Below are 922,746 nucleotides of genomic sequence, written 5' to 3'. Positions count from 1 at the left end.
AAAGGCGCGAGGTGCGTACGGAACCGCCCCGAGGAGCCGGGCCGTGGGGGTGCGGTCAGACGGTGGTCTTCACCGGCTCCTGGTCTGTGTCTCCCCCGGCCGTGTCCTGGCCCGCATCGCGGGCACGGACGTAGGCGAGGAAGCTGTTGAGTTCGCGCTTGACGACGGGGGCGAGGAGGTAGAGGCCGATGATGTTGATGACGGCGAGCATGAACAGCACCGCGTCGGCCATGTCGATGAGGGTCTGGAGCGTGAGCAGTGAGCCGGCCACGGCGAAGAGCGTGTAGAGCACCTTGTAGGTGAGCTCGCTGGCCTTGCTGCGGCCGAAGAGGTACGACCAGGCCTTGAGGCAGTAGTAGCCCCAGGTCAGCACGGTGGAGATGGCGAACAGCAGGACCGCGACGGTGAGGATGTAGGGGAACCAGGGCAGGACCGTGCCGAAGGCGTCGGAGGTGATCGTCACGCCGCCGACGGCCTCGCCGGCGCGGGCCTCGGCCCAGCTGGCGGGGTTGGCGATCACGATCGTCAGAGCGGTCATGGTGCAGATGACGACGGTGTCGATGAACGGCTCCAGGAGGGCGACCAGGCCCTCGCTGGCGGGGTGCTTGGTCTTGACCGCGGAGTGCGCGATCGGTGCGGAGCCGAGGCCGGCCTCGTTGGAGAACGCGGCCCGCTTGAAGCCGATGATCAGCGCGCCGAGGACACCGCCGGCGACACCCTGGGGGTTGAACGCTCCTTCGATGATCGTGGAGATCGCGGACGGGACCGCGGAGGCGTTGACCGCGATCACGATCAGGCAGGCGCCGATGTAGATGCCGGCCATGGCGGGGACCATCTTGCCGGTGACCGAGGCGATGGAGCGGATGCCGCCGAGGAGCACGATGCCGACGAGCGCGGCGACGAGGATGCCGAAGAACAGGGCGCCGGCGGAGGAGCCCATGATGCCGCTCTCCCCGCCGGTGACGGAGACCAGCTGGGCATAGGACTGGTTGACCTGGAAGAGGTTGCCGCCGAAGAGTCCGAAGAAAAGGATCATCGCGGAGGCCAGGACGGCGAGGATCTTGCCGAGCTTCTTGCCGCGGGCGCCGAAGCGCTCGGCGAGACCCTTGGGCAGGTAGTGCATCGGGCCGCCGGAGACGGTGCCGTCGGCGTGCACCTCCCGGTACTTGACGCCCAAGGTGACCTCGACGAACTTGGTCGCCATGCCCAGCACGCCGCAGAGGATCATCCAGAACGTCGCGCCCGGTCCGCCGATGGAGACGGCAACGGCGACACCGGCGATGTTGCCCAGGCCCACGGTGCCGGAGACGGCCGCCGTCAGCGCCTGGAAGTGATTGACCTCGCCGGCCGACCCCTCTTCGTCGTACTTGCCGCGCACCACGTCCACGGCGAGCCGGAATTTACGTATCTGCACCAGGCCGAACCAGCCGGTGAACACCAGCCCGGCGACGACGAGCCAGGCGACGATCAGCGGAAGGTCGGTGCCGCCCACGGGGACGGAGTAGAAGATGACTTCGCCGAGCCATTTGGCTATGGGCTCGAAGAATCCGCTGACGGCTTCGTCGACGGAACGGGTGATGGAATCGAGTGACATCAGGCTTTACCTCGATGGCGCAGAACCGGCGCAGAGCGGTGCGCGGGTGTGAATGCGGGCTTTGAGCGAACGCCGTTGTCCGATCGGCAACCAGGGATCATGGTTCGCGGACTCGAACCGTGATCTCCCGGACCGTGCAGGCCGGTGAGTACCGGCACTCCTGTTCCGGCGAGGGGTGGTGCCGAAAGCGGAGTTGCGCATTCTTAGCACGCCCTTTACACATTCTTTAGTGACGCACATCACACTGGCAGGCCTTTTAGTGCATAAAACCAGCCAAGGTGACGTGATTGTTATCCCGGCCGAGCCGCCGTCGGCCCAGGAGGCCCGGGCGAGGTCTGCCGCGTGCCGCGCCGGGTGGCATGTGGATGTGGGAGGTCCACACCCAGCGGGCTGTGCCGTCTCAGGCGCGCGCGGATGGCGGCCGCCTGGTTCGGGTCGAAAGGGTTTGTCTCGGTCGTCTACGGCCTGTTGATCCTGCAGCCCGGCAATCCGCAGGGTAAAGAGGCACCGATGTGCCCGTGGCCCGCAAGTTCCGCGTCAACGCCCTGACCGGCGCCCCCGGCACCGATGACGCCGGGTCAAAGGCCGTACCGGAACACGAAGGAGCCCCCGCCCATGCGCGCACGTGACCTGGCCGTGGACTACCCGTCCGTCGACATCGACAGCGACGCACTGGAGGCGGCGCGGCTGATGGCCGAGCACAAGCTGCCTGCCCTGCTCGTCCTGGACACGGACGGGGCACCCGCAGCGATCTTGCCCGCCTCCCAGATGATCAAGACGCTCGTCCCCGCCTACGTCATCGAGGACCCGGCCCTGGCCGCGGTCGTCGACGAACAGCACGCCGACCAGCTGTGCCGCGCACTGGCCGGCCGGCGCGTACGCGACTGCCTCTCCAGCAGAGCCCTGCGCCCGCCTGTCGCCGCGCCCGACGACACCGCACTGGAAGTCGCCGCGCTCATGGCACAGGTCCGCAGCCCCCTGGTCGCCGTCGTCGGAGCCGGCACCACCGGGACCGGCCGGCAGCAGCAGGGCGGTGTACCGCGGCTGCTCGGCGTCATCGCAGCATCCCACCTCCTCGAGCGCCTCCTGGGAGAAATCGGAGACACATGAGCGACTGGCACAGCTGGGCAGCGATCGTCATCTTCACCGCCACCTACACTCTGATCATCAGCGAGAAGGTCCACCGCGTCGCCGCCGCTCTCGGCGGCGCCGCGCTGATGCTGGCGATCGGGGCGACCAACGACGTCTCGGCCTTCTACCTCCAGGACCGGGGCATCGACTGGAACGTCATCTTCCTGCTCATGGGCATGATGATGATCGTCGGTGTGCTGAAGAAGACCGGCATGTTCGAATACCTGGCCATCTGGTCCGTCAAGAAGGCCAAGGCCAGACCCTTCCGCGTGATGGCCATGCTCATCGTCATCACCGCCGCCGCCTCCGCACTCCTCGACAACGTCACCACCGTCCTCCTCGTCGTCCCGGTGACGCTGCTGGTGTGCGAACGCCTCGCCCTGCCGTCCGCGCCATTCCTGATCGCCGAAGTGCTGGCCTCGAACGTCGGCGGGATAGCGACACTGGTCGGCGACCCGCCCAACATCATCATCGCCAGCCGGGCCGGCCTGACCTTCAACGACTTCCTCTTGCACCTCGCCCCGCTGTCAGCCCTGCTGATCGTCGTACTGGTAGCCCTCTGCCGCTTCATGTTCCGCAGGACGTTCGTGTACGACGAGAAGCGGGCGACGGAGATCATGACGCTGGAGGAAAGGGAGGCCATCCGCAACCCCCGCCTCCTTGTCCAGGGCCTGATCGTGCTCGCCCTGGTCATCGCCGGCTTCGTCCTCCATCCCGTCCTGCACTACGAACCCAGCGTCGTCGCCCTCCTCGGCGCCGGCCTGCTCATCGCCGTCTCCACCGTGGAGACGGGTGAGGTCCTGGCCGAAGTCGAGTGGCCCACGCTCGCCTTTTTCGCCGGCCTGTTCATCATGATCGGCGGCCTCATCGACACCGGCGTCATCGGCGAAGTCTCCAAGACCCTCGCCGACGCCATGGGCGGCGCCGAACAGAGCGCCGCCATGCTGCTCCTGGGCGGCTCGGCCGCACTCTCCGGGGTCGTCGACAACATCCCCTACGTGGCCACCATGGCACCCGTCACCGAACAGCTCGTCAAAGATTTCGGCGGAGGCAGCGACCACGTCCTGTGGTGGTCCCTGGCCATCGGCGCGGGCCTCGGCGGCAATGCCACAGCCATCGGCGCCAGCGCCAACGTCGTCGTCCTCGGCATCGCCGAACGCAACCGCCGGCCCATCACCTTCTGGCAGTTCACCAAATACGGACTCGTCGTCACCGCCGTGACCATCGCCTTGTCCATGGGCTACGTCTGGCTGCGCTACTTCACCTTCTCCTCATAGCGGGAAAGGCTGGAAGGCGATCAGCTCAAGGCTCCGGACAAGAAGGCAGCGATAGCCGTTGATGCCATGTCAGGAAACGCCAAACACCCCCTGACCTGGGATTTCTCCCACATCAGAGGGTGTTTTGCACCGTCGGGACGACAGGATTTGAACCTGCGACCCCTTGACCCCCAGTCAAGTGCGCTACCAAGCTGCGCCACGTCCCGGTGCTCAACCGGCCCGGGCTTTCGCCCTCGCCGACCGCGCATGAGAACAATACCGCACTTCCGCCGGTGGTCGCGCACGGCTTTCGCGAGGCTCTGACCTCGGGCGGAGGCCGGTCCGGGGCTCCCCTCGGGCATGATCGGGACATGATCGGGACCGGCGGGCCGGCGGAGATGAGTAGCCGTACTCATGCGCCCGGGGTCAGGGCGCGGACACGCTACGCACATGAGCACTCCATCGATACAGCGGCCGACGACCACCGCCTTCTTCGTGCAGGCCGCGCTCTCCTTCGGGCTGTCCCTGGTCGCACTCGCCGTAGGGATCGCGAAGCTGCCCGTCGGGGCGTGGGAGCGGGCGTTCCTCGCGCTGGGGCTGATCTTCGTGGTGTCGTCCGCGTTCACGCTGGCCAAGTGCGTGCGGGACCGGCAGGAGGTCGAGGAGGTGACCAACCGGGTGGACAAGGCGCGGATCGACAAGCTGCTCATCGAGCAGGACGTCTTCAAGGCCGGGGGCATCTGAAGGGCCGCGCAGGCCGCGCAGCCGGACCGTCCCGCACCTCACACTCCCCCTTCCTCCGCCCCGCCGTACGCGTCGGCGACCGAGCGGGGCGCGGCCTGCCGCCAGGCGTCGAGGAGGATCGCGCGTAGTTCCGCGGTGTCCTCGATCGCGGCGAGACGGACCCGTAGCCAGTCGTAGTGGTCGTCGTGGCCGGGGCGGACGAAGAACTTCTCCGGCTCCGTCGCGATCAGCTCCGCCCGCTCCTCACGCGGACACTTCACGCCCATCGAGGCGTCGTCGTCCGCCAGCGCGGCGAAGATCTTCCCGGTCTTCTCAGTCTTGCCGGTCTTCCCGGCCTTGCCGGTCTTCCCCGCCGCACCGCCCACCCGGAACGTGGGCATCCCCCAGGCGAGCCTCTCCGCCGTCTCCGGCAGGGAGAGCGCGATCGCGCGTACGTCCTCGGCAGTGACCATGCGGCCTCCGTCGTCGATCCGGCGGCGTGACAACGACCGTAGCCCCCGGCACCGGCGCCCGCACCCGCACCCGCGACGGGGCTCGGAGCCGCGTGCGGTGTTGACCTTGGACCGGTGCGCCGTGCAAGTATCAAGCCTCTCGTTTTCAGCTCCCGCACCGCGCAACTCCCCCGCACCAGGAGGACAGTTGGACACCACCGGCCCGGCGGACGCTACCCCCTCCGCCCTCTCCCGGCGCAGATTCCTGCAGGCCACGGCCGGTACCGCCGCCGTGGCCGGCGCGGCCGTCGCGCTGCCCGTGGACGCGGTGGCCGCCGCGCCCGCCCTCACGTCCCGCGAGGCCGCCGCGCGCGCGGTCACGCTCTCCTTCACCGCCGCCACGAACGGCTCGGCGTCGCTGTCCCCCGCCGGTGACCGGCTGGTCGCCGAGGTGCAGAACGTCCTGTGGTCCGTTCCCCGAGCGGGGGGCGAGGCCGTGGCCATCACCCCGGCCGACCTCGAGCCCACCCGCCCGGTGCACTCCCCGGACGGCAAGCAGCTCGCGGTCTGCGCCTACCGGGGCGGCGGCTTCCACCTGTGGATCTGCCGCACCGACGGCTCCGGGCTCCGGCAGCTCACGGAGGGGCCCTGGGACGACCGCGGGCCGTCGTGGTCGCCGGACGGGACCCGGCTCGCCTTCGCCTCCGAGCGCGGCGGGGACCCGGTGGCGGGCAGCCCGTACCGCGTGTGGGTGATCGACGTGCGTACCGGTGCGCTCACCCGGGTCACCGGGCTGCCCGGCCAGGAAGGGCCCGCGCAGGACGGGGCCTGGGAGGACTTCGACCCCGTCTGGTCGCCGGACGGGACCCGGCTGTTCTTCGTCCGCGCCAAGGTCGCCGGGGCGGCGCTGGAGGCCCGGACGGTCGCCTCCGTGCCGTCCGACGGGCAGGGGCCGGTGCGGGCCGAGCACGTCGAGAGCGCCGCGGCGCAGGTCATGACGCCGGCCGTGTCACCGGCCGGGAAGCTGGCCTATCTGCGGACGACGGCCGCGCCCACCGCCTCCTGCACGCTCGTCGTGGACGGGGCCGTGGTGGCGGTGGACGGGGACGTGGAGCCGGTTCCGCCGCGGTGGGTCTCGCGCGACGAGCTGCTGCTGACGGTGAGCGGTCAGTTCCGGATCATCCGCCCCGCGCGGCCCGGGGCGGGACTCGAGGCCGACGCCGCCGAGACCATCGCCTTCACCGCTCCCCTGCCCGTCGACCGTCCCCGCTACCGCGGCAAGCGGTACGACTTCGAGGGCGGCGTCGTGCGCCGGGTGCGGGCGGTGCATCTGCCGGCGCTGTCGCCGGACGCCCGGCAGGTGGTGTTCGCCGCGCTCAACTCCCTCTGGGTCGCCGATGTCCTCGGCGGCCGGGCGCCGCGCCGCGTGGTGCGGACGGACCCCACGCGCTATCTGCTGGCCCCGACCTGGACCCACGACGGGCGGGCGCTGATCTACACCGACGACCGCGGCGGACTGCCGGCCGTGCGCCGCCACGACCTCGCCTCCGGCAAGGAGACCGTGCTGGCCGACGGCGGGCGCGCGTATCCGGCGCTCTCGCCGGACGGCGAGCGGCTGGCCTGCCTCGACCTCTCCGGCAACCTCCTCGTGCGCGACCTCGCCGCCGGTACGGAGCGGGTGCTGGCGGCCCCCATGGGCGGCGGCGGGCTGCCCGGGCGGCCCAGCTGGTCGCCCGACGGCCGCTACGTCGCCTTCTGCGACCGCAACCGCCTCAACCAGCGATTCCGGGAGGGCTACAACCTGATCCGGGTGGTCGACACCACCACCGGCGCCGCCCGGCTGCACCCCGTCGCCCCGCACACCTCCATCGCCGACCGCTACGACTCGGGCCCCGTCTGGTCGCCCGACGGGGCTCTGATGGCGGTGATCGTGGAGTCCGCGCTGTGGCTGCTGCCCGTACGTCCCGACGGGACCCCCGACGGCCAGGCCCGCCGGATCACCGACGAGGCCGCCGACCACCCCTCGTGGTCCGCGGACTCGCGCCGGCTGCTCTACCTCTCGGCCGGCCGGCTGCGGCTGCTCGACGTCACGGGCGGGAAGGTGAACGGCCCGGCGCGCACCGTTCCCGTCCGGCTCGACTACCGCCGTCCCACTCCGGCCGACACCGTCGTGCGGGCCGGGAAGTTCTGGGACGGCACGGGCAAGGCCGTCCGCGAGGACGTCGACATCGTCGTGCGGGGCGGGCGCATCGCCGCCGTCGAGCCGCACCGGGCGCGGCGGGCGGCGCTGCGCACCGTCGACGCGTCACGGCGGACGGTGATCCCGGGCCTGTGGGACACCCATACGCACCCCTACCAGAACACCTACGGCGGCCGGCAGACGGCGCTGCAGCTGGCCTACGGGATCACCACCGCGGTCTCCTTCGGTGGCTTCGCCTACGAGCAGGCCCGGATCCGGGAGGCGGTCGCCGCGGGCGAGCTCGCCGGTCCGCGGCTGCTGGCCACCGGCGAGCTGCTGGACGGGGCCCGGGTGGCGTACAGCATGGGGCGCGCGCACCGCACCGAGGAGGGCCTGCGCCGGTCGCTGACCCGCGCCGCCGCGCTGGACTGGGACTTCGTCAAGACGTATGTCCGGGCGCCGGGTTGGGTGATGCGGGAGGCGGCGCGGTTCGCGCACGAGCGGCTCGGTGTCCGGGCCGGCAGTCATCTGTGCTCGCCGGGCGTCCAGCTCGGGCAGGACCTGACGACGCACCTCCAGGCCACGCAGCGGCTGGAGTTCGGGCACGCCACGACCGCCGCCGGGCAGGCCTATCAGGACCTGACGGAGATCTACACCGCCACCGACTTCCATCTGGTCGCCACGATGTTCACGTCCGTTCCGCTGCTGGGCGACGACCCGGATCTGGCGAAGGACCCCCGGGTCACCCGCTTGATGCCGCCGTGGGATCTCGCGCTCGTGCGGCAGACGGCGGCGGCCCGGCCGACCGCCGACCAGCTGGCGACGCTGGAGCGGGAGATCGGGGTCTACCGGCGGGTGCTGGCCGGTGGCGGGATCGTGGCGCTGGGCACGGACGCCCCGCTGGTGCCGGTCGGACTCTCCTTGCATCTGGGGCTGCGGGCCCTGCACCGCTTCGGGCTGTCGGCGGCCCAGGCGCTGAGCACCGCGACGGTGCTGCCCGCGCGGGCTCTCGGCGCGGAGCGGGATCTGGGCACCCTGGAGGTCGGCAAGTTCGCCGACGTGACGGTGATCGACGGCGATCCGTTCACGGACTTCGACTCGCTCGTCCGCACGGAGTCGGTGCTGCGTGGCGGGGTGCCGTTCGAGCAGGCGCGGCTGGTCGGCGCGTACGAGCCGGCGGGCGTCCCGGCCCCTCGCGCGGGGGTGCGGCAGGAGGACTGGCTCGCGGTGGGGCGGCAGTTGCGCCGTGACTCCTGCTGCGACCTGGACGCGCTCTGACCCGGGGTGGGCCCGGGGGCCGCCCGCGCACCCTCGGCGGAGGGTGCGCGGGCGTGTACGGCTACTCCTTGATCTCGTAGGAGTCGCCGTAGACCTTCCACTTCAGCGGCGGCTTGAGGTCGAAGTTGCCGTTGTTGAGGAAGACGCGCTGTGCGGTGTCGACGCGGCTGGTGTCGCTGTGCGCCTCCTCGCTCTGCATGGCCTTCTTGCGGGCGTCGAGGAAGGCGCCCAGATAGGTCTTCTCGTCGCCGCCCTGCGCCGGGGGCTTGGCCTTGGCCAGTGCGGCCTTGCGGATGCCGCCGAAGCTGTCCTTGCTGCTGCCGGGGCCGTGCATGACGATCGCGTCGTAGTAGGCGAACTGGCCGAGCGCACGCAGGCCGTCGGCCTTGGCCTGCTTGACCGCCGGGTCGAAGTAGACACGGTCGCGCTCGGACTCCTGCGCGTCCTGGAAGGCCTTGTGCTGGGCGGCCTTCTTCCAGGCGTCCTCGAAGGGCTTGCCGAGGCCGGCGTGCGAGTCGCTGCCGTTGACCTTGCGCAGGGCGGGGAGGTACTTGGCGAGCGGGTTGTCGGGCTTCTGCTTCGTGTACCGCTCGACGAGGTCGAGCATGTCGCCGGTGCCGGAACAGAAGCCGATGATGCCGGCGGTGTAGCCGCGGCCGTCGCCTATGTCCTCGATGTAGGTGAACTGGGCGCGCCAGTCGAGCGAGGAGTTCTCCGCGCTCGACACCAGCCGCATGGCCATGTCCTTCTTGTACGGGTCGTTCAGGTCGGTGCCCGCCGCCAGGGTGCGGAGGGTCGCCCGGGGAGCGGGGGCGGCGTCAGGGGAGGTCGCGGTGGCGGATGCCTGGCCGCCCCCGCTGAGCATGAGGGCGGTGGGGATCGCGGCGGCCAGGCCCACGAGGGCGAGACGGCCGGACACAGGGATCCTCTTCGAGGTGCGCGCGGGCATGCGGAGCTCCGTTCCCGATCGGCTGTTAGGAAGCTTTCCTAACCATCGGCGCCATTGAAGCGGCCCTTCCGCGCACGCCACAAGAGGTTCGTACGCATCCTGGTGAAATACCGCCACGAAAGCCCGGCACCCGCCCGGGCGCCGCCGACCGGCCCGCTACGCCTGCAGAATGACCTCGGCGTCGTCCTCGGCACCGCTCGCGGCGTCGTCCCCGATGTCGGCCCAGCCGCCCGCCGGCCGCACCGCGACCGCACGCCACCACGGGTCGGCCCGGAGCCCGGCGGCAGGCTCGAACGGCTGCCCGGGACGGGGGGTGGCCACCGCCGCTCCGGCGCGGTGGGCCGCGGCGAGCGTCCCCTCGGCGGGCTCCTCCCAGGGGTGCGGGGCGAGGTTGAACGTCCCCCAGTGGATCGGCAGCATGATCCCGCGGGGCGCACCGCCCTGCAGGTCGAGATGGGCGCGCATGCCCTCCTCGGGGGTCATGTGGATGTCCGGCCAGAATTCGCTGTACGCACCGATCTGCACCATCGTGACGTCGAAGGGCCCGTACTGGGCGCCGATCTCCGCGAAGCCCGGGAAGTAACCGGTGTCACCACTGTGGAAGATCCGGTGCTCGGGGCCGGTGACCACCCAGGACGCCCACAGCGTGTGCTGGGTGTTGCGCAGCCCCCGACCGCAGAAGTGCCGGGCGGGGGTGGCGGTGAGCGTGAGGCCCTCGACGACCTGGGTCGACTCGTGCCAGTCGAGTTCGGTCACCCGGTCGGCCCGCACCCCCCAGTGTTCGAGGTGGGCGCCGACGCCGAGCGGTACGACGAAGCGCGTACCGGCCCGGGCCAGGGCCTTGACCGTCGGCAGGTCCAGGTGGTCGTAGTGGTCGTGGGAGATGATCACCGCGTCGACCGGCCCGACCTCGGCCAGCGGCACCGGCACCGGGTGCAGGCGCTTGGGCCCCGCGAAGTCGAACGGCGAGCAGCGCTCGCCCCACACCGGGTCGAACAGCAGTCGGCGGCCGTCGATCTCGGCGAGGACGCTGGAGTGGCCCATCCAGGTGATGCGCAGCCCGGAGGCGGCCGGGTCCGCGAGGTCGGCGATGGTCGTGGGGTGCACGGGCACCGGCCCGGCAGGCGCTCTGCGGACGCGCTCGTCCTTGCGGAAGTAGGTGGGCAGGAACTTCAGCATGGAGCCGGACGGCGTCCGGTCGGCCGCGACCGGATTGACGAACCGGCCGTCGGCGAAGTGCGGCGACCGCCGGATGCGCGCCATCCGCTCCCCGGACGGATCCGCCCCGAAGGCGGCCGGGCGCAGCGAGTCGAGCGGTGAGCTGTGCGGTCGGGAGCCGGTCACGGCACCTCCAGGGCGATGGGGGCGCCCCCGTGCCGTGCGGGCCACGGGGGAGGGCAGGTCCCCCCATTATCGGCCCGAGCGGCCGGAGCACACGGTGATCCATCCCACGCGCCGGGCCGCTGAGCTGCGCGTACACCTGGACGTCACCGCCCGGGCCCACCCCCGTTGACTTAGGGGCCCGGACGGCGGCGTCCAGGTCGGCCGGGAAACCACTGTGCAGGCTCGGCGCCCGGCGCGCACGTCAATTTTTCCGGCGGGCGCCGTGTGGAGGGCGTTCACAGTCCGCTGACGCGCAGGGTGATGTTGAGCCGGCCGGTCAGGCCCAGGCCGGGTGGCGCGGTGCCCGGCCTGGTGCGGGGGACGCCGTGGTAGGCGAGCCGGGAGGGGCCGCCGAAGACGAAGAGATCACCGCTGCGCAGCTCGACGTCGGTCCAGGGCCGGGTGCGGCCGCCGGGGTGCCCGAAGCGGAAGACGCAGGTGTCGCCGAGGCTAAGCGAGACGACCGGCGCGTCGGACTTCTCGTCGCTGTCCCGGTGCAGGCCCATGTGCGAACCCGCCTCGTAGAAGTTCACGAGCGCGATGTCGTACTCGGCTGTCGCCGCCTGCTGTCCGTAGGCGCGCGCCACCGCCGCCCGGGCCAGCTCGCCGAGCCGGTCCGGGAAGGGCTTGACGGGTGAGCCGTCGCCGTCGACGACGGTCCGGGCGTAGCCGTAGGGGAACCAGTGCCAGCCCAGGCAGACCGATCGTACGGACATCTCGCCGCCGCTCGGCATCCGTACGGTCCGCAGGCCCGCCGGGGGTTTCGCCCACTCCCGGCAGTCGGCCAGCAGACGGCGCTGCGCGGCCTCGTCCAGCCAGCCGGGGATGTGCACGGCGCCCGGGACGATCTCGGCGGCGGGGCGGGGGAACAGCTCGTCGTGCATGTCCCCCAGCGTAGGCGGGGGTCCACGGCGGGCCGGGAAAGGATTTCTCAGGTCTTCCCCGCCCGGATGTCACGAACGGGCACGGCCCGTCCGTCGTACGGGCAGAGGCGACCGCGGAAGCGGCCGCCACCGGACGACACCCGCGACGACACGCGCACGACCACCGGAGGTACCCGACATGGCCCGCATCTCCCTCACCCCGCCCCGCACCCCGCTGATCCGCCTGCTGGAGTGGTACTCCCGGCGCGCTTACGGGAAGGTCCTCGAACCGCTGATGGCCTACGGCCACCACCGCCGGGTGCTGATCGGCACGACCCGTTTCGAGCTGTCGGTGGGCCGCTGGAAGAAGCTCGACCCCGGTCTGAAGGCCCTCGCGGTGATGGCGTCGGCGTCGGCCATCGGCTGCTCGTGGTGCATGGACTTCGGCTACTGGGAGAACCGCAGGCACGGCATGACGCACGAGAAGCTGCACGACGTGCCCCGGTGGCGGGAGAGCGAGGTCTACACCCCGCTGGAGCGGGACGTCATGGAGTACGCCGAGGCGATGACCGCGACCCCGCCGACGGTCGAGGACGACCTGTCCGGGCGGCTGCGGCAGCACCTCGGCGACGAGGGTCTGGTCGAGCTGACCGCGATGGTCGCGGTCGAGAACCTCCGCTCGCGCGTCAACGCGGCGTTCGGGCTGACCGGCCAGGGGTTCAAGGACAGCTGCGACATCCCGGCGCGGGGCTCCCGCTAGGACAGGCCCTAGGCCTTGCGGCCGACTCCCCCGTAGAAAATGGTGTTGCTCAGCTCCTCGGCGCCCGGCACCGGCCCGTCCGGGCGCCACAGCGGTACCCGGACCAGTCCGGGGTCGAGGAGGGTGAACGCGCCGAAGAGCGGCGCGATCTCGGCGCGCCCGCGCAGGTTCAGGGTGGCGGTGGCGTTCTTGTAGACGTCGAGGACGCCGTCCCGGGCCACCTCGTCCGTGCGGCCCGCCTCGTACGCCTCGTAGGGTTCGCCGGTGGCGTGGGAGAGCACGAGGCAGCTGCCGGAGGGCAGCGCCTCGGCGAAGGCGGCGACGATGCCCGCGGGGTCCTCCTCGTCCTTGACGAAGTGCAGGACGGCGACGAGCAGCAGGGCCACCGGCCGGTCGAAGTCGATGAGGGTGCGGACCACGGGATCGGCGAGGATCGCCGCGGGGTCGCGGACGTCGCCGAGGGCAAATCCGGCGTCGCCCGCGTTCGTCAGCTTCGCCCCGGCGTGGGTGGCGACGATCGGGTCGTTGTCGACGTAGGCCACCTTCACGTCCGGCGCCACCTCCCGGGCCACCTCGTGGGTGTTGGGCGAGGTGGGTATGCCCGTGCCGACGTCGATGATCTGGCGGATGCCGCCGCCCACCACCTCGCGGACGGCCCGGCGCAGGAAGGCGCGGTTCGCGCGGGCGGAGAGGCGGACCTGGGGGTGGGCCTCGATGACGCGCTCGGCGGCCTGCCGGTCGACCTCGTAGTTGTCCCAGCCGTCGAGGTAGTAGTCGTACATCCGGGCCGGGTGGGGCCGGCTGGTGTCGATCTGGTCGACCGTGAATCCCTGCTCGCTCACGCAGTTGTTCCCTTCGGTACGCATGACCTTCGGTGCCCGTTGTGCCGGTGCCGCCCCGCCGCGTTCGCCGGCGGGGCCGCCTCACTCGCCGCTGACGCTCGGTCCGGCGAGCAGGAAGTCGGCCTCGCCGGCCTTCGCGCCGCGGATGAACGTTTCCATCTCGTGGTGCGTGTAGATCAGAGCGGGGCCCGCCGGGTCGGTGGACTGGCGGACGGCGACCCGGCCGTCCCCCAGACGCATGACCTCCACGCAGCTGCCTCCGTTGCCGCCGCTCCACGGCTTGCTCCACCCCTCGGTGCCGAGGTCGGTGGCCCGCATGCCGTTGTAGATGCGATCCATGGTTCAGATCTCCTTACGAATGCCACCCAGGAAGGCCTCGGTGGTCTGTGCCGGCGCGGCTTGCGCGCACATCCGGTCCAGCGCCTCCAGGAAGGCCGAGACATCGTCACGCTGGTCGAAGTAGGAGGCCCCGACGAGGTTTTCCGCGTAGGCGATGTCCGGCAGCTCGGGGAGCGGGAACCGGAAGATATGGAACGGTCCGTACATCGCCGGGTGCGGCCCGGCGGCGAACGGCATGATCTGCAGTCGTACGTTCGGCAGCGCGGTCGCCTCGGCGAGATGGGCGATCTGCTCGCGCATCACCCCGGGCCCGCCGATCGGGCGGCGCAGCACGGTCTCGTCCATCACGACCCACAGGAGCGGCGCCCGGTCCCGGGTGAGCAGGCTCTGGCGCTCGCGGCGGACGGCCACCGCGCGGTCGATGTCGGCGTCGGGCGCGTGGGGCATTCCGGCGCGGAGCACGGCGCGGGCGTACTGTTCCGTCTGCAACAGGCCCGGGACGTAGTGCGGTTCGTAGGCGCGGATGAGATTGGCCTCTCCCTCCAGGCTGACGAACGCGCTGAACCACTCGGGCAGGACGTCGCGGAAGCGGTGCCACCAGCCGGGGCGGTTGGCTTCCCGGGTGAGGGTGAGGAAGCCCTCGACCTCTGCCGGGTCGGTGACGCCGTAGACCCGCAGCAGCTTCTCGACGTACGGAATCTTCAGGCCGACCTCGGCCTTTTCCATTCTCCGGACGGTGGCGTGCGTGACGTCGAGGGCGCGGCCCGCCTCCTCGAAGGAGAGCCCGGCCTTCTCTCTGAGGTCCTGCAGCCGCTTGCCGAGCACGACCCGCAGGACAGTCGGGGCGCCTGCACCGCGCGCGTCCGCCACTGTCCACCCCCTCCAACTGCTGTCATATGCCAGCAGTGTGCCACGCGACCTGTGGAGCCGACAGACTGTCCTTGCGATTCTGCAATTTACAGATTGAACCTTGCCACACCCGAGCCGTATCGCACATAGTTGCGGAGTGGTCCCCTCCCATGACGCCCCCCTGCTCGGGCGCTGCGGCAGTTCCATCGCCGAGCGTCTGCAAGACGCCTTCCACTTCCCGGCCCTCAACACCTCGGTGGCGGAGGCGCGAAGACGAGTCCTCGCCCGGCTGCGGGAGTGGGGCATCGACGAAGTGGCCTGTGACGACGCCCAATTGGTGGTGTCGGAGCTCTTCACCAACGCCGTGCGGCACACCGACAGCGACAAGGTCAGCTGTCAACTGCGGATCAGCGGCGCCCGGCTGCGCATAGAGATCACCGATCAGGGGCACACGCCCACCGAGCCCCGGGCGCGGTGCAGCGGCGCGGACGAGGAGAGCGGACGCGGTCTCCTGCTGGTCGGCGCGGTGTCCGAGGCCTGGGGGGTGCGGCCCGACGACAGCGGCCGTGGCCGTGTCGTCTGGGCCGACCTGTCGCACCGTCGGATCCCCCACTGAGCCGTACGGACCTGTCTTTCCGTACGAGCCGTTCTTTCCCTACGAGTTTCCGTACGCGTTTTCCGTACGGGTCCCGCACCCCCGACCGCGACCTGAAGGCGCGGTGTTACAGCGGCAGCAAATCCGGCCGCTTGGGCTCCACATGGTCCCCCGAGGACTCCCCGCGCAGCCGTCGGCCGATCCACGGCACGAGGTGCTCGCGCGCCCAGTGGATGTTGTCCCGGCGCACCTCGGCGGGCGAGCGGTGCCCCTCTTCCGGCCAGGCCTGGTCGGGGTCGGCCGGCACCCGCAGCCCGAGGACCTGGGCGGCCCGCAGCGCGACGCGCGTGTGACCGTCCGCCGAGAGGTGCAGCCGGTCGTCGCTCCACGCCCGCCGGTCCTGGACCGAGCGCAGCGACCACAGGTCGAGGACCGGGCAGTCGTGCCGGTCGGCGATGGCCCGCACATGCGCGGTGTACGTCGCGATCTTGCCCCGCAGATGCCGCAGGACGGGGACGCCACGGGTGTCGAAGCCGGTGCACAGCAGCACCGTGCCGACGGAACCCGCCAGCTCGGCGACGGCCGCCTCGTAGCGCTCGGCCACGTCGTCGGGGTCGCTGCCCGGCCGCAGGATGTCGTTGCCCCCGGCGCAGAACGTGACGAGGTCCGGCGCCAGCTCCTTCGCCCGGGGGATCTGTTCTTCGACGATCTGGTCGAGAAGTCTGCCGCGGACCGCGAGGTTGGCGTATCTGAAGGAGTGCTCCGCCTGCTGGTCCGAGAGGAGTACGGCCAGTCGGTCGGCCCAGCCGATGAAGGTGTCGTCCGGCCCAGGGTCGCCGACGCCTTCGGTGAAACTGTCCCCGACGGCTGCGTACGACCCGATCGCGCCCTTGCTGAATGATTTCGAATCGTCTGCCACGTCAGCACATCTTTCACCTCACCGAGTGACTTACGCCACCGTAACCAAGGGTTGACGTGCCGTGATGTATCCCACCCCGACAAAGTCGGTGTATGCGGAATACGTCCGGACGGCTCCCGTACGGGCTGATCCCTCCGTGAAAAGGGTGTCGTAAGGTCGTTGGGCCGCTTCGTCGACGAGCAGCGTCGACGCCGGACCAGAGGAGAGCGCCCGTGACGCAGACGCCGCAGATCCCGTCGACCGAGCCGGAGCTGGCGGGGGTGCGCAACTTCCGTGATCTCGGCGGTCTGCCGGCCGCCGACGGGCGACGGGTCCGGCCCGGCGTGCTCTTCCGCAGCGGCCACCTCGCCCACGCGACCGAGGCGGACGCGCGCTTCCTGGACTCGCTGGGGCTGCACACCGTCTTCGACTTCCGCAACGCCGCCGACATCGCGCTGGAGGGGGAGGACGTCACCCTCACCGGGGTGCGGAACGTGAACATCCCGCTGACCGACCCGGCGGACGGCACCGAGTTCTGGCGGATGGTCCGCGACGGCGACCTGGAGCTGCTGCGGTCGATCCTGTCCGAGGGCCGGGCCGCCGGGCGGATGTCCGACACCTACCGCGAGATCATCACCACCCGCACCGCCGACCACAGCCGGGTGCTGCACGCCCTCGCCGAGGACAGCGTCCCCGCGCTCATGCACTGCGCCGCCGGCAAGGACCGGGCGGGGCTGTCCATCGCGGTGACCCTGCTCGCGGTCGGCGCCTCGCGCGAGACCATCGAGGCGGACTACCTGGAGTCCAACGCACCGCACCGCCGCTACCGGGTGCGCCGGGGCGAGGGCGCGCCCGGCGGTACGTCCCCCGAGGTCATGGAGCTGCTCTCGCCGCTGTTCGAGGCCCGCGCCGAGTACCTCGCCGCCGCCTTCACGGCCATCGAGGAGACCTGGGGGACGACCGAGCGCTACCTCGCCGAGGGTCTCGGGCTCGCGGCGGGTACGCGCGAGCGGCTGCGGGAGCGGCTGCTCACCGACTGACCCGGCCGACGGCCGCGGGGCTCCCCCGTTTCCCCCGCGGCCGTCAGCGGCCCGCGACCGCCTGCTTGACCAGGGTGCGGCCGAAGTCCCACATCAGCCCGCCGCCACCGTGGGCGTCGTCCATGACGGCCGTGAAGGCCTCCACGAACCGGTCCACCTCCCGCTCGCCGATGATCAGCGGCGGGATCAGCTTGATGACCTCCAGCCGGTCACCGGAGACCTGGGTCAGGACCCGGTGCCGCTGGAGCAGCGGCACCACCACCATCTGCGCGAACAGCCCCTTCCGTGCGGCCTGGAGCATGGTCCAACGGCTCCGCAGCCCGAGCGACTTGGGCCGGCCGAACTCGATGCCGATCATCAGGCCCCGGCCGCGCACCTCCTGCAGCAGCTCGTACTTCTCGACGAGCCCCGCCAGCCTGGTCCGCAGCAGATCGCCGGTCTGCCGGGCGTTGGCGACGACCTGTTCGTCCTCCATCACGGCGAGCACCGCGAGCCCGGCCGCCATGGCCTGCGCGTTCGCCCCGAAGCTCGCCGAGTGGACCAGCACCCGGTCCATGGAGGAGTAGACCTTCTTGAAGATCCAGTCCTTGCCGAGGGTCGCACCGACCGGCACGTAGCCGCCGGAGAGTGCCTTGGCCACGCACACCAGGTCCGGTTCGAGCCCGCTCTCGTGCTGGTAGGCGAAGAAGGCACCGGTCCGCCCCATGCCGGTCTGCACCTCGTCGGCGATCAGCAGGGCCTTGTGCCGGCGCAGCAGCTCCTGTGCGGCCCGCAGGTAACCGGCCGGCGGCTCCAGGACGCCCTTGCCCTGGATCGGCTCGACCACGAAGCCCGCCACATCGCCGCGCCGCAGCTCCCGCTCCAGGGCGCCGAGGTCGCCGAGCTCGACCGCCGTGTCCGGCAGCAGGGGGGCGAAGCCGTCGCGGAAGCCCCCCTCGCCGTTGACCGACAGGGAGCCGACGGTCAGCCCGTGGAAGGCGTGCGCGCAGTACAGGATCCTGGGCCTGCCGGTGGCGTAGCGGGCGAACTTCAGGGCCGTCTCGACGGCCTCGGTGCCGCTGTTGCCGAAGAAGACCCGGTCCAGGTGCGGTGCGTACGACAGCAGCTTCTCGGCGAGCAGGCCGGGAAGCGGCTGGCAGTCGAAGCGGGTGAGGTCGGCGAGGGAGGCGTCGAGGACGTCGTGCAGTGCCTTGCGCACGACGGGGTGGTGCCGGCCGAGGCCCATCACCCCGAAGCCCGCGAGCATGTCGAGGTAGTCCTGCCCGTCCGCGTCCCAGAAGTACGCGCCCTCGGCCCGTTCGTAGACCTTGTCGAAGCCGATGGTGCGCAGCATGCGCGGGAGCTGGTGGTTGAGGTACCGGGTATGCAGGTCGTACCGCTCGCCGCCGCGCTCCGCCAGGAGCCGGGCGAGGTCGAAGCCGGGGGTGTCGTCCGTCATGCGTCCCTCTCCTCGGTGACCGGGGCGGCCGCCCGGCGGACCAGCGCGGCGCTGATCCGGCCGGCGATCTCGGCGGGGGTGAGACCCAGGTCCGCCAACACCTCGCCGCGCTTGGCGTGCGGCAGGAACTGCTCGGGGATGCCGAAGGTCCGCACGGGCAGGTCGACGCCGGCGTCGCGCAGCGTCTGCGCGATGGCCGATCCGACGCCACCGGTGCGGCTGTTGTCCTCGACGACGGCGACGACGCGGTGGCGCGCGGCGAGCGCGGGCAGTGCCTCGTCGACCGGCTTGACCCAGCGGGGGTCGACGACGGTGCAGGCGGTGCCGCGCGCGGCGAGCAGGTCGGCGGCTTCGAGGGCGACGTGGGCCATGGCGCCGACCGCGACCAGCAGCACATCGGGGTGGGTGGTCTCCGGCGCGCTCAGCACGTCCATGCCGCCCACCCGGGCCAGGGCGGGGAGGGACGGGCCCACGGTCTCCTTGGGGAAGCGCACGACGGTCGGGGCGTCGTGGACGTCGACGGCCTCGCGCAGCTGGGCGCGGAGCTGGTCGGCATCGCGCGGGGCGGCGATCCGCAGCCCGGGGACGACCTGGAGGATCGACATGTCCCACATGCCGTTGTGCGAGGCACCGTCGGTGCCGGTGATCCCGGCCCGGTCCAGCACGAACGTCACTCCGCACTTGTGCAGGGCCACGTCCATCAGGACCTGGTCGAAGGCGCGGTTGAGGAAGGTGGCGTACACCGCGAAGACCGGGTGCAGCCCGCCCGTCGCCAGCCCGGCCGCCGAGGTCGCCGCGTGCTGCTCGGCGATCCCGACGTCCCAGACCCGGTCGGGGTAGGCGGCCGCGAACTTCGTCAGGCCCACGGGGTGCAGCATCGCCGCGGTGATCGCCACCACGTCCGGCCGCTCGGCCCCGATGCGCAGCATCTCGTCGCCGAACACCGAGGTCCAGGACCGGCCGCCGGCCGGGACCAGCGGCTCGCAGGTCAGCGGGTTCATCACGCCGACGGTGTGGAAACGGTCGGCCTCGTCCTCCAGGGCGGGCCGGTAGCCGCGCCCCTTCTCGGTGCGGCAGTGCACGAGCACGGGCCCGTGGAAGCGCTTCGCCCGGCGCAGCGCCTCCTCGACGGCCCCGATGTCGTGTCCGTCTATCGGCCCGACGTACTTCAGGCCGAGGTCCTCGAACATGCCCTGGGGGGCGAAGGCCTCCTTGAAGCCCTTCTTGGCGCCGTGCAGCGATTCGTAGAGCGGGGTGCCGAGCAGCGGCAGCCGCTGGACGATGTCCTTGCCCCAGGACAGGGCGCGTTCGTAGCCGTCGGTGGTGCGGAGCCCGGCGAGGTGGTGGGCGAGGCCGCCGATGGTGGGCGCGTAGGAGCGCGCGTTGTCGTTGACGACGATGATCAGCGGCCGGTCCTTGGCGGCGGCGATGTTGTTCAGCGCCTCCCAGGCCATGCCGCCGGTCAGCGCGCCGTCGCCGATGACGGCGACGACGTGGCGGTTCCAGCGCCCGAGCACCTGGTTGGCCTTGGCGAGCCCGTCGGCCCAGCCGAGGACGGTGGAGGCGTGGCTGTTCTCGATGACGTCGTGCTCGGACTCCTCGCGCGAGGGGTAGCCGGAGAGACCGCCCTTGCCGCGCAGCTTGGAGAAGTCCTGCCGCCCGGTGAGCAGTTTGTGCACGTAGCTCTGGTGCCCGGTGTCCCACAGGATGCGGTCGGCGGGCGAGTCGAAGGAGCGGTGCAGGGCTATGCAGAGCTCCACCACGCCGAGGTTCGGGCCCAGGTGGCCGCCGGTCCTGGCAACCGCGTGGATCAGGAAGTGCCGGATCTCCTCGGACAGTTCGGTCAGGTCCTCCGCGTCGAGCGTCTTCAGGTCGCGCGGACCGCGGATGTTCTCCAACAACGACACGCGGGCCCCTCCTCGTCTTTCGCTCTCGTCTCCGTACTCACCGGCCGGCCGGCGCCGGGGGTCCCGGCGCCGGGCCGGTGCGCGGGGGAGCCCCGGCGCTGTCCGTCGCGCGCCGGGGCCACGGGACTCAGCCCCGGTTGGAGGCGATCGTCTCCCGGGCGGCGCGCAGCGACTCCTTGAGGGAGCCCATGGTGGCCAGCACGGCCGTGGGTTCGTAGCCGCAGTGCGCCATGCAGTTGGCGCACCGCGGGTCCTTGCCCCGCCCGTACTTGTCCCAGTCGGTGTCCTCGATCAGCTCCCGGTACGTCGGCACGTAGCCGTCGCTCATCAGGTAGCAGGGGCGCTGCCAGCCGAAGAGGGAGTAGTTGGGGATGGCCCACGCGGTGCACGGGAAGTCCGCCTTGCCCTCGAGGAAGTCGAGGAAGAGCGGGCTGTGGTTGAGCCGCCAGCGGCCCCGGTTGCCGCCCGAGAAGGCCTTCTTGAACAGCTCGCGGGTCTGCTCGACGCCGAGGAAGTGCTCCTGGTCGGGTGCCTTCTCGTAGGCGTAGGCGGGCGAGATCATCATCTCGTCGACCTGGAGGTCGTCGTTGAGGTAGTTGAGCACCTCGATGATGGTCTGGGGGGTGTCGGTGTTGAAGAAGGTCGAATTGGTGGTGACCCGGAAGCCGCGCCGCTTCGCCTCCTTGATCGCCTCGACCGCCTCGTCGAAGACGCCTTCCTTCGCGACGGACTCGTCGTGCCGCTCGCGCAGCCCGTCGATGTGCACCGCGAAGGCGAAATAGGGCGAGGGCGTGAACTTCTCCATCTTCTTGCGCATCAGCATGGCGTTGGTGCAGAGGAAAACGTATTTCCTCCGCTCCACCAGCTGCCGCACGATCTCGTGGATCTGGGGGTGCATCAGGGGCTCGCCGCCCGCGATGGACACCATGGGCGCACCGGATTCCAGCACCGCGCCCACGGCCTGGGCGACGGGCATCCGCTGCTTGAGCACCCCGGCCGGGTGCTGGATCTTCCCGCAGCCCTCGCACTTGAGGTTGCAGGCGAAAAGCGGCTCGAGTTCCACGATCAGCGGAAACTTTTCCCGCTTGCGGAGCTTCTGTTCAAAAAGGTACGTCCCGACCCGGATGGTCTGGCGGAGCGGCATGGCCATCTAGCTCACCTCCTGGGGAGCAGCAAAGAACGGTGCCATTCGAAAAAGGCCGGAAGAACAGTGCGCAGTACGCGGAAAGCCGATATTCCACCCCGCAGGGTCCCAATTCGGACGAGTTCATGTTCTGGAGCGTCCACGACCACCCGGACGGCCGCAACCGGGCGCGGACCGGCCCGCACGGCGCTTCGGAGCGTGGCGGCGGACTCCATGTCCACCGCGAGCGCTCCCGCGGCGTGCAGGGCCGTCCGCTCCGCGCCGCGCACGATGTGGTCCGAGCCGACCAGCGGGCCGGTGTGGATGACGCGCCGGGGCGCGGCCCGGGCCAGCTCCTTGGCCAGCAGCTCCACGCCGACGCACTCGGTGCGCCCGGCGTCGTCGCGGGTCTCGTCGGCGACGACCAGGTCCCCGGGGTGCATCCCCGGGGCGAGGCCGGCGCAGAAGCCGGTGGCGATCACGGCGGCGTCGCACAGCGCCGGGTCGTCCCCGAGCGCGAGGGCCACGGCCCGGTCCGCGGCCTGCGGTCCCATGCCGGTGCGCAGTACGGTCACGGGCCCGGCGGCTCCGCCGAAGCCGCCTCCCAGGGCCAGCCGCTCGATGCCGAGCGCACAGGCGATCAGCAGCGGAGCGGAGCCGGGGGTGCCCGTGCCGGGGGTCATCAGCCCTCCCGCCCGTCGGGGGCGAAGGGCTCGCCGTGCAGATAGCGGCCGAGGGCCGTGAGGGGGAAGACCTGCCGGTACAGGTGGTAGTTGATGGAGAAGTCCCAGGGGAAGCCGGTCCCGGTGAAGTGCGGCTCGTCCCAGGAGCCGTCCGGGCGCTGGTGGTCCACCAGCCAGGCCACGCCGCGCTCGACGGCCTTGCTCTCCCGCTCCCCCGCGGCCAGCAGCGCCAGCAGCGCCCAGGCGGTCTGCGAGGGGGTGGTCGCGCCGCGCCCGATCCACTCGGGGTCGCGGTAGGAGCGCTGGTCCTCGCCCCAGCCGCCGTCGGCGTTCTGCACGCTCTCCAGCCAGGCCACGGCCCGGCGGACGGCCGGGTACGAGACGGGCAGCCCGGCGGCGACGAGGGCGGGCAGCACCGACCCGGTGCCGTAGACGTAGTTGGTGCCCCAGCGGCCGAACCAGGCGCCGGACGGCTCCTGCTCGGCGAGCAGCCAGTCGATGCCGCGCCGGGTGCGCGGGTCGTGCTGCCTGCCGAGGACCGCCAGCATCTCGACCACATGGGCGGTGACGTCGGCGGACGGCGGGTCGATGACCTCGCCGAAGTCGCAGAACGGCAGCCGGTTGGGGAAGGGGCTGGTGTTGTCGGCGTCGAAGGCCCCCCAGGCGCCGTTCCTGGACTGCATGCCCAGGTTCCAGCGGGTGGCCCGCCGGATGGCCGTCTCGACGCGCCCGGGATTGGGGTGGCGTACCCGCTTGAGGGCGAGGACGACCTCGGCGGTGTCGTCGATGTCGGGGTAGTTGTCGTTGTGGAACTCGAAGGCCCAGCCGCCCGGGGGCAGCTCGGGCCGGCGCACGGTCCAGTCGCCGGGCCGGGTGATCTGCTCGTCCAGCATCCAGTCGGCGGCCTTGACGAGGGCCGGGTGGTCGGCGGCGACGCCCGCGTCGGCGAGCGCGATGACGGCGAGGCAGGTGTCCCAGACGGGCGACTGGCACGCCTCGATCATCCGTGCGCCGTCCTCGCGCCAGACGGCGAAACGGTCCAGCGACTCGAGCCCGGCACGCAGCACCGGGTGCCCGAGGTCGTAGCCGAGGAGGTGCAGGGCGATGACGGAGTAGACGGCGGGGGGCTGGATGCCGCCCCAGCAGCCGTCGTTCTCCTGCCGCTCGATGATCCAGCGCTCGGCCGCTCTGAGCGCGGTGCGGCGCAGCGGGGCGAGCGCGAACCTGCGGTAGACGTGCAGTGCCTTGTCCAGGCGCTGGAAGAGGCCGTCCCAGCTCGCGGCCGGGGCCGCCGGGCGCGGGGGGTTGGGGCGCCGCGGGTCGGTGTGCAGCTCGTCGAGGGGGAACGGCGCGGGCCGTACCGGGCGCTTCGCGGAGACGACGGTCAGGGGCACGATGGTCTGCCGGGCCCAGCAGCCGAAGTCGTAGATGTTGAGCGGGAACCACTTCGGCAAGTACATGATTTCGGGCGGCAGTTCGGGGAGGTCGTCCCACTTCCACCAGCCGAAGAGGGCCAGCCAGATCCGGGTGAAGACCCGGGCGGCGGCGATGCCGCCCTGCTCGCGGATCCAGAGCGCGGCGGCGGCCATGTGCGGGGCTTCGGGGGCGTCCCCGGCGAGCCGCAGCGCGACATAGGCCTCGATGGTGGCGGAGAGTTCGGCGGGCCCGCCGTGGAAGGTGGACCAGGTGCCGTCCGGGCGCTGCTCGGTGCGGATGAAGAGGGCCGCCGCCCGGGTGGTTTTTTCGTCCTGGATGCCGAGGAACTGGCGGAGCATCAGGTCTTCGGCGTCCATGGTGACGTTGGTCTCCAGGTCGCCCTTCCACCATCCCGCCGCGTCCTGCCGGGCGAGCAGGTGCCGGGTCGCGCGGGCGGTGGCCCGCTCCGCGGCCGCGTGCGGCTGCTCCTGCCCGGCCGGGTCGGCGGTGGGCAGGACGGTGGTGCTCTCGGTGGCCGCGGCCGCAGGGGGCGAGCCCGCCCCGGTGCCTCCGTCGGTCGTCGCTGTCATGGCTTCCCCTTTTGCAGTGAGTTTCTTCTCTGCCGTACTGCCGTACTTGGGGGTTCCGTCGGCGGCGCCCCGAGCGAGGGGCGCCTGCCGGCGACTGCGAGGTCTAGATCGGGTGAATGGGAATCATCTCTTTCGTACGACGACGAAGTCGGCGAGCGCGACGAGCTGCGCTCGGACCTCTGCGGGCATGTCGACGCCGTCCAGCGCCTCGATCGCGGTGGTGTGCTGGCGGCGGGCCTCCTGGGAGGTCCACTCCCGGCCGCCCGCCTCCTCGATCAGCGCCGCGCGGCTGGCGAACTCTTCCTCGTCGAAGTCGGCGGCCGCCGCGTCGCTGAGCTTGGCGTCGGCGGCGAGGATCCGGGCGAGCCGCTCGGAGGCGGGGCCGCCGGCGGCGAGCGCGGCGACGACGGGCAGGGACTTCTTGCGCTGGCGCAGATCGCTCCAGGTCTGCTTGCCGGTGGCCTCCGGGTCGCCCCAGATGCCGAGCAGGTCGTCGACGGCCTGGAAGGCGAGGCCGAGGTGGTAGCCGTAGGCCTCCAGGGTGTCGGCCGTGCGGTCGTCGGCGCCGCCGAGGACCGCGCCGATGGAGACGGCGCAGGCGAGCAGGGCGCCCGTCTTGTTTCCCTCCATCTCCAGGCATTCCTCGACGGTCACGCGCTCGCGGTGCTCGTAGGAGATGTCCTGGGCCTGGCCGTCGATGAGCTTGCGGGTCGCGGTGGTCAGCCGCCGGGTGGCGCGGCCGGCCTCGACCGTGCCGAGCTCCAGCAGGACCTCGTTGGCGAGGGCGAAGAGGGCGTCGCCGACCAGGATGGCCTGGGCCGGGCCGTGCACCTTCCACACGGTGTCGCGGTGGCGGCGCTGCTCGTCGCCGTCCATCAGGTCGTCGTGGAGCAGCGAGAAGTTGTGCACGAGCTCCACGGCCACCGCGCCGGGGATGCCCACCTCGGGGGCGACCCCGGCCGCCTCGGCCGAGAGCAGGGCGAGGGCGGGGCGGATCGCCTTGCCGCTGTCGCCGTGCGAGGGGCGGCCCTCGGCGTCGATCCAGCCGAAGTGGTAGGCGGCGACGGTGTCCATGGGCGGCGCGAGCCGGGCCACGGCGGCACGCAGCACCGGCGTGGCAAGCGTCCGTCCGCGCTCCAGCAGGGCGGTGACGCCTGCGGTGTCGACAGCTGGGATCGCCGAAGTCACGGTCTCTCCTCTGGTGTTCATGCTCATGCGTCCCCCGTGCCGGGGGTGCACGCCTTGGGTGGCTCGCTCGTTCATGCCGGCTCCCGGAGGGGGCTCTGATGCGGACGCCCGAGCTCGGAGAGGGCCGCGCCGGCGGCGGACAGACCGCTGCGCACCGCGCCCTCCATGGTCGCGGGCCAGCCGGTGGCGGTCCACGCGCCGGCCAGGTACAGGCCGGGCGCGTTCGTGGGGGCGTGCGGCCGGAGCCGGCCGACGCCCGGGGTGGGGGCGAACGTCGCTGTCCGCTCCCGGGTCACGAAGAAGTCCCGGATACCGGCGCCGCGTGCCGCGGGCAGCAGCCGCTCCAGCTCGGGAAGATAGCGGTCGCGCAGCTCGGCGACCGGCAGGTCGATCTCGTCCTGCGCGGCCGACTGGGAGACGGCCAGGTACTGGCCGCCGCCGGCGAGGCCGGAGGAGTCGGTGCGGTCGAAGACCCACTGCACGGGGGAGCCGAGGGCCGCGAAGAACGGCTGTCGCAGGACCTTGCGGTCGTAGACGACGTGCACGTTGAGGATCGGGGCGGTGCCGATGCCGAGCAGCCGGTCGGCGTCGTCCAGGGCGCCCTCGGGCAGCAGGTCGTGGGTCTCGCGCTGCGGGACGGCGAGCACCACGGTGTCGGCGTCCAGCCGCTCGGCCGCACCCGGCCCGGACTCGGTGTCCACGTGCCAGATGCCGTCGTCGCCCCGGGTGAGACCGGTGGCGCGGGTGCGCAGGCAGGTGCGGACGCCCGCCTTGTCGAGGGCCGCGCGGGCGCGGACGTCGTGCAGCTCGCCCAGCGGGACGTGCGCCCAGCCGATGTCGGCGGCGCCGGGCTCGGAGAGCAGCCCGGTCTTGAAGACCATGGCGGCCAGGCCCAGGGAGGCCTGGTCGGCGGTGGCATTGAGGGTGGCGACGCCGACGAGGTCCCACAGCGCCTCGACCGCGCGGGAGGACTGGCCGTGGCGGTGCAGCCAGCCCGCGAAGTCCTCCCCGTCCAGTGCGGGGTCCATCGGGTCGAGGGCGCGCAGCGCCAGCGCGGCGCGGCCGACCTTGGCCCGCTCGGCGAGCGAGAGGTGCGGGTAGCCGGCGAGGCTGGCCGCCAGGTGCAGCGGCACGGGCAGCGCGGTGCGGCGCAGCCGGCCCAGGACCGGCCGCCCCGAGGGGTGGCCGACGTCGAGGACGGGGACGTCCAGCCGGCTCTGCAGCGGGGCGAGCGCCCGGGCGTCGACCCGGTCGAGGAACCACTGATAGGCGGTGCAGCAGCGCAAGTAGACGTGCTGGCCGTTGTCGACGGTCAGCTCGCCGCGGCGGAAGGAGAAGGCCAGCCCGCCCAGCCGGGGCCGCCCCTCGATCAGGGTCACGCGCAGCCCCGCGTCGGCGAGTTCGAGCGCCGCCGTGGTGCCGGCGAGGCCGCCCCCGATCACCACCGCGGCCGCCCCGACGGGGCGGCCTGCCTCCTGCGCGCGGTGCCCGTCGGGCCGGGTCGTCGTCCGTGCTGTCATGCGCCCTCTCCCTCGGCTGCTGTCAGGGACGCGTCCGCGGGGCGGAGGGTTGCACACCGGTCCTCGGTGTGAGCTCGGGCCATCAAGCGCGCCCCTTGACGGTCTGCCGGTGGACGCTGCGGGCGTCGAAGCCGGACAGGCCGCGCACGGCGACATAGGCCTTCTCGTGGCCGGGCAGGGAGACCCGGCCACGCAGCACGGCCCGGGGGTCCTGGGCGATGCGGTCCAGGAGTCTGCGGTAGATGCCGGACATGGCGGCGACACAGGCGCCGCTGCGCCGGTCCAGCATGGGCAGCAGCTTCATGCCCTCGGCGAACAGCGCGCGGGCGCGCCGGACCTCGTACTGCACGAGGCCGGTGAAGTCGGCGCCGGCCGGGGGCGTGGCGGAGTGGAAGCCCGCGGAGCAGCCGAACTTGGCGAGGTCCTCGGCGGGGAGGTACGTACGGCCGTTGGCCGCGTCCTCACGGACGTCGCGCAGGATGTTGGTGAGCTGCAGGGCGAGGCCGAGCGTATCGGCGTACTCCGAGGCGCGCTCGGTGTCCCGGGCGCCGGGGACGGTGCCGAACACGCCGAGCGAGAGCCTGCCGATGGCGCCCGCGACGCAGCGGCAGTACAGGGCGAGGTCGTCCCAGGTCTCGTAGGTCTCACCGCGCACGTCCATCTGGACGCCGTCGATGAGCTCGTCGAGCCCCCCGAGGGGGATGGGGAAGCGGCGCGCGGCATGCGTCAGCGCGACGGCCACCGGGTCGGTGTCGTCCTCGTCGACGGTGCCCTCCCGGATCCGGTCGAGCAGCGCGCGCGTCTCCTCCAGCCGCAGCGTCTTGGACGCCGCGTCCAAAGTGCCGTCGCCGATGTCGTCGACCCGCCGCGAGAAGGCGTACAACGCGGACATGGCCCGGCGCTTCGCGGTCGGGAGCAGTCTGATGCCGTAGCTGAAGTTACCTGCCTGCTGTGCGGTGACGGCCTCGCAGTAGCTGTACGCGGCGAGCACCGGCGCGGACGCGGTCGGCGTTCCGTTCACGGTCCCGCTCACCCCTCTCTTCGCAGTGTCGCCCCCACCTCGCGCAGCAGGCTGAGCTTGGTGGGCTTGGGCGGTCCGGGGAGTACGTCGTGGCCCGCGGCGGCGACCGCCTTGAGTGCGGCCTTCCCGCCGCCCACGAACCCCGCGAGCAACAGCTTCAGCCTGCCGTGGACGCTACCCACCAGGGGGGTGCCTTCATTCAGCAGGTCCCCGGCGCGTTCCGCCTCGTACGCGACCAGTGCGCGCACCGATGCGCCACTGGTCGCAAGGGCGAGATCGCTCCCGCTCACGCGGAAGCGTTTCATGTCCTCGGCGGGCAGGTAGATGCGGTCGCGCGCGAGGTCCTCGGCGACGTCCTGGAGATGTTCGATGATCTGCAGGGCCGTGCAGATCGCGTCCGAGCGGCGGATCCGCTCGGGGCTCAGTGTGCCGGTGATGCCGAGGACGAGACGGCCGACGGGGTTGGCGGACAGCTCGCAGTAGGCGAGCAGTTCCTCGTAGGTGGCGTAGCGGCGCACCCGCTGGTCCTGGCGGTTGGCCTCGATCAGTCCGAGGAAGGGCTCGGGGGTCAGGCCGCACCGGCGGACGGTCGGCCGGAGGCGGAGCAGCAGCGGGTGGCGCGGGCCGGTGCCGGTGCGGTCGAAGACCCGGCCCAGGTCGGCCTCGAAGGCGTCGAGCATGGCGAGCCGGTCGTCGGCCTGCTCGCGGTCGAGGCCGAGCAGCTCGGCGTCCCGGCCGCCGGGGGCCAGGTCACCGTCGCCGATGTCGTCGACGAGGCGGGCGTAGCCGTAGATGGCCATGAGGTCGGCGCGCCAGGAGCGGGGCACGAAGAAGGGAGCCACGGGGAAGTTCTCGTGCGCGGCCTTGTCGAGCACGGCGCGCGCGTGCGCGTCCGTCCCTGCGGTCATCGCGGGCTGCCAGGACCGGGGACGGCGTGCGCGCCGCGGAGCTGGAGAGTTCCCGTAGCCATTGCCGTCACATCTCCCGTTCTACACTGCAAACCCAGAACATCCTATTTCGGACACGCCGCAGGTCCCCCCACCCTTGACCCCTCTGTCCCGCCCCCGTCCCGCCCCCGCCGAGGCCGGGGATACCCGGGTATCGTCACGCTTCGGCACAAATCAGCACGGTACAGCGTACGCCGCACAAATGTCCGACGCGCGCCGGGGTATGTGCTTGATCCATACAATGCCACGCAGGGAGTGAATCAACCCTGTCAATAAGCGAGTTGATCGTTACAGGTCGGTCAAGTCCGCCCGCCGGAGCGCGGCGGGCGGACTTGACCGGTGACGGCTAGCGGGCCGTCTCCTTCTCGTACGCACGGACGACCTCGTCGGTCGGCCCGTCCATCAGCAGCTCGCCGCGCTCCAGCCACAGCACCCGGTCACAGGTGTCGCGGATGGACTTGTTGTTGTGGCTGACGAGGAAGACGGTGCCGGCTTCCTTGCGCAGCTCGCGGATGCGGGCCTCGGAGCGCTTCTGGAAGGAACGGTCGCCGGTGGCCAGCGCCTCGTCGATCATCAGCACGTCGTGGTCCTTGGCCGCGGCGATGGAGAAGCGCAGCCGGGCCGCCATGCCGGAGGAGTACGTCCGCATGGGCAGCGTGATGAAGTCGCCCTTCTCGTTGATGCCCGAGAAGTCGACGATGGACTGGTAGCGCTCGCGGATCTGCTCCCGGGTCATGCCCATCGCCAGCCCGCCGAGCATCACGTTCTTCTCGCCCGTGAGGTCGTTCATCAACGCCGCGTTGACACCCAGCAGCGAGGGCTGGCCGTCGGTGTAGACCTTGCCCCGCTCGGCGGGCAGCAGCCCGGCGATGGCCTTGAGCAGGGTGGACTTGCCGGAGCCGTTGGAGCCGATGAGGCCGATGGCCTGGCCCCGGTAGGCGGTGAAGCTGACGCCCTTGACGGCGTGCACCTCACGGACACCGGCGTCCGGCTTGCGCTTGATGATCCGGTTCAGGGCGGCGGTCGCGCTGCCCCGGCCGGTGCTGCCCCCGTAGACGCGGTAGACGATGTGGACGTCGTCCGCGATCACGGTGGGGACGCGGCTCGACGCCGCCGCCTTGTCGGCACTGTTCTGATCAGCCACGGCCGTACTGCTCCTCAGCCTTCCAGAAGTACACGAAGCCCCCGAGACCGAGCAGCAGTGCCCAGCCGAGCGCCAGCGCCCAGACGTGCGGCGGCAGCTTGTCCGCGCCGTAGCCGTCGATCAGCGCGAAGCGCATGAGGTCGATGTAGACGGCCGCGGGGTTGGCCCCGAGGACGTCGATCACCCACGCCGGGGCGTGGGCCTTCTCCAGCTGGGTCGTCATGCTGTACATCACGCCGGACGCGTACATCCACGTCCGGGTGATGAAGGGCAGCAGCTGCGCCAGGTCGGGGGTCTTGCTGCCCGCGCGGGCCATGACCAGCGCGAGACCGGTGTTGAAGACGAACTGCAGCACCAGCGTCGGGATGATCAGCGCCCACGACGGCTTCGGGAAGTGCCCGAAGCCGATCAGGATGAGGAACAGCACGCTCATGGAGAAGAGCAGCTGCTGGAGCTGTTGCAGCGCGAAGGAGATCGGCAGTGCCGCCCGGGGGAAGTGCAGGGCACGTACCAGGCCCAGGTTTCCCGCGATCGACCGGACGCCGGCCATCGCCGAGGTCTGGGTGAAGGTGAAGACGAAGACACCCGTGACCAGGAAGGGGATGTAGGTGTCCGTCCCCATGTCCCCGTGGGCACCCATCAGCACGCCGAAGATGAAGAAGTACACCAGGGCGTTGAGCAGGGGCGTGGCCACCTGCCAGACCTGTCCGAGCTTCGCCTTGCTGTACTGCGCCGTCAGCTTCGCCCGGGAGAACGCCACGATGAAGTGACGCCGGTCCCACAGCTGCCGCGCGTACTCCCCCAGCCCGGGCCGGGCACCGCTGACCGCCAGGCCGTACTTCTTGGCCAGCTCGGCGGCGGGGAGTCCGTCGTCGGGTGACGGTGGGGCACTCAGGGCGACCGCACTGTCGTGCGTTGTCTCGCTCACAGTTGACACTTTCGTCCTCAAGGTGCGCTGCCGGGGCGGTGCCCCGGGCAGCGCCCGATGCTCTCAGACACGAGCTTGTCAGATCACGGGAGGGCGACCCAGTCGGGTCAGGCGCCAAACGGTACGCCACTTCATGGGGCGCCGTGGACCGCAGGGCGTCGTCCACCCCTCCTTGAAGCCGCCCAGCCAGGCGCGCAGCGCGGGCGGCGACGGCCGCCGGGCCAGCGTCAGCAGCAGCCACACCCCGAGGTAGACCGGGACGAGGGGGGCCGGGAGATTGCGCCGGGCCAGCCAGACCCGGTTGCGGGCCACCATGCGGTGGTAGACCGCGTGCCGGCTGGGGGCCGTGGTCGGGTGGTGCAGCACCATGTCCGACCGGTAGTCGATCATCCAGCCCGCGTTCAGGGCCCGCCACGCGAGGTCGGTCTCCTCGTGCGCGTAGAAGAATTCGTCCGGCAGCCCGCCGACCTCGGCGAAGACCTTCGTGCGGACCGCGTTGGCGCCGCCGAGGAAGGTCGTCACCCGCGAGGACCGCATCGGGTCGGCCGCCCGCAGCCGCGGTACGTGGCGGCGCTGGGTGACCCCGGTGTCGGGGTCGGCGATCCGGAAGCTGATGATGCCCAGCTTCGGATCGGCGGCGAACGCCTCACGGCACAGCTCGGCGGTGTCCTGGCCGGGCAGGTGGCCGTCGTCGTCGAGGAAGAGCAGCACGTCGACCTCGCGGCCGCCGGGTCCGAACGCCTCGATGCCGACGTTGCGGCCCGCCGGGATGCCCACGTTCTCGGGCAGCTCGACGGTCCGTACGGTCAGCCCCGGCACGTTCAGCTCCGGCAGCGGCGAGCCGTTGCCGACGACGACGACCTCGATGGCCTCGCCCTGCTGCTTGGCGACGGAGTCGAGCAGCGCGCGCAGTTCCTCGGGGCGGTTGCCCATGGTCAGGACGACCGCGCCGAGCCTCGTCGGGGCACTCACTTGAGCCTGCTCGAAGCGAGGATGGACACGAGGTGGAGCAGCGTCTGCACGAGGGCGATGCCCGCGAGGACGGCCACGCCGAGGCGCGAGAAGAACAGGTCGCCCCTGACCGTGTCCAGGACCGCGAGGAAGAGGATCAGCAGCGACGCCTCGATCCCGAGGATGAGGCGGTGGAACTTCAGCGCGGCGGCGGCCTTGCGGGCCAGTGCCATGCCGGACGACCGCGGCTCGGACGCCGCCTCCTTGACCGGCGGGAGCCCGCCCTGGTGCCGGGCGACGCCGACGAGGTCGGTCTCGGCCTTGATCAGGATGGCGCCGAGCGCGGCGAGGGTCCCGAGGAAGGCCCACAGCCAGTCGATCCGGCCGGAGCCCCACAGGTCCGCGGCGCGCAGACCGAAGCCGACCAGCACCGCGGCGTCGCACAGATAGGCGCCGACCCGGTCCAGGTACACGCCGCCGAGGGAGAACTGCTTCTTCCAGCGGGCGACCTCGCCGTCGACGCAGTCCAGCAGCAGATAGAGCTGGACCATCAGCACGCCGAGCACGGCGCCCGCGATCCCCGGCACCAGCAGGGCCGGAGCGGCGAGGACGCCGAAGACGGTCATCAGGTAGGTGAGCTGGTTGGGCGTGATCCGGGTGTTCACCAGATGCCGGTCGCAGCGCAGCGAGATCTCTCGCATGTACAGGCGACCGGCCCAGTGCTCACCGCTGCGCCGGTCCTTGACCCCTGCGGGGTGGACGACCGGGCGGAGTTCAGCGACTGACGGTTTTTGCATAGTCGGCGTATGCGTCCCTGATCTGGTCGGTGGAGAGGTCGAGGTGTTCCAGGATCGTGTAGCGCCCGGGGCGGGTCTGCGGGGCGTACTCGACGGCCTGGACGAACTCCTCCGTGGTGAAGCCGATCTCCTGCGGTGTGACCGGCAGCCCGTGCCTGCGCAGCACCTGGACCATCAGCGCGGACTCCTCGCGGGCACCGCGCAGGTACATGGCGAAGGCCGCGCCGAGGCCGCACTGCTCGCCGTGGCTGGCGGCGCGCTTGGGGAAGAGCAGGTCGAAGGCGTGGTTGATCTCGTGGCAGGCACCGGAGGCCGGGCGGCTGTCGCCCGCGACCGACATCGAGATGCCGGTGAGCACGAGGCCCTCGGCGAGCACCTGGAGGAAGCCGTCGTCGCCGACGCCGCCGGGGTGGCGGAGCACGGCCTCGCCGGCCTGCCGGGCGATGGCGGCGGCCAGGCCGTCGATGTCCTCGCCGCGCTCGCGGTGGGCGAGCTCCCAGTCCGCGACGGCGGAGATGTTGGAGATCGCGTCGCCGATGCCGGAGCGCACGAAGCGGACCGGGGCCTCACGGATGACGTCGAGGTCGATCACGACGGCGATCGGGTTCGGCACACCGTAGGAGCCGCGGCCCGCGTCGTTGTCGAGGGTCGCGACGGGCGAGCAGAGACCGTCGTGCGAGAGGTTCGTCGCGACGGCGACCAGCGGCAGGCCGATCCGCGCCGCGGCGTACTTCGCGCAGTCGATGATCTTGCCGCCGCCGAGGCCCACGACCGCGTCGTAGCGCCCGGACTTCATCGCGTCGCCGAGCTTGATGGCGTCGTCGAGGGTGCCGCCGCCGACCTCGTACCAGGAGGCGCCGGGCAGCGCCGGGGCGAGCCGCTCGCGCAGCTTCGCCCCGGAGCCGCCGCTGATGGCGATGGCCAGCTTGCCGGAGCTGGAGATCCGCTGATCGGCGAGGATCTTCGCCAGATCGTCCAGCGCTCCGGCACGGATGTCGACGACGACCGGCGAGGGGATGAGCCTCGTCAGTACTGGCACGCGATCTCCCGGCCCTTGGCGAGGTCCTCGTGGTTGTCGATCTCGACCCACTTGACGTCGCCGATCGGCGCGATGTCGATCTTGAAGCCGCCGTTGACGAGCTCCTGGTAGCCGTCCTCGTAGTAGAGGTCCGGGTCGCGCTCGAAGGTGGTCTTCAGCGCGGCGGCGAGCTCGGCGCCCGCCTCGGCCTCGATGAGGGTGACACCGATGTACTCACCGGTGGCCTCGGCGGGCTCCATGAGCTTGGTGATCTTCTGGACGCCCTTGGCGGGGTCCACGACGACCTTCATCTCCTCGTCGGCGAGCTTCTTCACCGTGTCGAGGGCGAGGATGATCTTCTGGCCCTGGCCGCGGGCGGCGAGCAGGGTCTTCTCGACGGAGACGGGGTGGACGGTGTCGCCGTTGGCGAGGATCACACCGCGGCCCAGGACGTCACGCGCGCACCACAGGGAGTAGGCGTTGTTCCACTCCTCGGCCTTGTCGTTGTCGATCAGGGTGAGCTTGAGGTTGTACTTCGCCTCCAGCGCCTCCTTGCGCGCGTACACGGCCTCCTTGCGGTAGCCGACGACGATCGCGACCTCGGTCAGGCCGACCTCGGCGAAGTTGCCGAGCGTGAGGTCGAGGACGGTGATCGACTCCTCTTCCCCCTCGGGGCCGACCGGCACCAGAGCCTTGGGCAGGGTGTCGGTGTAGGGGCGCAGACGCCGTCCAGCGCCGGCTGCCAGCACGAGGCCGATCATGCGGGTTCTCCTGTTTCGTCGTGTACTGCGGGGGCCCCGGAGGACACCCAGAAGCGGATGCTCTCGCTGAGCACCGCGAGCGCGAGGGCGGCCGCGAGGACCGTCAGCGCGATGGTGAAACCTTGGTTGTGCCACAGGGCGGCGGCGATCGTGACCGCCAGGACGCGTCCTTCGTGGCCGCCGATCGCCCGCACCAGCCAGTGCGGGGGCGCGCCACTGCCGCCACGGATGCGGTACACCGTGTCGTAGTGATGGTAGGCGACCGCGGCCACGAGGCCGAAAGCCGCGGGCAGGGCACCGTCGATGCCGGACTTGGCGGCGAGGAGCAGGATGATCCCGTATTCGGACGCCCGGAAGAGCGGCGGTACGAGCCAGTCGAGGGGGCCCTTGAGGGGGCGGGCGACGGCGCAGCCGGCGAAGACGGCGTACACCCCGGCCTGCAGGACGGCCTGCCAGGTGCCGGCGGTGCCCGCGAAGAGCGGGCCGACGAACAGCGAGGCGGTGGCCAGCAGGGCCCACAGGGGGGCCGTGTAGGCGCCGGGGGGGAAGGTGGTGCCCACGGTGCGGCTCGCGAGCTCGGCGACCGGGCCGGAGTCGGCGAGGTCGGCCAGCGCCCGGGCCGCGCGGTCCGTGCGGTGCGCCTTGCGGGTCAGCGAGCGCAGCACCCGGCCGGCCGTGGTGTAGCAGGCGGCCAGCGCGCAGCCGGCGAGCAGCACGTAGAAGACGGTGCGGGGCGTGGTGAACGCGGTCAGGACCGCGATCAGGGCCCAGCGCTCGCCGATGGGCAGCACGATCATGCGGCGCGCCCAGACCGTCCAGCCGACGCTGTCGAGCTTGTCGGAGAGGGCGGCGGTGGGGCTGGTATTGGCCGTGGCGTCGTGGTTCGCCTCGTTGAAGGAGAAGTCGACGACGTGCCGGCAGGTCTGCAGGACCATGGCGCCGAGCGCGAGGGCCCAGACGTCGTCGTTGCCGCCGCCGTGGGCCGCGCCGATGGCGAGGCCCGCGTAGTAGGCGTATTCCTTGGCGCGGTCGAAGGTCGCGTCGAGCCAGGCGCCGAGCGTGGAGTACTGCAGGGAGTAGCGGGCGAGCTGGCCGTCGGTGCAGTCGAGCACGAACGAGAAGATCAGCAGCACGCCGGCGGCGACGAAGCCGGGCCGGGTGCCGGTCGCCGCGCAGCCGGCGGCGATGAGCGCGGTGAGCAGTGAGGCGGTCGTCACCTGATTGGGGGTGAATCCGCGCCGGGCGCACCAGCGGGCGAGGTAGCGGGAGTACGGGCTGACGCAGTAGGTGGTGAAGAACCCGTCGCGGGACTTCACGGCGGTGCGCAGCCGTACGGCCTCGTCGTCAACCGCGGCGACGTCCCCTTCGGCCTTCGCACGCACGTCGGCGTCGGCGGGGACGGTCGCGACGAGCACCCCGAGGTCGGGGCGGTGCACGCCGACGCCGTCGGCTTCCAGCCGGGGCGCGAGGGCGTCGGGCAGGTTCGCCCCCGGCTCCGCGTCCGTGACCGTGGCGAGCGCGCGGGTGAGCGCGCCGCGCGCCTCGGGCTGCGCGGTGAGCGCGCCCTCCACCGCCGCCGCGGGGAAGCGGGGGTCGGTCAGGGCCAGACGCAGGGCGTGGAGGTGGCCGACGAAGCGGGCATCGACGAGGGCGACCCGCTCGGCCGCCGGGACGGCGGCCAGCGCCGCCGCGGTGCCGGCGGCGTCGGCCGCCGCGCGCACATCGAAGCCCAGGGACCGCAGGTCGTCCTCGAGGGAGGAGCCGACGGGCGGCAAACCGGTGAGGATGGCGGTCGACAGACGAACTCACTCCTTGGAAACGGACGTGGCCGCTCTTCGCGTCCGCGGGGGCGGCCGAGCAGCGGTGTGGCGCGGCAGGGCCCCGTCGGGGGCGGCGTGCGGCACGTCGGCAGAGGCTATCGGATCACCGGAGGCGGTCGTTCACCGCCGTTCGCCCGGCCGGCGAACCCTGGACTGGCGGCGCGTTGTGCCGCCTGCGGCGGCGAGCGCCCTGCGGGCGCGTCCTCAAGCGCCGGACAGGCTTGATGGGGCTGGCCTCAGTCGCCGGCCCGGGCGGCGGATGTGGTCGGCCTCAGCCACAATCAGCCCGTCCGGCGCACGAGGACGACCGCCGCGCAGCGGTGGTGCGAAACGGCACCGGCCGCGAGGCCGGCTCGCACGACCCGCCGGACACGGCCTAGGGTGCCCGTCATGACGTGGCTGATCACAGGCGGAGCCGGATATATCGGGGCGCACGTTGCGCGGGCGATGGTGGAGGCCGGAGAGCGGGTGGCCGTGCTGGACGATCTGTCCAGCGGCGTGGCGACCCGGCTGCCGGAGGAGTGCACGCTGATCCGGGGGTCGGTCCTGGACCGCGCGGCGCTGGACCAGGCGTTCGGGGACCTGGACGTGACGGGGGTGGTGCACCTCGCGGCGAAGAAGCAGGTCGGGGAGTCCGTCGAGAAGCCGCTGCTGTACTACCGGGAGAACCTGCACGGCCTGACGCGGCTGCTGGAGGCCGCGGTCGACGCGCAGGTCGCCAGTTTCGTCTTCTCCTCCTCCGCGGCCGTCTACGGCATGCCGGACGTGGACCTCGTCACGGAGGAGACGCCCTGTCTGCCGATGAACCCGTACGGGGAGACGAAGCTGGCGGGCGAGTGGCTCGTCCGGGCCACCGGGGCGGCCCACGGGATCTCCACGGCCTGTCTGCGGTACTTCAACGTCGCGGGCGCGGCCGAGCCGGAGCTCGCCGACACGGGGATCTACAACATCATTCCGATGATGTTCGACCGGCTCACCCGGGGCGAGAGCCCCCGGATCTTCGGGGCCGACTACGACACCCCCGACGGCACGTGTGTCCGTGACTACATCCACATCGAGGACCTCGCCACCGCCCATCTGGCCGCGGCCCGCCGGCTCGCCGAGCGGCCGGGCGCGGGCGATCTGACGCTGAACGTCGGCACCGGGCGGGGGGTGTCGGTGCGGGAGATGGCCGATCTGATCGCCTCGGTGACCGGCTACACCGAGCCCGCGCCCGTCGTCGAGCCGCGCCGTCCGGGTGATCCGGCGCGTGTCGTGGCCTCGGGCGAGCGGATCGCGAAGGAGCTCGGCTGGAGCCCCGCGCACGACGTGCGCGCCATGGTCACCTCCGCCTGGGAAGGCTGGTGTCTGCACCACCCGGAGGCACGTCGTCGCTGATCAGCCGCTCGGAGCATCACCGCAGGTCAGAGGCAATGACAACGGTGTTCAGTGCCGCGTTGCCAATACCCCCCTCCCGTAGTTCACTGAAGCCTCGGCCGACGCCCGTCGGCCGTGCGTGCGACGGTTTCGGGAGGCGGCATTCATGGGCGCAGGGCACGACCACGGCCACTCGCACGGAGCACCGCCGCCGGGTACGAGCGGCACCGCGGCCGCCGCGTACCGGGGGCGGCTGCGGATCGCGCTCGGCATCACGCTCACGGTGCTGGTCGCGGAGATCATCGGGGCCGCGCTGACCGGTTCGCTGGCGCTGCTCGCGGACGCCGGGCACATGGCGACGGACGCGGTGGGGGTCTCGATGGCGCTGGTGGCGATCCACTTCGCCAACCGGCCGGCCAGCGCGCGGCGCACCTACGGCTACGCCCGCGCCGAGATCCTCGCGGCGCTGCTGAACTGTCTGCTGCTGCTGGGCGTGGGCGGCTACATCCTCTTCGAGGCCGTCGACCGGCTGATCAATCCGACGGACGTGCCGGGCGGCATGACGGTCGTCTTCGGTCTCATCGGCATGGTGGCCAACGTCATCTCGCTGGCCCTGCTGATGCGCGGCCAGAAGGAGAGCCTCAACGTCCGCGGGGCGTTCCTGGAGGTGCTCTCGGACGCCCTGGGCTCGCTGGCCGTGGTCGTCTCGGCCCTGGTGATCATGGCCACCGGCTGGACGCAGGCGGACCCCATCGCCTCGCTGGTGATCGGTCTGATGATCGTGCCGCGCACGCTCAAGCTGCTGCGCGAGGCGCTGGACATCCTGCTGGAGGCCGCGCCGAAGGACGTCGACATGGACGAGGTCCGGGCGCACATCATGGCGCTGCCGGGGGTGATGGACCTGCACGACCTGCATGTGTGGACGATCACATCCGGCATGCCGGTGCTCTCGGCGCACGTGGTGGTGGACCAGTCGGCGCTGGAGACCGGCGGTCACGAGAAGATGCTGCACGATCTGCAGGGCTGCCTGGGCGAGCACTTCGACGTGGAGCACTGCACGTTCCAGCTGGAGCCCAGCGGACATGCCGAGCACGAAGCCAAACTCTGTCACTGACCGCGGGGGCGCGTACGGCAGACTTGTGGACCGAAGACCGACAAAGAGGATGGTCAATGCCGATCACATCAGCCGAGGGCTCCGCCGACTCCGTATCCGCCGCTGAACCGATCATGCTGGAGCTGGTCGACGAGAACGGCAGAACCATCGGTACCGCCGAGAAGCTCTCCGCCCATGTCGCGCCGGGCAGACTGCACCGCGCGTTCTCGGTCTTCCTCTTCGACGACCGCGGCCGGCTGCTGCTGCAGCGCCGGGCGCTGGGGAAGTACCACTCCCCTGGTGTCTGGTCGAACACCTGCTGCGGCCATCCGTACCCCGACGAGCCCCCGTTCGTCGCCGCGGCCCGCCGCACCGGCGAGGAGCTGGGTCTGGCCCCCGCGCTGATGCGGGAGGCCGGCACCGTGCGCTACAACCACCCCGATCCGGCCTCGGGCCTGGTCGAGCAGGAGTACAACCACCTCTTCGTCGGGACCGTGACGGCCGAGCCGCACCCGGATCCGGAGGAGATCGGCGAGACGGCGTTCGTCACCCCGGCCGAGCTGGACGCGCTGATGGCGGAGTATCCCTTCTCCGCGTGGTTCATGACCGTGCTCGACGCCGCCCGGCCGGTGGTGCGGGAGATCACCGGGGACGCGGCGGGCTGGTAACCGTCGCGAGGAGCGGCAGGGCGGCCCAGACCACCTTGCCGCCGCTCGCGGTGTGCTCGACGTCGCACCGGCCGCCCGCCTCCTCCGAGATGGTCTTGACCAGCAGCAGTCCCCGGCCGCCGGTGCGGTGGTCGTCCGCCTCCAGGGGCTTGGGCCGGTAGGGGTGGTTGTCCTCGACGGCCACCCGCACCCAGTCCGGGCCGAGGGAGACCTCCACGGCCACCTCCGGGGAGAGCAGCGCCGCGTGCTGCACCGCGTTGGTGACCAGCTCGGAGACGATCAGCAGCAGCCCGTGCAGCAGATCACCCGGCAGCCGTACGCCCTGGTGCCGGAGCAGATCGCGGACCGCGTGCCTGGCCTGGGGCACGGAGGAGTCGAGCGCGGGGGCGGTGAACCGCCAGGTGCCGTCGAATTCCATCGGTCTCCGGAGCGGGGCGGCCTGCCCCGGTTCGGGCGGGACGCTCCCGAGGATTTCCATGTCCGATACCAACCCCTCACCGTGGCTGTGCCGCATCCACGAGTGTTGGGGAATGCAAAGGTCCACACCTGCGCACTGTGTAGAAATCGGCACTTATCGATGGCATTTGATCGAGCACGCGGCAATGGGGTGCCCGGGTGACCGATTCCGGTCGCCGTGTTCCGCGTTCCATGAACGATGCGGAATATCAGACTCCGAGTCAGCCCGGGGGCGTGCTGGCCGCCGGGCCCGCTCCCCCTCTGCCCCCGTGCCCCTTTTGCTGCCCCTCCTGCTCCACCAGGCTCACCACGCGGCGCCCGCCCACCCCGATCGCGATCAGCCCGAGGCCGTCGAACAGCAGCGCGAGGGAGAAGAAGGTGCCGATCACATAGAGGCTGCTGTGCGGCCAGTCGGCGAGCACCAGAACGCCCAGCAGCACCCCGAAGGCACCCTGCACCAGCGTCCAGCCGAACTGTGGGCCGCGCACCACCAGACCGCCCGCCAGCCGGAACACCCCGCCGGCCAGGAAGAGCAGCGCCGCGAACATCGTCAGGGCCTCGGCGGTGCCCTCGGGCTGCCGGATCACCACCACGCCCGCGGCGAGGTTCAGCGCGGCGACCACCACGGCCAGCCAGAAGAAGTTGCTCTGCCGCGACTGGAAGGCGTGCAGCAGTCCGACGAGACCGCCCACCAGCAGCAGCCAGCCGAAGAGGATCATGGTGGTGAGGGTCGCGAAGCCGACGTAGAGCAGACCCACCACTCCCGCGACGACGAGCACCGCGCCCAGCAGCGCGAGCCGGCCGAAGCTGCGGCTCAGTGCGCGGTGGGAGCCGGCCCGCCCGTCCTGTCGCCTGCGGGCTCTGGACATCAGCGCCTCCTCGTAGCGCCCCCTGTCCGGATCATAGGCCGGATCGCATGATCGCGCCCGGATAGCATCCGGCCATGGAGCCCGCACTGCATCTGGACACCGCCGACGGTGTCGCGACCGTCCGCATCGCCAACCCCGCCAAGCGGAATGCCATGACCACGGACATGTGGCGGGCGCTGCCCGGACTGCTCGCGGAGTGCGCGGCCGACCCGGCCGTCCGCGTCCTCGTCCTGACCGGCGAGGGGGACACCTTCTGCGCGGGCGCGGACATCGCCACCCTGACCGAGGGCGCCGAGGCGTCGCGGGATCTGGCGGTCGCGGCCGAGGAGGCCCTCGCCGCGTTCCCCAAGCCGACGGTCGCGGCCGTGCGGGGGCACTGCGTGGGCGGCGGCTGCCAGCTCGCGGCCGCCTGCGACCTGCGGTTCGCGGCGGAAGGGGCGTCCTTCGGCATCACCCCGGCGCGGCTGGGGATCGTCTACGCGGCGTCGTCCACCCGGCGGCTGGTGGAGCTGGTCGGCCCGGCGGCGGCGAAGTACCTGCTCTTCTCCGCCGAGCTGATCGACACCGACCGCGCGCTGCGGACGGGCCTGGTGGACGAGGTGTGGCCGCGGGACGCGCTGGACAAGCGGGTGGCGGAGTTCGCCCGGGTGCTGGCCTCGCGGTCGCAGCTGACCCAGGCGGCGGCGAAGGAGTTCGCGGCGGGGGCACGGCCCGGGGAGGAGCGGCTCGCGTACTGGGCGGAGCAGGCGCGCGGCAGCGGTGACACCGCCGAGGGGGTCACCGCCTTCCTGGAGCGCCGGGCGCCGCGCTTCGGGTGGACCGTGGGACGGCCGCGCTAGCCGGCGCCCCCGGGGGTCTCGCGGCGGGCCCGGGAGGGCCCACCCCGCCCTACCACCCTTACCAACTAGTAGGTAACGTGCGGGACATGACCACTCTGCCCGAGCGCGCCGGTCGGCGCTGCCACAACGTTGTCAACACCGTGCACTCCGCCCTGTACTTCTCGCCGGACCTGCGGGACGAGCTGGGCCGGCTCGGTCTCCAGGAGGGCGCCTACTTCGCCGGACGGGGCGCCGCCCTCGGCCGGGTCGGGGCGGGCACCATCACGGCGACCTTCTACAACTTCAAGCACGAGCTGGTGGCCGGGTTCATTCCGCGGCTGTGGGACGTCGCCTCGCCGCAGGACGTCCTCCAGGCCCGGCTGCGGGCCTGTGACAGCATGATGCGTCGGCTGCTCGGCGACGACGTCGTGGCCTCCCCGGAGATGGCCGAGGCGGCCGAACTCGCGCTGCGCGCCACGGAGGGCTGCAGCCGCTCCGCCCGCCCGCTGTACTCCGCGCACGCCGATCTGCCGGTGCCGGACGCCCCGCACCTCGCCTACTGGCACGCCGCCACGCTGCTGCGCGAGCACCGCGGCGACGGGCATCTGATGGCGCTGGCCGCGGCGGGCGTCGGGCCGGTGGAGGCGATCGTCGGCCACGCCGCGAGCGGCCAGGGCATGTCGGAGAAGTGGCTGCTGGCCACGCGCGGCTGGAGCGAGGAGGAGCTGGCCGCGGGGCGGGAGCGGCTGCGGGAGAGCGGACTGCTCGACGCGGAGGGGAAGTTGACGGAGGCGGGCGTCAAGCAGCGCGAGGACCTGGAGGACGAGACGGACCGGCTGGACGCGGGGCCGTACGAGCACCTGGGCGCGGCGGGCGTGGAGCGGCTCACCGAGCTGGGGACGGTCTTCGCGACGGCCGTCGTCAAGGCGGGCGCGTTCCCGCCGGACCTGCGCGGCTGAGGCCCCCTTCCCCGATCCGGGCCGCCCGCCGCCGCGTGGAGAGCAACGCGCGGCGGCGGGCGGCGCTGTCGGCGGTACCTGCCACAATGCAGATCGCAGCTCGAAGAGAAAGCGGAGCGTGATCGTGACGGCAGCTGGTGCGTCGACCGAAGGCAGGATCGCAGGCAGGATCGCCGAGGAGCTCGGCGTGCGGGAGCGGCAGGTGAAGGCGGCCGTCGACTTGCTCGACGGCGGGTCGACCGTGCCGTTCATCGCCCGTTACCGCAAGGAAGCGACCGAGATGCTCGACGACGCGCAGCTGCGCGCCCTCGAGGAGCGGCTGCGGTACCTGCGGGAGCTGGAGGACCGGCGGACGGCGGTCCTGGAGTCCGTGCGGTCGCAGGGCAAGCTGGACGAGGCGCTGGAGGCGCGGATCCGCGAGGCGGACTCCAAGGCGCGGCTGGAGGACATCTATCTGCCCTTCAAGCCCAAGCGGCGCACCAAGGCGCAGATCGCGCGGGAGGCCGGGCTGGAGCCGCTGGCGGACGGGCTGCTGCGGGACCCCGGCGTCGAACCCCTCGCCGCGGCAGCGGCCTTCGTGGACCCCGGCAAGGGCGTCGCCGACGCGGCCGCCGCGCTGGAGGGCGCGCGGGCCGTGCTGACCGAGCGGTTCGGGGAGGACGCGGACCTGATCGGGGAGCTGCGCGAGCGCATGTGGTCGCGCGGGCGCGTGGCGGCGAAGGTGCGGGCCGGCAAGGAGGAGGCGGGCGCGAAGTTCGCCGACTACTTCGACTTCGCCGAGCCCTTCACCGAGCTGCCCTCGCACCGGGTGCTGGCGATGCTCCGGGGCGAGAAGGAGGAAGTCCTCGACCTCACCCTGGAGCCGGAGGAGCCGCGCGAGGACGGCGGCCCGAGCAGTTACGAGCAGGCGATCTCCCGGCGGTTCGGCATCGCCGACCGGGGCCGGCCGGGTGACAAGTGGCTGGCCGACACCGTGCGCTGGGCCTGGCGCACCCGCGTCCTGGTCCACCTCGGCATCGATCTGCGGCTGCGGCTGCGGCAGGCCGCCGAGGACGAGGCGGTCCGGGTCTTCGCGGCCAACCTGCGGGACCTGCTGCTCGCCGCGCCCGCGGGCACCCGCGCCACGATGGGCCTCGACCCCGGCTTCCGTACGGGCGTGAAGGTCGCCGTCGTGGACGCCACGGGCAAGGTCGCCGCGACCGAGACGATCTACCCGCACGTCCCGCAGCAGAAGTGGGACGCGTCGCTGGCCACGCTGGCCCGCCTCGCCCGCGAGCACGACGTGGAGCTGATCGCGATCGGCAACGGCACGGCGTCGCGCGAGACGGACAAGCTCGCGACGGATCTCATCGCCCGGCAGCCGGAGTTGAAGCTGACGAAGGTGATGGTGTCGGAGGCGGGGGCGTCGGTGTACTCCGCGTCGGCCTTCGCCTCGCAGGAGCTGCCGGACCTGGACGTGTCGCTGCGCGGCGCGGTGTCGATCGCCCGGCGGCTCCAGGACCCGCTGGCCGAGCTGGTCAAGATCGACCCCAAGTCGATCGGCGTCGGGCAGTACCAGCACGATCTGTCCGAGGTGAAGCTCTCCCGCTCCCTCGACGCGGTCGTCGAGGACTGCGTCAACGGCGTGGGCGTCGACGTCAACACCGCTTCCGCGCCGCTGCTCTCGCGCGTCTCCGGCATCAGCGCGGGCCTCGCGGAGAACATTGTCGCCCACCGCGACTCCAACGGCCCCTTCCGGTCCCGCCGGGCGCTGAAGGACGTGGCCCGGCTCGGCCCGAAGGCCTACGAGCAGTGCGCGGGCTTCCTCCGCATCCGCGGCGGCGACGACCCGCTGGACGCGTCCAGCGTGCACCCCGAGGCGTACCCCGTGGTGCGCGCGATGATCAAGTCGACGGGCGGCGAGGTCGCCTCCCTCATCGGCAACACGACGACGCTGCGCTCGCTGCGCCCGGCGGACTTCGTGAACGACTCCTTCGGCCTGCCGACGGTCACGGACATCCTGCGGGAGCTGGAGAAGCCGGGCCGGGACCCGCGTCCGGCGTTCAAGACGGCGACGTTCAAGGACGGCGTCGAGAAGATCGGCGATCTGACGCCGGGGATGCTCCTGGAAGGAGTCGTCACCAACGTGGCCGCCTTCGGTGCCTTCGTGGACGTGGGTGTCCACCAGGACGGGCTGGTGCATGTGTCGGCCATGTCGAAGACGTTCGTGAAGGATCCGCGGGATGTGGTCAAGCCGGGCGACATCGTGCGGGTGAAGGTCATGGACGTCGACATTCCGCGCAAGCGGATTTCACTGACGCTCAGGTTGGACGACGAGTCGCCGTCCGGCGGCGGGGGTGCGGGCGGGCCTGCGGCCCGCGAGCCGCGCGGCCCCCGCGGTGGCGCCCGCGGCGCCGACCGAAGCGGCGACCGCCGCGCCGCCCCGCAGCAGCGCCGCGGCGGCACGACCCCCCGTGAGGCGGCTCCCCCGGCGAACGACGCGATGGCGGACGCCCTCCGCCGAGCGGGGCTGTTGAACCCGAAGCGGTAGCCCTGGCCGGACGCGCGGCCGCCGACGGCGTCCGGCCCCGGCGGTGGAGACCGGCGGTGACGGGCGGGCAACCGCATCAGGTGCTGGTCGCTCCTACGGGGCTGGAGCGGTCCGGCCGCTGGTCCGTACGGGGGTCGGCTGCCGCGGGGTGGGTGGCGAGGTGGTGCTGGAGGCGGGCGTGGCGGAACTGGTAGACGGGGCCGATCCGGCGGAGGATGCCGAGCTGGTGCGCGTCGGCGAGGAACGCCTGCGGTCGCCAGGGGAGCTTGCCGCGCGCGGCCAGGAGCAGACGGGCGATCGTGTAGTGGGGCCAGGAGTGAGCGGCCAGGGCGGTGGTGAGACCGATGATCGCGCAGTGGAAGAGACCGACGACGGCCGCGAACCCAGTGGTACGCAGCGGATCGGACGGGGCCCAGGGCCCGGCCCGCATGGCACCGTCGGGAATGTTGAAAACCACCGCGCAGGCCACTCCGCCGATGACCGAAACCAGGCGGTCCGCCTGAATGGAGGACATGGCCGTCGCCACGTCATCAGCGGTGGACGGGCCCCGGACCCAGTCCAGGGCGGCCAGGCCGATGCCCGCCACGGTGCCGATCGTCAGCCCCCATGGCATGGTCCCGGACGGAAGGACGTCTTCGTACCCGGCCATCGCGTAACTGAGGAACAGCGTCTCGGTGATGGCGGCGACGCCGACGACGAGTACGAGTGCCCGGACCAACTGTCTGCGCCAGCGTCGCCGCGCGGGGCGGCTCCGGCTCGGTGTTCGGGGAGGGGACGGCAGGCCGGCGCCCAGCATCACGAGCCACAGGGCGAAACAGAACAAGCCGATGGAGGCCACCATCAGCGCCGCGATCTCCGTCGCGGGAGCGCCGCGGTAGTAGTACCACGACGCGGGGGAATCACGAGACCGGCGGACAGCGCGACGAGGGCAGCCATGGCGGACGCACGGGTCAGGCTGCGTTCCCGCCGGGATATCAGGCCGCTGAGGCCCAGCATGGGCACGATGGCGAAGGATTCGAGCACCGACAGGGGGAACCACCGCAAAGCCTCCGGCCGTGACGGCACGTCCAGGACCGCCACCAGGAACGACGTGGTCAGCAGCAGTCCGGCGCACATGATCACGGCCCACGTCCCGGCGCGCCGCCATGGCCCGGCGAGGGCCGGAGTCCACTGGTACAGCCGCCACCACGCCAGATCGTAGGTGCCCTGGGCGTGCATCCCCGCCGCGAGACGGGCCAGGTAGTCATGGGCCTGCCGGGGGTCCCAGCTGCGCGCGGGGCACTGTCGCCGGGCACGGCGGAAGAGGGCCGGGACCAGCCCGCCGAGGAGGTGGCGCTCGATGTCGGCGGAAGTGGGGAAGCGTTCCGTGTCGGCGAGTTCCACGGGGTCGTTGTCGTGGTCGGCGTAGACGGACCGGGCCAGGGCCACCATCAGCGGGCTGGTGAGGGCCTGGGCGGCAGGGGCCTGCGGCCGGCGGTCGAGGTGCTCCGCCAGGGCGGTCCAGCCGTCCTGACGGCGGGAATCCGGCGGCGTGGCCAGCCTCAGCAGGTCGAGGGCGTCGCTGGTGCGTACGGGCGCGGGCTCCAGGACCGCCGCTCCGGTCAGGACGCCGCTCTCCGCCACCGCGCGCACGTAGTCGGCGGTGCGGCAGGTGAGAACGAGCGGGGTGTCGGACGGCAGGGTGTCGTTGAGGGAGGCCAGTGCTGCTGCCCGGCTTCGTTCGGGGAGTTCGTCGAGCCCGTCGAGTACGGGGATCAGGCGGTGCTCGGTGAGGAGGTCCTCGATGACACTGGCACCGTAGTTCTCGGCGTCGGCCATGGCCGGGTAGTCCGCGGCGATGCGGCGGCGCAGCCAGTTCCCGGCGCTCTCGCGCGCGGGGTCGAAGGAGGACAGCGAACAGAGCACCGGTACCGGGTCGCCGGTGGTGCGCGTGCGCAGCAGGGCGAGCATGAGCAGGACGGCGAAGGTCGTCTTCCCCGATCCTCCCGGTCCCAGAACCACCAGTCGGCGGCGTGCGAGTGACCCGAAGGCCGTGGCCAGTTCCTGCGGGTCGCCGGCCCGGCAGACCACTGCGGTGCCCACCAGCTGACGGTGGTCCGACACTCCTGGGTGGGAACAGTCGGACCAGACCAAAGGCAGCGGCGCCGGGTCGTACAGCTGCCGGAGAACCGCCTCTTCCTCCCACTGCCGGCGGACCGTACGGGCCAGCACCTCCGCGGCGTCCGCGACTTGCTCACTGCTGGAGTGCGCACGGCCCCTGCCGGCCCGCCAGGCCCACGCGGACAGCACTCCGAACAGGGCGATGACCGTGCCCAGCACCGCGGCGACGGCAGAGAGCCGGTCAGGGTCCCGCAGCGGCCACACCCATAACAGCCCACACGCGACCGCGGCGCACAGCGCCCAGGTCATCATCCATCGCCGGCCCATACGAGTGAAACGACGCGCGATCGGCCGCAGTTACAGGTGCGGCCTTCGGTCTTCCGTTCTCACGGGGGTGCTGTGGAGCTGCGCATGCGCGGCGCGTCAGCGCTCCGCGATGCGGCCCGCCGCTACTTCGATGCGGCGCGTCGTGTGGACCGCTTCGAGCATGCGACGGTCGTGGGTGACCAGGAGCAGCGTGCCGTTGTACGAGTCGAGTGCCGATTCCAGCTGCTCGATGGCCGGCAGGTCGAGGTGGTTGGTGGGCTCGTCGAGGACGAGGAGGTTGACTCCGCGGGCCTGGAGGAGTGCCAGCGCGGCGCGGGTGCGCTCGCCCGGGGAGAGCGTCGCGGCCGGGCGGAGCACATGCGCGGCCTTGAGGCCGAACTTGGCGAGCAGGGTACGGACGTCGGCCGGCTCCAGTTCCGGTACGGCCGCCTCGAACGCCGCCAGCAGGGCCTCGTCGCCGAAGAACAGGCCGCGCGCCTGGTCCACCTCGCCCACCACGACGCCCGGGCCCAGCGTCGCGCCGCCCGCGTCCAGCGGCAGCCGGCCGAGCAGTGCCGCGAGGAGCGTGGACTTGCCCGAGCCGTTGGCGCCGGTGATGGCGACCCGGTCCGCCCAGTCGATCTGGAGGTCGACGGGGCCGAAGGTGAAGGAGCCCCGGCGTACCTCGGCTCCGCGCAGGGTGGCCACGACCGCGCCCGAGCGGGGCGCGGCGGCGATCTCCATGCGCAGCTCCCACTCCTTGCGCGGCTCCTCGACCACGTCCAGCCGCTCGATGAGCCGCTCGGTCTGCCGGGCCTTGGCCGCCTGCTTCTCGGTCGACTCGGCGCGGAGCTTGCGCCCGATCTTGTCGTTGTCGGTGGACTTGCGACGGGCGTTGCGGACGCCCTTCTCCATCCAGTTCCGCTGGGTGCGGGCGCGGTCCTCCAGCCCGGCCCGGGTGTCGGCGTACTCCTCGTAGGCCTCGCGGGCGTGCCGACGGGCCGTTTCGCGCTCCTCCAGGTAGGCGGTGTAGCCGCCGCCGTAGAGGGTGACCTGCTGCTGGGCGAGGTCGAGTTCGAGGACCTTGTTCACCGTGCGGGCGAGGAACTCGCGGTCGTGGCTGACGAGGACCGTGCCGGCGCGCAGTCCGGTGACGAAGTTCTCCAGGCGGGCCAGGCCGTCCAGGTCGAGGTCGTTGGTGGGCTCGTCGAGGAGGAAGACGTCGTAGCGGCTGAGCAGCAGCGAGGCGAGCCCGGCGCGGGCGGCCTGGCCGCCGGAGAGGCTGGTCATGGGCCGGTCGAGGTCGACCGTGAGGCCGAGGGAGCCCGCGACCTCCGCCGCACGCTCGTCGAGGTCCGCGCCGCCGAGGTCGAGCCAGCGGTCGAGGCCCGTGGCGTACGCGTCGTCCGCGCCGGGCGTGCCGTCGACGAGCGCCTGGGTGGCGGCGTCGAGCGTGGCCTGGGCCTCGGCGACCCCGGTGCGGCGGGCGAGGAAGGCCCGCACGGTCTCGCCGTCGCGCCGGTCGGGCTCCTGCGGAAGGTGGCCGACGTTCGCGGTGGGCGGGCTGAGCCGGAGGCCGCCCGCCTCGGGGGTGTCGAGGCCCGCGAGCAGGCGCAGCAGTGTCGACTTCCCGGCGCCGTTGGCCCCGACGAGACCGATGACGTCACCGGGCGCGACGACGAGGTCGAGCCCGGAGAAGAGGGTGCGGTCGCCGTGTCCGGCGGCGAGGTCCTTGGCGACGAGAGTGGCACTCATAAGACCTTCGACTTTAGCCGCTGGGCCGGGCGCTCCCGAACCGGATTTCCCCCGGCCCGCCGCTCACCCGCCGACCCTGGCCACGCGAACGTCCCCGAAGGTGCGCGCCACCAGATACGCCCCGGCCTTCGCCCGCTTTCCCAGGCGTCCGTCGAGGGGCACCGTGTGCGGGCCCGGTTCCAGGCGGGCGTCGAGGAGGTCGTAGGCGCGGACCCGGTGCAGGCGGTCCAGCCGGTAGCCGGTCAGACGGACCCGGCAGGCGGCGGACACCTCGACGCGGGCGTCGGCCGTGGTGGCGGTGAGAGCGGTCAGCGGGCGCCGGTCGTCGGGGGTGCGCTGGAGGGCCTGCTCGATGCGGGCCACGAGGAGCGGGACGATGGGCGCGAGGGGTTCGACGAGGACGGCATCGGATCCCGCGGCCGCGAACGCGGCGCGGACGGCGGCCCGCTCGTCCTCACCGACCGCCGGGTCGAAGGCCACGGCCCCGTACGTCCGCAGTTCCTCCGCGGCCGCGCCCGCCGCGTCGCGGGTGATCTCGGCGCCGACGCCGATGGACCGCAGGGCCGCCGCGAGCCGGGCGAGCACGGCGGCGCGGCCGCCGACCAGCAGGACCCGGCGGGCGGCCGTGCGGTGGGCGCCGTCGGCGAGGAGCCGTTCCAGCGTGGCGCGGTACGCGTCGGCCCGGAAGCGGAAGGGGCCTATGCCGGGGTAGCCGTCGCGGGCGAGGTCGGGGCTCTCGTCGGTCTGCCAGGCGAAGTCCCGCCAGACGATGTCGGGGCCGTCCCGCTCGATCACGGCGGTGACCGCCCCGCACGCCAGGCCCTCGCACTCGGGGCAGCCGTAGAGCACGTACCGTCCGTCGGCGAGCGGGGGGTCGGCGTCCAGCAGCAGTCGGCGGACGTGTGCGGTGAAGATCGACGGGCCGAGGTCGGCGGCGAGCGGGGAGACCGCGTCGACGTCGGCGAGGCGGGCCAGCAGGGCCCGGCCGTCGACGATGAAGTCCAGGAAGTCCCGGTGCGCCTGGTACCCGCCGTCCGGCAGCACACCGCCGGCGCGCGTCGCCGGCGCCAGCCCGAAGGTCGCGTACTCCGCCATGCCCGCAGTATTCCCCCGCGTGTGCCGCTTCGAGCCCGCCGCCGGGGATTTCGCGGGTAGCGTCGCCGCATGGCGAGTGATGTGATCGTGATCGGTGCCGGGGTCATAGGTCTGACCAGCGCGGTCGTGCTGGCCGAGCGCGGGCGGCGGGTCGAGGTGTGGAGCCGGGAACCGTCCGTCGACACCACGTCGGCGCTGGCCGGGGGGCTGTGGTGGCCGTACCGCATCGAGCCGGAGGCCGCGGCCGGGGAATGGGCGCTGCGGTCGCTGCGGGAGATGACCGAGCTGGCCGGGCGGCCCGCGGAGACCGGGGTGCGCATGGTCGACGGCATCCAGGCGGAGGTCGGCCTGGGTGAGCTGGGCCCGTGGGCGGCGCGGGTGCCGGGGCTGCGGGCGGCCGCACCGGAGGAGTTGCCCGCGGGGTACGGGCACGGGCTGCGCGCCCGCACCCCGTTGCTGGACATGCCGGTCCATCTCGGCTATCTGCACCGGCGATTGGCCGCCGCCGGCGGCACGGTCACCGCCCGCACGGCCGGCTCCCTGGCGGAGGCGGGCCGCGCGGCGGCGACCGTCGTGAACTGCACCGGGCTCGGCGCCCGTGATCTGGTGCCCGACCCGGACGTGCACCCCGTGCGGGGGCAGATCGTCGTCGTCGACGCCCCGGGCGTGACCGAGTGGTTCGTGGCCGCCGCCCAGAACGCCGCCGACATCCTCTACGTACTCCCCCAGCCCTACGGTGTGGTGCTCGGTGGCACCGCCCTGGACCATGTCTGGGACCGTACGCCCACGCCCGTCACCGCCGAGGCGATCGTCGCCCGCTGTGCCCGGGTGTACCCCGCTCTCGCGCACGCGCCCGTCCTGGCGCACAAGGTGGGGCTGCGCCCGGCCCGGTCCCGGGTGCGGCTGGAGGCCGCCCGGCTGCCGGGCGGGGCGCGGCTGGTCCACAACTACGGTCACGGCGGGGCCGGGGTCACGGTCTCCTGGGGCTGCGCCCTGGCGGCGGCGGAGCTGGCCGAGGGCTGACCGTGCCGTTTGCTCCGCCGGTCCCCGGCCTACGGGCCGTCGTGCCGTTTACTCCGCCGGATCCCCGGCTGCCCGCCGTCTTGCCGCCTGCGGCGGCGGGCGCCCTGCGGGCGCGTCCTCAAACGCCGGACGGGCTTGGTTGTGCCACGCCTACGGCAAGTGGTCGAGGGCCGGGATGCCCAGGCCGCGCGCCGGGGCGACCGGCGTCGGCGGCCGGCCGTCGTGCGTCCCCGCCGTCGCCCGGGCGAAGGCCGCGTAGCCGCCGACGAGCGGGAGCCGGGCGGTGGTGCGGCGCAGGTCCACCGTCAGTCGCGGGGTGGTGGAGGCGGGTTGGAGCAGACCCCGGTCCGTGCCCGCGACGATCAGCGCCAAGCGGTGGCCCGCCGGGACGACATGGTCGCTCGCGGCCAGGTCGAGGGTGATGGTGTACGGCTTGCCGGGGGTCAGCGGGCGGCCCTGGGCGAGGTTCGCGTGATGCCCCAGGTCGGCCCAGCCCCGGCTGAAGACCGTGTGGCCGACCTGCGCCGTTTCGGCCTCCGTGCGCTTGTAACAGGCGCTGTCGCCCGCGCCGGTGCTGCCCCAGCAGGTGCGGTCGTCGAGGGTACGGATGCCCTCGCCGTAGGCCGCGTAGTCGCGGATGCCGGCCGGGCCGAGGTCGACGAGGACGGCCGAGAGGTGGGCGGAGGTGGTGGACGGGGTGACCGTGAGGCTCACCCGGGAGGAACCGGACAGCCGCAGATCACGGGTGAGCGGTTTCGTGACGAAGCCGGCCTTTTCGGGGGTGGCGGTGTCGATGCGGTCCGCCCAGTCGCGCTCGCTCTTCGCGGGGTCGTCGGTGAACACCTCGGTGGCGCCGCGCGGCGCGGGTGCGAGGCCGAGGGTGCCGACGCCCGGGGCGGTCCCGGGTGCGGGGCGCAGGGTGGTCGTGGCCGTGGCGCGGGGCGGCCAGACGCGGTCGGTGCGCCATTGGTCGGGGGCGTGTTCGATGTCGGCCATCGGCTCGCGCTCGACGCCGTTGTCGTAGCCGAGGAGGTAGTGGTCGAACCAGCGGTGCAGGGTGGAGACCCAGGCCTCGCGGCGGAAGTCGAACGGGTCGACGTGCCCGGTCTGGGAGAGCCAGAGCTTGCGTTCGACGCCGTTCTCGGCGAGGGCGTCCCACCACTGGCCGAAGTGCTTGGTGCGGACGTTGAGGTCCTGCATGCCGTGGACGGCGAGGACGCTGGCGCGGACCCGGTGCGCGTCGGGGACGTAGTCGCGCTCGCTCCACAGAGCGGTCCAGTCGCCGTTGCGCGGTGCGCCCTCGACGAGCCGGCGCTGTACGGACTGGCAGCGGCCGCGTGCCTCGGGGCTCTCGACGCGGTGCGCGAGCCCGTCGGGGCCGCTGCCGAAGAGCGCGGCACCCTTGGCGAAGTAGTAGTCGTACCAGGAGCTGATAGCCCCGATCGGGACGATCGTCTCCAGGCCCTCGACGCCGGTGGCGGCCACGCCGTTGGCGATCGTGCCGTCGTAGCTCTTGCCGATCATGCCGACGGCGCCGGTGGTCCAGTCGGCCGGGGCGGCGTCGGTGCCGGTGCGGGTGCGGTAGCCGTGCGCACGGCCGTTCAGCCAGTCGACGACGGCCTTGGCGGACTGGATGTCGGAGCGGCCGCCGACATCGGTACAGCCGTCGGAACGATTGGTTCCGGCGAGGTCGACGAGGGCGACGGCGTAGCCGCGCGGTACGAAGTAGTTGTCGTAGTACAGCGGGAAGCCGACGGGGGCGCCCTGCTCGTCGTAGGTCTTCTTCTGGCTCTCGTTGCCGCGTCCGCAGCAGGAGTAGTAGGGGCTGGCGTCCATGACGACCGGCACCCGGCGGCCGCGTTCGGCGGCTTCGCGGGGGCGGATGATGTCGACGGCGACCCGGTCGGTGCGGCCGTCCCCGTCGCCGTCGAGGGCGATGTCGACCCATACGGTCTCGCGCACGGCGCGGTCGTAGGAGTAGACGGGTCTGCTCTGCCCGCCCCGTGGTCCGCTGTCCGGGGCGGGCGCGGCGTGCGCGGCCGGCGGCAGCGGGACGAGTACGGCGACCAGGGCGGCCAGGGCCGCGACGACGAACGTTGTCACAGGTATGCGGGTGTCCCGCGCGCGTTTGGGCACGGCCGGACCGTAGCGTGAGTCAACTGCCGTACAGAAGGGGCGGGAGCACTCGGACCGGGACTCACGAGGTGGCCGGGATCGCACTGATGACAGCCGCGTGTCGATCACATGTCGGGATAAGCCATGGACATGGTGCCGTGCACAGTGAGTACATAGGGTGCGAGTGATTGATCGTTCTCCCGATCGTTCTCCCTTACGAGTTGGAGGATTCGTGCGTCACAGACTCATCGTTCCGAGTGCGGCCGCCGCCTGCCTGCTGCTGGCGATCCCGGCGTCGGCAGCCGACGCCACGCCGGGGGCACCGGGCGTCGGAGACTCCTACTATCCGGCCGCCGGCAACGGCGGGTACGACGTGTCCCACTACGACCTGCGGCTGAAGTACCAGCCGAAGACGGACAAGCTGGAGGGCACGGCGACGCTGATCGCCACCCCCACCCAGACGTTGTCCCGCTTCAACCTCGACTTCGCGCTCGATGTGAGCGAGGTGCTGGTCAATGGCAAGAAGGCGACGTTCGCCAAGTCCGGCTCCCACGAGGTGGAGGTCACCCCCGCCGCCCCGCTGGAGAAGGACAAGCAGATCAGCGTGGTCGTCCGCTACAGCGGCGTGCCGTCCCAGGTGAAGGTCGACGGATCCACGGCCTGGCTGCGCACGCCGGACGGCGCGGCCATCGCGGGCGAGCCGGAGGGCTCGATCTGGTGGTTCCCGAGCAACGACCACCCGACCGACAAGGCCACGTACGACATCTCCGTGTCGGTACCGGACGACGTCCAGGCGATCAGCAACGGCGTCCTGGCGTCGAAGAGTTCGAAGCTCGGATGGACGCGCTACAACTGGCGCGCCACCAAGCCGCAGGCCACGTATCTGACCACCCTCGCGGTCGGCAGGTTCGACATCACGACGGACACCACGACCAACGGTCTGCCGGTCGTGAACGCCTACAGCAAGGACCTGGGCGACAACGCGGCGTCGGCGAAGGCCAGCGTCGAGCGCACCACCGAGGTTCTCGACTGGGGCGGCAAGGTCTTCGGCCCGTACCCGTTCAACGCGGCCGGCGGCTATGTGCCGAACGTGCCGACGGGCTACGCGCTGGAGACCCAGACCCGTCCGTTCTACAGCCCCAAGGGCTTCGCGAACGGCGCGAACGTCTCGCTGGTCGTGCACGAGCTGGCGCACCAGTGGTTCGGTGACAGCGTCTCGGTGAAGAACTGGCGCGACATCTGGGTCAACGAGGGCTTCGCGACGTACTCGCAGTGGCTGTGGTCGGAGAAGGAGGGCGAGGGCACCGCCCAGGAGCTGGCCGACTACATCTACACCTCGATCCCGGCGGACAACGCCTTCTGGAAGGTCAAGCCGGGCGACCCGGGTGCGGAGAACCAGTTCCACACCGCCGTCTACAACCGTGGCGCGGTCGCCCTCCAGGCGCTGCGCAACACGGTGGGCGACAAGACGTTCTTCGCGATCCTCAAGGACTGGACGGCGGCGAACAAGTTCGGCAACGCCTCGGTCCAGGACTTCGTGAAGTTCGCGGAGAAGGCGTCGGGCAAGCCGCTCCAGAAACTCTTCGACACCTGGCTGTTCACCACGTCGAAGCCCTCGAAGGCGAGCGCGGCGAAGGCGGGCATCGGCAAGGCCGCCGCCACGGGCAAGGCGGGCAAGGGCGTGTCGGCCGACGGGTCCGGCAAGGTCGCCGAGCCCAAGTCGTGGAAGAAGATCCAGTCCGCGCAGAGCGCGCACAGGCACTGATCCCTCACTTCGTTGCCGCCCGGCGGCCCGGTACCCCGCGTGTGCGGGGTACCGGGCCGCCGTCGCGCTCACGGGGCGTACAACTCCTCGATCTCCGCGGCGTACTTCTCCCGTACGACCCGCCGCCGCAGCTTGAGCGAGGGCGTCAGCTCCCCCGTCGCCGGGCCCCACTCGCGGGTGAGCAGCCGGTACCGCTTGATCTGCTCGGTGCGGTTCAGCCGCGCGTTGGCCGCCGCCACGGCCCGGTCGATCTCCGCCCGCACAGCCGGGTGGTCCGCCAGGGCGTCCGGGGCGGCGTCGATGCCGTGCCGGGCGGCCCAGGGGCGGGTCAGCTCGGCATCGAGGACGAGCAGGGCGACGAGATAGGACCGCCCGTCGCCGTGGACGAACGCCTGGCCGACGAGCGGGTGTTCCTTGAGGGCGTTCTCGACGAGCGCGGGCGAGACGTTCTTGCCCGTCGAGGTCACGATGATCTCCTTCTTGCGGTCGACGACCCAGACGAAGCCGTCCTCGTCGATCCGCCCGATGTCACCGGTGGGAAACCAGCCCTCGGCGTTGGTCGCGCTCTCCACCGACCCGTCCGCCCGCAGATATCCGGCGCAGACGATCTCGCCGCGCACTTCGAGCTCGCCGTCGGCGGCCGTCCGCACCTCCACCCCGTCGAGCGGGCGGCCCACGGACCCGAGGCGGAAGTCGGCCGGCGCGTTCAGGGTCACCACGCCCGAGGTCTCGGTCAGCCCCCACCCGTCCATGATCACAATGCCGAACCCGGTCCAGAAGTCGACGACTTCCCGCGGCATCGGGGCGGTGGCGCTGCCGGCCCACATCAGCCTGTCCAGGCCCGCCAGGGCCAGCAACGGCACGAGCACCTGCTGCCGGGCCGCCTCGTACGCGGCCGCCAGCGCGGGCGGTGGCTCCTCGCCGCGGGCCCGGTGCGCCACGTGCGCGCGGGCCGTCTCGCCCGCGGCCTCGATCACCCGCCGCCGCTCCTCCGGCAGGGTCTCCAGCGCGGCCCGGACGGACGCGGTCAGCTTCTCCCACACCCGCGGCACCCCGAAGAACTCCGCCGGGCGCAGCTCGCGTGCCCGGGCCGCCACGGTGGCCGGGTCGTCACAGAGGTGGACGTGTGCGGCCCGCAGGACGGGGAGGTAGATGCCGAGCACCCGTTCCGCGATGTGCGCGAAGGGCAGATAGCACAGGTGCTCGACGTGCTCGGGGAGGTCGACGGCGCGGTCGATGCCGACGCAGTCGAGCAGCACGGCACGGTGGGTGATCACCACACCCTTGGGGTCGCCGGTGGTGCCCGAGGTGTAGACGACGGTCACCGGGTCGGCGGGGCGCACCTCCCGCCAGGCCTTGTCGAAGGCCGCGCCGTCGTGGGGTGCCGGCTGCCGCGCGGTGAGCGTCGCGTAGGGGGTGTGCCGTCCGGCCACCGCGGCGTCGACGACCAGGATCCTCTCCAGGGGAACCGTGGCGTCGTCGGTCAGCGGCTCCCAGCGGGCCAGCTCGCCCGCCCCTTCGAGCACGGCCAGCCGGGCCCGGCTGTGCCGGGCGATGTGGGCGATCTGCTCGGGCGAGGAGGTGCCGTAGACCGAGACGGGGACGGCGCCGAGGTGGACGAGGGCGAGGTCGCTGAGCCAGTGTTCGGGCCGGTTGCCCATCATCATCAGCACATGGTCACCGCGCGCGACGCCGAGCGCGGCGTAGCCCGCGGCGAGGCCCGCGACCTCGGCGCGGACCCGCGCCCAGCTGAGCGTGCGCGGTGCGGCGCCATCGGGGTCGCGCCAGGTCAGGGCGGGTAGTTCGGGGTATTCCTCGGCGTTGCGCAGCAGCAGCGCGGGGAGGGTGAGTTCGTCCGGTGCGGCGGGGAGTCGACGGCGCGGGGGCGTGGTCAATGCGGCCTCCAGGTGTTGGTGTCCGTGGGCCTTGGGCTGACGACCGGTCGAGAGGGAAGGTTTCACAGTGGTGGTGGCACAGCAATACTGTTGAACTCGATTGAGCCGGACGGACACCGCAACGGAGCCGACCGCAGCAGAGCCGGAAGAGAGAGCGAGGCGCCGCCGATGGCCACGGATTCCGGGGAACCCACCCTCACCGTCGACGAGTTGGCCGCCCGCGCGGGGGTCACCGTCCGGACGGTCCGTTTCTACAGCACCCGGGGGCTGCTGCCCCCGCCGGAGATCGGGCCGCGCCGGGTCGGACACTACGGCCCGGACCATCTGTCCCGGCTGGCGCTGATCGAGGAGTTGCAGCACCAGGGGCTGACGCTCGCCGCCATCGAACGCTATGTGCACCAGCTGCCGCCGGACCTCAGCGCGCACGACCTGGCCATCCACCGGGCCATGGTGGCGTCCTGGCTGCCGGACAAGGCGGAGGAGGCCACCCAGGCCCAGCTGGAGCGACGCGCCGGGCGGGCGCTGTCCGAGGAGGACATCGACCGGCTGACGGCGCTGAACGTCCTGGAGCGGATGGGCGAGCAGGAGGGTGCGAGCGGCGCCGGGGACGCGTTCCGGGTGGACCCGGGGCTGCTGCGGCTGGGGGTGCGGCTGCTGGACGTGCCGATCGCGCTGGAGACGATCCTCGCGGCCCGCACGGTGCTGCTGGAGCACGCCCGCTCCACGGCCCGGGAGCTGACGAGGCTCTTCGAGGGCGAGGTGGACACGGGGAACATCGAGGCGATGAAGTCGCTGTCGGCCCATATGCAGCCGCTGGTGGTGCAGGCCCTGGTGACGGCGTTCCAGCGGTCGCTGAAGCAGGAGCTGCGGGCGATGTACGCGGCCGGGGAGCCGTAGGCCTGGCCGGCCCGGCTTAGGGCGCGTCCTGCAGAACGTGCCGGTCTCCGCGCGGCGGCCGACTCCGGATGGCCGGATGTCGCCGCCGCGCGGCCGTTGCCGCCTACGGCGGCGAGCGCCCTGCGGGCGCGTCCTCAAACGCCGGACGGGCTGCTATCGGCTGGGCTCAGCCGCCAAGCCCGTCCGGCGATTGAGGACACCGCCGCGCAGCGGTGGTGCGCGCGCCCATGATCCGCCGGAACGGCCCTAGCGGAACGTGCCGCCCTGTTCCGCCTTCTCCACCAGCAGCGCGGGCGGCTCGAAGCGGTCGCCGTAGGCGGCCTGGAGCTCCCGGGCTCGGGCCACGAAGCCGGGCAGCCCGCCCTCGTAGCCGTTGATGAACTGGAGCACCCCGCCCGTCCAGCCGGGGAAGCCGATGCCCAGCAGGGAGCCGATGTTGGCGTCGGCGACGGAGGTCAGGACGTTCTCCTCCAGGCAGCGGACGGTGTCCAGCGCCTCGGAGAAGAGCATGCGGTCCTTCATGTCCGCGAAGGGCACGGGCGGGAGGGCCCCGTCCCGCCCGGTGTCCCGGCCGAAGTGCTCGCGCAGGCCCGGCCACAGACCGGTCCGCTTGCCGTCGGCGTAGTCGTAGAAGCCTGCGCCGCCGGAGCGGCCCGTGCGGCCGAACTCGTCCACCATCCGGTCGATGACGGCGTCGGCGGGGTGCGGTGCCCAGGTGCCGCCGGCGGCCTCGACCGCGCGCCGCGTCTCGTCGCGGATCCGGCGCGGCAGGGTGAGGGTCAGCTCGTCCATCAGGGAGAGCACCTTGGCGGGGTAGCCGGCCTGGGCGGCGGCCTGTTCGACGGAGGCGGGGTCGACGCCTTCGCCGATCATGGCCACGCCCTCGTTGATGAACCGGCCGATGACGCGTGAGGTGAAGAAGCCGCGCGAGTCGTTGACCACGATGGGCGTCTTGCGGATCTGCCGGACGAGGTCGAAGGCGCGGGCGAGGGCCTCGTCGCCGGTCCGCGCTCCCTTGATGATCTCCACCAGCGGCATCTTGTCGACGGGCGAGAAGAAGTGCAGGCCCACGAAGTCCGCCGGGCGCTCCACGCCTTCGGCCAGGACGGTGATGGGCAGGGTGGAGGTGTTGGAGCACAGCAGCGCGTCGGGCTCGACGATGTGCTGGATCTCCTGGAACACCTTGTGCTTGAGGGCCGGGTCCTCGAAGACCGCCTCGATGACGGCGTCACAGCCGGCGAGGTCCTGCGGGTCGGCGGTGGGGGTGATCCGGGCGAGCAGTTCGTCGCGCTTCGCCTCGGTGGTGCGGCCGCGGGAGAGCGCCTTGGCGAGCAGGCCCTCGGAGTAGGCCTTGCCCTTGGCCGCGGCCTCGGCCGTGACGTCCTTGAGGACCACCTCGATGCCGGCCCGGGCGCAGGAGTACGCGATGCCCGCGCCCATCATGCCGGCGCCGAGGACGGCGACCTTGCGGACCGTGCGGGGGGCGGTGCCCTGCGGGCGGCTGCGGCCCGCGTTGACGGCCTGGAGGTCGAAGAAGAAGGCCTGGATCATGTTCTTGGAGATCTGCCCGGTGACCAGCTCCGTGAAGTAGCGGGCCTCGATGACCTGGGCGGTCTCGAAGTCGACCTGGGAGCCCTCGACGGCGGCGGCCAGGATGTTGCGCGGGGCGGGGTAGGGGGCGCCCGCGAGCTGCTTCTTCAGGCTCGCCGGGAAGGCGGGCAGGTCGGCCGCGAAGCGGGGGTTGGACGGGGTACCGCCGGGGATCCTGTACCCCTTGACGTCCCAGGGCTGCCGGGACTCGGGGTGGGCGGCGACGAAGGCGCGGGCCTTGGCGAGCAGTTCGTCGCCGGTGGCCGCGGTCTCGTGGATCAGGCCCGCCTCCAGGGCGCGGCGCGGGTCGTACTGCTTGCCCTGGAGGAGGACCTTCAGCAGCGCGTCGGTGATGCCGAGCAGCCGGACCGTGCGGGTGACGCCACCGCCCGCCGGGAGCAGGCCGAGGGTGACCTCGGGCAGGCCGATCTTGGTGCCGGGGGCGTCGAGCGCGACGCGGTGGTGGCAGGCGAGGGCGATCTCGTAGCCGCCGCCGAGGGCGGCGCCGTTGATCGCGGCGACGACGGGCACTCCGAGGGTCTCGATGCGGCGCAGGTCGCGCTTGATGGCCATGCCCGCGTCGAAGGCCTGCTGGGCCTCGGCGGGCCCGATCCTGATCATGTCCTTGAGGTCGCCGCCCGCGAAGAAGGTCTTCTTCGCGGAGGTGACGATGACGCCGGTCACCGAGGCGCGCTCGGCCTCCAGGCGGTCGGCGACCGCCTGGAGGGACGTCCGGAACGCGTCGTTCATGGTGTTGGCCGACTGGTTCGGGTCGTCCAGGACGAGGGTGACGACGCCGTCGCCGCTCTGCTCCCAGCGGATGGTGGTGCTCTCGCTCATGTCGAAGTCTCCAGGGTGTTCCGGTAGCGGTGCGCCGGGCGCTGAGCCTGTCCGGGGGGTCTGCGCGGGATGGTGCTGGTCCTGTGCGGGCCGTACGAGGTTGTGGCTGGACTCGGCCGCCGAGCTCGTCGGGCGTTCGAGGCCACGGCACAGCAGCCCGTCCGGCGCTCGAGGACGCGCCCGCAGGGCGCTCGCCGCCGCAGGCGGCACGGACAGGCCACGGCCGGCGGGCTAGAGGCGCTCGACGACGGTCGCGCTGCCCATGCCGCCGCCGACGCAGAGGGTGATCAGGCCGTAGCGCTTGTCCTGGCGCTCCAGTTCGTCGACGACGGTGCCGAGCAGCATCGCGCCGGTCGCGCCGAGGGGGTGGCCGAGGGCGATGGCACCGCCGTTGACGTTGATCTTCTCCAGGCCGATGCCCATGTCGTGGGCGAAGCGCAGCACCACGGCGGCGAACGCCTCGTTGATCTCGATCAGATCGATGTCGTCGATGGTCAGGCCCGCCTTGGCGAGGGCCTTGCGGGTGGCGAGGGCGGGGCCGGTAAGCATAATGGTGGGGTCGGCGCCGGAGACGGCCGCGGAGACAATACGGGCGCGGGGCGCCATGCCGTAGCGCTCGCCGACCTCGCGGTTGCCGATGGCGACGAGGGCCGCGCCGTCCACGATGCCGGAGGAGTTGCCCGCGTGGTGGACGTGATCGATCTTCTCCACCCAGTGGTACTTCTGGAGCGCCACCGCGTCGAAGCCGCCCGCCTCGCCGATGCCCGCGAAGGAGGGCTTCAGGGCGCTCAGGGAGTCGGCGGTGGTGCCGGGGCGCAGGTGTTCGTCCCGGTCGAGGACGATCAGGCCGTTGCGGTCCCGTACGGGCACGACGGAGCGGTCGAAGCGGCCGGCCTTCCACGCCTCGGCGGCGCGCTCCTGGGAGCGGGCGGCGAAGGTGTCGACGTCGCGGCGGGTGAAGCCGCCGAGGGTGGCGATGAGGTCGGCGCCGATGCCCTGGGGAACGAAGTTGACGTCGAAGTTCGTCATGGGGTCCGCGAACCAGGCGCCCCCGTCGGAGGCCATGGGGACGCGGGACATCGACTCGACGCCGCCCGCGAGGACCAGGTCCTCCCAGCCGGAGCGCACCTTGGCGGCGGCGAGGTTGACGGCCTCCAGGCCCGAGGCACAGAAGCGGTTCTCCTGGACGCCGGCGACGGTGTCGGGGAGCCCGGCGGCGATGGCCGCGATCTTGGCGATGTCGGAGCCCTGGTCGCCGACGGGGCTGACGACGCCGAGCACGATGTCGTCGATGGCGGCCGGGTCCAGCTCCGGGAAACGACGGCGCATCTCGTGGATCAGGCCGACGACGAGATCGATCGGCTTGGTGCCGTGCAGCGACCCATTGGCCTTGCCGCGGCCGCGCGGGGTGCGGATCGCGTCGTACACAAACGCTTCGGTGCTCAAGGTCGGCAGCCTTTCGGGAAAAAGGGGAGATCGGGGACCCCTGTATCGGGGGAGAGCTGTGGGGCGCGCGGGCGGATCAGGAGAGCAGGGACCGGCCGATGATCTCCTTCATGATCTCGGTGGTCCCGCCGTAGATCGTCTGGATCCGGCCGTCGGTGAACGCCTTGGCGACCCGGTACTCGGTCATATAGCCATACCCCCCGTGCAGTTGCAGACAGCGGTCGGCGACCCGCTTCTGCAGCTCGGTCGCCCACCATTTGGCCATCGAGGCGTGCACGGCATCAAGTGCGCCCCGGGCGTGGTCCTCGATGCAGCGGTCCAGGAACGTGCGGGTGACGGCGCACTCGGTGGCCATCTCGGCGATCTCGAAGCGGATGTGCTGGAGCTTGGCCAGCGGACGGCCGAACGCCTCGCGCTCCTTGACGTACGCGGTGGTGATCTCCAGCAGGTGCTCGGCCGCCGCGATGCCGGCGACGGCGATGTTCATCCGCTCCTGGGCCAGATTGGTCATCAGGTGCCCGAACGCGCCGTGCAGCTCCCCGAGGAGGTTCTCCTTGGGGACGCGGACGTCGTGGAAGAACAGCTCGGCGGTGTCCTGGGCCTTCTGGCCGATCTTGTCGAGGTTGCGGCCGCGCTCGAAGCCCTCGGCCCCCCGCTCGACCACGAACAGGCTGAGGCCCTTGGCCCCGCCATCGGGCGTGGTCTTCGCGACGACGATGACGAGGTCGGCGAGGATGCCGTTGGAGATGAAGGTCTTGGAGCCGTTCAGCACCCAGTGGTCGCCCCGGTCCTCGGCGGCGGTGCGGATGCCCTGGAGGTCGGAGCCGGCCCCCGGCTCGGTCATGGCGATGGCCGTGACGGTCTCGCCCGTGCAGAAGCCGGGCAGCCAGCGGCGCTTCTGCTCGTCCGTGGCGAGCGAGGTCAGATACGGGCCGATGATGTCGTTGTGCAGCCCGATCGCCAGTCCCGAGACGCCGGCCCGGGTGAACTCCTCGGTGAGCACGGCGCTGTAGCGGAAGTCGGGCTCTCCCCCGCCGCCGTACTCCTCGGGCACCGCGAGGCCGAGCAGTCCCTGCCGCCCGGCCGCGAGCCAGGCGTCGCGGGAGACGACGCCATCCTCCTCCCACCGCGCGTAGTGCGGCGTCACCTCCTTGGCGAGGAACCTCCGCACGGTCTCGCGGAACGCCTCGTGGTCGGCGGTGAAGATCCGGCGCTGCATCGTCACGGGCCCTCCTGGGGCTTCTCGAGGCCGCGGACGCCCCAGTCGCGGGCGACCTCGGCGGTATCGGCGCCGGGCCGCGCGGGCGGCCTGCGGACGGAGCCGGGGGTGGCGGAGAAGCGCGGGGCGGGGGCCGGCTGAACGAGGCCGGCGTGCTCGACGAAGGTGCCGCGCGCGGCGAGGTGCGGATGCCCGGGGGCTTCGCGCAGCGACAGCACCGGCGCGACACAGGCGTCCGAGTCCTCGAAGACGGACGTCCACTCGGCGCGGGTGCGCTGCCGGAACCGGTCGGCGACGGCGGTGCGCAGCTCGCCCCAGCGGGCGAGGTCGTCGCGGGCGGGCGCGGTCTCCTCGACGCCGAGCAGGCGGATGAACTCGGCGTAGAAGCGGGGCTCCAGCGCCCCGACCGCCATGTGACCGCCGTCGGCCGTCTCGTACGTGCCGTAGAAGGGCGCGCCCCCGTCGAGGAGGTTGACCCCCCGCCGGTCCTGCCAGCCACCGGCCGCCAGCATGCCGTGGATCATGGCGGTGAGGTGAGCGGTGCCGTCGACGATGGCGGCGTCGACGACCTGTCCGGTGCCGGTGGTCCGGGCGTGCTGGAGGGCGGCGAGGACGCCGATGACGAGGTAGAGGGAGCCGCCCGCGTAGTCGCCGAGGAGGTTGGCGGGCGGGTACGGCGGGCCGTCGGCCGGGCCGGTCATGCCCAGGGCGCCGGTGACGGCGATGTAGCCGATGTCGTGCCCGGCGGTGTGCGCGAGCGGGCCCTCCTGGCCCCAGCCGGTCATCCGTCCGTAGACGAGCCGGGGATTGCGGGCGAGGCAGGTGTCGGGGCCGACACCGAGCCGCTCGGCGACGCCGGGGCGGTAGCCCTCCAGCAGCACGTCGGCCCGTTCGACGAGGTCGAGCACGGTGGCCGGGCCGTGCCCGTCCTTGAGGTCGACGACGACGGAGCGTTTGTTGCGGTTGGCGAGGTCGTGGTCGGGGTCGATGGCGAGCCCCGGACCGCCGGGGCGGTCGACGCGGACGACGTCGGCACCGAGGTCGGCGAGGAGCATGGCCGCGAACGGGCCCGGCCCGATGCCCGCGAGCTCGACGACGCGCACCCCGGTGAGCGGGCCGTTCCCTGACGCTGTCATCCAGACCCCAGTCCTGTGACGACCACTTGTGACACAACTGCTGTAACACTCGCGATGTTAAGAACGTGTTCCACTTTCCACAAGCCCCCGGGAGTGTTCCGTGGACGGCAAAATCCCGCTGCCGCCGCGGCACTTGGCCACGGCGTCGGCGGGATCGGGCGGGGGGCGGGGGTGGGGGGCTCAGCCCGTATCGAGCCGGTCGACCAGCCTCTTGGGGGCGATGGTCCGGTAGCTCTCCTCGACCCAGTCGCAGAGCAGGTCGACCGGCGTCCCGCCGGTCAGCGGCACGGACACCCAGCCCGACCGCCCGAGCCCGTACCCGCTGGGCGCGGCTCCGGGTACGGCGAGGGCGTGCCCGTGGGTTTCCTCGTCCTTGAGCTTGACGCCGATGCCGGGGCTCTCGGTGTTCCCCTCGGCCCCCAGGAAGACGAAGATCTTCTTGTTGACCTTGATGACGGCGTCGTCCTCCCACGGGAACTCCTCGACGGCTCCGGGAAGTCCGAGCGCGAAGTCGCGGACCTTCGCCCGTGCGGTGAGGGGGGCTGGGGATGCCGGCATGGGGTCCTCCGGTCGGGGCTGCTCCTACGTGACACGGCACGCGCCGCTGTCCGTCACACGCTAGTGCGCGGGCGGCGGCGCGGCACGTCGCGTCGCGTCGCGTCAGTAGCGCTTTCGGTGGTGCGTGTAGGTCCACCAGTCGGGGGCGTCGCTGTGGCGCTGGTCGGGGAGGACCCGGTCGAGGAACAGCGCGTCCAGCGGCGCGACCACCGCGCGCAGTTCCCGCGCGGCGCGTGGCGGAAGAGCGTGAAGGGCTTCCTCCAGGAGGATGCGCGCCTCGCGGCTCGTGGAGCAGCAGGGGTGGTCCGGGTCGTCGTTCCAGTCCCCTTCGGAGGCGTGACGTCGCATTCCGTGGACGGTCCGGGACCAGGAAGTGACGGCGTCGGCGAGGCCGCCGGGGCGGTCGTGGACGTTTTCATAGTCGGCCGTCTGCCGCTGGGCGGGGGCGGAGAGCCCGGGGACGACGCGACCGGGGCGGTCGTGACTGCGCGGCCTTCTGGGCAGCCCGGGACGGATCCGGGGGGGGCTTACGCGGCATGGGACTTTCGGTGAGTGATCACGTCGATGACGGTAGCGCGCGGGCCGGCGGGCGCCCAGCGAATTAACGCCGGGGAGGCGCCGGGGGCGTCGCGCTCACAGGAGGCCGCCCTCCTCCAGGTAGCGGCGTACGGACCGCACAGCGGAGTCGGGCAGCGGGGTCTGGGGGACGGCGGTGGCCGGGCAGTCGATGACGCCGAGCAGATGGAGGGCGGCCTTGAAGCCGCCGAGGGCGGAGGAGCTGCCGCCCATGACCGCCGGGTCGCCCGTCTCGGCGAGCGCGAACAACGCGGCCAGCCGGTCCTGTTCGGCGGCCGCTTCGGCCCAGCGGCCCGCGCGCGCGTGCCCGTACAGCCGTACGTAGCCGGCCGGGTCGACGTTGCCGAGCCCGGGGACGACGCCGTGGGCGCCCGCCAGCAGGGCGGCGTCGACGGTGAGTTCGGAGCCGGTCAGCACGGAGAAACCATCGGCGAGGCCACGGCCGCGCAGGGCGACCAGCAGCCGGCGCAGCGCTCCGCCGTCGCCGCTGCTGTCCTTGAGCCCGGCCAGGGTGCCGTCCTCGGCGAGCGCGAGGACGGTGGCGGCGGCGAGCTTGGTGTGGACGGCGGACGGGATGTCGTAGGCGAGGAGCGGCAGGTCCACCCCGTCGCGGATTCGGCGGAAGTGGGTGGCGGCCTCGGCCGGGTGGGGGTGCGAGTAGAAGGGCACGGTGGCGACGAGCCCGTCCGCGCCGAGCGCGGCGGCGGCGCGGGCCTGGTCGAGCACGCGGGCGGTGGTCATGTCGATGACCCCGGCCAGCACGGGGACCCGGCCGGCGACGGCGTCGACGGCGGCCCGCAGCGCGGTACGGCGCTGGGCGTCACTCAGGTAGGCGGTCTCCCCGCTGGAACCGAGGACGAAGACGGCGGTGGCGCCCGCGCTGAGGACGTGTTCGACGAGGGTGGCGAGGGAGCGGGTGTCGATGTCGCCCGATGGGGTGAGCGGCGTGCACAGCGGAGGGACGACACCGGAAAGGGGACTGGGCAGACGCATCGCGGAACCTGCCTTTGACGGGACTTCGACGGGACTTCGACGGGAGGGGAACGGGCGAGCGATCCGGACACGGCGGATCCGCTTCCGCGCCTGCGGCCGAATCTGTCCCAGCGGCCGGGAGGTGTCAAGACGGCGGGGCGGCCTCCCGACCGGGGGAGGGGATCCCACGCCGGGGAAGCCGTTGGGCTGCCGCCCGTAGCCGCACCCGCCACGCCCCCCGGGCCGACGACCGAAGCCGAACGCCCGCGCGCGGCGCCGCCCGCGCCCCCGACGAGACGGCCGAGCCCGCCCCCGCGGTGCGCGGGCCGGCGCGGGTTTCGCGGATCCGGCGGGCGCGCGCACGCGCACACGCGTCGCCGTCAGACGCCCGTACTCCGCCCCGGCTCCCCCACTCCCGACAGCGCCCTTCGGCAGAGGGAATCCGCCGCGCGGGTGGTTTCGGGGAGGCGGAAGTCGCGGGCCAGGCGCAGGGCGTGGGCGCAGGCGTGGTCGAGGCTCACCCGGTGGCCGACGGAGACGAAGACGGGCTTGACGCCGTCCTGGGTGCGCAGGGCGCGGCCGACCTCCTCGTCACCGTCCAGGAGCGCGGACGTGTCGCCGCGGCGCGGGCCGGGTGGGGCGTAGGTGAAGGTGAAGGGGTTCTTCGCGACGCCGATCGTGGGCAGGCCGGTGAGGACGCCCAAGTGGGCCGCGAGGCCGAAGCGGCGGGGGTGGGCGAGCCCGTAGCCGTCGCAGACGACCAGGCCGGGGGTGACGGTGAGCCGGTCGAGGGCCGCGAGCACGGTGGGGATCTCGCGGAAGGCCAGCAGGCCCGGCACGTAGGGGAAGGCCACGCGGCCGACCGCCGTGGCCTCCTCGACGACATCGAGCGTCTGCGCGTCGAGCGCGACGGCCGCCGCCGCGACGACGTCCCGTTCGTCGTCGTAGGCCACGTCCACACCGACGGCCACCAGCGGCTCCCCGGGCGGCGGCCCCGCCTCGTCCGTCACGACCCGGCCGCGCAACTCGTCCTGGACGGCGAGCGCTTCCGCCTCCGTCGTCGGCCAGTCGCCCGGCGGGTTCTCGCGGCCGTCGTGGTCAAGATGCGCAGTGGTCATAGTGCGGCTCACGTTAATCGAGGGGTGGGCGCGCCGGGCTTCCGGGGCGGGCCCCGGACGCCACGGGCGCGTAGCCTGTTGATCATGTTTGTACTGGAGCTGACCTACATCGCCCCCGTCGAGCGCGTCGAGGCCGCCCTCGCCGAGCACATCGCCTGGCTGGACGCGCACTACGCGTCCGGTGTCTTCATCGCCTCCGGCCGCAAGGTGCCGCGCGACGGCGGAGTCATCATCGCCCTCGGTGACGACCGGTCGAAGATCGAGGAGATCGTGGAGAGCGACCCGTTCACCGTGGCGGGGGTGTGCGAGTACTCGGTCACGGAGTTCATCGCGACGAAGACCGCCCCGCCGCTGGAGTCCTACCGGCAGGAACTGCCTTCCTGAGCCCCGCCGGTCCCGGTCACCGGCCCGGCCGGGCGAGGCGGGCGACCCGCCCCTTCTCCCCCGCCGCCCAGCAGCCGCGGTCCGGTGCGCAGTCGACCGTGTCGTACGAGCCGGAATCGAAGGCGCGCCAGGTGCGGCCCGCGTCCGTGCTGAACTCGCTGCCGGTGGGTCCGACGGCGAGGGCGGCGGACCGGCTGTGCGGCAGCCAGGCCACGCCGGAGCGATAGGCGGCCGGTGGCCGGCCCGAAGGTGCCCAGGTCGTGCCGCCGTCGCCACTGACGGCCGCGGCGCGGGCCGACGGCTGCCCGGCGCGGTAGTCGCCGCCGACGGCCAGCCCGTGCGCGCGGTCGCGGAAGGCGAGCCCGAAGACACCGCGCGCGGGGTCGCCGGCCGGCAGGGGCGTGTCGGTGACCGTCCAGGTGCGGCCGCGGTCGGCCGAGTGGAAGACGCGGGACGTCGCGCCGCCGCCGGTGGCGAACCACGCGTGGGTTCCGGCGCGCGCGTCCGCGCCGACCACGCACTGGCCGCTCGCGGCGAACGCCGCCTCGCCGGGCAGGGCGGCGGGCATGCCGGCCGAGGGCAGCACCCGCCAGCGGCGCCCGCCGTCGTCGGTCGCGAGGATCCGGAACTTCCCGTCCACGGGGTCGCCGAGCGCGATGCCGCGGCGGGTGTCGAAGAACGTGAGGCAGTCGTAGAAGGCCTTCGGGTCGGTGTTCCGGAAGCTCTCCGTCCAGGTGGTGCCGCCGTCGTCCGTGCGGAAGACGCGCGAGGCCTCGCCCTCGCCGATCGCCAGGACGACCGCGCGGCGCCCGTCGAAGGCCTCCACGTCCCGGAATTCCAGCCCGCCCGCGCCGGGCGGTGAGACATCGCGCCAGCGGCGTCCCCCGTCGCGGGTGAGCAGCACGGTCCCCTTGGTGCCCGCCACCCACGCGGTGCTGCGGCTCACGGCCGCGAGCCCGCGGAACCGTGCGTCGGATCCGCTGGTCCTCGTCTCCCACGCCGGCTGCCGCGGGCCACCGTCGCCTTGCGCGGCGGGTGCGGCGCCCCGGGCGGGCGCGGTGCCCACGACGGCGAGCGCCACCCCACAGATCCCGGCGAGTAATCCTCTTGTCGTCTTCCCCATCCGTCTCATGGGGCGGGAAGCTAGCCGACCGGCGGCGGCCCGTCGATGGTGCCGTTACCGGAGGCGGGGCCGTTACCGAAGGAAACAGTACAAGTTTCATCCTTTTGACCGATCGAGTGTGGCTGTACGGGTGATCCGGGGCCCGGCGGGCGCGCCTAGCGTGAAACGCATGACCCCCCTCCCCCTGCCGTCCTCCTTCGGCACTCCCCCCGGGCTCCCGCGTCGACGGCACCGATGGCCGGCGGCCGCGCTGTGCGGCCTGTGGCTGATCGAGGGCTGGTGGCTGAGCCGGGCGGCCGCGGACCAGCCGGGCGGGGGTCACGCGCACCTGGTGGTGTGGGTCGCGGGGCTGCTGGTCGCCCTGTGTGTGCTGCCGTGGGCCGGACTCCCCGTACGGGCCCTGGCGGCCGCCGGGGTGTCGTGGTCCGCGACCGGCTGTCTGCTGGCCTTCGGGGTGCACGTGCCGGTCTGGGGGGTCGCCGAGAGCGTGGCGCTGCTGACGCTGCTGGCACTCGTCGCCTGGCGCGTTCCGGTACGGGCCGCGCTGCCGCTGGGCGTCGCGCTGGCCGCCGGTGTGCTCGCCGCACCCGTGCGGGACGCGAACGCGATCGGCGCCGCCGTCGTCGCCTACGCCCTCGTCGTGGCCGGGGTCGCCGCGCTGGGCCTGTGTCTGCGCTACCGGGACACCGAGCGCGCCAAGGCGGTGGCCGCCGCGCGCGACGCCGAACGGCTGGAGCTGGCGGGCGAGTTGCACGACTTCGTCTCCCATCACGTCGCCGCGATGACCCTGCTGGCGCGCGCCACCGGCTCACTGGCGAAGGACGAGCGGGTCGCCGCGTCCCTGCGGGACATCGAGGAGGCCGGTGACGAGGCGATGACGTCGGCCCGGCGGCTGCTGCGCGTCCTGCATCAGGACCAGCCCCAGCGCGAGCCGCTGCCGGGGGTGGGCGGGCTCACGGACCTGGTCGACGGCTTCCACCGGACGCATCCGGGCGCCCCGCGGGTCACCCTGCACGTCGACCCCTGTTTCGACGCGGGCCTCGCCCCCGAACTGGCGGCGTCCGTGCACCGCATCGTCGGCGAGGCCCTGGCCAACGTGGCCCGGCACAGCCCCGGCGCCTCGGCCGTCCGCGTCACCCTCCGCCGGGCCGGCCACCGCCTCTTCGTGTCCGTGCACGACGACGGCGCCGCGCCGGGACGGCAGCCGCACCGCGCGCCCGAGGACAGCGGCGGCCTCGGCCTCGTCGGCCTCACCGAGCGGGCCGACGCGATCGGCGGCACGTTGACGGCGGGGCCGGTTCCGGGGGGTGGCTGGGAGGTCCTGGCGGCGCTGCCTGTCCGCCCGTAGGGCGGTTCGTCCTGCGGACTGCGGGCCGCCTTGCCGCCTGCGGGCCGTCTTGCCGCCTGCGGCGGCGGGCGCCCTGCGGGCGCGTCCTCAAACGCCGGACGGGCTTGGCGGCTGAGCTCAGCCGAATGAAGCCCGTCCGGCGATTGAGGACACCGCCGCGCAGCGGAGGTGTACCCGGCAGGGCCCGCACAGATGGCTCAGCCGTACCAGCAGATCGTCCAGCGCCCGGCGCCCCACTCCAGGCAGTGGCGGGTGGGCGAGGGCGACGGGTTCGGTGCCCGGGTGGGGCTCGGGATCGGCGGCGGGGTGGTCGACGGGACGACCGTCGGGGTCGGGGCGGGGGTCGGGGGCCGGGTGGGGGCCGCGGCCGTGGGCGCGGACGTGGGTGCGGACGTGGCCGTGGGGGACGGACCGGGCGGCCGGACGACCGGGGGCGCCGTCGGTGCGACCGTGCGCGGGGCAGCCGTGGCGGAGGGCGCGGGCACCCCCGGCGTCTGCCGTCCCGTCGCCCCGGGAGCCGATGAGGCAGGCCCTTCCGTCGGCCCCGCCGGCGCCGCCCCTTCCGGGCCCGTAGCCTCCGGGGAACCCGCAGGCCCCGGCGAACCGGTACGCGCCGGCGCCGTCACGCCCGGGGCTGCGGCCTCCTGCCGTGGCCCGGATCCGGTCCCGGCGGCCAGCGCGATACCCGCGGCGACCGCGCCCGCCACCGCCAGCACGCCCACACCGGTCACGCCCGCCGCGACGGGACCGGCCTGTCCCGTCCCGCCACGCAGCAACTGCCCCACGGACTTCAGCGCGCCCGACCCCGAACCGCCCGAACCGCCCTGCGCCGCACCGGCCGCACCCGCCGCACCCGCCACCGGGAGCAGGAACTTCCCCGCGCCCCCGGCGAACAGCACCAGCAGCGCCGGGCCGACGAGGGCGGGCAGCCGGTGGTTGGCCCGGGTCAGCAGGGCCAACCGGGCCCGGCAGTCGGGGCAATCGGCGACGTGCGCGTCGAGCCCGTCGGACTGCCGGGCCGGGGCCACGCCCCGGACACACGCCGGCATGCGCTCCCAGTGCTTCCCGCACGCCGCCCGTTCCGGGGTGCCCGGCAGAGTGCGCAGGAACGCCTGGCGCATACCCTCGCGGGCCCGGTGCAGCAGGACGGCCGTGGCGCCGCGCCCGGCGCCGATGCGCCGGCCGACCGTCTCCAGCGGCTGGCCTTCGGCCTCCGCCAGCCAGAGCGCGGTGACCCAGCGGCGGGGCAGCTGTCCGAGGACCTTCGCGAGCAGTTCGACGTAGGCGACGCGCTGGAAGGGGTCGGCGCCGGCCGTGGCCGGGACGTCCGGCCAGGCGGGCCCGTCCACCGGGTCCTGCGGGATCTCACGCGTCGCCCGTCCCACGGTGGTGGCGAGGTTCTTCACGGTGGTGGTGAGGTAGGCGGACACATTGTCGATGTCGTGCCCGTCCCGCAGCCGGCGCCAGACCCGGAAGTGGGCCTCGGCCACGAGGTCCTCGGCGGCCCAGGAGTCGGCGGTGAGGGTGCGCGCGTACGCCACGAGCCGTGGGTGTTCGCGCTCGTAGAGCCGCGTGTAGTCGGCCGCTCCCGGCGCTGTCGAACGGTCGGTCATCGTGGTGCGTACTCCTGTCGGGGCCTCGCCGCGGGCGGGCGGCTTCTCTGCAGGTCCGCCCGCCCTTGGAGGCATTACCTAGAGTTCGCAAGCGTAGATGGCAAATGTCTGCCCCATCCAAGGGCAGTGACGCAGCTCACGCTCGATTCATGTGCACGAGGGCGATCGATATCCCGTCTCTCCAGCCGAAGAGGCAAGGACCCGCACCACCCGGAATCAAGCGCAAGGGAGCAGGCGTTGTCCACTCTCATCGACCAGGCCGTCCAGGCCCGGCTCATCGTCTCGGCCCCGCCGGCCCGCGCCGTTCCCGCGCGGCTGCGCTACGAGCGCTCCGATCCCTTCGCCGTGCACATCGCGTTCCCGCCCGCCGCCTCCCTCGACGGCGCGGAGGTCGAGTGGACCTTCGCCCGCGAGCTGCTGGCGACGGGCCTCAACACCTCGACGGGCTGCGGGGACGTCCAGGTGTGGCCGTGCGGGACGGACCGTACGGTGCTGGAGTTCCACGCGCGGGAGGGGGTGGCCATGGTCCAGCTCGACACCGCCGAACTCCGCCTCTTCCTGGGGCGTTCCTACGAGCTGGTGCCCGCGGGCACCGAGGCGGGTCACCTCGACGTGGACAGTGACCTCGCCGCGCTGCTGCGGGAGGCCTGACCGGGCGGCCCCGGCGGCGCCCACGGGACGTACGCGATCCAGCCGGTGCCCGGCAGCGGCCGGGGCAGCCAGTCGCGGGCGTAGGACGGCAGATGACCGTCGCGGGGATCGAAGAGGACGGCCGTCGGCTCGCGACCCGAGGTGCGGACGATGTCGGCGGCGGTGGTCGAGCGGTTGTTGCCCGCGGTCTGGGCGGACACGCACCCCGCCGCGTAGGCGATGGGCTGGGCGCGCGGCCCGGTCACGAGGCAGGGCGGCTCGATGCCGAGGCGGCGCAGCGCCTCGGCCGCGCGACGGTAACGGACGGCGGTGTCACGGGCGTCGGCCGTGTTCACCCTCAACTCCTCCAGTTGCACCGAGAGATGGGCGACGAGGACCACGCCCAGCACGGCGGCCACGGCGTACCGCCGCCCGGTGGTGCGCATTGAGCGCACGGCCCGGGTGGCGAGACCGGCCACGGGCAGGGCGAGCAGCGCGTAGGCGGGGAGCAGGAAGCGGGGAGCGGAGTAGTCGAGGAGCAGCAGATACGGCAGGGCGAGGCCGAGCGCGCAGGCGACGGGCAGCAGGGTGACCGCCGCCCCCTCCTCCGCGCGCCGGCGGGCCCACAGCGCGAGGGCGCAGGCGGTGGCGACGACGGCGGGGAGCAGCAACCACCACAACGAGTGGCTGAGCGACGGCCCCTCGATCCGGCAGGGCCTGCACAGCTGCGGGCCGTTGAGGGCGCGGTAGGCGGCCCGGAACCCGGCGCCGAGGTGCGCGCCCATGCCCCCTTCGGTGTCGCTGGACAGTTCCAGCCGGTGCGCGATGCCGCCGAAGCGCACGTACGCCTCGACGGCCCACTGGGCACCGCCGAGCGCGAGCCCGCCGAGGACGGCGGCCACGGTGCCCGGTCGGCGCCAGGCCCGTACGGCCGCGCAGCCGGCCAGCAGGGGCAGGGCCAGCCAGACCCCGTCGTGGGCCCGGAAGAGGGTGGCGGCGGCGAGGGTGATGACGACACCGGCCAGGGCGGTGCCCCGGTCGGTGACGTCGTGGTGGGCGCGCAGGAACCAACCGACGGCGGCGACGGCCGCGAGCGCGACCCAGAGGTTCGGCATGACCTCCGGGCCGCTGAGCACGGTGATCCACAGTCCGGCGAGGAGCAGCGCCGCGAGCGCCGGCCGCCCCCGTCCGAGCAGCGGCTCCCACACCTTGAACGCCGCGTACAGGGCGGCCGAGGAGAGGAGCACCAGCACCAGGCGCAGGGCGAGGGTGGAGGAGGTGAAAACGAGGACGGGCGCGACGAGGAAGCTGACGCCGCGTGAGCGCGGGGCGCTGAAGTAGGCGGCCGGGTTGTGGGGGTCGACCTGTGAGAGGTAGACACTTTCGTCCCAGCCGAGCTCCATGTGCGCCACGGCGAAGCACAGTTGCAGCACCGCGTAGCCGAGCGCGACGGCCGCGAGACGCGGATCGCGGCGGACCGGCCGGGTGGGTGCGGGCTCGGTGACGCGCTCGGTGGTGGCCATGGTCCTCTTCTACCCCATCCACGCCCGGCGCGGGCCGTCGAACGGCGGGGCGGCGTCAGGGCCGTTCGGCCCGGAGCCGGGAGGCGGCGATCTCGGCCTCGGCGGCGGTGCGGTCGGCCCAGCAGGCGCCGTCGACGGACTTGCCGGGTTCGAGCTCTTTGTAGACCTCGAAGAAGTGCTGGATCTCCAGCCGGTCGAACTCCGGCAGATGCCGCAGGTCCCGCAGGTGCTCGTGCCGGGGGTCCTGGGCGGGCACGCACAGGACCTTGTCGTCCTCGCCCTGTTCGTCGCGCATCCGGAACATCCCGATGGCGCGACAGCGGACGACGATGCCGGGGAAGGTGGGCTCGCTCGCGAGGACGAGGGCGTCGAGCGGGTCGCCGTCGGCGCCGAGGGTGCCTTCGATGTATCCGTAGTCCGCGGGGTAACGGGTCGAGGTGAACAACAGCCGGTCCAGCCGGATGCGCCCCCGCTCGTGGTCCATCTCGTACTTGTTCCGGCTGCCTTGCGGGATCTCCACGATGACATCGAAGTCCACGGATGCTCCTCGGTAGGTGTCGGGCCACCATGGTGGCCCGACGGGCCACGCCCTGTCCGGGGTTCGGGGGCCGACAGAGCAGACGGCCCGGTCGTCGGTCGTCCTCGGCCGAAGGGCCTGACGCAGGCACCCGGCCCCGGGCCCCGGACAGGCGCAGACGACTCGGCCGTCGGTCTTCCTCGGGCCCGGCGGGAGGCCGGGCGTCCGCCCGGAGCCGACGCGACTCGGCGCGGACAGCCCTGACGCAGGCGCACCCGGGAACGAGCAGTAACCCGTCCACCCACGACGGGAGGCGCCGGGACGCGCAGGGCGGTCGCGGGACGTCGAGCGAAGCAGTCCCGTGACCGCCCGGAGCGGCCCGGGGCCGCGGGTGACCACGGCGCTCCACCCCGGACGGCAGCAGACGGCTAGTCGTCCCGCGACGGAACCAGGCAGCGGCCGTCCGGCCGCGCGGCGGAAGGCCGGGGCACGGGCGCCGGGGCGGGCTCGGACCCGGGCGCCGAAGCGGACGCGCCACGGCACGGCACGGGACCCGAACCGGCGGAGCCCTCCGCAGGAGAGCCCCGCAGTGTCAGCATGACCACCCCGGTCGCCGCCACCGCGCCCGCCACGACGGCCAGCACGCCGCCGGCGACCCCGTAGCGGAAGCCCTCGCCGAGGACCGTGATGCCGACCGCCGCGGCCACCACGGGGTTGACGACCGTCACCGTCGCGAGCGGTGCCGCGAGCCCCGCCCCGCGGTAGGCGGCTTGCGACAGCAGCAGGCCCGCCGTGGCGAGGACCGCGATGGCGCCGAGGGTGGGCAGCAGGGAGCCCGTCGCGCGGTCGGTCCAGTCCTCGGCCGCCGCCTTGGTGAAGACGGACGCGATACCGAAGGCGGCACCCGCCGCGGACGCCAGCGTCACGCCCCGGAGGACAGGCCGTCGCATCCGGTGCGCGGCGAGCACGAGCACGGCCACGGCGGCCAGGACGACCGCCGCGAGCACGGGCCGCTCGGCGCCGCCGAGGGTCTCGGGGTGCGGGGTGCCGGTCAGGGAGAGCAGGCCCGCGAGGCCGACGGTCGCGAGGACGGCCCCGCGCCACCCCGCGGCCCCGATCGGCCGGTGCACGAGCAGGGCGGCCATCGGCAGGGCGAACACCAAGGTCAGCGCGCCCAGCGGCTGCACGAGGCTGAGCGGTCCGAACGCCAGGGCGACCACGTGCAGCGCCGCGCCGACGCCGGTGAGCACGACGGCGCCCCACCAGCCGGGGCGGCGCAGGGGCGCGTAGGTGACACCGTCACTCGTGGCCGCGACGCGCTCCTGTGCGATGGCCGCGGCCGCGTACGCGGCGGCGGATATCAAGCACAGCAGCACCGACACCATGAGTGAACTCACGCCACGCCTCGCCTGTTCGTTCCCTCGTGTCCATCGCGGTCCATATCCCCAACAATGCCTCGCGCGGGGCGCCGCCGTCGTCGTACCTGAGTACGGACTCGGTCCTACTGCCGATGGAGGACCGGGGCGGTACGGAGGGTGGCACCGTCACTCCCGTCGGAGATGTCCGGCACGGGTGGTCACGAGGGCCAATTCTCCCCGTCCTCTCAACCGGAATATCCGGAATCGACGTCATACGTACGCCGTCTGCTCTCCATAAATTTTCCCTGTCGTGGGGGCGGCACCGGGTCCCAGGGTGTCCGGAAAACTCGTTGCGAATCCTCACCCCGGAGCTATGGACTCGACGCGAGCGCCCGCACGGGAATTGGTTGTACATCACGGGGGGAACCACCATGTGCAGCACTTCACCGATTTGGCATGCCCCTGGCCCCGGAGAGGCCGAGGGGCCAAAGGGCCGGGTCACCGTCATCGGCGCCGGGGTGGCCGGGCTGGTGGCGGCCTACGAGCTGGAACGGCTCGATTACCGGGTCCGGGTGCTGGAAGGCAACACCCGTATCGGCGGGCGCGTCCACACCCACCGGTTCGGTCCCGACCCGGGCGCACCGTCCGTGGAACTCGGCGCCATGCGCATTCCGGCCCATCACCGCCGCACCCTGAAATACATCGAACATTTGCGCCTCGGCGAAAATGTTCGGGAATTCAGGACCCTGTTGTCGGACGAGAACGCATTTCTGCACACGGCCGAGGGGTTCGTGCGCATCCGGGACGCCTCCGGTCCGCTGCACCGCGGTTTCCGGCGCGAGCTCGCGCGGGAGCGCCACCCCGCCTCGTACGACGACGCCACCGTCGCCTTCGGCGCCTGGCTCACCGCCGTCGTCGGGGCCATCGCCCCGCCGGACCTGCGGGACGCGCTGCGCGCGGACCTGCGCCGGCAGCTGCTCGACCTGGTCGCCCGCATCGACCCGTTCCCGTATCCGACCGGGGCGGCCGGGGGCCGGGTGGACCTCCACGCGCTCTTCGCCGCGCATCCGGGGATCCGGGCCGGTTGCAGCGGCCGGCTCAACAGCTTCCTCGACGACATCCTCACCGAGACCAGCCCCGCGCTGCTGCGGATCGAGGGCGGCATGGACCAGCTGCCCCGCCGGCTCGCCGAGCGGCTGCGCGGCCCGGTGTCGTGCGGCCGCACGGTGGTGGGCATCGCGGTGCGGGAGCACGATGTGCTGGTCCGCTCCAAGGCGGCCGGCCACACGGTCGTCGAGCCCAGCGACTTCGTCGTCTGCACGGTGCCCTTCCCCGCGCTGCGGCGCATGCGGCTGACCGGCCTGGACGCCGACAAGCTGGCCGTGCTGCGCGAGGTCGACTACTGCCCGGCCACCAAGGTGGCCTTCCACTGCCGGGAGCCCTTCTGGCAGGCGGACGGCATCGCCGGCGGGGCCTCGTTCACCGGTGGCAGCATCCGCCAGACGTACTACCCGCCCGTGGACGGCGGCCCGGGCCGGGGGGCGGCGCTGCTGGCCAGCTACACGATCGGCCGGGACGCCGGACGGCTGGGGCGGATGTCGCCCCGCCGCCGGCACCGGCTCGTCCTGGAGGAGCTGAGCGCGGTCCATCCCGAGCTGCTGCGGCCCGGCATGGTCCTGGACGCGGTGAGCACGGCGTGGGGGCACACCCCCTGGACCGTGGGCTGCGCGATGCGCTGGGGCAAGGACGCGGCCGAGGTCGAGCGGGAGCGCACCCGCGCGGCCCGCCCCGTGCACCGGCTGTTCTTCGCGGGCGAGCACACCTCGACGACCCCGGCGTGGATCGAGGGGGCCGTCGAATCGGCGCTGCGGGCCGTCGAGGAGATCGACGGGTACGCGCCGATACGCCGCCCCGCCGCCGCCCTCGGGATCCATGACCCCGCGGGAGCGTGCTGATGAGCGTCTTCGACCTGCCGAGGCTGCACTTCGCCGGAGTCGCGACGACGAAACTGCCGACCGGGCCGCGCTGCGGACGCGTCGACCTGTCCGCGAACCGAGTACTGACCGACGAGGGGCCCTTCCCCGCCGACCGGCCCGCGAGCGACTTCCACGCCTATCTCGACGAGCGCGGCCCGCGCTTCGACCGGGACGGGCGGCTCGCGCCGCACGGGGAGTTCAGCCTCGCCAAGGGCTGGAACTTCGACGGCAACGGCCACTTCCTGATGGACGCCCGTATCGTCGCTGCCGAGGGCCCGGACGGGGCGCTCGACGGCCACGACCCGGTGATCGGGCGCGCCGTGGACGTCTGGGGCCACTACAACGACTATCTGCGCACCACCGTCAACCGGGCCCGCGTCTTCGACCTGGACCCCGCGTCGCGGGGGACCACCGCCCTGATGGTGGGCCGGTTCGGCTTCGGCCGCGTCGGCCGCTCGCACGACCAGGGCTATCTGTTCACCGGCGGGGTGCGCGGTCTCCAGCCGCCGCGCTGGGTCGACTTCGACCACATCCTGGACGTCGGCGACCACGTGCTGGCACCGCAGCTGCGCTACTGCGCGGTGCACCAGTTCGTGGTGGCGGACGACGAGGACGCCGACTGGCTCCCCGACGCCGGGTCCTCCCCCGTGGTGGGCGCGCTGCGCGGGGCCCTGGACAGCGGGGCGGACGGTCTCGTCGTGCAGTTCGCGCTGGACGGCATGTCGTCGCCCGTGGCCCCGGACGCGCCGAGTCACTGGCGGGTCCGGGGGACGATCGCGCCGTGGCACCGTGCCGAGCTGCGCACCTACCCGGCGGGGCGGCTGCTCGTGCCCGGCCCGCCGCCCGTGGGCGGCAGCGCCCTGCACCACCTCACGGTCGGCCTCGCGGACGGGCGGGCCGCGTTCAACATGGTCTCCGCCGTCCCGCTCACCGGCCGGGCCGAGCAGGCGGGCCCCGGTCCGCTGCACCGGCTCGGCCCGCCGGTGGACCTCGGCGACCTGGAGCTGCGGAGCGCCGACTCCGGCCGGCTCGTCGCCCGGCTGCCGTCGGCGGCGTACCGCGACGGCCTCACCTCGGGCATCGTGACGGTGCCCGCCGAACCCGGCTGGGAGGCGGCCGGGGAGGCGGCGCTGTATCTGACCGGCGTCCTGCCCGGCGGGCGGCGGGCGACGCTGCTGACCGAGCGGGAGACGGTCGTCCAGAGCGACGAGGCGCTGACGGCCGTGCACCACCGCGACCTCGCCCACGGGCGCGACCACGCCGTGGCGGTGCCGCTGCGCGCCTACGTCCGTGGCCGCCCGGCGAGCGCGGGCCCGGTGACCGTGCTGCAGTACGCCAACCCCCGTGCGCTGCCCGGCCACCGGCCGGCCGGGTCGCCCACTGCCCGCTGCGGCGACGCGGTGATCCTGGGGCTGCGCGCGGGCCCGCCGGACGGGCCCGGCGCCTTTGCGCCCGAGTGCGTCGTGGACACGGACGAGCACGGCCACGGACTGCTCACCCTGCGCGGTGAACGGGCGGGCACCTGCCGGGTCCTGCTGTCCACCGGCCCCGGCGACCTGCCGGACACCGACCCCGACGCACCGGGATCGGCGTGGGCGGCCTACGACGACGAGGACAGGCTCGGCTTCTGGGCGGGGGCCGGGGCGCTGGCCGTACGGGTCCTGCCCGACGACTGGCACCTGGACGACGTGCCCCGCGAGGACGTCGACTTCGAGCTGCTGCACCGGGAGGTCTTCGCCTACTACGAGCAGATCTCCTCCTTCATGACCTCGGAGGTGTTCAGCCTCGCCGACCGCTGCAAGGTGGCGACGTACGCGGACCTGGCCTGGCAGATGTGCGACCCGGCCAACAGGGCCAAGACGTACTACATGCCGCCGACCCGCGATCTGACGGACCCGAAGGCGCGGCTGCTGCTGGCATATCTGCGCAACCAGCAGGCACGGGTGCGTCCGCCCGTCCCGGTGCCCGCCGTGCCCGGCACGGAGCCGGGCATCACCACGCGCGGCCACTTGTGGACCGCGCTGAAGCAGGCGGCCGCCCTGGAGCTGACGGTGATGCTGCAGTACCTCTACGCGGCCTTCTCGCTGCCGACCCACGGGGCCGGGCGCCAGTACGTCCGGCGCGGTCTGTGGACGCCCGCGCAGCTGGAACTCGCCTGCGGCCAGGGCGGTGCCACGGCGGACGACGGGATGCGCGGGGCGTTGCTGAACGTGGCCCGTGAGGAGATGATCCATTTCCTGGTGGTCAACAACATCATCATGGCGATCGGTGAACCGTTCCACGTCCCGGCCGTCGACTTCGCCACGATCAACTCCGTACTGCCGGTGCCGCTGGACTTCGCGCTGGAACCGTTGAGCGTCGGCAGCGTGCAGCGGTTCATCGCGATCGAACAGCCCGCCGGGCTCGTCCCGGAGATGCGACGGGAGGGCGCCGCGCGCCCGGAGACGGCCGACGGCCCGGAGCGGCGGCGGGCGTTCGCGTGGGGTTCGGTGAGCGAGCTGTACGCGGGGATCCGCGAGGGGCTCCAGCGGGTGCCCGATCTGTTCCTGGTGGAGAAGGGCCGGGGCGGCGGCGAGCACCACCTGTTCATGCGGGAGTCGCTCAACGTCACGCACCCCGACTACCAGTTGGAGGTCGACGACCTGTCGAGCGCGCTGTTCGCGGTGGACTTCATCACCGAACAGGGCGAGGGCGGGGCCCTGGGTCCCGGCCCCGGCCGGCCCTCGGACGAGTCGCACTTCCAGACGTTCCTGCGCATCGGCGAGGCGCTGACGACCGAGCGGGTCGAGGGCCCGTACGGGCGGCTGGCACCGTGGAGCCCCGCCTACCCGGCGCTGCGCAATCCGACGGTGGAGCCGGGCGACGGCGCGAAGGACCCGATCACGGACCCGGAAGCGCGCGCCGTGGCCCGGCTGTTCAACCGCTCCTACTACCTGATGCTCCACCTCATGGCGCAGCACTTCGGGGAGAGCCCCGACGCGAGTCTGCGCCGCTCGAAGCTGATGAACGCGTCCATCGACGTCATGACCGGCATGATGCGCCCGCTGGCGGAGCTGCTGGTCACCATGGAGTCGGGGCGGCACGGCCGGACGGCGGGACCGACGTTCGAACTCGATGTCGCGCCCGTCGCCAACCCCCGGCCCGACGTGGCGCGCCGCGCGCTCGCGCTGCGCTTCGAGCAACTGTCGGCGGCGGCCCTTTCGTGCCCGCCGGTGCCGGCGCAGGTCCCCGAAATGATGGCGTTCTACGCCGACTTCTTCCGCAGGACGCAGGGTAGGTCATGAGTCGAATTCTTCGTACGACGGACGTATTGATCGTCGGCGGCGGCCCGGTGGGCCTGGCGCTGGCACTGGACCTGAAGTACCGGGGTGTCCGCTTCATGGTGCTGGACTCCTCCGACGGCACGGTCACGCACCCGAAGGTGGGCACGGTCGGTCCCCGGTCGATGGAGCTGTTCCGGCGCTGGGGCGTCGCCGACCGGATCCGGGCCGCGGGCTGGCCCGGGGACCACCCCCTGGACATCGCCTGGGTGACCGCGGTCGGCGGCCACGAGATCCACCGCCTGGAGTTCGGCACGGCCGACAACCGTCCGCCGCTGGCCTACACCCCCGAGCCGGAGCAGGTGTGCCCGCAGCACTGGCTCGGCCCGCTGCTGGCGCGGGAAGTGGGTGTGCACCCCGACGGCCCGCTGCGGCGGCGCTGCCGCCTCGACCGCTTCACCCGCTACGACGACCACGTCGTCGCGACGGCCACCGACCTCGACGACGGCTCGCGGCTGACGGTCCGCGCGCGCTATCTCGTCGGCTGCGACGGGGCGTCGTCGCTCGTCCGCAAGGCCGCGGGCATCGCGGCCCCGGCCCGCTACGACACGCGGGTCTTCCGCAACATCCTCTTCCGCGCGCCGGGGCTGCGCGAACGGCTCGGTGCGCGCGGCGCCCTGGTGTATTTCCTGACCCAGCCGCCCACGTTGCGCTACCCCCTGCGGTCCATGGACGGCCGGGACCTGTACCGGCTGACGGTGAGCGGACCGGGCCCGGCCGGCCCCGAGCCGGAGGCTGCCGGGCAGGACGCCCTGACGATGATCCGCAACGCGATCCGGTACGACACCCCGGTGGAGGTCCTCTCCGAGAACGTCTGGCACCTGACCCACCGCGTCGCCGAGCGCTACCGCCACGGCCGTGTCCTGCTCGCGGGCGACGCCGCGCACACCCTCTCGCCGTCCGGGGGCTTCGGCATGAACACCGGTATCTGCGACGCCGCCGACCTGGGGTGGAAGCTCGCCGCCGAGCTGGCGGGCTGGGCCGGTCCGGGGCTGCTCGACTCCTACGACACCGAGCGCCGGCCGGTCGCCGAACGCAGTCTGGAGGAGGCCAACGCCCATCTGCTGCGCACGACGCGGCGCGAGCTTCCCAAGGAGATCCTGCTCGACTCCACCGAGGGCGCCCGCGCGCGGGCGAAGCTGTCGGAGGGCATGGAGCGGAGCGGGGTGCGGCGCGAATTCGACTCGCCCGACGTGCACTTCGGCTTCCGTTACGTGTCCCCCGTCGTGATCGGCGACGGCAGGAGGGAGCGGGACTGGCGCACCGACGCCCTGCCCGGGGCCCGTGCCCCGCACGCGTGGCTGGGTGCGGACACCTCGACGCTGGACCTGTTCGGCGACAGGTTCCGGCTGCTGTGTTTCGCCGACTCCGACCGGCTGGCCGCGTTCGAGGCGGCCTTCGCGCACCGGGGTGTCCCGTTGAAGGTGACGCGGTGCCACGACGCGTCGGTGGCGGGGCTCTACCGCAGCACGTTCGTCCTGGTGCGCCCGGACGGCCATGTCGCCTGGCGCGGCGCGGCCCTGCCGAGGGACGTGGTGCGGGTGGCGGACACCGTCCGGGGCGCGATATGAGCGGGGGTGGCCCGGGCCCGTTCCGCACGGCCGATGTCGACGTCGCGGACCCGTACCCCTGCTACCGCCGCTACCGGGAGGAGGACCCGGTCCACCGGGGTGAGGACGGGTGGTATCTCTTCCGGCACGCCGATGTGGCGCGGGTGCTGTCGAGCCGCCGGTACGGCCGGGGCGGACCGCCCGCCCGGCTCCCCGAGGACTGCCCCCATCTGCACAGGACCGTCGCGAACTGGATGGTCTTCATGGACCCGCCGCGCCACACCCGGGTGCGGGCGCTGGTGGCGAAGGCCCTCACCCCACGCATCGTGGAGGGGCTGCGTCCGCGCATCGGTGAGCTCGCGGGGGGCCTGGTCGCGGAGTTGGCCGCGCAGGGCGAGGCCGACCTCGTCGACGGCTTCGCGGCGCCCTTCCCGATTCTCGTCATCAGCGAGCTGCTGGGGGTGCCGAAGGAGGACCGGCCGTGGTTCCGCGCCCGCGCCGTGGACCTCCAGCAGGCGACCAGCGCGCGCGTCGCCCGGAGGCCGGACGCGTTCGCGGTGGCGGAGCGGGCGGCGCGGGAGTTCGGGGCGTACTTCCGCGCCGAGTTCGCCCGCCGTCGCGCGGAGGCGGCGGACGGCGGGACGGATCTGATCGCGGCGCTGCTGGCCGAGCAGGGGCGGAGCGGGATCGACGAGGACCTGCTGGCGGGCACCTGTGTGCATCTGCTGACAGCGGGCCACGAGACGACGACGAACCTGCTCGCCAAGGGCCTCCTCGCGCTGCTCGCCCACCCCGACCGGCTGGAGCGGCTCCGGGCACGCCCGGGGTCGCTGCCGGGCGCGGTCGAGGAGCTGGTCCGCTACGACTCCCCGGTGCAGATGATCAGCCGGTGGACCCACGAGGACGACCGGGTCGGCGGGCACATCGTCCGGCGGGGCGAGAAGGTCACCCTGGTCCTCGGCTCGGCCAACCGCGACCCCGCGCGCTTCCCCGACCCCGACCGCCTGGACCTCCACCGCGACGCGCGCCGCCACACCGGTTTCGGCCTCGGTATCCACTACTGCGTGGGCGCCCCACTGGCCCGGGCCGAGGCCGAGATCGGGCTCACCGCACTGCTGGCCGGCCTGCCGGGGCTCGCCCTGGCGGACGAGCCGGTGCGGTGGGCGGACGACCTGGTCTTCCACGGGCCGGCGCGGATGGTGGTGCGTGCGGGCGGACGGCCTACGGGCGGTCCTGTTCGCGGTCCTGCCCGCGAGGCGTGAACCACCGCCGGAGGTAGGCCTCCAGCTCCTCCACCGTGTCGGTGGAGATCCCGATGTGCCGGTCGGGCCGCACGAGGATCAGCGACCCGGCCCCGGCCAGCCGCCGCCGCGCGCTCCGCGCCGGGTACGGGCGGACGTGCTCGACCGGCATGGCGTAGCCGTCGGTGAGCCGCCGCAGCCGGTCGTCGTCGACCCGGGCGCCGGGGGCGGCCAGCAGCGTCCAGCGCTCGTAGGAGAGCAGCTCGTGGAGGCGGCGGCGACGCCCGTCGAGGAGGACGGGGAGGTCGGGCAGCCGGTCACCGGCGAGGAGGGAGCGGTACCGGCTCGGGTTGCTTTCGGAGAGGCGGCTCTCCCGATGATGCATCGTCAGGTCGCTGAGGACGGTCCGGATGCGCCCGGCGAACCACTCCCTGCGCATGAGGTGCGGCCCGGCGAGACGCATGCCGAGCAGGGTGAGCCGGGTGGGCGGCAGCTCCAGGACGTCGTGCCGCATCGCGCGCATCACCTTCCGGGCCGTGAGCCGCTGCTCGGTGGCGTACGTGTCGAGCAGCGCGTCGACCGCCCAGCCCCGGTGGACGGCCGCGAGCTTCCACCCGAGGTTGTGCGCGCCGCGCAGCCCGGTGTTGAGCCCGTGCCCGCCGATGGGCGCCCACAGGTGCGCGCTGTCCCCCGCGAGCAGCGCCCGCCCGACCCGTAGCGACCCCGCGAACCGGTCCTGGAAGCGCGCCCGGTTGGCCCACGGCGGATCGGTCGGCACGAGGGTGGTGCCGGGGTCGTGGGCGGCGTCCGCGACGAGCGCGCGCATCTCCTCGACGGTCGGCGCGCGTTCGATCGTGGGGTCGGGGTCGGTGCTGAAGCAGAAGAACCGGTAGCCGCCGCCGGGCCGGGGCGAGACCCCGAGGGAGGCGCCGCGCACCAGGAAGAAGTAGCTGCGGTCGGGGGCGTAGGGGTGCTTCCAGTCGGCCTCGGCGTTGATCTGTACGCACTGCAGATCCGGCCGCCGCGCGCCCTCGAACGGTATGCCGAGCGCCTTGCGCACCATGCTGTGCGCCCCCTCGCACCCGACGACCCAATGACACCGGACACTCGTTGCGAGCCCGTCGGCACCCCGCAGTTCGACGACGGCCCCGTCGTCGGAGGTCCGTACGCCGACCGCCTCCGTCGACCACCGGATCTCCCCGCCCACCTCCCGCAGCCGCTCGCCGAGCAACCGCTCCACGGCGTCCTGCTCGATCGACAACGGCCGCGGATACGCGGTCTCGCCGGCCCCGAGGTCGATCCCCCCGACCTCCCGCCCCTCGGCGAGCACCTCGACCCGCCGCAACGCCAGCCCCTCCGCCAAGAACGCTTCCACGCACCCCAGATCCCGCAGCACCTCGAGCGCCCGCTGCCACACCACCCCCGCCCGGGCCTCCCGCTTCCCCCGCGCCTCCTTCTCGACGACGACGACGTCGATCCCGTACTGCCGCAAGGCAATGGCGAGCGCGAGCCCGGTGGGCCCGGCTCCGACGACCACGACATCCCGGATTTCGCTCACTGACGTCTCCCCCTCGTCCCGCCCGTGGCGCGGCGGTCAGGCCGCTGTCCCCTCATCGTGGGGGAAGGGTCGCCGGGCCTCAACGGGGCGCAATCGGGGGCTGTCGTTCCGCCGGCACCGGTCCTTACTGGCGTACGTGTGAGCGAATCTTCACGCTATGCGGTGAACCAGATGGTATTCGCGGGTTGATGCGTAAAGGTCGGGCACGCGCAGAGTGCAGATTCCCGGGCGCGGAGTGCCCACGGCAGAGCGCCCGGCCGACATTCACCAACGCCGCGCTCTGCAAACGTGGCGCGGCTCCGACGAAAGGGGACGAGAACATGGCGACTGACGCTTCTACCGGGCTACAAGGGATCGACCCCGGCGTCTGGGAGCAACTGGCCCGGAACATCAACGACCTGAAGGCGGAAGGAGATCCCGGCACGACCGCCGAGGAGCTGAAGCGGGACTACATCGCGGAGGCTCAGGCCTTCGAGGACAAGGGCGTGGAAGCCCCCGAGGTCACCAAGCTCTTGTCCGGTGAGGCCGACAAGTGGGAGCCCTGGGAGATCAGGATCATTGGCCCCATCAGCGTCTACGGCGGCGCCGAGTTCTCGTTCGGCAAGGACTGGGTACTGCGCGCGGAGGTAGGCATCAAGCTGTCCGGCAAGGTGATCTGGAAGGAGGGCTTCAACCTCAACTCCAAGTTGAACAGCATCAGCTGGGAGAAGAGCCTCGGAGTGGTCTGGGGCAAGTTGAGCGTGGGGATCCACGGCGAGAAGAAGTGCCTTCAGGTGAGCGGCGAGGCCTGCTACTGGTGGGGTAAGTGGCACTGTGCGGGCTTCAACGAAACAGTTGGGTGCTTCGGCTGACGCCGTCCCGCGCGGCTGGTGAGGGCCGGGGGCGCGGCTCGCGTCCTGCCCAGGAAGCCGTGCAGCCTCCACCCGAACCCATCACCATATGCGCGCATGCACGAGCACCGAAGGGCTCCTACCCCCGCCGCGGACGGGGTAGGAGCCCTTCTCCTCGGGTGCGCGACGTGCCCGGTCGATCATGTTCGTAGCCGAATCGGCCGGACGTGCCTGAGCGGGACCGATGGCTTCGCCCCAAAGGTGGAATTCCGCTCACCGTGAGACGCACGATCAGGCGACGTCGGGAGGCGGAGACACCGGCGTTCGCCGGTCATCCGGCCCCGTCTGGCTTCGCGGTCCACTCCTGAGCAGCGAGACTCACCGAGTCGACCAATCCCCGGAGAGGGGTCCGCAGATGCGACCATGGGCCGCATGAGCATTCCACGTGTCTACTTCGACCTGTCCGCCGACAGCCAAAAGATCGGTCGGGTCGTCATGGAACTGCGTGAAGACGTTGTCCCCAGGACCGCGCGCAACTTCCTGGAGTTGTCGACCGGACAGAACGGATTCGGCTACAAGGGTTCGACCTTCCACCGAGTCATCCCCAACTTCATGGCCCAGGGCGGGGATTTCACCAACCACAACGGTACGGGTGGCAAGAGCATCTACGGAGAAAAGTTCGAGGACGAGAACTTCGTTCTGAAGCACACCGGCCCCGGAATCCTGAGTATGGCCAACGCGGGGCCGAACACAAACGGCTCGCAGTTCTTCATCTGCACTGCAACGACCTCCTGGCTGGACGGCAAGCATGTCGTATTCGGCAGTGTGGTCGAGGGCTACGAGCACATCCGCAAGGTCGAGGCCTACGGCTCCGATTCGGGCAGGACTTCGAAAAAGATCGTCATCGACGATTGTGGCGCACTCTGAACCCCAGGAGTTGGTCCGGACGCTCATGTTGACTGCCGGCCTTCCCGCCACAGGCCAACGTCCGTTGCTGACCGACAGGAACGGCCGCAGCCGTTCCCACGCGGCGTCCGTCAGGTCACCCCGCCCCAGGGGCTTCCGTTTGGATCAATCGCGGGAGCGGGATGACGCCAGGCATGGCTTGCAACGAACCCTCCAGCCGCCCGTCGGACGACACCGCGCATGGCGTGATCGCGTGTCCCTGTTGCTTCCAGCAGACCCTGGAAGAACGGGCCAACTTCGAGATCTGCCCGGAGTGCGGCTGGGAGGACGACGGGCAGGATGACGCAGACGCACACGTCGTCCGGGGCGGGCCCAACGGCCACCGGATCTCGGTCGTCGCTGGTCCTCGACGCGGCGGAGAAGATCCACTCCGCCCCGCACGGCGGAAGATCAGGACGTGCGATCCGACCCGGAAAAGCAAAGAACCCCACCGGAGTGGGGTCCCAGCTGGTGTCCGAGGGGGGACTTGAACCCCCACGCCCGATAAAGGGCACTAGCACCTCAAGCTAGCGCGTCTGCCATTCCGCCACCCGGACCAGGTGTTGTCTCCGCGAGGTGTTCCCCCGCAGCGGCACGGCCAACAATACCAAGGTTTCGGAGTGCCTTTCAGCAGGTCAGTGAGGCACGGCCGCCCCGGGGCGGGTGAGAACCCCGGGGCGGACCGACCGGTCTCAGTCCCGTGCCTCCGCCGACACCGGCTTCGGGATCAGGAACGATGCCGCGAGCGCGGCGCCCAGGATGGCGACGCCCGCGATCATGCCGGAGGTGTAGCCGGTGGACGAGGTCGCGTCCGTGGGAGCCGTGGCCGTCTTGACCGCGTAGAGGAGCGCGAAGCTGAGGCCCGCGCCGAGGTTGAAGGCGCCCGCGTTGAGGCCCGGGAGGAAGCCCGGGTTGTCCGTCGGGGAGTGGACGATGCCGAGGCCGTTGAGGACGATGTTCGCCACGCCCGCGTAGGTGATGCCCACGAGGATCGACGCCGCCAGCAGCATGACGCGCGAGTGGGCCGGGATCGTGAGGATCATCAGGACGACCGAGGCCGCGGCGCCGACGAGGCCGAGGCGCAGGACGCGGCCGTAGCCGAAGGTGGCGGCGAGGCGGCCGGCGAGGGGGCCCATGGCCAGGCCCGCGAGGGCGTAGGGCGTCAGGGTCCACCACGCGGACTGCTCGGCGGTCATACCGAGGCCCGCCTCGGCGTCCTGGGCGAACGCCGGGATCAGGCCGTTCATGACGGCGAACACGCCCGTCATGGTGAGCACGGTGGTCAGCAGGGTCGCCCAGGTGGCGCGCCGGCGCAGGTGACCGGTGGCGACCAGCGGGTGGGGCGTGCGGTCCTCGGTCCGCCAGAACAGGGCGAAGGCGACGGCGGCGACGGCCACGAGCCCGCCGACCAGGAGCCAGTTCGCGGCGGCGAGCTTGCCGGCCTCGTTCAGGGCGATGAGCAGCGAGCCGACGGAGACGACGAGGAGTGCGACGCCCCGCCAGTCCATGCGGCTCGCGGCGGGGACCTTGGACTCGGGGGTCAGGGTGGCGACGAGGACGGTGGCGACGACCGCCACGACGGCCATCGACCAGAAGACGGCCTCGAAGCCGTGGTTGTCGGCGAGGAAGCCGCCGGCCAGGGAGTCGACGCCGGCGATGCCGCCGTTGACCGCGGTGATCACGCCCAGCAGGGTGCCGTACCGCTTCGGCTCGGTGATCTCGACCCGCAGCATGATCAGGCAGAGCGGGACGGTCGGGCCGGAGACGCCCTGGATGACACGGCCGACGAAGAGCATCGGCACGCTCGTCGCCAGCGCGGCGACCACGCAGCCGACCGCCATGAGCACGAGCATTCCGGCCAGTACCTTCCGGCGGCCGATGACATCGCCGAGGCGCGGCAGGAAGAGCGAGAACAGGGCGGCGGAGGTGAAGAACGCCGTCTGCGTGAGGCCGATCTCCGCGGAGTCGGCACCGAGGCTGTCCTCGATGCTCTTCAGTGCGGGGCTGAGCATGCTCGCGTTGAGCTGGAAGGCGATGCAGGCGGTGAGGAGCGCGGTGACCAGTACGGCCACCCGGGTGGGGCGCCCGCCCGTCGAACCGGTGGGCTGATCGTCGGTCTTGCGGTCAGTGAGGGAAACGTTCATGCCTCGGGGATCTCTGGGAGCGCAGCACAGCGGCTGCTGCCGGGGCGGGGCCTTGGGCACCGCGTCCGGTCGAACGGCAATATCTCTGGGCTGCCGGCCGACCCTCGGGCACGCCTCGGGTCACACCGCCTCCCAAACACAGAAAAACCCCAGCAAAAGCTGGGGTCTCTACTGGTGTCCGAGGGGGGACTTGAACCCCCACGCCCGATAAAGGGCACTAGCACCTCAAGCTAGCGCGTCTGCCATTCCGCCACCCGGACCGGGTGTGCGTCCCGCAGGTGTTCCCCGCGGCGACATGGATAACAATACCAAGGTTTCGGAGTGCCTTTCACCTGGGTATTCCCCAGGGGGCATAAGGTCCTTTTATGGGCAAAGAGGGACACTTCGCCCCGCCGAGGAGCGCACCGCGGCGGCCGCGGGCCTTGTCGCCGTTGCGGGAGCACCTGCGGGACACGTTCTGGTTCACACCGACCGTGGGGCTGGTGGCGGCGGGGCTGCTGGCCGCCGGGGTGCTGGAGCTGGACCGGCTGCTGATCGAGGTGCTGCAGGAGGAGCAGGACTACGACACCGTCGAGTCGCTGATCGCCGTCGCCGACGACACCAAGACGATCGTCACGACCGTGGGCTCGGCGATGCTGACCTTCATCGGTGTCGTGTTCTCCATCTCACTCGTCGCGCTCCAGATGGCCAGTGGGCAGTTCTCACCGCGCGTCGTACGGCTCTACGTCCGCAGCAGGATCACCAAGAGCACGTTCGCGGTGTTCCTGGCGACGTTCCTGTTCGCGTTGCTGGTGCAGGCGTCGTACGAGGGCGAAACCGATCCCCGCGCGGTGGAGACGGTGCCGTTCGTCTCCAGCGTCGTCTGCGTGTGCATGGTGCTGGTGAGCCTGGTGCTCTTCATCGCGTATGTGAACTCCACCCTGCGGCTGATGCGGGTCGGCCATGTCGTCGATCGGATCACCTGGGAGTCCTTCCGGGTGCTGGCCCGGCTCGGGACGGTGCACAGCGGGGCCGTACCGCTGCCGGGGGCCACGGCCGAGATCGCGTATCCGGGGCGGGCGGGGGTGCTGCGGGATGTGAACATCGCCCGTCTGGTGCGGGTGGCGCGACGGCACGGGGTGGTGCTGCGGCTGATCCCCCGGATCGGGGACTTCGTGGTGCCGGGGACGCCCTTGCTGGCCGTGCACGGCGGGGGCGGGGTGCCGCCGCAGCGGATGCTGCGGTACACCGTCTCCGTCGGGGTCGAGCGGACCTTCCACCAGGATCTGGCGTTCGGGCTGCGGCAGCTGTCGGACATCGCGCTGCGGGCCCTGTCCCCCGCGGTCAACGACCCGACGACCGCCGTGCAGTGCCTGGACCGGATCACCCAGTTCCTGGCCGCGATGGCCGCCCGGCCGCTGGGGGCGCTGCACCACAGTGACGGGAAGGGCGTCGTACGGCTGGTGCAGGACCTGCCCGGGTGGACGGGCCTCGTCGACCTCGGCTTCACCGAGATCCGCGGCTGCGCGATCGGCAATCCGCAGGTCACCCGGCGATTGATGGCCTCGCTGGACGATCTGTGGCGGCTGGCCCCCGAGGACCGGCGGCCACCGCTCGAGCGGCACCGCGCGCTCCTGGAACGGGCCGTGGAGCGCACGGTGCCGGAGGCCGCCGACCGGGAGTTCTCGCTGCTGCCGGACCGTCAGGGCATCGGATGATCCCGGCCCGCCCACGAGCCCGGGCCGGCCCGGCTACCGCCTCGGCATCAGGTGGTATTCCGGGAAGTTCCCCGGCAGCCGCTCCTCCGCCGCGCGCGGGCCGTCCGTCACCGCCCGGACCAGCAGTTCCCCGCCCACGAACGCCCCGCGCCACGACGCCCCGAAGCCGCCGAACAGCTCGTCGCGGTCACCGCGCGAGCGCGGCTTGCCCCGGCCGACCTTGAAGGCGCGGATCTGTGGGGCCAGCCGCTCGTACGCCGCCTCGTCGTCCGTGGAGAGCGAGGCGACGAGGGCGCCGTTGCTGGCGTTCATGGCGGCGAGGAGCTCGGCCTCGGTGTCCACGAGGACGATCGTGTCGACCGGCCCGAACGGTTCGGCGTGGTGCAGCGGCGAGGACGGGGGCGGGTTGAGGAGGGCCACGGGGGCCACGTAGGCGGAGAGGTCCTGGCCGGGCAGGAAACGGCCGTCGGCCAGGTCGCCCCGGTGCAGGGGGATCGCGCCCCGGTCGATGGCCTCCGCCACCTGGTCGGTCAGCTCCTTGGCCTTGGCGGCGTTGATGAGGGGGCCGAAGTCCGGCTCCGGCAGGGCGTCCGCGGGGTCGGCGACCGCCAGCGGATGGCCGGGGGTGACCGACCGCACCGCCGGGAGGTAGACCGCGAGGAAGTCCGCGAACGCCGACCGCTGGACCACGAAGCGCGGGTACGCCGTGCAGCGCTGCTTGCCGTAGTCGAAGGTCTTGCGGATCTGCGGGGCCAGCGCGTCCCAGCCGGTGAAGTTCCACACGCCCCAGGTGTTGAGGCCCTCCTGTTCCAGGATGTGGCGCTTGCCCAGGTCCGCGAGCGCCGTGGCGACCCGCGCGCCGGTGTCGCGGCCGCCGACGAACGAGACGCAGCCGATCTCCGGGGAGCGCACCAGCGCCTCCGACAGCTCGGCGCCGCTGCCGCTGACCAGGGTCACCGGCAGCCCCTCGCGGGCCGCGAGGGCGCAGGCGAGGGTCAGGCAGGCCAGCCCGCCGTCGGTGGGGGTCTTCGCGATGACCGCGTTGCCCGCGAGGGCCTGGACGAGCATGGCGTGGACGAGCACGCTCATCGGGTAGTTCCAGCTGGCGATGTTGCTGACCGGGCCGGGCAGCGGCACCCGGCCGGCGATCATGGGGTCGATGCCCTCCACGTACCAGCGGACGCCGTCGATGGCCCGGTCCACGTCCGCACGGGCCGTCCGCCACGGCTTGCCGATCTCCCAGACGAGGAGGAGGGCGAGCAGGTCGCGGTGCTCGGTGAGCGCGTCGAGGGTGGCGGCCACCCGGGCCTTGCGTTCGGCGAGCGAGACCTCGCGCCAGGCGCGGTGCTGGTCGAGGGAGGCCCGTACGGCGTGCCGGGCGGTGGCCCTCTCCATGCGGGGCGGGCCGGCGATGGGGGTGCCGTCGACGGGGGTCGTGGCGGGCAGCGGCCGGCCGTCGGCCTGCCAGGTGCCGTTCCACAGGTTCAGGACGCGCTCACCCCGGAACGCCTCGGGGGCGAGCGCCAGGCAGCGCTGCCAGGCGGTGGCCCATTCGGTGCCGGGCTTGAGCAGGAGGGGGCCGGGGGTCCGGGGGGAGTTGCCAGAGATGACTGCCATCGGTGTCTCCGCTCTCGTGCACGGGGGCTCCCCTGCCGGAGGCAAGGGGAGCGCGGGGCGGGGAAGTGGCGCGGTCGTGCCGTACTACAGACGGTTCTCCTTGGGCATTACCGAACGGTAGCCACGTGGCGGGCCGCCCGCCGGGCCCCCGCGTCGGATGAGGCCCACGTCACTCCGCGGGCAACCTGCCGGGGCGCGGCCGACCGGGGGCGCGGCGCACGGGGACAATGAGCCGTCCACCGCCGCCACCAGCACCGGGACTGATCGACATGGGACGGGTCACCGCACAACGCCGCGTCATCCGCATTCGCGAGGGGGCCGTCAGCACCCGGCCCGACACCCTCGTGGCCGAGGAGCCGCTGGAGATCCGGCTGAACGGCAAGCCGCTCGCGATCACCATGCGCACCCCCGGCGACGACTTCGCGCTCGCGGCGGGCTTCCTGGTCAGCGAGGGCGTCCTCGGCAGCGCCGAGGAGCTGGCGAACATCGTCTACTGCGCGGGCGCGACGGAGGACGGTGCGAACACCTACAACGTCGTGGACGTCCGGCTCGCGCCCGGAGTGCCCGTACCGGACATCAGCCTGGAACGGAACGTCTACACCACGTCCTCCTGCGGCCTGTGCGGCAAGGCCAGCCTGGACGCCGTACGGACCACCGCGCGCTGGCCGATCACCGACGGGCCGACGCCGATGCGGCTGGAACCCGCCCTGCTCGCGGTTCTGCCCGACCGGCTTCGGGAGGCACAGCGGGTCTTCGACCGCACCGGCGGGCTGCACGCGGCGGCGCTCTTCTCGCGGGACGGCGAACTCCTGGACGTCCGTGAGGACGTGGGCCGGCACAACGCGGTCGACAAGCTCGTCGGCCGCGCCCTCCAGCAGGGGCTGCTGCCGCTCTCCGACGTGCTCCTCCTCGTCTCCGGCCGGGCCTCCTTCGAACTGGTCCAGAAGGCCGTCATGGCCGGAATCCCCGTTCTCGCCGCCGTGTCGGCGCCGTCCTCGCTCGCCGTCGACCTGGCGGCGGAGACCGGCATGACCCTGGTCGGCTTTCTGCGCGGCTCCTCGATGAATGTCTACGCCGGGGAGCAGCGCGTTGCCCTAGGGTGAAAGCCGCCTGACGCACGGGGCCGGAGTGGGGGGACGACACATGGCACCACGGCAGTTGCCGCCGTTACCGCAGTACCGCGTCGACGCGGTGACGCGTCGGATGTGCGCCACGACGCACATCGACGAGGACTTCACCGACGAGGTGCTGTTCGAGTTCACGGCGGACCGGCTCAAGGCCGTGGGGCTGCCGCTGGGCATCAATCTCGTCGCCCTCGTGCGGCACGCGCTGGCGGCCCGGGAGCGTGCCGTGGCCCGGGACCGCACGCTGTCGCTGCTGCTGGCCGGGGCGGTGGCCGCGGTCGTGGGGATCTCCGTCTCGCTGGGCAACGGCTCCCCGCCGGCCGCCGTGGGGTGCCTCCTCGTGCTGCTCGCGGTCGTGGTGGCCGCGTGGGTGGTGGCGTGCCGGGCCATGTTCCAGGCGCGCCGGGCAGCGTTGGAGGTGTATCGCGGCACCACCGAGCCCGAGAAGCTGGCGCCGCCCGCGCCGCGGGAGACGGAGGACTACCTCAAGGCGCTGCGCCGGGCCAACGTCGTGCCGTACGACACGGAGGCGGAGTCCGCCAACCCCTTCGTCGGCAGCGGGCAGAAGATCAAAGAGGTGGTGTGGGCGCCGATCGACGTGGGGCGGCCGGCCGAATCACCCTCCGGCGGGAAACTGGCCATCAAGCCGTTCGACGCCGTCAGTCTCCACACCTATGTGGCGAAGGAGATGGCGAACATCGTCGGCCTGGAGCGGTTGCGCGCGCAGAACCGGCTCTACATCCGGGGGTTGAACGTCCCGCACCTCGGCACCGATCTGCTGCCGGATCCCCTCAAGCGCCCCCTCCCCCGCATCCCTCCGCCGCTGGTGCAGTCCGCCGTGGTGCGGTCGGGGGCGGGGATGCGCGCGTATCTGAGCCTGGAGATGGTGGGCGAGGGCGGCAATGTGGTGGTGTCGATGCATCTGCGGGCACGGCTGCTGGATCCGAGGCTGTCGTGGGAGGTGGCCGCGTATGTGCTGGCGCCGACGAAGTCCCGGTTCCACGCGGTGGCTTATCTGCCGCTGGGCGGCTTCGAGCAGTGGTGGGCCGTCGTGCGGGAGCCGTCCTCCAACCCGCTGCGCGCCCTGTGGGGCGCCCCGGGCCGGGCACGGGACCGGCGGAGGGCCTCGCACCAGTACGAACGGGACCTGGAGAAGGTGCGCCGGCAGATCACCAAGTACCACGCCGCCTACGACTACGGGGCGTTGAACAGCCTGCGGGAGCGGGCGTCGGACTGGAACGCCATGGGTCACTCGGAGCGCACGGACGCGCAGGACATCTTCCAGCGGCTCCAGCAGGGTGTGCTGATCGCCACCGAGCGCTTCCTTCGCGACCACAACGTCGACACCGGTGACTTCGACCGCGCCCAGCAGGTCATCACCACCCAGACGTACAACATCTCGGGCGACATCACGGGCCCGAGCAATTTCGGCAACCACGGTCAGATCAACGCGTACGGGCAGCAGCAGGGCGCGGGCCAGCAGCAGGGCGGCGGCGCGCACCCGTGAGCGCGCCGGACGACCACCCCGCACAGCCACTCGGAGGGAATCGATGAGTACGTACAACTTCCACGGCAACATCTCGGGGCCGGGCAACTACGGCGACAACGGGAAGATCGAGATGCACTACGGCCAGTCGCCCGCCGATGCCCTGCGGCTGGCCGGTGAGTTGGTGCGGCAGTTGCGTGCCGAGAGCCCGGCGCTGGCCGGTGAGGCGGAACTGTTGCGGGGCGAGCTGGTGCGGGCGGACGAGGAGGGGCGGCCCGCCGACCGGGGGCGGCTGCGGGAGTGGCTGGAGCTGATCTCGGTGGGGGCCGCGGCCGGGAGCGGCTCGTTCGCCCTGGCCCAGGAGCTGGGGCGCGCCCTGGGCATGTGACCTTCGCCTGGTCGGCGGATCGTCGGCTGCGGGGCCGTTGTGCCGCCTGCGGCGGCGAGTGCCCTGCGGGCGCGTCCTCAAACGCCGGACGGGCTGGATGTGGCTGAGCTCAGCCGTTCAAGCCCGTCCTCAATCGCCCGGACGGGCTTGAAAAACCCTAATCCCCCCGGACGACCGCCTCCGCGCCCGCGAGGTTCACCGTGAGGCCGGAGCGCAGCGGCAGGGTCTGGCCCGGGGCGACCGTCTGTGAGGTGCCGTCGGTGCGGCGTGCGGTCCACGCCGCGTCCGAGCGGTTCGCCAGGCCGAACTTCCCCGGCTTCTTGGGGTGTTCGGTCAGCTCGGCCACCAGGGTGGCGTCGGTGTAGTCGTGCCGGGGCGGCTCGGCCCGCACATGGTGGGCGTGGAGCCGGGCGGCGTGGCCGAGGCGGACGTGCCGTTCGGTGCGCGGCGGCGGCGTGGTGATGACCAGCCGTGGCGGCAGCAGCAGGGTCCGTCCGCAGGACCAGCAGGCGCGGGCGGTGGCCGAGCGCGGCTCGGTCATGTTCTGACGGCCGCAGGACGCGCAGACGACGATCGTGTCGCGCACCTCGCTCAGGGCGTCCCGCCACTGGGACTCGCGGACCCGCCGGGAGGCGTCGCGCAGTCCCTCGGTGAAGTTCTGGATGAAGAGCTTCCGCAGGGCCGGGGGCGCGGCGGCCCAGGTGGCGAGGACGGTGCCCTGTTCGGTGGGGTCGGGGGCGTTGCGGTGGTCGTCGGGGTCGAAGATGAACAGCGGGCTCTTGCCGTAGAGCTTGCGTTCGGCGGCCTCGTCCAGGCAGCGGATGGCGAGTTCCGCCTTGCCCTTGAGCGGGTGGTGGTTCATCAGCAGCATGAAGAGCAGGACGGACAGGGAGTGCAGGTCCGTCTGGGTGCCGGGGATGGCGCCGCTGTCGCCGCGGACGAGTTCGGGGGCCATGAACTCCATCGTGCCGGAGATGCCGCTCGCCTCGCCCTCGACCACCGCGTTGTCGTTGTCGCAGACCAGGACGTCGCCGGTGGCGGGGTCGAAGAAGATGTTGCCCCAGGAGATGTCGCGGTAGGCGATGCCCCGGGAGTGCAGCGCCTGGTACGCCTCGACCATGTGCAGCCCGGCGGTGACGAGCGCCTGGGGGGTGGTGCGCAGCCGACGGCGGAACAGCGCGGGCAGGCCCTTGAAGCGGTCGGGGCGTACGTCCATGAGGTAGCCGAAGCCGTCGCCCCGGCCGGTGACGAACGACTGGGGCCACAGGAAGCGGTCGTCGTCGAAGTCCCGGCCGACGAGCTCCTCGACGATCTTGCGCTGTTCCGCCGTGGCGCAGGCCGGGTAGTACCACTTGAGCGCCTTCTCGCCCTGATCGGTCGAGACGCGGTAGACCTCGCCCTGGCCGCCGGCGCCCAGCATCCCGGTGACGACGGCTTCGTGGCCGTCGTCGATGGTGAGCCGGGCGCCGTTGTCGAGCATGCCGGACATCAATTCTCCGTTTCGTGAGGGTGTGGTGCGTCCTGCGGATGTGCGCTCTCCGGCGGTGCGGCGTGCGGGGGCGGCGGCTCCCGCCGGAGCCGCTCCCGCGGGTCCCCGTTCCCGGCGTTCTCATCCGCGTTCTCGTCCGTACTGTCCGCCGGTGGCCGCCAGGCGGCGACGACGGTGGTGTCGTCGCCCGAGTACCCTCCGGCGTGGGCGAGCCAGCCCGGCAGGGCCTCGCGGATCGCGTCGGCCCCCACGGTGTCCAGCCGTTCGCCCAGTTCGCGGACGAACTGGACGAACCCCTCCTGGGCCGCGAAGCTCTTCGACAGTCCGTCCGTGGAGAGCGTGACGCAGCGCGGCATCCGGTCGGGGTCCGCGACGGGCGCCCAGTGCACCCGCATCAGCTCCCACGCCCGGGGCGCGCACAGCGACTCCGTCTCGTCCCCGAGCTCCGGCTCGGCCGGGGCGAGCGGCGCGCCGACCGAGCCGTCGGCCTCGACGACCATGAGGTCGCCGTCCCCGAGCTGCCAGGCGGCGAAGAGGCCGGGCACGAGGACGGCGCCCAGCAGCGTCGTGCCGTACGGGCGGAAGGCCTTGCTGTCGTCGGTCGCGTCGGCCGGCGGGTGGTCGCGCAGATGCCGACGGACCTCTTCCTGCCAGTCGCGCACGATCTCCCGGGGCAGCCAGTGGCCGGCCGCGTGACGCAGCCGGCGGAGGTCCTCCGGCGCCCGCGCCCGCTCGGCGAACGCCCGGCCGCACCGGATGAAGACGTCGACGGCGAACCGCGCGCCGAGATGACTGCGGGTGTAGGCGGCCGAGCCGTGCCCGTCGGCGACGGCGAGGACGAGGGTGTCGTCAGCCGGGGCGTCGGTCTCGTACCAGTCCTGATTGCGGGCCTTGGCGGGGCCCTGGACGCTGCCCCGCAGGATTTCCCAGTGCGGCACGCTCACCACACGGCGTCGTCATCGTCGTCGTCGAGCGTGGGCGGCGCGAACGCGGGCCCGGGGGCCTTGGTGAGACCGCCGGCGACGGGCTGCGAGGCGGCCTTCACCGCGGCGGTCGAGGCCCAGCGGATCGCCGCCGCCAGCTGCTTGGGGCTGTTCGCGTCGAGAACGGGCAGCTCGGGGTTGCCGAGGAATTCCTGCAGCACGCCCCGGTCGGCGTCCTGGCCGATGGCGATGGCCACGCGTACGGCCTTCTTGCCCCAGGGCGTCGCGTCGATGGCCTTGAGGCCCGTCCGCCACTCGTCGAGGGGCTGGCCGTCCGACACCAGGGCCAGCACGGGCTTGAGCGCCCGCTGCGGCATGGGCGGCGTCTCCAGCTCGCGGGCGGCGAGGGCGAGCGCCGCGCCCAGGTTGGTTCCGCCGTCGACCTGGACGTCCTGCCAGGTGAAGTCGTCGATGGAGACGGGGACGGGCGTGTGCCACTGCGCCGTGGTGGAGAAGGTCATGACCCGCACCAGCAGTTGGGCCGCCGGGTTGTCGTGGGCGACCGACCGCATCTCCGGGATCGCTTCCCGGATCGCGTAGTTGAGCTGCCCGATCTTCTCCCCGGACATGGAGTACGAGCAGTCGAGGATCCAGATGAAGTGAACCGGGCGGTTCTCCATCGGGCCTCCGGGAATGTCGCTCACGTCGATATCACCCTCCGTTCAGCATGAGCAGGACGATGGCCACGGCCGCGCCACCCACCATGGCGGACGCGGCGACGAACAGGCCCAGGACGACGCGGCGTTGCCGCGCGGTATGGGTGGGCACCCCGGTGGGTGCGCGGGTGGATGCGGGTGTCACCTGGGGTGGTCTCCCTCGTCGTTCCAGACAGCGTCGACCCTAACCGGGTCTGTGGGGCCCGTCAGCGTTTTCCCGCCCCACGGGCCTCGGCGACCTCGGCCGCGAGCAACTTCCTTACGGGAAGTCCCGTTTGTGACAGCAGCCAGAGGACCGGCTCGGCCGCCCGGCGCTGTTCACCGCTCTGCGCGTCCGCTCCCGTGGCGGCGTGGGCGCTGACCGCCCAGTAGCGGGTGCGGCCGAAGCTGTGGTCGAGGCCGCGCACCAGATTGCCCAGCCCGATGCTCTCCAGCCAGGAGTCGATGCGCGGACCGGGCACGGGCAGGGAGACCAGCTGGTCGAGGACGTCCCGCTTGGTCACCACCGTGGCGACGGGGGTGCGCCGGCGCCGGCCGGTCAGTGCCTGCATCTCCCCCGCCAGCCGGTCGTACGTGGCGGTGGGGCCCTCCGGGGAGGGGCGGGCGGAGACCGCCCGTGGCGCGTCGTCGCCGCCCAGCCGGGCGCGCACCCCGGGCTCGGCCAGCGCGTCCACGACCATGACGACCCCGGTGGCGTGCGCGAGGTACTGCTGTTCGCGGACCGTCTTCGCGTCCCGCAGCGTCTCGCCCATCGGGTCGTACAGATACAGCAGCCGACGGCGCCGTCCGCGGGAGACCCGCAGCATGAAGGCCCGTGGCTGCCGGGCGGTGGTGGCGTAGGCGAAGCCGTCGCCGGCCAGCTGCCGGTCGAGCGCGTCGAGCTCCCGCGCGTCCTCGACGGTGGCGAACTCCACCTCCAGCGAACCGCGCCGGTCCCAGGAGCGCAGCCCGGCGACCATGGCCGCCAGCAGCATCGTCTTGCCCGACGACGTGCCGCCGACGATCGGCACGTGGACGATCCGCGCGGCGGCCAGCTTCCGGGGCAGCCGCTCGTCGCAGTGCGGGCAGTGCCCGGTCAGGGCGTCGCGGCCGGCCGGAAGGCTGGTGGCGAGCTTCCGGCCGCACGCGCAGATCCGCCACAGGGCGCCGAAGCGGCCCGGGCGCAGGCGGGCGTGGGAGGCACCGCAGTCCGGGCAGTGGTAGACCGGCAGGGCGATCGGCCGGTAGCAGCCGGGGTAGGGGCACTTCATACGGACGCCGCGGGCGAGCAGCCCGGCTCTTTCCACGGCCCGCGCGGCGAGGGCGGTCGCGGCGAGGGCCGCGCACACCACGGCGACCAGCAGGGCGAGCATCAGCAGTATGACCGCGAACAGTCCGGCGGTGCAGGCCGCGCCGAGGGCCGCGCCCACGGCGACGCCCAGGCCGGTCAGCCACAGGACGCAGCGGGTGAAGCCGTTCACCCCCCGGGAGCCGCCCGGGCGGCGGCCGTGCAGCAGATTGCGCGTGATCCGGCCGTACCACTCCTTGGTCAGGGTGTGTTCGACGGCGCGGGCTCCGCTGCGCGAGGCGGAGCCGATGTCCTTCCACACCTGGCGGAACCAGTACGAGAAGTGGGCCGGTTCGCCCGCCGTGCCGGGCCGCTCGAGGCGCGGGTCGGGGACGCCGGGCTGCCACGGCCCCAGGCAGCGGCCGGTCGTGCTGAGGGCGCGCCAGAGGAACTCCGGTGCGGTGCGCAGGAAGACGGCGAGGACGCAGAGTTGGAACGGTCCGCCCAGTAAGTAGGTCATCGGCCGTGCTCCTCACCGGGGCGTTCGATGTCTCCCGGCCCGTAGGCGGGTCCGGGGGCCCGGCCGCCGCGGCCGCGCCAGCGGCCGCCGAGCCTGCCGAGCACGCCGGGCCGGTGCCAGTCCCCGAACGCCTCGGCCCAGCCGCCTCCTCGTCGTCGCAGGCTCTCCAGGAGGGCGTCGACGTCCTCGGCGGGCATCCGGCGTACGACGGGCTTCAGCACGGAGGACAGCAGTTCGGTGCGGGTCCGCTCCCAGAGGGGGTCGGCTCCGGAGGCGGTGTGCCAGGCGACGAAGCAGGCGGCCGCGTACGACGGGGAGCGGCGCAGCGCGCTGCCGACGCCGTCACCGCGGGCCCGCTCGGTGTAGGTGCGCAGCAGCATCTCGTCGCCGGAGTGGATGAGGGCTCGCAGTTCGCCGGGGGGCTGTCGTTCGGCCAGCAGCCGGTCGGCGAGGGCCCTGCCGAGTCGTTCCTCGATGCCGGGTTCGAGGGGGGCCGCCTGGGGGCGTACGGCGAGCGCCCGTTCGGTGAACCCCGGCTGGGCTTCGCCGGTGGTCAGCTCGCCGGCCAGTTCGAGGAGGAGCAGCGCGGCCCGCTGCCGGGGGGCGAGGGCGCTCGCGCAGTGGACGAGCAGGGCTTTGGCGAGGTCGGGTGCCTCCCGGTCGTCGGGGGCGCTGTCCAGGGCGGCCTGGATGAACACCTCGTCGAGGCCCGCCGCGCGGTGCCAGGCCGCGGGGAGCTGGGCGAGCAGGGTGCCCGCCTCCACGGGGCGCAGCGGGCGGTCGCCCTGGACGAGGCGGAAGGCGGCGCGCAGGACGGACGGTTCGGCCTGGTGCTCGGCGCCGGCGGCCTTCATGAGCGCGTCGAGCAGGGCCGGCCGGTCGGGGCGCAGCCGGCCGTCGGCCGTCAGGACGCCGAACTCGCGGGCCGTCCTGAGGTGGGGGTGACCGGTGAGGTCGGCGTCGGGCAGTGCGGCGAGGGCGTGGGAGACACGGCCCGGGTCGTCGGTCGCGGCGTGCTGGTCGAGGGCGTCGAGCACGGTGGCGGTGAGGGTGCCGTGCGGGGCGAGGGCGGTGCGCACGGCTTGGCGGTCCTCGGCGGTGCCGTCCAGCAGGGCCGCGGTGAGGCGGGCGGTGAGGGCGGGCCCGGCGCCGCCGTAGGTGGCGCGGAGTGCGTCGGCGAGGCCGAGCAGGGCGAGGAGCGGGCCGAGGGGGCTGTCGGGGGCGGCCGCCGCCCGGTCGAGTGCGTCGTGCAGGTCGCCCCGGAGGGGAGCGGTGGCCGTGTCGTCGGCCAGTCGGGAGAATTCCTCGGCGAGCCCGGCGAGGGCCGTCCATTCCTCGGGGGTGCGGTCCGTGCCGCCGGCGGCGAGGGTGGTGAGCAGCGGCGGCCAGAGGGTGTCGTCGGACCCGGTGTGCTCGTGGGCGGCGCGGGCCGCGGCGGTGCGCCCGGTGGCGTCGAGGGTGATGCCGGCGCGGGCCGCGAGGACGGCCAGCAGCCCGGCGTCAGAGCCGGTGTCGTGGCCGGTCCGGGCCGCCTCGGCGAAGAGTTCGGGCCGGTCGGCCAGCCAGACGCGGGCGGCGACGGCCGCCCAGGGGTCCGGCTCCCGGCGGGCGGGGCTGGAGTGGCCTCCGGCGCAGTCGTGGACGCGGTAGCGGTGGTCGGCGGCGGCCCCGGCGAGGTCGAAGTCGGCGTCCGGGAGGGTGCCGACGATCTGCTGGCGGGCGAGCTGGGGCCGGCGGGTGTAGGTGGTGAAGGTGAGCCGGTCGGCCCGGTCGCGGGGCAGGACGGCGCTGGCGACGGCGATCCAGTGCGCGGTGTCGGCGCTGTCGCGTTCGACGACGAGGAGCTGCGGGGCGTCGGGGGTGTGCAGCAGGGCTCGTACGTCGGCGAGGAAGGGTTCGAGCCGGTCCGCGCGGGCGCGGCAGAAGCGGATCAGGCCGGCGCGGTCGACCCGCCGGGCGGGGGTCAGGGTCGTGAGCGGGCCGGGGTGGCGCTCGTCGGGGGTGCGGTCGGTCCACGACGGTGACTCCCACGCCTCGATGGGCAGCAGGCCGCCGGGCAGGGAGCCGTCCTCGGGCAGGCGGACGGCGTGGGCGTGGAAGTTGCCGTAGCGGCCGCTGTAGTCGGTGCCGGTGTAGACCGTCCGGCACAGCAGCCGGCTGCCGTCGGACAGCGCGTTGTGGCTGAAGGCGACGGGGAACACGGCGAGTTCGTCGCGGGTCGGGCGGCCGGGGGCGTCGCGCGGGGGTTCGTACCCCACCAGTTGCTCGACCTCCCCCAGCAGCGCGGTGGGCAGGGCGGCGCTGACGGCGGTGAAGCGGAAACCGGAGCCGTCCGGGCCGGGGGCGGCGGAGGTGTAGTGCAGCTGCGGCAGGTTCACGCGGCTCCCTTCTTGGCCTTGCGGACGGGCAGCAGGCCGCGGCGGGCCAGCAGCCACAGCAGGGGGTCCTCCACCCGGGTGGGCTGGGGGCCGGACTTGGGGGCGTCGGCGGGGGCGTCGGCCGGCGGCGGGGCGCCGAGCGCGGAGAGGCCGAAGAGGGCGACGTCGGAGAAGTCGCTGTCGAGCTGCCGGCACAGCGCCCCGCCGTCCCAGCCCTCCAGCAGCGAGCGCACCTCCTCGTGGACGACGGGGCGCTCGGCCTCGTCCAGGGCGCCGCCGTGGTGCGGGGCGTTGTGGTGCAGCGGCGACTGGGGGGAGAGCAGCGGGCGCAGCATGTCCGTCTTGGTGAGCGCCACGGCGATGGGGGTGGACAGGCGGCCGCGGGAGCCGGAGCGGCCGTGGCCGCGCAGTTGGGCGGCCACGTCGGCGGCGATCTGCTGGGGCGCGGTCTCCACCGGCGGCAGGGGCGGCCCGCCGGCGGAGCCCAGCTCTTCCCTGACGGGCGCCATCTGCAGCGGGTCGACCAGCAGGATGATGCCGTCGGCGGCGGCGAGGTAGGCGGTGTAGCGGTCCATGGCCTCGGCGTTGCGCAGGTCCTCGCCGGCGGCGTCGAAGAAGACGAGGGCGGTGTGCCGGCTGCCTTCGCCGAACCGGCCCCGGTGGGGCACGCTCAGCCGGTACAGCAGCGGGTCGTTGAAGCCCAGCGCGGCGGGCCGGGTGGCTTCGGGGAGCTGGAGCCGTTCGTAGAGTTCGGCGGCCATGTCCCGGTCGCGGCGCTGGGTGTCGCTGCCCATCGCGGCCAGCGACGCCCGGTAGGCGCCGCCGACGCGGTGTCTCAACTCGTTGACGAGCACGGCGACGTAGGTGCTCTTGCCGGTGGCCTTGGCGCCCACCAGGGCGATGATGCGGCTGTCCTGGTCGCAGTAGTCGCTGGGCAGGTCGCTGTGGCACTGCCGGCAGACCCGTACGGGGGTGGCGACGCCGCAGCCCGGGCAGTCGGCCCGCTTGGCGCCGATGCGGAAGGCGCGCGGCGGGTCGAAGACGGGGCCGCGCATCCGGGCCTGCGGGGCGACGGAGGCGCCTTTGAACTGGGCCCACACGTCGTCCCGTTCGGGGTCGCACTTGGTGCCGCCGCGGATGCCGGAGGCGGACATCAGACAGCGGTAGCCGAGCCGGCCGGACTGGCCACGGGTGAAGCAGTAGGGACAGATGACGGTCGTCATGTCAGCGCACCACCAGGTCCTTGTGCGGGGGTTCTTCGAGTCGTACGGCAGGGGCGTGCGGCCCGGTCAGGAAGGCTCGCAGGGTATACGGGCGGCGGACCCCCGCGTCGGCCACGGCGGCGTCGAGGTCGCACCGCACGGGCCCGGCGAGCAACTCCGCGCCGCTCAGGCGCAGTACGGGCGTGCCGTCCCGCTCGGTGCGCGGCGGGGCCGGTGCCTGGCGGGAGGTGCCTGCCGCGCGGGCGACCAGCACGAACCCGGGTAGTTCCGGGGCGGCTTCACCCGTTTCACCGGCCGGCCCGGCGGGTTCGGGGGTGTCGGCCTGGACGGTGACGCGGCGGCGTCGGGCGGTGAGGAAGCCGGGGCGGTCGAGCGCGTAGCCGATGGCCACGTCTGCGGGGAGGACGGTCTCGGCGCAGGCGGGCGGGAGGACGACGTCCGCGTCGGCGACCGCGAGGGGTTCGACGCGGAACCGCGCGGGCGCGCGGGTGAGGGCGAGGTGGAGGCCCTCGCGGAGGTAGGCGCTGCGGGTCAGCCGCCGCTCGTGGGCCTGGTCCGACTGCCACCAGCGGACGAGGACGCGGTCCGTGGCGCGCGGCCAGTCGAAGGTCAGCCGGGCGCGGGTGGGCTCGGTGCGGCGGGCCGTGAGCTCCGGCACGCCTTCGGGCACGTCGACGCGCACGCTGGGGCCCGCCACGACCCGGTCGCCGAGGACGGTGACGGCGGTGAGGCGGGTGGTGGCACCGGCCGGCGGGCGGTACGCGGCGCTCCCGGCCCGGGGCGCTCCGCACGGGGGCCAGGACAGCTCGGGCGGCAGGTCGGCGGCGGGCGTGCGCAGATCCTCGCCGGGCGGGGGCGGCGGGCCGGGCCAGTCGAGGAGCCGCACCTGTCCGCGGGCCCCACCGGTCCAGTCGACGTCCAGGACGCCGGGTTCCTCGCCCTGGCGTACGGTCAGGCCGGTCACAGGGTCGGGCCAGGGGTGGACGGTACGGTGGGCGGCCACCCCCGGGGAGCGGACCTCCCGGCCTGCGGCGGTGCGGTAGACGCAATGGATCCGGTAGCGGTGCTCGCCGGGCGGCAGGCCCCGGTCGGTGAATCCGTGCGGGCCGGCGGGCACGTCGGTGGCCGCGGGGTCCGGGCCGGTCCGTACGACGGTGACCCGGTGGGTGCCCGGCGGGGTCCGCCACTGGGCGTCGACGCGGGCCCGGCCGTCGGCCAGCGTCACGTCCGACACCTCGGGTGCGACGAGGACCTCGGCGCTGACGAGCGGTCTTCCCGCGATCCGGCCGCCGTCGAGCGGAAGGGCGGCGTAGCGGACGCGCTCGCCGAGCGGGGCGGCCCCGTCGACGATGTCGCCGCCGCCGCTGGTGGGCGTGGGGACGGTGAGTTCCGTCCACGCGTCGCGCCCCGCCGCGCCGCGCAGGAGCCGCCAGGTGCGGTGGTCCGGGGGCTGCTGGGGGTCGGCGGGCCGGCGCAGCCGGACGCCGTCCTGCCGGACCTCGGCGCGCAGGACGGTGGGGCGGCAGGTGCGCAGGAGGCCGTGGAGGGCGTCGGTGTCGTCCTCGGCGGTGAGCAGGGCGCGCAGGTAGTGGTCGGCCGCCGCATCCGTGGCGCCGCGGCGTTCCAGGGCGTGGGCTTCCCGGAGGAGGGCGTCGGTGCGGCGGGCCCGGGACGCGACGCGGGTCACCAGGTGGGCGAGACGCTGATCACCCGCCGGGGCGGGTGCCGTGGCGGGTACCTGCCGGGTGAGGGCGTGGGCCCGCCGGGTGTGTCCGGCCCGCCAGACGTCGAGCAGGGTCTCGGCCGCCGCGCGGGCGGCGGGCGTGGTCCGGGCCGCGCGGCGGGCGGCGTGGGCGAGGGCCGCGGCTTCGGCGGGGTCGACGCCGAGGGCCGTCGCCGCCTGGGCGCTGGGGCCGCGCGGGGTGTCGCGCAGCAGTTGGAGGAGTTGGTACAGGACGACCCGGCGCAGGCCCATGGGGTGCTCGGCGAGGGCGGCGTCGTAGTGGGCGAAGAGGGAGCGCACCGGCTCCGGCGCGCCCGCGCGCAGGGCCGCGTCGCGGGCCTCGGCCAGCAGGGCGCGGTCGACGTGTCTGCGGCGTCCGCCGCGGCCGGGGACGCGCAGCCCGTCCAGGATCTGGAAGTACGCGCCGGGGGCGCCGCCGGTGCTGCCGGGCGGCAGCAGCGCGTCGGCGGCGTGCCGGAATCCCGCGGCCCGTTCGGCGGCGCGGAGTTCGGCCCAGCCGGGCACGAGGGGGGAGAGCGGCATGTCCGGCAGGGCTTGTGGCAGCCCGAGGACATCCCCGAAGTCCCGACCCATTGCTCTCGCCCCCGTGCCCCGTGCCCCGTTCCGTGCGAAGTGACATCCCACCAGATCCGGGGGACTCTCGCCCGCGCTTTCGAAGAAAGGGCGGGCGGGGAAGGTCAGGCCTGGCCCGCGGCCTCCACGACCCGGGTCAGCAGGGCGAGGAACTGTTCCCGCTCGGCGGGGGTGAGCGGGGCGAGCAGTGCCTCGTTCGCCTCGTCGCCCAGTTTCGCGAGCCGGGTGAGACGTCTGCGTCCCTCGGGGGTGATGGTGATGGCGTTCTTACGGCGGTCGCCCGGGTCGGGAGTGCGGGTGACGAGGTCGTCGGCCTGGAGGTCATTGAGGATGCCGACCATGTCCTTGGGGTCGAAGCCGGTGGTGCGGCCGAGTTCGGCCTGGGCCACCGGCCCGAGGTCGGCGACGGCGGACAGCACCGCGTGGTGCGGCATGCGCATGCCTTCGCGGGCCAGCGCCTCGCCCACGAGGCGGCGGCCGCGTGCGGAGGCGCGGCCCAGCAGCCAGCTGGGCAGGGAGCGGATCCGGGTGAGGGCGGGCTCGTTCTCTGACATGGCGGCACCCTATCCACCGAATCGTTGGGCACCCCCACGAAAAACCATTGGCCTCACCCATGAATTCTCGTATCGTTGGAGCCACCAACGACATCGGTGGAGGTAGAGGTAACCCATGCGTCGCGTCCGGTATCACGAGAACGGCGGCCCCGAGGTCCTGCGCGTCGAGCAGACCGACGTACCGCGGCCGGGCCCCGGCGAACTGCTGCTGCGCACCGAGGCGATCGGCGTCACCCTGCCGGTGGTCCGCAAGGTCCGCGGCGGCGGTCTGCCGCTGCCCGCGAGCCTGGGCGGCGAGGTCGCCGGGAAGATCGTCGCCGTCGGCCCGGACGTGACCGGCTTCGCGGTCGGCGAGCGCGTCACGGGCCTGTGCTTCGGCGACGGCTACGCCGACCACTCCCTCCTCCACTCCGCCATGGCCTCATCCGTCCCCGAGGGCGCGAGCGCCACCGACGCGGTCGCGCTCGTGCGCTGCGGACTGGTCGCCCTCGGCGCCTACGAGGCCGCCCGCCCGGCCGAGGGCGAGTCGGTGCTGGTGACGGCGGCCGCGAGCGGCGCCGGGCACCTCGCCGTGCAGCTGGCGAAGGCGCGTGGCGCCGGGCGGGTCGTGGCCGCCGTCGGCTCGGCCGCGAAGGCGGACTTCGTACGGTCGCTGGGGGCGGACGAGGTCGTGAGCTACGACGAACTCCCCACCCGCGGCGGACCCGAAGCGGCCGCGATGCCCTTCGAACCCGTGGACATCGCCCTGGACGCGGTCGGCGGCGAGCTGCTCTCCCCCGCCGTCGCCTCGCTGGCACCGGGCGGCCGGCTGGTGGCGTACGGCTCGGGCGGCGGGACCATCGAGGCCTACGACCTGCTGGTGGGCGCCAAGTCCGCCATCGGCTTCCAGATGGCGCTCGTCGCCCGCCACCGCCCCGCGCTGATGGAGCGGTGGCGGCAGGAGCTGTGGGGACTGTTCACCGCCGGGCGGCTGCGGCCGCGCGTCCACGTCGAACTGCCGCTGGAGGAGGCGGCCACGGCGCACGCGATCATCGAGTCCCGCACCAACCGGGGGAAGGTGGTCCTGCGACCCGTGTGAGCGCATTCGGCTCATGGCGCTTGTGGGGTGAGGAGCCGCCACGTACGTTCGGCCCACCGGACATGGGTGGTGTGGGACGCCCGGTCCACCGTGTCACGACATGTCATGACGTGCCTCGACGCGAAAGGGACGGGCCATGGCGCCGCTTCCTCCGGCACAGCCCCCGCGCACCCTCAGACGCACCGCCGTACGGCGTGTCACCGGCGCCGTGCTCGCGGGCGCCGTACTCGCCCTTCTCCCCCAGCCACCGGCCACGGCACTGGAAGACCCCGCCGCGGACCCCTCCACCGTGGCCCGTACCGGTTTCGAGGAGCGCGTGCTGTTCAAGGCCGCGCAGGACCCCGGCTACGCCTGCTACCGCATTCCCGCGCTCGTCACCACCGTGCGCGGCACGCTCCTCGCCTTCGCCGAGGGCCGCAAGCACAACTGCGGCGACGCCACCGACATCGACGTCGTCCTCAAGCGGTCCACCGACGGCGGCCGCACCTGGGGCCCGCTGCGTGTCGTCGACGCCGGGCGCGGCGACACGCACGGCAACCCGGCGCCCGTCGTCGACCGGCGCACCGGCCGGATCGTGCTGGCCACCACGTACAACAAGGGCCGTCCGGACGCCGGGAACTGCGATACGCCCTGTGAGCGCACCCCCCATCTCCAGTACAGCGACGACGACGGTCTGACCTGGTCGCGGCCGCGCGACCTGAGCGCGACGCTCCGGCCGCGCGGCTGGAACTCCTGGTACGCGACCGGGCCGGGCCACGGCATCCAGCTCACGCGCGGGCGGCACCGGGGCCGGCTGATCGTCGGGGTCAACGCCGAGAGCCACGACGGCACGCGGCCCACGGCGAACCACGCGGCGCTCGCCTACAGCGACGACTCCGGTGCCCACTGGCGGCTCGGCGCGGTGGACACCCACCGGATCCGCCCCGACGGCACGTACCGGCAGAAGCCGTCCGAACTGACCCTCGCCGAGCGGACCGAGCCCGACGACCGCTCCGGCTCCGACTCCGACTCCGGCGGCACCGTGTACGTGGGCGGTCGGGAGCAGGACGGCACGGACCTCGGCAACCGCGACCACGCCGTCAGCCGTGACGGGGGCGGGCACTTCGCCGCGCCCTTCAGGGCCGTCCCCGACCTGTACACCCCCATGGTCCAGGGGACCGTCCTGCCGCTGCCGTCCGGCCGCTGGCTGTTCTCCGCGCCCGCCGACCCCGACCGCCGCCGCACGATGACCATCCGCTCCTCGTACGACCAGGGCCGCACCTGGGAAGGCGTCGACCGCGGCCGGGCGGTCACCGCCGACTGGTCCGGCTACTCCGACATGACGGTCGTCGGCCGCGCCACCACCGGGCTGCTCTACGAGGCCGGCAAGGCCGACGCCCGCGACGAGATGCGCTTCGCCCGCTTCACCGAGGACTGGCTCGGCCCGCGCCGTGGCCCCGGTCCCACGACCCCGGACCACGCGCCGGGCGCGCGGGGTGCCTACGTGCTCGGCGGGGCCCGGCCGGTCGGCGGCCGGTTCGGCGGAGCGCTCGCCTTCGACGGCAGGGACGACGCGGTGCGCCTCCCCCACCGGGCCTCCCTGCCGCTGGGCGACGGGGACTTCACGGCCTCGCTGTGGTTCCGCTACACCGCCGCCCGGGGCGAGCAGCCGCTGCTGTGGATGGGCGGGGTCGGCGGGGCCCCGCAGGTGGTGCTGCGCGGCGAGCCGGGTGCGCGGCGGATCACCGGACAGATCACCGGCATCGTGGGCCGGGGCCCGTCGCGGACCGCCACGGTGCGGGCGGCCGGCGCGTACCACGACGGGCAGTGGCACCACGCGGCGCTGCGCCGCGCGGACGGGCTCCTCACGCTCATCGTCGACGGCGCAAGCACGTCCGTACCCGATGTGCCGGGAACGGTCAGCCGCACGTCGACCTTCGGGGTGCATCTGGGGCAGAAGCCGGACAGCCGGTGGCATCTGACGGGGGAGCTGGACGAGGTACGGGTGTACCGGCGGGCGTTGTCGGACGGGGAGCTGGGGATGTTGCGGGAGTCGGGGGCGGCGATCGGTGACACCGTTTTGCGGCTGCCGCTGGACGTCGTGTAGTTCCCCGATCCCACCGTTGCCGCTGCGCGGAGCGTCCTCAATCGCCGGACGGGCTTGGGATACGGGCCTCCCGTGGGTGGGCGGGGAGAGACCCACTGTCGCGCGCGTATCTTCTCGCCAATACCGCGCAGACCATCAGCTGCATCTGGTGGAAGAGCATCAGCGGCAGGACCGCGAGGCTCGCGTGGGCGCCGAAGAGGACGCCGGCCATCGGGAGCCCGGCGGCGAGGCTCTTCTTCGAGCCGCAGAAGACGATCGCTGTCCGGTCCTCGCGGCCGAAGCCGAGCCACCGCGAGCCGTAGCCGGTGAGGGTGAGCATCACGGCCAGCAGCACGGCCTCCACCCCGACGAGCGCGAGCAGCCGCAGTGGGGTCACCTGGTGCCATACCCCCCTCACCATCCCCTCGCTGAACGCCGCGTAGACGACGAGGAGGATCGAACCCCGGTCGGCATAACCCAGCGCCTTGCCGTGGCGGATGAGGAAACCGCCGACCCGGCGCCTGAGCAGCTGGCCCGCCAGGAAGGGCAGGAGCAGCCGGCCCACGATCGACACCAGTGAGTGCGGCGGGAAGCCGCCGCTGCCGCCCAGCAGCAGGGCCGCCAGCAGCGGGGTGAGGACGATGCCCACGACGCTGGAGAACGAGCCCGCGCAGACCGCGGCCGCCACGTTGCCGCGGGCGAGGGAGGTGAAGGCGATCGAGGACTGGATGGTGGAGGGCACCAGGCACAGGAAGAGCAGCCCGGCCTGGAGTTCCGGCGTCAGGACGTACGGCACGAGCCCCCGGGAGGCGAGGCCGAGCAGTGGGAAGAGGAGGAAGGTGGCGGCCAGGACCGTGAGGTGCAGTCGCCAGTGCCGCATGCCGTCCATCGCCTCGCGGGTGGAGAGCCGGGCCCCGTAGAGGAAGAACAGCAGGGCGACCGCGCCCGTGGACGCGCCGTCGGCGACGCCCGCGGCCGGGCCCCGGGCGGGCAGCAGCGCGGCGAGCGCGACCGTGCCGAGCAGGGCCGCGATGTACGGGTCCACCGGGAGGCGGGAGAGGAAGGCGGGGCGTCGCATGACGTCCACCCTGCCTCTGGGACGATCCATCGGGAACCCCGTTCACTGCTCTGACTGTTATCACCATTGGCGATAGCCTCGGTCCATGTTCGATCCGACGCAGTTGCGCACCTTTCTGACCGTCGCCCAGACGCTGAGCTTCACGCAGGCCGCCCACCGCCTCGGTCTGCGGCAGTCGACGGTCAGCCAGCAGGTGCGCCGGCTGGAGGACGCGGCCGGGCGGCTGTTGTTCGTCCGTGACACGCACAGCGTGCGGCTGACCGAGGACGGCGAGGCGATGCTCGGCTTCGCGGGGACGATCCTGGAGGCGAACGAGCGGGCCGCGAGCTGGTTCGCGGGGACCCGGCTGCGCGGGCGGCTGCGGTTCGGGGCGTCGGAGGACTTCGTGTCGACCCGGCTGCCGGAGATCCTGGAGGGCTTCCGCCGCGAGCACCCCGAGGTCGATCTGGAGCTGACGGTGGAGCTGTCGGGCACGCTGCACGAGCACCTCGCGGCCGGACGGCTCGACCTGGTGCTCGCCAAGCGGCGCCCGGACGGGCCGCGGGGGCACCTGGTGTGGCGGGACAAGCTGGTGTGGATCGGGGCCGAGCGACTGCGTCTGGACGCCGGCCGGCCCCTGCCGCTGGTGGTCTACCCGCCGCCCGCGGTGACCCGGGCGCGGGCGCTTCAGGCGCTGGAGCGTGACGGCCGCGCCTGGCGGGTGACGTGTACGAGCGGCAGCCTCAACGGCCTGGTCGCGGCGGCGCGCGCCGGGCTGGGGGTAATGGCGCACGCGCGGGGCATGATCCCGCCGGGGCTGGTGCGGATCCCGGCCCGGGCGGGGCTGCCGGAGCTGGGCGCCGTCGACATGGTGCTGCTGCACGGCACCGCGCGGGGTGGCGCGGCACGGGAGCCCGCGGAGGCGCTCGCGGCGGCGATCCTCGCGGGCGGCGACCGGCTGCACGGCCCGGACGGCTTCGCCCCGGGCCCGGCGTGAGCTGTGGGATCCGTGAGCCGCGGGGGTCCCGTGAGCCGCGGGTCCCGGCCCTCGGGTGCCCTGGTCCAGGCCTGCCACCGGGTGTGGTCCAGGCCTGACGCGGGCAGAAGGAGTGCCGGTGCGCCCGGCGCGGAGATTCCGTGCGGATCCCTCCGGGCGCCGGGCATCAAGCGGTAGGAAAGGGGTTCGGGCCGGTCCCCGGCCGGGTACGGTCACGGCGCTGTGCGGAGCGTCACAAGGAGCGTCAGTTGCGCGAGTTCACCGTCCCACCGCTGGCGACGGCGCCCCACGTCGGAGGACTGGCGGACGTCGTGTTCTCCCACGCCGAGGAGGACCCGGAGCGGGTCGCCCTCGGCCGCAAGACGGACGGCCGGTGGCGGGACGTGACCGCGGCCGCGTTCCGCGACGAGGTCATGGCGCTGGCGAAGGGGCTGCTCGCGCGGGGGGTCCGGTTCGGCGACCGGGTCGCCATCATGTCCCGCACGCGGTACGAGTGGACGCTCTTCGACTTCGCGCTGTGGACGATCGGCGCGCAGCCCGTTCCGCTGTACGCCTCCTCCTCCGCCGAGCAGGTCTTCTGGATGCTGCACGACGCGGGCGTCACCGCGTGTGTCGTCGAGCACGAGGACCACGCGATGACCGTCGGCTCGGTCATCGACCGGCTTCCGCACCTCACCCGGCTGTGGCAGCTGGACACGGGGGCGGTCGACGAGCTCGGCGCGGCCGGGGAGCGGGTCGACGACGAGGTGGTGCACCGGCACCGCATGGCGCTCACCCCCTCCACACCGGCGACGGTCATCTACACCTCGGGCACCACCGGGCGGCCGAAGGGCTGTGTGCTCACCCACGCCAACTTCATGGCCGAGTCCGACAACATCGTCCGGCGCTACGAGCGGGTCTTCCACTCCCGGCCGGGCGACGAGGCGGCCACGCTGCTGTTCCTGCCGCTCGCCCATGTCTTCGGGCGGATGGTGCAGGTCGCGGCGGTGCGCGGCCGGGTCAAGCTGGGCCACCAGCCCCAGGCGACGGCCGCCGCGCTGCTGCCCGACCTGCGGGCCTTCCGCCCGACGTTCGTCCTCGCCGTCCCCCAGGTCTTCGAGAACGTCTTCGCCGCCGGTCGGCGGGCCGCGGAGAACGACGGCAAGGCCGGGCCGTTCGACAAGGCCGTCGATGTGGCGGTGCGCTACGCGGAGGCGCTGGAGCACAAGGCGTTCGGCACCGGGCCGGGGCCGTCCGCCGGGCTGCGGGTACAGCACCAGCTCTACGACCGGCTCGTCTACGCCAAGGTGCGCGAGGCGCTGGGCGGCAGGGTGCGGCACGCCATGTCGGGCGGCTCGGCCATGGAGCGGCGGCTGGGGCTGTTCTTCGCGGGCGCGGGGATCACGGTCTTCGAGGGGTACGGGCTGACCGAGACGACCGGGGCCGCGACCGCCAATCCGCCCGAGCGGACCCGGTTCGGGACCGTGGGGCAGCCCGTCCCGGGGACGACCGTGCACATCGCGGAGGACGGGGAGATCTGGCTGCGCGGCGGGCAGGTCTTCACCGGTTATCTGAGCGACCGGAAGGCCACCGACGCCGTGCTGCGCGGCGGCTGGCTCGCCACCGGTGACGTGGGCGAGCTGGACGCGGACGGCTATCTGACCATCACCGGGCGGAAGAAGGAGATCCTGGTGACGTCCAGCGGGCGGAGCGTGTCGCCGCTGCCGCTGGAGGAGCGGGTACGGTCGCACCCGCTGGTCGACCGGTGCGTGGTCGTCGGCAACAACCGCCCCTATCTCGCCGCGCTCGTCACCCTCGATCCGGAAGCGGTGGCGCACTGGCTGGCCATCCGGGGGAAGCCGGCGCCGCCGCCGGGTGACCTGGTGCGCGACCCGGAGCTGGAGGCCGAGGTCCGGCGGGCGGTGGTGGCCGCCAACACCCTCGTCTCGCAGTCCGAGTCCATCCGTACGTTCCGGATACTGGGGGCCCGGTTCACCGAGGAGCGCGGGCTGCTGACTCCGTCGCTGAAGCTGAAGCGGAAGGCCATCGAGAAGGCCTACGCACGGGAGGTGGAGGCGCTGTACCGCGCCGGATGACGCGTCCGAGGAAACGCCTGATGAAGAGGTGAACGAGATCGGTGTAATGGGAATGCGTTCGGGGCAGGTGCCGGTTGACCATGAGGTAAGCAGCCCCTGACGTAAGGATCGACTGCTCGTGAGCAAGGTCCCTTCCATCACCCTCAACAACGGCGTCGAGATGCCCCAGCTGGGCTTCGGCGTGTGGCAGGTACCGGACGACGAGGCCACCGCCGCCGTCTCCGAGGCCCTGGCCGCCGGGTACCGCAGCATCGACACCGCCGCGATCTACGAGAACGAGGTGGGTACGGGAAAGGCTCTCGCCGCCTCGGGCATCGCGCGTGACGAGCTCTTCGTCACGACCAAGCTGTGGAACAGCGCGTCCGAGACGTGGACGCGCGAGAGTGTTCTGCGCGAGTTCGACGCCTCCCTGGCGAAGCTCGGCCTGGACTACGTGGATCTGTATCTCATCCACTGGCCGCGGGCCGTACGCGACGACTACCTGACGATTCTCCGCACCTTCGCGGAGATCGCCGAGAGCGGGCGCGCGAAGGCCGTCGGCGTCTCGAACTTCCAGCCCGCGCACCTCGAGCGGGTGATCGCCGAGACGTCCGTCGTCCCCGCGGTCAACCAGATCGAGCTGCACCCCAACTTCCCGCAGGCCGAGCTGCGCGCCCTGCACGCCCGGCACGGCATCGCCACCGAGGCCTGGTCGCCGCTCGGCCAGGGCAAGGACCTCCTTGCCGACCCGGTCATCGGCCGGATCGCCGCCAAGCACGGCAGGACGGCCGCGCAGATCGTGCTGCGCTGGCACCTCCAACTCGGCAACGTGGCCATTCCGAAGTCGGTGACGCCCTCGCGCATCCGGGAGAACATCGACGTCTTCGGCTTCGAGCTGGACGACGAGGACCTCACCGCGATCGCCGGACTCGACAACGGCACGCGCCTCGGCCCGGACCCGGACGAGTTCGACTTCAACTGACCGGCCCGGCCCCGCGAGGGTCGTGACGGGCCCGCGCGCCCTGCCGGACGGCGGGCGCGCGGCGCTCACAATCGGGGGATGGACGTATCCATCGCCCTGTTCACCTCGGACCTGCGGCTGCGGGACCACCCCGTGCTCGCCGGCGCGCTGCGTGCGGCGCGCCGGGTGGTCCCGTTGTTCGTCGTCGACTCGCGCCTGGCGGCGGCGGGCTTCGCCGTGCCCAATCGGGCCGCCTTCCTGGCGGACTGTCTCGCCGATCTGGACGAGGCGCTGCGCGAGCGCGGCGGCCGGCTGGTGGTCCGCCGGGGTGACGCGGTGGAGGAGACCTGCCGGGTGGCGGCGGAGACGGGCGCCGGGGAGGTGCATCTCGCGGGGGGTGTCAGCGGCTTCGCGCTGCGCCGCGAGGAGCGGCTGCGGGCGGCGCTGGCGGCGGACGGGCGGGGCCTGCGGGTGCACGACGCGGTGGTCACGGCGGTGCCGCCGGGTGCGGTGCTGCCGACGGGCCGGGACCACTACGCGGTGTTCACCCCGTACTTCCGGCGCTGGTCGGCCGAGGCTCCGCGGCCCGTGATCGCCGCACCGCGCACGGTCCCGGTGCCGCCCGAGGTGCGCTCGGAGCCCCTCCCCCGGGCCGCGTCCCTCGCCCGGGGCGAGCCGTCCCCGGCGCTGCCGGAGGGCGGCGAGCGGGCGGGCCGCCGCCGGCTCGGCGCCTGGCTGCGCACGGGTGTGACGGGCTACGCCGACCGGCACGACGACCTGCCCGGGGACGCGACCTCCCGGCTCTCCCCCTATCTGCACTTCGGCTGTCTGTCACCGGTGGAGCTGGTCACGCGGGCCCGGCGGACGGCCGGCGCGGGCGCCGAGGCGTTCGTACGCCAGCTGGCCTGGCGGGACTTCCACCACCAGCTGCTCGCGGCCCGCCCCGACGCCGCCCGGCACGACTACCGCACCCGGCACGACCACTGGCGCGAGGACGCCGGGGAGCTGGCCGCGTGGCGGGAGGGCCGTACGGGGTACCCGGTGGTCGACGCGGCGATGCGGCAGCTCGCGCACGAGGGCTGGATGCACAACCGGGCCCGGCTGCTGTCGGCGAGCTTCCTCACCAAGACGCTGTACCTCGACTGGCGGGCCGGCGCCCGGCACTTCCTGGACCTGCTGGTGGACGGGGACGTCGCGAACAACCAGCTGAACTGGCAGTGGGTGGCGGGCACCGGCAGCGACACCCGCCCCAACCGGGTCCTCAACCCCCTGGCCCAAGCGAAACGCTTCGACCCGACCGGGGAGTACGTGCGCCGCTGGGTGCCGGAACTGGCGGAGCTGCCGGGCCCGGCGGTCCACCACCCCTGGCGCCTACGGGCCACGGAACGGAGCCGGTACGCCTACCCCGAGCCGATCGTCGACCTCGACGACGCCCTGGCCCGCTTTCGCGCGGCGCGCGGCATCGACTGACCGCCTCACATGGCCCCTCCGGGCTGTCCTTGCCCTTGGAAAGCCCGTCCGGCGATTGAGGACACCGCCGCGCAGCAGAGATACGACCCGGCACGGCCGGCAGCCGAAGAGGCCCAGGCGCACCGACCCCGCGTCAGCGGGCCCCGTGGCCCGGGGCCACCGCCTCGACGCGGCGGGCCAGTTCGACGTCGAGGCCGGTGACCTTGCCACCCGCGCTGTGCGTGTTCACCGTCAGGGAGACCGAGTTGTAGCCGAGCGTCAGGTCGGAGTGGTGGCCCAGCTCCTCCTGGATCTGGGCGATGTGGACGACCATCGCCGCCGCCGCGAAGTGCCCCTCGAAGGAGTATGTACGGCTGATCCGATCGCCGTCGGTGGTCCAGCCGGGCAGTTCCTGGAGGCGGTCCTCGACGTCCTTCTGCGAGAGCGGTTCGACTGCCATGGGCGCATCCCCTTCATCGCGAGTACCGGTGGTCCAAGCGTCCCACGGCGCGGGGGCGCTTTCGCGTCAATGTGCCAGGGGGCGCACGGCGAGTCGAATGCACCCTTCCGGGAAGAAGGTGGCGCTTCTATGCTCCTGCGCCGGACGGGACATGTTACCGGCGGTAGGGGTCATGGCATGGGCGGTACGGGCAGCACACGAAGAGGCTTCATCGGCGGGGCGGCGGCCGTCGCCGCGGGCGTCGGTCCGGCCGCGCTCGGCAGCCGCGCGGTGGCCGCCCCCCGGCGCGGGCCGGGGCGTGCGGCCGCGGGGCGGAGTGTCGCCGTGCTGGGCGGGGGCGTGGCCGGACTGACGGCCGCGCACGAACTCGCCGAGCGCGGCTTCCAGGTGACGGTGTACGAGAAGAAGGCACCGGGCGGCAAGGCGCGCAGCATGGACGTGCCGGGCAGCGCGAAGGGCGGCCGCAAGCCGCTGCCCGGGGAGCACGGCTTCCGGTTCTTTCCCGGCTTCTACCAGAACCTCCCCGACACCATGCGGCGCATTCCCTTCCCCGGCAACGCGAACGGCTGTCACGACAACCTCGTGGCCTCCAGCGAGGTGCTGCTGGCCCGGACCGGCCACGAGGACATCCGGCTCCCGTTCGGCATCATCGGCACCCCTCCCCCGCTGCTCACCCCGGACGCCCTGCGCCGCGCGCTGACCGGTTTCCTCGACGCCTTCGGGAACATCCCGCCGCAGGAGGTCCTGTACTTCGTCGGCCGGCTGCTGGTCTGGTTCACCAGCTGCGAGCGGCGGCGGGTCGGCGCCTGGGAGAAGGTGCCGTGGTGGGAGTTCATCCGGGCCGCCCGGATGTCGCCCAACTACCAGCGGCTGCTGGCCATCGGCATCACCCGCAACATCGTGGCCACGAAGGCGGAGGTGGCCAGCACCAAGACGGTCGCGACGTGCATCGAGGCGTTCATTTTCAACGCGCTGGGCCGCGGCGCGGACGGCCAGCCGGACCGGGTCCTCGACGCGCCGACCAATGAGGCGTGGATCGACCCGTGGGTGACGCATCTGCGGTCGCTGGGCGTGACGTTCCGCGTCGGCTGGTCGGTCCGGGACCTGCGCATCGGGGGCGGCAGGATCACCGGGGCCGTCGTCCAGGACCCGTCCGGCGCCCGGCAGTCGGTGACCGCCGACCACTTCGTCTCGGCGATGCCGGTCGAGCACGCCCGCACGACGTGGAACGCGGCGGTGCGGGCCGCCGACCCGAAGCTGGCGCGCTGCGACAAGCTCCAGACCGACTGGATGACGGGCATTCAGTTCTATCTGACCGAGCCGACGCCCGTCGTCCACGGGCACGTCAACCACATCGACTCCGCCTGGTCGATCACCTCCGTGGGGCAGGCGCAGTACTGGTCGGGGCGGGACTTCGGGGCCGACTACGGCGACGGCGCGGCCGTGGACTGTCTGTCAGTGGACGTCTCCGAGTGGGACAAGCCCGGCATCCTCTACGGCAAGACGGGCAAGCAGTGCACCCGCGAGGAGGTCGCGCGCGAGGTGTGGGCGCAGATGAAGGCGGGCCTCAACGACACCGGCCGCACGGTCCTGCGCGACGCGACGCTCCACTCGTGGTTCCTCGACCCGGCCGTGGAGATCGGCGGCCCCCGTCCGACCAACGACGAGCAGCTCCTCATCCACCCCACCGGCACCTGGTACAACCGCCCGGACGCCCGGACGGCGATCCCCAATCTCTTCCTCTGCGGCGACTACGTGGCCACCGACATCGACCTGGCGACCATGGAGGGGGCCAACGCCGCGGCCCGTGCCGCCGTCAACGCCCTGCTGGACGAGACGGGTTCGAAGGCCGAGCGGTGTTCGATCACACCGCTGTACCGGGCGCCGGAGCTGGAGCTCCTCAAGGCACAGGACGACGTGCGCTACCGGCTGGGGCTGCGCAACGCCCTCGACCTGGGGTAGCCGCCGGTGGGCGGCGGGCCACCGGTTACGGTCGGGCCATGACGACTGTCGCAGAGACCACGGGGGTGGGCGCGCTGCTGCGCGAGTGGCGGGACCGGCGGCGGATCAGCCAGCTGGATCTGGCGCTGCGCGCGGGCTCCTCGGCGCGCCACATCAGCTTCATCGAGACGGGCCGTGCCCGGCCGAGCCAGGAGATGGTGCTGCGCCTCGCGGACCATCTGGAGGTGCCCGTCCGGGAGCGGAACGCCCTGCTGATCGCGGCCGGTTACGCCCCGTACTACGCCGAACGGTCCCTGGACGACCCGGCGCTCGCGGGGCTGCGGGAGGGGATGGAACGGCTGCTGCGCTCGTACGAGCCGTTCCCGGCGCTGGTGGTGGACGGCACGTATCAGGTGCTGGCCGCCAACCGCGGCATCGCGATGCTGCTGGCGGGCGTCGCGGAGCCGCTGCTGGCCCCGCCGCTGAACGCCATGCGGATCACCATGCACCCGGACGGCCTGGCGCCCCGCATCCGCAACTACCGTGAGTGGCGCGGTCATCTGCTGCATCAGATGGAACGGCAGCTGGCCCTGATGCGGTCCGCGCCGCTGCGCGCCCTCTACGACGAGGTCAGCGGATATCCGCTGCCGGAGGGCGGCACCGAGCGCGCGGCGTCCGGGGAGGGCGGGGTGCCGTTCGCGCTGCCGATGGTGATCGAGCACGACGGCCGGGTGCTGTCGTTCATCTCGACGATCGCGACGTTCAACACCCCCATGGACGTGACCGTCTCCGAGCTGGCGATGGAGACGTTCCTGCCCGCCGACCGGGAGACGGCCGCGCACCTTCAGGAGCTGCACGGTCGACTGCCGTAGACGACGCCGGCCGCCCCTGTCTGCACGGGGGCGGCCGGCGTCGTCGCACCCGGAGGTCAGGTGTTCAGCAGGCGCAGCCCGGCCTCGGGGTAGCGGCCGCCGGACACCTCGGTGGCGGGCAGTGCCTCCTCCAGGGCGCGCAACTGGTCCTCGGTGAGGGCCAGGTCGGCGGCCTCGGCGTTCTCCTCCAGGTAGCTGACGCGCCGGGTGCCGGGGATCGGGGCGATGTGCTCGCCGCGGGAGAGCAGCCAGGCCAGGGCCAGTTGGACGGGGGTGCAGCCGATGCCGGTGGCGAGGGCGCGGACCCGCTCGACGAGGGCCAGGTTGCGGGTGAGGTTCTCGCCCTGGAAGCGGGGGTCGGTGGTGCGGCGGTAGTCGTCCTTGTCCAGTTGGTCGAGCGAGGTGAGGGCCCCGGTGAGGAAGCCCCGGCCGACCGGCGAGTAGGGGACGAGGCCGATGCCGAGCTCGGTGGCCGTGGGCGCGATGTCGTCCTCCAGGCCGCGCTCCCACAGCGAGTACTCGCTCTGCAGGGCCGCGATGGGGTGGACGGCGTGGGCGCGGCGCAGGGTGTCGGCGTTCACCTCGGAGAGTCCGAGGTGGCGGACCTTGCCCGCGGCGACGAGTTCGGCCATGGCGCCGATGGTCTCCTCGATGGGGACCTCGGGGTTGCGGCGGTGCATGTAGTACAGGTCGATGTGGTCGACGTCGAGGCGGGCGAGCGAGGCGTCGCAGGCCTCCCGGACGTACTCGGGGCGGGAGTCGATGGTCGCCCCGCCGGAGGTGCCCCCGGGCCCGACGCCCCGGATGCCGAACTTGGTGGCGAGGACGGCCTCGTCGCGGCGGCCCTTCAGGGCCCGGCCGACCAGCTCCTCGTTGTGGCCGTTGCCGTAGGCGTCGGCGGTGTCGAGGAAGTTCACGCCGATGTCGAGGGCGTGGTGGATGGTGGCGACGGAGGCCGCCTCGTCACTGGCGCCGTAATAGACCGACATTCCCATGCAGCCGAGGCCGATCGCGGAGACCTGCAGGCCGGAGGCGCCGAGGGTGCGCTGGTACATGAATTCCTGACTTCCTTGTCGATGCTGGTTCGGTGCGTGTCTGGGGGCGCCGGGGGCGGCGGGTGTCAGGCGTTCTCGGTGGTGCGGGTACCGCGTCCGGCGAGGACCAGGGTGAGCAGGGCGCAGGCGGCCAGGGCGGCGCCGATGGCCGTGACGGCGCGGGGGCCGGCGGAGGAGTCGACGATCAGGCCGCCGACGAGGGAACCGATGGCGATGGCGCCGTTGAAGGCCGCCACGTAGAGGGACGACGCGGCGTCGGACTCCTCCTTGGCCAGTTCCAGCACCCAGGTCTGGAGGCCGACCGGCAGGGCGGCGAAGGCGAGGCCCCACACGATGAGCAGGGTGACCGCCGCGGCCTTGCTGTCACCGAAGGCCCACAGCAGGACGAGGGAGGCGGTCATCACGGCGAGCGCGCCGAGCAGGGTGGCCCGCACGGAGCGGCCGACGACGGCTCCGGCGATGAAGTTCCCGACGAATCCGGCGAGGCCGAAGACGAGCAGCAGGACGCCGACCATGCCCTCGCTGATGCCGGTGATGTCCTCCAGGTAGGGGGCGATGTAGGTGAAGGCGAGGAAGTGGCCGATCATGACGAGCGCGGTGACGGCGACGGCGGTGCGCAGTCGGCCGTTGCGGAGCACGCGGGGCAGTGCGGCGAGGCTTCCGCTGCCCTGGGCGGGCAGGCCCGGCAGCAGGAACAGCACGGCGACCAGGACGATGAAGCCGACGGCGGCGACGGCGGCGAACGCGGTGTGCCAGCCGGAGTTCTGGCCGATCATCGTGCCCAGCGGGACGCCGAGCACCGAGGCGAGGGAGATGCCGCCGAGGACGATGGCGGTGGCCCGGACGGCGTGCCGCTCGGGGACGAGCCGGACGGCGATGGCCGCGGCGATGGACCAGAAGACACCGTGGGCGAGGGCGACCACGATTCGGGCGACGAGCAGCATGGCGTAGCTGGAGGCGACGGTGGCCAGCAGATTGCCGATGACGTAGGCGACGAGCAGCGCGGCCAGCAGCCACTTGCGGTCGACGCGTCCGCACAGGGTGGTCAGCGGTGCCGCGGTGATGGCGGCGACGGCGGCGAAGCCGGTGACGAGGAAGCCCGCGGTGCCGACGGAGACGTCGACGCCGGCGCCGATGGACGGCAGCAGGCCGATGGGCAGAGTCTCGGTGGTGACGAAGGAGAAGGTGCCGAGCGCCAGGGCGAAGACCGCCAGCCAGGCGCGCAGCGGCGAGTAGCCGACGGGGTCGGTGGCGACGGGCGCCCCGCGCTTGACGCCCGAGTCCGTTTCCGGTGCGTGCGTAAGGGTGGTCTGAGTCATGACTGGTGGTCTCCCATGGGCGGGACGGGGGTGGAGGCGACGGCCGTGGGGCGCTGGGCCCAGCCGTGCGGGCAAGGGGTGGTGTCCGGGGCGTCGAGCCCCATCGACCAGCAGGCGACGGCGCAGCCGGGGACCGCGCAGAGGTCGGCGGTCGCGGGGGCGGGCCGGCGGCGGGCGTACACCGGGTATCCGGGGTAGCCGTGGTCGAGGTGTTCTGTGGCGAGAGGGGCCGGGGCGGTCGCGAGTGCGGTCATCGGGCCACGCTCCCGGCGAGTTCCCGTGCCGCGTGCCGCGTGTGGTGGCAGGGCGGTTCGCTGTCCCAGCGGAGCAGGGCCGTGCCGACGCCCATGCCGCCGCCGAAGCCTGCGAGGAGCATCAGGTCGCCGTCCGCCAGGGCCCCGGCGCGGCGGGCGTGGTCGAGGGCGAGCGGTATGGAGGCGGCGCCGGTGTTGGCGTGCAGGTCGACGGGCAGGTGGGCGTGCGCGTTGGGCAGCCCGAGCCGGGGGATGACCTCGCCGACCATGACGCCGTTGGCCTGGTGCGGGATGAAGTGCTTGACGTGGGCGGGGTCGATGCCGTGGGCGTCGAGTACGCCCTGGACGGCGAGCGGCAGCCGCTCGTTGACGAAGTCGCGGACCTCCCGGCCCCGCATCTTGAAGAAGTGCTGCCCGTCGGCGAGGGTGCCGGCGGAGGCGGGGTGGCGGCTGCCGCCCGCCTGCACGCCGATCAGCCCGTGCAGGCTGCCGTCGGTGCTGGTGCCGGTGCCGAGGATGCCGTGGCCGGGGCGGGCCGGGCCGAGGACGACGGCTCCGGCGCCGTCGCCGAAGAGCACCGCGGTGCGGCGGTCGGTGTGGTCGAGGATGCGGGAGTAGACGTCCGCGCCGATGACGAGCGCGTATTTGGCCGTGGTCCGCTCGCCGACGCCGGCCAGCAGCTGGGCGCCGGTCTGGAGCGCGAAGACGAAGCCCGCGCAGACGGCGTTGATGTCGAAGGCCGCGGCCTGGGTGGCGCCGAGCCGGTCCTGCACCAGGCAGGCGGTGGCGGGCTGGGGGTGGTCGGGAGTGGAGGTCGCCACGATCACCCAGGCGATGTCCCGCTCGGTGATGCCGGCGTCGTCCATCGCGGCCCGGGCCGCGGCGTAGGCGAGGTCGGAGGTGGCTTCGTGGGGCGCGGCGTGGCGTCTTTCGTGGATGCCGGTCTTCTGGACGATCCAGTCCGCGGTGACGCCGGCCCGGTCGGCCACCACGGAGTTGGGCACGATCTCGGCGGGGAGGTACGAGCCGGTGCCGATGATTCCGGTGGCGGTGGTGGCGGGTGAGTAGACGGTCATCGCTGTGGCTCCAGGGGGGTGAAGAAGTACTGGTGGCTCATGCGGGCCCGGTCGTCGAGGTGGGCGTGGACGACGGGGTCGTCGCCGACCGCGACGGGGTGGCCGACGGCGTCGAGCATCGGCAGGTCGGACGGGTGGTCGCCGTACGCGTAGCAGTCGCGCGAGTCGATGTCCGGCCGGGTGGCGAGCAGGTCCCGCACGGCGTCCGCCTTGTGCGCGCCGATCATCGGCGTCCCGATCCGGCCGGTGTAGCGGCCCCGCTCGACGAGGGGGCGGGTGCAGAGCACATGGGCGGCGCCGACCACCCGGGCGATGGGGTCGAGGCACGCGGGGAACGACCCGGAGACCAGGACGATCTCGGCGCCCGCCGCGCGGTGTTCCGCCAGCTCCCGGCGGGTCTCCTCGATGAAGAGCCCGGCCGTGTCCCGCTCGGTGAACCAGCGCTCGCCCAGGGCGGCGATGGTGGCCGCCGAGTCGCCCTCGTAGGCCGCGTAGTAGGCGCGGTTGATGTCCTCGCGGGCGGCGCCCTCGCGGGCCGCCTGCTGGAACCCCTCGTGGAGCCGTCCGTAGTCGACGACACCGTCGGCGCCGTACCGGATGGTCAGTTGGTACCGCAAGAAGTCGAACATGCTCTTGCAGTTGATGAGGGTCTCGTCCACGTCGGCGAAGACGAGGTAGGGACGAGAGGCCATGGGGCTCTCCTTCCGGGTGGCGGTGAACGGCGGTGACGGCTGCGGGGGTGGGGGCGCCGGCGGGCCGGGGTGGTCGGGGCAGCGGGTCAGGCGGGCTGTCCGGCGGCCGTCCGGTAGACGTCGCGGACGGCGTTGAGGCCGTTGACCGCGGTCGGGACGCCCGCGTACACGGCCATCTGGAGGACCGTCTCGATGGCTTCCTGCTCGGTGCCGCCGGCCGCGAGCAGGGCACGCAGGTGCCTCTCCAGCGGCAGTCGCGAAGGGGTGCCCAGCGCGGTGCAGGCGGCGATGGAGACGATCTCCCGGGTGCGGGCGTCGAGGCCGCCGTCCCCGGAGATGCCGCCGAGGGCGAACTCGATGAGGCAGCGGGCGAGGTCGGTGACCGGGCCCTGGGAGCCGGCGGACTGCGTGGTGAGGCCGTCGAGGGCCTTCAGCAGGTGCAGACCCCGCTCGTAGCGGTCGTCGGTCGCGGCCGGTCCGGTGGGCTCGTCCCCGGCCGGCCGGGGTTCGGCTTCGAACACGGCGGTGACGACCTTCAGGGCTTCGACGGTCGCGGGGAGCCCGGCGTACGGGCAGAGGTGCATGACCGTCTCGACGATCTCCTGCCGGGTGCAGCCGACGTTGCGCGCCCCCCGTACGTGGAAGGAGAGCTGCGGGGCGGCGTTGCCCAGGGTCGTCAGCGCGGCGACGGTCACGAGCTGACGGGTGGGCGTCTCCAGGCCGGGCCGGGAGCAGATGTCGCCGAAGGCGTAGCCGACGATGATCTCGCCGAAGCCGGGGGCCACGTCGCTGAATCCGTCGAGGACTCCGGGCCGTTCGGCGCGCTCGATGCGGCGGATCGTCTCCAGGCCGCGCTCCATGCGGTCGTCTGCGGCGGTGCCTGCGGAGTTCGGGGACATGACGGTCAACTTTCGGTGTCGGGGTTCGGGGCTGCGGTGGGACGGGGTGAGGGGGCCGGGGCGGGGGCCGGGCACGTCGCCCGGCCCCGTGGCCCCGTTCACGTCCGCGGTCAGCCGGTGCGCCGGCTGAGCTTGGCGAATTCCGGGTTGGACCCGAGGACGCCGCCCTCGGACCAGCGCTCGCGCGGGACCTCCCGGACATAGACCGTGATCTTGTCGAGGGGGGCGCCGGTGATCCGGTGCACGGTCGCGGTCAGCTCCTCCATCAGCTCGCGGCACTGCTCGTCGTTGTCGGTCGGCCAGGTCGTCACGGAGACGATGGGCATGGTGATTCCTCTTTCGGACTGCCGGTTCTCGGTGGGGCGGTTGTCGGTAGGGCGCCGGTGATCACTCGGCGGTGGTGACGAATTCCATGAAGCTCGGCCCCTGGAGCTTGAGTTGGGCGTGGATGTCCCCGCCGAGGCCGAACCAGCCGATCGCTCCGCCGTAGTTCTGCTGGTAGCTCATCCAGAGCACGATGACGTTGACGATGCGGTTGCCGCCGGTGCCGGGCGCCGGGAAGGGGTCCGGCAGTACGGCCCGGTAGCGGCCCCTGCCGTCCTGGTCGGTGACGAAGGCGTTGGGCACGCCCAGCGGGCCGGGCCGGGTGGGCCCGTCGGGGTCGAGGTCGTGCTCCCGCAGGGACATCACCGTGTAGAGGCTGTTGGGCAGCATTCCGGAGAAGTCGCAGGCGAACTCCGCGGCCGTGCCGCCGTCCACCAGCCGCACCTCCAGCTCCCCGCGGGCCTCCGCCCACTTGCCGAGGGTGACCGGCTCGGTGACCTTGGGGCCGTCCTGGGCCCGCAGGTCCGGCACGGCGACCTGGTGGAAGGGGTAGCTGGGGCGGGTGACCAGGTGCGCGTCCGGGCACTGCTCGGGGGCGAACACCATGGGGTAGTTGTTGCACGGCAGCGGGAGCGGCAGCGTGTGCAGCACGATCTCGTTGTCCGCCGGGCTGAACTGCGCGGGGTGGTCGGGGAGTTCCCTCACGATCTCGTACGGCCGGTGCTCGCCGAACTTCGGCAGCGGGCTGCCCGCGGAGACGATCGCCGATCCCCAGGCCTGGGAGACCCCGCCCGCGCCGTTGTCGCGATTGATACGGCCGATGACGACGAAGTCACCGTTTCCGTCCATCACTTCACTGGGCGGGTAGGCCGGTCCCTGGGTGGTGAGACTCAGTTGGAAGGTGCGTGACTGGGTCACCGTCTTCTCCTTCTCGAAGGTTCCAGGAGAGGTGTCAGGAGACGCGGGCGTAGATCTCGGTGAAGAGACCGCGCTCGCCGCCCGCGATGTAGCGGTCGCCGGCCTGGCGGACGATCTCCTGGTAGCGGGGGGAGGTGAAGACCGCGTTGTACTCGGCGGGGTCGCAGCTGAAGCCGGAGACGAACATGACGCCGGGCTCGGTGCTCACGACGGAGTGGTAGGCGACGAACGCCTCGACCTCGTCGGAGGTGCGGACCACGTCGTAGATGGTCTCCTCGCGCCAGGCGCGGTAGGCGGTGTGGACGCCGGGCGGCACCTCGATGTGGCGCATCTGCACGTAGGGCGTCAGCGGCAGCGGGGTGTCGATGGGCTTGGGAGCGTCGACGAAGCCCAGCACCTGGCGGCGGAAGTCGCCCTCGGCCAGCGGGCCGACGGTGTCCCAGAGCTTCGCCCAGTCCTCACGCAGGGCGGGGAACTCCTCCCAGCCGGCGACCGGGGCGAGTTCGAGCAGCTTCGAGCCCTCCAGGCTGCGGAAGAGGGCGCGGCCGGTGAAGGACGAGGCGGCGTGGTGGGCCTTCCAGGCCTCGGCGGCGGCGTCGATGCGGTCGGGCTTGACGGACAGCTCGACGGCGGTGATCAGCGATGCGGACATGGTGGTGCTCCTCATGGTGAACAAAGGGGTGGATGAAAGAGAAAGGAGAAAGTCGAGGGGTGACGCGCGGGGCCGGACCGGCGGCCGGGGCGGTCAGACGCCGCTGAGGGCCGCCATCGGGGACCGGAGCATGTGCTCGACGGCCTGGCGCGCCCGGCGGTCTTCCTTGGCCTCGATGAGGTCGGCGTCGAAGGCGGTGAACGCCACCTGCGTGAGGGAGGCCCTGCGGCCCGCCTGGTGGATGGAGATGTCGGCGCCGAAGGACAGCCGCGCGGGGTCCTGCGTCTGCGCCTTGGTGACGCGGTATTCGATGGTGGAGCAGAGCGGGAAGAGGAAGTTCTCGAAGTCCGTGTTCATGGACTCGATGACGTAGTAGTAGCGGCGCTGCGGCCACTGGGCCGCGTAATAGCGCTCGGTGACGGCCAGGAACATCTGCCGGGACGCCTCGACGGCGACCATGCCCTGGACGTGCTGCCCGGTCTGGTGGTCGAGCAGCAGCTCGTTGTCGTTGTGCAGCCGCAGCCCGGCGCCGTAGAGCACGTCGCTGACCTGGTAGAGGTCCGCTATCAGGGCGTTGGCGACCACGCGTTTGTGCACCTCGCCCGCCCCGCTGAGGGTGGATGGCTGCAGTCTGATCTGCACCCGCTCCTGCAGGCCCTGGTGGCGCAGCTCCTCGACGATCATGACGACGTCCGACTCGGCCACACCCTGGGCACTCTCGATCAGGACCGGCGCGCCCTGGGGAGCGTAGAAGCCACCACGGATGCGGTCGAGTAACTGGGAGACGGTGAAGACGTTCTCCTGCACGGCGAAACCGATGAAACGGTCCCCTACCAGAACAACGCTGTGAAGGGTCTGGCTCATGACGAACTCCTCGGTGGGTACCGCCCTGAGGCATGGCTGCGCCACGGCGGTGACATGGAAGTGAGAGGTGCGCTAAGAGGTGCGAAAAGCGCGAAGAACGGCTACGGCGGCATAGGTCCGCGAAGGTCGCGGCACGCCCCCCGTGCTTCGTCGTGCGGTGTTTCTTCAGTGCTGCCGGCGGGTTGGCCGGGCCGATGTCGAAGACACTAGGACAAGTCCGGGGACCGCGCAACCATCCAGTTGGTTTTTCCTAACCATCTAGTTGGTTGCCGACAACTATACGGTTGGTTGGAGTTCCTCTAGAGTGGCTTCATGAGCAAGGAAACGACCCCCGACACACCTACTCGCCTCCTGGAAGCCGCCCGCTCGGAGTTCGCCCAGTACGGCATCTCCGGAGCCCGGGTGGACCGCATCGCCGAACAGGCGGCGGCCAACAAGCAGCGCATCTACGCCTACTTCGGCAACAAGGACCAACTCTTCGCCGCCGTGCTCGCCCAGGCCTACCGGGACCTGAGCGAGCAGGTGCCGGTGCCGACCACGAGGGAGGGAATCGAGGAGTACGTAGGCCACGTCTTCGACTACCACCGCCGCGACAACAGCCTCATCCGCCTGCTGGCCTGGGAGGGCCTGCACTACGGCAACAAGGAGATCCCCGGCGAGGCCGAGCGGGAGGCGTACTACACGCTCAAGAGCGAGATCCTGAGCGAAACACTCGAGATCGGCTCCGCACGGAAGGCCGGGACCCTGCTGATGACCCTCATCGGCATCGCGTCCTGGCCTTTCGTCGTGGAGCAGCAGCGCCGGCTGATGACCGGACTGGCCCCGGACGACGAGGAGGGCTGGGACAAGCTGCGGACGGTCCTGGTGGCCCACGGCCGCGCCGTGATCACCACCGCCGCCCCCGCGGTCAGTCTGGACGCCCTCTGAAGGTCCGGGCGGTCCGCGGTGCGCACGACACGGCGGCCCGGCGGGTACACGGCGTACCCGGCGGGCCGCCCCAAACTTTCTTGACTGATCGTTCTCGATTCCCCTAGGGTCACTCCCGTGGCCAGGACCAAGGAATTCGATCCGGACGCCGCCCTGCAGTCAGCCGTGGAGCTGTTCTGGCAGCGCGGCTACGAAGCGACGTCGATGGCGGACCTCGTGGCACACCTCGGCATCGCCCGGGCGAGCCTGTACGCCACCTTCGGCAGCAAGCGCGAGCTCTACGCGAAGGCCATGGACCGTTACGCGGAGCAGCACGGCCCCCGCATCCTGGAGGAGCTGTCCCAGCCGGGGCCGGCCCTGCCCGCCGTGCGGGAACTGATCGAACGCTTCGCGGAGGAAGCCGCCCACGACGAGTCGCGGCGCGGCTGTTTCGTCACCAATACGGCCGTGGAGCTCGCATCGCACGATCCGGACGCGGCCCGGCGGGTCGAGCAGAGCTGGCACAGCATGGAGGCCGCGCTGACGTCGGCGCTGATGCGGGCCAGGGCCCAGGGGGAGCTGCCCGCCGACCGGGACCCGGTCGCGCTCGCGCGGCTGCTGCTGGTCCTCATGCAGGGCATGCGGGTGGTCGGCAAGGTCGACGCCGGCGCCGGCCTGCTGCGGGACGCCGCCGACCAGGCACTGTCCCTGCTGGACTGAGCCCCTCCCCCGCACGCCGGGACACCGGACACCAGGAGCACCCGAAGGCGACACCGCCCGAGGGGCGCCTCGCCACACCCTGATTCAAGACCGATCGTTCTCTAATTTCTCATTTGAGGAGTCGTCGCCATGACCGCACGCTTCACCGGGAAGACCGCCCTCGTCACCGGAGGCGGTACGGGGATCGGCCGGGCCGTCGCCCTGGCCTTCGCCCGCGAGGGTGCCCGGGTCGTCGTCGCGGGCCGTCGGGCGGAGCCCCTGAAGGAGACCGTCTCCCTCATCGAGGCCGAGGGCGGCGAGGCCGCCGCGATCACCGCGGACGTGACCCGCTCCGAGGACGTCCAGGCCCTCGTCCGGCAGACCGTCGAGCGCTTCGGCGGCCTCGACGTGGCCGTCAACAACGTCGGGCTGTTCGTCCCGCCCGCCAAGCTCGCCGACATCCCCGAGGAGGACTGGCAGAGCATCATCGCCACCAACCTCACCGGCGTCTATCTGTCGATGAAGTACGAGGTGGACCACATGCGTGCCCACGGTGGCGGCGCCATCGTGAACATCTCGTCCAACCTCGGCGCCCATCTGCGCATAGCGGGCCTGGCCGCGTACGCGACCAGCAAGGCGGCCGTATCGGCGCTGACCCGCAACGCCGCCCTGGACCACATCGGCGACGGGGTCCGGATCAACGCGGTCAGCCCCGGCCCCATCGAGACCCCGATGTCCTCCCGACCGGGCGAGTCCGCGCCGGCCAAGGCCGAGCGGATGAGCCGCGAGGTGCCCGTCGGCCGGGCGGGCACCCCCGAGGAGGTTGCCGCCGCCGTGCTCCACCTGGCCGGTGCGGAGGCCGGGTACACGATCGGTGCGGAACTCGTCCTCGACGGTGGCATCACGGCGTAGTGCCGTTGCCGCCTGCGGCGACGAGCGCCCTGCGGGCGCGTCCTCAATCGCCGGACGGGCTGAAATGAGCCCGTCCGGCGATTGAGGACAAGGCACAGCAGCCCGTCCGGGCCGCTTACTGCTTCACAGCCGCGGAGGCGGCCACCGCATCCGGCTCGGACACAGCGACCGCGCCGGAGGCGTCCGGGCGGCGGGCCACGATCCACACGTAGACGAGGATGCCGACGAAGAGGAAGAGCACTCCCTGGTACACCGCGGCGTATCCGGCGCCCGCGACCAGCCAGAAGGAGAAGGCGAACGCGCCGAGGGCGAGCACCATGTCCCGGGTGAAGCGGGCCGGGCGGATCTTCTCGCGCTGCCCGGTCAGCAGGAAGTACACCTGCGCAGCGGCGGACAGCAGATACGGGACCGTCGCGGAGAAGGTCGTGATCAGCACCAGGATCTCGAAGACCCCGGCCACGCCCGACGTGTAGTTGATGACGGTCAGCAGCGAGGCCAGGACCGCGGCGGCCAGCACGCCCGCCGTGGGGACCCCGCGCCGCTTCTTCGCGAACACGGCGGGGAACAGCCCGTCCTTGGCCGCCGCGTAGGGTGCCTGGGCGCTCATCAGCGTCCAGCCGTTGAGCGCGCCGACGATGGAGATCACGGCGCAGGCCGCGATCACCGTGCCGCCCCACTCGCCGCCGAACATCGCGTTGACCGCGTCGGAGAACGGGGCGGTGGAGCCGACCAGCTTGTCGTGCGGGACGCTGCCGAAGACGGCGAGCGTGCCCAGCAGATAGACCACGGCGGCACCGATGGTGCCGAGGACGCTGGCGCGCCCCACGTTGCGCTCCGGGTCGCGGACCTCGCCCGCGCTCATCGCGGCCGACTCGACGCCGACGTAGCTGTAGAGCAGGATCGCGGCCGCCGCGGTGAGCCCGCCGGTCCAGTTGCCGTCGCCCGCGTTGAAGGAGCCGAGGTTGTCGGGGTCGAAGAAGAACATCCCGATGACGGCGACGAACAGCAGCGGCACGAACTTCAGCACCGTGGAGATCATTTGGACGGCGCCCACCCAGCGGGTGCCGGCGAGGTTCGCCAGCGCGGGCAGCCAGATCATGGCCAGCGCCAGTGCCAGGTCCCCGGCCTTGGAGCCGTCGTCACCGGTCAGCACGTGGACGTAGCCGACGCCCGCGACCGCCAGCGCGGCGTTGCTGACCCAGGTCATCGTCCAGTACGACCAGGCGGAGAGGAAGCCGGCGAAGTCGCCGAACGCCTCGCGGGCGTAGACGTAGGGGCCGCCGGTGCGGGGGAAGCGCTCGGTGAGCCGCCCGAAGACGAGGGCAAGCGCGATCGCGCCGACCGTGAGGACGCCGAAGGCGAGCAGGCTGACGGTCCCGAAGGGGGCGACCGAGGCGGGGAGCAGGAAGATGCCGCCGCCGATGATGTTCCCCATGACCAGAGCTGTGGCGGTGGGAAGGCCGAAACGGCGTGTCTTGCCGTCGGTTTCGTGCATGGGGTGGTGCGCCTCTCGTCCTGCTGGCGAAATCGCCGGTCGTGCGACAACACATGGTTCAACGAGGCGCGACACTCCGCCAAATCACTGAGTTTTGTCAAGCATTCCCGGGTCGCCGACCGCAAAAGGTGCAGGCAAATCGCCCATCGACAGCGATTCGTCCACCGCCCCCCGATGAATCGGAATCCGACCCACCGGTACCTGCGGCCCACTCGCCTCGTGCAGCCAGCGCCGCAGCACCCGGTGCACCGCCTCCGCGCCGACCAGCTCCTCGCCCTCGCTGACGGGCGCGCTCAGATCCTTCGGCCACAGCAGGAAGGGGCGGCCCTGCTCGCCGCCCAGCCCGCCGTGCGAGCCGATCTGTTCCTCGAAGGCGTGCACCTCGCCGGTCGCCGGGTCATAGGCGGAATTGACCATGATGTCCGCCGTGTGCGGGAAGCCGGCCGTGCGCCGCACGGCCTCCTCCGCGCCGGGGCCGAGCGCCCGCAGCGGGCTGTCCTCGGCGCCCTCGCCGGTGTCCAGCCGGTGCTCCGCCCCGCCGGGGCCGAGGACGACGGGCCCGTGCTCCTCGGACCGCACGAGCAGGAAGCCGATCCCCGGGTGATCGGCGAGCGTGCGCAGCAGCCCGGGGTGCCGCTCCTCGATCAGCTCCCGGCTCGCCCGGCCGGGCAGGTCGGGGAAGGAGACCAGGCCGAGGTTGCCCGACGCCAGCACGACCGGTTCCCGCCCGGGGCCCGGCGCGAGGCCGGCCCGCACCAGCTCCTCCAGGGTCAGCCCGTAGCGGGCCGCGAAGGTCTCGCCGGGGCTCTGCCCGTGATCGGAGAGGAGCACCAGGCGGTACGGGCGCGGGGCGTGCTCGGTGACCTTGGCGATCAGCGCGATGGCGCGGTCGAGACCGCGCAGCACCTGGTGGGTGTCACGGCCGCGGGGCCCGGAGTGATGGGCGACCTCGTCGTAGCCGACGAGGTCGGCGTAGACGGCGGTGCGCCCGGAGAGGATGTCGCCGATGACGGCGGCGACGACCACATCGCGCTCGACGACGGTCGCGAAGGCGCGGACGAAGGGGTAGAGGCCGCCGCGGCCGAGGCGCGGGTGCTCGCGGCGGAGCCTGGCGCCGATGGACTGGCCGATCTCCCGGAGGACTTCGGCGAGGTAGGAGACGGCGGTGCGGGTGGCGTTGGCGGGGTCGGAGAAGTAGGCGAAGTAGCCGGAGCGGGAGCGGTTGTGTCTGCCGCGGCGGGCGGCGACGGACAGCACGAGGGCGAGCTGGTCGGCGCCGCCGCTGAAGAGGTTGCCGCGACTGGCGCCGTCGGCGCTCAGCAGCCCGCCGTCCTGGGTGCGGGCCACCGCCCGGCGCTGGAGCTCGGCCGCGCCGGCGGGCCGCCCGCTGACCAGCACCTCGCCGGTCTCCTTCTCGTACCAGCGGAAGGCGGGCACGTCCTCGTTGGTGCCGTGCAGGATGCCGAGCTGGCTGGCGCCGGTCTGGCTGGACCAGTCGGTGCGCCACGGGGTGAGGCGGTGGCTGCCGGCCGCCCAGCCGGCGACGGTCTCCATCAGCGGCGGTCTGCGGCGGCCGCCCGCCCCGGTGCGCGGCCGCAGGGCCTCGCACAGCACGTCGTGACCGACCCCGTCGAGCTGGAGGAAGACCGTGCCGGGCGTGGTCCGGGGGCCGCCCTCGGCGCCCCGGCGGCGTCTTTTGCGGTCGGCGAGGCGGGCGAGGCGCCGCCGGTAGGCGCCGTCGTCGCGCACGGCGAGGAAGGTGCTGGTGGCGGACGAGGCCGCGGACATCGCGGCGGCGACCACGACGGCGGTCTCCGGCTCGGCCGCGCCGTTGCCGACGGGCACCAGACGCAGGGCTATCAGCAGCAGGGAGCCGTTGAGGAAGAACACCAGCAGCCCGAGCACGAAGGCGGGCACGAGCAGCAGGGCCCGCACGAGCAGGGGCCACACCAGCGCGCTGAGCAGGCCGAACGCCCCCGCCCCGAGGGCGGCGGTGATCGCGATGCGGGTGGTGCTCTCGCCGTCGGCGGACTGGAGCCGGAAGTCGGGCAGGGCACCCGCGAGGAGCAGCATCGTGAGGGTGCTGACCGCCCATACGGCGACGACCCTGATCAGGGCTCCGCCCACGGTCCGCCAACGGGGCCTGCGCAACGCGATTCACCTCACGATCGCCGCCCGCGCCGGGGGGGACCCGGACTTCGGCGCCTCGGGCGGGCTCTCCTCCAGCGTGGCACAGCGGTGGTCCGGACGGCCGGGCCGCGGGGCGGCCCGGGGCAGCGGTGTCACCCCCGTCCCTCTCAATCCCCTTGGTTCACAGATCATTCCCCTCTCACGTGGCTTCGGTCCTGTCGCTGGGCAGGATGGCGGCATGACCTCCCTTCGCACCCCCCGACTGACGCTGCGCCGCTGGCGCGAGGACGATCTCGACGCGATGGCCGCCATCAACGCCGACCCGGAGGTGATGCGCTGGATCGGGGACGGTTCGGTGCGGGACCGGGCCGAGACGGCCGACGCGATCGCCGCGTGGGAGCGGGAGTGGGAGGAGCTGGGTCTCGGGCTGTTTGCCGTCGAGGTGCGCCAGAGCCGTCAACTGGCCGGATTCGTGGGGCTGTCGGTGCCGCGCTTCCTGCCGGAGATCCTGCCGGCGGTGGAGTTGGGCTGGCGGCTCGGCCGCCCGTTCTGGGGCAGCGGTCTGGCCACCGAAGCGGCGCGCGCGGCCTTGCACTTCGCGCTGCGCGACCGCGGTCTGGCCCGCGTCGTCAGTGTCCACACCGTGGGCAACGACGCGTCCGAGCAGATCATGCGCAAGCTCGGCATGCGCCGCGAGCGGGAGACGACACACCCGGTGCACGGGCTCCCGCTGTGTGTCCACGTCATCGAGGCGCGCTCGTGAAGTCCCGCGCGGTCAGGCCGTAGGCTCGGGACGCGTACGTGCGTCACGGAAGTGGCGTGGGCAGCGATACGGGGAGGTGCCCGGGTGCCGGTGGAGATCACCTGGTGGGGGCATGCCACCGCGACGGTGGAGGACTCCGGGGTGCGGGTGCTGACCGACCCGCTCTTCGTCCGGCGGCTCGGGCATCTGCGCCGCCGCCGGGGCGCGCTGCCGCCCGCGGCGGCGGCCGTGGCGGACGTCGTGCTCGTCTCGCATCTGCACGCCGATCATCTGCACCTGGGCTCGCTGGCCCGGCTCGCCCCCGGCACCCGTCTGGTGGTGCCCCGGGGCGCGCCCGCCGCGGTGCCCGGGCTGCGCAAGGTGGCCACCGCCCGTGGCCTGCTGGTCAGCGAGGCCGCCCCGGGCGACGAGCTGGCCGTCGGGGCGGTGCGGGTGCGGGCGGTGCACGCCGAGCACGACGGGCGGCGGCGCCCGTACGGGCCGCACCGGGTCCCGGCGCTCGGCTATGTGATGCGCGGCGAGGCCACGACGTACTTCGCCGGGGACACGGGGCTGTTCCGGGCGATGGCCGACGAAGTGGGCCCGGTGGACGTGGCATTGCTGCCGGTCGGCGGCTGGGGACCGTTCCTCGGCCACGGGCATCTGGACGCCGGCCGCGCGGCGCGGGCGCTGGCCCTGCTCGACGCCGCGAGCGCGGTTCCGGTGCACTACGGCACGTACTGGCCGATCGGCATGGACGCCGTGCGGCCGCATGAATTCCACGCGCCCGGCGAGGAGTTCGCCCGCCTCGCGGCGCAGCTCGCGCCGAAGGCGACCGTGCACCGGCTGGCCCACGGCGAGTCGGTGCGGCCGACGGAGGCCGTGTGATCGGGTCGCTGGCCGAGACGGTGACGCGGGCCGTGCCGCCGGAGTCGACACAGCAGGCGGTCGGCTATCCGTCGCTGTTCCTGCTGGTGGTGCTGGGTGCGCTGGTGCCGGTGGTGCCGACGGGTGCGGTGGTGAGTTCGGCGGCGGTGGTGGCGTTCCACCAGAGTTCCCCGTTCTCCCTGCTGTGGGTCTTCCTGGTCGCGGCCGGCGCGGCCTTCCTCGGTGACCTGGCGCTGTACGGGCTCGGGCGGCGGGGCGTCGCCTCGCGGGGCGGCTCGCGCTGGCTGGCACGGCTGCGCGAGCGGGCGGCGCCCGAGCGGCTGGCGCAGGCGCGGGCGGGCCTGGAGGAGCACGGGGTGACCGTGCTCGTGCTGTCCCGGCTGATGCCGGCCGGGCGGATCCCGGTGATGCTGGCCTGTCTGCTCGCGCGCGTACCCGCCCGCCGGTTCGCCCGCGGCGCGCTCCCCGCGGCGCTGGCGTGGGCGGCCACGTACCAGGTCATCGGCGTCCTGGGCGGCTCGCTGTTCGCCCGGCCGTGGCAGGGCGTGGTCGCCGCCGTCGCCCTGACGGTGGCGGTCGGTGCGGCGCCGACGGTGTGGCGGCGGTTGCGGCGTGGCTCCGCCGGCTAGGAGTGTCGCCCGCGCCTCCGCTGCGCGGCGGTGTCCTCAAGCGCCGGACGGGCTTGGCGGCCGAGCTCAGCCGAATCCAGCCCGTCCGGCGCTTGAGGACGCGCCCGCAGGGCGCTCGCCGCCGCAGGCGGCACCGACAGCCCACCGCGGGAGGTCACCCGCCGGCGAGTTCGCCGAAGACCGAACCCAGGAGGCTCAAAGCCTCCCGCACCTCCGGCACTTCCAGCGGATCGCGGGCCTCGAAGGCCCGCTGCCGCTGTTCGTCGGTGGTGCCCAGCAGCGGCGGCGTGGACAGCCGGACCCGCAGGTCGTCGGGGCTGTCGCCGAAACGGTGGCCGCCGGGGACGGGCCGGGCGAGCCGCGCGCTGAGATGCGTTTCCAGGTCGACGGAGTCGGTGATGCCGCGGGCGGCCAGGGGCGCGCGCAGTTCGCCCAGGTCGGCGTAGAGATAGGGGCCGGTCTGCGGGGGACGGCAGAGCACCCCGGCGGCGGCGAGCCGCTCCCGGGCGGCGGCGGCGAGTGAGCCGTACAGGTGGGACAGGGCGGCGGTCCGGGCGCGGATGGGCTGGGGCTCGCCCAGCGCGTAGGCCGCGGCGGCGGCGATGGGGGGCGGCAGCTCGGCCCGTACGGCGGTGAGGGCGGAGGTGACCCTGGCCCGCAGAACCGGCCCGCGCCCCTGCGCGGGGAAGCGGGCCACGGCGGCGGGCCAGGCGGTGGGGGTGAGGGACCCCGCGAGGTCGGTGAGGACGACGACGTGACCGGGGATCATCTCCGCCGGTCCGACGAAAACGGTGCCGTGCGGGTCGTGCCGGGTGTCGCGCCACGTCTCGTCGCTGATGACGGTCAGCTCCTCCGCGACAGCGGCCTCGCAGACCTCGTGCAGGATCTCGGGCGGCGCGACGGTGCCGGTGGGGTCGTCGGCGACGGACAGCAGCAGCACCCGCGGCCTGCCGCCCTCGGCACGGATCCGCCGCACGGTCTCCAGCAGCGCGAAGGGATCGGGGACGCCGCCGCTCTCGGCCGTCACGGGCACGTGGTACGCGGACCGCCCGGCGAGCCGCGCGAGCGGCCCGTACCCGGCGGCACACGGCCGGGTCAGCAGCACGTCCCCGCCCGCCGCCGCGAGCAGCGCGAGCAGCAGGGGCTCGGCGCCCGGGGCCGCGATGACGTCACCGGGCCCGGTGGGCAGTCCGCGCCGCGCCCAGTACCCACAGGCGGCGGCACGCAGCTCGCTCCCGCCCCCGACGGCCTCCGGCCCGGTCCGCCCGGCCGCCTCCGCGACCCGCGCGGCGAGCTCCGCCAGCACGGGCAGTCCGCGCTCCGGCGCGGTGAGAGCGGGAAGCGGCGGGTTCGCCTGCATCCTTACCTCCACCTCTTACCTGGCCAGCCTCCACCTTCGCAGGTGGCCCCGCCACTCAGCGGGTGCCCCGCCGTGGCCACTGCCTGGGGCTTTGACGTTTGCCGGGTGCGGCGCCGTTTCCCGCTGCGCGGGCTGTTGCCGCTGCACCAGCGGAAACACGCCGGTGCGGAAAGGCCAAGACCGGGTACACGTTTGCGCATGCGACGTGTACTTGGTTCGTGGGACCGGTCATTGTTCAGAATGGTCGCCGGCAGGCATTGGCCTGGGGGTGACCGCGTGTTGCCCAAGCTGTCGCGCAGCGCCGATCACGGGGTGTTGTGGTTCGGGCTGGCGGCAGGGGCCGCGGTGGTGGGCGGGCGGCCCGTGCGGCGGGCGGCGCTGCGCGGGGTGGCCTCGCTGGCTGTCGCGTCCGCGACGGTCAACACGGTCGCGAAGTCGTCCGTGCGCCGTCACCGGCCGTTGCTGGACGCCGTGCCGGTGATACGGCAACTGGCTCGGCAGCCGTTCACGACGTCCTTCCCCTCCGGGCACTCCGCCTCCGCGGTGGCATTCGCGACGGGTGTCGCGCTGGAGAAGCCGGCGTGGGGTCTGGCCCTGGCGCCGATCGCCGCGTCGGTGTGCTTCTCCCGCGTCTACACCGGTGTGCACTACCCCGGGGACGTCCTGGCGGGCGCGCTGCTGGGCGCGGGCGCGGCGTTCGCGGTGCGGGGGCTGGTGCCCACGCGGGCGCAGCTCGCGCCGCCGGCCCGGCCGCGGGCGAGCGCACCGGCGCTGCCCGGTGGCGAGGGCCTCGTCGTGGTCGCGAACGTGGGCTCCGGTCAGCGGGCGGCGGTGCGGTCGGACGTGGCGGAGCAGGTGCGCGCTGTGCTCCCGCTCGCGGAGGTGGTCGAGTGCGGGTCGGAGGACGACGGCGAGACGCTGGAGGATGCGCTGACGGCGGCGGCCGGCCGCGCGGCGGAGCTCGGCGGGGCGCTCGGCGTCTTCGGCGGTGACGGCACCGTCAACGCGGCGGCGGCCGTCGCGCGGCGGTACGGGCTGCCGCTGGCGGTGCTGCCGGGCGGCACGTACAACCACTTCGCGTACGACCTGGGCATCGAGTCCGTGGCCGACGCCTGCCGGGCCGTGGAGACCGGGGAGGCCGTGGCGGTGGATCTGGTGCGGTTCAGGCCGGCGGACGACGGCGCGGACGCGGACACGACGCGGCATTTCCTCAACACCTTCAGCATCGGCGCGTACCCGGAGCTCGTGCGGGTGCGCGAGCGGTGGGCCCCGCGGGTCGGGGCCTGGCCGGCCGGGGTGCTGGCGGCCGTGCACGTGCTGAACTCGGCGAAGCCGGTGCGGCTGTGGGTCGACGGCCGGGAACGGCAGCTGTGGATGCTCTTCGTCGGCAACTGCACGTACCGGGGCGTGGGTCTGGCCCCCGTGCGGCGTCACGACCTCGCCGACGGGGTCCTCGACGTCCGCATGGTCTACGGCGGCCGGCTGGCCCGCACCCGGCTGCTCGCGGCCGCGCTGACGGGCGCGCTTCGGCATTCGCCGGTGCTCGGGACGGCCCGGGCGCGGCAGTTGCGCATCAGCGGCATCCGGCCCGGCACGCACCTGGCGTACGACGGCGAAGTCGCCTCCGCGCCGCACGCGTTGACCATGGCGAAGGAGAACGAAGGGCTGGTCGTCTATCGGCTGCCCGAATGACGAGACGCCACTCTCGTGATCCGAGACGATCGCCTACGGTGGCGGCCCTAGGCCCGCGGACACCGAGGAGTCGCCATGCCGCACGAGACCGCCGTCTATACCCACGGACACCACGAGTCCGTCCTGCGTTCGCACAGTTGGCGCACCGCGGCGAACTCCGCCGCGTATCTGCTCCCCGAACTGCGGCCGGACATGGCGGTCCTGGACATCGGCTGCGGGCCGGGCACCATCACGGCCGATCTGGCCGCGCGGGTGCCGCAGGGCGCGGTGACCGGGCTGGACGCGGCGGCGGACGTGCTGGAGCGGGCCCGCGCCGTCGCCCGTGAGCGCGGGCTGGACAACGTCCGCTTCACGACCGGTGACGTCCACGCGCTGGACTTCCCGGACGGCTCCTTCGACGTCGTCCACGCCCACCAGGTGCTCCAGCACGTCGGCGACCCGGTGGCCGCGCTGCGCGAGATGCGCCGGGTCTGCCGCCCCGGCGGCGTCGTCGCCGTCCGGGACGCGGACTACGCGGCCATGACCTGGTATCCGCGCGTGCCGGGTCTGGACGACTGGCTGGACCTGTACCAGCGCGTCGCCCGCGCGGGTGGCGGCGAACCCGACGCGGGGCGCCTGCTGCTGTCCTGGGCGCGGCGGGCGGGCTTCACCGACGTCACCGCCGGCGCGAGCGCCTGGTGTTTCGCCGGCGAGGGCGATCGTGCCTGGTGGAGCGGGCTGTGGGCCGACCGCACGGTCGCGTCCACGTACGCGCGGCTCGCCGTGGACGGCGGCCACACGGACGCGGCGGGCCTCGCGGACATAGCGGCGGCCTGGCACGAGTGGGGACGGCACGAGGACGCGTGGTTCGCCGTGCTGAACGGCGAACTCCTGTGCCGGGTATGAAGTGCCGGGGGTGAAGCGGTCCCTCCCCGTGATCTCCGTGCGCCAACTAGCCTTGTTCCATGAACATTCTGGGGACTTCGCTACGGGTCTGTGTCGGTGATCTCGACGCGGCGATCGGTGTCTACGAACGTCTGACCGGCGCCGAGGCGCTGCGCTTCCGGCGTGGTGGGGTCGACGTCGCGGCGGTCGGCTGCTTCTTCCTGATGAGCGGCCCGGAGAAGGAGCTGTCGATCCTCCGGAAGATCACGGCCACCATCGCCGTCACGGACGTCGACGAGGCGCACGCCGATCTCCGGACCGTGGGCGCGGAGATCATCGCGGGCCCGGTGGCGACCCCGATCGGCCGCAACCTCGTGGCCCGCCACCCGGACGGTTCGGTCTTCGAGTACGTCGACCGCAAGTCCGCCTGACCCCCGGCACCCCGGACGACGGCCCCTCCGGCGCGGCCCGGCCGCCTGGAGGGGCCTCGGCCCCAGGTGACACGCAACCAACCGGGTGACCTGCCTCGCCTCATCGGTACCGTCCGGTACTCCTGACGCATGCTCACCACGCGCGCACAGCGCCCGGTTGCCGTCGTCGCCCTCGCGCTGGCCGCCCTTCTCGGTCCGGCCGTGGGCTCTCCGGCCGCCGCGGCGCCCGCCGACATGCCCGAGCCGCCCCCGGCGGCCGTCGCCCGCGAAGAGCTCGGGAAGCTGGCCGTCGAGGCTCCGCACTCGATGGACGGCTACGCGCGCGCGAAGTTCCCGCACTGGGCGCAGCAGGGCAACAAATGCGACACCCGGGAGGTCGTGCTGCGACGTGACGGCCAGGAGGTCGGCCAGGACAATGAGTGCCGGGCGGTCTCCGGGACCTGGAAGAGCCTCTATGACGACAAGACCCTGACCTCGGCGTCACAGGTGGACATCGATCACATGGTGCCGCTGGCCAACGCCTGGCGGTCCGGGGCCGACGGCTGGACGACGGACCGGCGGAAGGCGTTCGCCAACGATCTGGAGCACTCCCAGCTGATCGCCGTGTCCGCGGCCTCCAACCGGAGCAAGGGCGATCAGTCCCCCGACCAGTGGTCCCCGCCGAGCAGCGCCTACTGGTGCACGTACGCCCGCGCCTGGACCGACGTCAAACACCTGTACCAGTTGTCGGTGACACAGCCGGAGAAGGACAAGCTGGGCTCGATGCTGGACACGTGCGCCTGATGAGCGAGGAGACGCGGCGATACGCGGACGAGGTCACGGCCGGCCCCGGCGGGGCGATGACCGAGGAGGTGGGCGTCGTCACCGGTGACCTCACCGTCGCCACCACCCGCCTGCCCGACGGCCGGGCGACGGTGCGCGTCCAGTACACCGGCGCGGAGGAGTGGTACACGCTCACCGGCAGCCCTGCCGACGTACCGCCGGACGGTATGGAAGCTTTGCACCTCGCGGTCGTGCAAGCCGTACGTCAGGGCGGCGAGGCGGTCGTACCGGGGTCGTGACGGCGACGACCTGGACCGGCACCGGACGGCAACCCCCCGGGCTCCGCCCGGACCCGGTCCTCAATCGCCGGACGGGCTCGAAAATCCAGCCCGCTGGGGGCACCTCCCAGCGGTAGCTGGGGGAGATTGGGGACAAAAGCAGCGCGTCTCACGACGGTCGCATCCGGTACTCGTAGCGCTCCGGCAGCGGGTGCCGGGCGCGGGCCGTCGCCCGTACGGCGTCGGTGACGGGGCCGTCGCCCGCTTCGAGGCGTTCGGCGATGGCGTACCACGTGTCGCCCAGCGTCTCGTCGCCCTCCCGCAGGTCGGCCACCTCGAAGCCGTCGTCGAAGAGCGCCCGCGCCGCGGGGGCGTCGCCCTGGGCGAGCAGGATCCGGGCTCTCAGCAGGAGGAAGCGGCCTCGTTCGCGGACGCCGGGGCGCAGCCCCGCCAGCACGTCGGCGGCGTCGTCCGCGCGGTCGGCCGCGAGCAGCGCGGTGATCGCCTCACGGCCGAGCGCGGCCACCGCGGCGGCCCCTTCGGCGCTCGCCCCGCAGGCCGCGCCGGCCCGCCGGAAGGCGTCGAGGAAGCGGTCGGCCGCGCGTTCGCAGTGACCGGACTCCTGGTCGGCGACCGCGAGGCAGCGCAGGGACGGCCAGTGGCCGTCCGCGACGCGCTCCCAGCTGCGGACCGCCTGAGAGCGGTCGCCCGCGTGCCATTGGGCGGCCCCCAGGTGGTAGCAGACCACCGGATCCGGTTCGGCCACCTCCAGGTGGTCACGCCACGGCGCGGAAACGAGCGAGGGGCCGGGCGGCAGCGTCCCCGAGGTGTGGGGGAAGTTGCCGGTCCGCAACAGCTCCAGCCACGGCGCCTGCTCCTCGCCCAGCGTCGCGGAGTCGAAGGGCGTGCCCGGCAGTCGGTACCCGACGCGTTCGACTTCGAGCGCGCCCCAGCCGGAGCCGGTGGCCAGCCGCTCCTTGGGCTCGTGGTCGGCGTAGGGCCGCCACGCGGCGTACGCGGCGTCCACGTCCGCGCGGGGCAGGGCCTCCTCCAGCCGGGTTTCGACCTCGCCGCACGCGGCGGCCCAGTCGGCGCCGTGGACCCGGCCGGGGTCGGCGGCGAGCGGCCCGTAGGCCTCCAGCCAGGCGAACTCCCCGCCCCCTTCCAGGGGTACGTGCTCCAGCTGGGTGCGGGCGAGCCCCGCCTGGATCTCGGCGTAGCCGCCGGTGCCTGGCTCGGTGAGCCATCGCTGCCAGCGGCGGCCGCCCGCGCCGGAGCCCCACAGGAACAGCTTGCGGCCGCGCAGCAGATCGGTCGAGGTCTGTACGAGCCCGCGCCCGTCGCCGTCCAGCGAGGCGATCCAGCGGCGGGTCCCGTCGGGGAGCTCGTAGAAGTAATCGGCGGGGAATTCGCTGTTCAGCGGGTAGGTGCGGTCGACGCCGTCGCGGCTGGGCACCGGGACGCGGTGCAGCGCGCGCTCGTAGCCGAAGTGCCATGCCTCGTCGGCCGGGGCGAGGACGCGGGTGCCCGTCGCTTCGGGGACGGAGATGTTGGACCACCAGTAGACCGGCGCGGGGCGGTCGTGGGGGTTGCGGATCCGCACGCCGACGTAGAGGAATTCGGAGCCGTCGGGCAGCCACAGGTCCACCTGGAAGGGAAGGTCCCGCAGCCGCTCCCATTCCCACAGGCGCAGCATCTCGCCGCCGCCGGGCGCGGGCACCCGGGCGGCGTGCAGCGGGGCGACGGAGAGCGTCGTGTGCCCGGTCGCGCCGATGTTCCACTCGATGCCGCCGGAGAACCAGGCGCCGTTGAGGGCGAAGTCGGCGGGCTGGAGGACGGGATTGCGGTAGAGGAGCTGACGCCCGGTCGGCTTGTGTTCGATGGAGTGCACCCGGCCGCCGAGGCCGGGGAGGACGGTGACGCGCAGCCGGTCGTTCTCGATGACGACGGCGTCGAGGTCGGTGGGGACCCGCTTGCGGGTGTAGCCGTCGCGCAGCCGCACGGGCAGGACCGTGCGCAAGGGCGCGTGGCCGAGCTGCCGGGCCATGTCGGCGGGGAACCCGGCCCGTTGCCGGCTGTCGACGCGGTGGACCTCGGTGCGGGGCCGTAGCGCGGGCAGCGGGTTCTCGGGTCCCGGCGACGCGGCGGGAAGGGACAGGACAGCTCGTCGGATGATCGTGGCCACGCCAACCTCGTTCCCTTCCGGGGATCGCCGTACGCCCGGCGGGCCCGTGATCTTCGTCAGCCACGCCGCGGTCCGCACGAGGGCGAGGCGTGCCACGTGGCTGCCGCCCGCCGTGCGCTGCTCGGTGACGGCGATGCCGTAGGCGGCCTGCACCAGGCTGTGGAACCCACACCGCACTCCGTGCCGGGCTCGGGCCAGGAGTTGGCGTGCCCTGGTGGTCCGAGGGCACCGCGAGCAGACTTGGCCCATGGAACTCATGGTGTCGGTCAAGAACGGCGAGGTCTGGGCGGAGGACTCGGGGGGTGACGGGCTGCCCCTGGTTCTGCTGCACCCCGGAATCGGCGACTCCAGCGTCTGGGATCCGATCCGGCCGCGTCTGGTGGAGCGGCACCGGGTGATCCGCTACGACGTGCGGGGATTCGGCCGTTCACCGGTGGCGACGGCGACGTACTCCCTGGTGGAGGACTTGGTGGCGGTCCTCGACCACTTCGGGCTGCGCCGGGTGGCGTTGGTCGGCACGAGCATGGGCGGTGTCCCGGCGGTGAATCTCGCCCTCGACGACCCCGCGCGGGTCGCCGCGCTCGCCCTGCTGTGCCCGGGCGTCACCGGATATCCCGGGGAGCTCACCACACCGGAGTTCATGGCCGAGTTGGAGGCACGGGCCGAGGCGGGCGACATGGACGGCATTCTCGCCCTGGCCATGCGCACCTGGGCGATGGCGGGCGTGGGCGACGACGCCGAGGCCGCGGCCCAAATCCGGGCGTCGATCCCGGCGTGGTTCACCAACCAGCCGTACCAGGTGCAGGATCCGCCCACCTTCGGCAGGCTGGGCGAACTGGCCGTCCCGTGCGCGCTGGCCCTGGGCGAACAGGACCAGCCGGAGGTCGTGCGCTGCAACGAGGACATGGCCGCGCGCATCCCGGGCTGCCGCCTGGTGCGGCTGCCGGGCTCGGACCATCTGCCGACGCTCCGCGAGCCGGAGGCGGTGGCGGATCTGGTGCTGGAGCTGTGCGACGGAGTGCGGTGAGAGCCTTCCGTCACAGCCCTCGGGTCAGGGCGCGAGGTAGGACTGGAAGAGGTTGTCCGGGTCCCAGGCTGCCTTGAGTTCCTGCAGCCGGTCCCAGTCGGCGGGTGCGTAGGCGCGCCGGGCCCGGGAGGCGTCGGCCTCCAGGTCCGTTTCGGCGATGTAGTGGCCGCCGAGCCCCGACGGGTCCACCGCGGCCATCACGTCCCGCAGCCACTGCTGGTTGGCCGCGTCCCCGGCCGGGTCGTCCCAGATCGCGTAGCAGACGAGGTAGGAGGCGCCGAGCGGGGAGAAGGCCATGTTCCGCAGCAGCGCGGGGGTTTCGGAGACGGGCCGTACCGGCGCGAGGACGAGGGACTTGGCGGAGGGGGCGCGGGCCACGGCGTCGGCGACGCGGCTCAGCTGCGTCTCGTACGACTCCGGCGACCACAGGGTGTCCGCCGCGTACCGGTGCACCGGGGGCCACGCCGACCCGGTGGCCGCGTGCAGGTCGGCGAACGAGGTCGGCGTGGGCGGCTGCCGGGAGACGGCCCTGTCGGCCAGGGGGCAGGCGTCCGCCACGGCGAGGGCGGCTGCTGCCTCCTCGCGGGTCGCGGCGAACGCGGTCATGCCGACGGTGATGCGCGGCCCCGACGGGGCGTGCCGGGTGGCTTCGCCGGAGGCGGTGAGGACGAGAGCCGTCTCGATGCTCGCCGGGAGCCCGGCCGCGGTCGCCTCCGCCCAGGCCGCCACGCGAGCGGTTTCCGACAGGGGGAAGGTGAGGCCGGTGGTCACGACGGCCCCCGGGTGGGGGTGGAGGGCGAGCCGGAAGCGGGTGACGACGGCGAAGAAGCCGGGCCCCGCGCCCCGGGCCGCCCAGAAAAGGTCGGGGTGGTCCGTCTCGCCGCAGCCGACCGTCCGACCGTCGGCGGTGACGGCTTCGATCTCCCGGACGTCGGCGCAGGCCGGTCCCCACGCGCGCGAGTTCCAGCCGAGCCCGCCGCTCAGCAGGTATCCGCCCACGGCCACGGACGGGCAATGCCCCACGGGGAAGGCGAGTCCGTGCGGGGTGAGGGCCGCGACGAGGTCCCCGCCGGTGGCGGCGGGCCCGACCGTGGCCGTCGCCGACGCGGGGTCGACGTCGCACTGCCGAAGGCGTGAGAGGTCGAGCAGCAGACTGCCGTCGCGGAGCGCGGAGCCGGACCAGTTGTGACCACCGGAGCGGACGGAGACGCGGAGCCCTTCGGAGCGCGCGTGGGCGAGGGCTTCGGGGACGTCCCGCTCGGACGCGGCCCGCACGATGACGTCGGGGAAGCGCTCCGGCTTGAGCCCGTTCCACACCGCTTCGGCCCTGGCGGCGTCGTACGCGCGCTCGCCCCGCCGGATGACGTCCCCTTCGACGCGTGCTGCGGGTGTCCGTCCGGGCATCACGACCTCCTCGCGGGTGAAGTCAGTGGGTCGTCAGGCCGAAGATCACGATGAGGAGCAGATAGCAGAGCATCACCACGGCGGCACCCGCCACATGGACGCGGCGACTTCGCGCGCGGGCGGGCACGAGCCAGAAGGCGAGTGCCTTGTTCACCAGAGGCATCAGCAGCCAGGTCAGCGCGCTGACGCTCAGCACGTTCCCGATGAACAGGGCGATGTAGCCGGGCACATCGAGGCCGTCCAGCTCGGAGCCCACGGTCAGGTTCAGCACCATGACGGTGGGATAGAGCGCCAGGACCACGGACATGGCCTGCTTCCAGTTCGGCGGGGCGCCGTCCTGCGCGCCCTTGTCGAAGCGGAACCAGCCGCTGAAGGCGGAGCCGACCTTGCGGACGTCGTACGACGTGAAGCAGTCGCGCCCCGCTTCCAGAAGCCGGGCGCGGACGTCGGACTCCAGCCAGCTCTCCAGGTGTTCACGGGAATCGAAGCGGAAGACCACGACCCAGCGCTCCTGGACGCCCTCGACCGGTTTGAACATCTCGGAGCCCATGAAGCCCGGCGAGGCCTCCTGCGCCTTGAGGACCTTCTCCTGCCACCGCAGGAAGTCCTCTTCGCGGCCGGGCTTCACCACATGGGAGATGACGGCGGTGACGGTTTCCGGGGTGGCCTGCTCGGCCGGGGCACCGCCCTGGAGCACCTCCTGGGTCGGAGGCCCCTCGAAGAGTCCCTGTCCTTCGGCGAGCAGCTCCCGCCGTCGGTCCGATGCGAGCCAGGCGGTCAGACGGCCGATCCCGGAGAAGCGGAAGACCGCCACCCATTCGTTCTCGGCACCGGCGCCGGGCGGATACACCTCGGCGCCCTCGAACCCCTCGAATTCGCGGGCTGCCTCATTCGTCCTGGCTTGCCAGCGCTGGTAGTCGTCGACGCGACCCGCACGTACTTTCTGCGAGGTCACCACCGTGGCATGCTCGGCCGCTGAGTCACGGCTTGCACGTGGACTCACCCGGAGTAGCCTAGTGCATACAGTATTTATAGGGCAAACGGGGCATTTTAACGACCGGCTCCCTGCCCCTCGTCCAGGCCTCGCAGAGGGAATCGATGCCGATCGGAGACGCGGAAATGGACCACAAGGAACTCATCACCGAGGCGGTGCGCCTTGCCACCGAATCCGTGGAGAACGGCTGGGGCGGCCCCTTCGGCGCGGTGATCACCCGCGACGGGGAAATCATCGCGCGCGGACAGAACCGCGTCCTGCTGACCGGTGACCCCACCGCCCACGCCGAGGTCGAGAGCATCCGCAAGGCCGTGCAGTGCCTCAACGCCGAGGCGCCGTCGATCGCCGAGGAACACCAGAACGACAGCACGCTGAAGCTGGTACCCCGCCCCGAGGGCTCACCGGACCCCGTGCCCGAACGCGCCCGGATGCTCCAGGGCTGCTCCATCTACATCAGCGGCGCCCCGTGCCCGATGTGCATGAGCGCCATCTACTGGTCCCGGATCGACGCCGTGTACTTCAGCCGCAGCCTGGAGGACACCCGGAACATCGGCTTCGACGACTCCTTCCAGTACGAGGACTTCGGGAAGCCGCTCGAGGAGCGCAGGATCGACATCCAGCAGATCCACCCGGAGATCGGCGCCCGGGCGTACGACGCCTGGACGAACAAGCCGGACCGGCACCCGTACTGAGTGGTGCGGACCGGCCGGTCCGGGGCGCTCCGCCCCGGACCGGCTTCGGCTGCCGGACCATCGGCCGGTGGCGGTCAGGCGCGGGTGGGCGCCGACGTGAGGTGCGCGACGAGCGCCTCCGCGAGCGGCTCGACGACCGGGGGTGTGATCATGTGGCCCATCCCCGGCACCATGAGCAGTCGCGCCGAGGGAATCTCCGCCGCGATCAGCCTGCCGTGCCCCGGCTTGACCGGTTCGCCGGTGCCCTCCACGACGAGGGTCGGAGCCTTGATCCGCTCCAGTGCGCCGACCGGCTCGAACTCCGGGTCGGCGCCCCAGGCGAGCTGGTGGTTCGCCGCCGTCCTCGGGTCGCGGGCGCGGTCGAAGAGCCGTTCCTCCAGCAGCCGCTGGGCGTCCTCGTCGAAGGGGAGCCCGGCACCGCCCAGCATCCGGGCGACCTCGATCTGAAAGTCGATCACCTCGGCGCGGCCGGCGGGCGGCGGGCTCACGGCCGCCCGCCGGAACAGCTCGAGGAACGCCGGGAGCGGCTCCGGAAGGCTGCCTTCCGGCTGCGGCTCCCCCATGAGGGCCCGCATGAGGACCTGTCCCTCCCGGCCGCCGAGCGGCGAGGAACCGATCACAGTGAGGGTCTCGACCCGGTCGGGGAGGTCCGCCGCGATCCACTGCGCGAGCAGCCCGCCCGCCGAGTGGCCGACGAGGTGCGCCCGCTCGATGCCGAGGGCGTCGAGCAGCCCCACGGCGTCGTCCTTGAGGGCGGCGCAGGTGTACGGGTGGGCCTCGAAGTCCCGGGCCGTCGAGCGGCCGACGTCCCGGTGGTCGTAGCGGATGACCCGGTGGCCGGCTGCCGCGAGCCGGCCGACGAACTCGTCGGGCCACAGGGGTGCCTGCGACATCGAGCCCATGATGAGCAGAACGGCCGGGTGGGCCGGGTCGCCGAACTGCTCCGTCCAGAGCTCGATGTCGCCGACGCGGATGAGCTGTGCTGCTGCCGTCAAGGTGGCGTTCTCCTGTGCTGGTGATGCGGGGTGTCCTGCTGACAAGCCGGAACTCTGCCGCACTGCGGCTACGGGCCCATCCGTAGGACTACTGGTGTGAGTACGTAGTCCACTGGGCCCTGTCTCCGGCAGGTCTCCGGCAGGTCTCCGGCAGCGGTTACGCGAGCAGCCGGGCCAGCTCGGTCCGCGAGGTGACGCCCAGCTTCGGATACACCTTGTACAGGTGGTACTCGACGGTGCGCGTGCTGAGGAACAGCCGGGCGGCGACGTCCCGGTTGGACAGTCCCTCGGCGACGAGCCGGGTGATCCGCAGTTCCTGCGCGGTCAGGGTGGTGAGGGCGGCCGGCTCGGCCCGGTCGCCCGCCTCGCCCGCCGCGCGCAGCTCGCCCAGGGCCCGGCGCTCCCACGGCACGGCCCCCAGGCGCCCGAACGCCTCCGCGGCGTGCCGCAGATGCGGGCGTGCCTCCCCCACACGGCGTTCCCGGCGCAACCGCTCGCCGAGCAGGAGGGCGGTACGGGCCCGGTCGTACGCGGCACCGGAGTCGTCGGCCAGAAGGTCGAGCGACCGGCGGAGCAGCTCCGGGGCGGTGCCGTCCTCCGCGACGAGGGCCCGGCAGCGGGCGAGCAGCGCCCGCGCCCGCGGTGATGCCGCGTTGGCCGACCACCGCTCCAGGAAGTCGACGGAGGCACGGGCGGCGTCCAGGTCGCCCGCGCCGACGGCGGCCTCGACGCGGTCCGCCGTCGACCCCCACACGGCGGCGGGGTGCCCGGCCCCCGGGCCGGCGGTGGTCAGCGCGGTGAGCCGCTCGTGTGCCTGCTCGAACCGGCCGAGGCCGAGGTCCAGCAGCCCCAGCGCGTACGAGGCGACGCCCACGCGCAGGCCGAGGCGGTGCGGAATGGCGATGGCCAGCGCCTCGTGCGCACGGGCCCGCGCGTCGGTCTCGTCGCCGCGCACGGCGGCGCAGACGGCGAGGTTCGCCAGGTGCGCGGCGGCGGAGTTGGTGATGCCGGTCTCCCGCGCCAGCGCCAGGCCCTCCTCGGACAGTGCGGCGCTGAGCGCGAAGGCGCTGTTCATGCGCTCGGCGGTGGCGGTGCTCTCCAGGACGACGGGGAGCGTGCCGACCATGCCGGAGACCCGGGCGACGCGTCCCGCGCGGGCCGCGAAGCGGGCCCCGACGTCGCCCTCGCCGAGCAGGCTCGCGGCGGCCGCCGCCCACAGCAGGAGCACGGCGTCGAAGCCGTCGTCCGGGACGGCGTCGAGGGCGCGGCGCAGCCGCCGCGCTCCGCCACGGCTGTCCCCTCCCTGGAGGGCGCCCATACCGATCAGGACGTCCCGGAGGAACGCGTCGGCCGGGCCGCTCAGTTCGGGGAGCGCCTCGGCGCGGTGGCCGATGAGGACGGCGGCGTCGGTGTCCCCGACGTAGGAGGCGGCCTCGGCGGCGTCCGCCAGGATGGACAGTCGCGCTCGCGCTGCCTGTTCCGGTGTCTGTTCCGAGGTCTGTTCCGCCGCGGTCAGGAAGGTCCGCAGCGCCTCCGCCGCATCCCCCGAGTGAAGCTCGAACCGGCCGCTGAGCTGGGCTATTTCCGCCGACGGCCCGCTGTCCCCCGCGGTCTCCCGGGCCGCGGCCAGCGAGCTCCGGGCCTGCCCCGGCCGACCGCCGAGCCAGGCCGCGACGGCCGCGTCCTTCAGCCTGAGGGACCGTGTCCGCCGGTCCGGTGTCAGGTCCGCCGCGCGGACGAGCGTCCGTGCGGCGTCCGCGTAGCCGCCCCGGGCACGGGCGAGGCCGGCGGCGGCCGCCAGTTCCGCGGCGATGTCCTCGTCCGGTCCCAGCGCCGCTTCCGCCCGGTGCCGGGCCCCGCGGCCGGTGTCGCCCGCCTCCTCCGACTCCGCGGCGAGCGCGCGGTGGACCGCCCGCCGGTCGGCGGCCCCCGCCCCGGCGTGGACGGCCGACCGGATCAGCGGATGCCGGAAGCGGACGCCCGTCGGAGTCACGTCCAGGAGCCCCGCGGCCTCGGCGGCGTCCAGCGCGTCCGCCGCCGCCCCGAGGCGCGCGGCGGCGCGGAGCACCAGCCGCAGGTCGCCCAGGCCCTCCAACGCGGCGACGAGCAGGACGAGCCGGGTCGGCCCGGGCAGTCGGGCGATCTGCTCGCCGAAGACCGCGCCGATGCCGTCACCGACCGGCAGCGGGTCGGGCAGCGGCGCCCGGCCGGTCAGTTGCTCGGGCGTCAGCAGCCCCGCCGTCTCCCGCAGGGCGAGCGGATTGCCGCCGGTGGCGGCCGCGACGAGCGCGGCGACGTCCGGGACGGGTGGCACGGCCGACCTCGCGGCCAGCACGAGCGCGGCGTCCGCCGCGTCCAGCCCCGCGACGGTCAGGCCCGGTACGTCCTTGAGCGCGTGGCGGGCCTCCGCCGTGTCCCGCGCGGCGAACAGCAGCCCCACGCCGTCCGCCCCGAGCCGCCGCGCCGCGAACATCAGGGCGTCGGCCGAGGCCCGGTCGACCCACTGGAAGTCGTCGACGATACAGACCAACCCGTCCGGAACAGCCGCCTCCGCGAGCAGCGACAGCACCCCGGCCGACACCAGGAACCGGTCCTGCCCACCCGTCGGCGCGGCCAGTCCCAGCGCGCCCCGCACGGCCTCGCGCTGCGCCTCGGGCAGCGCGTCCACCAAGCCGCTGACGGGCCGCAGCAGTTGGTGCAGCGCGGCGAACGCCATCTGGCTCTCCGGCTCGGCGCCCGTCGCCCGCAGCACACGGGCGGGAGCCGCCCGTTCTGCGGCCCGCAGCAGCAGCGCGGTCTTCCCGGCTCCCGGCTCGCCCCGCAATGCGAGCGCCTGCCCGGTGCCGGACCGCACACCGGTCAGGAAATCGTCGATCGCCGCGAGCTCGCGCCCACGTCCGGCGAGCCGGTCAACTGCTGTCATGTGTACGTACGTCCCTGGCGACCCGGGGGCGGCCCCCGTGCCGCGCCTGCTCCGGGGCCGACTGTACCCGGGCCGCGTCTGCTGATCTCCGACCGGTTACGGGACCAGCCCGATCGCCTCGATCTCGATCATCCACTCCGGATCGGCGAGCGAGGACACCTCGACGAACGATTCCGCGAGATGCGGCTTGTTCGGAAAGTGCTCCGCGCGCAGCTCGGCGAAGACGTCCTGCTGCGCGATGTCCGTGACGAACACGGTCGCCTTGACCGTGTCGGCGAGGCTGGAGCCCGCGTTCGTCAGCACCGTCGACAGATTGGCCAGCGCCTGCCGGGCCTGGGCCTCGAAGTCCCCGACGCCGACCGTCGTGCCGTGCTCGTCGATCGGGGCCTGCCCCGAGGTGAACACCAGGTTCCCGACCCGGACACCGAGCGAGATGCCGGCCGACTCGTACCAATCGGGGTCCGCCGTGACACGGACGCGCTCGGGAGCGGGCTGAGCGAAGGACATGCTGACTCTCTCTCACTTCACGACAAGCGCCGAGGCCGAGAAGACTGCGGTCCCCGGCATGGGATCCATGAGCGACAAGCGTCGCGAAGCGGTGATCCATTCCGGACCCCCGCCCCGCACTTACATACGTACATGCATGTATGTACGATGCGAAGGCGTGGACCACCCAAGGGAGGCATGGGGATGAAGACCCAACTGGCCCAACAGGTACGTCAGATCGAAGTCACCGACCCGATCGCCACGGCGCAGCGGTACGACTACGCCGACGCCTTCGAACTCCGACTGCCCGAGCCCGACCCGCACTGGCCGGAAACCTGGGTCCGGGCCGGGATGGATTCCACCCCGAAGTGGGCCGAGCGGGTCGTAGGACTGCTGGGGATGCGCAAGGCACCCGCGGAAGCGACCGACCGGATAGGTTCCTTGCGGATCGTCGAGTCCGGCCCCGAGGTGATCCATCTCGAAACATTCCTGCCGCTGATGCACGTCGTCCTCGTGGGCCGCCGGATCGAGCCGGACCGACGGACGTTCACCAGCGTTCTCCGCTACCGGCGACCGGTGCTCGCCCGCCTCGTCTGGGCGGTCGTCGGCATCGGTCACCGGCGGGTGGCACGACAATTGATCGCCAACAAGATTTCGACCGAATGACCGGAGCGGGAAATGCGTGAGGAGACACGGGAGAGGCCGACCCAGGGCGACCGCAGGCTGCGCACCCGCGCCGCTCTGCTCGAAGCGGCCGCGCGGGGACTGTCCCGCTTCGGCTACGGCAACCTCGTGCTGGAGCAGGTGGCCAAGGAGGCCGGGTACACGCGCGGTGCCCTCTATCACCAGTTCAAGGACAAGCAGGACCTGACGCGGGCCGTGTCCGAGTGGGTCCTGGAGACCTGGGACCAGGAAGTGGGCCGGTTCGTCGAGCAGGAGTCGGATCCCGTCGCGGCTCTGCTCACCCTTGCCCGCGGGCACGCCGTCTTCTGCCGGCGCGACATCGCGCGGGTGGCGATCGCGCTACGCCTGGAGTTCTCCGGGCAGGACCACCCGGTGGGGCGCACGGTGGAGGAGGGCTACGAAGCGCTCATCACGCACTGCGCGGGCCTGATCGAAGCCGGGCGCGAGGCGGGAACCATCCCGCCCGGCCCCCCGGCCAGAGCCGTCGCGCTCGCCTTCGTCGGCGCATTGGAGGGGACCGTGATCGCGCTGGCCGGCCAGGCGGAGCACGACGAGCTGCTCGCGGCCCGCACCGCCGCCGGTGTCCTCGGACTCGACCCTCTTGCTGTCACCCGCCCTTGACCACCGCCGCCTCTGCCTCTGCCTCTGCCTCTGCCTCTGCCTCTGCCTCGCCGATGCTGTACAGGGCCTCACCCACGGGTGAGCTCTCCCCGCTGACGTGCGCGCGGACGGAGGCGAGGTAGTCGTCGCGGCTGACAAGCCCGTCGCCGTCGCCGTCCAGGACGTCAAAGGCGGCCTCGATGTTGCCGACCGGATTTCCCAGCGCGGTCCGCAGCGCGGTGAACTCCGGTAGGTCCAGAGCGCCGTCCCCGTCGGCGTCGACGAGGTCGAAAAGTGCGCCGAGCACCGGCTCGCAGACGGTGTCGAACGCCTCGGCACCGGCCCAGGCCGCGTACTCCTCGAACGTCACCCCTCCGTCGCCGTCCGCGTCCATCGCCGCCCACGCCCGCGCACCGGCCGTGCGTGCGGTGACGACCAGGGGGTCGTCCTCACTGCGCCCCGAGGCCCGTGTCACACGGTCGGCCCGCGCCGCGTACTCGTCCTTCGAGATGACCCCGTCCCCGTCGGCGTCCAGCATGGTGAAGACGAGCCTCTTCGCGGCGGTTTCATTCATTGCGGCACCTTTCATCATGGTATGGGAGCTGTGTTCTCGTTCGGCTGTCACTACCCCGTACGCCGGGGTCCAAGACGGCCGTGACAGCTCGCGGCGCGCTGACATGGTGCGAGTGGTGCGGGCCCGGCGCACGAGGCGAGGCGCGCGCGGGTGGGTGCCACCGACAGCCGGGTGCCACCGACAGCCGGGGGTTGCCGATGCGACAGGGGGGTAGGCAGGGGCCGGTAGCGGATCCGGATCCCTGGAGGATGCATGATCGGCGGACGTCGCACGGCGGTGGCGTTAAGTTCCCTGGTCCTGGTGGGCTCGTCGTGGGTGGCGGCGCCGGCCGGTCAGGCCGACGAGGGCAGGCACAGAGACAGAGACACAGGGGTCATCCTGTGCACAGGCCCCAGCGAAAGCGCGTACGACCCGCCCCTGACCCTCGAAGCACGCGCGACCCGCGTCCACACCGAGGCCCGGTACACGTGCAGCGTCGGACCCGGCCGGATCGTCCCGGCCACCGGAACCCTGGACGGGGTGTCACCGTCGGCGTCCTGCAACGGCTTGACGAACCCCCGCATCACGGAGACCGTGCGGTACGCCGACGGCAAACAGTCATTGATCGTCTACGACACCGGCACCACGGTACGTACCGTCGGCGTTCTCGACGTCCACCTGTCGGGCCGGGTCACCGAGGGACGCGGCAAGGGACAGTCGGCGCAGCGGAACGTACTCCTCGCACTGCCCCGTGAGCTGCCGACGGAATGTCTCTCCTCCGGCCTCCCGGGCAACAGCGGTCAGGCACAGCTGGAGGTCCGGCCATGAGCGCATCCTTCGTGGGCATTCCCACCGAACCCATCGGCAGCATTCCCCGGCCCGCCGCGCTGCTCGCGGCCATGGCGGACCATGCGGACGGCCGGATCGACGACGCGGCACTCGCCGCCGCCCAGGACGACGCGGTCCGCGACACCGTCCGCCGTCTGGAGGAGATCGGCTCGCCGGTCGTGACCGACGGCGAACAGTCCAAGCCCAGCTTCGCCACGTACCCCCTCACCGGGCTGGACCATCTGGCGCCCGACGGCGTCGTCATCCCCTTCGCCGACGGACACCAGCGGCAACTGCCCCGCCTGACGGCACCGCCGCTGCGCTACGCCGTGCACGCCGACCGCTATCTGCGCGCCGCCCTCCAGCACGCGACCGTCCCGGTGAAACAGGCCGTCATCGCCCCCTCGGCGCTCAGCCTGCTCTACCCGCCGGACGGCATCGCCGACTATCCCCGCGAGACCTTCCTCGACGATCTGACCGCCGAAGCCGAGGCCGACATCCGTGGCTGCCTGGACGCCGGGGCGCACGTCGTCCAACTGGACTTCACCGAGGCCCGCCTCGCGCTGAAGCTGGACCCGTCGGGGGGACTGCTGGAGCAGTTCGTCACGCTCAACAACCGTGTCCTGGAGCGCTTCTCCGCCGCCGAGCAGGCCAGGATCGGCGTCCACACCTGCCCCGGCGGCGACCAGGACTCGACCCACAGTCTCGACGTGGACTACGGCGCCCTGCTGCCGGGCCTGCTGCGGCTCAAGGCGGGTGCCTTCTACGTCCAGCTGGCCAGCGAGCCGGAACCGGACAAGGTGCTCGGCGTCCTCGCCGACCATCTGCCCGACCGGGCCCGGGTGTTCATCGGAGTCACCGACCCGATCGACCCGCACGTCGAGACCCCCGAGCAGGTCCGCGACCGGGTCCTGACCGCAGCCCGCCATCTGCCCGTGGACCGCCTGGGAACGTGCGACGACTGCGGGTTCTCACCCTTCGCCGACGACACCTCCACGTCCCGCGAAACCGCCTTCGCCAAGATCCGCGCCCGGATCGAGGGCACGGCTCTGGCTGCCGCCGAGTTGGGCGTCTGACCGCGTCGGGCAGGGCGGCCTGGAGCCGGCCGACCTCGCCTGGACGCCCCGGACCGGGCACGCACGGTCCGGGGCGTCCACGCCCACTGATCAGTTCGTCACGGGCCCCGGCTCCTGGTCGGAAACCACAGGACGCGGCGTGACGATGGGGAACACCGGGTCCGGGAAGGTCAGATAGCCGAAGACCGTGTCGGCGGCCGCCTGGTCGTCGACCTGGATGTCACCCTTGGTCACCGCGGCGTCGAAGTTCTTCTTGAACTGGATCCCCGACAGCGCCAGTTGGTCCAGGGCGGCACGCGTGAGGCTGATGGTCGCCTGGGGCTTCCCGGCGAGTGTGTCCTGGCCCTCGACGTAGATCAGTACACCGTTGCGGAGCGTCGTCGTGCACTCCTGGCCGGTGCCCGTGAGGACCCAGCGCAGCACGATGGGCGATCGTTGTTCCGTCGCGGCCTTGGGGCCGTCGACGCTCTTGGCCATGGCGGTGAAGAACTGCTCCAACGACATGCTCCTCACCAGGTCCGAGGCGCCGTGGGAGGTCGGTTTCTGCGGACCGGTACGCAATTCCTGGGCGCCGGTGAGGTAGAAGTTGCGCCACGTACCGTTCTCGGATCCGTAACCGAGCTGGGTCATGGCCTTGGCCTGGAGCTCCTTGGCGCTCCGCAGGACATCGGCCGGGACCTCGAAGACATCGCCGGTGTCACCGGAGGCGAAGATGACGTGGTTGAGGAGCTCGACCACCCAGCGGTACTCCGGAGTGTCCGCGTCGTACGCCTCCTGTGCGATGCGGACGACCTCGGCCGGGCCACCCATCGCCTGGACGTACTTCGCACCGGCCTGGGTCGGCGGGAGATTCCACAAGTGGGCGGGGTTGCCGTCGAACCAGCCGATGTAGCGCTGGTAGACGGCCTTGAAGTTGTGGCTGAGCGACCCGTAGTAGCCCCTGTTGTACCAGTGCTCGGCGAGGCCGGGCGGCAGGTGCTGGAGCTTCTCGGCTATCTCGATGCCGGTGAATCCCTGGTCGATGAGTCGCAGTGTCTGGTCGTTGAGGTAGGCGTACATGTCCCGCTGGTTGCTCAGGAATTCGATGATGCTGTCCTGGCCCCAGCGGGGCCAGTGATGGGAGGCGAACTCGACGTCGGTGTGCTCGCCGAAGGTACGGATCGCCTCGGTGAGGTACGTCGACCAGGCGTGCGCGTCACGGACCTGGGCGCCGCGGAGACTCAGGATGTTGTGCAGGGTGTGGGTGGAGTTCTCCGCCATGCACAGGGTGCGCAGCTCGGGGAAGTAGAAGTTCATCTCCGCCGGGCACTCGGTGCCCGGGGTGAGCTGGAAGACCATGGGGATGCCGTCGACGGAGTGCTGGTACAGGCCCGGCCGCCAGGGGATGACGCTCGCGGGCGACCACTTGTCGCGCGGGGTGGGTTGGATCAGCGGTCCGCCGATGTAGTGGGTCGGCGGGACGAGCGTCACCTCGCCCGTCGAGACCGTCAGGCCGAGGCCGGAGCCGACCTGCCCGTGGGGGCCCTTGTCCAGGTTCGCCGCGTACATGTACTCCGCGCGGCGGGCCATGGCCGGGCCCGCGTAGACGTTCTCGCTGATCGCGTGCTCGAGGAACCCCTCGGGCGCGTACACGGCGAGACCGTCGGGAATCACGTCGCCGGTCTCGTGGAACAGCCCCCGCGAGCCGCCGAAGTGGTCGACGTGGCTGTGGGTGTAGATCACGGCGCTGATCGGCCGGCTGTCCCCGGTCGTGTCGCGGTACAGCTTCAGAGCGTGCTGCGCGGTCTCGTAGGAGGCCAGCGGGTCGATGACGACGAGGCCGGTATCGCCGGGGACGATCGTCATGTTGGACAGGTCGTAACCGCGGACCTGATAGATGACACGACTGCCGGAGGACACGACCTGGAACAGTCCGGCCGTGGCGGTGAGCTGACCCTGCCGCCACAGGCTGGCGTTGACGGACGGCGGAGGCGTCTCGTCGCCCTCCAGGAGAAAGTCGTATCCCGCGAAGTTCCACACGAAGCTCTTGCCGTCACGGGACGGGATCGCCGGAGAGCCCGGCACGGCCAGCAGCCCCCGCTGGGCGTCCCGGAAGTCCTCCGCGTTGGGCGGGACGGTGTTGATGATCCCGCGGTTCGCGTCCACGACGGACGGGGACGGCTCGACGATTTCGGTGGGCTCCGTGGCGTCGTTCATGCAACTGCCTCCTTGCGACATGCGGACAGCGCGATGCGCGCTCCGCGAGTGGGGCGTGTGCGGTGCGATAGCCGTACAGGTGCGACAACGACGCTATGAAGCGACAGATCCATGTACAAGGAACCGATCAAGCCACAGTTGATCGGTCCTCCCCTGCCCCCGGCGTGCTGGGGGAAGCCGCCTCCGCAGCTGCGCGATGCCGATCGTCTCGGTCCGGCTCTGCGGCTTTGGCCCGATGACCGTCGGGTCCGTCAGCCACCGCGGCGCCGATCGGCGCCACGAGACCGTCGGCCCCGCAGCCGGACTCTGCCTCACTGCCCTCTGGATCCGTGCGCGGCAAGGGGGCCCGGCTCACTACCTGGAGCTGGTGACCGCATGCCGCCGCACAACTGTCTCCCGCAGGCGGATGACGCTCTGTCGCCACCGGTCATCACCGCTCTCGCCCCAGAGTTCAGCCAGCTCGGAATCCGCTGCCAGGACCCGGTCGAGAGCCTCGGCTGCACACGCGCGCAGGTCGTCGGCGAAAGCCGGCATGGGCTCCTTGGGGCCGTAGACGGAGCTGACCGGCTTGCCTCCGGGGCAACGAGCTGCGACGAGCGCGGCTGCGGCCACGGCCTCCGCTCCCTCGGAGCTGTCGAGGTACCCCTGGGTACTGATCGCGGTGATCAGAGCCTGGCGGACCATGGCCTCACGACCGGTCTCGGCAACCTCGTCCAGGGCGAAGGCGAAGTCTGCGGCCATGTCGTTCTCGAACGGGCCGATGTCCCAGGTACCCATGCCGGTGATCCTCTCGTGTCGCGTCACGTGATCGTCGCAGCGACCACTGACAACGAGGTGATCCACCGTGCCTCCGCGCAAGCGGCGGTAAGCCCGCGTCGTGTGCCGTGCGCGCCGGTGTGGTCGTGGGAGGGCGAGGGCTTGGACGCCCTGGGGCCCGGAGGGGCTCGGCGGGGTGACCGGGCAGGTGAAGGCGCACCTCGACTGCTTGAGGGGGTGCGCGCCCAGTTGGTGGCGGCGATCGCGCGGTACGGCCAGGGCTGACTCGCTCCAGGCTCATGAGCGACCAGGCGGCGAGGTGGCCACCCGGTCGCTTCCTTGCGCGTTGGTGTTGTTCAGTCGAAGGGGATTCCGTCGCGGGCGCAGTTGCGGAGCCAGATGGCCGTGAACACGGGGTGCATGTGCTCGGGGTGTGGCCGACGACTGCAGACCCGGTAGTGCGCGATGTAGCAGTTGGGATCGCTTCCGTGGCCGTCGACGGCGTACCCTGTCCACGGACACGCGGTCATCCGGGTGAGCGGACATTGCACCTCTTTGTGGGCGGACAGTTCATCTCCTTGTGCGGTGTGACTTTTCGTCCCTCGACTGGCTCAGTGCAGTGGCTTGACGCCCTTGCCCGTGGTTGCCTGGGTGAGCCGGAGGCTGCTGCCCTCGGTCAGGACGATGTGCGCGTGATGCAACAGCCGGTCGACTGCTGCCGTGGCGAGCGTCTTGGGCATGATCGAGTCGAATCCCGACGGATGCAGGTTCGAGGTCACGATCACGGACCTGCGTTCGTAGGCGGCATCGATCACCCGGTAGAACGCCTCGGCGGCGGCCTGGCCGGACGGCAGCATCCCGATGTCGTCCAGGATGATGAGGTTGGCCCGGGTGATCTTCGCGATCGCCTTCGCGACGGAGTTGTCGACGGTGGCCCGGCCGACGTGGGCGGTCAGCGATTCGAGGCTGAACCAGGCGACTTGCATGCCCCGGTCGATGGCCTTGTGGGCCAGGGCCTCGGCGAAGTGGCTCTTGCCGGTGCCCGACGGGCCGGCGATGGCGAGGTTCTCCGACCGGCCGACCCATTCCAGCGTCATCAGGGCCTGCTGGGTCGGAGCGGGGATGGAGGAGTCCTCCTCCCGCCAGGAGCTGAACGTCTTGCCGGTGGGCAGGTTCGCCTGCTTGCGGTGGCTGCGGCGGGTCGCCGCCTCCCGGCCCTTGATCTCCTCTTCCAGCAGGATCCGCAGCACTTCGGCCGGGTCCCAGCGTTGCGACCGGGCGGTGGCCAGCACGTCCGGGGCCGCCTTGCGCAAGTAGGGGAACCGCATCCGCTTCAGGACGGATTCCAGATCGGCCGGGATCGGCGGCGGGGCCGGTGAGGAGGGGACCGGAGACGGGGCCGGGACGGGCTGGTCGGTTTCCGGGTCCAGCAACGCGATGCCGGTCATGGAAGATTCCTTTCTGCCGGGCCGCCGTTGCGGCCGAAGTCAGCCCAGGCGGAAGTGCCGGGCTGAACGGAGTGGGCCTCGTCGGCGACGACGAGGTCGGCGGGACGGACGCCGGACTTGCGATGCTGGACGATGGAGAGCAGGTCGTCCTCGGCGAATCGGCCCGCGGTCGCGGCAAGCCCCAGCGACATGTCGACCTCGGCGACACTGACCAGGGCCGCGAGCTCGACGGCGGCGGCCATCTTCACCCGCATCCGGGTGGTCCCCGCCGCAGCGGCCTCGATCAGCCAGGACTTCGCCCCGGGACCGAGCGCGAGGAAGGCTTCCTCGGCGGCATCGACGGGCCGGGGCCGCGGCGGCTTCGGTGAACCGTCCATCTCCTGCGGGTGGTTGGGATAGTGCTCGGCGAGGATGACCGGACGGCCGGGCAGAGCGATCTCGTGCCGGGCGACTTCCGCCAGGCCGGCCGGGCCCTGCATCCATTCCGGCCGGTGAGCCAGCTTCGACAGGTCGGCCACGACGACCAGCTCGTCGCCGTCGACCCTCACCCAGGCTTCCTGGCCGACCAGCCCGGACGGCGTCGAATAGCGCACGGACCCGAAACGGACGGTCTGGTCCCGCAGCACCTGTCTCGACTCGCCCAGCGCGAGCGTGTGAGGCGCCGGCGGCAGCGGATGCAGCCTGGTCCGCTCGACGTCGAGCATCGAGGACGGAGCCTTGCCCGTCTCGCGGTGGGTCCGGTTGTTCACCGTCTGGCAGAAGATCGCGCACTCGCCGCGGAGCTCGGCGAACGAGTCGTACTCCTTGCGGAGATTCGCCGTCGTGGGCACCAGATCCGCCTTCGCGATGCGGACCGTCGCCTCCGACCCGCCTTTGGACTCGGGATCGAAGGGGACACACGTGTGAACCTGCATCCCGTAATGCCGCCCCGTCGCGACGACTTGGGGATGACGGACCGCGATGCCGGCGACCCGGTCGATCGTGACCGTCTTCTCGTTGTCGGTCAGCGCATAGGTCGGCGCCCCGCCGATCGCCCGCAAGGTCGAGTCGATGCAGGTCACCAGCGTCGGCAGAGTCCGGTCCCAGGTCGGGATCACCACCCGGAACCGCGACCAGGCCAGCCACGCGCAGAACAACAGCGTCACGCGGGGCTCACCGCCGCCCGGGCCCGGGACCTTCGGCCCCCAGCCCCAGTCGAACTGCAACCACAGCCCCGGCTCGGTGATCCAGGGCCGATAGGTCCGCTGGTTCCCGGCCCGCCAGGCTTCCTTCGCCTTCGCCACCGCCCGCCGGGTCGTGCGCTCATCACCGGTGAACCCCAGCAGGACCAGGCGGTCGTGGAGCTTGTCGGCCCGCACCCTGCCCTGCGATCGGTCGACCCACTCCTCGATCTTCGGCATGAACGGGTCGATCATCTTCGGCCGGCGGACGAGACCGGTTGGCCGACCGGTGTCCCTCATCCGTGCGTAACGTCGCACGGTCTTGGGATCGACCCCCGCCAGCGCAGCCGCGGAATGCGCACATTCAGTGGCGTCCAGGGCCTCGAAGATTTCCATGATCTCCCTGTCAGACTTCTTCAACGTCCCTCCGGGTGGTCGGTCTCAATGCCAGGCAGCACTGAGCCAACCCCCGGAGGGATCGTCTGTTCGGAACCGACACGAATGGGTCCACGGAGAGGGAGATCAGCTGTCCGCCCAGCGGGGGCCGTCCCGTCCGCCTACAAGGATCTTGCGCTGTCCGCTCTCATACCCGTCGGCCGTGATGAACCATCGGTGCTGTTCGGGGACGGCGGCGGTGGGGAGTTGTGGTTCGGGTTCGAGGCGGATCCAGCCGCCGCTTCGGAGTGGTCGGTGGTCTTGGACGTTGCCGCAGTCGGGGCATGCGGCGTCTGGCGTGGTGTGGTTGCCCCCCATTTAGTACAGGTTGCCGGTTTGTGGCTTCGGCGGTCAGGCGTTCGCTGGCCGTTTGTGCCGATGGTGCGGGCTGCGGGTGGGTTGGCGGGGGGCGCGGGGGTTGTCAGGTGCCGCGTTGGCGTACAGGGATAGTGGCCGGGCTGGCGGCCTTGCCGTATTGCTCGTGACCCGACAAGAGCAGGGCGCGGCTACTTGGCACCGGGGGCTTTGTGGGTGTCGAGAAGTGCGGTGTGGGTGGCTGCTGTGAGCATGAGGGCGAGGATCAGCAAGCCGCCGAGCGGATGTTCGGTTTTGCCGCCGTCATCGAGGGTTAAGGCGGTGCCGAAGGTGATGATTTCAGCGAGGACGTAGGCGGCGGGGACCCAGGGTTTGGTGACGCCTTTGACGGCGGCGACGACGACGGGGACGGCTGCGGCGAAGCCGATCGTGATGACGGGTACGGCCGTCCAGATCGCTTGGGCGATCTTGGTGTTGTACATGCGGGGCCGGCCGGGCATCGGGGTAGTGATGTAGGGACTGGGCTGGACCATGGGGTCTCCGGTCGGTGCGAGTTACTGGGTGTCGTTGCTGCGGGCTGCGTCGAGTTGCCGTTGGAGTTCGTCGCGGCCGGCTTGGCTCTGTTGGCGGAGGCCGCGCATGTAGGCGTCGAGGTATTCGCTGTCTGATAAAGACAGGCAGGCGTGAAGTGCGGGTTCGAATGGCGTGTCGCCTGCTTGTTCGGTGGCTCGGGTGGCGACGGCGTCGATGCACTGCTGGGTGACCTGGGCGTGGCTGAGGGTGTGGGCTGGGGCGGCGTCGGTGGCCGCGGGTGTGAGTCTGTTCTCCGTACAGCCGGTGAGGGGGGGCGAGGATGGCCGCGCATATGGCGGCGATGGTTCGCATCGCGCCAGGGTGGCGGCCGGCAGTACCGCTGGTGGTGAGTTCAGTTGACGTTCAACCGGTCGGGGAGCTGGGCTCAGACGTTGACGGGCAGGTTCAGCAGGTGAGAGGCGGGAGGACCACTCATGGGTGACGAAGGGAAGATGGTCCGAGGTGGGATCCCGGGGATCATTTGGCGTGCTGACGCCGAGCCGATCACCTGTGGGCCTGGATCATCAGCCACCGGGTCGATCACCGGTGCGGGGAGGGCGGTGTGGGACGTGAGCCGCTCGGGGATGGGGAACCCGTGTCCCGTCTCAGCGGGCCTTGACCGGTCTCACCGAAGTCCGGCGGTCCGTCCTGTTCGCCTCGTCGAAGTCACGCTGTAACCGCGAATGGCAGCCGGGCCGGCGGGGGAGGTCGACAGCTGGCTCCCTGCCGGAGGCGGCGGCCGCTGTGCGAGCACTGACCCCACGGCCCCGTAAAGGCTGGCGCACCGCGTTCCCGTCGGCGACGCAACGTGGCCGCCGCCGCACCGGGTTGGCCGCCTCGGCCACCATGACGACTCAGGCGAGTCGGCGAGACGCCATAACGATTGCTTCTAGCGGCCAGCACATTCCGCTCTTGGACTTCTAGATCCTTCGACGCCACGCTGGAGTGACAGGGCAGGCCGCCAAAGGCCGGGCCCGCACGTCGAGGACCAAGAAGGAGCCGATCCGCCATGAGCCCCACCCCCCGTACTCGCGCCGACGAGCCCGAGGACCTGGCCCGGATGTTCGTGGAGCGTGCCAACGCCGGTGACGCCGAAGGGCTCGCCGAGCTCTACGAGGAGGACGCCGTCGTCGCCTACCCGCCGGGGTCGCAGACCGTCGGCCGGGAGGCGATCCTCGCCCTGTACCGGCAGATGATGGCGCAGGCGCCGCGCTTCGAGGTGGAGGAGCCGCTGCCGACCGTGCGCAACGGCGATCTGGCCGTCACCTCGACGCGGCCCTCCGACGGTACCGGCGGGCGCGTCCAGGTCGCCCGGCAGCAGGCCGACGGCACCTGGCTGCGCATCATCGACCGCCCCGAGATCGCCGGCTGATCATGCGCGTCCTCATAGCCGGGGCCGGGATCGGCGGGCTGACGGCCGCCCTCGCCCTGCACGCTGCGGGCATCGAGTCGTCCCTGGTCGAGGGCGCCCGCGAACTCCGCCCTCTGGGCGTCGGCATCAACCTCCTCCCCCACGCCGTGCGGGAGCTCACCGACCTCGGTCTCGGTGACGACCTGGCCCGTATCGGCGTCGCCATCACGGAGAACGTCTACTGCGACCGGTCCGGAACCACGCTCTTCACCGAGAAGCGCGGGCTCGCCGGGGGCTATGACCGGCCGCAGTACGCCGTGCACCGCGGGCGGCTGCAGATGCTGCTGCTGTCCGCGGTGCGCGAGCGGCTCGGTGCGGACGCCGTCCGCACCGGTGCCCGGCTGACGGGCTTCACGCAGGACGCCGAATCCGTACGGGCCCAGGCGGGCGGCACGGAGTCCGCGGCGGACCTCCTCGTCGGGGCGGACGGGCTGCACTCGGCCGTGCGCGCCCAACTGCACCCCGATCAGGGACCACTGGCGTGGTCAGGGGTACGGATGTGGCGCGGGGTGACCGAGCGACGGCCTTTCCTCGGCGGCGAGTCGATGCTCATCGCGCGCGGCGCGGGCGTCGTCGCACGGGGCGCGGGGAGCGAGGCGGGTCTGGAACTCATCGCCTACCCGATCAAACCGGACCTCGTCAACTGGGTGGCCCAGGTGCAGGTCGCCGACCCGGGCCCACTGCCCGGCGATGCCAACTGGAACCTCCCGGGCCGCCCGGAGGACGTTCTGCGCCACATCGGCCACTGGAAGCTCGGGTTGCTCGACGTGCCCGCCCTGATCGCCGACAGCTCGATGATCCTCGAGTACCCCATGGTCGACCGGGACCCCCTGCCGTCCTGGGGTTCGGGCCGGGTGACCCTGCTCGGCGACGCCGCGCACCCCATGTATCCGGTCGGGGCGAACGGCGCGTCGCAGGCGGTCGTCGACGCCCGTGCCCTGGCCGACGCGCTCGCCGGCGCCGGCGGCCCGGCGGGCCTGGCCGCGTACGAGAGGACGCGCCGGGAGGCGACGGCGGCCGTGATCGCCGCCAACCGCGAGATGCATGCGGGCGCGGGCGCCCGTACCCCCGCCGAACTCGCCCGGATCACCGAGCGCTACCGGCGCGCCACCGGCGCCGACCGTCCGCAGCACGGCCGCCCGCAGCACGACCGTCACCACTGAGGAGCCAGAGTTGACCGCCACCTTCGTGCTTGTTCCCGGCATGTGCCACGGGGCCTGGAGCTTCGAGACGCTCACCGGGCCGCTGCGGCTGCTCGGCCACCGGGTGCACGCGCTGACGCTGACCGGTGTCGCCGAGCGCGCCCACCTCCTGGCCTCCACCGTGAACCTCGACACCCACATCGAGGACGTGGCCGGCGTCCTGGAGGCCGAGGACATCGAGAACGCGGTGCTCGTGGGCCACAGTTACGGCGGCATGGTGATCACCGGTGTCGGTGACCGGCTGCCGGAGCGCGTGGACTCCCTGGTGTACCTCGACGCGCTCGTCCCGCAGGACGGCGACTCCCTCTTCGACCTCATCCCCGCGGAGCCGGACTGGCACCGGACGGTCGGCGAGACCGGCTACACGATCCCGCCGCTGCCGTTCTTCGACCGCCGCACCACTCCCCACCCCCTGGCCTCGGCCCTGCAACGCATCCGTCTCAGCGGGGATCTCGACCGCTTCCGGAGCCGGACGTACGTGTACGCGACGGAGTCGGAGTGGGGCGGCCCATCACCGTTCACCGCACTGTACGAGCGCCTGCGGACGGACCCCCGGTGGACGACGCACGCCCTGGCGGGCAAGCACGACCTGATGCGGGACGTCCCGGAAGAGCTCCTGACGATCCTCCTGGAGTCGGCACCGGCTTGAGGCAGACGCCCGCCGCCGTTCGGCGGCGGACTCCACCGAAGGCGGCGCGCTCTCCCACCGGAGAGCGCGCCGCCTCGAAGCGCGTCAGGGGAACGTCACCGTTCCCGGCAGAGGGGGAGCCGGGATCCGGGGCGTGGGCTCACGCGCCCTGGAGCTGCTGACGCAGCTGTGCGATGTCGATCGTCTCGGCCGCGGAAGGCGTCGCCGTCGGTACGGGCTTGTCGTAGTCGGTGATGAGCGTCGTGGTGGTCTTGCCGCCCTCGGTCTGGACGATCTTCACCGGGTAGGGCGTGCCCTCCGAGGCGACGTAGACGGTCGTCGCCTCGCCCTTGCCGCTCTTGCTCTCCAGCGGAATGACCTTCTTGCCCTCGACGGTGGCCGGCTTGCCCTTGGCCATGTCCTCGCCGGAGGCGTCGCCGCCCTTGATCGCGGCCTGGAACTTCGTGAGGTCGCAGGTGTTGGCCATCCCGGCCAGCAGCGGGTCGCTCGTCGGGCCGTGGATGTAGCGGCCCTTGGTGACGCCCTCGATGGTCGCCGCCTTCGTGGCGCCGATCTGCTCCTCCCACGTCGCGTGGTCGGGCTTCATCCAGACCTTGTCGCCGAGCTTGATGACGTCGGTGGAGCCGCCCTTCGCGCCGCCGGCCTGGCCGGCGCAGGAGCCCTGGCGGTCCAGGATGAGGTTCATCTTGACGGGCTGGCCCTGGGTGAAGCCGTCCTGCTTGAAACGCAGGGACTTCGCATCGCGCAGTGCCTGCATCGCCTTGTCCGATATCTGCTGGGCGGACATCGCGTCCAGCCCGCTCTTGCCGTCGCCCTTGCCGCCGCTCTCGCTGCCGCAGGCGGTGACGCCGATCAGCGCCGCCGCGCAGGCGGTCGCTGCCATCACGCGCACCATGTGGATCTTGTTCATTCGGGTGACGCTAACAAACTCGGGGCACCCCCCGCTCCGCGAGACGGGCACGCGTGCGGTCGGCAGGTCTCAAGGCCCGCACGGCACAAGGGCGTCAGGGCCGGTCCTTATGGGTGAGGCGCCACCGGGGGCGGTCGGTTCACCCGCCGGTGTCGGCGACCGCCAGGGCCGCCGCGTAGCCGGGGTCCACGGCGATGTCGGTCAGTGACCAGCCCGTGGGGGACGCCGGGGCCGGGCCGGAGCCGACGTAGGTGACCGAGGGGTCCTCGGAGAGTCCCGTGCCGATGCCCTTGAGGTAGGCCTCCTTCCGGGTCCAGCAGCGGGTGAAGGCGGCGTGGCGTGCCGCCTCCGGGAGCGCGGTCAGTTCGGCGGTCTCGGTGGGGTGCAGCGAGGGCACCACCTCGGCGACGACGGCGGGCTGTCGCTCCTCGACGTCCACGCCGACCGGGGTGCCGGCGAAGGCGAACAGGGCCAGGTCGCCCGCGTGGGAGAGGTTGAAGTGCAGGGGTGCCCCGGCGACGGCCGGCCGGCCGTGCGGTCCGCCGCACCCGGGGCACGGCTCGCGTGTCAGCTCGACGGCCGCCGGGTCCGTCTCCAAGTAGGCGCCGAGGAGCCGCCGCAGCCCGACGTGGGCCGCGGCGTAGCGCTCCCGGTGCAGGTCCCGTACGAAGGCGGCGGCGCGGGCCCGTTCCCGGGCGTCGAGGATCCGCTCGTACGTGGCCGGCGGCAGCGGCGCGTGGTCGGGGATCCTCAGCAGCCAGAGGTGCGGCGGGCCCGGGGTCCACGCGCCGGGCAGCGGGTCGCGGCCGAGGATCAGGGGGCGCGTCCCGTCGGTCCGCTCACCGTCGTCCACGGACCTCAGCCCTCCCCCAGATAGCCGGCCACCGCCTCGGCGACCTCCGCGATCGGCCCCGGCCGGGTCATCTGCGGGTGCAGACAGTCGATATCGCGGTTGATCAGGCTACCGGTGACGTAGGGGCGCCACGCGTCCCGCGACAGCCAGTGCTCGGCGCGGGGTGCGGCGGCGGTGAAGAAGAGGACGTCGCCGTCGAAGACACGGTGCCGGTGGGTGCGCATGAGGGTGACGTTGTTGACGACGACGTCGAGGACGGCGTCGAGCGTGTCGTCGTCGAGCGCGGCGAGCGCGCTGCCTTCGGCGCGCAGCCGGGCGGTGACCCGCTCCCGGGTGAGCGGTCCGCCTTCCGGTCCACCGAGCCCACCCGGACCACCAAGCCCGCCCGGCCCGTCGTCCACGGCCATCCTCAGCAGGGCGGCGAGGGCCTCGGCCTCGCCGGGGGCGGGTGCCCCGCGCCACTGGTCGGCGGGGTAGGCGTCCATGACGGCGAGCAGTTCGACCTTTTCGCCGGCCTCCTGGAGGAGTACGGCGAGGGTGTGGGCGGCGACGCCGCCGACGGACCAGCCGAGCAGGCGGTAGGGGCCGTGCGGCTGGATCTCGCGGACGCGGTCCAGCCAGTTGCGGGCCAGCTCCTCCATCGTGGCGGGCAGCGTCTCCCCGGGGTTCAGGCCGCGCGCCTGGAGCCCGTACACCGGCTGGTCGGGGCTCAGCCCTTCGAGCAGCCCGGTGTAGCACCAGCTGAGGCCGACCGCCGGGGGCAGGACGAACAGCGGGGTGCGGTCGCCGGTGCGGCGCAGGGGCAGCACGGCGCCGAGCGCGCTCTCCTCGCTCCCGCCGTGCAGCAGGTCGGCGAGCGAGGCGGGCGTGGGCGCCCGGAACAGCGAGCCGAGGGCGAGGTCCACGCCGAAGGCGGCCCGGATCCGGGCGACGAGCCGGGCGGCCAGCAGCGAATCGCCGCCGAGGGCGAAGAACCCGTCGTCGACGCCGACGCGCGGCAGCCCGAGCGCCTCCGCGAAGAGCCGGGCGAGAGTCTCCTCGCGGGGGCCTCGCGGCGGCCTGCCGCCGGTGCGGGCGGCGGCCGGCGGGGCGGGGAGCGCCGCGCGGTCCAGCTTGCCGTTGGGGCCGAGCGGCAGGGCGTCCATGACGACGAGGGCGCTGGGCACCATGTGGTCGGGCAGCCGGGTGGCGAGCCGCGCCCGCAGGGCGTCGGGGTCCAGCGGGGCCGGTCCCCCCGTCGGGGCAGGACCGGCCTCAGCGGCGGCATCCGCCGAGGCCGGAGTCAGATGGGCGACCAGACGGCGGTCGCCGGGGCGGTCCTCGCGGACCGTCGCGCAGGCGGCGGCGACGTGCGGGTCGGCGGCCAGGGCCGCCTCGACCTCGCCGAGTTCGACGCGCAGGCCGCGCAGCTTGACCTGCTGGTCGGTGCGGCCGAGGTAGTCGAGGGCGCCGTCCTGCCGCCAGCGGGCCAGGTCGCCCGTGCGGTACATGCGCTCGCCGGGGCGGCCGGCGGCTTCGGCGAACGGGTCGCGGACGAAGCGCTCGGCGGTCTCCTCCGGGCGTCCGAGGTAGCCGGTGGCGAGCTGGGCGCCCGCCACGTACAGCTCGCCGGGGATGCCGGGCGGGCAGGGGCGGCGGTCGGGGTCGAGGACGTAGAGCCGGGTGTTCCAGACGGGCCGGCCGATCGGCACGGGCCCCTCCTCGCCCGGTGTGCAGGCGTGGTGGGTGACGTCGACGGCCGCCTCGGTGGGCCCGTACAGATTGTGCAGCGGGACGCCGGGGAGCGTGCGGTGGAAGGCCTCGGCGGCCTGCCGCGGCAGCACCTCGCCGCTGCACAGGACCCGGCGCAGGCCGGTGCAGGCCGCGGCGGACGGCTCGTCGAGGAAGAGACGGAGCATGGAGGGCACGAAGTGGGCCGTGGTGACGCCCTGTTCGCGGATGGTGCGGGCCAGCGCGGCGGGGTCCTGGTGGGCGCCGGGCTCGGCGAGGACGAGGGTGGCGCCCACGCGCAGCGGCCAGAAGAACTCCCAGACGGACACGTCGAATCCGGACGGCGTCTTCTGCAGCACCCGGTCGTCGGGGGTGAGCCCGTACTGGCCCTGCGCCCAGCGCAGCCGGTTGTCGATCGCGGAGTGCGGGACGACGACGCCCTTGGGGCGGCCGGTGGAGCCGGAGGTGTAGATGACGTACGCGGGGTGCTGCGGGGTGAGCGGGCGGCCCGGGTCGGTGGGCAGGTGCGCGGCCAGCTCGGCGCGCAGCGCCGGGTCGTCGAGCGTGAGGACGGGCAGCTCGGTGCCGGGCAGCGAGGCCCGGGTGGCGGTGTCGGTCAGGACGCAGACGGGGGCCGCGTCGCCGAGCATGTCGGCGAGCCGCTCGGCGGGATACCCGGGGTCCAGCGGCAGATACGCGCCGCCCGCCTTGAGGACGGCGAGGAGGGCGACGACGAGGTCGACGGAGCGGGGGACGGCGACGGCTGCCAGGGCGCCGGGCCGCACGCCGAGGGCGACGAGGTGGCGGGCGAGCCGGTTGGCGCGGGCGTTCAGCTCGCCGTAGGTGAGCGTCACCTCGCCGGCGACGAGGGCGGTCGCGCCGGGCCTGCGGGCGGCGCGGGCCTCGATGGGGCCGATGAGGGTGGTCGGCGGCACGGGCACGGCGGTGTCGTTGAACTCGACGAGGACGCGCTCGCGCTCCTCCTCGGTACCCGGGGACAGTGCGGTGAGCGGCTGGTGGGGGTCGCTGTCGGCGATCCGGGTCAGCAGGTCGAGGAACCGCTCCTGGTGGGTGGCGATCTCGGCGGAGTCGTAGAGGGCCGGGTTGGCGTCGTAGTCGATGTGGAGCCCGGTGCCATCGGCCCGGTCGTAGATGTTGACGGTGAGGTCGTCGACGGGCCCGGCGGAGAGGTTGTACGCGTCGGACCGGGCGCCAGCGAAGGTGAGCCCGTAGTCGAACGGCATGACGTTGACGAGCGGGCCGACGAGCGCCCGGCCCTCGCCGAGCAGTCCGAGGTCGCGGCGGATGTCCGCGTAGCGGTAGCGGCGGTGGCGGCGGGCGTCCCGGATGCCGAGGTCGGCCTGGCGGGTCAGGTCGGCGAAGGTGGTGTCGGGGGTGACGGTGAAGCGCAGCGGCAGGACGTTCATGACCATGCCGGGGACGCGCAGCGCCACGGATCCCATGCGGCCCATCATGGGCAGTCCGAGGACGACGTCCTCGCTGCGGGTGGCGCGCGCGAGGTAGAGCGCCTGGGCGGCGAACAGGACGTCGGGCCAGGTGGCCCGGACGGAGCCGGCCAGCTCGCGCAGCCGCTCGGTGGCCTCGGGGCCGAGGTGCGCGGAGTGCCGCAGAGAGGTGCGGGAGGGCAGGGCGGTGCGGCCGGCGAGGGTGGGGACGGCGGGCCGGTCGCGGAACCGGTCCTCCCAGTGGGCGCGGTCGCGTTCGTGCGTGGCCGAGTCGCGGTAGGCGGCGTCCTCGGCGACCAGCGCGGCGAGCCGTCCGAAGGGGCTCGGGCCGGGGGCGGTGCCGGCGGCGAGGGCGGTGTAGACCTCGGCGACGCGGCGGGCGATGAGGGAGTAGCCGTAGCCGTCCATGACGGCGTGGTGGACGCGCTGGTACCACAGCCAGCGCCGGTCGCCGACGTGGAAGAGGGCGTGCGCGAACAGCGGGCCGGTGGCCAGGTCGAAGGGCACGGCGAGGTCGGCGCGCATCCAGGCCCGGGCGGTGGCGTCGGGGGCGCGCTCGCCGCGCAGGTCGGCGGTGTGCAGCGGGAAGCCGTGGCCGGGCGGCTCGATGACGACGGGCAGTTGGCGGGGGCCGCTCTCGCCTTCGGCGGGCGCCACCAGACGGACCCGCAGGGCGTCCGCCTCGCCGACGGTACGGTGCAGGGCCTCGGCGAAGCGGACGGGGTCGACCTCGCCGTGGATCTCGATGCACTCGGCGGTGTTGAGCGCCGGGCTGCCGGGGTCGAGGGCCTGGGCGAACCACATGCCCGACTGGGCGGCGGTCAGGGGCAGCCCCTCCGGCGCCGCCGGGCGCGGTGCGCCGGTGGCGGGCCGGTCGAGGGTCCGCGCGGCTCTCACGCCCGGACCCCCAGGAGGGGTGCCCACTGCTCGATTGCGGGCTGCTCGGCGAGGTCCACGAAGGTGACCTCGGTGCCGTGGTCGCGGCGCCAGCGCTCGACGAGGGTCATGATGCGCACGGAGTCGAGGCCGTAGTCGACGAGGTTCTCGTCGTCGGGTATGTCCGCGGGGTCCTCGCCGAGCACGTCGGCGACGTCGGCGCGGATCCGGTCCAGGGTGAGTGCCATGGGAGGTTCAGACCTTTTCGAAGAGGCGGTCGGTGGTCGTCACGACGGCGCACTTGGCGGCGGCGTAGCGCAGGGCCATCTCATGGTCGTCGGCGGAGAAGTCCGCGACGGCGTCGGCGACGAGGAAAGGCTGGATATCGCGCATCCAGGCGTCGCAGGCGCTCATCAGGACGCCGATGTGGGCGTAGACGCCGACGATGATCAGCTGGTCGCGGCCCTGGGCCGCCATCCGCTCGGCGAGGTCGGTGCGGACGAAGGCGCTGTACTTCCACTTCGTCAGGACCGTGTCGCGCCCGGTGGGGGCGACGGCGTCGGCGATGGCCTTGGCCCGCTCGTCGTCCGGCAGGCCGGGGCCCCAGAAGTCCTGCTGGAGGCCGCGCTCCTCGGCGCTCTGGCCGCCGGGCTGGGCGGAGTAGACGACGGGCACGCCGAGGCGCTCGCAGTCGCTCTTGACCCGGGCGGTGTTGGCGAGGAGCTCGGTGAGCGGGGAGGCGTCCGGGGTGAAGGCGCCGAGGAAGTAGTTCTGCAGGTCGTGCACGAGCAGCACGGCGCGGTCCGGGTCGACGGTCCAGTCGACCTTGTTCGCCGGGAGGGCGTCCGCGGTGGGCATGGCGTAGGGGGTGATGGCTGGGAGCGCCATGGTGGTGGGGGGCCTTTCGAAAAGCGTGCGGTGAGCCGCGGTGGCGGGCTGCGGTGACGGAAGGATTCAGGAGGTGGCGAGGCGGGCGGCGATGGCCGCGCGGAGGTCCTTCTTGGAGACCTTGCCGATGCCGGTCTGCGGGAACTCCTCGACGAACTCCACCCGGTCGGGGACCTTGTAGGCGGCGAGCCCGCGCTCGCGGACGAACTTCTTGACCGCGATCGACTTGAGCGGCTCGGCGCCCTCGCGCAGCACGATGTACGCGCAGGTGCGCTCGCCCAGGTAGTCGTCGGGCATGGAGACGACGGCGACGTCGTGCACGGCGGGGTGGGCGAGGATGTGGTTCTCGATCTCCTCGGCGGCGACCTTCTCGCCGCCCCGGTTGATCTGGTCCTTCGCCCGGCCCTCGACGACGATGTGGCCGGTTTCGGTCAGCCGGACGACGTCGCCGGTGCGGTAGAAGCCATCGGCGGTGAAGGACTTGGCGTTGTGCTCGGGGGCCCGCCAGTAGCCGCGGATGGTGTACGGGCCGCGGGTGAGCAGGTGGCCGGTGGCGCCGACGGGCAGGTCGTTGTCCTCGTCGTCCACGACGCGGATCTCGTCGTCCGGGGAGATCGGGCGGCCCTGCGTGGTGACGATGGTCTCCTCGGGGTCGTCGAGCCGCGTGTAGTTCACGAGGCCCTCCGCCATGCCGAAGACCTGCTGGAGGGTGCAGCCGAGTGCGGGCCTGACGCGCCGCGCGGCCTCCTCGCTGAACTTCGCGCCGCCGACCAGCAGCACCTCCAGGCTGCCGAGGTCGTGCGGGCTGCTCGACGCGGCCTCGGTCCACACCAGGGCGAGCGGCGGCACGAGACCGGTGATGGTCACGCCCTCGCGCTCGATGAGCGGGAAGGCGACGTCCGGGCTGGGCTGCGGGGCGAGGACCACGCGGGCGCCGGCGTAGAGCGCGCCGAGGGTGCCGGGCGAGCTGAGGGGGAAGTTGTGGGCGGCGGGCAGCGCGCAGAGGTAGACGCTGTTCTCGTCGACCGCGCAGTGCTCGTTGGAGCCCCACAGCGAGTAGATGTAGTCGTCGTGGGTGCGCGGGATGAGCTTGGGGACGCCGGTGGAGCCGCCGGAGAGCTGGAGGAAGGCCAGGTCGCCGGGGGCCGGGCCGTCGACGACGGTGCCGGGCTCGCGGGCGTCGCTTTCCGGGCTTTCCAGGCTTTCCAGGTCGGCGAGCGCGGTGTGCTCGCCGGGCTCCCCCACCACGAACACGTGGCGCAGGGTGGGCACCTCGGCCCGTACCTTCGTCGCCAGGTCGCGGTAGTCGAAGCCGCCGCTGGTGTCGGCGATGACGTAGGCGGCCGCCTCGGTGAACTCGCAGAAGTAGCGGATCTCGGTCTCGCGGTGGGCGGGCAGCGCGAAGACGGGGAGGGCGCCGATGCGGAAGAGGCCGAAGATCACCTCGAAGAACTCGGCGACGTTGGGCAGCTGGACGACGACGCGGTCGCCCTTCGCGATGCCCCGGGCGAGGAAACCGGCGGCGAGGCGGTCGGCGCGGTCGTCGAGCTCGCCGTACGTCCAGCGCCGGCCCGCGCCCGCGGGGTCGACGATCGCGACGCGGTCGGGGTGGTTCAGCGCCCGCTCGCGCAGCATCTGCCCGAACGTCTCGCCGCGCCACCAGCCGGCGGCGCGGTAGCGCTCGGCGAACTCGGCGGGGTAGCCCGGGGCGTCGGGGGTGGGGTTCTGCTGGGTGCTCATCGGCCGCTCTCCTGGTGGTCCGCGCCGACGGCGTCGAGGAACGTACGGAACTTGGCGCCGGTCTCGGCGGTCTCGGCCTCCGGCGTGGACTGGGCCACGACGCCCGCGCCCGCGTAGAGCCGCAGGGTGCGCTCCTCGGTCCGGGCCTCGGCGCAGCGGATGGTGACGACCCATTCGCCGTCGCCGCTCGCGTCGCCCCAGCCGACCATGCCGGTGAAGTTGCCCCGGTCGAAGGGCTCCAGCTCCGTGATGACGTCGCGCGCGGTGGTGGTGGGGGTGCCGCAGACGGCCGGGGTGGGGTGCAGCGCGCAGGCCAGCTCGAGGACGGAGACGGCTGTGTCGGCCAGCTCGCCGGTGACGGTCGTGGACAGGTGCCACATGGCGGCGGTCCGCACGAGCGTGGGGCGCTCGGGCACGTCGAGGGTGCGGCAGAACGGGGCGAGCGCCGCACGGACCGCGTCGACGACGACGGCGTGCTCGTGCAGGTCCTTCTCGGACTCCAGGAGCGCCGCGGCCCGGCGGACGTCCTCGGCCAGGTCGGCGCTGCGCGGGGTGGAGCCGGCGAGCGGGTTGGCGATCAGGGCGCCGCCGCGCCGGGCGACGAGCAGCTCGGGGCTGGCGCCGAGGAGGGTGCGGCCGGGGCCGGTCGGCAGGGCGAAGGTGTATCCGGCCGGGTCGCGGCGGGCGAGGCGCTGGAGGAGGGCGGGGAGGTCGAGCTCGCGGGAGGAGCGCAGCTCCAGGGTGCGGGCGAGGACGACCTTGCTGAAGTCGCCGCGTCTCATGCGGCGGACGGCCTCGGCGACCGCGGCTCCGTAGACGTCCGGCTCGGGTATCGGTCTGATGTCCCAGTCGGCGGCGGCGGGGGCGGCGGCGGGCAGGGCGATCAGCGGGTCCTCGGACAGCGGCGGCGCCCAGCGGACGGCCTGCGGCACGGCGAGGGAGGCGGGGGCGCTCTGGTCGAAGGGCACCGCGCCGACGACGATGGGCGCCGGGTTGCCCGCGAGCAGCTCGGCGTCGAGGGTCTCGGTGACGCGCCGCGCCAAGGGGGTCCCGCCGTGCGGTACTTCGGTCCGCGTCCCGTGGGCGAGGAGCGTGCGGGTCGGCGAGGCGAAGAAGCGGGCCCGGGCGGGCTCGTAGGCGTCGAGCAGCGAGGTCGCGGCACCGACGGTGTCCTCGGGCCGTTCGATCCGCTGACCGACGCCTCCCGGCACTGCGGTGAGGCGGCCGTCCGCGCGAGCTCCGGGCTCGCTCGGCCGGTCGGCGACGTGGTGAACCGTGGTCACCTGCTGCTCCGTTCCTCCGGTGGGTCGCACCGGTGTGGCGTGAAGTGGTTCGGGCGGGCCGGGCGGCCGGGTCCCGGCAGGACGGGCCTCGCCCGGCGCTGGTGTGGTGCGGCGGGAGCCGCCCCGGGTCGGGCGGGAGTCCCTGGGTTGATCGGGCCGGCCGGTGGGGGCCGGTCGTGGGGGGGGCGGCGCGGGCCGGCGGCGGAGGCGCGGGCCGCCGTGGAGGGCGGCTGCGTGGGTCTCCCCGGTGGTGGCGGGCCGTCAGACGCGCAGGGTGGCGCCGCCGTCGACGTACAGGTCGTGCATGGTGATGTGCCGGGCCCGGTCCGAGACGAGGAAGGTGACGGCGTCGGCGATGTCGGCCGGTTCGGCGATGCGGCCGAGGGGGATCCCGACGCGGTAGGTGCCGGGGTCGCCGTCGATGACGCGCTGGGGGGCCTGCTCGTCGGCCCACAGGCCGCGCTGCATGGCGGTGTCCGTGGAGCCGGGCGAGACCACGTTGCAGCGGACTCCGCTGCGGGCGAGCTCCAGGCCGAGGCACTTGGTGAACATGGTGGCGGCGGCCTTGGAGGCGGCGTACGCGGCCATGCTGGTGCGGGGCACGCCCGCGGCGTTGGAACCGACGGTGACGATGCATCCGTCGCGGCGCTCGCTCATCCTGCGGGCCACGGCACGGGAGGTGTTGAAGACGCCGGTGGAATTGACGGCGAAGGTGCGGTCCCACACCTCGTCGGTGATGTCCACCACGGGGGAAGTGCGCAGCACACCGGCGACGTTGACGAGGATCGCGATCGGTCCGAGGGTGCGCTCCACCTCGTCGACGACGGCGTCGACGGCGAGGCTGTCGGCGACGTCGGCGCTGTGTGCGACGACCCGCTCCGCACCGAATTCCGCTTCGAGTTCCTTGACGCCCTCCGTGGACCGGTCAAGGGCCGCGACGCGCGCTCCCCGTGCGACGAGGGCGCGGGTCACGGCCTCGCCTATGCCTTGTCCGGCACCGGTGACCAGCGCGACGCGGCCGGCGAGTTCTGACTGCTGCACGACGGTTCCCCCCATTCCGCTTGAATTAGGTAAGCCTTACCTTACAGGACGGACGCACCCGAAGGGAATTGACCGTCCGGAATGCCGCACACCGGTCGCGCGACACCCGAGACCGCTCGCGCGGAACACCGAGTGAACATGCGGAACCCCAGGTTTCGGTAAACGACGGGAAATGCGGAAACGTCAAGAAAGATGCCGGGAGGTCGCACAATCGAACCCACCGCGGCTTAGGCCAGCCTAACCTCACCCCCGCCGCCTGTCACAAGGCGCCCCCATCCCCTGCCCCTTCCCCGCAGGTCGCCGCGCGGATCCCCCCGCCGCTCCCCCGCGCCCGGCCCCTCGCCCCGCCCGCCCCGCGCCCGACACATCGTCATGTGGCGAGCTGCAGAACGGGTATGCCCGGCGCGTCGATTCCGAAGGTCTGCGAGTAAAGGGAGAGTTCCGCGTGCAACGCGCGGATCATCGTGTCGGCCCGGCGGAATCCGTGCCCCTCCCCCTCGAAGGTCAGATACGCGTGCGGCACCCCCCGCCCGGCCATCGCCTCGACGAACCGCGCGCTCTGCGCGGCCGGGCAGATGGGGTCGTCCAGGCCCTGGAGAAGGACGAAGGCCCCGGACACCCGGTCCGCGCGGTGCAGCGGCGAGCGGTCCCGGTACCGGTCGGGCACCTCGGCCAACGGCCCGATCAGGCTCTCCAGATAGCGCGATTCGAAGTCGTGGGTGCCTCCCGACGCCCACGTCAGCAGATCCAGCACCGGATAGCTGATGGTGCCGCAGGCGTACAGGCCGGTGGAGACGAGCGAGGCCGCGGCCGTCCAGCCGCCCGCGCTGCCGCCACGGATGGCCAGCCGGGCGCGGTCGGCGCTGCCCTCGTCGGCGAGCGCCTCGGCAACGGCCGCGCAGTCCTCCACGTCGACGACGCCCCAGCGCTCCCGCAGCCGGTCACGGTACTCGCGCCCGTAGCCCGTCGAACCTCCGTAGTTGACCTCGGCGACCCCGATGCCGCGCGAGGTGAAGTAGGCGATCTCCAGGTCCAGCACGAGCGACGCCCGGCTGGTGGGGCCGCCGTGCGCCCACACCACGAACGGGGGCAGTTCATCGGCGGGCGCGGTGTGGTCGGGGCTGTGCGGCGGGTAGATGTGCGCGTGGATGTCCCGGCCGTCCGGACCGACGAAGGTGCGGATCAGCGGCTCCGGGTAGTAGGCGGGGTCCACGGGGTCGGTGTGTCTGGCGCCTATCGCCCGGGCCCGGCCGGTGCAGGTGTCGAGCTCGACCACCTCGTAGGCCGTGCGGGGGCTCGCGGCGACGCCGACGACGCGGGTGCCGGAGACCGCCAGCGTCGGCCCCCACTCCGTCCACGGGCCGGCCGCGTCGACCAGCTCACCGGTCTCGGTGTCGAGTATGCCGAGGGCGGTGGCGCCCCGGCCGTGGATCACGGCGATCAGACCGTGGGCCAGCGGCTGGAACCAGCGGTGGCCCACCCGCCACAGCGGGCCCGCGAACTCCTCCTCCCGCGGGCACAGATTGACACTCTCGCCCGTCTCCGGGTCGAGGCGGTGCAGATTCCACCAGCCGGTGCGGTCGGTCGCGGCGAGCAGGGAGCCGTCCGGGCCCCACTCCACCTGGGCGACGGCCTCCCCGGGGCCGCCCATGACCGTCCGGGCGCCGGTGAGCCGGCCGTCCGCCGTGACGTCGGCCAGCTTCAGCTCGGTGCCCTCCCAGGGCATCCGGGGATGGTCCCAGGCGATCCACGCCGCCCGCAGACCGTCCGGGGAGAGCCGCGGACCGGTGACGAAGCGGTGCCGGTCGTCGGTCAGCTCACGCACCGCGGTGCGGTCCTCGGCGGCGGAGCCGTCCAGGGGGACGGCGGCGAGCACCCGCCGCACCTCACCCGCCCCGTCCCCGGTGAACTCCTCCAGGACACACCACACTTCGCCCAGCTCGGGACGGAGCACCGGGTCGGCCCAGCGCAGCCCGCCGCCGACCGGCGAGAGCGGCGTCAGCGGTCGCGGCCCGCCGGACGCCGGGCGGTCGGGCTCGCAGACGTGCAGCCGCTGGTCGGCGAAGTCGACGAACACCAGCAGCGGCCCGCCGGTCTCCCGGGGGACCGCGGCCCAGGGCTGCCCCCCGTACTCCAGGAACCGGCTGCGGACGTTCCACGGGGCGGGCAGCGGGCCGACCTCGCTGCCGTCGGGGAGGCGGCGCACGAGGGTCTGCCGGCCCTGCTCCGCCGGGCGCGGCTCGACCCACCACACCTCGTCGCCGACCGTGCCCGCGAACTCGGGTTTGCCGTCGTGCGACGCGGCGAGCGCGGCGTCGATCGGGGACGGCCAGGCTCCGTAGGGCGCCGTGGACACCATGATTACCGCGCCTCCTTACGACCGTGATCGGCCGTCAGATCCGTTTCGCCCATGGGGCACTCGCTGAGGAAGTGGTCGAGCACCCGCACCCCGAAGTGCAGCGCCTCGACGGGAACCCGCTCGTCGACTCCGTGGAAGAGCGCCTGATAGTCGAATCCCGGGGGCAGCCGGAGCGGCGCGAAGCCGTAGCCGGCGATGCCGAGCCGGGCGAACTGCTTGGCGTCCGTACCGCCGGACATGCAGAACGGCACCACGCGGCCGCCCGGATCGAAGCGCTCGAGGGCCGCCCGCATCCGTGCGAACACCGGGGCGTCGACGGGCGCCTGGAGCCCGCGCTCCCCGTGGTAGTACTCCCAGGACACCTGCGGCCCGGTGAGCCGGTCCATGGTGGCCCGGAACTCCTCCTCGCCACCCGGCACCGTCCGCCCGTCGACGAAGCCGACGGCGGTGCCCGGGATGACATTGACCTTGTACCCGGCGTCGAGCATCGTCGGATTGGCGCTGTTGCGGATCGTCGGGGCGATCAGCGCGGCGGCGGCGCCCAGCTTGCCGAGCAGCCCGTCGGCGTCGAACTCCGGGTCGTCCGGATCGGCTTCGATGTCGTACAGCGCGGCGACCTCGCGCAGCGCGGCCCGCACGGTCGGGGTGAGCCGGACCGGCCACCGGTGGTCGCCGATGCGGGTGACGGCGGCGGCGAGCGCGCGGACCGCGTTGTCCGTATTGACCTTGGAGCCGTGCCCGGCGGTGCCCCGGGCGGTGAGCTTGAGCCAGGCCGTGCCGCGCTCCGCCGCCGCCACGGGGTAGAGCCGCAGCCCGCCGTCGGCGTGGAAGGTGTACGCGCCGGACTCGCTGATGCCCTCCGTGCAGCCCTCGAAGAGCTCCGGGTGCTCGTCGGCGAGGAAGCCGGAGCCGACGGCGGCGCTGTCCTCCTCGTCGGCGGTGAAGGCCAGCACGATGTCCCGCCGCGGCCGGACCCCGGCGCGGGCCCACGCCCGGACCACGGACAGCACCATCGCGTCCATGTCCTTCATGTCGACCGCGCCCCGGCCCCACACCACCCCGTCGCGGACCTCTCCCGAGAAGGGGTGGACGCTCCAGTCGGCGGGCTCGGCGGGGACCACGTCGAAATGGCCGTGGACCAGCAGCGCGTCCGCGCCCGGATCGCTGCCGGGGATCCGGGCGACCACATTCGTCCGGCCCGGCTCCTTCTCCAGCAGGGTCGGCTCGATGCCCACCTCGCTGAGCCGCTCCGCGACGTACTCCGCGGCCGGGCGCTCCCGGCAGTCGCCACCACCGCGATTGGTGGTGTCGATGCGGATCAGCTCCGAAGTGAAGCGCACGGCTTCCTCCAGCGCCCGCCCGTCGACCCGCTCCGTCATGACGTCAGCCATATTGCTCCTCCACCGCGGCCGACACGACGGTCGTGACCGCCTTGAAGCAGCGGATGCCCTCGTACATGGTCGGCATGGTGTAGGAGACCCGGCGCTCGCCCGAGTGCTCGACGCCCGGCACGGCCGTCGCGGCGCCGGCCAGGTGGGTGGCGTCGAACTCCAGCTCCATCGTGAACGGCCCGCCCCTGACCGGCTCGTGCCGCACCGCGAGCGCGGCTCCCCGGCTCGCCGCGGCCCTGATCTCCGCGGCCGTACGGGCCGGGGTGCGGCACACCGCCGCGTACCGCGAGACATAGTCCTTGACCGCCACCGACGGGGCCAGCGGCGCATACCCCCTGGCGTCCTCGCATGTGCGGTCGTCGCCGGTCACCAACACCACGGGAACACCGTATTCGGCGACGACCAGGGAGTTCAGCAGACCCTCGCTGGCGCGCTCGCCGCTCACCCATACGCCGGTGAGGGAGTTGGCCAGATAGGTGTGCGCGAGGACCCCCTCCGCGCCCGCCGCCGCGTGGTACCCGACGAAGGCGATGCCGTCCACGTCACCGTGCTGGACGCCCTCGACCATGCTCAGGGTCTTGTGCTTGCCCGTGAGCATCTCGGCCCGCTCGTCCAGCTTCTCCAGCAGCAGATTGCGCATGCTCCAGTGCGCCTCATTGACGAGGACCTCATCGGCGCCGCCGTCGAAGAAACCGGCGATCGCCGCGTTCACATCCGAGGTGAACATATGGCGGCAACGCTCCCACTGCGGCGTGCCGGGCAGCACATCGGCGGGCCATGTGACGCCGGTGGCGCCTTCCATGTCCGCGGAGATCAGGATCTTCATGCCCCGTCACGTTACGCGTCGGCGAACACCCGGACCAGGCCTGTGGATAACTCCGGAGGTCCAGACCACGGAAGGTCGACCCGGGTGGCTCAACACCGGTCGGCGACCTGGTGTTCCGCTGCCCGTCAGCCGCTTGCCGACGCCTCCCGGAGGCTGCGGGGCCGCATGTCCGTCCAGTGCTCTTCGACGAAGGCGACGGCCGACGGGCGGTCCGCGTCGCTCAGCACCGGCGTCCAGCCCGCGGGTACCGGGCTGAAGGAGGGCCACAGGGAGTGCTGGCCCTCGTCGTTGACCAGGACGTGAAAGGTGCCGTCGGCGTCGTCGAACGGGTTGTCGGTCATGGGAGTTCCTTTCTTGGTCATCGGATATCAGAAGTGTGCCCGAGCAGTTCGGCGACCGGTCGTCCCGGGGCGGACGCGAACGCCTCCAGCAGCCGCTCCAGCTCCGCGGCGATCCGCTCGGCCCGTGTCCGGTCGACCGCGTCGGGGCGGTAGCCGAGTCGCAGGGTCAGCCGGGTGCCGTCGACGAAGGCCGCCAGGGTCAAGGGGTAGTGCGTGGCGTCGCGTCCCTCGCTGCGCACCAGCCGCAGGCCCGGAGCGGCCTTCTCCAGGGCCGTCCGGTCCAGGGGGTAGTTCTCGAAGACCAGATGGGTGTCGAACAGCTCGCGCCGCCCCGCCAGTCGCTGGATCTCCCCCAGGCCCAGGTGGTGGTGCGGCAGCAGCCTCGCCTGTTCGTCCTGGAAGCGCAGCAGGAGGTCCCGTACCGGCTCCGCCGGGTCGATCGTCAGGCGGACCGGGAGGGTGTTGATGAACAGGCCGATCATCGCCTCCATGCCCGCGAGGTCGGGCTGGCGGCCGGAGACGGTCGTGCCGAACACCACGTCCCGCGTGCCGCCGGTCCGGGCCAGCAGCAGTGCCCAGGCGCCCTGCACCAGGGTGTTGAGCGTGAGGCCGTCGGCGCTCACCTCGCGCAGCGACCGGGTCAGCCCGGCGGTGAGCACGGTCTCCAGGTGCCGCGTGGGCCGCGCGCCGCCGCTGATGACCGCGGCGGTGAGCCGGGGCGGGGCGGCGGCTCCGGCGAGCGCGTCCCGCCAGGCCGCCCGTGCCGCGTCGTGGTCCCGGGCCGCCAGGGCCGCCAGATGCTCCCGGTAGGGGGTCACCGGGGGCAGCGCCGCCGGATCGCCGCCGTGCGCGTACAGCGTGAACAGCTCGCGCACCAGCAAGGACACCGACCAGCCGTCCAGCACCAGGTGATGGTGGGTGAGCACCAGCCGGTGGGCGCCCGCCCCCAGGGTGTACAGGGTGAAGCGCAGCAGCGGCGGGCGGTCCAGGTCGAAGCGGCGGTGCAGATCGGCGTGGGCGAGCCGGTCGAAGACCCGGTCCCGGCGGCCGGCGGCCACGGGGGTGAGGTCGACGTCGCGCCAGGTGAGCGCTGCCCCGCCGGGCACCACCTGGACCGGGTGGGGCAGGTTTTGGTGGACGAACGCGGCCCCGAGGTTGGGGTGGCGCTCCAGCAGTGCCGCGCCCGCGGCGCGCAGCGCGCCCGCGTCCACATCGCCCCGCAGGTGCAGGACGAGCTGGGCCTGGTACACGTCCGGGCTGTCCGGGGCGTAGAGGGAGTGGAAGAGCAGCCCCTGTTGCAGGGCGGTCAGGGGCAGGACCTCGGCCAGGCCCGGGTAGGCCGCTTCCAGGTGGTCGATCTCCGGCTGGGCGAGCGGGACCAGGGGCAGGTCGGAGGGGCTGTGACCGCCGGCGCCGGGGGTGCGGGCGTGCACCACCAGGGCGTCGAGGACGGTGAACCAGAGCTCCGCGAGCTCCCGGACCTCCTCCTCGGTGAACGCCCGGTCCGCCCAGGACCAGGCCGCGTGCAGCCGGGGCCCGGCCGGGCCGTCGATCGTCAGGGCGTCGAGGCCCAGGAGATGCGCCCCGCCGGTCGTCCCGTCCGCCCCGGCAGGCTCCGGGCCCGTCAGGCCGGCGAATTCCGTGGTGATGCCCCAGTCGGTCCCTGGCTGAGCGGTGATCCGGCCGAGGTAGTTGAAGCCCACCTGGGGTGCGCGGCGGGCGTGCGGCTCCGGTGCCGTCCGCGGGTCGAGGTGGCGCAGCACGCCGTAGCCGATGCCCCGGTCGGGGACGGCCCGCAGCTGCTCCTTGACCCGCTTCAGGGCCCGGCCGAGCGCCGGTCCCGCGGTCCACACGTCCGTCCATGTGCACCCGGTGTTCTCCAACCGGACCGGGAAGATGCTGGTGAACCACCCCACGGTGCGGGACACGTCCGTCTCCGGCGTGTCGGGACGGCCGTGGGACTCCAGCTCGACGAGGAGACCACCGGGGCCCGGGGGCCGTCCCCGGCGGCGCCGCCATTCCTCCAGCGCGAGTGCCAGCCCGGTCAGCAGGACGGGTTCCGCACCGCACCGGAAGGCGGCCGCGACCTCCGTCAGGAGGGGGCGGGTGCGTTCCGGCGGCATCGACAGCGACAGCCGCCCGGTGGTGCCGCCCGCGACGGCGTCCGCGTCGTCGACCAGGGGGTCGCCGGCGGACAGCACGTCCCGCCAGTACGGCGACTCGGCCTGCCGGGCGCCGCTCCGGCCCTGTTCGGCCAGCGATCGGGCCCACCCTCGGAAGGACGTTCCCGCACCGGGCAGGGCGGGCGTCCGGCCGGCGGCGACGGCCCGGTGGGCGGCGGCCAGGTCGGGCAGCAGGACGCGCCAGGACACCCCGTCGACGGCCAGATGGTGGACGACCAGCACGAGCCGTCCGGGCCGGTCCGGGCCGGCGTCGAGGAACACCGCCTCCAGCATCACGCCCGCGGCGGGGTCCAGCCGGCCGCGCGCGGCGGCGACGGCGTCGGAGAGCAGCCCGGGCAACCGCCCGGGGCTGTCGCCGGCGTCGACGCGGCGGACGTGGTCCTCCGCACGGCACGCCCCGGCCGGCAGGGTCTCCGGCGCCCACTTTGGTGACGGCCCGTCGCAGCGCAGCCGCAGGCGGAGTGCCGCGTGGTGGTCGAGCAGCGCCTGGACGGAGGCGACCAGGTGGTCCCGGGTCAGCCCGGGCGGCGTGCGGACGGTCACGCACTGGCTGAAGGAAGCGCGGTTCGCGCCGGGTTGTTCCCGCCACCAGTGCATGATCGGCGTCAGGGGCAAGGGCCCGACGGCCTCACCGTCCACGGTCGGGGCCGGTCGGTGGTCCGTCCCGGCCACCTCGGCCAGTCGTGCCACGGTGGGGTGGCGGAACACGTCGCGCACACTGATCCGCAGTCCGGCGTCATGGGCCCGGCTCACCAGTTGGATGGCCGTGATGCTGTCGCCCCCGAGAGCGAAGAAGCCGTCGTCGACACCGACCGACCGCTCCCCGAGCAGCTCCGCGACGATGCCGCACAGCAGGCGTTCGCGCGCGGTCCGCGGCGCCCCCGAGCGCGGTACGGCCCGGGGCGGGGCGGGCAGGGCCGCCCGGTCGATCTTGTGGTTGCCGGTCAGCGGCAACCGGTCGAGGACGACGTAGGCGCCGGGCAGCATGTAGTCGGGCAGTACGGCGGCGGCGTGCTCCCGTACGGCCCGCTCGCTCACCGTCGCGCCGGTTTCCGGCACCAGGTAGGCGACGAGCCTGCGTTCACCGGGCCGGTCCTCCCGGACGACCACCGCGGTCTGGCCCACTCCGCCGTGCCCGGTCAGCGCGGAGGCGACCTCGTCGGTCTCGACGCGGAAGCCCCGCAGCTTCACCTGGCCGTCGACGCGGCCGACGAACGTCAGCACACCGTCCGGCAGCCATCGTGCCAGGTCGCCGGTGCGGTACATCCGCGCCCCCGGCGGGCCGAACGGGTCGGCGAGGAACCGCTCGGCGGTCGGCCCCGGCCGGTGGAGGTAGCCCCGGGCGATGCCCGTGCCCGCGAGATACAGCTCCCCGGTCACCCCCGGGGGGACCGGCTGCAGGTGGGCGTCGAGCACATAGGCGCGGCCGCCGTCGAGCGGCCGCCCGATGGGCACCGCGACCGGGCCGTCCGGGGCCGCCGGGTCCCGTGTGTCCGCCGTGTCGGCGTCCGTGACGGGGTGGCAGGTGGCGAACGTCGTCGCTTCGGACGGCCCGTAGCCGTTGACGACGCGCGTGGCCGGGCAGTGCCGCCGCACCGCGCGCACGGCGCGTGGCGATACGACGTCTCCCCCGGTCCACACCGTGTCCACCTCGCGCAGAGCGCCGGGCTTCTCCTCGGCGACCAGCTGGAAGAGGCCGGCGGTGAGCCACAGGGTGGTGACGCCCGTGCCGGTGACCGCCGTCTCCAGGGTCGCGAGGTCGATGTCGCCCGGCGGTGCCACCACGATCTCCCCGCCGGTCAGCAGCGGGACCCACAGCTCCATGGTCGAGGCGTCGAAGGAGTACGGGGAGTGCATCAGGACGCGCTGCGGCCCCTCGCTCCGCCAGCAGCCGTCGAGGGCGAGGGCGAGGATGTCGCCGTGGGTGACCGCCACGCCCTTGGGGACGCCGGTCGAGCCGGAGGTGTAGGTGACGTAGGCGAGGCGTGCCGGGTCGTCCGCGGGCAGCGGCCGGATGAGGGCGGGCGCGGCGGGCGCGGTGTCCCGTACGTCGACGACCCGCGGGCCGGTGAAGGACGCCCGGGCGTCTGGGGATGCGCCCGCGCCGATGACCAGCACCGGGGCTGCCGCCTCGGCCACCACGGTGGCCTGCCGGGCGTGTGGGGCCCGGGTGTCCAGAGGGACGTACGCTCCGCCGCACTTGAGGATCGCCAGCACCGTCACGACGAAGTCCGCGCCCCGGTCCATGAGGACCGCGACCGGCGTCTCGGCGGTGACGCCGCACGCGGCCAGCCGGGCGGCCAGCCGGTCCGAGCGGGCATCCAGCGCCGCGTAGGTCAGCAGGTCACCGGCGGTACGGACCGCCGGGGCGTGGGGTGTGCGGCGCACCTGCTCGGCGAAGCGGCCCGGCAGGGTGCCGTGGGCGCCCGGTGGAGGGGCCTCGGGAGACGAGGCAGTGAGCAGGCGCCGCCGCTCCTCGCTCGTCAGGAGGTCCACGCGGTGGACGGGGGCGTCGGGGTCGGCGGTCACCTGCTCCAGCAGGCGCGTGAAGCGGGCTCCGATCGCCTCCGCCGTGGCCCGGCCGAACAGCCCGGTCCGGTATTCGAGTACGCCGTCCAGGCCGAGGCACGTGCCGTCCGGCCCGCGGTGCTCGTGAAGGCTGAAGGTCAGATCGAACTTGGCGGCGCCGGTGGCGACGGTTCCGGTGGTGGCCGACAGCCCGGCGAGGTCGATGCGGTGCGGGGGTGCCGGGGTGACGACGAGCATCACCTGGAACAGCGCCTGGCCGCTCGCCGCGCGCTCGGGGGCCAGCGCCTCCACCACCAGGTCGAACGGCAGGTCCTGGTGGGCGAAGGCCGCGAGGTCGGCCTCGCGGACCCGGGCGAGCAGCTCCCGGAACGTCACCTCGCCGGAGGTGTCGGTGCGCAGCACCAGCGTGTTCACGAAGAACCCGACGATGTCGTCCAGCCGCGCGTCGGGGCGGTCCGAGACCGCCGTGCCCACCGGGACGTCGGTGCCCGCGCCCAGGCGGGTGAGCAGTGCTGCCAGTCCCGCGTGCACCACCATGAACGGGCTCGCCCGCTCGGCCCGGGCCAGTCCCGCGAGCCGGCCGTGGGCTCCGGCGGGGATGCGGAAGGTCACGGTGGCGCCGGCGTCCTCCGCCGGCGCCGTCCGGTCGGTGGGCAGCTGGATGCGTTCGGGGAGCCCGTCGAGCGCGGTGGTCCAGTGGGTGAGGAGGCGTTCGGCGACGTCGGTGGGCCGGTCGTCGGTGCCGAGCGTCCCGCGTTGCCACAGCGTGAAGTCGGCGTACTGCGCCGGCAGCGGTGACCAGTCGGGCGGCGTGCCCCGGAGCCGGGCCGTGTAGGCCGTGCCGAGATCGGCCGCCAGCGGGTCGAGGGAGGCGTGGTCGCAGGCGATGTGGTGCAGGAGCAGCAGCAGGACCTGCTCGTCGGGGCCGACGGTGAACAGCTCGGCTCTCAGGGGCGGTTCGTCGTCGAGGCGGAAGGCGTACCGGGCGCTCGCGGCGAGCGCGTCCGCCAGTTTCGCCGGGGCGACCGTCGTCACGGTGAGCCGGGGGCGGGCGTCGGCCGGGGGCAGGATCCGCTGGAAGGGCCGCCCGGCCGTCTCCCGGACGACGGTGCGCAGCGTTTCGTGGCGTTCCGTCAGGTCGGCGAGCGCCGCCCGCAGCGCCTCCTGGTCGGCCTGCCCGTCCAGGCGCAGCACCAGGGGCACGTTGTACGCGCTGTCCGGGCCGGTGAGCGCGTGCAGGAACCACAGCCGTCGTTGGGCGAAGGAGAGCGGGATGTGCTCGGGGCGGGCGCCCGTCGGCGCCGGGTGCGCGGCGGGCAGTTCCGGCGCCCGGCCGATCCGGTCGGCGAGGGCGGCCACGGTGGGGTGCGCGAAGACGTCCCGTACGTCCAGGTCGGTGTGGAAGGCGGCGCGCACCAGGCCGACGAGCCGTGTCGCGCGGAGGCTGTCGCCGCCGAGGTCGAAGAAGCCGTCGTGGGCCCCGACGGTGGCGTGGCCGAGGAGTTCGGCGTACAGGGCGGCGAGCCGCCGCTCCCGTGGCGTGCGCGGGGGCCGGGACCGGGCGGGGGTCCGTGGGGCGGGGACGGGCAGGGCCCGCCGGTCGAGCTTGCCGTTGGGGGTGAGCGGCAGTGTCTCCAGGAGCACGAACAGCGCGGGGACCAGGTGTTCGGGCAGGCGGGCGCGCAGATGGTCCCGCAGGCGCGCGATGCGGCGGTCCTCGTCGTCCGGCGTCCCGTGCACGGCTTCGCCCCCGGGGCCGCTCGCGGTCACCGGCCGGCCGCCCGGGGTGGTTGCCGTTTCCGGTCCGGTTCCGCGGGCGGGGACCACGTAGGCCACCAGCCGCGGTTCTCCGGTGTCACCGCCGCGGTCGTCGGCCGCCGTGGCGGTCACCGCGGCCTGGCCCACGCCGGGGGCGGTCAGCAGCGCGGCCTCGATCTCGGCGGGCTCGATGCGGAAGCCGCGGACCTTGAGCTGGTCGTCGGCCCGGCCGAGGTAGTCCAGGCCTCCGTCGTTCCGCCACCGGGCGAGGTCGCCCGAGCGGTACAGCCGCGAGCCCGGCGGGCCGAACGGGTCGGCCACGAACCGCTGCGCGGTCAGGTCCGGCCGCCCCAGGTACTCCCCGGCGACGCCGGGCCCGCCGACGTACAGCTCGCCCGCGACCCCGGGCGGCACCGGCCTCAGCCGGCTGTCGAGGACGTAGAGGCGGGTCGCGGGGAGGGGGGTCCCCACGGGGCTGCCGGCCTCCTCGCGGTGGCCGGCGCGGAGGTCGAGTCTGGTCGCGTGGACCGTCGTCTCGGTGATGCCGTACATGTTGACGAGGCTGGGTGAGGTGTCGCCGTGCCGCCGGAACCAGGAGCGCAGCCGGGCGGGCCGCAGCGCCTCCCCGCCGAAGATCACCCAGCGCAGGGCGAGGCCGCGGCCCCGTTCCGGCTCCTGGGCGTCGGCGTGGTCCAGCGCGTGGAAGGCGGACGGCGTCTGGTTCAGGACCGTCACCCGCTCCCGGACGAGCAGGTCGAGGAACTCCCGGGGCGAGCGGGTCACCTCGTGGGGGACGACGACCAGCCGCCCGCCGTGCGCGAGTGCTCCCCACATCTCCCAGACGGAGAAGTCGAAGGCGCAGGAGTGGAACATCGTCCACACGTCACCGCTGTGGAAGCCGAATGCGGACGCTGTGCCGTCCAGCAGCGACACCAGGTTGCGGTGCGGGACCACCACCCCCTTGGGTCGGCCGGTGGAGCCGGAGGTGTAGATGATGTAGGCGGTGTGGGCGGGGGTCAGCGGGCCGCGGCGGTCGGTGTCCGTCGGATCGGCGGAGGACTCCTCCTCGGGGAGCCCGGCCAGGGTGTCGGGGGTGAGGACGTATGCGGGCGCCGCGTCCGCGAGGATCGTCTCGACGCGGTCGGCGGGCCATCGCGGGTCGACGGGCAGATAGGCCGCGCCCGTCTTGGTGACGGCGAGGATCGCGGTGACCAGGTCGACGGAGCGGGGCAGCACGACGGCGACGGTGCGCCCGGGGCCGGCCCCGCGCCGGATGAGCGCCCTGGCGAGGCGGTTGGCGCGGGCGTTGAGTTCCCCGTAGTCCAGGGCGTCGTCGCCGCAGCTGACCGCAGGGGCCCGGGGGGTGCGCGCGGCCCACCGTTCGACCAGCGCGGGCAGGGTGGTGGCCGGCTCGGGCAGCGGGGCCGTCACCCGGGGGACCGTCCGCCGTCGTTCCGCGGCCGAGAGCAGGTCGAAGTGCCCGACGGGCCGGTCGGGTTCGGTGATCAGCCGGCCGAGGAGACGGACGTACCGGCGGGCCTCGGCGGCGGCTTCGCAGGTGCCGTAGCGGGCGGGGTCCGCGTAGAGGTCGACGCGCAGGCCGGACCGCTGTGCCTCCGGGTGGACAGTGACGGACAGCTCCTCCACCGGGCCGACGGCGATGTGGTGCATCGCCATCGGCCGCCCCGCGAACCGCCGGCCGAAGCTGAACGGCATGACGTTCGCAGCCAGCCGGTAGAGCCCCTGCCCGGTGCCCGCCAGTTTCAGGTCGCGGTACAGATCCTCCTGCCGGTAGTGCTGGTGGGCGAGGGCCGCGGTCACCTCGGCGCCGACGGCCCGCACGAGTTCGGCGGCCGTCCGGTCCGGGCGGACCGGCACCCGCAGGGGCACCACGTTCGACATCATGCCGGCGACGGCGCGGGTCGCGGCACCGGTGCGCCCGGCGACCGGCAGCCCCAGCACCACGTCGTCGCCGCCGGTGTCCGAGCGGGCGTGGGCCAGCAGGGCCGCCGCGGCCGTCGCCACCACCGGCCACTGCACCCCCAACCGCCGCGCCAGGGGGCGCAGGGCGGCGAATCCGGCGGCGGGCAGCCGGGCCGCGCCGCGGGCCGCGACCCCGTTGGCGGAGCCGGGGGCCGGGGCGGCCGCCCCGCGCCCGGTGGGCGTGGGGCGGCCGGCCATGCGGTCCAGCCAGAAGTCACGGTCGGCGGCGAAGGCCGGGGAGCACCGGTAGGCGGTGTCCTCGGCCAGGAGCGCGCCCGGCGAGACCCGGGGGCCGGGCTCGGGGGTCCCGCCCTTCTCCAGGGCCGCGTAGACCTCCCCGAGGCGCCGGGCGAACAGGGCGCCGCCGAGGCCGTCCATGACCAGGTGGTGGCAGACCAGGTACCAGCAGACCCGGGCCGGCGACAGCCGGATGAAGGCGGTCCGGAACAGCGGGCCGACGGCGAGGTCGAAGGGGCGCGCCACATCGGCCCGCATCCACTCCACCGCGGCGGCCAGCGGGACCGCCTCGTGGCGCAGGTCCACGAACGTCACGCCCCAGCCGGGCAGCGGCCCGAGGCGCTGGCAGGGCTGTTCCCCGTCCGGTGCGGTGAACCGGGCCCGGAGCGGTTCCGCCTCGTCCACGGCGATCCGGAAGGCCGTCTCGAACAGCCCTTCGTCCAGGTCGCCGGAGACCTCGAAGCCCGCCGCCACGTGATAGCGGGCCGAGCCCGGGGTGAGCTTCTGCCCCAGCCACACCCCGTGTTGCGCGGTGGAGAGGGGAAGCCCGGCGGGAGTGCCGGGCACCGGCTCGGGGTCCGTTCTCATCCGACGCCCTCCGGCACCGTGGGCGTCGTCCCCAGCCGCCGGACGAGTTCCCGGCCGACCTCGCCGAGCGGGCCGGGGCGGCCCAGTTCGCCGTGCGTGCAGTCCACGGGCACCACGTCCGCCCGGCCGTCGGTCATCAACGGCCCCCACAGCTCCCGCGCGAGCTCCGGGGAGGTCTCCCGGGCGGCGAAGACCAGCAGGTCCCCGGCGAACGGGCGCGGCTCGTGCGCGTGGGAGAGGGTGGCGTTGTTGGCGAAGATCCGGGCGACCGCCGCGACCCGCTGCTCGTCGAACGAGGCCAGCAGCCCGCTCTGCTCACGGGCGATCCGGACGAACCGCGGGTAGGTCAGCGACTCGCCCTCCCAGGCGGACGGGTCGTAGCCGAAGAACTCCAGCACCATCGCCAGCACGTCCCGGCCGGCGACCGAGGACTCCTCCGGCGACTGTTCCGTGGGCTCGCCGGCGGGGTAGGCGTCGAGGACGGCCAGCAGGGCGACCTCCTCCCCGCTCCGCTGGAGCTGCACCGCCATCTCCTGGGCGACCATGCCGCCGAACGACCAGCCCAGCAGGTGGTACGGGCCGGTGGGCTGCACGGAGCGGATGTGGTCCACATAGTCCGCCGCCATCTCCCGGACGGACGCGGGCAGGACCTCCTCACCGTCGAGTCCCCTGGCCTGGAGGCCGTAGACGGGGTGGCCGGTGCCCAGCGGGCCGGTGAGTCCGGCGTAGGACCAGGCGATCCCCGCGGCCGGGTGCACACAGAACAGCGGGGGCTCGGTGCCCGTCTCGCGCAGGGGCAGCAGGACGCCGATGCCGCTCTCCTGCGGCTTGCGGAGGGCGGGCAGCACGTCCGCCGGCCGCACCGCGGTATCGGCCGTGGAGTCACCGTCGGAGGTCAGGGCGCCGACGGACCGGGTGGGCTCGTGGGCCGCCGTCGTCAGCAGGTCGACGAACCGCTCGGCGAGCGACTCGACCCGCTCCCGCTCCATCAGGTGCGGGCGGTAGTCGAACCGCAGCAGGAGCCGCTCGCCGCGGGCCGACACCACCAGGTTCAGCGGGAAGTGCGGGGCGTCGTCGCCGTAGGCGCGGGCCAGCTTCAGTCCGGTCGCGGGCTCGGCGAGTTCGTCCGAGTCGAGGGGGTAGTTCTCGAACGCCATCACGGTGTCGAACGGGTTGCCGATGTCGGTGATCCGGCGGATCTCACCGAGGCTGATGTGGTGGTAGGGCATCAGTGCCGCCTGCTCGCGCTGGAGCCGGACGAGCAGCGAGCCCAGCCGCTCCCCCGGGTCCAGCCGGACCCGGGTCGGCACGGTGTTGATGAAGAGACCCACCATGGTCTCCACCCCCGCGAGTTCGGCGGGCCGGCCGGACACCACCGACCCGAACACCACATCGGTGTTGCCCGTCTCCTGGCCGAGCAGAACGCCCCAGCCCGCCTGGAGCACGGTGTTGGCCGTCACGCCGTGGCGGCGGGCCATGTCCATGAGGGCCACGGTCGTGTCCGCGCCGAGTTCCACGGTCACGAACCGGGGCGTCAGGGGCTCCCCGTCGCCCTCGCCCCGGGCGATCAGGGTGGAGGTGGTCAGCCCGGCCAGCGCCGCACGCCAGGCCTCCTCCGCCTTGGTGCCGTCGGTCCTCTCCAGCCAGGCCAGGTACTCGCGGAAGGGGGTGATGGCCGGCAGGGCCGCCGTGGCGCTGCCGTCCGCGGTGGGCGCGGTGTCCTCGTAGAGCGCGAACAGCTCCCGCAGCACGACGGGCAGCGACCAGCCGTCCAGGATGATGTGATGTGTCGTCAGGACGAAGCGGCGACGGCCGTCACCCATGTCCACGAGCATCATGCGCAGCATCGGCGGCCTGGTGGGTTCGAAGCGGCGGCCGCGCTCGTGCGACAGCAGCCGGTCGATCTCCTCTTCCTGCCGGTCCCCCGACAGCGTGCTCACGTCCTCCTGGCGCCAGGGCAGTTCGGCCCGGGAGCCGAAGACCTGCACCGGCTCGACGAGCCCTTCGTGGACGAAGGCGGCACTCAGATTGGTGTGCCGTTCCAGGAGCTTCTGGCCGGCGGCACGCAGCCGCGCGGGATCCAGATCGCCGACGAGCTCCAGCCACACCTGCACGGTGTAGACGCTGTGCTCGCCCTCCAGCGCCGCCTGCTCGGCGCTCAGCCCGCTGACCAGGACGTGGTACAGCAGGCCCTGTTGCAGCGGCGACAGCGGGAGGATCTCCTCCAGGCCGGGGTAGTCGTGCTCCAGCCGCTCGACGTCCTCCTGACCGAGCTCGGCCAGCGGGAAGTCGGAGGGGGTGCGGCCGCCCGCGCCGGGCTCGGCGGCGTGTGCCGCCAGCTCGTCCAGGATCTCGAACCAGGTCGTGCCCAGTTCGTCGACGAGCCGCTCGTCGAGGATCCCGTCGGCCCAGGTGAGGCTGACGCCCAGCTCCGGCCCGCGCTCGGTGTCCTGGGTCAGTGCGGTGATCTCCAGCGGGTGGGCCAGCGGCATGCCGGCGTCGGCCCCGGCGCTCATGCCCGCCTCGGGCGCGGGGCCCCAGTCCCGGTCGCCCGACGCGGCGGGCAGGAGGAACCGCCCGAAGTAGTTGAACCCGATGTGCCGCGGTGCGGCGGCGGCCAGCGTGGCCGAGGTCTCCGGGTTCAGATACCGCAGCAGACCGAAGCCGATGCCCTTGTCGGGGATCGCCCGCAGCTGTTCCTTCACCCGCCGCAACGCGCGCCCGAGTTCGCGGCGCGAGCCGTGCCCGCCCGCCGGTACGCCCGCCCCGGGGGTCCCGGGCGCGAGGCGCACCGGGTACATGCTGGTGAACCATCCGGCGGTGCGGGAGAGGTCCGCGCCGGGGACGACGGGCTCACGCCCGTGCCCCTCCACGTCGATCACCACGTCCCGCTCACTGCCCAGGGTGCGCTGCACGGCCAGCGCCAGCGCGGTGAGCAGCACGTCGTTGATCTCGCAGTGGAAGGCGGCGGGGATGGTGCTGAACAGGTGCCGGGCCCGGTCCGCCCGGTAGGTCATCGCGCGGGAGCGCGCGTGGGCCGTGGTGTCCCGGGCGGGATCCATGGGCCGGTTCGCCAACTGCGGGCCGGGGCTGCGGAGGATGTCGGTCCACAGCGGCAGTTCGGACGTCCGCCGCTCCTCGCGTGCCTGCTCCGACAGCGCACGGCTCCAGTGCCGCAGCGGGGTCTCCACCGGGCGCAGCCGGGGAGCGCGGCCGGCCTCCAGGTCCTGGTAGGCCCCGGCCAGGTCGGGTACGAGGATGCGCCACGACACCCCGTCGCAGGCGAGGTGGTGGGCCATGAACATCAGCCGGCCCGGCGCGTCGGGGCCCGCGTCCAGCCAGACGACGCGCACCATCGTGCCGGCCTGGACGTCCAGTTGCCCCTGGGCCCGCCGCGCTTCGTCGGCGAGGGTCTCCCCCAGGTCGTCGAGACCGCGGACGTCGACCCGCCGGACGCAGGAGGAGGCGGCCACGGAGCCGGCCGGCCGTACCTCGAGCCGCCAGTCGGCCGACGACCGGTCGAGGCGCAGCCGCAGGGCGTCGTGGTGGTCCACGAGCTGCCGCACGGCCTTGACCAGCAGGTCCTCCCGCAGCCCGCCGGGCACCTGGAGGAGTACGGCTTGGTGGAAGCCGTCGACGGGGCCGTCGAGTTCGCGGAGCCAGTGCATGATCGGGGTGAGGGGCACCTCGCCGACACCGGAGACGGTGTGCTCGCCCTCCGCGCGCGTCGTCTCGCGCGCGGCGGCCGCCAGCGCCCTGACGGTCTTGTACTCGAAGATGTCCTGCGGGGTCAGGACCAGCCCCGCCTGACGCAGCCTGCTGACCAGCTGGATCGACATGATGCTGTCGCCGCCGAGGTCGAAGAAGCTGGCGTCCACGGGGACCTCGGGGCGGCGCAGCACCTCCGAGAAGACGCGCGCGACCTGCTGCTCGCGCGACACGGCCGGGGTCGGCTCGGGAGCCTCGACGGCGGCGGGTTCCGCGACTGCGGGTTCGGCGACTGCGGGTTCGGCGACTGCGGGTTCGGCGACGGCCGGCTCGTTCACGACGGGCTCGGTGACAGCTCGCTCGGTGACGGCCGCGAGCTCCGGCACCGCCTCGCGGTCGAGCTTGCCACTGGGCGTGCGCGGCAGTGACCGCGCCACGCTCACCTCGCCCGGGACGAGATGGGCCGGCAGCCGCTCGGCCGCCCAGTCCCGCAGCCGCTCGACGGCGTGGGGAGGGGCTCCGGCCGCGGGCACCGCGTAGGCGACGAGCCGGGCGTCACCGGCCGCGTCCTTGACCACCGAGGCCATGACCTCGGCCACCCCCGGGTGACCGGCGAGTACCGCCTCCAGCTCGCCCAGCTCGATACGGAAACCATTGATCTTGACCTGTCCGTCCACCCGGCCGAGGAAGTCGAGGTGTCCGTCCTCGCGCCAGCGGGCGAGGTCGCCGGTCCGGTACATCCGGCTGCCGGGCGGGCCGAAGGGGTCGGCCACGAAGCGTCCGGCGCTCAGGCCCGGTCTGCGCAGATAGCCCCGCGCCAGTCCGTCGCCCGCCAGGTACAGCTCACCCCGCCGCCCGGGCGCGACCGGCTGGAGCGACCCGTCGAGCACATAGGCCCGTACGTGCCGCAGCGGGCGGCCGATGGGCGGCGTGTGCCCGGCCGGGGCGGCGTCGGAGGACCAGGCGGTGGCGTACACCGTCGCCTCGGTCGGTCCGTAGACGTTGAGGAGCCAGGTGCCGGGCATGGTCTCCCCGACCCGGTCGGCGATGGCCGCGGGCAGTGCCTCGCCGGCCATGGACAGGGTCCTGGCGGACAGCCGGAGGTCGCTGAAGTCCATGAGCTTCGCGAAGACCGAGGGGATCGCGCACAGCAGACCGCCCGACCAGCGCGGCGGGTCGCTGTCCAGCAGTGACAGCAGATTGCCGACCACCTCGACGCTGCCGCCGGTCGCGAGCGCGGGGAAGATCTCGGCCACCGACACGTCGAAGCTGAACGACGTGGCGGCCAGGGTGTGTGCCAGCGCCTCGGCGCCGAACTCGGCGCTCGCCCAGGCGATCAGCGGGACGACGTTGTGGTGGGGGACGACGACGCCCTTGGGCGTTCCGCTGGAGCCGGAGGTGTAGATGACGTACGCCGGATGTGCGGGCAGCAGGGGTGCGGTGCGGTCCGCGTCGGTGGGGGCCTGCGGGGAGCAGCGGCCGAGCTCCCGGACGGTGTCCGGGGCGTCCAGCACGAGCAGCGGCGCCGACAGGCCGCCGAGGTCCCGGCCGGTGTCGGCGGCGCTGGTCAGCACACAGCTGGGCCGGGCGTCGTCGATCATGTAGCGGAGGCGTTCGGCCGGGTAGGCCGGGTCGAGCGGCAGGTACGCGGCACCGGTCTTGAGGACCGCGAGCATCGCGACGATCGTGTCGGCCGAGCGGGGCAGCAGCAGACCGACGGTCCGCTCCGGGCCGGCGCCCCGGCCGATCAGCAGACGGGCGAGCCGGTTGGCCCGCTCGTGGAGTTCGCCGTAGGTGAGGCTGCGGATGCGGTCCCTGACCGCGACCGCCTCGGGGTGCCGGGCGGCGGCGCTTTCGAGCAGTGCCGTGAGGGTTCCGGCCGGGGGCCGCTCGTCGGCCCGCGCCCAGGACCGCACGGCGGCCAGCTCGTCGGGCTCCAGGAGGTCGAAGGCGCTCACCGGCCGGCCGGGGGCGGCGACGGCGGCGGACAGCAGGCGCGTGAAGCGCCGCCCGTGGGCCGCGAGTTCGGCGGAGGCACAGCGGCCCGGGGCGCCGAGGAAGACGACCCGCAGGCGGCGGTCCGCGGGGTCCTCGTCGATGACGATGCGCAGGTCCGGCGCCGCTTCGGCGCCGACCCGGCGGACGACGGCCGCGAGGGCGCCGAAGCGCAGGCGCGGCCCGGGGGTACGGACGTCGACGACCGGCCCGTACAGGCGCGGGCCGGTGCCCGGCAGCCCGAGCTCCCGGCACAGCTCGCTGTGCCGCAGCCGCTGGTGGCTCCGGACGCGGCGGGTCTCCTCGGTCACCTGGCCCACGAGGCCGGCGAAGCCGGTGCCGGGCCGTACGGTCAGCCGCAGGGCCGCGATGTCCTCGGCGGCGCCGGGGACACGCCGGGCGGCGCTGCTCGGCCGGCCGTCCACGGGCACGCCCAGCACCACGTCCGTGGCGCCGGTCATCCGGTGCGTGTACGCGGCCACGGCGGCCAGCAGGACGGCACCCGGCCGGGTGCCGCTGTAGCGGGCGGCCGCGTGCACCCGGTCGGTGTCGGCCGCGGTGAGGACGACCGGCCGGGCGGGCCCGTCGGGGCGGTCGACGGCGTCGGTCGCGTCCTGGGCGAGCGTCACCGGCTCGGGCCGGTCGGCGAAGCGCTCCCGCCAGAACGCGAGGTCCCGGCCGTGGGCGTCCGACTCCCGGTAGGCGGCCTCCTCGGCCGCCAGCCGGGCGAGCGGCGCCAGGGCGCCGTCCTGGGGCGGGTGGCCCTCGACGCGCGCGGTGTACACCTCCGCGACGCGGCGGGTGACGAGCGAGCAGCTGTGGCCGTCGACGACGGCCCGGTGGTGCTGGTGGAACCAATGGAAACGGTCCGGCGCGAGGCGGAGCAGAGCCTGGGCGGACATGGCGCGCCCGGGCGCCCGGGCGAGTTCCGCCCGGACCCACTCCTCGGCCGCCGCCACCGGGTCGGGCTCGGCGCCGAGGTCCACGACGGTCAGCGGGAGACCGTCGGTGGTCTCCAGGGCCGGGGGCTCGTCGGCCCCCTGGTTGCCCGAGGCGAACCGCAGCCGCAGCGCGTCGGCCTCCGAGGCGACCTGGGCCGTCGCGGCCTCGAACACCGCGGTGTCCAGGGGGCCGTGGATCTCCACGACCTCGGCGGCGTACGCGCCGGGGCCGCCCGGGGTGTCCCTCGACGCGTGCCACGCCTCCAGGCCCGCGGCGGACATCGTGACGTGCCTGCTCCGGTGGTCAGCCATGGCGGATCTCTCCTCGCTCGACGCGCTGGTGCTGTGCATAGGGGTAGAAGCCGCCACCGGCCTTGCGGCCGGTTCTGCCTTCCGCGACTAGGCGAGCGAGCAGGTCGCACGGCCGGAAGCGCTCGTCGCCGGTGTGCTCGCGCAGCACCTCCAGCGAGTCGAGGACCGTGTCGAGACCGATGAGGTCGGCGGTGCGCAACGGGCCCATGGGGTGGCCGAAGCAGTCCTGGAAGATGCGGTCCACGGTGTCGGCGTCGGCCGTGCCCTCGCCCAGCACCGTCGCCGCCTCGTTGAGCGTCAGCATCAGCACGCGGTTGGTCACGAAGCCGGGCGCGTCCCGGACGACGAGGGGCCGCTTGCCGATCCCCGCCAGGAAGGCCGTGGTCAGCTCCAGGGTGTGGTCGCTGGTCCGCGGCGCCCGGATGACCTCCACGGCGTCCTTGAGGGGTGCCGGGTTCATGAAGTGGGTGCCGATGACCCGGTCGGGGCGGCCGGTGAAGGACCCGAGCCGGGTGATGGGGATGCACGAGGTGCAGGACGCGAAGACCGTGTCCGGTCCGCACACCTCGTCCAGGTGCCGCAGGATCTCCTCCTTGAGCGACTCCTTCTCCCGCGCGCACTCGACCACGAAGAGGGCGGGGGCCAGGTCGGCGAGGTCGGCGGACCACGTCACGCGTTCCTCGGGGCGCGCCGCCCCGGCCGGGACCCGCAGCCCGTCCCGCCGTCGCAGCAGGTGCGCCATGCGCACCCCGGCGCGCAGGCGTGCGGGTCCGGTGCCCAGCGCCTCGGGGACGGGGTCGACGAGCACCACCGGGTGCCCGGCCTCCGCGAAGCACTGCGCGACGCCGATGCCCATGGTTCCCGCGCCGACGACGCCGACGGTCGCGCCGGCCGCCAGGGCCCGCACGGTGTTCTGGTGTTCACCCACGGTGGGGGATCTCCTTCGGTTCGGTCCGTGCCGTCAGTCGGCGTGCGAGGCGGTGGCGAACGGCGGCCCGGCGAGCGGCGCCCCGGGGTCGTGGACGGCGGCTCGTAGCACCGCGACCAGGTCGTCGGCGAGCGCGGAGACCGTCGCGGCGTCGAACATGTCCGTGCGGTACGCGACCGATACGTGCAGCCCGGCCGGTTCGGGCCCCTCGGTCACGGACCAGGCCAGGTCGTGGACGGCCCTGCCGGCGGCCGGCGCGACGCCTCCGTGGGTGTAGGTGACGTCGAACAGCGGGGGCCGGCCGGGCTCCCGGCTCAGGGCGAGGGCGCGCTCGATGTCGGCGAGCGGCACGTCGCGGTGGTGCTCCCCGGCGGCGATCCCCGCCCGCACCCGCTCGGTGAGGGCGTCGTAGGCGGGGTCGTCGGCCAGGGGGATCCGCAGCGGCAGCAGGCTTCCCCGCACGTCGACGCCGATGACCACCTCGTCCGTCTCGGCGCGCCGGCCGAGCAGCGCGGCGAGGCCCGCGAGCAGCCGGTCCCGGGCACCGGTACGGATCAGCGTGGCGGCGAGGTCGTCGGGGACGGTGAACGTGTGGCAGGCGCCGGGGCCGCCCGGGCCGCTGCCCAGCGGGCGCGACCGGTCGGCGGGCAGCTCGAAGGCACCCATCCCGGTCAACGTCCTCTTCCAGTGGTCGAGATGGTCATCGGCGGGCCGGGCGTGCTCCTCGGGGGCGGGCGGCGCGGGACGGCGCGGGGGCCGGACGGGCAGCTCCCCGTACCGGAGGTCCGCGTCGGCCGCGGCGGCGCGCAGCAGCTCCAGCAGGGAGTCGGTCAGGGCCTCGATCGTGCCGGCGTCGAAGAGCTGCGTGGCGTACTCCACGACGACGTCGAGGGAGTCCTCGCCCGACTTCTCGGCGACGACCACCGTGATGTCGAACTTGGCCGTGCCCGGGGGCAGTCCGGGGAAGTACGGGCCGGTGTCCTCGTCGCTGCCCGTCCCGAACAGGTTCTCGCCGAAGTTGACGTTCGGCGGCAGCGTCTGGTGGACGTACATCACGTCGAAGACCGGGTTCCGGCCCGGGTCACGTTGCTGCGCGACCTCACGCACGATCTTGTCGAACGGGATCTCCTGGTGGTCCAGCGCGCCGAGCACGACCCCGCGGACCTGGTGCAGCAGCTCCCGGAAGGTCGGGTCGCCGGAGAGGTCGCTGCGCAGGGCGACGGTGTTGTTGAAGAAGCCGAGCAGGTCCCACAGTTCGGGGCGGCTGCGGCCGATGGTCGGGGTGCCGATCACGATGTCCCGCTGGCCGGACCAGCGGGAGAGCAGGACCTTGAGTCCGGTGAGCAGCACCATGAACAGCGTGGCGGTCTCCCGGCCGCCCACCGCCCGGAGCTCGCGCACGAGTTCGGCGGGGATGGTGAATCCGTGCGACGCCCCGGCGAAGTCCATCCGGGTGGGGCGCGGCCGGTCGGTGGGGAGTTCGAGGGCGGGGGGATCGGTCAGCCGCCCGCGCCAGTAGTCCAGTTCGCCGTCGAGCCGGGAGCCGTCCATCAGCTCCCGCTGCCAGCGGGCGTAGTCGCGGTACTGCACGGGCAGCGGCGCGGGCCGGTGCACCCGGCCCTCGGTGCGGGCGGTGTAGAACTCCAGGAGCTCCGTCCGCTGGATCTGGGGTGCCCAGCCGTCGTTGACCGCGTGGTGCATCACCCAGCACATCAGGTAGTCGTCGGGGGCGCAGCGCACGACGGTGACGTTGACCAGCGGGTCCCGGGCCAGGTCGAGCACCCGGTCGGTGGCGGCCTCGGCGGCCGCCCGGGCGGCGGTCACCGGGTCGGGTTCGTCGCAGGCGTCGACGTAGTGGAAGAAGTCGCCCAGTTCGGGCCGGATGACCAGGTGCGGCCGCCCGTCCTCCTCGACGAAGTTGGAGCGCAGGACCTCGTGCCGCCGGGCGAGGTCCTCCCAGGCGAGCCGCAGGGCGTCGATGTCGAGCGGCCCGAGGTGGCGGGAGACTCCGGGGAGGTTGTAGAGCGTGGTGGTCGGGTCGAGCTGGTGGTGGAACCACATGCGTTCCTGCCCGTACGACAGCACGAGTTCCGGGCCGGGGTGGATCGGGGGCAGGTGGTGCCCGTCGTCGTCGGGCGCGGCGGGGAGGGCCACGGGTTCGGGTGCCGGAAGCGGGGCTTCGGTCCGCGGCATGCGGGCGGAGAGGGCGTCCGCGAGATCACCGACGACCGGGTGATCGTAAATGTCCACCAGCTTGAGGTGGACGTCGTAGCGCTGTCGTGCGCGTTCGACGAATTGCAATCCGATGATGGAGTTTCCGCCGATGGCGAAGTAGTCGTCGTCGGCCGCGACGGCGTCGGCGTGGAGCAGTTCGGTCAGGGACTCCTGGAGCCAGCTCAGCACGGTCTGCGGTGCGGATGACGCCGTGGGCACGGGTGCCGGGGGCGTCGCCCGCACCGGCACCGGTACCGGCAGGGGTGCGGGCGCGTGCCCGGGCCCCGGCGACGGGCTGGTGCGGGTGGGCGGGGCCGCCACCGCACTCGCCACCGTCTGCCGGGCGCCCTCGACGCCGTCGAAGGAGATGACCTCGCCCAGGGGCAGGGCCCAGCAGCGGACGCCGCGGAGCCGGTGGCCGGGCAGCGCCGTCCGGCGGCCCGCTCCCCGGCCGGGGCCCGCGTCGGCCGCCAGCGCGGACCAGTCGGGGTTCCACCCCAGCTCGTAGAGCCGGGCGAGCACGTCGAGCACGCCGTCCGTGCCGGAGTCCAGGGTGAGCACGGTGACGTCGGGCCGGTCGGCGAGGTGGGCCTTCAGCAGTGCGCCGAGCTCTCCCCGGGCCGCGAGTTCGACGAAGACCACGGGACCGGCGGCGAGCTGTTCGTCCGCCGCGGCGCGCAGTCGCTCCGGCCGGACGGGCTCTCCGGCCACGGCCGGGTCCGCGCCGCTCGTCGCCTGTTCCAGCGCGGCCGTGTCGGCGGCGCTCAGGCCGTCCCTGAGGTGGCGGACGGCGTACCGGGAGATCCCTGAGCTGATCAGGCCGTCCGGTGCCACTCCGGCGCGGGTGAGCCGGGTGTGGGCCGCGAGCTGGCCCTGGATCATCGCGACGCGGTCGGCCGGCACGGGCAGCCGGTCCGGCAGCGGGTCCGGCAGCGGGTCACAGTCCGGCAGCGGGACCGGTTCGGCGTCCCCGGAGAGCAGGAACACGACCCGGGGCGCGGGCCCGGCTGCCGGCTCCGGGCGAGTGTCGAGCCGCTGCCAGGTGGCCTCGGCGGCCAGTGCGACCGCCAGCTCGGTGGTCCGGCGGGCCACCACGCCGACGCGGTACGGGTGGTGGTCACGGCCCTCGTTCAGCGTCCGGGCGATGTCGGCGGGCGGCCGGTCGCTGTGCCGCAGTTCGAGCGAGAGCCGCTCGCAGAGGGTGACGAGGTCCGCCCGGGTGCGGGCGGAGACACCGACCAGGCGGGCCGCGTCGGCCCCGGGCCCGCCGTCCGCGCGGGGCGGCACGGCGGTCGGGGGTGCCTGCTCCACGACGCAGTGCGCGTTGATGCCGCCGAGGCTGAACGAGCTGATCCCGGCCCGGCGGACGTCGTCGTCCCGCCACGGCCGGAGCGAGGTCACGACCTCCAGGCGGGCGCCGTCGAGATCGACCTCGTCCGCCGCCCGTTCGAAGTGCAGGGAGGGGTACAGCTCGCCGTCGCGCACACTGAGGATGGTCTTGACCAGACCGGTGATGCCCGCGGCGTGGTCCAGGTGCCCGACGTTGGTCTTCACCGAACCGACCGCGAGGCTCCGGTCGCGGACGGGACGGGCGAGGGCCAGGCCCTCCGCCTCGACGGCGTCACCGAGCCGGGTGCCGGATCCGTGCGCCTCGACGTAGCCGGCTGATCCGATGTCCAGGCCGGCGCGGTGCCAGGCCTTGCGGATCACCTCGGCCTGGGACCGGGCGCTGGGGGTGGCGATGGTCGCGGAGTGCGCGCCGTTGTGCAGCACGGCGCTGCCGCGGATGACCGCGTGGACGAACGCCCCGTCGGCCAGGGCACGGTCGAGGGTGGTGAGCAGCAGGACGGCGCCGCCCTCGCCACCGCCGGCGCCGTCCGCCCGGTGGTCGAACGCCCGGGATCTGGCCGTCGGCGAGCTGATGCCGGGGAAGGCCGCCACGCCGGCCGCCGGGGCCACGATCGGGCGGAGGCTGACGCCGCCGACCACGGCGTAGTCCGCGTCGCCGTCGCGCAGTTCGCGACAGGCCTGGTGCACCGCGACGAGCGAGCCGTTGCAGCCGGTGTCCACGCCGTAGCAGGGGCCGGTGAAGCCGAAGAGGTGGGAGATCCGGGCGGGCAGTCCGAAGGGGATGTTGCCCATCAGGCTGAGGGTGCCCTGCTCGCGGACCAGGGGCGCGTAGCCGGTGCCGGGCGAGCTGAAGATGACGGCGGTGCGGCTGTCCCGCAGGCCGGCGGCGGCGTATCCGGCGCTCTGCAGGACGTCGTGGGTGAGGTGGAGGGCCAGCCGGTGCTGGGGGTCGGTCACCTCGGCCTCGCGCCGCGACAGACCGAAGTGCTCGTGGTCGAACAGGTCGATCCGGTCCAGGTATCCCAGCTCCGGGTAGTCCACGGACGGGTCGAGGCAGGTGGACTCGATCCGCTCGCGGGGGATCGGGCGTACGGAGTCGACGCCCTTGCGCAGGTTCTCGCGGAACTCCTCGAGGGTGTCCGCCTGGGGAAGCCGGGTGGCGATGCCGATCACCGCGACGGCCGGGCCGCCCTGCGTCGTACCGGTCTCGCTCATGTCACCGTTCCGTTCATGCTTCCGCCTTCACAGCTCGTACGCGGTCGGGAGTGCGGGGGCTTCGCGCCCGGCGCCTGTGCCCAGGCGGTCGTGGAGCGCGGCGGCCTGGGCAGAGATCGTGATCAGGTCGAACAGCTCCCCCATGCGCAGCACTCCGGGCCACTCGTGGTTCATCCGGGTGTGCAGGTCGATGACCTTCAGCGAACTCCCCCCGACGGCGAAGAAGTTGTCGTCGAGTCCGATGTCGGAGTGCCGCAGGACGGCCGCCCAGATCCTGCCGAGGGTGCGCTGGTCACGGGTCCAGTCCCGCCACGCCGGGGCCTCGTCCGTGGCGGAGCCCGTGGGGACATCCGTGGGGAGGAGGTCCCGCAGCGCGGCCCGGTCGGCCTTGCCGCTGGTATTGAGCGGCATGCGGGCCACGGGGACGAACCGTTCGGGGACCGCCTGTTCCACGAGGGATCCCCGGCAGTGCCGGCGCAGTTCCGCTCCGGTGGGTGCCGGGGCCCCGGGCGCCCGGGGGGTGACGAAGGCGATCAGTCGCGGTTCGTCGCCGTCGGTCCGTTCGCAGTTCACCACCGCCTGTCCGACGGCCGGGTGGTTCTCCAGGACGCTCTCGATCTCGCCGAGTTCGACGCGGATGCCCCGGATCTTCACCTGGAGATCGGTTCTGCCGCGGTAGTGCAACGCTCCCCGCTCGTCGGTGACCGCGAGGTCGCCGGTGCGGTAGAGGCGCGCACCCGGGGGCCCGAACGGGTCCGCGACGAACCGCTCGGCGGTTCTGCCGGGTGCTCCCGCGTAGCCGAGGGCCACGAAAATGCCCCCGATGTACAGTTCGCCCAGCTCCCCGGCGGGCACCTCGCGCAGCCGCTCGTCCAGCACCCTCGCCAGGGCGCCCGGCCAGGGCCGGCCGATGGGGATCCGGTCCCAGGAGGCGTCCAGGCCGGGCTGGACCACGCAGGAGATGGTGGTCTCGGTGGGGCCGTACTCATTGACGAGCAGCGCGCCGGGCAGCCGTTCGTGGTGGGTGCGGACCAGTTCCGGGGTGCACTCCTCGCCGGCGACCACGACCAGCCGCAGGGTGTCCGGCAGCAGCCGGCTCTCCGCCAGCAGTGCCCGGTAGTAGGAGGGGACGACGACGAGGTGCGTCGCGTGGTGCTCGGCCGCCAGCCGGGCCAGCTCCCCCACCTGCCGCAGCTCCCGCAGGCCGGGCAGCAGCAGCGTGTGGCCGTTGCAGAACGACCAGAACATGCCGCCGAGCATGCCGTCGAAGGACAGCCGCATGGCCATGAGGAAGGTGGACGGTTCGGTGCCGTAGACCTCGGCCCGGCAGCCGATGGACGCCACGAGCTGGGCGCGGCTGACCATGACCCCCTTGGGCAGCCCGGTCGATCCGGAGGTGTGGACGAGGTAGGCGGGGGTGCCTTCGGGGACGGGCGGGAACCAGTCGTCCGGGGTGCAGGCGCCTGCCTCGACGAGGCCCGCCACCGTGAGTCCGGCGGCGTCGAGCACGGCCGGCGGTGCGGTGACGTCGCCCGGGTCCGGCTCGGGCGCTTCCCCGAGGATCACCGCGCAGTCGGTGTCGCGCAGCAACTGCCGCACTCGCGAGGGCGGCAGGTCCGGTTCGATGGCCGCCCACGCCGCGCCGGTCCGCAAGGAGGCCAGGACCGCGATGACGGCGAGGGCGCTCGGCTCGACGCGGACGCACACGACCCGGCCCGGCCGGGCGCCGCGCCGCCACAGCAGCCGGGCGAGCCCGGCCGAGGCCCGGTCGAGTTCCCGGTAGGTGAGGGTCTCTCCCCCGATGACCAGGGCGGTCTTCTCCGGTCCGCGGGCGGCCTGCCGCCGGAAGGCAGCCAGGACCGACCACGGCTCCTGGTCCGTTCCGTCGTGGTGTCGGGCACCGGTGCGCACCGCCATGGTCTCCCGTCTCACTCCCCCGTCACTCCGCTCACTCCGCCCTCGCTGATCACGCGGGTGTGACTGCGGTTCTCCGGCAGCGGACGGTCCGGGTTCACGCTGAGCACCATGCGGTCGCCTTCGGTGGCGACCGGTTCGTAGCCGGCGAAACGGAGCGTGACGAGCATGTTCCGGTTGACGTCGGTGGGGACGAAGTGCGCGACGGGCCGGAGGCCGTCCGCCAGGGCCTCCCGGATCAGATGGCCGAGCAGCACACTGCCCACGCCCCGTGAGGCGACCCGGCAGGACATGAGCATCAGCCGGAGCACCGAGTCGGTGCCGACGAGTTCGGTGACGGCCAGGCCGATGATCCCGTAGTCGCCGAACCGGTCGCGAAGCCGCGCCACGCGCACCCGGTGGGCCGGTGAGGCGCTCAGCCGCCGCAGTTCGTCCGCGTCGTAGAACAGCCCGGTGCTGTTGAGCTGGTGCGTGCGCATGGTCAGCTCACTGGCCCGGGTCAGGTCGTCCTCGGTCGCCGGGCGCAGCTCCATGACGAGGTCGAGGGAGGCGAGGAAGGCCTGCCGGTCGGCTCCGAACTCCTCTTCGGCCTCGCGGCGTTGCCATTCGGTGCGGTAGAGCTCGCGGCGCCGGGAGGCCACCTCGGTGAGGTGCTCCGGCTGGAACTCGGGGCGGTCCGGAAGCCGGTCGACCTCGTCGGCCGGGTAGCAGCGGACCATGGGCAGCGCGGCCTCGACCTCCGCCCGTTCCGCCGGGTCGTTGTCGATGAACGCGACGGTGTCCAGGCCGATGCCGAGCGTCTCGGCGATCCGGCGCACCGCGGCGGACTTGTCGCCCCAGCCCACCCGCACCGCGCAGAACCAGTCGTCGAGGCCGCGCTCGGTCAGATGCCGGTGGATGACGGAGGGCTCGCTGCGGCTGGCGGCGGCGTGCAGGATGCCCCGCTTGTCCAGCGCGCTCAGGGTCTCCAGCGCCGCCGGGAAGGGATCGGGGTCGTCGTTCTCCAGGACGACCCCGTCCCACAACGTGTCGTCCAGGTCCCACACCAGGCACTTGACGACCGGGGCGCCCGCCGCGGCCGTCATGCCGGCGCCCCGGGCTGCCGCGCGGCCGGTGGCGGGCCGTACCGGCGCAGGAGGCGGTCGGCTATGTGGAGTTCGGCCACTTGCGGCGCTCCTTCGATGATCTCCATGACCTTGGCGTCCCGGAAGTGCCGTCCCGCCCTGCTGTCGGGCTCGCAGCCGGCCGAGCCGAGGATCTGCACGGCGTCGCGGCTGGCCGAGGCGGCCGCGGCGGCGGCCGCGTACTTGGCGACGATGGTCTCGCTCACGCCGCGCCCGGGACCCTTCGCCCGGAACCCGGCTGCCCGGCGGGCCAGTTCCCGCGCGCCCTCGCTCGCCACGGCGGAGCGGGCCAGCAGGGACCGGACCAGCTGGTGGTCGGCGAGCAGCACGCCGGCCTGGGCGCGGGTGGCGGCGTGCGAGGCGGCGTCCGCCACGCAGGCCTCGGCCATGCCGACGCACCCCCAGGCGACGGTGAAGCGCCCGTGGTCGATCGCGGTGGCGGCGACGTGGGAGAGCCCCAGCCCCGGCGGGGCGACGAGATGGCTCCGGGGCACCCTTACACCGTCGAAGGTGACGTGGGCGATCCGAGCCGCGCGCATGCCGAGTTGACCGCTCACCGGCTCGCGGACCACTCCCGCGCGGTCCGCCTCCACCAGCACGGCGGCCGGCTTGCCCCCGCATTCCCCCAGGACCAGGAACACATCGGCGACCGCTCCGAAGGTGACCCATTTCTTGCGGCCGCTCACGACGACGTCCGTGCCGGTGTCCTCGACGCGGGTCCGTACGGCCGCGAGGGTGCTGCCCGCGGCCTCCTCGGTGGCCGCGAAGCCCGCGGTGAGCTCACCGCTCGCCAGCCGTGGCAGCCAGTCGTCGCGCTGTTCCCGCGTGCCCCAGCGGGCGAGTGCCGCCGCAACCATCCCCTGCACGGTCAGCAGTCCGCGCAGCGCGCTGCACACCCCGCCCAGGTGCGCGGCGGCCTCCCCGAGGGCGGCCGGGCCGAGGTCCGCTCCCCCGTACCGGCGGGGCAGATCCGGGGCGAGCAGGCGGGCCGCGGCCATGGCCTTACGGGCGGACGCGGGCAGGGCACCGTCCCGGTCCCAGCCCGCCGCGTCGCCGCGCGCCTCGGCCGCCAGCTCCGCCGCTGCCCGCACCACGGCCGTTCCGTCCGGCCCTATTGGCTCGTCCGGCCCGTCCGGCCCCTGCTGCCCTCCGTCAGGCACGGTGGTCATGGGCTCTCCGCCAACCCGGCCGGCGCGGTCTTGCGGCTGACGAACCGCGTGATGCGCTCGGCCGTGCGGAAGCTGTCCAGGTCGAGGTCCTCCACCTCCACCACGATGGAGAAACGTTCCTCCACGAAGGTCACCAGCTCCAGCGCGAAGAGCGAGTCCGCGAGGCCCAGTTCGAAGTAGTCGTCGTCCGGAGCGACCGGCCGCCGGAGCGCCGCCGCCAGGTACTCCGTGATCTCCTCGGTGATGCTGTTCACGCCACACCCTCCTGTGGTCCTATCTCGACGAGCAGCAGGCTCCAGGCAGCCACCGGGCTGACACTGATCAGCACGACGCGGTCCCCGGCGGCGAGTTCCTTGCGCTCCAGGGCCGTGTAGAGGTTCAGGAAGACGTCGTTGGGGCCGAGGTGGCCGTAGGCCCGGAGGTTCTCCCTGCACACGGGCAGGATGCCGATGTCCAGGGCCTCCTCGGTGAAGGCCAGGCTGCCCGCCGACAGGTTGTGGCTGACGTAGCCGCGCACGTCCTCGCGGCGCAGCCCGTTGCGCCACAGCAGCCCGTCCAGCAGCGCCGATGTCCTGTTGCGCGTCTCCACCGCGAGCCGGAAGGAGTAGGCGGTGGCGTCCGCGCACTCCTCGCGCCACTGCGAGGTGGGCCGGTCCCGGTACTTCACCTGGAAGAGGTCCCAGTAGCGGCCGTTGGTCTGCTGCGCGATGTCGAGGATGCGGACCGGGCCGCGACGGGAGAGCAGCAGGGCCTGCCCGCTGTCGCCGTTGACCGTCACCGGGTGCCGGTACCGCGTGGCGGCGGCCGGCTTGCTGCCGTGCACGACCAGGATGTTGTCCATGTCCGGATCCGCCGCCAGCAGTCCCCGGGCCGTCAGCAGGGCGGGAGTGACGGACACACAGCCCAGGCCGCCCACGGTGAAGGTCGTCGCCGCCTCGGCCCCGAGCAGGTGCTGCAAGCGTGTCGGCTCGGAGCTGAGGAAGGTCTCCGGCGCCCGCGACTCCACCATGATCAGGGCGCCCAGGTCCCGGGCGTCCACCCCGGCCCGGTCGAGCGCCTGCCGGGCGGCCCGCTCGCAGAGCTCCACCGCGCCGATCCGGTCATCGGCCCGCACGGTGTCGATGCCCAGGCCGGCGCGGGTGCGCCGCTCGTTCTCGTCCAGTGCCGCCATGCCGGCCACCGGCACCACCCGCTCCGGCAGATACGACGCCGCGCCGCGTACGGCGATGGATACGCGATCGCTCCGCGTGACGTGATCGGTCACGAACCCTCCCTCGGGCTTCGTCGAGTTGCGTACGCGGCGGACGGGGACTGCCGGTTCTTTCGCCGTGCCGAGGGCGTGGGCCACAACGCGCCCGCAGGCGCGGAGTCATCACGTCCGGCTGTTCCCGGAACGAGGTCGGCTGTCCGAAGGACAGGAGTCCGGCAAACCCGGTAAAAGATTTCCCCACACCGGAATGCCCCTCCGGCCACGTGATACGGGCATTCGCAATATGGATTCAACCGCCGGTCGCCCCATCGACCGGCTTCCCCGTTGCGCGGATCACTATAGGAACAGGCGACTGCCGAAGATCAAGCAGTCGCAACGTGATCCACATCACCGGCGGTTCGGGAGTTATGGAATCGCACACTCCCTGTAGAGGAAGGCATGGGCGGGCAACCGGAATCCCGCATCGTCTTTTTGGCCCGCGCTTTACGTTCATCAGCGGAAACACGGATTCGGAAGATCGAAATCCGGGTGCTGGGCGGCCGGAATGGCACCTACCGTCAGGCAGCGCGGTTACCGTGGGTCAGCCCTCGCGCCCCGAGCCCGGGTACCGTCCGGCTCGCCTCCGTCTGTGCGGGGGCGAGCAGTTGAACAAGCGGCACTCATTGGTCCGCGAGGCGGTGGGTGGTGTGGCGGCCCCTGTACAGGTCACCACACGTCGGGCCTTCCGGGGACGTTTCGGAAGGCCCGATGTGAAGTGCGGATTGTTGACGAACCCTTGGCTCGACACTCAGCGCTTCGGATGGTTGAACCCATTCCGGTCGGCCGAAGTCCGCCACGGTGCCGAGAATGCCGACGGCCGTTATTTCCGCCCGGTCACGAACCAGCGGGCGGGCAATTCGATACGTCTGCCGTCCGAGTGGAAATCCTCCATCGCCAGGTCGATGTCGCCCTCGGCGAACAACTCCAGGCCCGCCGCCCGCAGCAGTTCCCGCACCTCGTCGTCGGCGACCTCCGCGGGCCGCAGCCCATGGGCGAACACCCGCTGGAGTTTGCGCGACGGCCCGCCCGGCCGGCCCGCCGCCTCCTGGAGCACCTCCTTGGCCCGCCCCCGCAGTTCGGCCACGAAGCCCCGCCCCCTGACGCCGACCAGCTCGGCCACCGCCTCCGCGACGGCCATCCGGTCCTGCGGGTCGCTCTGGTGGATCACGGCGCGCATATAGACGTTGCAGTCCCCGAGCCGCCCGTGGAGGGCGCGGACGGCCTCCGTGTCCACCAGGTCGAGCTGCTCGAACGCGGGGCTCCCGGCCCCGGCGGCCCCGTTCGAGCGCCGTGCGTGCTCCACCGCGGCCCGCGAGAGGTCCACGCCGAGCGCGCGAGGAAAGCGGGTGGCCAGGAAACGGGTCTGGGTGCCATTGCCGCAGCCGAGGTCGACGATCGGCAGCGCGGGGTCCAGATACGGTTCGAGGAGCGCCAGATGGGGCGCTGCCGTCAGGGCCGGGTCCGAATCCCAGATCACCTCGCCCGGGACGTCGGAGGTCTCCTCCCAGAAACCTTCCCAGGCCTTGCTGTACTGGTCCGACACGCTCATGGGTGCTCCCGATGCCGAGGGCGACGACTCGTCACGATCTTGACTACCGCCGTCACCGGTCCCGGGCAAGACCGCCCGGCCCGCTTTCACCCGGCCGGGGACCGCCGTGGCGGGCGCAGCAGCGCCTGCTCGCACCAGACCGTCTTGCCCCGCCCCGAGTGGCTCGCGCCCCATGCCCGGGCGAGGGCGCCCACCACCCGCAGACCCCGGCCGAATTCGTCGCCGGCGTCCGTGCTCAGCAGCGCGGGCAGCGTGTGGTCGTCGTCGGTGACCTCGCAGAGCAGTACGTCGGTCCGCACCAGCCGGAGCCCGATGCGGTCCGTCCGGGCGTGCCGTACGGCGTTGCCGACGATCTCGCCGACGAGGATCTCGGCGGTCTCCACGGCCTCCCGCAGTCCCCACTCCGTCAGCCGGTCCCGGACGAGCCGCCGGGCCCGGGCCGCCTCGCGCGGATCCGCCTCCAGCTCCCACTCCGCGACGTCCTCGGGCGGGATGCCGTTGAGCCGGGCCATCAGCAGGGCCACGTCGTCCTTGCGTCCGTCACCCCTGTTGAGGGCCCGGATGATGGTGTCGCAGGCGTCGTCCATGGAGGCCGCCGGATGGGCGGCGGACTCGCACAGGGCCGCGAGGCCGGTGCCGATGTCCTGCCCGCGCACCTCCACCAGGCCGTCCGTGCACAGCACGAGCCGGTCACCGGGCGCCACCCGGACCGTCGCCGCCTCGAACGGCACTCCGCCCACGCCTATGGGCGCGCCCGTGGGCAGGTCCAGCAGCATGCTGCGGCCGTCCTCGGCCCGTACCAGGACGGGCGGGATGTGGCCGGCGTTGGCGAGGGTCAGCTCGGAGCGGATGGGGTCGTAGACGGCGTAGAGACAGGTGGCGAGATAGTGCTCGCCGAGGCGTTGCGCGATGCCGTCCAGATTGCGCAGCAGCTGCTCGGGCGGCAGGTCGAGGGCGGCCATGGTCTGTACGGCGGTGCGCAACTGGCCCATCATGGCCGCCGAGTTGAGGCCGTGACCCATGACGTCGCCGACGACGAGCGCCGTGCGGGAGCCGGGCAGTTTGACGCTGTCGAACCAGTCGCCGCCGACCCGGCCGAGGCGGGTTCCCGGCAGATAGCGGGTGGCGGTGTCACAGCCGGCCATGCGCGGGTCGAGCCGCGGCAGCATGCTGTCCTGGAGGGTGTCGGCGACGTTCTCCTGGTAGGTGTACATGCGGGCGTTGTCGAGGACGAGCCCGGCGCGGGCGGCGAGTTCGGCGCCGGTCGTGCGGTCCATGTCGTCGAACGGCTCGCGCCCGGCGCGGCGCATCAGGACCATGAAGCCGAGCACCACGTCGCGGGCCTTGAGGGGCACGATGAGCATGGACCGGCCGTTGATCAGCGGGCGCAGGTCGCGCTTCTCGAACCGGCCGGAGATGCGGTTGCCCATCTCCTCGCTGACGTGGGGGATCAGCACCGGCTCGCCGCTGACCATGCACCGGAAGAACGGGGTGTGCTCGGGGAAGGCGATGGCCTCGCCGACCGGCACCGTGTCGTCCCAGCGGCCGGGCTCGTCGTTGTGCTCGACCCAGACGCGGTGCCAGACGGTGGTGACGTCGGGCGGGCCGTCGGGGAAGCCCTCCCCCGCCAGGACGGCGGCCCGCAGGTGGGTGCCGGCGAAGTCGGTGAAGCGGGGCACGGCGGCGCTGGTGACCTCGCGGATCGTGCGTTCCAGATCGAGGGAGGTGCCGATGCGGCCGCTGACCTCGTTGAGGAACTCCAGCCGCTCGCGCACGGCTGCGTATTCGAGGTCCTCGGCCCCGTCGAACTCTTCGGTCGGGTCGAACCCTTCGGTTCCGTCGGCGCCTTCGGGCTCCCCGGCCGGGCCCGAGCCCGCCCGCGGGTCCGGGATCCGGCCGTTGGCCGCCGGTAACCCGCGCCGGCGCCGGGCACGCCGCTCCAGGTACTTGGGCGTGCCCCAGTCGGGGGTCACGGGGACCCGCTCGGACCGGATCGTCTCCAGGGCGGGGTAGCCCAGTTCCAGCATTTGCTCGACGATGCGGCCGCTCGTCGTGGGGCCCATGCTGGGCAGGATGTCCGGCAGCCGGTCGACGAGGTCGTCCGCGCCGGGGAAGTCGGTGTGCGGGGCGAAGCAGGGGGCCACCCGCTCCGCCTCGCCGCCGGGCAGCCGTGCGGCGTCCGCGGCGAGCACCAGCAGCCGCTCCGGCCCGGGTCCGGCCAGCGGGTACGCCCACCACAGCACGTCGAGCGGGCCGCGCCCGGGGTCGGCGAGACGGGCCCGCCCGGCCCTCGGATAGCCGGGTGCCGCGTCGGTGCCGGCCGACGGGGCCTCGTCCCAGTCGAGGGAGTCGTACGCGGCGTAGCCCTGGAAGCCGTCGGCGCCGGGCAGGGCACCGTGCACGGGCAGCAGGTCGGTGGCGGCGCTGCCGACGGCCTCCTGCCGGGTGTGCCCGAACAGCCTGCGGGCGCCGGTGCTCCAGTGGGTCACCGACCCCGCGGAGTCCACGACGACGACCGCGAGCGGAAGCCGCCCGAGGGAGGCTCCCCGCTGTGCGAAGGCGGGCTCTGACGTGCCACGGTCCATGAGCGGTTGCTCCTTCGTACGCGTACGCAAGATCTGCGCCACCACTACCACGGTAGGCCCCGGGCGGGGCCGGGCGCGGTCCATTGGCGGAATCCGTCGTGCGCCGGTGCGTGCGCGTGCCCCGGCGCGCGCGTCCATCGCCCCGGCCGGCGCCCGGCCGGGGCCAACCCCCTAGTCGGCGTAGCCGAGTTGCAGGTCGCGCTCGGTCCGGCCGCCGCCGGCGATCTGGAGGACGGTGGCGACGGGCGGGTAGCCGGTGGCGACGACCGTGTACTCGCCCGCGGAGAGGTCGACGAAGCGGAACGCCCCGTCCGCGCCGGTCGTGGCGGTGTCCACCACGTTGCCCCCGGCGTCGAGGAGGGTCACCCGGGCGTCCTCGACGGGCCGCCCGGCCCCGGCCCGTACGGTCCCGCGCAGCACGGCGCCGCCCGCGAGCTCGATGTCCTGCCGGGTCTCGCGGGCGGACTGGACGGTGACCGGCAGCGCGGCGGGGCGGAAGGCGGGGGCGCTGGCGGCGAGGGTGTACTCGCCCGAGACCAACTCGCTGATGAGGTAGTCGCCTTCGCGCCCGCTGCGGGTGGAGGCGACGACCTCGCCGTGCACATTGGTCAGGGTGACCATGGCCTCGCGCACGGGGGTGCCGTCGCCGGTGCGCACGGTGCCGGCCAGCCGCCCGGCGCCGCCGAGGACGACGTCGAGCTCGACCGGCCGTTCGCCGACGGTGACCGTGACGGCCTGCGGCTGGTGGCCGCCGGCGGCGGCGATGAGGACGTAGGCGCCGGTGCCGGGTGTGCTCAGCGCGTACCGCCCGTCCTCACCCGTCGCGCCGCGGCCGATCTGGCGGCCCTGGACGTCGATGAGGGTGAGGGCGGCGCGGGGCACCGTGGTGCCGTCGGGGTGCTGGACGGTTCCGGTGACGGGGACGCCCGCGGTCGGTGGCGCCGGTTCGCCGGCCGAAGGCAGCGCGGCGGCTCGGGGGGACGGGACGACGGGGGCCTCGGGGGCGTTGTGGGACACCAGTGGTTTCTCTTTCAGCAGGAAGGCGAGCAGGAAGCCCACGATGAGGACCGGCACGAGGTAGAGGAAGACCCGCGGCATGGCCTCGGCGTAGGCCCGGACGTAGCCGTCGCGCAGGGCGGCCGGCAGGGCGTGCACCAGCTGCGGGGGGAGGGAGTCGGACGGCGGGAGGGCGGCGTCTCCGGGCAGTTCGCCCGCGAGGCGGTCGGCGAGCCGGCGGGCGAAGAGGGTGCCGAAGACGGCGGTGCCGGCGAACCCGCCGATCTGCAGGAAGTAGGCGTGGGCGCCGGTGGCCGCGCCGAGGTCGGCCGGGTGCGCGGAGTTCTGCACGGCCAGGACGAGGACCGGCAGGAGCATGCCGATGCCGAGGCCGAGGACACCCGTCCAGAGGCTGTAGGCCGCTCGGCCGGTGCCGGCGTCGAGGTGGGAGAGCGGATACATGCCCACGGCGGTCAGGGCGCAGCCGAGGACGGGGAGGAGCGTGCGGCGTCCTGTGCGGTCGGCGAAGTGGCTCGCCACCGGCGAGGCGAGGGCGATGCCGCACATCAGCGGCAGCATCAGCAGTCCGGACGTGGTGACGCCGACACCGTCGGCCATCCGCAGATACGTCGGCAGACAGCTCGCGGCGCCCACGAGGGCGGCGCCGACGAACGCGCCGAGGAGCGCGTTGACGATGAAGGCCCGGTCACGGAAGAGGTGCGGTGGGATAATCGGTTCTGCTGCGTAGAACTCGACCACGAAGAAGAGCAGTGCGGTGCCCAGCGCACCCGCCCCGAGGCCGAGGACGACGTGGGAACTCCACGCGTATACGGTGCCGCACCACGTGGCCAGCAGCACCAGACAGGTCGAGGACGTCAGCAGCAGCAGTGCCCCGAGGACGTCGAAGCGCGCCCGGCGCGGCGGCCGGGGCAGCTTGAGGGCGAACGCGACGAACGCGAGCGCGAGCAGGCCGAGGGGGACGTTGCCGTAGAAGCACCAGCGCCAGGAGGCGTGGTCGGCGAGGCAGCCGCCGAGCAGCGGTCCGGCGACGACGGCGGTCGCGTAGGCGGCGCTGATGACGCCCAGGAAGCGGCCGCGCTCACGGGGCGGGACGAGGTCGGCGATGATCGCCAGGGCCCCGATCAGCAACCCGCCGCCGCCGATGCCCTGGAGCGCGCGGAAGGCGATGAGCTGCTCCATCGTGCGGGAGGCGCCGGCCAGCGCGGAGCCGATGACGAAGACGACGATCGCGAAGAGGAAGACGCTCTTGCGGCCGAGGAGATCGCCGAGTTTGCCGTGGAGGGGCAGTACGACCGTGAAGGCCAGCAGATAGGACGTCACGGCCCAGGACATGCCGCCGAGGCCGGGCAGTTCGCCGACGATCTTCGGCAGGGCGGTGGCCACGACGGTCTGGCCGAGCGCCGCGAGGAGCAGCGTGAGCAGCAGACCGGTGAGGACGAGACGGACCCGGACGGGGCCGGGGCACGGTGCGCAGACGGCCGGCGCGGGTTCGGCGGCGGGCAGGGCGAGCGGTTCCTCGCTCTTCACCACGATGGTCTCGAAGGTGGTCACGCCCACGTACGTCTCCCCTCGTCGCGCCTGCGTCGCCGCCCATTTCTCGCATTACGCGACAACGGCGAGCAAGCGCGACGATTGGCCGGAGAGGGCCCAAGAGGGGTGCCTGTGCGGCTTTCGTGCCGGTCGGAGGCGTACAGCACGTTGAGGTGCTGCTATGAAAACCACTCGAATCGGTGAGCGCGAACCGGGCGGGGTCCGGTCATTTCCGCAGACCGCCCGCCGCCGGGCACCCCTGGTCCGCTACTTCTTGACCTCGGCCTCGAGGTTGTCGAGGACGGCGTCGTAGATCCGGCCGAGCCCCTTGGGCGCGAAGGCCCGCTCGAAGAAGCCGCCGATGCCGCCCGCGCCCTGCCAGACCGTGCTGACCACGACGTTGGCCTTGCCCTCGCCGGCCGGGGTGACGGTCCAGGTGGTGACCATGGAGGAGTTGAGGTCCTTCTCGACCAGCTGTCCGGTGGTCGGCTCGGTGACCTCCAGCAGGCAGTCGCGGACGCGCTTGCTGGTGGCCTGGAGCTTCCAGTGCACCTGGGTGCCCTCGCCGTCGCCGCCCTTGCGCACCTCGTACTCGCTGAAGTGCTCGGGCAGCAGCTTGGCGCGGGTGCCGGTGTAGTCCGCCAGCGCGTCGAACACCTCCTCCGGGTCCGCCGCGATGATCCGCTCCGTGGTGGCCTCGACCTGGCCCATGACTTGTCCTCCCGGACGTCGTGCTTGGCATACCTGCCTGTGCGGCAAAGCCAACCATCATCGCCACACCCGCCCAAATCCGGGGCGGGTCGCCGGTGGCGAACGTGTGTGCCGCTCTCGCACGGGCTCGTTCTACCGCCTGCGGCGGCAGGCGCCTCCCGCCTGGCCGGCGGATCCTCGGCTACCGGCCCGTCTTGCCGCCTGCGGCGGCGGGCGCCCTGCGGGCACGTCCTCAATCGCCGGACGGGCTTATATAAGCCCGTCCGGCGATTGAGGACACAGCACAGCAGCCCGTCCGGCGATTGAGGACACAGCCGCGCAGCGGAGGTGCACCCGCCACGACCCGCAGCCGAACGACCCGCCGACCAGACTCACCCCCCGCGAACACGGGCCAGCGCCTCGTCGGCCAGCGAGCGCAGCCGGTCATGGGACCGCGCGGCGAGGAGCACGCGCGTGGCGCGGTCGTCGCCGAGGGCGCTCAGGCCTTCGACGCAGGCCCTGGCCACCGGCCAGCAGTGGTCCGGGGCGGCCAGCAGCCGCTCCAGTGTGGACAGCAGGGCGGGCACGGACTCGGGGGCGCGCAGCTCGGTGAGCAGCCGGACGGGGTGCAGGGCGTAGGCGGTGCGCAGCGGATTGGTGGCGAGGGCGGCGGCGGCGCGGGCGGTGCGGGGGTCGCGGAGCCGGCCGAGGACGTGGGCGGCGGTCGCGCAGCGCACGGGTTCGCGGTAGTTGAGGAGGAGGACGAGGGTCTCGAAGGCGCGGCGGTCGCCCTGGACACCGAGGGTGAAGGCGGCGATCTCACGGGCCCACAGCGGCTGTTCGCCGGCCACCAGGATGCCGGCGAGCCGGTCGGCCCGGTCGGCAGCCGCCGGGGCACCGGGGGCCGGGCCGCCGTCGACGGCGAGTTCGAGCAGCCGCTCGTAGGCCGTGAATTCGGCCGGGGAGACCAGTTCGGCCCGTACCCGCCTCAGCAGTGCGCGGAATTCGTCTTCCATGTACCGCTCTCCTCCCCGAGTGGCCCAGACCACATGGTAAGTGGCGCGCATGCCCTCTGGCGCTCTTGGTTACCGGTGGGTTAATCTCCCGGACAAGAGCAGCACACCTGCTCGGCGGCCTGGTGACGCAGCCGCCGCAGCGGCTTCAGCGCTCTCGTTCAGCACTCTCGATGGCGGTTCGTCGGTTCGGCGCTTCGAGTACGGCACGGCCCCGGGACAGGGCCGGCCGGTCGCACAACTCCCTTTCCGTGGACGTTCCTTACCGTGCCCGGAAAATCCTCAGTCGCCGCAGCCCGGCCAGGGGCCCCTCCTTCGACATTCCCCTGCGCGCCGGGAACACATCCTGGAGTCTCGCGATGGACCGTACGTCCAGCCCTGAGCCGTCCCCTCTGTCCCCCTCCTCTCCCCTGCCCGCGCCCCGGCTGGGGACCGTCGCCGTGATCGGCCTCGGCACCATGGGCACCGGCATCGCCGAGGTGCTGGTGCTGGCCGGCCGCGAGGTCGTCGGCATCGACATCCGTGAGGCCGCCGCCGTGCAGGCCACGGCCGCCCTCGACGCGGCCACCGCCCGCGCGGTGCGGCGCGAGCGGATCACCGAGGCGGAGCGGCGGGCCGCGCTGGCCCGCTTCCGCACCTCCCGCGAGCTGGGCGCCGCCGCCGACGCCGATCTGGTGATCGAGGTCGTGCCGGAGGACTACGCCCTCAAGCACGACGTCTTCACCGCGCTCGACGCGATCGTGCGGCCCGACACCATCCTGGCGACCGGCACCAACGCCCTGTCGGTGACCCGCCTCGCCGCCGACTCCGCGCGCCCCGAGCGCGTGCTCGGGCTGCACTTCTTCAATCCGGCGCCGGCGATGAAGCTGGTCGAGATCGTCTCCTCGGTGCTCACAGCGCCGGCCGCCGTCACCGCCGTCACCGATCTCGCCCGCGAGCTGGGCAAGGAGCCGGTCGCGGTCGGCGACCGGCCGGGCTTCGTGGCCGACGGGCTGCTGTTCGGCTACCTCAACCAGGCGGCCGCGATGTACGAGGCGCGGTACGCCACCCGCGAGGACATCGACGCGGCGATGAAGCTGGGCTGCGGCCTGCCGATGGGTCCGCTCGCGCTGCTGGACCTGATCGGCATCGACACCGCCCGTACGGTCCTGGAGGCGATGTACACCGCTTCCCACGACCGGTTGCACGCTCCCGCGCCGATCCTCGGCCAGCTCGCCGAGGCCGGGCTGACCGGCCGCAAGTCGGGCCGCGGCTTCTATACGTACGAGACGCCCGGCTCGGCCACCGTCGTCGCGGACGCGCAGACCCCGGGCACCCGGCACGAGACGGCGGGCGCGCAGGTGGTGACCTCGGTCGGGGTCGCCGGTTCCGGGACGATGGCCAGCGGCATCGCCGAGGTGTTCGCCAAGGCCGGCTTCGCGGTGGTGCTCGCGGCGCGCTCGCCGGAGAAGGCCGAGGCGGCAAAGGCCCGGGTCGCGAAGTCCCTCGCCCGTTCGGTGGACAAGGGCCGGCTGACGGCCGGGGCGCGGGACGCGGCCCTCGCGGCGATCACCCCGGCGGGCTCGCTCGACGCGTTCGCGGAGGTCGATCTGGCGGTCGAGGCGGTCGCCGAGGACCTGGCGGTCAAGCAGCAGCTCTTCGCGGCGCTCGACAAGATCTGCAAGCCGGGCGCGGTGCTGGCCACGACCACCTCCTCGCTGCCCGTCATCGCCTGCGCCCGGGCCACCGCGCGCCCGCAGGACGTGGTCGGCATGCACTTCTTCAACCCGGCGCCGGCGATGAAGCTGGTCGAGGTGGTCCGTACGGTGCTGACCTCCGACGAGGCGCACGCCACCGTCCGCGCGGTGTGCGCCGCGGTCCGCAAGCACCCGGTGGACTGCGGGGACCGGGCCGGGTTCATCGTCAACGCGCTGTTGTTCCCCTACCTCAACAACGCGATCAAGATGGTGCAGGAGCACTACGCGACGCTGGACGACATCGACGCGGCGATGAAGCTCGGCGGCGGCTATCCGATGGGGCCCTTCGAACTGCTCGACGTCGTGGGCCTCGATGTCTCCCTGGCCATCGAGAAGGTGCTGCACCGCGAGTTCCGTGACCCGGGGCTGGCGCCCGCGCCGCTGTTGGAGCACCTGGTGGCGGCGGGCTGCCTGGGACGCAAGACGGGCCGCGGCTTCCGTGAGTACGCCCGGCGCTGATCCGGCCGTGCCCGATCAGGGGGTGGGGTGGGGCGGACTGCTCGAACCGGCCGGCAGTCCGCCCCGGCACAGCCGTACGGACGCGTGTTACGTTCCCCACATGTCCCAGCCCGTAAAGCCCGCTCGACCGTCGCGCCCGGCCAAGAAGGGGTCACCGGAAGGCTCCGAGAGCACCGGCACCCGCCGTGCCGCCGCCCAGCGACTCACCATGCGCCGCAAACTCGCGGCGGCCGCCATGGAGTTGTTCGCGACGAAGGGCTACGAGGCGACGACCGTCGACGAGATCGCGGCCGCGGCCGGTGTCGCCCGCCGCACCTTCTTCCGCCACTTCCGTTCCAAGGAAGAGGCCATCTTCCCCGACCACGACGACACGCTCGTACGGGCCGCGGGGGTGCTGGACGCCGCGCCGCCGCAGGAGAACCCGCTGGACACCGTCTGCCGGGGCATCAAGGAGGTCATGCGGATGTACGCGGCCTCCCCCGCCGTGTCCGTCGAGCGCTACCGCCTCACCCGCGAGGTGCCCGCCCTGCGGGAGCGCGAGATCGCCTCGGTGGCCCGCTACGAACGGCTGTTCACCCGGTACCTTCTCGGCCATTTCGACGAGGGCGCCCACCACGTGGGCGACGACGATCCGCTGCTCGCCGAGGTCGCCGCCTCGGCCGTGGTCACCGCGCACAACCACGTGCTGCGCCGCTGGCTGCGCGGCGGCGGTGAGGGCGATGTGGAGGCCCAGCTCGATCACGCCTTCGCCATCGTGCGGGACACCTTCGGCTCGGGCATCGGCGCCGGGCGCACCACCTCGGCCGGCACCCCGGCGAGCGGGCCGGCCGCGACGGCGCGGACCGCGGGCGCCGAGGGCGAGGTGCTGGTCACGGTGGCCCGTACGGACGCCCCGCTCGACGAGGTGATGCGCGCGATCGAGAAGGCGCTCAAGAAGAAGAACTGACGCGCTTTCCCGCACACCCGTCCCGCACCCCGTTCCCGCACTTCCGCCCGGATAGTCACAGCGGGCATTTCCGTCTCAATCACCACAAAGGCCGCCCTTCGGGGCGGCCTTTGCCGGTGGTGGCGTCGCCTGTAGTTGCTCATACGTGCCCTGCGGATGACATCTGAGAGAAATTGTTGGCACCCAGTGTCTTGTCCAGTGGCACGCGGTGCCATACCTTGTGGGTGTCCGGGCGGCCGGCGCGTCTGACACAACCGTCGCGCGTCGGCTGTCCCCACAAGCACCTTGTGCGCCCGGACGCCTGCGTCACAGGCTCCCCAGTCACCGCTGGGCGATACCGCAAGCGCTCACCCGCGCAGCCGAGCACCACCCGCCGAACCGACGGCACCGCCTCTGCACCACCCCCGACGTTCCCTCAAGCCGTTCCCACGACGTGCTTCGCCGGAGGCCACACCGTGAACCACATACTGGACGCGATTCTCGCGTCGACAGCGTCCGACAGCGGCTCCGCCGCGGTCACAGCCGAAGACTTCGCCGCCCTGCCCCTCCCCGAGTCCTACCGCGCGGTGACCGTGCACAAGGACGAGGCCGAGATGTTCGCCGGCCTCTCCACCCGGGAGAAGGATCCGCGCAAGTCCCTGCACGTCGAAGAGGTGCCGGTGCCCGAACTGGGCCCGGGCGAGGCCCTGGTGGCCGTCATGGCCAGCTCGGTGAACTACAACTCCGTCTGGACCTCGATCTTCGAGCCCGTCTCCACCTTCGCCTTCCTCGAGCGCTACGGGAAGCTGTCCCCGCTCGCCAAGCGGCACGACCTGCCGTACCACGTCATCGGCTCCGACCTGGCGGGCGTGGTGCTGCGCACCGGTCCCGGCGTCAACGCCTGGAAGCCCGGGGACGAGGTCGTCGCGCACTGCCTGTCCGTCGAGCTGGAGTCCGCCGACGGGCACAACGACACGATGCTCGACCCCGAGCAGCGCATCTGGGGCTTCGAGACCAACTTCGGCGGTCTGGCCGAGATCGCGCTCGTGAAGTCCAACCAGCTGATGCCCAAGCCCCGCCACCTCAGCTGGGAGGAGGCCGCGGCCCCCGGGCTGGTCAACTCGACCGCGTACCGGCAGCTCGTCTCCCGCAACGGCGCCGGGATGAAGCAGGGCGACAACGTCCTGATCTGGGGCGCGAGCGGTGGACTCGGCAGCTACGCCACGCAGTTCGCGCTGGCCGGTGGCGCCAATCCGATCTGCGTGGTCTCCAGCCCGGAGAAGGCCGCGATCTGCCGGGCCATGGGCGCCGAGGCGGTCATCGACCGCAACGCCGAGGGCTACCGGTTCTGGAAGGACGAGCACCACCAGGACCAGCGCGAGTGGAAGCGCTTCGGCAAGCGCATCCGCGAACTGACCGGTGGCGAGGACGTCGACATCGTCTTCGAGCACCCGGGCCGCGAGACCTTCGGCGCGTCGGTGTACGTCACCCGCAAGGGCGGCACGATCGTCACCTGCGCCTCGACGTCGGGCTACAACCACGAGTACGACAACCGCTACTTGTGGATGTCGCTGAAGAAGATCGTGGGCTCGCACTTCGCCAACTACCGCGAGGCGTGGGAGGCCAACCGCCTCATCGCCAAGGGGAAGATCCACCCCACCCTCTCCAGGACCTACACCCTGGCGGAGACCGGGCAGGCCGCGTACGACGTGCACCGCAACCTCCACCAGGGCAAGGTCGGCGTGCTCGCGCTGGCTCCCGAGGAGGGCATGGGCGTGCGCGACCCGGAGATGCGTGAACAGCACATCGAAGCCATCAACCGCTTCAGGAACGTCTGAACCCCGCACAGCCGAATCCGCGCCGTCCGATCATCGAAAGCCGAACACCACATGACTGAGCGTCAGAAGGATCGTCCGTGGCTGATGCGGACCTACGCCGGGCACTCCACGGCCGAGGCGTCCAATCAGCTCTACCGACGCAACCTCGCCAAGGGCCAGACCGGTCTGTCGGTCGCGTTCGACCTCCCGACGCAGACCGGTTACGACCCCGACCACATCCTCGCCCGCGGTGAGGTCGGGCGGGTCGGGGTGCCGGTCTCCCACCTCGGGGACATGCGGCGGCTGTTCCAGGACATCCCGCTGGAGCAGATGAACACCTCCATGACCATCAACGCCACGGCCATGTGGCTGCTGGCGATGTACCAGGTGGTCGCGGAGGAGCAGGGCGCCGACATCACCAAGCTCTCCGGGACGACGCAGAACGACATCGTCAAGGAGTACCTCTCGCGCGGGACGCACGTCTTCCCGCCGGGTCCGAGCCTCCGGCTGACCACGGACATGATCACCTACACGGTGAACCACATCCCCAAGTGGAACCCGATCAACATCTGCAGCTACCACCTGCAGGAGGCCGGGGCCACACCGGTCCAGGAGATCTCGTACGCGATGTCCACGGCGATCGCCGTGCTCGACGCGGTGTTCGCCTCCGGCCAGGTCCCCGAGGAGCGCAAGGGCGATGTCGTCGCCCGGATCTCGTTCTTCGTCAACGCCGGGGTCCGGTTCGTCGAGGAGATGTGCAAGATGCGCGCCTTCGGCCGCATCTGGGATCAGATCACCCGGGAGCGGTACGGCATCGAGAACCCCAAGCAGCGCCGCTTCCGCTACGGCGTCCAGGTCAACTCCCTGGGGCTGACCGAGGCGCAGCCGGAGAACAACGTCCAGCGCATCGTCCTGGAGATGCTGGCCGTCACCCTCTCCAAGGACGCCCGCGCCCGGGCCGTCCAGCTGCCCGCCTGGAACGAGGCGCTGGGCCTGCCGCGCCCCTGGGACCAGCAGTGGTCCCTGCGCATCCAGCAGGTCCTCGCGCACGAGAGCGATCTGCTGGAGTACGAGGACATCTTCGCCGGGTCGCACGTCGTCGAGGCCAAGGTGGCGGCGCTGGTCACCGAGTGCCTGGCGGAAATGGCGCGGATCGAGGAGATGGGCGGCGCAATGGCGGCCGTCGAGTCCGGCTATCTGAAGTCCCGGCTGGTCTCCTCGCACGCCGAGCGGCGGGCCCGGATCGAGGCCGGCGAGGAGAAGATCGTCGGGGTCAACTGCTACGAGTCCACCGAGCCCAACCCGCTCACCGCCGACCTCGACGCCGCGATCATGACGGTCGACCCGGCGAACGAGGCGCGCGTGGTCGCGGGCCTGCACTCCTGGCGCGACAACCGCGACGAGGGCCGGGCGCAGGAGTCGCTGTCGGCGCTGAAGAAGGCGGCGGCGGGCTCGGAGAACCTGATGACGGCCACGCTGGAGTGCGTACGCGCCGGTGTGACGACCGGGGAGTGGTCCTGGGCCCTGCGGGACGTCTTCGGCGAGTTCCGGGCCCCTACGGGCGTCAGCAGCGCCCCGGTGGCGGTCACCGCCGAGGCCGGCACCCCGCTCGCCGCGGTCCGCGAGAAGGTCGCCCGGACCGCCGACGAGCTGGGCAGCGGCAAGCTGCGCCTGCTGGTGGGCAAGCCGGGCCTGGACGGGCACTCCAACGGCGCCGAGCAGATCGCCGTACGGGCGCGTGACGCCGGCTTCGAGGTGGTCTACCAGGGCATCCGGCTCACTCCGGAGCAGATCGTCTCGGCGGCCGTCGCCGAGGACGTGCACTGCGTGGGCCTGTCGATCCTCTCCGGCTCGCACGCCGAGCTGGTGCCGGACGTCCTGGCCCGGCTGCGGGCCACCGGCGCCGACGACATGCCCGTGATCGTCGGTGGCATCATCCCCTCGGCCGACGCCACCGCCCTGCGGGCGGCCGGTGTCGCGGCCGTCTTCACACCCAAGGACTTCGGAATCACGGAGATCATCGGCCGTATCGTCGACGAGATCCGGAAAGCGAACAAGCTCGACCCTCTGGAGGTCTCCGCATGACTGGTATTGCCGCCGGCCCCGTCAACCGCCTGCGTCCGCGCCGCTCCTGCCTCGCCGTCCCCGGCAGCAACCCGCGCTTCCTGGAGAAGGCCCAGGGCCTGCCCGCCGACCAGGTCTTCCTGGACCTGGAGGACGCCTGCGCCCCACTGGCCAAGGAGGGCGCCCGGCACACGATCGTCGACGCGCTCAACAACGGCGACTGGACGGGCAAGACCAGGGTCGTCCGGGTCAACGACTGGACCACGCACTGGACGTACCGGGACGTCATCACCGTCGTCGAGGGGGCCGGGCCGAACCTCGACTGCATCATGCTGCCGAAGGTGCAGGACGCCCAGCAGATCGTCTCCCTCGACCTGCTGCTGACGCAGATCGAGAAGACCATGGGCTTCGAGGTCGGCCGCATCGGCATCGAGGCGCAGATCGAGAACGCCAAGGGCCTGGTGAACGTCGACGACATCGCCGCCGCCTCGCCGCGCCTGGAGACCATCGTCTTCGGCCCGGCCGACTTCATGGCCTCCATCAACATGAAGTCCCTGGTCGTCGGCGAGCAGCCGCCCGGCTACTCCGCGGACGCCTACCACTACATCCTCATGCGGATCCTGATGGCGGCCCGCGCCAACGACCTCCAGGCGATCGACGGCCCGTACCTGCAGATCCGCAACGAGGACGGCTACCGCGAGGTCGCCGGGCGCGCGGCGGCGCTGGGCTTCGACGGCAAGTGGGTGCTCCACCCGGGCCAGGTCGAGCTGGCCAACGAGGTCTTCTCCCCCTCGCAGGAGGACTACGACCACGCCGAGCTGATCCTCGACGCGTACGACTACTGCACGTCCGAGGCCGGCGGCAAGAAGGGCTCGGCGATGCTCGGTGACGAGATGATCGACGAGGCCAGCCGGAAGATGGCGCTCGTCGTCGCGGGCAAGGGCCGCGCGGCCGGCATGACCCGTCACTCCAAGTTCGAGATCCCGGAGGCGTGAGCACCATGCAGTTCGGCCGCACCTTCGAGGAGTTCACCGTCGGCGATGTGTACAAGCACTGGCCCGGCAAGACGGTCACCGAATACGACGACCACCTTTTCTGTCTGCTCACGATGAATCATCACCCGCTGCACATGGATGCCAACTACGCGGAGAAGACGACCGATTTCGGCCGGAACGTCGTGGTGGGCAATTACATCTATTCGCTGCTGCTGGGCATGTCCGTCCCCGATGTCTCGGGCAAGGCCATCGCCAATCTGGAGGTCGAGTCGCTGAAGCACATCGCGCCGACCTTCCACGGCGACACGATCTACGGCGAGACGACCGTGCTGGACAAGACGCCGTCGAAGTCCAAGAGCGACCGCGGGATCGTCCACGTCGAGACCAAGGGCTACAAGCAGGACGGCACCGTCGTCTGCGTCTTCCGGCGCAAGGTGATGGTCCCCACCGCCACGTACATCAAGGAGCGCGGCGGGGAACAGCCCGGCCGCCCCGAGCCGATCGTCCGGGAGAAGTGAGATGGGCCGCCTCGCGCACACCGACGGGCTGACGGACATCCAGCGGGAAATCCTCGCCACCGTCCATGAATTCGTCGACAAAGAGATCATCCCGGTCGCGACCGAGCTGGAGCACCGGGACGAATACCCGACCCGCATAGTCGAGGGCCTCAAGGAACTCGGGCTGTTCGGCCTGATGATCCCGGAGGAGTACGGCGGCCTCGGTGAGTCCCTTCTCACATACGCCCTGTGCGTCGAGGAGATCGCCCGCGGCTGGATGAGCGTGTCCGGGATCATCAATACGCACTTCATCGTCGCGTACATGCTCAAGCAGCACGGCACTCAGGAGCAGCGGGAGTACTTCCTGCCGCGGATGGCCACGGGCGATGTCCGGGGCGCCTTCTCGATGTCGGAACCGGGCCTCGGCTCGGATGTGTCCGCAATCACATCCAAGGGTGTCCGCGACGGGGACGAGTACGTCCTGAACGGCCAGAAGATGTGGCTCACCAACGGCGGCTCCTCGACCCTGGTCGCGGTGCTGTGCCGGACGGACGAGGGCCACCCCGAGGGCACCGCCCCGCACAAGTCGATGACCACCTTCCTGATCGAGAAGGAGCCGGGATTCGGCCAGGTCAAGCCGGGGCTGACCATCCCCGGCAAGATCGACAAAATGGGCTACAAGGGCGTCGACACCACCGAGCTGATCATGGACGGACTGCGCGTTCCGGCCGATCGGGTGCTCGGCGGGGCCACCGGCCGGGGCTTCTACCAGATGATGGACGGCGTCGAGGTGGGGCGGGTGAACGTCGCGGCGCGTGGTTGCGGCGTCGCTCAGCGCGCGTTCGAGCTGGGTGTGTCCTACGCGCAGCAACGTCACACTTTCGGAAAACCGATCGCCCAACATCAGGCCATTCAATTCAAACTGGCCGAAATGGGGACAAAGGTCGAAGCGGCGCATGCGATGATGGTGAATGCGGCCCGGAAGAAGGACTCGGGTCAGCGCAACGACCTCGAAGCAGGAATGGCCAAGTACCTGGCCTCCGAGTACTGCAAGGAGGTAGTCGAAGACGCCTTCCGTATCCACGGCGGCTACGGCTTCTCCAAGGAGTACGAGATCGAGCGCCTCTACCGTGAGGCTCCGATGCTGCTGATCGGTGAAGGTACCGCCGAGATCCAGAAAATGATCATCGGCCGCCGACTACTCGAGGAGTACCGAATCCAGGGATAAATGTCCGGTTAGGGGTGTTTTGTTAGAGAAGAAGATCACACCCTGTCATCGGCGTTCGGCCACGGACTGGCCCTGGCGCTTGCCCAGTTGCCGCCCGCAACCGATACCATCCCCGGAAAGCCGCCGTCCCCCAATCGTTACGCGGCACCCTCCGCCACGAAGGTCATCCATGCCCCACAGCTCTTCCTCTGCACCACGCGGCCGCGTCCGCCTTGCGCGCGGAGCATCGCCGTGGCTCCTCCCGACCGTCGCCACCGCGGCGGTCAGCCTCACCCGCGCCCGGCGCTCCGGTCGCTGGGCGGCGCTGGCCGTGCCCACCACCGCGCTCGCGGCGGGCATGCTGTGGTTCTTCCGCGACCCCGAGCGCGAGATCACGCGCGGGCGAGTCATCTCCCCTGCCGACGGCGTGGTGCAGAGCATCATGCCGTGGAAGGACGGGCGCACCCGCGTCGCGATCTTCATGAGCCCGCTGAACGTCCACGTCAACCGCGCGCCGCTGGCCGGCACGGTGACGTCCGTGGAGCACATCCCCGGCGGGTTCATCCCGGCGTTCAACAAGGAGAGCGAGAACAACGAGCGCGTTGTCTGGCACTTCGACACCGAGCTCGGTGACATCGAGATGGTGCAGATCGCCGGCGCCGTCGCCCGTCGCATCGTTCCTTACGTGCCCCAGGACACGAAGGTGGAGCAGGGCGAACGGATCGGCCTGATCCGGTTCGGCTCGCGCGTCGACATCTACCTCCCGGAGGGTGTCGAGGTCGCGGTCGAGGTCGGCCAGGCCACCACGGCAGGGGTGACACGCCTTGACCGTGATTGATCCGGAGACACAGACCTCCTGGGTGCCCGAGGTGGAGGCCGACGACGACACGGACGACATGCCGCTGTCGACCCGGCTCTCAATAGCGGACACCCTCACGCTGGGTAACGCGATCTGTGGCTTCATGGCGGTGTACTTCACCACCACCGGCGTCCTCATCCCGCATCTGACGGGCAACGAGGACGGCGGCATGGCCCGCCACAGCGCGGCCACCGCGGTGATACTGATGCTCCTCGCATCGGTCTTCGACCTGTTCGACGGGCTCGTGGCGCGCAAGCTCCGCAGCTCGGCGATGGGCGCGGAGCTGGACAACCTCTCCGACCTGATCAGCTTCGGGCTGGCGCCCGCGTACTTCGTGGTCGTGTGGGGCATGGTCGCCGACGACGCGCACCAGCGGGTCTCGGCGGTGGCGGCGATCGTGGTGCTGCTCGCGGTCGTCCTGCGACTGGCGCGCTTCTCGTGCGTCCAGCTGCGGGACGGGATCTTCCAGGGGATGCCGAGCCCCTTCGGGGCGCTGACGGTGGTCTCGATCGTGCTCCTGGAGCTGCCCTTCATCCCGACGCTGCTGGCGATCGTGGGTGTGGCGTGGCTGATGGTGAGCCGGGTCGAGTACCCCAAGCCGCGGGGCCGCCTGGCGGTGGCGATGCTCAGCTGGATCATGCTCAGCATGGGCCTGCTGGCCGCGTGGGCCTTCGACGCCCCCGGCGGCGAGCTGCTCCTGCAGACCGGCTGTGCCCTCCAGGTCGTCCTCGGCGCGGTCATCCCGCTCTTCGCGACGGCCCGCCGGGTGAACACCTTCCGCGACAACCGCCGCGAGGCGCGAGCGGCTGCGCGGTAGGCGCGGTAGCGCTGTAGTAACCGAACAACGGCGTGGGCCCGGGCGATACGATCGCCCGGGCCCACGCCATTTGTCGTAGGAATTATGGCCCCCCTGGCCAGGGGCGGGGCGGATGCCGCCGCGGCCGCGGGGCGCGGGCCCCGCGCGGACGGGCGGCACTGCCCTGGCCGGGCAACTGATTCCCGCCGCGACGGCGAGCGACCACGCCCCTCGTGCCCGGCGGTGCCGAAACCGCTCCGCCCGTGGCGGTACCGGACCGTGACCGCGTGAGGCAGCGGACTGCCCAGGCCGGGCAACCCATCCCTGCCGCGACGGCGAACAACCACAGCCGCCGTGCCCGGCGGTGCCGAACCTGCCCGGCCCCTGGCGGTACCGGACCGTGACCGCGTGAGGCAGCGGACTGCCCTGGCCGGGCAACCCCATCCCACCGCGGCAGCGGAACCCGTTACGACAGGAAGTCGCGAGCGATCCGTTCCGCCGTGCGTTCCAGCAGGGACGCCGCCTCCGTCATGCAGCGGGTGGGGTCGGGGTCCAGGTCGGTCAGGGCGTAGGCGCGGCGGATGCCTGCGCGGCCCAGGGATTCCGGGGGGAGGGCCAGGCGGCCGCAGACCGCGATGACCTCCAGGCCCCGGGCGCGGGCCGCCGTCGCCACGCCCGCCGGGGCCTTGCCGTGCAGGGTCTGCTCGTCCAGGGAGCCCTCCCCCGTGATCACCAGGTCCGCCCGGTCCAGCGCCGCCTCGAAGCCCAGGACCTCCAGCATCACCTCGATGCCCGGCCGGAAGCGCGCGCCGAGGCCGACGAGCGCCCCGTAGCCGAGGCCGCCCGCGGCCCCCGCGCCCGGGGCGCGCGCGTACTCGGCCGCCTGGGGGCCGACGGCCTGCTCCAGGATCCACGCGTAGTGCGCGAGGGCCGTCTCCAGCTCCGCGACGTCACCCTCGTCGGCACCCTTCTGCGGCGCGTAGACCGCCGCGGCACCGGTCGGCCCCGTCAGCGGGTTGTCGACGTCGCTCGCGAGGGTGACGACGGTCTGTGCAAGGCGCGGGTCCAGCCCGGAGAAGTCCGCGGTCACCAGCCCGGCCAGCGGCCCGCCGCCCGGGGTGAGCGGCTGCCCGTCCGCGGCGAGGAAGCGCGCGCCGAGCGCCGCGAGCATCCCGGCTCCGCCATCCGTGGTGGCGCTGCCGCCGACGCCGAGGACGATGCGCCGGGCGCCCGCGTCCAGCGCGGCCCGCAGCAGCTCGCCGGTGCCGTACGTGGTGGCCGTGAGCGGGGCCCGGACGCCTTCCGGGAGGTGCCGCAGGCCCGAGGCCTCGGCCATCTCCACCACGGCCGTCTCGCCGCGCAGCGCGTACGAGGCGTCGACCGGCGCCCCCAGCGGCCCGCTGACGTGCTTCTGGCGGCGCTCGAAGCCCGCCGCGAGGGCCGCCTCGACCGTGCCGTCCCCGCCGTCGGCGACCGGGAGCGCCTCGACGGTCAGTCCGGGCACCGCGCGCCGCAGTCCGGCCGTGACGTGCTCGGCGACCTGTACGGCCGTGAGCGAGCCCTTGAACTTGTCCGCGGCGATCAGCACCCGCGGAAGCGCACCCGCGGGCACGGGGCCCGGCGCCGTTGCGGCGTCCGTGTCCGCCGGCCGTCCCACCGAGGCGGTCATCGTCGGTCCCGGCCGGTCGTTCCCGTCCGTGCCGGTCGTCCTCGCAGCGTCTGCCACCTTGCATCCCCTGTTCTCCGGGCCTGCTCGCGCACAGGCAGTCGCGCCGCAGCGACCCTACCCGGCGGCATATGGCGTTGCCCATGCCCTCGGGCGGCGTGCCAGGCCGCCCAATTGGGACTGTCCCGGCCATAGTGGGGCGTCATGAGCACCGACGCATCCGAGTCGCCCGGCGGACCCCCGCCGTCCGGCCCGTCCGAGCCGCCCCGGGACCGGTCACAGGACGGCCCACCGCAGGACGGTCCCCCCGACCTCGCCGTCGTCGCCATCGGGGGCGCCGCGGTCCTGGCGGTGGTCGGCTGGGCGGCGCTCGGCAAGCACTCGTTCGACAGCGTGTCGTCGTCCGCCCTGCGCTGGGTGCTGTCGAACTTCGCCTGGCTGTTCGTGATCGCGGCCGATGTCTTCCTCGTGCTGTGCGTGGTCATCGCCGCGAGCCGGTTCGGCCGGATCCGGCTGGGCAAGGACGACGACCGGCCCGAATTCGGCAGCCTCGCCTGGATCGCGATGATGTTCAGCGCCGGCATGGGCATCGGCCTGATGTTCTACGGGGTCGGCGAGCCGCTCCAGCACTTCGTCTCCCCGCCGCCCGGCAGCGGTGTCCCCGCCGGGACCCCCGCCGCGGCCCGGACGGCGCTGGAATACTCGTTCTTCCACTGGACCCTGCACCCGTGGGCGATCTACGGAATGGCCGGCCTCGCCCTCGCCTACGCCGGCTTCCGCAAGGGCCGCGGCAACCGGCTCAGCTCGGCGTTCGTGCCGCTGCTCGGGCAGCGGCGGGCGGACGGCTGGCCGGGCCGGGCCATCGATCTGCTGGCCGTCTTCGCGACGGTGTTCGGGACGGCGACGAGCCTCGGCCTGGGCGCGCTCCAGGTGTCGAAGGGCCTGAACATCACGACCGGCGTCGAGGACTCCACCACCCTGGAGCTGATCATCATCGCGGGGCTGTCGGGCGCCTTCGTCCTGTCCGCCTTCTCCGGGCTGCACAAGGGCGTGAAGTGGCTGAGCACGATCAACATCATGCTCGCCGCGTGTCTGATGCTCTTCGTCTTCCTCCTCGGGCCCACGGTCAACATCCTCAACACCATCCCCGCGGCCACCGGCAGCTATCTGCACGACCTGCTGGTGCTGGCGACGCGCACGGGGGCGTTCACGGACTCGAAGTGGCTCGGCGCATGGACGATCTTCTACTGGGCGTGGTGGCTGTCGTGGGCCCCCTTCGTGGGCACGTTCATCGCCCGTATCTCGCGCGGCCGGACGATCCGCGAGTTCCTCGTCGGCGTCCTGCTCGTGCCCAGCGGTGCGACGGTGGTGTGGTTCTGCGTCATGGGCGGCAGCGCGCTGCGCCTGGACATGACCGGCGCGGCGGACATGGCGGGGACGGTCGCGGACGGCGCGGAGGCGTCGATGTTCGCGCTGCTGGACACCCTGCCGCTGGCCACGCTCGTGTCGTGGGTGGCGATGCTGCTGGTGATGACGTACTTCATCACCAGCGCGGACTCCGCGTCGCTGGTGATGGGCTCGCTCTCCAGCCGGGGCGCGCTGCACCCGCGCACCTGGCTCGTGGTGACCTGGGGGGTGCTCATGGCGGCGGTCGCCGCCGTGCTGCTGGTGGCCGGCGGGCTCGGCTCCCTGCAGTCGGCGACGATCCTGGTCGCGCTGCCGTTCGTGCTGGTGATGCTGGCGCTGTGCTGGTCGCTGCTGACGGAGCTGCGCACGGACCCGGGCGCGGGTCCCGCCCGCCATCACGCGGCGCACGGGCTGCGGGACGCGATGCGCACGATGATCGGCGAGGCGATCACCGAGCGGGGCCCGAACCGGCACCCCCGGCTGCGCCGGGTCGCGGAGAGCGTCCGCGGCCGCGACGACACCGAGGACGGCCCCCGGACCTGAGCCGCCTCAGAACAGCTCGTCCTGCACGGACGGTTGGGCCGCGCCGCGCTCGAAGTCCAGCAGCCGGCGCTTGCGGTTCAGGCCGCCGCCGTAGCCGGTGAGGCTGCCGTTCGCACCGATCACGCGGTGGCAGGGGACGATGATGCTGATGGGGTTCTTGCCGTTCGCGAGCCCGACCGCGCGGGAGGCGCCCGGTGCCCCGATGAGCTCCGCGAGTTCACCGTAGGAGAGCGTCTCGCCGAAGGCGATCTGCTGGAGACCGTCCCAGACGCGGCGTTGGAACGGGGTGCCGTCCTGGTGCAGCGGGAGGTCGAAGGTGGTGGCCGCGCCGGTGAAGTAGGCCTCCAGCTGGCGCTCCACCTCGGGGAAGGGCGTGCCGTCCCGCTCTCCGAAGGTCTCCACGGGCGGCTGGTGCCGGTGGTCGGTCATGTAGACACCCGACAGGAGGCCGTCGGTCGCGACGAGGGTGAGCGGGCCGTAGGGGCTGTCGATGACGGTGTGGACGCGAGTCATGGGAGCGTTCTCCGTTCGGGGTGGCGGATGGACAAGGGCGCGCCCTCGGCCGGTCAGGCCGCGGGCATACGGGCCGCCGCGTGGTCGTCGGCCGACCACAGGTACTGGACGGCGTACGCGCGCCAGGGCCGCCACGCGGCGGCGTGCCGGGTGAGCGCCCCGGGCGTGGCGGGCAGGCCCGCGGTGGCCGCGGCGCGCCGGACGCCGAGGTCCGTGGGGATGAAGGCGTCGGGGTCGCCGAGCGCCCGCATCGCGATGATCTCCGCCGTCCAGGGGCCGATGCCGGGCAGCGCGGTGAGGTGGGCGCGGGCCCGTTCCCAGTCGCTGCCGACGCCGAGGGCGAGCTCGCCGCTCGCGAGGGCCTCGGCGACGCGGACGACGGTGGCGCGGCGCCCGGTGGGCATGGCGAGGGCGGCGGGGTCCAGGCCGGCCAGCGCCTCGGCGGTGGGGAAGAGGTGGGTGAGGCCACCGTGCGGGGTGGCCAGCGGTTCGCCGTGCGCGAGGACGAGCCGGGCGGCGAGGGTGCGGGCGGCGGCGGTCGACACCTGCTGGCCGAGCACGGCCCGTACGGCGAACTCCTCGGCGTCCACCGTGCGGGGCACCCGCCGCCCCGGCGCCTTGTCGACCAGGGGGCCGAGCAGCGGATCGGTGCGCAGCAGCGAGTCGACGGCCTCCGGGTCGGCGTCCAGATCGAGGAGCCGGCGGCAGCGGCTGATGGCGCCCGCCAGGTCGCGCTGGTCGGAGAGGGCGAGCCGGCAGTCGATGTGGTCGGGGCGCGGGCGCAGCGCGACCGTGCCGTGCCCGTAGGGCAGCCGCAGGGTGCGGTGGTAGGCGCCGTCGCGCCACTCCTCGACGCCGGGTACGGCCGTCGCGGCGAGGTGGCCGAAGAGGTTGTCGGGGTTCAGGGGTGCCCGGAAGGGCAGACGGAGCGTCAGGACGCCGGGCGTGGCGGGCCGGGTCCCCCGGGCGGCGCGGGCGCGCAGCTCGGTGGGAGCGAGGGCGAAGACCTCCCGGACGGTCTCGTTGAAGGCCCTGATGGAGGCGAATCCGGCGGCGAAGGCGACGTCGGCCATGGGAAGTTCGCTGGTCTCGATGAGGATCCGCGCGGTCTGGGCGCGTTGGGCGCGGGCGAGGGCGAGGGGGCCCGCGCCCAGCTCGGCGAGCAGCTGCCGTTCGATCTGGCGGGTGCTGTAGCCGAGGCGGGCGGCGAGCCCGGGGACGCCCTCGCGGTCGACCGTGCCGTCACCGATGAGCCGCATGGCGCGGGCGACGACGTCGGCGCGTTCGTTCCAGCGCGGTGAGCCGGGGCTGGCGTCGGGCGCGCAGCGCTTGCAGGCCCGGAAGCCGGCCTGCTGGGCGGCGGCCGCACTCGGGTAGAAGGACATGTTCCGGTCCTTCGGCGGTACGGCGGGGCAGCTCGGCCGGCAGTAGATCCGGGTGGTGAGAACGGCGGTGTAGAACCATCCGTCGAAGCGGGCGTCCTTGGACCGCACGGCCCGTACGCAACGGTCGAAGTCGGTGTGCATGCGTCAAGGATCGCCCGTCCGGGGCCGCCTTGGCTCGCGGAAATCCGACATGGACGCCGGGCCGACCTCGGGGGCCGTCATTCACCACCCCTCCATTTGTCAACGGTGGTTGACGTCCGGCGCTTGTCACCCTAGGTTGACACCATGGCCGGAACGGATGCGAAGGACGCGGTCGGCACCACCGAGGCCGCCATGAACGGTGATCCCCACGTGGGACTGCGCGCCGTCGCCGCGCTGCGGCGACTGGTCGAGCGCCTGGAGGCGCTCCAGGTCGACAGCGCGCGGCGGCAGGGCTGGTCCTGGGAGGAGATCGGGGCCGCGCTGGGTGTGAGCAGGCAGGCAGTGCACAAGAAACACGCCAGGAGGTAGCCATGTTCGAACAGTTCACCAAAGAGGCCCGCTTCGCGGTGATCCAGGCGCAGGAGGAGGCGCGCGACCTGGCCCACACGTGGATCGGCAGCGAGCACCTGCTGGTCGCCGTGGCCGCCCAGGAGGGGGCGCCCGGGGCCGCCACGCTGGCGCGGCTCGGTATCACGCCCGCCGCCTGCCGTGCGGCCCTCACACCGGCGGGCCCGCTGGATGCCGGTGACGCGGAGGCGCTGCGCGCGCTCGGCATCGACCTCGACGCGGTGCGGGCCCGTGCCGAGGAGAGGTTCGGGCCGGGCGCGCTGGGGCCGGGACCAGAAGAGCCCGCGCCGTCCCGGCGGCGGGGGTTGCCGTTCGGCCGCCACCGGGGCGGTGCGAAGGGGCCCCGGAGCCATATCCCGTTCACCCCGCGCGCCAAGAAGGCGCTGGAGCGTTCGCTGCGCGAGGCGCTGGCCCGCAAGGACAACCGCATCGGCCTCGAACATGTACTGCTGGGCGTCCTCCACCCGGAGGACGCCGTGACGGCCGGACTCCTGCGCAGGCTCGGCACCGACCCGGCGACCGTGCGGGCCGGGCTCGTGGCCGATCTGGACCGGGCGGCGTAGGCGCGGGTGGCGCGTTCGGTGCCGGGTACGTGGGTGCGCCGGTGACCGGTCGGCCCCTAGGAGCGTGTCTCAGTAACACAGAAGGGTGCGGCGCGGTGAGGCGCGGGTAGCGGCAGCGTCTGACCGGGCGGGATCGATGATCAGCTGACGGGAGTGCCCGTCTCGTCGGACAGGCCGAGGTGGTCCTGAAGCGTACGCCGGCCGATCTCGGTGAGAGCGACGGCGCGGCCGGTGCCGATCCGAGTGATCCAGCCGGAGTCGAAGGCGTGGCGGCACAGGGCGGCACCGACGGCACCGGCCAAGTGGGGGCGGCGTTCGGTCCAGTCCAGGCACGCGCGGACGGGCGGACGCCGTGTGGCGGGCGGTAGCGCGATGCCGAGACCGGCCAGCCAGGCGATCCCGTTGCCGGTGAGCGTCAGCCCCTGCTCCCAGTCCAGCAGCCCCCGGTCGGTCATCGCCTCGGTGATCGCGACCCCGAGGGCGCCCGCGAGGTGGTCGTAGCACGTGCGGGCGCGGGCCAGCGCCCGGCTCCGGTTGACGGCGGGCAGTGAACGGGGCGGATTGACGCGACGAGGCGCCATGGAGGCAAGGGTCTCGATCAGTTGGGCCGTCTCGGGATCGGCGAGGCGCACGTAGCGATGGCGACCCTGACGCTCCTGGGCGAGCAGTCCTCCGCCGACCAGGAGGTTCAGGTGCTCGGTGGCCGTCGAGGCGGCCACCCCGGCATGGCGCGCCAACTCGGTCGCGGTCCATGCCCGGCCGTCCAGGAGGGCCAGGCAGAAGCTTGCGCGGGTGCCGTCCGCCAGGAGTCCGGCCAGAGCGGCGAGGTCCGGGCCCTCCAGGTGCGCGTCATGGTTTCTCATCGCCGTCCATCATCCACCAGCGATCCTTCGGTGAGGGCCGAAGTGTCCTCACCCTACGGTCGACTCCCATGGACACCGCTACACGCAGCACCACGCCCGGCAACACGTCGGCCGCCCATGTGACCATCGAACCGAGCATCCTGTACTTCGGCACGCCGGTCGTACTGCTCTCGACAGAGAACGAGAACGGCTCCTTCAACCTCGCGCCGATGTCCTCGGCCTGGGCACTCGGCCACGTCATCGTCCTCGGTCTGGGCCCCGGGGGACAGACCGCGCACAATCTCCGCAGCCGACCCGATCTCGTGGTGAACCTCCCTGAGCCTGCCCAGTGGCCGGCGGTGGAGCGGCTGGCGCCGCTGACCGGACGCACCCCGGTACCCGTGGACAAGCGCGACACCTTCCGCTTCGAGCCGGACAAGTTCGCCGCAGCCGGCCTGCGACCTGAACCCTCCGAGCTGGTCCGGCCGCCCAGGGCCGCCGAATGTCCTATCCAGCTGGAGGCACGCGCAGCCCGGGTCCAACCCGACGCCTCCGGGGCGTTCCTCATCGTCGAAGCCCACGTGCTCAAGGTCCACGCCGATCCGCGTATCGTCGTCCCCGGCTCCCAGCACGTCGACCCGGCCACGTGGAGCCCGCTGATCTACAACTTCCGTCACTACTACGGACTGGGCCCTGAACTCGGCCACAGCTTCCGCTCCCAGACACCCCGGCAAGCCCCCTGACCGATCTCGAAGCCGGTAAACGTAGGGGCAAGGGGACTGAAGTAGGGCCGCAACCGGCAACCCGCCTCCATTGTGTGATTATTCATGCGAAATAGTCCCGGTATGCGTGATGGGGAGGGCCTGTTCGAGGCCGAGCCGGTCGAGAAGAAGCGGCCACAGGCGCGTGCGGCGGCGGTGGACAAGCGGTTCAGGGCGTTCGACCCGCACCAGGTCCTGCTGCTACCGCCGTCGCTGGACGACTGGCTGCCCGAAGACCACCTGGCCCGGTTCGTCGCCGACCTGGTCGACCAGTCTCTCGACCTCTCGCCGATCCTGGCCGGCTACACCGAAAAGCGCGGCTACCCGCCCTACCACCCGCGCCTGATGGTCCGCCTGCTGATCTACGGCTACACCACCGGCGTCCGCTCCTCCCGGGCGATCCAGCGCAAGTGCGTCGACGACGTCGCCTTCCGGTTCCTGGCCGCCGACCAGGCCCCCGACTTCCGCTCGATCGCCCGGTTCCGCCGCCGCCACCTCGACGCCCTCGCCGACCTGTTCCTCCGGTCCCTGCACCTCGCGCAGAAACTCGGCATGGTCACAAGGAGGAACGGATCGAGGCCGAGATCGCCGAGTTGGAGGCCAAGGCAAGGTCCCTGCTGGCCGACGCCGAGGCCACCGATACGGCCGAGGACGAGCACTTCGGCGTCGACGGCAAGGACACCGACCTGCCCGCCGAACTGGACCGCCGCGAGAAGCGCCTCGCCAGGTTGCAGGCCGCCCGCGCTCAGATCGAGGCCGAGGCTGCCGACAAGGCCCGCCGCCATGCCGAGGACAAGGAACGCCGCCGCCAGGCACGTGCAGGCAGCAGCGACGAGCAGGCCGTCACCGACGCCGGCGAGAAGGCCGCCACGACGGCCCGCCCGAAGCCGAAGGCCCAGGCCAACTTCACCGACCCCGACTCGCGGATCATGAAGAACAGCGACGGCGCCTATCCAGGCCTACAACGCCCAAGCCGTCGTCGACGAGCACCATCAGGTGATCACCGCCGCCGACGTGACGACCAACGCCTCCGACGCATTGAACTACACCCCAATGCTCGACCAGTCCCACCAGAACACCGGCATCCACCCCGAACAGGCCCTCGTCGACGCCGGATACTGCTCCGAGACCAACCTCGAAGCCGTCAGGGGTCGCCGAGTGACCTGCGGCACCGACACGTTCATGGCCACCGGCCGGCTCGGGCACGACGAGCAGGTCCCGCCCGCACCCCGCGGATGCATCCCCAAGGACGCCACCCTCAAGGAGCGCATGGCCCGCAAGCTGCGGACCGAGCCCGGCCGGAAGGCCTACAGCCGCCGCAAGGCCATCGTCGAACCCGTCTTCGGGCAGATCATGACCTGCCAGAACGGCCGCCGGCTCCTCCTGCGCGGCGCGGACGGCGCCCGAGGAGAGTGGCGTCTTCTGGCCGCCTGCCACAACTTCCGGAAGATCTTCCGACACGTCGGAACCGCCGGACTCGCCGCCGCGATCGCCTGACCGGCCCGGACCACCGGCCCCTCGGGCCGCTTCCCGGACCGGCAAGACCCGGCCACCCCGGCAGCGTGCAGGTCGGGCGACGGCAACCGGCCTCGGCACCACTATCACCCGGTCAGTTGCCGGTTACTGGGACACGCTCCTAGCCCGCGGAGCCGCCCGTGAGCCGTCGCCATACGGCCTTCGCCGCGTGGTGCCCCGACATCCCGTGCACGCCGGGGCCCGGCGGGGTCGCGGAGGAGCAGAGGAAGACGGCGGGGTGGGCCGTGGCGTAGGGGACGCGGGCGAGCTTCGGGCGGATCAGCAGGCGCAGGCCCGCGACGGAGCCGGTCGCGATGTCGCCGCCGATGTAATTGGCGTTGCGGGCGGCGAGCTGCGGCGGCCCGGCGGTGGCGCGGGCGAGGACGAGATCGCGGAAGCCGGGGGCGAACCGCTCGATCTGACGCTCAATCACATCGGTGGCGTCGCCCTCCCAGCCGCTCGGTACGTGTCCGTACACCCAGAAGGTGTGCTTGCCCTCGGGGGCGCGGGACGGATCGACGAGGCTGGGCTGGGCGGTGATCAGGAACGGGACGGCGGGGTCGTGGCCGTCGAAGGCGGCGTGCACGGCGGCGGAGATCTCGCCGTAGGTCGGGCCGACGTGGACCGTACCGGCCCGCCGGGCCTCCTCGGCCGTCCACGGCACCGGCTCGTCCAGGGCGTAGTCGATCTTGAAAACACTCGGGCCGTAGCGGAAGCGGCGGTAGGCGTCTCCCAGGCCGGCGATCCGGGCGACGGCGGTCGGGGAGGTGTCGAAGACGTACGCGCGGGCGGGCGGCAGGTCGTCCAGCCGCTTGACCTCGTAGTCCGTGTGGAGGGCACCGCCCAGCGCCCGCAGGTACGAGGCGAGCGCGTCGGCGATCGACTGGGAGCCGCCGCGCGGTACCGGCCAGCCGCCCGCGTGGGCGGCGAGCGCGAACATCAGCGCCATGCCACCGGTCCCGAGACCGCTGAGCGGCGCGATGCCGTGTGCGGCGAGCCCGGCGAAGAGCCCGCGCGCCTTCTCGTCGCGGAAGCGTCGGGTGAGCAGCGCGGCGGGCTGGGCGGCGACCAGGCCGAACCGGGCGTAGCCGACCGGGTCGCGCGGCAGTCCGTCCCACTGGGTGCGCAGGAAGTCCGCCGCGACGGTGTCCCACTTGCCGTGGAAGGGCGCGACGAGCCTGCGGTACGCGCCGGCGTCGCGCGGGCCGAAGGAGTGGGCGCTCTCGCCGATGCTGCGGGAGAGGATCGCGGCCGTGCCGTCGGGGAAGGGGTGCGCCATGGGCAGCTCGTGGTGCAGCCACTCCAGTCCGTGCCGGGCCAGCGGCATGGCGTTGAAGGCGGGCGAGCCCGCGCCGAGCGGATGCACGGCGGAGCAGGGGTCGTGGCGGAAGCCGGGGAGGGTCAGCTCCTGGGTGCGGGCTCCGCCGCCGATCGCGTCGGCGGCTTCGAACACCTCGACTCGCAGCCCCCGCCGGGCCAGTTCGACGGCGGCCGTCAGCCCATTGGGCCCGGCCCCTACGACGACCGCGTCGAGCATCGTGGGCACCGCACGGACTCCCCTCGTCCCCTGCAGATCAACCGGCGGACGCCAGCAGATCAAGGATATGCCGAGCCGTCGCGGCGTCCCTCGCCGCGGTGAAGGGAAGGGTGTTGCCGCCGGCTATCCGGAACGGCTCCCCCGCGAGGGTCGCGCTCGCGCCGCCCGCCTCGGCGACGAGCAGCAGCCCGGCCGCGTGGTCCCAGGCGTTCTCCCAGGAGAAGGCCACCGCGTCGAGGGAACCCTCCGCCACCCGCAGATACTCGAGACCGGCCGAGCCGCAGGGGCGCGGCACGACGCCGTCCGTGAGCAGCTTCCCGAGGACGTGCTTCTCCTCGTCGGTGGTGAAGTCGTAGTGCGAGACCGCCACGTGGAGATCCTGGCCGGGCTCGGGCGAACCGGAACGCAGCGGCGAGCCGTTGAGCCGCGCTCCCGCGCCGCGCCGTGCGACGGCCATCCGGTCCAGCGCCGGGGCGTACGTCCACGAGGCGAGCAGCTCCCCCTGGTGCGCGAGGCAGACGAGCGTGGCGAAGGCGGGGTCGCCGTGCACGAACTGCCGGGTGCCGTCGACGGGGTCGACGATCCACACGGGGTCCTCGCCGCGGAGCGCCTCGAGCAGCGTCAGATCGGCGTGCACGGCTTCCTCGCCGACCACGACGGAGCCGGGCAGCAGGGCGGTGAGCGAGGCCGTCAGGTGCCGCTCGGCGAGCCGGTCCGCGACGGTCACCAGGTCGTGCGGGCCGTTCTTCTCGACGATCTCGTCCGCGGCGAGCTGCCGGAAGCGGGGCATGATCTCGACGGCGGCCGCCTTGCGGACGGCCTCCTCGACATCGGTCAGGTCACCTGCGAGAAATTCATCGATCATACGTCCATCGAACCACGCCGCACCGACAATCGGTGGTGGTCCGGCGACATGGCGGTGTCGCCGGGGTGAACGCTGTAGCCGTGGCCGTCCGCCGACCAGTCGGCGGACGGCCACGGCCGGGCAGCGATCAGGACGGGAGGTCCTTGAGCCACTGCGCGACACCGCCGTGGTGGGAGCAGGTGCCCCTACGGTGAGCCGAGTAGGAATAGCTGCCGTCGTTGCAGAGCGCGGAGGCGCCGCTGTGCGAGCCGCCCGTGGACACACCTGCCGTGGACGCACCGCCGCCGGAGGTGCCGCCCGCCCCGCCCCCGACCGAGCCGGATCCGCCCCCGACCGAGCCAGCCCCGTCGGCGGGCGGCTCCGTCGAGGGCGCGGCGCTGGTGGGGGCACTGGTGGGGGTGGGCTCGGCCGTCGGCGTGGGAGTCGGAGACGGCGTGGCTATATCCGAAGGCGTCGCCGAAACCGAGGCCGACGGGGTCGGCTTGAGGTCCGGCTTGGCCCCGCCGTCCCCGTCGTCACAGCCCACTGCGCCGAAGCCAAGGGCCAGCGCGGCCAGCAGCGCCGCGCCCGCTCGTCCCAGTCCGTACCTCTTGAACGTGCTCACGATCAGGATCCCCCCTGTCGTACTGCTGCGCGGAGACGTTCCGCGCATGGCTCCGCATCCGGTCGCGAGCCGGCGCCCGGCAGTTCCGGGAAGGCGGGGTGGGGGGATGTGGCGAGGTGTGGGGTACACAGAGTGTACGCGGCAATAGTTGAACGCCGTCGCTGCGCCCGCCCGAATGCCTCAGGGAAAGCATTCGGACGGGGTGGACTTGGACGCTCAGACAGCGAGTGAGAAGGAGTCCCCGCTCGGAGAGTCGAGCCACAGCGTGTGCGAGCCGTCATCTTCGACAGTCAGGCCGTACCGTTCAGGGGCCGGCTTGCCGCGGAGAGCCCAATGGGTCAGTACTGGCTCTCGCTCGGCCCACAGGTCGCGAGGGCCGTCGTGTTCCAGCATCGCCACGCGGACGCCACTGGGTGTCAAACGGGCCCACGACTCGGAAGCCTCGTCGTAGAGGCTGAGCATTTGCTCACCGTCGTCGTTGACGAGGGTGAACTCGACGACCGAGGGCTGGGCGAGGCCAGGAACTGAGGACCGTCCGCGCTCAGGTCGCTCGGTAGGTTGATCGTCCTGGTCTGGCCGTGCGCTGATGCGACGGTCCCGGCGTACTGCTTTGCGCTTGAGCCGACCGTGTCGGCCGTGAGCCGGGCCACCATGAAACTAGCGAACGTTGAGAGGCAATTACCCGAGGCTCGTCCACCTTCGCCTACTTCCAGGCGGGCCTGCGGATCCCGGCGGTCGTGTCCGCAGACACGTGCTACACCGAGACCAGGCTCTCCTCCGCTTATGAGCCTACGAGGGCGGTTGCGCGCTGTCATGGTTGACGCCGTACGGGCCAGTGCACGGTTGGCGGCTCTAGATCACAAAGCAGAGGCGCTGAATACGCGTTCCGCAAGGAGGAGAGCGAGCGGGCCGCCTTGGAGGAGGAAGCGCCCTTCGGTGACAGCTGTGATCGCCTGGGGCATGGGCCACCACATGAGCTTGAAGCCCTCCTCGGAGGAAGTCAGCTGCTGAGGTCCGCAGGTCAGGCCCTCTGCTGCGAAGAGGTGGACGCGAGCCGGAGTCTTCAGCGTGATGATGTACGAGCCGAGGGAGCACCATGAGGCCGCTGTGATGCCGGCTTCCTCGCGTAGTTCGCGGCGCGCGCACTCTTCCGGAGTTTCGCCTTCTTCGCGCCGGCCGCCGGGGAGGAAGAGGTACTCGCCCCCGTGATCGGGGAAATCCGCAGTGAGGAGTGCGACGAGTCCGTTCGCATCCCTTGCGACGACCACGGAGGCGTCACGCATTGGCTCGCTGCTTCGTTCGTCGGTCATGGGGCGTGAGCGTAGTCAGTGACTGAGGAGCATGGCGGCGAATGGCACATTCATCACCGTCGGGTGTGCGATCCCCCTTCCGAAATACCCATCCTCGCCGAAAGCGTCCCCGTGGTCCGCGCACATGATGACCAGCCAGCTCTTCTCTTTGCTCAGAGCTCTGATGAGGTGGCCCAAGTGCTGGTCGGCGTATGCGAGCGCCGCGTACTGGGACTGCCACGTGTCCGCCCTCTCGCCGAGGTAGTGCCCGTGGGGCACGTGTGTGGCGGAGACGTTGACGAACAGGAACAGCGGGCCGTGGTGCTCGTCGGCGATCTCCAGGGCCTTGTTCACCTGGTGACGCGTGGAGTCAGGATGGGGTGAGCAGAACTCCGGGCGCCAATGGTCCTCGTCGAACATGTCAGGGAGGACCGATCCGAGAGGTGTCTCGCGGGAGAAGTAGGTCACCCCTCCCACACACGCTGTGCGGTAGCCGTGCTCTGCCAGGCCGACCAGCAGGTTCGGTGCGTCGAAGACGAACGTCAAGGGGCCGACTTCCTTGAAGGCTGGTGGCCGACACTCCCATAGCCGCGGGGGCTGCTTCGGGAGGGGAAGCTTCGGCAGGAAGCCGGAGAAGAAAGCGATGTGAGCGGGCAGGGTGAAGGTGCCCGGCGTGCGGCGCTCTTCCCACTGGCCGCCGGGAAGCAGGCGGGCGAGGCTCGGCGTGGCGCCGCTGTGCATGGCGGCACGAGCGACGTCGTAACGCAGTGAATCGAGCGTCACGAAGAGGATCCTTGTCCCGGATTCGATGACCTGCCTCGTGTTGATCACTTGGTAGCCTCCATCCGCGCGATGACGTAGTGGCGCTCCTCCACGTGCCCCTTGGCGCCATTGTTCACGGGGATAGGCACATGGTCGTTGGCGATCATTTCCCGAATGACGCCGAGCCCTGTCGAGTCGTTAGAACGTCGGCCGTCCGAGCCATAGAGGCGGATAGTGACCGATCGCTGCTCTTCGTGCTCCGCTGTGGTCAACAGGGCTCCCGGGACTGCACCGAGCTCCTGCATTGCCCGAAGGAGCTGCCGTTCCTCGGCAAGGCCCAGATCGTGAACTGCGCAGGCCCAGTGCTGAGCGTTCGCTGCTCCCCAGCAGAAGCGTCGGAAGAATTCAGCCGTGATCGGGTGGTCGTCGCGGGCGACTGCCAGACTGTGTGTCTGGCTGACCACGACGAAGCATGAGGCCACCCACCAGGCCACGCCCTCGTGGATTTCGTCGGGGAACACCCCCGACACCTGACCGTCACGGATGACGGCCTCGGCGTTGATCGGGTTAAGCACGGCGCCTCTCCAGGTGATCAATTACGATCGAGGCCAAGTCGTCCGGGGTGCGTCCGTCCGTGTCGAGCACGACCGCACTCGGGTCGGACTCCGCCACCGTGGCGAAGGTGGCCAGCAGCGAAGTCAGCCGACCAGATACGGCGAGGAGGTCGGTGTCGTCCTGCTTCACATCCGCCTTGTGCCGCATGCGCTCCCGGAGTGAGCCTTCGGAGCTGCGCAGGTAGAACGTGATGTCGGGGACGGCGAGGTAGGGGCGGAACGGCTCCAGCAGCGCCGTCACTTGGTCCACAGTGAGGCCGTGCACCGCTGCGTGGCAGGCGACGACCGAGGACACATAGCGGTCGGCGATCACTGGGCCGCGCCTCGACGCCTCGCGGGCAATGTCCGAGGCGTGCAGAGCCCCCGCCAGGTAGAACGCGAACTGAGGCAGGGGCCGGAGATTCGCGTTGACCGTGCCGGAGACCGGGTTCAGTGGCTCAGGCAATGTGTGAAGGGTTGCAGCCTTGAGACGCTTGGCCACTGCGGCGACGAGAGTGGTCTTGCCTACGCCGGACACGCCCTCGCAGACCACGAACGGATTCCCACTGCGGTCGGCGCTGCTCGGTGCGTACGGGCCATACAGCGGATTCACAGCGTCCCCTCCGTGAAGGCGGCAACATGCCGGGCCACGGCCTTAGGGATGCCCTCCGGGTTGGACAGCATCGGCCGGAGATCGAGGCGGAGATCATCCCGGAGGAGGCACGGCTGGAACCCGCCCGCGTGATCGATACGCAGAGCCCAGAACCCTTCGACGCACTTATCCCTAACAGGGCAGTTTCCACACTGACCGACATGGTGCCGGCCAAGGTTGCGGTGGATCACGTCGACTTCGATGCCGTCGACACGGAAGACGCGTCGCCCCTGCCCGACGCCTGCGACTTCGACGTGTTCGTCACTGGTGAGGGACCTCAGGTAGGAGATGACGCCTTCGGCGGACACTGCGGACGATGCCCGGTCCTCGTTGAAGTGGGTACCCACCAGTTCGATGAACTGCACGGGCATACGACGTTCCAGGGCGAAGTGGAGGATGTCCGTGATCTCGTGTTCGTTCTCCCGCTGGAGCAGCGTGTTCAGCTCGACGCGCTCGAAGGACTCGCGAGCGGCTGCGATGCCGTCGAACACCTCCTGAATACTGAAGGACGTCTGCGCGATGGCGCGGAACGACTTGTCCGAGAAGTAGTGCAGGGACACCTTCACCTTGTCCAGACGGGTCTTCGACAGCCACGACTGGTGACGGCGGACACGGAGCCCATTAGTGATCAGCGTGTAGGCGCCGTCAGGCCCGGGGTCAGGCAGCCGCTCCAGCACCGGCCGGGCCAAAGGCGAAGTCAGAGGCTCGCCCCCGGTGAAATAGACACGCTTGAGGCCAGCGTTCATCAGCTGGGAGAGGACGCTGACGTAGTGCTCGGCGCGGAGCTCCCGATTCCTCGGCCGCTGTGAGCGATCCACGTGCAGGACGGGTGGGGGGACGTCGCCCTCGTTGTGGCAGAACCAGCAACCGATCGGGCAGTAAGGCGTGAGCGAAACCCTCAACTGGCCCCGAAGCGCGATGTAATTGCGCCACGCCGTCCAATCAACGGCAGGGCCTGGGAACGGACTCAGAGGTGTGATGTGCACAGTGGTCCTCCAGACAGGCTTGGGTGGAGGTGCGGCGTGCCACAAAGCGCCCCACCCTGGGCCTCGGGGTGCCGACCAGGACGGGGCTGGACCCAGCCTCTTCACACGGGGGAAGAGGCTGCAGGCTCTAGGCGGTGGTACGCGCCGGTTCGCGCGAGGGCTGGGAGGGTTTGCACTGATGCTCGACAGCGCTCGCACGGTCGGCGGCCAATGCGGCGACGATCGACCCAGGAGGGGGGCCGACAACCACGGCGTTCCCGAATGTCTGCCAAAACCTTCGGTGACCTGTTCTGGCCGTGTGGTCGTACATCCACGAGTCGGCCGCCTGCTGGTCGTCCGTGATGCTGAACTCCGCTTCGCAGCCCTTTTCGCTGCACTCGGCGGAGTATTCGGCACAGATGTTCGGGTCCTGGATGATGGTCCAGTCCGCGTGTCGGTAGAGCCGTCGCATCAACGCTTCCTTGCACGACAGGTGATCAGTACAACAAGGCGGTGACCTTGGACATGTTGCCTTGGTGGCGCGCTTCCACCTTCGCCCTCTCTGGCTGGGCACCCTCTGGACAGCACAACATCAGCACTCGCCCCCCGAAGCGTTCCGCTCGTTAGGAGTCGCCAGTCTCAAAGCACCAGGTGAGCAGTACCACTCACGTCCTCCGCCGGGCGGGCGAAGCCACACCAGCGAACCTCGTTCCTCCATAACCTCACCGACCTTGTCCTCACGAGTGGTGTCCACCACCAACACCCCGGTGCGGTACGTCATGGCCGTCCTTCCTCAACCGTTCCGACGCTGGATGCCTACATGAAGGAAACTCCTTAGATTCAAGATCAGTTGACACATAAGTGACACAGCGACAGGTTGAGCGGGCATCAGCCAAGGGGCAGGCGAACCGGAGTGGGAGAGTGATGGTATGGACAGCGCACAAGTGGAACGCACCCCGGCCGCTGGCGAGAACATCCAGGTGCTACGCAAGGCCAGGGGGATCAGCCAGACGAAGCTTGCTCGGGACGCCAACATCTCGATCTCGCTCCTTCGGAAGATCGAACAGGGATCCCGCGCCGCGACACCCCCAACGGTGGCCGCGATCGCGAAGGCCCTTCATGTGACCACCGCTCGGATTAACGGTCAGCCCTTCCTGGGGCCGTCGGAGCAAAGCGATCTCCTCGACGATCTCCGTGGCGCGCTGCGCCGCTACACGTTGCCGAAGGAAAACGTTCCTGACCCTGCCCAGCTTGAAGAGGACATGCGGAAGGTCACAGCTCTCCGGGCAGGGAGCCAGTACCTCGAACTGTTGCGCATGCTCCCCACGCTCCTTGGACAGGTCACCGCGACCGCCCTCTCCAACCCTGGAGAAGCTGGCGCATGGTCGCGTACAGCCGACGCCTACGGCTGCGCCTACACCATCGCGCACCGGCTGATGCAACCTGATCTCGCAGACATGATCGTCTCGCGGCAGACATGGGCAGCGCAGCAGACCTGGAACCCCGAAGCCGAGGCCATCGCCGCGTGGACTGAGGCCGGCACCTACCAGAGCGCTGGCGAGTACGCCGACGGCCTGGCGATCGTGGATCGGGCCATCGTCAAATACGAACAGGGCCCGCGTCCGGACGGGCCCGATTCCGTCCTGACTCTCGGGTCGCTACACCTCCGCGGGATCGTCCTGGCCTCCCGAGCCAGGGACAAGGACACCGCCAAGGCTCACACGCTTCGAGCCCGGGAGTTGTCCAAGCGCCTCCCGAGCGGCCAGGGCGACGTCATTGCCCACAACCTCACATTCGGCCCTGGCAATCTGGCGCTCTATGAAGTGGGCGCCAACATCGAACTCGGAAATCCTGGCGAAGCATCCACGATGGCCCAGCCTCTCATCAAGACGCCTCCCAAGGGGTTGCGCGCTTCCCGGCTGGGGCGCCTGTGTATTGACACCGCACGAGCCCGCCTGACATTGGGTGACCTCGAAGGCGCTGAGGACGCTCTGAGGTCCACGTTCCGCATCGCTCCACAAATGGCGGCTATACATCCCATGAGCCGCGAGGTCCTGCGTGTGCTTGTCATCATGCATCAGCGCAGCAGGCCCGAGCTGATGGCCATGGCCAAGCGGTCCGGGCTGTCCCCTGAGCTGTAGGCCGCCCCGGGCCGATCGAGCCGGTGGCGGCGTTACGGTGGACGGTGCTACCGGCCGTCCGAGCCGGCCGAAGAGACAAAGTGGAGGATGCGCCGTGCACGGTGAATACAAGGTGCCGGGCGGCAAGCTCGTCGTCGTGGACCTGGAGGTCGAGCCCTCCCCGCAGGGGGACGTGCTGCGCGGCGTGCGCGTGGCCGGGGACTTCTTCCTGGAGCCCGACGAGGCGATCCTCGACATCGACCGCGCCCTGGAGGGCGCCCCCGCCGACACCCCCGCCCCGCAGCTCGCGGCGCGGATCGACGCGGCGCTCCCCGAGGACACCGTGATGTTCGGCTTCTCCTCCGAGGCCGTGGGCATCGCGGTCCGCCGGGCGCTCGCGCAGGCCACCGACTGGCGGGACTACGACTGGGAGCTCGTCCACGTCGGCCCGCAGCCCCCCGCGCTGCACATGGCGCTGGACGAGGTGCTGACCGCCGAGGTCGCGGCCGGGCGGCGGCCGCCGACGCTGCGGGTGTGGGAGTGGGGCTCCCCCGCCGTGGTGATCGGCAGCTTCCAGTCGCTGCGCAACGAGGTCGACGCGGAGGCGGCCGAGCGGCACGGCATCACGGTGGTGCGCCGGATCTCGGGCGGCGGCGCGATGTTCATCGAGCCCGGCAACACCATCACGTACTCGCTGTCCGTCCCCGACGCGCTCGTCCAGGGCCTGTCCTTCGCCGACAGCTATGCCTATCTCGACGACTGGGTGCTCGGCGCCCTGAACGACATGGGCGTCAAGGCCTGGTACCAGCCGCTCAACGACATCGCCACCGACGCCGGCAAGATCGCGGGCGCGGCGCAGAAGCGTCTGGTGGGCACGGACGGCGCGGTGCTGCACCACGTGACCATGGCGTACGACATCGACGCCGAGAAGATGCTCGACGTGCTGCGCATCGGCAAGGAGAAGCTGTCCGACAAGGGCACCAAGAGCGCCAAGAAGCGCGTCGACCCGCTGCGCCGCCAGACCGGGCTGCCGCGCTCCGCCGTGATCGAGAAGATGGTCGCGTCCTTCCGCGGCCGGTACGGGCTGGCGGAGGGCACGGTCACCCCCGAGGAGATGGCGCGGGCCGAGGAGCTGGCGGCGGCGAAGTTCTCCTCGGCCGAGTGGACCGCGCGCGTGCCGTGAGCCCGGACGGGCGGGGCGTTCAGGACAGCGCCGGGATGATGTGCTCCCCGTACGCGTCGATCGTGGCCTCCTTCGCGTCGTGCATGGCGTAGACGGCGAACTGGTCCACGCCCAGGGCCCGTAGCTCCTCCAGCCGCTCGCGGTGGGACCCGACCGGGCCGAGCAGGCAGAAGCGGTCCACGATCTCGTCGGGCACGAAGTCGGTGGAGGGGTTCCCGGCCCGGCCGTGGTGGCTGTAGTCGTAGCCCTCGCGCTGCTTGATGTACGCGGTGAGGGCCTCGGGCACCATGCCGGAGCCCTCGCCGTAGCGGGCGACCAGGTCGGCGACGTGATTGCCGACCATGCCGCCGAACCAGCGGCACTGCTCCCGCGCGTGCGCCAGGTCGTCCCCGACGTACGCGGGCGCGGCCACGCAGACGGTGACGGACGCCGGGTCGCGGCCGGCGTCGGCGGCGGCGGTGCGGACGGCCCGGACCATCCACGCGGTCAGCGTCGGGTCGGCGAGCTGGAGGATGAAGCCGTCGGCCTCCTGCCCGGCGAGGGCGAGGGCCTTCGGCCCGTACGCGCCCATCCAGACGGGCAGCTTGCCGTCCCGCACCCAGGGCAGGCGCAGTGTCGTGCCGCCGACGTCGGCTTCGCGGCCCTCCGCGAGGTCGCGGATGATGCTCATCGCCTCGCGCAGGGTGGCCAGGGTGTTGGGCTTGCGGCCGGCGACCCGCATGGCCGAGTCGCCGCGGCCGATGCCGCACACGGTGCGGTTGCCGTACATGTCGTTGAGCGTGGCGAAGGTGGAGGCCGTGACCTCCGGGGCGCGGGTGGTGGGGTTGGTGACCATCGGACCGACGATCAGCCGCTCGGTGTGGTCCAGGATGCGGCTGTGGATGACGAAGGGCTCCTGCCACAGCACGGCGGAGTCGAAGGTCCAGCCGTAGCGGAAACCGGCGCTCTCGGCGCGGCGCATGAGGTCCACCACGGCACTGGCGGGCGGGTCGGTCTGCAGGACGAGTCCGAAGTCCACGCGGGTGTCTCCTAGTTCAGGTACTGGCAGGTGGCACGGGGGGTGAAGCGGCCGTGGCCGGCACGTCCGACGAACTCGCGCCGCTCGATGACGAGTTCACCGCGGGAGAGGACCGTCCCGACCCGGCCGGTGACGGTCTTCCCCTCGTACGCCGAGTAGTCGACGTTCATGTGGTGGGTCTCGGCGGAGAGCGTCTGCCGCGCGTTCGGGTCGTAGATGACGATGTCGGCGTCGGCACCGGGCGCGATCGTGCCCTTCCGCGGGTAGAGGCCGAACATCCGGGCGGGGGCGGCGCAGGCGATCTCGATCCAGCGGCGGCGGGAGAGGTGCCCGTCGACGACGGCCTGGTGGAGGAGGTCCATGCGGTTCTCCACGCCGGGCAGCCCGTTGGGGATCTTGGAGAAGTCGCCGCGGCCCAGCTCCTTCTGGCCGGAGAAGCAGAAGGGGCAGTGGTCGGTGGAGACGACCTGGAGGTCGTCGGTGCGCAGTCCGCGCCAGAGCGCGGCCTGGTGCTCGCGGGGCCGCAGCGGTGTCGAGCAGACGTACTTGGCGCCCTCGAAGCCCGGCTCGGCGAGGTTGTCGGTGGACAGGAAGAGGTACTGCGGGCAGGTCTCGCCGAAGACGGGCAGGTCCATCCCCCGGGCCCGGGCCAGCTCGGCGACGGCTTCCTCGGCGGAGACGTGCACCACGTACAGGGGGCTGCCGGCGACGCGGGCGAGCTGGATGGCGCGGTGCGTGGCCTCGGCCTCCAGCAGCGCCTTGCGGACCTCGCCGTGGTGGCGGGGGTCGGACTCCCCGCGGGCGAGTGCCTGCTCGATGAGCACGTCGATCGCGATGCCGTTCTCCGCGTGCATCATGATCAGGCCGCCGTTGCCGGAGGCCCGCTGCATGGCGCGCAGGATCTGGCCGTCGTCCGAGTAGAAGACCCCCGGGTAGGCCATGAACAGTTTGAACGAGGTCACGCCCTCTTCGACGAGTCCGTCCATCTCCTTGAGCGTGTGCTCGTTGACGTCCGACACGATCATGTGGAAGGCGTAGTCGATCGCGCAGGTGCCCTGGGACTTGGCGTGCCAGGTGTCGAGCCCCTCGCGCAGCGACCGGCCGCGGGACTGGACGGCGAAGTCGACGACGGTCGTGGTGCCGCCCCACGCCGCGGCGCGGGTGCCCGTCTCGAAGGTGTCGGAGGAGGCGGTGCCGCCGAAGGGCAGGTCGAAGTGGGTGTGGGCGTCGACGCCGCCCGGGATGACGTACATGCCCGTGGCGTCGATGGTCCGGTCGGCGGTCCAGCCCTCGGCGAGGGCGCTGTCGGGCGTGGCGAGGGCCGCGACCTTGCCGTCCTCGACGAGGACGTCCATGCGGCCCTCCTCCGCCGCGGTGATGACGAGCCCCCCGCGGATGACGGTCCTGGTCATGGCCGTTCCTTTCCGGAGATCGCGTGCTGGGCCCGGCGCAGGGCCTCTTCGAGGAGGGCGGCGCCCTCCTCGGCCTCGGTGATGGTGAGGGTCATCGGCGGGGCGATGCGCAGGGTGTTGCCGTCGCGGCCGCCCTTGCCGACGAGCAGGCCGAGCTCCCGGGCGGCTTCGAGGGTGAGCGCGGCGGCCTCCGGGGAGGGCGAGCCGTCGTCCCCGACCAGCTCCATGCCGATCATCAGGCCGCGGCCGCGTACCTCGCGGACGACCGGCAGGCCGGCGGCGACGGCCCGCAGCCGCTCGATGAGGAGGCCGCCGACCCGGCGGGCGTTGCCCTGGAGGTCGTGCTCCAGGAGGTAGGTGAGATTGGCGAGGCCGGCCGCCATGGTGACGGGGCTGCCGCCGAAGGTGGAGATGGAGTTGGCTTCCAGGCAGTTCATGACCTCGGCCCGGGCGACGACGCCGCCCACCGACATGCCGTTGCCGATGCCCTTGGCGAAGGTGAGCACGTCGGGCGGGCCGCTTCGGGCGTGGGCCTGCCAGCCCCAGAAGTGGTCGCCGGTCCGGCCCCAGCCGGTCTGGACCTCGTCGGTGATCCACAGGATGCCGCGCGGGGCGAGGACCTCGCGGAAGGCCGCGTACAGCCCGTCGGGGGGTGCGGTGAACCCGCCGACGCCCTGGACGGGCTCGGCGATCAGCGCGGCGACGTTGCCGTGCGTCTGGGCGAGCACGTCCTCCAGGTCCGCGACACAGGCCTCGATGAACCGCGCGTCGGACAGGTGGGCGAAGGGGCCGCGGGTGCGGATGCCGCCGTGCACGTAGAGCGTCTGCAGCGGGGAGAGGCTGGTGGGCGACCAGTCGGCGTTGCCGGTGATGGCGATGGAGGCGAAGGACCGGCCGTGGTAGCTGTTGCGCATCGCCAGGACCTGGTTGGAGCGGCGGTGGGTGGTGGCGAGCAGCAGGGCCGCGTCATTGGCCTCGGTGCCGGAGGTGGTGAAGAAGACCCGGGCGTCGGGGATGCCGGAGAGGGCGGCGATCCGCTCGGCCAACTCGACCATGTGCCGGTCGAGGTAGAGCGTGGAGGTGTGCAGGATGCGCCCGGCCTGGTCGCCGACGGCCTTGGTGACCTCGGGCAGGGCGTGGGCGGTCATGGTGGTGAGGATGCCGCCGAAGAAGTCGAGGTAGCGCCTGCCCTCGGCGTCCCACACATGGCGGCCTTCGCCGTGGGTGATCTCCAGCGGGTCGCGGTAGTAGAGGGCGAGCCACTCGGGCATGACGGCCCGGTGCCGGTCGCGCAGACCGGAGGGGGCGGGAGCCGGGGCGGAGGCCGCGCCTTCGGGGGCCCCCGCGCTCATGGCTGGACCAGCCCGTCGTACGCGTCGGGCCTGCGATCCCGGTAGAACGCCCACTGCCGGCGTACTTCGTCGATCAGGGAGAAGTCGAGGTCGCGGACGATCAGCTCCTCCTTGGTGTCGCTCGCGACGTCACCGACGAACTGGCCGCGCGGGTCGACGAAGTAGGACGTGCCGTAGAAGTCGTTGTCGCCGTACTCCTCCTGGCCCACCCGGTTGATCGCGGCGATGAAGTACTCGTTGGCGACGGCCGCCGCGGGCTGTTCCAGCTTCCACAGATGGGCGGAGAGGCCGCGGGAGGTGGCGGAGGGGTTGTAGACCAGCTGGGCTCCGGCGAGGCCCAGCGAGCGCCAGCCCTCGGGGAAGTGGCGGTCGTAGCAGATGTAGACGCCGACCTTGCCGACGGCCGTGTCGAAGACGGGCCAGCCGATGTTGCCGGGCTTGAAGTAGTACTTCTCCCAGAAGCCCTTGACCTGGGGGATGTGGTGCTTGCGGTACTTCCCCAGATAGCTGCCGTCGGCGTCGATGACGGCGGCGGTGTTGTAGTAGAAACCGGACTGCTCGACCTCGAATACGGGCACGACGATCACCATGCCGGTCTCGCGGGCGAGCTTGCGCATCCGGGCCACCGTGGGGCCGTCCGGGACCGGCTCGGCCCAGCGGTAGTGCTCGCTCTCCTGCACCTGGCAGAAGTACGGGGCGTTGAAGACTTCCTGGAAGCCGATCACCTTCGCACCCTGCGCGGCGGCGGCACGGGCGTGTTCCTCGTGCTTGGCGATCATCGACTCGGTGTCACCGGTCCAGGTCGCCTGGACGAGTGCGGCGCGGACAACGTTGGCCATGAGCTGCTCCTTTGCCGGGGCGTCAGCCAGCCCGTCACGTAGATCACGTGTGGATGCGACCGTATGACCCGCCCCGACTCGTGGCAAGACCATCCGGCTTCCTGTGGATAACCCGCGTCGCGCGGAGGAGCGCGGACGGAAACGGACGGAAACGGGTGGGCGCGGACGGGCCGGAGGGGGCGCGCCCCGGGGTGTTCGCGCAACGGGCGGCGGGCCGGACAGGCCCGCCGCCCGTGAGCACGGCGGATGCGTGACGTCCTGCCGTCCGTCGGGGCCGGTCAGCGGCCCGACGGGTGGACGACCATCGCGGATCCGCCGCCGCGCCGGACCCGTTCGGCGGCCGCCAGCCAGCGGCCGTCCGGCAGCCGCTGGACGCCGGTGGCCGCGCCGATCTCCGGGTTCTGCTTGAACACGTGACCGAGGGCTTCGAGCCGTCCTCTCAGCCGGCTGTCCCACAGGCCGGGCTCCAGCTCGGTCACCGCCCCGTTGCGCTGGCTGGCGCGCGGCGCGGCGATCGCGTCGACGAGCGGCATCCCGCGGTCCACGTGGTTGAGCAACGTCTGCAGGACGGTGGTGATGATGGTGGCGCCGCCGGGCGAGCCGAGCGCGAAGGCGGGCCGCCCGTCGTCGAGGACGATCGTCGGCGAGACGGACGAGCGCGGGCGCTTGCCGGGGCCGGGCAGGTTCGGGTCGTGGACGCCCGGGCTGACCGGCACGAAGGAGAAGTCGGTCAGTTCGTTGTTGAGCAGGAAGCCGCGCCCGGGCACGGTGATGCCGCTGCCGCCGGTCTGCTCGATGGTCAGGGTGTAGGCGACGACGTTGCCCCACTTGTCGGCGGTCGTCAGATGTGTGGTGTGCTCGCCCTCGTAGGGGGTGGGTGCGGCCTTGCCGTGTGTGCCGCAGGGCGCCGGCCGGCGCGGGTCGCCCGGGGCGAGCGGGCTGGTCAGCACGGCATCGTCCTTGATCAGGCACGCGCGCGCGTCGGCGAAGCGCTGGGAGGTCAGCCCCTTGGTGGGCACCTTCTCGTGCGCCGGGTCGCCGACCCAGCGGTTGCGGTCGGCGAACGCGACCCGGCTCGCCTCGATGTAGCGGTGCAGATAGGTCTTCGTGTCGAGCTGCGAGAGGTCGCCGCGCTCCAGGATGTTGAGCGCCTCGGCGACCGTGGTGCCGCCGGAGGACGAGGGGGCGACGCCGTAGACGTCCAGGCCCCGGTAGGACGTCCGGGTGGGGTCCTGCTGCTTCGCCGCGTACGCGCGCAGGTCCCGTGCCGTCAGGTCGCCGGGGCGCACGACGCGCTCGGCCCTGGGGTCGACGGGGGGCTTGCGTACGGTCCGTACGATGTCGCGGCCGACCTCGCCCCGGTAGACCGCGTCGGTGCCCTTCTGCGCCAGCAGCCCGTAGGTGCGCGCGAGGTCGGGGTTCTTCAGGGTCGTCCCGACGGCCGGCGGCTGACCGCCCGGCAGGAAGAGCTCGGCGCTGGCCGGGAAGTCCTTGAAACGCTCCTGGTTGTCGGCGGTCTGCTTGCGGAAGGTGGCGTCGACGGTGAAGCCCTCGCGGGCGATGCGCTGGGCCGGGCGCAGCACCTGGGCGAGCGACCGGCTGCCCCAGGTGCGCAGGGCGGTGTCCCAGGTGGCGGGGGTGCCGGGGGTGCCGACGCTGCGGCCGCTGGTGACGGCGTCCGCGAACGGGATGGGCTTGCCGTTCTCCAGGAAGAGGTCCTTGCCAGCGCTGAGCGGGGCGCGCTCACGGCCGTCGATCATGGAGACCCGGTGCCGCTTCGCGTCGTAGTGGAGGAAGTAGCCGCCGCCGCCGATGCCGGCGGAGTAGGGCTCGGTGACGCCGAGCGCGGCGGCGGTGGCCACCGCCGCGTCGACGGCGTTGCCGCCCTTGCGCAGTACTTCGATGCCGGCGGCCGACGCGTCGGGGTCGACGCTGGCCACCGCGCCGCCGTGGCCGACGGCGACGGGGGTCTTCGCGGGGGTACTGGCGTGGGGGGTGCCCGTGCGCTCCGTCGTGCCCGCCGCCGAGGCGGCGGGCACGACGGCCGTGGTGGCGACCAGCGCGGCCGTCACGGCGAGTACGGGCAGACGTCGTTGGGCGGTCGATCTCGCGCGGGCCATCCCTACCTCCAAGCGGGGCGAACGAGCCCCGGAGCCTACTCGGAGGGCGGGCCGGAGGACAGGGTGCCGCGCACGGTCACCTCGCCCGTGCGTACCCTTCGGTGCCGCTCCTTCAGCGCTTCTTGGCGACGCCGAGGACCGCGCGCGCCATGGCTTCCTCGCCCTTGGCGTTGGGGTGGAAGGGGGCGGCCGGGTTCTCCGGGTTCGCGCCCTCGACCCAGCGGTCGGCGGCGGGCTTGCAGACGTCGTGGCCGACGGTCGGGCCGTAGGTGTCGGCGTAGCGGACGCCGGCCTTGGCGGCCTGCTGCTTCAGCATCGTGTTGAGGTGCTTCTCGGTGTCCCGCAGGTAGCTCACGTCACCGGCGGCGATCGGGACGGCCGGGAAGCAGCCGACGCCGTTGTCCGGCATGATCGTGGGGTAGCCGACGATCACGACGCGGGCGTGCGGGGCGCGCTTGCGCACCTCCTTCAGCACCTGGGCGACATTGGGCGCGGCGGCGGCGATCCGGGCGGTGAGCTGGTCCTTGCCGCCGTCGGTGTACTTGGTGCGGCAGGGCGCGCCGGCCGGGTCGGTCACGGACAGCTGTGCGCAGGTGCCGATGATGTCGCCGAAGCCGATGTCGTTGCCGCCGATGCCGACGGTGACGAGCGTGGTGCCCTTCCCAAGGGCGTTCAGCTGGGGCGGGTTGGCGCCCTGCGCCCGCCGCATGTCGTCGGTGGTCGCGCCGCTGCAGCTGACGTCCTTGAACGTTCTCGTGTGCAGCCACTTCGCGGTGACCGAGGGGTAGTTGACGCTGGACCGCGCGCAGTCGCCGCCCGTCTGCTCGGGGACGCCCGGCGCGGAGGTGTACGAGTCGCCGAGGGCGACGTAGCGCTCTCCGCGCATGCCCGCGCCCGCCTCGGAGGCTCCCGCGGGAGCGGCCGCGCCGACCGCCAGCGCCCCTGCCGCGCCGAACGCCGCCAGCGCCTTCCCGTACCGCCCACCGCGTGCGTAAGCCTCTGCCACTACTGCCTCCGAAGGTGTGTCGGGTGACCGCCGATGATCACCGCGCGGGAGTCAGACTCGCTCCGCGGTGACTGGCTGTCAACGTGAGCCCTCGGCGCGGTGCGGACGGGAAGGCCTTCCGCGACGCGTTCCGGGGCCGCACGCGACGGCGTGCGGCCCCGGAATTCCTACCTGATCAACGCTGGGCACCGCGTTCGAGCGGTACGAGGTTCGACCACAGCGGCTCCTTGCCGAAGCCGCTCATATACGGGTCGAGATCGGTGTACGCGTCCATGCTCACCGGCTGGCCTTCGAGCCACACGGTGTCGCACTCCTCGCAGACCTTGATGAGGTCGGCCCGCTCGCGCACGCGACATCTGACGACCCACCCCTGATCGCACCGGGGGCACCAGTCCATCCGTGGACCCTTTCCTAGGCCCATGGATAGGCCGAAATGATTTTGTTGGTTCCCGGGGCGACGACGATGCGCAGACTCTGCTCTCCCGCCGTTCCCACGGCTTTGCCCATCGGGACTATAAAGGCCGCGGGGTCACCGGGGACGTGCGCACCGCGCTTGGCCCAGCCCTCGTCGATGAGATTGACGATGTCCCGCTGATTGCCGTTGGCGAATACCGAGTGTTTCACCTTGGACGGGTCGGGGGTGGCGTGCGCCAGGACGTGGTCGAGGCGGTGACCGTGCGCCGAACCCGGGCCGTAGACGAGGCCCCCGGGGGACTCGAACTTGTTGCCGCCGAGGTCGCGGAACCCGACCGGGCAGCTCGCGTTGTGGACGAGGACCGGTGCGGCACCCGCCCGGGTGTAGTAGCTGTGGAGGTCACTGACGGTGAGGTTGAAGACCTGCTGGGCCGCGGTCCACGCGCGTACCGCCGTGACCTGCACGGACGTGCCCGAGGAGGTACGCAGCAGCGCACCCGGCCTGATGTCGCGGGCCTTGACCCAGGCGTGCTGGTCGGGCAGCCAGAACGGGTGGGCGTCGGTCGCCGTGACGGTGCCGGTGGCGCCGCCCTTGTCGCCGTCGGTGTCGACGGTGAGCGCGACGAGGTGCTTGGAGCCGTCGCCGGTGATGACGTCCTCGACCGGCTTCGCCTCGGTCCGGCCCCCGACGGGGTCGGTGGCCAGAACCTTGTCACCGATCTTGACGTTCCGGATCGGCCTGGTGGAGCCGTCGGCCATCACCACGGGCGTCTCAGGGGTGAAGCTGTTGCAGCCCGGGACCTTGCCGAAGAGCTTCTTGAAGAGGCCCGAGCCCTTCTTGACCCACTTGCCGCCCACCGCGACCCAGCCGGCGCCGGGAACGGCACCCGCGCAGGACAGCCCGGCGTTCAGGGCGTCCTTCTCCGCGCCGTACCAGGCGCAGTTCAGCAGGTCGGCCGGCTCACCGAGGCCGGGAATCAGGCCGACGAGGTCGAGGGCGCCGTGGCCGACCTCCTTGGTGATGCCCCACCAGTCGGTCTCGTCCTCCTCCTCGGCCTCCTTCTGGGCCTGCTCGATGGCCTCCTTCTCTTCTTCCTTCTCCTTCTTGGCCTCGGCGCGCCGCTTGGCCTCGCGCTCCGCGCGGGCCTTGACGACGTAGGCGTCCCAGGCCTCGTGCTCGGCCTGCTCGGCCGCCTCGGTATCCTTGCCGGCCGCGACGGCGGAAGAGCGTGCCTGGGCGGCGTAACCGTTGGCCTGGTCCGCGAACCACGCCGCTGACGAGGCCGAGGCGTCGGCCCGGTCCGCGGACCTGTCCGCGGCGCGGGCGTCCTTGTGCGCCGCCGCCTCCGCGTCGCGGGCGGTCTTCGCCGAGCGGGCGGCGTCGGCCGCGGACGCCTCGGCGTCCTTGGCGGAGGCCTTGGCCTGGTCCGCGTAGGTGTCGGCCTGCTTGGCCGAGGCCTCGGCGTCCTTGGCGTACTTCTTGGCCTCCTCGGCCGCCTTGCGGGCGATCGCCGCGACGCGGGCGGCTTCCGACGCCTGCTTCTGCGCGGTGGCCGCGACGGCGGCGGCGCCGGAGATGACGCCCTTCACCTGCGCGATGTGGGTGGCGGTGAGGAGGTCCTTGCGGGCCGCCTTGTACTGCCCGGCCCGGATGAACGAGCGCAGCAGCTGCCGCGGGCCCTCGAGCGCGACCTTCGCGGCCGCCTTGACCTCGGGGCCGCCGGTGCCGGCGAGCTGCACCGCACGGACGCGGTCGTCGGACTCCTGGGCGGCGAACCGTCCGGAGTCGAGGAACTCGCGGAGCTTGTCCGTCGAGCCGTCCTTCAGCGCCGCCTGCGCGGCTTCCTTGACGCCCCGCTCGCTGTCGGTGGCGATCTGCACCACACGCACGCGGTAGTCGTGGGCCGCGGCGGCGTGCTGTCCGACGCGGAGGAACTCGGTGATCTGCCCGGCGTCACCCGCCAGGGCCTGCTCCGCGGCGGTCCGGACGTCGGCGTAGTCGGATTCGCCCGCCAGGCGTTCGACCCGGGCGCGCTCGTCCTCCTGCGCGGCCTTCTTCCAGCCGGACCGGACGTAGTCTCGGACGGCGGCATCGGAGCCCGCGAGTGCGAACTCGGCGGCCGACCGGCTCCACGGACCACGGCCGGCCATCGCCAGGAACGCCACCCGGCGGCCCTTGCGCGCGACCTGCCCGGCGTCGGCACCCGGCTGCGCGGCCTCGGCTGCCAGGCGCGCTGCCTCGGCGTCGAGGTCCTTGGCCTCGGCGGCCTTGCGGGCCGCCTCCGCCTTGCGCGCCTCGTCCGCGATCTTGAGGTCCTTGGCCTGCTCGATGGCGGCGGCGGTGCGGATCGCCAGGTCTTCGGCCTCGGTCCTGCGGGCCAGCTCCTGGACCTTGCGGGCCTTGTCCACCGCGTCGGTGGCGATGTCCGCCGCCTTCTTGGCGGCCTCGGCGTGGGCCGTGGACTCCTTCGCCGCCTTGGCCGCGTCACCGGCGTGCTTGGCGGCCTCCTCGGCCGCCTTCGCCGCGTTCTCGGCGTGTTCGGCAGCCGAGTTGGCCGCGTCCCGCGCCTGGTAGGCGGCCTGTGCGGAGTCCTTGGCGAGCGACTGGGCCGCGCCCGCCGCACGCGTCGCCTCGCGCGCGTGGCGGCGCGCCGCGGCGGCCGCCTCCCTCGCGCGGGCGGACTGCGCACCGGCCTCGGAGGCGAATCCGCCCGCCTCGCCGGCGGCGTTGGCCGCGGCCTCGGCGTTGGCGCCGGCGCTCGCCGCGGCGGTCGCCGCGGAACCGGCCGCTATCGAGGCGTTGCCGGCCTGCTGTGCGGCCTCCGCCGCGAGCCGGGCCCCCTTCGCTGCGTTGCGTGCCTCTTCGGCCGCCTTGCGCGCGTCGGCGGCCTTGCCGGCGTCGGACGCCGCGGCGGCCGCGGCACCGCGGGCGCGGGAGGCCGCCTGGGCGGCACCGGCCGCGGCGGACGCCGCCTGCGACGCGGCGTTCGCCGCGATGCGGGCCGAAGTGTTCGCCGCACGGGCCGCGTTGATGGCCTCCTGCGCGGCCTGGGCGGCCTGGTTCGCCGCGTCGGCCGCGCGATTGGCCCAACTCGCCGCGCGACCGGCGTCCTTGCGGGCCTTCTCGGTCTCCTGGGCGGCCTCCTTCGCGGCCTCCTTGGCCAGCTTCGTGGCGACGACCGCGCGCTCCGAAGCCTCCTTCGCGGCCTCGGTCTCCTTGGCCGCCTGCCTGCCCGCGGCCCTGGCCCGCTCGGCCAACTGGGCGACGGTGGCCCGCTCCTGGTCGCGGCTGCGGGCGACGTGCTGGCCCACCCGCAGGAACTCGCGTACGTCCGCGGGCGATCCGGCGAGGGCGACCTTCGCGGCCTCCTTCGTCGCCGGTCCCGCGGCACTCATGATCTGCATGAGCTGCACCCGGTCGTCGGCTTCCTGGGCCGAGTACTGGCCGTCGTTCAGGAACGCGCGCACGTCATCGGGCGTCCCGGCCAGCGCGGCCTTGCCGGCATCCTCGACACCGCGACCGCCGAAGGTGACGATCTGCGTGACCCGGACCCGCTGATCCTGCTCCAACGGCGCCTGCCAGCCGTCCTTCAGGAACGCACGCACATCCTCGTGCGAACCGGCCAGCGCCTTCTGCGCGGCCTCCCGCACCCCACGGCCGCCGATGCTGACGAGTTGCACCGAGGTGATGCGGTCGTCGTGCTTCTCGGCGATTTCCTTCTCATCGGCCAGAAAACGACGGACGTCGTCGTCGGTGCCCATGAGCGCGACTTCCGCCGCCGCTTTGACGCCCGGGCCGCCGTTCTTCCACAACTCGAGGATCCGGCCACGGTCGGTCGCCGGAATCGGGTTGATGATTCCTTCGTCCTCGGGCGTCGTCCCGGCCGCGATCGCGGGACCCTCTCCCAAAATACTCGCGACCAGCGCGAGCAACATGCCCAGACCCGCCGCACGTATACCGTGCGGCCGGCCTCTCCTCGATCTCACCGAGCAATCCCTTCCCTTTACCTGTGCATTGCCTCGATAGGCCCGGCGAGCATAACCGCCTGGCCGGGCCTCTCGAACAGGAAAATCGGAGTTAGGAATTCCGTTTCACAGGCACAAGTTCCAGCCATCCGCAGGGCGTTGATAATGTCATGCTCACAACCAGAGCGTTACTGGCAGTACGCCCGTGAAATAGGGCCCAATAGCACCTGACGGACCTTCAAGAACCAGCAAAGCCACAGCAGGTGATAGGTTCCAGCCACCCGCCTTTATCCCACCATTACGTGCAACGGCATGCGCCGTGCTGCACGCATCCGGAAGGAATCCCTGGTGATATCTCGCGCGCGCAGAATGCTGCTTGCCGGCGTTATCGGTGGCGTCTCCGCCGTCACCGCTGCTTCCGCCTTCGCATTCGCGGCCCCCGCCCCGGCCGCGGACGACGCCACTCCGCCTTCGGCGATCGAGGACTTCGCGTACCCGGGCGCGGCGAAGATTCTCAAGGACACCGGCATCACGCTCCGCAAGGGCGACGGCCGTATCCTGCTGGGCGACTGCGCCACGGACAGCGACATCATCGTGATGACGCGTCCCACCCCCCAGACCAAGGCGGACAAGTACTGCTTCCGCCTCACGGGCGACAAGAAGTCGGGCTACCTCACGCTGGAGATCCCCCGCGTGTTCGGCCTCCAGACCGAGGACCACCCGATCCGGGCCACCGTCACCGCCGGCGGCACCTCGCAGGTCGTCGACGTGCCCAAGAACGACCTCAAGGGCGTCGGCGAGGGCATCCCCGGCGGCGAGCCCACCGCGCTCGTCGAGCTCCGCGTCACCGGCTGACCCACGCCACCGCCCGGCCGGGTCTCCGGCGCGACGGGCACCGGCTGACCCACCCGGTCAGCGCACCCAGGCCCGGGACGCACCTCCGCGTCCCCCGGCCGCGACGGCCCACCGGCCCTCTCGCACCTCTAGCCACACCTCAGAAGGAACGAACATGTCCGGCAGACGTTCACGCGCAGCGTGGGTCACCGCTCTTCTCTCCACCACCGTCGCCGCAGGCCTGCTGACCGCCGCCCCGGCGGGTGCCGTCGTGGGTGACAAACCGGCCGACGGGACCTACGGGTTCACCGCGAAGCTCGACATCGGCGGCAAGCGCAGCTGCTCCGGCGCCCTCGTCGAGCAGGGCTGGGTCATCACCGCGGCCAGCTGCTTCGCGGACAGCCCCGCTCAGGGCTTCAAGATCGCCGCGGGTGCGCCCAAGCTGAAGACGACCGTGACGGTCGGCCGCACGAACCTCTCCTCGACGGCCGGCGTCGTGACCGAGGGCGTCGAGCTCGTCCCGCGTGACGACCGCGACCTCGTCATGGTCAAGCTCGCCAAGCCCGTCACCGGCATCGCCCCCGTCGCCGTCTCCTCCGCCGCCCCGCAGCAGGGTGACGAGGTGCGGTTCGCCGGCTACGGCCGCACCAAGACGGAGTGGATCCCCGAGCGTCTGCACAGCAACACCTTCACCGTCGACGCGGTCAAGGACACCTCGGTCGGCCTGGCCGGCAAGGGTGCCGACGCGGCCGTCTGCAAGGGCGACACCGGTGGCCCGGCCTTCCGTGAGAACGCCGGCCGCGCCGAGCTGACCTCGGTCAACACCGCCTCCTGGCAGGGCGGCTGCTTCGGCACCGACGCGGCCGAGACCCGCAAGGGCGCCGTCAACACCCGCGTCGACGACGTCGCCGGCTGGGTGTCCTCGGTCTACTCCCGCGGTCTGCTGAGCAAGGCCAACTGGAAGAACGCCGACCTGCTCGCCTCCGGCTACTTCACCGGCGGCTCGGCCGGCGGCAAGCGCCACATGGACATGATCGTCCGCTGGACCGACGGTTCCGTCACCCTGTACCAGGGTGCCGAGTTCAACGACCCGAAGTACCCGTTCTCCTCGGAGTACAAGCTCGCCGAGGCCGGCAGCACCTTCAAGTACGCGCGGGCCATCTCGGGCGGCAGCTTCACCGGCACCGGCTCCGACGGCCTCATCGTCCGCTGGTCCGACGGTGAGCTCACCGAGTACACGCACGTCGACCAGAACGGCTTCCACGGCGAGAAGAAGCTCGCCGAGCCCAACGCCACCTGGAAGAACGCCAAGCTGGTGACCGCCGGCCGCTACACGGCCAACGCGCTGCGCGACGACATGCTCGTCGTCTGGGTCGACGGCTCGATCTCGATGTACTCCGACATCGACGCCAACGGCATCCGCAAGGCCACCCAGATCCAGAAGGCCAACTCGACCTGGACGCACGCCGAGCAGATCGGCGCCGGCGAGTTCACCGGCAAGAAGACCAGCGACCTGATGGTCCGCTGGTCCGACGGTGAGGGCACCATCTACCCGGGCGTCGACACCGCGGGGCTGCACGGCGAGATCAAGATCCGTGACCCCAAGTCCGCCTGGACCAACGCCACGGTGATCACCATCGGCGCGTTCGACGCGAACAAGGTCCCCAACGACGTCATCGTCCGCTGGGCCAACGGCAGCCTCACCATGTACCCCGGCGTCGACAGCGCCGGCACCCACGGCGAGGCCCGTCTCGTCGGCTGACCCCCTTGACGGCGCCGGGCCGGCCGCCCCTTCCGACATGGCCGGCCCGGCGTGCGGACCGACGCGGCCCTTCCGCCCGAACCGGGCGGAAGGGCCGTGTCGGCTTCTCGGGCCCGTTCGACCCCCACCCTCCTGATCGGAGTTCTCTTCTTGCGTACGTCACGCCTGCGCCGTCTCGCCGTCTCGGCGGCCTGCGGCACCCTTCTCACCGTCGCCGGTGGCACCACCGCGACGGCCGCCACCGCGCCGACCCCCGGCACGGGCCCGAAGGCGACCCCCGGTGCGAGCCCCTCGGCCACCCGCGGGGAACCCACGCCGAAGCCGCAGACCAGCAACGGCACCAGCACCGGCACCGAAGCCGTCGACAACAGCGACTGGTCGGTGGAGGACGCCCTGCGGTTCTGGACCCCGCAGCGCATCACCTCCGCGACCGACCCCTCCGGCCGCGCCCCGAAGCCCGCGACGACCGCCACCCCCAAGGCCGCGCCCAAGGCTGCGCCCAAGGCCAGGGGACTGGCGGGCGCCAAGCCGGACACCTCCGAGCACTTCCCCGGCATCAAGTCCGTCGGCATGCTCTTCGCCGTCGACAAGGACATGCGCGCGCACTACTGCTCGGCGAGCGCGGTGCAGAGCGGCACCCGCAGCCTCATGCTGACGGCGGGCCACTGCCAGAACTCCAAGGCGGTCTTCGTCCCGCAGTACGACCCGACGAAGTCGCTCCAGAACCAGCCGTACGGGATCTGGCCGGTCGAGGAGTGGTTCGCGGACAAGAGCTACGGGAAGAACGCCAAGGGCCCCGAGTCGGACCTGGACTTCGCGTTCGCGCGCGTCAAGGAGAACGACGGCAGGAAGCTCCAGGACGTCGTGGGCGGCAGCACCCTGGCCCGTACGCCGGGCTTCGAGAACACCACCACGGTGATCGGCTACCCCTCGGTCGGCCACAACCCGCAGGACCTGCCCGTCCAGTGCACCACGCCGACGGCCGCGCTGCCGGGCTTCAACCAGATGCGCATCGACTGCGCGGGCATGTGGGGCGGCGTCTCCGGCGGCCCCTGGTTCTCGAAGATCGACCGGGCGACCGGCACCGGCGAGATCATCGGCAACGTGGGCGGCTACAACGGCGGCGGCCCCGCCGTGCCGAGCAGCGACCCGATGTACAACCGCATCAGCTACAGCCCGATGTACGGCGACCGGTTCTTCCAGCTGTACGACGACGCCGAGCACGGCCGGCACTCCGACCCCGGCCCGTACCGCCAGCCGAAGCTGCCGTTCTCCCTCGGCGGCTCGGAGAAGTGGCAGCAGGCCAAGCTGACGGCCGCCGGTGACTTCACCGGCAGCGGCCGCGGCGATCTGATCGCCGTGTGGGCCGACGGCTCGGCCAGCCTCTTCGAGGGCGCCGAGACCAAGAACGCCAAGCACCCGTTCTCCTCCGAGGTCAAGCTCGCCGGGCCGGGCAGCGTCTGGCAGTACGCGCGCACCATCAGCGGCGGCAGCTTCACCGGCGGCGGCACCGACGGCCTCCTCGTGCGCTGGTCCGACGGTGAGCTCACCGAGTACGCCCACGTGGACCGCGGCGGCTTCCACGGCGAGAAGAAGCTCGCCGACCCCAACGCCACCTGGAAGAGCGCCAAGCTGATCACCTCCGGTCGCTACACGGCCAACGCGCTCCGCGACGACATGCTCGTCGTCTGGACCAACGGCTCGGTCTCGCTGTACTCCGACGTCGACACCAACGGCGTCCGCAAGGACACCCAACTGGTCGGCGCGAACTCGACGTGGCCCAACGCCACCCAGATCAGCGCCGGAGAGTTCACCGGCAAGGGCACCGGCGACCTGCTGGTCCGCTGGAGCGACGGCGAGGGCACCATCTACCCCGGCATCGACGCCGCCGGTCTGCACGGCGAGATCAAGGTCAGGCCCGCCAAGTCCGCGTGGACCAAGGCCGACGTGATCACGGTCGGGTCCTTCTCCCCCGGCAGCCGCCTCAACGACATCCTCGTCCGGTGGTCCAACGGCAACCTCAGCATGTACACCGGCGTTGACGCCGCCGGTACGCACACCGAGGTCCAGCTCGTCGGCTGATCCGCGACCCGTGCCCGCGGGCCGGCTTCCCCGCCCGGGGAAGCCGGCCCGTTGTCGTCGGGGGCCCGCACTTTAATTGGATTCCTGGAATCCAATTAGTTACGGTGAGGGTGTGCGACTGACCAAGAGCACCGATATCGCCCTGCGCATCGCCATGCGCCTGGCGGTGACGGGAGACGCCGCGGGCCCCGCGGACACCGCCGCACCGACCACCCGTGAGGTGGCGGGCGCGGTCGGCGTGCCGTACACCCACGCCGCCAAGGTCGTCAGCAGGCTCCAGCACCTCGGGGTCCTCGAGGCCCGCCGGGGCCGGGGCGGCGGGCTCGCCCTGACCGCCGCCGGGCGCACCGGTTCGGTCGGCCGGCTGGTGCGCGAGCTGGAGGGGGCCGGTGACGTCGTCGGCTGCGAGGACGACCCGCCCTGCCCCCTGCGGTCGGCCTGCCGGCTGCGCGGCGCCCTGCGCGCGGCACAGGAGGCGTTCTTCGCCGCGCTCGATCCGATCACCATCGAGGACCTGGTCGCCGAACCCGCCGGCCCGGTCCTGCTGAGCCTCAGCACCCGCCGGGAGGACTGAGGACCCCCATCAGGCCGTGCCCCACTTCCACACATCCTTAAATACGAGTCTGAGATACCAATTACCTCAGGCCTGAACGACAGGAGTCGCCGATGCTGTCCCCGAAGTCGACCGAGATCGTCCGCGCCACCCTGCCCGCCGTCGGCGGCGCCATCGGCGAGATCACCCCGCTCTTCTACGACAAGTTGTTCGCCGCCCACCCCGAGTTGCTGCGCGATCTGTTCAACCGGGGCAACCAGGCCAACGGCAGCCAGCGCCAGGCCCTCGCGGGCGCCATCGCCGCCTTCGCCACCGCCCTCGTCGAGCACCCCGAGGTGCGTCCCGACGCGATGCTCTCCCGCATCGCCCACAAGCACGCCTCGCTCGGCATCACGCCCGGCCAGTACCCGCTCGTCCGGGAGCACCTCTTCGCCGCCATCGCCGAGGTGCTCGGCGACGCGGTCACCGCCGAGGTCGCCGCGGCCTGGGACGAGGTGTACTGGCTGATGGCGAACGCCCTCATCGCCATCGAGGCCCGGCTGTACGAGCGGGCGGGCACCCCCGACGGCGAGGTGTGGTTGCCCTGCCGCGTCGTGGCCCGGCTGACGGAGACCGCCGAGGTCGCCACCTTCCTCGTCCGGCCGCTGGACGGCCGTCCGATACCCGCCGCCCGCCCGGGGCAGTACGTCTCCGTCCAGGTCGAACTCCCCGACGGCGCCCGGCAGATCCGCCAGTACAGCCTCTCCGGCCGGCCGGACGACGCCCTGAGCTTCTCCGTCAAGCGCGTCACCGGCGCCCCGGACGGCGAGGTGTCCAACCACCTCCACGACCACGTCGGCATGGGTGCGCACCTGACCGTCAGCGTCCCCTTCGGCGACGTCACGCTCGCCGACGGCGACTCCCCCGTGCTGCTCGCCTCCGCGGGCATCGGCTGCACGCCCATGACGGGCATGCTCTCGCACCTCGCCGCCACCGGTTCGCCCCGGCGGATCATCGCCGTGCACGCCGACCGCAGCGAGGCCACCCATGCCTTCCGCGAGGACCTGGCCCTGTTCACCGGCAAGCTCCCGAACGCGGTCGCGCACGTCTGGTACGAGCGGCCCGTGGGCCCCTGGCCCGCCGAGCGCACCGGCCGGGCGGACTTCTCCCGCCTCGACATCCCCACCGGCACCGTCGCCTATCTCTGCGGCCCGGTTCCCTTCCTCCGCTCGGCCCGCGCCCAGTTGCTGTCCGCGGGCGTCGCCGCCGCCGACATCCACTACGAGGTCTTCGGCCCCGACCTGTGGCTCGGCGAGGCCGAGTGAGCCCCCACACCCGCACCAACAGCCGCAGTAATCCAGCCAGTCCGGGACGATCAATCGTTACCCAGGCGTAACTCACACATCTATTACCCCGGGTAAACAAACGAGGTTACCGTCGGGTCACTTTGCATCGGCGTGCCGTTTCGACCCCCCACGGCACCGACGTCAGGAGTGCCCGTGCGACACCCTCGACAGGCCCTGCGCACCACGGCCGTCGGCGCCGCCTGCGCCGCACTGCTCGCCGTCACGTCCCTCGGGCCCGCGCTCGCCACCCCGCAGCGCGGGCCCGCCGCCGTGACATCGCAAGCGGGGTCCGCGCACGTCCGGTTCACCGACATACCCGGTTCCGGCGGCATCACCCTCAAGGGCAACGTCTTCACCCCGCGCGACGCCGACGGCTCGCGCCGTTACCCGGTGATCGTGCTGCCCACCAGCTGGGCCATGCCGCAGCTCGAGTACCTCGCCCAGGCCAGGCAGCTCGCCGACTCCGGCTACGTCGTGGTCAGTTACACCTCGCGCGGCTTCTGGCTCTCCGGCGGGAAGATCGAGACGGCCGGGCCGCCGGACATCGCCGATGCCTCCAAGGTCATCGACTGGGCACTGGCCCACACCCCGGCCGACCCGGCGCGGATCGGCATGGCCGGCATCTCGTACGGGGCGGGCATCAGCCTGCTGGCCTCCGGCTTCGACAAGCGGATCAAAGCCGTGGTCGCGATGAGCGGCTGGGCCGACCTCATCGAGGCCATCTACGGCGACCGCACCCAGCACCGTCAGGCCGCCGAACTGCTCGGCGGCCTGGGTGCGCTGACCGGGCGGCCGGGCGAGGAGTTGCAGGGGATCCTGAAGGACTTCCTCGGCTCGAACCTCGCCAAGGAGAAGGAGATGCTCGCCTGGGGCGCCAAGCGCTCCCCCGCCACGTACCTCAAGGACATCAACGCGGGCGGCGCCGCCATCATGCTGGGCAACGCCTGGGGCGACACGGTCTTCCCGCCCGACCAGTACGCGAAGTTCTACGAGCGGCTCACGGGTCCCAAGCGGCTGGAGCTGCGCCCCGGCGACCACGCCACCGCCGAGGGCACCGGGCTGTTCGGTCTGCCCAACGACGTGTGGACCAATGCCCACCGCTGGTTCGACCACCATCTCAAGGGCACGGACAACGGCATCGACCGCGAGCAGCCCGTCCAGCTGAAGTCCCGTACCGGCGGCGGCTACGAGTCCTATCCCGACTGGGCGGCCGTCGAGCGGACGCGGCGCACCCTGCCGCTGGAGGGCGGCAGAAGCATCCGCGCGGGCGTCGACTCGGGCGCGAACGGCGGCACCGCCCTGCTGTCCAATGTCCTCGACCAGTTCCTGAAGCTGCCGCCGATGGTCTCGGTGCCGCTGCTGCCGCGGACGTTCGCCGCCGTGTGGCAGTCCGACCGCTACGACGCGGTGCAGCGCGTGCGGGGCAGCGCGCGGCTGCACACCACGCTCACGAGCGACCAGGAGAGCGGCACGGTGGTCGCCTACCTCTACGACGTGGGCCCGCTGGGGGTGGGCAAGCTGGTCAGCCACGCCCCGTACACCTTCCACGGCAAGGCCCCGGGCCGGCCCTTCGGCGTCGATCTGAAGCTGCTCGCGACCTCCTACGACGTCCCGGCCGGCCACCGGCTCGCGCTCGTGGTCGACACGGTGGACCCGCTCTACATCGAGCACAACCCGGACGGCGCGCGGCTGGGCTTCTCCTCCCCGAAGGACGACCCGTCCGCGCTGTCGATCCCCGTGCGCGACTGAGCCGCGCTCAGCGCGGCGGGCCCCCGCCCGGCAGCAGCGTGCCGGGCTCGGCGTCGGCGACCTCGACCGCCTCCGTCTTGGGGTTGCGCTTCTGCCGCTTGGCGACCCAGTGGGCGAACCAGGACAGGAGCATGCACATCCCGATGTAGATCGGGGAGATGATCATGACGACGGGGATGAACGGCAGGTCGTAGTCGAGGTTGCCGGCGATGAGCTTGCCGGCGTGCAGGAACTCCTCGTAGGTGATGAGGAAGCCGAGCGAGGTGTCCTTCAGCGCGACGACGAGCTGGCTGATGATGGTCGGCAGCATCGCGCGCAGCGCCTGGGGCACCAGGACGAAGGACATCACCTGCGTCTTGTACATGCCCAGCGAGTACGCCGCCTCCCGCTGGCCGCGCTCGACGGAGTTCACCCCCGTGCGGAAGACCTCCGCGAGCACGGAGCCGTTGTAGAGGGTCAGTCCGGCGACGAGGGCGGGCAGCGGCTGGACCTTGAGCGCGACGAAGATGAAGAAGATCATCACCAGCACCGGCATGGCCCGGAAGAACTCCACGACGAGCGTGGCGACCCAGCGCAGCGGGCGGTGGACCGAGAGCCGTCCGCAGGCGAGCAGCCCGCCGAGGGCGAGGGAGAGGACCGCGGCGTACGCGAAGGCCTTCAGGGTGTTGCCGAGGCCGCGCAGCAGCAGTTCCTGGATGCCCTCGTAGGCGAAGGGCCGCCATTTCGCGGTCGTGAACTGCTGGGTGTCGAAGAGGAGATAGAGGATCCAGCCGAGCAGCCCGATGATCACAGCGGTCGAGACCAGGCCGTAGACGAGGTGCCGACGCCGGGTCAGGGGGCCGGGGACGTCGTACAACGCGGTGCTGGTCATCGGGCGACTCCGTAGCGCTTCTCCAGCACGTTGAAGATCGCGCTGATGGTCAGGGTCACGATCAGATAGCCGACGGCGATCCAGATGAAGGACCAGATGATGCTGTAGCCCATCTCGTTGAGCGGTTTGTAGGTGCCGAGCAGTTCGGTGACGCTGAACGAGCCGGCGATCGCCGAGTTCTTGGCGAGTGCGATCAGCGTCGAGCCGATCGGCGGGATGACGGACCGGAAGGCCTGCGGCAGGACGACGTCGCCGAGTGTCTGCGCGAAGGTCATGCCGAGGCTGCGGGCCGCCTCGCCCTGTCCGGTGGGCACGGTGTTGATGCCGGAGCGCACCGCCTCGCAGATGAACGCCGAGGTGTAGCAGCCGAGGGCGAGGACCGCGAAGAGCTGGAAGGGCAGCACGACACCGAAGCGCGGCAGGCCGAGCAGCACGGCGAAGAAGAGCAGGGTGAGCGGGGTGTTGCGCAGCACGTCCACCCAGACCGTGCCGAAGACGCGCAGCGAGCCGACGGGCGCGACCCGGAAGGAGGCCATCACGAAGCCGAGGACCAGCGCGAGCAGCGAGGCGTAGACGGTCAGCTCGACGGTGCCGAGCAGCCCTTTGCCGTAGAGGGAGAAGTTGTCAGTGAGTACGTTCATCGAGGGGACCTACCGGTGTCGTGCCGACCTCAGCCGGCCGGGTAGCGGTCGACGGGCGGCGGCGGTGGGGCGGGCACTCCGGACAGGCCGAGGGTCGCGTCGTACGCCTTCTTCCAGTCGCCGTTCTTCTCGTGCGCCACGAGCGCGTCGTCGAGGGCGAAGCGCAGGGCGTTGTCGGCGCGGGGGACGCCGATGCCGTAGGGCTCCTTGGAGAACGGTTTGCCGACGACCTTCAGCTCGGCGGGGACCTTGGCGGCGTAGCCCATGAGGATGCTGTCGTCGGTGGTGACGGCGTCCACCTGGAGGCTGAGCAGGTTGTCCACGCAGATCGAGTACGTGTCGTAGGCGACGGCGACGGCCTTGGGGTATTCGCGGTCGATGCGCTGCAGCGGGGTGGAGCCGGCGGCCGAGCAGACCTTCCTGCCGTCCAGGTCCTGCGGGCCGTCGATGTCGGAGTCCTTGGCCCTCACGAGCAGCGACTGACCGGCGATGTAGTACGGACCGGCGAAGCCGACCTGGCGTTTGCGCAGGTCGTTAATGGTGTAGGTGCCGACGTAGTAGTCGATCTGGCCGTTCTGGAGGGCGGTCTCGCGGTTGGCGGAGGCGATCGTACGGAAGACGATGGTCCTGGGGTCGAAGCCCAGGGAGGCGGACATCATCCGGGCGATCTCGATGTCGAAGCCGGAGTAGGCGCCGCTCGCGGGGTCCTTCTCGCCCAGGTAGGGCTGGTCCTCCTTGGCGCCGACGACGAGGTGGCCGCGGCTCTTCGCCTTCCGCCAGGTGGGAGAGGCGGGCAGCTGGAAGCCGGTGTCGACGTGGTAGTCGGGGAGCTGGTCGGGCTGCGGGCCCTTGACGGGCGGGCTGCCCTCCTTGCCGCAGGCGCCGGCCAGCAGGGCCAGGCCGGCGAGCGCCAGGGCCGCGGCGCACCGGCGGGTGCGCCCGAGGTCACGTCGCCGCGTGGCATTGCGTCTGATGAGCACGGTACCCCCGCTCAGTGCTTGAGGATCTTGGAGAGGAAGTCCTTGGCCCGCTCGCTCTCGGGGGCGGTGAAGAACTCCTCGGGGGTGCGGTCCTCCACGATGCGGCCGTCGGCCATGAAGACGACCCGGTTGGCGGCGGAGCGGGCGAAGCCCATCTCATGGGTGACGACGACCATCGTCATGCCGTCCCGGGCGAGCTGGCGCATGACCTCCAGCACCTCGTTGATCATCTCCGGGTCCAGGGCCGAGGTCGGCTCGTCGAAGAGGAGCGCCTTGGGGTCCATGGCGAGCGCGCGGGCGATCGCGACGCGCTGCTGCTGACCGCCGGAGAGCTGGGCGGGGTACTTGTCGGCCTGGTCGAGCAGACCGACCCGCTCCAGCAGTTCGCGCGAGCGCTTGTTGGCCTCCTCCTTGCCGCGCTTGCGGACCTTGAGGGGGGCGAGGGAGACGTTGGCGAGCACGGTCTTGTGCGCGAAGAGGTTGAAGGACTGGAAGACCATGCCGACCTCGGCACGGAGCTTGGCGAGCGCCCGCCCCTCCTCGGGCAGCGGCTGTCCGTCGAGCAGGATGGTGCCGGACTCGACGGGCTCCAGCCGGTTGATGGCCCGGCACAGCGTGGACTTCCCGGAGCCGGAGGGGCCGATGACCACCACCACCTCCCCCCGGCCGACCGTGAGGTTGATGTCCCGCAAAACATGCAGTTTTCCGTAGTGCTTATTGACGTCACGCAGTTCGATCAACGGATCGACGGCCATACCCAGCCCTACCCACTCTCAGCTGTCTCGCAGTCGCCGCAAACTATCCAGCTCAATACGGGACTTCCCTGGAGACACGCACACATACGGGTATTCACACTGCATTAACCGCCATTTGCCCTAGGTACACAGATGAAGCCTGGGTACCTAGCCTGTGGGGGCCGACTGGGGGAACAGTGGGGGGAAAGGAGCCCGGCGTGGGCGACAGCAGGCCCGTCTACCAGCGCATCGCGGACGATCTGCGGCAGCGCATCGACGAGGGCTCCCTCGCCGTGGGTGATCGCATACCCTCCCGCTCCGAGCTGAAGCGGACCTACGCCGCCAGCGATCAGACCGTGGACCGCGCGGTGCGGGTGCTGAAGGCCGCCGGGTACGCGGAAGGACAGTTCGGCCGGGGGGTGTTCGTCACCGACCGGGCGCCGCTGGGCTCGCTGCTCCGCTCGACCGGCGCGGTCGACTCCCCCTTCGCCGCCCGGATCACCGCCCGGAACACGGCGCTCACCTGGGAGGCCTCCTCCAGCGAGACCCACGCCCCGGAGCCGATCGCCGAGCGGCTGGGCATCGGGCCGGGCGAGCCGGTGCTGTGCACCCAGTACGAGTACCTGGCCAACCGGCACCCGGTCCAGCTCGCCACCAGCTGGGAGCCGCTCACCATCACCGAGGGCACCGACGTCGCCCACCCCGAGCGGGGGCCCTACGCGCGGCGCGGGGTGCGCGGCCGGCTCGCCGCCATCGGCGTCCGGGTCGTCCGGGCGCGGGAGCTCGTCGGCTCACGACCGGCGACCACGCCCGAGGCCGAGGCGCTCGGCTGCGCGGCCGGCAGTTGCGTCACCGTCGTCGAGCGGACCCACTTCGACGGCGACGACCGGGCCGTGGAGACCTCCGACATCGTGGTGCGCGCCGACCGCTGGCGACTGGAGTACGACATTCCGTTCATCATCGGCTGAGGCGGCGGGGCGGGCCGTACGACCCGGGTGCGTCAGTGCTCCGACAGCTCGGCGTAGAGCTGCGACAGCTCCGGCGCGCCGTCCGCCGCCCACGCCTGGCCCGCCTCGACCACGTCGATCTCCCGGCCGTTGGCGAGCCGGACGACCGGCTGCCCGTTGGGCCAGATCCGCCACCCCGCGCCCCTGACCGTACGGACGATGACCGTTCCCAGATACAGCCCCGCGTCATTGCCCAGCCAGGGCAGCAGCTCCGGGTCGTCGCGCCAGCGCGGCTGCAACTGGTCGAGTTCCTCCAGGGACGACGGCGCGTCGTCGAGCGCGACCCCCGCCGACTGCGCGTGTGTGCGCAGCAGTTCGCACTCCGACAGCAACTCGGCCAGCCCTTCCGGATCCCGGTCGGCCTCGCCCGGCAGCGCCACGCCGTGCGCGGGCCCGTGCCGCTTGCGCCAGCTGTCCAAGAAAGGAATGTTCATACCGGCCAGGATCGCATTCGTTCGGATGGCCGCACCACCGGCGCGCGGTGCGCGACGTGGCCGGTTGGCCTCCTTGACGTTGCCCATACGTCTCCTTAGCTTCATCCCGCCACATACAGTGCGGGGAACGCTGGGAGGCATGACACGCATGCTCCGATCATCGCGGCTCGGCGGGGACGTACACAGCGGCCATCGACAGGGCAATCGGCAGGGCAGACGGCGCGACCGGCACAGACGGTGGACGATGACCGGGATCGTCGCGACGGGAGCGGCCTGCGCCGTGGCCGCCGCGACCACGCCCGCGCTCGCCGACACCGCCCGCGCACCCCGAGAGCCGCTCCCCCTGGAGCGGCTCTTCGACAATACGGCCATCAGCGACAACGCCCGCCCGGGCGCCGCGGACTTCGACGGGGCGGGCAACTCCCTCTCCGCCCAGGACCTGCGCGCCGCCGGCTGGACGCCGGGGCGCGCGCTGACCATCGACACGGCCCGGCTGCGCTGGCCCGCCTCCGCCGCCGGCCGGCCGGACAACGTACGGGCCGCCGGGCAGAGCCTGAAGCTGAGCGGCCGGGGCGACGCCCTCACCTTCCTCGTCGCGGGCAGCGCCAAGGCCGGGCCGGGCGGCGACACCACCGGCACCGGCACCGTGCGCTACCGCGACGGCTCCAGCAGTACCTACACGCTCACCGCGCCTGACTGGCGCGGCGGCCCGCTCACCACCAAGGCCGTCGGGCTGCCCCACGTCAACGCCCCGGGCGGCCAACGCACCGAGACCGCCCGGCTGTACGCGGTGACCGTACCCGTCGCGCGCGGCCGGACGATCAGCTCCGTCGTCCTGCCGAAGGACCCCGGCCCCGCCGCCGATCTGCACATCTTCTCGGCGGCGCTGCGCACCCCCACGAACGGGTGGACCGGCAGCTGGGCGGCGTCCACCTCCGGGTACATCGCGGTGGGGCCGTGGACCGACCGGACGCTCCGGCTGATCGTGCACAGCAGCGCGGGCGGACCCCGGACCCGCATCCGGCTGGAGAACACCTTCGCGTCGACGCCGGTGCGGATCGGCCACGCCAGCGTGGCGGTGCAGAGCAGCGGCGCGGCGGCGGCCGGCAGGCCGCGGGCGCTGACCTTCGGGGGCCGGACGGGCGTCGAAGTACCGGCGGGCGCCCACCAGTTCAGCGACCCCGTGGGCTTCCGGGTGCCGCCGGGCACGAATCTGCTGGTGAGCATCCATCTGCCGGGGACGGTACGGGCCGTGCCCGTGCACAGCTACAGCAACCAGGTCTCGTATCTGAGCGGTGACGGCAGCGGCGACCGCACGGGCGACCGCGGCGCGGACGTGTACGGCCAGAAGCTCAGCGGCTGGCCACTGCTGACCGGCGTGGACGTCGCCGGCGGACCGGGCTCGGTGGTCGCCTTCGGCGACTCGATCACCGACGGCGGGAACTCCACGGCGGACGCCAACCGGCGCTGGCCCGACCAGCTCGCGCGACGGCTCCGGGAGCAGCGCGAGGTGCCCCGGTTCGGGATGCTCAACCACGGCATCTCCGGCAACCGCGTGGTGGGCGACCGCTACCCGGGCAACGGGACCAGCACCATCAGCAGCGGGGTCAGTGCCGTGCACCGGCTGGAACGCGACGTGCTGTCACAGACGGCCGCCCGGACCGTCATCGTCTTCGAGGGCGTCAACGACATCCGCGCCGGGACGTCCGCCGATCAGGTGATCGCCGGGCTGCGGTCCATCGCGCAGCGCGCCCACGCACGCGGGATGCGAGTGGTGGTGTCGACCATCGCGCCCTGCGGCGGCTTCCACGACTGCACCCCGGCGGCGGAGGCCCGGCGCGCCGCCATCAACACACATGTGCGCTCCAACGGCGGCGGCTATGACGCGGTCCTCGACTTCGACGCCGCGATCCGCGACCCGCGGCAGCCGGACCGCATGCTGGCGGCCTACGACAGCGGCGACCATCTGCACCCCAACGACGCGGGGATGAAGGCGTTCGCCGACTCCGTCGACCTGCGCCTGCTGGTCTGACGGTCCGGCCCTACGGGGTGCGGTCCGGACCGATGGAGGGCGGGGCGAGGGCGTCCGGGCTCACACGTCCAGGTCGACGACGACCGGGGCGTGGTCCGAGGCGCCCTTGCCCTTGCGCTCCTCACGGTCGACGTAGGCGTCCTTGACGGCCCCGGTGAAGGGGGCGTTGCCGTAGACCAGGTCGATGCGCATGCCCCGGTTCTTCGGGAAGCACAGCTGGCGGTAGTCCCAGTAGGTGTAGGGGCGGTCGTACTTCAGCGGGCGGGGCACGACGTCGGACAGACCGGTGTCGCGCAGGGCGGCGAGCGCGGCGCGCTCGGCCGGGGTGACGTGCGTGGCGCCCTCGAAGACGGCGGGGTCGAAGACGTCCTCGTCGGTCGGGGCGATGTTGTAGTCACCGAGCACGGCGAACGGCCGCTCCGCCGCCGCGTCGGCCGCGACCGCGTCCCGCAGGGCCTCCAGCCAGAGGAGCTTGTAGGAGTAGTGGTCGTGGCCGACCTCGCGGCCGTTCGGCACGTAGACCGACCAGACGCGGGCGCCGCCGCAGGTCGCCGCGATCGCGCGGGGCTCCTGGACGCCTTCGTAGCCGGGGCCGCCCGGCAGGCCCGTCACCACGTCCTCCAGGCCCACGCGCGACAGCAGGGCGACCCCGTTCCACCGGCCGGTGGCGTTGACCGCCGCCTCGTAGCCCAGCTCGCGCAGCTCGTCCGTCGGGAACTGCTCGGCGGTGCACTTGGTCTCCTGCACGCACAGCACGTCCGTGCCGCTGCTCTCCAGCCAGGCCAGCAGCCTCGGGAGACGGGCGGTGATCGAGTTCACGTTCCAGGTGGCGATGCGCATGGGCCAACCCTAACGGCCGGGTGTGACAGTGACCGGCCGGTGACGGTGACGGCCCGCCCCCGGACCGGCGGCGCTCAGAGTTGCACGGTCTCGCCGGGCGCCAGCCGGGAGTGGTCCGTCCCCGCGACACCCGGCCCGCCGGGGCCCAGCATCCGGTCGTAGACGGGCCGGGCGAGGTCGGTGAGCAGGGCGTCGTGGATGTCGATCGCGCGCCGCGGCTTGACCTCCCGCAGGTAGTCGATGACCTCGGAGACCTTGTTCCAGGGGGCCATGACCGGCAGCATCAGCGTGTCCACCGGCCGCCCGGGCAGGGTCAGCGCGTCGCCGGGGTGGAAGACCGAACCGTCCACGAGGTACCCCACGTTGGTGATCCGCGGGATGTCGGGGTGGATCACGGCGTGCAGTTGGCCGTGGACCTCCACGTCGAAGCCTGCGGCGGTGAAGGTGTCCCCCTCGCCGACGGTGTGCACCCGGCCGGGGAAGGCCGCCGAGACCTGGTCCGCGACGCTGCGCAGCGTCCACAGCTCGGCGGCCGGATTGGCCTCCAGGCCCGCCCGCAGCCGGTTCTCGTCGAAGTGGTCGGGGTGCTCGTGGGTGACGAGGATCGCGTCCGCGCCAAGGGCCGCGTCCTCCTCGCTGAAGGCACCCGGGTCGATGACCAGCGTGCGGCCGTCCTTCTCCAGCCGAACGCATGCGTGACTGTTCTTGGTCAGCTTCATGCAACCCATCTTGCTCCTTCCACCCCGTCCCGCTACGCCTCGGGGCCGTCCTTCGCACGCCCCGCGGCCTCGCCGCCCTCTTCGGCGACGACGCGCTCGGCCACCGCGAAGGCGGCGTCGGCCGCCGGGAGGCCGCAGTAGAGGGCGGTGTGCAGGAACGTTTCCTTGATCTCGTCCGCGGTGACGCCGTCGCGCAGCGCGGCCCGCAGGTACCGGGCCAGCTCGTCGCGGTGGCCGCCCACGGTGAGGGCGGTCAGGGTGACGAGGAAGCGGGTGCGCCGGTCGAGCCCGGGGCGCGCCCATGTCCCGCCCCAGGCGACGCGGGTGACGAAGTCGTCGTACTCGGCACGGAAGCCCTCCGGGTCCGGGTCTCTCCGGCTCTCCTCACCGAGCACCTCCCGGCGGATGCGGACGCCCGTCGCGTGCGCGTCGGGGGTGGGGGCGGCGGGGGCGGCGGTCGCGGGGGCTGAGGCAGCGGCGGGGATCGCGTAGGGGTTGGGCTCTGCCGGGATGGCGTACGGGTTGTCGCCCGCGTCGGCCGGCAGATGGGCGGCGACCGCGGGGGCGGGCACTGAGGGGGCCGGCGCCGACGGCGGGACGGAGGCGGCGGGTGCGGCGTGTACGGCGGGCGCGGCGAAGGGGCTCGCGCCCTGGGCCGGGCCCGGGACAGCGGCCTTCGGGTCCGGGGCCGCGGCCGATGACGGCGTGACCGGCGGCTCGGCGGCGGGCCGCGGCACCGGGGACGGCCCTGCTGCGGGCGACGGCTCGGGCGCCGCGAACGGCCCGGCCGGTTCGGGTGTCTGAACCCCGGCCGCCGCAGGCGGCTGAGGTCCGGCAGGCCCCGCCGGTGCGGTGACCGTGGCGGGGGCAGGGGCGGGGGCAGGGGTGGTCTGCCAGGCCGTCGTGAAGTGACGGACCAGCAGGTCGGTGACGGCCGCCGGCTGCTCGACCGGCGCGAGGTGGGAGGCGGCCGGTACGACGGCGAGCCGCGCGTCGTGGATACCGGCAACCAGCACCCGGGCGTCGGCGGGCGGGGCGACCTGGTCCTCGGCCCCGACGAGGACCAGTGCGGCAGAGGCCGTACGCCCCAGGTCGTCCCGGATGTCGAAGGCGGCCAGTGCCTGGCACGCGGCGATGTAGCAGAGCGGGTCCGTGGTGCGGACCATCTGCACGGCCCACTCCACGATGGCGGGCTGGGCGGCCAGGAAGGCCGGGGTGAACCACGCCTCGGGCGCGGACCGGGCGATGGGGTCGAGCCCGCTCGTACGGACCATGTCACCGCGCTGCCGCCAGGACTCGGCGGTGCCGAAGCGGGCGGAGGTGCCGACGAGGGCGAGCGCGGCGAGGCGACCCGGGTGGCGCAGGGCGAGATCGGCGCCGACCGCGCCGCCGATGGAGCAGCCCGCGAAGCCGAAGCGCTCGATGCCGAGCCCGTCGAGGGTGGCCAGCAGCCGGTCGGTCAGGTCGCCGACGGAGCCGAGCGGCCGGGCAGGGGCGCCGCCGTGGCCGGGGAGGTCGAAGCGCAGCACCCGCCAGTGCCGGGCCAGCTCCGGGACCTGCCGGTCCCACATGTGCCAGGTGGTGCCGAGAGCGGGGCCCAGGACCAGGACCGGGGCGTCTTCCGGCCCGTCGAAGCGGTATTGCAGGGTGTTCGCCGGTGTCTCACTCACCCGCCAGACCCTCTCATGCGTCACGGAATCTCACATCGCCGGGGCGAACCGAGCGGCTCGTGCGAGGAGGCTCAGTGCCCCTGGATTTCCTCCCTGGAGGTGACCTCTTGGTCGGTGAGGATGCGGAACTCCCGGGGGTGCTCGGTCAGCAGCTTGAGGAATCCGGGTTCGGCCTGCAGGACGTATCCCCGCAGGTGGGCTCCGTTGCGCAGGTCGACGCGCTCCAGGGGGACCCAGGGCGTCCTGACGGTCGCCGCGGCGACGAGCCATCCCACCAGGATCAGCAGCCCCAGGCGACGGCCCGCCCCCAGCGCCAGAAGCCGCAGCCGCCCGTCGGCCTTCGTCCCGTAGCCGATGGCGAACAGCGCGATGCCGACGGCGAGGGCGGTCAGGAGCAGCCACCACGCGTGGAAGGACCAGATGTACGCGCTGAGCGGCACCAGGGCGCCGAGCAGGAGGAGGATTCCGCTCTTCAGTCCGGGCCGGGCCGGCCGGCGGCTTTCCGCCGTGGCTCCCGCGTCGGGCTGTCGGGCCTCGTGCAGGCTCATCCACAGCCACAGGACGGCGACGGGGGTGAGCAGGGCGAGGTAGAGAGCCGCGGCGAGTGGATCGGCCATCAGGGTGCCCATGACGATGCTGATGCTGTCGTCCACGTCCATGGTGTGCAGCACCGCGAAGGCGGTGTGCCAGTCGTAGCCGGAGACGGCGAACAGCCGCAGCACGAGGAAGAGGACCGCCGCGATGGTCAGCGGCAGCCCGTTGTGGTGCCCGCCGCTGTCTGTCCCGTCATGCGCCATGCTCGCAAGATCGCACAGGCCGGTGCCCCGGGTCGCGGGCGAAACGCCGCCCGGGGCGCACGCTGTGCGCCGCGGTCAGGACGTGTCCTTCCGCGTGGTCCCCGCGCCCGTCCGCGGGCGCGGGTCGGCGGGCGGCGACATGGTGACGGGCCGGCCGTAGTGGCGGGTGCGTACGCAGAAGACGAGCAGGGCCAGCAGGCCGGTGGCCATGAACCAGGGCAGGGCCCGGGCCGCGCAGGTGAAGGAGGCCGTGTGCGTGAACGAGGCGGCCAGGGCCGCCTGTGCGGGGCCGTACAGCGGCAGGGCACTCAGCCATGCCTGGTCTCCGGCCGGGTTGGAGACCGGGCTCTGCATGCCCACATCGATCAGCGTGGCCATCACCACGACGAAGAAGCCCTCCAGTTCGTTGCGCAGCAGGTAACCGGCCATGACGCCCAGTCCTCCGTAGGCCAGGATCGCCGCTGCCAGGGCTGCGGCGACGGCCCCGGGCTCGGTCAGCGGCCAGGACAGCCGCAGCAGGGCGAGCGTGTAGCAGGTGAGCAGTGCCGTGATGACGAGGAGGGCGGCCATCTTGGCGGCCAGCAACTGCACCCGGGGGTAGCCGGCCAGCACCAGGCGCAGATCCATCTCCCGGGCGCTGAACGTGGCCATGAACATCATGAAACCGGCGATCACCGTGACGGCGTGCAGGGCGCTGCAGACCTGGATGCTGCGGCTCATCGACGCGGTCACCTCGATGCCGAGGGCGCTGCTGCTGAACGAGATGTTCTTGCTCAGAGCGGTGGCACGGACCAGGAAGATCCAGGTCGGGATGAAGAAGGCGATCATGCTCATCGCGAGGCGGTTGCGCAGGTGACCGGTCAGCGCGAAGCCGAGGGCCACCGTGAACGCCGTCCACTGGTGTTTCATCCCGGCACTCCCTCCTGGTACAGGCGGCCGTCGCGCAGGTGGTGCACGGTGTCGAAGTGCCGCAGGTCGTGCAGCAGGTGGGACACCACCACCACCGAGCGCCCCCGGCTGCGCAGCCGGTCTGCCAGCTGCCAGAAACGCTGGTGCGTGTCCCAGTCGAATCCCTGGTACGGCTCGTCGAGCACCAACAGCGGCGGGTCGTGCATCAGTGCCAAGGTCAGATTGAGCTTCTGCCGGGTGCCGCCGCTGAGCTCTCCGGCGCGGGTGCGCCGCTCGGCGCCGTAGCCGAGCAGGTCCACCAGCTCCCAGGCACGGTCCAGCCGCGGCAGCCGGTAGGCGACCTGGAACAGCCGCAGATGCTGGGCGACCGTGAGCGTGTCGTTGACCACCGCCTGCTGCGGGCAGTACCCCAGTGCGCTGAAACGCTGCACCGTGCCGCGGTCCGGGGTGAGTTGTCCCACCGCGATACGCAGCAGCGTGCTCTTGCCGGAGCCGTTCTCGCCCACCACTCCCGCGAGCATGCCGGCCGACACGGTGAGATCAGCGCCGCACAGCACCGCTCGTCTGCCGTATGCCTTGTGCACGGCCCGCATGCGCAGCCGCGTGTCTGATGCCATGTCGTTGTGCCCCTCGCCGCCTACCGCCCAGTCAACATCCGTTCATGCCAAAGGGTGCGGGCCCCGCGCGGACACGCCGGATCCGCCGCGTTACCCACCGAAAAGCCGGTCGTTGGGGTGCGTGAAGACCTCGGGGAGGATCAGAGGGACTGGGGTGGTCGGATTGACCCATGCTCACTACCGGCAGCACGTCCTGCCGTACTACCGGGCGTTCGAGTCACGCTTCGGGTACGCGGCGTTGCTCGGCCGGACGCGTCACTTCGGCTGGTACGAACCCGGTGATTCCCCCTGGGGGTTCCCGGCGGCCATGCGGCGGATGGAGGTCGTCGCGGCCCGCAAGCTGGCTTTGCCGCCGGGGTCCTCGGTGCTCGATGCCGGATGCGGAGTCGGTGACACGGCGCGCACGGTCGCCCGGGTGGGCGGGGTGTGCGTCACCGGAATCGACGGGATCGAGCCGGACATCGCCATCGCGCGTCAGCGGTCGGCCCGCGCGGGCGTGCCGAGCGGGCGCACCCGTTTCCTGCTGGCCGACTACCACGCGCTCCCGTTCGCCGACGCCTCCTTCGACGGCGTCTACACGATGGAGTCCTTCGTCCACTCCCCCAGCCCCTCGCAAGGGCTCGCCGAGTTCTTCCGCGTCCTGCGTCCCGGCGGGAAGCTGGTGATGTTCGAGTATGCGAGCACCCCCCAGGACCGGCTGACGCCGCAGGCGCGGTCGGCGCTGGTCCGGGTCTGTGAGCTCTCCGGGATGCCCGGGATGCTCACGCTGACCCATGGGGAGCTGGAGCGGCTTCTTCAGCAGACCGGTTTCGCCGTCGCATCGGTGGACGACGCGACGGCGAAGGTCCTGCCGATGCTGTGGGCCCTCTCCGTACTCGGCCGGCTGCCGTATGCGCTCGCGCGCGGTCTGGGCCGCGGCGACCGCGTGGTCAACGCGATGGCCGCCGTGGAGATGTACCGGCACCAGGACACCTGGCGGTACACCATCTGTACCGCCACCAAGCCGTGAACCCTTGACGACCCCTGCCGGGTGGTGCCCGGCGGGGCCGGCTCAGGGCGTCGTCGTCGAGACGACGTACACCTTGGGCCGCTCCGGATCGTCCAGGTTCGCCGTGATCGACAGGGTCGGCTGGGGCTCGTCCCGCTCGTGGACCGTGCCCGTCCAGCGGTGGCCCTCGCCGAACTTCCAGTCGACCTCGGCCGCCTCGTCCTCGTCGATGGTGACCTCGCCGTCCTTGAGGGCGCCGGGGCTGGAGCCGACCCTCGTGAGGAAGGTCTCGAAGCCCTCACGCGTGGTGGTGAACTGGAGGTACAGCGAGCTGGACTTCCAGGCGTTGGTCTCGAAGTGGGCGACGTTCTCGGAGTAGGGCGGGATCCATACGGCGTAGATCCGGCGCTGCAGCCGGGACGGCCAGCCCTCCTCCAGCCCGGTGACGCGGGCCTGCTCCTGCTTGTCGCCGTTGCCGCCGCGGCTCTGCATCGCGGAGATGTAGAGATAGCCGGCCGGGATGGCGATGAGCAGGAAGACGATGACGGGCTTGATCCAGCGGTGCCGGGGGCGGGGCCGGCCCGGCTCCTCGGGCTCGGCCGCCGTGCGCTCGGGGTCCATCGTGATCACCCGCGGCCCGCCTGGGCGTACCGCTCGTAGCGCTCGACGCGGCGCCGGTTGGCGCGGCGGAAGCGACGGGCGACGAGCCGGGCCAGGTCGGCGGCGCCGACCATGCCGGCCTCCGGGCCGAGCTGCGCCTTGACGATCCGGGCCTCGGGGCGGTAGCCGCGGCCGGTGAGGTGGCGGCGGAAGGCGTCCCGGGCGGGGCCGATCAGCAGGTCGTCGGCGGCGCTGACGCCACCGCCGATGACGAAGCAGGACGGGTCGAGGGCGGCGGCGAGATTGGCGATGCCCACGCCGAGCCACTGGCCGATGTCCTGGAGCAGCTCCACGCACATGGCGTCGCCGGAGCGGGCCAGCTCGGTGATGAGCGGGCCGGTGATCTCGGGGATGTTGCCGCCGACGCGGTCGATGATGCCGTACGCGACGGGGGACTCCGCGGCGGCCAGCTCCCGGGCCTCGCGGACGAGGGCGTTGCCGGAGCTGTACTGCTCCCAGCAGCCGCGGTTGCCACAGGGGCAGCGATGGCCGCCGGGGACGACCTGCATATGGCCGAACTCGCCCGCGACCCCGTACTTGCCGCGCTTGACCTGGCCGTCCTCCAGGATCGCCCCGCCGATGCCGGTGCCGAGGGTGATCATCACGAGGTGGTCCTCGCCCCGGCCGGCACCGAAGCGCCACTCGGCCCAGGCGGCGGTGTTGGCGTCGTTGTCGACCATGACGGGGACGGCGAGCCGGCCCGCGAGGCGGTCACGCAGCGGTTCGTTGCGCCAGGACAGGTGCGGGGCGAACAGGACGCGGTTGCGGTCGGCGTCCACCCAGCCGGCGGCGCCGATGCCCACGGCGTGCACGTCGTGCCGGTCGGAGAGGTCCAGCACCAGCTCGGTGATGGTGTCCTCGACGACCTTGGGGCTCTTGGACTTGTCCGGCGTCTCGGTGCGGATCTTCTCCAGGATGTTGCCGTCGGCGTCGACGACGCCCGCCATCACCTTGGTGCCGCCGATGTCGATGCCGACCGTGGGGACGCGGGGCGCCGTCAGGTGCGAGCGCCGCTCGCGGGTGCCCACCGTGCGGAGCACGGTCGCTCTCGCCGTACCCCGGTGGAGGTCGCGGTACATGCTCATCGCCGCACCTCCGCCACGGCGTGGCCTCCGGCGGGTGTACGGGGGCGTGCTCGCACGAGTCGTCGTCCCTGCGGGGTCTCGGAGAGGCGGGGGCGCCTCTGGCGTACGGGTGGGTGACGGGGCAGCCCGTCGTCGCCGATTGTGCCTCACGGGAGCGTCCCGTACCGCATCGCGTGTGGCAGGACCACCGTCGTGCGGGGCGGCCCGAGGGCGGTGCCGCGGCGTGGCGGGGGCCCGCCCGGAGCGGGCCGCTCCCCCTCCCTCCCGCGCGGGCGCACCCGTACGGGAGGGGCCGTCGTCAGCCGTCCTCGCCGGTGGCGACCGGCTTGCCGCCGATCACGTCCGGGCCCGGGGCCCGCTCCAGCTCGTGACTGAGCTGGTCGAGCTCGCTGCCGCCCGCCATCTGGCGGGTGAGCTCGTCGAGGGCGATCTCGGACTTGGCGTGGCTGCCGGCCATCGCGCCGCGCTTGAGCAGCACGAAGCGGTCGCCGACGAGATACGCGTGGTGGGGGTTGTGGGTGATCAGGACCACGCCGAGGCCCGCGTCCCGGGCCGCCGCCACGTACTTGAGGACCACACCGGACTGCTTGACGCCGAGCGCCGCCGTCGGCTCGTCGAGGACGAGGACCTTGGCGCCGAAGTAGACGGCGCGGGCGATGGCCACGCACTGCCGCTCACCGCCGGAGAGGGTGCCGATGGGCTGGTCGACGTCACGCAGGTCGATGCCCATGCGCAGCAGCTCGGCGCGGGTGGTCTCGCGCATCCGCGCGGCGTCGAGGCGCTTGAAGGGGCCGGCGCCCTTCGTCGGCTCGGAGCCGAGGAAGAAGTTCCGCCAGACGGGCATCAGGGGCACGACCGCGAGGTCCTGGTAGACCGTGGCGATGCCGCGGTCCAGGGCCTCGCGGGGCGAGCCGAGGCGGGTCTCCTCGCCCTCGATCTCGAAGGTGCCGGCGTCGTGCTGGTGCAGCCCCGCGATGATCTTGATGAGGGTGGACTTGCCGGCGCCGTTGTCGCCGAGCACGCAGGTGATCTCACCCGGGTGCACCTCCAGGGAGACCCCTTCGAGGGCACGGATGTTCCCGTAGAACTTGCTGACGTCCGTCAGCTCCACCAGCGCGTTCCGTGTGTCGCTCACTTCGTCGCCTCCGCCCGCTTACGGACCCACGCGTTCAGCAGCGTCGCCAGCAGCAGCATCGCGCCCAGGAAGAACTTGAACCAGTCCGGGTCCCACTGCGCGTAGACGATGCCCTTGCTGGTCATGCCGAAGATGAACGCGCCGACCGCGGAGCCGATGGCCGAGCCGTAGCCGCCGGTCATCAGACAGCCGCCGATGACGGCCGCGATGATGTAGAGCAGTTCGTTGCCGACGCCCTCGCCGGACTGCACCACGTCGTAGGACATCAGCAGGTGCTGGCCGGAGACCCAGGCGCAGAAGGCGACGGCCATGTACAGGCCGATCTTGGTGCTCTTGACGGGCACGCCGACGGCTCGGGCGGCGTCGGCGTTGCCGCCGACCGCGAAGATCCAGTTGCCGACGCGGGTGCGCAGCAGCACCCAGGTGGCCAGGGCCACCAGGCCGAGCCACCAGAGGATGGTGACCTGGAGGTCGACGCCGCCGATCGTCAGGTGCGAGGCGAAGACCGCGCGGGCGGAGTCGAAGCCCTCCATGTCACCGATGGTCTTGGTGGAGACGGTGCCGCTGATGAGCTTGGTGAAGCCCAGGTTCAGGCCGGTCAGCATGAGGAACGTGGCCAGCGTGATGATGAAGCTGGGCAGCTTGGTGCGGGTGAGCACGAAGCCGTTGAAGAAGCCGATGGCCAGCATGGTGAGCAGCGAGACACCGGCGCCGACCCAGACATTGGCCGTCATCTGGTAGCTGAACATCGAGGAGACCAGCGCGGCGCTGGTCACCATCACACCGGCCGACAGGTCGAACTCGCCGCCGATCATCAGCAGCGCCACCGGGACGGCCATGATGCCGATGGTCGAGGACGCGTACAGCACCGTCGACAGGCTGGACGCCTGGAGGAAGCTGTCGGCGACGGTCGAGAAGAAGACGAAGACGGCCACCGCGCCGACGACCGCGCCGAGCTCGGGGCGGCCGAGCAGCCGGCGCAGCCGGGAGCGGTGTGCCAGCCGCTCGTCGGGCGCTTCCTGGACGGGCGCGGTCGCGGGCGCGCTCATCGCGTACCCCGCTTGGTGTACTCGGCGAGCGTCTTGGCGTCGTCCTTGGTGACGATCTGCGGGCCGGTCAGGACCGGGCGGCCGCCGCCGAGCATGTCGCGGTTGTAGCGGTAGAGCCAGAGCAGGTCGACGGCCTCGTAGCCCTGGAGGTAGGGGTCCTGGTCGACGGCGAAGCCGAGCTTGCCGGACTGCAGGGCGTCGGCGACCTTGGCGTTGAGGTCGAAGGTGTCGACCTCGGCCTTGCTGCCGGCCTGCTCGGCGGCCTTGACGGCGGTCGGTGCGAAGGGGGCGCCGAGGGTGACGACCGCGTCGATGTCCTTGTCGGACTGGAGCTTCGCCTCGATGGACGACTGCACGTTGGGCATGTTGGTGCCCTCGACGTAGAGGTTCTGCAGATCGCCCTTGAAGGCCTTCTTCACCCCGTCGCAGCGCTGCTCGTGGCCGACGTTGCCCTGCTCGTGCAGGACGCAGACGGCCTTCTTCTTCCCGCGCTCATTGAGCTGCTCGCCGACGGCCTCGCCCGCGATCACCTCGTCCTGGCCGATGTGGGTGAGCGCGCCGAACTCCTTGGACTTCTCGGAGCCCGAGTTCACGGTGATCACCGGGATGCCGGCCTTCTTCGCCTTGGCGAGGACGTCCTTGAGGGCGTCGGGCTTGGCGAGGGTGACGATCAGGCCGTCGACCTTCTGGTCGATCATGGCCTGCACGTTCTGGGCCTGCTTGTTCCCCTCCACGTCGTGGGAGTAGAGGAACTTGATGTTGTCCTTGACCGCCGCCTGCTTGGCACCGTTCTGGACGATGTCCCAGAACGTGTCGCCATCACCCGAGTGGGTGACCATCGCGAAGGTCCAGCGGGGCGTGTCGACCGCGGCGCGCCCCTGGGCGGCCTTGGCGGCCCGCTCCTCCGCGCGCTTGCCGCCCGTAGCGCTGCACCCCGCCAAGGTGGCGCCGAGCACCGCTGCCAGCACGGCGCTCACCGCACGTACGCCTGTCCGAACCCTTGCCACGAGGACTTGCCCCTTCTCACTGTCTGTCACGGTGCGGCCGGACCCCGTTCCCGCGGGCCCAACCGCCCAAGTATCCGTCACCATCCGTCACCGCTGACCGCCGGGGCTTCGCCGGAGTCCTCCGCGGGGCTGTTTCCGTGTGGCAGGAGTTCTAGTGGCGGGCGACACACCACGTCAAGGATTTGTCAGAACATTCTTACGAACTGCCCTCTTCTCGGAGTGATGACCTCCGCTTTTACGGCGGAGAGGCGGGGACAGACGCGGGCGGAGCTCAGGGGCGGACGAGAAGCTGGAAGTCGAAGGCGTAGCGCGAGGCACGGTAGAGATGTGAGCCGAATTCCACCGCGCGGCCCGTGTCGTCGAAGGTGGTCCGCTCCATCGTCAGCAGCGGCGCCCCGGTCGGCTCGGCGAGCCGCTCGCCCTCCTCGGCGGTCGCGGCCCGTGCGCCGACGGTCTGCCGGGCGCTGTGCAGCGTGATGCCGGCCGAGCGCATCAGCCGGTAGAGCCCGGTCCCCTCCAGCGCGTCGCCGCCGAGGTCGAGCAGTCCGACGGGGAGGTGGTTGCGCAGATGGGCCATGGGCTCGCCGTGCGCGAGGCGCAGCCGCTCGAGGTACACGACGTCGGCGCCCTCGGCGACCCCGAGCGCGGCGGCGACCCGGGCGGTGGCGGGCTCGACGGTGTTGCGCAGCACCCGGGTGGCGGGCTTCTGGCCCGCGGCCTCCAGGTCGTCGTAGAGGCTGCTCAGCTCCAGGGGCCGCTTGACCTGGCTGTGCACGACCTGGGTGCCGACGCCGCGGCGGCGCACGAGCAGGCCCTTGTCGACGAGCGACTGGATCGCCTGCCGGACGGTGGGCCGGGACAGCCCGAGCCGTGCGGCCAGCTCGATCTCATTGCCGAGGAGGCTGCCGGGTGCCAGCCCGCCCTGCTCGATCGCGGCTTCGAGCTGCTGGGACAGCTGGAAGTAGAGCGGGACCGGGCTGCCGCGGTCGAGGGTGAACTGGAGAGGTTGCTGCTTCGCCACGGAGGGAGCGTAGCCGTAGGACCGGATGACGGATAGTCCGGAGATCCGGTTGTCCGGACATGCGCGAGGTCCGGTACGCAGAGTGATCATGACGGGCCGGCCGCGCACGTGATGCCGTGCCGTGACGGCGGTGCTGTCCGGGGGCCCGCGCCGGAGGCGGGACCCCGGGAAGCCGGAAGCCCGGAAAGGACGGGAAAGGACGGGAAAGGACCGGAAAGAGGGGTCAGAAGCTGACGGGCAGTCGGTGCGGGCCGCGGATGAGGAGGCCTTCACGCCAGGTCAGTGTGGCGGGGTGGGCGTCCAGCGCGAGGTCCGGGCAGCGCTCCAGGAGGGTCCGGACAGCGATCTTGGCCTCCAGGCGGGCCAGCGGTGCTCCCAGGCAGTAGTGGATGCCGTGTCCGAAGGCGACGTGGCCGCGTGCGTCGCGGCGGATGTCGAAGCGGTCCGGCTCCGGGTACCGGGCGGGGTCGCGGTCGGCGTCGGCGAGGACGGGGAGGACGAGTTCCCCGGCGGGAATGAGCGTGCCACCGATGTCCATGGGCTCGACGGCGAAGCGGAAGGTGGGCGTCTCGACCGGCCCGTCGTAGCGCAGCATCTCCTCGACGGCGTTGTCCAGCAGCCCGAAGTCGGCCCGCAGGTCCGCCAGCTGGTCGGGGTGGGTGAGCAGCGCGAGGACGCCGTTGGAGATGAGGTTGACGGTCGTCTCGTGGCCGGCGACGAGCAGGATCCAGGCCATGCCGAGGAGTTCCTCGGGGGAGAGCCGGTCGCCGTCCTCGTCCGTGGTGCGGATCAGCGCGCTCATCAGGTCCTCACCGGGCTCCTGGCGCTTGGCCGCGACCAGCTCGGCGAGATAGGCCGCGACCTCCGTCGCCGCCTCGCGCTTCTCCTGCGGCGGCGCGGAGCCGACCACCGTGTTCGACCAGCTGCGGAAGGCCTCCCGGTCGAGGGACGGCACGCCGAGCAGTTCACAGATGACGCCCATGGGGAGCGGGAAGGACAGTGCGTCGACCAGGTCGGCACGGCGGCCCGGGGCCGCGAGCATCGCGTCGATCAGCTCGTCGGTCATCTCCTGCACCCGTGGGGCCATCGCCTGGACCCGCCGCGGGGTGAACTCCTTGGTGACGAGCTTGCGCAGCCGGGTGTGGTGCGGCGGGTCGAGGTTCAGCATGTGGGGGCCCGCGGCGACGAACGGCAGGGAGAAGCCCTCGGCGGCCTGCCGCATGTCCTTGGACAGCCGGGGGTCGTTGAGCATCGCGCGCACCTCGTCGTGGCCGACGACGAGCCAGGCGTCCGCGCCCTCCGGCATCCGCACCCGGTGCACCGGGCCTAACGCGCGCAGCTCCGCGTAGACCCGGTACGGATCGCGGGCGAATTCCCCGCCCATCCCCGCCAGATCGACTATGTCGCCCGTACCTGTACCCATGGGTGGACCCTCCTCGGTTGACCGGGTCCTCACATTAACGGGCACACCCTCGTCGGATCATCGTCAATACGCGTCCTCCGACCGGGCGTCGGGGCCGGTGTCGAAGGTGTCACCGGGATCGAACGGGTCGGGGGTGACGGGGTGTTCGCGGTCGGCGTCGGCGTCGGCCGCGTCGGCGAGCCGGGCGAGGAGGTCGGCGGCGCGCTTGGCGACGGTGTCCCGGTCGCCTTCGGAGAGCACGGAGCCCATGGCACACGCGACGGCCCCGGCGGCGATCCACTCGGGGGCGCTGTCGATGGTGATGCCGCCGGTGGGCAGCAGCGCCGACTGCGGCAGGGCGGCCCGGATGTCCTCGATCCAGCCCGGGTGGTGGGCGGAGGCGGGGAAGAGCTTGAGGGCGTCGGCGCCCAGCTCCAGGGCCCGGACGATCTCGGTGGGGGTGGAGACGCCGGGGAAGACGGGGACGCCGTAGCGGTGTCCGGTGCGGATGACCTCGGCGTCGAGGCTGGGCGAGACGAGGAAGCGGGCACCGGCCTCGACCGCCATCCGCGCGGAGGTGGCGTCCAGCACGCCGCCCGCCCCGATGAGGGCCTCGTCGCCGACCTCGCGGGCAAGGGTGGTGACGACCTCCAGGGCGAACGGCGTGGCCAGCGATATCTCCAGGCTGGTGATTCCGGCGGAGAGCAGAGTGCCGGCCGTGGCCGTGGCCTGGTCGTAGCTGTCGCCGCGGACGACGGCGAGGACGCGCTGCGCGAGCGCGGCTCCGGTGATCTCCCAGCGGTACACGGCAGTTCGCCGCCCTTCTCGATGTGCGTACGGTGTCGTTGCGATGGGGCGAGGTAGGCGAGGTACGGGGCTACGGGGTCCGAGCGGGCCTGAGTGGGCTGAACGGACCGGGGTACGGCCCGTCGGGTCCAACGAGGGGGGTTCGCGGGGGCGTTCTTGGGGGTCCACGGGCCGCACCGGACTTCGGCGCGGCCCGTCGGCGGCCGGGGCGGGCGTCAGCTGTGGCCGTCGGCGGCCGGTGCGCCCGAACGCCCGTCCCCCGCGGGGGAGAAGGCGGCCCGGGCGGGTATGCGGAGCACGACCTCGCGAGTGATCGCTTCCAGGTCCTTCCTCACCGATGCCACGAGCGCCTCCCCGAACGTCGTCCCTATCAAAACGTTATCGGCAGGCGCTGACAATCGGGCCCCGAGTGCCGCCTCCGACAGCTCCGCCCGGCCCGCCGGGGAAACACGAGAGTCCCGCCACCGTGGCCGGTGGCGGGACTCTCGTGTCGGTCGTTTACCGGACCACGTCGGGTCCGTGGCTTCAGCAGGTCCTCAGCAGGAGTGGTCGACCAGGTCGAAGCTCCGGTAGTGGTCGCCGGTGTAGTAGTCCTCTTGGCCACCCGTCTTCCCGGTGACGATGCGACGGGCACCGCGGTCCGGGGAGCCGGGGGTCTTCACGGTGTACTCGTGGTAGTAGCCGCCGCCCTGCTTCGGCAGGACGCCCTCACGGTTGGAGAAGACGGTCCCGTCCTTCGGGTACGGGAAGGGGCCGCCGGACTGGATCAGCCGCAGGGTGTCGTGGGCCTGCGAGGGCAGTTCGGAGTAACAGATCTTGCCGACGTCCTTCACGGCGACCGTCGACTGAACCGTCGGGGCGGCGGTCGCGGCCGGGGCGGCGACGGCGGTGCCGAACAGGAACGTCGAGGCCAGGACGGCGAGGGCGGCGGTACGCGCGAGGCGGTGGGGGGTTGTCATGACGCAAGCATGGCGCGACGGGTACATGTCATGTCAACGTTGATGATCAACTGTTTCCCAGGTGTTCACGGCATGCTCCCGGTTTTCACGACATCCGGAAGGCACCCTTTCGTTCCCGGTCCCGTCCCGATTGATTTTTGCCTGTGAGGCAAAACTTTTGCCGCTGAGGCAAGGGAGGGCTATACCGGGACCATGAGCCAGTTGCCCGACCCGCCACCCGGCCTCGCGGCCGGGTCCCCGCCGGACGGCCACGCCGACCGACTGCCCGACGTCGCCCCGCGACTGCGGGCCCTGCGCAAGCGCAGCGCGCTGACGCTGGAGGCCGCCGCCGCACGGGCCGGCCTCTCCCCCGCCCATCTGTCGCGGCTGGAGACCGGCCGGCGGACGCCGTCGCTGCCGATGCTGCTGGCGTTGGCCCGCACCTACGGAACGACGGTATCCGACGTGCTGGGCGAGGTGGCCGCGGAGCGGGATCCGATCGTGCGGGCGGACCGGATGGAACCGCAGGAGGCGGGCGGCTGGACGTACTGGCGGGCCGGCGGCTCGGGCCGGGCCATGCAGGCGCTCCGGCTGCACGTACCGGCGGTCGGGGGCCAGGACGAGCTGGTGCGGGTGCACGCGGGCGAGGAATGGCTGTACGTCACGAAGGGGCGGCTCAGGCTGACGCTCGGCGAAACCGCGCATCTGCTCGGCCCGGGCGACTCCGCCCACTTCGACTCGCTCACCCCGCACCGCATCGCCGCCGCCTCGCACGGCGGGGTGGACCTGCTGTTCATGCACACGCTGATGCAGAGCGGCGTGGCCGAGCTGTGCCTCGGCAATGCCGCACCGACCCGGAGGGGAATGCCATGAGCGACGCCGACATCACGCGCGCCACCACCGACGCCGTCACCACCCACAGCACGCGCGGCACCGGTGAACGCCGGCGGAACGAGGAGGACCGGGCCCCGATGGGCATGACCATCCGGGTCTTCATCTACCTGGTGGCCGTCCACTTCATCGTCGCGTTCTTCTTCCTGATCTTCTGGCTCGCCGGGGCGGAGTGAAACGCGCGGCTCCCGGGCCGCCACGGCGCGATCTTCTGGGAGCCTGGTCGTCGGTACCGGTCGGCCACACCCGGGAGGCGGAGCGATGGCGCGTACGGCTGAGGACATCCTGGCGGACGCCGTGCGCCGGTCGGCGCCGGGCGACGGTGCGAACAGGCTCGTGCCGCTGATCGAGGCGGGCAAGGCACCGCGGGAGACGATCGCCGCCTTCGCCTTGGAGCAGCACCACATCATCACCGGGGACCGGGGCAGCTTCCAGCGGCTCGCCGAGCGGGCCGCCGGCACCCAGCCCGCCGTGGCCGGTTTCTTCACCTCCCTGGTCCAGGGCGAGGACGTCGCGCTGGACCGGCTCGGGGCCCTCGCGGGCGCCTGCGGGCTGGACGGGACGGCGCTGCGGGCGTACGAACCACTGGCCGGATGCCAGGCGTATCCGGCGTACACGGCCTGGCTGGCGCTGCACGCCGAGCCCGCGGACGTGGTCGTCGCGCTGACCGCCAACTTCGCGGCGTGGGGCGGGTATTGCGTCGCCGTCGGCCGGGCGCTGCGCCGTCACTACGGATTCGACGACGCGGCGTGCGGCTTCTTCGACTTCTTCGCCGAGCCCGCGCCGGAGGGCCTGGAGCGTTCGTCGGCGGCCGTCCGTGCGGGTCTCGCGGCCGGGCTGGTATCGGAGCGGCTGGCGCATCGCTACGGCCGCCTGTTGCGGGACTACGAGCTGATGTTCTGGAACACGCTCGCCGGGCCCTGATCCGGTCCACGGCCGCGTCTTGGGCCGCTATACGGTGGCGATATGACTCATATCGAACACACCTCCGTCGTCTATCGGGTGGCCCACGCCGAGGAGTTGGCCGCCGCCGAAGCGCTCGACAACTCCTTCACCACGGACTCCGTCATCGAGGTGACCTCCACGGACGACGGCTTCCGGCTGCGCGAGGTGGCCGTGGACCCGCCGCTGCGCAAGGTCTTCCCCGACGAGGAGGAAGACAGCGACACCGAGGACGACGAAGCCCCGGCCACCCGTGTCGTCGTCGCGCTCGACGGTGACGGCGCGCTGTGCGGCGCGATCACCACCGAGTTCTCCGCCTGGAACAGTCGTCTCGTCATTGCGGACGTGCGGGTCGCGCCCGGTCACCGGGGCCGGGGCGTCGGGCGCGGCCTGATGGACCGCGCCCTCGCCCACGGCCGGGAACTCGGTGCGCGCACCGCGTGGTTGGAGGTCTCCAATGTGAACGCCCCGGCGGTGCGGGCGTACCGCCGGATGGGCTTCACGCTGTGCGGTGTGGACGTCACCCTCTACACGGGCACCGCGTCGGAGGGCGAGCAGGCCCTGTTCATGAGCCGTCCGCTCATGACGTGAGGCGGCGTACCCCTTCTTCCGTGAGGGAGCCGTGGACGCGCAGCCGGGCGATGCCGCCGTCGGGGTAGATGTCGATCCGCAGGTGCGTGGCCGTGGGGGCCTTCTCCAACGGGAAGCGGTGGACGGTGTCGGGCTGGAGGCGGGTGCGGGGCAGGATCTCGGTCCAGCCGGTGGTGTGATCGGCGGGGTCGGCGCCGGTGGTGGCGTCGAGTACGGACAGGGCGGCCCAGCCCGCCGCGTTGCCCTTGTAGCAGCCCGTGTCGATCTCGACGGCGCGCGGCACGGACTGCTCGGTGAGGCGGTAGCGGACCCAGTCGTGGCCCTTGTCGCGGCGGCGGCGGGTCTCCCAGCCGTCGTCCATCTTGCGGGAGCGGCCGGGCTGGATGGTGTGGACGGGCGGGGAGTAGAAGCGGTCGGAGGCGTCCTCGGCCCGGCCGCCGTTCTCCAGGGCGACGAGGTCGAAGGTGCCGAGGACCGCGAGCCACGCGGGGTCGGGGAGGGCCTCGCCGTGGACGCGCAGCCGGGCTATGCCGCCGTCGGGGTGCTGGTTGAGCCGGAGGTGGGTGAAGCGCCGCGGGTCGCGGACGGTGAAGCCGTTGGCGGCGTGGCCGCCGACGGGGGTGCGCGGGACGAGGACGGTCCACTCCACGTCGGCGGCGAGCAGGTCCTCGGCAGAAGGTGTGCCGGTGACGGAGGCGGCCTCGATGCTGACGGCCTGCGGGTAATTGCCGCGGAAGTGGGCGGTGTCGACGACGATGCCGTGCACGACGCCGGGCGCGCCGAGCCGGATCAGTGCCCAGTCGTGGTCCTCGTCCGTGGGGTGCGGGGTGTCGGCTCCGGCGCCCCGGCGGCGGCGGGTCTCCCAGCCGTCCATGACTTTGCCCTTGTGGCCGAAGCGCTCGGGGTCGAAGTGGGCGGCCTCGGGGTTCAGCAGGTTCTCGCGCTCGGCGAAGAACTCGTCGTTGGCGGCGAGCACGCCCGCGCCGAGCCGGCGGTCGGCGAGGTCGGGCAGGTGGGTGAAGGCGAAGGTGGCCGAGCGGTAGTCGGCGTAGGGGTCGCCGCCCGCGTACGGGCTCGCGTCACCGGTGAAGGCAGAAGAGAGGGGTGTGTTCCCGGGGGTGCCGCTCATGCGCTGCGCTGCCTCTCCAGAAGTCGGCCGGTGGGTGCGCCGGGCGTGCCGTGGTCGGCGATGCGGTGGCCGCGCAGCCACGTCGACCGTACGACGCCGCTCAGTGTCCTCCCGGCGTAGGCGGTGGTGGGATTGCGGTGGTGGAGTCCGGCCGGGTCGACCGTGAAGGTGTCGTCGGGGGCGAGGACGGCGAAGTCGGCGTCGCGGCCCGCCTCGATGGCTCCCTTGTGCGTGAGTCCCGCGAGGGCGGCGGGTCCGGTGGCCGTCCAGCGGGCCACGTCGGCGAGCGAGTGGCCGCGCCGCCGGGCCTCGGTCCACAGCGCGGGCAGGCCGAGTTGCAGGGAGGAAATGCCGCCCCACGCCTTGGCGAAGTCGGGGACCTTGAGGTCGGTGGTGCAGGGCGAGTGGTCGGAGACGACGCAGTCGATGGTTCCGTCGGCGAGGCCCTGCCACAGGGCGTCCTGGTTGGCGGCCTCGCGGATGGGCGGGCAGCATTTGAACTCGGTGGCGCCGTCGGGTACTTCCTCGGCAGTGAGGGTCAGGAAGTGCGGGCAGGTCTCGACGGTGATCCGTACACCCGCAGCCTTGGCGGCGGCGATCACCGGCAGGGCGTCGGACGACGACAGGTGCAGGATGTGGACCCGGGCGTTCCGCCGCCGGGCGACGTCGACGAGCGCGGCGATCGCGTCGTTCTCGGCGGCACGCGGGCGGGAGGCGAGGAAGTCGGCGTAGCGCGGTCCGCCGTGCTGGGGGGCGCGCTCCAGGTGGGCGGGGTCCTCGGCGTGCACGATCAGCAGGCCGTCGAAGGTGGCGATCTCACGGGCCACGGCGTCCAGGTCGGCTCGGCTCAGGTGGGGGAACTCCTCGACCCCGGAGGGTGAGAGGAAGGCCTTGAAGCCGAGGACGCCGGCGTCGTGCAGGGGCCGCAGATCGGTGACGTTGCCGGGCAGCGCGCCGCCCCAGAAGCCGACGTCGACATGGGCGGCGGGGCGTGCCACGTCCTGTTTGATGCGCAGGTTCGCGACGGTGGTGGTGGGCGGGACGCTGTTGAGCGGCATGTCCACGAGGGTGGTGACGCCGCCGGCGGCGGCCGCCCGGGTGGCGGTGGCGAACCCCTCCCATGCGGTGCGGCCGGGGTCGTTCACATGCACATGGGTGTCGACGAGCCCGGGGAGCAGGGCGTCGTCGCCGAGGTCCAGGACGACGGCTCCCGCGGGGGGTCCGTCCCGGTGGGGCAGGACGGCCGCGATCCGGCCGCCGGCGACGGCGACGGAGGCGGGACGGATGCCCTCCGGCGTGACGACGCGTGTCGAGCGCAGGACCAACTCCACCTCGGACACGGCGTCTCCTCGATTCCCGGTCTCGGACGAGCGCGACTTCCCCCGCCTCTTTCAACGTTCTGTTGAACGGGGTGGGACGCAGTCTTCATTCGCGGCACACCCCCGTCAAGACCCGTCGCCCGATCACCCGGAGCCGACCGCCCGCCGCAGCGGCTTCCGTTGCACGGAAGAAACCTTCCGTCACGCAAAACGACGCGTAGTGCGGCCGGGGGCCTGCCGGTAGGCTGCTCCCACCCACTCCCGGAAGGACCGCGCCGTGCCCTCGTCCGCCGAGCCCAAAGCCTCGCCCACCGGAGGCGTCCAGTCGCTGGAGCGCGCCTTCGACCTGCTCGAGCGGATGGCCGACGCCGGTGGCGAGGTCGGACTGAGCGAGCTGTCCGCGAGCAGCGGGCTGCCGCTGCCCACGATCCACCGGCTGATGCGCACGCTCGTCGCCTGCGGATACGTCCGCCAGCAGCCCAACCGCCGCTACGCGCTCGGCCCCCGGCTGATCCGGCTCGGCGAGAGCGCCTCCCGGCTGCTCGGCACCTGGGCGCGCCCGTACCTCGCCCGGCTGGTCGAGGAGACCGGCGAGACCGCGAACATGGCGCTGCTCGACGGCGACGAGGTCGTCTACGTCGCGCAGGTGCCCTCGCGGCACTCGATGCGGATGTTCACCGAGGTCGGCCGTCGGGTGCTGCCGCATTCCACGGGTGTCGGCAAGGCGTTGCTCGCCCAGGCCACCGACGAGGAGGTGCGCGCGCTGCTCGCCCGTACGGGCATGCCGGCGGCCACCGAGAAGACCATCACGACGCCCGAGGGCTTCCTGGAGGCCCTGGCCCGGGTGCGCGAGAGCGGCTTCGCGGTCGACGACAACGAGCAGGAGATCGGGGTGCGCTGTCTCGCGGTCCCGGTGCCCGACTCCCCCACGGCCGCGGCCATCTCCATCTCGGGCCCGGCGGGCCGCGTCACGGAGGCCTCCGTGGAAAAGATCGTGCCCGTCCTCCAGGAGGTCGCGGCCGAACTCTCGGTGGCCCTGGCCGACACGACGGCTTCCGCCTGACGGCTTCCGCCTGAGGCCATGACGTGTGCACCTCCGCTGCGCGGCGGTGTCCTCAATCGCCGGACGGGCTGCTGTGCTCTGTCCTCAATCGCCGGACGGGCTGCTGTGCTCTGTCCTCAATCGCCGGACGGGCTGCTGTGCTCTGTCCTCAATCGCCGGACGGGCTGCTGTGCTCTGTCCTCAATCGCCGGACGGGCTGATTTCAGCCCGTCCGGCGATTGAGGACGCGCCCGCAGGGTGCCCCCGCCGCAGGCGGCCTGGCGGCACTCACGGCAAGACGGGTCACACCCCGTCGGGCGCCTCCCGCGGGCGCGGAACTTCCGCCGCGGCGCACGGCTGTTCCGGTGCCGCCGTCTCCACCACCGGCTCCCGCACCACGCGCGCCTGCCTGGGCACCGTGCCCGGCTGCTCGCCGAAACTGTCGACCGCCGCACGGACCTCGCCGAGGGCCTGGGCCAGGGCGCTGACGGAGCCCACCGCGCCCGCCACCAGCAGCAGCGAGCGCCGCAGCCGGGGCACTTCCGGCGCGCCGGCGCGCGCCATGGCGTCCAGGGCGGCCAGCTCGTCCTCGGCGGCGTCCCGGTCGGGTAACTGCGCGGGGTGCGCGGCGAGCGCCCGGCGCAGCCGGGACACCGCGGCACGCAGCTCGCTCACCCTCGGGTCGTCGCCGATTCGGCCCGCTCGCTCCTCTTCCACCACAACGGCGCCTTCCGCCACGATTCTCCCCCTCCCACCCGCTCGCGCGGATCAGTTAACGCCACTTTCCGTGCGGAGCGCCACACTCACAGCGAAATTCAGGCCGCGTGCTCACGTACGGGTGACAAACGGCTGTCCACCGCACATCGGACCGCGATGGCGGGGACTTCCGGCACGTGCCCGGTGAGCATCCGGTAAGCAAGGGCCATGGCACAGACGACAGATGCGACGGACACGACGGCCGGGCCGGTGCCCGTCGCCGGATTGCTGCTGGCGGCGGGCGGTGGCCGACGGCTCGGCGGGCGGCCCAAGGCGCTGCTCGCGTACCGGGGCCGCCTGTTGGTGGAGCACGCGGCGCGGGTGCTGCGCGAGGGCGGCTGCGGACCGCTGTGCGTGGTGCTGGGCGCGGGGGCCGCGGAGGTCCGGGCGCGCGCGGGGCTGACGTGGCCGCCGGGGGCGGACGTGGTCGTGGTGGACAACCCCGACTGGGCGACGGGCATGGGCTCGTCGCTGCGGACCGGGCTGACGGCCCTGGCCGCCACGGAGGCGTCGGCGGCGTTGGTGACGCTGGTGGACCAGCCCCGGATCGGACCGGCCGCGGTGGCCCGCGTGCTGGCCGCGCACCGCTCGGGTTCCGGGCTGGTGGCCGCCTCGTACGACGGCGAGCGGGGGCACCCGGTGCTGTTCGCGCGACGGCACTGGGAGGGCGTCGCCCGCTCGGCCACCGGCGACCGGGGGGCACGCGCGTATCTGCGGGAGCACGCCGGTGCGGTCACACTCGTCGAGTGCGGGGACGTCGCGGCGCCGGACGACATCGACACACCGGACGATCTCTCCCTGCTCGGCTGAGCGCCGAGCGAGGGGGTGAGGTGGCACCCAGCGCCACCTGGGCGCCTCGGTTTCCGGATATCGGCGTGGCGGAAAATCCCTCGACGCGACACACCATTGAACTTCCACTATGAGGAAACTATTCTCCACTGGCACCGCGTGCCGTCACCGCAGACCCGTATGACCGAGCGCCCCGACGGCCGCCGGACGTCCGCCCGCTGAAGGAGTGACAGCCCATGTCCGCACCAGCGCCGTCCCCGCTGGCCACCGTCGTCGCCGACCCCGACCGCGCCCCGGCCCGCCAGGACGAGGTCCTGACCGACGCGGTGCTCGCCTTCCTGGCCGCGCTGCACCGCCGGTTCACCCCCCGCCGGGACGAGCTGCTCGCCCGCCGCGCCGAGCGCCGCGCCGAGATCGCCCGCACCGGCACGCTGGACTTCCTTCCCGGGACCGCGGCCGTCCGTGAGGACCCCGACTGGCGGGTCGCGCCCGCCCCGGCCGCGCTGAACGACCGCCGGGTGGAGATCACCGGCCCGACGGACCGGAAGATGACCATCAACGCCCTCAATTCCGGGGCGCGGGTCTGGCTCGCCGACTTCGAGGACGCCTCCTCCCCCACCTGGGAGAACGTCATCGGCGGCCAGCTCAATCTGATCGACGCCTACGAGCGCCGCATCGACTTCACCAGCGAGCAGGGCAAGTCGTACGCCCTGAAACCGGCCGACGAGCTCGCGACCGTCGTGATGCGCCCGCGCGGCTGGCACCTCGACGAGCGCCACCTCACCGTCGACGGCCGCCCCGTCCCCGGCGCCCTGGTCGACTTCGGCCTCTACTTCTTCCACAACGCCCGACGGCTGATCGACCTCGGCAAGGGCCCGTACTTCTATCTGCCCAAGACCGAGTCGCACCTGGAGGCCCGCCTCTGGAACGACGTCTTCGTCTTCGCCCAGGACCACCTCGGCATCCCCCAGGGATCCGTGCGCGCGACGGTCCTGATCGAGACGATCACCGCGGCGTACGAGATGGAGGAGATCCTCTACGAGCTGCGCGAGCACGCCTCGGGGCTGAACGCCGGGCGCTGGGACTATCTCTTCTCCATCGTGAAGAACTTCCGTGACGGCGGGGCGAAGTTCGTCCTGCCCGACCGCAACGCCGTGACGATGACCGCGCCGTTCATGCGCGCGTACACCGAACTGCTGGTGCGTACGTGCCACAAGCGCGGCGCGCACGCCATCGGCGGCATGGCGGCCTTCATCCCGTCCCGCCGCGATGAGGAGGTCAACAAGGTCGCGTTCGAGAAGGTCAAGGCCGACAAGGATCGTGAGGCGAACGACGGCTTCGACGGCTCCTGGGTCGCCCACCCCGACCTCGTGCCCGTCGCCCGGGCCTCCTTCGACGCGGTCCTCGGCGAGCGGCCGCACCAGAAGGACCGGCTGCGCGAGGACGTCCACGTCAGGGCCGGGGAGCTCATCGCCGTCGACTCGCTGGAGGCGAAGCCGACCTACGAGGGCCTGCGCAACGCCGTCCAGGTGGGCACCCGTTACATCGAGGCGTGGCTGCGCGGACTGGGCGCCGTCGCCATCTTCAACCTCATGGAGGACGCGGCCACCGCCGAGATCTCGCGTTCCCAGATCTGGCAGTGGATCAACGCGGGTGTCGTCTTCGACAACGGCCGCAAGGCCACCGCCGAGCTGGTCCGCGAGGTCGCGGCCGAGGAACTCGCCGCGGTCCGCGCCGAGCTGGGCCCCGACGCCTTCGCCGCCGGGCGCTGGCAGGAGGCCCACGACCTGCTGCTGAAGGTCGCCCTCGACGAGGACTACGCGGACTTCCTCACCCTGCCGGCCTACGAACTGCTGGGGTAGGGCCGCTGGGCGCGGCCGTCACGTCACGGCCGCGCCCAGCGCCACGAAGCCGCAGATGAGGACGGCCAGGATCACCAACAGCGGCCAGACGAACCGCAGGTACTTGTCGTAGCCGACCTTCGCCAGCGCCACCCCGCCCATGACCACGGCGGTCGTCGGCACCCACAGGTTCATCCAGCCGCTCGCCGCCTGCCAGGCCGTGACGACCACCGCCCGGGAGACGTCGGCGAAGTCCGCGAGCGGCGCGAGGATGGGCATCGCGAGGGTGGCGTGGCCCGAGGTCGAAGGGATCAGGAAGGCCAGCGGCAGATTCACGACGTAGACCATGACCCCGAACAGCGCCGCCGGGGTGCCGGAGACCGCACCCTCGATCGAGTGCAGGACGGTGTCAATGATCTTCGAGTTGTTCATGATCACCGTGATGCCGCGCGCGAGCACGATCACGAGCGCGGGCGCGATGAAGTCCGCCGCACCCTGCACGATCGTCGCGCTCAGCCGCTGCTCGCCGAGCCGTGCGACGAGCCCGACCAGCACCGCCGCCGCGATGAAGAGCGCCGCCAACTGCGCGAAGGACCAGCCCAGTTCCCAGGCGTACGGCGTGGCGTCGGCGTCACCGGTGAGGGCGCTCGCCCAGGGGATCACCGAGAAGATCATGAACGCGAAGACCAGCACCACCGCGGCGAGCACCGCCTTGTGCAGCCCCGTGAGCTCCGGGGGCTCCACGGCCTCGGCCGCCAGCTCGCGGTCGCCCGGGCGGAAGCCGACCAGTGAACGGCCCGGGTCGGCGCGCACCCGGTGCGCGTACCGCACGACGTAGCCGATGGTCACCGCGGTGAGGACCACCCACATCGCGAAGCGCAGCACGATGCCGTCACCCAGCGAGACATCGGCGGCCGAGGAGGCCACGCCGGTCGCGAACGGGTTGACGGTGGAGGCGAGCACGCCGACGCCCGCGCCGAGGATGATCGTGCCGGTGGCGACCATGCGGTCGTAGCCGAGGGCCAGCATCAGCGGCACGATCAGCCCGTAGAAGCCGAGGGTCTCCTCGGCGAAGCCCTCCACCGTGCCCAGCAGCGAGAAGACGGTCATGACGGCCGCGATGAGCAGGGCGCCGCGGGCGCGCAGCCGGTGGGCGAGCCGTTCGATGCCCCGGTCCAGGGCGCCGGTGGCGAAGACGACGGTGATGAACGCGCCGATGGCCAGGACGAAGAGGAAGACGCCGGCGCTGCCGTACAACGCCCCGGACGCGTCCGGGGCGACCTGGCCGGTGGCGGCGTCACGCACGCCGTAGAGGCCGTTGACCGGGGACAGGAACAGCTCCCCGAGCCGGTGGGTGAAGTCGCCGGGCGCCGGCTCGTGGTGGTAGGTGCCCTGGATCGGATTGCCGTCGGCGTCACGCCGGTACACACCGGAGGGGACGACGAAGGCGAGGATCCAGACGGCGACCGTCACGACCGCGAGGACGGTCAGGGCGCTGGGGAAGACGAAGCCGCGTTTCTCGGGCTCCCCCTCGGCATCGCGGTCCACGCCGGAACCCCTCTCCGCACTGACGGGTGGTCACTTTGCCCCGATTGTGGCGTAACGCGGCATCTCTCCCTAGCCGCCACGCACGGAGGACCGGCCCGTACCGGCGGAGGGTCAGCGCACGACCGGCACCGGCTGCTCCGGCACCACCGCCTCCGGGGCGGTGCTCGCGCGCCGGTGGCCGAGGTGGTTGAAGGCGAGGTTGAGGACGACCGCGGTGAGGCAGCCGGCGCTGACCCCCGAGTCCAGGATGATCTTCAGGGTCTCGGGGATGGCCGTGTTGTCGTAGAAGGTCTTGGAGACCACCGGGATCAGGCCCATGCCCAGCGAGGTGGCGGCGATCAGCAGATTGTCGCCCTGTTCCAGGCCCGCCTTGCGCAGGACGTTGACGCCGCTGGCCGCGACCGTGCCGAAGAGGACGATGCCCGCGCCGCCGAGGACCGGCTGCGGTACGACGGCGATCAGCGAGGCGAAGACGGGGCTCAGCCCCAGCAGGACGAACATCAGGCCGCAGGCGGCGACGGTGTAGCGGCTGCGCACCTTGGTCATGGCGACCAGGCCGACGTTCTGGGCGAAGGCGCTGTTGGCGAAGCCGTTGAAGAGGGGGCTGAGCGCGGTGCCGAGCGTGTCCGCGCGGAGCCCGCCGGCGATGACCTTCTCGTCGGCCTCACGGCCGACGATCTCGCCGAGCGCGAGCATGTCGGCGGTGCTCTCGGTCATGCAGACCAGCATGAGGACGCACATGGAGACGATGGCGGCGGCCTCGAACTGGGGGTGGCCGAAGTGGAACGGGGTCGGGAAGCCGACGACGGCGGCGTGCCGGGTGGCGGTGAGGTCGACCACCCCCGCCGGGATCGCGACGAGGGTGCCGGCGATCAGGCCGAGCAGGATCGCGATCTGTTGCAGAAAGCCCCGCAGCAGCCGTCGCAGGACCAGCACGATCAGTAAAGTCGCCCCGGCCAGGCCGAGGTTGGTCAGGGAGGTGGGTTTCTCCGGATGGCCGCCCTGTATCCAGCCGAAGGAGACCGGCAGCAGGGTGACGCCTATCAGGGTGATGACGGTCCCGCTGACGATGGGCGGGAAGAAGCGGACGAGTTTGCAGAAGTAGGGGGCGAGGAGGAAGCCGAGCGCTCCGGCCACGATGACGGCCCCGAAAATGACCGGGAGGGCGTCCCTCTTGTCGGTCTGGGTGTCGGCTATGGCGAGCATCGGGGCGACGCCCGCGAAGGAGACGCCGTTGACGAACGGCATCCTGGCCCCGACCTTCCAGAACCCGATCGTCTGGAGGAGGGTCGCGATGCCCGCCGTGAAGAGGGAGGCGCCCACCAGGAAGGTGATCTCCAGCGGGGTGAGCCCGACGTAGGCACCGAGCACGAGAGGGGGCGCGACCACGCCCGCGTAGCTGGCGGCGACGTGCTGAAAGCCGGTGGTGATCAGCCGGCCCGGGCGGGGCAGCCGGTCCACGGGGTGGACATCGCCGGTGTCGGCTGCCGGTGCGGGGCTTGGCTCGGTGAACCTGGGCGCTGCGGCCACGGTGGCCTCCTGTCGGGGTTTCGTGTCGCCAGTTGCGGTTCGTCCTGCCGACGGCGGGCGGTCTTGCCGCCTGCGGCGGCGGGCGCCCTGCGGGCGCGTCCTCAATCGCCGGACGGGCTGGATTGGGCTGGGCCCAGCCGAAACCAAGCCCGTCCGGCGATTGAGGACACCGCCCAGCCGAACTGCCCGTGGGTCCCGGTGGGACCCACGGGCCCCGGCCGAGGGCCGTCCCCCTCGGCCGAGTCCTGGGGAGCGCACGCGCGGGGCGGTTTCAGCCCTCGGCGGCGATGTGGGCGAGACGCCGGGCCTCCTGCCGGGCCTCCCGCGCGATGGTGTCCTCGTCGACGGTGACGAGCCGGCCGTCCTCGACGACCGGCCTGCCGTTGATGAGGGAGAGGGTGACCGGTGCGGCGGCGCCGAGGACGAGGGCGGCGACCGGGTCGGCGATGGTGGAGTGGCCGAGGCCGTCGAGCTTCCACAGCACGAGGTCGGCGAGCTTGCCGGCCTCCAGCGAACCTATTTCCTCCGCCCTCCCCAGCACCCGCGCACCGCCGTGGGTACCCAGCCGCAGGGCCTGACGCACATTCAACGCACCCTCGCCGCCCGCCAGTCGGTGGACAAGGAGGGCGTTGCGCAGTTCGGTGTGCAGTTCGCCGGACTCGTTCGAGGCGGTGCCGTCGACGCCGAGGCCGACGGGCACACCCGCCTTCCGCATCTCGGGGATCCGGGCGGTGCCGGCCGCCAGCCGGGCGTTGGAGGAGGGGCAGTGGGCCACGCCCGTGCCGGTGCGGGCGAAGGCCTGTATGTCGGCGTCGTTCATATGGACGCAGTGGGCCATCCACACGTCGTCGCCGAGCCAGCCGGTGGACTCGAAGTAGTCGGTCGGCCCCATGCCGAACAGCTCCTTGCAGAACTGCTCCTCCTCGACCGTCTCCGAGCCGTGTGTGTGCAGCCGCACGCCCTTGCGGCGGGCCAGCACGGCGGCCTCCCGCAGGAGATCGGTGGAGACGGAGAACGGCGAGCAGGGCGCCACGCCGACGCGCAGCATCGAGTCGAAGCTCGCGTCGTGGTGGGTGTCGATGGCCTCCTCGGTCGCGATCAGAGCCGCCTCGGTGGTCTCCACCGCGAAGTCCGGCGGCAGCCCGCCGGCCGACTTTCCGCGGTCCATCGAGCCGCGGGTGGGGCTGAACCGTACGCCCGTTTCCCGGGCGGCGCGGATCTCGGCGCCGAGGAGGTCGCCCGTACCGCGGGGGAAGACATAGTGGTGGTCCATGGCGGTGGTGACGCCACCGCGGACCATCATGGCGAGGGAGCCCCGGGCCGCCGCGTAGACCATCTCCTCGTCGATGCGCGACCAGGTGGGGTAGAGGGCGACGAGCCAGTCGAAGAGGTTGGCGTCCTGGGCGAGGCCGCGGGTGAGCCATTGGTAGAAGTGGTGGTGGGTGTTGACGAGGCCGGGGGTGAGCAGATGACCGGTGCCGTCGACGCGTCGGACGACGTCCCCGAGGCCCTCGGGGGCGGCCCCCGGGCCCACCGATTCGATTCTGTTGCCGGCGACGACGACATGGCCCGAGGCGTACTCGGTGTCGTGCGCGTCGACGGTGGCTATGGCGCAGTTCTCGATGATTATTCGCGTCGTGGCGCCGTCGGGGGCCGGGGAAGCTGCCATGGGGGGTCCTCGTTCTGTCGGGGGTGCGCTCAGAGGTTCGTCAGATCGACCGGGATGCGCTGCTCGGCACCGTCGCGCAGGACGGTCGCCTCGATGAGGCCGTAGGGCCGGTCGGCCGCGAAGTACACGGCTCCGTCGTCGGTGTCGTTCTTGATGCCGAACGGTGCGAGGTCCACGAGGAAGTGGTGCTTGTTGGGGAGCGAGAGCCGGATCTCCTCGATCTCCGGGTCCTGTTCGACGACCCGTGAGCCCATCGCGTAGAGGGTCTGCTGGAGGGAGCGGGAGTAGGTCTCCGCGAAGGCGCTCAGCAGATGGCCGCGTGCCTGTGCGTAGGAGCGGTCCCAGTCCGGCATGGGCCGCGCGTCGTCGCTCCACGCGTGCCGCCAGCGGGCGTGCACCTCGGTGGCGAGGATCCGGTCGCCGGTCTCCTGGAGCGTGGTGTAGCGGTCCTTGACGTAACCGCGGAACTCGGAGTCGGTGGTGTTCATCACCACCAGGTCCCCCAGCCCCGAGACGATCTGCCATGCCGAGCCGTCGAAGGTGATCTGCGCGGTGCGTGTCTCCTGGTTCTCGCGGACGAAGGAGTGCCCGCCCGGGCCGGGGGTCGCGATGCGTTGCCAGGCGTACTCCTCGATCCGGATGCGCGCGCCGGTCACCGCTTCCTGGCTGGTGACGAAGTGGCGGGCCAGGTGCATGCCGAACTGCTCGGCCGTCTCGACGCCGTGCTCCTGGGCGAAGGCGAACACGGTGTTCTTGGTGGCGTCGGTCGTCAGGACATTGGCGTTGGAACCGGAGAGGTGGACCTCGTCCATGTCGCCGGAGAGCGCCACCGAGACGTTGAGGTCCTTGATGTGGTGGGTGGCCCCGTCGCGGGTGACCTTGAGGACGCGGTTCTCGGCTTTGCCGTACTGGTTCTGGCCAAGGACGGTCATGGGCGTGCTAGCTCCCTCGGTATACGGAGTAGCCGAACGGGTTGAGCAGCAGCGGTAGGTGGTAGTGCTCGCCCGGTGTGACGGAGAAGGCGACCGTCACCTCGGGGAAGAAGGCTGCGCCCGCGGCTCGGCTGCGTGCGAGATACGGCTCGACGGCGAAGGTGAGCCGTGCGTGGGTCGTGCCCTCCGGCAGTGCCGGGAGGTCCTTGCAGCGCCCGTCCGTGTCCGTCTTGGAGTGGCCGACCACGCGGTAGTGATCGCCGGTACCGCGTGCGGACAGCTCGACGGCGACGCTTCCGGCGGGACTGCCGGTGCTGGTGTCGAGGATGTGGGTGGACACCGAGGTGGTCTCCTCGCCGCTCATGGTGGGTCTCCTTCGCCGTCGGGTGCTGCCGCGAGCCGGGCCAGCCGAATGCGGTTGATCTTGCCCAGTTCTCCCCGCACGATCTCGCGTTCGTGTTCCGGCGTGTTGTCGATCCGGTGACGAACGGCGTCGCGCATCTGTTCGCCGGTGAGTCCGGTGGCGCAGATCAGGAAGACGTGTCCGAACTTCTCCTGGTAGGCCAGGTTCAGTTCGAGCATCTCGGCCCGGAGCGCGTCGGGGGCGTCCGTCATCCCCCGCTGTTCGCGGGCGGACGCCGGGTCCCCCGGCTGCGGGCGCCCGATCGGCGGATGCCCGGCCATCGCCTCGGCCAGGTCCGCCGCCCGGAGCCCGGCCGTCGCGGCGTCGCCCGCGGCGAGCAGGGAGGCGGTGTCGGGATAGGGGCGCCGGGCGAGGATCTCGTCGGCCCAGGCCGCGCTGGCGCAGACCGCGCGCAGTGCGGCCCGGGCGGCGTCGTCCTCGGCGGCGTTGAACCGGGTGAGCCCCGGCGTCGGACTCGAAGTCGAAGTCACGGCAGCCTCCGCGGCGCTTGCGTGTGCTGTGCTCGGACGGGCTGCGCATAGCTAACGCCCTCGGCAACACGGCGTCAACACTTTGTTGAAATTCCCGTCGGAGTGGCGCACGGGCGGGGGAAACCGGCGTCCGAATAGCGGAGTCCGGACAGCCGACTACCGGATGCCCGAGGCGTTGATGGTCCGATCGAGGCGTCTTGTCCGAGAGATGATTACGCCCGCGACGGCCACGGCACCCATACCGCGAACCACGGAGATGCCGCGGACGAGCGCCGTCCGTACGGAGGGAAGACCATGCCCACTGGCCTGTCGATCCACATCGGTCTGAACAAGGTCGACCCCGAGAAGTACGACGGCTGGGACGGCGAACTCAACGCCTGCGAGAACGACGCCCGGGACATGGCCGAGCTCGCCAAGAGCCTGGACTACCGGAGCCGGACGATGCTGCTGACGCCGGACGCGACCGCCGGGAACGTCACCGCGGCGTTGCGGAAGGCCGCCGGGGAGCTCAAGAGCGGCGACATCCTCTTCCTCACCTACTCCGGCCACGGCGGCCAGGTCCCCGACCTCAACGGCAACGAGAAGGACCGGCAGGACGAGACCTGGGTCCTCTTCGACCGGCAGCTCGTCGACGACGAACTGTACGAGCTCTACGCGGCCTTCGAGGACGGCGTGCGCATCGTCGTGCTGTCCGACAGCTGCCACAGCGGAAGCGTCGCCGAGCAGGTCACCGGGACGCTCGAGCCCGAGGCACTGGAGAGCGCCTTCGGCACCCGGGAGCCGAAGGAGGCCGAGAAGAAGATCAAAGCCCTTCCGCTGTACCTGAACAACAAGCTGTACCAGCGCGACAGGACGCTCTACGACCGGATCCAGCAGGAGCTGCCCGCCAAGGACGCCCGGGAGATCGGGGCCGGCATCCTGCTGATCTCCGGCTGCCAGGACGACCAGACCTCCATGGACGGCCCCGTCAACGGGGCGTTCACCGGTGCGCTGCTGAGCGTCTGGGCGGGCGGGACGGGCTTCTCCGGCGACTACCGGGTACTGCACCACCGGATCAAGCAGGAGCTGCGCGGCGCGTACCTCCAGAGCCCCAATCTCTTCCTGGCCGGCCGGCCCGACCCGGAGTTCGTCGAGCAGCGGCCCTTCTCGATCTGAGCCGTCAGCCCGCGTCCCCTCCCGAGCCGCCCCGGGCGGCGTTCTCCCTGTTCAGGTAGTTGTAGACGGTGAAGCGGCTGACGCCGAGCGCGACGGCCACCGTCTCCACGCCGTGCCGCACGGAGAACGCGCCGCGCTGCTCGAGGACCCGTACGACCGACTGCTTGGTCTTGCGGTCCAGGTCCGCGAGCGGCATGCCGTGACGGCGTTCCAGCTCGGCGAGTATGTGGTCCAGCGAGTCGGACAGATGGGGCAGCCGCACGGCCACGACCGGGCGGCCCTCCCAGGACAGCACGACGTCGTCGCCCTCGGCCCGCTCCGGGTCGACCATCTCCCCGCCCATGGCCTCGACGAGCGGTCTGACCGCGTCGCGGAAGGAGCCCGCCGCCGAGTCCGTCACGCGCCGTCCTCCGGAACCACGTTGATCTGCAGCGACACCCGGGTGGCACCGACCCGGAGCGACTCGCGCACCAGCTCGTCCACCGCCGCCAGCACGGCCTCGGCCCCGCCCTCGGCGGTGTTGCCGAACGGGCCGACGTCGACGGCGTCCAGCGCGGCGCCCTGGACCACCTCACGGGCCACCACCGCGTGCGGCGGGGCCTCGTCGAGATCGAACGGTTCGGTCGTGAATTCCACTCTCAATCGCACGCGGCCCAACCTACTGCGCGCACCGCCGTTGGTGCGGCCCCTCTTGACAGCCTTCCCGCGGCGCGGGCAGTCTTCCGTAAAACAGAAGTCAACTTCCGCAATACGGAAGGGCTCCAGGGAAGGGTTTCCGGCCGATGAGCCTCCTCGACCAGCGCTTCGATGTGAACCTCTCGATCCTCTTCACCGAACTCCCGCTCCTGGAACGCCCGGCGGCCGCCGCCGCGGCCGGCTTCACGGCGGTCGAGCTGTGGTGGCCCTGGCCCACGACCCCCACCCCCGACCCGGACGGACTCGACGCCCTGCGCGCCGCGTTGACCGGCGCCGGCACCCGGCTGGTGGGGCTGAACTTCTACGCCGGTGAGCTGCCGGGGCCGGACCGGGGCGCGCTGTCCGTACCCGGCGCGGAGTCCGACCGCTTCCGCGCCAACATCGACGTCGCGGCCGACTTCGCCCGGTCGGTGGGGTGCACGGCGCTCAACGCCCTGTACGGCAACCGCGTCGACGGCGCGGAACCGTGGGAGCAGGACGCCCTCGCGCTGGAGAACCTGACGCTCGCGGCCCACGCCTGTGACCGGGTGGGGGCGACCCTGCTGATCGAGGCGCTCAACGCGGCCGAGTCCCCGCGGTACCCGCTCGTCGGTGCCGCGTCGGCGGTCGAGGTCGTGGACCGGGTCAACGCCGCGACCGGCCTCGGCAACGCCCGGTTCCTGATGGACCTGTACCACCTGTCGAGGAGCGGCGAGGACCTGCCCGAGGCCATCGACCGCTACGCCGGCCGGACCGGCCATGTGCAGATCGCGGACGACCCGGGCCGCGGCGCGCCCGGCACCGGCGGGCTCGACTTCACCGAGCTGCTCGACCGTCTGCGGAAGGCCGGCTACGACGGGTGGATCGGCCTCGAGTACAAGCCGGACGGGCCGAGCGCGGACGCGTTCGGCTGGCTGCACCGCACGGGCTGACCCCGCCGCGGCGCGCGCCGAACGCCCCCATCCCACCTCACCGCACCTCATCGAGAGGACGCCATGAGCAACACCCCGCTGCCCGCCGTCGCCTGGATAGGCCTCGGCATCATGGGCTCGCCCATGTCCGAGAACCTCGTCAAGGCCGGCTACCGCGTCACCGGTTTCACCCTCGAAAAGGACAAGCTCGACCGGCTCGCCGCGGCGGGCGGCACCGCCGCCGCCTCCGTCGCCGAGGCCGTCCGGGACGCCGACGTCGTCATCACCATGGTCCCCGCCTCCCCCCAGGTCGAGGCCGTCGCCTACGGCGAGGACGGCATCCTCGCCCACGCCCGGGACGGGGCGCTGCTGATCGACATGTCGTCCATCACCCCGCGGACCTCCGTGGAGCTGGCCGAGGCCGCCGCCGCGGCCGGCCGGGGCCTGCGGGTCCTGGACGCCCCGGTCTCCGGCGGCGAGGCGGGGGCCGTCGAGGGCGTTCTGTCGGTCATGGTCGGGGGCGACCGGGCCGACTTCGACGCCGCCCGGCCCGTCCTCGACGCCCTCGGCACGACCGTCGTGCACTGCGGCCCGCACGGCGCCGGACAGACCGTCAAGGCCGCCAACCAACTGATCGTCGCGGTCAACATCCAGGCCTGCGCCGAGGCCGTGGTCTTCCTGGAGAAGTCCGGGGTCGACCTCGGCGCCGCGCTGGAGGTGCTGAACGGCGGCCTCGCCGGGTCGGCCGTACTGACCCGCAAGAAACACAACTTCCTGGGCCGCGACTTCGCGCCGGGCTTCCGGATCGAGCTGCACCACAAGGACATGGGCATCGTCACCGACGCGGCCCGCGCCGTCGGCGCCGCCCTGCCGGTCGGCGGGGTGGTGGCCACCCTGGTCGGCGCGGCCCGCGCCCAGGGGGACGGCGGGCTCGACCACTCGGCGCTGCTGCGCGGTGTCGAGCGGCTGTCGGGGCCCGCGTCGTGAGCGCCGTGCGGATCCCCGCCATGGAGGCGGCGGTGCACATCATGAAGGACGAGGGCGTCGACATCGCCTTCGGCTGCCCCGGCGCCGCGATCCTGCCGCTGTACAAGGCGATGGAGGTGGTCGGCGGGATCGAGCACCTCACCGTCCGGCACGAGGAGGGCGCGACCCACATGGCCGACGGCTGGGCCCGCACCAACGGGCGCGTCGGCGTGGCCCTCGCCACCTCGGGCCCCGGCGGCACCAATCTCGTCACCGGCCTGTACACCGCGCTCGCCGACTCGGTCCCGATGCTCTGCGTCACCGGCCAGGCGGTCTCCACCAAGCTGCACCAGGAGGCGTTCCAGGCGGTCGACATCGTGGAGATCGCGCGGCCCGTCACCAAGTGGGCCGTACAGATCAAGGAGGCCGCGCAGATCCCGTGGGCCTTCCGGGAGGCGTTCCGGATCGCCCGCGAGGGGCGCCCGGGGCCGGTCCTGATCGACGTCCCCGTCGACATCGCCCGCCGCGAGATCCTCTACGACCCCGCTCTCGACACCCGCCTGCCGGTGCCCGCCGTCGTGCCGCACGCGCCCCGCGTCGAGGCCGCCCTCGATCTGCTGCTGGCCGCCGAGCGGCCGCTGGTCCTCGCCGGCGGCGGGGTGATCCTCGCCGACGCGTCGGCCGAGCTGCGCGCGCTGGTGGAGCATCTGCGGGTGCCGTTCCAGGTCACCCTCATGGGCAAGGGCGTCATCGAGGACGACCACGAGCTGAACCTCGGCACCACCGGCATCCAGACCTCGCAGCGCTACGCCAACGCCTCCTTCCTGGAGTCGGACTTCGTGCTCGCCGTCGGCGCCCGCTTCGGCGACCGCCACACGGGGGCGAACCTCGCGACGTACAAGGGCGACCGGACGTTCGTGCACGTCGACATCGAGCCCACCCAGCTCGGCAGGGTCATCGAGCCGGACCTCGGCATCGTCTCGGACGCGCGGCTCTTCCTCGCGGCCCTGCTGGAGGCCGCCAGGGCCCGCGGGGTGCGCGCCGACGTCGGCGCGTGGGTCGAGCGCTGCCGGGAGCTCAAGCGGACCCTGGTCCGGCGCGAGGACTTCGACACGGTCCCGGTCAAGGCGCCGAGGGTCTACCAGGAGATCAACGCGGTCTTCGGTGAGGACACGTACTTCGTCACCGCCATCGGCCTCTACCAGATCTGGGGCGGCCAGCATCAGAAGGCGCACCTGCCTCGTCACTACCAGGTGTGCGGCCAGGCCGGCCCGCTCGGTTGGGAGATCCCGGCCGCGATCGGGGTGAAGAAGGCACTGGAGGGCATGGGGCGGGGCGACACCGAGGTCGTCGGCATCGTCGGCGACTACGGCTTCCAGTACATGGTCGAGGAGCTGGCGGTCGCGGCCCAGTACGACGTGCCCTTTGTGCTGATCATGCTGAACAACGAGTACCTGGGCCTCATCCGGCAGGCCTCGATCGGCTACGGCATGAACTACCAGGTCGACATCCACTACGACGAGACCGGTACGGACAACGTCAAGCTCATGCAGGCCTACGGCTGTTCGGGCCGCCGGGTGGTGGAACCCGCGGACATCCGTCCGGCCGTCGAATGGGCCCGCAAGGAGGCCGTGTCGACCTCGCGGCCGGTGCTGGTCGAGATCATGATCGAGCGGGAGGCGAACACCCCGCACGGCCCGGACATCGACGCCGTCAAGGAGTTCGAACCCGCCCCGCAGGGGTGACGCCCTTGAGTCCCCTCAGACCCCGGGCGGCGGTGGCGCCGACAACTGTCCTGTCGCGCCCAGGCGCCGCCGCCGTCCGGATCCCCCTCCGCTTGGTCTCGCCCCGCCCTCGCCTCGCCTTTGATACGCCACCTCCGCCCTGCCGGCGCGGGCCGCGAGCCGCGCACGCTCCGGCGCGCGGAGGCTTCCGGTGGGCGCCCGGCGGACGTACCCTTCGCGAATCGCTCCCCGGCCGCGCCCTCATCGTGGACGATGGGCCCGTACCTCACCCCTACGGACCCCGTTGCTGGAGCCGAAGATGGCCAAGAGCGTGCCGGTGCACTGCCCGACGTGCCGCCGGGAGCACTCCTTCACCCCGCCGACCTTTCCCTGTGCGTGCGGAGCGCCGCTGACCCTGCCCGTACTGCCGGGCGCCACACCCGAGTTATTGGCGCAGCGCACCTGGCGCGACTCCTGGGTCGCGGTGCGCTGCCCGGCCTGCGACCGCCAGGACCAATGGCCCCGGCCCGAGTTCGGCTGCTCCTGCGGCACCGTCGTGCGGCTGCCCGTGCGGCCGGTGCCCGGCCCGGCCGCGACGGCCGACGACGCCCCGGGCCCCGTGGCGCCGAGCCGGCCCGCCTTCCGCCCGCTGGCGATCCGCACCGAGCGTGACGCGGTCGCGGCGGCCGAGCGGTATCTGCGCTGGCTCGGCTTCACGGACGTGCGCCGCACCGGGTGCGGCACGGCCCCCAGCGCCACCGGTGTCGACCTGCGGGCGAGCGGCGCCGTCGCGCGGGTCGATCCGACCACGCTGCCGACGACGCTGCGCGACATCGAGTGCCTGTGGCTGCACGGCCTCCTCGACTCCGCGACCGGAGTCTGCTTCTCCCTCGCGGGCTACGCCCAGGGCGCCCGCTCCCGCGCCGACGACCTGCGGCTTCCGCTGTTCGTCGTGGACCTCACGGGCGCCCCGCAGGCGCTCAACGATGCCGCGGACGAGCTGGTCCGGCGCGGCGCCGACGGAGTCCGGTAACCCACGGGCCGCCGCCCGAAGCTCAAGTCTTCCTCTGAACTCGCGCCGGAGCATGGCGACTTGGTCACATCGGGCGGAGACTTCTTCTGGGCCCGCGAGAGACACACGGGGGATCGCGGGCCCGTCCACGGGGGGTGCGGGGCGGGCCGGGAGAGCGGCCCTCCCCGCTTACTCGTGTGCCCCGGCCGGCCGCTGCCTCACGCCCGCGCCTTCGCCGCGCCGTCCGGCACCGGCTCCGCGGCGGCCTGCTCGCGCAGCTCCACCTTGCGGACCTTGCCGCTGACCGTCATGGGGAACGACTCGAGGATCCGCAGATGGCGCGGGATCTTGAAGTGGGCGAGCCGCCCCCGGCAGAAGCGGGCCAGCTCGTCGCGGCCCAGGGTGTCGGCGGGGTCGCGCAGGATGACGCAGGCCATGATCTCCTCGCCGTACTTCTCGTCGGGCACCCCGATGACCTGAACGTCGGCGATCTTGGGGTGGGAGTGGAGGAACTCCTCGATCTCGCGCGGATAGACGTTCTCCCCGCCCCTGATGATCATGTCCTTGATGCGGCCGACGATCCGTACGTAGCCGTCCTCGTCCATCACCGCGAGGTCGCCGGTGTGCATCCAGCGGTCCTCGTCGACGACCTCGGCGGTGCGCTCCGGATCGTTCCAGTAGCCGAGCATCACCGAATAGCCGCGGGTGCACAGTTCGCCCGGCTCACCGCGGGCGGCGGTGGCCCCGGTGTCCGGGTCGACGACCTTCACCTCGATGTGCGGCAGCACCCGGCCGACCGTCCCCGTGCGGCGGCCGAGGTCGTCGTCGCGCCGGGTCTGGGTGGAGACCGGCGAGGTCTCGGTCATGCCGTAGCAGATGGCGACCTCGGCCATGTGCATCTCGGAGACGACCCGCTTCATCACCTCGGCGGGGCACGGCGAGCCGGCCATGATGCCGGTGCGCAGCGAGGAGAGGTCGTAGGTGGCGAAGTCGGGGAGGTTCAGCTCGGCGATGAACATGGTGGGGACGCCGTAGAGCGACGTGCAGCGCTCGCGCTCGACGGCGTGCAGGGTGGCGACGGGGTCGAAGGTGGGGGCCGGGATGACGACGCACGCCCCGTGGCTGGTGGCGGCGAGATTGCCCATCACCATGCCGAAGCAGTGGTAGAAGGGCACGGGCAGCGCGACCCGGTCGTTCTCGGTGTAGCCGAGCGTCTCCCCCACGAAGTAGCCGTTGTTGAGGATGTTGCGGTGGGAGAGGGTGGCGCCCTTCGCGAAGCCCGTGGTGCCGGAGGTGTACTGGATGTTGACCGGGTCGTCGCAGCCGAGCCGTGACTCGCGCTCGGTGAGCCGCTCGCGCGGGACGCCCTGTCCCAGCCGGATCAGCCCGGTCCACGTCGCGTCGGCGATGTAGACGACGTCGCGCAGGGCCGGGCAGGCGGACCGCACCTGCTCGACCATGCGCCGGTAGTCGCTGGTTTTGTGCTCGACGGAGGAGACGAGGACGCTGACCTCCGCCTGGCGCAGCACATAGGCCAGTTCGTGCACGCGGTAGGACGGGTTGATGTTGACCATGATCGCGCCGATGCGGGCGGTGGCGTACTGGATCAGCACCCACTCGGGGCAGTTGATCGCCCAGATCCCGACCCGGTCACCCCTCGCCACGCCCTTGGCGAGCAGCCCGAGCGCCACCTCCTCGACGGCCCGCCCGAACTCGGTGTAGGTCCAGCGGCGTCCGCCGGGGACGTCGACGAGCGCCTCGCGGTCGCCGAAGCGTTCGACCGTACGGGCCAGGGAGGCGCCGATGGTGTCGTCGAGCAGCGGGCTCCCGGTCGGGCCCGCCGCGTAGGAGGGTGTGCTCACCGGTGGTCTTCCTCTCGGTACTCGGTGCCGCCGCCCTGCGCGGTGTGCTCGCGCAGGACGATGCGGCGGATCTTGCCGGACACAGTCTTGGGGAGCTCGGCGAACTCCAGTCGGCGGACGCGCTTGTAGGGCGCGAGCGTGACCCGTGAGTGGGCGAAGAGGGCCTTCGCCGTCTCCGGGCCCGGCTCCCAGCCCTCGGCGAGGACGACGTACGCCTTGGGCACGGCCAGCCGCAGCGGGTCGGGGGCGGGGACGACGGCCGCTTCGGCCACGGCCTCGTGTTCGAGGAGCGCGCTCTCCAGCTCGAAGGGCGAGACCTTGTAGTCACTGGATTTGAAGACATCGTCCTGCCGGCCCACGTACGTCACATAGCCGTCGGCGTCGCGCGCGCCGATGTCGCCGGTGCGGTAGTAGCCGCCCGCCATGGCCTCGGCGGTGCGCTCCGGGTCGCCCGCGTAGCCCGTCATCAGGCCGACGGGCAGCCGGTCGGGGTCCGTCAGGTCGAGGGCGATCTCGCCCTCGTCGGCCCTCTCGCCGGTGACGGGGTCGAGGAGGACGACGGTGAAGCCGGGGCTGGGCCGGCCCATGGAACCGGTCTTCAGGAGCTGCCCGGGCGGGTTGGCGATCTGCACGGAGGTCTCGGTCTGGCCGAAGCCGTCCCGGATGTCGACCCCCCAGGCACGCCGGACGGTCTCGATGACCTCCGGGTTGAGGGGCTCCCCCGCGGCGACGACCTCGCGCGGCGGGGTGCGCAGCGCGCCCAGATCGGCCTGGATGAGCATCCGCCACACGGTGGGCGGGGCGCAGAAGCTCGTGACGCCGCAGCGGTCCATCTCGGCCATGAGGCGGGCGGCGTCGAAGCGGGTGTAGTTGAAGACGAAGACGGTGGCTTCGGCGTTCCAGGGGGCGAAGAGATTGGACCAGGCGTGCTTGGCCCAGCCGGGCGAGGAGATATTGAGGTGGACATCGCCGGGCCGGAGCCCGATCCAGTACATGGTCGACAAATGGCCGATGGGATACGACACATGGGTGTGCTCGACGAGCTTGGGGCGAGCGGTGGTGCCGGAGGTGAAATAGAGCAACAGGGTTTCGTCGGCCCGGGTGGGCCCGTCCGGTGCGCAGCTGTCGGCGGCGCGGGCGGCGTCCTCGTAGGCGAGCCAGCCGGTGCCTGCGCGCGTGCGCGGCGCTTCCGGGGACGGCTGTGCGTCGGCGGTGCCGGGCCGGGTACCGACGGCGATCCGGGTGTAGTCGCCGGGGACGGCGTCGAACTTCCCGGTGTCCTCGGCCCGGACGATCACATGCCGGGCCCGGCCGCGCTCGATGCGGTCGGCGAGGTCCGCAGGGCCCAGCAGCGGGGTGGCGGGGATGACGACGGCCCGCAGCCGCATGGCGGCGAGCGCGGTCTCCCACAGCTCCGCCTGGTTGCCGAGCATGACGACGATCCGGTCACCGGCCCGTACGCCCTGCTCGCGCAGCCAGTTCGCGACCCGGTGGGAGCGGCGCCGCAGGGCGTCGAAGGTCAGCCGACTCTCGCCGCCGTCCTCCTCGACGATCCACAGGGCGGTCCGGTCGTTGCCCTCGGCGATCTTGTCGAACCAGTCGTAGGCCCAGTTGAACTCCGCCGGCCGGGGCCAGCGGAATCCGTCGTAGGCCGCCCGGTAGTCCTCGCGGTGCGCGAGGAGGAAATCGCGGGCCGCCCGGAATTCCGCGGTCGCGTCGGTGGGTCTGGTTGCCGTCACAAGTCCTCCAGGTTGCGTCTTCTGACTCTCACTACCCCCGGACGGGTGCGGACACCTTCCGGGGACGGGCCTTTACGAAAAGCGGGGTTCCCGGCGGTTTCGCCGTGCACGGGTCCCGGGAGGAGCGAGGCCGCTCACGGCCGGACTCGCGCCCGGACTCAGGCCCGGGGTCGACACGCGATTCGAAGGCGTCAGCGGTGATGGAACAGGAAGTTGAAAGGCCGACAGGCCGGGTTGCCCTCGGGAAGACGTGGCGTATGGGGACGTGGAGGGATCGTTGTCGGCCATCGGACGTCAATAACCCGTCAAGGGACGGCGCCCTTGGGTCAACACCATGTCAAGGAGACACTCGGTGAGGCGTGGGCCGGGCATAGCGTGAGCGACGCACTTCCCGACACCTCACGAGGATCGTCATGCACCTGAGCCGAACCCCCGCCGAAGCCGCCGCCGTCGCCGCCGTCGACAGCCCGCAGGCCGACGACGGAGAGCCTTCCGAACCGGTCCATAGCAGCCAGGCAGCGCCCCTGTACGTGCCCGTACGGCTCTGCCCCAGCGGGTACGCCCTGCGCGTCTTCCGCACTCCCCTGGGCACCCGCACAGCCGTCGCCTTCACCACCCGGCGACGGCTGTCCGACATTCTGGGCGCGGGTCACCCGTCCATCCGTCTCGCGCTGCCGGCCGTGCACGCCCTGGCGGCGCCCCTCGGCGTCGAGCTGGTCTCCGTCGACCCTCTGCTGACGGCCCCCGCCGTACGGCCCACGCCCCCGGACGCCGGCGCCCTCCTCCCGACCTTCCCCGGCTGACGGCCGCCACCGGCGACGACGCCGGTCCCGCAGGCCCCCGGTTCTCGCCCTTCGCCTCGAAGGAGGCCGTCCGTGTCCCTTCCGCTCGCCCCGATATCCCTGCCGCCGCTCCCCGAGGAGCCGACGCCCGCGCCCGTGTGGCCCGCGTCGACGCAGACCCTGCCGTCGGGCGACCTCGCCGTCGGCGGGGTGGTCCTCGCCGAACTCGCCGACCGCTTCGGCACCCCCTCCTACGTCATCGACGAGGACGAGGTGCGCACCCGGGCCCGCGCCTGGCGCACCGCGCTCCCGCACGCCGACGTCGCCTACGCCGGCAAGGCGTTCCTCACCCGTGCCATGATCCGCTGGGTCCGGGAGGAAGGCCTGTGCCTGGACGTCTGCTCCGCCGGTGAGCTGGAGCTGGCCGCGCACACCGGTTTCCCCGCCGAGCGCATCGTGCTGCACGGCAACGCCAAGAGCCCCGACGACCTGCGGACCGCGCTGCGCCTGGGCGTGGGCCGCGTCGTCCTCGACAGCACGGGCGAGATCGCGCGGCTCGCCGCCCTGATCCCGCCGGGCACCCGGCAGAAGGTGCTGGTGCGGGTCGTCCCCGGGGTGGCTGCCGGGGCGCACTCGGCCGTACGGACCGGGGTGGAGGGGCAGAAGTTCGGGCTGCCGGTCGCGGGCGGTGAGGCGGAGGACGCGGTGGCGCGGATCCTCGGCCAGCCCCGGCTCGAACTCACGGGACTGCACTGCCACCTCGGCTCGCAGATCGCCGAACTCGGCCCGTACGTCACGGCGGTGCGGCGGATCGTCCCGCTGCTCGCCCGGATCCGGGACCGGCACGGGGTGACGTTCCCGGAACTCGACCTCGGCGGCGGCTTCGCCATCGCCTACCGCGACGGCGACCCGGCGCTGGACCCCCGCGCGTACGCCGACCGGGTCGGCGGGGAACTGGCGCTCCAGTGCGCCCGCTTCGACCTTCCGGTACCCCGTCTGACCGTCGAGCCGGGCCGCTGGATCGCGGGGCCCGCGGGCGTGGCGCTCTACCGGGTGCTCGCCGTGAAGTCCACGGGCGACACGACGTTCGTGGCGGTGGACGGCGGCATGAGCGACAACCCGCGCCCCGCGCTGTACGGCGTGCGCTACACGGTCCGGCTCGTGGGCCGCGCCTCGCCCGCACCGGCCCGGGCCATGACCGTGGTGGGACGGCACTGCGAGGCGGGGGACGTCCTCGCCGAGGCGGTACCGCTGCCCGGCGACGTCCGCCCCGGCGACATCCTGGCTGTTCCGGCGTCCGGTGCGTATCACCTGTCCATGGCGTCCGCGTACAACCTCGTCGGCCGGCCGCCCGTCGCGGCGGTCTCCGGCGGGCTGGCGCGGCTGCTCGTACGGCGCGAGACGCTGGAGGACCTGCGCAGCCGCGACGTGGGGGAATGAGTGCCCCTGTCACGGGTGCCACAGGTGCCACGGGTGCCACGGGGGTCGCGTGCCGGGGTGTGTCTCAGGCGACGTCCCCGAAGCGCACCTCGTGGCGCGCTTCGGGTGCCGCCAGGGTGAGGACGCCCGCGGCCTCGGTCTCCAGGGCGGCCCGGTCCGCCTGCGACAGCCGCCCGAACGGCTCGATGACCAGCGTCGCGTCCTCCCGCGCCCGGTCCAGGCGCCACAGTCCGCCGACGCGTCCGTCCAGCAGGAACGAACGGTGGGCGCGGTTGGCGCGCCACAGGCGGCGGAGGCCGGCGGGGTCGATGACGCGGGAGCGGTCCGCGTGGGAGAGGAGGAGGTTGTCGAACTCCGGCAGGAAGCGCACGGGCGCGGGCATGTCCGCGTCGGGCAGCGGGGCGTCCGGCACGTCGAACAGCTCCACGCCGTGCTCGTCTCGGAACGTCCGCAGCCCGGGCCGCAGCCGCTCGACGACCTCGCGCAGCCGGGTCAGCCCGCACCACGTCTGCATGTCCTTGACGGAGGCGGGTCCGAACGCCGCGAGGTAGCGCTCCAGCACGCTGTCGAGGTCGGGCTCGGCGTCCGGCCCCCGGCCGAGCCAGGTCTCCACGGTCGTGTGCGCGGCCGGCCCGCTGCGCCCCCACAGGGCGCGGGGAGTGACCTGGACGAGCGGCAGCACGGACCGCGCCGCCATGGCCAGCGCCTGCGGCTCGTGCTCGGGCCACTCCTCGGCCAGCGTCCGGCCGAGGTCGTGGAAGGTGTACGGGCGCTCGGCGACGAGTGCGCGGGCGCGGCCGGCCAGCCGGTTCAGGTCCACTCCGACGAGCCGCTTGGCGAAGGAGCCCTGGAGGGCACGGTCCTGCACGGGCTGGACCACCGGCCGCAGTGTGCGGCAGTCGCGTGCGCTGACCAGGTGGATCGTGGAACGCATCAGCGCGATCCGGACGGCCTCGCGGGAGGCGAGGAGATCGGAGAGCCCTTCGGGCCGGAAATCCTCGACGCGGGCCGCGAGCGCGTAATAGGGGTCCATCGGTGACTGGGCCTGGAGGCCGACGAGGTGCTCCACGGCGTCGAGCACGGGCAGCGGGCTGCGGCGCAGCAGCAGCTGGCGCTCCAGGAAGGCACGGTTGAGGGCGCGGGTGGAGAGCACGGGGGCTGCGGCGTTCGTCATGACGTCACGCTAGAGGGGGTGGCGGACAGATACGGTCCGCATGCCTGCCGTGGGACCGATCGGCTCATGGGCCCCACCTGCCCCAGGCGTTTATTTTGATCCGTATATCCTGTTCGCGGTCCAGTGCTGAGCGAGAGGGAGCCCCCATGCCCGAGAACCCTCCGCGCCGACAGCGGCCCAGCCCGAAGAAGCACTCCTGGCTGCGGCCGACGACCGCCCGCACGGGCGGCACTCCCCCGGCGGACCGCCGGACACCGGACGCCCCGGGCCCGACGGCCGGCGAGGGCAGCGTCGTGCACGCCGCCGTCTACCGCGACGGCCACCGCGTCAGCACCCCGACGTCCCTGGCCGACACCTACCGCCGGCTGCGCGAGCAGCCCGACGCCATGGCCTGGATCGGACTGCACCGGCCGACGGAGAGCGAGCTGGTCTCGCTGGCGGGGGAATTCGATCTCCACCAGCTCGCGGTGGAAGACGCCCTCGAAGCCCACCAGCGCCCCAAGCTGGAACGTTACGGCGACACCCTCTTCGTCGTCCTGCGCGCCGCCCGCTATCTCGACGCCCCGGAAGAGGTCGACTTCGGCGAGCTGCACATCTTCGTCGGCCCCGACTTCGTGATCACCGTCCGGCACGGCGCGGCCCCGGACCTGTCGGCCGTCCGCCGCCGCATGGAGGCCACCCCCGAACTGCTGGCCCTGGGCCCGGAGGCGGTGCTCTACGCGATCCTCGACGCGGTCGTCGACGGCTACGCCCCGGTCGTCGCCGGCGTGCAGAACGACATCGACGAGATCGAGACCGAGGTCTTCGGCGGCGACCCCGCCGTCTCCCGCCGCATCTACGAACTCGCCCGCGAAATGGTGGAGTTCCAGCGCGCCACCCGCCCCCTGGTCGGCATGCTCCACGGCCTGATGGCCGGCTTCGCCAAGTACGGCACCGACGACGAACTCCAGCGCTATCTCCGCGATGTCGCCGACCACGTCACACACACCAGCGAGCGCGTCGACGGCTTCCGCTCGGCCCTGGCGGACATCCTCGCGGTGAACGCCACCCTCGTCACCCAGCAGCAGAACGCCGAAATGCGGGCGCTGGCGGAGGCGGGCTTCGAGCAGAACGAGGAGATCAAGAAGATCTCGTCGTGGGCGGCGATTCTGTTCGCACCGACGCTGGTGGGGACGATCTACGGCATGAACTTCACGCACATGCCGGAGCTGACGTGGGTGTTCGGATACCCGTTCGCGATCGCCCTGATGGCCGTCGTCTGCGTGAGCCTGTACTTCGTCTTCAAGCGGCGGGACTGGCTGTAGCCGGGGGCATGACAGCGGGAGCGGCCCTCGATCCGTGGCGGCCACGGTGTCCGAAAACGCGATCTTTCGGGGTAGATCCAGACGGGGCACGGTGAGCTTCGGCCGGTGCTCAACCAGCCCGTCTGCCCGTTTCGCTGAAGGAGGACGCCATGATCCAGGCTGCCACGAACCGGAACAACGACACGGTCTATTTCTTCCGCGGCGATCAGTACGTCGCCTACAACAACCCCGACAGCAAGATAACCAGCGGCCCCAGCAGGATCGCCGACGCCTGGCCGGGACTGGAGGACACCCAGTTCGCCTCCGACCTCGACGCGGGAGCCACCCAGAGCCCTGCCGGCCGGGCCCCCGTCGCCTACCTCTTCCGGGGCGATCAGTATCTGCGCTACGACCTGGTCAACGACCGCGTCGTCTCCGGCCCCCACGCTCTCGCCGACTGGCCGGGCCTGAAGAAGGCCGGCTTCGACCGCGACCTGGACGCAGCCGTATGGGGTGCGCACAAGACACCGCCGTTCGGCAGGGAGGTCTACCGGTTCCACTTCTTCAAGGGGGACCAGTACATCGAGTTCGACGACGACAACAACCAGCTGCTGCGCGGCCCGATGAGCATCGCGGACGCCTGGCCGGGGCTGAAGAAGGCCGGCTTCGACCGCGACCTGGACTCCGTGTTCACCACCTCGTCCTGGAGCCTGCGGGAACGCTCCCGTCAGTACCTGTACTTCACCCGGGGAGATCAGTACCTCCGGTACGACTACTACGGCAAGCAAGTACTCGAAGGCCCCGAGACCATCACGGAAGGCCTGCCGGGCCTGAAGGGCACCGAGTTCGCCACGGCGGAGTCCCTCCCCTCGCACCCCACCGTGGTCGCACACGCCGACTGCACGTTCACGTTCTCCAACCCCGGCGAGGGCGAGCCCGAGCCGTACGGCAAGATCTGGCTCAAGACCAAGAGCGGAAACGGCTTCCGGCTGTGGACCCAGGCCAACGCGAGCGTCCCCACCGTGACCACCGCATCCCTCTCCGTCGACCTGCCCTTCAGCGCCGCCGACATCACCGAAGTCTGTGCCACCGTCGACGAGTCCGACTTCGGCAACGGCGACGACTACCTGGCCCGCGGCAGCAAGCCCTTCACCGGCAACGGCACCTATACCCTCACCGCGGACGACGGCAGCGTCACCGTGAGCCTGACCATCACCTGAGCTCACCGGGACGACCGGGTGGGTTGGTGGCTCGGCGTACGGGTGACTTCGAGCTGGTGGTGTACGGCGGAGAGGACCCGGACGAAGGCCGGCCGGTGTCCTCTCCTCACCCGCATGTCCGGCACCGTGCCGCTCCGGCCCCGGCCCGCGGCCGACGTGCCGGACGGCGGCGCCGGGCTCATCCGGTAGGCCGGGCGAAGCCGGCCGTCTCCCCGTCGTGGTCGGCCGTGAGCGCCGCCCGGGCGTCCTTGCTCATGCCCGCCCGGCCGTGCCGTCGTCCACCGGCTCCAGCGACTCTTCCTTCGGCGCGGGCACCGACACCGTCCGCGACCGGCCCGCGGCCTTTCTTCGGCCTGTCGTGAAGCGCACGGCGATCGGCTCGGTGTACCGGGCGGTCAGCGGGCCGACGATCACGAGGATCAGCACGTAGGCGGTGGCGAGCGGGCCGAGCGAGGGTTCGATGCCGGCGGTGACGGCGAGCCCGGCGATGACGATGGAGAACTCGCCGCGCGCCACCAGCGTTCCGCCGGCCCGCCATCGTCCCTTGGCCGATATCCCCGCTCGCTTCGCCGCCCAGTAACCGGTGGCGATCTTCGTGCCGGCCGTGATCACGGCCAGTGCCAGGGCGGGCAGGATGACCGGCGGGATGGTCGCCGGGTCGGTGTGCAGGCCGAAGAAGACGAAGAACACCGCCGCGAACAGGTCCCGCAGCGGGCTGAGCAGATGGTGTGCGCCCTCGGCGACCTCGCCGGACAGGGCGATGCCGACCAGGAACGCGCCCACGGCGGCGGAGACCTGGAGCTGCTGGGCGATTCCGGCGACCAGCAGCGTCAGGCCCAGCACCACAAGGAGCAGCTTCTCGGGGTCGTCACTGGAGACGAACCGGGAGATGACGCGTCCGTAGCGCAGGGCGAGGAACAGCACGAGCCCCGCGACTCCCAGCGCGATGGCGAGCGTGAGGCTGCCCGCGGCCAGGCCGACGCCGGCCAGCAGCGCGGTGACGATGGGGAGATAGACCGCCATGGCCAGGTCTTCGAGGACCAGGATGCTCAGGATGACCGGGGTCTCGCGGTTGCCGAGCCGTCCGAGGTCACCCATCACTTTGGCGATGACACCGGACGAGGATATCCAGGTCACACCGGCCAGCACCACCGCTGCTACGGGTCCCCAGCCGAGCAGCAGGGCCATCGCCGCACCGGGAAGGGCGTTCAGAGCCGCATCGACCAACCCGGCCGGATACTGGGTCTTGAGGTTGGAGACCAGATCGCTGGCGGTGTACTCCAGGCCGAGCATCAGCAGGAGCAGGATCACGCCGATCTCGGCGCCGATCGCGACGAACTCCTCGCTGGAACCCAGCGGCAGCAGACCGCCCTCGCCGAAGGCGAGACCGGCCAGCAGGTACAGCGGGATGGGCGAGAAACGGAACCGTCCGGCGAGCCGGCCCAGCAGCCCGAGGCCGAGGATGATCGCGCCGAACTCGATCAGGAAGACAGCGGACGAGTGCACCGGATCACTCCCGTCCGAGTATCGCGGCGGCCGCCTCCACACCCTCGCGGGTGCCGATCACGATGAGGATGTCGCCCCCGGCCAGCCGGAAGTCCGGTGTCGGAGAGGGAATCGCGCCGGCCCGCCGCAGAACGGCCACGATCGACGCGCCGGTCTCCGTCCGCACGTGGGTCTCGCCCAGCACCCGCCCGTTCCAGTAGGAGGTGGACGACAACTCGATGCGCTCGGCGACCAGGCCGAGGTCTGTGGTGGACAGGAGGCTCGGGCTGTGGTGCGAGGGCATCAGCGCGTCGATCAGCGCTTCGGATTCACCGGCGGTCAGCCTCACCGACAGCGCGCACTCATCCGGGTCGTCCTTGCGGTAGGCGTGGAGGGTCCGTCCGCCGTCGCGCTGCGCGACCACCGACAGACGGCGGTGCTCGCGCGTAGTGAGGTCGTAACGGACCCCGATCCCGGGCAGCGGCGTACTGCTCATACGCGGAGCGGGCACGGTACGTCTCCTTCGAGGCTCGGTGAATGCAGACACCAAGGCGGGCCTTCACATCGCCGCCTTGACGATCACTTTACCCAGGCAGTAAAACGCCGCGTTCTGCACCAAATTGCCGAAGCCGGGCTTGAACGGGTCCGCCGGCCGGCGCCGCCCACGCCGTGACCGCGGCCGGACAAGACAATCACCTACTTGGCCACGTTTCTCTTTCCCTTACCGGGTCACTCGGATAGTTGCGCGTCACACCCGGGCGCCGCCGTACAGCGAGTGGAAGGAAACAAACCCCTCATGGCCGATCCGAAGCAGGAGCAGCGGGACGCCTTTCGCGCGGAGGACCCGGCGTCGGGGCCCTTGACCACCGATCAAGGCGTGGTCGTCGATCACACCGACGATTCGCTCCAGGCCGGGGAGCGCGGCCCGACGCTCATGGAGGATTTCCACTTCCGGGAGAAGATCACCCGCTTCGACCACGAGCGCATCCCGGAGCGGGTGGTGCACGCCCGCGGTGCGGGGGCGTACGGCTATTTCGAGCCGTACGCGTCGTGCGCGGAGTTCACCCGGGCGGCGTTTCTGCAGGATCCCTCCGTGCGGACCCCCGTGTTCGTGCGGTTCTCCACCGTCCAGGGGCCGCGCGGGTCCGCCGACACCGTGCGTGACGTGCGCGGCTTCGCGACGAAGTTCTATACGACCGAGGGCAACTACGACCTGGTCGGGAACAACTTTCCCGTCTTCTTCATCCAGGACGGCATCAAGTTCCCCGACTTCGTGCACGCGGTGAAGCCCGAGCCGCACAACGAGATTCCCACCGGTGCCTCCGCCCACGACACCCTCTGGGACTTCGTGTCCCTCCAGCCCGAGACGCTGCACACCATCATGTGGCTGATGTCGGACCGGGCGATCCCCCGCAGCTACCGGACGATGCAGGGGTTCGGGGTGCACACCTTCCGGTTCGTCGACGCCGCGGGCAAGGGCACCTTTGTGAAGTTCCATTGGAGGCCCCTGCTCGGGGTGCATTCCCTGGTGTGGGACGAGGCGCAGGAGACACAGGGCCGGGACCCGGACTTCAACCGGCGGGATCTGTGGGACTGCATCGAGGCCGGCAACTATCCGGAGTACGAGCTGGGGGTACAGCTGGTGCCGGAGGAGGACGAGCATTCCTTCGACTTCGACCTGCTGGACGCCACGAAGATCATTCCGGAGGAGCGGGTGCCGGTCCGGCCCATCGGCAAGATGGTCCTCAACCGCAACCCCGACAATTTCTTCGCCGAGACCGAGCAGATCGCCTTCCACACGGCGAATGTCGTGCCGGGCATCGACTTCACCAACGACCCGCTGCTCCAGGCCCGGAACTTCTCCTACCTGGACACCCAGCTCCTGCGCCTCGGCGGCCCGAACTTCTCCCAGATCCCGGTCAACCGGCCCGTCGCGCCGGTGCGCACCAATCAGCGCGACGGCTTCCACCAGAACCAGATCCACCGGGGCACCAGCTACAGCCCCAACTCGCTGGGCGGCGGCTGCCCGGCGCTCGCCGATCCGGACTCCCCCGCCTTCCGGCACCTGACCGAACGCGTCGACGGCCAGAAGATCCGTCGGCGCAGTCCCAGCTTCGACGACCACTACACCCAGCCGGCGATGTTCTGGCACAGCATGTCCGCCTGGGAGCAGAAGCACATCGTCGACGCGTTCCGCTTCGAGTTGGGCAAGGTCGGGGCGCGAGCCGTGCGCGAGCGCACCGTCGAGCAGCTCGCGCGGGTGGACCACGAGCTCGCGGTGGCGGTCGCCCAGGGTGTCGGTGTCGCCGAGCCACGGCGGCAGGAGACCCCGCGGCCCACCCCGTCGCCGGCGCTGAGCCTGGAGAACAACAAGGGCGACGGTTCGATCAGCACCCGGCAGGTCGCGGTGCTGGTCTCCGACGGTGTGGACGCCGGACACGCACGGGCGGTGCGGGACGCGCTGACCGAAGGTGGTGCGATCGTGGAGTTCATCGCGCCGCGCGACGGTGAGGTGCGGGCCGCCGACGGTGCCCTCGCGGTGGACCGGGCGCTGCCGACGGTCGCCTCGGTGCTCTACGACGCCGTGGTGCTGCCCGGAAACGGCCTGGGTGCGGGCGACCCCGTCTCCGACGACCTCGCGCGGCGGTTCGTACGCGGCGCCTACCGGCACGGCAAACCGATCGGCGCGCTCGGCGCGTCCGTGGCGGAGCTGGCCGCGCTGCTGCCCGACAGCGTCCGCACGGCCGGTGCCGACGGCGCCCCGGCCGTCGATCAGGGGGTGGTCACCGCCGATGCCGTGAGCGACGACTTCCTGCGGGCCGTCGCCGAGTCCATCGGCGCGCACCGGCACTGGGAACGGACACCGTTGAGCGGCTGACGTGCCCTGCCTCCTGCCGAGCCCTCGTCCTCATGAGGGCGAGCGACGTCATGAGGGCGAGCGACGCCTCCTCGCCAACTCCTCCATTCCCTCGGTGAAGCCGACCAGCGGTACGAAGCCCAGGTCCCGCCGGGCGGCCGTGAGGTCGAACCAGTGCGGATGGAGCAGTTCGGCCACCAGGAAGCGGCTCGGTTGCCGGGTGCCGCCGCTGCCCGTGAGGCGGGCGGCCGCGTCGCGGGCCGCCGCCGCGGCGTAGGCCGGGCGGGCGGGCAGGGAGCGCCATGCCGCGTGGATTCCGGTGGCCGCGAGGAGGCGGGTGGCGAAGACCCGTAGCGGGCGGGGGTCGCCCTGGGTGATGAAGTAGGCGCGGCCGTCGACGGGCTGCCGTCGGTGGAGGCGGTCGAGGGCGAGGAGGTGGGCGTGGGCGGCGGTACGCAGGTGGGTGGTGTCGATGAGGTTGGTGCCGTCTCCGGGCACGAGGAGACGCCCGGCGTGGACCGCGCGCGCCAGGGCGGGGGCGAAATGGGGATCGCCCGGACCCCAGATGATGTGCGGGCGCAGGGAGCAGGTGGCCGGGGCGGGTCCGTTGGCGGCGAGGACGAGTTGTTCGGCGCGGGCCTTGGACCGGGGATAGGCCGCCAGGTGCCGGTCGGGGTAGGGGACGGTTTCGTCGGCGTTCTCCAGGCCGCCCGGGTGGAAGGCGACGCTGGCGGTCGAGGTGTGGACGAGGGTGCGCACGGCGTGGGCGCGGCACTGTCCGAGGACGGTGCGGGTGCCGTGGACGTTGGTCGTCCAGTAGGGGCGCAGCGGGCCGCTGACTCCCGCGAGGGCGGCGCAGTGGATGACGGCGTCACAGCCGGCGACGGCCCGGGAGACGGCGGCCGGGTCGGCGAGGTCGCCCTGGTGCTGGCGGACACCGAGCCGGGCCAGGTCGGCGCTCGGGCGGCGGCTGAAGGAGTGGGTCTCGGTGCCGCGCGCGACGAGCATGCGGCAGATCTCGGCGCCGAGGAAGCCGCTGCCACCGGTGACCAGGACCCTCGACGGCCCTTCCTGTGTACTCATCCCGAGGTCGTCTCCGCGTCCGAGGGCGTCGTGGCGAGGAATTCCCGGATCGCCGGGACGAGTTCGGCGCGCGCGTCCTCCAGCACGTAGTGGCCGGCCTCCGGGTAGCGGAGCACCCGGGCGTGCGGGAAGCGGCGTTGCCACGCGTCGGCGAGCGGCGGTCGCAGGACGGGGTCGCGCATGCCCCAGCCGACCAGGATCGGTACCTGTTCCAGTGCGGGCAGCATCCGCTCCACGACGGCCAGCAGGGACCAGCCGGGATCGGCGCGGGTGACGGGGACGTCCTGGATGAAGCGGGCCAGGGCGGCACGGTCGCGGCGGTGGCGGTACGGCGCGGTGAAGGCGCGGCGGACCTCGGCGGGCATCGGGCCGGTGACCCCCAGCCGGGCGGCCCCGTAGGCCCAGGCCGGGGTGTGGTGCGCCGCCAGGGCGCTGACGGCGCGCAGCCGCAGCAGCCGGAACCACCACGGCGGAAGGCCCTGCTCGGGGAAGCGGAACACGGCGGTGTTCAGCACGACGACCCGGTCCACCTTCTCCGCGTTCAGGCAGGCCCAGGCCAGCGCGATGGGTCCGCCCCAGTCGTGGGCCACCACCGTCCACCCGCGGTCCGGTGCCCGGTGCTCGTCCACCAGGTGGCGGACCAGGTCGTCGAGTGCGGCGATCTGATACCCGGCGAGCAGGCGGGGCAGGGGGGTGGAAGGGCGCCCGGACAGGCCCATGCCGAGCAGGTCGGGGACGACGCACCGGTAGGCGTCACTCAGGCCCGTCACCAGATGACGCCAGACATAGCTCCAGGCCGGGTTGCCGTGCACCATCAGCACCGGCGGCCCGCTGCCCTCGTCCAGATAGTGCTGACGGGCTTCGGCGTGCTCGAACCACCGTGATGTGAAGGGGTATTCGGGCCAGTGGGGGCGGTCCGTCGCTGTGCGCACAGGGGGCCTTTCGCGATACGGCTTCTCGACGTCCGGACGTTCGGCGGCTGCCGCCGCAGCGCGCCCTCCCGGCGCGGGCTCCTCCTTCGCCGGGGACACCCCGAATCACTCATATAGGTGATGCCGACGCGGCGGCGCCGTCCGCATGCTGGTAGGGCCGGTCGGCGCACCGCCTGCCCGTCACCGTGCCGGCTTCGCTGCGGGCCGCTCAGGGCCGTGACCGCTTCGCACCGGAGGTGTCCGCCGTGGCCCCGCTGGCCCGTACCGTCCTGCGAGCCCTGCTGGAGGCGCCCGAGGGCGTCTGCCTGCGTTACCCGGAGGGCCGGCGGGGTTTCGCGGCGCTCACCAACGGCGACGCCGCCGCGCTGAGCCTGTCGACCGCGGCGGCCCTGGCCCGCGCCGGGATCCGTCCCGGGCACCGCGTGGCCGTGCTGACCCGTGACCCGGTGGAGCTGGGCATCTGTGTGCTGACGTTGACCGGCATGGGCGCCGTCCCGGTCCTCGTCGACGGGTCCCTGCCGCTGCCCACGATGGGCCGGTGTCTGGCGGCCGCGGCGCCGGACGCCCTGCTGGCCGAGCCGCTGGCCCACCTCGCCGGTCTCGTGCTGGGCTGGGGCGGGGGCAGCGTCCGCCGCCGGGTGGTGGCCGGACCGGTGCTCTGGCCGGGCCGGACCCTGGGACGGCTGCGGCGTGCCGTCTCTCCTTGGCGGGCCCTGCCCGGCTCCCGGGACGACGCCCCCGCGATGGTTTTGTTCACCTCGGGCGCGACGGGGCCGCCCAAGGGGGTCGTCTACCGGCACGGCGCCTTCCGGGCGCAACTGCGGATGCTTCCGTGGGCGTTGGACCTGGCCGGGGAGACGGTGGTGGCCGCGTTCGTGCCGGCCGCGGTGCTCGGGCCGCTGACCGGTGCCACCACGGTGGTCCCCCGCCTCGATCTGACCCGGCCCAGCCGGGTCCGCCCGCGCGCCCTGGTGCACGCCGTGAACGACACCGGGGCCGGTGTGCTCATGGGGTCGCCCGCGATCCTGGACCGGCTGGCCCGTCACTGCCTCCGCACGCTCACTCCCCTGCCGACCCTCCGCCACGTCGTGACCTTCGGCGCCTCCCTGCCCTACGCGGCCCTCGACCGCCTGCGGGTGTGCCTGTCCGCCGCCGCGACCGTGCACAGCGTCTACGGCGCCACCGAGGCCCTGCCGGTCAGCAGCATCGACCACCGGGAACTGCTCGCGCTGCGCTCCGCCACCGCCCGGGGGCAGGGCGTGTGCCTGGGGCGTCCCGTGCCGGGCGTCACCGTTCGCGTCCTGCCCCTGGACGCGGCGCCCTTCGAGCGGCTCACCGGTGCGCCGCCCCCCGGCACCGTCGGAGAACTGGCCGTCACCGGCCCCAACGTCAGCTCCGCCTACCTGGATCCGGCGGCCACTTTGACGGCGAAGCTGTACGGAGCGGACGGCGTCGTCGTGCACCGCATGGGTGACGTCGGCCGGCTGGACGAGGAGGGGCGCATCTGGTTCTACGGGCGCCTCGCCCACCGGGTGCGCACCAGGGAGGGTGATGTGTTCACCGAGCAGGTCGAGCCCGCCCTCGACGCGGTGCCCGGTGTGCGGCGCACCGCGCTGGTCGGCGTCGGGCCGGCCACCGCGCGACGCCCGGTGGTCGTCGTGGAGACGGAGCCTGGGACGCCGCGCTCGGCCCGCGCGACGGTGCGCCGTGGAATCCAGGAGGCCCTGGAAGGCCTGGAGCGGCCGGTGACCGGTGCGGTGCCCGTGCTGTTCCATCGCTCGCTGCCGGTGGACCACCGCCACGGTGCGAAGATCGACCGGGCGCGGCTGGCCTCCTGGGCCGCCGGTCGGCTCACCACGTCGGCCCGCGGCTGAGCGCGACGGGCCCGGCGTCCCCCGCGGTACGGCGTCGGCCGGCGTCAGCGCGCACGGCAGTCGCCGTGGCCCCGTCACGGCGCCGGTGACGCGTTGGACGGCTGCGGCCGGTGGTCCGGATGGATGCCCAGGCGGTCGTGGATCAGCCGGGCGAAGTGGGTCAGGGTGCGTCCGCTGCCCATGAGTTCGCTGGGCGGGATGTGGATGTCGAAGTATTCACGGGCGTGAAGGATGAACTCGGCTCCCATGAGGGAGTCCAGACCGAACTCCTCCAGGGGGCGGCCCGGGTCCAGTTCGGAGGGTTCGGTGTGCAGGACGGTGGCGAGATGCCGGGCCAGGATGTCGGTGATGGCGCGCACCGCGTCCTCGGGGGTCATCGCCGTGAGGGAGCGCAGCAGTTCCTCACGGGTGTCGTCCAGGCCCCCGGCGTCCTTGGGGACGAGGCCGGCGTAGCGGGGGCCGGCGAGGAGCGGGAGGAGGCGGCGGGCGCGGCCCCAGCGGTAGCGGCCGATACCGGCGACGGCGGTGTCCGCGGCGATGAGGGGCTCGGCCGCGGTGAACGCCTCGGCGGGAGCGAGGGGTTCGAAGCCGATGCCGGTCATGGTGGCCGTCAGGTTGTTGCGGGCGACGTATCCGGTCGCGGCGATGGGGCCCCAGGCGATCGCGGTGGCGGTCCGTCCGGCGTGCCGGCGGGCGCGTACCAGGGCCTCCAGGTAGGTGTTCCCGGCGACGTACGGGGCCTGGGCGAGGTTGCCGGTGGTCGCGGTGACCGAGGAGTACAGCAGGAAGAGGTCGAGGTCGTGCCCGGCGGTGAGCCGGTCGAGGACGTCCGCGCCGGCGGCCTTGGGGGCCAGGACGGCGGCGAAGCGTTCGTCGGTGAGGTCGGCCAGCGGAGCGTCGTCCAGGTGCATGGCGCAATGGACCACGCCGCGCAGCGGGTGCGCGGTGGCGTCCACGGCGGCGATCACCTCCCGCATCGCCGCCTCGTCGGTGACGTCGGCGGCGTACGGGATGGCCCGCACCCCGCGCCCTGCGAGCCGTTCGAGAACGGCGGCCGCCTCGGGGGCTTCGCTTCCGCGCCGGCTGACCAGGGCCAGGTGGCGGGCGCCCCGGTCGGCGAGCCACTCGGCGGTGGCCGCGCCGAATCCACCGAGGCCGCCGGTGACCAGGTACGTGCCCTCGGGGTCCGGCGACAGGGCACCGGGCAGGGGCTCCACGGGCACGGGCTCGTCCAGCGGGTCGAAGGAGACGACGACCTTCCCTGTGTGGCGGGAGTGCTGCAGCAGCCGGAACGCCTCGTCCACCCGGGCGGCGGGATGGACCGCGTGCGGGAGCGGACGGTACTGACCGGAGGCCACCCGTGTCGTCGTTTCGTGCATCAGTCGAGGGCCGCGCACCGGGTCGTAGACCATGCTGTCGAGATTGAACCCGAGGAAGGTGATGCTGCGGTGGAAGGGGCGCAGCAGCAGGGGGTTGTTGAAGAAGATGTCGCGCTTGCCGAGCTCGATGAAACGGCCGTTGGGGCGGAGCAGGTCCAGACTGCGGGCGATGGCCTCCCCACTGAGGGAGTTGACGACGATGTCGACGCCCTCTCCCTGCGTCAGCTCGAGGATCCGGGGGGCGAAGTCGAGGGTGCGGGAGTCCAGGGCGTGGGCGACGCCGAGGGTGCGCAGCAGGTCGCGTTTGGTCCCGGTGCCCGCGGTGGCGATCACGCGCAGGCCCAGGGCACGCGCGCACTGGATCACGGCCAGGCCGACGGCTCCGGCGCCGCCGTGCACCAGCACCGTCTCGCCGGGGAGCGGCCGGGCTTCGTCGACGAGGGTGTGGTGGACGGTGGAGAAGACCACCGGGAAGGTCGCCGCCTCGGCGTAGGTCATGTCGTCGAGCATCGGGCAGACGGCGAAAGCGGGCATGAGGGCATGGGAGGCGAGGGTCCCGGCCATCAGTCCGCAGACCCGGTCGCCGACGGTGAATCCCATGACACCGGGGCCGACGGCGGCGATGACACCCGCCCCGTCGGTGCCCAGCAGCCGGCTGAGCGGGGTGCCCTCGACGGCCTCGGGCGGCAGCAGCCCGTTGGCGCGCATCGGATCGCGGTAGTTCAGTGCGGCGGCCCGCATCTCCACCAGTACCTCGCCCGGGCCCGGGCGGAGCGGCTCGGTCTGCCGCCATACGAGCCGGCGGGAGAGCCCGGGGTTGCGCACGTCGAGGGTGAACAACGAGCGGGCGGTGTCGGTGGCGGGCTGATCGGCCGGGCGCTGCGTCTCGCGGGGTACGAACCGGCCGCCCCGGGTGAGCACGATTTCGTCCTCGTCGGTGGGCGCCAGGAGTTCGTGGGCCAGCCGGAGGGCGTCGGTGGCCGGGTCACCGGACGGGTCCAGGGAGATCCGTCGCACAGGGAGGTCGGGCCGTTCGTTGGCCAGGGTGCGGGCGGCGCCCCAGACGGCGGCGTCGGCGGGGTGGGCGGGGCGCTCCGGGGCGGGGAAAAGGCCGCTGGGGCGGGTGACCAGCCACAGTGCGGGCCGGGTGGTCCCCGGCCGGTCGGCGCAGGCGGCGGCCAGGGACTTCAGGACGGCGGCCCGGCGCGTCGTCAGGGAGACGACGTCGTCTGCCGTTCCGGCGGGGCTGTCCGGGGGCCGGTGCTCGCCGCCGCCCAGGAGAAGGACGACACCGGCGGTGTCGGCGGGCAGCGCGGCGGCGCAGGCCGACGGCTCACCGGTGGCGGTGACGATGATGGTGGTGTCGGTGCCGCCCAGCAGGCCGGACAGTGCTTGCGCGGTCGGTACCCCGCCGGGTGTCTCGGTGACGACGACCCAGGCGGCGCCCGGGGCCTGGGAGGGCGGGGCCGCTGCGGGCGGGTCGGGCTCGCCGGCCGGGAGACGGTCGGCGGCGGCCAGGAGGACGGAGCGGTCGTCGGTGCCCGTCTGTACGGTGCCGGTGAAGCCGCACTCTCCCAGGAGCGCCGGCCACCGGTCCCGGTCCATCAGCACCGTCTCCGGGCGCAGCGTGTGGTCGTGGCGCTGCCAGAATGCCTCGGTGCCGCCGAGCAGGAGGCCCAGCCGCTGGGGCTGATGCGATTCGACGGCGAGCAGGTGCCCGCCGGGGGCGAGCAGGGTGCGGACGCGGCGCAGGGCGGCGGCCAGATCGGCGGCGGTGTGCAGGGCGTCGTCGGCGACGACCAGGTCGAACCCGCCGTCGCACAAGCCCTGGGTCTGCGGATCGGTGTCCAGGTCGAGGGTCCGGTACTCGACGAAGTCGTGGGCGGCGAAGCGGTGTCCGGCACCGGCGAATCCGGCACCCGAGCCGTCGGTGCAGGTGTAGCGGGTGCGGTCGGCCGGCAGCAGCGGCAGCAGGGCGGCGGTGAGGGCATGGGTCTTGGCGCCGAGCTCCAGCACGCGCAGGGGGCGGTCCTCGGGCCAGCGGCGGACGATCTCGCGGACCAGGGCCCCCATGACCCGGTGGGTGAAGCGACGGTCGGGCGCGGCCTCGTACAGCTGCTCGTACGCGGTGTCGCCGTCCGGCAGGGCTTCTCGCGCTTCCGCCGCGTCGCGCAGAACGGCCGGCAGGTGCCGCAGGTGCGCGTTGAGGTGGGTGGTCTCGGTGATGAAAGCCGGGTGGTCCTCCACCAGGGCCCGCAGCAGCGTCTCGTGGCGGGGCTCGTCGCCGGTCAGCCGCCAGCGGCCGTCGTCGTCGGGCCGGGCCAGCCCGTGGCGGGCCATGAGCGGGAGCATCAGCCGTATCAGCCGCCGGTGGCGGGGCTGGAGCCCCCCGGCCACGAGGTCGGAGAGGCTGAACGCGGCGGCCCGGTCCGGGACCAGGCCGGCCACGGCGAAGGCCCAGCAGTGGGCGGCGCTCTCGTCGACGGCGGCCGTGAAGCGGTCGTGGCCGGTCTCCCGCAGGGCATCGTGGGCCCGCGTGATCCTCTCCTGTGCGGCGGCCGCCAGCTCGGTGGGCGGGGGCAGCGGTGAGGGGGCGGCCGGGAGCGCCGGGTGCGGCGCGGCGCGCAGGACCGTGTGCTGGACGGTCAGGGGGGTGCGGCGGGTGTTGTGCGCGCGCCGGCTGCGGAAGCCGTCGATCTCCGCGGTGACGGTGCCGTCCTCGTCGGCGTAGGTGACGTCCCAGCAGAATTCCGTCTCGGTGTGACTGCGCCGGCGCAGGTGCATGAGGCCGGTGGGGGCGGGGGTGCGCCACACCCGCACCGAGTCGAACATGACGGGCAGATAGGCATGACCGTCGTGCATGTGCTGTTCCACGAGGGCGACGGTGGCCTGGAAGGGGCCGTCCAGCAGGACCGGGTGGACCGTGTACGCGTCGCTCGGGTCATCGTGCCGGTAGGAGGCCAGCAGCTCGTCCTCGCCGACGCGCAGCTCGCGCAGCAGTTGGAAACAGGGTCCGACGTCGAGGTCGAAGCGGTGGCATGTCCGGTAGAAGTCCGGGCCGTCGACCGTACGGGGGCAGCGTGCCCGCACGGCTTCGGAGTCGAGGGGCGGAGAGGCCGTGCCGAGCAGGGTGCGGACCTCGGCGCGCACGACCGTATGGCATTCGGTCCCGCGTCCTTCGCTGTTGCTGATGGTCAGCGCGCCGTCCTCCGGTGTGACGGAGGTCTGCAGCCGGGCGCTGCCCGGGTCGGGCCAGGCGAGCGGGAGGGGGCTGCCGATGCCCAGGTGCCGCACCTCCACGGGCCGGTTCAGCGCCCGTCGTCCGGCGGACAGTGCCATCTCGACGTACGCGGCGGCGGGCATCAGCACCGCCCCGGCGATCTTGTGATCTCCCAGCCAGGGCACCAGCTGGGGCTCGATGGCGCCCTCCCACAACGCGTGCGGGGCGGGGAGGCGTTCGCCCAGCAGGGGGTGGTCGAGCCGGCCGGTGCCGCTGGTGCGGACCACCAGGTCGTGCGGGGTGCCGAGCCAGTGCCGCTCGCGCTGCCAGGGATAGGCCGGGAGATCGGTCACCCGGCCGGGGTGGGGGAAGTGGGTCGCCCAGTCGACGGAGGCACCGGCCGCGAGCAGCGCGGCGACGGCGGCGGCCGTCTCGCGGGGGCCGTCGCCGTCGCGGTGGAGGGTGGGAACGTAGACGGCATCGGTGCGCTTGAGGTACGGACGCAGCACCGGGTGGGGCCCGATCTCGACGAGGATGCCCGCGTGCTCGGCGAGGACGTGGGCGACGGCATCCTGGAAGCGGACCGGTTCGCGGACGTTGCGCCACCAGTAGTCGGCCGTCAGTCCCTCGCCGGCGAACGCCCTGCCGGTGACGGTGGAGACGAAGGGGACGCGGGCGGTGCTGGGCTCCAGCCCTGCCAGGGCGGTCCGTAGCGGGTCCGCGAGGGGGTCCATGGCGCGGCTGTGGAAGGCGTAGTCGAGTCCGAGGTCGCGGAAGAAGACGCCCCGGGCCTCCAGTTGTGCGCCGAGGGCGGCCAGGGCCTGCGGTTCGCCGGCGACGGTGACGCTTCGCTCGTCATTGATTCCGGCGATCTCCAGGGCGTCGGCGTGCGGGGCGAGTTCCTCGCGGGCGGCTTGCTCGGGCAGTCCGACGGCGGCCATCCGGCCGGTGCCCGCGGTGGTGCCCTGGGCGCGGCTGCGTTCGGCGATCACCCTGGCGGCCTGTTCGAGGGTCAGCGCCCCCGCGGCATGGGCGGCCGCCACTTCGCCGACGCTGTGCCCGACGACGGCCGCCGGGCGCAGTCCGCCCGCCGCCAGCAGGGCGACGAGGCCCACTTGGACGGCGAACAGGGCGGGTTGGGCGGTTTCGGTCCGCTCCCAGCGGGGTGGGTGGGGCTGGGCCAGCTCCTTCGCCACCGACCATCCCAGGTGCGGGGTCAGCGCGGCGTCGGCCTGTTCGACGGCGGTGCGGAAGACCGGCTCGGCGTCCAGGAGATCGGCTGCCATGCCGGGCCACTGGGAGGCGTTGCCCGAGAAGACGTACGCCACCGTGTCCCGCTCGGCCTTGCGGGCCGTGGCCCCGTGGGTGGGTGCGCCGGCGACGATCCCTTCCAGCCGGTCGGCGGCTTCGGCCGGCCCGCCGGCCAGGACGGCCGCGCGGTGCGGGTGGGCGCTGCGGCGCCGGGTGGTGGTGTGGGCCAGGTCGTAGAACTCCTCGGGCGCCGATTCCCGGAGCCGTGCGGAGACGCGCGCGGCCAGTTCCCGCAAGGCCCCGGCCGAGCGCGCGGAGATCAGCACGGGGACCGTGCCGCCGTCGTGGTCCGCCCTGGGTGGCGGGGCCGGTGGCGTGGTGAGGATGACGTGGGCGTTGGCTCCGCCGAACCCGAAGGAGTTCGCTCCGACCGCCGCCCCGGCCGGGCGCGGGAGCTCGACCGGTTCGACGGTGGGCGCGAGGCCCAGGCCGGCGAAGTCGATGCCGGGATTGAGCGGCAGGGCGTGCAGCGTGGCCGGGGCCACGCCGTGCCGCAGGACCAGCAGGGCCTTCAGCAGGCTCGCCATCCCGGAGGCCGGTTCCAGATGGCCCAGGTTGGACTTGACGGAGCCGACGGGCAGCGGCCCCACGGTCCGGCGCTGTCCCAGGGCCCGGCCGATCGCCTGCGCTTCGGCCGGGTCGCCGGCGAGCGTTCCGGTGCCGTGTGCCTCGAAGTAGACCAGCTCGTCGGGGTCCACCCCGGCCCGCGCGTAGACCGTGCGCAGCAGTGCTTCCTGGGCCTCGGGGCTGGGCAGGGCCAGGCCGTGGGTGCGGCCGTCGCAGTTGGTCGCGGTGCCGGCGATGACCGCGTGGATCCGGTCGCCGTCGGCCAGCGCGTCGGCCAGCCGCTTGAGGACGACCACGCCTCCGCCCTCGGCCCGTACGAAGCCGTCGGCGTCGGCGGAGAAGGCGGCGCACCGCCCGCGCGCCGAGAGCATGCCCGCGTGCGAGAACCCGCTGAAGGAGAAGGGGTTTCCCAGGACGTTGACGCCGCCGACGAGGGCGGTGCGGCTCGTGCCGTCCAGCACGGCCCGGCAGGCGCGGTCGAGCGCCACCAGGGCGGAGGAGCAGGCGGTGTCGATCGCCATGCTGGGGCCGCGCAGATCGAAGCAGTACGACAGGCGGTTCGCCGCGATCGACAGGGTGGAGCCGCTCATCATGTAGGGGTTGGTGTACTGCTCGACGGTCCCCTGGACCAGGCCGTAGAACGGGTCGGAGATCCCGACGAAGACACAGGTGTCCGACCCGGCCAGCGACTCGGCGGGCATCCCGGCGTCGTCCAGCGCCTCGGCGGCCAGTTCCAGCAGCAGCCGCTGCTGCGGGTCCATGGCCTCGGCCTCTTTCGGGGCGATACCGAAATAGGCGGCGTCGAAGGAGGCCACGTCGTCGAGGAAGCCCCCGGCCGCCGTGTAGCTCCGGCAGGGACGCAGGGCGCCCGCGTCGACGAAACGGGCCTTGTCGAACCGGTCCGCCGGGATCTCGCCGACCGCGTCCCGGCCCTCGCGCAGGGCCGACCACAATCCGGCCAGGTCCGAGATCCCTCCGGGCAGCCGGCAACCAGCGCCCACGACGGCCATCGCACGGTCGTTCGGCTCCATCCTCGGCCCCCGTCCGGAGTTCACCCGCAGTCTGGATCCCTATGCGTACCCGGCCCGAAATCCGGCTAAGTGATTATTGACCCTTTCGAGTTAACTCGCTTCATTTTTCCGGAAGTTCATATTCCGTGACGGCTCTCAGACGCCACTGCGGGCGCCCCGTGCCCCCCGCGCCTCTCGGGCTTCTCGCACAGCCGATCGCATGAGCGCCCGGGCCGTGGCGTGACGGTGCGCCGAACGCAGAAATCTCGTGAAGGATCGTCTGATATCGGCCCCTGCTCGCTACGCTGATCCGGTGAACACGCCCTGTCGTGCCCGACTGGTAGCGACTGCCGTGCACCTTCCGCCTCAGTACCGGACCATGGAGCAGACCCGGGCCGCCATCGCCGCGGCGCACAGTCCGTTCGTGCCGCCGCCCGGCCTGCTGGAGGACATCACCGGCGTGCGCGGCGTGCACGTCAAATACGACGACGAGCAGGCATCCGACCTCGCGGTGGCAGCCGCGGCCAAGGCGCTGGACATGGCGGGAACGGGGATCGGCGACATCGATCTGCTGCTGTTCGCCTCCAGCGGTCAGGACCTGGTCGAACCCGCCACTGCCCACATCGTGGCCGCCAAACTCGGCGCCTGCTGCCCGGTGTTCGACGTGAAGAACGCCTGCAACAGCGTGCTCAACGCCCTGGAGACGGCCGCGGCCTTCATCGAGACCGGCCGGTACCGCACGGTCCTGATCGCCTGCGGGGAGACCACGACGCTCACGGCCCGCTGGCACGTGCCCGATCACGACACATTCATGCGCCATCTGCCCGGCTACACCGTTTCCGATGCCGGGGCCGCCCTCCTTCTGACCGCCGGCCCGGCGGGCCCGGACGATCCCGGGGTGCTCCGCACGGTCTTCGCGTCCGACTCCTCCGCCTGGGAAGCGTGCACCGTCGCGGCGGGCGGTTCGATGCACCCGCGCTCCACGCACGACGACCATGTGTGCCTCCGGCTCAACGGCGACGAGCTGTTCCGGAGCGGTCGCGACATGGCCCGGCTCATCCTGGAATACGCGCAGGAAGAAGTGGCGCTGATGCGGGCCAGCGCCTTCGTCGCCGTCCACCAGATCTCCATGCCGCAGTTCCACGAGGCCTGCGGCGCGCTCGGCCTGCCGGTGAACCGGTTCCAGGCCACGGTCGACAAGTACGGCAACGCGGCGTCCGCGTCCCTGCCCTTGCAACTCGTCCTGGCGCAGCAGTGCGAGCGCGTCATGCCGGGGGACACGGTCGCCCTCGTCGGACTGGCCAGCGGGTTCAGCATCGGACTCGCGCTGATCCGGCTGTGACGCTTCAGGCCCTGCGACCGGCTCCGCGTCAGCGTGTCAGCACCAGCGGGTGTGGCGGCAGACGCTCCAGCCGCCACCCCGGGAGCCTCCCGAACTCCCCGACGAACCGCCGGCGCCACCGGAATCGCCCAAGCGGGGAATCCCGTCCGGGAACCTGGTGTCGCGGTCGCGGTCGTCGGGGAAGGGGTCGCGGTAGTCCGGATCGCGGTCGCCGTCCCGGTCCGGGAGGTCCGCGGTGGTGCCCCTCCCCCGGTCCGGTTCCGGGCAGCCGTTGTCGCGGGACGACAGATAGAGCGTCACCCTGGTGTCGCCCGTGACCTTCTCGTCCTTGGCCGGGTCGTGCGCGCACACCCGCCAGTCGTCGTACCCGCCCTCGTCGGGCAGCGTGTCGTTGCGGTACGCCTTCCGCGCCTCGACGCGGTCGGCGGGCACCCCCAGGGCGACGACCTCCGCGCGGGCCGTCCGCCATGTCTTCCACACCAGCCCGGGCATCGTGGGCCACGGGATGGGCAGGCCGTCCTCCTTCGGGCAGGGGGCGCCCTTGGGCACGACACCGAAGTCGAGCGCCGGGCGGGTGCCGGTCCGTCCCGGGGCCTGGAAACAGACCGTCCACAGCGAGCGGCCCCGGACGAACTTGTCCTTCTCCGAAGCGTCGTGGGACAGGACGAGGAATCCGGCCTTCCTGGCTTTTCCGTAGGCGACGTCCAGGTTCTGACCGCGGTAGTCGGCAGCCGGCGGTGTCGTCGCGGCCGGGCTGGGCGTCACACCGCGGGGCCGTTTGACGTCGGCTGACTTCGCTTCCGCCACGGTGTCCCGCGCGGCCTCCTCCGGCGGGTCGGGCTGGACCGCGCCCAGCAGGCCCATGGCGGCGACCGACGCCGCGATCCTCCCGGCCTTCGGCCACGAATTGCCCCACCACAGCAGGACCAGCGCGACGATCAGCACGACCCCGCCCACCCGGGGCTCCACCAGGCCGAGCAGCGGCACGGCGGCGACGCAGCCGACCCGGGCCCGGTTCGTCCGCCACCAGCGGCGCGGGGGCGTGCCGTCCGGGGTGCCGGGAGGGTCGGACGGTGCCGGGGCGGGGTGGTGCGGGGCAGGCATGGCGGTGGCCTTCGGTTCGTACGGCGGTGCGGGCGCATCGTACCCAGCCCCTGCGCCAACGGGCCCGCCTGCCGGGCCAGGTCGGCTCAGCTCAGCTCAGCTGCCGTCGTACCAGCTCGTGGAACAGCCCGCCCTCGTCGGCGAGCAGTTCCGCCGGCGGCCCCTGTTGGACGACCCGGCCTTCCGACATCGCTATCACCCGGTCCGCGCCCATGACCGTGGACAGCCGGTGGGCTATCACCACGCGGGTGGCGCGCAGGGCGCGGGTGGATTCGATGACCACGCGCTGGGCTTCGTTGTCCAGCGCGCTGGTGGCCTCGTCGAAGAAGAGGACGCGTGGCTTGCGGATCAGGGCTTGGGCGATCATCAGGCGTTGGCGCTGGCCGCCCGAGACCGTGCCGCCGCCGTCGGAGAGCATGGTGTGCATGCCCATCGGCATGGCCTTGATGTCCTCGGCCAGGCCCGCCAGCGCGGCCGCCTCCCACGCCTCCTCCAGCGAGTAGCTCTCGGCGCCGCAGATGCAGTCGAGGATCGAGCCGGAAAAGGGCTGGGCGTTCTGCAGGACGACCCCGCACTGGCGGCGGACGGCCGACTGGTCGAGGGCCGCCAGGTCCTGGCCGTCATAGAGCACGCTGCCGGAGAGGGGCTTGTCGAAGCCGATGAGCAGGCGCAGCAGGGTCGACTTGCCGCAGCCGCTGGCGCCGACGATCGCGACGAACTCTCCCGGCCGGACCTGGAACGACACGTCGTCGAGGACCAGTGGCCCGTCGTCGGTGTACCGGTAGGAGACGTTTGCCGTCTCGACGGCGCCGGTCAGCTCACCCGGTGGGGTGCTGGAGGCGCGCACTTCCGGGGTTTCGGCGAGGAGCGGTGTGATCTGCTCGAACATCGGCTGTACGGCGGCGGCGGACAGGAGCGCGCCGGTCAGCTGGGTGACGGAGGACAGCATCATCGTCACGGCGGTGCTGAAGGTGAGGAACTCGCCGGCGGACATGGTGCCCCGGGCCGGGCCGGCCAGCAGCATGAACATCACGAGCGTGCACAGCGGCAGACAGACCGCGTTGAGCACCGTGATGACGTTCTTGATCCGGCCGATGCGCTGCTGCAGTTCGCGGGTGCGGGCGAACTCCCGGGCCCACGCGGCGTAGGCGAAGCTCTCGGCCGCCGCCACCCGCAGCTTGGGCAGTCCCCGCAGGGTCTGGAACGCCTGGTTGTTGAGTTTGTTGCCGAGCTTGATCAGCTGCCGTTGGTAGCGCAGTTGCCACAGTCCGAGGCCGAGGAAGACCGCGGCGATGACGAGCAGCATGGCGAGGGCCGCCATCGCCAGCGGCACGCTGTAGACGAGCAGCAGCACGAGGTTCATCGTGCCGACGGTGCCCGCCTGTACGGACACGGAGCCGATGCCAGACAGCACACGGCGGATGGCGCTGATGCCCATGGCCGCGCCGGCCAGTTCACCCGTGGAGCGGCCGGCGAAGAACGTCGTCGGCAGCCGCAGCAGCCGGTCCCAGACGGCCGGCTGCAAGGCGGCCTCGATACGCCCCTCCATGCGCAGGATGGAGATGTTCTGCAGCAGCATGAAGGCAGCGGAGACGACGCTGGTCGCGACAAGCGCGAGGGTGGTCGCCACGATGAGGTCGGTCTCGGCGTTGGGCACGTATTCACCGAGCACGGTGCCGGTGGCGATGGGGACGAGCGCGCCCAGGCCGACGGCCACCAGACCGCCCAGGACGAGGCCGCGCAGCTCGCCGCGGGTGCCGCGCACGCTGAAGCGCAACAGCCGCAGCAGGCTCGGCTTCCCGTCGGGCAAGGGGCGGTAGAACATGACGGCGCGCGGTGCGAAGTCCGCCGCGTCGGCCCTGCCGATCCGTCGCGGCGTGCCGAGGGCGGGGTCCACGGCCTCGTACGCGCCCCGGCGCCACAGGAGCGCGACCGGGGCCCCGGTGTCGGCCCGGTGCCCCACCAGGGGGCCGCTGTTCTCCCGCCACCAGCGGCCGTCGAGCTTGACGACGCGGGTGCGGATCCGCGAGGCGAGGGCGACGCGTTCGACGGGGTCCAGGCGCTGGTCCGTGGCGGACGTCCCGGCCGGTTCGGCCAGGGTGATGCCCGCGGCGTCGGCGACCAGGCGGCACACGGCGAAGGTCGCGTCGTCGCTCGCGCCGCGGCGGGAGGTCTTCCCGGTGCGGTCGATCGAGGCCAGCAGCGCCTGGTCCGCCTGGGTGCGGGCGGCCTCGCCCGCTTCGATGCCGGCGGCCGTGCGGTCCTCGTGGGCGCGCTCGAGCTGCTCGATCCAGTCGTCCAGGGCGTACAGCAGCCGGTACTGCTGGTCGACCATGCCCTGCCACATCGCCGGGTCGACCAGCAGCGTGCCGATGGCCTCCGCCGCGTACGCGGCGCCGTACTGCACACTGCCCGGCGGTATCCGCATCCACAGGATGTCGTCGTCGGCCCCGCCGTGGCCGGTGGTGGCGCGGCCGTCCAGCGGCGCCTGGTAGAGCACGCGCAGACCGCGGCCGATGCCGCGCGCGAAGGCGTCCTCCAGGGGGCTCGGGGCGGCGTCGGCGGCGTCGTAACCCCACTGCTCGCCGTACTCCGGCCGGTACAGCTCGCGCAGCTCGACGCGGCGCAGCAGGCAGCCTCGCAGGGGCCGGCCGACGAGGGTGTGCAGGGGTCCCTCGGCCGGGCCCAGCAGCAGCGTGCCAGCCTGAAGCCGGCCGAGGAAATGCCAGTGCCCGGCCTGCGCGGCGTCGACCGCGAATAAATCCAGCGCGCCGTCCACGACGAGCCACAGCACGAGCGGGCCCTCCAGGGACAGGCTGCTGACGCCGGCGCAGTCCACCGCCGAGCCGAGTCCGCCGAAGGCCGCCACGACGGGGTCGGGGGTGCCGACGGGATGCGAGGCCGTGGCCTGGTGCGAGGCCTGGTACGGGACCTGGTGCGAGGCCTGGTACGGGGCCTGGTACGGGGTCGTCATCGCCTCAGTGCTCCTTGACCAGTTCGGCGTAGGCGCCCCGCGCGGCGGCCAGTTGCTCGTGGCGTCCGCGTTCCACGACGGTGCCGCGGTCGAGGACGACGATCTCGTCGCTGTCGCGCACCGTGCTCAGCCGGTGGGCGATGACGACGCAGGCGCAGCCGCGGCGGCGCAGATTGTCGATGACGATCCGCTCGGTCACCGCGTCCAGGGCACTGGTCACTTCGTCGAGGACCATGACGCTGGGGCGGCGCACCAGCGCGCGGGCGATCTCCAGGCGTTGGCGCTGGCCGCCGGAGAAGTTGCGGCCGTCCTGCTCGACGCGGCTGTGGATGCCGCCGGGGCGCCGGGCCACCACGTCGTGGACGGCGGCGTCCTCGAGGGCGGCGATGACGGCCTCGTCGGTGATGGAGGGGTCCCACAGCGCGATGTTGTCGCGGACGGTGCCCTCGAAGAGGAAGACGTCCTGGTCGACGAAGGAGACGGAGGCGGCCAGCGCGCCGCGCGGGATGTCCTCCAGGCGCATCCCGTCGATACGGATGGCCCCCTCCCAGGGGGTGTAGAGGCCCGATATCAGCCGGGAGACGGTGGACTTGCCGCTGCCGGAGCCGCCGACGAGGGCGACCTGCTGCCCGGGGCCGACCGAGAGCGAGAAGTCCTTCAGCAGCGGGGCGTCCAGGGGGCTGTAGCCGAAGGTGATGTGGTCCAGCTCCACATGGCCCTTGAGGCGCCGGGTGCCGGCGGCGGGCTCGCGCCGTGAGTAGAGCGGGTCGACGGGGAAGTTCTCGACGTCCTTGAGCCGGGCGACGTCGGCCGCGAAGTCCTGGATCCGTCCGGCCACGCCGTTGAGGCGGGTGATCGGCGCGGTGAAGCTGGTCACGAGGGCCTGGAAGGCGACGAGCAGACCGACCGACAGGTGCCCCTCCACCGCCCGCAGGCCGCCGATCATCAGGATGAGGGCGCTGTTGAGCGCGGCCAGGGTGGGCGCGACGACGGCCAGCCACGCGCTGGGCACGCCGAGCCGCTGCTGTACGTCGAGGGTGATCGCGTGCTGTCCGGCCCAGCGGCGGAAGAAGCCGTTCTCGCCGCCGGTGGCCTTCATCGTCTCGATCAGGGTCAGGCCGCTGTAGGAGGTGTTGGTGAGCCGGGCGCTCTCGGCGCGCAGCTTCTGGGTGCCGGTGGCCCTCAGCCGGATCACGATCCGCATGGCCGCCACGTTGAGCAGCGCGATGCCGATGCCGACGACGGTGAGTTGCGGGTCGTACGTCCACAGCAGCAGCGCGTAGAGCACCACGACGACGGCGTCCACGCCCGCGGCGGCCAGGTCGCGGGCGAGGGTCTCGGCGACCGCGTCGTTGGACTGCAGGCGTTGGACCAGGTCGGCCGGGTTGCGCTGGGAGAAGAAGGTGACCGGGAGCCGGAGCAGGTGCCGCAGGAAGCGGGCGCTGCCCAGGGTGGAGGAGATGATGCGTCCGCGCAGGAGATTGGCCTGCTGGAGGGCGGTGAGCGTCGCGGTGAGCACCAGGGTGACCGCCATCGACGCGAAGAGCACACCCAGCAGGGACGTCTGCTCGCCGATCAGGAACATGTCGATGTAGGTACGGCTCAGCGCGGGCACCGCCGCGCCGACGAGCACCAGCAGGAGGCTGGAGAGCACGGCGGCGAGCATGGTGCCGGAGGTGCCGCGCAGCCGGGCGGGCACGGCGCCCAGCACGCCGGGCTTGCGGCCGGCGCGGCGGAAGCCCTCGTCGGGCTCGAAGGTGAGCACGACGCCGGTGAAGCTGGTGTCGAACTCGTCCATGGGGACGAACCGGCGGCCCTTGCCGGGGTCGTTGATGTACACGCCCCGGCGGCCGAGGTGACGGCCCATGCCGTCGTAGACGACGTAGTGGTTGAACTCCCAGAAGAGGACGGCCGGTGGGCTCACCTCGGCGAGGGCGGCCAGGTCCATCTGCATGCCCTTGGCCTTCAGGCCGTACCCGCGGGCGGCCTTGAGGAGGTTGCCTGCGCGTGAGCCGTCGCGGGAGACGCCGCAGGCGATGCGCAGCTCTTCGAGGGGCACGAAGCGGCCGTAGTGGCCGAGCACCATGGCCAGCGCGGCGGCGCCGCACTCCACCGCCTCCATCTGCAGCACGGTGGGGGTGCGGACGGTCCGGGGCGTGCTGCCCCGGGGGGCGGGCGCGGGCCTGCGTCGCCTGCTCTTCCCGCGCGCCGGTTCGAGGCCGCGTCGGCGGGCGCCGTGGGAACCGTGGGAAACAGTCATGGGAGCAGCCAGTCGACGGGGCGCCGCACGGAGAGGTGGACGGCGCCGGTGACCGGTGTCGCGGAGTCGACGGCGTAGGGGGGTCCGCTCGTCACGGACCACCGGTAGCCGGACCGGGTGGTGGCGGAGCGTTCCAGTTCCACGAGCACCGCGACGGGCTTCCCGTCCCGGGAGAACTCGGCGGCGAGCCGCTTGTCGCCGAGGAAACCGCCGATCTGCTCCTGGGTCCGGGGGGCGCGGCCGACTGCCTTGACGCGGCCGCGCAGCACGCCGAACTGCCGCTGGGGGGCGGACTGGACGGTCAGGTCGACCGGGGCTCCCACGGGAATCGCCCCGGCTTCGGCGGCGGACACGTACAGCATGGCCACCAGCGGGTCGTCCGGATCCTTCACCCGTTCCACGGTCGCCACGTCCGCGCCGGTGGTGAGGACCGCCCCCGTCCTGGCGACCAGGGTCGTCACCCGTCCCCCGGCCACCGCGCGCACGGTGCGGTCCCCGCGGTCCGTGCTGACCTTGAGCAGCGGGGCGCCCGGGGACAGCAATTGGCCCTCTTCGGCGAAGATTTTGGTGACCTGTCCCGCGTAGGGGCTCTGCAGCAGGTAACTGCCTTCGGCGTGGGTGAGGACGCCGGGTGCGCTCTGCTTGGAGGACACGGATCCGGTGAATGCCCAGAAGCCCGACGCGGCCATGACGAGGACCGTCACGGCCAGGACGAGCCGGCCCTGCGGGCGCGCGAAGCGTACGGGCAGATCGAGCTCTTCGGGCGATTGCAGCTTGGCCAGCGCCTTTTGGCGGAACTGCACGGACTATTCCTTCGACTGCATTCGTGACAAGGGTGCTGAATTACGCGGCGAGGCCCGCCGCCCGGGCGGCGGGCAGGCGTGAACCCCGGAATGACGGAATTCCGGGGTTCGCGGCGCCGGCTATCGCAATCAGAGACCGGCGACACCGACGTGCACGCCGGCGATGCCCTCGACCTGGCCGGGCAGGGCCTGGGCGGCCTGGACCGTCTGGAGGGAGGTGACGGTGCCGAGCACGTTGTTGACGTCGCCGGTCACGGCGCCGAGGAGGCCGCCGGAGATGCCGACACCGCCGGAAACGGCGTCCAGCTCGGTGTCGGTGATCTCACGGGTCTCGATGTTGTTACGCATGATGTGCGCACCCTTCCTTCATTTGTCCGGCTGTTTATCCATGACGTGGGGCGGGCCGTAGCAAAACGGTCCGACCACTACCGCGGCGGCCCGGTCGAAATCGACCGCCGTTCGGAGAACCGCTGCGGTGCGCAGATAAAAGCACGGGAACGGCTGACGCGGCCAACCCGGTCGACCGTCACCAGCACAATGAACGCCCCTTCAGGCACCGGGCTTTCATATTCCTTCGCCGAATAATTACAGGTCCTTCACAGGATCGAGTAACAGATACGGGAGGTCCGACTTCCTCGCGGGACATAGACGGACACACGCCCATCAAGCACTGCGGGCATAACCGGCATATCGAGGGGCGATGAAAGGGGGTTACCCGCGGTCTCCTCGCGATGTGGAGATTTCCCGGAGCGACGGCCCGTGACGGGACAATCACATCCCGTCGGCCTCAGACCGTGACCGCCGCCGCCGGCACCGGCCGGGTGTGCAGCCGGTGCAGGTACTCATGGGCCCCCGGGAGGGTCTCCAGCAGGATCCGCTGCTGGCGTCGGATCCGGGAGAACTCGGCGTCCGCCGTGCGACGGGCCGCCGGCCGGTGGGCGAGGGCGGCGGGCGGGGCGGCCCGGCGGGGGGCGAGCGCCGCCAGCAGCGCGTCGTACGGGGCCTCGCCGGCCTCCGGGGACAGGCCCGCGCGGTGGCCGACGAGATATTCCTCCAGCGCGTCCGACAGCGGCAGTTCGCGCTGGGCGCGCCAGAACGGTGTGTCCGCGCGGGGCGCCGCGGAGTACAGCAACTGCGCGAAGTCCCGGGCCCGGGCGTAACGGGCCTGTGCGGCACGGTTGAAGCGGGCCGCCGGCGCCTCCGCCCCGTCCCGCGACGGGAAGTCGCGCACCAGCCGGTCCACCATGTGCAGGACGTCCGCCAGCCCCTCGTCGGCCAGCGGTTCCACGAACGACGCGGCCGGTCCGAGCGCGACGCAGTTCTTCACCCAGGCGCGACGACTGCGCCCGGTGCGGTAGGCGAGGTGCCGCACGGTGGCGTGGCCCGGGCGCAGGCCCCAGAGCGCGCAGAGCCGGTCGGCGGCCTCCTGCGGGGCCGTCAGGTCGCGCGCGTGGACGAGCCCCGCCGCGAACCGGCCGGGGAGCGGCATGCGCCAGGCCCAGCCGTCGGGCATGGCCGTGGCCGTGGTGAAGGGGTCGATGCCGTGCGCGGCGTCGTCGTGGGGGACGGTGACGGTCACCGCACTGTCGCACAGCAGCCGGTCCCGGGCATCGAGGAACGGCTCCCCGAGGACCCCGGCCAGCAGGAGGCTCTCGGTCCCCGTGCAGTCGAGGAAGAGGTCACCGGCGACGGAGGCGCCCCCCACGGTGTGCAGGGCGGTCAGCATGCCGCGTGCGTCCCGTTCGGCGCGCAGGAGTTTGCCGCGGACGGACCGTACGCCGAACTCCCGCATCGCGGTCTTCCGCAGGAACTGCGTGAACATACGGACGTCGACGTGCCAGCCGTACGGGACGGCCGTCCGGCCGTCCAGCCGGCGCGGCGACTTCCGCGCGTCCAGCAGTGGCGGCTCGCGGAAGCACGCGTAGTCGTACGGCTCGGTGGTCCCGCCCTCGTGCCTGCGGTGCCGCCAGAAGTCCGACAGGGGGAGTTCCGCGCACCGCGGCATCTCCGCGCAGGGGCGGTAGAAATGATCCACACCGCCGTTGCCGGTGATCCGCACCGTGGTTTCGGCCGCGCCTTCGGTACGCCAATTCACGTAACGCACCGCCGCTTTGAAGGACGCGCAGCAGGCTCGCATCCATTCCTCTTCCGGTACGCCGATACGGTCGAAGAGCCCCCGCTGCAATTCGGGCGCGACGACGGCCGCCTGTCCGGTCGCCGATACCGCGGCGGCTCGCTGCGGCGTTTCGAGTACGGCGACGGAAACCGTGCCGTGGAAGGCGGACGCGAGCCGGGCAGCGGCGACCCAGCCGGAGGCCGTTCCGCCCACGACAACGACGCGCCTGACGTGACTGTCCATACGGAACAGCGTGAACGCCTTTTCTGTACACGGCCTATAGCCGGTCTGTATTCCTCTGGATCGCCACCCGGGGACGGTGCGGGGAATTCCCGTACGAGTCCGGCCGAATCTGTTGGTGCGGGGCCTGAGCGGGACCCGACTCACTGACAGGAGCAGACGTGTTGAACGATCAGACTTCCCCGTCCCAGGTCCAGCACCCTCTGGAAGTTCTCGCGGAAATCGAGTGGGCGGGAACGGTGAATCAGGAAGTGGCGCCGCTGTCGGAGCCCGAGAGTTCCTGGGCGGGCATGGCCACCTTCGGCCTGGACGAAGGGCACGCGGGCGGCTGCGGCTGACCCTTGTGGAGCAGGGGACCGGGAACGGCCTGGTGGGCCGGCCGCAGGACGGCCGGCCCACCAGGCCGGGAACCCGAAGAAGTCGGGAGCGGTAAGAGGAGAGTGTTCAGGAGGCGAGCGCGGGTACGCGTTGCTCCCGGGCGAACAGCCGGACCAGCGGCATGAAGCGGTACCGCAGCCACGCGTCGCCGTCCGCCCCGCACACCTCCAGGAGCCGGGCGTCGGCGAGCCGTTCCAGGAGTTCCTCCGCGTCATCGGGGCCGGTATCGAGCAGCGCCGCCGCGTCGGACGCGGTCAGCGCGCGCATACCGGCCGCCGCGAGAAGGCCGAAGCCGTCCCGCGCGGCGGGGTCGAGCTGGTCGAGTGCGGCGCTCAGCCCGGTCCTTATGTCGAGGCTGCCGAAGCGCAGTTCGTCGAGCCGGCGTCCGGCGGGTGCCAGCCGGTCCGCGAACCGGGCCGCCGACCAGTGCGGGCGCGCCGCCATGCGGGTCGCGGCGATGCGCAGGGCGAGGGGCAGCCGGTCGCAGAACTCGGCGATGCGCGAGAGCACGTCGGGTGCCGCCGGGTCGGGTCGTGGGGGGCCCGCGATCGCGGTGAGCAGAGCGACGGCCTCCTCCGGTGGCATGGGGCCGAGCCGTACCAGCCGGGTGCCTTCCAGCGAGGCGAGGGCGGACCGGACCCCGGTGACGACGGTCCGGCTCTCTCCGCCGCCCGGCAGCAGGGGCCGTACCTGGCTGTCGTCGTGGGCGTTGTCGAGGACGACGAGCGCGCGGCGCCCGGCCAGCAGCGTCCGGTAGAGCTGGACGCGCTCGTCGAGGGTGGCGGGCACCTGGTCGGGGGTGGTGCCGAGGGCGCGCAGGAACCAGCCGAGGACTTCCGCCGGGTCGCGCGGCGCCCCGGTGCCGGTCCGCAGATCGGCGTAGAGCCCGCCGTGGGGGAAGTCGGCGCGGCAGCGTTCGGCCGCCCACAGGGCGAGCGCGGACTTCCCCGTGCCGGGGGCGCCGGTGATCACGGCGTCCTGGTGCGCGCGCAGGGCGGTCAGTACCTCGTCGGTCTCGGCCTGCCGGCCGGTGAAGTCGCCGGGGGCGGCGGGCAGCATCGCGGGGACGAGCCCCTGCCGGCCTCCATGACCCACGGGCTCCGGGTGCGGGGCCCGGACAACGGCCGCCGCCGGGGGCGCGGGCGGTGCGGCCGGGGTGACGCGCTCGCGTTCCGGTGCCGGGGGCGGCGGCAGGGTCCCGGTCAGCACGTCCTGGTGCAGGGCGCGCAGCTCCGGTCCCGGGTCGATGCCGAGGTCGTCGGCGAGGACCCGGCGTCCGGCCTCGTACACGGCGAGCGCGTCGGCCTGGCGGCCGCAGCGGAACAGTGCGGTCATCAGCTGGCCGCGCAGCCGCTCCCGTACCGGATGCAGGGTCACCTGCCGGGTCAGGGCGGGGACCAGGTCGTTGTGACGGCCGAGGGCGAGTGCGGCCTCGGTGTGGTTCTCCAGTGCGGACAGCCGGGCCTCTTCCAGGCGGGGCCCCTCGGCCTGTGCGAGGTGTTCGGTGACGTCGGTGAGGGGCGGGCCCCACCACAGCGCGAGGGCCCGGCCGAGCCGGTGTTCGGCGTCGGAGTAGCGGGCGGCGAGGAGGTCGGCGCGGCCCGTGTCGGCGAGGGAGCGGAAGGTGTCCCAGTCGAAGTCCGCGTCGCCGATGTCCATGCGGTAGCCGGCGCCGTGGCGCCGCAGGCCGTGCCGGGGGCCGAGGCGGGTGCGCAGCCTCGATACGTAGGTGTAGAGCTGGTGGGTGCTGGTGGCCGGTGGGTCCCAGCCCCACAGCAGGGTGGTCAGCCGTTCGTCGGTGACGACCTGGCCGTGGGCGAGCAGCAGGGTCGCGAGCGCGGTGCGTTGCTTGCCGCCGTCGAGGGCGACCGGGTGGCCGTCCCGCTCGGCCGACACCGGGCCGAGGATCTTGAAGGCCATGAGGTCCTCCCCCGTTCGCGGGCCCGCTCCGGTCCCCGGGCCGTCTGCCGCGAAAGGCTACGGAGGGGGAGTTCTCCACTGGCATCGGTTCGATTTCACGGCCGGGAAAGCGATACGAAAGAGCCTTGAAAAGAGGTTCGTCTAGCGTGGGCGGAGTGCCGCGTGAAAACGCCTCACGGCACGGTCACGGGCGCGGTGGAAGGCGGTTCAAGTTTTTCTATGGCCGCGCGCGGCGGCCTGTTTGCGCGGAACCGGACGACATCCCGGACCGAAGGCAGGAGGAAGACATCAAACATCATCCGCAGGAAACCAGTCAGGTGGAAGACCCGCTGGACTTCATGGACCGGGTCGCGGACATGTCGGCGGCCGATCAGGAACTCATGCTGCGGCAGTCCGGAATCCCCTGGTCGGATTTGCTGGCCGCCTACGCGGACCGCTTGACGGAACAGGTGGCGCGGGGCCCGGAAAACACCGGGCCGGCACCGCGGTAGGACATCGTCCGGCATCGGTCCGGCAAGCCGGTTTCCCGGCTCCATCGGGTCGATGTCGGGTCGATTTCGTGGCCGCGAAACAGTTTCGAAAGGGCGTGAAAAGCAGGCGTCCCTAATGTTCTCGGCATACCGCAGGAAGCGGGCCGCGAAGGCACCGGACACCAGGTCCGGCGGACCGGCCCCCGAGACGTCCGGGAGGACACCATGAACCGCGCCAAGCGCACCGCCTACACCGCCGTCGCCCTCGCTCCGCTCAGCCGGCTGGCACTCGGCGGGACCATGGCCCTGGCGGCGCTCGGTGTCTTCGGGGCGGCGGCGCAGGCCCAGGGCGACGACCCGTGGGTCAAGATCGACGCTGCGGCCGCGGCCCCCGCGGCCTCCGTTGCCGCCAGCGACGACCCGTGGGTGTGACGCGGGCCGCGTCGGTGTGCACCCCCGCTGCGCGGCGGTGTCCTCAATCGCCGGACGGGCTTGGATGCGGCTGGGTTCAGCCCAAAGGCCCGCCGGCCAGGCCCTAGTGCTGGAAGAGTGCGAACAGCTCCCGCGCGTCCGGCTCCTCGTCACGGTCGAGCGCCGTCAGCAGGCGGCTCGTCCGCTCCTTCCAGGGCACCGCTCCCACCTCGGTGAACTGCCGGGCCGCGTCGGCGAAGAGGCCGGCGGCCCCGGCCCGGTCGGACCGGAGGGCGAGCAGGCATCCGAGGGCGAGACCCGCCCTGCCTTCGAGGAACCGGTCCTGGACCTTGGCCGCGGTCGCCAGCGCGTCGCGCAGGACGGCCTCGGCGTCCTCCCACTGCTCCCGGCACCACAGTGCCTCGCCCAGCGCGCGCAGCGCGTGGGCCTCACCGCGGCGGTCACCACTGGTCCGCACGAGTTCGAGGGCGCGCCGGCAGACCTCCTCGGCGCCCACCCCGTCGCCTTGGTGGACGAGGGCTCCGGCGAGCCGCACCATGCCTTGCGCCTCTCCTCTGACACTTCCCAGTTCGCGGGTCCTGGCGATCGCCTCGTGCGAGAGCTCGACGCAGGTACGGGCGTCACCCCGCTCCAGTTCGATCTGCGCCATCAGGCCCAGCATGTGGGCCTCCGCGTAGGGGTCACCGGCGGTGCGGAACCCCGCCAGCGACTGGTGACCGAGCTCCCTGGCCCGTTCCAGATCACCGCGGTGCCGTTCGCACAGCGCCAGGTTGCGGAGCACCAGGGCGCACCCCTCGACCTGGTGCTGCTCCTCGAACAGGCGCAGCGCCAGGCCGAGCCGGGTGAAGGCCTCGTCGTACTTCCACTGGATGATCTCCAGGGTGCCGAGCGAGTGCAGCATCGCCGCCTCCCCCAGCCGGTCGCCGGCGCGGCGGACGGCGGCGAGGGCCCGCTCGCCGCAGTGCCGCCAGTCCTCCAGGTAGTTGCGGTTCTGGAAGAGGGTGACGCTGGTCATCGTGAGGTCCCAGGCGTACGAGGCCTCGCCGCCCTGGGCTGCCTGGTCGACGATCCGGGTGATCGGGACGCGTTCGCTCTCGAACCATTCCATGGGGTTCTCCAGCAGGTGGCCCACCAGGTGGGCCGGGAGCCGGTGCGGCGGCGCCTGGCTGTGGACGAGGGTGTAGTCGCCGCCGTAGAGCCGGTGGTGGGCCTCCACGGCCAGCGCCAGCCAGGCGCCGTAGGCACGGCGGGTGGCCTCGCTGCGCTCGTCCGCGTCCTCCTCGGCCAGGGCGCATTCGTGGGCGAAGAGCCGCAGGAGGTTCTGGAAGCGGTAGCGGACCGGTCCGAGGGTGGCGCTGAGCGGCTCCAGGAGTTGGGCGTCGACCAGTTGCTCGATGAGGTCCTCGGCGTCGAGCGGGTCGATGTCGAGGAGGGCGGCGCCGGCCCAGGCGGCGAAGTCCGGTGCGTCGACCATGGCGAGCAGCCGGAACATCCGGGCGGCGTCGGGTGACAGATCGCGGTAGCTGAGCCGCAGACCGGCCCGTACGCCGCGTTCGTCGAGGCTCAGTTCGTCGAGCCTGCGGTGCTGGTCCTCGAGCCGGGCCACCAGGGTCCGGACCGACCAGTGCGGTTTGGCGGCGAGGCGGGCGGCGGCGATGCGCAGGGCGAGCGGCAGCCGGTCGCACAGTTCGCCGAGCCGGGCCGCGCCGACCGGGTCGGCGGCGATCCGGTCGTCCCCGGCGACCCTGGACAGCAGCGCGGTGGCTTCGTCCTGCTGGAGCGCGCCCAGCACCAGCGGTACGTAGACGTAGTCGCCGGCGAGGGCGCCGCCCATGGGGTCGCGGCTGGTGACGAGGACGCAGCAGCGGCCGTCGCCGGGCAGCAGCGGGCGGATCTGCTGGAAGGACCGGGCGTTGTCCAGCACGATCAGGACCCGGCGGCCCTGCAGGGCGCCGCGGAAGAGGGCCGTGCGCTCGTGCTGGTCGGCGGGGATCTGCGGGCCCTTGATGCCGAGGGCCCGCAGCAGGTGGTCCAGGACGGCGCCGGGCCGGCGGGGCGCCTCCTCGTCGTAGCCGCGCATGTCGGCGAAGTACAGGCCGTCGGGGAAGCGGCTCGCGACCTGGCGGGCCCAGTGGACGGCGAGGGCGGTCTTGCCGACCCCTCCGATGCCGGTGATGGAGCCCACGGGCAGCACGTCGCCGCCCGCGTGTTCCAGCAGCCGGTCGAGGACAGCGAGTTCCTTCTTGCGGCCGGTGAAGGAGGCGACGTCGGGCGGGAACTGTTCCGGGACGGCCGGCGGGGCGGCGGGGGCCTCGGCGGCCTGGTGCGGATTGAGCTCGGGGAGGTCGTTGAGCACGGCTTCGTGGAGGTCCCGCAGGACCGGGCCGGGGGAGATGCCGAGTTCGTCGGCGAGGATGCGGTGTCCCTCGCGGTAGGTCTCCAGGGCCTCGGCGCGGCGGCCCGAGCGGTAGTGGGCCAGCATGAGGTGGGCGATGGACTGCTCGCGCAGCGGGTTCTCCCGGATGAACGCGCTGAGTTCGCCGATCAGTTCCTGGTGGCGGCCCAGTTCCAGCCGCAGGCCCACGAACTCCTCGTACACGTCGAGGCGTGTCTCGGTGAGCCGGGCGGCGTCCTTCTCGACGCGCTCCGCCGTGATGCCTTCCAGGGCCGGGCCGCGCCACATGGCCAGGGCGTCCTCGAAGCAGGCGCTGGCTTCCTCCAGCCGGCCGCTGCGGGCGGCCTCGCGGCCCCGGGAGACCTGTTCCTCGAACTCGACGGCGTCGATGCGGTGTTCGCCGGAGGCCAGCAGGTATCCGGGGTGGCTGGTGACGAGCAGGTCCTCGACGCCGGCCGCCTTGAAGGTCTTGCGCAGCGCGGAGACGCAGATGGCGATCTGGTTGCGGGCGGTGGCCGGGGGGCGGCCGTCCCAGACGGCGTCGGCGAGCGTGTCGACGGAGACCACGTGGTCCGGGGTGAGCAACAGCAGCGACATAATCGTGCGTTGGCGGGCGCCTTGAAGGGCGACGGGGCGGCCGTCCACACTGATGTCCAACGGCCCCAGGATTCGGAACACTACCTGAAGCACGCTGCTGCCTCCTGACGTCGGCCGCGGCCGCGTCTGCGGGCGGCCGGGCTTGTGCTGTTCTTTCGTGGGTGGAGCGGGGCTTCCCGCCACCCGGGACGAAGGTGGCAGGAAGCTGCCGGGCTCAGCTCCGGGGGACCCGGGCCCCGGGCGGGCGGCCGCGGGCCCCGGCGCGCTGCCACCGGGCGGCGGCGGGCGTACCCGCCGCGACCGGCTGACGCTCCTGGCGCGCGGACAGCGCGAGGAGGACGGCGGTGACCGCCGCGAGCTCCTCCTGGGTGGGGTTTCCGCCGATGACCTTCAGCAGAGAGGGCCCCAAGGGTCCTCGCAGTGCGGTCGGTGCCTTCACCTGTGACACAGGGCTGCTCCTTCTCGCTTCTCGCGCCGGATGTCGGGGGTGTGGCTCACATCGGGGGGTTGCCGTGTTTGCGGTCCGGCAGTGAGGCGTGCTTCGCGCGCAGCATGGCCAGCGAGCCGATCAGCAGGGAGCGGGTGTCGGCGGGGTCGATGACGTCGTCGACGAGGCCCCGTTCGGCCGCGTAGTACGGGTGCATCAGCTCGGCCTTGTACTCCTTGACCATGCGGGCGCGCATCGCCTCGGGGTCGTCGGCCGCCGCGATCTGCCGCCGGAAGACGACGTTCGCGGCGCCCTCGGCGCCCATCACGGCGATCTCGTTGGCGGGCCAGGCGAAGGAGAGGTCCGCGCCGATGGAGCGGGAGTCCATGACGATGTAGGCGCCGCCGTAGGCCTTGCGGAGGATCAGGGAGATCCGCGGGACGGTGGCGTTGCAGTAGGCGTAGAGCAGCTTGGCGCCGTGGCGGATGATGCCGCCGTGCTCCTGGTCGACACCGGGCAGGAAGCCGGGCACGTCGACGAGGGTCACGAGGGGGATGTTGAAGGCGTCGCAGAGCTGGACGAAGCGCGCGGCCTTCTCCGAGGAGTGGATGTCGAGGACGCCGGCCAGCGACTGGGGCTGGTTGGCGACGATGCCCACCACCTCGCCGCCGATCCGGGCGAGGGTGCAGATGACGCTGGTGGCCCAGCGCTCGTGCACCTCCATGTGCTCTCCGTCGTCGACGATCTCGGTGATGACGTCGTGCATGTCGTAGGGCCGGGTCCCGTCCGCGGGGACCATCTCGCGCAGCGCCTCGCAGGTGCGGTCGGCCGGGTCCTCGGTGTCCGCGCGGGGTGGCATCTCGCGGTTGTTCTGCGGGAGGAGCGAGAGGAGGTAGCGGACCTCTTCGAGGCAGGTCTCCTCGTCGTCGTAGGCGAAGTGCGCGACGCCGGAGGTCTCGGCGTGCACATCGGCACCCCCCAGACCGTTCTGGGTGATCTCCTCACCCGTCACGGCCCGCACCACATCCGGGCCCGTGATGAACATCTGCGAGGTCTCACGGACCATGAACACGAAGTCCGTCAGCGCCGGACTGTACGCCGCACCACCCGCGCACGGACCGAGCATCACACTGATCTGCGGGATGACACCCGACGCCTTGGTGTTCCGCTGGAAGATCCCGCCGTACCCGGCCAGCGCCGAGACGCCCTCCTGGATACGCGCACCCGCACCGTCGTTCAACGACACCAGCGGAGCACCCGCCGAAATCGCCATGTCCATAATCTTGTGGATCTTCGTCGCATGCGCCTCACCCAACGCACCACCGAAGATCCGGAAATCATGCGCGTACACAAAAACCGTACGCCCGTGCACCGTCCCCCACCCGGTGATCACACCATCGGTGTAGGGCTTCTTCGCCTCCAGGCCGAAGCCGGTCGCCCGGTGCCGCCGCAGTTGCTCCACTTCCGTGAACGACCCCGCGTCGAGGAGGAGGTCGATGCGTTCACGCGCGGTCAGCTTGCCCTTGGCGTGTTGGGCCTCGGTGGCCCGGGGTGCTCCCCGGACCGCCTCCTCACGGACGCGGGACAGTTCTCCGATCCCGTCCATGACGGTCGGGTGTGCGGCCTGCTGCGGCACGGCCGGCTCCTTTCTGCTGCGGATCCGGCGGTCAGCCGGTCCGGTCGGCCACGAAGTCGCAGAGGGCTTCGAGGGCGGTGCGCGCGGGTATCGACGGCAGTACCGAGAGCGCGGCACGGGCGCGGGCGAGACGGTCGCGCATGATGGCCTCGGCCTCGGCGAAGGCCGGTGAACGGGGAAAGAGTTCCAGGGCGCGGTGGTGCGCCACTGGATCCTGGATCGGACCGTCCGCGAGCAGCCCGCGCAGTTCGGCGCCCTGCGGGCCGTGGTCCGCTCGGGCGAGGATCACGGGCAGGCTCGGCACCCCGGCCAGCAGGTCCTTGCCCTGTTCCTTGCCGGTCTGGTCGGCCGCCCCGGAGAGGTCCAGCAGGTCGTCGGCGATCTGGAAGGCGGCGCCGAGGTAGGCGCCGTACGCGCCCAGGGCGTCCGCGTACGGCTCCGGGGCGCCGGCCTGCCGGGCGCCGATGCTCAGCGCCATGGTCAGCAGCGACGCGGTCTTGCCGGCGGCGACCTGGAAGTAGTGCTCGACGGGGTCCTGGCCGGTCGCGGGGCCGACCAGTTCGCGCACCTGCCCGTCGACGAGCCTGCTCGCGGTCTCGGCGTTGAGGCGCACGGCCTCGGGGCCGAGGTCGGCGGCGAGCCGCGCTGCGCGGGCGAGCAGCCAGTCGCCACCGCGGACGGTCTGCCGGTTGCCCCAGCGGACGTTGGCGCTGGGCACGCCGTGCCGGGTGCTCGCCTCGTCCATCACGTCGTCGTGGTAGAGCGAGGCGACGTGCACCAGCTCCACGATGACCGCGGCCTGCGCGACCCCCTCCCGCCACGGCTCGCCGAACTCGCCGGCGAGCAGCACCAGCAGGGGCCTCATCCGCTTTCCGCCGGCCGCGGTGACGTGCCCGGTGAGCTCGGCGACCCGGGGGTCGACGGCGTCGGTCGCGGTGTCCTGGAGCCGCTTCTCCACCTCTTCCAGGGTGGCGCGCAGCCGTGCCTCGGCGGCCGGGTCGTCGAGACGGAACCGGAACTTCGGGGCGCCGCGGTGGGCGGCCGCACCGGCTTCGCGGCCCCGGCCGGTGACGACCGCGCGGACGGCGCGGGCGGCATCAAAGGCGCGGGCGGCACGGGCCGTCCGGGCGAACGACGTGCCGTTGCGGGTCATCGGAAGTCCCCGGCCGCCGTGCGTATCGACGGATCGAACACAGCCTTCTCGGCCATGGCTGAACCCCTTTGGGCAAGGAATGAGGAGAATCTGAGGCTTTTCGAGGATGTCCAATGCCCCTGGGCCGGAACAACAACGGTGACAGGTTGCTGCCATCGGACCGGTCTTGCGCTTTCGCCGGTGTCCGTGCTGGGACGCGCGGGACAAAGGCGAAGCAGGCGGGGCGATATACAACGGAAGCCCCGGCAACGGACGTTGCGGGGCTTCACTGAGGGCGAGGGCGGCAGAGCCCGGCGGACCGTTCAGTCCTCCGGCCGGCAGCGGCGCCGGTAGTAGCCGTATGTCAGGGCGAGCACCAGCGGCCCCCACAGGGTGAACAAGCCGCTGACCGTTCCCGCCAGCGCGGCCCACCATCCGTTGGTGTAAGGGACATCCGAGAACCCGGCGATCTCGAACATGCAGAGCAGCCAGTCGACCGACAACGCCGTGAAGAAGAGACCGGCGAGGGCCGCGGGCACGATCACCAGGAAGGGCGGGATGCGCCTGCCGCGGAACACGGGCACCCATGCGGGCACGGTCTCGCCCCACCAACGCACCAGGCCGGAGCACAACAAGGCGAACGCCTCGGACAGCAGGCTGAGCGCGAAGACGTAGGGAATGGTCACCCATAACGGCTGCGGCGCGGGGGGCACGTCCATCCCCATTCGGAATCCGAATCCGATGGGCAGTCGCCAGATGCACACCGGCAGGGCCAGCAGCGGGATGGCGTGGGCGACGATCTCCGCCCAGCGCGGGACGGGCCGCTCCGTCGACCTGACCGCCTTGGCCGTCCTGGTCGCCTTGATCACCGCTGCCGGACGCGCCGTGTTGATTGCCATGTCCTCAGTATTTCCGGTCCGCGAGGGGGCGGGATCATGCACGGGCACGACTCCGCTCCCCCAAATGGCGGAGGCCCGCGGCCGGGCGGTCCTCCGCACGCCGGACGGCCGGCCCGACGATCCGCCGCGGGCCGGGGCTCAACGGCCCGGGCACTGGTTCACCCGCCGCAGGATCTCGTCGGTGATGCGCTGCGGCGCCTGTTCCGGCTGCCAGTGCGTGACGCCTTCCAGGAGCACGAAGCGGTAGGGGCCGGTCACGTGCTCCGCCGTCCGGTCCACCGCGACCCGGCTCGCCGCCCGGTCGCCGTCACTGGATATGTATGTGGTCGGCACCGGGACCGGTCCCAGGCCCTCGTGCTCGGCGAGCAGGCTGCCGGAGCGGTACCAGTTCAGCGTCGCGTCCAGCACTCCGGGCCGGGTGTGCAGGTCGAGGTAGTGCTTCACCTGGTCGGGGGCGACGTCGTCGCCGAACAGGGACCGGAGCGGCTCCGCGCCGTCCGCGAGCAACCCGGCCGTGCTGTCGGGCGACACGAAGTAGGCGATGTACTGGGAGAGTTGGCGTTGCTGCGGATCGTGGCGCAGCGCATACCAATACGCCTCCAGGTGCGGAAAGGAGATCGCGGTCAGGGTGCGTACCCGGCCGGTGTGGCGCGCGGCCAGGTACCAGGCGACGACCGACCCCCAGTCGTGGCCCACCACATGGGCGGACTCGACACCGAGGGCGTCCAGGATGCCCACCGCGTCACCGGCAAGCAGCGGCAGCGCGTACGAGTCCGCGCCCACCGGCCGGGCGCCGTCGGAGTAGCCACGCTGATCGGGCGCGATGGTCCGCAGGCCCGCGGCGTGGAGAGCCGGCGCCACCTGGTCCCAGGCACGTCGACTCTGCGGGAATCCGTGCAGGAGCAGGACCGGTTCTCCGTCCTCGGGTCCTGACACCTCGACATCGAATACCAGATCACCAGCCGGAACCCGCATGCGTATCCCTTTTCACTGTTCATACCGGAAACCGAGTACGTCGCCAACGGGATTTCCGGCATGCTCCGTCGTCCTGCCATGAAAGACACCGTCCGGCCCTTGCACCGGGCAACCGCGTCCTTGGGACCGTACCGAACAAGGCGCCCGCGCAGCGACACCATGACAGCCAACTGCTGTCCCCACCAGGGGCTGCGGCTCCCGCTCTCCACGATCTGGCAGCTTGTTGCAGTCGTCGTTGCCCCCCTACTCGGGCCGACTGTTGAGTGACCTCTGTAATGCGCTGTTATCCATCTGGGCGCGAACAGCCGGTGCGTATATGGAGTGGGAGTAATTCACGTGAATAGCCGTGGGGTCGAGGACATTCTTCCACTGTCGCCGCTGCAGCAGGGCCTGTTGTTCCACGCGGTGTACGACGAGGAGTCGGCCGATATCTACGCCGTTCAGCTGGTGCTCGAAATCGAGGGCCCGCTGCATGCCGACTCGATGCGACTGGCCGCGGCGGCCCTGCTGCGCCGGCACGCCAACCTCCGGGCGGCGTTCCTTCACGAGAAGTTCGACGAGCCGGTGCAGCTGATTCCCCGTGAGGTGGAACTGCCCTGGGACCGGACGGATCTCAGCCTGCTGCCGGAGGGCGAGCGCGAGGCCGAGTGGGAGCGCTGGCTGGCCGCGGACCGCGCCCGGCGCTTCGACCTCACCAAGCCGCCGCTGATCCGGTTCACCCTCGTCACCATGGCTCCCGACCGGTTCCGACTGGTCATCTCCAACCACCACATCCTCCTCGACGGCTGGTCGATGCCCGTCCTGCTGCGCGAGCTGTTCGAGCTCTACGGCACGCAGGGCTATCCGGGTGGGCTGCCCCGGGTGACCCCGTACCGCGACTACCTCACCTGGCTGACCAAGCAGGACCCGGCAGCCGCCCGGACGGCCTGGTCGAAGGCGCTCGGCGGCCTGGAGGAGCCGAGCCTGCTCGCCCCCGTCGAGCGGGGCCGCGGTCACGACTTCCCGGAGCTGGTCTCCGTCGATCTGCCCGTCTCCCTCACCGAGGCACTCGCGGGCCAGGCAAGGTCGGGCGGCCGCACCCTCAACACCCTTCTGCAGGCCACGTGGGCCATCGCGCTCGGCCAGCTCACCGGACGGGACGACGTCGTTCTCGGCTCGGTCGTCTCCGGCCGTCCTCCGCACCTCCCCGGCATCGAGTCGATGGTCGGCCTCTTCATCAACACCGTTCCGGTACGCGTCACCCTCGACCCCGCCGAGACGTTCGGCGCCCTCGTCGACCGGCTGCAGAGCGAGCAGGCCGCCCTCACGCCCTACCATCACGTCGGCCTGACCGAGCTGCAGCAACTGGCCGGTGTGGGCGACCTGTTCGACACCTGCGTCGTGGTGGAGAACTACCCGGTCGACACGGCCGACCTGGCGCTCCCCGGCGAGGGCCTGCGGATCACGGGCTTCGACGGTCGCGACGCCACGCACTACGCGGCGGTGCTCACCGCGGTCCCCGGTGAGCGACTGCACCTGCGGTTGGAGTACCAGGCCGGTGTGTTCGACCGTGCCACCGCCGAGTCCGTCCTGGACCGGGTCCTTCGACTGCTGGAGCAGATCGCCGGAGGGGACACCACCCCGGTGGGACGGCTCGAACTGCTGGGGCCGGAGGAACGGGAGCGTCTGCTCACCGAGTGGAGCCCCGCCGCGGCGCCGGTGCCCGAGGCGACGATGGTGGACCTCTTCGAGGCACAGGCCGCACGTACGCCGGACGCGATCGCGGTGCGTTTCGGCGAGACCGGGCTGTCGTACGCGGAGCTGGACGCGCGGGCGAACCGGCTGGCCCGGCACCTGATCTCGCGGGGAGTGGGGCCCGAGCGACTGGTGGCCCTGGTCCTGCCGCGCACCGAGCACATGGTCGTATCGCTGCTGGCCGTTCTCAAGGCCGGCGGCGGCTACCTCGCGGTGGACCCGGAGTACCCGGCGGAGCGGATCACGTACCTGCTTCAGGACGCACGGCCGGTTGTCGTGCTGTCGACCGTCGAGACCTCTTCGGCACTCGACTCCGTGGCACCGCAGGGCGAATCCCGCCTGGTGCTCGACTCCCCGGCGGTGTCGGACGACATCTCCCGGCAGTCCGACGAGGCCGTCACCGACGAGGACCGCACGACGGCCCTCTCGCCCTGGCACCCGGCCTACGTCATCTACACCTCGGGCTCCACCGGCCGCCCCAAGGGCGTCGTGATCCCCCATCGCAATGGTGTGCAGCTCTTCCACAGCCACCAGGCCGGCATCTTCGCTCCGGAGGCGACGGCCACGGGCGGACAGCGGATGAGAACCGCACTGATCAGCGCGTTCACCTTCGACGCGTCCGTCGATGGTCTGATGTGGATGCTGGCCGGCCATGAACTGCACGTCATCGGTGACGAGGTACGGCGCGATGCCGAGCGGCTGACCCGCTACATCGCCGAGGCGCGCGTCGACGTCGTCGACATCACACCGACGCACCTCCAGCACCTGCTGGCCGCCGGACTCATGCGGAACACCCAGCACCGGCCCCGTCTGCTGCAGATCGGCGGCGAGGCGACCGGTGAGGCGCTGTGGCAGGAGCTGCGGCAGCTGCCGGACACCATGACGTACAACCAGTACGGGCCCACCGAGACCACCGTGGACGCGATCCAGTGCAGGCTCGCGGACAGCCCGCGGCCTCTGATCGGACGCCCGCTGCGGAACACCCGGGCCTATGTCCTCGACTCCCACCTGCGGCTGCTGCCGCCCGGTGTGACGGGTGAGCTCTACATCGCGGGCCCCAGCCTTGCCCGCGGCTATCTGGACCGTCCGGGCCTGACGGCCGGCTCGTTCATCGCCGATCCGTTCGGTGCTCCGGGTGAGCGGATGTACCGCTCCGGCGACCTGGTGCGCTGGACCGCGGACGGCCGGCTGGACTACCTCGGCCGCGCGGACGACCAGGTGAAGATCCGCGGCTTCCGGATCGAGATCGGCGAGATCGAGACCGCGCTCTCCTCCCACCGGGCCGTCGCCCGGGCGGCGGTCGTCGTCCGTGAGGACCGGCCCGGCGACAAGCGCCTGGTCGCGTATGCCGTTCCGGCCACCGACGGGAACATCGACCCCGACGCGCTCCGTGACCACCTCACGGGCCTGCTGCCCGAGTACATGGTCCCCGCCGCCTTCGTCACCCTCGACGCCCTCCCGCTGACCGCCAACGGCAAGCTCGACCAGCGGGCCCTGCCCGCACCCGATTTCGCCCACCAGGTCACCGGCCGCGCCCCGCGCGACGAGCGCGAGAAAGCCCTGTGCGCGCTCTTCGCGGACGTCCTCGGCCTGGAGCGGATCGGGATCGACGACAGCTTCTTCAACCTGGGCGGCCACTCGCTGACCGCCACCCGCCTCGTCAGCCGGATCCGTGCCGAACTCGGGGTCGAGCTGTCGGTACGCAGCCTGTTCCAGGCACCGACCGTGGCGGGGATCGCCGCACTGTTCGGTTCCGCCGGCGCTGCCCGCAGGCCGCTGAGCGCCATGGAGCGCCCGGCCGGGATTCCGCTCTCCGCCTCCCAGAACCGGCTGTGGTTCCTCAACCGGCTGGAGGACACCGGCGGCAACTACAACATGCCGACGGCGCTCCGGCTCTCCGGTGCCTTGGACGTGAAGGCGATGGAGCTCGCCCTCAATGACGTGATCGCACGTCACGAGAGCCTGCGCACCGTCTTCCCCGAGACCGACGGACTCCCGCGCCAGGAGATCCTGCCCGCCTCCGACGCACGGCTGGAGCTGCCCACCACGGTGGTCACCGAGGAGGACCTGGCCCAGGCCCTCGCCGAGGAGGCCGCCACCCGATTCGACCTCGCCACACGGATACCGATCCGGGCACGGTTGTTCCGGACGGCACCCGACAGTCACGTCCTGCTGGTGTCCATGCATCACATCGCCGGCGACGGGTGGTCGATGACTCCCCTCGCGCGCGACCTGTCCACCGCCTACGTCGCCCGCTGCGAGGGTGCGGCGCCGACGTGGCAGCCGCTGCCGGTGCAGTACGCCGACTACACCCTGTGGCAGCGGGAGGTGCTGGGCGACGAGTCCGACCCCGCCAGCACGATGGCGCAGCAGGTCGCGTACTGGCGGGCGAACCTCGCGGGCTCCCCCGAGGAACTGGCTCTCCCGACCGACCGGCCGAGGCCGGCCCAGCCGACCCGGCGTGCGGCCGACGTACCCGTCGTGCTGGACGCGGCCACGCACCAGCGGCTGCTCACCCTGTCCCAGGAGAACGGCAGCAGCCTCTTCATGGTGCTCCAGGCGGGTGTGGCGGCGCTGCTGACCCGTTACGGGGCGGGCACGGACATCCCCGTCGGCTCGCCGATCGCGGGACGTACGGACGCGGCGCTGGACGACCTGGTCGGGTTCTTCGTCAACACGCTGGTGCTGCGTACGGACACGTCGGGGGACCCGACGTTCCGGGAACTGCTGGGCCGGGTCCGGGAGACGGATCTCGCGGCCTACGCCCACCAGGACCTGTCGTTCGAGCGTCTCGTGGAGATCCTCAACCCCACCCGGTCCCTGGCCCGCCACCCCCTCTTCCAGGTCTTCCTGTCGCTGCACAACAACCCCGCCACCACGCTGGACCTCAACGGTGTCAGCGCCACCGACCATGTGGTTCCGCTGCACGACGCGAGGTTCGACCTGACCTTCGAGCTCGTCGAGACCCTGGACGAGCGGAACAACCCCGCCGGTATTGCGGGTCGTCTGGAGTTCGCGCGGGACCTGTTCGATGAGGGTTCGGCGCGTCGGTTGGCGGAGGGGTTGGTGCGACTGCTGGAGGCGGTCGCGGCTGATCCGGGTGTGTCGATCGGTGCGGTGGAGGTGCAGTCCGCTGCTGAGCGCGGGTTGGTCGTGGAGGGTTGGAACGCGACCGGGAGTGAGGTGGCGGCAGGGACGTTGCCGGGGGTGTTCGAGGCGCAGGTGGCGCGGACGCCGGATGCGACGGCTGTGGTGTTCGAGGGCGAGTCGCTGACGTACGGGGAGTTGGACGCTCGGGCGAACCGGCTTGCGCATGAGTTGGTGGCGCGGGGGGTGGCCAGTGGTGACTTCGTCGCCGTTGCGGCGCCTCGGTCGCTGGAGTTGATGGTCGCGCTGTATGCGGTGGTGAAGGCGGGTGCGGCGTATGTGCCGGTCGACCCGGACTACCCGGCCGAGCGGATCGGCTGGATTCTCGAGGACGCCAAGCCGGCGCTGGTCCTGACGACGACCGCTGTTGCCGACAGTCTGCCGGCCAGCGGAGTCCCGGCGCTGCTGCTGGACACGCCTGCGGGTGTGGCGGCGGAGCACCCGGACACGGCCCCCGTGCGGGTGTTGCCGGAGAACGCGGCGGCGTATGTCATCTTTACGTCGGGTTCGACGGGGCGCCCGAAGGGTGTCGTCGTCGGGCATGAGGGCATTCACAACCGGTTGGAGTGGATGCAGGACACCTACGGGTTGGATGCTTCGGACCGGGTGTTGCAGAAGACTCCGTCCGGTTTCGATGTGTCGGTGTGGGAGTTCTTCTGGGCCCTGCGCACCGGCGCGACGCTGGTGCTGGCGCGTCCGGAGGGGCACAAGGACCCCGCCTACATGGCGCGCCTGATCCAGGACGAGAACATCACGACGGTGCACTTCGTGCCGTCGATGCTGCAGGCGTTCCTCGCCGACCCCGCCGCCGGTCACTGCACCGGGCTGCGCCGGGTGATCTGCTCGGGCGAGGCCCTGCCTGTCGATGCCGTCCAGCGCTTCCATGCCCTTCTGCCGGGTGTGGAGCTGCACAACCTCTACGGGCCCACCGAAGCCTCCGTCGATGTCACCGCACATGCCTGCACCCCGGACGCGCAGACCGCGAGCGTGCCGATCGGCCGGCCCATCTGGAACACCCGCACCTACGTCCTGGACGCCGCCCTGCGCCCCGCACCGATCGGCGTCCCTGGTGAGCTCTACCTCGCCGGTATCCAGCTCGCCCACGGCTACACCGGCCGCCCCGGCCTGACCGCCGAGCGCTTCACCGCCGACCCCTACAGCACCACCGGCGAACGCATGTACCGCACCGGCGACATCGCCCGCTGGACCGCCGACGGCACCCTCGAATACCAGGGCCGCGCCGATGACCAGGTCAAGCTCCGTGGCTTCCGCATCGAACTCGGCGAGATCGAGCACACGCTGACGTCGCACGACACGGTCGCCCAAGCCACCGTCATCGTCCGCGACGACCGCCTCGTGGCCTATGCCGTGCCCGCCGACGACAAGGGTCTCGACACTGACATCCTGCGCACCCACGTCGCGGGTGTCCTGCCCGAGTACATGGTCCCGTCCGCCTTCGTTACCCTCACCGAACTCCCCCTGACCGCCAACGGCAAGCTCGACCGCAAGGCCCTGCCCGCCCCCGACTTCACCGCACAGGCAAACAGCCGCGCACCCCGCAACGCACGCGAAGAACTGCTCTGCACCCTCTTCGCCGACGTCCTCGGCCTCGACACCATCGGCATCGACGACAGCTTCTTCAACCTCGGCGGCCACTCCCTCCTCGCCACCCGCCTCATCAGCCGCATCCGCACCGAACTCGGTGTGGAACTCCCGGTGCGCGCGGTCTTCGACGAGCCCACGGTCGCGGGGCTGGCGAGCAAGGTGGACTCGGCCGGTGCCTCGCGTCAGGCCTTGAGCACCATGGAACGGCCGGAGGAGATCCCGCTGTCCGCGGCCCAGCGCCGCCTGTGGTTCCTCAACCGGCTCGAAGGCCCCAACGCCACCTACAACCTCCCCCTCTCGGTCCGCCTTCAGGGCTCCCTGGACACCACCGCCCTGCGTTCGGCCGTCACCGACGTGGTCACCCGGCACGAGAGCCTGCGGACCGTCTTCCCCGACACCGACGGCCGGCCCCGCCAGGAGGTCCTGACCGGTGACCGGGCCGTACCCGAGCTCGTCGTCACCGACGTGACGGCCGATTCCCTCGCCGGGCACGTCGAGACCGCGTCGCAGCAGGGCTTCGACCTCGCACGCGAACTGCCTGTCCGAGCACACCTGTTCCGTGTGTCCGCCGACGATCACGTACTCCTGCTGGTCGTCCACCACATCGCGGGCGACGGCTGGTCGATGGCTCCCCTCTCCCGTGATCTGTCCGACGCGTACCGGGCGCGCCTGGCCGGTACGGCTCCGACGTGGCAGCCGCTGCCGGTCCAGTACGCCGACTACACCCTCTGGCAGCGCGACGTACTCGGCGACGAGAACGACCCGCAGAGCGTCATGAACAGCCAGCTGGACTTCTGGCGCACCACCCTCTCCGGCATCCCCGAAGAGCTCCAGCTCCCCACCGACCGGCCGCGGCCCGCCGTCGCCACCAACCGGGGCCGCACCCTCCCCCTGGAGCTGCCGGCCGACGTCCACCAGCGGATCGTGGACATCGCCCATGCCCACGGCGCGAGTGTGTTCATGGTGGTGCAGGCCGCGGTCGCGGCGCTGCTCGGCAAGCTGGGTGCCGGTGAGGACATCCCGATCGGCAGCGTCATCGCCGGACGCACCGACGAAGCACTCGACGACCTCGTCGGCTTCTTCGTCAACACCCTCGTCCTGCGCACCGACCTCTCCGGCAACCCCACCTTCGCCGAACTCGTCCAGCGCGTGAAGGAAACCGACCTCGCCGCCTATGCCAACCAGGACGTCCCCTTCGAGCGGCTGGTCGACGACCTCAGCCCGGAGCGCTCCCTGGCCCGGCACCCCCTCTTCCAGGTCATGTTGTCGTTCGAGAACAACGCCGCCGCGCGGGCCGAGATCCCCGGCACGGAGGTGACGCCCTACGGGGTGGCGCTGGACGTCGCGAAGTTCGACCTGTCGTTCCAGCTCGTCGAGCGCTTCGGCCCCGACGGGGCTCCGGCGGGCATCGGCGGTGGCATCGAATTCGCCACCGACCTGTTCGACGCGGACACCGCCCAGGGCATCGTGGACCGCTGGGCACGGCTGCTGGACGGCGTGCTGGGTGACCCGGACGCCCCGGTGAGTGCGGTGGAGGTGCTGTCGGAGGAGGAGCGCGAGCGGATCCTCGTCGCCTGGAACCCCGAGGCGGGGTCGGCGCCCGAAGCGACGCTGGTGGCGCTGTTCGAGGCCCAGGCCGCGCGGACACCGCAGTCCGTCGCGGTCACCGGCGACGGGACGAGCCTGACCTACGCGGAGCTGGACGCCGGCGCGAACCGCCTGGCCCGCCACCTCATCGAGCGGGGCGTGGGCCCGGAGCAGTTGGTGGCCCTGGCCCTGCCCCGTACCGAGCAGATGATCGTCGCCCTGCTCGCCGTGCTGAAGGCGGGCGCCGGTTACCTCCCGGTCGACCCGGACTACCCGGCCGACCGCATCGCGTACATGCTCCAGGACGCCCGCCCGGCGCTGGTGCTGTCGTCCACGGAGGCCGTGGCCGTCCTCGACACCGCGGCGGCGGACACCACGGCACGCCTGGTCCTCGACGACCCGGCCGTCGTGGCCGAACTTGCCCGGCAGTCCGCCGAGCCGGTCACCGACGCCGAGCGGATCACCCCGCTCTCGCCGTGGCACCCGGCGTACGTCATCTACACCTCGGGATCCACCGGCCGCCCCAAGGGTGTGATGATCCCGCACCAGAACGTCACGCGTCTCTTCGCCTCGACCGAGCACTGGTTCGGCTTCGGCACCGAGGACGTCTGGACGATGTTCCACTCCTACGCCTTCGACTTCTCCGTCTGGGAGATCTGGGGCCCGCTGCTGTACGGCGGCCGGCTCGTCATGGTCCCCTACACGACCAGTCGCTCCACGCAGGAGTTCCGTGCCCTGCTCGCGGACCAGGGGGTGACGGTCCTCAACCAGACCCCGTCCGCCTTCTACCGGCTCATCCAGGAGGAGCGCGAGAACCCCGGCGCGGCTGGCGAACTCGCCCTGCGTACGGTCGTCTTCGGCGGCGAGGCCCTCGATCTGCGGCGCCTGGAGGACTGGTACGAGATCCACCCGGACACCGCCCCGACCCTCGTCAACATGTACGGCATCACGGAAACCACCGTGCATGTCACCTACCGGGCCCTCGACCGCCGCGGTGCGGCCGCCCTCAGTGGCAGCGTGATCGGTGAGGCGATCCCGGACCTCCGGGTCTACGTCCTGGACGCGGGGCTGCGTCCGGTTCCGCCCGGTGTCCCCGGCGAGCTGTACGTCGCGGGCGACGGCCTGGCCCGTGGCTATTTGGGCCGCCCCGGGCTGTCCTCCGAGCGGTTCGTCGCCTGCCCGTTCGGTGCGCCGGGCGCCCGGATGTACCGCACCGGCGACGTCGTGCGATGGACGGGTGACGGCGAGCTCGAGTACCACGGCCGCGCGGACGACCAGGTCAAGATCCGTGGCTTCCGCATCGAACTCGGCGAGATCGAAGCGGCGCTGTCCTCCTACGACACGGTCGCCCAGGCCACCGTCGTCGTCCGCGAGGACCAGCCGGGCAACAAGCGGCTCGTCGCCTATGTCGTGCCGGCCACCGGCCGGAGCATCGACACTGACGGGCTGCGCGCCCATGTGACGGAGGTCCTGCCGGAGTACATGGTCCCGGCCGCGTTCGTCACCCTGGACACGCTGCCGCTGACGGCGAACGGGAAGCTGGACCGCAAGGCCCTGCCCGCCCCCGACTTCAGCGAGCACGTCACCGGCCGCGGCCCGCGCGACGCCCGCGAGGAGCTGCTCTGCGGTCTGTTCGCGGAGGTCCTCGGGCTCGACACGGTCGGCATCGACGACAGCTTCTTCGAGCTCGGCGGCGACAGCATCGTCTCCATCCAGCTCGTCAGCCGCGCCCGTACCGCCGGCCTCGTCCTCACCCCGCGCGACGTCTTCCAGCACCGCACGGTCGAGGCACTGGCCGTGGTGGCACAGGCCGCCGACGGCGAGGCAGACGCCGCGCCGCAGGACCCGGACGCGGGCATCGGTGAGCTGCCCGCGACACCGATCATCCACTGGACCGCCGAGATCGGCGGACCCGTCGACGGCTACAACCAGGCCATGGTCGTCCAGGCCCCGGCCACCGCCACCCTGGACACCCTCACCGCCACACTCCAGTCCGTCCTCGACCATCACGACATCCTGCGACTGCGCACCACCCGGACCGAAGGCACCGACTGGGCCCTCACGATCCGGCCCAAGGGAGCAGTCAAGGCCGCAAGCCTTCTTCGCCGCGTCGACGCCAAGGGCGTGCACGGCGACGACCTGCGCACCCTCATGGCCGACGAGGCCCGGACCGCTCAGGACGCGCTCGACCCCGACAACGGCGTCATGCTGCAGGCGGTCTGGTTCGACGCGGGCGAAGGCACCACCGGGCGTCTGCTTCTCATGGCCCACCACCTGGTGATCGACGGAGTCTCCTGGCGCATCCTCCTCCCCGACCTCGCCACCGCCTATCAGGCTCTCAGCAGCGGCGACGACATCGAACTCCCGCCAGTGGGAACGTCGTTCCGTGCTTGGGCTCAGGGCCTGGTGGAAGCAGCGTCCTCGAAGGCCCGTGTCGCCGAGCTCGATATCTGGACCTCCATGCTCGGCACCGACGACCCGCTCCTCGGCAACCGCCCCCTCGACCCCCACCGCGACACCGCCACCACCTCCCGCAGCCTCTCCCTTGAACTCCCCACCCACATCACCGACCCGCTACTCACCACCGTCCCCGCGGTCTTCCACGCCGGCGTCAACGACATCCTCCTGACCGCCTTCGCCCTCGCCGTCGCCAACTGGCGCCACCGCCACGGCCAGCACCACACCCCCACCCTCATCGACCTCGAAGGCCACGGACGCGAAGAACTCGTGCCCGGTGCCGACATCTCCCGCACCATCGGCTGGTTCACCAGCATCTTCCCCGTCAACCTCGACCCCGGCGTGAGCGAACACGACTGGCCCGACATCTGGGCCGGCGGCCCCACCCTCGGCAACGCCATCAAAACCATCAAGGAACAACTCCGCGCCCTCCCCGACAACGGCGCCGGCTACGGACTGCTGCGCCACCTCAACCAGCAGACAGCAGCCACCCTCGCCACCCTCCCCACCCCCCAGATCAGCTTCAACTACCTCGGCCGCTTCGAACTCGCCGACGAAAAGGCGGAGGCCTCCGACTGGGAGCTGTCCTCCAACACCGACGTGGGCAACGGCCGGGACCCGAAGGGCAGGATCACTCATGCGCTTGAGGTGAGCGCCCTGACGGCCGACACAGCCGAAGGCGGCTCCTCCCTGGTCGCAGGCTGGTCCTGGCCGCAGGACCTGCTCGACGAGGACGACGTACGGGATCTGGCACAGACCTGGTTCCGCGCACTCGAAGCCATCGTCACGCACGCCGCGGGACCGGGCGCCGGCGGCCACACCCCCTCCGACTTCCCCCTGGTGAACCTCACGCAGGGTGAGCTCGACGGGCTGCGGGCAAAGCAGTCTCAGTTGGCCGATGTCCTCCCGCTGGCGCCGCTTCAGCAGGGACTGCTCTTCCATGCGCTGTACGACACGGAGGGGTCCGACGTCTACTCCGTGCAGATGGCCTTTGACTTCGAAGGCGACCTGAACGTCGAGGCGATGAAGAAGGCAGCCGCCAAACTGCTCGCCCGGCATGCCAATCTGCGGGCCGGGTTCCACACCCGCGAGAACGGCGATCCGGTACAGGTGGTCTCCCAGCGGGTGGAGCTGCCGTGGACCGACGTGGACCTGAGCGGTCTCCCCGAAGCGGACCTTCAGGCGGAGCTCTCCCGGCTCGCGTCCGAGGACCGCGTCCGGCGCTTCGACCTGACGGCTCCGCCGCTGATGCGCTTCATCCTGTTCACCACGGGGCAGGACCGTCACCGTCTCCTGGTGACCAACCACCACATCCTCCTCGACGGTTGGTCGACGCCGATCCTGGTGGACGAGCTGTTCGCGCTGTACAACACGAGCGGCGACGACTCGGGCCTGCCGCGGGTGACCCCCTACCGCGACTATCTCGCCTGGCTCACCGAGCAGGACCGCACGGAAGCCGAAGCCGCCTGGGCCCGTGAGTTCGACGGCCTGGAGGAGCCGACACTGCTGGCCGGCCCCACCGAGGGCCAGGAGTCCGCGCTCCCGGAGCGGCTGGTGGTCGAGCTGAAGGCGGACGAGACGGCCGAGCTGCTCGCGCAGGCCCGTCGGCTCGGCGTCACGACGAACACCATCGTGCAAACGGCATGGGCACTGCTGCTCAGCCATCTGACCGGACGGGACGACGTGGTGTTCGGCGCCACGGTCTCGGGCCGCCCCGCGGACATCCCGGGCATCGAGTCCATGGTCGGCCTGTTCATCAACACCCTCCCCGTGCGCGTCCGGATCGATCCCGCCGATGCCCTGGGCAGCCTCGTGAACCGCGTGCAGGAACAGCAGACGAACCTGCTGCCCCATCACCACATCGGGCTCAACGACGTACAGCGGCTGACCGGACACAGCGAACTCTTCGACACCCTCGTCGTCTTCGAGAACTACCCGATCGACGACGACTCGCTGGAGCAGGACAGCAAGGGACTGAACATCGTTTCCGGCACCAGCCGGGACGCCACTCACTACCCGCTCAGCCTCATCGCCTCCCAGGACGACACCTCGTTCCACCTGCGCCTGGACTACCGTCCCGACGTCATCGACGCCGAGCGAGTGGCCGTGATCGGCGAGCAACTCAGGCAGCTGCTGGCCACGCTGGCCGACAAGGCCGAGTTGCCGACGGGCCGGGCGGAGCTTCTCCCATCCGCTGAGCGCGGGTTGGTCGTGGAGGAGTGGAACGCGACCGGGTGTGAGGTGGCGGCAGGGACGTTGCCGGGGGTGTTCGAGGCGCAGGTGGCGCGGACGCCGGATGCCACGGCTGTGGTGTTCGAGGGCGCGTGCCTGTCGTATGCGGAGTTGGACGCCCGGGCGAACCGGCTTGCGCATGAGCTGGTGGCGCGGGGGGTGGCAGGCGGTGACTTCGTCGCCGTGGCCGCACCTCGGTCGCTGGAGCTGATGGTCGCGCTGTACGCGGTGGTGAAGGCGGGTGCGGCGTATGTGCCGGTCGACCCGGACTACCCGGCCGAGCGCATCGGCTGGATTCTCGAGGACGCCAAGCCGGCGCTCGTCCTGACCACGACCGCTGTCGCCGGCCGACTGCCCGAGGGTGATGTGCCGGTGCTGCTGCTGGACACGCCCGCGGGTGTGGCGGCGGAGCACCCGGACACCGCACCCGAGCGGGTGTTGCCGGACAACGCGGCGGCGTATGTCATCTTCACCTCAGGTTCGACGGGGCGCCCGAAGGGTGTCGTCGTCGGGCATGAAGGCATTCACAACCGGCTGGAGTGGATGCAGGACACCTACGGGCTCGACGCGAGCGACCGGGTGCTGCAGAAGACCCCGTCCGGGTTCGACGTCTCGGTATGGGAGTTCTTCTGGGCCCTGCGCACCGGCGCCACGCTGGTGCTGGCGCGTCCGGAGGGGCACAAGGACCCCGCCTACATGGCACGCCTGATCCAGGACGAGAACATCACGACGGTGCACTTCGTGCCGTCGATGCTCCAGGCGTTCCTCGCCGACCCCGCCGCCGGTCACTGCACCGGACTGCGCCGGGTCATCTGCTCGGGCGAGGCATTGCCCGCCGATGCCGTCCAGCGCTTCCATGCCCTTCTGCCGGGTGTGGAGCTGCACAACCTCTACGGCCCCACCGAAGCCTCCGTCGACGTCACCGCACACGCCTGCACCCCCGGCACGCACAGCGCGTCGGTGCCGATCGGCCGGCCCATCTGGAACACCCGCACCTACGTCCTGGACGCCGCCCTGCGCCCCGCACCCATCGGCGTCCCCGGCGAGTTGTACCTCGCGGGCATCCAGCTCGCCCACGGCTACACCGGCCGCCCCGGCCTGACCGCCGAGCGCTTCACCGCCGACCCCTACAGCACCACCGGCGAACGCATGTACCGCACCGGCGACATCGCCCGCTGGACCGCCGACGGGGTGCTCGAATACCAGGGCCGCGCCGACGACCAGGTCAAGCTCCGTGGCTTCCGCATCGAACTCGGCGAGATCGAGAACGCCCTCACCACCCACGACACCGTCGCCCAGGCCACCGTCATCGTCCGCGACGACCGCCTCGTGGCCTATGCCGTGCCCGCCGACGACAAGGGTCTCGACACTGACATCCTGCGCACCCACGTCGCGGGTGTCCTGCCCGAGTACATGGTCCCGTCCGCCTTCGTCACCCTGGACACGCTGCCGCTGACCGCCAACGGCAAGCTCGACCGCAAGGCCCTGCCCGCCCCCGACTTCAGTGAACGCGTCACTGGGCGTGCCCCGCGCGACGCACGCGAAGAACTGCTCTGCACCCTCTTCGCCGATGTCCTCGGCCTCGACACCATCGGCATCGACGACAGCTTCTTCGAGCTCGGCGGCGACAGCATCGTCTCCATCCAGCTCGTCAGCCGCGCCCGTACCGCCGGCCTCGTCCTCACCCCGCGCGATGTCTTCCGACACCGCACGGTCGAGGCGCTGGCCATCGTGGCTCAAGCCGTCGACGGAGTCACCGAAGCGGTACCGGAGGACCCGGACGCGGGCATCGGTGAGCTGCCCGCGACACCGATCATCCACTGGCTGGCCGAGACCGGCGGACCCGTCGACGGTTTCCACCAGGCCATGGTCGTCCAGGCCCCGGCCACCGCCACCCTGGACACCCTCACCACCGCCCTGCAGACCGTCCTCGACCATCACGACATCCTGCGCCTGCGCACCACCCGGACCGAGGGAGAGCCGTGGGCGCTCACCGTGCGGTCCAAGGGGGCCGTCAAGGCCGCAGGCATTCTTCGCCGCGTCGACACCACCGGTGTCCACGGCGATGACCTGCGCGCCCTCATGGCCGAGGAGACCCGTCCCGCCCAGGCCGCACTCGACCCCGACGGCGGCGTCATGCTGCAGGCGGTCTGGTTCGACGCCGGCGAAGGCACCACCGGGCGTCTCCTCCTCATGGCCCACCACCTGGTCATCGACGGAGTCTCCTGGCGCATCCTCCTCCCCGACTTCGCCACGGCCCACGCGGCGGCCGAGGCCGGTCGGCCGGCGGACTTCGGGCGGGCCGGGACGTCGTTCCGTGCTTGGGCCCAGGGTCTGGTGGAAGCAGCGTCCTCGAAGGCCCGTGTCGCCGAGCTCGATGTCTGGACCTCCATGCTCGGCACCGACGACCCGCTCCTCGGCAACCGCCCCCTCGACCCCCACCGCGACACCGCCACCACCTCGCGCAGCCTCTCCTTCGAACTCCCCACCCACATCACCGACCCGCTGCTGACGAGTGTCCCCGCGGTCTTCCACGCCGGCGTCAACGACATCCTCCTGACCGCCTTCGCCCTCGCCGTCGCCAACTGGCGCCACCGCCACGGCCAGCACCACACCCCCACCCTCATCGACCTCGAAGGCCACGGACGCGAAGAACTCGTCCCCGGTGCCGACATCTCCCGCACCATCGGCTGGTTCACCAGCATCTTCCCCGTCAACCTCGACCCCGGCGTGAGCGAACATGACTGGCCCGACATCTGGGCCGGCGGCCCCACCCTCGGCAACGCCGTCAAAACCATCAAGGAACAACTCCGCGCCCTCCCCGACAACGGCGCCGGCTACGGACTGCTGCGCCACCTCAACCAGCAGACAGCAGCCACCCTCGCCACCCTCCCCACCCCCCAGATCAGCTTCAACTACCTCGGCCGCTTCGAACTCGCCGACGAAAAGGGCGGCACGGGGACGGCGACCTCGTGGGCTCCCGCGCCGGAGGCCGACAGCGGTGTGAGCGGCGGCAGTGACCGGGGCATGGCGCTCAGGTACGCGCTTCTCCTCACATCCGCAGCGGTGGACGGCCCGGACGGCCCGGCGCTGACCGCCGATTGGTCCTGGCCGCAGGAGCTGTTCCACGAGGACGACGTACGGGATCTGGCACAGACCTGGTTCCGCGCACTGGAAGCCGTCGTCACGCACGCCGCGGGACCGGGCGCCGGCGGCCACACCCCCTCCGACCTGTCCCTCGGAGGCCTGTCCCAGGACGAAATCGACGAGTTCGAAGACGAACTCGGGCTCTGAGCAGAGATCACGACATGACGAAGGACAAGGAAAACGCGATGAAGAAGTCAGGGCTCGAGGACGTCCTCCCGCTGTCGCCGATGCAGCAGGGCCTGCTGTTCCACTCGATGTACGACGAGGAGGGCGGCTCCGACGTCTACACCATTCAGCTCAACTTCGCGATCGAGGGCGAGCTGGAGATCGCGGCTCTGCGGGACGCTGCCGCCGGTGTGCTCCGTCGGCACGCCAATCTGAGGGCGGGTTTCCGGTCCCGCAAGACCGGCGAGCCGGTTCAGGTGATCCCCCGCGAGGTGGAGCTGCCGTGGACCGATGTGGATCTCAGCGGTCTGCCCGAGGCGGAACGCGAGCGGGAGCTGGCGCGGCTGGTCGCCGAGGACCGTGCCCGCCGCTTCGACCTGGCCCGGCCTCCGCTCATCCGCTTCACCCTCGTCGCCATGGGGTCGGACCGTTATCAGTTCCTGGTGACGCACCATCACATCCTGCTGGACGGCTGGTCGTTCTCCCGGGTGCTGGGTGAGCTGTTCGAGTTGTACGGCTCGAAGGGGGACGACTCGGGTCTGCCCCGGGTGACTCCCTACCGTGAGTACCTCGCTTGGTTGGGCCGGCAGGACCGGCCGGCCGCCGAGGCCGCCTGGCGGTTGTCGTTGGAAGGGCTCGACGAGCCCTCCCTGATCGCCGCATCCGAGCAGTCGGTGTCGAACAGCCGCAGCAAGCACACGGTGTGGCTGTCCGCGCAGCAGACAGCGGCGCTCAACCAGGCCGCCCGGCAGGCCGGCGTGACCGTCAACACCGTCGTCCAGGCGGCCTGGGCGACCGTGCTGAGTCAGCTCACGGGACGGGACGACGTGGTGTTCGGCGCCACGGTCTCGGGCCGCCCCGCGGACATCCCGGGCATCGAGTCCATGGTCGGTCTGTTCATCAACACCCTCCCGGTGCGGGTGCGGATCGACCCGGCGGAGACCTTGGGCGGTCTGCTCGCCCGGATCCAGGACGAGCAGTCCGAGCTCATGCAGCACCAGCACCTGGGCCTGAACGAGGTGCAGCGGCTGAGCGGGCACAGTGAACTCTTCGACACCATCGTCGTCTTCGAGAACTTCCCCGTCGACGAGGCGAGCCTGCAGAAGTCCTCGGGTGCCCTCGGCATCGTGGCGAGTGAAGTGCAGGACGACACCCACTATCCGCTCACCATCGCCGTGCTCGTCGGCGAGACCATGGAACTGCAGCTGGCCTACCAGCCGGAGGTCCTCGGTCCCGAGCTGGCGGAGTCCGTCGGGGACGCTCTCGTGCGTCTGCTGACCACGGTGTCCGACGATGTGAACCGCCCCGTGGGCCTCAGGCAGCTCGTCTCGCCGGAACAGTCCGTGCGCCTGCTGGCCGGGAGCGTGGGAGCCGAGGTGCCGGTGCCGCGCGAAGAGATGCTGCATGACCTTCTGGAATGGCATGCCGCGCGCACCCCGGACGAGATCGCCCTGGTGTGTGGCACGGAACGGCTGTCGTTCGCCGAGCTCAACAACCGTGCCAACCGGATCGCCCGGCTGCTCGTCCAGCAGGGTGCCGGCCCGGAGCGGCTCGTCGCCCTCGCTCTTCCCCGCTCGGCGGACCTGGTCGTGGCTCTGTTCGCGGCCGTCAAGTCCGGCGCCGGCTATCTGCCGCTGGACCCGGAGTACCCGGCCGACCGGATGGCCTTCCTCTTCGAGGACGCCTCCCCCGCGTGTGTGATCACCCTGAGCGGTATCGCTGACGGGCTTCCGGATACCGGCACCGACGTTCCGCGCGTCGTCCTCGACGACCCCGAGGTCGCGCGGCTGCTGGCCGGCCTGCCCGAGGAGAACCTGGCCCAGACCGAGCGCCTCGCGCCGGTGACGTCCGACAACCTCGCCTACGTGATCTACACGTCGGGTTCGACGGGTCGGCCCAAGGGCGTCATGGTCGCGCACCACAGCGCCATGAACCTCTTCCGCAGCCTCCAGGCGGACCTCTTCCGGCGGGGTACGGAGGCTGTCGGCGGGCGGCGTCTGAAGGCCTCGCTCACCAGTACGTTCACCTTCGACGCGTCGGTGGACGGCATGATGTGGATGCTGGACGGCCACGAGCTGCACGTCATCAGTGACGAGGTGCGGCGCGACCCCGAGCAGATGATCCGCTATGTCCGGGACGAGCGGCTGGACTTCGTCTACTTCACCCCCATCTACATGGAGCAGCTGCTGGCCGCCGGGCTGATGCGGACGTCCGGACACCGGCCGCACATGTTGCAGTGCGGTGCCGAAGCGATGAGCGACGCGCTGTGGCAGGAGTTCCGCTCCCTGCCCGATGTCATCGGGCACAACTACTACGGGCCCACAGAGACCACCGTGGTCGCGCTGTGCTGCCCGGTCGAGCAGAGCCCGAAGCCTTCGATCGGCCGGCCGTTGGGGAACGTCCGGGCGTACGTCCTGGACTCGCAGCTGCGGCTGCTGCCGCCCGGTGTGGCGGGTGAGCTCTACATCGCCGGGCCGTACGTGACCCGCGGCTATCTGGGGCGGCCGGCGCTGACGTCGGAGCGGTTCGTGTCGGATCCGTTCGGCGGGCCGGGCGAGCGGATGTACCGCACGGGCGACGTGGTGCGCAGGAGCCCGGAGGGCCTGGTCGAGTACCTGGGGCGGGCGGACGACCAGGTGAAGATCCGGGGCTTCCGAATCGAGCTGGGTGAGATCGGCGCGGTGCTGACCGATCACGAGTCGATCGCGCACGGCGTGGTCGTGGTGCGCGAGGACCAGCCCGGCAACAAGCGTCTGGTCGCCTATGTCGTCGCGGCCCCGGGTGCGGTCGCGGACGCCGACGTGCTGCGTGAGCATGTGGCGGGGCTGTTGCCGGAGTACATGGTGCCGGCGGCGTTCGTGGTCCTCGACGCGCTGCCCGCGACCGTCAACGGGAAACTGGACCGCAAGGCCCTGCCCGCGCCCGACTTCAACCGCGCGGTGTCCGGCCGGGGCCCGCGCGACCCGCGCGAGGAGGCTCTGTGCACGCTGTTCGCGGAGGTCCTCGGGCTGGAGCAGGTCGGCGTCGACGACAGCTTCTTCGAGCTGGGCGGCGACAGCATCGTGTCCATCCAGCTCGTCAGCCGGGCCCGCCGTGCCGGGCTGCTGTTCACGCCTCGTGATGTCTTCAAGCAGCGGACCGTCGAGGCCCTCGCCGCGATCGCTCAGGACGTCAACGACACGAAGCCCGACCGGGCGGCCCCGGACGCCGGTGTCGGCACGGTGCCGCTCACGCCGATCATCCACCATCTGCGGGAGACCGGCGGTCCTGTGGACGGCTTCAACCAGGCCATGGTGGTGCAGGTTCCGGGCGACTACGACCTCGGGACGCTGACGAAGGCGCTGCAGGCCGTGCTGGACCACCATGACGCGCTGCGGCTGCGGCTGTCCCGTCCTGAGGACGGCAGCTGGGCCCTGGAGATCACGCCCCGGGGCTCCGTTCGCGCGGAGGACCTCGTGCACCGGGTGGACGCGGCCACGGCGCCGCTGGGCGAAACGGCTCAGGCGGCCCAGGAGCGACTGGCCCCGGACGCCGGTGTGACGCTTCAGGCGGTGTGGTTCGACTCCGGCCCGGACGTGCCCGGCCGTCTGCTGCTCATGGCACACCACCTCGTGGTGGACGGGGTCTCCTGGCGGATCCTGCTCCCGGACCTCGCGGCGGCGTACGACGCGGTCGCCGCCGGACGCGAGCCGGACCTGGAGCCGGTGGGTACCTCCTTCCGGGCTTGGGCCCAGGGTCTGGTGGAGGCGGCGTCCTCCGAGGCCCGTGTCGCCGAACTGGACGTCTGGACCTCCATGCTCCAGGTCGAGGACCCCCGGCTGGGCTCCCGTCCGCTGGATCCCGAACGCGATGTGATGGCGACGTCCGGTGGCCTGTCCGTCTCGCTGCCCGTGGATGTCACGGGTGCGTTGCTGTCGCAGGTGCCCGCGGTGTTCCACGCGGGTGTCAACGACATCCTCCTCACCGGTTTCGCGCTCGCTGTGAGCGACTGGAAGCGACGCCGGGGGCTCGGCGGGTCCGGAGCGCTGATCGATCTGGAGGGCCACGGCCGCGAGGAGCTCGTGCCCGGTGCCGACATCTCCCGCACCGTCGGCTGGTTCACCAGCATGTTCCCCGTCAATCTCGACCCCGGTGTGAGCGAGCACGACTGGCCCGACGTCTGGGCCGGCGGACCCACCCTCGGCAACGCCGTCAAAACCATCAAGGAACAACTCCGCGCCCTCCCCGACAACGGCGCCGGCTACGGACTGCTGCGCCACCTCAACCAGCAGACAGCAGCCACCCTCGCCACCCTCCCCACCCCCCAGATCAGCTTCAACTACCTCGGCCGGCTCGGTGGTTCGACCTCCGAGGCGGACGGCGGCACCGAGGACGACCTGGGTGGTGGCGCCGACCCGCGGATGCCGCTGACCCACGTGCTGGGGCTCAATTCGATAGCCCGGGAGACTCCCGAGGGCCCGACCCTGGTCGCCACCTGGGCGTGGCCGCTCGAGCTGTTCAGCGAGGACGAGGTGCGGGACCTGGCGGAGAGCTGGTTCCGCGCGCTGCGGGCGATCGTCACCCACGCCGAAGGCCCCGGCGCCGGCGGTCACACCCCTTCCGACCTCTCCCTGGTCAGGCTGGCGCAGCGCGACATCGACGCCCTGGAGACCCGGCAGCCGCGGTTGGCGGACGTGCTGCCGCTCGCTCCTCTGCAGGAGGGCCTGCTCTTCCACGCGTTGTACGACCAGCAGGGATACGACGTCTACACCGTTCAGTTCACCTTTGAGATCGAGGGCGACCTGGACGGCGCGGCCTTGCGGACGGCCGCGGACAACCTGCTCAAGCGCCACGCCAACCTGCGGGCCGGGTTCCAGATCCTGGACACCGGCGATGCCGTGCAGGTGATCCCGTCGGAAGTGACGGTGCCCTGGACCGAGCTGGATCTGAGCGGCCTGCCCCAGGCCCGTCGCGAGGCCGAGCTCGCCCGCGTGCTGGACGAGGACCGCAACCGCCGCTTCGATCTGGCGGCTCCGCCGCTGATGCGGTTCGCGCTGATCACGCTCGGGCCGGGCCGGTACGTCTTCACGGTCACCAATCACCACATCCTCATGGACGGGTGGTCGTTCGGGGCTCTGCTGGGCGAGCTGTTCGACATGTACCACCACAAGGGTGACGCCTCCGGCCTGCCGAGGGTGACGCCCTACCGCGACTATCTGGCCTGGCTGGCCCGGCAGGACCGGCCCGCCGCCAAGGCGGCCTGGGCCAAGGCACTCGACGGTTTCGAGGAGCCGACCCTGCTGGCACCGGTGGACCCCTCGCGGAAGCCGGTGGTCCCGGAGCGGGTCTCCAAGGAGCTGCCCGCGGAGTTCGCCGCGGCGCTGCGTGAGACGGCCCGTGCGCACGGTGTCACGCTGAACACGCTCATGGGGCTGGCATGGGCCGTCACGCTGGGGCAGCTGACCGGCCGGGACGACGTGGTGTTCGGTACGACGGTCTCCGGCCGTCCCGCGGACATCCCGGGCATCGAGTCCATGGTCGGCCTGTTCATCAACACCCTCCCCGTGCGGGTCCGGATCGATGCGGCGGAGACCGTGGGCAGTCTGCTCACCCGGCTCCAGGACGAGCAGTCCGAGCTCATGCCGCACCAGCATGTGGGCCTCACTGACATCCGGGAGGCGACGGGACTGGGCGACCTGTTCGACACACTGCTGGTGTACGAGAACTACCCGGTCGACAACGACGCGCTCGCGCAGTCGGTCGGTGATCTCTCGGTGATGAGCACCGAGCCGCTCGATGCCACCCATTACCCGATCGGGGTCCTGGTGATCCCGCTCGGTGAACGGCTGCACGTGCGCGCCGACTACCGCGCCGACGTCTTCGGTCCCGAGGCGGCCGAGCGGATCGTCGCGCGCTTCCTGCGGGTGGCGGAAGCCCTGACGGATCCGTCGCGGGTGATCGGTGAGCTGGAACTCCTCTCCGAGGAGGAGCGCCGGCAGCAGCTGTTCGAGTGGAACGACACGGCGCACGAGGTGCCCGGGGCGATGCTGCCCGAGCTGCTCGAGGCCCAGGCCGCGGCGACACCGGACGCCGAGGCCGTGGTGAGCGGTGCCGGGCGCCTGACGTACGCGGAGTTGAACGAGCGGGCGAACCGGCTGGCCCGTCTGCTGCTCACCCGTGGTGTCGGCCCGGAGAGCTACGTGGGTGTGGTCCTCACCCGGACCGTGGAACTGCCGGTCGCGCTGCTCGCGGTGGCCAAGACGGGTGCGGCGTACCTGCCGGTCGACCCGGACTACCCCGCCGACCGCATCGCGTACATCTTCTCGAACACCAGGCCCGTCTGTGTGCTCGCCGACTCCGACACGGCGCCGAAGCTGCCCGTGGACGCCTCCTCCCTGGTGGTCGTCGACAACGCGGTGGTCCGGAACGCGGTGGCGACCCTGCCGGGCACGGACCTGACCGACGAGGACCGGACGGCGCCCCTCTCGCCGGCCCACCCGGTGTACGTCATCTACACGTCGGGATCGACCGGCCGCCCCAAGGGCGTGGTGGTCGAGCACCGGTCGCTCAACCTCTATCTGGCATGGACGCGGGCCCGCTTCCCGGCGGTTTCCGGCCGTGCCCTGGTCCACTCCCCCGTCTCCTTCGACCTGACCGTCACGGGCCTGCTCGGCACCCTGACCGCGGGCGGCTGTGTCCATCTGACCGAGCTGGACGATGACGCCGCCCGGGAGGACTTCGAGCAGCCCGGCTTCGTCAAGGCGACGCCCGCCCACCTCGGTCTGCTCATGGCGCTGCCGGAGCGGTTCTCCCCCTCCGGGGAGCTGGTCCTGGGTGGCGAGGCCTTGCTGGGCGAGGTGCTGGACGAGTGGCGGCGCCACCACCCCGGTGTCACCGTCATCAACGAATACGGTCCCACCGAGGCCACCGTCGGCTGCACCGAGTACCGCGTCGAGCCCGGTGACAGCTCCCCTGCGGGCGCCGTTCCCATGGGCCGTCCGATCTGGAACACCCAGCTGTACGTCCTGGACGGCCGGCTCCGGCCCGTTCCCGTGGGTGTCGGGGGTGAGCTCTACATCGGCGGCGACCTCCTGGCCCGCGGCTACCTGGGCCGCCCCGACCTCACCGCTGGACGCTTCGTCGCCAACCCCTTCGGTGCCGCGGGCGGGCGTATGTACCGCACGGGTGACATCGTCAAGTGGCGTGCCGACGGGCAGTTGGAGTTCGTCAGCCGCGTCGACGACCAGGTGAAGGTGCGGGGCTTCCGCATCGAGCTGGGCGAGATCGAGGCCGCCGCGGCCGCGCACCCGGCCGTCGGCCAGGTGCTGGTCGTGGTCCGCGAGGACCGGCCGGGTGACAAGCGCATCGTGGCCTACGTGATCCCGGCCGAGGAGGGTGGCAGCCCGGACCCGGCCCAGCTCCGGAACCATCTGGCCGCCACGCTGCCGGACTACATGGTGCCTTCCGCGTACGTGGTGCTGGAGTCCTTCCCGCTGACGCCCAACGGCAAGCTGGACCGCAAGGCGCTGCCGGCCCCCGACTTCAGCGGGCAGGTCTCCTCGCGGGGACCGCGCACCGCGCGGGAGGAGACCCTCTGCGCCCTGTTCGCCGATATCCTGGGGCTGGAGCGCATCGGCATCGACGACAGCTTCTTCGAGCTCGGCGGTCACTCGCTCCTGGCGACCCGCCTGGTCAGCCGCATCCGCTCCGCCTTTGAGATCGAACTGGGGGTGCGCGCGGTCTTCGAGGAGCCCACGGTCGCCGGCCTCGCCGGCCGGCTGGACTCGGCGGGCGCCTCGCGTCAGGCGCTCGGCGTCATGGAACGGCCGGAGGACATCCCGCTGTCGTTCGCCCAGCGGCGCCTGTGGTTCCTGAACCGTTTCGAGGGGCCGAACGCGACGTACAACATCCCTCTGTGCACCCGGCTGCTGGGAACGCTGGACCTGGCCGCTCTGCAAGCGGCACTGGGCGATGTGGTGGCCCGGCACGAGAGCCTGCGCACGGTGTTCCCCGACGTCGAGAACCGTCCCCGCCAGCAGGTCCTGCCCGTCGGCCGGGCCGTCCCGCGGCTCGTGGTCACCGATGTCACCGCCGGCGACCTCGACCAGGAGGTGAGCGCGGCGGCGCAGCAGGGCTTCGACCTCGCCCATGACATCCCGCTGCGGGCGCATGTGTTCCGGGTCGCGGCCGATGATCACGTCCTGCTGATCGTGATGCATCACATCGCGAGCGACGGCTGGTCGCTGACCCCGCTGTCGCGGGACCTGTCGACGGCCTACGCGGCCCGTTGCGAGGGCACGGCCCCGCGGTGGGAGCCGCTGCCGGTCCAGTACGCCGACTACACGCTGTGGCAGCGCCAGGTCCTGGGGGACGAGAGCGACCCCGGCAGCGCGCTGGCCGGGCAGCTGGCCTTCTGGCGCACCGCGCTGGCCGGCATCCCGGAGGAGCTGCCGCTGCCGACGGACCGGCCGCGCCCGGCGGTGACGGACTATCGCGGCGGCATGGCTCCGCTGCGGATCGCGCCCCACATCCATCAGCAGGTGGCGGACCTGTCGCGCGCCTGCGGGGCGAGCGTGTTCATGGTGGTGCAGGCCGCCCTCGCCGCCCTGCTGGGCAAGCTCGGTGCCGGTACGGACATCCCGATCGGCACCGTGATCGCAGGACGGACCGACGAAGCCCTCGACGACCTGGTCGGCTTCTTCATCAACACCCTGGTGCTGCGCACCGATCTGTCCGGCAACCCGTCCTTCCGCGAGCTGGTGGAGCGGGTCAAGGAGACCGACCTGGCCGCGTACGCCAACCAGGACGTGCCGTTCGAGCGTCTGGTGGAGGAGATCAACCCGGTCCGTTCCATGGCTCGGCACCCCTTGTTCCAGGTCATGCTGGCCTTCCAGAACAACTCGACCGAGCGCACGGACATCCCCGGAGCGCGGATGCTCCCGCACCCGGTGGGACTGGACGTCGCGAAGTTCGACCTGTCCTTCGACCTCGGCGAGCGGTTCGCTCCCGACGGCTCCCCGGCCGGCATCGAGGGCGGCATCCACTTCGCCACCGGCCTCTTCGACCAGTCCACGGTCGAGACGCTGGCGGCGCGGCTGGAGCAACTGCTCGACGCGGTGACCGCCGCACCCGAGCGGGCGATCACCCACGTCGACGTGCTCACCGAGCGGGAGCGGCAGCGGGTCCTCCACGACTGGAACGACACCGAGCGGGCCATCGAGCCGGTGACCCTCCCCGCGCTCTTCGAGACGCAGGTGGCGCTCACGCCGTCGGCGACCGCCGTGGAGTCCGCCGAGCTGTCCCTCGGCTACGCGGAACTCAACGCCCGCGCCAACCAGCTGGCGCATGCCCTCATCGCGCGGGGCGTGGGCCCCGAGAAGGTGGTGGCCCTCGCTCTGCCGCGCTCGGTGGACATCGCCGTCGCCCAGCTGGCCGTGGTCAAGGCCGGCGCCGCGTTCCTCCCCGTGGACCCGGACTACCCGGCCGACCGCATCAGCTACATCCTCGACGACTCGGCGCCCGCCCTGCTGGTGACGGACTCCGAGCACGCCGCCCGGCTGCCCCGGCACGGCGTGCCGCAGGTGCTGCTCGACACCGTCGACCTGTCCGCGCAACGGCGGGACAACCCGGGTGTCCCGCTGTCCGTGGCCCACCCGGCCTACCTCATCTACACCTCCGGCTCCACCGGCCGGCCCAAGGGCGTCGTGGTCACGCACCACGGTCTGGCGAGCTTCGCCGCGGTGGAGGTGGAACGGTTCGATGTGACCGCGGACAGCCGGGTGCTGCAGTACGCGTCACCCAGCTTCGATGCCTCGGTGCTGGAGCTGTGCATGACGTACGCGGCGGGCGCCACGCTCGTGGTGCCGCCGCCGGGGCCGCTGGCCGGTGAGGTGCTGGCCGAGGTACTTCTCGGGCGCGGGGTGACGCACGCGCTGATTCCGCCCGCGGCACTGGCCTCGGTGCCCTCCGGTGACTTCCCCGCCTTCCGTTCCCTGGTGGTCGGTGGGGACGCGACGTCGGCGGAGCTGGTCGACCGCTGGGCACCGGGCCGCCGGATGGTCAACGCCTACGGCCCGACCGAGTCGACCGTCGCCGCGACCATGAGCGATCCGCTGGCGGCCGGGACGGGGACGCCGGCCATCGGCCGCCCCGTCCACAACACCCGGGTGTACGTCCTGGACCCGGGGCTGCGCCCGGTCCCGGCGGGCGTCGCGGGCGAGCTGTACGTCACCGGCGCCGGGCTGGCCCGTGGGTATCTGGGCCGGGCGGCTCTCACTTCCGAGCGATTCGTCGCCTGCCCCTTCGGCGGGCCGGGTGAGCGGATGTACCGCACCGGTGACATCGCCCGCTGGACCACCGACGGCCGGCTCTCCTATCTGGGGCGTGCCGACAACCAGGTGAAGGTCCGCGGCTTCCGTATCGAGCTGGGCGAGATCGAGTCCGCTCTGGTCTCCCATGACCAGGTCGCCCAGGTCGCGGTGGTCGTACGCGAGGAGAAGCCGGGTGAGCCCGCGCTCGTCGCGTATGTCGTACCGGAGGCCGGGGACGGGGCGGGCCAGGCCGAGCTGCGCCGGCACGTGGCGGCCTCGCTGCCCTCCTACATGGTGCCGTCCGCGTTCGTCCGGCTCGACGCCCTTCCGGTGACGCCCAACGGCAAGCTGGACCGCAAGGCGCTGCCGGCCCCGGACCTCGGGGAGTCGGCGGGGTCCCGGGGGCCGCGCACTCCGCAGGAGGAGATGCTGTGCGGTCTGTTCGCGGAGGTGCTCGGGCTGGAGCGGGTCGGTATCGACGGCAACTTCTTCGAGCTGGGCGGCGACAGCATCGTCTCGCTCCAGCTCATCAGCCGGATCCGCTCGGTCCTCGGCATCAAGGTCAGCAACCGTGCCGTCTTCGAGACGCCGACGGTCGCGGAACTCGTCGAGAGTCTCGGTACGGACTCCGGTCGGGACGGCTTCGAAGTACTGCTGCCGCTGCGCCCCGGCGGGGACAAGCCGCCGCTGTTCACCTTCCACGCCACTGGTGGACTCGCCTGGGGCTACGGTGAGTTCCTCAAGCAGATCCGGTCCGAGTACCCCGTCTACGGCCTGCAGGCACGTGGCTTCAAGCCGGGTGAGCCGCTCGCGGAGAGCATGGCGGCGATGGCCGCGGACTACATCGAGCAGATGCGTTCGGTGCAGCCGCACGGTCCGTACCACCTGCTGGGCTGGTCGTTGGGGGCGCTGACCGCGCAGGAGGTCGCCACCCAGCTCCAGGAGCAGGGCGAGGAGATCGGCCTGCTGGTCAACCTCGACCAGGTGCCCTTCGAGGAATCCTTGGGCGACGGCCGGCCGGAGTACACCGAGCAGATCGTCTTCCGGGCCCTGCTCCAGGTCGCCGGGCTGGACGTGGATTCCGTCGGGGACGACGTCGTACTCGAGTACGCCCAGGTCATGGAGATGGTGAGCAGCCGGGACAGTGCGCTCGGAAACCTCGAGCCGCATCACATCGACGCGTTCGCCAAGGTCATGGAGAACAACTACCGGATCGTGTCGGACCACCGGCCCAAGGAGCTCAAGGGAGACATGATGGTCATCGTGTCGCTCTATCAGCACGGCGACGAGGCGGTGCCCCGCATGGTCGACCTCTGGCGGCCGCACGTCACCGGCAGGATCGAGACGCACCCGATGACCGCCTCGCACCACGACCTGATGTCACCCGGCACCGCGGCGGAGATCGGCCGCCTGGTCTACGACAAGCTCAGGTCGCTCGACTGACCCTCCGGGGGCCTGTCCGCCCGGCGCGGGCGGACAGGCCCCCGGACCCCGTGACAGCTTGCTGCCTCTTCTCTTGTGACGGCCCGCGGGCCGCCCTTTGGATGGGCGGGAGTGCACGAATCGACAGCCACCGCTGGACGGGGCGCATACCGGACCGTTCCGAGGATGCCCAAAGCGCGTGATCCGTCATCAACTTGGGAGTGAAGGCATGGAAACAGCGATCTCTGCGGAGGGGCTCCGCAAGAGGTACGCGGAGCATGACGTGCTGGCCGGCATCGACCTGACCGTGGCGACGGGTGAAGTGCTGGGTCTGCTCGGCCCGAACGGCGCGGGCAAGACCACCATCGTCCGCATCCTCGCCACGCTGCTGCCCTTCGACAGTGGCAAGGTCACGATCGCCGGGTTCGATCTCTCCAAGGACAAGCGTGAGATCCGCCGCCGCATCGGCCTGACCGGGCAGTACGCGGCCGTCGACGCCATACTCACCGGGCGGGAGAACCTCCGGCTGATCGGTGTGCTCCTCGGGCTGGGACGGCGCAAGGCACACCTCCGTGCCGACGAACTGCTGGAGCAGTTCGATCTGACGGCTGCCGCGGACCGACCGGCCAAGTCCTACTCCGGTGGTATGCGGCGCCGGCTCGACCTCGCCGCCAGCCTGGTCACCACGCCCACCGTCCTCTTCCTCGACGAGCCGACCACCGGCCTGGACGTCACCAGCAGGCTGCTGCTGTGGCGCATGGTCCGGGAGCAGGTGGCGAACGGCGTGTCCGTGCTGCTGACCACGCAGTATCTGGAGGAGGCCGACCAGTTGGCGGACCGCATCGTGGTTCTCGACAAGGGCGGGCTCATCGCCGAGGGCAGTCCGGAGGAGCTGAAGCGCAAGGTCGGCGGCGAGCGTCTGGAGGTGTCCGTGGCCACCGAGGCGGAGCTGCCGGCCGTGATCCGGGCCATCGGCAGCGCGTCGGCCGAGGCTCCGTCGGTGGACGAGAAGGCGAAGCTCGTCTCGATTCCGCTGGTCGGCGGCATGAACACCCTCGCCTCGATCACCGCCGAGCTCAAGGCGGCGGCAGTGGAGCCGGTGGACTTCGCCATCCGCCGCTCCTCCATGGACGACGTCTTCCTGGCACTCACCGGCCAGACGGTGTCGGCCGAGGGCAACACGGCGGCGGACCGCCGGACCGCCGGGCGGCAGACACCACAGGGAGAAGCGGCATGACCGAGACCATCACCAACTCCTGCGCACTCATCGGCCGGCACATCCGGCACCTGACGCGCACACCGGAGCAGTTGCTGAGCATCACCCTGATGCCGGTGGTCTTCGTCCTGGTCTTCGGATACCTCTTCGGCAGCGCCATGAAGGTACCGGGCGACCAGTCGTACCAGGACTACATCATGGCCGGAATCTTCGTCCAGGTCGTGCTGGGCAACATGACGCTGAGCTCGCTGGGCGTCATCAGCGACCTCGACAACGGGCTGATGGACCGCTTCCGTTCACTGCCGATGTCCCGTTCCGCCGTGCTGATCGGCCGGACCACCCACGACCTGATCCTGACGGTCTGGTGCTTCATCCTGATGTCGGGCATCGGCTATCTCATCGGCTGGCGGGTGCACGAGGGCGTCTGGTCGATGCTCGGCGGCTTCGGCCTCATGCTCCTGCTGGGCTTCGCCACCTCCTGGGCCGGTGCGCTGCTGGGTCTCACCCTGCGCAGCGCCGAGGCGGTGAACGCCCTCGGCGCGGTCATCGTGATGCCCTTGTCGTTCCTGTCCAACGCCTTCATCCCGCTCGACGGACTGCCCGGCTGGATGCGGGCCATCGCCGAGTGGAATCCGGTGAGCCCCGTCGTGCTGGCATGCCGGAAGCTGTTCGGCAACGCCACTCCGGATACGGCCGGCCACGCGTTCCCCATGCAGTACCCGATACCGATGGCGGTGATTCTCTCGGTCGCCATGCTGGCGGTCGTCGTTCCCCTGACCATCCGGGCCTACGAAAGGGCCGCCACCAAGCAGTGACTTCACGCTCCGGCGCGAACCGGGCCGCTCCCACTCGGGGGCGGCCCGGTTCTTTGTTGTCATCCGACGCCAGGGAAACCACGGCGCGAAGGGATTGGCGGCAGCTTGCTGCAGAAAGGCTGGAAACAGTCGTCCGGGCCGTACAGAATCCGATTCCGACTCGACCCGACAATCAGATGCGGTGAGTAATGAACAAGAACGTCGGAAGACCACAGGGGTCTCGGCTGGGGTCACTCACAGGGGTGCGGTTCCCGGCCATATTCCTGGTGTTCCTGAACCATATCCACATCGGGATCGCCTTCTCCTCGCAGAGCGCCTCCAACACCTACTACAAATACTTCGGGTGGATCGGGCAGGCCGGACTGTCGCTCTTCTTCCTCATCAGCGGCTTCCTTCTGGTCTGGACCGCACGGGAGAAGGAGTCGCCGCTGCTCTTCTGGCGACGGAGAATCATCAGAATCGCCCCCCTGCACTGGGTGACATTCGGTTTGTCGATGGTCATCTTCGCTTCCCCGATCGTCACCGACACGGCGGCCGTCCTCAACTTCCTGATGCTCTCGTCGTGGTCCTCCGACCCGGAGATCTTCGGCAGCATGAACGCGCCGAGCTGGTCCCTGACCCTCCTGATGTTCTTCTACCTGGCATTCCCCGCCCTGCACTGGGCGGTGAAGCGGATCCCCACCAAGTACCTGTGGTGGTGCGCCGCCGCGGTCGTGGCCGTGATCGTGTCGGTCACGATCGTGGTGCGGGCCGTGGTCCCGGTCGACCCGCTGATCGTGCCGCAGGCGCCGGCTTCCTCCGTCAAGGCCTTCTACTACATTCAGATCTTCCCGGTCACCCGGATTCTCGAATTCGTGCTGGGAATCCTGATGGCCCGGATCGTGCTGTCCGGCCAGTGGATCAGGATTGCCCGTCCGCTGCCTCTCGCGGGACTGCTCGTGGTCGGCTTTCTCGTGGCTTACCAACTGCCGCGGGAGTACCGTCTCGTCGCCGCGATGATCATTCCGGTGGCACTCTTCGTCGCGGGCCTCGGCGCCGCGGACATCGAGGGCCGGAAGTCCGTCCTCGCGAGCCGTCCCCTCCAGTGGCTGGGAGACATCAGCTTCGCCTTCTTCCTCATCCACTGGCCCGTGATCATGTTCTTCCTCGAGGTCTTCGGGGAGACGCGCACGAACTCCGTCCCGGAGTTCATCGGGCTCGCGGCGCTCGACTTCACGGTGAGCGTCATCCTTGCCTGGCTGCTCACCATCGGCCTGGAGCGCCCGCTCGTCCGTCTGCTGTCGAAGCCACGCGGCGGAAAGAAGGCCGATGCCCAGCCGCAGACCTCCGGCTCCCCGGTGAGCTCCCCCTCGGCGGACCCGGCCCCGGTCGGTTCCTCCACGTCCGCGGTCAACTGAGCTGCCCCGCATCCATGGTGGGCTCACCGAGCCCCACCCGTAGGCAGGGGCAGCGCTCCGGCTACTGAGGCGCCTGTTTGACGACCATCCCGGTCGTCAGGCAGGCGCCTCAGTAGTGTCCGGCCACCCGTGCAGTCATCCGTCCGTCTCCAGCCGGGTCCGCGTCGACAACGACGAAGCCGGGGCGGTGGCTCATCGCCACCGCCCCGGCTCCTTCAGGTCGTCCGCGTCAGAATCCCCACTCCTCCGACAGCAGGTCCAGGTCCTTCTGGCTGAGGTTCACCAGCGGGAGGTCGGAGGGGGTGAACCCGCCGGCGTCGGGTGCCTCCGCGTGCGTGACGAGTGCGCCGAGCGCCCGGAACCAGTTCTCGGCGAGTTCACGGACGTCGTCCTCCGTGAACAGCTCCCGCGGCCAGGACCAGGTGGCCATGAGCCGCGGCCCGTCGGGCTGGTCCTGCGTGACCGCGTTCAGCTCCAGGGCGTGGCCGAACGGCATGGCCGGGTCGTGTCCGTCGCCCAGGTCGACGTCCGACCGTACGGCCCAGTCCGCCACAGCGCCGCCCTGGGCGCCGTCGGTCATGTCGATGCGCCCCAGGTAGTTGAAGCTGATCTGCGGCGACGGCAGGGCCGACAGGGTGGCCGAGGTGTCCGCGCGGAGGTGCCGCAACAGCCCGTAGCCGATGCCGTTGTCCGGAATCGCGCGCAGCTGCTCCTTGATCTCCTTCAGGGCCCGGCCCAGCGCGGGGCCGCCCGACCAGGCCTCGGGCCACTCGCTGTCATGGAGCCGCGGGTCCAGCCGTACCGGGTACATGCTGGTGAACCAGCCCACGGTCCGGGAGATGTCGAACCCGTCCGCGATCTCCTCACGCCCGTGCCCCTCCAGGTCGAGCACCACGGAGCCGGCTCCGGCGGTGCGCTCACGCCGCCAGTCGGCGACCGCGAGGGTGAAGGCCGTCAGGAGCACGTCGTTGATGCCCGCGTGGTAGATGGCCGGCAGCCGGGTCAGCAGCGGCTCGGTCTGCTCGGCGGACAGGGTGAGCGTGAGCCGGCTCGAGGCCGCGGCGGTGTCCCGTGCGGGGTCCAGCGCGCGGGCTCCCAGCGGCGGTTCGGGCGCACCCAGCATCTCGGTCCACAGCGGGAGTTCCGCCGTCCGACGCGGCTCCTGGGACTCCTCGGCCAAGTACCGGGCCCAGCTCCGGAAGGAGGTGCCCACCGAACCCAGCTCGGCCGCACGCCCCTCGGCTGCCGCCCGGTACAGCTCGGACAGCTCCGGGAGCATGATGCGCCAGGAGATGCCGTCGACCACCAGGTGATGGACGGCGAGGAGCAGTTGTCCGGGAGCGTCGGGGCCCGCGTCGAACCACACGGCCTGCAGCATCACCCCGACCGCCGGGTCCAGCCGCCGCTGGGCGGCCCGGGCCTCCTCGGCGATGTCGGCACCGAACGCGTCGGTCCAGCGGAAGATCTCCTCCGCCCGGATGCTGCCGGGCAGCCGTACCTCCAGCTCCCAGTCACCACCGGCCGGCCGGGCCATGCGGGCACGCAGTACGTCGTGCCGGTCCAGCAGCGCTCCCAGCGCGCCGGCCAGTGCCTCGGCGTCGCATCCGGGCGGAGTCTGTACCAGCATGGCCTGGTGGAAGCCGTCGACCGGTCCGCCGAGCTCCCGCAGCCAGTGCATGATCGGGGTCAGCGGGACCGGGCCGAGGCCCGCTTCCCGCGGTTCCTGCGCCGACCCGGCGACCTCCTCGGCGACCTCCGCGAGCGCGGCGGGCGTCTGGTGGTCGAAGATGTCCCGCGTGCGGAGCAGCAGTCCGGCCCGGTGGGCGCGACTGACCAGCTGGATCGAGATGATGCTGTCGCCGCCCAGCTCGAAGAAGTTGTCGTCGATGCCGACACGTTCGAGGCCCAACAGCTCGGCGAAGAGAGCACAGAGCGCACGTTCCCGGGCGTTGCGGGCGTCACGGCCGGTGGCCTGCTCACCGAAGTCCGGTGCGGGCAGGGCCTTGCGGTCCAGCTTGCCGTTCGCAGTCAGCGGCAGTGCGTCGAGGGTCACGAACGCGGCCGGGACCATGTACTCCGGCAGCCGGTCCACCAGGTACCGGCGCAATGCCTCCTGGTCGATGCCCTCGTCCGCCGGCACGACGTACGCCACCAGTCGCTTGACGCCCGGCCGGTCCTGACGGACGACGACGGCGCTGTGGGCGACGGAGTCGTGACCGGCGAGTGCCGCCTCGATCTCGCCGAGTTCGATACGGAAGCCGCGCAGCTTGACTTGGTTGTCCGCCCGCCCGAGGAACTGGATCTGTCCGTCCGCGGTCCAGCGGGCCACGTCGCCGGTGCGGTACATCCGCTCCCCCGGCAGGCCGTGCGGGGAGGCCACGAAGCGATCGGCGGTCAGTCCCGGCCGGTTGAGGTAACCCCGGGCCAGACCGGTGCCCGCGATGTACAACTCGCCCGGCACGCCGGGCGGCACCAACCGCAGGTCACGGTCGAGGAGATGAATCCGCATGGAGTCCAGTGGCCGGCCGATCGGGACCGACGACGGAAGCTCCGTGTCCGGCCCGATCCTGAAGCAGGCGGCGAAAGTGGTGGTCTCGGTCGGACCGTAGCCGTCCACCACGACCAGCCCCGGGCACACCTCACGCACGCGGCGCACCGCGTCGGCCAGGACGACGTCGCCGCCGGTCCACACCTCGCACACACCGTTGAGGCAGCCGGGGTCGTCCTCGGCGAAGAGGTGGAACAGTGCGGCGGTCAGCCAGATCGCGGACACGCCATGGCGTGCGATGACATCGCGCAGCAGTGCGGCCGACAGGTCGCCGGGCGGGGCGATCACGGCCCGGCCCCCGGCCAGCAGCGGTACCCACACCTCGTAGGTGGAGGCGTCGAACGCCTGCGGCGAGTGCACCAGCACCGCCTCGTGGCCCGTGGCGTAGCGGCCGTCGCCGGCCAGGGCGACGACGTCCCCGTGCGTGACCAGTACGCCCTTCGGCTTGCCGGTCGACCCGGAGGTGTACATCACATACGCGCCGGAGTCCGGGGTCAGGGCACCACCACGCTCGGCATCGGTGAGGTCACCGCCGGGCAGCGCGGCCAGTTCCGCCGCCAGGCCCGGCTCGTCCCACACCAGCATCCGCCCGTCGTCCGCCATCAGCGGTTCCAACGTGCCGGACTGCTCCGCCGTGGTCAGCAGCAGCCGGGGCCGCGCGTCCCGCAGCATGTGGGTGATGCGGTCGGCCGGGTACCCCGGATCGACCGGAAGATACCCGGCCCCGGCCTTCAGCACCGCGAGCAGTGCCACGATCATGTGCTCGGAGCGCGGCAGCGCCAGCACCACCAACTGCTCCGGCTCCACTCCCCGCGCGATCAGATGTCGCGCCAGCCGGTTCGACCGCGCATTGAGCTCCGCGTACGTGAGCGAGTCGGACTCCGACGCCACGGCGACCGCGTCGGGAGTGCGGGCCACCTGGGCCTCGAACAGCTCCGGCAGCGTCGCGGCGGAGGGCACGTACCCGGTCGGGTTCCACTCCGTCAGGATGCGCTCGCGCTCACCCGGCGCCAGCAGGTCGAACCGCGCCGGCACCAGGTCCGGTTCGGCGGCCACCGCCGTCAGCAGCCGCTCCAGCCGCCCGGCCAACTGCTCGACCGTGGAACGGTCGAAGAGGTCGGTGGCGAATTCGAGGCCGCCCTCGATGCCGGCGGGCGAGCCGTCGGCGGAGAAGACCTCACCGAGCTGGAAGGACAGGTCGAACTTCGCGGTGTCGATGTCGACCGGCAGCGGAGCCGCCGACACGTCACCCAACCGCATCGTGGGGGCCGAGGTGTTCTGCATCGACAGCATGATCTGGAAGAGCGGGTGCCGGGCCAGTGAACGAACGGGGTTCAGGTCGTCGACCAGCCGCTCGAACGGCACGTCCTGGTGGGCGTACGCGGCCAGGTCCGTGTCCCGGACGCGCTCGACGAGCTCACGGAAGGTTGGGTTGCCGGTGAGGTCGGTGCGCAGGACGAGGGTGTTGACGAAGAAGCCGACGAGATCGTCGAGTGCTTCGTCGGTGCGTCCCGCGATGGCGCTGCCGATCGGCACGTCCTCCACGCCGCCGAGCTTGCCCAGCAGTGCCGCGATCGCGGCCTGCATCACCATGAAGACGGTGGCACCCGACTCACGGGCGACGTCGGCCAGGTTCCGATGCAGCTCGGGGCCGAAGCGGAGCGGCACGGTCTCGCCGTGGTAGCTCATCCGGGCGGGCCGGGGGCGGTCGACGGGGAGCGGCAGCTCCTCGGGCAGGTCGGCGAGCGCCGAGCGCCAGAAGTCGAGCTGGGCGGCGATGGGACTGTCCGGGTCGTTCTCGTCGCCGAGTACGTCGCGCTGCCAGAGGGTGTAGTCGGCGTACTGGACCGGCAGCGGCTGCCAGTCCGGGGCCGAGCCGGTGCTGCGCGCGGCGTACGCGGTGGACAGGTCCCGGGACAGCGGTGCGTTGGACCAGCCGTCGCTGGCGATGTGGTGGACGACGAGCAACAGGACGGAGTCGGTGGGGCTCAGCACGAACAACTGGGCGCGCAGCGGCGGTTCGACCGACAGGTCGTAGTCGGCCGAAGCGGCGCGTGAGAGCGCCACGTCGAGGTCACTCGCGTCGACGGCGGTGACGGTCAGCTCCGGAACGGCCTGCTCGGGGGCGAGGATCAGCTGCCGGGGCTGCCCGTCGATGTCGGGGAAGACGGTCCGCAGACTCTCGTGCCGGGCCACGACATCGGCCAGCGCCGCACGCAGCGCCCCCTTGTCCACCGCACCGGACAGCCGGAGAGAAAGGCCGGTGTTGTAGTTTCCGCCGGCGTCCTCCATTCGGTTGATGAACCACAGCCGCTGCTGCGCGGGCGACAGCGGGATGTGCTCCGGCCGCTCCTGCGCGGTCAGCGCCGACCGGGCACCAGAGGCACCGGTGAGTCGCGATGCCAGCGCCGAGACGGTAGGGGCCTCGAAGACGGTGCGGACGTCGACCTCTACGTCGAGTTCGGTGCGGATGCGGCTGATGAGGCGGGTGGCGAGGAGGGAGTGGCCGCCGAGGTTGAAGAAGCTGTCGTCGATGCCGATGGTGTCGAGGCCGAGGACGTCGGCGAAGAGGGTGCAGAGCAGTTCTTCGCGTGCGTTGCGGGGTGCGCGGCTGTTTGCCTGTGCGGTGAAGTCGGGGGCGGGCAGGGCCTTGCGGTCGAGCTTGCCGTTGGCGGTCAGCGGCAGCGTGTCCAGGGTGACGAAGGCGGACGGGACCATGTACTCGGGCAGGACACCGGCGACGTGGGTGCGCAGGGTGTCGGTTTCGAGGCTGTCACCGGCCGGGACGGTGTAAGCGACGAGGCGGTCGTCGCGGACGATGACGGTGGCCTGGGCGACCGTGTCGTGCGACGTCAGCGTGTGCTCGATCTCGCCGAGTTCGATGCGGAAGCCACGGAGCTTGACCTGGTCATCCGCGCGGCCCTGGTATTCGAGCACCCCGTCCGCAGTCCAGCGGGCGATGTCGCCGGTGCGGTACATCCGCTCACCGGTGGTGCTGTAGGGGTCGGCGGTGAAGCGCTCGGCGGTCAGGCCGGGGCGGCCGGTGTAGCCGTGGGCGAGCTGGATGCCCGCGAGGTACAACTCGCCGGGGACGCCGATGGGTGCGGGGCGCAGGGCGGCGTCCAGGACGTAGGTGCGGGTGTTCCAGATGGGCCGGCCGATCGGCACCGACGCGCTGTGCGTGCCGGGGGTGCAGGCGTGTGCGGTGACATCGACGGAGGCTTCGGTGGGCCCGTAGAGGTTGTGCAGCTCCACACCGGGAAGCAGCTGGTGGAAGCGGGTCACCGCATCGGCGGGCAGGGCCTCGCCCGAGCAGATCACCCGGCGCAGCCCGGTGCAGTGACCGGCGGCGGGGTCGGCGAGGAACGCCTGCAGCATCGACGGCACGAAGTGGACGGTGGTGATGCCCTCGTCCTGGATCAGGCGTGCCATGTAGGCGGGGTCCTTGTGCCCCTCCGGACGCGCCAGCACCAGCGTGGCGCCGGTGCGCAGGGCCCAGAAGAACTCCCATACCGAGACATCGAAACCGGACGGGGTCTTCTGCAACACCCGGTCGCTCGCGTCGAGCCCGTAGGTGTCCTGCATCCACTCCAGCCGGTTGTGAATGCCCTCGTGTCCGACGACGACACCCTTCGGGCGCCCGGTCGAGCCGGACGTGAAGATGACATACGCCGCCGCGTTCTCCGGCAGGACAAGCTCGGGGGCGGTGTCGGGCCGGTCGGCGGCGATGCCGTCCGCGGTGTCGAGCAGCAGGGTCGGCACGCCCGTCTTCGGCAGAGCCGGGGCCACCTCGACGGTCGTCAGCAGCAACGCAGGCCTGGCGTCCTCGAGAATCCAGCCGATGCGCTCGGCCGGGTAGTCCGGGTCGACCGGCACATACGCCGCACCCGCCTTCACCACCGCGTACAGCGCGACCATCAGCTCCAGCGACCGAGGTGCGGCCACGGCGACGAAGTCACCGCCTGCCACCCCCCGCGCCACCAGCTCATGCGCCAGCCGGTTCGCCCGCGCATCCAGCTCCGCGTACGTCAGTGACTCGCCGTCGAACACCACAGCCGTGGCATCCGGCGTCCGCGCCACCTGTGCCTCGAACACCCCCGGCAGTGTGCCCGCCGCGACCTCACGACCCGTCGCGTTCCACTCCTCCACGACCAGCCCACGCTCAGCAGCGGACTGCACCTCCACCGCACCGATCGACACACCGGGGTCGGCCGCGACCGCCTCCAGCAGTCGCACCAGCCCCTCGGCCAACCGCCGTGCCGAACCCTCATCGAACAGGTCCCGCGCGAACTCCAGACGACCCGCAATACCCACGGCCGAACCGTCCGGCGCGTTCTCCTCGACCAGGCGGAAGAACAGGTCGAACCTGGCGCTCCCGGTGTCCATCAGCTCGGAGTCCGCGTCCAGCCCGGCCAACTCCAGCCGGGACGTGTCGCCGCTCTGTACGTCGAGGGCGGTCTGGAACAGGGGGTGGCGGGCCAGCGAACGGGTGGGGTTGAGTGCTTCCACGAGGCGCTCGAACGACAGGTCCTGGTGCGCGTAGGCCGCGAGGTCCGTCTCCCGGACCCGGCCCAGCAGCTCCCGGAACGTCGGGTCCCCCGACGTGTCCGTACGCAGCACCAGCGTATTGACGAAGAACCCGACCAGATCGTCCAGCGCCGCGTCCGTACGACCCGCGATCAGTGAACCGACGGGGATGTCCGTGCCCGCCCCGTAACGGGTGAGGAGCGCGGCCACGCCTGCCTGCGCGAGCATGAACATGCTGGCGCCGTTCTCGGCGGCCAGTGCCCTGAGCTTTTCGTGTGTGTCCGGGGAGAGCCGGAACGTGACGCGTCCGCCCTCGTACGTCGCCGTGGCCGGCCGCTGCCGGTCGGTGGGCAGGGGGATCTCCTCGGGGAGCCCGGCGAGCGTTTCGCTCCAGTAACGCAGTTGTCCGGCGAGCTCGCTGTCCCGGTCGCCGGCGTCGCCCAGCACGTCACGCTGCCAGAGCACGTAGTCGGCGTACTGGACCGGCAGCGGCTGCCACGTCGGCGTCTCACCCGCGCAGCGGGCGGCGTAGGCGGTGGACAGGTCGCGGGTGAAGGGGGTGACCGACCAGCCGTCGCACGCGATGTGGTGGACGACCAGTTGGAGGACGTGCTCGTCCTCGGCGAGGGCCAGCAGCCGGGCGCGAACGGGGATCTCGGTGCCGAGGTCGAAGCCGTGCCGCGCCGTTTCCGCGAGGGCGGTGGGCAGTGTGGCCGGGGTGACCGGCTCCACGGGCAGGGCCACGGTCGCGGCGCCGGGTGCGAGGATCAGCTGGCGTGCCTCGCCGGCGAACTCGGGGTAGACCGTGCGCAGGCTCTCGTGCCGGGCCACCACGTCGTTGAGGGCCGCGTGCAGCGCCGGGACGTCCGGGCGGCCGTGCAGGCGGATGGCCACGGCCTCGTTGTAGACCGCGTCCTGGCGGCCGAGCTGGTTGAGGAACCACAGCCGGTTCTGGGCGGCCGACAGGGGAATGATCTCAGGGCGGGCAGCGGCGGTGAGCGGCCGCCGGGCTCCCCGGGCCCCGCCGAGCTGCTCGGCGACGCCGGCCACGGTGGGGGCCTCGAAGACACGGCGGAGGGGGAGTTCGGCCTGGAAGAGGGCGCGCACCCGGCTGACGATCTTGGTGATCTGGAGGGAGCGCCCGCCGAGCAGGAAGAAGTTGTCGTCGACGCCGATGTCGTCGACGCCGAGCACCTCGGCGGCGATCCGGCAGAGGGCTTCCTCCTGCGGGGTGCGCGGGCGGTCCGGGGCGGCAACGGCGGCGGAGGCCGGGGCGTTCGCGTCGGCGGAGTTCGCGGCGACCGCCCGCCGGTGGGTGTCGCGTGCCGCTTCGGGGGCGGTGAGGTCCTCGACGCGCCGGTCCGGGCCCGCCGTGGCCAGCTGCCGCAGGAACTCCAGGAAGCCGTCCTGGTACGTGGTGAGTTCGTCCTCGCCGTACAGCTCGGCGTTGGCGTCGCAGTCGATCTGCAGCCCGGGCTCGGCCGTGCGGTCGTAGATGAGGAACGACAGGTCGTCGACCGGGCCCGTGGCCAGGGTGCGGGGGCGGGAGCGGTGCTCGCCGAACGACAGCTTGTGGTCGAAGAGCATGAGGTTGACGTGCGGGCCGGTCAGCCGGCGCTCGTCGGCGAGCATGCCGAGGTCCTGGCGGATGTCCTCGTAGGGGTAGCGCTGGTGGCGGGTGGCTCCGCGCAGTTCGCCCGAGACCTGGGCCATCAGTTCGGCGACGGTCAAGCCGGGGGTGAAGGTGATCCGCAGCGGCAGCACGTTGGAGACCATGGACGGCACGCTGAGGGCCGTACGGCCGAGCCGGTTGGACACCGGGAGGCCGAGGATCACCTCGTCCTCGCCGGTCAGCCGCTGGAGGTAGGCCGCGACCGCGCCGAACAGCACCGGGGGCCAGGAGACGCCGGCCGCGCGGCCGAGGTCGCGCAGCTCGTCGGTGTCCTGCTGGGGCAGGTGCGCGGTGCGGTGGATGAGCCTCTCCACGGTGCCCGGGCGGCGCCCGGACAGCCCGGCCGGTTCGGGCGCGTCGGCCATGTGCTCCGACCAGTACGCCCGGTCCTTCGCGCCGCGCTCGGAGCCCTTGTACGCGGTGTGTTCGGCGATCAGGTCGGCGAGCGGTGCGAAGGGGTTGTCGCCGACGGGCCGGCCCTCGGCGAGTGCCGAGTAGATCTCCGGTACGCGCTGTGCGATGACGACGACGGTGTACCCGTCGGCCAGCAGGTGGTGGTAGCGGTAGAACCAGAAGTGGCGTTCGTCGGCGACCTTGAGCAGGGCGAACCGGAACAGGGGGTCGCGCATCGGGTCGACCGGGCGGTCGAGTTCGGCGGCCATCCAGGCGCGGGCCGCGGCCCGGGGGTCGCTCTCGCCGGTGAAGTCCAGCCGGTCCGGCGACCAGGCGAAGTCCGCCGCGGGCAGGACCCGCTGGACGGGCTCGCCGTCGACGAGCTCGAAGCGGACGCGCAGGGTGTCGGCTTCCTCGACGACGCGGCGCAGGGCCCGCTCCAGCAGTTCCACGTCCACGGGGCCGTCGATGTCGAGGTACTCACCGAGGTGGAAGATGGTGTTCTGCGGGTTCATCTGCTGTGCGTACCAGATGCCGGCCTGGGCGGCGGTCAGCGGCAGCGGGACGCCCTGGTGTTCGGACACGACTAATTACCTCCAGCGGAGTCGGTGCCGCCCCGGAGTGTCCAAGGGCGCTCGTGAATACCTGCTGCCTCGTCGTCGGCGGACGGGCTCAGCCCTTGCCGCCGCCGACGAACGAAATGAACTGCGCCGCCACGGAGTTGCGGTAGAAGTCCTGGGTGGCGACGCGGGGCAGTCCGCGGTCGCGCATCTCCCGCAGGAGCCGGATGACCAGCAGGGAGTTCCCGCCGAGTTCGAAGAAGTTGTCGCCGGGCCCGACGTCGGTGCCCAGTACCTGGCTCCACAGGGCGAGGATGTCGGCGGCGAGCGGGTCCTCGGCGGCGGGGGGCTGTGCGGCGTCGGCGGGCCGGGTTGCGGGGGCGGGGGTCTCCCGGGTGGTGGTGGGTTCGGGGAGCGCGGCGGTGTCGACCTTGCCGTTGATGGTCAGCGGGATGGCCGCGACCGGGGTGAGGGTCGCGGGCATCATGTAGTCCGGCAGCACACCGCTGGCGTGGGCGAGCAGGTCGGCCGTCGCGGTCCCCGCCCCGCTCAGCGCGACGTACGCGTCGATGCGGGCCGTGGCGGTGTCGCCCGGTGTCTCCTGGCGGAGCACGACGGCCGCGCCGGTGACGTCCGGGTGGCTGAGCAGGACGTTGCGGATCTCGTCGAGTTCGATGCGGTGGCCGCGGACCTTGACCTGGTTGTCCAGGCGGCCGAGGTGGTCGAGCCGGCCGTCGGGGCGCAGCCGGCCGCGGTCGCCGCTGCGGTAGACGCGGCCGCCGCCGTAGGGGTCCTCGATGAACCGCTCGGACGTCAGCTCCGGCTGGTGCAGATAGCCCTGTGCCACGCCGGCGCCGCCGACGTAGATCTCGCCGGGGGCGCCGGGCGGCAGCACCCGGCCCCGGGGGTCGCGGACCGACACGGACCAGCCGGGCATGGCACGGCCCACGGACCGGCCCTTGACGGCGACGTCGGCGGGGGTCACGGTCTGCTCGGTGACGTGCACGGTGGTCTCGGTGATGCCGAACATGTTGGACAGGCGGACGCGCGTGTGGGAGTGCCGGGCGAACCACGGGGTCAGCATGCCGACGTCCAGCGGCTCGCCGCCGAAGACGACGAGGCGCAGGGCGAGGGGGGACCGCAGCCGGCCGTCGGCCTCGATGAGCTGCGCGAAGGCGGACGGGGTCTGGTTGAGGACGGTGACGCCCTGGTCGACGAGCAGCTCGTAGAAGAGTTCGGTGTCGCGGGTCACCCAGTAGGGCACCACGACGAGCCGGCCGCCGGTCAGCAGGCAGCCCCAGATTTCCCAGACGGAGAAGTCGAAGGCGCTGGAGTGGAAGAACGTCCACACGTCGGTGCCGCCCAGGGCGAAGTCCTCGTGGGTGGCGGCGATCAGTGCGGCGACGTTGCGGTGCGGGACCGCGACGCCCTTGGGGCGGCCGGTGGATCCCGAGGTGTAGATGACGTACGCGGCGGCCGCGCCGTTCTCGGTGAGCGGGGGCAGCTCGTCGGAGGTCCGCGCGGCGAGCGCGATCAGGTCGGCGGGTGCGGCGACACGGACGTCGTCGATCGCGGGGAAGGTGTCGGCGGAGCCGATGACGATCCGGGTGCCCGCGTTGCCGACGGTGTAGCGCAGCCGCTCCTCCGGGTAGCGGATGTCCATGGGCACGTACACGCAGCCCGCCTTGAGCACACCGAGGAGCGTCACGATGAGTTCGGCGGTGCGGTCCAGGGCCACGCCGATGAGGTCGCCGGGGGTGGCGCCGAGGACCCGCAGGCCCCGGGCGAGGCGGTCGGCGCGCTCGTCGAGCTGGGCGTAGCTGAGGGTGGTGTCGCCGTCGACGACGGCGACGGCGTCCGGCTGCCGGCGGGCGGTGTCCTCGAAGAGGCCGTGGATGGTGCGGTGCGAGGTGTCCGGGCCGACGGCGGGCGTCGCCCCCGATGCGACGATCTCCAGGGCGTCGGACCGGCTCATGAGGTCGATGTCGGCGAGGGTGCGGTCCTGGTCGGCGGTCAGCTGGTCGGCGACGTGGGCGACATGGGCCGCGAAGCCGCGGGCGATCTCGGGGGCGACGTCACCCTCGTCGTAGGCGAGGACACCGTCCGTCGTGCCGTCGGCGGCATGACGCCAGTGCAGGACGAGGGGCAGCGCGGGGGCGAGGAACGGCCGGTGGTCGGATCCCGGGTGCAGCTCGCCGAAGACCACGCCCACGGCCGGTACGGGGCCGGACGCGGTGGCCTCGGCGCCGTCGGTGGCGGCCCACTCGGCCACGTACGCCTCGGCGGTCAGCGTCTCGTCGGGGGTAACGGAGTGGACGAGGGGCCCGGTGTCGGCGCTCGCCGCGTCGAAGACGGCGACCGCCGTGCTCTCGCCCGCGGAACAGCGCGCGAGGACCAGGCCCACGGCCGCGAGCAGGGTCGCGTCGGACGGCTCCGGCTCCTTGAGCTCCACCGTCACCGTGCCGGCCAGGCCCGCGCGGGACGGGTCGCCGAGGCCCCACTCCGCCTCCGGGCGCGCACCGGCGGGGTACGCCGGCTGCGCGCCGCGGGCCGCGACGCGCGGCTCGGGGCCGGTGCCCTCCAGCAGGTGCGCGGCCAGTCGCCGCAGTTCCTCCTCGCCCAGGGCCGCCCGCCGGGCGACGAGCACGAGGTCGGCCTGCCCGTCGGTGTAGCGCAGCAGCACGGCACGGACCGGGGGGCCGGAGGGGGACAGCGGGCGCTGGGCCTCGGCTTCCCGGCGGGCCAGGGCGAGCGGGGTGTCGGAGGCGGCGGGCACGGGCTCGTGCCAGAGGTGGACGCCTGCCACGGTCGCCGGTGCGACCGGGCCGCGGGCCCGGACGGTCAGGCTGTGGCAGGACCTTGCCTGGGCGGCCGGCAGTCGGCCCGGGCCGACGGGGACGGCCACACGGTAACGGACGGCTGTCGCCATGTGCGCAACTCCTGCGGAACGAGGTGATCGAGGGCGTGGAATCGGGTGGAACGGCAAAGGAGCCGGCTCAGCGTGCGGTGAAACCGCCGTCGACCGTGATCGTGCTGCCGGTCACCTGGCGCGAGTCGTCGCCGGCCAGCCAGAGGGCGGCGCCCGCGATGTCTTCGGGCTCGATGAGCCTGTTCATCGGCTGCGCCTGGACGAAGATCTGCTCGTGCTCCTCGACGGCGACGTCGAGGGAGCGGGCGATCTCGGCGAGCATGCGGCCCTCGACGAGCGGATCGTCGCGGACGGAGCCGGGGCACAGGGCGTTGACGCGCACCCGGTGCGGCGCGTAGTCGAGTGCCGCCGCCTTGGTGAGGCCGATCAGGCCGTGCTTGGCCGCCACGTAGCCGGCGAAGTGGCGGTAGCCGACGAGGCCCGCGGTGGAGGCGACGTTGATGACGCTGCCTTCGTTGCGGGCGACCATGTGGGCGCTGACCGCCTTCGTCATGCGCCACGCGCCGGACAGATCGGTGTCAATCATCAGGTCCCACTCGTCGTCGGTGATCTCGTGGACCGCCTTGCCCGAAGGGGCCGCGATGCCGGCGCCGTTGACCAGTACCTGCACCGAGCCGAAACGGTCGAGGGCCTGCCCGATCGCCGCCTCGCACTCCGCGGACCGGCGCACGTCGGCGGTGACCGTGAGCACGGCGGCGCCGTGGGCGCGGCAGAGGTCCGCGGTGTGCTCCAGCTGGCCGCCGGACCCGAGGGGGTAGGGCACCCCGTCGAGGTCCTGCCCGATGTCCAGCAGGACGAGGTCGGCGCCCTCCTCGGCGAACCGGGTGGCGCAGGCCCGGCCGAGGCCGCGGGCCGCGCCCGTGATGACGGCGGTCTTGCCTTGCAGCTGCATGGTGCGGCCTCTCTCAGCCAAGGGTCCGGGTGACGGCCGCCAGCAGCGGCGCCGGGTCGTCGGCCAGGTACATGTGGCTGCCGGGGATCTCCACCAGCTCGAAGTCCGCGGCGGTCGCATCCCGCCACTCGCCGGCCTGCTCGCGGGTGACCAGCTCGTCGTCGGTGCCGCGCAGCGAGGTGACGGGGATGTGCAGCGGGTCCTTGGAGACGGGCTTGTAGTCCTCGTGCATCTCGACGTCTGCGCGCAGCAGCGGCAGCAGCAGCTCCCGCATGTCGGGGTCCTCCAGCGCCTCGTGCTTGTAGCCGGCGAACGACTCGACCTGGGCGAGGAAGCCGGCGTCGTCCAGGCCGGTGGCCCGGTCGCTGCGCCCGCTCCACGGGCCCGGCGATCCGCTGACGAAGAGGTGGCAGGGGCGGCCGGTGCCGGCCCCGTCGAGGTTGCGGGCGATCTCGTAGGCGAGCACGGCGCCGAGGCTGTGGCCGAACAGGGCGATGCGGCCGTAGCGTCCGGCGATGTCGGCGACCTGCTCGGCGAGTCGCTCGCCGGCCACCACGGCGTCCCGGAACGGCTCGTCGATGAAGAGTTCCTCGCGGCCGGGCAGTTGGAGCGGGACGACGGCCGGGCTACCGGCCGGCAGGTCCTTCAGGTCCTTCCAGGCCCGGTAGAACCCGGCACCGCCGCCCGCGAAGGGCAGGCAGATCAATGCGCAATCCGCCGGGGCCCCGGCGCCGTCGGCAAAGGGACCGGCAAAGGTATTGGTCGCCATCGTCAATGTCTTCCTTTTCCGGCGAAAGTACAGAAGGAGGCTGCGGGCAGACCTGGGCCCGACCCGTGCCATCCTGCGGTCGGCCGGTATTCCCGGCAATCGGCCCTGCAACAAGCTGCCATGGCCGACTTCTCCTCGTCACGGGCGTCATGGCAGCTTGCTGCAGCGGCACTTGAGCCGACCACGACGTGCCGGTCACCGTGTGGCAGACGATGCCCTCAGGCTTTGGTGCGGGGCCTCGGCCGACCGCAGGAATACCTGCCGGATAAACGCGCGACATGGCAGCTTGCTGCGGGCGCGCTTCAATCAGACCGAAGGATAGGTATGTCCCCAGCGCTTCCCGGCAGTGCGCCGGAAAGGCACCGTGTGGTGCTCACCGGATTCGGCGTGGTGTCCAGCATCGGTATCGGTGCCGCCGAATTCACCGAGAGCCTCAAGGCGGGCCGCAGTGGTGCGAAGCCCATCTCGATATTCGACGTCGAGGGCTTCGCGCACAGCAACGGCTGTGAGGTCTCCTCGTTCGATCCCGGGCAGTGGGTGCACAACACCCCCATTTCCTCTCTCGGCCGCGCGAGCCGCTTCGCGGTCGGCGCGGCCCGGATGGCCCTTCAGGACGCCGGGCTGGAGCCCGCGCAGCTCGCCGGCCGGCGGGGGCTGATCTCGCTGGGCACCACCGACGGCGAGTCCTACGAGCTCGACCAGCTGGTGGCCGTCGAACTCGCCGACGGGCCCGAGCGGATGGACCCCGAGGTCGTCCGCCGGGTGTCCCCGGTGCGCCTGTCGACGGCCATCGCCCAGGAGCTCGGGCTGACGAACGTGGAGGCGCAGACCATCGCAACGGCCTGCTCGGCGGGCAACTACGCGATCGGGTACGGCTTCGACGCGGTGAGCTCCGGCGAGGCGGAGTTCGCGCTGTGCGGCGGCGCCGACGCGATGTGCCGCAAGACCTTCACGGGCTTCTACCGGCTGGGCACCATCGCGCCGGAGTGCTGCCAGCCCTTCGACGTCAACCGCAAGGGCATCCTCACCGGCGAGGGCGCGGGCGTCCTGGTCCTGGAGCGCCTGGACTCGGCGCTGGCGCGCGGCGCCACGATCTACGCCGAGGTGCTCGGCTACGGGCTCAACTGCGATGCGTACCACCAGGTCGCCCCGAACGGCGCCAGCGTCGCGAGCTGCATGGACATCGCGCTGAAGAACGCCGGCGTGAAGCCCGAGGAGGTCGATCTGATCTCGGCGCACGGCACCGGCACCAAGGCCAACGACATCACCGAGGCGCGCGCCATCCGGGATATCTTCGGCACCGCCCCGCCGCGCACGATCTCGCTGAAGTCGATGCTCGGCCACACGATGGGGGCCGCGAGCGCGCTCGGCGCGATCGCCAGCGGGCTCGCCATCGCCCACGGCTTCATCCCGCCGACGATCAACCACACCGAGACCGACCCCGAGTGCGAGATCGACTGCGTGCCGAACCACGCGGTCGAGGCGGATCTGCGGGTCGTGCAGAACAACGGTCTGGCTTTCGGCGGCAACAACGCGATCGTCATCCTCGGCAAATACGAGGAGGGCCAGGAGAGCCGGGAGAACGCGGCATGAGTTTTCCGATCACCGGGGTCGGTGCGGTGGCGAGCATCGGGGACACCCCCGATGAGATCTTCGCCGGACTGTGCGCGGGCGTGAGCGGGCTCGCACCGCTGCGCGGTTTCGACCGGGAGAAGTTCAAGGCACAGCAGCTCTTCGAGATCGACGACCGGTCCGGTGAGGGCGACGAGCCCGGCCGGGCCACCCGCTTCCTCATCGAGGCCGTGCGGCAGGCAGCGGCGGACGCCGGTCTCGGCGAGGACCTCAGCGGCGTGCCGGTCCTGGTCGGCACGGGCCTGCGGGAGCTGCGGTCGCTGGAGCTGTGGTGGCGCGACGGCATCCCCTTCGACGCCGCGGACCTGGACTTCGGTCCCGCGCTGCGGGAGCGGTTCGGGGCGCTGGACGCCCATACGTTCGCCGGCGCCTGCTCGGCCTCGCTGTACGCGCTGGCCCTGGGCTGGGACCTGCTGGAGCAGGGCGAGGCGGACACGGTCATCGTGGCCGGCTGCGACGCGGTGACCGAGTCGATGTTCGGCCAGGCCGACCGGGTGCAGTTCGACCCGCCCCCCGCCGTGCGCCCGTTCGACCGGGAGCGGCAGGGCACCATCCTCGGCGAGGGGGCGGTCGCGGTCGTGCTGCGCCGGGAGGCGGCCCCGGGCCGCCCGGTGCGCGGCTGGCTGCGGTCGGTGGCCGTCAACTGCGACGCCGTGCATCCCACGGCGCCGGACCGGGAGGGCATCACGGCGTCCATCCGGCAGGCCCACGAGGCGGCGAAGGCCGCCCCGGGCGATATCGATCTGGTGCTGTTGCACGCCACCGGGACCCCCGTCAACGACCTCATGGAGGCCAAGGTGACCGCCGAGGTCTTCGCCGGGGCGCGGCCGGCCCTGACCGGCATCAAGTCGCAGACCGGCCACACGTCCGGTTCGGCCGGGCTGATGAGCCTGCTGGTGGCCCTGTCCGCCATCGCGTCCGGGCGGATACCGCCGATCGCCGGGCTGGCCGACCCGCTGCCGGAGGCGGCTGGGCTGCGACTGGTCACCGACACCCCGCTGGCCGAGCCGGTAGGGGTCGCCCAGGTCAACGCCTTCGGGTTCGGCGGCGTCAACGCCGTGGCGATCGTGGCGGGTGCGGCATGAGCGTCGCGATCACCGGTGTGGGGCTGCTGCTGCCCGGGCTCACCGACCCCCAGGGGCTGCTCGGGCCCGCCGTGTCCGGCGCGGACCCCGTCGACCCCGCCGCCCTGATCGGCAAGAAGGGGCTGCGCTACAAGGACCGGGCCACGCAGATCGGGCTGTGCCTGGCGTCGGCCGCGCTGGCCGACGCGGGGCTGCTGGACGACGGCGGGCTCACCGTGCCCGGCGAGCGGGTCGGCATCGTCGTCAGCACCAACCTCGGCAACGCCGACACGGTCTGCCGGGCGGTCGCGACCATCGCGAAGGAGGGCACCACCGGGCTCAGCCCGATGGACACCCCGAACGCCTCCAGCAACATCACCGCCTCGGAGGCCGCGATCCGCTTCGATCTGCGCGGCCCGAACCTGACGGTGTGCAACGGCGTCACCTCCGGTCTGGACGCGGTGCGCTGGGCGGCCCTGACCGTCCGGTCCGGGCGCGCCGACCACATGCTCGTCCTGGGCGTGGAGCCCGACAACGACGTGACGCGGGCGCTCGTGGGCGGACCCGTCGTGGACGGCGGCGCGGCCGTGGTCCTCGGCCGGACCGCCGAGAGCACCCGGGCCAAGGTCACGCTCGGTCCGGCGGTCCGGGGCGCCTCGCTCGCCGCCTGCGCGGACGAGCTCGCCCGCACGGCTCCCGGCGCCGCCGGGTGGCTCACCGACGACCCGGCGCTCGTACCGGTCGGCGCGGAGCACTTCGGCCTGCACGGCTGGGGCGAGTGCTCCGGCGCGCTGGGCGTCCTGCAGTGCGCGGCGGCCGCCGGCTGGGCCGCCACGGGCCGCACCGAGCCGGTGTACGCGCTGCTCGGCGGTGCCGGTGCGCCCTCCGCCGGACTCGCCCTCACCCCCTGCGGGCCGTCCTCATGAAACAGGTCGTGCTGCTGCACGGGCTCGGCAACAACGGTGCCATCTGGTCGCGCACCCACGAGCACTTCCCTGCCGATGTGCGGGTGCACGCCCCCGATCTGCCGTGGCGCAGCGACGGGATCGACGCCTGGCGCTTCGAGACCGACTCGGCGGGCCGGCTCGCGGAGATCCTGTCCGCCGTGCCCGGCGGGCCGGACCTGGTGGTCGCCCACTCGTTCACCGCGCTGCCCCTGCTGGAGCTGCTCGCCCGCCGTGCGCTGGCGGGCGAGCGGCCCGGGATGGCGGGGGTGGTCGTGGTGACGCCGTTCTACCGGCGTGACCCGGGCGACTTCCACTGGAACATGATCGCGCCACTGCTGGACAGCTTCCCCGAGACCATGTCGGAGGCCATCCGGCTGCAGGCCGGGGACCGGCCCGTGCAGCCGGACCTGCGGGCCGACATGGCACGCAGGCTCTGCGAGTGGATCGGCCCCTACGGGTGGCTGCGGTTCTTCGACGCCTATCTCAACTCGCCGCGGCTGCGGCTGGATCTCATCACCGTGCCCGCTCTGGTGATCGGCGCGGAGCAGGACGTCACCGCGCCCGTCGCCGAGGCCCGGCAGCTGGCCGCGGACCTGCCCGCGGGCGAGGCGCTGATCCTGCCCGAGGGCGGCCACTTCCCGATGCTCGACCGGCCGCGCGCCTTCGTCGAGGCGGTGCACGCGTTCCTCGACCGCGTACCGGCCCGGCTCAGCCCGGCCGCCTGAACACGAACAAGAAATCCCCAAGAGAACCGAACTGAAGGAGTCAGCGATGAGCCCGGTGCTCGATCCCGCTGTGGCGGCGCTGCTGGACAACCCGACCACGACCCGGCTGCGCCCCGTCTTCGAGGGCAACAACATCAGCTTCGCGATCGGCTTCAAGCACATCAACTACGTCGCGGAAGCGGCCGTCCTGAGCCACTTCCGCGCGGCGGGGCTGTCCGTCGGCTCGATGTACAAGCGCTTCGGCCTGGGCTTCGAGGTCGTGGAGCTGCGCTCCCGGCTCGGTGCGCTGCTGGACGTCGACGACGAGGTGGAGGCGGAGGTCACCCCGGCGACGAAGGACGGCGCCACCGAGTTCACCTTCAAGGTCGCGCAGTTCGTCGAGCGGGACGGGGAGCGTCTGAAGTGCGCCACGTCCACGGTGCGGGTGGCGCTGCGGATCGACGACCACATCGCCGCGTCCGAGGCGTACCCGGCGGGCCTGGAGCGGTTCGCCGTGCGCACCCTGGGCAGCGGGGACCGGCTGGAGCTGGCCGCGACCCCGAGCCCGTACGGCAGCCTGGTCGAGGGCCGCGGGACCGTCGGTTCGGACCCGGTGCTCGACGAGCTGATCGGTGAGGACAACGCGTTCGGCTGGCGCTGGCGGATGCCCTACTTCTACTGCCACTTCAACGACCGGGTGCAGATGTCGGGCTTCCTGCGGGTGATGGAGGAGGTCGAGGACCTCTTCCTCGCCTCCCGCGGCCTTGCCATCAAGGAGGTTCTGGACACCCGGAACTGGATCCCGGTCGTCACCCAGTCGGAGCTGCGGCTGCTCGACGAGACGCTGATGGAGGAGGAGCTCTACACCGTCTACACCATCGAGAACGTCTTCAAGAGCCTTCTCTACACCGCGCGGATGGACTGCTACGTCATCCGTGACGGCGAGCTGGTGCGGACCGTGACCGGCACCATCACCCACGGCTATCTCACCGAGCACGCCCCCAACGAGTGGTCGATGGCGACCTTCGACGAGGCGACGGTCTCCGCGCTGAGCACCCCGAAGCGGGTGGACGCATGAGTGCCGTGACCGCGTCCCGGCCGGTGATCTCGGCGTGGTCGGCCGTGTCCCCGTACGGCATCGGCGCGCAGGCCCTGGCCGAGGGGCTGCGGGAGGGGCGGGCCACGTCCGCGCCGGTGGACACCGAGCGCTGGCGGGTGCCGGCAGGTGACGCCCATTTGGTGCCGGGCTTCGAGGTCCGCGAGGTGCTGGGCAAGAAGGGCACCCGGTCCATGGACCGGGTGACCGGGCTCGCGGTGACCACCGTGGGCGCCCTGCTGGAGCAGCCGCAGGCCGACCGGGACCGGGAGACCGGGGACCGGGCCGCGCTGGTGCTGGGCACCACGACGGGCAGCGTCGCCAGCATGATGGACTTCACCCGCAGCTCCCTGGTGGGTGCGCGGCCGTTCGACGTCGACCCGGCGCAGATGCCCAACGCGGTGATGAACTGCGCGGCGGGCCAGTGCGCGATCTGGTACGGCATGCGCGGGCCCAACACCACCCTCGCGGGCGGCCGGACGGCCAGCCTGTCGGCGGTGAACTACGCGACGCGGCTGCTGTCGTCCGGGCGGGCCGAGTCGGTGCTGTGCGGTGCGGCGGAGGAGTTCTCCTCGGCCCGCTACTGGCTGGAGCGGCACAGCAGGGCGTCCGGTGGAGAGGATCCGGCGCTCGGCGAGGGCTGCGCGATGCTGCTGATCCAGCCCGCCGACGCGTGCAGCCCGGAGCGTCCCGCGCTCGCCGAGATCCTGGCGGTCGAGTCACGGGTGGCGTTCGGGGAGGATCTGCGGGCGACGCTGGAGGCCTGTGTACGGTCCGCGCTCGCCGCGTCCGGCGGCGCGGCCGAGGAGGTGTGGGCGGCCAGTCACAGCGAGGCCCCCGGCGTGGCCGGGGTGGTGGAGCGCGAGGTGCTGGCGTCGGTCGTGGGCGAGCGGGCGTTGGAGCGGGTGCCGGGCGTCGGCGCGCTGGGCGATGTCTCGGCCGCCTCCGGCGCGTTCCAGATCGCGATGCTGCTGGCCACCGCCGACGGTGACGCCGAGGCGGCCGGCCGGCTCGCGGTGGCCACCTCCGTCGACCGGGACGGCTCGCTGTCCTGCGCGGTGCTGCGGCTGGCGGCGTCATGACCGGGACCCTGACCCGGGAGTCCGGCATCAGCCCGGTGGCCGGCCGGGTGTCCGTCGTCTCCCCCCGGGGGGACGACGGGGACGCTGCGACCCGGTTCACCGTCTCCCCCGACGAGCCGGTGTTCGCCGGTCACTACCCGGACTTCCCGATCTTTCCCGGGGTGTGCGTGGTCGACTGCGCGCACCGCAGTGCGCTGGCCACGGCCCCGGAGCCGGTCGAGCTGGCGGCCGTGGAGTCGGCCCGGTTGACCGGGCCGGCCTTCCCCGGCGACGTCCTGGACTTCGCGCTGAAGTGGCGCCGGAAGGACGGCGACTGGCGGCTGTCGGCGACCGCCACCACCGCGCGCGGCGCCGCCGCGTCCGTCAGACTGCGCTACCGCGCCGCGGGCAGTGCCCCGCAATCACTGGACGCCGGCACTGATGCTCCGCCCGTGGCCACGCGGGCGGGCGGTGAGGCGGGGCTGCCCGAGGTGGCGAGCCTGCTGCCGCACCGGTATCCGATGCTGCTGGTCGACCGGATCACGGCCCTCGTACCGGGCGAGCGGATCACCGTGGTCAAGGCCGTCACGCACAACGAGCCCTGGTACGCGGACCTCACCCCCGGCCAGGACCTGGCCTACCCGGCGTCGCTGCTGGTCGAGTCCTGGGGCCAGTCCGCCGGGCTGCTCGCCTCGGCGGCGGCACCGGACGCCCGCAGCCAGGTGATGCTGTTCGGCTCCGTGTCGCAGGCGGTCTTCCACCGCCCCGTACTCCCCGGCGACGTGGTCGAACACCGCATCACGCTGTCCCGGTCGCTCGGCGACTCGGTGATCTTCGAGGGCGAGAGCCGTAGCGAGGCGGGCCCGGTGATGTCCGTCGGGCAGATGGTGATGGCCTTCCGCCCCGGCGATCACCTACGGCCTGCCTGACCCGGCGACGAGCGAACTCCCGGTCGAGAAGGAAGACATGACGCAACAGCCGAAACTCTCCAAGTACTGGATGCTCACCGACGACTTCACCCAGAACCCCTACCCGGTTCTGGAGCGGGTCCGTGAGGAGCAGCCGGTCTGCAAACTCTCCATCCCCGGAGCGGGCCATGCCTGGGTGGTGACCCGGCACGAGGACGCCAAGGCCGCTCTCGCCGATCCGCGGCTCAGCCGCGACATCCACACCCACTACAAGCTGTTCTCCAAGCTGACCGGGACCACCCTCACGCCTCCGCCGGAGCACGCCAACCATCTGGCGAACCTGGAGCCGCCGCGGCACACACCGCTGCGCAAGGCCATCAGCGCGGCCTTCACTCCGCGCCGGGCGGACGCCCTGCGCCCGCACATCGAGTCGGTCGCGGACGAGCTCCTGGACAAGCTGGCCGGGAAGGCGGGCGCCGATCTCATCGCCGACTACGCCGATCCGCTGCCGGTGATCGTCATCGCCACGCTGATGGGTGTGCCGGCCACCGCCTGGCCGGACTTCCTGCGCTGGTCGACGGAGCTGCGGGCGACCGACCCGACCGACCCCGCCGCGGACCGCACGGTCAAGGAGCTGTCCGCCTATATGTCGGCGCTCATCGAGGAGAAGGAACGCGAGCCGGGCGACGACTTGATCTCCGCGCTCCTCCAGGCCGATCCCGACCGCCGGCTGTCCGGTACGGAGATCCTCTCCACCAGCTTCGCGCTGATGACGGGTGGCAACGACACCACCGCCAGCCTGATCGGCGGAGTGCTGCGCACGCTCCTCACCCACCCGGCGGAGCGCGCCGAGCTGCTGGCGGCACCCGGCCGGTGGATGGCGGAGATGGACGAGCTGGTCCGCTACGTCAGTCCCATCGCCAACACGCTCCAGCGGGTCACCCTGGAGCCGGTGGAGATCGGCGGGGTCACCATTCCCGCCGACGAGGTCGTGATCATTTCCGCGATGTCGACCAACCGGGACCGGTGCCCGTTCCCGGAGCGCCCGGACGAGCTGGACCTCAAGCGCCCCAAGCCCGCCCACCTCAGCTTCGGCCACGGCATCCACTACTGCTCGGGTGCGCATCTGGCGAAGCTGATGACGGAGGTGGCGGCGCGCCGCTTCTTCGAGAGGTTCCCGGACGCCCGGCCGGCCGTGGACCCGTCCGAACTGCGCTATGTGCAGAACATGGTGGTGCGCCCGCTGGAGTCCCTGCCCGTGGTGTGGTGACACCGAACACCTCCCGCGACGCCTCGCGCCCCCGGTCCGGATGCGGCCGGGGGCGCGAGGCATTGCGGGAGGTATCGGGCCCGTCAGCGTTGGGCCCGGAAGATGGCGAAGACGATCCGCAGGCACAGCACACCGCTGATGACCAGCAGGTGGTAGCCGAGCATCTCGAAGAGCCGGATCGACCGGGTGACCATCGGCCCGCCGGTGGTGTGGAGCAGGATCACCGCCATCAGACCGAGGGTCGCCGCGAGACAGGTGAGCAGGATCTCGTGGACGAGCGCACGGAAGTAGCGGCGGTCACGGCTGTCGGCGAACAGTCGTACATTCACCGCGAGCCGCCCGGACTCCAGGGCACTGGTGACCCGGTCCAGCCGGCGTGGCAGCCGGCGCAGCACGGAGAGCGCGGAGTACAGCTCCTTCTGGGCCCCGGACCCGGCGGACGCGTAGCCGGCCTGGCCCGTGAACTGCCGCACGGCCCAGCCGCGTGACTCCGCCACGATGTCGAAGCCCGGTGACAGCCGGGCCAGGGTGCCCTCCAGGGTCGCCAGCGCCCGGAAGACCGCGGCCACCTCGGGCGGGATGCCCAGGCCGTGCTGGGACACGACCCGGAACAGATCCACGAAGACCTGGACGTCCGGTACGGCGCCGGGGGTGAAGTGCCGGGCCATGAAGCGGCCCAGCGACCGCTCCAGGCCTTGTTCGTCGATTTCCTCCGGCCGGGTCACCAGGTCCAGCAGGGCATCGCACAGGGCCGCCGAGTCGGCGTGGTCCACCGCCATGAGGAAGCGCCGCAGTGCGGTCCGCACCTGGCCGTCGAGCCGGCCGACGGAGCCGAAGTCGACCAGGCCCACCCGGCCGTCGTCGAGCAGCAGGATGTTGCCGGGGTGCGGGTCCGCGTGGAAGGTGCCGTCGGAGAGTATCTGGGTCAGCAGATTGCCGAGCAGTGCCCGCGCCAGGTCGGCCTGGGCGGCCGGCGAGGCGTCGGCGAGGGCGTCGTCGGCGCTGATGGGCTTGCCGGGCAACTCCTCCAGCACCAGGACCAGTTCGCCGCTCAGCTCCTCATGGGTGTCCGGGATGACCACCGAGGTGTCGGCCTTGCGCTGTTCCCACGCGGCCCGGACCGTGGTCAGATTCCGTGCCTCGATCCGGAAGTCGAGCTCTTCCCGCACGGACGCCGAGAACCCATCGGCCAGCTCGATCATGCCCAGGGTGCGGGCCCAGTGCGCGCGGGTCTCCAGCAGTCGCGCGATCCGTCGGATGATGTCCAGGTCCCGCTCGACACCGGGCCGCACGCCGGGGCGCTGGACCTTCACCACGACCCGCTCTCCGGAGTGCAGCCGGGCCAGGTGGACCTGCGCGATCGAGGCCGCGGCCAACGGCTCGGGGTCGTACGAGGCGAAAACGTCCTCCGGCGGCCTCCCGAACTCGGCGTGCAGCTGCTGGGCGATGCGCTCCGCGGGCTCCGGCGGCACTTGGTAGTGGAGCCGGCTCAGCTCGCTGATGAAGGCGGGCGGCAGCAGGTCGTGGCGGGTCGCCAGCACCTGGCCGAGCTTGACGAAGGTCGGGCCGCCCTCCTCCAGCGCCAGTCGCAGCGGCCTGGCGAGCAGGGCGGTGGCCCGGCCGGCGCCCGCGGCCTCGCTGCCACCGCGGTCGATTCCCCGCCCGCGCAGGTACGGTCGCAGCCCGTGCCGCACCACGATGCCGCTGATCTGCGCGTATCTACGGGCCCTGGCGACACGGGAGCGCAGCGCGCGTAACCATCCGACGGCCGGTCCGGCGGAGTCGCTGGGAAAGACCATGTCCGCCACGGCCAGGAACCCCATGCCGAGCAGCAGGGCACAGCCCATCTGTACGCCCATCAGCAGCCCGCCGCGCTCCGGTGTCCGGATGACGGTGCTGAACACCAGGACTCCGCCGACGGTGACGGCTCCGGTCAGGAAGGTGCGGATGACTCCCACCCGCACCCCGAGCAGCCGCCGCGCCAGCACCGGGAAGACGACCAGGAACAGCGCGAAACTGGCCGCCGCGAGGACGACGGTCGCTATCGTCATGCGTATTCCTCAATGATGCGGATGGTGTTCTTGAATTCTTCTGAATTCTTCTAACAGCCCGCTGGAACCAGGAACAAGACGGGTAGCAGCAAGCTGCCAAAAACGGTGCGGGGCCCGGCGTCGTCGGGGGTTTCGACGCGGGGCCCCGCAGCTTGGGGAGGACGATCAGCCCATGGCCTCGATGAGGCTCTTCGGGCGCATGTCGGTCCAGTTCTGCTCGACGTACTCCAGGCAGGCGGCGCGCGTGTCCGCACCGAAAGCGGTCGTCCAGCCGGCCGGGATCTCGGCGAAGGCGGGCCACAGGGAGTGCTGGTTCTCGTCGTTGACGAGAACGAAGTAGCTGGCGTTGTCGTCCTCGAAGGGGTTGCTCATGATGCGGTTCCTTCCGTGCGGGTCGTAGAGGTGGTTGCGGCGACGGCCCGGGCGGCGCGGACCGTCTCGGCGAAGGCGGGGAGCCGGTCGATTCCCCAGAACTTGTCGCGTCGATGGATGAAGAAGGGCACTCCGAACACCCCGTCCCGCTCCATCTCGCGGAGGATGTCGAGGCCGCGTGCCCGCAGCCGCTCGTCGTCCACCGCGTTCGCCACCCGGTCCGGGTCCAGGCCCAGCTCCTCGGCGACGGCGGCGATGACCTTGCGGTCCGCGATGTCCTGGCCCAGCTCCCAGCGGGCCCGGCTGACCGCCGCGATGTAGTCGCGGCCGCGGCCCTCGTCCTGTGCCACCAGGTAACCGAGGTGGGAGATAGCCCAGTTGGGGTTCTTGTCGATGGGCCAGGCGACCTGCAGACCCCGTTCGGCGCTCAGCCGCTTGACGTCCTGGAGGATGTAGAAGTGCTTCTCCTTGGACATGGGGACGTACGGAAGCTGGACGCCCTCCTCGGCGAGCAGCCGGTTGCTGACCTCGTCCGGCTCCCAGTACGGGCGCCATTCGATGGCGTCCGCGACATCCGGGTACCGTTCGGTGAGGTCACGGAACGCGAGCCATGAGTACGGGCTGCGAAGTGAGAAATACCAGCGCGGTGGCTTGATGGCCATCGAATGCCTCCTGGAATACCGGGCCCGGTGCATCCCGTGTGTCCGGGCGTAGCTAGATGGTGATGCCGCCGTCGATCTGGAGGACCGACCCGGTGACATAGCCGGCCCGGTCGGAGGCGAGATATCCGACGAGGTCGGCGACCTCGTCGGCGGTTCCCAGCCGGCCGAGCGGTACCTGCTCCAGGGCCTTGTCCTTGACGGCGCCGGTGAGCACGGAGGTCATGTCCGTGTCGATGAAGCCCGGTGCCACCACATTGACGCGGATGCCGTATCGGCCCACTTCCTTGGCGAGGGCCCGGGAGAATCCGATGATGCCCGCCTTGGACGCGGAATAGTTCGTCTGGGTCGCGTTCCCGTACACCCCGGCCACGGAGGAGAGATTGACGATCGCTCCCGACTTCCGCTTCATCATCGAGAACACCACGGAGCGGCAGAGGTTGTAGACGCCGTCGAGATTGACGTCCAGCACCTGGTGCCACTGGTCCTCGGTCATCATCACCAGCGGGTTGTCCCGGGTGATGCCCGCCGCCGTCACCGCCACGTCGACGGGTCCGAGCAGGTCCTCGGTCTCGGCGACCAGGGCCTTGACCGCTTCGGCGTCCGTCACATCGGCCTTGCGCGCCAGGACGCGGACACCGATCCCGGTGACCTGCTTCTCCAGCTCGCGGGCGGCCTCGTCATTGGACTGGTAGCAGAAGGCGACATCGAAGCCGTCCTGCGCCAGTCGCAGCACCGTCGCCCGCCCGATGCCACGCGAACCGCCCGTGACAAGGGCGACCCGGGTGTCCTTGCTCGTCATTGCTCTCCCTCAACCTTTGCGCCGGCCGCACCGGCCTGTGCTGCCCGTGGCGGCGGTGATGCCCTGGCGGGAATCCAGCAGGGCATCGACCGACCCCCGCTACCAGCCGGCGGACTCCGCGACGACCTCGTAGACACCCTTGAGATGGACCATGCGGGAGAGTTCCGACTGGTCGATGACGATGCCGAACTGCTTCTCCAGCGCGGCCAGGATCTCGATGGCCCGCAGCGAGTCCGCGCCGTGGTCCTCCTTGAAGAGGCTGGTCTCGGTGACCTCGTCCTCCTCGAGCTCGAGGATGTCGCAGATGATTTCGCTGATCTTGGCCAGGCGCTCTTCGTACGTACCGCTCACGACGGATTCAGCCCTTTCGGTATGCCGATTCATTTCAGCCACAATGACGAAACTCGGTCGGACACATTTCTAGGAGCCGCGGCCGACCACCGGCAAGGCGGACTTCAGCAAGCTGCCACTCGCCGCGGTCCGGGCCTCGGCGGAGCCCGGCGGCGGGGCTTTGACCGGCCGCGTTGTCAACAAGCGGACACCGTTGACGCGCGCGGCCTCCCCTGCCCGCGCCCGGTGGGAACCTGATGCCTATTCGTGGGGCGGAGCGCGGGCTTCCGTGCCGGTCTTCCCCATCGAGCACATACCGCTGGCCGGAGTCGGAAGTCCGGACAGTGGCGAAGCCTTTTCCTTTAAGGAGCCCCATGTTCGGACGAGTCGGACGGTTCTGTGTCAACCGCCCGTGGCTGACCATCGTGGCTTGGATTGTCGCGGCGATAGCGCTCAGTGCGCTCGCGCCTTCACTCAAGCCCACCGATGACCAAGCCGACTTCCTGCCTTCGCACTATCAATCGGTGCAGGCGGCGAAGCTGCAGGAGAAGGCCTTCCCGCAGCGGGACCAGCCGGCGGCCATCATCGTCTTCCAGCGGTCCGACGGCGGGAAGCTGACGGCTTCCGACAAGGAGGCCGTGGGCAAGGTCGCGAAGAACCTGCAGGACAAGAAGTACAAGAAGGTCAAGCAGGTGCTGTCGGACCCCGCCGCGGTGTCCGCCGACGGCACGATCGCCCTGGCGAACGTCCTCGCCGACACGAAGAACGTCTACGACGAGGACCTGCAGGACGGGGTCAAGCAGATGCGGGAGGACGCCAAGTCCCCGCTCGGCGGCACCTCGCTGAAGATGGGCATCACCGGCTCGGCGGCCACGGCCCTGGACAGCCGGGAGTCGTCGGGCGACACCGACGCCATGATCATGATGGCCACACTGGTCCTGATCATCGTGCTGCTCGGGGTCATCTTCCGCAGCCCGCTCATCGCGTTCCTGCCGGTGCTCACCATCCTCGTGGTCTTCACCGTGGCCAACGGGCTGATCGCCACGGCCAGCGAACTGGGCGGCCTCAAGGCGGACCAGAGCGTCTCGGCCCTGCTGATCGTCGTCCTCTTCGGTGTCGGAACCGACTACATCCTGTTCCTGCTGTTCCGGTACCGGGAGGCACTGCGGGCGGGTGAGCAGCCCAAGAACGCCCTGGTGAACGCCGTGAGTTCGGTGGGCGAGACCATCGCCTCGGCGGCCGGCGCGGTCATCGTGGCGTTCCTGGCCCTGCTGCTGTCGACCATGGGCAGCATGCGGTCCCTCGGCCCGTCCCTGGCGATCGCGGTCGCGGTGACCCTGGTGGCCGCCCTCACGCTCGTCCCCGCTGTCTTCTCCCTGCTGGGCACGAAGGCCTTCTGGCCGTCCAAGGCATGGCAGAAGCAGCCGAAGAACACCACCGCCAACCGCATCGGTTCGCTGGTCAGCCGGCGGCCGGCGGCCGTGGCCGTGGTGTCGGCCGGCATCCTCGCTGTGCTCGCGGTCGGTGTCTTCGGCTTCAAGGCCGAGTTCGACTCGGAGAGTTCGCTGCCCAAGGACCTGGAGTCCGTCCAGGCCATGGAGGTCCTGCAGAAGGGCTTCGCCGCGGGCGGCGCCGACCCGACGCTCGTGTACCTGGAGACGAAGGACGGCGGCAAGCTGGACAAGACCGAGCTGAAGGCGTTCCACGACGCGCTCGCGGGCGTGGCCGGAGTGGGCCAGGTCTCCGAGGCGGTGCCCAGCCCCAAGGGCGACGTCGCGCAGTTCAGCGTGGTGCTGAAGTACCGGCCCGCCGAGGACAAGGCGATCTCCCTGGTCTCCGGCCCGCTCCGCGACGCGGTCGACAAGGCGGCGCCGGAGGGCAGCAAGGCCCTCGTGGGCGGCACGACCGCCGTGCTGGCGGACATCGAGACCGCGGTCAACCACGACTACAAGGTGGTCTTCCCGGTGGCGGGCGTGGCCATCATGGTCATCCTCGGTCTGCTGCTGCGCAGCGTCGTGGCCCCCCTCTATCTGATGGTGTCGGTGGGCCTGGGCTTCGCTGCGACGCTGGGCTCCACGGTGTGGCTGTTCCAGGGCGCGCAGGGTGAGAAGGGGCTGCTGTTCATGCTCCCGGTCATCGTGTACCTCTTCGTCGTGGCGATCGGCACCGACTACAACATCCTGATGGTGGCCCGGCTGCGCGAGGAGATCCGCAAGGGCACCGCGCCCCGGGAGGCCGTCCGGCTCGCCGTCGCCCAGTCCGTGCCGACCATCAGCGCGGCGGCGGTCATTCTCGCCGGTACGTTCGGTGTGCTGATGCTCGCGGACAACAGCATGCTCCAGCAGATGGGCTTCGCGGTGTCGTTCGGCATCCTGCTGACCGCGTTCATCATGGCGCTGCTGCTGGTGCCGACGCTGACGACCCTGCTGGGGGAGAAGGCGTGGTGGCCCGGGCATCAGGCACCGGACGCCGCGGCACCCACGGACACGTTCCGGGAGGACGGGGACCGGGTGGTCTCCGGATCCGCCTCCAGGTGACGCTCCGACTCGACGGGCGGCCGGCACGACCAGGTTCCTGGTGGTGCCGGCCGCCGGCCACTTCCTCCGCTGCCCCGGCAGCACAGAGCCCCGACGGCTTCGGACGCCGTCGGGGCTCGTGCGGTCGTGGGTTCGTGCGGTCAGGGACGGAGCGCCTCCAGTCGCGCGCGGATGTCGGCGATGAGTTCCGTCCGCCGGTCGATCAGATAGAAGTGGTCGCCGGGCAGGACCACCATGTCGAATCCCCCCGGGGCGAGGTCGGACCAGCCGGAGACGGACACGGGGTCCACATCGGGATCGCTGTCTCCGACGTACGCGACGACGGGGCACGGCAGCGGGACCCCGGGGCGGGCCGGGTAGTCGGCGACGATGCGGAAGTCCGTCCGGATGGCGGGGAGTACGAGCTCACGCAGGTCGGGGTCCGCCAGCAGGGCGGCATCGGCACCACCGAGCCGGCCGACCTCGGCGACGATGCTGTCGTCGTCGTCGAGATCGGTCGTGCGGGGCGTGAGCAGGTGCGGCGGCTTACGGCCGGACACCAGCAACGCGGCGGGTGCCACGCCGTACCGCTCCCGCAGCCGCAGGGTCAGCTCGTAGCCGATGGAGGCGCCCATGCTGTGGCCGAAGAGGGCCAACGGCGTGTCCGTGTACGGCCCGAGCTCCTCGACGAGCGCGTCGGCCATCCCCTCCATGGTGGTGACGAACGGATCGGCGATCCGCTCCTGGCGCCCGGGATAGCGGGCGACCATCACCTCCACGTCGTCCTCGAAGGCGCGCCCCCAGGGGTGGAAGAAGCTCGCTGAGCCCCCGGCGTGCGGGAGGCAGAGCAGGCGCAGCCGGGGTGGGGCCGGGGTGGTGAACCGGCGCAGCCAGGTGCTTCGGATGTCTACTGCCATGGTGCTTCGGTCTCCTCTCTCGGGTGGGCGTCAGCCCAGCACGTCGGGGCTGTTCACGGACAGCACCGGGGTGTCCGGGGAGATCCGGCGGACCAGCCCGGCCAGGGTCTTGCCCGGGCCCAGCTCGATCAGCCGGCGGCAGCCCAGCCGGTCGACGAGGGTACGCACGCTTTCCTCCCACAGCACGGGGGCGGTCAGCTGCCGGGCGCCGAGCGCCGGCCAGTCGCAGATGCCGGCGTAGGGCTCGGCGTCCACATTCGCGACCACCGGCAGGCGGGAAGGCGCGAAGAGGGTGTTCTTCAGGGCCCTGGACAGGACGTCCGCGGCGGGCTCCATGAGCGGGCTGTGGAAGGCGCCGCCCACCCGCAGACGGATCATCTTGGCTCCGATGGAGGGCGCCGCCCCGGCGGCCCGCTCGACGCCTTCGACGGTGCCGGAGACCACGGTCTGACCGGGGGCGTTGATGTTGGCCACCCACACCTCGGCCCCCGACTCGCGCAGTTCCTCCACGAGTTGCCGCACGTCGGGCAGCGGCGCGGCGACGAGGACCCCCATGGTGCCCTCGCGCTGCCGTGCCGCCTCCCGCATGGCGCGGCCGCGGGCGGCGACCAGCGCCGCGGCCTCACGGACGGTCAGCACACCGGCCGCGGTCAGTGCGGTGTACTCGCCGAGGCTGTGCCCCGCGCAGGCGACCACGGTGCCGTCGATCGCACCGCGGCGCACCGCCTCGGCGTGAGCCATCACGGAGACGGTGAAGACGGCGAGTTGGGCGAGATCGGTTCTGCGCAGGTCCTCGTCGGAGGCGCGCAGAAGGATTTCGGATATGTCCTCGCCGGTTGCCTCGGATACCTCGGCGGTGACGCACCAGGAGGCGGTCTCCCGCCAGGGTTCACCCATCCCTTGGCGCTGAGTTCCCTGTCCGGGAAATACCAGGGCGATCGGCATCGGATTCATCGAATCACCTTAGGAACAGAGGTCATGGGACGGCATGGAGCCCGGAAGCCGCATTCGCGGCTCCGGGCCCATGCGACGACGGCTCACGAAGGGGTAGGGCCGTCGGACAAGAGGCATTCCCTGTGGGGTGAAATGCCTTCCTCGCATCCCATGGAACTGTGCGCGCGGTGCCTTGGGCAACGGCCCGTTCAGGAAGCTGCCATGGACCGGTCCGGTGCCGTCCGTCCCGGCCCGGAACCCGAGGGGCCGGTCGTCCAGGACGGTGGCAGCAGCCTCAGCTCGGCCGCGCGTACGCCTGCCTGGAAGCGGGAGCGGGCGCCCAGCAGCGTCATGATCTCGGCGACGTAGCGCCGGTAGGTGCGGACCGAGACGGTCAGCTCCCTGGCGGCCACCTCGTCGGTCACGCCGGCGCGCAGCGCGCCGAGGATCTGCCGGGCGAGGTCGGCCCGTGACTGGTCGCCGAAGAAGATGCGGTCGTTCACGGGCACCGCTCCCCGCCAGACGCCCTCGACCAGGGTGAGCAGGGCGTGGAGGATCTCCGGCGCCTGGACGACGGAGGCCCGGCGGCCGAGCGCGGACTCTGCGACCACCAGGCCGCGGGAGCCGTCGACGATCAGCGCCTGGATCGGGGGAAGTCCGGCCACCCGGATCGACACCGGGCGGTGGCGTCCGGCCTGTTCGCGCACAAAGTACTCGTCCAGCAGGGCGGGCGAGCTGAGCAGTCGCACCCGGACGGCGTCGGGGGCGTCGGAGAGCAGGTCGCGTTCGGCTTCCCGTGGATGGCCCTCGTGTCCGACGCTGCGGCCGTGGATGATGTCCACGCTCTCCACGGCGCCATTGATCAGCTCCTGCGCGGTGTCGAGGATCTCGCCGTATCCGCCGTCGACCGTGTCGATCAGCCGGCTGCCGGTCAGCTGGCTGCGGTGCTGGCTGACGGCCGTCTCGATCAACGCCCGGATCTCGCGGAGCGCCTGCTCGAGGTCGCCTTCGGGGGCTCCGTGCGCGCTCATCGGCACGCCCCGCTCGCCGGACGTCTTCGGTCGCCGCGTCTCCCGCCGTGCCGGCTTCTGTTCAGTGGCATGTGTCCGCCTCTCCCCCGTAGTTGATCGGCCTGTGGTCCGAGTGTGCCCGCTCGGTTCAGTGCGCCGTTCCTCGCCTAGACGGTCCTGTCCGGCAGCAGCCCCAGTTCCACCGCGCGTACACCCGCCTGGAAGCGCGAGGTCGCGTCGAGTTCACGCATGATCTCCGCGACGTGGCGGCGGTAGGTGCGCAGCGATACGCCCACCTCGCCCGCCGCCTCCTCGTCGGTGTAGCCGGCGCGGAGCTTCTCGAGGATCCTGCGCGCCATGTCGGTGCGCAGCCGGGTGCCCAGCCCGAGATGCACGGAGAGCGGGCGGGCCCCGGACCAGGCACCCGCGAAAAGGAGTTCAAGTGCTCGAACCGCGGCGGGGTCCTTCACGACGGCGGCGTGCCCGTCGGGGCTCGCGGCCTTCGAGTGCACCAGCGCCACGGCTCCGTCGACGACGAGCAGCTCGCGCATCTCCCCCTCGGCCACCCTGATTTCCATGGGTACGTCGCGCACTTGGTCGGCCAGGGCGAGCAGTTCGGGCACGGCGTTCGCCGCCCAGAGCATCCGCACCGCGACCCGCGGGGCGGATCCGGAGCCACTGCGGGCGGCAGCCTCCGGGGCGCGCTCCGCGAGTGCGTGCGTGACCGCCGCCACGAACGCTCCGGCTCCGGTCACGGTGACGCTCACCGAGTGCCGTACGCCGTCGAGGAACTGGTCCACGGCGTCCGCGACGAGATTGCCGTCCAGGCGCGAGAGCAGCACCGGGGCCTCGAACCGCTCCTGGTGCAAGGAAAGTGTGGATTCGATCAAAGCGTCGGCTTCCAGCAGGGCCTGCTCCACGCGCGTGGCGTGATCCCCCTGGTTCGCCCGATCTGCTCCGTCAGCCCCCGTAGGACCGACCGGCGTACCAGCCATTTCCCGTACCCCCGATTACCGAACCCTGTCGGCCGACACAGCCACCCGGGCCGACCAATTACGGATCCGGTGACCCCACCACAGGCACAACAAACCGGCTGGTCGGCGCGCGTCCCTCATTGTCATCGGACCTGCCCGAACACGCAAGGAACGCAGTTGATCACCGAGACGATAGTTCGCACCCCCCGGCCGGTCAATGTGACGGAATCCGGCACGCGACCGCGAGCGGACGACCGAGATCCATTCTCATTCCCGCGGCCGGCCCGGCCCGGGGCGGCCCACTGTCAGCAAGCTGCACCCCTCTCGGCGCAACCGGAATTAAATCTTTCCGGTTTCCGCACCCTAAATCACGGCTCGCTCACGTTCCGTAGCCACCCTGTCCTCTACTGGCCATTGCCCCGCGTGTCACCCCGTCACCGAACTACGGTCACCGTGTGACCACAAGCTGCACATGGGCATCACACGCAACATCGAAACCAGCGCCGCAGCGACCGCATCACCGTTAAACCATCGGCGAGCGCGTACATAATTCGGCTTTCAAGCAACGTGCACCGGCAGCGAAAACGCGTGATAGCTTCCACTCGGCTCGAAGCCTATTCGATCCGAACTCGACAACATTCACTCCGGGGGGATGAGTGTGTCCGTATATCGGCATACCCGACGCGTGGCATGGAATTGCCTTTCACAGTCGATGGCGCGCCTGATCTGAGGCCCATCCGGCCGGCCCGCATCTTCCGGCAACCGGCCCCGTAACGCCCATCTTGCGCACTACATCCACGTGAACCCACAGCAAAGGCAATTGGAATAACACCATGGCCATCCTCGCGCCCGAAAACGCCATGCCCGAAACCGCCGTACCCGCATATCTCGCGGCCGAATGCCGCACATCCGGCACCGGCACTTCCACGGACACCCGGTCCATAGCGGGCCTCCTCCTGCGAGCCGCCCGCGAGCATCCCGACTCCGGTCTGCGCCACTGCCGGGGCGGCGCCGGCGCCCCCTCGCACTTCCAGACCTACCCGGAACTGCTGGACGAGGCCCGTCGCGTCCTCACCGCGCTGCGCGCCCGGGGAGTGCGCCCGCGGCAGAACGTGGTCCTGCTGCTGGACCGGCCGCAGGAGTTCCTCACCGCCTTCTGGGCCTGTGTGCTCGGCGGTTTCGTGCCCTGCCCCATGACCCCGCCCGCCGGGGACCCCGAGCGCTGGGCGGCCCAACTGGCCCATGTCGACGCCCTCCTGGGCAAGCCCTTACTGATTGCCGGCGAGTCGGCACACGCCGAGCTCCCGCAGGCCGCGGACATCACCGTCACCACCCTCGGCTCCCTCTACGGGGAGCAGCCCGCCGAACGCTTCCACGAGGCGGAGCCGCAGGACACCGCGGTGCTGATGCTGACCTCCGGCTCCACCGGCAACTCCAAGGCGGTGCGGCTCACGCACGCCAATCTGCTGGCGTCCATGGCCGGCAAGAACGGCTACCACCGGCTCACTGCCACGGACACCACACTGAACTGGGTCTCCTTCGACCATGTGGCGGCGCTGCTGGAGTGCCATCTGCTGCCGCTGTACGCCGGGAGCCGGCAGCTGCACGTCGAACCCGGGGTCGTCATCGGCGAACCCGCCGAGTTCCTGCGGCTCGCCTCCCACCACGGCGTCACCATGACGTTCACCCCCAACTTCCTTCTGGGGATGCTGAACGCGGCCGCCGACCGCATCACCGAGGAGCCGCTTAACCTGTCGCGGCTGCGGCACGTCATCAGCGGCGGCGAGGCCGTCCCCCGCGCGACCGGCGAGGCGTTCCTCGCCCGCTTCGCGCCCCTCGGCCTCGCGCCCGACACGCTGTGGCCCGCCTTCGGGATGACCGAGACCTGCGCGGGCAGCGTCTACTCCCGTCATTTCCCCGCGGCCGACCGGGACCGGGAGTTCGCCAATCTGGGCACCCCCGTCGAGGGCCTGCGCATGAGGGTCGCGGACGAGCGGGACCGCGCCCTGCCCGAGGGCGAGATCGGTGAACTCCAGCTGTCCGGCCCCATGATCACCCCCGGTTACTACAACGACGTCCGGGCCACCGCCGACGCCTTCACCTCCGACGGCTGGTTCCGCAGCGGTGACCTCGGCCGGATCGACGAGGGGCGGCTCAGTCTCGTCGGGCGGAGCAAGGACTGCGTCATCGTCAACGGCGTCAACTACTTCAGCCACGAGATCGAGACCGTGCTGGAGCAGCTCGACGGGGTCGCGCGGTCCTACGTCACCGCGTTCCCGATCCGCCCGGCCGGCAGCGACACCGAGCAGCTGGTGATCGCCTTCCACAGCGAGACGCCCGCCGACGACGAGGCCGCGCTGTACCGCGTGCTGACCGCCGTGCGCTCCACCGTGGTGATGCACTGGGGATTCCGCCCCGCCCTGGTCCTCCCGCTGCCCAAGGCCGCCTTCCCGAAGACCAGCCTGGGCAAGACGCAGCGCGCGGTGATGCGCCGCCGGCTGGAGGACGGACGGTACGACGCGGCCGTCGAGCGCGTCGCCGAGCTCACCCTGCGCCGCCTCGGCGGCTACACGGCGCCCGAGGGGGAGACCGAGCGGATCCTGACGGAGATCTACGCCGAGATGTTCGACACCGAGCCGTCGCGCGTCAGTGTCACGGCGAGCTTCTTCGACCTCGGCGGGACGTCCCTGGACATCCTGCGACTGCGCCACCAGGTCGCCCGGCGGCTCGGGGTGACGGACCTGGAGGTCGTCACCCTGCTCACGGCCCCCACGGTCCGCGCGCTGGCCGCCCGGCTCGCGCGGCGCGGCGAGGCGGACGGGCAGGCGTACGACCCGATCGTGCCCCTGCAGACCAGCGGCGACAAGACACCGCTGTTCTGTGTGCACCCCGGGGTCGGCGAGGTGCTGGTCTTCGTCAACCTCGCGAAGTACTTCGTGGACGACCGGCCGTTCTACGCCCTGCGCGCCCGCGGCTTCAACGAGCACGAGAAGCCGTTCGCCTCCTTCACGGAGATGGTCGACACCTATGTGGCGGCCATCAGGAGCAGACAGCCGCACGGTCCGTACGCCGTCGCCGGGTACTCCTACGGCGGGGCGGTGGCCTTCGAGATCGCCAAGGTCCTGGAGTCCGAGGGCGAGCGCGTGGACTTCGTCGGCAGCTTCAATCTGCCGCCGCACATCAAGTACCGCATGGAGGAGCTCGACTTCGTCGAGACCGCGGCCAACCTCGCGTTCTTCCTCGCTCTGATCGACAAGAAGCAGTCACTGGAGCTGCCGGGCCTGCTCCGGGGCCTGACCCGCGAGGAGCAGCTCGCCCGCATCATCGACCTGGCACCGAAGCGCCGCCTGACCGAACTGGACCTGGACCTGCGGAAGTTCAACGCCTGGGCCGAGCTGGCCGACGGCCTCACCGACCTCGGCCGCACCTATCAGCCCAGCGGCGCGGTCCGCTCGATGTCGGTCTTCTACGCGGTCCCGCTGCGCGGCACCAAGGAGGACTGGCTGCGCCACGAACTCCGCCGCTGGGACGAACACACCACCGGGACGGCCCGCTACCTCGACGTACCCGGCGAGCACTACACACTGATGGGCCCACGGCACGTGGCCGCGTTCCAGGCGATCCTGCGCCGCGAGCTCGACCGTGCCCTGGGCGACGGCGAAGGGGGAACGGCATGACGGGCATGACGGGCAAGAAGATCCTGGTCACCGGGGGCACCGGGCAGGTCGCCCGGCCGGTCGCTGAGGCACTCGCCGCCGGGAACGACGTGTGGTGCCTCGGCCGGTTCGGCACCCCGGGCGTGGAGCGGGAGCTGCGCGAGCGGGGCATCACCACCTGGCGCTGGGACATGGACGACACCAGTGAGTACGCGCTGAAGGGCCTGCCCGAGGACTTCACGCACGTCATCCATTCCGCCGTGCGCCGCGGCGAGGACGGTGACTTCAACGCGGCCGTCGAGGTCAACGCGGTCGCGGCCGGCCGGCTGATGACGCACTGCCGCACCGCGGAGGCGTTCCTCTACGTCTCCACGGGCGCCCTCTACGCCCGGCAGACCCTGGACCACGCGTACACCGAGTCCGACCCGGTCGACGGGGTGGCCGACTGGCTGCCCGCGTACCCGGTCGGCAAGATCGCGACCGAGGGCGCGGTACGGGCCTTCGCCCGGGTGCTCGGGCTGCCCACCACCATCGCCCGGCTCAACATCGCGTACGGCCCCGGCGGGTACGGCGGGGTGCCGATGCTGTACTTCCAGCGGATGCTGGCCGGCGAGCCGATCGCGGTGCCCCGCTCGGGCCAGAACTGGTGCTCGTTGCTGTACACCGACGACCTGGTCGCCCAGGTCCCACGGCTGTGGGACGCGGCCTCGGTGCCCTCCACCCTGGTCAACTGGGGCGGCGACGAGTCCGTCGGGATCACCGACTGCGTGCGTCACATCGAGGAGCTCACCGGAGTGCCGGCGCGTCTCGTGCCGAGTGATGTCACGCGGGAGACCTACCGGTTCGACCCCACCCTGCGCCGCGCCCTGACCGGGCCGTGCGAGGTGACCTGGCGGGACGGTATCCACCGCACCCTCGAAGCGCTGTACCCCGATCACATCAAACGCTGACCACCGTCGCACCACCGCTGAGGAAGGACCCTGACATGCCTCGTCACACCGAGAACCTCGAAGCGATCCACGCCGCCTACCGTGCCTTCCGGGCGCGCGACCTGGGGGGACTGCTGGAGGTCCTGGACCCCGGGATCGAGTGGGTGCATCCGCTGGGGATGGCCGAGTTCGGCCTGGGCGGCACCAAGTCGGGCCACGCCGGAGTCAAACAGTTCCTGGCGCGGGTGCCCCTGGTGCTGGGCGGCATGAGACTGGAGCCCCAGGAGTTCATCGAGTCCGGCGACCGGGTGGTGGTGTTCGGCGTCCGGCAGGTCACCTCCGTCACCGGTCACACCGAGACGCTCGACTTCATCCACTCCTGGACCATGCGCGACGGCCGGGCCGTCCGCATGGAGGACGTCTTCGACACCGTCCTGTTCCACCGGCTGATCCGGGCCGAGGGCCCCATGGCGGACGAGCCTGCGGACGCCCTGGTGGGATCCGTCGCCGCCTGACGAAGAGGGCCGCAGCCGATGTCATCGGCTGCGGCCCTCTTCGGGGGATACGGCATTCGTTCCTCAGACCTCGCACACGTCCTTCATGCTGTCGATGAGCGTGAGCACGGCCCGCGCCGACGGCAGGATCATGCGGCCCTCGGGCGTCAGCCGGGCTCCGGCCGAGCCCCGGACGAACAGCTTGGCGCCCAGTGTCTGCTCCAGGCACCTGATCTGATAGCTGACGGCGGGCTGGGAGTACCCCAGCATCTTCGCCGCCCTGTCCATCCGCCCGATCTCCGCGGTGGAGATGAAAGCGCGGAGCTCCCGCTCGAGCATGTTTGCCCCCTACTTCTCCAGTGGGCCGCGACCGGCCGCGCTGAATTCCGGTTCCCGTGAGCCGGACTGTCGAGATCTGCAGCCCATACCAACGGACGGCGGGAGCGCGGGGCAATGGGCGGTGCAGGAAGCTGCACGGCACCCGGCCGGGGCCCGGCACTCGCCGTGCGAGGCCGGACCCGCCCCCGGACGAGCCGACGGCAGTACCGGCACCGAAGCCCGGGGTGTCACCTTCCTGCCAACCATCGAAGATCCACAACTCACCCCGCTCTCCCCTGGTTACGCTCCACCGGGAATTCACGAAGGGTATGCAACATGCGCAAGAAGCTGTCCGTCCTCACCACCGTCGCCGCCGCGCTCGCGGCCGGTCTGATGCCGCTCACCGCCACCTCCGCCGCCGCGGCCGACACACCGGCCCGGGACACCTCGAAGGACTGCGGAAGCCTTCAGCTCTCCGGCGAGCTGCCGGCCCCGCCGGCCGGCCAGACGGTCAGCCAGGTGGTGACCATCGGCCCCGACTGCAAGCCGCAGCTCGGCAAGGTCCAGTACACCCCGGCCCCGGCCGCCCGGCAGCAGAGCCCGGCCGCCGCGGACGGACAGCCCCACCAGGTGAAGTCCGCCTCCGAGATGTTCGACTGCTGCAAGATCCGGATGACCGGTCTGTACACCACCTCGGAGTGGAACACCGCGGGCGGCCGCATCACGGACGCGAAGACGACGGTCACGCACGGCTGGAACCGGGAGCCGTGGGACGCCGGCTGGTCGCTGAAGACCCCCGGCCAGAGCGAGGACTGCCTGAAGGACTGCGCGACCTCCACCACGAAGGCGCACGCCGACTTCACCTACAAGGGCATCTTCGACGTGACGGGCACCTGGTACGCCAACTCCCACGACACGTCGGTCGAGCTGCGCGCGGACGGCACGTCCGCCTGCACCTTCGACGTGCAGCTCAAGCACAGCTTCATCGGCTGGAACTGGGTGCGCAGCTGCTCCTGACCACCAGCACCCGCGAACGCCCCGCTCCCGCACAGAGACCGTGTGCGGGAGCGGGGCGTGTGCGTCCGTACGGGGGATTCGGGGCGCGCGGCGTTTCCCCGGTCGGTGACCGGTCACTCCTCACACTGTGGTGCGGTGCGCCGCCCGCCGCGGGGTGACCGCCTCGCGCCTGTGCGAGAAGGGCCTCGATGACCTGATGCCGGACCCCGATGACTACGACGCCGGGCCCTTCGTGCCCGAGGCCGCGGATCTCGCCGCGCTGCGGGAGGCCGCGGCGGGCTGCGCGGGCTGCCCGCTGTTCCGGGAGGCCACGCAGACGGTCTTCGGCTCCGGCACCACGACGGCGCGGCTGATGCTCGTGGGCGAACAGCCCGGCGACCAGGAGGACCGGCAGGGAGAGCCCTTCGTCGGGCCCGCGGGAGGTGTGCTGACCCGGGCCATCGCCGAGGCGGGCATCGACCCGGCGCAGACGTATGTGACCAACGCGGTCAAGCACTTCAAGTTCGAGCGGCCGGCGGGGGGAAAGCGCCGTATCCACAAGGCCCCGAACCTGCGGGAGATCAGCGCGTGCAAGCCCTGGCTGACCTCCGAACTGCACCTGGTCTCCCCCGAGGTGGTCGTCGCGCTCGGTGCCACGGCGGGGAAGTCGCTGCTCGGTTCCTCGTTCCGCGTCAGCCAACAGCGCGGCGTGCCCTTGACGCTGCCTTCCCCGGACGGGAACGGGGACGAGGGGACGCTCGTGGCGACCATCCACCCCTCGGCCGTGCTGCGTGCGGGCGACCAGGCCCGGAAGGACGCGTACGCGGGCCTGGTGTCGGATCTGAAGGTGGCCGCCCGGCTCCTGCGCTGAGACCGCACGCGAAAGCCCCACCGGGTGATCCCGGTGGGGCTTCGGCACACCCGCGGCTATGCCTCGGGGTCTTCCTCGTCCGGCCGGGCCGGGGCGGCCGAGGCGCGGAGGTGGAAGAGGGTGCTTTCGAGGGCGTCCCGCAGATACGGACGCGCGTCGCCGGCGTCCGCCTTCTCCAGCAGGACCGGGAGGAACTCCGCGTCCGGGTAGCCCGACGCAGTCTCCGGCTCCCGGGTGGCCCAGAGCTGCGACCAGACGACGATCATCATCTCGTTGCAGGCGCGGGCGGCCCGAAGACGGTCTCCGCCCTCCTCGCCGTCCTCGACGAAGACCAGGCGGGCCGAGGTGCCGAGCCGATGGCCGAGGGCCAGCAGGAAGGTCTCCCGGGCTCCGGACGCCAGGATCGAGTGGACTTCCGCCCGTACGTTCACTGCTCCATCGCCCACATCTCCTCGTCCGTCATCCCCGTCTTCTCGTACCGTTCGCGGGGAAGCGAGTCGACATCGTAGCCGCGCTCCTTCAGGACGGTCAGCCGGGTGTTGCCGTTGTGCACAGCGCCTTCCGGGGTCACGCGCAGGGCCTCGTGGGCTCCCGGCCGCAGGGAGTGGACGATGTCGTCCGTGGACTGCTCGCCCCAGAACTTCAGCGATGCCGGGGAGAGGGACTCCGGCGGGTGGATGTTCGTCAGCGGGACGTTGCAGTTGTGCACGAGGACCGGGGCGTTGCCGGCCACCGCGTAGTAGGTGTGGAGGTCGCTGACGGAGAGGTTGAAGACCTTCTGCTCGGCGGTCCAGGCCCGGGTCGCCGTGACCTTCACCGACGTGCCGGCCGGTGTGCGCAGCAGCGCACCCGGCTGGAGGTCACCGGCGTCGACCCAGCGGCGCTTGTCCTGGGCCCAGAAGGGGTGGCCCTTGGTCGCCGTGAGGGTGCCGGTGGCGTTGCCCTTGTCACCGTCGGTGTCGACGGTGAGCTCGACCAGCTGCTTCTGTCCCGTGCCGACGATGGTGTTGTACACCGGCTTCGCCACGGTCCGGCCCGTGTCGGGGTCGGTGGCCAGCACCTTGTCACCGATGACGACGTTCTTGATCGGCTTGGTGGTGCCGCCCGCCATCACCACCGGGGTGTCCGGGGTGAAGCTGTTGGGCACCTTGCAGGCCTTCTGGCCGCCCCTGATGAAGCTGAGGCCCTTCTCGCCGTACTTGGCGAGCTTGGCCGCGGACGCCGCGGATCCGGCGATGGGGATGGCCGCGAGGCAGGACATGCCGGCGTTGACGTAGTCGCCCTCGGCCGCGTACCAGGCGCAGTTGATGCCGTTGGTCACCGTGCCCAGGCCGGGCACGGCTCCGGCGACGTCGAGCAGGAAGTGCCCGCCCTCGCGCAGCCAGCCCCAGCGGCCGGCCTTCTTCTTCTCCTCGGCCTCGCGGCGGGCCTGTTCCTTCTTCTGGAGCTCGATCCGCTTCTTGCGGGCCTCCTCGTCGCGTCGCTTGGCCTCGTCCTCCGCGCGCTGCTTGGCGACGGCGACGGCGAAGGCCTCCTTGGCGGCCTTGCCGGCCGCTGCGGAGTCCTTGCCGGCCGCCACGGCGGAGGCGCGTGCCTGGCTCGACGCGGCGTAGGCCTGGTCGGCGGACGAGCGCGCCCACATGGCCGAGGCCCCGGCGCGGCTCGCCGAGTCGTCGGCGTTACGGGCGTCGCGGCGGGCCGCGGCGGCGGCGTCACGGGCGGTCCGGGCGGACTTGGCCGCGTCGGCGGCCGAGGATTCGGCCTGCTTGGCCGAGGTACGGGCCGCTTCCGCGTAGCCCTTGGCCTGGTTGGCCGAGTCCTGGGCCTGCTTGGCGTAGCCCTTGGCCTCTTCCGCTGCCTTGCGGGCGACGGCGGCCACGCGGGCGGCCTCGGCCGCGTTCGCCTGGGCCGTCGCCGCCACACCGGAGGCCTCGGCGATGATCCGCTTCACCTCTGCCACGTGGGTGGCGGTGAGCTGGTCCTTGCGGGCGGCCTTGTACTGGCCGGCCCGGATGAACCCGTGCAGCACCTCGACCGGTCCGGCGAGGGCGACCTGGGCCGCCGCCTTGAGCTCGGCGCCACCGGTGGTGGCCAGCTGGACGGCGCGGACCCGCTCGTCGGCCTCCCGGGCGGCGAACTGCCCGGTGTTGAGGAACTCGCGGAGCTTGTCGGGCGAGCCGTCCTTCAGCGCGGCCTTGGCGGCCTCCTGGATGCCCCGGTCGGTGCCATTGGCGATCTGCACCACCCGCACCCGGTAGTCGTCCGCGGCGGCCTTGTGCTGGCCGGTCCGCAGAAACTCCGTGATCTTCGCGGCGTCGCCCTTGAGGGTCTCCTCGGCGGCGTTGCGCACGGCTTCCGAGTCGGCCTGTTCCGCGAGGACCTCGACGCGGGCGCGCTCGTCCTGCTGGGCGGCGGCGTTCCAGTCGGTCCGCACGTAGTCACGGACGACGTCGTCCGTGCCGCCCAGGGCGGTCGCCGCGGCCGCGCGGCTCCAGGGCCCGCGGACCTTCATCGCCAGGAGCGCCACCTTGCGGCCCTTGGCGGCGACGTCCCCCAGGTCCGTGCCCGGCTCGGCCGCTTCGGCGGCGAGGCGTGCCGCCTCGTCGTCGAGCTCCTTGGCCTCCTTGGCCGCCTCGGCGGACTTGGCCTTGCGCTCTTCGTCGCTCGCCTTGAGGTCCTTGGCCTGCTCGATGGCGCCCGCGGTGCGGGCCTTGAGGTTCTCGGCCTCGATCCTCGTCGCCAGCTCGTGGACCTTGCCGGCCTTCTCGACCGCCGCCGTGGACGCGTCCGCGGCCTTCTTCGCGGCCTCGGCGTGGGTCGTCGACTCCTTCGCGGCCTTCACCGCGTCACCGGCGTGCTTGGCGGCCTCGTCGGCGGCCGCTGCCGCGGCGTCGGCGTGGTCGGCGGCGGAGTTGGCCGCGTCCCGTGCCTGGTACGCGGCGGACGCCGCCTCGTCGGCCAGCGACTTGGCGGCACCGGCCGCGCGGGTCGCCTCACGCGCGTGGCGCCGGGCCGACGCCGCGGCCGACTTGGCCCGCGCGGACTGGGCACCGGCCTCGTCGGCGAAGCCACCGGCCTGTGCCGCCGCACCGGCGGCCGCCTCGGCATTGGCACCGGCACTGGCCGCGGCCGAGGCCGCCTCGCCCGCCGCCGTCGCGGCGGTGCCCGCCTGCACGGCGGCCTGGGCCGCCAGCCGGGCGCCCTTCGCCGCGTTACGGGCGTCCTCCGCCGCCTTGCGCGCGGCGGCGGCCTGGCCGGCGTCCGTCGCGGCGGCGGATGCCGCGCCGCGTGCGCGCGAGGCGGCCTCGGCCGCACCGGCGGCCGCGGACGCCGCCTGCGACGCGGCGCTCGCCGCTATGCGAGCCGAGCTGTTCGCCGCCCGGGCGGCGCTGATGGCTTCCTGCGCGGCCTCGGCGGCACCCGCCGCCGCGTCCGCGGCCCGGCCCGCGGCGTTCGCCGCGCGCTTGGAGTCCTTCTTCGCCGCCTCGGTCTCGCCGGCGGCCTTCTGCGCCGCCTCCTTGGCGAGCTTGGAGGCGGCCACGGCCCGCTCCGAGGCCTCCTTGGCCGCCTCGGTCTCCCGCTTGGCCGTCCTACCCGCCTGCGTGGCCTGCTCGGCCAACTGCGCGACGGTGGCCCGCTCCTGGTCCCGGGCGCGGGACACGTGCTGGCCCGTGTCCAGGAACTCCCGGATGTCCTCGGCGGAGCCGTTCAGCGCGACCTTCGCGGCCTCTTTGGTCGCCGGGCCGGAGGCGCTCATGATCTGCATGAGCTGCACCCGGTCGTCCTGCTCCCGGGCGGTGTACTGGCTCTCACCGAGGAACTCGCGGATGTCACCGCTCGTGCCGCCGAGCGCGGCCTTCGCCGCGTCCTGGACACCGCTGCCACCGGCGCTGCCGATCTGCGTGGTCCGCACCCGCTGGTCCTGCTCGAGCGGCTCCCGCCACCCGTCCTTCAGGAAGTTGCTCAAGTCCTCGCGGGACCCGGCGAGCGCCTTCTTCGCGGCCTCGCGCACCCCGCGGCCGCCCACGGTGAAGAGCTGCATCGTGTAAATGCGGTCGTCGTGGAGTGCGGCGATTTCCTTCTCGCTGCCGAGGAACCGCTTCACGTCCTCGTCGGTGCCCATGAGGGCCGCCTCCGCGGCGGCCGTGACACCGGGCCCGCCCGACTTCCACAATTCCAGGACGCGACCGCGGTCGGTCGGCTGGTCCGGCTCGTCCGCCGCGAAGGCGGTACTCGTTCCGAGCAGGCTCGCCACGAGCGCCATGGGCAGCACACTCAGGCATACCGCACGCGTGCAGAGCCCCTGCTTTGCCCCGGGTCTCGCCCGATAGGGCTTTCTTCTCACCACGTTGACCGTTCTTGTCAGTTGATGGCCGAAACTCATCGGCGCGTGGTGAGCATAACCTCCATGATCACCCGTCATGTGTGCCTGAACGGGCCGTAGTTCATGGACAGCCGATAGCGGAATTAACAATTCCATGAGCAAGAAATGACATGCTCACATCGACGCTGCTACCGACGGTACAGCCCGCGACATCGGGCTTGTTGACACCTGGCACATAGTCAAGTCCAGGCAAAGTCACGGGTAGGTGATAGATTCCCGCCCAGGGCCTTTATCTCGCCATTACGCACGTCGAGAGGGGTTCTTCGATGTGTCTCGCGAGCGAAATTCGGCCCACCGAAATTTTCGAGAATCCCCGGCCCCCGCAAGACCCGCCAGGGAATTCGGATGGCGTCATTCCGCATTCCCGACGCGGGCCTTCGCGACCACCGGCCGAGCGCCCCGACGCGCCAGTGACGCGAACCCTCCGCCCGTACCAGGATGTCGGCATGCCAGAGACCTCCAACGGCGCGCTGCCCCGCCAGGTGGCCGACGCCCATGTCGAAGCCCTCATCGACCTCGACCCGATCACCGGCACGTACCTGGGAGTCGCGGAAAGCTCCCGCCTCCTCCCCGACCTCTCCCCCGCCGGGCGGGACGCCGTGGCCGCCCTCTCCCGCGCGACGCTGAGCCGGCTCACCGAAGCGGAGCGGCTGCCGGGCGCCGGGCAGGACGAGGAACGGCGCTGCGGGCGGCTGCTGCGGGAGCGGCTCACGGCGCAACTCGCCGTGCACGACGCCGAGGAGGGGCTGCGGGACGTCAACAACTTGAGTTCTCCCGTGCACGGTGTGCGCACGGTGTTCACCGTGACCCCGACCGGGACCGAGGACGACTGGGCGGCCGTCGCCGCGCGGCTGCGGGCCGTCCCCGTGGCTCTGGCCGGGTACCGCGCGTCACTGGCCCTGGGGCTGGAGCGGAAGCTGCCGGCCGGTCCGCGCGCCGTACGGACCGTCATCGGGCAACTGACGGAATGGGTGGGTGCGGACCGCGGCTGGTTCCAGGAGTTCGCCGCGGCGGGGCCGGATTCCCTGCGCCGTGAACTCGACGACGCCGCCGCCAAGGCCACGGCCGCGGTGGCCGGACTGCGCGACTGGCTGCGGGACGCCTACGCGCCCGCGATCGACGGCGCACCGGACACCGTGGGACGGGAGCGGTACGCCCGCTGGGCGCGCTACTTCAACGGCACGGACCTCGACCTGGACGAGGCCTACGCGTACGGCTGGTCCGAATACCACCGGCTGCTCGCCGAGATGAAGACGGAGGCGGGCAGGATCCTGCCGGGGGCCGGCCCCTGGGAGGCGCTGGCCCACCTCGATGCGCACGGCAGCCACATCGAGGGGGTCGAGGAGACCCGGGTCTGGTTGCAGCAGCTGATGGACGAGGCGATCGAGGCCCTGGACGGCACCCACTTCGACCTCGCCCCTCCCCTGCGGGCGGTGGAGTCCCGCATCGCCCCCGCCGGCTCGGCCGCCGCCCCGTACTACACCAGCCCGTCGGAGGACTTCTCCCGCCCCGGCCGCACGTGGCTGCCGACCATGGGCCAGACCCGCTTCCCCGTCTACGACCTGGTGTCCACCTGGTACCACGAGGGCGTGCCGGGCCACCATCTCCAGATGGCGCAGTGGGTGCACGTCGCCGATCGCCTCTCCCGCTACCAGGCGAAGGTGGGCAAGGTCAGCGCCAACCTGGAGGGCTGGGCGCTGTACGCGGAGCGGCTCATGGACGAGCTGGGCTTCCTGCCTGACCCGGAGCGCCGCCTCGGCTATCTGGACGCGCAGATGATGCGCGCGTGCCGCGTCATCGTGGACATCGGCATGCACCTGGAACTGCGGATCCCGGCGGACTCCCCCTTCCACCCGGGCGAGCGCTGGACCCCGGAGCTGGCGCAGGACTTCTTCGGCCGGCACAGCAGCCGCCCGGCGGCGTTCGTGGAGAGCGAGCTGACCCGCTATCTCTCGCGGCCGGCCCAGGCCATCGGGTACAAGCTGGGTGAGCGGGCGTGGCTGCGCGGCCGGGAGAACGCCCGCGCGGCGCGGGGGGCGTCCTTCGACGCCAAGGCCTGGCACATGGCGGCCCTCTCCCAGGGACCGCTGGGCCTCGACGACCTGGTGGACGAGCTGTCCCGGCTCTGACACTTCGGCTGAGCCGGTTTTCACTTGCGGTTGCCGTTGCGTCAACTTCTACGGTCTTGGGTGTGGCCGGAAACACCGGCCCGGCGATGGAGGAGCAGGGCTATGACCTGGTCGATCGCGGAGGTGGCCCGGATGTCGGGGGTGACGTCCCGGACGCTGCGGCACTACGACGAGATCGGCCTGCTGCCGCCGGCGCGGACCGGCGCCAACGGGCACCGCTACTACGAGGAGGCCGATCTGCTGCGGTTGCAGCAGATCCTGCTGATGCGGGAGCTGGACCTGGGGCTGCGCGAGATCCAGGCGGTCCTGGACAGCCAGGTCGATCAGGTGGCGGTGCTCCGCGAGCACCACCAGCGGCTGCTGGCGGAGCGGAACCGGCTGGAGACGCTCGCCCGCACGGTCGGCCGCACCATCGCCGAACTGGAGGAAAGCAAGGACAACAACGCCATGACGAAGATCAACAGGCCGGAGAACCTTTTCGAGGGCTTCGAGCCCTCCTCCGCCGAGGAAGATGCCGAGGTGCGGGAGCGGTGGCCCGAGGCCTGGGCGGAGTCCCGGCAGGCCGTCGAGACGATGACCGACGAGGACACGGAACGCTGGCAGCGGGAGGTGACGGCGCAGATGATCCGCCTGGCGGAGTTCATGGTCGCCGGCACACCGGTCGACGATCCCGCGGTGCAGGCCGAAGTGGATACCCACTACCGGGGCGTCTGCCGCTTCTGGACCCCGAACGCGGAGGCGTACAAGGGCCTGGGCCGGACCTACGTCGACGACCCCCGGTTCCGCGCGAACTACGACAAGATCGCCGACGGGCTGGCCGGCTACCTGCGTGATGCGATGGTCGTCTACGCCGACGCCCGGCTGAACTGACCGACACCTCACATCGCCGCGCCGGGAGCTGCGGATCGGGGGACCGCAGCGCCCGGCGCCCACCCCTTCGGCGCAGCTCAGGGCATCAACGCTGCCTGAAGTGCTCGACCAGGCGCGAGTAGCTGTCATCGGCATGGCCGTCCTCCACGGCCTTGTTCACCAGGCCCAGGGTGTAACCGGGGAATTCGACGTCGATGTTCCGCGCCCGGCTCTCGCGGACGAGGTCCTCGACCGAGGGCCGGTGGTGCTGGAGCGCTCCGTACGGCGTCGCGTACTCACCTCGGTCGACCTCGTCGGCGATCCCCGGGAAGGACGCCAGCAGCGCGGCCACGGACGGTCCGGCGTCGTCCAGGAACCGCCGCACCTCGATGCCCTCGCTGGACAGCAGGGCGGCCGCGTGCAGGAATCCGTTGAGCGCGCCCCACATCGTGCCGTGCACGGCCATCCCGTACAGGGCCGGGATACCTGCGTCGGCCGAGATCAGCGTTCCCCGGCCACCGATGAGCTGAAGCGTGGGACGGAAGTGGTCGAAGACAGCGTGGGAACCGCCGTAGAAAATCACCGTCTCCGCTCCCCCGATGCCCGGAGCGATCGTCATGATCTGCCCATGGAGATACCGCGCGCCCTGGTCCCCGACCCACTCGGCCACGGCCCTGGCCTCTTCGGATGTCCCATCGGTAAGGTTGAGCACGGAGCGGCCGGACAGCACGTCGCCCGACGATTCCAGGACCGCGCGGGCCGTCGCATTGCCCTGCACACTGACGACCACCAGAGGACTGGCGGCAACGGCGTCGCGGACCGTCGCGGACCGATCGGCCCCCTTGGCGACCAGGGGGTCGGCCTTCTCCGGCGTACGGTTCCACACCGTGGTCGGGTGCCCGCCGTCCAGAAAGGCGCCGGCGAGTGCGAAGCCCATCTCGCCCAGGCCGATCACGGTCACGGCCGGCTGGGCATCGGTTCGTACTGAGCCTGAGGCTGTATTCATCAAGTCGCTCTCTCCCCGGTTGCGGTGCTGCGTGAGCGTCACGCTAGAACCTGAACCAAAGTCGAGGTCAAGGAAGTTCTGAGGCCGAAGGGATACACACGCCATGATCAACCCGACTCGCACCACCGTCGGCCCCGAGCGCCAACTGCTCGAGTACATGCTCGACCACAATCGGGTCGAGCTGATCGACACGGTGCGCGGACTGTCCGAAGAAGAGGCTCGCCAACGTCTCGTCCCGTCCATGACGACGTCGATCGGGCTGGTCAAGCATGCCGCGTTCGCCGAACGGAACTGGTTCCAGCGTGTGCTGGCAGGGCTGCCGGACTCCGAGTGCGACGGTGCGATGGTGGGCGAGGCCAGTTTCGAGGTCAGTGACGACGAGACGGTGGCCGACGTGATCGCCGAATTCGAGCGCGCCGGCGACCGCGCACGGACGATCGCCGCGGGCATCGACCTCGACGCCACCCGGGAGCACCCGCTCTTCGGCACCGTCAGCCTGCGATGGATCTACCTGCTCATGATCCAGGAATTCGCCCGGCACGCCGGCCACAGCGACATCCTGCGTGAGCAGACCCTGAAGCGGGGACCGGAATCACGCACTCACAGTGATGCGGCAGGATAGCGGCCCGTGATCGACTACCAGCGCCAGCAGCACCCGAACCAGCCGTACGCTCCCCAGCCGCCGTACGCACAGCCGCACCCGTACGCACAGCAGCACGCGTATCCGCACCCGTACGCCCAGCAGCAGCCCCCGCAGCCGTACCCGCAGCCTCCGCTCGTCCCCGAGGCGGTCGGGGACGAACGCCGCATGCTCTCTGCCCTGATCGACGGATCCATCACGCTCTTCGCCGGCTTCGGTCTCGCCCACCAGCTCGCGGACGACAAGCCGGTCGGCGTCTTCTGGGCCTACGTCGCCGTATGCGTGTTCGGACTGTCCTTCGTCCACCACGTGCTGGGTGCCGTGATATTCCGGACGACCGTGGGCAAGTTCCTGCTCATGACACGCGTGGTGCGCGAGGCCGACGCCGGGCGGCCGCGCTTCTGGCAGACGGCGGGACGCTGGCTCCTCGGCCTGACCTGGCTCCCGATGCAGCCGCTGCGGAGCCTGGTCGGGGCGGAGGGCGACCCGTACGAGGACGCGTGGGGGCTGCGGTACGTACGCAGCAAGGACCTGCGCTGATCTGACTGACCGCGTCGCGGCGTCACCTCTCTTGTGGAGGCAGAACGTCCAACGCAAGGTGCCATGGATACGACCGGCGCCGCTCATTCCCCGTCCCGGGGGCGTGGGGCAGCCACTCCCCCTCGCCGTACAGCACGCGCACCCCGGCGCTACGCAGGGTTGTCACCGAGCGCTGCGTGGCCGGGTGGCTGTCCAGGGCCGTCGACCAGAACGGCAGGGCGACCACAGGCAGCCCCAGACCGACCGCCTCCGCGATGAGCCCGAGCGCATAGGTGTCGGCAATCCCGGCTGCCCATTTGTTGGCCGTGTTCATCGTCATCGGCGCCACGACGACCGCGTCCGCCGGCGGGTTGCGCTTCTCTTCGCCCGCCCGCCGCCAGTCGCTCCGCACGGGGTGCCCCGACGAGGCCTCCAGCGCCGGGAGGTCGAGGAACTCACCCTCGACGGCCGCCCGGGTGGCGATGACGCACACCTCCCAGCCGCGATGTATTGCAGCCGTCACCAACCGCGCCGCATCCTTTGCCGGGCCTGCGGCGCAGACGATGACGTACAGCACATGGCGACTCATACCGTCACCTGCGCCCGTGAAGCCAGGGAACGCAACACCGGTACCCGCCCGCCACGATCACGCATCAGCAGATCTCCGATCAGTTCTCGCACCACCGTGCGCGACCGTACCTCCTGCGGCGCCTGCTTCTCTGCTGCGAGAAGAGCCGCAGTGGCCTTCTCAGTTCGCCCGCAGGCATGAAGGGCTCGGGCTACGTCGGTCCAGAAGACAGCTCTGCGCTCCGCGACCGCCAGTGCCTCGACATTCACGTTCCGGGCCTCTGCTAGCGCCTTACCCGCGTCTCCGAGAGTGAGTGCGATGGACACCCTGTGAAGCGATACGTTGTTCGGCCCGAAGGCAGTCCAGTGCCGATTGGATTCCTCCAGCAGCTCGGCGGCGCGCCCGGCATCCTTAAGAAGTGCGGTGGCGGTGTCCCGGTCGTTCGCAGCAGATGCCGCCCACGCTCCACGGAGGAGCAGAGCTCCGAAGACCGCGACCGTGTCAGGGTTGGACCTGGCCACGGCATCGGCGATCTGCTCCGCTCCCCTGACAGCTACTCCGACACCTTGCCGACGGTGCCCGACCGCAGACACCGCGTGGGTGAGGATGCGCGACGCAGCTGCGACAGCCTCCGGGATCTCGGTCCGGCGGGCTGCTGCCATCGCGCGCTCGGCTGCAACCCACGCGGAAGCCGCGTCACCGTTTTTCAAGAGGAGCGAAGCCGCTACGTGGTAGGCATCCACGGCGACACGATCAACCTCGTGCTGATCACCGGCCGAAGCGCGCGGGGGCTCGAGTTCGACGAGGAGCCCCGGCAAGCTCGTGGCCAGTTGCGCATAACGACACCCCTGCACCTGTCTTTTCGCCGAGGCGACTGCCCGAGCCAATGCCTTGGGAGTGCTCGGATCCGTGGTGCAAGTAATCGTGCCCGTAAGGACATCCCGCAGCCGGTCCATAGGATCAGCAGCCGTGTGATCGAGTAGCTCCTCGGGGGAAGCGGGAACAGCCACCACACTGGCTGCGGCCAGCGAGTACATCACGAAGTCACGCCTCTTCACCGGCCCACCCAGCGCCGTCCCACCGGGAACCGCAGGCACAGACCTACTGGCCGGTCTGTTGAAGCCCAACTCTTCGACAGGTCGTTCGAGAAGCGCTTGCAACACCGCCCGTGTGGCTGGGTGGGGCCAACCTGGCCGCGCGGACTCCCAACGGCGAACTTGCCGGACCGAGATCGTCAGCTTGAACCCCAGCTGACCGGCCATGCTTGCGAAGCCGTCAACGAAGTCCTCCTGGGTATGTATCCCCCGCGCCACGCGTGCGCGTACGAAGAGCGGGTTACCCGGCTGGCCTGGCATGAGCTACCTCCGCATGTGCCGTACCACCCAACGTAGCCAGAAAACCGCTGCGGCACCGGCCGAATGTCCTGCGAAATGTCCTGCGAACGTCCTCAGGTCCGGCCTGGTCTGACCTCTCGTCCAGCGGTGTCCTGGTTCCATGATGTTTCTGGCCAGAAAATGCACCCCGCCGCGTCCACACCTCGCGGCTGGAGGGACGACCCGGTGACCGACATGACCCAATGGCTGGCGCAGGCCGCCACCGACCCCCGGGCCGCTACCGCCCACTGGAAGGCCGCCCGGCCCACACCCCTCACCGTCGGCACCCGGTGGGACCTCGCGCAGATCCGCTTCGGTCTGGCATGCGCCGCCCTCACCCAACTCAGGGCGGACGGGCACCACATCGGCCCGTATCTCATGAGCGGCGCCGAGCGGACCGTGTGGTTTCCGCTCCCCCTCGGCACCGCCTACCGCCTCGCCGGGACGCGCGGTGTCACCGTGCAGCCACCCGGCTGGGAACTCCTCGCGCCCTCCCCGGGCAGGTACCTCGGCAACCGCCTGTGGATCGTCCCGCACACCGTCCACGCGCCGACGACTCTCACCACCACAGACGACCTGTGCGAGGCACTGGACACCGCTCGTCGACGCCTGGCCGGGAAGGCGACACGGCCACCGGCCGCCCGCCTCAGCGCCCCGTGAAGAAGTCCCGCACCCGCCGCCCCCGGCGTCCGTTCTCGTAGCTGGACGGCTCGTCCGGCTCGTCCGAGTCGTCGGGGCCGTGCAGGACCGTCCAGCTCACCGCCGAGACCGCCGGTTCCAGGGAGAGGCGGCTGACCGCTTCTTCCAGGAGGCTGTCGTCGCGGCGCTCCGTGGTGAGTTCGGCGGCGACGGTGACCTTGCCGGGGGCCTCCGCGTCAACGCTGTGGACAGAGCGGAGGCGGAAGCCGGGGCGGGCCAGGGACTGGACGAGGAGGGTGCGGACGTGGGCTTCCTCGGGTTCGGTGCAGACCGCCTCGAAGTAGTAGTCGGTGGCCACCTCCGAGCCGCCGCGCGGCTTGCGGTCGAGGCCGCGGGCCAGGGGGCGCAGCAGGGTGTTGGCGCCGACGACGCCCGCCGTGCCGAGCCCCGCGACCACGTACAGGCCCGTGCCGGCCAGGGCGCCGATCGCGGCCGAACACCACAGCGTGGCCGCGGTGTTGAGGCCGCGGACGCTCAGCCCGTCGCGCATGATGACGCCCGCGCCGAGGAAGCCGATGCCGGAGACGATCTGTGCGGCGACCCGTGAACCGTCGTAGCCGGTGGTGCTCGTCGCGTCGGCGAAGCCGTACTGGGAGAGCAGCACGAAGAGGGCCGATCCGGCCGCGACCAGCGCGTTCGTACGCAGGCCCGCCATCCGGGAGCGCCACTGGCGCTCCAGGCCGATGATCGCGCCGAATCCCAGTCCGGCCGCGATGTTGGCCGCCATGTGCCACTCGTTGACGATGACCATGTTTCACACCCTCCTCTTCACTGTACTGTCGGCTGATCACAGCCAGGTGCTGAACCGCCGGATGTACCACGTCTTCACCAGCTGCGTAAGCGCGCAGTACGTCAGCAGGATCCCGATCAGCCACGGGAAGTAGCCCATGGGCAGCGGCTCCATCGACAGCGCGGACGCCAGCGGCGAGAACGGCAGGAAGATGCCGAGCGCCATCACCAGACCGGTCATGACCAGCACGGGAGCCGAGGCCCGGGACTGGATGAAGGGGACCTTGCGGGTGCGGATCATGTGCACGATCAGGGTCTGGGACAGCAGGCCCTCGATGAACCAGCCCGACTGGAAGAGCGTCTGGTGTGCCTCGCTGTCCGCCCCGAAGACGTTCCACATCACCAGGAAGGTGACGATGTCGAAGAGGGAGCTGATCGGGCCGATGCACAGCATGAAGCGGGCGATGCCCTTGGCGTCCCAGGTGCGCGGCTTGCGCAGGTACTCGGGGTCCATCCGGTCCCAGGGCGTGGCGAGCTGCGAGATGTCGTAGGCGAGGTTCTGTACCAGCAGGTGGATCGCCAGCATCGGCTGGAAGGGAATGAAGGCACTCGCGACCAGCACCGAGAAGACATTGCCGAAGTTCGAGCTCGCGGTCATCTTGATGTACTTGATGGTGTTGCCGAACGTGGTCCGGCCCTGCTCGACGCCCTGTTCCAGGACCATCAGGTCCTTCTCCAGCAGGATGATGTCCGCGGACTCCTTGGCGATGTCGACGGCCGAGTCGACGGAGATGCCGACGTCGGCGTCGTGCAGCGCGGCGGCGTCGTTGATGCCGTCGCCGAGGAAGCCGACGGTGTGGCCCTCGGCCTGGAGCGCCCGTACGATACGGGCCTTCTGGACGGGGTTGGTCTTGGCGAAGACCGTGGTCGTGCGGGCGAGGGCGCGCAGCTCCGGCTCGTCCATGGCATCGATCTCGCGGCCGGTGACGACGGCTCCCACGTCGATGCCGACGTCGGCGCAGACCCGGGCGGCGACGAGTTCGTTGTCGCCCGTGACGACCTTGACGGCGACGCCCTTGTCGGCGAGGGCCCCGAGGGCGGCCGCGGCGTCGGCCTTCGGCGGGTCGAGGAAGGCGAGGAAGCCGATGAGGGTGAGGCCCGTCTCGTCGTCGAGGGTGTAGGCGGTCCGCTCGGCGGTGAGCCTGCGGGTCGCGACGGCGAGGACGCGCAGGCCCTGCCGGTTGTTGTCCTCGGCCGTGCGGGTCACCTCGCGGCGCAGCTCACGGGTGAGTGCCACGTGCTTCCCGTCGTCCCTCATGTGCGTGCACAGGGCGAGGACTTCCTCGACCGCGCCTTTGGTGATGAGGATGTGCTCGTCTGCCTGGCCGGTCGTCGCGAGGCTGTTGCGGCCGAGGACGACGGACATCCGCCGGCGCGCGAAGTCGAAGGGGATCTCGTCGACCTTCGTGAAGCGGGCGTCGACGACAACCTCCTCGGCCTCGAGCACCCGGTCGATGACCGCCTGGTCCAGGAGGTTGCGCAGCCCGGTCTGGAAGTGGCTGTTGAGGTAGGCGTACTCCAGGACCTCGCCGTCCTCCTGGCCGCGCACGTCGAGGTAGCGGTCGAGAACGATGCGGTCCTCGGTCAGCGTCCCCGTCTTGTCCGTGCACAGCACGTCCATGGCGCCGAGGTTCTGGATGGCGTTGAGCCGCTTGACGACGACCTTGCGCCGGGACATGGCGACCGCGCCGCGCGCCAGGTTGGTGGTGACCACCATGGGCAGCATCTCGGGGGTGAGCCCGACGGCGACGGCGAGCGCGAACATGAAGGCCTCGTCCCAGTCGCCCTTCGTGAAGCCGTTGACGGCGAAGACGACGGGGACCATGACGAGCATGAAGCGGATCAGCAGAAAGCTGACCTTGCGTACGCCGGTGTCGAAGCCGGTCTGCGGGCGCTCACCGGCCAGGGAGCCGGCCATCGAGCCGAAGTAGGTGTCCTGGCCGGTCGCGACGACGACGCCGGTGGCCGCGCCGGAGGTGACGGAGGTGCCCATCAGGGCGAGGTTGTCGGCCTCCACCGGGTCGTTCGTCAGGGTCTGGCCGTCGTCGGGGAGCCGGGTGTCGGCCTTGGCGACGGGCAGCGACTCGCCGGACAGTGCGGCCTGGCTGACCATGAGGTCCTTGGCGGTCAGCAGCCGCAGGTCGGCGGGGACGAGGTCGCCGGCCGCGAGCCGGACGATGTCGCCGGGGACGACCTGGTCCATGGGGATCTCGACAGTGGCCGGCGCGTCACCGCGGCCGGCCCGGCGCACCACGGCGCAGGTCGTGGTGACCAGGGCCCGCAGGGCGGCGGCGGAGCGGCCCGAGCGGTACTCCTGCCAGAACCGCAGCAGCCCGCTGACCAGCACCATCGTGCCGAGGATGGCGATGCCGGGGTCGAAGGGCTCGGTGTCGGCGACCTGGAGCCACTGCCAGAGCATGACGGCGTCCAGAACGACGAGGACGAGGATGAAGGGGTTCCCGTAGGCCTTCGCGAGCTGGACGAACCAGCGCGGGGCGCGCTCGTGCGCGACGACGTTGGCGCCGTGCCGCTCCAGACGGTCGGTGGCTTCGTCGTGCCGCAGCCCCTGGGCGGTGGCGTGGACGTCGCGCAGGACCCGGGCGGCCGGGCGGCCGCTGACCTCGGCGAGGCGCTCGCCGACGAGGCGGGTACGGGCCTCCGTTTCGGCGGCCTTGCGGTCGCGGCGGGTACGGCCCGGCGGTGCGAGCTTCTGAGGGGTGAGGGTGGTGTTGGTCATGCCGAAACCTCTCTCCGGGCACACGGGCAAACGGGCAAACGGGCACGACGGCATGGCGTCATAGCAGGATGCCGACATGGCGAAATCGCGGCATGGCGCAGCCCGGCCGCGGCACGGAAAAGTGCGGGTGAACGCGCAGCGGAATGCGCGGGAAGTATTTCCGGCGGACAGGGGCGGAATTACCCCGGAGCGCCGGTGAAAGGAAAGGGCGAAACGCCGGAAAGGCCGGTGAAGGGAGTTACCACGCAACAGCGCCCGCGGCAAGGGCCGAAGGGCAGCGGTTCACCGAAGGGCCCGGGCGGGCGGGCCGGTCCGCACGATCGGTGCTGGAGTCAGCGGGTCCGAAGTCAGCGGTTCGGGGACGCGAACGGCATTCTGTGGCGAGGACTTCCCTCGGGACTCCGACTGGTCATCCCGATCACCTCCTCGCTCGTACGGACACAGCGCAGGTGCCGCGGCGGATATTCACGCGCATTGCGGCCGGGGGCGGCACCTTCGAGACCCAGCTTGCCATACGTGACGGGTGTTCTGTCCATGGGGAGGCAATAGGCGGGCAAATTCCGGGCGGCCGCCGCGGGGATATGGACCGGGGAATGCGACGGGGCGGCACCGGCCGCCGCGATCGCGGTGACGGGTGCCGCCCCGGGGGCAGGAGGGCCGGGCTCAGGGAGTGAGCAGCGGGGTCCAGGTGCCGAGGGCCGAGCCCGTGGTGTTGTCGTAGAGCGAGGACTCGCCGTCGGACCAGCGGACGACGAGGTCGTCCCGGCGGCCGCCGGTAGTGAAGTCACCGGCGACCATGACGGCGGGCTGCCAGGAGGCGTTGGGAGCCTGGAGGCGGGTGCCCGAGAGCGCGGAGCCGGAGAGGGCGAAGCTGCCCAGCGAGCCGTCGGCCCAGCGGACCATCAGGTTCGAACGGTCCTGGCCCGCGGGCTGGGCGCTCGCGAGGGCGATGGAGTTCCTCCAGAACGAGCCCTTGTCCGCGAGGCGGCGCTCGGCGCCGAGCCCGGAGGAGCTCACGCCCGGGTAGAGGCTGAGTCCGCCGTCGGCCCAGCGGACCACGAGGTCCGAGGCCTTGTCCGTGGAGTTGAACTTGCCCGCGGTGATCTGGGTGGCGTACTTCCAGGGTGTGGAGCCGGCCGGGGCGAGGGTGTACTCCTTGCCGAAGCCCGCCGGGTCGCCGTCCGCGAAGAGGCTGACCTTGCCGTTGTTCCAGCGCACCACCAGGTCGGAGCGGTTCGAGCCGGTGAAGTCGCCGGCGGTGACGGCCTCGGCGCGGCTCCAGAAGCTGCCCGCCTTGGCGAGCGTCTTCTCGGAGCCGAAGCCGCCCTTGCCGTCGCCGGGGTAGAGGCTGACCTCGCCGTCGCTCCACAGCGTCAGCAGGTCGTCGCGCCCGTCGCCGGTGTAGTCGCCGGAGGCGAGGTGCTTGGCGTGCCGCCAGGTCGAGGCGGCACCGGGCAGCCGGTTGGCCGTGGACTGCGGCCGGTAGGCGCCGCCGTCGCGGGCGGGCGTACGGTCGGCGACCGCGTCCTGGTAGAGGGCCTGGATCTGGCGGTCGTAGACCGGGGAGTAGTTCACCCAGTGGTCGCCGGCCTTGTTGCCGCCCCCGTAGTAGCCGCCGAGGTTGCCGATGACGTCGCCGGTACGGGACTTGGCGTCGTAGTTGGCGATCCACGGGCTGCCGGAGACGCCGCCGTAGTAGCCGCCGCACCGCATCTCGACCTGGCGGTAGCCCGCGAGCCGCTTGGTCGGCACGGTGCAGCTGATGGCCCGCTGGTCGGGGTTGTTCGAGACGGGATAGCCCGTGACCGTGACCGTGCTGGTCCAGCGGGGCGTGGGGGTCAGCCGGAGGGAGCCGGTGAGGTCCTGCACCCGGGCGCCCTTGGCGTTGGGGCCGACGCGGATGAAGCCGAAGTCGAGGTCGGAGTCGGCGCCGGTGCTGTTGGAGCTGTAGCGCGGGTCGGTGAAGACACGCTGCACCGGGAAGACGCCGAACGGCTGGTGGGCGGCGTCCTTCCCCTTGCGGTACTGCGGAATGAAGATGCTCTTGGTGCTGACCCCGCCCTTGGCGCAGTGCCCGGCGGTCAGGACGAGGTTGCGGCCCGCGCTCTGGACGACGCTCGCGGTGCAGTAGGTGTTGCCGCTCGGGCCGCCCGCGGCGAAGAACGTGCCCACCATGGGTATGCCGTCGCCGTACTTGCCCTGGGGGGTGCCGGAGGGGGCCGCGGCGGCCGTCAGCGCGGGCGCGCCGAGCGCGGGGGCGGAGGACCGGGGGGCGCCCGCGGTCCTGCCGGCGGACCCTGCCGCCTTGCGACCCGCCTCGACGGGCTTGGCGGCGGCCAGCCGCTCTGCGGTCCAGTAGTTCTCGACGCTCGTGTCACGAGGGGCCGGAGCCGCGGTCGCCGCGGTCGCGACGGCGGTCGTTCCGCACGCGGCCATGCACAGGGCCACGGCGAGGGTCCGGGACCATCTGGAAGATGACAAAGTGACTCTCTGGGATAGAGGAAACGAAAGGTGTGGGGCATGTTTTCACACGTCCCACACACCCAGCTCCGCCGGTCCCGGAACCTCCAATTCCGATCCGCGCACCGGCCTGGGACATCTTTCGGCCATGCATGAGCCGTGCGTGATACCCCGTCAGTTCCGTTGCCCAGCCCGCCCTCAGGCCACCGAACCCAGCCGCTCCGGCCCGCCCCGCGGTTCGTGGTGGATGGGGGTGTGCGCGCCGGTGAGGGGCACGCCGGAGCCGCCGCGGCGGCTCGCGACGATCTCGGCGGCGATGGACAGGGCCGTCTCCTCGGGCGTACGCGCCCCGAGGTCGAGCCCGATCGGCGAGCGCAGCCGGTCCAGCTCCCGTTCGCCCACGCCCACCGCGCGCAGCCGGTCGAGCCGGTCCTCGTGGGTGCGCCGCGAGCCCATCGCCCCGACGTAGGCGACGGGGAGCCGGAGCGCCCGCTCCAGCAGCGGTACGTCGAACTTCGCGTCGTGCGTCAGGACGCACAGGACGGTACGGGCGTCGAGCTCCTGAGCGTCGAGGTAGCGGTGCGGCCACTCGACGACGACCTCGTCCGCCGCCGGGAACCGTCCGGCGGTGGCGAAAACCGGTCGGGCGTCGCACACCGTGACGTGATACCCGAGGAACTTCCCGACTCCGGCCAGGGCGGCGGCGAAGTCGATGGCCCCGAAGACGATCATGCGGGGCGGTGGCACGCTGGACTCGACCAGCAGGACCACCGGCTCCCCGCAGCGTGAGCCGTCCGCGCCGATCCCGACCGTTCCGGTGCGGCCCGCGTCGAGCAGGGCGGCCGCCTCCTCGGCGGCGGTACGGTCCAGCATCCCGTGGCCGCCGAGGGTGCCGGTGCGGGTGCCGTCGGGCCGTACGAGCAGCGCCCGGCCGACCATCTCGGCCGGGCCCGCGACCACGCGCGCGAGAGCAGCCGTCTCACCACGAGCGGCGGCGGCCAGCGCGGCGCCGAGCGTACCGACGACGCTCTCCGGGGCACTCCCCTCTTCGGCGCACCCGCCGGACGACCGGACCGGGGTGACGAGGATGTCGATGACGCCACCACAGGTCAGGCCCACGGCGAAGGCGTCCTCGTCCGAATAGCCGAAGCTGCTGAGGACGCTCTCACCGCTCACCAGCGCCTCTTGGCACAGTTCGTAGACCGCGCTCTCCACGCACCCGCCGGAGACCGACCCGATCGCCTCGCCGTCGGCGTCGACGGCGAGGGCGGCGCCGGGCGGCCGGGGGGCGCTGCCGTGGGTGGCGACCACGGTGGCGACGGCGAAGTCGCGGCCCCGCTCGCACCACCGGTGCAGCTCCTCGGCGATGTCCAGCATGGCGGTCTCCTTACGGGGTGCGGGCCACGGGCGTTATTTCACACCCAGCCAATTCTCGATGGGACGGAGGGCGAAGTAGGCGACGAAGACGACGGTCAGTGCCCACATGAAGGCACCGGGCTCGCGCCACTTGCCCTGGGCGGCCTTGATGGCGGTGTAGGCGATGACGCCCGCCCCGACCCCGGCGGTGATGGAGTAGGTGAAGGGCATCAGCACCACGGTGAGGAAGACCGGGATCGCCACCGCCCGGTCGTTCCAGTCGATGTGTCTGGCGTTGCTCATCATCATCGCCCCGATCACCACCAGAGCCGCGGCAGCGACTTCACCGGGAACCACGCGCGTCACCGGGGTGAAGAACAGGCAGGCGGCGAAGAACAGGCCGGTCACCACGGACGACAGCCCGGTCCGGGCGCCCTCGCCGACCCCGGTGGCCGACTCGATGAAGACGGTCTGGCCCGACGCCCCGGAGACCCCGCCGATGGCGCCGCCCGCGCCGTCGACGAACAGTGCCCTGCTGAGGCCCGGCATCCGGCCCCGGTCGTCGGCGAGCTTCGCCTCGGTGCCGACTCCGATGATGGTGGCCATCGCGTCGAAGAAGCCGGCCAGCACCAGTGTGAAGACGACCATGGTGACGGTCATGGCGCCCGCCGAACCCCAGCCGCCGAACTCCACCCGCCCGAAGAGGGAGAAGTCCGGCATGGACACGGCGCTGCCCTTCAGCTCGGGCGGGCCGCTCCGCCAGGCCTTGGGGCCGAGGTCCACGGCGGCGTTGACGACGACCGCGAGGACCGTGCCGGAGACGATGCCGATGAGGATCGCGCCGGGCACCTCGCGGGCCTGCAGCATGAAGACGATCAGGAGCGTGACGCAGAAGATCAGCACGGGCCAGCCGGCGAGCTCTCCGGCCGGGCCCAGGGTCACCGGCCCGCCGCCCGTGGAAGCGTGCACGAAACCGGCTTTGACCAGGCCGATCAGGGCGATGAACATGCCGATGCCCATGGTGATGGCGTGCTTGAGGGCCAGCGGGATGGCGTTCATGATCAGCTCACGCAGGCCGGTGAGGACCAGGAGCACGATCACCACCCCGTACATCACACACATGCCCATCGCCTGCGGCCACGTCATGTGCGGGGCGACCTGGGTGGAGAGCACGCCGGAGACGCCGAGCCCGGCGGCCAGCGCGAGCGGCACCTTGCCCACGAAGCCCATGAGCAGGGTGGACAGGGCCGCGGCGAAGGCGGTGGCGGTGATGAGGCCCGCGTGGCTCAGCGTGTGGTTCGAGGCGTCCGGGCCGGAGAGGATCAGCGGGTTGAGCAGCAGGATGTAACACATCGCCATGAAGGTCGTGATGCCGCCGCGTATCTCGCGGGCGACGGTGGACCCGCGATGGCTGATGTGGAAGTACCGGTCGAGCCAGGACCGTCCGGCGGACGGCCGCGAGCCCGCGCCCGCGTCCTCCGCCGTGGTCACCGGCTCCAGGGATGACTGGGTCATGAATGCCTACTCCCAAACTGCGGGGGTCTGGGGGTCGCCCCCCAGACGGTGCTGTACAGGGGCACCCACGCGAGCGTGGGATTTGGGATGTTCATGGCTGCACGACCCGGGGGACGGCCCGAGACGAACGGGTACCGCGGCGGCTCCTGGGGGGCGCGGGGCCGGGGCGATGTTAGGGGGGCGAGTGCCGTACGCGCCGCACCTCGAGGTGCGGCGCGTACGGCGGGTCAGGTCCCGGTGAGGTGTTCGGGACGCACCGGGACCCGGTTCAGCGCCAGGCCCGTCGCCGCGCGGATCGCGGAGACGACGGCCGGCGTCGAGGACAGGGTGGGCGCCTCGCCGACTCCGCGCAGCCCGTAGGGGGCGTGGTCGTCGGCCAGTTCGAGCATGTCGACCGGGATGGTCGGGGTGTCGAGGATGGTGGGGATCAGATAGTCGGTGAAGGAGGGGTTGCGTACCTTCCCGTCCTTCGCGACGACGATCTCCTCCATGACCGCGAGGCCGAGGCCCTGGGTGGTGCCGCCCTGGATCTGGCCGACCACGGACTGCGGGTTGAGTGCCTTGCCGACGTCCTGGGCGCAGGCCAGCTCGACGACCTTGACCAGGCCCAGCTCGGTGTCGACCTCGACGACCGCGCGGTGGGCGGCGAACGAGTACTGCACATGGCCGAAGCCCTGGCCGGTGACCAGGTCGAAGGGCTGGGTGGGGCGGTGGCGCCACTCCAGCTCGATGTCGACGGCCTCGTCGCCGAGGACGTCGGCGAGGTCGGCGAGGACCTCCCCGCCGTCGGTGACGACCTTGCCGCCCTCCAGGAGGAGTTCGGCGGAGGCCCACGCCGGGTGGTACGTGCCGAATTTGGCCCTGCCCAGCTCCAGGACGCCGGCCCGCACCGCCTCGCAGGCGTGTTTGACCGCGCCACCGGTGACGTACGTCTGGCGGGAGGCGGAGGTGGAGCCGGCCGAGCCGACACGGGTGTCGGCCGGCTGGATGGTCACCTGGCTGACGCCCAGTTCGGTACGGGCGATCTGGGCGTGCACGGTGACGCCCCCCTGGCCGACCTCGGCCATCGCGGTGTGCACGACCGCGACGGGCTGTCCGGCGACGACCTCCAGACGTACCCGGGCGGTGGAGTAGTCGTCGAAGCCCTCCGAGAAGCCGACGTTCTTTATGCCGACGGCGTAGCCGACACCCCGGACGACGCCCTCGCCGTGCGTGGTGTTGGACAGCCCGCCGGGCAGCGCCCGTACGTCGACGGAGCCGCCAGGGCTGTCCGGTGAGCCCGCGCTGAGCCACTGCCGCTCGGGCGGCAGCGGCATCGCCTTGACCCGGCGCAGCAGTTCGGCGACCGGGGCCGGGGAGTCGACGATCTGGCCGGTGGGCATGACCGCCCCTTGCTCCATGGCGTTGCGACGGCGGAACTCGACGGGGTCCAGGCCCAGTTCGGCGGCGAGCTTGTCCATCTGCGCCTCGTAGGCGAAGCACGCCTGCACTGCCCCGAAGCCGCGCATCGCGCCGCAGGGCGGGTTGTTGGTGTAGAGCGCCAGGGCCTCGATGTCGACGTTGTCCACGACGTACGGGCCGGCGGAGAGCGAGGCGGCGTTGCCGACGACGGCCGGGGAGGAGGAGGCGTACGCGCCGCCGTCCAGCACGATGCGGCAGGTCATGTAGAGGAGCTTGCCGTCCCTGGTCGCCCCGTGCTCGTAGTGGAGCTTGGCGGGGTGGCGGTGGACGTGACCGAAGAAGGACTCGAAGCGGTTGTAGACGATCTTGACGGGTTTGCCGGTGCGCAGCGCGAGCAGGCACGCGTGGGCCTGCATGGACAGGTCCTCGCGGCCGCCGAAGGCGCCGCCGACACCGGAGAGCGTCATGCGCACCTTGTCCTCGGGCAGGCCGAGGACGGGGGCGAGTTGGCGGAGGTCGGCGTGCAGCCACTGGGTGGCGATGTAGAGGTCGACGCCGCCGTCCTCGGCGGGCACGGCGAGCCCGGACTCGGGGCCCAGGAACGCCTGGTCCTGCATGCCCACCTCGTAGTCGCCGGAGACGACGACGTCCGCGCGGGCCTTCGCGGCGGCGACGTCGCCGCGGACGACGGGCTGCCGGTGGACGATGTTGGGGTGCGGGACATGACCGGCGTGGTCGTCGTGGCGGCCCGGGTGGAGCAGCGGGGCGCCGGGGCCGGTGGCGCTCTCCTCGTCGGTGACGACGGGGAGTTCGGCGTACTCGACCTTGATCTTGGCGGCGGCGCGGCGGGCGGTCTCGGGGTGGTCGGCGGCGACGAGGGCGACGGGCTCGCCGTGGTAGCGGACGACGCCGTCGGCGAGGACGGGGGTGTCCTTGATCTCCAGTCCGTAGCGGGTCTCGGCGGGCAGGTCGGCGTGGGTCATGACGGTCTCGACACCGGCGGTGGCCAGCGCTCCGGCGATGTCGACCGAGACGATCCGGGCGTGGGCGTGGGGGCTGCGGAGGGTGAAGCCCCAGAGCATGTCCTCGTGCCACAGGTCCGAGGCGTAGGCGAACTCTCCGGTCACCTTGAGGGTGCCGTCGGGGCGGAGGGTGGACTCGCCGATGCCGCCTTTGGTGCGGCTGCCCTGGGTGAGGCTGGTGGGGGTGCGCGTGACGGCCATCCTCAGACCGCCTCTTCGGTGCGGTCCGCGCGGGCCGCCGCGAGGCGTACCGCGTCGAGGATCTTCTCGTAGCCGGTGCAGCGGCACAGGTTGCCCGAGAGTGCCTCGCGGATGTCCGCGTCGGAGGGCTGGGCGTTGCGCTCCAGCAGTTCGTCGGCGGCGACGAGGAGGCCCGGAGTGCAGAACCCGCACTGGACCGCGCCCGCGTCGATGAAGGCCTGCTGTACGGCCGAGAGTTCGGTGGCGGGCGGGCCCGGCGGCCGGGCCTGCCAGCGCTGGGCCTCGTCGATGCTCGTGCCGCCCTGCGCGGTGCCCGCCCGGTCTCCTGCCGAGCGCCGCTCGGCGTAATCGGCGAGCCCTTCGACGGTGTCGACGGCGCGGCCCTCCACCTGGCCGGCCGCCACCAGACACGCACAGACCGGGAGGCCGTCGAGGCGGACCGTGCAGGACCCGCACTCGCCCTGCTCACAGGCGTTCTTGGAGCCGGGCAGGCCCAGCCGCTCGCGCAGGACGTACAGGAGGCTCTCGCCCTCCCAGACGTCGTCGGCCTCCTGCGGCCGGCCGTTGACCGTGAAATTCACGCGCATGATGCGCTCCTCTCGTTTCCACGGTACGCGTCCCAGGTCCAGCCGAGGGTGCGGCGGGCCATGACGGCCACCGCGTGCCTGCGGTACTCGGCGCTGCCGCGCACGTCGTCGATCGGGTTGCAGGCGCCGGCGGCGAGTTGGGCGAACTGCCGGGCGACGGACGGGGTGATGATCCGCCCGGAGTCCCAGAAGCCGCCCTCGTCGAGCGCCGCCTGGAGGAAGTCCTCCGCCACCCGGGCCCGGACGGGGGTGGGCGCGGCCGAGCCGATGCCGGTCCTGACCGTGCGGGTCTCGGGGTGCAGGGCGAGGCCGAAGGCGCAGACGGCGATGACCATGGCGTTGCGCGTGCCGACCTTGGAGAAGGCCTGCGGTCCGTCGGCCCTGCGGATGCGGACGGCCCGGATCAGTTCGTCGGGCTCCAGGGCGTTGCGCTTGACCCCGGTGAAGAACTCCTCGACCGGGATGAGACGGGTGCCGCGCACGGACTCCGCCTCGACGTCGGCTCCCGCCGCCAGCAGCGCGGGGTGCGCGTCGCCCGCCGGTGAGGCCGCGCCGAGGTTGCCGCCGACGCTGCCGCGGTTGCGGATCTGCGGGGAGCCGACGGTGTGCGAGGCGAGCGCGAGGCCGGGCAGCTCCGCGCGCAGGTGCTCCATGATCTGTGCGTAGGGCACGGCGGCGCCGAGGCGGACGTCGCGGTCGCCGACCTGCCATTCGTAGAGTTCGCCGATGCGGTTGAGGTCCAGCAGGTACTCCGGCCGGCGGTGGTCGAAATTGATCTCGACCATCACGTCCGTACCACCCGCGATGGGCACAGCCGTGGGGTGCTCCGCCTTGGCGGCGAGAGCCTCCTCCCAGCTGGCAGGGCGCAGGAAGTCCATGGATGTTCTCTTCTCGAGTCTCGAGGGCGCTGCGAGGGGGGTGGCGCTGGGGAGCAATTCATGTCCTGTTCACGCGGAGTGGGCCAAGTACACAGAGGTGCGGGGGCCCGGGTGCAGTCACCGAAACCATGAAGCGGTTGGCTGGCCGTGGCCCATGTCTTGTAGATTCGAACGAAAGACGGGGTTCGGAAACCTCACGGCATTCCACTGGATACAACAAGACAGATCGGCGGCGACCACGATGCGGCTGCGCGCACTGCTGGAGACGGATGCGCTGGGCCTTCGGCTGCTCGGCGGCGAGGACGAGCTGGACCGCACCGTGCGCGGCGTGATGACCACCGACCTGCGGGATCCGAGCCGGTATCTGTCCGGTGGCGAGCTGGTGCTCACCGGGCTGGCCTGGCGGCGCGATCCGGAGGACTCCGAGCGGTTCGTCCGGATCCTGGCGGCGGCCGGGGTGGCGGGGCTCGCGGCGGGCGAGGCGGAGATGGCCTCGACCCCCGACGACCTGGTGCTGGCCTGCGCGCGGCACCGGATGCCGCTGTTCTCCGTCGACGAGGACGTGTCCTTCGCGTCCATCACCGAGCACGTCGTGCGGCAGGTCTCCGGCGAGCGGGCCGGTGATCTGGCGGCGGTCGTGGACCGGCACCGCCGGCTGATGACCGCGGGCCCGGCGGGCGGCGGCCCCGAGGTGGTCCTCGATCTGCTCGGCTCCGACCTGGACCTGCGGGCCTGGGTGCTCTCCCCCAGCGGCCGCCCCATCGCGGGCTCCTCGCTGGCGGGGGCCGGGCCCGCGCTGCCCGCCGCGGTCAGCGCCACCCTCGCGGGCGAGCACCTGGCCGCCTCGCGCACGGGCCGGCGCGGCCCGCACCGCGTCACCGCCGCCGGTGCCACGTACTCGCTGTTCCCCATTCGCAGCAGTGGCCGCGACCTGCGCGAGACGGTCCTCTCCGACTGGCTGCTGGCCGTCGAGGCGGACGCCGGGGACTGGCCGGAGGAGCGGCTGGACCTGCTGCACGGCGTCACCCAGCTGATCGCCGTCGAGCGCGACCGGCGGGAGGCGGCCCGTACGGTACGGCGCCGGCTCGCGCAGGAAGTGCTCGAACTGGTCCAGACAGGTGCCGCCCCGGCGGAGATCGCGGCCCGGCTGCGGGTGGCCGCCCCGGTGCTGCTGCCCGGTCTGGGCACGGCCCCGCACTGGCAGATCGTGGTGGCCCGGGTCGAGTGGGAAGGCGGCGACATCCCCGGCGGGCCGGTCGCCCAGGCCCTGCTGGAGGAGGTGCTGGTCGACCCCGACGCGATCGGTCCCGACCCCTCCGACCGCATCGCCGTCGCCCACACGGGCGACGAGGCGGTCGCGCTGGTGCCCCTGCCCTCCGTCCCCCCGGTGCCTTCCGTGCCCTCGGACGCCGACGCGGAGGACACGGCGGCCGTCACCGGTCTGCACGCCGACGCGCTCCTCGCCGCGATCCGCGAGCCCCTCTCCCGGGGCCTCGCCGACGACGGCCGTCTGACGCTGGGCGTCAGCGCGGCCGTGCACTCCGCGGAGGGGCTGCGCGGCGCCCTGGAGGAGGCCCGCCACGCCCGCCGTGTGGCGGCGGCCCGCCCCGGCCGCGTCTGCGCCGCGGGCCACCAGGAGCTGGCCTCCCACGTCCTGCTGCTCCCCTTCGTCCCCGACGACGTCCGCCGCGCCTTCACCGCCCGTCTGCTGGACCCGCTGCGCGACTACGACCGCCGTCACCGTGCCGAGCTGATCCCGACCCTGGAGGCGTTCCTCGACTGCGACGGGTCCTGGACCCGCTGCGCGACGCGTCTGCACCTGCATGTGAACACCCTGCGCTACCGGGTGGGCCGGATCGAGCAACTGACGGGCCGCGATCTGTCGCGCCTGGAGGACAAGCTGGACTTCTTCCTGGCCCTGCGGATGAGCTGACGCACCTCGGCGCGGCCGTCACACCCGACCCAGGTGCCGCAGGTAGTCCGCCCGGTTGAGGGGGTCGGCGCCGGTGCGGACGCGTGCCGGGGGTTCACCCGGGTGGGGGCGGTCGGTGGTGGGTGCCGCCCACCAGGCGGCCTCGCCCCGGGTGAGGCCCGGCAGTCGGCGTTCGACCTCGGCCGCGCGGCCCGCCGGGACGACACCCGTCACGAGCCAGGAGTCCGTGCCGCCCGAGGTGGCGCGGATCTCCGCCCCGACCGCGGCCAGCGCGGCCGTCACCGCGCTCAAGGCATCGAGCGGCAGCTCCAGTTCGTAGGCGAGACACGGTTCGTACACCCGGGTGCCGGCCGCCGCGAGAGCGCGCATCAGGACCAGCGGGGTCAGGGAGCGGAAGTCGGCGGCGGTGCTCACGGGGCCGATGAAGCCGGAGCGGGTCAGGGTGACGACGCAGTCGGTGACCTGCCAGCCGTGCAGACCCTGGGTGAGGGTGCGGGTGACCGTCTCCTCGATGGCACGGTCGAAGGCGAGCGGGAGGGCACCGAGCTCGGTGTCGCGGCGGAACTCCGTGCCCGAACCCGGCGCGCCCGGCGCGACGCGCAGCCCGACCGTGGCCCAGAAGACATGGCCGCCGTGCCGGTCGATCTCCTCGTACGCCTCCCCGGTCCCCACCGGCCGCTCCCGGTACACCGCGCGGCTCGGCTCGAACAGGGCGTCGACGCCGAACTCCGTGCTCAGCGTCGCCGCGACGATCTCCTTCTGCACCTCGCCGTAGAGCAGTACCGAGGTGCCACCGCCCGGCAGGGCGCGGGTGCCGATCAGCGGGTCCTGGTCGGCGAGGGCGGTCAGTGCGGAGTGCAGCCGGGCCGCGTCGCCCGGGCGGACGGGCCGGACGACGGTCTCCAGGCTCGGCGGCGCGAAGTGCGGCTCCGCGTCCCCCGCCGGCACGGCCCCGAGCCGGTCCCCGACGCGGACCCCCGGCAGACCCCGGATCCGCGCGATGCCGCCCGCGGTGAGCGGCTCCGCGGCCGGGGCTCCGACGACCTTCAGTCCGGTGATCCGGCCGGTGTGCTCCCCCGGCGTCCCGTCCGCCTCCCGCCGGCGCAGGGTGACGCGCTCCCGCTCGGACAGCTCGCCCGCGAACAGCCGCAGATACGCGGTCTTCTCCCCGCCGGCGCCGCGCTCGACGGCGAACACCGTGCCGCTCGCCCCGGCGTCCCCGTCCCGGCCGGCCGCGGGTGCGGGCGGCAGCAGGGACGCGATGCCGTCCAGCAGCGCGTCCACGCCCTGCCCGGACAGCGCCGAGCCGAAGAAGACCGGGTACGCCAGGCCGCGCCCGGTGCGGTCGGCCAGGGCGGACGCCAGATCGCGGGCGGTGGGAGCGCGCCCGGCGACGAGGTCCGCGAGGAGCGCGTCGTCGCCCTCGGCCAGGGATTCCGCCACCAGTTCGCGGAAGTCCGGGTCGGCGAGCGAGCCCGGGACCGTGCGGGCGGCGGGCGTACCGAGGTCACGGACGGTGCCCATGGGGACGATGTGCGGAGTGAGCCGGTGGCGGACGTCGGCCAGCAGTCCGGCCTCGCGGGCGCCCGCGCGGTCGGTCTTGTTGACGAACACCAGCGTCGGCAGCCGCAACCGCCGCAGGGTCTTCATCAGCACGCGCGTCTGCGCCTGCACGCCCTCCACGGCGGACAGCACGAGCACCGCGCCGTCGAGCACGCCGAGGGCGCGCTCCACCTCGGCGATGAAGTCGCTGTGGCCGGGGGTGTCGATGAGGTTGACCCGCAGATCGCCGAGGGTGAAGGGGGCGACGGCGGTGCGGATGGTGATGCCGCGGCGGCGTTCGAGCTCGCCGGTGTCGGTGCGGGTGCTGCCGTCATCGACACTGCCGAGCCGGTCGATGGCACCGGTGTCGAAGAGCAGGCGCTCGGTGAGACTGGTCTTACCGGCGTCGACGTGCGCCAGGATGCCGATGTTGAGCGTGCGGTGCTGCGGAGTACGCATGGGCGAAGAAGTCCTCGGGAACAGTCGTCCGGTCAGGGCGCTGGGGGTTTCCGAGGCTTCGGCGCATGTACGTGACTCCCGTGTCGTGTGCGGTGGGGCGCCGTCGGCACGGTGTGCGGCGGCGCGCCGTCATCCTGCCAGGGCACCACACCGGAATCGAGGCATTTTCCGTCCGGCCCGGCCGGAACCCGCCCCGGCGGCGGACGCCCGCCGGCACAGCCGCCGTCGGCTGCTCGCACGGCATTCGAACACCCCGCCGCCGCGCCCGCGGCGGGGCCATGGCCTGCGATCTCTTCGGTAACCTGCCGCTACCGCTGGGAGTCGCGGGACACGAGGGTGCGACAACCCTCTTCGGACGCAACGGACTTCGGCCGCCGCGCGAGCACGCAGGACGGCCGTGGACCGTCCACGGGTTTGTGAACTGGTTCACACCTGACCCTTGGCCGCGCCCGGGTCCGCGTGCTGAGATGCGGGCACGGCTTCCAGCTCGACGGCGCGCTTGGGGAGGGCACTGTGGCGGATACCGCCATGCGGAATTCTGGGTTGTCGGAGCCATGGGGACCACAAGGACCGGACCCGCAAGGGAACGATCCACTCGAACGAGCCGTGTGGCGACTGCGGTCGCGCGCCTGCTGGGAGGACGCCGCAGCGCTCCTCGCCCCGCGTGCCGCGGCGGAGGCGGGGGTGGCGCTGCGGCGCACGGCGGTGCTGATCGAGCGGTGCGTGTTCACGGCGCAAGGATGGGGGGAAGCCGAGGACGCGCTGCGGTCGGCGGAAGCCCTGGCCACGGACGACGAGGAACGCGGGGCGGCGGCCTGCGAGCGGGGGCATCTCGCCTACGCGTCCACCCTTTTGGGGGTACGTGACCGGGCCGACGAGGCACGCGCCGCGCTGGGCCGGGCGGCCGCGCTGCTCGGGCCCGGCTCGCCGACCCGCCCGCAACTGGACTTCCGCCGGGGGCTCATCGCCCAGCACCTGTCCGACAACCCCTCGGACGCCACGGCCGCCTTCCAGCGCGCACACGCCGGGGCGACCGCGCACGGCCACCGGCTGCTGCTCTCCTTCACCTGGCGGCACGTGGCCGCGATGGCCGAGCACGACGGCAAGCTCACCGAGGCGCGGCACGGGTACACCGAATCGCTGCGCATCCGGGAGGAGTTGGGCTATCTGATCGGCATTGCCCCGGCGTTGGTCTCCCTGGCCGCGGTGGTCCCCGACGCGGGCGAGGCGGACCGGCTGCGCGCGGAGGCCACCCGGCTGGTCCACCTCCTCGGCGGCGTCCCGGCCTGGCTGGCGGACCGCCTCACGTCCGCGCGGGCCGCGACCGTACCCGCCCAGGGCAGACCGGATCCGGCCGTCTAGGGGGCTGCGCCCTCAGCGCCGGAGCGGCTGCTGCGCTATGTCCTCAATCGCCGGACGGGCTGCTGCGCTATGTCCTCAATCGCCGGACGGGCTGATGTGAGCCCGTCCGGCCGCGCCGGTGAAGTGGCGGGTCACCAGGGACTCGACTCCGGCGAGGTCCTGCGCGGCGAGGGCGTCGAGGAGGGTCAGGTGCTCGGCCGCGTCGGCGACGAGGTCGGCGGTGCGGCGCACCGGGCCGTGGGGGGTCGGCCACTGGGCGCGGCGGTGCAGTTCGTCGGCGATCATGACCAGCTGGCGGTTGCCCGTGAGGCCGAGGAGGGCCCGGTGGAAGGCCCGGTCGGCCTCGGCGTAGCCGGCGCGGTCGCCGCTCGCCGCCACGGCGGCGGCCGTCTCGGCCAGTGGCAGCAGCTCGGACCAGGTCCGCGCCGGGAGCGTGCGGGCGAGCTGCAACATGGCGGGGAGTTCGAGGAGGGTCCGCACCTCGGCGAGCTCGGCGAGGTCGCGCGCGGTGCGGCTGGCGACCCGGAAGCCGCGGTTGGGCACGACCTCGACCGCGCCTTCGAGCACGAGCTGCTGCATGGCCTCCCGCACGGGCGTCGCGGACACCCCGAAGCGCTCGCCGAGCGCGGGGCCCGAGTAGACCTCGCCGGGAATCAGCTCACCGCTGACCAGCGCCTTGCGCAGCGCGTCGAGCACCTGGCCCCGGACGGAGTAGCGCTGCGGCATCCTGCGCGCCGGGCGCTCGCCCCGCGCGGGCTCCTCGGTACGCTCGGACCGCTCCGGACGTGCGGTGTCCCGGCGGGCGCCGGGCAGCGGATGGCCGTAGCCGTGCTCCCGCTCGTCGTGGACGTGCTCACCGCGCGCGGGCCCGGCCTGCGCCGGCACGCCGGCGCTCGGCAGCGGCGCGGCAGTACGGGGTCTGCCCTGCTCCATGGGGGTCCTCCTGGGTGTCCATAACGAACCATAGGCGGCACCTGCGACAGTTCAAACCCCGAACGATTCCCGGTAAGGTAAGGCTTACCTGACATCGATCTCGATTCGGTGGTCCCCGCATGCACCCCGCCCCGGCCGCCCCGCCTCCGCGCACCTCCCTCTCTTCCTCTCTCCCCGCGCCCTCCCCTTCCACGGACGCCGTGACCGCCCGGGTCTCCCCCGTGGCCGAGGCGTACGCCCGCATGACCGAGGTCTTCCCCTCCCTGACCGTCCTGATGGAGGCCCCGCGCCACGGCGACGGCTGGGTGACCGCCGCCGGGCTCGCGGCGGGCGGCGGTGACCTCGATGCGTACCTGGCGTGGGACGACGAACAGATCCGGCGCGACTACGGGCAGCCGGCCCGCCCGGACGTGGTGGCCGGCTTCGGCCTGCACCGCTACGCCTGGCCGGTCTGTCTGCTCGTCACCGTTCCCTGGTTCCTGCACCGCCGCGTACCGCGGCTGCCGGTCGGCGCCGTCTCCTTCCACCGGGTGCTGGGGCGGATGACGGCCGAGGTCACCTCCTTCGCCTGCCTGCCGGACGACCCGGCCGCCGACGACCCGGGCGCCCGGGTCGTCGCGGACGAGGAAGCGCTGCGCACGGAGGTGCGGGCGGCCGTCGCCGAGCATCTGGGGCCGGTGCTGGACGGCTTCCGGCCGCGGATGCGGCGCGGGCCGCGCGCCCTGTGGGGCATGGCGACCGACGAGGTGACCGAGGGGCTCTGGCATCTGGGCCGGCTGCTCGGCGAGGAGGAGCGGGTGCTGCGGGAGCTGGCCCTGCTGCTGCCGGGGGCCACGGCGCCGTACGTCGGCGGCTCGGACTTCCGTGAGCTGGCCGTGCCGACAGCTCAGGGGGCGGAGGCGTTGCCGACCCGGGACCGGGTGAGTTGCTGCTTCTTCTACACCCTGCGCCCCGACGACACCTGTCTCACCTGCCCCCGCACCTGCGATGCGGACCGAATCGATCGACTTTCCGCAAGCTGATGGGCTTCATTCCACCCGGTCGAGTGGATTGACGGGAACACAATTCCCGTTCACCTGAACGATGTTCGACTTACTTCGCACCTATCTGTATTCCCTTGGCCTCCATTGGCGTTCACTTGCTCCAAAACCCTTGGGCTAACGGTCCGATTCCGACAGGATGGCGCGCGAAACGCAGTACCGCAAAGCAAGGGAAGCAAGATGAGAGTGACCGACATACCGCTGAATTGGGTGCTGCCCTGTGGGGTGGCGCTCACGGGGGCCCTGGTGGCGGTGGCGGTGCTCACGCGCGGGCGGCGGGGCAGCCCGGAGGACGCGGCGGGCACCACGGATTCCTGGGAACGCACCGAGGAGCGCAGGCGCCGCAAGGAGACCGTCTACGGCATCGCCTCGTACGTACTCCTCTTCTGCTGTGCCGCCGTCGCCGCCGCGCTCTCCTTCCACGGCCTGGTCGGCTTCGGACAGCAGAACCTGGGTCTGACGGACGGCTGGGAGTACCTGGTCCCCTTCGGCCTCGACGGCGCGGCGATGTTCTGCTCCGTCCTCGCCGTCCGCGAGGCCAGCCACGGCGACGCGGCCCTCGGCTCGCGGCTGCTGGTGTGGACCTTCGCCGGCGCCGCCGCCTGGTTCAACTGGGTGCACGCGCCGCGCGGGATAGACCACGCGGGTGCCCCGCAGTTCTTCGCGGGGATGTCGCTGTCGGCGGCGGTGCTCTTCGACCGCGCGCTCAAACAGACCCGCCGGGCCGCGCTGCGCGAACAGGGCCTGGTGCCCCGCCCGTTGCCGCAGATCCGCATAGTGCGGTGGCTGCGGGCTCCGCGGGAGACCTTCGGCGCCTGGTCGCTGATGCTGCTCGAGGGCGTACGGACGCTGGACGAAGCCGTCGAAGAGGTCCGCGAGGACAAACGACAGCGGGAGCAGCACCGCATCCGCCAGCGGGAGGCGGGCAGGCTGGAACGGGCCCGTCTCAAGGCCTACAACCGGCAGCACCGGGCGTGGGGCCTCGGCCGTGGCGGCCAGCAAGTGGACGTACGCCCGCCCGGACCGTCGGGACCGGCCGCCGTGCCCGCCGCCGCGCAGCCCGCACAGATCGGTTCGGAGCCTTCCATAGTCGAGCAGGGGCACCTTCCCGTTCGTTCCCGTCCACTTCAGGCGGTCGGCGGCGGTCCTGAGCCGATCGACCTCACCGCGGAGGACGACACCCAGGCCATCCCGCGACTCGACTCGCTGGAGGCCAAACTCGCCCAGATCGAGCGTCAGTTCGGCTGACTGACAACCGGCCGCCCTGGGCCGCCGCGCGGCCCGGGGCGCGCGTGGCGAGCCGCACCCATACTACCTGGCCGCCCGACTGGTATCGACACGGTGACCACACGTGACCGTGCCTCCGCGGGCATCAACTCGCCTCGGGCAGCGTCGAATCGGGCCGGGCGAGGCGCCAACTCCTCACCCCCGCCGCGCCGTCGGCCTTCAGGGCTCCTGGGCTTCCAGCTCGAACCACACGGACTTGCCCACAGCATGGGCCCGAACGCCCCAGGCGTCCGCCAGGGAGTGCACCAGCAAGAGCCCGCGGCCCGAGGTGGCGGCCCCGGCTATGACGGACTCCGGATCACCGTCCAGGCCGGCGCGGCGCAGGGTCGGATGCCGCGCGACGAAGTCCCGCACCTCCACCCGCAGCCGCCCCTTGACCTCGGCGGCGTCACCACCGCCCAGCGTGACGGTGACCACCGCCCCGCCGTCGGTGTGCACCAGGGCATTGGTGACCAGCTCGCTCGCCAGGAGCCGGGCCGTTTCCGCCCGTCCCGGCGCCCCCCACCGCGCCAGCAGTTCGCGCAGGACGGCCCGTACGTCACCGACCGCCGTCAGATCCTTTCGGCGGAGCCGTCTTTCCCAGCAAGGCCCGGAATCCCCTTTTCCGTCCCCGTCCCCGTCCGACGTCATGCCGTCCGCGGCCCCTTCCCGACCCGCGTCGCTCTCCGCGTCCACCCAGTTCGCAGTTCGCCGTTTCATCCCTCGCCGCCCCGACCCCTCCCCGGCGCCCCGGATCGAACACGCTCACGGCAATGCATGCCCACTCGCAAGGGAACGACGCCTGTTGACGGATCAACATGCTTATATGACTGGAATACGGGAGTGTCTACGAACGGTGAATAGCCGCCCCCGGTGGCCCCCGCGATCACCGGGCCGATTGTCAGTGCCCCCTGCGACACTCGCCGCATGACCGAGATTCCGACGAAGACCCCGCCCCGGCCACCGTCCGACGGCTACGCCCAGCCCTGGTCGGGCGGTGACCGGGCACCGCTCCCCCGCGTCGGCGGGGAGCGCGAGGTGCTGACCGCCTTTCTCGACTGGCACCGGGCGACGTTCGAGGCCAAGTGTTCCGGCATCCCGCCGGAGCGGCTCTCCGAGAAGGGTGTCGCCCCCTCCGGCCTGAGCCTGCAGGGCCTTCTCCGCCATCTCTCCGGGGTGGAGCGGTGGTGGTTCCGCATGCAGTTCGCCGGTGAGGACCTGCCCCACCTGTACTACTCGGACGACGACCCCGACCAGGATTTCGAGGCGTTGGACGGCGACGTCGAGGAGGCCTTCGCGGTGTGGCGGGCCGAGTGCGAGCGCTCGCGCGAGATCGTGGCCGGCGCGCCCTCCCTGGACGCCACCGGCGTGGAGCGGCTGAGCGGCGAGCCGGTCTCGCTGCGCGTGATCCTGGTGAAGCTGATAGCGGAGTACGCCCGGCACAACGGCCACGCCGATCTGCTCCGCGAGCGGATCGACGGCTCCACCGGCTTCTAGGGCCGCCCTGCCGAGGCGAGGTGGTTCCGCTAAGGCCTCGGCACATTGCGGAGGTTGGAGCGGGCCATCTGCAGCATCCTGCCCACCCCGCCGTCCAGCACGATCTTGCCCGCGGAGAGCGCGAAGCCGCTGACCATCTCCGCGCGGATCTTCGGGGGGATGGACAGGGCGTTCGCGTCGGTGACGATGTCCACCAGCGCGGGGCCCTTGTGCTTGAAGGCGTCCCGCAGCGCGCCGCGCACGTGCTTGGGCTTCTCGACCCGTACGCCGTGCGCTCCCGCCGCCCGGGCGATGGCCGCGAAGTCGGGGTTGTCGTTGGTCGTGCCGTACGCCGGCAGCCCGCCGACCATCATTTCCAACTCGACCATGCCGAGGGAGGAATTGTTGAAGAGCACGACCTTCACCGGCAGGTCGTACTGGACGAGGGTGAGGAAGTCGCCCATCAGCATGCTGAAGCCGCCGTCACCCGACATGGAGACGACCTGCTGGTCACGGTCGAGGAACTGGGCGCCGATCGCCTGCGGCAAGGCGTTGGCCATCGAGCCGTGCGTAAAGGAACCGATCACACGGCGGCGGCCGTTGGGGGTGAGATAGCGGGCGGCCCAGACGTTGTTCATCCCGGTGTCCACGGTGAAGACCGCGTCGTCGGCGGCCTCCTCGTCCAGGATCGAGGCGACGTACTCCGGATGGATCGGCGTGTGCTTCTCCACCTTGCGCGTATACGCCTTGACCACCCCTTCGAGGGCGTCGGCGTGCTTCTTCAGCATCTTGTCGAGGAACTTGCGGCTGCTCTTGACCTGCACCTTCGGGGTGAGGCAGCGCAGCGTCTCGCGCACGTCGCCCCACACCGCGAGATCGAGCTTGGACCGGCGGCCCAGGTGCTGGGGGCGCACATCGACCTGGGCGATCTTCACATCGTCGGGAAGGAAGGCGTTGTACGGGAAGTCGGTGCCCAGCAGGATCAGCAGGTCGCACTCGTGGGTGGCCTCGTAGGCGGCGCCGTAGCCGAGCAGGCCGCTCATCCCCACGTCGTACGGATTGTCGTACTGGATCCATTCCTTGCCGCGCAGCGCGTGCCCGACGGGCGCCTTCACCCGTTCCGCGAAGCCCATCACCTCGTCGTGCGCGCCCGCCGTGCCGCTGCCGCAGAACAGCGTCACCTTGCCCGCCTCGTCCACCATGCGGGCCAGCGCCTCGATCTCCGCGTCGCCGGGCCGCACGGTGGGGCGCGTGGTGACCAGGGCGTGCTCGACGCTGCGCTCGGGGGCCTGCTGGTCCGCGATGTCGCCCGGCAGGGCGACGACGCTGACGCCGCCCTGGCCGATCGCGTTCTGCACGGCGGTCTGGAGCACCCGGGGCATCTGCCGCGGGTTGGAGATCAGCTCGCAGTAGTGGCTGCACTCACGGAAGAGCTGGTCCGGATGGGTCTCCTGGAAGAAGCCGGTGCCGATCTCGCTGCTCGGGATGTGCGAGGCCAGGGCGAGGACCGGCGCCATCGAGCGGTGCGCGTCGTAGAGGCCGTTGATCAGGTGCAGATTGCCGGGGCCGCAGGAGCCCGCGCAGGCGGCGAGCTTCCCCGTCAGCTGCGCCTCCGCCCCGGCGGCGAACGCGGCGGCCTCCTCGTGGCGGACCTGGATCCAGTCGATGGCGGCGTTCCGGCGGATCGCGTCCACAATGGGGTTCAGGCTGTCGCCCACGACCCCGTAGAGCCGCCGCACCCCGGCTCGTACGAGGATGTCCACCGTCTGCTCCGCCACGGTCTGCTTCGCCATCGAGCCGGTCCTCTCGGGTCGGGTCGGGACACGTCCGGGCGCGTCCCCTGACAGTGCGCTCCTGCCCCCCATCAACCCATGGAACTCCTGGCTATGCCTCCCAGACCGCGCACGCGGTGCGGTCGTCGGCGTATCCCTTCACCCGCAGCTGTCCGTCCGCGAGGAACGCGGCCAGCCCGGGCGGGCGCTGGCCGGTCCACCGCTCGGCGAGCCGGTCGCCGAGCGCGGGCTCGCCGCGCATCGGGTCGGCCAGGCCCGCGCTGCACAGCAGCAGGACATCACCCGGCCGGGCGACGGACGCACGGAACCGGAAGGGCTCGCTCGGCACCTCGACGGGGTCGATGACAGGGGCGGTGCCGGGGGTGGCGATGCCGAGGTCCACGGTGATCCGGTCGGCGGGGCCGCTGCCCCGGCCGACGATCGGGTCGACGTTCCCGTCCGCCTCGCGCGGGGCCGGGTCCAGGTCCTGCCACGCGCCCTCCCGCAGCCGGAAGAGCCCGCCCGCGCCCACCCCGAAGAAGACCCGCGTGCGGCACCGGGCGTCGGCGGGCAGCAGCAGGCAGCGCACGGCGGCGGTGTACTCGGCGGGCCGCAGGCCGAGGTCGGCCGCCCGGCCGCGCAGCCGCCCGTAAGAGCGGTCGGTGAGCCGGTGCAGCCCCGACCGCAGCTCCCCGCGGCGGCCACGGCGGATGTCCTCGACCAGCCGGGGGTGGCTGCGCCCGACCGCGTCGGCCAGCCACGCGCAGGCGTCCCGGGCGGCCCGGTGGGCGCCTTCCGCGGCGCGTCCGCCGCTCGCCACGGCGACCAGCAGCAGGGCGTCGTCGCCCTCCCCGAAGCGGGCGGTGAGCAGCGCGTCCCGCCGGGGTTCGCCGCGGTAGCGGGCCGAGTCCCCGCGCAGGGACAGGGCGCGCAGCGTCAGCACGCCGTACCGGGCTCCGTCGACCACGGTGTCGGGCACGAGGTCGTCCAGTGCGCCGGGGGCGGCGGGGGGCCAGGCGGTGGGCTCGGCGTCGTAGGTGGGCGGCCCCTGGCCGACGAATTCGGCCGCGCGGTTGGCCGTGCGGACCGTCTGGCGGGGAACGGAGGACAGCCGGGTGGTCGGCTCGGGCCCGCTGCCCGCGTCGAGCTCCCCTGCGGACCGGCCCGGCTCGATGGCCACCCGCGTCGGGGCCGGCGGTGCGGCGGGGGTGGGTGGTGCGGACGGGACGGCGGGGAGGGGCCGTGTGGGTGGCTCGGCGGGCGCGGAGCGCTTCCGCGGGACCTGCGGCAGGGGGAGGCGCGGTGGCGGGACCTGCGCCCTCGGGTCGGTGCGCGGGGGCTTGCGCGGCCGTTCCGGCCTGGTGTTCGAAGGCCTGGCGGGCGGGGGGAGTTGGGGTGGCACCGGCAGGGCGTCGGCCTGGGGCGATCCCCAGCTCTTCGGCACGGGGAGCAGTCCTCGGCCGGGCGGGGAGGGCGGGGGCGGCCCGGCGGAGTCCGCCGCGTCGGGCGGGGAGGGCGGGTCCGGCGGGGAGGGCGGGTCCGGCGGGGCCTTGGGGCCGGCGGTGTCGGCAGCGTCGGCGGGGGCCGGTGGTCCGGACGTATCGGTGAGGCGGGCGGAGGCCCGGGGAGCCGGGGGCCGGGGCGCGGGGGCGGGCGGGGCGGGTTCGGACGGGCGTACGGGTTTCGCGGCTTCCGTGTGCCCCGGGCGGCTCCCGGGGCCGGAGCGCCTGACCGGCTCCGATCGGCTCACCGCCTCGGTACGGCGGGGTGGTTGGGACGGGCGTGGGCCGGGTGGTGCGGGTGGTTCGGCGCCTCGCAGCGCCCGCGGTTCGGCCCTCACCACCGCCGCGGCCGAGATGAAACGATCATCGAGGCTGTCGTCCTCGGCGGCCGAGCCCGGATCGGGTTCGCTCCTGCCGTACAACTCGCCCCACCAGGCGTCCTCTTGGTCGGCGTACCGATCCCCCTGCTGGTTCATGCCCTTATTGTCCACACTGTGTGGCTTACGGGAAGAGTGCACGGCGGACACCACCCGGGGATGATGGCCCGAGTCGGAACGCCGTTTGGGGAGGGGTTCGCGTGCTCGGTGCCATAGGACTGGACGCCATGAGGGGGACGGCGCCCCGGGATCAGGGGGCTGAACGGCTCGCGGGCCCCGGCGCGGTGGAGGTGGTGACCGGGGCGCGCGCTGTCGCACAGCGCCTTGCGCGCATGCGTCTTGGCGCGGGCGAAGAAGTGTGCGCGCTGTTGACGGGGAGACCCTGGGGCGCCCCGGCCGCGGAGAGCGGGGTGCCCCACCGGACGGTCGTGGAGCGGGCCGCGTTGGCCGGGGCGCGGGGGCGGGACGGGGCCACGGCCGCCCTCGGCCGGGTCGAACCCGCGCGGCTGCGGGCGGTCGAGCGGGTCCCGGCCGAGCTGGTCATCGCCGACCGCCGGATCGCGCTGCTGCCGCTCGCCTCGCACACCGCCGAGTCCGCCGCGCTGGTCGTCCACGGCGGTGCGCTGCTGGAGTCCCTGGTGGACCTCTTCGAGGACGTCTGGCACGAGGCGCTGCCGATCCGGGCGGCCGACGCGGATCCGGCCCGGGCCGGCCACCTGCCCGGGGCCCGCATACCCGGCGGGCCCGGGGCTCCCGGGCCCGACGCGGTGGATCTGGAGGTCCTCTCCCTGCTGCTGGTCGGCCTCACGGACGCGAGCGTCGCGAAGCAGCTCGGCCTGGGGTTGCGGACGGTGCAACGGCGGGTGAAGCGGCTGATGGAGCTGGCGGGGGTGACGACGCGGTTGCAGCTGGGCTGGCACGCGGCCGAGCACGGCTGGACGGCCCGCGGCTGACGAGAATCAGGCGTCTTCGCACGTCAGACCCGGTGCGGGGGCGCTGACGGCAGCATTCCGGCAACCTGGGTCCATGGGGACGTGGCAGCTGGTCCTGGTCGGGCTGGTGATGCTGCTCGGCCTGTTCGGCGTCGTGACGCCGGGGCTGCCCGGACCGCCGATCGTATGGGCGGGGGCGCTCTGGTGGTCGATGACCGAGCGGACCGCGTCGGCCTGGGCGGTCCTGGCCGGGGCCACGGGGGTGCTGCTGCTGAACCAGGCCGTCATCTGGCTGCTGCCGCCCAGGCGGCCGAGGGGCGCGGGCATCACCCGGCGCGCTTTCCTGGTGGCGGGCGCGTCGGGCGTCGTGGGCTTCTTCGTCCTGCCGGTGATCGGTGCCGTGCCGGGCTTCCTCGCCGGGCTCTACGCGATGGAGCGGCGGCGGCTGGGCGGGCACGGCGAGGCGTGGGCGTCGACGCGGACGGTGATGCGGTCGCTGGGGACCAGCGTGCTCGTCGAACTGTTCGCCTGTCTGCTGGTCGTGGGCGGGTGGCTCGGCGCGGTGGTCCGGGGGTGACGGTCGACCGGGCCGTGGTCTCGGTTCGCGCGCTCAGTCCGCGCTTTCGAGGGCCAGCAGCAGGCGCTTGCGGTCCAGACCGCCCGCGTAGCCGGTGAGCGAGCCGTCGGCCCCGATCACGCGGTGGCAGGGGCGCAGCACGAGCAGCGGGTTGGCGCCGACCGCGCCGCCGACCGCGCGCACGGCGGCGCGCGAGGCTCCGACGCGGGCGGCCAGCTCGCCGTAGCTGGTGGTGGCGCCGTAGGGGACGGTGTCCAGGGCGGCCCACACGCGTTGCCGGAATTCGGTGCCCTGGGGGGCGAGCGTGAGCGTGAAGTCCTTGCTCTCGCCCGCGAAGTAGGCGGTGAGCTGCCGTTCGGCCTCGGCGAAGGCGGCGGGTTCGCGGTGCCAGTCCGGCTGTGCGAGGAGACCGTTCTTCTGGCCGGGTACGGACAGCGAGGTGAGGGCGGTGCCGCCGGGCACGCCGGCGGCGGGGCGGCCGGTGAGGAGCAGCTGCCCGAGCGGGCTGTCGATTTCGGTGTAGAGCATCGTCAGGCGTCCTTCGGTTCGCGGGGCGGCGTGTGGTTCCACAGGTGGTGCAGGGCGTAGGAGCGCCAGGGGCGCCAGGCGTCGCAGGCGTCGGCGGGTGCGCCGAGGGCGGCGAGTCCGTGCCGGGCGCCGGAGTCACCCGGCAGGAAGACATCGGGGTCGCCGAGGGCCCGCATGCGGATGTAGCCGGCGGTCCAGGGGCCGATGCCGGGCAGGTCGAGCAGGGCGCGCTCGGTGGCGTCCCGGTCGACGCCGGGGTCGAGCCGGACGCGGCCGTCCGCGAGGGCGGTGGCGACGGTGCGCAGGGCGCGTCGCCGGGAGTCCGGCATGCCGAGCTCCTCGAGGGTGGCGTCGGCGAGGGTGGCGGGCTCGGGGAAGACGTGGGTGAGCCCGCCGTCCGGCACGGCGAGCGGTTTGCCGTAGGCGGCGACCAGGGTGCCCGCGAGCCGTGCGGCGGCGGCCACGGTGACCTGCTGGCCCAGGACGGCCCGTACCGCCAGCTCCTCCCCGTCCGCCGCCCCGGGCGACCGCAGCCCGGGGCGGGCGGCGACGAGGGGGGCGAGGTGGGGGTCGGCGCCGAGCCGCTCGTCGACGGCGTACGGGTCGGCGTCGAGGTCGAAGAGCCGCCGGACGCGCTGCACGGCGGTGGACAGGTCGCGGGGGTCGGTGAGGTGGAGGCGGCAGTCGAGCCAGTGGCCGCGGCGCGGCTGCCCGGCGGGGCGGGGTTCGCGGACCTCGGCGACGGCGGTGCCGTACGGCAGGCGCAGGGTGCGGCGGTAGGTGCGGGCGCCGGGCGCGCCGAGGGTCTCCTCGATGCCGGGGACGGCGCGCCGCTGGAGGAAGTCGAAGATCTCCCGGGCGGCGTACGGGCCCCGGTGCGCGAGCCGCAGCGGGATGCCGGCGGCGGCGCGGCCGCGCGTGCCGGGCGCCTGGGCGCGCAGCGCGCTCGGTGTACGGGCGTAGGTCTCGCGCATGGTGTCGTTGAACTGCCGCACGCTGGTGAAGCCTGATGCGAACGCGAGTTCGGTGACCGGCAGGTCGGTGGTCTGGAGCAGGACCCGGGCAGTGTGGGCCCGCTGGGCCCGTGCGAGGGCGACGGGGCCGGCGCCCAGCTCCTCGGTGAGCTGGCGGTGTACCTGCCGGGAGCTGTACCCGAGCCGATCGGCGAGCCCGGCGACCCCTTCGCGGTCGACGACACCGTCGCCGATCAGCCGCATCGCGCGCCCGACCAGGTCGGCCCGTACGTTCCACTCGGCCGACCCGGGCGCGGCGTCCGGCCGACAACGCCGGCAGGCCCGGAACCCGGCCCGCTGCGCGGCGGCCGCCGACGGGTGGAAGCGCACGTTCGCCCGCTTCGGGGTCACCGCCGGGCAGCTCGGGCGGCAGTAGATGCCGGTGGTCACGACGGCGAAGAAGAACACTCCGTCGAAGCGGGCATCACGGCTGCTCACTGCCTCGTACCTGGTCTCTTCGTCCATCACGCCTTCCAGTCTGCGCCATGCGAGGCGGCGGGACTGGCGGAAATCGGACGCGACGATGGCCCTCCGGGCGAGGACCCCGCCCGCAAGCGGCCCCGACCGGCCGCAGGCCCCGACCGGCCGCAGGCCCCGACCGGCCGCAGGCCCGGACCGGCCGCAGGCCCGGACCGGCCGCAGGCCCGGACCGGCCGCAGGCCCGGACCGGCCGCAGGCCCGGACCGGCCGCAGGCCCGGACCGGCCGCAGGCCCGGACCGGCCGCAGGCCCGGACCGGCCGCAGGCCCGGACCGGCCGCAGGCCCGGCGCCTCGGGGGCGTGCCCCCTTCGGGGGACGCACCCGTCGGCGCCGGGCGCCGGGGCCCGCTTCGCCCAGCGGCTAGCGCCCCCGTTTGCGGGCCACCATTTCGCGTCCCAGCGCCTGCTTCTTCTTCCAGTCGCGGCGGATCTCCGCGCGCAGGCGGGCGTCCGTGCGGGCCGCTATGCGCTGGTTCTCGCGCAGGAGCTTGCGGTAGCTGTCCAGCCTGCGCCGGCGCAGCTCTCCCGTCTCGACGGCTTCCAGGACCGCGCAGCCCGGCTCCGCCTCGTGGCCGCAGTCGTGGAAGCGGCAGCGTGCCGCCAGGGACTCGATCTCGGAGAACGTCTGCGCGACGCCGCTCTCGGCGTCCCAGAGGCCGACGCCCCGCAGCCCCGGGGTGTCGATCAGGACGCCGCCGCCGGGCAGCGCCAGCAGATTGCGGGTCGTCGTCGTGTGGCGGCCCTTGCCGTCCCGGTCGCGGGCGGCCTGGACGGTCTGGACGTCCTCGCCGAGGAGCGCGTTGGCGAGGGTGGACTTGCCGGCGCCGGACTGGCCGAGGAGTACCGATGTCCCCCCGGACAGCGTGGCGGCGAGGATGTCGACGCCCTCGCCGGTGGTCGCGCTGACCGCCAGGACCGGCACGCCCGGCGCCGACGCCTCCGTGTCGGCGACGAGGTGGCCGAGCACCTCCGGCCCGGCCGTCTCCGTGACCAGGTCGGCCTTGGTGAGGACGACGACGGGCGCGGCGCCGCTCTCCCAGGCCAGGGCCAGGAACCGCTCGATCCGGCCGAGGTCCAGCTCGACGGCGAGGGAGACCGCGATCACGGCGTGGTCGACGTTGGCCGCGAGGATCTGGCCCTCGGACCGCTGCGAGGAAGTGGAGCGCACGAAGGCCGTGCGGCGCGGCAGCAGGGCGCGGACGAACCCCTGGGCGAGGTCGACGGCCGCCCAGTCGCCGGTGCACATGATGCGCAGCGGGTCGCCCGTGGTGACGAGGGCCGTGTCGGCGTGGACCGTCCGTACGCCCTCGCCGTCGGGGACGACGAGGTCGCAGCGGCCGCGGTCGACGCGGATGATCCGCCCGGGTGTGAGGCCCTCCGCGGCGTACGGGGTGAAGCTGTCAGCGAACCCTTCGTCCCAGCCGTAGCCGGTGAGTGGGTGTGACGCAGCGAGCTCGAACAAGGAAGTGATCCTTCAGGAAAGAGGAGGGATGAACCGACTTCTGAGAGCGGGCAACGCCCGTCGCAATGACAGTCATCACGGTCCTCACCTCCTGGTTTCCTGTGTCTCGCCGCGTGGTTCGCGCGGTGTGTGGGGAGCGTAGGCCCCCACCCGTCCGCCGCGCCAATGATTTTTCTAGTCGCGCCCGTCCGGTTTCGCGTGCCGCCCGTGCTTCGCGTGCTTCGGCTGGTGTTCGGGCTTGAGGTGGTGCAGCCGGGCCCGGACGTCCTCGGGGGGCAGGAACTGCGCCCAGCGCTCGGGGAACTCCGACGGCGGCTCCCGGTCCTCGCCGATGACGCCGTCCTCCTCGTCGACGTCGTCGGGCGGGTACACCCGGGCGGCACGTTCGGCCGCCGCCCGCGCCGCCGCGGCCTCGCGTACCCGGTCCACCTCGGCGCGCGCCGCGGCGGTGGCGACGGACGGCCACACCCGGTCTATCGCGGCGTTCACCGCGGCGCCCACGAGGACCGCGAAGGCCGAGACGCCGATCCACAGCAGCACGGCGACGGGCGCGGCCAGCGAGCCGTAGATCGTGGGGCCCTCGACGGTGTGAGTGAGGTAGATGCGCAGCAGGAAGCTGCCGAGCACCCACATGCCGAGGGCGACGAGCGCCCCGGGGATGTCCTCCTGCCAGGGCGAACGGACGGGCACGGACACGTGGTACAGCGTCGTCAGGAAGACGACGGAGAGCAGCGTCACGACGGGCCAGTACAGCGCCCGGACGAGGTCCGCGCTCCAGGGCACGATGTCCAGCACGGCGTCCGGCCCGGCGACCATCAGCGGGAGCACCACCGCCCCGATGAGGAGGGCGACGATATAGAGGAGGAAGGCCAGCAGCCGGGTCTTGACGATGCCGCGTTTGCCCTCCAGCCCGTACATGATCGTGATGGTGTCCACGAAGACGTTCACGGCGCGCGAGCCGGACCACAGGGCGATGGCGAAGCCGACCGAGATGATGTCCGGGCGGCCGCGTTGGGTGACGTCCTGGAGGAGCGGTCGCGCGATCTCGTTGACGCCCTTGTCCGACAGGACGGTCGCGGAGGCGTTGAGGATGTTGTTCTGGATGCTCTCGATGGTCTTGGTGCCGGTCCAGGCGTCCAGGTAGCCGAGCAGGCCGAGGAGACCGAGGAGCAGGGGCGGCAGCGAGAGCAGCGTGAAGAAGGCGGCCTCGGCGGCGAGCCCGGTGACGCGGTACTCCACGCAGGAGTTGACCGTGTCCTTCAGGAGGAGCCACGCCATCCTGCGTTTGGAGACATTTCGGTACAGGACGCGAGCCCTGTGGAGTCGGCCGACCGACCGCCCCGGTGGTTCATTTGCTGCCTGCACGCCCTTACCGTATCCGCCGAATGGCCCTTGGCCTGCACGGTGGGCGGATGGGTGGGGGCAGAGGAACCGGGGTGGGGCGGAGCGGGGCGGCCGACGGCCGCGACGGCGGCGGGAGTCGAGGCGGAGGGTGATGCTGCGCCGACTCGGCACCACCCTCCGACCGCTCCCTGTCACCTTGCGCCCGCACCGATGCCACCCGCAACGGTTGCACTGCGTTGCAATCTTGCCGATGCCCCGACGCGACGCGCCTCGCGGCGGCACCATTGCAGCGTGAACCGCAGACCATTCGAGGCGGGCCTGCTGCCCGCCGTCCGGGAGGCGTGGCTCGCTGATCCGTCGCCCGCCGGTACGGAGCCCGCCCGGCGGGCCGGAGCCGTGCTGCCGCGCCAGGTGATCGGGCAGTCCTGGCATCGCGTGCGGCGCCACGGCATCGACCCGGACGTGGGCCGGGCCGCACCGGCCCTGTCGGCCGAGGAGGTGGAGCACCGGCGGCACAGCTCTCCGCTGGGCGGGCTGCTGCCGCAGCTGCGCGAGGGGCTGGGCGAGGTGGCCGACACCGTGCAGCATCTGATGGCCGTCGCGGACGCCGACGGCCGGGTGCTGTGGCGGGAGGGCAGCCCGGGGGTGATCAGGAACGCCACCCGGCTGGGCTTCGACGTGGGCGCCTGCTGGACGGAGGACCTGGTCGGCACGAACGGCCTCGGCACCTCGCTGGTGGAGCGCCGCCCGGTGCAGGTGCACTCCGCCGAGCACTTCGTCCGGACCCATCACGCCTGGACCTGCGCGGCGGCCCCGCTGCACGACCCCCGGGACGGGCGGCTGGTGGGCGTGCTGAACGTCAGCGGGCCCGCGGGGGCGTTCAACCCGGCCTCGCTGGCCCTCGTCACCGCCGTGGCCAAGGTGGCCGAGGCGGAGCTGCGCGCCCGGCACTGGGAGTCCGTCGACCGGCTGCGTTCGGTCGCCACGCCCATGCTGGCCCGGATCGGCGGCCGGGCGCTGGCGGTCGACCGGGACGGCTGGACGGCGGCGGTGACGGGCATGGGCCCGGTGGGGCGGGTGGTGCTGCCCAAGTCGGTGACGCCGGGGCGGGCGTGGCTGCCGACCCTCGGACTGTGCCGGCTCGAGCCCCTGCCGGACGGCTGGCTGGTGCGCGTCGAGGAGCCCGACGCGGGGGCGGGCCGGGACGGCACGCCGAGCCGGGTGGTGCTGGATCTGCGCCGGCCCCGGAGCTGGACGGTGACGGTCTCCGGCGAGTCGGGGCAGTGGTCGCAGGAGCTGAGCCCGCGCCACGCCGAGCTGTTGTACGTACTGGCCCGCCACCCGGCGGGGCGCACGGCCGCGGAGCTGGCCGCGGACCTTTTCGGCGACGCCACCCGCACGGTGACGGTACGGGCGGAGATGTCCCGGATGCGGCGCACGCTGGCGGGGGTGCTCAGCCACCGCCCGTACCGCTTCACGGACGGCATCGACGTCCGGCTGCTGACGCCGCTGCACGCGGAGGACCTGCTGCCGGCGTCCCGGGCCCCGGTCGTGCTGGCCGCCCGCCACGGCCTGCCGGCGCACTGACCGCCGCCCCCGCCCGGGGCTCCGGCGAGGCACGCCCGAGCGCGTGGTTGGCTGGGCCGCATGAGTAACAGCACGATTTCTGTGACGACCTGGTCCCTGGAACAGACATCGCCGGCCGATCTCGCGCCGGTGCCGGAGCCGGACATGCCGGACGGTCTGCGGATCGAGCGGGCCGAGGTGCCCTCGCCCGAGCTGAGCCGTTTCCTCTACACGGCGGTGGGCGGCAGCGTCAGCTGGACCGACCGGCTGCCGTGGCCGTACGAGCGGTGGCAGGCCTATCTGGAACGGCCGGGCGTGGAGACCTGGGTGGCGTACGACCGGGGGACCCCGGCGGGTTACATGGAGCTGGAGCCGCAGGACGAGGGCACCGTCGAGATCGCCTACTTCGGGCTGCTCCCGGCGTTCCAGGGGCGCCGCCTCGGCGGGCGGCTGCTGTCGTTCGGCACCGCGCGGGCCTGGGACCTGGCCGAGCGGTGGCCGGAGCTGACACCGACGAAGCGGGTGTGGCTGCACACCTGCGACAAGGACGGCCCGCACGCCCTCGCGAACTACGAGCGACGCGGCTTCCGGGTCTTCGCCACCAAGACGGAGGACGAGCCGACGGTCACGCCGCCGGGCCCCTGGCCGGGGGCGTAACGCCTGGCCGGCCGGTTCTTCGACTGCGGGCCGCGGCAGGTGCACCTCCGCTGCGCGGCGGTGTCCTCAATCGCGATTGAGGACGCGCCCGCAGGGCGCCCGCCCCCGCAGGGGCGCCCATCGCCGCGCGGCGGCACAGGCCGAATACCGACATGCGAGACGATACAGTCCGCATCGCGGACAACGCTTTACTGGCCGGAGACCCCCGTGCCACGCTTCCGTCATGTCTCGAGCTGGAGTTGCCTTGGTGAGTCGACGCCACGTCGACCTGGGCCGCATGTCCAGCGCCATCTGTCCGGCGCGCTGAGAGTCTCAGCACCACCGTTCTTCCGCGGCGCTTTCCCGCCGCCTTCGCCGCCCCCGCCGTCCCCATCGTCGCGGACGAGCCACCCCGAGCCGCCCCACCTCGCACCGCCGTGCCCGCGTTCGCCGCGCACGTCGCACCACCCGTGACCGCCGTTTGTGCGCCAGCCCGGGTCCATCGGCGTATGCGCAGGTCACAGGCGGCGGCTCGGCGTGAACAGCCCTCCTCAGAGCCGCCCCCAGAAGGACATATCGCCATGGCTGCCACCTCGGAAAGCGCCGCCGACGCCACGACCCGCCGCAAGGCCGGCCGCCATCGCGGCGAGGGCCAGTGGGCCGTCGGCCATCACACGCCGCTCAACGGCAACGAGCAGTTCAAGAAGGACGACGACGGTCTCAATGTGCGGACACGCATTGAGACGATCTACTCCAAGGCCGGTTTCGACTCGATCGACCCCAACGACCTGCGCGGCCGCATGCGTTGGTGGGGTCTGTACACCCAGCGCAAGCCCGGGATCGACGGCGGCAAGACCGCGATCCTGGCGCCGGAGGAGCTGGACGACCGCTACTTCATGCTGCGGGTCCGCATCGACGGCGGCCGGCTGACCACCGGGCAGCTGCGTGTCATCGGTGAGGTCTCCCAGGAGTTCGCCCGGGGCACCGCGGACCTGACCGACCGACAAAATGTGCAGTACCACTGGATCCGGATCGAGGACGTCCCCGAGATATGGCGGCGGCTGGAGGCCGTGGGCCTGTCGACGACCGAGGCCTGCGGTGACACGCCCCGTGTGATCCTCGGCTCGCCCGTCGCCGGCATCGCCGAGGACGAGATCATTGACGGCACGCCCGCCATCGACGAGATCCACCGCCGGTTCATCGGCAACAAGGACTTCTCCAACCTGCCGCGCAAGTTCAAGTCGGCGGTGTCCGGTTCGCCGTTGCTGGACGTGGTGCACGAGATCAACGACGTCGCGTTCGTCGGCGTCGACCACCCCGAACACGGCCCCGGCTTCGATCTGTGGGTCGGCGGCGGGCTGTCCACCAACCCGAGGATCGGGGTCCGGCTCGGCGCCTGGGTGCCGCTGGACGAGGTGCCCGACGTGTACGGCGGTGTGATCGGCATCTTCCGCGACTACGGGTACCGGCGGCTGCGCAACCGCGCCCGGCTGAAGTTCCTCCTCGCCGACTGGGGCGCGGAGAAGTTCCGCCGGGTCCTGGAGGAGGAGTACCTGCGGCGCCCGCTCCTCGACGGCCCCGCGCCCGCAGCGCCCGTCGAGCAGTGGCGCGACCACGTCGGCGTCCACCGGCAGAAGGACGGCGCGTTCTACGTCGGTTTCGCGCCGCGCGTCGGCCGGGTCGACGGCACGCTCCTGGTGAAGGTCGCCGCGCTGGCGGAGGCCCACGGCTCGGGCCGGCTGCGCACCACCGCCGAGCAGAAGATGCTGGTGCTCGATGTGCCCGAGGAGCAGGTGGAGTCCCTGGTCGCCGGGTTGGAGGCGCTGGATCTGCGGGTCAGCCCGTCGCCCTTCCGGCGCGGCACGATGGCCTGCACGGGCATCGAGTTCTGCAAGCTCGCCATCGTCGAGACCAAGGGCCGAGGCCAGAGTCTGATCGACGAGCTGGAACGCCGGATGCCGGACTTCGACCAGCCGGTCACCATCAACATCAACGGCTGCCCGAACGCGTGCGCCCGCATCCAGGTCGCGGACATCGGTCTCAAGGGCCAGCTCGTCGTCGATGACGCCGGCAACCAGGTCGAGGGCTTCCAGGTGCACCTGGGCGGCGCGCTGGGTCTGGAGGCCGGTTTCGGCCGCAAGGTCCGCGGCCTGAAGGTCACTTCGGCCGAGCTCCCGGACTACGTCGAGCGCGTCCTCACCCGGTTCGCCGAGCAGCGCGAGGACGGGGAGCGGTTCGCGACCTGGGCGGCCCGCGCCACGCAGGAGGACCTGTCATGAGCGGGCGGGCGGCCCCCTTCTACTGCCCGTACTGCGGGGACGAGGACCTGCGCCCCTCCGAGGAGGGGCACGGCAGCTGGGAATGCGGTGCCTGCAACCGCGCGTTCCGGCTCTCGTTCCTCGGGTTGCTGGCCAAGGGCCTGCGGCACGACACACGCGAAGGAGACACCGAAACTCCATGAGCCACATAGATCTGACCGAACGTCACTCCTCGCTGGAGGCGCTGGCCGAGCGGGCCGGGCGGGAGCTGGAGGACGCCCCGGCGCTCGACATCCTGCGCTGGGCGGCCGAGACGTTCGGGCCGCGGTTCTGCGTCACCTCCTCCATGGAGGACGCGGTCGTCGCCCATCTCGCGTCCCGCGTCCTGCCCGGCGTGGACGTCGTCTTCCTGGACACGGGCTACCACTTCCCGGAGACCATCGGCACCCGCGACGCGGTCGCCGCGGTGATGGACGTCAATGTCATCACCCTCACCCCGCGCCGGACCGTGGCCGAACAGGACGCCGAGCACGGGCCGCGGTTGCACGACCGCGACCCGGACCTGTGCTGCGCGCTGCGCAAGGTCCAGCCGCTGGAGGAGGGCCTCGGCGCGTACGACGCCTGGGCGACCGGGCTGCGCCGCGACGAGTCACCGACCCGCGCGCACACGCCCGTTGTCGGCTGGGACGGCCGGCGGCGGAAGGTGAAGGTCTCGCCGATCGCCCGCTGGACGCAGGCCGACGTGGACGCGTACATACAGGAGCAGGGAGTGCTGGCCAACCCGCTGCTGACGGAGGGCTATGCCTCCATCGGCTGTGCGCCGTGTACGCGCCGCACCGAGTCAAACGAGGACGCCCGCGCCGGCCGGTGGGCGGGGCGGGGAAAAACGGAATGCGGGCTTCACGGATGACGGATTCACAGGAGATACGGATGACGAGTCCGGGCGCGCCACACGACAAAGGCGCCACCGTCTGGCTCACCGGGCTGCCCAGCGCGGGCAAGACGACCATCGCCTACGCCCTGGCGGGGCGGTTGCGTGCCGAGGGGCACCGGGTGGAGGTGCTGGACGGCGACGAGATCCGGGAGTTCCTCTCCGCCGGGCTCGGGTTCTCCCGTGCGGACCGTGACACCAACGTGCAGCGCATCGGGTTCGTCGCCCAATTGCTGGCCGCGCACGGCGTGACCGTACTCGTGCCCGTCATCGCGCCCTACGCGGACTCCCGCGAGGCCGTCCGCAAGCGCTACCAGGAGCACGGCACCGGCTATGTGGAGGTGCACGTGGCGACGCCGGTGGAGGTGTGCTCGGCACGGGACGTGAAGGGCCTGTACGCGAAACAGGCCGCGGGCGAGATTTCCGGGCTGACGGGGGTGGACGACCCGTACGAGGCGCCCCTGCAGCCGGACCTGCGGATCGAGGCGCACCGGTCGGGCGTCGAGGAGTCCGTGGCGGAACTGCATGCGCTGCTGACGGAGAGGGGAATGCTGTGAGCGTGGACGAGACCCCCTACGCCCTGACGCATCTGGACGCGCTGGAGTCGGAGGCGGTGCACATCTTCCGTGAGGTGGCGGGGGAGTTCGAGCGGCCGGTGATCCTCTTCTCCGGTGGCAAGGACTCGATCGTCATGCTGCACCTGGCGCTGAAGGCGTTCGCCCCGGCGGCGGTGCCGTTCTCGCTGCTGCACGTCGACACCGGTCACAACTTCCCCGAGGTCCTCGCCTACCGCGACCGTACGGTCGCCGAGCACGGCCTGCGGCTGCACGTGGCGTCCGTGCAGGACTTCATCGACGACGGGCGGCTGCGCGAGCGCCCCGACGGCACCCGCAACCCCCTGCAGACCGTGCCGCTGCTGGACGCGATCGGCGCGCACCGCTTCGACGCCGTCTTCGGCGGCGGCCGCCGCGACGAGGAGAAGGCGCGCGCGAAGGAGCGGGTGTTCTCGCTGCGTGACGAGTTCGGCGGCTGGGACCCGCGCCGGCAGCGCCCGGAGCTGTGGCAGCTGTACAACGGCCGGCACTCCCCCGGTGAGCACGTGCGGGTCTTCCCGCTGTCGAACTGGACCGAGCTGGACGTGTGGCAGTACATCGCCCGGGAGAAGATCGAGCTCCCGGCCATCTACTACGCCCACGAGCGCGAGGTGTTCGCCCGGGACGGCATGTGGCTGGCGCCGGGTGACTGGGGCGGCCCCAAGGACGGGGAGCGGGTCGTCAGACGGCTGGTGCGTTACCGCACGGTCGGTGACATGTCCTGCACCGGTGCCGTCGACTCCTCGGCGGTGACGATCACGGACGTCATCGCGGAGATCGCCGCGTCCCGGCTGACCGAGCGGGGCGCGACGAGGGCCGACGACAAACTGTCGGAGGCCGCGATGGAGGACCGCAAGCGCGAGGGGTACTTCTAGCCATGAGCACATCGATCGACCCGGCGGCGACCTCGCTGCTGCGCTTCGCCACCGCCGGCTCGGTGGACGACGGCAAGTCCACGCTGGTGGGGCGGCTGCTGCACGACTCCAAGTCGGTGCTGGCCGACCAGCTGGAAGCCGTCGAGCGGGCCTCGCTGGGCCGCGGGCAGCAGGCGCCCGACCTGGCGCTGCTGACGGACGGGCTGCGCGCGGAGCGCGAGCAGGGCATCACCATCGACGTCGCGTACCGCTATTTCGCCACCCCGCGCCGCCGGTTCGTCCTCGCCGACACCCCCGGGCACGTGCAGTACACCCGCAACATGGTCACCGGCGCCTCCACCGCCGAGCTCGCCGTGGTGCTGGTCGACGCCCGCAACGGCGTCGTCGAGCAGACCCGCCGGCACGCCGCCGTGGCCGCCCTGCTGCGCGTCCCGCACGTCGTGCTGGCGGTCAACAAGATGGACCTCGTCGACTACGCGGAGCCCGTCTTCGCGGACATCGCCGAGGAGTTCACCGCGTACGCCGCCTCGCTCGGCGTGCCGGACGTCACCGCGGTGCCGATCTCCGCGCTGGCCGGTGACAACGTGGTGACGCCGTCGGCGCACATGGACTGGTACGGCGGCCCGACCGTGCTGGAGCACCTGGAGAGCGTCCCCGTCGTCGCCGACCCCACCGGCGACCCGGCCCGCTTCCCCGTCCAGTACGTCATCCGCCCGCAGACCCCCGAGCACCGCGACTACCGCGGCTACGCGGGGCAGCTCGCCTCCGGGGTGCTGCGCGTCGGCGAGGACGTCACCGTGCTGCCGTCGGGTCGGCGCAGCACCATCGCCGGCATCGACGCGCTCGGCTCGCAGGTCGACGTGGCCTGGGCCCCGCAGTCCGTGACCCTGCGCCTCGCCGACGACCTGGACGTCTCCCGGGGCGATCTCATCGCCCCCACCACCGGCGTGCCGGCCCTCACACGGGACGTCGAGGCGACCGTCTGCCATGTGGCCGACCGGCCGCTGCGGGTCGGGGACCGGGTGCTGCTCAAGCACACCACCCGCACGGTCAAGGCGATCGTCAAGGACATCCCGTCGCGGCTGACGCTGGGCGACCTCTCCCAGCACCCCGCGCCCCGCGAGCTGGCCGCCAATGACATCGGGCGCGTGGTGCTGCGCACCGCCGAGCCGCTGGCGCTCGACGCCTACGCCGACTCCCGCCGTACGGGTTCGTTCCTGCTCGTCGACCCCGCCGACGGCACGACGCTGACGGCGGGCATGGCGGGCGCGGCGTTCGCGGCGGAGGCGACGGGCGAGGCCGCTCCGGCGGTGGCCGACGACGAGGGATGGGACTTCTGATCATGACCTCGACGGACACGATCCCGATGGGCACGAACCCGATGGGCAGGGACTTCTTCTCGACCTTCGACAAGGAGGGCGGCCGGATCGGCAGCGGCGCCCTCGGCAGCGGACAGGGCGGGGTCGGGCGATGTGTGCGCTGACGCCCGTACCGCCGCCGCACCTCCCCCACCCCCGAAGACCCCAGCCGACGCCGGGCGTGCCCTAGCCGTACGCCCGGACCACCGAGAGGAACCCCCCTCGTGTCTGCCGCCCGTCCCGCCCGCCGCGCCCTCGCGGCCGCCGTCGCCCTCCCCCTGCTGATCGGCGCCCTGGGCGCCTGCGGCTACGGCTCGGCGAAGAAGGACGACAAGAGCAACACCGCCGCCGTGGGCGCGAAACTGTCCGTCGACACGGTACGGATCGGCTACTTTCCCAACATCACCCACGCCACCCCGCTGGTCGGTGACCACGAGGGGATCCTCCAGAAGGAGCTGGGCGGCACCAAGCTCCGCGCCACGACCTTCAACGCGGGGCCGGCCGAGATCGAGGCCCTCAACGCGGATTCGATCGACATCGGCTGGATCGGTCCGTCCCCCGCCATCAACGGCTACGTGAAGTCCAAGGGCAAGAACCTGCGCATCATCTCGGGTTCCGCCTCCGGTGGTGTGAAGCTCGTCGTGAACCCGGACCGGGTCTCCTCGCTCGACGACGTCAAGGGCAAGAGGATCGCGACGCCGCAGAAGGGCAACACCCAGGACGTGGCGTTCCTCAACTGGGTCGCCGAGAAGGGCTGGAAGGTCGATCCGCAGAGCGGCAAGGGGGACGTGTCCGTCGTCCGCACGGACAACAAGGTGACGGCCGATGCCTACAAGTCCGGTTCCATCGACGGCGCCTGGGTGCCGGAGCCGACCGCCTCGAAGCTGGTCGCCGAGGGCGGAAAGGTCCTGCTCGACGAGAGCACGCTGTGGCCGGACAAGAAGTTCGTGATCACGAATGTGATCGTGTCGCAGAAGTTCCTCGATGCCCACCCGGATGTGGTCGAGGCCGTGCTGCGCGGCTCGGTGAAGACCAACGCATGGATCACGGCGAACCCCGACAAGGCGAAGGCCTCCGCCAACGCGGCCCTCAAGGGCTTCACCGGCAAGGCACTGCCCGCCAAGGTGCTCGACCCGGCGTGGCGGAGCATCGCCGTCACCGACGACCCGCTCGCATCGACCCTGCGGGCCGAGGCGGACCATGCCGTGAAGGCCGGTCTGCTGGAGGAGCCGGACCTGTCCGGCATCTACGACCTGGCACCGCTGAACAAGGTCCTGAAGGCCCAGGGCAAGCCGGCGGTCGACGCCGCGAACCTCGGCAAGCGTTAGCCCCCGGCCGTCGCGCATTCCCGTAGAGCCCCACAAGCCCGCCAAGCCCAGCAAGCCCGCCAAGCCCGCCACGCAGCGACCGCCGACCCGTCGGCGCCCAGACCTCAGGAGGTGACCGGATGGCCCCGGCACTGTCCACCGAGAAGACCGGCACGGCTGTCGTCGTCCCGCAGGACGCCCCGGCAGCCGTCCGGCTCCACCACGTCCACAAGAGCTTCGGCCGCCCCGGGGCGGCCCAGCCCGTCCTGGACGACATCACCCTCGACGTGCGGCCCGGCGAGTTCGTCTGTCTGCTGGGCGCCTCGGGCTGCGGCAAGTCCACGCTGCTCAACCTCGTCGCCGGACTGGACCGGCCGACGGCCGGCACGATCGAGGTGCCCGGCGGCAGGCCGGCGCTGATGTTCCAGGAGCACGCGCTCTTCCCCTGGCTGACCGCGGGCCGGAACATCGAGCTCGCCCTGCGGCTGCGCGGGGTGCCGAGGGCCGAGCGGCGGCCGGAGGCCGAGCGGCTGCTGGACCTGGTGCGGCTCGGCGGCTCGTACCGCAAGCGGGTGCACGAGCTGTCCGGCGGGATGCGACAGCGCGTCGCCCTCGCCCGCGCCCTGGCGCAGGACAGCCAACTGCTGCTGATGGACGAGCCGTTCGCCGCGCTCGACGCCATCACCCGGGACGTGCTGCACCACGAACTGACCCGCATCTGGTCCGAGACCTCGCTGTCGGTGCTGTTCGTGACGCACAACGTCCGCGAGGCGGTCCGGCTCGCCCAGCGCGTGGTGCTGCTGTCCTCGCGGCCCGGCCGGGTGGCCCGGGAGTGGGAGGTCGGCATTCCGCAGCCGCGGCGGATCGAGGACGCGGCCGTCGCGGACCTGTCCGTCGAGATAACCGAAGAACTGCGTGGGGAGATCCGCCGCCATGGCCAGCACTGACACCGCCGGGAAGACGAAACCCGACGGGCACGACCTCTCGGGACTGGAGGCCGGGCTCGACGCGCTGGACGCGGTGCAGGTCAAGCGGACGCCCTTCACCCAAATCCTGCTGCACAAGGTCCTGCCGCCCGTGAGCGCCGTCGTCCTGGTGCTCGTCGTCTGGAAGCTCCTGGTCCTGGCGGAGGTCACCGACGACTACAAGCTGCCCGACCCCTCCGCCGTCTGGCACAGCCTCACCGAGCTGTGGGTGCAGGGCACCCTGTTCGACATCGTCTGGACCAGCGTCTCGCGCGGCCTGCTGGGCTTCGCCGCCGCCCTGGCCCTCGGCACCCCGCTGGGACTGCTGGTCGCCCGGGTGCGGTTCGTACGGGCCGCCCTCGGCCCGATCCTCTCCGGCCTCCAGTCACTGCCGTCCGTCGCCTGGGTACCGGCCGCCGTCATCTGGCTCGGCATCACCGACTCGGCGATGTACGCGGTGATCCTGCTGGGCGCGGTGCCGTCCATCGCCAACGGCCTGGTCTCCGGCATCGACCAGGTGCCGCCGCTGTATCTGCGGGCCGGACGCACCATCGGCGCCACCGGGGCGCGCGGCGCCTGGCACATCCTGCTGCCGGCCGCCCTGCCCGGCTACCTCGCCGGCCTCAAGCAGGGCTGGGCCTTCTCCTGGCGCTCGCTGATGGCCGCCGAACTCATCGCCTCCTCCCCCGACCTGGGCCTGGGTCTCGGCCAGTACCTGGAGAACGCCCGGACCGACTCCGACATGCCGGGCGTGCTGCTCGGCATCCTCCTCATCCTCTTCGTCGGTATCGCCATCGACCTGATCGTCTTCAGCCCGTTGGAGCGCCGTGTGCTGCGCACCCGCGGCCTGGCGACGCGCCAGGGGTGAGCGCATGGTGGTGTTGATCGTCGCCCACGGCAGCCGCGACCCCCGCCACGCGGCGACGGTGACGATGCTCCGGGACCGGCTGGCGGCGCTGCGCCCACAGCTTCGCGTCGAGGTGGGTTTCCTCGACTTCTGCGCGCCGAGCGTGCCCCGGGTGCTGGAGCGGTTGTCGGCGGAGGGCGTACGGGACGTCGTCGCCCTTCCCCTGCTGCTGACCCGTGCCTTCCACGCCAAGGCCGACATCCCGGCGGTGCTGCGCGAGGCGGCGGCCCGGCTGCCGTGGCTGCGGGTGCGGCAGGCCGCCGTCCTCGGCCCTTCCCACCTGCTGACGGCCGCCTTGGAACGGCGGCTGTACGAGGCCGGGCTGCGGCCCGGCGACCGGAGCCGGACCGGGGTCGTCCTGGCCTCGGCGGGCTCCACCGACCCGGAGGCGAGCGCGGTGATCGCTGAAATCGCGCGGGAGTGGCGGCACACCGGTTGGTGCGCCGTGCGACCCGCGTTCGCCTCCGCTTCCCTGCCGCGCACGGAGGACGCCGTCCGTTCCCTGCGCGCGGAGGGCATCCGCCACATCGCGGTCGCCCCGTACGTCCTCGCCCCGGGCCGCCTGCCGGACCGCATCGCCGCCGGCGCCCGGGAGGCGGGCGCGGACGTCCTGGCGGATGTCCTGGGCCCGGCGCCGGAGGTCGTCTCGCTGCTGTTGCGACGGTACGAGGAGGCGGCGCGGGCCGTCGCGCTCACTCCGGCGGCCAGGCTGCGGGCTTGAGCGCTCGCACGGCAGAAGGCTGTGCCCCTGTCAGCCCGGCTGCTTGATGCTCTCGAAGATGCGGGCGAAGCCTTCCTCTCCATGGCCCGCGTCGATCTGGCGTTGGATGAGCCGCTGGACCATCGCGACCACCTCGGTGCCGATGCCCTGGTCGGAACTGGCGGCCAGGAGGTCACCGAGGTGGGAGAAGTGGAGGCTCTGCTGCCCTTCGACGGTGTAGTCCCCGCCGTCGATGACTGCGGCGAACCCCTCGAAGGCGCCGGTCATGGCGGTCAGCCACGGTGCGGCCTTGGCAGCGAACTCGCCCGCCGTCACACCGGCCGGAGCGACCATGGCGGCGCCGTGCATGAATCCGGCGAACATGACGTACATGCCCGCGAGGAGGGCGAGGTCGTACAGGGACGCCAGCCCCGCGTCCTCACCGAAGTAGGTGCTGGTTCCCCACAGGTCGAGCAGCGGCTTGTGCTGGTCAAAGACATCGGCCGATCCGCTGTAGAGGACCGATGCCCCGGGCTGACCGATCATGTGCGGTACGGCCATGATGCCGCCGTCCAGATACGCGACCCCGGCACGGGCGGCCCAGTCGGCCAACTCCCGTGACTGGGCCGGTGACGTCGTGGTGACGTTGACCAAGGTCCGTCCGGCCAGTTCATCGGCGAGCGGGTCGAGCACCTCATGGACGGACGCGTGGTCCAGCAGGCATGCGATCACCAACCGGCCGGCCCGGACCGCGTCGCCGGCCGTGGCAGCGACCTCCGCGCCCTGGGCAACGAGGTCGTCCGCCTTCCCCGGTGATCGGTTCCAGACCGTTGTCGCGTATCCGGCCTTCACCAGGGCGCCCGCGAGAGCGCTACCCATCGCGCCCAGCCCGAGAACACTCACCTGGACGCTGTTGTCGGTTGTCATTTTGGGAACTCCCCCTCGTGTTCATCGTTCGTCTGAATCCTCTCCGCCGCCGGTAGGGTTGACCAGTACGGACTAATTAGTGAGGTACTCACTCACGGGTAAGTGCACCTTGGAGGGGCGGATGGCGACATCAGCACGACGTGGTCCCTACTTCTGCGGCATCGACGCGGCGATGGACGTGGTCGCCGGCAAGTGGAAGTCGCTGATCCTGTGGGAGCTGCACGAACACGGGACCCGCCGGTTCGCCGAACTTCGACGCGGTCTGCCGGGCGTCAGCGAGAAGATGCTGATCCAGCATCTGCGGGAGATGGAAGCGGACGGGCTCGTGCATCGCGAGGTGTACCGGGAAGTCCCGCCGAAGGTCGAGTACTCCCTGACAGAACACGGCGTCTCGCTCAACGCGGCCCTGGCCTCCTTGGGAGAATGGGGCACCGAACGCATGCGGCGGATCGGGGCCGAGAAGGTCTCCGTGAACGACGCCGGGACGACCGGCCACCGCGCGAGCGCTTAAGCCAGCACTTTGTGGACGAGGGCCAGGGCCTGGCAGTGCACATCACCGACGCCCAAACCGTGACCGGCCTCGATCTCTTCCCACCGGGCGCCATCACCCGCTCCCCCCGCGCGTAGCCCGCACCAGCACATTCGTTTGGTGACCGAGGGACACCACCGCATGGGGCGATATTCCTATTGTGCAAGCGTTCATCCCGCCACCGACGGAATACTGACGTTTCATCGGTTAATGCTCGGAGTCCTCCCCCATTCCCTCCCCCCACCTGCTTCGATAACCGGCAGTACACGACCCGTGACCGCACAACGGAAAGGGGAACAGTGTGACTGCTGCATCGGATTGGGTTCAGCGTTCGGCTGACCGCACGTACTGGGCGTGGGACTCGGATCGCTGGGAGACCAAGAGCCCCGGCTGGCAGGACGTGCCGGGCGCGACGATCGGCCTCAAGATCGGCGGATCGACCTCGCCCTCGTACGGGGCGATCTTTGTGGTGACCTTCAGCGCGGAGACGCTGGTGAGCTCCTCGGACAACAACAGCGTCCTCTGGCTCGACGTGCTGTTCGGCGGCGAGAGCCCGAACCCGGTCAGTGACAACCACCGTTTCTCGTCGGCGGCCTCATCGGCGGAATGGTCCTCGCACACCGCGCTGCGGATCATCAGGTTCGAGCCGCAGTTCAACCAGAAGGACGTCACCGCTCAGGTGCGGGTGAGCCCGAGTGACAACATCGGCACCGCCGGACTGCAGAACTGGCTCCTGAAGATCGAGCGCTACAACCTGTAACAGCCGGCTTGACCACACGTCCGTGCGGGAGCGCCACGTCAGGCGCGTCCCGCACGGCACCCGAAGCGGACGGGCCGCACCCCCGTGTCGGCCTGTCCGGTCGCCGCCTTGCTGAGGAGAACGCTACGTCGATGCCTGGCCTCCGTTCTTGAAGGAATGCGTCCTTCCGATTGCTGCCTTCAGGGGCGCAGGCAGCGTGGAGTACTGCCCGAGAGGGCGCGTGCCTCGCGGGTGAGGTGGGCCCGGGCTGACCGCACGTTCCTCTACCGGCACCGGGATCTGCTCGAACTCGTCCATGCCGCCGCCGCGGCGCCCCGGAAGAAGGCCGGATCGCGGCGGTCAGCCGGGCTTCGCTCCAAGCCGATCTAGCCAACGCCCTCGAACTCAGCAAACGCCTCGCCGCACGGGTCCGCCAGCTGGAGAAACGCCTCTCACAGACTTTCGGCGAGGCCGCCTGGGCCGAGTCCGGCCTGGGGGCGCCCGCCGACATCGATCAGCTCCAGCGACGCATCACCATGCTTGAGCAAGAGCTCGCCGACACACGCGGGCGCGCTCCATCCGGGCAGCGACCGCTAGCGACGCGAACGTCTGCGCCAGCTCTACTGCGCCCGCATCACCCTCCTGCGCCTTCTTCGAAGAGGCTCACCCCAGGCTTGAAACGTCGTCGAGGATATGGGAGAGAGGGTTCTCTTTGCCGCCGGCGGGGGCATTGCCACCCGCTGCGGCAAAGAGCTCCCCCAGGGGTGCGTCGGCGCCACCGCACTGGTTGAATGGCCCGGTGATGGGCATGCCCAGCGCGTTTCCGTCAGCCGTTCCTGTTCCCCTTGAGGCGACGCCGAGGGCGGCGGTCTCGCCAGAATGGTTAGCGCAGCTGGCATTGATGGCGGGGGACAGGAAGCCGCCGATGCCACCGGCCCATGCCGGGGTCGTAACAGTCTGGGTGGCTCCGAGAAGGGTTAGGGCCACGGTGGCGGTGCGAGGGGGCATGTACTGCTGAACGAGTCCAACCTGTTCCAGATGCGGCCACGATTCTGCCGGTGATCTTAGGACGCCAGGGCTCAGCCGCTGGTGTGCCAGCCTCGGGGGCGGGGGATCTGTGCGCGGCCGGTGCGGGAATCAGAAGGGCGGGGAGCCGGTGCCCGTCACGAAGAACTCCGTGGCGGCCCGGCGCGCAACGCCAACGGGGGCCGCGCAGACCCTGTCCCGGATCGAGCAGCAGCGCCTGCACGCCAATCTCACCCCGCACTTCCGCTGCACGATCGTGGCTAACGAGGCCCGCTCCACCGCCATGCTGCGGGTCCACCTCGAAGGCCCGCCCGGCCTGCTGCCCCACGGCGCCATCGAGATCACCGCGTCGCTCCGCGATGACGACCCGCACCAGGGCGAGGGACCCCGACTCGCTGGCACCCCGACTCCTGAAGAGGTCCGCGCCCACGTCTGGGGGCCATGGAAGTTCAGCGCGGACGACCGCGACGACACCGGCTGGACGGTCGCCCCGCAGCAGCTGGCAATCGGCGAGTGGACGCGATACGGCCTGACTCCCACCTCCCCGCCCTTGTGGTCGACGAGCAGCACGGAGGACTGGCACCGCGACTACGCGAGCGAGCCGGTAGGCCTGAGCATCACCGCCAGGTCGAAGGACAGCGAGTGGATCGTGCCGCTGGAAGTCCCCGTCACCATCGAGGGCACCGCCTGACCACGACAGGTCAGGGGGCGGCGGTGTGGTTGAAGCTGTTCAGCATCAGGGCGACCCGAAGAAGTCCCCGTCCATCACCGCGCTCAAGGACGTCCTGCACGCGGGAGGCCAGCTCCGCATCCACGTCCTCGACTGCCAGTGACCGTTCTGATCTCCCCGTACGTCAGTCCGGCGCCCAGTTTGGCGATTCCGGTGTGCTGCCCGCCCCGGCCGCGGCATCGTCGGTCCCAGCGCAGGACGCCCCCTACTGGGGGTGCCGGGGAACGGCGGGACGAACGCAAGGGGCGGCTATGGGTACGGGTGAGCGGGAGACGTGGACGACGGAGGAGTTCGGCTCCTCTCACGAGGGAGCGGTCGGCGTGCTCCTGGCCGACGGCACCGTCCCGCCCCCAGTCCTCTTCGCGATGAATTCCAGCGGGGGCGGACGATCGGTATCGCACTGGAGCGTCTACGACGGCCGCGACGGGTACAACCCCCGGCCGCGCGAGGCAGGTGTGCTGCCCGCTCCGTAGGCGCGCAGCAGCTCCTCCAGGCCTTCGCGGTGCTGTTCAGCGAACGCCTTCAGGCGCTGTACTACCGCCGGACAACCGAAGCAGCTGACCGTAGACGCAGCCGACCCGCGCCGTCAGGTGCACCAGCAGCAACCGGTTGCCTGGATTTTTCGGGCCGGTGGGTCGGACCGGGCGGGCTTGGCAGGTCGCGTCCGTCATGTTGACTGCGCCAACCGTGGGCCATTGCTTAACTGTTCTGGTGGCTATTGAACTGATGCTGCTGTGCCGGGTTTCCTATCGCGATCACGAGGTCACTGCGCCCAGGCTGCGCGGCCTGCTCGCTCTTCTGGCGTGTGAGCTGCGCACGGGGTGCAGCACGGCGTTCCTGGTGGACAACCTCTGGACGGACGGGAAGCCGCAGAATCCGATGAAGGCGTTGCAGACTCTGGTCGCTCGGGCTCGGAGTCTCCTCGGCGCCGACGTGATCGCCAGCACTGCGACGGGCTATCGCCTCACGCTGGGTGAGGAGCAGGTCGACAGCTCCGCCGTCCTGCTCCGCGCCATGGCGGCTGCGGAGCGGCTACGGAGTGAGAACCTGGCAGCGGCGCTCACCGAAGCTGAGACGGGTCTGGCGTTGTGGGGTGCCGACAGCATGCGGTGCGAGGTGGACGTCCCCAGCGACCCGGTGTCCGCGCTGCGCGCGGAGCGGGCCCCGGTGCACGGGTCGCTTGTCCGGGTCCGTGCTCTGGCCCTGGCGCGGCTCGGCCGTCGGGCCGAGGCGGTCGAACCGCTCACGCACCTGGCGCGGGAGCTGCCGCGGGACGAGGAAGTGCTGCTGGAACTGGTGCGCTGCCAGGCGGCCACCGTGGGTCCCGCTACCGCTCTGGCTACGTACGACGGCTACCGCCGCAGGCTGCGCGAGGAGCTCGGCTCCGATCCAGGGCCCGCGCTGCAGGGCGTACATCAGGACCTGGTGCGGGAGACAGCGCCCGCCCTACGCCGCGGGGTGTCTCACGACCCCAATCCCTTGCTCGGCCGGCAAGCCGACACCGTCGCGGTGGCGGAGCTGATGCGGACCTCCCGGGTTACCTCGATCATCGGGCCAGGAGGCTTGGGCAAGACCCGCCTCGCACACGTGGTGAGCCGTGAGGCGGAGCAGCGGGTGGTCCATCTGATTGGGCTCGCCGGTATCACCAACGATGCGGATGTGGCCAGCGCGGTCGCCTCGGCTCTCGGAGTCGGCCAGTCACTGCGCCCCCACACGCTCCCGTCCGCTGCCCCCGGCGATGCACTCACCGTCATCGCGGGCGCGCTCGGGCCCGGGCCGACGCTGCTGGTCCTCGACAACTGCGAGCACGTGATCGTCGGCGTTGCACAGCTGGTGCAGGCCCTGGTGTCGATGGTCCGCGACTTGCGGGTGCTCACCACCAGCCGGGCTCCCCTCGGCATCTCCGCCGAATCGGTGTACCCGCTGCCGGAGCTGGATCTGCCGACGACCGTCGAACTGTTCCGGCAACGGGCCCGGGCCGCCCGCCCCGATGTCGAGCTGCCCACCAGGACGGTAGTCGAGCTTTGCCGCCGTCTGGACGGGCTGCCGCTCGCCGCAGAGCTGGCGGCGGCGCGGGTGAGGGTCATGACCGTCGGTGACATCAGCCACCGGCTGGCGGACCGGTTCACCCTGCTGCGGGGCGGGGCGCGGGACGCCCCACAGCGCCATCGCACCCTGCACGCCGTCGTCGACTGGAGCTGGAACCTCCTGGACCCAGCAGGGCAGGCAGCGCTGCGCGCGCTGTCGGTCTTTCCTAACGGCTTCACGGCAGACGCCGCCCAGCATCTACTTGAGGACGACGGGCTCTTCGGTGACCTGTTCCGCGGCGGCGAGGTGCTGGGGGTGCTCACGGACCTGGTTGACCAGTCGCTGGTCAAGGTGGTGGACACGGTCTCCGGCGCGCGCTTTTCCATGCTGGAGACGATCCGGGAGTTCTGCACAGCCCAGCGGGCGCGGTCCGGGGAGGACGGCTGCGTGACCCGCCAGTACCTGGCATGGGCTCGCGACTTCGGGATGCGGCATCACGACGTGCTCTTCGGGACCGACTCCTTCGGGGCCTGGGACCGGATCAGGGCCGAGCAGGACAACCTCGTCCAAGCGCTTCGGCTCGGCCTCACCTGAGAGCGGACAGCGCAAGATCCTTGTAGGCGGACGGGACGGCCCCCGCTGGGCGGACAGCTGATCTCCCTCTCCGTGGACCCATTCGTGTCGGTTCCGAACAGACGATCCCTCCGGGGGTTGGCTCAGTGCTGCCTGGCATTGAGACCGACCACCCGGAGGGACGTTGAAGAAGTCTGACAGGGAGATCATGGAAATCTTCGAGGCCCTGGACGCCACTGAATGTGCGCATTCCGCGGCTGCGCTGGCGGGGGTCGATCCCAAGACCGTGCGACGTTACGCACGGATGAGGGACACCGGTCGGCCAACCGGTCTCGTCCGCCGGCCGAAGATGATCGACCCGTTCATGCCGAAGATCGAGGAGTGGGTCGACCGATCGCAGGGCAGGGTGCGGGCCGACAAGCTCCACGACCGCCTGGTCCTGCTGGGGTTCACCGGTGATGAGCGCACGACCCGGCGGGCGGTGGCGAAGGCGAAGGAAGCCTGGCGGGCCGGGAACCAGCGGACCTATCGGCCCTGGATCACCGAGCCGGGGCTGTGGTTGCAGTTCGACTGGGGCTGGGGGCCGAAGGTCCCGGGCCCGGGCGGCGGTGAGCCCCGCGTGACGCTGTTGTTCTGCGCGTGGCTGGCCTGGTCGCGGTTCCGGGTGGTGATCCCGACCTGGGACCGGACTCTGCCGACGCTGGTGACCTGCATCGACTCGACCTTGCGGGCGATCGGCGGGGCGCCGACCTATGCGCTGACCGACAACGAGAAGACGGTCACGATCGACCGGGTCGCCGGCATCGCGGTCCGTCATCCCCAAGTCGTCGCGACGGGGCGGCATTACGGGATGCAGGTTCACACGTGTGTCCCCTTCGATCCCGAGTCCAAAGGCGGGTCGGAGGCGACGGTCCGCATCGCGAAGGCGGATCTGGTGCCCACGACGGCGAATCTCCGCAAGGAGTACGACTCGTTCGCCGAGCTCCGCGGCGAGTGCGCGATCTTCTGCCAGACGGTGAACAACCGGACCCACCGCGAGACGGGCAAGGCTCCGTCCTCGATGCTCGACGTCGAGCGGACCAGGCTGCATCCGCTGCCGCCGGCGCCTCACACGCTCGCGCTGGGCGAGTCGAGACAGGTGCTGCGGGACCAGACCGTCCGTTTCGGGTCCGTGCGCTATTCGACGCCGTCCGGGCTGGTCGGCCAGGAAGCCTGGGTGAGGGTCGACGGCGACGAGCTGGTCGTCGTGGCCGACCTGTCGAAGCTGGCTCACCGGCCGGAATGGATGCAGGGCCCGGCCGGCCTGGCGGAAGTCGCCCGGCACGAGATCGCTCTGCCCGGCCGTCCGGTCATCCTCGCCGAGCACTATCCCAACCACCCGCAGGAGATGGACGGTTCACCGAAGCCGCCGCGGCCCCGGCCCGTCGATGCCGCCGAGGAAGCCTTCCTCGCGCTCGGTCCCGGGGCGAAGTCCTGGCTGATCGAGGCCGCTGCGGCGGGGACCACCCGGATGCGGGTGAAGATGGCCGCCGCCGTCGAGCTCGCGGCCCTGGTCAGTGTCGCCGAGGTCGACATGTCGCTGGGGCTTGCCGCGACCGCGGGCCGATTCGCCGAGGACGACCTGCTCTCCATCGTCCAGCATCGCAAGTCCGGCGTCCGTCCCGCCGACCTCGTCGTCGCCGACGAGGCCCACTCCGTTCAGCCCGGCACTTCCGCCTGGGCTGACTTCGGCCGCAACGGCGGCCCGGCAGAAAGGAATCTTCCATGACCGGCATCGCGTTGCTGGACCCGGAAACCGACCAGCCCGTCCCGGCCCCGTCTCCGGTCCCCTCCTCACCGGCCCCGCCGCCGATCCCGGCCGATCTGGAATCCGTCCTGAAGCGGATGCGGTTCCCCTACTTGCGCAAGGCGGCCCCGGACGTGCTGGCCACCGCCCGGTCGCAACGCTGGGACCCGGCCGAAGTGCTGCGGATCCTGCTGGAAGAGGAGATCAAGGGCCGGGAGGCGGCGACCCGCCGCAGCCACCGCAAGCAGGCGAACCTGCCCACCGGCAAGACGTTCAGCTCCTGGCGGGAGGAGGACTCCTCCATCCCCGCTCCGACCCAGCAGGCCCTGATGACGCTGGAATGGGTCGGCCGGTCGGAGAACCTCGCCATCGCCGGCCCGTCGGGCACCGGCAAGAGCCACTTCGCCGAGGCCCTGGCCCACAAGGCCATCGACCGGGGCATGCAAGTCGCCTGGTTCAGCCTCGAATCGCTGACCGCCCACGTCGGCCGGGCCACCGTCGACAACTCCGTCGCGAAGGCGATCGCGAAGATCACCCGGGCCAACCTCATCATCCTGGACGACATCGGGATGCTGCCGTCCGGCCAGGCCGCCGCCGAGGCGTTCTACCGGGTGATCGATGCCGCCTACGAACGCAGGTCCGTGATCGTGACCTCGAACCTGCATCCGTCGGGATTCGACTCGATCATGCCCAAGACGCTCGCCACGGCAGCAGTCGACCGGCTGTTGCATCACGCGCACATCGTCCTGACCGAGGGCAGCAGCCTCCGGCTCACCCAGGCAACCACGGGCAAGGGCGTCAAGCCACTGCACTGAGCCAGTCGAGGGACGAAAAGTCACACCGCACAAGGAGATGAACTGTCCGCCCACAAAGAGGTGCAATGTCCGCTCACCCGGATGACCGCGTGTCCGTGGACATCACCCAGGAGGACGGCGCTACGGTCGTCGCCACCACCGCAGTGCTCGCAACCTTGTGGACCACGGAGGCCAACTACGCTCGCCTCGTCCCGCTCGCCCAGGACGCCGGACCACTGCTCTCCCACTTCCGGCCCCAACCCGACTTCGTCGAGGTCACCCGGACCGCCGCGGCCACATGCGCCACGAGCCTGTTCCTCGGATTCGGCCCCGGAACAGCGCGCACCCTCGTCGCCCTGCGCCGACTGCCCCCAGCCTCACCAAACACCCTGATCGGAGCTGTCTCGACCGTACTGTGCGCCCTACCCGAACTCCTGCGCCCCGATCACTCGGTGCTGAACACCTTGTGCGACCGGGATGAGCCGCTGCTCGCCGGCGCGGCCAACTGCGCGGCCAGCCTCGTGTGGGAGAACGCCTACCACCCGGACCGCGCACTGTCAGCGGCCCAGCGCATGCTCGATGCCTTCAAGGAGCTGCGAATTCCGTGGATCCAGGTCATGGCTCCCGCCCGAATGGCCAGACTGTGCCTCCATGCCGAGCAGGGACACGAAGCCCTGCACCATCTGCAATCGGCACTACGGGTCCTGGAGGAGTTAGGCGTCCAGGGCGCCCCGGTCGGCATCCGCTGGGGCATGGCGCTCGCCAACCTGCACACCGGTGACCTCGACGAGGCCGAGCACTGGGCAGCACAAGCGACGCTGCCCCAGCCGCACGAGACACCGGACATCTTCTCGCCCAGCCTTGAAATACGCGCCGAGATCGCACTCGCCCGCGGCGACACCGAATACGGGCTGCGCCTATGGCGCCAGGCCGCCGAAGCAGCACGAAGCACCGCCGCCAGCCCAGTCTTCGACCTCGAATTGAACCTGGAGCCCTGGGCCCTGGAGATCCAGGCCGCCGCCGTGACCGCCCACGCGCGATACGGTCACCCCGACCTCGTCGAAGACCTCACCACCACCCTCCAGAACAGGCTTCCCACCCTCCTGGCCCCCCGCGCCACCGCGCCACCCCGCCGGCAGGACAGGGACCTCGCGAACCTCCCGCTCTGCGGCGCACTGCTCCTCGCCCTCGGCATGACCGACCTCCACCACGGCCCGCGCACCGGCAACGCGCACCGCACCCGGTCGGGAACGCGGCTGGTCGCCCTGGCCGAACGCTTCCGCCACCTACGCGTCTTCCAGCCGACCATGTCCACCACGCTGTCCCGGCAGGCAGCCGAACAGGCCGACAGGGCCGCATACGCCGAGGCGTTGTCGGCGTACGCCACCTTGGACGATGTCGCACTGCGGGCCGCCGCGCAGACGGCGTTGCGAGAGCGGAATCGGCGCTGAAGCCACACTGAAGCCGCTCTGAAGCTCACTGACGGCACGCTCTGCGCAGACGTCGCGAGATGTTTCCATCCCGCGGCGCGCCATGAAAAAGAGCAACACTCGTGATGAGTGCGGGCTGCATTCCGGTTCATCGTCACTGTGCAATTTCATGGAAGTGAAAGGAGAATGAAATGACTGAGTCGCGTGTCGACGCCCTCGTTGCCGAGCTCGAGGAACTGGGCCTGGAGTCCGACCCCCGTGAGGCGCTCACCGCCACGCATATGAGTGTGTGAGGTCGCAACGGCGAAGAAGAGCGCACCGCGGAAGCCCGCAGGAGCGCATGACCGGGCAGGCCAGGGCCTGTTGGCGAGATTTTATTTCCGGGCCTGCAACCTCAAGCGAATCTCAATAAACCATCGTTTTCGTTGCAGATGAACACTGTGCGTGCGAGATTGCGCCTCGCGGCACAGGTGGGGATCGCAGGAAACGCGCGCCGCTGACCAAATACCTAACAGAATCAAAGTGGGGGAACGAGATGTCTATTCGCCGACGAAGAATAGTCGGGCTGGTGGCGGCGGCTGTTAGCGCCACTGTATTGGCGGGACTTCCGAGCGCTGCAACAGCAGACAGCAGCCCAAATGCTGCTGGCGTCCGGCCGGCCGCCACTGCTTCGCCGAAGGCCTATGCCGACTGGCTCAAGGCTAAGGCGGAGGCCGGGGACGGTGATGCTGCTGAGTACTCTAAGAAATACCAGGCTCTCCCTGCGGAGAAGCAGAAACGGTATCTTGAGTACATCAACGACCGCAGCTACTTCGACGTATTCGCCAACACGGTCGAGGGGAAGGGTGCGGCCCGTACCGTGATGGCAGACGGCGATGTCGTCGTCAGTAGCGGCGGCGACTCCGGTTCCGAGGCCGCAAAGGGCCCCGGTGAGTCCAGTCCCGAGGCCGCCGGGTCCAGGGATATGTGGGCTTCACACTGGGTGAAAGTTAAGTATTTCGGCCTTGAGGCCACCAGGGTCACAGTCAAGACTTCATACCGGGTCAAAGGAAAGAACACCACTAAGGTCTACCCCGGAGCCGCGTGGCACAAAAACTACATTCCGGGCACCGAGCTGACTCACACGCCGGTCGATGAATGGATCTCGGCGGAACCCGCAGACAATGCACACTCCGAGACGGTATGGACATTTGAGTGGTGGACGGGCATCGAGGACACAGGGCGTCATCGCGTCTGGGCCGACTACAGCGGCTCCAAGGGCGGATATCTGAAGACGTGACGCCAATTCAGATAGCCATGACCTAAGGCGTACTGCAGCCCTCCACCTAGGAGGGCTGCGTCTTGAGGAAAATGGGACCAGATTCCCCGCCCCGCCCTGAAGACCGCAGAAGGATGGGCTGCCGACGCATTGGCTCTGTGAATCTCACCAGGCACTGGACATGGCCGTCTCTGTCAGCCTCTTTATGCCGAGGCGGTATCGGGTATGCCGCTCTGGACGGGGACGCGCTGCGGGCCGCCGGGCTAACGGTGTTGCGCGAGCGGGGTGGGCTCTGAGTCCACACTGAAGCCGCTCTGAAGCTCACTGACGGCACGCTCTGCGGAGACGTCGCGAGACGTCTCGATCCCACGTGGATGGGTTCCCGGAATACCGAAAGCGAGAAAGGTGCGGAATGCGAAATCTGAGGCGGAGTCTCGCAGTTGCCGGGCTGAGTGCTGTGGCTGCCCTTATCCTTACTGCTCCCCAGGCGGCGGCGGATGAGGCTGCTGCAGCTCAATCTCTGTCCTGCAAGAAGCACGTCGGTGGCAAAACCGGATGGGTCGAGTGCAAGGGCAAGGGGCAGTGGCGCACGATCTCGATCTGCAACTTCGAGCAGGACCGTACCAGCGAGTGGTACAAGCAGAACGGGGGAACGAAGCGGAAGGCCGTCCTTAAGTGCTGGTGGGATTTGGCAGATATAAAGATCGAGAAGAGGTAGCTGCCGAGAGTCGGGGAGCCTTGGCCGGAGCGGTGCTGGCCGCGCCCGCAGAGGCTGTTGCCGGTGTGCCGGCAAGCTCACCTCGCCCGGCGACGGGGGTGCCGGGCGAGGTGCTGTCCAGCCCCCCGCGTGAACGGACCAGTCGGAACGCGAACCTATGAGCTCGTCGCAGGAAGTGGTCTCTGGCACCCGCCGGGTTGCGCCGTGAGTTTGTCCGGCTCACCAGGGACTGGCGGTCCGGGCGGGCTGGAGGGGGCAGTGCCGGTGAGGTGGTCCAGGCCCGTACGTACCGGCCGTGCGAGGCGGGCCTGCCGCCCGGCCCGTAAGCGCGCAGCAGTTCCCCCAGGCGGGCGCGGTGGTGCTGCCCGGGCCGCCAACCGTGAACTGACCCGGGCGCTGAACCAGCCCCGCTGACTGCCCGCTCCAGCTCCACGCACCACGCGCACAGGGGCAGCGGTCAGGCTCCGCTGCCCTTAGGAGCTTCCTTATGGGAGATCGCTGCCTCCTCGCCCATCGCGCTGATCACGGTCACGAGGAGGTCCTTGCCGGCCTCGAAGTCTGCCGCGATTGCATCGCCCAGTTCCCCTGCCGGGAGCTTTACGTCCTCCTTCATCTCACCGCCATCGTCCATCATGCTGAGGAAGCCGTCGGCGATGTCGACCAGCTGGTACTCACTCCGTTTGACGTTGGGCACATCGACGTTGTGAGTCGCCGAGACGACATCTTCATGCTTCCTGCCGGTGAAGATGTCGATACCTGTGAGGCGAATACCCGTGGGGGACGCCGACATGTCGACGATCTTGCATGGGCACAGGCGAAACCGCCGGACAGCCGATAGCTGACCTCGCCTGCGAGGCGGACAGTGAGCACCCGGCCGTCACCGTCCTGGATCAGGGCGGAGGCGTGGATTCCGCCCGGCTGGCGGCAGGAACGGCGGGGGCGGCTGTCACGAATCGGAGATGGGCACGATGTCCACCACCGTCGCGGTCCAGCCCCCGGCTGCCCCCGATTCGTCGTCGTCAGTCGGCCGCAGGTAGACCTGGTGAACGCCGTACACACCAGGGGCACGTTCAGCCTGTCCCGGTGGCGTCTGACGTGGGGCAGGAGAGCGGGTACGGCCTCGCGCAACGCTCGCGCCACAGCGGGCCACAGGTCAGCTTGCCGCTCTGCCCGCGGCGGTCCCTCTTGCCTGAGCTGAGAGGGGCCGCCGACCAGGAGCGCAGTCGTCAAACTGTCAGCCGCTTTGACCACTCGTCCGTGCGGGAGCGCCGCCGTCAGGCGCCCCGCACGGCACCCCCGCATCAAGGCCGCGAGGCAGCGTCACCCTCTCGCCCGGCGGGCACAGCGCATGCCGCTGTTCCACCCGGCATGCGCTGCCGGTTGTTCGCGATCAGCCGGTAGACGCCGTGGGCAGCCCAACGCACCGGTGGCAGCATGAGCACCGCCCCCAGCACGGCCCAGCCACCACGCGCGCTGAGCAGGAGTTTGGCGACGGCCTGGGCTCCGCCGTAGACCGTCCCGCTGGGGGTGATCCACAACACTTCGTACTCGGCCCTGTCCTGCGTCACACCCAGGGCATCCAACTCCGCGAACTGCCATGCGGTGACATCACAACGGGGACGGATACGTCTCTCGGCGAACCTCACCGAGGTCGTGCAGAAGCCGCAGTCACCGTCGTACACGAGCACAGGTCGGGTTCGCATGATCCTCATGATGCCGTGCTCCGCCCTGGCGGGGGCCGGGATGACCGCCCTGTCGTGTGACCCACATCATGGGAACTCGTACCTCCCATCGGACATATCCAGACGTGACGTCAATACACACCCGCATCAGGGACGGCGACCCGGACTCCTTCCGCTGTCTCTTCCGCTCGCACGCCCAGCTCGTCCACCGCTACGCCATCCGCGCCACCGGCGACCGGTCCATCGCCGAGGACGTCGTTTCGCTCACGTTCCTGGAGGCCTGGCGCCTTCGCGACAGGCTTCCCGAGGAGCCGGACGGCGCGAAGGCCTGGCTGATGGGCATCGCGGTGAACGTCCAGCGCAACACCAACCGTGCCGCCCGCCGCCATCAGAAGGCCCTGGCCCGGATGCCCGCCAAGGAAGCCGTGCCGGACATCGCGGGTGAAGTGGTGGGCAGGATGGCGGACGCCGAACAGCTCACCGCCGCGAAGAACGCCCTGGAGAAGCTGCGTCGGCCGGAGCGCGAGGTCGTCACCCTCTGCGTGTGGTCCGGCCTGAGCTACGTGGAAGCGGCCGAGGCCCTGGGCGTGGCCGTCGGCACCGTACGGTCGCGGCTGTTCCGGGCCCGCGAGCGCCTGCGCAAGCTCGCCGAACAAGAGCTCCGGCAGCACGCCGACGAGTCGGCGTCCCGGCGTCCCGAGCGCCTCCACCTGCACCTGAACCGTCCGAACGAGAAGTGGAACCGATAATGCGCATCTCCCGGCGAACCCAAGAGCCGCTCGACCTTCGTGACTTCGACCTCCTGCTCCCGCGGCAGGCCGAGACCGCCCTGCCCAAGGCGCGGCAGGACCTGTTCGAAGAGGCCCTGTGGGCCGAGGCGCGCCGGACCGCCCCGCGCGCACCGCGCTCCCGTGCGCACCGCACGGCCTGGATCGCGCTCCCGGCTGCCGCGGCCGTGGTGGCGGGCGCCGTGCTCGTGGCCCCGGACGGTCCGGGTACCTCGGGTACGGACACCCGCCCGCCGAGGGCCGGCGCGAAGCTGGAACCCGGCACCACCGGAGGACTGTCGACGACCGTCGACCGCATCTCCCTCGTGGCAGCACGGCAGCCGGCCCTGGAGCCCCGGCAGGACCAGTACATCTACGTGGAGAGCAAGGTGAGGGGCGGGCGGGTCGACAGGGCGGGCGGCAAGGAGAAGCTCGTGGTGACTCCGCTGCGCTCGCGCCAGGTCTGGCACTCGCCCGACGGCCTCAAGAATTTCGTCTACGAGCCCGGCCATGAATTCATGGACAAGAACGGCGAGGACCTCGACCTCGACCGTCCCGATGACATCACCGACCGGGGCTCCTACAACAGCGTCAAGGCGCTTCCCACCGACCCCGACGCCCTGCTCGAGCGCCTCTACCGGTGGGGCAGGGTGGGCGACCCGCAGGCCGACCGGACTGCGTTCGAGGAGATAGGTCAGCTGTTGGAGGAGCAGATCGCGGCACCGGACATCAGCGCCGCGCTGTTCAAGGCAGCTGCCAGGATCCCGGGCGTCAAGCTCGTGGACAACGTCGTCGACGCGACCGGCCGGACCGCTGTCGCGATCACTCACACCGGCCCGGTCAGCCGTCAGGAGTGGATCTTCGACAGGAACACCTATGGGTACCTCGGCCAGCGCGACGTGCTGGTCAAGCCCTATCGGGGCCTCGAACCCGGCGCCATCACCCACGAGACCGTGGTCATCAAGCGGGCCGTGGTCAACGCGAAGAAGGAGCTCCCCGACGGCACGACGCTCTGAGCGCCTGATCCGCCGGGCATGGACGATCCACCGCTGGAACGCACGCCCGATCCGCCGCCCATGAGCACCCGCATACCTGCACGGCCTATAAGCGGTGTCCGACGGGTTGTGTGAGCGGGTTGTGCCCTGTCGTTTCGGCCCACCCCAACGGCGCGGTGCGAGCAGCATTCGTCAACTCGCCGACACCGCCCGCCCGTGCGCACCAAGATGGGTGGGTCAGCGGACCGTGCCATCTCCCAATTGCCTTGCCCAGCCGACCAATTCACGTTCGGCCAGGCTGGTGCCCAGCCAATCGTGGTCGAGACCGACTCCTGGAAGGGAGGGTACGACCGCGACGTAGAGTCCGGCAGCACGCGCTGCGGTAATGCCCGTGGCCGAGTCCTCGAACGCGACGGAGTGCCTGGGAGTCGTACCGAGTGCCTCGCATGCCGTGAGGTAGAGCTCTGGTGCAGGCTTGGGGGAGCGCACTTCGTCGGCGGCGAACGAGTGGGTGAAGTAGTCGGCGAGACCGGCCGACCACAGTGCCGCATCCAGCAGGTCCCGGGGGCTGTTGCTGGCGACGGCGATGGGTACGGCTGCCCGGCAGGCGCGCACCAGTTCCGCCGCCCCGGGGAGGGCTGCTGCGCCCCGGGCCAGCTCCTTGTGGACCCTTTCAAGGAGTTCGGCGGCGAGTTCGGCACCGGCGCCGGGGTGCCCGAGGTATTCGGCCATGGCCTCTCCAGCGGCCTCCACGGTGCGGCCGATGACCAGAGCCTTCTGTTCGGGGCCGAAGGGATGGCCGTGCGCCGCGAAGATGGCTGTTTCCGCAACGGTCCAGCAGGTTTCGGTGTCGACCAGCAGGCCGTCGCAGTCGAAGACCACAGCCTCGGCGGTGGTGGGGAGCGTGCCCATGCAGATGTCCTTTCACTTCGGGTGGTGTGCAGGTTGTCCGTTCGGCGGCTGTCGGATCGCCTGCGGTGGCGCCGACCGGTGCCTTACTGTCCGAGTGCGAGCCGGATACCGAAGGCGGCGATGACCGTGCCGGTGATGCGATCGAGGTAGCGGCGGGCCGAGGGGCGTCGCAGGCGGTCTCGGAGCACGTGCGCGAAGGCGATCAGTGCACAGGCCCAGATGACGGCCAGGAGAATGTGCACACCGGCCAGGAGTACGCGACGGCGGTGCCCGAGCGCCGTGGTGCGCAGGATAAGAGCGGTATCCAGCCCGGGAGTGAGCGTGAGAAGTCCCACTATCAGGGCGAAAGTCCCTATTGCTTCTAGGGTGATCATGAGTGATCACCCTAGGTCGGGAGCCGTAGAACGTCTACGTTTCTGCCCGACATCGGGCAGGAACTGCGGTGTTCGCCTCTGGTTTTGCGCATGGCACCTCACGGTGACGCCCGGAATGCGTCTCAGGCGGTGAGGCCAGCCGGTCAGCCTGGACTCCTCTGGAACGAGGACGTCTGCAGCCACGATGGCAGTACAGGCACAGCCCTCCGGTGATCACAGACCGTCGCAACTCCATAATCGCCAAGACCTGTGCCTGCCTTGCTGCCGAGGCCCACCACCGCGCCTATCTGCGCGACCACCAAGTCCCGTGACCGGTCGCAGACCCCATCACGTCACACGGGCCGGGACTTCCACCGTTCGTGGGGCGAGGGGGACTGTCGACCGGCGAATAGGTACCGGGGGGTGCCGCCGTTTCGCAGGGCCTGGAGCACCCCACGCTCGAACTCCTTCCTCTCGGCGTCCGCGACTCGAAACAGGCCAACGGCCCCGCCTTCGTCGTACCGGCAGCCGCTTGGAGCGCCTTCGTCGACATGGTCCGCTGAGACCTCCCACGCACACAGATCGGCGGCCCCTCTCAGCTAGGACCAGAGGGGCCGCCGGCCCGTCTCCTCCCGGGGGCGCAGGCGTCCACTGAAGTCGGTACGGGTGAGCCCTCCTGGCGCCCCCGCGCCAAGCTCAGACGCACACGGGTTCCAGCACGAAGACGGGGATCACACGGTTGGTCTTCTCCTGGTACTCGGCGTACGGCGGATACGTCGCCACCGCGCGCTCCCACCACTCGGTCCTCTCCTCCCCCGCGAGCTCACGGGCCGTCATCGCCTGAGGTGCGGGACCGTCCTGGAGCTCCACGTACGGCTCCGCCCTGAGGTTGAAATACCAGTCAGGGTGCCGCGGGAACCCGGCCTTCGACGCCACGGCCGCGTACCGCCCGTGATGCTCCACCCGCATCACCGGAACCTTGCGTACCCGGCCGCTCTTCGCGCCGCGCATCATGAGGATGACGATGGGCAGGCCGGTGTCCCAGAGCGTGTTCCCCTGCGTACCGCCCGAGCGCTCGTACAGCTCGACCTGCTCACGAATCCACTGCGCCGGACTCGGGTCGTACTCGCCCGCAAGCGGCATCGCCTTCACCCCACACGTCACGTACGGATGGTGGTGCGCAGTACAGCACAAGAACGGCGGCGGTGGGCGGCGGGCGGCGCCGGCGCCGGCAAACTCGCGGCGGACTCATGCCGGTGGCGACGCGGGAGCGCCGATTCGGTGGCTCGATTCAGCCGTTAGGGTGACTTGATCATCCCTGATGAAAGGCCACGTAGCTCCCAGTGACCCAGTCGCGCCCCCACACCCTCTTCTCCTTCGGCACGTTGTTGGACGAGCGGGTCCAGACCGCTCTCTTCGGCGGAGCGGTGCCCAGTTCTCCGGCGTCGCTGACCGGCTACGCGGCCAGGCCCCTGACGATCACCGACGAGTCCGTGATCGCCGCCAGCGGGCTCGACGTGCACTTGACCCTGGGGCGCAAGTACGGCGCCGTCGTCGAGGGTGCCGTGCTGCACCTCACCGACCAGGACCTCGCCGCAGCCGATGCCTATGAAGTCGACGACTACGCCCGCCGACGGGTGCTCCTCACCTCCGGGGAAAGCGCCTGGGCCTACCTGGACGCGAAGCCGCTGCGCTCGGCCGCGCGCATCGTGATCGTGGGCGACAGCATCGCCTACGGACGCTGTGATCCGCAGGGAGGATGGGCGGCCCGCCTGGCGGCAACCCACATCGCCGGGAACGAGGCCGAGCACCGGGTCTTCAACCTGGCCATACCCGGCAGCACGTTGGCCGATGTCAGCGAGCAGACACCCGCGGTGCTGGCTCCCCGCCTGCCCGACACCGTCCTCGTCGCCGCCGGCATCAACGACTCCGCCCTGCCGCTCGCCATGCCGGAGACTCCTCGCGACGGACTGGCGCACATCGCGGACAGCCTGGGCTCGTTGGCCGCCACCGCCCTGAGTCACAATGCGCGACTCGTCGTCGTGGGACCTGCCTGGGTCGATGAGGAACGCACCCGCGACTACGAGGGTCTGCACTTCACCCGGGCGCGAGCGCTGGCCCTGCGCGAGTCCGTACGGGCCTGGTGCGACGAGAACCACGTCGACTACCTCGACATGTGGGAGCCCCTGCGGGAGCGGACCGAACTCCTCGTCGACGGCGTGCACCCCACCCCCGAAGGACATCAGGTGCTCCATCGGCACCTGGACGCCCTCGGTCGCTGAGTCCGTCGGCCCGGATCGCGGCCGTCACGCCGTCACGCCGTCACGCCGTCACGCAGGGCGGCGTCCGTACCGGGTCAGCTGAAGTCGAGCTCGCCCGTGCGGGTGCGCTTCAGTTCGAAGAAGTCGGGGTACGAGGCCAGCGCGCGGGCGCCGTCGAAGATGCGGGCCGCCGTTTCGCCCCGGGGTATCGACGTGAGGACCGGGCCGAAGAAGGCGACGCCGTCGATGTGCAGGGTCGGGGTGCCGACCTCCTCGCCGACGGGGTCCATGCCCTCGTGGTGGCTCTTGCGCAGCGCGTCGTCGTACTCGGTGGTGTGCGCGGCCCCGGCCAGCTCGACGGGCAGGCCCACCTCGGCGAGCGCCGCCTTGATCAGGTCGTCGTCGAGGTCGTTGCCCTGGTTGTGGGTACGGGTGCCGAGGGCGGTGTAGAGGTCGCGGAGCACGGGCTCGCCGTGCCGCTGGGCGGCCGCCGTGCAGACGCGGACCGGGCCCCAGGCCGTGTCGAGCATCTCGCGATAGCGCTCGGGGAGGTCTTCGCGGCCCTCGTTGAGTACGGACAGGCTCATGACGCGGAAGCGGAGGTCGATGTCACGCAGTCGCTCGACCTCGAGGATCCAGCGCGAGGTGATCCAGGCGAAGGGGCAGACGGGGTCGAAGTAGAAGTCGACCTTGGGAATCGCGCTATCCGGCAGAGAAGGGGCGTGAGTTGAAACAGAAGTCATGGCCGGAGCCTAACGCCGAGTGGCCGGCCGTCGCGCCCCCGTGGGGGAGGGGCGCGACGGCCGGCCGGTGGAATCGATTGATCCGCCGCTCGTCGGCTACGTGGTGACTACTCCACGACCTTGAGCAGCTTGTTCGGCGTGCCCTCGCTCGGGTTGGAGACCTTGTCCGGGGTGGCACCCTTGGTCAGCGCACCGGCGACCTGCTCGGGCGTCGCGTCCTTGTGACCGCCGAGGTAGACCGCGGCCGCGCCCGCGACATGCGGAGTGGCCATGGACGTACCGGAGATGGTCTTGGTGCCCGAGTCGCTGTCGTTCCACGCGGACGTGATGTCCGAGCCGGGGGCATAGAGGTCGACCACGCTCCCGTAGTTGGAGAAGTCGGACTGCTGGTCGTCCTTGGTGGTGGAGGCGACGGTGATCGCCTCCGGGACCCGGGACGGAGAGCCCTTGCCCGCGTCGGAGGACTCGTTGCCCGCGGCGACGGCGAACGTGACGCCGGCGGCGACGGCCCGCTTGACGGCCGCGTCGAGGGCCTCGTCGGCGCCGCCGCCGAGGCTCATGTTGGCGACGGACGGGCCCTTGTGGTTCTTCACGACCCAGTCGATGCCCGCGACGACCTGCTCGGTGCTGCCGGAGCCGTTCGCGTCGAGCACCCGGACGGCCACAATCTTGGCCTTCTTGGCGACGCCGTGCGCGGTACCGGCGATGGTGCCCGCGACGTGCGTGCCGTGGCCGTTGCCGTCGTCCGCGTTGTCGTCGTTGTCGATGGCGTCGAAGCCGGACGAGGCGCGCCCGCCGAAGTCCTTGTGGCTGATGCGCACGCCGGTGTCGATGACGTACGCGGTGACGCCCTCGCCCGCCCCGTCGGGGTAGGTGTACTTGCCGTCACCCTTGGCGTCCGCCTGGTCGATGCGGTCCAGGCCCCAGGAGGGTGGGGCCTCCTGGGTGCCGGTGGCGGTGAAGCGGTGGTTCTGCACGACCTTGGCGACGGACGGGTCGGCGGCGAGCCGCTTCGCCTCCGTCTCGTCCAGGCCGCTGGCGGAGAAGCCGCGCAGCGCCGAGTCGTACGTGCGGTTCAGCTTGCCGCCGTACCGCTTGGCGAGGTCCTTGCCTTCTGCCGTGACGGCCTTGGCGCCGACGGATTCGGCGCTCTTTCCGTCCTTCAGCATGACGATGTAGCTGCCGTCGATCGCGCCCTTGGCATTCGCGCCGTAGACGGTTCCTTCGGCGGGAGCGGCACCGGCGGGCAGAGCCAGCAGGGTGGCTCCGGCGGTGACGGCGGTCATGGCGGATATCGCCAGTACGAGCCGCCGCTTGCCGACGCGCTTATGGGTTGCCATACGAGGGTTCCTCCTCGTGAGGATGTGGGGGGGAAATTGAGCGTTCATCAAACGTCACCCGGAGCGTGGAAGGGATTGCTCCGGGTGACTCGAAACCCTGTCGGATTTACCGTGCTCATTTCAAGATCCACACGAAGGTGTGACATACGCAACGCTCTTGCGTAATTTCAAACCCCGCTGAACGGCGCCAAATTGGACAGTCGATTGACAATCACTGTCAGGTTTTACGTTTGGGACACATTCCAACTGGCGCTCAAAAGAAGGGACTTCGGAGCGGCGCGGTGCTCACTTGCGCAGTTCCGCCTCGATGAGGTCGGCCGCATAGGGCGTCCCGCCTTCCGCCGCCAGCTCGTCCCGCAGTTCCGCCGAACGGGCCGCGACGGCCGGGTCGTTCACGAGTTCCAGGACCGCCGCGCGCAGCGTCGCCGCGTCCGCCTGCTCCATCGCTACGTGCTTGCCGACGCCCAGTTCCTCGATCAGTGCCGCGTTGCCGAACTGGTCGACCGCCTGCGGCACGGCGACCATCGGCACCCCGCAGGCCAGGCCCTCCTGTGAGCCGCCCATGCCGGCGTGCGTGATGAAGGCGTCGGCCTTCTTGAGCACCGCCAACTGCGGGATCCACGATCGCACCTCGAAGTTGGCCGGGATCGCGCCCAGTTCGGCCACGTCGACCTGCTTGCCGATCTGGAGCAGCACGTGCCAGCCCGACAGGCCACCGAAGGCCTCGATGCACGCACGGTAGAAGTCGGGCTGCTTGGTGAAGGTGGAGCCGAGCGAGACGAGCAGGACCTTCTCCGCGTCGGCGGGGCGCTCCCAGTCGCCCTGGTCGGACCGTTCGCCCTGGCAGGGGCCGGTGAAGGTGTAGACGGACTCGTCGACCCGGTCGGCCTGGGGCTGCATGGCGCGCGGGATGAGGGCAAGACAGCGGTCCGGGCGGCCCATGAAGGTGTCGGGGTCGATGTCCATGCCGTTCTCGGCGATCCAGGCGGCGAACCTCTCGTAGAAGGCGATGCCGCGCGGGGTCCGCTTGACCGGGTCCATGACCTCCGCACCGACCTCGTGCTCGTACCCCTCCCAGGCGACGAGGCACGGCGAGAGCTGGACGACCGGCACCTGCCAGCGGTGCCCGAGGATCCGCGCGGGGTAGGCGGTGATGTCGTACAGGACCAGATCCGGCTCGTCACCCTCGTACGCCGCGATGAGCTGCGGCAACGCCTGGACGGCATCGGCGAGGAAGGGCTCCATGTGGTCCATCACCTCGGTGCCCCAGGCGTCGGGGTCACCGTCGGCCGGGAGGGTCGAGGTGTAGATCTTCGGCTCGGCACCGGTGGCGGCGAGGCGCTCCGCGAAGGACTCGGGGATGGCATAGGTGACGCGATGGCCCCGGGCGACGAGTTCACGGATGACGTCCAGGCTGGGGTTCACATGCCCGTGGGCCGCGATGCTGAACATGGCGATATGGGCAGGGGTACGGGCAGGGCGGGGAGTGGTCATGCCCGGAGACTAGGCGAGACGATACGTATCGTGCAAATGATTAAACGTCACCTCCTCCCTCCCTGGACCCGCCCGGCTGCCCACCCGGCTACCCACCCGGTGGCACCTGGCTCCCGGCCGGAGGGGACAATCTCCGTGATCGGCCGGGCGGCGCCGACACGGCAGGGACGGAAGGTACGAGTGGTGGATCCCATGGCCTCGACGCATCCGGCGAACGTGCCCTTCACGGAACAACGCGCGCGCGAGCTCCTCCCGGCGGCTGTTCCGGCGGCCGACGCGAAGCTCCTCGCGCTCGGGGAGAACGCGGTCTTCGCCGCCGGGGACCTCGTCGCCAAGGTGGGCCGCGACGCCTCGCTGGTGGACCGGGCCCGTCATGAACTGCGCGTCGCCGCCTGGCTCGCGGAGTGCGGCATCCCGGCGGTCCGGGCGGCCGCGCCCGAGGTGCTGTCGGCCGACGGGCACCCGGTGACGCTCTGGCACCGGCTCCCCGCCGCGCCGCGCCCGGCCGACCCCGCCGACCTCGCCGAACTGCTGCGAATGATCCACGCACTGCCCGAACCCGGCTTCGCGCTGCCGCGGCGTGAACTGCTCGGGGGCGTCGAGCGCTGGCTCCGGCTGGCCGGGGACGCGATCGACCCGGCCGACGCCGCGTATCTGCGGGAGCGCCGGGACGGTTTCGCGGCGGCGGCCGCCGCGCTGACACCGCAGCTGCCGCCGGGTCCGATCCACGGCGACGCCTCGCCGCGCAACGTCCACATCGGACCGGACGGACCGGTCCTGGTGGACCTGGAGACGTTCGCCGGGGACCTGCGGGAGCACGACCTGGTGGTGATGGCGCTCAGCCGGGACCGGTACGGGATGGACCCCGACGCCTACGACACCTTCGTCCGGACCTACGGCTGGGACGTCCGGGAGTGGGCGGGCTGCGCGGTGCTGCGCGGGGCGCGGGAGACCGCGAGCTGCGCGTGGGTGGCCCAGCACGCGCCCGGCAACCCGGCGGCGCGCGCCGAGTTCGGCCGGCGGGTAGCGTCCTTGCGGGACGGTGACCCGGCGGTGCGGTGGTACCCCTTCTGACCGGAGCCGGCCGGGGCCGGCCGGCCGGGCCCAGCGGGGCCCCGCCGTACCCGCGCCGGTGCCTTGGGCCGGTACAGGGGCGGGTACAGGACGGTTCCGCCCGCCCCGATCCTCGGATCCCCGCCCCGCACGGACACCGGCGTGAACGAGCCTTCCGGATTTTCGCGGAAGGCCCGTTCACACCCCCGGACGGCACTCCAACGAATAATCCGACGTGGCCGTATTCTGGCCATCGCTCGTGAATGCGTGAACCGCCAGAGACATCAGGCCATATCCCCCGATGCCCTTTCCCATGCCGTCCTCGGGAAAGGAAAGGCCGGGCCCCGCCGGTCGGCTCGATTGCCGCGGATCGCGCCGATACCCGGCTGATAGGGCGCGAGACCGTCACGCCCGCCTGAACTCGTGTAATCGAAGGCGAAAACGTGACCCGGCGCCGACTTCAGGTCATATCCACCAATGCCCCCTACAGTGTCGGCCCGAGGGGCGCTTCCACCGAAAGCGCGAGAAGGCGGGCCGCAGGCCGTCAGCGCAGCGGCCAGCGCGGGTCGACGACCGCCTCCGGGTCTCCCTGCCGGCGCAGCCACTTCTGATAGCCCGCCGCCCACTCGCCGTACCACCCCGCCTGCTCGCGGTGGAGTGCCCAGAGCTCCGCCTCCGCCACCCGCGGATACCGCTCGGCGACCGCGCAGGCGACCCGCACCGCCGCGAGCGCGTCCGCCCCGGCCTCGTGCGCGCTGTCCAGCACCACGCCGTACTCGCCGCAGACCGCCTCGAGATTGCGCTTGCCCTTGCGGTAGCGATCGACGGCCCGGTCGATGGTGAGCGGGTCGACGACCGGGCCCACTCCCCCGTCACCGTCGTCGCCCAGCCGCTCGCCGAGCGAGGGCAGGCCGTACCGCCGCAGCTCCGCCGCCAGCATGCTGAGGTCGAAGCAGGCGTTGTACGCGACGACGGGCACGCCCACCGACCAGTGGCCGACCAGCGCGTCCGCTATCTCGTCGACCACCTCGCGGGCGGGTCTGCCCAGCGCCGCCGCGCGCTCGCTCGTGATGCCGTGTATGGCCGCGGCCTCGGCCGGGATGGGAACTCCCGGATCCGCCAGCCACTCCCGGCGGCCCGTCGGCTCGCCGCCCTTGGCCTCGACGACGGCCGCCGTGACGATCCGCGACTCCCCCGGGTCGGTGCCCGTGGTCTCCAGGTCGAACCCGATCAACAGCTCCCGGTGCCACCCCATCGCGGCCCCCCTTCGTGGTGCTTCCCCCGACTGGTCCCCAGCGTCGCACGCACCACTGACAATCGGCCCGGGCGCGATCCGGTAGCGGCGGATCCGCATCGGGGCGCGGGCCGGGGGAGATCACCGTGAGCAGGTCACGAGGTCCACGAGGTCACCGGCGTCAGGACACCGGGCGCGAGTCCGCCCACACGCCCTCGAACTCCTCGCGGTAGGTCTCGAAGAGCCCGTGCTCCTGCTCCCGCCCGTCGCGCACCACGTTCCGGCCGCCACCGCGCAGCACCAGCACCGGTGCCTCCATGCCGCGCGCCTTGCGCAGATAGGACTGCACCACCGCGAGGCCGTCCGAGCCGTCGCCGTTGACGAGATAGGCCGTGAAGCGCGGCGTCTCGTCGAAGACCCGGATCTCGAAGGCGGCGGTGTCGCGCAGCCGGTCGCGCACCCGCCGCATGTGCATGATGTTCATCTCTACGGACCGGCTCATCTCGCCCTTTTTGATGCCCAGTTCGCGCTCGCGCCGGCGGACCGCGCTGCTCGCCGGGTTGAGGAAGAGCAGCCGGGCCCGGCAGCCGGCCTCGGCCAGCCGGATGAGGCGGCGCCCCGAGTAGTTCTGGACGAGCAGGTTCAGCCCTATGCCCACCGCGTCGAGGCGGCGGGCGCTGCCGAAGAGATCCTCCACGGGCAGCTGCCGCTGCAGCCGCACCCGGTCGGGGTGGACGCCGATGACGTCGGCGTAGCGGTCCCCCACCAGGTCTTCCACCGCGTCGATGGGCAGCCGGTCGGCGGACGGGGCCCCGCCGCTGCCGAGGATGTTCAGCAGCCGCGCGGAGGCCCGCTCGGCCTGTGCGAGCACCGTCTCGGACAGGGCCCGGTTGCGGGAGACGACATTGCGCGCCACCTCCAGCTCGTCCAGTGCGAGTTCGAGGTCGCGCCGGTCGTCGAGGTACGGCTCGAAGCACGGCCAGTGCTGTACGAGCAGCTCCCGCAGCTGCGGCAGGGTGAGGAAGCTGAGGACGTTGTCGTCGGCCGGGTCCAGCAGGTAGCCCTTGCGGCGGCTCACCTCCCGGACCGCCGCGGCCCGCTGCACCCACTCCTGTCCGGCGGGTCCGGCGGCGGCGACGACCCACTCGTCCTCGCCGTGCACGGGTTCGTAGACAGGCCGCAGTACGGCGGCCACGACGGCGCGCAGCCGCTGCTCCACCAGATTCAGCCAGATGTAGGCCCGCCCCGCCCGACGTGCGCGGGTGCGCACCTCGCTCCAGGCGTCGGCGTTCCAGTCCAGCTCCGCCCCGATCTCCATCGGGCGGGCCAGGGAAACCGCGCCGGGTGGCGCGTCGGTCGAACCGTCTCCCCCGGGAACGCCGTCGCCAGGGGGCAGCTCCAGTCCGCCCGAGCTCACCAGTGCACCGCCTTCCGCCCCCGTCCAACGATCAAGGCAGACTACTGTGCGGGCGGGAGGCGGTGCACCCGCTCGCAGCCAGTCGTCGGTCAACTGTCCCATCGCATGAGGCGGTTGTTTCCGGCCGTGGTGGCCGAAGTGAGCGGATTCATAGCGTGACCCCCGGTCGTCACCCGGTTGGACGAGCCGAACGGGGCGCAAGAAGGAGGTGCCGGTCTCCTTTTGGGGAAGATCTGCGGAAAGGCCCGCTCGGCCGCGTCGGTTGGGAAAGGATTCCGGGTCGGCCTCGTACAGGAGTCCTCATGGCGCCCCGTGGCGCCCGGGGACTCGTCTCGGAAGACCTCGCAAGGCCCTACGAAGAACCCCCGGAAGTACCCCCCGGAAGACCCCGGAAGGCCCCCGGAAGAAGTGGAAGAGTCGACTCATGCAGGTGTGGCCGGGACAGGCGTACCCCCTCGGTGCCACGTACGACGGCGCCGGCACCAACTTCGCGGTCTTCTCGGAGGCCGCCGAGCGGATCGAGTTGTGCCTGCTGCACGACGACGGTTCGGAGACGGCGGTGGAGCTGCGCGAGAGTGACGCGTTCGTCCGGCACGCCTATCTGCCGGGCATCATGCCGGGGCAGCGGTACGGCTTCCGCGCGCACGGCCCGTACGAGCCCGAGCGCGGGCACCGCTGCAATTCCGCCAAGCTCCTGCTGGACCCGTACGCCCGCGCGGTGAGCGGCGCCGTCGACTGGGGGGAGGCGGTGTACGGCTACCGCTTCGGGCGGCCCGAGAAGCGCAATGACATGGACTCGGCGCCGCACATGATGACCTCGGTGGTCGTCAACCCGTACTTCGACTGGGGCGACGACCGGCCGCCGCGCACCGACTATCACCGTACGGTCATCTATGAGGCCCATGTGAAGGGCCTGACGATGCGCCACCCGGCGCTGCCGGAGGAGGTGCGCGGGACCTACGCGGCGCTGGCGCACCCGGCGGTCATCGAGCATCTGACGGAGCTGGGGGTGACCGCCATCGAGCTGATGCCGGTCCATCAGTTCGTGAACGACCACCGGCTGGTGGACGCGGGGCTGGCCAACTACTGGGGCTACAACACCATCGGTTTCTTCGCCCCGCACAACGCCTACGCCTCGTGGGGGGACCGGGGCCAGCAGGTGCTGGAGTTCAAGTCGGCGGTGCGGGCCCTGCACGCCGCGGGCATCGAGGTCATCCTCGACGTGGTCTACAACCACACCGCCGAGGGCAACCACCTCGGCCCCACCCTCTCCTTCCGCGGCCTGGACAACGCCTCGTACTACCGGCTGACGGACGACCCCCGCTACTACATGGACACCACGGGCACCGGCAATTCGCTGCTCATGCGCAGCCCGCACGTGCTCCAGCTCATCATGGACTCGCTGCGCTACTGGGTGACCGAGATGCGGGTGGACGGTTTCCGCTTCGATCTGGCGGCGACGCTGGCCCGGCAGTTCCATGAGGTGGACCGGCTGTCGTCGTTCTTCGACCTGGTGCAGCAGGATCCGGTGGTCAGCCGGGTGAAGCTGATCGCCGAGCCGTGGGACGTCGGGGAGGGCGGCTATCAGGTCGGTAATTTCCCTCCGCTGTGGGCCGAGTGGAACGGAAAGTTCCGCGATACCTCGCGGGATATGTGGCGCGGTGAGCCCGCCACGCTGGCGGAGTTCGGCTCCCGGCTGACCGGCTCCTCCGACCTGTACCAGGGGGACGGCAGGCGGCCGCTGGCCTCCGTCAATTTCGTCACCTGTCACGACGGCTTCACCCTGCACGACCTGGTCTCCTACAACCACAAGCACAACGAGGCCAACGGCGAGGACAACCGGGACGGCGAGAGCCACAACCGGTCGTGGAACTGCGGGGCCGAGGGCGAGAGCGACGACCCGGGGGTGCTGGCGCTGCGCGAGCGCCAGATGCGCAATTTCATCGCCACCCTGATGGTGTCGCAGGGGGTGCCGATGCTGAGCCACGGTGACGAGTTCGCGCGCACCCAGGAGGGCAACAACAACGCCTACTGCCAGGACTCCGAGCTGTCGTGGGTGCGCTGGCCGCACCCGTCGGACGAGACCTCCGCCCGGGCCCGGCGGATGCTGGCCTTCACGCGCGCGATGATCTGGCTCCGCCGCGACCACCCGGTCTTCCGGCGCCGCCGCTTCTTCCACGGCCGTCCGGTGCAGGGCACGCACGACGAGCTGTCGGACATCGCCTGGTTCACCCACGAGGGTGAGGAGATGCGGGACGGCGACTGGCAGGCCGCCCATGCGAAGTCGCTGACGGTCTTCCTCAACGGGGGCGCGATCTCCGAGCCGGGGCCGCGCGGCGAGCCGGTCGTCGACGACTCCTTCCTGCTGATGTTCAACGCCCACGGGGAGCCGCTGGACTTCGTCGTGCCCGTGGACCACGGCAAGCAGTGGCAGGTCGTGGTCGACACCGCCCGCGACCAGGGTGTCGAGCCCAACGGGCCCAAGGTCCAGGCCGGTGACCACCTGACGCTCACGGACCGCAGCCTGACCATCCTGCAACGTCCGGCGTAGTCCGCCTGCGACCGACGGCCCGGCCCACCACCGCACGCGGCCTAGTCCCTTGCGGCATCACCGCCCGTTGCGGGTACGTACGTTCCCATGACGCCCGACAGCACCGTGCCGCCCCCGACCGCCACGTACCGGCTCCAGCTCCAGCCGGACTTCCCCTTCGCGGCGGCCCGAAGGGCCGTGCCCTACCTCGCCTCGCTCGGTATCTCGCATCTGCACCTGTCGCCGGTGCTGGAGGCGGTGCCGGGCTCCGAGCACGGCTACGACGTGGTCGACCACGCGGCGGTCCGGGCGGAGCTGGGCGGTGAGGAGGGGCTGCGCGCGCTGGCCCGTACCGCCCGGGAGCACGGGCTCGGACTGGTCCTCGACATCGTGCCGAACCACATGGCGGTGCCGGTGCCCGCGCGGCTGAACGGGCCGCTGTGGGAGGTCCTGCGGGACGGCCCCGCGTCGCCGTACGCGCGCTGGTTCGACATCGACTGGGCCGAGCACGGCGGGAAGGTGCTGCTGCCGGTGCTGGGCGGCCGGCTGGGCGACGAGCTGCCCCACCTGCGCGTGGTGGACGGGGAGCTGCGCTGGCACGACCACGCCTTCCCGCTGCGGCCGGGCACCGAGCGGCTGCCGCTGCCGGAGCTGCTGGACGCCCAGTGGTACCGGCCGGCCTGGTGGCGGCTGGCCCGCACCGAGGTGAACTACCGCCGCTTCTTCACCATTTCCACGCTGATCGCCGTCCGCGTGGAGGACCCCGAGGTCTTCGCCGCCACCCACGCCACGGTGCTCCGGCTGCTGCGCGAGGGGGTGGTCGAGGGCCTGCGGATCGACCACCCGGACGGGCTCGCGGACCCGGCCGGCTATCTCCGGCGGCTGGGGAAGGCGACGGGTGGCTGCTGGACGGTCGTCGAGAAGATCCTCAGCGGCGACGAACGGCTGCCCGGCGACTGGCCCGTGGCCGGGACGACCGGCTACGACGCCCTGCGCCACATCGACGGCCTCTTCGTGGACCCGGAGGGCGCCACCGCGCTGACAGCCGCGTACCGCGCGTTCACCGGCGGGCCGCCCGACCGGGGCGGCGACTGGCCGGCGACGGTGCGGCGCGCGGCCTACAAGGTCGTCACCCATGAACTGGCCGCGGAGGTCGAGCGGCTGGTCCGCACCCTCGACCGGGCCCGTGACACCTCGCCCCTGCTGCGCGACCACGCCCCGTGGGCCCTGCGCACCGCCCTGCGCGAGATCCTCGTCCGGCTGCCCGTCTACCGCCCGTACGCGGTGCCCGGGGAGCCGGTGGCCCCGGTGGACGCCGCACTGCTGGACGAGGCGGCCCAGGGCGCCCGTACGGCCTTCTCCGTGGCCGAGGAGGCCGCGGCGGTGGAGGTCGTGCGGGACGCGGCGCTCGGCCGGCTCGGGGACGGGCCGGACCACCGGGACTTCTGCGCGCGGTTCGCGCAGACCGCGTCCGCGCTGCACGCCAAGTCGGTGGAGGACACGGCCTTCTACCGCTACGCGCCCCTGCTGTCCGCCAACGAGGTCGGCGGCACCCCGCAGCGGCCCGCGGTCCCGCCGGGCGAGTTCCACGCCTACTGCGCCCGGCTGCGGCGCGACTGGCCGGCCACCGGGACGGTGCTGTCCACCCACGACACCAAGCGCAGTGCGGACGCGCGGGCGAGGATCGCGGCGCTGACGCAGTACCCGCGGCGGTGGGCCGATCTGATGGACCGGCTGGCGGCCCTGGCGGCGGCGCCCGACCCGCACGTGGCGTGGGTGGCCTGGCAGAGCGCACTGGGGATCTGCGCGGCGGACGGCTCGGGCGCCGTCGAGGCGGGGCGCCTCGTCCCCGCGGTCCTCAAGAGCGTGCGCGAGGCCGCGCTGCGCACGACGTGGACCGAGCCGGACGCGGCCTACGAGCGGGCGGTGGAGGCGTTCGTCGCGACCGGCCCGTGCGGGCCGCCCGGCGCCGCGCTCGCGCCCCTGGTCCGCGAGATGGGCCCGGTGGTGCGGGCCAACGTCCTCGGTGCCGCGGCGCTGCACCTCACCATGCCGGGCGTGCCGGATCTCTACATGGGCACCGAGCACGACCGCACCGCGCTCGTCGACCCGGACAACCGCCGGGTGCCGCGGTTCCCCGACGGGCCGCTCGCCGATGCGGCCCCGGTGGACGGCGGGCTCTCGGCGGAGAAGCTGTGGCTCACCCGGACCGCGCTGCTGCTGCGTCGCGCCCACCCCGCCTGGTTCGCCGCCGAGGCCTCGTACGAGCCGCTGACCGCGCTCGGCCCGGCCGCCGGGCACTGCGTGGCCTTCACCCGTTCGGGCGAGGTCGTCACCGCCGTGACCCGGCTGTCCCGCCGGCTCGCGGACGCCGGCGGCTGGCGGGACACGACGCTGGCCCTGCCCGGCGGCGGCCGGTGGCGCGAGCTGCTGACCGACCGCGGGTACGAGGGCGGGGCGGCGCTGTCGGAGCTGCTGGACCGCTACCCCGTGGCGCTGCTGGTGCGGGCCTGAGCGGTGTCCGGGAAGGCCAGCTCCTGGCCGATGCGCACGAAGGTGGCGGCGATGCCGGTGAGTTCCACCCGGGAGTAGGCGGTCTGTTCCCGGTGCCAGGGCGGGTCGACGGCGAGGACCGCCGCGCCGGTGACGTCCCGGGCGAGGTGCGGGGGCGCGGCGACGAGGCCCACGCCGGCCACCGCCATCCGGACGGCGGTGGAGGAGTGCTCGGTCCACATGCCCGTACGGGGGGCGAAGCCGCTCCGCTCGCAGACCCAGTCCAGCCAGCGCTGCCCCTGCACCACCGGTTCGAGGGCGCAGCGCACCCATACCCGGTCGGCCAGTTCCGTCAGCCGCACCGGCTGCGCGCGGGCCGCGAGCGGGTCGTCGGCGGAGGTGACCAGCATGATCTCCTCCTGGCCGAGCGGGACGACGGGGCCGTGCCAGTCGTCCGGCCGGGGGCCGACGGCCACGTCGGCGACGCCGCGCTCCATGTGATCGCGCAGCTCCTCCGTGGTGGCGTACTCGTGGAGGTTCAGCAGGACCTGGGGGTACTCGCGCCGCCAGCGGGCGAAGACGGACGGCAGCACGCCGACGGCGAGCGCGTGCAGCGTCGCGATGTGCAGCTCGCCGCCCGCCGCCCCGGCCGCGGCCTTCGCGGCGCGGCGCGCCTGTTGGGCGCTGCGCACCGCCAGTTCGGCGTGCGGCAGGAAGGCGCGGCCCATGGGCGTGAGCCCGATGCCGCGCGGGCGCCGCTCCAGCAGCGGGCCGCCGACCTCCCGCTCCAGCGCCTTGATCTGGTGCGAGAGCGCGGACTGGGTGACGTTGAGCGCCTCGGCGGCCCGGGTGAAGGACTCCTCCGCCACCACCGCGACCAGGTACTCCATCTGTCGCAGACTCAACCGGCTCCCCCTATGAACAGCTGTCATCGAATCCATCGAAACATTGCGTTGGACTCATGATCGCTCGCGGCGCAGGGTGAAGACATGCAGGAAACAGATGTGTTTGTCATCGGTGGCGGCACCGGCGGGTACAGCACCGCGCTGCGCGCCGCCGCCCTGGGGCTCGATGTCGTCCTCGCGGAACGCGATCTGGTGGGCGGCACCTGTCTGCACCGCGGCTGCGTGCCGAGCAAGGCGATGCTGCACGCCGCGGAGCTGGTGGACGGGATCGCCGAGGCGCGGGAGCGGTGGGGGGTGAAGGTGACGCTCGACTCCGTCGACTGGTCCGCGCTGACCGCCACCCGCGACGACATCGTCGCGCGCAACCACAAGGGCGTGGAGGGGCACCTGTCCCACGCGCGGGTGCGCGTGGTGCGCGGTTCCGCCTCGCTGACGGGCCCGCGCGGCGTCCGGGTCGACTCGGGTGCCGAGGCGGGGTCCCGGTGGACCGTGCGGCGCGGCATCGTGCTCGCCACGGGTTCACGGCCGCGCACGCTGCCCGGGCTGGAGCCGGACGGCGAGCGGGTCGTCACCAGTGACGACGCGTTGTTCGCCCCGGGGCTGCCCACCTCGGTGCTGGTGCTGGGCGGCGGCGCGATCGGCGTCGAGTACGCCTCCCTGCACCGGTCGATGGGCGCCGAGGTGACGCTGGTGGAGGCGGCCGGCCGGCTGCTGCCGCTGGAGGACGCCGACGTGAGCCGGCATCTGACCCGGGGCCTGAAGAAGCGCGGCATCGACGTCCAGGTGGGCGCGCGGCTGGAGGACGCGCGGCCCTACGAGGGCGGGGTGCGGGCCACCGTCCGTACCGCGCGCGGGGAGTTCCGGGTCGTGGAGGCCGAGCGGCTGCTGGTGGCCGTGGGCCGGGTGCCGGTCACCGACGGGCTGGGGCTGGCGGCCGCCGGGCTGGCCACGGACGCGCGGGGGTTCGTCGCGCCGGCCGACTGGGCGCGCCTGGAGACCTCCGTGCCGGGCATCCATGTGGTCGGCGATCTGCTGCCGCCGCCGTCACTGGGGCTGGCGCACGCGTCCTTCGCCGAGGGGCTGGTGGTCGCGGAGACCCTCGCGGGCGGGGCGCCGCGGCCGGTCGACTACGCGGCCGTGCCGCGGGTCACCTACTCCAGCCCCCAGACGGCGTCCGTGGGCCTGTCCGAGGCCGGGGCACGGGAGCGGGGCCATGAGGTGAAGGTCAACTCGATGCCGTTGACGGCGGTCGCCAAGGGCATGGTGCACGGGCAGGGCGGGGTGGTGAAGGTCGTCACGGAGGCAGGGGCGACGGGCGGGAGCGGGGGCCGGGTGCTGGGCGTGCACCTCGTGGGCCCGCATGTCTCGGAGATGATCGCGGAGAGCCAGCTGATCGTCGGCTGGGACGCCGAGGCCGCCGATGTGGCCCAGCACGTCCACCCGCATCCGACGCTCTCGGAGGCGGTCGGCGAGGTGTTCCTGTCCCTGGCCGGCCGGGGGCTGCACCAGCAGTAAGTACTGTGCACGGGAAAAGCGTTGGACGCCGGGGTGGACGTCTCCTAGCGTTCCGGAGCCGTCCACCGGAAGAAGGACCTTCATGACCGAGCTGGTCATCCGCGCGCTCACCGAGAACGACACCGCTCTCTTCACGTCCCTGCCCGACCCCGGCCTCGTCGGCCGGGCCGCCTTCGGCCACCGTTACGCGCCCCTCCACGAGGGCGGCGAGTACCGCCCCGACTGGACCTGGGTCGCGCTGCGCGACGACAAGGTCGTGGCACGCGCCGCCTGGTGGGGCGGGCCCGGCGACGAGGCGCCGAAGGCCCTCGACTGGTTCGACTTCGCCGAGGGCGAGGACGAGGCCGCGGTCCGGCTGCTGCGCACGGCGCCGCTGCGCACCGAGTACTGCCTGCTGGCCCCGCCCGGATGGCGGGACCGGCCGGAGACGCGGACGGCCGGCGAGGCCCGGATCGCCGCGGCCGAGGCGGCGGGTCTGCGCCATCTCGTCGACCGCTTCCGCTACGAGTGGACGACCGCGTGCGGGCTGCCGGAGCGGCCCGGGCGGCTCACGTTCCGGGCGGAGCCCGACGACGCGGTGATACGGGATGTGGTGCGCCGGACGCATCAGGGGACCCTCGACGCCCATGACCGGCGGAACCTCGCCGAGCTCGGGCCGGACGGGGCCGTCGACGAGTTCATGGGGTTCCTCGACTGGCTGCCCTCGCCGCGCGCCTGGTGGAAGCTCGCCTACACCCCCGACGGCGAGCCGGTCGGCCTCCAGGTGCCCGCGCACAACCCGGCCGGGCCGTGCGTGGGGTACATCGGGGTCGTGCCCGGGCAGCGCGGCCACGGCTACGCGTACGACCTGCTCGTGGAGTGCACCCACGACCTGGTCGCCGAGGGTGCGACGTGGATCGCGGCGGCGACCGACCAGGGCAACCACCCGATGGCGGCCACCTTCGCGAAGGCGGGGTACCCGGTCACCCAGGAACGCGTCGACCTCGTGCCCCCGCAGAGCGGCTGACCACCCCTCAGCTGACTGACCGCCATCTGGTGTCCGCCCGGGCCGCATTCGGACGGCCGGGGCCGGGCACCATGAACAGCACCGTCGTCGAGCGTCGTCGAGAGGAGCCGGCTGTGCTGTTCGAGGTGTGGGCGCCGAACGCCGGACGGGTGGTGCTGCGCGCGGCGGACCGCGAGCACCCCATGGAGCGCCATCCGGCCCGCGCGGGCTGGTGGCGGTGCGCGGTCCCCGCTGCCGCTGGGGACCGCTACGGTTTCGCCCTGGACGGCGGGCCCGTGCTGCCCGACCCGCGCTCCCGCCGCCAGCCGGACGGCCCCGACGGGCTCAGCGCGGTCGTCGATCCGGCCGCCTCCGGCCGGCGGCAGCCGTGGCCGGGCCGCCCGCTGCCCGGCGCGGTCCTCTACGAGCTGCACATCGGCACCTTCACCCCCGAGGGCACCTTCGACGCGGCCGCCGAGCGGCTGCCCCACCTGGCCGACTTGGGCATCACCCATGTGGAACTCATGCCCGTGTGCCCGTTCCCGGGCACGCACGGCTGGGGGTACGAGGGGGTCTCCCTCTGGGCCGTCCACGAGCCCTACGGCGGCCCGGCGGGCCTGCGGCGCTTCGTGGACACGGCGCACGCGCGGGGCCTCGGCGTCGTGCTCGACGTCGTGCACAACCACCTGGGCCCGTCCGGCAACCATTTGCCCGCCTTCGGCCCGTACTTCACCGACACCCACCACACGCCGTGGGGCGCGGCCGTCAACCTCGACGCCCCCGGCTCCGCCGAGGTCCGGGCGTTCCTGATCGGCAGCGCCCTGGCCTGGCTGCGTGATTACGGGCTCGACGGGCTGCGGCTGGACGCGGTGCACGCGCTGATCGACACCGGGCCGAAGCACTTCCTCGCCGAGCTGTCGGCCGCGGTCGACGCCCTGGCCGGGCGGTTGGGGCGGCCGCTCTTCCTCATCGCCGAGTCCGACCTCAACGACCCGGCCACGACCACCGCGCGCGAAGCGGGCGGCATGGGCATCCACGCCCAGTGGAACGACGACTTCCACCATGCGCTGCACACGGCCCTGACAGGCGAGTCCCAGGGGTACTACGCGGACTTCGCCGCCGACCCGGCACACGCCCTCACCAAGACGCTGCGCGGTGGCTTCTTCCACGACGGCACGTACTCCGCCTTCCGCTCCCGCCCCCACGGCCGCCCCCTCGATCCGCGCGCCACACCCGCGTACCGGCTCCTCGGCTACGCCCAGACGCACGACCAGGTGGGCAACCGGGCCCTGGGCGACCGGCTTTCGGCCCGGCTGTCCCCCGGGCTGCTGGCCTGCGCGGCCGCGCTCGTACTGTGCGCGCCCTTCACCCCGATGCTGTTCATGGGCGAGGAGTGGGGGGCCCGCACGCCCTGGCAGTTCTTCACCGACCACACGGATCCGGCGCTGGCCGAGGCCGTGCGCACCGGAAGGCGGCGGGAGTTCGCCGCGCACGGCTGGGCGGCGAAGGACATCCCCGACCCCCAGGACCCCGCCACCCGGGACCGCTCCTGCCTCGACTGGAGCGAGCCGGACCGCGCGCCGCACACGGCGCTGCTCGACTGGTACCGGCATCTGATCGCCCTGCGCCGGACCGAGCCGGCCCTCGGCGATCCCCGGTGGGAGTACGACGCGCTCTTCGCCGGGGACCGCACGGTCCACTTCCGGCGCGGCCCCCTGCACCTGGCGGTCAATCTCTCCGACCGGCCCGTCGCGCTGGAGCTGGGCCCCGACGCGGCGGGTGCCGAGGCCGTCCTGGCGTGGCGTCCCGTCGGGCCGCCGGACGCGGACGGCGTGCTGCGGCTGCCGCCCGAGACGGCCGTCGTGCTGCGCCTCGGGCCCGCTGTTGCGGAGCCCGACCAGCGGGCAGACGCTGGAAGTGGCGCGACCGCGCCTTCGTGAGCGCTGCCGGAACGCCATGCGCGGGTGCGCCGCCGAAGGAGTGAAGGACCATGCGCACGCTATTGGAGGCCCGGCTGGACACCCGCGCGGGAAACGAGGCGATCAAGAACGGAAAGCTGCCGGAGGTGCTGCAGGAGGTCATGGAGAAGGTCCACCCCGAGGCCGCCTACTTCGCCCCGATGGACGGCGGGCGCTCCTGCTTGATGGTCTTCGACATGGAGGACTCCTCACAGATGCCCCCGATCCTCGAAAGGTTCTTCACGGAGCTGGAGGCGGAGATCCACATCCAGCCGGTGATGAACTACGAGGATCTCCAGAAGGGCCTGAGCGCCATCGGCAGGAGCTGACCCCGAGGCCCCTTCTCAGCGCCCCTCGTCAGCCCTCGGCCGGCTCCAGCCGCAGCGAGATCGAGTTGATGCAGTACCGCTGGTCGGTCGGGGTGGGGTAGCCCTCGCCCTCGAAGACGTGGCCGAGGTGCGAGCCGCAGCGCGAGCACCGCACCTCGGTGCGGGTCATGCCGTGCGAGCGGTCCTCGATCAGCTCGACGGCGGCGGAGTCCTTCGGGTCGTAGAAGCTCGGCCAGCCGCAGTGGCTCTCGAACTTCTCCGTGGAGCGGAACAGCTCCGCGCCACAGGCCCGGCAGGAGTAGACCCCCGCCGTCTTGGTGTCGGTGTACTCACCGCGGAAGGCGGGCTCGGTGCCGGCCTGGCGGAGCACCTGGTACTCCTCAGGGGTCAGCTCCGCGCGCCACTGCTCGTCCGGCTTCTCGACCTCGTACGACATCTCGCGCCTTTCGGTGAGGACGGGTCTTTCGCGACGTGCTCTCGCGTCTTCGGGTCAGCTCTCCAGGCGGGCCAGGATCTTCGGACCGAGGTCCGTCACATCGCCGGCGCCCATGGTCAGAACGAGATCACCGGGCTGGGCCATTCCCGCGATCACCTCGGCGACGGCCGCCATGTCGTGCTCGGCGCGCACGTCCGCGCCCGCGGCCCGCCCGGCGTCGATGATCACGGCGCTGGTGACGCCGGGGATCGGCTCCTCGCGCGCCGGGTAGATGTCGAGGACCACGGAGGCGTCCGCGAGGGCCAGCGCCTGGCCCATCTCGGTGCCCAGCTCCTGGGTGCGGCTGAAGAGGTGCGGCTGGAAGACCACGAGCAGGCGCGCGTCGGCGGCGGCGCCGCGGATGGCCTCGAGGTCCGCCGTCATCTCGGTCGGGTGGTGCGCGTAGGAGTCGATGACCTGCACGCCCTTCGCCTCGCCCTTGAGCTGGAGGCGGCGCTTGACGCCGGTGTACTTGCCGAGCGCGGAGGCCAGATTGTGCAGCGGCAGGCCCAGCGCGACGCCCGCGGCGAGGGCCGCGACGGCGTTGTGCGCGTAGTGGCGGCCGGGGACGGAGACGGCGAAGGTGAGCACCTTGCCCTTGATGACGACGGTGACCTCGCTGGTCAGGCCGCGCGGGTTGACCTTGAGGACCCGCACGTCCGCGTCCTCGGCCTCGCCGTAGGTGACGACCTCGATGTCCTCGCGGGCCGTGTTCCGGGCGAGGCGCTCGGTGAGCTCGCGGGCGCCCGCCTGGTCGGCGGAGATGACGAGGGTGCCGCCGGGGCGGAGCCGGCCGACGAAGGTCTCGAACGACTCATAGATCTCGTCCATCGACGCGTAGTTCGCGTGGTGGTCCAGCTCCACGTTGAGGATGATGGCGACCTCGGGCGCGTACTTGTGGAAGCTGCGGTCGCTTTCATCCGCCTCGGCGACGAAGATCTCGCCGGCGCCGTGCCGGGCGTTGGAGCCCGGGGCGTCGAGGTCGCCGCCGATGGCGTACGAGGGGTCGAGGCCGAGGGCGTCGAGGGAGACCGCGAGCATCGAGGTCGTGGTCGTCTTGCCGTGCGTACCGGCGACGGCGATCGGGCGCAGGCCCTCCATGAGCCCGGCGAGGGCGTCCGAGCGGTGCACGACGGGGATGCCGCGCTCGGCGGCGGCCGCCAGCTCGGGGTTGTCGGCGCGAATGGCGCTGGAGACGACGACGCAGGTGGCGTCCTCGGCCAGGTGCCCGGCGGCGTGCCCGATGTGCACGGTGGCTCCCAGGGCGCGCAGCGCCTCGGCGGTGGCGGAGTCCTTCGCGTCGCTGCCCGCGACACGGGCGCCGCGCTGCGTGAGGATCTTCGCGATGCCCGACATGCCGGCGCCGCCGATGCCGATGAAGTGCGGTCGGTCCATCGTCGTGGGGACGGCCGGTGCCATGTGCGGTGCTCCCTGAGGGTCGGTTCCGGGTGTAGCTACGCCCGATTGTTGCACCCGGTACCGACAGCCCCGCCCACGGCCACCCCCGCCGGCCGGACCCGCGGCGATCACGGCGGGGCCGGTGCGTGCTCAGGGTGGGGGCGTCGACGGGGAGCACCCGGACGGCGCCGCTGCTGCGCTCACCCGCCGCTCACCCACCGGGGTGACGCGCGCACCGCGCGGCGACGGCCCCGGTCCGCGCGACCGGGTGCCGTCCGTGCGGGAGTGCTGACGGGACCGGGCCCGCGCCCGGCCCGCGCCCGGCCCGTCAGCCCGTGCCCTCGTCCCGGCTCTCGTCCTTGGTCTCCGTCTCGTCCTCGTCGTTGTGGGCGTAGAGCTTGAGGACGGGGACACCCACCTTGTGGCGGGCGCGCGAGGCCCAGTCCCGGTGGAAGAACTCCTCGACCAGGTGCGGGGCGGTCAGCACGATCACCTCGTCGGCGTGCGTCTGCTCCACGACGGAGCGCAGCAGGTCCAGCGGGTGGCCGTCGACGATCTGGCCCACGGCCTCGCTGCCCGCGTCGCGGAGCAGCCGGAGCGAGTGTTCGAGGGCGAGGGCGGCGGGCCGCACGGCCTGCTCGCCCTCGGGCTCGTCGGCCTCGTGGACGGCCTGTTCCAGCTCGCCGAGCGCCACGTCGTCGATGGCCCGCAGCAGCCGGTCCTCGGCGCCTCTGGGCTGCATCAGGACGACGAAGGACATCGCGTCGTCGTGGAGGGTGGTGACGAAGTCGACGTCGGTGACGGACAGCGGTTGCTCGATCATCAATACGCTCGTGAACACGGTGGGAGCCCTTCTGCTACGTGGGCCACCGGGCCCAACAGAAACCATCCTGCGCGTGCCCTCCATGGGCCCGCCTGTTGTGATCTCGTGCCCCTCGAGGACGCGTCTGACTCAATTCTGCCCACCCGAAGCTAACCGGAGCAGCAAATTCCGCCGATTGTCAGACTCTTCGGTAGCTATTGAACAGAAAACCGCCCTCCTCGATGACGGAGGCGAGAGCGAATCGTTCCGGCACGGCGAGCGGCGGCCCGTTCATGATGCGCGGCGCGGTACCGGAGGCCACCAGGGGAGCCAGCGACAGGCACATCTCGTCCAGCACCCGCGCCCCCGCGAACTGGCCCAGCAGCCGTGGCCCGCCCTCCGTGAGCAGCCGCGTCAGCCCCCGCCCGGCCAGCACCGCCGGCACCCGCGCGGGGTCCACCCGGTGCCCCTGGCCGGCCGTGACGACCTCCGCGCCGGCCTCGCGGGCCGCGGCGACCCGCTCCACCGGGGCGTCCTCGCCGGTCAGCACGATCGTCGGCACCAGGGGCGAGGTGAACAGCGGGAGCGAGAAGTCCAGGTCGAGCCCGGCGCTGACGATCGCGATCACCGGCGCCACGGGCTGGCCGAGCGCCGCCCGCCGCGCCGCGAACGCCTCCCGGGCGCGCGCGGGGCGGTAGCCCTCCTGCCGTACGGTCTCGGCCCCGACCACGATCGCGTCGGCGAGGCCGCGCAGGGTGCCGAAGATCCGCATGTCGGCCTCGGAGGACAGCGGCTGCGAGCGCCCCTCGTGGTGGGCGGCGCCGTCGAGCGAGGAGACCATGTTGGCCCGCAGCCAGGGGCGCCCGGCGCCGTCCGCCGTCTCGGGGTAGGCGTAGGCGTCCGCCAGTTCGTCCAGCCCCCATTCGCGGTCTTCGAGGTCGGAGGGGGCCGGCGGGGAGGGGAACAGGCGTCGCATAGGCGGCAGTGTGGCATGACCGGGACGGCTCGTACCGCCGCCTCGAGCGAGGGTGTCGCACGCAGCGACTACCCTGGACGGTTGTGTCGTCCTCCACCGCTTCCCCCGCCTCCCCCGGCCCCGCCGGCCCCGCCTCCGACGGGCCGCTCGCGCTGACCTCACGCGCACCGCAGGTGCCCGCCGACCGCCTGGTCGCCGAGATGGTGCCGCCGCCGCGTTTCGACTCGGTGCGGTTCGACAACTACATCCCCGACGCGAACCAGCCCAGCCAGGCCGAGGCCGTGCGGGTGCTCGCCGGCTTCGCGGCCGGGCTCGGGGGCGGCGCGAGCGCGAGCGGCGCGGGGCGCAAGCGCTGGTTCCGGCGCGAGGCGAAGCCCTCCGTGCCCGCCGGCCCGCGCGGTGTCTACCTCGACGGCGGCTACGGCGTCGGCAAGACGCACCTGCTGGCCTCCCTCTGGCACGCCACCCCGGCCGCCCCGGAGCACAAGGCCTTCGGCACCTTCGTGGAGCTGACCAACCTCGTCGGCGCGCTGGGCTTCCAGCAGACCGTGCGGACGCTCAGCGGCCACCGGCTGCTGTGCATCGACGAATTCGAGCTGGACGACCCGGGCGACACCGTGCTCGTCTCGACCCTGTTGGGCAAGCTGGTCGACGCGGGCGTGGCGCTGGCCGCGACGTCCAACACGCTGCCGGGCAAGCTCGGCGAGGGCCGCTTCGCGTCCGCCGACTTCCTGCGCGAGATCCAGGGCCTGTCCGCGCACTTCCGCCCCCTGCGCATCGACGGCGAGGACTACCGCCACCGCGGCCTGCCCGAGGCCCCCGCCCCGTTCGACGACGAGACCGTCAAGCGGGTGGCGCACGCGACGGACGGCGCCTCGCTGGATGACTTCCCCGCCCTGCTCGACCACCTGTCCAAGGTGCACCCGAGCCGCTACGGCGCCATGTGCGACTCCCTGTCGGCCGTGTGCCTGACCGGCGTGGAGCCGATCCCCGACCAGTCGACCGCGCTGCGGCTCGTGGTGCTCGCCGACCGGCTCTACGACCGCGAGATCCCGGTGCTGGCGTCGGGACGGCCGTTCGACGAGCTGTTCAGCGCGGAGATGCTGAACGGCGGGTACAAGAAGAAGTACTTCCGGGCGATCTCCCGGCTCACGGCCCTCGCCCGCGACGCGAAGTCGCTGGTCAAGGAGTAGCGGTCGGCCTGGGGCGGCACCGGGGTCACACACCTTCGGATGATGTGTCCGATACGGTTCCCCGGTGTCCCCCATGACCCATTCCCCGCGCGCCCGGCGGGCCCTCGCCCCGGCCGCCGCCGCCCTGCTGTGCGGCACGCTGGCGGCCTGCGGCGCGGACGACTCCGGCGCCGCCGGTCCCGGCAAGCCCTCCGCCGCGTCGGCCCCTGCCGTGCAGCCCACCGCACCCACCGCACCTGCGACGCCCGCCGCCGGGTCGCCCGCGCCGACCCTCCCGCCCGGGCCCGGCGGGGCCGCCCCCGTCTTCTCCCACGGCAAGCGCGACGGCGGCAAGCGGGTCGCCCTCACCTTCGACGCCGACATGACGGCGGACCAGGACGAACGGGCGGCGCGCGGCGAGCGGTTCGACAATCCCCGGCTCATCGCGACCCTGCGGCGGCTGAAGGTGCCCGCCACGGTCTTCATGACCGGCAAGTGGGCGGAGCAGTACCCGGACCAGGCTCGGTCCATCGGCGGTGACCCGCTCTTCGAGGTCGCCAACCACTCGTACGCGCACCACGCGTTCTCCACCCCCTGCTACAAGCTGCCGACCGTCCCGCTCAAGGGCGCCCGCGCCGATGTCGAGCGCGCCTTCGACGCCTTCCGCCGCGCCGGGGTCAAGAACACGGTCCCGTACTTCCGCTTCCCCGGCGGCTGTCACGACGACGCCGTGCTGCGTGCCATCGGCCCGACGAAGGCGACGGCCGTGCAGTGGGACGTGGTCAGCGGCGACGCCTTCGCCAAGCGGGCCGCCCCGGTGGCCGAGGCGGTGCTGTCGCAGGTGAAGCCCGGCTCAGTGGTCGTGATGCACTGCACGCGCAGCGCGGCACCGGTCACGGAGGAGGCGATCCGGCGGATCGTGCCGGAGCTGCGTGCCAGGGGCTATGAGTTCGTACGGGTCTCCGACCTGATCGCCGGTCGCTGACCGCCCCCGGCGGGCCGGCCGGCCGGGGTGTCCGGCACCTGTGCGTACGGCCCCTCACGGCCCGCCGCCCGGCTGCCGCGCACTGAGCGCGCAGGCCGCGGCCAGGGCCACCGCCGCGAGCGCGGCGGCCAGGGCGAGCGGCACCAGCGGCACCGTCACGGTCGCCGTCCGGGAGCCGCTGACCAGCCCGTTCACGGCGGCCCTCGCGGGCGAGCCCCCGGCGAAGAGCACCACGAACGCCCCGAGCAGCGTCGTCGGCACCGCCCACGCGGTGCTGCGCAGCACCGGCCGGTTGCCCAGCGCCCCGACGGCCGCCCCGAGCAGCACACACGTCACGGCGGCCACCAGCCCCGCCCCCGCCGCGGACCAGACCGGCAGTTCCTCGTGGCGGGTGCCGCGCGGGTCGCTGACCGCCATGACGACCGCGGTGCCCACCACGGCGAGGCCCGTCGCGGTGAGCAGCGCGGTGAGCAGCGCCGCGAGATGGACGCGGGCCGGGCCGGCCGCGGCGGCGGCGCAGTCCCGGGCGGCGCCCGGCTCGTTCGTCACGCACACCCGCACCAGCCACGCGGTCACCGGCAGCAGCACGGCCGCCGCGAAGCCGAGCGAGTCCAGGACCGGCTGGCCGGTCTGCACCCCGATGGCCATGACGGCCAGATAGAGCAGCAGCGGGGGCAGCCACCGGTGCGAGCGGGCCAGCAGGGCGGCCTGGTAGCGGAGCAGGGCGGTCATCGGCCGGGCTCTCCTTCGACGGGGGCGGGCCGCGCCGGCGTCACGGCGCGGATGTGCCATGCGGGGCGGGCCGCCAGGAGGGCCCGGAGCAGGTCGTCGGAGTGCGCGGCGGCGACGGACAGGCGGTGGACGGCGGGGGCACCGGGTGCCGCGGGGGTCGCGGGGCCGAGGCTCCCGTGCTCGGGATCGCCGGGCAGGCCGTCGGGCAGCCGGGCACCGGGCGGCCCTTCGGCCTCGATGCTCACCCGAGGACCGGCGGGGCGGGCCGGGTGCCGCTCCGGGACGCCCGCGGCGTCCGCCGTGGCCGCAGTGTTCGCCGGAGCCACTGCGACCAGCCGTCCCGCCTCCACGCGGAAGACCGCGTCGGGCACGCCCGCCAGGCGGCCCGGGTCGTGGTCGACGTAGACGACCGTGCCGCCGGCCGCCACGCGGTTGGTCACGGCGCGGTCGAGGACGGCCCGGGAGGCCTGGTCGAGGCCGGTCCAGGCCTCGTCGAGGACGAGCAGAGGGGGGTCGGCGAGCAGGCCCTGGGCGACGGCGACCTTCTGGCTGCTGCCCTTGGAGAGTTCGGACAGGCGGGTCCGGGCGTGCTCGGCGGCGTCGAAGCGCTCCAGCCACCGGTGGGCGGCGCTCGTGGCGGCGGACCGGCTCAGTCCGTGGACGCGGCCGAGCATCGTCAGATAGCCGAGGGCGGTGAAGGGGAGCGCGGCGGGAAAGCGCTCGGGGACGAACGCGGTACGCGGCCGTCCGGTGATCCGGCCGGTGGTGGGGGCGTCGATGCCGGCGAGCAGCCGCAGCAGCGTGGACTTGCCGCTGCCGTTGGTGCCTTCGACGCGGAGGAGCGACCCCGGCCGCACCTCGAGGTCGACGCCCCGCAGTACCCACGGGCCGCCGATACCGTAGCGACGCCCGACCCCCGTCAGTCTCATGGGCCACACAGTAACGGGCGGCTACGGGCGTTCGAAGCGGCTGGCAGACTGGGGGCGTGACCAGCTCCGACACCGCTTCCGAGACCGTTTCCGAGGCCGCTCCGCAGGCCGCCGCCGAGGCCGCTGCCCAGGCCGGGGGCGCCGACCCGCGCGATGATTCCCCGCAGTTCGTCCTGCCGCTCGTGGTGCACATCGAGAAGGCCGAGCCGCCGGCCCGTACGGACGCCCTGCAGACGGCGGCGCGCGCGGTGCTCGCCATGCTGTCCGACGAGCGGTCCCAGGGCGAGGGCGACGAAGAGGGCGAGTGGGCGCGCGCCGTCCGGGGCTGGCAGGACGCCCGGATCCGCAAGGTGGTGCGCCGGGCGCGCGGTGCGGAGTGGCGGCGGGCGGCGACGCTGCCGGGGATCACCGTGACGGGCGCGGCGGCCGAGGTGCGGGTCTTCCCGCCCGTGCCGCTGGACGGCTGGCCCAAGGAGCTGGTCAAGCTCCAGGTGTCGGGCACGGATCTGGCCGACCCCGAGCCGCCGGCCGCACCGGACGCCGCCCGGCCGGTGCTGTGGCTGAACCCGGACCTGGAGATGTCGGCGGGCAAGGCGATGGCGCAGGCCGGGCACGGCGCGCATCTCGCCTGGTGGGGGCTGGACGACGGGGCGCGCGCGGCCTGGCGGGAAGCCGGTTTCGCGCTGTCGGTGCGGACCGCCGACCCGGCGCGCTGGGCGGAGCTGACGACGAGCGGACTGCCGGTCGTGCGGGACGCGGGCTTCACGGAGATCGCGCCGGGGTCGTGCACGGTGGTCGCGGACCACCCGGCACTTCGGGGTTGTCCGACCATCGGGTGATACTGGGCCGGAACATCTGTACTGGCGCCAGGGAGTACGAAGTTGACGAGGGCGAATAGGACGAAAACGTCCAACCGGTCAAAGTGGTCCTCGTACGCCGGGCAGTCCCTGGGCGCCTCGGCCCTCGTGCTCGCGATCGTCGCCGGGCTGGCGTTCGACGACGCCGACGAGAAGGCCGACCGGACGGACACCGCCGCCTCGCCGGCGGCGGACACCTCCGCGCGGAGCGGGTCCGACGGCACCCAGAAGAAGAAGCCGGAAGCGAAAGAGGAGAAGTGGGACGGCAAGGTCAGGGTGCTCGGCGACGGGTCGACGTCCTACACCGGCCCGCAGCCCAAACAGCCGAAGGCCGAGAAGCTGAAGCCGGGCGAGAAGCCGCCGCAGTTCGTGGTCTTCTCCTGGGACGGCGCGCTGTCCGGCGACGACGAGCTGTTCGCACACTTCCGTAAGGTCGCCAAGGCGAACGACGCGCAGATGACGTTCTTCCTCAGCTCGATGTATCTGCTGCCGAAATCGAAGGCGTCGCTGTACAAGCCGCCGCAGCACAAGCCGGGGGACGCGGCGATCTCCTACGCCACCGACCAGCACATCAAGGACACCATTTCGCAGCTGCGTGGTGCGTGGCTGGACGGCAATGAGATAGGCACCCACTTCAACGGGCATTTCTGCGGCCCCAAGGGCGGCGGCGAATGGAGCCCGGCCGAGTGGAAGAGCGAGATCGAGCAGTCGTACTCCTTCGTGCAGAACTGGAAGACGAACACGGGCTACAAGGACCTTCCGCCGCTGCCCTTCGACTTCAAGAAGGAGCTGGTGGGCGGCCGCGCCCCCTGCCTGGAGGGGCAGAAGTCGCTCCTGACGGCGGCGAAGTCCTTCGGCTGGCGCTACGACGCCAGCTCGCCCGGTGACTTCCAGCTCTGGCCGTCCCAGATCAACGGCATCTGGAATTTCCCGCTGCAACTGCTTCCGTACCCCAAGAGCGAGAAGCAGGTCCTGTCCATGGACTTCAATTTCCTCTACAACCAGTCCGGCGGCAAGACCAAGGGCGACCCGGCGAAATACGCCGAGTGGCGGAAGCTGACGCGGGACGGCTATCTCAACGGCTTCGAGCGGGTCTACAACGGCAGCCGGGCCCCGATGTTCGTCGGCAACCACTTCGAGGACTGGAACGGCGGCATCTACATGAAGGCCGTCGAGGACGTCGTGAAGTCGGTCTGCAAGCGCGACGGGGTGCGGTGCGTGTCCTTCAAGCAGCTCGCCGACTGGCTGGACGCGCAGGACCCGAAGGTGCTGGCGAAGCTGCGCGGCCTGGACCCGGCGCAGGCGCCGAACTGGCAGACGTTCCTCAAGTGACCCGCGCCCCCGCAGGGGGGCGCGGCCGTCACTTCCCCAGCTCGGTCATGTACGCCGTCCAGATGCCGATCGGGTACGGGCTGCCGGTGGCGGACTTCGCGGCGCCGCCGAGGCCGGTCAGCGGCTGCAGCTCCTGGCTCTTGGGGTCGATGCGGGAGAGCGAGACGGCGGTCGAGAGCGTGCCGCGGTAGCCGACGAACCAGGCCGACTTGTTGTCCGGGCCGGTGCCCGGCTTGCCCGCCACATCGGCCCCGGCGGCCCGTGCCGCTCCGGCGGTGCCGCGCCGGACCGTGTCGCGCAGGGCGTCGTCCACGGAGGCGGCCACGGAGGCGGGCAGGGCCCGTTCGGCCGTCGGCTTCTCCACCGGGACGGCGTCGCCGTTGCGGGTGAGCCGGGTGACGGAGTACGGCTCGCTGTGCGCGCCCCGGGCGGCGAAGGTGGCGTAGGCCCCGGCCATCCGGATGGCGCTGGGCGTGGTGGTGCCGAGGGAGAAGGCGGGCACCCGGGGGCCGAGGCTGGAGGCGAGCAGGCCCGTCTCCACGGACGTACGACCCACCCGGTCCAGGCCGACGTCCATGCCCAGCTGCATGATCGGGGCGTTGATCCCCTTGACCACCGCATCCCGCAGCGACACCTTGCCCCAGGACTTGCCGCCCTCGTTGAGCGCCTTGACGATCTTCCCGGAGCGGTCCCAGTACGGGCCCTCGGGCGTCCGGATCGTCACCTTGTCGTTGCCGTCGTAGACGGTGGCCGGGGTCACGCGCACCCGTGGCTTGCCGCGCTCGCGCTGGACGCCGTCGCGCAGGGCCGCCGCGTAGACGAAGGGGGCGTAGGCGGTGCCCGCCGGGACGACGGAGGAGTTGGCGTCGTTGAACCCCTGCTTGAGGTAGTCCGGTCCGCCGATGAGGGCGACGATGCGCCCGTCGGTGGTGACCGAGGCGGCGCCGATGCGGACGTTCCGGTCGGCCTCGCGCCGCTCGGGGTCGAGCCGGCCCCGGACGTCCGCCACGGCCTTCTTGAGTGCCTCGACCTTCGGCTTCTCGAACGTGGTGCGGATCTGGTAGCCGCCGAGGTCGAAGTCGGCGTCGGAGACCTCGGTGCGGGCGCTGACGTAGGCGCGGGCGGTCTCCACGAGATAGCCCGTCTGCCCGTTCAGCCCGGCCGGCTTGGGCGGGGCCTTGGGCTCGGGGAAGGTGGTGTACCCGGCCCGCTCCTTCGGGGAGAGCTTGCCGATGGTGACCATCCGGTCGAGGATCCAGTTCCAGCGCTCCACGGCCCGCTCGTGGTTGGCGCGGCTGATCGCCGGGTCGTAGAGGGCGGCTCCCTTGAGCAGCGAGGCGAGCACGGCGCCCTCGCTGGCGTTGAGCTGTGAGACGTCCTTGCCGTAGTAGGCGTGGGCGGCGCGCTGGATGCCGTAGGTGCCGCGCCCGTACCAGCTGGTGTTGAGGTAGCCCTCCAGGATCTCCGACTTGGTCATCTTGTTGTCCAGCTTGATGGCGATGAACATCTCGGTGATCTTGCGGGTGAAGGTCTGCTCCTGGTTGAGGTAGGCGTTCTTCACGTACTGCTGGGTGATGGTGGACCCGCCCTGGGTCTCCCCGCCCGTGATCATCCTGGTGAGGGCGCGGGTGATGCCGCTGACGGAGATGCCGCTGTCGGAGTAGAAGGTCTCGTTCTCGGCGGCCAGCGCGGCCCAGCGCACCTTCTCGGGGACCTTCTCCAGGGCGGTGTCCTGCCGGTTGACCTCGCCGGTACGGGCCATCTCGGTGCCGTCGGCCCAGTAGTAGACGTTGTCCTGCTGGGTGGCGAAGGCGTTGAGGTCGGTGGGTATCTCCGTGCGCGCGTAGAGGACGCCGACGAGGGCCGCGAACGCGCCGATGACGACGGCGGCCGCGCCGAGGCTCTGCCGCCACGACGGCACCCACCGGCGGAAGCCCCGCCGCCCCGGGCGGGGGTAGGCGGGGCGCAGCCGCCCGAGCAGGCGGGAGGCGGGCCGACGGCGGCGGGCCGGGGCGGCGTGGTTCCGGGCGTGCGCCCCATTTCGACGTTCGAACACCGCTCGACCCTACGACCCGGGTCAAATCCCCGGGATGCCGGTTCCGTCACAGTCCTCCCGCGCCCTCCCTTGGCCCGGGGGGATCCGCCGCCGGGAAGGCCGAAAAGGGTGGCAGGAACAGCCTCACCACGCCTTTACACTTCTGTAGACGAGGAACATCCCGGTCGTACCGGGCGGGAAGACGAGCAGAGAGAACGCCGCAGGCATGTCAGCAGCCACACCTACCACCGTGGTCCGTCAGGGCCGGCGCCGCGCGAACGGGGCGCTGGAGGGCGAGGTCCTCACGGCGCTGCAGCGGGCCGAGGGCTCGCTGACCCCCCGCGAGGTCCAGAGCAGGCTCGCGGGCGAGCTGACGTACAGCACGGTCGTGACGATCCTGTCCCGGCTGCACGCCAAGGAGGTGCTCACCCGCACCCCCCGCGGCCGGGCCTACGCCTACGCCCCCGTCACCGACGACTGCGGGCTGGCCGCCCGCCGGATGCACAAGGTCCTCGACGGCCGCCCGGACCGGGAGGCCGTGCTGACCCGCTTCGTCAGCGAGCTGACCGCCATGGACGAGGCACTGCTGCGGCAGCTGCTGGCGGCCGGCGTCCGCTAGGACCTGCCGGCGGATCTTCGCCGTTACTGACGTCTCGTCACGCCCACAGCCAGACGCGGCGGTTCCGTGCCACTGTGTGGACGCGGGCCACCCGGTCGGGACGCAGGACTCCGCCCAGCGTGCCGAGCTCGGGGATCTCCCGCTCCCGCAGGACCCGTACGTCCTCCAGGGCGGCCGGTACCTCCACGCTCGTGGCTCCGACGACCACCAGCACCGGCCGTACCCGCACCGGGAAACCGCAGCCCCGGGACAGCACCAGCGACGAGCGCGCCGCGTCCCGTCGCGCGTCGCGCAGGTGCGGGTGCGGCCGGCGCTCCCGGGCCACCCGCACCAGGGTGTCGTCGACCAGGACCCGCCGCTTGCGGGCGTGCTTCACCCCGACGCAGAAGACCCCGCCGGGGCCGATCAGCAGATGGGCGATGATCGCGTCGCCCGGCAGGACGATGGAGTGCACCACCTCCCAGCCGCCCGCCGTCAGCTCCTCCAGCGCCGTCCCGACAAGCTGCTCACCGGCCAGCGCCGTGCGCCACTCGTCCTCCACGGGCCTGCGCCCCAGCAGCCGGGCGAGGGCGAGCCGGGCCCGGCCGGTGCCGGACGCGTCGAGCCGCGCGCGGAGCGTCTCCCCCGGGCGGTTCGGGGCGAGATCGTCGTCGGGCGGCAGGAACAGCCGCTCCGGATCGTAGTTCTTACCGTCCCCGGTCCTCTTCGCGCCCGGCCGCTCGCGCACTCCTACCACCCCCATCCGCCATACTGCCGCAGAAGTGCGGGAACCAACCCAATTTCCCGCCCGTTGAACCGAGTGAGGCCCCGCGACGTCCCCCCGATCGCGGGGCCTCGCCCGCGCCCCCGGCGCCCACACCGGGGCGGGCCCGTACGGCGGCCGTGGGGCACCCCTCTTCGGGCGCAATGCGACCGACACTGCTCCGTGGTGCTTTACAACATCAACTGCCGAACCAATTATCCCTTTTGTCGCATTGACGTGAAGGGATGGCCAGTGAGAGCAGCAGCCCTGTACGGAATCCTCGGGTCCCTGGTCCTCACCGGGCTCACCACCCCCGCCGACGGCGTCGGCCACACCCTCCCGCCGGGGGGCCGGGCCGAGGCGCGCGGCGTGGCCCTCGCGGCCGAGCGGGCCGCCGCCCGGGGCATCGCGTTCGGCGCCTGCCCGGCCGGCGAACAGCTCCCGGAGTCGATCCGGTGCGGCACGGTCTCGGTACCGCTGGACTACGCCCGCCCCAACGGCAAGCAGATCCGCCTCACCGTCAGCCGCGGGGCCGCCACCGGCACCCCCGACCGGCGCCAGGGCTCCCTGGTCTACAACCCGGGCGGGCCGGGCAGCTCCGGCATGTGGTTCCCGCTGCTCGCCGGCCTCGCGCAGTGGCACGCGACCGCCCAGGCGTACGACTTCGTCGGCTACGCGCCGCGCGGCGTCGCCCGGTCGGCGCCGCTGTCCTGCATGGACCCGAAGCGGTTCGCCAAGGCCCCCACGCTGGCGCCGAAGCACCCCTCCGCCGCCTACAAGAAGAAGCGCGTCGCACAGGCACGGGCGTACGCGCGCTCGTGCGCCCGGAAGGCGGGCAGTGACCTCCAGCACTTCACGAGCCTCAACAACGCCCGTGACCTCGATGTGCTGCGCGCCGCGCTCGGTGAGAAGCGGCTCTCCTACATGGGGGCGTCGTACGGCACGTACTTCGGCGCGCTGTACGCCACGCTCTTCCCCGGGCACGTGCGCCGCATGGTCTTCGACAGTGTGGTCGACCCCCGCACCAGTCAGGTCTGGTACCGCAACAACCTCGACCAGTCCGCCGCGTTCGAGACGCGCTGGGGCGACTGGCGGCGCTGGGCCGCCCGGCACGACGACGTCTACCACCTGGGCCGCACCGCCCGGCAGGTGCTGGCCTCGTACGACACGGCGCGGGCCCGGCTCGCCCGGCGTCCCGCGGGCGGGACGGTCGGGCCGGGGCAGCTGCAGTCGGCGTTCCTCAAGATGGGCTACGCCGACAGTTTCTGGGCGCGGGGAGCCAATGCCCTGTCCGCGTATCTGCGCGGCGACGACGAGCCGCTGCGCGTGCTCGCCGCACCCGCCCCCGAGGCCGCGCGGGCGGAGGAGAACAGCAACGCCGTCTACACCTCCGTCGAGTGCAACGACGCGCCCTGGCCGCGCTCCTGGGCGGTCTGGAACCGGGACAACACCCGGCTCGCCCGCCGCGCGCCCTTCGAGACGTGGGACAACGCCTGGATGAACCTGCCGTGCGCGTTCTGGCAGGTGCGCCAGCAGAAGCCGCTGCCGATCCGGGTGGCGAAGGGCGCGCTGCCGCCCACGCTGCTGCTGGCCGCCGAGCGGGACGCGGCCACGCCGTACCGGGGGGCGCTGGAACTCCAGCGCAGGCTGCCGGGCTCGGCGCTGGTCACCGAGCGCGGCGCGGGCACCCACGGCATCGCGGGCGGCCCCAACACGTGCGTGAACCGCCACACCGAGCGCTATCTGCTCACCGGCGCGGTCCCCGGGCGCCGCACCTCCTGCGCGGCACGCCCGGAGCCCCAGCCGACGACCGGCACGACCCGGACCTGACGGCCCGGGCCCCTCTACGCCGGACCGCCGAACGCCCGACCACGACCGGCTACGCCAGACCCGCGACCAACTCCGAGACGGCCTTACGGCGACCGGGCCGCATCCCCCGGGGGACGACCCCCGGACCCCCAGCCCGACCCCCGACCACGACCGGCTACGCCAGACCCGCGACCAACTCCGAGACGGCCTTACGGCGACCGGTGTAGAACGGCACCTCTTCACGGACGTGCATGCGCGCCTCCGAGGCGCGCAGGTGACGCATGAGGTCGACGATGCGGTACAGCTCGTCGGCCTCGAAGGCCAGGATCCACTCGTAGTCGCCGAGCGAGAAGGAGGCGACGGTGTTGGCGCGCACGTCCGGGTAGCCGCGCGCCATCTTGCCGTGGTCCGCGAGCATGCGGCGGCGGTCCTCGTCGGGCAGCAGGTACCAGTCGTAACTGCGCACGAAGGGGTAGACGCTGACGTAGTCGCGCGGCGTCTCGTCCGCGAGGAACGCCGGGATGTGCGACTTGTTGAACTCGGCGGGGCGGTGCAGCGCCATGTTCGACCACACCGGCTCCAGCGCGCGGCCGAGCTTCGTGCGGCGGAAGAGGTTGTACGCGTCCTGGAGGGCGTCCGAGGTCTCCGAGTGCCACCAGATCATCACATCGGCATCGGCCCGCAGACCCGACAGGTCGTACGTACCGCGCACGGTGACGTCCTTCTCGGCGAGCTGCGCGAACAGCTCCTCCACCTCGTCGGCGTAGCCCGCCCGGTCCTGGGGCAGGACGTCACGCAGCTTGAACACCGACCAGAGGGTGTAGCGGATGACCTCGTTGAGGTCCTTGGCCTTCTTGCCGGCGTTCGGGTTCTTCTGAGGGGCGTCAGTCATGTCCCTATTCTCCCCCGCGGCCTTCGGCGCCCGCCGCCAGGGTCCGCAGCACCTCGTCGGCGGCCCGGTGACCACTGGAGACGCAGGCCGGGATGCCCACACCGTCGTAGGCGGCGCCACAGACCCGCAGGCCCGGCAGGCCCGCGACGTGCTCGCGGATACGGGCGACCCGGTCCAGATGTCCCACCGGGTACTGCGGCAGCCCGCCGTGCCAGCGGGTGACACGGGTGTCGACGGGGGTCGCCGCAAGGCCCACCGCGTCCCCGAGGTCCTTGAGCGACATCGATACCAGCTCGGAGTCCTCGCGCTCCAGATCCTCCTCGTCACCGAACCGCCCGATCGAGGTACGCAGGACGAAGAGATCCGGGTCGGCGTCCGCGTTCCACTGCCACTTGTTGCTGGAGAAGGTGGACGCCTTGATCTTGCGGCCGTCGACGGGCGGCACGAGGAAGCCGCTGCCGTGCGCGAGCCCTTCCACTGCCGGGCGGCGGAAGGCCAGGGTGACCAGGGCCATGGAGGCGTACTCGACGGCGGCCAGCTCGGTGGCGGCCGGCCGGCACACCGACCCCAACAGGCGGGCCGCTTCGTGCGTGGGGGTGGCGAGGACGACGGCGTCCGCCGTGAGCGTCCCCGCCTCCAGCTCGATCCGCCAGCCGTCGGCCTCGCGCCGCACCGCCACCACCGGCGTGTCGGGACGGATCTCCCCGCCGGCCGCGCGCACGGCGTCCGCGACGGCGAGGGGCAGCCGCCCGATGCCACCGGCGATGCCCATGAAGACCGGCCGGTCCGCGCCGGCCCCGGCCCGCGCCTCTCCGTCGTCGCCGGCCTCCCGGGCGGCCTGCGCCTGGACGGCCCGTACGCCTTCGGCCAGCGAGCGGTGGGTGCGCGCCGCCTCGAAGAGCTTCGGGACGGCCGCCCGCATCGAGATCCGGTAGGCGTCGCCCGCGTAGACGCCGCCCAGGAGCGGCTCGACCAGCCGGTCCACGACCTCGCGGCCCATCCGCTCCGCCACGTAGGCACCGACGGCGACGTCCTCACCGGTCTCCGTGTGCGGCAGCTCCTCGTCCCGGGCGATCCGGGCGAGGCCCTCGTCGGAGAGCACCCCGGAGGCGGCCAGCGGGGCGAGCACTCCGGGCACGCCCATCAGATGGCCCTTGGGCATGGGCCGCAGGCCGCCGCGCGTCCACAGCGCCGCCGTGGTGGCGGCCGGCGGCTGGAGCCGGTCGGCGAGGCCGACCGCGCGGGCCAGGTCGACGGCCTCCGGCCGCCGCGCCAGCATCGACTCGGCCCCGAGGTCCACCGGCACGCCCGCGATCTCGCCCGCCAGGAGCTTGCCGCCGAGCCGGCCCGACGCCTCCAGGACCGTGACCCTCGCGCCGCCCCGCGACAGCCGGTGGGCCGCCGCCAGCCCCGAGATCCCGCCACCGATGACGACCACATGGTTCGTACGCGTGTCCACTGCGCTCATGGGCCCACTCTCTCAGACCCCGCCGCACCTCCCCGGGGACCCCCGGGGCCCGCGCGCACGTCCATTGACAGGGCCCGGCGGCCCGCCGAGACTCGTCACCGGCCGATCATGAACGGGCGTTCACCGGGCGAACACGTGCGGTGGCGCGCGTGGACAAGACGTCGACCGCCGACCGCCCGACCGCTGATGGAGAAGCCATGAACGACCGCATCCGCGACGTCTACATCGTCGACGCCGTCCGCACCCCCGTCGGCAAGTACGGCGGCGCCCTCGCCGCCGTCCGCCCCGACGACCTCGCCGCACACGTCGTCCGGGCCCTCGTCCAGCGGGCTCCCGGCCTCGATCCGGCCAGGATCGACGACGTCGTCCTCGGCAACGCCAACGGCGCCGGGGAGGAGAACCGCAACGTCGCGCGGATGGCCGTGCTGCTCGCGGGGCTGCCGGTGACCGTGCCCGGCGCGACCGTCAACCGGCTGTGCGCCTCCGGTCTGGAGGCGGTCGTGCAGGCGTACCGCGCCATCGCCCTCGGCGACGCGTCGGTGGTGATCGCGGGCGGCGTCGAGTCGATGAGCCGCGCCCCCTGGGTGCTGCCCAAGCCCGAGCGGGCCTTCCCGGCCGGCGACCAGCGGATGTACTCGACCACCCTCGGCTGGCGGATGACCAACCCGGCCATGGAGCCGCGGTGGACGACCTCGCTCGGGGAGGGTGCCGAACTGATCGCGGACCGGCACGGCATCACCCGGGAGCAGCAGGACGCGTTCGCGCTCGCCAGTCACGAGAAGGCGGCGCGGGCGTGGAAGGAGGGCGCGTACGACGCCGAGGTGGTGCCGCTGCCCGGCGTCGGACTGCCGCGGGACGAGACCATCCGCGATGCCACCTCCCCCGAGGCGCTGGCGCGGCTGAAGCCGGTCTTCCGTACGGAGGGCGGGACGGTCACCGCGGGCAACTCCTCGCCGCTGAACGACGGTGCCGCCGCGCTGCTGCTCGTGGACGAGGAGGGGCTGCGGCTGACCGGCCGTGAGCCGCTGGCCCGGGTACGGGCCTCGGCCGTCACGGGCATCGAGCCGGATCTGTTCGGCCTCGGTCCCGTCGAGGCGGTACGGCGGGCGCTGGCCAAGGCGGGCCGTGGCTTCGGCGACGTGACCCACTTCGAGCTCAATGAGGCCTTCGCCGCCCAGGCGTTGGGCTGCTTCGCGGAATGGCCGGAACTGGACCCCGGTGTCGTCAACGCCCGGGGCGGCGCGATCGCGATCGGCCACCCGCTGGGCTGCTCCGGCGCCCGGCTGGCGGGGTCGGTCGCCCACCAGCTGGCGGCGGCGGGCTCCGGCACGGGGCTGGCGGCGCTGTGCATCGGTGTCGGGCAGGGGCAGGCGCTGGTCCTCGAACGCTGAACCGGCGGACGCGGCGTCGGCGAACCGGCCGGGAATCACCGGGAGTCGGGCGCGCGGGGATCAACGGCCCGCGCGCCGGGGTAGGTCCTCGGCCATGGCAACCACCGAACCGTTAGCCCAGGGCACCGGCCGTGACGTCGAGGACGTGACCGAGGACTTCGCTGAGGACTGCGCCGGGATCGCGGCCGGCGAGGCGGCGGGCTCCGTCCCGCCGTACCGCGGCCGTCCCGAGCGGCACCCCCGGCAGCGGCCCGTCCCGCTCGTCCTCGATCCCGACGCCGTCGAACTGCGCGCGCCCGTCTTCGGCGCGGCCGATGTGAGCCCGCTCGACGCCGATCTGACGACCGGGCACCACGGGGAGCCGCTGGGTGAGCGGATCACCGTCGGCGGACGGGTCCTGGACGGCCGGGGGCGCCCGGTGCGCGGCCAGTTGGTGGAGCTGTGGCAGGCCAACGCCGCCGGCCGCTATGTGCACCGGATGGACCGGCACGCCGCGCCGCTCGATGCGAACTTCACGGGTGCGGGCCGGTGCCTCACCGACGACGACGGCCGCTACCGCTTCACCACCATCCGGCCCGGCGCCTATCCCGACGTCACCCGTCACAACGCCTGGCGCCCCTCCCATCTGCATTTCTCCCTCTTCGGTACCGCGTTCACCCAGCGTCTGGTCACCCAGATGTACTTCCCCGGGGACCCGCTGCTGCCCTACGACTCGATCTGGACCTCCGTCCGCGACGCGACCGCCCGCCGGCGTCTGGTCGCCGCCTACGACCCCGGGCTGAACGAACCCGGGCTGTCCCTGGGCTACCGCTGGGACGTCGTCCTGGACGGGCCGGCCGCCACCTGGGCCGAGGAGGGCCGCTGAATGTCCCTGCCCGCCACCCCCGCGCAGACCATCGGCCCCTTCCACGGCACCGCCCTGCCCTTCCCCGGCGGCGGGGAGGCGGCCCCCGTCGGACACCCGGACACGATCACCGTGCACGGCTGCGTCCGCGACGGCGACGGGGCACCCGTGCCGGAGGCGCTGCTGGAGTTCTGGCAGGCCGCCCCGGACGGTTCGCTCGTGGGCGCGCCCGGCAGTCTGCGGCGCGACGGTGCCGTCTTCACGGGTTTCGCGCGGGTCGTCACCCGCGAAGACGGCCATTACGCGCTGCGCACCCTGCCGCCCGGCGAGGCGCCCTATCTCGCGGTGTGTCTCCTCGCACCGGGCCTGACGCGTCATCTGTTCACCCGTGTCTACCTGGCCTTCCCCGAGCACGACCCGCTGATCGACGCCCTGCCGCCCGCCCGGCGCGCCACGTTGCTGGCCACGCCGGAGGCGGGTGGCCACCGCACGTACCGCTTCGACATCCGGCTCCGGGGCGGCGCCGAAACGGTCTTCCTCGCTTTCCCCGGCCGGGGCGGACGGCCCGGTCCCCCGTAGCTTGGGGCGTGACGGACCGGACGGACGGCGAGAGGACGGGAACGCGATGGCGGCGACGCGACTGGTGATCGTCGGAGGGGACGCGGCGGGCATGTCCGCGGCCTCGCAGGCGCGCAGGCTCAAGGGCCCGGACGAACTGGAGATCACGGCGTTCGAGCGGGGGCACTTCACCTCGTACTCGGCGTGCGGCATCCCCTACTGGGCGGGTGGTGTGGTCGACGGGCCGGACGCGCTCATCGCCCGCGCCCCCGAGGAGCACCGCCGGCGCGGCATCGATCTGCGGACGCGTACGGAGGTGACGGAGCTGGACGTGGCCGGGCAGCGGGTGCGGGCGCGTGATCTGGAATCGGGCACGGAGCGCTGGCACGGCTACGACCGGCTGGTTCTGGCCACGGGCGCCCGCCCGGTCCGGCCGCCGATCGAGGGCATCGACGCGCGCGGGGTGTACGGGGTGCAGACCCTGGACGACGGCCGGGCACTGATCGACGGGCTGGCGAAGCTCGACCCGGCGGGCCCGCGCCGCGCGGTCGTGATCGGCGCCGGGTACATCGGGGTGGAGATGGCGGAGGCGCTCAGTCTGCGCGGCTTCGAGGTGACGGTCATCGAGCGTGCCGAGCAGCCGATGGCCACGCTGGATCCGGACATGGGCGCCCTGGTCCGGGAGGCGATGTCCGGCATGGGCATCGAGGTGGTGACGGGGACCGAGGTCACCTCGATCGTCACCGGCCCGGCAGGCCCCGACGCCCCGGACGGTGCGGTCACGGCGGTCGTCGCCGGGGAGCGGCGGTTCCCGGCCGAGGTGGTGGTGCTGGGGCTGGGGGTACGCCCCGAGACATCGCTGGCCGAGGCGGCGGGGCTGCCGCTCGGCGAGTCGGGCGGACTGCTGACGGATCAGGCGATGCGGGTGCGCGGCCACGGGAACATCTGGGCCGGAGGCGACTGCGTGGAGGTCTGGGACCTGGTGGCCGGCCGTACCCGGCACATCGCGCTGGGCACGCACGCCAACAAGCACGGTCAGGTGATCGGCTCGAACATCGGCGGCGGCTACGCCACGTTCCCGGGCGTGGTCGGCACGGCCGTGAGCAAGGTGTGCGACCTGGAGATCGCCCGTACGGGCCTGCTGGAGGCCCAGGCCACGGCGGCGGGGCTGCAGTTCGTGACCGTCACCGTGGAGTCGACGAGCCGCGCCGGGTACTACCCGGGCGCGCGCCCGATGACGGTGAAGATGCTCGCCGAGCGCCGCACGGGCAGGCTGCTCGGCGTCCAGATCGTCGGCCGGGAGGGCGCGGCCAAGCGGGTGGACGTCGCGGCGGTGGCCCTGACGGCCCGTATGACGGTGGAGCAGATGACGGCGCTGGACCTGGGCTACGCCCCGCCGTTCTCCCCGGTGTGGGACCCGGTTCTCGTCGCGGCGCGCAAGGCCGCCGCGGCCTGCCTGCGGCAGTGAGCGCCCTGCGGGCGCGTCCTCAAAACGCCGGACGGGCTTGGCGGCTGAGCTCAGCCGAATCAAGCCCGTCCGGCGATTGAGGACGAAACGGCGGGTCAGACGCCGACCGGGACCGGCCGGCAAGGCCCTAGCGGGCCGTCTGCTCGTGGACGTAGGCGACCAGGCGGGTCAGCGCGTCCGGGTCGGTGGTGGGCAGCACGCCGTGGCCGAGGTTGAAGACGTGGCCCTCCAGCTTCTCCGCCGCGTCCAGGACCTCGCGGGCCTTGGTCTCGACGGCCTCGTGGCCGGCGAAGAGGACGGCCGGGTCGAGGTTGCCCTGGAGCGCCTTGCCGGGGCCGACGCGGCGCGCGGCCTCGTCCATGGGGATGCGCCAGTCGACGCCGACGACGTCCGCACCGGCCTCGCCCATGAGGCCGAGCAGCTCGCCCGTGCCGACGCCGAAGTGGATGCGCGGCACGCCGTAGCCGGCGACGGCGTCGAAGACCTTGGCCGAGGCGGGCATGACGGAGCGGCGGTAGTCGGCCGGGGCCAGGGCGCCGACCCAGGAGTCGAAGAGCTGCACGGCCGAGGCGCCCGCCTCGATCTGCACCTTCAGGAAGGCGGCGGTGATGTCCGCGAGGCGGTCGAGGAGGTCGGCCCACAGCTCCGGGTCGCCGTACATGAGCGCCTTGGTGTGCTCGTGGTTGCGCGACGGGCCGCCCTCGACGAGGTAGCTGGCCAGGGTGAAGGGGGCGCCGGCGAAGCCGATGAGCGGGGTGGTGCCCAGCTCGGCGGTGAGCATGCCGATGGCCTCGGTCACGTACGGCACGTCGTCCGCGTCGAGCGGGCGCAGCCGGTCGAGGTCGGCGCGGCTGCGGATCGGCTGGGCCACGACCGGGCCGACGCCGGGCTTGATGTCGAGGTCGATGCCGATGGCCTTGAGCGGGACGACGATGTCGCTGAAGAAGATCGCGGCGTCGACGTTGTGGCGGCGCACGGGCTGGAGGGTGATCTCGGTGACGAGGTCGGGGCGCATGCAGGACTCCAGCATGGCGGTGCCCTCACGGACCTTGCGGTACTCGGGAAGGGAGCGTCCCGCCTGCCGCATGAACCAGACCGGGGTATGGGGTACGGGTTCGCGTCGGCACGCCCGCAGGAACGCCGAGTCGTGCGCCGCGGTGCGGCCGGTCTGAAGCTGGCTGCGCTCACTCATGCCCCAAATCTTCGCACGGGCCGAACGAGTGACCCGCCCGTGTGGGTGTCCTACCCGGAAGAGCGGCCTCTTCCGCCTAGTCTTCCGGGCATGGCTGCGGCGCAGGGACACCTCTCGGACGGTCCGGACGACGCGGGCGGGGAGGGCTCCCCGTCCGTCTTCCGGCAGGCGGTCGCCGGGCTGCAAGGAGTGCGCCTGCGGCCGGAGATCGAACTCGACGCCACCCCGCCGCCCCAGCGGCTGGCCCCCTTCTCGTACGCGCTGGAGGCGGCCGTCGTCGTGGACGACGAGGAGCTGGCGGACGGGCGGCTGATCCTGCTGCACGATCCGGCGGGGCACGACGCCTGGGGCGGTACGTTCCGGATGGTGACGCTCGTGCACGCCGATCTGGAGCCGGAGATGGCCGCGGACCCGCTGCTGCCGGAGGTCTGCTGGTCCTGGCTGACGGGCGCGCTGGAGGCCCGCCGGGTGCCGTACGGCGCGCCGAGCGGCACGGTGACCCGGGCCGGGTCGCACTACTTCGGCGGGCTCGCGGAGCGGGAGCCGTCGACGCGGATCGAGATCCGGGCGTCGTGGTCGCCGACGGACACCAGCGGCCCGGGGGGCGTGCCGCAGGCGCCGGACACCGCGGCGCACCTCGCGGCCTGGTGCGATCTGCTCTGTCAGATCGCGGGACTGCCGCCGGGCGGGCCGCCGGACGCGGGGGTCGTGACGCTTCCGCAGCGGCGCGGTCCGCAGAGTCGTTGATCGGTCAGCCGTCCGAATTGCCCGAATTGTTACTCATCAATTCGTGATCATTCCCTAAAGCCGGGACGGTTGGGTGCCGAAGAGGCTTGTGACCCTTCCCATACGGATCGCCCCGGCTTAGCCCCAAGTCGGCACCGTCACCGCCACTCCCCCTGGAGGCCTGGTGTCCGTTCTCCTCGAGCAACCTGCGAGCCTCGCCTATCGACCGACCAAGCCGACGGCCATGGTCGTCGTCGCCGACCCCCGCGTCCGTTCCACCGTCACCCGTCATCTGTGGGCCCTGGGCGTGCGGGATGTGATCGAGGCCTCGTCCATCGCGGAAGCCCGCCCCCGGGTCGGCAGCCCGCGCGACATCTGCGTGGCCGACGTCCACCTCCCCGACGGGTCCGGCCTCACCCTGCTCTCCGAGACCCGCGCGGCGGGCTGGCCCAACGGCCTCGCCCTGTCCGCCGCGGACGACATCGGCGCCGTGCGCAACGCCCTCGCGGGCGGCGTCAAGGGTTACGTCGTCACCGGCACCCGCACCAACCTCGGCCTTCCCGGCCGCCCCGGTGCCGCCCCCATCGGCTCCGCCGCCGCGGCCCGGATGCACCGCCGCCCGCCGGGCGCGCCCGGCCACCCCGGCGGCTACCGCGAGCTGTCCGGCCGCGAGGTCGAGGTCCTGCGCCTGGTGGCGGAAGGCCAGTCCAACAAGGCGATCGGCGTCTCGATGGGCCTGTCCGCCCTCACCGTCAAGAGCCACCTCGCCCGCATCGCACGCAAGCTCGGCACCGGCGACCGGGCCGGAATGGTGGCCGTCGCGCTGCGCACCGGCATCATCCACTGACCCCGCGAAAACGCACCACGCCCGTCGGCGGAACGTTCCGTCGACGGGCGCTTGCCATACACAGATACCCTTGACCGGTGACCGACGCCCAAGAGACCGCAGAAGACACGACACTGCGAACCACCGGGGGCGCTCCCCCGGACGACGTCGATTCGGCGCCGATCCCCTTGCTGGAACCACGCGAAGGCATCCCGCCGGTCGTCGCTGACAACGATGCCCTGGCCGAGGTCGTCGCGGCGTTCGCAGCAGGCACGGGGCCCGTCGCCGTCGACGCCGAGCGCGCCTCCGGCTACCGCTACGGCCAGCGCGCCTACCTCGTACAGCTGCGCCGTGAGGGCGCCGGCTCCGCACTGATCGACCCGGTCGGCTGCCCCGACCTCTCCTCCCTCGGCGAGGCCGTCGCCGACGCCGAGTGGGTGCTGCACGCCGCCACCCAGGACCTGCCCTGTCTGCGCGAGATAGGGATGACGCCGTCGCGGCTCTTCGACACGGAGCTCGCGGGACGGCTCGCGGGGTTCGCGCGTGTCGGGCTCGGTGCGATGGTCGAGAACGTCCTCGGCTACGCCCTGGAGAAGGGCCACTCCGCCGTCGACTGGTCCACCCGCCCGCTGCCCGACCCGTGGCTGCGCTACGCGGCGCTCGACGTCGAGCTGCTCGTGGACCTGCGCGACGCGCTGGAGGAGGAGCTGGACCGGCAGGGCAAGCTGGAGTGGGCCCGCCAGGAGTTCGCGGCCATCGCCGCGGCCCCGCCCGCCCCGCCCCGCAAGGACCCCTGGCGCCGCACGTCCGGCATGCACAAGGTGCGCAGGCGCCGGCAGATGGCCGTGGTCCGTGAGCTGTGGACCGCGCGCGACCAGGTGGCACAGCGCCGCGACGTCTCGCCGGGCAAGGTGCTCAGCGACGCCGCGATCATCGAGGCCGCCCTCAACGTGCCGGCGAACGCCCACGCGCTCGCGGCCCTGACCGGCTTCGGCCACCGCATGAGCCGCAAGCAGCTCGAGCAGTGGCAGGCCGCCGTCGACCGCGCCAAGGCGATCCCCGACGCGGAACTGCCGCAGCCCGGCCAGCCCCTGACGGGCCCGCCGCCGCCGCGCGCGTGGGCGGACAAGGACCCGGTCGCCGCGGCGCGGCTGTCGACGGCCCGCGCGGCGGTCTCGGCCCTGGCCGAGCGGTTGACGATGCCGCAGGAGAACCTGATCACTCCGGACACGGTCCGCCGGCTGTGCTGGGAGCCCCCGAAGGAGCCGACGCCGGAGGCCGTGGCCGAGATCCTCACCGCCCACGGCGCCCGCCCCTGGCAGATCGAACAGGTGACCCCGGTCCTGGTGACGGCGCTGAGCTCAGCCACAACCAGCCCGTCCGGCGATTGAGGACGCGCCCGCAGGGCGCCCGCCGCCGCAGGCGGCACGGACCACCCGCAGTCGAAGGGCCCCTGCCCTGCCATTTCGGCAGGGCAGGGGCCCTTTCGCACGGGCCCGTACCCCCTGCGCCCGCCGCAGGGCACGCCCCACGGAATGTGACCTTCGACGCTCCCGCCCGGGGGACTGGGCAGCATGGTTACCCGCAAGTAGCATGACGGTGTCAGCCCGCACCGCGGCGGAGCCGTACCGGCGTGCCCGCGCGCAGCGATCCCGCATCTGGAGGAGAGCCAACGTGCCTCGTACCGCTAGGGACGTCGTTTTCGTCGACGGCGTCCGCACCCCGTTCGGCAAGGCGGGCCCGAAGGGCATCTACCACGAGACCCGCGCCGACGACATGGTCGTCAAGTGCATCCGGGAGCTGCTGCGCCGCAACCCCGGCCTGGACCCGGCCCGTATCGACGAGGTCGCCCTCGCCGCGACGACGCAGATCGGCGACCAGGGCCTGACCCTCGGCCGCACCGCCGGCATCCTCGCGGGCCTCCCGCAGTCCGTGCCCGGCTACTCCATCGACCGCATGTGCGCCGGTGCGATGACCGCCGTGACCGCCGTGGCCGGCGGGCTCTCCTTCGGTGCGTACGACATCGCCGTCGCGGGCGGCGTCGAGCACATGGGCCGTCACCCCATGGGCGAGGGCGTGGACCCGAACCCGCGCTTCGTGTCGGAGAAGCTGGTCGACGAGTCCGCCCTCTTCATGGGCATGACCGCCGAGAACCTGCACGACCGGCTGCCGCACATCACCAAGCAGCGCGCCGACGAGTACGCGGTCCGCAGCCAGGAGAAGGCCGCGAAGGCGTACGCCGACGGCAAGATCCAGGCCGACCTGGTACCGATCTCCGTCCGCCGCACCAACGCGGAGGCCGGCGAGACCGGTTGGGGCCTGGCCACCGCCGACGAGCCGATGCGCCCGGGCACCACGCTGGCGAACCTTGCGGGTCTCAAGACCCCCTTCCGCCCGCACGGCCGGGTCACCGCGGGCAACGCCGCCGGTCTCAACGATGGCGCCACCGCCTCGCTGATCGCCGCCGAGGACGTGGCGCGCGAGCTGGGCCTGCCGGTCAAGATGCGCCTGGTGAGCTACGCCTTCGCGGGCGTCGAGCCCGAGGTCATGGGCATCGGCCCGGTCCCGGCGACCGAGAAGGCCCTCGCCAAGGCGGGCCTGACGATCGACGACATCGGTCTCTTCGAGGTCAACGAGGCCTTCGCGGTGCAGGTGCTCTCGCTCCTGGACCACTACGGCATCGCGGACGACGACCCGCGCGTCAACCAGTACGGCGGCGCGATCGCCTTCGGCCACCCGCTGGCCTCGTCGGGCGTGCGCCTGATGACGCAGCTGGCGCGGCAGTTCGAGGAGCAGCCGCACGTCCGCTACGGCCTCACGACCATGTGTGTCGGCTTCGGCATGGGCGGAACGGTCATCTGGGAGAACCCGCACTTCGACGGAGGCAACAAGTGAGCACCACTGAACTCCTGAAGGGCGCGGCCGAGCTGTTCCCGGGCGAGGTCGTGACCCAGGCGCACGTGCGCCACCTCGACCTGCCCTTCGGTGCCGGGCGCTTCGCGCTCGTCACGCTGGACAACGGCCTGGACCACACCAAGCCGACCACCTTCGGTCCGCAGTCGCTCACGAACCTGAACGCGGCGATCGACCAGCTCGAGGCGGAGGCCGCGGCCGGCGAGATCGTCGGTGCCGGTCTGACCGGCAAGCCGTTCATCTTCGCGGTCGGCGCCGACCTCAAGGGCGTCGAGCTGCTGAAGCGCCACGAGGACGCGCTGGCCATCGGTAAGGGCGGCCACGACGTCTTCAAGCGACTGTCGCAGCTGGCCGTGCCGACCTTCGCGTACTACAACGGTGCCGCGATGGGCGGCGGCGTCGAGGTCGGTCTGCACTGCACGTACCGCACGGTCTCCAAGGCGATCCCCGCCTTCTCGCTGCCCGAGGTCTTCCTCGGTCTGGTCCCCGGCTGGGGCGGCTGCGCGCTGCTGCCGAACCTGATCGGCGCGGACCGCGCGGTCTCGGTGATCATCGAGAACTCGCTCAACCAGAACAAGCAGCTGCGCGGCAAGCAGGTCTTCGACCTCGGCATCGCGGACGCCCTGTTCGAGGGTGCGGACTTCCTGGAGCAGTCGCTGCTGTGGACCGCTTCGGTCCTCAAGGGCGACACCGAGGTCGTCCGGGCCGAGATCGACCGCGGTGAGGCCTGGGACCAGGCCGTCGCCCGCGGCAAGGCCATCGCCGACTCCAAGGTGCACGGCGCGGCCCCGGCCGCGTACCGCGCGCTGGAGATCATCGCCGCGGCGAAGAACGGCGACCTGCGCGCCGGCTTCGACGCCGAGGACCAGGCGCTGGCCGACCTGATCATGGGTGGCGAGCTGCGCGGCGGCATCTACGCCTTCAACCTGGTGCAGAAGCGCGCCAAGCGCCCGGCGGGTGCCCCGGACAAGTCGCTGGCCCGCCCGGTCACCAAGGTGGGCGTCGTCGGCGCCGGCCTGATGGCCTCTCAGCTCGCGCTGCTCTTCGCGCGCCGCCTCGAGGTGCCGGTCGTGCTGACCGACATCGACCAGGAGCGCGTCGACAAGGGCGTGGGCTACGTCCACGGCGAGATCGACAAACTGCTGCTCAAGGGCCGCGTCAACCAGGACAAGGCCAACCGCCTCAAGGGCCTGGTCTCCGGCTCGCTCGACAAGGCCGCCGCCTTCGGCGACGCGGACTTCGTCATCGAGGCCGTCTTCGAGGAGATGGGCGTCAAGCAGCAGGTGTTCGCCGAGGTCGAGGCGGTCGTTCCGGCCCACGCGATCCTGGCCACCAACACCTCCTCGCTGTCGGTCTCCGAGATGGCGTCGAAGCTCAAGAACCCCGAGCGGGTCGTGGGCTTCCACTTCTTCAACCCGGTCGCGATCCTCCCGCTGCTGGAGATCGTCCGCGGCGAGCAGACCGACGACGCGTCGCTGGCCACCGCCTTCGGCGTGGCCAAGAAGCTGAAGAAGACCGCGGTGCTGGTGAAGGACGCCCCGGCGTTCGTCGTCAACCGCATCCTCACCCGCTTCATGGGCGAGATCCAGAACGTCATCGACGAGGGCACCCCGGTGGCCACCGCCGAGAAGGCCGTCGAGCCGCTCGGGCTGCCGATGTCCCCGCTGGTGCTCCTGGAGCTGGTCGGCCCGGCCATCGGTCTGCACGTCTCCGAGACCCTGAACCGCGCCTTCCCGGACCGGTTCACCGTCTCGCCGAACCTGGCCGCCGTGGTCAAGGCCGGCAAGCGCGGCTTCTACGTCTACGACTCCGGCAAGCCGGAGCTGGACCCCGAGGTCGCGGCGCTGCTGAAGCAGGGCGATGTCGTCCTGACCGAGGAGCAGGTGCGCGACCGGGTGCTGGACGCCGTGGCGCAGGAGATCGGCCTCATGCTGGACGAGGGCGTCGTCGCCGAGGCGCAGGACATCGACCTGTGCCTGATCACCGGCGCGGGCTGGCCCTTCCACCTGGGCGGCATCACCCCGTACCTGGACCGTGAGGGCGTCTCCGAGCGGGCCGCCGGCCGGCGGTTCCTGCCGCAGGGTGTGGCGAGCGTTCCGGCGTAACGCGCCGGATGGGTGGTGAAGGGGCCTTGAGGGCCCCGGATCCGCCGAGCTGAGTTCTTGAGCGCCGGACGGGCTGGTCAGCCCGTCCGGCGCTTCGGCGTTACCGGCGGCCGGTGCTCGGGCCTGTCCGGCGGATGTCGCGGGCTCCCGACTCCCGGCACGCGCGCTCGCCGCGTTGTCGAAAGTCACCCGGGCATGCCCGGCACGAGGGCGACCCTCCGCCTTGCGACGCTCCCCCGGCTACCGCCGGGAGGTGCCCCGACGCCGTCGCTGATCCCCGAACATCCGCCGGGACAGGCCCTGTCACCGGCGGCCCGTGCTCCAGCGCTTGGTGACCTCGGTCATGGCCCGGACCGCCTGGGCGAGGAGCCGGTCGTCGTCGCGTACCCGGCGGCTGTGCTCGACGTGCAGGAAGGGGACGTCGACCGCGTCCGCGTGGTCGCCCTCGACGTTGGTGCGGCCCTCCAGCCGGCCGCAGTCGCGCTGCCACACCTCGCACGTGTGCAGGCGCAGCTTGCGCAGCGCGTTGGACAGCCGGCGGGCGGCGGGCAGTCCCGCGTCGCCCTTGCCGGGCGAGACGACGACGTCGTTGCCGGGAGAGCTGCTGTCGGCGAAGCCGTGCACCTGGATGGCGGGCAGCCGGCGGTCGGCGAGGGTGTCGGAGACGGCGGCGAAGACCGAGTCCGAGCGGTGGGCGACGTCCGCCGCGTCCTCTTCCTCCCGCTCGTCGCCGTCCGCCCCGGCGTTGCGGTGCGCGCCGGCGAGGACGAGCACGCCGCCGGGGGAACTGCGCAGCAGGCCGATGCCGAGCTGTTCGGTGCGCTGGTCGGCGGTCGGGTGCGGGACCTGGACCGACCAGCGGGCCGGGCCGCGCAGGTCCACATAGACCCGGCCCCAGCCGCGCCGGGCCTCGCCGTCCTTGGTGGCGTCGGCGATCTCCGCGACCTCCATGCCGCCGTCGCGGTCGACGAGGGTGCGCAGGGTGTAGCCGACGGCGGACAGCGAGCGTTCGGCCTCCGGCTGCTTCCCGTCGAGGACGAGCCGGACGCCGTCGGCTATCGCGTGGCGCTCGTTCGCGGTGGGGACGCGGTAGCCGCCGCTCTGTGTGATGCGGTCGGTGAAGCCCGTGATCCACTGCCTGAGGTCGACGGAGCCGCCGGGTTCGGCGGATTCGACGGGCCGGCCGCCCTGGTGCGGGCGGGGGGACTTCGATGTGCTCGAGCAGCCGGTCAGCCCGATCAGCGCCACCGCGCCGAGCAGCGCGGATGCCGTCACGGCGCTGGTGATTTCCGGCTTGAGCCTCATGTTGGTAAAAATACCCCGGTGAAGCGCTCTCGCCGTATCGCCCTCGTCCTGGCCGCCACGGCCGTCGTCGGAGCCTCGACCGCAGGCTACCTCTACACCCGCGAGGACGCCGCACCGGCCGGTGACGCTTCCTTCACGCTGGCCGCGGGCGGTGACATTCTCATTCACCCGGAGATCACCGACCAGGCGAACAAGGACGCGAAGGACAAGGGCGGTCAGGGGCCCGACTTCAGCGCCGTGATGGCCGGGATCAAGCCGGTGGTGAGCCAGGCGGATCTCGCGGTCTGCCACATGGAGACCGTCATGGCGGACCCCAAGGGCCCGTTCCTCGGCTACCGGAAGTTCAGCGTGCCGCCGCAGATCGCGGCCACCCTGAAGGACATCGGCTACGACACCTGCTCGACGGCGTCCAACCACACGCTCGACCACGGCCCGGAGGCCGTGAAGCGGACCCTGGACACGCTGGACAAGGCGGGGATCAAGCACACCGGCTCGGCGCGCGACGCCAAGGAGGCGGCCACCCCTCTCGTCATGGACGTCAAGGGGGTGAAGGTCGCGCAGCTGTCCTACTCCTACGGCTTCAACGACACGACCGTGCCGAAGGACAAGCCGTGGCTGGTCAACGCCGTGGACGTGAAGCGGATGGCCAAGGACGAGAAGGCCGCCCGCGCCGCGGGCGCGGAGGTCGTCTTCGCCAGCATCCACTGGGGCCGCGAGGGGCACAACGAGGCCAGCAAGAGCCAGCTGCGCCAGGCCGAGCTGATAGCCAAGAAGACCGGGATCGACCTGGTCATCGGTCACCACGCGCACGTCGTGCAGCCCTTCGAGAAGGTGCGCGGCAGGTGGGTCGCGTACGGCCTGGGCAATCAGGTGGCCCGGCACGCCAAGCCGCTCGGCATCACCGAGGAGGGCGCGATGGGCCGCTTCACCTTCACCCGGAACAACGGCAAGTGGTCGGTGACGGACGCCCGGTACGTGCCGACGCTGGTGGAGCTGGAGCCGAAGATCCGGGTGGTGGACGTCGCGGCGGCCCTGAAGGACGGCGGCAAGGGGCTGTCGGACGACCAGAAGGCGCGCTATCGGACGGCATACGAGCGGACGCGCGGGATCGTGCTGAACCGGGGCGGCGAGAAGGACGGGCTGCAGCCCCTCGCCGTTCAGGAAAAGCCCTGACCAGAGCCGGTGCGCCGGCAGCGTGATCAAGATCCCATTGACGCGCTTGGGCATTGCGTCGACACTTACGGTTTTGGTAAAGCGTTCGAATCTTGCTTAGAATCCGAACGCTTCACCGTACATATACGCAGTGCGACGGACAGTGACAGGTATCTCGTGGTCCCGGCATGTCCTGTGCCGTGACGAGAGGAATACCGTTGTCCGCTTCGCGCGGCTCACGTCGACGCAAGGCCCGCCGCCGGGCGGACATGCCGCTGCTGGGCGGCGCCCGCCCGCCGATAGCCGCCCTGCTGGGCCTGTTGCTGGCGGTGGCCGGGGCGACGGCACTGGTCCTCGGCGACCGTGACCGGGCGAGCCTCGACGCGGCGGTCCTGACCTCCCAGCAGCACGTGGCCGAGGACGGCGCCCTCTCGCTGCGCGCCTCGCTCGACGAGAGCGCGACGGACCTCCAGCGCGCCGCCGCCCTGTTCACCGGCCCCGAGCCGGTACCGGCCGACACGGTCCTGGACAAGCTCGGCAAGGTCTACAACAAGTGGCGCGGCACCGCGGTCATCGACCCCGTGGGCGGCACCCTGCTGGCGGCGCGCGGTGAGAACATCCCGCTCGCCACCGTCCTCAAGGGCAGCATCCCGGACGCCAAGGGCGACGACAAGGACGGCAAGACGGCGTTCGGTCTGGGGCCGCGGCTGGTGAAGCTGCGGTCCGGCGAGACCCGGATGCTCGTCGTGGCGGCCCTGCGCGGCGGCGACCGGCCGCGACTGCTCGTCGCCTCCGGCACCCTGAACGTCCCCGGCATCTCCTCCGGCGAGGACCGCACCCTTCTCGTCGTCGACTCCGCCGGTACCGTCCTGGCCAGCGACGGCCCGTCGGTCGCCCGTAAGTCCTGGGCCCAGAAGGCCCGCAAGACCGCGGCCGACGACTCGGCCAAGACCCCCGAGCCCGGTGGCCACCCCGGCGCCAGCGGCCACCTGATGGGCGGCGGCAAGCGCGGCGAGGAGCGCACAGCCGTGGGCTACGCGGCGGCCGGCCGCGCCCCCGGCGAGACCAGCGCCGCGGGCGCCCTCGGTCTGTCGGTGATCACCTCGGTCGAGGTGACCGAGGACATCTCGGCGGTGCGCACCCAGGCCTTCGGGCTGGCGGCGGCGGGCATCCTGCTCGCCCTGGCCCTCGTGGTGGGCTGGGTGCTGCTGCGGACCGTCCAACGCCCCCTGCTCCAGCTCTACCTGGAGAGCCGCCGGCTCAGCCGTGGCGAGCTGGACCGCCCGGTACGCCAGTTCCGGGGCCGGGAGCCGGCCCGCATCGGCGCCGCCCTGGAGAGCCTGCGCAAGCAGCGCCTCGGCGGCCGTCCCACCCGCACCGGCCGGGCCCGCGGCGGCTTCGGCACGCGCGGCACCGTCATCGTGTGCGCCGCGGTCCTGCTCGCCTGGTCGGCGCCGCTGCTGTTCCTGCTCAACCGGGCCGGCAGCACCGTGACCGTGCCCCAGCAGCTCGTCGAGGACCAGCGCCGCCGCACCGACACCGCCGCCGACCGGGTGCGCAAGGCGCTCAACGAGGGCTGGGCCGACGTGGCCTCGGTCGCGCAGATCGTCGGCGCGGGCGGCGGCAAGGACGGTGCGGACAAGAACGTCCTGGAGACGACCCTGCGCGAGCACAGCCGCTACCGCTCGGTCTACGTCCTCGACGGCGACGGCAAGGTCCTCTCCCGGGCCGGTGACTCCCCCCGGCACCCGGGCGGGAAGAAGCCGCACCCGGACTCCGTCGTCCAGCTGAACACCTCCGGCAAGGAGCCGGCCGTCGCGGCCTACGCGGCGGTGCCCGGCGGCAACGGCCGCACGGTGGTCGGCGAGTACGACACCCAGTTCCTGATCTCCCTGGTCACCCGGCCCGGCCTCGGCCAGGTCTGGCTGGTCGACAAGAAGCACCGGATCATCGCGGCCGACCGGGCGCACGGCTACCGCGCCTTCGCCAAGCTGCCCGGCCGTCACCTCAACGACCTGGCCGTCTCCGCCCGCCGCGACTCCGACGGCACCGCCATCCTGCACCGCTCGCGGAACTCCTCCATCGCCGCCGCCGCGCCCTTCGGCGACAACGGCGCGACGAAGGGACTGGACTGGCAGGTCATCAGTGCCCAGCCCGCCGCCTGGCTGGAGCTGCCCGAGTACACGGCCGAGCGGCACACCATGCTCGCCGGACTGCTCGGCGTGACCGCGGCCGTGGCCTGCCTGGGCTGGCTGCACATCATCGTCATCCGCCCCCTGCGCAACCTCGCCGACCAGGCCGAGGCGCTGGCCGGCGGTGACCGGAAGACCGTCCTGTTCCCCCAGCACCACGACGAGGTCGGCGCGGTCGTACGGAACCTGGAACTCATCCGCCAGCAGCTGCGCCCCGCCACCGGGGCGGCGGCCAAGCCGGCCGGAAGGAACTGACCGCCGTGCTCTTCCTCTACACGGTTCTCGTGATCTGCTGCGCCATCGTGCTGATCGCCGGGGTGATCGAACAGCGCCGCCACTACACCAACCTGGAGCTCATCCCCACCCGGGTGCTCATCAACGGCATCCGCGGCAAGAGCTCCATCACCCGGCTGTGCGCGGGCGCGCTGCGCGGCGGTGATCTGGTCACGGTCGCCAAGACCACCGGCACCGCCGCCCGCTTCATCCACCCGGACGCCACCGAGGAGCCGGTCTACCGCAAGTTCGGCATCGCCAACGTCGTCGAGCAGATCGGCATCGTGCGGCGCGCCGCCGCGTACCGCCCGCACGCCCTGGTGATCGAGTGCATGGCCGTCATGCCGGCGCTCCAGGAGGTCAACCAGACCAAGCTGATCCGCTCCACGATCGGTGTGCTGTGCAACGTCCGTGAGGACCACCTCGCCGAGATGGGCCCGACCCTGGACGACGTGGCCCGCTCGCTCAGCCGCTCCATGCCGCACAACGGCATCTGCGTGACGGCCGAGGTCGACCGGCTGCACATCCTCCAGGAGGAGGCCGACAAGCGGAACTGCCGGCTGATCGCGGTGGACCCGGAGACGGTCACCGACGCGGAGCTGCGCGGCTTCAGCTGGTTCACCTTCAAGGAGAACGTCGCCATCGCGCTGGCCGTCGCCGAGCTGCTCGGCGTCGAGCGCGCCACCGCCCTGCAGGGCATGTACGACGCGCCGCCGGACCCCGGTGTGCTGTCCGTGGAGCGCTACCTCACCCCCGAGGGCATGCCGTTCCGCTTCGCCAACATCTTCGCGGCCAACGACCCCGAGTCGACGCTGATGAACGTCGAGCAGCTGCTCAGCCTCGGCGCCATCGAGCGGCCGCTGCACGTCCTGATCAACTGCCGCCCCGACCGTGTGGAGCGCAACGGGCAGATGGGCGAGATCATCCCCCGGCTGGCCCCGGACTCGGTCTTCCTCATCGGCCACCCCACCAAGAGCGCCGCCGACGCGATTCCCGCCGAGTGGCGCGACCGTGTCGTCGACCTCGGCGGCGACCGCCGCGACCCCGGCGAGCTCACCTCCGAGATCCTCGGCCGGCTGGGCCCGGGCGCCTCGCTGATCGCCATCGGCAACATCCACGGCCAGGGCGAGCTGCTCCTGGAGCGGCTGGCAGAACTGCCCGCAGACGAACCCTCGCAGACGCAGAGCACAGGAGAATTCCGTTGATCCCCGCCGTCCTCACTCCGGAGATCGCCGCCATCGGGATCGCCCTCGGGCTGCTGTTCTCGCTGGTCTGCTACCTCACGACCAACCTCTCCCCCGGCGGCATGATCACCCCCGGCTGGCTGGCGCTCACCCTGGTCGAGGACCTCCAGCGCGCGGCCATGGTGGTCGGCATCACCGTCCTGACCTACCTGTCCACGCTGCTGCTCCAGCGCTATGTGATCCTCTACGGCAAGCGGCTGTTCGCAGCCGTCGTGCTGACCGGCGTGGTGCTCCAGGCGACCTTGTACGTCATCCTCCAGCAGCAGTTCCCGCTGATGTACGCCAACCAGACCCTCGGCTTCATCGTCCCCGGCCTGATCGCCTACCAGCTGGTCCGCCAGCCGCGCGGCGCGACGCTGCTGGCCACCGGAACCGTCTCGCTCGCCAACTACGTCGTCCTGACCGCCGGAATCCTGCTCGGCTTCATGCCCACGGCCTGACCGGCCCGGGGCGCCGCCGCCGGCGCCTCCCCCAGACTCTCCCGCCCCTTTCGACACGCAGCCCACGGAGCGCATCCATGTCCCGGAAGAAGGAACGTAAGACGAAGGGCCCGAGCGCCACGGGCGGGCCCGCGGGCCCGCGTTCGAGGAACGTGGTCCACACGCTGGTCGTGCTCGGTCTGCTCGGCACCAGCGCGTACCTGACCGTGGAGCTGCGCGAGAAGCAGCCCGAGACGGCCCCGCCCGTGGAGTCCATAGCCGGGGCCACCACGGCGGCCGGCGGCGCCAAGCCCGCCTCCGGCGAGCAGCGCTTCGAGCGGCTGGCCAACCCGGCGCGCACGGTCGTGCGCTCCGGCGACGGCGGTGTGCTGGCCACCTTCACGGACAACGCCCGCACCGCGGTCCTCACCGGCCCCAGCCGGACCTTCGCCGAGCCCAAGTTCACCTCGGCGAAGGTGACCACGGACAGCTGGATCCGCCTCCTGCCGCAGCCGTGGAAGGAGGGCTCGGAGAAGGCCGCCTGGTTCAAGGACTGGTTCGGCAAGATGGCGAGCAGCAAGGAACCGGACATCTTCGCCATCTCCATGGAGTACCTGGACGGCGCCCCGCAGAAGAAGGACGCGCAGGGCGTGCCGTACACGGGCGACGCGCACTTCGGCCCGCTGAACCCGAAGGGCGCGGAAGGCGCGGACCTGCGTCTGGAGCAGTCGGACTTCAACGACTACCTGGGCATCACCTACACCTTCCGGGACGGCACGGTGGAGCGCCCGGAGCCCCTGCGGTTCCGCTCGATCGACTGCTCGGGCTACATCCGCACGATCTTCGGGTACCGCGCGCGGTACCCGCTGATGAGCAAGGACGTCAAGGGCGACGGCCTGCCGCGCACCGCCAACGGCATGGCCCGGCTCTCCCCGGGGGTGCCGGTGATCGAGCTGGGGGACAAGCGCCCCGACAACATCGACCGGCTCCAGCCGGGCGACCTGGTGTTCTTCAAGGTCGACCGCCGCACGGGCGAGCGGCTCGACCACGTCGGCATGTACATGGGCCTGGACACCGACGGCAAGCCCCGCTTCATCTCCAGCCGGGAAGAGGCCAACGGCCCGACGTTCGGCGACAAGGGCGGCACCGCCCGTCTGGACGGCAACGGCTACTACGCGGCGGGACTGCGCAGCGCGAAGCGGCTCTGAGAGCCGGTTCGCCGGACGGGCTCATTTTGAGCCCGTCCGGCGATTGAGGACGCGCCCGCAGGGCGCCCGCCGCCGCAGGCGGCAAGACGGCCCGCAGCCAGGCAGGACACCGCAGGGCGCCTGCCGCCGCGAAAGACCGGCCGACCAGGCCTACGGCCTCACACCCGGTCCCAGGCCCCCAGGGCCAACCCGGCTTCGTCCATCCGCTGACGGGCGACGCGCAGCCGGCCGTCGGTGCCGAGGGCGGCGAGCACCACCCGGCCGTGGGCGTCGAGGGCGAGCGCGGGCGCGCCCACGCACTCCTCACCGGTCTCGGACCAGAAGACGTCCGCCTGCTCGTCGTCGGCGGGGTACGCGGCGAGGGCGGGCAGCCCGGACGCGGCCCGCTGGGCCAGGACCGTGCAGCCGTGGCCGTCGACGGTGGCGCGCAGCGCCGCGACCGGGCCGGAGCCGGTGCCGCCGGAGACGGTGGGGCAGGGGGTGTCGAGGCCCTCCTCGCCGCCGGTGCTCGCGGAGCCCTCGGAGCGGTGGGCGTGCAGCGCCGAGTCCGTCGCGTCCCGCCAGAAGTGGGTGATCCGGTCGTCGCCGGTGGGGGCCGAGCTGGAGGAGCCGGCCATGGGCTTCGCGGGGAGGTTGAGGATCCGCCGCAGCGGGCCGCCGGCCTCCTCCTGCCGCCAGCGCACCACGAACTCCGCGGCGGGGGCGAGGAGTTCGATCCGTCCGGCGTCGGTCCGGGCCGCCGTCAGCTCGTCGAGGACGTGGCTGCCCTTCATGTCCGTCCAGGCCTGCCAGATGCCCCGGCCGTCCTGGCGCCGTCCGCACACCCCGTCGCCGGCGTTGCGCACGAAGACGTGCAGGCCGACCGAGTCGACGACCGCGGTGGGGACACCGATCTGGTCCGCCCGCTGCGCGTCCTGGCCGTAGGGCGTGCCGATCGAGCGCCAGGGCGTCAGCGCCCGGCCGGACTGGAACTGGGTCGCGTAGACGACGTCGGTCTCGGTGCGGCCGTCGTCCAGCTCGCGCCGTCGCAGGCCGACGAGGTAGACGTAGCCGGCGGCGCTCTGGGTGAGGGAGAGGTACGGCTCCAGGCCCGGCACGGTCAGCAGCTCCGGACCGGTCCACTCCGGCCCGCCGGGCCGGGTCTCGGTCCAGCGCGCGAGGCCGCCCGCGGTCGGCGCGTAGGCCGTCAGCCGCCCGTCCGCACCCCGCAGCAGCCAGCCGGTGGTCGGGGTGGCCGTCCGCACTGCCATGACTCGCTGCCAGCCTCTCTGGTCGTCATCCGGGGAGTCGGCGTCGGGGCCCCTGGTTTCAGGGGGAACGGGCTCAATTCGGCACCGCATGGACCCCATTCGTCGACCCTCGACAATAACATTCCGGTTGTGCGCGAATATCGGGTGCGTTTTTCCGTTTATGCGGCTCTCCCGGGTGCCGTCGGCCGCGGCGGGCCGGGCCGGCGGGCGTAGAGAACGGCGCCGTCGACGACGGCCACCCGCTCGTAGTGGCGGTCCAGGACCGCCCGCAGCGAGGGCATGCGGGACGGCCCGTAGGGTTTGCCGCGCGAGTCGTCGACGATGAGGGCGGGCGGGCGCAGACGCAGCTCGCGCCGGAAGACCGGCCAGGTGCCCGGTACCCCGTACGCCTCGCCCACGCGCGAAGGGCCGCGACCGCCGCTGTAGTTGGTCAGCAGCCCGGCGGTCAGACAGTGCCCGGCGGGCCACCGGTCCGCGAACCAGTACTGCTCGGGGTGCATGCCCCAGAACAGCACCCGGTCGGTGGGCGCGGTCCGCTCCCGGGCGGCGGCGGCCACCTCCAGGGAGTGCGGAAGGCCGGGCGCGTGCGAGGTGAGCCCCCAGACCAGAAACAATCCGCAGGTCAGCACGGATAGCGCGGTGGCCGGCCCGGACGCCGGGCGGGGCAGCGCGCACAGCGCCGAGGTGCCCAGCAGGGTCAGCGGCGGCAGCAGCTGGAGGTAGTAGTGGCCGAAGAAGTGGAAGCCGGTGGTGACGGCCACGGCCGAGGCGGCCGTCCACAGCCACAGCTCGGGCGGGGCGACCCGGCGGCGGGTCAGCAGCAGCGCCGCGATGGGGACGAGCAGGCCGGCGCAACCCACGCAGAGGACGCCCGTGTTGAACGCGGCGCGGCTGAGCGCGAGCGTGAGGACCCCCTGCGCCGACGCGTACGAGCCGGAGCCGGTCACCGTCCAGAACAGCAGCCGGGCGGGCCCGGTGAGCCAGGCGACGGCGGCGACGGGCAGGACGAGCCCGAGGGCCAGGGCACAGCCGCCGGCCGCGCGCCGGTGGTGGGCGCACAGCAGCAGAAGGACGGGGGCCAGCACCGCTCCCCCGGTCTGCTTGGTGAGCACAGCACCCGCGACGGCGAGCCCGGCGGCCCCCCAACGACCACGGTCCGCGCACCACATGGCGGCCGCGGTCCACGGCACCATGAACACCTCGAAGGCGGCGGCCTGCGTGTCCTCGGGGTCGAGGCCGATGGACACCAGCAGATACAGCACGCCCGCCGTGCGGCCGGCCCCCTCCCCCCAGCGGCGGCGGGCGAGCGAGGCGAGCAGGAGCGCCGTCAGCAGCTGGGCCAGCACCGCCAGGATCTTGACGGGCAGCAGTGAGCCGTCGCCGAAGAGCCCGAAGCACAGCTGGTACAGCCAGGGCAGCAGGGGCGGTTTGCGGTCGACGACGGTGCTGTAGAGGACGGCGCCGCGGGCGAGCATCCGGGCCTCGGTGGCGAGGAAGCCCTCGTCGGGGTTCCACAGGGGCCGGGCGAAGGACGGCAGGCGGGTCGTCACGGCCAGGACGCACAGCACCGGCAGCAGCCGGGGCCAGAAACAGCCGGCCCCGGGCGCGGTGGGCGGCCCGTAGGACCGTGCGCCCGGGGCGGCGACGCGCTGTGCTACTGACATGCACGTCAACCTAGAGCCCCGTATGCCCCATTCAGAGCTGACATACGGGACTGTGTCCCGCTAAATGTCTCGCAAGCTGTCTCGCCGCGGGCCCGTTACACGGCCGGCGGGGTCGGCGGAACCGAGGCGTCCGCCTTGCCGAGACGGCTGTGCCGCCGCCCGTAGACGAAGTAGACGACGACGCCGAGCACCATCCACGCCGCGAACCGCAGCCAGGTCTCCCCCGTCAGATTGAGCATCAGCCACAGGGAGGCCACGACGGACAGCACCGGGATGAAGGGGACGAGCGGGACCCGGAAGGAGCGCGGCAGGTCGGGGCGGGTGCGGCGCAGGATGATGACACCGAGCGCGACGACGACGAAGGCGAAGAGGGTGCCGATGTTGACCAGTTCGGCCAGCACGTCGATCGAGGTGAAGCCGGCGAGCACCGCGACGACGACACCGAGCAGGATGGTGGAGCGGTAGGGCGTGCCGAACTTGGGGTGGACCCGCGAGAAGATCCTCGGCAGCAGCCCGTCGCGGCTCATCGCGAAGAACACCCGGCTCTGGCCGAGCAGCAGGATCATGCAGACGGTGGTGAGGCCGACCGCCGCCCCGAAGCTGATCAGTCCGGCCCAGAAGGGGTGACCGGTGGCCTTGAAGGCATCGGCGAGCGGGGCGTCCGTGGACAGATCGGTGTACTTCTGCATACCGGTGACGACGATGGACACGGCCACGTAGAGCACGGTGCAGATGATGAGCGAGCCGAGGATGCCGCGCGGGACGTCACGCTGCGGATTGCGGGTCTCCTCGGCGGCGGTGGCGACGATGTCGAAGCCGATGAAGGCGAAGAAGACCACCGCGGCGGCGGCGAAGATGCCCATGGCGCCGAAGTTCGACGGGGCGAACCCGAACAGCACCTGGATCAGTGGCGCCTTCACACCGCCGCCGGCCTCGGTGCCCTCGGACTCCGGGATGAAGGGGTCGTAGTTGGAGCCGGTGATGAAGAAGGCGCCCACGATGATGACGAGCAGGACGACGGTGACCTTGATGGCGACCACGACGGCGGTCACCCGCGAGGACAGCTTCATGCCGATGACCAGGATCGCGGTCAGGACCAGCACGAGCGCGCAGGCGAGGATGTCGAAGCCGAAGCGGCCCTCATGGGTGCCCTCCAGCCCGACGGGCAGATGCCAGCCCGCGTTGTCCATCAGTGAGCGGACATAGCCGGACCAGCCCACGGCGACCACGGCGCAGCCCAGCGCCAGCTCCAGGACGAGGTCCCAGCCGATGATCCACGCGGGCAGCTCGCCGAGCGAGGCGTAGGAGAAGGTGTACGCGGATCCGGCCACCGGCACGGTGGAGGCGAACTCGGCGTAACAGAGCGCCGCGAGCCCGCACACCACACCGGCGAGGACGAAGGCGAGGGCCACGGAGGGGCCCGCGTTCTCCTTGGCGACCTTGCCGGTGAGAACGAAGATGCCGGTGCCGATGACGACACCGACACCGAAGACGGTGAGGTCGATGGCCGACAACGACTTTTTGAGCGCGTGCTCCGGCTCCTCGGTGTCCCGGATGGACTGCTCCACCGTCTTGGTCCGGAAGATGCCGCTCCTGCCGCGGCTGTTCCGGGAGGGTCGCACTGTGCTCATCAGCCCACCTCCGCCTGCTCGACCGTCGCTCGTCCCTGCAACTGAGCGAGTGTCCGCGATGATCCGGGCCGGATCCGGGCCATCCCGGCCACCGCTCCCAGGATTCACCCGATAGGACGCAACGGCACCTATGCGAACGAGCCGAGTGGTCCACTCGGACAGGTGAAAACCCGTCGGCTCGTCGGACGGGCGTGGGCGCGCCGTCCCGGTACTCTGCCCGCCATGATCAACTCAACAGTGGGTCTTGACGACGTCGATGTCGCGATAGCCGCGGCGCGGGCCGGCGCGGAGGCCGTGCGGGCCAGGTACGGGCAGCGGCTCACCCGCGTCGACAAGGGTGCCGGGGACTTCGCCACGGAGGCGGATGTGGCGGCCGAGGAGGCGATCCTCGACGTCATCCGTGCGGCGCGGCCCGACGACGCGGTGCACGGCGAGGAGGGCGGGCAGCGGGGGGCGGCTGACGCGGTGCGCCAGTGGTGGGTGGACCCCTTGTGCGGCACGCTCAACTACGCCGTCGGCACCATGCTCGTCGCCGTCAACGTGGCCCTGCGCGACGGTCCGGCCGCGGTGGCCGATCCCTTCAGCGGCGAGGTCTTCTTCACCGACGGTGCGACCGCCTGGGTCCGCCGCGACGGGAGCGACACGCGGCTGGCGCCGACGGCCGCCAATGGGTTGGTGGACGTGAATCTGGACCCGCCGTTTCCGAGCGCGCCCGGATTCCGCGCTGTGGACCTGCTCGCTCACCCCGGTTTCGTCGCGACGTTCCGGCCGCGGGTGGTGTCCACGACGCTGGCGCTGGCGTGGGTCGCGGCCGGCAAGCGCGCCGCCTACGTCACCGACGGCGGTGACCTGACCGGGAGTGTGCACTTCGCCGCCGGCATCGCTCTGTGCCGGGCCGCCGGCTGTGTCGTCACCGGAGTCGACGGCGCTCCGACCGGGCCGGCGGGCCGTGGGCTCGTCGTGGCCGCGGACGCCGGGACGCACGCGCTGCTGTTGTCGATGATCCGCGCCGAGGCCCGTGCGGTGACCTCGTAGACCGTGGCGGTTCGGTCAGGCCGCGGATACGGCGAAGGGCCGGTCGGATCCACCCGAATGGGTGACCCGACCGGCCCTTCCCGGTACCAGTACCAGCGGAAATCCGCTGGTCAGCCGTTCACGACCCCGATGGAGTCGGTCGGCTCCTCGAAACGGCCGTCGATCTTGGAGACGAGGCCGGTGACCTGGCGGGCGATGTCCGGGGCGGTCAGCCCGATCTCGGCCATGACCTCCTTGCGGGAGGCGTGGTCGAGGAAGCGCGGCGGGATGCCGAAGTCGCGCAGCGGGAGGTCGACGCCCGCGTCGCGCAGCGCCTGGGCGACGGCCGAGCCGACGCCGCCCACCCGGCTGTTGTCCTCGACGGTGACGACGACACGGTGCCGCGCGGCCAGCGCCGGCAGTGCCTCGTCGACCGGCTTGACCCAGCGGGGGTCGACGACCGTCGTCGAGATGCCCTGCTTGTCGAGCAGGTCGGCGATCTCCAGGCACATCGGCGCGAGCGCGCCGACGGAGACGAGGAGGACGTCGGGACGCTCCGTGCCCTCGGCCGGCTCACGGAGGACGTCCATGCCGCCGACCCGGCCGACGGCCTTGACCGCCGGGCCGACCGCGCCCTTGGAGTAGCGCACGACGGTCGGGGCGTCCTTGACCTCGACGGCCTCCCGCAGCTGGGCGCGGACCTGGTCGGCGTCGCGCGGGGCGGCGATCCGCAGGCTCGGCACGACCTGAAGGATCGACATGTCCCACATGCCGTTGTGCGAGGCGCCGTCGGTGCCGGTGATCCCGGCCCGGTCCAGCACGAACGTCACTCCGCACTTGTGCAGGGCCACGTCCATCAGCACCTGGTCGAAGGCGCGGTTGAGGAAGGTGGCGTACACCGCGAAGACCGGGTGCAGCCCGCCCGTCGCCAGCCCGGCCGCCGAGGTCGCCGCGTGCTGCTCGGCGATCCCGACGTCGTAGACGCGGTCGGGGAAGGCCTTGGCGAACTTGTCCAGGCCCACGGGCTGGAGCATGGCCGCGGTGATCGCGACGATGTCCTCCCGCTCGTGGCCGAGCTTGACCATCTCCTCGCCGAAGACGGAGGTCCAGTCGGCGCCGGAGGAGGCGATCGGCAGGCCGGTGTCCGGGTGGATCTTGCCGACGGCGTGGAAGCGGTCGGCCTCGTCGGCGAGGGCCGGCTGGTAGCCGCGGCCCTTCTCGGTGAGGCAGTGGACGATGACCGGACCGCCGAAGCGCTTGGCGCGCTGCAGCGCGGACTCCAGGGCCTCGATGTCATGGCCGTCGATCGGACCGACGTACTTCAGGCCGAGGTCCTCGAACATGCCCTGCGGGGCGATGAAGTCCTTGAGGCCCTTCTTGGCGCCGTGCAGCGTCTCGTACAGCGGCTTGCCGAGGACCGGGGTGCGCTCCAGCAGGTCCTTGCCGCGGGCCAGGAAGCGCTCGTAGCCGTCGGTGGTGCGCAGGGTGGCCAGGTGGTTGGCGAGGCCGCCGATGGTGGGCGCGTAGGAGCGCTCGTTGTCGTTGACGACGATGACGAGGGGGCGGTCCTTGGCGGCGGCGATGTTGTTCAGCGCCTCCCAGGCCATGCCGCCGGTGAGCGCGCCGTCACCGATGACGGCCACCACGTGGTCGTCCTTCTTCAGGACCTCATTGGCCTTGGCGAGGCCGTCCGCCCAGCCCAGGACGGTGGAGGCGTGACTGTTCTCGATCACGTCGTGGTCGGACTCGGCCTGCGCGGGGTAGCCGGACAGGCCGCCCTTCATCTTGAGCTTCGAGAAGTCCTGGCGGCCCGTGAGCAGCTTGTGGACGTAGCTCTGGTGCCCGGTGTCCCACAGGACCTTGTCCGTGGGCGACTCGAACACCCGGTGCAGGGCGATCGTCAGCTCGACCACGCCGAGGTTGGGTCCGAGGTGTCCACCGGTCTTGGAGACCGCGTCCACGAGGAAGGACCGGATCTCCGCGGCCAGCTGATCGAGCTGCTCCGGGCTCAGCCGGTCCAGATCGCGCGGTCCCCTGATGCGGGATAGCAGCGCCACCCGTGCCTCCTTAAGCGTTCGAGCTGTCGAGCTTTGCCGGTCTGTCGAGTCTAATGTTCCGCTCGCGGTGCCGGTGAACGGGTGATGCGACGTATGTCACGCAATCGGCGTAGCACGGTCCCATACCGTCTGGAAGGCCAGTCTGAGGCAGGACGCGAGCGCGGGGTGTTCGATGGAGAGGGCGGTGGTGGAGCCGCTGCCGGCCACGGGATCGGGCAGGTCGCACAGGACGTGCGCCGCGTCGGCGACGACGAGCTTGAGCGGCAGCGCGTCGGTGACCCGGCCCTCCTGCCCGGCCCTGCCGAACAGCCGGACCTTCTCCCGGACCTCCGGGTCCGCCAGCGCGTCGTGCGTGTAGACGGCGCGCACGGTGCCGCCGTCGCGGGTGATCCGGCGGGCGGCCCGGGTGACGACGGCGGTCGCGGGAGGTGCGACGAAGGGCGGCCGGCAGAAGGTGAGGAGTTCACCGGTGGCCCGCGCCTGGATGTCGGCGAACCGGTCGACGATCGCGCCGGGCTCGCGGAGCACCTCGATGTAGTCCAGCGGGTCGGTGTGCGAGCGGCCGTCGGTCCACAGCGGAAGCAGGGCCGCCGCCAGCCCGGCCGAGACCCGCTCCAGGTCCTCCAGAGCCTCCCTGCGGCGGCTCAGCAGCCGGGAGAGGGCCTGCGCCGGGGCCATCGCGGAGAACGTCGTGACCCGGCCGCCATGGGCAGCCGCGAGACCGCCGCGGACGAGCCCGTCCAGCACGTCGTAGATCCGCTGACGGGGCACCCGTGCCTCGCGGGCCACCTGGGCCGCCGTGTAGGACTCGCGTCTGACCAGGGCGTGGTAGACGCGTGCCTCATAGCGGGACAGCCCGAGTGCGACGAGGTCGGCCACCGATCCTTCCTCCGGCTCCATGGCAGACACGCTATACGCCCGTGATCACCCGCCGGACCGGCCACACGGGTGGGGAGAGCGGGGCGCACGGGCCAAACGCCGGACGGGCTGGTCGGCTGCGCTCAGCCAAATCCAGCCCGTCCGGCGTTTGAGGACGCGCCCGCAGGGCGCCCGCCGCCGCAGGCGGCAAAGCGGCCCGCAGGCGGCGAGACGCCCCGCCGTCGGCAGGACACCCCGCAGTCGAGAACCGACCGGCCGGACAGGCCTACGCCCGGCCGGCCGTCTTCTGGGTCTTGCGGGAGACCGAGTCGATCACGACGGCGGCCAGCAGCACCGCGCCCGTGATCATGTACTGGATGGCGGAGGCGATGCCCAGCAGCGCCATCCCCGAGGCGATCGACTGGATCACCAGCACACCAAGCAGCGCCGACCAGGTCTTGCCCCGGCCGCCGAAGAGGCTGGTGCCGCCGATGACGGCCGCCGCGATGGCGTTCATCAGCAGACTGCCCGCGCCGGAGGACTGGTTCGCCGCGTTGATCTGCGAGGCGAGGAACATGCCGCCCAGCGCCGCCATCGTGCCCGAGAGCGCGAAGACCGAGATCCGGATCGCGGAGACGTTGATGCCCGCGCGGCGGGCCGCCTCCACGCTGCCGCCCAGGGCGAAGACCTTCCGCCCGTACGGGGTGCGGCGCAGCACGAAGTCGAGCGCGACGACGACTCCGAGGAAGATCACCACGGCCAGCGGCAGGCCCTTGTACTCGTTGAACAGCCAGGCCACCACGTACGCGGGCACCGCGATGGCGGCCGTCCGCAGCACGATCTCACTGAGCGGACGGCTGGGGACGCCCGCCGCCGCGCGTCGCCGCGCGTCCCGGAAGGACAGCGTGAAGAAGGCGGCCACGCTCAGCGTCGCCAGCCCGTAGCCGGCGGCGATGTCGCTGAAGTAGTGGTTGGTCAGCCCCGCGACCAGCCCGGAGTCGTCCAGGTTGATGGTGCCGTTGGAGCCGAGGACCTCCAGCATCAGGCCGTTCCAGCCCAGCAGACCGGCCAGTGTCACCACGAACGCGGGCACGCCGATCCGGGCGAAGAAGAACCCGTGCAGCGCCCCGACCAGGGTGCCCGAGAGGAGCGCGAGGAGCAGTGCGAGCCACTCGGGCATGCCGTTGCTGACGTTGAGGACGGCGAAGACCGCGGCGGCCAGTCCGCTCACCGAGCCCACCGACAGGTCGATCTCGCCGAGGATCAGCACGTAGACGATGCCGACCGCGATCAGGCCGGTGCCCGCGGCGGTGACGAAGAGGTTGGAGAGGTTCTCCGCGCCGAGGAACGCCGAGTCCTGGAGCTGGAAGACGAGGCCGATGATGACCAGGCCGACCACCACGGGCAGCGAGCCCAGCTCGCCGCTGCGCATCTTGCGGCGGAACTCGCTCCAGTAGCCGGCGAAGCCCTCCTCGCGGACCAGCAGTCGCGGGTCCACGGCGGTCACGGCGCCCTCGGCGGCCGGCTGCGCGTCCTGGGGACGGGCGTCCTCGGGGGTCTTCCCCGTGCTGTCGGACTTGGACAGGTTCGTACTCACTTCTCGCCCTCCGCGGTGCGCGCCTTGCGGCGGGTCACGGCGTTGTCCGTGGCGCCGGTGATGGCGGAGATGATCTCTTCCTGCGAGGTGGCCCGCACATCGAAGGTGCCGTTGTTGCGGCCGAGGCGGAGGACCGCGACCCGGTCGGCCACGGCCTTGACGTCGGCCATGTTGTGGCTGATGAGGATGACCCCGAGGCCGCGCTCGCGCAGCCGCTCGACCAGGTCGAGGACCTGCGCGGTCTGCTCGACGCCCAGCGCGGCGGTGGGCTCGTCGAGGATGACGACCTTGGGCTCGCCGAGCAGCGAGCGGGCGATGGCGACGGTCTGCCGCTGCCCGCCGGAGAGCGAGGCGATGGGGATCCGGACACTGGGGATCCGGATGGAGAGGGTGGAGAGCAGCTCCCGGGCGCGGCGCTCCATCTCGACCTCGTCCAGCACCCCGGCGCGCACGATCTCGCGGCCGAGGAAGAGATTGCCGACGACATCGAGGTTGTCGCAGAGCGCGAGGTCCTGGTAGACGGTCGCGATGCCCAGCTCCTGGGCGGCGTGCGGCCGGTCGACGGTGACGGGCCTGCCCTCCCATTCGATGACGCCTTCGTCGGCGGGGCCGGCTCCGGCGATCGTCTTGACGAGGGTGGACTTGCCGGCGCCGTTGTCGCCGACCAGGGCGACCACCTCACCGGGATGGATCTCGAGCTCTACGTCGGTGAGCGCCTGGACGGCACCGAACCGCTTGGAGATCCCGCGCAACGCCAGCACGGGCGTAGCGGACACGTGCATCATCTCCTTCGCCGCCTGACCGGGCGGGGAGTGGGGACAAGGGGAGAAAGGGAAGGGGGAACGGGGAAAGGAGAAAACGGGGCTGTGGTTACTTCAGTCCGGCCTTGTCGCACTGCGCCTTGTACTTGGCGGTGCAGATCTCGTCCAGATTGAAGAAGCCCTCCTTGCCGACGTACTTCCCGATGTCGCCCTTGGTCAGTGCGAAGGGGGTGACGATGATCGAGGGGATCTTCTTCTCGGTGCCGCTGTCGACGGTGGACTTGGCGATCGAGTCGAGCTTCTTGCCCTGCGCGAGGGCGACGGCCATTTCGGCGGCGGCGTCGGCCTCGGGCTTGTACGGCTTGTAGACGCTCATGAACTGCTCGTCGGCGAGAATCCGCTGAATGGCGGAAAGCTCGGCGTCCTGGCCGGTGACGGGCGGGAGCTTGTCGAATCCGGCGCTCTTGAGTGCGGTGATGATGCCGCCGGCCATGCCGTCGTTGGCGGAGTACACGCCGACGATCTTGTCCTTGCCGAGCGAGGAGATGGCGCCCTTCATGTTCTCGTTGGCGTTCTCCGGCTTCCACTCCTTGGTGTCGTACTCCTTGCCGACCTTGACCTTGCCGTCGAGGACGGAGTGGGCGCCGTCCTTGTACATCTTGGCGTTCGGGTCGGTGACGGAGCCGTTCATCATGACGATCTCGCCCTTGCCGGCGTCGTCGCCCAGCTCCTTCAGCAGGGACTCGCCCTGGATCTTGCCGACGCGCTCGTTGTCGACGGAGGTGTACGCCTTGATCGGGCCCTCGGCCAAGCGGTCGTACGCGACGACGGGGATGCCCTTGTCGTTCGCCTTCTTCACCGAAACCGCTATCGACTTCGCGTCCACCGCGTCGACGATCAGCGCGTCGACCTTCTTGGTGATCATCGTGTCGACCTGCTGCTGCTGGACGGAGGCGTCCTGCTTGGCGTTCTCGTAGAGAACCTTGGTGTCCGGGCCCGCCAATTCCTTGATCTTCTTCTCGATCAGCGGGTGGTCGAACCGCTCGTAGCGCGCGGTCTGGTTCTCCGGCAGCAGGAGGCCGATGGTGAGCGGCCCGGTCTTGTCCTTCTTCTCACCGCTGCCCTTGCCCGATTCCTTGGCGCTGCCACAGGCGGCGAGTCCGGCGGCCATCGAAACAGCGGCCACGGTGACGGCGGCACGACGCAGATGCGTGTTCACTGAAGAAACCTCCCTGACGAGGCCGCGTCGTTGCGGCCGAGGTGGCTGGAAGTCAACTCGGCCACCAAGGCACCGTCAAGAAGTAAATCCTTAACGAGATGGCAACGATGCCATTCGTTATCTGTGTGAACTCAAGAACCGTGCCGGGGAAACGGTGACGACCGTCAGGCAGGCGCGGGCGCGTCCGTCGGGACGCTCTCGTCCAACAGCGTCGAATCACCCATTTCATTCAGGACGAGCGCGATGGCGCCCAGCACCTCGGCCCGGCCGCCCAGCGCGCCCGGTACGACCTCCAACTGCCGTGCTGCGCTGGGGATCGCGTACCGGGAGACGGATTCGCGGATCGGCCCGAGGATCAGCTCGCCCGACTCCGCGAGGTCCCCGCCGAGCACCACTCGGCGGGGATTGAGCAGATTGCACAGGTTCGCCACACCGCTGCCGATATGCCGGCCGACATCCGCGATCACCCGTCGGCAGCCCGGGTCGCCCTCCTGGGCGAGCTGCACCATCCGCGCCACGGTCAGATCGGTACCGTGGGCCGAATGGAGCAACGGCAGGACATACCGGGCAGCGGTGAACGTTTCCAGACAGCCGCGGTTGCCGCACCGGCAGACCGGCCCCGACTCGTCCAGGGTGATGTGCCCGATTTCGCCCGCCGTGCCGCCCGGGCCCCGGTAGATCTGCCCATTGATCACCAGGCCGGCGCCGACACCGCTGGCGACCTTGATGTACGCGAGGTCCGCCGCTCCGCGGCCGGAGCCCCAGACCAGCTCGCCGAGCGCGCCGAGGTTGGCGTCGTTGTCGACGTACACGGGCACGCCGAGCCGGGCGGCGAGGTCGTCGCGCGGGTTGGTGCCCGCCCAGCCCGGCAGGATCGCCGTCGAGCCCAGCACCCCGGACTCCACGTCGATCGGGCCCGGCACACCGAGACCCACCCCGACGATCTTTTCCGGGCTGATGCCCGCCGCCACGATCAGCCTCTTGACCAGCGCTTCCGCCCGGTCGAGGCCCTGGGCGGCGGAGGCGTCGACATCCAGCGGCTCGGCCTCCTCGGCCAGCACCCGATGGGCGAGGTTGCCGATGGCGACGTGCAGATGGGTGTGCCCGAAGTCGACACCGACGACGATGCCGGCGTCCCCGGACAGCGACACGCTGCGGGCCCGGCGCCCGCCGGAGGACGTGGGGGTGACGTCGACGGTCCCGCCGTCCTTCAGCTCCCGGACGATATTGGAGACCGTGGCGGCCGACAGCCCTGTGGACCGGGCGATCTCCGCCTGGGTGAGCGAGCCCGCCATGCGCACCGCGCGCACGACCCGCTCCAGGTTGGCCCGGTGCAGCGACGACTGCGACCCCGGAGTCTCCACGCCCATTCACTCCCGCCTCGCGGGCCCGGCACGACCGCCGCGCCCTCGGCCGGACCACAGCAGTGGAGTCCGGCTCTTCGTACAACATGTGAACTCTAAGCTGAGCCGCCTGGGTGAGATCCCGTCAAGGCCTTGACTCCACTTGAGCCCACATCGAGCCCACATCGTACGGATCCACAGGCGGCCGCAGGGCCGCGAGGGCCCGGCCCGCCGGGCCCATGGCAGGCCGTCCGGGCCGCCCCCGCCGCGCGGTGCCCGCGCTCCGGACCCCGTCTTCGATCACCCGAAGCGATGGTGTGAAGCCCGTCACGGAGGACGCCGCAGTGGCGCCCGGGTCACCGCCACGGCTCGGCGCCGGAAGCAGACCCCGCCCGGCCGGAGCGACCGGCACCCCGCCGACCTCCCGATAGTCACCCCATACGCTTTGCGTAGCCCGGGTAGCCCGAATGGGCGAATCCGGTTCCCTCGGGGTCCAATCCGACTGATCTTGGCTTGTCCGCACTCAAGCGCTTCTGCGGCATGTTCGCCCGACATAACCTCCGCTCCCCCGGCTTCGCGCAGCTCCGCGACGGGGTTCAACTGTCGGATAGTTGGGGCCTTCTGCGGCATTGGCGACGCACGCCAACCGATTCGATGCACGCGCAGCCACCGTCCAAGCCATAGAACGAACGGAGCCCAGCACATGTGCGAGGACCCCCAACTGGCCACCGCCGACTGGTGGTACACACTCCGGATCCCGGCGCAGCCCTGGATGATCAGTCTCATCCGCAGCTCGCTCCAGCTCGCACTGCAACGGCACGGGCGGCTCGACCTCGCCGACACCGCCTGCCTGCTGGCGACGGAGCTGGTCACCAACGGCGTGGTGCACGCCAACTCACCGGTGACCGTCGACCTCAGCTGCCGCTCCCGGACCCTGCGGGTCGATGTGCACGACAGCAGCCCCGAGGCGCCCGCCCGGCGCAGCGCCGGCTGCGACGACGAGTCGGGGCGGGGCCTGACCCTCATCGACGCCTGCGCCACGGCGTGGGGCGTCTATCCGGCGGCCCACGGCCGGGGCAAGGCGGTCTGGTTCACGCTGTGCTGACCGGACGCCGGAGGCGGCCCGGTGGGGGCCGCCTTCCTGCGCGTGCGGCCGCGCCGTCGCCCGGCGGGCCCGACCACTACTTGAGCGCGCCCGCCGTCAGTCCGGCCTGGACCTGGCGCTGGAAGACGATGTAGGCGGCGAGGACCGGGAGCATGGCGATCACCAGGCCCGCGAAGAGCCCCGACCAGTCGCCCTTGTAGCCCTGGCTGACGGCGAGGGCGACCAGCCCCTGGGGGAGGAGCTTCTTGTCCTCGTCTCCGACATTGAGCACGGTGGGCAGCAGGTACTGGTTCCACTGGCCGAGGAAGTTGAAGATGCCGACGCTGATCAGGCCCGGCTTGGCCATGGGCAGCATCACCTGGAAGAAGGTCCGGGTGTGCGAGGCCCCGTCGATCATCGCCGCCTCGGCCACCGAACTGGGCAGCGTTTTGAAGAACCCGCTCAGGAAGAAGATCGTGAACGGCAGCGAATAGGCGATGTAGACGAGGATCAGTCCGGGGTAGGTGTTGAGCAGCTGCATGTTCTTCATGACGAAGAACAGCGGCACCAGCGCCAGGATGATGGGGAAGCTCATCCCGCCCACGAACAGGAAGTAGACGAAGCGGTTGCCGGGGAAGTCGAAGCGGGCCAGCACATAGGCCGCCATCGAGCCCAGCAGCATCGTGCCGAAGAGCGAACCGGCCACGACGATCACCGAGTTGAGGAAGTACTGGCTCATGTGCGCCTGGGACCAGGCGCGGCCCCAGGCGTCGAAGTGCAGGCTCGTCGGCAGTGCCCACGGCGAGGTGAAGATCTCCTTGTCGGTCTTGAAGGCGCTCATCACCGCCCACAGCAGCGGCAGGGTGACCATCAGGCCCCACAGGAGCAGCACGCCGTGCGAGAAGACGTTGAGGACCCTGCCCTCGCTGCCGAGCCGCCCGCCCGGCGAGTCGACGGCCGGCCCGCCGCGCTGCGACGGCACACCGGGCACGGTGTCCGCCGTGGTGGCCTCCGGGAGGTCGGGGAGGTCCGAGGGCTCGGCTTGCGCGGTCACGGTGCTACTCCCGGTTCGGCGGTGGGGCGGGGGGTCGGCTGCGGCCGCGTGGCCGCCCGGAGGGCCATCAGTACTCCAGCCGCTCGCGCCGGCCGAGCTTCATGACGATGCCCGCGAAGATCATGGTGACGATGAGCAGCGCCACGCCGAGCGTGGTGGCGTATCCCGCCTGTCCGTCGCGGAAGGCCTTCGTATAGAGGTAGTAGGCCAGGACCTCGGTGGAATAGTCCGGGCCGCCCGGCCCCACGGTCATGATCTGGATGACCGCGAAGGCGTCCAGCGCCATGATGCCCATGTAGACCCAGCCGGTCTGGACCGTGTCCCACAGCAGCGGCAGGGTGATCCGGAAGAACGTCTGGACGCGGTTGGCGCCGTCCAGCAGCGCCGCCTCGTAGAAGTCCTTCGGGATGGAGCTCATGCCCGCCGAGAACAGGACGACGTAGAAGCCGACGTTGCACCAGATCATGACCGCCATGACGCACCACAGCGCGAGCTGCGGGTCGCCGAGCCAGTCCGGCTGCACGGAGTCCAGGCCGATGGCCTGGAGGAAGGAATTGAGCGCGCCGCTGTTGGGGTTGTACGCGAACTGGAACAACAGTGCGACGATCGCGATCGAGAGCACCTGCGGGAAGAAGTAGACGACCTTGTAGACGCTCGAGCCGCGGACTCCGGCGATCGCCGCGTTCTTCCGGCGCCGGCCGCCGACATTGAGCATGAACGCGAAGAACAGCCCGAGCCCGAGCGTCACCAGCGGGAGCACCAGCAGCAGCAGGACGTTGTGCCCCACCGATTTCCAGAAGACCTCGTCGTCCCAGAGCCGCTGGTAGTTCTGGAAGCCGACCATCTCGAAGTCGGGACTGAGACCCGTCCAGTCCGTGAAGGAGTAGTAGATGGCCTGGACGAACGGCGAGATGACGAAGACACCGTAGATCGCCAGCGGCAGGGCCAGGAATCCGGCGATGAAGCGGTACTTACCGTGCTGCATGACTTTCGACCCCGATCTCTTCCCGCGGGTGCCGCCGCTGGTGACGCGAGCTCACTTGTGCCGGTACTTCTTGACGGAGGCGTCCTTGGCGGTGTCGTCGGCGAACCGCTGGATCTTGGCGATCGCCTCGTCGGGGGTGGCCCGGCCGGCCATCAGCTCGCCGATCGCCGCCACGCCGATCTTCTCCTTCTGGAGGGCGACGTACCAGTCCTGGATCCGCGGGTTGACGACGTTCTGGCCGGCCTTCGTGAGCGCCTCCTGCGAGGACGCCAGACCGGGCGGCAGGCTCAGGCCCTCGGTGCCGCCGTTGAGGGAGGTGAGCGAGGAGACCTGCTTGATGAAGTTCTGCGAGGACTTCTTGCTCAGCATGATGCGGAGCAGTTCCATGCCGCCGCGCGGGTTCTTCGCGTTCTTCGGCACGATGAAGGGCTCGCCGCCGGAGGCCCAGATCGTCCCGAAGGGCATCTTGTCGCTCTTGTCGAGGCTGGAGGGGGCCCCGACGGCCATCTGGAAGTCCTTCGGGGTGGTCTTCTTCGACTCGTTCTCCACCCAGGAGCCGTTCGGGAGGAACAGCGCCTTGCCCTCGTTCCAGGCGGTCTGCGACTCGATGTGGGTCAGCCCCGGGGTGCCCTTGAGGATGTAGCCCTTCTTGTACAGCTCGTAGTACGCCTCGAAGGCGGACTTGACGGCCGGGTCCTTCCAGGCGTTCGGCTCCAGGTTGTCGATCTTGTCGAGGACCTCCCTGCCGCCGATCTTGGCGATGAAGGGGTAGAGGCTGAACGGCAGGTAGTACGGGTGCTTGCCCGCGTACGTCCAGCCGGCGATGCCCTTCTTCTTCGCCTTCTCGCAGACCGCGAGCATCTCGTCCCAGGTCTCGGGGTACTGCGCGTCGAGCTTGCGCAGATTGGTCTTCGAGTACCAGACGCCGTAGACCGTGTAGGCGTAATAGAGGATCCAGGTCTCCCGGCCGTCGAACTGGCCCATCTCCACGACGCCCGGGCGCAGCGTGTCGCGCACCTTCTTCTTGGGGTCGTCGACGGAGGGCGCGTCGAGGAGGGCGTTCAGGTCGGTGAGCTGCTTCTTTCCGACGAGGGTGCCCATGTCCATCTGCTCGGCGCCGGAATTGTCGATGAGGTCCGGCGGGGTGCCGCCGTTGAAACGCGGCTGGAGCGTGGACTGGATCTTCTGGGTGGCGGAGTGGCTCACCTTGCTGCCGGGGAAGGCCTTGCCGTATTCCGCCTCGGCGTCCTTCGCGTACTGCTGGCCGAAGCCGCCGTCGAAGATGACGACGTCGAGCGGCGCGCCCTCATTGATGGCGAGCGGGTTGGTGGCGCTCTTCTCGCCCTTGTCGACCTGGTTGGAGTCGCCACTGTCGCCGCCGCTCGCGCAGGCGCTCAGCACGCTCATCGACGGCACCGCGATCAGACCGATGGCCGCCGCTCGTTTGATCAGATCGCGTCGGCCGAATTCCGAGGTGGATCCCATGCTCAAGTCCTCGCCTTCTCCAGGACTCAGGCGGTGTACCGGTCTTTCCCTTGCGAACTCGCCATCGACGAAGGGCCCGACACCGCGGGTCAGTTGAAGCTTGGTGTGTGCTGGGTGTGCGTCCGGGTCGGTGATGTTCCCACGGCTGGGTCGCCCGCCGCTGCCTCCCGGGTCCGCCGCGGCGCCGTACCGTCGCCTCGGACGCCGACAGGTATAGTCCACTCCCCATCAACTGGGCAAGATCGAAAGCAGCTTTGACGACCAGTCTTTCCCGAGTTGAGACCTCGCCGACATACGCCGACACCAACCCCAAAACCCTTGACACCACTGGTGTCTCACGCCCTACTTAACTCTGCGCGACTCGAGCGACAACGTTGTCAGTTTCGTCGAGAGGCATGAGATGCGACAGAGATTCAGACACCGATGGCGTAGCTGTGCCCGTCCCACCGCCCTCCTCGTGGCCACCGTACTGCTGACGACCGCTCAGGGCACCCAAGGGTGGGCCGAAAGCGCTTCCGCCGTTCGGGGCAAGGCTCCTGACGACGCGTTCGTTTCCTCCTTCGAGAAGGGCGAACCGCAGCCCGATTGGCGCAATACCGTCGAGACGGGCCCGGGTGGCCGGAAGAGGTCCGCCGGGGTCGACGGCAACGACACCACCGGGATCCCCGGCAATGCCACCGACAAGGTGACCGGCGTCCGGGCCAGCGGTGAGAACGCCGAGGCGGGAGAGGTCAAGGAGAATCTCGTCGACGGCGAGAGCGCCACCAAATGGCTCACCTTCGACAGGGCCGCCTGGCTGGAATTCACGCTGTCCGAACCGGTCAAGGCCGTGCGCTACGCACTGACCTCCGCCAATGACGCGCCCGGCCGGGACCCCCGGGACTGGACGCTCAAGGGCTCCGACGACGCGTCGCACTGGACCGTCCTGGACGTCCGCGAGGGCCAGGTCTTCGAAAGGCGGCACCAGACCCGGGAGTTCTCCTTCGGCGGCACCGTCTCCTACCGGCACTACCGGCTGGACATAGCCCGCAACGGCGGAGACGCGGTCACCCAACTGGCCGAGGTGCAGATCGCGACGGCGGACCCGGGCACTCCCCCCGCCTCCGACATGCGCAGCCACACCGACCGCGGCCCCACGGGCTCCCCCACCGCGAAGGCCAACGTCGGCTTCACGGGCACCCAGGCCCTGCGCTACGGCGGCACCCACCAGGCGACCGGCCGCGGATATTCGTACAACAAGGTCTTCGACGTCCACACCAGGGTGACGCCGAGGACCCGTTTGGCGTACAAGGTCTTTCCCTCGATGCCCGAGGCGGATGCCCGCTATCCCGCCACACACGTCTCGATCGACCTCGCCTTCACCGACGGCACCTATCTCAGCGATCTCGGCGCCGTCGACCAGCACGGCGCGCGGCTGACCCCGCGGGGCCAGGCCGATTCCAAGACGCTGTACGTCAACCAGTGGAACAACAAGACCGCGCTGATCGGCACGGTCGCCGCGGGCAAGACCGTCGACCGGGTACTCGTCGCGTACGACTCGCCGGTGGGGCCCGCCAAATTCCGCGGCTGGGTGGACGACATCTCGCTCGCGCCCGCACCGGCCGAGAAACCACAGGCCCATCTGGCGGACTACGCCGTCACCACGCGCGGCACTCATTCCAGCTCGAATTTCTCGCGGGGCAACACTTTTCCGGCCACCGCCGTACCCCATGGCTTCAATTTCTGGACCCCGGTGACCAACGCGGGCTCCATGACCTGGCTCTACCAGTACGCCGCCACCAACAACGCCGACAACCGCCCCACCATCCAGGCCTTCAGCGCCAGCCACGAGCCGAGCCCGTGGATGGGTGACCGGCAGACCTTCCAGGTGATGCCCTCGACCGCCGCCGGGATCCCCGACGCCTCCCGCACGGCCCGCGCCCTGCCCTTCCGGCACGCCAACGAGACGGCCAGACCGCACTATTACGGCGTCACCTTCGACAACGGTCTCAAGACCGAGATCACCCCCAGCGACCACGCCGCGATGATGCGGTTCACCTTTCCGGGGGAGAACGCCGGCGTCATCCTTGACAACGTCACCAACCAGGGCGGTCTGACGCTCGATCCCGACCGTGGCGTCATCACCGGCTACTCCGACGTCAGGAGCGGGCTGTCCACCGGCGCCGGGCGGCTCTTCGTCTACGGCGTCTTCGACGCGCCCGTGACCGCGAGCGGCCGCCCCCGCGGCGGCGCGGGCGGCGATGTCACCGGCTATCTGCGCTTCCGGCCGGGCAAGAACAAGACTGTGACGCTGCGCCTGGCCACGTCCCTGATCGGCGTCGACCAGGCGAAGGCCAACCTCGAACAGGAGATCCCGGCGGGTTCCTCCTTCACCGGGGTCCGCGACCGCGCCCGCGCCGCCTGGGAGGCGATCCTCGGCCGCGTGGAGGTCGAGGGCGCGAGCCACGACCAGCTCACCACGCTCTACTCCAACCTCTACCGGCTCTACCTGTATCCCAACTCCGGCTTCGAGAACACCGGCACCAAGGCCCGGCCGCGGCCCCGCTACGCCAGCCCCTTCTCCCCGCCGGCCGGCGAGAACACCCCGACCCGCACCGGCGCGAAGATCGTCGACGGCGAGGTGTACGTCAACAACGGCTTCTGGGACACCTACCGCACCACCTGGCCCGCCTACTCCCTGCTGACGCCCAAGACCGCCGCGAAGCTGGCCGACGGGTTCGTCCAGCAGTACAAGGACGGCGGCTGGACCTCCCGCTGGTCCTCCCCCGGCTACGCCGACCTGATGACCGGCACCAGCTCGGACGTCGCCTTCGCCGACGCCTACGTCAAGGGCGTCGGTCTCGACGCCGAGGCGGCGTACGAGGCCGCGCTCAAGAACGCGACGGTGGCGCCCACCCACCCCGGGGTCGGCCGCAAGGGCATGAACACCTCCGTCTTCCTCGGCTACACGAGCACCAAGACCCGCGAGGGAGTGTCCTGGGCGCTGGAGGGCTATCTCAACGACTTCGGGCTCGCGAAGATGGGCGAGGCGCTCTATGCCAGGACCCACCGGGCCCGCTACAAGGAGGAGGCCGCCTACTTCCTGGGCCGGGCCCAGAACTACGTGAAGCTCTTCGACGCCGACGTCGGCTTCTTCCAGGGCAAGGACGCGAGCGGCGCCTGGCGGCTGTCGCCCGACGACTACGACCCGCGCGTCTGGGGCCACGACTACACCGAGACCAACGGCTGGAACTTCGCCTTCACCGCCCCGCAGGACACCAGGGGCCTGGCCGCCCTCTACGGCGGCCGGCGCGGTCTGGCGAAGAAGCTGGACACCTACTTCGCCACGCCCGAGACGGGGTCGCCGGAGTTCGCCGGCTCCTACGGCGGCGTCATCCACGAGATGACCGAGGCCCGGGACGTCCGCATGGGCATGTACGGCCACAGCAACCAGGTCTCGCACCACATCGCCTACACCTACGACGCGGCGGGGCAGCCGTGGAAGGCACAGGCCAAGGTCCGCGAGGCCCTGTCCCGGCTCTATCTCGGCAGCGAGATCGGCCAGGGCTACCCGGGCGACGAGGACAACGGCGAGATGTCGGCCTGGTACGTCTTCAGCGCGCTCGGCTTCTACCCTCTGGTGATGGGCGCCGGGGAGTACGCGGTCGGCTCACCGCTCTTCACCAAGGCCACGGTCCATCTGGAGAACGGCCGCGACCTGGTGGTGAAGGCCCCGGGCAACAGTGCCCGCGATGTCTACGTCCAGGGCCTGCGGGTCGACGGCAAGGCATGGAACTCCACCGCGATCCCGCACTCCGTGCTCGCGGACGGGGCGACGCTGGAGTTCACGATGGGGCCGAAGCCCTCCCCATGGGGCAGCGGCAAGGGCGCGGGCCCGGCCTCCATCAGCCGCGACGACCGGGTGCCCACTCCCCCGGCCGATCTGATCACGTCGAACGGTTCGGCGCTGACGGACGACACCTCCGCCACGGACAAGTCCTTCACCACCGCCTCCCTGCGGGTGCCCGCCGGGTCCCGGGTGACCTCCTACACGCTGACCTCGGCCGACCGGGCGAAGGCGCCGGACGGCTGGGTGCTCAAGGGGTCGGTGGACGGTGCGGAATGGAGCACGGTCGACCGGCGCGCGGGCGAGTCCTTCGCCTGGGACCGGCAGACCCGGGTCTTCTCCGTCCGGGCTCCCGGCCGGTACGGCCACTACCGCCTGGAGAGCGCGAACGGCGAGGTCAGGCTGGCCGAGGTGGAGCTGCTGGGGGTGCCGACAAAGTGATTGACAGGTAAAGAAAGTGTGAAACGATCGGTTTCGTCTGGTGGCGTGTCAAAACAGACACGCCACCTTTCTTTGTCTGATTGAGTCTGATTTCTTCTGGAGACCTACGTGGCCCACCTTCCCGGCCGCTTCCGCGGGCGCGCCCTGAGCCGCCTCGCGACCGCGGCGATAGCCGCCGCTCTGGTCGGCACCACCGCCGGAACCGCCCTGGCCGACAGCTCGCCGGCCGCCTCGCCCGCGCAGCGCGCGGCGCAGCACTCGGCCCAGGACGGCGTCAAGCGCTGGGCCGAGGCCCGGAGCGCCGTCAGGGGCGCCCCCACGGCGGACGCCAGGACCACCGCCCCGGGCCTGGCGGCGCCGCGCGCGCTCCGCCCGAGCGGCCCCACGGCGGCGGCCCCCTTCTTCCCCGTCTCGGCCGTCAACGGCTCCGGCGACATCTACGCCTACTGGCCCGACGGAAAAGGCGGGCTGACGCCCCGCCAGCGCATGGACGGCGGCTGGCAGGACATCAACACGGGTGTCCGGGTCGACCACAACGCCGACGGCATGCCCGACGGCCTGTACCTGCGCGGTCCCGACAGCAACATCTACTACGCCAGCGCCGGCAGCGACGGCCGCCGGATCGCGACCGACTGGGCGCAGTACGACCAGCTGTTCACCCCGGGCAACCTCGGCGGGTCGAAGCAGTCGGACATCCTCGTCCGCGACCGCTCCGGTGTGCTGTGGCTCTACCTCGCCTCCGCCGACGGTTCGCTGTCGGGCCGTAAGAAGGTCGGTCCCGGCTGGGGCCAGTTCTCCCAGATCGCGGGCCGGGGCGACCTGACCGGTGACGGCAAGGCCGACATCGTCGCCCGCGACAAGGACGGTGTGCTGTGGCTCTACAAGGGCACCGGCGACTCCACCAAGCCGTTCGCCGCGCGCACGAAGATCGGTGCCGGCTGGAACCAGTTCAGCAAGCTGCTCGGCACCGGTGACGTGGACCTCGACGGCCGCAGCGACCTGATCGCCCGCGACCGCGACGGCGCCCTGTGGCTCTACAAGGGCACGGGCAAGGCGTCCTCGCCCTTCAAGGCCCGCGTGAAGATCGGCAACTCGGGCTGGAACCAGTACCGCCTGATGTTCTGACCCGAAGACGAGGGCCGCACTCCCGGACGGGGGTGCGGCCCTTTTGCTTTCCTCACGCGGGAGCGCGGCGGCTCACCCGGCGCCGGATGACACGGCCGAGGGACCGCACCGGTCGCGCGAACACCAGGACCAGTCCGACGACGGGCAGCGTGAGCAACAGGATCTGGATACACGCCGCGACCATGCCGAGGACCTGATTACCGGACGTACCGGCGTTCTCCACCAGGGAATTGACGGTCCGCCAGTCGGTTTCGAGCAGTCGGGGCATATTCATGAGCACCACGCCCAGCTGAAGAACGAGCGCGGGCACCAGGAACACGACCCATACCGCGACGACAGTCTGCGGCCATCGCTTGAGGGCGCGGAGCCGCTCGTCGTGCGGTCGGCGGAGGACGACCCGCTTGAGAATGGGCCCGATGTACTTGAAGAGGTCGGGAATGCCGGTCAGGTCCGCGACGATGTAATAGCCGTCGAACCGCAGTGTGGGAATCAGCTGCTGAAACATTTCCAGGTGGACGGAAAGGATCGCCACCAGGAGCAGCGGATTGCCGGTCGCCGCGTACAGCGCGAGCAGGCCCAGGACGAAGAGCGCGTTGAAGTAGACACCACCCAGGTCGGCCCGGATACGGCCCGCGCGGCCCAGCCGATAGGAGTTGGTGATGTCGGTGTAGAAGGCGGGCCACACGACGTAGATGCCGCATCCCATGGCGCCGGGCCGCGCACCTCCGTAGCGGCACGCCGCGCCATGGCCCATTTCGTGGAACACACACGAGGCGATGGCCAGGAGGACGACGAGCAGCACGCCGGCCGGGGAGGAGAGCACCGTCCGCAGCGCGGCACCGGCGTCCTGTGTCGACCACAGCCATACCTCGCCGGCCACGAACACGGCGAGGGCACCGACCACCAGCAGCGGGCGGAACAGCCAGGCGAAGAGACCGGAGAGAAACCAGGTGACATGCTCCGGCAGCACCGCCACCCGGAACCGGAAGGAGAGGAACGGGTCGCTCTTGGGCGTGAGGGGCGGCGGTGAACCGTCGCTGTAGGTGGTGATGCCGAGCGGCGCGAGCTTCTTGTCGATGAGGAAGGCGACGTGGTCCGCGGTGAACTGCCGCCCCGTCTCCCGGCTGAGTTCCTCGGCCACCGCCGCCGTCCGCTGCCGCTCCGGCAGGGCGCTCAGCGCCCGGACGACCTGGTAGAGCAGGGTGGGCAGACGGACGACCTGCCCGTCGGGCCGGCAGACGAGGTGGGGCGGCTCGCGGTAGCCGGAGTCCTCGAACTCGCCGACCAGCTCCATGCCGGCCAGCAGCGCGGGTTCCGACAGTGCCATGGGCGCTCTCCGTGACGTGACTGACGGCGGACGGCCTGCGAAGGACGGGGAAGAGCCGGATGACTCCGGCTCTTCCCCGAAGAATTACCCGAACGGCTAGCCGGTCAGTGGCTCGAGATCGCCGCGGGCATACAGGTCATGCTGGTCGTCGGGTTGGTGGACGGCAGGCCGAGCGAGCCGAGCAGGCCCGGCGTTCCCTGCCGGTCCACGGCCTGGCAGGACGACAGGGCCGTGGTGCCGTGGTCGCTCGGGGCGTGGGAGACCACGCCGCCGCCCGACGACGTCGCGGAGCTGCTGCTGGAGGCGCCGGCACCGGCGCTCCCGTCACCCGGGTCCCCGAAGTTCAGAGGTGTGGCCACGATGCCCATCACGGTCCGCTCGGGCAGCACCTCGCCCGTGACGTTGTCGAGTTCCTCGAAGCTGATGGCGTTTTCCATTTCCGTACCCCTTCTCGTAAAGCGGCGGTCAGCGGCTGGTAATGGCCGCAGGAATACACGTGGTGCTGTAACCGGGGTCGCTGGAAGCCAGTCCCAGCGCGACGAGCAAGGGTGGGCTGCCGGCGTTCTGCCGGTACTGGCAGGCGTAGGCCACCGTGGTCCCGTGGTCCGTTTCCACCCGTGTCGGGAACACGGGCGGGTCGGCGCCCGAGGCGCCTGCCGGCAGCACAGTCGAAAGCGCGATCCGCCGGGGAAGCTCCTCACCGCAAAGCCGGTCGAGTTCCCCGTAGGTAACGGCGGATCCCATTGCTTTCCCTCCCTCTGGAACGACGGCTTCGCGTCGTCACGGCAGGGAGCCTAACCCGCATAGGAATGCGGTACACATCATCAATCCCCGGATCACCCGGACGTGTTGGGGTATGCCCCGTGCGAGTGGAGAGACACCTTTTGACACACGGCGAAGGGCCGCACCCCGTAGAACGGGGTGCGGCCCTGTGAACGCCCTGTCGATACCGCTTACTTGCGGATCAGGGAGCGCAGCACGTACTGCATGATGCCGCCGTTGCGGTAGTAGTCCGCCTCGCCGGGGGTGTCGATGCGGACGACCGCGTCGAACTCGACACCGGTGTCGGTGGTGACCTTGACCGTGCGCGGCGTGGTGCCGTTGTTCAGCTCGGTCACACCGGTGAAGGTGAAGGTCTCCTCGCCCGTCAGGCCCAGGGACTCGGCCGAGGCGCCCTCGGGGAACTGCAGGGGCAGGACACCCATGCCGATGAGGTTCGAGCGGTGGATGCGCTCGTAGGACTCGGCGATGACGGCCTTGACGCCGAGCAGCGCGGTGCCCTTGGCGGCCCAGTCGCGGGACGAGCCGGAGCCGTACTCCTTGCCGGCCAGGACGACCAGCGGGATGCCCTGGTCGATGTAGTTGCGCGAGGCGTCGTAGATGAAGGAGACGGGGGCGTCTTCCTTCGTGAAGTCGCGGGTGAAGCCGCCCTCGGTGCCCGGCGCGATCTGGTTGCGCAGGCGGATGTTGGCGAACGTACCGCGGATCATGACCTCGTGGTTGCCGCGGCGCGAGCCGTAGCTGTTGAAGTCACGACGCTCGACACCGTGCTCGGTGAGGTACTTGCCGGCCGGGGTGTCGGCCTTGATGGCACCGGCCGGGGAGATGTGGTCGGTGGTGACCGAGTCGCCCAGCTTCGCCAGGACGCGGGCGCCGGCGATGTCGGAGACCGGGGTGGTCTCCATCGTCATGCCCTCGAAGTAGGGGGGCTTACGGACGTAGGTGGACTCGGTGTCCCACTCGAAGGTGTTGCCGGTCGGGATCGGCAGCGCCTGCCACTGGGCGTCGCCCGCGAAGACGTCCTGGTAGGACTTGTTGAACATGTCCTCGCCGATGGCGTTGGCCACGACGTCGTTGACCTCGGCCTCGGACGGCCAGATGTCCTTGAGGAAGACCGGGTTGCCGTCGGTGTCGGTGCCCAGGGCGTCCTTGGTGATGTCCACCTTCATGGAGCCGGCGAGGGCGTAGGCGACGACCAGCGGCGGGGACGCCAGGTAGTTCATCTTGACGTCGGGGTTGATCCGGCCCTCGAAGTTGCGGTTGCCGGAGAGCACCGAGGTGACGGCCAGGTCGTGCTCGTTGACGGCCTTGGAGACCTCCTCCGGCAGCGGGCCGGAGTTGCCGATGCAGGTGGTGCAGCCGTAGCCGACGAGGTTGAAGCCGACCTTGTCGAGGTAGGGGGTCAGGCCCGCCTTGTCGAAGTAGTCGGTGACGACCTTCGAGCCCGGGGCGAGGGTGGTCTTGACCCACGGCTTGCGGGTCAGGCCCTTCTCGACCGCCTTCTTGGCCACGAGCGCCGCGGCGACCATGACGTAGGGGTTCGAGGTGTTGGTGCAGGAGGTGATCGCGGCGACGGTGACGGCGCCGTGGTCAATCTCGTACGTCGAGCCGTCGGGGGCGGTCACGGTGACCGGCTTCGACGGGGCGCCGGTGGAGATGGCCGGGGCGTCGGAGGCCGGGAAGGACTCCTTGCCCGCCTCGTCGACGGTGTCGACGTAGTTGCGGACGTCCTGCGCGAACTGCGCGGCGGCGTTCGCCAGGACGATGCGGTCCTGCGGGCGCTTCGGGCCGGCGATCGAGGGGACGACCGTGGAGAGGTCCAGCTCGAGCTTCTCGGAGAAGTCCGGCTCGGCGGCCGGGTCCAGCCAGAGGCCCTGCTCCTTGGCGTACGCCTCGACGAGCGCGACCTGCTGCTCGGAGCGGCCGGTGAGCTTGAGGTACTTCAGCGTCTCGCCGTCGATCGGGAACATCGCGGCGGTGGAGCCGAACTCCGGCGACATGTTGCCGATGGTGGCGCGGTTGGCGAGGCTCGTCGCCGCCACACCCTCGCCGTAGAACTCGACGAACTTGCCGACGACGCCGTGCTTGCGCAGCATCTCGGTGATCGTGAGCACCAGGTCGGTGGCGGTGGTGCCGGCGGGGAGCTCACCGGTCAGCTTGAAGCCGACGACGCGCGGGATGAGCATGGAGACCGGCTGGCCCAGCATCGCGGCCTCGGCCTCGATGCCGCCGACGCCCCAGCCCAGCACGCCGAGGCCGTTGACCATGGTGGTGTGCGAGTCGGTGCCGACGAGGGTGTCGGGGTAGGCCTGACCGTTGCGGACCATGACCGTACGGGCCAGGTGCTCGATGTTCACCTGGTGGACGATGCCGGTGCCCGGGGGGACGACCTTGAACTCGTCGAAGGCGGTCTGGCCCCAGCGCAGGAACTGGTAGCGCTCCTTGTTGCGGCCGTACTCCAGCTCGACGTTCTGGCCGAAGGCGTCCTTCGTGCCGAACTTGTCGGCGATGACGGAGTGGTCGATGACCAGCTCGGCCGGGGCCAGCGGGTTGATCTTCGCCGGGTCGCCGCCGAGCTCCTTGACGGCCTCACGCATGGTGGCGAGGTCGACGACGCAGGGCACGCCGGTGAAGTCCTGCATGATCACGCGGGCCGGCGTGAACTGGATCTCCTGGCTGGGCTGGGCCTGCGAGTCCCAGTTGCCCAGCGCCCGGATGTGGTCGGCGGTGATGTTCGCGCCGTCCTCCGTGCGGAGCAGGTTCTCCAGCAGGACCTTCAGGCTGTAGGGCAGGCGGGCGGAGCCCTCGACCTTGTCCAGCTTGAAGATCTCGTACGACTCGTCGCCCACCTGCAGCGTGCTGCGGGCGTCGAAGCTGTTCGCCGACACGACAGTCTCCTTCATGCATGAATTCGCGCGTACCACGGCCATCCTGCCGTCACAGCTCCACGCCGATCCGTTAAGGTGAACCTAAGTTAGGCATGCCTTACTGGCGCGGCAGCGGTACGCCTCTCGGCAGATATCTCGATGTCGAGATAACTCTAGTACATCGCTGCGGCACGGTCATGCCCTGATAGGCCGTGCGTGGCCCTCACCTGTGGGCGACCGGTCGACTCGGGCTGGTCGACGACCACCGGAGCTGCGCTCTTGAGATCTGTGGACCCGTTCACCTGTGCGAGTGAAGAGTGCGCAGAAAGGCTCTGGGCGGGCGCCTATTGCCATAGAAACGACCAATGAGCACACAGCCCCCTACCTACGTAGTCGACGACCCCGAAACCGCGCTGAAGTACGCAATCCAGCATTACGAGGGAGGGCGGCCGCAGATCGTGGAAGGGTTCATCGAACTCACGCGTCCGCAACGGGCGCACGACACCGCAGCCGACCGGATCCGCGACCAGATCGCGCCCGTGGTCGCAGAACTGGGCTGCGTCTCGGGTTCGGGTGATCTGGATCTCCCCGGCAGCAGCAACTGGTATATCCCGGACCTAGCGGTCGCGCCCAGGGCCCTGGCGAAGGGTGCCACTGCCCTACTGCCCGACCAGACGCTCCTGATCGTCGAGATCACCTCGGACCCCGACGGCGACGCCGTCCGAGTGGCGAAACGCCGCCGGTACGCCGAGTACGGGGCGCCCCTCTACCTGTTGGTCGATCGCCAGGAGAAGTCCTGCACGCTCTTCAGCGAGCCGGGCGACCTCGGTTACGCCACGTCGGACGGACCTCACGCTTTCGGTACCCCCCTTCACCTCCCCGCCCCCTTCGACCTCGACCTGGACACCTCGGAATTCTGACTTCGCCTCACCGCCCCGCCAGCCCCGTCCTGACCAGGGACAGGACCTCCTCGTCGGAGAGTCCGAGGGTGCGGGCCTCCGCGATCAGGTGGCGGACGCCCTCGACGAGGCGGGCGCGGCCCGGGGAGGTGCCGCCGCCGGTGACCACCGCCCCGCGGCCGCGGCGCAGCTCGATGAGGTCCTCCTCGCGCAGGCGCTGGTAGCCCCGGAGCACGGTGTGGACGTTGACGCCGAGGGAGTCGGCGAGCGCGCGGGCGGCGGGGAGGCGTTCGCCGGGGCGGACGGCGCCGTCGGCGATGGCTCCGCGGACGGCGGCGGCGATCTGGTCGCCGAGCGGCAGCGGGGACGCGGGGTCGAGTCGGATCAGCACGTCAGCCCCCCGTGGTGCGCACGGTCGCGGGCGACCAGCGCGTTGAGCAGTGCGGCGGCCGTGGCCGCGTCGTCGACGGTGATCACGAACTCGCTTCCGGTGGTCAGCCGGGCCACGATCGCGTCGCCGGAGCGCAGCACGAGCCCGCTGCGGCCCGGGTGCACGCGGTAGCCCCAACCGCCCATGTCCTTCAGGGCGTTGATGTCACGGGTGGTCGCCTCCTCGATGCGGGCGAGCGGTACGCGCAGCCGGGGCCACGGCAGCCAGGGCGCGGTGGCGGTCAGCCCGTGCCGGTCGACCGTGACGCGCGCGCCGGCCATGACGGACAGCAGCGCGCCGGGGGCCAGGAGGGTGAGAGCCGGGCCCCAGCCCGCGACGAGCGCGACCGGCACGCCCAGCGCGAGGAGCGCGGGTCCGCAGGCGAAGAGGGCGCGGGAGCCGACGGTCCGCGTCCAGGTCACGCTCTCCCCCTCCCGGAGGGCGAGCCGGGGTGCGGCACCCGGGCCGTCGGCCGCCTCGGGCGCTGCCGGCGCGCTCCGGCCCGCCAGGAGCAGTCCGAGAGCGGCGGTGACGGCGGCGACAGCCAGGGCCGCGCCCAGCTGCCAGACACCGAGCCGGGCCTGTTCGGCGGAGGCGGCCCGTGCGTTGGCGACGACGAGGTCGGTCAGCAGGAAGCCGGTGAACCCCGCGACCCCGTAGGCGACGGCGACGAGCGCCCGCCCGCTCGCGTGTCTGCCGCCCTCCGCCCGGGCGAACCAGACGAAAAGAGCTGCCGGCACGAGCAGCAGGCCGAGAGCCGCATAGGGGAAGACACCGAGCGCGGTGAAGCCGTCGGCGCGGCCGGCGCCGGCGAAGTGGGTGGCCATGGGATCGGGCAGCCGGTCCCGGCGGCTGAGGAAAACCGTGAGGAACGCGGCGGCGCCGAGCAGATAGGGCGACGCCACGACGAACGGGCGGCGCCGGATCGCCGCAGGACGTACGGGCGCGTTCAGGGTCATGTGCACGCCCCCCTTTCAGTTGTTTGCATAGTAATAGAACAATGATCAATGGGGAAGGGATCTCATATCTGAGATACCGTCTGTCTCATGACAGACGCCTACCTCGCCCGTATCGGCAAGCTCATCCGTGACGCCCGTCAGCACCGTGGCTGGACGCAGTCGCAGCTCGCCGATGCCCTCGGGACCAGCCAGAGCGCGGTCAACCGCATCGAGCGGGGAAATCAGAACATCAGCCTTGATATGATCGCCCGTATCGGTGAGGCGCTGGACAGCGAGATCGTCTCCCTCGGCTACGCGGGGCCCATGCATCTGCGCGTCGTCGGCGGCCGCCGGCTCTCCGGTGCCATCGACGTCAAGACCAGCAAGAACGCCTGCGTGGCCCTGCTGTGCGCGACCCTCCTCAACGCCGGCCGTACGACGCTGCGCCGCGTCGCCCGCATCGAGGAGGTCTACCGGATCCTCGAGGTGCTCGGCAGCATCGGAGTCAAGGCCCGCTGGATCAACGACGGCAACGACCTCGAGATCGTGCCGCCCGCCGAGCTGGACCTGGCCGCGATGGACACCGAGGCCGCCCGCCGCACCCGCAGCGTGATCATGTTCCTCGGTCCGCTGCTGCACCGCATGGACCACTTCAAGATCCCCTACGCCGGCGGCTGCGACCTCGGCACCCGGACCGTCCAGCCGCACATGACGGCCCTGCGCCACTTCGGCCTGGAGATCACGGCCACCGACGGCACGTACCACGCACAGGTCGACCGTTCGGTCGCACCCACCCGGGCGATCGTGCTGACCGAGCGCGGCGACACCGTCACCGAGAACGCCCTGCTGGCCGCCGCCCGCCACGAGGGCGTCACCGTCATCCGCAACGCCAGCTCCAACTACATGGTCCAGGACCTCTGCTTCTTCCTGGAGGAGCTCGGCGTGCGCGTCGAGGGCATCGGCACCACGACCCTCACCGTGCACGGCGTGGCCACCATCGACCGCGACGTCGACTACGCCCCCTCCGAGGACCCGGTCGAGGCGATGAGCCTGCTCGCCGCCGCCGTCGTGACGGAGTCGGAGCTGACGATCCGCCGTGTGCCGATCGAGTTCCTCGAGATCGAACTGGCCGTCCTGGAGGAGATGGGCCTCGACCACGAGCGCAGCCCGGAGTACCCGGCGGACAACGGCCGCACCCGGCTGCTGGACCTCACGGTGCGCCCCTCCAAGCTGCGGGCGCCGATCGACAAGATCCACCCGATGCCCTTCCCGGGCCTGAACATCGACAATGTGCCGTTCTTCGCGGCCATCGCCGCCACCGCCCAGGGCCAGAGCCTCATCCACGACTGGGTCTACGACAACCGCGCCATCTACCTCACCGACCTCAACCGCCTCGGCGCCGACGTCAAGCTCCTCGACCCGCACCGCGTCCTCGTCGAGGGCCCGACCCGCTGGCGCTCGGCCGAGATGATGTGCCCGCCGGCCCTGCGGCCCGCCGTGGTCGTCCTGCTGGCCATGATGGCCGCGGAGGGCACGTCGGTGCTGCGCAATGTCTATGTGATCAACCGGGGTTACGAGGACCTGGCGGAGCGGCTCAACTCGATCGGCGCGCAGATCGAGATCTTCCGCGACATCTGATCCCACGGGTCACACTGATCCCACGGACCCGATGTCGGTGGAGAGGTAGGTGGCCCTCGTGACAGTGATCAAGGCCGAGCTGGTGGTGGCGCTCAAGGAGGGGCGGCTGGCGTTCGAGTTGGGCGAGCAGGTGGCCGACTGTCCGTATCCGCCGGGTGATCAGCGGCGGGCGGCCTGGCTGCGCGGCTGGGCCGCCGCCCGCGACGAGGGGAAGGACGGCGCGGGCGAGGGCTGAGCGGGCGGTCGGCGCGGATCACGGCAGGACCGCGACCCCGTCCAGTTCCACCAGGGCCTCCTCGTCCCAGAGCCGGGTCGTGCCGATCACGGCCATGGCCGGGTAGTCGCGCCCCGCCAGCCGGCGCCAGATGGCGCCCAGCTCACGGGCGTGCGCGCGGTAGTCGCCGACGTCCGTGGCGTAGACGGTGACGCGTGCCAGGTGCCGCGGCTCGCCTCCGGCGGCGCGGAGGGCGGCGAGGAGGTTGGCCAGGGCCCGCTCGAACTGTTCCGGCAGGCCCTGGCCGACGACCTTGCCGGCACCGTCGAGGGCGGTCTGTCCGGCGAGGAAGGCCAGCCGGCCGCCGGTGACGGTGACGGCGTGCGAGAAGCCGGAGGGCGGGGAGAGTCCGGCGGGGTTGACCCGTTCGAGATCGCTCATCGGCCCGGCTCCTGGGGGTCCGTGGGGGCGGTGGCGCCCTCAGCGGCCGCCCGGTACAGCTCCTTCGCGATGATCGTGCGCTGCACCTCCGTCGCCCCCTCGTAGATGCGCGGCGCCCGGACCTCGCGGTAGAGGTGTTCGAGGAGGTGGCCGCGTTCCAGGGCGCGGGCGCCGTGGATCTGCACGGCGGCGTCCACGACGTACTGCGCGGTCTCGGTGGCGAACAGCTTGGCCATCGCCGAGCGGCCCGCCGTGCCGGGTTCGCCCGCGTCGTACGCCGCGGCGGCCGCGTGGACGAGCAGGGCGGCGGCCTCGGTGCGGGTCGCCATCTCGGCGAGTTGGTGGGAGACGGCCTGAAGGTTCTTCAGCGGCCCGCCGAACGCGTGGCGTCCGGCCGCGTGGGCCAGGGCGGCGCGGAGCGCGGACCTCGCCATGCCGACGGCGAAGGCACCGACGCTCGGGCGGAAGAGGTCCAGGGTGCGCATGGCGACGCGGAAGCCGCCGCCGACCTCACCGATGACGTCGTCGGGGCCGACGGGGACGGCGTCGAAGGTGAGGGTGCCGATGGGGTGCGGGCTGACCATGGCCAGCGGGCGGCCGCCGAGGCCGGGGCGGTCGGCTGGGACCAGGAAGGCGGTGACGCCCCGGGCGCCGGGGGCCGGGCCGGTGCGGGCGAAGACGGTGTAGAGGTCGGCCTCGGGGGCGTTGGAGATCCAGCACTTCTCCCCCGTGAGCCTCCAGGCGGGCCCTTCGCGCTCCGCGCGCAGTCCGAGCGCCGCGGCGTCGGAGCCCGCGCCGGGCTCACTGAGCGCGAACGCGGCGACCGCGCGGCCCGCCACCACCTCCGGCAGCCAGCGCGCCCGCTGCGCGGGGGTCCCCGCGTCCACGATCGGGTACGTGCCGAGGCCCTGGAGGGCGAGGGCCGTCTCGGCCTCCGTGGACTCCAGGGCGAGGGATTCGCGCAGCAGGCACAGGTCCATGGCCCGTACGGACCCGTCGGCGGGCAACAGCCGGGCGAGCAGGCCCAGTTCACCGAGGGCCGCGACGAGCGGCCGGTTGACGCGTCCGGGCTCGCCCTTGTCCGCCAGCGGGCGCAGCCGCTCCGCGGCGAGCGCGCGCAGCTCGGCGCACCAGTCACGCTGTCCCCGGTCCAGTGCGAACGGTGTCGACACCGGGCACCCTCCTCTGTCGGTGATTATCGCGCTCTGTTGACTGCCGTCACCAACTCGCTACGCTGGCAGCGGATCCGCATGGCTGGCAAGTCCCCCGTTCACCTCCATTTTTCCTCGGCGCTAGGGGGCGCAACCCGCGATGGAGCTCATGCCGTCGGCCCATGTCGACACCTTTCCGCGCGACCATCTGCCCCCCGGCGGTCAGTGGCCGGACCTCCGCTTCGACCTGCCGGGGGCGCGCGGACCGCGCTACCCCGACCGTCTCAACTGCGGTGTCGAGCTGCTGGACGCGACGGTGGCGCGGCTGGGCACGGACCGGCCCGCCGTGCGGGACGGCGAGGGCGGCGTCTGGTCGTACGGCGAGCTGACCGCCCGGGTGAACCGGATCGCCCGCACGCTCACCGAGGACCTCGGCGTGGTCCCCGGCAACCGGGTCCTGTTACGGGGCCCCACCACGCCCTGGCTGGCGGCCTGCTGGCTCGCGGTGATGAAGGCGGGGGCGGTGGCGGTGACCGTGCTGGCCGCGCAGCGCCCGCACGAACTCGCGACGATCTGCGAACTCGCGCGGGTACGGCACGCGCTGTGCGACGCCCGGTCGACCGACGACCTGGTCGCGGCCGGGGTACCGGACCTGGCGATCACGCCGTTCGGCGGGGGCGACGGGGGTGATCTGCTGCGGCTCGCGGCCAAAAAATCCATAGCGTACGCACCTGTCGAGACCTCCGCGGACGACGTCGCGCTCATCGCCTTCACCTCCGGCACGACCGGACGCCCCAAGGGCTGTATGCATTTCCACCGTGACGTGCTCGCCATGGCCGACACGTTCTCCGCCCACGTCCTGCGGCCGCGCCCCGACGACGTCTTCGCGGGCAGCCCGCCGCTGGGCTTCACCTTCGGACTCGGCGGGCTGCTCGTCTTCCCGCTGCGCGCGGGCGCCCAGACCCTGCTAGCCGACTGGGGCGGCCCCCGGCGGCTGCTCGCCGACATCGAACGGCACCGCGTCTCGGTGCTGTTCACGGCGCCGACCGCCTACCGTGCGATGCTCGGCGAACTCGGCGCGTACGACGTCTCCTCGCTGCGCCGGTGCGTCTCCGCGGGCGAGCACCTGCCCGCCGCCCTCTGGCACGACTGGCAGCACGCGACGGGGCTGCGCGTCATCAACGGCATAGGCGCCACCGAGATGCTGCACATCTTCATCTCCGCGGCCGACGAGGCGGCCCGGCCCGGTGCGACCGGGCTGCCGGTGCCCGGTTACGAGGCACGGGTGGTGGGCGCCGACGGCCGTCCGCTGCCGGACGGCGAAGCGGGGCTGCTGGCCGTGCGCGGCCCGACCGGCTGCCGCTATCTGACGGACGTGCGTCAGCGCGACTACGTGCAAGGCGGCTGGAACCTCACCGGGGACACCTACATCCGGGACGAAGACGGCTACTTCCACTATGTGGCCCGCGCCGACGACATGATCATTTCGGCGGGGTACAACATCGCGGGCCCCGAGGTCGAGGAAGCGCTGTTACGCCATCCCGACGTCCTCGAAGCGGCCGTCGTCGGGCGGCCGGACAGCCGGCGCGGCCAGGTGGTCGTCGCGCACGTGGTGCTGCGGGCGGGCGTGCCGCGTACCGAGGAGACCGTCGCGGAGCTGCGGGAGTTCACCAAAAAGGAGATCGTTCCCTACAAGTGCCCTCGCGAGATCGAGTTCCTGGACGCCCTTCCCCGCACGCCCACCGGCAAACTCCAGCGCTTCAGGCTGCGCGCGGGAGCTTTACAGTTTCCCCGTGACTGACCAGCCGACTGACCAGCCGACAGATCCGCAGCCGTCCCACACCCCCAGGTCCCTCATCGTCACCTTCTACGGCGCGTACGGGCGCGGCAGCGCCGACGACCCGGCCGGTCCGGTACCCATCGCGGCCCTCATCCGGCTGCTCGGCGCCGTGGGCGTGGACTCCCCGTCGGTGCGGTCCGCCGTCTCCCGGCTCAAGCGGCGCGGGCTGCTCGTCGCGGGCCGCACGGCGGCCGGGGCGGCGGGTTACGGGCTGTCGGACGACGCCCGCGAGCTGCTGCGCGACGGTGACCGGCGGATCTACGGCCGCCCCCCGGCGCGGGCCGGCCAGGGGTGGCTGCTGGCCGTCTTCTCCGTTCCCGAGGAGGAACGGCACAAGCGGCACCTGTTGCGCTCCCGGCTGACCAGGCTGGGGTTCGGCACGGCGGCACCCGGGGTGTGGATCGCCCCGGCGCACGTCCACGAGGAGACGCGGCACACCCTGGAGAGGCTCGGACTGGACGCCTATGTCGACCTGTTCAAGGGCGGCCACCTCGGCTTCGACCCGACCCCCGAGGCGGTGGCCCGGTGGTGGGACCTGGACGCGCTGGCGACACAGCACCGCGCGTTCCTGGACGCCCACGAGCCCGTGCTGCGGCGCTGGGCGCGCCGGCGGACGCTGCCGCCGGAGGAGGCCTACCGCGACTACCTGCTCGCGCTGGACTCCTGGCGGCGGCTGCCGTACGCCGACCCGGGGCTGCCGGCCTCACTGCTGCCGGACCGGTGGCCGGGCGGGCGGGCCGCCCGGGTCTTCGGCGCCCTGCACGCACGGCTGCGGGACGCGGGCGGGCGGTTCGTCGCACCGGTCCTTGCGTAGCCGGGCTTCCTGCCCTCCGGTGCTGCCGTTCCCCCGGTCAGACCGTGCGCCCCGTCGGTGGCTTGCGGCTGCCCGCCCGGTACGGCTGTGGCCAGGGCGCGCCGGGGCCGGTGTAGCCCTGGTCGGCCGCGGCGTGCAGGGTCCAGTTCGGGTCGTAGAGGTGCGGGCGGGCGAGGGCGCAGAGGTCCGCACGGCCCGCCAGGACCAGCGAATTGACGTCGTCCCAGGAGGAGATGGCGCCGACCGCGACGACGGGGACGCCCACCTCGTGGCGGATCCGGTCGGCGAAGGGCGTCTGGTACGAGCGGCCGTAGGCGGGCTGCTCGTCGGGGACGACCTGGCCGGTGGAGACGTCGATGGCGTCGGCACCGTGGTCGGCGAAGGCGCGGGCGACGGCGACCGCGTCGTCGGCGGTGGTGCCGCCGGCGGCCCAGTCGGTGGCGGAGATGCGGACCGTCATGGGCCGCTCGGCGGGCCAGACGGCTCTGACGGCGTCGAAGACCTCCAGGGGGTAGCGCAGCCGGCCTTCGAGGTCGCCGCCGTAGGCGTCGTCGCGCCGGTTGGTGAGGGGGGAGAGGAAGCCGGACAGCAGATAGCCGTGCGCGCAGTGCAGTTCGAGGAGGTCGAAGCCGGCCCGGGCGGCGGACCGGGCGGAGCGCACGAACTGCTCTCGGATGGCGGCTAGTTCCGGTCCCGTGAGGGCCTTGGGGGTCTGGTTGACACCGGGCCGGTAGGGCAGCGGGGACGCGGCGACGAGGGGCCAGTTGCCGTCGGGGAGCGGCTGGTCGATGCCCTCCCACATGAGGCGGGTGGAGCCCTTGCGGCCGGAGTGGCCGAGCTGGACGCCGATGGCGGTGCCGGGGGCCCGGGTGTGCACGAAGCCGGTGACGCGGCGCCAGGCGTCCTCGTGTTCCGGTGCGTACAGGCCGGTGCAGCCCGGGGTGATCCGGCCCTGGGGGCTGACGCAGACCATCTCGGTCATGACGAGCCCGGCGCCGCCGAGGGCACGGGCGCCGAGGTGGACGAGGTGGAAGTCGTCCGGGGTGCCGTCGACGGCGGAGTACATGTCCATCGGGGAGACGACGACACGGTTGCGCAGGGTCAGTTCACGCAGCCGGAAGGGGGTGAACATCGGCGGTGTCCCGGGGGGTATGCCCGCTTCGCGCTCGACGGCGGCGACGAAGTCCGCGTCCCGCAGGCGCAGGTTGTCGTGGGTGACGCGGCGGCTGCGGGTGAGGAGGTTGAAGGCGAACCGGCGGGGCGGCTGGTCGACGTGGACGGCGAGGTTCTCGAACCACTCCAGGCTGGCGCGGGCCGCGCGCTGGGTGGACGCCACCACCGGGCCCCGTTCGGCCTCGTAGGCGGCCAGGGCCTCGGCGACCGTGGGCCGGTCCGTCAGATGGGCGGTGAGGGCGAGGGCGTCCTCGACGGCGAGCTTGGTGCCGGAGCCGATGGAGAAGTGCGCGGTGTGGGCGGCGTCGCCGAGCAGCACGGTGTTGCCGTGGGACCAGCGTTCGTTGACGACGGTCCGGAAGGCGGTCCAGGCGGAGTGGTTCGAGCGCAGGGGGCGCCCGCCGAGGAAGTCCGCGAAGTACTTGCCGCACTGTTCGATGGAGGCGTCCTCGTCGCAGCGGTCGAGGCCGGCGCGCCGCCATACCTCCTCGCGCATCTCGACGATGACGGTGCTCGCGCGGGGCGAGAAGGGGTAGCCGTGCAGCTGCATCAGACCGTGTTCGGTCTCGGCCAGCTCGAAGCGGAACGCGTCGAGGGCGAAGTCGGCGGCGAGCCAGATGTAGCGGCAGCGGTGTGTAGTGAGGGTGGGGCGGAAGGCGTCTCGGTGGGCGTCGCGGGTGCGGCTGTGCACCCCGTCGGCGGCGACGACGAGATCGTGGGAGCGGGCCAGCTCGGCGGCGGGCGGTGCCTCGGTGGAGAAGTGCAGGGTGACTCCGAGGGCGCGGCAGCGCTCGTGGAGGATCTCCAGGAGCCGACGGCGGCCGAGGGCGGCGAAGCCGTGTCCGCCGGAGGTCAGCACGCGCCCGCGGTGGACGACGTCGATGTCGTCCCAGCGGACGTACTCCTCGCTCAGGGCACGGTGGACGACCGGGTCGGCGCTCTCGATGCCGCCGAGGGTCTCGTCGGAGAGGACGACCCCGAAACCGAAGGTGTCGTCGGGGGCGTTGCGCTCCCAGAGGGTGACCCGGTGTCCGGGGTCCTGACGTTTCAGCAGCGCCGCGGTGTAGAGACCGCCGGGTCCGCCGCCGATGACCGCGACCTTCATCGTCACCGCCCCTGCCACTTGGGGGGCCGCTTCTCGGTGAACGCGGCGTGGAATTCGGCGTAGTCGGCGCCGTTCATCAGCAGTGCCTGGGTGGCGGCGTCCAGCTCGACGGCGGCGGCGAGCGGCATGTCGAGTTCCGCGGTGAGCAGGGCCTTGGTCTGGGCATGGGCGAGGGCGGGGCCGTCGGCGAGACGCCGGGCGAGCGTCTGCGCCGCGGCGGCCGCCTCACCCTCGTCTGCCAACTGGCTGATGAGGCCGATGCGTTCGGCCTCGGGTGCGCGCACGCTCTCGCCGAGCATCAGCAGCCGGGTGGCGTGGCCGAGGCCGACGACGCGGGGCAGCAGATAGGCGGCGCCCATGTCGCCGCCGGAGAGGCCGACCTTGGTGAAGAGGAAGGCGAAGCGGGCGGTCGGGTCGGCGACGCGGAAGTCGGCGGCGAGCGCGAGGACGGCGCCGGCGCCCGCCGCGACCCCGTGGACGGCGGCGATCACCGGGAAGGGGCACTCGCGCAGGGCCCGTACGACCTGGCCGGTCATGCGGTTGAAGTCGAGTAATTGGCCGGTGTCCATGGCCAGGGTGGCGCCGATGATCTCGTCGACGTCACCTCCGGAGCAGAAGCCGCGGCCCTCGCCGCCGAGCACGAGGGCCCGTACGGAGCCGTCGCGGGCCAGCTCGGGCAGCAGGTCGCGAAGGTCGGCGTAGGCGCCGAAGGTCAGGGCGTTGAGCTTGTCGGGCCGGGCGAGGGTGACGGTCGCGACGCCCTCGTCGAGAGTCAGGCGCAGGTGCCGCCATTCCTCGGTGCGGTGCGCGGAGCCGGTGAACGGACTCATGGAGCACGGCCTCCTTCAGCCGGTGGCTGGTGCGTGCCTGCCCGGCGAAGTTATCACCGAAGCGTGACTGTCGTCACGAGTGCGCGATAGGCATGGGCCGGGAGACGACGGGGGCCGACAGCGGGGACGGCAAGGGCCCGGCACCCCCGTGAGCGGGGGTGCCGGGCCCTTGCCCGCGTGCGTCGGCCGGGCTCAGTCGCCCAGGGTCGCCACCAGCACGGCCTTGATCGTGTGCATCCGGTTCTCGGCCTCGTCGAAGACGACGGAGTGCACCGACTCGAAGACCTCGTCGGTCACCTCCAGCGAGGTCAGCCCGTGGCGCTCGTGGATCTCCCGGGCGACCGAGGTGCCGAGGTCGTGGAAGGCGGGCAGGCAGTGCAGGAACTTCACCGCCGGATTGCCGGTCGCGCGCAGCACGTCCATGGTGACCGCGTACGGGGCGAGCAGCGCGATCCGCGCGTCCCACACCTCCTTGGGCTCCCCCATCGACACCCATACGTCGGTGGCGACGAAGTCGGCGCCGAGCACCCCTTCGGCGACGTCCGCGGTCAGTGTGATGCGGGCGCCGCTCGTCTCGGCCAGGCGCCGCGCCTCGGCGACGACCTCCGGGGCCGGCCAGAGCTCCTCGGGGGCCACGATCCGTACGTCCATGCCGAGGAGGGCGCCGGTGACCAGGTAGGAGTTGCCCATGTTGTACCGGGCGTCGCCGAGGTAGGCGAAGGCGACGTGCTCCAGCGACTTGGCGGTGTGCTCGCTCATGGTGAGGACGTCGGCGAGCATCTGGGTGGGGTGCCACTCGTCGGTCAGGCCGTTGAAGACCGGCACCCCGGCGTGCGCGGCCAGCTCCTCGACGACCTCCTGGCCGTGGCCGCGGTACTCGATGCCGTCGAACATCCGGCCGAGCACCCGTGCGGTGTCCCGGACGGACTCCTTGTGCCCGACCTGGGAGCCCGCGGGGTCCAGATAGGTCGTCCGGGCGCCCTGGTCGGCGGCGGCCACCTCGAAGGCGCAGCGGGTGCGGGTCGAGGTCTTCTCGAAGACGAGCGCGATGTTCCGGCCCCGCAGCCGCGGCTCCTCGGTGCCCGCGCGCTTGGCCGCCTTGAGTTCCGCGGCCAGCTCGATCAGACCGTGGAACTCCTCCGCGGTGAAGTCCGTCTCCTTGAGGAAGTGGCGGCCCTTGAGGTCTGTCGCCATGGGGTGGGCTCCTAGTCACGACTACAGGGGAAAATCGGAACTATATACGATCCTTCGCATCTCTATGCATGGCGTCCCGCTGTGGGATGGGCCACGTGCGAGGGCCGCTCCCTCAGCCCGAGGACACCGCGTCCCGCTCGACCGGGCAGCTCATACAGCGCGGGCCGCCCCTGCCCCGGCCCAGCTCACTGCCCGGGATCGTGATGACCTCCACTCCATGTTTGCGCAGGAACGTATTGGTCGTCGCGTTGCGCTCGTACGCGACGACCACCCCCGGCTCGATCGCCAGCACATTGCAGCCGTCGTCCCACTGCTCGCGCTCCGCCGCGTGCACGTCCTGGGTCGCGGTGAGCACCCGGATGTCGTCGAGCCCGAGGGCGGCGGCGATCGCACGGTGCATGTGCTCCGGGGGGTGGTCGGTGACCTTCAGCTCGTTCTCGCTCGCCCCGGGTTCGATCGTGTACGAGCGGAGCATGCCCAGCCCCGCGTACTGCGTGAAGGTGTCGCCGTCGACCATCGTCATCACGGTGTCCAGATGCATGAACGCCCGCGTCTTGGGCATGTCCAGCGCCACGATCGTGCGGGCCGACCCGGCCGCGAAGAGGCCGCGGGCCAGCATCTCCACGGCCTGCGGGGTGGTCCGCTCGCTCATGCCGATCAGCACCGCGCCCTCCCCGATGACGAGGACGTCGCCGCCCTCTATCGTCGACGGGTAGGCCGCCTGGCCCTCGGACCAGAGGTGGAAGCCGCCCCGGGAGAAGAGCGGGTGGTGCCGGTAGACGGCCTCGTAGTGCACGGTCTCGTGCCAACGGGCGGGCCAGCGCATGGCGTTGATGCACACCCCGTCGTACACCCAGGCCGAGGTGTCGCGGGTGAAGAGGTGGTTGGGCAGCGGATTGATCAGGAAGTCGTCGAGGTCCATGACGTGGAAGCGCACGGACACCGGCTCCGCGTGCCGCTCCAGGAACTCGCGCTTGGTCATCCCGCCGACGAGTGCCGAGGTCAGCTCGGCGGCGGTCGTCGCGTCGAACGCGGCTCTCAGATGGTCGGTGGCGAGCGGCCCGTACTCCTTCTCGTCGAAGACCCGGTCCAGCACGAGCGAACGCGCCGCCGGCACCACGAGGCTCTCCTGCAACAGGTCCTGGAAGAGATGCACCTCCACCCCGCGGTCGCGCAGCACGTCGGCGAAGCCGTCGTGCTCGGCGCGGGCGCGACGTACCCAGAGCACGTCGTCGAAGAGGAGGGCGTCCTTATTGGTCGGGGTGAGCCGCTTCAGCTCCAGGTCGGGGCGGTGCAGGATGACGCGGCGCAGCCGCCCGGCCTCGGAATCGACATGGAATCCCATCTCTCCATCCTGGCCCCATCGCACCGTGATCACTCGGCACCCGGCGCGCGGAAGCCGTCGTGGCGGCTCCGGCGGGACCCGGCTCGGGTCCGCGGCGGGGTGGCGCCGCGGACCGTGCCAGGACCGGTCGGGGTCCGATCGGAGCCTTACAGCCGGGGGTCCACCGGGCCTACAGCCGGGGGTCCACCGGCTCGGACTCCAGGGCGAGGACGGCGAAGACCGCTTCGTGGACGCGCCACAGCGGCTCCCCGGCCGCCAGCCGGTCCAGCGCCTCCAGACCGAGGGCGTACTCCCGCAGGGCGAGCGAGCGCTTGTGGCCGAGGTGGCGCACGCGCAGCCGGGCGAGGTTGTCCGGGCGGGTGTACTCCGGGCCGTAGATGATCCGCAGGTACTCCCGGCCACGGCACTTGATACCCGGCTGCACGAGCCGGCCGTCGGCACCCCGCAACAGCGCGCCGAGGGGCTTGACGACCATCCCCTCGCCACCGGCGGCGGTCAGCTCCAGCCACCAGCGCACGCCCGCGGCGACGGACGCCTCGTCCTCGGTGTCGACGACCAGCCGGCCGGTGGGGGCGAGGAGACGGTTCAGGTAGGGGGCGTCTCCCTCGGCGGGCGCGGCCTCCAGGGAGGCCTCGGCCTCGATCAGGCGGTCGATCAGCGCGAGCTGCTCGTCGTGCGGGAGCGCGGCGAGCGAGCGCCCCCGGGCGGCCAGGATCTGGAACGGGGCCAGGCGGATGCCGTCCAGGCCGTCCGTGCCCCCGGAGCCGGCCTCGGCCCGTCCCGGGCGTCCGGGCGCCGGCTCCTCGCGCTCGCCCGGTCGGCCCCGCGTGGTGTCGCCGACCGGCCAGCAGTAGCGCCCGTAGGCCTCGGTGAACGCCTCGGCGTCCTCGGCCCGCTCGCGCTGGCGGCCGAGCAGGTCGGCGACGTCCACCCCGCGGGCGGCGGCGGACTCCAGGGCGGTGAGCACCCCGGGGAAGACCGTACGGGCGGCCGCGCCGACGGCCGCGTACTGATGGCGCAGCAGGCCCGCCGCCTTGAGCGACCAGGGCATCAGCTCGGCGTCCAGCAACAGCCAGTCCGTGTCGAGCTCCGCCCACAGGCCCGCCGCGTCGACGCAGCGGCCCAGCCGGCCGAGGACGCGCTCGGTCATCTCCGGGTCGTCGAAGAACGGCCGCCCGGTGCGCGTGTACAACGCCCCGGAGGCACCTCCCAGGGCGCCTTCCGGTCCTTGGGTTCCTTGGGGGGCTTGGGTGCCCTGGGGGGTGCCGAACCGCTCGCGGGCCACGTCCGCGTCACGGCAGAGGAGGACCACGGCGCGCGAGCCCATGTGCTTCTCCTCGCAGACGACCTGGCGCACACCGTCGGCGCGGTAGGCGGCGAAGGCCTCCGCGGGGTGCTCCAGATAGCCCTCCTCCTTGGACGTCGCGCAGGGCGCCATGGTCGGCGGGAGATAGGTGAGCAGCCGGGGGTCGACCGCGAAGCGGCTCATGACCTCCAGGGCCGCCGCCGCGTTCTCCTCCTTCACGGCGATGCGGCCCATGTGGCGGGTCTCCACGGACCGGCGGCCCGTGACGTCGGCGAGGTCGAGCGGGCGCCCGTCGGCGCCGCCCGGGGCCTCGCTCGCGAGCGGCTTCGTCGGCTCGTACCAGACGCGCTCGGCGGGCACGTCCACGAGCTCGCGCTCGGGCCAGCGCAGGGCGGTCATCCGGCCGCCGAAGACGGCGCCCGTGTCGAGGCAGATGGTGTTGTTGAGCCAGTTGGCCGATGGGGTCGGGGTGTGGCCGTAGACCACGGCGGCACGGCCGCGGTAGTCCTCGGCCCAGGGGTAGCGCACGGGCAGGCCGAACTCGTCGGTCTCGCCGGTCGTGTCGCCGTACAGGGCGTGCGAGCGGACCCGGCCGGAGGTGCGGCCGTGGTACTTCTCGGGCAGCCCGGCGTGGCAGACGACGAGCGCGCCGCCGTCGAGGACGTAGTGGCTGACGAGGGACTCGATGAACTCCCGCACCCGGGCGCGGAAGTCCGGGTCGGCGGCGTCCTCGCGCTCCAGCTGCTCGATGGTCTCGGCGAGACCGTGGGAGTGCTGGACCTTGCGGCCGCTCAGATAACGGCCGAGCTTGTTCTCGTGGTTGCCGGGGACGCACAGGGCGTGCCCGGCGGCGACCATGCCCATGACGAGGCGCAGCACACCGGGGCTGTCGGGGCCGCGGTCGACCAGGTCGCCGACGAAGACGGCGGTGCGCCCGTCGGGGTGCGCGGCGTCCACCGGACGGCCGGCGTCGTCGCGGGTCAGGGCGTAGCCCAGCCCGGTGAGCAGGGTCTCCAGCTCGGACCGGCAGCCGTGGATGTCGCCGACGATGTCGAACGGGCCGGTGACGTGCCGCAGGTCGTTGAAGCGGCGCTCCCGGACGATCTCGGCCGCGTCGGTCTCCGCGGCGCCCCGCAGGACGTGCACCTTGCGGAACCCCTCACGCTCCAGATGGCGCAGGGAGCGGCGCAGTTCGCGCTGGTGGCGCTGGATGACTCGGCGCGGCAGCCCGGCCCGGTCGGGGCGGGCGGCGTTGCGCTCGGCGCAGACCTGCTCGGGGATGTCGAGGACGATCGCGACGGGCAGCACGTCGTACTGGCGGGCCAGGGCCACGAGCTGCTTGCGGCTCTCGGGCTGGACGTTGGTCGCGTCGACGACGGTGAGCCGCCCGGCGGCGAGCCGCTTGCCCGCGATGTAGTGCAGGACGTCGAAGGCGTCACCGCTGGCGCTCTGGTCGTTCTCGTCGTCGCTGACCAGGGCACGGCAGAAGTCGGAGGAGACGACCTCGGTGGGCTTGAAGTGCCGCGCGGCGAAGGTGGACTTGCCGGAACCGGTGGCGCCGACGAGGACCACGAGGGACAGGTCGGGCACAGCGAGCGTGCGGTGGCCGGGGGCCGGGGTCGGGTTTGGATCCGGGGCCGGGGTCGGGGTGGGGCCGTTCAGCGCGTTCATACCGCCTTCGCCTCCTTCGCGGTCTCGTTGTGCGGGGTGTTACGGGGCGGGGTGTCGCTCTTCGGCTTGTGGAAGACCGCCATCTGGGTGGGCGGCCCCACATCCGGGTCGTCGGGGCCCACCGGGGCGAACTCCACCGCGTATCCGTGTCGTCCGGCCACTGTGTCCGCCCAGGCGCGGAATTCTTCCCGGTTCCACTCGAAGCGGTGGTCCGCGTGCCGGACGTGCCCGGCGGGGAGGGATTCCCAGCGCACGTTGTATTCCACGTTGGGCGTGGTCACCACGACCGTGGCGGGCCGGGCAGCGCCGAAGACGGCGTACTCCAGGGCGGGCAGCCGGGGCAGGTCGAGGTGCTCGATGACCTCGCTGAGCACGGCCGCGTCATACCCGGTGAGCCGACGGTCGGTGTAGGAGAGCGAACCCTGCAGCAGCCGCACCCGCGCCGACTGGCGCTCGGTCATGCGCTCCAGCCGCAGCCGTCGCGACGCCTCCCTGAGCGCGCGCATCGAGACGTCGACGCCGACGATCTCGGTGAACCGCGCGTCCCTGATCAGCTCCCCCACCAGCTGGCCCTGCCCGCACCCGAGGTCGAGCACGCGCTCCGCGCCGGCCGCGCGCAGGGCGTCGACGATCGCCTCCCGTCGCCGCACGGCCAGCGGTACCGGCTTCTCCTCGGTGTCCGTCTCCTCGTCGACGGCGTTGTCGAGCTCTTCGGCCTCGGCGTCGTCCGCCTCGGCGAGCCGGGCGAGGGCATCGCGGGTGAGCGACCAGCGGCGGGCGAGATAGCGGCTGGTGATGAGCCGCTGCTCGGGGTGGCGCTCCAGCCAGCCGGCACCGGCGCGCAGCAGCTTCTCCACCTCGTCGGGCGAGACCCAGTAGTGCTTGGCGTCGTCCAGCACCGGCAGCAGCACGTACAGATGCCGCAGCGCGTCCGCGAGCGGCAGCTCGCCCTCCAGCACGAGCTGTACGTAGCGCGAAGTGCCCCACTCGGGGAACCGCTCGTCCAGCTCCACCGGCCGGGCCGTCACCGCCCAGCCCAGCGGGGCGAAGAGCCGCTCCACCAGCCCCGCGCCGCCCCGGGCCGGCAGCACGGGTACCTCGATGCGCAGGGGCATCGGCGTGCCCGGCAGCTCCGGGCGGGCGGCGCACTGGCCCTTGAGGGCGCTGGAGAAAACGGCGGCGAGCGCCACCGCCAGCAGCGAGGACGCCGCGTACGGCCGGTCGTTGACGTACTGCGCCAGCGCCGAGTCGGGGGCGCCGCCCCGGCCTTGGCCCTTGCTCCTGCGCACCAGCGCCACGGGGTCGATCTCCAGCAGCAGCGCCGCTGTGCAGCGCTCCGCCGTCGCCTCGGGGTAGAGGACGTGCGCGGTGCCGTGGGAGGTCGAGAACCGCTGCGCCCGGTCGGGGTGTTTGTGCAGCAGAAACCCGAGATCGGTCGCGGGGGCCCCGGCCGTGCCGGTGGTACTTATCGTCAGGAACACGCGACTGAGTATCGCCGGACGCGTCCGGCGTCTGCTATCCGTTTTCGGGGTGGTGAATTTCGGGGTGATGAGTTTCGGGGTGGCGGGGCACCTCCCTGTCGTCACCCGTGTCGAGGAGGCGGGCCAACTCCGCGATCCGGTCCGGGCCGACCCGGCAGCATCCACCGATGAGCCGCGCCCCCGCCGCCTGCCACGCCCCCACCCGTTCGGGGTCGAAGTGGGCACGCCCCCGCCAGTCCCGTGCCCGCGCATCCCACTCCTCCCCACTGTTCGGATACACCACCACCGGCTTCCCGGTCGTCCGTGCCGCGATCTCCACGGCCCGGTCGACATCACGCGGCTCACAGCAGTTGACGCCCACGGCGATGACCTGTTCGTCGTCCGCGGCGAGGGCGAACGCCTCGGCGAGCGACTGCCCCGCCCGGGTCCGCTCCCCCACGACGCTGTACGACAGCCATACGGGCACCCCGCAGCCCCGCACCGCCGCCAGCAGCGCCCGTGCCTCGTCCGTGTCCGGCACGGTCTCCAGCGCGAGCACGTCCGGCCCGGCCGCCACCAGGGCCTCGATCCGGGGCCGGTGGAAGCGCTCCAGCTCACCGACGCTCAGCCCGTACCGCCCGCGGTACTCGCTGCCGTCCGCGAGCATCGCCCCGTACGGCCCCACGGACGCGGCGACCCACACCTCCCGTTCGCCCCTCGCGTCCTCCCCGGCACCCGCGGCCCCCGCAGCCTGCCGCGCGAGCTCCACGCTCCGCCGCAGCAGGCCCGCGGCCTCCTCCGGCCCCAGGCCACGCCGGGCGAACCCCTCGAACGTGGCCTGGTAGCTGGAGGTGATCAGCACCCGCGCGCCCGCCCGTACGTACGCCGCGTGCGCCTGCTCGATCTGCCCCGGATCGTCGGCGAGCAGCCGCGCCGACCAGAGCTCGTCGGACAGGTCACAGCCCTGCGCCGCCAGTTGGTTGGACAGACCGCCGTCCAGGACGAGCGGTCCGCGCGCGAGCGCGGTGGCGAGCGGCGTGCTGGGGGCAGGGGTGGGGACGGGGGCGGGGGCGGCTGTCACCGGCTGCTCCTCGGGAGCGGTGTGCGACGGCTGGCCGACGGGCGGCAGCCGACCGCGGGACGACGGACGGGGCGAGCGGAAGGTTCAGCCCAACTGGGGCTGGACCTGTGAGGAAATCAGCTCCAGCTGGTCGAGGTCGTCGAGGTCCAGGATCTGGAAGTAGATCCGGGACGAGCCGATCGCCGCGTACCGGCCGATCTTGTCGACCACCTCGGCCGGCGACCCCGCCAGCCCGTTCGCCTTGAGTTCGGCCACCTCCCGGCCGATGACCGCCGCCCGCCGCGCCACCTCGGCGTCGTCCTTGCCGACACAGGCCACCAGGGCGTTGGAGTAGACCAGCTCCTCACCCTTGCGGCCGATCACCTCGGCGGCCGCCCGCACCCGGCCGAACTGCCGCTCGCTGTCCTCGATGGAGGCGAAGGGGATGTTGAACTCGTCGGCGTACTTCGCGGCGAGCCTCGGCGTACGGGTCGCACCGTGGCCACCGATGAGCACCGGCACCTTGGGCTGGGCGGGCTTGGGCAGCGCCGGGGAGTCGGCGAGCTGGTAGTAGGTGCCGTCGAACGTGAACGTCTTGCCCTGCCCCGTCTCCCAGAGCCCCGTGATGATCTCCAGCTGCTCCTCCAGCCGTCCGAATTTCTCCTTCGGGAACGGGATGCCGTACGCCCGGTGCTCCTCCTCGAACCAGCCCGCGCCCAGCCCCAACTCGACCCGTCCGCCCGACATCTGGTCGACCTGCGCCACCTGGATGGCGAGCACCCCGGGCAGTCGGAAGGTGCCGGCGGTCATCAGCGTGCCCAGCCGGATCCGGCTGGTCTCACGGGCGAGGCCCGCGAGGGTGATCCAGGCGTCGGTCGGCCCGGGCAGCCCGTCGGCGGAGCCCATGGCCAGATAGTGGTCGGACCGGAAGAAGGCGTCGAAGCCGAGGTCCTCAGTGGCCTTGGCGACGGTGAGCAAGGTCTCATAGCTCGCCCCTTGCTGGGGCTCGGTGAAGATGCGCAGATCCATGCCTCCATCCTGCACTCCCGGGCCCGCGTCAACCGCCCGCCACCTCCTGAGCCCCACCCTCCCCAGTCGGGTGAAATTCCGTCACGCCCGCCGGGCGGTGCGGCACCCGCCAGTGTCCGGCGCGCCCAGTGATCGTTGGCTCGGGCGGAGCCGGACCGCCCGGCCCGCGCACCGGTGTCCGCCGCCGGGGGCGACGATCGCGACACCGCCCGCCCGCATCGGGCGAGCCGGGGCCGAGGAGGCCGCGATGACCCAGGAAACCGTGCCCGACGAGGCACCACCGCCACAGGCCGCTCCACAGCCGCAAGGCCCACCCAAGGGCCTGCTGCAGCAGATGGAGGAACTGATGGCGGCGCTGAACGCCGATCTGTCGCAGCTCGACGCCGAACTCCAGTCCTCCGGCGAGCGCCCCTCGGCAGATTGACCGCGGGCGCTGCGGTCGCCCAGGTCGCTGCTGTCGCTGATGTTGCTGAGCTCGCCGGGTGAGTGGCATGCTCCGGCCGATACGTGCGGCACCCCGGCCGCGGACACGATCGGCCGTCCGGTGGACGACCCGGCCGACGACCGTGGCACCCGTCCCGCCCACTGACCTCGGGGAGCCGTGGGCGGACCGCAGTGCGCCGTACCCGACGACCTCCTCACGGCTTCCGTGATCGTTGACGTCGCGCATCATGCCGCCCCTCCTCGCTCCCTCAGCGCGAGCCGCCTTTGCAGGCCGCGCACCCGGTCACTCGTCTCGTCGGCGGCGTCTATCGCCTCGATGCACTGCCAGTACAGGCCGTCCTCCTCGGAGGCGCAGGCGACGCCGACCAGCGCTATGCCCACCTCGCCGAGGAGTCCGCCCAGCGCCGTCAACGTCGCCCAGGGGTCCCGTACTTCGGACAGCTGCGCCGCCCGTAAGCCTCCCTCGCGCGCCGCGCCCTGGCGCAGCGCGCCGTAGGCCCGGCTTCCCGCCTCGCTCAGACCGCCGGCCGCCGCACGAGCCTCGAAGGGCCCGTGCACCGCGAGATGACCACCGATCGCTTCCGCAAGTGCCTGTGTCTGCCATGCCTCGATGACGATGTCCTGCACCGCCCTGGCCTGCGCCAAGGCGAGCCGGGTGGCTCTGATGAGCCGCATTGCCTCCATGCCCGGTCCCCCACTTTCCCGACTGCCCGCTCCTCACTACCCAGAGTGATGACTAACCGCCGGAAAAGCCAGGGGAATTCAGAAATCTGTGGATACCAGATGCGCTGTGGATATCTCAATCACTCCGGAGAGTGACGAGGACCGTCGTCCGCCCGTGATCCCGCCGTCGAACCCTCCACCGGGAACCGGCTCTCATTGCGGTCGATCTTCGCGGAGAGCGCCGCCAGCGGGTCGATCCCGAGGACCTCGCAGAACTGCAACAGATAGGCCAGGACGTCCGCGACCTCGTCCTCCACCCGACCCGCCGTCTCGGGGGCGTCCATCACCCGCGCCGACTGCTCCGGCGTCAGCCACTGGAAGATCTCCACCAGTTCTGACGCCTCGACGCTGAGCGCTGCGGCGAGATTCTTGGGGGTGTGGAAGGGCTGCCAGTCGCGCGCCGCGGCGAACGCGGCCAGCCTCTGCTGCAAGGTCTTGAGATCTTCGGTCACGGCCCCAGGTCTACCACCGACGCTCCCACCGCCCGCGCCGCCTCCTCCCCCACCGCTCCGCGCACCGTGCCCACCAGCCGAATGTGCCCCCGCTCGCACATGCGCGCCGCCAGCCCCACCAGTTCCCGCGCCTGCCGCTCGTCCAGGCACCGGTCGAGCCCGTCCGCCAGCACCGTCAGCGTCTGCAGCGCCGGCAGCACCTCGGCCACCTGGTCGACGGCCAGCACTCCGGGCCCGGTCAACAGGACGAGGGAGAGGGCCAGATAGCGCAGCTCCCCGTCCGCCAGCCGCTCCAGGGGCGTCGTCGCACCCGCTTTCCGCGCCAGCACAGCCCGTAAGAAGCCGCCGTCCAATTCCTCGACCGTCAGCCCTTCGACCGGCCCCCGGCAACCCGCGCCGGCCGCGGTGACCAGCAGCCCGTGCCGGATGGCGCACTCGTGGCGGGTGCGCCCCAGGACCGCCGCGACGTTGTCGCAGGCACCCCGCAGCATCCCGTCGCGGGCGGCGGCCGGCATGCGCATCAGCTCCGGCCGGGGGTCGCAGGGGAAGACGGACCGCAACGCGACCACCACCTGCTCGGCCGCGTCGAGGACCAGCCGCTGGCCCGCGGTCTTGCCCGCGACCCGCAGGGGTAGCAGCGAGGTGCCGAGCCTGTCGTCCGGCAGCGGCGCGCGGGTGACGGGCACCGCGCCCGCGGTGTGCCAGACGGCCTCGACCGTCCGCAGCCCCGGATCGCGCAGCGCGGTGGACAGCAGGGTCTCCCCGAAACCGGTCAGCCGCTCACCGACGACCCGCAGCACGGGTTCGGCCTGTACGGCCACGTCAAGCCGGACGGGGCCCGCCGGGCCCGTAACGGTGCAGCCGATCCGGAAGCCGCGCCGCCCTTGGGCATCGGGCCGGGCCTGCTGCGGCACACACGCGGAAGGGCCACCGGCCACCGGGGCGAGGGCCTCTTCGAGCGTGTCGCCACCCGCGAGCCGCGCGAGGACTTCGTAGCCCTGGAGGGCATTGGATTTGCCGCTGCCGCTCCCTCCTCTGAAGAGGGTCAGCGGTCCGAGCGGGAAGACGGCGTTGCGATGCGACTTGAAGGCGGACAACCGCAGTTCGGTGACCGCGGGCCGCTGAGGAAGCCGAGAAGCCTGCTGAGGAACCTGAGGGGACTCAGATAGTTGCTGAGGGAGCTGAGAAGCCTGTGGAAGCTGAGAAGGGGGGCCTGCGGCCGGTCGGGCACAGCTTGCGTCCATGCCCGGACCGTATGCGGCTACCGGTCAGCCAAACCGTTTCATCTGATCACTTTTCCTACGATCGGGGTATCCCGATGCCACCTCGGTCCCCTCGGGGGCCAACAGGAAGACATTGGTATCGACACGGTGCATGCCGCTGCCCAGGCCGAAGACCACGCCGCTGGAGAAGTCGAGAATCCGCTTGGCGACGTCGGAGTCGGCGCTGGTGAGGTCCAGCAGCACCGGAACCCGCGCGATCAGATACTCGGCGACCTCACGCGCGTCCGCGAAGATCTGGACACGCAGAACGACGAGCTGACGCCGATTCGGCTCCGGCTCCTCCTCGGGCAGCGCCCGATGATTGGGCCAGGACGGCCATGCGTGATGACCGCGCAACGGGACGACCTCGGCCAGGCCCTCCCACTGCTCGTCTGTGGCCTCGGACCTGTTCACCGGACCACCCCTCCGGGGAACGTGCTGGCTATGTACATCCCACAATCCTAGGGACAATCGCGAGCCACTACGCCGAATGACACGCACGGGTCCCGCCTTCGGCGGCGAATCGGGACATGGCGGGGATCACGTGGTGACGGAAGGGGCGGGGTGTGGGGCGATGGCCGCCAGCCCCGCGTCGAGCACCCGACCTGCTCCGCGAATGGCGAACAGAGGAGCGACCGAGCCGTGGCCGCAGGGCGCGCTCGGGACCACCACCCCTGCTCGGGCCGCCTTCCTCAGTCGAAGGAACCCGGTTCAGCAACCGCAAACAAGCCTGCGCGTACGTCCTGGGTGGGGCTCGTGCGTCAAAACGAGCGTCGTGAGCCGAGGCCCCAGGCGCGCGGCAGCGTGCACCGCTACGCTCGTCAGCTACAAAACCGCCGCCAGAACCCAACTCGGTCTGCCGTTACACGACACATAGAGCCCGTCCCGGGCGCGAGTACAGGCCACGAACAACAGACAACGCTCTGTCAAGAGGTCTACCTCATGCTGGAGGCGATCGACGTCGGATGGAGTCACCGCTTGAGGGAACGGTCAAGCTCCGTCGTGCACCCCAACGACAGCGACGCATCGGAACTCCAGGCCCTTGAACGCATGCATCGTGCCGATGCTGATGACGTCCGAAGAACCTGGGTAATTCCGCGCAAGCGGACAGCCGGGATGCCGGCCGCTGTGAGAGACCTACCACGTCCCCGTCGGAGAGCTTTGCGAAGAGTCGCTCCTCATGGACGGGCGCGATGCGCTCGTAGGCCGGGGTGAGCTCGTCAAGCATGCCACGTCGCGGATCTCGACAGCCTGGCGACCGTGTTGACGCTCGCCTTCTGTTTGATCGCCCAGGCGATGGCCTTGTCGTGCGGCATCACCCAGAGCAGGACGTCGATGTCCCCACTCTCGGGGGCGAGTACGACGCCGCGGGTGCTCTGGTCGATGCGGATGTACGGATGCGCGGATCGCGAGCCTACTTGAGGGTCTCCAGTTTCAGGCCTGGCCCCTTGAACCACTGGTCCAGGGTGAGCGCTCGAACTTCTCCCAGGCATCGAAGTCGCCTTGTCTTACCGAGCCCTGGAGCTTGCTGAGCTGAGCGCAGAAAGCGATGTCGAAGGCAAGCCGGGGCATTGGGGTGCTTCTCCTCACTCAGGTTCCAGGGAGCACCACAGTCGCGCCCCGCTGGCTTTCGTCAGTCGTGTGCGGAAACGGTCGGCTCGTCCTCGTCTGGGGCTTCGAGTTCGCCGAGGATCCGCCAGGCCAGGTCGGCAAGGGTTTCACCAGTGGCGGTGACCCAGCGGGCGGTGCCCTGATTGGCCACGGGCCGCTCTTTCCATTCGGCCAGCTCCCACATCCGGGTGATGAGGCCGGACGGCGAGTACTGCTTACCGTCGGCAGCCCAGAGGATCGGCTTGCTGCGGTGATTGACCCAGGTGGCAAGGCTACGTTTCTGATTCCCTGCCAGCCAGTCCCGGAGGGCATCGGCCTCAAGTGGATAGGCCGTGGTGACGGTGAGTGGGGCGCCCTCTTCGAGTACTCCCTTGTCGACGAGGACGTGAACGGCGTTGGGACGGCGGGGCTTACGCTGCGCCGGTACGCGACGGTACTTATCCGGCTTCGGCCTGGCCTCCGGCACGGCGGTTGCCCTGAGCACTCGGTCGACCACTTCCCGACAGCGGGTGACGTCAGCGCACACCGCCTGGATCCGCGAACGCTCGGTGTACAGCTCATCGATCGCGGCAGCGACCGCGGGCAGCAGCTCCGCGACCAAGGCAGGAACCCGCTCCGCCGCCCCTGCCGCCCACTCCAGTGTGGGGTCCGGCTCGTCGATGGCTTCGGTGTTGAGACGACAGAAAACAAGATGGGAGATCAGATACACACCGTGCTCAGTGAGTGCAGCGCCTCGCCCAGCGTAACGGGAGCGAAGCTGGTGCAGGCTCCGCCGTATGGCCCGCAGGACCTGCACAGCGTTCCACAGGAGGTAGGCACCCGGCTGGGGCCGGAACAGTACGTCGTAGATGCCTTGCGAGCCGCGTTCCCACAGGACGTCCAACGTGGTGGCCATCCGCGCGGCGTACTGGCTGTCTGGGTGAGCGCAGGCAAGCGCGCACGCCGCTTCAACTACGGAACATCCAGTCTCCTCGGGTGGATCCAACTCACTGCGGCGGACGCTGTATTCCAGCCCGAGCTCCGCCCGCATCTCCTCCAGGATTGCTGCCTGGACGGGATCGAGGGCAATGAAGTCGCGGGGCCCTACACTGTTCTGGCGGTTCGTGGCCTGAGTGGTCTTCTTGGCGAAATCCTCCCGCTTACCAGTGACAATAATGCGTACGCCGATCTGTGCTTCAGCAGCGGTCACGCCGGCCGCCATGGCCTCGGCGACGGACCTCACGGTCTGCGCACCGTTGACCACGCTGGCATTGTGCAGGGTCAGGGTCAGCGGCCGGTGCTGCGGCGCGAGCATGCTCTGATGAGCCGTGTCGGCCGCGTCGCACAGCACAGTGATTCCGTTGTTGAAGTACCAGAAGCTGGCCGGTTCCTGGGTCAGGGTCTCGATCAGAGCATTGTTGATCGCAGTGCGGCCGAGCGGGTTGCGAATATTCAGGTTGAAGAGGTTCGAACCGCTCTTGGCCCATTCGGCAATCTCTTCCGCCATGACAATGCCCTGATAAGACACGTACGGGGAGGTGATACCGAACCACGGGAAAAGTGTGGCACTGAGCTCGACCGGCTCTGGTGCGAGGTCCTTGCGCACGGACGCCCAGACCTCCGGCGCCAGGATGATCTTGTGGTCGAGGCGAGCACCATAGCGGTTGAACGGCTGCTCCCCCGTGAGTAGGGCCTGGCGGAATCCCTCACCCGGCTCTTCGGGGCGCATGAGAACGACGACCTGGGTGACAGGCACTGGCCCCTGATCCATAACAGACTTGGCGTACTCCGCCAGCTGGCGGCCCCGGGGATTGAAAGGGGCGAAGTCCTCGTCGTCGATGAGCCGTAGGCCGGCAAAGAGTTCGAGTACCGCCTTCCGGTCTGCCGCCGCTTTGCCTTCCGAGCTCCACTTACCCTGTACCAGGTACACATGCGGCTTGAGCCCGCCCACTACCGCAATGGCGTCGATACCCTGGTCCGCGTGCCCGTCGATGACGGTGGCAGCGGCCTCCGCAGGGCTGAAGCCCGTGACCATCCGCACCGCCTGGGCCGTCAATGCCCGGGAAATCAGCCGCGGTTTCCGCTGACTCTCCGGCATCCCATCGAGATCCCCGAGCTCCAACAGGTGACCGTAAATGTTCTCCAGAGCATTGCCGACCTGGCGCACCTGGGTTTCCATGTTCGGCATGGCTCCAGTGGCCTGCTTGGCGTTCATCTTCGTTCCCCTCCCACCGGTCGTCGGCCCGGCCGGTTCACGCACCCGGCCTGCTGTGCCGACCGTCTTGATCGTGCCACGTCGAGGCCGGTCAGGCGCCCGGCTCGTCCAGGTCGAGACGGATCAGCGTCAGCGCCTCGCGATCTCGGCGGTCATCCCGTCGTCCGGCCCGACGACCACGCACAGGTCCTCGTGAAACGGTTCCAGGATGTGCCGGGCTTCGCCCGACCTCCCCTGCGCGGCAGCAGCATTCCGATGTCGCGACGCAGTTCGACGGCCTCTTCACTGAAGTCACCGTCGACGGACCGTACGACACACCAAGGGTGCCCCGGATCGCAGCGAGCACCTCGGTGGCCTGGCCCAGTTCGGCGCGGCAGCGCGCGGCCTGGGCCCGGGCAGACGCGGGCCTGTTCGCTGGTGGGGCCGTTGATCCGGCCGTAGGCACCGACGAGCGCGTCGAACTCAGGCAGGGCGTTCCGGTAGTCGCCGCCCAGCAGCCGGATCGCGGCACGCTGGAGGTCACAGCTCCAAGACCTGCCGGCTCTCGGAGCCGAGCGCTCGGGTGGCCGGTGCGTGTGACGCACCGGGCGGTGGGAGGGTCCAGTGCGGCCGGGACAAGAGCCCAGGCAGCGCCAACCTCCACTCTCTGCACATCCCGGGGTCGGGCGGCGCTAGACCGCCCCCGGAGCAGCGAGCACCGAGGCTAGGATGTCCATGCTTGTCGATCAAGGGAGTGCCGTGGGGGGCATAGCGAGGCCCGAGCTGCTGCCGGGCTGCGAGGTACCGGCCCGTTACAGGGAACCGAGCGCGTTCGTCACCACCTGCCTGGTCCGCCTCGCCGACGACTCGATCGGCGACAACTGGCGCGTCAGCAGCCTGCAAGCATGTATGCTCCGCGGCGGTTCGGCGATGGCAGCGGCATCGTTCATGCTGAAGGCCGCAGGCCCTTGGCGCGTCGACCTACAGCGCATCGCCAGGGAGTCCAGGGTTGGCATCGACCGCCCGGACTTCACCGCCGCGGAGCACATTGTCGGACTCTGCTTTGTCGCAGGCACCAAGGGCCTTCCTGCCGGACTACGTCACCGGGCAGCGGACACCCTGGTACACCATGCCGACAAGGCAGGCTACGCGGAAGCACGAAGCCTGCTACCCAAGAACGGCTGGGGATGGCTTGCGGAGGCCGTTCGCGAGGGGTGGGCCGTGTGGACGGCGCACCTATTCCTCGCCGACGAGACCGCCATCCTCACCACGCGTGTGAAGGTCGGCCTGGCACTCGCCGAACACGATCACCCCGTCGGGTACGTGCCCGAGTCCCTCGAACAACTCGTTGCCCACCCAGATACCCCGAGCGCAGACCGCCTGGCTTTGGCGGCGGCCGTGGCACGGCGAGCTCCGCACGACAGCGTGGGCCTGCTCCGGGGTGTCGCGTCGGACCCACTCGTCCAAGCAGGACATCGCATGGCAGCCATCGAGCTATTGGACGGGATCAACCCCGCGAAGGCCGAGGAGATGCGCGCTTTACAGACGCGTCTGCCGTCCGGCCGAGCCGCTCGTGCCCAGCACCGAAAGGCCACAGAGCGTGCAGAGCAGGAGGCAGCAGCTCGGAGGGACCGGGAGACTCCCGACGCCGTAGTGATGCGGCTCGAGTCCAGGATCGAGGAAATCCTCGAGGACCTGGACGGCCGCGGCTCAGCGGACTGGTTAGCCGACGGGTTGGACAACCACATCGCGGAGTCGGACTGGGAGGGTGTCGCCCAAGATGTCGCCGATATCTGCGGGGTTGCCCGCGGTAAGGACCTCGCATCCTGCCTTGACCTGCTGGAGGTTCTCACCCTGATCAGGTACGGCGTCCACACGAATCTGCCCCCCGATGTCACCGACCTCGATGCAGTAGGTGGTGATAGCGTCCCCCGGCTGACTTCAGAAGAACTGGAAGAGTACGCTCGCGCGGAGGGGGAGCGAGAATGGCGCTTCTGGCAGCAGCTTGTGGAGCGGCACGGCTGGAACGAAGACCGGCTCGGGGAGCTCGACGACCAGATGACGGAAGTGAACCGGAATCTGAGCGACTCAATCTGTCAGAAAACCGGCGATCACCTGCGCGAACTACAGGAGCACCTTGTATGGGAGCTGTGGCCTGCCTTGACGAGTGCGGCGAGGGAACGCGACTACCCCACCGCTCGCAGACACGCAGCGAGCGCACGGCTCCTCGCGGACGAGGCCGAGCGCGCCGAAGCCCTATGGCGGGAAACGACAGTCCGCTCCTACTCTTTCGACCCGCTGACCTTGTCCTGGCCTCGTGATCTCTGGCTCGTCTTCGAGGAATGGTGCAGTGGCTGGCAGTGAGCAGGAACGGAGTGAGCGTTCCCGCCACACGCGACGCGGTGACGAGCCCAGCAGCAAGACAAGCCACCTCGCAACAATCCTCTCTCGCGTCGGCACTTGGCACGGCCCCTCAACCACCGGCTGCGCGGCGGCCGGATAGTCAATCGAGCGCCATGACCGACGACCAGGCCTGCCGAACGGGTTTTACCCCAGTGGCAGGCTCCCGGGCAGAGTTCATTCCATGCTCACCGCTTGCCATTGGTGGAGGGGCCACCAGTGCGGTAACCCCCAAGCCCCCAGAGGCCAGGCCGCAGTCCGTCCTCGATCTCGGCAACATCCTTACTGCCCTCAAACGCATCCGGTACGTCTCGAACGCTCGCCGGAACGGCCTTGAGCCAAGCCTGACCGGAATGCCTTTCACGTGCCCGTCTAAGCCCGAGGCCCGCTATGCGGGGTGGCTGGCGCCGCGTAGCAAGGGCGGGCTGAGCAGCCACGCACTTCCCCGGCTATAGAGGGCGGCTGGACGACCGGTGGGGGGCAGCCGCTGTTCCCCTGTGGGTTTCACGAACCCCGCGGTGTTGAGCACTTTGCGGCGGAAGTTGCTCGGATCCAGATGCTGCCCCCAGATCACTTCATAGACAGTGCGCAGCTCGCTCAGGGTGAACGACTCTCCGCAGAAGACTGTGGCGACAGCGGTGTACTCCAGCTTCCTACGGATCTCCTCCAGGGCATCCGTGAGGATGATCAAGTGATCGAACGCCAGCTCCCCCGCACCTTCCGCCAGTTCTGACACAGGGGCCCAGTAGGCACGCTCGGCGTCGGTACCACCCACAGGAACGGGAAGATCCGGCCCCAGGGCGAGATAGGCGATGGTGACTACCCTTCCCCTCGGGTCGCGTCGAGGATCTCCGTAGGCACCGAGCTGCTCCAAGTGCAGTCGGCTGCCGTCGATCCCGGCCTCCTCCCAGAGTTCACGCAGCGCCCCCTCACGCAAGGTCTCGTCCTTCTGGACGTAGCCACCAGGCAGTGCGGGCCGACCGCGGAAGGGCTCCAGCCCGCGCTCGATCAGGAGCACCATCAACTGATCGCCCCTGACAGTGAAGATCGCCAAGTCCACCGTCACCCACGATGCCTCCACTTCAGTGGAGTCTTTCAGCCACTCATCCACCAGAGCCCCTAAAGGTCGTATTGACTTAAACACCCTCGGCACTTATGGTCCCACAGACCATAACCTTACGAGGCAAGGGCAGGGCATGATCACTTCCGATGTGCCACCGGCCAAGGAAGCGACCGGCGAACCCAGCGCCGCCACCCGTCACTTATGCACCGGCGTGTACGTGGACGAACGATTTCGCGACCTCGTGATCGACAAGGTTTGCACCGCACCGCACCGCAGGGTCGCCCCGTCTTACGGGTTCGACATCGTTCCCGTCATGCACCATGCGTGGCGGGCGGCCGCGCTGAATGCGCTCCTCCGCATGACACTGGTAGGGGCAGCGGTTACCCCAGCTGTCGCGGGTGCCCTGCCCACCAGCATCCTCGTCATCTGCGGCCTCGCCTTCCTATGGCTACTCCGCCTCACCATGGTGCTCCGGAAGGTCGACTGGGAACCGCGGCCGAGGCAGAAGCCCAAGCGCCGCGGACTGGGGCCTGCACGAGGCCGTCGGCACCCCTTCAGGCCGTTTCCCCCCCGAAGGCATTCCGAGAAGGGACGTGCACTCAGACGCATCGGTGCCGCCGCGCTCTCCCTGGCGCTGACCGGCCTGACCGTCGCGCTTGCCCATCCGGGCCACGCCACGATGGCCCTCCAAGTGGCCGCAGGAATCATGCTCATGTGCCTCAGCATCGGCGCCGCACGTCAGCTGGTGCTCGACCACATCTTGCGTGCGTCATCTCTTAGGCCCACACGCCTGTCCGGCCGGCAACGAGCGGCGGACTTACAGCAGCGTCACGTCTGTGCCGTATACCGCCGCCCCCGTCACAGCGAGGACGAGGGCGAGGACGAGGACGACCTCACCATGTTCACGCTCTTCGGGGACGAGTCGCCATTCATCGGGGCGGGCGAACTCGTCTACCAGTGGAACCCACCGATGAGTATCCAGTTGCTGCGCCCCGGCAACGACGAGGCACCGCTCCATGAACGCGAACACCCCGTACCCCCCTTTCAAGCACACGAACTGGTCGAATACCTGCGCGAGGCTGTTCAGCTCCTGGACAGCGACAGCCAGGAAGTCCGGCTTCCCACACAGGTCCGCGACCGCATCTACGTAGCCGAGACCGATGTGGCAGTAGATCGCTCACTCCTTCCGCAGGAGTTCGACGAGGCCGACCTGCGCGACATCATCAACACGCCTGGCACCAAGCAACACCACTTCCTCGAAGTCGTTACCCCCACAGCGGGGTCGGAGTTCGTCGCGACCGTCATGTTGCACGTCAGCCTGCAGGGACGCACTTTGATGATCTCTACAGCAGCATGCGTCCTCGCCCACACGCCGAGATCCTTCCAGCAGACGGAGGAATTCGGTCACCACGGAGCCATGGCCGTCATCTGGGCAGCGTTCCGCGAGCTGGCCGCGCTGCCTTTGGAAATCCAGAACTCATGGCGGATCGCCCGCTACTTCTACACCCTGAGCAAGGCCGCCGTACTCCCTCGCGACCTCACCTCTATACCGATCCGCAACGTCTTGATCGGCAGCCGAATAAGCGTACGAGAGAGATCAGCCCAAACATGGTCCAAGATCCAGCTGGAGAAGAGCGACATCCTGGGCCGAATGAAGACGATCGAGAGGCGGCTACTCCGGGCTGCCAGCGACTTCCTGCACGCCAGGGATGTGGACATATCCGAGTTCAATGACCGCGCACTCAAGATCATCAACAGTGGCATCTTCAACTTCGGCGACAACAACAACTTCAACAACAACGCCGTCGGCAACGAAGCTCAGGTCGGCGTCTCTGCGAACCAGCCGACAGGCTCGAACCCCAACAGTGGAGGACATCAGTGATCACCAATCGAGGCATCGTCAGTCACGGCGACAACAACAACTTCAGTAACAACGCCGTCGGAGATAATGCCCATGTCTCCACAGCCACCCCTTACTTCAACACGGGCACTCCCGCCGCCGAACGGTCCGCTATATGGGACGTCGGAGTAGTCACAATCCTGAGCGAGGAACTGCGCTCTGTCGTAGACGAGTTAAAATTGGAGCGCCACAAAGAACCTAGCGGACTATATTTCTATCGAGGCGAACACACCACACCGGAATCGACCATCCGCATCGTGGCCACTCAGAGCCAGAGCCAGGGGCAGCGATCGGCGATGGCCGCCCTGGAGAACCTGCGTCGCCACTACGACCCGCGTCTGTGGGCCCTGGTCGGTGTGGGTGGCGGCATCCACGACGAGCACGCCCGCATCGGCAACGTCATCATCTCCACTGACATCGTCTACTACGAGAATCGCAAGATCAATCCGCGAGGGGCAGTTCGTCGACGCGGGGAGCATCGACAGTCGCCGGCGCCAGTCGTCCATGCGGTGAACGCCTTCTTTACCGATCACGGAACCCCAGCACGCGTACACGGTCAGCTCACTGCGAACGCCTCGGATGAATTCGAGGTCTACCCGGGAGTGATCGGGTCAGGTGAAGCAGTCATCGCCGACCGCGAGAGCGAAATCCGAAGCTACCTCACGAACTATCACGAGAAGGTTCTGGCGGTTGATATGGAAGCCGGAGGACTGAGTCAATACTGGCAGGAGAATTCCTTCCATGGCGCAATCAACCCTGGATGGATCGTCATCCGAGGAGTATCCGACAACGCCGATGAGAAGAAAGGCCACGGATATCACGAACTCGCAGCCCGAAACGCCGCGCACATCCTACGGCGACTCCTATCATACCTCTGTTGATCACGAATCAAACAGTCAGGATCACCCCAACCACAGGGAGATGACTCGCATGACTGATTTCCTGTTCGGGATACTCAGTTCTCTGGCAGCCAGCATCATCGTGCTCGTCCTCGGCCTTCTACGCGGCTCACGCCCACTGTGGTGGCTGATCGCCGCCTGCTCTTGGTGTACCGGCACAGGACTCGGCCGCGTGTACCGTCATCAGTCGGCCACCGAGCAGGACATCTCACGTGACCTGAGCCGGGCTCGCTGGATCAAGGTCCTGGCAGGGCGCGGAAACGTGCTCACCCGCGAGGTCTTCTCCCCCCTATGGTCGGGTGAGCTATCCCCGGATTCCATTCAGGTCCTACTGCCCGACCATCGCACCCAAGGTGACTCCTGGCTTGACCGGCGCTCGCACGACGTGCGCCGGTTCGATTCCGGCTTCACCCCGGCCCTGCTCAGGAACCAGGTCCGGACGAACATGGCTTACCTGACCCGCGCCACCCGCTCACAACGCAACTTCGAGCTTCGCAACTTCAACCTGCCCAACACGTGCCGCGTGATCGCAACGGACCGGGCTGCCTACCTCACCTTCTACAGCAGCTCCGCTCACGGCAGGAACTCCCCGTGCCTGTACGCCCGGGCGCCCGGACTCCTGTACTCCATCGCTCTTCAGCAGTTCGATGCAGCCTGGATGAACAGCTCTCCCGCACTCCCGGCATCCCAGCCCTGACGCCACCCCAGCAAGTGCCAACCCCCACCACCCCCAAGCTTCCTGCGCCGGCACCAGATCGCCATAACGGCACGCTGGTCCCGGTGGGTGACCGGAAGGTCGGTGCCTCCGTACAGAACCACCGGTTCCCGGCGTCCATGCAGGGCACCATCGACGCCGACACCAAACTCGCAATCGCTGCTCACACGGTATCTGACAACACTGTGGACGCGAGACGCGAAGCAACTCCGACCTGCTCCAGCGGAAGCAATGGTGTGACCGCGGAGTCGGCAGAAACAGTGGCGCGTGCATCGACGGCGACGGGAGAAGCGCCAAGCCGACCGGCAGGCTGCAGGAGGACATCGAGGAGAACGGCCCTCGCACGGCAGACAATCCCAGGTACCCACCTGGCCCAGGCCTGGACGGGGCGTTCGCCCGGAGGCGGTACGGAGATGACTGATCGACCGACCTGCTAGACGCTGAGGACGGCCAGCTGTCGCCCCATCAGGGCGAGCATCAAATGAGAACGGGCGTCATCTCAGCGTCGAGACAACGCCCGTAGCCCACTTCACGCCCGCCCGGAGGCCCGGCTCACGCCTCCTTCGCCACCGGCTTCAGGATCGCCACGCACTCCACGTGGTGCGTCATCGGGAAGAAGTCGAACGCCCGGAGCTTGACCGGCTTGTAGCCCTCTTCCGCGAAGTACGCCAGGTCGCGGGCCAGGGCTGCCGGGTCGCAGGCCACGTAGGCGATGCGGCGGGCGCCGAGGGAGGCGAGGTGGCGGACCGTCTGCTTGCCGGCGCCCGCGCGGGGCGGGTCGAGGACGATGAGGTCGGCTTCCTCGATGCGGGTGCGGGGCAGGACCTGCTCGACCTTGCCCTGCTCGATGCGGACCCGGTCCAGGTCCTTCAGGTTGTGGCGGGCGTCCTCCACCGCGCGCTTGCCGGACTCGATGCCGAGCACCGCGCCCTTGTCGCCGATGCGCTCGGCGAGCGCGCCCGCGAAGAGGCCGACGCCGCAGTAGAGGTCGAGGGCCATGTCGCCCTTGCGGGGCATCAGGCCCTGCATGACGGCCTTCACCAGCATGTCCGCCGCCTGCGGGTGGACCTGCCAGAAGCCGCCCTCGCCGACGCGGTAGGTGCGGCCGTCGGCGCGCTCGCGGACGAAGGCGCGGCCGTGGACGGGGTGGACCTGCTTGTCCTTCTCGCCGATGCGCAGGACCGAGACCGGCTTGTCGAGCTCGACGATCGGGAGGCGGCCGCCCGGCCTCGGGGTGAGGACCACCTGGCGGTCGCCGGAGCCGGAGGCGGCGATGGCCTCGACGGAGGCCATCTGCGGCCACTCGCGCTTCTCGATGCCCAGCTCCGTGACGCCCGGGGCGGCGATCAGGCAGCGGTCGATGACCTCGACCTCGTGCGAGCGGTGCTTGCGCAGTCCCGCGTGGCCCTCGGCGTCGACCGCGTACTGCACGCGGGTGCGCCAGGCGGGGACCTCGCCGGCCGGGAGCTTGTCGCCGTCGGCCGGCACGACCGTGCCGTCCCAGCCCGCTTCCTCGGGGGTCAGGCCCGCGAGGCGCATCAGCTGCTCGGCGATGACCTCGCCCTTGAGGCGGCGCTGGGCGCCGGGCTTGGCGTGCTGCCAGTCGCAGCCGCCGCACTTGCCGGGGCCCGAGAAGGGGCACGGGGCCTCGACGCGGTCCTTCGAGGCCTCCAGGACCTGGACCGCGTCCGCGCGCAGGAAGCGGGACGTCGACTCGCCCTCCGTCACCCGGGCGACGACCCGCTCGCCGGGGAGCGCGTGCCGGACGAACAGGACCCGGCCCGCGTCCGTGCGGGCGACGCAGTGGCCGCCGTGGGCGACGGGGCCCACCTCGACCTCGTACTCGTGGCCGACCAGCGATGCTTCGGTCTCGTGCTGCATGGCGGGTCGACTCCAGAGGACTCAAAAGGGGTGAGGGGGACAGCCTTCGAGTCTACGTCCCACCTCACCCCACCGACGACCGCGCTGCTCCGTCGCGGCGCGCTACTTCTTCGTGGCGGCCTTTTCCCGCTTCGGCTGCGCGACCGGGCCGCGGCGCACCGAACCCGGGGCGTTCCACTCGGCGCGCTTGCGGGCCCGTCGCTTGGCGGCCTCGGAGGAGTCGAGCTGCCAGGGCACCGAGGTGACCATCACGCCGGGCGTGAAGAGCAGCCGGCCCTTCAGGCGCAGCGCGCTCTGGTTGTGCAGCAGGTGCTCGTACCAGTGGCCGACCACGTATTCGGGGATGTAGACGCTGACCACGTCGCGCGGGCTTTCCTTCCGCAGCCGCTTGACGTAGTCGATGATCGGCCGGGTGATCTCACGGTAGGGCGAGTCGAGGACCTTCAGGGGGACGTCGAGGCCACGGCGCGACCATTCCTCGTGCAGCGCCTTGGTCTCGGTGGCGTCGACGCTGATGGTCAGGGCCTCGAGGGTGTCGGAGCGCATGAGCTTGGCGTAGGCCAGGGCCCGCAGGGTCGGCTTGTGGATCTTGGAGACGAGGACGATGGAGTGCACCCGGGAGGGGCGCACGGCCTCTTCGCCGGGCTCGTCCTCGACGGCGATCTCCTCGGCGACCCGGTCGTAGTGCTTACGGATCGCGGTCATGGTGGCGTAGAAGATCACCATGCCGAGCAGGGCGACCCACGCGCCGTGGGTGAACTTCGTCAGCAGCACCACGACGAGGACCAGGCCGGTGAAGAAGGCGCCGAAGGTGTTGATCGCGCGGGAGCGGACCATGCGGCGGCGCTCGGCCGGGTCGGTCTCGGCGGCCAGGTGGCGGTTCCAGTGCCGGACCATGCCGATCTGGCTGAGGGTGAAGGAGACGAAGACGCCGACGATGTAGAGCTGGATGAGGCGGGTGGAGTCGGCCCCGTAGATGACGACGAGTATCGCGGCGGCCCCGGAGAGCAGCACGATGCCGTTGGAGAACGCGAGGCGGTCGCCGCGGGTGTGCAGCTGGCGCGGCAGGTAGCGGTCCTGGGCGAGGATCGAGCCGAGCAGCGGGAAGCCGTTGTAGGCGGTGTTCGCGGCCAGGAAGAGCACGAGGGCGGTGGCGGCGGCGAGCACGATGAAGAGGAACGAGCCGTTGCCGAAGACCGCCTCGGCGACCTGCGAGATCACCGGGTTCTGGGTGTAGTCGTCGCCGACCGGCTTGCCGTCCTTGAGCAGGTCGGTGGCCGGGTTCTCGGCCATCCGCACCTTGGTGACCATGGCCAGGGCGATGATGCCGCAGAACATGGTGACGGCGAGGCCGCCCATGAGCGCGAGCGTCGTCGCGGCGTTCTTGCTCTTGGGCTTGCGGAAGGCGGGCACGCCGTTGCTGATGGCCTCGACACCGGTGAGGGCGGCACAGCCGGAGGAGAAGGCGCGCAGCAGCAGGAAGACGAGGGCGAAGCCCGCGAGTCCCTGGTGTTCGGCGTGGATGGTGTAGTCGGCGGTGGGTGCCTTCATGGTGTCGCCCATGAACGCCCCGCGGACGATGCCCCAGGCGATCATCAGGAAGACACCGCCGACGAAGACGTACGTCGGAATGGCGAAGAGCTTGCCGGACTCCTTGACGCCGCGCAGGTTCATCAGCGTGAGCAGCACGATGACGCCGACGGCGCAGGCCGTCTTGTGCTCGATGACGAAGGGGATGGCGGAGCCGAGGTTCTCGATTCCGGAGGAGATCGAGACCGCGACGGTCAGGACGTAGTCGACGAGCAGGGCGCTGGCGACGGTCAGTCCGGCCTTGGGGCCCAGGTTGGTGTTGGCGACCTCGTAGTCGCCGCCGCCGCTGGGGTAGGCGTGCACGTTCTGGCGGTACGAGGCGACCACCGTGAACATCAGCACCACGACCGCGACCGCGATCCATGGACTGAAGTGGTAGGCCGACACGCCTGCCACGGAGAGGACGAGCAGCACTTCGCCCGGCGCGTACGCCACCGAGGACAGCGGGTCGGAGGCGAAGACGGGGAGGGCGATGCGCTTGGGGAGGAGTGTCTCCCCCAGCTTGTTGCTGTGCAGCGCCCGGCCGATAAGGATCCGTTTGGGCAGGTCGGTCAGTTTGGACACGCAGAGGATCGTATGCGCTCGCTCTGGGGTGCGCCCACCCGCCACCCGCCGGGAAAGCCGAATGTGGCGTGTGTCGCGTGCCTTCCCGGCGGACGGAGGGTACGGGTGGGTCCTAGTGGCGGCCCAGCCGTGCGGGCAGGGCGCGGTGGCCGTTGGAGATGAAGGACTCCACGGGGCTCAGCTCACCGGGGGCGGCGGCGAGGGTCAGCTCGGGGAAGCGCGCGAAGAGGGCGGGCAGTGCGACGGCGGCCTCCAGCCGGGCGAGGGGGGCGCCCAGGCAGTGGTGGACGCCGTGGCCGAAGGCCAGATGGTCCTTGTCGGCGCGGGTGAGGTCGAAGTCGTCGGCCGTGTCCCCGTACAGCTGCGGGTCGCGGCCGGCCGCGGCGTAGGCGGCAAGGATCGCGTCGCCCTTGCGCAGGGTGACTCCGCCGTCCAGCTCGATGTCCTCGGCGGCGTAGCGCAGCGGCAGGTTGGCGACCGGGGCCTGGACCCGCAGTGTCTCTTCGATCACATCGTCCCAGCCGGCCTTGCCGGTGCGGATCAGCTCCAGCTGCTCGGGGTGGGTGAGCAGTGCGTGGATGGCGTTGTCGAGGAGGTTCACGGTGGTCTCGTGGCCGGCGCCGATCATCAGCAGCAGGGTGTCGACCAGCTCCTGCTCGCTCAGCCTGCTGCCGCCGGGGCCGTCCTCCTCGCGGGCGGAGATGAGGACGCTGGTCATGTCGTCGCCGGGGTTCTCGCGCTTGGCGGCGACGATCCCGCCGAGCAGGGCGTACAGCTCGGTATAGGTGGCCGTGACCTCCTCCGGGTCGGCGGAGGTGTGGAAGATCGAGTCGACGCAGCGGCGCAGCCCCTCCCTCGTCTCGTCATCGTCGACGCCGAACAGTTCGCAGATCACCTGGATCGGGATCGGGTACGCGTAGCCCTCGCGCAGGTCGACGATCTCGTCCGGTCCGTGGGCCGCGAGCGTGTCGAGGAGGGCGGCGGTCATCTCCTCGATGCGGGGGCGCAGGGCGGCGGTGCGGCGGGCGGTGAACGCCTTGGAGACGAGGACGCGCAGGCGTTTGTGGTCGCTGCCGTAGGCGGTGAACATGTTCTGCACCGCGACCCAGGTGTACAGCGGCCAGTCCGGGGAGATCTTGCCGTCGATCCAGGTCGGCCAGTGCGCCCGCGGGTCCTTCGAGACGCGCGGGTCGGTGAGGAGTTCCTTGAGCAGCGGCCGGGTGGTCACTGCCCACGCCACCACGCCACCAGGGAGCTCCACGGGGGTCGCCGGGCCGAGGGCGCGGAGGCGGGCGGCCTCGCCGTGGATGTCGCGGCCGGTGGGGTCGATGCGGACGGGGCAGGTCTGCTGGTCCATCGTCGGTCTCCTGAGGGTTCGGCGGACGGGTGCGCGTGCGCCCGGTCGGGGGCCGGTACCCGCAGCGGCGCGGGCGCCGCCGTGGGTACGGCGACCGGGGGGAAGCGCACGGGCAGGGCGGTGAGGGCCCGGTGGAACGGGCCGGGGCGCCAGACGAGCCGGTCGACGGGTACGGCCAGCTCCAGGTCGGGCAGCCGGTCGAGGAGCTTCTCGACGGCGACGGCCGCGATGAGCCGGGCGGAGTCCTTGGCGGGGCAGGTGTGCGGGCCGGCGCTCCAGGCGAGGTGGGCGCGGTTGCCGGTGCGCTGGTCGGACAGCAGCGCGGGGTCGGTGTTGGCGGCGGCGAAGCTCACCACGACCGGCTCGCCCCGGTTCAGCGGGACGCCGCCGAAGTCCACGTCGTGGACGGGGTAGTGGACGGCGTAGTTGGCCATCGGCGGGTCGAGCCAGAGCACCTCGTCGAGGGCGTCCTCGACGGGCATGCTGCCGCCGGCGAGGTCGCCCGCGAAGCGGTCGTCGGACAGCAGCAGCCGCAGCGCGTTGGCGATCAGGTTCTGCTGGGGTTCGGTGCCGGCGCCGATGAGGACGACGAGCTGGTGGATCATCTCCTCGTCGGTGAGGGCGACCGGGTGGGCGAGCAGCCAGGAGATGACGTCCGCGCCGGGCCGGGCCCGCTTGAGGGAGACGAGCCGCACCAGGGTCTCGGTGATGAGGTCGTTGGCGCGCTCGGCGTCCACGCCGTCGAAGATCCCGGAGAAGCCCTCGACGAGGCGGTCGCCGAGCTCGGGCGGGCAGCCGAAGAGCTGCTGGAAGACCAGCAGGGGCAGCACCTTGGCGTAGCCGCCGAGCAGATCGGTCTCGCCGAGCGGCGCGAAGCGGTCGATGAGGGTGTCGGCGCTGCGCTCGACGTAGCCGCGCAGGGCGTTGGGGTCGATGCGGCCGAGGCTGTCGGTGACCGCCTGGCGCAGCCTGCGGTGGGCGTCGCCGTCGGAGAACAGGCAGTTGGGCCGGTAGGCCATCATCGGCACGACGGGGTTGTCCGGGGCCACCCGGCCCTCGGCGAGGGCCCGCCAGCGGCGGGCGTCCTTGGCGAAGGTCTCGGGGGTGCGGAGCACTTCGAGGGCGGCCCGGTAGTCCGTGACGAGGGTGGCGGTGGCGCCGGGCGCGAGCTCCACGGGCGCGGCCGGGCCCAGGGTGCGCAGCCGCGCGTAGACGGCGTGCGGGTCGGCGGCGAAGTCGGGCCCGTACAGCGGCTGGGGGCGCGGTGGCGGCGCCGGGGCGCGGTGCGCGGGGCAGCCCGGCGGCGGGGGGCCGGCGTCGGGGCGGTGGGTCACACATGCTCCTGGGCGGTGCTGGACAGGCGGGTCTGCCGGGTCTGGAGGTATTCCACGAGGGTGATCAGGGCCCGGGTGGAGGAGATCCGGTCGCGTGCGTCGCAGGTGATGAGCGGGGTCTCGGGGAGCAGATCGAGGGCTTCGCGGATCTCCTCCTCGGGGTGGGTGGGGGCGCCGTCGAAGTGGTTGACGGCGACGGCGTACGGCAGGCCGTGCTCCTCCAGCAGTCCCATGACGTCGAAGGACTGCTCCAGGCGCCGGGTGTCGGCGAGGACCAGGGCGCCGAGCGCGCCGCGGGTCATGTCCTGCCAGAGCCGGGTGAAGCGCTGCTGGCCGGGGGCGCCGAAGAGATAGAGGACGAGGCTGTCGCTGAGGGTGAGCCGGCCGAAGTCCATGGCCACCGTGGTGGTGGTCTTGCCGCGGATGCCGGCCAGGTCGTCGACGAGGGCGCCGGCCTGCGTCATGGTCTCCTCGGTGCGCAGCGGCCGGATCTCCGACAGCGAGCCGACGAAGGTGGTCTTGCCCACCGCGAAGTGCCCCACGACGAGCAGCTTCGCGGCGGTCCGCACCGACTGACGAAGATAGACGGCCCCCTCATGAGCGGTGTCAGAGGCGAGCGCGGAGTCCATCGAGTACCTCCTGCAAGATCTGGGCCTCGGGCAGTTGGGCCGAGGGGATGGGGGCCCGGGTACTGAGGTGGCCGCTGTCCACGAGATCGCCGAGCAGCACCTTGGTGACGCTGACGGGCAGCATCAGATGGCCGGCGATCTCGGCGACCGACAGGGCGCCGCCGAGGCAGAGTTCCATGAGCGCGCGCTTTTCGGGGCTGAGGCCGCCGATCGGCAGGTCGCCGTGCGCCATGACCAGCGTGACCAGGTCGAAGGTGTTGCGGGTCGGGTGGGCACGCCCGTCGGTGACGACGTACGGGCGTACTAACCCTTTGTCGCGCCTCGGCGCCGGCGGGGTCATGCCGGGTTGCCCGGGCCCTGCCAGACACCCTGCCGGGGCGGGCTGGTCAGTTCCTTGCCGAGCCGGTCCACGAGCTTTTGCATGCGGTAGGTGACGGCTTCCATGTCGACGTGCTCGGAGGCCGAGACGGCGAGGTAGGCGCCGGGGCCGGCGGCTATGAGGAAGACGTAACCGTGGGCGAATTCGACGAGCGTCTGCCGCCAGGGGGTCTCCTGGTGGGCCTGGTGGGTGCAGAACTCACCGGTGGAGCGGCTGATCGACTGCAGCCCGGAGAGGGCGGCGGCCTGGCGCTCCGCCTCGTCGCGGCCGATGCCCTGGGAGTGGGCGCGCAGCATGCCGTCGGCGGAGAGCAGGATCGCGTGCCGGGTCTCCGGCATCTTGACGACCTCGTCGAGCATCCAGCCGAGCTCGTTGTTCATGTGGTCGTTCACGCGGGGGGTTTCCCTTCGTCGTCGGGGGTGGGGGCGCCGTGACCGGCGGGGCCGGTGTGGCCGGGATAGCCGGTGTTTCCGGTGGGGCCGTCGGTCACGGGGGAATCGCAGGCGTCCCGGCCGGAGCGGGTACCGCGGGCGAACGCGCCCATGATCCGGGCGGTCTGTTCGGCGGTGCGCTCGCTGGGGCTCTCGGCGGGCGGCGGCGCGGCCGGCCGGGGGGCGGGGGGCTGCCGGCGGCGGCGCTTGGGCAGTCCGCCGGCCGTCGAGCCGGTCACCGCGGAGGCGTCGTCGGCGAGCCGGTCGGGGTGTCCGGCGTCGGCGAGCCGGTCCGGGTGTCCGGCGGGGAACTCCTCGGGCGCGTGGGGCCGTTCCGGGGAGCGTGCGGGCGGCTGCTGCGGCCTGGTCGCCCCGGCTCCGCCGCGACCGCTTCCGCCGCGACCGGTGTCGGTCGCCGCCGGGTGCCGGAGCGGCGTGGTGCCGGGCCCGTCGATCTCGAGGTGGGTCAGCAGGGCGCTGGGCAGGAACAGCACGGCCCGTACGCCGCCGTACGGCGAGCGGGTGTCGACGGAGACGCTGAAGCCGTAGCGCGCGGCGAGCACGCCGATGACCGGGAAGCCGAACTGCGGGGGGTCGCCGAGCCGGGAGACGTCCACGACCCGCTGCCCCGAGAGCAGTGCGACCGCGTGCTGCACCTCCTGGCCGTCCATGCCCACACCCGCGTCGTCGATGACGACGACGGCGCCGTTGTGCACGGGCTGGAGGCTGACCTCGACGAAGGTGTTGGGCTGCGAGTGGCGGGCGGCGTTGTCGAGGAGTTCGGCGACGGCGAGCACCACGGGCTCCACGACCCGGCTGACGACGGCGATGTCGGCCTGGCTGTGCACCCGCACGCGGCGGTAGTCGCGGATGCGGGAGGTGGCGCCCCGCACGACGTCGGTCAGCTGGGAGGCGACGCGCTGCCGGCCGGGCCAGGAGCCGCACAGGACGGCGATGGCCTGGGCGCGGCGCCCGAACTGGGAGTTGGCGTGGTCGATCTCCAGCAGGTCGCGCAGCACGTCGGGATTGTCGTGCCGGTCCTGCATGTCGGAGATGGCCAGCTGCTGTTCGTGCGCGAGGCCTTGGAGGGCGCGCATGGAGGCCTTGAGGGCGGCCTTCGCGGACTGGTCCGCGCGGGCCTGTGCCTTGTCGACGGCCTGGGTGAACAGCTCCAGGGCCGACTGCAGGCTCTGCGCGAACGCGGTGCCGGCGAGCCGTTCGTCGAGCGGGCCGGGCAGCGGTACGGGCTGGTTCATGGTCTCCGCCACGGCGGGCAGCCGGACCCCGACCAGGTGCCGTACCTCCTCGTCACGCGCCTGCAGGCTCTCTTCCAGCTGGGCGACGCGCCTGCGCACTCCGGCGGTGATCCCGCGCTGGCGGACCAGCAGGATCAGGACGGCGGTCAACGCGACGGCCAGGCACCAGATCACCGCCTCCGGTATGTGATGTGACATCAATTCCTCGTGGGCGATGGACGTAAGGGGCATGTGGTCGGCCGGACAGGTCGGCGTCCTGACGTCCCGTCCGGAAGCGGAATACGCCGATCATCCTAACCACGCCGGTGACCGTGTGTCCGAACTTCATCACGAAATACGAACAGGCATCCGCCCCTTGTGTGCTCTTCTCCGCGCGTCCACGAGGCGGACGTGCGGTGATGAGCGCGGTGACGGCAGGGGTGAGAGACGTACGGGGCGTGAATTGAGCCACGCCGCGGCAAGGAAGGGGGCTTTCCCGACGGCCCGCCGACGGCCCGGCCACGTGCGTCGTGCGGCGTCCTCAGAGCGTCGCGCCGGTGAGGCCCGTCTCGGCGGTGAGGCCCGTCTCGGCGGTGAGATCCGTCTCGGCGGGGGCCTGTCGCGGCGCGGAAGGCCCGCGGACAGCCGGCGGCAGGGCGAGGACCGCGCGGGCGATGGCGTCGGAGTCGCCGAGGGTCACCGAGTCCACTCCCGGCCGGATGCCGGCGGCGGTGACCCAGTGCACGGACTCGGTCGGGACGCCGTAGGCGAAGCGGCGCGGGTGGGCATGCCCCCGGCCGTCGATGACGCGGTACGGGCGCTCGGTGACGGCCATTCCCCCGGTCTCGTAGCCCGCGCCGGTGGCCGCATCGACGCGGAAGGTGGTGATCTGGCCGGTGTCGGCCAGGTGCCGCAGCAACGGGTCGGCGGTGCGGCGCAGATCGGGCTCGGGCAGCCGGGCCTCGATGAGCACCCCGGAGCGGATCGGCGCGCCGGGGACGAGGCCGGACTCGGCGACGAAGGCGGGGCCGCCGGGGCCCGCGGCCTCGATCCGTACCCGGGCCCCCGGCCCGGTGACCTCCAGGATGCCCGCCTCGATGAGGGCGATCATCTCCTCGACGCGGGAGGCGGGCGGGCCGATGGAGAGGAAGGCGTTGAGCGGGGTGAACCAGCCGTCCAGGTCGTCGCGGTGCGAGTCGCCGTCCAGGCCGCCGTGGTCGACGGCGAGCCTGATCTCGTTGCGCAGGTCGCGCAGGACGTCCAGGGCCGCCTTGAGCGGGCCGCTGACATTGCCGGCGCGGGCGGCGGTGACGTCCTCGGCGAGATGGCCGAGCAGCCAGTGGCGGAACTCGGCGCGGCAGGCGAAGACGCGGTCGCCGTACGGCCTGGACAGCCGTCGCCAGTCCCAGCGGTCGCCGTCGGCGATGCCGAAGGACTCCAGCAGCGCGGCGGGGTCCGCGGCGGGCGGCAGGGCCAGATAGCGGTCGACGAACGTCTCCCGTTCGTCCGCGCGGCCCCGGGTGCCCAGCAGCGTGCCGTAGTAGACGCTCTCGACCTCGCGGGCGATCAGCGGCCACAGGTCCCTGCCGAATCGCACCGGGCTCCCGCGCCGGGCGCGCTCCCGCAGCCCGGCTATGTGCTCGGCGGTGAGCAGCCTGGGTAAGTGCCGGCCGGTGGCTCCCTTCTCGTTCCGCCCGCGCGCCTGGTAGGGCACGCCGCGGCGGGAGAAGGCGTACAGGCGCGGTTCGTCGCCCGAGGGCCGGTAGACCAGGCGGCGGCCCTCGCGGGTGAAGGTGCCGCCGCGCCCGGCGGTGAACAGCGCCATGTGGTCGAAGAAGTTCAGCCCGAGTCCGCGCAGCAGGACGGGCTCACCGGCCCCGGCCCCGATCGGGTCGACGTCGGCGGGGTTGGCGGGGGTGACGTACCGCAGCCGGTGGCTCCGGGCCAGGGCCGCCGTCCGCGCCTCGCGGGGCGCGAGCCGCGCGGGGACGTGGCCGAGCGCCATGACGACCGCGTCCAGCCGGCTCAGCCGGGTGCCGTCCTCCAGCCGGACGTCCTGCGGGCCGTCCGGGACGCCGTCGGTGTCGGCCAGGGCGACCGCGCGCGAGCGGTGGACCACGACGGTGATGTGGCCGGGGGCGCGGGCCACGACGCGCCGGAAGCTGTCGCGGAGATAGCGGCCGTAGAAGGCACGGGTGGGGTACGAGTCCGGGCCGAGGTCACGGGCTTCCGCGAGGGTCTCGTCGTCGTGGCCGTCGGCCCGGCCCGCGAGAAGCAGCCCGCGGGCCCACGCGTACAGACTCGGGCCGGGCTCGACGGGGCCCGCTATGCGCGTGCTGTCGTCCGTGTAGGCGGTGATCTGCGAGGCGACGGTGTTCATCAGCAGGTGGCGGGGCTGGTCGGTGCGCCAGACGGCGCCGGCGCCGGGCGACCGGGGGTCGACGACATGCACGGTGACGGCCGAGTGCGACGGCGCGGCGCGCTCGTTCGCGCACAGCCGCTCCAGCACACAGAGCCCTCGCGGCCCGGCACCGACCACACAGATCTCGACACGACTGCTCCTCATGCGGGCACTCCTGCTCTGGAAATGTTCCGGGAAGGGTTCGGGGAGACGCTGGAAAGGTCCGGGAAAGGGGCGTCCTCCGCCGGCACGGCACGGCGCGGGCCGTGACTGGGCGAGAGCCTGGCGCGGCCGGGCGGGCGGCACGGGCGCAGCTTCCGTTCGCGGCACAATCTGATTGGTTCTGATTGGCCCGGCGACGACGCATGACCGGGTCTGTCGGTTTCCAGCAAGTTTCAGCTGACGGTGCCGCGACGTGACAGGGCCCCGGGCACGGCCCGGACACGGCCCCCGGACACGGCCGGGGCAAGCCTTGGGGGGAATCCCGCCCGCCGTTCGTGTCGGCCGCTCCTGGGCGGGCGCACCGCACGGGGAGGGCTTCCGGGAGCGAGTCGGCACAGCGGCGCTCGACCCACGGGGTCTTGCGGATACGGTGGTGTCATGCGTCGGCCTGGCCGAAAGTGCCGGTCGGCGCGGCACGTGGAGACCGCGAGCTGTGGTCTCGTGGGCCCGTGAGCTGAACGTGAACAAAAAGGGAAGATGTGAGCAGGGTGTTGGTGCAGGTCAACGCGGTAGTCCGGAGCACGGGGGCGTCGTCGTGCATGTCGTGATCATGGGTTGCGGGCGAGTGGGTTCGGCCCTCGCCCAGACCCTTGAGCAGCAGGGACACACGGTCGCCGTGATCGACCAGGACCCGACGGCGTTCCGGCGCCTGGGCTCCGGATTCAGCGGTCGGCGGGTGACCGGCGTCGGCTTCGACCAGGACACCCTGCGGGAGGCGGGCATCGAGGAGGCCGGCGCCTTCGCCGCGGTGAGCAGCGGCGACAACTCCAACATCATCGCGGCCCGGGTGGCCCGCGAGATGTTCGGCGTCGAGAACGTGGCGGCCCGGATCTACGACCCGCGCCGCGCGGAGGTCTACCAGCGGCTCGGCATCCCGACCGTGGCCACCGTGCGCTGGACGGCGGACCAGATGCTCCGCCGGCTGCTGCCGTCCGGGGCGGAGCCGCTGTGGCGCGATCCCACCGGCGGCGTCCAGCTCGCCGAGGTCCCGGCCTCGGAGGCCTGGGTCGGTCACCGGATCAGCAAGCTCCAGGAGGAGACGGGCGTACGGGTGGCGTTCCTCACCCGGCTGGGCGAGGCCATGCTGCCGACGTCCTCGACGGTCCTGCAGGAAGGCGACCTGGTGCACGTGATGATGCGCGCCGACGAGGTCGAGAAGGTCGAAGCGGCGTTCTCCGCCGGTCCCGAGGAGGCGGCGCACTGATGAGGGTTGCTATTGCCGGAGCCGGTGCAGTCGGCCGCTCCATCGCGGGCGAGCTGCTGGAGAACGGGCACGAGGTGCTGCTCATCGACAAGGCCCCCTCGGCCATCTCGGTGGAGCGGGTGCCGCTGGCGGAGTGGCTGCTGGCCGACGCGTGCGAGATCACCTCGCTCGACGAGGCGGCGCTCCAGCGCTGCAACGTGGTGATCGCGGCGACCGGTGACGACAAGGTCAACCTCGTCGTCTCGCTGCTCGCCAAGACGGAGTACGGGGTCCCCCGGGTCGTGGCCCGGGTGAACAACCCGAAGAACGAGTGGCTCTTCAACGAGTCCTGGGGCGTGGACGTCGCCGTCTCCACCCCGCGTCTGATGTCGGCGCTGGTCGAGGAGGCCGTGAGCGTCGGCGACCTGGTGCGGCTGCTGCGTTTCAGCCAGGGCGACGCCAACCTGGTGGAGCTGACGCTCCCGCCGGAGGCCGCGCTGGCCGGCACCCGGGTCGGGGACGTGGACTGGCCGGAGGACACCGCGCTGGTCACGATCATCCGCGGCACCCGCGTGCTCACCCCGAACAAGGAGGACGTGCTGGAGGCGGGCGACGAGCTGCTCTTCGTCGCGGCCCCCGCGCGGGAGGAGCAGCTGGAGGACCTGCTGTCGGTGCGCCGCGAGGACGCCGCCGGCTGAGCAGGCCGCTGTCATACGTGAGCGACGAAACGTGAGCGACGAAGGGCCCCGGGAGTGATTCCCGGGGCCCTTCGTCATGCGGCTCAGCGCGGCGGCGGCTCAGCGCGGATGGGCTCAGCGCGGCGGCGAGGAGTCGTGGGACCGCTCGCCGGTCACCATCCCCCCGAGCGGACCGTCCGGGTGCGCGCCGACGACGGCGCCCCCGGTGCCCTGGGCCTTCGCGGCCTTCGCCGCCCGCTCGGCGGCCTCCTCCGCCTCCATCTCCGCGAAGACGTCGATCGGCGGCGGAGCCTTGGAGAGGAAGATCCAGGTCAGATACACCGAGAGCAGCATCGGGGGAATGCCGAGGGCCATCCTGACCCAGCCCAGCTGGGTGGCGTCACCCCACCAGTACAGCGGGAAGAGCACCGCCGACTTGAGGAGCAGGATCAGGCCCCAGGCCCAGCTGGCCTTGATGTAGGCGACCTTGCGGCCGGGGTTGCGGGTGCGCCAGGAGAGGTTCTCCTTGAACACCGGGCCGAGGATCAGGCCGATCAGCGGATATCCGGCGATCGCCGAGACGATGTAGCCCAGGGACAGCCCGAAGGTGTAGATCATGCCGGGCAGGTGGAAGTTCTTGGCGTCGCCGGACATCATCGCGAAGACCGCGCCGACGGCGACCCCGAACACCCCGCTGAAGGCGTGCTTGAGGGTGTCCTTGCGCAGCAGCCGTACGGCCACGAGCAGTACGGACAGGCTCAGTGCGGCGATCGCCGCGAGATGGATGTCCCGCTTGACCGTGTAGAGCGCGACGAAGACCAGGCCGGGCAGGGTGGTCTCCACCATGCCCCGCACACCACCGAACGCCTCGAAAAGGGCGGCTTCGGTCGCCGACCGTGCGTCGGCGCCCTCTCTCTGCTGGTCGTTCGGCTTGTCGAGAGACGTCACCCGCTACTCCTGTCCGAGCGGTCGGAGTTCATATTTGGGATTGAACAGCACGCGCCGGCCGCGGCTCATGGATATCCGGCCGGAGGCGATCAGCTTACGGCCGGGCTCTATGCCGACTATGGAGCGGCGTCCCAGCCACACCACGTCGAGCGCGGCCGAGCCGTCGAACAGCTCGGCCTCCAGCGCGGGCACCCCGGCGCGCGGCCGGAGCGTGACCGTGCGCAGTGTGCCGGTGACCTTCACTATCTGTCGGTCGCCGCAGTCGCATATCTTCGTGCAGCCCACGGCTTCCGCGTCCTGTTGCAGCTCTGCGGAGTGCAGCTCCTCCTGGGAGGTGGACAGCCGGTCCAGCATCCGGCGGAAACGGCCGGTCGGCTTCTCGGAACGGGGTACGGCGCTCATGAAACCAGCGTACCGGGGGCCATCCTGGCAGGAGCACACTCGACCGGCGGTCCTCAAGCGCCGGACGGGCTGGAAATTCCAGCCCGCTGGGGCACCGCCCAGTGGTAGCTGGGGGAGCTTGAGGACCGGGGCCCGGGGCGGAGCCCCGTCCTCACACCTCGAACCGGTACCCCATCCCCGGCTCCGTGATGAAGTGCTTCGGATGCGACGGATCAAGCTCCAGCTTGCGCCGCAGCTGCGCCATGTACACCCGCAGGTAATTGGTCTCGGTGCCGTAGGACGGCCCCCACACCTCCTGGAGCAGCTGCTTCTGACTGACGAGACGGCCCGTATTGCGTACCAGCACCTCCAGGAGGTGCCACTCGGTCGGGGTGAGGCGTACGTCCCGCCCGCCGCGGTTGACCTTCTTCGCGGCGAGGTCGACGGTGAAGACCTCCGTCTCGACGATCGCGTCGTCCCCCGCGGCCGCCGCGCCGGTGGGCTCGGCGCGCCGCACGGCGGCCCGTAGCCGGGCGAGCAGCTCGTCCATGCCGAAGGGCTTGGTGACGTAGTCGTCGGCGCCCGCGTCGAGCGCCTCCACCTTCTCGTCCGAGGTCTGGCGGGCGGACAGCACCAGGATCGGCACCCGGGTCCAGCCGCGCAGCCCCTTGATCACCTCGACCCCGTCCATGTCGGGCAGGCCGAGGTCGAGGATGACCACGTCGGGGTGGCGGGCGGCGGCGAGCTGGAGGGCGGTGGCACCGTCGGGCGCGGCGTCGACCTCGTACTTCCGCGCCTTGAGGTTGATCACGAGCGCGCGGACGATCTGCGGCTCGTCATCCACCACGAGCACCCGGTTCATGCGGAACCACCTCTGCTGTTCGTGCGGGCCCCGCCACGGGGCCCGGGATATCGGCTGGGCGTCCGGGGGCGGGCCCCCGGTGCGGGGCGGCGGCCTGCGGCCGGCTCCGCGCAGTGGTCACGGCGGTGCCGGCGTGGGCCGGCCGCCGGGTTCATGAGGTGGCCTGGGCCGGGAGGTCCGGGCGTACGGGCGGGCGGCCGGCGGCGGCCCGCAGGGTGAGGACCATGGTCATGCCGCCGCCGGGGGTGTCCTCCGCGGCGAGTGTGCCGCCCATGGCCTCGGCGAAGCCCCGGGCGACCGCGAGGCCGAGCCCGACGCCCGCGCCGCGCGGCGCGTCCCCGTACCGCTGGAAGGGCTCGAAGATCCGGTCCTTGGCGCTGTCGGGCACGCCGGGGCCGCGGTCGGCGACGCGTACCTCCACACGGTCGCCGAGGGCGCTCGCGGCGACGAGGACGTGCGTGCCGTCGGGGCTGTACTTCACGGCGTTCTCGACGATGTTGGCGACGCTGCGCTCCAGCAGCCCGGGGTCGACGGCGACCATCGGGAGCGTCTCGGGGATGTCCAGGGTGACGCTGCCCTCGGGGACGCCGCCCAGCGCCATGGGGACCACCTCGTCGAGGTCGATCTCCCGGATCAGCGGGGTGACGGTGCCGGTCTGGAGACGGGACATGTCGAGGAGGTTGCCGACCAGGTGGTCGAGGCGGTCGGCGCCGTCCTCGATGCCGGCCAGCAGCTCGGCCTCGTCCTCCTCCGACCACGCGACGTCGTCGGAGCGCAGCGAGGTGACGGCCGCCTTGATCCCGGCGAGCGGGGTGCGCAGATCGTGGCTGACGGCGGCCAGCAGGGCGGTGCGGATGCGGTTGCCCTCGGCCAGCTGCTGGGCCCGCTCGGCCTCGCCGACGAGCCGCTGGCGGTCGAGGAAGACCGCGGCCTGGGCGGCGAAGGCGGCCAGCACGCGGCGGTCCTCGGCGGGCAGCACCCGGCCGGCGAGCGCGAGCGCCATGTTGTCGCCGACGGGCATGTCGACGTCCGCGTCCTCGGGGCGCAGCAGCGGCTTGCCCGTGCTGGTGACGACGCTGCTCGCACAGGTCCAGGGGTCCACTTCGCTGGCCCGCTCCAGCAGGGCGACGGACTCCATGGCGAAGGTCTCCCGGACCCGCTCCAGGAGCGCCTCCAGGCTGGTGTCGCCGCGCAGGACGCTGCCCGCGAGGAAGGAGAGGATCTCGGACTCGGCGCGCAGCCGGGAGGCCTGGTGGGTGCGGCGGGCGGCGACGTCCACGACGGAGGCCACGGAGACCGCGACGAACACGAAGATCGCCATGGCGACGATGTTCTTCGGGTCGGTGATCGTGAACCGGTGCACCGGCTGGACGAAGAAGTAGTTCAGCAGCAGGGAGCCGAAGGCCGCGGAGGCGAGGGCGGGCAGGAGGCCGCCGAGCAGCGCGGCCGCCACCGTCATGCACAGGTACAGCAGCATGTTGTTGGCGAGGCCGAGGTCCGGGCCGAAGTTCGTCAGGACCAGGCTGAGCAGGACGGGCCCGGCCAGGCCGACGAGCCAGCCGGCCAGGATGCGGCCCCGGCCGAGGCGGGCGCCGCGGGCGACGGGCAGGCCCCGGCCCTTGGCGACCTCCTCGTGGGTGACGATGTGGACGTCGAGGTCGGGGCCGGAGTCGCGGGCGACGGTCTGGCCGACACCGGGGCCGAAGATGTACTGCCAGTTCTTGCGGCGGCTGGAGCCGAGGACGATCTGGGTGGCGTTGACGCCGCGCGCGAACTCCAGCAGTGAAGCGGGCACGTCGTCCCCGATCACGTGGTGGAAGGTGCCGCCGAGGTCCTCGACCAGCGTCCGCTGGACGGCCAGCTCCTTGGGCGAGGCCGAGGTCAGGCCGTCGCTGCGGGCGATGTAGACGGCGAGGATTTCGCTGCCGGAGCCCTTGGCGGCCATCCGTGAGGCACGGCGGATGAGGGTGCGGCCCTCGGGGCCGCCGGTGAGGCCGACGACGATCCGCTCGCGGGCCGACCAGATGGTCGAGACGCTGTGGTCGGTGCGGTACTGCCGCAGGTACTCGTCGACGCGGTCGGCGGTCCACAGCAGGGCGAGCTCGCGCAGCGCGGTCAGATTGCCGGGCCGGAAGTAGTTGGAGAGGGCGGCGTCGACCTTGTCCGGCTGGTAGATGTTGCCGTGCGCCATGCGGCGCCGCAGTGCCTGCGGCGACATGTCGACCAGCTCTATCTGGTCGGCGCGGCGTACGACCTCGTCGGGCACGGTCTCGCGCTGCCGGACGCCCGTTATCGACTCCACGACGTCACCCAGCGATTCGAGGTGCTGGATGTTGACGGTGGAGACGACGTCGATGCCGGCTTGCAGCAGCTCCTCGACGTCCTGCCAGCGCTTGGTGTTGCGGGAGCCGGGGACGTTGGTGTGGGCCAGCTCGTCCACGAGGGCGACGGCCGGGCGGCGGGCGAGGAGCGCGTCCACGTCCATTTCGGTGAAGACGGAGTCTCGATAGGTGAGCTCACGGCGGGGCACCTCCTCCAGGCCGTGCAGCATGACCTCGGTCCGGGGGCGCCCGTGATGCTCCACGAAGCCCACGACGGCGTCGGTACCGCGCTCGACCCGGCGGTGGGCCTCGGAGAGCATCGCGTACGTCTTGCCGACGCCCGGTGCCGCGCCGAGGTAGATACGAAGCTTGCCGCGTCCCATGGGCCCCATTGTCTTTCACGATGCGCGGCGGTGTTCGGCCGGTTTCTCCGAGTCGTGTGCTGCACGGCCGCGCAGGGTAGACCTTACGGCCAGAGATTTGGACAAATGGGGCGCGGGGTGCTCTCACATCAGGTATTGACGCAGCTCTGACGCCTTCCTCCCGTAACCTCGGCCGCCCGGCGGAGCGGGGCGTGATCAGGCACGGTCCGTCCGGGGGTGAGGGGATGGGTGCCTAAATGACATGCAATCCGCTCCCCGGGGTGCACACAATGACGCGGATCGGTTCCTGACAACCTTCTGATGCCCTTGAGGACAATCCGAATGACCGATGTACGCACCGCACACACCGCGGATCTGACCGATGCGGAACTGACCGCGATCCGGGCCCTGTTGGACGACGCCTTCGAGGGCGACTTCTCCGACGACGACTGGGACCACACCGTGGGCGGTGTGCACGCCCTCGTCCTGGACGCCGGCGAGCTGATCGGCCACGGCTCGCTGGTGCAGCGCCGCCTGCTGCACGAGGGCCGCGCGCTGCGCACCGGCTACGTGGAGGGCGTCGCGGTCCGCGCGGACCGCCGCCGCCAGGGCCACGGCGCGGCGGTGATGGACGAGCTGGAGCGGGTCCTGCGCGGCGCGTACGAGCTGGGCGCCCTCAGCGCCTCGGACGACGCCGTGCCCTTCTACACCACCCGCGGCTGGCAGATATGGCGCGGCCCGTCCGCCGTCATGTCCCCGACCGGCATCGCCCGCACCGAGGAGGACGACGGCGGCATCTACGTCCTGCCGGTCACCGCGAAGCTCGACCCGGACGCCGAGCTGGCCTGCGACTGGCGTCCCGGCGACGTGTGGTGACGGGGCCCGTGGGGCCGTGAGCGAGGCATATCTGGGCCCGCTGCGCAGCAGCTCACCGCGCTCCCGCGCGCGGCCGCGGGCCGCGGCCCAGGAGGTCGGCCAGGCCCTGGCGGGTGGCGGCCAGGACGACGCGGTCCTCGGGGCGCAGGACGTAGCCGGGCGGCGGGTCCCAGAGGGGGGCGGGGTGGGGGTCCGTGGGGTTCGGGGCCAGGGCGAGCAGCTGCCAGGCTCCCGGTTCGGCCGCCTCGGCCGCAGTGCGGCCGCGCAGGGCGCTGTGGGCTCCGGCCTCCAGGACGGCGATGAGGAGCACCTTGCGCTCCACCGGGACCGCACCCTGGATCTGACGTCCCATCATCGCCATGGCGAAGGCGGGGGCGACCAGGTAGGAGACGCTGCGGCTGCGGGTCCACGCCTGGGGGTGGGAGTCGCGCAGGGTGCGGTAGACGGCTTTGGCGAAGCGGTCCTCGTACAGCCGCATGACGGCGCGGACGTCGGGCCTGACCGAGCGGGCGTACAGGACCGCTTCCAGGTTGGTGACGTCGCTGCTGGTCAGCGCCATCAGCGTGCGGCTCTGGCCGATTTTGGCGGCCTCCAGCACGCCCTCCTCCGTGACGTCACCGATGACGGTGGGCACGCGCAGCGAGCGGGCGAGCGCGACGCCGCGGGCCTGTGGGTCGCGTTCCACGCAGACCACCGGGATGTCCAGCTCGCGCAGCCGGGCCAGCACCCGGGTGCCGATCTTGCCGAGGCCGAGCAGCACCACATGGCCGGAGAGGCCGCGCGGCGGACGGCGCAGCGTGGAGGCGGAGCGGAAGGTGCCGAGGCCCTCCAGGGCGGCGGCCACCAGCAGGGGAAGGAGCAGCAGGCCGGTGAGGCCGGAGAGGAGTTGGAGCACCTGGCGGCCGAGGGGCTCGCCGACGGCCGGGTCGTTGATGGCGAAGAGGTCGAGCAGCGAGAGGTACGCGGCGTGCGGCGGATCCTCGTCGGAGACCAGCCAGGAGGCGACGGCCAGTCCGCAGACGGCGCCCGCCAGGCAGATCAGCGCCCAGCGCAGCCGGCGTGAGAAGAAGGAACCCAGCGGCAGGCCGCGGGAGGTGAGGCGGGTGGGCTGCTGCGGCGTGGGCGAGTAGCGGACGGTTTCCAGGACGATCCGGCCGCGCCCGGCAGCGGATCGTTCCTCCTCCGCGCCGGGCAGCATGACGGGCCCGGCGTCGGAGCCCGGGGCGGGGAGCAGGGCGAGGGTGCGGGTGCCGGGTGCGGTGCTCGCGCCGGGGCGCAGGGGCGGTCTCTCGACGGCTCGCAGGAACAGTCCGCCCGCTTCGATGACCTTGCTGTGTCCGGAGACGGCCACGGCGACCAGGGCGGGGGCCGCGGTGTCGGCGTCCGACAGGACCGTGGTGGTGGCTTCGGCGGGGGTGCCCCCGGCCTCGCCCGTCCCCACCTGGGCGGCCTGGTCGAGGAGTTCCTCCAGGTACTGGCCGAGGCGGCGGTTGTAGAGCCGGATGACCAGACGCAGCCGGGGGTTGACGCGGCGGGCCCGCAGGGCCGCGTGGATGTTCGTCTCGTCGTCGTCATAGACGAGGGCGAGGGCGGCGGCCCGGTCGACCCCGGCCTCGGCGAGCGCCTCGTCGTCGGGCTCGGCGGCCTCCACGATCCGCACGAGAGCGCCGGGCGCGCCGAGCGGACCCGTGGCCGCGCCTCCGGCGGTGCCGTTGACGCCGGAGGCGCGGCCGACGGCACCGGTCACCCGCCCGAGGAGCGTGGCGGCCCGGCCCGCCGCGGCGGGCGGCCGCGGCCGCCCGTCACGGGCGGGCGGCAGGACGACGGTGACGCGCTCGCCGTAGACGCCGGAGAGTTCGGCCGCGAGCCGGTGGACGAGCCCGTCGTCGCCGCAGACCACCATGTGCGGGACGGCGGGGTCGGCTTGGGGCTGGGGAGGGAGAGAGGCCACGTTCCCAGAGTGCCCTGAGGAGATCGAACGTACAGCTGAATTCACGAGGTGTGGCGATCATTCGGGACCGTCGATGGCCGGCTCCCGTGCCCCTCGGAAGCGCCGTGACGCCTGGATGAACTCCGGGTGAACCCCGGGTAGCCGTGCGCCAGCGGAACGTCAGCCAAACGTTAGCGGCGGGCCCCAGAGTCATACATGCCTGCAGGTCAGGCGCAGATCGCCACCGAACCAGGCGGCTGCCGCACCATCACGCTCAAGGGAATTCCCATCCTTACGTTCCACCACCGCACCACCCTGCTCGCCGCCGAGACCACCGCCGTGACCACCCCGGCCGTCGTCCCTTCGGCACGGTCCGCCCCTCGCGCGCACCCTCTCGCCCTGACGGCGACGTCGACGACCTCCGCTGAACGTCGATGACCTCCCCTGAACGACACGAAAGTTGGGCAATGGACGCGAAAGCCCTCCTGTTGCTGGTCCGCGTGGGCTGCTTGCGCGAGCAGGCACTGGCCTCCTGGACCACCCGGACGGATATCGGGCTGGCCGTGGCGGAGAGTGCCACCGCGGCCTATCTGAGACTGGCGGAACAACAGATTCCGCTCTCCCCGGAGCGCCCTGCCGAGGAGATGTACGCGGCCTGCCGGGCCGCCCTCGCGGCGGCGCCGGGCGAGAAGGGGGTCATCGGATTCCTCGACTCCACCCTGCCGCTCGTGGCCCGGCTCGCCGAGGAGTTCGGCCTGCCGGGATGCTCGCCGAGCACGCTGCGGAACCTGACGGACAAGACCTGGGCGCGTGAGCGCTTCGCGGAATGCGGAGTGCCGGGCCCGCGCTTCCGGGTGCTCGACGCGACCGTCACGGACCCGGCGGACCGGCGGGCGGCCGTCGACGGTCTGACGTTCCCCCTCATCGTCAAGCCCGCCGACTCCTCGGCCGGGCGCGGCGTGGTCCGGGCCCGGGACGCGGCGGAACTCGACGCGGCCTGGGAGGCGGCGGCGCCGTTCACCAAGACCGGCAGCCTCCTCGCCGAGGAAGAACTGATCGGTGCGGAGATCAGCGTCGAGACGGTCACCGTCGGCGGGCGCACGGTGGTCGTGGCCTGCACGGAAAAGCTGAGCACCCGGGGCGGGTCGTTCGTCGAGCTCGGCCAGGCCGTGCCGGCCCGGCTCTGCGGGGCGTCGCACGCCGAGGTCTCCCAGACCGCGGCGGCCGCGCTGAAGGCCGTCGGCTACGACCACGGCATCGCGCACACCGAGATGATCCTGACCGCCGACGGCCCCCGGATCATCGAGGTCAACCCCCGGCCCGCCGGTGACTGCATTCCGGATCTCATCCGGCTCGCCGGCGGGGTGGACGTCTACGGCATCGCGGCGGACCTCGCCCTGGGCCGTGAGGTCGATACCGACGCCCTCGCCCCGAGCGCCTTCACCTCGGGTGCGGCGATCCGCTTCCTGACCGGTGAGCCCGGCGCGGTCCGGCGCGTCGACGGGGTCGCCGAGGCGTCCGCCCGGCTCGACCCCGCGCGCGAGCGGCTGGTGCTGCTGACCCGGCCCGGCGACGTCGTCGAACCGGTCACCACCAATCTGCACCGGCTCGGCTATGTCATCGCCGTGGGGGACGACACGGCGACCGCCGTCGAACGGGCCGAGCGCATCGCCGCCATGGTCTCGGTCGTCACCTCCCCCGCCGCCCCCGGCGAGCCCCCCGCCCGTCGTCTGCCCAGTTCGGAGTGCTGGACCTGATGGCCGACGACCTCTCGACAAGGACTTCCATGCGAACCCCCGATTCCTACTGGCTGGACACCGGCCCGGGCTGGACCGGAAGCAACACGGCACTGCCGCGGCGCACCGGCGTCTGTGTGCTCGGTGCCGGTGTGATGGGCTCGACGCTCGCCTACTGGCTGGCCAGGGCCGGGCTGCGGCCGCTGGTGCTGGAGCGCAACCCCGGCCCGGCCATGGGCTCCTCGGGCCGTAACGCCGGACGGCTGATCCAGGGCGGCAACACCCAGCACGCCCTCGCCATCGAGAAGTTCGGGCACGCCGAGGCACTGGCCATCTACCGGGCCACCCTCGTCAACCGCGACCTGGTGCGCGAAGTGGCCGCCCGGGAGGGGCTGGAGGCGACCCGCTTCCCCACCACCAAGCTCGACCTCGCCGTCCGCGAGGACGAGGCCGCCGAACTGAAGCGGACCGCCGAGGCCCTGCGGGCGGACGGCATCACCGCCGACTGGCTGGACCTCCCGGCGGCGCGCCGGGTGTTCGGCACCGACCTCCCGGACACCGTCCTGGGCGGGCTGTACCGACCGGACCAGGACGCGGTCCACTCGGTGGCCTACGTACGGGGCATGGCGGAGGCCGCGGCGCGCCACGGCGCGGAGTTCGCGTGCGGTATCACCGTGACGTCCGTGGAGGCCGTCTACGGCGGCGGGTGGGTCGTCACCACCGACGCCGGCCAGGTGCTCGCGGACCAGGTGGTCGTCGCGCTCAACGCCTGGACGCCCCGACTGCTGCCGGAGCTCGCTCCGGTCATCACGCCGGTGCGCGGCCAGCTGGTACAGACCGCCCCCGTGTCCTTCCGCATCCCGCAGTGGGGGCTCGACCGGGGCCTCGTGTACGGCGGGCAGACGCCGGACGGCTCGCTGCTCATCGGCGGTCTGCGCAACACGGTCCCGGGCCGTGACGAGGGCATCGAGCTGCCGGAGGACGACAACACACCGGCGTTCTCGCCCGAGCTGGCCGGCCGGCTGGCCGAGGCCCTTCCCGCGCTGCTGCCGGAGGCCACCGGCGTGCCGGTGGTCCGGGCGTGGAGCGGCGTCATGGCGTTCACCCCGGACCGCTGCCCGTTGGTCGGCGCCTGGCCGGGCACCGAAGGCCTGTGGGTGATGGCCGCGTTCAACGGCCACGGCATGCCGTACTCGCAGGTCATGCCGGAACAACTGGCGGAGCGGATCCGCGGCGGACAGGGGAACGGGATCCCCTCCGCGTTCGATCCTGCCCGTTTCCTCTGAGCAGGAGCGACCATGTCACAGTCATCAACGCTTTCCCCGGCCACCGCGGCCGGGAACCGGAGCACCATCGGTAGCGGTGGCGCTCCCCTCCTGGTGATCGGCGCGGGCCCCAAGGCCGTCGCCCTCGCCGTGAAGTCGAGTGTGCTGCGTGCCGTCGGCTTCGACGTCCCCGAGGTCGTGGCGGTCGAGCGGGACCGCACGGCCGCGAACTGGCTGGCGGGGCGCGGCTGGACCAACGGCAGACAGCGGCTCGGCACCCTCCCCGAGAAGGACCTCGGCTTTCCCTACGACCGCACCGCCTGGGGAGACCCCCGGGATCCGGTCACGGGTGAGATCGCCCGCCGGATGGCCGGCTTCAGCTGGTCCAGCCATCTGCTCGACCGGGGGCTGTACGCGCGCTGGATCGACCGCAGCCGGCCCCAGCCGAGCCACCGGGAGTGGGCCGGCTATCTGCAGTGGGCGGCCGAACGGGCGGGCCTGCGCACGGTCGCCGGGGAGGTCCGTGCCGCCGAACTGCTGGACGGCGGCTGGACGCTGACCGTCGACGACGGGGCCGCGGACCTCACGGTGCGCGGCTGCGGTCTCCTGGTCTCCGGGCCGGGCCCGGCCGCGGGCGTGCTGCCGGCCGACGGGAGGCGGGTGCTGGACACCGCGGGCTTCTGGAAGCTCGCCGTGGAGGGCTTCCCCGAATGGGCCCGGACCGTGGTCGTGGTGGGCGCGGGTGAGACCGCGGGCACGATCGTGCGGGAACTCGCCCTCGGCCAGGACCGCAAGGTCACCGTCGTCGCTCCCCGGGCCACGCTCTACAGCCGGGGTGAGAGCCCCTTCGAGAACCGCTACTACAGCGACCCGACCGGCTGGGCGGGGCTGTCCGAGGCGGACCGGCAGGAGTTCATCCGCCGCACCGACCGCGCGGTCTTCTCGCAGGAGATCCAGAGCGATCTCGCGCTGACCACCAACGTCTCCTGGGAGCCGGGCCGTGTCATCGGTACGCGCCCCGCCGACGACACCGACGACACGGTGGCCGTGGAGATCGCCTACGGCGGCCGGCACCGGACGCACCGGGCCGACCTGGTCGTCGACGCGACCGGTGGCGACCCGCTGTGGTTCACCCGGCTGCTTGGCCCCCGGGCCGAGGACGCGCTGTGGGCCGCGCTCGGCGGGTCCGTGACCCGCGAACGCGTCGAGCGGTCCATCGACTCCTCCCTCGCGGTGGCCGGCCTGCCCGCACCGCTGCACCTGCCGAACCTGGCCGCCCTGGCACAAGGCCCGGGCTTCCCCAACCTGAGCTCTCTGGGCCTGCTCTCCGACCGGGTGCTGGCCCTGTACGCCCCGGGCGTGCGCACCGACGACACCGCGGCGGCCGAGGACCGGCCCGGCGACCGCACGGCCGAGCGGATCACCGCGTCCGGCCTGAACCACATGGACACCTGGGGAGCCGTACAGCGATGACCACATCTTCACCGAAGGCCGCATCTTCGAAGCTGCCCGCGTCCTCACCGGACACCCGCCTCGCCCAGGACGTCGACTTCGTCCAGCTGCTCTTCACCGACATCGCCGGACACCTCAAGACCCTGGAGATCCCCGCCGCCCGCTGGGCCGAGGTACGCGACGGCGGCTGGACCCTCGACGGGTCCGTGCTGCTGGGCTACGGCGACCCGGAGCACAGCGATCTGCGCCTGGTTCCCGACCCGTCGACGTATGTGCGGCGGCCGTGGACCACGGTGTCCGGGCGCACCGTCGGCATGGTCTTCTGCGATGTCCTGGACACCGCCGGCCGGCCGTTCGCCGCGGACCCGCGCGCGGTGCTGCGGAAGGCGGTCCGGGCGTCGGAGGCCCGCGGGCAGCGTCCCGTCTTCGGAGTGGAGGCGGAGTTCTACCTCCTGCGGCCCGGTACCCCCGGCACCGCGGGCGAGCCGGCCGACGGTGCCGGCTACTGGGACGTGAGCGTCGACGAGGAGGCCGACGAGGTCTGCCGGGACATCGCCGAGGCCCTGGCGGCAATGGACTTCACCGTCGACGGGCACCACCACGAGGTGTGCGCGGGCCAGCGCGAGCTCGTCTTCCGCCACGGTGACGCGCTGACCACCGCGGACCGGCTGCTGCTGCTCAAGCACACGGCCCGGGTCATGGCCCGCCGACGCGGTATGTCCGCCGTGTTCATGCCCAAGCCGCTCGCCCACCTCTACGGCAACGCCCTGCACGTCCATGTCTCCCTGGAGAGCACCGGGGCAGCGGCCGGGGCCCTGTTCCACGACGGCACGGACGCGGACGGCATGTCCGCACTCTTCCGCAGCTCGCTGGCCGGCGTGCTGGACCACGCGCCCGCGCTGACGGCCCTGGGCAACCCGACCGTCAACTCCTACAAGCGGCTCGTGCCCGCCTCCGGCACTCCGGTGCACCGCAGTTGGGCCCGGCACAACAGGTCCACGGCCTTCAAGGTCGTCGGGGACAACGCGGCGCCCCGCTCCCTCCGGCTGGAGATGCGCAGCCCCGACCCGGCGGCCAACCCCCATCTGCTCTTCGCGGGCGTACTCGCCGCGTTCGCCGACGGCCAGGACCGCGGTCTGGAGCTGTCCGAGGCGTGCGAGGAGCCGGCCGACCTGCTGACGCCGGACGCCCTCGCCACGCGCGGCATCCTTCCGCTGCCCACGGACCTCCCGTCCGCGCTGCGGGCCCTGGAGGAGGACGACACCCTGCGCGGCGCCCTGGGGGAGCTCGCCGCCGATGCCGTCGTCCGCAACTCGGCCGCCGACTGGGCGGCGTGGCACCGTCTCGTGACCCCCTGGGAGATCGAGCGGTACGCCGAGTCCGTCTGACCGCGCCCCGCCTCCCGCACCTTTGACACCGAGGAACCCTCCATGCACATCACTGCCCTGACGACCGAAGGCCCGACGGCCGTTCCCTCCCCCGGCCACCGGTGGACCGCGTTGTTCTTCATCACCGAGCCGGGCATCGGCGAGGTCCTTCCCGAGCTGGCCGGTTGCACGACCGGGCTGTGCTCGGTGCGCGACGACGCCGCCCGCCTCGCGCGGGCCGATGTCCGGGTGCTGGGCGTCAGCGCACACGCCCCGGGCCACCTCGCCGCGTTCGCGGCGGAGCGCGAGCTGGGGTATCCGCTCGTGGGCGACGGCGAGTTGACGCTCGGCCGGGCACTCGGCGTCCCCGAGGTGACGGCGGGCGACCGCACGCTGTTCGCCCGCGCCGCGGTGATCCTCGACCGTGCGGGCACCGTACGGGCCGTGCTGCACCCGGTGCCCGAGCCCGGGCGCCACGCGGAACTCGTCCTGGAGAAGATCGCGGAGCTCGAAGCCGACGAGAGTGACCGTGCCTGACGCGAAGGCGGTACGGGGCGGCCGGATCCGCGCGCTGCTGCCGGCCCCCGGGGCACCCCGCGCGCTGGCCCTCTCCACCCTCGTCGGGCAGACCGGCAGCGGTCTCTTCCTGCCGGTCAGCGCGCTGTTCTTCACCCGCTCGGTGGGGCTCGCCCCCACCGAGGTGGGGGTGGGGCTCGCGGTCGCCGGACTGACCGGGCTGGCTGCCGCCGTACCGATCGGGCGGATCGCGGACCGTTTCGGGCCGCGCGGCACGTACGCCGTCACGCTGCTCGGCCAGGCGGCGGCCACCGCCGCGTTCTCCCTGGTGCACTCCATGTGGGCGTTCGTGCTGGTCAGCACGGTCGCCGCGCTCGCGCAGCGGGGCGGCAACGCCGCCCGGGGCGCCGTCATCGGCAACGTGGGCACGGGCGAGGAGCGGGTCAGGCTGCGCGCGGTGCTCAAGTCGGTGACCAACATCGGCCTGAGCCTCGGCACCGCGCTGGCCGCCCTCGCCCTGACCGCCGATTCACGCTCCGCCTATCTCGCGGTGGTCTTCGTCAACGCCGCGAGCTATGTGTGCGCCGCACTGCCCCTGCTGCGCGTGCCAGCGGCAGCGGTGGTTTCGAAGGAAGGGGGCGCGGGTGGCACACCGTCCGCCCCGCCGCGCCGGGCGGTGCTGCGCGACCGGCCGTACACCCTGGTCACCGTGTTGTGCGGGATCACCAGCATCCATTACGACGTGCTGTCCCTCGCTCTGCCGCTGTGGATCGCCGGACACAGCAGCGCCCCGCAGTGGAGCATCTCCGCCGTCATCATGGCCAACACCGTTCTGGTCGTCCTCCTCCAGGTCCCCTTCTCACGGGGCACGGGGGTGGTGCCCACCGCGGCCGCCGCGGTGCGGCGCTCCGGCTGGGTGCTGTGGGCCGGCTGGGCGGTGATCGCCTGCACCGCCTTCACCGGCTCCGCGCCGGTGTCCGTCCTCCTGCTCGTCGCGGGCATGGTGCTGCACACCGCCGGCGAGCTGTGGCAGTCGGCGGGCAGTTACGGGCTCAGTTACGAACTCGCCCCGGCGGGTTCGCACGGCGAGTACCAGGGCTTCTTCTCGCTGGGCCGGGGGGCCACCGCGGCGCTGGCCCCCATGGTGGTCACCACCGTGTGCCTGGCCGACGGCCCCGACTGGCGGCCCGTCTCCGGATGGCTGCTGCTCGGTCTCGTCGTCGCGGCGGCGTCCGCCGCCGTGCCCCCGGCCGCCCGCCGGGCCGAACGCGCCGCCGCCGCGCACCTCAACTCCACCCCTCTACCCGTACGGGAGACAGCATGACCGCCTTCTCGTCCGCACCCGCGGTACCTGTGCCGGCCGGAGCGCACCAGCGGGGCCCGTCGGTCCTGGTCCTCGGTGGTGGCACCCGGCTGCCCAAGGCCCTCCGGGCTCACGGCATGCACGTCGTCTACGGCGGTACGCCCGAGGAGTTCACTCCCGCGCACCGCGACGCCTGTGACGAGGCATGGCTCCTCGACGGCTCGGAGGACGACTGGGTCAGCAGGGCGGTGGCACTGCACCAGGTGGTCCCGCTGCACCGCGTGGTCACCGTGCGGGAGCGCTTCCTGACGGCTGCCGCCCGGATCGGTGACGCTCTCGGTCTCGGCGGGAATCCGCTGGACACCGTACGGGCGCTGAAGGACAAGTCGCTGATGCGGCTGCGCGCCGAGTCCCTCATGGAACAGGGCGCCGTACGGGCACGGTTGATGCACACACCCGGCGACGTGGACGCGTTCGTGGCCCGGGTCGGCCTGCCCGTCGTCCTCAAGCCGCGTGACGGCTCGGGGAGCGAGGACATCGCGATCGTCCGTGACGAGGACGCCCTCCGGTCCGCGCGGCAGCGGGTCCACGCCCTGCCGGGGGCCCTGCTCGCCGAAGAGTTCCTGGACGGGCCGGAGTTCAGCGTCGAGACGTTCACGCACGAGGGGCGTCACCGGATCCTCGCCCTCACCGAGAAGTTCACCGCGGCGGGCGCCGTCGAGGTCGGCCACGTCGTACCCGCCCGGATCGGCGCGGACGACCGCGCCGCGCTGGAGGAGGCGACCCACCGGTTCCTCGACGGGATGGGTTTCGTCGAAGGGCCCGCCCACACCGAGCTCATTCTCACGGCGAACGGGCCCCGCGTCGTGGAGTCGCACAACCGTCCCGGTGGCGACGGCATCGTCGACCTCGTCCGCCACGTCAGCGGCGTCGACATCCGGGATCTCCTGGCGGCCCAGGTCGCCGGTGCCGAGCCGCCCGCCCCGGCCGCGGACCCGGCGGGCGCCGCCGCGACCTGGTTCCTGACCGCGGCCCCCGGTGTCGCCACCGAGGTCTCCGGCTGGGACGCGGCCGCGGCCATGCCGGGCGTCGTGTCCGTGTCCCCCGGCACCCGGGCCGGGGACACCGTGTCGCCCTTGCGCGGATCCGGTGACCGGTGCGGCTCGGTGACCGCGGTGGCCGCGACGCCCGACGAGGCGCTGCTGCGGGCCCGCGCCGCGCTCGCGCTCGTCACCCTGCGCACCACTCCCTCCGCCCAGCCCCGCACCGAGAGCCGAGAAGGCCGATGAGCACTGCCGCCCTCCCCGCCCCCGTCGTCCGGAACTCCCTGACCGAGCGCTATCTCGCCTCTCCCGCCGGCAGGGGCGCGGTGTGGCCGAAGTCCCCGGACCAGGCCCGGCTCGAGGCCGTGCACGGTGCGCTGGAGGACCGCTTCCTGACCCGTCCGGCCTTTCTGGAGGCCGCGGAGACGGACCTCCTGGAGAGTGACCTGAACGGCGTGCTGGACCTGCTGTTCTCCCTGCCCGACCGGCTCTTCGACGGCGACGCGCACGCATTCGCCGCCGCGGTGGGACTGCGCCCCGAACAGGCGCGGATCGCCTTGCGGCCCCCCGTCCCGGAGCCGGCCAGGATCGGCCGCGCGGACCTCTACCACGACGGAACGGGCTTCCGGCTGCTGGAGTTCAACATCAGCAGCGCGCTCGGCGGTTTCGACACCCCGGAACTCAACCGCCTGCTGCTGGGGGACGAGAGGCTGGCGGACTTCGCGGGGAGGGAAGACCTGACGTTCCCCGACGCCGTCGGCGCGCTCGCCGATTTCCTGCGCGCGACGGCGAAGACCGCCGGAACGGGTGCGGGCACCCCCACGGTCGCGCTCATGGACTGGTGGCCCGGGTACCGCAAGACGGAACCCAAGATCCGCGCGCTGGCCGCGCTGCTGGAGCGGTACGGCATCGAGGCCGTGCCCTGTCACACGGGCCAGGTGCGGGAAATGGGCGGCCGGATCATGGCCGACGGCCGTCCCGTCGACGTCGTCCACCGCTATTTCACCCTCGGCGAGCTGACCGCCGACGCCGCCTGTCTCGTCCGGGCCGAGGAACTCCTCGACGCCTTCGCGCGGTGCGGTACGCCGGTGGTGTCCCCGCTGCGCACCTCCATGCACGGCAACAAGCGGGCGCTGGCCATGCTGTGGGAAGAGCGCTGCCACCGCACCTACGACCGGTCCGAACGGGCCCTGGTCGAGCGGTTCCTGCCCTGGACGCAGGAGCTGCGGCAGGGCACCGCCCCGGTCCGCGGCGAGGAGGTGGACCTGCTCGCGTACTGCGCGCGGCACCGCGAGGACCTCGTCCTGAAGCCCTCGCACGGTCTCGGCGGTGTCGGCACCGTGCTCGGCCGCAGCGTCGGCGACCAGGAGTGGGCGAAGGCCCTGTCCCGGGCGGCGGAAGGCCGGTACGTCGTCCAGGAGCTGGTCACGCCGGGCCCGGAGGAGTTCCCTGACACGAGCGCGAACGGCCGCTCCCCCTGGGCGCTCAACTGGGGTGCCTTCCTCATCGGCCGGCAGTACGCGGGCGCCTTCCTGCGGGGCCTGCCCACCGACCGGGCCGACGTCATCTCCTACGACAACAAGGCCTACGCCGGCTGCGTCTTCCAGGCCCCCCGCTCGTAGCCGGTCATGGCCGGGCTTGGCGCTCGCATCGACAGGTGTCAACATAGGCGTATGTCGAATTCGAGTGGGGTGGAGTTGCCGGTCCTGGAGCCGGAGGCGATGTGCTGCCCGCCGCTGACGTCGGCGGAGCTGTCGGAGGCGGACGCGGTGAAGATGGCCGCGATGTTCAAGGCCCTGGGCGATCCGGTGCGGCTGCGGCTGTTCTCCAAGGTCGCCTCCCACCCGGAGGGCGAAGCCTGCGTCTGCGACATCCAGGACGTGGGCGTCTCGCAGCCGACCGTCTCCCACCACCTGAAGAAGCTCAAGGACGTCGGCCTCCTGACCTCCGAGCGGCGCGGGACGTGGGTGTACTACCGCATCGAGCCGTCCGTGCTCGCGGCCATGTCCCGGACGCTCGACCGCGGCTCCGCGTAACCGCCCCGATCCGCGCGGGTGCCGCTCCGTAACGGGGCTCGGCGGTTTCTAATTCGACAGATCTCTATGTTGACAGCCGTCGATTCAAGGCGCACTCTTGCATTGAAGTCGATCGATACAACTGGATGGAGGAGATCGTCATGTCCCGTGTTCAGCTGGCCCTGAATGTCGCCGACCTCGAGGCGTCAGTGGCCTTCTACACCAATCTCTTCGGTACCGAACCGGCCAAGCGCCGGCCCGGCTACGCGAACTTCGCCATCGCCGAGCCCCCGCTCAAGCTCGTCCTCATCGAGGGCGAGCCCGGCCAGGACACCCGCCTGGACCACCTCGGCGTCGAGGTCACCACCACGGACCAGGTGACCGCCGCCACCGAACGCCTCAAGGAATCCGGCCTGGCCACCTTCGAGGAGAACGACACCTCCTGCTGTTACGCCCTCCAGGACAAGGTCTGGGTCCACGGACCCGGCCGAGAGCCCTGGGAGGTCTACGTCGTCAAGGCCGACGCCGACACCCTCGCCAAGAGCGCCGAGAGCACCCCGGACGCGTGCTGCGGAACCACCGCCTGCTGCACCCCCGACGAGCAGGCCGTCGACCCCGCCCAGGCTCCGGCCGAAGCGAAGGCCGCCGCAGGCTGCGCCTGTACCGCCTGACCCGCAACCAGCGGTCCCCGTCAGCCGATCCGGGCCGAGGCCGGGACCCTCCGGTCCCGGTCGGGGCAGTCCAGGCGGTTCATCCGGCGGCTCCGGCCGGCTCGGGTGCGGTGAACTTCCGCCGCCACGCGAGGGAGACGTAGACCAGGGCGACGAGGACGGGGACCTCGATGAGCGGGCCGACGACGCCGGAGAGGGCCTGGCCGGAGGTGACGCCGAAGGTGGCGATGGCGACGGCGATGGCCAGCTCGAAGTTGTTGCCCGCCGCCGTGAAGGCGAGGGTCGCGGTGCGGTCGTAGGCCAGGCCGATGGCCTTGCCGAGGGCGAAGGTGCCGAACCACATGATCGCGAAGTAGGCCAGCAGCGGCAGCGCGATCCGCGCGACGTCGCCGGGCTGGGAGGTGATGGTCTTCCCCTGGAGGGCGAAGAGGATCACGATCGTGAACAGCAGCCCGTACAGAGCCCACGGCCCGATCTTCGGCAGGAACCGCTGCTCGTAGCCTTCGCGGCCCATCTTCCTCTCGCCGATACGGCGGGTGAGGAAGCCGGCCAGCAGCGGGACGCCGAGGAAGATGACCACGTTCAGCGCGATCTTCCACATGGAGATGTCGAGATGCTCGCCGTTGCCGAGGCCGAGCCAGCCGGGGAGCAGGTCGAGGTAGAGCCAGCCGAGAAGGCCGAAGGCGATGACCTGGAAGACGGAGTTCAGGGCGACCAGGACGGCGGCGGCTTCGCGGTCGCCGCAGGCCAGGTCGTTCCAGATGATGACCATGGCGATGCAGCGCGCGAGGCCGACGACGATCAGGCCGGTGCGGTACTCGGGCAGATCGGGGAGGAAGATCCACGCCAGCGCGAACATCAGCGCGGGACCCAGGACCCAGTTGACGACCAGCGAGGACACCATCAGCTTCTTGTCGCCGGTGACGGCGTCGAGCTTGTCGTAGCGGACCTTCGCCAGCACCGGATACATCATGATCAGCAGGCCGACCGCGATCGGCAGCGAGATGCCGCCGATCTCGACCTTCGCGAGTGCGTCGTTCATGCCGGGGATCAGCCGGCCCAGACCGAGGCCGAGGCCCATGGCGATCAGGATCCACACCGCGAGGAAGCGGTCGAGGGTGGAGAGCTTCGCGACGACCGAGGCTTCTTCCACGGCGGCGGGCGCTTCGGTGCGGGTCACGGGCAGGACCTCTTCCGGTCGGCGGCGGCGCGGGCGTGCTCGGCCAGCTCGGTGAACTGCCCGGCGAGAGCGGCGATGACCTCGGGCTTCAGCTTGTAATAGGTGAACCGCCCGCAGGGCTCGGTCTCCACGACCCCGGCCTCCCGCAGCACCCTCAGGTGGTTGGAGAGATTGGTCTGCTTGGCGCCGGTCTCCTCGACCAGGTGCGTGGTGCACAGGGTCTCGTGGGCGAGCAGGGTCACGATCTTCAGCCTGAGCGGGTCCGCGAGAACCCGGATCAGATCAGTATCGACTGACGTCATCATGGGCTGATATTTTCATATCAGTGGCGGCTGACACCAGTGGATGCTGATACCACGCTTCCCTCCCCTCAGTGAGACAAGAGAGACCCTGAGTGCGACACGAGGTCGCCGTAACAAGTAGGTCAGAAAAGGAGTCGGTATGACCTCCGGCCAGTGATCAGGGCCGGTCCCTGCCCCCGGGCGCGTCGCTGGCAACGGCGGGGTGTCGAGCACGGGGATTCACGCCCAAGGGTTCGCGGGCCATCGTGAGCCACAGGCAAGGGGAAGACCGGAAGGAAGAACGAGAGTGAACCCCTGTATTTACGCATCGTTAATCTCACGTCGCGTCATGGTCTGCAATCGGCGGCGGAAGGGTCCTGCGTTGAGAGGCGCGAAGCGGACATCGGGTCTTCAGAGCCTGGTGTTGGATCACCGCTGACCTCGGTGCAAAGGGGGCTTCCTCACCGGTCGCATCTTGTTGCGGTGAAACGTGGAAACCCCGTAAGGGTCCGGCCTAGGCCGGTAAGCCAAAGGCAACCGAGGCCCAACTCCCTTGCGGGACAGGATGTTCCGAGAAGCGAATGCTGCCAGGCGAAAGCCCAGAGGAAACGAGCGGATCACGGAGACTCCTTCGCCGTTCATAACTCGGCGGATACCGGTGGATGCCGGGCCCGAAAGGGAGCTGACGCGGAACAGGTAGGCCGAAGAAGTGGAACTGCCGGAAGCACCAACCGGGGTGCAAGTTAGATGCTGGGGGTGGGGTGGAAACGCTGGAAACTGACGGAGTGGCCGTCCTCGAACCAGGGAACGGAACCTCGGACGAGTTCGAGCGGTACTGGGCCGGGATCAACTGGCCCGAGACCGAGCGGAACGTCGTGCGTCTGCGACAGAGGATCTTCAAGGCGTCCCAGGAAGGGGACCTCAAACGGGTCCGGAACCTTCAGAAGCTCATGCTGCGCTCCCACTCGAACACGCTCTCTAGCGTGCGCAGGGTGACCCAGCGCAGCACGGGGAAGGCAACGGCCGGCGTTGACGGCGAGCGCGCCCTGACCCATCAGGGCAGGGCGAAACTGGTCGCGGAGATCGCCTCCGAGTCCGGGCTCAAGACCAAGCCGGTCAGACGCGTATACATCCCGAAGGCGAACGGGAAGAAGCGGCCACTCGGAATCCCCACGATCAGGGACCGGGTCCACCAGGCCAGAGCGAAAAACGCACTGGAACCTGAATGGGAAGCCCGCTTCGAGGCGCGGAGCTACGGCTTCCGCCCCGGGCGGAGCTGCCACGATGCCATCCAAGCGATCTTCAACGTCTCCGCACATAAGTCTGCGCGGAGGCTGTGGGTCCTCGATGCGGATCTGTCAGCGGCCTTCGACCGGATCGACCATAGACACCTGATGAGGGCGATCGGGGGCTTTCCCGGAAGGGGCATGGTCCTGCGATGGCTCAAGGCGGGGGTTATGGAGGGCGGAAGGTTCGCCCCAACGGAGGAAGGAACTCCGCAGGGGGGAGTCATCAGCCCGCTCCTTCTCAACATCGCCCTGCACGGGATGGGTGAGGCGGCAGGAGCCGTGGCGAATCCGCAGTCCAATGCGGGGCGTGTGGCTCCGGTCCTGGTGAGGTACGCCGACGATTTCGTGGCGCTGTGCGCCACGGAGGGCGAGGCGGAGGACGTCAAGTCGCGGTTGGAGGAATGGTTCAGGCCCAGGGGACTGGCCTTCAATGAGGAGAAAACCAAGGTGGTCCACCTCAGAGAGGGCTTCGATTTCCTCGGCTTCAACGTCCGCCGGTTCAACGACAAGATGATCATCAAGCCGAGCCCGGACGCCGTGAGCCGATGCAAACGCGAGATGAAGAAGAACGTCCGGCAGATGGCGGGCGCTCCGGTGGCGGCGGTAATCCACCGGTTGAACCCGATCATCCGGGGATGGTCAACTTACTATCGCGCCGTCGTCTCCAAGGAAACGTTCGGAAAGCTCGATCACTACATGTGGGAACTGTTGTGGCGATGGGCTAAGCGAAGGCACCGCAAAAAGGGCGGCCGATGGATCGCCGCCCGGTATTGGGGGACCTTCCGTCCGGGCAGTCAGAACCGGTGGATATTCGGCGACCGGGACACCGGTGACAGACTCCACCAGTTCGCCGAGACCAAGATTGTCAGGCACGTGTCCGTCAAGGGCCCGGCGTCGAAGGACGACCCGACCCTGACCACGTATTGGGCGGCCAGGCGACGAAGTCGCCCGCACCCGCAGGCGGACGGAAAGAACCGCGTCCTCCTGGCGGTGCGACAGAGGGGCCTATGCCCCCGCTGTGGTCACGACCTGGTCGCCGGTGACAGCTACGAACCCCAGAGCACCCGCGAATGGGTGCTCTGGTTCACGGCAGCGACGCGGGGGACACACGTCCACCACGTCGTCCACCGGCACCAGGGCGGCTCGGACGACAAGAAGAACCTTGAACTCATCCACGCGGAATGTCACCGGCGACACCACGCCAGTGACCACCAGCCCCGGAAACTGGAGAAACAGCCATGACTGAGCACGCCGATGGCCCGCTTGAGCCGGATGCGTCGAGAGGCGCACGTCCGGTTCTGAGGGGGGACCGGTCCGGGCAACCGGCCGGTCCTACCCGACTGTCCGAGAAGCCCTCCGTTCTCTTCGTCTGTGTTCACAACGCCGGCCGCTCCCAGATGGCCGCCGCCTGGCTGACCCATCTGGCGGGCGACCGCGTCGAGGTCCGCTCCGCGGGGTCCGCCCCGGCCGACAGCGTCAACCCCGCCGTCGTCGAGGCCATGCGCGAGGTCGGCATCGACATCACCTCCCAGACCCCCAAGATCCTCACCGTCGACGCCGTCCAGGCATCGGATGTGTGCATCACCATGGGCTGCGGTGACGTCTGCCCGGTCTTCGCCGGCAAGAGGTACCTGGACTGGAAGCTCGAGGACCCGGCCGGTCAGGGCGTGGAGGCCGTCCGCCCGATCCGTGACCGGATCAAGGTCCTGATCGAGGGCCTGATCGCCGAGATCGCCCCGGGGAAGACGCCGTGACCGGCGAGACCCCCAGCTCACCGCGACGGGCATGGTCGTCGCGATCGGCCACGACCCGAAAGGACACAACAACGCCCGGCTCCCCGTCAGCAGATCGCTCTGCGTGACGAGGAGCCGGGCACCGAGATCTTTCCCGCCGTCCTACGAGGCGGCGAGCTTCCGCAGGGCGATGTTGAGCTTGAGTACGTTGACGCGCTCGTTGCCCATGAAGCCCAGGATCCGGCCGTCCGTGTGGTCCTCCACGAGCTTGCGGACCGCGGCCGCCGACAGGCCGTTGGCCTTGGCGACGCGCTCGGCCTGGAGGCGGGCGTACTCCGGGGAGATGTCCGGGTCTAGGCCGGAGGCGGAGGCGGTGAGGGCGTCCACGGGGACCGACGACGGGGAGACGCCGTTGAAGGCGGCGACGTCCGCGCGGCGCTGCTCGACGCCGGTCAGCAGGACCTTGCTGTCGGCGGCGAGGTTGGAGGCACCGGACACCAGGATCTTGTACTGGGTGTTCTCGGTGTTGGCGCCGGCCGCCGAGGCGCGCGGCTGGAAGAACTTCGGGTCGGGCAGCGGGTTTCCGTCCTTGTCCTTCTTGTCGAGGTCGTAGCGCTGGCCGAGCCGCTCGGAGCCGACGGACCTGCCGTCCACCGTCACCTCGGAGCCGTTGGCCTTGTCGTGGAAGACGGCCTGGGCCACACCGGTGACGACCAGCGGGTAGATCACGCCGCAGACCAGCGTGAGGACGAGCAGGGCCCGCAGCCCCGCCCCCATCACGCGGAACGTACTGCTTACGGAGTTGTTCATGACGTCACCCGATGCCAGGGATGAGGGAGATGAGCAGGTCGATGATCTTGATGCCGATGAAGGGCGCGATCAGCCCGCCCAGCCCGTAGACGGTGAGGTTGCGGCGGAGCATGCTGTCCGCGCTCATCGGCCGGTAGCGCACGCCCTTGAGGGCGAGCGGCACCAGCGCCACGATGACCAGCGCGTTGAAGACGACCGCCGAGAGGATCGCGGACTCGGGCGAGGCCAGACCCATGATGTTGAGCTTGTCCAGGCCCGGGTGGACCACCGCGAACATCGCCGGGATGATCGCGAAGTACTTCGCGACGTCGTTGGCGATCGAGAAGGTGGTGAGCGCCCCGCGGGTGATCAGGAGCTGCTTGCCGATCTCGACGATCTCGATGAGCTTGGTCGGGTTGGAGTCCAGGTCCACCATGTTCCCGGCCTCCTTGGCGGCCGAGGTACCGGTGTTCATGGCCACGCCCACATCGGCCTGGGCCAGCGCCGGGGCGTCGTTGGTGCCGTCGCCCGTCATCGCGACGAGCTTGCCGCCGGCCTGCTCGCGCTTGATGAGGGCCATCTTGTCCTCGGGGGTGGCCTCGGCGAGGAAGTCGTCCACGCCCGCCTCTTCGGCGATGGCCTTGGCCGTCAGCGGGTTGTCACCCGTGATCATGACGGTCTTGATGCCCATGCGGCGCAGCTCGTCGAACCGCTCCCGCATGCCCTCCTTGACGACGTCCTTGAGGTGGATGACGCCCAGGACGCGGGCGCTCCTGTCGTCCTCGATCGCGACGAGCAGCGGCGTGCCGCCCGCCTGGGAGATCTCCTCGGTGAGCTTTCGGGTGTCCTCGGCGACCCGGCCGCCGCGCTCCTCGACCCAGGCGACGACAGAACCGGTCGCACCCTTGCGGACCTTCCGCGCCACGCCGTCCTGGACGACGTCCACACCCGACATCCGGGTCTGGGCGGTGAACGGCACCCACTCGGCGCCGACGAGCTCGCCCTCGTGCCGCTCGCGCAGGCCGTACTTCTCCTTGGCGAGGACGACGATCGAGCGGCCTTCCGGCGTCTCGTCGGCGAGCGAGGAGAGCTGGGCGGAATCGGCCACCTCGGCGGCCGTGGTGCCCTTGACCGGGACGAACTCGGCGGCCTGGCGGTTGCCGTAGGTGATGGTGCCGGTCTTGTCGAGCAGCAGCGTGGAGATGTCACCGGCCGCCTCGACCGCGCGCCCGGACATCGCCAGCACATTGCGCTGGACGAGCCGGTCCATGCCCGCGATGCCGATCGCGGACAGCAGCGCGCCGATGGTCGTCGGGATCAGACAGACCACCAGGGCGGCGAGCACGATCATCGACTGCTCGGCGCCCGCGTAAATCGCGAAGGGCTGGAGGGTGACGACGGCGAGCAGGAAGACGATGGTGAGCGAGGCGAGCAGGATGTTGAGCGCGATCTCGTTCGGCGTCTTCTGCCGGGCGGCGCCCTCGACCAGATTGATCATCCGGTCGATGAAGGTCTCGCCGGGCTTCGTCATGATCTTCACGACGATGCGGTCGGACAGCACCTTGGTGCCGCCGGTGACGGCGGACCGGTCACCGCCGGACTCGCGGATGACCGGGGCCGACTCGCCCGTGATGGCGGACTCGTCGACGCTCGCGACGCCCTCGACCACGTCACCGTCGCCGGGGATGATGTCGCCGGCCTCGCAGACGACGAGGTCGCCCACGCGCAGCTCGGTGCCGGGCACCGACTCCTCGACGCCGCCGCTGAGACGGCGGGCGACGGTGTCGGTCTTGGCCTTGCGCAGGGTGTCGGCCTGGGCCTTGCCGCGGCCCTCGGCGACGGCCTCGGCGAGGTTGGCGAACAGGACGGTCAGCCACAGCCAGACGGTGATCGCCCAGCCGAACCAGTCACCGGGGTCCTTGACCGCGAGCACGGTGGTGACCACCGAGCCGATGAGGACCACGAACATGACGGGCGACTTGACCATCACCCGCGGGTCGAGCTTGCGGAACGCGTCGGGCAGCGACTTGACCAGCTGCGCCGGGTCGAAGAGGCCACCGGAGACGCGTCCGTGCTCCTCGGAGCCCGGCGTGCTCGCCCCGGTCTCCTCGGGGGCGGTACGTACAGGGGTGGTCGTGCTCATGAGAGTCCCTCCGCCATCGGGCCAAGGGCCAGTGCCGGGAAGTAGGTCAAGCCGGTGATGATGAGGATCGCGCCGACGAGCAGCCCGGCGAAGAGGGGCTTCTCGGTGCGCAGGGTGCCCGCGGTCTCGGGCACCGGCTTCTGCTCGGCGAGCGAGCCCGCGAGCGCCAGGACGAACACCATCGGAAGGAAGCGGCCGAGCAGCATGGCGAGGCCGATCGTGGTGTTGTACCAGGGTGTGTTGGCGTTGAGGCCGCCGAAGGCGGAGCCGTTGTTGTTGGCGCCGGAGGTGAAGGCGTAGAGGACCTCGGAGAAGCCGTGCGCCCCGCTGCCGTCCACCGAGTTGGCCGCGGTGTTGAGCATGGACTCCGGCGGCTCGGACAGCGCCATGGACAGGGCGGTGAAGCCGAGCACCAGCGTCGGGGTGATGAGGATGTAGCACGCGGCGAGCTTGATCTCGCGGGTGCCGATCTTCTTGCCGAGGTACTCGGGCGTACGGCCGACCATCAGGCCGGCGATGAACACCGCGATGATCGCCATGACGAGCATGCCGTAGAGGCCGGAGCCGACGCCGCCGGGCGCGATCTCGCCGAGCATCATGCCGAGCAGCGTGATGCCGCCGCCGAAGCCGGTGAAGGAGGAGTGGAAGGAGTCCACCGCACCCGTCGAGGTCAGGGTGGTGGCGACCCCGAAGATGGCGGAGGCGCCGATGCCGAAGCGCTGCTCCTTGCCCTCCATCGCGCCGCCGGCCGCTTCGAGCGCGGCGCCGTGGCCCGCGAACTCGGTCCACATCATCAGGGCGGTGAAGCCCAGCCAGATGACCCCCATCGTGGCGAGGATCGCGTAGCCCTGCTTCACGTTGCCGACGAGCCTGCCGAAGGTCCGGGTCAGGGCGAACGGGATGACCAGGATCAGGAAGATCTCGAAGAGGTTGGTGAAGGCGTTCGGGTTCTCGAAGGGGTGGGAGGAGTTGGCGTTGAAGTAGCCGCCGCCGTTGGTGCCCAGCTCCTTGATGACCTCCTGCGAGGCCACGGCTCCGCCGTTGACCTGCTGGCTGCCGCCGGTCAGCTGACCGATCCCGTGGATGCCCGCGAAGTTCTGGATCGCGCCGCAGGCGACGAGCACCAGCGCGCCGATCACGGAGATCGGGATCAGGATGCGGACGGTGCCGCGCACCAGGTCGGCCCAGAAGTTGCCCAGCTCGCCGGTGCGGGAGCGGGCGAAGCCCCGGACGAGCGCGACGGCGACGGCGATACCGACGGCCGCGGAGACGAAGTTCTGCACCGCCAGGCCCAGCGTCTGCACGGCGTGGCCCATGGCCTGCTCGCCCGAGTACGACTGCCAGTTGGTGTTGGCGACGAACGAGGCGGCGGTGTTGAAGGCCTGGTCCGGGCTGATGGCGGTGAAGCCGAGCGAGACCGAGTCCGGCAGGACGCCCTGGATCCGCTGGAGCAGATAAAGGAAGAGCACACCGACGAAGGAAAAGGCCAGGACGCCGCGGAGATAGGCGGGCCAGCGCATTTCGGCGTGCGGGTCGGCGCCGATCGAGCGGTAGATCCACTTTTCGACGCGCAGATGCTTCTCGGAGCTGTAGACACGGGCCATGTAATCGCCCAGCGGGCGATAGACCAGTGCCAGCGCCGCGACGAGGGCGGTGAGCTGGAGGACTCCGGAGAGAACGGGGCTCATATCGCCCGCTGCGGTAGCAGCAATAGGCACGGTCAGAACCTCTCCGGGAAAACGAGGGCGAGGATCAGGTAGCCCAGCAGGGCGACGGCCACGACCAGACCGACGACGTTCTCGATGGTCACAGCTTCGTCACCCCCTTGGCGACGAGAGCCACCAGCGCGAAGACCGCGATCGTGGTGACGACGAAGGCCACGTCGGCCATCGTGTGCTCCTAGAGGGTTCGGATATGAACGGACCCCTGAAGGAAACCTCTCCGATCGACTCGCGAACGGTCCGTTGACGCCTCCCTTACGGCCATTAGCGCGCCCTTGACGAGATTCATACGCGCGCCGCGTGGACCTGCGAAAACGACGCTGGGCCGCAACCCCGGAAAGGGGTCGCGGCCCAGCGGAACGGCTGGATCCAGCCGCTTGACGAGCGTTTTCTCAGCGGATCTCGGAGATTTCCGGGCCACGCTGGAGGCGGTCCACGCCGCCCGCGAAGCGCGAGCTCTCGGGCTCCTCCTGCTGCAGACCCTCGGCCACCATCTGCGCGTCGTCCGGCAGATTCAGCACGATGGGATCGCGGGGCGCCATCGGGGAGTCCCCGCGGACGACGACGGTGTCCAGGAAGATCTGCTCCAGCAGCCCGGCGGTCTGCGGCTGCACCGCGCCCTGGCCGGAGATCACGCCCCGCAGGAACCAGCGCGGTCCGTCACAGCCGACGAAACGCACCAGCTGTACGCCGTTGGTCCCGTCCGGCAGCGTCACCGGCACCTGGGCCCGCAGCTCCCAGCCGAGCGGCCCCTGGACCTCGTCCACGACGCCGCCCTGCTGGGTGATGCCGCTCGCGATCTCGTCCCGTACCTCGTGCCAGATGCCCTCGCGCTTGGGGGCGGCGAAGGCCTGCAGCTGCACGGCGCTGTCGCGCAGCACCACGGTCGCGGCAACGATCGCGTCACCGGCGACCTCGACCCGCAGCTCCATGCCCTCGACCCCGGGCACGAACAGTCCGCCCAGGTCCACCCGGCCCTCGCCGGGCTCCCGGACCTCCGCGATGTCCCACGGCCCGTCGGGGCGCGGCTCCGGCTCCAGCCGGACCCGGGTCTCGGCCGCGGTGTCCTGTGCGGACTCGTCGGCGAGGGAGTCCTCAGCCGACTCCTCGGAGGTCACACCGTCGACCTGATCGACGGCGTCCTCGCTCTGCTTGCGGCGACGACCGAACACGTCACTGTCCTTCCCGGTCGCGGGCGACCGAAGCGAATCCATTCCCCACGGCAGCGTGGCCACCGGTGGACCCGAAGCCCCCTTCGGCCCGCGCCGAGCCGGGAAGCTCCGCCACCTCGTGGAAGCGGACCTTCTCGACCTGCTGGACAACCAATTGGGCGATGCGGTCGAACCGCTCGAACCGCACGCTCTCGCGCGGGTCCAGATTGACCACAATCACCTTGATCTCTCCACGGTACCCGGCATCGATGGTCCCCGGGGCATTGACCATGGAGACCCCGCACCGGGCAGCGAGCCCCGAACGCGGGTGCACGAAGGCGGCGTACCCGTCCGGCAGTGCGATGGAAACCCCGGTCGGGAGCGTCATCCGCTCGCCGGGGGCCAGCACCGCGGCCTCGGTGGTGACGAGGTCACAGCCGGCGTCGCCGGGGTGGCCGTACGCGGGAATCGGCACCTCCGGATCCACTCGGCGGATCAACACGTCAAGGGGACTGCGCATCACGGGTTCACCTCGAAAGCTCGCGCGACCTTCACCTGGTCGGGGTCGGCCAGAGCGGCCTTGATCTCGGCCGGGCGGCCGTTCTCGATGAAGTGGTCGATCTTGACCTCGACGAACATCGCGTCCGCGCGGACCGCGACGGGCCCCTCGGGGCCGCCGATCCGGCCGGTGGCCGTGCAGTAGATCTTGCGACCGTGCACCGCGAGCACCTCGGCGTCCAGATACAGCACGGTGTCCACGGGGACGGGACGGACGAAGTCCGTCTCCAGTCGGCCGGTCACCGCGATCACCCGCAGCAGCCAGCCCAGTCCGCCCAGCGTCTCGTCCAGCGCCGTGGCCAGCACACCGCCGTGCGCGAGACCGGGCGCGCCCTGGTGGGCCTCCTTGACCCGGAACTCGGCCGTGACCCGCACGCCCTCGCCGGCCCGCGTCTCGAGGTGCAGGCCGTGCGGCACCGCGGGGCCGCAGCCGAAGCAGTACTCGTAGTGCGACCCGATGACCTCTCCGGGCGCGGGGGCATCGGGATGCCGCACCGGCGGCCCGGCGTCGTCCGGGGGCGTCAGCGCTGTCGTTCTTCCACTCACAGGGGCTGACCTTACCCGCGCCGGGGGCACCCGGTCCCGGCCGTGCCAAGCTTGGGCTTATGCAGCCTTACGAAGAACGCCTGACCGCGCCCCGTTCCTGGTGGTTCATCGCGGTTCTCGTCGGGATCGCCATGGCGCTGATCCTGCTGCCGCTGGGCAAGCTGCCGCTGCTGTGCGGCCTGGTCGGCGGCGGCGCGCTGGCCGCCGTCGCGGTCAGCTCCTACGGGTCCGCGCGGATCCGGGTGGTCGGCGGCGCGCTGATCGCGGGCGACGCCCGGATCCCCCTCGAGGCACTGGGGGTGCCGGAGGTGCTGGACGCGGAGGAGGCCCGCGCCTGGCGGACCCACAAGGCCGACACCCGCGCCTTCATGCTGCTGCGCGGTTACGTCCGCACCGCGGTGCGGATCGAGGTCGTCGACCCGGCCGACCCCACCCCGTACGTCTATCTCTCCACCCGCTCCCCCGAGCGCCTGGCCGCCGCCCTCACCGCCGTACGGGCCTGAGGGCCCCGCCGGGCCGCCGGGACGGTTCCACGACCGCCCCGGAAGGGCCCCAGGGGCCCGACTGACGGACGAAGGACGGCTCGACGGCCCGGGAGGGTCAACCCGCCCCGGGATGCTCCTGGGCAGGCGGCAGGCCGGCCCGTCCGGCGTCGGGCAGCGCGTCCCAGGGCACCTGCTTGGTCCGCAGGTCCTTGCGGACCTTCTGGGCGAGCTTCTTGGTGTCACGCCGGTTCATCGCCGCGCCGACGGCAGCGCCGATCATGAAGGGCGTGAGGTTCGGCAGATTGCGGAACGTGCGCTTGAGGACCTGCTGGCGCAGCTCGCGCCGCAGCTGGCCGCCGAGGGCGGCGTTGAGGGTCGTGGGTGAGGTCACGTCGATGCCGCGCTCCTCGGCCCAGGCGGCCAGATAGGCCGTCGCCCGCTGGCGCACGGTGCCCGGGGCACGCAGGCCGTAGACCTCGTGGAGCTCGGCGATGAGCTTGAACTCCACGGCGGCGACGCCGACGATCTCGGTCGCCAGCTCGGCGGGCATGGCGGGCGGCACCGGCAGCATCGCCGCCGCGCCGACGCCGGCGCCCACGGTGGACGTGCCGTTCGCGGCACCGGCCACCAGCTTGTCGGCGAGCTGCTCCGGGCCGAGGCCCGGGAACTGCTCGCGCAAGGTCGCGAGGTCGCGCACCGGGATGCGCGGGGCGTTCGCGATGATCCGTTCGGCGACGGCGGTCAGTCCCGCCCTCGCCCCCCGGCCGCCCTTCTTGGCCCCACGGCCGACCGCGGCCGCGAGCGAGGCCGTGCGGCCCCGCTCCACGCTCGCGTCGGCCGCCGCACCGGCTGCACCGGACTCATCCGATGCGGCCGCGTCCTGCCGCGCGACGCCCTCGGCCGGCCCGTTGGTCAGTCCGGGCTGCCGGGAGCGTCGCCTCCGGAACGGGGTCGAGCCTGCCATGGCAGACCCGATCCTCAGTCGCAGTCGCGGCAGATCGGCTGGCCGTCCTTCTCGCGGGCCAGCTGACTGCGGTGGTGCACGAGGAAGCAGCTCATGCACGTGAACTCGTCGGCCTGCCGGGGCAGGACCCGGACGGACAGTTCCTCATTGGAAAGGTCCGCGCCGGGCAGTTCCATGCCCTCGGCGGACTCGAACTCGTCGACGTCGACCGTCGACGCGGACTTGTCGTTCCGCCGGGACTTGAGTTCCTCGATGCTGTCCTCGTTGACGTCATCGTCGGTCTTGCGTGGGGTGTCGTAGTCCGTTGCCATGTCGCTCTCCCCCTCTGGGTGTCTGCGGTGTCTCCAGCGCACGTAACGCGTGAGAGGCCGGACTTGTGCCCGACCTGAGGCGGAGATTTTGCCTCACATCAAGGTCTGTTACTCAATCGACACCCAACCGCACACCTGAAGAGGTGATGGGGATGGATGGCGAACGGGACCGTACACGGTCCGGACGACGCATGCGGATGCGCCATCACCTGTACTTCCCGTGATCAGGACCCCCGGAAACCCCCATTTTTCCGGCGTTCCGGCAGTCTGATCGATCACGGAGAGTAGATGGCCGGAAGTTTGCGCATGTGATCGATCACACATGCCCACAGCGATGGCCGGAACGTGAAAATTCCGCCCAAAGCGAACCTTCGGCCGCCCTATTCTCGCAGAGTTCTCAGGTCGGCAGGACAACCCTCATGATCAACCCGCCTCCCTCTCTCGGTTCGGCCGTGATCCGCCCGCCGTGCGCCCGGGCCACCGAGCGCACGATGGACAGACCGAGGCCCACACCCTTGTCGCTGCCCGTGCGCTCGGTGCGGAGCCGCCGGAACGGCTCGAAGATGTTGTCCAGCTCGTACGCCGGCACGATCGGCCCGGTGTTCTCCACGACCAGCAGCGCCTGGCCCGGCAGGGACCGCGTGGTGACCTCGACCCAGCCGTCGGGGGTGTTGTAGCGCACGGCGTTCTGCACGAGGTTGAGCGCGATCCGCTCCAGGAGCACGCCGTTGCCCTGCACGACGGCGGGCTCCCGGGTCCCCCGCAGCTCCACGCCCTTGCCCTGCGCCTCGGCACGGGCCTGGTCGAGGGCCTGGGAGGCCACCTCGGCGAGATCCACGGGCTTGCGGTCCACGATCTCGTTGTCGCTGCGGGCGAGCAGCAGCAGGCCCTCCACGAGCTGCTCGCTGCGCTCGTTGGTGGCGAGCAGGGTCTTGCCGAGCTGCTGCAGCTCGGGCGAGGCGCCGGGGTCGGAGAGATGGACCTCCAGCAGCGTCCGGTTGATCGCCAGCGGGGTGCGCAGCTCGTGCGAGGCGTTGGCCACGAACCGCTGCTGCGCGGTGAAGGCCCGCTCCAGCCGGTCCAGCATCTCGTCGAAGGTGTCCGAGAGCTCCTTCAACTCGTCGTCCGGCCCACCCAGTTCGATGCGCCGGGACAGGTCCGTCCCCGCGACGCGACGGGCGGTGCGGGTCATCTTGCCGAGCGGCGAGAGAACCCGGCCGGCCATGGCGTAGCCGAAGGCGAAGGCGATGACGGCGAGACCGAGGAGAGCGAGCAGGGAACGGCGCAGGAGGCCTTCCAGGGCCCCTTGGCGCTGGTGGCTCATGCAGGTGCTGAGGATGTCGTTGGCCTGGCCGGGGGTGAGGCCGGGGGCCTTGAGGCCGGGGCAGGCGTCGCCCGTGACCTTCACCTGGCTGCCGTTGACCAGCTCGATCAGCGGCTCACTGCCGGTGCTCAGCGCGTTGGCGGCCAGCAGATAGATGATCGTCAGCAGCAGCACTCCGGCCATCAGGAACATCCCGCCGTAGAGCAGGGTGAGCCTTATCCGGATGGTGGGGCGGAGCCAGGGGAACGGCCGGACGACCGGCTGACGGGGGTCCCAGGTGGGCTTCGGCGGCGTGGGAGGGGTCGCCGGTGGTGCGGGGGTGGCAGGAGTGGGCATAGGGCGTCAGATCCGGTATCCGGAGCCGGGCACGGTGACGATGACGGCGGGCTCGCCGAGCTTGCGGCGGAGCGTCATGACCGTGACCCGGACGACGTTGGTGAACGGGTCGGTGTTCTCGTCCCAGGCCTTCTCCAGGAGCTGCTCGGCCGAGACCACCGCGCCCTCGCTGCGCATGAGTACCTCCAGCACGGCGAACTCCTTCGGCGCCAGCTGGACCTCCCGGCCCTCGCGGAAGACCTCGCGGCGGTTGGGGTCCAGCTTGATGCCGGCGCGCTCCAGGACGGGCGGCAGGGCCACGGTGGTGCGGCGGCCCAGTGCGCGTACGCGCGCGGTCAGCTCGCTGAAGGCGAAGGGCTTGGGCAGATAGTCGTCCGCGCCGATCTCCAGGCCCTCCACGCGGTCGCTGACGTCGCCGGAGGCGGTGAGCATCAGGACGCGGGTGGGCATGCCGAGCTCGACGACCTTGCGGCAGACGTCGTCGCCGTGGACGAGCGGGAGGTCCCGGTCGAGCACGATGACGTCGTAGTCGTTGACGGCGATACGCTCCAGAGCGGCGGCTCCGTCGTACACGACGTCGACGGCCATGGCCTCCCGGCGCAGTCCGGTGGCGACGGCATCGGCGAGCAGCTGCTCGTCCTCGACGACGAGTACGCGCACGGCGCTGTTCCTTTCCTTGGGCCCTGTGGGCAGGTGTGAGTCCCCTGACGGGTGTTCCATCCTGCCTCGAACGTCGATAAACCGGCCGTAAGGGGGGTCCGGATGGCCGGAACGGCGGGGATTCCGGATTCCTTGAAGTTCACAGGTTTCCGCTCGGATCGCGGTGGGGAAGACGTCTGCACACCCGCGATCACGCTTTGTGGCGCCACGTCACGACCGGCCGCCACCCGCAGGGAACACCGCACGTGATCGTTTCGCCGTCGGCACACCCCCGTGCCATCGACCCACGACGAGAGGGCGCCGCACCATGGACGCGTTCACCGCTGGCATCCTGCAGCGCATAGAGAACACCCGGACCGACCTCGACCAGGCCCGCCGGACCGGCGACGAGTTCCTCGCCGAGGTCGAGCAGGCCGAGCTGGACGACCTGCACCGCCTGGCCGCCGAGCACGGCGTCGAGGTCACCGCCGCGTGAGCCCTTCGGGCTGATCTGCACGGCCGAGCGCCCCGCTGCCACGTATGGCGGCGGGGCGCTTGCCGTGTCCGGTCCGGGGTTCCGCTTTCCCGGCGGGGGCCGGGGGGCGTGCTGCGTGGGAGCGGCTCACCAGGCGCGCCGTGGGCTTCGGGCTCACCGACCCGGGCCCTCACGCCTCAGCGGCATCGGAGCCCGTCCGGGCCGCCATGCTGACGGTCCCCGCCGAGGGGACGCTCAGGCCGGGAGCGCGTTCGGCCAAGGCCCGGGGGCCCGTCGGCCCCAGTGGCCTTGGCCGCGCCCGGAGGGCTAGTCGTGCCAGGCGCCCAGCTCTTCCAGGCGGGCCTGGAGGGGCTCGAAGAGGCCCTGGGGGGCCGCCACCGTCAGTTCCGTGGAGGCCGGGTCGCCGGGGCGGCCGCCCGTCAGCGCGCCCGCCTCGCGGGCGATGAGGGCTCCCGCCGCGTAGTCCCAGGGGTTGAGCCCGCGCTCGTAGTACCCGTCCAGCCGGCCGCAGGCCACGTCGCACAGGTCGATCGCCGCCGATCCCCCGCGCCGGATGTCGCGGACCTCCGGCAGGAGGGACCGCAGCACCTCCGCCTGGGCGGCCCGGCGGGCCGTGAGGTAGCCGAAGCCGGTGCCGATCAGTGCCTGGTCGCGGGCCGGCGCGGGGCGCACCCGCAGCCGGCGGTCGCCGGCGAAGGCCCCCTCGCCGAGCACCGCCCGGTACGTCTCGCCGCGCATCGGGGCGGCGACGACGCCGACGGCCGCCTCGCCGTCGATCTCGGCGGCGATGGACACGGCCCACGAGGGCAGGCCGTACAGATAGTTGACCGTGCCGTCGAGCGGGTCGATGACCCAGCGCACCCCGCTGGTGCCCTCGCTGCTGGCGCCCTCCTCGCCCAGCACCCCGTCGTACGGGCGCCGGTCGGCGAGGAAGCCGGTGATCAGCTTCTCGGAGGCGATGTCCATCTCCGTGACGACGTCGATGGAGCTGGTCTTGGTCGCGGCCACCCCGAGATCGGCCGGGCGGCCGTCGCGCAGCAGAGCGGCGGCGCGCTCTGCGGCCTCCAGGGCCACGGCCAGGAGTTCGGCCTTCAGGGGGGCGTCGGACACGTCGTTCACGGTGCTCCTCGGTGCGTTTTCCGCTGTGTGCGGGACCTGCGCGGACGGGACTGCTGATGACGGCCAGGACCCGTCGGCGGATCTTCATGGATCAGCGAGCGGCGCCGGGAGCACCTCCCAGCCCTCGTACCGGTGGTCGCACTCGCGCCCACGAAGATCCGCCGGACAGGCCCTAGGCGTGGGGGCTGTCGGCACCCGCCGCGGCGGGGCGCGGGGCGCGGGCCGGGCAGCAGCCGACGGGGCACAGGTCGTGGCTCGGGCCGAGGGCGCCCAACGCGCAGCGCTCCGGCGAGCGGCCGCGCTCGGTGGCCGCGCGCTCCAGCACCAGGTCGCGGACGGCGGCGGCGAAGCGCGGGTCGGCGCCCACGGTGGCGGCGCGGGCGACCGGCAGCCCGAGCTCGGCGGCCTTGGCGGCGGCTTCGGTGTCGAGGTCGTACTTGACCTCCATGTGGTCCGAGACGAAGCCGATCGGGATCATCACGACGCCGGGGACACCGGCGCCGTGCGCGCTCTCCAGGTGGTCGCAGATGTCGGGCTCGAGCCAGGGGATGTGCGGGGCGCCGCTGCGGGACTGGTAGACGAGCTGCCAGGGGTGGCCGACGCCGGTCTCCTCGGTCACCGCCTCGGCGATCAGGCGGGCGACGTCGAGGTGCTGGGCGACGTACGCGCCGCCGTCGCCGTGCCCGGCCACCGGTCCGGAGGTGTCGGCGGCGACGGTCGGGATGGAGTGCGTGGTGAAGGCCAGGTGCGCCCGCTCCCGGACGCCCTCGGGCAGCTCGGCGAGCGCCGCCAGCGTCGCGTCGACCATGGGGCGGACGAAGCCGGGGTGGTTGAAGTAGTGGCGCAGTTTGTCGACGCGCGGCGGCGTCAGGCCCTCGGCCTCCAGGGCGGCGAGGGCGTCCGCGAGGTTCTCGCGGTACTGCCGGCAGCCGGAGTAGGAGGCGTACGCGCTGGTGGCCAGCGTCAGGACGCGGCGGTGGCCGTCCTCGGTCAGCCGGCGCAGGGTGTCGGTCAGATACGGCGCCCAGTTGCGGTTGCCCCAGTAGACCGGCAGGTCCAGGCCGTGGTCGGCGAAGTCCTTGCGCAGCGCGTCGAGCAGCTCACGGTTCTGGGCGTTGATCGGGCTGACGCCGTCGAAGAGGAAATAGTGCTGCCCGACCTCCTTGAGCCGCTCGCGGGGGATGCCCCGGCCACGGGTCACGTTCTCCAGGAACGGCACGACGTCCTCCGGGCCCTCGGGTCCGCCGAAGGACAGCAGCAACAGGGCGTCGTAAGGGGAACACTGGGCAGCAGGGCTCTGATCCGACATGCGTCCGATCCTGCCACCCGGGACTGACAGGCAGGAAATGGCCGTGCGTCGCACTGTTGTACGGCGTAAGCTGTATCGGCCACTTACATCCCTTACGCCCAGCGCGCCCCTCCCCCGTCGCCCCCTGGCCGTCATCTCTCGCGGAGTCACCCTTGCCCAGTCCCTACCGCGCGATATTCGCCGCCCCCGGCGCCAAGGGCTTCTCCACCGCCGGCTTCTTCGGCCGGATGCCGCTGTCGATGATGGGCATCGGCATCGTCACGATGGTCTCCCAGCTCACCGGCCGCTACGGGCTGGCGGGCGCGCTCTCGGCGACGCTCGCGCTGTCGGCCGCCGTGCTCGGCCCGCAGATATCCCGGCTCGTCGACCGGCACGGGCAGCGCCGGGTGCTGCGCCCGGCGACGCTGGTGGCGCTCGCCGCGGTCGCGGGGCTGCTGATCAGCGCGCAGCAGGAGTGGCCGGACTGGACGCTGTTCCTCTTCTCGGCCTGCGGCGGCTGCGTGCCGAGCGTGGGCTCGATGGTGCGGGCCCGGTGGGCGGCGATCTACCGGGGCTCGCCGCGGGAGCTGCACACCGCGTACTCCTTCGAGTCCGTCGTCGACGAGGCGTGCTTCGTCTTCGGGCCGATCCTGTCGATCGGTCTGTCCACGGCGTGGTTCCCGGAGGCGGGCCCGCTGCTGGCCGGCTGCTTCCTGGCCGTCGGGGTCTTCTGGCTGACCTCGCTGCGCGCCACCGAGCCCGCGCCGCACCCCCGCGACCATCACGGCGACGGTTCCGCGCTGCGCTCGCGGGGGCTCCAGGTGCTGGTGGCGACCTTCGTCGCCACGGGCGCCATCTTCGGCGCGGTGGACGTGGTGACGGTGGCGTTCGCCGAGGAGGAGGGCCACAAGGCCGCGGCGAGCCTGGTGCTCGCGGTGTACGCGCTGGGCTCCTGCCTGGCGGGCGTGGTCTTCGGCCTGCTGCATCTGAAGGGCGACCCGGCCCGCCGCTGGCTGCTGGGCGTGTGTGCGATGGCCGTGAGTATGATCCCCCTCCAACTGGTCGGGAACCTGCCGTTCTTGGCCGTGGCGCTCTTTGTCGCGGGCCTGTCCATCGCGCCGACGATGGTCACCACGATGGCCCTCGTCGAACAGCATGTACCGCGCGCGAAGCTGACCGAGGGCATGACCTGGACGAGCACCGGGCTCGCGGTCGGGGTGGCGCTCGGGTCGTCGGCCGCCGGCTGGGTGGTCGACGCCGCGGGCGCCGGGGCGGGGTACACGGTGGCCGGCGTGTCGGGGGTGCTCGCGGCGGCGGTCGCGTTCCTCGGGTACCGCCGGCTCCGGCCGGCGCCGCAGCGGGTGGGGGCACCCATCCCGCAGGCAAGGGGAGGGTCTGTCGCGGATGACGGAGCGGACGACGGGAACGAGCAGCAGCGCGTGGCGTAACTGGGCGGGGAACGTCACCGTCCGGCCGGAACGGACCGCGGCCCCGGCCTCGGCCGAGGAGCTGGCCGCCCTGGTCGCCGAGGCGGCCGCCGAGGGCCTGCGGGTGAAAATGGTCGGCACCGGTCACTCCTTCACGGCCGCCGCGGCCACGGACGGGCTGCTGATCCGCCCCGAGCGGCTCACCGGCGTCCAGGCGGTCGACCGCACCGCGGGAACCGTGACGGTCGCCGCGGGCACACCCCTCAGGCGGCTGAACGAGACGCTGTCCGCGCACGGCCTGTCGCTGGCCAACATGGGCGACATCATGGAGCAGACGGTCTCCGGGGCGGTCAGCACCGGCACCCACGGCACCGGCCGCGACTCGGCCTCGCTGGCCGCCCAGATCACCGGCCTGGAGCTGGTGACGGCCGACGGCTCACGGCTGACCTGCTCCGCGCGCGAGAACCCGGACGTCTTCGCCGCGGCCCGGCTGGGGCTCGGCGCCCTGGGCGTGATCACCGCGATCACCTTCGCGGTGGAGCCGGAGTTCCTGCTCAGGGCGCGTGAGGAACCCATGCCCTTCGACCGGGTGACGGCCGAGTTCGATCAGCTGGTCGCCGAGAACGAGCACTTCGAGTTCTATTGGTTCCCGCACACCGACAGCTGCACCACCAAGCGCAACAACCGCAGCGCGGGCCCCGCGGCGCCGCCCGGTCGCTTCGCCGGCTGGGTCGAGGACGAGCTCCTGGCCAACGGCCTCTTCCAGGCCGTGTGCACGGTGGGCCGGGCCGCCCCCGCCGCCGTCCCCGGCATCGCCAAGGTCGCCGGCCGGGCCCTCTCCGCCCGTACGTACACCGATGTCGCCTACAAGGTCTTCACCAGCCCGCGCCGGGTCCGCTTCCTGGAGATGGAGTACGCGCTGCCGCGCGAGGCCGCCGTGGCGGCGCTGCGGGAGTTACGGGCGATGATCGAGCGCACGGGGCTGCGGATCGGCTTCCCGGTGGAGGTGCGGACCGCCCCGGCCGACGACGTGCCGCTGTCCACCGCCTACGGGCGGGACACCGCCTATCTGGCCGTGCACATGTACCGGGGCACTCCGCACCGGGCCTACTTCACCGCCGCCGAGCAGATCATGACGGCCCACGGCGGACGGCCGCACTGGGGAAAGCTGCACAGCCGTGACGCCGCGTATCTGGCCGGGGCCTATCCGCGGTTCGCGGAGTTCGGCGCGCTGCGGGACCGGCTGGACCCGCAGCGCGTCTTCGGCAACGACTACCTGCGGCGGGTCCTAGGAGCCTGAGCCCGTGCCGGCCGCGGCGTTCTGCTGGCCCTGGGGCGGCTGCGGCGACTGCGACGGCTGACCGCCGCCGGTGCCCGCGCCGCCATTGGTGGTGTCGCCCTTGCCGTCGTCGCCCTTGCCGCTGTCCGGCGTCCCGCTGGGCTCGCTGGGCGGGGTCGGCTTCGGGGTCGGCGCACCGCCGCCGGAGGACGGCGAGGTCCGCGGGTCCGGCGTCGAGTGGTCCGTGCCGCCGCCCTGCCGGGAGGGGTCGGGGGACGGGGACGATCCGTCGGTGCCGCTCTCCTGGCCGCCGCCCTGCGAGTGGCCGGGGCCGGGCGTGTGGGAGGGCGCCCGGTCGTGCTTCTTCTCCGACTTCTGCGGTTGGAAGATCTGGCCAACCGTGGTCCCGCCGCCGCCGTCCGCACTGGAGCCCTGGACCAGCTCGACGGCGGTCACCGTGCCCATGGCCAGGACGAAGACGGCACCGGCGGCCAGCAGCGGACGCTTCCAGCCGCGCAGCCGGGTGCCGTGGGTCGTGCCGTCACTGAACGTGTCGTTGAAAGCGCCCGTCAGCGAGCCGCTGTCGGAGCCGTTGCGCGTGTCGCCATGCTGATCGTTGTGCGGTTCGGAGCCCGCGCCGGAGTGCGCCCCCGCGTACGCCCCGGCTTCCGCCGAGGGGCCCGCTTGGTACAGGGCCTGCGTCGCGTCGATCTCCGGCAGCATCTGGGTCGCCTCGACCTGCCGGAGCAGCCGCGTGCGGTCCGGATCCGGCGTCCCGGGCCGGCCCCCGCCGGCCGCCGGCATGACGGTCGTCGCGTCCGCGTCGCCCCCGGACCTGCCGTTTCGCCCTTCGCCGTCCGCTCGGTCGGCCGCATTCCTGACGGCCCGGTCCGCGTCCCGCAGGGGGACCTGGCGCAGCTTCGGCTTCGCCGCCTGGACCGTCGCCTCGGTGATTTTCTCGCCGGTTCGCTTGAACAAGTGCTGGAAGATCGTGCCACCGGTGGTGGCGACCACGCTGACGACACCGGCACCGATAATCGTCCCGTATACACCGAGCTTGCCCGCGAGCAGCGCGGCGACGCACGCCGCGAGGGCGCTGCCGGCTACCTGCGCGACGCTCAGCTCCAGACGCTTGTTCTTCGGTTTTGCCTCGCTTTCGCCTTTGTCGTCCATCTCCAGCCTCTGTGTAGCCCTTTCATTCCTTCTGACAGACAGGACAGACTTCCGAGCGTAACGAACAGTTCCGATTCGGGCGATTGTGTGAACCTCGCCACCTAAGGGACAGCCGTACACACGAAGGGGCGCACTCAACTCCCTTGCCGGGGGTGAACTTCGATGGCGCGCCGATCCACCCCCAGTGGCCCGAATGGAGTACTGTGGCGAGCCCTGGCCCCAGTTATCCCGTCCGGCTGCCCGGACCCAACGGGAGGGGCCCAGGCGGCACTCGCCCCGTCAACTCGGCAATGTTGTGGCAGGCTGCACCCGGGCAGGCCACACTCGACTAGCGGAAGCAGCGACGCACGTGACGTCGGCAGGCACCACCCGGGAGGTCCCCATGCCCGAACTGCGTGTCGTGGCCGTCTCCAACGACGGCACACGGCTGGTGCTCAAGGCTGCGGACAGCACGGAGTACACGCTTCCCATCGACGAGCGCCTGCGCGCCGCGGTGCGCAACGACCGTGCCCGTCTGGGACAGATCGAGATCGAGGTGGAGAGCCATCTCCGCCCCCGAGACATCCAGGCCCGTATACGTGCGGGCGCCTCCGCCGAGGAGGTCGCGCAGCTCGCCGGCATCCCGGTCGAGCGAGTCCGGCGCTTCGAGGGTCCTGTACTGGCCGAGCGCGCGTTCATGGCCGAGCGGGCCCGCAAGACACCCGTCCGCCGCCCCGGCGAGAACACCGGCCCGCAGCTCGGTGAGGCCGTGGCGGAGCGGATGTCCCTGCGGGGAGCCGAGAAGGACACCGCGCAGTGGGACTCGTGGCGCCGCGACGACGGCACCTGGGAGGTCCTCCTCGTCTACCGCGTGGCCGGTGAGCCGCGCGCCGCGAGCTGGACGTACGACCCGCCCCGGCGGATCGTGCAGGCGATGGACGACGAGGCACGGGCCCTCATCGGCGAGACCGATGACACGCCCGAGCCGAGCTTCCCGTTCGTCCCGCGCATCGCCCGGCTGCCCCGCGACCGGCCGCTGGACCGGTCGCTGGACCGGCAGCAGCAGGCTCCCCCGCCGTCGGACGCGGACGCCGAGTCCCCGGCCGAGGAGACGGTCAAGGAGCGCGACACCCTGACGAGCCTGCTCGAAGCGGTGCCCAGCTTCCGTGGCGACATGGTGGTGCCCGAGGCACCGTCGGTGGCTCCCGCGGTCCCGTCCGAGGGCCCGCCGGACGAGGCGGAGGCCGCCGAGCCGCCCGCACCGGCGGCGAGCGCCGGTGCCGCGTACGCGGACGTACTGATGCCGCGGTCGGTGGCCGGCCACCGGGACCGGCTGACCGGCACGACGGACCGTCAGGCGGAAGCGGACGGCGTCCGGCCGGGCCGCCGGGCGGCGGTACCCAGCTGGGACGAGATCGTCTTCGGCACCCGCCGCAAGAAACAGGAGTGAGCCCACTGCGGTGAGCCGCCGTCATCTCCCCCACCGAGGCGAGGGAGGTGACGGCGGCTCAGTCGCTTGCTCACCCACATGGCCGCCGCCCGATCGGCTCGTTTCCCCGACGGGATCCGCGTCCACTTTCGCGATCGCCCGGGCTTATTTTCAGCCAACGGCGAGGGGCGGTCAGCCCGGCTGAGGGCCCGTCGCCACGGGACGGCTGCCGTCCGCCGTCCACTCGCTCCAGGAGCCGATGTACAGCGCCGCCGGGATCCCGGCGACCGCCAGGGCCAGCACCTGCTGTGCCGCCGACACTCCCGAGCCGCAGTAGACGCCGACCTCCGTGTCCGGCGTGACGCCCAGCCCCGCGAACCGGCGGCCGAGCACCGCCGCGGGGTGGAAGCGGCCGTCCTCCGTCGCGTTCTCGCTCGTCGGGGCGGACACCGCGCCGGGGATATGGCCGGCGACCGGGTCGATCGGCTCCACCTCGCCCCGGTAGCGCTCCCCCGCCCGCGCGTCCAGCAGCAGACCCCGCCGGGCCAGCGCCGCCGCGCCGTCCGCGTCGAGAAGGATCGGCCGCGCGCCGGGCTCGGGGACGAAGTCACCCTCCGTCACCGACGGGATCTCCTTGGTCAGCGAACCGCCCCGGCCCGTCCAGGCGGCGAGCCCGCCGTCGAGCACCCGTACGGCCGGGTGGCCCGTCCAGCGCAGCAGCCACCAGGCGCGGGCCGCCGCCCAGCCCAGCCCGCCGTCGTAGACGACGACCTCACGGTCCCGGCTCACCCCGGCCCGCCGCATCGCCGCCCCGAAGGCGGCGATGTCCGGCAGCGGGTGCCGGCCCCGCTCCCCCGGCGCCCCGGCGAGCTCGGTGTCCAGGTCCACATAGACGGCGCCGGGCAGATGCCCGGCCTCGTACTCCGGGCGGCCGGAAGGCCGGCCGTGCTGCCAGCGGATGTCCAGGAGGGTCGGCGGCCGGTCTCCGGCCGCTGCGCTCACGAGTTGGTCTGCGGTGATGATGGCGTCCATGGCCGCCATTCTGGCGTAGTCGGCATTGCGCCGAATGGCCCTCTGGCCAGACCGCGCGAAGCTGATCGATACTGGACGCCCCCGACGCCGAAACGGATGCGCGGCGCGAAATCGGGCATTCTCCTGCGGGAACCCGGGGAATCCGGCGCGGCCGGGGGGTACGTCACCACAGGTGGTGCAAGCATCGGGTCGAGCCCCGTCCCATCCAGAGCGCCACCGAACCGGCGCGGGCGCGCGGCCACCACGATGGTCCGAGGAGAGAGTGACGATGACCGAGGTATGGGGGTCCCCCCAGCAGAGCAAGGGGGAGGCTCGGCACACCCCAGGCACCCCATGCTGGACGAGTCTCCTGGTGCACGATCTGGAGGCTATCCAGGACTTCTACAGTGGTCTGTTCGGCTGGAGCTACTACAGCCCCGGACCACGCCAACTGGGCCCGTACGTCCGTGCGACGATCGACGGCCGCGACGTGGCCGGGATCGGCGAACTGCTGCCCGACCGCCGGCTGTCGACCACCTGGACGACCTATCTCGCGAGCGACGACGCGGACGCGACCGCGGAGTGGATCCGCTGTTCCGGCGGCACCGTGGGCGTGGGCCCGCTGACCGCGGAGGACGCGGGGCGGCTGGTGCTCGCCTCCGACCCGGCGGGGGCGCCCTTCGGCGTCTGGCAGGGCCAGGAGCTGGTGGGCCCCGCGCTGGTGGGCGTGCCGGGCACGCCGGTCTGGCATGAGCTGATCACCTATGAGACGACCGCCGTCGTGAAGTTCTACCAGGCCCTCTTCGGCTACGAGACGGTGTCGGCCGACCCGTTGGACACCGACTACCTCACCCTGCTCGTGGACGGCCGTCCGGTCGCCGCGATCCACGGCGTGGGGGCCGCCCTGCCGCGCCGCCGGGGCCCGCACTGGATGACGTACTTCGAGGTGGCGGACACCGACGCCGCCGCCCGGCGGGCGGACGAGCTCGGCGGCCGGGTGCTGCTGCCGCCTCAGGAGGGGCGGACCGGCCGGGTGGCCACGGTCGCGGACCCGGAGGGGGCCGTCTTCACACTCCTACGGACGACGCGTTAGCGCTCTCGTCGACGGGGTCCAGCGGCAGCACGTCGGGCGACAGGGCCGCGGCGCGGGCCGCGGCGGCCGTCAGCCGACGGCGGTGGTGACGGCGGCACAGCACCTCGTAACCCACCACGGTCTCCGGCTGGTTGACGTCGCCCACGACCACCTGCGCGCCTTCGACGACCATCTGTCCGCCGACCGTACGGGCGTTGTGGGTGGCGCGCGCGCCGCACCAGCAGAGCGCCTCGACCTGGAGGACCTCTATCCGGTCGGCGAGTTCGACCAGGCGCTGGGAGCCGGGGAAGAGCCGGGTGCGGAAGTCGGTGGTGATGCCGAAGGCGAAGACGTCGAGTTCGAGGTCGTCGACGATCCGGGCCAGCTGATCGACCTGCTCCGGGGCGAGGAACTGCGCCTCGTCGGCGATGACGTAGTCCGCGCGGCCGCCGGCGGAGATGTGGCCGACGATGTGCGCGTAGAAGTCGAAGCCCTCGCCCGCCTCGACGGAGTCGGTGACCAGACCGAGCCGGGAGGAAAGCTTTCCCTCACCCGCGCGGTCGTTCTTCGTGTAGATCATCCCTTGGAGTCCGCGGGTCGAGCGGTTGTGCTCGATCTGCAGAGCGAGGGTGCTCTTTCCGCAGTCCATGGTTCCGGAGAAGAACACCAGCTCGGGCATGGGAAAGCCAATGCCTTTCATTTGTCTCGGTCGTCGGCGGGCAGGCGGTGCGGCGGGGCGGTGCTGGGGTGCGCACGGCTCGCGTGCGTATCAGGTGCGTACTTCGACGAGCGGCACGAGCTGCTCGACGGGCGTCATGGATCCGTGCAGACCGACCATCGCGGATTCGTTCGGCTCGGTCTCGGACGCGACGATCGCGATGTCGTCGCGGGCCGCGGCGACGACATCGCCGATCCGGGCGTACACCCGGTCGTCGACGCCCTCCCCGGGCGGTCCGAACCAGCCGGCCTCGATGGCCTCGTCACGGCCCGCCACCCACATCTGCTCACCGAGCACCTCGCGCCATACGGCGAGCACATCGTTGGCGGCGCCGGGCACGGCGTACACATGGCGGGCCCGGGCCTCGCCGCCGAGCAGGGCGACCCCGGCGCGCAGCTCCCAGTCCTCGTCGAAGTCGATGCGCGACTCCGGGTCGAAGGGGATGTCGATCATGCCGTGGTCGGCGGTGACGTACAGCGCCGAGCGGGGCGGCAGCTGCTCGGCTAGCCGCTGGGCGAGCCGGTCCACGTACATCAACTGGCCGCGCCACTCGTCGGAGTCGACGCCGAAGCGGTGGCCCTTGCCGTCGACCTCGCTGTAGTAGGTGTAGACGAGCGAGCGGTCGGCGGCGGCGAGCCGGTCGGCCGCGAGGTCCATCCGGTCCTCGCCGGAGAGCCGGCCGTGGAAGGTGCCGCCGCTCAGTGCGATCTTCGTCAGCGGGGTGTGCTGGAAGTCGGGCGCGGAGACCTGGCAGGTGTGCACCCCGGCGGCGTCCGCGAGTTGGAAGACGGTCGGATACGGCTGCCAGACGTGCGGGTCGGTCCACGGCCGCCAGCGGAGCTGGTTCATCAGCTGACCGGTGGCGGGGTCGGCGACGGTGTAGCCCGGCAGGCCGTGGGCGCCGGGCGGCAGACCGGTGCCCACCGAGGCCAGTGAGGTGGCGGTGGTCGACGGGAAGCCCGCGGTCATGGGCTGGCCGGTGCCGTTCATGGACGTGCCGAGCAAGGAGTGCAGGAAGGGCGCTTCCGCCGGGTGGGCGCGCAGCAGCTCCCAGCCCAGACCGTCGATGAGGAAGACGCAGACCCGGTCGGCGGACGCGAGGTCCATGCCGGCGGGCAGGCCGGGGACGCCCATGCCGGACGCGATGGTGGGCAGCAGGTCGGCGAGCGAGCCGGTGCCGTAGCGCGGGAGCGGGGCGGAGCGGGGGTCGAGCGGTGCGGGCTCGTGCCAGGCGGAGCCCGCTGTCGTCAGGTGTGCCATCAGCGGGCGGTGGCCGCGGTCGCCTCGGAGAGCGCCTGGGCGAAGGCCAGGGTCTGGCGGACGGTGTCCGGACCGTCGCCCGCCTCGCTGACGCGCAGGCTCAGGTCGTCGGCGGTCGACGAGCCGGTGTAGCCGTGGTCGGCGTCGCAGTTGGGGTCACCGCAGGCGGCGGGCTCCAGGTCGATCCGGGAGACCGCGCCCCAGCCGATGGTGAGGACGACCTCGCGCGGCAGGGTGCCGGGGGTGTACGACTCGGGGTTGGCGACGACGCGGCTGAGCACGACCGAGGAGATCCGGCCGATCTTCACGGACTCGGTCGAGGTGGTGGCGTACGGGGACGGCGACGTGGCGTCGGCGGCCTGCTCGTCGGTGTGGCTGACGATGAAGCGCGTGCCGGTCAGGACGAGGACCGTCACATGGCGGCGGACCTCGTTCGAATCGAAGGTCGTCTCCTGGTGGACCAGGTACGAAACGACCGGCTCCCCGCCCACGGCGGCCTCCACCGCCTCGGCCACGAGGGCCGGGTAGTAGCCGCTGCGCTCGATCGCCGCGCGCAGCCCCTGGGTCGTCGTACCGGTCTTCGCCATACGCCCATCCTACGGGGCGTACGGGGTCGCCTTGGCGCTCGGCCTCAGCGGCCCCTTGGCCCGAGGTCCGCGGCTGTGGGCCGTCCTGCCGTCTGCGGCGGCGAACGCCCTGCGGCGGTGCGCACCCCCACCGGGTCAATACGCGGGCAGGCTGCGCGGGCCGAGATCGGTGCGGGCAGGGGGCGGGGCGAGGCGCAGGGACGCGCCGAGCACATGGACGCCGTGCGGGGCGACGATCACGGGCTCCAGGTCGGCGCCCACGACCTCGGGGTGGTCGTCCACCAGGCGCGAGACGCGCAGCAGCAGCTCCTCGAGGGCCCCGGTGTCCACGGGGGCGGAGCCACGCCAGCCGAAGAGCAGCGGCGCGGTACGGATGGAGCGGATCAGCTCGGCGACGTCCCGGTCGGTCGCCGGGACGAGGCGGTGGGCCGTGTCACCGAGCAGCAGGGACGGCGCCCCCGCCAGCCCGAAGGAGAGCACCGCGCCGGCCGCCGGGTCGATCGCGGCCCGTACGACCGTGTCGACGCCGCGGGGGGCCATCGACTGCACCACCAGCCGGGTCTCCTCGGGCTTGCCGAGCAGCTCGGTCAACTCCGCGTAGGCCCGGCGCAGTTCCCCCTCGCCGCCCAGGTCGAGCCGGACGCCGCCGAGGTCGGCGCGGTGGCGCAGGTGCGGGGCGGTGGGCTTGAGCGCCACGGGGAACCCGAGCCGGTGTGCCGCGCGGACGGCGCCGTCGGGGTCGGGTGCGGGCAGGGCGGGCAGCACGGCGATCCCGTACCGGGCGAGGAGCCGCTGGGTGTCGGCGGCGGACAGCGTGACGGCCCGGGGGCCGCCGGGCCGCGAGGTGGCCGCGCCGTGGGCGGTCAGCAGCACGTCGATGTCGGCGGCCGCACCGGCCTCGTCGATGTCGTCGTACTCGGGCACCCGGCCGGGCTCCGCGAGCTGCCGCCGCCAGCGGGCGTACCGCGCGGCCTCGGCCAGGGCCCGGACGGCGCGCTCGGCCGCGGGGTAGGCGGGTATCCGCACGGCGGGCGCGCGGTCGGCGGGTCCGTCCGGCTGCCCGGGGGGCGCGGTGGGGGCGGCCGCCAACGCCTCGGCGAGGCCCTCGATCTCCAGGTGGACGACGGTGACGGGCTTGGCGGCCGGGGCCTGCGCGACGGCTTCCCGCAGGGCGGTCGCGAGGTCGGCGGCGGAAGTGCCGTCCACCCAGGGGATCGCGGTGACCACCACCGCGTCGCTCCCGCCGTCCGCCAGGGCCCCGGCGAGGGCCGCGCGGAAGTCGGCGGGCCCCGCGGCCGTGGTGAGGTCGCGCGGGGGCAGCGGGCGCAGGCCTTCCGTGAGGCAGGCGTCGTAGGTGAGCAGGGCCAGCGACTCGGAATTGCCGAGGATGGCCACGCGGGGGCCCGCGGGCAGCGGCTGGGAGGCGAGGAGCAACCCGGCGTCGGCGAGCTCGGTGACCGTGTCGACGCGTATGACGCCCGCCTGCCGCAGCAGGTCGGAGACGGTGGCGTCGGGGATGCGGGTGGTGGGGACGGCGTGCCCCGTGGGGGCCGCGCCGCCGTGGCGGGCGCCCTTGACGACGACGACCGGCTTACGGGCCGCGGTGCGCTTGGCGAGGCGGGTGAACTTCCGGGGATTGCCGATCGATTCCAGGTACATGAGGGCGACGTCGGTGTCGGGGTCGTCGTGCCAGTACTGGAGGAAGTCGTTGCCGGAGACGTCGGCGCGGTTTCCCGCGGAGACGAAGGTGGAGACGCCGACCAGTCCGGCGGCGCGCCGGTGCAGCCCGGAGAGCAGGGCGATGCCGATCGCGCCGGACTGGCTGAACAGCCCGAGCCGCCCGGCCGCGGGCAGCTCGGGCGAGAGGGAGGCGTTGAGCCGGACGCCCTCGGCGGTGTTGATGAGGCCGAAGGCGTTGGGGCCGATGATGCGCATGCCGTACGAGCGGGCCTGGCGGACCAGCTCGCGCTGGCGGGCGCGGCCGTCGGGGCCGCTCTCGGCGTATCCGGCGGAGAGGACGACGAGGCCCTGGACGCCGTGCTCGCCGCACTCGGCGACGACGGACGGCACCGCGGCGGCGGGCACGGCGACGACGGCGAGGTCGACGGGGTCGGTGATGTCGAGGACCGAGCGGTGGGCGGGGACGCCTTCGGGTTCGAGGACGGAAAGCCCTTCGGGGAAGGCCCGGTTGACCGCGTGCGCGCGCCCCGTGAAGCCGCCCGCCAGCACATTGCGCAGGACGGTGCGGCCCATGCCGCCCGGCTCGCGGCCCGTGCCGATGACGGCGACGGAGCCGGGGGCCAGGAGGCGCTGGACGGAGCGGGCCTCGGCGCGCTGCTCGCGGGCCCGCTGGACGGCGAGGGACCGGTCGGTGGGTTCGAGGTCCAGCTCGAGACGGACGACGCCGTCCTCGAAGCTGCGCTTCTGGGTGTACCCCGCGTCCGTGAACACCTTGATCATCTTGGTGTTGGCGGGCAGCACCTCGGCGGCGAAGCGCCGGATGGAGCGCTCGCGGGCGACGGCCGCGACGTGTTCGAGCAGGGCGGAGGCGACACCGCGGCCCTGGTGGGCGTCCTGGACGAGGAAGGCGACCTCGGCCTCGTCGGCGGGGGCGGTGGCGGGCATGCCCCGGGCGTCGATGCGGTCGTAGCGGACGGTGGCGATGAACTCGCCCCCGACGGTGGCGGCCAGGCCCACCCGGTCGACGTAGTCGTGGTGGGTGAATCGGTGCACGTCCCGGTCGGAGAGCCGGGGGTAGGGCGCGAAGAAGCGGTAGTACTTCGACTCGTCCGACACCTGTTCGTAGAAGCTGACCAGGCGGCCCGCGTCGTCGGGGGTGATGGGGCGGACCTGGGCGGTGCCGCCGTCGCGCAGCACGACGTCGGCTTCCCAGTGGGTCGGGTACGCGTGCTCGGACGGCGTCTGCATGGGGTCAGCGTACGACCGGGGACCGACAACGGTCCCGGCTCACCCCCCTTGCGGCAAGGGCGCGGGGGCGGTTGTCACCCGGGAGGCGGCCGGACGTTCGTCCGGGGTGTCGTGCGAGGTGTCGCCCGAGGTGTCGTGGGGAGCACCACACCGGAGCACCGCCACCCCCGTGAGACACTGGTCTAGACAACCAATAGCGACTTGAAGGGCAACACCATGGTTGAGCGCCGCGTCAACGTCGGCTGGGCCGAGGGCCTGCACGCCCGTCCCGCGTCGATCTTCGTCCGTGCGGCGACGGCCGCCGGCGTCCCCGTGACGATCGCCAAGGCCGACGGCAGCCCCGTCAACGCCGCGTCGATGCTGGCCGTGCTGGGCCTGGGCGCCCAGGGCGGCGAGGAGATCGTCCTCGCCACCGAGGCGGAAGGCGCCGAGGCCGCGCTCGACCGTCTGGCCAAGCTGGTCGCCGAGGGGCTCGAGGAGCTCCCGGAGACCGTCTGATTCACCGCGCATCGCGCCCGGCGGGGCCGCGGCGGCCGATTGAGGCCGTCGCGGCCCCGCTTTTCGTTTGCACGGACCCGTTTGTTTTGCGCGGGCATATGAGGCCTGAAGCCGCACCCGGAAATACCGGCCCCGCGCCCTCGGCGGCGCCTTGAATAGCGGATTCTTGTTAAGAGCGAGCGCTCACCGTGTTTACGGATTGTTTCGGATTTCTCACTCGCCCGGCCCGCCCCACACGCACCGCCCGGCGCAGTCGGTATTCACCCGGCGGCCGGCCGGCCCGTGCCTCGGCCAGCGCCCGGGCCCGCTCCGCGTCGCCCCGGGCGACGGCGTCGACGAGGGCCCCGTGGGCGTCCCAGACCTCGACGGGCCGCAGCGGGGTCTCCGGTGCGTAGACCCAGGCGATCTTCAGTCGTAGCTGGGTCAGCAGAGCGGCGAGGCTGGGGCTGCCGGAGGCCTGGGCGAGGGTCTCGTCGAACCAGTCGCCCAGCGGGCGCAGTTCCGCCGTACGGCCGCCCCGGGCGCGCTCCTGCCCGAGCCTGACCAGTCCGCGCAGCACCTTCAGATGGGCCTCCGTGCGGCGCTGCGCGGCGCGTGCGGCACCGAGCGGCTCCAGCAGGGCCCGGACGTCGAGGAGATCGGCGGCTTCCCGCTCACTGGGTTCGGCGACGCACGCCCCGGCGTGCCGGCGGGTGGTCACGAACCCTTCGGAGGCGAGGGTGCGCAGGGCTTCGCGCACCGGCACCCGGGAGACGCCGTAACGACGGGCCAGTAACTCCTCGATGAGCCGGCTGCCGGGCGGGTGGGCCCCGGAGACGATGTCGTCGCGGATCGCCGCGCACACGGCGTGCGCGGAAATGCGGCCGCCTTCTCGCACTGCGTCGCCATTGCCGGTCACGTGGGGCCCCACATCGGTGAACCTCCGCCTTAATCCCCGCGAAACGCGGCCGATTGACGTCTGTTCGGCGACTCTATGGCAATAGCCGGGGATTTCCGATGGGAGACCGGAATCCATGGCTATTTTTTGGCCAACGGGCCGGTGGATACGCCTGGTCGACGCGTCCGGCCAACGCGAAGGCCCCGGCCGGAGCCGGGGCCTTCGCGAAAGATGAGTGCGGGACTTGCGCCCCGGAGGCGACGGTCAGACGCTGACGCCGTGCGCGCGCAGGTAGGCGACGGGGTCGATGTCGGAGCCGTAGTCGGCACCCGTACGGGCCTCGAAGTGCAGGTGCGGGCCGGTGACGTTGCCCGTGGAGCCGGAGATGCCGATCTGCTGCCCCGCGGTGACCGTCTGGCCGGCGCTGACGCTGATCGAGGAGAGGTGGCCGTACTGCGTGTAGGTGCCGTCGTTGTGCTTGATGACGACGTTGTTGCCGTACGCGCCGCCCCAGCCCGCCTCGACGACGGTGCCGGCGCCCACGGACTGCACCGTCGAGCCCTCGGCGGCGTGGAAGTCGACGCCGGTGTGGCTGCCGGAGGACCACAGGCCGCTGGAGGCCTTGTAGGAGGTGGAGACGTAACTGCCGTCGATCGGGGAGACGTAGGCGTTGAGACGCTTGCGCTCCTCGTCGCGGGCGGCGCGCTCCTTCTCGGCGCGCTCGGCCTCGGCCTTGCGCTTGGCCTCGTCCGCGCGCTGCTTGGCGTCCGCGGCCTTCTGCTTCGCGTCGGCCTCCGCCTTCAGCCGCGCCTCGGCCTCGTAGGCGGCGCTCTGCTGGGTGTCGGCCTGGGCGTCGATCCGGTCGGCGGTCTCGTCACCCATGACGACGGCCTGGGTGAGGCCGGTGTCCTGGACGCGCGGGGCGTCGTCGGTGGCGGCGATCGCCGGAGCGGCGAAGCCGGCGACCACACCGGTGGCGGTGAGCGTGGCGATGCCCGCCACGTTCGCGCTCACGCGGACGGCGCGGCTCGGACGACGATGCTTGCCAGTGGCACCTATGAACGCCATGGGTGTGGCCATTCCTTTCCTTCCTTCTCGCCTACCGGGTTAGCTGACGGGTTCGGAGCAGGAAGGTCTCCTACGGCTCCCTCCGGGAAGGGACCCGATTCACCCCAGGGACTGTGGGTCCCCGGCTCCCCTGGCTCGCGCCATTGGGGACTCGGCGATGACTGACCGGTGCCGCGGATGCGACTCACATCTGACGGTCAGCCGGACTGACGCTAATCGGGGTGCGTTTCGATCGACAAACAGAACCGAGGTTTTGTGTCGTACGCCACACTCCAGACGTGCAACCTCTCCTTCAAAACGGACATAAGGGAGGCACGCGAGCCCCGTTGGCCCCGCGTGCCTCCCTTATGCGCTTATCTGCTGACCAGTTGGCCGTCCCGTGCGGGCGCTGCCGACCGCACCCGGCCGCGACCGGTCACCGCTCCGACGTGCCGTCAGCCCTGGACGACCGTCACCGCTCCGATGCCCAGTGCCTTGACGGGCTCCAGGATCTCCGCGGCGTCACCGACGAGGACCGTCACGAGGCGGTCGGCCGGGAACGCGCTCACGACGGCCGCGGTGGCCTCCACGGTGCCCGTCTCCGCGAGGCGCTCGTACAGGTGCGCCTGGAAGTCGTCCGGGAGGTGCTGCTCGACCTGGTCGGCGAGCGTGCCCGCGACGGCGGCGGCCGTCTCGTACTTGAGCGGGGCGACGCCCACGAGGTTCTGCACGGCGACGTCGCGCTCGGCGTCGGTCAGCCCCTCGGCGGCCAGGGTGCGCAGCACGGTCCACAGGTCGGCCAGCGCCGGTCCGGTGGACGCGGTGTCGACGGAGCCGCTGATGGCGAGCATCGCGGCGCCGGTGCCGTCGGGCGCCGAGCGGAGCACCTGGCCGAAGGAGCGCACACCGTAGGTGTAGCCCTTCTCCTCGCGCAGGACGCGGTCCAGGCGGGAGGTGAGGGTGCCGCCGAGGCAGTACGTGCCGAGCACCTGGGCGGGCCAGACGCGGTCGTGCCGGTCGCCGCCGATCCGGCCGATGAGGAGCTGGGTCTGCACCGCGCCGGGGCGGTCGACGATCACGACGCGGCCGGAGTCGTCCGCGGTGATCGGCGGTACGGGCCGGGGCTCGGCTGCGGAGCCGGTCCACGCGCCGAGGGACTCGGCCAGCGCCTTGTCGAGGTCGACACCGGTGAAGTCGCCGACGACCACGGCGGTCGCCGTGGCGGGGCGGACGTGCGCCTCGTAGAAGGCGCGGACGGCGGCGGCGTCGATGCGCTCGACGGTCTCCTCGGTGCCCTGGCGGGGGCGGGACATCCGCGACTCGGCGGGGAAGAGCTCCTTGGAGAGCGCCACGGCGGCCCGGCGGGCGGGGTTGGCCAGCTCGTGCGGGATCTCGTCCAGCCGGTTGCGGACGAGGCGCTCGACCTCGCCGTCGGGGAACGCGGGGGCGCGCAGGGCGTCGGCGAGCAGACCGAGCGCCTTGGGCAGCCGGGAAGCGGGGACCTCCAGCGAGACCCGGACGCCGGGGTGGTCGGCGTGCGCGTCGAGGGTGGCCCCGCAGCGCTCCAGCTCGGCCGTGAACTCCTCGGCGGTGTGCCGGTCGGTGCCCTCGGACAGGGCGCGCGCCATGATCGTGGCGACGCCGTCGAGCCCCTGCGGCTCGGCGTCCAGGGGCGCCGCGAGGTTGATCTCGACGGCGACGACCTGCTGGCCGGGGCGGTGGCAGCGCAGCACGGTGAGGCCGTTGGGCAGCTCACCGCGCTCGGGGGCCGGGAAGGCCCACGGGGTGGCCTCGCCGGGCTGCGGCCGGGGGTGGAAGTCCATCGAAGGGCCTGCGGTCCGCGTGCTGCTCGCGGGTGCGGCGTCGCTCACTGGGCCGTCTCGCTTTCCGTTGCGTTTCCTGCGTTCTCGTCGGCCTCGGGGGCGGTCGGCTCGTACACCAGCACGGCGCGGTTGTCGGGGCGCAGCCGGGCCGCGGCGACCTCCCGCACCTCCTCGGCGGTGATGTCCAGGACCCGGTCGACCGCGCTGAGGGCGAGCTGCGGGTCGCCGAACAGGACCGCGTAGCGGCACAGTTCGTCCGCGCGGCCGCTGACCGTGGCGAGCCGGTCCAGCCACTCGCGCTCCAGCTGGGCCTGGGCGCGCTCCATCTCCTCCGGGGTCGGCCCCTCGGCGGCGAAGCGGGCCAGCTCCTCGTCGACGGCGGTCTCGATGTCCGGGACCTCGACGCCGCCGGACGTCTTGACGTCCAGCCAGCCGAGCGAGGGGGCGCCGGCGAGCCGCAGCAGGCCGAAGCCGGCGGCGACGGCGGTGCGGTCGTGGCGGACCAGGCGGTTGTGGAGCCGGGAGGACTCGCCGCCGCCGAGGACGGTGAGGGCGAGGTCGGCGGCGTCGGCCTCACGGGTGCCGTCGTGCGGCAGACGGTAGGCGGCCATCAGGGCGCGGGAGGGGACCTCCTCGCGCACGACCTCGCGCAGCTGCTCGCCGATGACGTCGGGAAGGCTGCCGTCGCGCGGCGGCTGCTTGCCGTCGTGGGCGGGGATGGAGCCGAAGTACTTCTCGATCCAGGCGAGCGTCTGCTCGGTGTCGATGTCGCCGACGACCGACAGGACGGCGTTGCCCGGCGCATAGTACGTGCGGAAGAAGGCGCGCGCGTCCTCCAGGGAGGCGGCGTCCAGGTCGGCCATCGAGCCGATCGGGGTGTGGTGGTACGGGTGGCCGTCGGGGTAGGCCATGGCCGTCAGCTTCTCGAACGCGGTGCCGTAGGGCACGTTGTCGTAGCGCTGGCGGCGCTCGTTCTTGACGACGTCGCGCTGGTTCTCCATCGACTCCTCGTCGAGGGCGGTCAGCAGCGACCCCATCCGGTCGGCCTCGAGCCACAGGGCCAGCTCCACCTGGTGGGCCGGCATGGTCTCGAAGTAATTGGTGCGCTCGAAGCTGGTGGTGCCGTTGAGCGAGCCGCCCGCGCCCTGCACCAGCTCGAAGTGGCCGTTGCCCTTGACCTGCGCCGAGCCCTGGAACATGAGGTGCTCGAAGAGGTGGGCGAGGCCGGTACGGCCCTTGACTTCGTGGCGCGAGCCGACGTCGTACCAGAGGCAGACCGCGGCGACCGGGGTCAGATGGTCCTCGGAGAGCACCACCCGCAGGCCGTTGGCCAGGCGGTGCTCGGTCGCTGTCAGGCCGCCGGTACCGGCCTGTTGCGTGGCCGTGTGACCCATGGGCATGTACGTCCCTTCGATCGCTGGAAAAATCTCGCCCCGCCTCGCGGCGTCCGCCGCGGCGACTAGCGTGATGAACAGTTCTGTCACTGTATGCAAGCGCGCTGACATCTGGCGAAGTTCCCGTCACGGTGCGCTCTTACGGACGGGTCGCGGTCGGCGTTGTCAGTGGCGCGGTCCACAATGGTCGGCGTCAGACCCCCCACCTCGGCAATCGATCGAAGGAGCCGCAGCCGCGATGGCCCGCCGCAGCACGAAGACCCCGCCGCCGGACGACTTCGAGGAGCGCATCCTCGACATCGACGTCGTCGACGAGATGCAGGGCTCCTTCCTCGAGTACGCCTACTCGGTCATCTACTCGCGCGCTCTGCCCGATGCCCGGGACGGGCTGAAGCCCGTCCAGCGCCGCATCCTGTTCCAGATGAACGACATGGGGCTGCGCCCCGAGCGTTCGTACGTGAAGTGCGCCCGCGTCGTCGGCGAGGTGATGGGCAAGCTCCACCCGCACGGCGACGCGTCCATCTACGACGCCCTGGTCCGCATGGCGCAGCCGTTCTCCATGCGGGTGCCGCTGGTCGACGGGCACGGCAACTTCGGTTCGCTGGGCAATGACGACCCGCCCGCCGCGATGCGGTACACCGAGGCCCGCATGGCGGCGACGACGTCGCTGATGACGGAGTCGATCGACGAGGACACCGTCGACTTCACGCCGAATTACGACGGCAGCGAGCAGGAGCCGGTGGCCCTCCCGGCCGCCTATCCGAACCTTCTGGTCAACGGCGCGACCGGCATCGCGGTCGGCATGGCGACGAACATGCCGCCGCACAATCTGGGCGAGGTCGTCGCCGCCGCCCGGCACCTGATCAAGCACCCGGGCGCCGACCTCGACACCCTGATGCGGTTCGTCCCGGGTCCGGACCTGCCCACGGGCGGCCGGATCGTCGGGCTGAGCGGCATCCGGGACGCCTACGAGACCGGCCGCGGCACCTTCAAGATCCGTGCGACCGTCGCCGTGGAGAATGTGACGGCCCGCCGCAAGGGCATCGTCGTGACCGAACTCCCCTTCACGGTGGGTCCGGAAAAGGTGATCGCCAAGATCAAGGACCTGGTCGGCTCGAAGAAGCTCCAGGGCATCGCCGACGTCAAGGACCTCACCGACCGCTCCCACGGTCTGCGCCTGGTCATCGAGGTGAAGAACGGCTTCAACCCGGAGGCCGTGCTCGAGCAGCTCTACAAGCTGACGCCGATGGAGGAGTCCTTCGGCATCAACAACGTCGCGCTGGTGGACGGCCAGCCGTTGACGCTGGGCCTCAAGGAGCTGCTGGAGGTCTATGTCGACCACCGCTTCGAGGTCGTGCGCCGTCGCAGCGAGTTCCGCCGCGGCAAGCGCCAGGACCGGCTGCACCTGGTCGAGGGCCTGCTGGTGGCCCTCATCGACATCGACGAGGTCATCCGAATCATTCGATCGAGTGAGAACGCGGCGCAGGCCAAGGAGTCACTCGTCGCGCGCTTCTCGCTCTCCGAGGTGCAGACGCAGTACATCCTCGACACCCCGCTGCGCCGTCTGACGAAGTTCGACCGCGTCGAGCTGGAGTCGGAGCGCGACCGGCTCACCACCGAGATCGAGGAGCTGACCCGGATCCTGGATTCCGACGCCGAGCTGCGCAAGCTCGTCTCGGGCGAACTGGCGGACGTGGCGAAGAAGTTCGGCACCGACCGTCGCACGGTGCTGCTGCAGTCGGCGGGCTCGCCGGTCTCCGCGGTGCCGCTGGAGGTCGCGGACGACCCGTGCCGGGTACTGCTGTCCTCGACCGGGCTGCTGGCCCGTACGGCCAGCGCGGAGCCGTTCGCGCACGAGGGCGACCACGGCGAGGTCAAGCGCGTCAAGCACGATGTGATCGTCTCGGCGGTCCCGGCGACGGCTCGGGCGGACGTGGGGGCGGTCACCTCGGCCGGCCGGCTGCTGCGGCTGCCGGTGATCGATCTGCCGCAGCTCCCGGAGACGGCGTCGGCGCCGAATCTCTCGGGTGGCGCGCCGGTGTCGGAGTTCCTGTCACTGGAGGACGGCGAGCGGATCGTCTGCCTCACCACCTTGGACGAGTCCTCGCCGGGGCTCGCGATCGGCACGGAGCAGGGCGTCGTCAAGCGCGTGGTCCCGGACTATCCGGCCAACAAGGACGAGCTGGAGGTCATCGGCCTCAAGGACGGTGACCGGGTCGTCGGGGCCGTGGAGCTGCGTACGGGCGAGGAGGACCTGGTCTTCATCACGGACGACGCCCAGTTGCTGCGCTATCCGGCCGGGCAGGTCCGGCCGCAGGGCCGGCCCGCGGGCGGCATGGCGGGGATCAAGCTCTCCGACGGGGCGAAGGTGATCTCCTTCACGGCCATCGACCCGGCGGGCGACGCCGTGGTGTTCACCGTGGCGGGCGCGCGCGGCACACTGCTCGGCGCTTCGGAGACGACGGCGAAGATGACGCCGTTCGACCAGTACCCCCGCAAGGGGCGGGCCACGGGCGGCGTGCGCTGCCAGCGGTTCCTCAAGGGCGAGGACTGCCTGGTGCTGGCCTGGGCGGGCGCGTCGCCGGCCCGCGCGGCGAACGCGGCGGGAACCCCCGTCGAGCTGCCGGACCTCGACCCGCGCCGCGACGGCTCCGGCGTGCCGCTGGCGAAGCCGGTGGCCGTCGTGGCGGGGCCGGTGTAGCTGCCGGTCAGCCCTGCGCGTACCGCAGGACGCCCCACATGCTGTGCTCGTCGGCGGTGGCGGCGTCCTGCGGACCGGTCTCCCGGCAGGTCTCCAGCTCGCGCCGGAGCGCCTCGGCGTCGATGCCCGAGCCGATCAGCACCAGCTGGGTGAGGCGCTGCGCACCGCGCGCCCAGGGCGCCGGGTAGAAGCGCAGGAAGCGGCCGACGGCGTGCACGGCGTACCGGTTGCGCGGGTCGGCCGCTCCGAAGTGGACGTAGCCCTTGATCCGGTAGAGCCCGTCGGGCCGGTTGTCGAGGAAGGCCATGAGCCGGCGCGGGTTCATGGGTTCCTCGGCGGTGAAGGAAGCGCTGTCGTACGCGGCGTGCAGATGCGCGCGGCGGTGACGGCCGGGGCAGTCGTGCCCGTCGTGGCAGTCGTGCGGGTGGTCCTCGCCGCCGTCGCCCGCGGCGTCGTCCTCGCCGTCGTACAGGTCCTCGAAGGAGAGCAGGTCCTCGAAGGAGAGCTGGCCGATCGTCTCGGTCCTGGGCTTGCGGTCGAAGAACAGCTCCGGGTCGACCCGGCCGTGCGAGGCGGGAATGACGGCCGTGCCGTCGCACAGTCCGTCGAGCGTCTCCCGCACCCGGTGCAGCTCCGCCTCGGCCACCCGGTCGGCCTTGTTCAGCACGACGAGGTCGGCGAGGGCGAGGTGCCGGTCGATCTCGGGATGCCGGTCCCTGGTGGCGTCGAACTCCGCCGCGTCGACGACCTCGACCAGCCCGCCGTAGACGATGTGCGGGTTCTCGCTGGCGAGGACCATCCGGACCAGTTCCTGCGGCTCGGCCAGCCCGCTCGCCTCGATGACGATGACGTCCAGCCCGACCGAGGGCCGGGTGAGCTTCTCCAGGTAGACATCGAGCTCGCTCGCGTCGACGGCGCAGCACAGGCAGCCGTTGCCGAGCGAGACGGCGCCGTCGACCTGCCCGGCGATCGCCATGGCGTCGATCTCGATGGAGCCGAAGTCGTTGACGATCGCGCCGATCCGGGTGCCGCCGCTGTGCCGCAGCAGATGGTTGAGCAGGGTGGTCTTCCCGGAGCCCAGGAAGCCCGCGAGGACGACGACCGGGATCTGGGGGCCCGCCGGCCGGGCGGTACCCCCGGATGCGGGCGACCCGATCGGGTGATCCGTCCCGGTGGCGTCGGCCGTGTGCTCGTCGTGGTCGGGGTCGTTCGCCGTGCTGTCCGTACTGGCCGTGCTGTTCAAGGGGGTGGCGCCTCCATCACGCGTAGGGAGCGGCGGTGTCCGGCTCCCGCGCCGGGCGACTGGTCCGTAGGCGGTCCGGGCACCGTTCACCCGCCCCAGGATAGGAGCGTGCCGGGCGGGCCCGGCGGGCAGCCGGTCCTCCCGGGCCCGCGACGGCCCGTCCCGGCCCGTGCGTGCCGGGCGCCCCGGTGGTCGCGTCGCGTCAACATGGCGGGCCACCGCGCGACCCGGCTCAGGGTCAGGTTAGGCTTACCTTTGTGAGCACGTGCGCTACCGCATCCCGCCTCCTGACCGAGCCGCTGGCCGGCACCGCAGCCACCGCACCGACGTGGCTGCTGCTCGAGCAGCCCGGCCCGTGGGGCACGGACGCCCTCACCTCCAGCCACCTCGACCCCGCCGTCGGCCGGGCGCTCGACGCCGCCGCCGAGGGCACCGGCGTGCGGATCGCGCTGATCCGCCGCCCCGGGCGGCACGCCGACTGCCACGAACCGGCCACTCAGCGGGTCTTCGTCGCCCACACCGCGCCGGGCCGTTCCTGGATCCGCACGACCGGCGTCACCGACCCCGCGCGGCTGGCCGATCTGGGTTTCGCCGCCCTCGGGGCGGGTGAGCACGGCGGGCTCTGGGAGCCCTACACCGGGGACCCCCTCGCGCTGGTGTGCACCAACGGCAAGCGCGACCGCTGCTGTGCCCTGCTCGGCCGCCCCCTCGCCGCCGAGCTGACCGCGTCGGGCGGGCTGGAGGTCTGGGAGGTCACCCACATCGGCGGGCACCGGTTCGCGCCGACCCTCTTCGTCCTGCCCTACGGGTACGCGTACGGGCGGGCGACCGCGCACGGCGTCAAGAACGCCCTCGCGGCGGCCCGGGACGGCCGGATCGCGATCGAGGACTGCCGGGGCCGCTCGGCCTGGGAGCGCCCCGCCCAGGCCGCCGACCTGGCGGTGCGGGAGCTGACCGGCGAGGAGGGCGCGGACGCGCTGGACGTGCTGCGGACCGAGGGCGCCGCGCCGCTGTGGTGCGTGACCGTCGGCCACACCGACGGCCGCGCCTGGCGGGTCACCGTCGCGCAGGGCGCCGCCGAGCCGCCGCGGCCGGAGAGCTGCGGCCGGGCGCTCGGCAGCCCGGCCCGGATGGACGTGCTGTCGATCGACCGGCTGTCCTCGTCCGATGCCGCACTGCCCCCCGCGGCCCGGGCGGGCTCGTCGCTGACGCTGTCCGTCAGCCGGCCTTCCTGACGAACTCGGTGGTGTAGGTCTTCTCCAGGTCCACCGAGGCGTTCTTCAGACCGGGGTCGAAGGACTTGAGCACCGTGTGGACGGTCCTCGGCCCGTCGGCGGGCATCACGCCGTCCTCGGTGAACATCGGCAGCGTGTTCTTGATCGCGCGGACGTAGAGGTCCTTGCCGCCCTTGGCGTAGTCGGCAGGCATCTTGTCGGCGATCTCCTCGGGGGTGTGCCCGGCCATCCACTTGAGGGTCCTGACCATGGCGTTGGCGAGCTTCTGGACGGTCTCTTTGTGGCTCTGCACCCAACTGCTGTTCATGTAGAGGCTCGACGCGGGGTAGAGCCCGCCGAGCGCGGCCCGGGACCCCTCGGGGGTGCGCATGTCGACGAGGACCTTGCCGAGGCCCTTGGCGAGGACCTGGGCGACGGTCGGTTCGGTGGTCATGCCGCCGTCGATCGTGCCCTGCTCGAGCGCGGAGACGAAGGTCTGGCCGGCGCCGACGGCCACGGGAGTGATCTCGCCGACCTTCACACCGTTCTTCACTGCCAGGTACTTCGTGAGGAACTCGGTGGAGGAGCCGAGCCCGGTGACCCCGAGCTTGCGGCCCTTGAAGTCCCTGGGCGAGGTGACGTGGGCCGCGGCCTTCGTCGAGACGATCTCCACCTCCCCCGGTGTCCGGGCCAGTTGGACGACGGACTGCACCTGCTTGCCCTTGGCCTGGAGGTCGAGGGTGTGGTCGTAGAAGCCGACCACGCCCTGGACGTCGCCGGAGACGAGTGCGGTGGTGGCCTGCACGCCCGCAGGCTCGCTCAGGAGCTTGACGGTCACTCCCTCGTCCTGGAAGTAGCCCAGGCGCTGGGTGAGCACCGCCGGCAGGTAGATGACCTTGTCCAGGCCGCTGACCATGATCTTCACGGTGTCGCCCTTGACCGCCTCGCTGCGCCCGCTCGCCCCGTCCGACGACGATTCGTCGGCACAGCCGGCCAGGGTGAGACACAGCGCCCCCGCGACGAGTGTCGCGGAGACTTCGGTGAGCTTGCCGAACGTACGCATCTTCTGGTCCTTTTGGTCAGGAGCGACGGTCGTGGTCAGGGCCGGTCGCCGGGGCATCGCCCGGGCTGCCGCTGTCCATCCGTCCGCCTCCGCCGTCGGCTCCTCCCTCCCGCGGTCACGGGCGGGGCCGGCACGGGCTGGAGGGTAGGTGTGGCCTGCAACACAGCGGCAGCCTTCTGAGCAATGCGGTACTTGAGATCACGAACCTTGTTCTGCTCGTTTTGCTCGCGCTACCACAACGAATGCGACACGAGGGCTGGGCCGGGGGGTGGTGTCCCGCTACGTTCGACGCGGCCACCGGTGCAGACCGCCGAAGCCGCAGCCGTGCTCCGCTACGGGGCGACGACACGAAAGGGACACACACATGCGCCCCCGGTGGCCCCGCCGCGTCTTCGCCCAGGTCCTCCTCGTCCAGCTGCTGCTCACTACCGGCGTCACCACGCTCGCCGCGGGCCTCTTCCTCGCGCCGCTCGGCTCCCAGCTGGACGACCAGGCCGAGCACCGGGCCCTGGCCATCGCGCAGACCACCGCCGCCCAGCCCGGCCTCGCCCGCGATCTGCTCGCCCATCGGCCGGCCCCGGGCGGCCCGGTACAGGCCGGGGCCGAGCGCGTCCGGCGGGCCACCGGCGCGAGCTATGTCGTGGTGGTCGACAACCGGGGCATCCGCTACTCCCACACCACCCCCTCGGAGATCGGGCGGCACGTCAGCACCGACCCGGGCCCGGCCCTGACCGGCCACGAGTGGACGGGCATCGAGCGCGGCACCCTCGGCCGCTCCGCGCGCGGCAAGGTGCCGCTGCGCGACCAGCGGGGTGAGATCGTCGGCGCCGTCTCCGTGGGCATCGCCTACGGCAGCGTGCGCGCACTGCTGCTGGACGCCGTGCCCGGCGTGCTGATGTACGCGGGCGCCGCGCTCGGCGTGGGCGCGCTGGCCGCGGGCGCCGTCTCCTGGCGGCTGCGCAAGCGCACGCACGGCATCGAGCTCTCCGAGATATCCGCCCTGCTCGACGAGCGTGAGGCCATGCTGCACGGCATCCGCGAGGGGGTGCTCGCCCTCGACCGGCGCGGCCGGGTGCGATTGGTCAACGACGAGGCGCAGCGGCTGCTCGGGCTCGGCCCGGAGGCCACCGGACGCCCGCTCGACGACGTCCTGCCGCCCGGCCGGACCACCGATGTGCTGGCCGGCCGGGTCGCGGGGGCCGATCTGCTGACCGTCTGGGGCGGCCGGGTCCTGGTCGCCAACCGGATGGAAACGGCCGACGGCGGAGCGGTGGCGACGCTGCGCGACCGCACCGAGCTGGAGCTCCTCGGCCGGGAGCTGGACGGCATCCGAGGGCTGACCGAGGCACTGCGCGCCCAGGACCACGAGCACGCCAACCAACTGCACACCATCGTCGGTCTGCTGGAACTGGGCCTGTACGAGCAGGCCGTGGAGTTCGTCGCGGAGGTCAGCGGCGCGCACCGGGCCACGGCCGAACAGGTCACCGAGCGGGTGCGCGAGCCGATGGTCAGCGCCCTGCTGGTGGGCAAGAGCGCGGTCGCGGCGGAGCGGGGAGTGGCGCTGCGGGTGAGCGAGGCGACGCAACTGCCCCCTCGCGTGGTGGATTCCCGGGACCTGGTCACCGTGCTCGGCAATCTCGTGGACAACGCCCTGGACGCCGCCGGGACCGTACGCGGCGGCGCGGCCGGCGGACGGCCGGCGGCCGAGCCCTTCGTGGAGGTGGAGCTGCGGGCGGAGGGCTCCACGGTCGTCCTGCGGGTCTCGGACAACGGCCCGGGCGTCCCCGAAGGGGCCGCGGAGCTGGTGTTCACCGACGGCTGGTCCACCAAGGAGCCGCCCGCGCACCGCCGCCGGGGCCTCGGTCTCTCGCTCGTACGGCGGCTGGCCGAGCGGTACGGCGGCTCGGCCCGGGTGGGCGAACGGGACGGCGGCGGGGCGGTGTTCACGGTGGAACTGCCGGAGGCGCTGCTGGAACTCGAAGGAGCGCGACGGTGAGGGACGGTGACCGCGGTGACGGGGGCACACGGACGAGAAGAGCGAAGGGGTGAACCAGTGATCGAAGTCCTGGTCGTGGACGACGACTTCCGTATCGCCGAGATCAACGCCGCGTATGTCGCGCGCGTTCCCGGCTTCCATGTCGTGGCCAAGGCCCATCACGCGGCACAGGCCCTGGCCCTGCTGGAGCGCGGTGGTATCGACCTGGTGCTGCTGGACCACTATCTGCCGGACGAGACGGGGCTCTCGCTGGTCCGCCGGATGCGGCAGCACGGCCACCTCACCGACGTGATCATGGTGACCGCCGCCCGGGACATCGCGACCGTGCAGACGGCGATGCGCTACGGCGCCCTGCAGTACCTGGTCAAGCCGTTCGCCTTCCCGGCGCTGCGGGTGAAGCTGGAGGCCTATGCCCAGCTGCGCCGGACCCTCGACGACGCCGAGGAGGCGGGACAGGACCAGGTGGACCGGATCTTCGGCACGCTGCGCACCGCCGCGACCGCCGCTCCCCTGCCCAAGGGCCACTCCGCGCCGACCGCCGAGCTGATCCGCCAGGTGCTCTCGGCCGCGGCGTGCCCCCTGTCGGCACACGAGGTCGCGGAGCGTTCGGGGCTCAGCCGCTCCACGGCGCAGCGCTATCTCAAGCGGCTGGAGGAGTCCGGCAGGCTCAGTCTCACCCTCCGGTACGGCGAGACGGGCCGCCCGGAGCACCGTTACGCCTGGGCGGCGCGCTGACCGGGCCGGACCCGCGCTCAGGCCGCCCCGGCGCCCGTCAGTGAGCGCACCTCGGCCTCGGCGTGGCCGGCCGCGTCGGCGGGTCCGGGTGAGGTGAGGGTGCCGAGCCAGCCGGCCAGGAAGCCGAGCGGCACGGAGACCAGGCCCGGGTTCTCCAGCGGGAACAGGGCGAAGTCGAGGCCGGGGAAGACGGCCCCCGGGCCGCCGGAGACGACCGGGGAGAGGACGACGAGCGCCAGGGCGGGGACGAGGCCCCCGTAGACGGACCAGACGGCGCCGCGCGTGGTGAACCGCCGCCAGAAGAGCGAATAGAGCAGCACCGGAAGGTTTGCCGAGGCGGCGACGGCAAAGGCGAGACCCACCAGGAACGCGACGTTGAGGTCCTGGGCGAGCAGCCCGAGGCCGATGGCGACCGCGCCGGTGACGACCGCCGCGACGCGTGCGACCGCGACCTCGCCGAGCGCCCCGCGGCCCGTCCGGCGGCTGAGCGTGGCGTAGAGGTCGTGGGCGACGGACGCGGAGGAGGCGAGGGTGACCCCGGCGACGACCGCGAGGATGGTGGCGAAGGCGACAGCCGCGACCACGGCGAAGAGGATCGTTCCGCCTGTGGAGCCCGCACCGCCGCCGAGGTCGAGGGCGAGCAGCGGTACGGCCGTGTTCCCGGACGGGCCGGCGGCGCGCACGGCGTCGGTGCCGAGCACGGCCGCGGCCCCGAAGCCGAGGACGATCGTCATCAGGTAGAAGCCGCCGATGAGGCCGATCGACCAGACGACCGACCGGCGGGCGGCGCGGGCGGTCGGCACGGTGGAGAAGCGCGCGAGGATGTGCGGGAGCCCGGCGGTGCCGAGGACCAGCGCGAGGCCGAGGCTGATGAAGTCCAGTCGGGCCGTCCAGCCACCGCCGTATTTCAAACCCGGCGCGAGGAAGTCCCGGCCGTGACCGCTGCGGTCGGCGGCCGTGGTGAGCAGGGCCGAGAGGTCGCCGTGGAAGCGGATCAGCACGAGCGTGGTCAGCGCGATCGTGCCGCCCATCAGCAGGACGGCCTTGACGATCTGGATCCAGGTGGTGGCCCGCATGCCGCCGAGGGTGACGTAGAGGACCATCAGGGCGCCGACGCCGATGACCGTCCAGGTGCGGGCCCGGCCGCCCGGGCCGCCCAGCAGCAGCGCCATCAGGCTGCCGGCCCCGACCATCTGGGCGACCAGGTAGACGACCGAGACGGTGACGGAGGAGATGCCCGCGGCCGTCCTGACCCGTGGTTCGCCCATCCGGGCGGCCAGGACGTCGGCGAGGGTGAACCGGCCGCAGTTGCGGACGAGTTCGGCGACGAGGAACAGCACGACGAGCCAGGCGACGAGAAAGCCGACGGAATAGAGCATGCCGTCGTAGCCGTAGAGGGCGATGAGCCCGGAGATCCCGAGGAAGGAGGCGGCGGACATGTAGTCACCGGCGATGGCGAAACCGTTCTCCATGGGGGAGAACATCCGCCCGCCCGCGTAGAACTCCTCGGGCGATCCCCGCCGCACCCGTCCGGCCCAGGCGCTGATGGCGAGGGTGACCACGACGATGACGCTGAACAGGGCCAGTGCCAGGCCCTGGTGCGTGCCGGTCAACGCGCTTCCCTCCGCGTCGGCGGGACCGGGCCGCCCGTCCGCGCCGGGCCCTGCCGGGTCTCCAGCGCGACCGCCCAGCGCAGCTCCAGGGCCGCCGGGTCGCGCCGCAGCCGGGCGTGCCGGGCGTAGGCCCAGGTGAGCAGGAAGGTCGTGGCGAACTGGCCGAGCCCGAGGAGCATCGCGACATTGAGCGCGCCGGCCACGGGCCGGGCCATCAGGGCCGGTGCGGTGGTCGCCAGCACCAGATAACCGAGGTACCAGCCGAGGAAGGCGACGGTCACGGGGAAGGCGAACCCTCGGTAGCGGCCGCGCACTTCACGGAAGGCGGCACTGCGCTGGACCTCCCGGTAGACACCCGAGGGGTCGCGCGCCGTGTCCCGGCCCTCCCGGTGCGCGGGCGGCTCGCACGGGGTGGGGTCACCCTTCAGGCGAACCGTTCCGGCATCGCCTTCGTCGTCGTTCTCCACCGGACTCTCCTTGGTCGCCGCCCTCGTTGGCCGGGGCCCAAGAATGGTCAGAACAGGGAGATCCGGATCCCCTCAATACCGGGACGTTCACCCCATCAGGTGACGGGGACACCACGTGACGCGCCTCCGGCCGGAGAGAGGATCTCCGGCCGGAGGCGCGGTGGTGGCTTACGGCCCGTCCCGGGTCAGGCGTCGATGCGCGAGCGGTCCAGGGTGGCGGCGGAGTTGGTGATGAACTCCTTGCGGGGCGCGACCTCATTGCCCATCAGCAGGTCGAAGGCGCGCTCGGCCGCCTCCAGGGCGCTGATGTTGATCCGGCGCAGGGTGCGGTGACGCGGGTCCATCGTGGTCTCCGCGAGCTGGTCGGCGTCCATCTCACCGAGGCCCTTGTAGCGCTGGATGCCGTCCTTGTACGGCACCTTCTTGCGGTCCAGGTCCATCAGCGTCTGGCGCAGCTCGCTGTCGGAGTAGGTGTAGATGTACTTGTCCTGCCCCTTCTTCGGGCGGGTCAGCTCGATCCGGTGCAGCGGCGGGACGGCCGAGAAGACCCGGCCCTCCTCGACCATCGGCCGCATGTAGCGCTGGAAGAGCGTGAGCAGCAGACAGCGGATGTGCGCGCCGTCGACATCGGCGTCGGCGAGGAAGATGACCTTCCCGTACCGCGCGGCGTCGATGTCGAAGGTCCGGCCGGACCCGGCTCCTATCACCTGGATGATCGCGCCGCACTCGGCGTTCTTGAGCATGTCGGAGACCGACGACTTCTGGACATTGAGGATCTTGCCGCGGATCGGCAGCAGAGCCTGGAATTCGGAATTCCGGGCCAGCTTGGCCGTGCCCAGCGCCGAGTCGCCCTCGACGATGAACAGCTCGCTGCGCTCGACGTCGTCACTGCGGCAGTCGGCGAGCTTGGCCGGCAGCGAGGAGGACTCCAGGGCGGTCTTCCGCCGCTGGGCCTCCTTGTGCTGCCGGGCGGCGATGCGGGTGCGGGCCGCGGCGACGACCTTCTCCAGGACGGCGCGCGCCTGCTGCTTGGCGTCGCGCTTGGTGGAGGCGAGGAACGCCTTGAGCTCCTTGGCGACCACGTTCGCCACGATCCGCGAGGCGGCCGAGGTGCCCAGGACCTCCTTGGTCTGCCCCTCGAACTGCGGCTCGGCCAGCCGGACGGTCACGACCGCGGTGAGCCCCTCCATGGCGTCGTCCTTGACGACGTCGTCCTCGGCGACCCGCAGCAGCTTGGACGAGCGCAGGACCTCGTTGACGGTCTTGGTGATCGAGCGCTCGAATCCGGCCACATGCGTGCCGCCCTTGGGGGTGGCGATGATGTTGACGAAGGACTTCACGTTCGCGTCGTAGCCGGTGCCCCAGCGCAGGGCGATGTCCACCCCGAGCTCACGGGTGACCTCGGTGGGGGTCATGTGGCCGCGATCGTCGAGGACCGGCACGGTCTCCTTGAAGGTGCCCTGCCCGGTCAGCCGGAGCACGTCGCAGACGGCCTTGTCCTGCGCGAGGTACTCGCAGAACTCGCTGATGCCCCCGTCGTAGCGGAAGGTCTCCTCGGTGGCGGTCTCGCTCTCGATCCCCCGCTCGTCGCGGACGACGATGGTCAGCCCCGGCACGAGGAACGCGGTCTGCCGGGCCCGCCCGTAGAGGTTCTCCAGGGAGAGCTTGGCGTCCTTGAGGAAGATCTGGCGGTCCGCCCAGTAGCGGACCCGGGTGCCGGTGCGGGTCTTGGGGACCTTCTTGCCCTTGAGGAGGCCGTTGGCCGGGTCGAAGGGCGCGTCCGGACCGGATTCGGTGAAGATGCCGGGGACGCCGCGCCGGAAGCTGATCGCGTGCGTGCGGCTGTTGCGGTCGACCTCGACGTCCAGGCGGGCGGAGAGCGCGTTGACGACGGACGCGCCGACGCCGTGCAGACCGCCGGAGGCCGCGTACGAGCCGCCGCCGAACTTTCCGCCGGCGTGCAGCTTGGTCATCACGACCTCGATGCCGGACAGCCCGGTCTTGGGCTCGACGTCCACGGGGATGCCCCGGCCGTTGTCCCGCACCTCCACCGAGCCGTCCTCGTGGAGGATCACCTCGATGCGGTCGCAGTATCCGCCGAGGGCCTCGTCGACGGAGTTGTCGATGATTTCCCAGAGGCAGTGCATCAAACCGCGGCTGTCGGTGGAGCCGATATACATTCCGGGGCGCTTGCGGACGGCTTCGAGACCCTCGAGGACGAGCAGGTGCCGCGCGGTGTAGTTGGATCCGTCCCGGTCTGCCCCGGTCAGCAACGCAGTGGACGGCACGGACGTTTCGGCGGTCACGCGGTTCGCTCCTCGCTGAATTTCTGTACTGGCCCGGGTACGGGCACAGTGGTGGCTCGGTCGCCGTTCAGAGGGTACCGAGGCCTGGTAGAGCCTTTGTGCCGCCACCCACGGGAGCGCCCATGCTAGTCCAGCTTCGCTCACGTGTTCGATACCCCGATGGAGTGACGTGCACATCACGTTCCCTTGGAGGCATGAACCATTTAGGCTCCGGGCACGTCCTCAAGAACAACCCGGCAAGCCGGCCGGGTGGACGAAAGACCCCCAGCGACGTGAAACCGTAAGCCCACGCAATACGGCTCATTCGCCGCCAACCGTCAAGATCCGGCCCACTCGGAAGGAACTTTCGAGGAAAAGCCACGAGCGGGAACGTTTTCGGCCTGGTTGGATGTTGACCCTGGTACGACAGCTCGTCGAGCTAGAGAAGAGGCGACGTGACTACTGTTCTGACCCCCGCGAGCCCGCTGACGGCCGCTGACCGCTGCGACCGGTGCGGCGCTCAGGCTTACCTGCGCGTCGTTCTCATGAGCGGCGGTGAACTGCTCTTCTGTGCTCACCATGGGCGCAAGTTCGAGCCAGAACTCAAGAAGATCGCCGCGGAGATACAGGACGAGACGGAGCGGCTGACCGCTGCCCCGGCGTCCGCGTCCGATGAGGACCGCTGAGTCCGCAGCGGATAGCTGACACATCGCATCCCACGACGAGCGAGGTCCGGCCATCCAGGGCCGGGCAGCCGCGGGCGGCCACCCCCACGGGGGAGGCCGCCCGCTCTCGTGCGTCCGGACCTCCTTCGCGTCCCCACCCCGGCCGGGGGGCGGAGACCGCGCGGCGCCAGGAGGCTCACTGCGGCCCCCGTTCGATCAGGCCGGTACTCGGCGGCGCGGCACCACCCGCAGGCCGTGAGGGCGGCAGCGGGGCGGCTTGCCGGGCGATCCGCGGCGGGAGCCGTGGCCCGGTCCGCGCGGGCGCCTGCCCGGCGGCCTCCGCGGCGGGTGCCGGCTGAGCCTGCGGCGATGCCGGCTGGACCGGCTGCGGCGGCACCTGCTGGGCCGGCTGCGCCGTCGCCGGCGGCAGGACGGACGTCAGCGCCGACGGCACGGCCGACGAGGCACCCTGCGGTGCGGACCCGCCCTTGTGGGCCGCAACCAACGGCGCGACCGCCGACATCCGCGTGTACACACCGGGGTGCCCGGGCTGGGCGCAACCGCTCCCCCAGGACACCAGCCCGACCAGCTTTCCCCTGGCCACGAGCGGCCCGCCGCTGTCCCCCTGGCAGGCGTCCCGCCCGCCCTCCGGCCGGCCCGCGCACAGCATCGAAGCCCGCCGGTACGCGCCCTCCGGACCGCCCGGATACGCCTGCTCGCAGAAGACGTCGTCCAGGACGAACACGCCGGCCGCGCGCAACGTCTGCGCATACGTGCCATTGCCCAGCATGTCGCCCCAGCCGTACACCTTGGCGGGAGTGCCGGGCCGGTAGGCCCGGTCCCCGGCCTGCGCCAGAGTGATCGGAGAATTCGCCGGCGCCTGTTCCGCCAGAGTGAGTACGGCGACGTCCCCGGCGTTGGTCGCCGCGTCGAACGCGGGGTTGACCCAGGTGTCCCGCAGCGCCACCTCGGCGCCGCTTCCGCCGCGCAGATCACCGCGCCCCACGATGACCCGCAGGTCCTTCGCCTCGCCCACGTCGACGCCGAGCACCTCGTGACTGAGGCAGTGCGCCGCGGTGACGACCGTTGTACGGCTCACCAGGACCCCGCCGCAGAACTGCCCCGATCTCGCGGCACCGAACCGCTCACGGCTCGCCAGGGCGACCGCCCAGGGCGCCTCGGAGGCGTTGACGGGCTGCCCGCCGATGACCACCCGGTCCGCGACGGCCGGACCGGGGGCCGCCAGCAGCAGCGCGACCGCGCCGGCGAGCGGGTAGCTCAGTGCACGCATACAGTCTCTCTCCTGACCCTGCGAAGTTAGTCGCATACCCAGAGTCAAGGCGAATGGCATTCGGCGCATCCGGAAGAAAGACCGGTCGCCCGGAAAGCGCGCCGGTCCGGGCAGCCGAAATGCCGCGAGGCCCGGCCCCCTTCCGGGGGTACCGGGCCTCGCGGCATTCGCTCCGCATTCCGTCCGGCGCCCCGAGAGGGGCCGGATGGAGGGGGAACGGATTAGTCCAGGTAGTCGCGCAGGACCTGCGAACGCGACGGGTGACGCAGCTTGGACATCGTCTTCGACTCGATCTGACGGATGCGCTCACGCGTCACGCCGTAGACCTTGCCGATCTCGTCGAGCGTCTTCGGCTGACCGTCGGTGAGACCGAAGCGCATGGAGACCACGCCCGCCTCACGCTCGCTGAGCGTGTCCAGGACGGAGTGCAGCTGCTCCTGGAGGAGCGTGAAGCTGACCGCGTCGGCCGGCACGACCGCCTCGGAGTCCTCGATGAGGTCACCGAACTCGCTGTCGCCGTCCTCACCCAGGGGGGTGTGGAGGGAGATCGGCTCACGGCCGTACTTCTGGACCTCGATGACCTTCTCAGGGGTCATGTCGAGCTCCTTGGCCAGCTCCTCCGGGGTGGGCTCGCGGCCCAGGTCCTGGAGCATCTGGCGCTGGACACGCGCGAGCTTGTTGATGACCTCGACCATGTGCACCGGGATACGGATGGTGCGGGCCTGGTCGGCCATCGCGCGCGTGATCGCCTGGCGGATCCACCAGGTCGCGTAGGTCGAGAACTTGTAACCCTTGGTGTAGTCGAACTTCTCGACCGCACGGATCAGACCGAGGTTGCCTTCCTGGATGAGGTCCAGGAAGAGCATGCCGCGGCCGGTGTAGCGCTTGGCCAGCGAGACCACCAGGCGGAGGTTGGCCTCCAGGAGGTGGTTCTTGGCGCGGCGGCCGTCCTCGGCGATGATCTCCAGCTCACGCTTGAGCTTCGGCGCGAGCTTGTCGGAGTTCGCCAGCTTGTCCTCGGCGAACAGGCCGGCCTCGATGCGCTTGGCGAGCTCGACCTCCTGCTCGGCGTTGAGGAGGGGGACCTTGCCGATCTGCTTGAGGTAGTCCTTGACCGGGTCGGCCGTGGCACCGGCCACCGCGACCTGCTGCGCGGGGGCGTCGTCCTCGTCGTCGTCGGAGAGGACGAAGCCCTTGTTCTCGCCGGTCTCGTCTTCTTCGTCACCCTTGCCCGGGGTGGGGGTCTCCTCGACGATCTCGTCGTCGAGAAGCTCGTCGGCGTCCTTCTTGGAGGCGGTCTTCTTGGCCGCCGTCTTCTTGGCGGTGGCCTTCTTCGCCACCGTCTTCTTGGCCGTCGCCTTCTTGGCGGCGGTCTTCTTGGCGGGCGCGCCCATGGCCTCGTCACCCTCGTCGTCGCCGTACGCGCCGGCCTGGGCCGACGTGACGGACGCGGAGGACGCGGACCTGGCCGTGACCGTCTTGGACGAGACGGCCTTGGTGGCGGTGCGCTTCGCCGGGCTCTTCGCTGCGACGCTCTTGCGGGTGCGCTTGGGCGCCTCTGCGGCACTGACCATCAGCGTCACACCCTCCTCGTCGAGGACCTGGTTGAGGCTGCGCAGAACATTCTTCCACTGGGTTGGCGGAATCTGGTCAGCCTCGAAGGCCCGACGCACGTCGTCGCCGGCGATCTGCCCCTCGGCCTTTCCCTGCTCGATGAGCGCCATCAGAGACTCGGATTCGGCGATCTCCGGCGGGAGCGTACGGGATGTGCTGGCCGACACGAACAACCTCTCGGAACGATGGAAACGGCTTCCGGCCCCGTCCGTAGCGGACCGGAGCCGACGACCGCCGGCAAGGATGAACCGACGGCGCGGGCGGGAGTGCAGAGCAACACAGCGCCTCGATCGAGGCCCGTATTCCCTCCGCGTCTGCCACCTCTTTAGTCATCGCGCTTCGCCGGACAGCGTTACGCCCAATCCTCGTGGCCCGAGTCACACCCCATACCGGAGCGAATAACCACTTAATTGGGCAGATCACCCGGTTCCGTCGCGTCCCATCCCGGGGCCGGGCCCGCGCCGGCCCTCCGCGAGGCCGCCCGCACGGCTCGCACGCACGGTCGTACGCGCGAGCCGCCACCGCGGCCCCGCGCGTACGGATCCGGCCGTACGACCCAGCCCGTACGGCCCCGTCCGTACGGCCCCGGTCCCGCGATCAGTGCTCGCGCGGGGCGGGCACCACGCGCTCGACGTCGGGGTGGGTGACGAGCAGCTGACGCATCGCGGCCTCCGCCCCGGCGGCGTCTCCCGCGCCCACGGCGTCCACGATCCGCAGGTGCTGGCCGACTCCGGTCTCGGTGGGGCGGTCGCAACCGCTGACCGGGGCGCCCGAGACGTGCAGCGCGGCGGAGACGATGCCCGAGAGGTGCTCGAGCATGCGGTTGCCCGCGACCTGGAGGAGGAGGGAGTGGAACTCGGCGTCGGCGCGGGAGAAGGTGAGGGAGTCACCCTGGGCCAGCGCGTGGCCCATGATCTCGGCCATGTCGGCGAGGCGCTGCTGGACGTCCTCGCGCCCGTGTCCGGCCGCGAGCCGGGCGGCGAGCGGCTCGATGGTCCAGCGCAGCTCGCACAGCTCGCGGCGCTGGTCTTCCCGCTGGGGGCCGAAGGCCCGCCATTCGATGATGTCCGGGTCGAGGAGGTTCCAGTCGCTGACGGGACGGACGCGGGTGCCGACGTTGGGCCGGGCACTGACCAGGCCCTTCGCTTCGAGGACGCGCAGGGACTCGCGGACGACGGTCCGGGAGACCTCGAAGCGCTGCCCGATCTCCTCCGGGACGAGCGGGCGGTCGGCGCCCAGGTCGCCGGAGACGATCATCTGGCCCAGCTGTTGGACGAGCTGGCCGTGCAGCCCTCGGCCGCGGCTGCCGGCCGCGCGGCGGCCGGCCCGGCTCAGCTCCGCGTCGCCGTCCCAGGCGGACGACGCCCCGCGGTCGACCCCGGGGGCCTCCGCGTAGGAGTAACGGTCAAGCTCGCCCGATCCTGCGAGGCCGGAGTCGGCGGGGCGAGCCGCGGTCATCATGGTGTGCGCAAGGGTACTCACGCATCCTTTGTCGGCGACACGTTGAGAGCCCTTGAGGTCTTTGGTGAAAAGCACACGAAAGGGTGATCGCGCATTACCTCACAATTGACGCTCAATCGGACGGAATCGGGCACCTCTTCCGGGAGGGCGAGTGCGGAGCGTGACGACAATTCTGCCGAGGCCGGGACGTGACCGCCCGGCCTGATTACGGGGCGTGATCCCTCTGCGGAGGCGAGGGGCGGCGTGACGGCCGGGACGGCGGAGTGAGGCCTTTACCATGCGCGCCCGGTACGGCAACTCGAGCGGGCCGACTGCCTCCGGAGCGGCTGACGCTCCCCGTCGGACGACCGGCTCCGGCGGTCTCCCGCCACCTCCGGCCACCTCCCACCGGAGCCGATGGGCCGGGCAGCGGCCCCGCCGGCCGCCGCTCAACGCGGCCTGCCGCGGAAGACGGTGAGCACGTACGCCCCCAGGAGCACCGCGAAGGACAGGGCCAGCGCCCAGCCGACGGGCTGGGACATCAGCCGCAGGGCCGCGGAGAGCGCCTGGTCCACCCCGGACGGCCACTGCACCAGGGCCGTCGCACGCAACCGCCCCGGGAGACCGATCAGGGAGCGGGCCGTCGGGTGGGTGAGCACCCCGCCCAGGACGGGCATCACCAGAGTGGGCACCGCGAGCACCGCCACCAGCCCGAGGGCGGTGGACCGGAACACGCCCGCGGCGAGCAGGCCGGCCCACGCGCAGCCGAGGGTGAGCCCGGCCCAGCCGACGAGCGTGAGGGCCCAGTCGTCGGGGAGGACGACGGCGGGGTCTCCGAAGAGCAGCCTCAGGGCGGCCGCGTCGAGGCCGAGGGAGGCGAAGGCGAGCAGCAGGGCGGCCATCGCCGTGACCGCGAGCTTGGCGGCGAGCAGTCCGAGGCGCCGGGGGACGGTGCCCTGGTCCGGTGCCAGTGCCGGGTAGCGGAACTCCTGACCGAAGGCGAGGGCGCCGAGCAGCCCCGCGCCGAAGGCGGCCGGGGGGAGGGGCAGCAGCGCCGGCCAGCCGGTGAGGAGGCGCAGCGCCGGGGTGCCGCTGGTGCGGGCGAGCAGCACGGAGGTCACGAGTGAGGCCGCGAGGGAGACGGCGCCGGTGATCCAGCCGGTCCGCACGCCCGTGGCGCGGCGCAGTTCGTAGAGCAGCGGCCAGACGGGCCCGGGGGCGGGCAGCCGGGGCTGGAGGCGGGCCTGGGAGCGGGAGGTCGGCACCGGTCGGGGCGGAGGGCCGGTACCGGTGGCGGCTTCCACGGCAGGGGCGGTGCCGGGCTCCGCTTCCGGTTCCGCGGCGGCCGCGGGATCCGTGGTGTCGGGGCGGCGGCCGTCGGCACGGTGCAGGGGGGACACGGGGCCGGTGTCCCCGGTCTCGTCGGCCAGGCGGTGCACGAGGATGCCGTGGCGGTAGGCGGTCTCGCCGACGGCGGCGCAGCTGCTGCCGTAGACATGGATCCGGCTGCCGCCCTCGTGCGTCACCTCCACGGGCGGCCCGTCGGGGGACGCGCGCACCACGTCGGCTTCGACCGTGAGGACGTGGGCGAGGCGGCTCGCAAAGGGCGAGTGGACGACGACCCGGGGGCGCAGCCGGGTCCGGGCGAAGGCCGCGGCCTCCTGGTCGGCGACGAGCCGGCCCCGCTCGACGGTGACGACCCGGTCGCCGATGCGGGCCGCCTCACGGGGGTCGCCGGAGGTGACGAGGACGGCGCCGCCCTGGGCGGCGTAGCCGCGCAGCATGCCGTGCAGCCACGCCGTCTCACGCGGCGAGAGGCCTTCGGCGGGTTCGTCGAGCAGCAGGGTGTGCGGGTCGCCGAGGAGTGCCGCGGCGAGGCCGAGACGGCGGTCCATGCCGAGGGAGAAGTCACCGATGCGCTGGTCGGCGAGGCCGCTGAGGCCGACGACCTCGAGGACGTCGTCGGCGCGCTCCGCGGGGACCCCGGCGGCGGCGCTGAGCATCCGCAGATGGCCGCGGGCGGTGCGGGCGGGGTGACCCGGGACGTCGCCGAGCAACACGCCGATCTCGCGGGTGGGGTGGGCGACCCGGTCGAGCGTGCGCCCGCGGAAGAGCGCGACCCCGCGCCCGGGGTCGAGCCGCAGCATGAGCCGCAGCGCGCTGGTCTTGCCCGCCCCGGGCTCGCCGAGCAGAACGGTGACCCGGCCGGGGCGGGCCTCGAAGGTGAGGTCGTCGACGGCGGGAGGGTGGTTGCGGCGGGGGGCGCTGGTCAGCCCGATGGCCTGGATCATGGCTTCTCCCGCGGGGCGTGAGACGGCGCGGCGCGGCAACCCTGGGCTGCGGGGTGCGCGGCGCGCTGGACGTACCGCAGCACCGTAACCCGATATGCCCGATTTGCTCCGTACTGTAGGCATTTCCGGGCAACCGTGTCCCACCCCCGGACCGGGCTTGGGAGAGCGCCGCACCCCCTGGCGGCGCGCGGCGGCGGGGCAGGCACAGGTGGGCCCGGCAGGCTGCTGCGGGCGCCGGTCGGTCCGGGCTTCGCCTATGCGTCGGGTCGCAGCCTCTATGCCTCGGGGCGCAGCATCGGCGGGTTCAGCAAAGTGGCCCCACCGGCCCGGAAGAGCTGTGCGGGGCGACCGCCCTGACGGGTCGTCGTCCCGCCGGTGGGCACCAGGAAGCCGGGGGTGCCGGTGACCTTGCGATGGAAGTTCCGTGGATCCAGGGCGACGCCCCACACCGCCTCGTACACCCGGCGCAGCTCGCCGACGGTGAATTCCTGCGGGCAGAAGGCGGTGGCCAGCGAGGAGTACTCGATCTTGGAGCGGGCCCGCTCGACCCCGTCGGCGAGGATGCGGGCGTGATCGAAGGCGAGCGGCGCGGCCAGCTCCCCGTCGCGGCCGTAGCCGTCCTCCTGGTCCAGCAGGTCTCCCACGGGGGCCCACCGCACGCTGCGCGCGTCGCCGCCGGCGCGCGGGGCGGGCAGATCCGGCGCGAGGGCGAGGTGCGCCACGCTGACGACCCGCATGCGGGGGTCGCGCTTGGGGTCGCCGTAGGTGGCGAGCTGTTCCAGATGCGCGGCGTTCACGGGGGCGGGCCCGGCGGGGTCCTGGGCGTGCAGCCCGGTCTCCTCGGCCAGCTCACGGGCCGCCGCGGTCGCCAGGTCCTCGTCCCCCCTGACGAACCCGCCCGGCAGCGCCCAGCGCCCTTGGTAGGGGGGCTCGCCCCGACGGACGGCCAGCGCGCACAGCGCGTGGCGCCGCACGGTGAGCACGACCAGGTCGACGGTGACGGCGAAGGGCGGAAAGGCCGACGGGTCGTAGGGCATGACGCGATCATAGTCGTCTGCTTGACGATAAACAGGGTCTTGTCCAGGGTTCACCAACGCCCCTTCGGACAGCCTGGCCCGCACCCGCGCTCACACTCCCAGTTGAAGACCGTCGGCGGCTTCTTCGACCATGCCGAGACCGAGCCTGCTGATCCGCACGGCGAACGGCTGGTCGGCGACCCGCAGCCCGGTGAACCGCAGGGCGCCCAGCGGCGCGGTCCGCGGCGGGCGGACCGCCACGCTTCCGGCCGGCACGTCGGGGCGCACCCCGACGAGGGTGGTCAGGAGCTGGACCGCGCCCGCTGCCGCGACGGCGGCGGGGCGGCAGGCGGCCGGATGCGGCAGGGGCACGCTGCCGGTGGTGCGCTGCTCCCCCGCGTACATTTCCGGCAGTCGGTAGCCGAAGGCCTCGGCGGCGTCGAGGGTGCCGCGCAACAGCCCTCCTGCCTCCTTCTCGTAGCCGGCGGCCGCCAGCCCGGCCACGGCCACGGCCGTCTCATGGACCCGCACGGCTCCGCTGCGGTGTCCGAAGGGGTTGTGGCCCTGCTCCTTCGCCCCGAGGCTGCGCAACCCCCAGCCGGAGTCGAGCGCCGGCCCGCCGAGCAGTCTGGCCAGCTGCTCGGTCTGCACCTTGTCGAGCAGCCCCGGGGCGTACTCGCCGGCTCCGAGCAGGCCCGTGTCGAGCAGGTGCGCGGAGGCGCAGCCCAGCTGCGGTATCCGCCGGCCGTCCGGCATCCGGGCGGCGACGGGGCGGCCGCCGCCGGGGTCCTCGGCCCAGAAATCGTCCCGGAAGCGCCGCCGCAGCTCGCCCGCCCAGTCGCGCCAGCGCTCCGCGCCGGGTCGGCCGTACGCCTCCAGGAGATCCGCGCCGAGCAGCGCGGCACGATGTGCGTGCGCCTGCACTTCGCAGCGGTACGGCCCGCCCGGCACCGGGTCCGCGAGGTAGCGGCCCTCCCCCACCGCCGTCCGCAGCCACCCCAGGCACCGCTCGGCGGCCGGCAGCAGGGCCTCGGCCTCCCGCTCGGCGAGCCCCCATCGCCGGGCCTCGGCGAGGACCACGGGGAACAGCAAGGTCGCCTCGATGCCCGTGCACCCGGGCGGCAGGTGCGCTCCCGCGTGCCGCAGCGCCCCGGGGATGCGGCCGCCGTCGCCGTGCGGCCCGGGCAGTTGCGCGCGGGCCAGGGTGCGCAGCGTCCCCGCGGCGAGGCGGACTCCCAGGGGCAGGGTCATCCGGGCGGCCCACAGCGCCTCGGCGGGTGCGAGGTGACCGCAGCGCCAGGGGACGCCCGCGGCGAGGTGGACGTCGGCGGGCTGCCCCGGATCGCGGACCAGCAGCGCGCGGAGATCGTCGAGACTGGCTTCCAGCAGGGCCGCCGCCCGCGGGTCGTCCCCCTCCGCCGCCGCCTCGCCCCAGGGCGCGGTGCCGCCGCGGCCCCGGGGCACCGCGGTCTCGGCCGGCCGGGCCCGTCCGGGCGGTTCGAGCCTGACGCGGAGCTCGATGCTTCGCGTTCCACCGGGCGGCAGCTCCAGCTCCCAGCACAGCAGTCCGGCCGAGGCGAGGGAGTCCCCGGGCGGCGGGTCGGCGGTGACCATCACCTGGGCTCCCGCCGCCGACCAGCGCAGCCCGCAGGCGTGCACCGCGGCGGGAACCTCGGGTCCGGCCAGGCCCGAGGCGACCGCACCGAGCTCCGCGAGGTCGGTGCCCAGGGATACTTCGACGCCCAGCTTCAAGGCCCGTGCGGCCGTGCTGCGCAGGGTGATCCGCTCGCATCCCTCAGCGTCCCGCAGCCGCTCGACGGTGACGGCCGGGTCGGGCCCCGAGTCGGCGACGGTGCGCACGGTGCCCACGAAGCGGGCCCGGTCGGCGGCGAGCATCCGTCCCTGCACGGGCACAGGTTCGGCTCCGCCGACCCGCAACCGGCAGCGCGCCAGCAGCCGCCGCCCCGCGCGGTAGAAGCCGTCGAGGCCGTGCCCGGTGAGCTGTCCGTCCTCACCGGAGATCGCGAGAGCGGGCAGTGCCACGCAGATCAGTGCGTTGTGCACGGGCTGTGGCCCTTGAGCACGCCCCGGGCGCGGGGTGGGGGGCGGGCGGCGTGTCGAGGCGGAGCCCCGTACCGGGCCGGGGGCCGGGCCGGGGGCGGCCGGGCTCGGGGTCAAGGTCGGATGACCATGGGGGACATTGCCGTGCATGTGTCTGCGCTCCCTGTGGACGTCGCGACCGGGCGACGGACGGCTGCGGGGCCACCCAGGTGAACGGCGCGGGGGCCACGTAGGTCACGGGCCCCCGGCCCCACACCCTGATCACTGCCGGCCACGGGCCCCTCGGGGCCCGTTCCGCCGTCGTGCCCGTGCCTTGCCCGCGGGCCCGGTCGCCCCGCCGGGGCCGGTGGGGCGCACGCTTCCGGCGTTCCTGAGGGGACCGGCCGTCCGGCTGCCCGTACCGGCTTCGGCCGTGCCGGTGAGGGGCGGGCGCCGGCGCCGCCTGACCCGGGACGCCCGCTGACCGCCCGGGGCGTCACCTTCCGCATCCGCGCTCCGGGCCCGGTCCGCTTCGGCGTGCGCGGCGGCATGAACGGCGCGGCCGGCGCGCTCGCGGCGCAGGCAGCGGCGCAGCGGCTCGGGGTCCATTCCCTCGTTGCAGGCGCGCTGCAGGAGCTGGGCGAAGAGATAGTCGGGGTCGGCCGCCAGGGCGCGGCTCAGCGCGACCCGGGCCTCCGGCTGGTCTCCGGTGGACCAGGCGACCCAGCCGGCGAGGGTGAGCGGCGCGGCCGCGTGCTCGCCGTACGAGGACACACAGCGCCGGGCGAGGGCGCGCCAGAGGCGCAGCACCGTGGGCGCGAGGGGGCCCTCCATCCATTCCGCCGCCCGGTCCCGGGTGGCGCGGTCCTGGAGCCCGAGGATGATCGCGGCGGCTTCGTCGTGGGCGAGGAGGGCGTCGTCCTGGGCGTCCGCCTCCGGCCGCCGGGCGTTCGGCGGGGCGGCATGGAGTCGGTCCAGCACCAGCCGCGCCAGGCCCATCGTCTCCTCGCGCACCGTCTCGCAGTCCGCCCCGCGGAGGATGCGGGGCACGAGATCGACGGCCGCGGCGTCGAGCGCCCGCTCCTGTTCCTCGGCCGGGGGGCCGGTGAGCGGTGCGAGCCGGGCTTCCATCTGGCGCAGGGATCCGCGCACCTGGATGCCGGCATAGGCGGCGGCCGCCGCCATGACCGAGGTGCCGGGCACGGCCAGCGGCGTGCCGTCCGGCGGACAGCACCGGGTGTCGGGGCAGCAGTAGGACCAGAAGCGGCCGTCGGAGATGCACAACGCCTCGTACACCGGGACTTCCAGCCCTCCGCACGCGAGGCGCAGGCACTGGGCGAGCGGGCGCAGCCGCTCCATCACGTCCCGCGCGGTCTCCCCGGGTCCGGGGTCCTGGCAGAGGAAGAGGACGATGCCGTCGGGCCGGGCGCCGCGCTTGCTGCTGCCCGCGATGAGCGTCTCGGCGAGCTGGGTGCTGACCTCCGGCCATTCCTCGCGGGTCCGCGGAATGCCGAGCCTGAGCCGGCCGCCGAAGCGGCCGCGCTCGCCGTGGAGCGCGACCATGACGACGCTGTCGTCCGGGAAGAAGCCGAGGAGGTACGGCAGGGCGTCGGCCAGCTCGGCCGGGCTGCGGAGGCTGATCTGCTCCTCCGTGGGCACGGTGGGCGCGCCGGACGGGGTGGCGGAGGCGGCGGACGAGGTGGACGGGCGGGCTGATTCATCGCGCTTGGTCATGGCCCGAGACTCCCGCGGACTTGTCAGGGTTCGCCAGGCCTGTGAATAACTCCCGCATATTGTCCTACTAATCCTGTGGACAGTGCCGGAGGGGATCCGGGTCCTCAACGGGCCCGAACGGGCTCCAAACGGGCACGAACGGGTTCCAGGGGCTTCGGGTGCTGCGAACCTTCCAGCGTTTTCCACAGATCCCCGGTCCCGTTCGCGCATTGTCAGTGGGCTCGTGTTGCATGGGGGCATGAGCAACGAAGATCTCCGCGTCTCGGCCGACACCGTCCTGGCCCGCCTCGTCGGCGACACGACGGGCACGGCGAAGCTCCGTGAGGATCAGTGGCGCGCGATCGAGGCGCTGGTCGCGGAGCACCGCCGCGCGCTCGTGGTGCAGCGCACCGGCTGGGGCAAGTCGGCTGTCTACTTCGTCGCCACCGCGCTCCTGCGCGAGCGCGGCAGCGGCCCGACGGTCATCGTCTCCCCGCTGCTCGCCCTGATGCGCAACCAGGTGGAGGCCGCCGCGCGGGCCGGGATCCGCGCGCGCACGATCAACTCCGCCAATGTCGAGGAATGGGACACCGTCCAGGCCGAGATCGCCGCGGGCGAGGTCGACGTGCTGCTGGTGAGCCCCGAGCGGCTCAACAACCCGGACTTCCGCGATCAGGTGCTGCCCAAGCTCGCCGCAGCCACCGGCCTGCTCGTCGTCGACGAGGCCCACTGCATCTCCGACTGGGGCCACGACTTCCGGCCCGACTACCGCCGGCTGCGCACCATGCTGGCCGACCTGCCCCCGGGCGTGCCCGTCCTTGCGACGACCGCCACCGCCAACGCCCGGGTCACCGCCGACGTCGCCGAGCAGTTGGGGACGGGCGAGGGCGCCGCTCAAACGCTCGTGCTGCGTGGCCCGCTGGACCGGGAGAGCCTGAGCCTCGGCGTCCTGCGGCTCCCCGACGCCGCCCACCGGCTGGCCTGGCTCGCCGACCACCTCGACGAGCTGCCGGGCTCCGGCATCATCTACACCCTCACGGTCGCCGCCGCCGAGGAAGTGACGGCCTTCCTGCGCCGACGCGGGCACACGGTCTCCTCCTACACCGGCAAGACGGAGAACGCCGACCGGCAGCAGGCGGAGGAGGACCTGCTCGCCAACCGGGTCAAGGCGCTCGTCGCCACCTCCGCCCTGGGCATGGGTTTCGACAAGCCCGACCTCGGTTTCGTGGTCCATCTGGGCTCGCCGTCCTCCCCCATCGCCTACTACCAGCAGGTAGGCCGTGCCGGCCGCGGCGTCAAGCACGCCGAAGTCCTGCTGCTCCCGGGCCGCGAGGACGAGGCGATCTGGAAGTACTTCGCCTCGCTCGCCTTCCCTCCGGAGGATCAGGTGCGCCGCACGCTGGACGTGCTGGCGGCCTCCGACCGGCCCGTGTCCCTCCCCGCCCTGGAGCCGCAGGTCGAGCTGCGGCGCTCACGCCTGGAGACCATGCTCAAGGTCCTCGACGTGGACGGCGCGGTGCACCGCGTCAAGGGAGGCTGGACCGCGACCGGCCGGCCGTGGGCCTACGACGGCGAGCGGTACGCGTGGGTCGCGCGACAGCGCGAGGCCGAGCAGCAGGCGATGCGGGACTACGCCACCACGACGGAGTGCCGGATGGAGTTTCTGCGCCGCCAGTTGGACGACGAGCAGGCGGCCCCCTGCGGGCGTTGCGACAACTGCGTGGGAGCGAGGTTCACAGCCGAGGTCTCCAGCGTGGCCCTGGACGCCTCGCGCGGCGAACTGGGGCGCCCCGGTGTGGAGGTCGAACCGCGGCGAATGTGGCCGACGGGCATGGCCGCCGTGGGCGTGGATCTCAAGGGCCGTATTCCGGCGGGCGAGCAGGCCGCCACCGGACGGGCGCTCGGTCGGCTCTCCGACATCGGCTGGGGCAACCGGCTGCGACCGCTCCTCGCCCCGCAGACGCCGGACGGTCGGATTCCGGACGATGTGGCGGACGCGGTGGTGACCGTGCTGGCCGACTGGGCCAAGGGGCCCGGTGGTTGGGCGTCCGGCGCCCCCGACGCCCCTTCCCGTCCGGTGGGCGTCGTCACCCTCGCCTCCCGCACCCGCCCCCAGCTGATCGGGTCCCTCGGCCACCACATCGCCACCGTCGGCCGGATGCCCCTGCTGGGCTCCGTCGAATACCGGGACGAGGCGACGGACACCAGGCTGCCGCGCACCAACAGCGCGCAGCGCCTGCGGGCGCTCGACGGGGCGCTGACGGTGCCCCCCGCCCTCGCCCAGGCGCTCGCGTCGGCGGACGGGCCGGTACTGCTCGTGGACGACATGGCCGACACCGGTTGGACCCTCGCCGTGGCCGCGAGGCTGCTGCGCCGGTCCGGCGCCAAGGAGGTGTTCCCGCTGGTCCTGGCGGTTCAGGGGTGAACCGCAGCCGTCCGCGTGGCAAGCGGCGGGAATATTGGCGACGGACCGCCGGATAACGGTCACTGGCGCCAATTGATCGTTGCCGGGTGACCGCCGCGGCCGCGAGGATGGGGATCTGCTCCCCGCTCCCGCTTCCACGGCTCCGCCGCGGACGGCTGTCGTGGTGCGCGCCCGTGCCTGACGCCCCACCGAGCCGTGGGCGCGCAGACGAAGGGAGAAGCGTGGCCTTCGGTATCGCCGCACCGTCGTCCGCCGATTCCGTGTCCCGGCTGCTCGAGCCCGCCGAGTGGGCCGCTGCCGGGGTCCCGCTGCTGCGCAATCCACGTGAAGTCGTCACCGGGCTCTACACCCGCCACACGCCGACACCGTCGACGGCCGTCATCGCCGTGCTCGCCCCCGACGAGCGGCTCGCGGCCAGCGCTTCCCTGGTCAGACGGCCGACCGCGGTCGACGGATGGGTGCTGCGCAACGCCCTCCTCGCCCAACTACGCCAGGTGATCCCGCACGACCTGCGCCGCAGGGCTCCGGTCCGCACGGCCGTGCTGCTCTACTGCCGTGAGGGCAGGGGCCATTGGACCGAGGAGGACGGTGCGTGGATGTGGGGGCTGCGTGACGCGTGCACCCTGCACGGGCTGCGCTGCGGCGCGTACATCACCCTGACGCGTGACGGGTGGCGGATCCTCGGGGAGGGCCGCGCCGGGCGTCAACCGCGCTCGCCCGCCCGCGCGGCGGCACCCCTGAGTTCCGGCGGCGGAGCACCCGAAGCGCACCGTCACACGGCGGCCCGCTGAACGGCACGGCCGCGCGCGGCGGGCCCGGCCGGTTCACCCGGCGACGCCCCGCTGACCCGCGAGCTGAGGACCCGTCGGCCACCGGCGCCTCCTCGACGGGGCGGGATGGCCGACGGGATCGAACGCTAGACGCCCGTGGAGAGAAGGGCGTTGACCCGCTGCGGGTCACCGCAGACGATCAGCAACGCACCGGCGCGCGCCATCGCCGCGGGCAGTGCGCCGGCCACCGCGGCGTCCGTGCCGCCGTTGACGGCGACGACCACGACCGGGCGGGTCGTGGCACGGTCCGCGTCGGCACCCGCGTAGAAGACATCGTCTCCGGCGTCGTGCTGCGCCCAGTACGACGCCTCGCCGAAGGACAGCTCGTGCGCCGCCCAGGGGTGCGGGTCGCCGGTGGTGAGCACCAGGATCTCACCGGGCGCGCGGCCGGTGTCGAGCAGCAGGTCGACGGCTTCGTCCGCCGCGTCCAGGGCGCCCTGCGCGGAGGCGGGGATCAGCTGGATCTGCGGGGTGGCCGCCGGGGCGGGCCGCGGAGCCCGTGCCGGTATGGAGGCGGCGGCCGGGGCGTCCGCCACCGTCTCGCGCGGGCTGCGCGGGGCGGGCACCGGTGCGCGGTTCGAGCCGGGGTTTCCGGGTCGCGCCGGGACCGGGCGGGGGCCGGGGCCAGGGACGGGTCGGGGGGTCTGCGTGGTCCGGCCGGCGGTCGGAACTGCGCGGGGACCCGGGACACTCTCGTGAATCTGAGGCTCCTCGGGGATGAGAGGCATGAGTTGATGTTTATCAAACGCCGGTGCGGGTCGCATCGGCGGGTGGCCACAGGGGCCGCTCAGAAGTCGAAGCCGATCTGGCCTCCGGCCTCCAAGGCGACGGTTTCGGGGCTGATGCGCGGCCGTTTGAGGTGCTGCCACCGCGGCAGCGCGTCCAAGTAGGCCCAGGACATCCGGTGGTACGGAGTCGGGCCCAGCTCCTCCAGAGCGGCCCGGTGCACCGGCGAGGGGTATCCGGCGTTGTCACCGAAACCGAAGTCCGCGTGGACGGCGCCCAGTTCGGCCATCATCGCGTCGCGCCGGACCTTGGCGATCACGGAGGCCGCGGCGACGACCACACAGGACTGGTCGCCCTTGATGACCGTACGGACCTTCCAGGGGTCGCCGAGGTAGTCGTGCTTGCCGTCGAGGATCACCGCGTCGGGCCGCACCGGCAGCGCGTCCAGGGCGCGGCACGCGGCCAGGCGCAGCGCCGCCGTCATCCCCAGCTCGTCGATCTCCTGAGGGGAGGCGTCACCGAGGGCGTGGGCGGTCACCCAGCTCTCCAGCTGCTGGGCGAGCGCGGTGCGCCGCTTGGGCGTCAGGAGCTTGGAGTCGGTGAGGCCGTCCGGCGGCCGACGCAGCCCCGTGACAGCCGCGCAGACGGTGACCGGACCGGCCCAGGCGCCCCGGCCGACCTCGTCGACACCGGCGACGATCTTGGCTCCGGTCGTGGCGCGGAGCGAGCGCTCGACGCGGTGGGTAGGCGGTTCGTACGGCATGACGCTGTAAGCGTACGCCCCGGGGGCGGCACGCGGCGCGCCGCCCCCACTACCGCCCGTCAGTTCAGCGCGCGGCGACCGGCAGCCAGTCGGGCAGGTCCTCGGTCTGCCGCAGCCAGTCGGCGGGCGGGGCGCCACGCACCCCGGCCGCCACCACGCCGCCGGCGATCGCACAGGTGGTGTCCACGTCGCCGCCCGCCTGCGCTGTCGTCCAGAACACCTCCTCGAAGGAGCCGAGATGGCGGGCCGCCGCCCACAGCGCGAAGGGCACCGTGTCGTGGGCGCTGGTGCGCCGACCGCAGCCGAGGACGGCCGCGACGGTGGTCGCGTCCCCGTAGTCGAGCATGTCGCGGGCGCGGCGCAGCCCCGCCTGCACGGCGCTGCGGGGCACCAGGGCGATCACGCCGTCCAGCAGGGCGCCCGGGTCGACGTCGCCCGACGGGTCGGCGGCGATCGCCGCGGCGGCGGCCACGGCCATGGACCCGGCGACCGCCTCGCGGTGCTGGTGGGTGGTGTAGGCCGAGATCTCCGCCTGGTGCGTGGCCTGCTCGGGGTCGTCCGCGTACCAGGCGCCCAGCGGGGCGATGCGCATGGCCGCGCCGTTGCCCCAGGAGCCCTGGCCCTGGAACAGCGCGGCGGCCAGCTCGCGCCAGTCGCCGCCCTCCCTGATCAGCCGCAGCATCCGGTTGACCGCCGGACCGTAGCCGCGGTCGAAGTCGTGGTGCTGGGCGAAGGAGCGCGCGAGCGCGTCCTGGTCGATGCGGCCGTGCTCGGCGAGGACGGCCAGCACGGAACAGGCCATCTCGGTGTCGTCGGTCCACTGCCAGGGAGCGGGCGGCAGCGCGCGACGCTTGAGGGACGGATAGTTGTCGGGGACGAAGAACTGGGAGCCGAGGGCGTCGCCCACGGCCAGCCCTCGCAGGCTCCCCAGGGCTCGGTGGAATCGGTCAGCGGTCATCGCAGCGAACTCTAACCGGTGAAGCCGTACGATTCGGGGGTGCACCAGCGCTCGAACGGCCGGTCCAGGTGATACCGGCCGTCGGGTCCGAGCAGCAGGGCGCGGCTCTCGGCGTTGCCGGGGTTCGACAGGCATTCGAACTCGGCGACGGTCCAGTGCAGCCAGCGCATGCAGAACAGCCTCATGGTCAGGCCGTGCGTGACGATCAGGACGTTCGGCGGGTGCGCCGGGTCCTCGAAACTGCGCCACAGGCTCTCCAGGAAGGCGCCCACCCGGTCGTAGACGTCCGCGCCCGACTCGCCCTGGGCGAATCGGTAGAAGAAGTGCCCGTAGGCGTCGCGGTAGACCTTCTGCTTGCGTACGTCCTCGCGCTCCTGCCAGTTTCCCCAGTCCTGCTCGCGCAGCCGCGGCTCCTCGCGGACCCGTACGAGGCGCGGGTCGAGCCCGAGGGCCTGGAAGGTCTGGTGGGTGCGGCGGTAGGGGGAGACATAGGCGGAGACCCGCTCGTCGCCGAAGAGCTCACGCAACCGCACCCCGGCCTCCTCGGCCTGCCTGCGGCCCCTCTCGGTCAGGCTCAGAGCATGATCGGGTTCCCGTTCGTAGACGGTGTCGTCGACATTTCCTTCCGACTCTCCGTGTCGGATGAGAACGATGCGCCGGGGCCGTGACATGCCGCCACCCTAGATCGAGTACCGGCCACCCGCCTCGCCGCTCCGGGAACCGGCGGAGACCCCGGAGTGCGGCCGGGGGCGGGGGCGCGCGGTACGTGACCGGCGCCGGAGCGGCCGGGGCCGGGCTGTCACACCGTCCAGGACGGTTCTATCGCGACGATGTCGCCCGCGATGGCCGCCACGTCCGCCTCGGTCTGCGCCCGCAGGGCGAGCCGCTCCACCCGCTCGGTCCGGTACTTGCCGTGTTCGGCCTCGGAGTTCCACATCGACAGCACCAGGAATTCCTGGCCGGGCGCCTCGCCGAACACACCGCGCAGCATCCCCGGAGACCCGGCCATCGCCGGATTCCACACCTTCTCCTGCATGTGCGTGAAGTGCTCCACCCGGTCCGCGCGGATCCGGCAGTGGGCGAACCGCACCACGTCCGCGTCGGAGAACTGCGGCCGGAAACCCACCTTCACGTCGAAGCGGTGCTCGAACAGCCGGACCTGGATGTCCTTGTACGTACCGGCCTGGGAGGCCGCCAGTCTGTCGTGCGAGCGCGCCATGAAGGAGTCGTAGAAGGCGCGGCTCTCCCAGAAGCCGAAGAGGTGCGCCACCTGCGGACGCCCACGGCTCCAGCCGCCGCCCTGCCCCCGGAATCCGGGCTCACCGAGCAACCCCGCCCATTTCCGCTGCCCCCGCTCGAACCCGCGGCGGTCCACCACGGTGCAGCGAATCCACTTGACCAGCACCGCGCCATCGTACGGCCCAGGCAGTGGCGCGTATCACGTACCGGAGGAGTACACCCGCGCGAGCGTCTCGGCGTCCGCCGCGCTCAGCTCGATCCGGAACTCCCGCGCGAGTACATCCGGCAACTCCTCCACCCCGACCTCGCAGGTGTCACGCGAGCCGTCGGCGCGAGTGCTCGTCAGGACCGTGCCGACCAGATTCCGCCGGTGATCGGACTCCGTCTGCTGCACTACGGGCCGGGAGACGAAGGGTGAGCGCGGGTGCGTCGAGATGTAGTGGTTCATGACCGCGTAGTCGACGGGGAACCGCTCCTCCGGGCCGATCGCGTAGAGGTCGAACCAGCCCTCCGGGTGGAGCGTGCGAAGGACGCGTACGCCCTTCTGTTCGCGCTCCATTCCAAACGTCCAGTCCCCTTGGCGCTCGCGTATCCCGTCCCGGAACGCCAGCGGCTCCAGCAGCCCCTCGCCACCGAACCCGACGTCGCACAGCCACTGCTCGCCGTCGGCCTGGACCGCGAGCGCCATATGGGTGGCGGGGCGCCGGCTGTCACTGCCCATGCGGACCCGTGCCCCGAGCCCGGTGAAGGAGAAGCCGACGCGGTCGAGAGCGGCGGCCAGCAGCAGGTTCTGCTCGTAACAGTAGCCCCCGCGGCGGCGCGTCACCATCTTGTCCTGCAGCGCCGGGACGTCGAGCAGGACGGGGCGGCCGAGCAGGATCTCCAGGTTCTCGAAGGGGAAGGCGGCCACGTGTCCCCGGTGCACGGCCCGGAGCGTCGCCAGGTCCGCCCGCGGTGTGCCGGTGAATCCGATGCGCGCCAGGTAGCCGTCGAGGTCCAGCTCGTCGCCGCCCCACAGGGACTCGCCCATACCGCCACTCACTCCCCTTGCCTGGTCGTCCGGCCAGTATTCACGATCGGAAATGACCGCTGACGATCGGCCCGGGACGGACGGTCGGGACGGGCGTCTGCGACGCCCCGGTACGCCGAAGGGGAGCCGGCACCGGGCCGGCTCCCCTTCGGTTCAGGCGACTGTCAGCTGCAGCCGCTGGTCGAGCCGCAGCCCTCGCAGAGGTAGCAGCTGCCCGCACGGCGCATCTTCGTGCCACAGGAGAAGCACAGCGGCGCGTCCGCGTTCAGGCCGAGCTGCATCTCCACCAGCTCGGTGGAGTTGTGGACCTGCTTCGGGGCCGGGACCACGGCCGCCGGCTGCGCCGGGGACTCCGTCTTCGGGGCCTCGATGTGCCGCGGCGCGGACTGCGCCAGGCCCTCGACGTCCACATCGTCGTCGGACGGCTCGTAGGAGCCGGTGTCCAGGTGACGCTGGCGCTCCTCGGCGGAGTGGATGCCCAGCGCCGAGCGCGTCTCGAAGGGCAGGAAGTCCAGCGCCAGGCGGCGGAAGATGTAGTCGACGATCGACTGCGCCATCCGCACGTCCGGGTCGTCCGTCATGCCGGCCGGCTCGAAGCGCATGTTCGTGAACTTCGAGACGTACGTCTCCAGCGGGACGCCGTACTGCAGACCGACCGAGACGGCGATCGAGAAGGCGTCCATCATGCCCGCGAGGGTCGAACCCTGCTTGGACATCTTGAGGAAGACCTCACCGAGACCGTCGTCCGGGTAGGAGTTGGCGGTCATGTAGCCCTCGGCGCCACCCACGGTGAAGGAGGTGGTGATGCCCGGACGGCCCTTGGGCAGCCGCTTGCGGACCGGGCGGTACTCGACGACCTTCTCCGCGGCGGGGGCGACGGCCTCGGGGGCCTTCGCCGCCTCCTTCTCCTTCTTCTTGGCGGAGAGCGGCTGGCCGACCTTGCAGTTGTCGCGGTAGATCGCGAGCGCCTTCAGACCGAGCTTCCAGCCCTCGAAGTAGACCTCCTCGACCTCTTCGACGGTCGCGGACTCCGGCAGGTTCACGGTCTTGGAGATCGCGCCCGACAGGAACGGCTGCGCGGCGGCCATCATGCGCACGTGGCCCATGGCGGAGATCGCGCGCTCGCCCATGGCGCAGTCGAAGACCTCGTAGTGCTCGGTCCGCAGGCCCGGGGCGTCGATCACATTGCCGTGCTCGGCGATGTGGGCGACGATCGCCTCGACCTGCTCCGGCTGGTAGCCGAGGCGCTTGAGCGCCTTGGGCACCGTGTTGTTCACGATCTGCATCGAGCCGCCGCCGACGAGCTTCTTGAACTTGACCAGGGCCAGGTCCGGCTCGACGCCCGTGGTGTCGCAGTCCATCATCAGGCCGATGGTGCCGGTTGGGGCGAGCACCGAGGCCTGGGCGTTGCGGAAGCCGTCCTTCTCGCCGAGGCGGATGACGTCCTGCCACGCCTCGGTTGCCGCGGCCCAGACCGGGGTGTCCAGGTCGTCCACGCGCTTGGCGGCGCCGTTGGCGTCCGCGTGCTGCTTCATGACGCGCTGGTGGGCGTCCGCGTTGCGGGCGTAGCCGTCGTACGGGCCGACGACCGCGGCGAGCTCGGCGGAGCGGCGGTAGGAGGTGCCGGTCATCAGCGAGGTGATGGCACCGGCGAGCGCACGGCCGCCGTCGCTGTCGTACGCGTGGCCGGTGGCCATCAGCAGGGCGCCCAGGTTGGCGTAGCCGATGCCCAGCTGGCGGAAGGCGCGGGTCGTCTCGCCGATCTTCTCGGTCGGGAAGTCGGCGAAGCAGATGGAGATGTCCATCGCCGTGATGACCAGCTCGACGACCTTGGCGAAGCGCTCGGCGTCGAACGACTGGTTGCCCTGGTCGTCGTCGCGCAGGAACTTCATGAGGTTGAGCGAGGCGAGGTTGCACGAGGAGTTGTCCAGGTGCATGTACTCCGAGCACGGGTTGGACGCGGTGATCCGGCCCGACTCCGGCGAGGTGTGCCAGTGGTTGATCGTGTCGTCGTACTGGATGCCCGGGTCGGCGCAGGCCCAGGCCGCCTCGGCCATCTTGCGGAAGAGGCCCTTGGCGTCGATCTCCTCGATGACCTCACCGGTCATGCGGCCGCGCAGACCGAACTTCGAGCCGGCCTCGACGGCCTTCATGAACTCGTCGTTCACCCGGACGGAGTTGTTGGCGTTCTGGTACTGGACGGACGTGATGTCGTCGCCGCCCAGGTCCATGTCGAAGCCGGCGTCGCGCAGGGCGCGGACCTTCTCCTCTTCCTTCACCTTGGTCTCGATGAAGGCCTCGACGTCCGGGTGGTCGACGTCCAGGACGACCATCTTGGCCGCGCGACGGGTGGCGCCGCCCGACTTGATGGTGCCGGCGGAGGCGTCGGCGCCGCGCATGAAGGAGACCGGACCGGAGGCGTTGCCGCCGGAGGAGAGCAGCTCCTTGGAGGAGCGGATGCGGGAGAGGTTCAGGCCGGCGCCGGAGCCGCCCTTGAAGATCATCCCCTCTTCCTTGTACCAGTCGAGGATCGACTCCATGGAGTCGTCGACGGAGAGGATGAAGCAGGCGGAGACCTGCTGCGGCTGAGCGGTGCCGACGTTGAACCAGACCGGGGAGTTGAAGCTGAAGACCTGGTGCAGCAGGGCGTAGGTCAGCTCGTGGTCGAAGATCTCGGCGTCCGCCGGGGAGGCGAAGTAACCGTGCTCCTCGCCGGCCTTGCGGTAGGTGCGCACCACTCGGTCGATGAGCTGCTTGAGGCTCGACTCGCGGTCCGGGGAGCCGACCGCGCCGCGGAAGTACTTGCTCGTGACAATGTTGACCGCGTTCACCGACCAGGAGTCGGGGAACTCGACGCCACGCTGCTCGAAGTTGATCGAGCCGTCGCGCCAGTTGGTCATGACGACGTCACGACGCTCCCAGACCACCTCGTCGTAGGGGTGGACACCGGGAGTGGTGTGAATGCGCTCGATGCGCAGACCCTTGGCACCCTTGTTTCCCTTGGAGCGGGAACCTCGTGCCGGGCCGCTCGTCGTCTCTGTCATGCCGCCTCCCTCTACGGGCAAAACGCCCTAATGCGCCCAATTCTTCCGGGGCGCGGTGTGTGTCTTCCACCCGTGCGCGCGGAGCGCGCCGGGCTGATCCTGTGTGGTCGCCGCTGCTAGTCGGCGGCCGCGGCGGGCGCGGGAACGTCGACGTCCTCGCCGCGGCCGACGGCGTCTGTCGCGGGCCGCTGTTCGCGGAGCTCCGCGACGGCGGCCTCGAAGTCCTCCAGCGAGTCGAAGGCCTGGTACACGGACGCGAACCGCAGATACGCGACCAGGTCGAGGTCCTTGAGCGGGCCGAGTATGGCGAGGCCGACGTCATGCGTGGAGAGCTCGGCGCTGCCCGTGGCACGCACCGCCTCTTCGACACGCTGGCCGAGCTGGGCCAGGGCGTCCTCGGTGACCGGGCGCCCCTGGCACGCCTTGCGCACGCCGGAGATGACCTTGTTGCGGCTGAAGGGCTCGGTGACCCCGCTCCGCTTGATCACCATGAGTGACGCGGTCTCCACGGTCGTGAAGCGACGGGAGCAGTCGGGGCACTGGCGGCGCCTGCGGATCGAACAACCGTCATCGGTGGTCCGACTGTCGACGACCCGGCTGTCGGGGTGCCTGCAGAAGGGGCAGTGCATGGCTCTCCACCCTCCTTCACCCTCGAGGAACCTCGAAAAAAGCTGTACACGATCTTCGGCTTCGACGGGCCTCGTACAGGCCTCGCGAAGCAGCCCCCAGCATAGGCGATGGCCGCGACCGGAATGCACCAGGGCCACCCGCGGACCACTACTGGTGGGTGGCCGTCGCCATCAAACCACTAGATCTGGTGGCTGGCAGGCAAGCGCGCCGAGCGCGTGTCGCACCGCGGAGGACCGGCGCCGACACCGTCGGACGGGGCCCGGGACGCGCGGGAGCGGCCCCGGACGGGCCACCACGGGCCCGCGAATGGCACACTGGCGTCGGCACACCGGGCCGGCACCGGACCCTTCGGATCCCTTGCGGGCGCCGCGCCACAGGCCCGACGGCCGATGGCACTTTGGGGCGCATTGCCCGGTCCGGCGACCTGCGCGCCATCCGGTGGCGTTCGCACCGAAGGCTACCGCAATGGGCGAATTGATCTCCGCCTGTACACCTTCCCGTCTGATCACGTCAGGTAATCTGCGATATTTCACTCGAACGTGTGTTTGGCGCAACCTTTCGAAAGCAACTACCGTTGTCCAGCTAGGGAGAACATCTCGAGAGGGGCCGACGTGACCACCACCGCAGACAGCGCCACCATCACCGCCCAGGACCGCTCCCAGAGCCGACTCGACCAGGCACACCCGATGAATGACGCAGCCATGAACGCCGAGGGGCAGAAGCCGGCCCGCTCACTCCCGGGACGCCCACCAGGAATCCGGGCGGACAGCTCCGGACTCACCGACCGGCAGCGCCGCGTGATCGAGGTCATCCGGGACTCGGTCCAGCGCCGCGGTTACCCACCGTCCATGCGAGAGATCGGCCAGGCGGTGGGGCTCTCCAGCACCTCTTCCGTGGCCCATCAGCTGATGGCCCTGGAGCGCAAGGGGTTCCTGCGACGGGATCCGCACCGCCCCCGGGCCTACGAGGTGCGCGGCTCCGATCAGCCGAGCTCCCAGCCGACCGACACGACCGGTAAGCCCGCCGCGTCGTACGTCCCCCTGGTCGGCCGGATCGCCGCCGGCGGCCCGATCCTCGCCGAGGAGTCCGTCGAGGACGTCTTCCCCCTCCCCCGCCAACTGGTGGGCGACGGCGAGCTGTTCGTGCTGAAGGTGGTCGGCGATTCCATGATCGAAGCCGCCATCTGTGACGGCGACTGGGTCACGGTGCGTCGTCAGCCCGTCGCGGAGAACGGCGATATCGTGGCCGCGATGCTCGACGGCGAGGCGACCGTCAAGCGCTTCAAGCGCGAGGACGGCCATGTGTGGCTGCTGCCGCACAATGCCGCCTACCAGCCCATCCCCGGCGACGAGGCCACCATCCTCGGCAAGGTCGTGGCGGTGCTGCGGCGGGTGTGAGTCCGCGAAGACCGGGCCCCGGAACCACTGCGCCGGTTCCGGGGCCCTGCTGTATGCGCGCGGGCCCCGCTCTGTATGTGGGGCGGGCCCGGCCCCCTCGGCCCGCGCTTCTACTTCTCATCCGCCTTCGCCGCGGCGTCGATGGCCGCCAGGGAGCGGCGCGCCTGGTTACGGTCCGTGGTGTACCAGAAGTCCGGCATCGTGGCCCTCAGGAAGCTGCCGTAGCGAGCCGTCGCCAGCCGCGGGTCGAGCACCGCGACCACGCCCCGGTCGCCCGACGCCCGTACGAGCCGGCCGGCCCCCTGTGCCATCAGCAGCGCCGCGTGCGTCGCCGCGACGGCCATGAAGCCATTGCCGCCCGCCTCCTCCACGGCCTTCTGCCGGGCGCTCATCAGCGGGTCGTCGGGGCGGGGGAAGGGCACCCGGTCCATGACGACGAGCTGGCAGTTCACCCCCGGCACGTCGACGCCCTGCCACAGGGACAGCGTGCCGAACAGACACGTACGGGCGTCGGCGGCGAAGGTCCGGATCAGCTCGCCCAGCGTCTCCTCGCCCTGCAGCAGGATCGGCAGGTCGAGCCGGCCCCGCAGCTCCTCGGCCGCGGCCTGAGCGGCCCGCATGGAGGAGAACAGCCCGAGCGTCCGGCCGCCCGCGGCCTCCATCAGCTCGGCCAGCTCGTCCAGCATGTCGCTCCGGCTGCCTTCCCTGCCGGGCTGGGAGAGATGCTTGGCGACGTAGAGGATTCCCTGCTTGGGGTAGTCGAACGGGGAGCCGACGTCCACACCCTTCCACTGGGGGAGGTCGTCGCCCTCGATGCCCTCGGGGGCGAGGCCCAGGGAGGCACCGACGCCGTTGAAGTCGCCGCCGATCTTGAGCGTGGCCGAGGTGAGCACCACGGAACGCTCATTGAAGAGCTTCTCGCGCAGCAGACCGGAGACCGACAGCGGCGCGACGCGCAGCGACGCGCCGAAGCGGTCATGGCGCTCGTACCAGACGACGTCGTAGGGGGACCCCTCCACGATGCGCTCGGCCACCGCGTGGATGCTCTCCACCGCGGCCAGCGCCTGCTTGCGGACCGCGTCCTCGTCCTGGACGGACCGGTCGCGGGTGTCACCGATCGCCGAGATCACCGTGCGGGAGGCGTCGCGCAGTGCCATGAGGGCGTAGCCGAGGTCCTCCGGGATCTCCTCCAGTCTCCCGGGCAGGGCCAGCTCCATCAGCCGCTCGAAGCTCTCGGCGGCAGTCTGCAGCGCGTCGGCGGCCTTCTCGTCGACGAGCTTGGCGGCCCGGCGCACGGCGCGGTTGACCTGGCCGGGAGTGAGCTCGCCGGTGGCGACTCCGGTGACCCGGGAGACCAGCTCATGGGCCTCGTCGACGATCAGCACCTCGTGGCTGGGGAGCACCGGGGCGCCCTCGATCGCGTCGATGGCGAGCAGGGCGTGGTTGGTGACCACGACATCGGCGAGCTTGGCGCGCTCGCGGGCCGCCTCGGCGAAGCACTCCGCGCCGTACGCGCACTTCGAGGCGCCGAGGCACTCCCGGGAGGTGACCGAGACCTGGGACCACGCGCGGTCGGAGACGCCGGGCGTCAGATCGTCCCGGTCGCCGGTCTCGGTCTCGTCCGACCAGTCGCGCAGCCGCAGCAGGTCCTTGCCGAGCTTGCTGGACGGCACGGCCGCCTCGAAGGGGTCAAAAAGCCCCTCCTCCTCTTCCTGCGGCACTCCCTCGTGGAGCCGGTGCAGGCACAGGTAATTCGACCGGCCCTTGAGCATGGCGAACTGCGGACGGCGGCGCAGCAGCGGGTGCAGGGCATCGACGGTCCGCGGAAGATCACGCTCGACGAGCTGGCGCTGGAGCGCGAGCGTCGCGGTCGCGACGACGACCCGCTCGCCGTGGGCGAGGGCCGGCACCAGATAGCCCAGGGACTTTCCGGTGCCGGTACCGGCCTGCACGAGCAGATGGGCGTTGCCGTCGATGGCTTCCGCGATGGCTTCGGCCATGGTGACCTGGCCGGGGCGCTCACTGCCCCCGACGGCGGTGACGGCGGCGTGCAGCAGGTCGGTGAGGGAGGAGGAGGCAGTCATAGCTCTTCCAGCCTAAGGGGCGGCACTGACATCGCCGTACTCATGGAGTACGGAGTGAACGGGATCCTCACACGGCACGGCACGGCGCCCGCTTCACAGGACGTCGCGCAGACAGCGGTCGCGGATCATCAGGGCCACGCGCTTGTCGGGCAGGTCGACTTCACCGGTCAGCCGGAAGCCCGCGCCGAGGAACGCGGCGACACAGGGGGTGTTGCGCAGATCGGGTTCGGCGACGACCCGGCCGCAGGACGGCCGGTGGTCCAGGACCAGGTCGGCGACGGTCCGCAGCAAGGTCGTGCCCAGGCCCCGGCCCCGGTCGGAGACCTTGCCGATGAGCAGGTGCAGCCCCGTGTCGTGCGGCCGGGCCGGGTAATAACGGGCGAGGGGATCGAGGTCGGCGCGATAGACCTCCCAGTAGCTCATGGGGACCCCGTCGAGCACACCGAGACAGGGCACGCTGCGCCCGTCGCCGTCGAGCTGGGTGCGCAGGTGGTCCGCGCTCGCGCTGTCGGGGCCGGCCAGGCCCCAGAAGGCCGCGACGGCCGGGTCGTTCATCCAGCGGGCGACCAGGCGCAGGTCGCGCTCGATCCGGACCGGTACGAGCTGGAAGGCGCCGGCGGGGCTGTCGACGGGGCCCCAGCCGGCGAGGCCGTCCAGCAGGTCGGGGGCACGGGAGACGGGCGCCTCGGGGCGGTCGTAGGCGATGAGTTCGACGAACTCGTCGGAATAGCGCAGGTCGAGGGTGTCCGGACCGGAATCCGCGTCGGCGTCGATGGGTGGCACAGCGTCGCTCTCCTCCTGGATGCCCCCGTGAGTAGGTCCCCCCTGAACCCCCTGAGCCTCATGGCTCTCTTTGACCCCGCTAGCCCCACCGCCCTCCGGGCTGCCGGGTCCCTCGGAGATCCTCCGTATCTCGACCGCCGCCGATGCCCGCTGAGCCCCGTTCACCCCGGGGCCGGGACGCCCGCCGCTCATCCGGCGGAGGTGACAAGGGGGTTGGTGATGGTGACGTAGACGGATTGCGTATCCACCGGGCCCACGAGTTCGTCGAGTCCGTGCAGCCTGGTCAGCAGGTTGGCCTTGCAGCTGAGGGTGGGGGATTCGAGGAGATGGGCCGCGAGGGGGGAGGGGTGGGGGGTGCGGCCCTCGCCCTTCGTCCTGGCGGCCTCCTTGAGGAAGCGGCGGAGCGCGGCCAGCAGGATCCGCTCGTCGGCCAGACGCTGTGCGCCGAACGCGCCGATCAGACCGAGGATGTTGTTGATGCCGAGGTAGTAGGCGAACCGCTCGTCGGCGATGTCGTCGTCCACGAAGGTCTCGCTCTCGGCGCCGATCCCGGGGAGCCCGCCCTCGAGCGCGGGGCGGTGGGACTCCCGGAAGTAGTAGCCCTGGTTGTCGCGGAATCGTCCGCCGACCGGCCAGCCGCCCCGGTCCAGCAGGACGAGGATGTTCTGCTGGTGCGCCTCCAGGGCGATGCCCGCCGCGCCGTCCAGCCAGAGCACGGGTCGCACGACCGCCTCCAGATAGCGCAGGAACCACTCCGCGGAGACCGCCCCGGCGGGCCGGCCGGTGCGCAGGGCGAGCCCCGCGACGATGTCGGCGAGCCGGGAGCCCATGGCCGGACCCCCGTCCTGCCCGGCACGGTCCGGCCAGGGGCGCGGGGAGAGAAGGCCGGCCAGGCATACGGCGTCGTCGCCGGGGCCGAAGGGGTTGTGCCGGATGACGACGTCGAGGCCGGGCAGTGGTGTGCCGTCGGGCGCGTCGACCGCGAGCCAGGCCGGGTCGCGGACGATGTCGAAGCCGAGACCGCCCGGGCAGGCCGCCCGCCACCGCTCGGCGAGGCCGCTGCGCAGCAGGCGGTGCACCTCGACCCCGCGGTGCAGCTCCTTGCGGAGGTTCTCCCGGCGGCTGTTGGTGATGCGCACGCCGAGGGAGAGCTTCAGCATCGCGAGCGCACCGGAGCGGTAGACCGTCCGTACGGAGGAGGTCGGGGACCAGGGCTCGCCGCAGGGGCCGAGGTCGTGGAGCAGTCCGGCGTCGAACAGCCGGGCCACGGCGGGGCGGTCGCGGAGGTCGCGGGCCTGCCAGGGGTGCAGCGGCAGGGGCACGGTGTCCGTGGGGAGCCGCAGGTGGGGGCCGGCGAGCCGGGTGGCCAGCGCGGCGGCCTCCACGGCCCGGCCGCGCTCGGTCCACGCGGAGTCCGTGGCCAGCACGGAGCGGTGGACGGCCAGCCAGTGCAGGGGGAAGGCGCCCCGCGTCTCCGGGGAGTAGAGCGGCGATTGGGTCTCGGAGAAGCCTTCGCGGCTCTTGGGCGCGGGGTGCAGGGGGTGCCCGAGGACGAGCGCCTGCTCGCCGTAGAGGAAGAGGTCTCCCCCGTCGGGATCGGCGGGCCGGGCGCGCCGGTCGGCGATGAACGCGGCGGTGCGGCGTGCGGAGTCGGCGACCCGCCCGACGAGGTCGCCGCTGTCCCCGGTGGACGGCCCGCCCTCGCGCGCGGCGCGGTGGGCGACCTCGCGGCCGAGGAGGGCGGCGAGCGTGACGGCGTCGACGGCCGGGGCGTCGGCGGGAGCGTCCGCCGACACGGGCGGGCCGAAGCGGTGCCAGCCGACGGCGGACCAGTGGACGACGGGGACGAGGAGGGCGGTACCGCTCGCGGGGAGCGGGAGGTGCAGGGTGGGGCCGTCGGGCCGGGGGGCGTCGGTCTCGCGCACCCAGCAGCGGAGCAGGTTCTCCACGGTGGCGGCGTCACCGGCGATCCGCGGGTCGGGGTGCTCCAGCGGGTCGGCTTCGGCGGGGCGGCCGGGGTCCGGGATGACGCCGGGGCGGCCGCTCTGGTGCGGCACCGCCGGGACGGTTTCCTGCCGCGGGCCGGCTTCCCGGCCCTGCCCGGCGGTGGACGCATCGGTGTCGGGGGATGCGTTCATGCGCTGTGCGGCGTGCACCTCGGCGGTCAGACCGGGAATGCGGCGCCTGCCTCCTTCGGCGTGCTGGGGTGGTTCGAGGGGCTGGGGTGCGAGGTGGTGCCGCGGGCAGGCGGCGCGCCCGGCGTCGTCCACCCGCCGGGGCCGCCCGGCGCACCGGCGTTCCGCGACGGGCCGCGATGCCTCCGGGTGCCCGGCCGCTCCAAGGGGCCGAAGGCCTGCTGGTGCGCGCCGTGCGAGAGGGCCGCGAGGGCGTCCGAGAACCGGTCGAGAACCGCGTCCGCCTGCTCGTCCGTGATGGTCAGGGGCGGCAGCAGCCGGATCACGCTGGAATACCGGCCGCCCAGTCCGACGATCAGTCCGCGCCGCAGGCACTCGGCTCGCACCGCGGCGGCTGCCGCAGGTGCTGCCGGGAGTGGCGGGCGACTGCCTCCGTCGGCCGGGCCGGGCGCCCCGGGGTCGACGAGCTCCACGCCGATCATCAGTCCGCGCCCGCGTACCTCCCCGATGTGGTCGCACTCCCCCGCCATCGCTCTCAGCCCGGCCAGCATCCGCTCGCCCAGCGCCGCTGCTCGCTCGGGGAGACGGTTCTCCCGGACGTACTTCAGCGTCGCGGCGCCGGCCGCCATGGCGAGCTGGTTGCCCCGGAAGGCTCCCGCGCGGTCGTCGGTCCGCCCGGCGTCCAGCTCCTCGCGGTGGACGATGGCGGTGAGCGGGAGGCTGCCGCCGATGGCGTCGGACAGGACCATGACGTCGGGGACGACGCCACTGTGCTCGACGGCCCAGAACGCGCCGGTCCGGCCCACCCCGGTGTGCGTCTCGTCGGCGATCAGCGCGATGCCGTGCGCCGCGGTCAGGTCCCGCATCCGGCTCAGCCATCCGTCCGGCGCGGGGATCACCCCGCCCTCGCCCAGGACGGGTTCGACGAGCATCGCAGCCGGGCCGTCCGCCCGGCTCCCGCGGTGCTCCAGCAAGCTCGTGGCCCGGTCGGCCGCCAGCCGGGCGCCGCCCGCGCCGCCGACCCCGAACGGACAGCGGTAGTCCTGCGGGTAGGGCAGCCGGATCACGCTCCCGCCCGGCGCGGCCGCGGCGATCCGGTCGTGGGCGCCGCTGAAGGCGAGCAGTCCGGTGCGCCCGGTGGCCTTCCGTACGAGCGCCAGCGCGGCCCGCACCGCGTCGGTGCCGGCCGGGCCGCAGAAGCGGATCCGCGCCGAGCCGGCCCAGGCGCGCGGCAGCGTGGCGGACAGCTCCTCGGTGAAGGCGTCCCGCACGGGCGTGGCCTGATCCATGACGTGCAGCGGCGCACCGGAGTCAAGGACGGAACGGATGGCGTCGAGCACGACCGGGTGATTGTGCCCGAGGGCCAGCGAGCCCGCCCCGGAGAGGCAGTCCAGATAGCGACGGCCGTCGGCGCCCTCGACGGTCAGCCCCCGGGCGCGCACCGGCACGACGGGCAGCGAGCGGGGGTAGGTGCGGGCCGCGGATTCACGAGTGGGCTGCCGTCGGGGGACCACCTCGCGCGCCGACGGCCCCACGGGCGGTAGCTGGGTCAAGGCCACGGCTCTGGGTCCTCCTGCTGAACGCTGGTCGGCTGTCCCCCGTACGTACCAACGACGCCGCGGGCCACGGAACACGGCCCGAAGACAAGATCCTTCACGGCGGAACCAGGGACCCGCGATCATCCGTCTCCCACCACACCGGCATAGTGTGGGGCCGCGCCCCGTCGCTGGGGCGGTGCATGACAAGTTCATCAGTGCCCGTGCCACCGGTCGCATCGGCGCGCGACCGACAGGACGGGCACTTTTCATGACAAGCCGAGATCAACCACGGGGAGTCCACTCCATGTCACCCATACGCCGGCCGGCCTTGGCGGCCGCCGCCCTCACCGCCGCTCTGGCGCTGACCGCCACCGCCTGCGGGCCGTCCGACGACAAGGCGGCGGGCGGCGACACCAAGCCGAGTGCGACCGCGAGCCAGGCGAGCGACGACCTCCCCAGCCTGCCCAAGGGCATTCCCACGCAGGACCTGGAGAAGTGGAAGCAGAAGTGGAAGGAGGGGGCCTGGAAGAACTGGGACAAGGACCAGTGGATGCGTGAGGCCCGCGACTTCATCAACCCGATGATCAAGGAGCACTGGAAGCCCGGCAACATGAAGGACGCCCGGGCCGGCGACAAGACGCTCGCGTCGAAGGGCGCTCCGGGCACGGTCCCGGGCTCGGGCAGCAGCGACCAGGGCGTCACCGACCCGGAGCCGAGGCCGGTCACCGCGAAGGCCGTCAAGCTCCCCTACCGCCAGAACGCGGCCCCGGTCGGCAAGGTGTTCTTCGACGGCCCGCAGGGGCACATGGTCTGCTCCGCGACCGTCGTCAAGGACCCGGCCCACCCGGGCAAGTCCAACATGGTGTGGACCGCCGGTCACTGCGTGCACGCCGGTCAGAAGGGCGGCTGGTACCGCAACATCGCCTTCGTCCCGTCGTACAACGACAAGGGTCTGCCGGCCTCGCAGGTCAACAGCGCGCCGATGCAGGACGTCGCCCCGTACGGCGTGTGGTGGGCGAACTGGGCGCAGACGTCCTCGCAGTGGATCGCGCAGGGCGCGGAGAGCGGTGGCGCGGGTGCGCCGTACGACTTCGCCGTGCTGCACGTCAAGCAGGAGACGCCCACGGGCAAGTCCCTGGAGGAGACGGTCGGCAACGCCCTCCCGGTCGACTTCAGCACCCCGCAGGTGAAGTCCATCCAGTCCATGGGTGCCTGGGGTTACCCGGCCGCGGCGCCGTTCGACGGTCAGAAGATGTACGACTGCATCGACCGGCCCGGCCGCCTCACCCTGCAGCCCGCGCAGCCGACGATGTACCGCATCGGCTGCACCATGACCGGTGGTTCGTCCGGCGGCGGCTGGTTCGCCAAGGGCGCCGACGGCAAGCTGGCGCTCGTCTCCAACACCTCGATCGGCCCGGCCGGCAACACCTGGCTGGCGGGTCCGCGCCTGGGCCCGGAGGCGAAGGGCGTCTACGACGCGCTCAGCCGGAAGTTCGCCAACCAGTAGTCCGCGGTACCGCATCACGAAGGGCCCGCCCCCGACACCGTCGGGGGCGGGCCCTTCGCTTTCGCCTGCGGAAGCGGCCTCGCGTCAGCCGCGCGCGGCCGGGACGAACCGCTGGAGTTCGGCGGCGAGTTCCTCGTGCACCCGCGCCTTGAGCAGGGTGCCCTCCGGGGTGTGCTCCTCGGAGATCACCTCGCCGTCGGCATGGGCCCGCGCGATCAGGGCACCGTGCGTATAGGGCACGAGCGCCTCGATCTCGACGGCGGGCCGCGGCAGCTCGACGTCGATCAGGGCGAGCAGCTGCTCGATGCCCTCGCCGGTCCGCGCGGACACGGCGATCGAGTGCTTCTCGACCCGCAGCAGCCGCTGGAGGACCAGCGGATCGGCGGCGTCCGCCTTGTTGATCACCACGATCTCGGGCACGTCGACCGCGCCCACCTCGCGGATGACCTCGCGCACGGCGGCCAGCTGCTCCTCCGGCGCCGGGTGCGCGCCGTCCACCACGTGCAGGATCAGGTCGGAGTCCCCGACCTCCTCCATGGTGGAGCGGAACGCCTCGACGAGGTGGTGCGGCAGGTGCCGGACGAAGCCGACGGTGTCGGCGAGGGTGTACAGCCGCCCGCTGGGCGTCTCCGCCCGGCGGACGGTCGGGTCCAGGGTGGCGAACAGGGCGTTCTCCACCAGGACACCCGCACCGGTGAGCCGGTTGAGCAGCGAGGACTTGCCCGCGTTGGTGTAACCGGCGATGGCGACCGAGGGGACCTTGTTGCGCCGGCGTTCCTGGCGCTTGATGTCCCGGCCGGTCTTCATCTCCGCGATCTCGCGGCGCATCTTCGCCATCTTCTCGCGAATCCGGCGCCGGTCGGTCTCGATCTTGGTCTCACCGGGGCCACGGGTGGCCATGCCGCCACCGCCGCCGCCACCCATCTGCCGGGACAGCGAGGCACCCCAGCCGCGCAGGCGCGGAAGCATGTACTGCATCTGCGCGAGAGCGACCTGTGCCTTGCCCTCTCGGGACTTGGCGTGCTGGGCGAAGATGTCCAGGATGAGGGCGGTCCGGTCGACCACCTTCACCTTGACGACGTCCTCGAGGGCGATGAGCTGGCCGGGGCTGAGCTCGCCGTCACAGACCACGGTGTCGGCACCGCTCTCCAGGACGATGTCGCGCAGCTCCCGCGCCTTGCCGGAACCGATGAAGGTGGCCGGGTCCGGCTTGTCGCGGCGCTGGACGACACCGTCGAGAACGAGGGCGCCCGCGGTCTCCGCGAGCGCGGCCAGCTCCGCGAGGGAGTTGTCCGCGTCCTGGGCCGTGCCGGACGTCCAGACGCCGACCAGCACCACGCGCTCCAGGCGCAGCTGCCGGTACTCGACCTCGGTGACGTCCTCCAGCTCGGTGGAGAGACCCGCCACCCGGCGCAGTGCCGCGCGCTCGGAGCGGTCGTACTGATCGCCGTCGCGCTCCCCGTCGATCTCGTGGCTCCAGGCGACGTCCTCTTCCATCAGGGCGTCGGCCCGAAGGCTCTCCGGGAGACTCTGCCGGTCCTGGTCCTGCGGAAGGGAAGAAGAGGAGGTCATTTGATCCTTTGTGTCGTTGGGAAGTGCGGTCCCCGAAATGTGGGGCCGCACCGTCGACAACGCCTGCGGGGCCCCGGTGATTCCCGGACCCGGCCGCCTCGCCGACCCGTTGATGGTCCCATGCCGCCGCCGGGGCGTCACTCTGGTTTCTTGGCGGTCTTCCAGGTGGGGTGGCCCGGCATGGGCGGCGTCTTCGCCTCGTACAGCCAGGCGTGCAGGAACGGCTTCAGATCCTGGCCGGAGACCTTGGAGGCGAGGGCGACGAAGTCGGCGGTGGTCGCGGTGGCGTCCCGGTGCCCGGCGACCCATGCGCGCTCCAGGCGGTCGAAGGCGGGCGCGCCGATCTTCTGCCGGAGGGCGTAGAGCACGAGGGCGGAGCCGTCGTAGACGACGGGCCGGAAGATGCTGATCTTCTTGCCCGGGACCGGGGCCTTGATCGCGGCGGGCGGGCCGCCGTCGGCGCGCCAGGTGTCGGACTGCTCGTAGGCCAGGCGCATGCGGTCGACGAGCGGCTTGCCGGACTTCTCCTGGGCGTACAACGCCTCGTACCAGGTGGCGTGGCCCTCGTTCAGCCAGAGGTCGGACCAGGTGCGGGGGCTGACGCTGTTGCCGAACCACTGGTGGGCCAGCTCGTGCACCATGACCGCGTCGACGTACCAGGCGGGGAAGGCGGCGTTCGTGAACAGACCCCGCTCGAAGAGGGAGAGGGTCTGCGTCTCCAGCTCGAATCCGGTCGACGCGTCGGCGATCAGGACGCCGTAGTTCTCGAAGGGGTACCTGCCGACCTTCTTCTCCATCCAGGCGAGGTGGCCGGGCGTCCTCGCCGTCCACTTCTGCAGCTGCTGCCGGTCGGCTGCGGGCACCACGTCCCGGAGGGGCAGGCCGTGCGGGCCGGTGCGGGTCAGCACGGCGGAGCGGCCGATGGAGACCTGGGCGAGCTCGGTGGCCATGGGGTGGCCGGTGCGGTAGCTCCAGGAGGTGACCGCTCCCCTGGCTCTGCGCCCGGTGGGCAGCCCGTTGGCGACCACCGTCAGGTCCTTGGGCGCGGTGACGTGGAAGGTGAAGCGGGCCTTGTCCGAGGGGTGGTCGCTGCCGGGGAAGACCCGGTGGCCCGCGTCGGCCTGGTTGGCCATGACCAGCCCGTCCCCGGTGCGGACCCAGCCGCCGTCCCCGCTGCCGCGCGGGTCACTGGTGTGGCGGACGGTGACGGTGAAGCGGCCGCCGCGCGGCAGGGCGACCCGCGGAGTGACGACGAGGTCTTCCTTGGCGGTCGCGAAGTCGGCCTGCAGGCCGTTGACCTCGACCGAGCCGACCGTGCCGTGGGTGAAGTCCAGGTTGAAGCTGTCCAGGTCCGTGGCGGCCTCGGCCTCGATGACCGTGACGGCGTCGAGCGGCTTGTCGTTGCCGTGGTAGACGAAGCTGATGTCGTAGGCGGCGATGTCGAAGCCGGGGTTGCCGAGGTCCGGGAAGAGCCGGTCGCCGATCCCTCGCGCGGTGGGGGACGGCTGCGGGGCGGCTGCCCCGATCAGGAGGGCCGCGACGGCGGCGGTCAGGGCGGCGCGGCGGCGTAGGGACCGCCGGGGCTTCGGGGGACGTGCCCCGGGTGTGTGCGGCATGCGTCCACCGCTATCAGCGCGGCAGGCGCCGCGAGTGGCGCCACGGCACTTTGCCACCCGTACGAGCTGCCCGAAGGGCCGTACGGAGTGCCGCCCCCGCCGAAGAGCCGCCCGCTCGGCCCAGCCGGCTCGTCACAGGGGCGCGGCCGCCACCGGCCGGCCCGCCCGCTCGACGTCGTAGACGCCCGGGACCCGGCGCATCGCGCGCATCAGCTCGGGCAGCCGCGCGGCGTCGGACAGCTGGAGCGTGTATGTATGGCGCACGCGCTGCTCGTGGGGCGGCTCGACGGCGGCCGAGATCACCGCCGCGCCCTCCGCGGCGATGGCCTCGGTCAGATCGGCGAGCAGATGCGGCCTGCTGAAGGACTCGGCGCGCAGGGTGACGCGGTAGTCACGGGCGTCGGCGCCGTCCGTGGCCCGCCACCGCACGCCGACCGGGTCGCGTCCGGAGGTGACCATGCGGTCCACCGCGGGGCACTGGGCGCGGTGCACGGTCACGGCGCCGCCGCGCACGGTGAAGCCGGTGACCTCGTCGGGCGGTACGGGCGTGCAGCAGCCGGCGAGCCGTACGTTCGCCGTCGCCAGACCGGCCTGCTCGGCGACGACGACGGGCCCCGCGGGGGCCGGTCCGGCGGCCTTGGCGGCGGGCCGGGGCGGGCCCGGGGCGGGCGGTGCGGGCGGGGCCGTGGGCGGGGCGCCGGGTTCGGGCGTGGGGTGGGTGGCCAGCCAGCGGCCGATGGCGATCCGCGCGGCCGGTGTGCGGGCGTGCTCCAGCCACTCCGGGGACGGCCCGGAGACGGTGTCGGGGGACATCAGCAGCTGGAGCGTGTCGCCGTCGCGCAGGACCGTGCTGAGCGTCGCCAGCCGGCCGTTGACACGGGCGCCGATGCAGCCGTGCGCGCCGTCGCCGTACTGGGCGTAGGCCGCGTCGACACAGCTCGCGCCCGCGGGGAGGCCGATCGTGCCGCCGTCCGCGCGGAAGACGGTGACCTCCCGGTCCTGGGCCAGCTCGTCACGGAGCGAGGTCCAGAAGGTGTCGGGATCGGGGGTGGCGCGCTGCCACTCCAGGAGGCGGGAGAGCCAGCCGGGGCGGGTGGGGTCGACGCGCTCGCCGTCCGGGGAGTCGGGGGTCTCCGGGCCGGCGTAGGGATTGCCGAGGGCGATCACACCGGCCTCGGCGACCCGGTGCATCTGGTGGGTGCGGATGAGGACTTCGGCGGCCTGGCCGTCCTCGCCCGCGATGGCGGTGTGCAGCGACTGGTAGAGGTTGAACTTCGGTACGGCGATGAAGTCCTTGAACTCCGAGATGAAGGGGGTGAAGCACGTGTGCAGCTCGCCCAGGACCGCGTAGCAGTCCGCGTCCTCGGTGACGAGGACGAGCAGGCGGCCCAGGTCCGAGCCGGACGGCTCGCCACGCTTGAGCCGGACCCGGTGCACGGAGACGAAGTGCCGGGGCCGGACGAGGACTTCGGCGGTGATGCCGGCTTCCCGCAGCACCGAGCGCACCCGGGCGGCGGTCGCCTGCAAGGGGTCGGTGCGGGTGGCGTGCGCGAGGACGAGGTCGCGGGTGCGGGCGTACTCCTCGGGGTGGAGGATCGCGAAGACCAGGTCCTCCAGCTCGGTCTTGAGGGCCTGCACGCCGAGCCGCTCGGCCAGCGGGATCAGCACATCGCGGGTGACCTTGGCGATGCGGACCTGTTTCTCGGGGCGCATCACGCCGAGCGTGCGCATATTGTGCAGCCGGTCGGCGAGCTTGATGGACATCACACGGACGTCGTTGCCGGTGGCGACGAGCATCTTGCGGAAGGTCTCGGGCTCGGCCGCGGCGCCGTAGTCGACCTTCTCCAGCTTGGTGACGCCGTCGACGAGGAAGCGGATCTCCTCGCCGAACTGCTCCCGCACCTGATCGAGGGTCACCTCGGTGTCCTCGACGGTGTCGTGGAGGAGAGAGGCCGTCAGGGTCGTCGTCTCGGCGCCCAGTTCGGCGAGGATCAGGGTGACGGCGAGGGGGTGTGTGATGTACGGCTCGCCGCTCTTGCGCGTCTGGCCGCGGTGGGAGGACTCCGCGAGCACATATGCCCGGCGCAGGATGTCGAGGTCCGCGCCGGGGTGGTGCGCGCGATGGACCTTGGCGACGTGGTCGATCGCGTCGGGGAGGCGCCCCCGCGCCCCGGAACCGCCGAGCGCCGCGCGCCCCAGCCGTCTCAGGTCGATTCGGGGGCGGCCGCGCCTGCGGCCGAGAGCACCTTCATTCGTGGCGTCTGCGCTCATGGGCACCTCCGGCGGCATCGACCGGCGGTCGGCTCACGCCTCCAGACCGGTGCTTGATGCTACCGAGCCCATCACGCACCGCTCACCCGCTCTCGCCCAGAGTGAAACGGATCACCCATTCGAGCGAGCCCGCGCCCGAAAGCTCCCGCGAACGGACACGGGGTACGCGGCGACGCCCTCAGCCGAGGACCGCGTCCAGCCAGGACGGGTCGACGACACCCTCCGCGACGATCACGGCAGGGCCGGTCATCTCGACCGTGCCGTCGGGGTTCTCGCTGATCACCAGGCTGCCGCCGGGGAGGTCCACGGTGTAGGTGACGGGATGACCGAGGAGGGCGGGGTCGGCTCCGTCGCGGCGGGCGGCGGCCACCATCACGGCGCAGGCGCCCGTGCCGCAGGAGCGGGTCTCGCCGGAGCCGCGCTCGTGGACGCGCATCGCGACATGGCGCGGGCCGCGGTCGACGACGAATTCGACGTTGGTGCCGGCCGGGTACGCGGAGGCGGGGCTGACGAGGGGGGCCGTGTACAGATTCCCGGCGTCGGCGAGGTCGTCGACGAAGGAGACGGCGTGCGGATTGCCCATGTTGACATTGCGGGCGGGCCAGTCGCGCTCGCCCACGGTGACCGTGATCCCGCCGTCCGGGAGCACCGCGCGGCCCATGCCGACGGTGATGCCCCCGGGCGTACCGTCGGGGCCGTCCTTGGCGATGTGGGCGCGGCGGATGCCCGCGCGCGTGGCGATCGCGAGGTCGCCTTCCTCGGCGAGGCCGGCCCGCTGGAGGTAGCGGGCGAAGACGCGGACGCCGTTGCCGCACATCTCGGCGATGCTGCCGTCGCCGTTGCGGTAGTCCATGAACCACTCGGCCTCGTCGGCCATCGCGCGCGCCTCGGGGTGCGCCGCGGACCGTACGACCCGCAGCACGCCGTCCGCGCCGATGCCGGCCCGCCGGTCGCACAGCCGGGCGACGGCGGCCGGGGACAGCTCGAGCCGGCCGTCGTGGTCGGGGATGATCACGAAGTCGTTCTCGGTGCCGTGACCCTTGAGGAAGGCGATCTGCGCTGTGCTCACGCCTTCGATGGTACGGGGCACCGGTGACAGCGCCCGCGCCCAGGGGTGGGCCCGGGAGGGCACGGGGCGGGCGGCCCCCCGCTACCTCAGGCGCGCCACGCGCCAGACGGCGAGGACGACCAGGAGGGCGACCACGGCCGTGTAGAGGGCCACATACCGCCAGTCCGGCCGGCGTCCGGAGCCCCGCTGCGGCAGGCCGGGCCACGTGTAGCCCACCCGGCGGGCCGCCATCACGCCCCAGCCCGCCGCGCAGCAGCTGATGAGCAGGCCGAGCATGGCGACGACCGGGCCGCCGTCGCCGAATTCGAAGGCGAGCGGGAAGGCGAACATCAGCGAGCCGATAGCTGCGAGCATGACAATCGGTGCGAGCTGCCAGACCCGCAGCCTCCGCTGGGGGCGCAGCTCCCGGAAGGACGCGGGTGCGGCACTGTCGGGTGCGGTGTCCTCGGTGTCCTCGGGGCCGTCCGGAGTCAGCGCCTCCGGCTCGCCGGGCGGCGGCTGCTGCGGTCTGTCGCGAGGACCGGCCTCCATCGCCACGCGCCCTCCCAACTCGGACTTCACGGCTCGATCGAGCTCGATGATGGCACGCTCACACGGTCGCGAACGGCGTGCGGAGCGTCCCGATGCCATCACGTGATCAGGCTGTGACCGCCCGTTCGACCAACCCCAGTGCTTGCCCGGTGAGTTCCGCCCGCCGGTCGGCCGCGCCGCTGAGCCAGTGCACGCGCGCGTCCCGCCGGAACCACGAGTCCTGACGCCGGGCGAAGCGCTTGGTGGCGCGGACGGTCTCGGTCCGCGCCTCCTCCTCGGTGCACTCCCCCGCCAGGAAGGCGAGCACCTGCTGGTAGCCGAGCGCGCGGGGCGCCGTGAGCCCCTCGCGCAGTCCCTCGCGCTCCAGAGCGCGCACCTCGTCGACGAGCCCGGCCTCCCACATGCGGTCCACGCGCACGGTGATCCGCTCGTCCAGCTCGGGGCGCTCGACGTCGACGCCGATCTGGAGGGCGTCGTAGACGGGCTTCTCGCCGGGCAGGTTGGCGGTGAAGGGCTTGCCGGTGAGTTCGATGACCTCCAGGGCGCGCACGATGCGCCGGCCGTTGCCGGGCAGGATCGCCCGGGCGGCGGCCGGGTCGGCGGCGGCGAGCCTGGCGTGCAGGGCGCCGGGGCCCAGCTCCGCCAGCTCCGCCTCCAGCCGGGCGCGTACGGCGGGGTCCGTGCCGGGGAAGTCGAGGGCGTCGATGGTGCCCTTGATGTAGAGCCCGGAGCCGCCGACGAGCACCGGGGTGCGGCCCTCGGCGAGCAGCCGGTCGATCTCGGCGCGGGCCAGCCGCTGGTACTCGGCGACGCTCGCGGCCTGGCGCACGTCCCAGATGTCGAGCAGGTGGTGCGGCACCCCCTGGCGTTCCTCCATCGTCAGCTTGGCGGTGCCGATGTCCATGCCGCGGTAGAGCTGCATGGAGTCGGCGTTGACGACTTCGCCGCCCAGGTGCTGGGCGAGGGCGACGCCGAGATCGGACTTGCCGGCGGCCGTGGGTCCGACGACGGCGATGACCCGCGGTGCGGGAACTGCGTTTTTCACTGCACCAGTCTCGCAAACCTTGGGCTCGCCCCTCGAACGAGCGACGTGACGCGACGCGGCCGGGTTCGTTGCCTGTTGCGAGGTTCCGACGGCCGGTTCACGGGTCGGTGCCCGGAAGCGGCGCAATGGGACGCTCCGGGCGACGCGGGATTTCGCTCACACCAGTAAGGTAATGGAGTAGATATGGGCGTGTTTTCAAGGTTTCGCCGTAAGGCGTCCGAAGCGTCAACCGAAGAGGCCGCGGCTGCCACTCTGACGGCGGAATCGACCGACGCCGAGGAGACGGCCGAGGCGAAGGCGGAGGAGTCCGCCGAGGCCGGCGCGGAGGACGAGGCGGCCGAGGGCGTCGAGATCCCCAAGCAGCAGTCCGCGGAGAAGGCTGCCGACAGCGAGGCCGGTGAGGGCGCCCGTAAGTAGCGTATCGACGAGGAATATCAGGGAGTGCCCGTGAGCCTGTTCGACAATCTCATAGCCAAGCTCGGCCCGGTGAAGGGCAAGGTCGGTGATCTCGCGCAGCAGCACGGGGACAAGATCGGGCCGGTGCTGGAGAAGGCCGCGCAGGTGGTCGACTCGCAGACCAAGGGCAAGTACAGCAGCCAGATCCGGACCGGCACGGCCAAGGCGAAGGACGCCCTCGGCCGGCTCTCCGAGAAGGACGCCAAGGGCGGCGGTACGGGCGCGTCGGGCTCCTGACACCTCGTCGGCGACGGCCGCGGAGCGATACGCTCCGCGGCCGTCGCCATGAGGTCCGGGCTTCAGCGGCCGCCGACGGGGCTAGGACCAGGACGCCACGAAGTACCCCACGCCGTAGGGCGCCTCGTCGTACAGCAGCTCGCCGGTCAGTCCGGCGCCCTCGGCGGCGCCCGCGAGCACCTGCCAGGAGGCGCGACCGGCGGCCTTCACCTCCCGGGCCAGCTCCGCGTCGAGTGCGGCGAGCGCGGTGGTGTCGGCGGAGCCGAGGGCCCGCGCCGCCCCCGCGTCGAACGCGGCGGCCCGTTCGTCGAGATAGCCCGGCGCCTTGAGGGTGCGGCAGGCGCTGCCGTCGCCCATCGCCAGGACCGCGACCCGCCCGGCCCCGGCGGCCAGCTCGCGGCCGGTCTCCAGGCATCGCGCGGTGTCCAGCGGCTCGGCCACGCCCAGGCCCTCGACCGGCGCGGTGGACCAGCTCGTACGTCCCAGCAGCCAGGCGCCCACGGCGAGGGACTGCGGCAGCGCCCGCTCCCCCGCACGCTCGCCCCGCCCGAGTCGTACGTCGACATCGACGCCGAAGCCGCGGAACGATCCCGCCGTGCCCTGCGGGTGCGGGCCGGGGGCCGCGGCGGGGCCGACGACGACGAGCCGGTCGGGGCGGGCGGCGGCGAGTACGGCCACGGCGTCCAGGCACGCGGCCCGCAGGGCGTCCAGTTCGGGTGCGGCCCCGGCGGCGACCTCCGGGACGAGCAGCGGCGGACAGGGGCAGACGGCGGCGGCGACAAGCATGATCCGCAGCCTAGTGGGACGAGGGGCGAGGGTCGCGGCGGCACTCGACGCACCCGGGGCGTCCTGCGCCCCGGACAGCGCGAGGGGCGGCCGGAGCCGCCCCCGGGCGCCGTCAGACGATGCTGCAGCCGCCCGTCGGCGCGGGCAGCGGGGCCGGGGCACCGATGCCCGGCAGGCCCAGCATGACGCCCGCCTTCCCGGCCGGAGCGGCGGTGCGCTTCTCCCACGCGTCACCCGCGCGCGTGCGGCGCACGCCCGTGGTGGGGCCCTCGGCCAGCAGGTGGTGCGGTGCGGCGTAGGTGATCTCGACGGTCACCACGTCGCCCGGGCGGACCGGCTGCTCGGGCTTGGTGAAGTGCACGAGGCGGTTGTCGGGCGCGCGGCCGGAGAGGCGGTGCGTGGCGCCGTCCTTGCGGCCCTCGCCCTCGGCGACCATGACCTCCAGGGTGCGGCCGACCTGCTTCTTGTTCTCGCTCCAGGAGATCTCCTCCTGGAGGGCGACGAGGCGCTCGTAGCGCGCCTGGACGACCTCCTTGGGGATCTGCCCCTCCATGTCGGCCGCCGGTGTGCCGGGGCGCTTGGAGTACTGGAACGTGAAGGCGTTCGCGAAGCGGGCCTCGCGCACGACGTGCATGGTCTGCTCGAAGTCCTCCTCGGTCTCGCCGGGGAAGCCCACGATGATGTCGGTGGAGATCGCGGCGTCCGGCATCGCGGCCCGGACCTTCTCGATGATCCCGAGGAAGCGCTCCTGCCGGTACGACCGGCGCATGGCCTTGAGCACGGTGTCCGAGCCGGACTGCAGCGGCATGTGCAGCTGCGGCATCACGTTCGGCGTCTCGGCCATGGCGGCGATGACGTCGTCGGTGAAGTCACGCGGGTGCGGGGAGGTGAAGCGGACGCGCTCCAGGCCCTCGATGGCGCCGCAGGCGCGCAGCAGCTTGGAGAACGCCTCGCGGTCACCGAGGTCCGAGCCGTACGCGTTGACGTTCTGGCCGAGCAGGGTGATCTCGGAGACGCCCTCGGAGACCAGCGTCTCGACCTCGGCGAGGATGTCGCCGGGCCGGCGGTCCTCCTCCTTGCCGCGCAGCGCCGGGACGATGCAGAAGGTGCAGGTGTTGTTGCAGCCGACGGAGATGGAGACCCAGGCGGCGTACGCGGACTCGCGGCGGGTCGGCAGCGTGGAGGGGAACGCCTCCAGCGACTCGGCGATCTCGACCTGCGCCTCTTCCTGGATGCGGGCGCGCTCCAGCAGGACGGGCAGCTTGCCGATGTTGTGCGTGCCGAAGACGACGTCGACCCACGGGGCCCGCTTGACGATGGTGTCGCGGTCCTTCTGGGCCAGGCAGCCGCCGACGGCGATCTGCATGCCGGGCCGCTTCGTCTTCATCGGGGCCAGCCGGCCGAGGTTGCCGTACAGCTTGTTGTCGGCGTTCTCCCGCACCGCGCAGGTGTTGAAGACGACGACGTCGGCATCTCCCTCCGCGGTGCCCTCGGGCGCGCGGACATAGCCCGCGTCCTCCAGCAGGCCGGACAGCCGCTCGGAGTCATGGACGTTCATCTGGCACCCGTAGGTGCGCACCTCGTATGTCTTCGCACTCATCTCAATCGACCAGGGTACGGGGTCGCTCGGACAACCCGCCCCCTCCCCGCGCGGTACGGGCCGGGTCCGGGCGGGCGGCGGGGGCCGTGATGGTCCCCGATGGTCACGGTTTGGGGCCTGGTCCGTATCCACTCGGGCTGGCAGTATCCGCACCCATGGCTCCCCGACTCCCGCACGTCGACCGGTGCCGTGCCCTGCGAGCGGGCGCGGTGGCCGCCGTCGTGCTCGCACTCCTGGCCTGGTGGCTGGTGCCGTTCGGTGGCGAGACGTCGCCGAGCGGACGGATGTCGTTCGCGACCGGGGTGCCGACCGGGGTGTACGCGAAGTACGGCGCTCTCCTCCAGGAGGATCTGGCCCGCGATCTTCCCGAGCTGGAGGTGCGGCTCAGGGAGAGCCAGGGGTCCTTGGACAATCTGCGGCAGCTCACGGCCGGCAAGGCCGACTTCACCCTGGCCACCGCGGACTCGGTCGCGACCTACCGCGCGTCGGGGCGGGAGGGGGCGCGGTCCCTGCGCGCCTGCGCCCGGCTGTACGACGACTACATGCAGCTGGTGGTGGAGAAGAAGTCGACGGTGGGGTCCGCGCGGGACCTCAAGGGCAAGCGGGTCGGCGTGGGCACGGACGAGTCGGGGGTGCAGCTGATCACCCGGCGGCTGCTGCGCGCCGCGGGCGTCGACTTCGACAAGGACATCACGCCGGTGCGGGTGGGCATCGACCAGATGCCGGGCCTGCTGGAGAAGGGCGACATCGACGCCTTCTTCTGGTCCGGCGGGCTGCCCACCAACGCCGTGCAGACCCTCGGCCGGCGGATGGAGATCCGTCTGGTGCAGCTCGGTGACCTGATAGCGCCGCTGCACGCCCTCGGCGAGAACACGCGCTACTACCGGGCGGCCGTCATGCCCGCGGACGCCTACCCGGAGCTGCGCGCCACGCAGGCCGTCAAGACGATCGCCGTCGCGAATCTCCTGGTCACCATGGACCACGCCGACCCCGAGCTCACGGAGCGGATCACCCGCTCGGTAATACACAGCCGCGACCGGATCGGCGTCAAGGTCCACGCGGCACAGAAGGTGGACCTGCGGACGGCGGTCTTCACCGATCCGCTGCCGCTGCACGCGGGCGCGCGGCGCTATTACCTGTCGGTCAAGCCGTGAGGCGCCCGCGCGTCTCGCCCTGAGCGGGCCCCTCAGGCCTTGGCGGCGCGGCCGCCGGGCTGGCCGGCCCGTGCGCTCTTCGGGATCGCCTTGGTGTCGCCGCCGCCGTCGCGCGGCACCGCGATCGTCGCCCGCAGTCCGTTGGGCTCGTTCGGCGCGTACGAGAGGGTGGCGCCGCCCGCCGCGAGGAGGGCCCGGCTGATGGACAGGCCGAGGCCGGAGCCGGAGACGTTCTGGTGGCGGTTGCTGCGCCAGAAGCGGTCGCCGATCCGGCTGAGCTCGTCCTCGGTGAGTCCCGGGCCGCCGTCGGCGACCGTGATGCCGATGCTGTCGCCGCCGACCTCGACGGTGACGTCCACGCGTGCGTGCGCGGGCGTGAACTTCAGGGCGTTGTCCACCACCGCGTCGAGCGCGCTGGAGAGCGCGATCGGATCGGCCCAGCCGGTCACGGCGGCCGGGCCGCTGTAGGTCAGGGTGACCTGCTCCCGGTCGGCGACCGGGGACCAGGAGCCCACCCGGTCGGTGACGATCTCGGCTATGTCGGTCAGCTGGAGGTCACTCTCGGCGTGCTCGGCGAGGGCCAGGTCCAGGAGGTCGTCGAGGACGCGGGCGAGCCGCTTGCCCTCGGTGCGCACCGAGGCGATCTCCTCGTGGCCGTCGGGGAGGTCCAGGGCGAGCAGCTCGATGCGCAGCAGCAGGGCGGCGAGCGGGTTGCGCAGTTGGTGCGAGGCGTCGGCGACGAAGGCGCGCTGCTGCTCCAGGACTTCTTCGACGTTGTCGGCCATCTCGTTGAACGAGCGGGCCAGGCGGCGCAGTTCGGGCGGTCCGGTGGAGACCGCGACGCGGGAGTTCAGCGCTCCGGTGGCGATGCCGTGCGCGGCCACGTCGAGGGTCCGCACGGGCCGCAGTACCCAGCCGGTGAGCCGGAAGGCGGCTCCCACGGCCAGTAACATCGCCGCGGTCTCGCCCGCCGCGAGCAGCAGCCAGGAGTGCAGGATGCGCGAGCGCAGCTTCCCCGTGGGCGAATCGGTGACGACGACCGCGACGACGTCACCGTCGCGGATGACGGGAGAGGCCACGGCGAGCCGGCCGCTCCGCCAGGGCAGGACCTGAGCGGGGTCGTGGCTGCGGCGCCCGGCGAGCGCCTCCTGGAACGCCTGCCGCCCCTCCCCCTCGGGTGGTACGGACCAACCCGCGGGGGCGACAGCCATGGCCCGCCCGTCGCGGTAGAAGACGCCTACGCGTATGTCGTAGAGATCCTCGTAGCGGGCGAGTTCGGACCGCAGGGTCGTCAGCCGCTCGTCCGCCTCGTCCGCGGGCCCGAACTGCCGGGTGGTGACGAACTGGGCGAGAGCGGCGAACCGGGCGGTGTCGTCGATCCGGTCGACCACCACCCGCTGCTGCTGGACCGCGGCCATGCCCGCCCCGAGCGGGAAGCCCAGGGCCAGCAGGACGCCCGCCATGAGGACGATGAGCAGCGGGAGGAGTCGGGTGCGCACAGGCTCATACTGCCGTCAGACGGCCGGAACGACGATTTTGTAACCGACGCCGCGGACCGTTTCGATGAGTGCGGGCATGCGCAACTTGGCCCGTAGTGAGGCCACGTGCACCTCGAGAGTGCGCCCGGTCCCCTCCCAACTGGTCCGCCACACCTCGCTGATGATCTGCTCGCGGCGGAAGACGACGCCCGGGCGCTGGGCGAGCAGCGCGAGCAGGTCGAATTCCTTGCGGGTGAGCGGGACGGTGGAACCGCTCACGGAGACCTGGCGGTTGGGAAGTTCGATGGTCAGGGCCCCGAGCCGCAGCGCGCACGGGGCATCGGCCTCGTGCGGCTCACCGGGGGCGCTGTCGGCGGGCGGGGTGCGCCGGGCGACCGCGTGGATGCGGGCCAGCAGCTCGCCGGTGTCGTAGGGCTTGACCACGTAGTCGTCGGCGCCGAGGTTCAGACCGTGGATCTTCGAGCGGGTGTCGGCGCGGGCGGTCACCATGATCACGGGAGTGCTGGTGCGTTTGCGGATCTTGCCGCACACCTCGAAGCCGTCCTGGTCGGGCAGGCCGAGGTCGAGCAGCACGACGCCGAAGGGCGCGCGCTCGGCCGGCAGCAGGGCCTGCAGGGCCTCTTCGCCGCTCCGGGCGTGCGTGACCGCGAAGCCGTGCCTGGCCAGTACCGCGGACAGGGCCGCGGCGACGTGGTCGTCGTCCTCTACGAGCAGGAGTCTCATCGGCCCCCCTCCGGGTGGCTGTGGTGTGACACCGCTGTGGTGTGACACCGCATCCACGCTGATGGACGCCCCGCGCGTCAAGGGGGTTCCGGCCGGGAAGGGGTTTCCGTTATGGACCCGGTACGCCCGCGCGTCCGGAGTGTGGCCCACAAGCCCCGTTCACACGGAGTGTCCGTTCGAGTCCGTATCGTTATGCTCAATTTCCGCTCAGATGTAATGACGCTGGTCGTCACGGCTCATTAGGGTCCACCCCAATCGAGGAGGACGGAGCGAGAACGCCGATGAGCGAAGTATCGGTGACCAAGGACGCGGCCCCTGTCGCGGACGCACTGGTCGTCCTGAACAACGTCAACAAGCACTTCGGCGCGCTGCATGTGCTCCAGGACATCGACCTGACCATCGCGCGCGGCGAGGTAGTCGTCGTCATCGGGCCCTCGGGGTCCGGTAAGTCGACCCTGTGCCGGACGATCAACCGGCTGGAGACCACCGACTCCGGCACGATCAGCATCGACGGCAAGCCACTGCCCCAGGAGGGCAGGGAGCTGGCACGGCTGCGCGCGGATGTGGGCATGGTCTTCCAGTCCTTCAACCTCTTCGCGCACAAGACCGTGCTGGAGAACGTGACGCTGGGCCAGATCAAGGTCCGCAAGACGGACCGCAAGACGGCCGAGACGAAGGCCCGTTCGCTGCTCGACCGGGTCGGTGTGGGCGCCCAGGCGGACAAGTACCCGGCGCAGCTCTCCGGTGGCCAGCAGCAGCGCGTGGCGATAGCCCGGGCGCTGGCCATGGACCCCAAGGTCATGCTCTTCGACGAGCCGACCTCGGCCCTGGACCCGGAGATGATCAATGAGGTGCTGGAGGTCATGCGGCAGCTCGCGGCGGACGGCATGACGATGGTCGTCGTCACGCACGAGATGGGCTTCGCGCGCTCCGCCGCGAACCGTGTCGTCTTCATGGCGGACGGGAAGATCGTCGAAGAGGCGCGCCCGGACCAGTTCTTCGCCAACCCGCGCAGCGACCGGGCCAAGGACTTCCTGTCGAAGATCCTCCACCACTGATCGACTCCGGCCGCGCTTCGCGGAACGCCTTTTTACTCCAACGCCCCCCTTTTCCCCCGCCGGGCCGCCGGCGGTTTCGACCACCCAGCGGACACCCGCAGACGCAAAGGATGTTCACCATGAAGCTCCGCAAAACCGCCGCAGCGGCCGCCGTGGTGCTGGCGCTCACCGCGTCCGCGACCGCCTGCGGCAAGTCGGGCAGCCCCGACGACAAGGGCGACAAGGCCAGCGGCGGCGCGTCGGCCCCGACCCTGCCGACGTACAAGGTGAACACCGCCGCCGATGTGAAGGGCTCGCCCGTCTTCGAGAAGATCAAGGGCAAGAAGATCACCATCGGCACCAAGGCCGACCAGCCCGGCCTCGGTTTCGAGAACCCCGGCACCAAGAAGCGCTCCGGCTTCGATGTGGAGATCGCCCGTATGATCGCGGCCGACCTCGGCTTCGACGAGGCGCACATCGAGTTCAAGACGGTCCCCTCCGAGGCCCGTGAGACGCAGATCGCCAGCGGCGGCGTGGATCTGTACGTCGGCACGTACACGATCAACGACGAGCGCAAGAAGCAGGTCGGCTTCGGCGGCCCGTACTACATCGCCGGCCAGGACCTGCTGGTGAAGGCCGACAGCGACATCAAGGGCCCGGACGACCTCAAGGGCAAGAAGGTCTGCTCGGCGACCGGCTCCACGCCGCTCAAGCGGATCAAGGAAGCCAAGTACGGGGTGGGCGAGGCCAAGGCGCAGCAGGGCTACCAGCTCTGTGTGCAGGACCTGGTCAACGGCTCGGTCGACGCCGTCACCACGGACGACTCGATCCTCAAGGGCTACGCCGCGGAGAACAAGGGCGCCCTGAAGGTCGTCGAGAAGCCGTTCTCCAAGGAGCCCTACGGCGTCGGTCTGAAGAAGGACGACAAGGCGCTGCGCGACGCGGTCAACAACGCCCTCGAGGCGCACATGAAGAACGGCGACTGGAAGAAGGCGTACGACGCCACGCTCGGTCTCTCCGGGGCCGCCGCCCAGACCCCGCCCGCGGTCGACCGCTACTGACCAGCGGTGCCTGATCGGTGCCGCGCCGGCGAGGTCCGGCCCCCGGGGTGACCCGGGGGCCGGACGGCCCGGCGCGGCTGCCCGCCACGCGATTTCCGGAGAAGTGACTTGAACGTTCTGTCGGACAACTTCGCGATGTTCCGCGAAGGTTTCCTCGGCACCGTCGAGCTGACGGCGCTGAGCGCGGCGCTCGCCCTGGTGCTGGGCACCCTGATCGCGGCGTTCCGCGTTTCTCCGGTGCCCGCGCTGCGAATATTCGGCACGGCCTGGGTGACGCTGTTGCGCAACACCCCGCTGGTGCTGCTCTTCCTCGCCGTCACCCTGGGGCTGCCCGCGCTCGGCCTCAAGGGCTGGGACTCCTTCTGGCTCGCCGTCATGGCGCTGGGCTGCTACACCTCGGCGTTCATCTGCGAGGCCATCCGGTCCGGCATCAACACGGTGCCGGTGGGCCAGGCCGAGGCCGCCCGCTCGATCGGTATGACCTTCAACCAGACCCTGGGCCAGATCGTCCTGCCGCAGGCGGCCCGGACGGCGATTCCGCCCATCGGCAGCCTGATGATCGCCCTCGCGAAGAACACGGCGATCGCCTCGGGCTTCAACGTCACGGAGCTCGGCTCCGTGCAGAAGACCCTCAACGCCGCCTCGGGCTATGACATTTACGTGATCTTCCTGTGGATCGCGGTCTGCTACATCATCATCACTTTCACGATCAGCGGTCTCTTCCGACTGCTGGAGAACCGGCTGGCGGTGGCCCGATGACCTCGAGCGTCCTGTACGACGTACCGGGCCCCAGGGCCAAGGTCCGCAACCGGGTCTACGGTGTCCTGTCCACCGTCGCCATCCTCGGTCTGATCGCCTTCATCGGCTACAAGCTCGACTCCACCGGCCAGTTCCAGGCGGGCCTGTGGGACGACTACGAGTACGCCGACACCCAGCAGCGGATCCTCGACGGTCTGCTGACGACGCTGAAGACGTTCGCGATCGCCGCGGTGCTCTCCGTGGTGCTCGGCACCGTGCTCGCGGCGGGCCGGCTCTCCGACCACAAGCCCGTGCGCTGGGCGGCCACCACGGTCGTGGAGTTCTTCCGCGCCATGCCGCTGCTCATCATGATCTTCCTGCTCTACGCGGCGGTCTTCACCTCCGAGCCGATGTGGGCCCTGGTCATCGGCCTGACCCTGTACAACGGCTCGGTGCAGGCGGAGATCTTCCGGTCCGGCATCAACGCCGTGCCCCGGGGGCAGAGCGAGGCGGCGTACGCGATCGGGCTGCGCAAGACCCAGGTGATGACGGGCGTCCTCGTCCCGCAGGCCGTCCGCTCGATGCTGCCGTCGATCATCAGCCAGCTCGTGGTGACCCTCAAGGACACCTCGCTCGGCTTCATCATCCTGTACGAGGAGCTGCTGTTCGTCGGCAAGGCGTTCGCCCAGCAGACCCCGCCCGTGAACGGCGTCTACGCCTTCATCCCGATGGTGATCGTCTTCGGTTCGATCTACATCCTGCTCTGTCTGGCCCTGTCCTCCGTCGCCACGTGGGTCGAACGGCGCACACAGCGCTCGCGCAAGGGCTCCCCTCCCGCGATGCCCGCCAACGACCCGACCATCACGGGCGCACCCGGGGGCCAAACGGCCTAGACCGGTGCCGGGCGGCTCCGGCGCGTGTCGCCCCAAGGCCGACCGCACGACACGACGGTGACGCCCCGTCGGCCCGATCGGGCCGACGGGGCGCACGCGTTCCGGCGCGCCGCGGCGAACGTCATGGTCACTTGACGCAAGCACCCGCAATGGGTTGCATACGTTCTGTGATCGCGCACCGTGTTCCCCCCGGCTGTCCCCCGATGACCCGTACGCCCCGTACGGGCGGTACGCACCGCGCGACCCGCCACGGGATCGCCGGTCCTCACGGGTGGGAAGGAGCCGTGCCGTGGACCCGGTGATCATCGTCGGGGCCGGCCCGGTCGGCCTCACCCTGGCCCTCGCCCTGACCCGGCACGAGGTGCCCGTCGTCGTCCTCGAGGAGGGACCGGCGGGCCGCGCTGAGGGAGCGGACCCGGCCGGTGCGGCCGGCGGCGCGGACCCCGACGACGGGCGTCTGGCCCGTACGGCCGTGCTGCGGCCGGACACCGCCCGGATGCTGGAGCGGCTGGGCTGCGCCACCGGGGACGGTGCCCGGTGGACCGGCTGGCGCACGGTACGGCGCCGCGCCGTGGTCGCCCAGCTGACGTTCCGGGAGCGCGAGGGCTTCGGGCACGTCAAACCGCCCGGCCGCTTCGGCGACTTCGAGGAGGAGCCGGGCGAGCCGTCCCCGCTGCACCTGCCGCAGTACGCGCTGGTCCGCGGACTGCGGGCCGCCCTCGCCCGCGAGGGCGGGGCACGGATCGTCGGCGGCAGCCGGCTGGACACCCTGGAGCAGGACGCCACCGGGGTCACCGCGCACACCCGGGGCGCCAACGGCGCGACGTGGCGCGGAAGTTATCTGGTGGGCTGCGACGGTGCCCGTTCCGTCGTCCGCAAACTGCTGGGCGTGCGTTTCCCCGGCCGCACGGCCGTGGAGCGGTACGCGGTCGCCGCGCTCCGCGCCGAGCTGCCCTGGCCGGGCGAAGCCGTGCTGCACCGCGCGCCGCCGCACGGCGGCGGCGAGGTGACGGCCCGTCCGCTGCCGGACGGGGTCTGGCGGCTCGACTGGCTGCTGCCGCCGGGCCGCGATCTCGTCACCCCGGATCTGCTGATCGCTCGGGTGCGCGATTCCCTGTACACGTGGTGCGGAGAAGTGCCGCCGTACGAGCTCCTGGACACCGGTGTGCACGCCGTGCACCACCGGCTCGCCCGCCGCTGGCGCACCGGCCGGGCGTTCCTCGCCGGGGACGCCGCGCATCTGCTCGGCGCTCTCGGCACCCAAGGGCTCGACGAGGGGCTGCGGGACGCCGACAACCTCGCCTGGAAGCTGGGACTGGCCTGGCACCAGGGCGCCTCGGACGCCCTCCTCGACAGCTACCAGGCGGAGCGGCGGGGCGCGATCGGCGCCCGGCTGCGTGCCGCGGACCGGGTGCTGCCGCCGGTGCGCGGCGCGGGTGGCTGGCGCGCGGTGCGGCGAACGGTGGTGCCGGGCGCGGCCCGAGGGCACGACGGGCTGCTCGGCGACGGGCACTTGGGGCGCGGACCGCTGGGCGCGCCCTACGTGTACACCCGTACGCCCCTGGCCCCGGCCGCGCCTCCCGCGGGCACCGTCCCGGTGGGGACGGCCGTGGGGGCGCCGGTGGTGGACATCCCGGTGACCGCCCCGGACGGTTCGGACGCCCGGCTGCGGGACCGGCTGGGCGGCGGTCTGCTGGTGGTGCTCGTCGCCCCCGGTACGGGCGTGTGGGAGCGCCGGCACTGGCTGGGCGCCGGGCTCATGCCACGGCTCGCGGCGGCCGTCTGCGCCCTGCCGATGCCCGCGGAACTGCTGGTCACCGAGGGGTATCCGGGGGCCGCGGCGCACACGGTGCTGCTGGTGCGACCGGACGGGCATCTGGTCGCGGCGCTGGCCGGGGTGCGTCCGGCGGAGCTGTACGCGTGCGCGGACGCGGTGCGTGGCGGCGCGGTGGGGACGCCCGATGTACGCGAGACGGGAGCGGCCGGTGGCGGCACGGAGATCGCCGGGATGGCCGGGACCGCCGGGAGCGGGATGGCCGAGGGACACACGGAACGCTTGGACCGGGCCGGAGGCCCGCATGCCGGACGGGTGGGACAGGCCGGACGGGCGGGGCTCGCGGGGGCGCCCGACGGAGCGGCCAGTGAAGCTACGGCCAATCGTTGACCCGTCCGGACCATCGTGGTTGACTCCGGAGCGTGACTGACAGCGGCGCGCGTTTCTGGCGGAGGGTCCATCTGGACCTGGTCCGCTATGCGGGCTGCGTATGTCGTCCGTCCTGCTGATCCGCTGTCTCTTTCGCGCGACCGTCTTCCCGCCGCTGCCCGCGGGACGTCGCGCGCTCCTTCGCGATCCCTCAGGATGGTCCTCCTGTGTCTCTCCCCGTCGACGCGTCCACGCTTCCCGTTTCTGACACGTCCGCCGCTTCTTCCACCGTTTCCCCCTCGGACGTCCCCGCGCCTTCGGCAGCCGATCTTCTGGAATTCGCGCGCCGCACGGCTGCCGACACCGCGCTCGTCGCCTCGCTCCCCCTCGACCCGGAGGGCCGCACCTGGATCCGGCTGGAGGGACCGGGCGGAAGTGAGGCCTGGCTGATCGGGTGGCCGCCCGGCACCGGCACGGGCTGGCACGACCACGGGGGCTCGCACGGAGCCTTCGCGGCGGCGATGGGACGGCTGACCGAACAGTCGCTGGCCGCCCAACTGCCCACCGAGGGCTGGAAGGTACTGGAGCTGGCGGACGACGTCGATCGTCAGCGGCAGCTCGCCGACGGACAGGGCCGGGCCTTCGGACCGCACCATGTGCACCAGGTGTTCAACGCCTCGGCCACGGAGCACGCGGTGTCCGTGCACGCCTACTACCCGCCGCTGCCGATGATGCGGCGCTACAGCCGGGTGGGACAGGTGCTGCGGCTGGAGCAGGTCGAGTGGGCGCAGGAGTGGGCATGAGGATCGAGGAGCTGCTGGCCGCCGCCCGCGCGGACCTCGACCGCCTCGACCCGGCCCAGGCCGCCGAAGTGCAGGCCGGGGGCGGCCTGCTGGTCGACATCCGCTACGCGGCGCTGCGGGAGCGGGACGGGACCATCCCCGGGGCGCTCGTCGTGGAGCGCAATGAACTGGAATGGCGGCTCGACCCGGTCTGTGACCACCGGGCGGCGGAGGCGAGCGGTCACGACCTGCGGGTGGTCGTGATCTGTGACGAGGGCTACGCCTCCAGCCTGGCCGCCGTCTCCCTGCGCCGACTGGGCCTGCGCCACGCCACGGACCTGGTGGGTGGTTTCCAGGCCTGGCGGGCGGCGGGGCTCCCGGTGGTGCCCTGACGGCAGGCGTGGCCGTACGGACGCGGCCGTGGCGGCGTGCCCCTGCGCGCCACCTCTTCGGGCCGGTGCTGGGGGCGGCTGAGTCCCGACCCGGCCCGGGCGCCCGCCCGTCGGTCAGTCCCCGGGTAGATAGTGGTCCAGGAGCTCGGGGTCGTCGCCCTCTTCCTCCAAGGCCTGGCGCACCACGCGCAGGGCGAGGCCCTCGGCGTATCCCTTACGGGCCAGCATCCCGGCGAGGCGCCGGAGCCGCTTCTCCCGGTCCAGACCGCGGGTGGCCCGCAGCTTGCGCTCGACCAGCTCCCGGGCCGTGCGCTCCTCCTGCTCGGAGTCGAGCTGCCCGACGGCCTCGTCGATCACCGCGGAGTCCACGCCCTTGGTGCGGAGCTCGCGCGCCAGGGCGCGGCGGGCCAGCCCCCGGCCGTGGTGCCGGGACTCCACCCAGGCGTCGGCGAACGCCGCGTCGTCGATCAGCCCCACGTCCTCGAACCGGGACAGCACCTCCTCCGCCACCTCGTCGGAGATGCCGCGCTTGGCCAGCGCGTCCGCCAGCTGCTTGCGGGTCCGCGGCGATCCGGTGAGCAGGCGCAGACAGATCGCCCGCGCCTGCTCCTCCGGCCGCTGCGGCGCCCCGTCCCCGGCCCTCGACGAGGAAGGGGGGCCGCCGTCCATGTGGTCGTCCGCGCCCAGGTCCGGCCGGTCTCCCCCGGCCTGGGGCCGGGGGCGATACCCCCATCGCTGTGTCACGGTCTAGCTCTTGGCCGCCGTGGCCTTGGCCGCCTTGCCCGTGGACTTCGCCGCGGGGGCCGGCACCGACTTGGCGGGCTCGCCCGCGGCGTCCGGACCGGGCTCGGTGGCCGGAGCCTCGGGGCGCACGCCCACGCCCAGCTTCTCCTTGATCTTCTTCTCGATCTCGTTGGCGAGGTCGGGGTTGTCCTTCAGGAAGTTACGGGCGTTCTCCTTGCCCTGGCCGAGCTGGTCGCCCTCGTAGGTGTACCAGGCACCGGCCTTGCGGACGAAGCCGTGCTCCACGCCCATGTCGATCAGACCGCCCTCGCGGCTGATGCCCTGGCCGTAGAGGATGTCGAACTCGGCCTGCTTGAAGGGCGGCGCGACCTTGTTCTTGACGACCTTCACACGGGTGCGGTTGCCGACGGCCTCGGTGCCGTCCTTGAGGGTCTCGATCCGGCGGATGTCCAGTCGCACCGAGGCGTAGAACTTCAGCGCCCGGCCACCGGTCGTCGTCTCCGGGGAGCCGAACATGACGCCGATCTTCTCGCGGAGCTGATTGATGAAGATCGCGGTGGTCTTGGACTGGTTGAGCGCACTGGTGATCTTGCGGAGGGCCTGGCTCATCAGCCGGGCCTGGAGGCCGACGTGCGAGTCGCCCATCTCGCCCTCGATCTCCGCACGCGGCACCAGGGCGGCGACGGAGTCGATGACGATCAGGTCGAGGGCGCCGGAGCGGACCAGCATGTCCACGATTTCCAGCGCCTGCTCGCCGGTGTCCGGCTGGGAGAGGATGAGGTTGTCCGTGTCGACGCCGAGCGCCTTCGCGTACTCCGGGTCGAGCGCGTGCTCCGCGTCGACGAAGGCGACGGTGCCGCCCGCCTTCTGCGCGTTGGCCACGGCGTGCAGGGTGAGGGTGGTCTTACCGGAGGACTCCGGACCGTACACCTCCACGACACGGCCGCGCGGCAGTCCGCCGACGCCGAGCGCGACGTCGAGAGCGGTCGACCCGGTGGGGATGACCTCGATGGGGTCGTTGGGCCGGTCGCCGAGGCGCATCACCGCACCCTTGCCGAATTGGCGTTCAATCTGTGCGAGTGCGGCGTCCAGCGCCTTCTCGCGGTCGGTTCCTGCCATGGGTTCCACCCGGTTTGCTTGAGTCGATCGCTTCACGTCCACGACGCTAACGCCTGCCACTGACAATCGGCCCGGGCGTCGTCCTGGCCTGTGGATAACTCGCCTCTTCCAGCGTCCGTCATCAGGCCCGGAACCCCATAAGAATGGATGTTCGATTTTGGTGTCAAGCGCGCCCCTCCGCCCGCGTGTCACCACGCGTCACCGCCCGCGCCACGCCCTGAACAGCCGCCCCAGGACCGAATCACCCGGGCCGCGGCGCGGCCGCCGGCCGTGCACCCGGGGGTCGTCCGTGACGTCGTAGCGCTTCACGTACGCGCCGAGGAAGGCCTGGAGCGTCGCGGTCGCCGGGATGGCGATCAGCGCGCCCACCGCGCCGAGCAGCGCGGTGCCCGCGACCACGGAGCCGAAGGCGACGGCCGGGTGCAGGTCGACGGTCTTGGCGGTGATGCGCGGCTGGAGCAGGTAGTTCTCGAACTGCTGGTAGATCACGACGAAACCGAGCACCCACACCGCGTACCAGGGGTCCACCGTGAAGGCGAGCAGCATCGGGAGCGCGCCCGCGAGGTAGGTGCCGATGGTCGGGATGAACTGCGAGATGATCCCGACCCAGACCGCGAGCGCCGGGGCGTAGGGCACTCCGAGGACCTCCAGCAGGACATAGTGCGCGCCGCCGGAGATCAGTGCCATCAGAGCGCGCGAGTAGAGGTAGCCGCCGGTCTTGTCGACGGCGATCTCCCAGGCGCGCAGCACCTCGGCCTGCCGGGTGGGCGGCAGCACGGAGCACAGGGCCCGGCGCAGCCGGGGCCCGTCGGCCGCGAAGTAGAACGAGAAGAGCAGCACGGTCAGCAGCTTGAACAAGCCGCCCAGGACCGTGGCGGAGATGTCCAGGACACCGCCGGCGCTGTTCTGGACGTACTTCCGCAGCCAGTCCGAGTGCAGCAGGCTGTCCTGCACCTCGACCCGGGAGAGGTCGGTGCGGAACGTCCGGTTGATCCAGCTGATCACGGAGTCCAGGTAGGTGGGGAAGTTCTCCACCATGGTCACGATCTGGTCGGCGAGCATCGACCCCATGAGCGTGAAGAAGCCCGCGAAGGCGCCGATCACCCCGAGGTAGACGATGCCCGTCGCGAGTCCCCGGCGCATGCCGCGCGCGGACATCCGTCCCACGGCCGGTTCGACGGCGAGCGCGAGGAAGAACGCGATCAGGATGTTGAGCAGCAGGCCGATGAGCTGGTGGAACGCCCAGCTGGCCAGTTGGAAGCAGGCGAAGAGGGCGAGCGCCGCCGCCATCGCCCGGGGCAGCCAGCGCGGCATGCCGGCGCCGGAACTCCCACCGGCACCGGTGTCGGGCGGAGGCGGTGGGGCATGGTCCGGGGCGGTGTCGTCTGTGGCTGCCACGGGGCAAGTGTCACCCATACGGACAGCCGGAAAACCGGGCGGCGCGCGCCCTGGAGGGGCCCACCCGGGTATCCCGGTGGGCATCGGCCGTCAGCAGGGCGTCAGCGCATGTTCTCGGGGATGTCCAGGGCCCTGCACACTCCGCGCCATACGTCCTTGGCGTTCCAGCCGGCGTCGAGCGCCTGGTGCACGGTCCTCCCGCCGAGCTCGGACATCACATGATCGCGTGCGAAGGAGTCGGCGTACGCCGCGCCGAAATAATCGCCCATCCGCTGCCAGAAGACCGTCAACCGCATGCGCCCAGTATCCCGCCCCTGAGAGTGCTGCCGGGCACGAGCCGCTGACCGGTGCCGCTTTCCGCCCTTACGGTCTGGGCATGGCCCGATCCGGAGCATCCCCCGTAGTCCGTGCCGAACAGTTTCTCTGGCTGACCGCCCGCGTCCTCGAGCAGCGTAGATTCGCGTTCCACTTTCTGGACGGCGGCCCCGACGCCGTGGAAGCGGCCCTCAATGCCTATCTGGGTGACGACGGCGGTTACGGCCACGCCCTGGAGCCCGATCTGCGCGGGCCGGTGAGCCAGCCCCTGCACACCGCGCACGCGCTGCGCGTGCTCGACGAGATCGGCCGCTGCGGCGACCGGCGGGTGGAGCGGGTGTGCCGCTATCTGACGGCGATCTCCACGGCGGACGGCGCGCTGCCGGCCCTGCACCCGTCGCTGCGCGGCTATCCGGCCGCTCCTTGGATCCCGATCGTGGACGACCCGCCCAGCGATCTGCTCGCCACCGGGCCCGTGGTGGGCCTGCTGCACCGGAACGCGGTCTGGCACGCGTGGCTGTTCCGGGCCACCGACTTCTGCTGGGCCGCGGTCGACGCCCTCGGCCAGGGAGCGAAAACTCACCCGTACGAGGTCGAGGCGGCCGTCGCGTTCCTGGACGGCGTTCCCGACCGTGCCCGCGCGGAAGCGGCGGCGGAGCGGATCGGCCGGGCCGTTCGGGAGCAGCGGCTGGCCGTCCTGGATCCCGAGCGCGTGACGGATTACCCCGTGCCCGACGGCTACGCGCCCGGCGAGCACCACTTCCCGCACGACTACGCGCGGAACCCGGACTCGGTGGCCGCCGCCTGGTTCACCGACGCGGAGCTTCAGCGGTCGCTGGACTTCCTGGCCGCCTCGCAGGAGGACGACGGCGGCTGGCCGATCCGCTGGCGCGAGTGGGCACCGGGGACGCGCCTGGAATGCCGCCCGATGGTGACCATCGCCGCGCTGCTCACTCTGCGGGCGTACGGACGCGCCGTGTAGCTGAGCCGACCCTGCTCGGGCCCGCCCACGGAACAGCCCCAGAGCCGGCCCCAGACCTGGCCCCAGACCTGGCCTCGGAGCTGGCCTCAGCACCGCGCCGGCGCCCCGGATCCCCGGCTTCCGCTTCGGTGGAGGCCCGGCTGACCTGCGGATCCGGGGCATTGTCAGTGGGGCGGTACAGGATGGGGGCATGGCGGACGACATGGCGGCGGCTCCGGCCGGGGACCCGGCTTCGGCCCTCTCGGCGTTCTCCCCCGCGACCCGGGCCTGGTTCACGGGGGCCTTCACCGCGCCCACGGCCGCGCAGGCGGGGGCCTGGCGGGCGATCGACGAGGGGTCGGACGTGCTGGTCGTCGCGCCGACCGGGTCCGGCAAGACGCTGGCCGCGTTCCTCGCCTCGCTGGACCGGCTGGCGAGCTCCCCGCCGCCCGCCGAGCCCAGGAAGCGCTGCCGGGTGCTGTACGTGTCCCCGCTCAAGGCCCTCGCGGTGGACGTCGAGCGGAATCTGCGCAGCCCGCTCACCGGTATCCGCCAGGAATCCGTGCGGCTGGGGCTGCCCGAGCCGGAGATCCGGGTCGGGATCCGGTCCGGCGACACCCCGCCCGCCGAGCGCCGGGCGCTCGTGACCCGCCCGCCGGACATCCTGATCACCACCCCCGAGTCGCTGTTCCTGATGCTCACCTCCGCCGCCCGGGACGCGCTCGCGGGCGTCGAGACGGTCATCCTCGACGAGGTGCACGCCGTCGCCGGGACCAAGCGGGGCGCGCACCTCGCCCTGTCCCTGGAGCGTCTGGACACCCTGCTCGCCCGGCCCGCCCGCAGGATCGGCCTGTCCGCGACGGTGCGGCCGGTGGACGAGGTGGCGCGCTATCTGTCGCCCCAGCGCAGGGTCGAGATCGTCCAGCCGCCGTCCGGCAAGGAGTTCGACCTCTCGGTGGTCGTTCCGGTCGAGGACCTCGGCGAGCTGGGGGCCTCCCCCGTCCAGGAGGGGGACGCCAAGGAGAAGCCGTCCATCTGGCCCCATGTGGAGGAGCGGATCGCCGATCTGGTCCAGGCCCACCGCTCCACGATCGTGTTCGCCAATTCCCGGCGGCTCGCCGAGCGCCTGTGCAACCGGCTCAATGAGATCGCGTACGAGCGCGCCACGGGCGAGCCCCTGCCGGACCAGCACTCCCCCGCCGAGCTGATGGCCCAGTCCGGCGCGGCCAAGGGGGCGTCGCCGGTGCTCGCCCGCGCCCACCACGGCTCGGTCTCCAAGGAGCAGCGGGCCCAGGTCGAGGAGGACCTCAAGGCGGGCCGGCTGCCGGCGGTCGTGGCGACCTCCAGCCTGGAGCTGGGCATCGACATGGGCGCGGTGGACCTCGTCGTCCAGGTCGAGTCACCGCCCTCGGTCGCCTCCGGTCTCCAGCGCGTCGGACGCGCCGGACACCAGGTCGGCGCCGTCTCGACCGGTGTGGTCTTCCCCAAGTACCGGGGTGACCTGGTGCAGGCGGCCGTGGTCACGGAGCGGATGCGCGAGGGAGCCATCGAGTCGCTGCGCGTGCCCGCCAACCCGCTGGACGTGCTCGCCCAGCAGATCGTCGCCATGGTGGCCCTGGACACCTGGGACGTGGAGGAGCTGCTGGCCGTGGTGCGCCGGGCCGCGCCCTTTGCCGCACTGCCCGAGTCCGCGTACACGGCGGTGCTCGACATGCTCGCCGGGCGCTATCCGTCGGACGCCTTCGCGGAGCTGCGGCCGCGGCTGGTCTGGGACCGCGTGGCCGGTACGGTCGCGGGGCGCCCGGGGGCGCAGCGGCTCGCCGTCACCTCGGGCGGCACCATCCCCGACCGGGGTCTCTTCGGTGTCTTCCTGGCCGGCTCGGACCCCAAGAAGGGCGGCGGCCGGGTCGGCGAGCTGGACGAGGAGATGGTCTACGAGTCACGGGCCGGCGATGTGTTCACGCTCGGGACCACCTCCTGGCGGATCGAGGACATCACCCGCGACCGGGTCCTGGTCACGCCCGCGCCGGGCACCCCCGGCCGGCTGCCGTTCTGGAAGGGCGACCAGCTGGGCCGCCCGCTCGAACTCGGCCGGGCGCTGGGCGCGTTCCTGCGCGAGGTCGGCGGGCTGACGCCCGAGGCGGCCCGCGAGCGGCTGGACGCCGCGGGGCTCGACACCTGGGCGGCGGACAACGTCCTGTCCTATCTCGACGAGCAGCGCCGCGCCTGCGGCCATGTGCCGGACGACCGGACGATCGTCGTCGAGCGGTTCCGCGACGAGCTGGGCGACTGGCGGGTCGTCGTCCACTCCCCCTTCGGCGCCCAGGTCCACGCCCCCTGGGCCCTGGCCCTCGGTGCCCGGCTCACCGAGCGGTACGGCATGGACGCCCAGGTGATGCACGCGGACGACGGCATCGTGCTGCGGCTGCCCGACGCGGACCTCATGGGCCTGGACCTGCTGGACGCCGACCCCGCCCGCCCCGGCACGGAGTCCGACAGCGAGCAGTCCCCGGTCGGGGCCGCGGACGTCACGTTCGACAAGGGCGAGATCGATCAGATCGTCACCGACCAGGTCGGCGGATCGGCCCTCTTCGCCGCCCGGTTCCGCGAGTGCGCGGCCCGCGCCCTCCTGCTGCCGCGCCGCAGCCCCGGCAAGCGCACCCCGTTGTGGCAGCAGCGTCAGCGCGCCTCCCAGCTCCTCCAGGTCGCGGGGGAGTTCGGCTCGTTCCCGATCATCCTGGAGGCCGTCCGCGAATGCCTCCAGGACGTCTTCGACGTCCCCGGCCTCACCGAGCTGATGGGGGACATCGAGGCCCGCCGGGTCCGGCTGGTGGAGGTGACGACCCCCGAGCCGTCCCCCTTCGCCCGCTCGCTGCTCTTCGGCTACGTCGCCCAGTTCCTGTACGAGGGCGACTCCCCGCTCGCGGAGCGCCGCGCCGCCGCACTCTCCCTCGATTCGCGACTGCTGGCCGAGCTGCTGGGCCAGGCGGAGCTGCGCGAGCTGCTCGACGCGGAGGTGCTGGCCGAGCTGGAGAGCGAGCTGCAGTGGCTGACCGAGGACCGCCGGGTCAAGGACGTCGAAGGCGTCGCCGATCTGCTGCGGATCCTCGGTCCCCTGACCGACGCCGCGCTGGCCGAGCGCGGCGCCGAGCCCGGGTGGGCCAAGGAGTTGTCGGACGCCCGCCGGGCCCTGCGCGTCCGCATCGCCGGCCAGGACCACTGGGCGGCCGTCGAGGATGCCGGCCGGCTCCGCGACGCCCTGGGGACGGCGCTGCCCGTCGGTGTGCCCGAGGCCTTCACCGAGCCGGTCAAGGATCCCCTCGGTGATCTCCTCACCCGCTTCGCCCGCACGCACGGCCCCTTCACCTCGGCGCAGGCCGCGGCGCGCTTCGGCCTCGGTCCGGCGGTGACCGACGGGGCGCTGCAGCGCCTCGCCGCGAGCGGCCGTGTCGTCCAGGGCGAGTTCCACCCCGCCGGTATCGGCCAGGAGTGGTGCGACGCGACGGTCCTGCGCAGACTGCGCCGCCGCTCCCTCGCGGCTCTGCGGCACGAGCTGGAGCCGGTGCCGCCCGCCGCGCTCGCCGCGTTCCTCCCCCAGTGGCAGCACATCGGCAGTCACAGCCTGCGCGGCACCGACGGTCTGGTGCGCGCCATCGAGCAGTTGCAGGGCGCGCCGGTCCCCGCCTCCGCCCTGGAGAAGCTGGTGCTGCCCGCCCGGGTGACGGACTACTCCCCGGCGATGCTCGATGAACTCACCGCGGCGGGCGAGGTCGTATGGGCCGGCGCGGGAGCGCTCCCCGGGAAGGACGGCTGGGTCTCCCTGCTGCCCACGGACGCGGCACCGTTGCTGCTGCCCGCCCCGCACCCGATGGAGATCACTCCCTTGCACCAGGCGGTGCTCGACGCGCTGTCCGGGGGCTACGGCCTGTTCTTCCGCCAGATCGCCGACCAGGTCCGCGCCGCGGGCCACGCCCCGGCCGAGCCCGGTGGCTCGGACGCCCACATCGCCGATGCCGTCTGGGACCTCGCCTGGTCCGGGCGGCTCACGAACGACACGCTCGCACCGCTGCGCTCTCTGCTCGGCTCCGGGCGTACGGCCGGGGCCACCGCGCACCGCGCCAAGCGCGCGGTGCCACGCGGGCGGTACGGCTCGTTCACCGGCCGCGCGGGCCTGACCGGGGGCGCGGGACGCCCCACGGCCTCGCGCGGCGGGCCCCCGACGGTCGCGGGCCGCTGGGCCCTGCTCCCCGAGCGCGAGCCGGATCCCACCCACCGGGCGCACGTCCTGGCCCGTACCCTCCTCGACCGGCACGGCGTGGTGACGCGGGGAGCGGTGGCCGCCGAGGGAGTGGAGGGCGGCTTCTCCGCCGTCTACCGCGTCCTGTCCGTCTTCGAGGAGAGCGGGCAGACCCGCCGCGGGTATGTGGTCGAAGGCCTGGGTGCCGCGCAGTTCGCGATGGAAGGCGCCGTCGACCGGCTGCGCGCCGTGAGCACCGCCCGCGAGCGGGCGGGCGGCGCCGAGCACGCGGGGGGCCCGGGAAACCCCGACGCCCCTTGGGCGCCACCGGCGCCCACCGGCCCGGCGTCCCGCGGCGCCCGTCGGCGCGCGGTCGTGCTCGCGGCCGCCGATCCCGCCAACGCCTACGGGGCCGCGCTCCCCTGGCCCGAGCCGCCACCCGGTGCGTCCCACAAGCCCGGGCGCAAGGCCGGTTCCCTGGTCGTCCTCCTCGACGGCGCACTCGCCCTGTACATGGAGCGCGGCGGCAAGACCCTCCTCGCATGGCCCGGGGAGGAGGACGCCGAGGCGGCGAGCAGCGACGACCCCCGGCTGCGCGAAGCGGCGGCGGCCCTGGCCGAGGCGGCCCGCGCCGGCGCGCTGGGCACGGTCACGGTCGAGCGGGTCAACGGCTCCCCCGCGCTCACCTCCCCGCTCGGGGCCCTGCTGGAGTCCGCGGGCTTCCACGCCACCCCCCGGGGGTTGCGACTGCGCGCCCCCTGACCCGGCCCCGCCGGGCTCGGCGGGCCCGGCGGGGCCGGGTCAGGAGCCGGCGCGCCTCCGCCGCCTCACAGCCCGGCACCGGCCGGTGCCGACCGGCCCCGGCCCCGTCGACCGGGCATCATGGTGCCCATGCCCGAAGGAGACACCGTCTGGCGCACCGCTCGGATTCTCCACCGCGCCCTGGCCGGCGAGCCCCTCGTGCGGTCCGATCTGCGCGTCCCCCAGCTCGCCACCGCCGATCTCACCGGCCGCCGAGTCACCGAGGTCGTCCCGCGCGGCAAGCATCTCCTCACCCGCGTCGAGGGCGGCCTCACCCTCCACTCGCACCTCGGCATGGACGGCGCCTGGCGGATCTACGACCCCGGCGAGCGCTGGCACGGCGGCCCGCAGCACCAGATCCGCGCCGTCCTCGCCAACGCGGCGCACTCCGCCGTCGGTTACCGGCTGCCCGCCCTGGATCTGCTGCGCACCGCCGACGAATCCACCGTCGTCGGCCATCTCGGCCCCGACCTCCTCGCCCCCGGCTGGAGCCGGGACGATCAGGAGGAAGCGGTCCGCCGTCTGCTCGCTGACCCGGCCCGCAGCGTGGGTGAGGCCGTGCTCGACCAACGCAACCTCGCCGGCGTGGGCAATGTCTACAAGTCGGAGCTGTGCTTCATGCTCCGTCTCTCCCCCTGGCTGCCGGTGGCCGAACTCCCCTCGGCCGAGCGCCTGGTGGCCCTGGCCAGAAAGCTTCTCGACGTCAACAAGGCCCGTAGCGCCCGCATCACCACGGCCGACCAGCGCCTCGACCACCGGCTGTGGGTGTACGGGCGGGCCGGCCGGCCCTGCCGCCGCTGCGGCACCCCGGTCCGCGCGGCCGACCAGGGCCCGGCGGGCCAGGAGCGCCCCACGTACTGGTGCCCCCGCTGCCAGCCCGGCCCCGAGCCCAGCCCGGTCCACTGATTGACGGTTCGTCAGTTCTGGTCGTACGGTCCGGGCATGCCCCTCACGGCGTACGACCTCACCGGCCGCACCGCCCTCGTCACGGGAGCCGCGAGCGGCATCGGCCGTGCGACGGCGCTCCTCCTCGCGGAGGCCGGGGCCTCGGTGCACTGCGCCGACCTGGACGAGAAGGGCGCACGGCGCACAGCCGCCCGGATCACCGAGGGCGGCGGCAGGGCTCGCGCCCATGTGCTCGACGTCGCCGACCCCGCCCGGGTCGCGGCCGCGGTCGCGGAGACGGTCCGGGCCGACGGCCGGCTCGATGTCATGGCCACCATCGCGGGTGTCATGCACCGCGGCAGCGTCCTGGACACCTGTGACGCGGAGCTGGACCGGATACTGGCGGTCAATTTCAAGGGCATGCTCTACGGCTGCCGGGAGGCGGCCCGGGCGATGATCTCCCTCGGTACCGGGGGCAGCATCGTCACCATGGCTTCCGGGGCCATCGACACCGGCGCTCCGGGGCTCTTCGCCTACAGCGCGTCCAAGGCCGCGGTCGTCCAGCTGACCAGGACCCTCGCCACCGAGGTCGGCCGGTACGGCATCCGCGTCAACGCGGTCGCCCCCGGCTGGGTCCGCACGCCCATGACCGAGCGGCACAGCGATGCGGAACAGGCCCAGGCCGAAGGCCCCATGATCCGGCTGTCCCCCTTGGGCCGAGTGGGTGAACCCGAGGACATCGCGCACACGGTCCTGCATCTGGCCTCGGACGCCGCATCGTTCACGACCGGCCAGATCCTGCGCCCCAACGGCGGGGTGGCCATGCCCTGGTGACGCCCTTGGGGGCTGTCCTGGTGACGCCCTCGGGGGCTGCTTTGGTGACGGTCCTGGCGAGTGCCCGGGTGAGCTGCTCGGCCCGGGCGGCCCAGCGGCTCTTGTGCCTCGCCGTCCGCGCCCATGGCACGCAGTGCACGGGCAGCAGGCTCAGCCCCCAGCCACCGGCCACGACCAGCCCCTCGACGGGCCCTGCCCGCTCCGGCTGCGCGAGCAGCCGGAACACCGCCCACCACCACCCACCGCCGAGGGCCGACGCGATCACCCAGCCGACTGCCCCGAGGGTCCGGCCGAACGGCGCCGCCGAACGGCAGAAGCCCCAGAAGTCCCGCCAGGCCATCGCTGCCTCCTTCGGCCGACGCTAGACCGGGCACTCACCGCCACGGCAGAGCGCACCGGGGATCGAGAACGGCGCACGCGACATGTCCTTGCGCGCCCCACCGAGCCGGCGTCGTCAGTCCGACTCCCCCCGCGATCGGGCCAGCTCCTCTTCCAGCTCGGCGATCCGGCGATCACGCCGGTGCAGGTCGACGATGACCCGCTGTTCCCCGTCGCGCATGCCCTCCTGGTACACCGTCCGCACGAAGGCACCGGCTGCTGTCTGATCGAGGTCCGTGACGACCATCAGCTCTTTCGTGAAGCGGATCACGGGGTGCTCGTCCATCCCTCAAGGAGAACGCGCCCGCGCCGCCTCCGCCACCGGAGGCCGGAAACGAGGGACCCCCGAAGGCCACGGCAGACACGGAAGGCCCCGGACCGGCTGCCGGTCCGGGGCCTTCCCGCGTGTGTCACCACGGGCGGTCAGGCGTTCTCCGCCTGGAACATCCAGTGGTGCTTCTCGAGATCTCCCGTGAGACCGATGAGCAGGTCCTGCGTGACCGGGTCGGGGTCGCCGGTCGCCTGAACGCGCTCACGCATGCGGGTGATCACCGCGCCGAGCGCGGCGACGAGGAGCTGCACCGCCCTCGTGTCCTTGTTCCAGCCGTCACCGACCGCGTCGACTCCGCTGGTCTTGGCGACGGTCTCGGCCCGCCCGTCCGGGGCGACACCGAGGGCCGAGGCACGCTCCGCGACCGCGTCGGCGTGCAGCCGGGCACTCGCGACGACCTCGTCGAGCTGCAGATGGACCGAGCGGAAGCGGGGGCCCACGACGGTCCAGTGGACCTGCTTGGCCACGAGCGAGAGGTCCACCAGGTCGACGAGCGCCCCCTGGAGGGCATCACCGACGGTCTTGCGGTCCTGCTCGGACAACGGGCTCTTCACGACAGACATCCGCGTTCTCCTCTTCGACTGTCCGGTCTGTTCGATCCCCGTTCATCCACCATGGCACACAGGTGCCGAAGGGGCGGAAAACACAGGATCCCGGTCAGATTCCTGACCGGGATCCTGGACGGGAAACACACCATTCCCGGACTGGCCTCAGGCCGCGACCACGTCCACGGCCTCCGCGGGAGCCTTGATGGTCACACGCTCCCCCGGCACACCCGTTACAGACGTCACGGACACCGAATTGAACATCGGCCGCATCGGCGCGGGTACCGGCTCACTCGCCGCCGCCGACTGCGCCAGCTCGGCGAGCGACAGTTCGTCACTCACCTCACGCATGACCTCGGACATCCGTACGTCCAGAGCATCGCAGATTGCGGAGAGAAGCTCGGAGGACGCCTCCTTCTGCCCCCGCTCGACCTCGGAGAGGTAACCGAGCGAGACCCGGGCGGATGAGGAGACCTCGCGCAGAGTGCGGCCCTGGCGCTGGCGCTGCCGACGCAGCACGTCACCCAGCAGGCGACGGAGCAAAATCATCGGTGGCTCCCTCCTTGGACCGCGAATCCGGATCCTTCACGCCCCACCGTACCGCCTCCGGCTGCGGCCGTGCGGGGAGCTATGTCGTGTTCACTCAGGGCTGCAAACATCCATTCCCCCCGTTGTGTTCCGTATCCTTTGCCCCCGCGTTCTCTGCCAGTTCGCCCAGCAGCAGGGCGAGAGCCGCCCGTACGCTCTCGGTCCGGATGCGCGCCCGGTCGCCGTCCAGCGACAGCTCGCGCACCACGCCCGCACCGTCCGGACCCGCCACGGCGACGAAGACCGTGCCGACGGGCTTGCCGTCCTGGGGGTCCGGTCCGGCGACTCCGGTGGTGGCGAGCCCCCAGTCGGCGCCGAGCAGACTCCGCACACCGCGGGCCATCTGCCGGGCCACCTCCGCGTCGACGGCCCCGCGCTCGGCGAGCAGTTCACCGGCCACGCCCAGCACATCGCGCTTGACGTCGGTGGCGTACGCGGTGACCGACCCCAGCACCGCGCGGGAGGCGCCCGGCGCGGCGGTCAGTTCCGCCGCGAGCAGGCCGCCCGTGAGCGATTCCGCCGCTGCCACGGTCCAGCCCCGCCCGACCAGCGCACCCAGCACCGCGGCGGCCCCGCCGTCGCCCGCCGTGCCCGCCGTGCCGTCCGGCCGTTCGGGGCTCATCGCGCGGATCCCCGGCCGGCCCGGCGCAGCTCGATGGCCTGCTTCACGTAGTCGAGCCCGGTCAGCACGGTCAACGCCACGGCGACGGCCATCACCCAGAAGCGCATCGTGGCCAGGGGCCCGGTCAGCGCCAGGATGTACATCCCGACGCCCACGCCCTGGGCGAGCGTCTTCATCTTGCCGCCGCGGCTGGCCGGGATCACCCCGTGCCTGATCACCCAGAACCGCATCAGCGTGATGCCGACCTCCCGGAAGAGGATCACGCCCGTGACCCACCACGGCAGGTCGTCAAGGACCGAGAGGCAGATCAGCGCGGCGCCCATGATCGCCTTGTCCGCGATCGGGTCGGCGATCTTCCCGAAGTCGGTGACCAGGTTGTACATCCGGGCCAGATGGCCGTCGAACAGGTCCGTGATCATGGCGACGGCGAACGCGGCCCAGGCGAAGGAACGCCAGGCCGGGTCGTAGCCGCCGTTGTGCATCATCAACAGGACGAACCCGGGCACGAGGAGCAGCCGCACCATGGTGAGGATGTTGGCGATGTTCCACAACCCGGCCGGCCGCACGGCCGTCGCCGGGGCGGGGCCTCCCGCGGCGGAGGCCGGGGCTCGGGTCATCTGGCGGCCTCCTCGGTACACCCTCCGTCACCGAGTACCTCGGCGATGAGGTCCACGCCCTCGGTCGCCACCACCTTGGCCGTGACCATCCGGCCGGGCACCAGCTCCCGGTCGGTGGTGAGCAGGACCTGGCCGTCGGTCTCGGGTGCCTGGTGGGCGGCCCGGCCGATGACGCCGTCCTCCTCGTCCACGCGGTCGACGAGCACCTCGAGGGTCTCCCCGAGGCGCTCCTCGGCGCGCTGCGCGGTCAGCTCCTCGGCGAGCCGCGAGATGTGCGCCAGGCGCTCGGCGACGACGTCGGGGTCGACCTTGTCCTCGTAGGTGGCCGCCTCGGTGCCGTCCTCGTCGGAGTAGCCGAAGACGCCGATGGCGTCCAGCCGGGCCCCGGCCAGGAAACGCTCCAGCTCGGCGACGTCCTCCTCGGTCTCACCGGGGAAGCCGACGATGAAGTTCGAGCGGGCGCCGGCCTGCGGGGCCTTGGCGCGGATCTGGTCGAGCAGCTCCAGGAAGCGGTCGGTGTCTCCGAAGCGGCGCATCGCGCGCAGCACGCCGGGGGCCGAGTGCTGGAAGGAGAGGTCGAAGTAGGGCGCGACCTTCTCGGTCGAGGTCAGCACGTCGATCAGGCCCGGCCGCATCTCGGCGGGCTGGAGGTAGCTGACCCGGATCCGCTCCAGGCCGTCCACGGCCGCCAGCTCCGGCAGCAGCGTCTCCAGCAGCCGGATGTCGCCGAGGTCCTTGCCGTACGAGGTGTTGTTCTCGGAGACCAGCATGACCTCCTTCACGCCCTGCTCCGCGAGCCATCGCGTCTCGCTCAGCACGTCGGAGGGACGGCGGGAGATGAAGGACCCGCGGAAGGAGGGGATGGCGCAGAAGGAGCACCGGCGGTCGCAACCGGAGGCGAGCTTCACGGAGGCGACGGGGTTGGAGCCGAGTCTGCGGCGCAGCGGTGCCCGGGGCCCGGAGGCCGGGGCGAGGCCCTCGGGGAGGTCCGCCGGGGCGGTCTCCTGGGCGTCCTGGGCCTCCTGCGCGTGTCCGGGCAGGGCGACGTCCGCGCTCTGCCGGGCGGCGGGGCTGATCGGCAGCAGCTTGCGCCGGTCACGCGGGGTGTGGGAGGCGTGGACGCCACCGGAGAGGATGGTCTGGAGCCGGTCGGAGATGTCGGCGTAGTCGTCGAAGCCGAGCACTCCGTCGGCCTCGGGGAGCGCCTGGGCGAGCTCCTTGCCGTACCTCTCGGCCATGCAGCCGACGGCCACGACGGCCTGGGTGCGGCCCTGATCCTTGAGGTCGTTGGCTTCGAGGAGGGCGTCGACGGAGTCCTTCTTGGCGGCTTCTACGAAGCCACAGGTGTTGACGACGGCCACATCGGCATCGGCGGCGTCCTCGACGAGGTCCCAGCCATCCGCCGCCAAGCGGCCTGCCAGCTCCTCCGAGTCCACCTCGTTACGGGCGCAGCCAAGTGTGACAAGAGCGACGGTACGGCGTTCGGGCATAGGGCTCAGCCTACTTTGTCCCGGCACCACATCCGTTGCCCCGTGTCCCCCGAGTGCGGAGAGCCTGGTCACCCGAAGGCTCGCCGCACAGGGCCTGCCGACCACGTTCGCGCTGGTCAGCCCGTTTCGGGGTCACCCTTGGTGTAGCTCAGACGCTGAACCTGTCCGTCGTCACCCAGATCCTTGACCTCCTTGCCGTTCACGAACAATTGCACGGCCCCGGCATTGCCCAGCACCAGGTCGATCCGCTTGTTGTCGGTGAAGGTCTTGGAAGCGCCCCGCTTGAGCACGCCCTCCTCGATCAGCTTGCCGTTGTGGTCCTTGGCGGACATCCACGTCTGGCCGTTGTCGGCGGTGACCTTGACGGTGACCTTGTTGGCCGGGACGCCCGCGATGGCGCTGTCGGAAGGTTCCGGTTTGGGGTCGGCGGGCTTGCTGGGGGCGGCCTCGGGGCTCTTCGGCGCGGGCTGCTTGCCGGAGGCCGTGTCGGCCGCGACGGAGCTGCTCTGGCCCTTGCTGCCGCCGTTGAAGAGGGTGAAGCCGACAAAGCCGACGACGGCGACGATGGCGGCCACCATCGCGGCCGTCCAATTGGGCCGCCGGCGCTCGGGCCGCAGCCGCTCGGCCTCGAAGAGGGGTGCGGCGGGGGTGGGCGCGGGGCGGCCGCCGTGCTCGGCGTCGTACTGCGCGACGAGCGGGGCGGGGTCCAGGCCGACGGTCTGCGCCAGCACGCGGATGTGTCCCCGGGCGTAGACGTCGCCGCCGCAGCGGCTGAAGTCGTCCTGTTCGATGGCGTGCACGATCGGGATGCGCACGCGGGTGGTCGTGCTGACCTCGTCGACGGTCAGACCGGCGCTGATGCGGGCCTGCTGGAGTGCGCGGCCGATCGAGGGCCGGTCGTCCGCGGGGGAGTTGCCGATGGACACGTGGGCGCCTTTCGAGCGTGTAGCCACCTGCTGGAGGTTCAGTCTAGGGGGGATGCGAAAGGGTCGGGCAAGCGGGAAGCCGGACTTTGTACGCCATCGGAATGTTCTGCCGGGCCGGGCGTGGGACCTCCGGCGAACCGGGTGGTGGGACGCCCTGCGGAGCACCATCGCTCCCCCCTCTCCCTCAACGGGACCCGCCGCCGGGGGAAACGGTCGACCGGCTCGTTTTTCCGGTTTTCCCGGCCGGCTACCCCTGGCCGTCCCCGCGGATCACGGCGAGCACGCCGTCGAGTTCCTCGGGCTTGACGAGCACGTCGCGCGCCTTGGAGCCCTCGCTCGGGCCCACGATGTTGCGCGACTCCATCAGGTCCATGAGTCTTCCCGCCTTGGCGAAGCCCACACGCAGCTTCCGCTGGAGCATCGAGGTCGAGCCGAACTGGGTGGAGACGACCAGCTCGGCGGCCTGGCAGAGCAGATCGAGGTCGTCGCCGATGTCCTCGTCGATCTCCTTCTTCTTCGCCGTCCCCACGGTGACGTCGTCCCGGAAGACCGGCGCCATCTGGTTCTTGCAGTGCTGCACGACGGCCGCGACCTCGTCCTCCGTGACGAAGGCGCCCTGCATGCGGACGGGCTTGCTGGCCCCCATCGGCAGAAACAGGCTGTCGCCCTTGCCGATGAGCTTCTCGGCGCCCGGCTGGTCGAGGATGACCCGGCTGTCGGCGAGCGAGGACGTCGCGAAGGCGAGCCGGGAAGGCACGTTCGCCTTGATCAGACCGGTGACGACGTCCACGGACGGGCGCTGGGTGGCGAGCACGAGGTGGATGCCGGCGGCGCGGGCGAGCTGGGTGATGCGGACGATGGCGTCCTCGACGTCACGCGGGGCGACCATCATCAGGTCCGCCAGCTCGTCCACGATGACCAGCAGGTACGGGTAGGGCTGCAGCTCGCGCCCGCTGCCTTCGGGGGGCTTGACCTTGCCCTTGCGGATGGCGTCGTTGAAGTCGTCGATGTGCCGGAAGCCGAAGGCCGCCAGGTCGTCGTAGCGCAGGTCCATCTCGCGGACGACCCACTGCAGGGCCTCGGCGGCCCGCTTGGGGTTGGTGATGATCGGGGTGATCAGGTGCGGGATGCCCTCGTAGGCGGTCAGCTCGACGCGCTTGGGGTCGACGAGGACCATCCGGACGTCGTCCGGGGTCGCTCTTATCATCACCGAGGTGATCAGGCAGTTGATGCAGGACGACTTTCCGGAGCCGGTGGCTCCGGCGACCAGGACGTGCGGCATCTTCGCGAGGTTGGCCATCTCGTAGCCGCCCTCGACGTTCTTGCCGAGTGCGACCAGCATCGGGTGGTCGTCCTCGGCCGCCGCGGCGAGCCGCAGCACGTCACCGAGATTGACCATCTCGCGGTCGGTGTTCGGGATCTCGATGCCGACCGCGGACTTGCCGGGGATGGGGCTGATGATGCGCACGTCCGGGCTGGCGACGGCGTAGGCGATGTTCTTGGTGAGCGCGGTGATCCGCTCGACCTTGACGGCGGGGCCCAGCTCCACCTCGTACCGCGTGACCGTCGGGCCGCGGGTGAAGCCGGTGACCGCCGCGTCGACTTTGAACTCCGCGAAGACGTTCGACAGGGAGGCCACTATGGCGTCGTTCGCGGCGCTGCGCGTCTTGCCGGGGCCGCCGCGCTCCAGCAGGTCCAGCGACGGCAGCGAGTAGGTGATGTCGCCCGCGAGCTGGAGCTGCTCGGCCCGCGCCGGGAGCCCCGGGGCGGGCTCGGGTGCGGGCTTGGTGAGGTCGGGCACGCTCCCGGTGGCGCTCTCCGCGCCCGCGGACACCGCGTCGGCCTTGCTGCCGGACGCCGCCTTCCCGGTGCCGCGCGCGGTCGGTACCGCGCCGGTCCGCTCCCGCTCGGCGGCGACGGCGCTGCTGAGCCCGGCGACGAGCGGCGACGGCTGCACACCGTGCAGCACGGCTCCGTCGAGCGAGGCCGCGGCGGCGGCCGCCACGTCCACCGCGTCCATCGGCCGGTCGCCCGGCGGCTCCACGGGCGTCCTGCGCGGCTTGCGGCGCTTGCTCAGTGCCTCTTCCTCGGCGCGCTCCGCGTCCGTGCCGGTGTCGGCCGCGGCCCGGTTCGCCGCGGCCCGTCGGGGCCGCCTCGCCGGTGCGTCGCGCCACTCGTCGTCGTACTCCCCCGAGTCGTAGGTCCCGGACGCGAACGGATCGTGCTCTTCCGGTTCCGCTTCGACCAGGCCGAGCCGGATGCCGAGCAGCCGCAGCCGCTGCGGGATGGCGTTGACGGGCGTGGCCGTGACGACCAGCAGCCCGAAGAGGGTGAGCAGCACGAGCAGCGGTACGGCCAGCACCTCGCCGACGGTGAAGAGCAGGGGCTTCGCGGCCGCCCAGCCGATCAGACCGCCGGCGTCCTGCAGGGCCTCGGCGCCCTCGCCCCGGCCGGGCGACCCGCAGGCCACGTGCACCTGGCCGAGAACGCCGACGACCAGCGCGGAGAGGCCGATGACGATGCGGCCGTTCGCCTCGGGCCGCTCGGGGTGCCGGATCAGCCGGACGGCGATGACGCCGATCAGTATCGGCACGAGCAGGTCGAGCCGGCCGAAGGCACCGGTGACGAGCATCTTCACCAGGTCCCCGACCGGGCCTTCGAGGTTGGACCAGGTGCCGGCCGCGACGACGAGGCCGAGGCCGAGGAGGAGCAGCGCGAGCCCGTCCTTGCGGTGTGCCGGGTCGAGCCCCTTCGCGCCCCGTCCGACGCCGCGGAACACCGCGCCCACGGTGTGCGCCAGCCCGAGCCAGACGGCCCGTGCCAGGCGGTAGAGACCGCTGGTCGGAGAGGACGCGCGCTTGGGTGCCGCCTTGGCCGCGGCCTTCTTCGCGGGCTTCCGCGCGGGCGCCGCGGCCTTCTTGGCGGGCTTGGCGGGTGCCTTGCCCGCCGGCTTCGGCGGTGCCTTCTTCGCGGGTGCCTTCTTGGCCGCGCTCCCGGGGCGTCCGGCGCGCTGCTTCGAGGTGCCCGCCGTGCTCTGGGAACCCTTGCCGGACGTACGTGAGGCCATGGAGCCGAGATTACCGTCGTCGGGCGCGAGGGACACGTGCGCCCGGGCGTTCACCCATTCGTGTCGGCCCCCAGTGATATCGGGGGTGACGCTGCGTCAAAGGTCGGGCGGGCACGGCGAGGGCTCACGTCGGTCCCCGCACGGACCGGCTCTTGCTGCGGGGACGTGACACCCAGGGGCGGTCGGCGGGTCAGCTCGGCGCGGGCAGCGCGCTCGCCCCGCCACCGGTCCCGGGCTCCAGCGCGTCCAGGGCCCGGCGCAGTCCGGTGAGTTTGCGCTCGAGGTGCGCGGCGGTGGCGACGGCCGCCGCGTCCGCGGACTCGTCGAGCTGTTTGGACAGCGCCTCGGCCTGTTCCTCGACGGCGGCGAGCCGCGCGGAGAGTTCGGCGAGCAGCCCGGCGGGCTCCTGGGTCTCCGCCACCCCGCTGCGACCGGACTGGCCGTCGAGCTGGAGCCGCAACAGGGCGGCCTGCTCGCGCAGCTGGCAGTTCTTCATGTACAGCTCGACGAAGACCGAGACCTTGGCGCGCAGCACCCACGGGTCGAAGGGCTTGGAGATGTAGTCCACCGCGCCCGCCGCGTAGCCGCGGAAGGTGTGGTGCGGGCCGTGGTTGATGGCGGTGAGGAAGATGATGGGAATGTCCCGGGTCCGCTCCCGCCGCTTGATGTGCGCGGCGGTCTCGAAACCGTCCATGCCCGGCATCTGGACGTCCAGCAGGATCACTGCGAAGTCGTCCGTCAGCAGCGCCTTGAGCGCTTCCTCCCCTGACGATGCCCGTACCAGTGTCTGATCGAGCGCCGAGAGGATCGCCTCCAGCGCCAGCAGATTTTCCGGCCGGTCATCGACCAGGAGGATCTTGGCCTTCTGCACCATGCCCCGTCCTCCTCGCCCCGGCTTGGGGTCTCCCCGGCCCGAAGAGCCAGGGGAAGCACCGGGCGCCGCCCCAGGGGACGACTCCCTTGCGCCGCCCGTCCTTGTGCCGGTCATCGTAGCCGTACCCCGCCTGTCACCACACCCTGTCACCGCGATGTCACAGTGCACGTAGCAGAAACGCGGTGGGAGACCAGAAGGTTCCCCGAATACCGCGCTCCCACACGTCTTTGAGCACAGTCAGTCAGCAGACGCACAAAGAGTGACCAACCAACTGTCACTCAGCGCGCATCCACTGCTCCATCACCGTCAGCAGATGATCCGTGTCGACCGGTTTGGTGACATAGTCCGACGCCCCGGCATCGATGCTCTTCTCCCGGTCGCCCTTCATCGCCTTCGCCGTGAGCGCGATGATGGGCAGCCCCGCGAACTGCGGCATCCTGCGGATCGCCGCCGTCGTGGCATAGCCGTCCATCTCCGGCATCATGATGTCCATGAGCACCAGCACCACGTCGTCGTGCTGCTCGAGAACCTCGATCCCCTCGCGGCCGTTCTCCGCGTAGAGCACCGACAGGCCGTACTGCTCCAGCACGCTGGTGAGCGCGAAGACATTGCGGATGTCGTCGTCGACGATCAGCACCTTCTCGCCGTGGAAGCCGCCGCTGAAGCCGCTCGGCGCCGCGTCCCTGCCCTCGCCGGGCGCGGCGTTCAGCCACGGCTCCTGCTGGGGGGACGCCGGCACGGGCGGAGCCTGCGGCGGCTGCGCCCCCGGGCCCGCCTCCTCGGCCCGTCCGGGCAGGGCGGGCCACGCCGCCCCCGCCGCCTGAGCCGCGCGCTGGCGGCGCAGCAGCAGCCCGGCGGCACCGCGCGCGGGCAGCTCGGCCCGGCCGTCACCGCCCACGAACTCGCTCCCCGCCATCAGCGCCTGCTGTCCGGCGGCCTGGCCGCCCGGTGCGAGCGGGTAGCCCTGCGGTGGCAGCTCGCCGGAGGTCAGCGGCAGATACAGCGTGAAGGTGGAGCCGCGCCCGGGCTCGCTCGCCGCGTGGATCTCGCCGCCGAGCAGGCGCGCGATCTCCCGGCTGATGGAGAGCCCGAGCCCGGTGCCCCCGTACTTGCGGCTGGTGGTGCCGTCCGCCTGCTTGAACGCCTCGAAGATGACCCGCATCTTGCTGGCCGCGATGCCGATGCCGGTGTCCGTGACGGAGAAGGCGATCAGATCACCGTCGGCCTCGCGCAGCGAGCCCGCCTCCAGCAGCTGCTCGCGAATGGTGTCCGGGACATCCGCGCCGGCCGGCCGGATGACCAGCTCGACCGCGCCCGTGTCCGTGAACTTCACCGCGTTCGACAGCAGATTGCGCAGCACCTGCAGCAGCCGCTGTTCGTCGGTGTGCAGCGTCGCCGGCAGCTCCGGCGAGACGCGCACGGAGAAGTCGAGCCCCTTCTCCGCCGTCAGCGGCCGGAAGGTCGCCTCGACGTAGTCGACGAGCTGGACCAGGGCGATCCGGGTCGGACTGACGTCCATCTTGCCCGCCTCGACCTTCGACAGGTCCAGGATGTCGTTGATCAGCTGGAGCAGATCGGAGCCCGCTCCGTGGATCGTCTCGGCGAACTCCACCTGCTTCGGGGAGAGATTGCCCTCCGCGTTGTCGGCGAGCAGCTTGGCGAGGATCAGCAGCGAGTTGAGCGGCGTGCGCAGCTCGTGCGACATGTTGGCCAGGAACTCCGACTTGTAGCGCATGGAGACCGCGAGCTGCTCGGCGCGCTCCTCCAGCACCTGCCGTGCCTCTTCGATCTCGGTGTTCTTGACCTCGATGTCGCGGTTCTGCCGGGCCAGCCGCTCGGACTTCTCCTCCAGCTCGGAGTTGGAGATCTCCAGTTCCTTCTGCCGGTTCTCCAACTCCAGCGACCGCTCGCGCAGTTGCTCGGCGAGCTCCTGCGACTGCTTGAGCAGCACCTCGGTCTTGGTGTTGACGCTGATGGTGTTGACGCTGGTGCCGATCATCTCGGCGATCTGGTTGAGGAAGTCCTTCTGGATCTGCGCGAACGGCTGGAAGGACGCCAGCTCGATCACGCCGAGGATCTGCCCCTCGAACAGCACCGGCAGCACGATGACGTGCGCCGGCGGTGCCTCCCCCAGCCCGGAGGCGATCTTCAGATAGCCCGGCGGCACGTTCTCCACCAGGATGGTGCGCTTCTCCTGCGCCGCCGTCCCGATGAGCGTCTCACCGGGCCGGAAAGAGGTGGGCATCGAGCCCATCGAGTAGCCGTACGAGCCGAGCATCCGCAGCTCGTACGCGTCCTCCTCGCCCTCGCTCTCCGGCAGGCCGGTCGGCATCGCGAGGAAGAAGGCACCGTGCTGCGCGGAGACCACGGGGGTCAGCTCGCTCATGATCAGCCCGGCGACGTCCTCCAGATCGCGGCGGCCCTGCATCAGACCGGAGATGCGGGCGAGATTGCCCTTGAGCCAGTCCTGTTCCTTGTTGGCGAGGGTGGTCTCGCGCAGGTTGGCGATCATCGTGTTGATGTTGTCCTGGAGCTCCAGGATCTCGCCCGCGGCGTCCACGTCGATCTTGAGGTTGAGGTCGCCGCGGGTCACCGCGGTGGCGACCTCGGCGATGGCCCGGACCTGCCGGGTCAGGTTGCCCGCCATCTCGTTGACCGACTCGGTCAGGTCGCGCCAGGTGCCGTCGACGTCGCGCACCCGGGCCTGGCCGCCCAGCTGTCCCTCGGTGCCCACCTCGCGGGCGACCCGGGTGACCTGGTCGGCGAAGGACGACAGCTGGTCGACCATCGTGTTGATGGTCGTCTTCAGCTGGAGGATCTCACCGCGCGCGTCGATGTCGATCTTCTTGGTGAGATCGCCCTGGGCGATGGCGGTGGTCACCATCGCGATGTTGCGGACCTGGCCGGTGAGGTTGGACGCCATCGAGTTCACGGACTCGGTGAGGTCCTTCCACGTGCCGCTGACGCCGGGCACCCGGGCCTGGCCGCCGAGGATGCCGTCGGTGCCCACCTCGCGCGCCACCCGCGTGACCTCGTCCGCGAAGGACGACAGCGTGGTCACCATGGTGTTGACGGTGTCGGCGAGCTGCGCCACCTCGCCGCGGGCCTCGACGGTGACCTTCTTGGTCAGGTCGCCGTTGGCGACCGCGCCCGCGACCTGCGAGATGTTCCGCACCTGGCTGGTCAGGTTGTTGGCCATCAGGTTGACGTTGTCACTGAGGTCCTTCCAGATGCCGGTGACGTCCCGCACCCGCGCCTGGCCACCCAACTGGCCTTCCGTGCCCACCTCGCGGGCGACCCGGGTCACCTGCTCGGCGAAGTCCGAGAGCTGGTCGACCATCGTGTTCACCGTCGTGACGAGTTCGAGGATCTCGCCCTTCGCATCGACGGTGATCTTCTTCGACAGATCGCCCTTGGCGACGGCGGTGGTGACCTCGGCGATGTTGCGCACCTGCGAAGTCAGGTTGTTGGCCATGAAGTTGACGGACTGGGTGAGGTCCTTCCAGGTGCCGGAGACGCCCTGCACCTCCGCCTGGCCGCCCAGGATGCCCTCGGTGCCCACCTCGCGCGCCACGCGCGTGACCTGGTCGGCGAACGAGGACAGCTGGTCCACCATCGTGTTGAGGGTGTTCTTCAGCTCCAGGATCTCGCCGCGCGCATCGACATCGATCTTCTGCGACAGATCACCACGCGCCACCGCCGTGGCGACCTGCGCGATGTTACGGACCTGGGCGGTCAGATTGCCCGCCATCCCGTTGACCGAGTCCGTCAGATCGTGCCAGACACCGGCCACGCCCGGCACCTGCGCCTGGCCGCCGAGACGGCCGTCCGTACCCACCTCGCGGGCGACCCGGGTCACCTGCTCGGCGAAGGCCGAGAGCTGGTCGACCATCGTGTTGATGGTGTTCTTCAGCTCCAGGATCTCGCCGCGCGCATCGACATCGATCTTCTGCGACAGATCACCACGCGCCACCGCCGTCGTGACCTGCGCGATCTGCCGCACCTGCGAGGTGAGGTTGCCGGCCATGAAGTTGACCGAGTCGGTCAGCTCCTTCCAGGTGCCGCTGACGCCGTCCACCCGGGCCTGACCGCCGAGCCGGCCCTCCGTGCCCACGTCCCGCGCCATCCGCGTGACCTGGTCGGCGAAGGACGACAGCTGGTCCACCATCGTGTTCACGGTGTTCTTCAGCTGGAGCATCTCGCCGGACACATCGACGGTGACCTTCTGCGACAGGTCGCCGTTGGCGACCGCGGTTGTCACCTGGGCGATGTTGCGCACCTGTCCGGTGAGGTTGCGGAAGGCGGTGTTCACCGAGTCGGTGAGGTCCTTCCACGTCCCCGCCGCACCCGGCACCTGCGCCTGACCGCCCAGCTCGCCCTCGACGCCGATCTCGCGCGCCACCCGCGTCACTTCGGCACCGAAGGACTGGAGCTGGTCGACCATCGTGTTGACGGTGTTCTTCAGCTCCAGCATCTCGCCGGACACATCGACGGTGACCTTCTGGCCCAGGTCGCCGTTGGCGACCGCCGTCGTCACCTGCGCGATGTCGCGGACCTGCGTGGTGACGTTGCGGAAGGCGGTGTTCACCGAGTCGGTGAGGTCCTTCCACGTCCCCGCCGCACCCGGCACCTGCGCCTGACCACCGAGCAGGCCCTCGGCGCCGACCTCGCTGGCGACCCGGGTCACCTCGTCGGCGAAGGTGCGCAGGGTCTCCGTCATCTGGTTGATCGTCTCGGCGAGCTGCGCGACCTCTCCGCGCGCGCTCACCGTGACCTTCTGCGACAGGTCGCCGTTGGCGACCGCCGTCGTCACCTGCGCGATCCCGCGGACCTGGGCCGTCAGATTGCCGGCCATCAGATTGACCGAGTCGGTGAGGTCCTTCCAGACACCCGCGACGCCGGGCACCTGCGCCTGGCCGCCCAGCTCGCCCTCGGTGCCCACTTCCCGCGCGACCCGGGTCACCTCGGAAGCGAACGAGGACAGCTGGTCGACCATCGTGTTGACGGTGTTCTTCAGCTCCAGCATCTCGCCGGCCACGTGCACGGTGACCTTGCGGGACAGGTCGCCCTTGGCGACCGCCGTCGTCACCAGGGCGATATCACGCACCTGGGCGGTCAGCCGGGACGCCATGGTGTTGACGGAGTCCGTCAGGTCCTTCCACGAACCCGACATTCCACGCACCCGGGCCTGACCGCCGAGCTTGCCCTCGGTCCCGACCTCGCTCGCCACCCGGGTCACCTCGTCGGTGAACGCCGACAGCTGGTCCACCAGGCCGTTGACCGTGCGGCCCACCTTGAGGAACTCGCCGCGCAGCGGGTGCGCCGCGCCGTCCGCGCCCTGCGAGCGCAGGTCCATCCGCTGTTCCAGATCGCCCTCGGCGACCGCCGACAGCACCCGGCCCACTTCGGACACCGGCCGCACCAGGTCGTCGACCAGGGCGTTCGAGGCATCGATGGCCGCGGCCCACGCACCCTCGCAGGCGCCGACCTCCAGCCGCTCCGTGAGCTTTCCCTCACGTCCGACCACCCGGCGCACTCGCGCCAGCTCGCCGGTCAGCTGCAGATTGCGGTCCGCGACTTCGTTGAAGACCGCGGCGATCTCGGCCATCGCACCGTCACCCGAGACCGTCAGACGCTTACGGAAGTTGCCGTCCCGCATCGCCGCCAGGGCCGCCAGTAGCCGGTTCAGCGCCGCCGTGTCCACTTGCGTCGTCCCATTGGTCCGGGATCGTCCGCCTTTCGCGCGCGTGCTCACGCCCCGCGCCGCTGCGCCAGACTCCACCGTGTCCCTCCCGCAGGGTCGATCATCCTTGTCGGGCCTACCTCAGCTTCCCAGTCTTTCACCCCGGCCCGCAGAAGAGGTTGCCAGTTGGAGCGTAACCACACCCCGGAGAAGTCGTTGAAGACTACGGGGCAGGGGCTGTCCACCGGCACGGCCATGAGCCCGGCGAAAGCCCTGGCCAAGGGGGACGTCACCATAAGTGTCCCGGTGCGCACCGCGCCGGACGCCCCTTCCTGCAGCCGATCACGGCGCGGGGTTTGAGTGGGCCGTGCGGGGGGATACGCATGGTCGTCGGATCGCGTCCACTCCCACGTCCTTCCCGACGCCATCCCTGCCTCCGTTTCCGAAATACACGACTCTGTTCCACATCGCCCGGGCCGACGGTTTAGCCTGGCGAACGAATCGAGGCCATCGGAAACGGGCACAGGACTCGGGGGAGCGATGAGAGGCCAATGGGGAGTGCTGTGATCACCGCGCGGGCTGCCGCCACTTTCGAGCCGGTCGGGCGCTCGGTAGCCTCCGCCCGTTCCTTCGTCCGGGACACCCTCCAGGGGTGGGGCTTCCCCGACGTCATCGACGACGCCGTCGTCCTCACCAGCGAGCTCGTCACCAATGCCGTGGTCCACGCCGGCACCGCCGCCGACGTCCTGTGCGTCCGCCTGGACACCGGGGTGCGGGTGGAGGTCGCCGACCGCTACCCCGAGCGCGAGCTGCCGCTGCAGAGCCCCGGCCGGCACTTCGGCGGCGTCGACCGCGAAGGAGGCCGTGGTCTGCTGCTGTGCTCCGCCCTCGCCGGCCGCTGGGGCGTCGAGTACAGCGCCACCCACAAGAAGGTGTGGTTCCAGCTCGACCTCCCCGACCGCCCGGCCGGTACCCGCTCCGCGGGCCCGGCGCTCCCCGTCGAAGCACTGCCGCTGGCCGACGCCCGGGTGCGCGTCGCCGTCATCCAGATCGACCGCGCCGGCGGCATCAGCGCCTGGAACGACGACGCCCAGGACCTCTTCGGTTTCCCCGCCGACCAGGTGATGGGCAAGCCCCTCACCGACTTCGCCGCCTGGCCGCACACCCCCGGTACCTCGACGGGCATCGCCGAGGCCCTGCTCCTCTCGCGCTGGGAGGGCTCGTACGGCATAAGGGGCGAGGACGGCCGCATCGTCCCCGTCTACGCCTCCCATCTGCGCGTCCGTGACACTGTGGGCGCCCCCTCCACCGTCTGTCTGCTCGTTCGCGACGAGGAGCGCGCGGTCCTGCAGAGTCCGCAGCGCTCCCCCGTCACCGACAGCGCCTCCAACGACCGGGGCACCGCCACCGACCCGTTCGAGGTCTTCATCGGCTCCCCCGCTCCGGACGACCTGGACGGCCTCCTCCAGCGCACCGTCGAGCGCGCCCGTGACATGCTCGATGGCGACTCCGCCTATCTGCTGCTCGCCACCGACGACGAGACCGAGCTGGAGGTCCGCGCCTCCACCGGCCTGCCCTCCGCCCGCCAGCGGTTCGCCCGCGTCCCCGTCGAGGCCGGCACGGGCCGCTACGGCTCGGCCCGGATGCCCGCCGTCCACGACGATCTCAGTGCCGTCCCGGGCGCTGTCCCGCTGCTCGCCAACACCGGCATGCGCTCGGTCGTCACCGTGCCCCTCAAGGTGGAGGGCCGCCTCACCGGTTCGCTCGGTGTGGCCGCCGAGGCCCCCGGCCGCTACGGCAATGAGGAGGCTCTCCGCCTCCAGTTCGCCGCCGACCGCATCGCGCTCGCCGTCGAGTCCGCCCGCCTGGGCGAGCTGGAGCGACTGCGGCGCGGTTCGCTGTCCTTCCTCGTCGAGGCCTCGGACCTGCTCGCCGGCACCCTGGACCGGGACCAGACGCTCGCCCTGATGGCCCAGATGACCGTCCCGACCCTCGCCACCTGGTGCGCCGTCTACACCATCGCCGACCAGTCCTCCGAGCCCGAGCTGTCGTATGTGCTCCATGAGGACGAGGACCGCATCGACGGCCTCAAGGCCCTGCTGTCCAAGGTCGCCCCGCCCGACCCGGTGCCCACCCCCGGCGCCCGGATCTGGACCGCCCCCTCCGAGGCGGCCCACGCCGCCGCCCTGCGCAGTTCGCTGCGCAGCCTCGGTCTCGGTGACGCCGGCGGGCACACCCCCGGCCCCGGCACCTCACTCGCCACGGCGGCCGCCGTCGGCGGCGAGACCGTCGTCCTGCCCCTGGTGGCCCGCAACCGTGTCATCGGCATGCTCACCCTCGGCAAGCCGACCGACGACCACTTCCGCCAGGAGATCCTGGAGCTCGCCGAGGACCTCTCCCGCCGAGCGGCCCTCGCCCTGGACAACGCACGCCTGTACAGCGAGCGCACGGCCATCAGCCAGTCCCTCCAGCGCAGCCTGCTCCCGCCCGAGTTGCCGGACGTCCCGGGCGTCGAGGTCGAGGTCATCTACCGCGCGGCGGGCGAGGGCAATGAGGTCGGCGGCGATTTCTACGACCTCTTCCCCATCCGCGACGGCGCGTACGGCTTCGCGATCGGCGATGTCTGCGGCACGGGCCCGGAGGCCGCGGCCGTCACCGGTCTCGCCCGGCACGCGCTGCGTCTCCTCGCCCGCGAGGGCTTCGGCGGCCCCGCGGTCCTGGAGCGGCTGAACGCCGCCATCCTCGACGAGGGCGCCCGCAGCCGATTCCTCACTCTGCTCTACGGGGAGCTGTGGCCCCAGCACGACGGCAGCGCGGTCCTCAAGGTCGTCTGCGCCGGGCATCCGCTGCCGCTGCGCCTTCGCCAGGACGGCACGGTCGAGCCGGCGGCGACCCCGCAGCCGCTGCTGGGCGTCATGGAGGACCTCGAGCTGTACGAGCAGACGATCACTCTCGATCCGGGGGATGTCCTGCTGTGCGTCACGGACGGCGTCACCGAGCGCCGTGAGGGCTCGCGCATGCTGGGCGACGACGGTCTGACGGATGTTCTGACCACGTGCACGGGGCTCACCGCGGGAGCGGTCGCGGCGCGCATCCTCCGTGCGGTGGAGCGCTTCGCCGCCGAACCCGCCTCGGACGACATGGCGATTCTCGCCATGCGCGTTCCGGAGACGCAGGATTCCTGACCGGGCCGGGGGGCGCTCCCCCCGGTCTTCGAACTGCCCATATGAGAAAGGCCCCCGCCATCAGGCGGGGGCCTTTCTCTTGATGAGCCCCAATACGGAATCGAACCGTAGACCTTCTCCTTACCATGGAGACGCTCTACCGACTGAGCTATTGGGGCCGGTGCAACGAGATAAAGCATACCCGACTCTCGCACGTGCTTTTGACCACCTGCGCGTTGGGCCATCCGTGCTGTGGGGCGTCTAGGCGGCCACGGGCAGCAGACCGCCGAGCGCGTTGCACGCCGATACCACCCGTTGCAGTTCTCGCCGTGTCATTTCCGCGCCGATGGGCAGCGCTAGGCACTCGTCGGCGGCCCGCTCGGTTTCCTTCAGCCACAACTCCCGCCTGAACGCCGGTGTCCGGTGGACCGGTGTCTGTACGGGCACCCGGCAGCGCACTCCCCGGGCCCGCAGGGCCCGCGCGAACGCGTCCCGGTCCGGCCGGCCGTTTCCGGGCACGCGCACGACGTACGAGTGATAGCGATGCTCGACGCCGGGTGCCGCGGTCGGCGTCAGAACGCCTGTCAGGCGGGCGTTCAGATAGGCGGCGTTGGCTTGTCGGGCGCTGAGGGAGGCCCGGTTGGCCTCGTGTTCCGCTGTGTCGCCCTGGTCGGTTCCGTTGTGTTCGATGACGATCAGGCCGTGCGCGCGGGCGACGGCTCGCAGCCCCGGGTGGTCCACGGGGTGGCCGAAGAGGGGTACGGGCACGATGGCCGCGGTTCGCGAGGTCACCGCCCTGGTGACGGCGGCCGGGTCGAGGCAGAGGCTCCGCGGGTCGATGTCCGCGAAGACGGGCAGCGCCCCGGCCGCCCGAACGGCCTCGGCTGCCTCCGTGGTGGCGTACGAGGGCACGATGACCTCGGCGGCCCATCCGATCCCTGCTGCTGTCAGCAACTCCACAGTCCCCATACCTGCGGATGGTGGCGGCGCGACGTGAACGCGGGGTGACGCTCCGCACTGCATCGCGGAAACAAAAAAGCTCTGTTATCTGAACCGAAGTTCAGATAACAGAGCTTTTTTGAATAATTGTTCGGCGGCGTCCTACTCTCCCACACGGTCCCCCATGCAGTACCATCGGCGCTGAAAGGCTTAGCTTCCGGGTTCGGAATGTAACCGGGCGTTTCCCTAACGCAATGACCACCGAAACTCTATGAAATTAACCAACCGGAACACAACACGGTCGTTACTTCAGAACCTACACAGTGGACGCGAGCAACTGAGGACAAGCCCTCGGCCTATTAGTACCAGTCAGCTCCAACCGTTACCGGTCTTCCACACCTGGCCTATCAACCCAGTCGTCTACTGGGAGCCTTAACCCCTCAAAGGGGGTGGGAATACTCATCTCGAAGCAGGCTTCCCGCTTAGATGCTTTCAGCGGTTATCCCTCCCGAACGTAGCCAACCAGCCATGCCCTTGGCAGGACAACTGGCACACCAGAGGTTCGTCCGTCCCGGTCCTCTCGTACTAGGGACAGCCCTTCTCAATATTCCTACGCGCACAGCGGATAGGGACCGAACTGTCTCACGACGTTCTAAACCCAGCTCGCGTACCGCTTTAATGGGCGAACAGCCCAACCCTTGGGACCGACTCCAGCCCCAGGATGCGACGAGCCGACATCGAGGTGCCAAACCATCCCGTCGATATGGACTCTTGGGGAAGATCAGCCTGTTATCCCCGGGGTACCTTTTATCCGTTGAGCGACGGCGCTTCCACAAGCCACCGCCGGATCACTAGTCCCGACTTTCGTCCCTGCTCGACCCGTCGGTCTCACAGTCAAGCTCCCTTGTGCACTTACACTCAACACCTGATTGCCAACCAGGCTGAGGGAACCTTTGGGCGCCTCCGTTACTCTTTAGGAGGCAACCGCCCCAGTTAAACTACCCACCAGACACTGTCCCTGATCCGGATCACGGACCCAGGTTAGACATCCAGCACGACCAGAGTGGTATTTCAACGACGACTCCACACACACTGGCGTGCATGCTTCACAGTCTCCCACCTATCCTACACAAGCCGAACCGAACACCAATATCAAGCTATAGTAAAGGTCCCGGGGTCTTTCCGTCCTGCTGCGCGAAACGAGCATCTTTACTCGTAGTGCAATTTCACCGGGCCTATGGTTGAGACAGTCGAGAAGTCGTTACGCCATTCGTGCAGGTCGGAACTTACCCGACAAGGAATTTCGCTACCTTAGGATGGTTATAGTTACCACCGCCGTTTACTGGCGCTTAAGTTCTCAGCTTCGCCCTGTCGAAACAGAGCTAACCGGTCCCCTTAACGTTCCAGCACCGGGCAGGCGTCAGTCCGTATACATCGCCTTACGGCTTCGCACGGACCTGTGTTTTTAGTAAACAGTCGCTTCTCGCTGGTCTCTGCGGCCACACCCAGCTCAGGAAGCAAGTTCCATCACCGGACATGGCCCCCCTTCTCCCGAAGTTACGGGGGCATTTTGCCGAGTTCCTTAACCATAGTTCACCCGAACGCCTCGGTATTCTCTACCTGACCACCTGAGTCGGTTTAGGGTACGGGCCGCCATGAAACTCGCTAGAGGCTTTTCTCGACAGCATAGGATCATCCACTTCACCACAATCGGCTCGGCATCAGGTCTCAGCCTTAATGTGTGACGGATTTGCCTATCACACGGCCTACACCCTTACCCCGGGACTACCACCGCCCGGGCTGGACTACCTTCCTGCGTCACCCCATCGCTTACCTACTACAGATCCGGGTCACCGGCTCCACCACTTCCCTTCACCCGAAGGATCCAGGACGGCTTCACGGGCTTAGCATCGTCTGATTCGATATTGGGCGTTTCAAAGCGGGTACCGGAATATCAACCGGTTGTCCATCGACTACGCCTGTCGGCCTCGCCTTAGGTCCCGACTTACCCTGGGCAGATCAGCTTGACCCAGGAACCCTTAGTCAATCGGCGCACACGTTTCCCACGTGTGTATCGCTACTCATGCCTGCATTCTCACTCGTGAACCGTCCACAACTCGCTTCCGCGGCTGCTTCACCCGGCACACGACGCTCCCCTACCCATCCACACGGTCGTTGGACCTATTGTGTGAATGACACGACTTCGGCGGTACGCTTGAGCCCCGCTACATTGTCGGCGCGGAATCACTTGACCAGTGAGCTATTACGCACTCTTTCAAGGGTGGCTGCTTCTAAGCCAACCTCCTGGTTGTCTCTGCGACTCCACATCCTTTCCCACTTAGCGTACGCTTAGGGGCCTTAGTCGATGCTCTGGGCTGTTTCCCTCTCGACCATGGAGCTTATCCCCCACAGTCTCACTGCCGCGCTCTCACTTACCGGCATTCGGAGTTTGGCTAAGGTCAGTAACCCGGTAGGGCCCATCGCCTATCCAGTGCTCTACCTCCGGCAAGAAACACACGACGCTGCACCTAAATGCATTTCGGGGAGAACCAGCTATCACGGAGTTTGATTGGCCTTTCACCCCTAACCACAGGTCATCCCCCAGGTTTTCAACCCTGGTGGGTTCGGTCCTCCACGAAGTCTTACCTCCGCTTCAACCTGCCCATGGCTAGATCACTCCGCTTCGGGTCTTGGGCGCGCTACTCAATCGCCCTATTCGGACTCGCTTTCGCTACGGCTTCCCCACACGGGTTAACCTCGCAACACACCGCAAACTCGCAGGCTCATTCTTCAAAAGGCACGCAGTCACGACTGCATGTGCAAGCACATACAGCGACGCTCCCACGGCTTGTAGGCACACGGTTTCAGGTACTATTTCACTCCGCTCCCGCGGTACTTTTCACCATTCCCTCACGGTACTATCCGCTATCGGTCACCAGGGAATATTTAGGCTTAACGGGTGGTCCCGCCAGATTCACACGGGATTTCTCGGGCCCCGTGCTACTTGGGTGGTTCTCAAGCGAGCCGTACAGATTTCAGCTACGGGGGTCTTACCCTCTACGCCGGACCTTTCGCATGTCCTTCGCCTACCTGTACGGTTTCTGACTCGCCGACCAGCCGGCAGACTGATCAAGAGAACTCCCACAACCCCGCACACGCAACCCCTGCCGGGTATCACACGCATACGGTTTGGCCTCATCCGGTTTCGCTCGCCACTACTCCCGGAATCACGGTTGTTTTCTCTTCCTGCGGGTACTGAGATGTTTCACTTCCCCGCGTTCCCTCCACACTGCCTATGTGTTCAGCAGCGGGTGACAGCCCATGACGACTGCCGGGTTTCCCCATTCGGACACCCCCGGATCAAAGCTCGGTTGACAGCTCCCCGGGGCCTATCGTGGCCTCCCACGTCCTTCATCGGTTCCTGGTGCCAAGGCATCCACCGTGCGCCCTTAAAAACTTGGCCACAGATGCTCGCGTCCACTGTGCAGTTCTCAAGCAACGACCAGCCACCCACCACCCCAACACCAAAGTGTCGAGTTCACTGGGGCCGGCATCGCGAAGGTCCGAAACTTACGTTCCGTACCCTCAGATACCCAACAGCGTGCCCGACCCGACCCATCCAGTATCACGTTCCACGCCGAAGCAGTACTAGTGAACCAAACCGATCGTGCCGAATAGTCAACGTTCCACCCATGAGCAACCGTGCAGAACGTTTGTCTGCAGTCGGCTATGTGCTCCTTAGAAAGGAGGTGATCCAGCCGCACCTTCCGGTACGGCTACCTTGTTACGACTTCGTCCCAATCGCCAGTCCCACCTTCGACGGCTCCCTCCACAAGGGTTGGGCCACCGGCTTCGGGTGTTACCGACTTTCGTGACGTGACGGGCGGTGTGTACAAGGCCCGGGAACGTATTCACCGCAGCAATGCTGATCTGCGATTACTAGCAACTCCAACTTCATGGGGTCGAGTTGCAGACCCCAATCCGAACTGAGACCGGCTTTTTGAGATTCGCTCCACCTCACGGTATCGCAGCTCATTGTACCGGCCATTGTAGCACGTGTGCAGCCCAAGACATAAGGGGCATGATGACTTGACGTCGTCCCCACCTTCCTCCGAGTTGACCCCGGCAGTCTCCTGTGAGTCCCCATCACCCCGAAAGGCATGCTGGCAACACAGAACAAGGGTTGCGCTCGTTGCGGGACTTAACCCAACATCTCACGACACGAGCTGACGACAGCCATGCACCACCTGTATACCGACCACAAGGGGGCGACCATCTCTGGCCGTTTCCGGTATATGTCAAGCCTTGGTAAGGTTCTTCGCGTTGCGTCGAATTAAGCCACATGCTCCGCTGCTTGTGCGGGCCCCCGTCAATTCCTTTGAGTTTTAGCCTTGCGGCCGTACTCCCCAGGCGGGGAACTTAATGCGTTAGCTGCGGCACCGACGACGTGGAATGTCGCCAACACCTAGTTCCCAACGTTTACGGCGTGGACTACCAGGGTATCTAATCCTGTTCGCTCCCCACGCTTTCGCTCCTCAGCGTCAGTAATGGCCCAGAGATCCGCCTTCGCCACCGGTGTTCCTCCTGATATCTGCGCATTTCACCGCTACACCAGGAATTCCGATCTCCCCTACCACACTCTAGCCTGCCCGTATCGAATGCAGACCCGGGGTTAAGCCCCGGGCTTTCACATCCGACGCAACAAGCCGCCTACGAGCTCTTTACGCCCAATAATTCCGGACAACGCTTGCGCCCTACGTATTACCGCGGCTGCTGGCACGTAGTTAGCCGGCGCTTCTTCTGCAGGTACCGTCACTCTCGCTTCTTCCCTGCTGAAAGAGGTTTACAACCCGAAGGCCGTCATCCCTCACGCGGCGTCGCTGCATCAGGCTTTCGCCCATTGTGCAATATTCCCCACTGCTGCCTCCCGTAGGAGTCTGGGCCGTGTCTCAGTCCCAGTGTGGCCGGTCGCCCTCTCAGGCCGGCTACCCGTCGTCGCCTTGGTAGGCCATTACCCCACCAACAAGCTGATAGGCCGCGGGCTCATCCTTCACCGCCGGAGCTTTCCACCCACCCCCATGCGGAGGCAGGTCGTATCCGGTATTAGACCCCGTTTCCAGGGCTTGTCCCAGAGTGAAGGGCAGATTGCCCACGTGTTACTCACCCGTTCGCCACTAATCCACCCCGAAAGGCTTCATCGTTCGACTTGCATGTGTTAAGCACGCCGCCAGCGTTCGTCCTGAGCCAGGATCAAACTCTCCGTGAATGTTTACCGGTTATCCGGTGACACTCGCGTTGAGCGGCACAACCAGACGGAATAAGTCCGGTCGTGCACAGCGTCCTCGCTGTGTTGTTGCCTACCAGACCCCAAAGGGACCGGCAGGACTTTCAAAGGAACCGCGTCCCGATCGCAGAGCGACCGGAGACGGGGTATTTTATAGTCTGGCGTTGACTTTTGGCACGCTGTTGAGTTCTCAAGGAACGGACGCTTCCTTTGTACTCACCCTCTCGGGCTTTCCTCCGGGCGCTTCCCTTCGGTATTTCGTGTTCCGACTCTATCAGATCCTTTTCCGTGCCGTTCCCGGCTCGAATTCGTTTCCGATCCCCATCGGAGGGGTTTCGCCTTCTTGCTTTCGCTTTCCGGCGATTCCGACTTTATCAGGTTTCCCTGGGCCGGATTTCCACCCTGCTTCCGGAAGATCCCTTACGCACGAAGCGTTCGGGGTTCCCGTTGCGGCGGAGACGTAAACGTACTGGACGGCCGCGCCCGGATGCAAATCGGCACCGGGGCGGCCGTCCCGTACGGGTGACGCTACGTCAGACCTCGACGACCACAGGGAGGATCATCGGGCGCCGGCGGTAGGTGTCGGACACCCACTTGCCCACGGAACGCCGGACGAGCTGCTGGAGCTGGTGCGGCTCCACCACGCCGTCGGAGGCGGACTTGGCGAAGGCCTCCTCGATCTTCGGGATGACCGCGGAGAACGAGGCGTCGTCGATGCCGGAGCCACGGGCGTGGACCTGCGGGCCTCCCACGAGCTTGCCCGTCGTGCTGTCCACGACGAGGAAGACGGAGATGATGCCCTCGTCGCCGAGGATGCGGCGGTCCTTGAGCGAGGCCTCGGTGACGTCGCCGACCGAGAGGCCGTCCACGTACACATAGCCCGCCTGGACCTTGCCGACGATCTTCGCGGCGCCGTCCACCAGGTCCACCACGACGCCGTCCTCGGCGATCACGATGTGGTTCTTCGGCACCCCGGTCAGCGCGCCCAGCTCGGCGTTGGCCCGCAGGTGGCGCCACTCGCCGTGGACCGGCATGAGGTTCCGCGGCTTGCAGATGTTGTAGAAGTACAGCAGCTCGCCCGCGGAGGCGTGGCCCGAGACGTGGACCTTGGCGTTGCCCTTGTGGACGACGTTGGCGCCCCATCGGGTCAGGCCGTTGATCACGCGGTAGACCGCGTTCTCGTTGCCCGGGATGAGGGACGAGGCCAGGATGACCGTGTCGCCCTGGACGATCCGGATCTGGTGGTCGCGGTTGGCCATCCGGGACAGTGCGGCCATCGGCTCGCCCTGGGAACCCGTGCAGACCAGCACGACCTCGTCCGCCGGAAGGTCGTCGAGGGTCTTGACGTCCACGACAAGACCGGCCGGGACCCGCAGATAGCCGAGGTCACGGGCGATGCCCATGTTGCGGACCATCGAGCGGCCGACGAAGGCGACCCGCCTGCCGTACTCGTGCGCCGCGTCCAGGATCTGCTGGATGCGGTGCACGTGGCTGGCGAAGCTGGCCACGATGATGCGGCTCTGGGCGCCGGCGAAGACCGTGCGCAGCACATTGGAGATGTCGCGCTCGGGCGGGACGAAGCCGGGGACCTCGGCGTTCGTGGAGTCCGAGAGCAGCAGGTCGATGCCCTCCTCGCCGAGCCGCGCGAAGGCGGGCAGGTCGGTGAGGCGGCGGTCCAGCGGAAGCTGGTCCATCTTGAAGTCGCCGGTGTGCACGGCCATGCCGGCCGGGGTGCGGATGGCGACCGCGAGGGCGTCGGGGATGGAGTGGTTGACCGCCACGAACTCGCAGTCGAAGGGGCCGATGCGCTCGCGGTGCCCCTCCTTGACCTCGAGGGTGTAGGGGCGGATCCGGTGCTCCTGGAGCTTCGCCTCGATCAGCGCGAGGGTCAGCTTCGAGCCGATCAGCGGGATGTCCGCCTTCTCGCGGAGCAGATAGGGGACGCCACCGATGTGGTCCTCGTGGCCGTGCGTGAGCACGATGCCTTCGATGTCGTCCAGACGGTCACGGATGGACGTGAAGTCCGGCAGGATCAGGTCGACTCCGGGCTGCTCCTCCTCGGGGAAGAGCACTCCGCAGTCGACGATCAGCAGACGGCCGCCGTATTCGAAGACCGTCATGTTGCGGCCGATCTCGCCGAGGCCGCCGAGCGGGGTGACGCGCAGGCCGCCCTCGGGAAGCTTCGGCGGCGGACCGAGTTCAGGGTGCGGGTGACTCAAAAGACTCTCCTCACCACGCACGCCACATGCCGCTGGGGCACATGGCGCGCGTGACATTCGTGCACTTGCAGTTGTTTTCGGTGTTCAGTTGTGAAGTCTGTGGTGTGCCGGTCCGCTATGCGGGGAACGGCCCCTGGTTACAGCTGTACCCCACCGGCGGCCAGATCGCGCTTGAGCTGCTCGGTCTCCTCCGGGGACAGCTCGACGAGCGGCAGGCGCAGCGGGCCGGCGGGCAGGCCCTGCAGGGCGAGAGCGGCCTTGGTGGTGATCACGCCCTGGGTGCGGAACATGCCGGTGAAGACCGGGAGCAGCCGCTGGTGGATCTCGGTGGCCTTGGTGACGTCCCCGGAGCGGTGGGCCTCGAGCAGCGCGCGCAGCTCGGGGGCGACGACGTGGCCGACGACGGAGACGAAGCCGGCGGCGCCGACGGAGAGCAGCGGCAGGTTCAGCATGTCGTCGCCGGAGTACCAGGCGAGGCCGGAGCGGGCGATGGCCCAGCTGGCGCGGCCGAGGTCGCCCTTGGCGTCCTTGTTGGCGACGATCCGGGGGTGGTCGGCCAGCCGGACGATCGTCTCGGTGTTGATCGGGACGCCGCTGCGGCCGGGGATGTCGTAGAGCATCACGGGCAGGCCCGTGGCGTCGGCGACCGCGGTGAAGTGCCGGTAGAGGCCTTCCTGCGGCGGCTTGTTGTAGTACGGGGTGACGACGAGGAGGCCGTGGGCGCCGGCCTGCTCGGCGGCGCGGGCCAGCTCGATGCTGTGCGCGGTGTCGTTCGTACCGGCTCCGGCGACGACGTGGGCACGGTCTCCGACGGCTTCGACCACGGCCCGTACGAGCTGGGCTTTCTCCGCGTCGCTGGTGGTGGGCGACTCGCCGGTGGTGCCGTTGACGACGAGGCCGTCGTTGCCGGCGTCCACCAGGTGGGTGGCGAGCCGCTGGGCGCCGTCGAGGTCGAGGTCACCTTCGGGCGTGAAGGGCGTCACCATCGCGGTCAGGACCCGCCCGAAGGGCGTCTGCGGTGTGGAGGTCGGAGCCATGGGGGCCACGCTACTCGTTGCTCACCGTGAGGTGCTCCCTCGGGGAGTGCGAAAGGGATCCCGGCACTGCCTGCTCGGGGGTTCAAGCAGTGCCGGGTCCGTTTGTTCAGCGTAGATGAAGGTGACGAAATGCCGCAATACGGACACTTCGCTACCGGTGCGTACATCAGTGCGTCACATGATCACGTCACGCCGCGTGGGCGGCCGCGACAGAACGCGAGCGCACTCGCCCTTATGGGGCGACGCGGCCGTTCTTGTTGAAGGCGGCGTGGGTGAGCGGCATGAGCTTGGCCCACTCCGCCTCCATCTTCTCGCCGACCATCTCGATCTCCCGCTGCGGGAACGAGGGGACGACCGCCTGCTCGTGCTGGGTGCGCAGACCGAGGAAGTGCATCAGCGAGCGGGCATTGCACGTGGCGTACATGGAGGAGAAGAGACCGACCGGCAGGACCGCGCGGGCGACCTCACGGGCGACGCCCGCGGCGAGCATCTCCTGGTAGGCCTCATAGGCCTGGCGGTAGGAGTCCTCCATGACGCGGCTGGTCAGCTCGTGCTGCTCCGGGGTGCCGTCGACGAAGACGTACTTGCCCGGGCGGCCCTCCTGGACCAGCTTGCGGTCCTCGCCCGGAACGTAGAAAACGGGCTGGAGCTCGCGGTAGCGGCCGGACTCCTCGTTGTACGACCAGCCGACGCGGTGGCGCATGAACTCGCGGAAGACGAAGATCGGAGCACTGATGAAGAAGGTCATCGAGTTGTGCTCGAAGGGGCTGCCGTGGCGGTCGCGCATCAGGTAATTGATGAGGCCCTTGGACCGCTCGGGGTCCTTCGTGAGCTCTTCCAGGGACTGCTCGCCGGCGGTGGAGACGCGAGCCGCCCACAGCACGTCGGAGTCGGCGGCGCTGTGCTTGACCAGCTCGACGGTCACGTCGCTGAGGAATCCGGGCTTGGCGGTCTCGGTGGGGCTGTCGGTCACCGGCGGGGTCCTTCCAGTTGCAATGCTCGGGCGGCGACAAGCCTACGGGCCGCCACTGACACTCGGTCCGGCCTGACGCGCTGGCGGAGCTCGCCGGGTGCCGCCGGGGACCGTCGGGTGCGGTCGCGCGAGGGGCGCCGGTGGGAGTGCCGGGACACCGGTTGAGATTTTTCACAGAAGTTGACGAAAACGGGCACCTCTGGGGCCAAAAGAACGTCCTTATGAGTAACAGCCGACTTCGAGGTTGCTAGGAGAGTTCTTCATGTTCCGCCGGCGAGAGCCCGTGCCGTTCGCCTTCGTCGCCGAGGCCGAGCGCTTCCGCAGCAACGTCACGCCGCCGCCCCGAGATCGCGCGAGCCGGTCGCAGATAGCCGGCCGGGTGCTCGTGGGGCTGACGGTCACGACGGGGCTCGTCGGGGCGCTGTTGTTCGGGATGCCGTCGCTCCAGACGGGCACGCAGAATTCCCACCATTCGCAGCAGTCGGAAGCGTCCGACGGCCGCTGATCGACCGTGAGGGGCCCGGTCCGCCCACCCTGGAGTGGTCGGGGCCCCTCACGCATCGATAACCTCACCGGGCACAGCCAGTGGAGCGTGCTCGTACGTGAGGAACAACCGTCGTGCCCTTGCCCTTCTTGACAGCCGACCGGGACGCCGAAGCCCTCGCGCCCGCGACCGCGCCCGGCGAGAACCTGCCCTATGAGGACCTCGACCGTTGGCGGCGTCCGTACCGGCCCGGTCCCTGGCGGGTCGGCGGTTCCGCGCTGGTGCTGCTGCTCGCCTCGTACGTGCTGTTCTCGGCGCTGATCATCGCGCTCGCCGGCTCACTGCCCGGCGCGGGAATCTGCTTCGCCGTCGCCGTACTCATGATCACCGTCGCGGTCCGGCTGGTGCGTGTGGGGATCTGGGTGAGCCCGCAGGGGCTGCGCCAGCTGCGGCTGACGTCCTCCACCACCGTGGCGTGGCCGGACGTCACCACCGTACGCACTGCCCAGCAGCCGGTCCGCTGGCTGGGCCTGCCGCGCACGGTCCAGGGGCAGGCTCTGGTCGTCGATCTGGCGCGGGGCGGCTCGCTCCCCGTCGTGGTCACGGACCGGGGCGGGGACTTCCTCGGCCGTCCGGAGGCGTTCGCGATGGCGGCTGACGCCGTGGCGGACCAGGTCGTCGGGTACCGGCACTAGGGCCTGGCCGGCGGCTCTTCGGCTGCGGGCCGGTTCTGCCGCCTGCGGCGGCGAGCGCCCTGCGGGCACGTCCTAAAAAACGCCGGATGGGCTGCACAGCAGCCCATCCGGCGTTTGAGAACACGGCGACGGCCTACGCCTCGACGCGGACCGGCTTGCCGTCGTGCAGGGCGATCGCCCGCTGCATGGCCTTGCGGGCCCGCGGGGTGTCACGGGCGTCGTGGTAGGCCACGGCGAGCCGGAACCACGAGCGCCAGTCGCCCGGGGCGTCCTCGGTCTCGGCCCGGCGCCGGGCGAAGACCTCGTCCGCGGAGTCACGGTCGATACGGCCGCTCGGGGTCCGTACCAGCTCGTCGACCGGCAGGCCGCCCTCCGCGTCCAGCTCCCGCGCCAGCCGGTCGGCCGCGCGCGCGAACTTGGTGGTCTGGTACAGGAACCAGGCACCGATGAACGGCAGGACCAGCACGGAGACGCCGAAGGCGACCGTGAGGAGGGTGCCCTGCTGGATGAGCATGACGCCGCGGCTGCCGACCAGGACGAAGTAGGCGACCAGGACGGCGGCCAGGGCGAAGTAGACGATCTTTGCGCGCACGGTTCTCAGCCCAGATCCAGGAAGTGTTCCAGCCCGAAGGTCAGGCCCGGGGTGTCCACCACGCGCCGCGCGCCGAGCAGGATGCCCGGCATGAAGCAGCTGTGGTGCAGCGAGTCGTGCCGGATGGTCAGCGTCTCGCCGGTGTCGCCGAGCAGCACCTCCTGGTGGGCCAGCAGCCCCCGCAGCCGGACCGAGTGCACCGGCACCCCGTCGACGTCCGCGCCGCGCGCGCCGTCCAGGGCGGTCGTCGTGGCGTCGGGCTGCGGGGCGCAGCCCGCCTCCCGCCGCGCCGCCGCGATGAGCTGCGCGGTACGGGTGGCGGTGCCGGAGGGGGCGTCGGCCTTGTTCGGGTGGTGCAGCTCGACGACCTCGACCGACTCGAAGAAGCGGGCCGCCTGCTGGGCGAAGGCCATGGTCAGCACGGCCCCGATGGAGAAGTTCGGGGCGATGAGCACGCCGGTGCCCGGCTTGGCGTCGAGCCAGCCGGTCAGCCTCGCGAGGCGGTCCTCGGTCCAGCCGGTGGTGCCGACGACGCCGTGGATGCCGTGGGCGACGCAGAACTCGAGGTTGTCCATGACCGAGTCGGGGTGGGTCAGCTCGACGGCGACCTGGGCACCCGCCCCGGTCAGCGTCTCGAGCTTGTCGCCCCGGCCCAGCGCGGCCACCAGCTCCATGTCGGCGGCGGCTTCGACGGCTCGCACGGCCTCGGAGCCGATCCGGCCCTGGGCGCCGATGACCGCCACGCGCAGCTTGCTCATCCTTGGTGCTTCCTTCTCTTAAGGATCTCTAAGGATCACTCAGGACCAGTCGGAATCAGACGGGATCTGTCAGGGGCGTCAGGCCACGACCGCGTCGAGCCTGGCTGCCTGCTTGTCCTTCAGCGGGCCGATGACGGACAGCGAAGGACGCTGCCCCAGTACATCGCGGGCGACTTCCCGGATCTCCTCCGGGGTGACGGCCGAGATGCGCGTCAGCATGTCGGAGACCGACATCTGCTCGCCCCAGCACAGCTCGCTCTTGCCGATGCGGTTCATCAGCGCGCCCGTGTCCTCCAGCCCGAGGACCGTGGAGCCGGAGAGCTGCCCGACGGCGCGGGTGATCTCCTCGTCGCTGAGCCCCTCGGCCGCGACCTTGTGCAGCTCGTCGCGGCAGATCTTCAGGACGTCGTGGACCTGGCTCGGGCGGCAGCCGGCGTAGACGCCGAAGAGGCCGCAGTCGGCGAAGCCCGAGGTGTAGGAGTAGACGGAGTAGGCGAGTCCGCGCTTCTCCCGGACCTCCTGGAAGAGCCGGGAGCTCATGCCGCCGCCGAGCGCGGTGTTGAGCACGCCGAGCGCCCAGCGGCGCTCGTCGGTGCGGGCCAGGCCCGGCATGCCGAGGACGACGTGCGCCTGCTCGGTCTTGCGGCCCAGCAGCTCCACGCGGCCGGCGGTGCGGATCGTGCGGGTGCCCGCGCGCGGGGCGACCGGCACGGCGTCCGTACGGGAGAGGGCACCGGCCTTCTCGAACGCGGCACGCACCTGGCGGACGACCTTGGCGTGGTCGACATTGCCCGCGGCGGCCACGACCAGATGGGTCGGGTCGTAGTGCTTCTTGTAGAAGCGGGCAATTTGGTCGCGGGTGAGGGCGTTGATCGTGTCGACCGTGCCGAGCACCGGGCGGCCCAGCGGGGTGTCGCCCAGCATGGTGTGCGCGAACAGGTCGTGCACGCAGTCGCCGGGGTCGTCCTCGGTCATCGCGATCTCTTCGAGGATCACGCCGCGCTCGGCGTCGACGTCGGAGGCCTCGATGAGCGAGCCGGTGAGCATGTCACAGACGACGTCGATGGCCAGCGGCAGATCGGTGTCGAGGACACGTGCGTAGTAGCAGGTGTACTCCTTCGCCGTGAACGCGTTCATCTCGCCGCCGACCGCGTCGATGGCGGAGGAGATGTCGAGCGCGCTGCGCTTGGAGGTGCCCTTGAAGAGCAGGTGCTCCAGATAGTGCGTGGCGCCGTTGAGGGTCGGGGTCTCGTCGCGGGAGCCGACGTTGGCCCAGATGCCGAAGGTCGCGGAGCGCACGGACGGCAGGGTCTCGGTGACGATGCGCAGGCCACCGGGGAGGGTGGTCCTGCGGACCGTGCCGATGCCGTTCTCGCCCTTGAGAAGCGTTTGGGTACGGGCGACGGCCCGCCCCTCCGAAGAGGTGCGGGCCGTCTTCCGTGTACTACGGGACGTCACTTGGCGGACTCGTCCTTAGCCTCGTCGCCGTCCTCGCCCTCGATGACCGGGATCAGCGAGAGCTTGCCGCGCTGGTCGATCTCGGCGATCTCGACCTGGACCTTGGCGCCGACGCCGAGCACGTCCTCGACGTTCTCCACGCGCTTGCCACCGGCGAGCTTGCGGATCTGCGAGATGTGCAGCAGGCCGTCCTTGCCCGGCATGAGGGAGACGAAGGCACCGAAGGTGGTGGTCTTGACGACCGTACCCAGGTAGCGCTCGCCGACCTCCGGCATGGTCGGGTTGGCGATGCCGTTGATCGTGGCGCGGGCGGCCTCGGCGGCCGGGCCGTCGGCGGCACCGATGTAGATGGTGCCGTCGTCCTCGATCGTGATGTCGGCGCCGGTGTCCTCCTGGATCTGGTTGATCATCTTGCCCTTGGGGCCGATGACCTCACCGATCTTGTCCACCGGGATCTTGACGGTGATGATCCGCGGGGCGTTCGGGGACATCTCGTCCGGGACGTCGATGGCCTCGTTCATCACATCGAGGATGTGGAGGCGCGCGTCGCGGGCCTGCTTCAGCGCGGCGGCCAGGACCGAGGCGGGGATGCCGTCGAGCTTGGTGTCGAGCTGGAGCGCGGTGACGAAGGTCTTGGTGCCGGCGACCTTGAAGTCCATGTCACCGAAGGCGTCCTCCGCACCGAGGATGTCGGTGAGGGCGACGTAGTGCGTCTTGCCGTCGATCTCCTGGGAGATCAGGCCCATGGCGATACCGGCGACGGGGGCCTTGAGGGGCACACCGGCGTTCAGCAGCGACATGGTGGAGGCGCAGACCGAGCCCATGGAGGTCGAGCCGTTGGAGCCGAGGGCCTCGGACACCTGACGGATCGCGTAGGGGAACTCCTCGCGCGACGGCAGCACGGGCACGATGGCCCGCTCGGCCAAGGCGCCGTGGCCGATCTCGCGGCGCTTCGGCGAACCGACGCGGCCGGTCTCGCCGACGGAGTACGGCGGGAAGTTGTAGTTGTGCATGTAGCGCTTGCGGGTCACCGGGGAGAGGGTGTCCAGCTGCTGCTCCATGCGGAGCATGTTGAGGGTGGTGACGCCCAGGATCTGGGTCTCGCCACGCTCGAACAGCGCCGAGCCGTGCACGCGCGGGATGGCCTCGACCTCGGCGGCGAGCGTACGGATGTCCGTGACGCCACGGCCGTCGATGCGGACCTTGTCCTTGATGACGCGCTCGCGCACCAGGGACTTCGTCAGCGAGCGGTACGCGGCGGAGATCTCCTTCTCGCGACCCTCGAACTGCGGGAGCAGCTTCTCGGCGGCGAGCTCCTTGACGCGGTCCAGCTCGGTCTCGCGCTCCTGCTTGCCGGCGATGGTGAGCGCCTGGGAGAGCTCGCCCTTGACGGCGGCGGTCAGCGCTGCCAGGACGTCGTCCTGGTAGTCGAGGAAGACCGGGAACTCGCCCTCGGGCTTGGCGGCCTTGGCCGCGAGCTCCGACTGGGCGCGGCACAGGACCTTGATGAACGGCTTCGCCGACTCGAGACCGGCGGCGACGACCTCTTCGGTCGGGGCCTCGGCGCCGTCCGCCACCAGCTGGACGGTCTTCTCGGTGGCCTCGGCCTCGACCATCATGATCGCGACGTCGCCGTCCTCGAGGACGCGACCGGCCACGACCATGTCGAAGACGGCGTCCTCGAGCTCGGTGTGGGTCGGGAACGCCACCCACTGGCCCTTGATCAGGGCCACGCGGGTGGCGCCGATCGGACCGGAGAAGGGCAGGCCCGCGAGCTGCGTGGAGCAGGAGGCGGCGTTGATCGCGACCACGTCGTACAGGTGGTCGGGGTTGAGCGCCATGATCGTCTCGACGATCTGGATCTCGTTGCGCAGGCCCTTCTTGAAGGAGGGGCGCAGCGGGCGGTCGATCAGGCGGCAGGTGAGGATCGCGTCCTCGGAGGGGCGGCCCTCACGACGGAAGAACGAGCCGGGGATCTTGCCGGCCGCGTACTGGCGCTCCTCGACGTCGACCGTCAGGGGGAAGAAGTCCAGCTGGTCCTTGGGCTTCTTCGAAGCGGTGGTGGCCGACAGCACCATGGTGTCGTCGTCCAGGTACGCCACGGCGGAGCCGGCGGCCTGCTTGGCCAGGCGGCCCGTCTCGAAGCGGATGGTGCGGGTGCCGAAGGTGCCGTTGTCGATGACGGCTTCGGCGTAGTGGGTCTCGTTCTCCACCAGTGATATCTCCTCGTCTGCGTCCCTGCCCGTGTGGCGGGGACGTTGGTGGAGGGGCGCCGCGGCTTGCTCTGTGCGGGCCGGTCTTCGATCGAAGCGCCCGGAATCCCTGTTCCGGGGGCCACTACCGAGGACCGGCGGCGAGGCCGGCGCCTCCTCCGTCATGCGGTTCTGTCGTTGTTCCGTTGTGGGACCAGACTACAAAGCTTCCGGGTCCCACGAGATACGCGAAGGGAGCGGCCCCCAGATGTGGGAACCGCTCCCTTCACGATGTCTTACTTGGCGCCGGCGGCACCGCGGCGGATGCCGAGGCGCTCGACCAGGGCGCGGAAGCGCGTGATGTCCTTCTTGGCCAGGTACTGCAGAAGGCGGCGACGCTGGCCGACCAGGAGCAGCAGACCACGGCGGGAGTGGTGGTCGTGCTTGTGCGTCTTGAGGTGCTCGGTCAGGTCCGAGATGCGGCGGGTGAGCATCGCGACCTGGACCTCGGGGGAGCCGGTGTCGCCCTCCTTGGTGGCGAACTCGGTCATGATCTGCTTCTTCGTAGCGGCGTCGAGCGACACGCGTACTCCTCAAATTCTCGGTTTCAGCCGCCGAGTGCCCCTGGTCTTGATCTCAGGGGAGCTTCCGTGACTCGGGAGGCGAGGTCCGCTGGGCGCTGTCCCCAGAAGCCCTGACGGGCGGTCCGGAGGCGCGTACACAAACGGCCACTACACACAGTACCAGCCGGGCACCGCGGCCCCGGACGGGCCTGTCCCGGCCTGTCCCGGCCCGCGTCCGGTGGCCTGCAAGGCCCGCGCGCCGGCTCTTATGAGCTGGTCAGACCCCGAACGGTGGCGTACACGTCAAGGACGGCGAGGCACAGCGGGACGAGGGAGAGCAGGAGGGCGCTCTCAAAAATATCGGAGAGCCGCCCCCAAAAGGGTGACAGCCCCTTGCTGGGGACGATCAGCGCGATGCCGGTGAGCAGGGCGGCCCCGGCGGTGATCGCGGCGGCGAGCCAGACCGTGCGGATGTCGAGCGGGCCGCCGTCGTGCTCGGCGAGGGCGCGGACGGCCGCGGCGGGCGGGTTCAGGGACAGCCCGAGGACCAGCAGGGCGAGGGCACCGAGGCCGGCGGCGAGGACGGTGGTGACCTGCGCGGTGTAGCGGAAGAGACGGGCGCGCAGCAGCGTCGCCGCCCCGGCGGCGAGGGCGAGGGCCTGGGCCCAGGGGTCGGCGGAGAAGCCGAGGACCGCGGCCGAGCCGACGACGACGGCCGCGCAGCCGCCGACGAGGCCGAGCAGCAGCTCGTGGCCGCGGCGGGCCTGGGCGGCGATGCGCTCGGCGTCGACGGGCTCGGGGGTGTGGTCGCCGGGCGGGGTGTCGAGGTCGTCGCCGACCGTGGAGCGGGGCGCGGCGTAGCCGATGGGCAGCCGGGCGACGCGGGCGGACAGGCCCGGCAGGAAGGCGACGGCGCCGAGGGCGACGGCGGCGCAGACGGCGGCGACGTCCGTGGGCCCGGCTTCGGTGAGGATCGCGCAGAAGGTGGCGAGGGTGCCGGTGGCGGAGGCGACGACGGCGGCCACGAAGGGGGCGTCGCCGGAGGGCAGCGCGGCGACGAGGACGACGGAGCCGATCAGGACGGCGACGCAGCCGAGCAGGAACTGGAGCCGGCCGACGCCCTCGCCCGCGCCCGGGGGCAGCACCCCGGCTCCGGCGGTCATCAGGTGCGGCAGGGCGGCCAGACCGAGGGCGACGGCGGAGCCGCGGTCGTCGTAGACCCGTGCCCGGACACCGGCGAACGCCGTCAGGACGAGGCCGACGGCGGCGGCGACGATGCCCGGCAGACCGTGGGTGTCATGGCGGAGGGGGTCTGCGGACCAGAGGGCGAAGGCCAGCAGGACGAGCAGCAGTGCGCCGCCCCACAGGCCGCCGGCGCGCAGCAGCCGGTCGTCCCAGAGGGCGCGGTCGCGGGTGACGGCGGCGGCCACGGCGTCGGAGACGTCGTCGTGGACGGCGGGCGGCAGCGATTCGGCGAAGGGGCGCAGCGCGAGGAGCTCCCCGTCCAGGACGCGCTGGGCGGCGAGGGTGCGGGCGCCTTCGAGGACGGTGCCGTCGCGGCGTACGAGGTGGTAGCCGGTGGGGGTGCCCGGGGCCTGGGTCTGTCCGGTCAGCTTCAGGAGCTCGGGGTAGACGTCGGCGACGGCGATGTCCTCGGGGAGGGCGACGTCGATCCGGCTGTCCGGCGCGACGACGGTCACCCTGCAGAAGCCTGTCGTTGCGGACGTACTCACCTGTGGTGTCCCCCTGGTTCGCAGTGCTGGTGCGCGGTGCCGCGCCGCGTGCGTGGCCGTGTTCGCCTCGGTTGTCCGCGGGTGCGGCTTTCGCCGCGCGACGGCGGTGGGCGGGCTTCGCTCGTGCATACGGGCGGCTGGCAACCCTACCCGGGGAGAACGTTCGTACGCCGATAGGATCACCGTCTCGCGGAGGAGGCCGGGGCCACGGGGGCGCCGGACGAGGAACTTTCCTGCCGCGTCGAGGGGTTGAGGCAGTCCGTGAGCCAGGTCGTCGTCAAGCGCCAGCCGCGGGCTCTCCCGCCCGAGGTGCCGAGCGCGGAACTACGGCTGGAGTCTCCTCCCGAGCTGCCGCGCGGCCGTCAGGAGGGCATGCTGATGCAGCTGTTGCCCACCTTGGGCATGGCTTCGTCGGCGGTGTACTTCTTCATGCCCGGGGCCGCCCCGATGATGAAGGTCATGGGCGTCCTGATGATGGTCTCGACGCTCGGCATGACCATCACCATGATCGTCCGGCATCGTCAGGGCACCCAGGGCGAGCTGGCGGACATGCGCCGCGACTACCTCAAATACCTCGCGCAGACGCGAAGGACCGTACGGCGGACCGCCCGCGCGCAGCGCGACGCCCAGTTCTATACGCACCCCGCGCCCGAGCAGCTGTGGTCGGTGGTCGCCGAGGGGAGCCGGGTGTGGGAGCGGCGGGTGAGCGACGACGACTTCGGGCAGGCCCGGATAGGGCTCGGCGCGCAGCAGCTCGCGACCCCGCTGATGGCCCCCGAGACGGCGCCGATGGACGAGCTGGAGCCCCTGACGGCCGGTGCGATGCAGCGTTTCCTCGCCACGCACGGTTCGTTGGACGGCATGCCGGTGGCGGTGTCGTTGCGGGCCTTCTACCACGTGACCCTGTCGGGTGAGCCGGAGGCGGTGCACGGCACGGCCCGCGCGCTGCTCGCGCAGCTCGCCACGCTGCACTCGCCGGAGGACCTGGTCGTCGCGGTCGTCGCGGGGCGCGGTGCGGCCGAGCGGTGGGAGTGGGCGAAGTGGCTGCCGCATGTGCAGGTGCCGGGCCGGATCGACGGCGCGGGCACGCGGCGGTCCATCGGTGACGACCTCGGTGAGCTGGAGGAGCTGCTGGCGCCGCGGCTGGAGGGGCGTACCCGGTTCAGCCGGGACGGTCAGCCGCTGCTGGACCAGCCGCACGTGGTGGTCGTCCTGGACGGCGCCACGGTGCCGCCGGACTCGGCCTTCGCCGCCGCCGAGGGCCTGCAGGGCGTCACCGTCGTCGAGGTGGTCCCGGGCGAGCTCGACGAGGAGCGCGGCGGGCTGTCGGTGATCGTCACCCCGGGGCGGCTGCGCCTCCAGTCGCAGGTCGCGGCGTACGAAGGGGAGCCGGACACGCTGTCCCCGGAGGCCGCCGAGGCGCTGGCCCGGCAGCTCGCGCCGCTGCGGACGGGCGGTGGCGACGACGACGAACCGCTGCTCGCCAACCTCGATTTCACCGATCTGCTTTCCCTGGGCGACGCGGGCTCGGTGGACACCGCGCGCAGTTGGCGGCCGCGGTCGGCGGCGGAGCGGCTGCGGGTGCCGATCGGCGTCGGCGAGGACGGCTCGCCCGTCATGCTCGACCTCAAGGAGGCGGCGCAGGACGGCATGGGCCCGCACGGCCTCTGCGTCGGCGCGACCGGTTCCGGCAAGTCCGAGCTGCTGCGGACTGGTGCTGGGGCTCGCCGTCACGCACTCCTCGGAGACGCTGAACTTCGTGCTCGCGGACTTCAAGGGCGGCGCGACCTTCACGGGCATGTCCCGGCTGCCGCACGTCGCCGCGGTCATCACCAACCTCGCGGACGATCTGACGCTGGTCGACCGGATGCGGGACTCCATCACCGGTGAGCTCCAGCGCCGGCAGGAGCTGCTGCGCTCGGCGGGCAACTACGCCAACACGCACGACTACGAGAAGGCGCGGCTGGCCGGTGCCCCGCTGGAGCCGCTCGCTTCACTCGTCCTGGTGATCGACGAGTTCAGCGAGCTGTTGACGGCCAAGCCGGACTTCATCGACATGTTCATCCAGATCGGCCGCATCGGCCGCTCCCTGGGCGTGCATCTGCTGCTGGCCTCGCAGCGGCTGGAGGAGGGCCGGCTGCGCGGACTGGAGACGTATCTGTCGTACCGCGTCGGGCTGCGGACGTTCTCGGCCGCCGAATCCCGTACGGCGCTGGGCGTTCCGGACGCGTACCACCTGCCGTCCATTCCCGGCTCGGGGTACCTCAAGTTCGGTACGGACGAGATGACGCGGTTCAAGGCGGCGTACGTCTCGGCGCCCTACCGCACCGGCTCCCCCGGTCCGGCGGGCTCGGACCTGACCGTCGAGCGCCGCCCGGTGCTGTTCACGGCCGCCCCGGTGCCCGTCACCCACATCGCGCCGGACCCGTCCGCCGCCCGTCCGGACGACGGGGACGACGCGCCGGACGACGCCCTGTCCGACACGGTCCTCGATGTCGTCGTCCGCCGCCTCGACGGCCAGGGGCCGCCGGCCCATCAGGTCTGGCTCCCGCCCCTGGACGAGGCGCCCTCGCTCGACCAGCTGCTCCCGCCGCTCGCCCCGGTGGAGGGCCGCGGCCTCAGCGCGGACGGCTACGGACGGCCGGGCGGGCTGGTCGTACCGCTGGGGCTGGTGGACAAGCCGTTCGAGCAGAAGCGCGACGTGCTGCACCGGGACTTCTCGGGGGCCGCGGGTCACATGCTGGTCCTGGGCGGCCCGCGCTCGGGCAGGTCGACGCTGCTGCGCTCGATGGTCGGCGCCTTCGCGCTCACGCACACCCCGGCCGAAGTGCAGTTCTACGGTCTGGACTTCGGCGGTGGCGGCATGGTCGCCCTCGACGGCCTGCCGCACGTCGGCGGCGTCGCCTCCCGGCTCGACGCGGACAAGGTGCGGCGCACGGTCGCCGAGGTCGCGGGGGTGCTGAACCGGCGGGAGGCGTTCTTCCGGGACCACGCCATCGACGGCATCGCCACCTACCGGCGCCGACGCGCGGCCGGTCAGCTGCCGGACGAGCCGTGGGGCGACGTGTTCCTGCTCATCGACGGCTGGCAGTCCTTCCGCACGGAGTTCGAGCACCTCGAACCCGTCATCACCGACATCGCGGCCCGCGGTCTCGGGTTCGGCGTGCACCTGGTGATCACCGCCGCCCGCTACATGGAGATGCGCGCGGCCCTCAAGGACCAGCTGCTGAGCCGTCTGGAACTGCGTCTCGGCGACCCCACCGACTCCGAGGTCGACCGCAAGAGCGCCAGAAACGTCCCCGTCGGCGCCCCGGGGCGCGGCATCACGCCCGAGGCGCTCCACTTCCTGGGCGCGGTGCCGCGCGTGGACGGCCGGCCGGGCGGCGGCGAGGACCTCGCGGAGGCCACGGCCGCTTTCGTCCGGTCGGTGGAGAGCCACTGGCACGGCCCGCACGCGCCACGGGTACGGATGCTCCCCCATCTGCTGCCGGCCGAGTCGTTGCCCGCGGGCAACGCCGCACCGGAGCGGGGTGTCGCCATCGGCATCGACGAGATGAACCTGGAGCCCCTCTTCGTCGACTTCGACCAGCAGCCGCTGTTCGCCGTCTTCGGCGAGTCGGGGGCGGGGAAGACGGCGATGCTGCGGCTGCTCATCAAGCAGCTCACCGAGCGGTACACGCCTGAGGAGGCGCTGTTCTGCGTCGGCGACTACCGGCGCGGGCTGCTGGAGTGCGTCCCGGAGCCGTATCTGGTGGGGTACGCGACCACGCAGAACGCCCTGGAGAAGTACATGGGCGACATGAACGCGCTCATCGCCGGCCGGATCCCCGGCCCGGACGTCACCCCGCAGCAGTTGCGTTCGCGCAGCTGGTGGCAGGGGCCGCGGGCGTTCGTTGTGATCGACGACTACGACCTGGTCTCCTCCTCGTCGGGCAACCCCATGAGCGTGCTGCTCGACAATCTGCCCTTCGCGCGTGACGCGGGCGTCAACATCATCCTGGCCCGCAACACGGCGGGCGCCGGACGCTCGTCGTACGAGGCGTTCATCCAGCGCTTCAAGGAGCTGGGCGCCCAGGGTGTGCTGCTCTCCGGCCACCCGAGCGAGGGCGAGCTCCTGGGCGACATGAAGCCCCGCCCCCTGCCGCCGGGCCGCGGTGTCTTCGTCTCGCGGCGCCAGGGGTCGGCGCTGATCCAGACGGGGTGGCTGCCGGCGGAGTGAGCGTACGGCGGGTGTGACGGCACCGGTGAAGATCCACGGAAACGGGTCCGGGTGTCATGGCCGGGCGCTAGCGTCGTACACACCTGCCAACACGTGTGCCGGGGAGGCGACATGGCGCTCGACGAGGAGTGGGACCGCCGGTTCAACCCGCATCGCTACGACAGCTCCGGGCAGCCCACGGCCGAGGCGATGCGGCTCGCGAGCTCGAAGGACGCGACGGGCGGGGCGGGTGCGACGGGCGGGATGGGGCCTGCGGGTGCGCGCCGCTTACGGGTCTCCCCGTCCTTCCTCCGGGACAAGGCGGGCAAGGCGGATGAGGTGCGGGCGGCCTTCAGGAGGACCGACGACCGTGCTGTCGGCACGGGAGGGGCCGGTTCGGTCGCCGAGGGGCTCAAGGGGTTTCGCTCCTCCCCCGCGTTCGCGGTCTTCCTCGACCGCTGGCGGGCCCAGATGAACGAGCTGGAGCGGTCACTGCAGCATGAGGTCGCGGCGCCCCTGCGTGCGGCGGCGCGTGACTTCCACGCCGACGACCAGCGGACGCGCGGCACGTTCGACCGATTCAGCCGGCTCGACGGGTTCGACAGGTAGGGAACGGCACGGACCATGCTGGGCTACCGGACCCTACGAGACGCGAACCTGGCCGCCCTGGAGGCGGCGGTCGAGGCGTGGCAGGCCCTGCCGAAGAGGATCCAGGGCGTGGGCGAGAAGTTCGGCCACGAGGTCGAGAACCCGCTGTACGCCTGCGACTGGGAGGGCGAGGCGGCCACCGCCTGCTTCCGCAACCTGGCCCGCACCCGGACGGAGCTGCTGGCCGCGGCCGAGGAGGCCCGGGGCGTCCACGCCGTGCTCGACTACGCGCTCGGCCGCTTCCGCGCGGCACGCAGGACGCTGGACCAGGTCGCCGAAGCGGTCGCCCGCGACGAGCACTTGAAGCAGAACGACGACGGGCGCGTGTACGCCGAGACCGTTTCCTCCGCCCTCACCAAGGGCTACCAGGAGACGGTCGCCGCACACAACGAGACGGTGGCGCGGGCACTGCGGTCCGCCACGGAGGCCGACGACGACCTCTACTGGGCGCTGCTCCAGGACCCCAACGGCTCGGGCGACCGGGGCTTCAACCAGGACGGCTACGACCGCGCCGGCCGACGACAGGCCGAGAAGGACGCGGAACGGGCCCTGGAACTGGCCGCCAAGGGCTCCGCCATGAGCGACGCGGAGCTCGCCCGGCTGTGCGCGCTGCTCGGAGCCCACCGCGACGACCCGCTCTTCGGTGAACGCATCGCCACCTCCCTCGGCCCTCAGGGCGTCCTCCGCTTCTGGGCCGGGATGGCCGACCCGCGGCAGGTCGGCCCGGGCCGGGGCCGGGCGGACCTGCTGCGGGGACTTCAGGAGAGTCTCGGCGTCACCCTGGCCTCGGCGACACAGGTCGACAGCCAGGCGATGGACTCCTGGAAGGCGGGGGTCATCGAGGCGGGCGGGAAGAGGATCGGCACCGACGCCGCGGGAAACCCCTGGGGCTTCCAGGTCATGAGCAACCTCATGCGGCACGGGGAGTACGACGCAAAATTCCTCACCGCGTACGGCGAAGCCCTCATCCGCATGGACAAGAAGGTCAACAGCGGCGACCTGTCCTTCTGGACGAACCCCGCCAACACCGCGGACCTCACCTACCACGGCGGAAAGAACGACCGCGGCCAGGACCCGATGACGGGCTTCCTCCAGGCCCTGGGCCACAGCCCGGAAGGCGCGGCGGAATTCTTCGAGCAGCCGGCGGGCGTATCGGGCCCGGTCGGCCCGGTCGACAAGAAGTCCGAGGTCAACGACAACCTCTGGTACCTCGCCAAGGACCGCCACTGGCACCCCGACGTCACCTTCACCGGCGACTCCGGCAGGATCGCGGGCTACAACGCCCTGGGTCACGCGCTGGAGGCGGCGACGACGGGCAGCCCGTACGACTCCGCGACGGGCGCGGACCGCCGGAGCGGGGCGGGGGCGAGGGTGATGGAACAGGTCGCGTACGTCTACGGCGACGACAACTCCCTGATCCACCGGCAGTCGGGCATCGCCGACAGCCTCGGCACGATAGGAGCGGCGTACATCGACGACCTCAACTACGCCGTCTCCGGCATCGGCGACCGCGGCGTGGGCCAGGACGCGGTGGCCTTCCCGGCGAAGTACGAGGACCGTGCGGAGTTCGGCCGCTACGGCGCGATCGGCTTCCTCAGCACGCTGGGCCAGAGCGAGACGGCCCACGGGTACGTGTCACGGGCCGAGCACCTGCACACGTTGAGCGCGCTGGACGCGAACCCGGCGACGGACGAGGCGGGTTACGTCCGCGGCCGCAGCGCGCTGCTGGCGGAAGCGGAGGTGCGCGGCATCCTCGACCACGCCCGGGTGGAACAGGCGGCGGCGGACCATACGCATGATGCGGAGGAGAACAACAAGAGCTTGGCCCGGTCGACGGAGTGGAAGAAGTGGGTCGTGGGAGCCACGATCGGGGCGGGTGTGGCGGTCCTGCCGGTGCCGGGGGCGGCGGCGGTGGGGGTCTCGGTCGTGCCGTTGGCGGGGGAGACGGCCGGCGGGATGGTGAATACGTATGTGGGGCAGCGGTTTGACAGGGCGGCTGAGGCGGTTGAGGTGACGCCGGATGAGGCAGCCAAGGTTGACAGGAATAAATTCTTCGGTGCGGGCGAGAATGAAATCGCCGAGACATTTCACGCCTACCTCAGCGCTAGTAGTTCCGAATTCTTCCGGGAGGCCAATAACAGCAACCTCAAGGATCAAATCAAGAGCATGTATCTCAGCGGGGGCCCCAGCGCGAATGAGTATCTCGGACTCAACCCTCACGAGAAGGATTGATAGCCGTGGCGCACTCAATAAGGTCGACCGTGTGCGCACTGCTCGCCTTATGCATCACATCCTGCTCCGCCACCGGCAACGAACAGCGAGGGAGACTGCTCCCAGCCGCCCAGGTTTGCGAATCGCTACTTCCGCCGAAAGTCGCCGGCAAGCTCGATGCGCTCGCCGGACTAAGGGAGTTTACGCAACATCACCCGAGGGCGATCGGGTCGTTTGCGTCCCGCCTGAGAGGCCTGGAGGCATCGCATAGAGGGCAAGACGACCACGAACTCTGCCGAGTCACTGCTGACGTCGAGAAGAGCAGACTGTTCACCGTAGCCATCTACTTCCAGTGGTTCGACGCAAAGATGCTGAACCCACGCTCTAAGCAGAGAGGAAGCAAGACCACCCCCTATCCACTTGGGGTCCACGGTGAGGCTTATGATTTTGGCGCCACCATCTACTTTTCTTGCCCGCTCGGCAAACCAACCTCGGACGGTAAGCTATTGCGCGCCGGCCTTTGGACCGCCAATACCAAACTCACAGGCCAAGCAGGCCGAAACGCCAGGATCACCATCCTCAACGCCGCCGCGCGAAAGATCGCCCGGCAGCTCGACTGCCTCGACACCGCCAATCTCCCCGAAACGTTCCACAAGGTAACTTGACCGACCCGCAAAGGAGCCCGACAAATGGCTGACGAACAAGAAAAAGCCGAGCTGTACGCCATGGACATCTCCGACGCCGAGTGGCTCAGCGCACCCGGTACTGACGCCTCCGACGAGCGCGTCGAGATCGCGTATCTGGCCAATGGGGCCGTGGCCATGCGGTCGTCCGCCGATCCGGAGACCGTGTTGCGCTACACCGAGGGCGAGTGGCGCGCGTTCGTGCTCGGGGCCCGGGACGGCGAGTTCGACCTCAAGCCCTGATACAGCGATGGGGCGTGCCCGGGCGGTGGTCCGCCCGGCACGCCCCGCCAATGCGCTAGAACCTGCCCGCGTTCTTCTTGTCGACGGCCTGGTAGCTGTGGGTGGCCTCGCGGAGGAGGTCGCCGATCTTCTGGAGGGTCTGGGTGAGGTCCTGGGCCGTGGCGTCCCAGCCGCGCTGGCGGGCGTAGAAGGCCTCCTTGGCCTCACCGTCCCAGTCGTCGACGACGTTCTTGACCTGCGCCTGGAGGTCTCCGAGGCGCTGCGCCATCGTCGTGGCGGACTTCTTCACCGAATCGGAGGCGTTGATGACGCCCTCGTACGTGATTTCCATCGGAACTCCCTGTCGAAGAAGTGCTACGAAGTGACGTTGAAGCGTGACAGCACACCGCTGCTGCCTGCGCCGCCGTCGATCTTGAAGCTGTTCAGACGGTCGGCTTCGTTCTGGTTGAACCCGTCACGGCTCGCCTGAAGCGCTTCGCGGGTGAAGTCCAGGTACTCGTTGAGCTTGCGGACGTCCTCGTTCACCCGTCGCTGCAGCTCGGCGTACTGGACCTGGGCGTCGCTTCGCCAGTGGGAGCTGATGCCGTCCACGACGGTGGTCAGGTTGCGGATGGTGTCGCCCAGCATGGTCTTGACCTCGTCGAGGTCGCCCACGGCCTTCTTGAGCTTTTCATCATGCGTACTGAGCTTGCCGGACATGATTCACCGTCTCCTTGTTGGGATGCGCCCCGTTGGCCGTGCCACCGCATCACTCTAGTCACTTGCGGTGACTCCTCCAACTCATTTGAGTAGTCACTGAGTTGTGGTACTCAGCGGATCTGAGTAGCCGTACTCACTGGGTGTCGTCCGGCGCGCTGATCGCGAGGATCATTCCGCTGTCCTCGGCCGCGAACCCGCCGTCGTTGACGAGGAGCAGGCGCTCGTTCACCAGGCGGGGGAAGCCCTCGGATTTCGCCATGAGGGTTTCGTTCTTCAGATCCGCAGACGTGCCCGTGTGGTCGACGGTGCGTTCCGCTTTGCCGTTGGACGTGGTGACGTAGGAGATCCGGCCGGGGCGGTCAGGCGTGGCGAAGGTGTACGCGGCGAGGCGGCCCTTCCGTACGGACACGGGCATGGTGAGGCGGTTGGCGTCGGCCTTGAAGGTCCAGCGCTCCTTGCCGTTGGACAGGTCGTAGGCCATGGTCACGCCGCGGCCGGCGACGTAGAGGGACTCCTTGGTCACCAGTGCCCCGGTGCAGCCGGAGGTGGCGAGGAAACAATTGCCCCGCTGCCAGAGGGTGTTGTACGCGACGCGGGCCTTTTCCTTTCCGTTCTCCGGGTCCAGCACGACGAAGTCGTACTGGCTGTCCGGGCCGCCGTTGCCCGGGGCCTGGGAGAGGACCAGCGGATTGGTGGAGATGACGGAGAGGAAGCCGTCATTGCGTTTGATGGTCCGGCTCCACCGCGACTTCTCCAGCTTCTTGGGGTTGATCGAGCGGATCTTGATGCTGTCCGATCCGCAATAGGTGATGGCGATCAGCCGGTCGCCGCCCGCGGAGTCGACCATTTCGCAGCTGTCGCGCTTCTCCTCCTCGATGCGCTTGCCGTCCTTCAGGCGTCGCGTCTGCTCCCCGTTGCCCCAGATCGCGTAGACGTGGCCGTCGTGGAGGGCGAGTTCGAGGTTGGCCTTGGCCCACTTGCCGGGGGTGAGGGCATCGCCCGCGTCCTTCTCCGGGACGAGCAGCTCCTCCCAGATCCGCTTGCCGCTCCGCAGATCGACGGCCATCAGGTGCGTGCAGACGCTGCCGAACTTGGCCGCGATGACGGCGACGTTCCCCTCGGACTCCCGGGAGGCCGAGCAGAGCGGGCCCTGGAGGAGGAAGGACCACTTCTTCGCGCCGGTCTTGATGTCGTAGGCGGTGACCATGTCCGGCTCGGCCTTGACGACGAGCGAGGAGGTGAACCAGGTGCCCAGGGCCTGCCTGTTGTCCTGGTCCGGCTTGGTGCGGGCCTCGGCCATCCAGGCGACTCGCCCCGCGGCGGGGCCCTCCGCGGCGGCCGCCGGCTTCTTCGACCCGGTGGAGTCGTCACCGGTGAACGCCCACAGCGCCCAGCCGCCCGCGGCGAGCAGGACGGCGAGCACCAGGCCTATGAGGGCCGGTTTGCGCCAGGCGGGCGGACCGCTGCTGGGGGAGGGCGCGGAAGGGCCGGACCCGGTGTAGGGCGGGACGGGGGGCGGCGTCACCGGGGGCAGCGGCGCCGATGGCGGCTGGTGCGGATAGCCGTAGCTCGGTGGTTGCGTCACTGACTGACTCCTGCGTTCTCGTTCTGATGGCTCGGCGGGGCTGACAGGGGCGGGTCAGTGGAACGACATGATCATCGAGGGATCGCTCATGCCCTCTTCCGGGACCAGGTAGAAGTGGTCGTCACGGAAGTAGGCGGTGCCGCGGCGGGCGAGGGAGTACTCCCGCTCGGCGGACTCCTGGGGCAGCTTCATATGGACGGCGGGGGTGCCGTCGGCGGGGTCGAGGGAGAGCAGCTTGCCGCCCTCGTCCTTGGTGGCCATCTGATAGACGAGCAGGCGTCCGTCGTGCATGGCGAGGGGCCGGTTGGCGCGGTTGCCGCCGAGGGGGGCGGTCCAGCGCTTCTTGCCCGTGGCCAGGTCGACCGCGACGATGGCGGTGACGCTCACCCCGTCCTGGTTCGTCTCGTCACTGCGGGTGGAGAGGTAGATCGTCTTGTCGTCGGTCACCGTCCTGTCGCAGGACTCCAGCACCCCTTTTCGGCATTCCTCGAAGTGGTACGGGCCCGCCGAGATGGATATCAGGGCCTTCAGACGGCCCTTGCCGTCCAGCGTCACGATGTCCGAGGGCGAGTTGTCGTTCTCCCGGCCCACCGCCAGCACCGGAGGGTCGGCGGAGAGGACGTTGTGCACCTCGATGCCGTCCATGACCTTCCAGGTCCACTTCTCCACGCCGGTCTTCGGGTCCACGTTCATCACGAACTGCCGCCCGAAGATCTGGCACTGGGCGACCGTGAGCTGCCGGTCGCCCTTCACGGCCGTGCCGCGCTCCATGCAGCCGTAGTTCTTGGCCTTGCGCTTGGCGCCGCTCTTGGCGTCGTAGACCAGGGCCTCGCCCACCTCGGCCACATTGACGAGGCCGTGGCTGAGGGCGATGTTGGCGTTGCCGCGCATGTCCTTGTTGCCCTGCGCGTTGACCATGTCCTTCGTCCACAGCTGACGGCCGCGCTCGAGGTCGACGGCCATCAGTTTGTCGCACTCGAACTCCGCCTTGCCGTAGACGATCACCGCGACGCCACCGTCGGGCTTGGGTGACTGAGTGCAGGCGAATCCGGGGACGGGCACGGTCCAGCTGGGCTTTCCGGTGGCGACGCTGTAGGCCGTCACCGTCTTCTTGGTGTTCATCACGACGTTGCCCTTGGCGAACCACAGCGGGGCCACCCGCTGGGCGTGGTCCTTGTCCGGGGAGGGCATGGGGACCATCCAGTCGAGCTTCGCGTCGACGGAACGGGTGGGCTTCGCCTCGGGCGCCGCCTTTTTGTCGTCCTTGCCCCAGAGCAGCCAGCCGCCCGTGCCCGCTCCGGCGACGAGCAGCACCGCGAGCGCGATGACGATGCCCTTGCGGCGCCCGCCGGTGCGGGAGCCGCCCGGTGGTGGCCCGCTGTCTCCGGTCGGTGGCGGGCCGAACGGCTGCGGCGCCGGGCCGAAGCCCTGGGGCACCGTCGGGCGCTGGGCGTCGTGTGGGGAAAGTGGCTGAGTCATGGGTTCCTTCGTGCCGGGTGCCGCCTAGTGCGAGGGGCGGCGCTTGCGGTCTCTGACGACCATGGCCGAGCCCGCGATCACGGCGATCAGGACGGCCGTGCCGCCCAGGGCGTACGTCGCGAGCCGCACCTTACGTTCCTGGGGTGTCTCCCCCAGCGGCAGGGCTGCGGGCTGTGGGGCCGCGACGGTGCGGGCGGGGCCTTGGCGAGGGGTGACGCGGTCGATGGGGCGCTCGTCCTCGGTGAGGGCGCGGACGGGGTCGACCACCCCCCAGCCGATGTGCCGGTCGCGGGCGTCGGCGGCGCGTTCGGCGGTCTGCTCGATCTGCGCCACCACCTGGTGCTGCCGCCAGTCGGGGTGTTTGGCCCGGATGAGGGCGGCGACTCCGGCCACGTAGGGCGCGGAGAAGCTGGTGCCGTTGTCGACGCACTGGCCGCCGCCGGGGACGGTGGAGACCATCTCGACACCGGGGGCGGCGACGCCGATGAAGGCGCCGGACTGGGAGAAGGGGGCGCGTTCGTTGTTGCGGTCGGAGGCGCCGACGGCGAGCACGCCCGGGTAGGCGGCCGGGTAGGTGGCCTTGGACTTGCCGTCCTGCCCGTCGTTGCCCGCCGAGGCGATCACGACGACGTCGCGGTCGAGGGCCGCCTTCACGGCCAGCTCGAGGTCGGAGCCGGGGTTCAGACGGCTGGTGGTGTCCTGGGAGATGTTGATGACGCGGGCACCCTCGTCCACGGCCTTCTTGATGCCCGCGGCGAGGGTCCTCGAGGTGCCGCTGCCCTTTTCGTCGTTCTGCCGGATGGGGATGATGACCGACTCCGGGGCGAGGCCGACGAACCCGCTGGCGGGGGACGGCCGGGCGGCGATGATGCCGGCGACCTTGGTGCCGTGGCCGACGAGGTCGACGGTGGGACCCTGATTCCCGCCCTGGCTTCCCCCCTGGCTCCCGGCCGTGTCCCCGCTGCCGGTCCGGCCCTTGGCATCGTCCTTGGCCTGGTCACCCCCGGCATCCTTGGCACCCTTTTCCGGGCCGCCGCCCTTGCCGTCCGCGAGCAGGTCGGCGCCGCTGCCGACGTCCACGGCGTCCTTGAGCTGCGGGTTGCGATTGTCGACGCCGGTGTCGATGACGGCGACGCGCACCGGGCGGCCGTGGGCGTCCTTGCCCTTGGTGTGCTGCCAGAGCTGGTCGAGGAGTACGCGTTGCAGTGCCCACGGCGTGCCCTTGATGGGCTTCGCGGGGTAGGTGCACTGGCCGCTTCCCGACAGGGTCGGGGAGGCCGGGCCGGGGGCGGAACCGGGGCCGGGCGACGCCGGGGCCGCGGCCCCGCTCAGGGCCGTCACGAGCACGGCCGCCAGCAGTGTTCCGGTCATGGGTGTGGTCTTCATCAGGCTACGAACCCTGTGGCTGCTTGGCGCTGTTGGAGTCCAGGCGCGGTCCGGTCGGCAGGAAGGCGGACCAGTTCGCGGGTACCGGGACGGGGTCGACGTCCCGGTACCCGAGTCGGGTCCGGGCCTCGTCGGACTGCTGAGGGCCGGGCGCGGTGGCTTCGGCGGCGTCCGCCTCCTCGGCCGTGCCCGGGGCCGGGGCGGGTTTCCGGCCGATCCGCGAGGTGTCCTTGGCGCTGTCGTTGTTGGACTGCACGGCGTAGCGCAGGCCGGTGTCGGCGACGAGGAAGACCGCGCCGCTCCTGGTCTGGCGTCCGGTGACCTGGCGGTAGAGGAGACCGGAGCCGGGGGTGACGTACGCGCTGGTGGCGCCGTCGGGGATGGTGGCGGGGTAGTCGGTGCCCGCCCAGGTGCCCAGGCTGAGGCCGCCCTTGGCGCTCATGCCGCCGAACAGGCTGCACACGGTGTCGTTGGCGGTGCCGCCCGCGGCGCGGTCGACGGAGTTGGCCTGGCGCGGCACCAGGTCGGGCCAGCGGGCGGTGCCGTAGAACTCCTCGGCGTCGGGGGTGAAGTCCGCGGCGCTGACCCGCTCGGGGGCACCGGCCTGGCCGAGGGAGGCCAGTGCCTTGCTGTTGAGCAGCAGCTTGGCGACGAACTCCGAGACGCGCGCGACCTTGCCGGGCAGCACGACGTAGTGCTGGGTGCCGGTGCCGGCCGGGGCCCGGAGGATCGTGCCGACGCGGTTGGCCCGGGTGCTGAGCGTGGGCACACCGGCCGGTTCGCCGATGGCGCCGCGCACCTTGGGGAAGGTGATGGGCGTGCCTTCGTCGAACGTGCCGAGCCAGTCCTTGGTGACGCGCTGCGGGACGGCGCCGTCGCGGAAGAGGGAGCGGAGCAGCAGGTTGTGGTCGGCGGTGTCGGCGCCGCGCCAGTCGGGACCGCCGATGAGGTATTTGGTGCCCTTGGGGTCGATGAGATAACGGGCGTCGTCCGGTCCCTGGACGTACAGGGCCTGGCCGCCCCGCAGCCGCTGCGGTCCGTTCAGCCGCTTCCCCTTCGGGTCGCGGTCCGAGAAAAGGAAAACCGCCTTTTGAGTGGTTTTCCCGTAACCGCCGGGCTGTTGGCACACCGCCCACTGCTTCTGTTTGCCTGCTTGGCCCGCGCTGGGCATACGGTCCGGCGCGTAGGGAATGCCGAGAGTCGGGCCGCGCGGAATATGACCGTTGTCGAGTTCGGATTCCCGGACCTTGATGACGGAGGCCTTGTCGGGTGTCAGCAGAAGCTTGGCGGACGCCAGATTGAGTACGGGGTGGAGCTGCTTCTTGCCGTCGGTCATGAGGACGACGTAGCGGGTGGTGGACTCGCTGCCGACGATGACGTGGGCCTCGGGGGCGTCCCAGCCCTTGGGGGCGGTGGGCCTGAACATGCCCCACGCGCCGAAGCCCGCCACGAGCAGGGCGCCGACGACGATGCCGGGGAGCACGGTGCGCAGCGGGCGCGGCGCTCCTTCTTCCGTTCCGCTGGGCGAGGGTTGCAGAAAGGCGGCAACTGTCCGTTTCTTCGCGAAAGTGTAGGCGTTGAGTTCATCCCGCCGTGATGCCATGTTGCGCCGTTTCTCCCCAGTATTCGGCTTCGGTTGACGGGCGCCGCCCTCGGTCCCGGTGTCGTACCGACCCTCTACTATGCCCGTAGGCGAGGGAAGCCCGACGCCGGGGGAGCTGCCCCGCAAGGGGTGACAGACGATTTCGGCGCGAGTATTGCCGGGGCATTTCGGGATATACGAGGGGGCTTTGACGGGGATGGCTGCCGCGACGCGCGTACGGGCGGCGGGAGGCACGACGGGCCGGTCCGGTCCGGCGGACCCGGAGCCCCGGCCCGACTCCCCCACCGCTCCGGCGGGTTCGGGGGCGGTGCTCCCGCGACCCGCCGCGGGGCCCGGGGCATCGCTGTTGCGGCAGCTGGTGCTCGTCGAGGTGGCGGCGGCCGTCGTGCTCGTCGGGTGGGCCGCCGGCCGGGCGGCGCTGGTGCCGGCGACGGTGCTCGCCGTGGGGCTGGTGCTCCTCGCGGTGCTGCGCCGGGGGCACCGGCCGATCGTGGACTGGCTGACCACGGGCCTGGCGCTGCGGCGGCGCGTGCGGCGCGCGGCGGAGCCCGCGGCCCCGGGGACGCATCCCGGGCTCGCGCCGGTCGTGGAGTGCGAACCGGCGCTGCGCACCGAGGCGTTCGCCGCCCGTGAGCGGCGCGTGGTGGGTCTGGTCGGGGACGGGACGTTCCTGACGGCGGTGCTGCGGATCGAGGCCGTGGACGCACCGCTGCGCGCGCACCGCACGGAGAAGGCGCTGCCGCTCGCCCTGTTGCGGGACGCGATGGATGTCGACGGCATCCGGCTGGAGTCCGTACAGGTCGTGCAGAGCACGCTGCCGTCGCCCGCGCCGCATCTGCCCGCGCAGGCGTTGGCCGCCCGGAGCTACGCGCCGTTGCAGGCGCTGACCGGCTCCCCCGCCGTGCGGCTGACGTGGGTGGCGTTGAAGTTCGACCCGGAGCTGTGTCCGGAGGCCGTGGCCGCGCGCGGTGGCGGCGCGGAGGGCGCGCGGCGCTGTGTGCTGCGGGCGGCGGACCAGCTGGCGAGCCGGCTGCACGGTGCGGGCTTCAGGGCGGCGGTGCTGTCGGAGGAGGAGCTGACGGCCGCGATCGCCACGGCCGCGAGCGTCAATCCGATGGCCACGGCGCAGGCGGGGCGCACGGGGACGGCCGCGCGCCGGACCGCCGAGACCGCCCGCGCCTGGCGTTGCGACGACCGGTGGCACAGCACGTACTGGGTGGGCCGCTGGCCCCGGTTGGGCCCTGCGGCGACTCCCCTGCCGCAGCTGGCCGCGCTGCTCACCTCACTGCCCGCGCCGGCGACGACCCTGAGCCTGACGCTGGGCCGTGGGCGCACGCGCGGCGGGCGGCACGCGCCGACGATGACGGGGCACGTGCGCATCACCGGGCGCAGCGCCGATGAACTGACGGCGGTCGGCCGGGAGATGGAGCGGGCCGCGCGGGCCGTGAAGGTCGGGCTGGTCCGGCTGGACCGCGAGCAGGTGCCCGGCGTCCTCGCCACCCTGCCGCTGGGAGGGACCCGCTGATGAACCCCGCTTCCCCCACGCCCCCGCCGGCCCCGGCGCCCGCCGCCCGTCGGCCGCGCTTCGGGTTCGGGCTGCTCGGGCCCCGGCGCGGGCGGCACGAGTTGTCGGCGGAGGAGTTCGAGTCGCTGGCGCTGCCGGTGGGCGACGACGGTGTCGTCATCGGCTCCGACGCGCAGGGCGCCCCCGCGGTCCTCGGTCTCGGCCGCCCCAGCCCCTTCGGCATGGTCCTGGTCGGCGGGGCGTGGACGGCGCAGGTCATCGCCGTGCGGTCCGTCGCCACCGGTGCCCGCGTCGCCGTCGAGACCGGGCGCCGGCCGTTGTGGACGGCGCTCGCACAGGCCGCCAACAGCGGGCAGCAGTGCATCACCCTGCACGATGTGGGCCGGGTGCCGCCGCAGGGTCCGTCGGTGCACAGCCCGGTGCTGCTGGTGCGTGACTGCGGTGCGCGTCCGCCTCGTGGCCGCGCCGGCTCCGCCCCCTGGCAGTCCGTGCTGACCCTGCTCCCTTATCTGAGTCCCGTCGCCGCGCGCCTGATGGAGGCCGCGGACCTCGTCGGCATCCAGCGGGTCTCGCCGGAGGAGGCCCAGCAGGCCGGCCGCATCATGGGGCTGCCGCACAGCGACGTGGAGGCGCTGTCCACGCTCCCGGACGGCGTCACTCTCTGGTGCACATCACGGTCGCGGATGTACGTCGCCACGCGGCCGACCGAGCCCGAGGCGGGGTTGCTGGGCGCCGAGCGCAGGATGGACTGAGGACGGGGTCCGGACTGCCCATTCCCCGTGGAATGGGCAGCAGATAGCAGGACATGTCAGGAAGTCACCGCCGTCCGCACGTTCCGCGTGGGCGTGCGCCCGTATGCCTCAGAAGCGGCCGGGGCACCGCTTCGGACACGGACGGGCAGGTGACAGCGGGGGCGGCTGATGGGTCGGGGGCGGGCCTGCCGTAGCGGTACGGATGACGATTAGTCTTGGTGTGCGTACCGCACGGGAGAACCCGCCGCCGGGCCTGTCGCGTCACCCATGGGGGACCCGGGCAGTCGGACGACGGGAACGGTCGGCCCCGACAGGCGGATCACATCGGGCGCCGGACCAAACCAGCAGCAGGAGGAATTGTGGGCAGCGATCGGAACGAGATCCGCGCGGCAGGGGACACAGCCGGCGAGGACCGGTCCGACGCCGAGCACGACTACGAGCACACCGGCGAGTTCACCATCGACTATTCGCCGCCCGCCTGGTACACGCAGAACCCGTCGCCCGCCCCGGCCGCGCCCGCACCGGGCCCCGGGGCCGCCGAGGGTGTCCGCGCCGACGTGAGCGAGGCCGACGCGGCGGACGACACCCCGCCCCCGCCGCCCACGGGCGAGCCGCTGTGGCCGTCGTCCCCCACGGGCGAGGCGCCCGGCGCGGGTGGCGCCACGATGCGTTTCTCCGGTGCCGCGCCGCGGGACGAGAACGCCGCCGTCGCGGGCGAGTCGGATGCCGCTGCTCAGGGGACGGACGCCTCGGGTGCCGACGCCCCGGCGCGGCCGGTCCCCGTGACCGAGGGCCGTGCGGACGAGGCGCCGACGGCCGCCGCTCCGGCGGCCCCCGACGCTCCGGCCCCCGACGCCGCGACCTCCGAGGCTCGGGGCGCCGGGGACACCGCGGCCGGCTCGGGTGCCGCGGACGGTCCGGCGGACCGGTCGTGGGAGCCGCCGTCGCCTCCGCAGGTCGCGCTGCCGCCGCTCCCCCCGGACTTCCCGCCCGCGAGCCCGGGTACGTGGCCGCCGTCGGCGCCGGACGCCGCCGCGCCGTTCCCCGGCGCCGGTGCGACGGCGACGCCGCCGCCCGCCCAGCCGGCCCCGCAGGCCTTCCCGCCCCCGCCCAACCCCACGGCGCCGCAGGGCGGTTACGGCTACCCGCGCCCCGACGCGCAGGACGCACCGGCCCCCACCGGCCCGCCGCTGCAGAGCGCGCCCACCGAGCCGCCCGCACCCCCGGCCGGCGGTTACGGCTACCCGCGCCCGGACGCGCAGAGCGCCCCGGCCGCCGCGGCGCCCGCGCCCGTCGGCCCCCCGCCGCTGCCGAGCACCCCTCCCGCCGGGGAACCCCCGGCAGCACCGGAGGCCGACTCCCCCGCGCCGACCGGCGGTTACGGCTACCCGCGCCCCGACGCGGAAGCCGCTCCCTCGGCGGAGCCGGAGCAGGATCAGCACGCCGCCGCCTCGGTCCCGGCGCCGCGCGAACCCGCCCCCGAGGCCCCCGCCCCGCTGCACCGTCCGGCCCACCAGGAAGGCCGGGAGGGCCAGGAGGCCACGGGCGGTTACGGCTACCCCCGCCCCGACGCCCAGGACGCCCCCGTACCGGCGCCGCAGGGCGGTTACGGCTACCCGCGGCCGCAGGACGGCGGCCCCGGTGCCGCCCCGCAGCCGTCGTACGACCAGCCCGGGGCGATGCCTCCGGCCGCCGTCCCCGGACAGCCCGGCCCCGCGCAGCCGATGCCCGGTCAGCCGATGCCCGTACAGCAGAGCCCCGTCGAGCCCGGCCCCGGCATGCTGCTGCCCGGGCAGCAGCCCCCCGCGGCCGCTCCCGGCCCGTACGCCGCCCAGCCCGGCCCGTATCAGCCGGGCCAGCCGCCGCAGGCACCCCAGACACCGCAGGCCCCTCAGGCCCCGCACCCCGCGTACGCGCCGCCCGGCGCGCTCCCCCCGGCCGCGTCCCAGGTGCCGCCCGGGGCCATGCCCGACCCCGCGCAGCCCGCCGCCCCCGTCGACCCGCGGACCGGCGGCTGGCCGAGCGTGGCGCCGGAGCAGCGACAGCGGTCCGTGCACGGGGCGCCGCTCGGTTACACCGCGGCGGTGGAGCTGTCCTCGGAGCGGCTGCTCAGGAACAAGCCCAAGCCGCGGAAGCAGAGCGGCAACAGCCGGTTCAAGTTCGGCGGCAAGAAGGAAGAGGCCGAGCGGCAGCGCAAGCTGGAGCTCATCCGGACGCCGGTGCTGTCCTGCTACCGCATCGCGGTGATCAGCCTCAAGGGCGGTGTCGGCAAGACGACGACCACCACCGCGCTCGGTTCGACGCTCGCCAGCGAGCGCCAGGACAAGATCCTCGCGATCGACGCCAACCCCGACGCGGGCACGCTCGGCCGCCGCGTGCGCCGCGAGACGGGTGCGACGATCCGTGACCTCGTGCAGGCGATCCCGAGCCTGCACAGTTACATGGACATCCGCCGTTACACCTCGCAGGCGCCCTCCGGTCTGGAGATCATCGCCAACGACGTGGACCCTGCGGTCTCCACGACCTTCAACGACGAGGACTACCGGCGGGCGATAGACGTCCTGGGCAAGCAGTACCCGATCATCCTCACCGACTCGGGCACCGGTCTGCTCTACAGCGCGATGCGCGGCGTCCTGGACCTCGCCGACCAGCTGATAATCATCTCGACGCCGTCCGTCGACGGTGCGAGCAGCGCCAGCACCACCCTCGACTGGCTCTCCGCGCACGGCTACGCCGAGCTCGTCTCGCGCAGCATCACGGTCATCTCGGGGGTCCGGGAGACCGGCAAGATGATCAAGGTGGAGGACATCGTCTCGCACTTCGAGACCCGCTGCCGCGGTGTCGTCGTCGTGCCGTTCGACGAGCACCTGGCGGCGGGCGCGGAGGTCGATCTCGACATGATGCGGCCGAAGACCCGCGAGGCGTACTTCAACCTGTCCGCCATGGTCGCCGAGGACTTCGTACGGGCGCAGCAGCAGCAAGGCCTGTGGACCTCCGACGGCGGCACCCCGCCGCCGCACCTCGCCCCGCCGGTGCCGGGCGGCTACGCGCCGGACCCCGCTCAGCCCGGGTATCCCGGATACCCCGGCCAGGGCGCGCCCGCGGCCCCCAACCCGTACGGCGGGCAGCCGCAGCCCCACCAGCAGCCGGGTCCGTACCAGCAGCCGGGCGGCTGGCAGCAGCCTCCCCAGCAGGGTGACTACGGCTACCCCCAGCAGTACCCCCCGCAGCAGTAACCAGCGCACACGCGAGGGCCCCGGACGGCAGTCGCCGCCCGGGGCCCTCGTGGTGTCACACGTACGCGGGACGCGTGTGGGTCGTCAGCCGACCGTGGCGGCGCTCTCGTGGGCCGCGACCAGCTCGCGCGCCCGCTTCACGTCGTCCGCCATGCAGTCCAGCAGGGCCTCGATGGACTCGAACTTCTCCATCCCGCGCAGGTAGGCGAGGAAGTCCACGGCCGCGTGCATCCCGTACAGATCGAGGTCGACCCGGTCGATGGCGTAGGCCTCCACCGTCCGCTCGGTGGCGTCGAACTGCACGTTCGTACCGACCGAGATGGCCGCGGGCATGGCCTCGGCGCCGACGGTCAGCCAGCCCGCGTAGACCCCGTCCGCCGGGATCGCGGTGTGCGGCAGCGTCTCCACATTGGCGGTCGGGAAGCCCAGCTCGCGGCCGCGCTGCGCGCCGCGCACCACGACGCCCTCGACGCGGTGCGGGCGGCCGAGGATCTCCATGGCACCCGCCACGTCCCCCTCGGCGACCAGGCGCCGGGTCAGGGTGGAGGAGAACGGCAGTCCGCCGCCCGCCTCGCCGGTCACATACAGGTCGATGACCTCGACGTCGTAGTCGTAGGTGCCGCCGAGCTCCTTCAGGAGGCCGACGTCGCCGGCCGCGCGGTGGCCGAAGCGGAAGTTCGGGCCTTCGACGACGAGCCGCGCGTGCAGCTTGTCGACGAGCACCTTCACCACGAAGTCGGCGGGCGAGAGCTTCGAGAACTCCGCCGTGAACGGCAGGATCAGCACCGCGTCCACCCCGAGCCCGTCCATCAGCTCCGCGCGCCGGTGGTGCGGCGCCAGCAGGGGCGGGTGGCTGCCGGGGCGCACGACCTCGCTGGGGTGCGGGTCGAAGGTCACCACGACCGAGGGCACACCCAGTTCGCGTGCCCGCTCCACCGCACGGCCGATGATCAGCTGATGCCCGCGGTGCACGCCGTCGTACGAGCCGATGGTGACGACGCTGCGCCCCCAGTCCTGGGGGATGTCCTCCAAGCCACGCCAGCGCTGCACTGTGCCCGCTCCTCGCCCGAACCCGAACCTTTGTCTGTCGTTTTACGCAGGACTAAGAGTGCCATGCCGGTAGACGACGGTTCGCATCGGCCGGTGTACTGCTCGCGAGGTCCGCCGCCGTCGTCGGGTCCGCCGAATCCGCCGCAGTATCCGGAATGCTCCCCTCCGCCACCTCCGTCTGATCTTCGGACGGCGGCGGGGGCTCCGGGGGCGGGGCGGCGTCCGGCGGGCCGGCGCCCTCCCCGCCCGCCGGCTCCCCTCCCGCCGTCAGCCTGATGCGCGCCGCCGGGCCCACCACCACCGCCCACTGCGCCGGCGCGGTCCGCAGCCACCCCCGCACCTGGGCACCGAAGGCCGGCACGTCACGGGCGAGCTGGGTCAGCCGCCGGTCGAAGCAGGCGGCCCCCTCCGGTGTCCGGGCCATCAGCAGCCCCGTGCGATGGACGAGGTCCCGCGTCCGCGCCTCGCCGCGCTCGCCGGCCCCGCTCACCACCGCCCGCAGCAGGGTGTCGAGGACGGTGACGTCCCGCTCGTGCGGCCCGTACTGCTCGCACTCCAGCAGCACCTCCAGCAACTCCTGGCGCAGCGGGCGCGACACGGGCGTGCCGGGGGCGGCCAGGACGGGTGCCAGCGCCCAGCGGACCTGGGCCGGGTGGGTCCGCAGCAGATCCGCCACCAGCGGGAAGAGAACGGCCCGGCCGGCCGGGCCCGCCTCCAGCCGCCGGTCGACGAACGCGGCGACGTGGGCGGCGCCCTCGGGGTGGTGCTCCAGGTGCTCGCGCACGAGCGCGGCCGCGCGGCGGGCGAGGGCGGGGGTGGTGACCTCGGCGAGGGTGCGCAGCACATCGCCGGGCCCCTCCCCCGGCTGGTAGAGCCGTGCGCGGAAGGCGGCGAGGACGGGCTCGGGGTGGGTGGTCAGGGCGGCGGCGAGGGCGCCGGGCGGCAGGTGCGGGTCGCCGGAGGTGAAGCGGGCGATGGCCTGCGGGAGGTGTTTGGAGCGGGTCTGCCGGTCGCGGACGAGCAGGGCGAGCGCGGCGCCGTGCAGGGTGCCTTCGGCGGGGCGGTCGAGCAGGGCGAGCGCGGAGTAGCGCAGCAGCTGCCGGTCGGCCTCGGTGGTGACGTGGGGCGCGGCCTTGAGCGCGTACGCGGCGGCGGCCACGTGCCGGTCGACGCGGTCGTGGTGGGCCCAGCGGTCGACGGCCCGGCAGAGTGCGGAGGGCTCGTCCTCGGCGAGGGCGGACAGCAGCTCGTCGGCGTGGGGGTGCGCGGCGTCCACGAGCGCCTCGGCCAGGTCGTCGACGGCGCGCCTGCGGTGGGTGTGCAGGAGGGCCTGGGCGGCGGCGGAGACGGTGGGGCGCACTCCGAAGCCGGTGGCGCCGCCGTCCGGTGTCGTCTGGAGGGGGCGGTCGTCGCCGAACCACTGGCACAGGAGCGGCTGCGCCGTGCACGGGTCCTCACTGAGCACGGTCGCCACGGCGGTCAGGAAGCGGTCCGGCTGCGGCGAGGGGCGCTGGGGGGCGGGGGCGGCCGGGCCGGGGGGCGGTCCGTCGGCGGGGATCAGGACGCGCAGCAGTTCCAGGCGGTCGGCGGTGCCCAGCGGCAGCCGCAGCCAGAACCACGGTCCGAACTCCGCGAGGCCGCCGAAGGCGCGGGTGGCCCCGCCGTCGAAGCCGCCGTGGGCCAGGGAGCGGGCGGTGACGCGCTCGGCGAGCAGCCGCAGGACGTCGAGGTAGGGCGTGGCGTCCGGTACCCGCAGCAACGCTTCGCCGAGCAGGTGCGCGGCCCACCAGACCGGGTCGGGCACGGTCCGGGGTGCCTCCTCGCCGTCGGCCGGCACGGTGTCCGCCGCCGTCGCCCCGGTGTCCGGCTCGGCCCCTTCCTCCTCGGGGGCCGGCATGGACCGCAGCGGGAGGGTCTCGACGGCGTGGACCAGCGCGCCGAGGCGGCGGGCGAGCTCGGCGGGGCCCGAGCGCCGGGCGAGGAGGAACAAGGCCTGGAGGACGGGGCCGATGCGATGGCGCGGGACGGGCAGCGGCCGGGACGGCTTCCGCCCGGCGTCGCCGCCGCGCCGGCTGCGGCGGCGGGCCGCCGGTGTCCGCGCGGGCTCCTCCTCCCGCCGGGACGGCAGCCGGGCGGCGGCCTCGCCGGGTGTGCCCTCGGGCTCGTACCAGTGGTGGACCAGGGCGTGCAGGGCGGTGTCGAGGTCGAGGTGCGCGCCCTGGAGCCAGTCGGAGAACTCCTCGTGCGCGAAGCGGTACCCCGCGCCGGCCGGTACGAGCAGGCCCTCGGTGAGCACGGCGGAGGCCCAGCCCGTGCGCCAGGGGAACAGCTCCTCGAAGGCCTCCCGCTCCAGCTCCCCCTGCCCCGGGCCGAGGCACCGCCGCGCGGCCTCGTGCACCTGCCCGGCGACGCGGGTGGCGAGCCGTCGCACCGCCGCGCCGCGCGGCGGCGGGGTGCGGGCGGCGGCCAGCCGGACGGCGATCCGCAGGCAGACCAGATCGAGGTGGGCGGAGAAGACGTCCCACCGGTCGGGGGCCCGGTCCTCGGCGCCGCCGCGCACGTGGCCGTCCGGGAGCGCGGCCTGGACCTCGGCGAGGAGTCGCAGGGCGAGGGGGTGGCAGGCGTCCGCCGGGGAGAGGGCGTCGGGGGCGAGGCCGTAGGCGGCGCGGGCCTCGGCGGCCTGCCCGGGCGCGAGGTCGGTGAGCAGGGCGCAGGGCGGCAGCGCGCGGGGGTGGGACGCGGGCGACGGCACGTGCAGCGCGTCGGGCGGGAAGAGGGAACCGGCCGTCTCCCAGTGCTCCGGGCGGCAGGCGACGATCAGCCGGGTGGCCGTCTTCTCCAGCCAGTCCGCCGTCGCGGCCGTCCAGCCGGCGAGGGCGTGGGCGAGGCCGGGCGGCATCTCCTCGGGGCCGTCGAGGAGGATCAGCAGCGGGCGGCCCACGCGGTGCGCCATCTCCGCGACGGCCTCTGGGGTGGCGTCGGTGGGGTCCCCCACGGTGCCGTCGGCGCCCGCCGAGGCGGTGACGATGCGCCCGGCGGTCTCCAGGACCCTGGCTACGGCGTCCCGGACGCTCTCGTCCCCGACCCGCAGGTCCGCACCGCGCAACCACACGGTCGGCGCGGGCTCGTCCCCCCGCGCCCGACGCCCGGCGAGCGCCGCCAGCTCGGTCGTGCGCCCCGTACCGGGGTCACCGACCAGGCCCAGGACGCTTGCCGTGCGGCTTCGGGCATTCGGAGGGTCCGGCGGGCCGTCGTCCGGATCGCGGCTGTCATCGCGGCGGGTGGTGTGGGTTTCCGCCGCCGGACCGTCGGGCCGGCCGCCTCCACCACCGCAGTGGCGACAACCCTGATCGCCACAAGAAGAGGCCCCGGACGGGCCACCACGGCCGCCCCCTGAATCCGGCCCCCCGCCACACCGGCGGGCGCCCGGGCAGGCGTCCCCGCAGCTTCCGGGCGGCGCCGCCGAGCCCTGGCCGCAGTCCCCAGGCCCCGCGCCGACGCCATCGCTCGCCCCGCCAGGTCCTTCGCTCGCGGCAGCGTCATCGCTGAGGAACCGCGCGAACTCCCTCTCGATCTCCGGGCGTGCCACGGGCTCGCTCCACGCGAGGGAGGCCGTGACGGGGCCGAGGGAGGTCGCCGTCAGTTGCAGACCGCCCGCGAGATTGAGCTCGGGGCCGTACGCGGGGACCGTGGCCGCGTTGCGTTCGAGGAGTGCGGCCAGAGGGCCTTCCGGGGAGGTCGCGGCGGCGGCGCGCAGGGGGATGGCGAAGCCTCCGGCCCGGTGCTCGGTGTGGAGCGCGGTACCGAGGACGGCGACGACCGCACCGGTGCGGGCATCGATGACGGGGCCGCCCGTGGCCTCCTCACCGAGCCGCAGCCCGTCCCGCTCGCCGAGGGACAGCTCCAGGGCGGCGCCGAGCAGATGGAAGCGGTCGGTCGCGGTGTAGATCACCAAGGCGTCGCCGATGATCTGGGCGGTCTGCCAGCGGCCCGCCCGCAGCCGGACCTTCGCGCCGCCTTCGACGCACTCGGCGCCCGCGACCGGCAGCGGCGGCACACAGAGCCCCTCGGTGCGCACGAGGGCGAGGTCCGCGCCGGGCAGCGGGGTGACCGCCTCGGCGCCGACGAGGCAGGTGCGCTCGCCCGGCGCGTGCAGCACCAGACGGGCCAGGCCGTCGACCGCCTCATGGCTGGTGATCACGGTGCCACGGTCGTCGGCCACGAAACCCGTGCCGCGTGGCCGCCCGGCGAGATCGCGGATACGCACCAATGATTCGTCCGCATCGGCCCGCCGAACACTCATCCGCCGATACCTCCCCGCCATGCCGGTTCGTTCCGACCGTAGGCAGCGGATGATCGGCAGGACAGATCACAAGCCGAACGCGCCCCCTTCCACCCCCGTTATTCACTCCGAGCGCCTGCCCATTGGGGTGAATCCGCGGTGCCGGGCGGATAGACGGCAGCGGAGGGGTATCGCGTGGTGCGCGACGACCGCGCCGAAAACGGGACAGAGGGCGGGCGCAGTGCGCCCGCCCTCTGTCCGAACCGGGATCTCAGCCGAAGACCGCGAGGCTCTTCGCCTTGCCGCCCTGGTTCTCGACCAGCACCAGGAAGCGGCCGTCCGGGCCGAAGACCGCGATCGGACCCGTGGTGTCGAAGAGCGGCACCTTGATCCGGACGCCGTTGCCGAGCAGCCGGGCCTGCTCCTCGTTCACGTCCCAGCGCTGGAACGCGGCGGAGGCCGCGTCGGCGACCGGCATGACGGTCAGCTCCTCCTGGAGCTGGTCCAGGGTGCGGGCCTCGCCCAGCGCGTACGGGCCGACGCGGGTGCGGCGCAGCGCCGTGAGGTGGCCGCCGACGCCGGTGTCGGCCCCCAGGTCGCGCGCGAGGGCGCGGACATAGGTGCCCGACGAGCAGACGACGGAGACGAGCAGGTCCTGCACCGGGGTGCCGTCCGCCGCCTCGGCCTGGTGCACGGCGTGCACGGCGAAGGAGGAGACCGTCACCGGCCGGGCCGGGATCTCGAAGTCCTCGCCCTCGCGGGCGCGGGCGTACGACCGCTTGCCGTCGATCTTGATCGCGCTGACCTTCGACGGGACCTGCATGATCTTTCCGGTGAGCTTGGCGACCCCGGCGTCGATCGCCTCGCGGGTGACCCCGGAGGCGTCGGCGGACGAGGTGATCTCGCCCTCGGCGTCATCCGTCACGGTGTTCTGCCCGAGCCGGATGGTCGCCACGTACTCCTTCTCGGTCAGCGCGAGGTGACCGAGCAGCTTGGTCGCCCGCTCGACGCCGAGGACGAGCACACCGGTCGCCATCGGGTCGAGGGTCCCGGCGTGGCCGACCTTCCGGGTCCGCGCGATGCCGCGCATCTTGGCGACGACGTCGTGCGAGGTGAAACCGGCCGGCTTGTCGACGATGACCAGGCCGTCCGGGCAGACCGGGCGCGGTCCCTTCGCCTTCGGGCGCTCCGCCCGGGCGGGTCGCTCCGCCCGCGCCGCGCGACCCTTGGCCTCCGCAGCCTCGGCGGCCGGGACGGCCGCGGCGACCTCGGCGGCGGGCTCGACGCTCGCGTCGGCCGCCGGGGTCACCGCGGGGCGCTCGCTTGGTGCCTGGTGGTTCATTCGGAGGCTGCACCCTTGCTGTCCGAGCCGTCCGAGCCGGCGTCGTCGACGCCGTCCTCGTCCTCGCCCGGCTTGCGGTACGGGTCGGCGTCGCCGGCGTACTGCGCGCCCGAGGACACCTCGCGGACCTCGGCGTCCTTGGCCTTGGCCTTGGCGAGCAGGTCGTCGATGGTCCGGGCGTTGTCCGGCAGGGCGTCCGGGACGAAGGTCAGGGTCGGGGTGAAGCGGACCCCGGTCTCCCGGCCGACCGTGGAGCGCAGGATGCCCTTGGCGCTCTCCAGCGCCGCCGCCGAGGCGGCCCGCTCCTCGTCGTCGCCGTAGACCGTGTAGAACACGGTGGCCTGCTGCAGATCGCCCGTGACCCGGGTGTCGGTGATGGTCACATAGCCGAGCCGCGGGTCCTTGATCCGGCGCTGGAGGGTCTCCGCAATGATCACCCGGATGCGGTCGGCCAGTTTGCGCGCCCGCGCGTTGTCGGTCATGCGCCTACTTCTTTCTTCTTCGGTTCAGTCATCAGTCGTCGTCGCCGTGGATCCGCCGTCTCACCGACAGCAGTTCCACTTCCGGCCGCCCGGCGACGAGGCGCTCGCAGCGGTCCAGCACGTCCGTGAGGTGCGCCGCGTCCCCTGAGACCGCCGCCAGGCCTATCTCGGCTCTGCGGTGGAGGTCCTGGTCGCCGACCTCCGCCACGCTCACCGCGTATTTGCGGTGCAGCTCGGCGACGATCGGACGGACGACGGAGCGCTTCTCCTTCAGCGACCGGACGTCGCCGAGGAGGAGGTCGAAGGACAGTGTCCCTACATACATGCGTAACGGGTGAAGCCCACCCGGGAGGCGTGAGGTGAAGCTGTGTGTACGAGCTCTTAGAACCGTACATGCAACGGCCGGGGCCGATCGACGGAAATAATCCGTCGATCGGCCCCGAGCCCGCCCGTCGCCCGACCACCACCCCTGGTGGACCGCGCTACGCACGGACTGCTGTGTTACGCGGATCAGCCGCGCGGCTTCTCGCGCATCTCGTACGTCGCGATGACGTCGTCGACCTTGATGTCGTTGAAGTTTCCGAGGTTGATACCGCCCTCGTAGCCTTCGCGGATCTCGGTGACGTCGTCCTTGAAGCGACGCAGACCCTGGATCGTGAGGTCCTCGGCGACGACCTTGCCGTCGCGGATGAGGCGCGCCTTGGTGTTGCGCTTGACCTCGCCGGAGCGGATGAGAACACCCGCGATGTTGCCCAGCTTGGACGAGCGGTAGATCTCGCGGATCTCCGCCGTACCGAGCTCGACCTCTTCGTACTCCGGCTTCAGCATGCCCTTCAGGGCCGCCTCGATCTCCTCGATCGCCTGGTAGATGACCGAGTAGTAGCGGACGTCGACGCCCTCGCGCTCGGCCATCTGCGTGGCACGGCCCTCGGCGCGGACGTTGAAGCCGATGACGATGGCGTCGGAGCCGGTCGCCAGGTTGATGTCCGACTCGGTGACCGCACCCACACCGCGGTGCAGCACGCGGATCTCGACCTCTTCGCCGACGTCGAGCTGGAGCAGCGAGGACTCGAGAGCCTCCACCGAACCGGACGCGTCGCCCTTGATGATGATGTTGAGATCCTGGACCAGACCGGCCTTGAGCACCTTGTCGAGGTCCTCGAGGGACACCCGGCGGGTGCGCTTGGCGAAGGCGGCGTTGCGCTCACGCGCAGCGCGCTTCTCGGCGATCTGGCGAGCCGTGCGGTCCTCGTCGACGACGAGGAAGTTGTCGCCGGCGCCCGGGACGTTGGTCAGACCGAGGACGAGGACCGGGGTCGAGGGACCCGCCTCTTCCACGTTCTGGCCCTTGTCGTCGAGCATCGCGCGGACACGGCCGTAGGCGTCACCGGCGACCATCGTGTCACCGACGCGGAGGGTACCGCGCTGGACGAGCACGGTGGCCACGGCGCCGCGGCCACGGTCGAGGTGGGCCTCGATCGCAATACCCTGCGCGTCCTGCTCCGCGTTGGCGCGCAGGTCGAGCGAGGCGTCCGCGGTGAGGACCACGGCCTCCAGCAGGGAGTCGATGTTCAGACCCTGCTTGGCGGAGATGTCGACGAACATGGTGTCGCCGCCGTACTCCTCGGCCACCAGACCGAACTCGGTGAGCTGACCGCGCACCTTGGTCGGGTCGGCACCCTCGACGTCGATCTTGTTGACCGCGACCACGATCGGCACGTCGGCCGCCTTGGCGTGGTTCAGCGCCTCGATCGTCTGCGGCATGACACCGTCGTTGGCCGCCACCACGAGGATCGCGATGTCGGTCGACTTGGCACCACGGGCACGCATGGCGGTGAACGCCTCGTGACCCGGGGTGTCGATGAAGGTGATGGCGCGCTCTTCGCCGTTGACCTCGGTGGCGACCTGGTACGCACCGATGTGCTGCGTGATACCGCCGGCCTCGCCCGCGACGACGTTCGTCTTGCGGATGGCGTCCAGCAGTCGGGTCTTACCGTGGTCGACGTGACCCATGACGGTCACGACCGGCGGACGGGAGACGAGCATCTCCTCGCCGCCCTCGTTCTCACCGAACTCGATGGAGAACGACTCGAGCAGCTCGCGGTCCTCCTCCTCGGGGCTGACGATCTGAACCTGGTAGTTCATCTCGTCGCCGAGGAGCGTCAGCGTCTCGTCGGACACCGACTGGGTCGCGGTGACCATCTCGCCGAGGTTCATCATCACGGCGACGAGCGACGCCGGGTTGGCGCCGATCTTCTCCGCGAAGTCGGTGAGGGAGGCACCACGGGACAGGCGAATGGTCTCGCCGCCACCGCGGGGCAGCATCACGCCGCCGACGGACGGGGCCTGCATGGCCTCGTACTCCTGGCGCCTCTGCCGCTTCGACTTGCGACCACGACGCGCCGGACCGCCGGGACGGCCGAACGCACCCTGCGTGCCACCACGGGCACCGGGACCGCCGGGACGGCCACCGAAGCCGGGACGACCGCCGAAGCCGCCGCCGCCACCGGGAGCGCCACCGCCACCGGGACGGCCGGCGAAGCCGCCGCCACCGGGACGACCGCCGCCACCGGGACCGGCCGGACGGCCGGCGAAGCCGCCGCCGCCGGGACGACCGGCACCGCCGGGACGACCCGCACCGGCGCCGGGACCGCGACCGCCGCCACCGGGGCCCGGACGCGGGCCGGCAGCCGGACGCTGCGGCATCATGCCCGGGTTCGGGCGGTTGCCCGCGGGAGCGCCACCGGGACGCGGAGCGCCACCGGGACCGCCCTGCGGACGAGGCATGCCACCGGGGGTCGGACGGGCGCCGCCCTGACCCTGGGGACGGGGAGCGCCGCCGGGACCGCCCTGCGGACGCGGACCGCCGGGGCCGGGCCGGTCGCCGCCGGGACGCGGGGCGCCACCGGGACGGGGGGCCTGCGGGCGGGCCATGCCGGTGGAGCCACCGGAGGTGAAGGGGTTGTTGCCCGGACGGGGACCGGCCGGACGGGCGCCACCGGGACGCGGGGCACCCTGGCCCTGCGGGCGGGGGGCACGCTCGGGGCGGCCGCCTTCCCGCTGACCGCCGTCACGACCGGCGGGCGCCGGACGGGCCGGACGCGGGCCGGGGGTGGCGCCGGGGCGCGGACCGGAGGGGGCCTGCTGGCTCGGCTGGGCCGGGGCCGGCGCGGAGAACTCCGCGGCGGGCACCGGGGTGACCGGTGCGGGCTTGGCCGGAGCCGCCGGGGCGGGCTTCGGACCCGGGCGGGGACCCGGGGTCGGCGCGCCACCTGCGGGCTTGGGGGTTGCGGGCGTCTCCGCAGCCGGCTTGGGGGCCGGGGCAGCGGGACGGGCCGGGGCACCCGGAGTGGGGGCACCCGGCTTCGCGGGCGCGGCCTTGCGCGGCGCCGCGGGCTTGGCAGCGGACTTGCCGGCGTTGCCGCCGGGCCCCTGCAAAGCGTCAGTCAACTTGCGGACTACAGGCGCCTCGATCGTCGAGGACGCCGAACGGACGAATTCACCAAGTTCTTGGAGCTTGGCCATGACGACCTTGCTCTCAACACCGAACTCCTTGGCGAGTTCGTATACCCGGACCTTAGCCACTTCGCTCCTTCTAGGTCCGGGTTGTCCACCGGACCGTCGCTACTTCATGGGCGTACTCATCGCGTACTCATCGAGTGCTCATCGCAATCTCGACCTACTTCCAACTCGCGAGGTACCTGACCGCACGGTTTCCCGTGCCGTTCTTCTTACGGTGTTGCCTGGCTGTGCCGCTCGGCCTGATCGACGTAGTGCCGAAGCGCCGAGGTATCGAACGGTCCCTGGCTTTTGAAGGCCCGGGAGAACGCCCGGCGGCGGACCGCCAGGTCGAGGCAGACCAGTGTGGGATGCACGGAGGCACCCCGGCCGGGCAGCGTACCGCGAGGATCGGGGACGCAAGCGCCCTCGTTCACCACGATCCGCAGCAGATCGCCCTTGGCCGCTCGCTCCCGGCACCCCACACAGGTGCGCTCAGGGCATGCGCGGGCATGCGTCCGGCCAGACACTGATTAAGTCTACCTCCCCGCGCCGACCTCACCCCTGTGGGGCGATGATCGGGCACATATGGATTTCGGCCACCCTGCGGGGCCGCTCCGGACAAGGCTCCGGATGTCACTCGGGAGGGGCGGCGGGCCGCTGCCGGCCCGCCTCCTTCCCGCTGTTCAGTCGATCTTCCCGCTGCTCAGTCCCGGTAGCGGTCGGACCGCTCGGAACGGTAGGGCTGCTCGGAACGGTCGGAGCGCTCGTAGCGCTCGGACTGCCCGTCCTGCTCGGTGTCCGGGCGGATGTCGATCCGCCAGCCGGTCAGCCGCGCGGCGAGGCGGGCGTTCTGGCCTTCCTTGCCGATGGCGAGGGAGAGCTGGTAGTCCGGCACGGTCACCCGGGCGGAGCGCGCGCCGAGGTCCACGACCTCGACCTTGCTCACCCGCGCGGGGGACAGCGCGTGCGCCACGAGCTCCGCCGGGTCGTCCGACCAGTCGACGATGTCGATCTTCTCGCCGTGCAGCTCGGCCATGACCGCGCGGACACGGCCGCCCATCGGGCCGATGCAGGCGCCCTTGGCGTTCAGCCCGGACCGGGTGGACCGGACGGCGATCTTCGTGCGGTGGCCGGCCTCGCGGGCGATGGCGGCGATCTCCACCGAGCCGTCCGCGATCTCCGGGACCTCCATGGCGAAGAGCTTCTTCACCAGGTTGGGGTGGGTGCGCGAGAGCGTCACGGACGGGCCTCGGACACCCTTCGCCACCCGGACGACGTACGTCCGAAGACGCGTGCCGTGCTTGTACTCCTCGCCCGGCACCTGCTCCTGGACCGGCAGGATGGCTTCCAGCTTGCCGATGTCGACCAGGACGTTCTTGGGGTCCTTGCCCTGCTGCACGACGCCCGCGACGACGTCGCCCTCGCGGCCCGCGAACTCACCGAAAGTGATCTCGTCCTCCGCGTCGCGCAGACGCTGGAGGATGACCTGCTTGGCGGTGGTCGCGGCGATCCGGCCGAAGCCGGAAGGCGTGTCGTCGAACTCGCGGGGCTCCTCGCCCTCGGCGAGGTCCTGCGGGTCCTCCTTCGCCCACACCGTGACGTGGCCGGACGCGCGGTCCAGCTCGACGCGGGCGCGGCGGCGGCTTCCCTCGGTGCGGTGGTACGCGATGAGGAGGGCCGACTCGATCGCCTCGACCAGCAGGTCGAAAGAGATCTCCTTCTCTCGCACCAGACCCCGCAGGGCACTCATGTCGATGTCCACGGCTACGCCTCCTCTTGACTCTCGTCGGTCTCGTCCTCGGCCATGTCGGCTTCTTGCGGGGACTTCCGGTTGAACTCGATCTCCACGCGGGCCTTCGCGATCTCCGCGAAGGCCAGCCTTCGGGCGGTGGGCTTGCGGCCCTTCACGCCCGGTACCTCAAGGTCCAGCCCCTCGTCGTCGACGGCGACGATGCGCGCGACGAGCTCGCCGCCCTCGGTCAGCTGCGCCTTGATCAGGCGGCCGGCGGCCCGTACGTAGTGGCGGTGCTCGGTCAGGGGACGGTCGGCGCCGGGCGAGGTGACCTCCAGCACATAGGGGGTCCCGCCCATGACGTCCGTCTCGTCGAGCTTCTCGGAGATCGCACGGCTGACTTCCGCACACGCGTCCAGCTGCACACCCTCATCGGAATCGACCACGATGCGGAGCACACGGCGCTTGCCGGCCGGCGTCACCTCGACCTCTTCCAGATCCAGCTCTCGCGCGCTGACGAGAGGGGCGAGCAATTCGCGCAGCCTCTCGCTCTGGGTGGTGCTCATCCGGGTGACTCCTCGGCCGCGTGTGCTGTTGTGGGAATGTCGCGTGTCTGGTCAAAGCCTATCTGTTCCGGCAGCCGACTGACGATTCGGTGCCCGCTCCCCGGTCGGGTGGCCGCGCGCCGGTACGCTCACGTCCGGTGATCATGACCCGACCAGGCGGAAAGAGGATCGTGTCGCTCACGACGACGACGCGGGGCCCCGGCGACCCGCGCAGACGCAGGGTACTGGCAGGCGGCGCGGCGGCCCTGCTGGCGGGCGGCGGCGCCGTGCTGACCGGCTGTTCCGACGATCCCGGCCCCCGCGACGGACGCGCCTCGGCCGAGGCGCGGCTGCGCGCCCGCGCCGGGCGGGGCTCGACGGCGCTGCTGGAACGGTACGACGCGACGATCGGCGCGCACGCCGGGCTCGCGGAGCGGCTGCGGCCGCTGCGGGCCGAGGTCGCCCGGCACGCGGCGGCCCTCGGGGTACGCCCGGCCTCCGCTTCTCCTTCCGCTCCGGGTTCCGCGGCCCCTTCCGGACCTTCCGCTTCCGCACCCGCCGGGAAGTCCGGACCCACGGTCCCCCGGGACGAGAAGGCGGCGCTGGCCGCCCTCGCGGACGCCGAGCGGCGGACCGCCGACACCCACACCGCGGCCCTGGCCTCCGCGCCCCCCGAACTCGCCCGCCTCCTCGCCTCCGTCGCGGCCTCGGGCGCGGCCCACGCCTATCTCCTCGGCGGTGTCGCGTGAGCGCGTCACCCGGCTCCAGGAAGCACGATCCGGCGCTGGAGGCGGCGCAGGCGGCGCTCGCGGCCGAGCACGCCGCCGTGTACGGCTACGGGGTCGTCGGCGCGCACGTCGGCGAGGCACGGCGGACGGAGGCGCGGGAGGCGCACGACGCCCACCGGGCCCGGCGGGACGCGATGTGGCGCTCCGTCCGGTCCCTGGGCGGCACGCCCGAGGCGGCGTCCGCCGCGTACGCGCTGCCGTTCCCGGTGCCGGACGAGGCCGCGGCCGTGCGGCTCGCGGCGGAGCTGGAGAGCCGGCTCGCCGCCGTCTACGCCGATCTCGTACGGGCCGCCACCGGCGCCCCGCGCCGGGAGGCGGCTGCCGCGCTGCGCGAGGCGGCGGTGCGGGCGGTGCGCTGGCGGGGCGGCAGCGTAGCCTTCCCTGGGCTCGTCGAGCGGGCTCCTCGAACCGGGGCCGGCAGCTCGCCGGACGGCGCGTAGCAGCGCCTCCGACCAGCACAGACGAAAAGGACAGCGCAGGGATGGCCAACGCGAAGGACCGCCTCGAACCGCCGGAGCGGCTGGTGCGCGCCCTGGGCCGGGAAGGCCGGGGGGCCCGGGAGGACGAGGGCGGCGCGGCGGACTTGCGATGGCTCGCGGATCTGCCCGGGATCGCCCAGGAGCATCTGGAGCGCTGGGAGTTGACGCCCGATCGGGTGCAGACCCCGGGCGGCCGGAGCAGCATGGTCGTCCTCGTCCGGCAGTCCGACGGCACCCCCGCGGCGCTCAAGCTCGGCCTGCCCGACGGCGCGATCGCCCGGGAACACGCGGCGCTCACCCACTGGAACGGCCGGGGCGCGGTACGGCCGTTGCGCGCCGACCAGGACGCGGGCGTGCTGCTGCTGGAGCGGCTGCACGGCGATGTGAGCCTGCGCTCCCTGGCGGACGCGAAGGCCCTGCTGGAGGCGGCGGCGACGTTGCAGCGCCTGTGGGTGCCGCCCGCGGAGGGGCACCCGTTCACCGGCGTCGCGGACCACACTGCCGCGCTGGCGGACGTGTTGCGCGAACGCCGAGCCGAGCCGTGGGCGGCGGACGTCCGGACGCTGATCGACGAGGCGCTGGAGCTGCGCGAGGGCCTGGTGGCCGACGCCGGGGACCCGTCGCCGTTCCTGTTGCACGGCGACTACCACCAGGGGAACGTCCTCGCGGGCGACCGGTCGCCCTGGCTGGCGATCGGCCCCCGCCCGCTGGTGGGAGAGCGGGCGTACGACCTGGCCTGGCTGGTCCGGGACCGGCTCGACACGCTGCTGGCCGCCCCCGGCGCGCCCGCCGCGGCGCGGCGCCGGGTGGCGAAGCTGGCGGAGTCGCTGGACGTCGACCGCGACCGTCTGCGCGGCTGGACGGTCTTCCGGGCGGTGGATGCGGGTGTCCGCGAACTGTCCACCGGCGCCCGCCCGGCGGGCGAACTCCTGCTGGAGTTCGCCGGCCTGCTGTAGCACTGGGCGTTGGCTGCCTGTTGCCCACGGCGCCCGTCCTGCCGCCTGCGGCGGCGGGCGCCCTGCGGGCGCGTCCTCAAACTCCCCCAGCTACCGCTGGGCGGGCGACAACACCCGCAAGTTACCTAGACCGCCGCGGCCAAGCGGGTCAGCGCCTCGTCCACGGGCAGTTCCTCACGGGTGCCGGTGCGGCGGTCCTTGAGCTCGACCACGCCGGAGGCGGCACCGCGGCCGACGACGAGGATCGTCGGCACACCGATCAGTTCCGCGTCGGTGAACTTCACACCGGGCGACACGCCCGCGCGGTCGTCGACCAGGACCCGGACGCCCGCGGCGCCCAGCTTCTCGGCGAGTTCCAGGGCGAGTTCCGTCTGCACGGCCTTGCCCGCCGCGACGATGTGCACGTCCGCCGGGGCCACCTCGCGCGGCCAGCACAGACCGGACGCGTCGTGGGTCTGCTCGGCGAGCGCGGCGACGGCCCGGGAGACGCCGATGCCGTACGAACCCATGGTGACCCGGACCGGCTTGCCCTGCTGCCCGAGCACATCGAGGCCGAAGGCGTCGGCGTACTTCCGGCCGAGCTGGAAGATGTGGCCGATCTCGATCGCCCGCCCGATCTCCAGGCCCGCACCACAGCGGGGGCACGGGTCGCCGGGCTCGACCACGACGACGTCGAGGTACTGGTCGACCTCGAAGTCCCGTCCGCAGACCACGTTGCGGGCGTGCTTGTCCGCCTTGTTGGCGCCGGTGACCCAGGCCGTGCCGGGGGCCACGCGGGGGTCGGCGATGTAGCGCACCCCGAGGCCCTGCGGGCCGACGTAGCCGCGTACGAGATCGGGCCGGCCGACGAAGTCCTCGGCCGTCACCAACTCCACGACGGCGGGCGCCAGGTGCTCGCCGAGCTTGCCGAGGTCGACCTCGCGGTCGCCCGGTACGCCGACGGCGGTGATCTCGCCGTCGACCTTCACGAGAAGGTTCTTCAGGGTCGCCGAGGCGGGCACGCCCAGGTGCGCGGCGAGGGTCTCGATGGTGGGGGTGTCGGGGGTGTCCAGCTCCTCGACGGGGCCGTGGCCCGCCGGGTCGACGGGTGCCACGACCGCGGTGACCGCCTCGGTGTTGGCGGCGTAGTCACAGGCCGGACAGTCGACGAAGGTGTCCTCGCCGGCCCCGGCCGGGGCCAGGAACTCCTCCGACGCCGAGCCGCCCATCGCCCCCGAGACGGCGGAGACGACGCGGTAGTCGAGGCCGAGCCGCTCGAAGATCCGCGTGTAGGCCTCGCGGTGCAGCCGGTAGGACTCGGCGAGGCCCTCGTCCGTGGTGTCGAAGGAGTACGAGTCCTTCATCTGGAACTCGCGCCCGCGCAGCACGCCCGAGCGGGGACGCGCCTCGTCGCGGTACTTCGTCTGGATCTGGTAGAGGATCACGGGCAGGTCCTTGTAGGACGTGCACTGGTCCTTGACGGTGAGGGTGAAGATCTCCTCGTGCGTGGGCCCGAGCAGATAGTCGGCGCCCTTGCGGTCCTTCAGACGGAAGAGGAGATCGCCGTACTCCTCCCAGCGCCCGCTCGCCTCGTAGGGCTCCTTGGGCAGCAGCGCGGGCAGCAGGACCTCCTGGCCGCCGATGGCGTCCATCTCCTCGCGCACCACGCGCGAGACGTTGTCCAGCACCTTCTTGCCGAGCGGCAGCCAGGTCCAGACGCCCGCGGAGGTACGGCGGACGTACCCGGCGCGGACCAGCAGCTTGTGGCTGGCGGTCTCGGCGTCGGCCGGGTCGTCGCGCAGTGTCTTGATCATCGTCGTGGACATGCGCTGGACGTGGGCCATCGTGGTCTCCTGCTGCGTAGTGGGAATGCGAGGAGATTAGCGGCAGGGCACAACGGCGAGGAAACGACTTCCGTCAGCGGGGGCACCCACCGGACCCCCGGCCCGGCCCGTCACCCCAGCAGCGGCAGCGGCGCCCCCATCACGGCGTAAGGCCTGGGCGCGCTCGGGAAGTGCACCGGTCGGGCCAGGTCGTGGTAGCCGAGCTTGCGGTAGAGGGCCCGGGCCGGGCTTTCCGTGTCGATCGCGGAGAGGATGCTGCGCGGCTCCAGCGCGCTCGCGGTGATCGTGGTGATCAGCGACCGGCCGATCCGCCGGTTCTGGTAGGCGGGGTGGACGTGCAGCTCGGTGATCACGAAGGCGTCGTCCAGCCAGCCCTCGGAGCCGGTGGCGCGCAGATACGGCTCGACGACCGTGGACCACCAGTGGGCGCGGTCGTTCGGCATGCCGTAGACGAAGCCGACCAGCCGGCCGCTGTCGGTGGTCGCCCCCAGGGCGCGGGCGCCGCGGCAGCCGAGGTGGCGGAGCACGATGTGGCGCCGTACGCCGACCTCGTCGTCGGTGAGCCCGAAGGCGAGCGCCTGCACGGCGAGCGCGTCGTCGACCCGCGCGGCGAGGTCGAGCGGTCCGACCACGATGTCATCCATGCCCGGAGGCTACCTGGGCGGCAGCCGCTTGTGCGGTGGCCCGCGACAAGTCAGAACAGCACGCTCGTGAACGCGCCGACTTCCTCGAAGCCCACCCGGCGGTACGCGGCGCGTGCTGCCGTGTTGTAGTCGTTGACGTAGAGGCTGACGACGGGTGAGACCTCGCGCAGCGCGTAGCCGAGGACGGCGGCCATGCCGGTCTCGGACAGGCCGCGGCCCCGGTACTCGGGGGCGACCCAGACGCCCTGGATCTGGCAGGCGAGGGCCGTCGCCGCGCCGATCTCGGCCTTGAAGACGACGCGGCCGTCCTCGATGCGGGCGAAGGAGCGGCCGGCGCCGACGAGCTCGGCGACCCGGGCCTGGTACAGCAGCCCGCCGTCCCCGGCGAGCGGGGAGACGCCGACCTCCTCGGTGAACATCGCCACGCACGCGGGCATGACCACGTCCAGCTCGTCCTTGCGGATGCGGCGGACGAGCGGGTCGGGCGCGACGTCCGCGGGCATGGCACGGGTGACCATCAGGGGCTGGTGGGCGCGGACCTCACGGGCCGGGCCCCAGTGGGGTTCGAGGAGGGACCACAGCTCGGTGGTCGCCTCGGCGGGGCCGACGATGGAGGAGCAGCGGCGGCCGGAGCGGCGGGCGCGGTCGGCGAAGGCCCGCACGGCCTCGGATCCGGCGCAGATGGGCACGAGGTTGGCGCCGGCGTAGCAGAGGGCTTCGAGGCGGCCGCCCGCGTACCAGCCCCACATCTCGCCGCCGAGCCGCCAGGGGTCGAGACCGGCGGCGTGCACCCGCGCGGCGACGAAGGCGTTGGCGACGGGCTCGCGGTCGAGCACGGCGAGGGCCGCGTCGAGGTCGCCGGGCTCCAGGACCTTGGTGGTGGTCGTCGTCAACACGTGTCGGATTGCCTCACCGTCGCGGGCCGGAGGCCATGGGAACAGGTCTTGGCACTGTACCTCTCCGTCCCCTTCGTACACCTCCCCTGACCGGAGGGGGTGCCCGACGTGCCCCGCCGCGGGGGCGGGGCAGCCGTGGACCGAGGGGGCGCCCGACGGGTGCGGGAGGTCAGCCGACGCTGACCTGGGGCTCGCCGGAGGCGATGCCGTCCTTCTCCATCTGCTCGGCGAGCTTCAGGGCTTCCTCGATGAGGGTCTCCACGATCTTCGACTCCGGGACGGTCTTGATGACCTCGCCCTTCACGAAGATCTGGCCCTTGCCGTTGCCGGAGGCGACGCCGAGGTCGGCCTCACGGGCCTCGCCGGGGCCGTTGACGACGCAGCCCATGACCGCGACGCGCAGCGGCACCTCCATGCCCTCCAGGCCGGCGGTGACCTCCTCGGCGAGCTTGTACACATCGACCTGGGCGCGGCCGCAGGACGGGCAGGAGACGATCTCCAGCCGCCGCTGGCGCAGGTTGAGGGACTCCAGGATCTGGATACCGACCTTGATCTCCTCCGCCGGCGGCGCCGACAGCGAGACCCGGATGGTGTCACCGATGCCCTCGGAGAGCAGCGCGCCGAAGGCGACCGCGGACTTGATCGTGCCCTGGAACGCGGGACCGGCCTCGGTCACACCCAGGTGGAGGGGGTAGTCGCACTGGGCGGCGAGCTGCCGGTAGGCGTTGACCATCACGACCGGGTCGTTGTGCTTGACCGAGATCTTGATGTCGCGGAAGCCGTGCTCCTCGAACAGCGAGGCTTCCCAGAGGGCGGACTCGACCAGGGCCTCGGGGGTGGCCTTGCCGTACTTCTGCAGCAGCCGCGCGTCCAGCGATCCGGCGTTCACACCGATACGGATCGGGGTGCCCGTCGCGGAGGCCGCCTTCGCGATCTCCTTGACCTTGTCGTCGAACTGCTTGATGTTGCCCGGGTTCACCCGGACCGCCGCACAGCCCGCGTCGATCGCCGCGAACACGTACTTCGGCTGGAAGTGGATGTCGGCGATCACGGGGATCTGCGACTTCCTCGCGATGATCGGGAGGGCGTCGGCGTCGTCCTGTGTCGGGCACGCCACGCGCACGATCTGACAGCCCGAGGCCGTCAGCTCCGCGATCTGCTGAAGGGTCGCACCGATGTCCGAGGTCCGCGTCGTGGTCATCGACTGGACCGACACCGGCGCGTCGCCGCCGACGGCCACCGATCCGACCTGGATCTTGCGGCTGACCCGGCGGTCGGCGAGCTTGGTCGGGACGGACGGCATTCCGAGCGAAATCGCAGTCATGTGGCGTGCAACCCCAAGGTGTGAATCAAGGTCCCGAGATCGGCGGGCTCCAGGATTCGAGATTACGGCACCGGGTCACCTCGAAGCACATCCCGCCGCGAAGACCGCGCAAAGAAGGACGGCCGGACACAAAGCGCGTCCGGCCGTCACAAATGGGCGGGTGCCGGTTTTTTTCGCGTACGTGTGCAGCTCCGCTGGGCGGCGGTGTCCTCAAGCGCAGCAGCCCGTCCGGCGCTTGAGGACAAAACACAGCAGCCCGTCCGGCAAGGCCTACGTGAGCCGTACGGGGTTCACGACGTCCGCGATCAGGACGAGGAGGGTGAAGCAGATGAAGATTCCGGCCACCACATAGGCCACCGGCATCAGCTTCGCCACGTCGAACGGGCCGGGGTCGGGCCGTCGGAAGACCCTGGCGAAGGCCCGTCGGACGGACTCCCACAGCGCGCCGGCGATGTGCCCGCCGTCCAGCGGCAGCAGCGGCAGCATGTTGAACAGGAACAGCGAGAGGTTGAAGCCCGCGACCAGGAAGAGCATGGTCGCGACCTGCTGCGACGGCGGGATGTCGAGGTTGAAGACCTCCCCGCCGACCCGGGCGGCGCCGACGACGCCCATCGGGGAGTCGGGCTTGCGCTCGCCGTCGTCGAAGGCCGCGTTCCACAGGTCGGGGACCTTGCCGGGCAGGGCGATCAGTGACTCGACACCCGACTGGATCATGTCGCCCATACGGTCGACGGACTGGCCGAAGGTCTGCGGGACGACGCCGGTGGCGGGCGTGAAGCCGAGGAAGCCGGCCGTCACGGTCTCGCCCTTGACGGGCGTGCCCTTGCCGTCGTACTTCTGCACCTCGTTGGAGATCAGGTCCGCGGTCAGCGTCTTGCGCTGCCCGTCCCGCTCGACGGTGATCGTGGCCGGGCCGGTGGTCTTGCGGATGTCCTTCTGGAGGGTGGCCCAGTCGCCGACCCGGTGACCGTTGAAGGCCACGATCTTGTCGCGGGGCTGCAGGCCGGCCGCCTTGGCCGGGGAGTCCTTGGCGCCGGTGGGGCACTTGTCGGTCTTGGCGTTGGCCGAGACGACGCAGTCCGAGACGGTGGAGACGGTCGTGGTCTGGGTGTTGATGCCGAACGACATCATCACGCCGAGGAAGATCACCACCGCGAGGACCAGGTTCATGAACGGGCCCGCGAACATGACGATCACGCGCTTCCACGGCTTGCGCGTGTAGAAGAGCCGGGACTCGTCGCCGGGCCGCAGTTCCTCGAAGGCGGCCGAGCGGGCGTCCTCGATCATGCCGCGCCACGGGGAGGTGGAGCGGGCGGTGACCTTCCCGTCCGCGCCGGGCGGGAACATGCCGATCATGCGGATGTAGCCACCGAGCGGAATGGCCTTGATGCCGTACTCGGTGTCGCCCTTCTTCCGCGAGAAGATCGTCGGCCCGAAGCCGACCATGTACTGCGGCACCCGGATGCCGAACATCTTCGCGGTCGAGAGGTGTCCCAGCTCGTGCCAGGCGATGGAGAAGAGCAGGCCCACCACGAAGACGACTATCCCCAGGATCGTCATCAGTGTCGTCATACGCGGGCCTCCGAGGTCGCTTGAGCCGTGCGGGCCGCCGATGCCGTACGACCTGCCAGTTCGCGGGCCCGGGCGCGTGCCCAGGTCTCCGCTTGCAGGACGTCCGGGACCGTGAGGTGGGTTCCCGCGGCGGGAACGCCGTGCTCGGCCACCACCTCCGCGACGGTGTCCACGATGCCATTGAACGGCAGCCGGCCGGCGAGGAACGCGTCGACGCACTCCTCGTTCGCCGCGTTGAAGACCGCGGGCGCCGTGCCGCCGAGGCCGCCGACGTGCCGGGCGAGGGCGACCGAGGGGAACGCCTCCTCGTCGAGCGGGAAGAACTCCCAGGTGGACGCCTTGGACCAGTCGAAGGCCGGGGCCGCGTCCGGGACCCGCTCGGGCCAGCCGAGGCCGATGGCGATCGGGCCGCGCATGTCCGGCGGGGTGGCCTGCGCGAGGGTCGAGCCGTCGGTGAACTCCACCATCGAGTGGACGTAGGACTGCGGGTGGACGACGACCTCGATGCGCTCGAAGGGGATGTCGTAGAGCAGATGCGCCTCGATGACCTCCAGCCCCTTGTTGACCAGGGTCGCGGAATTGATCGTGATGACCGGGCCCATGGACCAGGTGGGGTGCGCGAGGGCGTCCTTGGGGGTGACGGCGGCGAGCTCCGCCTTCGTCCGGCCGCGGAAGGGCCCGCCCGAGGCGGTGACGACGAGCTTGCGGACCTCGGCGCGGGTGCCGCCCAGCAGCGCCTGGAAGAGCGCGGCGTGCTCGGAGTCGACCGGGATGATCTGTCCCGGCTTGGCGACCGCCTTGACCAGCGGGCCGCCGACGATCAGCGACTCCTTGTTGGCCAGGGCCAGGGTCCGGCCGGCCTGCAGGGCGGCGAGGGTGGGCGCCAGGCCGATCGAGCCGGTGATGCCGTTGAGGACGGTGTGGCACTCGCCGCGCGCGAGCTCGGTGGCCGCGTCGGGACCGGCGAGGATCTCGGGCAGCGGCTCGCCGCCGTACTGCGCGGCGAGCGCCTCGCGCAGGGCCGGCACCTTGTCGGCCTGCGCGACGGCGACCTGCCGCACCCGCAGCCGCCGGGCCTGCTCCGCCAGCAGTGCCACCCGGCCGCCGGCGGCCGACAGGGCCGTCACCACGAACCGGTCGGGGTTGCGGAGCACGAGGTCGATGGCCTGGGTACCGATCGAGCCGGTCGAGCCGAGGATCACGATCTCGCGCGGTCCGCCGGAGGCGGGGGGCGCGGCGTAGCGCAGATGCGGGTCAGCGAGGGAGTCCGTCATGGGCTCCATTGTTGCCTCTTCCGCCCGGAAGACGGACCGGGAGCCCCCCGCCCGCCTTCCGTGACCGAAGCATCCGGGTGGCGCGGCCGCTCAGTGGACGGGTCGGTGGACGTTCGCCGCCTTGGAGGGGCCGGGGGTGGCGTCGGCGATCCAGGGGCCTTCGCCGCTGGGGTCGACGACGCCGCGCTCCAGCCACTCGTAGGCACCGGACATCACGCTGGAGACGACCTTGCGGTCGAGCTCGTCGGTGTTGGTCCACAGCCGGCCGAACAGCTCCTCGACGCGGATCCGGGACTGGCGGCAGAAGGCGTCGGCCAGCTGATAGGCCTCGGTGCCGTGGTCGCCCTCGGCGCGCAGGGCCTCGGCGCGGACGCAGGCGGCGCTGATGGCGAAGAGCTCGGCGCCGATGTCGACGATCCGGCCGAGGAAGCCCTGCTTGGTCTCCAGCCGGCCCTGCCAGCGGGACATGGCGTAGAAGGTGGAGCGGGCGAGCCGGCGCGAGGAGCGCTCGGCGAAGCGCAGATGGCCGGAGAGGTCCCGGTGGCCGGGCGGGTGGAATTCGGCATACGTGCGCGGCAGCTGTCCGGGGCCGGTGACGAGCTTGGGCAGCCAGCGGGCGTAGAAGCCGCCGGCCCGGGCACCGGCCTTGGCCTTCTCGCCGAGGGTCTTCTCCGGGTCGATGAGGTCGCCGGCCACCGAGAGATGGGCGTCGACCGCCTCCCGGGCGATCAGCAAGTGCATGATCTCGCTGGAGCCCTCGAAGATGCGGTTGATGCGCAGGTCGCGCAGGATCTGCTCGGCGGGGACGGCCCGCTCGCCGCGGGCGGCGAGGGAGGCCGCGGTCTCGAAGCCGCGGCCGCCGCGGATCTGCACCAGCTCGTCCGCCATGAGCCAGCCCGTCTCGGAGCCGTAGAGCTTGGCGAGGGCCGCTTCGATGCGGATGTCGTTGCGGTCCTCGTCGGCCATCTGGGAGGAGAGGTCGACGACGGCCTCGAGGGCGAAGGTGGTGGCGGCGATGAAGGCGATCTTCGAGCCGACGGCCTCGTGCCGGGCGATGGGCCTGCCCCACTGCTCACGGACGGTGGACCACTCGCGGGCGATCTTCAGGCACCACTTGCCGGCGCCGACGCACATGGCGGGCAGCGAGAGGCGGCCGGTGTTGAGGGTGGTGAGGGCGATCTTCAGGCCGGCGCCCTCGGGGCCGATGCGCTGGGCGGCGGGGACCCGGACCTGGTGGAAGCGGGTGACGCCGTTCTCCAGGCCGCGCAGGCCCATGAAGGCGTTGCGGTTCTCGACGGTGACGCCCTCGGAGGCCGCCTCGACGACGAAGGCGGTGATGCCGCCCTTGTGGCCCTCGCTCCTGGGCACCCGGGCCATGACGACGAGCAGGTCGGCGACGACGCCGTTGGTGGTCCACAGCTTCACGCCGTCGAGGATGTAGTCGTCGCCGTCGGGCACGGCGAGGGTGGCCAGCCGGGCCGGGTCGGAGCCGACGTCCGGCTCGGTGAGCAGGAACGCCGAGATGTCGGTGGTCGCGCAGCGCGGCAGGAAGGTGTCCCGCTGCTCCTGGGTGCCGAAGAGCTTGAGCGGCTGGGGCACGCCGATGGACTGGTGGGCGGAGAGCAGCGCGCCGATGGCCGGGCTGGCGGAGCCGACGAGGGCGAGGGCCTTGTTGTAGTAGACCTGGGTCAGGCCGAGGCCGCCGTATTTGGTGTCGATCTTCATGCCGAGCGCGCCGAGCTGCTTCAGGCCCTCGATCGTCTCGTCCGGGATCCGCGCCTCGCGCTCGATCCGGGCACTGTCGATCCGGGTCTCGCAGAAGTCGCGCAGCTTGGACAGGAACTCCTCGCCGCGCCGGACGTCCTCCACCGCGGGGGAGGGATGGGGGTGGATCAGGTCGAGCCGGAACCGGCCGAGGAAGAGCTCCTTGGCGAAGCTGGGCTTCTTCCAGTCCTGTTCGCGGGCCGCTTCGGCGACCTGGCGGGCTTCTCGCTCGGAGACCGGTCGTACGGATGGTGCGGACATCAGGCACCTCGCCGCTTACGTCGGGGCGGTTGACCCGGTCGACTACCGACCGGTGCTACTCGTCCGTATGTACCTACCCGATCCCCACGGGCTCTACCAGACCGCGCGCAATGATCCGGCCTGCGGCGTACCCCTTCGACCGTACGAGCGGGTGAACGGCGCGCGTGACGGGCGTGCTGGTCAGCGTCCCGCGCCGGGGGTGACGAGTCCGCTCTCGTAGGCGACCACGACGGCCTGGGCGCGGCTGCACAGGCCGAGCTTGGCCATGGCCCGGTTCAGATGCGTCTTGACGGTGGCCTCGCTGATGACCAGCTCGGCGGCGATCTCCGCGTTCGACAGGCCGCGCGCGGTCAGGCGCAGCACCTCCAGCTCCCGGCCGGTGAGGACCTCGAGCGTCTCGGGCGGCGGCGGGGCGGGGGTGGGGAGCCGGTGGGCGAAGGCCTCGACGAGGCGGCGGGTGACGGTCGGGGCGAAGAGGGTGTCGCCGCCCGCGACGGCGGCGACGGCGGCCAGCAGCCGGTGCGGGCCGGCGTCCTTGAGCAGGAAGCCGGCGGCCCCGGCGCGCAGCGCCTCGTAGACGTACTCGTCGAGGTCGAAAGTGGTCAGGACGAGGACGCGCGGGGCGGGCACGCCGTCCCGCTCGGCGGCGGCCAGGATCCGCTCGGTGGCGGCTATGCCGCTGAGGCCGGGCATCCGGATGTCCATGAGGACCACATCGGGCCGGTGCTCGGCGGCGGCCGCGACGGCTTCCTCGCCGTCGGACGCCTCGGCGACGACCGTCGTGCCGGGGGCGGCTCGCAGCAGGGCCGCGACGCCGGCCCGGATGAGGATCTGGTCGTCCACGACGAGGACGCGGATGTCCGCCGCCTCGTCAGCGCTTGCCGTCATGCCCCGGTCCGTCCCTCTCCCGTGCGGCTCCGGCCGCTGAGGGGGACCCGGCGGCCGGCTGCAGGGGAAGAGTCAGCCGGACCTCGAACCCGCCGTGGTCGCGCGGTCCGGCGGCCAGGGTTCCCCCGTAGATCCTGGCGCGCTCGCGCATGCCGATCAACCCGTGTCCGTCCGACGGGCGGGGGTTGGCCGGAACCCGCCGCCCACCGTCGTCGGTGACGCGCACGGTCAGCTGGTGGGGCCGGAATTCGACGCGGACGGTGGCCGCGGCGGGGCGGGCGTGCTTGATGACGTTGGTGAGCGCTTCCTGGACGACGCGATAGGCACACAGGTCGGGCCCCGGGGGCAGTCGTGGCCGCTCCCCCACGATCTCCAGCGTGACCGGCACTCCGGCGGCCCGTACCCGCTCGGCCGTCTCCTCCAGCCGGTCCAGGCCGGGGGCCGGCTGGTAGGCGCCGTCCCCGCCGTTGTCGCCCGTCCCCTCCGGGCCGACGCGGAGCACGGCGAGCAGGCGGCGCAGTTCCTCCAGGGCCTCGCCGCTGGTGCCCGATATGGTGCCGAGGGCCTGCCGGGCGGTGTCGGGGTCGGTCGTGAAGACGTAGTGCGCGAGGCCCGCCTGCACGGAGATGACGGACATGTGGTGGGCGACTACGTCGTGCAGCTCCCGGGCGATGCGCACGCGTTCCTCGGCGACGGCGCGCCGGGCGTTGCCGTCCCGTTCGCGGCGGAGCTGCTCGGTGACGGCGGACAATTGCGCGTTGCGCCGGGCCAGTCGGCGGGCGGCGTTGCCGAACCACCACAGGGCCGCCGGGGTGACGACGCTCTGGGCGGCGACGGTCCCCATGTCGCTGTGGGAGTTCGACAGCCCGGAGACCACCCACAGCGCGACGAGCCCGCCCGCGCACGGTCCGGTGGTCCGCGGCGGGCGGGCGGCGGCGACGGTGTAGAGCGCGAGCATCGCGGCGGCCGTCTGGATGACGGGCCAGTAGCCGGCGGCGACATGGACGAGGGACAGCGCGCAGATCGCGGTGAAGACGGTGACCGGCATGCGTCTTCGGCCGGCCAGCAGCATGTTGGTCACGACGGTCAGCACGAGACCGCCCGTGTCCAGGGCGCGCCACCCCACGGGGGGCCGCTCCTGCCCCAACAGCAGGGCGACCACGGTGAATCCGACGGCGAGCGGCACGTCCAGCGCCGCTCGCGGCCAGCCGGCGATCCGCCGCTCCAGCGCTTGAGGCGTCAACATCGCCGCAGCGTAGCGGCGCGTCGCGGGCCGCGCATCGCTCAGGCGGAGGCACTGCCACCTACCGCGAGGGGTGGAGAGGGACGGCCGGGCTACCGCGGGGGTTGACGGGGGATTCCACCCGCCACGGGACGACTTGGGCGCGGCGCTCTCCGTAGGGTCGGTGCTGCCGGCACGGGGGAGCGTCGAGGAAGGCGCCGGTGCACGGGGGAACGCGGTGCGCTCCGGCCGAGGGCCGGAGCGCACCGCCTCGGCGGGCGGGGCGCCGGTCGTCCGGCCCCCGGTCGGACGGTCCGCCGGTCAGACGTGGACGGTGAGCACGATCTTCCCGGAGGTGCGGCCCGTCTCGCCCAGCTCGTGGGCCTTGGCGGCGTCCTCCAGGGGCAGCACGGCGGCGATCTCGCACCGCAGCCGTCCGGACTCGACGAGTTCGGTGATGCCGCGCAGGCCCGCCTGGTCCGGCTCCACCACCAGGCGGGTGGCGCGGACACCGCGGGCGCCGGCCTCGGCGTACACCGACTCCTCCAGCGGGAGGATCGACACGAGGGTGCCCCCGGGGCGCAGGGTGCGCAGCGAGCGGGCCGGGTAGTCGCCGCCGACGGACTCCAGGACGACGTCGACGTCCCCCACGGCCTCGGCGAAGTCCTGCTCGTGATAGTCGATCAGTTCGTCGGCGCCGAGGCCGCGCAGGAACTCGTGCTTGGCGGCGCTGGCCGTGCCGATGACGTACGCGCCGCGGGCCTTGGCGATCTGGACGGCCAGATGGCCGACGCCGCCCGCCGCGGCGTGGATCAGGACGCGCTGGCCCGCCTGTACGTCGGCGGTGTCGACGAGGCACTGCCAGGCGGTGAGCGCGGCGAGCGGCAGCGCGGCCGCCCGTACGTGCTCGATGCCGTGCGGCTTGGGCGCCAGGTGGCGGGCGGGGGCGGTCAGGTACTCGGCGTACGCGCCGGCGGGGGCCGGGAAGCGGGGCATGCCGTAGACCTCGTCTCCGACGGCGTGGACGGTCACGCCCTCGCCGACCTTCTCGACCACGCCGGACACGTCGAAGCCGAGGGTGAAGGGCGGGGTGTGGCCCGAGTAGAAGCGGCCGCGCGTCCGGGTCTTCCAGTCGACGGGGTTGACCCCGGCGGCGTGGACCCGCACCAGGACCTCGCCGAGCGCCGGCTCGGGCCGGTCGGTCTCGACCAGCTCCAGCACCTCGGGACCGCCCGCCTTCTCCTGCCGGATGGCGCGCATGGGGCGGGCGGTGCCGGGGGTGGCGGCGGTGGTGTCGGACATGGCGGTTCTCCTCGCGGTGGTGCCGTTCGATGCCTCCAGGCTGCCGGAGCGGACTGCCTCCGGCGACTGGCCGCGCTGCCACTCTGCGCAAGGATCGGGCCACGGGCTCCGGGGGCTCGGCGCGGGGAAAACGGCGGACGGCCGGGGCGCACCAGCGTGCGCCCCGGCCGTCCGTCCGCGGATCGCGGACCGTGGACTTACAGGTCCAGGCCCGTCATGACCAGCACCCGCTCGTAGGTGTAGTCGTCCATCGCGTAGCGCACGCCCTCGCGGCCCACGCCGGACTGCTTGGCACCGCCGTAGGGCATCTGGTCCGCGCGGTAGGACGGCACGTCGCCGACGACCACGCCGCCGACCTCCAGCGCGCGGTGCGCGCGGAAGGCGGTCTTCAGGTCGTGCGTGAACACGCCCGCCTGGAGGCCGTAGGGGGAGTCGTTGACGGCGGCGAAGGCAGCGGCCTCGTCGTCGGCCTTGGTGATCGTGAGGACCGGTCCGAAGACCTCCTCGCACGCGATCGTCACGTCGGCGGGGACGTCGGCGAGCACCGTCGGGGCGTAGGTGGCGCCCTCGCGCTTGCCGCCCGCGAGCAGCTTGGCGCCGGCCGCGACGGCCTCGTCGACCCACGACTCGACGCGCTTGGCAGCGTCCTCGCTGACCAGCGGGCCGACCTCGGTGGCCGGGTCGGACGGGTCGCCGGTCACCTGCGCCTCGACGGCCGCGACGACCTTCGGCAGGAGCCGCTCGTACAGCGAGGCGTCGGCGATGACGCGCTGCACGGAGATGCAGGACTGGCCGCCCTGGTAGTTGGAGAAGGTGGCGATGCGCTGCGCCGCCCAGTCCAGGTCGGCCTCGGAGGACCAGTCGGCGAGGACGACGGCCGCGCCGTTGCCGCCGAGCTCCAGGGTGACGTGCTTGCGCGGCACGGAGTCGAGGATCGACCAGCCCACCGGGCCGGAGCCGGTGAAGGAGATGACCGGCAGCCGCTCGTCCTTGACGAGGGCGGGCATCCGGTCGTTGGGCACCGGCAGCACGCTCCACGAACCGGCCGGCAGGTCCGTCTCGGCCAGCAGCTCGCCGAGGATCAGCGAGGAGATCGGGGTCGCCGGGGCGGGCTTGAGGATGATCGGGGCGCCGACCGCGATGGCGGGGGCGACCTTGTGCGCGCTCAGGTTGAGCGGGAAGTTGAACGGCGCGATGCCGAGCACGGTGCCGCGCGGGACGCGGCGCGTCAGCGCGAGCCGGCCGACGCCACCGGCGTCGGTGTCCAGCCGCTGGGCGTCACCGGCGTTGTAGCGACGGGCCTCTTCGGCCGCGAAGCGGAACACGGAGACGGCACGGCCGACCTCGCCGCGGGCCCACTTGATGGGCTTGCCGTTCTCGGCGGAGACGATCTGCGCGATCTCCTCGGTGCGCTCGGTCAGCCGCTTCGACACGTGGTCGAGGGCCGCGGCCCGGACGTGCGCCGGGGTCGCCGCGAACTCGTCGCGCACGGCGTGCGCGGCGGCCACGGCCTCCTCGACCTGCTCCTCGGTGGGGACGCTCACGGTGCCGACGAGACGGCCGTCCCAGGAGTTCGTGACGTCGAAGGTGTCCTCGCCGGTGGCCTCGCGGCCGGCCAGCCAGAACGCGTGGGGAGCAGTCACAATCCCGGCCCTTCCAGGTGGTGCGGATGATTAGCTCCCCCACCGTAGGTGCGGGTCGGCCGGGGGCCGATTGTCCGAGATGGCGCACACGGGGGCGCTCGCGCGCCGCGATGGAGGGTTAAGGGGTGTTTTCCGGCGCGGTGGCGCGGTGGCGCGTGCCGCGCGGGGTCTGCGGCGTAGCACCGTCCCGGTGTGGCCGGGCGCGCGGCGCGGTGACGCGTGCCGCGCGGGGTCCGGCGGCACGGGTCGGCTGCGCCGGGCCGACGGGCTGGGCGGCCCGGGCCGTTCGCGCGGCGGCTCGGGACACCCCGGGGCCGTTGTGTCCCGCCGGCGCGGCGGCGCGACCCGCGCGGGTCCGGCGACGCGGGTCGGCGGCGCCGGGCCGGCGGGCTGCCGCAGGGGAACAGCGGCGGGCTGGGCGGCCGGGCACCCGGGCCGGTTCCGTGCGAGGCGCGGCTCGGCACGAGCGGGGCTGCTGTCTCCCGCCGACGCGGCGGCGCGACCCGCGCGGGTCCGGCGGCACGAGCCGACTGCGGCCCCGGTCAGTCCGTTCTGCCCGGACTCCGTGGCGCGGCCCGGGACGCCCCGGGCCGTTGTCTCCCGCCGGCGCGGCGGCCCGGCACCGCGCTACCGCGCCACGGCGGCGCCGTACCCGCGCCCCGTTACTTCGACGTCGCCTTCAGGGCCAGCCACAGCTCCATGCGGACGTCCGGGTCGTCCAGGGAGCGGCCGAGGATCTCCTCGACGCGGCGCATGCGGTAGCGGAGGGTGTGGCGGTGGACGCCCAGGTCGGCGGCGGCCGCGTCCCATTGGCCGTGGCGGGAGAGCCAGGCGCGGAGCGAGGCGACGAGGTCGCCGCGGCCGGTGGCGTCGTGGTCGCGCAGGGCCCGGAGCATGCCGTCGGCGAAGGCACGTACCGCCTCGTCGGCGAGGAGCGGCAGAACGGAACCGGCGGCGACCTCCTCGTGCTCGACGAGGGCCCTGCCGCGCCGGCGGGCCACGGACAGGGCCTGTTCGGCCTGGTGGAAGGCGGTCGCGGCGGCGACGGCGACGTTCGGCGCGGAGAGGCCGAGCACCACGTCGGGACTGCCGTCGTCGGGCGCGGCGGCGGGCCGGTCGCGCGGGGTGCGGGCCCCGGTCGTCCGGCTCTTCGCGGCGCTGCGGCGGGCCTCGATCGCGCGGGCGTGCTCGGCGCAGGCGGCGATGGCCGCGCCGCCGTCCGGTGCGAGGACGATCAGCCGGCCGCCGTCGGGGACGACGAGCACCGGCTCGGCCACCCGGCTCGCGGCGGTCTCCAGCGCGTCGGCGAGCCCGCCGAGCGCGTCGCGCGGCTCCGCCGCCTCCGCCTCGCCGGGCGCGGTGGCCGCTTCGGCGACCAGCACGCGGAAGGGCGCGTCGAGCAGCCCGCCGTACAGCTCCCCGGCGACGGTCCGCGCGTGGTCCGGCTCGCCCGCCAGCAACATCCGCAGCACCGCCGCGCCCAGCCGCTGTTCCGCGTCCCGCAGGGCTCGGGAGCGCTCGGTGGTGAGGGTGAGGAGCGCGATCGCGGAGTGCACGGCGTAGCGATCGGCCGTGCCCAGGGGCGCGTCGGTGCCGACGGCGAGGACGGCGCGGGTGCGGCGGCCCGTGCCGAGGGACTGGAGCTCGACGCGGTCGGCTCCCTCGTCGTCGGGGTCCGCGCCGACGACGGCGCTGGCGGGCGCGGGCCGCTCCCGCAGGCGCCGGGCGTCGGCACTGAGCCGGGCGGCGCGGCGCTCGGCCCATTCGGGGGCGGCGGCCACGACCGCGCCCGAGGCGTCGTAGAGCGCGGCCCAGCCGCCGAGGTGCGCGGCGAGCCTGGCCAGCAGCGCGGCGGGCCCGTCGGCGCCGAGCGCGGCCCGGGTCAGCTCGCGCTGGGCCTCGAATCCGGCGGTCACCGCCCGGTACTGGTCGGCGGCGATGGCCGCGGAGACGGCCTTGGTGATGGCGAGGAAGGGGGTGCGGCGGGGCACCTCCAGCAGGGGCAGCCCCTCGGCCCGGGCCGCCTCGACCAGCGCACTCGGCACCTGCTCGTAGTTGACGCCGACGGCGAAGCCGAGCCCCACGACACCGGCGCGGACGAGCCGTCGCACATAGCCGCGCATCGCCTCCGGGTCCTCGGCGTCGATCTTCATCGCGGTGATCAGCAGCAGTTCGCCGCCGTCCATCCACGGCACCGGGTCGACCAGCTCGCTGACGTGCGCCCAGCGGACGGGGGTGTCCAGCCGGTCCTCCCCCGCGAGCACGGCGAGCTTGAGCGCGGAGTGGTGGACGAGTGAGGCGAGCGTGGGAGGCATGGCACCTTCGGAAGGGGCGTCGCGGTGACTGTGCCGTCCCGTATGAACGGCTGTGACCGATTCTGCCTCAGTGGCGCATTGCCCGGCCAACGCTCACTTCCTGAGGTCGACCAGGACCGGCGGCGCGCTCCCCCCCTGTACGGATGTCACGGACAGCACGGCGTGCCCGGCGGGCACCGCGTGCGCCAGCTCGGAGGCGGACCAGCGCTCGCGCTCCACCTTGCGGACGGTGACCGACTGGGCGGTGACCGCACGGCCGGTGATCACCCGCCGTACGACGTGGCTGGCGCGGGTCAGCGGCTCGTGGGCGATGACCTGCCGGTCGGTGATGTCACGGGTCTCGACCCACTCCTTGCCCCAGACCTCGGCGAAGCGCGCGCCGTCCCAGGTGGTGACGCCGGAGAAGGCCATCCGGCAGCCGACCGAGCCGAGCAGGGCGCTGCGCAGCGCCTCGGGCACGTCGTCGAGCGTGCGGAGGGTGAGCACGGCCCCGGCGTTGGCGGAGCGCAGCCGCTGCAGTCCGCGGACGGCCTCGGCGGTGATCGTGTGGGTGGCGTCGTCCAGGACCAGACAGGTGAACAGCGAGCGGTCGGCGCGGCCGACGGCGGACTCCGTGAACTGCGCGAGGACGAGCCGGGCCAGCAGCCGGGACGCCTCGGCGTGGCCGCGCTCGGGCAGGTCGATACGGACCCGCAGCGGGTGTTCGAGGCTGCGCAGCGAGAAGGTGCGGCCGGGGGCGGTGGTGTCGAAGAAGCGCGCGAAGGCGGGCCGGTCGAGGAGCGCGAGCCGGTCGGCGAGGAAGGCGCCGGGGTCGTCGGGGCGCTGCGCCTGCCGCTCGCGGGCGTCGAGCTCGCGGAGGTGGGCGTCCAGGCCCGCGGCCCGCAGGGCGGTGCGCAGCGCGGTGCCGGCGTCGGCGGACCGGTCGAGGAGCTCCCGCAGTTCGGGTACGGACGGGAAGCGGCCGTGGGCGGCGCGGTAGGGGCCCAGCAGCTGGGCGAGTGCCGTGGCGGCGCGCCGGGCGTCCCCGCTGGGGAGCCCGGAGGTGATGTCGCCGACGAGCCCTTCGGCGAGGACCGTTGCGGCTTCGTCGGGGTCGTCGGTGCCCCCGTACAGATCGAGGTCGTACTCGGAGTCGGGGCGTCCGATCTTCACCACGATGTCGAACGACTCGTCCGGCGCGAGCCCGGCGCCCGCGGCGCCGACCACGACGACGGCGGTCCGCCCGGCGAGGGCCTGGAGGCACAGCGACTCCAGCACGGGGCGCACCAGACGCGCGGTCTTGCCGCAGCCGGGCGGGCCGACGGCGAGGAGGGAGGTGCCGAGCAGCCCGGGGTCGAGCGCGCAGCCGGCGCCGCGGTGGTCGTAGGGGTTGCGTTCGTCGTCGGCGGCGGTGCCGATGCGGACCTGCCGGGTGAGCAGGTCGTGCAGGGCGGCGCGTACGGGCAGGTCGCGGGAGCCGGAGGGGTGGGCGCACGCGGCGGCGCCGTGGCGCAGCACGGTGTCGGTGAAGGAGGCGGGGCCGCCGGGCCGGGCCCGGGTCGACTCCCACGCGTGCTGGATCCGGGCGTGGTCGACGTCGTTCATCAGCCCGTGCCGGGCGTCGGCCGTCAGCCGGTCGGCGGCGTCGTGCGCCCCGGCGGCGCGCAGCCGGGGCCATTCGGCGGGGTCCTCGCGGGGGGCCGGGGCGGCGGGTGGCGGGGTGCCGGAGTCGTCCCACATGCGGCGCAGGGCGGGGGCGGCGTAGCGGCGCCAGACCTGTGCCCAGCGGCCGAGGCGGCCGAAGACGACGAGCAGGACGCCGATGACGAGGGCGTAGTAGAGGTACGCGGTCCAGACGGCGACCATGCCCTCGCGCCAGGCGTCCGGGGTGAGGGCGTACAGCGGCCAGAGCCAGAACGGGCCGAGGTAGCCGTTCCACATCAGGGACCACAGCAGCCAGCCGCAGAGGAAGGAGATGACGGCCCCGCTGACCAGCGGTCGCCCGGCGATCCGGTCCGGTTCGTGCGGCGGCCGGGGCCGGTGGCCGAACGCCCAGATGCCGGGGGCCGTCGCCGGGCGCGGGGTGCGCAGCCAGGCGAGGAAGGCCGACCCGGGCGGCGGGGCGGCGGGGACCGGCCCGGCGGGCGGGGTGCCGGGGAACGGCAGGGCAGCGGGGCGCGGCGGCCCAGCAGGGGGGGTGGGCGGGGCAGGGGGCGGACCGGCGAGGGGCATCGGCGGCAGGGGCGGCATGGCGGGGGGCCCGGCCGGCGGGTCCGCCGGGCGGGGCAGCCGGTCGCCTCGGGTGCCCGGTTCGCCGTACGTGTCCTCGGTGTCCATCGCTGCCCCTTGCCCCCGACCAGCCGTCCTGCCGCCGTGCCCGCATCCGCCGTTCCACGTGCGGGCCGTCGCTCAATCTAGTGGCCGCCGCCCGGGAGTTCAGCGTCCCCGGCGATGCCACGCCCGTAGCGTGCGCATGATCACTCGGAGGGTGCGCGCGGGCGGTGGCCCCGGGCCGCCATGTCCGTGGCGGACAAGGCGACGCGCGCACTGCTACCGAACGGAACATGCCGAGGCCCGCTCCCCCGACCTAGCCTGCGACGTAAAAGCCCCTTTCGCCGCCTCTTTCTCTCCCTGGAGCGCACCTCATGACCGAACTGACCGGAGGCCCGTCCCTTCCCCAGGAGCGCCGTGTCGTCACCGCGATCCCCGGCCCGAAGTCGCTGGAGCTGCAGGCCCGCCGTCTTCAGACGGTCGCCGGTGGCGTGGGTTCGGTGCTGCCGGTGTTCACCGTGCGCGCGGGCGGCGGTGTCATCGAGGACGTGGACGGCAACTCGCTGATCGACTTCGGTTCCGGCATCGCCGTGACCTCGGTGGGTTCCAGCGCGGAGGCCGTGGTGCGCCGCGCGTCCGCGCAGCTCGCCGACTTCACCCACACCTGTTTCATGGTCACCCCGTACGAGGGCTACGTGGAGGTCTGTGAGCAGCTCGCCGAGCTGTCCCCCGGCGACCACGCCAAGAAGTCGGCGCTGTTCAACTCGGGCGCCGAGGCCGTCGAGAACGCGGTGAAGATCGCCCGTGCGTACACCAAGCGCCAGGCGGTCGTCGTCTTCGACCACGGCTACCACGGCCGCACGAACCTGACGATGGCGCTCACCGCCAAGAACATGCCGTACAAGCAGGGCTTCGGCCCGTTCGCGCCCGAGGTCTACCGGGTGCCGGTGGCGTACGGCTACCGCTGGCCGACCGGCCCGGAGAACTGTGGCGCCGAGGCGTCCGCCCAGGCCATCGACCAGATCACCAAGCAGATCGGCGCGGAGAACGTCGCGGCGATCATCATCGAGCCGATCCTGGGCGAGGGCGGCTTCATCGAGCCGGCCAAGGGCTTCCTGCCCGCCATCGCGCAGTTCGCCAAGGACAACGGCATCGTCTTCGTCGCGGACGAGATCCAGTCCGGCTTCTGCCGCACCGGCCAGTGGTTCGCGTGCGAGGACGAGGGCATCGTCCCGGACCTGATCACCACCGCCAAGGGCATCGCGGGCGGTCTGCCGCTCGCCGCCGTCACCGGCCGCGCGGAGATCATGGACGCGGCCCACGCGGGTGGCCTCGGCGGCACCTACGGCGGCAACCCGGTGGCGTGTGCCGCGGCGCTCGGCTCCATCGAGACCATGCGTGAGCTGGACCTGAACGCCAAGGCCAAGCGCATCGAGGAGGTCATGAAGGGCCGCCTCGCCGACATGCGGGACAAGCTGGACAACGGCGCCGTCATCGGTGACATCCGCGGTCGCGGCGCGATGATCGCGATCGAGCTGGTGGAGCCGGGCACCAAGACCCCGAACGCGGCGGCCGCGGGCGCGCTCGCGAAGGCCTGCCACGCGGAGGGCCTGCTGGTGCTCACCTGCGGTACGTACGGCAACGTGCTGCGCTTCCTGCCGCCGCTGGTCATCGGCGAGGACCTGCTCAACGAGGGTCTGGACATCATCGAGGCCGCGTTCGGCCGTCTGTGATCCCTGACCCGTGGCCACGTCGGCGGTACGGACGTGGCCACGGGTAATGGATACGGGGAGTGAAGAACCTGTGCGGGGCGGGTGGTGGAGGGGTGATCCGGGTGTCCGGCCCGCCCTACCTGCCGTACGGTTTCTTCAGATGAGTGAAACACCTCGTCCGCAGGGGACTGCGGGCGATGCCGAGCCGGTGCTTCCCCAGTGCCGACCCGGTCGTGCCATCGCGCACACCACTGGAGCCCCTGGCTCCGGACATCCTCACCGATCGGAAGACCGCCCGCCCCATACCCCCCGGGGCGCGCGGCCCACCGGTCCCCACGGCGGCCTCGGAACTACCCCCCCTGTTCCGGGGCCGCCGACTTCGCGCCCGTCGGCGGTGATGTCACCCGCCGTCCTTCTTCCGGCGCTGTGCTCCCTGCTCTTCGCCCTGGTCACCTGGCAGATCGCCGGCCACGGGCCCTTGCGCGCCCTCGACGAGCGGCTCGGCCGCGCGATGGCCGGCTCGGGCATTTCCCGCGGTGTCGCGGAGTTCTTCGCCGACCTCGGCAACACGGCCGTCGCGCTGCCCGTGCTGGCCGCCGCGATGATCGTGGCGGCCTTCCGGGCCCGGGCGCCCCGCCGGTGGCTGCCCCCGCTCGCCGCGGCGCTCACGATGGCGGTCGTGCCGGCCCTGGTGGTCCCGGTCAAGAACGCGATCGCCCGCCCCGGCCCGCCGGGGATGCCGGCCGACGCGCACGACGGATTCTTCCCCTCCGGCCACACCGCCACGGCGGCCGTCGCCTACGGCGCCGCGGTGCTGCTCCTGCTCCACCGGACCGGCCCGCCGTCGTCGTCGCGCGCACGCAGGGTGACGATCACCGGATGCGTGCTGCTCAACGTCGGCGTGGGCATCGGGCTGGTCCGGCGCGGCTACCACTGGCCGCTGGACGTCGTGGGCGCGTGGTGTCTGTCCGGGGTGCTGCTGTGGGGTCTGGCCCTGCTGCTCACCGACCCGTCCCGCCGCGGCCGGCGACGGCCTCGTGCATCGCGAGCTCCAGCGCCGCCGGGTCGTTGAGCGTGCCCGACCCGTCGGGCGGCACGATCCAGCGCACCCCGCTCACGGCCCGGGCCGGGTGGGGGACGACGATCCACGCACCGCGCCCGGCCCCCCGTACGCCCGTGGCGATCCAGCGCGCGGCCGTGCCCGGTGGGACGAAGAACCCCACGCGGCTGTCGGCCAGCACCGGGCCGGGCCGGTCGGCGCGACGGCTCAGCACGTCCAGCGTGGGGTAGCCGAGGCCACTGGGAAGGATGAGCACGTCCCACAGCCGGCCGGCGGGCAGCAGCGCCACCCCCAGGGGGCTGCGCTCCCACTCCCACCGGCAGGTCTCGGGGTCGGGTGCCGCCGAAGCCAGCCATTCCACCGCGTTCCTCGCCCCCGCGTCGCCACTCATGCGTGATTCCTCCACTCCGTGTCCGCTTGTTCGCGTTCACGGATGAGAGGCGGCCCGGGGCGGATCATTACGCGGGTTTCTCGCCCCGAACGGATGATGGTGGGCGCACGGGGGATGAAGGGCGCACAAGGCCGACGGGACATGCGCCGGGCGCGAGCGGGCGCGGGACCGCGCCCTGCTCACGCGGCGGCGGGTCAGCTGTCGAAGCCCATGCCGACCTTGTCCATGGCCTTGAGCCAGAGATTGCGGCGGCCGCCGTTCTCGTCGGCCCGGGTCATCGACCACTGCGTGATGCCGATCCCCACCGACCGCACCGGCTCGGGCGGGAACGGCAGCGGCTTGCTGCGCACCATCTCCAGCTCGGTGCGCTCGGTGCGCTCGCCGGAGAGCAGGTCGAGCATGACGTCCGCGCCGAAGCGGCTCGCGCCGACGCCGAGCCCGGTGTAGCCGAGCGCGTAGGCGACCCGGCCGCCGTGCGCGGTGCCGAAGAACGCCGAGAAGCGCGAGCAGGTGTCGATGGCACCGCCCCAGTTGTGAGTGAAGCGCACGCCTTCGAGCTGCGGGAAGCAGCGGAAGAAGTGCTCGGCGAGCTTCTGGTAGGTGGCGGGGTGGTGGTCGTACTCGGAACGGACCCCGCCGCCGTAGTGATGGACGATGTCGTAGCCGCCCCACAGGATGCGGTTGTCGCGCGTGATGCGGAAGTAATGGAAGTGGTTGGCCGCGTCGCCGAGTCCCTGGCGGCGCTTCCAGCCGACGGCGGCGAGCTGCTCGGGGCTGAGCGGCTCGGTCATCAGCGCGTAGTCGTAGACCGGGGTGATGTACGGGCGCAGCCGCTTGACCAGCGAGGGGAAGGCGTTGGTGCCCAGCGCGGCGTGCCGGGCGAAGACCCGGCCGTAGGGGGTACGGACGGCGACGCCGGCGTTGCGCGAGGACAGCTCGGTGCCGGGGGTCTGCTCGTAGATCCGGACGCCGAGGTCCAGGCAGGCGCGCTTGAGGCCCCAGGCGAGCCTGGCGGGGTGCAGCATCGCCACGCCCGTGCGGTCCCAGAGCCCGGCGAGGAAGGTCGGGGAGTCGACCTCGGCGCGCAGGGCGTCGCGGTCGAGGAACTCGTAGTCGGGGAGGCCGAGGGCCGCGACCTCGTCGGCGGCCTCGCGCAGCTCCTGCACCTGGTGCGGGGCCGTGGCGATGTCGATCTCGCCGGTGCGCTCGAAGTCGCAGTCGACTCCGTGGCGGGTGAGGGCGGCCTCGAACTCGTCGAGGTTGCGGCGGCCGAGCCGCTCCAGGGTGGTGAGCTCCTCGGGCCAGCGGGACTGGCCGTTGGCCCAGCCGTGGGTGAGGGAGGAGGAACAGAAGCCGCCGTTGCGGCCGGAGGCGGCCCAGCCGACCTCCTGGCTCTCGATGAGGACGACGTCCCGGCCGGGGTCGCGCTCCTTGGCGTTCAGCGCGGTCCACAGGCCGGAGTAACCGCCGCCGACGACGAGCAGATCGCAGTGCTCGTCGCCGACGAGCGCGGGGAGGGGGGCCGGCCGGGCGGGGTCGTCGAGCCAGTAGGGGCGCGGCGCGGCGTCGGAAAGTGATTGGACAGGGTTCATGGCACGAGCGGCCATGTTCTCAGCTCCTTTTGCGGCGTCCGCCGGCCAGCTGACCGACGAGCACGCACAGCACGGCGATGACGAACATCGCCGTTCCGATGACATTGATTTGAACGGGTGTGCCCCTTTGTGCCGATCCCCAGACGAACATGGGGAAGGTCACAGTGGAGCCGGCATTGAAGTTCGTGATGATGAAGTCGTCGAAGGACAGGGCGAAGGAGAGCAGCGCGCCCGCGGCGATCCCGGGGGCGGCGATCGGGAGCGTGACGCGCAGGAAGGTCTGCAGCGGGGTGGCGTAGAGGTCCTGCGCGGCCTGTTCGAGCCGGGGGTCCATGCTCATCACGCGCGCCTTGACGGCGGTGACCACGAAGCTCAGGCAGAACATGATGTGGGCGATGAGGATCGTCCAGAAGCCGAAGCTGACGCCCATGTTGAGGAAGAGGGTGGCCAGCGAGGCGGCCATGACGACCTCGGGCATGGCCATCGGCAGGAAGAGCAGGGTGCTCACCGAGGAGCGGGCGCGGAAGCGGTAGCGGGCGAGCGCGAAGGCGATCATTGTGCCCAGGACCGTCGATCCGATGGTCGCCCAGACGGCGATCCGGAGGCTGAGGGACAGCGATCCGCACAGGTCGGCGACGCCGCAGGGATCGGCCCAGGCGTCGGTGGAGAAGCGCTGCCACTCGTAGTTGAACCGGCCGTTGGGCTTGTTGAAGGAGAAGACCGTCACGATGACGTTGGGCAGCAGCAGATAGCAGAGCGTGGCCAGCCCGGCGATCACGACGAGGTTGCGGCGCAGCAGGCGCAGAAGGCGCGAGGGGCCCGAGGGAGCAGGCATCAGACCAGGTCCTCCGTCCCGGACTTGCGGATGTAGAGCGTGACCATGGCGAGGATGGCCGCCATGAGGATGAAGGACAGCGCGGCGGCGGTCGGGTAGTCCAGGACGCGCAGGAACTGGGACTGGATGACGTTGCCGATCATCTTCTGGTCGGTGGAGCCGAGCAGTTCGGCGTTGATGTAGTCGCCGGTGGCGGGGATGAAGGTGAGCAGGGTGCCCGCGACGACGCCCGGCATGGACAGCGGGAAGGTCACCTTGCGGAAGGTGGTCAGCGGCTTGGCGTAGAGGTCGCCGGCCGCCTCGTGGAGCCTCGGGTCGATGCGTTCGAGGGAGGTGTAGAGCGGCAGGATCATGAAAGGGAGAAAGTTGTAGGTCAGACCACAGACGACGGCCAGCGGGGTGGCGAGCACGCGGTGGCCCTCGGTGATGCCCAGGGCGTCGGTGAGACCGAGGATGTGCAGCGAATTGAGGGCGGAGACGACGGGGCCGCCGTCGGACAGGATCGTCTTCCACGCCAGGGTGCGGATGAGGAAGCTGGTGAAGAACGGCGCTATGACCAGGATCATCAGCACGTTGCGCCACCGGCCCGCCTTGAAGGCGATGAGGTAGGCGAGCGGATAGCCGAGGGCGAGGCAGCCCACCGTGGCGGTCGCGGCGTAGCCCACCGAGCGCAGGAACTGCGGGTAGTACTCGGTGGCGGCGTCCCAGTAGGTCGCGAAGTGCCAGGTGACCTCGAAGCCCTCTTCGAGCGAGCCGGTCTGCACGGACGTGGACGCCTGGTAGACGAGCGGCGCGGCGAAGAAGACGAGCAGCCAGAGGATGCCGGGGAGCAGCAGCCAGTAGGGGACGAGCTTCTTGCGGCGGGCCGCCGCGCGGAGCGCGGGCGGGACCTCGGGGTCGGTGGCGGAGTCGGTGGCGGAGTCGGCGGCAGGGGCCTGCGGGTGTGCCATCAGGTGCCCTCCCCCGCGTCCGTGCCCGCCTCGATGCTCTGCGCGGCGTCGAGACCGAAGCTGTGGCCGGGGTTCCAGTGCAGGACGACCTCGGCGCCGGGGACGAGCCGGTGGTCGCGTTCGATGTTCTGCTCGTAGACGGCCAGCGGCGCGGAGCCGGCGGTGACGGGGCTGTCGACGAGGTACTGGGTGGAGACGCCGATGAAGCTGGAGGTGGCGATGCGGCCGGTGACGCGGTTGCGGCCGTCGGGGACGGTGCCGGCGTCGTCGGCGTGGGTGAGGCTGATCTTCTCGGGCCGTATTCCGATCAGCAGCCGCCCGCCGGTGCGGGGGGTGACCGTACATCGCTCGGCGGGGAGCGCGAGTTTGCTGTCCGCGGCCTGGAGGACCAGGTCACTGCCGGAGATGTCGAGGACGTCCGCGGTGATGAGGTTGGAGGTGCCGAGGAAGTTGGCGACGAAGGTGGTGCGGGGCGTCTCGTAGAGGTCGGCGGGGGCGCCGAGCTGTTCGACGCGGCCGCCGTTCATCACCGCGACCGTGTCGGCCATGGTCATGGCCTCCTCCTGGTCGTGGGTGACGTGGATGAAGGTGATGCCCACCTCGGTCTGGATGCGCTTGAGCTCGAGCTGCATCTGGCGGCGCAGCTTGAGGTCGAGGGCGCCCAGGGGTTCGTCGAGGAGCAGCACCTGCGGGTGGTTGATCAGGGCCCGGGCGACGGCGACGCGCTGCTGCTGGCCGCCGGAGAGCTGCTGGGGCTTGCGGCGGGCGAAGTCGCCGAGCTGGACGAGGTCGAGCATGTCGCCGACCTGCTTCTTGACGGACTTGATGCCACGGCGGCGCAGCCCGAAGGCGACGTTCTCGTAGATGTCGAGGTGCGGGAAGAGCGCGTAGCTCTGGAAGACGGTGTTGACGGGCCGCTTGTGCGGGGGGAGGGCGGTGACGTCCGCGCCGGCCAGCTCGACGGTGCCGGCGCTGGGGTCCTCGAGACCGGCGATCATGCGCAGGGTGGTGGTCTTGCCGCAGCCGGAGGCGCCGAGGAGGGCGAAGAACGAGCCGCCGGGGACGGTCAGGTCGAGCGGGTGGACGGCGGTGAAGGTGCCGTAGCTCTTGCTGATCCCGGTGAGCCGGACCTCGGTGCCGGTGCGCTCGGTCGGGGCGGTTGCTGTCATGGGTGTCGGTCCAGGGGTGTCGGGGGGCGCCGGGGAAGGTCGGCCGCGTACAGGTGGAAACGGGGGTGAGCGGGTACGGGCTGTCAGGCGCCGGTGAGCTCGGCGAATGCGGCTTCGAACGCCTTGTCCTCCTTGGCGGACAGCGAGCGGAAGGCGTGTGCCTTCGCCGCCATCGCCTCACTGGGGATGATCAAGGTGTTGTCGGCCAGATCCTTGTCGATTTTCGCGAGTTCCTCGCGGAGGCCCGCCACCGGGCTCACATAGTTGATGGAAGCGGCGAGCCGGGCCGCGACCTCGGGCTGGTAGTAGTAGTCGATGAGACGCTCGGCGTTCTTCTTGTGGCGGGCGTGGTTGGGGACCAGAAGATTGTCGCTGGAAAGCATGTAGCCGGCGTCCGGCACCGCGAACTGGATGTCGGAATTGTCGGCCTGGAGCTGGACGAGGTCGCCTGCCCAGGCGATACAGGCGGCGATGTCGCCGCTGTTGAGGTCGCCCGTGTAGTCGTTTCCGGTGAAGCGGCGGATCTGCCGGCGGTCGACGGCCTTCTGCAGCCGGTCGATCGCGGCCCCGTAGTCGTCGGCGGTGACGTGCTCGGGCCGCTTGCCCATGTCGAGGAGGGTGAGGCCGACGGTGTCGCGCATCTCGGACAGCAGGCCGACGCGGCCCTTGAGCGCGGGGTCGTCGAGGAGCTGGGAGACGGAGTCGACCTTGCGGCCGCCGGTCGCCTTGCGGTTGTAGGCGATGACGGCGGGGATGCCGGTCCAGGGGTAGGAGTGGGCGCGGCCGGGGTCCCAGTCGGGGGTACGGAAGCCGGGGGCGAGGTTGGCGTAGGCGTTCGGCAGGTTGGCGGCGTCCAGCCGCTGCGCCCAGCCGAGGCCGATCATGCGGCCGGCCATCCAGTCCGTGACGCAGATCAGGTCGCGGCCGATGCCCTGTCCGGCGGCGAGCTGCTTGCTGACCTTGCCGAAGAACTCGACGTTGTCGTTGATGTCCTCGGTGTACGCGACCTCGATGCCGGTGCGCCGCCGGAAGTCGTCCAGGGTGGGGCGGCTCTTGTCGTCCTCACCGACGTCGATGTACTCGGTCCAGTTGGAGAAGGAGAGCGTTTTCTCCGACGCGGAGCGGTCCTCGGACGAGCCGTCCACGCCGGTGCGTCCGGCGGGCGGAATGCCGCAGCCGCCCAGTGCGCCGAGGGCGCCGAGCGTGAGCGCACCGGCGCCCCCGGCCCGCAACAGGGACCGTCGGGTCAATGCCGCACGTGGCTGGTAGCGCTCCATTCGGAATGCCCTTTCCGTAGCTCCAACGGGCTTTGGAGGAGGATCCTGGCAGAGCGATTCGCCGCGAACAAGGGATTCCGTTGTTGCCTTTTGGTTACGCGACCGATTCGGTGAACGGTGGTCCGTACGTGTCCGCTCGCGCGAAAAGCGGGGATTTCAGGGCGGCACCAGAAAATACCGGCACGCAGCCCGGATCCGCGCACGGCGGCAGGCCCGCCCGGCGCCCCGCACCGGCCGATACGGCCCGGGGCCGGTACGGTCCGGGCTCCGGGCATCGGCGGCACGGTGAATTGACGGCCCGCCCAGCACAATGCGGACCGTTACGCATGACGCATTCGGCACGGTGTTTCGGCAGGATGCCCGCGCGTCCTTATGGGCGGCTCGTCCCCACTGCCGGGAATTGCCGCACTGCCGGGAATTGCCGCCCGGCGTTTTTCAGCGCGCGCCGAAGACCGTGCGGTGCCAGTCCTTTCTCGCGACCGCCGTGTTGTCGTACATGACGTGTTTGACCTGGGTGTACTCCTCGAAGGAGTAGACCGACATGTCCTTGCCGTATCCCGAGGCCTTGTAGCCGCCGTGCGGCATCTCGCTGATGATCGGGATGTGGTCGTTGACCCAGACGCAGCCGGCCTTGATCTCCCGGGTGGCCCGGCCCGCGCGGTAGACGTCCCGGCTCCACGCGGAGGCGGCGAGTCCGTAGGGGGTGTCGTTGGCCAGGGCGATGCCCTCGTCGTCGCTGTCGAAGGGCAGCACGACCAGCACCGGGCCGAAGATCTCGGCCTGGACGATCTCGCTGTCCTGCGGGGCGCCCGTGACGAGCGTGGGGAGGTAGTACGCGCCCTTGGCCAGCTCCCCGCCAGGGGCCTCGCCGCCGGTGACGACGGTGGCGTACGAGCGGGCCCGGTCGACGAAGTCGGCGACCCGGTCCCGCTGGGTGTGCGAGATCAGCGGGCCCAGGTCGGTCCGGTCGTCGAAGGGGTCGCCGAGCCGGACGGTGGCCATCAGATCGGCCACGCCGGCCACGAACGCCTCGTACAGCGGTCGCTGCACGTACGCGCGGGTCGCGGCCGTGCAGTCCTGGCCGGTGTTGATGAGCGAGCCCGCGACCGCGCCGTGGACGGCGGCCTCCAGGTCGGCGTCGTCGAAGACGACGAAGGGAGCCTTGCCGCCGAGCTCCAGGTGGAGCCGCTTGACCGTGGTGGTGGCGAGCTCGGCGACCCGCTTGCCGACGGCGGTGGAGCCCGTGAAGGAGGTCATGGCGACGGACGGATGGCCGACGAGGCGTTCGCCGGCGTCCTTGCCCGCCCCGCTGACGACGTTGACCACCCCGTCCGGGATTCCGGCCTCGGTGGCCGCCCGGGCGAACATCAGGGAGGTCAGCGGGGTCAGCTCGGCGGGCTTGAGCACGATGGTGTTGCCCGCGGCGATCGCCGGCAGGACCTTCCAGGCGGCCATCTGGAGGGGGTAGTTCCAGGGCGCGATCGAGCCGACGACGCCGATCGGCTCCCGGCGGACGTACGAGGTGTGGTCGGCGCTGTACTCCCCCGCCGACTTGCCCTCCAGGTGCCGGGCGGCGCCCGCGAAGAAGGCGGTGTTGTCGACCGTGCCCGGCACGTCGAACTCGGTGGTGAGCCGGAGCGGCTTGCCGCACTGCGCCGACTCGGCGCGCGCGAAGTCCCCGGCCTGCTCTGCGAGCACGGCGGCGAACCGGTGCAGCGCGTCCGAGCGCTCGCCCGGGGTGGCGCCCGCCCACTGGGGGAAGGCCCGCTCGGCGGCGGTCACGGCCGCGTCGATGTCGGCGTCCCCGGCCAGCTCGTAGTCGAGGATCTCCGCCCCGGTCGCCGGGTCGACGACCGCGTGCCGGCGGCCGGAGGTCCCGGCCCGCAGGCTGCCGCCGATGTATTGCGCGCCCTCGGCGAATCGTTCCGCGGCGTCGAACCGTTGACTCATGACGCACTCCTCCGCCGACCGCGATGACCTCGGACGGGCGTAGCTCCAACCGGTATCGAGTGTCGATCCTGGCAGAGGCTCCGGCTCACAACAAGGGATTCCGTCGCGGCGTTTTGGATTGGCGACGGAATCAGTTTGCGGCGGTCGGCACGGCGGTCGGCAGCCCTAGTCGGGCAGGGGGCCGAGGTCGCGCAGGAGGGTCATGGCCAGGGCGAACCACAGGAACGGGAGCACCAGGGCGGTGATGCCGAGGACGATGCCGGCGGTCGCGGCACCGCGGTTGTCCGCCTCCCCCTGCGTCACCCGGGACCGGCCGATACCGCCGAAGACGATCCCCAGGACGCCGAGGACGAGAGCGAAGAACCACAGGACGAAGGTCAGGCCGCACACCGCGCCGACGATGCCGCACACCATGCCCGCGGTGCCCAGCCCGTTGCGCGGTTGCGTCGCCATCGCATATCCGGGGTGGCCACCCGGCTGCCCGTAGGGCTGGACCGGGGGCGCCACCGGGTAGCCGTGACCTTGGGGCGCGGGCGGCGGTTGGGGCCCGGAATAGGGGTTCTGCTGGTAACCGGACATGGTGGCTCCTCCGCGAAAATGACGTCGCGTAATGCTATGGCCATAGATCACGGGGATGGCGGGCGGGCCGCTGGGACCCACGGGCCGCCGACTCCTCGTCGAGCCCGCTGTCGGTGCCCGATGACAGAATGACGGCGTGAACGACAACGGGGGCAGCAGCGTGCAACACGACATGGGCAACGCGTCGGTCCCGGCGCCGGGAGCGGTTGCCGACGGTCCGCGTTCGGTCGCGGAACTGCGGGCGGTGCTCGCCCGTGGGGAGCGCGTGAAGTACGTCTATTTCTGGGGCCACCGGCCGCGCCGGGACGGCAGCGCGGGGCCCGGTTGCTTCAGCCAGTGGTGGGAGTCGCCGTTCTCGGTGGACGGTGTCGTCTACGCCACGGCCGAGCACTGGATGATGGCGGGCAAGGCCCGGCTCTTCGGTGACGCGGAGGCGGAGGCCCGGGTGCTGGCGGCGGGCCACCCCAAGCAGGCCAAGGACGCGGGCCGTTCGGTGCGCGGATTCGACGAGGAGACGTGGCGGCGGCACCGGTTCGCGCTGGTGGTCGGGGGAAGCGTCCACAAATTCGCCCAGCACCCGGAATTGAGTGCCTATCTGCTCGGCACCGGGGACCGGGTATTGGTGGAGGCCAGTCCCCTCGACCGGATCTGGGGCATCGGCCTGGCCGCCGACGACGAGCGGGCACAGGACCCCGGCCGGTGGCTCGGGGAGAATCTGCTGGGCTTCGCGCTGATGGAGGCCCGTCAGCGGCTGGCGGCCGCCGGGAACACGAGCGGGGCGGGCCCGGGCGGCGCCGGCATATAGGCGCCGTAGGTCGCGTCGGGGTCGTCGGGGGCGTAGCGGGTGTCTTCCTGCTCGTCGATGTTGATGTAGACGACGACCATCAAGGCGGTGGCGACGAGCGCCGCGCCGCCGAGAATCAGCCCCGCGAGGGCCTGACCGGCGTTGTTCGCCTCTCCGGTGCGCGCCTTGCCGCGGCCTATCGCGCCGAAGACGATCGCGAGCACCCCGCATATGAAGCTGAACACCAGCGTCCAGCACAGGACCGTGCCGATGATGCCGAGCACGAGCGCGGCGACACCGAGGCCGTTGTTGGGTGCCATCGGGGGCGCCTGCCAGCCCTGCCCGTAGGCGGCGGCCGGCGGATAGCCGTAGCCCGCCTGCCCGTACGGGGGTTGGCCGTACGGCGGCTGTCCGTAAGGGGGCTGCTGCTGCCCGTAGGGCCGCGCGGGCGGCTGCGGGTAGCCGGGCGGAGCGTAGGGGGCCTGACCGTACGGGCTGCCGCCCGGGTAGGCACTCGGCGTCCCCGGGCCGGTCGGCGCGAGCGGCACGGGCGGCACCCTGCCGGGCGTCGGCCCGGCGGGAGCGGGGGCCGGCGCGGCGGCGGGCATGGCCGCCTGAGTGGGCTGCGGCGAGGGGGCCGGGGCGGGCGCGGCGGCGTCCGTCGGCGGCTCCCAGGCGGGCCGGGTGCCGGGCTTCTCCAGCGGCACGCGGTGCTCCGGCGGAGCCCAGGGGTCTGTGTCCCGCTGCTCCGGCTGCGCGTCCTTGTCGGACATGTCCCTCCCCTGTCGTTATCCCGTCATGCTAAGGCCTGAGCACGGCGGTGGCGCCCGCCCCGCATACGATGATCGGCACCTACCGAACCGCCCTGGAGGCCGTGCATGTCCGTACTCGACTCGTTCATCGCCGGGCTTCCGAAGGCCGAGCTGCATGTCCACCATGTCGGCTCCGCGTCCCCGCGCATCGTCGCCGAGCTGGCGGCCCGCCACCCGGACTCGCCGGTGCCGACGGACCCCGAGGCCCTCGCGGACTTCTTCACCTTCCGCGACTTCGCGCATTTCATCGAGGTCTACCTGTCCGTGGTCGATCTGATCCGCGACGCGGAGGACGTACGTCTGCTGACGTACGAGGTCGCCCGTGACATGGCCCGGCAGAACATCCGCTACGCCGAACTCACCGTCACCCCCTACAGCTCGACCCGGCGCGGCATCCCGGACGAGGCGTTCGTGGAGGCGATCGAGGACGCCCGGAAGTCCGCGGAGGCGGAGCTGGGTGTGGTGCTGCGCTGGTGCTTCGACATTCCGGGCGAGGCCGGGCTGGCCGCCGCCGAGGAGACGGCCCGGATCGCCTGTGACCTGAAGCCGGAGGGCCTGGTCTCCTTCGGGCTCGGCGGCCCGGAGATCGGTGTCCCCCGGCCGCAGTTCAAGCCCTACTTCGACCGGGCCATCGCCGCCGGGCTGCACAGCGTCCCGCACGCGGGGGAGACGACGGGGCCGCAGACCATTTGGGACGCCCTCGTCGATCTGCGCGCCGAGCGCATCGGACACGGCACGAGCGCCACCCAGGACCCGAAGCTGCTGGCCCATCTCGCGGAGCGGCGCATCCCGCTGGAGGTCTGCCCGACCTCGAACCTGGCCACCCGCGCGGTGGCCGATCTGGACGCCCACCCCATCAAGGAGATGGTCGCGGCGGGCGTGCTGGTCACGATCAACAGCGACGACCCGCCCATGTTCGGCACCGACCTCAACACGGAGTACGCGGTCGCCGCCCGGCTGCTGGACCTCGACGCGACCGGTGTCGCGGCCCTCGCGAAGAACGCCGTCGAGGCGTCCTTCATGGACACCGCGGGCAAGGCGGCGCTGGCCAAGGAGATCGACGCCTACACCGCGCTCTCGCGCGGCTGACCGGACGGGGCGGGGCGGGCGCCAGAGGCAGGGCGGGCACGGAGGGGTCAGGGGCGGACGCGAAGGCAGGGGCGGGCCGAGGCGCGTGGACAGGCCAGGGCGCCAGCGCGGCGAACCGCCCCGCCCAGACCCGGCTCCCACCACAATGACCCCATGGTCATCACGGACACCAAGGACACCGGCAGTAAGGGCACCGGCGGTCGGGGCGCCGACGCCATGGGGGCGGGCGCCGTACCGGCCGCCCCCGCCACCGCGTTCACCGCCGTCGCCCATCGCGGCGACCCGTACGTCCACCGCGAGAACACCCTTCCCTCGATCCGCTCAGCACTGCGGGCCGGGGCCGGGGCGGTGGAGATCGACGTCCGGCTGACCCGCGACGGTGTGCCCGTGCTGCTGCACGACGCGGACCTGTGGCGGCTGTGGCGCCACGATGTGCGCCTCTCCGCGATCTCGGCCGCCGAACTGCGCGAACTGACCGACGGCGAGCTGCCGACCCTGCGTGAGGCGCTCGCCGATTCCGGCACCGGGCGGCTGTTCATCGATCTGCCGGACGCCTCGGCCGTCACCGAGACCGTCGCCGAGGTGCACGCGAGCGGCGCCGCCGACCGCGTGTACTACTGCGGCGGCCCGGCCTCGATGCTCGCCGTCCGCCGCGCGGACGCGGAGGCGGAGACCGCGCTCTCCTGGACCAGCGTCGCCCCGCCCCGCGCGACGCTGCTCGCCGAGCTGCGTCCGCGCTGGCTCAACTACCGCTTCGGGCTGGTCGGCCCGGAGCTGGTCGCCCGCAATCACGCCGACGGGCTGCTGGTCTCGGCGTGGACGGCGGACACCCGCTTCACCATGCGGCGGCTGCTGGCCGCCGGTGTGGACGCGATCACCACGAACCGCATCGACGCCCTGCGCTCGCTGATGCCGGGCTGAGCCGTCACAGGCCGACGATCTCGTTCCACTCCTTGGCGAAGCCGGGGCGCTCCTTGGAGGTCATGTCGCGGGCGGTGGCCAGGCGCTTGCGCATGTCGTCGCTGGGGAAGACGAGGGGGTTCCCGGCCAGCTCCGCGAGCTCCTTGTCCTTCGAGGAGGCGAGGACCTCACGCGCGGCCGGCACGGGGCAGACGTAGTTGACCGCGGCGGCCAGCCGCGCGGCGACGTCGGGCCGGTAGTAGTAGTCGACGAGCTGTTCCGCGTTGCGCTTGTGGCGGGCGAGGTTGGGGATCATCAGGCTCTCGGCCCACAGCTCCGCACCCTCCTCCGGGACGACGAACTCGATGTCGGGGTTGTCGGCCTGGAGCTGGATGACGTCACCGGAATACGCCTGGCAGGCCAGGACATCGCCGGAGGAGAGGTCCTTGATGTAGTCGTTGCCGGTGAAGCGGCGGATGTGGCGCTTGCGGACGAGACGGCGCAGCTGATCGGTCATGGTGTGGAAGTCGTCGGCGGTCCAGCGGGTGACATCGGCGCCGTTGCCCTGCATGAGCAGACAGAACGCCTCGTCCAGCCCGGCCAGCAGGGTGACCCGGCCGCGCAGGTCGTCCTTCCACAGCTCGGAGGTGTGCCGGATCTCGCGGCCGAGCTTCTTGCGGTTGTAGGCGATGCCGGTGATGCCGGACTGCCAGGGGACGGCGTGCTTGCGCCCCGGGTCAAAGGGGGGCTTGCGCAGCAGGGGGTCGAGGTGCCGGGTGACGTTCGGCTGCCGGGAGCGGTCCATCTCCTGCACCCATCCCAGGTGGACGTAGCGCGCACACATCCAGTCGCTGACCACGACGAGGTCCCGGCCGGTGTCCTGATGGTTCATCAGGGCCGGGCTGACCTTCCCGAAGAACTCGTCGTTGTCGTTGATCTCCTCGGTGTACTTCACGGACACACCGCTGGCCTTCTCGAACTCCGCCAGCGTCGGCCGGACCTCCGCGTCCTCCTCGTCGGTGTCGATGTAGAGCGGCCAGTTGGCGAAGACGAGACGCTTGTCGCTGCCGGAGCGATCCGTCGCGGCCCGGTCCCCCGGTCCCACATACGCGGCCGGCACCCCGCAGCCGGCGAGAGCGGCGCCCCCGACGCCGGCGCCCAGAGTGCGCAGCAGGGACCGGCGGGTCAGGGACTTCACGGCGTTCACTCGCATTCCGGCAGGATGGCTGGTCAGATCTTGGCGGACAAGGTACGGCCTGTCCGGGAGACGCCCTCGGTCCCCGGCACCCTGCCGGGCCGGGCGGGCCGGACGAGCAGCGTGTGGACGGTGAGCGCGCTCAGCGCGCACAGGGCGGCAGCCGACCAGAGTACGAGATGCCAGGCGTCGGTGAACTGCGCGGCGTGCAGTTCCCGCCCGGGGCCCGAGAGGTCGCCCGCCGCGATCCGCCCGGCCAGCTCGGCCGAGCCCGTACGGGCCTGGACGAGGCTGGTCAGCACCGCGCCGATCACGGCCAGGACGAGTGCGTTGCCCCCGCCCTTGACGGTGTTGAGGAACCCCGCGGCCATGCCGACCCGGGCCGGCTCCACCAGGCTCATCGCCTGGGCGTCGATGATACCGAGGACGAGGCCGTTGCCGACGCCCAGGCACAGCAGCGGGCCGAGCAGCGCGAGGGGGGCTATGCCAGGGTGCAGCACGGTCAGCCAGGCGTTTCCGCCGGCGAGCAGCAGCAGGGCGAGGCCGGCGAGACGGCGGGCGGGTATGCCGCGGTTGACCAGCCGTCCGCCGAGCGCGGGCAGGAAGAGGACGGGCGCGGTCAGCATCAGCATGGTCAGCCCCGCGTCGCGGGCGGAGACGCCGTTCACCCCCTGGAGGTAGGTCGGCAGGAAGACCAGGACACCGGCGGAGCCGACGGGAACGGTCAGGGCCGCCAGGCACCACCCCAGGAAGCGGCGGTCGCGGAGCAGCGTCAGATCGAGGACCGGGTGGTCGCTGCGCCGCTCCACGCCCACGAACGCCACCAGCAGCGCGAGGCCCGCGGCGACCGGGCCGAGGACCCGCCAGCTCCCCCAGCCGGCCTGCGCGCCCTGGGTGATGCCGAACATCAGCAGGGCGAGGCCGCTGATGAACGTCGCCACGCCGGGCCGGTCGACCTTCGGCCGGTGGTCGGCCCGGGACTCGGCCACGAAGGCGGAGCCCGCGAGGATGACCAGGCCGATCCCGGCGAAGAGGCCGAAGGTGACGCGCCAGCCGAGCCCGCCGACCAGCCAGCCCGACAGCGTCGGACCGATGGCGAGGCCGACTCCGCCCACGGTGCCCATCGCGGCGAACGCCCGCGTTCTCGCGGCGCCCTGGAAGGTGCTCGCCAGCAGCGCGCCACCGCCTGCCATGACGCCCGCCGCGCCGACGCCGGAGAGCGTGCGGGCGACATCCAGTAGGGCGATGTCGCTCGCGACCGCGCTGCCCAGGGCCCCGGCGGTGTAGACCGCGGCACCGGTGGTGAATATCCGGCGCCGCCCGAAGAGGTCGGCGAGCGAGCCGGAGACGAGCATGAAGGAGGAGGCGGTCAGGAAGTAGCCGGTCACCACCCATTGCAGGGCCGCCCCGGAGGCGTGCAGATCCTCGCCGATGCGCGGGATGGCGACGGTGGTACCGGACATGGACATGGACAGCGTGAGGAAACCCAGCAGGACCACGAGCACCGTCACGACGGGGCCGGGCCGCCGGGTCCGCGAGGACTCCGAAGGCATACAGGTAAACTACACCGTGCAGTGCAATAGGTAAACCGAACAGTGCAATTTCTGGAAGGGAGCGGCGATGCCCGCAGCACAGGAGCCGACGGACCGGGAGCCGACGGCCGTGCGCCCGCGCCGCGGCCTGGCGGAGAAACGCCGGTCGATCACCCGGGCGGCCCGCACGGTGTTCGCGCGCGACGGCTTCACCCGGGCGAGCGTGGACGCCATCGCGGCGGAGGCCGGGGTGTCCAAGCGCACGATCTACAACCACTTCACGGACAAGGAGGAGCTGTTCCGCTCCGTCCTCATCGAGAGCGCCTCGTCCGTCGCCGCCTGGCACCGGGAGATGCTGGGCCGCCACCTCGACAGGATCACCGACCTGGAGCGGGACCTCACCGCCTTCGGGCTCGACTGGGCCTCGCCGCCGCGGGAGTTCGCGGACCACTTCGCGCTCGTGCGCCAGATCCACGCGGAAGCGGGCCATCTGCCCCCGGACGTCATCGAGGCCTGGCAGGAGACGGGCCCCCGGGCGGCCTTCCGCGGGCTGTCCCACCGCCTGGGCGAGCTGGCCGACGAGGGGCTGCTCGACGTCGACGACCCGGACCTCGCGGCGCGCCACTTCGCCCTGCTGGCCGTCTCGGACGTCAGCCAGAAATCGCTCTTCGGCGCCCTGGAGATGCCCGAGGCCGAGATCGACTCGATCGTCGCCACGGGCGTCCGTACGTTCCTGCGGCTGTACGGGCCGGGCAGCGCGGCCTGAGGCAGGCGCGAACCGGGGGCCTGAGGCACGGGCCGTGAAACGACGGTGGCCCCCCGGGAATTCCGGTGGGGCCACCGTCCGCCGCGCCCTGGGGCGACGGCGGACGAACTGCTGACGGCGGGCGTCAGCCGAGCGGGCGTCAGTCGAGCGAGGTCATCACGTGCTTGACGCGGGTGTAGTCCTCGAAGCCGTAGGCGGAGAGGTCCTTGCCGTAGCCGGACTTCTTGAAGCCGCCGTGCGGCATCTCGGCGACCAGCGGGATGTGGGTGTTGATCCACACGCAGCCGAAGTCGAGCTTCTTGGACATCCGCATGGCACGCCCGTGGTCCTTGGTCCACACCGACGAGGCCAGCGCGAACTCGACCCCGTTGGCGTACGTGACGGCCTGCGCCTCGTCCGTGAAGGGCTGCACGGTGATGACCGGACCGAAGACCTCGTGCTGGACGATCTCGTCGTCCTGCTTGAGCCCGGAGACGACGGTCGGGGCGTAGAAGAAGCCCTTCTCGCCGACCCGGTGGCCACCGGCCTCGACCTTGGCGTGCGCGGGCAGCCGCTCGATGAAGCCGCTCACCTGCTTGAGCTGATTGGCGTTGTTGAGCGGGCCGTACAGCACGTCCTCGTCGTCCGGAGCTCCGGTCCTGGTGTCCGTGGCGGCCTTGGCCAGCGCGGTCACGAACTCGTCGTGGATCGACTCGTGCACGAGCACCCGGGTCGCGGCCGTACAGTCCTGGCCCGCATTGAAGTAACCGGCGACCGCGATGTCCTCGACGGCCTTGGCGATGTCGGCGTCCTCGAAGACGACGACCGGCGCCTTGCCGCCCAGCTCCAGGTGGACGCGCTTGAGGTCCTTGGAGGCGGACTCGGCGACCTGCATGCCGGCCCGTACGGAACCGGTGATCGAGGCCATGGCCGGCACCGGGTGCTCCACCATCAGCCGACCGGTCTCGCGGTCACCGCAGATGACGTTGAAGACGCCCTTGGGGTGGCCGAGCTCCTCCAGCACCCCGCCGATGATCTCGGCGATGAGGACGGTGGAGGCCGGGGTGGTGTCCGAGGGCTTGAGGACGACCGTGTTGCCCGCGGCGAGCGCCGGGGCGAACTTCCACACGGCCATCATCATCGGGTAGTTCCACGGCGCGACCTGCGCGCAGACGCCGATCGGCTCACGCCGGACGATGGAGGTCAGCCCCTCCATGTACTCGCCGGCGGAGCGGCCCTCCAGCAGTCGGGCGGCACCGGCGAAGAAGCGGATCTGGTCCACCATCGGCGGGATCTCTTCGCTGCGGGTGAGCCCGATCGGCTTGCCGGTGTTCTCGGACTCGGCAGCGATCAGCTCCTCCGCCCGCGCCTCGAAGGCGTCGGCGATCTTGAGGAGAACCTTCTGCCGCTCCGCGGGCACCAGGTCCCGCCAGGCCGGGAACGCCTCCTCGGCCGCGGCCATGGCCGCGTCGACGTCCGCGGCTCCGGACAGCGCGGCGGTGGCGTACGCCTCGCCCGTGGCCGGGTTGACCACCTCGGTGGTGCGGCCGTCGGCGGCGTCCCGGAACTCCCCCGCGATGTAGTTGCGCAAACGACGCAGCTCGGTGGTCACTGTGCCACCCCTCCTGTCTGATGTCCGATGGATGAGACACAGCCTAGTCACTGGGGCAACGCTTTCGACATACCCGTCAGCCATGAACAACGGATTCAGTTAAATCCCATGGCGCTCGCAACGAATTTCATCGCTTTGGGGTTGCGAGACGGCCGAGTCCCATGCACAGTGGTGCTCGTGGCCACTCGTAGCGCAGATCCGAAAGGCGTGCAGGGCACGCCGCCGATCGATGCCGTCTCCCTGGCGATCATCGAGCAGCTCCAGGAGGACGGGCGCCGCCCGTACGCGGCGATCGGCAAGGCCGTCGGCCTCTCCGAGGCCGCGGTCCGGCAGCGCGTACAGAAGCTTCTCGACCAGGGCGTCATGCAGATCGTCGCCGTCACCGACCCGCTCACCGTGGGACTGAGGCGGCAGGCGATGGTCGGTATCAACGTCGAGGGCGACCTCGACCCGGTCGCCGACGCCCTGACCGCGATGGACGAGGTGGAGTACGTCGTCATGACCGCGGGCTCCTTCGATCTCCTCATCGAGATCGTCTGCGAGGACGACGACCACCTCCTGGAAATGATCAACAAGCGCATCCGGACCCTTCCGGGTGTGCGCTCCACCGAAAGCTTCGTCTACCTCAAGCTCCGCAAGCAGACCTACACATGGGGAACCCGATAGCCGTGAGCAAGGACCTCTCCCAGACGGCGTACGACCACCTGTGGATGCACTTCACCCGCATGCAGTCGTACGAGAACGCCCCCGTGCCGACCATCGTCCGCGGCGAGGGCACCTACATCTTCGACGACAAGGGCAAGCGCTACCTCGACGGTCTCGCCGGACTCTTCGTGGTCCAGGCCGGCCACGGCCGCGTCGAGCTCGCCGAGGCGGCCAACAAGCAGGCGCAGGAACTGGCCTTCTTCCCCCTGTGGAGCTACGCCCACCCCAAGGCCATCGAGCTGGCGGAGCGACTGGCGAACTACGCTCCCGGCGATCTGAACAAGGTCTTCTTCACCACCGGCGGCGGCGAGGCCGTCGAGACCGCCTGGAAGCTGGCGAAGCAGTACCACAAGCTCACCGGCAACCACACGAAGTACAAGGTCATATCCCGGGCCGTCGCCTACCACGGCACCACCCAGGGCGCCCTGTCCATCACCGGCCTGCCGGCGCTGAAGGCCCCCTTCGAGCCGCTGGTCCCCGGCGCCCACAAGGCCCCGAACACCAATCTGTACCGCGCTCCGATCCACGCCGACGACCCCGAGGCCTTCGGCCGCTGGGCCGCCGACCAGATCGAGCAGCAGATCCTCTTCGAGGGCCCCGACACCGTCGCGGCCGTCTTCCTGGAGCCCGTGCAGAACGCGGGCGGCTGCTTCCCGCCGCCCCCCGGCTACTTCCAGCGGGTGCGCGAGATCTGCGACCAGTACAACGTGCTGCTCGTCTCGGACGAGGTCATCTGCGCCTTCGGCCGTCTCGGCACGATGTTCGCGTGCGACAAGTTCGGCTACGTCCCGGACATCATCACCTGCGCCAAGGGCATGACGTCGGGCTACTCCCCGCTCGGCGCCACCATCGTCTCCGACCGGATCGCCGAGCCGTTCTACAAGGGCGACGCGACGTTCCTGCACGGCTACACCTTCGGCGGCCACCCGGTCTCCGCAGCGGTCGCGCTCGCCAACCTCGACATCTTCGAGCGCGAGGGCCTCAACCAGCACGTGCTGGACAACGAGTCGGCGTTCCTGTCGACCCTGTCCAAGCTGCACGACCTGCCGATCGTCGGTGACGTCCGGGGCAACGGCTTCTTCTACGGCATCGAGCTCGTGAAGGACAAGGCCACCAAGGAGTCGTTCACCTCCGAGGAGTGCGAGCGGCTGCTCTACGGCTTCGTGTCGAAGAAGCTCTTCGAGAACGGCCTGTACTGCCGGGCCGACGACCGCGGCGATCCGGTCATCCAGCTCTCGCCGCCGCTGACGGCCGATCAGTCGACGTTCGACGAGATCGAGCAGATCGTCCGCGGCGTGCTCACCGAGGCCTGGACGAAGATCTGACCGGGCCGTCGGCCCTGCTCTGATCCGGACTCGACGGGCAGCCCACCGGCCCGTCCCCCGGCCGTGGTCCCCCGCGCGCACCCCCACACCCCACCACGCGCGCGGGGGACCACGGTTTTCCGCATGTCCCGGCGTCCCCGGTGCTCCGGCCCGTCCCCGCCCGCGCGCCGTCGCACCTCCGCTCGCGCGTGCCGCTCGGATGCGCTCCGACGGGCTCCGGCTCAAAAACGACCCTCCGGGATGAGCCCGACCGGAGGAAACTGAGCCGCTCCCGCGTCGAGCCTGGGCGGAGGCTAGGATCCCCGTTCCGTACGGTGCCAGTGACCCAATGGCCTCCCGGTTCGTTCACCCGGACAGGGGAACGGACCCTTCAGCGACCCGAGGTGCTCGACATGGTGGCCCCGCCGGACAACGACGTGCTCTGGGCACGCGGTCTGCATTACGCCTACAGCGGCTCCCCCGCTCTCGCCGGTGTCTCCATCGGCGTCCGCGAAGGCGAGATCCTCGCCGTCACCGGGCCGCGCGGCTCCGGAAAGTCCACACTCCTCAAGTGCCTCTCGGGCCAGCTCGTGCCCGACCCCGGCGAGGTGTGGTTCAACAGCGCGCCCGTGCACACCCTCTCCCGCGCCGCACGGGAGCGGCTGCGCCGCGAGCGGTTCGGCTGGATCGGCAGCGAACCGCACCTGCTGCCCGAGCTGACCGGCTGGGAGAACGCAGCCCTGCCCCTGCTGGCCCGCGGCATCGGCCACCGTGCCGCCAAGCGGACCGCCGGGGAGTGGCTGGAGCGCCTCGACGTCGGCGACTGCGCCCGCAAGCGCCCCAAGGCCATGCTCCAGGCGCAGCGCCAGCGGATCGCCATCGCCCGGGCCCTGGCGGGCGAGCCGACCGTGGTCTTCGCGGACGAGCCGACCGCCCCGCTGCACACCACCGACCGGGCCCAGGTGCTGCGCACCCTGACCACCGCCGCGCGCTCGCACCAGATCACGGTCGTCCTCGCCACGCTCGACGACGAGAGCGCCACCCTCGCCGACCGCACGGTCACCCTGACCGACGGCCGCCGCGGCGGCGCGATCCCGGCGCCCGAGTCGCCCGGCGGAGAGGGCAGGGCCGCGTGCTCAGTCTCCGCCTAGCGCGCGGCGCGCACCCGCTCGTCCTGCTGCGCCGGCTGCTGGTCGCCGCCGCGGCGGCGGGAGTCGGCTTCCTGCTGCTGTGCACCCTGGGGCACGCGGTGGCCCACCCGAAGGAGGCCGAGGGCTCGGTCGTACGGCTCCTGTGGTGTGTGGTGCCGCTGGCCGCCGTGGTGCAGTTCGCCGTCGCCGTCGCCCGCACGGACCCGGCCATCCGCCTCCGGGAGGGTCTGGACGCGGTGGGCCTCGGCCCCGTGGCGCTCTCGCTGCTGGCCGCCGTCTCGACGGCGCTCTCCTGCGCCGTCGGCAGCTGCGCCGCACTGCTCATCTACCTCGAACTGCGCGGCAATCTCCACCTGACGTCGCTGAGCGGCTCCGCGACCAAGCTGCTCGACGGGGGCGAGCCCCTGCCCTGGGCCGCGGTCCTGACCCTGCTGTCCCTGCTGCCGGTGCTGGCCGCCGCGGCGTGCGCGGTCATGCTGCGCCCCGGCGAGCAGTCCCCGGAGGGCCCCGGGGCCGACGACGCCTCACCCGCCGTCAAGGCCCCCGAGGCCAAGCGCACGTACAGCGGCCTGCCCTGGGGGGTCGCCGTGGTCGCCACCGGCCTCGCCCTGGAGTCCTACGCGAGTGACGGATCGGCACCCCCCGCCGAAGCGCTGCTGAATCTGCCCGGCCGGGCAGAAGGCGCCTCCCCCGGGCTCGTCGGCGGTTGGCTGCTCGCGTGCCTCGGCTTCTGTCTGGCCGGACCGGGGCTGACCCACTGGTGCGGGGTCCTGTTGTCGGCCGGCCGGCCCGGGCCCGTACGGCTGCTGGCCGGACGCATACTGCAGGACGCGGCACCACGGCTCGGCCGACCGCTCGGTGTGCTCTGCGCCGTCGCCTCGGGCGCCCTGGTGGCCGTCGAGCTGTACGGCGCGGCCTGGGAACCCTCCGGTGCGCGCCCCTTCGGCCCCCTCACCGGTCTCGGCGCGGCGCTCGTCATGGCCTGTGTGACGGCCACGGCGCTCACCGCGGCCCTGGACACCCGGCAGTCCCGCGCCGACACCGCGGCGACGCTGCTGCGGCTGGGCATCCCCGCCTCCCTGCTGCGCAGTGCGGCCGCCGTGCGGACCTGCGCACTGGTGGCCGTGATGGCCCCGCTGACCTGGGTGGTCGGGGAGTTGGCGGCCATGCCGCTGACCAGATGAAGGCGGGGCGGCCGCCGGGGGGCGGGCCGTCGTCGCGACGTCCCGCCCGGGGCAAAGCCCGCGAGGGGCCCACGGCCAGGACCTAGCATGGCCGGATGCAGCCGAATGCGCCTTTGCCCGCTGGTTCTCCCGCTGGTTCCCCCGCCGTTCCCTCCCCTGGTTCTCCCCTCGGGTCCGACCGCGAGATCGAGAGCCTGGAGGAGTTCGACCGGGTCGTCGCCTCCGGCTCGCTCGGTGGATACCGCGTGCAGTCCGTCGACCTGACGGCCCGTACGGCCGAGCTGGCGGCCGCGGACACCATGGAGGCCGTGTTCCTCGGGTGCCCGATGGAGCCCGAGGCGGCCGCGAAGGTGCGGGCCGGGGGTGCGCTGGTCTTCCCGCCGGTGCCCTTCCTGCCGTTCAACCCCTACCGGGCCGCGCTCTACCGCCCGGAGGAGCTGTTCGAGGGTCTGGAGAAGGGCTACGGAAACACCCCGGACGCCCTCGCGTACGCGTGGTTCGAGAGGACCAAGTCGGACGGCGACATATTCGCCTCCATGCTGCGGAGCATCCACGACGACGCCGTGTCCGACGCGCTGGACGAGCTGCTGGCCGGCCGGCGCGTGGTGGGCGTCATGGGCGGGCACGCCCTGGAGCGCGGTTCCGCCGGGTACGCCGGGGCGGCGCGGCTGGGCCGGGCGCTGGCGCGCGAGGGGCTGACCGTCGCCACCGGCGGGGGGCCGGGCGCCATGGAGGCCGCGAACCTCGGCGCGTACGCCGCGCCCCTCGCGGACACCATGCTGGACGAGGCCCTGGCGCTGCTGGCCGGTGTCCCGCACTTCACGCCCTCGGTCGCCAAGTGGGCGGCCGGTGCGTTCGCCGTGCGCGCGGCCTTCCCCGGCGGCGGGGCCTCGGTGGGCATCCCCACCTGGTTCTACGGACACGAGCCGCCGAACGCCTTCGCCTCGCACATCGCGAAGTACTTCGCGAACGCCACTCGCGAGGACGGCCTGCTCGCCCGCGCCAACGCCGGCGTGGTGTTCCTGCCGGGCGCGGCGGGCACCGTGCAGGAGATCTTCGACAACGCGACGCCCAACTACTACCAGTCGCGCGGCGAACCGACCCCGATGGTGCTCGTGAACCGCGCGCACTGGACGCGCGAGCTGCCGACCTGGCCCCTGCTGGAGGCGCTGGCGGCCGGGCGTCCGATGGCCGGGCGCATCGCGCTGGTCGACTCGGTCGACGAGGCACCGGCGGCGCTGGCCCGGCTCACGGCGGGGTCACGGTGAGCGGCGGGCGCGACCACCGGCGGCCCGCCACGCCCCCGCGCACAACAACTCCTTGACTATTTCTTGACCCAAAGCAACTTCCGCGCCGAAAAGCGCGTCTGCTTCAGGAGCACGACGGTTTATCAGGCGAACGGAGCTATTGGTGATCATCGGCCTTCTGACGGCTGTCGCGGCCTCGGCCTGTTACGGCACAGGCTCGGTCCTGCAAGCCGTGGGATCGCGCAAATCGGCCCGCCGGGAGGCCGCGGCGGCCTCCACGACGGGTACGACCCAGCATGGCGGTCCCAGTCTCTCCTCCACCGCCAAGGCTGCGGTGACCTGGGAGTTCATGGTCGGTACGGTGTTGGACTTCCTCGGTTTCGGACTCGGCGCGCTGGCCGCTCGTATGCTGCCGCTGTTCCTCTCCCAGACCGTCATCAGCGCCAACCTCGTGGTCACCGCCGTCCTGAGCATCAAGCTCCTGGGCATCCGGCTGACCAAGCCGGAGTGGCTGTCGATCGGTGTCGTCTGCTCGGCGCTGGTCCTGCTGGCGACCGCCGCGGGCCACGAGGGCAACGGCGATGCCGCGCGGTCCACCCACTGGTGGCTGCTGATCATCTCGCTGGTGCTGATGATCGGCGGCACGATCGCCGTCCGTCTGCTGGGCTCGAAGTCCGCGATCCTCGCCGGTCTGCTGTCCGGACTCGGCTTCGGCGCCATCGGTGTGGGCGTGCGCATACTCGACGGCATCGACCCGTTCGACCTGCCCACGCTGCTCGCGGACCCGGCGCTCTACGCCATCCTCATATCGGGCACCATCGGCATGTACCTGCACACGGTCGCCCTGCAGATCGGCTCGGTCAACGGCGCCACGGCCGCCCTCGTCGTCGGTGAGACCGTCCTGCCCGGCCTCATCGGCGTGCTGATGCTCGGTGACACCTCCCGTGACGGCCTCGCCTGGATGGCCATCGCGGGCTTCCTGCTGGCCGTGGCGGGCGCGGTCGCGGTCGCCTGGTACGGCGAACCGGAGAGTGTGGTGGTGCCGGAGCCCGAACCAGGGGCACGGGATCTCACACCGACCCCGACGAAAACGGGCTGAGGCCCGGCCTCAGTTCACGGGGGAGCCCCCCGCACCGTCCCCAAGGACGGTGCGGGGGGCTCCCCCGTTCGGCGCTCAGACGGCGGAGCCGTCCTCGGCCGGGCCCAGCACCACCACGTCGTGCACGTCGAAGCCGACGCCGACGCGGGCGTCGGGCTCCGGGGCGCCCCGCAGTTCGCACGCCGCCTCCAGCTCCGGCCCGTTCGGGGGTCGCAGCAGCACCACGACATGGTCGCCACGGAACGTCCGGCCGGTGACCGTGCACGGCAGCCCCTCCCCCGCGGGCAGCAGCCGCACCCCGGCGGGGCGTACGAGCAGCCTGCACGGGCCCTGCCGCGTCCCCGCCGGCACCGGCACGCTCCCCCACACGGTGTCGGCGCGCTCACCGGCGACCGTCGCCTCGACCACGTTGTCGAAGCCGAGGAAGCGGGCCACGAACTCCGACGCCGGCCGCTGCCACACCTCCAGTGGCGTTCCGGCCTGGGCGATCCGCCCGTCTCGCATCACCACCACCCGGTCGGCGAGCGCGAAGGCCTCCCCCTGGTCGTGGGTGACGGCCAGCACCGTGGTGCCCAGCCGGCCGAAGAGCTGCCGCAGCTCCACCACGAGGCGCTCGCGCAGGCTCCGGTCGAGCTGGCCGAGCGGCTCGTCGAGCATCAGCAGCCGTGGCCGCGGCGCGAGCGCCCTCGCCAGGGCCACCCGCTGCTGCTCGCCGCCGGACAGCGCCGCGACGGACCGCCGCTGCGCGCCCGGCAGGCCCACCATGTCGAGCAGCTCCGCGACGCGGCGCTCCGCCTCCGCGCGCCCGACCTTGCGCATCCGCAGCCCGAAGCCGACGTTGCCGCCGACGTCCCGCTGCGGGAAGAGCTGGTGGTCCTGGAACATCAGGCCCACTCCGCGCCGGTGGACGGGCACCCCGCCCTGGTCGGCGCCGGAGAGGAAGACCCGCCCGGCGTCCGCGTGCTGGAGCCCCGCGACGACCCGCAGCAGCGTGGACTTCCCGCTGCCGCTCGGCCCGAGCACGCACACCGTCTCGTGCTCGGCGACCCTCAGGTCCACCGCGTCCAGGGCCGTACGCCCGCCGAAGCGGACCGTGACGTCGTCCAGGCGCAGCAGATCCTGTCGCAGCCGGTCCATCTAGAACTCTCCCGAGCGGTCGGTGCGGACACGCTCCAGTACCAGCAGCGCCGCCGCGCACACCAGCATCAGGATCGTGCTGAGGGCCATGGCCTGGCCGTAGTTCAGTTCCCCGGGGCGGCCGAGCAGCCGGGCGACGGCCACCGGCAGGGTGGGGTTGTCGGGGCGGGCGATGAAGACGGTCGCCCCGAACTCGCCCAGCGACACGGCGAACGCGAACCCCGCCGCCACCGCCAGGGCCCGCCCGACCAGCGGCAGGTCCACTTCGCGCCACGCGCGCAGCGGGGACGCCCCGAGCACCGCGGCCGCCTCGCGCAGCCGCGCGTCCACCGCGCGCAGCACGGGCAGCATGATCCGGACGACGAAGGGCACGCCCACCAGGGCCTGGGCCAGCGGGACCAGGATCCAGGACGAGCGCAGATCCAGCGGCGGCTCGTCCAGGGTGATCAGGAAGCCGAAGCCGACGGTCACCGCGGAGGTGCCCAGCGGCAGCATGAGCAGCGCGTCGAAGCCCCGTACGAGCCGTCCCGCCCGCCGGGTCAGCGCGGCGGCGGCGAGCCCTCCCACGACGACGGCGATGCCGGTCGCGGCCAGCGCGCAGGCCAGGGAGTTCCCGATGGCTTCCAGCGGGGCGACGACGAAGGTACCGCCATTGTCGTCCGCGGAGGCCAGGGCGCGGTAGAAGGCCAGGCCGTAACCGTCGGGTCCGTCGAAGGACCGCAGGACGAGCACGACGAGCGGCACCAGGATCAGCAGCGCCACCACGGTCAGCACGGACGCCAGGAGCGCCCACTGGGCGGCTCCCCGCGGGCGCCGGGAGGTGTGGGCGGCGTCGACCAGCTTCAGCGCGGATTCCCGCCGCCGCACCGTCCAGGCGTGCACCGCCAGCAGCACGGCCACGGCCACGAACTGCACGAGGGTGAGCACAGCGGCCGTCGGCAGGTCGAGCAGCCGTGCGGTCTGCTGGTAGATCTCCACTTCCAGGGTGGCGTAGCGGGGGCCGCCGAGGATCTGCACGACGCCGAAGGAGGTGAAGGTGAAGAGGAAGACCATGAGTGCGGCGGCGGCCACGGAGGGCGCGAGCGCCGGCAGCGTCACCCGGCGCCAGGCGGCGAAGCGCCCTGCGCCCAGCACCCGGGCCGCCTCCTCCTGGCGGGGGTCGAGCTGTGCCCAGAGTCCGCCGACGGTCCGGACGACGACGGCGTAGTTGAAGAACACATGGGCCAGGAGGATCGCCCAGACCGTGGTGTCCAGGCGCATCCCCCACAGCTCGTCCAGCAGCCCGCCGCGTCCGAGCAGCGCCAGGAAGGCCGAGCCGACCACGACGGTCGGCAGGACGAAGGGGACGGTGACCACCGCCCGCAGCAGCTGTTTGCCGGGGAAGTCGAAGCGGGCGAAGACATAGGCGCCGGGGAGAGCGAGGGCGAGGGTCAGGGCCGTGGAGGCGAGGGCCTGCCATGTGGTGAACCACAGGACGTGGCCGATCCGCTCGTCGCCGAGCACTTCCCCGACGCGGGCGAACTGCCACTGGCCGCCGTCCTTGAGCCCCCGGGCCACGATGGCGGAGACCGGGTAGGCGAAGAACAGCGCGAAGAAGGCGACCGGCAGGGTCATCAGGCCGAGCCGGACCGCCGTCTGCCGGGAGAGCCTCTTCGATCGCTTCGGGACGTGTCGATCCGGGGCGTCTACTTCAGGACGAGCGAGGACCATGCCTTGACCCACTGGTCGCGGTTCTTGGCGATCTTCTCCGGGGCGAGGGTCGCGGGGTCGGTGATCTTGGCACCGAACTTGGTGAATTCCTCGGGCAGCGCGGCGTCCTGGTTCGCCGGGTTGACGAACATCTGGAGCGGCAGGTCCTCCTGGAACTTCTTGCCCAGCAGGAAGTCGATCAGGGCCTGGCCGCCCTTGGTGTTCTTCGCGCCCTTCAGCAGCCCGGCGAACTCGGTCTGCCGGAAGCAGGTGCCCGTCGCGACGCCGGTCGGCCCCTCCTTGGGCAGCGGCTTCACACCGAGCACCTCGGCGGGCGGGCTGGAGGCGTAGGAGACGACGAGCGGCTTGTCGCCCTTGGCCTTCTTGCCCGCGGCGGAACCGGAGAAGCGGTCGTTGTACGCCTGCTCCCAGCCGTCCACGACCTCGACGCCGTTGGCCTTGAGCTTCTTCCAGTAGTCCTGCCAGCCGGCGTCGCCGTACTTGGCGATGGTGCCCAGCTGGAAGGCGAGACCGGGGGACGAGGTCGCCGCGTTCTCGGTGACCAGGAGGTTCTTGTACTCCGGCTTGATCAGGTCGTCGAAGGACGCCGGCGGGCTGAGCTTGTGGTCGGCGAAGTACGCGCGGTCGTAGTTCACGCAGATGTCGCCGAAGTCGATGGGCGTGACCCGGTGCTCGGCGGCGTCGGCCTGGAGGCCCTTGGGGACCCGGTCCAGGCCCTTGGCCTCGTACGGGGTGAACAGGTCGTTCTCGAGCGCCCGCGACAGGAGGGTGTTGTCGACGCCGAAGAAGACGTCGCCCTGCGGGTGCTTCTTGGAGAGGATGGCCTGGTTGACGGCCGTCCCTGCGTCCCCGCTCTTGAGCACCTTGACCTTGTACCCGGTGGTCCGCGTGAACTCCTTGAGCACCGCGTCGGAGGCGGCGAAGGAGTCGTGCGAGACGAGCGTGACGGTCTTCGAGTCGGAGCCGGAGTCGTCCGAGCCGCCGCAGGCGGCCAGCACGGGGAGGCCGAGCGCGGCGACGACGGCCGCGCCGACGGCACGCCGGAAGGTGGTGTTCATGAGTGGGTTGACTCCCTACGCCGGTATGACCCGGATCAGGTCCGAGGGTCTGCGGCCTGTGCCGCACTCTCAGCGCTCTGCGCGCTCCCCTGTCGGATGTTCATTTGTGCGAGTTCTTCGCCTGGGCGAGTGGACAGTATCAGCGCTCGGCGGCGGCGAGCTGACCGCACGCTCCGTCGATCTCCTGGCCGCGCGTGTCACGCACGGTGACGGGCACGCCGTGCGCGGCGATCGCCTGGACGAACGCCCGCTCGTCCTCCGGGCGGGACGCGGTCCACTTCGACCCCGGGGTGGGGTTGAGCGGGATGAGGTTGACGTGCACGCGCTTGCCCTTGAGGAGCCGGCCGAGCAGGTCACCACGCCAGGCCTGGTCGTTGATGTCCCGGATCAGGGCGTACTCGATGGAGATCCGGCGGCCGGACTTCTCCGCGTACTCCCAGGCGGCGTCGAGGACCTCGCGGACCTTCCAGCGGGTGTTGACCGGCACCAGGGTGTCGCGCAGCTCGTCGTCCGGCGCGTGCAGGGAGACCGCGAGACGGCACTTGAAGCCCTCGTCGGCGAAGCGCAGCATCGCGGGCACCAGGCCGACGGTGGAGACGGTGATGCCGCGCTGCGAGAGCCCGAGGCCGTCCGGTTCGGGGTCGGTGAGACGGCGGATCGCGCCGACGACGCGCTTGTAGTTGGCGAGCGGCTCGCCCATGCCCATGAAGACGATGTTGGACAGCCGCGCGGGGCCGCCGGGCACCTCGCCGTCGCGCAGGGCGCGCATGCCGTCGACGATCTGGTGCACGATCTCGGCGGTCGACAGATTGCGGTCCAGCCCGGCCTGGCCGGTGGCACAGAACGGGCAGTTCATGCCGCAGCCGGCCTGGGAGCTGATGCACATGGTGACCCGGTCGGGGTACCGCATGAGCACGGACTCGACCAGGGTGCCGTCGTGCAGCCGCCACAGGGTCTTACGGGTGGTGTCGCTGTCGCACGAGATGTGCCTGACGACGCTCATCAGCTCGGGCAGCAGCTCGGCCGCGAGCTTCTCGCGGGCCGCCGCCGGGATGTCCGTCCATGCCGCCGGGTCGTGCGCGTACCGGGCGAAGTAGTGCTGGGACAGCTGCTTCGCGCGGAACGGCTTCTCGCCGATCGCGGCGACGGCCTCGCGGCGCTCGGCGGGGGTGAGGTCGGCAAGGTGCCGCGGGGGCTTCTTGGCCCCACGCGGCGCGACGAAAGTGAGTTCTCCAGGTGCAGGCATGGTCCTACCAGTGTCGCAGACGTACGGAGAGGGGCCCGCCGCCCTGTGGACAACGCGCCCCTCACCGAAGAAACCGCAGGTAGGACCCCTGTCGCGGCTCAGGTACTGCCGACGAAGACGACCAGCAGCAGCCACACCACCGGGGCGGTCGGCAGCAGCGAGTCCAGCCGGTCCATGATCCCGCCGTGGCCCGGCAGCAGGGCGCCCATGTCCTTGATGCCCAGGTCCCGCTTGATCATCGACTCGCCGAGATCGCCCAGCGTGGCACTGACCGCGACCGCGAGGCCCAGCAGCAGACCCTGCCACCACGCTCCGCCGTCGATCAGGAAGTGCGTGCACAGCGCGCCCGCCACCATGGCGAACGCCACCGCGCCGAGCAGCCCCTCGCGGGTCTTGCCGGGGCTGATGCGCGGCGCGAGCTTCTTCTTGCCGAACCGCCAGCCCACCGCGTAGGCACCGGTGTCGCTGACCACGGTGAGCACCAGGAAGGTCAGCACCCGCCAGGCACCGTCGTCCGCGGCCAGCATCAGCGCCACGAAGGTGGCGAGGAAGGGCACGTAGAAGGCCGCGAAGATGCCTGCCGTGACATCGCGGAGGTAGTCCTCGGGCGGCTCCGTCATGCGCCACACGAGCACCGCGAGCGCGGTGAAGGCCATGGCCACCCACGCGCCTTCGGCGCCGTTCACGAAGCCGGCGACGACCATGGCGGCGCCGCCGACCGCGAGCGGCACCAGGGGTGCCCGGATGGCCTTCTTCTCGGCCAGCCGGGAGGTCAGCTCCCACAGCCCGACGACCACGGCCACCACGATGACGCCGAGGAAGACGGGCTTGTAGATGAACAGGGAGGCGAGGATGACGGCCCCGAGGCCGATGCCCACCCCTATCGCTGCCCGCAGATCACGCCCGGCGCTTTTCTTCGCCGCGTTCGCCGTCTGGGGGGCAGCAGGCTCCTGCGGCCGGATGTCGGGCTCCTGTTCATCGCGGAACAGGGGGCCGCCGAAGTCAGCGGCCCCCTGATCACGGTCGTCCTGGTCTCCGCCTGCGTCGGGCACGATGGGCATGGGGCGAGTCTGCGCCGCGTAGCCCGCCTCGTGCACAGGACCCGCCGTACCGGCGGGTCCCTGGTCGGTGGACCCCCAAGAGCCGACGCGCGGCGGGGCCCCCCAGGATGCGTCGTTCATCAGACCTCGAGGAGCTCGGATTCCTTGTGCTTGAGCAGCTCGTCCACCTGAGCGACGTACTTCTGGGTGGTGTCGTCGAGCTCCTTCTCCGCGCGGCGCACCTCGTCCTCGCCGGACTCCTTGTCCTTGACGAGCTTGTCGAGGAGTTCCTTCGCCTTGCGGCGGATGGAGCGGATCGAGATCTTGGAGTCCTCGGCCTTGGTCTTGGCGACCTTGACGAACTCCTTGCGGCGCTCCTGCGTCAGCTCCGGGAAGGTCACCCGGATGATGTTGCCGTCGTTGCTGGGGTTGACGCCCAGGTCGGAGTCGCGGATGGCCTGCTCGATGTTGCGCAGCGCGCTCTTGTCGAACGGGGTCACCACGGCCATGCGCGGCTCGGGAACCGAGAACGACGCCAGCTGGTTGATGGGCGTCAGCGCACCGTAGTAGTCCGCCACGATCTTGTTGAACATCGCCGGGTGCGCACGCCCGGTGCGGATCGCCGCGAAGTCCTCCTTGGCGACCACGACGGCCTTCTCCATCTTCTCCTCGGCCTCGAGGAGGATCTCTTCGATCACCACTTGCTCCTGGTGTTATCAGTAAGCAGAGCCTCGCCCCTGCGCGCGTCTTCTCCTGCACGGTGTCCGACCGGCAGGCAGTTGTCCATCCCCGTGCCGAGGTCTTCCCGCGGCCCGGAGTTGCCGCCCGGACCGGCACCTGGCCGGTACGGGCGGTTGTGCGAGCCCGTCAGGCCCGCGTGCTCTGGTCGCTCACCAGCGTGCCGATCTTCTCACCCTTGACCGCACGCCCGATGTTGCCCTCGGCGAGCAGCTCGAAGACGAGGATCGGCAGCTTGTTGTCCATGCACAGGGTGATGGCGGTGGCGTCGGCGACCTTGAGGCCGCGGGAGAGGACCTCGCCGTATTCGAGGGCGTCGAACTTCACCGCGTCGGGGTTCTTCTTCGGGTCGGAGTCGTAGACCCCGTCGACACCGTTCTTGCCCATCAGGATCGCCTCGGCGTGGATCTCCAGGGCGCGCTGGGCGGCGGTGGTGTCGGTGGAGAAGTAGGGCATGCCCATGCCGGCGCCGAAGATCACGACGCGGCCCTTCTCCAGGTGGCGCACGGCGCGCAGCGGGATGAACGGCTCGGCGACCTGGCCCATGGTGATGCCGGTCTGCACCCGCGTCTCGATGCCTTCCTTGACCAGGAAGTCCTGGAGGGCGAGGCAGTTCATGACCGTGCCGAGCATGCCCATGTAGTCCGAGCGGGCCCGGTCCATGCCGCGCTGCTGCAGCTCGGCGCCGCGGAAGAAGTTGCCGCCGCCGATGACGACGGCGATCTCGTAGCCCTCGCGGACGACCGCCGCGATCTCCCGGGCGATGGCGTGCACGACATCGGGGTCGACGCCGAGCCCTCCGCCGCCGGCGAAGGCCTCGCCGGACAGTTTCAGCATGAACCGACGGCGCTTGCCGTGGTCGGTGCTCTCGTCGTCGGCGGCCTGTGGGGCGTCCGCACCCTGATTCATTGGAGATCTCCTCGTGCACATACGAAGAAGGCCATTGCCGGATGGGTCCTTATCAGATCCCTGTACGGCAATGGCCTCCTCGTCACATCAGCGGCCGGCCGGTGGACGGGCGGCTGCGTACGACCCTAGCGGGTCGCAGGTCATTCGCGTCCTGCTGACGGCTCAGGCGCCGACGCGGATGCGCGAGAAGCGCTTCAGCGTGACACCGGCCTCGTCCAGGATCTTCTGGACGGTCTTCTTGTTGTCCTTGGCGAACGGCTGGTCCAGCAGCACGCTCTCCTTGAAGAAGCCGGTGACGCGACCCTCGACGATCTTCGGCAGGGCAGCCTCGGGCTTGCCCTCCTCGCGAGCGGTGGCCTCGGCGACGCGGCGCTCGTTGTCGACGACGTCGGCCGGGATCTCCTCGCGGGAGAGGAACTTCGGCGCGAAGGCGGCGATGTGCTGCGCGACGTCCTTGGCGACCTCGGCGTTCTCCTTGTCGAGCTCGACGAGGACACCGACCTGCGGCGGCAGGTCCGCGGCCGTGCGGTGCATGTACGCGAAGACGAAGCCGTCGGCGAACTGCGCGAAGCGGTCGACGACGATCTTCTCGCCGAGAGTGGCGTTGGCCTCGTCCACGAACGCCTGGACGGTCTTGCCGGACTCGATCTCGGACGCCATGAGCGCCTCGATGTCGGCCGGGGCCGTCTTGGCGACGTGGGCGGCGAGCGCGTCGGCGACGGTGACGAACTTGTCACCCTTGGCGACGAAGTCGGTCTCGCACTTCAGCTCGACGATCACACCGGAGGTGTTGTCGTCGGCGATGACGGAGACGACGGCACCGTTGGAGGTGGTGCGGCTCTCGCGCTTGGCCACGCCCTTCAGGCCCTTGACGCGAACGATCTCGACGGCCTTCTCGACGTTGCCCTCGGCCTCGTCCAGCGCCTTCTTGCAGTCCATCATGCCGGCGCCGGTGAGCTCACGGAGCTTCTTGACGTCAGCGGCGGTGAAGTTCGCCATTTTCGTGAATCTCTTCTCGAAAGTCGTTGTGACTACGGTGCACGACGGGGGCGGCGCGTCTCGCGCCGACCCCGTCATCTACCGCGACTGAGTGGTCAGGCCTGCTCGGCGTCCGCGGCCGGGGCCTCGGGGGTCTCGGCAGCGGCCTCGGCGGGGGCCTCGGCAGCAGCCTCGGCCGGCTTCTCGGCCTCGTCGGACTTCTTGTCGCCCTCGAGCAGGTCGCGCTCCCACTCGGCCAGCGGCTCGCCGGCGGCCTTGTCGGCCTTGGCGTCACCGGTGGCGGCACCGGAACGGGCGATGAGGCCCTCGGCGACGGCGTCGGCGATCACGCGGGTGAGCAGCGTGACGGAACGGATCGCGTCGTCGTTACCCGGGATCTTGTAGTCGACCTCGTCGGGGTCGCAGTTGGTGTCGAGGATCGCGACGACCGGGATGCGGAGCTTGCGCGCCTCACCGACGGCGATGTGCTCCTTCTTGGTGTCCACGATCCAGACGGCGCTGGGCACCTTCTGCATCTCGCGGATACCGCCGAGGGTCTTCTCGAGCTTGGTCTTCTCGCGGGAGAGGACGAGCAGCTCCTTCTTGGTGAGGCCGGACGCGGCCACATCCTCGAAGTCGATGAGCTCGAGCTCCTTCAGGCGCTGCAGGCGCTTGTAGACGGTCGAGAAGTTGGTGAGCATGCCGCCCAGCCAGCGCTGGTTGACGTACGGCATCCCGACACGGGTCGCCTGCTCGGCGATGGCCTCCTGGGCCTGCTTCTTCGTACCGACGAACATGATGGAGCCGCCGTGCGCGACGGTCTCCTTGACGAACTCGTAGGCGCGGTCGATGTACGACAGCGACTGGAGCAGGTCGATGATGTAGATGCCGTTGCGCTCCGTGAAGATGAAACGCTTCATCTTCGGGTTCCAACGACGGGTCTGGTGACCGAAGTGGACGCCGCTCTCCAGCAGCTCCCGCATCGTGACGACGGCCATGGCCGCGCTCCTCGTATTGCTCGGTTCCACGGCGGCCGGGCGGCCGCCGCTCCTGACGCCCCGGCGTGCCTGCCGCGGAGGGAACTCTTGCGAGAAGCCGTTCCACGGACCGAGAGACACGGCCACCGTGCTGCCCGAAAGGGACTGACGCGCCAGTGGCGGGGCGTGCGAAGTCGATCCGGTGACCCGGATCGCCATGAGAAGTGTACGGGACCCGTGAAGGCCCGGGTGACGGCGATGTCCACAACCCGCGAGTAGTCCACAGATCCGGGTCAAGATCCCCACCGGACGGCGCAGTGCGGGACGGTGACGGCATGCGACGACTCGGCTCGGCCGTGCGAGCCCTCGCCCTCTGGGCGCTGCCGGCCATCATCCTGTGCGCCACGGCTTCGGCCACGGCTTCGGCTGCGTATCCGACCGCGGCTTCGGCTGCGTATCCGACCGCGGACCGGCCTCCCCCGGGCCGGGCTGCCGCGCCCGCCGCCGACCCTGGGCAACCGTCCGGCGACCGGGCCTGGCCGGTCGGCGGGGCGCGCGGGGCGCGGCCCCTGGTCGTGCGGGGCTGGGACCCGCCTCCGGAGCCGTGGAAGGCAGGCCACCGCGGGGTGGACCTCGCCGCCGGCCCCGGGCAGCCGGTGCGGGCCGCGGCGCCGGGCACGATCACCTTCGCCGGCCCGGTCGCGGGACGCCCGGTGCTGGTGGTGGAGCTGTCCGGCACCGGCGATCCGCCGCTGCGCACGACGTACGAGCCGGTACGGGCGACGGCGCGCGTGGGCGACCGGGTGGCGGCGGGAGAGGTGATCGGCGTCCTGGCGGGCGGACCGCTCTTCTCCCACTGCCGCAACGGCGTGGGAGGCGTCCCCGTCCCGGCAGGCTGTCTGCACTGGGGGCTGCGGCGCGGTGAGGCCTATCTCGACCCGCTGAGCCTGTTGCCGCCGCACATGCTCCGCCGCGCCCCGTCCCGTCTGCTCCCGCTGACCGGCGCCATCCCGCTGCTTCCTCCGTGAGAAAGAGGCCAAGGCGGCCCAGCAAGGGAGGGCCAGGAGGAGGGCTCAGCCCCGGACGCCGCGCAGGGCCATGGAGACCGCTGCTTCGGTGATCCGGTGCGGCTCCTCGGCGGCGCCCAGCTCGATCCGGCGTACGGCGGCGTCCACGACGCCCTGGAGGAGCATGGCGGCCAGCCGGGGCTGCTCGTGGCCGAGGCTCATGAGGGCCTCGACGACCATGGCGATCAGCCCGCCGTGTGCGGCGCGGATCTTCTCCCGGGCGCCCGCGTCCAGCTCACCCGCCGAGATCGCGACCACGGCCCGGTGACGGCGGTCGCCGACGAGCGCGAGCTGCTGTCGCACATACGCTTCGATCTTCGCCTCGGGCGTGTCCGCCCGGTCCATCGCGGCTTCGACCTCCGCCGCCCAGACGGGGAAGTCGACGGCGCACAGCTCCTCGACCACCGCCGCCCGCGAGCGGAAGTACTCATAGACCGAGGACCGCGCGAGTCCGGTGCGCTCGGCGAGGGCGGGAAAGGTCAGCGCCTCCGTACCGCCTTCGGACAGCAGGGAGCGGGCGGCGTCCAGCAGGGCGCCGCGCTGCATCGTCCGGTGCTCGGCCACGGAGGCCGCTCGAATCCTGGGCACGCGTCCACTCTACGGACCCACCCCGTCGAGGACGACGCTGGAGGGACGATTCAGCGTCCGACATCCGCCAGCTTGGCCCGCAGCTGGAGCACCGACTTGGTGTGGATCTGACTGACCCGGCTCTCGGTGACACCGAGCACCTGGCCGATCTCGGCCAGCGTGAGGCCCTCGTAGTAGTACAGGGTGACGACGGTCTTCTCGCGCTCCGGGAGGGTGTTGATGGCGCGGGCCAGCAGTCGGCGCAGCTCGTGGTCCTCGGCCACCTCGACCGGGTCGTCGGCGGCGGTGTCCTCCAGCGTGTCCATGAGGCTGAGCCGCTCGCCGCCCTCGTCGCCGGCGTGCAGCAGGTCTTCCAGCGCCACCACGTTGGCCAGGGACAACTGGCTGAAAACGCTGTGCAGTTCCTCCAGCGCGATGCCCATCTCCGCGGCGACCTCCGCCTCGGTGGGCGTGCGGCGCAGCTCGGCCTCCAGCGTGGCGTAGGCGCGCTCGACGGCACGCGCCTTCTGCCGGACAGAGCGCGGGATCCAGTCCAGCGCGCGCAGTTCGTCGATCATCGCTCCCCGGATCCGGGTGATGGCGTAGGTCTCGAACTTGATGGCCCGCGCGGGGTCGAATTTCTCGATGGCGTCGATCAGCCCGAAGATCCCGGAGGAGACGAAGTCGGCCTGCTCCACATTGGGCGGCAGTCCGACGCTGACCCGGCCCGCCACGTATTTCACCAGCGGCGAGTAGTGCAGGATCAACTGCTCCCGCAGCCGTTCGTCGCCCGAGGCCTTGTACGACCGCCACAGCTCGTCGAGCGTCGAGGGCGCGGGAGGGCGCGCGGCGCCGCGAGCTGCGGGCGGCGCAGCCGCGCGGTCGGACCCGGAGGTGTGCTGGGGCATTCGTCGTCTTGAGCCGTTCTGGTGTGACGTGGATCGAGGGGTACGAATGGCGGAATTCCCGTGAGCGTAGCGTGACTGAGGCGTCGCGGTGAGCGAAGAGAACTCCTTCGGTGATGCGCGGATATGCTCCGCCGCCCGCGCCCCGGCATGGCGTCCGCACCGTGGTGCGGCGGCCGTACAGAGCTCGCCGCATCGGCTGCCTCGGTCATCGCCTTAACCCTTTCACCCGATCGCCCCAGGTCAAGTACCGCCTCGCCGCACGGTCGGGCGTCGTCCGGGGGGCTTGGGGGTGCCGGATGTTGACGGCGGGCCGGCCAACTGCCAGAGGTCACCACGTCGTTCGACGAAGCCCAGGGCCTGGAGTTCGTAGAGGCCGGCGAGCGTCCGGTCCCGGCTCAGGGCGGCGTCCCGGGCGATGTCGTCCAGTCGCCCGCCGCCCCGTCCGGGCAGGGCCTCCAGTACTCCGGCCGCCGTGGGTTCCAGCAGGTCCCGGGCCACGATCGGCCCGCGCCGCTCGGGCGCCAGCTCGCCGATGCGGCCGACCAGCTCGGCGACCTCGTCGGCATCGGTCACCAGGCTCGCCTCCTCGCGCAGCAGTTCGTGCACGCCGGCCGACAGTCCGGAAGTGACCGGGCCGGGAACGCCCATGGTCTGGCGGCCGAGGCGCCGTGCCCGGCGCGCCGTGACGAGGGATCCGCTGCGGTATTCGGCCTCCACCACCAGCGTCCCGCGCGTCAACGCGGCGATGACGCGGTTGCGCAGGACGAACCGGCTGCGGGTGGGATGACCGCCGGGTGGCAACTCGGCCAGGACGAGACCCTGTTCCGCGATCCGGTCGATCAACTCGGTGTGTCCGCGCGGATAGGGCACATCCACCCCCGAGGCCAGCACGGCCACCGTCGCCCCGCCCGCGGCGAGCGCCCCGCGGTGGGCCGCACCGTCGACCCCGTAGGCGGCGCCCGAGACCACCACCCAGCCGCGCTCGGCCAGCCCCGCCCCGAAGGAGGCCGCCACATGCGATCCGTAATCGGTACAGGCGCGGGCGCCGACCACGGCGACGGAGCGCAGCGCCCACAGTCGAACGTTCGCACGGCCACGCACCCATAGGCCGAGGGGGCGGGCATCTCCCAGGTCGTCGAGCTGCCCGGGCCATTCCCGGTCGCCGGGGCACAGGAAGCGGCCGCCCAGCCGGGCCACGGCGTCGAGGTCGCCCGCCGGGTCGAGGAGGGTGGCACGGGCCCGGCACCCCGCCAGTCGCTCCTCGCGCGCCCCCTTCGGCGGCGGGCCCGCGCCCGTCAGCCCCCGGACCAGGGCGGCGGCCCCCAGCTCCCGCACCCACCGCCCCACGGTCTCGTCCCCCGGCTCGGTCAGTCTCGTCAACGCGGCCCTGGCGAGCCGTTCGCCGTCGGGAACGGAGCCCCGAGCGGGATCCGCGGCGGAATCCGGAGCGGGATGCGCAGCAGGATCCGCGGTGGCATCCGGCGTGCAGCCGGGGATGAAGTCCGGGACATAGGGCGTCATGCCGGGGCTCCGGTCAGGGCGGGGCCGCGTTGAAAGCCCGTGCGCAGTTCGAGCGCGTGGTTCACGTCGGCCGCGTCGGGGCGGTCGTGGCCCGCGAGGTCCGCCAGCGTCCAGGCCACCCTCAGGACCCGGTCGAGGCCACGCGCCGTCAGCAGCCCTCGCTCCATGTCCCGTTCGGCCTCGGCCAGGGCTTCCGGGGCGGCACGCCAGCGGGTCCGCAGTTCGTGTCCGGGCACCTCGCTGTTGGTGCGCCAGGGCGTCTCCGCGTACCGGAAGAGGGCCCGGTCCCGGGCGGTGCGAACGCGCGCGGCGACATCGGCGGTCGACTCCGCCCCGTGCCCCGCACCCAGACCGACGAGCTCGGACCGGGTCACCGGTTCGACCGTGACCCGCAGATCGACGCGGTCCATGAGCGGGCCGGACAGGCGTGACCGGTACCGTCTGACCGCCTGTGGGGCACAGTCGCAGCCCTCACCGGTCAGCCCGTGCCGCCCGCACGGGCAGGGATTGGCGGCCAGGGCGAGAAGGAAGCGGGCGGGCAGTCGCATCACCCCCGCGGAACGGGCCACGATCACGTGGCCCGACTCCAGTGGCTGCCGAAGGGCATCGAGCACCCGCCCCGAGAACTCCGGGGCCTCGTCCATGAACAACACGCCTCGGTGCGCCAAGGACACCGCCCCGGGCCGGGGCATCCCCGAACCGCCGCCGACGAGCGAGGCCATGGACGCGGAGTGGTGGGGCGCGCAGTACGGTGCCCGCTCGACGAGGGGCTGACCGGCGGGCAGTACCCCGGCCACCGAGTGGACCGCGGTGACCTCCAGGGATTCCTGCGGGGTGAGCGGCGGCAGCAGACCGGGCAGCCGCTCCGCGAGCATGGTCTTGCCGGCGCCCGGCGGGCCCTGGAAGTAGAGGTGGTGACGCCCGGCCGCGGCGACTTCCAGCGCCCGGCGCGCTCTGCTCTGGCCTGCGACCTCGGCGAGGTCCGGCCGGCGCTCGCCGAGGAGGGCGCCCGCCCCGATCCCCACCCCCGGCACCGACAGTCCCGCCAGCATCGGGTCGGGGCTGCCTTCGCGCGGCCGGTCCTCCTCCTCGGGCACCGGCTCGTCCGTCAGGACCGCGATCAGCTGACGCAGGCTGCGGACGCCGAGTACCGAGACGCCGGGCACCAAGGCGGCTTCGGCCGTCGTGCGTTCGGGGACGACGACCTGGCGGTAACCGGCCTCGGCGGCGGCGAGGACCGCGGGGAGAATGCCGCGCACCGGGCGGACCCGGCCGTCGAGGCCCAGCTCACCGATCATCATCAGGTCGGCGATCTCGCGCGGGTCGATGCGCTCGGCGGCCCCCAGCACCGCGCAGGCCACCGCCAGGTCGAAGCCGCTGCCGCCCTTGGGGACCGAGGCCGGGCTCAGACCCACCGTCAGTTTCTTCTGCGGCCACTCCGCCCCGGAGTTCACGACCGCGGCGCGGACCCGGTCCCGGCTCTCGACCAGGCTCTTGTCGGGGAGGCCGACGAGGGTGAAGGCCGCGACGCCCGGCTCCAGGTCGGCCTGGACCTCCACCACGACCCCTTCGACACCGACGAGGGCCACCGAGCAGGTACGGGCGAAACCCATCAGGCCACCCCCTTGACGTGCTCGACGACGGGGGCGCCCCGGTCGGGGACGACCACCCCCACCAGATCGATCCGCACCCCGCCCGGCGGCGGTCCGCCGTGCCGCTCCAGCCAGCACTCGGCGAGCCGCCGCAGCCGCTCGGCCTTCACCGGGGTGACGGCGGCCATCGGGTGTTCATAGGCCCCCGTGCGGCGGGTCTTCACCTCGCACACGACCAGCGCGTCGGCATCCAGGGCGACGACGTCGATCTCGCCGGCCCGGCATCTCCAATTGCGCTCCAGGATGACGATCCCGGCCTCGGTCAGCCGCCGGGCCGCCAGATTCTCGCCGTAGCGGCCGAGTGCTCCTCGGGCGTTCACGGGCACCACCTCCGGCACCGACTGTGCCGCGCCCGCCCCCAACTATTGGATCTTGGTGGATAACCCGGTGGTTGTGGAAAACCCCGTCACCCGGAAGGGCTGTCGCCCCGAGGCGGCCCAGCGGGAGGCATCAGCCGCCCGGAAGATCGAGATCGCTCTTGTTCAGCTCCTCGATGTTCACGTCCTTGAACGTGAGGACGCGCACCTGCTTCACGAACCGGGCCGGGCGGTACATGTCCCACACCCACGCGTCGGCCATCGAGACCTCGAAGAAGACCTCGCCCTGCACGGAGTGGACCTGCATCTCGTAGTCGTTCGTGAGATAGAACCGGCGCTCGGTCTCGATCACGTATTTGAACAGACCGACGACATCGCGGTACTCCCGGTAGAGCTTCAGCTCCATCTCGGTCTCGTACTTCTCGAGGTCCTCGGCGCTCATGGCATGTTCCCCTTCAGCCGTGCGTCCCCCCATTGTGCGTCAGGCGCGCTCAGTCTCCAGGAGCACCGGCGTACTCGGGGGTCCCTCGTCGAGCAGCGTACGCAGCAGCTCGCCGAGCCTGGTCGGATACACCGTCTCACGGGCCGCGAGGAGTTCCTCGCAGGTCCACCACCGCAGGCCCGTGACACTGCGGCGCTCCAGTTCGGTCCCGCCGCCCGTCCACAGACCCGCCTGCTCGGTGCGGGCCAGGAAGTACTGCTCTTCCTGGTCCCAGCGCCGCCCGTCGAAGGGGAAGGAGCAGAACCGGCGCCAGAGCACCGGGCCCAGCTCGATCTCTGTGATCCCGGTCTCCTCGGCCAGCTCCCGGCGCGCCGCCTGCTCCCAGGTCTCGTCGCCCTCCAGCCCGCCGCCCGGGGTGAACCACCAGGTGCTCGTGGGGTCGGCCGGCTCGAAGCCGTTCATCAGCAGGACGCGGTCCCGCGCATCGAGCAGGATGACGCGCGCCGCCCTGCGCGTGCCGTCAGCCATGCGATACCGCCATCGTCCTGCCGTTCCTGTTCAGCCGGCGTGCGAGGGGCCCGTACGCCGCACCGCCCAGGATAAGCACGGCCCCGACGACGACCGAGGTCACCACCAGCGGCAGCGGTCCGGGCTCCGAGGTGCCGCCCGGCAGCGCGGCGAAGGCGGCGGGCCGGTCGATCATGCCCCAGCCGGCCATGGGCCAGGCGGTGGCGTCCACCCGCGCCTTGACCGCCGTGCGCGGCACCGACCCCCGGCCGGCGTCGGTCAGGTGGGTACGGGAGTCCAGGGAGTCGGCGCGGTGGTCGCCGAGGAGGAAGAGCTGTCCGTCGGGCACGGTGGCGGAGAAGCCGGTCGGCGAGGCCGGCCCGGCCCCCGGCACATAGGGCTCAACGAGCGGCTCACCGTTGATCGTCATCCGCCCCTGCCGGTCGCAGCAGGCGACCTTGTCACCGCCGACCCCGACGACCCGCTTGACCATGGGCTGGTCGGCCCAGAGCCGGTCCTCGAAAACGACGACGTCCCCGCGCCGCACGTCGTCGCCGTCGATCCGCTGGGCGAGGACCCGGTCGCCGATCCCGATGGTGGGCGACATCGAATGGGTGGGCACGGTGTAGGGGCGGTAGAGGACGGCTCCCCACACGAACCCGCCGAGGAAGAGCAACAGACCGACGGCCACGGCCAGCCCGGACAGTGTCCTGCCCGCGCGGCCGTGGCCGTCGGTCGTCCGCGTCACCACGCTCATCCCGTGCCCCGCCCGCCTAGAAGATCGGATTCCATGCCCGGGGGCATGGAATCGCACACTACCCGGCGGTACGGACGCGGGTCAGCCCTTCGGCACGGCCTTCCTGGCGATCCGGCCGCGGCGCCAGAGCACCAGCGGCACGGCGCCCGCGAGCCCGAGGGCCGGCGGCGCGACGGCCGCGCCGAGCCCCTTCTGGTCGAAGGTGTCCGGGACGGGCAGGGTGGACCAGCGGTTGATCGGCCAGGCGATGACGATCGCGCGCCCGACGACCTCGTCCTCCGAGACCGTGCCCTGGAACTTGTCCAGTTCCTGGTGGTAGCGGGAGTCCAGGGAGTTCTGGCGGTGGTCGCCCATCACCCAGAGCCGGCCCTCGGGGACCTTGATCGGGCCGAAGGGCTTGTCACCGCAGGGGGTGTTGCCCGGGAAGATGTACGGCTCCTTGAGGGCCTTGCCGTTGACCGTCACCGGGTCGTTGTTGCCCTTGCACTCGACGGTGTCCCCGCCGACCGCGATGACCCGCTTGATCAGGTCCTTCTCCTCGGCGGAGGGCATCAGGCCGATGAAGCTCAGGACCTTCTGGATGCCGCCCGCGACCGGACCCGGGTCCGCCGTCGTCGTCTCGTCGAGCCAGCCGCCCGGATCGTGGAAGACCACCACCTCGCCACGCTCGGGTTTGGACCCGAACCACGGCGTCAGCTTGTCCACCAGCACCCGGTCGCCCCGCTGCAGGGTGTCCTGCATCGAGTCGGAGGGGATGGAGAACGCCTGGACCAGGAAGGTCTTGATGAGCAGCGCGAGCAGCAGGGCGATGCCGATGAGGATCGGCAGTTCCTTCCAGAAGGATCGTTGCTTCTTGGCCGCCCGCCGTCCGTCCCGCTGTCCGTCCTGTTGTGCGTCGCTCTCAGGCGTCACATCGCCGGAGTCCGCCGGCGATCCGTCTGTCGGTCCACCCACCGGTCCACCCGTCAATTCCTGCGAAGACTGAGGCGCCCGCGAAGGCTGGGGCGCCGGGGTTGGCTGGGACGCCTGGGACACGGCCACCTCCGGCGCCTCGCCCGAGGGCGACTGCTCAGCTTCCCCGGGCCGCTTTTCCGGCTCGCCATGACCGGAACGGGCGCCTACCGCCAAATCCCCCACATCCACTCCTCACTCCGCGCTGCCGCCTGTCGTGCATACGACGCAGGCCCACCACTCCCATAACGAGCGGGAGTTCCGCAGGGGTCGGGAGCTGGATCATTCCTTGCCGATCCATGGGAGACACACTATTCGGCGAACCGCGCGCCGATGTCCTCGTCCCCGGCGCGTCCCCGACCGATGCGAAGGTGTTCGGTTCCGCCAGCCGCCGCCAGTGGCCGAACGGCCAGGCAATGACCGTGGCGCGCCCCACCACCATGTCCTCGGCGATCGTGCCGTTCCCGGGTTCGTCCAGGTGATAGCGGGAATCGGCTGAATCCGAGCGGTGATCACCCATCACGAAGATCCGGCCGGGCGCCACCTTCACCTCGAATTTCAACTGCGAGGGAACATCCCCCGGGTTGAGGTACGGCTCGATGAGCGGCGTTCCGTTGACCGTGACGCGGCCGTCCTTGTCACAGCACTTGACGGTATCGCCGCCGATCCCGACGACCCGCTTAATCAAATCCTGTTCATCGGCGGAGGGCAGCAGGCCGATAAACGTCAGAAACTGCTTTCCCTGTTTGATGACCACCGGGTCGGGCCCGGCCTTCGGCTCCCCGTCGAGCCAGCCGCCCGGGTCCTTGAAGACCACGACGTCGCCGCGCTCCGGTTTCGACCCGAACCACGGCGTCAGCTTGTCCACCAGCACCCGGTCGCCGATCCGGATGGTCTGCTCCATCGAGCCGGACGGGATCACGAACGCCTGCACCAGGAAGGTCTTCAGCACCAGCGCGATCAGCAGGGCCACCGCTATGAGGATCGGTACCTCCTTGACCGCCGACCGGCGCCGCCGCCGCTTGACCCGCCGCGCCGCCTTCCGCCGTGCGGCCCGCCCGCCCGGCGCCGGCTCCGTACGCCCCCGGCTACCCATGCGGGCTCCCGCCGTGCCCCGGCCGGCCCTGCCCCGGCTCCGGTACGCGCGCGAAGGCGTCGGGCCGTTTCACCGACGTCATCCGGCCGAAGGGCCAGCCGATCCAGTCCGCCCGGCCGATGACCCGGTCCACCGGGACCGTGCCGCCACCGGGCTCGCCGAGGTGGTCACGGGAGTCACGCGAGTCACTGCGGTGATCACCCATCACCCAGAGCTTGCCCTCCGGCACCACGATGTCGAACGCCACCTCGGAGGGCGCGTCGCCCGGGTGGAGATAGTCCTCGATCACCGGCCGGCCGTTCACCTCGAGCCTGCCGCGCCGGTCGCAGCAGCGGACCCGGTCGCCACCGGTGCCGACGACCCGCTTGATGTAGTCCGTCTCCGCCGGCCGCATCAGTCCGACGGCCGAGGCTCCCTCGCGCACCAGCGCCGCCACCGGGTTCTCGGCCGGTCTGCCCTGGACGAAGGAGTCGGTGCCGTCGAAGACCACCACGTCACCGCGGCGCGGCTCGCCGCCGAAGCGGTAGGCGAGCTTGTTGACCAGCACCCGGTCACCGACCTGGAAGGTGTTCTCCATCGAACTGGAGGGGATCAGGAAGGGCTGCACGAGATAGCTGCTGACCAGGAGCAGGAAGATCATGCAGGCGGTCAGCAGCAGCCCGGCGCGGCGCAGCGGTCCGCCGCCGGTCAGCCACTGCCCCACGGTGGCGAGGGAGGGGCGCCCGGAGCGCTCGTCCGCCCGCTCGGCGGGTTCGTCCGGGGAGGCCCCGGAAACGGGCTCGTCCGGGGAGGCCCCGGAAACGGGCTCGTCCGGGGAGGCCCCGGAAATACGCGCGGAGCGCGACCCCTGCTCCTCCCCCTTGACGGGTTCTGGAGAGTGGTCGCGCTCCGAAAGCTGTGCGTCGGTGTCCATCGGCCGAAAGCCTATCCGGCCCGGCCAGGACCCCCGACAGAAGCTCAGTTGTCGCGCTTCTCCTTGATCTTCGCGGCCTTGCCGCGGAGCTCACGGAGGTAGTACAGCTTGGCGCGACGCACGTCACCGCGGGTGACGAGCTCGACCTTCTCGAAGATCGGGCTGTGCACCGGGAAGGTGCGCTCGACGCCGACGGAGAAGGAGACCTTGCGGACCGTGAAGGTCTCGCGGACGCCCGCACCCTGGCGACGGATGACGACACCCTTGAACTGCTGCACACGGGAGCGGTTGCCTTCGATGACGCGAACGTGAACGTTCACGGTGTCACCGGGGCGGAAGTTCGGGACGTCCGTGCGCAGCGATGCGGCGTCGACGTTGTCGAGAAGGTTCATAACCGTCTGCTCTCCTCGCCGATGCCACAGGTCATCAGCGGAAATTCGTAATGATGATGGGGGTGTACCGAAACGTCGGGCGAACGTCGTTCCCCCTGTGGCAGGGGCGCGCGCCGGACGCAAGGCAACGGCTTATTCTTCCACGTCCGGGGCCAGTGGCCCAAATCGGCCGTCCGGCCCCGGGGCCCAGCCCAGGATCGAGAGGGTTTCGCGGTCCTTCTTGTCGAAGGCGGCCGGGTCGGCGCGGTGGATGAGGTCGGGGCGGTTCTCCACCGTCCGCCGGAAGGCCTCGTCGCGCCGCCACCGGGCGATCTTGCCGTGGTGGCCGCTGAGCAGGACGTCCGGGATACCGCGGCCGCGCCACTGGGGAGGCTTGGTGTAGACCGGGCCCTCCAGGAGGTCGGCCATGGCACCGGGGGCGAAGGAGTCGTCCCGGTGGGACTCGGCGTTGCCCAGCACACCGGGCAGCAGCCGGGCGATGGCCTCGACCATGACCAGGACCGGGGCTTCGCCGCCCGCCAGCACGTAGTCGCCGATGGAGACCTCGCGCACGTCGAGGCGGTCGCCGTACTCCTCGATGACGCGGCGGTCGATGCCCTCGTAGCGGGCGGGGGTGAAGACCAGCCACGGCTTCTCGGACAGCTCCACGGCGAGCTGCTGGGTGAAGGGCTTGCCGCTGGGCGTCGGAACGACCAGGACGGGGCGGGCAGCCTCGGCACCATCGAAGCCGTCACCGGAGGCGTCGGCGGAACCGTCACCGGAGTCCCCGGAGCCGCTCCCGGACTCGATGATCGAGTCGAGCGCCTCGCCCCAGGGCTCGGGCTTCATGACCATGCCGGGGCCGCCGCCGTACGGGGTGTCGTCGACGGTGTTGTGCCGGTCGTGCGTCCATTCCCGCAGGTCGTGGATGCGCACATCGAGCTGGCCACGGGCGCGGGCCTTGCCGACGAGCGAGACGTTCAGCGGTTCGAGGTACTCGGGGAAGATCGTGACGATGTCGAGCCGCATCACGCGTCACCCTTCGCGTCGTCGGCCGCCTCGGCGTCCCGGGCGCTCGCGATCACGGCCTGGCCGGCGTCGATCAGACCCGGCGGCGGGTCGATGATCGCGCGCTGTGCCTCCAGGTCGATTTCCGGGACGATCTCGGCGACGAAGGGGATCATCACCTCGCTGCCGTCGGGGCGCTCCACGATGAACAGGTCCTGCGACGGCAGGTGGGAGATCTCGGTGATCCGGCCGATCTCGATCCCGTCGACGGTGACGACGTCGAGGTCCATCAGCTGGTGGTCGTAGAACTCCTCGGGGTCCTCGGGGACGTCCTCGGGGTCGATCTCGGCGATCAGGAGCGTATTGCGGAGCGCCTCGGCGCCCGTGCGGTCCTTGACGCCGGCGAACCGCAGCAGCAGCCGGCCGCTGTGCACCCGGCCGGTCTCGATGGTCAGCGGCCCCACCCCGGCGGGGTCCGTGGCCAGGACGGCGCCGGGGCCGAGCCGCAGCTCGGGCTCGTCCGTACGCACCTCAACCGTGACCTCGCCCTTGATCCCATGGGCGCGGCCGATCCTGCCGACTACCAGCTGCACTGTGAATCCTTCTCTGCTTCCGCGTAGGGCTTCCGCCCGCGGACGCGGCTTTTGCGTACGAACGCGACAACGGGCCGGGAAGGGCCGTAACCCTTCCCGGCCCGTGCCGGTGCTCTATCGCTTCTCAGCGGACCTGATCCACATCGACGAGGTCGACGCGGATACCACGGCCGCCGATGGCGCCCACGACGGTGCGCAGCGCGCGTGCGGTGCGGCCGTTACGGCCGATCACCTTGCCGAGGTCATCGGGGTGGACCCGAACCTCGAGCACGCGACCACGACGCAGGTTGCGCGAAGCGACCTGCACCTCGTCGGGGTTGTCGACGATGCCCTTTACGAGGTGCTCAAGGGCCTCCTCGAGCATCCTCAGGCCTCGGTCGACTCAGCGGACTCGGCCGCGGCGGCCTCGTCCTTCTTCTCCGACTTCTTGGCCTTCGGGGTGATGGCCTCACCCTTCGCGGCGCCAGCCTCGAGACCCTTGGTGAACTCGTCGAACGCGCGACGCTTGTCCTCCTTGGTCTCGGGGAGGAGCATCGGGGCCGGGGCCGGCAGACCCTTGAACTTCTGCCAGTCGCCGGTGACCTTGAGGATGGCCATGACGGGCTCGGTCGGCTGCGCGCCGACGCTCAGCCAGTACTGGACGCGGTCCGTGTCGACCTCGATGCGCGAGGGGTTCTGCACCGGGTGGTACAGACCGATCTCCTCGATGGCCCGGCCGTCACGGCGGGTACGGGAGTCGGCGACGACGATGCGGTAGTGAGGCGAACGGATCTTGCCCAGACGCTTCAGCTTGATCTTGACTGCCACTGGAGTGGTGTCTCCTGGTCTTGACGTGGTTGGGCACATGAGATGCCACGTGGGGTTGCGGTACTCGGGTGCCCGATGGACGCGTCAGCCGGAGGAGAGAGGGGTCCTATGCGACTGTCGAGTACAGCGTCCCATTGTGCCACACCGCTCCAGGTCAGCCGACCGATACGGCCTCGGGGATGCGGAACGGCTTGCCACAGCCGCCGCACATGATCGGCGCCTGGGCCAGCACGGAGGGCACGACTCGGACATTACGGCCGCAGTCACACACCGCCTTCACGCGCACCCCTCCGCCGGAGGAGCCGTGCCGCGCGGCCGGGCCCCGGAACGTGCGCGAGGTGTCGGCGGCGGTCGCGACCGTGTGCGCCTTGAGGGCACGCTGGAGTCTGTCGATCGTCGGGCGGTAGCGCTTGCGCGCCTCCGGGTTGAGCACGACCAGGGAGAAACCGCTGCTGGGATGCGGCTCATCGCTGTGGTCGAGCCCCAGCTCCTCGGCGATCGCGAGGAACCGGCGGTTGTGGTAGCGACCGGCACGGGAGGTGTCACGGATACCGCGGGCGGCCGCGATGCCGTGCACTGCCTCGTGCAGCAGCCGTTCGAAGGAGAGCTCGGCGCCGCAGGCGGACGACGACTCCCCGATCAACGATTCGGGCGCGGCAAGATCTGGCAGCTCGGGGTGGTACCGCTGAATGTCGGCCCACGCCTGCGCCAGCTCTGCGGCGAGAACAGGTGGTGTCGTGCTCACGTCGTGACAACGAGCAAGGATGGCCCGGTGTTCCGATACCGGGCCATCCCAAATAATTTGCACGTACCAGTCAGTTTCACGCTCATGCGTCCTGACGAGGGCGGGTGCGCAGATCTGTGGAGAAGCCGCGCACCCGTTCGCAAGAGTGGACGTACTGACTCACCGGTAAGGGTGAATCGACCGGCTCACGCCGGGGGCGTGCCCCCCCAGGCGGCCCGGGCGCCGCTGGCGCCCGGGTGGCCCCGGTAGGAACCGGCAGGGCCCAGCACAACCCGGCAGGGCCCAGCAGGGATCAGTAGGAACGGCCGACGATGGCGATGGTGCCCGGGGCGTCGTCAGCGTCCGGCACCGAGCCGTCCTCGGCGACCAGGCAGCGCACGGACACGGCCTGCTCACCGAGCTTGGCCTCGCCCTCGGGGCCCAGGTCCGCCCAGCGGATCCGCGCCCAGCCACCGGCGACGGCGGCCTCGGCGGCCTCCTCGATGGTGCTGACGTCGGCCGTACGGGACTCACGGCGCTCGCGCGACTCGCGCAGCAGCTGCGCCTGGTCCTCCTCCAGCACCTTCGGCAGCAGGTCGACGAGGGAGTCGATGGTCACCGGCTCCTTGCCGCCGGGGATCCGGCGGGCCAGCATCGCGGTGCCGTTCTCCAGGTCGCGCGGGCCGATCTCGATGCGGACCGGTACGCCCTTGAGCTCCCAGTCCACGGCCCGGCGGCCGAAGGGGGTGTCGACGCGGTCGTCGACCTGGACGCGGATGCCCGCGGCCTTCAGCCGGTCACCGAGCTCACGGACCTTGGCCACGGCCTCGTCGCCCTTGATCGCCATGACGACGACCTGGACGTGCGCCAGCCGCGGCGGGACGCGCAGACCGCTGTCGTCGCCGTGCGACATGATCAGACCGCCGACCATGCGGGTCGAGACGCCCCACGAGGTCTGCCAGACCAGCTCCTGCTTGCTGTCCTTGGACAGGTACTGGGTGTTGAAGGCCTTGGCGAAGTTCTGGCCCAGCTCGTGGCTGGTGCCCAGCTGGAGGGCCTTGCCGTCGCCCATCATGCCCTCGAGGGTGAGGGTGTTGATGGCGCCGGCGAACCGCTCCTTGGCGGTCTTGCGGCCCAGGACCACATCGATGCCGAGGACGTTGACCATGAAGTCGGCGTAGACGTCGCGGTGGATGCGGGCGGCGTAGTCGCGGGCGTCCTCGTAGGTGGCGTGGGCGGTGTGGCCCTCCTGCCAGAGGAACTCGCTCGTGCGGAGGAAGACGCGGGGGCGCATCTCCCAACGGACCACGTTGGCCCACTGGTTGATCAGCAGGGGCAGGTCGCGGTAGCTCTGCACCCACTTGGAGAAGTACTCGTTGATGATCGTCTCGGAGGTCGGCCGGACGACGACCGGCTCTTCGAGCTCCTTGCCGCCGCCGTGCGTGACGACGGCCAGCTCGGGGGCGAAGCCCTCGACGTGCTCGGCTTCCTTCGTCAGGTAGGACTGCGGGATGAAGAGCGGGAAGTACGCGTTCTGGGCGCCCGCGTCCTTGATGCGCGCGTCCATCTCCTGCTGCATGCGCTCCCAGAGCCCGTACCCGTACGGGCGGATGACCATGGTGCCGCGCACCGGGCCGTTGTCGGCCAGCTCGGCCTTGTTGATCAAGTCCTGGTACCAGCGCGGGAAATCTTCCGCCTGGGGGGTGAGAATGGGAGCCTTTGCCATGGTGCGAATGGTACGGGCCACTCGGGGTCGAGCGTGAATCCCCCGTCCCGGCCCCGGTCCGGCTCCTGTCCCAGCCCCAGTTCCGGTCCCTGTTCCGGCCCCTGTCCGGCTGCCTTCCGGAAACCCGCCGGCCGGCCCTCGGCCACCGGGCGTCCGCCCCCGATTCGCCCGGTCGGTCTCTGCCCCGTCCGGTTTTTCGTCCGGCCCCTCCCGGAATCCTCTCCGTGCGATGACACCCGGCACATGCCATCGTGGACGGACGGGAACGTTCTGGCACCGGCCCTCTGGACTCGGGGACGGAAGCGGAGTTCTCTGGCTATCGGGGGTGTTTCACAGCAGCGCGCACAGCAACACGGGGGCGGCAATCAGGAGCAGATCACGTCTCTCGGCGGATTGGGGCGCTTTCGATGACACCAACGCTCGTACGGCGGCACCGGCCGTCCTCCACGTCGCCCGATCCCCGGGCCCGCGACTGGGCGGAAATCCAGGAACGGATGCTGGTGCCGCTCTACGAAGCGGTCTACGAACGACTGGAGGTCGGCGCGGGCACCCGGCTCCTCAGCCTCGGCTGCGGCTCCGGCCTGGCGCTGCTGATGGCCGCGGCCCGCGGGGCCGCCGTCTCCGGCGTCGACCAGGACGGGCGCAGGCTGGAGCTGGCCCGGGAACGGCTGGTACCCAA

The 922,746-nt window shown here is 71.8% G+C and carries 719 protein-coding genes, 4 tRNA genes, 3 rRNA genes, 6 pseudogenes and 2 riboswitches (1 of these 734 running past the window's edge); of the genes and pseudogenes, 279 read left to right on the top strand and 453 right to left on the bottom strand.

Features of this window, described 5'->3' with window-relative positions:
- Positions 1-55: 55 nt before the first annotated feature.
- Positions 56-1,594: an alanine/glycine:cation symporter family protein gene (locus tag JO379_RS28255; protein WP_130881358.1), complete on the bottom strand. Its 1,539-nt coding sequence runs from the start codon at positions 1,592-1,594 to the stop codon at positions 56-58.
- A gap of 615 nt (positions 1,595-2,209) precedes the next feature.
- Here JO379_RS28255 and JO379_RS28250 point away from each other — a divergent pair.
- Positions 2,210-2,704: a CBS domain-containing protein gene (locus JO379_RS28250; protein WP_130881360.1), complete on the top strand. Its 495-nt coding sequence runs from the start codon at positions 2,210-2,212 to the stop codon at positions 2,702-2,704.
- Positions 2,701-4,002: an ArsB/NhaD family transporter gene (locus JO379_RS28245; protein WP_209517550.1), complete on the top strand. Its 1,302-nt coding sequence runs from the start codon at positions 2,701-2,703 to the stop codon at positions 4,000-4,002. The genes JO379_RS28250 and JO379_RS28245 overlap by 4 nt, the downstream gene beginning before the upstream one ends.
- A gap of 132 nt (positions 4,003-4,134) precedes the next feature.
- On the opposite strand, the gene JO379_RS28240 is transcribed toward JO379_RS28245, so the two are convergent.
- Positions 4,135-4,208, bottom strand: a tRNA-Pro gene (locus JO379_RS28240).
- A 223-nt stretch (positions 4,209-4,431) separates the two neighbouring features.
- Between JO379_RS28240 and JO379_RS28235 the strand changes: the two genes are divergently transcribed.
- Positions 4,432-4,725, top strand: a complete 294-nt coding sequence (locus JO379_RS28235; protein WP_207304040.1) for a YiaA/YiaB family inner membrane protein — start codon at positions 4,432-4,434, stop codon at positions 4,723-4,725.
- A 38-nt stretch (positions 4,726-4,763) separates the two neighbouring features.
- On the opposite strand, the gene JO379_RS28230 is transcribed toward JO379_RS28235, so the two are convergent.
- The gene (locus tag JO379_RS28230; protein ID WP_130881362.1) at positions 4,764-5,177 is read right to left on the bottom strand and encodes an MmcQ/YjbR family DNA-binding protein; all 414 of its coding nucleotides are present in this window, start codon (positions 5,175-5,177) and stop codon (positions 4,764-4,766) included.
- A 187-nt stretch (positions 5,178-5,364) separates the two neighbouring features.
- Here JO379_RS28230 and JO379_RS28225 point away from each other — a divergent pair, with 187 nt between their 5' ends.
- A complete protein-coding gene (locus JO379_RS28225) occupies positions 5,365-8,613 on the top strand; it encodes an amidohydrolase family protein (RefSeq protein WP_245381579.1) in 3,249 nt (1,082 codons plus the stop codon).
- A gap of 61 nt (positions 8,614-8,674) precedes the next feature.
- Here JO379_RS28225 and JO379_RS28220 read toward each other — a convergent pair whose 3' ends face one another.
- From JO379_RS28220 to JO379_RS28210, 3 genes are all read right to left on the bottom strand, one after another.
- Positions 8,675-9,562: a chitosanase gene (locus tag JO379_RS28220; RefSeq protein WP_209517548.1), complete on the bottom strand. Its 888-nt coding sequence runs from the start codon at positions 9,560-9,562 to the stop codon at positions 8,675-8,677.
- 156 nt (positions 9,563-9,718) lie between these two features.
- Positions 9,719-10,906: an MBL fold metallo-hydrolase gene (locus tag JO379_RS28215; protein WP_209517547.1), complete on the bottom strand. Its 1,188-nt coding sequence runs from the start codon at positions 10,904-10,906 to the stop codon at positions 9,719-9,721.
- A gap of 275 nt (positions 10,907-11,181) precedes the next feature.
- Positions 11,182-11,829 (bottom strand): alpha-ketoglutarate-dependent dioxygenase AlkB family protein, encoded by a 648-nt coding sequence (locus JO379_RS28210; RefSeq protein ID WP_209517546.1) that lies wholly within the window; start codon positions 11,827-11,829, stop codon positions 11,182-11,184.
- A gap of 178 nt (positions 11,830-12,007) precedes the next feature.
- Between JO379_RS28210 and JO379_RS28205 the strand changes: the two genes are divergently transcribed.
- Entirely contained in the window at positions 12,008-12,568 is a 561-nt protein-coding gene (locus JO379_RS28205) for a carboxymuconolactone decarboxylase family protein (protein ID WP_130881365.1), read from the top strand.
- 8 nt (positions 12,569-12,576) lie between these two features.
- On the opposite strand, the gene JO379_RS28200 is transcribed toward JO379_RS28205, so the two are convergent.
- Genes JO379_RS28200 through JO379_RS28190 form a run of 3 tightly spaced genes read right to left on the bottom strand, consistent with a single transcriptional unit; the run spans position 12,577 to position 14,619 of the window.
- Positions 12,577-13,434, bottom strand: a complete 858-nt coding sequence (locus tag JO379_RS28200) for an SAM-dependent methyltransferase (protein WP_130881366.1) — start codon at positions 13,432-13,434, stop codon at positions 12,577-12,579.
- Positions 13,435-13,491: 57 nt separating this feature from the next.
- Positions 13,492-13,749, bottom strand: coding sequence for a DUF397 domain-containing protein (locus tag JO379_RS28195; RefSeq protein WP_130881367.1), 258 nt, complete (start codon positions 13,747-13,749; stop codon positions 13,492-13,494).
- A 3-nt stretch (positions 13,750-13,752) separates the two neighbouring features.
- A complete protein-coding gene (locus JO379_RS28190; protein WP_130881368.1) occupies positions 13,753-14,619 on the bottom strand; it encodes a Sco1979 family transcriptional regulator in 867 nt (288 codons plus the stop codon).
- A 136-nt stretch (positions 14,620-14,755) separates the two neighbouring features.
- Between JO379_RS28190 and JO379_RS28185 the strand changes: the two genes are divergently transcribed.
- Positions 14,756-15,214 (top strand): ATP-binding protein, encoded by a 459-nt coding sequence (locus JO379_RS28185; RefSeq protein ID WP_242626403.1) that lies wholly within the window; start codon positions 14,756-14,758, stop codon positions 15,212-15,214.
- Between the two features lie 106 nt (positions 15,215-15,320).
- Here the strand turns inward: JO379_RS28185 and JO379_RS28180 are convergent, their stop codons facing one another.
- Complete coding sequence (locus JO379_RS28180; protein WP_130881369.1) at positions 15,321-16,112, bottom strand: SGNH/GDSL hydrolase family protein; 792 nt, start codon at positions 16,110-16,112, stop codon at positions 15,321-15,323.
- Between the two features lie 212 nt (positions 16,113-16,324).
- Here JO379_RS28180 and JO379_RS28175 point away from each other — a divergent pair, with 212 nt between their 5' ends.
- Complete coding sequence (locus JO379_RS28175; protein ID WP_130881370.1) at positions 16,325-17,131, top strand: tyrosine-protein phosphatase; 807 nt, start codon at positions 16,325-16,327, stop codon at positions 17,129-17,131.
- Between the two features lie 43 nt (positions 17,132-17,174).
- Here the strand turns inward: JO379_RS28175 and JO379_RS28170 are convergent, their stop codons facing one another.
- The 16 genes from JO379_RS28170 to JO379_RS28095 all read right to left on the bottom strand — a co-directional run bounded on the left by JO379_RS28170 (position 17,175) and on the right by JO379_RS28095 (position 36,362).
- Positions 17,175-18,569: an aspartate aminotransferase family protein gene (locus tag JO379_RS28170; RefSeq protein ID WP_130881371.1), complete on the bottom strand. Its 1,395-nt coding sequence runs from the start codon at positions 18,567-18,569 to the stop codon at positions 17,175-17,177.
- Entirely contained in the window at positions 18,566-20,476 is a 1,911-nt protein-coding gene (dxs, locus tag JO379_RS28165; RefSeq protein WP_130881372.1) for a 1-deoxy-D-xylulose-5-phosphate synthase, read from the bottom strand. The genes JO379_RS28170 and dxs (JO379_RS28165) overlap by 4 nt, the downstream gene beginning before the upstream one ends.
- 127 nt (positions 20,477-20,603) lie before the next feature.
- Positions 20,604-21,626: an adenosyl-hopene transferase HpnH gene (gene hpnH / locus JO379_RS28160; RefSeq protein ID WP_130881373.1), complete on the bottom strand. Its 1,023-nt coding sequence runs from the start codon at positions 21,624-21,626 to the stop codon at positions 20,604-20,606.
- Positions 21,627-21,631: 5 nt separating this feature from the next.
- Entirely contained in the window at positions 21,632-22,282 is a 651-nt protein-coding gene (locus JO379_RS28155) for a phosphorylase family protein (RefSeq protein ID WP_130881374.1), read from the bottom strand.
- Positions 22,282-24,288, bottom strand: coding sequence for a squalene--hopene cyclase (shc, locus tag JO379_RS28150; RefSeq protein ID WP_209517544.1), 2,007 nt, complete (start codon positions 24,286-24,288; stop codon positions 22,282-22,284). Before shc ends, JO379_RS28155 begins: the two co-directional genes overlap by 1 nt.
- 123 nt (positions 24,289-24,411) lie before the next feature.
- Positions 24,412-25,503: a polyprenyl synthetase family protein gene (locus tag JO379_RS28145; RefSeq protein ID WP_130881376.1), complete on the bottom strand. Its 1,092-nt coding sequence runs from the start codon at positions 25,501-25,503 to the stop codon at positions 24,412-24,414.
- A 44-nt stretch (positions 25,504-25,547) separates the two neighbouring features.
- Positions 25,548-26,996, bottom strand: coding sequence for a hydroxysqualene dehydroxylase HpnE (hpnE, locus tag JO379_RS28140; RefSeq protein WP_209517542.1), 1,449 nt, complete (start codon positions 26,994-26,996; stop codon positions 25,548-25,550).
- Between the two features lie 82 nt (positions 26,997-27,078).
- Complete coding sequence (gene hpnD, locus JO379_RS28135; RefSeq protein ID WP_130881378.1) at positions 27,079-28,029, bottom strand: presqualene diphosphate synthase HpnD; 951 nt, start codon at positions 28,027-28,029, stop codon at positions 27,079-27,081.
- Positions 28,026-28,925 carry a squalene synthase HpnC gene (hpnC, locus tag JO379_RS28130; RefSeq protein WP_209517540.1) on the bottom strand — a complete coding sequence of 300 codons (900 nt, stop codon included), beginning with the start codon at positions 28,923-28,925 and terminating at the stop codon, positions 28,026-28,028. The genes hpnD and hpnC overlap by 4 nt, the downstream gene beginning before the upstream one ends.
- A gap of 385 nt (positions 28,926-29,310) precedes the next feature.
- Complete coding sequence (locus JO379_RS28125) at positions 29,311-30,108, bottom strand: ABC transporter ATP-binding protein (RefSeq protein WP_130881380.1); 798 nt, start codon at positions 30,106-30,108, stop codon at positions 29,311-29,313.
- A complete protein-coding gene (locus JO379_RS28120) occupies positions 30,101-31,036 on the bottom strand; it encodes an ABC transporter permease (RefSeq protein WP_130881381.1) in 936 nt (311 codons plus the stop codon). Before JO379_RS28120 ends, JO379_RS28125 begins: the two co-directional genes overlap by 8 nt.
- 78 nt (positions 31,037-31,114) lie before the next feature.
- Positions 31,115-31,969: a glycosyltransferase family 2 protein gene (locus JO379_RS28115; protein ID WP_207304070.1), complete on the bottom strand. Its 855-nt coding sequence runs from the start codon at positions 31,967-31,969 to the stop codon at positions 31,115-31,117.
- A gap of 35 nt (positions 31,970-32,004) precedes the next feature.
- Positions 32,005-32,784 carry a CDP-alcohol phosphatidyltransferase family protein gene (locus JO379_RS28110; RefSeq protein ID WP_130881383.1) on the bottom strand — a complete coding sequence of 260 codons (780 nt, stop codon included), beginning with the start codon at positions 32,782-32,784 and terminating at the stop codon, positions 32,005-32,007.
- Positions 32,762-33,823: an iron-containing alcohol dehydrogenase family protein gene (locus JO379_RS28105; RefSeq protein WP_130881384.1), complete on the bottom strand. Its 1,062-nt coding sequence runs from the start codon at positions 33,821-33,823 to the stop codon at positions 32,762-32,764. The genes JO379_RS28110 and JO379_RS28105 overlap by 23 nt, the downstream gene beginning before the upstream one ends.
- The gene (locus tag JO379_RS28100; protein ID WP_130881385.1) at positions 33,811-34,563 is read right to left on the bottom strand and encodes a phosphocholine cytidylyltransferase family protein; all 753 of its coding nucleotides are present in this window, start codon (positions 34,561-34,563) and stop codon (positions 33,811-33,813) included. Before JO379_RS28100 ends, JO379_RS28105 begins: the two co-directional genes overlap by 13 nt.
- Positions 34,560-36,362, bottom strand: coding sequence for a DUF5941 domain-containing protein (locus tag JO379_RS28095; protein ID WP_209518926.1), 1,803 nt, complete (start codon positions 36,360-36,362; stop codon positions 34,560-34,562). Before JO379_RS28095 ends, JO379_RS28100 begins: the two co-directional genes overlap by 4 nt.
- Before the next feature lie 411 nt (positions 36,363-36,773).
- On the opposite strand from JO379_RS28095, the gene galE reads away from it, so the two are divergent.
- From galE to idi, 3 genes are all read left to right on the top strand, one after another.
- The gene (galE, locus tag JO379_RS28090; RefSeq protein ID WP_130881387.1) at positions 36,774-37,760 is read left to right on the top strand and encodes a UDP-glucose 4-epimerase GalE; all 987 of its coding nucleotides are present in this window, start codon (positions 36,774-36,776) and stop codon (positions 37,758-37,760) included.
- Positions 37,761-37,905: 145 nt separating this feature from the next.
- Positions 37,906-38,853, top strand: coding sequence for a cation diffusion facilitator family transporter (locus tag JO379_RS28085; RefSeq protein ID WP_130881388.1), 948 nt, complete (start codon positions 37,906-37,908; stop codon positions 38,851-38,853).
- Between the two features lie 56 nt (positions 38,854-38,909).
- Positions 38,910-39,500, top strand: coding sequence for an isopentenyl-diphosphate Delta-isomerase (gene idi / locus JO379_RS28080; RefSeq protein ID WP_130881389.1), 591 nt, complete (start codon positions 38,910-38,912; stop codon positions 39,498-39,500).
- On the opposite strand, the gene JO379_RS28075 is transcribed toward idi, so the two are convergent.
- The gene (locus JO379_RS28075; protein ID WP_209517538.1) at positions 39,475-39,978 is read right to left on the bottom strand and encodes an ATP-binding protein; all 504 of its coding nucleotides are present in this window, start codon (positions 39,976-39,978) and stop codon (positions 39,475-39,477) included. The genes idi and JO379_RS28075 overlap by 26 nt on opposite strands.
- A gap of 199 nt (positions 39,979-40,177) precedes the next feature.
- Positions 40,178-40,825 carry an HdeD family acid-resistance protein gene (locus JO379_RS28070; RefSeq protein ID WP_209517535.1) on the bottom strand — a complete coding sequence of 216 codons (648 nt, stop codon included), beginning with the start codon at positions 40,823-40,825 and terminating at the stop codon, positions 40,178-40,180.
- Positions 40,826-40,899: 74 nt separating this feature from the next.
- Here JO379_RS28070 and JO379_RS28065 point away from each other — a divergent pair, with 74 nt between their 5' ends.
- The 3 genes from JO379_RS28065 to JO379_RS28055 all read left to right on the top strand — a co-directional run bounded on the left by JO379_RS28065 (position 40,900) and on the right by JO379_RS28055 (position 45,132).
- The gene (locus JO379_RS28065; protein ID WP_130881392.1) at positions 40,900-41,664 is read left to right on the top strand and encodes an enoyl-CoA hydratase/isomerase family protein; all 765 of its coding nucleotides are present in this window, start codon (positions 40,900-40,902) and stop codon (positions 41,662-41,664) included.
- An 86-nt stretch (positions 41,665-41,750) separates the two neighbouring features.
- A complete protein-coding gene (locus JO379_RS28060) occupies positions 41,751-42,602 on the top strand; it encodes an SCO6745 family protein (protein WP_130881393.1) in 852 nt (283 codons plus the stop codon).
- A gap of 118 nt (positions 42,603-42,720) precedes the next feature.
- On the top strand, positions 42,721-45,132 hold the full coding sequence (locus tag JO379_RS28055; protein ID WP_207304043.1) for a Tex family protein: 2,412 nt from the start codon (positions 42,721-42,723) through the stop codon (positions 45,130-45,132).
- Positions 45,133-45,208: 76 nt separating this feature from the next.
- Here JO379_RS28055 and JO379_RS33995 read toward each other — a convergent pair whose 3' ends face one another.
- From JO379_RS33995 to JO379_RS28035, 4 genes are all read right to left on the bottom strand, one after another.
- Positions 45,209-45,973, bottom strand: a complete 765-nt coding sequence (locus tag JO379_RS33995) for a hypothetical protein (RefSeq protein WP_209517533.1) — start codon at positions 45,971-45,973, stop codon at positions 45,209-45,211.
- Complete coding sequence (locus JO379_RS28045) at positions 45,973-47,559, bottom strand: NACHT domain-containing protein (protein ID WP_209517531.1); 1,587 nt, start codon at positions 47,557-47,559, stop codon at positions 45,973-45,975. The genes JO379_RS33995 and JO379_RS28045 overlap by 1 nt, the downstream gene beginning before the upstream one ends.
- Before the next feature lie 96 nt (positions 47,560-47,655).
- Positions 47,656-49,293 carry an ABC-F family ATP-binding cassette domain-containing protein gene (locus JO379_RS28040; RefSeq protein ID WP_130881395.1) on the bottom strand — a complete coding sequence of 546 codons (1,638 nt, stop codon included), beginning with the start codon at positions 49,291-49,293 and terminating at the stop codon, positions 47,656-47,658.
- Positions 49,294-49,356: 63 nt separating this feature from the next.
- Positions 49,357-50,388, bottom strand: a complete 1,032-nt coding sequence (locus JO379_RS28035; RefSeq protein WP_209517529.1) for an oxidoreductase — start codon at positions 50,386-50,388, stop codon at positions 49,357-49,359.
- 69 nt (positions 50,389-50,457) lie between these two features.
- Here JO379_RS28035 and JO379_RS28030 point away from each other — a divergent pair, with 69 nt between their 5' ends.
- A complete protein-coding gene (locus JO379_RS28030) occupies positions 50,458-51,411 on the top strand; it encodes an FAD-dependent oxidoreductase (protein ID WP_209517527.1) in 954 nt (317 codons plus the stop codon).
- 150 nt (positions 51,412-51,561) lie between these two features.
- On the opposite strand, the gene JO379_RS28025 is transcribed toward JO379_RS28030, so the two are convergent.
- Positions 51,562-53,547 carry a Xaa-Pro dipeptidyl-peptidase gene (locus JO379_RS28025; protein WP_209517525.1) on the bottom strand — a complete coding sequence of 662 codons (1,986 nt, stop codon included), beginning with the start codon at positions 53,545-53,547 and terminating at the stop codon, positions 51,562-51,564.
- Between the two features lie 211 nt (positions 53,548-53,758).
- On the opposite strand from JO379_RS28025, the gene JO379_RS28020 reads away from it, so the two are divergent.
- Positions 53,759-55,291 (top strand): M1 family metallopeptidase, encoded by a 1,533-nt coding sequence (locus JO379_RS28020; protein ID WP_130881399.1) that lies wholly within the window; start codon positions 53,759-53,761, stop codon positions 55,289-55,291.
- Positions 55,292-55,359: 68 nt separating this feature from the next.
- Here the strand turns inward: JO379_RS28020 and JO379_RS28015 are convergent, their stop codons facing one another.
- Positions 55,360-57,186, bottom strand: coding sequence for an AMP-dependent synthetase/ligase (locus tag JO379_RS28015; protein WP_209517523.1), 1,827 nt, complete (start codon positions 57,184-57,186; stop codon positions 55,360-55,362).
- A 168-nt stretch (positions 57,187-57,354) separates the two neighbouring features.
- Here JO379_RS28015 and JO379_RS28010 point away from each other — a divergent pair, with 168 nt between their 5' ends.
- Positions 57,355-58,083 (top strand): MerR family transcriptional regulator, encoded by a 729-nt coding sequence (locus JO379_RS28010; protein WP_209517520.1) that lies wholly within the window; start codon positions 57,355-57,357, stop codon positions 58,081-58,083.
- Between the two features lie 246 nt (positions 58,084-58,329).
- Here the strand turns inward: JO379_RS28010 and JO379_RS28005 are convergent, their stop codons facing one another.
- The 8 genes from JO379_RS28005 to JO379_RS27970 form a co-directional block, all read right to left on the bottom strand.
- On the bottom strand, positions 58,330-60,513 hold the full coding sequence (locus JO379_RS28005; RefSeq protein ID WP_209517519.1) for a 3-hydroxyacyl-CoA dehydrogenase NAD-binding domain-containing protein: 2,184 nt from the start codon (positions 60,511-60,513) through the stop codon (positions 58,330-58,332).
- Between the two features lie 231 nt (positions 60,514-60,744).
- On the bottom strand, positions 60,745-61,959 hold the full coding sequence (locus tag JO379_RS28000) for an acetyl-CoA C-acetyltransferase (protein ID WP_209517517.1): 1,215 nt from the start codon (positions 61,957-61,959) through the stop codon (positions 60,745-60,747).
- 76 nt (positions 61,960-62,035) lie between these two features.
- Positions 62,036-63,178 carry an acyl-CoA dehydrogenase family protein gene (locus JO379_RS27995; protein ID WP_209518924.1) on the bottom strand — a complete coding sequence of 381 codons (1,143 nt, stop codon included), beginning with the start codon at positions 63,176-63,178 and terminating at the stop codon, positions 62,036-62,038.
- Between the two features lie 2 nt (positions 63,179-63,180).
- Positions 63,181-64,314, bottom strand: a complete 1,134-nt coding sequence (locus JO379_RS27990; RefSeq protein WP_209517515.1) for a CaiB/BaiF CoA transferase family protein — start codon at positions 64,312-64,314, stop codon at positions 63,181-63,183.
- Between the two features lie 180 nt (positions 64,315-64,494).
- Positions 64,495-64,872, bottom strand: coding sequence for an MmcQ/YjbR family DNA-binding protein (locus JO379_RS27985; protein ID WP_130881405.1), 378 nt, complete (start codon positions 64,870-64,872; stop codon positions 64,495-64,497).
- Positions 64,873-64,974: 102 nt separating this feature from the next.
- Positions 64,975-65,220, bottom strand: a complete 246-nt coding sequence (locus JO379_RS27980; RefSeq protein WP_209517513.1) for a hypothetical protein — start codon at positions 65,218-65,220, stop codon at positions 64,975-64,977.
- A gap of 285 nt (positions 65,221-65,505) precedes the next feature.
- Positions 65,506-66,441 carry a dihydrodipicolinate synthase family protein gene (locus JO379_RS27975; RefSeq protein ID WP_130881407.1) on the bottom strand — a complete coding sequence of 312 codons (936 nt, stop codon included), beginning with the start codon at positions 66,439-66,441 and terminating at the stop codon, positions 65,506-65,508.
- Between the two features lie 359 nt (positions 66,442-66,800).
- The gene (locus JO379_RS27970; RefSeq protein ID WP_130881408.1) at positions 66,801-67,538 is read right to left on the bottom strand and encodes an endonuclease V; all 738 of its coding nucleotides are present in this window, start codon (positions 67,536-67,538) and stop codon (positions 66,801-66,803) included.
- Positions 67,539-67,622: 84 nt separating this feature from the next.
- Here JO379_RS27970 and JO379_RS27965 point away from each other — a divergent pair, with 84 nt between their 5' ends.
- Positions 67,623-67,922 carry a YciI family protein gene (locus JO379_RS27965; RefSeq protein WP_130881409.1) on the top strand — a complete coding sequence of 100 codons (300 nt, stop codon included), beginning with the start codon at positions 67,623-67,625 and terminating at the stop codon, positions 67,920-67,922.
- A 16-nt stretch (positions 67,923-67,938) separates the two neighbouring features.
- On the opposite strand, the gene JO379_RS27960 is transcribed toward JO379_RS27965, so the two are convergent.
- A complete protein-coding gene (locus JO379_RS27960; RefSeq protein WP_209517511.1) occupies positions 67,939-69,045 on the bottom strand; it encodes a WD40/YVTN/BNR-like repeat-containing protein in 1,107 nt (368 codons plus the stop codon).
- A 169-nt stretch (positions 69,046-69,214) separates the two neighbouring features.
- On the opposite strand from JO379_RS27960, the gene JO379_RS27955 reads away from it, so the two are divergent.
- Complete coding sequence (locus JO379_RS27955; protein ID WP_209517509.1) at positions 69,215-70,393, top strand: sensor histidine kinase; 1,179 nt, start codon at positions 69,215-69,217, stop codon at positions 70,391-70,393.
- 197 nt (positions 70,394-70,590) lie between these two features.
- Here JO379_RS27955 and JO379_RS27950 read toward each other — a convergent pair whose 3' ends face one another.
- Positions 70,591-72,006, bottom strand: a complete 1,416-nt coding sequence (locus JO379_RS27950; RefSeq protein WP_245381578.1) for a sigma factor — start codon at positions 72,004-72,006, stop codon at positions 70,591-70,593.
- A gap of 237 nt (positions 72,007-72,243) precedes the next feature.
- On the opposite strand from JO379_RS27950, the gene ssgD reads away from it, so the two are divergent.
- Positions 72,244-72,657, top strand: a complete 414-nt coding sequence (ssgD, locus tag JO379_RS27945) for a spore wall synthesis regulator SsgD (RefSeq protein ID WP_130881411.1) — start codon at positions 72,244-72,246, stop codon at positions 72,655-72,657.
- Here the strand turns inward: ssgD and JO379_RS27940 are convergent.
- The 3 genes from JO379_RS27940 to JO379_RS27930 form a co-directional block, all read right to left on the bottom strand.
- Positions 72,609-74,159, bottom strand: coding sequence for a hypothetical protein (locus tag JO379_RS27940; RefSeq protein WP_209517508.1), 1,551 nt, complete (start codon positions 74,157-74,159; stop codon positions 72,609-72,611). The two genes, ssgD and JO379_RS27940, sit on opposite strands and share 49 nt — an antisense overlap.
- 55 nt (positions 74,160-74,214) lie before the next feature.
- Positions 74,215-74,697: an inorganic diphosphatase gene (locus tag JO379_RS27935; protein WP_130881412.1), complete on the bottom strand. Its 483-nt coding sequence runs from the start codon at positions 74,695-74,697 to the stop codon at positions 74,215-74,217.
- 407 nt (positions 74,698-75,104) lie between these two features.
- A complete protein-coding gene (locus JO379_RS27930; protein WP_307842160.1) occupies positions 75,105-76,073 on the bottom strand; it encodes a DMT family transporter in 969 nt (322 codons plus the stop codon).
- 392 nt (positions 76,074-76,465) lie between these two features.
- Here JO379_RS27930 and JO379_RS27925 point away from each other — a divergent pair, with 392 nt between their 5' ends.
- Genes JO379_RS27925 through JO379_RS27910 form a run of 4 tightly spaced genes read left to right on the top strand, consistent with a single transcriptional unit; the run spans position 76,466 to position 84,142 of the window.
- The gene (locus tag JO379_RS27925) at positions 76,466-77,989 is read left to right on the top strand and encodes a flavin monoamine oxidase family protein (protein ID WP_209517504.1); all 1,524 of its coding nucleotides are present in this window, start codon (positions 76,466-76,468) and stop codon (positions 77,987-77,989) included.
- Positions 77,989-81,294, top strand: a complete 3,306-nt coding sequence (locus tag JO379_RS27920; protein ID WP_209517502.1) for a ferritin-like domain-containing protein — start codon at positions 77,989-77,991, stop codon at positions 81,292-81,294. Before JO379_RS27925 ends, JO379_RS27920 begins: the two co-directional genes overlap by 1 nt.
- On the top strand, positions 81,291-82,901 hold the full coding sequence (locus JO379_RS27915; protein WP_209517500.1) for an FAD-dependent monooxygenase: 1,611 nt from the start codon (positions 81,291-81,293) through the stop codon (positions 82,899-82,901). The genes JO379_RS27920 and JO379_RS27915 overlap by 4 nt, the downstream gene beginning before the upstream one ends.
- Positions 82,898-84,142 (top strand): cytochrome P450, encoded by a 1,245-nt coding sequence (locus tag JO379_RS27910; protein ID WP_209517498.1) that lies wholly within the window; start codon positions 82,898-82,900, stop codon positions 84,140-84,142. The genes JO379_RS27915 and JO379_RS27910 overlap by 4 nt, the downstream gene beginning before the upstream one ends.
- Here the strand turns inward: JO379_RS27910 and JO379_RS27905 are convergent.
- Complete coding sequence (locus JO379_RS27905) at positions 84,102-85,679, bottom strand: FAD-dependent oxidoreductase (RefSeq protein ID WP_209517496.1); 1,578 nt, start codon at positions 85,677-85,679, stop codon at positions 84,102-84,104. The two genes, JO379_RS27910 and JO379_RS27905, sit on opposite strands and share 41 nt — an antisense overlap.
- A gap of 320 nt (positions 85,680-85,999) precedes the next feature.
- On the opposite strand from JO379_RS27905, the gene JO379_RS27900 reads away from it, so the two are divergent.
- The 3 genes from JO379_RS27900 (at position 86,000) to JO379_RS27890 (ending at position 87,945) form a co-directional block, all read left to right on the top strand.
- Positions 86,000-86,530 (top strand): hypothetical protein, encoded by a 531-nt coding sequence (locus tag JO379_RS27900; protein WP_130881419.1) that lies wholly within the window; start codon positions 86,000-86,002, stop codon positions 86,528-86,530.
- Positions 86,531-86,941: 411 nt separating this feature from the next.
- Complete coding sequence (locus JO379_RS27895) at positions 86,942-87,436, top strand: peptidylprolyl isomerase (protein ID WP_130881420.1); 495 nt, start codon at positions 86,942-86,944, stop codon at positions 87,434-87,436.
- Between the two features lie 161 nt (positions 87,437-87,597).
- On the top strand, positions 87,598-87,945 hold the full coding sequence (locus JO379_RS27890) for a CPCC family cysteine-rich protein (RefSeq protein ID WP_130881421.1): 348 nt from the start codon (positions 87,598-87,600) through the stop codon (positions 87,943-87,945).
- On the opposite strand, the gene JO379_RS27885 is transcribed toward JO379_RS27890, so the two are convergent.
- The 3 genes from JO379_RS27885 to JO379_RS27875 all read right to left on the bottom strand — a co-directional run bounded on the left by JO379_RS27885 (position 87,924) and on the right by JO379_RS27875 (position 89,858).
- Positions 87,924-88,011, bottom strand: a tRNA-Leu gene (locus JO379_RS27885). The genes JO379_RS27890 and JO379_RS27885 overlap by 22 nt on opposite strands.
- Before the next feature lie 135 nt (positions 88,012-88,146).
- On the bottom strand, positions 88,147-89,598 hold the full coding sequence (gene uriT / locus JO379_RS27880) for a uridine transporter UriT (RefSeq protein ID WP_209517494.1): 1,452 nt from the start codon (positions 89,596-89,598) through the stop codon (positions 88,147-88,149).
- Between the two features lie 172 nt (positions 89,599-89,770).
- A tRNA-Leu gene (locus tag JO379_RS27875) sits at positions 89,771-89,858 on the bottom strand.
- 105 nt (positions 89,859-89,963) lie between these two features.
- Between JO379_RS27875 and JO379_RS27870 the strand changes: the two genes are divergently transcribed.
- Positions 89,964-91,295, top strand: coding sequence for a DUF2254 domain-containing protein (locus JO379_RS27870; protein ID WP_209517492.1), 1,332 nt, complete (start codon positions 89,964-89,966; stop codon positions 91,293-91,295).
- A 33-nt stretch (positions 91,296-91,328) separates the two neighbouring features.
- Here the strand turns inward: JO379_RS27870 and JO379_RS27865 are convergent, their stop codons facing one another.
- Positions 91,329-92,912, bottom strand: coding sequence for an aldehyde dehydrogenase family protein (locus tag JO379_RS27865; RefSeq protein ID WP_209517490.1), 1,584 nt, complete (start codon positions 92,910-92,912; stop codon positions 91,329-91,331).
- Positions 92,913-93,181: 269 nt separating this feature from the next.
- Here JO379_RS27865 and fdhD point away from each other — a divergent pair, with 269 nt between their 5' ends.
- The 3 genes from fdhD to JO379_RS27850 are packed head-to-tail and all read left to right on the top strand — an operon-like array spanning position 93,182 to position 95,910.
- Complete coding sequence (gene fdhD, locus JO379_RS27860; RefSeq protein ID WP_130881425.1) at positions 93,182-94,015, top strand: formate dehydrogenase accessory sulfurtransferase FdhD; 834 nt, start codon at positions 93,182-93,184, stop codon at positions 94,013-94,015.
- Positions 94,016-94,055: 40 nt separating this feature from the next.
- On the top strand, positions 94,056-95,543 hold the full coding sequence (locus tag JO379_RS27855; RefSeq protein WP_130881426.1) for an AbeC-like domain-containing protein: 1,488 nt from the start codon (positions 94,056-94,058) through the stop codon (positions 95,541-95,543).
- A gap of 43 nt (positions 95,544-95,586) precedes the next feature.
- Entirely contained in the window at positions 95,587-95,910 is a 324-nt protein-coding gene (locus JO379_RS27850) for a hypothetical protein (RefSeq protein WP_130881427.1), read from the top strand.
- 157 nt (positions 95,911-96,067) lie between these two features.
- On the opposite strand, the gene JO379_RS27845 is transcribed toward JO379_RS27850, so the two are convergent.
- From JO379_RS27845 to JO379_RS27805, 9 genes are all read right to left on the bottom strand, one after another.
- Positions 96,068-97,399, bottom strand: a complete 1,332-nt coding sequence (locus tag JO379_RS27845) for a protein kinase domain-containing protein (protein ID WP_130881428.1) — start codon at positions 97,397-97,399, stop codon at positions 96,068-96,070.
- On the bottom strand, positions 97,399-98,337 hold the full coding sequence (locus JO379_RS27840; RefSeq protein WP_242626405.1) for a PP2C family serine/threonine-protein phosphatase: 939 nt from the start codon (positions 98,335-98,337) through the stop codon (positions 97,399-97,401). The genes JO379_RS27845 and JO379_RS27840 overlap by 1 nt, the downstream gene beginning before the upstream one ends.
- A 2-nt stretch (positions 98,338-98,339) precedes the next feature.
- Positions 98,340-99,002 carry a vWA domain-containing protein gene (locus tag JO379_RS27835; RefSeq protein WP_130881929.1) on the bottom strand — a complete coding sequence of 221 codons (663 nt, stop codon included), beginning with the start codon at positions 99,000-99,002 and terminating at the stop codon, positions 98,340-98,342.
- 31 nt (positions 99,003-99,033) lie between these two features.
- Positions 99,034-99,183 (bottom strand): hypothetical protein, encoded by a 150-nt coding sequence (locus tag JO379_RS27830; RefSeq protein ID WP_165451675.1) that lies wholly within the window; start codon positions 99,181-99,183, stop codon positions 99,034-99,036.
- A gap of 61 nt (positions 99,184-99,244) precedes the next feature.
- A complete protein-coding gene (locus JO379_RS27825; RefSeq protein WP_209517489.1) occupies positions 99,245-100,825 on the bottom strand; it encodes a TRAFAC clade GTPase domain-containing protein in 1,581 nt (526 codons plus the stop codon).
- On the bottom strand, positions 100,822-103,203 hold the full coding sequence (locus JO379_RS27820; RefSeq protein WP_209517487.1) for a GTPase-associated protein 1-related protein: 2,382 nt from the start codon (positions 103,201-103,203) through the stop codon (positions 100,822-100,824). Before JO379_RS27820 ends, JO379_RS27825 begins: the two co-directional genes overlap by 4 nt.
- The gene (locus JO379_RS27815; protein WP_209517485.1) at positions 103,200-104,426 is read right to left on the bottom strand and encodes a TRAFAC clade GTPase domain-containing protein; all 1,227 of its coding nucleotides are present in this window, start codon (positions 104,424-104,426) and stop codon (positions 103,200-103,202) included. The genes JO379_RS27820 and JO379_RS27815 overlap by 4 nt, the downstream gene beginning before the upstream one ends.
- Position 104,427: 1 nt before the next feature.
- On the bottom strand, positions 104,428-106,692 hold the full coding sequence (locus tag JO379_RS27810) for a SaeA-related protein (protein ID WP_209517483.1): 2,265 nt from the start codon (positions 106,690-106,692) through the stop codon (positions 104,428-104,430).
- Positions 106,693-106,847: 155 nt separating this feature from the next.
- Positions 106,848-107,297 carry a MarR family winged helix-turn-helix transcriptional regulator gene (locus JO379_RS27805; RefSeq protein WP_209517481.1) on the bottom strand — a complete coding sequence of 150 codons (450 nt, stop codon included), beginning with the start codon at positions 107,295-107,297 and terminating at the stop codon, positions 106,848-106,850.
- Between the two features lie 115 nt (positions 107,298-107,412).
- On the opposite strand from JO379_RS27805, the gene JO379_RS27800 reads away from it, so the two are divergent.
- Both JO379_RS27800 and JO379_RS27795 read left to right on the top strand, forming a co-directional pair.
- Positions 107,413-108,375, top strand: coding sequence for a quinone oxidoreductase family protein (locus JO379_RS27800; RefSeq protein ID WP_209517479.1), 963 nt, complete (start codon positions 107,413-107,415; stop codon positions 108,373-108,375).
- 136 nt (positions 108,376-108,511) lie between these two features.
- The gene (locus JO379_RS27795) at positions 108,512-110,461 is read left to right on the top strand and encodes a sialidase family protein (protein ID WP_209517477.1); all 1,950 of its coding nucleotides are present in this window, start codon (positions 108,512-108,514) and stop codon (positions 110,459-110,461) included.
- Between the two features lie 37 nt (positions 110,462-110,498).
- On the opposite strand, the gene JO379_RS27790 is transcribed toward JO379_RS27795, so the two are convergent.
- Complete coding sequence (locus tag JO379_RS27790; protein WP_209517475.1) at positions 110,499-111,518, bottom strand: bile acid:sodium symporter family protein; 1,020 nt, start codon at positions 111,516-111,518, stop codon at positions 110,499-110,501.
- 85 nt (positions 111,519-111,603) lie between these two features.
- On the opposite strand from JO379_RS27790, the gene JO379_RS27785 reads away from it, so the two are divergent.
- The 4 genes from JO379_RS27785 to JO379_RS27770 all read left to right on the top strand — a co-directional run bounded on the left by JO379_RS27785 (position 111,604) and on the right by JO379_RS27770 (position 116,979).
- Positions 111,604-112,494 carry a LysR family transcriptional regulator gene (locus JO379_RS27785; protein ID WP_130881438.1) on the top strand — a complete coding sequence of 297 codons (891 nt, stop codon included), beginning with the start codon at positions 111,604-111,606 and terminating at the stop codon, positions 112,492-112,494.
- Between the two features lie 248 nt (positions 112,495-112,742).
- Positions 112,743-114,569, top strand: coding sequence for an AMP-dependent synthetase/ligase (locus JO379_RS27780; RefSeq protein ID WP_207304048.1), 1,827 nt, complete (start codon positions 112,743-112,745; stop codon positions 114,567-114,569).
- A gap of 118 nt (positions 114,570-114,687) precedes the next feature.
- Positions 114,688-115,530 carry an aldo/keto reductase gene (locus tag JO379_RS27775; RefSeq protein ID WP_130881439.1) on the top strand — a complete coding sequence of 281 codons (843 nt, stop codon included), beginning with the start codon at positions 114,688-114,690 and terminating at the stop codon, positions 115,528-115,530.
- Between the two features lie 78 nt (positions 115,531-115,608).
- Positions 115,609-116,979 carry a cryptochrome/photolyase family protein gene (locus tag JO379_RS27770; RefSeq protein WP_209517473.1) on the top strand — a complete coding sequence of 457 codons (1,371 nt, stop codon included), beginning with the start codon at positions 115,609-115,611 and terminating at the stop codon, positions 116,977-116,979.
- 133 nt (positions 116,980-117,112) lie between these two features.
- On the opposite strand, the gene JO379_RS27765 is transcribed toward JO379_RS27770, so the two are convergent.
- Positions 117,113-117,418: a 4a-hydroxytetrahydrobiopterin dehydratase gene (locus JO379_RS27765; RefSeq protein ID WP_130881441.1), complete on the bottom strand. Its 306-nt coding sequence runs from the start codon at positions 117,416-117,418 to the stop codon at positions 117,113-117,115.
- Between the two features lie 177 nt (positions 117,419-117,595).
- On the opposite strand from JO379_RS27765, the gene JO379_RS27760 reads away from it, so the two are divergent.
- Both JO379_RS27760 and JO379_RS27755 read left to right on the top strand, forming a co-directional pair.
- Positions 117,596-119,380 (top strand): hydroxysqualene dehydroxylase, encoded by a 1,785-nt coding sequence (locus JO379_RS27760; protein WP_209517471.1) that lies wholly within the window; start codon positions 117,596-117,598, stop codon positions 119,378-119,380.
- Between the two features lie 38 nt (positions 119,381-119,418).
- Positions 119,419-120,231, top strand: a complete 813-nt coding sequence (locus tag JO379_RS27755) for a helix-turn-helix domain-containing protein (protein WP_130881443.1) — start codon at positions 119,419-119,421, stop codon at positions 120,229-120,231.
- 56 nt (positions 120,232-120,287) lie between these two features.
- Here JO379_RS27755 and JO379_RS27750 read toward each other — a convergent pair whose 3' ends face one another.
- From JO379_RS27750 to JO379_RS27705, 10 genes are all read right to left on the bottom strand, one after another.
- The gene (locus JO379_RS27750) at positions 120,288-121,286 is read right to left on the bottom strand and encodes an aldo/keto reductase (protein WP_209517469.1); all 999 of its coding nucleotides are present in this window, start codon (positions 121,284-121,286) and stop codon (positions 120,288-120,290) included.
- Positions 121,287-121,351: 65 nt separating this feature from the next.
- Complete coding sequence (locus JO379_RS27745) at positions 121,352-122,605, bottom strand: MFS transporter (protein WP_130881445.1); 1,254 nt, start codon at positions 122,603-122,605, stop codon at positions 121,352-121,354.
- The gene (locus JO379_RS27740) at positions 122,602-122,859 is read right to left on the bottom strand and encodes a hypothetical protein (protein ID WP_130881446.1); all 258 of its coding nucleotides are present in this window, start codon (positions 122,857-122,859) and stop codon (positions 122,602-122,604) included. Before JO379_RS27740 ends, JO379_RS27745 begins: the two co-directional genes overlap by 4 nt.
- Entirely contained in the window at positions 122,856-123,935 is a 1,080-nt protein-coding gene (locus JO379_RS27735) for a 3-oxoacyl-ACP synthase III family protein (protein ID WP_130881447.1), read from the bottom strand. The genes JO379_RS27740 and JO379_RS27735 overlap by 4 nt, the downstream gene beginning before the upstream one ends.
- The gene (locus tag JO379_RS27730; RefSeq protein WP_209517467.1) at positions 123,932-124,627 is read right to left on the bottom strand and encodes an HAD family hydrolase; all 696 of its coding nucleotides are present in this window, start codon (positions 124,625-124,627) and stop codon (positions 123,932-123,934) included. Before JO379_RS27730 ends, JO379_RS27735 begins: the two co-directional genes overlap by 4 nt.
- A gap of 86 nt (positions 124,628-124,713) precedes the next feature.
- On the bottom strand, positions 124,714-125,526 hold the full coding sequence (locus tag JO379_RS27725; protein WP_209517465.1) for a carboxymuconolactone decarboxylase family protein: 813 nt from the start codon (positions 125,524-125,526) through the stop codon (positions 124,714-124,716).
- 110 nt (positions 125,527-125,636) lie between these two features.
- On the bottom strand, positions 125,637-125,852 hold the full coding sequence (locus JO379_RS27720) for a tautomerase family protein (RefSeq protein ID WP_130881449.1): 216 nt from the start codon (positions 125,850-125,852) through the stop codon (positions 125,637-125,639).
- A gap of 61 nt (positions 125,853-125,913) precedes the next feature.
- Positions 125,914-126,768: a hypothetical protein gene (locus JO379_RS27715; protein ID WP_130881450.1), complete on the bottom strand. Its 855-nt coding sequence runs from the start codon at positions 126,766-126,768 to the stop codon at positions 125,914-125,916.
- 34 nt (positions 126,769-126,802) lie between these two features.
- Positions 126,803-127,420 (bottom strand): hypothetical protein, encoded by a 618-nt coding sequence (locus JO379_RS27710; protein ID WP_242626406.1) that lies wholly within the window; start codon positions 127,418-127,420, stop codon positions 126,803-126,805.
- Positions 127,421-127,513: 93 nt separating this feature from the next.
- A complete protein-coding gene (locus JO379_RS27705) occupies positions 127,514-128,284 on the bottom strand; it encodes an AfsA-related hotdog domain-containing protein (protein ID WP_130881452.1) in 771 nt (256 codons plus the stop codon).
- Positions 128,285-128,596: 312 nt separating this feature from the next.
- Here JO379_RS27705 and JO379_RS27700 point away from each other — a divergent pair, with 312 nt between their 5' ends.
- From JO379_RS27700 to JO379_RS27690, 3 genes are all read left to right on the top strand, one after another.
- Positions 128,597-129,211 carry a TetR/AcrR family transcriptional regulator gene (locus JO379_RS27700; protein ID WP_130881453.1) on the top strand — a complete coding sequence of 205 codons (615 nt, stop codon included), beginning with the start codon at positions 128,597-128,599 and terminating at the stop codon, positions 129,209-129,211.
- A 117-nt stretch (positions 129,212-129,328) separates the two neighbouring features.
- Complete coding sequence (locus tag JO379_RS27695; protein ID WP_209517463.1) at positions 129,329-129,910, top strand: TetR/AcrR family transcriptional regulator; 582 nt, start codon at positions 129,329-129,331, stop codon at positions 129,908-129,910.
- Positions 129,911-130,039: 129 nt separating this feature from the next.
- Positions 130,040-130,801, top strand: coding sequence for an SDR family NAD(P)-dependent oxidoreductase (locus tag JO379_RS27690; RefSeq protein ID WP_209517461.1), 762 nt, complete (start codon positions 130,040-130,042; stop codon positions 130,799-130,801).
- Positions 130,802-130,916: 115 nt separating this feature from the next.
- Here the strand turns inward: JO379_RS27690 and JO379_RS27685 are convergent, their stop codons facing one another.
- Both JO379_RS27685 and JO379_RS27680 read right to left on the bottom strand, forming a co-directional pair.
- A complete protein-coding gene (locus JO379_RS27685) occupies positions 130,917-132,296 on the bottom strand; it encodes an amino acid permease (protein WP_209517459.1) in 1,380 nt (459 codons plus the stop codon).
- 84 nt (positions 132,297-132,380) lie between these two features.
- Positions 132,381-134,447, bottom strand: coding sequence for a phage holin family protein (locus tag JO379_RS27680; RefSeq protein ID WP_209517457.1), 2,067 nt, complete (start codon positions 134,445-134,447; stop codon positions 132,381-132,383).
- A 217-nt stretch (positions 134,448-134,664) separates the two neighbouring features.
- On the opposite strand from JO379_RS27680, the gene JO379_RS27675 reads away from it, so the two are divergent.
- From JO379_RS27675 to JO379_RS27665, 3 genes are all read left to right on the top strand, one after another.
- On the top strand, positions 134,665-135,189 hold the full coding sequence (locus tag JO379_RS27675; RefSeq protein WP_130881458.1) for a GNAT family N-acetyltransferase: 525 nt from the start codon (positions 134,665-134,667) through the stop codon (positions 135,187-135,189).
- Positions 135,190-135,273: 84 nt separating this feature from the next.
- Complete coding sequence (locus JO379_RS27670) at positions 135,274-136,056, top strand: MBL fold metallo-hydrolase (RefSeq protein WP_130881459.1); 783 nt, start codon at positions 135,274-135,276, stop codon at positions 136,054-136,056.
- Entirely contained in the window at positions 136,053-136,685 is a 633-nt protein-coding gene (locus JO379_RS27665; RefSeq protein ID WP_130881460.1) for a DedA family protein, read from the top strand. The genes JO379_RS27670 and JO379_RS27665 overlap by 4 nt, the downstream gene beginning before the upstream one ends.
- Before the next feature lie 154 nt (positions 136,686-136,839).
- On the opposite strand, the gene JO379_RS27660 is transcribed toward JO379_RS27665, so the two are convergent.
- Complete coding sequence (locus JO379_RS27660) at positions 136,840-138,045, bottom strand: aminotransferase class I/II-fold pyridoxal phosphate-dependent enzyme (protein WP_209517455.1); 1,206 nt, start codon at positions 138,043-138,045, stop codon at positions 136,840-136,842.
- 198 nt (positions 138,046-138,243) lie between these two features.
- Between JO379_RS27660 and JO379_RS27655 the strand changes: the two genes are divergently transcribed.
- From JO379_RS27655 to JO379_RS27635, 5 genes are all read left to right on the top strand, one after another.
- Positions 138,244-139,737: a bifunctional phosphatase PAP2/diacylglycerol kinase family protein gene (locus JO379_RS27655; protein WP_130881462.1), complete on the top strand. Its 1,494-nt coding sequence runs from the start codon at positions 138,244-138,246 to the stop codon at positions 139,735-139,737.
- Between the two features lie 75 nt (positions 139,738-139,812).
- Positions 139,813-140,622: a class I SAM-dependent methyltransferase gene (locus JO379_RS27650; RefSeq protein WP_130881463.1), complete on the top strand. Its 810-nt coding sequence runs from the start codon at positions 139,813-139,815 to the stop codon at positions 140,620-140,622.
- Between the two features lie 59 nt (positions 140,623-140,681).
- Positions 140,682-141,032: a VOC family protein gene (locus tag JO379_RS27645; protein WP_130881464.1), complete on the top strand. Its 351-nt coding sequence runs from the start codon at positions 140,682-140,684 to the stop codon at positions 141,030-141,032.
- A gap of 129 nt (positions 141,033-141,161) precedes the next feature.
- Complete coding sequence (locus JO379_RS27640) at positions 141,162-141,815, top strand: HNH endonuclease family protein (RefSeq protein ID WP_130881465.1); 654 nt, start codon at positions 141,162-141,164, stop codon at positions 141,813-141,815.
- Positions 141,815-142,093, top strand: coding sequence for a hypothetical protein (locus tag JO379_RS27635; RefSeq protein WP_209518920.1), 279 nt, complete (start codon positions 141,815-141,817; stop codon positions 142,091-142,093). Before JO379_RS27640 ends, JO379_RS27635 begins: the two co-directional genes overlap by 1 nt.
- 148 nt (positions 142,094-142,241) lie before the next feature.
- Here JO379_RS27635 and JO379_RS27630 read toward each other — a convergent pair whose 3' ends face one another.
- Positions 142,242-144,257, bottom strand: a complete 2,016-nt coding sequence (locus JO379_RS27630; protein ID WP_209518919.1) for a DUF5107 domain-containing protein — start codon at positions 144,255-144,257, stop codon at positions 142,242-142,244.
- Between the two features lie 247 nt (positions 144,258-144,504).
- On the opposite strand from JO379_RS27630, the gene JO379_RS27625 reads away from it, so the two are divergent.
- Positions 144,505-145,284 carry an alpha/beta fold hydrolase gene (locus JO379_RS27625; RefSeq protein WP_130881466.1) on the top strand — a complete coding sequence of 260 codons (780 nt, stop codon included), beginning with the start codon at positions 144,505-144,507 and terminating at the stop codon, positions 145,282-145,284.
- 24 nt (positions 145,285-145,308) lie between these two features.
- Here the strand turns inward: JO379_RS27625 and JO379_RS27620 are convergent, their stop codons facing one another.
- Together JO379_RS27620 and JO379_RS33480 are read right to left on the bottom strand one after the other, a co-directional pair.
- On the bottom strand, positions 145,309-146,688 hold the full coding sequence (locus tag JO379_RS27620; RefSeq protein WP_130881467.1) for an FAD-binding oxidoreductase: 1,380 nt from the start codon (positions 146,686-146,688) through the stop codon (positions 145,309-145,311).
- A gap of 22 nt (positions 146,689-146,710) precedes the next feature.
- On the bottom strand, positions 146,711-147,643 hold the full coding sequence (locus JO379_RS33480) for an antibiotic biosynthesis monooxygenase (protein ID WP_130881468.1): 933 nt from the start codon (positions 147,641-147,643) through the stop codon (positions 146,711-146,713).
- A gap of 143 nt (positions 147,644-147,786) precedes the next feature.
- Between JO379_RS33480 and JO379_RS27610 the strand changes: the two genes are divergently transcribed.
- Positions 147,787-148,374, top strand: a complete 588-nt coding sequence (locus tag JO379_RS27610; protein WP_242626407.1) for a nucleoside deaminase — start codon at positions 147,787-147,789, stop codon at positions 148,372-148,374.
- Between the two features lie 74 nt (positions 148,375-148,448).
- On the opposite strand, the gene JO379_RS27605 is transcribed toward JO379_RS27610, so the two are convergent.
- The 3 genes from JO379_RS27605 to JO379_RS27595 form a co-directional block, all read right to left on the bottom strand.
- Entirely contained in the window at positions 148,449-149,369 is a 921-nt protein-coding gene (locus JO379_RS27605) for an alpha/beta hydrolase (RefSeq protein WP_242626408.1), read from the bottom strand.
- A 157-nt stretch (positions 149,370-149,526) separates the two neighbouring features.
- Positions 149,527-152,292: a helix-turn-helix transcriptional regulator gene (locus tag JO379_RS27600; protein ID WP_209517452.1), complete on the bottom strand. Its 2,766-nt coding sequence runs from the start codon at positions 152,290-152,292 to the stop codon at positions 149,527-149,529.
- Positions 152,293-152,388: 96 nt separating this feature from the next.
- Complete coding sequence (locus JO379_RS27595) at positions 152,389-152,799, bottom strand: RidA family protein (RefSeq protein WP_130881470.1); 411 nt, start codon at positions 152,797-152,799, stop codon at positions 152,389-152,391.
- 183 nt (positions 152,800-152,982) lie between these two features.
- Here JO379_RS27595 and JO379_RS27590 point away from each other — a divergent pair, with 183 nt between their 5' ends.
- Both JO379_RS27590 and JO379_RS27585 read left to right on the top strand, forming a co-directional pair.
- Positions 152,983-153,444, top strand: a complete 462-nt coding sequence (locus JO379_RS27590; RefSeq protein WP_209517451.1) for a DUF2867 domain-containing protein — start codon at positions 152,983-152,985, stop codon at positions 153,442-153,444.
- 12 nt (positions 153,445-153,456) lie between these two features.
- Positions 153,457-154,083: a TetR/AcrR family transcriptional regulator gene (locus JO379_RS27585; RefSeq protein WP_130881472.1), complete on the top strand. Its 627-nt coding sequence runs from the start codon at positions 153,457-153,459 to the stop codon at positions 154,081-154,083.
- Here the strand turns inward: JO379_RS27585 and JO379_RS27580 are convergent.
- Positions 154,070-154,636: an EF-hand domain-containing protein gene (locus tag JO379_RS27580; RefSeq protein ID WP_209517449.1), complete on the bottom strand. Its 567-nt coding sequence runs from the start codon at positions 154,634-154,636 to the stop codon at positions 154,070-154,072. The two genes, JO379_RS27585 and JO379_RS27580, sit on opposite strands and share 14 nt — an antisense overlap.
- Positions 154,637-154,888: 252 nt before the next feature.
- Here JO379_RS27580 and JO379_RS27575 point away from each other — a divergent pair, with 252 nt between their 5' ends.
- Both JO379_RS27575 and JO379_RS27570 read left to right on the top strand, forming a co-directional pair.
- On the top strand, positions 154,889-155,443 hold the full coding sequence (locus JO379_RS27575; protein WP_209517447.1) for a hypothetical protein: 555 nt from the start codon (positions 154,889-154,891) through the stop codon (positions 155,441-155,443).
- 11 nt (positions 155,444-155,454) lie between these two features.
- Positions 155,455-156,519: a cobalamin-independent methionine synthase II family protein gene (locus tag JO379_RS27570; RefSeq protein ID WP_209518914.1), complete on the top strand. Its 1,065-nt coding sequence runs from the start codon at positions 155,455-155,457 to the stop codon at positions 156,517-156,519.
- A 90-nt stretch (positions 156,520-156,609) separates the two neighbouring features.
- Here JO379_RS27570 and JO379_RS27565 read toward each other — a convergent pair whose 3' ends face one another.
- From JO379_RS27565 to JO379_RS27545, 6 genes are all read right to left on the bottom strand, one after another.
- Positions 156,610-158,715, bottom strand: coding sequence for an alkyl/aryl-sulfatase (locus JO379_RS27565; RefSeq protein WP_207304051.1), 2,106 nt, complete (start codon positions 158,713-158,715; stop codon positions 156,610-156,612).
- 354 nt (positions 158,716-159,069) lie between these two features.
- The gene (locus JO379_RS27560) at positions 159,070-159,492 is read right to left on the bottom strand and encodes a DUF4259 domain-containing protein (RefSeq protein ID WP_130881475.1); all 423 of its coding nucleotides are present in this window, start codon (positions 159,490-159,492) and stop codon (positions 159,070-159,072) included.
- Between the two features lie 590 nt (positions 159,493-160,082).
- Positions 160,083-160,919, bottom strand: coding sequence for an IS21-like element helper ATPase IstB (gene istB / locus JO379_RS27555; protein WP_245381325.1), 837 nt, complete (start codon positions 160,917-160,919; stop codon positions 160,083-160,085).
- Positions 160,916-162,475 carry an IS21 family transposase gene (gene istA, locus JO379_RS27550; RefSeq protein WP_209513316.1) on the bottom strand — a complete coding sequence of 520 codons (1,560 nt, stop codon included), beginning with the start codon at positions 162,473-162,475 and terminating at the stop codon, positions 160,916-160,918. The genes istB (JO379_RS27555) and istA (JO379_RS27550) overlap by 4 nt, the downstream gene beginning before the upstream one ends.
- A 126-nt stretch (positions 162,476-162,601) precedes the next feature.
- On the bottom strand, positions 162,602-162,832 hold the full coding sequence (locus JO379_RS34235; RefSeq protein ID WP_372449115.1) for a DUF6083 domain-containing protein: 231 nt from the start codon (positions 162,830-162,832) through the stop codon (positions 162,602-162,604).
- A 188-nt stretch (positions 162,833-163,020) separates the two neighbouring features.
- Positions 163,021-163,311, bottom strand: coding sequence for a hypothetical protein (locus tag JO379_RS27545; protein ID WP_245381576.1), 291 nt, complete (start codon positions 163,309-163,311; stop codon positions 163,021-163,023).
- Between the two features lie 1,100 nt (positions 163,312-164,411).
- On the opposite strand from JO379_RS27545, the gene JO379_RS27540 reads away from it, so the two are divergent.
- From JO379_RS27540 to JO379_RS27530, 3 genes are read left to right on the top strand one after another with little or no spacing between them, the layout of a single operon-like run.
- Positions 164,412-164,774, top strand: a complete 363-nt coding sequence (locus tag JO379_RS27540) for a YybH family protein (RefSeq protein ID WP_209517444.1) — start codon at positions 164,412-164,414, stop codon at positions 164,772-164,774.
- A 2-nt stretch (positions 164,775-164,776) separates the two neighbouring features.
- A complete protein-coding gene (locus tag JO379_RS27535) occupies positions 164,777-165,976 on the top strand; it encodes an FAD-dependent monooxygenase (protein ID WP_209517442.1) in 1,200 nt (399 codons plus the stop codon).
- 10 nt (positions 165,977-165,986) lie between these two features.
- A complete protein-coding gene (locus JO379_RS27530; protein WP_245381575.1) occupies positions 165,987-166,664 on the top strand; it encodes an alpha/beta fold hydrolase in 678 nt (225 codons plus the stop codon).
- Between the two features lie 139 nt (positions 166,665-166,803).
- Here JO379_RS27530 and JO379_RS27525 read toward each other — a convergent pair whose 3' ends face one another.
- The 26 genes from JO379_RS27525 to JO379_RS27400 form a co-directional block, all read right to left on the bottom strand.
- Positions 166,804-167,574, bottom strand: coding sequence for a hypothetical protein (locus JO379_RS27525; RefSeq protein ID WP_130881481.1), 771 nt, complete (start codon positions 167,572-167,574; stop codon positions 166,804-166,806).
- Positions 167,575-167,713: 139 nt separating this feature from the next.
- Positions 167,714-168,427 (bottom strand): 4'-phosphopantetheinyl transferase family protein, encoded by a 714-nt coding sequence (locus JO379_RS27520; RefSeq protein WP_209517437.1) that lies wholly within the window; start codon positions 168,425-168,427, stop codon positions 167,714-167,716.
- Between the two features lie 5 nt (positions 168,428-168,432).
- Positions 168,433-172,500, bottom strand: coding sequence for a non-ribosomal peptide synthetase (locus tag JO379_RS27515; protein WP_443742806.1), 4,068 nt, complete (start codon positions 172,498-172,500; stop codon positions 168,433-168,435).
- Positions 172,497-172,727, bottom strand: coding sequence for a phosphopantetheine-binding protein (locus tag JO379_RS27510; RefSeq protein ID WP_130881483.1), 231 nt, complete (start codon positions 172,725-172,727; stop codon positions 172,497-172,499). The genes JO379_RS27515 and JO379_RS27510 overlap by 4 nt, the downstream gene beginning before the upstream one ends.
- Positions 172,728-172,734: 7 nt before the next feature.
- Positions 172,735-173,367 (bottom strand): isochorismatase family protein, encoded by a 633-nt coding sequence (locus JO379_RS27505; protein ID WP_130881484.1) that lies wholly within the window; start codon positions 173,365-173,367, stop codon positions 172,735-172,737.
- Positions 173,368-173,433: 66 nt separating this feature from the next.
- On the bottom strand, positions 173,434-175,107 hold the full coding sequence (locus JO379_RS27500; protein WP_209517435.1) for a (2,3-dihydroxybenzoyl)adenylate synthase: 1,674 nt from the start codon (positions 175,105-175,107) through the stop codon (positions 173,434-173,436).
- Positions 175,104-176,318, bottom strand: a complete 1,215-nt coding sequence (gene dhbC, locus JO379_RS27495) for an isochorismate synthase DhbC (RefSeq protein ID WP_209518911.1) — start codon at positions 176,316-176,318, stop codon at positions 175,104-175,106. Before dhbC ends, JO379_RS27500 begins: the two co-directional genes overlap by 4 nt.
- Positions 176,319-176,651: 333 nt before the next feature.
- The gene (locus JO379_RS27490; protein ID WP_130881486.1) at positions 176,652-177,446 is read right to left on the bottom strand and encodes a 2,3-dihydro-2,3-dihydroxybenzoate dehydrogenase; all 795 of its coding nucleotides are present in this window, start codon (positions 177,444-177,446) and stop codon (positions 176,652-176,654) included.
- A 355-nt stretch (positions 177,447-177,801) separates the two neighbouring features.
- Positions 177,802-179,790 carry an LpqB family beta-propeller domain-containing protein gene (locus tag JO379_RS27485; protein ID WP_209517433.1) on the bottom strand — a complete coding sequence of 663 codons (1,989 nt, stop codon included), beginning with the start codon at positions 179,788-179,790 and terminating at the stop codon, positions 177,802-177,804.
- A 2-nt stretch (positions 179,791-179,792) separates the two neighbouring features.
- Positions 179,793-181,181, bottom strand: coding sequence for a M20/M25/M40 family metallo-hydrolase (locus JO379_RS27480; protein WP_209517431.1), 1,389 nt, complete (start codon positions 181,179-181,181; stop codon positions 179,793-179,795).
- Positions 181,174-182,007: a M55 family metallopeptidase gene (locus JO379_RS27475; RefSeq protein ID WP_209517429.1), complete on the bottom strand. Its 834-nt coding sequence runs from the start codon at positions 182,005-182,007 to the stop codon at positions 181,174-181,176. The genes JO379_RS27480 and JO379_RS27475 overlap by 8 nt, the downstream gene beginning before the upstream one ends.
- A gap of 125 nt (positions 182,008-182,132) precedes the next feature.
- A complete protein-coding gene (locus JO379_RS27470) occupies positions 182,133-182,348 on the bottom strand; it encodes an MbtH family protein (protein ID WP_130881490.1) in 216 nt (71 codons plus the stop codon).
- A 17-nt stretch (positions 182,349-182,365) separates the two neighbouring features.
- Positions 182,366-191,626: a non-ribosomal peptide synthetase gene (locus tag JO379_RS27465; RefSeq protein ID WP_209517426.1), complete on the bottom strand. Its 9,261-nt coding sequence runs from the start codon at positions 191,624-191,626 to the stop codon at positions 182,366-182,368.
- The gene (locus JO379_RS27460) at positions 191,623-198,582 is read right to left on the bottom strand and encodes a non-ribosomal peptide synthetase (protein WP_209517424.1); all 6,960 of its coding nucleotides are present in this window, start codon (positions 198,580-198,582) and stop codon (positions 191,623-191,625) included. The genes JO379_RS27465 and JO379_RS27460 overlap by 4 nt, the downstream gene beginning before the upstream one ends.
- The gene (locus JO379_RS27455; RefSeq protein ID WP_278046348.1) at positions 198,575-199,510 is read right to left on the bottom strand and encodes a 3-hydroxyacyl-CoA dehydrogenase family protein; all 936 of its coding nucleotides are present in this window, start codon (positions 199,508-199,510) and stop codon (positions 198,575-198,577) included. Before JO379_RS27455 ends, JO379_RS27460 begins: the two co-directional genes overlap by 8 nt.
- Before the next feature lie 33 nt (positions 199,511-199,543).
- Positions 199,544-204,289 carry a condensation domain-containing protein gene (locus tag JO379_RS27450; RefSeq protein WP_209517423.1) on the bottom strand — a complete coding sequence of 1,582 codons (4,746 nt, stop codon included), beginning with the start codon at positions 204,287-204,289 and terminating at the stop codon, positions 199,544-199,546.
- Between the two features lie 27 nt (positions 204,290-204,316).
- Entirely contained in the window at positions 204,317-206,206 is a 1,890-nt protein-coding gene (locus JO379_RS27445; RefSeq protein ID WP_209517421.1) for a non-ribosomal peptide synthetase, read from the bottom strand.
- An 11-nt stretch (positions 206,207-206,217) separates the two neighbouring features.
- On the bottom strand, positions 206,218-207,288 hold the full coding sequence (locus JO379_RS27440; RefSeq protein WP_130881495.1) for an HAD-IIIC family phosphatase: 1,071 nt from the start codon (positions 207,286-207,288) through the stop codon (positions 206,218-206,220).
- Positions 207,285-208,496 (bottom strand): acyl-CoA dehydrogenase family protein, encoded by a 1,212-nt coding sequence (locus JO379_RS27435; protein WP_209517419.1) that lies wholly within the window; start codon positions 208,494-208,496, stop codon positions 207,285-207,287. The genes JO379_RS27440 and JO379_RS27435 overlap by 4 nt, the downstream gene beginning before the upstream one ends.
- Complete coding sequence (locus JO379_RS27430; protein WP_130881497.1) at positions 208,493-208,750, bottom strand: acyl carrier protein; 258 nt, start codon at positions 208,748-208,750, stop codon at positions 208,493-208,495. The genes JO379_RS27435 and JO379_RS27430 overlap by 4 nt, the downstream gene beginning before the upstream one ends.
- Positions 208,747-209,667: a 3-oxoacyl-[acyl-carrier-protein] synthase III C-terminal domain-containing protein gene (locus JO379_RS27425; RefSeq protein ID WP_130881941.1), complete on the bottom strand. Its 921-nt coding sequence runs from the start codon at positions 209,665-209,667 to the stop codon at positions 208,747-208,749. Before JO379_RS27425 ends, JO379_RS27430 begins: the two co-directional genes overlap by 4 nt.
- An 898-nt stretch (positions 209,668-210,565) precedes the next feature.
- A complete protein-coding gene (locus JO379_RS27420; RefSeq protein ID WP_209517416.1) occupies positions 210,566-211,294 on the bottom strand; it encodes a class I SAM-dependent methyltransferase in 729 nt (242 codons plus the stop codon).
- 86 nt (positions 211,295-211,380) lie between these two features.
- On the bottom strand, positions 211,381-213,879 hold the full coding sequence (locus tag JO379_RS27415; RefSeq protein WP_209517415.1) for an ATP-binding SpoIIE family protein phosphatase: 2,499 nt from the start codon (positions 213,877-213,879) through the stop codon (positions 211,381-211,383).
- Between the two features lie 171 nt (positions 213,880-214,050).
- Entirely contained in the window at positions 214,051-216,453 is a 2,403-nt protein-coding gene (locus JO379_RS27410) for an MFS transporter (RefSeq protein WP_372449114.1), read from the bottom strand.
- 240 nt (positions 216,454-216,693) lie between these two features.
- Positions 216,694-217,137 carry an SRPBCC family protein gene (locus JO379_RS27405; protein ID WP_130881499.1) on the bottom strand — a complete coding sequence of 148 codons (444 nt, stop codon included), beginning with the start codon at positions 217,135-217,137 and terminating at the stop codon, positions 216,694-216,696.
- Positions 217,138-217,508: 371 nt separating this feature from the next.
- Positions 217,509-218,132, bottom strand: a complete 624-nt coding sequence (locus JO379_RS27400; protein WP_209517413.1) for a HEAT repeat domain-containing protein — start codon at positions 218,130-218,132, stop codon at positions 217,509-217,511.
- A 356-nt stretch (positions 218,133-218,488) separates the two neighbouring features.
- On the opposite strand from JO379_RS27400, the gene JO379_RS27395 reads away from it, so the two are divergent.
- The 9 genes from JO379_RS27395 to pssA all read left to right on the top strand — a co-directional run bounded on the left by JO379_RS27395 (position 218,489) and on the right by pssA (position 229,505).
- Positions 218,489-220,324: a 3-hydroxyacyl-CoA dehydrogenase family protein gene (locus tag JO379_RS27395; RefSeq protein ID WP_209517411.1), complete on the top strand. Its 1,836-nt coding sequence runs from the start codon at positions 218,489-218,491 to the stop codon at positions 220,322-220,324.
- A gap of 100 nt (positions 220,325-220,424) precedes the next feature.
- On the top strand, positions 220,425-221,270 hold the full coding sequence (locus JO379_RS27390; protein ID WP_130881502.1) for a TetR family transcriptional regulator: 846 nt from the start codon (positions 220,425-220,427) through the stop codon (positions 221,268-221,270).
- A 455-nt stretch (positions 221,271-221,725) separates the two neighbouring features.
- Positions 221,726-223,087, top strand: a complete 1,362-nt coding sequence (gene ccrA, locus JO379_RS27385; protein WP_207304052.1) for a crotonyl-CoA carboxylase/reductase — start codon at positions 221,726-221,728, stop codon at positions 223,085-223,087.
- Positions 223,088-223,138: 51 nt separating this feature from the next.
- Positions 223,139-225,151, top strand: coding sequence for an ethylmalonyl-CoA mutase (locus JO379_RS27380; protein ID WP_209517409.1), 2,013 nt, complete (start codon positions 223,139-223,141; stop codon positions 225,149-225,151).
- A complete protein-coding gene (locus JO379_RS27375) occupies positions 225,148-226,125 on the top strand; it encodes an HpcH/HpaI aldolase/citrate lyase family protein (RefSeq protein WP_130881504.1) in 978 nt (325 codons plus the stop codon). Before JO379_RS27380 ends, JO379_RS27375 begins: the two co-directional genes overlap by 4 nt.
- Before the next feature lie 5 nt (positions 226,126-226,130).
- Complete coding sequence (locus JO379_RS27370) at positions 226,131-226,643, top strand: MaoC family dehydratase (RefSeq protein ID WP_130881945.1); 513 nt, start codon at positions 226,131-226,133, stop codon at positions 226,641-226,643.
- 1 nt (position 226,644) lies between these two features.
- The gene (locus JO379_RS27365) at positions 226,645-227,850 is read left to right on the top strand and encodes an acyl-CoA dehydrogenase family protein (RefSeq protein WP_209517406.1); all 1,206 of its coding nucleotides are present in this window, start codon (positions 226,645-226,647) and stop codon (positions 227,848-227,850) included.
- A gap of 169 nt (positions 227,851-228,019) precedes the next feature.
- Entirely contained in the window at positions 228,020-228,667 is a 648-nt protein-coding gene (locus JO379_RS27360; RefSeq protein WP_130881506.1) for a phosphatidylserine decarboxylase, read from the top strand.
- Positions 228,654-229,505 carry a CDP-diacylglycerol--serine O-phosphatidyltransferase gene (gene pssA / locus JO379_RS27355; protein WP_130881507.1) on the top strand — a complete coding sequence of 284 codons (852 nt, stop codon included), beginning with the start codon at positions 228,654-228,656 and terminating at the stop codon, positions 229,503-229,505. Before JO379_RS27360 ends, pssA begins: the two co-directional genes overlap by 14 nt.
- A 445-nt stretch (positions 229,506-229,950) precedes the next feature.
- Here the strand turns inward: pssA and JO379_RS27350 are convergent, their stop codons facing one another.
- Positions 229,951-231,072: a glycerate kinase family protein gene (locus JO379_RS27350; RefSeq protein ID WP_242626464.1), complete on the bottom strand. Its 1,122-nt coding sequence runs from the start codon at positions 231,070-231,072 to the stop codon at positions 229,951-229,953.
- Between the two features lie 282 nt (positions 231,073-231,354).
- On the opposite strand from JO379_RS27350, the gene JO379_RS27345 reads away from it, so the two are divergent.
- A complete protein-coding gene (locus tag JO379_RS27345; protein ID WP_130881508.1) occupies positions 231,355-233,100 on the top strand; it encodes a BCCT family transporter in 1,746 nt (581 codons plus the stop codon).
- A 6-nt stretch (positions 233,101-233,106) separates the two neighbouring features.
- Here the strand turns inward: JO379_RS27345 and JO379_RS27340 are convergent, their stop codons facing one another.
- Both JO379_RS27340 and JO379_RS27335 read right to left on the bottom strand, forming a co-directional pair.
- The gene (locus JO379_RS27340; protein ID WP_209517404.1) at positions 233,107-233,613 is read right to left on the bottom strand and encodes a methylated-DNA--[protein]-cysteine S-methyltransferase; all 507 of its coding nucleotides are present in this window, start codon (positions 233,611-233,613) and stop codon (positions 233,107-233,109) included.
- 53 nt (positions 233,614-233,666) lie between these two features.
- Entirely contained in the window at positions 233,667-235,139 is a 1,473-nt protein-coding gene (locus JO379_RS27335) for an AlkA N-terminal domain-containing protein (RefSeq protein WP_130881510.1), read from the bottom strand.
- Positions 235,140-235,283: 144 nt separating this feature from the next.
- Here JO379_RS27335 and JO379_RS27330 point away from each other — a divergent pair, with 144 nt between their 5' ends.
- Together JO379_RS27330 and JO379_RS27325 are read left to right on the top strand one after the other, a co-directional pair.
- Positions 235,284-235,508: a helix-turn-helix domain-containing protein gene (locus JO379_RS27330; RefSeq protein ID WP_207304074.1), complete on the top strand. Its 225-nt coding sequence runs from the start codon at positions 235,284-235,286 to the stop codon at positions 235,506-235,508.
- 2 nt (positions 235,509-235,510) lie between these two features.
- Positions 235,511-236,110 (top strand): Clp protease N-terminal domain-containing protein, encoded by a 600-nt coding sequence (locus JO379_RS27325; protein ID WP_209517402.1) that lies wholly within the window; start codon positions 235,511-235,513, stop codon positions 236,108-236,110.
- A 140-nt stretch (positions 236,111-236,250) separates the two neighbouring features.
- On the opposite strand, the gene JO379_RS27320 is transcribed toward JO379_RS27325, so the two are convergent.
- Positions 236,251-236,973 (bottom strand): helix-turn-helix domain-containing protein, encoded by a 723-nt coding sequence (locus tag JO379_RS27320; RefSeq protein ID WP_130881512.1) that lies wholly within the window; start codon positions 236,971-236,973, stop codon positions 236,251-236,253.
- Positions 236,974-237,041: 68 nt separating this feature from the next.
- Here JO379_RS27320 and JO379_RS27315 point away from each other — a divergent pair, with 68 nt between their 5' ends.
- Together JO379_RS27315 and JO379_RS27310 are read left to right on the top strand one after the other, a co-directional pair.
- Complete coding sequence (locus tag JO379_RS27315) at positions 237,042-237,695, top strand: flavin reductase family protein (RefSeq protein ID WP_209517400.1); 654 nt, start codon at positions 237,042-237,044, stop codon at positions 237,693-237,695.
- Positions 237,696-237,869: 174 nt separating this feature from the next.
- Positions 237,870-239,210 (top strand): annotated as a pseudogene (locus tag JO379_RS27310) (transposase).
- A 139-nt stretch (positions 239,211-239,349) separates the two neighbouring features.
- Here the strand turns inward: JO379_RS27310 and JO379_RS27305 are convergent.
- From JO379_RS27305 to JO379_RS27265, 9 genes are all read right to left on the bottom strand, one after another.
- On the bottom strand, positions 239,350-240,774 hold the full coding sequence (locus tag JO379_RS27305; protein ID WP_130881514.1) for a phytoene desaturase family protein: 1,425 nt from the start codon (positions 240,772-240,774) through the stop codon (positions 239,350-239,352).
- A 28-nt stretch (positions 240,775-240,802) separates the two neighbouring features.
- A complete protein-coding gene (locus JO379_RS27300; protein WP_130881515.1) occupies positions 240,803-241,630 on the bottom strand; it encodes an inositol monophosphatase family protein in 828 nt (275 codons plus the stop codon).
- 127 nt (positions 241,631-241,757) lie between these two features.
- A complete protein-coding gene (locus JO379_RS33475; RefSeq protein WP_307842157.1) occupies positions 241,758-242,234 on the bottom strand; it encodes a DUF3761 domain-containing protein in 477 nt (158 codons plus the stop codon).
- 857 nt (positions 242,235-243,091) lie between these two features.
- Positions 243,092-243,544, bottom strand: a complete 453-nt coding sequence (locus tag JO379_RS27290; RefSeq protein ID WP_245381573.1) for an NUDIX hydrolase — start codon at positions 243,542-243,544, stop codon at positions 243,092-243,094.
- A gap of 15 nt (positions 243,545-243,559) precedes the next feature.
- The gene (locus JO379_RS27285) at positions 243,560-244,354 is read right to left on the bottom strand and encodes an STM4013/SEN3800 family hydrolase (RefSeq protein ID WP_209517398.1); all 795 of its coding nucleotides are present in this window, start codon (positions 244,352-244,354) and stop codon (positions 243,560-243,562) included.
- On the bottom strand, positions 244,351-244,860 hold the full coding sequence (locus JO379_RS27280) for a hypothetical protein (protein WP_209517396.1): 510 nt from the start codon (positions 244,858-244,860) through the stop codon (positions 244,351-244,353). Before JO379_RS27280 ends, JO379_RS27285 begins: the two co-directional genes overlap by 4 nt.
- Positions 244,853-245,491 (bottom strand): dTMP kinase, encoded by a 639-nt coding sequence (locus JO379_RS27275; protein ID WP_209517394.1) that lies wholly within the window; start codon positions 245,489-245,491, stop codon positions 244,853-244,855. The genes JO379_RS27280 and JO379_RS27275 overlap by 8 nt, the downstream gene beginning before the upstream one ends.
- Positions 245,488-246,516, bottom strand: a complete 1,029-nt coding sequence (locus JO379_RS27270; RefSeq protein WP_209517392.1) for a radical SAM protein — start codon at positions 246,514-246,516, stop codon at positions 245,488-245,490. Before JO379_RS27270 ends, JO379_RS27275 begins: the two co-directional genes overlap by 4 nt.
- Before the next feature lie 127 nt (positions 246,517-246,643).
- On the bottom strand, positions 246,644-246,967 hold the full coding sequence (locus tag JO379_RS27265) for a DUF7848 domain-containing protein (RefSeq protein ID WP_209517391.1): 324 nt from the start codon (positions 246,965-246,967) through the stop codon (positions 246,644-246,646).
- Positions 246,968-247,424: 457 nt separating this feature from the next.
- Between JO379_RS27265 and JO379_RS27260 the strand changes: the two genes are divergently transcribed.
- Positions 247,425-248,636 carry a helix-turn-helix domain-containing protein gene (locus JO379_RS27260; RefSeq protein ID WP_209517389.1) on the top strand — a complete coding sequence of 404 codons (1,212 nt, stop codon included), beginning with the start codon at positions 247,425-247,427 and terminating at the stop codon, positions 248,634-248,636.
- A gap of 94 nt (positions 248,637-248,730) precedes the next feature.
- A complete protein-coding gene (gene lplAB / locus JO379_RS27255) occupies positions 248,731-249,798 on the top strand; it encodes a lipoate-protein ligase LplAB (protein ID WP_130881516.1) in 1,068 nt (355 codons plus the stop codon).
- Positions 249,799-249,817: 19 nt separating this feature from the next.
- Here the strand turns inward: lplAB and JO379_RS27250 are convergent, their stop codons facing one another.
- The 8 genes from JO379_RS27250 to JO379_RS27215 all read right to left on the bottom strand — a co-directional run bounded on the left by JO379_RS27250 (position 249,818) and on the right by JO379_RS27215 (position 261,895).
- Positions 249,818-250,816: a TIGR03842 family LLM class F420-dependent oxidoreductase gene (locus tag JO379_RS27250; RefSeq protein ID WP_130881517.1), complete on the bottom strand. Its 999-nt coding sequence runs from the start codon at positions 250,814-250,816 to the stop codon at positions 249,818-249,820.
- 11 nt (positions 250,817-250,827) lie between these two features.
- On the bottom strand, positions 250,828-252,228 hold the full coding sequence (gene hydA, locus JO379_RS27245) for a dihydropyrimidinase (RefSeq protein WP_130881518.1): 1,401 nt from the start codon (positions 252,226-252,228) through the stop codon (positions 250,828-250,830).
- Positions 252,225-253,580 carry an aspartate aminotransferase family protein gene (locus JO379_RS27240; protein ID WP_130881519.1) on the bottom strand — a complete coding sequence of 452 codons (1,356 nt, stop codon included), beginning with the start codon at positions 253,578-253,580 and terminating at the stop codon, positions 252,225-252,227. The genes hydA and JO379_RS27240 overlap by 4 nt, the downstream gene beginning before the upstream one ends.
- Positions 253,577-254,419, bottom strand: a complete 843-nt coding sequence (locus tag JO379_RS27235; protein ID WP_130881520.1) for a nitrilase-related carbon-nitrogen hydrolase — start codon at positions 254,417-254,419, stop codon at positions 253,577-253,579. Before JO379_RS27235 ends, JO379_RS27240 begins: the two co-directional genes overlap by 4 nt.
- Positions 254,420-254,697: 278 nt before the next feature.
- Positions 254,698-256,539 (bottom strand): gamma-glutamyltransferase, encoded by a 1,842-nt coding sequence (ggt, locus tag JO379_RS27230; protein ID WP_130881521.1) that lies wholly within the window; start codon positions 256,537-256,539, stop codon positions 254,698-254,700.
- A 112-nt stretch (positions 256,540-256,651) separates the two neighbouring features.
- Positions 256,652-257,545 (bottom strand): SGNH/GDSL hydrolase family protein, encoded by an 894-nt coding sequence (locus JO379_RS27225; protein WP_307842156.1) that lies wholly within the window; start codon positions 257,543-257,545, stop codon positions 256,652-256,654.
- A gap of 175 nt (positions 257,546-257,720) precedes the next feature.
- Positions 257,721-257,894 (bottom strand): hypothetical protein, encoded by a 174-nt coding sequence (locus JO379_RS27220; protein ID WP_165451677.1) that lies wholly within the window; start codon positions 257,892-257,894, stop codon positions 257,721-257,723.
- A gap of 62 nt (positions 257,895-257,956) precedes the next feature.
- Positions 257,957-261,895, bottom strand: a complete 3,939-nt coding sequence (locus tag JO379_RS27215) for a polymorphic toxin-type HINT domain-containing protein (protein ID WP_245381571.1) — start codon at positions 261,893-261,895, stop codon at positions 257,957-257,959.
- Positions 261,896-262,273: 378 nt separating this feature from the next.
- Here JO379_RS27215 and JO379_RS27210 point away from each other — a divergent pair, with 378 nt between their 5' ends.
- The 6 genes from JO379_RS27210 to JO379_RS27185 all read left to right on the top strand — a co-directional run bounded on the left by JO379_RS27210 (position 262,274) and on the right by JO379_RS27185 (position 270,230).
- On the top strand, positions 262,274-262,780 hold the full coding sequence (locus tag JO379_RS27210; RefSeq protein WP_307842155.1) for a hypothetical protein: 507 nt from the start codon (positions 262,274-262,276) through the stop codon (positions 262,778-262,780).
- 154 nt (positions 262,781-262,934) lie between these two features.
- Positions 262,935-264,521 (top strand): S1 family peptidase, encoded by a 1,587-nt coding sequence (locus tag JO379_RS27205; RefSeq protein ID WP_209517386.1) that lies wholly within the window; start codon positions 262,935-262,937, stop codon positions 264,519-264,521.
- Between the two features lie 150 nt (positions 264,522-264,671).
- Positions 264,672-266,603: a trypsin-like serine peptidase gene (locus tag JO379_RS27200; RefSeq protein WP_209517384.1), complete on the top strand. Its 1,932-nt coding sequence runs from the start codon at positions 264,672-264,674 to the stop codon at positions 266,601-266,603.
- A 112-nt stretch (positions 266,604-266,715) separates the two neighbouring features.
- Positions 266,716-267,177, top strand: coding sequence for an RrF2 family transcriptional regulator (locus JO379_RS27195; protein WP_130881524.1), 462 nt, complete (start codon positions 266,716-266,718; stop codon positions 267,175-267,177).
- A gap of 92 nt (positions 267,178-267,269) precedes the next feature.
- Positions 267,270-268,460 carry a globin domain-containing protein gene (locus JO379_RS27190; RefSeq protein ID WP_209517382.1) on the top strand — a complete coding sequence of 397 codons (1,191 nt, stop codon included), beginning with the start codon at positions 267,270-267,272 and terminating at the stop codon, positions 268,458-268,460.
- Positions 268,461-268,634: 174 nt separating this feature from the next.
- Positions 268,635-270,230, top strand: a complete 1,596-nt coding sequence (locus JO379_RS27185; RefSeq protein ID WP_130881526.1) for a CocE/NonD family hydrolase — start codon at positions 268,635-268,637, stop codon at positions 270,228-270,230.
- A gap of 7 nt (positions 270,231-270,237) precedes the next feature.
- On the opposite strand, the gene JO379_RS27180 is transcribed toward JO379_RS27185, so the two are convergent.
- The 4 genes from JO379_RS27180 to JO379_RS27165 are packed head-to-tail and all read right to left on the bottom strand — an operon-like array spanning position 270,238 to position 273,477.
- Positions 270,238-271,101: an amino acid ABC transporter permease gene (locus tag JO379_RS27180; RefSeq protein ID WP_130881527.1), complete on the bottom strand. Its 864-nt coding sequence runs from the start codon at positions 271,099-271,101 to the stop codon at positions 270,238-270,240.
- Positions 271,098-271,742, bottom strand: coding sequence for an amino acid ABC transporter permease (locus tag JO379_RS27175; protein ID WP_130881528.1), 645 nt, complete (start codon positions 271,740-271,742; stop codon positions 271,098-271,100). Before JO379_RS27175 ends, JO379_RS27180 begins: the two co-directional genes overlap by 4 nt.
- Positions 271,743-271,771: 29 nt before the next feature.
- Positions 271,772-272,716 carry a glutamate ABC transporter substrate-binding protein gene (locus tag JO379_RS27170; protein ID WP_209518900.1) on the bottom strand — a complete coding sequence of 315 codons (945 nt, stop codon included), beginning with the start codon at positions 272,714-272,716 and terminating at the stop codon, positions 271,772-271,774.
- A gap of 17 nt (positions 272,717-272,733) precedes the next feature.
- Entirely contained in the window at positions 272,734-273,477 is a 744-nt protein-coding gene (locus JO379_RS27165; protein WP_130881529.1) for an amino acid ABC transporter ATP-binding protein, read from the bottom strand.
- Positions 273,478-273,674: 197 nt separating this feature from the next.
- Here JO379_RS27165 and JO379_RS27160 point away from each other — a divergent pair, with 197 nt between their 5' ends.
- Positions 273,675-274,424, top strand: a complete 750-nt coding sequence (locus tag JO379_RS27160; RefSeq protein ID WP_130881530.1) for a GntR family transcriptional regulator — start codon at positions 273,675-273,677, stop codon at positions 274,422-274,424.
- A 32-nt stretch (positions 274,425-274,456) separates the two neighbouring features.
- Here the strand turns inward: JO379_RS27160 and JO379_RS27155 are convergent, their stop codons facing one another.
- The gene (locus JO379_RS27155) at positions 274,457-274,897 is read right to left on the bottom strand and encodes a DUF6278 family protein (protein ID WP_207304053.1); all 441 of its coding nucleotides are present in this window, start codon (positions 274,895-274,897) and stop codon (positions 274,457-274,459) included.
- A 244-nt stretch (positions 274,898-275,141) separates the two neighbouring features.
- Between JO379_RS27155 and JO379_RS27150 the strand changes: the two genes are divergently transcribed.
- On the top strand, positions 275,142-276,929 hold the full coding sequence (locus JO379_RS27150) for an SGNH/GDSL hydrolase family protein (protein WP_209517379.1): 1,788 nt from the start codon (positions 275,142-275,144) through the stop codon (positions 276,927-276,929).
- Between the two features lie 60 nt (positions 276,930-276,989).
- Here the strand turns inward: JO379_RS27150 and JO379_RS27145 are convergent, their stop codons facing one another.
- The 6 genes from JO379_RS27145 to JO379_RS27120 form a co-directional block, all read right to left on the bottom strand.
- Positions 276,990-277,769 (bottom strand): exodeoxyribonuclease III, encoded by a 780-nt coding sequence (locus JO379_RS27145; RefSeq protein ID WP_130881532.1) that lies wholly within the window; start codon positions 277,767-277,769, stop codon positions 276,990-276,992.
- A gap of 74 nt (positions 277,770-277,843) precedes the next feature.
- On the bottom strand, positions 277,844-278,488 hold the full coding sequence (locus tag JO379_RS27140; RefSeq protein ID WP_130881533.1) for an MBL fold metallo-hydrolase: 645 nt from the start codon (positions 278,486-278,488) through the stop codon (positions 277,844-277,846).
- Between the two features lie 32 nt (positions 278,489-278,520).
- Positions 278,521-280,158, bottom strand: coding sequence for an alpha/beta fold hydrolase (locus JO379_RS27135; protein ID WP_209517377.1), 1,638 nt, complete (start codon positions 280,156-280,158; stop codon positions 278,521-278,523).
- A 71-nt stretch (positions 280,159-280,229) separates the two neighbouring features.
- Positions 280,230-280,955 (bottom strand): hypothetical protein, encoded by a 726-nt coding sequence (locus JO379_RS27130; RefSeq protein ID WP_130881534.1) that lies wholly within the window; start codon positions 280,953-280,955, stop codon positions 280,230-280,232.
- Between the two features lie 75 nt (positions 280,956-281,030).
- Positions 281,031-281,864 (bottom strand): hypothetical protein, encoded by an 834-nt coding sequence (locus JO379_RS27125; RefSeq protein ID WP_130881535.1) that lies wholly within the window; start codon positions 281,862-281,864, stop codon positions 281,031-281,033.
- Positions 281,861-282,481, bottom strand: a complete 621-nt coding sequence (locus tag JO379_RS27120; protein WP_130881536.1) for an ATP-binding cassette domain-containing protein — start codon at positions 282,479-282,481, stop codon at positions 281,861-281,863. Before JO379_RS27120 ends, JO379_RS27125 begins: the two co-directional genes overlap by 4 nt.
- A 163-nt stretch (positions 282,482-282,644) precedes the next feature.
- Between JO379_RS27120 and JO379_RS27115 the strand changes: the two genes are divergently transcribed.
- Positions 282,645-283,490: a class I SAM-dependent methyltransferase gene (locus JO379_RS27115; RefSeq protein WP_242626416.1), complete on the top strand. Its 846-nt coding sequence runs from the start codon at positions 282,645-282,647 to the stop codon at positions 283,488-283,490.
- A gap of 42 nt (positions 283,491-283,532) precedes the next feature.
- Here the strand turns inward: JO379_RS27115 and JO379_RS27110 are convergent, their stop codons facing one another.
- From JO379_RS27110 to JO379_RS27070, 10 genes are all read right to left on the bottom strand, one after another.
- Complete coding sequence (locus JO379_RS27110) at positions 283,533-284,090, bottom strand: hypothetical protein (protein WP_209518897.1); 558 nt, start codon at positions 284,088-284,090, stop codon at positions 283,533-283,535.
- A 5-nt stretch (positions 284,091-284,095) separates the two neighbouring features.
- A complete protein-coding gene (locus tag JO379_RS27105; protein WP_130881537.1) occupies positions 284,096-285,214 on the bottom strand; it encodes an ROK family glucokinase in 1,119 nt (372 codons plus the stop codon).
- A 298-nt stretch (positions 285,215-285,512) separates the two neighbouring features.
- A complete protein-coding gene (locus tag JO379_RS27100; RefSeq protein ID WP_130881538.1) occupies positions 285,513-286,349 on the bottom strand; it encodes an ATP-binding cassette domain-containing protein in 837 nt (278 codons plus the stop codon).
- A complete protein-coding gene (locus tag JO379_RS27095) occupies positions 286,346-287,398 on the bottom strand; it encodes an ABC transporter permease (protein ID WP_130881539.1) in 1,053 nt (350 codons plus the stop codon). The genes JO379_RS27100 and JO379_RS27095 overlap by 4 nt, the downstream gene beginning before the upstream one ends.
- Complete coding sequence (locus JO379_RS27090; protein WP_443742805.1) at positions 287,395-288,405, bottom strand: sugar ABC transporter substrate-binding protein; 1,011 nt, start codon at positions 288,403-288,405, stop codon at positions 287,395-287,397. The genes JO379_RS27095 and JO379_RS27090 overlap by 4 nt, the downstream gene beginning before the upstream one ends.
- A 271-nt stretch (positions 288,406-288,676) precedes the next feature.
- Positions 288,677-289,426 (bottom strand): GntR family transcriptional regulator, encoded by a 750-nt coding sequence (locus JO379_RS27085; RefSeq protein ID WP_307842153.1) that lies wholly within the window; start codon positions 289,424-289,426, stop codon positions 288,677-288,679.
- A gap of 223 nt (positions 289,427-289,649) precedes the next feature.
- On the bottom strand, positions 289,650-290,849 hold the full coding sequence (locus JO379_RS27080; RefSeq protein ID WP_209517373.1) for a cytochrome P450 family protein: 1,200 nt from the start codon (positions 290,847-290,849) through the stop codon (positions 289,650-289,652).
- 63 nt (positions 290,850-290,912) lie between these two features.
- The gene (locus JO379_RS27075) at positions 290,913-291,635 is read right to left on the bottom strand and encodes a bifunctional 4-hydroxy-2-oxoglutarate aldolase/2-dehydro-3-deoxy-phosphogluconate aldolase (RefSeq protein WP_209517371.1); all 723 of its coding nucleotides are present in this window, start codon (positions 291,633-291,635) and stop codon (positions 290,913-290,915) included.
- Positions 291,636-291,850: 215 nt separating this feature from the next.
- A complete protein-coding gene (locus JO379_RS33770) occupies positions 291,851-291,979 on the bottom strand; it encodes a hypothetical protein (RefSeq protein ID WP_278046349.1) in 129 nt (42 codons plus the stop codon).
- A gap of 192 nt (positions 291,980-292,171) precedes the next feature.
- Positions 292,172-292,594, bottom strand: a complete 423-nt coding sequence (locus tag JO379_RS27070; RefSeq protein ID WP_130881543.1) for a guanyl-specific ribonuclease — start codon at positions 292,592-292,594, stop codon at positions 292,172-292,174.
- Between the two features lie 192 nt (positions 292,595-292,786).
- Here JO379_RS27070 and JO379_RS27065 point away from each other — a divergent pair, with 192 nt between their 5' ends.
- The 4 genes from JO379_RS27065 to JO379_RS27050 all read left to right on the top strand — a co-directional run bounded on the left by JO379_RS27065 (position 292,787) and on the right by JO379_RS27050 (position 294,997).
- Positions 292,787-293,446, top strand: a complete 660-nt coding sequence (locus JO379_RS27065; protein WP_130881544.1) for a helix-turn-helix domain-containing protein — start codon at positions 292,787-292,789, stop codon at positions 293,444-293,446.
- A complete protein-coding gene (locus JO379_RS27060) occupies positions 293,443-293,640 on the top strand; it encodes a DUF6126 family protein (protein ID WP_130881545.1) in 198 nt (65 codons plus the stop codon). The genes JO379_RS27065 and JO379_RS27060 overlap by 4 nt, the downstream gene beginning before the upstream one ends.
- Before the next feature lie 85 nt (positions 293,641-293,725).
- Positions 293,726-294,388 carry a heme oxygenase-like domain-containing protein gene (locus JO379_RS27055; protein WP_209517369.1) on the top strand — a complete coding sequence of 221 codons (663 nt, stop codon included), beginning with the start codon at positions 293,726-293,728 and terminating at the stop codon, positions 294,386-294,388.
- A gap of 42 nt (positions 294,389-294,430) precedes the next feature.
- Positions 294,431-294,997 (top strand): GNAT family N-acetyltransferase, encoded by a 567-nt coding sequence (locus tag JO379_RS27050; protein ID WP_209517368.1) that lies wholly within the window; start codon positions 294,431-294,433, stop codon positions 294,995-294,997.
- Here JO379_RS27050 and alc read toward each other — a convergent pair.
- Together alc and allB are read right to left on the bottom strand one after the other, a co-directional pair.
- Positions 294,987-296,126, bottom strand: a complete 1,140-nt coding sequence (gene alc, locus JO379_RS27045) for an allantoicase (RefSeq protein ID WP_130881548.1) — start codon at positions 296,124-296,126, stop codon at positions 294,987-294,989. The genes JO379_RS27050 and alc overlap by 11 nt on opposite strands.
- A complete protein-coding gene (allB, locus tag JO379_RS27040; protein ID WP_209517366.1) occupies positions 296,123-297,466 on the bottom strand; it encodes an allantoinase AllB in 1,344 nt (447 codons plus the stop codon). The genes alc and allB overlap by 4 nt, the downstream gene beginning before the upstream one ends.
- A 256-nt stretch (positions 297,467-297,722) precedes the next feature.
- Between allB and JO379_RS27035 the strand changes: the two genes are divergently transcribed.
- On the top strand, positions 297,723-298,508 hold the full coding sequence (locus JO379_RS27035) for an IclR family transcriptional regulator (protein WP_130881550.1): 786 nt from the start codon (positions 297,723-297,725) through the stop codon (positions 298,506-298,508).
- A 402-nt stretch (positions 298,509-298,910) separates the two neighbouring features.
- On the opposite strand, the pseudogene JO379_RS33465 reads toward JO379_RS27035, so the two are convergent.
- Positions 298,911-299,225: pseudogene (locus JO379_RS33465) on the bottom strand (DUF5955 family protein); the annotation flags it as partial.
- A 186-nt stretch (positions 299,226-299,411) separates the two neighbouring features.
- On the opposite strand from JO379_RS33465, the gene JO379_RS27025 reads away from it, so the two are divergent.
- Together JO379_RS27025 and aceB are read left to right on the top strand one after the other, a co-directional pair.
- Positions 299,412-300,053 carry a nucleotidyltransferase family protein gene (locus tag JO379_RS27025; protein WP_209517364.1) on the top strand — a complete coding sequence of 214 codons (642 nt, stop codon included), beginning with the start codon at positions 299,412-299,414 and terminating at the stop codon, positions 300,051-300,053.
- Between the two features lie 215 nt (positions 300,054-300,268).
- Positions 300,269-301,894 carry a malate synthase A gene (gene aceB, locus JO379_RS27020; RefSeq protein WP_209517362.1) on the top strand — a complete coding sequence of 542 codons (1,626 nt, stop codon included), beginning with the start codon at positions 300,269-300,271 and terminating at the stop codon, positions 301,892-301,894.
- An 18-nt stretch (positions 301,895-301,912) separates the two neighbouring features.
- On the opposite strand, the gene JO379_RS27015 is transcribed toward aceB, so the two are convergent.
- The 6 genes from JO379_RS27015 to uraD all read right to left on the bottom strand — a co-directional run bounded on the left by JO379_RS27015 (position 301,913) and on the right by uraD (position 308,446).
- Complete coding sequence (locus JO379_RS27015; RefSeq protein ID WP_209517359.1) at positions 301,913-303,421, bottom strand: YfcC family protein; 1,509 nt, start codon at positions 303,419-303,421, stop codon at positions 301,913-301,915.
- A gap of 111 nt (positions 303,422-303,532) precedes the next feature.
- Complete coding sequence (locus tag JO379_RS27010) at positions 303,533-304,951, bottom strand: nucleobase:cation symporter-2 family protein (RefSeq protein ID WP_209517357.1); 1,419 nt, start codon at positions 304,949-304,951, stop codon at positions 303,533-303,535.
- 271 nt (positions 304,952-305,222) lie between these two features.
- A complete protein-coding gene (locus tag JO379_RS27005) occupies positions 305,223-306,620 on the bottom strand; it encodes an 8-oxoguanine deaminase (protein WP_209517355.1) in 1,398 nt (465 codons plus the stop codon).
- A 29-nt stretch (positions 306,621-306,649) separates the two neighbouring features.
- Positions 306,650-307,552 (bottom strand): factor-independent urate hydroxylase, encoded by a 903-nt coding sequence (pucL, locus tag JO379_RS27000; RefSeq protein WP_130881556.1) that lies wholly within the window; start codon positions 307,550-307,552, stop codon positions 306,650-306,652.
- 7 nt (positions 307,553-307,559) lie between these two features.
- Entirely contained in the window at positions 307,560-307,916 is a 357-nt protein-coding gene (gene uraH / locus JO379_RS26995; protein ID WP_130881557.1) for a hydroxyisourate hydrolase, read from the bottom strand.
- Entirely contained in the window at positions 307,913-308,446 is a 534-nt protein-coding gene (gene uraD / locus JO379_RS26990) for a 2-oxo-4-hydroxy-4-carboxy-5-ureidoimidazoline decarboxylase (RefSeq protein WP_130881558.1), read from the bottom strand. Before uraD ends, uraH begins: the two co-directional genes overlap by 4 nt.
- A 294-nt stretch (positions 308,447-308,740) precedes the next feature.
- Between uraD and JO379_RS26985 the strand changes: the two genes are divergently transcribed.
- Complete coding sequence (locus JO379_RS26985) at positions 308,741-309,601, top strand: caspase family protein (RefSeq protein WP_130881559.1); 861 nt, start codon at positions 308,741-308,743, stop codon at positions 309,599-309,601.
- Positions 309,602-309,605: 4 nt separating this feature from the next.
- On the opposite strand, the gene JO379_RS26980 is transcribed toward JO379_RS26985, so the two are convergent.
- The gene (locus JO379_RS26980; RefSeq protein ID WP_209518896.1) at positions 309,606-309,944 is read right to left on the bottom strand and encodes a helix-turn-helix domain-containing protein; all 339 of its coding nucleotides are present in this window, start codon (positions 309,942-309,944) and stop codon (positions 309,606-309,608) included.
- A gap of 53 nt (positions 309,945-309,997) precedes the next feature.
- Positions 309,998-310,249 (bottom strand): YkoF family thiamine-binding protein, encoded by a 252-nt coding sequence (locus JO379_RS26975; protein WP_130881560.1) that lies wholly within the window; start codon positions 310,247-310,249, stop codon positions 309,998-310,000.
- A 134-nt stretch (positions 310,250-310,383) separates the two neighbouring features.
- Between JO379_RS26975 and JO379_RS26970 the strand changes: the two genes are divergently transcribed.
- From JO379_RS26970 to JO379_RS26955, 4 genes are all read left to right on the top strand, one after another.
- Entirely contained in the window at positions 310,384-311,208 is an 825-nt protein-coding gene (locus JO379_RS26970; RefSeq protein WP_209517353.1) for a TIM barrel protein, read from the top strand.
- A gap of 63 nt (positions 311,209-311,271) precedes the next feature.
- Entirely contained in the window at positions 311,272-312,174 is a 903-nt protein-coding gene (locus JO379_RS26965; RefSeq protein ID WP_130881562.1) for a 2-hydroxy-3-oxopropionate reductase, read from the top strand.
- Positions 312,175-312,194: 20 nt separating this feature from the next.
- Positions 312,195-313,898, top strand: a complete 1,704-nt coding sequence (gcl, locus tag JO379_RS26960) for a glyoxylate carboligase (RefSeq protein ID WP_130881958.1) — start codon at positions 312,195-312,197, stop codon at positions 313,896-313,898.
- Between the two features lie 298 nt (positions 313,899-314,196).
- On the top strand, positions 314,197-314,910 hold the full coding sequence (locus JO379_RS26955; protein WP_130881563.1) for a hypothetical protein: 714 nt from the start codon (positions 314,197-314,199) through the stop codon (positions 314,908-314,910).
- Positions 314,911-315,107: 197 nt separating this feature from the next.
- Here the strand turns inward: JO379_RS26955 and JO379_RS26950 are convergent, their stop codons facing one another.
- Together JO379_RS26950 and JO379_RS26945 are read right to left on the bottom strand one after the other, a co-directional pair.
- Positions 315,108-316,751, bottom strand: coding sequence for an AMP-binding protein (locus JO379_RS26950; RefSeq protein WP_130881564.1), 1,644 nt, complete (start codon positions 316,749-316,751; stop codon positions 315,108-315,110).
- Positions 316,748-318,490 (bottom strand): AMP-binding protein, encoded by a 1,743-nt coding sequence (locus JO379_RS26945; RefSeq protein WP_130881565.1) that lies wholly within the window; start codon positions 318,488-318,490, stop codon positions 316,748-316,750. Before JO379_RS26945 ends, JO379_RS26950 begins: the two co-directional genes overlap by 4 nt.
- A gap of 413 nt (positions 318,491-318,903) precedes the next feature.
- Here JO379_RS26945 and JO379_RS26940 point away from each other — a divergent pair, with 413 nt between their 5' ends.
- Positions 318,904-319,293 carry an SAV_915 family protein gene (locus JO379_RS26940; RefSeq protein WP_245381569.1) on the top strand — a complete coding sequence of 130 codons (390 nt, stop codon included), beginning with the start codon at positions 318,904-318,906 and terminating at the stop codon, positions 319,291-319,293.
- Between the two features lie 72 nt (positions 319,294-319,365).
- Positions 319,366-320,712, top strand: a complete 1,347-nt coding sequence (gene lysA / locus JO379_RS26935) for a diaminopimelate decarboxylase (RefSeq protein ID WP_372449113.1) — start codon at positions 319,366-319,368, stop codon at positions 320,710-320,712.
- A 64-nt stretch (positions 320,713-320,776) separates the two neighbouring features.
- Here the strand turns inward: lysA and JO379_RS26930 are convergent, their stop codons facing one another.
- A complete protein-coding gene (locus JO379_RS26930; RefSeq protein WP_130881566.1) occupies positions 320,777-321,886 on the bottom strand; it encodes a winged helix DNA-binding domain-containing protein in 1,110 nt (369 codons plus the stop codon).
- Positions 321,887-322,032: 146 nt separating this feature from the next.
- Here JO379_RS26930 and JO379_RS26925 point away from each other — a divergent pair, with 146 nt between their 5' ends.
- Both JO379_RS26925 and JO379_RS26920 read left to right on the top strand, forming a co-directional pair.
- On the top strand, positions 322,033-323,190 hold the full coding sequence (locus JO379_RS26925; protein ID WP_130881567.1) for a magnesium and cobalt transport protein CorA: 1,158 nt from the start codon (positions 322,033-322,035) through the stop codon (positions 323,188-323,190).
- Positions 323,191-323,339: 149 nt separating this feature from the next.
- Positions 323,340-324,389 carry a hemopexin repeat-containing protein gene (locus tag JO379_RS26920; RefSeq protein ID WP_130881568.1) on the top strand — a complete coding sequence of 350 codons (1,050 nt, stop codon included), beginning with the start codon at positions 323,340-323,342 and terminating at the stop codon, positions 324,387-324,389.
- Between the two features lie 252 nt (positions 324,390-324,641).
- Here the strand turns inward: JO379_RS26920 and JO379_RS26915 are convergent, their stop codons facing one another.
- Complete coding sequence (locus JO379_RS26915) at positions 324,642-325,895, bottom strand: cation:proton antiporter (protein WP_209517351.1); 1,254 nt, start codon at positions 325,893-325,895, stop codon at positions 324,642-324,644.
- Between the two features lie 4 nt (positions 325,896-325,899).
- Complete coding sequence (locus JO379_RS26910; protein WP_130881961.1) at positions 325,900-326,370, bottom strand: cation:proton antiporter regulatory subunit; 471 nt, start codon at positions 326,368-326,370, stop codon at positions 325,900-325,902.
- A gap of 300 nt (positions 326,371-326,670) precedes the next feature.
- On the opposite strand from JO379_RS26910, the gene JO379_RS26905 reads away from it, so the two are divergent.
- A complete protein-coding gene (locus JO379_RS26905) occupies positions 326,671-328,752 on the top strand; it encodes a catalase (RefSeq protein WP_209517349.1) in 2,082 nt (693 codons plus the stop codon).
- A 48-nt stretch (positions 328,753-328,800) separates the two neighbouring features.
- Here the strand turns inward: JO379_RS26905 and JO379_RS26900 are convergent, their stop codons facing one another.
- Entirely contained in the window at positions 328,801-329,814 is a 1,014-nt protein-coding gene (locus tag JO379_RS26900) for an NAD-dependent epimerase/dehydratase family protein (protein ID WP_209517347.1), read from the bottom strand.
- Entirely contained in the window at positions 329,811-330,746 is a 936-nt protein-coding gene (locus tag JO379_RS26895; RefSeq protein ID WP_209517345.1) for an alpha/beta fold hydrolase, read from the bottom strand. The genes JO379_RS26900 and JO379_RS26895 overlap by 4 nt, the downstream gene beginning before the upstream one ends.
- 185 nt (positions 330,747-330,931) lie before the next feature.
- Between JO379_RS26895 and JO379_RS26890 the strand changes: the two genes are divergently transcribed.
- Complete coding sequence (locus JO379_RS26890; protein ID WP_209517343.1) at positions 330,932-332,620, top strand: AMP-binding protein; 1,689 nt, start codon at positions 330,932-330,934, stop codon at positions 332,618-332,620.
- Between the two features lie 74 nt (positions 332,621-332,694).
- On the opposite strand, the gene JO379_RS26885 is transcribed toward JO379_RS26890, so the two are convergent.
- Positions 332,695-340,128 (bottom strand): type I polyketide synthase, encoded by a 7,434-nt coding sequence (locus JO379_RS26885; RefSeq protein WP_209517341.1) that lies wholly within the window; start codon positions 340,126-340,128, stop codon positions 332,695-332,697.
- 358 nt (positions 340,129-340,486) lie between these two features.
- Here JO379_RS26885 and JO379_RS26880 point away from each other — a divergent pair, with 358 nt between their 5' ends.
- Complete coding sequence (locus JO379_RS26880) at positions 340,487-341,449, top strand: 3-oxoacyl-ACP synthase III family protein (RefSeq protein ID WP_130881575.1); 963 nt, start codon at positions 340,487-340,489, stop codon at positions 341,447-341,449.
- Between the two features lie 36 nt (positions 341,450-341,485).
- Here JO379_RS26880 and JO379_RS26875 read toward each other — a convergent pair whose 3' ends face one another.
- The 6 genes from JO379_RS26875 to JO379_RS26850 form a co-directional block, all read right to left on the bottom strand.
- Complete coding sequence (locus JO379_RS26875; RefSeq protein ID WP_209517338.1) at positions 341,486-342,553, bottom strand: PASTA domain-containing protein; 1,068 nt, start codon at positions 342,551-342,553, stop codon at positions 341,486-341,488.
- Between the two features lie 91 nt (positions 342,554-342,644).
- Positions 342,645-345,527, bottom strand: a complete 2,883-nt coding sequence (locus JO379_RS26870; protein WP_130881577.1) for an NHLP bacteriocin export ABC transporter permease/ATPase subunit — start codon at positions 345,525-345,527, stop codon at positions 342,645-342,647.
- A gap of 4 nt (positions 345,528-345,531) precedes the next feature.
- A complete protein-coding gene (locus JO379_RS26865; protein ID WP_245381568.1) occupies positions 345,532-347,787 on the bottom strand; it encodes an NHLP family bacteriocin export ABC transporter peptidase/permease/ATPase subunit in 2,256 nt (751 codons plus the stop codon).
- Entirely contained in the window at positions 347,784-348,590 is an 807-nt protein-coding gene (locus tag JO379_RS26860) for an HlyD family efflux transporter periplasmic adaptor subunit (RefSeq protein ID WP_209517337.1), read from the bottom strand. The genes JO379_RS26865 and JO379_RS26860 overlap by 4 nt, the downstream gene beginning before the upstream one ends.
- Before the next feature lie 129 nt (positions 348,591-348,719).
- On the bottom strand, positions 348,720-348,938 hold the full coding sequence (locus tag JO379_RS26855; protein WP_130881580.1) for a hypothetical protein: 219 nt from the start codon (positions 348,936-348,938) through the stop codon (positions 348,720-348,722).
- A gap of 439 nt (positions 348,939-349,377) precedes the next feature.
- The gene (locus JO379_RS26850) at positions 349,378-350,949 is read right to left on the bottom strand and encodes a tryptophan 7-halogenase (RefSeq protein WP_209517335.1); all 1,572 of its coding nucleotides are present in this window, start codon (positions 350,947-350,949) and stop codon (positions 349,378-349,380) included.
- Positions 350,950-351,110: 161 nt separating this feature from the next.
- Between JO379_RS26850 and JO379_RS26845 the strand changes: the two genes are divergently transcribed.
- Entirely contained in the window at positions 351,111-351,284 is a 174-nt protein-coding gene (locus tag JO379_RS26845; protein ID WP_165451679.1) for a DUF6269 family protein, read from the top strand.
- A gap of 106 nt (positions 351,285-351,390) precedes the next feature.
- Here JO379_RS26845 and JO379_RS26840 read toward each other — a convergent pair whose 3' ends face one another.
- A complete protein-coding gene (locus JO379_RS26840) occupies positions 351,391-353,244 on the bottom strand; it encodes an AfsR/SARP family transcriptional regulator (RefSeq protein WP_209517333.1) in 1,854 nt (617 codons plus the stop codon).
- A gap of 155 nt (positions 353,245-353,399) precedes the next feature.
- Between JO379_RS26840 and JO379_RS33765 the strand changes: the two genes are divergently transcribed.
- Both JO379_RS33765 and JO379_RS26830 read left to right on the top strand, forming a co-directional pair.
- Positions 353,400-353,735, top strand: a complete 336-nt coding sequence (locus tag JO379_RS33765; RefSeq protein WP_130881583.1) for a DUF6269 family protein — start codon at positions 353,400-353,402, stop codon at positions 353,733-353,735.
- Between the two features lie 204 nt (positions 353,736-353,939).
- Positions 353,940-354,146: a hypothetical protein gene (locus JO379_RS26830; protein WP_209517331.1), complete on the top strand. Its 207-nt coding sequence runs from the start codon at positions 353,940-353,942 to the stop codon at positions 354,144-354,146.
- 103 nt (positions 354,147-354,249) lie between these two features.
- Here the strand turns inward: JO379_RS26830 and JO379_RS26825 are convergent, their stop codons facing one another.
- The 6 genes from JO379_RS26825 to JO379_RS26800 all read right to left on the bottom strand — a co-directional run bounded on the left by JO379_RS26825 (position 354,250) and on the right by JO379_RS26800 (position 362,168).
- Positions 354,250-357,198: an AfsR/SARP family transcriptional regulator gene (locus JO379_RS26825; protein WP_245381567.1), complete on the bottom strand. Its 2,949-nt coding sequence runs from the start codon at positions 357,196-357,198 to the stop codon at positions 354,250-354,252.
- A 154-nt stretch (positions 357,199-357,352) separates the two neighbouring features.
- On the bottom strand, positions 357,353-357,586 hold the full coding sequence (locus JO379_RS26820) for an acyl-CoA carboxylase subunit epsilon (RefSeq protein WP_209517327.1): 234 nt from the start codon (positions 357,584-357,586) through the stop codon (positions 357,353-357,355).
- A gap of 46 nt (positions 357,587-357,632) precedes the next feature.
- On the bottom strand, positions 357,633-359,171 hold the full coding sequence (locus JO379_RS26815; RefSeq protein WP_209518890.1) for an acyl-CoA carboxylase subunit beta: 1,539 nt from the start codon (positions 359,169-359,171) through the stop codon (positions 357,633-357,635).
- A gap of 61 nt (positions 359,172-359,232) precedes the next feature.
- On the bottom strand, positions 359,233-360,354 hold the full coding sequence (locus tag JO379_RS26810) for a polyprenyl synthetase family protein (RefSeq protein ID WP_130881586.1): 1,122 nt from the start codon (positions 360,352-360,354) through the stop codon (positions 359,233-359,235).
- Between the two features lie 302 nt (positions 360,355-360,656).
- Complete coding sequence (locus tag JO379_RS26805; protein WP_242626419.1) at positions 360,657-361,232, bottom strand: hypothetical protein; 576 nt, start codon at positions 361,230-361,232, stop codon at positions 360,657-360,659.
- Positions 361,233-361,370: 138 nt separating this feature from the next.
- The gene (locus JO379_RS26800) at positions 361,371-362,168 is read right to left on the bottom strand and encodes an alpha/beta fold hydrolase (protein ID WP_307842148.1); all 798 of its coding nucleotides are present in this window, start codon (positions 362,166-362,168) and stop codon (positions 361,371-361,373) included.
- 375 nt (positions 362,169-362,543) lie between these two features.
- On the opposite strand from JO379_RS26800, the gene JO379_RS26795 reads away from it, so the two are divergent.
- The 5 genes from JO379_RS26795 (at position 362,544) to JO379_RS26775 (ending at position 393,420) form a co-directional block, all read left to right on the top strand.
- Entirely contained in the window at positions 362,544-378,263 is a 15,720-nt protein-coding gene (locus JO379_RS26795; RefSeq protein ID WP_209517323.1) for a non-ribosomal peptide synthase/polyketide synthase, read from the top strand.
- Positions 378,264-378,301: 38 nt separating this feature from the next.
- Positions 378,302-390,013: a non-ribosomal peptide synthetase gene (locus JO379_RS26790; RefSeq protein WP_209517321.1), complete on the top strand. Its 11,712-nt coding sequence runs from the start codon at positions 378,302-378,304 to the stop codon at positions 390,011-390,013.
- 208 nt (positions 390,014-390,221) lie between these two features.
- Positions 390,222-391,229 carry an ATP-binding cassette domain-containing protein gene (locus tag JO379_RS26785; protein ID WP_209517319.1) on the top strand — a complete coding sequence of 336 codons (1,008 nt, stop codon included), beginning with the start codon at positions 390,222-390,224 and terminating at the stop codon, positions 391,227-391,229.
- On the top strand, positions 391,226-392,023 hold the full coding sequence (locus JO379_RS26780; RefSeq protein WP_130881591.1) for an ABC transporter permease: 798 nt from the start codon (positions 391,226-391,228) through the stop codon (positions 392,021-392,023). Before JO379_RS26785 ends, JO379_RS26780 begins: the two co-directional genes overlap by 4 nt.
- Positions 392,024-392,211: 188 nt before the next feature.
- Positions 392,212-393,420 carry an acyltransferase family protein gene (locus JO379_RS26775; RefSeq protein ID WP_130881592.1) on the top strand — a complete coding sequence of 403 codons (1,209 nt, stop codon included), beginning with the start codon at positions 392,212-392,214 and terminating at the stop codon, positions 393,418-393,420.
- Positions 393,421-393,649: 229 nt separating this feature from the next.
- Here the strand turns inward: JO379_RS26775 and JO379_RS26770 are convergent, their stop codons facing one another.
- The 4 genes from JO379_RS26770 to JO379_RS26755 all read right to left on the bottom strand — a co-directional run bounded on the left by JO379_RS26770 (position 393,650) and on the right by JO379_RS26755 (position 407,710).
- Complete coding sequence (locus JO379_RS26770; RefSeq protein ID WP_209517317.1) at positions 393,650-403,144, bottom strand: non-ribosomal peptide synthetase; 9,495 nt, start codon at positions 403,142-403,144, stop codon at positions 393,650-393,652.
- 88 nt (positions 403,145-403,232) lie between these two features.
- Positions 403,233-406,049 (bottom strand): amino acid adenylation domain-containing protein, encoded by a 2,817-nt coding sequence (locus JO379_RS26765; protein WP_209517315.1) that lies wholly within the window; start codon positions 406,047-406,049, stop codon positions 403,233-403,235.
- Positions 406,050-406,116: 67 nt separating this feature from the next.
- Positions 406,117-406,941, bottom strand: coding sequence for an SDR family oxidoreductase (locus tag JO379_RS26760; RefSeq protein WP_130881595.1), 825 nt, complete (start codon positions 406,939-406,941; stop codon positions 406,117-406,119).
- A gap of 13 nt (positions 406,942-406,954) precedes the next feature.
- Positions 406,955-407,710 carry a thioesterase II family protein gene (locus JO379_RS26755; RefSeq protein WP_130881596.1) on the bottom strand — a complete coding sequence of 252 codons (756 nt, stop codon included), beginning with the start codon at positions 407,708-407,710 and terminating at the stop codon, positions 406,955-406,957.
- 324 nt (positions 407,711-408,034) lie between these two features.
- Between JO379_RS26755 and JO379_RS26750 the strand changes: the two genes are divergently transcribed.
- The 8 genes from JO379_RS26750 to JO379_RS26710 are packed head-to-tail and all read left to right on the top strand — an operon-like array spanning position 408,035 to position 416,392.
- The gene (locus JO379_RS26750; protein ID WP_209517313.1) at positions 408,035-409,303 is read left to right on the top strand and encodes a beta-ketoacyl-[acyl-carrier-protein] synthase family protein; all 1,269 of its coding nucleotides are present in this window, start codon (positions 408,035-408,037) and stop codon (positions 409,301-409,303) included.
- Positions 409,300-410,427 (top strand): beta-ketoacyl synthase N-terminal-like domain-containing protein, encoded by a 1,128-nt coding sequence (locus tag JO379_RS26745; protein WP_130881598.1) that lies wholly within the window; start codon positions 409,300-409,302, stop codon positions 410,425-410,427. The genes JO379_RS26750 and JO379_RS26745 overlap by 4 nt, the downstream gene beginning before the upstream one ends.
- On the top strand, positions 410,424-411,332 hold the full coding sequence (locus tag JO379_RS26740; RefSeq protein ID WP_130881599.1) for a beta-ketoacyl synthase N-terminal-like domain-containing protein: 909 nt from the start codon (positions 410,424-410,426) through the stop codon (positions 411,330-411,332). The genes JO379_RS26745 and JO379_RS26740 overlap by 4 nt, the downstream gene beginning before the upstream one ends.
- Entirely contained in the window at positions 411,329-412,078 is a 750-nt protein-coding gene (locus JO379_RS26735; RefSeq protein ID WP_130881600.1) for an alpha/beta fold hydrolase, read from the top strand. The genes JO379_RS26740 and JO379_RS26735 overlap by 4 nt, the downstream gene beginning before the upstream one ends.
- Before the next feature lie 46 nt (positions 412,079-412,124).
- On the top strand, positions 412,125-413,135 hold the full coding sequence (locus JO379_RS26730; protein ID WP_130881601.1) for a hypothetical protein: 1,011 nt from the start codon (positions 412,125-412,127) through the stop codon (positions 413,133-413,135).
- Positions 413,132-414,235, top strand: coding sequence for a beta-ketoacyl synthase N-terminal-like domain-containing protein (locus JO379_RS26725; RefSeq protein ID WP_209517311.1), 1,104 nt, complete (start codon positions 413,132-413,134; stop codon positions 414,233-414,235). Before JO379_RS26730 ends, JO379_RS26725 begins: the two co-directional genes overlap by 4 nt.
- On the top strand, positions 414,232-415,143 hold the full coding sequence (locus JO379_RS33990; RefSeq protein ID WP_307842147.1) for a 3-hydroxyacyl-ACP dehydratase FabZ family protein: 912 nt from the start codon (positions 414,232-414,234) through the stop codon (positions 415,141-415,143). Before JO379_RS26725 ends, JO379_RS33990 begins: the two co-directional genes overlap by 4 nt.
- Before the next feature lie 37 nt (positions 415,144-415,180).
- Positions 415,181-416,392, top strand: coding sequence for a cytochrome P450 family protein (locus JO379_RS26710; RefSeq protein ID WP_242626421.1), 1,212 nt, complete (start codon positions 415,181-415,183; stop codon positions 416,390-416,392).
- 83 nt (positions 416,393-416,475) lie between these two features.
- On the opposite strand, the gene JO379_RS26705 is transcribed toward JO379_RS26710, so the two are convergent.
- The 5 genes from JO379_RS26705 to JO379_RS26685 form a co-directional block, all read right to left on the bottom strand.
- Positions 416,476-418,443, bottom strand: a complete 1,968-nt coding sequence (locus JO379_RS26705) for an ABC1 kinase family protein (protein WP_130881603.1) — start codon at positions 418,441-418,443, stop codon at positions 416,476-416,478.
- A gap of 165 nt (positions 418,444-418,608) precedes the next feature.
- Positions 418,609-418,815: an MbtH family protein gene (locus JO379_RS26700; protein ID WP_245381566.1), complete on the bottom strand. Its 207-nt coding sequence runs from the start codon at positions 418,813-418,815 to the stop codon at positions 418,609-418,611.
- The gene (locus JO379_RS26695; protein WP_130881604.1) at positions 418,812-419,477 is read right to left on the bottom strand and encodes a 2-hydroxychromene-2-carboxylate isomerase; all 666 of its coding nucleotides are present in this window, start codon (positions 419,475-419,477) and stop codon (positions 418,812-418,814) included. The genes JO379_RS26700 and JO379_RS26695 overlap by 4 nt, the downstream gene beginning before the upstream one ends.
- Positions 419,478-419,529: 52 nt before the next feature.
- Positions 419,530-420,276 carry a 3-oxoacyl-[acyl-carrier-protein] reductase gene (gene fabG, locus JO379_RS26690; RefSeq protein ID WP_130881605.1) on the bottom strand — a complete coding sequence of 249 codons (747 nt, stop codon included), beginning with the start codon at positions 420,274-420,276 and terminating at the stop codon, positions 419,530-419,532.
- A gap of 99 nt (positions 420,277-420,375) precedes the next feature.
- Entirely contained in the window at positions 420,376-420,660 is a 285-nt protein-coding gene (locus JO379_RS26685; RefSeq protein WP_130881606.1) for an acyl carrier protein, read from the bottom strand.
- Positions 420,661-420,980: 320 nt separating this feature from the next.
- On the opposite strand from JO379_RS26685, the gene JO379_RS26680 reads away from it, so the two are divergent.
- Complete coding sequence (locus tag JO379_RS26680) at positions 420,981-423,143, top strand: MMPL family transporter (RefSeq protein WP_130881607.1); 2,163 nt, start codon at positions 420,981-420,983, stop codon at positions 423,141-423,143.
- A gap of 140 nt (positions 423,144-423,283) precedes the next feature.
- Here the strand turns inward: JO379_RS26680 and JO379_RS26675 are convergent, their stop codons facing one another.
- The 4 genes from JO379_RS26675 to JO379_RS26660 form a co-directional block, all read right to left on the bottom strand.
- Positions 423,284-424,039 (bottom strand): thioesterase II family protein, encoded by a 756-nt coding sequence (locus JO379_RS26675; protein WP_209517308.1) that lies wholly within the window; start codon positions 424,037-424,039, stop codon positions 423,284-423,286.
- 30 nt (positions 424,040-424,069) lie between these two features.
- Positions 424,070-424,984 carry an ACP S-malonyltransferase gene (locus tag JO379_RS26670; RefSeq protein ID WP_307842223.1) on the bottom strand — a complete coding sequence of 305 codons (915 nt, stop codon included), beginning with the start codon at positions 424,982-424,984 and terminating at the stop codon, positions 424,070-424,072.
- Positions 424,985-425,181: 197 nt separating this feature from the next.
- Positions 425,182-426,003, bottom strand: a complete 822-nt coding sequence (locus tag JO379_RS26665) for a helix-turn-helix domain-containing protein (RefSeq protein ID WP_130881610.1) — start codon at positions 426,001-426,003, stop codon at positions 425,182-425,184.
- Between the two features lie 146 nt (positions 426,004-426,149).
- Positions 426,150-426,902 carry a helix-turn-helix transcriptional regulator gene (locus JO379_RS26660; RefSeq protein ID WP_307842146.1) on the bottom strand — a complete coding sequence of 251 codons (753 nt, stop codon included), beginning with the start codon at positions 426,900-426,902 and terminating at the stop codon, positions 426,150-426,152.
- A gap of 887 nt (positions 426,903-427,789) precedes the next feature.
- Between JO379_RS26660 and JO379_RS26655 the strand changes: the two genes are divergently transcribed.
- The 3 genes from JO379_RS26655 to JO379_RS26645 are packed head-to-tail and all read left to right on the top strand — an operon-like array spanning position 427,790 to position 432,056.
- Positions 427,790-430,633, top strand: a complete 2,844-nt coding sequence (locus tag JO379_RS26655) for a non-ribosomal peptide synthetase (protein ID WP_245381565.1) — start codon at positions 427,790-427,792, stop codon at positions 430,631-430,633.
- Between the two features lie 5 nt (positions 430,634-430,638).
- Positions 430,639-431,562, top strand: a complete 924-nt coding sequence (locus JO379_RS26650) for an NAD-dependent epimerase/dehydratase family protein (protein ID WP_209518885.1) — start codon at positions 430,639-430,641, stop codon at positions 431,560-431,562.
- Positions 431,563-431,597: 35 nt separating this feature from the next.
- Complete coding sequence (locus tag JO379_RS26645; RefSeq protein ID WP_130881612.1) at positions 431,598-432,056, top strand: nuclear transport factor 2 family protein; 459 nt, start codon at positions 431,598-431,600, stop codon at positions 432,054-432,056.
- Positions 432,057-432,119: 63 nt separating this feature from the next.
- Here JO379_RS26645 and JO379_RS26640 read toward each other — a convergent pair whose 3' ends face one another.
- Entirely contained in the window at positions 432,120-432,374 is a 255-nt protein-coding gene (locus JO379_RS26640) for a LysR family transcriptional regulator (protein ID WP_130881613.1), read from the bottom strand.
- Between the two features lie 315 nt (positions 432,375-432,689).
- Between JO379_RS26640 and JO379_RS26635 the strand changes: the two genes are divergently transcribed.
- Positions 432,690-433,370 carry a hypothetical protein gene (locus JO379_RS26635; RefSeq protein ID WP_130881614.1) on the top strand — a complete coding sequence of 227 codons (681 nt, stop codon included), beginning with the start codon at positions 432,690-432,692 and terminating at the stop codon, positions 433,368-433,370.
- A gap of 196 nt (positions 433,371-433,566) precedes the next feature.
- Positions 433,567-434,220, top strand: a complete 654-nt coding sequence (locus JO379_RS26630; RefSeq protein WP_209517302.1) for a UdgX family uracil-DNA binding protein — start codon at positions 433,567-433,569, stop codon at positions 434,218-434,220.
- Between the two features lie 56 nt (positions 434,221-434,276).
- Here JO379_RS26630 and JO379_RS26625 read toward each other — a convergent pair whose 3' ends face one another.
- Complete coding sequence (locus JO379_RS26625; RefSeq protein ID WP_130881615.1) at positions 434,277-434,666, bottom strand: hypothetical protein; 390 nt, start codon at positions 434,664-434,666, stop codon at positions 434,277-434,279.
- Entirely contained in the window at positions 434,648-438,484 is a 3,837-nt protein-coding gene (locus tag JO379_RS26620; protein WP_209517300.1) for a polymorphic toxin-type HINT domain-containing protein, read from the bottom strand. Before JO379_RS26620 ends, JO379_RS26625 begins: the two co-directional genes overlap by 19 nt.
- Positions 438,485-439,050: 566 nt before the next feature.
- On the opposite strand from JO379_RS26620, the gene JO379_RS26615 reads away from it, so the two are divergent.
- Positions 439,051-440,733 carry a DUF885 domain-containing protein gene (locus JO379_RS26615; protein WP_209517298.1) on the top strand — a complete coding sequence of 561 codons (1,683 nt, stop codon included), beginning with the start codon at positions 439,051-439,053 and terminating at the stop codon, positions 440,731-440,733.
- A gap of 102 nt (positions 440,734-440,835) precedes the next feature.
- Positions 440,836-441,603, top strand: a complete 768-nt coding sequence (locus JO379_RS26610) for a MerR family transcriptional regulator (protein ID WP_130881618.1) — start codon at positions 440,836-440,838, stop codon at positions 441,601-441,603.
- A gap of 85 nt (positions 441,604-441,688) precedes the next feature.
- Here JO379_RS26610 and JO379_RS26605 read toward each other — a convergent pair whose 3' ends face one another.
- Positions 441,689-442,543, bottom strand: a complete 855-nt coding sequence (locus JO379_RS26605) for an NAD(P)-dependent oxidoreductase (RefSeq protein ID WP_209517296.1) — start codon at positions 442,541-442,543, stop codon at positions 441,689-441,691.
- 148 nt (positions 442,544-442,691) lie between these two features.
- On the opposite strand from JO379_RS26605, the gene JO379_RS26600 reads away from it, so the two are divergent.
- The gene (locus JO379_RS26600) at positions 442,692-443,210 is read left to right on the top strand and encodes a DinB family protein (protein WP_209517294.1); all 519 of its coding nucleotides are present in this window, start codon (positions 442,692-442,694) and stop codon (positions 443,208-443,210) included.
- A 6-nt stretch (positions 443,211-443,216) separates the two neighbouring features.
- Positions 443,217-443,768 carry an RDD family protein gene (locus JO379_RS26595; RefSeq protein WP_209517292.1) on the top strand — a complete coding sequence of 184 codons (552 nt, stop codon included), beginning with the start codon at positions 443,217-443,219 and terminating at the stop codon, positions 443,766-443,768.
- A 22-nt stretch (positions 443,769-443,790) separates the two neighbouring features.
- Here JO379_RS26595 and JO379_RS26590 read toward each other — a convergent pair whose 3' ends face one another.
- Positions 443,791-444,336, bottom strand: a complete 546-nt coding sequence (locus JO379_RS26590) for a flavoprotein (protein WP_209517290.1) — start codon at positions 444,334-444,336, stop codon at positions 443,791-443,793.
- Positions 444,333-445,058, bottom strand: a complete 726-nt coding sequence (locus tag JO379_RS26585) for a hypothetical protein (RefSeq protein WP_209517288.1) — start codon at positions 445,056-445,058, stop codon at positions 444,333-444,335. Before JO379_RS26585 ends, JO379_RS26590 begins: the two co-directional genes overlap by 4 nt.
- A gap of 816 nt (positions 445,059-445,874) precedes the next feature.
- On the opposite strand from JO379_RS26585, the gene JO379_RS26580 reads away from it, so the two are divergent.
- Positions 445,875-446,348, top strand: coding sequence for a hypothetical protein (locus tag JO379_RS26580; protein WP_209517286.1), 474 nt, complete (start codon positions 445,875-445,877; stop codon positions 446,346-446,348).
- On the opposite strand, the gene JO379_RS26575 is transcribed toward JO379_RS26580, so the two are convergent.
- From JO379_RS26575 to JO379_RS26540, 8 genes are all read right to left on the bottom strand, one after another.
- Positions 446,335-447,138 (bottom strand): MgtC/SapB family protein, encoded by an 804-nt coding sequence (locus JO379_RS26575; protein ID WP_242626424.1) that lies wholly within the window; start codon positions 447,136-447,138, stop codon positions 446,335-446,337. The genes JO379_RS26580 and JO379_RS26575 overlap by 14 nt on opposite strands.
- 36 nt (positions 447,139-447,174) lie before the next feature.
- Positions 447,175-449,913: a magnesium-translocating P-type ATPase gene (mgtA, locus tag JO379_RS26570; RefSeq protein WP_209517284.1), complete on the bottom strand. Its 2,739-nt coding sequence runs from the start codon at positions 449,911-449,913 to the stop codon at positions 447,175-447,177.
- Between the two features lie 663 nt (positions 449,914-450,576).
- On the bottom strand, positions 450,577-452,394 hold the full coding sequence (locus tag JO379_RS26565) for an FG-GAP-like repeat-containing protein (RefSeq protein WP_130881626.1): 1,818 nt from the start codon (positions 452,392-452,394) through the stop codon (positions 450,577-450,579).
- A gap of 177 nt (positions 452,395-452,571) precedes the next feature.
- Positions 452,572-453,750, bottom strand: coding sequence for an XdhC family protein (locus JO379_RS26560; protein WP_209517282.1), 1,179 nt, complete (start codon positions 453,748-453,750; stop codon positions 452,572-452,574).
- A 33-nt stretch (positions 453,751-453,783) separates the two neighbouring features.
- Positions 453,784-455,244 carry an NCS2 family permease gene (locus JO379_RS26555; protein WP_130881628.1) on the bottom strand — a complete coding sequence of 487 codons (1,461 nt, stop codon included), beginning with the start codon at positions 455,242-455,244 and terminating at the stop codon, positions 453,784-453,786.
- A 227-nt stretch (positions 455,245-455,471) separates the two neighbouring features.
- Positions 455,472-457,868 carry a xanthine dehydrogenase subunit D gene (pucD, locus tag JO379_RS26550; protein WP_209517280.1) on the bottom strand — a complete coding sequence of 799 codons (2,397 nt, stop codon included), beginning with the start codon at positions 457,866-457,868 and terminating at the stop codon, positions 455,472-455,474.
- Between the two features lie 2 nt (positions 457,869-457,870).
- Positions 457,871-458,455 carry a (2Fe-2S)-binding protein gene (locus JO379_RS26545; protein WP_209517278.1) on the bottom strand — a complete coding sequence of 195 codons (585 nt, stop codon included), beginning with the start codon at positions 458,453-458,455 and terminating at the stop codon, positions 457,871-457,873.
- Positions 458,446-459,333 carry an FAD binding domain-containing protein gene (locus tag JO379_RS26540; protein ID WP_209517276.1) on the bottom strand — a complete coding sequence of 296 codons (888 nt, stop codon included), beginning with the start codon at positions 459,331-459,333 and terminating at the stop codon, positions 458,446-458,448. The genes JO379_RS26545 and JO379_RS26540 overlap by 10 nt, the downstream gene beginning before the upstream one ends.
- Positions 459,334-459,574: 241 nt before the next feature.
- Between JO379_RS26540 and JO379_RS26535 the strand changes: the two genes are divergently transcribed.
- Positions 459,575-461,266, top strand: a complete 1,692-nt coding sequence (locus JO379_RS26535) for a PucR family transcriptional regulator (RefSeq protein ID WP_130881632.1) — start codon at positions 459,575-459,577, stop codon at positions 461,264-461,266.
- Positions 461,267-461,284: 18 nt separating this feature from the next.
- Here the strand turns inward: JO379_RS26535 and otr(A) are convergent, their stop codons facing one another.
- Positions 461,285-463,267 (bottom strand): tetracycline resistance ribosomal protection protein Otr(A), encoded by a 1,983-nt coding sequence (otr(A), locus tag JO379_RS26530; protein ID WP_209517274.1) that lies wholly within the window; start codon positions 463,265-463,267, stop codon positions 461,285-461,287.
- A gap of 528 nt (positions 463,268-463,795) precedes the next feature.
- On the opposite strand from otr(A), the gene JO379_RS26525 reads away from it, so the two are divergent.
- The gene (locus tag JO379_RS26525; protein ID WP_130881634.1) at positions 463,796-464,629 is read left to right on the top strand and encodes a hypothetical protein; all 834 of its coding nucleotides are present in this window, start codon (positions 463,796-463,798) and stop codon (positions 464,627-464,629) included.
- A 75-nt stretch (positions 464,630-464,704) separates the two neighbouring features.
- On the opposite strand, the gene JO379_RS26520 is transcribed toward JO379_RS26525, so the two are convergent.
- Positions 464,705-465,562 carry a GntR family transcriptional regulator gene (locus JO379_RS26520; RefSeq protein ID WP_242626425.1) on the bottom strand — a complete coding sequence of 286 codons (858 nt, stop codon included), beginning with the start codon at positions 465,560-465,562 and terminating at the stop codon, positions 464,705-464,707.
- A 119-nt stretch (positions 465,563-465,681) separates the two neighbouring features.
- Between JO379_RS26520 and JO379_RS26515 the strand changes: the two genes are divergently transcribed.
- Complete coding sequence (locus JO379_RS26515) at positions 465,682-466,584, top strand: (2Fe-2S)-binding protein (RefSeq protein ID WP_209517272.1); 903 nt, start codon at positions 465,682-465,684, stop codon at positions 466,582-466,584.
- 198 nt (positions 466,585-466,782) lie between these two features.
- A complete protein-coding gene (locus tag JO379_RS26510) occupies positions 466,783-467,850 on the top strand; it encodes a DUF2637 domain-containing protein (RefSeq protein ID WP_130881636.1) in 1,068 nt (355 codons plus the stop codon).
- Positions 467,851-468,048: 198 nt separating this feature from the next.
- On the opposite strand, the gene JO379_RS26505 is transcribed toward JO379_RS26510, so the two are convergent.
- Complete coding sequence (locus tag JO379_RS26505) at positions 468,049-468,519, bottom strand: ATP-binding protein (RefSeq protein ID WP_209517270.1); 471 nt, start codon at positions 468,517-468,519, stop codon at positions 468,049-468,051.
- A gap of 276 nt (positions 468,520-468,795) precedes the next feature.
- Between JO379_RS26505 and JO379_RS26500 the strand changes: the two genes are divergently transcribed.
- Positions 468,796-469,365 carry a DinB family protein gene (locus tag JO379_RS26500; protein WP_209517268.1) on the top strand — a complete coding sequence of 190 codons (570 nt, stop codon included), beginning with the start codon at positions 468,796-468,798 and terminating at the stop codon, positions 469,363-469,365.
- 29 nt (positions 469,366-469,394) lie between these two features.
- Here JO379_RS26500 and JO379_RS26495 read toward each other — a convergent pair whose 3' ends face one another.
- On the bottom strand, positions 469,395-471,137 hold the full coding sequence (locus tag JO379_RS26495; RefSeq protein ID WP_209517266.1) for a pyruvate dehydrogenase: 1,743 nt from the start codon (positions 471,135-471,137) through the stop codon (positions 469,395-469,397).
- 91 nt (positions 471,138-471,228) lie between these two features.
- Entirely contained in the window at positions 471,229-473,094 is a 1,866-nt protein-coding gene (locus JO379_RS26490; protein ID WP_209517264.1) for a protein phosphatase 2C domain-containing protein, read from the bottom strand.
- A 185-nt stretch (positions 473,095-473,279) separates the two neighbouring features.
- On the opposite strand from JO379_RS26490, the pseudogene JO379_RS26485 reads away from it, so the two are divergent.
- Positions 473,280-473,948, top strand: a pseudogene (locus JO379_RS26485) (helix-turn-helix transcriptional regulator); the annotation flags it as partial.
- A 73-nt stretch (positions 473,949-474,021) separates the two neighbouring features.
- Positions 474,022-474,504, top strand: a complete 483-nt coding sequence (locus JO379_RS26480; protein WP_209517260.1) for a DUF456 domain-containing protein — start codon at positions 474,022-474,024, stop codon at positions 474,502-474,504.
- A gap of 33 nt (positions 474,505-474,537) precedes the next feature.
- Here JO379_RS26480 and JO379_RS26475 read toward each other — a convergent pair whose 3' ends face one another.
- The 4 genes from JO379_RS26475 to JO379_RS26460 all read right to left on the bottom strand — a co-directional run bounded on the left by JO379_RS26475 (position 474,538) and on the right by JO379_RS26460 (position 479,351).
- The gene (locus tag JO379_RS26475) at positions 474,538-475,032 is read right to left on the bottom strand and encodes a methylated-DNA--[protein]-cysteine S-methyltransferase (protein ID WP_209517258.1); all 495 of its coding nucleotides are present in this window, start codon (positions 475,030-475,032) and stop codon (positions 474,538-474,540) included.
- 2 nt (positions 475,033-475,034) lie between these two features.
- Positions 475,035-476,510: a DNA-3-methyladenine glycosylase 2 family protein gene (locus JO379_RS26470; protein WP_209518883.1), complete on the bottom strand. Its 1,476-nt coding sequence runs from the start codon at positions 476,508-476,510 to the stop codon at positions 475,035-475,037.
- A gap of 375 nt (positions 476,511-476,885) precedes the next feature.
- Entirely contained in the window at positions 476,886-477,995 is a 1,110-nt protein-coding gene (gene rsgA / locus JO379_RS26465) for a ribosome small subunit-dependent GTPase A (protein ID WP_372449151.1), read from the bottom strand.
- Positions 477,996-478,160: 165 nt separating this feature from the next.
- A complete protein-coding gene (locus tag JO379_RS26460) occupies positions 478,161-479,351 on the bottom strand; it encodes a YihY/virulence factor BrkB family protein (RefSeq protein ID WP_130881645.1) in 1,191 nt (396 codons plus the stop codon).
- A 270-nt stretch (positions 479,352-479,621) separates the two neighbouring features.
- Between JO379_RS26460 and JO379_RS26455 the strand changes: the two genes are divergently transcribed.
- From JO379_RS26455 to JO379_RS26395, 14 genes are all read left to right on the top strand, one after another.
- Entirely contained in the window at positions 479,622-480,917 is a 1,296-nt protein-coding gene (locus JO379_RS26455) for a helix-turn-helix domain-containing protein (protein WP_372449112.1), read from the top strand.
- A 60-nt stretch (positions 480,918-480,977) separates the two neighbouring features.
- Entirely contained in the window at positions 480,978-481,553 is a 576-nt protein-coding gene (locus JO379_RS26450) for a GNAT family N-acetyltransferase (RefSeq protein ID WP_130881647.1), read from the top strand.
- A 223-nt stretch (positions 481,554-481,776) separates the two neighbouring features.
- Positions 481,777-481,860 (top strand): putative leader peptide, encoded by an 84-nt coding sequence (locus JO379_RS34230; RefSeq protein WP_356458947.1) that lies wholly within the window; start codon positions 481,777-481,779, stop codon positions 481,858-481,860.
- 253 nt (positions 481,861-482,113) lie between these two features.
- The gene (locus tag JO379_RS26445) at positions 482,114-483,811 is read left to right on the top strand and encodes a nitrite/sulfite reductase (protein WP_130881648.1); all 1,698 of its coding nucleotides are present in this window, start codon (positions 482,114-482,116) and stop codon (positions 483,809-483,811) included.
- Complete coding sequence (locus tag JO379_RS26440) at positions 483,808-483,993, top strand: hypothetical protein (protein ID WP_130881649.1); 186 nt, start codon at positions 483,808-483,810, stop codon at positions 483,991-483,993. Before JO379_RS26445 ends, JO379_RS26440 begins: the two co-directional genes overlap by 4 nt.
- Complete coding sequence (locus JO379_RS26435; RefSeq protein WP_130881650.1) at positions 483,990-484,700, top strand: phosphoadenylyl-sulfate reductase; 711 nt, start codon at positions 483,990-483,992, stop codon at positions 484,698-484,700. Before JO379_RS26440 ends, JO379_RS26435 begins: the two co-directional genes overlap by 4 nt.
- Positions 484,697-485,278 carry an adenylyl-sulfate kinase gene (cysC, locus tag JO379_RS26430; protein WP_372449111.1) on the top strand — a complete coding sequence of 194 codons (582 nt, stop codon included), beginning with the start codon at positions 484,697-484,699 and terminating at the stop codon, positions 485,276-485,278. Before JO379_RS26435 ends, cysC begins: the two co-directional genes overlap by 4 nt.
- Positions 485,275-486,189: a sulfate adenylyltransferase subunit CysD gene (cysD, locus tag JO379_RS26425; RefSeq protein WP_130881652.1), complete on the top strand. Its 915-nt coding sequence runs from the start codon at positions 485,275-485,277 to the stop codon at positions 486,187-486,189. Before cysC ends, cysD begins: the two co-directional genes overlap by 4 nt.
- Before the next feature lie 2 nt (positions 486,190-486,191).
- Positions 486,192-487,529 (top strand): sulfate adenylyltransferase subunit 1, encoded by a 1,338-nt coding sequence (locus tag JO379_RS26420; protein ID WP_130881653.1) that lies wholly within the window; start codon positions 486,192-486,194, stop codon positions 487,527-487,529.
- A gap of 2 nt (positions 487,530-487,531) precedes the next feature.
- The gene (locus tag JO379_RS26415) at positions 487,532-487,672 is read left to right on the top strand and encodes a hypothetical protein (RefSeq protein WP_165451652.1); all 141 of its coding nucleotides are present in this window, start codon (positions 487,532-487,534) and stop codon (positions 487,670-487,672) included.
- A 99-nt stretch (positions 487,673-487,771) separates the two neighbouring features.
- Positions 487,772-488,875: an aliphatic sulfonate ABC transporter substrate-binding protein gene (locus JO379_RS26410; protein ID WP_130881654.1), complete on the top strand. Its 1,104-nt coding sequence runs from the start codon at positions 487,772-487,774 to the stop codon at positions 488,873-488,875.
- Between the two features lie 119 nt (positions 488,876-488,994).
- Positions 488,995-489,801, top strand: a complete 807-nt coding sequence (locus JO379_RS26405) for an ABC transporter ATP-binding protein (protein WP_130881655.1) — start codon at positions 488,995-488,997, stop codon at positions 489,799-489,801.
- Positions 489,788-490,687: an ABC transporter permease gene (locus tag JO379_RS26400; RefSeq protein ID WP_130881656.1), complete on the top strand. Its 900-nt coding sequence runs from the start codon at positions 489,788-489,790 to the stop codon at positions 490,685-490,687. The genes JO379_RS26405 and JO379_RS26400 overlap by 14 nt, the downstream gene beginning before the upstream one ends.
- Before the next feature lie 4 nt (positions 490,688-490,691).
- On the top strand, positions 490,692-491,447 hold the full coding sequence (locus tag JO379_RS26395; RefSeq protein WP_209517250.1) for a sirohydrochlorin chelatase: 756 nt from the start codon (positions 490,692-490,694) through the stop codon (positions 491,445-491,447).
- A 30-nt stretch (positions 491,448-491,477) separates the two neighbouring features.
- On the opposite strand, the gene JO379_RS26390 is transcribed toward JO379_RS26395, so the two are convergent.
- A complete protein-coding gene (locus JO379_RS26390) occupies positions 491,478-492,353 on the bottom strand; it encodes an NAD(P)-dependent oxidoreductase (RefSeq protein WP_209517248.1) in 876 nt (291 codons plus the stop codon).
- A 121-nt stretch (positions 492,354-492,474) separates the two neighbouring features.
- Between JO379_RS26390 and JO379_RS26385 the strand changes: the two genes are divergently transcribed.
- From JO379_RS26385 to JO379_RS26345, 9 genes are all read left to right on the top strand, one after another.
- Positions 492,475-492,864 (top strand): winged helix-turn-helix transcriptional regulator, encoded by a 390-nt coding sequence (locus tag JO379_RS26385; RefSeq protein WP_130881659.1) that lies wholly within the window; start codon positions 492,475-492,477, stop codon positions 492,862-492,864.
- Between the two features lie 319 nt (positions 492,865-493,183).
- On the top strand, positions 493,184-493,642 hold the full coding sequence (locus JO379_RS26380) for a hypothetical protein (RefSeq protein ID WP_130881660.1): 459 nt from the start codon (positions 493,184-493,186) through the stop codon (positions 493,640-493,642).
- A 1,135-nt stretch (positions 493,643-494,777) separates the two neighbouring features.
- Positions 494,778-495,338 carry a hypothetical protein gene (locus JO379_RS26375; RefSeq protein WP_209517246.1) on the top strand — a complete coding sequence of 187 codons (561 nt, stop codon included), beginning with the start codon at positions 494,778-494,780 and terminating at the stop codon, positions 495,336-495,338.
- Positions 495,339-495,628: 290 nt separating this feature from the next.
- Positions 495,629-495,850, top strand: a complete 222-nt coding sequence (locus JO379_RS26370; protein WP_245381562.1) for a hypothetical protein — start codon at positions 495,629-495,631, stop codon at positions 495,848-495,850.
- 238 nt (positions 495,851-496,088) lie between these two features.
- Positions 496,089-497,999: an ATP-binding protein gene (locus JO379_RS26365; protein WP_209517245.1), complete on the top strand. Its 1,911-nt coding sequence runs from the start codon at positions 496,089-496,091 to the stop codon at positions 497,997-497,999.
- A gap of 187 nt (positions 498,000-498,186) precedes the next feature.
- Positions 498,187-499,746 carry an IS21 family transposase gene (gene istA, locus JO379_RS26360; protein WP_209513316.1) on the top strand — a complete coding sequence of 520 codons (1,560 nt, stop codon included), beginning with the start codon at positions 498,187-498,189 and terminating at the stop codon, positions 499,744-499,746.
- A complete protein-coding gene (istB, locus tag JO379_RS26355) occupies positions 499,743-500,579 on the top strand; it encodes an IS21-like element helper ATPase IstB (RefSeq protein WP_245381325.1) in 837 nt (278 codons plus the stop codon). The genes istA (JO379_RS26360) and istB (JO379_RS26355) overlap by 4 nt, the downstream gene beginning before the upstream one ends.
- 65 nt (positions 500,580-500,644) lie before the next feature.
- Positions 500,645-502,009, top strand: coding sequence for a hypothetical protein (locus tag JO379_RS26350; RefSeq protein ID WP_209517243.1), 1,365 nt, complete (start codon positions 500,645-500,647; stop codon positions 502,007-502,009).
- 547 nt (positions 502,010-502,556) lie between these two features.
- Positions 502,557-503,267 carry a hypothetical protein gene (locus JO379_RS26345; protein WP_209517241.1) on the top strand — a complete coding sequence of 237 codons (711 nt, stop codon included), beginning with the start codon at positions 502,557-502,559 and terminating at the stop codon, positions 503,265-503,267.
- 1,154 nt (positions 503,268-504,421) lie between these two features.
- Here JO379_RS26345 and eif5A read toward each other — a convergent pair.
- Together eif5A and JO379_RS26335 are read right to left on the bottom strand one after the other, a co-directional pair.
- Positions 504,422-504,763 (bottom strand): translation initiation factor IF-5A, encoded by a 342-nt coding sequence (gene eif5A, locus JO379_RS26340; RefSeq protein ID WP_307842221.1) that lies wholly within the window; start codon positions 504,761-504,763, stop codon positions 504,422-504,424.
- A gap of 502 nt (positions 504,764-505,265) precedes the next feature.
- The gene (locus JO379_RS26335) at positions 505,266-505,667 is read right to left on the bottom strand and encodes a thiol-disulfide oxidoreductase DCC family protein (protein WP_209517237.1); all 402 of its coding nucleotides are present in this window, start codon (positions 505,665-505,667) and stop codon (positions 505,266-505,268) included.
- 113 nt (positions 505,668-505,780) lie between these two features.
- Between JO379_RS26335 and JO379_RS26330 the strand changes: the two genes are divergently transcribed.
- Positions 505,781-506,395 (top strand): RNA polymerase sigma factor, encoded by a 615-nt coding sequence (locus tag JO379_RS26330; protein ID WP_307842220.1) that lies wholly within the window; start codon positions 505,781-505,783, stop codon positions 506,393-506,395.
- On the top strand, positions 506,395-507,429 hold the full coding sequence (locus JO379_RS26325; RefSeq protein WP_130881667.1) for a CU044_5270 family protein: 1,035 nt from the start codon (positions 506,395-506,397) through the stop codon (positions 507,427-507,429). The genes JO379_RS26330 and JO379_RS26325 overlap by 1 nt, the downstream gene beginning before the upstream one ends.
- Positions 507,430-507,645: 216 nt before the next feature.
- Here the strand turns inward: JO379_RS26325 and JO379_RS26320 are convergent, their stop codons facing one another.
- Together JO379_RS26320 and JO379_RS26315 are read right to left on the bottom strand one after the other, a co-directional pair.
- Positions 507,646-508,320 carry an HAD family hydrolase gene (locus JO379_RS26320; RefSeq protein WP_209517234.1) on the bottom strand — a complete coding sequence of 225 codons (675 nt, stop codon included), beginning with the start codon at positions 508,318-508,320 and terminating at the stop codon, positions 507,646-507,648.
- A gap of 83 nt (positions 508,321-508,403) precedes the next feature.
- Positions 508,404-508,694 (bottom strand): LysE family transporter, encoded by a 291-nt coding sequence (locus JO379_RS26315; RefSeq protein ID WP_209517232.1) that lies wholly within the window; start codon positions 508,692-508,694, stop codon positions 508,404-508,406.
- Positions 508,695-509,116: 422 nt separating this feature from the next.
- Here JO379_RS26315 and JO379_RS26310 point away from each other — a divergent pair, with 422 nt between their 5' ends.
- The gene (locus JO379_RS26310) at positions 509,117-509,236 is read left to right on the top strand and encodes a DUF397 domain-containing protein (RefSeq protein ID WP_130881974.1); all 120 of its coding nucleotides are present in this window, start codon (positions 509,117-509,119) and stop codon (positions 509,234-509,236) included.
- A gap of 133 nt (positions 509,237-509,369) precedes the next feature.
- Here JO379_RS26310 and JO379_RS26305 read toward each other — a convergent pair whose 3' ends face one another.
- A complete protein-coding gene (locus JO379_RS26305) occupies positions 509,370-509,816 on the bottom strand; it encodes a nitroreductase family deazaflavin-dependent oxidoreductase (RefSeq protein ID WP_130881975.1) in 447 nt (148 codons plus the stop codon).
- 200 nt (positions 509,817-510,016) lie between these two features.
- On the opposite strand from JO379_RS26305, the gene JO379_RS33985 reads away from it, so the two are divergent.
- On the top strand, positions 510,017-510,955 hold the full coding sequence (locus JO379_RS33985) for a GDSL-type esterase/lipase family protein (RefSeq protein WP_130881670.1): 939 nt from the start codon (positions 510,017-510,019) through the stop codon (positions 510,953-510,955).
- Between the two features lie 74 nt (positions 510,956-511,029).
- Here the strand turns inward: JO379_RS33985 and JO379_RS26295 are convergent, their stop codons facing one another.
- The 3 genes from JO379_RS26295 to mgt all read right to left on the bottom strand — a co-directional run bounded on the left by JO379_RS26295 (position 511,030) and on the right by mgt (position 514,511).
- On the bottom strand, positions 511,030-511,677 hold the full coding sequence (locus JO379_RS26295) for a mycothiol-dependent nitroreductase Rv2466c family protein (protein ID WP_130881671.1): 648 nt from the start codon (positions 511,675-511,677) through the stop codon (positions 511,030-511,032).
- Positions 511,678-511,784: 107 nt separating this feature from the next.
- Positions 511,785-513,017, bottom strand: coding sequence for a S8 family peptidase (locus JO379_RS26290; protein ID WP_130881672.1), 1,233 nt, complete (start codon positions 513,015-513,017; stop codon positions 511,785-511,787).
- 285 nt (positions 513,018-513,302) lie between these two features.
- Positions 513,303-514,511, bottom strand: coding sequence for a macrolide-inactivating glycosyltransferase (gene mgt, locus JO379_RS26285; RefSeq protein WP_245381561.1), 1,209 nt, complete (start codon positions 514,509-514,511; stop codon positions 513,303-513,305).
- Between the two features lie 192 nt (positions 514,512-514,703).
- Here mgt and JO379_RS26280 point away from each other — a divergent pair, with 192 nt between their 5' ends.
- Complete coding sequence (locus tag JO379_RS26280; RefSeq protein ID WP_209517230.1) at positions 514,704-515,585, top strand: phosphotransferase enzyme family protein; 882 nt, start codon at positions 514,704-514,706, stop codon at positions 515,583-515,585.
- Between the two features lie 523 nt (positions 515,586-516,108).
- Here the strand turns inward: JO379_RS26280 and JO379_RS26275 are convergent.
- Positions 516,109-516,819, bottom strand: coding sequence for an exonuclease domain-containing protein (locus JO379_RS26275; protein ID WP_130881675.1), 711 nt, complete (start codon positions 516,817-516,819; stop codon positions 516,109-516,111).
- Between the two features lie 160 nt (positions 516,820-516,979).
- Complete coding sequence (locus JO379_RS26270; RefSeq protein WP_130881676.1) at positions 516,980-518,215, bottom strand: DUF5919 domain-containing protein; 1,236 nt, start codon at positions 518,213-518,215, stop codon at positions 516,980-516,982.
- 424 nt (positions 518,216-518,639) lie between these two features.
- On the opposite strand from JO379_RS26270, the gene glgX reads away from it, so the two are divergent.
- Together glgX and treY are read left to right on the top strand one after the other, a co-directional pair.
- On the top strand, positions 518,640-520,766 hold the full coding sequence (gene glgX / locus JO379_RS26265; protein ID WP_209517227.1) for a glycogen debranching protein GlgX: 2,127 nt from the start codon (positions 518,640-518,642) through the stop codon (positions 520,764-520,766).
- A gap of 87 nt (positions 520,767-520,853) precedes the next feature.
- Entirely contained in the window at positions 520,854-523,259 is a 2,406-nt protein-coding gene (treY, locus tag JO379_RS26260; RefSeq protein WP_209517224.1) for a malto-oligosyltrehalose synthase, read from the top strand.
- Here the strand turns inward: treY and JO379_RS26255 are convergent.
- Positions 523,229-524,143, bottom strand: coding sequence for a LysR family transcriptional regulator (locus JO379_RS26255; RefSeq protein ID WP_372449110.1), 915 nt, complete (start codon positions 524,141-524,143; stop codon positions 523,229-523,231). The genes treY and JO379_RS26255 overlap by 31 nt on opposite strands.
- A gap of 84 nt (positions 524,144-524,227) precedes the next feature.
- Between JO379_RS26255 and lpdA the strand changes: the two genes are divergently transcribed.
- The 4 genes from lpdA to JO379_RS26235 all read left to right on the top strand — a co-directional run bounded on the left by lpdA (position 524,228) and on the right by JO379_RS26235 (position 528,930).
- Positions 524,228-525,658 carry a dihydrolipoyl dehydrogenase gene (gene lpdA, locus JO379_RS26250; RefSeq protein ID WP_209517223.1) on the top strand — a complete coding sequence of 477 codons (1,431 nt, stop codon included), beginning with the start codon at positions 524,228-524,230 and terminating at the stop codon, positions 525,656-525,658.
- Positions 525,659-525,740: 82 nt separating this feature from the next.
- A complete protein-coding gene (locus tag JO379_RS26245; RefSeq protein ID WP_209517221.1) occupies positions 525,741-526,664 on the top strand; it encodes a GNAT family N-acetyltransferase in 924 nt (307 codons plus the stop codon).
- A 113-nt stretch (positions 526,665-526,777) separates the two neighbouring features.
- The gene (treZ, locus tag JO379_RS26240; protein ID WP_209518877.1) at positions 526,778-528,583 is read left to right on the top strand and encodes a malto-oligosyltrehalose trehalohydrolase; all 1,806 of its coding nucleotides are present in this window, start codon (positions 526,778-526,780) and stop codon (positions 528,581-528,583) included.
- Between the two features lie 50 nt (positions 528,584-528,633).
- Entirely contained in the window at positions 528,634-528,930 is a 297-nt protein-coding gene (locus JO379_RS26235; RefSeq protein WP_209517219.1) for a hypothetical protein, read from the top strand.
- A 28-nt stretch (positions 528,931-528,958) separates the two neighbouring features.
- On the opposite strand, the gene msrB is transcribed toward JO379_RS26235, so the two are convergent.
- From msrB to JO379_RS26215, 4 genes are all read right to left on the bottom strand, one after another.
- A complete protein-coding gene (gene msrB / locus JO379_RS26230) occupies positions 528,959-529,366 on the bottom strand; it encodes a peptide-methionine (R)-S-oxide reductase MsrB (protein ID WP_209517217.1) in 408 nt (135 codons plus the stop codon).
- Between the two features lie 54 nt (positions 529,367-529,420).
- On the bottom strand, positions 529,421-530,824 hold the full coding sequence (gene murC / locus JO379_RS26225) for a UDP-N-acetylmuramate--L-alanine ligase (protein ID WP_209517215.1): 1,404 nt from the start codon (positions 530,822-530,824) through the stop codon (positions 529,421-529,423).
- Between the two features lie 307 nt (positions 530,825-531,131).
- Positions 531,132-531,644, bottom strand: a complete 513-nt coding sequence (locus JO379_RS26220) for an indole-3-glycerol phosphate synthase (protein WP_130881684.1) — start codon at positions 531,642-531,644, stop codon at positions 531,132-531,134.
- Positions 531,645-531,804: 160 nt separating this feature from the next.
- Complete coding sequence (locus JO379_RS26215) at positions 531,805-532,581, bottom strand: pyrimidine reductase family protein (RefSeq protein WP_209517213.1); 777 nt, start codon at positions 532,579-532,581, stop codon at positions 531,805-531,807.
- An 83-nt stretch (positions 532,582-532,664) separates the two neighbouring features.
- On the opposite strand from JO379_RS26215, the gene zapE reads away from it, so the two are divergent.
- Both zapE and JO379_RS26205 read left to right on the top strand, forming a co-directional pair.
- A complete protein-coding gene (gene zapE, locus JO379_RS26210; protein WP_209517211.1) occupies positions 532,665-533,774 on the top strand; it encodes a cell division protein ZapE in 1,110 nt (369 codons plus the stop codon).
- 73 nt (positions 533,775-533,847) lie between these two features.
- The gene (locus JO379_RS26205) at positions 533,848-534,738 is read left to right on the top strand and encodes a polysaccharide deacetylase family protein (protein WP_130881978.1); all 891 of its coding nucleotides are present in this window, start codon (positions 533,848-533,850) and stop codon (positions 534,736-534,738) included.
- 54 nt (positions 534,739-534,792) lie between these two features.
- Here JO379_RS26205 and JO379_RS33450 read toward each other — a convergent pair whose 3' ends face one another.
- A complete protein-coding gene (locus JO379_RS33450; RefSeq protein WP_245381558.1) occupies positions 534,793-535,470 on the bottom strand; it encodes an ABC transporter in 678 nt (225 codons plus the stop codon).
- The gene (locus JO379_RS33445; RefSeq protein ID WP_245381557.1) at positions 535,467-536,399 is read right to left on the bottom strand and encodes an ATP-binding cassette domain-containing protein; all 933 of its coding nucleotides are present in this window, start codon (positions 536,397-536,399) and stop codon (positions 535,467-535,469) included. Before JO379_RS33445 ends, JO379_RS33450 begins: the two co-directional genes overlap by 4 nt.
- Positions 536,400-536,455: 56 nt before the next feature.
- On the opposite strand from JO379_RS33445, the gene JO379_RS26195 reads away from it, so the two are divergent.
- The gene (locus JO379_RS26195) at positions 536,456-537,238 is read left to right on the top strand and encodes an aminoacyl-tRNA hydrolase (protein WP_209517209.1); all 783 of its coding nucleotides are present in this window, start codon (positions 536,456-536,458) and stop codon (positions 537,236-537,238) included.
- Positions 537,239-537,280: 42 nt separating this feature from the next.
- A complete protein-coding gene (locus JO379_RS26190) occupies positions 537,281-538,588 on the top strand; it encodes a polysaccharide deacetylase family protein (RefSeq protein ID WP_372449109.1) in 1,308 nt (435 codons plus the stop codon).
- Positions 538,589-538,616: 28 nt separating this feature from the next.
- Here the strand turns inward: JO379_RS26190 and JO379_RS26185 are convergent, their stop codons facing one another.
- Positions 538,617-540,644 carry a transglycosylase domain-containing protein gene (locus JO379_RS26185; protein WP_307842141.1) on the bottom strand — a complete coding sequence of 676 codons (2,028 nt, stop codon included), beginning with the start codon at positions 540,642-540,644 and terminating at the stop codon, positions 538,617-538,619.
- 205 nt (positions 540,645-540,849) lie between these two features.
- Here JO379_RS26185 and JO379_RS26180 point away from each other — a divergent pair, with 205 nt between their 5' ends.
- Entirely contained in the window at positions 540,850-541,242 is a 393-nt protein-coding gene (locus JO379_RS26180; RefSeq protein WP_130881690.1) for a BlaI/MecI/CopY family transcriptional regulator, read from the top strand.
- A gap of 37 nt (positions 541,243-541,279) precedes the next feature.
- Here JO379_RS26180 and JO379_RS26175 read toward each other — a convergent pair whose 3' ends face one another.
- Complete coding sequence (locus tag JO379_RS26175; RefSeq protein WP_209517207.1) at positions 541,280-541,984, bottom strand: nuclease-related domain-containing protein; 705 nt, start codon at positions 541,982-541,984, stop codon at positions 541,280-541,282.
- Positions 541,985-542,236: 252 nt separating this feature from the next.
- Between JO379_RS26175 and JO379_RS26170 the strand changes: the two genes are divergently transcribed.
- Positions 542,237-543,814 (top strand): alpha/beta hydrolase, encoded by a 1,578-nt coding sequence (locus JO379_RS26170; RefSeq protein ID WP_209517205.1) that lies wholly within the window; start codon positions 542,237-542,239, stop codon positions 543,812-543,814.
- Between the two features lie 154 nt (positions 543,815-543,968).
- On the opposite strand, the gene hemQ is transcribed toward JO379_RS26170, so the two are convergent.
- Together hemQ and hemG are read right to left on the bottom strand one after the other, a co-directional pair.
- Positions 543,969-544,685, bottom strand: coding sequence for a hydrogen peroxide-dependent heme synthase (gene hemQ / locus JO379_RS26165; protein WP_130881693.1), 717 nt, complete (start codon positions 544,683-544,685; stop codon positions 543,969-543,971).
- Between the two features lie 4 nt (positions 544,686-544,689).
- Positions 544,690-546,153, bottom strand: a complete 1,464-nt coding sequence (gene hemG, locus JO379_RS26160) for a protoporphyrinogen oxidase (protein WP_209517203.1) — start codon at positions 546,151-546,153, stop codon at positions 544,690-544,692.
- Positions 546,154-546,350: 197 nt separating this feature from the next.
- Here hemG and JO379_RS26155 point away from each other — a divergent pair, with 197 nt between their 5' ends.
- From JO379_RS26155 to JO379_RS26140, 4 genes are all read left to right on the top strand, one after another.
- A complete protein-coding gene (locus tag JO379_RS26155) occupies positions 546,351-547,544 on the top strand; it encodes a thiolase family protein (protein WP_130881695.1) in 1,194 nt (397 codons plus the stop codon).
- A gap of 94 nt (positions 547,545-547,638) precedes the next feature.
- Positions 547,639-548,409: a protocatechuate 3,4-dioxygenase subunit beta gene (gene pcaH, locus JO379_RS26150; protein ID WP_209517201.1), complete on the top strand. Its 771-nt coding sequence runs from the start codon at positions 547,639-547,641 to the stop codon at positions 548,407-548,409.
- Entirely contained in the window at positions 548,410-548,967 is a 558-nt protein-coding gene (gene pcaG, locus JO379_RS26145) for a protocatechuate 3,4-dioxygenase subunit alpha (RefSeq protein WP_209517199.1), read from the top strand. It begins immediately after the preceding gene.
- A gap of 46 nt (positions 548,968-549,013) precedes the next feature.
- Complete coding sequence (locus JO379_RS26140) at positions 549,014-550,414, top strand: FAD-dependent oxidoreductase (protein WP_130881698.1); 1,401 nt, start codon at positions 549,014-549,016, stop codon at positions 550,412-550,414.
- Between the two features lie 127 nt (positions 550,415-550,541).
- Here JO379_RS26140 and hemE read toward each other — a convergent pair whose 3' ends face one another.
- The gene (gene hemE, locus JO379_RS26135; protein WP_209517197.1) at positions 550,542-551,606 is read right to left on the bottom strand and encodes a uroporphyrinogen decarboxylase; all 1,065 of its coding nucleotides are present in this window, start codon (positions 551,604-551,606) and stop codon (positions 550,542-550,544) included.
- 90 nt (positions 551,607-551,696) lie between these two features.
- Here hemE and JO379_RS26130 point away from each other — a divergent pair, with 90 nt between their 5' ends.
- The 5 genes from JO379_RS26130 to JO379_RS26110 all read left to right on the top strand — a co-directional run bounded on the left by JO379_RS26130 (position 551,697) and on the right by JO379_RS26110 (position 558,176).
- Positions 551,697-552,353 (top strand): DUF3000 domain-containing protein, encoded by a 657-nt coding sequence (locus JO379_RS26130; RefSeq protein ID WP_130881700.1) that lies wholly within the window; start codon positions 551,697-551,699, stop codon positions 552,351-552,353.
- Positions 552,354-552,516: 163 nt separating this feature from the next.
- Positions 552,517-553,179 carry a response regulator transcription factor gene (locus JO379_RS26125; RefSeq protein ID WP_130881701.1) on the top strand — a complete coding sequence of 221 codons (663 nt, stop codon included), beginning with the start codon at positions 552,517-552,519 and terminating at the stop codon, positions 553,177-553,179.
- A gap of 77 nt (positions 553,180-553,256) precedes the next feature.
- Positions 553,257-554,549, top strand: a complete 1,293-nt coding sequence (locus JO379_RS26120; RefSeq protein ID WP_130881702.1) for an HRDC domain-containing protein — start codon at positions 553,257-553,259, stop codon at positions 554,547-554,549.
- Between the two features lie 283 nt (positions 554,550-554,832).
- Complete coding sequence (locus JO379_RS26115) at positions 554,833-556,053, top strand: thiolase family protein (protein WP_130881703.1); 1,221 nt, start codon at positions 554,833-554,835, stop codon at positions 556,051-556,053.
- Positions 556,050-558,176, top strand: a complete 2,127-nt coding sequence (locus tag JO379_RS26110) for a 3-hydroxyacyl-CoA dehydrogenase NAD-binding domain-containing protein (RefSeq protein WP_130881704.1) — start codon at positions 556,050-556,052, stop codon at positions 558,174-558,176. The genes JO379_RS26115 and JO379_RS26110 overlap by 4 nt, the downstream gene beginning before the upstream one ends.
- A 303-nt stretch (positions 558,177-558,479) precedes the next feature.
- On the opposite strand, the gene JO379_RS26105 is transcribed toward JO379_RS26110, so the two are convergent.
- Entirely contained in the window at positions 558,480-559,481 is a 1,002-nt protein-coding gene (locus tag JO379_RS26105; protein ID WP_209517194.1) for a hypothetical protein, read from the bottom strand.
- Positions 559,482-559,499: 18 nt separating this feature from the next.
- Here JO379_RS26105 and JO379_RS26100 point away from each other — a divergent pair, with 18 nt between their 5' ends.
- The 5 genes from JO379_RS26100 to JO379_RS26080 all read left to right on the top strand — a co-directional run bounded on the left by JO379_RS26100 (position 559,500) and on the right by JO379_RS26080 (position 565,969).
- Positions 559,500-560,654 carry a CapA family protein gene (locus tag JO379_RS26100; protein WP_307842140.1) on the top strand — a complete coding sequence of 385 codons (1,155 nt, stop codon included), beginning with the start codon at positions 559,500-559,502 and terminating at the stop codon, positions 560,652-560,654.
- A 197-nt stretch (positions 560,655-560,851) separates the two neighbouring features.
- The gene (locus JO379_RS33755) at positions 560,852-563,080 is read left to right on the top strand and encodes a cache domain-containing protein (RefSeq protein ID WP_281066621.1); all 2,229 of its coding nucleotides are present in this window, start codon (positions 560,852-560,854) and stop codon (positions 563,078-563,080) included.
- A 5-nt stretch (positions 563,081-563,085) separates the two neighbouring features.
- Complete coding sequence (gene pgsB / locus JO379_RS26090; RefSeq protein ID WP_209517193.1) at positions 563,086-564,303, top strand: poly-gamma-glutamate synthase PgsB; 1,218 nt, start codon at positions 563,086-563,088, stop codon at positions 564,301-564,303.
- Entirely contained in the window at positions 564,300-564,782 is a 483-nt protein-coding gene (locus JO379_RS26085; protein ID WP_130881708.1) for a poly-gamma-glutamate biosynthesis protein PgsC/CapC, read from the top strand. Before pgsB ends, JO379_RS26085 begins: the two co-directional genes overlap by 4 nt.
- 77 nt (positions 564,783-564,859) lie before the next feature.
- Positions 564,860-565,969 carry an NlpC/P60 family protein gene (locus JO379_RS26080; RefSeq protein WP_130881709.1) on the top strand — a complete coding sequence of 370 codons (1,110 nt, stop codon included), beginning with the start codon at positions 564,860-564,862 and terminating at the stop codon, positions 565,967-565,969.
- A 158-nt stretch (positions 565,970-566,127) separates the two neighbouring features.
- Here JO379_RS26080 and JO379_RS26075 read toward each other — a convergent pair whose 3' ends face one another.
- The 3 genes from JO379_RS26075 to JO379_RS26065 all read right to left on the bottom strand — a co-directional run bounded on the left by JO379_RS26075 (position 566,128) and on the right by JO379_RS26065 (position 570,514).
- Positions 566,128-567,219 (bottom strand): PLL family lectin, encoded by a 1,092-nt coding sequence (locus JO379_RS26075; RefSeq protein ID WP_130881710.1) that lies wholly within the window; start codon positions 567,217-567,219, stop codon positions 566,128-566,130.
- A 158-nt stretch (positions 567,220-567,377) separates the two neighbouring features.
- Complete coding sequence (locus tag JO379_RS26070; RefSeq protein ID WP_209517191.1) at positions 567,378-568,883, bottom strand: glycosyltransferase family 39 protein; 1,506 nt, start codon at positions 568,881-568,883, stop codon at positions 567,378-567,380.
- A gap of 95 nt (positions 568,884-568,978) precedes the next feature.
- A complete protein-coding gene (locus JO379_RS26065; RefSeq protein WP_130881712.1) occupies positions 568,979-570,514 on the bottom strand; it encodes an amino acid permease in 1,536 nt (511 codons plus the stop codon).
- A gap of 222 nt (positions 570,515-570,736) precedes the next feature.
- Between JO379_RS26065 and JO379_RS26060 the strand changes: the two genes are divergently transcribed.
- Positions 570,737-571,549, top strand: coding sequence for an inositol monophosphatase family protein (locus JO379_RS26060; RefSeq protein ID WP_130881713.1), 813 nt, complete (start codon positions 570,737-570,739; stop codon positions 571,547-571,549).
- 110 nt (positions 571,550-571,659) lie between these two features.
- Here the strand turns inward: JO379_RS26060 and dxs (JO379_RS26055) are convergent, their stop codons facing one another.
- The 6 genes from dxs (JO379_RS26055) to JO379_RS26030 all read right to left on the bottom strand — a co-directional run bounded on the left by dxs (JO379_RS26055) (position 571,660) and on the right by JO379_RS26030 (position 579,384).
- On the bottom strand, positions 571,660-573,585 hold the full coding sequence (gene dxs, locus JO379_RS26055) for a 1-deoxy-D-xylulose-5-phosphate synthase (RefSeq protein WP_130881714.1): 1,926 nt from the start codon (positions 573,583-573,585) through the stop codon (positions 571,660-571,662).
- Between the two features lie 96 nt (positions 573,586-573,681).
- On the bottom strand, positions 573,682-574,485 hold the full coding sequence (locus tag JO379_RS26050; protein WP_130881715.1) for a TrmB family transcriptional regulator: 804 nt from the start codon (positions 574,483-574,485) through the stop codon (positions 573,682-573,684).
- A 244-nt stretch (positions 574,486-574,729) separates the two neighbouring features.
- Positions 574,730-576,040 (bottom strand): sugar ABC transporter permease, encoded by a 1,311-nt coding sequence (locus JO379_RS26045; RefSeq protein ID WP_209517189.1) that lies wholly within the window; start codon positions 576,038-576,040, stop codon positions 574,730-574,732.
- A complete protein-coding gene (locus JO379_RS26040) occupies positions 576,037-576,825 on the bottom strand; it encodes an ATP-binding cassette domain-containing protein (RefSeq protein ID WP_130881716.1) in 789 nt (262 codons plus the stop codon). The genes JO379_RS26045 and JO379_RS26040 overlap by 4 nt, the downstream gene beginning before the upstream one ends.
- Positions 576,826-576,910: 85 nt before the next feature.
- On the bottom strand, positions 576,911-578,020 hold the full coding sequence (locus JO379_RS26035) for a substrate-binding domain-containing protein (protein WP_165451686.1): 1,110 nt from the start codon (positions 578,018-578,020) through the stop codon (positions 576,911-576,913).
- Positions 578,021-578,184: 164 nt separating this feature from the next.
- The gene (locus tag JO379_RS26030; protein ID WP_209517187.1) at positions 578,185-579,384 is read right to left on the bottom strand and encodes an ROK family transcriptional regulator; all 1,200 of its coding nucleotides are present in this window, start codon (positions 579,382-579,384) and stop codon (positions 578,185-578,187) included.
- Between the two features lie 682 nt (positions 579,385-580,066).
- Here JO379_RS26030 and JO379_RS26025 point away from each other — a divergent pair.
- Entirely contained in the window at positions 580,067-580,468 is a 402-nt protein-coding gene (locus JO379_RS26025) for an ATP-binding protein (RefSeq protein ID WP_130881718.1), read from the top strand.
- A gap of 76 nt (positions 580,469-580,544) precedes the next feature.
- Here JO379_RS26025 and JO379_RS26020 read toward each other — a convergent pair whose 3' ends face one another.
- The 3 genes from JO379_RS26020 to ngcE form a co-directional block, all read right to left on the bottom strand.
- Positions 580,545-581,429: a carbohydrate ABC transporter permease gene (locus JO379_RS26020; protein WP_242626475.1), complete on the bottom strand. Its 885-nt coding sequence runs from the start codon at positions 581,427-581,429 to the stop codon at positions 580,545-580,547.
- Between the two features lie 139 nt (positions 581,430-581,568).
- Positions 581,569-582,486 carry a carbohydrate ABC transporter permease gene (locus tag JO379_RS26015; RefSeq protein WP_130881719.1) on the bottom strand — a complete coding sequence of 306 codons (918 nt, stop codon included), beginning with the start codon at positions 582,484-582,486 and terminating at the stop codon, positions 581,569-581,571.
- A 51-nt stretch (positions 582,487-582,537) separates the two neighbouring features.
- Complete coding sequence (gene ngcE / locus JO379_RS26010; RefSeq protein ID WP_209517185.1) at positions 582,538-583,971, bottom strand: N-acetylglucosamine/diacetylchitobiose ABC transporter substrate-binding protein; 1,434 nt, start codon at positions 583,969-583,971, stop codon at positions 582,538-582,540.
- 400 nt (positions 583,972-584,371) lie between these two features.
- Between ngcE and JO379_RS26005 the strand changes: the two genes are divergently transcribed.
- On the top strand, positions 584,372-588,238 hold the full coding sequence (locus tag JO379_RS26005) for a GH92 family glycosyl hydrolase (RefSeq protein WP_209517183.1): 3,867 nt from the start codon (positions 584,372-584,374) through the stop codon (positions 588,236-588,238).
- A 108-nt stretch (positions 588,239-588,346) separates the two neighbouring features.
- Positions 588,347-589,363, top strand: coding sequence for an FG-GAP-like repeat-containing protein (locus tag JO379_RS26000; RefSeq protein ID WP_209517181.1), 1,017 nt, complete (start codon positions 588,347-588,349; stop codon positions 589,361-589,363).
- 52 nt (positions 589,364-589,415) lie between these two features.
- Here the strand turns inward: JO379_RS26000 and JO379_RS25995 are convergent, their stop codons facing one another.
- The 4 genes from JO379_RS25995 to acnA form a co-directional block, all read right to left on the bottom strand.
- Positions 589,416-590,690 carry a hypothetical protein gene (locus JO379_RS25995; protein WP_209517179.1) on the bottom strand — a complete coding sequence of 425 codons (1,275 nt, stop codon included), beginning with the start codon at positions 590,688-590,690 and terminating at the stop codon, positions 589,416-589,418.
- 104 nt (positions 590,691-590,794) lie between these two features.
- The gene (locus JO379_RS25990) at positions 590,795-591,127 is read right to left on the bottom strand and encodes a hypothetical protein (RefSeq protein ID WP_130881724.1); all 333 of its coding nucleotides are present in this window, start codon (positions 591,125-591,127) and stop codon (positions 590,795-590,797) included.
- A 28-nt stretch (positions 591,128-591,155) separates the two neighbouring features.
- Positions 591,156-591,434: a hypothetical protein gene (locus JO379_RS25985; RefSeq protein ID WP_130881725.1), complete on the bottom strand. Its 279-nt coding sequence runs from the start codon at positions 591,432-591,434 to the stop codon at positions 591,156-591,158.
- Between the two features lie 209 nt (positions 591,435-591,643).
- A complete protein-coding gene (gene acnA, locus JO379_RS25980) occupies positions 591,644-594,358 on the bottom strand; it encodes an aconitate hydratase AcnA (RefSeq protein ID WP_130881726.1) in 2,715 nt (904 codons plus the stop codon).
- A 344-nt stretch (positions 594,359-594,702) separates the two neighbouring features.
- Between acnA and JO379_RS25975 the strand changes: the two genes are divergently transcribed.
- Entirely contained in the window at positions 594,703-595,257 is a 555-nt protein-coding gene (locus tag JO379_RS25975; protein ID WP_130881727.1) for a Uma2 family endonuclease, read from the top strand.
- 7 nt (positions 595,258-595,264) lie between these two features.
- Here the strand turns inward: JO379_RS25975 and JO379_RS25970 are convergent, their stop codons facing one another.
- A complete protein-coding gene (locus tag JO379_RS25970; protein WP_209517177.1) occupies positions 595,265-595,627 on the bottom strand; it encodes a GntR family transcriptional regulator in 363 nt (120 codons plus the stop codon).
- Complete coding sequence (locus JO379_RS25965) at positions 595,621-596,625, bottom strand: SdpI family protein (RefSeq protein ID WP_209517175.1); 1,005 nt, start codon at positions 596,623-596,625, stop codon at positions 595,621-595,623. The genes JO379_RS25970 and JO379_RS25965 overlap by 7 nt, the downstream gene beginning before the upstream one ends.
- An 87-nt stretch (positions 596,626-596,712) precedes the next feature.
- Here JO379_RS25965 and JO379_RS25960 point away from each other — a divergent pair, with 87 nt between their 5' ends.
- Both JO379_RS25960 and JO379_RS25955 read left to right on the top strand, forming a co-directional pair.
- Entirely contained in the window at positions 596,713-598,242 is a 1,530-nt protein-coding gene (locus JO379_RS25960; protein ID WP_130881730.1) for a helix-turn-helix domain-containing protein, read from the top strand.
- A gap of 49 nt (positions 598,243-598,291) precedes the next feature.
- Positions 598,292-598,477, top strand: a complete 186-nt coding sequence (locus JO379_RS25955; RefSeq protein WP_165451687.1) for an Rmf/CrpP fold protein — start codon at positions 598,292-598,294, stop codon at positions 598,475-598,477.
- 18 nt (positions 598,478-598,495) lie between these two features.
- Here the strand turns inward: JO379_RS25955 and JO379_RS25950 are convergent, their stop codons facing one another.
- Positions 598,496-598,897 (bottom strand): RidA family protein, encoded by a 402-nt coding sequence (locus JO379_RS25950; RefSeq protein WP_209517173.1) that lies wholly within the window; start codon positions 598,895-598,897, stop codon positions 598,496-598,498.
- Positions 598,894-600,069 (bottom strand): acyl-CoA dehydrogenase family protein, encoded by a 1,176-nt coding sequence (locus tag JO379_RS25945; RefSeq protein ID WP_209517170.1) that lies wholly within the window; start codon positions 600,067-600,069, stop codon positions 598,894-598,896. The genes JO379_RS25950 and JO379_RS25945 overlap by 4 nt, the downstream gene beginning before the upstream one ends.
- A 139-nt stretch (positions 600,070-600,208) precedes the next feature.
- On the opposite strand from JO379_RS25945, the gene JO379_RS25940 reads away from it, so the two are divergent.
- Together JO379_RS25940 and JO379_RS25935 are read left to right on the top strand one after the other, a co-directional pair.
- On the top strand, positions 600,209-601,849 hold the full coding sequence (locus JO379_RS25940) for an AMP-binding protein (protein ID WP_130881733.1): 1,641 nt from the start codon (positions 600,209-600,211) through the stop codon (positions 601,847-601,849).
- Complete coding sequence (locus tag JO379_RS25935; protein ID WP_130881734.1) at positions 601,842-602,702, top strand: PaaX family transcriptional regulator; 861 nt, start codon at positions 601,842-601,844, stop codon at positions 602,700-602,702. Before JO379_RS25940 ends, JO379_RS25935 begins: the two co-directional genes overlap by 8 nt.
- A 37-nt stretch (positions 602,703-602,739) precedes the next feature.
- On the opposite strand, the gene JO379_RS25930 is transcribed toward JO379_RS25935, so the two are convergent.
- The 8 genes from JO379_RS25930 to JO379_RS25895 form a co-directional block, all read right to left on the bottom strand.
- Positions 602,740-604,980 carry a bifunctional salicylyl-CoA 5-hydroxylase/oxidoreductase gene (locus JO379_RS25930; protein WP_130881985.1) on the bottom strand — a complete coding sequence of 747 codons (2,241 nt, stop codon included), beginning with the start codon at positions 604,978-604,980 and terminating at the stop codon, positions 602,740-602,742.
- Between the two features lie 2 nt (positions 604,981-604,982).
- Positions 604,983-605,810, bottom strand: coding sequence for an enoyl-CoA hydratase family protein (locus JO379_RS25925; RefSeq protein WP_130881735.1), 828 nt, complete (start codon positions 605,808-605,810; stop codon positions 604,983-604,985).
- Between the two features lie 192 nt (positions 605,811-606,002).
- Positions 606,003-607,004 (bottom strand): ornithine carbamoyltransferase, encoded by a 1,002-nt coding sequence (argF, locus tag JO379_RS25920; RefSeq protein ID WP_130881736.1) that lies wholly within the window; start codon positions 607,002-607,004, stop codon positions 606,003-606,005.
- Between the two features lie 112 nt (positions 607,005-607,116).
- Complete coding sequence (locus tag JO379_RS25915; RefSeq protein ID WP_209517169.1) at positions 607,117-608,349, bottom strand: arginine deiminase; 1,233 nt, start codon at positions 608,347-608,349, stop codon at positions 607,117-607,119.
- Positions 608,350-608,518: 169 nt separating this feature from the next.
- Positions 608,519-611,326 (bottom strand): polynucleotide kinase-phosphatase, encoded by a 2,808-nt coding sequence (locus JO379_RS25910; protein ID WP_209517167.1) that lies wholly within the window; start codon positions 611,324-611,326, stop codon positions 608,519-608,521.
- Positions 611,323-612,807: a 3' terminal RNA ribose 2'-O-methyltransferase Hen1 gene (locus JO379_RS25905; protein WP_209517165.1), complete on the bottom strand. Its 1,485-nt coding sequence runs from the start codon at positions 612,805-612,807 to the stop codon at positions 611,323-611,325. Before JO379_RS25905 ends, JO379_RS25910 begins: the two co-directional genes overlap by 4 nt.
- Before the next feature lie 34 nt (positions 612,808-612,841).
- Complete coding sequence (mmuM, locus tag JO379_RS25900) at positions 612,842-613,867, bottom strand: homocysteine S-methyltransferase (protein WP_209517163.1); 1,026 nt, start codon at positions 613,865-613,867, stop codon at positions 612,842-612,844.
- 84 nt (positions 613,868-613,951) lie between these two features.
- The gene (locus JO379_RS25895; protein ID WP_130881741.1) at positions 613,952-614,875 is read right to left on the bottom strand and encodes an LLM class F420-dependent oxidoreductase; all 924 of its coding nucleotides are present in this window, start codon (positions 614,873-614,875) and stop codon (positions 613,952-613,954) included.
- Positions 614,876-615,122: 247 nt separating this feature from the next.
- Here JO379_RS25895 and JO379_RS25890 point away from each other — a divergent pair, with 247 nt between their 5' ends.
- Positions 615,123-615,299, top strand: coding sequence for a hypothetical protein (locus tag JO379_RS25890; RefSeq protein WP_165451688.1), 177 nt, complete (start codon positions 615,123-615,125; stop codon positions 615,297-615,299).
- A gap of 245 nt (positions 615,300-615,544) precedes the next feature.
- Here the strand turns inward: JO379_RS25890 and JO379_RS25885 are convergent, their stop codons facing one another.
- The 6 genes and pseudogenes from JO379_RS25885 to JO379_RS25865 all read right to left on the bottom strand — a co-directional run bounded on the left by JO379_RS25885 (position 615,545) and on the right by JO379_RS25865 (position 621,561).
- Positions 615,545-616,003: a DUF6099 family protein gene (locus tag JO379_RS25885; protein WP_209517161.1), complete on the bottom strand. Its 459-nt coding sequence runs from the start codon at positions 616,001-616,003 to the stop codon at positions 615,545-615,547.
- Between the two features lie 119 nt (positions 616,004-616,122).
- The gene (locus tag JO379_RS25880) at positions 616,123-616,494 is read right to left on the bottom strand and encodes a nucleotide pyrophosphohydrolase (protein ID WP_130881743.1); all 372 of its coding nucleotides are present in this window, start codon (positions 616,492-616,494) and stop codon (positions 616,123-616,125) included.
- Positions 616,491-617,738 carry an AAA family ATPase gene (locus JO379_RS25875; RefSeq protein ID WP_245381555.1) on the bottom strand — a complete coding sequence of 416 codons (1,248 nt, stop codon included), beginning with the start codon at positions 617,736-617,738 and terminating at the stop codon, positions 616,491-616,493. The genes JO379_RS25880 and JO379_RS25875 overlap by 4 nt, the downstream gene beginning before the upstream one ends.
- Positions 617,739-617,762: 24 nt before the next feature.
- Positions 617,763-618,170, bottom strand: a complete 408-nt coding sequence (locus tag JO379_RS25870; RefSeq protein ID WP_130881744.1) for a cell division protein SepF — start codon at positions 618,168-618,170, stop codon at positions 617,763-617,765.
- A gap of 718 nt (positions 618,171-618,888) precedes the next feature.
- Positions 618,889-619,328 (bottom strand): annotated as a pseudogene (locus tag JO379_RS34225) (DNA helicase UvrD); the annotation flags it as partial.
- A 61-nt stretch (positions 619,329-619,389) separates the two neighbouring features.
- Positions 619,390-621,561 carry an AIPR family protein gene (locus tag JO379_RS25865; RefSeq protein ID WP_209517159.1) on the bottom strand — a complete coding sequence of 724 codons (2,172 nt, stop codon included), beginning with the start codon at positions 621,559-621,561 and terminating at the stop codon, positions 619,390-619,392.
- 708 nt (positions 621,562-622,269) lie between these two features.
- Between JO379_RS25865 and JO379_RS25860 the strand changes: the two genes are divergently transcribed.
- A complete protein-coding gene (locus JO379_RS25860; protein WP_209517157.1) occupies positions 622,270-623,904 on the top strand; it encodes a hypothetical protein in 1,635 nt (544 codons plus the stop codon).
- A 424-nt stretch (positions 623,905-624,328) separates the two neighbouring features.
- Here the strand turns inward: JO379_RS25860 and JO379_RS25855 are convergent, their stop codons facing one another.
- On the bottom strand, positions 624,329-625,051 hold the full coding sequence (locus JO379_RS25855) for an NUDIX hydrolase (RefSeq protein WP_209517155.1): 723 nt from the start codon (positions 625,049-625,051) through the stop codon (positions 624,329-624,331).
- A gap of 85 nt (positions 625,052-625,136) precedes the next feature.
- Here JO379_RS25855 and JO379_RS25850 point away from each other — a divergent pair, with 85 nt between their 5' ends.
- The 3 genes from JO379_RS25850 to JO379_RS25840 are packed head-to-tail and all read left to right on the top strand — an operon-like array spanning position 625,137 to position 628,499.
- A complete protein-coding gene (locus tag JO379_RS25850; protein WP_245381554.1) occupies positions 625,137-626,885 on the top strand; it encodes an AbeC-like domain-containing protein in 1,749 nt (582 codons plus the stop codon).
- On the top strand, positions 626,882-627,784 hold the full coding sequence (locus JO379_RS25845; protein ID WP_209517153.1) for a 5'-methylthioadenosine/S-adenosylhomocysteine nucleosidase family protein: 903 nt from the start codon (positions 626,882-626,884) through the stop codon (positions 627,782-627,784). The genes JO379_RS25850 and JO379_RS25845 overlap by 4 nt, the downstream gene beginning before the upstream one ends.
- Positions 627,785-627,833: 49 nt before the next feature.
- A complete protein-coding gene (locus JO379_RS25840; protein ID WP_209517151.1) occupies positions 627,834-628,499 on the top strand; it encodes a hypothetical protein in 666 nt (221 codons plus the stop codon).
- A gap of 570 nt (positions 628,500-629,069) precedes the next feature.
- Here JO379_RS25840 and JO379_RS25835 read toward each other — a convergent pair.
- From JO379_RS25835 to JO379_RS25795, 9 genes are all read right to left on the bottom strand, one after another.
- Positions 629,070-630,398, bottom strand: coding sequence for a class I SAM-dependent RNA methyltransferase (locus tag JO379_RS25835; protein ID WP_130881745.1), 1,329 nt, complete (start codon positions 630,396-630,398; stop codon positions 629,070-629,072).
- Between the two features lie 102 nt (positions 630,399-630,500).
- Entirely contained in the window at positions 630,501-632,552 is a 2,052-nt protein-coding gene (locus JO379_RS25830) for an APC family permease (RefSeq protein WP_130881746.1), read from the bottom strand.
- 112 nt (positions 632,553-632,664) lie between these two features.
- On the bottom strand, positions 632,665-633,795 hold the full coding sequence (locus JO379_RS25825) for a cytochrome P450 family protein (RefSeq protein ID WP_242626477.1): 1,131 nt from the start codon (positions 633,793-633,795) through the stop codon (positions 632,665-632,667).
- Positions 633,777-635,243, bottom strand: coding sequence for a cytochrome P450 (locus JO379_RS25820; RefSeq protein ID WP_242626433.1), 1,467 nt, complete (start codon positions 635,241-635,243; stop codon positions 633,777-633,779). The genes JO379_RS25825 and JO379_RS25820 overlap by 19 nt, the downstream gene beginning before the upstream one ends.
- Positions 635,240-635,872, bottom strand: coding sequence for a GTP-binding protein (locus JO379_RS25815; protein WP_130881748.1), 633 nt, complete (start codon positions 635,870-635,872; stop codon positions 635,240-635,242). Before JO379_RS25815 ends, JO379_RS25820 begins: the two co-directional genes overlap by 4 nt.
- A complete protein-coding gene (locus tag JO379_RS25810; RefSeq protein WP_130881749.1) occupies positions 635,850-636,212 on the bottom strand; it encodes a DUF742 domain-containing protein in 363 nt (120 codons plus the stop codon). The genes JO379_RS25815 and JO379_RS25810 overlap by 23 nt, the downstream gene beginning before the upstream one ends.
- Positions 636,209-636,631 (bottom strand): roadblock/LC7 domain-containing protein, encoded by a 423-nt coding sequence (locus tag JO379_RS25805; protein ID WP_184738712.1) that lies wholly within the window; start codon positions 636,629-636,631, stop codon positions 636,209-636,211. Before JO379_RS25805 ends, JO379_RS25810 begins: the two co-directional genes overlap by 4 nt.
- Before the next feature lie 8 nt (positions 636,632-636,639).
- Positions 636,640-638,136 (bottom strand): ATP-binding protein, encoded by a 1,497-nt coding sequence (locus tag JO379_RS25800; protein WP_130881751.1) that lies wholly within the window; start codon positions 638,134-638,136, stop codon positions 636,640-636,642.
- A 322-nt stretch (positions 638,137-638,458) separates the two neighbouring features.
- Positions 638,459-640,483: an FAD/NAD(P)-binding protein gene (locus JO379_RS25795; protein WP_209517149.1), complete on the bottom strand. Its 2,025-nt coding sequence runs from the start codon at positions 640,481-640,483 to the stop codon at positions 638,459-638,461.
- A 592-nt stretch (positions 640,484-641,075) separates the two neighbouring features.
- On the opposite strand from JO379_RS25795, the gene JO379_RS25790 reads away from it, so the two are divergent.
- Together JO379_RS25790 and JO379_RS25785 are read left to right on the top strand one after the other, a co-directional pair.
- On the top strand, positions 641,076-641,744 hold the full coding sequence (locus JO379_RS25790) for a potassium channel family protein (protein WP_130881753.1): 669 nt from the start codon (positions 641,076-641,078) through the stop codon (positions 641,742-641,744).
- A complete protein-coding gene (locus JO379_RS25785) occupies positions 641,744-642,421 on the top strand; it encodes a potassium channel family protein (RefSeq protein WP_130881754.1) in 678 nt (225 codons plus the stop codon). Before JO379_RS25790 ends, JO379_RS25785 begins: the two co-directional genes overlap by 1 nt.
- 114 nt (positions 642,422-642,535) lie before the next feature.
- Here JO379_RS25785 and JO379_RS25780 read toward each other — a convergent pair whose 3' ends face one another.
- The 4 genes from JO379_RS25780 to JO379_RS25765 form a co-directional block, all read right to left on the bottom strand.
- Positions 642,536-643,348 carry a DUF3159 domain-containing protein gene (locus JO379_RS25780; RefSeq protein WP_209517147.1) on the bottom strand — a complete coding sequence of 271 codons (813 nt, stop codon included), beginning with the start codon at positions 643,346-643,348 and terminating at the stop codon, positions 642,536-642,538.
- Positions 643,349-643,351: 3 nt separating this feature from the next.
- Positions 643,352-643,750 carry an OB-fold nucleic acid binding domain-containing protein gene (locus JO379_RS25775; RefSeq protein WP_165451691.1) on the bottom strand — a complete coding sequence of 133 codons (399 nt, stop codon included), beginning with the start codon at positions 643,748-643,750 and terminating at the stop codon, positions 643,352-643,354.
- Positions 643,751-643,901: 151 nt separating this feature from the next.
- Positions 643,902-644,591 carry a response regulator gene (locus JO379_RS25770; protein ID WP_130881757.1) on the bottom strand — a complete coding sequence of 230 codons (690 nt, stop codon included), beginning with the start codon at positions 644,589-644,591 and terminating at the stop codon, positions 643,902-643,904.
- A 151-nt stretch (positions 644,592-644,742) separates the two neighbouring features.
- Positions 644,743-647,295 carry a DUF4118 domain-containing protein gene (locus JO379_RS25765; RefSeq protein WP_130881758.1) on the bottom strand — a complete coding sequence of 851 codons (2,553 nt, stop codon included), beginning with the start codon at positions 647,293-647,295 and terminating at the stop codon, positions 644,743-644,745.
- A gap of 300 nt (positions 647,296-647,595) precedes the next feature.
- Between JO379_RS25765 and JO379_RS25760 the strand changes: the two genes are divergently transcribed.
- Positions 647,596-648,150, top strand: coding sequence for a GNAT family N-acetyltransferase (locus JO379_RS25760; protein ID WP_372449108.1), 555 nt, complete (start codon positions 647,596-647,598; stop codon positions 648,148-648,150).
- A gap of 52 nt (positions 648,151-648,202) precedes the next feature.
- Here JO379_RS25760 and JO379_RS25755 read toward each other — a convergent pair whose 3' ends face one another.
- Positions 648,203-650,053, bottom strand: a complete 1,851-nt coding sequence (locus tag JO379_RS25755) for an NAD-binding protein (RefSeq protein WP_209518866.1) — start codon at positions 650,051-650,053, stop codon at positions 648,203-648,205.
- A gap of 243 nt (positions 650,054-650,296) precedes the next feature.
- Between JO379_RS25755 and JO379_RS25750 the strand changes: the two genes are divergently transcribed.
- From JO379_RS25750 to JO379_RS25700, 11 genes are all read left to right on the top strand, one after another.
- Positions 650,297-650,518, top strand: a complete 222-nt coding sequence (locus tag JO379_RS25750; RefSeq protein ID WP_209517145.1) for a hypothetical protein — start codon at positions 650,297-650,299, stop codon at positions 650,516-650,518.
- Between the two features lie 29 nt (positions 650,519-650,547).
- Complete coding sequence (locus JO379_RS25745) at positions 650,548-651,837, top strand: ATP-grasp domain-containing protein (RefSeq protein ID WP_209517143.1); 1,290 nt, start codon at positions 650,548-650,550, stop codon at positions 651,835-651,837.
- A gap of 29 nt (positions 651,838-651,866) precedes the next feature.
- Positions 651,867-653,102 (top strand): NAD(P)/FAD-dependent oxidoreductase, encoded by a 1,236-nt coding sequence (locus tag JO379_RS25740; RefSeq protein WP_209517141.1) that lies wholly within the window; start codon positions 651,867-651,869, stop codon positions 653,100-653,102.
- Between the two features lie 12 nt (positions 653,103-653,114).
- Positions 653,115-654,554 (top strand): SidA/IucD/PvdA family monooxygenase, encoded by a 1,440-nt coding sequence (locus tag JO379_RS25735; protein ID WP_130881763.1) that lies wholly within the window; start codon positions 653,115-653,117, stop codon positions 654,552-654,554.
- A complete protein-coding gene (locus JO379_RS25730) occupies positions 654,551-655,921 on the top strand; it encodes a glutamine synthetase family protein (RefSeq protein WP_209517139.1) in 1,371 nt (456 codons plus the stop codon). The genes JO379_RS25735 and JO379_RS25730 overlap by 4 nt, the downstream gene beginning before the upstream one ends.
- A gap of 42 nt (positions 655,922-655,963) precedes the next feature.
- Positions 655,964-656,437 (top strand): redoxin domain-containing protein, encoded by a 474-nt coding sequence (locus JO379_RS25725; RefSeq protein WP_130881765.1) that lies wholly within the window; start codon positions 655,964-655,966, stop codon positions 656,435-656,437.
- Entirely contained in the window at positions 656,430-657,740 is a 1,311-nt protein-coding gene (locus JO379_RS25720; RefSeq protein ID WP_165451694.1) for an MFS transporter, read from the top strand. The genes JO379_RS25725 and JO379_RS25720 overlap by 8 nt, the downstream gene beginning before the upstream one ends.
- A complete protein-coding gene (locus JO379_RS25715; protein ID WP_209517137.1) occupies positions 657,737-659,008 on the top strand; it encodes an ATP-grasp domain-containing protein in 1,272 nt (423 codons plus the stop codon). The genes JO379_RS25720 and JO379_RS25715 overlap by 4 nt, the downstream gene beginning before the upstream one ends.
- Entirely contained in the window at positions 659,005-660,384 is a 1,380-nt protein-coding gene (locus tag JO379_RS25710) for a glutathionylspermidine synthase family protein (protein ID WP_130881768.1), read from the top strand. Before JO379_RS25715 ends, JO379_RS25710 begins: the two co-directional genes overlap by 4 nt.
- Before the next feature lie 51 nt (positions 660,385-660,435).
- A complete protein-coding gene (locus JO379_RS25705) occupies positions 660,436-660,798 on the top strand; it encodes an ArsR/SmtB family transcription factor (protein WP_130881769.1) in 363 nt (120 codons plus the stop codon).
- A gap of 140 nt (positions 660,799-660,938) precedes the next feature.
- Complete coding sequence (locus tag JO379_RS25700) at positions 660,939-661,448, top strand: ArsI/CadI family heavy metal resistance metalloenzyme (protein WP_209517135.1); 510 nt, start codon at positions 660,939-660,941, stop codon at positions 661,446-661,448.
- 79 nt (positions 661,449-661,527) lie between these two features.
- Here JO379_RS25700 and arsB read toward each other — a convergent pair whose 3' ends face one another.
- Positions 661,528-662,628 carry an ACR3 family arsenite efflux transporter gene (gene arsB, locus JO379_RS25695; RefSeq protein ID WP_209517134.1) on the bottom strand — a complete coding sequence of 367 codons (1,101 nt, stop codon included), beginning with the start codon at positions 662,626-662,628 and terminating at the stop codon, positions 661,528-661,530.
- Positions 662,625-662,933: an ArsR/SmtB family transcription factor gene (locus JO379_RS25690; protein WP_130881772.1), complete on the bottom strand. Its 309-nt coding sequence runs from the start codon at positions 662,931-662,933 to the stop codon at positions 662,625-662,627. Before JO379_RS25690 ends, arsB begins: the two co-directional genes overlap by 4 nt.
- Positions 662,934-663,694: 761 nt before the next feature.
- On the opposite strand from JO379_RS25690, the gene ltrA reads away from it, so the two are divergent.
- On the top strand, positions 663,695-665,440 hold the full coding sequence (gene ltrA, locus JO379_RS25685) for a group II intron reverse transcriptase/maturase (RefSeq protein ID WP_307842134.1): 1,746 nt from the start codon (positions 663,695-663,697) through the stop codon (positions 665,438-665,440).
- A gap of 98 nt (positions 665,441-665,538) precedes the next feature.
- Positions 665,539-665,952, top strand: a complete 414-nt coding sequence (locus tag JO379_RS25680; protein WP_130881773.1) for an arsenate reductase ArsC — start codon at positions 665,539-665,541, stop codon at positions 665,950-665,952.
- Between the two features lie 141 nt (positions 665,953-666,093).
- Here the strand turns inward: JO379_RS25680 and kdpC are convergent, their stop codons facing one another.
- The 7 genes from kdpC to JO379_RS25645 all read right to left on the bottom strand — a co-directional run bounded on the left by kdpC (position 666,094) and on the right by JO379_RS25645 (position 672,839).
- Positions 666,094-666,741: a K(+)-transporting ATPase subunit C gene (gene kdpC / locus JO379_RS25675; protein ID WP_130881774.1), complete on the bottom strand. Its 648-nt coding sequence runs from the start codon at positions 666,739-666,741 to the stop codon at positions 666,094-666,096.
- Between the two features lie 4 nt (positions 666,742-666,745).
- Entirely contained in the window at positions 666,746-668,863 is a 2,118-nt protein-coding gene (gene kdpB, locus JO379_RS25670) for a potassium-transporting ATPase subunit KdpB (protein WP_209517132.1), read from the bottom strand.
- Positions 668,860-670,551 (bottom strand): potassium-transporting ATPase subunit KdpA, encoded by a 1,692-nt coding sequence (kdpA, locus tag JO379_RS25665; RefSeq protein WP_209518862.1) that lies wholly within the window; start codon positions 670,549-670,551, stop codon positions 668,860-668,862. The genes kdpB and kdpA overlap by 4 nt, the downstream gene beginning before the upstream one ends.
- 32 nt (positions 670,552-670,583) lie before the next feature.
- Entirely contained in the window at positions 670,584-670,673 is a 90-nt protein-coding gene (gene kdpF / locus JO379_RS25660) for a K(+)-transporting ATPase subunit F (RefSeq protein ID WP_130881776.1), read from the bottom strand.
- A gap of 303 nt (positions 670,674-670,976) precedes the next feature.
- Positions 670,977-671,756 (bottom strand): DUF3710 domain-containing protein, encoded by a 780-nt coding sequence (locus tag JO379_RS25655; protein ID WP_130881777.1) that lies wholly within the window; start codon positions 671,754-671,756, stop codon positions 670,977-670,979.
- A 1-nt stretch (position 671,757) separates the two neighbouring features.
- The gene (gene dut / locus JO379_RS25650) at positions 671,758-672,255 is read right to left on the bottom strand and encodes a dUTP diphosphatase (protein WP_130881778.1); all 498 of its coding nucleotides are present in this window, start codon (positions 672,253-672,255) and stop codon (positions 671,758-671,760) included.
- On the bottom strand, positions 672,255-672,839 hold the full coding sequence (locus tag JO379_RS25645) for a PaaI family thioesterase (protein WP_209517130.1): 585 nt from the start codon (positions 672,837-672,839) through the stop codon (positions 672,255-672,257). Before JO379_RS25645 ends, dut begins: the two co-directional genes overlap by 1 nt.
- A gap of 59 nt (positions 672,840-672,898) precedes the next feature.
- On the opposite strand from JO379_RS25645, the gene JO379_RS25640 reads away from it, so the two are divergent.
- The gene (locus tag JO379_RS25640; protein WP_130881780.1) at positions 672,899-673,342 is read left to right on the top strand and encodes a DUF3093 domain-containing protein; all 444 of its coding nucleotides are present in this window, start codon (positions 672,899-672,901) and stop codon (positions 673,340-673,342) included.
- A gap of 97 nt (positions 673,343-673,439) precedes the next feature.
- Here JO379_RS25640 and JO379_RS25635 read toward each other — a convergent pair whose 3' ends face one another.
- The 4 genes from JO379_RS25635 to JO379_RS25620 form a co-directional block, all read right to left on the bottom strand.
- Positions 673,440-674,288 carry a hypothetical protein gene (locus JO379_RS25635; protein ID WP_209517128.1) on the bottom strand — a complete coding sequence of 283 codons (849 nt, stop codon included), beginning with the start codon at positions 674,286-674,288 and terminating at the stop codon, positions 673,440-673,442.
- Positions 674,289-674,302: 14 nt separating this feature from the next.
- Positions 674,303-674,599: a DUF4193 domain-containing protein gene (locus tag JO379_RS25630; protein ID WP_130881781.1), complete on the bottom strand. Its 297-nt coding sequence runs from the start codon at positions 674,597-674,599 to the stop codon at positions 674,303-674,305.
- Positions 674,600-674,996: 397 nt separating this feature from the next.
- A complete protein-coding gene (locus tag JO379_RS25625; protein ID WP_130881782.1) occupies positions 674,997-676,259 on the bottom strand; it encodes a sensor histidine kinase in 1,263 nt (420 codons plus the stop codon).
- Positions 676,260-676,265: 6 nt separating this feature from the next.
- Complete coding sequence (locus tag JO379_RS25620; RefSeq protein WP_130881783.1) at positions 676,266-676,919, bottom strand: response regulator transcription factor; 654 nt, start codon at positions 676,917-676,919, stop codon at positions 676,266-676,268.
- Between the two features lie 307 nt (positions 676,920-677,226).
- On the opposite strand from JO379_RS25620, the gene JO379_RS25615 reads away from it, so the two are divergent.
- The gene (locus JO379_RS25615) at positions 677,227-677,394 is read left to right on the top strand and encodes a hypothetical protein (RefSeq protein WP_165451696.1); all 168 of its coding nucleotides are present in this window, start codon (positions 677,227-677,229) and stop codon (positions 677,392-677,394) included.
- Positions 677,395-677,700: 306 nt separating this feature from the next.
- Here JO379_RS25615 and JO379_RS25610 read toward each other — a convergent pair whose 3' ends face one another.
- On the bottom strand, positions 677,701-678,513 hold the full coding sequence (locus JO379_RS25610; RefSeq protein WP_372449107.1) for an inositol monophosphatase family protein: 813 nt from the start codon (positions 678,511-678,513) through the stop codon (positions 677,701-677,703).
- 172 nt (positions 678,514-678,685) lie between these two features.
- Entirely contained in the window at positions 678,686-679,822 is a 1,137-nt protein-coding gene (locus JO379_RS25605) for a ferrochelatase (RefSeq protein ID WP_209517126.1), read from the bottom strand.
- A gap of 152 nt (positions 679,823-679,974) precedes the next feature.
- Here JO379_RS25605 and JO379_RS25600 point away from each other — a divergent pair, with 152 nt between their 5' ends.
- Together JO379_RS25600 and JO379_RS25595 are read left to right on the top strand one after the other, a co-directional pair.
- Positions 679,975-681,249: an MFS transporter gene (locus JO379_RS25600; RefSeq protein WP_130881785.1), complete on the top strand. Its 1,275-nt coding sequence runs from the start codon at positions 679,975-679,977 to the stop codon at positions 681,247-681,249.
- Positions 681,206-682,528, top strand: coding sequence for a D-arabinono-1,4-lactone oxidase (locus JO379_RS25595; protein WP_209517123.1), 1,323 nt, complete (start codon positions 681,206-681,208; stop codon positions 682,526-682,528). Before JO379_RS25600 ends, JO379_RS25595 begins: the two co-directional genes overlap by 44 nt.
- Here the strand turns inward: JO379_RS25595 and JO379_RS25590 are convergent.
- Entirely contained in the window at positions 682,517-683,680 is a 1,164-nt protein-coding gene (locus JO379_RS25590; RefSeq protein WP_209517122.1) for a hypothetical protein, read from the bottom strand. The two genes, JO379_RS25595 and JO379_RS25590, sit on opposite strands and share 12 nt — an antisense overlap.
- A 349-nt stretch (positions 683,681-684,029) precedes the next feature.
- Between JO379_RS25590 and sepH the strand changes: the two genes are divergently transcribed.
- Positions 684,030-685,109 carry a septation protein SepH gene (gene sepH, locus JO379_RS25585; protein WP_130881788.1) on the top strand — a complete coding sequence of 360 codons (1,080 nt, stop codon included), beginning with the start codon at positions 684,030-684,032 and terminating at the stop codon, positions 685,107-685,109.
- A gap of 171 nt (positions 685,110-685,280) precedes the next feature.
- On the opposite strand, the gene JO379_RS25580 is transcribed toward sepH, so the two are convergent.
- Positions 685,281-686,120 (bottom strand): sulfurtransferase, encoded by an 840-nt coding sequence (locus JO379_RS25580; RefSeq protein WP_130881789.1) that lies wholly within the window; start codon positions 686,118-686,120, stop codon positions 685,281-685,283.
- A 268-nt stretch (positions 686,121-686,388) separates the two neighbouring features.
- On the opposite strand from JO379_RS25580, the gene JO379_RS25575 reads away from it, so the two are divergent.
- A complete protein-coding gene (locus tag JO379_RS25575) occupies positions 686,389-687,192 on the top strand; it encodes a VOC family protein (RefSeq protein ID WP_165451697.1) in 804 nt (267 codons plus the stop codon).
- Here JO379_RS25575 and JO379_RS25570 read toward each other — a convergent pair.
- The 4 genes from JO379_RS25570 to JO379_RS25555 form a co-directional block, all read right to left on the bottom strand.
- Positions 687,167-687,850 carry a thymidine kinase gene (locus JO379_RS25570; RefSeq protein WP_130881790.1) on the bottom strand — a complete coding sequence of 228 codons (684 nt, stop codon included), beginning with the start codon at positions 687,848-687,850 and terminating at the stop codon, positions 687,167-687,169. The genes JO379_RS25575 and JO379_RS25570 overlap by 26 nt on opposite strands.
- Positions 687,851-687,940: 90 nt before the next feature.
- Positions 687,941-689,149, bottom strand: coding sequence for an alkaline phosphatase family protein (locus JO379_RS25565; protein WP_130881791.1), 1,209 nt, complete (start codon positions 689,147-689,149; stop codon positions 687,941-687,943).
- Positions 689,149-689,736, bottom strand: coding sequence for a DUF5998 family protein (locus JO379_RS25560; RefSeq protein ID WP_130881792.1), 588 nt, complete (start codon positions 689,734-689,736; stop codon positions 689,149-689,151). The genes JO379_RS25565 and JO379_RS25560 overlap by 1 nt, the downstream gene beginning before the upstream one ends.
- A 135-nt stretch (positions 689,737-689,871) precedes the next feature.
- Entirely contained in the window at positions 689,872-692,664 is a 2,793-nt protein-coding gene (locus JO379_RS25555; protein WP_209517119.1) for a bifunctional acetate--CoA ligase family protein/GNAT family N-acetyltransferase, read from the bottom strand.
- Positions 692,665-692,880: 216 nt separating this feature from the next.
- Here JO379_RS25555 and JO379_RS25550 point away from each other — a divergent pair, with 216 nt between their 5' ends.
- Entirely contained in the window at positions 692,881-693,162 is a 282-nt protein-coding gene (locus tag JO379_RS25550; RefSeq protein ID WP_130881794.1) for an HPr family phosphocarrier protein, read from the top strand.
- A gap of 169 nt (positions 693,163-693,331) precedes the next feature.
- Here JO379_RS25550 and JO379_RS25545 read toward each other — a convergent pair whose 3' ends face one another.
- The 4 genes from JO379_RS25545 to JO379_RS25530 all read right to left on the bottom strand — a co-directional run bounded on the left by JO379_RS25545 (position 693,332) and on the right by JO379_RS25530 (position 698,309).
- Entirely contained in the window at positions 693,332-694,060 is a 729-nt protein-coding gene (locus JO379_RS25545; protein ID WP_242626434.1) for a GntR family transcriptional regulator, read from the bottom strand.
- Positions 694,061-694,303: 243 nt separating this feature from the next.
- Entirely contained in the window at positions 694,304-695,107 is an 804-nt protein-coding gene (locus tag JO379_RS25540; RefSeq protein ID WP_130881796.1) for a M23 family metallopeptidase, read from the bottom strand.
- Between the two features lie 13 nt (positions 695,108-695,120).
- Positions 695,121-695,274, bottom strand: a riboswitch (cyclic di-AMP (ydaO/yuaA leader).
- 267 nt (positions 695,275-695,541) lie between these two features.
- Positions 695,542-696,909 carry a M16 family metallopeptidase gene (locus JO379_RS25535; protein ID WP_130881992.1) on the bottom strand — a complete coding sequence of 456 codons (1,368 nt, stop codon included), beginning with the start codon at positions 696,907-696,909 and terminating at the stop codon, positions 695,542-695,544.
- Between the two features lie 44 nt (positions 696,910-696,953).
- A complete protein-coding gene (locus JO379_RS25530) occupies positions 696,954-698,309 on the bottom strand; it encodes a M16 family metallopeptidase (RefSeq protein ID WP_130881797.1) in 1,356 nt (451 codons plus the stop codon).
- A gap of 232 nt (positions 698,310-698,541) precedes the next feature.
- Between JO379_RS25530 and JO379_RS25525 the strand changes: the two genes are divergently transcribed.
- A complete protein-coding gene (locus JO379_RS25525; protein WP_130881798.1) occupies positions 698,542-701,004 on the top strand; it encodes a DNA gyrase/topoisomerase IV subunit A in 2,463 nt (820 codons plus the stop codon).
- Between the two features lie 7 nt (positions 701,005-701,011).
- On the opposite strand, the gene JO379_RS25520 is transcribed toward JO379_RS25525, so the two are convergent.
- Positions 701,012-702,160: a CobW family GTP-binding protein gene (locus JO379_RS25520; protein WP_130881993.1), complete on the bottom strand. Its 1,149-nt coding sequence runs from the start codon at positions 702,158-702,160 to the stop codon at positions 701,012-701,014.
- A 344-nt stretch (positions 702,161-702,504) separates the two neighbouring features.
- On the opposite strand from JO379_RS25520, the gene JO379_RS25515 reads away from it, so the two are divergent.
- Positions 702,505-703,482: a ferredoxin family protein gene (locus tag JO379_RS25515; RefSeq protein ID WP_209517117.1), complete on the top strand. Its 978-nt coding sequence runs from the start codon at positions 702,505-702,507 to the stop codon at positions 703,480-703,482.
- On the opposite strand, the gene JO379_RS25510 is transcribed toward JO379_RS25515, so the two are convergent.
- Complete coding sequence (locus tag JO379_RS25510; protein ID WP_130881800.1) at positions 703,466-704,524, bottom strand: ABC transporter substrate-binding protein; 1,059 nt, start codon at positions 704,522-704,524, stop codon at positions 703,466-703,468. The two genes, JO379_RS25515 and JO379_RS25510, sit on opposite strands and share 17 nt — an antisense overlap.
- A 364-nt stretch (positions 704,525-704,888) precedes the next feature.
- Here JO379_RS25510 and JO379_RS25505 point away from each other — a divergent pair, with 364 nt between their 5' ends.
- Positions 704,889-706,520 (top strand): sensor histidine kinase, encoded by a 1,632-nt coding sequence (locus JO379_RS25505; protein ID WP_209517115.1) that lies wholly within the window; start codon positions 704,889-704,891, stop codon positions 706,518-706,520.
- A gap of 57 nt (positions 706,521-706,577) precedes the next feature.
- The gene (locus JO379_RS25500) at positions 706,578-707,255 is read left to right on the top strand and encodes a response regulator (protein ID WP_130881802.1); all 678 of its coding nucleotides are present in this window, start codon (positions 706,578-706,580) and stop codon (positions 707,253-707,255) included.
- A gap of 17 nt (positions 707,256-707,272) precedes the next feature.
- Here the strand turns inward: JO379_RS25500 and JO379_RS25495 are convergent, their stop codons facing one another.
- The 3 genes from JO379_RS25495 to JO379_RS25485 all read right to left on the bottom strand — a co-directional run bounded on the left by JO379_RS25495 (position 707,273) and on the right by JO379_RS25485 (position 711,641).
- On the bottom strand, positions 707,273-708,868 hold the full coding sequence (locus tag JO379_RS25495; protein ID WP_209517113.1) for a monocarboxylic acid transporter: 1,596 nt from the start codon (positions 708,866-708,868) through the stop codon (positions 707,273-707,275).
- Positions 708,865-709,335, bottom strand: coding sequence for a DUF485 domain-containing protein (locus tag JO379_RS25490; RefSeq protein ID WP_307842132.1), 471 nt, complete (start codon positions 709,333-709,335; stop codon positions 708,865-708,867). The genes JO379_RS25495 and JO379_RS25490 overlap by 4 nt, the downstream gene beginning before the upstream one ends.
- A 185-nt stretch (positions 709,336-709,520) precedes the next feature.
- The gene (locus JO379_RS25485) at positions 709,521-711,641 is read right to left on the bottom strand and encodes a DNA gyrase/topoisomerase IV subunit B (protein ID WP_209517111.1); all 2,121 of its coding nucleotides are present in this window, start codon (positions 711,639-711,641) and stop codon (positions 709,521-709,523) included.
- A 434-nt stretch (positions 711,642-712,075) separates the two neighbouring features.
- Here JO379_RS25485 and JO379_RS25480 point away from each other — a divergent pair, with 434 nt between their 5' ends.
- A complete protein-coding gene (locus JO379_RS25480) occupies positions 712,076-712,306 on the top strand; it encodes a DUF7455 domain-containing protein (protein ID WP_130881806.1) in 231 nt (76 codons plus the stop codon).
- A 469-nt stretch (positions 712,307-712,775) separates the two neighbouring features.
- On the opposite strand, the pseudogene JO379_RS25475 reads toward JO379_RS25480, so the two are convergent.
- The 7 genes and pseudogenes from JO379_RS25475 to JO379_RS25445 form a co-directional block, all read right to left on the bottom strand.
- Positions 712,776-713,576, bottom strand: a pseudogene (locus JO379_RS25475) (S1 family serine peptidase); the annotation flags it as partial.
- A 221-nt stretch (positions 713,577-713,797) separates the two neighbouring features.
- Positions 713,798-715,357, bottom strand: a complete 1,560-nt coding sequence (locus JO379_RS25470) for an RNA polymerase sigma factor (RefSeq protein WP_209517108.1) — start codon at positions 715,355-715,357, stop codon at positions 713,798-713,800.
- Positions 715,358-715,787: 430 nt separating this feature from the next.
- Entirely contained in the window at positions 715,788-716,726 is a 939-nt protein-coding gene (locus JO379_RS25465; protein ID WP_130881808.1) for a FadR/GntR family transcriptional regulator, read from the bottom strand.
- Positions 716,727-717,079: 353 nt separating this feature from the next.
- The gene (locus JO379_RS25460) at positions 717,080-718,921 is read right to left on the bottom strand and encodes an ATP-binding cassette domain-containing protein (protein WP_130881809.1); all 1,842 of its coding nucleotides are present in this window, start codon (positions 718,919-718,921) and stop codon (positions 717,080-717,082) included.
- A gap of 275 nt (positions 718,922-719,196) precedes the next feature.
- Positions 719,197-719,958, bottom strand: a complete 762-nt coding sequence (locus JO379_RS25455; protein WP_130881810.1) for an NUDIX hydrolase — start codon at positions 719,956-719,958, stop codon at positions 719,197-719,199.
- A 90-nt stretch (positions 719,959-720,048) separates the two neighbouring features.
- Positions 720,049-722,148 (bottom strand): glycogen debranching N-terminal domain-containing protein, encoded by a 2,100-nt coding sequence (locus tag JO379_RS25450; protein ID WP_209517106.1) that lies wholly within the window; start codon positions 722,146-722,148, stop codon positions 720,049-720,051.
- Positions 722,149-722,259: 111 nt separating this feature from the next.
- A complete protein-coding gene (locus JO379_RS25445; RefSeq protein WP_209517104.1) occupies positions 722,260-723,711 on the bottom strand; it encodes a DUF4192 domain-containing protein in 1,452 nt (483 codons plus the stop codon).
- Between the two features lie 238 nt (positions 723,712-723,949).
- On the opposite strand from JO379_RS25445, the gene JO379_RS25440 reads away from it, so the two are divergent.
- Both JO379_RS25440 and JO379_RS25435 read left to right on the top strand, forming a co-directional pair.
- Complete coding sequence (locus JO379_RS25440) at positions 723,950-726,115, top strand: RecQ family ATP-dependent DNA helicase (RefSeq protein WP_130881813.1); 2,166 nt, start codon at positions 723,950-723,952, stop codon at positions 726,113-726,115.
- A 221-nt stretch (positions 726,116-726,336) separates the two neighbouring features.
- A complete protein-coding gene (locus tag JO379_RS25435) occupies positions 726,337-726,906 on the top strand; it encodes a hypothetical protein (RefSeq protein WP_130881814.1) in 570 nt (189 codons plus the stop codon).
- Positions 726,907-727,031: 125 nt separating this feature from the next.
- Here the strand turns inward: JO379_RS25435 and JO379_RS25430 are convergent, their stop codons facing one another.
- The 8 genes from JO379_RS25430 to nrdR form a co-directional block, all read right to left on the bottom strand.
- Complete coding sequence (locus JO379_RS25430) at positions 727,032-727,673, bottom strand: hypothetical protein (protein ID WP_209517102.1); 642 nt, start codon at positions 727,671-727,673, stop codon at positions 727,032-727,034.
- A gap of 59 nt (positions 727,674-727,732) precedes the next feature.
- On the bottom strand, positions 727,733-728,434 hold the full coding sequence (gene rnhB / locus JO379_RS25425; protein ID WP_130881816.1) for a ribonuclease HII: 702 nt from the start codon (positions 728,432-728,434) through the stop codon (positions 727,733-727,735).
- Positions 728,435-728,498: 64 nt separating this feature from the next.
- The gene (locus tag JO379_RS25420) at positions 728,499-729,392 is read right to left on the bottom strand and encodes an ADP-ribosylglycohydrolase family protein (protein WP_209517100.1); all 894 of its coding nucleotides are present in this window, start codon (positions 729,390-729,392) and stop codon (positions 728,499-728,501) included.
- A gap of 11 nt (positions 729,393-729,403) precedes the next feature.
- Positions 729,404-730,063, bottom strand: coding sequence for a histidine phosphatase family protein (locus tag JO379_RS25415; RefSeq protein ID WP_130881818.1), 660 nt, complete (start codon positions 730,061-730,063; stop codon positions 729,404-729,406).
- Positions 730,064-730,191: 128 nt separating this feature from the next.
- Entirely contained in the window at positions 730,192-730,797 is a 606-nt protein-coding gene (locus JO379_RS25410; protein ID WP_130881819.1) for a YdbC family protein, read from the bottom strand.
- A 33-nt stretch (positions 730,798-730,830) separates the two neighbouring features.
- Positions 730,831-731,661, bottom strand: a complete 831-nt coding sequence (locus JO379_RS25405; protein ID WP_209517098.1) for an arylamine N-acetyltransferase family protein — start codon at positions 731,659-731,661, stop codon at positions 730,831-730,833.
- A gap of 164 nt (positions 731,662-731,825) precedes the next feature.
- Positions 731,826-734,705 (bottom strand): vitamin B12-dependent ribonucleotide reductase, encoded by a 2,880-nt coding sequence (locus tag JO379_RS25400; protein ID WP_130881821.1) that lies wholly within the window; start codon positions 734,703-734,705, stop codon positions 731,826-731,828.
- 116 nt (positions 734,706-734,821) lie between these two features.
- Entirely contained in the window at positions 734,822-735,334 is a 513-nt protein-coding gene (nrdR, locus tag JO379_RS25395) for a transcriptional regulator NrdR (protein ID WP_130881822.1), read from the bottom strand.
- Positions 735,335-735,946: 612 nt separating this feature from the next.
- Between nrdR and lexA the strand changes: the two genes are divergently transcribed.
- Complete coding sequence (lexA, locus tag JO379_RS25390; protein ID WP_130881823.1) at positions 735,947-736,732, top strand: transcriptional repressor LexA; 786 nt, start codon at positions 735,947-735,949, stop codon at positions 736,730-736,732.
- 110 nt (positions 736,733-736,842) lie between these two features.
- Here lexA and JO379_RS25385 read toward each other — a convergent pair whose 3' ends face one another.
- The 4 genes from JO379_RS25385 to JO379_RS25370 all read right to left on the bottom strand — a co-directional run bounded on the left by JO379_RS25385 (position 736,843) and on the right by JO379_RS25370 (position 743,293).
- Positions 736,843-738,816, bottom strand: coding sequence for an ATP-dependent DNA helicase (locus JO379_RS25385; RefSeq protein WP_130881824.1), 1,974 nt, complete (start codon positions 738,814-738,816; stop codon positions 736,843-736,845).
- A gap of 93 nt (positions 738,817-738,909) precedes the next feature.
- Positions 738,910-739,599 carry a GNAT family N-acetyltransferase gene (locus JO379_RS25380; RefSeq protein WP_130881825.1) on the bottom strand — a complete coding sequence of 230 codons (690 nt, stop codon included), beginning with the start codon at positions 739,597-739,599 and terminating at the stop codon, positions 738,910-738,912.
- A 188-nt stretch (positions 739,600-739,787) separates the two neighbouring features.
- Complete coding sequence (locus tag JO379_RS25375; protein ID WP_209517096.1) at positions 739,788-741,737, bottom strand: IucA/IucC family protein; 1,950 nt, start codon at positions 741,735-741,737, stop codon at positions 739,788-739,790.
- 26 nt (positions 741,738-741,763) lie between these two features.
- Complete coding sequence (locus JO379_RS25370; protein WP_242626435.1) at positions 741,764-743,293, bottom strand: aminotransferase class III-fold pyridoxal phosphate-dependent enzyme; 1,530 nt, start codon at positions 743,291-743,293, stop codon at positions 741,764-741,766.
- 283 nt (positions 743,294-743,576) lie between these two features.
- Here JO379_RS25370 and JO379_RS25365 point away from each other — a divergent pair, with 283 nt between their 5' ends.
- Complete coding sequence (locus JO379_RS25365; RefSeq protein WP_130881827.1) at positions 743,577-744,779, top strand: trypsin-like serine peptidase; 1,203 nt, start codon at positions 743,577-743,579, stop codon at positions 744,777-744,779.
- An 84-nt stretch (positions 744,780-744,863) separates the two neighbouring features.
- On the opposite strand, the gene hflX is transcribed toward JO379_RS25365, so the two are convergent.
- The 6 genes from hflX to miaA all read right to left on the bottom strand — a co-directional run bounded on the left by hflX (position 744,864) and on the right by miaA (position 752,883).
- Complete coding sequence (hflX, locus tag JO379_RS25360; protein ID WP_130881828.1) at positions 744,864-746,351, bottom strand: GTPase HflX; 1,488 nt, start codon at positions 746,349-746,351, stop codon at positions 744,864-744,866.
- Between the two features lie 137 nt (positions 746,352-746,488).
- Positions 746,489-747,967: a M1 family metallopeptidase gene (locus tag JO379_RS25355; RefSeq protein WP_130881829.1), complete on the bottom strand. Its 1,479-nt coding sequence runs from the start codon at positions 747,965-747,967 to the stop codon at positions 746,489-746,491.
- A 132-nt stretch (positions 747,968-748,099) separates the two neighbouring features.
- On the bottom strand, positions 748,100-750,238 hold the full coding sequence (locus tag JO379_RS25350; protein WP_209517094.1) for a RelA/SpoT family protein: 2,139 nt from the start codon (positions 750,236-750,238) through the stop codon (positions 748,100-748,102).
- A 178-nt stretch (positions 750,239-750,416) separates the two neighbouring features.
- The gene (gene dapF, locus JO379_RS25345; protein ID WP_130881831.1) at positions 750,417-751,307 is read right to left on the bottom strand and encodes a diaminopimelate epimerase; all 891 of its coding nucleotides are present in this window, start codon (positions 751,305-751,307) and stop codon (positions 750,417-750,419) included.
- An 81-nt stretch (positions 751,308-751,388) separates the two neighbouring features.
- Positions 751,389-751,838: a hypothetical protein gene (locus JO379_RS25340; protein ID WP_130881994.1), complete on the bottom strand. Its 450-nt coding sequence runs from the start codon at positions 751,836-751,838 to the stop codon at positions 751,389-751,391.
- Between the two features lie 106 nt (positions 751,839-751,944).
- Complete coding sequence (gene miaA, locus JO379_RS25335; RefSeq protein ID WP_130881832.1) at positions 751,945-752,883, bottom strand: tRNA (adenosine(37)-N6)-dimethylallyltransferase MiaA; 939 nt, start codon at positions 752,881-752,883, stop codon at positions 751,945-751,947.
- 183 nt (positions 752,884-753,066) lie between these two features.
- On the opposite strand from miaA, the gene JO379_RS25330 reads away from it, so the two are divergent.
- Positions 753,067-753,300 carry a gliding motility protein gene (locus tag JO379_RS25330; protein WP_130881833.1) on the top strand — a complete coding sequence of 78 codons (234 nt, stop codon included), beginning with the start codon at positions 753,067-753,069 and terminating at the stop codon, positions 753,298-753,300.
- A gap of 30 nt (positions 753,301-753,330) precedes the next feature.
- Complete coding sequence (locus JO379_RS25325; RefSeq protein ID WP_130881834.1) at positions 753,331-753,576, top strand: antitoxin; 246 nt, start codon at positions 753,331-753,333, stop codon at positions 753,574-753,576.
- Positions 753,577-753,657: 81 nt separating this feature from the next.
- On the opposite strand, the gene JO379_RS25320 is transcribed toward JO379_RS25325, so the two are convergent.
- Both JO379_RS25320 and miaB read right to left on the bottom strand, forming a co-directional pair.
- Positions 753,658-754,362 carry a class III extradiol dioxygenase subunit B-like domain-containing protein gene (locus JO379_RS25320; protein ID WP_209517092.1) on the bottom strand — a complete coding sequence of 235 codons (705 nt, stop codon included), beginning with the start codon at positions 754,360-754,362 and terminating at the stop codon, positions 753,658-753,660.
- A 112-nt stretch (positions 754,363-754,474) separates the two neighbouring features.
- Positions 754,475-755,962 (bottom strand): tRNA (N6-isopentenyl adenosine(37)-C2)-methylthiotransferase MiaB, encoded by a 1,488-nt coding sequence (miaB, locus tag JO379_RS25315; RefSeq protein WP_130881836.1) that lies wholly within the window; start codon positions 755,960-755,962, stop codon positions 754,475-754,477.
- 155 nt (positions 755,963-756,117) lie between these two features.
- Here miaB and JO379_RS25310 point away from each other — a divergent pair, with 155 nt between their 5' ends.
- Positions 756,118-757,116, top strand: coding sequence for a TAXI family TRAP transporter solute-binding subunit (locus JO379_RS25310; RefSeq protein WP_130881837.1), 999 nt, complete (start codon positions 756,118-756,120; stop codon positions 757,114-757,116).
- A gap of 32 nt (positions 757,117-757,148) precedes the next feature.
- Here the strand turns inward: JO379_RS25310 and JO379_RS25305 are convergent, their stop codons facing one another.
- On the bottom strand, positions 757,149-758,615 hold the full coding sequence (locus tag JO379_RS25305; protein ID WP_130881838.1) for a sensor histidine kinase: 1,467 nt from the start codon (positions 758,613-758,615) through the stop codon (positions 757,149-757,151).
- Between the two features lie 15 nt (positions 758,616-758,630).
- Positions 758,631-759,338 (bottom strand): response regulator transcription factor, encoded by a 708-nt coding sequence (locus JO379_RS25300; RefSeq protein WP_130881839.1) that lies wholly within the window; start codon positions 759,336-759,338, stop codon positions 758,631-758,633.
- Positions 759,339-759,619: 281 nt separating this feature from the next.
- On the opposite strand from JO379_RS25300, the gene JO379_RS25295 reads away from it, so the two are divergent.
- The 8 genes from JO379_RS25295 (at position 759,620) to JO379_RS25265 (ending at position 766,384) form a co-directional block, all read left to right on the top strand.
- Complete coding sequence (locus JO379_RS25295) at positions 759,620-760,396, top strand: amino acid ABC transporter ATP-binding protein (RefSeq protein WP_130881840.1); 777 nt, start codon at positions 759,620-759,622, stop codon at positions 760,394-760,396.
- A 119-nt stretch (positions 760,397-760,515) separates the two neighbouring features.
- Positions 760,516-761,436, top strand: a complete 921-nt coding sequence (locus JO379_RS25290) for a glutamate ABC transporter substrate-binding protein (RefSeq protein ID WP_130881841.1) — start codon at positions 760,516-760,518, stop codon at positions 761,434-761,436.
- A 108-nt stretch (positions 761,437-761,544) separates the two neighbouring features.
- Positions 761,545-762,195 (top strand): amino acid ABC transporter permease, encoded by a 651-nt coding sequence (locus tag JO379_RS25285; RefSeq protein WP_130881842.1) that lies wholly within the window; start codon positions 761,545-761,547, stop codon positions 762,193-762,195.
- Positions 762,192-763,067, top strand: a complete 876-nt coding sequence (locus JO379_RS25280) for an amino acid ABC transporter permease (RefSeq protein WP_130881843.1) — start codon at positions 762,192-762,194, stop codon at positions 763,065-763,067. The genes JO379_RS25285 and JO379_RS25280 overlap by 4 nt, the downstream gene beginning before the upstream one ends.
- 289 nt (positions 763,068-763,356) lie before the next feature.
- Entirely contained in the window at positions 763,357-765,231 is a 1,875-nt protein-coding gene (locus JO379_RS25275; RefSeq protein WP_130881844.1) for an FAD-dependent oxidoreductase, read from the top strand.
- Positions 765,232-765,263: 32 nt separating this feature from the next.
- Positions 765,264-765,350 (top strand): putative leader peptide, encoded by an 87-nt coding sequence (locus tag JO379_RS34220; protein WP_361520831.1) that lies wholly within the window; start codon positions 765,264-765,266, stop codon positions 765,348-765,350.
- A 192-nt stretch (positions 765,351-765,542) separates the two neighbouring features.
- Positions 765,543-766,013, top strand: a complete 471-nt coding sequence (locus JO379_RS25270; protein ID WP_242626480.1) for a cupin domain-containing protein — start codon at positions 765,543-765,545, stop codon at positions 766,011-766,013.
- Positions 766,010-766,384 carry a rhodanese-like domain-containing protein gene (locus tag JO379_RS25265; protein ID WP_130881846.1) on the top strand — a complete coding sequence of 125 codons (375 nt, stop codon included), beginning with the start codon at positions 766,010-766,012 and terminating at the stop codon, positions 766,382-766,384. Before JO379_RS25270 ends, JO379_RS25265 begins: the two co-directional genes overlap by 4 nt.
- 114 nt (positions 766,385-766,498) lie before the next feature.
- On the opposite strand, the gene recX is transcribed toward JO379_RS25265, so the two are convergent.
- The 4 genes from recX to JO379_RS25245 all read right to left on the bottom strand — a co-directional run bounded on the left by recX (position 766,499) and on the right by JO379_RS25245 (position 769,941).
- Complete coding sequence (gene recX / locus JO379_RS25260) at positions 766,499-767,053, bottom strand: recombination regulator RecX (protein WP_242626436.1); 555 nt, start codon at positions 767,051-767,053, stop codon at positions 766,499-766,501.
- Between the two features lie 78 nt (positions 767,054-767,131).
- Entirely contained in the window at positions 767,132-768,247 is a 1,116-nt protein-coding gene (gene recA / locus JO379_RS25255) for a recombinase RecA (RefSeq protein WP_130881848.1), read from the bottom strand.
- Between the two features lie 198 nt (positions 768,248-768,445).
- On the bottom strand, positions 768,446-769,645 hold the full coding sequence (locus JO379_RS25250) for an AI-2E family transporter (protein ID WP_372449106.1): 1,200 nt from the start codon (positions 769,643-769,645) through the stop codon (positions 768,446-768,448).
- 101 nt (positions 769,646-769,746) lie between these two features.
- On the bottom strand, positions 769,747-769,941 hold the full coding sequence (locus JO379_RS25245) for a DUF3046 domain-containing protein (protein ID WP_130881849.1): 195 nt from the start codon (positions 769,939-769,941) through the stop codon (positions 769,747-769,749).
- An 80-nt stretch (positions 769,942-770,021) separates the two neighbouring features.
- On the opposite strand from JO379_RS25245, the gene JO379_RS25240 reads away from it, so the two are divergent.
- From JO379_RS25240 to JO379_RS25225, 4 genes are all read left to right on the top strand, one after another.
- Complete coding sequence (locus JO379_RS25240) at positions 770,022-770,942, top strand: hypothetical protein (RefSeq protein ID WP_130881850.1); 921 nt, start codon at positions 770,022-770,024, stop codon at positions 770,940-770,942.
- Positions 770,943-771,132: 190 nt separating this feature from the next.
- The gene (locus JO379_RS25235; RefSeq protein WP_245381549.1) at positions 771,133-775,920 is read left to right on the top strand and encodes an ATP-dependent helicase; all 4,788 of its coding nucleotides are present in this window, start codon (positions 771,133-771,135) and stop codon (positions 775,918-775,920) included.
- A gap of 129 nt (positions 775,921-776,049) precedes the next feature.
- Positions 776,050-776,865 carry a DNA-formamidopyrimidine glycosylase family protein gene (locus JO379_RS25230; protein WP_130881851.1) on the top strand — a complete coding sequence of 272 codons (816 nt, stop codon included), beginning with the start codon at positions 776,050-776,052 and terminating at the stop codon, positions 776,863-776,865.
- 36 nt (positions 776,866-776,901) lie between these two features.
- A complete protein-coding gene (locus tag JO379_RS25225; protein WP_209517087.1) occupies positions 776,902-777,678 on the top strand; it encodes an SDR family NAD(P)-dependent oxidoreductase in 777 nt (258 codons plus the stop codon).
- Here the strand turns inward: JO379_RS25225 and JO379_RS25220 are convergent.
- The 11 genes from JO379_RS25220 to JO379_RS25170 all read right to left on the bottom strand — a co-directional run bounded on the left by JO379_RS25220 (position 777,626) and on the right by JO379_RS25170 (position 792,898).
- Complete coding sequence (locus JO379_RS25220; RefSeq protein WP_245381548.1) at positions 777,626-778,018, bottom strand: hypothetical protein; 393 nt, start codon at positions 778,016-778,018, stop codon at positions 777,626-777,628. The genes JO379_RS25225 and JO379_RS25220 overlap by 53 nt on opposite strands.
- A gap of 114 nt (positions 778,019-778,132) precedes the next feature.
- Positions 778,133-778,342: a hypothetical protein gene (locus JO379_RS25215; protein WP_130881853.1), complete on the bottom strand. Its 210-nt coding sequence runs from the start codon at positions 778,340-778,342 to the stop codon at positions 778,133-778,135.
- 137 nt (positions 778,343-778,479) lie between these two features.
- Entirely contained in the window at positions 778,480-778,950 is a 471-nt protein-coding gene (locus JO379_RS25210) for a Dps family protein (RefSeq protein ID WP_209517085.1), read from the bottom strand.
- A gap of 147 nt (positions 778,951-779,097) precedes the next feature.
- Positions 779,098-779,481: a helix-turn-helix domain-containing protein gene (locus JO379_RS25205; RefSeq protein WP_086566431.1), complete on the bottom strand. Its 384-nt coding sequence runs from the start codon at positions 779,479-779,481 to the stop codon at positions 779,098-779,100.
- 94 nt (positions 779,482-779,575) lie between these two features.
- On the bottom strand, positions 779,576-780,142 hold the full coding sequence (locus tag JO379_RS25200; protein WP_130881855.1) for a CinA family protein: 567 nt from the start codon (positions 780,140-780,142) through the stop codon (positions 779,576-779,578).
- On the bottom strand, positions 780,139-780,759 hold the full coding sequence (gene pgsA / locus JO379_RS25195) for a CDP-diacylglycerol--glycerol-3-phosphate 3-phosphatidyltransferase (protein ID WP_130881856.1): 621 nt from the start codon (positions 780,757-780,759) through the stop codon (positions 780,139-780,141). The genes JO379_RS25200 and pgsA overlap by 4 nt, the downstream gene beginning before the upstream one ends.
- Complete coding sequence (gene rimO / locus JO379_RS25190; protein WP_130881857.1) at positions 780,756-782,249, bottom strand: 30S ribosomal protein S12 methylthiotransferase RimO; 1,494 nt, start codon at positions 782,247-782,249, stop codon at positions 780,756-780,758. Before rimO ends, pgsA begins: the two co-directional genes overlap by 4 nt.
- Positions 782,250-782,365: 116 nt before the next feature.
- Positions 782,366-783,175 carry a helix-turn-helix domain-containing protein gene (locus JO379_RS25185; protein WP_130881858.1) on the bottom strand — a complete coding sequence of 270 codons (810 nt, stop codon included), beginning with the start codon at positions 783,173-783,175 and terminating at the stop codon, positions 782,366-782,368.
- Positions 783,176-783,422: 247 nt separating this feature from the next.
- Complete coding sequence (locus tag JO379_RS25180; protein ID WP_209517083.1) at positions 783,423-786,242, bottom strand: DNA translocase FtsK; 2,820 nt, start codon at positions 786,240-786,242, stop codon at positions 783,423-783,425.
- Positions 786,243-786,432: 190 nt separating this feature from the next.
- Positions 786,433-787,116, bottom strand: a complete 684-nt coding sequence (locus JO379_RS25175) for a response regulator (protein ID WP_130881860.1) — start codon at positions 787,114-787,116, stop codon at positions 786,433-786,435.
- Between the two features lie 274 nt (positions 787,117-787,390).
- The gene (locus JO379_RS25170; RefSeq protein WP_209517081.1) at positions 787,391-792,898 is read right to left on the bottom strand and encodes a HAMP domain-containing protein; all 5,508 of its coding nucleotides are present in this window, start codon (positions 792,896-792,898) and stop codon (positions 787,391-787,393) included.
- Positions 792,899-793,350: 452 nt separating this feature from the next.
- Between JO379_RS25170 and JO379_RS25165 the strand changes: the two genes are divergently transcribed.
- The gene (locus tag JO379_RS25165) at positions 793,351-795,984 is read left to right on the top strand and encodes a SpoIIE family protein phosphatase (RefSeq protein ID WP_130881862.1); all 2,634 of its coding nucleotides are present in this window, start codon (positions 793,351-793,353) and stop codon (positions 795,982-795,984) included.
- 85 nt (positions 795,985-796,069) lie between these two features.
- On the opposite strand, the gene JO379_RS25160 is transcribed toward JO379_RS25165, so the two are convergent.
- The 8 genes from JO379_RS25160 to thyX all read right to left on the bottom strand — a co-directional run bounded on the left by JO379_RS25160 (position 796,070) and on the right by thyX (position 806,415).
- Positions 796,070-796,142 (bottom strand) — tRNA-Thr (locus JO379_RS25160).
- Positions 796,143-796,224: 82 nt separating this feature from the next.
- Entirely contained in the window at positions 796,225-796,932 is a 708-nt protein-coding gene (locus JO379_RS25155; protein WP_130881863.1) for a DegT/DnrJ/EryC1/StrS family aminotransferase, read from the bottom strand.
- A gap of 119 nt (positions 796,933-797,051) precedes the next feature.
- Positions 797,052-797,168 (bottom strand): 5S ribosomal RNA (gene rrf / locus JO379_RS25150).
- Positions 797,169-797,241: 73 nt separating this feature from the next.
- Positions 797,242-800,365 (bottom strand): 23S ribosomal RNA (locus JO379_RS25145).
- A gap of 279 nt (positions 800,366-800,644) precedes the next feature.
- Positions 800,645-802,168 (bottom strand): 16S ribosomal RNA (locus tag JO379_RS25140).
- The 16S, 23S and 5S rRNA genes sit together here, the layout of an rRNA operon.
- A 551-nt stretch (positions 802,169-802,719) precedes the next feature.
- Positions 802,720-804,405: a ribonuclease J gene (locus JO379_RS25135; RefSeq protein ID WP_130880226.1), complete on the bottom strand. Its 1,686-nt coding sequence runs from the start codon at positions 804,403-804,405 to the stop codon at positions 802,720-802,722.
- Positions 804,406-804,542: 137 nt separating this feature from the next.
- Positions 804,543-805,442: a 4-hydroxy-tetrahydrodipicolinate synthase gene (dapA, locus tag JO379_RS25130; RefSeq protein ID WP_130880225.1), complete on the bottom strand. Its 900-nt coding sequence runs from the start codon at positions 805,440-805,442 to the stop codon at positions 804,543-804,545.
- Positions 805,443-805,674: 232 nt separating this feature from the next.
- Positions 805,675-806,415: an FAD-dependent thymidylate synthase gene (gene thyX, locus JO379_RS25125; RefSeq protein WP_130880224.1), complete on the bottom strand. Its 741-nt coding sequence runs from the start codon at positions 806,413-806,415 to the stop codon at positions 805,675-805,677.
- 262 nt (positions 806,416-806,677) lie between these two features.
- Between thyX and JO379_RS25120 the strand changes: the two genes are divergently transcribed.
- Positions 806,678-806,920: a hypothetical protein gene (locus JO379_RS25120; RefSeq protein ID WP_130880223.1), complete on the top strand. Its 243-nt coding sequence runs from the start codon at positions 806,678-806,680 to the stop codon at positions 806,918-806,920.
- A gap of 113 nt (positions 806,921-807,033) precedes the next feature.
- Positions 807,034-807,594, top strand: a complete 561-nt coding sequence (locus JO379_RS25115) for an SCO5741 family PH domain-containing membrane protein (RefSeq protein WP_209517079.1) — start codon at positions 807,034-807,036, stop codon at positions 807,592-807,594.
- A gap of 133 nt (positions 807,595-807,727) precedes the next feature.
- Here JO379_RS25115 and JO379_RS25110 read toward each other — a convergent pair whose 3' ends face one another.
- From JO379_RS25110 to eccD, 6 genes are all read right to left on the bottom strand, one after another.
- A complete protein-coding gene (locus JO379_RS25110) occupies positions 807,728-808,186 on the bottom strand; it encodes a tetratricopeptide repeat protein (protein WP_209517077.1) in 459 nt (152 codons plus the stop codon).
- Positions 808,187-808,191: 5 nt separating this feature from the next.
- Positions 808,192-808,944 carry a 4-hydroxy-tetrahydrodipicolinate reductase gene (dapB, locus tag JO379_RS25105; protein WP_130880220.1) on the bottom strand — a complete coding sequence of 251 codons (753 nt, stop codon included), beginning with the start codon at positions 808,942-808,944 and terminating at the stop codon, positions 808,192-808,194.
- Between the two features lie 78 nt (positions 808,945-809,022).
- Entirely contained in the window at positions 809,023-810,402 is a 1,380-nt protein-coding gene (locus tag JO379_RS25100; RefSeq protein WP_130880219.1) for a M16 family metallopeptidase, read from the bottom strand.
- Positions 810,399-812,615 carry a polyribonucleotide nucleotidyltransferase gene (locus tag JO379_RS25095; protein ID WP_130880218.1) on the bottom strand — a complete coding sequence of 739 codons (2,217 nt, stop codon included), beginning with the start codon at positions 812,613-812,615 and terminating at the stop codon, positions 810,399-810,401. The genes JO379_RS25100 and JO379_RS25095 overlap by 4 nt, the downstream gene beginning before the upstream one ends.
- Positions 812,616-812,890: 275 nt before the next feature.
- Positions 812,891-813,178, bottom strand: a complete 288-nt coding sequence (gene rpsO / locus JO379_RS25090) for a 30S ribosomal protein S15 (RefSeq protein WP_130880217.1) — start codon at positions 813,176-813,178, stop codon at positions 812,891-812,893.
- A gap of 245 nt (positions 813,179-813,423) precedes the next feature.
- Positions 813,424-814,890 (bottom strand): type VII secretion integral membrane protein EccD, encoded by a 1,467-nt coding sequence (gene eccD, locus JO379_RS25085; RefSeq protein WP_242626274.1) that lies wholly within the window; start codon positions 814,888-814,890, stop codon positions 813,424-813,426.
- Positions 814,891-815,151: 261 nt separating this feature from the next.
- Between eccD and eccCa the strand changes: the two are divergent.
- The 5 genes and pseudogenes from eccCa to JO379_RS25060 all read left to right on the top strand — a co-directional run bounded on the left by eccCa (position 815,152) and on the right by JO379_RS25060 (position 822,873).
- Positions 815,152-819,109: pseudogene (gene eccCa, locus JO379_RS25080) on the top strand (type VII secretion protein EccCa).
- 111 nt (positions 819,110-819,220) lie between these two features.
- Entirely contained in the window at positions 819,221-819,697 is a 477-nt protein-coding gene (locus tag JO379_RS25075) for a type VII secretion target (protein WP_209517074.1), read from the top strand.
- A gap of 15 nt (positions 819,698-819,712) precedes the next feature.
- Positions 819,713-821,968, top strand: coding sequence for a DUF6571 family protein (locus tag JO379_RS25070; RefSeq protein WP_209517071.1), 2,256 nt, complete (start codon positions 819,713-819,715; stop codon positions 821,966-821,968).
- Positions 821,969-821,997: 29 nt separating this feature from the next.
- A complete protein-coding gene (locus JO379_RS25065; protein ID WP_209517069.1) occupies positions 821,998-822,612 on the top strand; it encodes a hypothetical protein in 615 nt (204 codons plus the stop codon).
- Positions 822,613-822,636: 24 nt separating this feature from the next.
- Positions 822,637-822,873, top strand: coding sequence for a DUF397 domain-containing protein (locus JO379_RS25060; RefSeq protein WP_209517067.1), 237 nt, complete (start codon positions 822,637-822,639; stop codon positions 822,871-822,873).
- A gap of 55 nt (positions 822,874-822,928) precedes the next feature.
- Here JO379_RS25060 and JO379_RS25055 read toward each other — a convergent pair whose 3' ends face one another.
- The 6 genes from JO379_RS25055 to eccB form a co-directional block, all read right to left on the bottom strand.
- Entirely contained in the window at positions 822,929-823,204 is a 276-nt protein-coding gene (locus JO379_RS25055) for a WXG100 family type VII secretion target (RefSeq protein ID WP_130880210.1), read from the bottom strand.
- A 23-nt stretch (positions 823,205-823,227) separates the two neighbouring features.
- The gene (locus JO379_RS25050; protein ID WP_130880209.1) at positions 823,228-823,572 is read right to left on the bottom strand and encodes a WXG100 family type VII secretion target; all 345 of its coding nucleotides are present in this window, start codon (positions 823,570-823,572) and stop codon (positions 823,228-823,230) included.
- Positions 823,573-823,705: 133 nt separating this feature from the next.
- The gene (locus JO379_RS25045; RefSeq protein WP_130880208.1) at positions 823,706-825,157 is read right to left on the bottom strand and encodes an outer membrane protein assembly factor BamB family protein; all 1,452 of its coding nucleotides are present in this window, start codon (positions 825,155-825,157) and stop codon (positions 823,706-823,708) included.
- 54 nt (positions 825,158-825,211) lie between these two features.
- Positions 825,212-826,636 carry an outer membrane protein assembly factor BamB family protein gene (locus JO379_RS25040; protein WP_130880207.1) on the bottom strand — a complete coding sequence of 475 codons (1,425 nt, stop codon included), beginning with the start codon at positions 826,634-826,636 and terminating at the stop codon, positions 825,212-825,214.
- 24 nt (positions 826,637-826,660) lie between these two features.
- Positions 826,661-828,022: a type VII secretion-associated serine protease mycosin gene (gene mycP, locus JO379_RS25035; protein WP_209517065.1), complete on the bottom strand. Its 1,362-nt coding sequence runs from the start codon at positions 828,020-828,022 to the stop codon at positions 826,661-826,663.
- A gap of 4 nt (positions 828,023-828,026) precedes the next feature.
- Positions 828,027-829,625, bottom strand: a complete 1,599-nt coding sequence (gene eccB, locus JO379_RS25030; protein ID WP_209517063.1) for a type VII secretion protein EccB — start codon at positions 829,623-829,625, stop codon at positions 828,027-828,029.
- Between the two features lie 196 nt (positions 829,626-829,821).
- Between eccB and eccE the strand changes: the two genes are divergently transcribed.
- From eccE to JO379_RS25015, 3 genes are all read left to right on the top strand, one after another.
- Positions 829,822-831,150, top strand: coding sequence for a type VII secretion protein EccE (gene eccE, locus JO379_RS25025; protein WP_209517061.1), 1,329 nt, complete (start codon positions 829,822-829,824; stop codon positions 831,148-831,150).
- Positions 831,150-831,902 (top strand): hypothetical protein, encoded by a 753-nt coding sequence (locus JO379_RS25020; RefSeq protein ID WP_209517059.1) that lies wholly within the window; start codon positions 831,150-831,152, stop codon positions 831,900-831,902. Before eccE ends, JO379_RS25020 begins: the two co-directional genes overlap by 1 nt.
- 359 nt (positions 831,903-832,261) lie before the next feature.
- Positions 832,262-835,138 carry an SCO5717 family growth-regulating ATPase gene (locus tag JO379_RS25015; protein WP_209517057.1) on the top strand — a complete coding sequence of 959 codons (2,877 nt, stop codon included), beginning with the start codon at positions 832,262-832,264 and terminating at the stop codon, positions 835,136-835,138.
- Between the two features lie 84 nt (positions 835,139-835,222).
- On the opposite strand, the gene JO379_RS25010 is transcribed toward JO379_RS25015, so the two are convergent.
- From JO379_RS25010 to rimP, 9 genes are all read right to left on the bottom strand, one after another.
- Positions 835,223-836,188: a bifunctional riboflavin kinase/FAD synthetase gene (locus JO379_RS25010; RefSeq protein WP_209517055.1), complete on the bottom strand. Its 966-nt coding sequence runs from the start codon at positions 836,186-836,188 to the stop codon at positions 835,223-835,225.
- A 52-nt stretch (positions 836,189-836,240) separates the two neighbouring features.
- A complete protein-coding gene (locus JO379_RS25005) occupies positions 836,241-840,491 on the bottom strand; it encodes a trypsin-like peptidase domain-containing protein (protein WP_209517053.1) in 4,251 nt (1,416 codons plus the stop codon).
- A gap of 250 nt (positions 840,492-840,741) precedes the next feature.
- Positions 840,742-841,812 (bottom strand): tRNA pseudouridine(55) synthase TruB, encoded by a 1,071-nt coding sequence (gene truB / locus JO379_RS25000; RefSeq protein WP_245381546.1) that lies wholly within the window; start codon positions 841,810-841,812, stop codon positions 840,742-840,744.
- A complete protein-coding gene (gene rbfA / locus JO379_RS24995; protein WP_130880200.1) occupies positions 841,809-842,294 on the bottom strand; it encodes a 30S ribosome-binding factor RbfA in 486 nt (161 codons plus the stop codon). Before rbfA ends, truB begins: the two co-directional genes overlap by 4 nt.
- A gap of 31 nt (positions 842,295-842,325) precedes the next feature.
- Positions 842,326-842,619: a DUF503 domain-containing protein gene (locus JO379_RS24990; protein WP_130880199.1), complete on the bottom strand. Its 294-nt coding sequence runs from the start codon at positions 842,617-842,619 to the stop codon at positions 842,326-842,328.
- A gap of 185 nt (positions 842,620-842,804) precedes the next feature.
- Complete coding sequence (gene infB, locus JO379_RS33980; protein ID WP_130880198.1) at positions 842,805-845,879, bottom strand: translation initiation factor IF-2; 3,075 nt, start codon at positions 845,877-845,879, stop codon at positions 842,805-842,807.
- 146 nt (positions 845,880-846,025) lie between these two features.
- Positions 846,026-846,322, bottom strand: a complete 297-nt coding sequence (locus tag JO379_RS24980) for a YlxR family protein (protein WP_130880197.1) — start codon at positions 846,320-846,322, stop codon at positions 846,026-846,028.
- A 176-nt stretch (positions 846,323-846,498) separates the two neighbouring features.
- Complete coding sequence (gene nusA, locus JO379_RS24975; protein WP_130880196.1) at positions 846,499-847,557, bottom strand: transcription termination factor NusA; 1,059 nt, start codon at positions 847,555-847,557, stop codon at positions 846,499-846,501.
- A gap of 2 nt (positions 847,558-847,559) precedes the next feature.
- Positions 847,560-848,093 (bottom strand): ribosome maturation factor RimP, encoded by a 534-nt coding sequence (rimP, locus tag JO379_RS24970; protein ID WP_130880195.1) that lies wholly within the window; start codon positions 848,091-848,093, stop codon positions 847,560-847,562.
- Between the two features lie 170 nt (positions 848,094-848,263).
- Between rimP and JO379_RS24965 the strand changes: the two genes are divergently transcribed.
- Genes JO379_RS24965 through JO379_RS24955 form a run of 3 tightly spaced genes read left to right on the top strand, consistent with a single transcriptional unit; the run spans position 848,264 to position 850,295 of the window.
- Entirely contained in the window at positions 848,264-848,821 is a 558-nt protein-coding gene (locus JO379_RS24965) for a hypothetical protein (protein ID WP_209517051.1), read from the top strand.
- A complete protein-coding gene (locus tag JO379_RS24960; protein ID WP_130880193.1) occupies positions 848,818-849,300 on the top strand; it encodes a ferritin-like domain-containing protein in 483 nt (160 codons plus the stop codon). The genes JO379_RS24965 and JO379_RS24960 overlap by 4 nt, the downstream gene beginning before the upstream one ends.
- Before the next feature lie 41 nt (positions 849,301-849,341).
- Positions 849,342-850,295, top strand: coding sequence for an aminoglycoside phosphotransferase family protein (locus JO379_RS24955; RefSeq protein WP_209517049.1), 954 nt, complete (start codon positions 849,342-849,344; stop codon positions 850,293-850,295).
- 125 nt (positions 850,296-850,420) lie between these two features.
- On the opposite strand, the gene JO379_RS24950 is transcribed toward JO379_RS24955, so the two are convergent.
- The 13 genes from JO379_RS24950 to JO379_RS24890 all read right to left on the bottom strand — a co-directional run bounded on the left by JO379_RS24950 (position 850,421) and on the right by JO379_RS24890 (position 869,539).
- Complete coding sequence (locus tag JO379_RS24950; protein ID WP_209517048.1) at positions 850,421-852,118, bottom strand: proline--tRNA ligase; 1,698 nt, start codon at positions 852,116-852,118, stop codon at positions 850,421-850,423.
- A gap of 110 nt (positions 852,119-852,228) precedes the next feature.
- Positions 852,229-852,762: a GNAT family N-acetyltransferase gene (locus JO379_RS24945; RefSeq protein WP_130880190.1), complete on the bottom strand. Its 534-nt coding sequence runs from the start codon at positions 852,760-852,762 to the stop codon at positions 852,229-852,231.
- A gap of 50 nt (positions 852,763-852,812) precedes the next feature.
- Positions 852,813-853,658 carry a GNAT family N-acetyltransferase gene (locus JO379_RS24940; RefSeq protein WP_130880189.1) on the bottom strand — a complete coding sequence of 282 codons (846 nt, stop codon included), beginning with the start codon at positions 853,656-853,658 and terminating at the stop codon, positions 852,813-852,815.
- A gap of 169 nt (positions 853,659-853,827) precedes the next feature.
- The gene (gene ispG / locus JO379_RS24935) at positions 853,828-854,982 is read right to left on the bottom strand and encodes a flavodoxin-dependent (E)-4-hydroxy-3-methylbut-2-enyl-diphosphate synthase (RefSeq protein WP_130880188.1); all 1,155 of its coding nucleotides are present in this window, start codon (positions 854,980-854,982) and stop codon (positions 853,828-853,830) included.
- Between the two features lie 270 nt (positions 854,983-855,252).
- A complete protein-coding gene (locus tag JO379_RS24930) occupies positions 855,253-856,554 on the bottom strand; it encodes a M50 family metallopeptidase (protein WP_130880187.1) in 1,302 nt (433 codons plus the stop codon).
- Complete coding sequence (gene dxr, locus JO379_RS24925; RefSeq protein ID WP_130880186.1) at positions 856,551-857,828, bottom strand: 1-deoxy-D-xylulose-5-phosphate reductoisomerase; 1,278 nt, start codon at positions 857,826-857,828, stop codon at positions 856,551-856,553. Before dxr ends, JO379_RS24930 begins: the two co-directional genes overlap by 4 nt.
- 90 nt (positions 857,829-857,918) lie before the next feature.
- The gene (locus JO379_RS24920; protein ID WP_209517046.1) at positions 857,919-859,853 is read right to left on the bottom strand and encodes an acyl-CoA dehydrogenase family protein; all 1,935 of its coding nucleotides are present in this window, start codon (positions 859,851-859,853) and stop codon (positions 857,919-857,921) included.
- 180 nt (positions 859,854-860,033) lie between these two features.
- Entirely contained in the window at positions 860,034-860,741 is a 708-nt protein-coding gene (locus JO379_RS24915) for a response regulator (protein ID WP_209517044.1), read from the bottom strand.
- Positions 860,725-861,987, bottom strand: a complete 1,263-nt coding sequence (locus JO379_RS24910; RefSeq protein ID WP_209517043.1) for a sensor histidine kinase — start codon at positions 861,985-861,987, stop codon at positions 860,725-860,727. Before JO379_RS24910 ends, JO379_RS24915 begins: the two co-directional genes overlap by 17 nt.
- 297 nt (positions 861,988-862,284) lie before the next feature.
- Positions 862,285-863,265 (bottom strand): NADP-dependent oxidoreductase, encoded by a 981-nt coding sequence (locus JO379_RS24905; RefSeq protein WP_209517041.1) that lies wholly within the window; start codon positions 863,263-863,265, stop codon positions 862,285-862,287.
- 197 nt (positions 863,266-863,462) lie between these two features.
- Positions 863,463-864,908, bottom strand: a complete 1,446-nt coding sequence (locus tag JO379_RS24900) for an aldehyde dehydrogenase family protein (RefSeq protein WP_130880181.1) — start codon at positions 864,906-864,908, stop codon at positions 863,463-863,465.
- Positions 864,909-865,570: 662 nt separating this feature from the next.
- Positions 865,571-867,223: a PucR family transcriptional regulator gene (locus JO379_RS24895; protein WP_209517039.1), complete on the bottom strand. Its 1,653-nt coding sequence runs from the start codon at positions 867,221-867,223 to the stop codon at positions 865,571-865,573.
- A gap of 93 nt (positions 867,224-867,316) precedes the next feature.
- On the bottom strand, positions 867,317-869,539 hold the full coding sequence (locus JO379_RS24890; protein ID WP_130880179.1) for an ATP-binding protein: 2,223 nt from the start codon (positions 869,537-869,539) through the stop codon (positions 867,317-867,319).
- Between the two features lie 308 nt (positions 869,540-869,847).
- On the opposite strand from JO379_RS24890, the gene gabT reads away from it, so the two are divergent.
- Positions 869,848-871,206, top strand: coding sequence for a 4-aminobutyrate--2-oxoglutarate transaminase (gene gabT, locus JO379_RS24885; protein WP_130880178.1), 1,359 nt, complete (start codon positions 869,848-869,850; stop codon positions 871,204-871,206).
- 376 nt (positions 871,207-871,582) lie between these two features.
- Positions 871,583-872,257 (top strand): phosphatase PAP2 family protein, encoded by a 675-nt coding sequence (locus tag JO379_RS24880; protein WP_307842126.1) that lies wholly within the window; start codon positions 871,583-871,585, stop codon positions 872,255-872,257.
- Here the strand turns inward: JO379_RS24880 and JO379_RS24875 are convergent.
- From JO379_RS24875 to JO379_RS24840, 8 genes are all read right to left on the bottom strand, one after another.
- A complete protein-coding gene (locus JO379_RS24875) occupies positions 872,187-872,636 on the bottom strand; it encodes a hypothetical protein (RefSeq protein ID WP_130880176.1) in 450 nt (149 codons plus the stop codon). The genes JO379_RS24880 and JO379_RS24875 overlap by 71 nt on opposite strands.
- 194 nt (positions 872,637-872,830) lie before the next feature.
- Entirely contained in the window at positions 872,831-874,243 is a 1,413-nt protein-coding gene (locus JO379_RS24870; RefSeq protein ID WP_242626271.1) for an NAD(P)/FAD-dependent oxidoreductase, read from the bottom strand.
- Between the two features lie 4 nt (positions 874,244-874,247).
- The gene (locus tag JO379_RS24865; RefSeq protein ID WP_130880175.1) at positions 874,248-875,063 is read right to left on the bottom strand and encodes an ABC transporter permease; all 816 of its coding nucleotides are present in this window, start codon (positions 875,061-875,063) and stop codon (positions 874,248-874,250) included.
- Positions 875,063-876,013: an ABC transporter permease gene (locus tag JO379_RS24860; RefSeq protein WP_209517035.1), complete on the bottom strand. Its 951-nt coding sequence runs from the start codon at positions 876,011-876,013 to the stop codon at positions 875,063-875,065. Before JO379_RS24860 ends, JO379_RS24865 begins: the two co-directional genes overlap by 1 nt.
- Positions 876,013-877,182, bottom strand: a complete 1,170-nt coding sequence (locus JO379_RS24855) for an ABC transporter ATP-binding protein (RefSeq protein ID WP_209517032.1) — start codon at positions 877,180-877,182, stop codon at positions 876,013-876,015. The genes JO379_RS24860 and JO379_RS24855 overlap by 1 nt, the downstream gene beginning before the upstream one ends.
- A gap of 83 nt (positions 877,183-877,265) precedes the next feature.
- Entirely contained in the window at positions 877,266-878,459 is a 1,194-nt protein-coding gene (locus JO379_RS24850) for a polyamine ABC transporter substrate-binding protein (RefSeq protein WP_130880172.1), read from the bottom strand.
- A 435-nt stretch (positions 878,460-878,894) separates the two neighbouring features.
- Positions 878,895-880,409: a gamma-aminobutyraldehyde dehydrogenase gene (locus JO379_RS24845; protein WP_130880171.1), complete on the bottom strand. Its 1,515-nt coding sequence runs from the start codon at positions 880,407-880,409 to the stop codon at positions 878,895-878,897.
- A gap of 165 nt (positions 880,410-880,574) precedes the next feature.
- On the bottom strand, positions 880,575-880,988 hold the full coding sequence (locus JO379_RS24840) for a DUF4190 domain-containing protein (RefSeq protein ID WP_130880170.1): 414 nt from the start codon (positions 880,986-880,988) through the stop codon (positions 880,575-880,577).
- A 172-nt stretch (positions 880,989-881,160) separates the two neighbouring features.
- On the opposite strand from JO379_RS24840, the gene ybiA reads away from it, so the two are divergent.
- The gene (gene ybiA / locus JO379_RS24835) at positions 881,161-881,793 is read left to right on the top strand and encodes a riboflavin biosynthesis intermediates N-glycosidase (protein ID WP_209518852.1); all 633 of its coding nucleotides are present in this window, start codon (positions 881,161-881,163) and stop codon (positions 881,791-881,793) included.
- On the opposite strand, the gene JO379_RS24830 is transcribed toward ybiA, so the two are convergent.
- On the bottom strand, positions 881,733-882,545 hold the full coding sequence (locus JO379_RS24830; RefSeq protein WP_130880169.1) for a DUF4190 domain-containing protein: 813 nt from the start codon (positions 882,543-882,545) through the stop codon (positions 881,733-881,735). The genes ybiA and JO379_RS24830 overlap by 61 nt on opposite strands.
- Before the next feature lie 105 nt (positions 882,546-882,650).
- On the opposite strand from JO379_RS24830, the gene JO379_RS24825 reads away from it, so the two are divergent.
- Together JO379_RS24825 and JO379_RS24820 are read left to right on the top strand one after the other, a co-directional pair.
- Positions 882,651-883,673 (top strand): adenosine deaminase, encoded by a 1,023-nt coding sequence (locus JO379_RS24825; protein ID WP_209517031.1) that lies wholly within the window; start codon positions 882,651-882,653, stop codon positions 883,671-883,673.
- A 216-nt stretch (positions 883,674-883,889) separates the two neighbouring features.
- A complete protein-coding gene (locus JO379_RS24820) occupies positions 883,890-884,594 on the top strand; it encodes a glycerophosphodiester phosphodiesterase (RefSeq protein WP_130880341.1) in 705 nt (234 codons plus the stop codon).
- A 4-nt stretch (positions 884,595-884,598) separates the two neighbouring features.
- Here JO379_RS24820 and JO379_RS24815 read toward each other — a convergent pair whose 3' ends face one another.
- Positions 884,599-885,786 (bottom strand): polyamine ABC transporter substrate-binding protein, encoded by a 1,188-nt coding sequence (locus tag JO379_RS24815; RefSeq protein ID WP_242626270.1) that lies wholly within the window; start codon positions 885,784-885,786, stop codon positions 884,599-884,601.
- A 17-nt stretch (positions 885,787-885,803) separates the two neighbouring features.
- Positions 885,804-887,321, bottom strand: coding sequence for an MFS transporter (locus JO379_RS24810; protein WP_130880167.1), 1,518 nt, complete (start codon positions 887,319-887,321; stop codon positions 885,804-885,806).
- Positions 887,322-887,388: 67 nt separating this feature from the next.
- On the opposite strand from JO379_RS24810, the gene JO379_RS24805 reads away from it, so the two are divergent.
- Complete coding sequence (locus JO379_RS24805; RefSeq protein ID WP_130880166.1) at positions 887,389-888,066, top strand: TetR/AcrR family transcriptional regulator; 678 nt, start codon at positions 887,389-887,391, stop codon at positions 888,064-888,066.
- A 139-nt stretch (positions 888,067-888,205) separates the two neighbouring features.
- Here JO379_RS24805 and JO379_RS24800 read toward each other — a convergent pair whose 3' ends face one another.
- Positions 888,206-889,657: a gamma-aminobutyraldehyde dehydrogenase gene (locus JO379_RS24800; RefSeq protein WP_130880165.1), complete on the bottom strand. Its 1,452-nt coding sequence runs from the start codon at positions 889,655-889,657 to the stop codon at positions 888,206-888,208.
- A 177-nt stretch (positions 889,658-889,834) separates the two neighbouring features.
- Between JO379_RS24800 and JO379_RS24795 the strand changes: the two genes are divergently transcribed.
- From JO379_RS24795 to JO379_RS24770, 6 genes are all read left to right on the top strand, one after another.
- The gene (locus JO379_RS24795) at positions 889,835-890,323 is read left to right on the top strand and encodes an Lrp/AsnC family transcriptional regulator (protein WP_130880164.1); all 489 of its coding nucleotides are present in this window, start codon (positions 889,835-889,837) and stop codon (positions 890,321-890,323) included.
- Positions 890,308-891,687 carry an aspartate aminotransferase family protein gene (locus JO379_RS24790; protein ID WP_130880163.1) on the top strand — a complete coding sequence of 460 codons (1,380 nt, stop codon included), beginning with the start codon at positions 890,308-890,310 and terminating at the stop codon, positions 891,685-891,687. Before JO379_RS24795 ends, JO379_RS24790 begins: the two co-directional genes overlap by 16 nt.
- 392 nt (positions 891,688-892,079) lie before the next feature.
- Positions 892,080-892,817 carry an ABC transporter ATP-binding protein gene (locus JO379_RS24785; protein ID WP_130880162.1) on the top strand — a complete coding sequence of 246 codons (738 nt, stop codon included), beginning with the start codon at positions 892,080-892,082 and terminating at the stop codon, positions 892,815-892,817.
- Positions 892,799-894,001, top strand: coding sequence for a hypothetical protein (locus tag JO379_RS24780; RefSeq protein WP_130880161.1), 1,203 nt, complete (start codon positions 892,799-892,801; stop codon positions 893,999-894,001). Before JO379_RS24785 ends, JO379_RS24780 begins: the two co-directional genes overlap by 19 nt.
- A gap of 95 nt (positions 894,002-894,096) precedes the next feature.
- Positions 894,097-895,269 carry an LOG family protein gene (locus JO379_RS24775; RefSeq protein WP_130880160.1) on the top strand — a complete coding sequence of 391 codons (1,173 nt, stop codon included), beginning with the start codon at positions 894,097-894,099 and terminating at the stop codon, positions 895,267-895,269.
- A gap of 142 nt (positions 895,270-895,411) precedes the next feature.
- Positions 895,412-896,347, top strand: coding sequence for a DMT family transporter (locus JO379_RS24770; protein ID WP_130880159.1), 936 nt, complete (start codon positions 895,412-895,414; stop codon positions 896,345-896,347).
- 75 nt (positions 896,348-896,422) lie between these two features.
- On the opposite strand, the gene JO379_RS24765 is transcribed toward JO379_RS24770, so the two are convergent.
- The 9 genes from JO379_RS24765 to rpsB form a co-directional block, all read right to left on the bottom strand.
- A complete protein-coding gene (locus JO379_RS24765; protein ID WP_130880158.1) occupies positions 896,423-897,484 on the bottom strand; it encodes an ABC transporter ATP-binding protein in 1,062 nt (353 codons plus the stop codon).
- On the bottom strand, positions 897,485-899,098 hold the full coding sequence (locus tag JO379_RS24760; RefSeq protein WP_242626269.1) for an ABC transporter permease: 1,614 nt from the start codon (positions 899,096-899,098) through the stop codon (positions 897,485-897,487). It lies immediately after the preceding gene.
- 71 nt (positions 899,099-899,169) lie between these two features.
- Positions 899,170-900,252: a thiamine ABC transporter substrate-binding protein gene (locus JO379_RS24755; protein ID WP_209517027.1), complete on the bottom strand. Its 1,083-nt coding sequence runs from the start codon at positions 900,250-900,252 to the stop codon at positions 899,170-899,172.
- Positions 900,248-900,353, bottom strand: a riboswitch (TPP riboswitch). (Overlaps the previous gene by 5 nt.)
- Positions 900,354-900,391: 38 nt before the next feature.
- Positions 900,392-901,498 carry a dual-specificity RNA methyltransferase RlmN gene (gene rlmN, locus JO379_RS24750; protein WP_130880155.1) on the bottom strand — a complete coding sequence of 369 codons (1,107 nt, stop codon included), beginning with the start codon at positions 901,496-901,498 and terminating at the stop codon, positions 900,392-900,394.
- A gap of 98 nt (positions 901,499-901,596) precedes the next feature.
- Positions 901,597-902,679, bottom strand: coding sequence for a phosphatidate cytidylyltransferase (locus tag JO379_RS24745; protein WP_130880154.1), 1,083 nt, complete (start codon positions 902,677-902,679; stop codon positions 901,597-901,599).
- Entirely contained in the window at positions 902,679-903,236 is a 558-nt protein-coding gene (frr, locus tag JO379_RS24740) for a ribosome recycling factor (protein WP_130880153.1), read from the bottom strand. Before frr ends, JO379_RS24745 begins: the two co-directional genes overlap by 1 nt.
- 169 nt (positions 903,237-903,405) lie before the next feature.
- Positions 903,406-904,185, bottom strand: a complete 780-nt coding sequence (gene pyrH, locus JO379_RS24735) for a UMP kinase (protein WP_130880152.1) — start codon at positions 904,183-904,185, stop codon at positions 903,406-903,408.
- 162 nt (positions 904,186-904,347) lie between these two features.
- Entirely contained in the window at positions 904,348-905,184 is an 837-nt protein-coding gene (gene tsf / locus JO379_RS24730; RefSeq protein ID WP_130880151.1) for a translation elongation factor Ts, read from the bottom strand.
- A 95-nt stretch (positions 905,185-905,279) separates the two neighbouring features.
- The gene (rpsB, locus tag JO379_RS24725; RefSeq protein ID WP_130880150.1) at positions 905,280-906,161 is read right to left on the bottom strand and encodes a 30S ribosomal protein S2; all 882 of its coding nucleotides are present in this window, start codon (positions 906,159-906,161) and stop codon (positions 905,280-905,282) included.
- A gap of 314 nt (positions 906,162-906,475) precedes the next feature.
- Here rpsB and JO379_RS24720 point away from each other — a divergent pair, with 314 nt between their 5' ends.
- Complete coding sequence (locus JO379_RS24720; protein ID WP_209517026.1) at positions 906,476-907,168, top strand: murein hydrolase activator EnvC family protein; 693 nt, start codon at positions 906,476-906,478, stop codon at positions 907,166-907,168.
- Between the two features lie 45 nt (positions 907,169-907,213).
- Here JO379_RS24720 and JO379_RS24715 read toward each other — a convergent pair whose 3' ends face one another.
- The 18 genes from JO379_RS24715 to proS form a co-directional block, all read right to left on the bottom strand.
- Positions 907,214-907,753: a TetR/AcrR family transcriptional regulator gene (locus JO379_RS24715; protein ID WP_165451613.1), complete on the bottom strand. Its 540-nt coding sequence runs from the start codon at positions 907,751-907,753 to the stop codon at positions 907,214-907,216.
- 92 nt (positions 907,754-907,845) lie between these two features.
- Positions 907,846-908,682, bottom strand: a complete 837-nt coding sequence (gene whiG, locus JO379_RS24710; RefSeq protein ID WP_130880148.1) for an RNA polymerase sigma factor WhiG — start codon at positions 908,680-908,682, stop codon at positions 907,846-907,848.
- Positions 908,683-908,922: 240 nt separating this feature from the next.
- On the bottom strand, positions 908,923-910,203 hold the full coding sequence (gene dprA, locus JO379_RS24705; protein WP_130880147.1) for a DNA-processing protein DprA: 1,281 nt from the start codon (positions 910,201-910,203) through the stop codon (positions 908,923-908,925).
- Entirely contained in the window at positions 910,200-911,816 is a 1,617-nt protein-coding gene (locus tag JO379_RS24700; protein WP_209517024.1) for a YifB family Mg chelatase-like AAA ATPase, read from the bottom strand. Before JO379_RS24700 ends, dprA begins: the two co-directional genes overlap by 4 nt.
- Positions 911,816-912,175 carry a YraN family protein gene (locus JO379_RS24695; RefSeq protein WP_130880145.1) on the bottom strand — a complete coding sequence of 120 codons (360 nt, stop codon included), beginning with the start codon at positions 912,173-912,175 and terminating at the stop codon, positions 911,816-911,818. Before JO379_RS24695 ends, JO379_RS24700 begins: the two co-directional genes overlap by 1 nt.
- Before the next feature lie 130 nt (positions 912,176-912,305).
- A complete protein-coding gene (locus tag JO379_RS24690) occupies positions 912,306-912,614 on the bottom strand; it encodes a DUF2469 domain-containing protein (protein ID WP_009714730.1) in 309 nt (102 codons plus the stop codon).
- A gap of 39 nt (positions 912,615-912,653) precedes the next feature.
- Complete coding sequence (locus JO379_RS24685) at positions 912,654-913,142, bottom strand: NUDIX hydrolase (protein ID WP_130880144.1); 489 nt, start codon at positions 913,140-913,142, stop codon at positions 912,654-912,656.
- Positions 913,135-913,878, bottom strand: a complete 744-nt coding sequence (gene lepB / locus JO379_RS24680) for a signal peptidase I (RefSeq protein ID WP_209517022.1) — start codon at positions 913,876-913,878, stop codon at positions 913,135-913,137. Before lepB (JO379_RS24680) ends, JO379_RS24685 begins: the two co-directional genes overlap by 8 nt.
- 81 nt (positions 913,879-913,959) lie before the next feature.
- Positions 913,960-915,006, bottom strand: a complete 1,047-nt coding sequence (gene lepB, locus JO379_RS24675; protein WP_245382478.1) for a signal peptidase I — start codon at positions 915,004-915,006, stop codon at positions 913,960-913,962.
- A complete protein-coding gene (lepB, locus tag JO379_RS24670) occupies positions 914,948-915,925 on the bottom strand; it encodes a signal peptidase I (RefSeq protein WP_130880141.1) in 978 nt (325 codons plus the stop codon). The genes lepB (JO379_RS24675) and lepB (JO379_RS24670) overlap by 59 nt, the downstream gene beginning before the upstream one ends.
- Positions 915,918-916,838 (bottom strand): signal peptidase I, encoded by a 921-nt coding sequence (gene lepB / locus JO379_RS24665; RefSeq protein ID WP_209517018.1) that lies wholly within the window; start codon positions 916,836-916,838, stop codon positions 915,918-915,920. The genes lepB (JO379_RS24670) and lepB (JO379_RS24665) overlap by 8 nt, the downstream gene beginning before the upstream one ends.
- A 44-nt stretch (positions 916,839-916,882) precedes the next feature.
- Positions 916,883-917,230: a 50S ribosomal protein L19 gene (gene rplS, locus JO379_RS24660; protein WP_130880139.1), complete on the bottom strand. Its 348-nt coding sequence runs from the start codon at positions 917,228-917,230 to the stop codon at positions 916,883-916,885.
- Positions 917,231-917,362: 132 nt separating this feature from the next.
- On the bottom strand, positions 917,363-918,238 hold the full coding sequence (gene trmD / locus JO379_RS24655; protein WP_130880138.1) for a tRNA (guanosine(37)-N1)-methyltransferase TrmD: 876 nt from the start codon (positions 918,236-918,238) through the stop codon (positions 917,363-917,365).
- The gene (gene rimM / locus JO379_RS24650) at positions 918,238-918,810 is read right to left on the bottom strand and encodes a ribosome maturation factor RimM (protein ID WP_209517016.1); all 573 of its coding nucleotides are present in this window, start codon (positions 918,808-918,810) and stop codon (positions 918,238-918,240) included. Before rimM ends, trmD begins: the two co-directional genes overlap by 1 nt.
- Before the next feature lie 124 nt (positions 918,811-918,934).
- Positions 918,935-919,174 carry an RNA-binding protein gene (locus tag JO379_RS24645; RefSeq protein ID WP_020868149.1) on the bottom strand — a complete coding sequence of 80 codons (240 nt, stop codon included), beginning with the start codon at positions 919,172-919,174 and terminating at the stop codon, positions 918,935-918,937.
- A 2-nt stretch (positions 919,175-919,176) separates the two neighbouring features.
- Complete coding sequence (rpsP, locus tag JO379_RS24640) at positions 919,177-919,617, bottom strand: 30S ribosomal protein S16 (protein ID WP_130880136.1); 441 nt, start codon at positions 919,615-919,617, stop codon at positions 919,177-919,179.
- Between the two features lie 154 nt (positions 919,618-919,771).
- Positions 919,772-920,362, bottom strand: coding sequence for a hypothetical protein (locus tag JO379_RS24635; RefSeq protein ID WP_130880135.1), 591 nt, complete (start codon positions 920,360-920,362; stop codon positions 919,772-919,774).
- Positions 920,363-920,654: 292 nt separating this feature from the next.
- The gene (gene proS, locus JO379_RS24630; protein ID WP_130880134.1) at positions 920,655-922,067 is read right to left on the bottom strand and encodes a proline--tRNA ligase; all 1,413 of its coding nucleotides are present in this window, start codon (positions 922,065-922,067) and stop codon (positions 920,655-920,657) included.
- A gap of 407 nt (positions 922,068-922,474) precedes the next feature.
- On the opposite strand from proS, the gene JO379_RS24625 reads away from it, so the two are divergent.
- A protein-coding gene (locus tag JO379_RS24625; protein WP_130880133.1) for an MDR/zinc-dependent alcohol dehydrogenase-like family protein crosses the window boundary here: on the top strand, positions 922,475-922,746 show its 5' end (the start). 556 nt of this gene lie beyond the right edge of the window; 272 of the gene's 828 nt are visible here — the first part of the coding sequence; the start codon lies at positions 922,475-922,477; the stop codon falls past the right edge of the window.

Origin of the sequence: Streptomyces syringium, assembly GCF_017876625.1 — a bacterium.
In the GTDB taxonomy this organism is placed as follows: Bacteria; Actinomycetota; Actinomycetes; order Streptomycetales; family Streptomycetaceae; genus Streptomyces; species Streptomyces syringius.
Note: the sequence above shows the minus strand (reverse complement) of the source record. Positions and strands in the feature narration are given on the sequence as shown.

Excerpts from the sequence above, each read along its gene's own strand:
- JO379_RS28100 (WP_130881385.1), bottom strand. The coding sequence starts at position 34,563 with ATGATCGGCCTCGTGCTGGCAGCCGGCGCTGGACGGCGTCTGCGCCCC.
- JO379_RS26905 (WP_209517349.1), top strand. The coding sequence starts at position 326,671 with ATGGCCGATCCGAAGCAGGAGCAGCGGGACGCCTTTCGCGCGGAGGAC.
- JO379_RS27140 (WP_130881533.1), bottom strand. The coding sequence starts at position 278,488 with ATGAAGCTGACCAAGAACAGTCACGCATGCGTTCGGCTGGAGAAGGAC.
- JO379_RS27125 (WP_130881535.1), bottom strand. The coding sequence starts at position 281,864 with ATGAAACACCAGTGGACGGCGTTCACGGTGGCCCTCGGCTTCGCGCTG.
- JO379_RS26495 (WP_209517266.1), bottom strand. The coding sequence starts at position 471,137 with ATGGCGAAGCAGACCGTGGCGGAGCAGACGGTGGACATCCTCGTACGA.
- JO379_RS26050 (WP_130881715.1), bottom strand. The coding sequence starts at position 574,485 with ATGGAGCCGGAGGAAGGATCGGTGGCCGACCTCGTCGCACTCGGGCTG.
- JO379_RS27505 (WP_130881484.1), bottom strand. The coding sequence starts at position 173,367 with ATGGCGCTCCCAGCCATCACCCCCTACGCCATGCCCACCGCGGACGCC.
- rplS (WP_130880139.1), bottom strand. The coding sequence starts at position 917,230 with ATGAACCTTCTCGACAACGTCGACGCCGCATCGCTGCGCACGGACGTC.
- JO379_RS26840 (WP_209517333.1), bottom strand. The coding sequence starts at position 353,244 with ATGGCCTTCAAGATCCTCGGCCCGGTGTCGGCCGAGCGGGACGGCCAC.
- JO379_RS27330 (WP_207304074.1), top strand. The coding sequence starts at position 235,284 with ATGGCCGGAACGGATGCGAAGGACGCGGTCGGCACCACCGAGGCCGCC.
- JO379_RS24720 (WP_209517026.1), top strand. The coding sequence starts at position 906,476 with ATGCGACGACTCGGCTCGGCCGTGCGAGCCCTCGCCCTCTGGGCGCTG.
- JO379_RS27955 (WP_209517509.1), top strand. The coding sequence starts at position 69,215 with ATGACCCCCCTCCCCCTGCCGTCCTCCTTCGGCACTCCCCCCGGGCTC.
- JO379_RS25450 (WP_209517106.1), bottom strand. The coding sequence starts at position 722,148 with ATGCACGGCAATGTCCCCCATGGTCATCCGACCTTGACCCCGAGCCCG.
- JO379_RS27155 (WP_207304053.1), bottom strand. The coding sequence starts at position 274,897 with ATGAACATTCCTTTCTTGGACAGCTGGCGCAAGCGGCACGGGCCCGCG.
- JO379_RS24930 (WP_130880187.1), bottom strand. The coding sequence starts at position 856,554 with ATGACGACACTGATGACGATCCTGGGGATAGTCGTCTTCGTGGTGGGC.
- JO379_RS24790 (WP_130880163.1), top strand. The coding sequence starts at position 890,308 with ATGGGGAACCCGATAGCCGTGAGCAAGGACCTCTCCCAGACGGCGTAC.
- JO379_RS27105 (WP_130881537.1), bottom strand. The coding sequence starts at position 285,214 with ATGAGCATGTACCGCGACCTCCACCGGGGTACGGCGAGAGCGACCGTG.
- JO379_RS27525 (WP_130881481.1), bottom strand. The coding sequence starts at position 167,574 with ATGAACAAGATCCACATGGTGCGCGTGATGGCAGCGACCGCCTGCGCG.
- JO379_RS27480 (WP_209517431.1), bottom strand. The coding sequence starts at position 181,181 with ATGGCTGACGTCATGACGGAGCGGGTCGACGGGCGGGCGCTGGAGGAA.
- JO379_RS27190 (WP_209517382.1), top strand. The coding sequence starts at position 267,270 with ATGCTGTCCCCGAAGTCGACCGAGATCGTCCGCGCCACCCTGCCCGCC.
- JO379_RS24850 (WP_130880172.1), bottom strand. The coding sequence starts at position 878,459 with ATGGAGCGCTACCAGCCACGTGCGGCATTGACCCGACGGTCCCTGTTG.
- JO379_RS26060 (WP_130881713.1), top strand. The coding sequence starts at position 570,737 with ATGATCAACTCAACAGTGGGTCTTGACGACGTCGATGTCGCGATAGCC.
- JO379_RS27080 (WP_209517373.1), bottom strand. The coding sequence starts at position 290,849 with ATGGGTACAGGTACGGGCGACATAGTCGATCTGGCGGGGATGGGCGGG.
- JO379_RS26775 (WP_130881592.1), top strand. The coding sequence starts at position 392,212 with ATGAACAAGAACGTCGGAAGACCACAGGGGTCTCGGCTGGGGTCACTC.
- JO379_RS33445 (WP_245381557.1), bottom strand. The coding sequence starts at position 536,399 with ATGAGACTGACGGGGGTCGGGCGTCGCTACGGTATCGGCGGCCCGTGG.
- JO379_RS28230 (WP_130881362.1), bottom strand. The coding sequence starts at position 5,177 with ATGGTCACTGCCGAGGACGTACGCGCGATCGCGCTCTCCCTGCCGGAG.
- JO379_RS25220 (WP_245381548.1), bottom strand. The coding sequence starts at position 778,018 with ATGGCCTGGCGGGACTTCTGGGGCTTCTGCCGTTCGGCGGCGCCGTTC.
- JO379_RS27755 (WP_130881443.1), top strand. The coding sequence starts at position 119,419 with ATGACGACTGTCGCAGAGACCACGGGGGTGGGCGCGCTGCTGCGCGAG.
- JO379_RS27740 (WP_130881446.1), bottom strand. The coding sequence starts at position 122,859 with ATGACCGCACTCGCGACCGCCCCGGCCCCTCTCGCCACAGAACACCTC.
- JO379_RS26470 (WP_209518883.1), bottom strand. The coding sequence starts at position 476,510 with ATGGACGAAGAGACCAGGTACGAGGCAGTGAGCAGCCGTGATGCCCGC.
- recX (WP_242626436.1), bottom strand. The coding sequence starts at position 767,053 with ATGGACGGCGGCCCCCCTTCCTCGTCGAGGGCCGGGGACGGGGCGCCG.
- galE (WP_130881387.1), top strand. The coding sequence starts at position 36,774 with ATGACGTGGCTGATCACAGGCGGAGCCGGATATATCGGGGCGCACGTT.
- JO379_RS26065 (WP_130881712.1), bottom strand. The coding sequence starts at position 570,514 with ATGAGCACAGTGCGACCCTCCCGGAACAGCCGCGGCAGGAGCGGCATC.
- JO379_RS27650 (WP_130881463.1), top strand. The coding sequence starts at position 139,813 with ATGCCGCACGAGACCGCCGTCTATACCCACGGACACCACGAGTCCGTC.
- JO379_RS25885 (WP_209517161.1), bottom strand. The coding sequence starts at position 616,003 with ATGGAGGCAATGCGGCTCATCAGAGCCACCCGGCTCGCCTTGGCGCAG.
- JO379_RS24840 (WP_130880170.1), bottom strand. The coding sequence starts at position 880,988 with ATGTCCGGTTACCAGCAGAACCCCTATTCCGGGCCCCAACCGCCGCCC.
- JO379_RS25640 (WP_130881780.1), top strand. The coding sequence starts at position 672,899 with ATGCAGCCTTACGAAGAACGCCTGACCGCGCCCCGTTCCTGGTGGTTC.
- JO379_RS26785 (WP_209517319.1), top strand. The coding sequence starts at position 390,222 with ATGGAAACAGCGATCTCTGCGGAGGGGCTCCGCAAGAGGTACGCGGAG.
- JO379_RS27975 (WP_130881407.1), bottom strand. The coding sequence starts at position 66,441 with ATGCGTCTGCCCAGTCCCCTTTCCGGTGTCGTCCCTCCGCTGTGCACG.
- recA (WP_130881848.1), bottom strand. The coding sequence starts at position 768,247 with ATGGCAGGAACCGACCGCGAGAAGGCGCTGGACGCCGCACTCGCACAG.
- JO379_RS28210 (WP_209517546.1), bottom strand. The coding sequence starts at position 11,829 with ATGCACGACGAGCTGTTCCCCCGCCCCGCCGCCGAGATCGTCCCGGGC.
- JO379_RS27485 (WP_209517433.1), bottom strand. The coding sequence starts at position 179,790 with ATGGTGTCCACGGCGCCCTACGGAGCCTGGCCGTCCCCGATCGACGCC.
- hemG (WP_209517203.1), bottom strand. The coding sequence starts at position 546,153 with ATGAGCGCAGTGGACACGCGTACGAACCATGTGGTCGTCATCGGTGGC.
- hydA (WP_130881518.1), bottom strand. The coding sequence starts at position 252,228 with ATGACCAGGACCGTCATCCGCGGGGGGCTCGTCATCACCGCGGCGGAG.
- JO379_RS25865 (WP_209517159.1), bottom strand. The coding sequence starts at position 621,561 with ATGAACGCCAAGCAGGCCACTGGAGCCATGCCGAACATGGAAACCCAG.
- JO379_RS27950 (WP_245381578.1), bottom strand. The coding sequence starts at position 72,006 with ATGACCGACCGTTCGACAGCGCCGGGAGCGGCCGACTACACGCGGCTC.
- JO379_RS27475 (WP_209517429.1), bottom strand. The coding sequence starts at position 182,007 with ATGAAGATCCTGATCTCCGCGGACATGGAAGGCGCCACCGGCGTCACA.
- JO379_RS25240 (WP_130881850.1), top strand. The coding sequence starts at position 770,022 with ATGGCCCGATCCGGAGCATCCCCCGTAGTCCGTGCCGAACAGTTTCTC.
- JO379_RS27560 (WP_130881475.1), bottom strand. The coding sequence starts at position 159,492 with ATGGGTACCTGGGACATCGGCCCGTTCGAGAACGACATGGCCGCAGAC.
- JO379_RS27070 (WP_130881543.1), bottom strand. The coding sequence starts at position 292,594 with ATGACAACCCCCCACCGCCTCGCGCGTACCGCCGCCCTCGCCGTCCTG.
- JO379_RS27415 (WP_209517415.1), bottom strand. The coding sequence starts at position 213,879 with ATGGACCGTGGCACGTCAGAGCCCGCCTTCGCACAGCGGGGAGCCTCC.
- uriT (WP_209517494.1), bottom strand. The coding sequence starts at position 89,598 with ATGAACGTTTCCCTCACTGACCGCAAGACCGACGATCAGCCCACCGGT.
- JO379_RS26295 (WP_130881671.1), bottom strand. The coding sequence starts at position 511,677 with ATGACTTCTGTTTCAACTCACGCCCCTTCTCTGCCGGATAGCGCGATT.
- JO379_RS24860 (WP_209517035.1), bottom strand. The coding sequence starts at position 876,013 with ATGGCACACCCGCAGGCCCCTGCCGCCGACTCCGCCACCGACTCCGCC.
- JO379_RS26620 (WP_209517300.1), bottom strand. The coding sequence starts at position 438,484 with ATGGCGCTCGTGGCGAGCCTGCTCGGAACGAGTACCGCCTTCGCGGCG.
- JO379_RS28255 (WP_130881358.1), bottom strand. The coding sequence starts at position 1,594 with ATGTCACTCGATTCCATCACCCGTTCCGTCGACGAAGCCGTCAGCGGA.
- lpdA (WP_209517223.1), top strand. The coding sequence starts at position 524,228 with ATGCAGGAAACAGATGTGTTTGTCATCGGTGGCGGCACCGGCGGGTAC.
- eccE (WP_209517061.1), top strand. The coding sequence starts at position 829,822 with ATGGCTGCCGCGACGCGCGTACGGGCGGCGGGAGGCACGACGGGCCGG.
- JO379_RS33995 (WP_209517533.1), bottom strand. The coding sequence starts at position 45,973 with ATGGTGGCCTCCATCGGCTTGTTCTGTTTCGCCCTGTGGCTCGTGATG.
- JO379_RS25590 (WP_209517122.1), bottom strand. The coding sequence starts at position 683,680 with ATGGACGACAAAGGCGAAAGCGAGGCAAAACCGAAGAACAAGCGTCTG.
- JO379_RS27610 (WP_242626407.1), top strand. The coding sequence starts at position 147,787 with ATGCCGATCGGAGACGCGGAAATGGACCACAAGGAACTCATCACCGAG.
- JO379_RS33450 (WP_245381558.1), bottom strand. The coding sequence starts at position 535,470 with ATGACCGCCCTGCTCCGCTACCAGGCCGCCCTGCTGGCCCGCTCGCAC.
- JO379_RS26765 (WP_209517315.1), bottom strand. The coding sequence starts at position 406,049 with ATGGCGACAGCCGTCCGTTACCGTGTGGCCGTCCCCGTCGGCCCGGGC.
- JO379_RS28235 (WP_207304040.1), top strand. The coding sequence starts at position 4,432 with ATGAGCACTCCATCGATACAGCGGCCGACGACCACCGCCTTCTTCGTG.
- aceB (WP_209517362.1), top strand. The coding sequence starts at position 300,269 with ATGTCCGCACCAGCGCCGTCCCCGCTGGCCACCGTCGTCGCCGACCCC.
- JO379_RS26025 (WP_130881718.1), top strand. The coding sequence starts at position 580,067 with ATGTGCGAGGACCCCCAACTGGCCACCGCCGACTGGTGGTACACACTC.
- JO379_RS27005 (WP_209517355.1), bottom strand. The coding sequence starts at position 306,620 with ATGGCAGCTTCCCCGGCCCCCGACGGCGCCACGACGCGAATAATCATC.
- JO379_RS27260 (WP_209517389.1), top strand. The coding sequence starts at position 247,425 with ATGGACAGCGCACAAGTGGAACGCACCCCGGCCGCTGGCGAGAACATC.
- JO379_RS27965 (WP_130881409.1), top strand. The coding sequence starts at position 67,623 with ATGTTTGTACTGGAGCTGACCTACATCGCCCCCGTCGAGCGCGTCGAG.
- istB (WP_245381325.1), top strand. The coding sequence starts at position 499,743 with ATGACCGGCATCGCGTTGCTGGACCCGGAAACCGACCAGCCCGTCCCG.
- ybiA (WP_209518852.1), top strand. The coding sequence starts at position 881,161 with ATGGGCAACGCGTCGGTCCCGGCGCCGGGAGCGGTTGCCGACGGTCCG.
- JO379_RS26280 (WP_209517230.1), top strand. The coding sequence starts at position 514,704 with ATGGCCTCGACGCATCCGGCGAACGTGCCCTTCACGGAACAACGCGCG.
- JO379_RS26490 (WP_209517264.1), bottom strand. The coding sequence starts at position 473,094 with ATGAACCAGCAGGGGGATCGGTACGCCGACCAAGAGGACGCCTGGTGG.
- JO379_RS27735 (WP_130881447.1), bottom strand. The coding sequence starts at position 123,935 with ATGACCGTCTACTCACCCGCCACCACCGCCACCGGAATCATCGGCACC.
- JO379_RS27790 (WP_209517475.1), bottom strand. The coding sequence starts at position 111,518 with ATGCGACGCCCCGCCTTCCTCTCCCGCCTCCCGGTGGACCCGTACATC.
- JO379_RS25985 (WP_130881725.1), bottom strand. The coding sequence starts at position 591,434 with ATGGGATCCGCCGTTACCTACGGGGAACTCGACCGGCTTTGCGGTGAG.
- JO379_RS25530 (WP_130881797.1), bottom strand. The coding sequence starts at position 698,309 with ATGCCCATGGGTCACACGGCCACGCAACAGGCCGGTACCGGCGGCCTG.
- JO379_RS25850 (WP_245381554.1), top strand. The coding sequence starts at position 625,137 with ATGATCACTTCCGATGTGCCACCGGCCAAGGAAGCGACCGGCGAACCC.
- JO379_RS25165 (WP_130881862.1), top strand. The coding sequence starts at position 793,351 with ATGGGGAGTGCTGTGATCACCGCGCGGGCTGCCGCCACTTTCGAGCCG.
- JO379_RS27915 (WP_209517500.1), top strand. The coding sequence starts at position 81,291 with ATGAGTCGAATTCTTCGTACGACGGACGTATTGATCGTCGGCGGCGGC.
- JO379_RS27500 (WP_209517435.1), bottom strand. The coding sequence starts at position 175,107 with ATGAGCACCCAGCAGAACCCCACCCCCGACGCCCCGGGCTACCCCGCC.
- JO379_RS26640 (WP_130881613.1), bottom strand. The coding sequence starts at position 432,374 with ATGCTCGAGCGGGAGCTCCGCGCTTTCATCTCCACCGCGGAGATCGGG.
- JO379_RS26245 (WP_209517221.1), top strand. The coding sequence starts at position 525,741 with ATGACCGAGCTGGTCATCCGCGCGCTCACCGAGAACGACACCGCTCTC.
- JO379_RS25215 (WP_130881853.1), bottom strand. The coding sequence starts at position 778,342 with ATGGACGAGCACCCCGTGATCCGCTTCACGAAAGAGCTGATGGTCGTC.
- JO379_RS26880 (WP_130881575.1), top strand. The coding sequence starts at position 340,487 with ATGGAGCAGACCCGGGCCGCCATCGCCGCGGCGCACAGTCCGTTCGTG.
- JO379_RS27050 (WP_209517368.1), top strand. The coding sequence starts at position 294,431 with ATGACTCATATCGAACACACCTCCGTCGTCTATCGGGTGGCCCACGCC.
- rlmN (WP_130880155.1), bottom strand. The coding sequence starts at position 901,498 with ATGCCTGCACCTGGAGAACTCACTTTCGTCGCGCCGCGTGGGGCCAAG.
- JO379_RS24830 (WP_130880169.1), bottom strand. The coding sequence starts at position 882,545 with ATGTCCGACAAGGACGCGCAGCCGGAGCAGCGGGACACAGACCCCTGG.
- JO379_RS25760 (WP_372449108.1), top strand. The coding sequence starts at position 647,596 with ATGCCCTTGAGGACAATCCGAATGACCGATGTACGCACCGCACACACC.
- JO379_RS27380 (WP_209517409.1), top strand. The coding sequence starts at position 223,139 with ATGACTGAGCGTCAGAAGGATCGTCCGTGGCTGATGCGGACCTACGCC.
- JO379_RS27450 (WP_209517423.1), bottom strand. The coding sequence starts at position 204,289 with ATGAGCGAGACCGGTACGACGCAGGGCGGCCCGGCCGTCGCGGTGATC.
- dapA (WP_130880225.1), bottom strand. The coding sequence starts at position 805,442 with ATGGCTCCGACCTCCACACCGCAGACGCCCTTCGGGCGGGTCCTGACC.
- JO379_RS27175 (WP_130881528.1), bottom strand. The coding sequence starts at position 271,742 with ATGAACGTACTCACTGACAACTTCTCCCTCTACGGCAAAGGGCTGCTC.
- JO379_RS27690 (WP_209517461.1), top strand. The coding sequence starts at position 130,040 with ATGACCGCACGCTTCACCGGGAAGACCGCCCTCGTCACCGGAGGCGGT.
- JO379_RS25740 (WP_209517141.1), top strand. The coding sequence starts at position 651,867 with ATGCGAACCCCCGATTCCTACTGGCTGGACACCGGCCCGGGCTGGACC.
- JO379_RS26155 (WP_130881695.1), top strand. The coding sequence starts at position 546,351 with ATGAACGACCGCATCCGCGACGTCTACATCGTCGACGCCGTCCGCACC.
- JO379_RS27985 (WP_130881405.1), bottom strand. The coding sequence starts at position 64,872 with ATGCCGGCATCCCCAGCCCCCCTCACCGCACGGGCGAAGGTCCGCGAC.
- JO379_RS27405 (WP_130881499.1), bottom strand. The coding sequence starts at position 217,137 with ATGGGCCAGGTCGAGGCCACCACGGAGCGGATCATCGCGGCGGACCCG.
- JO379_RS25735 (WP_130881763.1), top strand. The coding sequence starts at position 653,115 with ATGTCACAGTCATCAACGCTTTCCCCGGCCACCGCGGCCGGGAACCGG.
- JO379_RS25765 (WP_130881758.1), bottom strand. The coding sequence starts at position 647,295 with ATGGGACGCGGCAAGCTTCGTATCTACCTCGGCGCGGCACCGGGCGTC.
- JO379_RS27730 (WP_209517467.1), bottom strand. The coding sequence starts at position 124,627 with ATGGCCTCTCGTCCCTACCTCGTCTTCGCCGACGTGGACGAGACCCTC.
- JO379_RS25625 (WP_130881782.1), bottom strand. The coding sequence starts at position 676,259 with ATGCCCACTCCTGCCACCCCCGCACCACCGGCGACCCCTCCCACGCCG.
- JO379_RS25550 (WP_130881794.1), top strand. The coding sequence starts at position 692,881 with ATGGTTGAGCGCCGCGTCAACGTCGGCTGGGCCGAGGGCCTGCACGCC.
- JO379_RS25950 (WP_209517173.1), bottom strand. The coding sequence starts at position 598,897 with ATGAGCGATCTCGAACGGGTCAACCCCGCCGGACTCTCCCCGCCCTCC.
- JO379_RS24875 (WP_130880176.1), bottom strand. The coding sequence starts at position 872,636 with ATGAGTGGCGACGCGGGGGCGAGGAACGCGGTGGAATGGCTGGCTTCG.
- JO379_RS25875 (WP_245381555.1), bottom strand. The coding sequence starts at position 617,738 with ATGGACGCAAGCTGTGCCCGACCGGCCGCAGGCCCCCCTTCTCAGCTT.
- istA (WP_209513316.1), bottom strand. The coding sequence starts at position 162,475 with ATGGAAATCTTCGAGGCCCTGGACGCCACTGAATGTGCGCATTCCGCG.
- JO379_RS26235 (WP_209517219.1), top strand. The coding sequence starts at position 528,634 with ATGCGCACGCTATTGGAGGCCCGGCTGGACACCCGCGCGGGAAACGAG.
- JO379_RS25060 (WP_209517067.1), top strand. The coding sequence starts at position 822,637 with ATGGCTGACGAACAAGAAAAAGCCGAGCTGTACGCCATGGACATCTCC.
- JO379_RS28075 (WP_209517538.1), bottom strand. The coding sequence starts at position 39,978 with ATGGAAATCCTCGGGAGCGTCCCGCCCGAACCGGGGCAGGCCGCCCCG.
- JO379_RS25750 (WP_209517145.1), top strand. The coding sequence starts at position 650,297 with ATGCCTGCAGGTCAGGCGCAGATCGCCACCGAACCAGGCGGCTGCCGC.
- JO379_RS26040 (WP_130881716.1), bottom strand. The coding sequence starts at position 576,825 with ATGATGCACGTGTCCGCTACGCCCGTGCTGGCGTTGCGCGGGATCTCC.
- kdpC (WP_130881774.1), bottom strand. The coding sequence starts at position 666,741 with ATGAACAACTCCGTAAGCAGTACGTTCCGCGTGATGGGGGCGGGGCTG.
- JO379_RS26400 (WP_130881656.1), top strand. The coding sequence starts at position 489,788 with ATGGCCAGCACTGACACCGCCGGGAAGACGAAACCCGACGGGCACGAC.
- JO379_RS25055 (WP_130880210.1), bottom strand. The coding sequence starts at position 823,204 with ATGGAAATCACGTACGAGGGCGTCATCAACGCCTCCGATTCGGTGAAG.
- JO379_RS27660 (WP_209517455.1), bottom strand. The coding sequence starts at position 138,045 with ATGCAGGCGAACCCGCCGCTTCCCGCTCTCACCGCGCCGGAGCGCGGA.
- JO379_RS26810 (WP_130881586.1), bottom strand. The coding sequence starts at position 360,354 with ATGACCCGCAACGGCACGTCGTTCGCCCGGACGGCCCGTGCCGCCCGC.
- JO379_RS25290 (WP_130881841.1), top strand. The coding sequence starts at position 760,516 with ATGAAGCTCCGCAAAACCGCCGCAGCGGCCGCCGTGGTGCTGGCGCTC.
- JO379_RS27490 (WP_130881486.1), bottom strand. The coding sequence starts at position 177,446 with ATGGGGGGAACCGTCGTGCAGCAGTCAGAACTCGCCGGCCGCGTCGCG.
- JO379_RS26955 (WP_130881563.1), top strand. The coding sequence starts at position 314,197 with ATGGCCAAGAGCGTGCCGGTGCACTGCCCGACGTGCCGCCGGGAGCAC.
- JO379_RS26395 (WP_209517250.1), top strand. The coding sequence starts at position 490,692 with ATGGTGGTGTTGATCGTCGCCCACGGCAGCCGCGACCCCCGCCACGCG.
- JO379_RS25235 (WP_245381549.1), top strand. The coding sequence starts at position 771,133 with ATGGCGGACGACATGGCGGCGGCTCCGGCCGGGGACCCGGCTTCGGCC.
- JO379_RS27700 (WP_130881453.1), top strand. The coding sequence starts at position 128,597 with ATGAGCAAGGAAACGACCCCCGACACACCTACTCGCCTCCTGGAAGCC.
- JO379_RS34235 (WP_372449115.1), bottom strand. The coding sequence starts at position 162,832 with ATGGGGGGCAACCACACCACGCCAGACGCCGCATGCCCCGACTGCGGC.
- JO379_RS24945 (WP_130880190.1), bottom strand. The coding sequence starts at position 852,762 with ATGGATGACATCGTGGTCGGACCGCTCGACCTCGCCGCGCGGGTCGAC.
- JO379_RS26075 (WP_130881710.1), bottom strand. The coding sequence starts at position 567,219 with ATGGCAGTGCGGACGGCCACCCCGACCACCGGCTGGCTGCTGCGGGGT.
- cysC (WP_372449111.1), top strand. The coding sequence starts at position 484,697 with ATGACGGATTCACAGGAGATACGGATGACGAGTCCGGGCGCGCCACAC.
- whiG (WP_130880148.1), bottom strand. The coding sequence starts at position 908,682 with ATGCCCCAGCACACCTCCGGGTCCGACCGCGCGGCTGCGCCGCCCGCA.
- JO379_RS26630 (WP_209517302.1), top strand. The coding sequence starts at position 433,567 with ATGCCGGACCCCGATGACTACGACGCCGGGCCCTTCGTGCCCGAGGCC.
- JO379_RS24870 (WP_242626271.1), bottom strand. The coding sequence starts at position 874,243 with ATGGCCGCTCGTGCCATGAACCCTGTCCAATCACTTTCCGACGCCGCG.
- JO379_RS26695 (WP_130881604.1), bottom strand. The coding sequence starts at position 419,477 with ATGGCCATCAAGCCACCGCGCTGGTATTTCTCACTTCGCAGCCCGTAC.
- fdhD (WP_130881425.1), top strand. The coding sequence starts at position 93,182 with ATGGGACGGGTCACCGCACAACGCCGCGTCATCCGCATTCGCGAGGGG.
- JO379_RS27575 (WP_209517447.1), top strand. The coding sequence starts at position 154,889 with ATGATCGGCGGACGTCGCACGGCGGTGGCGTTAAGTTCCCTGGTCCTG.
- JO379_RS24715 (WP_165451613.1), bottom strand. The coding sequence starts at position 907,753 with ATGCAGCGCGGCGCCCTGCTGGACGCCGCCCGCTCCCTGCTGTCCGAA.
- JO379_RS26215 (WP_209517213.1), bottom strand. The coding sequence starts at position 532,581 with ATGCGACGCCTGTTCCCCTCCCCGCCGGCCCCCTCCGACCTCGAAGAC.
- JO379_RS27345 (WP_130881508.1), top strand. The coding sequence starts at position 231,355 with ATGAGCACCGACGCATCCGAGTCGCCCGGCGGACCCCCGCCGTCCGGC.
- JO379_RS27920 (WP_209517502.1), top strand. The coding sequence starts at position 77,989 with ATGAGCGTCTTCGACCTGCCGAGGCTGCACTTCGCCGGAGTCGCGACG.
- JO379_RS24760 (WP_242626269.1), bottom strand. The coding sequence starts at position 899,098 with ATGACCCTGCCGGTCGCCTTCTTCGCGCTGTTCTTCGCCTACCCGGTC.
- truB (WP_245381546.1), bottom strand. The coding sequence starts at position 841,812 with ATGAACCACCAGGCACCAAGCGAGCGCCCCGCGGTGACCCCGGCGGCC.
- JO379_RS27460 (WP_209517424.1), bottom strand. The coding sequence starts at position 198,582 with ATGGCTGACCACCGGAGCAGGCACGTCACGATGTCCGCCGCGGGCCTG.
- JO379_RS25340 (WP_130881994.1), bottom strand. The coding sequence starts at position 751,838 with ATGGAGGCCGGTCCTCGCGACAGACCGCAGCAGCCGCCGCCCGGCGAG.
- JO379_RS25205 (WP_086566431.1), bottom strand. The coding sequence starts at position 779,481 with ATGATTTTGCTCCGTCGCCTGCTGGGTGACGTGCTGCGTCGGCAGCGC.
- JO379_RS24910 (WP_209517043.1), bottom strand. The coding sequence starts at position 861,987 with ATGTTGACGCCTCAAGCGCTGGAGCGGCGGATCGCCGGCTGGCCGCGA.
- JO379_RS25705 (WP_130881769.1), top strand. The coding sequence starts at position 660,436 with ATGTCGAATTCGAGTGGGGTGGAGTTGCCGGTCCTGGAGCCGGAGGCG.
- JO379_RS26445 (WP_130881648.1), top strand. The coding sequence starts at position 482,114 with ATGGCTGCCACCTCGGAAAGCGCCGCCGACGCCACGACCCGCCGCAAG.
- JO379_RS26655 (WP_245381565.1), top strand. The coding sequence starts at position 427,790 with ATGGCCATCCTCGCGCCCGAAAACGCCATGCCCGAAACCGCCGTACCC.
- rnhB (WP_130881816.1), bottom strand. The coding sequence starts at position 728,434 with ATGCCGTACGAACCGCCTACCCACCGCGTCGAGCGCTCGCTCCGCGCC.
- JO379_RS25710 (WP_130881768.1), top strand. The coding sequence starts at position 659,005 with ATGAGCACTGCCGCCCTCCCCGCCCCCGTCGTCCGGAACTCCCTGACC.
- JO379_RS27685 (WP_209517459.1), bottom strand. The coding sequence starts at position 132,296 with ATGCACGAAACCGACGGCAAGACACGCCGTTTCGGCCTTCCCACCGCC.
- JO379_RS27325 (WP_209517402.1), top strand. The coding sequence starts at position 235,511 with ATGTTCGAACAGTTCACCAAAGAGGCCCGCTTCGCGGTGATCCAGGCG.
- JO379_RS27655 (WP_130881462.1), top strand. The coding sequence starts at position 138,244 with ATGCGACGTGTACTTGGTTCGTGGGACCGGTCATTGTTCAGAATGGTC.
- JO379_RS25975 (WP_130881727.1), top strand. The coding sequence starts at position 594,703 with ATGAGCACACAGCCCCCTACCTACGTAGTCGACGACCCCGAAACCGCG.
- JO379_RS27585 (WP_130881472.1), top strand. The coding sequence starts at position 153,457 with ATGCGTGAGGAGACACGGGAGAGGCCGACCCAGGGCGACCGCAGGCTG.
- JO379_RS28145 (WP_130881376.1), bottom strand. The coding sequence starts at position 25,503 with ATGAGCATGAACACCAGAGGAGAGACCGTGACTTCGGCGATCCCAGCT.
- JO379_RS25730 (WP_209517139.1), top strand. The coding sequence starts at position 654,551 with ATGACCACATCTTCACCGAAGGCCGCATCTTCGAAGCTGCCCGCGTCC.
- JO379_RS26680 (WP_130881607.1), top strand. The coding sequence starts at position 420,981 with ATGTTCGGACGAGTCGGACGGTTCTGTGTCAACCGCCCGTGGCTGACC.
- JO379_RS27855 (WP_130881426.1), top strand. The coding sequence starts at position 94,056 with ATGGCACCACGGCAGTTGCCGCCGTTACCGCAGTACCGCGTCGACGCG.
- JO379_RS26665 (WP_130881610.1), bottom strand. The coding sequence starts at position 426,003 with ATGAGCGCGCACGGAGCCCCCGAAGGCGACCTCGAGCAGGCGCTCCGC.
- istA (WP_209513316.1), top strand. The coding sequence starts at position 498,187 with ATGGAAATCTTCGAGGCCCTGGACGCCACTGAATGTGCGCATTCCGCG.
- JO379_RS27370 (WP_130881945.1), top strand. The coding sequence starts at position 226,131 with ATGCAGTTCGGCCGCACCTTCGAGGAGTTCACCGTCGGCGATGTGTAC.
- JO379_RS27145 (WP_130881532.1), bottom strand. The coding sequence starts at position 277,769 with ATGCGCATCGCCACCTGGAACGTGAACTCGATCACCGCCCGTCTCCCG.
- JO379_RS25995 (WP_209517179.1), bottom strand. The coding sequence starts at position 590,690 with ATGGCACTGTCGGAACCCGCGCTGCTGGCCGGCATGGAGCTGGTCGGC.
- miaB (WP_130881836.1), bottom strand. The coding sequence starts at position 755,962 with ATGAGTGCGAAGACATACGAGGTGCGCACCTACGGGTGCCAGATGAAC.
- JO379_RS26515 (WP_209517272.1), top strand. The coding sequence starts at position 465,682 with ATGCACCCCGCCCCGGCCGCCCCGCCTCCGCGCACCTCCCTCTCTTCC.
- JO379_RS26130 (WP_130881700.1), top strand. The coding sequence starts at position 551,697 with ATGGCTGCGGCGCAGGGACACCTCTCGGACGGTCCGGACGACGCGGGC.
- istB (WP_245381325.1), bottom strand. The coding sequence starts at position 160,919 with ATGACCGGCATCGCGTTGCTGGACCCGGAAACCGACCAGCCCGTCCCG.
- JO379_RS25700 (WP_209517135.1), top strand. The coding sequence starts at position 660,939 with ATGTCCCGTGTTCAGCTGGCCCTGAATGTCGCCGACCTCGAGGCGTCA.
- JO379_RS26180 (WP_130881690.1), top strand. The coding sequence starts at position 540,850 with ATGTCAGCAGCCACACCTACCACCGTGGTCCGTCAGGGCCGGCGCCGC.
- JO379_RS25155 (WP_130881863.1), bottom strand. The coding sequence starts at position 796,932 with ATGGGGACTGTGGAGTTGCTGACAGCAGCAGGGATCGGATGGGCCGCC.
- JO379_RS25385 (WP_130881824.1), bottom strand. The coding sequence starts at position 738,816 with ATGACTGCCTCCTCCTCCCTCACCGACCTGCTGCACGCCGCCGTCACC.
- JO379_RS24690 (WP_009714730.1), bottom strand. The coding sequence starts at position 912,614 with ATGAGCGCCGAGGACCTCGAGAAGTACGAGACCGAGATGGAGCTGAAG.
- JO379_RS27825 (WP_209517489.1), bottom strand. The coding sequence starts at position 100,825 with ATGACCTACTTACTGGGCGGACCGTTCCAACTCTGCGTCCTCGCCGTC.
- JO379_RS26535 (WP_130881632.1), top strand. The coding sequence starts at position 459,575 with ATGCGGCTGCGCGCACTGCTGGAGACGGATGCGCTGGGCCTTCGGCTG.
- JO379_RS25420 (WP_209517100.1), bottom strand. The coding sequence starts at position 729,392 with ATGACCGCTGACCGATTCCACCGAGCCCTGGGGAGCCTGCGAGGGCTG.
- JO379_RS26070 (WP_209517191.1), bottom strand. The coding sequence starts at position 568,883 with ATGTCAGTAGCACAGCGCGTCGCCGCCCCGGGCGCACGGTCCTACGGG.
- rimO (WP_130881857.1), bottom strand. The coding sequence starts at position 782,249 with ATGCCCGAACGCCGTACCGTCGCTCTTGTCACACTTGGCTGCGCCCGT.
- JO379_RS25635 (WP_209517128.1), bottom strand. The coding sequence starts at position 674,288 with ATGGCAGGCTCGACCCCGTTCCGGAGGCGACGCTCCCGGCAGCCCGGA.
- JO379_RS28110 (WP_130881383.1), bottom strand. The coding sequence starts at position 32,784 with ATGCAAAAACCGTCAGTCGCTGAACTCCGCCCGGTCGTCCACCCCGCA.
- JO379_RS26080 (WP_130881709.1), top strand. The coding sequence starts at position 564,860 with ATGTCCCGGAAGAAGGAACGTAAGACGAAGGGCCCGAGCGCCACGGGC.
- JO379_RS25925 (WP_130881735.1), bottom strand. The coding sequence starts at position 605,810 with ATGAGTCCGTTCACCGGCTCCGCGCACCGCACCGAGGAATGGCGGCAC.
- JO379_RS25575 (WP_165451697.1), top strand. The coding sequence starts at position 686,389 with ATGACCGAGGTATGGGGGTCCCCCCAGCAGAGCAAGGGGGAGGCTCGG.
- JO379_RS25210 (WP_209517085.1), bottom strand. The coding sequence starts at position 778,950 with ATGTCTGTCGTGAAGAGCCCGTTGTCCGAGCAGGACCGCAAGACCGTC.
- pyrH (WP_130880152.1), bottom strand. The coding sequence starts at position 904,185 with ATGAATCAGGGTGCGGACGCCCCACAGGCCGCCGACGACGAGAGCACC.
- gcl (WP_130881958.1), top strand. The coding sequence starts at position 312,195 with ATGGAGGCGGCGGTGCACATCATGAAGGACGAGGGCGTCGACATCGCC.
- JO379_RS27290 (WP_245381573.1), bottom strand. The coding sequence starts at position 243,544 with ATGACCGACGAACGAAGCAGCGAGCCAATGCGTGACGCCTCCGTGGTC.
- JO379_RS25330 (WP_130881833.1), top strand. The coding sequence starts at position 753,067 with ATGGGCGTGTTTTCAAGGTTTCGCCGTAAGGCGTCCGAAGCGTCAACC.
- JO379_RS26870 (WP_130881577.1), bottom strand. The coding sequence starts at position 345,527 with ATGACGACCCCGTACCAGGCCCCGTACCAGGCCTCGCACCAGGTCCCG.
- JO379_RS26780 (WP_130881591.1), top strand. The coding sequence starts at position 391,226 with ATGACCGAGACCATCACCAACTCCTGCGCACTCATCGGCCGGCACATC.
- msrB (WP_209517217.1), bottom strand. The coding sequence starts at position 529,366 with ATGTCGTACGAGGTCGAGAAGCCGGACGAGCAGTGGCGCGCGGAGCTG.
- JO379_RS27215 (WP_245381571.1), bottom strand. The coding sequence starts at position 261,895 with ATGTTGCTCGCGCTGGTCGCGAGTATTTTGGGAGAGGGTCCCGCGATC.
- JO379_RS25810 (WP_130881749.1), bottom strand. The coding sequence starts at position 636,212 with ATGACCCCGCCGGCGCCGAGGCGCGACAAAGGGTTAGTACGCCCGTAC.
- pgsA (WP_130881856.1), bottom strand. The coding sequence starts at position 780,759 with ATGACCCGAGCCCCGGCCTCCGCCGCGGGAGGCCCCGCCCCGGCGACG.
- JO379_RS26970 (WP_209517353.1), top strand. The coding sequence starts at position 310,384 with ATGAGCCTCCTCGACCAGCGCTTCGATGTGAACCTCTCGATCCTCTTC.
- JO379_RS25940 (WP_130881733.1), top strand. The coding sequence starts at position 600,209 with ATGGAGCTCATGCCGTCGGCCCATGTCGACACCTTTCCGCGCGACCAT.
- JO379_RS26575 (WP_242626424.1), bottom strand. The coding sequence starts at position 447,138 with ATGGTCATCGTCAACGAGTGGCACATGGCGGCCAACATCGCGGCCGGA.
- JO379_RS27705 (WP_130881452.1), bottom strand. The coding sequence starts at position 128,284 with ATGAGCCAGACCCTTCACAGCGTTGTTCTGGTAGGGGACCGTTTCATC.
- JO379_RS27110 (WP_209518897.1), bottom strand. The coding sequence starts at position 284,090 with ATGGACCCCGAGCGCACGGCGGCCGAGCCCGAGGAGCCGGGCCGGCCC.
- JO379_RS25505 (WP_209517115.1), top strand. The coding sequence starts at position 704,889 with ATGCGCCCCCGGTGGCCCCGCCGCGTCTTCGCCCAGGTCCTCCTCGTC.
- JO379_RS27990 (WP_209517515.1), bottom strand. The coding sequence starts at position 64,314 with ATGACAGCGTCAGGGAACGGCCCGCTCACCGGGGTGCGCGTCGTCGAG.
- JO379_RS25800 (WP_130881751.1), bottom strand. The coding sequence starts at position 638,136 with ATGTCACATCACATACCGGAGGCGGTGATCTGGTGCCTGGCCGTCGCG.
- JO379_RS24815 (WP_242626270.1), bottom strand. The coding sequence starts at position 885,786 with ATGCGAGTGAACGCCGTGAAGTCCCTGACCCGCCGGTCCCTGCTGCGC.
- dprA (WP_130880147.1), bottom strand. The coding sequence starts at position 910,203 with ATGACGCCCTATGTCCCGGACTTCATCCCCGGCTGCACGCCGGATGCC.
- JO379_RS27725 (WP_209517465.1), bottom strand. The coding sequence starts at position 125,526 with ATGTCCCCGAACTCCGCAGGCACCGCCGCAGACGACCGCATGGAGCGC.
- JO379_RS27910 (WP_209517498.1), top strand. The coding sequence starts at position 82,898 with ATGAGCGGGGGTGGCCCGGGCCCGTTCCGCACGGCCGATGTCGACGTC.
- JO379_RS25725 (WP_130881765.1), top strand. The coding sequence starts at position 655,964 with ATGCACATCACTGCCCTGACGACCGAAGGCCCGACGGCCGTTCCCTCC.
- JO379_RS24905 (WP_209517041.1), bottom strand. The coding sequence starts at position 863,265 with ATGTCCGACACCACCGCCGCCACCCCCGGCACCGCCCGCCCCATGCGC.
- JO379_RS27360 (WP_130881506.1), top strand. The coding sequence starts at position 228,020 with ATGCCCCACAGCTCTTCCTCTGCACCACGCGGCCGCGTCCGCCTTGCG.
- JO379_RS26670 (WP_307842223.1), bottom strand. The coding sequence starts at position 424,984 with ATGCCGATCGCCCTGGTATTTCCCGGACAGGGAACTCAGCGCCAAGGG.
- JO379_RS26175 (WP_209517207.1), bottom strand. The coding sequence starts at position 541,984 with ATGGGGGTGGTAGGAGTGCGCGAGCGGCCGGGCGCGAAGAGGACCGGG.
- JO379_RS27635 (WP_209518920.1), top strand. The coding sequence starts at position 141,815 with ATGAGCGAGGAGACGCGGCGATACGCGGACGAGGTCACGGCCGGCCCC.
- JO379_RS27235 (WP_130881520.1), bottom strand. The coding sequence starts at position 254,419 with ATGGCCAACGTTGTCCGCGCCGCACTCGTCCAGGCGACCTGGACCGGT.
- JO379_RS25605 (WP_209517126.1), bottom strand. The coding sequence starts at position 679,822 with ATGTCGGATCAGAGCCCTGCTGCCCAGTGTTCCCCTTACGACGCCCTG.
- JO379_RS25715 (WP_209517137.1), top strand. The coding sequence starts at position 657,737 with ATGACCGCCTTCTCGTCCGCACCCGCGGTACCTGTGCCGGCCGGAGCG.
- JO379_RS25895 (WP_130881741.1), bottom strand. The coding sequence starts at position 614,875 with ATGGATCTGCGCATCTTCACCGAGCCCCAGCAAGGGGCGAGCTATGAG.
- JO379_RS28010 (WP_209517520.1), top strand. The coding sequence starts at position 57,355 with ATGGCCACGGATTCCGGGGAACCCACCCTCACCGTCGACGAGTTGGCC.
- JO379_RS25990 (WP_130881724.1), bottom strand. The coding sequence starts at position 591,127 with ATGGAAAACGCCATCAGCTTCGAGGAACTCGACAACGTCACGGGCGAG.
- JO379_RS24700 (WP_209517024.1), bottom strand. The coding sequence starts at position 911,816 with ATGGGTTTCGCCCGTACCTGCTCGGTGGCCCTCGTCGGTGTCGAAGGG.
- hemE (WP_209517197.1), bottom strand. The coding sequence starts at position 551,606 with ATGAGTGAGCGCAGCCAGCTTCAGACCGGCCGCACCGCGGCGCACGAC.
- JO379_RS25890 (WP_165451688.1), top strand. The coding sequence starts at position 615,123 with ATGACCCAGGAAACCGTGCCCGACGAGGCACCACCGCCACAGGCCGCT.
- JO379_RS28005 (WP_209517519.1), bottom strand. The coding sequence starts at position 60,513 with ATGAGCGAGAGCACCACCATCCGCTGGGAGCAGAGCGGCGACGGCGTC.
- JO379_RS25430 (WP_209517102.1), bottom strand. The coding sequence starts at position 727,673 with ATGCCTCTCATCCCCGAGGAGCCTCAGATTCACGAGAGTGTCCCGGGT.
- JO379_RS25040 (WP_130880207.1), bottom strand. The coding sequence starts at position 826,636 with ATGACTCAGCCACTTTCCCCACACGACGCCCAGCGCCCGACGGTGCCC.
- JO379_RS25020 (WP_209517059.1), top strand. The coding sequence starts at position 831,150 with ATGAACCCCGCTTCCCCCACGCCCCCGCCGGCCCCGGCGCCCGCCGCC.
- JO379_RS27760 (WP_209517471.1), top strand. The coding sequence starts at position 117,596 with ATGGGCGGTACGGGCAGCACACGAAGAGGCTTCATCGGCGGGGCGGCG.
- JO379_RS25570 (WP_130881790.1), bottom strand. The coding sequence starts at position 687,850 with ATGCCCGAGCTGGTGTTCTTCTCCGGAACCATGGACTGCGGAAAGAGC.
- JO379_RS26740 (WP_130881599.1), top strand. The coding sequence starts at position 410,424 with ATGAGCGTCGCGATCACCGGTGTGGGGCTGCTGCTGCCCGGGCTCACC.
- JO379_RS27640 (WP_130881465.1), top strand. The coding sequence starts at position 141,162 with ATGCTCACCACGCGCGCACAGCGCCCGGTTGCCGTCGTCGCCCTCGCG.
- JO379_RS26320 (WP_209517234.1), bottom strand. The coding sequence starts at position 508,320 with ATGGGCACGCTCCCCACCACCGCCGAGGCTGTGGTCTTCGACTGCGAC.
- mycP (WP_209517065.1), bottom strand. The coding sequence starts at position 828,022 with ATGAAGACCACACCCATGACCGGAACACTGCTGGCGGCCGTGCTCGTG.
- JO379_RS25835 (WP_130881745.1), bottom strand. The coding sequence starts at position 630,398 with ATGCAGCACGAGACCGAAGCATCGCTGGTCGGCCACGAGTACGAGGTC.
- JO379_RS25840 (WP_209517151.1), top strand. The coding sequence starts at position 627,834 with ATGACTGATTTCCTGTTCGGGATACTCAGTTCTCTGGCAGCCAGCATC.
- eccB (WP_209517063.1), bottom strand. The coding sequence starts at position 829,625 with ATGGCATCACGGCGGGATGAACTCAACGCCTACACTTTCGCGAAGAAA.
- JO379_RS25525 (WP_130881798.1), top strand. The coding sequence starts at position 698,542 with ATGGCCCGCCGCAGCACGAAGACCCCGCCGCCGGACGACTTCGAGGAG.
- JO379_RS24825 (WP_209517031.1), top strand. The coding sequence starts at position 882,651 with ATGTCCGTACTCGACTCGTTCATCGCCGGGCTTCCGAAGGCCGAGCTG.
- proS (WP_130880134.1), bottom strand. The coding sequence starts at position 922,067 with ATGGCAAAGGCTCCCATTCTCACCCCCCAGGCGGAAGATTTCCCGCGC.
- JO379_RS27300 (WP_130881515.1), bottom strand. The coding sequence starts at position 241,630 with ATGATCGATGAATTTCTCGCAGGTGACCTGACCGATGTCGAGGAGGCC.
- JO379_RS27400 (WP_209517413.1), bottom strand. The coding sequence starts at position 218,132 with ATGGAAGACGAATTCCGCGCACTGCTGAGGCGGGTACGGGCCGAACTG.
- JO379_RS27545 (WP_245381576.1), bottom strand. The coding sequence starts at position 163,311 with ATGTACAACACCAAGATCGCCCAAGCGATCTGGACGGCCGTACCCGTC.
- JO379_RS25595 (WP_209517123.1), top strand. The coding sequence starts at position 681,206 with ATGACGGAGCGGACGACGGGAACGAGCAGCAGCGCGTGGCGTAACTGG.
- JO379_RS26940 (WP_245381569.1), top strand. The coding sequence starts at position 318,904 with ATGCACCTGAGCCGAACCCCCGCCGAAGCCGCCGCCGTCGCCGCCGTC.
- JO379_RS26815 (WP_209518890.1), bottom strand. The coding sequence starts at position 359,171 with ATGGACGGGATCGGAGAACTGTCCCGCGTCCGTGAGGAGGCGGTCCGG.
- JO379_RS25320 (WP_209517092.1), bottom strand. The coding sequence starts at position 754,362 with ATGCTTGTCGCCGCCGCCGTCTGCCCCTGTCCGCCGCTGCTCGTCCCG.
- JO379_RS26275 (WP_130881675.1), bottom strand. The coding sequence starts at position 516,819 with ATGGGGTGGCACCGGGAGCTGTTGATCGGGTTCGACCTGGAGACCACG.
- JO379_RS26510 (WP_130881636.1), top strand. The coding sequence starts at position 466,783 with ATGAGAGTGACCGACATACCGCTGAATTGGGTGCTGCCCTGTGGGGTG.
- pcaG (WP_209517199.1), top strand. The coding sequence starts at position 548,410 with ATGTCCCTGCCCGCCACCCCCGCGCAGACCATCGGCCCCTTCCACGGC.
- JO379_RS24755 (WP_209517027.1), bottom strand. The coding sequence starts at position 900,252 with ATGAACACCACCTTCCGGCGTGCCGTCGGCGCGGCCGTCGTCGCCGCG.
- JO379_RS27130 (WP_130881534.1), bottom strand. The coding sequence starts at position 280,955 with ATGGCGCATGACGGGACAGACAGCGGCGGGCACCACAACGGGCTGCCG.
- JO379_RS27865 (WP_209517490.1), bottom strand. The coding sequence starts at position 92,912 with ATGGCAGTCATCTCTGGCAACTCCCCCCGGACCCCCGGCCCCCTCCTG.
- JO379_RS26730 (WP_130881601.1), top strand. The coding sequence starts at position 412,125 with ATGAGCCCGGTGCTCGATCCCGCTGTGGCGGCGCTGCTGGACAACCCG.
- hpnC (WP_209517540.1), bottom strand. The coding sequence starts at position 28,925 with ATGACCGCAGGGACGGACGCGCACGCGCGCGCCGTGCTCGACAAGGCC.
- ispG (WP_130880188.1), bottom strand. The coding sequence starts at position 854,982 with ATGACTGCGATTTCGCTCGGAATGCCGTCCGTCCCGACCAAGCTCGCC.
- JO379_RS25200 (WP_130881855.1), bottom strand. The coding sequence starts at position 780,142 with ATGAGCCCCGAACGGCCGGACGGCACGGCGGGCACGGCGGGCGACGGC.
- JO379_RS26385 (WP_130881659.1), top strand. The coding sequence starts at position 492,475 with ATGGCGACATCAGCACGACGTGGTCCCTACTTCTGCGGCATCGACGCG.
- ggt (WP_130881521.1), bottom strand. The coding sequence starts at position 256,539 with ATGGCCCGCGCGAGATCGACCGCCCAACGACGTCTGCCCGTACTCGCC.
- rpsB (WP_130880150.1), bottom strand. The coding sequence starts at position 906,161 with ATGGCCGTCGTCACGATGCGGGAGCTGCTGGAGAGCGGCGTCCACTTC.
- pcaH (WP_209517201.1), top strand. The coding sequence starts at position 547,639 with ATGGCAACCACCGAACCGTTAGCCCAGGGCACCGGCCGTGACGTCGAG.
- JO379_RS25815 (WP_130881748.1), bottom strand. The coding sequence starts at position 635,872 with ATGGACTCCGCGCTCGCCTCTGACACCGCTCATGAGGGGGCCGTCTAT.
- JO379_RS27165 (WP_130881529.1), bottom strand. The coding sequence starts at position 273,477 with ATGGCCGTCGATCCGTTGATCGAACTGCGTGACGTCAATAAGCACTAC.
- hpnE (WP_209517542.1), bottom strand. The coding sequence starts at position 26,996 with ATGACAGCACGGACGACGACCCGGCCCGACGGGCACCGCGCGCAGGAG.
- ngcE (WP_209517185.1), bottom strand. The coding sequence starts at position 583,971 with ATGGGATCCACCTCGGAATTCGGCCGACGCGATCTGATCAAACGAGCG.
- JO379_RS26615 (WP_209517298.1), top strand. The coding sequence starts at position 439,051 with ATGCCAGAGACCTCCAACGGCGCGCTGCCCCGCCAGGTGGCCGACGCC.
- JO379_RS25960 (WP_130881730.1), top strand. The coding sequence starts at position 596,713 with ATGACAGACGCCTACCTCGCCCGTATCGGCAAGCTCATCCGTGACGCC.
- JO379_RS25005 (WP_209517053.1), bottom strand. The coding sequence starts at position 840,491 with ATGAGTGTTCGGCGGGCCGATGCGGACGAATCATTGGTGCGTATCCGC.
- JO379_RS26885 (WP_209517341.1), bottom strand. The coding sequence starts at position 340,128 with ATGGAGCCGAACGACCGTGCGATGGCCGTCGTGGGCGCTGGTTGCCGG.
- JO379_RS26930 (WP_130881566.1), bottom strand. The coding sequence starts at position 321,886 with ATGACGAACGCCGCAGCCCCCGTGCTCTCCACCCGCGCCCTCAACCGT.
- JO379_RS26750 (WP_209517313.1), top strand. The coding sequence starts at position 408,035 with ATGTCCCCAGCGCTTCCCGGCAGTGCGCCGGAAAGGCACCGTGTGGTG.
- JO379_RS27900 (WP_130881419.1), top strand. The coding sequence starts at position 86,000 with ATGGCGACTGACGCTTCTACCGGGCTACAAGGGATCGACCCCGGCGTC.
- hemQ (WP_130881693.1), bottom strand. The coding sequence starts at position 544,685 with ATGACTGACGCCCCTCAGAAGAACCCGAACGCCGGCAAGAAGGCCAAG.
- JO379_RS28030 (WP_209517527.1), top strand. The coding sequence starts at position 50,458 with ATGGCGAGTGATGTGATCGTGATCGGTGCCGGGGTCATAGGTCTGACC.
- JO379_RS26505 (WP_209517270.1), bottom strand. The coding sequence starts at position 468,519 with ATGACGTCGGACGGGGACGGGGACGGAAAAGGGGATTCCGGGCCTTGC.
- dxr (WP_130880186.1), bottom strand. The coding sequence starts at position 857,828 with ATGACGGACTCCCTCGCTGACCCGCATCTGCGCTACGCCGCGCCCCCC.
- JO379_RS28115 (WP_207304070.1), bottom strand. The coding sequence starts at position 31,969 with ATGGGCAACCGCCCCGAGGAACTGCGCGCGCTGCTCGACTCCGTCGCC.
- JO379_RS27365 (WP_209517406.1), top strand. The coding sequence starts at position 226,645 with ATGGGCCGCCTCGCGCACACCGACGGGCTGACGGACATCCAGCGGGAA.
- alc (WP_130881548.1), bottom strand. The coding sequence starts at position 296,126 with ATGAGCGGCACCCCCGGGAACACACCCCTCTCTTCTGCCTTCACCGGT.
- JO379_RS25535 (WP_130881992.1), bottom strand. The coding sequence starts at position 696,909 with ATGGACTTCCACCCCCGGCCGCAGCCCGGCGAGGCCACCCCGTGGGCC.
- JO379_RS27465 (WP_209517426.1), bottom strand. The coding sequence starts at position 191,626 with ATGAGAACGGACCCCGAGCCGGTGCCCGGCACTCCCGCCGGGCTTCCC.
- JO379_RS27895 (WP_130881420.1), top strand. The coding sequence starts at position 86,942 with ATGAGCATTCCACGTGTCTACTTCGACCTGTCCGCCGACAGCCAAAAG.
- JO379_RS26790 (WP_209517321.1), top strand. The coding sequence starts at position 378,302 with ATGAAGAAGTCAGGGCTCGAGGACGTCCTCCCGCTGTCGCCGATGCAG.
- JO379_RS27835 (WP_130881929.1), bottom strand. The coding sequence starts at position 99,002 with ATGGAGAACCGCCCGGTTCACTTCATCTGGATCCTCGACTGCTCGTAC.
- JO379_RS28060 (WP_130881393.1), top strand. The coding sequence starts at position 41,751 with ATGACCACTCTGCCCGAGCGCGCCGGTCGGCGCTGCCACAACGTTGTC.
- JO379_RS26635 (WP_130881614.1), top strand. The coding sequence starts at position 432,690 with ATGCGCAAGAAGCTGTCCGTCCTCACCACCGTCGCCGCCGCGCTCGCG.
- JO379_RS26805 (WP_242626419.1), bottom strand. The coding sequence starts at position 361,232 with ATGGCAATCAACACGGCGCGTCCGGCAGCGGTGATCAAGGCGACCAGG.
- JO379_RS25400 (WP_130881821.1), bottom strand. The coding sequence starts at position 734,705 with ATGACAGAGACGACGAGCGGCCCGGCACGAGGTTCCCGCTCCAAGGGA.
- JO379_RS27095 (WP_130881539.1), bottom strand. The coding sequence starts at position 287,398 with ATGAGCGCGCCCGCGACCGCGCCCGTCCAGGAAGCGCCCGACGAGCGG.
- JO379_RS24685 (WP_130880144.1), bottom strand. The coding sequence starts at position 913,142 with ATGGCTGACGGCACGCGCAGGGCGGCGCGCGTCATCCTGCTCGATGCG.
- JO379_RS26560 (WP_209517282.1), bottom strand. The coding sequence starts at position 453,750 with ATGCTGGACATCGCCGAGGAGCTGCACCGGTGGTGCGAGCGGGGCCGC.
- JO379_RS24810 (WP_130880167.1), bottom strand. The coding sequence starts at position 887,321 with ATGCCTTCGGAGTCCTCGCGGACCCGGCGGCCCGGCCCCGTCGTGACG.
- JO379_RS27510 (WP_130881483.1), bottom strand. The coding sequence starts at position 172,727 with ATGGCACTCACCCTGGACCGGATCCGCGCCGACGTCGCCGACGTGCTC.
- JO379_RS27565 (WP_207304051.1), bottom strand. The coding sequence starts at position 158,715 with ATGAACGACGCCACGGAGCCCACCGAAATCGTCGAGCCGTCCCCGTCC.
- JO379_RS26850 (WP_209517335.1), bottom strand. The coding sequence starts at position 350,949 with ATGGACAGTCACGTCAGGCGCGTCGTTGTCGTGGGCGGAACGGCCTCC.
- JO379_RS27055 (WP_209517369.1), top strand. The coding sequence starts at position 293,726 with ATGGCGCGTACGGCTGAGGACATCCTGGCGGACGCCGTGCGCCGGTCG.
- mgtA (WP_209517284.1), bottom strand. The coding sequence starts at position 449,913 with ATGACCAACACCACCCTCACCCCTCAGAAGCTCGCACCGCCGGGCCGT.
- JO379_RS24955 (WP_209517049.1), top strand. The coding sequence starts at position 849,342 with ATGGCCAACGCGAAGGACCGCCTCGAACCGCCGGAGCGGCTGGTGCGC.
- JO379_RS24765 (WP_130880158.1), bottom strand. The coding sequence starts at position 897,484 with ATGGACCGGCTGCGACAGGATCTGCTGCGCCTGGACGACGTCACGGTC.
- JO379_RS25910 (WP_209517167.1), bottom strand. The coding sequence starts at position 611,326 with ATGAACGCGCTGAACGGCCCCACCCCGACCCCGGCCCCGGATCCAAAC.
- JO379_RS28250 (WP_130881360.1), top strand. The coding sequence starts at position 2,210 with ATGCGCGCACGTGACCTGGCCGTGGACTACCCGTCCGTCGACATCGAC.
- JO379_RS24745 (WP_130880154.1), bottom strand. The coding sequence starts at position 902,679 with ATGAACGACGCATCCTGGGGGGCCCCGCCGCGCGTCGGCTCTTGGGGG.
- trmD (WP_130880138.1), bottom strand. The coding sequence starts at position 918,238 with ATGCGGCTCGACATCGTCACGATCTTCCCCGAGTACCTCGAACCGCTG.
- JO379_RS27750 (WP_209517469.1), bottom strand. The coding sequence starts at position 121,286 with ATGTACCAGCGCACCCTCGGCGCCTCCGGCCTGCAGGTCTCCGCGATC.
- JO379_RS27960 (WP_209517511.1), bottom strand. The coding sequence starts at position 69,045 with ATGGGGAAGACGACAAGAGGATTACTCGCCGGGATCTGTGGGGTGGCG.
- JO379_RS26105 (WP_209517194.1), bottom strand. The coding sequence starts at position 559,481 with ATGAGGCTCAAGCCGGAAATCACCAGCGCCGTGACGGCATCCGCGCTG.
- JO379_RS27645 (WP_130881464.1), top strand. The coding sequence starts at position 140,682 with ATGAACATTCTGGGGACTTCGCTACGGGTCTGTGTCGGTGATCTCGAC.
- treY (WP_209517224.1), top strand. The coding sequence starts at position 520,854 with ATGACGCCCGACAGCACCGTGCCGCCCCCGACCGCCACGTACCGGCTC.
- JO379_RS27595 (WP_130881470.1), bottom strand. The coding sequence starts at position 152,799 with ATGTCCTTCGCTCAGCCCGCTCCCGAGCGCGTCCGTGTCACGGCGGAC.
- JO379_RS25365 (WP_130881827.1), top strand. The coding sequence starts at position 743,577 with ATGTCACCCATACGCCGGCCGGCCTTGGCGGCCGCCGCCCTCACCGCC.
- JO379_RS27810 (WP_209517483.1), bottom strand. The coding sequence starts at position 106,692 with ATGCCGCTCTCCCCCCTCGTGCCCGGCTGGGCCGAACTCCGCGCCGCC.
- JO379_RS25755 (WP_209518866.1), bottom strand. The coding sequence starts at position 650,053 with ATGGTGGTCTGCGGCGACGACGGGCTCGTCCACCGGCTCGCGGCCGAA.
- JO379_RS25795 (WP_209517149.1), bottom strand. The coding sequence starts at position 640,483 with ATGAGGAGCAGTCGTGTCGAGATCTGTGTGGTCGGTGCCGGGCCGCGA.
- JO379_RS27340 (WP_209517404.1), bottom strand. The coding sequence starts at position 233,613 with ATGACTCGCGTCCACACCGTCATCGACAGCCCCTACGGCCCGCTCACC.
- JO379_RS26865 (WP_245381568.1), bottom strand. The coding sequence starts at position 347,787 with ATGACTGTTTCCCACGGTTCCCACGGCGCCCGCCGACGCGGCCTCGAA.
- JO379_RS27890 (WP_130881421.1), top strand. The coding sequence starts at position 87,598 with ATGACGCCAGGCATGGCTTGCAACGAACCCTCCAGCCGCCCGTCGGAC.
- JO379_RS25375 (WP_209517096.1), bottom strand. The coding sequence starts at position 741,737 with ATGAACGCATCCCCCGACACCGATGCGTCCACCGCCGGGCAGGGCCGG.
- JO379_RS26645 (WP_130881612.1), top strand. The coding sequence starts at position 431,598 with ATGCCTCGTCACACCGAGAACCTCGAAGCGATCCACGCCGCCTACCGT.
- JO379_RS28045 (WP_209517531.1), bottom strand. The coding sequence starts at position 47,559 with ATGGGCCGGCGATGGATGATGACCTGGGCGCTGTGCGCCGCGGTCGCG.
- JO379_RS27315 (WP_209517400.1), top strand. The coding sequence starts at position 237,042 with ATGGACACCGCTACACGCAGCACCACGCCCGGCAACACGTCGGCCGCC.
- JO379_RS25915 (WP_209517169.1), bottom strand. The coding sequence starts at position 608,349 with ATGGGATTCCATGTCGATTCCGAGGCCGGGCGGCTGCGCCGCGTCATC.
- glgX (WP_209517227.1), top strand. The coding sequence starts at position 518,640 with ATGCAGGTGTGGCCGGGACAGGCGTACCCCCTCGGTGCCACGTACGAC.
- JO379_RS26325 (WP_130881667.1), top strand. The coding sequence starts at position 506,395 with ATGCGCATCTCCCGGCGAACCCAAGAGCCGCTCGACCTTCGTGACTTC.
- JO379_RS25070 (WP_209517071.1), top strand. The coding sequence starts at position 819,713 with ATGCTGGGCTACCGGACCCTACGAGACGCGAACCTGGCCGCCCTGGAG.
- JO379_RS28220 (WP_209517548.1), bottom strand. The coding sequence starts at position 9,562 with ATGCCCGCGCGCACCTCGAAGAGGATCCCTGTGTCCGGCCGTCTCGCC.
- JO379_RS25965 (WP_209517175.1), bottom strand. The coding sequence starts at position 596,625 with ATGACCCTGAACGCGCCCGTACGTCCTGCGGCGATCCGGCGCCGCCCG.
- JO379_RS27980 (WP_209517513.1), bottom strand. The coding sequence starts at position 65,220 with ATGCGACGTCACGCCTCCGAAGGGGACTGGAACGACGACCCGGACCAC.
- JO379_RS27470 (WP_130881490.1), bottom strand. The coding sequence starts at position 182,348 with ATGACCGACAACCCGTTCGACGACGCCGACGGCACCTTTCACGTCCTG.
- hpnH (WP_130881373.1), bottom strand. The coding sequence starts at position 21,626 with ATGGCCATGCCGCTCCGCCAGACCATCCGGGTCGGGACGTACCTTTTT.
- JO379_RS26440 (WP_130881649.1), top strand. The coding sequence starts at position 483,808 with ATGAGCGGGCGGGCGGCCCCCTTCTACTGCCCGTACTGCGGGGACGAG.
- lepB (WP_209517022.1), bottom strand. The coding sequence starts at position 913,878 with ATGAGCGTGGTGACGCGGACGACCGACGGCCACGGCCGCGCGGGCAGG.
- JO379_RS26540 (WP_209517276.1), bottom strand. The coding sequence starts at position 459,333 with ATGGACTTCCTGCGCCCTGCCAGCTGGGAGGAGGCTCTCGCCGCCAAG.
- JO379_RS25440 (WP_130881813.1), top strand. The coding sequence starts at position 723,950 with ATGAGCAACGAAGATCTCCGCGTCTCGGCCGACACCGTCCTGGCCCGC.
- JO379_RS26405 (WP_130881655.1), top strand. The coding sequence starts at position 488,995 with ATGGCCCCGGCACTGTCCACCGAGAAGACCGGCACGGCTGTCGTCGTC.
- JO379_RS27425 (WP_130881941.1), bottom strand. The coding sequence starts at position 209,667 with ATGGCGGCACTGGACGAGAACGAGCGGCGCACCCGCGCCGGCCTGGGC.
- JO379_RS24950 (WP_209517048.1), bottom strand. The coding sequence starts at position 852,118 with ATGGCCCACGTCCAGCGCATGTCCACGACGATGATCAAGACACTGCGC.
- rimP (WP_130880195.1), bottom strand. The coding sequence starts at position 848,093 with ATGAGCACCACCCAGAGCGAGAGGCTGCGCGAATTGCTCGCCCCTCTC.
- JO379_RS24915 (WP_209517044.1), bottom strand. The coding sequence starts at position 860,741 with ATGACGGCAAGCGCTGACGAGGCGGCGGACATCCGCGTCCTCGTCGTG.
- JO379_RS26555 (WP_130881628.1), bottom strand. The coding sequence starts at position 455,244 with ATGACCCAGTCATCCCTGGAGCCGGTGACCACGGCGGAGGACGCGGGC.
- pucD (WP_209517280.1), bottom strand. The coding sequence starts at position 457,868 with ATGGCCGTCACGCGCACCCCCACCAGCCTCACCCAGGGCAGCCGCACC.
- JO379_RS27205 (WP_209517386.1), top strand. The coding sequence starts at position 262,935 with ATGTCCGGCAGACGTTCACGCGCAGCGTGGGTCACCGCTCTTCTCTCC.
- JO379_RS25050 (WP_130880209.1), bottom strand. The coding sequence starts at position 823,572 with ATGTCCGGCAAGCTCAGTACGCATGATGAAAAGCTCAAGAAGGCCGTG.
- JO379_RS26350 (WP_209517243.1), top strand. The coding sequence starts at position 500,645 with ATGTCCGCTCACCCGGATGACCGCGTGTCCGTGGACATCACCCAGGAG.
- nrdR (WP_130881822.1), bottom strand. The coding sequence starts at position 735,334 with ATGCACTGCCCCTTCTGCAGGCACCCCGACAGCCGGGTCGTCGACAGT.
- JO379_RS26545 (WP_209517278.1), bottom strand. The coding sequence starts at position 458,455 with ATGCGCGTGAATTTCACGGTCAACGGCCGGCCGCAGGAGGCCGACGAC.
- JO379_RS27870 (WP_209517492.1), top strand. The coding sequence starts at position 89,964 with ATGGGCAAAGAGGGACACTTCGCCCCGCCGAGGAGCGCACCGCGGCGG.
- JO379_RS27850 (WP_130881427.1), top strand. The coding sequence starts at position 95,587 with ATGAGTACGTACAACTTCCACGGCAACATCTCGGGGCCGGGCAACTAC.
- JO379_RS26435 (WP_130881650.1), top strand. The coding sequence starts at position 483,990 with ATGAGCCACATAGATCTGACCGAACGTCACTCCTCGCTGGAGGCGCTG.
- JO379_RS24785 (WP_130880162.1), top strand. The coding sequence starts at position 892,080 with ATGGTGGCCCCGCCGGACAACGACGTGCTCTGGGCACGCGGTCTGCAT.
- JO379_RS25265 (WP_130881846.1), top strand. The coding sequence starts at position 766,010 with ATGAGGATCGAGGAGCTGCTGGCCGCCGCCCGCGCGGACCTCGACCGC.
- JO379_RS24990 (WP_130880199.1), bottom strand. The coding sequence starts at position 842,619 with ATGTATGTAGGGACACTGTCCTTCGACCTCCTCCTCGGCGACGTCCGG.
- JO379_RS27060 (WP_130881545.1), top strand. The coding sequence starts at position 293,443 with ATGAGCGACGCCGACATCACGCGCGCCACCACCGACGCCGTCACCACC.
- JO379_RS27265 (WP_209517391.1), bottom strand. The coding sequence starts at position 246,967 with ATGCGACGGCTCTACCGACACGCGGACTGGACCATCATCCAGGACCCG.
- JO379_RS25565 (WP_130881791.1), bottom strand. The coding sequence starts at position 689,149 with ATGGCACACCTGACGACAGCGGGCTCCGCCTGGCACGAGCCCGCACCG.
- mgt (WP_245381561.1), bottom strand. The coding sequence starts at position 514,511 with ATGACCACTCCCCGCCCTGCCCGTACCCCTGCCCATATCGCCATGTTC.
- JO379_RS25180 (WP_209517083.1), bottom strand. The coding sequence starts at position 786,242 with ATGGCCTCACGTACGTCCGGCAAGGGTTCCCAGAGCACGGCGGGCACC.
- JO379_RS24880 (WP_307842126.1), top strand. The coding sequence starts at position 871,583 with ATGTCACCCGCCGTCCTTCTTCCGGCGCTGTGCTCCCTGCTCTTCGCC.
- JO379_RS26520 (WP_242626425.1), bottom strand. The coding sequence starts at position 465,562 with ATGGAGCAGGGCAGACCCCGTACTGCCGCGCCGCTGCCGAGCGCCGGC.
- JO379_RS27785 (WP_130881438.1), top strand. The coding sequence starts at position 111,604 with ATGTTCGATCCGACGCAGTTGCGCACCTTTCTGACCGTCGCCCAGACG.
- JO379_RS26315 (WP_209517232.1), bottom strand. The coding sequence starts at position 508,694 with ATGATCACCCTAGAAGCAATAGGGACTTTCGCCCTGATAGTGGGACTT.
- JO379_RS28035 (WP_209517529.1), bottom strand. The coding sequence starts at position 50,388 with ATGGCGGAGTACGCGACCTTCGGGCTGGCGCCGGCGACGCGCGCCGGC.
- JO379_RS27435 (WP_209517419.1), bottom strand. The coding sequence starts at position 208,496 with ATGACCACCGTGCCTGACGGAGGGCAGCAGGGGCCGGACGGGCCGGAC.
- JO379_RS27745 (WP_130881445.1), bottom strand. The coding sequence starts at position 122,605 with ATGACTCAGACCACCCTTACGCACGCACCGGAAACGGACTCGGGCGTC.
- JO379_RS28085 (WP_130881388.1), top strand. The coding sequence starts at position 37,906 with ATGGGCGCAGGGCACGACCACGGCCACTCGCACGGAGCACCGCCGCCG.
- argF (WP_130881736.1), bottom strand. The coding sequence starts at position 607,004 with ATGGCGACAGACCTCAAGGGCCGCCACTTCCTCAAGGAGACGGACTTC.
- JO379_RS26475 (WP_209517258.1), bottom strand. The coding sequence starts at position 475,032 with ATGCTCTACACCGAAATCGACAGCCCGCTCGGGCAGCTGCTCCTCACC.
- JO379_RS27765 (WP_130881441.1), bottom strand. The coding sequence starts at position 117,418 with ATGGCAGTCGAACCGCTCTCGCAGAAGGACGTCGAGGACCGCCTCCAG.
- JO379_RS25445 (WP_209517104.1), bottom strand. The coding sequence starts at position 723,711 with ATGACCAAGCGCGATGAATCAGCCCGCCCGTCCACCTCGTCCGCCGCC.
- JO379_RS24805 (WP_130880166.1), top strand. The coding sequence starts at position 887,389 with ATGCCCGCAGCACAGGAGCCGACGGACCGGGAGCCGACGGCCGTGCGC.
- JO379_RS26450 (WP_130881647.1), top strand. The coding sequence starts at position 480,978 with ATGAGTAACAGCACGATTTCTGTGACGACCTGGTCCCTGGAACAGACA.
- JO379_RS24645 (WP_020868149.1), bottom strand. The coding sequence starts at position 919,174 with ATGCTCGAGGAGGCCCTTGAGCACCTCGTAAAGGGCATCGTCGACAAC.
- JO379_RS27600 (WP_209517452.1), bottom strand. The coding sequence starts at position 152,292 with ATGACAGCAGTTGACCGGCTCGCCGGACGTGGGCGCGAGCTCGCGGCG.
- JO379_RS26370 (WP_245381562.1), top strand. The coding sequence starts at position 495,629 with ATGGGTACGGGTGAGCGGGAGACGTGGACGACGGAGGAGTTCGGCTCC.
- JO379_RS27180 (WP_130881527.1), bottom strand. The coding sequence starts at position 271,101 with ATGACCAGCACCGCGTTGTACGACGTCCCCGGCCCCCTGACCCGGCGT.
- JO379_RS25355 (WP_130881829.1), bottom strand. The coding sequence starts at position 747,967 with ATGCCGCACACACCCGGGGCACGTCCCCCGAAGCCCCGGCGGTCCCTA.
- JO379_RS27150 (WP_209517379.1), top strand. The coding sequence starts at position 275,142 with ATGACCGGGATCGTCGCGACGGGAGCGGCCTGCGCCGTGGCCGCCGCG.
- JO379_RS27025 (WP_209517364.1), top strand. The coding sequence starts at position 299,412 with ATGGCACAGACGACAGATGCGACGGACACGACGGCCGGGCCGGTGCCC.
- JO379_RS27970 (WP_130881408.1), bottom strand. The coding sequence starts at position 67,538 with ATGACCACTGCGCATCTTGACCACGACGGCCGCGAGAACCCGCCGGGC.
- JO379_RS27395 (WP_209517411.1), top strand. The coding sequence starts at position 218,489 with ATGGACCGTACGTCCAGCCCTGAGCCGTCCCCTCTGTCCCCCTCCTCT.
- JO379_RS27805 (WP_209517481.1), bottom strand. The coding sequence starts at position 107,297 with ATGTCAGAGAACGAGCCCGCCCTCACCCGGATCCGCTCCCTGCCCAGC.
- pucL (WP_130881556.1), bottom strand. The coding sequence starts at position 307,552 with ATGACCGTCCTTGGCCAGAACCAGTACGGCAAAGCCGAGAACCGCGTC.
- JO379_RS25555 (WP_209517119.1), bottom strand. The coding sequence starts at position 692,664 with ATGCAGACGCCGTCCGAGCACGCGTACCCGACCCACTGGGAAGCCGAC.
- JO379_RS26980 (WP_209518896.1), bottom strand. The coding sequence starts at position 309,944 with ATGGGCGGGGAGATGGTCGACCCGGAGCGGGCCGAGGGCGACGACGTC.
- JO379_RS27710 (WP_242626406.1), bottom strand. The coding sequence starts at position 127,420 with ATGTCCGCATCGCTGATCACCGCCGTCGAGCTGTCCGTCAAGCCCGAC.
- JO379_RS25615 (WP_165451696.1), top strand. The coding sequence starts at position 677,227 with ATGGACGCGTTCACCGCTGGCATCCTGCAGCGCATAGAGAACACCCGG.
- JO379_RS26705 (WP_130881603.1), bottom strand. The coding sequence starts at position 418,443 with ATGACGATAGCGACCGTCGTCCTCGCGGCGGCCAGTTTCGCGCTGTTC.
- JO379_RS25460 (WP_130881809.1), bottom strand. The coding sequence starts at position 718,921 with ATGATCCAGGCCATCGGGCTGACCAGCGCCCCCCGCCGCAACCACCCT.
- JO379_RS25770 (WP_130881757.1), bottom strand. The coding sequence starts at position 644,591 with ATGAACCGGGTGCTCGTGGTGGATGACGAGCCGCAGATCGTCCGCGCG.
- JO379_RS27445 (WP_209517421.1), bottom strand. The coding sequence starts at position 206,206 with ATGGCGGTGCGCACCGGTGCCCGACACCACGACGGAACGGACCAGGAG.
- JO379_RS24920 (WP_209517046.1), bottom strand. The coding sequence starts at position 859,853 with ATGTCCGCACCATCCGTACGACCGGTCTCCGAGCGAGAAGCCCGCCAG.
- idi (WP_130881389.1), top strand. The coding sequence starts at position 38,910 with ATGCCGATCACATCAGCCGAGGGCTCCGCCGACTCCGTATCCGCCGCT.
- JO379_RS26675 (WP_209517308.1), bottom strand. The coding sequence starts at position 424,039 with ATGGCAGTAGACATCCGAAGCACCTGGCTGCGCCGGTTCACCACCCCG.
- JO379_RS27420 (WP_209517416.1), bottom strand. The coding sequence starts at position 211,294 with ATGAGCGTGTCGGACCAGTACAGCAAGGCCTGGGAAGGTTTCTGGGAG.
- JO379_RS28245 (WP_209517550.1), top strand. The coding sequence starts at position 2,701 with ATGAGCGACTGGCACAGCTGGGCAGCGATCGTCATCTTCACCGCCACC.
- JO379_RS28200 (WP_130881366.1), bottom strand. The coding sequence starts at position 13,434 with ATGCGTACCGAAGGGAACAACTGCGTGAGCGAGCAGGGATTCACGGTC.
- lepB (WP_209517018.1), bottom strand. The coding sequence starts at position 916,838 with ATGGACACCGACGCACAGCTTTCGGAGCGCGACCACTCTCCAGAACCC.
- JO379_RS26205 (WP_130881978.1), top strand. The coding sequence starts at position 533,848 with ATGACCCATTCCCCGCGCGCCCGGCGGGCCCTCGCCCCGGCCGCCGCC.
- JO379_RS26420 (WP_130881653.1), top strand. The coding sequence starts at position 486,192 with ATGAGCACATCGATCGACCCGGCGGCGACCTCGCTGCTGCGCTTCGCC.
- JO379_RS26920 (WP_130881568.1), top strand. The coding sequence starts at position 323,340 with ATGATCCAGGCTGCCACGAACCGGAACAACGACACGGTCTATTTCTTC.
- JO379_RS24865 (WP_130880175.1), bottom strand. The coding sequence starts at position 875,063 with ATGCCTGCTCCCTCGGGCCCCTCGCGCCTTCTGCGCCTGCTGCGCCGC.
- JO379_RS26140 (WP_130881698.1), top strand. The coding sequence starts at position 549,014 with ATGGCGGCGACGCGACTGGTGATCGTCGGAGGGGACGCGGCGGGCATG.
- JO379_RS28195 (WP_130881367.1), bottom strand. The coding sequence starts at position 13,749 with ATGGATCGCATCTACAACGGCATGCGGGCCACCGACCTCGGCACCGAG.
- JO379_RS26755 (WP_130881596.1), bottom strand. The coding sequence starts at position 407,710 with ATGGCGACCAATACCTTTGCCGGTCCCTTTGCCGACGGCGCCGGGGCC.
- JO379_RS25280 (WP_130881843.1), top strand. The coding sequence starts at position 762,192 with ATGACCTCGAGCGTCCTGTACGACGTACCGGGCCCCAGGGCCAAGGTC.
- JO379_RS28170 (WP_130881371.1), bottom strand. The coding sequence starts at position 18,569 with ATGACGGACGACACCCCCGGCTTCGACCTCGCCCGGCTCCTGGCGGAG.
- JO379_RS25230 (WP_130881851.1), top strand. The coding sequence starts at position 776,050 with ATGCCCGAAGGAGACACCGTCTGGCGCACCGCTCGGATTCTCCACCGC.
- JO379_RS25295 (WP_130881840.1), top strand. The coding sequence starts at position 759,620 with ATGAGCGAAGTATCGGTGACCAAGGACGCGGCCCCTGTCGCGGACGCA.
- JO379_RS26005 (WP_209517183.1), top strand. The coding sequence starts at position 584,372 with ATGCGACAGAGATTCAGACACCGATGGCGTAGCTGTGCCCGTCCCACC.
- JO379_RS24895 (WP_209517039.1), bottom strand. The coding sequence starts at position 867,223 with ATGCCTCCCACGCTCGCCTCACTCGTCCACCACTCCGCGCTCAAGCTC.
- JO379_RS26500 (WP_209517268.1), top strand. The coding sequence starts at position 468,796 with ATGACCGAGATTCCGACGAAGACCCCGCCCCGGCCACCGTCCGACGGC.
- JO379_RS25630 (WP_130881781.1), bottom strand. The coding sequence starts at position 674,599 with ATGGCAACGGACTACGACACCCCACGCAAGACCGACGATGACGTCAAC.
- JO379_RS25405 (WP_209517098.1), bottom strand. The coding sequence starts at position 731,661 with ATGGGCGAGTCCCTGTGGGGCGGCGACGAGCTGGACCTCGACGGCTAC.
- JO379_RS25075 (WP_209517074.1), top strand. The coding sequence starts at position 819,221 with ATGGCGCTCGACGAGGAGTGGGACCGCCGGTTCAACCCGCATCGCTAC.
- JO379_RS27390 (WP_130881502.1), top strand. The coding sequence starts at position 220,425 with ATGTCCCAGCCCGTAAAGCCCGCTCGACCGTCGCGCCCGGCCAAGAAG.
- JO379_RS25560 (WP_130881792.1), bottom strand. The coding sequence starts at position 689,736 with ATGGCGAAGACCGGTACGACGACCCAGGGGCTGCGCGCGGCGATCGAG.
- JO379_RS25805 (WP_184738712.1), bottom strand. The coding sequence starts at position 636,631 with ATGAACAACGAGCTCGGCTGGATGCTCGACGAGGTCGTCAAGATGCCG.
- JO379_RS24845 (WP_130880171.1), bottom strand. The coding sequence starts at position 880,409 with ATGAGTCAACGGTTCGACGCCGCGGAACGATTCGCCGAGGGCGCGCAA.
- JO379_RS26480 (WP_209517260.1), top strand. The coding sequence starts at position 474,022 with ATGGGGACGTGGCAGCTGGTCCTGGTCGGGCTGGTGATGCTGCTCGGC.
- JO379_RS27580 (WP_209517449.1), bottom strand. The coding sequence starts at position 154,636 with ATGAATGAAACCGCCGCGAAGAGGCTCGTCTTCACCATGCTGGACGCC.
- JO379_RS26760 (WP_130881595.1), bottom strand. The coding sequence starts at position 406,941 with ATGCAGCTGCAAGGCAAGACCGCCGTCATCACGGGCGCGGCCCGCGGC.
- JO379_RS25120 (WP_130880223.1), top strand. The coding sequence starts at position 806,678 with ATGTTCCGCCGGCGAGAGCCCGTGCCGTTCGCCTTCGTCGCCGAGGCC.
- JO379_RS27440 (WP_130881495.1), bottom strand. The coding sequence starts at position 207,288 with ATGACGGCCGCGGCGGGCGCCCCGGTCGTCAAGTGCCTGGTGTGGGAC.
- JO379_RS26610 (WP_130881618.1), top strand. The coding sequence starts at position 440,836 with ATGACCTGGTCGATCGCGGAGGTGGCCCGGATGTCGGGGGTGACGTCC.
- JO379_RS27335 (WP_130881510.1), bottom strand. The coding sequence starts at position 235,139 with ATGCACACCGACTTCGACCGTTGCGTACGGGCCGTGCGGTCCAAGGAC.
- JO379_RS26875 (WP_209517338.1), bottom strand. The coding sequence starts at position 342,553 with ATGCCTGCCCCGCACCACCCCGCCCCGGCACCGTCCGACCCTCCCGGC.
- JO379_RS26925 (WP_130881567.1), top strand. The coding sequence starts at position 322,033 with ATGCCCGAGAACCCTCCGCGCCGACAGCGGCCCAGCCCGAAGAAGCAC.
- JO379_RS26290 (WP_130881672.1), bottom strand. The coding sequence starts at position 513,017 with ATGGCAACCCATAAGCGCGTCGGCAAGCGGCGGCTCGTACTGGCGATA.
- JO379_RS25350 (WP_209517094.1), bottom strand. The coding sequence starts at position 750,238 with ATGAGCGCAGACGCCACGAATGAAGGTGCTCTCGGCCGCAGGCGCGGC.
- JO379_RS26015 (WP_130881719.1), bottom strand. The coding sequence starts at position 582,486 with ATGCAGCACGGTAAGTACCGCTTCATCGCCGGATTCCTGGCCCTGCCG.
- JO379_RS26390 (WP_209517248.1), bottom strand. The coding sequence starts at position 492,353 with ATGACAACCGACAACAGCGTCCAGGTGAGTGTTCTCGGGCTGGGCGCG.
- murC (WP_209517215.1), bottom strand. The coding sequence starts at position 530,824 with ATGGCACCGGCCGTCCCCACGACGATGGACCGACCGCACTTCATCGGC.
- JO379_RS28205 (WP_130881365.1), top strand. The coding sequence starts at position 12,008 with ATGGCCCGCATCTCCCTCACCCCGCCCCGCACCCCGCTGATCCGCCTG.
- JO379_RS27845 (WP_130881428.1), bottom strand. The coding sequence starts at position 97,399 with ATGTCCGGCATGCTCGACAACGGCGCCCGGCTCACCATCGACGACGGC.
- JO379_RS26590 (WP_209517290.1), bottom strand. The coding sequence starts at position 444,336 with ATGAGTCGCCATGTGCTGTACGTCATCGTCTGCGCCGCAGGCCCGGCA.
- JO379_RS27800 (WP_209517479.1), top strand. The coding sequence starts at position 107,413 with ATGCGTCGCGTCCGGTATCACGAGAACGGCGGCCCCGAGGTCCTGCGC.
- JO379_RS25175 (WP_130881860.1), bottom strand. The coding sequence starts at position 787,116 with ATGGTGCAGAAGGCCAAGATCCTCCTGGTCGATGACCGGCCGGAAAAT.
- JO379_RS25580 (WP_130881789.1), bottom strand. The coding sequence starts at position 686,120 with ATGGACGCCATCATCACCGCAGACCAACTCGTGAGCGCAGCGGCCGGA.
- JO379_RS27065 (WP_130881544.1), top strand. The coding sequence starts at position 292,787 with ATGAGCCAGTTGCCCGACCCGCCACCCGGCCTCGCGGCCGGGTCCCCG.
- JO379_RS26830 (WP_209517331.1), top strand. The coding sequence starts at position 353,940 with ATGAACCGCGCCAAGCGCACCGCCTACACCGCCGTCGCCCTCGCTCCG.
- JO379_RS26335 (WP_209517237.1), bottom strand. The coding sequence starts at position 505,667 with ATGCGAACCCGACCTGTGCTCGTGTACGACGGTGACTGCGGCTTCTGC.
- JO379_RS27120 (WP_130881536.1), bottom strand. The coding sequence starts at position 282,481 with ATGGCATCAGACACGCGGCTGCGCATGCGGGCCGTGCACAAGGCATAC.
- JO379_RS28040 (WP_130881395.1), bottom strand. The coding sequence starts at position 49,293 with ATGAGTGCCACTCTCGTCGCCAAGGACCTCGCCGCCGGACACGGCGAC.
- JO379_RS28155 (WP_130881374.1), bottom strand. The coding sequence starts at position 22,282 with ATGACCCCCGGCACGGGCACCCCCGGCTCCGCTCCGCTGCTGATCGCC.
- JO379_RS27720 (WP_130881449.1), bottom strand. The coding sequence starts at position 125,852 with ATGCCCATCGTCTCCGTGACGACCTGGCCGACCGACAACGACGAGCAG.
- JO379_RS28070 (WP_209517535.1), bottom strand. The coding sequence starts at position 40,825 with ATGTCCAGAGCCCGCAGGCGACAGGACGGGCGGGCCGGCTCCCACCGC.
- JO379_RS27240 (WP_130881519.1), bottom strand. The coding sequence starts at position 253,580 with ATGAGCGCGGGGGCCCCCGAAGGCGCGGCCTCCGCCCCGGCTCCCGCC.
- tsf (WP_130880151.1), bottom strand. The coding sequence starts at position 905,184 with ATGGCGAACTTCACCGCCGCTGACGTCAAGAAGCTCCGTGAGCTCACC.
- JO379_RS26910 (WP_130881961.1), bottom strand. The coding sequence starts at position 326,370 with ATGAGCAGTACGCCGCTGCCCGGGATCGGGGTCCGTTACGACCTCACT.
- JO379_RS26965 (WP_130881562.1), top strand. The coding sequence starts at position 311,272 with ATGAGCAACACCCCGCTGCCCGCCGTCGCCTGGATAGGCCTCGGCATC.
- JO379_RS27795 (WP_209517477.1), top strand. The coding sequence starts at position 108,512 with ATGGCGCCGCTTCCTCCGGCACAGCCCCCGCGCACCCTCAGACGCACC.
- JO379_RS25310 (WP_130881837.1), top strand. The coding sequence starts at position 756,118 with ATGGCTCCCCGACTCCCGCACGTCGACCGGTGCCGTGCCCTGCGAGCG.
- JO379_RS27375 (WP_130881504.1), top strand. The coding sequence starts at position 225,148 with ATGACTGGTATTGCCGCCGGCCCCGTCAACCGCCTGCGTCCGCGCCGC.
- JO379_RS25455 (WP_130881810.1), bottom strand. The coding sequence starts at position 719,958 with ATGCCCTACGACCCGTCGGCCTTTCCGCCCTTCGCCGTCACCGTCGAC.
- JO379_RS25745 (WP_209517143.1), top strand. The coding sequence starts at position 650,548 with ATGGACGCGAAAGCCCTCCTGTTGCTGGTCCGCGTGGGCTGCTTGCGC.
- JO379_RS27995 (WP_209518924.1), bottom strand. The coding sequence starts at position 63,178 with ATGCAGCGCCGGATCTTCACCGCCGACCACGAGGCGTTCCGCGAGACC.
- JO379_RS27925 (WP_209517504.1), top strand. The coding sequence starts at position 76,466 with ATGTGCAGCACTTCACCGATTTGGCATGCCCCTGGCCCCGGAGAGGCC.
- JO379_RS25225 (WP_209517087.1), top strand. The coding sequence starts at position 776,902 with ATGCCCCTCACGGCGTACGACCTCACCGGCCGCACCGCCCTCGTCACG.
- JO379_RS27535 (WP_209517442.1), top strand. The coding sequence starts at position 164,777 with ATGCGCGTCCTCATAGCCGGGGCCGGGATCGGCGGGCTGACGGCCGCC.
- dut (WP_130881778.1), bottom strand. The coding sequence starts at position 672,255 with ATGCGCAGTCCCCTTGACGTGTTGATCCGCCGAGTGGATCCGGAGGTG.
- JO379_RS26685 (WP_130881606.1), bottom strand. The coding sequence starts at position 420,660 with ATGAATCGGCATACCGAAAGGGCTGAATCCGTCGTGAGCGGTACGTAC.
- JO379_RS25415 (WP_130881818.1), bottom strand. The coding sequence starts at position 730,063 with ATGTCACGGCCCCGGCGCATCGTTCTCATCCGACACGGAGAGTCGGAA.
- JO379_RS25510 (WP_130881800.1), bottom strand. The coding sequence starts at position 704,524 with ATGCGTACGTTCGGCAAGCTCACCGAAGTCTCCGCGACACTCGTCGCG.
- lepB (WP_130880141.1), bottom strand. The coding sequence starts at position 915,925 with ATGGGTAGCCGGGGGCGTACGGAGCCGGCGCCGGGCGGGCGGGCCGCA.
- JO379_RS25775 (WP_165451691.1), bottom strand. The coding sequence starts at position 643,750 with ATGAGCGCCGTACCCCGTTCCGAGAAGCCGACCGGCCGTTTCCGCCGG.
- JO379_RS26525 (WP_130881634.1), top strand. The coding sequence starts at position 463,796 with ATGCGGAATTCTGGGTTGTCGGAGCCATGGGGACCACAAGGACCGGAC.
- JO379_RS27770 (WP_209517473.1), top strand. The coding sequence starts at position 115,609 with ATGGACGTATCCATCGCCCTGTTCACCTCGGACCTGCGGCTGCGGGAC.
- kdpB (WP_209517132.1), bottom strand. The coding sequence starts at position 668,863 with ATGAGCACGACCACCCCTGTACGTACCGCCCCCGAGGAGACCGGGGCG.
- JO379_RS24890 (WP_130880179.1), bottom strand. The coding sequence starts at position 869,539 with ATGGACACCGAGGACACGTACGGCGAACCGGGCACCCGAGGCGACCGG.
- JO379_RS25245 (WP_130881849.1), bottom strand. The coding sequence starts at position 769,941 with ATGCGGTTGACGGTCTTCTGGCAGCGGATGGGCGATTATTTCGGCGCG.
- JO379_RS25690 (WP_130881772.1), bottom strand. The coding sequence starts at position 662,933 with ATGATGACGTCAGTCGATACTGATCTGATCCGGGTTCTCGCGGACCCG.
- JO379_RS27940 (WP_209517508.1), bottom strand. The coding sequence starts at position 74,159 with ATGGCCACCACCGAGCGCGTCACCGAGCCCGCACCCACCCGGCCGGTC.
- JO379_RS26700 (WP_245381566.1), bottom strand. The coding sequence starts at position 418,815 with ATGAGCAACCCCTTCGAGGACGACAACGCCAGCTACTTCGTTCTCGTC.
- JO379_RS25860 (WP_209517157.1), top strand. The coding sequence starts at position 622,270 with ATGTCCATGCTTGTCGATCAAGGGAGTGCCGTGGGGGGCATAGCGAGG.
- JO379_RS27625 (WP_130881466.1), top strand. The coding sequence starts at position 144,505 with ATGGAACTCATGGTGTCGGTCAAGAACGGCGAGGTCTGGGCGGAGGAC.
- gabT (WP_130880178.1), top strand. The coding sequence starts at position 869,848 with ATGACCGAACTGACCGGAGGCCCGTCCCTTCCCCAGGAGCGCCGTGTC.
- JO379_RS26725 (WP_209517311.1), top strand. The coding sequence starts at position 413,132 with ATGAGTGCCGTGACCGCGTCCCGGCCGGTGATCTCGGCGTGGTCGGCC.
- JO379_RS27590 (WP_209517451.1), top strand. The coding sequence starts at position 152,983 with ATGAAGACCCAACTGGCCCAACAGGTACGTCAGATCGAAGTCACCGAC.
- JO379_RS26305 (WP_130881975.1), bottom strand. The coding sequence starts at position 509,816 with ATGCCGCTTGCGGGCGAGTACGACCCGAGTCCGGCGCAGTGGATTCGT.
- JO379_RS27540 (WP_209517444.1), top strand. The coding sequence starts at position 164,412 with ATGAGCCCCACCCCCCGTACTCGCGCCGACGAGCCCGAGGACCTGGCC.
- JO379_RS26600 (WP_209517294.1), top strand. The coding sequence starts at position 442,692 with ATGATCAACCCGACTCGCACCACCGTCGGCCCCGAGCGCCAACTGCTC.
- JO379_RS24820 (WP_130880341.1), top strand. The coding sequence starts at position 883,890 with ATGGGGGCGGGCGCCGTACCGGCCGCCCCCGCCACCGCGTTCACCGCC.
- JO379_RS24775 (WP_130880160.1), top strand. The coding sequence starts at position 894,097 with ATGCAGCCGAATGCGCCTTTGCCCGCTGGTTCTCCCGCTGGTTCCCCC.
- rbfA (WP_130880200.1), bottom strand. The coding sequence starts at position 842,294 with ATGACCGACAACGCGCGGGCGCGCAAACTGGCCGACCGCATCCGGGTG.
- JO379_RS26415 (WP_165451652.1), top strand. The coding sequence starts at position 487,532 with ATGACCTCGACGGACACGATCCCGATGGGCACGAACCCGATGGGCAGG.
- JO379_RS26745 (WP_130881598.1), top strand. The coding sequence starts at position 409,300 with ATGAGTTTTCCGATCACCGGGGTCGGTGCGGTGGCGAGCATCGGGGAC.
- JO379_RS25785 (WP_130881754.1), top strand. The coding sequence starts at position 641,744 with ATGAGGGTTGCTATTGCCGGAGCCGGTGCAGTCGGCCGCTCCATCGCG.
- JO379_RS34230 (WP_356458947.1), top strand. The coding sequence starts at position 481,777 with ATGTCTCGAGCTGGAGTTGCCTTGGTGAGTCGACGCCACGTCGACCTG.
- JO379_RS27815 (WP_209517485.1), bottom strand. The coding sequence starts at position 104,426 with ATGACGACCGTCATCTGTCCCTACTGCTTCACCCGTGGCCAGTCCGGC.
- JO379_RS33990 (WP_307842147.1), top strand. The coding sequence starts at position 414,232 with ATGACCGGGACCCTGACCCGGGAGTCCGGCATCAGCCCGGTGGCCGGC.
- JO379_RS26855 (WP_130881580.1), bottom strand. The coding sequence starts at position 348,938 with ATGCGTAACAACATCGAGACCCGTGAGATCACCGACACCGAGCTGGAC.
- JO379_RS25300 (WP_130881839.1), bottom strand. The coding sequence starts at position 759,338 with ATGAGACTCCTGCTCGTAGAGGACGACGACCACGTCGCCGCGGCCCTG.
- fabG (WP_130881605.1), bottom strand. The coding sequence starts at position 420,276 with ATGACGAGCAAGGACACCCGGGTCGCCCTTGTCACGGGCGGTTCGCGT.
- JO379_RS27620 (WP_130881467.1), bottom strand. The coding sequence starts at position 146,688 with ATGCCCGGACGGACACCCGCAGCACGCGTCGAAGGGGACGTCATCCGG.
- JO379_RS25540 (WP_130881796.1), bottom strand. The coding sequence starts at position 695,107 with ATGGCGTTCATAGGTGCCACTGGCAAGCATCGTCGTCCGAGCCGCGCC.
- JO379_RS27675 (WP_130881458.1), top strand. The coding sequence starts at position 134,665 with ATGACCTCCCTTCGCACCCCCCGACTGACGCTGCGCCGCTGGCGCGAG.
- dapB (WP_130880220.1), bottom strand. The coding sequence starts at position 808,944 with ATGAGCAAGCTGCGCGTGGCGGTCATCGGCGCCCAGGGCCGGATCGGC.
- JO379_RS27320 (WP_130881512.1), bottom strand. The coding sequence starts at position 236,973 with ATGAGAAACCATGACGCGCACCTGGAGGGCCCGGACCTCGCCGCTCTG.
- JO379_RS26735 (WP_130881600.1), top strand. The coding sequence starts at position 411,329 with ATGAAACAGGTCGTGCTGCTGCACGGGCTCGGCAACAACGGTGCCATC.
- kdpA (WP_209518862.1), bottom strand. The coding sequence starts at position 670,551 with ATGAGCCCCGTTCTCTCCGGAGTCCTCCAGCTCACCGCCCTCGTCGCG.
- uraH (WP_130881557.1), bottom strand. The coding sequence starts at position 307,916 with ATGAGCGGCGAGGAGACCACCTCGGTGTCCACCCACATCCTCGACACC.
- JO379_RS25930 (WP_130881985.1), bottom strand. The coding sequence starts at position 604,980 with ATGAAGGTCGCGGTCATCGGCGGCGGACCCGGCGGTCTCTACACCGCG.
- JO379_RS26900 (WP_209517347.1), bottom strand. The coding sequence starts at position 329,814 with ATGAGTACACAGGAAGGGCCGTCGAGGGTCCTGGTCACCGGTGGCAGC.
- JO379_RS28065 (WP_130881392.1), top strand. The coding sequence starts at position 40,900 with ATGGAGCCCGCACTGCATCTGGACACCGCCGACGGTGTCGCGACCGTC.
- shc (WP_209517544.1), bottom strand. The coding sequence starts at position 24,288 with ATGACAGCGACGACCGACGGAGGCACCGGGGCGGGCTCGCCCCCTGCG.
- JO379_RS26985 (WP_130881559.1), top strand. The coding sequence starts at position 308,741 with ATGCCCACTGGCCTGTCGATCCACATCGGTCTGAACAAGGTCGACCCC.
- hflX (WP_130881828.1), bottom strand. The coding sequence starts at position 746,351 with ATGACCTCCTCTTCTTCCCTTCCGCAGGACCAGGACCGGCAGAGTCTC.
- JO379_RS24855 (WP_209517032.1), bottom strand. The coding sequence starts at position 877,182 with ATGACAGCAACCGCCCCGACCGAGCGCACCGGCACCGAGGTCCGGCTC.
- JO379_RS26710 (WP_242626421.1), top strand. The coding sequence starts at position 415,181 with ATGACGCAACAGCCGAAACTCTCCAAGTACTGGATGCTCACCGACGAC.
- JO379_RS26650 (WP_209518885.1), top strand. The coding sequence starts at position 430,639 with ATGACGGGCAAGAAGATCCTGGTCACCGGGGGCACCGGGCAGGTCGCC.